754 protein-coding genes, 106 tRNA genes, 6 rRNA genes, 2 other RNA genes, 5 pseudogenes and 1 riboswitch (1 of these 874 cut by a window edge) are annotated in these 922,746 nt (G+C 39.3%); of the genes and pseudogenes, 400 read left to right on the top strand and 473 right to left on the bottom strand.

Features of this window, described 5'->3' with window-relative positions; all coding sequences use genetic code 11:
• Positions 1-154: 154 nt before the first annotated feature.
• The 5 genes from OC457_RS05805 to OC457_RS05785 form a co-directional block, all read right to left on the bottom strand.
• Positions 155-367, bottom strand: coding sequence for a YMGG-like glycine zipper-containing protein (locus OC457_RS05805; protein WP_080174807.1), 213 nt, complete (start codon positions 365-367; stop codon positions 155-157).
• Positions 368-532: 165 nt separating this feature from the next.
• Entirely contained in the window at positions 533-970 is a 438-nt protein-coding gene (locus tag OC457_RS05800; RefSeq protein ID WP_080174806.1) for a DUF2787 domain-containing protein, read from the bottom strand.
• A 76-nt stretch (positions 971-1,046) separates the two neighbouring features.
• Complete coding sequence (locus OC457_RS05795) at positions 1,047-1,598, bottom strand: hypothetical protein (RefSeq protein WP_080174805.1); 552 nt, start codon at positions 1,596-1,598, stop codon at positions 1,047-1,049.
• A gap of 11 nt (positions 1,599-1,609) precedes the next feature.
• Positions 1,610-1,987 carry a hypothetical protein gene (locus OC457_RS05790; protein ID WP_080174804.1) on the bottom strand — a complete coding sequence of 126 codons (378 nt, stop codon included), beginning with the start codon at positions 1,985-1,987 and terminating at the stop codon, positions 1,610-1,612.
• A 64-nt stretch (positions 1,988-2,051) separates the two neighbouring features.
• Entirely contained in the window at positions 2,052-3,251 is a 1,200-nt protein-coding gene (locus OC457_RS05785; RefSeq protein ID WP_080174803.1) for a site-specific integrase, read from the bottom strand.
• 169 nt (positions 3,252-3,420) lie between these two features.
• On the opposite strand from OC457_RS05785, the gene OC457_RS05780 reads away from it, so the two are divergent.
• The gene (locus OC457_RS05780; RefSeq protein WP_080174802.1) at positions 3,421-4,176 is read left to right on the top strand and encodes a hypothetical protein; all 756 of its coding nucleotides are present in this window, start codon (positions 3,421-3,423) and stop codon (positions 4,174-4,176) included.
• A gap of 737 nt (positions 4,177-4,913) precedes the next feature.
• Here the strand turns inward: OC457_RS05780 and OC457_RS05775 are convergent.
• The 17 genes from OC457_RS05775 to OC457_RS05695 all read right to left on the bottom strand — a co-directional run bounded on the left by OC457_RS05775 (position 4,914) and on the right by OC457_RS05695 (position 7,191).
• Positions 4,914-4,998: transfer RNA gene (locus OC457_RS05775), tRNA-Leu, on the bottom strand.
• Positions 4,999-5,018: 20 nt separating this feature from the next.
• A tRNA-Cys gene (locus tag OC457_RS05770) sits at positions 5,019-5,092 on the bottom strand.
• Between the two features lie 54 nt (positions 5,093-5,146).
• Positions 5,147-5,233 (bottom strand) — tRNA-Leu (locus OC457_RS05765).
• A 170-nt stretch (positions 5,234-5,403) separates the two neighbouring features.
• Positions 5,404-5,479: transfer RNA gene (locus OC457_RS05760), tRNA-Gly, on the bottom strand.
• A gap of 16 nt (positions 5,480-5,495) precedes the next feature.
• A tRNA-Cys gene (locus OC457_RS05755) sits at positions 5,496-5,569 on the bottom strand.
• Between the two features lie 54 nt (positions 5,570-5,623).
• Positions 5,624-5,710: transfer RNA gene (locus OC457_RS05750), tRNA-Leu, on the bottom strand.
• Between the two features lie 170 nt (positions 5,711-5,880).
• Positions 5,881-5,956, bottom strand: a tRNA-Gly gene (locus OC457_RS05745).
• A gap of 16 nt (positions 5,957-5,972) precedes the next feature.
• Positions 5,973-6,046 (bottom strand) — tRNA-Cys (locus tag OC457_RS05740).
• Positions 6,047-6,099: 53 nt separating this feature from the next.
• Positions 6,100-6,186: transfer RNA gene (locus OC457_RS05735), tRNA-Leu, on the bottom strand.
• A 64-nt stretch (positions 6,187-6,250) separates the two neighbouring features.
• Positions 6,251-6,340, bottom strand: a tRNA-Gly gene (locus OC457_RS05730).
• Positions 6,341-6,356: 16 nt separating this feature from the next.
• Positions 6,357-6,430: transfer RNA gene (locus OC457_RS05725), tRNA-Cys, on the bottom strand.
• A gap of 54 nt (positions 6,431-6,484) precedes the next feature.
• Positions 6,485-6,571, bottom strand: a tRNA-Leu gene (locus tag OC457_RS05720).
• A gap of 67 nt (positions 6,572-6,638) precedes the next feature.
• Positions 6,639-6,728, bottom strand: a tRNA-Gly gene (locus OC457_RS05715).
• Between the two features lie 16 nt (positions 6,729-6,744).
• A tRNA-Cys gene (locus OC457_RS05710) sits at positions 6,745-6,818 on the bottom strand.
• A 53-nt stretch (positions 6,819-6,871) separates the two neighbouring features.
• Positions 6,872-6,958 (bottom strand) — tRNA-Leu (locus tag OC457_RS05705).
• 67 nt (positions 6,959-7,025) lie between these two features.
• Positions 7,026-7,101, bottom strand: a tRNA-Gly gene (locus OC457_RS05700).
• Positions 7,102-7,117: 16 nt separating this feature from the next.
• A tRNA-Cys gene (locus OC457_RS05695) sits at positions 7,118-7,191 on the bottom strand.
• Between the two features lie 529 nt (positions 7,192-7,720).
• Between OC457_RS05695 and nirB the strand changes: the two genes are divergently transcribed.
• From nirB to cobA, 4 genes are all read left to right on the top strand, one after another.
• Entirely contained in the window at positions 7,721-10,288 is a 2,568-nt protein-coding gene (gene nirB / locus OC457_RS05690; protein ID WP_080174801.1) for a nitrite reductase large subunit NirB, read from the top strand.
• A complete protein-coding gene (gene nirD, locus OC457_RS05685) occupies positions 10,285-10,611 on the top strand; it encodes a nitrite reductase small subunit NirD (RefSeq protein WP_080174800.1) in 327 nt (108 codons plus the stop codon). Before nirB ends, nirD begins: the two co-directional genes overlap by 4 nt.
• A 120-nt stretch (positions 10,612-10,731) precedes the next feature.
• Complete coding sequence (gene nirC, locus OC457_RS05680) at positions 10,732-11,547, top strand: nitrite transporter NirC (protein WP_080174799.1); 816 nt, start codon at positions 10,732-10,734, stop codon at positions 11,545-11,547.
• 41 nt (positions 11,548-11,588) lie between these two features.
• The gene (gene cobA / locus OC457_RS05675; protein ID WP_080174798.1) at positions 11,589-12,413 is read left to right on the top strand and encodes a uroporphyrinogen-III C-methyltransferase; all 825 of its coding nucleotides are present in this window, start codon (positions 11,589-11,591) and stop codon (positions 12,411-12,413) included.
• Between the two features lie 80 nt (positions 12,414-12,493).
• Here cobA and pgsA read toward each other — a convergent pair whose 3' ends face one another.
• The 3 genes from pgsA to uvrY form a co-directional block, all read right to left on the bottom strand.
• Complete coding sequence (gene pgsA, locus OC457_RS05670) at positions 12,494-13,051, bottom strand: CDP-diacylglycerol--glycerol-3-phosphate 3-phosphatidyltransferase (RefSeq protein WP_080174797.1); 558 nt, start codon at positions 13,049-13,051, stop codon at positions 12,494-12,496.
• A 132-nt stretch (positions 13,052-13,183) separates the two neighbouring features.
• Positions 13,184-14,953, bottom strand: a complete 1,770-nt coding sequence (uvrC, locus tag OC457_RS05665) for an excinuclease ABC subunit UvrC (RefSeq protein ID WP_235866943.1) — start codon at positions 14,951-14,953, stop codon at positions 13,184-13,186.
• Positions 14,954-15,033: 80 nt separating this feature from the next.
• The gene (uvrY, locus tag OC457_RS05660; RefSeq protein ID WP_080174795.1) at positions 15,034-15,678 is read right to left on the bottom strand and encodes a UvrY/SirA/GacA family response regulator transcription factor; all 645 of its coding nucleotides are present in this window, start codon (positions 15,676-15,678) and stop codon (positions 15,034-15,036) included.
• 658 nt (positions 15,679-16,336) lie between these two features.
• On the opposite strand from uvrY, the gene OC457_RS05655 reads away from it, so the two are divergent.
• Genes OC457_RS05655 through OC457_RS05645 form a run of 3 tightly spaced genes read left to right on the top strand, consistent with a single transcriptional unit; the run spans position 16,337 to position 19,430 of the window.
• The gene (locus tag OC457_RS05655; protein WP_080174794.1) at positions 16,337-16,888 is read left to right on the top strand and encodes an ECF-type riboflavin transporter substrate-binding protein; all 552 of its coding nucleotides are present in this window, start codon (positions 16,337-16,339) and stop codon (positions 16,886-16,888) included.
• Positions 16,889-16,890: 2 nt separating this feature from the next.
• Positions 16,891-18,585 carry an ABC transporter ATP-binding protein gene (locus OC457_RS05650; RefSeq protein ID WP_080174793.1) on the top strand — a complete coding sequence of 565 codons (1,695 nt, stop codon included), beginning with the start codon at positions 16,891-16,893 and terminating at the stop codon, positions 18,583-18,585.
• 2 nt (positions 18,586-18,587) lie between these two features.
• Positions 18,588-19,430, top strand: coding sequence for an energy-coupling factor transporter transmembrane component T family protein (locus tag OC457_RS05645; protein ID WP_080174792.1), 843 nt, complete (start codon positions 18,588-18,590; stop codon positions 19,428-19,430).
• Between the two features lie 432 nt (positions 19,431-19,862).
• Here OC457_RS05645 and lgt read toward each other — a convergent pair whose 3' ends face one another.
• Positions 19,863-20,663 carry a prolipoprotein diacylglyceryl transferase gene (gene lgt, locus OC457_RS05640; protein WP_080174791.1) on the bottom strand — a complete coding sequence of 267 codons (801 nt, stop codon included), beginning with the start codon at positions 20,661-20,663 and terminating at the stop codon, positions 19,863-19,865.
• 296 nt (positions 20,664-20,959) lie between these two features.
• On the opposite strand from lgt, the gene OC457_RS05635 reads away from it, so the two are divergent.
• The 5 genes from OC457_RS05635 (at position 20,960) to copI (ending at position 28,334) form a co-directional block, all read left to right on the top strand.
• Positions 20,960-21,352 carry a hypothetical protein gene (locus OC457_RS05635; RefSeq protein ID WP_080174790.1) on the top strand — a complete coding sequence of 131 codons (393 nt, stop codon included), beginning with the start codon at positions 20,960-20,962 and terminating at the stop codon, positions 21,350-21,352.
• A 221-nt stretch (positions 21,353-21,573) separates the two neighbouring features.
• Positions 21,574-22,950, top strand: a complete 1,377-nt coding sequence (locus OC457_RS05630) for a TolC family protein (protein WP_080174789.1) — start codon at positions 21,574-21,576, stop codon at positions 22,948-22,950.
• Positions 22,951-22,962: 12 nt separating this feature from the next.
• Positions 22,963-24,684 (top strand): efflux RND transporter periplasmic adaptor subunit, encoded by a 1,722-nt coding sequence (locus OC457_RS05625; RefSeq protein WP_080174788.1) that lies wholly within the window; start codon positions 22,963-22,965, stop codon positions 24,682-24,684.
• Positions 24,684-27,860: an efflux RND transporter permease subunit gene (locus OC457_RS05620; protein ID WP_080174787.1), complete on the top strand. Its 3,177-nt coding sequence runs from the start codon at positions 24,684-24,686 to the stop codon at positions 27,858-27,860. The genes OC457_RS05625 and OC457_RS05620 overlap by 1 nt, the downstream gene beginning before the upstream one ends.
• Entirely contained in the window at positions 27,861-28,334 is a 474-nt protein-coding gene (gene copI, locus OC457_RS05615; RefSeq protein ID WP_306341387.1) for a copper-resistant cuproprotein CopI, read from the top strand.
• A gap of 64 nt (positions 28,335-28,398) precedes the next feature.
• Here the strand turns inward: copI and OC457_RS05610 are convergent, their stop codons facing one another.
• Complete coding sequence (locus tag OC457_RS05610; RefSeq protein WP_080174785.1) at positions 28,399-29,481, bottom strand: aspartate/glutamate racemase family protein; 1,083 nt, start codon at positions 29,479-29,481, stop codon at positions 28,399-28,401.
• Positions 29,482-29,701: 220 nt separating this feature from the next.
• Positions 29,702-30,193: a YehS family protein gene (locus OC457_RS05605; protein ID WP_080174784.1), complete on the bottom strand. Its 492-nt coding sequence runs from the start codon at positions 30,191-30,193 to the stop codon at positions 29,702-29,704.
• Positions 30,194-30,577: 384 nt separating this feature from the next.
• Between OC457_RS05605 and OC457_RS05600 the strand changes: the two genes are divergently transcribed.
• From OC457_RS05600 to OC457_RS05545, 12 genes are all read left to right on the top strand, one after another.
• Entirely contained in the window at positions 30,578-32,044 is a 1,467-nt protein-coding gene (locus OC457_RS05600) for an MltF family protein (RefSeq protein ID WP_080174783.1), read from the top strand.
• Positions 32,045-32,628: 584 nt separating this feature from the next.
• Positions 32,629-33,819, top strand: coding sequence for a NupC/NupG family nucleoside CNT transporter (locus OC457_RS05595; protein ID WP_080174782.1), 1,191 nt, complete (start codon positions 32,629-32,631; stop codon positions 33,817-33,819).
• A gap of 281 nt (positions 33,820-34,100) precedes the next feature.
• Entirely contained in the window at positions 34,101-35,765 is a 1,665-nt protein-coding gene (gene alsS, locus OC457_RS05590; protein WP_080174781.1) for an acetolactate synthase AlsS, read from the top strand.
• Positions 35,766-35,776: 11 nt separating this feature from the next.
• Positions 35,777-36,496: an acetolactate decarboxylase gene (budA, locus tag OC457_RS05585; protein ID WP_080174780.1), complete on the top strand. Its 720-nt coding sequence runs from the start codon at positions 35,777-35,779 to the stop codon at positions 36,494-36,496.
• Positions 36,497-36,730: 234 nt separating this feature from the next.
• Positions 36,731-37,957, top strand: coding sequence for an NRAMP family divalent metal transporter (locus OC457_RS05580; protein WP_080174779.1), 1,227 nt, complete (start codon positions 36,731-36,733; stop codon positions 37,955-37,957).
• Between the two features lie 247 nt (positions 37,958-38,204).
• Positions 38,205-39,098, top strand: a complete 894-nt coding sequence (locus OC457_RS05575) for a LysR family transcriptional regulator (protein WP_080174778.1) — start codon at positions 38,205-38,207, stop codon at positions 39,096-39,098.
• 542 nt (positions 39,099-39,640) lie between these two features.
• Complete coding sequence (locus OC457_RS05570; RefSeq protein WP_080174777.1) at positions 39,641-40,873, top strand: NAD(P)/FAD-dependent oxidoreductase; 1,233 nt, start codon at positions 39,641-39,643, stop codon at positions 40,871-40,873.
• Between the two features lie 216 nt (positions 40,874-41,089).
• Positions 41,090-41,701, top strand: coding sequence for an S-(hydroxymethyl)glutathione synthase (gfa, locus tag OC457_RS05565; RefSeq protein WP_080174776.1), 612 nt, complete (start codon positions 41,090-41,092; stop codon positions 41,699-41,701).
• 314 nt (positions 41,702-42,015) lie between these two features.
• Complete coding sequence (gene gfa, locus OC457_RS05560; protein ID WP_080174774.1) at positions 42,016-42,585, top strand: S-(hydroxymethyl)glutathione synthase; 570 nt, start codon at positions 42,016-42,018, stop codon at positions 42,583-42,585.
• Positions 42,586-42,972: 387 nt separating this feature from the next.
• Positions 42,973-44,103 carry an S-(hydroxymethyl)glutathione dehydrogenase/class III alcohol dehydrogenase gene (locus tag OC457_RS05555; protein ID WP_256383143.1) on the top strand — a complete coding sequence of 377 codons (1,131 nt, stop codon included), beginning with the start codon at positions 42,973-42,975 and terminating at the stop codon, positions 44,101-44,103.
• Positions 44,104-44,463: 360 nt separating this feature from the next.
• Positions 44,464-45,720 carry a dicarboxylate/amino acid:cation symporter gene (locus OC457_RS05550; RefSeq protein ID WP_080175800.1) on the top strand — a complete coding sequence of 419 codons (1,257 nt, stop codon included), beginning with the start codon at positions 44,464-44,466 and terminating at the stop codon, positions 45,718-45,720.
• A 285-nt stretch (positions 45,721-46,005) separates the two neighbouring features.
• Positions 46,006-46,143, top strand: a complete 138-nt coding sequence (locus OC457_RS05545; RefSeq protein ID WP_162841694.1) for a hypothetical protein — start codon at positions 46,006-46,008, stop codon at positions 46,141-46,143.
• Positions 46,144-46,161: 18 nt separating this feature from the next.
• Here the strand turns inward: OC457_RS05545 and OC457_RS05540 are convergent, their stop codons facing one another.
• Positions 46,162-48,480 (bottom strand): ATP-dependent helicase, encoded by a 2,319-nt coding sequence (locus tag OC457_RS05540; RefSeq protein ID WP_080175801.1) that lies wholly within the window; start codon positions 48,478-48,480, stop codon positions 46,162-46,164.
• A 218-nt stretch (positions 48,481-48,698) separates the two neighbouring features.
• Here OC457_RS05540 and OC457_RS05535 point away from each other — a divergent pair, with 218 nt between their 5' ends.
• From OC457_RS05535 to OC457_RS05505, 7 genes are all read left to right on the top strand, one after another.
• Positions 48,699-49,412, top strand: coding sequence for a DUF445 domain-containing protein (locus OC457_RS05535; protein ID WP_080175802.1), 714 nt, complete (start codon positions 48,699-48,701; stop codon positions 49,410-49,412).
• 241 nt (positions 49,413-49,653) lie between these two features.
• Positions 49,654-50,418, top strand: a complete 765-nt coding sequence (locus tag OC457_RS05530; protein WP_080175803.1) for a metal-dependent hydrolase — start codon at positions 49,654-49,656, stop codon at positions 50,416-50,418.
• Between the two features lie 217 nt (positions 50,419-50,635).
• Positions 50,636-51,739: a phosphoribosylaminoimidazolesuccinocarboxamide synthase gene (locus OC457_RS05525; RefSeq protein WP_080175804.1), complete on the top strand. Its 1,104-nt coding sequence runs from the start codon at positions 50,636-50,638 to the stop codon at positions 51,737-51,739.
• A gap of 471 nt (positions 51,740-52,210) precedes the next feature.
• Complete coding sequence (torE, locus tag OC457_RS05520; protein ID WP_080175805.1) at positions 52,211-52,387, top strand: trimethylamine N-oxide reductase system protein TorE; 177 nt, start codon at positions 52,211-52,213, stop codon at positions 52,385-52,387.
• A gap of 43 nt (positions 52,388-52,430) precedes the next feature.
• Positions 52,431-53,609 carry a pentaheme c-type cytochrome TorC gene (gene torC, locus OC457_RS05515; RefSeq protein ID WP_080175806.1) on the top strand — a complete coding sequence of 393 codons (1,179 nt, stop codon included), beginning with the start codon at positions 52,431-52,433 and terminating at the stop codon, positions 53,607-53,609.
• A 20-nt stretch (positions 53,610-53,629) separates the two neighbouring features.
• On the top strand, positions 53,630-56,098 hold the full coding sequence (torA, locus tag OC457_RS05510) for a trimethylamine-N-oxide reductase TorA (protein WP_080175807.1): 2,469 nt from the start codon (positions 53,630-53,632) through the stop codon (positions 56,096-56,098).
• Positions 56,099-56,387: 289 nt separating this feature from the next.
• Positions 56,388-56,684: a hypothetical protein gene (locus tag OC457_RS05505; protein ID WP_080175808.1), complete on the top strand. Its 297-nt coding sequence runs from the start codon at positions 56,388-56,390 to the stop codon at positions 56,682-56,684.
• 77 nt (positions 56,685-56,761) lie between these two features.
• Here the strand turns inward: OC457_RS05505 and gnd are convergent, their stop codons facing one another.
• Genes gnd through zwf form a run of 3 tightly spaced genes read right to left on the bottom strand, consistent with a single transcriptional unit; the run spans position 56,762 to position 60,438 of the window.
• On the bottom strand, positions 56,762-58,210 hold the full coding sequence (gene gnd / locus OC457_RS05500) for a decarboxylating NADP(+)-dependent phosphogluconate dehydrogenase (RefSeq protein WP_080175809.1): 1,449 nt from the start codon (positions 58,208-58,210) through the stop codon (positions 56,762-56,764).
• A gap of 1 nt (position 58,211) precedes the next feature.
• Positions 58,212-58,937, bottom strand: a complete 726-nt coding sequence (pgl, locus tag OC457_RS05495; protein WP_080175810.1) for a 6-phosphogluconolactonase — start codon at positions 58,935-58,937, stop codon at positions 58,212-58,214.
• A gap of 1 nt (position 58,938) precedes the next feature.
• Positions 58,939-60,438 carry a glucose-6-phosphate dehydrogenase gene (zwf, locus tag OC457_RS05490; RefSeq protein WP_080175811.1) on the bottom strand — a complete coding sequence of 500 codons (1,500 nt, stop codon included), beginning with the start codon at positions 60,436-60,438 and terminating at the stop codon, positions 58,939-58,941.
• A 605-nt stretch (positions 60,439-61,043) separates the two neighbouring features.
• Between zwf and OC457_RS05485 the strand changes: the two genes are divergently transcribed.
• Positions 61,044-61,379, top strand: a complete 336-nt coding sequence (locus OC457_RS05485; RefSeq protein ID WP_080175812.1) for a PBPRA1643 family SWIM/SEC-C metal-binding motif protein — start codon at positions 61,044-61,046, stop codon at positions 61,377-61,379.
• A 122-nt stretch (positions 61,380-61,501) separates the two neighbouring features.
• Complete coding sequence (locus OC457_RS05480; protein ID WP_045043652.1) at positions 61,502-61,969, top strand: RNA methyltransferase; 468 nt, start codon at positions 61,502-61,504, stop codon at positions 61,967-61,969.
• A gap of 58 nt (positions 61,970-62,027) precedes the next feature.
• Here the strand turns inward: OC457_RS05480 and OC457_RS05475 are convergent, their stop codons facing one another.
• Positions 62,028-64,163, bottom strand: a complete 2,136-nt coding sequence (locus tag OC457_RS05475; protein WP_235866979.1) for a GGDEF domain-containing protein — start codon at positions 64,161-64,163, stop codon at positions 62,028-62,030.
• Entirely contained in the window at positions 64,163-65,419 is a 1,257-nt protein-coding gene (locus OC457_RS05470) for a sugar ABC transporter substrate-binding protein (RefSeq protein ID WP_235866980.1), read from the bottom strand. Before OC457_RS05470 ends, OC457_RS05475 begins: the two co-directional genes overlap by 1 nt.
• Positions 65,420-65,649: 230 nt before the next feature.
• Between OC457_RS05470 and OC457_RS05465 the strand changes: the two genes are divergently transcribed.
• Positions 65,650-66,195: a C40 family peptidase gene (locus tag OC457_RS05465; RefSeq protein ID WP_306341395.1), complete on the top strand. Its 546-nt coding sequence runs from the start codon at positions 65,650-65,652 to the stop codon at positions 66,193-66,195.
• Between the two features lie 19 nt (positions 66,196-66,214).
• On the opposite strand, the gene OC457_RS05460 is transcribed toward OC457_RS05465, so the two are convergent.
• From OC457_RS05460 to OC457_RS05435, 6 genes are all read right to left on the bottom strand, one after another.
• A complete protein-coding gene (locus OC457_RS05460; RefSeq protein ID WP_080175814.1) occupies positions 66,215-67,009 on the bottom strand; it encodes a phosphorylase in 795 nt (264 codons plus the stop codon).
• A gap of 411 nt (positions 67,010-67,420) precedes the next feature.
• On the bottom strand, positions 67,421-68,581 hold the full coding sequence (locus tag OC457_RS05455; protein WP_080175815.1) for an amino acid permease: 1,161 nt from the start codon (positions 68,579-68,581) through the stop codon (positions 67,421-67,423).
• A gap of 445 nt (positions 68,582-69,026) precedes the next feature.
• Positions 69,027-69,413, bottom strand: coding sequence for a DUF805 domain-containing protein (locus OC457_RS05450; protein WP_080175816.1), 387 nt, complete (start codon positions 69,411-69,413; stop codon positions 69,027-69,029).
• Between the two features lie 18 nt (positions 69,414-69,431).
• On the bottom strand, positions 69,432-69,707 hold the full coding sequence (locus OC457_RS05445; RefSeq protein ID WP_080175817.1) for a hypothetical protein: 276 nt from the start codon (positions 69,705-69,707) through the stop codon (positions 69,432-69,434).
• A gap of 101 nt (positions 69,708-69,808) precedes the next feature.
• A complete protein-coding gene (locus OC457_RS05440) occupies positions 69,809-70,990 on the bottom strand; it encodes a NupC/NupG family nucleoside CNT transporter (protein ID WP_390948686.1) in 1,182 nt (393 codons plus the stop codon).
• A 305-nt stretch (positions 70,991-71,295) separates the two neighbouring features.
• Positions 71,296-72,210: a LysR family transcriptional regulator gene (locus OC457_RS05435; RefSeq protein WP_080175819.1), complete on the bottom strand. Its 915-nt coding sequence runs from the start codon at positions 72,208-72,210 to the stop codon at positions 71,296-71,298.
• Between the two features lie 302 nt (positions 72,211-72,512).
• Between OC457_RS05435 and OC457_RS05430 the strand changes: the two genes are divergently transcribed.
• The 7 genes from OC457_RS05430 (at position 72,513) to OC457_RS05400 (ending at position 79,724) form a co-directional block, all read left to right on the top strand.
• Positions 72,513-73,334: a phosphate ABC transporter substrate-binding protein gene (locus OC457_RS05430; protein ID WP_080175820.1), complete on the top strand. Its 822-nt coding sequence runs from the start codon at positions 72,513-72,515 to the stop codon at positions 73,332-73,334.
• Between the two features lie 97 nt (positions 73,335-73,431).
• Entirely contained in the window at positions 73,432-74,343 is a 912-nt protein-coding gene (gene pstC, locus OC457_RS05425; RefSeq protein ID WP_080175821.1) for a phosphate ABC transporter permease subunit PstC, read from the top strand.
• 6 nt (positions 74,344-74,349) lie between these two features.
• Positions 74,350-75,249: a phosphate ABC transporter permease PstA gene (gene pstA / locus OC457_RS05420; RefSeq protein WP_080175822.1), complete on the top strand. Its 900-nt coding sequence runs from the start codon at positions 74,350-74,352 to the stop codon at positions 75,247-75,249.
• A 15-nt stretch (positions 75,250-75,264) separates the two neighbouring features.
• Positions 75,265-76,014 (top strand): phosphate ABC transporter ATP-binding protein PstB, encoded by a 750-nt coding sequence (gene pstB / locus OC457_RS05415; RefSeq protein ID WP_080175823.1) that lies wholly within the window; start codon positions 75,265-75,267, stop codon positions 76,012-76,014.
• 189 nt (positions 76,015-76,203) lie between these two features.
• A complete protein-coding gene (locus OC457_RS05410; protein WP_080175824.1) occupies positions 76,204-76,548 on the top strand; it encodes a DUF1971 domain-containing protein in 345 nt (114 codons plus the stop codon).
• Positions 76,549-77,269: 721 nt separating this feature from the next.
• Positions 77,270-78,925: a mechanosensitive ion channel family protein gene (locus OC457_RS05405; RefSeq protein ID WP_080175826.1), complete on the top strand. Its 1,656-nt coding sequence runs from the start codon at positions 77,270-77,272 to the stop codon at positions 78,923-78,925.
• Between the two features lie 355 nt (positions 78,926-79,280).
• Entirely contained in the window at positions 79,281-79,724 is a 444-nt protein-coding gene (locus OC457_RS05400; RefSeq protein ID WP_080175827.1) for an META domain-containing protein, read from the top strand.
• Positions 79,725-79,807: 83 nt separating this feature from the next.
• Here OC457_RS05400 and metE read toward each other — a convergent pair whose 3' ends face one another.
• On the bottom strand, positions 79,808-82,108 hold the full coding sequence (metE, locus tag OC457_RS05395; protein ID WP_080175852.1) for a 5-methyltetrahydropteroyltriglutamate--homocysteine S-methyltransferase: 2,301 nt from the start codon (positions 82,106-82,108) through the stop codon (positions 79,808-79,810).
• A gap of 299 nt (positions 82,109-82,407) precedes the next feature.
• Between metE and OC457_RS05390 the strand changes: the two genes are divergently transcribed.
• Positions 82,408-83,319 (top strand): LysR substrate-binding domain-containing protein, encoded by a 912-nt coding sequence (locus OC457_RS05390; protein WP_080175828.1) that lies wholly within the window; start codon positions 82,408-82,410, stop codon positions 83,317-83,319.
• Between the two features lie 25 nt (positions 83,320-83,344).
• On the opposite strand, the gene OC457_RS05385 is transcribed toward OC457_RS05390, so the two are convergent.
• Entirely contained in the window at positions 83,345-83,533 is a 189-nt protein-coding gene (locus tag OC457_RS05385; protein ID WP_080175829.1) for a DUF4250 domain-containing protein, read from the bottom strand.
• 155 nt (positions 83,534-83,688) lie between these two features.
• Positions 83,689-84,357, bottom strand: a complete 669-nt coding sequence (locus tag OC457_RS05380) for a hypothetical protein (RefSeq protein WP_080175830.1) — start codon at positions 84,355-84,357, stop codon at positions 83,689-83,691.
• A 275-nt stretch (positions 84,358-84,632) separates the two neighbouring features.
• Between OC457_RS05380 and glpA the strand changes: the two genes are divergently transcribed.
• The 4 genes from glpA (at position 84,633) to OC457_RS05360 (ending at position 89,385) form a co-directional block, all read left to right on the top strand.
• A complete protein-coding gene (glpA, locus tag OC457_RS05375; RefSeq protein ID WP_080175831.1) occupies positions 84,633-86,285 on the top strand; it encodes an anaerobic glycerol-3-phosphate dehydrogenase subunit A in 1,653 nt (550 codons plus the stop codon).
• A complete protein-coding gene (gene glpB / locus OC457_RS05370) occupies positions 86,285-87,628 on the top strand; it encodes a glycerol-3-phosphate dehydrogenase subunit GlpB (protein WP_080175832.1) in 1,344 nt (447 codons plus the stop codon). Before glpA ends, glpB begins: the two co-directional genes overlap by 1 nt.
• Positions 87,628-88,836 (top strand): anaerobic glycerol-3-phosphate dehydrogenase subunit GlpC, encoded by a 1,209-nt coding sequence (glpC, locus tag OC457_RS05365; protein WP_080175833.1) that lies wholly within the window; start codon positions 87,628-87,630, stop codon positions 88,834-88,836. Before glpB ends, glpC begins: the two co-directional genes overlap by 1 nt.
• Positions 88,837-88,953: 117 nt before the next feature.
• Positions 88,954-89,385, top strand: a complete 432-nt coding sequence (locus tag OC457_RS05360; protein WP_235866981.1) for a PPC domain-containing protein — start codon at positions 88,954-88,956, stop codon at positions 89,383-89,385.
• A gap of 80 nt (positions 89,386-89,465) precedes the next feature.
• Here the strand turns inward: OC457_RS05360 and OC457_RS05355 are convergent, their stop codons facing one another.
• A complete protein-coding gene (locus tag OC457_RS05355) occupies positions 89,466-90,665 on the bottom strand; it encodes an MFS transporter (protein WP_080175834.1) in 1,200 nt (399 codons plus the stop codon).
• Between the two features lie 161 nt (positions 90,666-90,826).
• Between OC457_RS05355 and OC457_RS05350 the strand changes: the two genes are divergently transcribed.
• The 3 genes from OC457_RS05350 to OC457_RS05340 all read left to right on the top strand — a co-directional run bounded on the left by OC457_RS05350 (position 90,827) and on the right by OC457_RS05340 (position 93,785).
• A complete protein-coding gene (locus OC457_RS05350) occupies positions 90,827-91,699 on the top strand; it encodes a LysR family transcriptional regulator (RefSeq protein ID WP_080175835.1) in 873 nt (290 codons plus the stop codon).
• 245 nt (positions 91,700-91,944) lie between these two features.
• Positions 91,945-93,312, top strand: coding sequence for an anaerobic C4-dicarboxylate transporter DcuC (dcuC, locus tag OC457_RS05345; RefSeq protein WP_080175836.1), 1,368 nt, complete (start codon positions 91,945-91,947; stop codon positions 93,310-93,312).
• Positions 93,313-93,452: 140 nt separating this feature from the next.
• On the top strand, positions 93,453-93,785 hold the full coding sequence (locus tag OC457_RS05340) for a hypothetical protein (protein WP_080175854.1): 333 nt from the start codon (positions 93,453-93,455) through the stop codon (positions 93,783-93,785).
• 6 nt (positions 93,786-93,791) lie between these two features.
• Here OC457_RS05340 and OC457_RS05335 read toward each other — a convergent pair whose 3' ends face one another.
• Positions 93,792-94,562 (bottom strand): ribonuclease H family protein, encoded by a 771-nt coding sequence (locus tag OC457_RS05335; protein ID WP_080175837.1) that lies wholly within the window; start codon positions 94,560-94,562, stop codon positions 93,792-93,794.
• Between the two features lie 214 nt (positions 94,563-94,776).
• Between OC457_RS05335 and OC457_RS05330 the strand changes: the two genes are divergently transcribed.
• From OC457_RS05330 to OC457_RS05320, 3 genes are all read left to right on the top strand, one after another.
• A complete protein-coding gene (locus OC457_RS05330; RefSeq protein ID WP_080175838.1) occupies positions 94,777-96,018 on the top strand; it encodes a mechanosensitive ion channel family protein in 1,242 nt (413 codons plus the stop codon).
• 224 nt (positions 96,019-96,242) lie between these two features.
• Positions 96,243-98,627, top strand: coding sequence for a YgiQ family radical SAM protein (locus OC457_RS05325; RefSeq protein ID WP_080175839.1), 2,385 nt, complete (start codon positions 96,243-96,245; stop codon positions 98,625-98,627).
• A gap of 197 nt (positions 98,628-98,824) precedes the next feature.
• Positions 98,825-99,823, top strand: a complete 999-nt coding sequence (locus OC457_RS05320) for a phospholipase A (protein ID WP_370737974.1) — start codon at positions 98,825-98,827, stop codon at positions 99,821-99,823.
• Here OC457_RS05320 and OC457_RS05315 read toward each other — a convergent pair.
• From OC457_RS05315 to OC457_RS05305, 3 genes are all read right to left on the bottom strand, one after another.
• Positions 99,820-99,975, bottom strand: coding sequence for a hypothetical protein (locus OC457_RS05315; RefSeq protein ID WP_162841695.1), 156 nt, complete (start codon positions 99,973-99,975; stop codon positions 99,820-99,822). The two genes, OC457_RS05320 and OC457_RS05315, sit on opposite strands and share 4 nt — an antisense overlap.
• A 133-nt stretch (positions 99,976-100,108) precedes the next feature.
• Positions 100,109-100,855 (bottom strand): DUF2884 family protein, encoded by a 747-nt coding sequence (locus OC457_RS05310; RefSeq protein ID WP_080175841.1) that lies wholly within the window; start codon positions 100,853-100,855, stop codon positions 100,109-100,111.
• Positions 100,856-100,925: 70 nt separating this feature from the next.
• Positions 100,926-120,905 (bottom strand): retention module-containing protein, encoded by a 19,980-nt coding sequence (locus OC457_RS05305; RefSeq protein WP_262054074.1) that lies wholly within the window; start codon positions 120,903-120,905, stop codon positions 100,926-100,928.
• Positions 120,906-121,299: 394 nt separating this feature from the next.
• On the opposite strand from OC457_RS05305, the gene OC457_RS05300 reads away from it, so the two are divergent.
• The 7 genes from OC457_RS05300 to OC457_RS05270 all read left to right on the top strand — a co-directional run bounded on the left by OC457_RS05300 (position 121,300) and on the right by OC457_RS05270 (position 129,934).
• Positions 121,300-122,694 carry an HlyD family type I secretion periplasmic adaptor subunit gene (locus OC457_RS05300; protein ID WP_080175843.1) on the top strand — a complete coding sequence of 465 codons (1,395 nt, stop codon included), beginning with the start codon at positions 121,300-121,302 and terminating at the stop codon, positions 122,692-122,694.
• 4 nt (positions 122,695-122,698) lie between these two features.
• Positions 122,699-124,009 (top strand): TolC family outer membrane protein, encoded by a 1,311-nt coding sequence (locus tag OC457_RS05295; protein WP_080175844.1) that lies wholly within the window; start codon positions 122,699-122,701, stop codon positions 124,007-124,009.
• An 11-nt stretch (positions 124,010-124,020) separates the two neighbouring features.
• Entirely contained in the window at positions 124,021-124,611 is a 591-nt protein-coding gene (locus OC457_RS05290; RefSeq protein WP_080175845.1) for an OmpA family protein, read from the top strand.
• 44 nt (positions 124,612-124,655) lie between these two features.
• Entirely contained in the window at positions 124,656-125,279 is a 624-nt protein-coding gene (locus tag OC457_RS05285) for a transglutaminase-like cysteine peptidase (protein WP_080175846.1), read from the top strand.
• Between the two features lie 13 nt (positions 125,280-125,292).
• The gene (locus OC457_RS05280) at positions 125,293-127,221 is read left to right on the top strand and encodes a bifunctional diguanylate cyclase/phosphodiesterase (protein ID WP_080175847.1); all 1,929 of its coding nucleotides are present in this window, start codon (positions 125,293-125,295) and stop codon (positions 127,219-127,221) included.
• A 1-nt stretch (position 127,222) separates the two neighbouring features.
• Positions 127,223-129,352, top strand: a complete 2,130-nt coding sequence (locus tag OC457_RS05275; protein ID WP_080175848.1) for a type I secretion system permease/ATPase — start codon at positions 127,223-127,225, stop codon at positions 129,350-129,352.
• A 102-nt stretch (positions 129,353-129,454) separates the two neighbouring features.
• Positions 129,455-129,934 carry a LabA-like NYN domain-containing protein gene (locus OC457_RS05270; RefSeq protein ID WP_080175849.1) on the top strand — a complete coding sequence of 160 codons (480 nt, stop codon included), beginning with the start codon at positions 129,455-129,457 and terminating at the stop codon, positions 129,932-129,934.
• Between the two features lie 63 nt (positions 129,935-129,997).
• On the opposite strand, the gene OC457_RS05265 is transcribed toward OC457_RS05270, so the two are convergent.
• Both OC457_RS05265 and OC457_RS05260 read right to left on the bottom strand, forming a co-directional pair.
• A complete protein-coding gene (locus OC457_RS05265) occupies positions 129,998-130,942 on the bottom strand; it encodes an IS1595-like element ISPma1 family transposase (RefSeq protein WP_080176628.1) in 945 nt (314 codons plus the stop codon).
• Positions 130,943-131,020: 78 nt separating this feature from the next.
• On the bottom strand, positions 131,021-131,707 hold the full coding sequence (locus tag OC457_RS05260; RefSeq protein WP_080173685.1) for a cation transporter: 687 nt from the start codon (positions 131,705-131,707) through the stop codon (positions 131,021-131,023).
• 170 nt (positions 131,708-131,877) lie between these two features.
• Here OC457_RS05260 and OC457_RS05255 point away from each other — a divergent pair, with 170 nt between their 5' ends.
• Together OC457_RS05255 and aqpZ are read left to right on the top strand one after the other, a co-directional pair.
• Positions 131,878-132,762, top strand: a complete 885-nt coding sequence (locus OC457_RS05255) for a LysR family transcriptional regulator (RefSeq protein WP_080173684.1) — start codon at positions 131,878-131,880, stop codon at positions 132,760-132,762.
• Between the two features lie 398 nt (positions 132,763-133,160).
• The gene (aqpZ, locus tag OC457_RS05250; protein WP_210436061.1) at positions 133,161-133,865 is read left to right on the top strand and encodes an aquaporin Z; all 705 of its coding nucleotides are present in this window, start codon (positions 133,161-133,163) and stop codon (positions 133,863-133,865) included.
• A gap of 94 nt (positions 133,866-133,959) precedes the next feature.
• Here the strand turns inward: aqpZ and ydiJ are convergent, their stop codons facing one another.
• On the bottom strand, positions 133,960-137,019 hold the full coding sequence (gene ydiJ, locus OC457_RS05245) for a D-2-hydroxyglutarate dehydrogenase YdiJ (RefSeq protein WP_080173681.1): 3,060 nt from the start codon (positions 137,017-137,019) through the stop codon (positions 133,960-133,962).
• A 310-nt stretch (positions 137,020-137,329) separates the two neighbouring features.
• Positions 137,330-138,778, bottom strand: a complete 1,449-nt coding sequence (locus tag OC457_RS05240) for an NAD-dependent succinate-semialdehyde dehydrogenase (RefSeq protein ID WP_080173679.1) — start codon at positions 138,776-138,778, stop codon at positions 137,330-137,332.
• Positions 138,779-139,045: 267 nt separating this feature from the next.
• On the opposite strand from OC457_RS05240, the gene OC457_RS05235 reads away from it, so the two are divergent.
• Positions 139,046-139,885 (top strand): pirin family protein, encoded by an 840-nt coding sequence (locus OC457_RS05235; protein ID WP_080173677.1) that lies wholly within the window; start codon positions 139,046-139,048, stop codon positions 139,883-139,885.
• A 67-nt stretch (positions 139,886-139,952) separates the two neighbouring features.
• Here the strand turns inward: OC457_RS05235 and OC457_RS05230 are convergent, their stop codons facing one another.
• Together OC457_RS05230 and OC457_RS05225 are read right to left on the bottom strand one after the other, a co-directional pair.
• Positions 139,953-140,426: a DUF2947 domain-containing protein gene (locus OC457_RS05230; RefSeq protein ID WP_080173675.1), complete on the bottom strand. Its 474-nt coding sequence runs from the start codon at positions 140,424-140,426 to the stop codon at positions 139,953-139,955.
• A 150-nt stretch (positions 140,427-140,576) separates the two neighbouring features.
• Positions 140,577-140,795 (bottom strand): hypothetical protein, encoded by a 219-nt coding sequence (locus OC457_RS05225; RefSeq protein WP_080173673.1) that lies wholly within the window; start codon positions 140,793-140,795, stop codon positions 140,577-140,579.
• Positions 140,796-141,159: 364 nt separating this feature from the next.
• Between OC457_RS05225 and OC457_RS05220 the strand changes: the two genes are divergently transcribed.
• Entirely contained in the window at positions 141,160-141,990 is an 831-nt protein-coding gene (locus tag OC457_RS05220; protein ID WP_080173671.1) for a DUF3108 domain-containing protein, read from the top strand.
• A gap of 59 nt (positions 141,991-142,049) precedes the next feature.
• Here the strand turns inward: OC457_RS05220 and OC457_RS05215 are convergent, their stop codons facing one another.
• Positions 142,050-142,301: a hypothetical protein gene (locus tag OC457_RS05215; protein WP_080173669.1), complete on the bottom strand. Its 252-nt coding sequence runs from the start codon at positions 142,299-142,301 to the stop codon at positions 142,050-142,052.
• 146 nt (positions 142,302-142,447) lie between these two features.
• On the opposite strand from OC457_RS05215, the gene OC457_RS05210 reads away from it, so the two are divergent.
• Entirely contained in the window at positions 142,448-142,627 is a 180-nt protein-coding gene (locus OC457_RS05210; protein ID WP_080173667.1) for a DUF3012 domain-containing protein, read from the top strand.
• Positions 142,628-142,731: 104 nt separating this feature from the next.
• Here the strand turns inward: OC457_RS05210 and OC457_RS05205 are convergent.
• The 5 genes from OC457_RS05205 to OC457_RS05185 all read right to left on the bottom strand — a co-directional run bounded on the left by OC457_RS05205 (position 142,732) and on the right by OC457_RS05185 (position 144,322).
• Positions 142,732-142,818 (bottom strand) — tRNA-Leu (locus OC457_RS05205).
• Positions 142,819-142,925: 107 nt separating this feature from the next.
• A tRNA-Leu gene (locus OC457_RS05200) sits at positions 142,926-143,012 on the bottom strand.
• A gap of 64 nt (positions 143,013-143,076) precedes the next feature.
• A tRNA-Gly gene (locus OC457_RS05195) sits at positions 143,077-143,152 on the bottom strand.
• Positions 143,153-143,163: 11 nt separating this feature from the next.
• Positions 143,164-143,237, bottom strand: a tRNA-Cys gene (locus OC457_RS05190).
• Positions 143,238-143,398: 161 nt separating this feature from the next.
• On the bottom strand, positions 143,399-144,322 hold the full coding sequence (locus OC457_RS05185) for a PfkB family carbohydrate kinase (protein WP_080173665.1): 924 nt from the start codon (positions 144,320-144,322) through the stop codon (positions 143,399-143,401).
• A 465-nt stretch (positions 144,323-144,787) separates the two neighbouring features.
• Between OC457_RS05185 and OC457_RS05180 the strand changes: the two genes are divergently transcribed.
• Positions 144,788-146,665, top strand: coding sequence for a DUF294 nucleotidyltransferase-like domain-containing protein (locus OC457_RS05180; protein WP_080173663.1), 1,878 nt, complete (start codon positions 144,788-144,790; stop codon positions 146,663-146,665).
• A gap of 15 nt (positions 146,666-146,680) precedes the next feature.
• Positions 146,681-147,430, top strand: coding sequence for a 3'-5' exonuclease (locus OC457_RS05175; RefSeq protein WP_080173662.1), 750 nt, complete (start codon positions 146,681-146,683; stop codon positions 147,428-147,430).
• Between the two features lie 99 nt (positions 147,431-147,529).
• On the opposite strand, the gene OC457_RS05170 is transcribed toward OC457_RS05175, so the two are convergent.
• The 3 genes from OC457_RS05170 to OC457_RS05160 all read right to left on the bottom strand — a co-directional run bounded on the left by OC457_RS05170 (position 147,530) and on the right by OC457_RS05160 (position 150,268).
• A complete protein-coding gene (locus tag OC457_RS05170) occupies positions 147,530-149,104 on the bottom strand; it encodes a BCCT family transporter (RefSeq protein ID WP_080173660.1) in 1,575 nt (524 codons plus the stop codon).
• Between the two features lie 565 nt (positions 149,105-149,669).
• Entirely contained in the window at positions 149,670-149,876 is a 207-nt protein-coding gene (locus tag OC457_RS05165) for a hypothetical protein (protein WP_080173658.1), read from the bottom strand.
• Between the two features lie 74 nt (positions 149,877-149,950).
• A complete protein-coding gene (locus OC457_RS05160; protein ID WP_080173656.1) occupies positions 149,951-150,268 on the bottom strand; it encodes a glutaredoxin domain-containing protein in 318 nt (105 codons plus the stop codon).
• A gap of 373 nt (positions 150,269-150,641) precedes the next feature.
• Between OC457_RS05160 and amrA the strand changes: the two genes are divergently transcribed.
• The gene (gene amrA / locus OC457_RS05155; RefSeq protein ID WP_080173654.1) at positions 150,642-151,262 is read left to right on the top strand and encodes an AmmeMemoRadiSam system protein A; all 621 of its coding nucleotides are present in this window, start codon (positions 150,642-150,644) and stop codon (positions 151,260-151,262) included.
• Positions 151,263-151,357: 95 nt separating this feature from the next.
• Here amrA and OC457_RS05150 read toward each other — a convergent pair whose 3' ends face one another.
• Positions 151,358-152,494: an endonuclease/exonuclease/phosphatase family protein gene (locus OC457_RS05150; RefSeq protein ID WP_306341379.1), complete on the bottom strand. Its 1,137-nt coding sequence runs from the start codon at positions 152,492-152,494 to the stop codon at positions 151,358-151,360.
• A gap of 85 nt (positions 152,495-152,579) precedes the next feature.
• A complete protein-coding gene (locus OC457_RS05145) occupies positions 152,580-153,071 on the bottom strand; it encodes a hypothetical protein (RefSeq protein ID WP_080173653.1) in 492 nt (163 codons plus the stop codon).
• Positions 153,072-153,251: 180 nt separating this feature from the next.
• Between OC457_RS05145 and mobB the strand changes: the two genes are divergently transcribed.
• Together mobB and OC457_RS05135 are read left to right on the top strand one after the other, a co-directional pair.
• Positions 153,252-153,776 carry a molybdopterin-guanine dinucleotide biosynthesis protein B gene (gene mobB, locus OC457_RS05140; RefSeq protein ID WP_080173651.1) on the top strand — a complete coding sequence of 175 codons (525 nt, stop codon included), beginning with the start codon at positions 153,252-153,254 and terminating at the stop codon, positions 153,774-153,776.
• A gap of 224 nt (positions 153,777-154,000) precedes the next feature.
• Entirely contained in the window at positions 154,001-155,326 is a 1,326-nt protein-coding gene (locus OC457_RS05135) for a rhodanese-like domain-containing protein (RefSeq protein WP_080173649.1), read from the top strand.
• A 98-nt stretch (positions 155,327-155,424) separates the two neighbouring features.
• Here OC457_RS05135 and OC457_RS05130 read toward each other — a convergent pair whose 3' ends face one another.
• The 3 genes from OC457_RS05130 to OC457_RS05120 form a co-directional block, all read right to left on the bottom strand.
• Complete coding sequence (locus tag OC457_RS05130; protein WP_080173647.1) at positions 155,425-156,333, bottom strand: aldo/keto reductase; 909 nt, start codon at positions 156,331-156,333, stop codon at positions 155,425-155,427.
• Between the two features lie 142 nt (positions 156,334-156,475).
• On the bottom strand, positions 156,476-157,402 hold the full coding sequence (locus tag OC457_RS05125; protein WP_370737956.1) for a M15 family metallopeptidase: 927 nt from the start codon (positions 157,400-157,402) through the stop codon (positions 156,476-156,478).
• A gap of 75 nt (positions 157,403-157,477) precedes the next feature.
• Positions 157,478-157,921: an RNA-binding S4 domain-containing protein gene (locus OC457_RS05120; RefSeq protein WP_080173645.1), complete on the bottom strand. Its 444-nt coding sequence runs from the start codon at positions 157,919-157,921 to the stop codon at positions 157,478-157,480.
• A 408-nt stretch (positions 157,922-158,329) separates the two neighbouring features.
• Here OC457_RS05120 and fusA point away from each other — a divergent pair, with 408 nt between their 5' ends.
• Both fusA and OC457_RS05110 read left to right on the top strand, forming a co-directional pair.
• Positions 158,330-160,417, top strand: a complete 2,088-nt coding sequence (gene fusA, locus OC457_RS05115) for an elongation factor G (RefSeq protein ID WP_080173644.1) — start codon at positions 158,330-158,332, stop codon at positions 160,415-160,417.
• Between the two features lie 251 nt (positions 160,418-160,668).
• Positions 160,669-161,130 carry a GNAT family N-acetyltransferase gene (locus tag OC457_RS05110; protein ID WP_080173643.1) on the top strand — a complete coding sequence of 154 codons (462 nt, stop codon included), beginning with the start codon at positions 160,669-160,671 and terminating at the stop codon, positions 161,128-161,130.
• A gap of 47 nt (positions 161,131-161,177) precedes the next feature.
• Here OC457_RS05110 and torS read toward each other — a convergent pair whose 3' ends face one another.
• Positions 161,178-164,093 (bottom strand): TMAO reductase system sensor histidine kinase/response regulator TorS, encoded by a 2,916-nt coding sequence (gene torS, locus OC457_RS05105; protein ID WP_080173641.1) that lies wholly within the window; start codon positions 164,091-164,093, stop codon positions 161,178-161,180.
• 148 nt (positions 164,094-164,241) lie between these two features.
• Between torS and torT the strand changes: the two genes are divergently transcribed.
• The 3 genes from torT (at position 164,242) to OC457_RS05090 (ending at position 167,046) form a co-directional block, all read left to right on the top strand.
• Complete coding sequence (torT, locus tag OC457_RS05100; protein ID WP_080173639.1) at positions 164,242-165,312, top strand: TMAO reductase system periplasmic protein TorT; 1,071 nt, start codon at positions 164,242-164,244, stop codon at positions 165,310-165,312.
• Between the two features lie 159 nt (positions 165,313-165,471).
• Positions 165,472-165,930 (top strand): methylglyoxal synthase, encoded by a 459-nt coding sequence (locus OC457_RS05095; RefSeq protein ID WP_080173638.1) that lies wholly within the window; start codon positions 165,472-165,474, stop codon positions 165,928-165,930.
• Positions 165,931-166,065: 135 nt separating this feature from the next.
• A complete protein-coding gene (locus OC457_RS05090) occupies positions 166,066-167,046 on the top strand; it encodes an alcohol dehydrogenase catalytic domain-containing protein (RefSeq protein ID WP_080173636.1) in 981 nt (326 codons plus the stop codon).
• Between the two features lie 90 nt (positions 167,047-167,136).
• Here the strand turns inward: OC457_RS05090 and helD are convergent, their stop codons facing one another.
• Positions 167,137-169,221: a DNA helicase IV gene (gene helD, locus OC457_RS05085; protein ID WP_080173634.1), complete on the bottom strand. Its 2,085-nt coding sequence runs from the start codon at positions 169,219-169,221 to the stop codon at positions 167,137-167,139.
• Between the two features lie 311 nt (positions 169,222-169,532).
• On the opposite strand from helD, the gene yccS reads away from it, so the two are divergent.
• Entirely contained in the window at positions 169,533-171,704 is a 2,172-nt protein-coding gene (gene yccS / locus OC457_RS05080) for a YccS family putative transporter (RefSeq protein ID WP_080173633.1), read from the top strand.
• 79 nt (positions 171,705-171,783) lie between these two features.
• Here the strand turns inward: yccS and torC (OC457_RS05075) are convergent, their stop codons facing one another.
• Entirely contained in the window at positions 171,784-172,956 is a 1,173-nt protein-coding gene (torC, locus tag OC457_RS05075) for a pentaheme c-type cytochrome TorC (protein ID WP_080173631.1), read from the bottom strand.
• A 579-nt stretch (positions 172,957-173,535) separates the two neighbouring features.
• On the opposite strand from torC (OC457_RS05075), the gene OC457_RS05070 reads away from it, so the two are divergent.
• Positions 173,536-176,175: a molybdopterin-dependent oxidoreductase gene (locus tag OC457_RS05070; RefSeq protein WP_080173629.1), complete on the top strand. Its 2,640-nt coding sequence runs from the start codon at positions 173,536-173,538 to the stop codon at positions 176,173-176,175.
• Positions 176,176-176,274: 99 nt separating this feature from the next.
• Here OC457_RS05070 and OC457_RS05065 read toward each other — a convergent pair whose 3' ends face one another.
• Complete coding sequence (locus OC457_RS05065; RefSeq protein ID WP_080173628.1) at positions 176,275-178,536, bottom strand: peptidase U32 family protein; 2,262 nt, start codon at positions 178,534-178,536, stop codon at positions 176,275-176,277.
• A 228-nt stretch (positions 178,537-178,764) separates the two neighbouring features.
• Between OC457_RS05065 and OC457_RS05060 the strand changes: the two genes are divergently transcribed.
• The 3 genes from OC457_RS05060 to OC457_RS05050 all read left to right on the top strand — a co-directional run bounded on the left by OC457_RS05060 (position 178,765) and on the right by OC457_RS05050 (position 181,333).
• Positions 178,765-178,956: a hypothetical protein gene (locus OC457_RS05060; RefSeq protein ID WP_080173626.1), complete on the top strand. Its 192-nt coding sequence runs from the start codon at positions 178,765-178,767 to the stop codon at positions 178,954-178,956.
• Between the two features lie 259 nt (positions 178,957-179,215).
• Positions 179,216-179,866: a LysE family translocator gene (locus OC457_RS05055; protein WP_080173624.1), complete on the top strand. Its 651-nt coding sequence runs from the start codon at positions 179,216-179,218 to the stop codon at positions 179,864-179,866.
• A 300-nt stretch (positions 179,867-180,166) separates the two neighbouring features.
• Positions 180,167-181,333, top strand: a complete 1,167-nt coding sequence (locus tag OC457_RS05050) for a Card1-like endonuclease domain-containing protein (RefSeq protein WP_080173622.1) — start codon at positions 180,167-180,169, stop codon at positions 181,331-181,333.
• Positions 181,334-181,430: 97 nt separating this feature from the next.
• On the opposite strand, the gene OC457_RS05045 is transcribed toward OC457_RS05050, so the two are convergent.
• The 9 genes from OC457_RS05045 to OC457_RS05005 form a co-directional block, all read right to left on the bottom strand.
• Entirely contained in the window at positions 181,431-181,661 is a 231-nt protein-coding gene (locus tag OC457_RS05045) for a hypothetical protein (RefSeq protein WP_080173620.1), read from the bottom strand.
• A gap of 196 nt (positions 181,662-181,857) precedes the next feature.
• Positions 181,858-182,625, bottom strand: a complete 768-nt coding sequence (udp, locus tag OC457_RS05040) for a uridine phosphorylase (RefSeq protein WP_080173618.1) — start codon at positions 182,623-182,625, stop codon at positions 181,858-181,860.
• A gap of 392 nt (positions 182,626-183,017) precedes the next feature.
• Positions 183,018-185,579 carry a zinc/cadmium/mercury/lead-transporting ATPase gene (locus OC457_RS05035; RefSeq protein WP_080173616.1) on the bottom strand — a complete coding sequence of 854 codons (2,562 nt, stop codon included), beginning with the start codon at positions 185,577-185,579 and terminating at the stop codon, positions 183,018-183,020.
• 156 nt (positions 185,580-185,735) lie between these two features.
• Positions 185,736-186,209 (bottom strand): response regulator, encoded by a 474-nt coding sequence (locus tag OC457_RS05030; RefSeq protein WP_080173614.1) that lies wholly within the window; start codon positions 186,207-186,209, stop codon positions 185,736-185,738.
• Between the two features lie 12 nt (positions 186,210-186,221).
• Positions 186,222-187,547, bottom strand: coding sequence for an ATP-binding protein (locus OC457_RS05025; protein WP_080173612.1), 1,326 nt, complete (start codon positions 187,545-187,547; stop codon positions 186,222-186,224).
• Between the two features lie 31 nt (positions 187,548-187,578).
• Positions 187,579-188,994 carry an SLC13 family permease gene (locus tag OC457_RS05020; protein WP_080173610.1) on the bottom strand — a complete coding sequence of 472 codons (1,416 nt, stop codon included), beginning with the start codon at positions 188,992-188,994 and terminating at the stop codon, positions 187,579-187,581.
• A 334-nt stretch (positions 188,995-189,328) separates the two neighbouring features.
• On the bottom strand, positions 189,329-190,777 hold the full coding sequence (locus tag OC457_RS05015; RefSeq protein ID WP_080173698.1) for an MATE family efflux transporter: 1,449 nt from the start codon (positions 190,775-190,777) through the stop codon (positions 189,329-189,331).
• A gap of 169 nt (positions 190,778-190,946) precedes the next feature.
• Positions 190,947-191,363: a CBS domain-containing protein gene (locus OC457_RS05010; RefSeq protein ID WP_080173608.1), complete on the bottom strand. Its 417-nt coding sequence runs from the start codon at positions 191,361-191,363 to the stop codon at positions 190,947-190,949.
• 249 nt (positions 191,364-191,612) lie between these two features.
• A complete protein-coding gene (locus OC457_RS05005; RefSeq protein WP_080173606.1) occupies positions 191,613-192,929 on the bottom strand; it encodes a DUF945 family protein in 1,317 nt (438 codons plus the stop codon).
• A gap of 238 nt (positions 192,930-193,167) precedes the next feature.
• Between OC457_RS05005 and OC457_RS05000 the strand changes: the two genes are divergently transcribed.
• On the top strand, positions 193,168-194,160 hold the full coding sequence (locus OC457_RS05000; RefSeq protein ID WP_080173604.1) for a 2-hydroxyacid dehydrogenase: 993 nt from the start codon (positions 193,168-193,170) through the stop codon (positions 194,158-194,160).
• A gap of 86 nt (positions 194,161-194,246) precedes the next feature.
• Here the strand turns inward: OC457_RS05000 and dsdC are convergent, their stop codons facing one another.
• Positions 194,247-195,155 carry a DNA-binding transcriptional regulator DsdC gene (dsdC, locus tag OC457_RS04995; RefSeq protein ID WP_080173603.1) on the bottom strand — a complete coding sequence of 303 codons (909 nt, stop codon included), beginning with the start codon at positions 195,153-195,155 and terminating at the stop codon, positions 194,247-194,249.
• A 102-nt stretch (positions 195,156-195,257) separates the two neighbouring features.
• Positions 195,258-195,857 carry a TfoX/Sxy family DNA transformation protein gene (locus tag OC457_RS04990; RefSeq protein WP_080173601.1) on the bottom strand — a complete coding sequence of 200 codons (600 nt, stop codon included), beginning with the start codon at positions 195,855-195,857 and terminating at the stop codon, positions 195,258-195,260.
• Between the two features lie 272 nt (positions 195,858-196,129).
• On the opposite strand from OC457_RS04990, the gene OC457_RS04985 reads away from it, so the two are divergent.
• The 3 genes from OC457_RS04985 (at position 196,130) to OC457_RS04975 (ending at position 198,926) form a co-directional block, all read left to right on the top strand.
• On the top strand, positions 196,130-196,726 hold the full coding sequence (locus OC457_RS04985) for an LON peptidase substrate-binding domain-containing protein (RefSeq protein ID WP_080173600.1): 597 nt from the start codon (positions 196,130-196,132) through the stop codon (positions 196,724-196,726).
• A 114-nt stretch (positions 196,727-196,840) separates the two neighbouring features.
• Positions 196,841-197,758: an HDOD domain-containing protein gene (locus OC457_RS04980; RefSeq protein ID WP_080173598.1), complete on the top strand. Its 918-nt coding sequence runs from the start codon at positions 196,841-196,843 to the stop codon at positions 197,756-197,758.
• 268 nt (positions 197,759-198,026) lie between these two features.
• Positions 198,027-198,926 carry a lysine exporter LysO family protein gene (locus OC457_RS04975; RefSeq protein ID WP_080173596.1) on the top strand — a complete coding sequence of 300 codons (900 nt, stop codon included), beginning with the start codon at positions 198,027-198,029 and terminating at the stop codon, positions 198,924-198,926.
• Between the two features lie 269 nt (positions 198,927-199,195).
• Here the strand turns inward: OC457_RS04975 and OC457_RS04970 are convergent, their stop codons facing one another.
• The 16 genes from OC457_RS04970 to yceD form a co-directional block, all read right to left on the bottom strand.
• A complete protein-coding gene (locus OC457_RS04970; protein ID WP_080173594.1) occupies positions 199,196-199,663 on the bottom strand; it encodes an RDD family protein in 468 nt (155 codons plus the stop codon).
• An 8-nt stretch (positions 199,664-199,671) separates the two neighbouring features.
• The gene (locus OC457_RS04965; protein WP_080173592.1) at positions 199,672-201,291 is read right to left on the bottom strand and encodes a PTS transporter subunit EIIC; all 1,620 of its coding nucleotides are present in this window, start codon (positions 201,289-201,291) and stop codon (positions 199,672-199,674) included.
• A 932-nt stretch (positions 201,292-202,223) separates the two neighbouring features.
• Positions 202,224-203,732, bottom strand: coding sequence for a PTS transporter subunit EIIC (locus OC457_RS04960; protein WP_080173590.1), 1,509 nt, complete (start codon positions 203,730-203,732; stop codon positions 202,224-202,226).
• A 1,642-nt stretch (positions 203,733-205,374) separates the two neighbouring features.
• The gene (locus OC457_RS04955; RefSeq protein WP_045031351.1) at positions 205,375-206,151 is read right to left on the bottom strand and encodes a TatD family hydrolase; all 777 of its coding nucleotides are present in this window, start codon (positions 206,149-206,151) and stop codon (positions 205,375-205,377) included.
• A gap of 59 nt (positions 206,152-206,210) precedes the next feature.
• Positions 206,211-207,173 carry a DNA polymerase III subunit delta' gene (gene holB, locus OC457_RS04950; RefSeq protein WP_080173588.1) on the bottom strand — a complete coding sequence of 321 codons (963 nt, stop codon included), beginning with the start codon at positions 207,171-207,173 and terminating at the stop codon, positions 206,211-206,213.
• A 2-nt stretch (positions 207,174-207,175) separates the two neighbouring features.
• Entirely contained in the window at positions 207,176-207,805 is a 630-nt protein-coding gene (gene tmk, locus OC457_RS04945) for a dTMP kinase (RefSeq protein ID WP_080173586.1), read from the bottom strand.
• Positions 207,802-208,818 (bottom strand): endolytic transglycosylase MltG, encoded by a 1,017-nt coding sequence (gene mltG, locus OC457_RS04940; protein WP_080173696.1) that lies wholly within the window; start codon positions 208,816-208,818, stop codon positions 207,802-207,804. Before mltG ends, tmk begins: the two co-directional genes overlap by 4 nt.
• Positions 208,812-209,621: an aminodeoxychorismate lyase gene (gene pabC / locus OC457_RS04935; RefSeq protein WP_080173585.1), complete on the bottom strand. Its 810-nt coding sequence runs from the start codon at positions 209,619-209,621 to the stop codon at positions 208,812-208,814. The genes mltG and pabC overlap by 7 nt, the downstream gene beginning before the upstream one ends.
• A 106-nt stretch (positions 209,622-209,727) precedes the next feature.
• Entirely contained in the window at positions 209,728-210,966 is a 1,239-nt protein-coding gene (fabF, locus tag OC457_RS04930) for a beta-ketoacyl-ACP synthase II (RefSeq protein ID WP_080173583.1), read from the bottom strand.
• An 88-nt stretch (positions 210,967-211,054) separates the two neighbouring features.
• Positions 211,055-211,288 carry an acyl carrier protein gene (acpP, locus tag OC457_RS04925; protein ID WP_027697107.1) on the bottom strand — a complete coding sequence of 78 codons (234 nt, stop codon included), beginning with the start codon at positions 211,286-211,288 and terminating at the stop codon, positions 211,055-211,057.
• 158 nt (positions 211,289-211,446) lie between these two features.
• Positions 211,447-212,181, bottom strand: a complete 735-nt coding sequence (gene fabG / locus OC457_RS04920; RefSeq protein WP_080173582.1) for a 3-oxoacyl-ACP reductase FabG — start codon at positions 212,179-212,181, stop codon at positions 211,447-211,449.
• Between the two features lie 23 nt (positions 212,182-212,204).
• Positions 212,205-213,134: an ACP S-malonyltransferase gene (gene fabD, locus OC457_RS04915; RefSeq protein ID WP_080173581.1), complete on the bottom strand. Its 930-nt coding sequence runs from the start codon at positions 213,132-213,134 to the stop codon at positions 212,205-212,207.
• A gap of 136 nt (positions 213,135-213,270) precedes the next feature.
• Positions 213,271-214,227 carry a beta-ketoacyl-ACP synthase III gene (locus tag OC457_RS04910; RefSeq protein WP_080173579.1) on the bottom strand — a complete coding sequence of 319 codons (957 nt, stop codon included), beginning with the start codon at positions 214,225-214,227 and terminating at the stop codon, positions 213,271-213,273.
• 5 nt (positions 214,228-214,232) lie between these two features.
• Positions 214,233-215,258, bottom strand: a complete 1,026-nt coding sequence (gene plsX, locus OC457_RS04905; RefSeq protein ID WP_162494723.1) for a phosphate acyltransferase PlsX — start codon at positions 215,256-215,258, stop codon at positions 214,233-214,235.
• Positions 215,259-215,267: 9 nt separating this feature from the next.
• On the bottom strand, positions 215,268-215,438 hold the full coding sequence (gene rpmF, locus OC457_RS04900) for a 50S ribosomal protein L32 (protein ID WP_006231206.1): 171 nt from the start codon (positions 215,436-215,438) through the stop codon (positions 215,268-215,270).
• 20 nt (positions 215,439-215,458) lie between these two features.
• On the bottom strand, positions 215,459-215,977 hold the full coding sequence (gene yceD, locus OC457_RS04895) for a 23S rRNA accumulation protein YceD (protein WP_080173576.1): 519 nt from the start codon (positions 215,975-215,977) through the stop codon (positions 215,459-215,461).
• Between the two features lie 391 nt (positions 215,978-216,368).
• On the opposite strand from yceD, the gene OC457_RS04890 reads away from it, so the two are divergent.
• On the top strand, positions 216,369-216,950 hold the full coding sequence (locus OC457_RS04890) for a Maf family protein (protein ID WP_080173574.1): 582 nt from the start codon (positions 216,369-216,371) through the stop codon (positions 216,948-216,950).
• A gap of 185 nt (positions 216,951-217,135) precedes the next feature.
• On the opposite strand, the gene rluC is transcribed toward OC457_RS04890, so the two are convergent.
• Positions 217,136-218,080, bottom strand: coding sequence for a 23S rRNA pseudouridine(955/2504/2580) synthase RluC (rluC, locus tag OC457_RS04885; protein ID WP_080173573.1), 945 nt, complete (start codon positions 218,078-218,080; stop codon positions 217,136-217,138).
• 438 nt (positions 218,081-218,518) lie between these two features.
• On the opposite strand from rluC, the gene rne reads away from it, so the two are divergent.
• The 4 genes from rne to OC457_RS04865 all read left to right on the top strand — a co-directional run bounded on the left by rne (position 218,519) and on the right by OC457_RS04865 (position 224,907).
• A complete protein-coding gene (gene rne, locus OC457_RS04880) occupies positions 218,519-221,785 on the top strand; it encodes a ribonuclease E (RefSeq protein WP_080173571.1) in 3,267 nt (1,088 codons plus the stop codon).
• 244 nt (positions 221,786-222,029) lie between these two features.
• Positions 222,030-223,586, top strand: a complete 1,557-nt coding sequence (locus tag OC457_RS04875) for a SulP family inorganic anion transporter (protein ID WP_080173570.1) — start codon at positions 222,030-222,032, stop codon at positions 223,584-223,586.
• A gap of 122 nt (positions 223,587-223,708) precedes the next feature.
• Positions 223,709-224,314, top strand: a complete 606-nt coding sequence (gene cobO / locus OC457_RS04870; RefSeq protein WP_080173568.1) for a cob(I)yrinic acid a,c-diamide adenosyltransferase — start codon at positions 223,709-223,711, stop codon at positions 224,312-224,314.
• 158 nt (positions 224,315-224,472) lie between these two features.
• The gene (locus OC457_RS04865) at positions 224,473-224,907 is read left to right on the top strand and encodes a phosphate-starvation-inducible protein PsiE (protein WP_080173566.1); all 435 of its coding nucleotides are present in this window, start codon (positions 224,473-224,475) and stop codon (positions 224,905-224,907) included.
• An 89-nt stretch (positions 224,908-224,996) separates the two neighbouring features.
• On the opposite strand, the gene OC457_RS04860 is transcribed toward OC457_RS04865, so the two are convergent.
• The 6 genes from OC457_RS04860 to apbC all read right to left on the bottom strand — a co-directional run bounded on the left by OC457_RS04860 (position 224,997) and on the right by apbC (position 232,909).
• A complete protein-coding gene (locus tag OC457_RS04860; protein ID WP_080173564.1) occupies positions 224,997-226,319 on the bottom strand; it encodes an anaerobic C4-dicarboxylate transporter in 1,323 nt (440 codons plus the stop codon).
• Positions 226,320-226,762: 443 nt separating this feature from the next.
• Complete coding sequence (yhjD, locus tag OC457_RS04855; protein WP_080173695.1) at positions 226,763-227,734, bottom strand: inner membrane protein YhjD; 972 nt, start codon at positions 227,732-227,734, stop codon at positions 226,763-226,765.
• Positions 227,735-227,934: 200 nt separating this feature from the next.
• On the bottom strand, positions 227,935-230,037 hold the full coding sequence (locus OC457_RS04850) for an AsmA family protein (protein WP_080173562.1): 2,103 nt from the start codon (positions 230,035-230,037) through the stop codon (positions 227,935-227,937).
• A 208-nt stretch (positions 230,038-230,245) separates the two neighbouring features.
• A complete protein-coding gene (dcd, locus tag OC457_RS04845) occupies positions 230,246-230,839 on the bottom strand; it encodes a dCTP deaminase (RefSeq protein WP_080173561.1) in 594 nt (197 codons plus the stop codon).
• A gap of 187 nt (positions 230,840-231,026) precedes the next feature.
• On the bottom strand, positions 231,027-231,671 hold the full coding sequence (gene udk, locus OC457_RS04840) for a uridine kinase (RefSeq protein ID WP_080157880.1): 645 nt from the start codon (positions 231,669-231,671) through the stop codon (positions 231,027-231,029).
• 149 nt (positions 231,672-231,820) lie between these two features.
• Positions 231,821-232,909 carry an iron-sulfur cluster carrier protein ApbC gene (gene apbC, locus OC457_RS04835; RefSeq protein WP_080173559.1) on the bottom strand — a complete coding sequence of 363 codons (1,089 nt, stop codon included), beginning with the start codon at positions 232,907-232,909 and terminating at the stop codon, positions 231,821-231,823.
• A 259-nt stretch (positions 232,910-233,168) separates the two neighbouring features.
• Between apbC and metG the strand changes: the two genes are divergently transcribed.
• The 4 genes from metG to OC457_RS04815 all read left to right on the top strand — a co-directional run bounded on the left by metG (position 233,169) and on the right by OC457_RS04815 (position 240,093).
• Positions 233,169-235,211, top strand: a complete 2,043-nt coding sequence (gene metG / locus OC457_RS04830; protein WP_080173558.1) for a methionine--tRNA ligase — start codon at positions 233,169-233,171, stop codon at positions 235,209-235,211.
• A gap of 347 nt (positions 235,212-235,558) precedes the next feature.
• Positions 235,559-236,959 (top strand): L-cystine transporter, encoded by a 1,401-nt coding sequence (locus tag OC457_RS04825; protein ID WP_080173557.1) that lies wholly within the window; start codon positions 235,559-235,561, stop codon positions 236,957-236,959.
• Between the two features lie 71 nt (positions 236,960-237,030).
• A complete protein-coding gene (locus tag OC457_RS04820; RefSeq protein WP_080173555.1) occupies positions 237,031-238,359 on the top strand; it encodes a CoA-disulfide reductase in 1,329 nt (442 codons plus the stop codon).
• Positions 238,360-238,773: 414 nt separating this feature from the next.
• Positions 238,774-240,093 (top strand): dicarboxylate/amino acid:cation symporter, encoded by a 1,320-nt coding sequence (locus OC457_RS04815; RefSeq protein WP_080173553.1) that lies wholly within the window; start codon positions 238,774-238,776, stop codon positions 240,091-240,093.
• 219 nt (positions 240,094-240,312) lie between these two features.
• On the opposite strand, the gene OC457_RS04810 is transcribed toward OC457_RS04815, so the two are convergent.
• Both OC457_RS04810 and OC457_RS04805 read right to left on the bottom strand, forming a co-directional pair.
• Positions 240,313-240,822, bottom strand: coding sequence for a peptidase (locus tag OC457_RS04810; RefSeq protein ID WP_080173551.1), 510 nt, complete (start codon positions 240,820-240,822; stop codon positions 240,313-240,315).
• Positions 240,823-241,054: 232 nt separating this feature from the next.
• Positions 241,055-241,612, bottom strand: a complete 558-nt coding sequence (locus OC457_RS04805) for a hypothetical protein (protein WP_144379577.1) — start codon at positions 241,610-241,612, stop codon at positions 241,055-241,057.
• A 762-nt stretch (positions 241,613-242,374) separates the two neighbouring features.
• Between OC457_RS04805 and OC457_RS04800 the strand changes: the two genes are divergently transcribed.
• The gene (locus tag OC457_RS04800; RefSeq protein WP_080173548.1) at positions 242,375-242,932 is read left to right on the top strand and encodes a sugar O-acetyltransferase; all 558 of its coding nucleotides are present in this window, start codon (positions 242,375-242,377) and stop codon (positions 242,930-242,932) included.
• A gap of 91 nt (positions 242,933-243,023) precedes the next feature.
• Here the strand turns inward: OC457_RS04800 and OC457_RS04795 are convergent.
• The 7 genes and pseudogenes from OC457_RS04795 to lrp all read right to left on the bottom strand — a co-directional run.
• A pseudogene (locus tag OC457_RS04795) lies at positions 243,024-244,787 on the bottom strand (bifunctional metallophosphatase/5'-nucleotidase); the annotation flags it as partial.
• Between the two features lie 269 nt (positions 244,788-245,056).
• The gene (locus OC457_RS04790; RefSeq protein ID WP_080173545.1) at positions 245,057-245,275 is read right to left on the bottom strand and encodes a hypothetical protein; all 219 of its coding nucleotides are present in this window, start codon (positions 245,273-245,275) and stop codon (positions 245,057-245,059) included.
• 292 nt (positions 245,276-245,567) lie between these two features.
• Positions 245,568-246,875, bottom strand: coding sequence for a serine--tRNA ligase (gene serS / locus OC457_RS04785; protein ID WP_080173543.1), 1,308 nt, complete (start codon positions 246,873-246,875; stop codon positions 245,568-245,570).
• Positions 246,876-247,001: 126 nt separating this feature from the next.
• Positions 247,002-248,348 (bottom strand): replication-associated recombination protein A, encoded by a 1,347-nt coding sequence (locus tag OC457_RS04780; protein WP_306341380.1) that lies wholly within the window; start codon positions 248,346-248,348, stop codon positions 247,002-247,004.
• 64 nt (positions 248,349-248,412) lie between these two features.
• Positions 248,413-249,033 carry an outer membrane lipoprotein chaperone LolA gene (gene lolA, locus OC457_RS04775; RefSeq protein WP_080173539.1) on the bottom strand — a complete coding sequence of 207 codons (621 nt, stop codon included), beginning with the start codon at positions 249,031-249,033 and terminating at the stop codon, positions 248,413-248,415.
• A gap of 89 nt (positions 249,034-249,122) precedes the next feature.
• Positions 249,123-252,239 carry a DNA translocase FtsK 4TM domain-containing protein gene (locus OC457_RS04770; RefSeq protein WP_080173537.1) on the bottom strand — a complete coding sequence of 1,039 codons (3,117 nt, stop codon included), beginning with the start codon at positions 252,237-252,239 and terminating at the stop codon, positions 249,123-249,125.
• 476 nt (positions 252,240-252,715) lie between these two features.
• On the bottom strand, positions 252,716-253,210 hold the full coding sequence (lrp, locus tag OC457_RS04765) for a leucine-responsive transcriptional regulator Lrp (RefSeq protein ID WP_005368765.1): 495 nt from the start codon (positions 253,208-253,210) through the stop codon (positions 252,716-252,718).
• A gap of 645 nt (positions 253,211-253,855) precedes the next feature.
• Here lrp and trxB point away from each other — a divergent pair.
• The 6 genes from trxB to infA all read left to right on the top strand — a co-directional run bounded on the left by trxB (position 253,856) and on the right by infA (position 260,393).
• Positions 253,856-254,818 carry a thioredoxin-disulfide reductase gene (gene trxB, locus OC457_RS04760; RefSeq protein WP_080173535.1) on the top strand — a complete coding sequence of 321 codons (963 nt, stop codon included), beginning with the start codon at positions 253,856-253,858 and terminating at the stop codon, positions 254,816-254,818.
• A 112-nt stretch (positions 254,819-254,930) separates the two neighbouring features.
• Complete coding sequence (gene cydD, locus OC457_RS04755) at positions 254,931-256,703, top strand: heme ABC transporter permease/ATP-binding protein CydD (RefSeq protein WP_080173534.1); 1,773 nt, start codon at positions 254,931-254,933, stop codon at positions 256,701-256,703.
• Complete coding sequence (gene cydC, locus OC457_RS04750) at positions 256,696-258,420, top strand: heme ABC transporter ATP-binding protein/permease CydC (protein ID WP_080173532.1); 1,725 nt, start codon at positions 256,696-256,698, stop codon at positions 258,418-258,420. Before cydD ends, cydC begins: the two co-directional genes overlap by 8 nt.
• A 128-nt stretch (positions 258,421-258,548) precedes the next feature.
• Positions 258,549-259,253 carry a leucyl/phenylalanyl-tRNA--protein transferase gene (aat, locus tag OC457_RS04745; RefSeq protein ID WP_080173530.1) on the top strand — a complete coding sequence of 235 codons (705 nt, stop codon included), beginning with the start codon at positions 258,549-258,551 and terminating at the stop codon, positions 259,251-259,253.
• 11 nt (positions 259,254-259,264) lie between these two features.
• Positions 259,265-259,957 carry an arginyltransferase gene (locus OC457_RS04740; protein WP_080173529.1) on the top strand — a complete coding sequence of 231 codons (693 nt, stop codon included), beginning with the start codon at positions 259,265-259,267 and terminating at the stop codon, positions 259,955-259,957.
• A 217-nt stretch (positions 259,958-260,174) separates the two neighbouring features.
• Positions 260,175-260,393 (top strand): translation initiation factor IF-1, encoded by a 219-nt coding sequence (infA, locus tag OC457_RS04735; protein WP_005368778.1) that lies wholly within the window; start codon positions 260,175-260,177, stop codon positions 260,391-260,393.
• A 160-nt stretch (positions 260,394-260,553) separates the two neighbouring features.
• Here the strand turns inward: infA and clpA are convergent, their stop codons facing one another.
• Both clpA and clpS read right to left on the bottom strand, forming a co-directional pair.
• A complete protein-coding gene (gene clpA / locus OC457_RS04730) occupies positions 260,554-262,824 on the bottom strand; it encodes an ATP-dependent Clp protease ATP-binding subunit ClpA (RefSeq protein WP_080173528.1) in 2,271 nt (756 codons plus the stop codon).
• Positions 262,825-262,871: 47 nt separating this feature from the next.
• Positions 262,872-263,192: an ATP-dependent Clp protease adapter ClpS gene (gene clpS, locus OC457_RS04725; RefSeq protein WP_080157900.1), complete on the bottom strand. Its 321-nt coding sequence runs from the start codon at positions 263,190-263,192 to the stop codon at positions 262,872-262,874.
• A gap of 221 nt (positions 263,193-263,413) precedes the next feature.
• On the opposite strand from clpS, the gene cspD reads away from it, so the two are divergent.
• Positions 263,414-263,635: a cold shock domain-containing protein CspD gene (gene cspD, locus OC457_RS04720; protein ID WP_080173525.1), complete on the top strand. Its 222-nt coding sequence runs from the start codon at positions 263,414-263,416 to the stop codon at positions 263,633-263,635.
• A 650-nt stretch (positions 263,636-264,285) separates the two neighbouring features.
• Here the strand turns inward: cspD and icd are convergent.
• Positions 264,286-265,539 carry an NADP-dependent isocitrate dehydrogenase gene (gene icd / locus OC457_RS04715; RefSeq protein WP_080173523.1) on the bottom strand — a complete coding sequence of 418 codons (1,254 nt, stop codon included), beginning with the start codon at positions 265,537-265,539 and terminating at the stop codon, positions 264,286-264,288.
• 143 nt (positions 265,540-265,682) lie between these two features.
• Between icd and OC457_RS04710 the strand changes: the two genes are divergently transcribed.
• From OC457_RS04710 to OC457_RS04690, 5 genes are all read left to right on the top strand, one after another.
• A complete protein-coding gene (locus OC457_RS04710; RefSeq protein ID WP_080173522.1) occupies positions 265,683-266,333 on the top strand; it encodes a pseudouridine synthase in 651 nt (216 codons plus the stop codon).
• 362 nt (positions 266,334-266,695) lie between these two features.
• On the top strand, positions 266,696-267,811 hold the full coding sequence (gene mnmA / locus OC457_RS04705; RefSeq protein ID WP_080173520.1) for a tRNA 2-thiouridine(34) synthase MnmA: 1,116 nt from the start codon (positions 266,696-266,698) through the stop codon (positions 267,809-267,811).
• Between the two features lie 14 nt (positions 267,812-267,825).
• Positions 267,826-268,443, top strand: a complete 618-nt coding sequence (gene hflD, locus OC457_RS04700) for a high frequency lysogenization protein HflD (protein ID WP_080173519.1) — start codon at positions 267,826-267,828, stop codon at positions 268,441-268,443.
• An 88-nt stretch (positions 268,444-268,531) separates the two neighbouring features.
• On the top strand, positions 268,532-269,899 hold the full coding sequence (purB, locus tag OC457_RS04695) for an adenylosuccinate lyase (protein ID WP_080173517.1): 1,368 nt from the start codon (positions 268,532-268,534) through the stop codon (positions 269,897-269,899).
• Positions 269,900-270,229: 330 nt separating this feature from the next.
• Positions 270,230-271,804: an EAL domain-containing protein gene (locus tag OC457_RS04690; protein WP_080173515.1), complete on the top strand. Its 1,575-nt coding sequence runs from the start codon at positions 270,230-270,232 to the stop codon at positions 271,802-271,804.
• Between the two features lie 90 nt (positions 271,805-271,894).
• Here OC457_RS04690 and oppF read toward each other — a convergent pair whose 3' ends face one another.
• From oppF to moaA, 10 genes are all read right to left on the bottom strand, one after another.
• The gene (oppF, locus tag OC457_RS04685) at positions 271,895-272,881 is read right to left on the bottom strand and encodes a murein tripeptide/oligopeptide ABC transporter ATP binding protein OppF (protein WP_080173513.1); all 987 of its coding nucleotides are present in this window, start codon (positions 272,879-272,881) and stop codon (positions 271,895-271,897) included.
• Positions 272,881-273,849 (bottom strand): ABC transporter ATP-binding protein, encoded by a 969-nt coding sequence (gene oppD, locus OC457_RS04680; protein WP_080173511.1) that lies wholly within the window; start codon positions 273,847-273,849, stop codon positions 272,881-272,883. Before oppD ends, oppF begins: the two co-directional genes overlap by 1 nt.
• Positions 273,850-274,002: 153 nt before the next feature.
• A complete protein-coding gene (oppC, locus tag OC457_RS04675) occupies positions 274,003-274,914 on the bottom strand; it encodes an oligopeptide ABC transporter permease OppC (RefSeq protein WP_080173693.1) in 912 nt (303 codons plus the stop codon).
• A 16-nt stretch (positions 274,915-274,930) separates the two neighbouring features.
• Positions 274,931-275,851, bottom strand: coding sequence for an oligopeptide ABC transporter permease OppB (oppB, locus tag OC457_RS04670; RefSeq protein ID WP_080173509.1), 921 nt, complete (start codon positions 275,849-275,851; stop codon positions 274,931-274,933).
• Positions 275,852-275,926: 75 nt separating this feature from the next.
• Positions 275,927-277,558: an ABC transporter substrate-binding protein gene (locus OC457_RS04665; protein WP_080173507.1), complete on the bottom strand. Its 1,632-nt coding sequence runs from the start codon at positions 277,556-277,558 to the stop codon at positions 275,927-275,929.
• A gap of 459 nt (positions 277,559-278,017) precedes the next feature.
• Complete coding sequence (locus OC457_RS04660) at positions 278,018-278,179, bottom strand: hypothetical protein (protein ID WP_159447835.1); 162 nt, start codon at positions 278,177-278,179, stop codon at positions 278,018-278,020.
• 536 nt (positions 278,180-278,715) lie between these two features.
• Positions 278,716-279,159 carry a molybdopterin synthase catalytic subunit MoaE gene (moaE, locus tag OC457_RS04655; RefSeq protein ID WP_080173505.1) on the bottom strand — a complete coding sequence of 148 codons (444 nt, stop codon included), beginning with the start codon at positions 279,157-279,159 and terminating at the stop codon, positions 278,716-278,718.
• Between the two features lies 1 nt (position 279,160).
• Positions 279,161-279,406, bottom strand: coding sequence for a molybdopterin synthase sulfur carrier subunit (gene moaD / locus OC457_RS04650; protein ID WP_080173503.1), 246 nt, complete (start codon positions 279,404-279,406; stop codon positions 279,161-279,163).
• A complete protein-coding gene (gene moaC, locus OC457_RS04645; RefSeq protein ID WP_080173502.1) occupies positions 279,403-279,882 on the bottom strand; it encodes a cyclic pyranopterin monophosphate synthase MoaC in 480 nt (159 codons plus the stop codon). The genes moaD and moaC overlap by 4 nt, the downstream gene beginning before the upstream one ends.
• Positions 279,883-279,973: 91 nt before the next feature.
• Entirely contained in the window at positions 279,974-280,963 is a 990-nt protein-coding gene (gene moaA, locus OC457_RS04640; RefSeq protein WP_080173500.1) for a GTP 3',8-cyclase MoaA, read from the bottom strand.
• Positions 280,952-281,125: riboswitch (molybdenum cofactor riboswitch) on the bottom strand. Its footprint overlaps the gene before it by 12 nt.
• 184 nt (positions 281,126-281,309) lie before the next feature.
• Here moaA and OC457_RS04635 point away from each other — a divergent pair.
• The 3 genes from OC457_RS04635 (at position 281,310) to yvcK (ending at position 283,338) form a co-directional block, all read left to right on the top strand.
• Positions 281,310-281,537 (top strand): hypothetical protein, encoded by a 228-nt coding sequence (locus OC457_RS04635; RefSeq protein WP_080173498.1) that lies wholly within the window; start codon positions 281,310-281,312, stop codon positions 281,535-281,537.
• 201 nt (positions 281,538-281,738) lie between these two features.
• On the top strand, positions 281,739-282,317 hold the full coding sequence (locus tag OC457_RS04630) for an LON peptidase substrate-binding domain-containing protein (RefSeq protein WP_080173496.1): 579 nt from the start codon (positions 281,739-281,741) through the stop codon (positions 282,315-282,317).
• Between the two features lie 124 nt (positions 282,318-282,441).
• Entirely contained in the window at positions 282,442-283,338 is an 897-nt protein-coding gene (gene yvcK / locus OC457_RS04625) for a uridine diphosphate-N-acetylglucosamine-binding protein YvcK (protein WP_080173495.1), read from the top strand.
• Here yvcK and OC457_RS04620 read toward each other — a convergent pair.
• The 4 genes from OC457_RS04620 to pepE all read right to left on the bottom strand — a co-directional run bounded on the left by OC457_RS04620 (position 283,300) and on the right by pepE (position 288,722).
• Positions 283,300-283,659: an Hpt domain-containing protein gene (locus tag OC457_RS04620; protein ID WP_080173493.1), complete on the bottom strand. Its 360-nt coding sequence runs from the start codon at positions 283,657-283,659 to the stop codon at positions 283,300-283,302. The two genes, yvcK and OC457_RS04620, sit on opposite strands and share 39 nt — an antisense overlap.
• On the bottom strand, positions 283,659-285,110 hold the full coding sequence (gene luxO, locus OC457_RS04615) for a quorum-sensing sigma-54 dependent transcriptional regulator LuxO (protein ID WP_080173491.1): 1,452 nt from the start codon (positions 285,108-285,110) through the stop codon (positions 283,659-283,661). The genes OC457_RS04620 and luxO overlap by 1 nt, the downstream gene beginning before the upstream one ends.
• A 372-nt stretch (positions 285,111-285,482) precedes the next feature.
• Complete coding sequence (uvrB, locus tag OC457_RS04610; protein ID WP_080173490.1) at positions 285,483-287,510, bottom strand: excinuclease ABC subunit UvrB; 2,028 nt, start codon at positions 287,508-287,510, stop codon at positions 285,483-285,485.
• Positions 287,511-287,984: 474 nt separating this feature from the next.
• Complete coding sequence (gene pepE, locus OC457_RS04605; RefSeq protein WP_080173489.1) at positions 287,985-288,722, bottom strand: dipeptidase PepE; 738 nt, start codon at positions 288,720-288,722, stop codon at positions 287,985-287,987.
• Between the two features lie 407 nt (positions 288,723-289,129).
• On the opposite strand from pepE, the gene rsxA reads away from it, so the two are divergent.
• The 7 genes from rsxA (at position 289,130) to nth (ending at position 296,033) form a co-directional block, all read left to right on the top strand.
• A complete protein-coding gene (gene rsxA / locus OC457_RS04600) occupies positions 289,130-289,711 on the top strand; it encodes an electron transport complex subunit RsxA (RefSeq protein WP_080157923.1) in 582 nt (193 codons plus the stop codon).
• Complete coding sequence (rsxB, locus tag OC457_RS04595) at positions 289,711-290,295, top strand: electron transport complex subunit RsxB (protein WP_080173488.1); 585 nt, start codon at positions 289,711-289,713, stop codon at positions 290,293-290,295. The genes rsxA and rsxB overlap by 1 nt, the downstream gene beginning before the upstream one ends.
• Before the next feature lie 2 nt (positions 290,296-290,297).
• Entirely contained in the window at positions 290,298-292,844 is a 2,547-nt protein-coding gene (rsxC, locus tag OC457_RS04590; protein ID WP_080173486.1) for an electron transport complex subunit RsxC, read from the top strand.
• A gap of 2 nt (positions 292,845-292,846) precedes the next feature.
• Entirely contained in the window at positions 292,847-293,893 is a 1,047-nt protein-coding gene (gene rsxD / locus OC457_RS04585) for an electron transport complex subunit RsxD (RefSeq protein WP_080173485.1), read from the top strand.
• Between the two features lie 14 nt (positions 293,894-293,907).
• Positions 293,908-294,540: an electron transport complex subunit RsxG gene (gene rsxG, locus OC457_RS04580; RefSeq protein WP_080173484.1), complete on the top strand. Its 633-nt coding sequence runs from the start codon at positions 293,908-293,910 to the stop codon at positions 294,538-294,540.
• Positions 294,541-294,542: 2 nt separating this feature from the next.
• Positions 294,543-295,250 (top strand): electron transport complex subunit E, encoded by a 708-nt coding sequence (locus tag OC457_RS04575; protein WP_080173483.1) that lies wholly within the window; start codon positions 294,543-294,545, stop codon positions 295,248-295,250.
• 147 nt (positions 295,251-295,397) lie between these two features.
• Positions 295,398-296,033, top strand: a complete 636-nt coding sequence (gene nth / locus OC457_RS04570; protein WP_080173482.1) for an endonuclease III — start codon at positions 295,398-295,400, stop codon at positions 296,031-296,033.
• A gap of 72 nt (positions 296,034-296,105) precedes the next feature.
• Here the strand turns inward: nth and motY are convergent, their stop codons facing one another.
• Positions 296,106-297,002: a flagellar protein MotY gene (motY, locus tag OC457_RS04565; protein ID WP_080173481.1), complete on the bottom strand. Its 897-nt coding sequence runs from the start codon at positions 297,000-297,002 to the stop codon at positions 296,106-296,108.
• Positions 297,003-297,202: 200 nt separating this feature from the next.
• On the opposite strand from motY, the gene rnt reads away from it, so the two are divergent.
• From rnt to OC457_RS04545, 4 genes are all read left to right on the top strand, one after another.
• Positions 297,203-297,868 (top strand): ribonuclease T, encoded by a 666-nt coding sequence (rnt, locus tag OC457_RS04560; protein ID WP_080173480.1) that lies wholly within the window; start codon positions 297,203-297,205, stop codon positions 297,866-297,868.
• 237 nt (positions 297,869-298,105) lie between these two features.
• Complete coding sequence (locus OC457_RS04555) at positions 298,106-299,368, top strand: outer membrane protein transport protein (protein ID WP_080173479.1); 1,263 nt, start codon at positions 298,106-298,108, stop codon at positions 299,366-299,368.
• Between the two features lie 42 nt (positions 299,369-299,410).
• On the top strand, positions 299,411-301,819 hold the full coding sequence (locus OC457_RS04550) for a VolA/Pla-1 family phospholipase (protein ID WP_080173478.1): 2,409 nt from the start codon (positions 299,411-299,413) through the stop codon (positions 301,817-301,819).
• A 265-nt stretch (positions 301,820-302,084) separates the two neighbouring features.
• Positions 302,085-303,407: a Na+/H+ antiporter family protein gene (locus OC457_RS04545; RefSeq protein WP_080173477.1), complete on the top strand. Its 1,323-nt coding sequence runs from the start codon at positions 302,085-302,087 to the stop codon at positions 303,405-303,407.
• A gap of 114 nt (positions 303,408-303,521) precedes the next feature.
• Here the strand turns inward: OC457_RS04545 and grxD are convergent, their stop codons facing one another.
• Complete coding sequence (gene grxD, locus OC457_RS04540; protein ID WP_080173476.1) at positions 303,522-303,860, bottom strand: Grx4 family monothiol glutaredoxin; 339 nt, start codon at positions 303,858-303,860, stop codon at positions 303,522-303,524.
• Between the two features lie 330 nt (positions 303,861-304,190).
• Here grxD and sodB point away from each other — a divergent pair, with 330 nt between their 5' ends.
• The gene (gene sodB, locus OC457_RS04535) at positions 304,191-304,781 is read left to right on the top strand and encodes a superoxide dismutase [Fe] (protein WP_080173475.1); all 591 of its coding nucleotides are present in this window, start codon (positions 304,191-304,193) and stop codon (positions 304,779-304,781) included.
• A gap of 73 nt (positions 304,782-304,854) precedes the next feature.
• On the opposite strand, the gene asd is transcribed toward sodB, so the two are convergent.
• Positions 304,855-305,970, bottom strand: a complete 1,116-nt coding sequence (gene asd / locus OC457_RS04530) for an aspartate-semialdehyde dehydrogenase (RefSeq protein WP_096777808.1) — start codon at positions 305,968-305,970, stop codon at positions 304,855-304,857.
• A gap of 710 nt (positions 305,971-306,680) precedes the next feature.
• Between asd and nhaC the strand changes: the two genes are divergently transcribed.
• The 4 genes from nhaC (at position 306,681) to OC457_RS04510 (ending at position 310,967) form a co-directional block, all read left to right on the top strand.
• A complete protein-coding gene (gene nhaC / locus OC457_RS04525; protein WP_080173473.1) occupies positions 306,681-308,132 on the top strand; it encodes a Na+/H+ antiporter NhaC in 1,452 nt (483 codons plus the stop codon).
• A 429-nt stretch (positions 308,133-308,561) separates the two neighbouring features.
• Positions 308,562-309,293: a nucleoside recognition domain-containing protein gene (locus OC457_RS04520; RefSeq protein WP_080173471.1), complete on the top strand. Its 732-nt coding sequence runs from the start codon at positions 308,562-308,564 to the stop codon at positions 309,291-309,293.
• Positions 309,293-309,754 carry a YjiG family protein gene (locus OC457_RS04515; protein ID WP_080173470.1) on the top strand — a complete coding sequence of 154 codons (462 nt, stop codon included), beginning with the start codon at positions 309,293-309,295 and terminating at the stop codon, positions 309,752-309,754. The genes OC457_RS04520 and OC457_RS04515 overlap by 1 nt, the downstream gene beginning before the upstream one ends.
• An 88-nt stretch (positions 309,755-309,842) precedes the next feature.
• Positions 309,843-310,967, top strand: a complete 1,125-nt coding sequence (locus tag OC457_RS04510) for a M20 family metallopeptidase (RefSeq protein WP_080173469.1) — start codon at positions 309,843-309,845, stop codon at positions 310,965-310,967.
• 144 nt (positions 310,968-311,111) lie between these two features.
• Here OC457_RS04510 and OC457_RS04505 read toward each other — a convergent pair whose 3' ends face one another.
• Positions 311,112-311,480 (bottom strand): nitrous oxide-stimulated promoter family protein, encoded by a 369-nt coding sequence (locus OC457_RS04505; protein ID WP_080158162.1) that lies wholly within the window; start codon positions 311,478-311,480, stop codon positions 311,112-311,114.
• Between the two features lie 296 nt (positions 311,481-311,776).
• A complete protein-coding gene (gene yejK, locus OC457_RS04500) occupies positions 311,777-312,790 on the bottom strand; it encodes a nucleoid-associated protein YejK (RefSeq protein ID WP_080173468.1) in 1,014 nt (337 codons plus the stop codon).
• Between the two features lie 76 nt (positions 312,791-312,866).
• Between yejK and OC457_RS04495 the strand changes: the two genes are divergently transcribed.
• A complete protein-coding gene (locus OC457_RS04495) occupies positions 312,867-313,085 on the top strand; it encodes a YejL family protein (protein ID WP_036793798.1) in 219 nt (72 codons plus the stop codon).
• Between the two features lie 54 nt (positions 313,086-313,139).
• The gene (locus OC457_RS04490) at positions 313,140-315,008 is read left to right on the top strand and encodes a DUF3413 domain-containing protein (protein WP_080173467.1); all 1,869 of its coding nucleotides are present in this window, start codon (positions 313,140-313,142) and stop codon (positions 315,006-315,008) included.
• 69 nt (positions 315,009-315,077) lie between these two features.
• On the opposite strand, the gene OC457_RS04485 is transcribed toward OC457_RS04490, so the two are convergent.
• Positions 315,078-315,350: a hypothetical protein gene (locus tag OC457_RS04485; RefSeq protein WP_080173466.1), complete on the bottom strand. Its 273-nt coding sequence runs from the start codon at positions 315,348-315,350 to the stop codon at positions 315,078-315,080.
• A 282-nt stretch (positions 315,351-315,632) separates the two neighbouring features.
• Between OC457_RS04485 and OC457_RS04480 the strand changes: the two genes are divergently transcribed.
• The 3 genes from OC457_RS04480 (at position 315,633) to OC457_RS04470 (ending at position 318,129) form a co-directional block, all read left to right on the top strand.
• Positions 315,633-317,255 carry a GGDEF domain-containing protein gene (locus OC457_RS04480; protein WP_080173465.1) on the top strand — a complete coding sequence of 541 codons (1,623 nt, stop codon included), beginning with the start codon at positions 315,633-315,635 and terminating at the stop codon, positions 317,253-317,255.
• A 94-nt stretch (positions 317,256-317,349) separates the two neighbouring features.
• Positions 317,350-317,898 carry a DUF2975 domain-containing protein gene (locus OC457_RS04475; RefSeq protein WP_080173464.1) on the top strand — a complete coding sequence of 183 codons (549 nt, stop codon included), beginning with the start codon at positions 317,350-317,352 and terminating at the stop codon, positions 317,896-317,898.
• A 9-nt stretch (positions 317,899-317,907) separates the two neighbouring features.
• Positions 317,908-318,129 carry a helix-turn-helix domain-containing protein gene (locus tag OC457_RS04470; protein ID WP_080173463.1) on the top strand — a complete coding sequence of 74 codons (222 nt, stop codon included), beginning with the start codon at positions 317,908-317,910 and terminating at the stop codon, positions 318,127-318,129.
• Between the two features lie 101 nt (positions 318,130-318,230).
• On the opposite strand, the gene OC457_RS04465 is transcribed toward OC457_RS04470, so the two are convergent.
• A complete protein-coding gene (locus tag OC457_RS04465; RefSeq protein WP_080173462.1) occupies positions 318,231-320,183 on the bottom strand; it encodes a DNA topoisomerase III in 1,953 nt (650 codons plus the stop codon).
• Positions 320,184-320,348: 165 nt separating this feature from the next.
• On the opposite strand from OC457_RS04465, the gene OC457_RS04460 reads away from it, so the two are divergent.
• Positions 320,349-321,137 (top strand): glucosaminidase domain-containing protein, encoded by a 789-nt coding sequence (locus tag OC457_RS04460; RefSeq protein WP_080173461.1) that lies wholly within the window; start codon positions 320,349-320,351, stop codon positions 321,135-321,137.
• A gap of 82 nt (positions 321,138-321,219) precedes the next feature.
• On the opposite strand, the gene mnmH is transcribed toward OC457_RS04460, so the two are convergent.
• The 4 genes from mnmH to OC457_RS04440 form a co-directional block, all read right to left on the bottom strand.
• On the bottom strand, positions 321,220-322,311 hold the full coding sequence (gene mnmH, locus OC457_RS04455; RefSeq protein ID WP_080173460.1) for a tRNA 2-selenouridine(34) synthase MnmH: 1,092 nt from the start codon (positions 322,309-322,311) through the stop codon (positions 321,220-321,222).
• A complete protein-coding gene (selD, locus tag OC457_RS04450; protein WP_080173459.1) occupies positions 322,311-323,345 on the bottom strand; it encodes a selenide, water dikinase SelD in 1,035 nt (344 codons plus the stop codon). The genes mnmH and selD overlap by 1 nt, the downstream gene beginning before the upstream one ends.
• Positions 323,346-323,603: 258 nt before the next feature.
• Positions 323,604-324,152 (bottom strand): NAD(P)H nitroreductase, encoded by a 549-nt coding sequence (locus tag OC457_RS04445; protein ID WP_080173458.1) that lies wholly within the window; start codon positions 324,150-324,152, stop codon positions 323,604-323,606.
• A 76-nt stretch (positions 324,153-324,228) separates the two neighbouring features.
• A complete protein-coding gene (locus tag OC457_RS04440) occupies positions 324,229-326,241 on the bottom strand; it encodes an oxidoreductase (RefSeq protein ID WP_080173457.1) in 2,013 nt (670 codons plus the stop codon).
• A gap of 216 nt (positions 326,242-326,457) precedes the next feature.
• Here OC457_RS04440 and sppA point away from each other — a divergent pair, with 216 nt between their 5' ends.
• The 3 genes from sppA (at position 326,458) to OC457_RS04425 (ending at position 330,374) form a co-directional block, all read left to right on the top strand.
• Positions 326,458-328,305, top strand: coding sequence for a signal peptide peptidase SppA (gene sppA, locus OC457_RS04435; RefSeq protein ID WP_080173456.1), 1,848 nt, complete (start codon positions 326,458-326,460; stop codon positions 328,303-328,305).
• A gap of 233 nt (positions 328,306-328,538) precedes the next feature.
• Complete coding sequence (gene ansA, locus OC457_RS04430) at positions 328,539-329,552, top strand: asparaginase (RefSeq protein WP_080173455.1); 1,014 nt, start codon at positions 328,539-328,541, stop codon at positions 329,550-329,552.
• Positions 329,553-329,699: 147 nt separating this feature from the next.
• Positions 329,700-330,374, top strand: a complete 675-nt coding sequence (locus tag OC457_RS04425; protein WP_080173454.1) for a glutathione S-transferase family protein — start codon at positions 329,700-329,702, stop codon at positions 330,372-330,374.
• A gap of 3 nt (positions 330,375-330,377) precedes the next feature.
• Here the strand turns inward: OC457_RS04425 and OC457_RS04420 are convergent, their stop codons facing one another.
• Complete coding sequence (locus OC457_RS04420) at positions 330,378-330,701, bottom strand: YeaC family protein (RefSeq protein ID WP_080173453.1); 324 nt, start codon at positions 330,699-330,701, stop codon at positions 330,378-330,380.
• 219 nt (positions 330,702-330,920) lie between these two features.
• On the opposite strand from OC457_RS04420, the gene OC457_RS04415 reads away from it, so the two are divergent.
• A complete protein-coding gene (locus OC457_RS04415) occupies positions 330,921-331,724 on the top strand; it encodes a DUF2989 domain-containing protein (protein ID WP_096777807.1) in 804 nt (267 codons plus the stop codon).
• 60 nt (positions 331,725-331,784) lie between these two features.
• Here OC457_RS04415 and msrB read toward each other — a convergent pair whose 3' ends face one another.
• Positions 331,785-332,174, bottom strand: coding sequence for a peptide-methionine (R)-S-oxide reductase MsrB (msrB, locus tag OC457_RS04410; RefSeq protein ID WP_080173451.1), 390 nt, complete (start codon positions 332,172-332,174; stop codon positions 331,785-331,787).
• 335 nt (positions 332,175-332,509) lie between these two features.
• On the opposite strand from msrB, the gene gap reads away from it, so the two are divergent.
• Both gap and OC457_RS04400 read left to right on the top strand, forming a co-directional pair.
• Positions 332,510-333,505, top strand: a complete 996-nt coding sequence (gene gap, locus OC457_RS04405; protein WP_080173450.1) for a type I glyceraldehyde-3-phosphate dehydrogenase — start codon at positions 332,510-332,512, stop codon at positions 333,503-333,505.
• Positions 333,506-333,855: 350 nt separating this feature from the next.
• Positions 333,856-334,731, top strand: coding sequence for a D-hexose-6-phosphate mutarotase (locus OC457_RS04400; protein ID WP_080173449.1), 876 nt, complete (start codon positions 333,856-333,858; stop codon positions 334,729-334,731).
• Between the two features lie 48 nt (positions 334,732-334,779).
• Here the strand turns inward: OC457_RS04400 and OC457_RS04395 are convergent, their stop codons facing one another.
• Positions 334,780-335,160: a VOC family protein gene (locus OC457_RS04395; RefSeq protein ID WP_080173448.1), complete on the bottom strand. Its 381-nt coding sequence runs from the start codon at positions 335,158-335,160 to the stop codon at positions 334,780-334,782.
• 558 nt (positions 335,161-335,718) lie between these two features.
• On the opposite strand from OC457_RS04395, the gene OC457_RS04390 reads away from it, so the two are divergent.
• The 3 genes from OC457_RS04390 to OC457_RS04380 all read left to right on the top strand — a co-directional run bounded on the left by OC457_RS04390 (position 335,719) and on the right by OC457_RS04380 (position 340,587).
• The gene (locus OC457_RS04390) at positions 335,719-337,653 is read left to right on the top strand and encodes a PrkA family serine protein kinase (RefSeq protein ID WP_080173447.1); all 1,935 of its coding nucleotides are present in this window, start codon (positions 335,719-335,721) and stop codon (positions 337,651-337,653) included.
• Positions 337,654-337,678: 25 nt separating this feature from the next.
• Positions 337,679-338,950, top strand: coding sequence for a YeaH/YhbH family protein (locus OC457_RS04385; protein ID WP_080173446.1), 1,272 nt, complete (start codon positions 337,679-337,681; stop codon positions 338,948-338,950).
• A 107-nt stretch (positions 338,951-339,057) separates the two neighbouring features.
• A complete protein-coding gene (locus OC457_RS04380) occupies positions 339,058-340,587 on the top strand; it encodes a SpoVR family protein (protein WP_080173445.1) in 1,530 nt (509 codons plus the stop codon).
• Positions 340,588-340,674: 87 nt separating this feature from the next.
• Here OC457_RS04380 and fadR read toward each other — a convergent pair whose 3' ends face one another.
• On the bottom strand, positions 340,675-341,526 hold the full coding sequence (gene fadR / locus OC457_RS04375; RefSeq protein ID WP_080173444.1) for a fatty acid metabolism transcriptional regulator FadR: 852 nt from the start codon (positions 341,524-341,526) through the stop codon (positions 340,675-340,677).
• Between the two features lie 522 nt (positions 341,527-342,048).
• Here fadR and nhaB point away from each other — a divergent pair.
• Both nhaB and dsbB read left to right on the top strand, forming a co-directional pair.
• Positions 342,049-343,638, top strand: a complete 1,590-nt coding sequence (nhaB, locus tag OC457_RS04370) for a Na(+)/H(+) antiporter NhaB (RefSeq protein ID WP_080173443.1) — start codon at positions 342,049-342,051, stop codon at positions 343,636-343,638.
• A gap of 139 nt (positions 343,639-343,777) precedes the next feature.
• A complete protein-coding gene (gene dsbB / locus OC457_RS04365; protein WP_080173442.1) occupies positions 343,778-344,290 on the top strand; it encodes a disulfide bond formation protein DsbB in 513 nt (170 codons plus the stop codon).
• Between the two features lie 68 nt (positions 344,291-344,358).
• Here the strand turns inward: dsbB and OC457_RS04360 are convergent, their stop codons facing one another.
• A complete protein-coding gene (locus OC457_RS04360; protein ID WP_080173441.1) occupies positions 344,359-345,012 on the bottom strand; it encodes an SEC-C metal-binding domain-containing protein in 654 nt (217 codons plus the stop codon).
• A 181-nt stretch (positions 345,013-345,193) separates the two neighbouring features.
• Here OC457_RS04360 and OC457_RS04355 point away from each other — a divergent pair, with 181 nt between their 5' ends.
• A complete protein-coding gene (locus OC457_RS04355) occupies positions 345,194-345,871 on the top strand; it encodes an NAD-dependent epimerase/dehydratase family protein (RefSeq protein WP_080173440.1) in 678 nt (225 codons plus the stop codon).
• Between the two features lie 78 nt (positions 345,872-345,949).
• The gene (gene dusC / locus OC457_RS04350) at positions 345,950-346,894 is read left to right on the top strand and encodes a tRNA dihydrouridine(16) synthase DusC (RefSeq protein ID WP_080173439.1); all 945 of its coding nucleotides are present in this window, start codon (positions 345,950-345,952) and stop codon (positions 346,892-346,894) included.
• Between the two features lie 156 nt (positions 346,895-347,050).
• Here the strand turns inward: dusC and OC457_RS04345 are convergent, their stop codons facing one another.
• Complete coding sequence (locus OC457_RS04345; RefSeq protein ID WP_080173438.1) at positions 347,051-347,494, bottom strand: YcgN family cysteine cluster protein; 444 nt, start codon at positions 347,492-347,494, stop codon at positions 347,051-347,053.
• A gap of 292 nt (positions 347,495-347,786) precedes the next feature.
• On the opposite strand from OC457_RS04345, the gene OC457_RS04340 reads away from it, so the two are divergent.
• Positions 347,787-348,038 carry a YkgJ family cysteine cluster protein gene (locus OC457_RS04340; RefSeq protein ID WP_080173437.1) on the top strand — a complete coding sequence of 84 codons (252 nt, stop codon included), beginning with the start codon at positions 347,787-347,789 and terminating at the stop codon, positions 348,036-348,038.
• A 29-nt stretch (positions 348,039-348,067) separates the two neighbouring features.
• On the opposite strand, the gene OC457_RS04335 is transcribed toward OC457_RS04340, so the two are convergent.
• A complete protein-coding gene (locus OC457_RS04335) occupies positions 348,068-348,313 on the bottom strand; it encodes a TIGR02647 family protein (protein ID WP_080173436.1) in 246 nt (81 codons plus the stop codon).
• Between the two features lie 283 nt (positions 348,314-348,596).
• Positions 348,597-349,469 (bottom strand): Tim44 domain-containing protein, encoded by an 873-nt coding sequence (locus tag OC457_RS04330; RefSeq protein ID WP_080173435.1) that lies wholly within the window; start codon positions 349,467-349,469, stop codon positions 348,597-348,599.
• Between the two features lie 407 nt (positions 349,470-349,876).
• Between OC457_RS04330 and OC457_RS04325 the strand changes: the two genes are divergently transcribed.
• The 3 genes from OC457_RS04325 (at position 349,877) to OC457_RS04315 (ending at position 352,970) form a co-directional block, all read left to right on the top strand.
• The gene (locus OC457_RS04325) at positions 349,877-350,281 is read left to right on the top strand and encodes an NINE protein (protein ID WP_080173434.1); all 405 of its coding nucleotides are present in this window, start codon (positions 349,877-349,879) and stop codon (positions 350,279-350,281) included.
• A gap of 199 nt (positions 350,282-350,480) precedes the next feature.
• Complete coding sequence (locus OC457_RS04320) at positions 350,481-351,077, top strand: TetR/AcrR family transcriptional regulator (RefSeq protein WP_080173433.1); 597 nt, start codon at positions 350,481-350,483, stop codon at positions 351,075-351,077.
• 18 nt (positions 351,078-351,095) lie between these two features.
• On the top strand, positions 351,096-352,970 hold the full coding sequence (locus OC457_RS04315; protein ID WP_080173432.1) for an MFS transporter: 1,875 nt from the start codon (positions 351,096-351,098) through the stop codon (positions 352,968-352,970).
• Between the two features lie 129 nt (positions 352,971-353,099).
• Here OC457_RS04315 and menE read toward each other — a convergent pair whose 3' ends face one another.
• From menE to OC457_RS04290, 5 genes are all read right to left on the bottom strand, one after another.
• A complete protein-coding gene (gene menE / locus OC457_RS04310; RefSeq protein WP_080173431.1) occupies positions 353,100-354,524 on the bottom strand; it encodes an o-succinylbenzoate--CoA ligase in 1,425 nt (474 codons plus the stop codon).
• On the bottom strand, positions 354,512-355,486 hold the full coding sequence (gene menC / locus OC457_RS04305; RefSeq protein WP_080173430.1) for an o-succinylbenzoate synthase: 975 nt from the start codon (positions 355,484-355,486) through the stop codon (positions 354,512-354,514). Before menC ends, menE begins: the two co-directional genes overlap by 13 nt.
• An 85-nt stretch (positions 355,487-355,571) precedes the next feature.
• Entirely contained in the window at positions 355,572-356,381 is an 810-nt protein-coding gene (menH, locus tag OC457_RS04300) for a 2-succinyl-6-hydroxy-2,4-cyclohexadiene-1-carboxylate synthase (protein ID WP_080173429.1), read from the bottom strand.
• Positions 356,365-358,098: a 2-succinyl-5-enolpyruvyl-6-hydroxy-3-cyclohexene-1-carboxylic-acid synthase gene (menD, locus tag OC457_RS04295; protein ID WP_080173428.1), complete on the bottom strand. Its 1,734-nt coding sequence runs from the start codon at positions 358,096-358,098 to the stop codon at positions 356,365-356,367. Before menD ends, menH begins: the two co-directional genes overlap by 17 nt.
• Entirely contained in the window at positions 358,095-359,429 is a 1,335-nt protein-coding gene (locus tag OC457_RS04290; protein WP_080173427.1) for an isochorismate synthase, read from the bottom strand. The genes menD and OC457_RS04290 overlap by 4 nt, the downstream gene beginning before the upstream one ends.
• Before the next feature lie 399 nt (positions 359,430-359,828).
• Between OC457_RS04290 and OC457_RS04285 the strand changes: the two genes are divergently transcribed.
• The 3 genes from OC457_RS04285 (at position 359,829) to OC457_RS04275 (ending at position 363,176) form a co-directional block, all read left to right on the top strand.
• Complete coding sequence (locus tag OC457_RS04285) at positions 359,829-361,043, top strand: pyridoxal phosphate-dependent aminotransferase (RefSeq protein WP_080173426.1); 1,215 nt, start codon at positions 359,829-359,831, stop codon at positions 361,041-361,043.
• 181 nt (positions 361,044-361,224) lie between these two features.
• Entirely contained in the window at positions 361,225-361,809 is a 585-nt protein-coding gene (gene yfbR / locus OC457_RS04280; protein ID WP_080173425.1) for a 5'-deoxynucleotidase, read from the top strand.
• Positions 361,809-363,176, top strand: coding sequence for an anti-phage deoxyguanosine triphosphatase (locus tag OC457_RS04275; protein WP_080173424.1), 1,368 nt, complete (start codon positions 361,809-361,811; stop codon positions 363,174-363,176). The genes yfbR and OC457_RS04275 overlap by 1 nt, the downstream gene beginning before the upstream one ends.
• Positions 363,177-363,429: 253 nt before the next feature.
• Here the strand turns inward: OC457_RS04275 and OC457_RS04270 are convergent, their stop codons facing one another.
• On the bottom strand, positions 363,430-364,038 hold the full coding sequence (locus tag OC457_RS04270) for a tRNA-uridine aminocarboxypropyltransferase (RefSeq protein ID WP_080173422.1): 609 nt from the start codon (positions 364,036-364,038) through the stop codon (positions 363,430-363,432).
• Between the two features lie 10 nt (positions 364,039-364,048).
• Here OC457_RS04270 and rrtA point away from each other — a divergent pair, with 10 nt between their 5' ends.
• Entirely contained in the window at positions 364,049-364,591 is a 543-nt protein-coding gene (gene rrtA, locus OC457_RS04265) for a rhombosortase (RefSeq protein WP_235866898.1), read from the top strand.
• An 84-nt stretch (positions 364,592-364,675) separates the two neighbouring features.
• Here rrtA and OC457_RS04260 read toward each other — a convergent pair whose 3' ends face one another.
• From OC457_RS04260 to OC457_RS04225, 8 genes are all read right to left on the bottom strand, one after another.
• On the bottom strand, positions 364,676-364,978 hold the full coding sequence (locus OC457_RS04260) for a ComEA family DNA-binding protein (protein ID WP_080173420.1): 303 nt from the start codon (positions 364,976-364,978) through the stop codon (positions 364,676-364,678).
• Positions 364,979-365,108: 130 nt separating this feature from the next.
• Positions 365,109-367,001: a peptidylprolyl isomerase gene (gene ppiD / locus OC457_RS04255; protein WP_080173419.1), complete on the bottom strand. Its 1,893-nt coding sequence runs from the start codon at positions 366,999-367,001 to the stop codon at positions 365,109-365,111.
• 434 nt (positions 367,002-367,435) lie between these two features.
• Positions 367,436-367,708 (bottom strand): nucleoid-associated protein HU-beta, encoded by a 273-nt coding sequence (gene hupB / locus OC457_RS04250; protein WP_060997303.1) that lies wholly within the window; start codon positions 367,706-367,708, stop codon positions 367,436-367,438.
• Between the two features lie 222 nt (positions 367,709-367,930).
• Entirely contained in the window at positions 367,931-370,294 is a 2,364-nt protein-coding gene (gene lon, locus OC457_RS04245; protein ID WP_080173418.1) for an endopeptidase La, read from the bottom strand.
• 197 nt (positions 370,295-370,491) lie between these two features.
• Positions 370,492-371,775 (bottom strand): ATP-dependent protease ATP-binding subunit ClpX, encoded by a 1,284-nt coding sequence (clpX, locus tag OC457_RS04240; protein ID WP_080173417.1) that lies wholly within the window; start codon positions 371,773-371,775, stop codon positions 370,492-370,494.
• A gap of 112 nt (positions 371,776-371,887) precedes the next feature.
• Complete coding sequence (gene clpP, locus OC457_RS04235; protein WP_080157990.1) at positions 371,888-372,511, bottom strand: ATP-dependent Clp endopeptidase proteolytic subunit ClpP; 624 nt, start codon at positions 372,509-372,511, stop codon at positions 371,888-371,890.
• Positions 372,512-372,616: 105 nt separating this feature from the next.
• Positions 372,617-373,915 (bottom strand): trigger factor, encoded by a 1,299-nt coding sequence (gene tig, locus OC457_RS04230; RefSeq protein ID WP_080173416.1) that lies wholly within the window; start codon positions 373,913-373,915, stop codon positions 372,617-372,619.
• Positions 373,916-374,354: 439 nt separating this feature from the next.
• Positions 374,355-374,431 (bottom strand) — tRNA-Arg (locus tag OC457_RS04225).
• 340 nt (positions 374,432-374,771) lie between these two features.
• On the opposite strand from OC457_RS04225, the gene folD reads away from it, so the two are divergent.
• Positions 374,772-375,629: a bifunctional methylenetetrahydrofolate dehydrogenase/methenyltetrahydrofolate cyclohydrolase FolD gene (gene folD, locus OC457_RS04220; protein ID WP_080173415.1), complete on the top strand. Its 858-nt coding sequence runs from the start codon at positions 374,772-374,774 to the stop codon at positions 375,627-375,629.
• Positions 375,630-375,703: 74 nt separating this feature from the next.
• Here the strand turns inward: folD and rfaH are convergent, their stop codons facing one another.
• On the bottom strand, positions 375,704-376,207 hold the full coding sequence (rfaH, locus tag OC457_RS04215; protein WP_080173414.1) for a transcription/translation regulatory transformer protein RfaH: 504 nt from the start codon (positions 376,205-376,207) through the stop codon (positions 375,704-375,706).
• A 446-nt stretch (positions 376,208-376,653) separates the two neighbouring features.
• Here rfaH and OC457_RS04210 point away from each other — a divergent pair, with 446 nt between their 5' ends.
• Positions 376,654-378,048, top strand: coding sequence for a peptide MFS transporter (locus tag OC457_RS04210; protein ID WP_080173413.1), 1,395 nt, complete (start codon positions 376,654-376,656; stop codon positions 378,046-378,048).
• Positions 378,049-378,121: 73 nt separating this feature from the next.
• Here the strand turns inward: OC457_RS04210 and OC457_RS04205 are convergent, their stop codons facing one another.
• Positions 378,122-379,171, bottom strand: a complete 1,050-nt coding sequence (locus OC457_RS04205; protein ID WP_080173412.1) for a response regulator — start codon at positions 379,169-379,171, stop codon at positions 378,122-378,124.
• A 345-nt stretch (positions 379,172-379,516) separates the two neighbouring features.
• Between OC457_RS04205 and OC457_RS04200 the strand changes: the two genes are divergently transcribed.
• Positions 379,517-380,401, top strand: a complete 885-nt coding sequence (locus OC457_RS04200) for a LysR family transcriptional regulator (RefSeq protein WP_080157996.1) — start codon at positions 379,517-379,519, stop codon at positions 380,399-380,401.
• 213 nt (positions 380,402-380,614) lie between these two features.
• Here the strand turns inward: OC457_RS04200 and purF are convergent, their stop codons facing one another.
• From purF to fabB, 11 genes are all read right to left on the bottom strand, one after another.
• On the bottom strand, positions 380,615-382,132 hold the full coding sequence (gene purF, locus OC457_RS04195; protein WP_080173411.1) for an amidophosphoribosyltransferase: 1,518 nt from the start codon (positions 382,130-382,132) through the stop codon (positions 380,615-380,617).
• A gap of 86 nt (positions 382,133-382,218) precedes the next feature.
• The gene (cvpA, locus tag OC457_RS04190; protein WP_080173410.1) at positions 382,219-382,710 is read right to left on the bottom strand and encodes a colicin V production protein; all 492 of its coding nucleotides are present in this window, start codon (positions 382,708-382,710) and stop codon (positions 382,219-382,221) included.
• Positions 382,711-382,774: 64 nt separating this feature from the next.
• Positions 382,775-383,425 carry a cell division protein DedD gene (gene dedD, locus OC457_RS04185; RefSeq protein ID WP_080173409.1) on the bottom strand — a complete coding sequence of 217 codons (651 nt, stop codon included), beginning with the start codon at positions 383,423-383,425 and terminating at the stop codon, positions 382,775-382,777.
• A gap of 64 nt (positions 383,426-383,489) precedes the next feature.
• The gene (gene folC / locus OC457_RS04180; RefSeq protein ID WP_080173408.1) at positions 383,490-384,752 is read right to left on the bottom strand and encodes a bifunctional tetrahydrofolate synthase/dihydrofolate synthase; all 1,263 of its coding nucleotides are present in this window, start codon (positions 384,750-384,752) and stop codon (positions 383,490-383,492) included.
• A gap of 203 nt (positions 384,753-384,955) precedes the next feature.
• A complete protein-coding gene (gene accD / locus OC457_RS04175) occupies positions 384,956-385,873 on the bottom strand; it encodes an acetyl-CoA carboxylase, carboxyltransferase subunit beta (RefSeq protein ID WP_080173407.1) in 918 nt (305 codons plus the stop codon).
• 225 nt (positions 385,874-386,098) lie between these two features.
• Positions 386,099-386,878 carry a tRNA pseudouridine(38-40) synthase TruA gene (gene truA / locus OC457_RS04170; protein ID WP_080173406.1) on the bottom strand — a complete coding sequence of 260 codons (780 nt, stop codon included), beginning with the start codon at positions 386,876-386,878 and terminating at the stop codon, positions 386,099-386,101.
• Between the two features lie 432 nt (positions 386,879-387,310).
• On the bottom strand, positions 387,311-390,421 hold the full coding sequence (locus OC457_RS04165) for a FimV/HubP family polar landmark protein (protein ID WP_080173405.1): 3,111 nt from the start codon (positions 390,419-390,421) through the stop codon (positions 387,311-387,313).
• A gap of 313 nt (positions 390,422-390,734) precedes the next feature.
• Positions 390,735-391,748: an aspartate-semialdehyde dehydrogenase gene (locus OC457_RS04160; protein WP_080173404.1), complete on the bottom strand. Its 1,014-nt coding sequence runs from the start codon at positions 391,746-391,748 to the stop codon at positions 390,735-390,737.
• The gene (locus OC457_RS04155; protein ID WP_080173403.1) at positions 391,745-392,920 is read right to left on the bottom strand and encodes a 4-phosphoerythronate dehydrogenase; all 1,176 of its coding nucleotides are present in this window, start codon (positions 392,918-392,920) and stop codon (positions 391,745-391,747) included. The genes OC457_RS04160 and OC457_RS04155 overlap by 4 nt, the downstream gene beginning before the upstream one ends.
• A 20-nt stretch (positions 392,921-392,940) precedes the next feature.
• Positions 392,941-394,107, bottom strand: a complete 1,167-nt coding sequence (locus OC457_RS04150; RefSeq protein ID WP_080173402.1) for a nucleotide sugar dehydrogenase — start codon at positions 394,105-394,107, stop codon at positions 392,941-392,943.
• 823 nt (positions 394,108-394,930) lie between these two features.
• Positions 394,931-396,145, bottom strand: a complete 1,215-nt coding sequence (fabB, locus tag OC457_RS04145; RefSeq protein ID WP_080158005.1) for a beta-ketoacyl-ACP synthase I — start codon at positions 396,143-396,145, stop codon at positions 394,931-394,933.
• 391 nt (positions 396,146-396,536) lie between these two features.
• Between fabB and mnmC the strand changes: the two genes are divergently transcribed.
• Positions 396,537-398,681, top strand: a complete 2,145-nt coding sequence (gene mnmC / locus OC457_RS04140; protein WP_080173401.1) for a bifunctional tRNA (5-methylaminomethyl-2-thiouridine)(34)-methyltransferase MnmD/FAD-dependent 5-carboxymethylaminomethyl-2-thiouridine(34) oxidoreductase MnmC — start codon at positions 396,537-396,539, stop codon at positions 398,679-398,681.
• Positions 398,682-398,728: 47 nt separating this feature from the next.
• Here mnmC and OC457_RS04135 read toward each other — a convergent pair whose 3' ends face one another.
• Complete coding sequence (locus tag OC457_RS04135) at positions 398,729-399,019, bottom strand: GIY-YIG nuclease family protein (protein WP_080173400.1); 291 nt, start codon at positions 399,017-399,019, stop codon at positions 398,729-398,731.
• Between the two features lie 54 nt (positions 399,020-399,073).
• Positions 399,074-400,447, bottom strand: a complete 1,374-nt coding sequence (locus OC457_RS04130) for an MBL fold metallo-hydrolase RNA specificity domain-containing protein (protein ID WP_080173399.1) — start codon at positions 400,445-400,447, stop codon at positions 399,074-399,076.
• Positions 400,448-400,677: 230 nt separating this feature from the next.
• Between OC457_RS04130 and OC457_RS04125 the strand changes: the two genes are divergently transcribed.
• Both OC457_RS04125 and OC457_RS04120 read left to right on the top strand, forming a co-directional pair.
• Entirely contained in the window at positions 400,678-401,553 is an 876-nt protein-coding gene (locus OC457_RS04125; protein ID WP_080173398.1) for an alpha/beta hydrolase, read from the top strand.
• On the top strand, positions 401,550-402,164 hold the full coding sequence (locus OC457_RS04120) for an N-acetylmuramoyl-L-alanine amidase (protein WP_162841678.1): 615 nt from the start codon (positions 401,550-401,552) through the stop codon (positions 402,162-402,164). The genes OC457_RS04125 and OC457_RS04120 overlap by 4 nt, the downstream gene beginning before the upstream one ends.
• 390 nt (positions 402,165-402,554) lie before the next feature.
• Here OC457_RS04120 and galU read toward each other — a convergent pair.
• The 17 genes and pseudogenes from galU to OC457_RS04035 form a co-directional block, all read right to left on the bottom strand.
• A pseudogene (gene galU, locus OC457_RS04115) lies at positions 402,555-403,447 on the bottom strand (UTP--glucose-1-phosphate uridylyltransferase GalU).
• A gap of 161 nt (positions 403,448-403,608) precedes the next feature.
• Entirely contained in the window at positions 403,609-405,552 is a 1,944-nt protein-coding gene (locus OC457_RS04110; protein WP_080173396.1) for a nucleoside-diphosphate sugar epimerase/dehydratase, read from the bottom strand.
• A gap of 151 nt (positions 405,553-405,703) precedes the next feature.
• On the bottom strand, positions 405,704-406,255 hold the full coding sequence (locus OC457_RS04105) for a sugar transferase (RefSeq protein WP_080173395.1): 552 nt from the start codon (positions 406,253-406,255) through the stop codon (positions 405,704-405,706).
• Between the two features lie 4 nt (positions 406,256-406,259).
• On the bottom strand, positions 406,260-407,204 hold the full coding sequence (locus tag OC457_RS04100; RefSeq protein ID WP_210436058.1) for a UDP-glucose 4-epimerase family protein: 945 nt from the start codon (positions 407,202-407,204) through the stop codon (positions 406,260-406,262).
• Positions 407,201-408,319: a glycosyltransferase family 4 protein gene (locus OC457_RS04095; RefSeq protein ID WP_080173394.1), complete on the bottom strand. Its 1,119-nt coding sequence runs from the start codon at positions 408,317-408,319 to the stop codon at positions 407,201-407,203. The genes OC457_RS04100 and OC457_RS04095 overlap by 4 nt, the downstream gene beginning before the upstream one ends.
• Positions 408,320-408,321: 2 nt before the next feature.
• The gene (locus tag OC457_RS04090; RefSeq protein ID WP_080173393.1) at positions 408,322-409,383 is read right to left on the bottom strand and encodes a glycosyltransferase; all 1,062 of its coding nucleotides are present in this window, start codon (positions 409,381-409,383) and stop codon (positions 408,322-408,324) included.
• Position 409,384: 1 nt separating this feature from the next.
• Positions 409,385-410,188, bottom strand: coding sequence for a glycosyltransferase family 2 protein (locus OC457_RS04085; RefSeq protein WP_080173392.1), 804 nt, complete (start codon positions 410,186-410,188; stop codon positions 409,385-409,387).
• Positions 410,185-411,528, bottom strand: a complete 1,344-nt coding sequence (gene wzy / locus OC457_RS04080) for an O-antigen polysaccharide polymerase Wzy (protein WP_080173391.1) — start codon at positions 411,526-411,528, stop codon at positions 410,185-410,187. The genes OC457_RS04085 and wzy overlap by 4 nt, the downstream gene beginning before the upstream one ends.
• Positions 411,518-412,024, bottom strand: a complete 507-nt coding sequence (locus OC457_RS04075) for a DapH/DapD/GlmU-related protein (RefSeq protein WP_080173390.1) — start codon at positions 412,022-412,024, stop codon at positions 411,518-411,520. Before OC457_RS04075 ends, wzy begins: the two co-directional genes overlap by 11 nt.
• 4 nt (positions 412,025-412,028) lie before the next feature.
• Entirely contained in the window at positions 412,029-413,246 is a 1,218-nt protein-coding gene (locus OC457_RS04070; RefSeq protein WP_080173389.1) for an oligosaccharide flippase family protein, read from the bottom strand.
• A gap of 295 nt (positions 413,247-413,541) precedes the next feature.
• Positions 413,542-413,757, bottom strand: a pseudogene (locus tag OC457_RS04065) (transposase); the annotation flags it as partial.
• Positions 413,758-414,032: 275 nt separating this feature from the next.
• Positions 414,033-414,521 carry an IS1595 family transposase gene (locus OC457_RS04060; RefSeq protein WP_144379576.1) on the bottom strand — a complete coding sequence of 163 codons (489 nt, stop codon included), beginning with the start codon at positions 414,519-414,521 and terminating at the stop codon, positions 414,033-414,035.
• Positions 414,522-414,545: 24 nt separating this feature from the next.
• The gene (locus OC457_RS04055) at positions 414,546-414,668 is read right to left on the bottom strand and encodes a hypothetical protein (RefSeq protein ID WP_262054073.1); all 123 of its coding nucleotides are present in this window, start codon (positions 414,666-414,668) and stop codon (positions 414,546-414,548) included.
• Positions 414,669-414,740: 72 nt separating this feature from the next.
• Positions 414,741-415,257, bottom strand: a pseudogene (locus OC457_RS04050) (winged helix-turn-helix domain-containing protein); the annotation flags it as partial.
• A gap of 381 nt (positions 415,258-415,638) precedes the next feature.
• Positions 415,639-417,816 (bottom strand): polysaccharide biosynthesis tyrosine autokinase, encoded by a 2,178-nt coding sequence (locus OC457_RS04045; RefSeq protein WP_080173385.1) that lies wholly within the window; start codon positions 417,814-417,816, stop codon positions 415,639-415,641.
• A gap of 219 nt (positions 417,817-418,035) precedes the next feature.
• Complete coding sequence (locus tag OC457_RS04040; RefSeq protein ID WP_080173384.1) at positions 418,036-418,476, bottom strand: arsenate reductase/protein-tyrosine-phosphatase family protein; 441 nt, start codon at positions 418,474-418,476, stop codon at positions 418,036-418,038.
• 185 nt (positions 418,477-418,661) lie between these two features.
• Positions 418,662-419,804, bottom strand: a complete 1,143-nt coding sequence (locus OC457_RS04035; protein ID WP_080173383.1) for a polysaccharide export protein — start codon at positions 419,802-419,804, stop codon at positions 418,662-418,664.
• A 555-nt stretch (positions 419,805-420,359) separates the two neighbouring features.
• On the opposite strand from OC457_RS04035, the gene OC457_RS04030 reads away from it, so the two are divergent.
• The 5 genes from OC457_RS04030 (at position 420,360) to OC457_RS04010 (ending at position 425,856) form a co-directional block, all read left to right on the top strand.
• Complete coding sequence (locus OC457_RS04030) at positions 420,360-420,650, top strand: hypothetical protein (protein ID WP_080173382.1); 291 nt, start codon at positions 420,360-420,362, stop codon at positions 420,648-420,650.
• A gap of 133 nt (positions 420,651-420,783) precedes the next feature.
• Positions 420,784-421,506 (top strand): YjbF family lipoprotein, encoded by a 723-nt coding sequence (locus OC457_RS04025; RefSeq protein ID WP_080173381.1) that lies wholly within the window; start codon positions 420,784-420,786, stop codon positions 421,504-421,506.
• 13 nt (positions 421,507-421,519) lie between these two features.
• Positions 421,520-422,293, top strand: a complete 774-nt coding sequence (locus OC457_RS04020; RefSeq protein ID WP_080173380.1) for a capsule biosynthesis GfcC family protein — start codon at positions 421,520-421,522, stop codon at positions 422,291-422,293.
• Entirely contained in the window at positions 422,293-424,515 is a 2,223-nt protein-coding gene (locus OC457_RS04015) for a YjbH domain-containing protein (RefSeq protein ID WP_080173379.1), read from the top strand. The genes OC457_RS04020 and OC457_RS04015 overlap by 1 nt, the downstream gene beginning before the upstream one ends.
• A 369-nt stretch (positions 424,516-424,884) precedes the next feature.
• The gene (locus OC457_RS04010; protein WP_080173690.1) at positions 424,885-425,856 is read left to right on the top strand and encodes an OmpA family protein; all 972 of its coding nucleotides are present in this window, start codon (positions 424,885-424,887) and stop codon (positions 425,854-425,856) included.
• A gap of 300 nt (positions 425,857-426,156) precedes the next feature.
• On the opposite strand, the gene OC457_RS04005 is transcribed toward OC457_RS04010, so the two are convergent.
• From OC457_RS04005 to OC457_RS03995, 3 genes are read right to left on the bottom strand one after another with little or no spacing between them, the layout of a single operon-like run.
• Positions 426,157-427,254, bottom strand: a complete 1,098-nt coding sequence (locus tag OC457_RS04005; protein WP_080173378.1) for a Wzz/FepE/Etk N-terminal domain-containing protein — start codon at positions 427,252-427,254, stop codon at positions 426,157-426,159.
• Positions 427,255-427,271: 17 nt separating this feature from the next.
• Positions 427,272-427,529, bottom strand: coding sequence for a YfcL family protein (locus OC457_RS04000; RefSeq protein WP_080173377.1), 258 nt, complete (start codon positions 427,527-427,529; stop codon positions 427,272-427,274).
• 15 nt (positions 427,530-427,544) lie between these two features.
• Positions 427,545-428,108: an elongation factor P hydroxylase gene (locus OC457_RS03995; protein WP_080173376.1), complete on the bottom strand. Its 564-nt coding sequence runs from the start codon at positions 428,106-428,108 to the stop codon at positions 427,545-427,547.
• A gap of 285 nt (positions 428,109-428,393) precedes the next feature.
• On the opposite strand from OC457_RS03995, the gene OC457_RS03990 reads away from it, so the two are divergent.
• Complete coding sequence (locus tag OC457_RS03990) at positions 428,394-429,011, top strand: trimeric intracellular cation channel family protein (RefSeq protein WP_080173375.1); 618 nt, start codon at positions 428,394-428,396, stop codon at positions 429,009-429,011.
• Between the two features lie 107 nt (positions 429,012-429,118).
• Here OC457_RS03990 and aroC read toward each other — a convergent pair whose 3' ends face one another.
• From aroC to manA, 3 genes are all read right to left on the bottom strand, one after another.
• Positions 429,119-430,204 carry a chorismate synthase gene (gene aroC, locus OC457_RS03985; protein WP_080173374.1) on the bottom strand — a complete coding sequence of 362 codons (1,086 nt, stop codon included), beginning with the start codon at positions 430,202-430,204 and terminating at the stop codon, positions 429,119-429,121.
• A 199-nt stretch (positions 430,205-430,403) separates the two neighbouring features.
• On the bottom strand, positions 430,404-432,305 hold the full coding sequence (locus OC457_RS03980) for a PTS fructose transporter subunit IIABC (protein ID WP_080173373.1): 1,902 nt from the start codon (positions 432,303-432,305) through the stop codon (positions 430,404-430,406).
• Between the two features lie 838 nt (positions 432,306-433,143).
• Entirely contained in the window at positions 433,144-434,343 is a 1,200-nt protein-coding gene (gene manA, locus OC457_RS03975; protein ID WP_080173372.1) for a mannose-6-phosphate isomerase, class I, read from the bottom strand.
• 164 nt (positions 434,344-434,507) lie between these two features.
• Between manA and OC457_RS03970 the strand changes: the two genes are divergently transcribed.
• Positions 434,508-435,353 (top strand): helix-turn-helix transcriptional regulator, encoded by an 846-nt coding sequence (locus OC457_RS03970; RefSeq protein WP_080173371.1) that lies wholly within the window; start codon positions 434,508-434,510, stop codon positions 435,351-435,353.
• Here the strand turns inward: OC457_RS03970 and OC457_RS03965 are convergent.
• The 5 genes from OC457_RS03965 to OC457_RS03945 all read right to left on the bottom strand — a co-directional run bounded on the left by OC457_RS03965 (position 435,350) and on the right by OC457_RS03945 (position 442,719).
• Positions 435,350-436,111 (bottom strand): PTS sugar transporter subunit IIA, encoded by a 762-nt coding sequence (locus tag OC457_RS03965; protein ID WP_080173370.1) that lies wholly within the window; start codon positions 436,109-436,111, stop codon positions 435,350-435,352. The two genes, OC457_RS03970 and OC457_RS03965, sit on opposite strands and share 4 nt — an antisense overlap.
• Positions 436,112-436,170: 59 nt before the next feature.
• A complete protein-coding gene (locus OC457_RS03960; protein WP_080173369.1) occupies positions 436,171-436,479 on the bottom strand; it encodes a PTS fructose transporter subunit IIB in 309 nt (102 codons plus the stop codon).
• Between the two features lie 716 nt (positions 436,480-437,195).
• A complete protein-coding gene (gene rluF, locus OC457_RS03955; RefSeq protein WP_080173368.1) occupies positions 437,196-438,296 on the bottom strand; it encodes a 23S rRNA pseudouridine(2604) synthase RluF in 1,101 nt (366 codons plus the stop codon).
• A gap of 224 nt (positions 438,297-438,520) precedes the next feature.
• The gene (locus OC457_RS03950) at positions 438,521-441,646 is read right to left on the bottom strand and encodes a multidrug efflux RND transporter permease subunit (RefSeq protein WP_080173367.1); all 3,126 of its coding nucleotides are present in this window, start codon (positions 441,644-441,646) and stop codon (positions 438,521-438,523) included.
• Positions 441,646-442,719 (bottom strand): efflux RND transporter periplasmic adaptor subunit, encoded by a 1,074-nt coding sequence (locus tag OC457_RS03945; protein WP_080173366.1) that lies wholly within the window; start codon positions 442,717-442,719, stop codon positions 441,646-441,648. The genes OC457_RS03950 and OC457_RS03945 overlap by 1 nt, the downstream gene beginning before the upstream one ends.
• Positions 442,720-442,901: 182 nt before the next feature.
• On the opposite strand from OC457_RS03945, the gene OC457_RS03940 reads away from it, so the two are divergent.
• The 16 genes from OC457_RS03940 to OC457_RS03865 all read left to right on the top strand — a co-directional run bounded on the left by OC457_RS03940 (position 442,902) and on the right by OC457_RS03865 (position 459,399).
• Positions 442,902-442,986: transfer RNA gene (locus OC457_RS03940), tRNA-Tyr, on the top strand.
• A gap of 90 nt (positions 442,987-443,076) precedes the next feature.
• Positions 443,077-443,161 (top strand) — tRNA-Tyr (locus tag OC457_RS03935).
• 89 nt (positions 443,162-443,250) lie between these two features.
• A tRNA-Tyr gene (locus OC457_RS03930) sits at positions 443,251-443,335 on the top strand.
• 90 nt (positions 443,336-443,425) lie between these two features.
• Positions 443,426-443,510: transfer RNA gene (locus tag OC457_RS03925), tRNA-Tyr, on the top strand.
• Between the two features lie 89 nt (positions 443,511-443,599).
• Positions 443,600-443,684: transfer RNA gene (locus OC457_RS03920), tRNA-Tyr, on the top strand.
• 90 nt (positions 443,685-443,774) lie between these two features.
• Positions 443,775-443,859, top strand: a tRNA-Tyr gene (locus OC457_RS03915).
• Between the two features lie 132 nt (positions 443,860-443,991).
• Positions 443,992-445,629: a response regulator gene (locus OC457_RS03910; RefSeq protein ID WP_080173365.1), complete on the top strand. Its 1,638-nt coding sequence runs from the start codon at positions 443,992-443,994 to the stop codon at positions 445,627-445,629.
• A 211-nt stretch (positions 445,630-445,840) separates the two neighbouring features.
• A complete protein-coding gene (locus OC457_RS03905; protein WP_080173364.1) occupies positions 445,841-446,602 on the top strand; it encodes an SDR family NAD(P)-dependent oxidoreductase in 762 nt (253 codons plus the stop codon).
• A 187-nt stretch (positions 446,603-446,789) separates the two neighbouring features.
• Complete coding sequence (gene xthA, locus OC457_RS03900; protein WP_080173363.1) at positions 446,790-447,599, top strand: exodeoxyribonuclease III; 810 nt, start codon at positions 446,790-446,792, stop codon at positions 447,597-447,599.
• Positions 447,600-448,106: 507 nt separating this feature from the next.
• Positions 448,107-448,973, top strand: coding sequence for a formate transporter FocA (gene focA / locus OC457_RS03895; protein WP_080173362.1), 867 nt, complete (start codon positions 448,107-448,109; stop codon positions 448,971-448,973).
• A gap of 56 nt (positions 448,974-449,029) precedes the next feature.
• A complete protein-coding gene (gene pflB / locus OC457_RS03890; RefSeq protein WP_080173361.1) occupies positions 449,030-451,303 on the top strand; it encodes a formate C-acetyltransferase in 2,274 nt (757 codons plus the stop codon).
• 378 nt (positions 451,304-451,681) lie between these two features.
• The gene (gene pflA / locus OC457_RS03885; RefSeq protein WP_080173360.1) at positions 451,682-452,422 is read left to right on the top strand and encodes a pyruvate formate lyase 1-activating protein; all 741 of its coding nucleotides are present in this window, start codon (positions 451,682-451,684) and stop codon (positions 452,420-452,422) included.
• A 531-nt stretch (positions 452,423-452,953) separates the two neighbouring features.
• Positions 452,954-454,708 carry a formate--tetrahydrofolate ligase gene (locus tag OC457_RS03880; RefSeq protein WP_080173359.1) on the top strand — a complete coding sequence of 585 codons (1,755 nt, stop codon included), beginning with the start codon at positions 452,954-452,956 and terminating at the stop codon, positions 454,706-454,708.
• A 338-nt stretch (positions 454,709-455,046) separates the two neighbouring features.
• Positions 455,047-455,553, top strand: coding sequence for a YfbU family protein (locus OC457_RS03875; RefSeq protein ID WP_080173358.1), 507 nt, complete (start codon positions 455,047-455,049; stop codon positions 455,551-455,553).
• Between the two features lie 191 nt (positions 455,554-455,744).
• A complete protein-coding gene (locus OC457_RS03870) occupies positions 455,745-458,129 on the top strand; it encodes an ATP-binding protein (protein WP_080173357.1) in 2,385 nt (794 codons plus the stop codon).
• Positions 458,119-459,399, top strand: coding sequence for a sigma-54-dependent transcriptional regulator (locus tag OC457_RS03865; RefSeq protein WP_080173356.1), 1,281 nt, complete (start codon positions 458,119-458,121; stop codon positions 459,397-459,399). Before OC457_RS03870 ends, OC457_RS03865 begins: the two co-directional genes overlap by 11 nt.
• Before the next feature lie 219 nt (positions 459,400-459,618).
• Here the strand turns inward: OC457_RS03865 and OC457_RS03860 are convergent, their stop codons facing one another.
• On the bottom strand, positions 459,619-460,695 hold the full coding sequence (locus OC457_RS03860; protein ID WP_080173355.1) for a porin: 1,077 nt from the start codon (positions 460,693-460,695) through the stop codon (positions 459,619-459,621).
• 408 nt (positions 460,696-461,103) lie between these two features.
• Here OC457_RS03860 and rlmA point away from each other — a divergent pair, with 408 nt between their 5' ends.
• Both rlmA and OC457_RS03850 read left to right on the top strand, forming a co-directional pair.
• The gene (gene rlmA / locus OC457_RS03855; RefSeq protein ID WP_080173354.1) at positions 461,104-461,934 is read left to right on the top strand and encodes a 23S rRNA (guanine(745)-N(1))-methyltransferase; all 831 of its coding nucleotides are present in this window, start codon (positions 461,104-461,106) and stop codon (positions 461,932-461,934) included.
• Positions 461,935-462,455: 521 nt separating this feature from the next.
• Complete coding sequence (locus tag OC457_RS03850) at positions 462,456-462,764, top strand: DUF6172 family protein (protein WP_080173353.1); 309 nt, start codon at positions 462,456-462,458, stop codon at positions 462,762-462,764.
• A 92-nt stretch (positions 462,765-462,856) separates the two neighbouring features.
• On the opposite strand, the gene yfbV is transcribed toward OC457_RS03850, so the two are convergent.
• On the bottom strand, positions 462,857-463,306 hold the full coding sequence (gene yfbV / locus OC457_RS03845) for a terminus macrodomain insulation protein YfbV (protein WP_045038210.1): 450 nt from the start codon (positions 463,304-463,306) through the stop codon (positions 462,857-462,859).
• A 336-nt stretch (positions 463,307-463,642) separates the two neighbouring features.
• Between yfbV and OC457_RS03840 the strand changes: the two genes are divergently transcribed.
• Both OC457_RS03840 and pta read left to right on the top strand, forming a co-directional pair.
• Positions 463,643-464,839 (top strand): acetate kinase, encoded by a 1,197-nt coding sequence (locus tag OC457_RS03840; RefSeq protein ID WP_080173352.1) that lies wholly within the window; start codon positions 463,643-463,645, stop codon positions 464,837-464,839.
• Between the two features lie 155 nt (positions 464,840-464,994).
• Positions 464,995-467,142, top strand: coding sequence for a phosphate acetyltransferase (gene pta, locus OC457_RS03835; RefSeq protein WP_096777805.1), 2,148 nt, complete (start codon positions 464,995-464,997; stop codon positions 467,140-467,142).
• A gap of 104 nt (positions 467,143-467,246) precedes the next feature.
• On the opposite strand, the gene yfcE is transcribed toward pta, so the two are convergent.
• On the bottom strand, positions 467,247-467,801 hold the full coding sequence (gene yfcE / locus OC457_RS03830) for a phosphodiesterase (RefSeq protein WP_080173351.1): 555 nt from the start codon (positions 467,799-467,801) through the stop codon (positions 467,247-467,249).
• A gap of 212 nt (positions 467,802-468,013) precedes the next feature.
• Between yfcE and OC457_RS03825 the strand changes: the two genes are divergently transcribed.
• Positions 468,014-468,916 carry a TIGR01777 family oxidoreductase gene (locus tag OC457_RS03825; protein ID WP_080173350.1) on the top strand — a complete coding sequence of 301 codons (903 nt, stop codon included), beginning with the start codon at positions 468,014-468,016 and terminating at the stop codon, positions 468,914-468,916.
• 62 nt (positions 468,917-468,978) lie between these two features.
• Here OC457_RS03825 and OC457_RS03820 read toward each other — a convergent pair whose 3' ends face one another.
• The 3 genes from OC457_RS03820 to OC457_RS03810 all read right to left on the bottom strand — a co-directional run bounded on the left by OC457_RS03820 (position 468,979) and on the right by OC457_RS03810 (position 473,065).
• Positions 468,979-469,764 (bottom strand): DUF2971 domain-containing protein, encoded by a 786-nt coding sequence (locus OC457_RS03820; RefSeq protein ID WP_235866897.1) that lies wholly within the window; start codon positions 469,762-469,764, stop codon positions 468,979-468,981.
• Between the two features lie 84 nt (positions 469,765-469,848).
• Positions 469,849-472,362 (bottom strand): ABC transporter permease, encoded by a 2,514-nt coding sequence (locus OC457_RS03815; protein WP_162841677.1) that lies wholly within the window; start codon positions 472,360-472,362, stop codon positions 469,849-469,851.
• A gap of 19 nt (positions 472,363-472,381) precedes the next feature.
• Positions 472,382-473,065 carry an ABC transporter ATP-binding protein gene (locus OC457_RS03810; protein WP_080173347.1) on the bottom strand — a complete coding sequence of 228 codons (684 nt, stop codon included), beginning with the start codon at positions 473,063-473,065 and terminating at the stop codon, positions 472,382-472,384.
• Between OC457_RS03810 and tesA the strand changes: the two genes are divergently transcribed.
• The 3 genes from tesA to OC457_RS03795 all read left to right on the top strand — a co-directional run bounded on the left by tesA (position 473,064) and on the right by OC457_RS03795 (position 475,787).
• Positions 473,064-473,678: a multifunctional acyl-CoA thioesterase I/protease I/lysophospholipase L1 gene (gene tesA, locus OC457_RS03805; RefSeq protein ID WP_080173346.1), complete on the top strand. Its 615-nt coding sequence runs from the start codon at positions 473,064-473,066 to the stop codon at positions 473,676-473,678. The two genes, OC457_RS03810 and tesA, sit on opposite strands and share 2 nt — an antisense overlap.
• Positions 473,675-474,502: an SDR family oxidoreductase gene (locus OC457_RS03800; protein ID WP_080173345.1), complete on the top strand. Its 828-nt coding sequence runs from the start codon at positions 473,675-473,677 to the stop codon at positions 474,500-474,502. Before tesA ends, OC457_RS03800 begins: the two co-directional genes overlap by 4 nt.
• Positions 474,503-474,932: 430 nt before the next feature.
• Positions 474,933-475,787 (top strand): co-chaperone YbbN, encoded by an 855-nt coding sequence (locus OC457_RS03795; protein ID WP_080173344.1) that lies wholly within the window; start codon positions 474,933-474,935, stop codon positions 475,785-475,787.
• Between the two features lie 75 nt (positions 475,788-475,862).
• Here the strand turns inward: OC457_RS03795 and OC457_RS03790 are convergent, their stop codons facing one another.
• Both OC457_RS03790 and OC457_RS03785 read right to left on the bottom strand, forming a co-directional pair.
• The gene (locus tag OC457_RS03790) at positions 475,863-476,276 is read right to left on the bottom strand and encodes an META domain-containing protein (RefSeq protein WP_235866896.1); all 414 of its coding nucleotides are present in this window, start codon (positions 476,274-476,276) and stop codon (positions 475,863-475,865) included.
• Positions 476,277-476,430: 154 nt separating this feature from the next.
• Positions 476,431-477,459 (bottom strand): OmpA family protein, encoded by a 1,029-nt coding sequence (locus OC457_RS03785; RefSeq protein WP_080173342.1) that lies wholly within the window; start codon positions 477,457-477,459, stop codon positions 476,431-476,433.
• Between the two features lie 713 nt (positions 477,460-478,172).
• On the opposite strand from OC457_RS03785, the gene OC457_RS03780 reads away from it, so the two are divergent.
• Positions 478,173-478,838: a winged helix-turn-helix domain-containing protein gene (locus OC457_RS03780; RefSeq protein ID WP_080173341.1), complete on the top strand. Its 666-nt coding sequence runs from the start codon at positions 478,173-478,175 to the stop codon at positions 478,836-478,838.
• The gene (locus tag OC457_RS03775) at positions 478,825-479,262 is read left to right on the top strand and encodes a hypothetical protein (protein ID WP_080173340.1); all 438 of its coding nucleotides are present in this window, start codon (positions 478,825-478,827) and stop codon (positions 479,260-479,262) included. Before OC457_RS03780 ends, OC457_RS03775 begins: the two co-directional genes overlap by 14 nt.
• Positions 479,263-479,298: 36 nt before the next feature.
• On the opposite strand, the gene cueR is transcribed toward OC457_RS03775, so the two are convergent.
• Positions 479,299-479,691 (bottom strand): Cu(I)-responsive transcriptional regulator, encoded by a 393-nt coding sequence (cueR, locus tag OC457_RS03770; RefSeq protein WP_080173687.1) that lies wholly within the window; start codon positions 479,689-479,691, stop codon positions 479,299-479,301.
• A gap of 105 nt (positions 479,692-479,796) precedes the next feature.
• Between cueR and OC457_RS03765 the strand changes: the two genes are divergently transcribed.
• Together OC457_RS03765 and OC457_RS03760 are read left to right on the top strand one after the other, a co-directional pair.
• Positions 479,797-482,688: a cation transporter gene (locus tag OC457_RS03765; RefSeq protein WP_080173339.1), complete on the top strand. Its 2,892-nt coding sequence runs from the start codon at positions 479,797-479,799 to the stop codon at positions 482,686-482,688.
• Between the two features lie 199 nt (positions 482,689-482,887).
• Positions 482,888-483,751 (top strand): TraB/GumN family protein, encoded by an 864-nt coding sequence (locus OC457_RS03760; protein WP_080173338.1) that lies wholly within the window; start codon positions 482,888-482,890, stop codon positions 483,749-483,751.
• A 66-nt stretch (positions 483,752-483,817) separates the two neighbouring features.
• On the opposite strand, the gene uhpC is transcribed toward OC457_RS03760, so the two are convergent.
• The 9 genes from uhpC to OC457_RS03715 all read right to left on the bottom strand — a co-directional run bounded on the left by uhpC (position 483,818) and on the right by OC457_RS03715 (position 486,748).
• Positions 483,818-485,107, bottom strand: a complete 1,290-nt coding sequence (uhpC, locus tag OC457_RS03755) for an MFS transporter family glucose-6-phosphate receptor UhpC (RefSeq protein WP_080173337.1) — start codon at positions 485,105-485,107, stop codon at positions 483,818-483,820.
• A gap of 275 nt (positions 485,108-485,382) precedes the next feature.
• Positions 485,383-485,459 (bottom strand) — tRNA-Pro (locus tag OC457_RS03750).
• 149 nt (positions 485,460-485,608) lie between these two features.
• Positions 485,609-485,684: transfer RNA gene (locus OC457_RS03745), tRNA-His, on the bottom strand.
• Positions 485,685-485,693: 9 nt separating this feature from the next.
• Positions 485,694-485,770 (bottom strand) — tRNA-Pro (locus OC457_RS03740).
• 178 nt (positions 485,771-485,948) lie between these two features.
• Positions 485,949-486,025 (bottom strand) — tRNA-Pro (locus tag OC457_RS03735).
• Positions 486,026-486,203: 178 nt separating this feature from the next.
• Positions 486,204-486,280 (bottom strand) — tRNA-Pro (locus tag OC457_RS03730).
• A 53-nt stretch (positions 486,281-486,333) separates the two neighbouring features.
• Positions 486,334-486,409, bottom strand: a tRNA-His gene (locus OC457_RS03725).
• A gap of 9 nt (positions 486,410-486,418) precedes the next feature.
• Positions 486,419-486,495 (bottom strand) — tRNA-Pro (locus tag OC457_RS03720).
• A 176-nt stretch (positions 486,496-486,671) separates the two neighbouring features.
• Positions 486,672-486,748: transfer RNA gene (locus OC457_RS03715), tRNA-Pro, on the bottom strand.
• Positions 486,749-487,185: 437 nt separating this feature from the next.
• On the opposite strand from OC457_RS03715, the gene smrA reads away from it, so the two are divergent.
• Entirely contained in the window at positions 487,186-487,767 is a 582-nt protein-coding gene (smrA, locus tag OC457_RS03710; protein ID WP_080175915.1) for a DNA endonuclease SmrA, read from the top strand.
• A gap of 169 nt (positions 487,768-487,936) precedes the next feature.
• Positions 487,937-488,851, top strand: a complete 915-nt coding sequence (locus OC457_RS03705; RefSeq protein ID WP_080175914.1) for a DMT family transporter — start codon at positions 487,937-487,939, stop codon at positions 488,849-488,851.
• Positions 488,852-488,909: 58 nt separating this feature from the next.
• On the opposite strand, the gene OC457_RS03700 is transcribed toward OC457_RS03705, so the two are convergent.
• The 4 genes from OC457_RS03700 to OC457_RS03685 all read right to left on the bottom strand — a co-directional run bounded on the left by OC457_RS03700 (position 488,910) and on the right by OC457_RS03685 (position 493,613).
• The gene (locus OC457_RS03700) at positions 488,910-489,524 is read right to left on the bottom strand and encodes a LysE family translocator (protein WP_080175913.1); all 615 of its coding nucleotides are present in this window, start codon (positions 489,522-489,524) and stop codon (positions 488,910-488,912) included.
• A 64-nt stretch (positions 489,525-489,588) separates the two neighbouring features.
• Positions 489,589-490,068, bottom strand: a complete 480-nt coding sequence (gene ybaK / locus OC457_RS03695) for a Cys-tRNA(Pro) deacylase (RefSeq protein WP_080175912.1) — start codon at positions 490,066-490,068, stop codon at positions 489,589-489,591.
• 202 nt (positions 490,069-490,270) lie between these two features.
• Positions 490,271-491,944, bottom strand: coding sequence for a bifunctional UDP-sugar hydrolase/5'-nucleotidase UshA (ushA, locus tag OC457_RS03690; protein ID WP_080175911.1), 1,674 nt, complete (start codon positions 491,942-491,944; stop codon positions 490,271-490,273).
• A gap of 310 nt (positions 491,945-492,254) precedes the next feature.
• Positions 492,255-493,613, bottom strand: coding sequence for a Na+/H+ antiporter NhaC family protein (locus tag OC457_RS03685; RefSeq protein WP_080175910.1), 1,359 nt, complete (start codon positions 493,611-493,613; stop codon positions 492,255-492,257).
• 298 nt (positions 493,614-493,911) lie between these two features.
• On the opposite strand from OC457_RS03685, the gene OC457_RS03680 reads away from it, so the two are divergent.
• Positions 493,912-495,795 (top strand): methyl-accepting chemotaxis protein, encoded by a 1,884-nt coding sequence (locus OC457_RS03680; RefSeq protein WP_080175909.1) that lies wholly within the window; start codon positions 493,912-493,914, stop codon positions 495,793-495,795.
• Positions 495,796-495,924: 129 nt separating this feature from the next.
• Here the strand turns inward: OC457_RS03680 and OC457_RS03675 are convergent, their stop codons facing one another.
• The 7 genes from OC457_RS03675 to hemA all read right to left on the bottom strand — a co-directional run bounded on the left by OC457_RS03675 (position 495,925) and on the right by hemA (position 502,797).
• A complete protein-coding gene (locus tag OC457_RS03675) occupies positions 495,925-497,184 on the bottom strand; it encodes an HAAAP family serine/threonine permease (protein WP_080175908.1) in 1,260 nt (419 codons plus the stop codon).
• Between the two features lie 284 nt (positions 497,185-497,468).
• Positions 497,469-498,323: a 3-deoxy-8-phosphooctulonate synthase gene (gene kdsA / locus OC457_RS03670; protein WP_080175907.1), complete on the bottom strand. Its 855-nt coding sequence runs from the start codon at positions 498,321-498,323 to the stop codon at positions 497,469-497,471.
• Between the two features lie 14 nt (positions 498,324-498,337).
• Positions 498,338-499,147, bottom strand: coding sequence for a SirB1 family protein (locus OC457_RS03665; protein ID WP_162841696.1), 810 nt, complete (start codon positions 499,145-499,147; stop codon positions 498,338-498,340).
• A gap of 13 nt (positions 499,148-499,160) precedes the next feature.
• Positions 499,161-499,541: a SirB2 family protein gene (locus OC457_RS03660; RefSeq protein ID WP_080175921.1), complete on the bottom strand. Its 381-nt coding sequence runs from the start codon at positions 499,539-499,541 to the stop codon at positions 499,161-499,163.
• Between the two features lie 2 nt (positions 499,542-499,543).
• Positions 499,544-500,401 (bottom strand): peptide chain release factor N(5)-glutamine methyltransferase, encoded by an 858-nt coding sequence (gene prmC / locus OC457_RS03655; RefSeq protein WP_080175906.1) that lies wholly within the window; start codon positions 500,399-500,401, stop codon positions 499,544-499,546.
• Positions 500,401-501,489 carry a peptide chain release factor 1 gene (gene prfA, locus OC457_RS03650; protein ID WP_080175905.1) on the bottom strand — a complete coding sequence of 363 codons (1,089 nt, stop codon included), beginning with the start codon at positions 501,487-501,489 and terminating at the stop codon, positions 500,401-500,403. The genes prmC and prfA overlap by 1 nt, the downstream gene beginning before the upstream one ends.
• A gap of 45 nt (positions 501,490-501,534) precedes the next feature.
• Complete coding sequence (gene hemA / locus OC457_RS03645; protein WP_080175904.1) at positions 501,535-502,797, bottom strand: glutamyl-tRNA reductase; 1,263 nt, start codon at positions 502,795-502,797, stop codon at positions 501,535-501,537.
• A 214-nt stretch (positions 502,798-503,011) separates the two neighbouring features.
• Here hemA and lolB point away from each other — a divergent pair, with 214 nt between their 5' ends.
• From lolB to OC457_RS03490, 31 genes are all read left to right on the top strand, one after another.
• The gene (gene lolB / locus OC457_RS03640) at positions 503,012-503,683 is read left to right on the top strand and encodes a lipoprotein insertase outer membrane protein LolB (protein WP_080175903.1); all 672 of its coding nucleotides are present in this window, start codon (positions 503,012-503,014) and stop codon (positions 503,681-503,683) included.
• A gap of 51 nt (positions 503,684-503,734) precedes the next feature.
• A complete protein-coding gene (ispE, locus tag OC457_RS03635) occupies positions 503,735-504,613 on the top strand; it encodes a 4-(cytidine 5'-diphospho)-2-C-methyl-D-erythritol kinase (protein WP_080175902.1) in 879 nt (292 codons plus the stop codon).
• A gap of 32 nt (positions 504,614-504,645) precedes the next feature.
• Positions 504,646-505,593: a ribose-phosphate pyrophosphokinase gene (locus OC457_RS03630; protein ID WP_045038697.1), complete on the top strand. Its 948-nt coding sequence runs from the start codon at positions 504,646-504,648 to the stop codon at positions 505,591-505,593.
• Between the two features lie 236 nt (positions 505,594-505,829).
• Positions 505,830-506,420, top strand: a complete 591-nt coding sequence (gene pth, locus OC457_RS03625) for an aminoacyl-tRNA hydrolase (protein ID WP_080175901.1) — start codon at positions 505,830-505,832, stop codon at positions 506,418-506,420.
• 94 nt (positions 506,421-506,514) lie between these two features.
• Complete coding sequence (gene ychF, locus OC457_RS03620; RefSeq protein ID WP_080175900.1) at positions 506,515-507,606, top strand: redox-regulated ATPase YchF; 1,092 nt, start codon at positions 506,515-506,517, stop codon at positions 507,604-507,606.
• A gap of 304 nt (positions 507,607-507,910) precedes the next feature.
• A tRNA-Met gene (locus OC457_RS03615) sits at positions 507,911-507,987 on the top strand.
• A gap of 49 nt (positions 507,988-508,036) precedes the next feature.
• Positions 508,037-508,121: transfer RNA gene (locus OC457_RS03610), tRNA-Leu, on the top strand.
• Between the two features lie 43 nt (positions 508,122-508,164).
• Positions 508,165-508,239: transfer RNA gene (locus OC457_RS03605), tRNA-Gln, on the top strand.
• 38 nt (positions 508,240-508,277) lie between these two features.
• Positions 508,278-508,354 (top strand) — tRNA-Met (locus tag OC457_RS03600).
• Positions 508,355-508,437: 83 nt separating this feature from the next.
• Positions 508,438-508,522, top strand: a tRNA-Leu gene (locus tag OC457_RS03595).
• A gap of 64 nt (positions 508,523-508,586) precedes the next feature.
• Positions 508,587-508,661 (top strand) — tRNA-Gln (locus OC457_RS03590).
• Between the two features lie 33 nt (positions 508,662-508,694).
• Positions 508,695-508,779 (top strand) — tRNA-Leu (locus tag OC457_RS03585).
• A 75-nt stretch (positions 508,780-508,854) separates the two neighbouring features.
• Positions 508,855-508,939: transfer RNA gene (locus OC457_RS03580), tRNA-Leu, on the top strand.
• Positions 508,940-509,003: 64 nt separating this feature from the next.
• Positions 509,004-509,078 (top strand) — tRNA-Gln (locus tag OC457_RS03575).
• A gap of 62 nt (positions 509,079-509,140) precedes the next feature.
• Positions 509,141-509,217, top strand: a tRNA-Met gene (locus tag OC457_RS03570).
• A 49-nt stretch (positions 509,218-509,266) separates the two neighbouring features.
• Positions 509,267-509,351, top strand: a tRNA-Leu gene (locus tag OC457_RS03565).
• A 43-nt stretch (positions 509,352-509,394) separates the two neighbouring features.
• Positions 509,395-509,469: transfer RNA gene (locus OC457_RS03560), tRNA-Gln, on the top strand.
• Between the two features lie 38 nt (positions 509,470-509,507).
• A tRNA-Met gene (locus OC457_RS03555) sits at positions 509,508-509,584 on the top strand.
• An 83-nt stretch (positions 509,585-509,667) separates the two neighbouring features.
• Positions 509,668-509,752 (top strand) — tRNA-Leu (locus OC457_RS03550).
• A gap of 64 nt (positions 509,753-509,816) precedes the next feature.
• A tRNA-Gln gene (locus tag OC457_RS03545) sits at positions 509,817-509,891 on the top strand.
• Between the two features lie 33 nt (positions 509,892-509,924).
• Positions 509,925-510,009 (top strand) — tRNA-Leu (locus tag OC457_RS03540).
• Between the two features lie 75 nt (positions 510,010-510,084).
• Positions 510,085-510,169 (top strand) — tRNA-Leu (locus OC457_RS03535).
• A gap of 64 nt (positions 510,170-510,233) precedes the next feature.
• Positions 510,234-510,308, top strand: a tRNA-Gln gene (locus OC457_RS03530).
• Positions 510,309-510,341: 33 nt separating this feature from the next.
• Positions 510,342-510,426: transfer RNA gene (locus OC457_RS03525), tRNA-Leu, on the top strand.
• 75 nt (positions 510,427-510,501) lie between these two features.
• Positions 510,502-510,586, top strand: a tRNA-Leu gene (locus OC457_RS03520).
• A gap of 64 nt (positions 510,587-510,650) precedes the next feature.
• Positions 510,651-510,725 (top strand) — tRNA-Gln (locus tag OC457_RS03515).
• A 33-nt stretch (positions 510,726-510,758) separates the two neighbouring features.
• Positions 510,759-510,843: transfer RNA gene (locus OC457_RS03510), tRNA-Leu, on the top strand.
• An 81-nt stretch (positions 510,844-510,924) separates the two neighbouring features.
• Positions 510,925-511,009, top strand: a tRNA-Leu gene (locus OC457_RS03505).
• Between the two features lie 42 nt (positions 511,010-511,051).
• Positions 511,052-511,126: transfer RNA gene (locus OC457_RS03500), tRNA-Gln, on the top strand.
• Positions 511,127-511,164: 38 nt separating this feature from the next.
• Positions 511,165-511,241 (top strand) — tRNA-Met (locus OC457_RS03495).
• Between the two features lie 35 nt (positions 511,242-511,276).
• Positions 511,277-511,361: transfer RNA gene (locus tag OC457_RS03490), tRNA-Leu, on the top strand.
• Between the two features lie 156 nt (positions 511,362-511,517).
• Here the strand turns inward: OC457_RS03490 and OC457_RS03485 are convergent.
• Positions 511,518-512,678 carry a 2-octaprenyl-3-methyl-6-methoxy-1,4-benzoquinol hydroxylase gene (locus OC457_RS03485; RefSeq protein ID WP_080175899.1) on the bottom strand — a complete coding sequence of 387 codons (1,161 nt, stop codon included), beginning with the start codon at positions 512,676-512,678 and terminating at the stop codon, positions 511,518-511,520.
• A gap of 166 nt (positions 512,679-512,844) precedes the next feature.
• Between OC457_RS03485 and mtgA the strand changes: the two genes are divergently transcribed.
• The 7 genes from mtgA (at position 512,845) to OC457_RS03450 (ending at position 520,240) form a co-directional block, all read left to right on the top strand.
• Positions 512,845-513,573: a monofunctional biosynthetic peptidoglycan transglycosylase gene (mtgA, locus tag OC457_RS03480; protein WP_080175898.1), complete on the top strand. Its 729-nt coding sequence runs from the start codon at positions 512,845-512,847 to the stop codon at positions 513,571-513,573.
• Positions 513,574-513,741: 168 nt separating this feature from the next.
• Positions 513,742-515,169, top strand: a complete 1,428-nt coding sequence (gene miaB / locus OC457_RS03475; RefSeq protein WP_080175897.1) for a tRNA (N6-isopentenyl adenosine(37)-C2)-methylthiotransferase MiaB — start codon at positions 513,742-513,744, stop codon at positions 515,167-515,169.
• A gap of 112 nt (positions 515,170-515,281) precedes the next feature.
• On the top strand, positions 515,282-516,379 hold the full coding sequence (locus tag OC457_RS03470; RefSeq protein WP_080175896.1) for a PhoH family protein: 1,098 nt from the start codon (positions 515,282-515,284) through the stop codon (positions 516,377-516,379).
• A complete protein-coding gene (gene ybeY, locus OC457_RS03465; RefSeq protein WP_080175895.1) occupies positions 516,379-516,840 on the top strand; it encodes an rRNA maturation RNase YbeY in 462 nt (153 codons plus the stop codon). Before OC457_RS03470 ends, ybeY begins: the two co-directional genes overlap by 1 nt.
• Positions 516,841-516,922: 82 nt before the next feature.
• A complete protein-coding gene (gene corC / locus OC457_RS03460; RefSeq protein ID WP_080175894.1) occupies positions 516,923-517,795 on the top strand; it encodes a CNNM family magnesium/cobalt transport protein CorC in 873 nt (290 codons plus the stop codon).
• 3 nt (positions 517,796-517,798) lie between these two features.
• Complete coding sequence (lnt, locus tag OC457_RS03455) at positions 517,799-519,352, top strand: apolipoprotein N-acyltransferase (protein WP_080175919.1); 1,554 nt, start codon at positions 517,799-517,801, stop codon at positions 519,350-519,352.
• A gap of 123 nt (positions 519,353-519,475) precedes the next feature.
• Positions 519,476-520,240, top strand: coding sequence for a lipid-binding SYLF domain-containing protein (locus OC457_RS03450; RefSeq protein ID WP_080175893.1), 765 nt, complete (start codon positions 519,476-519,478; stop codon positions 520,238-520,240).
• Positions 520,241-520,333: 93 nt separating this feature from the next.
• Here OC457_RS03450 and OC457_RS03445 read toward each other — a convergent pair whose 3' ends face one another.
• Positions 520,334-520,903, bottom strand: a complete 570-nt coding sequence (locus OC457_RS03445) for a zinc ribbon-containing protein (protein ID WP_096777869.1) — start codon at positions 520,901-520,903, stop codon at positions 520,334-520,336.
• Between the two features lie 169 nt (positions 520,904-521,072).
• On the opposite strand from OC457_RS03445, the gene leuS reads away from it, so the two are divergent.
• The 12 genes from leuS (at position 521,073) to lipA (ending at position 534,171) form a co-directional block, all read left to right on the top strand.
• Positions 521,073-523,646: a leucine--tRNA ligase gene (leuS, locus tag OC457_RS03440; protein WP_080175892.1), complete on the top strand. Its 2,574-nt coding sequence runs from the start codon at positions 521,073-521,075 to the stop codon at positions 523,644-523,646.
• A gap of 141 nt (positions 523,647-523,787) precedes the next feature.
• The gene (locus OC457_RS03435) at positions 523,788-524,441 is read left to right on the top strand and encodes an LPS-assembly lipoprotein LptE (protein ID WP_080175891.1); all 654 of its coding nucleotides are present in this window, start codon (positions 523,788-523,790) and stop codon (positions 524,439-524,441) included.
• The gene (gene holA, locus OC457_RS03430; protein ID WP_080175890.1) at positions 524,438-525,466 is read left to right on the top strand and encodes a DNA polymerase III subunit delta; all 1,029 of its coding nucleotides are present in this window, start codon (positions 524,438-524,440) and stop codon (positions 525,464-525,466) included. The genes OC457_RS03435 and holA overlap by 4 nt, the downstream gene beginning before the upstream one ends.
• A gap of 222 nt (positions 525,467-525,688) precedes the next feature.
• Positions 525,689-526,006: a ribosome silencing factor gene (rsfS, locus tag OC457_RS03425; protein ID WP_080175889.1), complete on the top strand. Its 318-nt coding sequence runs from the start codon at positions 525,689-525,691 to the stop codon at positions 526,004-526,006.
• A 6-nt stretch (positions 526,007-526,012) separates the two neighbouring features.
• On the top strand, positions 526,013-526,483 hold the full coding sequence (gene rlmH, locus OC457_RS03420; RefSeq protein WP_061000179.1) for a 23S rRNA (pseudouridine(1915)-N(3))-methyltransferase RlmH: 471 nt from the start codon (positions 526,013-526,015) through the stop codon (positions 526,481-526,483).
• A gap of 6 nt (positions 526,484-526,489) precedes the next feature.
• Positions 526,490-528,448: a penicillin-binding protein 2 gene (gene mrdA, locus OC457_RS03415; protein WP_080175888.1), complete on the top strand. Its 1,959-nt coding sequence runs from the start codon at positions 526,490-526,492 to the stop codon at positions 528,446-528,448.
• Entirely contained in the window at positions 528,445-529,566 is a 1,122-nt protein-coding gene (gene rodA / locus OC457_RS03410) for a rod shape-determining protein RodA (protein WP_080175887.1), read from the top strand. Before mrdA ends, rodA begins: the two co-directional genes overlap by 4 nt.
• 3 nt (positions 529,567-529,569) lie before the next feature.
• Positions 529,570-530,436: a septal ring lytic transglycosylase RlpA family protein gene (locus OC457_RS03405; RefSeq protein WP_080175886.1), complete on the top strand. Its 867-nt coding sequence runs from the start codon at positions 529,570-529,572 to the stop codon at positions 530,434-530,436.
• Between the two features lie 229 nt (positions 530,437-530,665).
• The gene (locus OC457_RS03400) at positions 530,666-531,838 is read left to right on the top strand and encodes a serine hydrolase (RefSeq protein WP_080175917.1); all 1,173 of its coding nucleotides are present in this window, start codon (positions 530,666-530,668) and stop codon (positions 531,836-531,838) included.
• Between the two features lie 212 nt (positions 531,839-532,050).
• A complete protein-coding gene (ybeD, locus tag OC457_RS03395; protein ID WP_080175885.1) occupies positions 532,051-532,332 on the top strand; it encodes a DUF493 family protein YbeD in 282 nt (93 codons plus the stop codon).
• Between the two features lie 220 nt (positions 532,333-532,552).
• A complete protein-coding gene (lipB, locus tag OC457_RS03390; protein WP_080175884.1) occupies positions 532,553-533,203 on the top strand; it encodes a lipoyl(octanoyl) transferase LipB in 651 nt (216 codons plus the stop codon).
• Positions 533,200-534,171, top strand: a complete 972-nt coding sequence (lipA, locus tag OC457_RS03385) for a lipoyl synthase (RefSeq protein WP_080175883.1) — start codon at positions 533,200-533,202, stop codon at positions 534,169-534,171. The genes lipB and lipA overlap by 4 nt, the downstream gene beginning before the upstream one ends.
• Positions 534,172-534,268: 97 nt before the next feature.
• On the opposite strand, the gene bamC is transcribed toward lipA, so the two are convergent.
• A complete protein-coding gene (bamC, locus tag OC457_RS03380; protein ID WP_080175882.1) occupies positions 534,269-535,279 on the bottom strand; it encodes an outer membrane protein assembly factor BamC in 1,011 nt (336 codons plus the stop codon).
• A 51-nt stretch (positions 535,280-535,330) separates the two neighbouring features.
• Positions 535,331-536,209 (bottom strand): 4-hydroxy-tetrahydrodipicolinate synthase, encoded by an 879-nt coding sequence (gene dapA, locus OC457_RS03375; RefSeq protein ID WP_080175881.1) that lies wholly within the window; start codon positions 536,207-536,209, stop codon positions 535,331-535,333.
• A gap of 357 nt (positions 536,210-536,566) precedes the next feature.
• On the opposite strand from dapA, the gene OC457_RS03370 reads away from it, so the two are divergent.
• Both OC457_RS03370 and bcp read left to right on the top strand, forming a co-directional pair.
• Entirely contained in the window at positions 536,567-537,103 is a 537-nt protein-coding gene (locus OC457_RS03370; protein ID WP_080175880.1) for an ACT domain-containing protein, read from the top strand.
• A gap of 73 nt (positions 537,104-537,176) precedes the next feature.
• Positions 537,177-537,641: a thioredoxin-dependent thiol peroxidase gene (gene bcp, locus OC457_RS03365; RefSeq protein ID WP_080175879.1), complete on the top strand. Its 465-nt coding sequence runs from the start codon at positions 537,177-537,179 to the stop codon at positions 537,639-537,641.
• Between the two features lie 63 nt (positions 537,642-537,704).
• On the opposite strand, the gene OC457_RS03360 is transcribed toward bcp, so the two are convergent.
• Positions 537,705-538,775, bottom strand: coding sequence for an AI-2E family transporter (locus OC457_RS03360; RefSeq protein WP_080175878.1), 1,071 nt, complete (start codon positions 538,773-538,775; stop codon positions 537,705-537,707).
• A gap of 5 nt (positions 538,776-538,780) precedes the next feature.
• Positions 538,781-539,035 carry a sulfurtransferase TusA family protein gene (locus tag OC457_RS03355; protein WP_080175877.1) on the bottom strand — a complete coding sequence of 85 codons (255 nt, stop codon included), beginning with the start codon at positions 539,033-539,035 and terminating at the stop codon, positions 538,781-538,783.
• 162 nt (positions 539,036-539,197) lie between these two features.
• Between OC457_RS03355 and bepA the strand changes: the two genes are divergently transcribed.
• Genes bepA through OC457_RS03335 form a run of 4 tightly spaced genes read left to right on the top strand, consistent with a single transcriptional unit; the run spans position 539,198 to position 542,076 of the window.
• Positions 539,198-540,664, top strand: a complete 1,467-nt coding sequence (bepA, locus tag OC457_RS03350) for a beta-barrel assembly-enhancing protease (protein ID WP_080175876.1) — start codon at positions 539,198-539,200, stop codon at positions 540,662-540,664.
• A gap of 33 nt (positions 540,665-540,697) precedes the next feature.
• Complete coding sequence (gene arsC, locus OC457_RS03345) at positions 540,698-541,048, top strand: arsenate reductase (glutaredoxin) (protein WP_080175875.1); 351 nt, start codon at positions 540,698-540,700, stop codon at positions 541,046-541,048.
• Positions 541,045-541,641: an NAD(P)H:quinone oxidoreductase gene (wrbA, locus tag OC457_RS03340; protein ID WP_210436104.1), complete on the top strand. Its 597-nt coding sequence runs from the start codon at positions 541,045-541,047 to the stop codon at positions 541,639-541,641. The genes arsC and wrbA overlap by 4 nt, the downstream gene beginning before the upstream one ends.
• Before the next feature lie 12 nt (positions 541,642-541,653).
• Positions 541,654-542,076: a DUF2069 domain-containing protein gene (locus OC457_RS03335; protein ID WP_080175873.1), complete on the top strand. Its 423-nt coding sequence runs from the start codon at positions 541,654-541,656 to the stop codon at positions 542,074-542,076.
• A 129-nt stretch (positions 542,077-542,205) separates the two neighbouring features.
• Here the strand turns inward: OC457_RS03335 and OC457_RS03330 are convergent, their stop codons facing one another.
• On the bottom strand, positions 542,206-543,396 hold the full coding sequence (locus OC457_RS03330) for a DUF2066 domain-containing protein (protein WP_235866985.1): 1,191 nt from the start codon (positions 543,394-543,396) through the stop codon (positions 542,206-542,208).
• A 275-nt stretch (positions 543,397-543,671) separates the two neighbouring features.
• Between OC457_RS03330 and OC457_RS03325 the strand changes: the two genes are divergently transcribed.
• Positions 543,672-544,919 carry a uracil-xanthine permease family protein gene (locus OC457_RS03325; protein WP_080175871.1) on the top strand — a complete coding sequence of 416 codons (1,248 nt, stop codon included), beginning with the start codon at positions 543,672-543,674 and terminating at the stop codon, positions 544,917-544,919.
• Between the two features lie 93 nt (positions 544,920-545,012).
• Here OC457_RS03325 and upp read toward each other — a convergent pair whose 3' ends face one another.
• Positions 545,013-545,639 (bottom strand): uracil phosphoribosyltransferase, encoded by a 627-nt coding sequence (gene upp / locus OC457_RS03320; protein ID WP_080175870.1) that lies wholly within the window; start codon positions 545,637-545,639, stop codon positions 545,013-545,015.
• 201 nt (positions 545,640-545,840) lie between these two features.
• Between upp and purM the strand changes: the two genes are divergently transcribed.
• Positions 545,841-546,881 carry a phosphoribosylformylglycinamidine cyclo-ligase gene (gene purM, locus OC457_RS03315; protein ID WP_080175869.1) on the top strand — a complete coding sequence of 347 codons (1,041 nt, stop codon included), beginning with the start codon at positions 545,841-545,843 and terminating at the stop codon, positions 546,879-546,881.
• Between the two features lie 4 nt (positions 546,882-546,885).
• Positions 546,886-547,527: a phosphoribosylglycinamide formyltransferase gene (gene purN / locus OC457_RS03310; RefSeq protein WP_080175868.1), complete on the top strand. Its 642-nt coding sequence runs from the start codon at positions 546,886-546,888 to the stop codon at positions 547,525-547,527.
• Positions 547,528-547,608: 81 nt separating this feature from the next.
• Here purN and OC457_RS03305 read toward each other — a convergent pair whose 3' ends face one another.
• The 3 genes from OC457_RS03305 to dauA form a co-directional block, all read right to left on the bottom strand.
• A complete protein-coding gene (locus OC457_RS03305) occupies positions 547,609-548,406 on the bottom strand; it encodes a class II glutamine amidotransferase (protein WP_080175867.1) in 798 nt (265 codons plus the stop codon).
• A gap of 88 nt (positions 548,407-548,494) precedes the next feature.
• The gene (gene lpcA / locus OC457_RS03300; RefSeq protein ID WP_080175866.1) at positions 548,495-549,073 is read right to left on the bottom strand and encodes a D-sedoheptulose 7-phosphate isomerase; all 579 of its coding nucleotides are present in this window, start codon (positions 549,071-549,073) and stop codon (positions 548,495-548,497) included.
• Positions 549,074-549,174: 101 nt separating this feature from the next.
• Entirely contained in the window at positions 549,175-550,866 is a 1,692-nt protein-coding gene (gene dauA / locus OC457_RS03295; RefSeq protein WP_235866984.1) for a C4-dicarboxylic acid transporter DauA, read from the bottom strand.
• A 490-nt stretch (positions 550,867-551,356) separates the two neighbouring features.
• Here dauA and fadE point away from each other — a divergent pair, with 490 nt between their 5' ends.
• Positions 551,357-553,810: an acyl-CoA dehydrogenase FadE gene (fadE, locus tag OC457_RS03290; RefSeq protein WP_080175864.1), complete on the top strand. Its 2,454-nt coding sequence runs from the start codon at positions 551,357-551,359 to the stop codon at positions 553,808-553,810.
• A 52-nt stretch (positions 553,811-553,862) separates the two neighbouring features.
• Here the strand turns inward: fadE and OC457_RS03285 are convergent, their stop codons facing one another.
• Both OC457_RS03285 and dnaQ read right to left on the bottom strand, forming a co-directional pair.
• Complete coding sequence (locus OC457_RS03285; protein ID WP_262054072.1) at positions 553,863-554,984, bottom strand: TIGR03503 family protein; 1,122 nt, start codon at positions 554,982-554,984, stop codon at positions 553,863-553,865.
• A 103-nt stretch (positions 554,985-555,087) separates the two neighbouring features.
• Positions 555,088-555,810: a DNA polymerase III subunit epsilon gene (dnaQ, locus tag OC457_RS03280; protein WP_080175862.1), complete on the bottom strand. Its 723-nt coding sequence runs from the start codon at positions 555,808-555,810 to the stop codon at positions 555,088-555,090.
• Positions 555,811-555,861: 51 nt separating this feature from the next.
• On the opposite strand from dnaQ, the gene rnhA reads away from it, so the two are divergent.
• A complete protein-coding gene (rnhA, locus tag OC457_RS03275) occupies positions 555,862-556,326 on the top strand; it encodes a ribonuclease HI (protein ID WP_080175861.1) in 465 nt (154 codons plus the stop codon).
• A gap of 8 nt (positions 556,327-556,334) precedes the next feature.
• Here rnhA and OC457_RS03270 read toward each other — a convergent pair whose 3' ends face one another.
• The gene (locus OC457_RS03270; RefSeq protein ID WP_080175860.1) at positions 556,335-557,093 is read right to left on the bottom strand and encodes a class I SAM-dependent methyltransferase; all 759 of its coding nucleotides are present in this window, start codon (positions 557,091-557,093) and stop codon (positions 556,335-556,337) included.
• A 41-nt stretch (positions 557,094-557,134) separates the two neighbouring features.
• On the opposite strand from OC457_RS03270, the gene gloB reads away from it, so the two are divergent.
• The 3 genes from gloB (at position 557,135) to OC457_RS03255 (ending at position 560,207) form a co-directional block, all read left to right on the top strand.
• On the top strand, positions 557,135-557,893 hold the full coding sequence (gloB, locus tag OC457_RS03265; RefSeq protein WP_080175859.1) for a hydroxyacylglutathione hydrolase: 759 nt from the start codon (positions 557,135-557,137) through the stop codon (positions 557,891-557,893).
• Between the two features lie 71 nt (positions 557,894-557,964).
• Positions 557,965-559,521 (top strand): LysM peptidoglycan-binding domain-containing protein, encoded by a 1,557-nt coding sequence (locus tag OC457_RS03260; RefSeq protein WP_080175916.1) that lies wholly within the window; start codon positions 557,965-557,967, stop codon positions 559,519-559,521.
• Positions 559,518-560,207, top strand: coding sequence for a Yip1 family protein (locus tag OC457_RS03255; RefSeq protein WP_080175858.1), 690 nt, complete (start codon positions 559,518-559,520; stop codon positions 560,205-560,207). The genes OC457_RS03260 and OC457_RS03255 overlap by 4 nt, the downstream gene beginning before the upstream one ends.
• On the opposite strand, the gene OC457_RS03250 is transcribed toward OC457_RS03255, so the two are convergent.
• Together OC457_RS03250 and OC457_RS03245 are read right to left on the bottom strand one after the other, a co-directional pair.
• A complete protein-coding gene (locus tag OC457_RS03250; protein ID WP_080175857.1) occupies positions 560,204-561,070 on the bottom strand; it encodes an endonuclease/exonuclease/phosphatase family protein in 867 nt (288 codons plus the stop codon). The genes OC457_RS03255 and OC457_RS03250 overlap by 4 nt on opposite strands.
• Positions 561,071-561,165: 95 nt before the next feature.
• On the bottom strand, positions 561,166-561,501 hold the full coding sequence (locus tag OC457_RS03245; RefSeq protein WP_080175856.1) for a DUF1904 domain-containing protein: 336 nt from the start codon (positions 561,499-561,501) through the stop codon (positions 561,166-561,168).
• 530 nt (positions 561,502-562,031) lie between these two features.
• On the opposite strand from OC457_RS03245, the gene OC457_RS03240 reads away from it, so the two are divergent.
• A protein-coding gene (locus tag OC457_RS03240) for an IS630 family transposase (RefSeq protein WP_262054071.1) occupies positions 562,032-563,067 on the top strand; the annotation gives its coding sequence in 2 pieces (ribosomal slippage) (positions 562,032-562,490 and positions 562,492-563,067; 1,035 coding nt in all).
• Between the two features lie 209 nt (positions 563,068-563,276).
• Here the strand turns inward: OC457_RS03240 and OC457_RS03235 are convergent.
• The 10 genes from OC457_RS03235 to gmhB form a co-directional block, all read right to left on the bottom strand.
• A tRNA-Trp gene (locus OC457_RS03235) sits at positions 563,277-563,353 on the bottom strand.
• 36 nt (positions 563,354-563,389) lie between these two features.
• Positions 563,390-563,466 (bottom strand) — tRNA-Asp (locus OC457_RS03230).
• A gap of 68 nt (positions 563,467-563,534) precedes the next feature.
• Positions 563,535-563,650: ribosomal RNA gene (gene rrf / locus OC457_RS03225) — 5S ribosomal RNA — on the bottom strand.
• A gap of 139 nt (positions 563,651-563,789) precedes the next feature.
• A 23S ribosomal RNA gene (locus OC457_RS03220) occupies positions 563,790-566,683 on the bottom strand.
• Between the two features lie 320 nt (positions 566,684-567,003).
• Positions 567,004-567,079: transfer RNA gene (locus OC457_RS03215), tRNA-Ala, on the bottom strand.
• A gap of 44 nt (positions 567,080-567,123) precedes the next feature.
• Positions 567,124-567,199: transfer RNA gene (locus tag OC457_RS03210), tRNA-Val, on the bottom strand.
• Between the two features lie 68 nt (positions 567,200-567,267).
• Positions 567,268-567,343: transfer RNA gene (locus OC457_RS03205), tRNA-Lys, on the bottom strand.
• A 21-nt stretch (positions 567,344-567,364) separates the two neighbouring features.
• A tRNA-Glu gene (locus OC457_RS03200) sits at positions 567,365-567,440 on the bottom strand.
• Positions 567,441-567,541: 101 nt separating this feature from the next.
• Positions 567,542-569,100, bottom strand: a 16S ribosomal RNA gene (locus OC457_RS03195).
• Together the 16S, 23S and 5S rRNA genes with 6 tRNA genes alongside form the textbook arrangement of a ribosomal RNA operon.
• 657 nt (positions 569,101-569,757) lie before the next feature.
• Complete coding sequence (gmhB, locus tag OC457_RS03190; protein ID WP_080175669.1) at positions 569,758-570,315, bottom strand: D-glycero-beta-D-manno-heptose 1,7-bisphosphate 7-phosphatase; 558 nt, start codon at positions 570,313-570,315, stop codon at positions 569,758-569,760.
• Positions 570,316-570,618: 303 nt separating this feature from the next.
• Between gmhB and metN the strand changes: the two genes are divergently transcribed.
• The 7 genes from metN to OC457_RS03155 all read left to right on the top strand — a co-directional run bounded on the left by metN (position 570,619) and on the right by OC457_RS03155 (position 576,429).
• Positions 570,619-571,653 carry a methionine ABC transporter ATP-binding protein MetN gene (metN, locus tag OC457_RS03185; protein ID WP_080175670.1) on the top strand — a complete coding sequence of 345 codons (1,035 nt, stop codon included), beginning with the start codon at positions 570,619-570,621 and terminating at the stop codon, positions 571,651-571,653.
• Complete coding sequence (locus tag OC457_RS03180) at positions 571,643-572,329, top strand: methionine ABC transporter permease (RefSeq protein ID WP_080175671.1); 687 nt, start codon at positions 571,643-571,645, stop codon at positions 572,327-572,329. The genes metN and OC457_RS03180 overlap by 11 nt, the downstream gene beginning before the upstream one ends.
• Positions 572,330-572,389: 60 nt before the next feature.
• Positions 572,390-573,205: a MetQ/NlpA family lipoprotein gene (locus OC457_RS03175; protein WP_080175672.1), complete on the top strand. Its 816-nt coding sequence runs from the start codon at positions 572,390-572,392 to the stop codon at positions 573,203-573,205.
• A 99-nt stretch (positions 573,206-573,304) separates the two neighbouring features.
• Complete coding sequence (gene tsaA, locus OC457_RS03170) at positions 573,305-574,006, top strand: tRNA (N6-threonylcarbamoyladenosine(37)-N6)-methyltransferase TrmO (protein ID WP_080175673.1); 702 nt, start codon at positions 573,305-573,307, stop codon at positions 574,004-574,006.
• 126 nt (positions 574,007-574,132) lie between these two features.
• A complete protein-coding gene (locus OC457_RS03165; protein WP_080175674.1) occupies positions 574,133-575,848 on the top strand; it encodes a proline--tRNA ligase in 1,716 nt (571 codons plus the stop codon).
• A 185-nt stretch (positions 575,849-576,033) separates the two neighbouring features.
• A complete protein-coding gene (locus tag OC457_RS03160) occupies positions 576,034-576,237 on the top strand; it encodes a YaeP family protein (RefSeq protein WP_080175675.1) in 204 nt (67 codons plus the stop codon).
• Between the two features lie 3 nt (positions 576,238-576,240).
• Positions 576,241-576,429 carry a DUF4250 domain-containing protein gene (locus tag OC457_RS03155; protein ID WP_080175676.1) on the top strand — a complete coding sequence of 63 codons (189 nt, stop codon included), beginning with the start codon at positions 576,241-576,243 and terminating at the stop codon, positions 576,427-576,429.
• Between the two features lie 91 nt (positions 576,430-576,520).
• Here the strand turns inward: OC457_RS03155 and OC457_RS03150 are convergent, their stop codons facing one another.
• The 19 genes from OC457_RS03150 to rpsB all read right to left on the bottom strand — a co-directional run bounded on the left by OC457_RS03150 (position 576,521) and on the right by rpsB (position 598,735).
• Positions 576,521-577,732 (bottom strand): aromatic amino acid transporter, encoded by a 1,212-nt coding sequence (locus OC457_RS03150; RefSeq protein ID WP_080175677.1) that lies wholly within the window; start codon positions 577,730-577,732, stop codon positions 576,521-576,523.
• Between the two features lie 177 nt (positions 577,733-577,909).
• Entirely contained in the window at positions 577,910-579,226 is a 1,317-nt protein-coding gene (tilS, locus tag OC457_RS03145) for a tRNA lysidine(34) synthetase TilS (protein ID WP_080175678.1), read from the bottom strand.
• 143 nt (positions 579,227-579,369) lie between these two features.
• Entirely contained in the window at positions 579,370-580,329 is a 960-nt protein-coding gene (accA, locus tag OC457_RS03140) for an acetyl-CoA carboxylase carboxyl transferase subunit alpha (RefSeq protein ID WP_080175679.1), read from the bottom strand.
• Positions 580,330-580,400: 71 nt separating this feature from the next.
• Positions 580,401-583,880 carry a DNA polymerase III subunit alpha gene (gene dnaE, locus OC457_RS03135; protein WP_080175680.1) on the bottom strand — a complete coding sequence of 1,160 codons (3,480 nt, stop codon included), beginning with the start codon at positions 583,878-583,880 and terminating at the stop codon, positions 580,401-580,403.
• A gap of 120 nt (positions 583,881-584,000) precedes the next feature.
• Positions 584,001-584,612, bottom strand: coding sequence for a ribonuclease HII (gene rnhB / locus OC457_RS03130; protein WP_080175681.1), 612 nt, complete (start codon positions 584,610-584,612; stop codon positions 584,001-584,003).
• Positions 584,613-584,616: 4 nt separating this feature from the next.
• The gene (lpxB, locus tag OC457_RS03125; RefSeq protein ID WP_080175682.1) at positions 584,617-585,759 is read right to left on the bottom strand and encodes a lipid-A-disaccharide synthase; all 1,143 of its coding nucleotides are present in this window, start codon (positions 585,757-585,759) and stop codon (positions 584,617-584,619) included.
• The gene (gene lpxA, locus OC457_RS03120) at positions 585,759-586,547 is read right to left on the bottom strand and encodes an acyl-ACP--UDP-N-acetylglucosamine O-acyltransferase (protein ID WP_080175683.1); all 789 of its coding nucleotides are present in this window, start codon (positions 586,545-586,547) and stop codon (positions 585,759-585,761) included. The genes lpxB and lpxA overlap by 1 nt, the downstream gene beginning before the upstream one ends.
• Positions 586,544-586,999 (bottom strand): 3-hydroxyacyl-ACP dehydratase FabZ, encoded by a 456-nt coding sequence (gene fabZ, locus OC457_RS03115; protein ID WP_080175684.1) that lies wholly within the window; start codon positions 586,997-586,999, stop codon positions 586,544-586,546. Before fabZ ends, lpxA begins: the two co-directional genes overlap by 4 nt.
• Positions 587,000-587,092: 93 nt before the next feature.
• On the bottom strand, positions 587,093-588,121 hold the full coding sequence (lpxD, locus tag OC457_RS03110) for a UDP-3-O-(3-hydroxymyristoyl)glucosamine N-acyltransferase (protein WP_080175685.1): 1,029 nt from the start codon (positions 588,119-588,121) through the stop codon (positions 587,093-587,095).
• A 102-nt stretch (positions 588,122-588,223) separates the two neighbouring features.
• Positions 588,224-588,733 (bottom strand): OmpH family outer membrane protein, encoded by a 510-nt coding sequence (locus OC457_RS03105; RefSeq protein ID WP_080175686.1) that lies wholly within the window; start codon positions 588,731-588,733, stop codon positions 588,224-588,226.
• A 16-nt stretch (positions 588,734-588,749) separates the two neighbouring features.
• The gene (gene bamA, locus OC457_RS03100) at positions 588,750-591,155 is read right to left on the bottom strand and encodes an outer membrane protein assembly factor BamA (RefSeq protein ID WP_080175687.1); all 2,406 of its coding nucleotides are present in this window, start codon (positions 591,153-591,155) and stop codon (positions 588,750-588,752) included.
• Positions 591,156-591,191: 36 nt separating this feature from the next.
• Positions 591,192-592,547: a sigma E protease regulator RseP gene (gene rseP / locus OC457_RS03095; protein ID WP_080175688.1), complete on the bottom strand. Its 1,356-nt coding sequence runs from the start codon at positions 592,545-592,547 to the stop codon at positions 591,192-591,194.
• The gene (gene ispC / locus OC457_RS03090; protein WP_080175689.1) at positions 592,544-593,740 is read right to left on the bottom strand and encodes a 1-deoxy-D-xylulose-5-phosphate reductoisomerase; all 1,197 of its coding nucleotides are present in this window, start codon (positions 593,738-593,740) and stop codon (positions 592,544-592,546) included. The genes rseP and ispC overlap by 4 nt, the downstream gene beginning before the upstream one ends.
• A gap of 66 nt (positions 593,741-593,806) precedes the next feature.
• On the bottom strand, positions 593,807-594,655 hold the full coding sequence (locus OC457_RS03085) for a phosphatidate cytidylyltransferase (RefSeq protein ID WP_080175690.1): 849 nt from the start codon (positions 594,653-594,655) through the stop codon (positions 593,807-593,809).
• A gap of 105 nt (positions 594,656-594,760) precedes the next feature.
• Positions 594,761-595,522: an isoprenyl transferase gene (locus OC457_RS03080; protein WP_080175691.1), complete on the bottom strand. Its 762-nt coding sequence runs from the start codon at positions 595,520-595,522 to the stop codon at positions 594,761-594,763.
• A 75-nt stretch (positions 595,523-595,597) separates the two neighbouring features.
• Positions 595,598-596,155 carry a ribosome recycling factor gene (gene frr, locus OC457_RS03075; protein ID WP_080175692.1) on the bottom strand — a complete coding sequence of 186 codons (558 nt, stop codon included), beginning with the start codon at positions 596,153-596,155 and terminating at the stop codon, positions 595,598-595,600.
• 67 nt (positions 596,156-596,222) lie between these two features.
• Entirely contained in the window at positions 596,223-596,951 is a 729-nt protein-coding gene (gene pyrH, locus OC457_RS03070) for a UMP kinase (RefSeq protein ID WP_036793410.1), read from the bottom strand.
• 91 nt (positions 596,952-597,042) lie between these two features.
• On the bottom strand, positions 597,043-597,888 hold the full coding sequence (tsf, locus tag OC457_RS03065) for a translation elongation factor Ts (RefSeq protein WP_080175693.1): 846 nt from the start codon (positions 597,886-597,888) through the stop codon (positions 597,043-597,045).
• A 118-nt stretch (positions 597,889-598,006) separates the two neighbouring features.
• Positions 598,007-598,735: a 30S ribosomal protein S2 gene (gene rpsB / locus OC457_RS03060; RefSeq protein ID WP_036793406.1), complete on the bottom strand. Its 729-nt coding sequence runs from the start codon at positions 598,733-598,735 to the stop codon at positions 598,007-598,009.
• A 368-nt stretch (positions 598,736-599,103) separates the two neighbouring features.
• Between rpsB and map the strand changes: the two genes are divergently transcribed.
• Together map and glnD are read left to right on the top strand one after the other, a co-directional pair.
• Entirely contained in the window at positions 599,104-599,943 is an 840-nt protein-coding gene (gene map / locus OC457_RS03055) for a type I methionyl aminopeptidase (protein WP_080175694.1), read from the top strand.
• 135 nt (positions 599,944-600,078) lie between these two features.
• Positions 600,079-602,700 carry a bifunctional uridylyltransferase/uridylyl-removing protein GlnD gene (glnD, locus tag OC457_RS03050; protein WP_080175695.1) on the top strand — a complete coding sequence of 874 codons (2,622 nt, stop codon included), beginning with the start codon at positions 600,079-600,081 and terminating at the stop codon, positions 602,698-602,700.
• 71 nt (positions 602,701-602,771) lie between these two features.
• Here glnD and OC457_RS03045 read toward each other — a convergent pair whose 3' ends face one another.
• The 3 genes from OC457_RS03045 to OC457_RS03035 form a co-directional block, all read right to left on the bottom strand.
• Entirely contained in the window at positions 602,772-603,233 is a 462-nt protein-coding gene (locus OC457_RS03045) for a flavodoxin (protein ID WP_080175696.1), read from the bottom strand.
• A gap of 147 nt (positions 603,234-603,380) precedes the next feature.
• Entirely contained in the window at positions 603,381-604,118 is a 738-nt protein-coding gene (gene truC / locus OC457_RS03040; protein WP_080175697.1) for a tRNA pseudouridine(65) synthase TruC, read from the bottom strand.
• 9 nt (positions 604,119-604,127) lie between these two features.
• A complete protein-coding gene (locus tag OC457_RS03035) occupies positions 604,128-604,448 on the bottom strand; it encodes a YqcC family protein (RefSeq protein ID WP_306341394.1) in 321 nt (106 codons plus the stop codon).
• 154 nt (positions 604,449-604,602) lie between these two features.
• On the opposite strand from OC457_RS03035, the gene OC457_RS03030 reads away from it, so the two are divergent.
• The 3 genes from OC457_RS03030 (at position 604,603) to OC457_RS03020 (ending at position 608,628) form a co-directional block, all read left to right on the top strand.
• Positions 604,603-605,649: a DUF3549 family protein gene (locus OC457_RS03030; RefSeq protein WP_080175698.1), complete on the top strand. Its 1,047-nt coding sequence runs from the start codon at positions 604,603-604,605 to the stop codon at positions 605,647-605,649.
• A 33-nt stretch (positions 605,650-605,682) separates the two neighbouring features.
• Complete coding sequence (locus tag OC457_RS03025; protein ID WP_080175699.1) at positions 605,683-605,997, top strand: DUF3301 domain-containing protein; 315 nt, start codon at positions 605,683-605,685, stop codon at positions 605,995-605,997.
• A gap of 2,358 nt (positions 605,998-608,355) precedes the next feature.
• A complete protein-coding gene (locus OC457_RS03020) occupies positions 608,356-608,628 on the top strand; it encodes a hypothetical protein (RefSeq protein WP_080175700.1) in 273 nt (90 codons plus the stop codon).
• 41 nt (positions 608,629-608,669) lie between these two features.
• Here OC457_RS03020 and OC457_RS03015 read toward each other — a convergent pair whose 3' ends face one another.
• Positions 608,670-609,446 carry a Zn-ribbon-containing protein gene (locus OC457_RS03015; RefSeq protein ID WP_080175701.1) on the bottom strand — a complete coding sequence of 259 codons (777 nt, stop codon included), beginning with the start codon at positions 609,444-609,446 and terminating at the stop codon, positions 608,670-608,672.
• Between the two features lie 3 nt (positions 609,447-609,449).
• Positions 609,450-610,004, bottom strand: coding sequence for a SecY-interacting protein (gene syd, locus OC457_RS03010; protein ID WP_080175702.1), 555 nt, complete (start codon positions 610,002-610,004; stop codon positions 609,450-609,452).
• A gap of 86 nt (positions 610,005-610,090) precedes the next feature.
• Here syd and queF point away from each other — a divergent pair, with 86 nt between their 5' ends.
• The 5 genes from queF to xni all read left to right on the top strand — a co-directional run bounded on the left by queF (position 610,091) and on the right by xni (position 617,484).
• Complete coding sequence (gene queF / locus OC457_RS03005; RefSeq protein WP_080175703.1) at positions 610,091-610,942, top strand: NADPH-dependent 7-cyano-7-deazaguanine reductase QueF; 852 nt, start codon at positions 610,091-610,093, stop codon at positions 610,940-610,942.
• A 121-nt stretch (positions 610,943-611,063) separates the two neighbouring features.
• Entirely contained in the window at positions 611,064-613,343 is a 2,280-nt protein-coding gene (locus OC457_RS03000; protein ID WP_080175704.1) for a tetratricopeptide repeat protein, read from the top strand.
• A gap of 132 nt (positions 613,344-613,475) precedes the next feature.
• Positions 613,476-615,038, top strand: a complete 1,563-nt coding sequence (locus OC457_RS02995; protein ID WP_080175705.1) for a GGDEF domain-containing protein — start codon at positions 613,476-613,478, stop codon at positions 615,036-615,038.
• A 221-nt stretch (positions 615,039-615,259) separates the two neighbouring features.
• A complete protein-coding gene (gene ppnN / locus OC457_RS02990; protein ID WP_080175706.1) occupies positions 615,260-616,633 on the top strand; it encodes a nucleotide 5'-monophosphate nucleosidase PpnN in 1,374 nt (457 codons plus the stop codon).
• A gap of 77 nt (positions 616,634-616,710) precedes the next feature.
• A complete protein-coding gene (xni, locus tag OC457_RS02985; protein WP_080175707.1) occupies positions 616,711-617,484 on the top strand; it encodes a flap endonuclease Xni in 774 nt (257 codons plus the stop codon).
• Positions 617,485-617,569: 85 nt separating this feature from the next.
• Here the strand turns inward: xni and rlmM are convergent, their stop codons facing one another.
• The 4 genes from rlmM to OC457_RS02965 are packed head-to-tail and all read right to left on the bottom strand — an operon-like array spanning position 617,570 to position 620,660.
• The gene (gene rlmM, locus OC457_RS02980; protein ID WP_080175708.1) at positions 617,570-618,655 is read right to left on the bottom strand and encodes a 23S rRNA (cytidine(2498)-2'-O)-methyltransferase RlmM; all 1,086 of its coding nucleotides are present in this window, start codon (positions 618,653-618,655) and stop codon (positions 617,570-617,572) included.
• A 10-nt stretch (positions 618,656-618,665) separates the two neighbouring features.
• Complete coding sequence (locus tag OC457_RS02975; RefSeq protein WP_080175709.1) at positions 618,666-619,070, bottom strand: DUF423 domain-containing protein; 405 nt, start codon at positions 619,068-619,070, stop codon at positions 618,666-618,668.
• Complete coding sequence (locus OC457_RS02970; protein WP_080175710.1) at positions 619,070-619,759, bottom strand: alpha/beta family hydrolase; 690 nt, start codon at positions 619,757-619,759, stop codon at positions 619,070-619,072. The genes OC457_RS02975 and OC457_RS02970 overlap by 1 nt, the downstream gene beginning before the upstream one ends.
• Positions 619,740-620,660 (bottom strand): transcriptional regulator GcvA, encoded by a 921-nt coding sequence (locus OC457_RS02965; RefSeq protein ID WP_080175711.1) that lies wholly within the window; start codon positions 620,658-620,660, stop codon positions 619,740-619,742. Before OC457_RS02965 ends, OC457_RS02970 begins: the two co-directional genes overlap by 20 nt.
• A 365-nt stretch (positions 620,661-621,025) precedes the next feature.
• Between OC457_RS02965 and csdA the strand changes: the two genes are divergently transcribed.
• Together csdA and csdE are read left to right on the top strand one after the other, a co-directional pair.
• Entirely contained in the window at positions 621,026-622,246 is a 1,221-nt protein-coding gene (gene csdA, locus OC457_RS02960) for a cysteine desulfurase CsdA (protein WP_080175712.1), read from the top strand.
• Positions 622,247-622,266: 20 nt separating this feature from the next.
• A complete protein-coding gene (csdE, locus tag OC457_RS02955; protein ID WP_080175713.1) occupies positions 622,267-622,704 on the top strand; it encodes a cysteine desulfurase sulfur acceptor subunit CsdE in 438 nt (145 codons plus the stop codon).
• Positions 622,705-622,797: 93 nt separating this feature from the next.
• Here the strand turns inward: csdE and tcdA are convergent, their stop codons facing one another.
• Both tcdA and mltA read right to left on the bottom strand, forming a co-directional pair.
• On the bottom strand, positions 622,798-623,607 hold the full coding sequence (gene tcdA, locus OC457_RS02950; protein WP_080175714.1) for a tRNA cyclic N6-threonylcarbamoyladenosine(37) synthase TcdA: 810 nt from the start codon (positions 623,605-623,607) through the stop codon (positions 622,798-622,800).
• Between the two features lie 117 nt (positions 623,608-623,724).
• Positions 623,725-624,834 (bottom strand): murein transglycosylase A, encoded by a 1,110-nt coding sequence (mltA, locus tag OC457_RS02945; RefSeq protein ID WP_390948858.1) that lies wholly within the window; start codon positions 624,832-624,834, stop codon positions 623,725-623,727.
• Between the two features lie 427 nt (positions 624,835-625,261).
• Here mltA and argA point away from each other — a divergent pair, with 427 nt between their 5' ends.
• The gene (gene argA, locus OC457_RS02940; RefSeq protein ID WP_080175716.1) at positions 625,262-626,596 is read left to right on the top strand and encodes an amino-acid N-acetyltransferase; all 1,335 of its coding nucleotides are present in this window, start codon (positions 625,262-625,264) and stop codon (positions 626,594-626,596) included.
• A 75-nt stretch (positions 626,597-626,671) separates the two neighbouring features.
• Here the strand turns inward: argA and recD are convergent, their stop codons facing one another.
• The 4 genes from recD to OC457_RS02920 all read right to left on the bottom strand — a co-directional run bounded on the left by recD (position 626,672) and on the right by OC457_RS02920 (position 637,294).
• The gene (gene recD, locus OC457_RS02935) at positions 626,672-628,747 is read right to left on the bottom strand and encodes an exodeoxyribonuclease V subunit alpha (protein ID WP_080175717.1); all 2,076 of its coding nucleotides are present in this window, start codon (positions 628,745-628,747) and stop codon (positions 626,672-626,674) included.
• The gene (gene recB / locus OC457_RS02930) at positions 628,740-632,351 is read right to left on the bottom strand and encodes an exodeoxyribonuclease V subunit beta (RefSeq protein WP_080175718.1); all 3,612 of its coding nucleotides are present in this window, start codon (positions 632,349-632,351) and stop codon (positions 628,740-628,742) included. The genes recD and recB overlap by 8 nt, the downstream gene beginning before the upstream one ends.
• Before the next feature lie 284 nt (positions 632,352-632,635).
• Positions 632,636-636,097: an exodeoxyribonuclease V subunit gamma gene (recC, locus tag OC457_RS02925; RefSeq protein ID WP_080175719.1), complete on the bottom strand. Its 3,462-nt coding sequence runs from the start codon at positions 636,095-636,097 to the stop codon at positions 632,636-632,638.
• 204 nt (positions 636,098-636,301) lie between these two features.
• Positions 636,302-637,294, bottom strand: a complete 993-nt coding sequence (locus OC457_RS02920) for a TDT family transporter (protein ID WP_080175720.1) — start codon at positions 637,292-637,294, stop codon at positions 636,302-636,304.
• 166 nt (positions 637,295-637,460) lie between these two features.
• On the opposite strand from OC457_RS02920, the gene OC457_RS02915 reads away from it, so the two are divergent.
• Positions 637,461-638,348, top strand: a complete 888-nt coding sequence (locus OC457_RS02915; protein ID WP_080175721.1) for a LysR substrate-binding domain-containing protein — start codon at positions 637,461-637,463, stop codon at positions 638,346-638,348.
• On the opposite strand, the gene OC457_RS02910 is transcribed toward OC457_RS02915, so the two are convergent.
• On the bottom strand, positions 638,345-639,031 hold the full coding sequence (locus OC457_RS02910; protein WP_080175734.1) for a DNA-3-methyladenine glycosylase I: 687 nt from the start codon (positions 639,029-639,031) through the stop codon (positions 638,345-638,347). The two genes, OC457_RS02915 and OC457_RS02910, sit on opposite strands and share 4 nt — an antisense overlap.
• Positions 639,032-639,113: 82 nt before the next feature.
• Between OC457_RS02910 and OC457_RS02905 the strand changes: the two genes are divergently transcribed.
• Both OC457_RS02905 and dapD read left to right on the top strand, forming a co-directional pair.
• Positions 639,114-639,416 carry a YebG family protein gene (locus OC457_RS02905; RefSeq protein ID WP_080175722.1) on the top strand — a complete coding sequence of 101 codons (303 nt, stop codon included), beginning with the start codon at positions 639,114-639,116 and terminating at the stop codon, positions 639,414-639,416.
• A 330-nt stretch (positions 639,417-639,746) separates the two neighbouring features.
• Complete coding sequence (gene dapD / locus OC457_RS02900) at positions 639,747-640,778, top strand: 2,3,4,5-tetrahydropyridine-2,6-dicarboxylate N-succinyltransferase (RefSeq protein WP_080175723.1); 1,032 nt, start codon at positions 639,747-639,749, stop codon at positions 640,776-640,778.
• A gap of 67 nt (positions 640,779-640,845) precedes the next feature.
• Here the strand turns inward: dapD and OC457_RS02895 are convergent, their stop codons facing one another.
• On the bottom strand, positions 640,846-641,169 hold the full coding sequence (locus OC457_RS02895; RefSeq protein WP_235866976.1) for a hypothetical protein: 324 nt from the start codon (positions 641,167-641,169) through the stop codon (positions 640,846-640,848).
• A gap of 319 nt (positions 641,170-641,488) precedes the next feature.
• Here OC457_RS02895 and OC457_RS02890 point away from each other — a divergent pair, with 319 nt between their 5' ends.
• The 7 genes from OC457_RS02890 to OC457_RS02860 all read left to right on the top strand — a co-directional run bounded on the left by OC457_RS02890 (position 641,489) and on the right by OC457_RS02860 (position 651,126).
• On the top strand, positions 641,489-643,231 hold the full coding sequence (locus OC457_RS02890; protein WP_080175725.1) for a pyridoxal phosphate-dependent decarboxylase family protein: 1,743 nt from the start codon (positions 641,489-641,491) through the stop codon (positions 643,229-643,231).
• 71 nt (positions 643,232-643,302) lie between these two features.
• Complete coding sequence (gene gadC, locus OC457_RS02885) at positions 643,303-644,748, top strand: putative glutamine/gamma-aminobutyrate antiporter GadC (RefSeq protein ID WP_080175726.1); 1,446 nt, start codon at positions 643,303-643,305, stop codon at positions 644,746-644,748.
• A 57-nt stretch (positions 644,749-644,805) separates the two neighbouring features.
• On the top strand, positions 644,806-646,239 hold the full coding sequence (gene gadC, locus OC457_RS02880) for a putative glutamine/gamma-aminobutyrate antiporter GadC (RefSeq protein WP_080175727.1): 1,434 nt from the start codon (positions 644,806-644,808) through the stop codon (positions 646,237-646,239).
• A gap of 206 nt (positions 646,240-646,445) precedes the next feature.
• Positions 646,446-647,966, top strand: a complete 1,521-nt coding sequence (gene gadC / locus OC457_RS02875) for a putative glutamine/gamma-aminobutyrate antiporter GadC (RefSeq protein ID WP_080175728.1) — start codon at positions 646,446-646,448, stop codon at positions 647,964-647,966.
• Between the two features lie 17 nt (positions 647,967-647,983).
• Positions 647,984-648,928 carry a glutaminase A gene (glsA, locus tag OC457_RS02870; protein WP_080175729.1) on the top strand — a complete coding sequence of 315 codons (945 nt, stop codon included), beginning with the start codon at positions 647,984-647,986 and terminating at the stop codon, positions 648,926-648,928.
• 15 nt (positions 648,929-648,943) lie between these two features.
• On the top strand, positions 648,944-650,344 hold the full coding sequence (locus tag OC457_RS02865; protein WP_080175730.1) for a glutamate decarboxylase: 1,401 nt from the start codon (positions 648,944-648,946) through the stop codon (positions 650,342-650,344).
• 167 nt (positions 650,345-650,511) lie between these two features.
• A complete protein-coding gene (locus OC457_RS02860) occupies positions 650,512-651,126 on the top strand; it encodes a trimeric intracellular cation channel family protein (RefSeq protein WP_080175731.1) in 615 nt (204 codons plus the stop codon).
• A 3-nt stretch (positions 651,127-651,129) separates the two neighbouring features.
• Here the strand turns inward: OC457_RS02860 and OC457_RS02855 are convergent, their stop codons facing one another.
• From OC457_RS02855 to rluD, 10 genes are all read right to left on the bottom strand, one after another.
• Entirely contained in the window at positions 651,130-652,365 is a 1,236-nt protein-coding gene (locus OC457_RS02855) for an MFS transporter (RefSeq protein ID WP_080175732.1), read from the bottom strand.
• Between the two features lie 221 nt (positions 652,366-652,586).
• A tRNA-Asp gene (locus OC457_RS02850) sits at positions 652,587-652,663 on the bottom strand.
• 68 nt (positions 652,664-652,731) lie between these two features.
• A 5S ribosomal RNA gene (gene rrf, locus OC457_RS02845) occupies positions 652,732-652,847 on the bottom strand.
• A gap of 136 nt (positions 652,848-652,983) precedes the next feature.
• A 23S ribosomal RNA gene (locus tag OC457_RS02840) occupies positions 652,984-655,877 on the bottom strand.
• 334 nt (positions 655,878-656,211) lie between these two features.
• Positions 656,212-656,287: transfer RNA gene (locus OC457_RS02835), tRNA-Ala, on the bottom strand.
• 44 nt (positions 656,288-656,331) lie between these two features.
• Positions 656,332-656,408: transfer RNA gene (locus OC457_RS02830), tRNA-Ile, on the bottom strand.
• 73 nt (positions 656,409-656,481) lie between these two features.
• Positions 656,482-658,040 (bottom strand): 16S ribosomal RNA (locus OC457_RS02825).
• 497 nt (positions 658,041-658,537) lie between these two features.
• The gene (gene clpB, locus OC457_RS02820) at positions 658,538-661,117 is read right to left on the bottom strand and encodes an ATP-dependent chaperone ClpB (protein WP_080175345.1); all 2,580 of its coding nucleotides are present in this window, start codon (positions 661,115-661,117) and stop codon (positions 658,538-658,540) included.
• Positions 661,118-661,273: 156 nt separating this feature from the next.
• Complete coding sequence (gene pgeF, locus OC457_RS02815) at positions 661,274-662,002, bottom strand: peptidoglycan editing factor PgeF (protein WP_080175346.1); 729 nt, start codon at positions 662,000-662,002, stop codon at positions 661,274-661,276.
• A complete protein-coding gene (gene rluD, locus OC457_RS02810) occupies positions 662,002-662,976 on the bottom strand; it encodes a 23S rRNA pseudouridine(1911/1915/1917) synthase RluD (RefSeq protein WP_080175347.1) in 975 nt (324 codons plus the stop codon). Before rluD ends, pgeF begins: the two co-directional genes overlap by 1 nt.
• A gap of 172 nt (positions 662,977-663,148) precedes the next feature.
• On the opposite strand from rluD, the gene bamD reads away from it, so the two are divergent.
• From bamD to pheA, 3 genes are all read left to right on the top strand, one after another.
• Positions 663,149-663,877, top strand: a complete 729-nt coding sequence (gene bamD, locus OC457_RS02805) for an outer membrane protein assembly factor BamD (RefSeq protein ID WP_080175348.1) — start codon at positions 663,149-663,151, stop codon at positions 663,875-663,877.
• Between the two features lie 390 nt (positions 663,878-664,267).
• Positions 664,268-664,642 (top strand): ribosome hibernation-promoting factor, HPF/YfiA family, encoded by a 375-nt coding sequence (hpf, locus tag OC457_RS02800; protein ID WP_080175350.1) that lies wholly within the window; start codon positions 664,268-664,270, stop codon positions 664,640-664,642.
• Between the two features lie 158 nt (positions 664,643-664,800).
• Positions 664,801-665,979: a prephenate dehydratase gene (gene pheA / locus OC457_RS02795; RefSeq protein WP_080175352.1), complete on the top strand. Its 1,179-nt coding sequence runs from the start codon at positions 664,801-664,803 to the stop codon at positions 665,977-665,979.
• Between the two features lie 86 nt (positions 665,980-666,065).
• Here pheA and tyrA read toward each other — a convergent pair whose 3' ends face one another.
• From tyrA to OC457_RS02780, 3 genes are all read right to left on the bottom strand, one after another.
• Positions 666,066-667,193, bottom strand: coding sequence for a bifunctional chorismate mutase/prephenate dehydrogenase (gene tyrA / locus OC457_RS02790; RefSeq protein WP_080175426.1), 1,128 nt, complete (start codon positions 667,191-667,193; stop codon positions 666,066-666,068).
• A gap of 47 nt (positions 667,194-667,240) precedes the next feature.
• The gene (locus tag OC457_RS02785) at positions 667,241-668,311 is read right to left on the bottom strand and encodes a 3-deoxy-7-phosphoheptulonate synthase (protein WP_080175354.1); all 1,071 of its coding nucleotides are present in this window, start codon (positions 668,309-668,311) and stop codon (positions 667,241-667,243) included.
• 171 nt (positions 668,312-668,482) lie between these two features.
• A complete protein-coding gene (locus tag OC457_RS02780; RefSeq protein ID WP_080175355.1) occupies positions 668,483-668,866 on the bottom strand; it encodes a DUF2799 domain-containing protein in 384 nt (127 codons plus the stop codon).
• A 213-nt stretch (positions 668,867-669,079) separates the two neighbouring features.
• On the opposite strand from OC457_RS02780, the gene OC457_RS02775 reads away from it, so the two are divergent.
• On the top strand, positions 669,080-670,573 hold the full coding sequence (locus tag OC457_RS02775) for a carbon starvation CstA family protein (RefSeq protein WP_080175357.1): 1,494 nt from the start codon (positions 669,080-669,082) through the stop codon (positions 670,571-670,573).
• A gap of 287 nt (positions 670,574-670,860) precedes the next feature.
• Here the strand turns inward: OC457_RS02775 and rplS are convergent, their stop codons facing one another.
• The 5 genes from rplS to ffh all read right to left on the bottom strand — a co-directional run bounded on the left by rplS (position 670,861) and on the right by ffh (position 674,373).
• Positions 670,861-671,214, bottom strand: coding sequence for a 50S ribosomal protein L19 (gene rplS, locus OC457_RS02770; protein WP_080158185.1), 354 nt, complete (start codon positions 671,212-671,214; stop codon positions 670,861-670,863).
• A 37-nt stretch (positions 671,215-671,251) separates the two neighbouring features.
• On the bottom strand, positions 671,252-671,998 hold the full coding sequence (gene trmD / locus OC457_RS02765; RefSeq protein ID WP_080175359.1) for a tRNA (guanosine(37)-N1)-methyltransferase TrmD: 747 nt from the start codon (positions 671,996-671,998) through the stop codon (positions 671,252-671,254).
• Between the two features lie 25 nt (positions 671,999-672,023).
• Positions 672,024-672,557 carry a ribosome maturation factor RimM gene (gene rimM / locus OC457_RS02760; RefSeq protein WP_080175360.1) on the bottom strand — a complete coding sequence of 178 codons (534 nt, stop codon included), beginning with the start codon at positions 672,555-672,557 and terminating at the stop codon, positions 672,024-672,026.
• 26 nt (positions 672,558-672,583) lie between these two features.
• Positions 672,584-672,835: a 30S ribosomal protein S16 gene (gene rpsP, locus OC457_RS02755; protein ID WP_045029303.1), complete on the bottom strand. Its 252-nt coding sequence runs from the start codon at positions 672,833-672,835 to the stop codon at positions 672,584-672,586.
• 170 nt (positions 672,836-673,005) lie between these two features.
• On the bottom strand, positions 673,006-674,373 hold the full coding sequence (ffh, locus tag OC457_RS02750) for a signal recognition particle protein (RefSeq protein ID WP_080175362.1): 1,368 nt from the start codon (positions 674,371-674,373) through the stop codon (positions 673,006-673,008).
• Positions 674,374-674,580: 207 nt separating this feature from the next.
• Between ffh and OC457_RS02745 the strand changes: the two genes are divergently transcribed.
• Positions 674,581-675,378: a cytochrome C assembly family protein gene (locus tag OC457_RS02745; RefSeq protein WP_080175364.1), complete on the top strand. Its 798-nt coding sequence runs from the start codon at positions 674,581-674,583 to the stop codon at positions 675,376-675,378.
• Positions 675,379-675,499: 121 nt separating this feature from the next.
• Positions 675,500-676,816: an HlyC/CorC family transporter gene (locus OC457_RS02740; protein WP_080175365.1), complete on the top strand. Its 1,317-nt coding sequence runs from the start codon at positions 675,500-675,502 to the stop codon at positions 676,814-676,816.
• A gap of 102 nt (positions 676,817-676,918) precedes the next feature.
• On the opposite strand, the gene luxS is transcribed toward OC457_RS02740, so the two are convergent.
• The 28 genes from luxS to pncC form a co-directional block, all read right to left on the bottom strand.
• Positions 676,919-677,437 carry an S-ribosylhomocysteine lyase gene (gene luxS / locus OC457_RS02735; RefSeq protein WP_080175367.1) on the bottom strand — a complete coding sequence of 173 codons (519 nt, stop codon included), beginning with the start codon at positions 677,435-677,437 and terminating at the stop codon, positions 676,919-676,921.
• 69 nt (positions 677,438-677,506) lie between these two features.
• Positions 677,507-678,112, bottom strand: a complete 606-nt coding sequence (locus OC457_RS02730) for a transglycosylase SLT domain-containing protein (RefSeq protein WP_080175368.1) — start codon at positions 678,110-678,112, stop codon at positions 677,507-677,509.
• 79 nt (positions 678,113-678,191) lie between these two features.
• Entirely contained in the window at positions 678,192-679,781 is a 1,590-nt protein-coding gene (gene gshA / locus OC457_RS02725; protein ID WP_080175369.1) for a glutamate--cysteine ligase, read from the bottom strand.
• A gap of 152 nt (positions 679,782-679,933) precedes the next feature.
• Positions 679,934-682,786: a M16 family metallopeptidase gene (locus OC457_RS02720; protein WP_080175370.1), complete on the bottom strand. Its 2,853-nt coding sequence runs from the start codon at positions 682,784-682,786 to the stop codon at positions 679,934-679,936.
• A gap of 13 nt (positions 682,787-682,799) precedes the next feature.
• Positions 682,800-683,246 (bottom strand): YqaA family protein, encoded by a 447-nt coding sequence (locus OC457_RS02715; protein WP_080175371.1) that lies wholly within the window; start codon positions 683,244-683,246, stop codon positions 682,800-682,802.
• Positions 683,247-683,522: 276 nt separating this feature from the next.
• Positions 683,523-683,599, bottom strand: a tRNA-Arg gene (locus OC457_RS02710).
• 49 nt (positions 683,600-683,648) lie between these two features.
• Positions 683,649-683,725, bottom strand: a tRNA-Arg gene (locus OC457_RS02705).
• 49 nt (positions 683,726-683,774) lie between these two features.
• Positions 683,775-683,851, bottom strand: a tRNA-Arg gene (locus tag OC457_RS02700).
• 49 nt (positions 683,852-683,900) lie between these two features.
• Positions 683,901-683,977, bottom strand: a tRNA-Arg gene (locus OC457_RS02695).
• Positions 683,978-684,026: 49 nt separating this feature from the next.
• Positions 684,027-684,103: transfer RNA gene (locus OC457_RS02690), tRNA-Arg, on the bottom strand.
• 50 nt (positions 684,104-684,153) lie between these two features.
• Positions 684,154-684,230 (bottom strand) — tRNA-Arg (locus OC457_RS02685).
• A 49-nt stretch (positions 684,231-684,279) separates the two neighbouring features.
• A tRNA-Arg gene (locus OC457_RS02680) sits at positions 684,280-684,356 on the bottom strand.
• A gap of 49 nt (positions 684,357-684,405) precedes the next feature.
• Positions 684,406-684,482, bottom strand: a tRNA-Arg gene (locus OC457_RS02675).
• Positions 684,483-684,531: 49 nt separating this feature from the next.
• Positions 684,532-684,608, bottom strand: a tRNA-Arg gene (locus tag OC457_RS02670).
• A gap of 49 nt (positions 684,609-684,657) precedes the next feature.
• Positions 684,658-684,734: transfer RNA gene (locus tag OC457_RS02665), tRNA-Arg, on the bottom strand.
• Positions 684,735-684,783: 49 nt separating this feature from the next.
• Positions 684,784-684,860, bottom strand: a tRNA-Arg gene (locus tag OC457_RS02660).
• A gap of 49 nt (positions 684,861-684,909) precedes the next feature.
• A tRNA-Arg gene (locus tag OC457_RS02655) sits at positions 684,910-684,986 on the bottom strand.
• 101 nt (positions 684,987-685,087) lie between these two features.
• Positions 685,088-685,179 (bottom strand) — tRNA-Ser (locus OC457_RS02650).
• 57 nt (positions 685,180-685,236) lie between these two features.
• Positions 685,237-685,313: transfer RNA gene (locus OC457_RS02645), tRNA-Arg, on the bottom strand.
• A gap of 64 nt (positions 685,314-685,377) precedes the next feature.
• Positions 685,378-685,469 (bottom strand) — tRNA-Ser (locus OC457_RS02640).
• Positions 685,470-685,537: 68 nt separating this feature from the next.
• A tRNA-Arg gene (locus OC457_RS02635) sits at positions 685,538-685,614 on the bottom strand.
• An 83-nt stretch (positions 685,615-685,697) separates the two neighbouring features.
• Positions 685,698-685,789: transfer RNA gene (locus tag OC457_RS02630), tRNA-Ser, on the bottom strand.
• Positions 685,790-686,060: 271 nt separating this feature from the next.
• Positions 686,061-686,258 carry a carbon storage regulator CsrA gene (gene csrA / locus OC457_RS02625; RefSeq protein WP_036793345.1) on the bottom strand — a complete coding sequence of 66 codons (198 nt, stop codon included), beginning with the start codon at positions 686,256-686,258 and terminating at the stop codon, positions 686,061-686,063.
• 84 nt (positions 686,259-686,342) lie between these two features.
• Positions 686,343-687,527: an aspartate kinase gene (locus tag OC457_RS02620; protein ID WP_080175372.1), complete on the bottom strand. Its 1,185-nt coding sequence runs from the start codon at positions 687,525-687,527 to the stop codon at positions 686,343-686,345.
• A 16-nt stretch (positions 687,528-687,543) separates the two neighbouring features.
• Positions 687,544-690,165 (bottom strand): alanine--tRNA ligase, encoded by a 2,622-nt coding sequence (gene alaS, locus OC457_RS02615; protein ID WP_080175373.1) that lies wholly within the window; start codon positions 690,163-690,165, stop codon positions 687,544-687,546.
• Between the two features lie 231 nt (positions 690,166-690,396).
• Positions 690,397-691,626, bottom strand: coding sequence for a voltage-gated potassium channel protein (gene kch, locus OC457_RS02610; protein WP_080175374.1), 1,230 nt, complete (start codon positions 691,624-691,626; stop codon positions 690,397-690,399).
• A gap of 223 nt (positions 691,627-691,849) precedes the next feature.
• A complete protein-coding gene (gene recA / locus OC457_RS02605) occupies positions 691,850-692,902 on the bottom strand; it encodes a recombinase RecA (RefSeq protein ID WP_080175375.1) in 1,053 nt (350 codons plus the stop codon).
• A 125-nt stretch (positions 692,903-693,027) separates the two neighbouring features.
• Positions 693,028-693,525, bottom strand: coding sequence for a nicotinamide-nucleotide amidase (pncC, locus tag OC457_RS02600; RefSeq protein ID WP_080175376.1), 498 nt, complete (start codon positions 693,523-693,525; stop codon positions 693,028-693,030).
• A gap of 214 nt (positions 693,526-693,739) precedes the next feature.
• On the opposite strand from pncC, the gene mutS reads away from it, so the two are divergent.
• Positions 693,740-696,319, top strand: coding sequence for a DNA mismatch repair protein MutS (gene mutS / locus OC457_RS02595; protein WP_080175377.1), 2,580 nt, complete (start codon positions 693,740-693,742; stop codon positions 696,317-696,319).
• 155 nt (positions 696,320-696,474) lie between these two features.
• On the opposite strand, the gene rpoS is transcribed toward mutS, so the two are convergent.
• From rpoS to rlmD, 13 genes are all read right to left on the bottom strand, one after another.
• On the bottom strand, positions 696,475-697,467 hold the full coding sequence (gene rpoS, locus OC457_RS02590; RefSeq protein WP_080175378.1) for an RNA polymerase sigma factor RpoS: 993 nt from the start codon (positions 697,465-697,467) through the stop codon (positions 696,475-696,477).
• Positions 697,468-697,555: 88 nt separating this feature from the next.
• A complete protein-coding gene (locus tag OC457_RS02585) occupies positions 697,556-698,458 on the bottom strand; it encodes a peptidoglycan DD-metalloendopeptidase family protein (RefSeq protein WP_162494727.1) in 903 nt (300 codons plus the stop codon).
• 18 nt (positions 698,459-698,476) lie between these two features.
• The gene (locus tag OC457_RS02580) at positions 698,477-699,106 is read right to left on the bottom strand and encodes a protein-L-isoaspartate(D-aspartate) O-methyltransferase (RefSeq protein ID WP_080175379.1); all 630 of its coding nucleotides are present in this window, start codon (positions 699,104-699,106) and stop codon (positions 698,477-698,479) included.
• 2 nt (positions 699,107-699,108) lie between these two features.
• Complete coding sequence (gene surE, locus OC457_RS02575; protein ID WP_080175380.1) at positions 699,109-699,858, bottom strand: 5'/3'-nucleotidase SurE; 750 nt, start codon at positions 699,856-699,858, stop codon at positions 699,109-699,111.
• On the bottom strand, positions 699,836-700,891 hold the full coding sequence (gene truD, locus OC457_RS02570; protein ID WP_080175428.1) for a tRNA pseudouridine(13) synthase TruD: 1,056 nt from the start codon (positions 700,889-700,891) through the stop codon (positions 699,836-699,838). Before truD ends, surE begins: the two co-directional genes overlap by 23 nt.
• Positions 700,892-700,928: 37 nt before the next feature.
• Positions 700,929-701,402, bottom strand: a complete 474-nt coding sequence (gene ispF / locus OC457_RS02565; RefSeq protein WP_080175381.1) for a 2-C-methyl-D-erythritol 2,4-cyclodiphosphate synthase — start codon at positions 701,400-701,402, stop codon at positions 700,929-700,931.
• Positions 701,402-702,112, bottom strand: coding sequence for a 2-C-methyl-D-erythritol 4-phosphate cytidylyltransferase (ispD, locus tag OC457_RS02560; RefSeq protein WP_210436094.1), 711 nt, complete (start codon positions 702,110-702,112; stop codon positions 701,402-701,404). Before ispD ends, ispF begins: the two co-directional genes overlap by 1 nt.
• Before the next feature lie 33 nt (positions 702,113-702,145).
• Positions 702,146-702,424: a cell division protein FtsB gene (gene ftsB, locus OC457_RS02555; RefSeq protein ID WP_080175382.1), complete on the bottom strand. Its 279-nt coding sequence runs from the start codon at positions 702,422-702,424 to the stop codon at positions 702,146-702,148.
• A 306-nt stretch (positions 702,425-702,730) separates the two neighbouring features.
• Positions 702,731-704,035, bottom strand: coding sequence for a phosphopyruvate hydratase (gene eno / locus OC457_RS02550; RefSeq protein ID WP_080158207.1), 1,305 nt, complete (start codon positions 704,033-704,035; stop codon positions 702,731-702,733).
• Positions 704,036-704,115: 80 nt separating this feature from the next.
• Entirely contained in the window at positions 704,116-705,756 is a 1,641-nt protein-coding gene (locus OC457_RS02545) for a CTP synthase (RefSeq protein ID WP_080175383.1), read from the bottom strand.
• 222 nt (positions 705,757-705,978) lie between these two features.
• On the bottom strand, positions 705,979-706,788 hold the full coding sequence (gene mazG / locus OC457_RS02540) for a nucleoside triphosphate pyrophosphohydrolase (protein WP_080175384.1): 810 nt from the start codon (positions 706,786-706,788) through the stop codon (positions 705,979-705,981).
• A gap of 71 nt (positions 706,789-706,859) precedes the next feature.
• On the bottom strand, positions 706,860-709,097 hold the full coding sequence (relA, locus tag OC457_RS02535) for a GTP diphosphokinase (RefSeq protein ID WP_080175385.1): 2,238 nt from the start codon (positions 709,095-709,097) through the stop codon (positions 706,860-706,862).
• A gap of 48 nt (positions 709,098-709,145) precedes the next feature.
• A complete protein-coding gene (gene rlmD / locus OC457_RS02530; protein WP_080175386.1) occupies positions 709,146-710,486 on the bottom strand; it encodes a 23S rRNA (uracil(1939)-C(5))-methyltransferase RlmD in 1,341 nt (446 codons plus the stop codon).
• A 120-nt stretch (positions 710,487-710,606) separates the two neighbouring features.
• On the opposite strand from rlmD, the gene barA reads away from it, so the two are divergent.
• Entirely contained in the window at positions 710,607-713,393 is a 2,787-nt protein-coding gene (barA, locus tag OC457_RS02525; RefSeq protein WP_080175387.1) for a two-component sensor histidine kinase BarA, read from the top strand.
• Between the two features lie 135 nt (positions 713,394-713,528).
• Here the strand turns inward: barA and acpS are convergent, their stop codons facing one another.
• The 11 genes from acpS to rpoE all read right to left on the bottom strand — a co-directional run bounded on the left by acpS (position 713,529) and on the right by rpoE (position 722,601).
• The gene (gene acpS, locus OC457_RS02520) at positions 713,529-713,909 is read right to left on the bottom strand and encodes a holo-ACP synthase (RefSeq protein WP_080175388.1); all 381 of its coding nucleotides are present in this window, start codon (positions 713,907-713,909) and stop codon (positions 713,529-713,531) included.
• On the bottom strand, positions 713,909-714,640 hold the full coding sequence (gene pdxJ / locus OC457_RS02515) for a pyridoxine 5'-phosphate synthase (protein ID WP_080175389.1): 732 nt from the start codon (positions 714,638-714,640) through the stop codon (positions 713,909-713,911). Before pdxJ ends, acpS begins: the two co-directional genes overlap by 1 nt.
• On the bottom strand, positions 714,637-715,347 hold the full coding sequence (gene recO / locus OC457_RS02510) for a DNA repair protein RecO (RefSeq protein WP_080175390.1): 711 nt from the start codon (positions 715,345-715,347) through the stop codon (positions 714,637-714,639). Before recO ends, pdxJ begins: the two co-directional genes overlap by 4 nt.
• A gap of 8 nt (positions 715,348-715,355) precedes the next feature.
• Positions 715,356-716,261, bottom strand: a complete 906-nt coding sequence (gene era / locus OC457_RS02505; RefSeq protein WP_080158218.1) for a GTPase Era — start codon at positions 716,259-716,261, stop codon at positions 715,356-715,358.
• Positions 716,258-716,932 (bottom strand): ribonuclease III, encoded by a 675-nt coding sequence (rnc, locus tag OC457_RS02500; protein ID WP_080175391.1) that lies wholly within the window; start codon positions 716,930-716,932, stop codon positions 716,258-716,260. The genes era and rnc overlap by 4 nt, the downstream gene beginning before the upstream one ends.
• Positions 716,933-716,947: 15 nt before the next feature.
• On the bottom strand, positions 716,948-717,847 hold the full coding sequence (lepB, locus tag OC457_RS02495) for a signal peptidase I (RefSeq protein ID WP_080175392.1): 900 nt from the start codon (positions 717,845-717,847) through the stop codon (positions 716,948-716,950).
• Positions 717,848-717,993: 146 nt separating this feature from the next.
• Entirely contained in the window at positions 717,994-719,790 is a 1,797-nt protein-coding gene (gene lepA, locus OC457_RS02490; RefSeq protein ID WP_080175393.1) for a translation elongation factor 4, read from the bottom strand.
• Positions 719,791-719,865: 75 nt separating this feature from the next.
• Positions 719,866-720,363, bottom strand: coding sequence for a SoxR reducing system RseC family protein (locus OC457_RS02485; RefSeq protein ID WP_080175394.1), 498 nt, complete (start codon positions 720,361-720,363; stop codon positions 719,866-719,868).
• 2 nt (positions 720,364-720,365) lie between these two features.
• Positions 720,366-721,352, bottom strand: coding sequence for a sigma-E factor regulatory protein RseB (gene rseB / locus OC457_RS02480; protein ID WP_080175395.1), 987 nt, complete (start codon positions 721,350-721,352; stop codon positions 720,366-720,368).
• The gene (locus tag OC457_RS02475; RefSeq protein WP_080175396.1) at positions 721,352-721,996 is read right to left on the bottom strand and encodes an RseA family anti-sigma factor; all 645 of its coding nucleotides are present in this window, start codon (positions 721,994-721,996) and stop codon (positions 721,352-721,354) included. Before OC457_RS02475 ends, rseB begins: the two co-directional genes overlap by 1 nt.
• Positions 721,997-722,022: 26 nt before the next feature.
• Positions 722,023-722,601 carry an RNA polymerase sigma factor RpoE gene (gene rpoE, locus OC457_RS02470; protein WP_080175397.1) on the bottom strand — a complete coding sequence of 193 codons (579 nt, stop codon included), beginning with the start codon at positions 722,599-722,601 and terminating at the stop codon, positions 722,023-722,025.
• 524 nt (positions 722,602-723,125) lie between these two features.
• Between rpoE and nadB the strand changes: the two genes are divergently transcribed.
• Positions 723,126-724,742 carry an L-aspartate oxidase gene (gene nadB / locus OC457_RS02465; protein WP_080175398.1) on the top strand — a complete coding sequence of 539 codons (1,617 nt, stop codon included), beginning with the start codon at positions 723,126-723,128 and terminating at the stop codon, positions 724,740-724,742.
• A 78-nt stretch (positions 724,743-724,820) separates the two neighbouring features.
• Here the strand turns inward: nadB and OC457_RS02460 are convergent, their stop codons facing one another.
• Positions 724,821-725,228, bottom strand: a complete 408-nt coding sequence (locus tag OC457_RS02460; RefSeq protein ID WP_159447860.1) for a protein YgfX — start codon at positions 725,226-725,228, stop codon at positions 724,821-724,823.
• Complete coding sequence (locus tag OC457_RS02455; protein ID WP_080175400.1) at positions 725,200-725,460, bottom strand: FAD assembly factor SdhE; 261 nt, start codon at positions 725,458-725,460, stop codon at positions 725,200-725,202. Before OC457_RS02455 ends, OC457_RS02460 begins: the two co-directional genes overlap by 29 nt.
• Before the next feature lie 249 nt (positions 725,461-725,709).
• On the opposite strand from OC457_RS02455, the gene ygfZ reads away from it, so the two are divergent.
• The 3 genes from ygfZ (at position 725,710) to OC457_RS02440 (ending at position 728,197) form a co-directional block, all read left to right on the top strand.
• Complete coding sequence (ygfZ, locus tag OC457_RS02450) at positions 725,710-726,693, top strand: tRNA-modifying protein YgfZ (RefSeq protein ID WP_370737972.1); 984 nt, start codon at positions 725,710-725,712, stop codon at positions 726,691-726,693.
• The gene (locus OC457_RS02445) at positions 726,683-727,168 is read left to right on the top strand and encodes an aminoacyl-tRNA deacylase (protein WP_210436095.1); all 486 of its coding nucleotides are present in this window, start codon (positions 726,683-726,685) and stop codon (positions 727,166-727,168) included. Before ygfZ ends, OC457_RS02445 begins: the two co-directional genes overlap by 11 nt.
• Before the next feature lie 75 nt (positions 727,169-727,243).
• Positions 727,244-728,197 carry a LysR family transcriptional regulator gene (locus OC457_RS02440; protein ID WP_080175402.1) on the top strand — a complete coding sequence of 318 codons (954 nt, stop codon included), beginning with the start codon at positions 727,244-727,246 and terminating at the stop codon, positions 728,195-728,197.
• A 66-nt stretch (positions 728,198-728,263) separates the two neighbouring features.
• On the opposite strand, the gene nqrM is transcribed toward OC457_RS02440, so the two are convergent.
• The 3 genes from nqrM to OC457_RS02425 are packed head-to-tail and all read right to left on the bottom strand — an operon-like array spanning position 728,264 to position 729,237.
• Positions 728,264-728,467, bottom strand: a complete 204-nt coding sequence (nqrM, locus tag OC457_RS02435) for a (Na+)-NQR maturation NqrM (protein ID WP_080175403.1) — start codon at positions 728,465-728,467, stop codon at positions 728,264-728,266.
• Positions 728,464-728,934, bottom strand: coding sequence for a NifB/NifX family molybdenum-iron cluster-binding protein (locus OC457_RS02430; protein WP_080175404.1), 471 nt, complete (start codon positions 728,932-728,934; stop codon positions 728,464-728,466). The genes nqrM and OC457_RS02430 overlap by 4 nt, the downstream gene beginning before the upstream one ends.
• Before the next feature lie 3 nt (positions 728,935-728,937).
• The gene (locus OC457_RS02425) at positions 728,938-729,237 is read right to left on the bottom strand and encodes a DUF134 domain-containing protein (protein ID WP_080175405.1); all 300 of its coding nucleotides are present in this window, start codon (positions 729,235-729,237) and stop codon (positions 728,938-728,940) included.
• Between the two features lie 488 nt (positions 729,238-729,725).
• On the opposite strand from OC457_RS02425, the gene OC457_RS02420 reads away from it, so the two are divergent.
• Positions 729,726-729,929, top strand: coding sequence for a DUF1107 domain-containing protein (locus OC457_RS02420; protein ID WP_080158233.1), 204 nt, complete (start codon positions 729,726-729,728; stop codon positions 729,927-729,929).
• Between the two features lie 76 nt (positions 729,930-730,005).
• On the opposite strand, the gene gcvH is transcribed toward OC457_RS02420, so the two are convergent.
• The 4 genes from gcvH to OC457_RS02400 all read right to left on the bottom strand — a co-directional run bounded on the left by gcvH (position 730,006) and on the right by OC457_RS02400 (position 733,564).
• A complete protein-coding gene (gene gcvH, locus OC457_RS02415; RefSeq protein WP_080175406.1) occupies positions 730,006-730,398 on the bottom strand; it encodes a glycine cleavage system protein GcvH in 393 nt (130 codons plus the stop codon).
• Positions 730,399-730,556: 158 nt separating this feature from the next.
• Positions 730,557-731,768 (bottom strand): FAD-dependent 2-octaprenylphenol hydroxylase, encoded by a 1,212-nt coding sequence (locus OC457_RS02410; RefSeq protein WP_162841691.1) that lies wholly within the window; start codon positions 731,766-731,768, stop codon positions 730,557-730,559.
• 2 nt (positions 731,769-731,770) lie between these two features.
• Entirely contained in the window at positions 731,771-732,958 is a 1,188-nt protein-coding gene (gene ubiH / locus OC457_RS02405; protein ID WP_080175407.1) for a 2-octaprenyl-6-methoxyphenyl hydroxylase, read from the bottom strand.
• 27 nt (positions 732,959-732,985) lie between these two features.
• Positions 732,986-733,564 carry a YecA/YgfB family protein gene (locus OC457_RS02400; protein ID WP_080175408.1) on the bottom strand — a complete coding sequence of 193 codons (579 nt, stop codon included), beginning with the start codon at positions 733,562-733,564 and terminating at the stop codon, positions 732,986-732,988.
• A 390-nt stretch (positions 733,565-733,954) separates the two neighbouring features.
• Here OC457_RS02400 and zapA point away from each other — a divergent pair, with 390 nt between their 5' ends.
• The 5 genes from zapA (at position 733,955) to serA (ending at position 737,452) form a co-directional block, all read left to right on the top strand.
• Entirely contained in the window at positions 733,955-734,254 is a 300-nt protein-coding gene (gene zapA, locus OC457_RS02395; RefSeq protein WP_080175409.1) for a cell division protein ZapA, read from the top strand.
• Between the two features lie 7 nt (positions 734,255-734,261).
• A non-coding RNA gene (gene ssrS / locus OC457_RS02390) (6S RNA) lies at positions 734,262-734,445 on the top strand.
• 81 nt (positions 734,446-734,526) lie between these two features.
• Complete coding sequence (locus tag OC457_RS02385; protein ID WP_080175410.1) at positions 734,527-735,135, top strand: 5-formyltetrahydrofolate cyclo-ligase; 609 nt, start codon at positions 734,527-734,529, stop codon at positions 735,133-735,135.
• A 185-nt stretch (positions 735,136-735,320) separates the two neighbouring features.
• The gene (rpiA, locus tag OC457_RS02380; protein WP_080175411.1) at positions 735,321-735,980 is read left to right on the top strand and encodes a ribose-5-phosphate isomerase RpiA; all 660 of its coding nucleotides are present in this window, start codon (positions 735,321-735,323) and stop codon (positions 735,978-735,980) included.
• Positions 735,981-736,219: 239 nt separating this feature from the next.
• On the top strand, positions 736,220-737,452 hold the full coding sequence (gene serA, locus OC457_RS02375; protein WP_080175412.1) for a phosphoglycerate dehydrogenase: 1,233 nt from the start codon (positions 736,220-736,222) through the stop codon (positions 737,450-737,452).
• Between the two features lie 73 nt (positions 737,453-737,525).
• On the opposite strand, the gene OC457_RS02370 is transcribed toward serA, so the two are convergent.
• The 5 genes from OC457_RS02370 to epd form a co-directional block, all read right to left on the bottom strand.
• Entirely contained in the window at positions 737,526-738,245 is a 720-nt protein-coding gene (locus OC457_RS02370) for an oxidative stress defense protein (protein WP_080175413.1), read from the bottom strand.
• A 254-nt stretch (positions 738,246-738,499) separates the two neighbouring features.
• Positions 738,500-739,384: a small-conductance mechanosensitive channel MscS gene (mscS, locus tag OC457_RS02365; RefSeq protein WP_080175414.1), complete on the bottom strand. Its 885-nt coding sequence runs from the start codon at positions 739,382-739,384 to the stop codon at positions 738,500-738,502.
• A 336-nt stretch (positions 739,385-739,720) separates the two neighbouring features.
• On the bottom strand, positions 739,721-740,797 hold the full coding sequence (gene fbaA, locus OC457_RS02360; RefSeq protein ID WP_080175415.1) for a class II fructose-bisphosphate aldolase: 1,077 nt from the start codon (positions 740,795-740,797) through the stop codon (positions 739,721-739,723).
• A gap of 161 nt (positions 740,798-740,958) precedes the next feature.
• Positions 740,959-742,122, bottom strand: a complete 1,164-nt coding sequence (locus OC457_RS02355; protein WP_080175416.1) for a phosphoglycerate kinase — start codon at positions 742,120-742,122, stop codon at positions 740,959-740,961.
• Positions 742,123-742,207: 85 nt separating this feature from the next.
• A complete protein-coding gene (gene epd / locus OC457_RS02350) occupies positions 742,208-743,260 on the bottom strand; it encodes an erythrose-4-phosphate dehydrogenase (protein ID WP_080175417.1) in 1,053 nt (350 codons plus the stop codon).
• A 327-nt stretch (positions 743,261-743,587) separates the two neighbouring features.
• On the opposite strand from epd, the gene OC457_RS02345 reads away from it, so the two are divergent.
• The 5 genes from OC457_RS02345 (at position 743,588) to OC457_RS02325 (ending at position 747,119) form a co-directional block, all read left to right on the top strand.
• Positions 743,588-743,827 carry a hypothetical protein gene (locus OC457_RS02345; protein ID WP_080175418.1) on the top strand — a complete coding sequence of 80 codons (240 nt, stop codon included), beginning with the start codon at positions 743,588-743,590 and terminating at the stop codon, positions 743,825-743,827.
• Between the two features lie 307 nt (positions 743,828-744,134).
• Positions 744,135-744,347 (top strand): cold-shock protein, encoded by a 213-nt coding sequence (locus OC457_RS02340; RefSeq protein ID WP_080175419.1) that lies wholly within the window; start codon positions 744,135-744,137, stop codon positions 744,345-744,347.
• Between the two features lie 192 nt (positions 744,348-744,539).
• Positions 744,540-744,950: a NirD/YgiW/YdeI family stress tolerance protein gene (locus OC457_RS02335; protein ID WP_235866964.1), complete on the top strand. Its 411-nt coding sequence runs from the start codon at positions 744,540-744,542 to the stop codon at positions 744,948-744,950.
• Between the two features lie 298 nt (positions 744,951-745,248).
• The gene (locus tag OC457_RS02330) at positions 745,249-745,944 is read left to right on the top strand and encodes a response regulator transcription factor (protein WP_080175420.1); all 696 of its coding nucleotides are present in this window, start codon (positions 745,249-745,251) and stop codon (positions 745,942-745,944) included.
• On the top strand, positions 745,944-747,119 hold the full coding sequence (locus OC457_RS02325; RefSeq protein ID WP_080175421.1) for a sensor histidine kinase: 1,176 nt from the start codon (positions 745,944-745,946) through the stop codon (positions 747,117-747,119). The genes OC457_RS02330 and OC457_RS02325 overlap by 1 nt, the downstream gene beginning before the upstream one ends.
• Before the next feature lie 82 nt (positions 747,120-747,201).
• On the opposite strand, the gene OC457_RS20855 is transcribed toward OC457_RS02325, so the two are convergent.
• On the bottom strand, positions 747,202-747,744 hold the full coding sequence (locus tag OC457_RS20855; protein WP_080175422.1) for a type II secretion system protein: 543 nt from the start codon (positions 747,742-747,744) through the stop codon (positions 747,202-747,204).
• Positions 747,745-747,855: 111 nt separating this feature from the next.
• Complete coding sequence (locus OC457_RS02315; RefSeq protein ID WP_080175423.1) at positions 747,856-749,313, bottom strand: NAD(P)H-hydrate dehydratase; 1,458 nt, start codon at positions 749,311-749,313, stop codon at positions 747,856-747,858.
• A 318-nt stretch (positions 749,314-749,631) separates the two neighbouring features.
• Here OC457_RS02315 and OC457_RS02310 point away from each other — a divergent pair, with 318 nt between their 5' ends.
• The 5 genes and pseudogenes from OC457_RS02310 (at position 749,632) to adhP (ending at position 755,242) form a co-directional block, all read left to right on the top strand.
• The gene (locus OC457_RS02310; RefSeq protein ID WP_262054070.1) at positions 749,632-750,783 is read left to right on the top strand and encodes an iron-containing alcohol dehydrogenase; all 1,152 of its coding nucleotides are present in this window, start codon (positions 749,632-749,634) and stop codon (positions 750,781-750,783) included.
• 44 nt (positions 750,784-750,827) lie between these two features.
• Positions 750,828-751,019 (top strand): annotated as a pseudogene (locus tag OC457_RS02305) (hypothetical protein); the annotation flags it as partial.
• A gap of 75 nt (positions 751,020-751,094) precedes the next feature.
• On the top strand, positions 751,095-751,358 hold the full coding sequence (locus OC457_RS02300; RefSeq protein WP_080175425.1) for a hypothetical protein: 264 nt from the start codon (positions 751,095-751,097) through the stop codon (positions 751,356-751,358).
• A 1,100-nt stretch (positions 751,359-752,458) separates the two neighbouring features.
• Complete coding sequence (locus OC457_RS02295; RefSeq protein ID WP_256383633.1) at positions 752,459-753,610, top strand: iron-containing alcohol dehydrogenase; 1,152 nt, start codon at positions 752,459-752,461, stop codon at positions 753,608-753,610.
• Positions 753,611-754,225: 615 nt separating this feature from the next.
• Entirely contained in the window at positions 754,226-755,242 is a 1,017-nt protein-coding gene (gene adhP, locus OC457_RS02290) for an alcohol dehydrogenase AdhP (protein WP_080176584.1), read from the top strand.
• 82 nt (positions 755,243-755,324) lie between these two features.
• Here adhP and dtpA read toward each other — a convergent pair whose 3' ends face one another.
• On the bottom strand, positions 755,325-756,803 hold the full coding sequence (gene dtpA, locus OC457_RS02285; protein WP_080176583.1) for a dipeptide/tripeptide permease DtpA: 1,479 nt from the start codon (positions 756,801-756,803) through the stop codon (positions 755,325-755,327).
• A gap of 864 nt (positions 756,804-757,667) precedes the next feature.
• Here dtpA and OC457_RS02280 point away from each other — a divergent pair.
• A complete protein-coding gene (locus tag OC457_RS02280; protein ID WP_065208852.1) occupies positions 757,668-758,819 on the top strand; it encodes an iron-containing alcohol dehydrogenase in 1,152 nt (383 codons plus the stop codon).
• A gap of 767 nt (positions 758,820-759,586) precedes the next feature.
• Here the strand turns inward: OC457_RS02280 and OC457_RS02275 are convergent.
• Entirely contained in the window at positions 759,587-759,826 is a 240-nt protein-coding gene (locus OC457_RS02275) for a hypothetical protein (RefSeq protein ID WP_080174553.1), read from the bottom strand.
• 654 nt (positions 759,827-760,480) lie between these two features.
• Here OC457_RS02275 and fliB point away from each other — a divergent pair.
• Positions 760,481-761,668, top strand: coding sequence for a flagellin lysine-N-methylase (fliB, locus tag OC457_RS02270; protein ID WP_080174552.1), 1,188 nt, complete (start codon positions 760,481-760,483; stop codon positions 761,666-761,668).
• Positions 761,669-762,209: 541 nt separating this feature from the next.
• On the opposite strand, the gene OC457_RS02265 is transcribed toward fliB, so the two are convergent.
• Together OC457_RS02265 and tkt are read right to left on the bottom strand one after the other, a co-directional pair.
• Positions 762,210-762,554, bottom strand: a complete 345-nt coding sequence (locus OC457_RS02265; RefSeq protein WP_080174551.1) for a hypothetical protein — start codon at positions 762,552-762,554, stop codon at positions 762,210-762,212.
• 640 nt (positions 762,555-763,194) lie between these two features.
• Entirely contained in the window at positions 763,195-765,207 is a 2,013-nt protein-coding gene (tkt, locus tag OC457_RS02260) for a transketolase (protein ID WP_080174550.1), read from the bottom strand.
• A gap of 392 nt (positions 765,208-765,599) precedes the next feature.
• Here tkt and metK point away from each other — a divergent pair, with 392 nt between their 5' ends.
• The 7 genes from metK (at position 765,600) to ruvX (ending at position 771,277) form a co-directional block, all read left to right on the top strand.
• A complete protein-coding gene (gene metK, locus OC457_RS02255; protein WP_080174549.1) occupies positions 765,600-766,754 on the top strand; it encodes a methionine adenosyltransferase in 1,155 nt (384 codons plus the stop codon).
• Positions 766,755-766,906: 152 nt separating this feature from the next.
• A complete protein-coding gene (locus OC457_RS02250; protein WP_080174548.1) occupies positions 766,907-767,398 on the top strand; it encodes a SprT family zinc-dependent metalloprotease in 492 nt (163 codons plus the stop codon).
• 123 nt (positions 767,399-767,521) lie between these two features.
• Positions 767,522-768,232 (top strand): endonuclease, encoded by a 711-nt coding sequence (locus OC457_RS02245; RefSeq protein WP_080174547.1) that lies wholly within the window; start codon positions 767,522-767,524, stop codon positions 768,230-768,232.
• Between the two features lie 233 nt (positions 768,233-768,465).
• The gene (gene rsmE, locus OC457_RS02240) at positions 768,466-769,197 is read left to right on the top strand and encodes a 16S rRNA (uracil(1498)-N(3))-methyltransferase (RefSeq protein ID WP_080174546.1); all 732 of its coding nucleotides are present in this window, start codon (positions 768,466-768,468) and stop codon (positions 769,195-769,197) included.
• Positions 769,198-769,214: 17 nt separating this feature from the next.
• Entirely contained in the window at positions 769,215-770,165 is a 951-nt protein-coding gene (gshB, locus tag OC457_RS02235) for a glutathione synthase (RefSeq protein WP_080174545.1), read from the top strand.
• A gap of 120 nt (positions 770,166-770,285) precedes the next feature.
• Entirely contained in the window at positions 770,286-770,849 is a 564-nt protein-coding gene (locus OC457_RS02230) for a YqgE/AlgH family protein (RefSeq protein ID WP_080174544.1), read from the top strand.
• On the top strand, positions 770,846-771,277 hold the full coding sequence (ruvX, locus tag OC457_RS02225) for a Holliday junction resolvase RuvX (protein ID WP_080174543.1): 432 nt from the start codon (positions 770,846-770,848) through the stop codon (positions 771,275-771,277). The genes OC457_RS02230 and ruvX overlap by 4 nt, the downstream gene beginning before the upstream one ends.
• Before the next feature lie 357 nt (positions 771,278-771,634).
• On the opposite strand, the gene OC457_RS02220 is transcribed toward ruvX, so the two are convergent.
• Positions 771,635-772,741 (bottom strand): PilT/PilU family type 4a pilus ATPase, encoded by a 1,107-nt coding sequence (locus OC457_RS02220; protein WP_080174542.1) that lies wholly within the window; start codon positions 772,739-772,741, stop codon positions 771,635-771,637.
• Between the two features lie 16 nt (positions 772,742-772,757).
• Positions 772,758-773,795 (bottom strand): type IV pilus twitching motility protein PilT, encoded by a 1,038-nt coding sequence (locus OC457_RS02215; RefSeq protein WP_080174541.1) that lies wholly within the window; start codon positions 773,793-773,795, stop codon positions 772,758-772,760.
• 25 nt (positions 773,796-773,820) lie between these two features.
• On the opposite strand from OC457_RS02215, the gene OC457_RS02210 reads away from it, so the two are divergent.
• The 6 genes from OC457_RS02210 (at position 773,821) to hemW (ending at position 778,273) form a co-directional block, all read left to right on the top strand.
• Complete coding sequence (locus OC457_RS02210) at positions 773,821-774,531, top strand: YggS family pyridoxal phosphate-dependent enzyme (protein ID WP_080174540.1); 711 nt, start codon at positions 773,821-773,823, stop codon at positions 774,529-774,531.
• Positions 774,532-774,629: 98 nt separating this feature from the next.
• Positions 774,630-775,448, top strand: a complete 819-nt coding sequence (gene proC / locus OC457_RS02205; RefSeq protein ID WP_080174539.1) for a pyrroline-5-carboxylate reductase — start codon at positions 774,630-774,632, stop codon at positions 775,446-775,448.
• A 9-nt stretch (positions 775,449-775,457) separates the two neighbouring features.
• Positions 775,458-776,015, top strand: coding sequence for a YggT family protein (locus tag OC457_RS02200; RefSeq protein ID WP_045037796.1), 558 nt, complete (start codon positions 775,458-775,460; stop codon positions 776,013-776,015).
• Positions 776,012-776,308 (top strand): DUF167 family protein YggU, encoded by a 297-nt coding sequence (gene yggU, locus OC457_RS02195; protein ID WP_080174538.1) that lies wholly within the window; start codon positions 776,012-776,014, stop codon positions 776,306-776,308. Before OC457_RS02200 ends, yggU begins: the two co-directional genes overlap by 4 nt.
• A gap of 210 nt (positions 776,309-776,518) precedes the next feature.
• Positions 776,519-777,109, top strand: a complete 591-nt coding sequence (locus tag OC457_RS02190) for an XTP/dITP diphosphatase (protein WP_080174560.1) — start codon at positions 776,519-776,521, stop codon at positions 777,107-777,109.
• Positions 777,110-777,112: 3 nt separating this feature from the next.
• Positions 777,113-778,273 (top strand): radical SAM family heme chaperone HemW, encoded by a 1,161-nt coding sequence (gene hemW / locus OC457_RS02185; RefSeq protein ID WP_080174537.1) that lies wholly within the window; start codon positions 777,113-777,115, stop codon positions 778,271-778,273.
• A gap of 118 nt (positions 778,274-778,391) precedes the next feature.
• On the opposite strand, the gene OC457_RS02180 is transcribed toward hemW, so the two are convergent.
• The 3 genes from OC457_RS02180 to trmB form a co-directional block, all read right to left on the bottom strand.
• Entirely contained in the window at positions 778,392-778,736 is a 345-nt protein-coding gene (locus OC457_RS02180; RefSeq protein WP_159447852.1) for a DUF2884 family protein, read from the bottom strand.
• A gap of 112 nt (positions 778,737-778,848) precedes the next feature.
• The gene (gene glsB, locus OC457_RS02175) at positions 778,849-779,769 is read right to left on the bottom strand and encodes a glutaminase B (protein ID WP_080174535.1); all 921 of its coding nucleotides are present in this window, start codon (positions 779,767-779,769) and stop codon (positions 778,849-778,851) included.
• Positions 779,770-779,873: 104 nt separating this feature from the next.
• Positions 779,874-780,611, bottom strand: coding sequence for a tRNA (guanosine(46)-N7)-methyltransferase TrmB (trmB, locus tag OC457_RS02170; protein ID WP_061000740.1), 738 nt, complete (start codon positions 780,609-780,611; stop codon positions 779,874-779,876).
• 250 nt (positions 780,612-780,861) lie between these two features.
• On the opposite strand from trmB, the gene mutY reads away from it, so the two are divergent.
• From mutY to OC457_RS02070, 20 genes are all read left to right on the top strand, one after another.
• A complete protein-coding gene (mutY, locus tag OC457_RS02165) occupies positions 780,862-781,914 on the top strand; it encodes an A/G-specific adenine glycosylase (RefSeq protein WP_080174534.1) in 1,053 nt (350 codons plus the stop codon).
• Positions 781,915-782,048: 134 nt separating this feature from the next.
• Complete coding sequence (locus OC457_RS02160) at positions 782,049-782,321, top strand: oxidative damage protection protein (RefSeq protein WP_080174533.1); 273 nt, start codon at positions 782,049-782,051, stop codon at positions 782,319-782,321.
• Positions 782,322-782,489: 168 nt separating this feature from the next.
• Positions 782,490-782,565, top strand: a tRNA-Phe gene (locus OC457_RS02155).
• 45 nt (positions 782,566-782,610) lie between these two features.
• Positions 782,611-782,686 (top strand) — tRNA-Asn (locus tag OC457_RS02150).
• Positions 782,687-782,734: 48 nt separating this feature from the next.
• Positions 782,735-782,810 (top strand) — tRNA-Thr (locus OC457_RS02145).
• 55 nt (positions 782,811-782,865) lie between these two features.
• Positions 782,866-782,941: transfer RNA gene (locus OC457_RS02140), tRNA-Phe, on the top strand.
• A gap of 46 nt (positions 782,942-782,987) precedes the next feature.
• Positions 782,988-783,063, top strand: a tRNA-Asn gene (locus OC457_RS02135).
• 49 nt (positions 783,064-783,112) lie between these two features.
• A tRNA-Thr gene (locus tag OC457_RS02130) sits at positions 783,113-783,188 on the top strand.
• 55 nt (positions 783,189-783,243) lie between these two features.
• Positions 783,244-783,319, top strand: a tRNA-Phe gene (locus OC457_RS02125).
• Between the two features lie 46 nt (positions 783,320-783,365).
• Positions 783,366-783,441: transfer RNA gene (locus OC457_RS02120), tRNA-Asn, on the top strand.
• 283 nt (positions 783,442-783,724) lie between these two features.
• A tRNA-Ser gene (locus OC457_RS02115) sits at positions 783,725-783,810 on the top strand.
• Positions 783,811-783,911: 101 nt separating this feature from the next.
• Positions 783,912-783,997: transfer RNA gene (locus OC457_RS02110), tRNA-Ser, on the top strand.
• Positions 783,998-784,363: 366 nt separating this feature from the next.
• Positions 784,364-784,439, top strand: a tRNA-Phe gene (locus tag OC457_RS02105).
• A gap of 45 nt (positions 784,440-784,484) precedes the next feature.
• Positions 784,485-784,560: transfer RNA gene (locus tag OC457_RS02100), tRNA-Asn, on the top strand.
• A gap of 48 nt (positions 784,561-784,608) precedes the next feature.
• Positions 784,609-784,684: transfer RNA gene (locus tag OC457_RS02095), tRNA-Thr, on the top strand.
• A gap of 55 nt (positions 784,685-784,739) precedes the next feature.
• Positions 784,740-784,815: transfer RNA gene (locus tag OC457_RS02090), tRNA-Phe, on the top strand.
• Between the two features lie 46 nt (positions 784,816-784,861).
• Positions 784,862-784,937: transfer RNA gene (locus OC457_RS02085), tRNA-Asn, on the top strand.
• Positions 784,938-784,986: 49 nt separating this feature from the next.
• Positions 784,987-785,062 (top strand) — tRNA-Thr (locus tag OC457_RS02080).
• A gap of 55 nt (positions 785,063-785,117) precedes the next feature.
• Positions 785,118-785,193 (top strand) — tRNA-Phe (locus OC457_RS02075).
• A 46-nt stretch (positions 785,194-785,239) separates the two neighbouring features.
• Positions 785,240-785,315: transfer RNA gene (locus tag OC457_RS02070), tRNA-Thr, on the top strand.
• 200 nt (positions 785,316-785,515) lie between these two features.
• Here the strand turns inward: OC457_RS02070 and mrcB are convergent.
• Both mrcB and hrpB read right to left on the bottom strand, forming a co-directional pair.
• A complete protein-coding gene (gene mrcB, locus OC457_RS02065; RefSeq protein ID WP_080174532.1) occupies positions 785,516-787,939 on the bottom strand; it encodes a penicillin-binding protein 1B in 2,424 nt (807 codons plus the stop codon).
• Positions 787,940-788,070: 131 nt separating this feature from the next.
• Positions 788,071-790,560 carry an ATP-dependent helicase HrpB gene (gene hrpB / locus OC457_RS02060; protein WP_080174531.1) on the bottom strand — a complete coding sequence of 830 codons (2,490 nt, stop codon included), beginning with the start codon at positions 790,558-790,560 and terminating at the stop codon, positions 788,071-788,073.
• Between the two features lie 92 nt (positions 790,561-790,652).
• Here hrpB and sfsA point away from each other — a divergent pair, with 92 nt between their 5' ends.
• From sfsA to panC, 7 genes are all read left to right on the top strand, one after another.
• On the top strand, positions 790,653-791,366 hold the full coding sequence (gene sfsA, locus OC457_RS02055; protein WP_080174530.1) for a DNA/RNA nuclease SfsA: 714 nt from the start codon (positions 790,653-790,655) through the stop codon (positions 791,364-791,366).
• Between the two features lie 129 nt (positions 791,367-791,495).
• Positions 791,496-791,945 carry an RNA polymerase-binding protein DksA gene (gene dksA, locus OC457_RS02050; protein ID WP_080174529.1) on the top strand — a complete coding sequence of 150 codons (450 nt, stop codon included), beginning with the start codon at positions 791,496-791,498 and terminating at the stop codon, positions 791,943-791,945.
• 322 nt (positions 791,946-792,267) lie between these two features.
• A complete protein-coding gene (gene gluQRS / locus OC457_RS02045; protein ID WP_080174528.1) occupies positions 792,268-793,152 on the top strand; it encodes a tRNA glutamyl-Q(34) synthetase GluQRS in 885 nt (294 codons plus the stop codon).
• A gap of 102 nt (positions 793,153-793,254) precedes the next feature.
• Entirely contained in the window at positions 793,255-794,637 is a 1,383-nt protein-coding gene (pcnB, locus tag OC457_RS02040; protein ID WP_235866933.1) for a polynucleotide adenylyltransferase PcnB, read from the top strand.
• Entirely contained in the window at positions 794,634-795,119 is a 486-nt protein-coding gene (gene folK / locus OC457_RS02035) for a 2-amino-4-hydroxy-6-hydroxymethyldihydropteridine diphosphokinase (protein WP_080174526.1), read from the top strand. The genes pcnB and folK overlap by 4 nt, the downstream gene beginning before the upstream one ends.
• A 24-nt stretch (positions 795,120-795,143) precedes the next feature.
• On the top strand, positions 795,144-795,938 hold the full coding sequence (gene panB, locus OC457_RS02030; RefSeq protein ID WP_080174525.1) for a 3-methyl-2-oxobutanoate hydroxymethyltransferase: 795 nt from the start codon (positions 795,144-795,146) through the stop codon (positions 795,936-795,938).
• Between the two features lie 10 nt (positions 795,939-795,948).
• Positions 795,949-796,842 carry a pantoate--beta-alanine ligase gene (panC, locus tag OC457_RS02025; protein WP_080174524.1) on the top strand — a complete coding sequence of 298 codons (894 nt, stop codon included), beginning with the start codon at positions 795,949-795,951 and terminating at the stop codon, positions 796,840-796,842.
• Positions 796,843-796,947: 105 nt separating this feature from the next.
• Here the strand turns inward: panC and OC457_RS02020 are convergent, their stop codons facing one another.
• Both OC457_RS02020 and OC457_RS02015 read right to left on the bottom strand, forming a co-directional pair.
• Positions 796,948-797,718, bottom strand: a complete 771-nt coding sequence (locus OC457_RS02020) for an ABC transporter permease (protein ID WP_080174523.1) — start codon at positions 797,716-797,718, stop codon at positions 796,948-796,950.
• On the bottom strand, positions 797,718-798,653 hold the full coding sequence (locus OC457_RS02015; RefSeq protein WP_080174522.1) for an ABC transporter ATP-binding protein: 936 nt from the start codon (positions 798,651-798,653) through the stop codon (positions 797,718-797,720). The genes OC457_RS02020 and OC457_RS02015 overlap by 1 nt, the downstream gene beginning before the upstream one ends.
• 118 nt (positions 798,654-798,771) lie before the next feature.
• On the opposite strand from OC457_RS02015, the gene can reads away from it, so the two are divergent.
• A complete protein-coding gene (gene can / locus OC457_RS02010) occupies positions 798,772-799,455 on the top strand; it encodes a carbonate dehydratase (protein ID WP_080174521.1) in 684 nt (227 codons plus the stop codon).
• 49 nt (positions 799,456-799,504) lie between these two features.
• On the opposite strand, the gene hpt is transcribed toward can, so the two are convergent.
• On the bottom strand, positions 799,505-800,038 hold the full coding sequence (hpt, locus tag OC457_RS02005; protein WP_080174520.1) for a hypoxanthine phosphoribosyltransferase: 534 nt from the start codon (positions 800,036-800,038) through the stop codon (positions 799,505-799,507).
• A 224-nt stretch (positions 800,039-800,262) separates the two neighbouring features.
• Between hpt and OC457_RS02000 the strand changes: the two genes are divergently transcribed.
• On the top strand, positions 800,263-800,874 hold the full coding sequence (locus OC457_RS02000; protein WP_080174519.1) for a TetR/AcrR family transcriptional regulator: 612 nt from the start codon (positions 800,263-800,265) through the stop codon (positions 800,872-800,874).
• Between the two features lie 47 nt (positions 800,875-800,921).
• Here OC457_RS02000 and OC457_RS01995 read toward each other — a convergent pair whose 3' ends face one another.
• The 6 genes from OC457_RS01995 to OC457_RS01970 form a co-directional block, all read right to left on the bottom strand.
• Positions 800,922-801,962: an ABC transporter ATP-binding protein gene (locus tag OC457_RS01995; RefSeq protein WP_080174518.1), complete on the bottom strand. Its 1,041-nt coding sequence runs from the start codon at positions 801,960-801,962 to the stop codon at positions 800,922-800,924.
• Positions 801,962-803,590: an ABC transporter permease gene (locus OC457_RS01990; RefSeq protein WP_080174517.1), complete on the bottom strand. Its 1,629-nt coding sequence runs from the start codon at positions 803,588-803,590 to the stop codon at positions 801,962-801,964. The genes OC457_RS01995 and OC457_RS01990 overlap by 1 nt, the downstream gene beginning before the upstream one ends.
• Positions 803,591-803,760: 170 nt before the next feature.
• Positions 803,761-804,774, bottom strand: coding sequence for a Fe(3+) ABC transporter substrate-binding protein (locus tag OC457_RS01985; protein ID WP_080174516.1), 1,014 nt, complete (start codon positions 804,772-804,774; stop codon positions 803,761-803,763).
• Between the two features lie 175 nt (positions 804,775-804,949).
• Positions 804,950-806,179, bottom strand: a complete 1,230-nt coding sequence (locus tag OC457_RS01980) for an ammonium transporter (protein ID WP_080174515.1) — start codon at positions 806,177-806,179, stop codon at positions 804,950-804,952.
• 50 nt (positions 806,180-806,229) lie between these two features.
• Positions 806,230-806,568 (bottom strand): P-II family nitrogen regulator, encoded by a 339-nt coding sequence (locus OC457_RS01975; RefSeq protein WP_080174514.1) that lies wholly within the window; start codon positions 806,566-806,568, stop codon positions 806,230-806,232.
• Between the two features lie 191 nt (positions 806,569-806,759).
• A complete protein-coding gene (locus OC457_RS01970; RefSeq protein WP_080174513.1) occupies positions 806,760-807,128 on the bottom strand; it encodes a YacL family protein in 369 nt (122 codons plus the stop codon).
• 93 nt (positions 807,129-807,221) lie between these two features.
• Here OC457_RS01970 and OC457_RS01965 point away from each other — a divergent pair, with 93 nt between their 5' ends.
• The 3 genes from OC457_RS01965 to OC457_RS01955 all read left to right on the top strand — a co-directional run bounded on the left by OC457_RS01965 (position 807,222) and on the right by OC457_RS01955 (position 810,923).
• Positions 807,222-808,373: a sugar diacid recognition domain-containing protein gene (locus OC457_RS01965; protein WP_080174512.1), complete on the top strand. Its 1,152-nt coding sequence runs from the start codon at positions 807,222-807,224 to the stop codon at positions 808,371-808,373.
• Positions 808,374-808,508: 135 nt separating this feature from the next.
• Positions 808,509-809,774, top strand: coding sequence for a GntP family permease (locus tag OC457_RS01960; protein ID WP_080174511.1), 1,266 nt, complete (start codon positions 808,509-808,511; stop codon positions 809,772-809,774).
• 15 nt (positions 809,775-809,789) lie between these two features.
• Complete coding sequence (locus tag OC457_RS01955; protein WP_080174510.1) at positions 809,790-810,923, top strand: glycerate kinase; 1,134 nt, start codon at positions 809,790-809,792, stop codon at positions 810,921-810,923.
• A 111-nt stretch (positions 810,924-811,034) separates the two neighbouring features.
• On the opposite strand, the gene acnB is transcribed toward OC457_RS01955, so the two are convergent.
• Positions 811,035-813,632 (bottom strand): bifunctional aconitate hydratase 2/2-methylisocitrate dehydratase, encoded by a 2,598-nt coding sequence (gene acnB, locus OC457_RS01950; RefSeq protein WP_080174509.1) that lies wholly within the window; start codon positions 813,630-813,632, stop codon positions 811,035-811,037.
• A 440-nt stretch (positions 813,633-814,072) separates the two neighbouring features.
• Between acnB and OC457_RS01945 the strand changes: the two genes are divergently transcribed.
• Complete coding sequence (locus OC457_RS01945; protein ID WP_080174508.1) at positions 814,073-815,992, top strand: methyl-accepting chemotaxis protein; 1,920 nt, start codon at positions 814,073-814,075, stop codon at positions 815,990-815,992.
• 93 nt (positions 815,993-816,085) lie between these two features.
• Here the strand turns inward: OC457_RS01945 and lpdA are convergent, their stop codons facing one another.
• The 5 genes from lpdA to ampD form a co-directional block, all read right to left on the bottom strand.
• Complete coding sequence (lpdA, locus tag OC457_RS01940; RefSeq protein ID WP_080174507.1) at positions 816,086-817,516, bottom strand: dihydrolipoyl dehydrogenase; 1,431 nt, start codon at positions 817,514-817,516, stop codon at positions 816,086-816,088.
• A gap of 196 nt (positions 817,517-817,712) precedes the next feature.
• On the bottom strand, positions 817,713-819,611 hold the full coding sequence (gene aceF, locus OC457_RS01935) for a pyruvate dehydrogenase complex dihydrolipoyllysine-residue acetyltransferase (RefSeq protein WP_080174506.1): 1,899 nt from the start codon (positions 819,609-819,611) through the stop codon (positions 817,713-817,715).
• A 12-nt stretch (positions 819,612-819,623) separates the two neighbouring features.
• Positions 819,624-822,305: a pyruvate dehydrogenase (acetyl-transferring), homodimeric type gene (gene aceE / locus OC457_RS01930; protein ID WP_080174505.1), complete on the bottom strand. Its 2,682-nt coding sequence runs from the start codon at positions 822,303-822,305 to the stop codon at positions 819,624-819,626.
• A gap of 76 nt (positions 822,306-822,381) precedes the next feature.
• Positions 822,382-823,155 (bottom strand): pyruvate dehydrogenase complex transcriptional repressor PdhR, encoded by a 774-nt coding sequence (pdhR, locus tag OC457_RS01925; RefSeq protein ID WP_080174504.1) that lies wholly within the window; start codon positions 823,153-823,155, stop codon positions 822,382-822,384.
• Positions 823,156-823,461: 306 nt separating this feature from the next.
• Positions 823,462-824,007, bottom strand: coding sequence for a 1,6-anhydro-N-acetylmuramyl-L-alanine amidase AmpD (gene ampD / locus OC457_RS01920; protein WP_080174503.1), 546 nt, complete (start codon positions 824,005-824,007; stop codon positions 823,462-823,464).
• A gap of 183 nt (positions 824,008-824,190) precedes the next feature.
• Here ampD and nadC point away from each other — a divergent pair, with 183 nt between their 5' ends.
• Complete coding sequence (nadC, locus tag OC457_RS01915) at positions 824,191-825,078, top strand: carboxylating nicotinate-nucleotide diphosphorylase (protein ID WP_080174559.1); 888 nt, start codon at positions 824,191-824,193, stop codon at positions 825,076-825,078.
• An 85-nt stretch (positions 825,079-825,163) separates the two neighbouring features.
• Here nadC and aguA read toward each other — a convergent pair whose 3' ends face one another.
• Both aguA and OC457_RS01905 read right to left on the bottom strand, forming a co-directional pair.
• The gene (gene aguA, locus OC457_RS01910) at positions 825,164-826,249 is read right to left on the bottom strand and encodes an agmatine deiminase (RefSeq protein WP_080174502.1); all 1,086 of its coding nucleotides are present in this window, start codon (positions 826,247-826,249) and stop codon (positions 825,164-825,166) included.
• Between the two features lie 34 nt (positions 826,250-826,283).
• Complete coding sequence (locus tag OC457_RS01905) at positions 826,284-827,717, bottom strand: APC family permease (protein ID WP_080174501.1); 1,434 nt, start codon at positions 827,715-827,717, stop codon at positions 826,284-826,286.
• A gap of 484 nt (positions 827,718-828,201) precedes the next feature.
• Here OC457_RS01905 and OC457_RS01900 point away from each other — a divergent pair, with 484 nt between their 5' ends.
• The 12 genes from OC457_RS01900 to mutT all read left to right on the top strand — a co-directional run bounded on the left by OC457_RS01900 (position 828,202) and on the right by mutT (position 839,545).
• The gene (locus OC457_RS01900) at positions 828,202-828,807 is read left to right on the top strand and encodes a TetR/AcrR family transcriptional regulator (RefSeq protein WP_080174500.1); all 606 of its coding nucleotides are present in this window, start codon (positions 828,202-828,204) and stop codon (positions 828,805-828,807) included.
• A gap of 184 nt (positions 828,808-828,991) precedes the next feature.
• Positions 828,992-830,038, top strand: coding sequence for a putrescine carbamoyltransferase (ptcA, locus tag OC457_RS01895; RefSeq protein ID WP_080174499.1), 1,047 nt, complete (start codon positions 828,992-828,994; stop codon positions 830,036-830,038).
• A 73-nt stretch (positions 830,039-830,111) separates the two neighbouring features.
• On the top strand, positions 830,112-831,044 hold the full coding sequence (locus tag OC457_RS01890) for a carbamate kinase (RefSeq protein ID WP_080174498.1): 933 nt from the start codon (positions 830,112-830,114) through the stop codon (positions 831,042-831,044).
• A gap of 123 nt (positions 831,045-831,167) precedes the next feature.
• Positions 831,168-832,544 carry an MATE family efflux transporter gene (locus tag OC457_RS01885; protein ID WP_080174497.1) on the top strand — a complete coding sequence of 459 codons (1,377 nt, stop codon included), beginning with the start codon at positions 831,168-831,170 and terminating at the stop codon, positions 832,542-832,544.
• A 494-nt stretch (positions 832,545-833,038) separates the two neighbouring features.
• Positions 833,039-833,473, top strand: coding sequence for a pilin (locus OC457_RS20850; RefSeq protein ID WP_080174496.1), 435 nt, complete (start codon positions 833,039-833,041; stop codon positions 833,471-833,473).
• Complete coding sequence (pilB, locus tag OC457_RS01875; protein WP_080174495.1) at positions 833,473-835,158, top strand: type IV-A pilus assembly ATPase PilB; 1,686 nt, start codon at positions 833,473-833,475, stop codon at positions 835,156-835,158. The genes OC457_RS20850 and pilB overlap by 1 nt, the downstream gene beginning before the upstream one ends.
• Before the next feature lie 76 nt (positions 835,159-835,234).
• Positions 835,235-836,455, top strand: a complete 1,221-nt coding sequence (locus OC457_RS01870; protein WP_080174494.1) for a type II secretion system F family protein — start codon at positions 835,235-835,237, stop codon at positions 836,453-836,455.
• A gap of 59 nt (positions 836,456-836,514) precedes the next feature.
• Positions 836,515-837,387 carry a prepilin peptidase gene (locus tag OC457_RS01865; protein ID WP_080174493.1) on the top strand — a complete coding sequence of 291 codons (873 nt, stop codon included), beginning with the start codon at positions 836,515-836,517 and terminating at the stop codon, positions 837,385-837,387.
• A 3-nt stretch (positions 837,388-837,390) separates the two neighbouring features.
• Entirely contained in the window at positions 837,391-837,996 is a 606-nt protein-coding gene (gene coaE / locus OC457_RS01860; RefSeq protein WP_080174492.1) for a dephospho-CoA kinase, read from the top strand.
• Between the two features lie 46 nt (positions 837,997-838,042).
• Entirely contained in the window at positions 838,043-838,780 is a 738-nt protein-coding gene (gene zapD, locus OC457_RS01855) for a cell division protein ZapD (protein WP_080174491.1), read from the top strand.
• 7 nt (positions 838,781-838,787) lie between these two features.
• Positions 838,788-838,988: a DNA gyrase inhibitor YacG gene (gene yacG, locus OC457_RS01850; protein WP_080174490.1), complete on the top strand. Its 201-nt coding sequence runs from the start codon at positions 838,788-838,790 to the stop codon at positions 838,986-838,988.
• Between the two features lie 119 nt (positions 838,989-839,107).
• Positions 839,108-839,545 (top strand): 8-oxo-dGTP diphosphatase MutT, encoded by a 438-nt coding sequence (mutT, locus tag OC457_RS01845; protein WP_235866930.1) that lies wholly within the window; start codon positions 839,108-839,110, stop codon positions 839,543-839,545.
• Positions 839,546-839,594: 49 nt separating this feature from the next.
• On the opposite strand, the gene secA is transcribed toward mutT, so the two are convergent.
• Entirely contained in the window at positions 839,595-842,327 is a 2,733-nt protein-coding gene (secA, locus tag OC457_RS01840) for a preprotein translocase subunit SecA (RefSeq protein ID WP_080174489.1), read from the bottom strand.
• 447 nt (positions 842,328-842,774) lie between these two features.
• On the opposite strand from secA, the gene OC457_RS01835 reads away from it, so the two are divergent.
• Positions 842,775-843,233: a DUF721 domain-containing protein gene (locus OC457_RS01835; protein ID WP_080174488.1), complete on the top strand. Its 459-nt coding sequence runs from the start codon at positions 842,775-842,777 to the stop codon at positions 843,231-843,233.
• A 71-nt stretch (positions 843,234-843,304) separates the two neighbouring features.
• On the opposite strand, the gene lpxC is transcribed toward OC457_RS01835, so the two are convergent.
• From lpxC to rsmI, 17 genes are all read right to left on the bottom strand, one after another.
• Entirely contained in the window at positions 843,305-844,222 is a 918-nt protein-coding gene (gene lpxC, locus OC457_RS01830; RefSeq protein WP_045028092.1) for a UDP-3-O-acyl-N-acetylglucosamine deacetylase, read from the bottom strand.
• A 224-nt stretch (positions 844,223-844,446) separates the two neighbouring features.
• Positions 844,447-845,577: a cell division protein FtsZ gene (gene ftsZ, locus OC457_RS01825; protein WP_080174487.1), complete on the bottom strand. Its 1,131-nt coding sequence runs from the start codon at positions 845,575-845,577 to the stop codon at positions 844,447-844,449.
• A 32-nt stretch (positions 845,578-845,609) separates the two neighbouring features.
• Positions 845,610-846,866: a cell division protein FtsA gene (gene ftsA / locus OC457_RS01820; protein WP_080174486.1), complete on the bottom strand. Its 1,257-nt coding sequence runs from the start codon at positions 846,864-846,866 to the stop codon at positions 845,610-845,612.
• 12 nt (positions 846,867-846,878) lie between these two features.
• Entirely contained in the window at positions 846,879-847,664 is a 786-nt protein-coding gene (locus OC457_RS01815; protein WP_080174485.1) for a cell division protein FtsQ/DivIB, read from the bottom strand.
• A 275-nt stretch (positions 847,665-847,939) separates the two neighbouring features.
• Positions 847,940-849,403, bottom strand: coding sequence for a UDP-N-acetylmuramate--L-alanine ligase (murC, locus tag OC457_RS01810; RefSeq protein ID WP_080174484.1), 1,464 nt, complete (start codon positions 849,401-849,403; stop codon positions 847,940-847,942).
• 14 nt (positions 849,404-849,417) lie between these two features.
• Positions 849,418-850,482, bottom strand: coding sequence for an undecaprenyldiphospho-muramoylpentapeptide beta-N-acetylglucosaminyltransferase (gene murG / locus OC457_RS01805; RefSeq protein WP_080174483.1), 1,065 nt, complete (start codon positions 850,480-850,482; stop codon positions 849,418-849,420).
• Entirely contained in the window at positions 850,469-851,782 is a 1,314-nt protein-coding gene (ftsW, locus tag OC457_RS01800; RefSeq protein WP_080174482.1) for a cell division protein FtsW, read from the bottom strand. Before ftsW ends, murG begins: the two co-directional genes overlap by 14 nt.
• A complete protein-coding gene (gene murD / locus OC457_RS01795) occupies positions 851,782-853,119 on the bottom strand; it encodes a UDP-N-acetylmuramoyl-L-alanine--D-glutamate ligase (RefSeq protein ID WP_080174481.1) in 1,338 nt (445 codons plus the stop codon). The genes ftsW and murD overlap by 1 nt, the downstream gene beginning before the upstream one ends.
• 1 nt (position 853,120) lies before the next feature.
• Positions 853,121-854,203 carry a phospho-N-acetylmuramoyl-pentapeptide-transferase gene (gene mraY / locus OC457_RS01790; RefSeq protein ID WP_080174480.1) on the bottom strand — a complete coding sequence of 361 codons (1,083 nt, stop codon included), beginning with the start codon at positions 854,201-854,203 and terminating at the stop codon, positions 853,121-853,123.
• Positions 854,203-855,585, bottom strand: coding sequence for a UDP-N-acetylmuramoyl-tripeptide--D-alanyl-D-alanine ligase (murF, locus tag OC457_RS01785; protein WP_080174479.1), 1,383 nt, complete (start codon positions 855,583-855,585; stop codon positions 854,203-854,205). Before murF ends, mraY begins: the two co-directional genes overlap by 1 nt.
• The gene (murE, locus tag OC457_RS01780; RefSeq protein WP_080174478.1) at positions 855,582-857,105 is read right to left on the bottom strand and encodes a UDP-N-acetylmuramoyl-L-alanyl-D-glutamate--2,6-diaminopimelate ligase; all 1,524 of its coding nucleotides are present in this window, start codon (positions 857,103-857,105) and stop codon (positions 855,582-855,584) included. The genes murF and murE overlap by 4 nt, the downstream gene beginning before the upstream one ends.
• An 8-nt stretch (positions 857,106-857,113) precedes the next feature.
• A complete protein-coding gene (locus OC457_RS01775) occupies positions 857,114-858,856 on the bottom strand; it encodes a penicillin-binding transpeptidase domain-containing protein (RefSeq protein ID WP_080174477.1) in 1,743 nt (580 codons plus the stop codon).
• A 3-nt stretch (positions 858,857-858,859) separates the two neighbouring features.
• The gene (gene ftsL, locus OC457_RS01770; protein WP_080174476.1) at positions 858,860-859,177 is read right to left on the bottom strand and encodes a cell division protein FtsL; all 318 of its coding nucleotides are present in this window, start codon (positions 859,175-859,177) and stop codon (positions 858,860-858,862) included.
• Positions 859,174-860,121, bottom strand: a complete 948-nt coding sequence (rsmH, locus tag OC457_RS01765; protein ID WP_080174475.1) for a 16S rRNA (cytosine(1402)-N(4))-methyltransferase RsmH — start codon at positions 860,119-860,121, stop codon at positions 859,174-859,176. Before rsmH ends, ftsL begins: the two co-directional genes overlap by 4 nt.
• Before the next feature lie 14 nt (positions 860,122-860,135).
• Positions 860,136-860,594: a division/cell wall cluster transcriptional repressor MraZ gene (mraZ, locus tag OC457_RS01760; RefSeq protein WP_080174474.1), complete on the bottom strand. Its 459-nt coding sequence runs from the start codon at positions 860,592-860,594 to the stop codon at positions 860,136-860,138.
• Between the two features lie 271 nt (positions 860,595-860,865).
• Positions 860,866-861,254, bottom strand: an RNA gene (gene rnpB, locus OC457_RS01755) — RNase P RNA component class A.
• A 153-nt stretch (positions 861,255-861,407) separates the two neighbouring features.
• The gene (gene rsmI, locus OC457_RS01750) at positions 861,408-862,268 is read right to left on the bottom strand and encodes a 16S rRNA (cytidine(1402)-2'-O)-methyltransferase (RefSeq protein ID WP_080174473.1); all 861 of its coding nucleotides are present in this window, start codon (positions 862,266-862,268) and stop codon (positions 861,408-861,410) included.
• Positions 862,269-862,371: 103 nt separating this feature from the next.
• Between rsmI and OC457_RS01745 the strand changes: the two genes are divergently transcribed.
• The 4 genes from OC457_RS01745 to OC457_RS01730 are packed head-to-tail and all read left to right on the top strand — an operon-like array spanning position 862,372 to position 865,671.
• Positions 862,372-864,180 carry a penicillin-binding protein activator gene (locus OC457_RS01745; RefSeq protein WP_235866929.1) on the top strand — a complete coding sequence of 603 codons (1,809 nt, stop codon included), beginning with the start codon at positions 862,372-862,374 and terminating at the stop codon, positions 864,178-864,180.
• Positions 864,158-864,532 carry a YraN family protein gene (locus OC457_RS01740; protein WP_080174471.1) on the top strand — a complete coding sequence of 125 codons (375 nt, stop codon included), beginning with the start codon at positions 864,158-864,160 and terminating at the stop codon, positions 864,530-864,532. Before OC457_RS01745 ends, OC457_RS01740 begins: the two co-directional genes overlap by 23 nt.
• 2 nt (positions 864,533-864,534) lie before the next feature.
• On the top strand, positions 864,535-865,125 hold the full coding sequence (locus OC457_RS01735) for a phosphoheptose isomerase (RefSeq protein WP_080174470.1): 591 nt from the start codon (positions 864,535-864,537) through the stop codon (positions 865,123-865,125).
• A gap of 3 nt (positions 865,126-865,128) precedes the next feature.
• Positions 865,129-865,671, top strand: a complete 543-nt coding sequence (locus OC457_RS01730) for a BON domain-containing protein (protein WP_080174469.1) — start codon at positions 865,129-865,131, stop codon at positions 865,669-865,671.
• 73 nt (positions 865,672-865,744) lie between these two features.
• On the opposite strand, the gene sspB is transcribed toward OC457_RS01730, so the two are convergent.
• The 8 genes from sspB to zapE form a co-directional block, all read right to left on the bottom strand.
• Entirely contained in the window at positions 865,745-866,251 is a 507-nt protein-coding gene (gene sspB / locus OC457_RS01725) for a ClpXP protease specificity-enhancing factor (RefSeq protein ID WP_080174468.1), read from the bottom strand.
• A gap of 2 nt (positions 866,252-866,253) precedes the next feature.
• Positions 866,254-866,892, bottom strand: coding sequence for a stringent starvation protein SspA (sspA, locus tag OC457_RS01720; protein ID WP_065167032.1), 639 nt, complete (start codon positions 866,890-866,892; stop codon positions 866,254-866,256).
• Between the two features lie 85 nt (positions 866,893-866,977).
• Positions 866,978-867,715, bottom strand: a complete 738-nt coding sequence (locus OC457_RS01715) for a cytochrome c1 (protein WP_080174467.1) — start codon at positions 867,713-867,715, stop codon at positions 866,978-866,980.
• Positions 867,712-868,977, bottom strand: coding sequence for a cytochrome b (locus OC457_RS01710; RefSeq protein ID WP_080174466.1), 1,266 nt, complete (start codon positions 868,975-868,977; stop codon positions 867,712-867,714). Before OC457_RS01710 ends, OC457_RS01715 begins: the two co-directional genes overlap by 4 nt.
• Positions 868,977-869,567 carry a ubiquinol-cytochrome c reductase iron-sulfur subunit gene (gene petA, locus OC457_RS01705; protein ID WP_080174465.1) on the bottom strand — a complete coding sequence of 197 codons (591 nt, stop codon included), beginning with the start codon at positions 869,565-869,567 and terminating at the stop codon, positions 868,977-868,979. The genes OC457_RS01710 and petA overlap by 1 nt, the downstream gene beginning before the upstream one ends.
• A 476-nt stretch (positions 869,568-870,043) precedes the next feature.
• Positions 870,044-870,436 (bottom strand): 30S ribosomal protein S9, encoded by a 393-nt coding sequence (gene rpsI / locus OC457_RS01700; protein ID WP_060998307.1) that lies wholly within the window; start codon positions 870,434-870,436, stop codon positions 870,044-870,046.
• A 15-nt stretch (positions 870,437-870,451) separates the two neighbouring features.
• Positions 870,452-870,880 carry a 50S ribosomal protein L13 gene (rplM, locus tag OC457_RS01695; RefSeq protein WP_045030122.1) on the bottom strand — a complete coding sequence of 143 codons (429 nt, stop codon included), beginning with the start codon at positions 870,878-870,880 and terminating at the stop codon, positions 870,452-870,454.
• 300 nt (positions 870,881-871,180) lie between these two features.
• Positions 871,181-872,311, bottom strand: coding sequence for a cell division protein ZapE (gene zapE, locus OC457_RS01690; protein WP_080174557.1), 1,131 nt, complete (start codon positions 872,309-872,311; stop codon positions 871,181-871,183).
• 195 nt (positions 872,312-872,506) lie between these two features.
• On the opposite strand from zapE, the gene zapG reads away from it, so the two are divergent.
• The 3 genes from zapG to degS all read left to right on the top strand — a co-directional run bounded on the left by zapG (position 872,507) and on the right by degS (position 875,653).
• On the top strand, positions 872,507-872,968 hold the full coding sequence (zapG, locus tag OC457_RS01685; protein ID WP_080174556.1) for a Z-ring associated protein ZapG: 462 nt from the start codon (positions 872,507-872,509) through the stop codon (positions 872,966-872,968).
• Between the two features lie 104 nt (positions 872,969-873,072).
• Positions 873,073-874,443 carry a Do family serine endopeptidase gene (locus tag OC457_RS01680; RefSeq protein WP_080174463.1) on the top strand — a complete coding sequence of 457 codons (1,371 nt, stop codon included), beginning with the start codon at positions 873,073-873,075 and terminating at the stop codon, positions 874,441-874,443.
• 136 nt (positions 874,444-874,579) lie between these two features.
• Entirely contained in the window at positions 874,580-875,653 is a 1,074-nt protein-coding gene (gene degS / locus OC457_RS01675) for an outer membrane-stress sensor serine endopeptidase DegS (protein ID WP_080174462.1), read from the top strand.
• Positions 875,654-875,772: 119 nt separating this feature from the next.
• Here degS and murA read toward each other — a convergent pair whose 3' ends face one another.
• The 7 genes from murA to mlaF are packed head-to-tail and all read right to left on the bottom strand — an operon-like array spanning position 875,773 to position 880,455.
• Positions 875,773-877,032, bottom strand: a complete 1,260-nt coding sequence (murA, locus tag OC457_RS01670) for a UDP-N-acetylglucosamine 1-carboxyvinyltransferase (RefSeq protein ID WP_080174555.1) — start codon at positions 877,030-877,032, stop codon at positions 875,773-875,775.
• 11 nt (positions 877,033-877,043) lie between these two features.
• Positions 877,044-877,298, bottom strand: a complete 255-nt coding sequence (gene ibaG, locus OC457_RS01665; protein WP_045030117.1) for a BolA family iron metabolism protein IbaG — start codon at positions 877,296-877,298, stop codon at positions 877,044-877,046.
• A 19-nt stretch (positions 877,299-877,317) separates the two neighbouring features.
• Positions 877,318-877,629, bottom strand: coding sequence for an STAS domain-containing protein (locus OC457_RS01660; RefSeq protein ID WP_080174461.1), 312 nt, complete (start codon positions 877,627-877,629; stop codon positions 877,318-877,320).
• A gap of 2 nt (positions 877,630-877,631) precedes the next feature.
• The gene (gene mlaC, locus OC457_RS01655) at positions 877,632-878,267 is read right to left on the bottom strand and encodes a phospholipid-binding protein MlaC (RefSeq protein ID WP_080174460.1); all 636 of its coding nucleotides are present in this window, start codon (positions 878,265-878,267) and stop codon (positions 877,632-877,634) included.
• A 14-nt stretch (positions 878,268-878,281) separates the two neighbouring features.
• Positions 878,282-878,758 (bottom strand): outer membrane lipid asymmetry maintenance protein MlaD, encoded by a 477-nt coding sequence (gene mlaD, locus OC457_RS01650; RefSeq protein WP_080174459.1) that lies wholly within the window; start codon positions 878,756-878,758, stop codon positions 878,282-878,284.
• Positions 878,759-878,811: 53 nt separating this feature from the next.
• Positions 878,812-879,594: a lipid asymmetry maintenance ABC transporter permease subunit MlaE gene (gene mlaE, locus OC457_RS01645; protein WP_080174458.1), complete on the bottom strand. Its 783-nt coding sequence runs from the start codon at positions 879,592-879,594 to the stop codon at positions 878,812-878,814.
• A 60-nt stretch (positions 879,595-879,654) separates the two neighbouring features.
• On the bottom strand, positions 879,655-880,455 hold the full coding sequence (mlaF, locus tag OC457_RS01640) for a phospholipid ABC transporter ATP-binding protein MlaF (protein ID WP_080174457.1): 801 nt from the start codon (positions 880,453-880,455) through the stop codon (positions 879,655-879,657).
• A 528-nt stretch (positions 880,456-880,983) separates the two neighbouring features.
• Here mlaF and OC457_RS01635 point away from each other — a divergent pair.
• The 11 genes from OC457_RS01635 (at position 880,984) to mgtE (ending at position 889,895) form a co-directional block, all read left to right on the top strand.
• Positions 880,984-881,943 carry a calcium/sodium antiporter gene (locus OC457_RS01635; protein WP_080174456.1) on the top strand — a complete coding sequence of 320 codons (960 nt, stop codon included), beginning with the start codon at positions 880,984-880,986 and terminating at the stop codon, positions 881,941-881,943.
• 15 nt (positions 881,944-881,958) lie between these two features.
• Positions 881,959-882,930: a KpsF/GutQ family sugar-phosphate isomerase gene (locus OC457_RS01630; RefSeq protein ID WP_080174455.1), complete on the top strand. Its 972-nt coding sequence runs from the start codon at positions 881,959-881,961 to the stop codon at positions 882,928-882,930.
• A gap of 57 nt (positions 882,931-882,987) precedes the next feature.
• Positions 882,988-883,551: an LPS export ABC transporter periplasmic protein LptC gene (gene lptC, locus OC457_RS01625; RefSeq protein WP_080174454.1), complete on the top strand. Its 564-nt coding sequence runs from the start codon at positions 882,988-882,990 to the stop codon at positions 883,549-883,551.
• The gene (gene lptA, locus OC457_RS01620) at positions 883,532-884,038 is read left to right on the top strand and encodes a lipopolysaccharide transport periplasmic protein LptA (protein WP_080174453.1); all 507 of its coding nucleotides are present in this window, start codon (positions 883,532-883,534) and stop codon (positions 884,036-884,038) included. Before lptC ends, lptA begins: the two co-directional genes overlap by 20 nt.
• Before the next feature lie 9 nt (positions 884,039-884,047).
• Positions 884,048-884,773: an LPS export ABC transporter ATP-binding protein gene (lptB, locus tag OC457_RS01615; RefSeq protein ID WP_080174452.1), complete on the top strand. Its 726-nt coding sequence runs from the start codon at positions 884,048-884,050 to the stop codon at positions 884,771-884,773.
• Positions 884,774-884,836: 63 nt separating this feature from the next.
• Entirely contained in the window at positions 884,837-886,321 is a 1,485-nt protein-coding gene (locus OC457_RS01610) for an RNA polymerase factor sigma-54 (RefSeq protein WP_080174451.1), read from the top strand.
• A gap of 32 nt (positions 886,322-886,353) precedes the next feature.
• The gene (gene hpf, locus OC457_RS01605; RefSeq protein WP_036793148.1) at positions 886,354-886,641 is read left to right on the top strand and encodes a ribosome hibernation promoting factor; all 288 of its coding nucleotides are present in this window, start codon (positions 886,354-886,356) and stop codon (positions 886,639-886,641) included.
• A gap of 2 nt (positions 886,642-886,643) precedes the next feature.
• The gene (gene ptsN, locus OC457_RS01600) at positions 886,644-887,093 is read left to right on the top strand and encodes a PTS IIA-like nitrogen regulatory protein PtsN (protein ID WP_080174450.1); all 450 of its coding nucleotides are present in this window, start codon (positions 886,644-886,646) and stop codon (positions 887,091-887,093) included.
• A gap of 36 nt (positions 887,094-887,129) precedes the next feature.
• Positions 887,130-887,981, top strand: coding sequence for an RNase adapter RapZ (gene rapZ / locus OC457_RS01595; RefSeq protein ID WP_080174449.1), 852 nt, complete (start codon positions 887,130-887,132; stop codon positions 887,979-887,981).
• Entirely contained in the window at positions 887,978-888,250 is a 273-nt protein-coding gene (locus OC457_RS01590; protein WP_080174448.1) for an HPr family phosphocarrier protein, read from the top strand. The genes rapZ and OC457_RS01590 overlap by 4 nt, the downstream gene beginning before the upstream one ends.
• A 283-nt stretch (positions 888,251-888,533) precedes the next feature.
• Positions 888,534-889,895: a magnesium transporter gene (gene mgtE, locus OC457_RS01585; protein WP_080174447.1), complete on the top strand. Its 1,362-nt coding sequence runs from the start codon at positions 888,534-888,536 to the stop codon at positions 889,893-889,895.
• Between the two features lie 87 nt (positions 889,896-889,982).
• On the opposite strand, the gene pmbA is transcribed toward mgtE, so the two are convergent.
• Positions 889,983-891,326, bottom strand: a complete 1,344-nt coding sequence (gene pmbA, locus OC457_RS01580) for a metalloprotease PmbA (protein WP_080174446.1) — start codon at positions 891,324-891,326, stop codon at positions 889,983-889,985.
• A 114-nt stretch (positions 891,327-891,440) separates the two neighbouring features.
• Here pmbA and yjgA point away from each other — a divergent pair, with 114 nt between their 5' ends.
• On the top strand, positions 891,441-891,965 hold the full coding sequence (gene yjgA, locus OC457_RS01575; RefSeq protein ID WP_080174445.1) for a ribosome biogenesis factor YjgA: 525 nt from the start codon (positions 891,441-891,443) through the stop codon (positions 891,963-891,965).
• Positions 891,966-892,069: 104 nt separating this feature from the next.
• Here the strand turns inward: yjgA and tldD are convergent, their stop codons facing one another.
• From tldD to csrD, 26 genes are all read right to left on the bottom strand, one after another.
• Positions 892,070-893,491 (bottom strand): metalloprotease TldD, encoded by a 1,422-nt coding sequence (tldD, locus tag OC457_RS01570; protein WP_390948848.1) that lies wholly within the window; start codon positions 893,489-893,491, stop codon positions 892,070-892,072.
• A gap of 41 nt (positions 893,492-893,532) precedes the next feature.
• Positions 893,533-894,354 (bottom strand): carbon-nitrogen hydrolase family protein, encoded by an 822-nt coding sequence (locus OC457_RS01565; RefSeq protein ID WP_080174443.1) that lies wholly within the window; start codon positions 894,352-894,354, stop codon positions 893,533-893,535.
• An 87-nt stretch (positions 894,355-894,441) separates the two neighbouring features.
• Positions 894,442-898,338, bottom strand: a complete 3,897-nt coding sequence (locus OC457_RS01560) for a YhdP family protein (RefSeq protein ID WP_080174442.1) — start codon at positions 898,336-898,338, stop codon at positions 894,442-894,444.
• Positions 898,339-898,360: 22 nt separating this feature from the next.
• Complete coding sequence (rng, locus tag OC457_RS01555; RefSeq protein ID WP_080174441.1) at positions 898,361-899,830, bottom strand: ribonuclease G; 1,470 nt, start codon at positions 899,828-899,830, stop codon at positions 898,361-898,363.
• 12 nt (positions 899,831-899,842) lie between these two features.
• Entirely contained in the window at positions 899,843-900,415 is a 573-nt protein-coding gene (locus OC457_RS01550; RefSeq protein ID WP_080174440.1) for a Maf family protein, read from the bottom strand.
• A gap of 135 nt (positions 900,416-900,550) precedes the next feature.
• The gene (mreD, locus tag OC457_RS01545; protein WP_262054069.1) at positions 900,551-901,039 is read right to left on the bottom strand and encodes a rod shape-determining protein MreD; all 489 of its coding nucleotides are present in this window, start codon (positions 901,037-901,039) and stop codon (positions 900,551-900,553) included.
• Entirely contained in the window at positions 901,026-902,042 is a 1,017-nt protein-coding gene (gene mreC / locus OC457_RS01540; RefSeq protein WP_080174438.1) for a rod shape-determining protein MreC, read from the bottom strand. Before mreC ends, mreD begins: the two co-directional genes overlap by 14 nt.
• Positions 902,043-902,082: 40 nt before the next feature.
• The gene (locus tag OC457_RS01535; RefSeq protein ID WP_080174437.1) at positions 902,083-903,126 is read right to left on the bottom strand and encodes a rod shape-determining protein; all 1,044 of its coding nucleotides are present in this window, start codon (positions 903,124-903,126) and stop codon (positions 902,083-902,085) included.
• Between the two features lie 227 nt (positions 903,127-903,353).
• On the bottom strand, positions 903,354-907,628 hold the full coding sequence (locus OC457_RS01530; protein WP_144379588.1) for a DUF6701 domain-containing protein: 4,275 nt from the start codon (positions 907,626-907,628) through the stop codon (positions 903,354-903,356).
• Positions 907,625-908,050, bottom strand: coding sequence for an MshP protein (locus OC457_RS01525; RefSeq protein ID WP_080174435.1), 426 nt, complete (start codon positions 908,048-908,050; stop codon positions 907,625-907,627). The genes OC457_RS01530 and OC457_RS01525 overlap by 4 nt, the downstream gene beginning before the upstream one ends.
• Positions 908,040-908,786 (bottom strand): PilW family protein, encoded by a 747-nt coding sequence (locus OC457_RS01520; RefSeq protein WP_080174434.1) that lies wholly within the window; start codon positions 908,784-908,786, stop codon positions 908,040-908,042. The genes OC457_RS01525 and OC457_RS01520 overlap by 11 nt, the downstream gene beginning before the upstream one ends.
• Entirely contained in the window at positions 908,786-909,436 is a 651-nt protein-coding gene (locus OC457_RS01515) for a type IV pilus modification PilV family protein (RefSeq protein ID WP_080174433.1), read from the bottom strand. The genes OC457_RS01520 and OC457_RS01515 overlap by 1 nt, the downstream gene beginning before the upstream one ends.
• Complete coding sequence (locus tag OC457_RS01510) at positions 909,433-909,921, bottom strand: type II secretion system protein (protein ID WP_080174432.1); 489 nt, start codon at positions 909,919-909,921, stop codon at positions 909,433-909,435. The genes OC457_RS01515 and OC457_RS01510 overlap by 4 nt, the downstream gene beginning before the upstream one ends.
• Positions 909,922-910,027: 106 nt before the next feature.
• Positions 910,028-910,561, bottom strand: coding sequence for a type II secretion system protein (locus OC457_RS01505; RefSeq protein WP_080174431.1), 534 nt, complete (start codon positions 910,559-910,561; stop codon positions 910,028-910,030).
• Between the two features lie 73 nt (positions 910,562-910,634).
• On the bottom strand, positions 910,635-911,210 hold the full coding sequence (locus OC457_RS01500; RefSeq protein ID WP_080174430.1) for a type II secretion system protein: 576 nt from the start codon (positions 911,208-911,210) through the stop codon (positions 910,635-910,637).
• A 74-nt stretch (positions 911,211-911,284) separates the two neighbouring features.
• Complete coding sequence (locus tag OC457_RS01495) at positions 911,285-911,845, bottom strand: type II secretion system protein (RefSeq protein ID WP_080174429.1); 561 nt, start codon at positions 911,843-911,845, stop codon at positions 911,285-911,287.
• Between the two features lie 11 nt (positions 911,846-911,856).
• A complete protein-coding gene (locus OC457_RS01490) occupies positions 911,857-912,495 on the bottom strand; it encodes a type II secretion system protein (RefSeq protein WP_080174428.1) in 639 nt (212 codons plus the stop codon).
• A gap of 123 nt (positions 912,496-912,618) precedes the next feature.
• A complete protein-coding gene (locus OC457_RS01485; RefSeq protein ID WP_262054068.1) occupies positions 912,619-913,068 on the bottom strand; it encodes a hypothetical protein in 450 nt (149 codons plus the stop codon).
• Positions 913,061-914,281 carry a type II secretion system F family protein gene (locus OC457_RS01480; RefSeq protein ID WP_080174426.1) on the bottom strand — a complete coding sequence of 407 codons (1,221 nt, stop codon included), beginning with the start codon at positions 914,279-914,281 and terminating at the stop codon, positions 913,061-913,063. Before OC457_RS01480 ends, OC457_RS01485 begins: the two co-directional genes overlap by 8 nt.
• A 16-nt stretch (positions 914,282-914,297) precedes the next feature.
• Positions 914,298-916,007 carry a GspE/PulE family protein gene (locus OC457_RS01475; protein WP_080174425.1) on the bottom strand — a complete coding sequence of 570 codons (1,710 nt, stop codon included), beginning with the start codon at positions 916,005-916,007 and terminating at the stop codon, positions 914,298-914,300.
• Positions 916,008-916,010: 3 nt separating this feature from the next.
• Entirely contained in the window at positions 916,011-916,799 is a 789-nt protein-coding gene (locus tag OC457_RS01470) for a tetratricopeptide repeat protein (protein WP_235866928.1), read from the bottom strand.
• Between the two features lie 187 nt (positions 916,800-916,986).
• Positions 916,987-918,621, bottom strand: coding sequence for a pilus (MSHA type) biogenesis protein MshL (gene mshL, locus OC457_RS01465; RefSeq protein WP_080174423.1), 1,635 nt, complete (start codon positions 918,619-918,621; stop codon positions 916,987-916,989).
• A gap of 13 nt (positions 918,622-918,634) precedes the next feature.
• A complete protein-coding gene (locus tag OC457_RS01460) occupies positions 918,635-918,964 on the bottom strand; it encodes an MSHA biogenesis protein MshK (protein WP_210436076.1) in 330 nt (109 codons plus the stop codon).
• Positions 918,957-919,592: a type 4a pilus biogenesis protein PilO gene (gene pilO, locus OC457_RS01455; protein WP_080174422.1), complete on the bottom strand. Its 636-nt coding sequence runs from the start codon at positions 919,590-919,592 to the stop codon at positions 918,957-918,959. Before pilO ends, OC457_RS01460 begins: the two co-directional genes overlap by 8 nt.
• Positions 919,592-921,070: an MSHA biogenesis protein MshI gene (locus OC457_RS01450; protein WP_080174421.1), complete on the bottom strand. Its 1,479-nt coding sequence runs from the start codon at positions 921,068-921,070 to the stop codon at positions 919,592-919,594. The genes pilO and OC457_RS01450 overlap by 1 nt, the downstream gene beginning before the upstream one ends.
• 165 nt (positions 921,071-921,235) lie before the next feature.
• A protein-coding gene (csrD, locus tag OC457_RS01445; RefSeq protein ID WP_080174420.1) for an RNase E specificity factor CsrD crosses the window boundary here: on the bottom strand, positions 921,236-922,746 show its 3' portion. It continues 406 nt past the right edge of the window; the window shows 1,511 of its 1,917 coding nt (coding positions 407-1,917); its start codon lies beyond the right edge, outside the window — the gene reads right to left on this strand; it ends in the stop codon at positions 921,236-921,238.

Below are 922,746 nucleotides of genomic sequence, written 5' to 3'. Positions count from 1 at the left end.
ACACTCCTGAAAGTGGACATCGTGCATTTAAAAAGAAATTCTTAAAAGGTGAAAAGTCCACTTAAAAAAATTAGCCAGATCATAACCCCTGAGTGATATGAGTAAAAGTAGTAGCAACTCATCAAGTCACCACCACTTTTATCTTATCTATGGTTTAGTCATCATCACTCCCAATAACATAGCCCAATGTTCCACCGACCAATGCACCAGTCGCCATCCCTACAGGGCCAAAGAAACGACCAATAGCAATACCAGTCACGGCTCCTGTAATAGCACCTTTACGTGATGGTTTGATTTCGTAACGTGTTTCATCTTTATCTTTGCTCACAACAACCGAAGCTGTTAATAAGCTTCCTCGATTATTCATTGCTTTACCTCTTGTTTACCCAACGGCTGGTGTATCCGTTGGGATTGTTGTTAAAACGCAAAACGCCAGCACATCACACCTTGTAACTCATGGTGTAATGCACTAGCGCCTACTATGGTAAAGAGCAACGTGTGCCCTCCTGTCCTCGTCCTGTCTTTCAGAACGTCATTGGTTTTCTACTGTTACTTTGATTTCGTCAAACGCTTCCATCTCGACATAAGCTACAAAGTTGTGTTCCCACATTTGATAAAACTCAGCAACTCGGGTATCTGTTATTACTTCTTCCCAACTATATAAAACGCTTGCTCGATTATTATCAAAGTCAAAATCAACTTCCTTAGCCAGCTCAGGATATGGGTAGCCGACATAACTAAAGTCAGTGATGTAGCTGAAATGCCATTGGTCATTTTCCTGCTCAATACGGATTTCAACAGGATGCCAGCCACCACTTTCAGCACTGTATCCAGTGTCACGAAAGTTGAAGGTTAATGCTGACGTTGATGTGGTAGGTAAATTATGTTGGGTAGCGATGTGTTGTAATTTCTGCTGCAAATCTGCTGTCACAGGCAGCAGCAATCGCTCAACGTTAAAAGTTAAGTACATACATTCTCTCTTTAGATTTTGTTGCGGAAGGTACTCAGCGAACGTGAGTGGTATGAATTACTGCAATGTCAGTGGGTTAATTAATGTTAAGTAACTCAGTTTTACGGTTTTCATAATCAGCCGACAATTTATGGATGAATACACTCTTTTCAGATTGAATGAGCAACCCAATTTCATTACTACGAAGTACAGCAGCAAGGAACGCAGCATTATTTGTACTAGAGCCGATAAATACCGATTTTAAAATAGTACTTTTAATAGGTTGGTCTTTCATTGCATCAAGCACTTCAATAATGGCATTCACTGAAATCCATTCTTTAGAGTGCAAACCACCACCCTCATTACCACTTAAACGAATGTGAAGTGACTCGTCATCATCTTGAGTAGCAATCTGGTAGAACACATGGTTTTGCGTCTTAGGGCTAAGCTTTAGAGCTTTGCCATTTTCTACAATTAATGAGTAACCTAGTAGATGCTTATCAATTGCAGGTACTTCAGGTTTTACTTCCTTTGATACAGGTTCTTCAATAGCAATAACAACTTCATCTTGTGCTGCTTCCATTTCTGGCACATTAATTTCATTTACGTTATTTTCAACAACAGCATCATTTTTATTCTTATTAGACATGATATTTATCCTTAATTATTTAGGTGGGTTTTTAATTCATTTACGATATGGGTTTGACTTGATAATGGTGCAAATACATAACAGCCACCGCCATCACTGGTGATAATGGCGAGTGCAAGCAAATGACTATTACTAATTTCATCAACGAACTCAGGATAGTTCTTAACAAATCGCAGCATCGATTGATCAGCTTCATCTACTTTGCTTAATGAGTCATCGCTATCACTTGGCTCGATATAGTAGAGCGTGGTATTGATTTCTCTCCATATGTCTTGTGCTGATTCAATATAAAAATCAAACGGCTCAATAAGATGGTGTATTAACGCTTGCTCAATGTCAGGCGCTAACCCTAGGCGAGCAATATCGTGAATATTTTTAATTAATTTCATTTCATTTTCTCCAGATACAAAAATGCCCCATGATCTAATGATCATGGGGCGTTTGATTGTATTTTTACTTGTTGTTATCTAGCGGATTGTAATCAGTTATTAAGTTAGACAAGCGTTGTGATGTTTCCCGTTGCTTACCTTCACTTAACTTGGCATAACGCAGCGTACTTTCAATACTTCGATGATTTAACAACTTCTGCACCGAACTAATATCCATCCCATTTGAAATCAAATTACTAGCAACGGAATGCCTAGCGGTATGAAAAACCACTTCATCAGGGTTATCGACATTGGCCCGTTGCTTAATAACTTCAAACGCATAGTAAGGACGATAAATAGGCTTCCCTATCTTTTGTCCGGGAAAGACATACGGATTATTAGTTACTTTCGGTATGTTGTTGAGTATATCGATCATCAATTCAGACAAGTAAACGATGTGATAAGAACCATTTTTAGTTCTTGGTATTCTCATCACCTTATTGTCTAAATCAATATCAGCCCACTTACGCAGCCGTAATTCTGACTCACGACATCCCATCAAGAACAACAATGCGATAAACGAGCCACTGCTTTTACAATGATAAGACAGTGCTGCATGAATGATTTGCTTAGTTTCTCGCACATCACAATAACGAGTACGAGCATTATCTTCTGGCAATAACGCTACCCGTTCAGCCACATTCTGTATATCAAGCAATTGCGACGCTAACTTACCCATTGTTTTCAGCAACGCAATAACGCGGTTACAGGTTGCAGGAGCATAGGCATTTCGATGTTTTGTTGCCGTATTCATGGATAACTGAATTTGCATGACATGGTTAGCTGTTAGTTCGTCATAACGTAGGAACGATATAGAATTACAATGATAGCTAAAACGCTGCACATCATCCTTCCATGTACGCTTACGTTTCTGCGCCAACGGCAAGTAAGTATTGTTAAAGAAGTCACCAATAGTAGGCATCTTCTGAGATAGTTCCCTCGCCTTCTTGGGATCACTTCCTTGAGCCACTTCAGCTTTATATTGCCTAGCAATCTTACGAGCAGTCGATAAATCAACGTCTGGAAAGCGACCTATAGCAATGCTGGTTTTCTTACCATTGATTTGATAACGCAATAAGAATCGCTTACTGCCTGTCTTACCCGATAAGCATTTTAAGCCCGTTACATCTGTATCGGAAAATTCAAGCTCTGTTGAAGGTGAATCTATTGGGTTACATGGTAATGATTTGAGGTTGGTAGTGGTAAATTTAAACTTCTTTTTCATGCTAACTCCAATTTAGGTAGCAAAATCAAAGAAGTAATATGAGTTTGAAGTTAATGTTATTACGGAAAGACAAAAAATTATCACTATTTAAAAAGTAAACCGCCCCAATCCAAGAATCAGCCCCTTTTATTCGGTATGAATTTTATGCTCTCAAAATATAAGGTATAGCATGAACAACCTTCAAAAAATTTATGAAAATGAGATCCTCAATTATTTAAAAAATAACAGCCGTTATAATCAAACAAAAGAACTTTGCAGCTTCAATGCCCAAGAAGGAAATAGATATAACCATAAACTCATGATCATCGGAAGAGCTGTAAATGGCTGGGGAAACGATTTTTCTTTACAAACATTAGAACCATCAAATTTAGCACAACAAGTATATAAAAAACCAACGAATGAAACATGCTCACTTCAATGGGTTATTGATAGTTGGGGTAATACAGAAGACTACAATACTGCTAAATCTGCATTCTGGCGAATAACCAAAAACATATCGAAAGAGTTTAATATTTACGGCGACGATATAGACCATTGGGCTTCTTACATCGTATGGTCAAACTTATACAAAATAGCACCAAGTAAGGGAGGGAACCCTAGTGACATGTTATGCGATGAGCAGTTTGACGGTTGTAACCAGTTACTCCAAGAAGAACTTCGGTATTATCAACCTCAAAAAATACTATTCTTAACTGGGTTTAATTGGTTTGAAGGTTTTCTCACCCAAAACATTAAATGGCTAACTAAAATTGATTCTGAGTCATTCGTTGATGCTTACGGAAAATTAGAAATAGAAGGTAACATTATCGATTTTGTTATTACAAAGCACCCTCAAGGCAAAAATGAAAGTATATTTAATGATTCAGTATTAGCTAGTTTCAATCAACTAGAATCCCCAAATACTCCGTTAAAAATATATCAGTAAGTTTCTTTGTCGCCATTATATTGAATCAGGAATGGCGACAAAATTCACTGTCAACCAACTCAATAAACACTATCAAAGCCATAAAATTCCGTACTATCACTGTTATATTCTAATCTCCACTAGAATTACTCAGAGCTACACATAAGTAGCCAGAAATCACGAATAGCCTATTTCAAAGGTTATTAGCATCAGATCATTTATCAAAAAACATGATTAACTTAAATTAATGACAAGGAATATTAATAATATGTAATTTCAACAAAATGAATCAATCAATGTGTGAATTGATATGTACTTACCCCAACGACATTAATCAATACACAACATAATCATTTAATATCAATTATTTAAAACCAACCCTCATTACGAAAAATAGAAAAACTATAACTGTTATCTTCATTTCGACATAACACTAAATCAATTTATGCAGTTTAATGGCACTCTAACAACGCTAAATAGCCAGCTACGCCATCAACCACATCACCACCAAATAATCTCTTGCCGTACAAGATATGGACATTTAAACGTCCTAAAAAGTGTTAGATTATGTTGGAATTTACAGGACAGTAATCGGCTATGAATTTTCAACACGCCCGGATATGAGCAGGAACGGCAGTTTCACGAAGTGGTTTTAACGGAATGGGACAGGAATTTGACCAGAAAAAGACAGGGCTAAGTTTTTGATTAGGCTAGAAACAACAAAGCCCCAGCGTGAGCTGAGGCTTTATTATTTGAATTGGTGCCCGAGAGCGGACTTGAACCGCTACTCCCGAAGGAAACGGATTTTGAATCCGTCGTGTATACCAATTTCACCACTCGGGCTTTTATTCTCAAATAGAGAATGGAGGCGCGTCCCGGAGTCGAACCGAGGTACACGGATTTGCAATCCGCTGCATAGCCACTCTGCCAACGCGCCAACGTTACTAGGTTTCCCCTAGCCTGTTGTTAATTACTTAACAACGAAAATAGATGGTGCCCCGGGCCGGACTTGAACCGGCACAGCGCGAACGCCGAGGGATTTTAAATCCCTTGTGTCTACCAATTCCACCACCAGGGCACGCAATTTCTTGCGATGGGTAAAACACCATCTGTAAATACTGCCTAAGCCGTATTCTTTAATTTGGAGCAACATACGAGGTTCCTGATCTTGTAAACTCAGGTGTGACCTCAACATTGTTGGGTCAACTCTTGTATTGCTGAATACTGATAACATCAACATTCTTAAATTGGAGCGACACACGAGGTTCGAACTCGTGACCTCAACCTTGGCAAGGTTGCGCTCTACCAGCTGAGCTAGTGTCGCATATTCTCAAAGAGAATGGAGGCGCGTCCCGGAGTCGAACCGAGGTACACGGATTTGCAATCCGCTGCATAGCCACTCTGCCAACGCGCCAACGTTACTAGGTTTCCCCTAGCCTGTTGTTAATTACTTAACAACGAAAATAGATGGTGCCCCGGGCCGGACTTGAACCGGCACAGCGCGAACGCCGAGGGATTTTAAATCCCTTGTGTCTACCAATTCCACCACCAGGGCACGCAATTTCTTGCGATGGGTAAGACACCATCTGTAAATACTGCCTAAGCCGTATTCTTTAATTTGGAGCAACATACGAGGTTCCTGATCTTGTAAACTCAGGTGTGACCTCAACATTGTTGGGTCAACTCTTGTATTGCTGAATACTGATAACATCAACATTCTTAAATTGGAGCGACACACGAGGTTCGAACTCGTGACCTCAACCTTGGCAAGGTTGCGCTCTACCAGCTGAGCTAGTGTCGCATATTCTCAAAGAGAATGGAGGCGCGTCCCGGAGTCGAACCGAGGTACACGGATTTGCAATCCGCTGCATAGCCACTCTGCCAACGCGCCAACGTTACTAGGTTTCCCTAGCCTGTTGTTAATTACTTAACAACGAAAATAGATGGTGCCCCGGGCCGGACTTGAACCGGCACAGCGCGAACGCCGAGGGATTTTAAATCCCTTGTGTCTACCAATTCCACCACCAGGGCACGCAATTTCTTGCGATGGGTAAGACACCATCTGTAAATACCGCATAAGCCGTATTCTTTAATTTGGAGCGACACACGAGGTTCCTGATCTTGTAAACTCAGGCGTGACCTCAACCTTGGCAAGGTTGCGCTCTACCAGCTGAGCTAGTGTCGCATATTCTCATAGAGAATGGAGGCGCGTCCCGGAGTCGAACCGAGGTACACGGATTTGCAATCCGCTGCATAGCCACTCTGCCAACGCGCCAACGTTACTAGGTTTCCCCTAGCCTGTTGTTAATTACTTAACAACAAAAATAGATGGTGCCCCGGGCCGGACTTGAACCGGCACAGCGCGAACGCCGAGGGATTTTAAATCCCTTGTGTCTACCAATTCCACCACCAGGGCACGCAATTTCTTGCGATGGGTAAGACACCATCTGTAAATACTGCTATTTCAGCAATATCTTTTAATTTGGAGCGACACACGAGGTTCCTGAACTTATAAACTCAGGCGTGACCTCAACCTTGGCAAGGTTGCGCTCTACCAGCTGAGCTAGTGTCGCATATTCTCAAAGAGAATGGAGGCGCGTCCCGGAGTCGAACCGAGGTACACGGATTTGCAATCCGCTGCATAGCCACTCTGCCAACGCGCCAACGTTACTAGGTTTTCCCTAGCCTATTGTTAATTACTTAACAACGTAATAGATGGTGCCCCGGGCCGGACTTGAACCGGCACAGCGCGAACGCCGAGGGATTTTAAATCCCTTGTGTCTACCAATTCCACCACCAGGGCACGCAATTTCTTGCGATGGGTAAGACACCATCTGTAAATACCGCTATTTCAGCAATATCTTTTAATTTGGAGCGACACATCGGGTTCGAACCGATGACCTCAACCTTGGCAAGGTTGCGCTCTACCAGCTGAGCTAGTGTCGCATATTCTCATAGAGAATGGAGGCGCGTCCCGGAGTCGAACCGAGGTACACGGATTTGCAATCCGCTGCATAGCCACTCTGCCAACGCGCCATAATGTAAAGAATCATATTCTCTACTAACCTTAGCGAGTTACCCGCTGCGGTATGTGGTGTAATTTACTGATTTTACGAGCCGAGTCAACGAAAAATTATGACTTTTTATTTAAGTGGTTACTTTCCGTTACATCAACCTAAAAATCAGCCCGTTTCTGATCAAAAACCACTCATATTTAAATAACCGTTCTACATTAAACGGTTATCAACTCTCATGACACTCATTCGTTTTTTATAACAAAGTACCAAGATCCACCTTATTATTACCTACGGTTAACCATTTATACTGGTGGCACTAATAATTATAAACAAAATGGTTAATCGTCATTAACCTAAAATATTATAACTAAAATACCCTTCTTTAATACTATGTCCCTCTTCGTTAGAAGTGAATATATACAGCTAATCACCTGATTTTAAAGCATACCTCTTTAGGGTTATTTAAAGTTCGATTTGATTTGCATCATATTTATTCTGCAGAACTCTCAATAAGATTATTGTAATTCACGATGTTGTTAAGAGGATTTATGAGCAAAGTCAAAATAGCGATTATTGGTAACGGCATGGTTGGTCACCGCTATATCGAAGAACTAATCGATAAAGCTGATATGGATAAATATGACGTTACGGTCTTTTGTGAGGAGCCACGCGTTGCCTATGATCGAGTTCACCTCTCGTCTTATTTTTCTCATCACACAGCAGAAGAGCTATCACTTGTTAAGCAGGGTTTGTACGAAAAATATGGTATTAACGTCCTATTAGGTGAGCGTGCTATTACCATTAACCGTGATCAAAAACTCATTTACTCAAACAGTGGTCGTGAAGTTCATTACGATAAACTGATCATGGCGACAGGGTCATACCCTTGGGTTCCTTCAATTAAAGGAAACGATTCAAAAGACTGTTTTGTTTATCGTACTATTGAAGACTTAAAAGCCATTGAAGCTACTGCTAAACACAGTAAAAGTGGCGTTGTCATTGGTGGTGGATTACTTGGATTAGAAGCCGCTGGAGCACTAAAAGCATTAGGTGTTGATACACATGTAATCGAGTTTGCGCCTGTACTTATGGCTGAACAACTTGATCCACATGGTGGAGCACAACTTCGAAAAAAAATCGAACAACTTGGGGTTGTGGTTCATACAGGCAAAAATACTCAAGAAATTATTGCTAAAGGTGAACATGCACGAAATACATTAACATTTGCAGATGGTACCTCACTTGAAGTCGACTTTATTGTTTTTTCTACAGGTATTCGCCCACAAGATAAACTCGCTCGTCATTGTGATTTAGGGTTAGGCAGTCGCGGCGGTATAGCCATTAATAACTACTGCCAAACTTCAGATAATGATATCTATGCTATTGGTGAATGTGCCTCATGGAATAACATGTTCTTTGGCCTAGTTGCGCCAGGTTATAAAATGGCACAAATTGCAGTTAGTCATTTGCTCGGTGAATCTCATGCCTTTGAAGGCGCTGATATGAGCGCTAAATTAAAATTATTAGGCGTAAAGGTAGGCAGTATTGGTGACGCAAATGGCCGTACACTAAACAGTAAAAGCTATGTTTACCTTAATGAACAACAAGACGTTTATAAACGTATTATTGTCTCAGAAGACGGCAAGCAACTTTTAGGTGCTGTGTTAGTTGGAGACACCGCAGACTACGGTAATTTATTACAATTAAAATTAAATAATATCGAATTACCAGAGAATCCTGATAGCTTAATTCTTCCTGCTCATGCTGGCGCAGAAAAACCGGCAATGGGTGTTGATTCACTACCTGAAAGTGCTGTCATATGTTCATGTTTTGACGTTACTAAAGGTAAGATTGCTGCTGCCGTTACTGACGGTTATACCACTCTTGGTGAGATTAAAGCCGTTACCAAAGCAGGAACAGGTTGTGGCGGTTGTTTACCATTAATAACCCAAGTCCTTAATAGTGAACTTGCAAAAGCGGGTGTTGAAGTTAAAAACCACCTTTGTGAACACTTTGAATATTCTCGCCAAGAGCTATTCCATCTTATTCGCGTAGAAGAAATTAAATCTTTTGAAGCCTTACTTGCTAAATATGGTAAAGGTTATGGCTGTGAAGTTTGTAAGCCAACAGTAGGATCTATCCTTGCTTCATGCTGGAATGAATACGCCCTCACGCCTCAAAACACACCATTGCAAGATACTAATGATATTTTTCTTGGCAACATGCAAAAAGATGGCAGCTACTCTGTCATTCCACGTATGGCTGGCGGTGAAGTTACTCCTGCCGGATTATTAGCGCTAGCACAAATTGCTAATGATTATCAGCTTTACACTAAGATTACTGGCGCACAGCGTATTGGTTTATTTGGTGCGCAAAAAGATGATTTACCACAGATTTGGCAACGCCTTATTGATGCTGGATTTGAAACAGGCCAGGCTTATGCTAAAGCACTGCGTATGGCAAAAACCTGTGTTGGTAGTACTTGGTGTCGTTTTGGTGTGCAAGATAGCGTTGGTTTAGGGGTTCAACTTGAAAATCGTTATAAAGGTATTCGTACCCCACATAAAATGAAATTTGGTGTTTCAGGCTGTACTCGTGAATGTGCCGAAGCACAGGGTAAAGATTTAGGCATTATTGCTACCGATGCTGGTTGGAATATGTATGTTGGTGGAAATGGTGGCATGAAACCACGTCATGCAGATCTATTTGCTGCAGACATTGATACTGCAACCTTAATTAAATATATCGATCGTTACCTGATGTTTTATATTCGTACAGCTGACAAATTACAACGCACTTCAACATGGTTAACAAGCTTAGATGGCGGAGTTGATTACCTTAAAGAGGTTATCATCAATGATAAGTTAGGCCTTAATAAGCAACTTGAAGCGGATGCTGAACGATTAATTGCTAGCTATCACTGTGAATGGCAAGCCACGTTAAGCAATGAACAGCAACTAAAACGTTTTGCCCACTTTATTAATAGCAATGAACGTGATGATAACGTTATTTTTGTACCAGAACGCGAACAACACCGCCCTGCAACAGTTAAAGAAAAAGCAATAAGTCATCAGCAAGATACAACCTTTATTATTTCATTGGAGGAAAAAGCATGAGTCAGTGGATTTCCGTATGTAATCTTGATGATTTGATTCCAGGTACAGGCATTTGTGCACTCGTTGGTGATCAGCAAGTCGCTATTTTTCGTCCTGATCATAGTGAACAACTATTTGCTCTCAATAATAAAGACCCATTTGCACAATCAAATGTGCTTTCTCGTGGAATTATTTGTCAACATAAAAATCAACTTTGGGTTGCAAGCCCACTCAAAAAACAACGCTTCTCACTAATTGATGGTCATTGCCTAGAGCAGCCTGAGATCAAAGTTGCTTGTTATCAAATTCAAGTACAGCAAGGTCAAGTACAAGTCAGTTTGTAATTAGAGCAGTAATGAGTTTGGCAGTCATTGCCAAACTCTTTTGCCATAGGTTAATCCTCTAGCGGCTAATTAACCGATTTAACCTATGACAAACAGTTTTAATTATTACAGGGAAAACGTATGTACGCTGACACCATAAAAAAATGTTCTGCTAATGCAGCTCGTATTGTTGAATTTGCACAAACAGAAAAACTAGGCTTTTGGTTAAGTTCTGCAATGGCTGGCGCTTATGTCGGTTTGGGCATTATTTTAATTTTTACACTTGGTAATATGGTTGATCCAAGTATTAGACCTCTTGTTATGGGAGCGACATTTGGCATTGCTTTAACGTTAGTCATTATTGCAGGATCTGAGCTTTACACTGGACACACTATGTTTTTAACTTTTGGTGTAAAAACAGGCCAAATTACCGTTTCTGATACGCTACGGGTATTACCCCAAACGTGGATGGGTAACCTTTTAGGCTCTGTAGGTGTTGCTCTACTTTTCTTTTATGCCGGTGGTGGACACCTTTTAAATGACGGTAATAGCTTATTAAATAATGTTGCTATGGCAAAAACTGCTGCGCCAGCATCTGTACTACTGTTCAAAGGCATTCTTTGTAACTGGCTGGTATGTTTAGCTATTTGGATGTGCCAACGGGTTGAAGGTTCTGCTAAATTTATTGCTATTTGGTGGTGTTTACTGGCTTTTATTGCTTCAGGTTTTGAGCACTCAATCGCTAACATGACTATTTTTGCTTTATCTTGGTTTGGCGATCATAAGGATGCATTTACGCTAGCGGGTATCGGACATAACTTATTGTGGGTAACTATCGGTAATACAATTTCTGGCGTGGTATTTATGGGCCTAGGCTATTGGTTTACAACACCAAAATCACAACGTCCAATAATTCAATCAACAACAACTGATGCTCAAGCACAGCAGTCAATGTAATCATGCAGACCATAATGACACAGCCTCCTTGGAGTAAACTTATGCACACATCAGACACTTTATATGCTTTATCGACTCCAACTAAGATCGGAAAAGTGATCCTTGTTGGTGCTGGCCCTGGTGATCCTGATTTACTAACAGTAAAGGCACTGCGTGTAATTCAACAGGCTGATGCCATTATTTATGATCGTTTAGTCTCAGATGAAATAATTGCGCTCTTTCGACCACATAGCCAGCTTATTTTTGTTGGTAAACAGGCAGGAAATCATTGCGTACCTCAACAACAAATAAATAATTTATTAGTTGAACATGCTTTAGCAGGTAAACAAGTGGTCCGTTTAAAAGGTGGTGACCCGTTTATTTTTGGTCGTGGCGGCGAGGAATTAGAGGCTTTATTGCCATTCAATATTCCATTTGAAGTTGTTCCAGGAATCACAGCTGCATCTGGATGTGCGGCATATGCAGGAATTCCATTAACCCATCGCGATCACGCTCAAAGTGTACAATTTATCACGGGACATTTAAAACAAGGTCAAGATCAAATAGATTGGCTATCACTAGCGCGCGCTAAGCATACGCTAGTGTTTTATATGGGGTTGAATCAAAGCAGTGTTATTCGTCATAAATTAAGCGCCTATGGTATGTCACTTACTACACCTATCGCAATTATTGAGCGTGGCACAACAATCCACCAGCGAGTACTAACGGGAGAGCTAGCCCAAATAGATATACTTGCTCAACAGGCAGCTAGTCCTGCATTAATTATTATTGGTAGTGTGACTCAATTATCACAGCAGCTTAATTGGTTTCAACAACAAACTGATTCAATGACTCATATTGAACAATGTATAGAGCTTTATGGTTAATCAATACACTTTTATCTAATAATATAAACAAAAATGGCGAGCTAATTAGCTCGCCATTTCTTTATTTATTAATAAATTACTTAGTGATTATCTGCGTTTAACAAATCACCTTTTGCAGCTTTAAGATATTGCACCATTGACCAATAAGTTAATACCATTGCAATGTAAAGCGATGCATAACCTAGCCATACGACATATTGATGTGGATGCCATAGTAATAGTAATAAGGCAAACATTTGTGATGCTGTTTTTACTTTACCTACCCACGATACTGCAACACTTGCACGTTTACCTAACTCTGCCATCCATTCACGCAATGCTGAAATAATAATTTCACGACCAATCATCGTAATAGCCGGAACAGTTACCCATAAAGTATGGTAGTGCTCAACAACTAACACCATCGCAGTAACAACCATTAATTTATCAGCAACAGGATCAATAAAAGCGCCAAAACGGGTTGTTTGATTAAGCTTACGCGCAAGATAACCATCAAACCAATCTGTTACGCCAGCAATCCAAAAGATTAACGCAGTAGCAAATGCTGACCATTCATAGGGTAAATAAAAGGTGATAACAAAAAATGGAATAAGAATGAGTCGGATAAAACTTAAAATATTTGGGATTGATAAACGCATAATTTTATTCTTATGTTCAAGATCTGGGTCTAACGTACGATCTAGACTACTCTAAAAAAATAAAAGAGTGTGCCTTTTCTGTAAATTTAACCAATAAAGTACTGAAGCAATGATGACCTTCAAAGCGACAGACTAACCATGTTGCAATGCATCGACTATTTTTTCCGCTAAAGCTAAACTGATACCAGGTACTTTAGCTATTTCTTCTTTATTTGCTTTTTTCAGTTCTTGCATTCCACCCATGTATTTTAATAAAGCCTGACGTCGTTTAGGTCCAACTCCCTCGACATCTTCAAGTGTACTACGTTTTCTCACTTTTGCTCTCTGGGCTCGGTGACCACTGATCGCATGATCATGACTTTCATCACGGATGTGTTGTATTAAATGTAACGCGGGAGAGTCACTTGGCATAGACAATTCTTCACCCGTAACGAAAATTAATGTCTCAAGCCCTGGTTTTCGAGTAGTACCCTTTGCAACGCCCACTAACATTGGTCGTTTGGGCCACTCTGCAATATAAGGTCTAACAACATCATACGCTCTTGAAAGCTGACCTCTACCCCCATCGATGAAAATTATATCTGGAATTTTATCTAATTCCATATTTTTACTATACCTACGTTCTAATACTTGTGCCATCGCTGCATAATCATCTCCCCCCGTGATCCCAGAGATATTATAGCGACGATATTCTTGCTTTAATGGCCCTTCTTGATTAAACACCACACAAGATGCCACGGTTTTTTCACCCATGGTATGACTAATATCAAAACATTCCATTCGAGAGATAGGTTTTAAGTTTAATGCTTGTTGCAGTGCAAAAAAACGCTCCTGCATTGTCATGCGATGGTTTAATTTACTCGTTAACGCAGTTTCTGCATTCGTTTTTGCTAATTGTAAGTATTTTGCTCGTGTACCACGTGGATGATATTTAATCGTAATTTTACGGCCAGCAAGTTCAGATAAAGCCGCTAAGATGGCGTCACTATCATCGCCAAGTTCTTCACTTAATAAAATAAGACTCGGTATAACACGACCCTCAGCTTGATTAAAATAAAACTGAGTAACGAAACTTGATAACACTTCCGTTAACGATGCACCAATGGGCATTTTAGGGAAATAACTGCGGCTACCTAAAATTTTACCCTGACGAATATACAACCCATGAATACACGCCATCCCATTCTGATGAGCAATACCAATAACATCTAAGTCATCTTCATTATCTTGACTAACAAATTGTTGCTCTTGAATTCGACGGAGCGCTTGAATTTGATCGCGATATACAGCTGCGCGTTCAAAATCAAGAGTCATACTCGCCTGCTCCATTTTTTCCACCATGGTATTGATCACTTGTCGATCTTTACCTTGTAGAAATAATCGTACCCATTGCACTTGCTGTTGATAATCATCATCAGAGACTAATCCTTTAACACAAGAACCAGAACAACGACCAATTTGATACATTAAACAAGGACGACTACGATTAGCATAAACGGAATCTTCACATTGGCGAATCGGAAATATTTTTTGCATGAGATGCAAACTATCGCGAACAGCAGAAACATCAGGATAAGGGCCAAAATACTCACCTTTACGACGTTTAACACCGCGATGAATAGATAGCCGAGGATGTTTACTAGCACTTAACAAAATATAAGGATAAGACTTATCATCACGCAATAAGACATTATATTTAGGTAAATACTGTTTGATATAATTGTGTTCAAGGATCAATGCTTCAGTTTCAGTATGAGTAACCGTCACATCAACTTTACAAATATTTTTAACTAACGCGCGCGTTTTTTCGCCCACGACATTAGTTCGAAAATAACTTGCTAGGCGTTTTTTGAGATCTTTTGCTTTACCAACATAGATAACTTCACCGCTGGCGTCATACATACGGTAGACGCCAGGTTGGTGAGTTACCGTTTTGAGAAAACTTTGAGCATCAAAAACGGTATCATCGGCATGATTAGACACTATAATGTCTCGGTATCAAGCATGCCATGACGAATCGCTAGATGTGTTAACTCAACATCACCACTAATATTTAACTTATTAAATAAACGATAACGGTAACTATTTACAGTCTTAGGGCTTAAACTTAATTGCTCTGATATATCGGTAACTTTTTGTCCTTTGGTGATCATCATCATGATCTGTAACTCACGCTCTGACAGTTCTTTAAATGGATTTTCTGAATCTGGCGCGAACTGACTTAAAGCCATTTGTTGAGCAATTTCAGATGAAATATACCGTTGACCACTATTAACCATACGAATAGCGTTAACCATATCATCAGGCCCAGCACCTTTGGTTAAATAACCAGAAGCACCAGCTTGCATAACTTTAGTTGGAAACGGATTTTCAGTATGTACGGTTAATACAATAATTTTAACATCGGGATTGAAGCGTAAAATTTTACGGGTAGCTTCAAGACCACCGATACCTGGCATATTCATATCCATAAGAATAATGTCGGCATGATTGCTTCGACACCATTTTACGGCTTCCTCACCACTGATGGCTTCCCCTACCACTTTAATACCACGGACATCTTCAAGAAGACGTCGGATCCCTGTGCGAACCAGTTCGTGATCATCTACAAGGAATACATTAATCAAGCTGTATCTCCAATATGATTTGGCTCTGCACCCTGCCACAATGGCGGGACAGCTAACTCACTAATACTTATAATTCTACCTTAACTAAACCATGAACCTTATACTGATTCTGTGTCTCAGTGCAAAGTTTCACATAAAGTTAAGACTTGACAGTTTACAGTTATCTATTTTTTACGCGCTGTAAAATAATGACCGTTGTTCGATTATTGTCTATTTTATAATAAAAATAAAGCCCCAAAAAACCAGTCTGTACATATACTAACAATAGCATGATAAAAAACAGCCAAATCAGTAAGCTATAACAGTTTATTAACCTATATTTGATAAGATAAACTCATGGCTGATTATTCTTTAGCCGTCTAGATGTAAAGCATTCCTTTCCGTGAAAGATTACGCTATCATAGCGCCGCTTTTGGTTTCACACTTACGATATACTCCGTTTTCATATTGAAAAGACTTACACCGCTCCTGCTTAATAATGGATTATTAATGCTGAGTTACCACAAAGGATAGTAATTACTATCACGGTACTCTGCTAATTGGCATGGCCTGTCTAATCTGTAACACGATGATTACAACCATAAGCACTAATATAATCCAATTATTGCATGTCATTGATGGCTAAATGTCTCCATGGCTGAGTTAACAAGGTTAAGTTATGAGTCTTTCTGCTAAAACAGTTGTTGTTATTGCAATTGGTGCAGCCTTATATGGCATCGGTGGTTTACCTATGTTCGGTATCCCTGTTTTTGCTAACACCACCCTAAAACCTGCAATGGCTGTTTTAGCCTTATTTGCAGTTCTCTTCGGTCCTCTGGTTGGCTTTCTTGTTGGTATTATTGGCCATTGGGTGACAGACCTATTTGCTGGTTGGGGTGTATGGTTTACATGGGAACTGGGCTCAGGCATTGTTGGCTTAATTATCGGCCTTTATCCTATTCTTACTCGCGGCCGTTTAGAAATGGGATGCTTCTCTAAACTTGATTTTAGCCTATTCGTGCTACTTGCCTTTGTTGCCAATGTCGTTGGCTATGGCTGTTCTGCTTTTCTTGATGCCGTTCTCTATGCCGAACCGTTTACTAAAGTACTCGTACAATTAGTTATTATTGCATTAAGTAATACCGTTATTATCGCCTTTGTAGGTCATTTAATTCTGACATCGGTAGCTAAGCGTAAGCAGCAAAGCTTTAACCTAAAAGAGGCTTATTAATCATGAGTATCGTCTTTAATAACTTTTCGTTTAAATATTGGGCACTTGAAAACCCAACCCTTAAGAATATTAACCTGACGATTAATAAAGGCGAAAAAATTGCGCTTATTGGTCCAAGTGGTTGTGGTAAATCAACATTAGGTCAATGCCTTAATGGACTGATTCCTCATGCAATTAAAGGTGATTGCAGTGGCGAATTATATATTAATGGTAAAAATACGCACACATTAGATCTTGATCACTGCACCAGTATGGTTGGTACTGTATTGCAGGATACAGATGGTCAATTTGTGGGATTAAGTGTAGGTGAAGATATTGCTTTTGCGCTTGAAAACCAAATGATTCCACAACAAAAAATGCGTGAAATTGTGCAAGCAACTGCCAATATGGTCGATTTAAACAGTATTTTAGATCACTCTCCGTTTGACTTAAGTGGCGGTCAAAAACAACGTGTCTCTATGGCGGGTGTCATGGTTGATGACGTTGATATTTTATTATTTGATGAACCTCTTGCAAGCCTTGATCCCAAAACAGGTAAAGCGGCAATTGAAATCATTGATAATCTACATAAAGATTCAAATAAAACAGTGATCATTATTGAACACCGTTTAGAAGATGTATTACACCGCCCAATTGACCGCATTATCATGATGGAGCGTGGTGAAATCATTGCAGATATGACCCCTGACGAACTATTAGCTAGCCCATTATTACAACAACATGGTATTCGTGAGCCGCTATATATCTCTGCAATTAAAGCAGCGGGATGTACGATCACTGCTGAAGATAAGCCCGCTTATTTTTCAACAATCAATCTAAATAAATTCAAGCCTCAACTTGAAGATTGGTTCCATCAGGTTAAGCAACCGCAGCTAGATCCTATCAATGAGGTGCTATTAAGCGTTAACAACCTCAGTTATTCTTATGATGGAGTTCGTAATACCTTAGATGATGTCAGCTTTGATATTCATAAAGGTGAATTTGTTGCCATTATGGGAAAAAATGGCTCTGGTAAATCAACCATCACTCGCTTAATTATGGGCGTGTTAGAAGCTGATAGCGGCACTATTTCCCTTAATGGTAAAGATTTAGCTAATCAATCTATTTTTGAGCGTAGTCAACATATTGGTGTGGTGATGCAAAACCCTAATCATATGATCTCGCACCATATGATTTTTGACGAAGTGGCATCAGGGTTACGTAACCGTGGTATGGATGAAGATCAGATTAAAATAAAAGTAGAAGCAACGCTTAAACTTTGTGGTCTAGGACGCTACCACCACTGGCCTGTTGATGCATTAAGCTTTGGTCAGAAAAAACGAGTAACTATTGCAACGATGTTGGTGCTGGAACCTGAGCTATTGATTCTTGATGAACCCACTGCTGGCCAAGATTACCATCACTACACCGCTATGATGGCCTTTATTCAAGAACTGAATCAAAAATTAGGGCTAACCATTGTGATTATTTCACATGATATGCACTTGGTACTTGAATATACCCAACGCGCTATTGTGATTGCTGATAATCGTTTACTTACCGATGATAAAGTGAACCATATTTTTAGCCAGCCAGCATTACTGGATCAAGCTAACTTAACCGTTACTAGCTTATATTCATTAGCACAAGCTATTGGTATTGAACATATCGATCAATTTATTCGCTGTTTTATCGCCCACGAACTAAAAAATAAATAACCATGAAAAGCAAACATTTAAAATTTGGCATTAGTTATGTCAACACCAACTCTTGGCTTCACGCTTTAAACGGTATTACCAAGTTTGTGTTATTTATGGCGTGGGTAACTATGGTATTACTCACCTTTGATCTGCGGGTTATTTGTGGATTAATCATTGTTGGATTATTGCTATTAAAAGCGACTAAAATTCCATTTGCAGTCTATAAACCTCTCTTAGTAGGTACTGCGGTGGTGTTATTAATGAATGCTTTATTTATGTTTTTGATTGCCCCTCAACAAGGTACCGATTACATGCATTCAACCACGGTGCTAGTACATCTTCTTGGGCACTATAATATAACTCTTGAGACTGTATTTTACTTACTGACTGTTACCCTTAAATATTTCAGTATGTTCCCGATTGCATTAGTGTTTGTTTTCACCACTCACCCAACAGAGTTTTCAGCTAGCTTAAATAAGTTAGGTGTACCTTATCGTATTGCGTATGCAGTAAGTTTAACGTTGCGCTATTTACCTGAAGTGATGAAAGATTTCACCAATATCATGCATGCTCAACAAGCGCGTGGTGTAGATATTTCAAAGAAAGCACCTGTCATTACACGTATTCGTAATGTTGCTAAGATTTTGGGACCTCTGATTTTTTCAAGCTTGGATCGTGCCGATGTGATTTCTAATGCGATGACACTGCGTGGTTTTGGCCGTAATAAAAAACGTACTTGGTATAGCTTAAAACCAATGACAAAAAATGACATTATTGCTTTAGCTATTATTGTTATTGTACTTGGATTAGGGATTCTACATCGTTATCAATCAACAACCTTGTTCTGGTATCCTTTCCACTAAAGCAACCGCTAAAGCATAATAAAAACCGTCATTTATTGGCGGTTTTTTCGTTTAAGCCACTGTCACTATTCACCCCATTTATTTGTTTTTACTACTATTTTTCATTTCATTTTCTTGTTAAGAATATTATTCAATTACTCCTATTATAATAAAAGTAACTTTTTACTTTCCATCACCGCATTAATGACCTCAAATATGCAGCGTCTTATTAAGTAGATTTACATTTTACATCACCTATAACTAACTTAGTGTAGTGTTTAAGCATTAACGTATGCCTCTGAGAGTTTGTTATTTTTAAATACACACTGGTGCAAGTTGGTATTATCGTTACTCAACGTTCATTACTGAGCTTATTAAATAAAGATGGAATGCAAGATAAAAAAAAGCCGATCAGATGATCGGCTTGCTATTATCTGCTTTTAAAGCATTACATTAACTATTTTTAGCGTGTTCTAAATGACGCTCTCTTTGGCCTTTTATTACCAAATAGATACCCACTAAAATAAATGGAATACTTAATAACTGACCAGTATTAATTACCATATCAGTTGAATAATCCGCTTGGTGTACCTTGATAAATTCTAATAAGAATCGTACTGTCATCACCAGCACTAAGAACCAACCTAATAGCAATCCTTTATACTTACCAATATCAGTTTTTCTATATAAAGCAAATAATAAGAAGAATATTGCTAAGTAAGAAAAGCCTTCATAAAGCATAACCGGATGACGTGGTACTAAATCAACACGCTCAAATACGACCGCCCATGGCAGGCTACTTGGTGTACCTAAGATTTCCGAGTTAAAGAAATTACCAAAACGGACAAAGAAACCAAATAATGCAGTTGCTATTGCTAATCGGTCAAGAAGCCACATACGGTCAATAGCATACTTTTTACTGTAATAGTAAACCGCAATAATTAAACCTAAGCCACCACCATGACTTGCCAGTCCACCTTCCCACACTGCAAAGATTTTCGCAGGGTGTGCCCAATAATAATCTGGATCGTAGAACACAACATGAAATAATCGAGCGCCAACAATGATACCAACTACGGCATACATCAGTAATGAATCTAAACTTTCAACAGGTTTATTTTCACGCTCATAAATTGACTTCATAACTTGGAAGCCAAACGTAATAGCGAGCGCAAATAGCACGCCATACCAATGTATCTTTAAACCAAAGAATGACACCAGTATTGGATTAACATCCCAAACAAAATGATTCAAACAAGATTACCTTCTGAGTGAACAATAGCCAAAACAATAGATGCTATCGATAATGATTACAGATTAGCAAGAAAAACCAGTGGGGTGAATAAACCGCAGCTTAATTTATTAAACTATTTCTGATAAATATGGTTGATAATTAATCATAAAAAATAGACTAGTAATATATTAAACATATTAACGCACTATATTTGCCATTTTATGCGCTCATTCACCGTCTAAATAACAATTAATACTTGACCCTTTACTGTGATTATCGCATATAATTGTAACTTAACTTTAATTAAAGGCTTAAGATGTATATCAAACGTCTTCACACAATCTGGATTACAAGCTTTACACTTATAGCATTATTGCTATCAAGTGTTGCTTTTAGTGCGCCTTTAATGTCGATAAAAATGCTTGGTATGAATAACTCGATGATGACAATGTCATTACCGATGGATTGCTGTGATGATGAATCAATGACACCTCATCAACACCACCAAGCACAACAATCAACAGTACATTGCGATAAAATGGGCGGGATTGATAACTGCTGCTCTGTTGCATGTTTAAGTAATATTGCTTTTCTCCCGAGCCAATTTGAACACTTATCTCAGCCATCAAATCTAACGCTCATCGCGATAGAAAAAACACATCAATTAAATACCACTACTCCAACGTTATATCGTCCTCCAATAGCATAAATCCGTTTAATCTATTTTTACTCACGACATCATTTTGTCCGTGATAGATTAATTGCATCTTATGATCTGTATTTAATTATTTTGCAGCAGATCTAAGATCACCATAAGTTTTATTTAATTCAATGCTGTTCTTGACCATTATTACTTAACTAACTACGTAATAATAATTAGATCATCACTACTATTGTTTTATCTTTGCTTATGGAAGATTGGATTACGTTATGAACGTTACAACTTCTATGCTAGTTCTGGCTATCACTGCTAGCGCAATAACACCTGCAACTCTGTTTGCATCACCAAAAACAGTTGCGGCAACCACACAGCAATCGCAACAATTGACACGACTGATCACTAAAGCGATTAAGAACGATGCCAATATAGCTCAAATTAGTGCTCAACAACGGGCAATGCATGAAACCAGTTTAGGCACCAACAGCTTACCTGATCCCAAGTTAAAACTGGGTGTCGGTGGTTTGCCTACAGATAGCTTTTCTCTTAATACTGATCCAATGACCACGCTATCAATTGGCTTAATGCAACAATTTGACCGTGGTAACACTCTTGATTTACAGCAACAAAAAGGTGAGATTCAAGCACAGGCTATTGGTACTCAACAAGCGGTTCGTGAGCTTGATATTACCAATAAGATGACGCAGTTGTGGTTAGAATTGGGCTATCAACAATCTGTTTACCGTACCTTACAACGTAACCATCGTCTGGTAACCGAATTAGCTAACGTCACCAACACTAATTACGCTATCGGTAGTGGTGAAGCGCAAGATTCACTCCAAGTTAAGCTGCAACTTATTAAGATAGAAGATAAATTACAAACAAATCTACAAACACAACATCGCATCATGGCACAACTGTCTGAATGGCTAGGTGCAGATTGGCTTACCAATCAAACAATAGTCCAAGCATCAAACCAGTTATCTTGGCAACATCTTAACCAATTAATGCCGCGTTTAACGGCCACTACCCAACATTATTCATTACTAAAACAACATCCACTGGTACTTATTGCCAATAGTGCTATTGCTGCAAATGAAACCCAAGTCGCTATTAGCCAACAAGCCTACAAACCTCAATTTGGCATTGAAGTTATGTATGCCTCTCGCCAAGCCAATGGCATGTCGGGCAAACCTGCCTCTGATCTCGTTAGTGCATATCTCACCATGGATTTACCGCTATTTACTGATAATCGTCAAGATCATCATTATGCGGCAGCCCAATATCAAGTGGGCGCAGCAAAATCCCAGCGAGATCTATTGCTAAACCAAATGAATGCTAACGTTAATGCCCTGCTGGTTGAACGGAATAATTTAAGCCAACGCTTATCTCGCTATACAACTAGCCTACTTACTCAAGCAAAAGCACGTACGCAGGCGGTTGAACGTGGTTATCAAAACAATACCGCACAATTTAATAATGTGATTATCGCAGCCACTGATGAGCTAGCACTCGTTATTGAGCAGGCTCGAGTTATTACAGATTTAAACATTACTAACAGTAACTTAGCTGCATTAGTAAATGGTTTTGATATTCAACCACAATCGTTACAGCTACAGCACTCAACAGCTATCAATAATAATCAATAAGTAGGTAATCCCATGACGTCAAAAAATACCATTAAAATTGCCACCGTTATGTTACTTATTGGTGCAGCTATTGGCGCTACAGCAACATATTATATCTCAAGCAACTCAACACCCACGATGGCTGCTGCAACCATAACGGCAGACAAAGAACCATTATATTGGGTTGCGCCAATGGATCCCAATTACCGCCGTGATAAACCAGGTAAATCACCAATGGGGATGGATCTCATTCCTTTCTATGCGAAAAAAGACCCTGCCAAAGAAAATGTTGCCGGGACGGTTATTATTGATGCTGCGGTTGAAAATAATTTAGGTGTAAAAACAGCAGCGGTTATTAAACAAAAATTAGCTCCCCAAATAAATACCATTGGCTACGTTGCTTTTGATGAAAGCCACCTCTGGCAAACCAATATTCGTGTCAGTGGTTGGGTTCAAAAACTATACGTCAATGCCGTTGGTGAACAGGTACATAAAGATGATGTGTTATTTACTCTTTATTCACCTGAATTAGTTAAATCTCAGCAAGAATTACTTAATGCTTATCGCACTGGTCGACAAGGATTAATGCAAGGAGCCCGTGAGCGTTTAGCCGCCCTTGGGGTCGATAAACAACAAATTGAACGTATTATCAAAACAGGTAAAGCGACAAAAACCATCAAAATCAAAGCCATCGCTGATGGTGTTATTGCAAGCTTAAATATTCGTGAAGGGGGCTATTTATCACCCGCACAAGCCGCTATTAGTGCAGGACCTCTTAATGAAGTCTGGGTTAATGCTGAAATATTTGAACGTCAAGCACATTGGATAACCACAGGCAGCAAAGCAAGCATGACACTAGACGCTATTCCCGGCCAACAATGGCAAGGGAAAGTGGATTATGTTTACCCTATTTTAGATCCCAAAACGCGTACATTACGAATGCGGTTAAAGTTTGCTAATCATAATGAGCAATTAAAACCCAATATGTTCGCCAACATCACCCTCACCCCTAAAACAGAAACGGCTGTTCTCACTATTCCGACTCAAGCCGTGATTCGATCAGGCAATATGACTCGAGTTGTAATCGCCGAAGGTAATGGGAAATACCGATCAGCAAAGATCCGTATTGGTCGTGAAGCTGATAATCTCGTGGAAGTTATCGCAGGATTAACCACTACCGATCGTATTGTCACCTCTGCACAATTTATGCTTGATTCCGAATCCAGTAAAAGTGCTGATCTATCACGTATAAATAGTATCGACAGTGTCGATAAAGTCGCCTCTGTCACTTGGGTTCAAGGAGAGATCACTGCGATCAATGCTGATCAACGAATATTAACCATCAACCACCAGCCAGTCAGTGCTTGGAATTGGCCCGCGATGACGATGGACTTTAATCTTGATAAAAATATTAAAATTAAAGAGTTAGCAATTGGTCAGCAGATTGAATTTGAACTGCAAAAAACCGCTAATAATCAATATAACATCATTGATTATAAGCAACAGACTCGCAGTATTGCCAATGAAGTGTGGGTAAACGGTGATATCTCAATGCTAATGCCCGCATTCAATATGATCACGATAAACCACCAAGCAGTGCCTGAATGGAAATGGCACGCAGGCGAAATGAATTTTACCGTCAACGATACTATTGCATTAACGAATCTTAAACAGGGGCAATCGATTCGGTTCAAGCTCACTAAGAATGGCAGTAATTATACTCTGAAAGATCTGAAGCCAATGGAGAATAAATAATGATCCCTGCTATTATTCGCTGGTCAATCCATAACCGTTTATTAGTATTAATTGCGGCCTTATTTTTAACCATTGGTGGCTTATACAGTGTTAAAAATACTCCTGTCGATGCCTTACCAGATCTGTCTGATGTTCAAGTCATTATTAAAACCAGCTACCCTGGACAAGCACCACAAGTGGTTGAAGATCAGGTCACTTATCCATTAACGACAGCGATGTTAGCCGTACCGGGGGCCGAAACTGTCCGTGGCTATTCTTTCTTTGGTGATTCCTATGTCTATATTATCTTTAATGATAAAACCGATATGTATTGGGCGCGCTCTCGAGTTCTTGAATATTTAAGCCAAGTTGCACCTAAGTTACCCACTAATGCCAAACCAACCTTGGGGCCAGATGCGACAGGGGTTGGCTGGATTTATAGTTATGTACTACAAGATAAAACAGGCAAACACGATCTAGCACAATTGCGTAGTTTACAAGATTGGTTTCTAAAATATGAACTGCAAACTGTGGCGGGTGTTTCTGAAGTTGCAACGGTTGGCGGCATGGTCAAACAATACCAAGTTCAGATCGACCCATCCAAACTTCGTGCCTATAACCTTACGCTTCAACAAGTCAATATGGCGATTCAAAACGGTAACCAAGAAACAGGTGCTTCCGTTATTGAAATGGCTGAAGCTGAACATATGGTACGTACTACAGGCTACTTGACCAATATTGAGGATATAAAATCACTGCCACTCAAAGTAACTGAGAATGGTACACCACTGTTATTAGGCGATATTGCAGATATTAACCTTGGTCCGCAAATGCGACGGGGAATTTCTGAGTTTAATGGTGAAGGTGAAGCAGTCGGTGGCGTTATTGTGATGCGCTTTGGTGAAAATGCCAGTCAAGTGATCACTAACCTCAAGGCTAAACTGGCACAATTACAGCAAGGCTTACCAGACGGTGTAGAGATCGTTGCCACCTATGATCGCTCAACGTTAATCGATCATGCGGTGAAAAATCTTTGGCAAAAACTTGCTGAAGAATTTCTGGTGGTAGCCATTGTCTGTGCGCTATTTCTATTCCATATTCGTTCTTCATTAGTGATCGCGATTAGCTTACCAATTGGTATTTTATCTGCTTTTATTATCATGCATTGGCAAGGCATTAATGCCAATATCATGTCATTAGGTGGTATTGCTATTGCAATCGGCGCAATGGTTGATGGAGCTATCGTAATGATAGAAAACGTCCATAAACACATTGAACGAACACCACTCACTGATGAAAACCGTTGGCAAGTAATAGGCAAAGCAGCTGAAGAAGTCGGTACACCGTTGTTCTTTTCACTGCTGATTATTACATTAAGTTTTGTTCCCGTGTTCGCGCTTGAAGGACAAGAAGGCAAAATGTTCTCGCCATTGGCATTTACTAAAACCTATGCCATGGCAGCGGCAGCAGGGTTAGCGATCACTTTAGTGCCTGTATTAATGGGCTATTTCGTTCGCGGTAAAATTCTGCCTGAACATAAAAATCCAGTTAACCGCGCTGTTATTGCACTCTATCGACCATTGTTGAATTTAAGCCTTAAATTTCCGAAAACAATGATCGTGATTGCGCTTTGCTTAATGGCATCTTCATATTATCCGCTAACAAAACTTGGCAGTGAATTCATTCCACCGCTAGATGAAGGTGACTTGATGTATATGCCAACCACCTACCCTGGTATTTCGATTGGTAAAGCGCGTCAGTTATTACAACAAACCAATAAACTGATTAAAACAGTACCAGAAGTTGCAACAGTTTGGGGCAAAGTTGGTCGAGCCGATACAGCAACTGATCCGGCACCATTAACCATGATTGAAACAGTGATCCAATTAAAGCCACGAGATCAATGGCGAGCAGGTGTCACCCCTGAGTCTTTACGCAAACAATTAGACCAATTGATCCAATTTCCTGGCTTAACGAACGCATGGGTGATGCCGATCAAAACCCGTATTGATATGTTAGCAACTGGGATCAAAACGCCTATTGGGATCAAAATAGCAGGCCCTGATCTAGAGGTTATCGAAAAGATCGGCGCAGAACTTGAGCCTATTTTAAATAACATTAAAGGCACTACCTCAGTATATGCCGAGCGTGTTGCTGGAGGACGTTATATCACGGTTGATATTAATCGTCGCCAAGCTGCACGTTATGGGTTAGCCATTAAGGATATTCAACAAATAGTCTCTACCGCTGTTGGTGGAATGAACGAGGGTGAAACCATTGAAGGTCTAGAACGTTACCCTATCAATGTGCGTTATCCCCAATCCTACCGAGATTCAGCCGCAAAATTAAAAGATCTGCCATTAATAACTCCCAATGGTGCTCGTATCGCACTGGCTGATGTGGCAAATATTCGTTATGAAGATGGACCGCCAATGATCAAAACCGAAAATGCACGTCCAAATGGATGGGTTTTTGTCGATATTGATCAACGGGATTTAGGCTCTTACGTTGCCGAGGCACAGCAAGTGGTTGCGAAACAATTAAAACTGCCCGCAGGTTACTCATTGGCATGGTCAGGTCAATATGAATATATGGAGCGAGCAAAAGCCCGCTTGAGTATTGTGACGCCAATTACTCTTGCCATTATTATGCTACTGCTTTATTTCAGTTTCCGCCGTGTACAAGAAGTATTGATTATTATGGCAACTCTGCCATTAGCAATGGTGGGTGGTTTATGGTTGATGCTCATACTTGGGTTTAATTTTTCAATTGCTGTTGGTGTTGGCTTTATTGCGCTCTCTGGTGTCGCGGTTGAAATTGGGGTGATTATGTTGGTGTACTTAAACCAGTCATGGACCTTTAAAAAACAAGATGCACAAGATCAGCAACGTGCATTAACTGTAATAGATTTACAGCAAGCAATCAGTGAAGGTGCAGGATTACGCGTTCGTCCCGTAATGATGACCGTACTGACCGTTATCATTGGTTTGATTCCGATAATGTATGGTTCTGGTACTGGCTCTGAAGTCATGCAACGTATTGCCGCACCAATGATTGGCGGAATGGCGTCAGCACTTTTACTGACCTTATTAGTGTTACCTGCCATCTTCAAATTATGGAAAAGTCGCGAACTTAATACCAATACCAATACCAATACCACAGCATCATTAAATTCATCATCAATCACAAAGGAATGAATCATGAAAAAAACACTACTTACTTTAATATTAGCCTTAACAACCACCACGACTATGGCTGCTATGGATCACTCACAAATGGACCATCAGATGATGAATATGAAAAGTATGTCTGATGTAGGTATGCCTGCGATAGGTTCAAAACCCAACAAAGTCGTTTATGTCACCCTTGCTGATGATATGACGATCACTCTTAAAAAAGCAGTTGAGATTCAACCTAACGATGTTGTGCAATTTGTGGTAATGAACACTGGAAAAATGGTACATGAATTTTCAATTGGCTCACCCCAAGAGCAAGCACAAGCTCGACAAATTGGACAAGATCATCATATAAAAAATAGCAATGCCGTTACAGTCGCACCAGGAAAAGCCAAACACGTATTATGGCATTTTCATGGCAGTAACAAGATAGAGTTTGCTTGTAATATGGCTGATCATGCCACAGCAGGTATGACTCAAACAATCACATTGTAAACCGTTATTAACAATTTTAAACGAGGTAGATACTCTTCTCTGCCTCGTTTTATTTAACTGTTAATTATTCAAAGTCAGAATAATAATCAGCTAATTTGTTCGTTATAATTTCATCTAATACATTAATATCACTATAAATATCAATATCTAAAGCCGCTAATTTCTGCTCAATATCCATTGCAGATTCCGAAAAGAATAATGTCGGTAAATGAAAATAACTTCCAACAACACTCTGATTACGCTCAGTCAAATAATCTACCGTATAATCAAAAATACGCTGTTGAATCTCTATACTTTCAGTTAAGGACGACACTTTAAACACTAAGGGTGTTGCCCAATCTAAATGTTGTCCTTGGTAGGTTGCCAAAGGTTGAATTAATGGCTCACTGTGCCCTTTAACAGCAACTAATGCTTGTGCTAATGCCATTGATGCATCAATAACGTCAATTTTTTCTGGTAGCATCCCTTGGGCTTTAAATCGCTGACAACTGCTAGCGGTTAAAGCTAATGGTAATTCAGTGCAGCCCAATATCACCTTCGTACACCCCTGTTTAGCTATCTCATCACCTATTACTTCACATAAGAGTGTTTCTGCTTGCTGAGTGATTTTAGCCGTTTTAATACCAAAATCAGGATTGTAAATAGCCTCCATTATCTTCGTTTGGTTCTCAACAGTAGGCTGTATGGCTTTAATTCCCTGTTCTGTTAAGGCCGTTTGATATAAACCTGACTCTATAAGACTATTAACACCCATAACTAATACCGTCTCTTGGCAACCTTGTAACGATATTGCTGTTTGTTTAATCATATCCACAAAAGTCATAGGTATATCAGGTAATATCCGTCGAAATAATTCATGGGCGCTATTACAAGCAAGACCAAGATGATCAACCGCTAAATATTGCATAAAGCGTAATGTATATGCCGCGGTATCAAACTTGCGTAATTCAGGTATATCTGTTGGTCGCCACTGCTGCATCACTTCTTGAGGTTTATACGCTAACCGCGCATTTCCAAAGGCAACAAATTGACATTCTTTATGTGCAGACAACGAAGAAATTTTAGTCATTAAATCGACCATTGCCTCATTACCCATTCCGCCAATGATACCAATACGTGGTTGTTTTAAATTATCCTTAATTTTCATAGTTCAACGACTCAATATTTATAATAGACGTTGATAATTTATAGACTAACGGCTTTCTTTACTTTGAGTAGATACAATGAAGTTCACAAATATATTGATTAATATGTTAGTAAATATTTCAATAAGATAATTGATAAGTAAATGCCTCTTTATTTCATTACCACAAAAAAAAGCAGCTTCAATAGAAGCTGCTTTTAATGTTTCTTTACAACAAGGACAATTACTTCTCGTCAGTTGTTTCTTCTAGTGACTCAACACCACGAAGGTTGATCTGTAGTGCTTGTAAAAAGTTACGTAGCACTTGATCTTTACATTCACGGTAATGTTTATGATCCACTTTACGGAAGAAAGCACTTAATTCATGCTTACTTAAACGAAAATCAACTAACTTTAATAAATCAAGCACTTCTTCTGCTTTTAGATTTAATGCAATTTGTAATTTTTTAAAAATAATATTATTTGTGATTTTTTGCTCTGGTGCAGGTTGAACACCTTCTTTTTTGCCGCGTTTTTGATTAATAAAACCATTCAAGAAAGTAGCTACTTGCTCATCTGAACAACTTTTGTAACCTTCAGCGTCATCCGCTTTTAACCAGCTACATACTTGTTCGCGTGTTACTTCACAATCAGCAGCAGCAAAAATAGCGATCATCTCGCTGTCATTTAAATCAAAAGTATAGCGAACACGGCGCAAAACATCGTTATTAGTCACAATTTATCCAATTCAGTATGCTGTGGTTGTAATAATCACAGCGAAATTATCAGCGCAGAATAACAGATAATTCATTGCTATTCACCCGTATCTAACAGCTTTTGTATATCAATAATGCGAATTATAGCTTTGTTTAATGAATTGCTCTCGACAATAATTAATAACCTTTCAAAGGTATATCAATAAATAGCTTACGATTGAGAATAAAGACTTAACCCTTCATAAATACAAATCAACCGATCAGTTTATTGTTTTTGTCTCTCTAAAAACGAGTATAAGTCATACAAATTATCGAGATAAATAAGACGTTTTCACTATTTACAGCCATAATTAAACTTCAAACGTATTAATTTACGCTCATTACAAAATGGCAGATAAAAAATTATGATTATTTCTAATTTTATTAAATATAAATATCCGTTAATTTTTGTATGCCTACTATTAATGAGCTTTCAAATTAATGCCATTCAACTCGCCCCTCTTGGTGGTTCTAAGTATGTGGGTGATCTCGCTGAATTAGAAAAAAAAAGGGTATTACGCGTATTGGTTGCGGCAGATCTTGGATTTTACTATATAGAAGATGGTATTACTAAAGGCATTATTGCAGATCTATTACAGCATTTTGAGCAAGATATTCGTAAAAAACACCCAGCGTTGCATATACAAATCATCCCAGTGCATCGTGATAAGCTACTGCCTTATGTCATCAGTGGCTTAGGTGATTTAGCGATTGCCAATATTACAATAACGACCGATCGCAAAAAACAAGTCGCTTTTAGTGAACCTGTACTGACTAATATTTCAGAAGTTTTAATTAATAATAAGAAACAACCTCCATTTACCAAAGTTACTGATTTAAGTGGTAAAACAATATGGGTAAGAAAGAGTTCTAGTTATTATCAAAGCTTACTTAAAATTAATAATAAATTACGAATGCAAAATTTACCGCCAGTATCAATATTATTCATCGATGAAACATTGCAAGACTATGAATTACTAGAACTTATAAATTTAGACCTCTTAAATGCAACAGTAATAGACAGCCACAAGATCAAAATCTGGCAACCTATATTGAAAAATATTCGTATTAACAATAACTTTGTACTGCGGAATAATGGTCAAATAGCATGGGCAATGCGTAAAGATAGTCCCAAACTAATGGCATTGATTAATCAATATATTGATACGGTAAAAGAAGGAACCCTAATTGGTAATATAATTTATAGTAAATATCTTAAAAATCATCGGTGGCTTAATACGTTATTAGATCCTAATAATATCGATAAAATGGAAAATTTATCACATATTTTCTTTCGTTATTCAAAACAATATGATTTTGATTATCTAATGTTAATGGCACAAGGCTTTCAAGAATCAGGTCTAAATCAACACAAAGTCTCTAATAAAGGTGCTGTCGGAATTATGCAGGTATTACCGAGTACTGCCCGTGATCCTAATGTTAATATTCCAAATATTTATACGGCAAAAAATAATATTCATGCGGGTATTAAATATATGCGTTACTTGCAAAATCAATACTTTAGTAGCGACGAGATAAATTATGATAATAAAATTTATCTCTCTTTAGCCGCTTATAATGCAGGGCCTGGTAATATCAATAAAATGCGCCGTTATGCTAAAGAACAAGGCTATAATCCTAATGTATGGTTTAATAATGTTGAAATCATTACCCGTAAACACATAGGATTACAACCGATTGTCTATGTTAATCATATTAATCGTTACTTCATTGTCTATAAACAAATAATGAAACTGCAACGTTTTCGTGATTCAGGCATTCGTCCATTTATTCCACCGTATAAATTTGACGCTCCAAACTTTTTCAAATAATCAACTAACGTAACCAGTTGATTATGATTTTAAATTAGGTAGAGACAAATGCTTAGTTCGACGGTCATGTTTATGGAAATACCATAATTTTCTATTTTTAGAAGATTTTTTCATTACAGTGCCTGTAATAATACTAATAGAGTAAATATCTTCTTATTATCTATCTATAATGTAAATTAATGCTAGCGCCAATTATCCTCCATAATTCCAATATTACATTGTAATATTAATGCTATAACTTAATATGCTACACGACTATTGATATATACCTAGCAAAATAGTAAATACTTAATTCAAAGAGTGACAAATTACATCACTTAAATAAACACATATATTTCAATAAAATAGATTAAATCAAATCACCCAATACAGTAACTTTTATTTCATATACTCATCATTATTATTATTTATTTCACTATATTAGAATAAATAGCAAGCGATTGCGCAAACGTGAAAAATTAGTTCTTGTCAATCGCAAAAAAAATCACTGGATTAAAATTGCGATATGTATCACTTTATTAAAGGATGAAATCATTCAGCATACACACATAAACAGATAACAATCACACTGAGCACAATCCAATATGGTCTATTTACACTTTATACTCGGGTTAGTCGTTATTGCAGTATTAGCCTTGCTTGCCAGTAACAACCGAAAAAACATCAAATATCGCTATATTATTCAGCTACTTATAATAGAGTTAGCACTTGCTTACTTCCTTCTCAATTCATCTGCTGGTACAGGTATTGTGAAAGAGTTTGCAGATGCATTTAATGGTTTACTCTCATTTGCAGGTGACGGTACTAATTTTGTATTCGGTAATTTATCAAATAACAACGATTTTAACTTCTTCCTTAGTGTATTAATGCCAATTGTTTTCATCTCCGCATTAATTGGTATTCTGCAACATATCAAAGTCTTACCTTACATCATTAAAGCATTAGGTTTTTTGTTATCTAAAGTCAACGGCATGGGTAAACTAGAATCATTCAATGCAATCAGTGCATTAATGGTTGGCCAGTCTGAAAACTTTATTACTTATAAAAATATTCTAGGTGGAATGTCTGAGCGTCGCATGTACACTCTTGCGGCAACGGCTATGTCAACGGTATCTATGTCTATTGTTGGCTCATACATGAAGCTGATTGATCCTAAATATGTTGTTGCGGCATTGTTTTTAAACATGTTCAGTACTTTCATCATCCTTTCTATCATCAATCCTTATGATCATGAAGCAGAAATGGATATTGATGAGATGATGGCAGCAGAAAGTGGTGAAAAATTAACGTTCTTTGAAATGCTAGGCGAATACATTTTAATGGGCTTTAAAGTTGCCGTTATTGTTGCAGCGATGCTTATTGGTTTTATCGCATTAATCTCAATGATTAATGCTGGCTTCAATGCTGCATTTGGGATCAGCTTCCAAAACTTAATTGGTTACTTATTCTACCCTGTTGCATGGCTGATGGGTGTTCCTGCTCATGAAGCATTGCAGGCAGGTAGTATCATGGCAACTAAGCTTGTTACTAATGAATTTGTAGCAATGATGGATCTTCAGAAACAAGCTGGTGGCTTATCAGCGCATACTATAGGTACAGTTTCTATCTTCTTAGTTTCATTTGCTAACTTTAGCTCCATCGGTATTATTGCGGGAGCAGTTAAAGGGGTGAACGAAGAAAAAGGTAATATGGTTGCTCGATTTGGCTTACGTTTACTTTATGGTTCAACATTAGTTAGTATTTTATCTGCATTAATTGCTAACATCATGCTATAGCAATAGCTTGTAATCACAGGGTTCTTAAAATGAGCCCTGTGATTTTTTATTACATAAGAATCAATATCTTCAATCCTTATCTTATTATTATTTTCTCTACTTAATCTCCTATATACAATCAATTCCACTACCGTTAATCAAATAAGTAATATTAACTTTCAATTTTAGCCTCTTTAATTTGTATGATAAATAATTTAGATTTTGTGTTACTCATCACATAAAATTCGATTTAGCGAAAAAAATGTTCTGAGCCGATAAATAATCATAACAATGAGGCTTATATGTCAAATAAAACTATCTCAGGTGCAGAGCTTGTCGTTGCAACCCTAAAAGCACACGATGTTCCGCATGTTTTTGGTATCCCTGGGGCTAAAATCGATTCAGTGTTTGATGCAGTATGCGACAATGGTCCTGAAATCATTATTTGTCACCACGAACAAAATGCCGCTTTCATGGCAGCCGCAACAGGTCGTTTAACAGGTAAAGCTGGTGTGTGTCTTGCCACATCAGGTCCTGGCGCATCCAATCTTGTTACTGGTGTTGCGACAGCAAATAGTGAAGGTGATCCTGTTGTTGCACTTGCTGGCGCGGTTCCCCTTTCGATGTATTCCCATAATACGCACCAATCAATGGATACACGTTCTCTGTTTAATCCTATTACTAAGTTTTCCGCTGAAGTAATGGATAGTGCATCTGTACCTGATGTTGTGCATAAAGCATTTCGTATTTCAGAGCAACCAACGCAAGGTGCAAGTTTTGTTAGCCTTCCTCAAGATGTACTAACTAACCAAATTCCTTTCATTCCAGTACAACAACCTAAGCCAATTTTATTTGGTGGTGCGCACCCACAAGCTATTCGCCAAGCGGCAGATCGTATTAATGCGGCTAAAAATCCCGTGTTATTATTAGGTATGGATGCGAGTCAGCCTTTTGTCGCTAGTGCCATTCGTCAATTACTTGAACAAACAAAAATTGCCGTAGTTAATACCTTTGCAGCGGCAGGTGTTATCTCTCATAATTTATATGATTGTTTTCTTGGTCGCGTAGGATTATTTAAAAACCAACCTGGTGATATTGCATTAAACAATGCTGATTTAATTATTACTATCGGTTACAGCCCAATTGAATACGATCCAATCTTATGGAATAAAGATGGAAAAACACCAATTATCCATGTGGGTTATCAACAAGCAGATTTAGAAGCGAGCTATAATCCTGTATCAGAAGTTGTTGGTGATCTTGCGGTCTCTGTTGCTTCTATTGCTGCTGAATTAGATCAGCGTGAATCACTTGAAAACAATCAAAAGTTTCAAGATTTACGTCAAGATCTACAACAAATTATGCGCATGGGCGTTAATAAAACATCATCAATGGGTGTTCACCCATTACGTTTTGTGCATGACCTACGCCGCTTTGTAAGTGATGATACAACTGTATGTTGCGATGTAGGCTCTATCTACATTTGGATGGCACGCTACTTCCACTCATTTGAACCACGTCGTCTATTGTTCAGTAACGGTCAACAAACATTAGGTGTTGCTTTACCTTGGGCTATCGCGGCATCACTACTGACTCCTAATGAAAAAGTTATTTCAATGTCAGGTGATGGTGGCTTCTTATTCTCATCAATGGAATTGGCTACAGCCGTTCGTCATAAATGTAATATTGTTCACTTCGTTTGGACAGATCACAGCTATGACATGGTTAAAATTCAGCAACTTAAAAAATACGGTCGTGAAAGTGCAGTTAGCTTCATGGGTCCTGATATTGTTAAGTATGCAGAAAGTTTTGGTGCGCATGGTTTAGCGATTAACACAGCAGATGATATTGAACCAGTACTTCGTAAAGCAATGGCATTAAGCGGTCCAGTATTAGTTAACGTTAACGTTGACTATCGTGATAACAGCCGCCTACTTGATCAACTTCACCCTTGCCAACAAGATTAAAGGAACACGTTATGAAAAATAAAAATAACGACAAAACATTTTACCAAACCTCAATGATGAGTGCCTTGATTGCAGGTTTATATCAAGGTGATTTTACAATTGGTCAGCTACTTGATCACGGTAACTTTGGTATTGGTACCTTTAATGACCTTGATGGTGAAATGATTATTTTAGGCGACGAAGTGTATCAGCTAACGAGTACCGGTGAAGTACATTTAGTTAGTCATGATATTACAACTCCCTTCGCTGGCGTAGTTAACTTTGAACCAACAGACAAAGTAAGTCTTATCGAGCTAACAAAAGCAGAATTTGAGGCTTGTCTAGAGAAAGATTTTGTTGCGAATAATGCAATTAATGCTATTCGTTTAACAGGTAAGTTTTCATACGTTAAAACACGTACTGTACCTGCACAACACCGTCCTTACCCACCGATGGTTGAAGTAGTAAAACATCAACCTATCGCTGAAATGACCCATGTTTCAGGCGTAATGATTGGCTTTAAAATTCCAGATTATATGATTGGTATTAATGTACCAGGATTCCATTTCCATTTTATTAGTGATGATCGTACTCAAGGCGGCCATGTAAGTGACTTTATTTTAACAGAAGGTACTACTGAAGTTGAAATATTTAAAGATTTCCATTTACGTATGCCTGCATCTCAAGAATTTGATCGTGCTGATTTAAATCCTGAAGATCTTAAAGCCGCTATTCATACAACAGAGAAGTAACCATAAACACATATTTTTCAAGCCCTGTTATTTATAATAATGGGGCTTTTTTTTACGTTTTAAAAAAACATTATTGACAATGGTTAAGACTCTCTCTATTATCCGCGCCAGCTAAAGCAATCGATTACATTGCATTACTTTTTTAGCAAAAATATCTCACCATAATGCAGCTGATCCCCATCAGTTGTCTTTCTATTTTTATAAATATGAGAGACTTTGATTTTGGGATTGATTATGCAAACTGACACATTAACTACCAGCACCTCCCCTAGCCAAACTAACTGGCAAAATAAAGCAATTTTAAGCGTTGCTTTTTTAATGGCGACAACATCTGTCGGACCGGGATTTTTAACCCAAACAGCTGTATTTACTAATATCTATAAGATTGATATGGCTTTTCCTGTTTTTGCTTCAATGTTTATTACTTTTGGTATTGTAATGAACTTATGGCGAATTGTTGGTGTTTCAGGTTTACGTATTCAAGACATTGCTAATAAAGTTGCACCAGGAATGGGATACTTTATTGGTATTTTGTTAGCACTTGGTGCTGTTGCTTTTAATTTTGGTAATGTAAGTGGTTCAGCCTTAGGCATGAATGTATTAACTGGACTAGATACTACTTGGGGAGCCATTTTTACAGGTGTTATTGGCAGTCTACTTTTCATTGTTCATAATGCATCTAAGCGTATGGATCAAATGGCACGTTACCTTGGGTTATTAATGATCGTATTAATTGCCTATGTTGCTCTTACCAATTTACCACCATTTGCACCAACTATTATTGCAGCAATTGCCCCCTCTGATTTTTCTAACCTTTTATTGCCAACTTTAACTATCGTCGGTGGTGCTGTTGGTGGTTATTACACCGGCGCACAACGCCTAATTGATGTCAAATTAACCGGTATAGAAAATACAAACAATGTCACCAAAACTGCGTGGGCAGGGATATCTATTGCTGTCATTATTCGTATCTTATTATTTTGTGCTGTATTAGGTGTTATCACAACCGGAGTAACATTAGATACATCGAACCCAGCAGCAGATGCATTTCGTCACGGCGCGGGGGATATTGGCTACTTTATTTTTGGCTTGGTTTTATTTGTTGCTTCAATTACTTCGGTAGTTGGCAACTCCTACATGGCCATATCATTAATAAAAACGCTGTTCCCTATTGTTGCTCGTAACGAAAAAACATGGTGCGTCGGATTTATAATGCTAACCACTATAGGTACTGTATTAATGAATATGCCTATTTTATTACTAATGTTAGCAGGACTAGTCAACAGTATTATTTTACCTATAGTGCTTGCAACAATGCTTGCCGCTACACGCAAACCTAATATTGTTGGTAACTATAAACATCCACTTTATCTGACTGTTATTGGTATTACTATTGTGATTATCATGAGCTTAGCAAGCTTATCTAACATCAGTGGTTTTATGACTAAATTCATGGGCTAATTTATGCGAGACATGTCATTCGATATGTCTCCTCTTTCAATTAATATTAAATTTTATTATCGCATCAAAACATAACACGTAACGACTTAGTTATAATTTAACAGTAAATATTAATATAAAATCACTAATAGTTGCTATTATGTATAGGATTTAGTTATATTAGAGCCGCTCCATTGATATCATTCTTATACAGTTTGATAAGATATGATTATATCCATAATAATAAAATAAGATGAATCGTTAAAAAATGAATATAAAGATTGAAACGCTAACCTCATTTATTGCTGCTGCTGAATATGGTTCATTTAGTGCTGCTGCACGACAGTTAAATAAAACTCAAGCTGCCGTTAGTCTCACGATTCAAAATTTTGAACTCGATTTAGGATTTCAAGTATTTGACCGTTCAAGTAAATGCCCTCGTCTTACTGAAAAAGGTGAGCATGTACTAAAAAATGCAAAGATAATGATGGCGCAATATCAAACATTTCTTGAGCGATCATTATCTATTTATCATATGAATGATGTTAAAATCAAGGTAGGTATCGACCCACTGGTTTGTAACGATAAAATACTTTCAATAATAAAAAAACTGTCCTCTGATTTGCCTAATATTGAATTATTTATTATGCAGCAAAATAGTAAGCGGTTAGCAGAAGAGATCAAGGCTAAAAATCTTGATATTGCGCTTGGTATATTTGATCAAGAAAATAAGATTAACCTAGAGTACACTCAAGCATTCAATATAAATGTCAGTTGGGTTGCAACTCAATCTTACCTTGATAAATTTAATGGCGGAGCAGCAACATTAAGCTATCAAGATTTCTGCCAACAGCGCCTCTTAATTCCAGCATCATTAGACTCGTTACCTTTTGATGAAGCAAAAGCAGCTTTGCAATTATGGCACGTTGAAGATATCCATACTATTTTATCATTATGCCGTGAAGACATTGGTATCTGTTGTTTACCTGATTTCGTATTGCAGCATGATCTTAAAAACGATCTCGTGCAAAAACTTAATCTTTCATTCAGTAAAATTACCAGTAATGTATGGTCAGCGTCCCTTATTTACCCTATTGGTTCTCAATTAAGTCCTGCTATTCATTGGCTTCAGGGACAAATTACTAATGTTGAATCATTTTAAATAATCCTTATTTAGCATGAGCATCTCACTCATGCTATATCTTCCCTTACCTCGTATCATTTAAATTCTTACGCTATAAGAATTACACCTCATTAGACTTTCTGTCATTATCCTTTTCTATATCTAGAATATGTATAGTTATGCAAATTATCTCTAAACATAAATCTCATCATTTCGCTAATAATTTATTGCATGTATTCTTTTAAACAGTCCATTTTGATGCTTTATTTTTACCACCCAGTAAAAGTTATTTGTTTTTTAAGATATTGTCATTATATTGGTTGGTAATATAATGGTCACCGTTGGCTCAACTTAAATATTTTAAAAAAAACACCCTGATTTAGTTCACAAAACTTGAATTTTGACCAATTTAATTGTCTTATATCAAAGAAATTCATTATATATAAGATATCAGGTAGCCGCCCTACGTATTAGGGCTCATAAAAAATCATTTTGTAGCAACGGATCAGCTCATAGCTTTAATGATGGAAAGACCATCCCCTGAGAATGATGTCTAGGGTTCACTTTTTGAGGTATTCGTTATGTCACGAATCGTTATTGTAGGTGGCGGTGCTGCCGGTATAGAACTATCAACGTTATTAGCAAAAGCTAATCGTAAAAAACATGAAATTATTTTGGTTGAACCAGAAACAGATCACTATTGGAAACCACGTCTGCATGAGATTGCTGCTGGTACTTTTGACCGTGAATTAGATTCGGTTTGCTATTTCACTCATGGTGCAATCAATGGTTACCAACATTATCAAGCTGCAATGACTGATATTGATCGTGAAAATAAAATGCTCGCTGTTCGTCGTAATGATGGTACAGAAGCAATGGTTAAATACGATTACCTTATTGTTGCTGTTGGTGCAGTAAGTAACGACTTTAACACCACTGGTGCTCGTGATAATTGTATTTTCCTTGATTCAGCAAGCCAAGCGCGTCATGCATGGAACAAGATCAGTCAATTATTGCGCGAAGGTAATGATCGTACTGTAAATATTGTTGGTGCAGGTGCAACAGGTGTTGAGCTTGCCGCTGAACTGGCGCGAGTGAGTCACAAACTGCAGCGTTACAATGCGGCAAAACTGACAATCAACTTGATTGAAGCAGCAGATCGTGTGTTACCAAATAGCCCACAAAAAATGTCGGCTAAAGTATTAAAAGAGCTACAACGTACAAACATTAATGTCATGTTAAATACTCGTATCAGTGAAGTGTCTGAACACGGTATGGTTACTGCAGATAATCAACCACTAGAAGCGGATATTCAATTTTGGGCTGCTGGTGTGAAAGCGCCTGAATGGTTAAAAGGGCTTGGTGGCTTAGAATATAATCGCATGAACCAAATTATTGTTAATGCAAACCTGACTACAACTATAGATGATAGCATTTTCTCTTTAGGTGATTGTGCATCTATTCCACAAGCTGATGGTAGTTTTGTTCCACCAAAAGCACAAGCGGCTAACCGTGCTGCAGTCCATTTAGCTAAAAGCTTAACGGCTTTATTACGTGGTAAAGAACTGACTGATTTTGAATTTAAAGATGGTGGGATGGTTGTTGCTGTTGGTCACCATTTTGCAGTAGGGTCATTTGCTCCTCATTCAAAAATGGCAAATAACTTAGTCTTTAAGGGACGTCTAATTCGTCGTCTTTACGATACGATTTTCCGTCTTCACCAACGTACCGTTGAAGGTATGTTTACTGTATCGCGTTTAATTATTACAAAACGCTTAAAAGCTTTATTCCAACCTAGTATTAATGGATTGTAATAAAAAACATGATAACTATTCGGCTAATAATATTAGCCGAATACCTAATACCTAATACCTAATACCTAATACCTAATACCTAATACCTAATACCTAATACCTAATACCTAATACCTAATACCTAATACCTAATACCTAATACCTAAATATATTACTGATGATATTTTTCATCACAAGTATTTAATACGCTTACCTTACTATATATAAGATAATATAATGAAAAAATTCTTTGCTAAATTATTCGGTAATAATACTGAAGGCTCAACGTCATCTTTTATTAAACTGCACCCTGCAATTGATAATGGAATCAAACCGACTAATAATACATTTGTGGGTGGTTCAATTAACTGTCAATGTCGAAAGAATCCAGTAACAGTAAAACTATCAGGACAAACAGCACATAATCACGCTTGTGGTTGCTCTAAATGTTGGAAACCTAAAGGCGCTTTATTTTCACAAGTAGCTGTTATCCCTCGCGATAAAGTTTCCGTAACCGCTAATGCTAAAAAATTAGTTATTGTTGATAAATCTGCGACAATAAAACGCCATGCTTGTAAAGATTGTGGGGTTCATATGTATGGACGTATTGAAGATGCTAACCACCCTTTTTATGGTCTAGATTTCGTTCATACAGAGCTTTCTAGTGAGCAAGGCTGGTCAGCACCTGCATTTGCTGCATTTGTCTCTTCTGTGATTGAGACAGGCACAGATCCTAAATCAATGCCTGCTATTCGTGATCGTTTTGAATCATTAGGTTTAGAAGCTTACGATTGCTTATCGCCTGATTTAATGGATGCTATTGCGACCCATATCAGTAAAAATAAATAAAATAACAGCTAATTTATTTCATTATAATAGTGCCCTTTTAAGTTGTGCCTTATTAGGGCTACCTATTTTTTTGATTGTTCCTACTTGGTAATAATCAATTACAATATCCGTTATTGTGAAAATCAAAATAACGTATAGAATATATTTCATCGACACAATATCTATATTTTTATTTGTTATTATCATAATTAATTTTTTCATTTTGATCGCACTTATACTACGTTAAATATAGTATTTTAAAAATGACCTTTTAAATTAATTATAATAAACAAAAAATAAATATTACTTAATAACAATCCAATAAGAGAAACATTATGTCTATATCTCTACACCCTTCAATTGATAACGGTTTCGCTGCAACTAAAGAAAACTTCCAAGGTGGCGTATTAAACTGTAACTGTGAGTCAAACACTGTACGTGTAAAACTATCAGGTCAAACTGCACATAACCACGCTTGTGGTTGTTCTAAGTGCTGGAAACCAGAAGGCGCTGTATTCTCACAAATCGCTGTTATTTCACGTAACAATGTTGAAGTAATTGCAAATGCTGAAAAACTTGTTGTTATCGACGAGTCTGCAGCAATTAAACGTCACGCTTGTAAAGAATGTGGTGTTCACATGTATGGTCGTATCGACAATACTAACCACCCATTCTTTGGTCTAGATTTTGTTCACACAGAACTATCTACTGACAAAGGTTGGTCTGCACCAGAGTTCGCTGCTTTTGTTTCTTCAATCATCGAAACTGGTACTGATCCAAAAGACATGACAGCTATCCGTGCTCGTCTAAATGAACTAGGCCTAAACACTTACGATTGCCTATCTCCAGCACTAATGGATGCAATCGCAACTCACGTTTATGCTCAAAATCATCCACAAGCATAATATTACACAACTATAGTGTGAAAAATTGAGGCAACATCCTTTTGGGGTGTTGCTTTTTTTTATTCGTATTTTGTATACCTTCTATAAAAAACAATAAACGTAACATATGTCATATTTTGATAATCACTAAATATCTAATCCATCATCATGGTCTACCCTAACCTCATCAACTTTAATTGCACGTTTAATGACTATAGTTAATATCAAAAAAACTTATATTATTACGCAGCAGTAATGATGATTTACCATTTTTAGGGATTATCAATCTTTAAGAAATAAATATAATAACCACATCAAGTCACACGAGCGGTATTAAACCTGTGACTATAATTAACAACGAACATTGTGCTTAAGCATGGGTCACAACTATTTTAAGTGAGTAAAACGATGACTGACAAATTTATCAAATCAAAAGCGGCTATTGCATGGGGTCCAAAACAACCACTTTCTGTTGAAGAAATTGATGTGATGTTACCTCGTGCTGGCGAAGTATTAGTTCGCATCGTTGCAACTGGCGTATGTCACACTGATGCATTCACATTATCTGGCGACGATCCAGAAGGTATCTTCCCTGCAATCCTTGGTCACGAAGGTGGCGGTATTGTTGAAATGATTGGTGAAGGCGTAACAAGTGTTGAAGTAGGCGATCACGTTATTCCGCTTTACACCGCTGAGTGTGGCAAGTGTAAATACTGCCTATCTGGCAAAACTAACCTTTGTCAGGCTGTACGTGAAACACAAGGTAAAGGCCTAATGCCAGATGGCACTACTCGTTTCTACAAAGACGGTCAGCCAATCTTCCATTACATGGGTTGTTCTACTTTCTCTGAGTACACTGTACTTCCTGAAATTTCTTTGGCTAAAATCAGCAAAGAAGCGCCACTTGAAGAAGTTTGTCTTTTAGGTTGTGGTGTAACAACTGGTATGGGCGCAGTACTTAACACTGCAAAAGTTGAAGAAGGCGACACTATCGCTGTCTTTGGCCTAGGCGGTATCGGTCTTGCTGCTATCATCGGTGGTACTATGGCTAAAGCAAGCCGTATTATTGCGATTGATATCAACGAAAGTAAGTTTGACTTAGCAATGAAGCTAGGTGCAACTGAATGCATCAACCCAATGAAATTTGACAAGCCAATTCAAGAAGTAATTGTTGAAATGACTGACGGCGGCGTTGATTACTCATTTGAGTGTATCGGTAACGTTAATGTTATGCGTTCAGCTCTTGAGTGTTGTCACAAAGGTTGGGGCGAATCAGTGATCATCGGTGTTGCTGGCGCAGGTCAAGAGATCTCTACCCGTCCATTCCAACTAGTGACTGGTCGTGTATGGCGTGGTTCTGCATTCGGTGGTGTTAAAGGCCGTTCAGAGCTTCCAGGTATCGTTGACCGTTACATGGCTGGTGAGTTCAAGCTTGACGATTTCATCTCATTTAACATGGGTCTAGAAGACATCAACAAGTCTTTTGACCTATTACACGAAGGTAAGAGTATCCGTACGGTTATTCACTTCGATAAGTAATTTATCATTTCATTTTGTCACTTTCTCAACGCATAGCAATATGCGTTGAGACTGTTTTATATTTACTTGTTCACTACCATACGCTAATGGATTAGCTGTTAACTTATTAACGATATTATTTTTGTTTTACAATACCTTATTTGGATATAAACCCAAATCATCGTTAATTGAGAATGGCATTTGCCACGCTCTGACATTTAATGTCAGAGCGTTTTTATTTTTACACTACAATTTATATTTAACATATCCCTTGGATTAGGCAATCTATATGTAAACCCGATATAACTAATAAGCCTTTAATACCAAGTTTTTCTTTTTATATTCTCATTACGAAACTGACACCGAACAGAGACCTTTTCCATGAACCGTCATCTATTCAAATCATTACCTTTCCAATTAATGGTTGCAGCTCTATTTGCATGGAGTCTCGCCTCTTTATTGCCCTTGCAAGTAGGTTTTGAACACACGACTGCTTTTAAATTATTAATGCTAACCAAAACAACCTATATCGGTTTACTCAAGATGTTGGTTGGTATTGTCGTGTTATTCTCATTACTGCAAGGTATTACAAGCATTGGCTCAACGTCACAATTAAAAACATTAGGTTATAAAACAATTGCTTTTTATAGTCTAACTTCAACCCTTGCCATTTGTTTAGGTCTTGGCGTCTCACTTGCGATCCCTAAATGGCCACATTTAGTTGATACAGCACAAGTAACCGTCGGTAGTCATATTCAATTAATTGATAGTAATACATCTTCTGGTGGGGCTATTGCAGAAAAATTATTTAACATGGCATTAGTTAACCCTTTTCAAGCATTAGCAACAACAAATCTATTAGCTATTGTCGTTTTTGCGCTATTACTAGGTATTGCTTTACTCGCAAGTTTGCCACCTAAACATCCTATTTTCGACATCATCTCAGGCCTTAACATTGCCATTAACCGTGTCGTATCGGTAGTTATTAAACTTGCACCTTTAGCCGTATTTGCAATTGTATTTCAGTTTACCGCTCAAAGTGGTAACAGTATTTTTGGTGAGTTAGCACTCTTCGCTTTATTGGTCTTTGTGCTGACATTAATTCACGGTGGAATAGTTTTACCTCTACTTGCAAAAGTATTTACAGGTATTAAATATTCAACGCTCTTTAGAGCCCTATCTGCTCCAATGGCAATGGCATTTGCAACTTCATCAAGCTCTGCAACTTTGCCGCTTTCATTACAAACAGCACAAGAAGATTTAGGTATATCACAACCGACGAGCAGTATGGTATTACCATTAGGTTCAATCATGAATATGGATGGTACAGCGCTGTTTGAAGGGGTTGCCGCTATTTTCTTAGCTCAACTATATGGTATTGATCTTGGAACATCAGGACTTATTATCATTTTTATTATGGCAATGGTGTCATCCATTGGTGCTCCAGGCATGCCATCAGGTTCAATGTCAGGTATGCAACTCGTATTACTCGCAGTAGGTATTCCACTTGAAGCAATCGCGATATTACTTATTATTGAGCGCCCACTGGATACTTTCCGTACTGCTGTTAATGTGGAAGGGGATTTAATAGCCGCTTTAGTCGTGGATAAATGGCAAAACCAGTCAACAAAAGTGTGATCTATGTCTTTTTTAGCATCTTATCGGCTTTTACAATAACGGCTTAATATTACTTTGACAGAAAAAAAATGCTGCCATAAAATTAACAAATAAGCACAACGTTTTATTACAAGTTAATCCATTATGCTTATTACTATTTTAACATCCTTTATATCCTTAGATTTTCTAACCGACGATATAATGGAGCGAAAAAGCTCAAGGACGATGTTAATTCACTAAAATTAAAGAATAATCGAGTAATTAACAGGATTATTCTTTATCTAATAATGAGTTAATAGAACGTTTATGATAAAAAAATTCTTACAAACATTTGGTCTCAAAAATACTGAAACTAAATCCCGTCAATTACGTGAACGTCTTGAATTTGCCGTTCAGCAAAATTTAGGCCAACGTGAAATGCGAGCTAATCGAGAGCATCGATAAATTATTTATTGTTCAGAGTTAACTATATTTACGAGCTTTGGCACGAGCGACAACAATAAGACGATTAATCAATACTTTTTGTTTCTCTGTGCCTGCTTGCCTCAATTCTCGTATAATACGTACCACTTCTGTTTCTAAATATTTGACCGTTTTTGTTTGTACCATACTTCGAATCAATTTCTCAGCTTTATCCGGTATAGGTTGCTGTAATGCCCACTCATAACTATATACACTCTCTCCCGTTACATTTAACTCTGGTAATGAAATAGAAGCGGGTTTTGGTGGTGATTGCATATCATCAAAACGTGCTAATCGACGATAATATCCCTGTACTACAGCTGATTTATGATATGGCAATTCACCACCATGATACAGTTGAGGTCCAATTTCCTGTGCGATCTCTGCCTTTGATTCTAGAATAAATTGACTGGCATTTTTGTCTTTACGGACATAATGATCTTTTTTGGTATTCTCAACCGTATAATATATTTTGGCACTATGTTTAGCCCGTGTTATCGCGACATAAGCAAGTCGACGCTCTTCTTCTGTATCAGCCGAAATGCCTAATGATGACCGGTTTACATAAGGAAAGGCATCTTTATCCCAATAAGGTAAATGAACTTGACTATACTCACACCCCTTAGCTCTGAAGATCGTGGTTAGTTGCACGCTGTTATTATGTTGTGCTTGGTTTTCAGCCGCAGATTGTTGAGTATAATATTCAAAATATTGTAGTGCTTTCTCACAATTTTGATCCATTGATTCTAATACAGTTTCAACACTGTCTAAACGCTCAACAGCCTCTTCTATTTCTGTTGCTGTTGCCTCTGTTTTCCAAATCCAACTATCAAGATCACTGTCACGGCGGTACTGCCTATAGACATCTAAAGCTTTAAAATTACCTTTACGCTGCAACATTAACAGCAATTCAATCCGATCTTTAAACGTGTCTAAATTTAATGTTGGTTGAATTTTTTCAGTTTGCTTTATTAATACTAACCACTCATTACTTGGTCGTTGTGATAATGACTCACACAATGGTCGTAAACTTTTGTTGGGCACATAACAATGTGGAAATGATAATAAATTAAACAGTAAATTGGCTTTATCATTATCAGCTAATGTCAAAAAACGCCCTGTCGCTAATATCATAATATCCATTAACAACTTTACTTCACGACTATGTGTTAATACCGAGCCAATAGGCATATGGTAAGGAATTTTCTTCGTTAAAAATGCCAATTCAAATAGCATTGCTTGTGACCAACGCCTAACTAAAATAGCAACGTCATCAGGTTGTCCGCCTTGTGAAATAAAATCAGCCACTGATTGAGCGATTTCACCCACTTGACGCGCTGTACCTATCACTTCAACAGACGTATCAGCTACTGATTCATGAGCAATAGTTTGAAAGTCATGAAATCGTTGCTTATTATTAGCAATCAAATGACTCGCAGTTAATGCTAGGCTATGACCAAATCGAAATGTATGCGATAAACTATATGTTGTTGCTGGTGCAAAATCTTGTTCAAAATTAAGCATAAATTGCGGCGCACTACCACGCCATTTATAAATACACTGATCGACATCTCCCACAGCAACTAATTGAGCCTGTGGTGATAATAGTAATTTCAGCAATTGATATTGCGCAGTATTTATATCTTGGAATTCATCAACCATCATAAATTGAATACATTGATGATAATGAGCCAGTAAAGCATGATCATTTTTTAGTAATTGAATAGTTTCTACTAGCCAATCATCAAAAAATAACTGTTTACGCTCTTTACGTATGGTTTCAAAATTCCAAAACGCTTCAATTATAAAAGCATATTCTCTATTAATTTCAGAGAGTTCAAACACTTCTTTAGGTGGCAGCATATGCGCTTTTACTAACCCAATAAAGCTCATTAATAATTCAATAGTACGGGGATCTTTAAACGTCTGTTGTTTTTGATATGATTTTTCTTGTGCTGCCATCTGACGTAATACAAGTTTAGCTATCGTTTTATCACTATCACCACTGTTAAAATCGATTTGATAACCCGTTGTCGATAAATAACCCGATTGCCTCAATAACTGAAAACAAAAACTATGAAAAGTATGTACGGGGACACGTTCTGCTGTCGGTATTTGAACTAATTTGGCTTTAAAATCAGTGCGAATATCGCGGTTAAACATTAATACCAACATCTTATCTGCGGATATAGTCTGTAATTTATGTTCAACAACTCCCACTAATGTTGTTGTTTTTCCCGTCCCAGCACCGGCCACACACAGTGCATTACCTGAATTATGATGAATAAAAGCAGTTTGTTCGGCGGTAAAACGGGTCATTAAAAATACTCAGTAAGACAATAAATGCATAGCTAGCGAGTATAACAACTGCCATGTAAAGTTTAAATCGCAAAGCCGTTATTGAAGGTGAACGAACGCAAATGTAGCGCTCACCAATTTCTATTGTTAGAATTTGAACTCATTATCAATGGCAAAATGCTATTTACTGACCACCCTATGACCGTGACTATCGGTGTTATAACTACTAAGAACTACACATGCTAAAAAACAAAAGTTTCATGACTAATGCCCTCTCTCTTCTACTTTTATTCATTGGTTATATTAGCAATCAACATATTATTCTTTATTGTGGTTTATTTGCCTTTTCAGGCGCATTAACCAATTGGCTTGCCATTTATATGTTATTTGAAAAAGTACCTGGACTTTATGGTTCAGGGGTTATTCCTGCTCGTTTTGAAGCATTTAAAGCTGCAATAAAAGCATTAATGATGGAACAGTTTTTCACTCAACAAAATATTAGCCGTTTTTTAAACCAAGATACTGACCAATCCGCATCACTTGATATGCAACCAATTATCAGCAAGATTGACTTCGCCCCAACATTTGATTCATTACTTGATGTGATTATGAACTCATCATTTGGAGGCATGATAACCATGATGGGAGGCCCAGAAGCGATGGAACCGTTACGAGAGCCATTCATAGCAAAAATGCAAGAATCAGTCATAGACATCAGCCAACAAGACAATTTTAAAGTTGCACTTAAACAACAATTAATTAAGCCTGAAACATTGAATGATATTGAAAGTAAAATTGAAGATATTATTGATCAACGTTTAAACGAGCTTACTCCTAAAATGGTTAAAGAAATGGTCCAAAAAATGATCAGTGAGCATCTTGGCTGGTTAGTGATCTGGGGAGGCGTATTCGGAGGTGTTATCGGTATTATATCAGCACTTATCACCGGCTAATCAAAACACATTTTGCTATCTAGTTGCCGTATTCTTTTTATATCGAATACGGCTGCTATACTGATTTTATGTGCCACTTATTCATAAATAATTTATCCCTCATCATTATCGCAAATATCAAAATTGATTCTTTTTCACTCAGTCAATTTCATTAATTGCACTAAAAGAGTGATAAATATTGAACTATGATAACTAACAATGATAAATACCTGTATATGTATCCAGTTGGAACTTATTTTTCTTGGCCAATTTCTCAACCCACTTCACGATTGCAGCAATTGTCAGTGGCTTAACAGCAACCACATTATTGTCTGCAGATCATATTAGCCCTAGCATTGCACTATGGATGACCTTTTTTGGCACCATCGGTGGACTTTTACCTGACATAGACTCAGATCATTCAACATCAATGAAAGCCTTATTTACGCTGTTAGCGGGGTTTTGTTGTTTTCTTCTCATTAGCCACATTTATACTCATGTGGCAATGTTAGAACTGATCCTGTATGTCGTATCATTGTTTATTACAATTCGTTATTTTGGCAAAGCAGTATTTGATCGTTGTACCGTCCACCGTGGTGCATGCCATTCTATTTCTTTTGTTACTCTGATAGCTCTTTGTTGTGTGCATATTTGTGTATTACTCGGCCATACGGCAACAAATAGTTGGTTTGCAGGCTGTTTTGTATTGCTTGGCGGGATTGTTCATTTAGTCTTAGATGAAATATACAGTGTTGATTTATCAAATAAACGCTTTAAATCATCATTTGGTACGGCACTGAAACCCTTTGCCTTTACTAAACCTTTTATTAGCCTTGCCCAAATTATCGCTATTGTTATTTTATTTGAGCTAGCACCAAGTTATGACGGTGCATTACAGGTCGTCACTAATTGGAGTCATTTTCAATTCACACCTGAATGGTTCAATATAAACGATACTAAACAATGGTTATTGCATATGTTTTATATCACACCACGTGATTTGCATGCCTTTTATCAACGTTTTTAATTCCCACTAGCACACTATCTCATAATATAAAGTATGGTATTCCACTACCATATTTTATATTTAGTTTGCTTTAAAACCAAAAAAGCAATCGTTTGCTTTTTTACTGGCAGTCCAAGATTGAACCGAGTATTATGGATGATAAGATGAGTACTTAACGTGATTTTCATCTTAAGTACTCTGTATTTCGATGTCATTATTTTGAAATAGGAATTTCACCATGAACCTTGCAGATCAAGTTCTTGCCGTCAATGACGACCTTCCCATTCGTACAGATAAACCCGTTCATAGTGGAAAAGTACGCTCTGTTTATTGGCTAACAGAAGCAGACAGTCGTCGTCTTATTCAACAAAAAGGCTACAACGTTCAACCTGATGCCCCTCTTGCTATTATGATTATCAGTGATCGTATCTCTGCCTTTGACTGTATTTGGCATGGCGAAGGTGGTTTGAAAGGTGTTCCAGGTAAAGGGGCTGCACTCAACGCAATCTCAAATCATTGGTTTAAACTATTTAAAGATAATGGCTTAGCCGATAGTCATATTCTCGATATTCCTCATCCATTTGTCTGGATAGTACAGAAAGCAAAACCAGTAATGGTGGAAGCTATTTGTCGCCAATATATTACAGGTTCAATGTGGCGATCATATACTCAAGGTGAACGTCAATTCTGTGGTATTCAACTCCCAGAGGGATTGACGAAAGATCAAAAACTACCCCAACTACTGATGACACCATCAACAAAAGGCATTCTAAAAGGCATTCCTAATGTACCAGAAGCTGACGATGTTAATATAACTCGTGACGATCTCATTAATAATTATCAGGCTTTCAATTTCCGTAATATTGATGATATTGGATACTATGAAAAACTATTAACTGATGGTTTTACAGTTATTAGTAATGAATTAGCGCAGTTAGACCAAATTTTTGTTGATACTAAATTTGAATTTGGCTACGTCACAGATACCAGTGGTAATGAAAAACTTATCTATATGGATGAAGTTGGTACACCAGATTCATCACGAATTTGGGACGGTGCCGCTTATCGTGACGGACAAATTATTGAAAATTCCAAAGAAGATTTCCGTCAAGTCTTACTCAATTATTTTCCAGATCCAGATATCTTATTAAATAAAGAACGGATGCCTGAACGTTTTGCATTAGCCGCAAACAATGCTCTTCCTCAAGAGATATTGATGCAGATATCTAAAATATATACCAATATCGCAGAAAAGATCACCGGACAATCAATTATTCTAAGCCAAGATCCAAAAAATGAAATTATTGACATCTTACGTCGAGAATACCAATTAATTGATTAATCGTTAGTTGAGAGCTATCTAATAGCTCTCTCTTTTTATTAAAAATACTGCTTGTATTACGTCTTAATAAGTAATTTTATTAACAATTAAGCTTATGATGACTTTCATTAAATACATTTCCAATCATCACATCTCCGATTATCAACCAACACAACCAATCAATAACATCATAACAGTTAACAACAACACCAATAACACGCCATAAACACCAACAAAAAACAAACATCACTATCGCTTTATTTAATACGTACATTGTAACAATTACACGCAATTAATAATTAAATTATATATCTTTATTTTTAATATTAATAAATCAGTTTAAATTCAAAAAAATACTATTTTAATAACAAAATAATGCATTTAGTAATTGAATAAGTACAGCGGTCTACCTTATGATCACATTGAAATTCAAATTGATATAACTATTTATAAAAAATAACTTTCACTTTTAACTCATTTTTAGGAGGTTTTATGAGCAGTATTACTGATTCTACTGCCAAGAAAACACGTAGCCGCGAATGGAAAATGTTCCTTTTCATTATCATTTTCCTGTTCCCTATTTTAAGTGTCATTTTCGTTGGTGGTTACGGTTTCACAGTGTGGATGTTGCAATTGTTTGTCTTTGGTCCTCCCGGTCACGGTGGTTGATTCCCTACTTTACGCTGTAAGCATCATATAAAGAGATACAATAATGAAAGCATTTTTGAAAAGAGCTTGGCTAACCCTATCACGTCCAAGTGTTCATATTAGCCTCGGAGTGCTCGCACTCGGTGGCTTTGTTGCAGGTATTATTTTCTGGGGTGGATTTAATACAGCCCTTGAAAAAACCAATACTGAAGAATTCTGTGTAAGCTGTCATGCTGACAATGTCGTGCCTGAATATGTTAATACTATTCATGATAAAAACCGCTCAGGTGTTCGAGCAACCTGTCCTGATTGTCACGTTCCTCACGATTGGACTGACAAAATTTCACGAAAAATACAAGCAAGTAAAGAAGTCTTTGCCCACTTTGCTGGCTTTATTGATACTCCTGAAAAATTTGAAGATCGCCGCATTGTGCTAGCACAGCATGAATGGGAACGTTTCAAAGCTAATGGTTCACAAGAATGCCGTGATTGCCATGATTACAAAGGTATGGACTTTGAAAAAATGTCACCCGTTGCTCGCGTACAAATGAAAAACGCCGCCGAGCGAGATCAAAGCTGTGTCGACTGCCATAAAGGGATTGCGCACCACTTACCAAAAGATATGGATACCAGTGGTGGCATGGTATCAGAGTTAGTTCAACTTTCTCATGGAACGGACTACAGCAAAGGCGAAGAGATTTATAGCGTTCGCTTCTTACCTGTTTATGAAGACAAAGCCATGAAAGTTGAGGCCGGTATTCTAAACCCAGCTTCTGGTGTCAAAGTCATTGATGAAACCGATGATGCCGTTGAAGTTGAAATTGCAGGTTGGCGTAAAGATAAAGGCTACGGTCGTGTTATTCAGGAAGATTTTGGTATGAATATTCCTGTTGCTTCTTTACTTAAAGAATCGGCACAGAACGATAAAGTCGTTGATAAATACGAAGAGAAAGTTGATGACTTAACCGGTCTTCCTTGGCAGCGTGTAACAGCAACAGTATGGATGCCTAAAGATTCATTAGTCAATGACATCACACCAGTATGGGCGCAAGCAAAAACAGCTTACACCACCAACTGTTCAGTATGTCACACCCAACCAGCTGAATCACACTTTGATGCCAATACATGGCCAGGCATGTTTAACGGTATGTTGGCATTTGTAAACTTTGACCGTGATAGCGAAGCTATTGTATTGAAGTACTTACAGAAGCATTCTTCTGATTTTTCTAATGACCAACACTAAGCATTGATGGAGTAAATACTATGTCTGTATCAAGACGCTGTTTTCTAAAAGGTATTGCCACAACAAGTGCGGCAACAGTGATTGGTCCGAGCCTACTCGCCTCTGCAAAAGTGTTTGCAAGTGACGATATAGGTCAAGGCACATGGCGCTATTCAGGTTCACATTGGGGTGCATTCCGTGCACAAATCTACGCGGGTAAAGTACAACAAATTGAAGCGATTGAAATAGATAAAAATCCAACCGAAATGCTCAATGGCATTAAAGGTATTATCTATAATCCATCACGTGTTCGTTATCCAATGGTACGTCTAGACTGGCTTAAAAAGCATAAGTTCAGTGGCGAAACGCGCGGTAATAATCGCTTTGTCCGCGTAACATGGGATGAAGCATTAGATCTGTTCTACCGTGAGCTTGAACGTATTCAAAAAGACTATGGTCCATGGGCGCTCCACGCTGGTCAAACAGGCTGGCGTCAAACTGGTCAATTCCATAGTTGTACGAGTCATATGCAACGTGCTGTTGGTATGCATGGTAACTACATCACCAAAGTTGGCGACTACTCAACAGGTGCAGGCCAAACCATCATGCCTTACGTACTAGGTTCGACTGAAGTGTATGCTCAAGGTACATCATGGTCTGAAATTTTAGACAACAGTAAGAATATTATTTTGTGGGCTAACGATCCCGTTAAAAACCTCCAAGTAGGTTGGAACTGTGAAACCCATGAGTCCTACCCTTACCTTGCACAACTTAAAGAAAAAGTGGCAACAGGTGAGATCAATGTTATTTCGGTAGATCCGGTTAAAAATAAGACTCAACGTTACTTAGAAAACACGCATCTTTATCTTCACCCACAAACGGATGTGCCGTTTATGTTGGGTGTGACGCACACACTTTACACTGAGAACCTTTACGATAAAGAATTCATCAAGATGTATTGCTTGGGCTTTGACGAGTTCATTGGTTACGTAACAGGCGAAACCAAAGACAAGGTTGAGAAAACACCTGAATGGGCGGCTGAAATTTGTGGCGTACCCGCTGATCAAATTCGTGAGTTTGCTCGTATGCTAGTTAAAGAGCGTACTCAAATTCTGTTTGGTTGGTGTATTCAACGTCAAGAACATGGTGAGCAACCTTACTGGATGGGGGCGGTTATTGCGGCGATGGTTGGCCAAATTGGCTTACCTGGCGGTGGTATTTCTTATGGTCATCACTACTCAGGTATCGGTGTGCCATCAACGGGATTTGCCGCACCAGGTGGTTTCCCTCGTAACGTCGATGAAGGTCAAAAACCCAAATGGGATAACAACGATTTCAATGGTTATAGTCGTACTATTCCTGTTGCTCGTTTTGTTGACTGTATTTTAGAACCCGGCAAAGAAATTAAGTACAACGGCTCTAAAGTCATTCTGCCTGATTACAAAATGATGGTGATCAGCGGTAACAACCCTTGGCATCACCACCAAGATCGTAACCGCATGAAGCAAGCGTTCCAAAAATTACAAACTGTAGTAACGATTGATTTTGCATGGACAGCAACCTGTCGTTTCTCTGATATTGTACTGCCAGCATGTACTCAATTTGAACGTAACGACATTGACGTTATGGGCTCATACAGTGGTCGCGGTTTAATTGCGATGCAAAAATTAGTGGATCCGTTATATCAATCAAAAACTGACTTTGATATTTTCACCGAATTATCACGTCGCTTTGGTAAAAATAATGAATACACCCGTGGCATGGATGAAATGCAATGGGTTCAAATGCTGTATAACGATTGCCGTAAAGCTAACGCTGGCAAATTCGACATGCCTGAGTTTAATGTATTCTGGCAGCAAGGTTTCCTCGATTTTGGTACGGGTAAGCCTTGGGTTCGCCATGCTGATTTCCGTCAAGATCCTGAAATCAATGCACTGGGTACACCGTCAGGCTTCATTGAAATATCAAGCCGAAAAATTGCTCGTTATGGCTATGAACACTGTCAAGGTCACCCTATGTGGTTTGAAAAAACAGAACGTTCTCATGGTGGACCTGGTTCTGATAAACACCCATTCTGGATGCAATCTTGTCACCCCGATAAGCGTTTGCACTCACAAATGTGTGAATCAGATGAATTCCGCGCAACTTATACAGTGCAAGGACGTGAACCTGTTTATATCAATCCGAAAGATGCTGCGGCTAAAGGTATTAAAGACGGTGATGTAGTACGGGTATTTAATGACCGCGGTCAATTACTTGCAGGGGCTGTTGTCACAGATAGCTACCCACAAGGTGTCGTCCGTATAGAGGAAGGCGCATGGTACGGTCCATTAAATGAAAAAGTTGGTGCGATTGATACTTATGGTGATCCAAATACTCTAACCATGGATATTCCAACCTCTGAATTAGCACAAGCGACCAGTGCTCAAACATGTTTGGTCAATATTGAAAAATTCAAAGGCGAATTACCACCAGTAACCGCCTTTGGTGGCCCCATTGAAGTAAGTTAATCATTTGATTTTAAAGTGATATTTAAACCCTCGTACTCTTAATAGATGCGAGGGTTTATTTTTACCCAAAAATCACTGTAATTAACACTCATCAACAGATAATTAAGACTTCACTCAGCAGCGTTGTTACTGATTAATATGTATCAAAAAAGAGACGTTTGTTTATTTTTCGTCAAACTTATTGTGCATATATTGATCAATATTGAAATGTAAGCGAAAATTATCTTATAGGCATGGAGGTTTATAACAATTGTATGTTTATGGATATTTGACTTTAAAGGTACAGAATATGTCAGGTTTCGCCTACCCCCACACTTGCCCATTAATTGACAGAGAAATAGGTCGCGCCAGAGGTGATCTAACAATTTATGCGCGTGATTTATTGCGTTCTTACAATATTGAAATCAGTGGTAAAGAGATGCTACTTGCTGGTGAAGAGTTATTTAGTGCACTGAGTGATATTTTTGAAAAAACACGTACAACAAATGAAGATATGCGCACAGAGGCACACAAGCAAATAGTGGCACTTGAAGCAGAAAATATGGAATTACGCGCATTATTATATTGCCAGCGCATGGCCAGCTAAATGCAAATAACTCACAATAAACCACGTATAAAAAAAGCCACCGTTTCGGTGGCTTAATTATTTCTATCACTTACGCATTATACGTCGTAAGTTGTCGATGCAGTATCACCGCCAGTACCCGTCCAGTTTGTATGGAAGAACTGACCACGAGGCTGATCAACACGCTCATAAGTGTGAGCACCAAAGTAGTCACGCTGTGCTTGGATCATATTCGCAGGTAGGCTTGCTGTTGTATAGCCATCAAGGAATGTTAGTGCTGATGTCATAGTTGGCATTGGCAAACCAATTTCCATCGCTTTTGATGCAACTTTACGCCATGCAGGCATGCTGCTTAGTAAAATATCTTTGAAATATGTATCTGAACCAAGGAATTTAATGTCTGGGTTCACATCGTATGCATCACGAATATTACCAAGGAATGCGCTACGAATAATACAACCACCACGCCACATAAGTGCAACGTTACCGTAGTTTAGATCCCAGTTAAATTCTTCTGAAGCTTCACGAATTAACATAAAACCTTGTGCGTAAGAAATGATCTTAGAAGCAAGTAGTGCTTGACGTAATGCATCAACCCACTCTTTCTTATCACCATCAATTTTAGCAATCGTCTTACCAAATAGGCTTTCAGCTTCAACACGTTGATCTTTCATTGAAGAAACACAACGCGCAAATACAGCTTCTGTGATTAACGTTAGAGGAATACCTAAATCTAGCGCATTAATACCCGTCCACTTACCAGTACCTTTTTGACCAGCAGTATCAAGGATTTTCTCAACCAGTGGTTGACCATCTTCATCTTTATAGCCGAGAATTTCAGCTGTAATTTCAACTAAATAACTATCTAGCTCAGTTTTATTCCACTCTTGGAAAATCGCTTGCATCTCATCGTGAGAAAGCTCAAGACCAGATTTCATAAAGTGATATGCTTCGCTGATTAGCTGCATGTCACCGTATTCAATGCCATTGTGAACCATTTTAACGAAGTGGCCCGCACCATCTTTACCAACCCAATCACAACAAGGCTCACCTGCTGCTGTTTTTGCAGAAATAGCTTGGAAGATTGGTTTGATCGCCGGCCATGCAGCTTCAGAACCACCCGGCATGATTGAAGGACCAAAACGTGCGCCTTCTTCACCACCAGAAACACCTGAACCTACGTACAATAAACCTTTGGCTTCAAGCTCTGCAACACGACGGTTAGTATCTGGGTAGTTTGAGTTACCACCATCAATGATAATATCGCCTTTATCTAGTAATGGTACAAGTTGGTCGATAAATGCATCAACAACATCACCCGCACGAACCATCAGCATGATCTTACGTGGTGATTCTAGTTTAGACACCAAATCTTCTAATGATGTCGCACCAATAATGTTAGTGTCCTTTGCTGGACCTTCAAGGAATTCTTCTACTTTAGAAACGGTACGGTTAAACGCAACAACTTTAAAACCATGGTCGTTCATATTAAGGATCAAGTTTTGACCCATAACAGCTAAACCAATAACACCGATATCGCCTTTCATATTATTCTCCTTGTGCAAGCAGTTTTGCCGCTGCTGCATCTAAATACCATTCTGTTTCGCCATGAGACGCTTTAATTTTTGCCGCAGGGTAAACTAACTCTGCTGCCGGTAAACTATTTATTTCATGTAAGACTTCAGCCTTACCTTCACCCAATACCAAATAAGTAATGCGATCTGCATTTTCAAGTAAACGTGCTGTTTTTGAAATACGTAATTGACCGCTTTGTGGCTGAGTGGCAATCACTGCTAATGCAGGATCATCAAAATCAGTTTGATGTGGAAATAAAGACGCAGTATGGCCATCACCCCCCATGCCCAGTAAAATCCAATCAAAGGCTGGCAAACCATTACGGTGTGGAATCACTGCATCCATTTCAGCTGCAAAACGGGCGCATTCAGCAACGGGTTCTGCTTCACCACGAATACGATGAATATTTTCAGCAGGGATCGCGATATGTTTAAACAGCAGCTCATTCGCTTCACCGAAATTACTTTCAGCATCGGTTGGTGCAACACAACGCTCATCACCCCACCAAAAATGAAGATTATTCCATTGAATATTGTTCGCAAAAGGCATCTGCGCTAATACGTTAAACAATAATTTAGGTGTACTACCACCAGATAATGAAATATGTACGGCATGATCTTGCTGACTCATCGCTTGCATGGTTTTAGCAAGTGAAATAACCACATCTTGCGGGGTATCAAACACTTTATAATTAAGCATGTTATAACTCACAATAATCCGTATTAGCTAAGTTCTTACATGGAAAACGCCATTGACGACCATCATTAATTAAAAGCTCATCAGCTTCTTTTGGTCCCCATGTACCTGCTGCATAACCAAATAGATGTTCAGGTTGTTCTTTATGATCAAGAATTGGTTGAACAAATTTCCAACACGCTTTTACTGCATCAGTACGAGCAAATAACGTTGCATCTTGTTTCATGCAATCTAATAATAAACGCTCGTACGCAGTCAGCATATTCATTGATTCAAGTTTGTCATAATGGAAGTCCATTGACACTTCTTGAGATTCAAAGCCAGCCCCTGGTTTTTTAAGGCCGAAGCTCATTAAGATACCTTCATCCGGTTGAATACGAATGATTAATTTATTCTCAGGTGCATTTGCGCCAAAGACTGGATGCGGTGTTTTCTTAAAATGAATAACAACTTCTGTCACACGTGTTGGTAATCGCTTACCTGTACGAACGTAGAACGGTACACCATTCCAACGCCAGTTCTCGATAAACATTTTCATGCCAACATATGTTTCAGTTCGAGATTCATCATCAACACCATGCTCTTGACGATAGCCTGCTAAATGCTTGCCGCGAACATCAGATTCAGTGTATTGACCTAAAACTAAATTGTTAGTCAGATCATCTTCGGATAAAGGTTTAAAGCTTTGCATCACTTTAACGACTTCATCACGAATAGAATCAGCGTTAATAGCCGCAGGAGACTCCATGCCCACCATCGCTAATACTTGTAATAAGTGGTTTTGGAACATATCACGTACAGCACCCGCACCATCGTAATAGCCACCACGATCTTCAACACCTAAAGCTTCAGATGCAGTAATTTCAACGTAATCAATAAAATTACGATTCCATAATGGTTCAAACATACCATTAGCAAAACGGAAAACTAATAAATTTTGTACCGTTTCTTTACCTAGATAATGGTCAATACGGTAAATTTGATGCTCTTGGAAACAAGCATGAATCTGCTTATCTAAAGAAATAGCTGATTCAAGATCATACCCAAATGGCTTTTCAACAATCAGATTTTTCCAACCGTCAGCTTCATCGTTAAGACCATGAGCAGCAAGACACTCAGGAATAACGCCATAAAGGCTAGGTGGTGTTGCAAGATAAAAAACCGCATTACCTTGAGTATGATGAGTATCTTTAAATATATCTAAACGCTGTTTTAATACTGCGTATTGCTCTGCATCAGAGGTGTTTAATGCTTGATAATATAAATGCTGACAAAACTTCGTTAATATTGCTGCATCTGTTTTTTCATTTTCTTCTAATGCAGAACGAAGCTTATCTCGAAATTCTTGATCGCTATATGCCGTGCGACTAACACCTAAAATTGCGAAATCTTCTGGCAATAAACCGTTAGCGTATAAGTGATAGAACGCAGGGATTAATTTTCGATGAGTCAAATCGCCTGACGCACCAAAAATCACAATTGCGTTATTTTCTGGTTTAACCATGTAATGTTCCCATTTATTTACAGATCATTCGACCTGGTATAGCAATCAATTGCTTGGTATAACGGGCCTCATTATGCCGTAATTTTCAATTTGTTCTCTATTTTTTCGAGATAAAAAGTGAAAATTTTTGTTATACCTTAATTATCATTTCAGCCAATTAGTAAATCCAGTCTGTAGCATTTATTGCTAATGTATTAACATATCAGCTAATTTTATACCGTTTACTGTTTCCATATTGTGTATATTAACGATTATTAGCAACAGTGATAGACGAAAAAACCTATTAATTTGATAGGTTTTTTCATTGATATAGTTAAATTTAACGCCTGACTACACATAACTGAGTTCTATTAACAGCCTAAGTGTGAAGATAATTTCAGGTCAATGCAATCGATTACTTGAATATAGGTAGAGAATCAAACATCGTCTGCTACATTTTTGAGCATATTTTATTACTACAGCATCTGCACAATACTTGATAAGCAACACAATGGCGGTTATTATGCCCGCAATTTCAGCCACCTTACTTTTGGTGGCTTTTTCGTTATTGAGCGCACTTATTAAATAATAAGAATGCTAATATTTCATAGTAAGTAGGTTATCCCATGTCTAAATTTTTCTATAAAGGTCGCATCGAAAAGAAGCCAAAACACAGCAGCTGTGGCTACAATACGAAGCGCGAAACTAAACTGGGCACGGAAACCAACCCACTCACATTAACTGTGAACTCAGAAGAACGTCAACAAGAACTAGAAGTGCAACTTGCAGAACAACAGCTTTTTGCAACTATTACAGTAGACGCTAATGCTGTTGAAGATATCGCAGAACTTACAGCAACGTTAAACAAACCAATCACAACAACATTTGATAAAACACCTAATCGTAATGATCCTTGCTCATGTGGCAGTGGTAATAAATACAAGAAATGTTGCGGTAAATAACCCCACAAATAAAAACAGGAGCCTAAGTTCCTGTTTTATTCTCACCTAACTCACCATACCTACTGCAAAAATATCGCCTTTAGGTATACAATCACGCCTCAATTTCTAAAGTAGATGTGCATATGAGCAAAAAAAGTCAGGGTTACTCTTGCGTAGGCCTTTTTAATCCCAAAACACCTGAAAACGTAGGATCAGTTATGCGAGCTGCGGGTTGTTATGGTGTCAACTCTGTCTTTTATACTGGCACTCGTTATGACCATGCTGCGCAATTTTGTACTGATACCAAAAATGTTGCGCTTGATATTCCATTAATTGGTGTTGAAGATCTAAAAGCAATTATTCCTGTAGGCTGTGTGCCCGTCGCTGTTGATTTAATTGATGATGCGAAGCCACTACCAGAATATAAACATCCCAGACGTGCGTTTTATATTTTTGGCCCAGAAGATGGTACATTAAAAAAAGATATCACCGATTTTTGTCGTGAAACTATTTACGTTCCAACTAAAGGTTGTATGAACCTTGCCGCTGCTGTGAATGTGATTTTATATGATCGAATGGCTAAAGGTGATAATTACTCGAATCATAAATAGCCAGTCTACATTTGATTAAAACCACTGCACTATTTTTTATATTGCAGTGGTTATATTATTATCTTTTAATACCCATTTTTTCATAGAAATAACGCTTATCTTTATACATTGCTTTATCTGCAACTAAACTAATTTGCTCTGCTGAATATTGATAGGTACTGGCATATCCAATAGCAAAATTAATTTCAACCCGCTTTCCATCAGGTAGACATGCATAATTAATTTGAGCGCGTACCTTTTCTAATCGATGCCATAAAACATCACAACTATCACAATTTCCAGCCTCTACAATAATTGCAAATTCATCACCACCAAGACGGTAAACTTTATCGGTTAAACGACAGGTTTCCACTAATAACCGACTGGTCTCTATTAATAATGTATCCCCCATGCTATGGCCATAACAATCATTTGCTCGTTTAAGACCATTAACATCCAATATAAACAGGCCAAAATGTCGCTCAGGATAACGATTAAATAATTGTATATGTTCTTCTAAATTGATATCAAATGCTTTTCTATTTGCTAATCCTGTTAATGAATCAGTAACCGCAATACGTGCCAACTCTTCATTTAATAACCGACCTTCTAATTCAGTCGCAAATTGACGAATAAACAGTGAAATAATTTCAAAATCATCATGTTGCAATTCCATATATTGCATTACAATGACACCAATAACATCATTTTGACTATTCTTTATTTTAAAACAATGTAAATATTTTTCACCATCTGGTAGACAATAATAATCACCACGATGGTTCTCTGGTAACACTTCCTTTACATCCAAATCCACCTTATATATATTTTCACACACCCATACATTATTATTATCAACATAAGTTCTCATCGCCCAACCGGCCATTGGATATAAGGCAACAACCTGTGTCATTATAGTTTCAATAATATTTCCAGCTTGTAAATCATGACTAAATGCTAATAATGATTGCAACATCGAACGTTGGTTTTTTTCTCTTAATAATGAATGACTTAATGCTAATGTTTTCTCTTTAACCTTTCTTTCTAATTGATCATTAAAGTTAACTAATTGTAAGTTAGCTTGCTCTTTTTCTAAATATGCAGCATTTAACTCACTATTAGTTACAGCTAAATCAGCAACTTGAGCCTGAATGGTTTTTGACATAGTCCGAATTAAGCGTTCAACCATAACAAACTCAGTAAATCGCAATTCTTCATCTGAGCATTTATATTCACCTCGAGAATAAGCTCGCACAATTTCCATTAGTCCACCTAATGGACGAGCAATCCAACGATATATCATACCAGCACTAAATAGTGACAGAAAAATAATAATAACACCAAATATTGTTATGTATTTCAGAGAGTTAATATACGGGCTTTTGCCAATATATTTGTCTATATATACTGCCATTGTGTATTCAATCGGCTCAGAAATATATTTATTTTCTAACTTTATATTTATAATTTTATTTATAGTTGGTGTTAGTTTATTTATAACCCCTTGAGAAATAATAATATTATTTTTATCATCCAATTTATTATCACCTCCTTTGGGATTATTTGTAAAAACAACGAGCTCGCCATCTTTTAAATAAGGTTGTAATACTTTAATAATATTTTTAATGGGTACAACAACAATTAAATATCCTAATGGTTTACGTTTTAAGCCATTTGTCATCGATTGAAAAATAGGAACACCAACAATAATTCCTCGACGTGTCGGATTAAATTTAAGTGGCATTAGATCTTCATCATTATAATAAAATACCCATTGTTTTCCCTTTTTATTATGCTGAGAAATACGAGGAGTAAAACTATTTTCCAGCTTAAAAAAAGAAGATAGCCCATAGATACCATTATAATTTTCGATTTCATTCCATTGGTCATCAACTAAATAAGCAGCTTGAATTAATGGTGTATTTCTAACTAATGTTCCTAAAGAGTTATTAACATGACCTGCAAGAAAAAAATTATCTATGGCTTGTACAAATAATCGGTCTCGAGATAATACATCTAAGCTTGTTGATAATAATGAAAAACGATAATCAAATTCTTGTTCGATAGTATGAGATAATCGATTTAGCATATCAATACGATAATTCTCTTCAACATCAGATTGTTGTTTTAAAAGTAACCCGCCGACAATCGCAGCAGGCACAACAGCAATAATTAACATTAACAATGCTAATGATGATTTTAGACGTAATTTCATCAATGATTATCCAAATATTGAAGCTGTTTTATCGCCATTTTCTGCATATATTCAGCTGTGTAGGTTGCTGTTGCTCCAGCTTGATAATGTTGAAAACCGATTGCTATAGCCTGCCATGAAATAGCCATATTCATCGTTGACGGCATCGATTTTGTCAATGCCATTTGATTAAACATAACTAAATCATCCCCATCAGCTCGTGCTTTAAGTTGCTTATAATACGCTGCTGATATTGGTAACAAATGGGTTTTGCTATACACAACTTTCTGATTGCTTAATTGTTGAACAAACTTAGAAAAGTGTTTAATTACTTGCAACTTCTCTTTTGAACGCTCTGAATCACGGGGAAAAGCTAACACAAATGTACTAGACATAGGATATATTATTTTACCATCAACTTTAGGTAATAATGCCACACCAAGATTATCTCCAAGCATCATTTTTAAATCATTGTATGCCCAATCACCATTAATAGAATATGCACTTCGACCTTTAATAAAATCTAACTGAGAACAGCGATAATCACAATCGCGATTAACAACTCCTTGATCAGCCAACGAATGATAATATTTTAATGCTTCAACCATTGCTAGTGTATTCAGTTTAATTTTTCCATCGACGATAGGCCACCCATTAAAGGCTGATAAAAAAGGAACAAAATAATACATATCATTATAATTCCACCCCATTGGCATAATATTTTTATCTAAAAATTGTTTTTTTTCTAAAATAATATTTCTAAAATCTGTTGCAGGCTGCCTTACATATTTTTTATTATAATACAATAATAAAAAATTCCCTTGAATAAGAGGAATTCCCCAATATTTCCCATCTAATTCTACAGAAGCTTTTACTTCTGGACTAAGCTTACCTCTATACCAATCTTGAGGAATAGAGGATAAATTCATCATCTTATGCAATCCCAAAAAATCTGAAGGAATAACAATAAGATCTGGTAAACGCCCACCTTGAGCACTTAATAAAATTTCTGCTTTCACCTCTGACGGATCAAGTTGTATAACTGATATATTAACATCATGGTTTTTTTTATATTTATCAATCACTAATGTTAAAAAATCACGATTCTGATGCGAAGACCAAATAGTTAAGGTCGGTATTGCTAATGTTGTTTTTGAAAAAAACAATATTAATAACAAAAAAGAAAAATGAATAGTGTTTAATAAATTATTTGATATTTTTTTAATCATATCTAAACATATTTTTTGATATATTTTATACGGCATATAAAAACTCATAGTTAAAAACTCTCATTTAACTAAGAGCTGCACTAAAAAATTATAAATTAATATTTACTAATAATGACTGTAGGTTATACCTAACACTGAAATATAATTTGATATTAATCAATAATAATAATGTTTAGTATCTATTGTAAACTGTAGATAAACCTTTATTATCAAAATAAATACATATTAACTTTATAAATATAGAAATAATAACAGCCATGAATAAATCCTATAGAATCATGTTTACTGCATCATTATTACTTATCATTTTTTTCGAATCTAATGTAAGCGCTAGTCCTACAATAGCTCAAAAAATCAATATATTAAACACAAAAAACATTAGTCAACCGAGTACTAAAAAAACAATAGATACACATAAAATGATTGCTTTCGCGAAGAAATATAAAGGAACACCTTACGCTTGGGGAGGAATGACTTCAAAAGGATTTGATTGTTCAGGATTCATTCAATATATTTATAAAAATTTTAATATTTCAATTCCAAGAACAACAGCAAGCTATACGCAACTATTTGATAATTCAGTACCACTAAAAAATGCTAAAGTTGGCGATCTTATTGTTTTTACAGGCACAAATTTAAAGATAAGAAAGCCTGGTCACGCTGGTATTATTACTGAGATCAAACCTGGTTTACTTAAATTTATTCATAGCTCATCGTCTAAAAAGCACTTTGGTGTCACCGAAACCAGTTATTACCAAAGTGGTTATCCAAAACGTTTTTTGACGGTGATACGAATGCCTAATCCATCAAAAAAAGAATATTAATACTCCAAGCCTTATTACTTTAAGGTCTAACACACTCCGTTAATAGTCGTAAGCAACCATACTTTATTAGCCAATCATATTGCTGTTGATCTTTTACCAAAAAACAACCCGAGTAATTCAAAGCATTAGCAAAAATATCACCAATATGATTCGTTAACCGAGGGATAACCAGCATCCAGTGCTGAGTTAATAAAATATTATAAGGTAAGCACTCTATAGGCTCATTGCTATTTAACGTAACCTTTTTGGGTGTTAACCCCAAGTCATGCATTGCTGCCAAATAACAAAAATAAACTTTTTCACTATTAATACGATCAAAAGTGAATAATTTATGTCGAAACGGCAACTTACCCGCCACAATCATAGTCTCTAACGGGATCAGCGTTTTCATCAGTTGCATATGTCGATGACGTTGACTCGCACCTGCTTCTGATGCTGAATTAAAAAAACCTAATACATTTGAATATGTTATGCCTTGTATCCAAGCTGAAAAATCATAAAGATCAAGTAAGGAGGACTGATTAACAAATGTTTTACTACAAATAAGTAAATGGGGTTCCTCTATTGGATATTTATTTAATAGACACACATGTTCATGCCCTACAGTATCAACAAACATTTGTTCATCATATGGTAAAAATGGATTGCTCTGTGTTAGTCCTTGTTGCATTTTTTTATTAAGATTGTCATTCATGATCTTTATAAAAAAATCAATGCCTTGCTCAGAAACAACTGAGCTCTTAGTCGCAATTGGCAACAATACTTGTGCGTCTCTCGCATCTTTAGCAACTGTTAAAGCTTTATCCCATAGCATCTACAATACCTGCAACTATTCTAATTATTAGAAAATAAAACAACCCTAATCACTCACCTAATAAAAAAAGAGTAATATTAGATCCCAATCATAGATGTGTAATTTAATCTTTACACTTTTTGCAAAAAATTCGCATCACTAAAAACGTCCTGACGATAGCCCTTATTACTGAAACTTTGTATTATTACATCAGTTAGATCTATCAATCGCCTACGATATTACATCGTACTCCAAGCCGTTTATAGATCTTAATGATTTAACTTTATACTGGTCATATAAAGCGCTTTAAAGGGTATATCAGATCGGTCAATCTGTTACCCTACTCCTTCCTAATATATTCAATTCTTTGTTTTAAAGATCAAAAAACGCTCACTTGTAACATCATGAGCGTTTCATGTCAGTCTTAACTCACTAAATCAATTGAGCGCCAATTAAGAAACAACCAAAAAGTAAACTCATCAACATTGCCAATGAACCACCTCCAACTTGATAATCAGTACTTTGCTCTACCTGCGACGTTTTTCGAATATTGTGAATCATTAACATTGGTATAAAAACAGCAATAAAAACCAGAATTAATCCAGCGTAATTTAGCACCGATAAAAATTGATTTGCGGCAAAAATTGCCCCGAGTAACGGTAAAATAAACGTCAAAATGTAGGTTACAGCACGATTTTGTCTAAATAAATCAACATTCTGATCAAACAGTGACATAGCTACGCCTAAAAATGACGTTAATAATGCTAAGCCAGTAAATACTGACAAAATAATATGTATACCAGAGAATCGAGTGCTCAATGCGTCAATCAATACAGAAACATTATCAAATTTAACCAATTGTTCTGCTGATAAACTACCGACAACGGCATATAGCCAAAGTAAATAACAACCTAATGGGATCAATGAGCCTAATAGCACCATATTTCTTAGTTGCTTATGACTCGCTTTATCATTGTATGACACTAATGAAGGAATAACGGGAAAGAACCCAAAACTGGTGAACAATACCGCACTGGTTTTAATTAAATCAATATTGCTATTATTACTCGCTTCAAAAAGGTGATTAAAACTCATTCCGGGTATTAATGCACATAAAGTAATAACTAATACGGCAACCATAATTAGAAATAGAACACGATTTAGCTTATCAACGACTCCAGTTCCTGCTGCGACAATGAAACCAGCAAGCACCGTAAAGAGGATCTGACTTTGTAACATTGATAGTTCAAAACCAAAACCAGTCGTCATTTTTTGTAGTAAATCACCAGCACCAATAATGTAAGCCATTAATAAACAAACTAATAAGGCATATAGCAATCCATTAGTAACTAATTGACCGCCTTTGCCTAATGTTTTTCGTGCAATGGTGTTCATGCCTAAACCACCACCGACTTTAATGCTCGCTTCTAATAATAATAAAGCAGCGTAAGTTGTACCACTCCATATTAGTAGCATTAATAAAGAACCAGATAACAAACCAAACTGTGCCAATACCATCGGTATAGCAAGCATGCCTGCACCTAACGCTGTGCCTGCAATAATCAGCGAACTTCCTAATAATTTAGTATTCATATTTTTCTCTTTTCTTATTGTTAGATATAGCAATTCATATATCTATAATCAGATACATGAGTTATAACCTGTGATTTTTAATCAATAACAAGTGCGGTTACAAAGAACCGTTACTAAATCGGAAACTAAAATAAGAGGCAGAAAAAAAGGCCATTACAGTGTATACCACATTAAAAAAAGACCTCTGCGGTATCGATGATAAGGGGGGTTCATATTGATGGTATTGTGTCATTATCGTACTCCTAAACGATGAAACTCAGTTTATTAGCGATATTCGGTCAGAATATAATCGCTGTTTCGGTCAAAACAGTATGGTCAGCTAATAGCATCATACTAAAGCACATTGTTCAGGAATGGAATGAATGATTCTATTTCTGTTTCCATTCCATAAAAAAACCCAATCCGAAGACTGGGTTCAATGTATTTAATCAAGATATCAATAGATTTAAACACTTAATGTTGAATTATCATTCTGTTTAGGATTATTACCAAAGCGGTTGCTGCCGTCGGTACTGTTTTGCACCATAAAATAAAGCAGAACTAAAATACCAACAATCGGAATTAGCATAATTAATGCCCACCAACCAGTACGATCTTGATCATGTAAACGACGAACAGTAACAGCCACTGTCGGAATAAAGGCAAAAGCTGCATATAACGCCGCTAATACACCATACCCTTCCATTACTGTCGGTAATTGCAATGTCGTATCAACAAGGCTACATGCCATGCTTATAAATGCGTTAATTAAGGTAAAAAACCAAAATTCTTTTCTGCGTGAACGCCCTTGAAATTGAGCATATTTACTAAGAACTAAAAAATACCAATTCATTCTTTTTCCTTGTTAATATTAATAACGCTTAATCCGAACAACTTTCATTATCTCAAATTCTAAGCCAGCAACAACGATTGTATCAACATAATAAGTCATATTTACTTTTGCACCAGTTAGACTTTTATATTTTGATTTTCGTTTAAATTTAAAAGGTACATTATAACCATCAATCATCAATGAGTGCTGTATCCATTCACCATCATCTCGTTGAGTATGAGAATACACCGTTAAGCCCTCACTATGAATGAGTTGTTCGTGCTTAGCAATGAGCTTATCGCTATCAGATTTCATTGATTATTCTCCCAATTATTTTATTGATGCTTTTTTCTAGATGCAAAAACAGAGAGCTAGGCTCTCTGTTTATTTTAATCGTGTACTTGAATATATTACTCTTAAAGAGGAAGAAATAAACCCGCTAATGTTGCACTCATTAAATTAGCTAAGGTTGCAGCAAAAATAGCTTTCATGCCTAAGCGTGCTATTTCCGGACGACGTTTAGGAACAATACCGCCTAATCCGCCCATCAGCATTGCAATAGAAGTTAAGTTTGCAAAGCCACACAAAGCAAAAGTGACAATTGCTTGTGAGTGCTCACTTAATTTAGCTAACGTTTCAGGTTTCATTAACTCAGCAAATGCAATGAACTCATTAACAGCGATCTTTGTACCAATAAGACTCGCAGCAGTGGTTGCTTCCGACCAAGGCACACCAATTAACCAAGCAACAGGCGCAAACAAGTAACCAAAAATCAGATTTAAGCTAAGATCGTTGATACCAATCCAATGGCCAATATGTTCTAACCCACCATTTACCATTGCAATTAAACTAATAACCGCTAATAGACTTGCGCCAACGGCCATCGCAATTTGTAAGCCACTTAAAGCACCACGAGAAGCCGCATCGACTAAGTTAACAGGTTCATCTTCTTCACCGTCATCTTCTTCTTCCATGCTGTGTACGCCTTCAGTTTGTGGCACGATCAATTTTGCCATCATTAATCCAGCAGGAGCAGACATAAAACTTGCAGCGATAAGATATTTTAGTTGTACTCCAAGTCCGGCATAACCGACCATAGTACCACCAGCAACAGAAGCTAAACCGCCAACCATTACTGCAAATAATTCAGAACGTGTCATTCGAGCTAGGAATGGACGAACAACCAATGGTGCTTCTACAGAACCAACAAAAATATTTGCTGTTGCAGACATAGATTCAGTACGTGTCGTGCCGAGTATACGCTGTAATAAACCACCAATGCCGCGGATCACCCATTTCATGATGCCCACGTAATATAATACGGAAATTAATGCTGAAAAGAAGACAATAGAAGGTAAGACATTAACCGCAAAAATAAAGCCTAGTTTAAATTGAGCTAACTGCCCAAATAAGAAAGATGTTCCTTCGTGGCCATATTCAATAACGCCAGATACTGCACCAGATACACTATTTAGTACCACACGGCCAACAGGTACATAAAGAATAAAAGCGGCAAATACAACCTGAATACAAAAAGCACCAAGTACACTCCGCCAGTTCACTGCAGATCGATTTTCAGAAAATAAAAAACCTACCATGAAAATTATAAATATACCGAGTATGCCGATGAGATAATGCAAAGTTATTCCCCAATGTTTGGTGTAGTAAACGATTGCGGAAAGAGTGTATTCATAAAAAAAAGTGTGACAAGGATCAAATTGTTACTGCAAATAACAGAAATCTAACAAATCACCGCTAAATTGCATTATTTTCAGTCTAAGCAAACGAATTTCGTCGTATTAGTTCCCCTGAGGGATACTATTACCCCCAATAATTACAATTTGAAACATTTATCCCCGCTTTTAAGCCAACCGTTTGCGTAAGATCGCTGTTTTTTACATCATTACCATTTACACGTAATATTACCAATATCTATATGACGACGAATAAACTCGATAAATAGATTTACTTTGTTAGGTAAAAATTTATGTCTTGGGTAAACCGCATAGAGCGGCATATGTTGAGTTAGTTGCCAATCGGGCATCAGCCTAATTAACTTACCTTGACGGATCTCATCAGTTAATAAGTATGTCGCTAAATAGCCAATACCATTTCCCGCAATCGTCGCATCACGAACAGCGTCTGCAGAGTCAACTCGATAATTACCTGTAACTTTAATATCCTGATTTTTATTTTGTTGACTAAAACTCCAGACGTTATCTTTGCGTTCACGACTAAAATAAATAATACAATTATGTTCTGTTAGGTCACTTGGTTGATAAGGCACACCATGCGTTGCTAAATATTCAGGACTTGCCACCAGCACAAAATCACAATTACTCAAATGACGAGCCACAAAACCTTCGGGTGGTGAGTCCATAAATCCGATCCAAAGATCGAGCTGTTCTGCGATTAAATCAACCCGATGATCAAACAAACTTAATTCTAAATTAATTAATGGATGCTGAGCATGGAACTCATTGATATAAGGGGCAACATGATTAGAAGCAAAAGATTGTGCAATCCCCACACGTAACAGACCTTGAGAATTATCTTCACTCCCTAACAGCTCACTTTCAGCTTCATTTATCTCTTCCACTACTTTTTCACAGTGTTTCGCAAATAAACGTCCCGCTTCTGTTAATGCAAAAGATCGGGTTGTGCGTTGCACCAATTGCACGCCAAGTCGTAATTCAAGCTGTTGAATCAATTTACTCACTTGAGTACGAGAGATATCAAGTAATTGTGCTGCTTTAGTAAAGCTTTGCTGTTTTGTTAGTGCGTTAAAAACAATCATCTGCTGGGCTTTTTTTAACATCTACAACCTTTATTTCTAATAAAAAATCATGATAACTAAGATACGTTAATCTTGCTGTTATCGTAAGATTACTTCTAATTGATAGTATATGTTATCTCGTTATTTACTGAATCCTGATTCTTTCTATTCATTCGCAATAACATACAACAATCGAATATTTGGCTACATAATTCTCTGTGTTTTATTACAACATTCATAGAGTGTTCAAACTTCTGAAACATTATTGTCATATAACTTTTCTACTCTTTGTCGTGTTCATTCAAACCTATTGGCGTTTTGCCCAACAAGAAAGGATTAGGAAAATGAAAACAAAGATTATCGGCGCAATTGTTGTTGCAAGTTCATTTGCTGTTAGTTCTACAGCGTTTGCTGGCGAGACTATCTCTGTTGTAGGTTCTAGCTCTGTTTCTCCACTCATGGAAGTATTGGGCGAAACATATGCAAAATCTAACGATACCAAGGTAGAAGTTCAAGGTCCTGGATCATCAGCTGGTATCCGTGTTGCTCATGATGGTTCAGCTGATTTAGGAATGTCATCTCGTGGTTTAAAAACAACTGAAGAATCTCCCCAAATAAAAGAAGTTGTGATTGCTCGTGATGGCATTGCCGTTGTAGTTAACAACAACAACCCTGTCACCGATTTAACTAAAGAACAAATTGCTGAAATCTACAAAGGTAATGTAACCAATTGGAACCAAGTCGGTGGTGAAGATAAACCCATCGTTGTCGCTACTCGTGATACCGCCTCAGGTACTCGAGGGGCATTTGAAGACATTATGTCACTAACAAAAAAAATTAATGATATTAAGGTCTCTGCTATTTCCCAAAAAGCACAAGTTGCTAGCGGTAATGGTCAATTAAAAACAACCGTAGCTAACAACCCTTTTGCTATCGGCTATATTTCACTCGGCTCAGTTGATAATACCGTTAAACCACTAACAATTGACGGTCATAAACCATCAATCGCTGCAATTAAAGCGGGTGATTATAGCGTTCAACGTCCATTTATTGTGGTTTATAAAGACGGACGTCCCTCAGCAGAAGCATTGAAATTTCTAACATGGGTCCAATCACCCATCGCACAGAAAATTGTTGCCGATAAAGGTTTCATCTCAATCAATTAATTAATTTTTATTTTAACGCTCGACTTATTAGAGTTGAGCGTTTTTGACTTCTCAGAAATAGGCTACTCATTGGTATCCTTTCTGGAGTGTAGATTATATGACCATCGCAAATATTGAAAAATCAACAAAAGCTATTCCACGGCTAAAGTCAAAAAAACGTATTGACTGGCGTGAAATGTTCTTTAAATATCTCTTTATGCTCAGTGCCGCAATCGGCATCTTATCACTCGTTACTATTGGCTACTTTATTTTCCGTGAAGGCTATGCCGCTTTTGCCCATTCAGGTGTTACAGGCATTGTATTAGGCACTGATTGGTTGCCTCCCGCACTCTATGGTATTGCTCCAATGATTGTTGCCTCACTGGTTTCAACAGCAGGTGCGGTAATGATAGGTGTTCCTATTGGTGTATTAACAGCCATCTTTATTGCAGAAGTAGCACCCAGACCACTAGCCAGTTTTATTCGCCCGATGATTGAACTATTAGCAGGAATTCCATCTGTTGTTTATGGCTTTTTTGGACTGGTTATTATTGTTCCGCTGATTCAAGAAATATTTAATGTCCCCGCAGGTAATACCATATTAGCTGGAATCATTGTGCTTGCCGTCATGATTCTACCTACAGTAATTACAATTTCTGAAACCTCTATTCGTGCAGTCCCGCGTACTTATAAAGAAGGTTCTTTGGCGCTAGGGGCATCACCCATGTTTACTATTTTCAAACTTATCGTTCCCGCGGCACGCTCAGGCATCATGACTGGCGTTATTTTAGGTGTCGCACGCGCACTTGGGGAAACGATGGCGATCATCATGGTTATGGGTAACTCTCCAGCGATGCCTGAGGGCTTACTTGAATCTGCTCGAACACTAACAGCAAATATTGCTATTGAAATGTCTTACGCAACCGGTATTCACGCCAGTGCATTGTATGCAACAGGTATTGTGTTGTTAGTCTTTATTATGACCCTAAACGGTGCGCTTCTTTATCTAAACCGTGAACGGGCGAGGTAATTCACAATGAATCATAGTCATACTTTATCAACTCAAACAAGCCGATTAGAAAATTCAAATCCAGCAGCACAAAAATTAAAAGATCGCCTATCTCTTACAATTATTTGGTTATCTGCTGGTGTTACCGTTGGCTTTTTATTATGGGTTATGTGGTACATTCTCAGCAACGGTCTTTCCCATGTTGATTGGTCTTTTATTAGTTCAAATTACACCACCATTGGTAAAGAATCTGGTATTTGGCCAATGATTGTCTCAACGATCTATATGGTATTTGCCTCAATTGCAGTTGCAGCACCATTAGGAATAATGACCGCTATTTACCTTACTGAATATGCCAAAATAGGCAGCCGTTTAGTTAAAGTGATCCGTTTTTGTACTGAATCTTTAGCTGGCATTCCTTCGATTATCTATGGCCTTTTCGGTATGACCTTTTTTGTAGTTATTCTCGGCTTTGGTTATTCAATCCTATCAGGCGCACTAACGTTAAGTATTTTGATTCTTCCAGTAATTATTCGTACCACTGAAGAAGCGTTAATGGCAGTACCACAAACCTACCGTGAAGGTTCATATGGCTTAGGGGCATCTAAGATTTATACTATCTGGCGACTCATTCTTCCTAGTGCAATGCCTGGAATTGTGACCGCTATTATCCTCAGCGTTGGTCGTGTTATTGGTGAATCAGCACCGGTATTTATGACCGCAGGTATGGTAGCGCATATTCCTGAGAGTGTATTTGACTCAGGACGAACGCTTACTGTTCACCTGTATAAACTAACGCAAGAACTCTACACCGTACATGAATGGAACCAAGCATATGGTACGGCTACGGTACTGATCATTGTTGTTCTTGTAATTAACCTAATAACCAAGCTTATCGCTAGCCGTTTTAATATTGCGACTTACTAAATTTTGGGGATACATATGAACAAATTTAACATTGAAAATTTAGACCTTTTTTATGGTCAAAACCAAGCATTAAAGAAAATTAATTTACCAATTCCTAACCGCCAAGTAACGGCACTTATTGGTCCATCTGGTTGTGGGAAATCAACGTTACTTCGCTGCTTAAATCGTATGAATGACTTGATTGAAGGTGTAACAATTAAAGGCTTACTTACTATTGATAATGAAAATGTCTATGGCAACATCGACGTCGCTCAATTACGCATTAAAGTCGGTATGGTATTTCAAAAACCCAATCCCTTTCCAATGAGTATCTATGAAAATGTTGCTTATGGTTTACGTGCTCAAGGGATCAAAGATAAAAAAACGTTAGACACTATCGTAGAGCAATCACTCCGTGGTGCAGCATTATGGGATGAAGTAAAAGATCGTTTGAAATCTCATGCTTTTGGTCTTTCTGGTGGTCAACAGCAACGTCTCTGTATTGCACGTACTATTGCAATGAAACCTGAAGTGATCTTAATGGATGAACCAACATCTGCACTTGATCCTATCGCAACCAAAAAAATTGAAGATTTAATGGAGACACTTAAAAAAGAATTTACTATCGTCATTGTTACCCACTCAATGCAACAAGCACGCCGTATATCAGATCGTACCGCATTCTTCTTAATGGGCGAATTAGTTGAACATGATGCAACCCAAAATATCTTTAACAACCCAACAGATGATCGGACTCGCGGTTATGTAAACGGTGATTTTGGTTAAGCGGTATACAACAAATAATAATAGCGATGGTACAACTTGCCTCTTCTCTATGAAGGGGCTTTTTTATTTTAACAAAATCATTAAATAACAATATCTTATTTCAATAAAAAATAACCATTTGCAACACCCATTAAAAAGATGTATTTTATTTGTATGTTTTAACAAGACCATTTCACAAAGGGGATTCCCATGTCAACAATTCCAAATGATTATGTAAATTATAAATCCACTCCTATTTTTACACCTGAAAATATTCCAAAGATGTTTCTTCACCTTCATAACACTCGTGCTAATGTTTATGGCAAAATTTGTGTATTACAAGGTCAATTGAAATTTTACGGTTTTAAAGATCAGCGTGGTGATATTGAGCAAGAAATCATTATCCATGCCGGTGATACAGCAATTAGTCCACCGCAATATTGGCATAAAGTAGAATTTTTAACTGCAGATACACAATTTCAAGTCCGTTTTTACGCACAAGAAAATAGTCAAATTGTACGTGATAATCTAAATGAACGTACACCTCAAGCATAATAATACGTAGCACAGGCTTACTGTTATCACTTAAATGTAAAATTAACCTTATAATGACAGTGCGTTAATTTTTATAAGCTAATCTTATCTATACAGAGCAATCGCTCACGGGTGCTGTATATTATTAAGGTGTAAGAATGTGCTATAAATTACCAATAACACAAGTAACATCATGGATAAATGTATTAACATCAACCAATATTCCAATAAGATCAGTGGGCCTATTGATTAATAATTCTGCTGTAACAAGTTCATTTTCAAGCCATTTCAATCATCTTAATATTAATACGTATCAATTAATAAAAGAGATAGATCCAACATTATTCATCAACGAAATTATTAATAGTGATTGTAATATTCTTATTGTCGATAGATCTCATTACACACACTTACAACAATTAATACCCTCTTATTCACAAAATAATAGTGTTATCGTATTGATACAAGAACCTTGGATACCCAATTGGACATGGGATTTCAAATAATGTCATTTTTTGTGCCAATCAGACCTCCCATAAATAATCCCCTAAATCTACCAATGAATAAATAAGATATCTGTCTAGTGTCATTTTTTCTACATAACATTGAATATATATAGCCGTAAGCGTCGATTTAGCTATAATTACAAACATTTGTCTAATGACAATAAATAGCTTGTTACCAATAGCATAGAAATTGGTAACATCATGTTTCCATATCACCAGCAGGAGTTTACCGCAATATGCGCTTACTGGTATTAATGCTTATCTTCGTTTCTACGCTGAGTTTTGCCGACACAAAACCACAATCGACACCTCATCAAGAAATTAATCTTGAATATCAACAACTTCAGAAACTTAACCTTGAACTAAACACATTAGCAAAAGAAGCAACATCAACAACTGGCTCATCACTTGATGTAGTTCGCTTACAATTGCTCAATAAGAACAAAGAATTAAGACAAACATTAACTGATTTAATTGACGATAAGCAAGCAGACAAAAAACTACTAATTAAACAAGTAGAACAACAAATAAAGTTTGCGGCTGAGGCTGAAAAATTTTTACAAACTAAAGTTGAACGTGATCAAAAAGAGCTTGATAAAGCAAAAGATACCGACAAATTAGTTGCTTTAAAAGCCCTTACTGAAAGTCGTGATTTTATCATTCTCGTTCTTAATGATGAATGGGAAAATTACCAATGGATGAAACGTTTAGGTAAACCACAACCTAACTCAGTTAAAGCACTTAAAAAGAATGTTGAGCACCGTCTTGACTTTATGTCAGCATCTCTGACTTTTGGTAGCCAAGCACTAGAGTTAAACAATAAACAAATAAAGTCAGCAACGGGCGATGAGTTAAAAGCATTACAAATCACCCAAATTTTATCTCAACGCCAAGTCGATAGTGATACAAAAAACTTAACAGATTTAGTTAAGCTTGCTGATAGCATGGGATTAGACACTGCTGAATATAAGCGTTTACTCTTTGAAAAAACGGGTAATGTAACTGATGATTTACTAAATAGTAAAGTTATGTGGTCAATTGTAACATCATGGACAACTGACTTTAGTTCATGGCTTTTTGAAAATTTACCACAGATGATCTTTAAAGTGATTATCTTTATATTTATTATTTTTGCATTCAAAACATTAAAGAATATTGTTCGTAAAATGGTGACACGCGCCGTATCGACAAAGAACTTAAAAATGTCGATGCTTATGCAAGAATTCTTTATTTCAATGTCAGGTAAAATTGTATTTGCGATTGGTATCTTAATTGCACTATCACAAGTAGGTTTAAACCTTGCCCCAATTTTAACCGGTTTTGGTGTTGCGGGTATTATTGTTGGTTTTGCATTACAAGATACATTGTCTAATTTTGCTTCAGGCATGATGCTGCTGATCTACCGTCCGTTTGATGTCGGTGATCTAGTTGAAGCGGGAAGTATTACTGGCAAAGTAAGCCACATGAGCCTAGTAAATACAACGATCAAAACATTCAGTAATGAAATTATTATCGTACCCAATAGTAAAATTTGGGGTGATATTATTAAGAACGTAACACATGAAAAAGTGCGCCGTATCGATATGATTTTTGGTATCGGTTATAGCGATGATATCGAAAAAACAGAACGTGTTTTACAAGAAATTGTTGAATCTCACCCTTCTGTTTTACGTAGCCCAGAGCCAACTATCAAGCTACACACATTAAATACATCTTCAGTTGATTTTATTGTTCGCCCTTGGGTTAAGACTGACGATTATTGGGATGTTTATTGGGACATCACGAGAGAAGTGAAAATGCGCTTTGATCGCGAAGGTATTTCAATTCCATTCCCACAGCAAGATGTGCATTTACACATGATTGAAAAAGCCATCGAATCAAAAACGGTATAATCACTCATAGTCAAAATATTAAAAGGGCAAGTACTTACTTGCCCTTTTCTTACGCTGACAATTAAGTGCAATGATCCTCTCATTAACTTAACAACAGTTTTGTTATTATCATTAAACATGTCACAAATATACCTTTAGTAACAAATAAATCCGCGAGATTACGCAATAAATAGGTATAATCGTAAAGAGCAAGTATTGAATTAACCTCAGTTTTTATTCAATATTCCCATAATCAGCATGAACGTTAACGCGCATGCATTAAAAAGAAATGACATTTATGTTGTCAAGCAAACTTCAACATTTTGTGTTTGCACTTTTGCTCATTTATTAATATTACTGTTCAGGAATAACTATAATGAAAAAGCGTCTATTAGCAGCAATGGTACTCCCGATGATGTTAGCTGCATGTTCAACAACAGGTCTTACTTCGAAAACACCACAATCAATAACTGCTTCTGAACTTGCTAACGGTAGCTGGTCGTTAGTGAAAATTGATAATCAAGTGCTTTCTCAACCAGTACCAACATTAGAGTTAGCCACTGATCTTGCAGCGAATGGACATGCAGGCTGTAATCGTTACTTTGGTCAGGCTGAAGTAAAGGAAGGACAATTCCGTATTGAAAAAATGGGAATGACAATGATGTTATGCCCAGATAGTGAAATGAAAGTTGAGCAAACATTTACACAATCGATGTCTGATTGGAATAAAGTTAGCGTTTCAGGCGATACAATGACAATGACAAATGCTAAGCATACGTTAACATTTGCTCGTGATATGGCAGCAACACCAGCAAAATAATCGCCTACAACCAAAAATAAGAGCTGTTTACACACTTTTGATAACAAATAAATGTGTGTAAGCAGCTTTTTATTATTCACAGATTATGCAGCACTGACCTTGTAATACTTTTTACGCAGAATATGTGCAGCAGTCACCATATTCGTTAGAGCAGCTTCAGTTTCCGTCCAATTCCGCGTTTTTAAGCCACAATCAGGATTGATCCATAAGCGTTCAATCGGAATTAATGCCGCAGCTTTATCAATTAACGCTGTTATCGTATCAACTTCTGGAATATTAGGTGAATGAATATCATACACACCAGGACCAATTTGATTGGGGTAAGCAAACGCTTCAAACGCCTTAAGTAAGTCCATATCTGAACGTGATGTTTCAATTGTAATTACATCAGCATCTAACGCAGCAACAGATGCAATGATCTGGTTAAATTCGCTATAACACATATGAGTATGAATTTGTGTTTGTGAGCCAGCGCCTGCAGCTGAGATCTTAAACGCTTTTACTGCCCAATCAAGATACTCTTGCCATTGGCTTTGTTTTAGCGGTAACCCTTCTCTTATTGCCGGCTCATCAATTTGAATGATTTTAATGCCAGCAGCCTGTAAATCAGCCACTTCATCCCGTAAGGATAAAGCAATTTGATTTGCTATCGCTTCACGTGATAAATCTTCACGCGCAAACGTCCAACCTAATATCGTCACAGGACCGGTTAGCATCCCCTTAACCAGTTGAGATGTTAAGGATTGCGCATATCGACTCCATTCTACCGTTATTGGTTGAGCGCGATAAATATCTGATACAATAATCACAGGTTTTACACAACGGGAGCCATAACTTTGCACCCATCCATATTGCGTAACAACAAAGCCTTCTAGCTGCTCTGCAAAATACTCCACCATATCATTGCGTTCCGCTTCACCATGAACAAGAACATCAAGCCCCAAACGATGTTGACGAGTGATGGCATCTTGAATATGTACTTCTAATGCTTGGTTATAATCAGATTCACTGATCCGCCCTGCTTTAAAATCACGCCGTTGACTACGAATCGTTGTTGTTTGTGGAAATGAACCAATAGTTGTGGTCGGTAATAATGGCAACTGCAATGCGTGTTGCTGCTGAATTGCCCGCTCAGAATAAGGGCGATCACGTTCAGCTAATTGGGGATTAATTGCTGCTGCCCGTTGCTGTACTTGTAGATTATTCACTCGCTTACTGTTCAAACGATCTTTTATGCTAGCACTGTAAGTTACACATTCTGCAATCGCTGCCAAATCACCATCAAGCGCCTGTGCTAACAGTGTTATTTCGCCACACTTTTGTTTAGCAAATGCTAACCATTGACGAACATCAGCATCAAGCTCTATTTCACTCTCTACATCTATAGGACTATGCAATAACGAACATGAACTCGCTAGCCACAGATTAGCCCCTAATTGTTGTTTAATTGGTTGTAAACACGTTAGCCATTCAGCCAGATCTGCGCGCCATACGTTACGCCCATTGATCACTCCAGCAGATAATACCCAATGATCAGGGATAGCCTCAGCAACAGTTGTTAATTGTGCAGGGGCTGCCGATAAATCAATATGCAAACCATCGACATTAAGCTGTGAAATTATGGCTAATTGGTGACTAATATCATCAAAATACGTAGTCAGTAATAATTTAGGTCCACCGTGTAACACTTGATAAGCCAATTTAAAACTCGCGGCCCACTCTTGTGGTAATTCAAGGGCGAGTGCCGGTTCATCAATCTGGACCCACTCGACACCTAATACCGCTAATTTAGTTAATATTTGCTGATAAGCTGTCAACAATCGTGGCAATAATGTTAAGCGATCAAACCCCTGCTGTTTTTCTTTTCCTAGCCATAAATAAGAGACCGGCCCTAATAATATGGGTTTGACATTATGACCTGCTTTTTTTGCCTCAGCGACTTCTTCAAATAACTGCTGCCAGCTGACATTAAAACTATCGTCTGCGGTAAATTCAGGCACGATATAATGATAATTTGTGTTAAACCATTTCGTCATATCAGCTGCGGCACAAGTACATCCTGTTGGTGCTTTACCCCGCGCAACACTGAACAACGTATCTAAGTCAGGAAACCCCTTTTGATGACGTGTTGGAATATGGCCAAGCAGCATGCTGGTTCCTAACACATGATCATACCAAGCAAAATCCCCAACAGCGACATAATCAAGTCCTGCTTTAATTTGATCATTCCAATGACGATGACGTAAGTCTCTTCCAACCTGTTTCAGTTGTGCTTGATCACTCTCACCACGCCAATAACGCTCTTGAGCAAACTTTAATTCACGCTGATTTCCAACCCGTGGATATCCAAGTATATGAGTCATTGTTTTTGCTTCTGTAGTCATTTTATTTGATGCTATTACCATTATTATATCCCTCTAATTCAATATCTTATCAACCATAAATCCATCTAAAAATAATGGCTAAGATGACGTCGGTTGATTAACACAGTGACGGACAACAACACTGACAACAAGGTAATTTATCTCATAATGATCATGAGTTTTTTTCACGTTAGAGGAATGGTAATTTATAATACTTATCACTATAATAGACGTTTAGCCGTCTAGATGTTTACAGTCACCCATTAACAATGTAGATTAAAAAACAATCAACTTATATCGCAAAGATTCAAGGACGGAATATGATTGAACTTAAACATCTAAAAACATTAATGGTACTAAGAACAACAGGATCACTCACAGCAACAGCCAATAATTTATGCTTAACGCAATCAGCACTGTCGCATCAATTAAGAGATCTTGAACAACGTTTAGGCAGCCCTCTCTTTTTACGCAAAACACGCCCTGTCCGCTTTACGGCGGAAGGAAAAATACTATTAGCTTTAGCGGATAAAGTTTTACCTACAATACAAGCAGCAGAACAAGAATTAGCCAGCAATAGACACCAAACAGCAGGTCGATTACAGATGGCGATTGAGTGCCATTCTTGTTTTCAGTGGCTAATGCCCGCATTAAAACAGTACCAAGGATTATGGCCAGATGTGGATATTGATTTTTCATCAGGATTTAGTTTTGAGCCCATTCCTGCTCTGGCAAAAGGCGAATTAGATTTAGTGATCACATCAGATATTCAGCTACGCCATGAGATTCATTATGAGCCGCTGTTTGATTTTGAGATGTGTTTAATTGTTGCCCCACAGTCATTATTAGCCACTAAATCGAATATTGTTCCAGCTGATCTCGCTCATCAAACCGTACTCAGTTATCCCATTCAGCGTAATCGTCTCGATATAGTTAAGCATTTCCTTCACCCAGCAGGTATTGAGCCATTAGCGTGGAAACAAGCAGATAATAGTTTAATGTTAATTCAGATGGTATCAGCAGGAATGGGGGTTGCAGCATTACCTAATTGGGCCGTTGATAATTTTGTGCAACAGGGATTGATAATCAGTAAGCCATTAGGTAAAGGATTATGGCGACGTTTATTTGCCGCAGTACGAGCCTCTGAACAAAAACATCATTATCTGAATGCTTTTTTTGCAACAGCTAAACAACAGTGTCAACAGCACCTACAAGGTATTAAAACGGTTTAATACCTTGTATAAATGCCAGCCCTGTTTATTTAAACTGATTATTCAATGGGTCATAGTGATAGCCTTGTTGCGCCATTTTATCAGACAGCTCAGTCTCACTTAATTCATAACGAGATGCTAATTCTGCCATTGAATTGCACTCAAGTCGTAGACGCTCATTAACAATACCAATGACAATATGGGTATCCATACCAAGTAAATTATTGATTTCCATTCTTCCCCCCTTACAGCTTAATAATCACAGTCAATGTTACCTCTGTTTATTAAGCATAGACGACTTATCATCCTTTCTCCTTTTCATCAATAACAGATAAAAAAAAGCCCTTATCTCACATAAGATAAAGGCTCATAACACTTCTGATTTAAGTATTAGAATAATGTTAATTGCATTACTGCAGAGAATGTAAGTAACACTGCTGTCACTAATAACTGCCATTTATTGATCGTTTTGTGCAATAAAATATGCCCTGACCATACCAGCATTGCAGCCACTAAACATAATAATGAAATAATGATTTCGACAGTATAAGGTGCGGTTGCAGCCTCTCCCATAAAAATCACTTTCCAAACTAAGAGTAATACCGACACGATGGCACTAATAAAGCCAACAAACGGCAAAATACGGTGGAAAGCCTGTAATCGTGTACGCGAAAACGTCAATAAAACATGAGCAAGTAAACTACCATACAAAGCCATCGCCACTAAACTTAGCAATACTTCAGGCATATCCATCATCGGAAATAAAAAAATCCAACTAATAAATCCCAATAAATTCGAACCATAAAGCACCTTTAATGGCCCTGAATCTCGCGTTTTACTGGTTTTTACTTTAACGGTGAAAAATAACAAACTCAATAAAGGGAGTACTGCCCAAGCTTGACTAATTGCGGCAAGTAGCCATCCAATAAGCAATACTGGTAACATTTTATGTACTCGACCTCGTTGACCAGGGCAGATCTCCCCTTTGGTGAGTACTAACGTAAGAATACATTGCGCACCAAGCAGTGCTGGAATTAAAAATGCGAGATAGCCGATCATAATAAGCATCAATTAAGAAGAAAAGGAGCACAATTATACTCAAGTCACAGCAAGATGCGAATAAGAGCCTTCAGCTGATATTTATTCGTATCTATCTGCCTGATATTATCCAAACGACACAACAATGAACAAAAAGGAACGCGTGAAATGTTCGTTCGCTCATTTATGTGCGATTGCTCACCAAACATTATGTAAATTAGTGGCATATTAACCCTATTAAATAGAGGGCGTTATTAACGCTAATAATGTATTCAATAACGATAAGCGAAACGAACATGACGACTTGGCTAGAAACAGAGGTTGTGATCATCGGCGGTGGCGCAACGGGAACAGGAATTATGCGTGACTGCGCCCTGCGCGGTATTAAATGTATCTTAATAGAAAAAGACGATTTAGCCTCTGGTACAACCGGTCGTAACCATGGCTTACTTCATTCAGGTGCACGTTATGCAGTAACGGATCCAGAATCAGCCAAAGAATGTATTATTGAAAATCGTATCCTTAAAAATATTGCACGCCATTGTGTGGAAGATACACAAGGGTTATTTATATCTCTACCTGATGATGATCTACAATTTCAACAACAATTTATTAACGCCTGCCAAAGTGCCGATATTGATGTTGAACAATTAACACCACAACAAGCATTAAGACTAGAACCTAATTGTAACCCACAACTTATAGGTGCCGTAAAAGTCCCCGACGGTACCATTGATCCCTTTCGCTTAGCTTCTTCTAACGCACTTGATGCTATAGAACATGGTGCACAACTTTTTAACCACACTTTTGTCACCGCGCTTATTCAAGAAAATGGTGCCGTAAAAGGGGTTAACTGTTTAAATTTAAAAACGAATACTCATTTTGAAATTAGAGCCCAACAAGTAATTAATGCCGCAGGGATCTGGGGACAACAAATATGTCAATACGGTGATCTTAATATCACTATGTTCCCTGCCAAAGGATCATTGTTGATCTTAGATTATCGCATTAATAACTTAGTCATCAACCGCTGCCGAAAACCATCTGATGCCGATATCTTAGTGCCTGGTGATACCATCTCATTAATTGGAACAACATCTGAACGTATTGATTATAAAGATATTGATAATCTACATGTTACAAGTAAAGAAATTGATATCTTACTAAAAGAAGGAGCTAAGCTAGCACCGATCATGGCCAATACTCGTGTATTACGTGCTTATGCTGGCGTGCGACCATTAGTTGCGGTCGATGGTGATACTAGTGGTCGTAATATTAGCCGTGGAATCGTGTTATTAGATCATGCTGAACGCGATAGCATGGACGGTTTTATTACTATCACTGGCGGTAAGTTAATGACTTACCGCATGATGGCAGAATGGACCACTGATCTTGTGGCGAAAAAACTCGGTAATTCCACGCCGTGTACCACTCATCAACAACCATTACCAGGTTCAGAGCAGCCTAAAACCATTAAACATACCGCCAGCTTAGCTAAGCCTGTTTATCAATCTGCTTACTATCGCCATGGTGAGCGTGCTGAACAATTTTTAACGGATGATAAGAAAAGCCAAGCCATTATTTGTGAATGTGAAATGGTGACCTGTGGCGAAGTTGAATATGCAATCAAACAACTGGATGTTCATAACCTAGTTGATTTACGTCGCCGTACCCGTGTTGGCATGGGACCTTGCCAAGGTGAATTATGTTCTTATCGTGCTGCAGGTTTATTTGCTGAATATGGTAATACTGATGGTAACCATGCTAGTCATATTCTCAGTGATTTTCTTGAAGAACGTTGGAAAGGCATTAAACCTGTCTTTTGGGGAGATGCTCTACGTGAAGCTGAATTCTCTTATTGGATTTATGAAGGTCTATTTGGTGTAAGTGATATTCCACCAACATCCACATCAGCCAATACTAACCAGCCACTTTGTGAGGAAAAATAATGAAATTTGATAATATAATTATTGGTGGTGGTGTTGCTGGCTTAACCTGCGCGATCCGTTGTGCTCAAGCTGGACTAAAAACAGCCGTTATTGCTGCAGGACAAAGTGCACTGCATTTTTCTTCTGGATCAATTGATGTATTAAGTCGTTTACCTAATGGCACAACAACACATTACCCTTTTGATGAGTTTGAAACTTTAGCTAATCAATCTCCACAACATCCTTATAGTAAAGTAGGAATTAATGTTACTCGCCAAGCGATTGATTGGTATCAACAGACAATGGCACATCTTGGCATTGAACTGAGTCATCAATCTGATGATTGTAACCATTTGCGTATTACACCAATGGGAACGTTTAAAGCGACATGGCTATCACAATCCACTGTGCACCCCTTTCCTATGTTTGAACCCGCTAAATCATTGCGTAAATTGGCCTTAGTAACTATTGATGGTTTCCGTGATTTTCAACCCCAATTAGCGGCTGATAATTTACGTCTACTTCCCCACTTTGCTAACGTAGAGATAACGACGGCTGCCATTGCATTACCTGAAACTGAATTAATGCAACGTAATCCATGTGAATATCGTTCGATTGATATTTCTCGTGTTTTAGCTGATGAGCATAAATTACAACGTTTTTCCTTAGCGATGAAAAATACTATCGGTGAGACGGATCTTGTCGTTATTCCTGCCGTATTTGGTAACGGCACTGGGATTAAAATCATTAAAAAACTTGAACAATTAACCGGTTATACATTATGTGAAATTCCAACTATGCCACCATCATTACTTGGTATTCGTTTGGAAGATGCTATGAAAAGCTACTACAAATCACTAGGTGGGTTAATTCTTGCCGGTGATGAGGTCACTCATGGCGAATTTAAAAATAACCAATTACAACGTATTTTTACACGTCATCACGGCGATATGCCATTAATTGCCAATCATTATTTACTTGCTAGTGGCAGCTTCTTTAGCCGTGGTTTACATGCTGAACGTCATCATATTGAAGAAGCAATTTTGGGATTAGATATTGCGCCATTAACATCCACTAACCACCAGCACTGGTATCAACCTCAATTTTTCAGTGACCAACCGCATCAGTTTTTAGGAATGGGCGTTGAAACAAATCAACAGTTACAACCAAGTCTTAACGGTAACACAATTACCAATCTCTATTGTGCCGGAGCTATTTTAGCACATTACAATCCAATTTTTGAAGGCAGTGGCAGCGGTGTTGCTATCAGCACTGGCTTTCATGCGGCCCAATCAATGATCGCCTTACACGATAAACACAGCTCAACCGCAATTTTTCCATCATTAGCAGAGGGCAATATCTAATGCTCAAGCAAGATACCAGTTTTGACCAATGCATTAAATGCACCGTATGTACCGTTTATTGCCCTGTTGCTAAAGCAAATCCTAATTACCCCGGTCCAAAACAATGCGGTCCAGATGGTGAACGATTACGGATCAAAAGTGCGGAATTTTATGATGATATGCTTAAACTATGCACTAACTGTAAACGCTGTGAAACCGCTTGCCCTTCAGGGGTAAAAATCGGCGACATGATTGCCGTTGCACGTAGTAAACATGCTAAACACGACCTCAATATTAAAACGATTCGAGATTTCGTCTTAAGCCATACTGATTTAATGGGGACAGTCGCAACACCTTTTGCACCTTTCGTTAATGCAATTACAGGCATGAAACCTGTAAAAAAAATCATGCATAAAACCATTGGTGTTCATGATCATAAAAGTTTGCCTAAATATTCTCATGGTACATTCCGCCAATGGTATAAAAAGCATTGCTCGAATCAGACACGCTATCCACAACAAGTGCATTACTTTCACGGCTGTTATGTGAATTATAATAATCCACTATTAGGTCAAGATTTTGTTAAAGTTATGAATGCAATGAATATTGGTGTGCAGTTATTGGATAAAGAAAAATGCTGTGGTGTGCCATTAATTGCAAACGGATTCTTTGATAAAGCCAAGAAAAATGCATTACTTAATACTCAAAGTTTTGAAGCAGTTATTGAAAAATATAATTCGACTATTGTATCCACCTCTTCAACTTGTGCCTTTACTTTGCGTGAAGAATATCCGCATGTATTAAAAATTGATAATGCCAAAGTTGCTGATCGCATTGAGTATGTTACCCGTTTTTTACTCAAAGCCTTTATGAATGGTAATACGCCTAAGCTCAAACCTATTAATAAAAAAGTGGTTTATCATACACCATGTCACCTTGAGCGTACTGGTGGAAGTTTATACACCATTGAGTTACTGAAAATGATCCCAGGATTAGAACTTGAAGTATTGGATAGTCAATGCTGTGGTTTAGCGGGTACTTATGGTTTTAAAACTGAAAATTATGATACATCGATGAAAATTGGTGAAGATTTATTTCAAAAAATACGCAGTGCTAACGCTGATTATGCAATAACTGATTGTGAAACATGTAAATGGCAAATTGAAGAAAATACTCATTTAACTACAATCCACCCTATTAGTTTACTTGCAATGGCACTCACTGATTAAACATAACTTTACCATTTGCCTCTTTTTGATAATACTAATCAAATGCGCAGTATTTCCCCCGATTAAATACTGCGTACTTTTAACACGTTAATATCGTTAACAAGATCGGTTTATCAAATGTTAAGTCGTATTATGTTATATATAAAACAGCTAGGATTACTTTTTGTAGCACTGGTTTTAAGCAGTTGTTCTTTTATGGCAATCGCTGCTGATAGCCATGAGACTATTCACTTTAAAACGGGTGCAAGCAGCGGTCAATACACCACAACCGTCGCTAACTATGATGTTAATAATTATGTTTTTTATGCCAAAAAAAGCCAACATTTAAAAGTAACCTTAGACACTAAAAGCACTAAATTATGGATTATTCTTTTAAATTCTAAACTTGAACGTATCGCTGATTTAAGCCCCTTTTCTACAGACCTTAATCAACATGGTGAATATACATTACCTTATAGCGGTAAATACAGTATCCGTATTGGTCAATATCGTGCTTTTGCGCGTCGAGGCGAAAGTAGCCATTACACGTTAACTATTGCGATTGATTAAACCTTCTTTATTCAACAGTGTTGCAACTTAATTACGGGTTAGTAATAAGACAACAACACTGTTAAATAACAATTCAGTCTTTAATTTGGTTGCGGTACAAGCTGTCGATGTGCTGATTTAATTAACAATCCACACAATATAAACATGATCAAATATAATGCGGTTCCGCCTGCAACAACAGTATCCCAGCCGCCATATTGCCAGCAATAAATTAATAAGAATCCACCTAAGCTACCACCAACATAATAATGAACTAAATACAGTGCAGTTGCTGTTGCCTTAGCGACCTTAGCGTGTTGACTGACCCAAGCATAAGCTAATGAGTGAGTGAAAAATGCACCTGAACTTAATAACAATAAGCTAATGAAAATTGTAATTCGTGATTCTATTAAACCTAACCACATTCCCACTAAGCTTAAAATACCCCCCAAAATCATACCGGATAATGGACTATATCGACTTGCCCAACGACCACTTAATCGTGATGTTACCGTACCACTGAGATAACAAAGAAAAATAAGAGAAGCCCAGCTCAATGGTAAGTTAAACGGTGCAGCAACCAATCTAAATCCTGTAACAGAATAAAGATTAATAAATAAAGCAAAATTCAACCCACCAATTAGCATTGCTAGCCATAATATAGGTTGTTTAAGATGGGCAAAGAGTTGATGACCATGAACTCGTAGTTTATGACCATGGCGAATAAAATGTTGTTGTTGTGGTAATAATTTAATGACAATGACTGCGCCAATAAAGCTCATGATCGCCATACCTAAAACAGCCCAATGCCAACCTAATTTCTCACCTATAATACCGCCATATAATCGTCCTGCTATTCCTCCTAATGAATTCGCACTAATATAACCACCGACGGCTAACATTAATGCCTTAGGACTAAATTCTTCTGCCATATAAGCAACGGCAACGGCAACATAACCTGCGACAGATATTCCCATAACGGCCCTTGCTAAGGTTAATGCAAATAAATTATGAGTAAAAACCATCGCAATACCAACAACTGGCATCAATAATAAACTGATCACCATAATTATTCGTCGCCCAACCATCTCTGATGCAATCGCCCATGGAATTAAACAAACGGCAAGCATTAATGTTGTTGCTGCTAATATCCAATTAATTTGCGTTGCAGATACAGAAAATTCAGTTGCCATCAACGGCAACATCGGTTGGAACAAATACAAATTACAAAAAACAATAAACGAGCCTAATGCCAATGCAAAGCTGGTCTTTTTATAGGCTACTGTATTCGTTTCTATCATGATTTCATCACCAAAAGAGAACCATGTTTAGTGTGCTACACAATTAGGGTAATAATGTATTATTCATCAAAACTAAACATAACGTGACAAGACAATAACAACAGCAGCATAATAAATAAAATATATAATAAATATCACAGTGATATATAAAGACTATAGCTATGGATACTCGCCTACTTACTTATTTTACCCAATTAGCAGAAACAAAAAACTTCACTCGCGCAGCAAAACAGCTTCACATCGCACAACCAGCACTTAGTATTGCGATAAAAAAACTTGAACAAGAATTAGAACTTACTCTATTTTATCGAAATGAGCGTAAAGTTACGTTAACTCAAGAAGGAGAAGTATTACTGATACATGCGAAACAAATTTTACAAAAAATAGATGATGCAACACTTGCAATGAAAGAGTTACGTGGGTTAGAAAAAGGTGAAGTACGATTTGGCGTACCCAGTATGTTAGGATCATATTTCTTTCCCCAAATATTGATGGGGTTTAAAAGTCATTATCCTAATTTAAAATTAACGATTGTCGAAGCAGGTACACAATCGATTCGACAAATGCTACTTGATGGCGAGTTAGACCTTGGGGTTATTATTAATCAAGCCGTACCTGAAAGCTTACAAACTGAGCATCTTTTACGTTCACAAATGGTCGCTGTCGTTAGTGAACAACATGACTTTGCAAACAAACAAGAGCTCAGTTTTGACGATTTTTTCGGACAAGAATTAGTCGCATTTAAACCAGGTTATTTTCATCGTGAAATGCTGGATTTAGTCTGTGAACAGCATAATTTAACCCCAAACATTTCATTTGAAACTAATTTATTACCGATGATCTTACAAATTATTCGCCATGATTTTGCTATAACAGCATTACTTGAATTAGTCACAGAACATGAAGCCCACCTTATTCCTATTCCGTTTGCAGAGCCAATTCAGTTAGATCTTGCGATGGCATGGCGAAAACAAGGTTATTTATCTCTTGCAGATAGAACATTCATCGAATATGTAAAACAACAATGCCAATAATAAACGTAAAAAAATGCATTCTTCCTAACGAAATTTAACAGATAAAAAACAGTTACCTACCAAACAACCTCACCAATCGAGTAAAACCATTAACATTATCAATAAAAATAGGGAGTAGATCATATATTGATCGGTTAATAGTCGTTCATAAACTTTTTTTTCGCTACATTACGCGCGTAGTTTATGAAAAACAGACTGCTAAATGTCATAAATATACATTTTTTGATTTAAGAAAAGGAATTTCCATGACGGAATTATTAATTGGTTTAGTGATCACCATCGCTGTTGGCTATTACATTGTAAAAGGATATAACGCTGCTGGCGTTTTATTAACTGCGGGGGTTTCGTTATTAATTATAGCTGGTTTATTAGGCCATTCTGTTTTACCCGCAAAAGTTGCTTCTACAGGTAATTTATTAACTGACTCTTTAGAATATGTTAAATACATGCTGCAAAACCGTGGCGGCGGTCTCGGCTTACAAATCATGCTATTGTGTGGTTTTGCTTCTTATATGACACACATTGGCGCAAATAACGTCGTTGTTAAGCAATTTTCTAAACCTCTTTCTTTTATCAAATCGCCTTACGCTTTATTAGTTGCCGCATATATTGTAGCCTGCTTAATGTCGCTTGCTGTAAGCTCTGCAACAGGCCTTGGCGTGCTATTAATGGCAACTCTATTCCCAATGATGACAGCAATGGGCATTTCTCGCCCTGCTGCTGCAGCCGTCTGCGCATCGCCTGCTGCTATCATTCTGTCACCAACATCAGGTGATGTTGTTGTTGCTGCTGAAAAGTCAGGCTTACCTTTACATGTATTTGCTGTAGAAACAGTATTACCTGTTTCAATCTGCGCTATTATTGTGATGGCAGTTGCTGCATTTTTCTGGAATAAATACCTTGATAAGAAAGACAACACCCCAATGGAACGTGTTGATATTTCTGAAATGGAAGTGCATGCACCAAGTTACTACTCGATCTTACCTTTTATGCCTATCATCGGTGTATTCTTGTTTAATGGTGAGACGATTCCAGGCTTAAAACTTGATATTTACACCATTGTCATCGTTTCTATTGCATTAGGTGCCGTAGTTGATTTCTTGTCTAACCGTTTAAACGGTAAAACAACATTAAGTAATCTTGAATCTTGTTATGCCGGTATGGGTGATGCATTTAAAGGCGTGGTAATGCTATTAGTTGCTGCGGGGGTTTTTGCACAAGGCCTTATGACTGTTGGCACAATCGACAACCTCATTGCTTTAGCTGATAAAGCAGGTGCTGGCGGTTTCGCACTAATGCTACTATTAACCGCACTAACCGTAGCGGCAGCAATTGCAACAGGTTCAGGTAACGCACCTTTCTATGCATTTGTAGAACTTGCGCCTCAACTAGCAGGTAAATTAGGATTACACCCTGCGTTCTTAATTATTCCTATGCTACAAGCATCAAATTTAGGTCGTACAATCTCACCTGTATCTGGTGTTATTGTTGCAACATCGGGTATGGCAAAAATCAACCCTTTTGATGTAGTTAAACGTACCGTTGTTCCTGTTCTTTGTGGTCTAGTTACCGTAATTATCGGTACCATGGTATTAGTTCCTATGTATGCTTAATAATTAAGTCGCATGACGGTTTAATATATTAAGCATCTAAAAATAGTAAGCCCACTGAGAAAACACGCTCAGTGGGCTTTTTTTCTGTTGTGCATCACGGCACAATTACCATTACTGATTCAAACCGTAATGATACAACTATGAACAAACAACAAGCGCTTCATCAAATATTAACCTTTGGTCCTCAACGAGACGCTGCTTTTTCTGTATTCGTCAATGCCGATATTGAGTCTAATGAAGTACCATTTGAGGTAAGCCACCAGCATTTGATTATGGTATTAGAAAAATACCTTACCGACGAGATTGATGCTGATGATGTAGAGCAATGGGCCAATTTAATTGACTTTAGAACAGATATTGATGGTAATCGTATTGAAGGCTATCTATATGCATTAGCTAACCCAGAAATGATGGGCTGTAATGATAATAAAGCGAACATTTTACGCATGCTCGCAGTATTAACACAAAGCTAACAGATCTTAACCTGCGCGTAGTGCAAGCAAAGCAGTTAAATCATAAGGCGGTTGGTACAAACAAAAATCGACCTTTTTAGTGTCGACCGCTAAAATTGACATTCGATCCGCTAATTCATTACCTTCAATGCCGACATGACCATTAACATGATGAATCTCAAGCTGTAATTTTAATGCTTGATAACGGGTGAACATTTGTTGGATCAATACTAAGTTTTTAATTTCCCCCCCTGCTTTTTTCCAGCCATTTTTTTGCCATGTTATCGCCCATTGGGTAATACATTGAATCGAATATTTTGAATCACAAAAAATAGCTACCGTAGAGCCCTGTATCAATGCTTGTTCGGCTAATATCAACGCTTGATTAAGTGCATTTAACTCTGCAGTATTATTGGTTCCCATTGGCTCATATAAGCCATACCACAACTCATGGAGTTGATTATTACGGTATAATGCCAATCCTGAACCCGCTTTACCTGGGTTAGGATCACAGCCACCATCAGTAAAAATTTTAGTTTCAACCGTTAATGCATGCACTTGTTCACTGGTTAATGAGCCTTTACTTGCGGTGGTACGTTTTGCTGATGTCTTTTTAACTGGTGCTGATGAACCACAAATTTGCGATGGTTTTCCAAAAGCGGCGACCGCTTCAGGTTGAGTTGAAAATGATTTATATCGCGCCCCTGCAAATTTATCTACTTGCTGTTTACAACTTGCCCAATCACTGTAAATACCAGGTTCACGACCGATCCAAACAACATAATATTTTTTGGCCACCACGTTCTCCACACTATCATTAATATAATACTGTTTACTCAACCGAGCATACAGACTTAGTATTCTAAGATTCTACCACTAATGTACCCTTCTGATTATGCTAAGATAAACACCACTATAAAAATACTCGTATCCGCCGTCGATTGTGTTCCCAAACCAATGACGATATCGAGCCAGCTACGTTTTTATTCACAGGTGAGTTTGGAGTTCTATTTTGAGCCATAAAATACGCTTGGACATTGCTAATGGCATGTCACAGCTTGGGATTAATATTCAACCGCAAGATAGCATATCGACAGCCATCTTCATGGTACTTTGCTGTGTGGTTGCTTTTTTCGCTTATGTCTTTGTTCGTTGGGGATTACTCGCTATATTACGTTCCGCAATTAAACGTTCCCAAGCGACATGGGGACACGTTATGGTACGGCACAAAGTCTTTGAAAAACTATCATTAACCATTCCAGCGATGGTACTCAACCTTGTTATACCATTAGTATTAGATAAGCATGCGATCCTCAGTAGCTTTATTGATCGAACATTAAGTCTATGGCTCATTATTGTATTAGTAAGAAGTACTTATGCCTTTCTTGATGCCTCTAATGAGATGGCTGATATTAATCAAATTAGTCGCAATTTACCGGTAAAAAGCTTTGTTCAACTATCAAAACTTATCATCTTTTTTATCGGATTTATTATTGCCATTTCAGTACTTGCAAACCGTTCTCCCGTTTATTTTCTTAGTGGTTTAGGTGTTGCTACTGGTTTAGTATTATTAGTTTTCCGCGATACTATTTTAGGTTTTGTTGCCGGTATTCAACTCTCAGCCAACCAAATGGTCAAAGTGGGTGATTGGATCCAAATGGATAAATATGGCGCTAACGGCAGTATTGATGAAGTTTCTTTAACTACGGTTAAAGTAAAAAACTGGGATAATACCGTCACCAATATTCCCGCTTATGCGCTAGTACAAGATTCGTTTATTAACTGGCGTCAAATGCAAGAATCGGGTGGTCGACGAATTAAGCGATCAGTGTTAATTGATATTGAGACCATTAAATTCATTGATGAACAGCAGCAAAAGCAATTAACAAACATACCTTATGTGGCTGATTTTATAGCTAAAAGAAACGCAGAAATTGCAACAGGCGATGCTCATGCACTTCAATTAACCAATATTACCGTATTTAGAGCCTACTTAGAGGCCTACCTCAAACAAAACAGTAAAATCCGTCAAGATATGACTTTCCTTGTACGTGAATTAGAACCAAGTGCTCAGGGATTACCCGTTCAAATTTATGTCTTTGTTAATGATACGCGATGGGCTTTTTATGAAGCTGTTCAATCAGATATTTTTGATCATGTGCTAGCTATTCTGCCTCAATTTGGGCTTGCCGTATATCAAAGCCCTGATGGTTCTGATGTGCGGAGTTTACTATCGCCTATAACACCAGCCTAATGCTTTAGTTATGACGTATTGCACGACTATATTTTAGAGCGTCAATACGTCATTTATTACATATAAAATCATTTTTTAACAACCTCCATCACACAATAAACGACTATAGTTAAGCTCCTAATGATGGTTTATTAAAAACTTTGTTTAACATCAAGATTTATAATCACTAGCCAGCCTTTTTATGAGCCGCTATAATTCCCGCCTCAAAATATAGAGGTCAAAACATGCACACTAAAGTAACTCCTATTGATAGCTACCCTAAGTATTGGGCTGAATGCTATGGCACAGCTCCATTCTTGCCAACATCGAGAAAAGAGATGGACGCTCTTGGCTGGGACAGCTGTGACATTATCATTGTTACTGGTGATGCCTATATTGACCACCCTAGTTTTGGCATGGCCGTCATTGGTCGCTTGTTAGAATCTCAAGGATTTCGTGTCGGTATTATTGCCCAGCCTAAATGGGATAATAAAGATGACTTTATGGCGCTGGGTAAACCCAACCTTTATTTTGGTATAACGTCAGGCAATATGGATTCAATGATCAACCGCTATACGGCTGATCGTAAGCTACGCAAAGATGATGCTTACACGCCTAATAATGAAGGTGGTAAACGTCCAGATCGTGCCGTATTAGTTTATTCTCAACGCTGTCGTGAAGCATATAAAGAAGCGCCTATTATTTTAGGCGGTATTGAATCGAGTTTACGTCGTCTTGCTCACTATGATTATTGGTCGGATAAAGTTCGTCGTTCAGTATTAATGGATGCTAAAGCGGATATTCTACTCTTTGGTAACGCAGAGCGTGCACTGGTTGAAGTCTCACACCGTATTGCTAATGGCGAAGATATTAAGTCATTAACTGATATTGCGGGCACGGCAGTAATGATCAAAGATATTCCTGAACGTTATCAGGAAATTGATTCATCACGCATTGAAAAACCTGGCCGTCCAATGGTTATGCAAAACCCATATGCCACTGAAGAGACGTGTGCTTCAAATAAAGAAGAAAAAGAAAAGCAACCACAAGTTATTCATGTTCGTCCATCACGCCATGATGCTGAAAATACCGTAGTACGTTTACCATCATACGAAAAATTGGCTAATGACCGTATTTTATATGCGCACGCTAGCCGAGTCATGCACCTAGAAACTAACCCTTATTCTGGACGTGCGTTAATTCAAAAACACGCTGATCGTGAATTATGGATCAACCGTGCCCCTATTCCATTATCTACTGAAGAAATGGATTTTGTGTTTGGATTACCTTTTGCTCGTGTGCCTCACCCAAGCTACGGTAAAGCAAAAATCCCTGCATATGACATGATTAAAACCTCAGTTAATATTATGCGTGGTTGTTTTGGTGGTTGTTCTTTCTGTTCTATTACAGAACATGAAGGTCGCATTATTCAAAACCGATCTCAAGAATCAATTCTTAATGAGCTTGAGGATATTCGAGATAAAGTCCCAGGTTTTACTGGTACTATTTCAGACTTAGGTGGTCCAACAGCGAACATGTATCGCCTTGGTTGTTCTGACTCTAAAGCAGAAGCAAACTGTCGTCGTCCATCATGTATTTTCCCTAAGATTTGTGAAAAGCTAAACACAGATCATCGACATTTAATTGATTTATACAGAAATGCTCGTAACGTTAAAGGCATTAAAAAGATCATGATCGCCTCAGGTGTTCGTTATGATTTAGCGGTAGAATCACCAGAATATGTGCGTGAGCTAGTAACTCACCACGTTGGCGGCTACTTAAAAATCGCACCTGAACACACAGAAAAAGGCACACTTGATCTGATGATGAAGCCCGGTATGGGCACCTATGATCGCTTTAAATCAATGTTTGAGCAGTACAGTCAAGAAGCAGGGAAAAAACAATACCTTATTCCTTACTTTATTTCAGCGCACCCAGGTTCAACTGATGAAGACATGTTGAACCTTGCGCTATGGCTTAAACAAAACGATTATCAATGTGATCAGGTACAAAACTTCTACCCATCACCAATGTGTAATGCAACGGCAATGTACCACTCTGAAACTAATCCGTTGAAGAAAGTGAAGTACAAAGGTCGTGAAGATTTATTTGTCGCTAAAGGTGAACGTCAACGTCGCCTTCATAAAGCACTCTTACGTTACCACGATCCATTAAACTGGCCGCTTATCCGTGATGCACTGATTACCATGGGTAAAAAATATCTAATCGGTAATCGTCCTAACTGTTTAGTGCCAGAAGCAGGCAGCGACGCGGAAATGACACCGGCAGAACGTCGTGGTTCCGGTCGTCATGGTTCTAAACGTTTTGCAACCAAGAACCCGAATCAACCCGATATTCGCACCGATGGTAAACGTCCTCAAAGTAACCGTAATAGTAATGGTAAGCCAACAGGTAATGGCAAGCCACAATCTAACGGTTCACGTAATAGCGGAATTGCAAAATCAGGTACAAACGGTCATCGTGGCGGCAGTAATAATAACACAACCAATACAAGTAATAATCGTAATGGTAAGCCAGCTCAGCCAAGTAGCCGTCCAGCTAACCGTAATGGTAAACCAAGTGGTCAACGTCCTAATAATAAGCCTACACGTAATCGTACAGGCGCATAATTAGGACACAATATAAAATCTTAAGCCTTTAATAATACGCCGTCTTATAATAAGACGGCGTTTTTATTTCACAAATATTTTACTTAACATTAGTCATTGTCCTACTTAATTAGGTACACTAATTGCAATATAATACACCTGATTAACAACACGTTGTTTTTCAGCTATTTCAGGGATAACTCATTATTGTGAGATGTATTTATACTGTTTGCCTTATTTCTTCATTTTTCATTGTAGATACTGCCACTGCAGAAACATCTCAAGATTATGACTCTTGCTTACTTGACGCCGTAAAAAATCAAAGTGGCAATTTAACCTTAAATGAAATTCGTTTACGCTGTAATAATACAGTCACGAACATCGCCCAAGATACTGACAAATCTCAACCATCTCTGGTTTCTCAACGTTTAAAAAATGAGCGTAATACAGCTTTTAATCGGTTTGTTATCACACCACATCGTATGAATTATTTTCTTCCTATCGTCATGACTGACAGCATTAATCACGGTGCTTATAAAAATAGTCAATGGGCTGGAAAAATGAAAAATGCTGAAGCTGAATTTCAAATTAGTTTCAAAACACCATTAAATTATGGTGATTTACTGATCCCTAATGATGGTTTATTTGCCGCTTTTACATTGAAATCATATTGGCAGGTATATGCTGAAGACATTTCACGTCCATTTAGAGAAACCAACTATCGTCCTGAACTATTTTATCTTGCACCAACTCCTTGGACGCCTTTCAATGCAAAAACATGGATGACCTTAGGCATAGAACATCAATCAAATGGTCGTACTCAAGCATTATCTCGAAGTTGGAATCGTATCTATACTGATTTAATTATTGAAAAAGGCAACTTAGCTTTATCACTACGCCCTTGGTGGCGAATACCTGAAGATAAAAAACAAACGCCATTTTCACCTAAAGGTGATGATAATCCAGATATCATTGATTATATGGGACACTACGAGCTTAATGCGGTCTATAAATGGCAAGATTACGAATTTAGTTTTACTGGACGCCAAAACTTTGCAACTCATAAAGGTTATGGTGAGCTTGGCATGACTTTTCCGTTATGGGGGAAGTTACGAGGGTATACTAAATACTCAACAGGCTATGGTGAAAACCTCATTGATTATAATCATAAACAACAACGACTGGGTATCGGTGTTGCGTTAACTGATTTACTTTAACGAAATAATTCAAACCCAATAAAAATGATTGCAGCAGAACCTAATACGGCGACTAATGCCGTTACAATCTGGTTTTGTTGCGATTTTGATAAATAGCGAATAGTCCAATAAGCAAAGGCTAATAGTCCAAAAATAATCAATAGCTTTAACATTTAGCACTCCTTTGGCTGACACTAATACAATAATAATTTAGTTTGAATCTTATCTATAAAGTGTAGGTGGTTATGGCAATAAAAATAGCACCCTTGAGTACTATTTTTAATCGTAATTACGCTGTGATCGCAATTACATTTTAAACATTGGTATGTTTTGTAACTGTGGAATTATTTGTTGCAGTTGTTGCTCTTGTTTTGCTAACCCTTCAATTGAACCGCACAAATCATTAGTTTTCACTTTCATTTCACTACTGTGCTGAATCATTGTATCGGTGATTTGAGTCTTTAACTGTGAAAATTTTGTCTGCATCTGACTAAAATCAAGATCGCCATTTTTCATTTCATCAGCCAATGCTGTTAATACACTTGATATAGATTCGACGCTTACTTGTTGCATCGCATTTTCAAATTCAGTTTTCCATGTCGTATCCATACTGTCAAAGACATCTGCTGGCATCACAAATTCACCTTGCGGATTATAAAATTTATGCTGTGCTTGCTCACTCAATTGATTAACGAGTGTTTGTACTTTCGCAAACGCTGCTTGTGAATCAAAACTATTTGACACGTCTTTCAATACAGCTAAAGCTAACTCTGTTCCTTGTTGGGCTAATGCTGCCATTTGTGGCAAATAGGTCTGCATATTATCACTATATGCAGTTAATGCTTTTTGTTGCATCGTATTAAGATCAACCTGCTGACCATTAATAAATAAATTATTATTGTCATCAATCAATAACTTAGGCTTACCTGCTTCATAAACAGACACACTGCCTTTATCAATATGAATAGGATTAGGCACATCAACAGGACAACTCTGTGCATGCACAGTACCTGAACTTAATAACAGTAAACCGCCAATTAGCCCTTTTTTCATCACTATTTTCTCTTTAATTTGATCAAAAAAAGCAGCTCGTTAAAAGCCGCTTTTTTAAGTTAATTGCTCATTAATGCGTATTATCTACTTGAAACGCATTATGACTAAACAACGACGACACAATATCAGCAGAAGATGCGCCATCAGCTAAGCCTAAATCATGTTGTGGATTAATATTTTCTAAAACAATATGCTGCGACTGACCTTCAAGACTATTTACCTCAAGCTTAACATTGCCATTCTCATCAATATCAGCATTTACATGACTTAATAAATCATCTATTTGTAAATTAGCATTTTCATCATCAGTCAGTAAATCATGGAGATTAATCTGATCTTTATCTAATTCAAAATCAGTAATAGTATCAGTATTTGATACGGTAGAAAGCGATGTTTCATGCCATGTAAAGATATCATCTCCATGACCACCTGTTAAAATATCCTTACCTTGACCCGCTATAAGATCATCATTGCCATCAAAACCAAATAATGATTCACCCTGATTATCTGCAATCAATGTATTCGCTTGTTGATTACCGAAGTTATCACTTAATTCAAGATTACCGCTATTAAGTAACGAATCTAATTTATCTTCGTTAGACATACTAGCTGCATTGTTACCAAAGAGATCATTATGACTAACCCCATTCAAAATGATATTTTGCACTACTTGATGTTGGTCATCAAAAATCTGAATTTCAGTATTGCCTTGTTGCTCAAGAATATTCAACCGATTATTGAGGTCATCTAAAGATTGAATATGTTGACTATCGAGCGCATCACCAAGATTGATCGTATCAATACCGACTTCAAAATCCATTATGGTGTCAGTTGCTGGCGCATTAACAGTACCGAAATCACTTCCAGACCATAGGAATATATCTTTAACACCATCACCATTGCCATCAAGATCCCCACCCCATAAGATATCGTTGCCTTGACCACCAACTAAAATATCAGATGCTAATCCGCCCACTAATATATCATCATCATCACCGCCAAACAGCGTTGCTTGTGCCGTACTATCAATCACTAAGTTGGCTTGGTCAGAAGCATTGTTTTGGCCAATGACATTATCGGTTGGACTCAAGGCATCTACCGTAACATTAATATTTACAGCAGGAGACATTGCTTGAGAGCCATCGGACTCAGTTGATACTGCAGCAACACTGATAGTGTGTGTACCTTGAGTAAGATCTTTAATATAAACATCATTCAGATCTTGCGCAGTAATTTGCCACTCACCATTACCTAAATCAGTACCAATAACATTGCCAGCTTTATCAACAATCTGAGCTGCTCCTAAATCACTCATTTTGACAGTCAGTGTTTCAGAAGCATCAGCTGACGCTGCGGCAATTAAACCAATCAAAGGTACCATAGTGCCTAAAGAGCTTTGAATCGCTGCCGTTTGAATATGATCCGAACTTAAACTTAATGACGGTATATCCGCTTTGGGCGTGACGGTAATATTGACTTTATTCGTCGTCGATAGACTGTCACCAGAACCGGTATTACCACCATCATTGGTTATAATGGTCAATTCATCACTGCCACTGTAATTTTCAGCGGCGGTATAGCTCACGCCACTATTAAGTACCGCATTAATATCTGCCATTGAACCTTTCAGAATCACATTGCCACTGTCATCACCAGTAACTTCAACGCCACTATTTGTCGGTAATGTAATCGATAATGAGCCATGATTAACTGCTAATGTCACCGACATAGCTTCATTATTGGCTAGCTCATTAAAATCAGCATCGGTAACTTTAATGTCTTCCACAACCGTTGCAGTATCTTCACTTACAGTAATGGTGGTAGGTACATCATTGACGGGCGCATCATTTACCGCATCGACAGTAATATCAACCGTACTCACATCGGTTAACGTACCACCACTACCGACATTGCCGTTATCCGACGTTGTCATGGTTAGCTGATCGCTACCGTTATAGTTTTCATCGCCACTGTATTTGATACCTGCATCAAGCAAGGTATTAATCTTATCAATATCACCACTTATCACGAGCTTGCCATCACCATTATCAGTAATGATTAACCCTTGAGTATCTGCGGCAATAATAGATAACTGCCCATGCTCGACATTGAGTTCAACCGTCATCTGACCTGAAGAACCACTCTCTTTAGCATCAACATCGGCAATGCTTAATCCAGTAATAATGTGGCTACTATCTTCGCTAACATCAAATGGTGCTGGTACAGTATTAATGGGCGCATCATTCACTGGCGTAACAGTAATATCAACCGTACTAACATCTGTTAATGTACCACCGCTACCGACATTGCCATTATCCGACGTTGTCATGGTTAGCTGATCACTACCATTGAAATTTTCATCGCCAGTGTATTTGATACCGCCATCCAACAAGGTATTAATCTTATCAATATCACCACTTATCACGAGCTTGCCATCACCATTATCGGTAATGGTTAATCCTTGAGTATCTGCGGCAATAATAGATAACTGCCCATGATCGACATTGAGTTCAACCGTCATTTGACCTGAAGAACCACTCTCTTTAGCATCAACATCGGCAATGCTTAATCCAGTAATAATGTGGCTACTATCTTCGCTAACATCAAATGGTGCTGGTACAGTATTAATGGGCGCATCATTCACTGGCGTAACAGTAATATTAATACTATCAGTGTCTGTTAATGCGCCACCGGCACCTGAATTACCATTATCGTCAGTCGTCATGGTAAGGCTATCTGTACCATTAAAATCTTTGTCGCCAGTATAGTTAATACCTTGATCTAATAGCTGGTTAATTAGCGTCAAATCACCATTAATAATCAACTTACCATCGCCATTATCAGTAATCGTTAGGCCAGATGTATCTGCACCTGCAGCAATAGCTAGTTGCCCATGCTCAACACTTAACGTAACGGTCATGTCCATAATGGCACCATGATCATTACTATCAACATCAGTAATTTGAAGGTCTTTAATGACTAAAGTTGCATCTTCATCAACTGTTAATGGTTCTGATGGCAGATGGTTTACTGGTGCATCATTATCTGGTGTTATTTCAACATGAATCGTTTTATCTACTGCAACGCTATCAGTTCCAATGACACCATTATCCACCGCACGAATATCTAGATTTAAATCGCCATTCCAAATATTGCCATTAATAACAGTTTGATTGTTGGCGTCACCCGGATGGAAAATCAGCGTATCAAGATCCGATCCCGTTACTTTAATAATCCAAGTGCCATCTGGTTGTTTTTCTGCACTACCTGCAACACCATCAGGAAGAGTAAATGAACTTGAATCTGGCACATTTGTGATAGTGATTTGTAATGATTCAGCCCCATTTTCATGAACATTTGTTGCTGGATTATTGATCGTTTTTTGATCGTCGTAAGCTTTAATACCTAAATCAAGCGTAATAGGGCTATTTTCATCACCACTTGCATTTGGATTAACATCAGTATCCACTTTATCAGCGATTGGATTAACATCAATGGTGATTGTTTCACGGTTTTCTGCTGGTTTATCTAATGATGCCTCTTGTGAGTAAACCACAATATCAATATCAACGTTACCGCTGAAATCATGGGGTGGCTGTACTTTAATACTACTTAAATCAAAGCTTTCACCTGATGCAGCAATTGTCCATACACCACCGCCATTATTAACAGCACCTTCAATGATAAAGCCATCGGGCACATTTTCTAATTTCATCGAAACAATATGCTCAGAGCCATCGACATCTTCTAAAGAACCACTGATTCCAGCCAATGAAATAGCGGTATCTTCATCACCAACAATAGGTGTATCAATACCTTGCCATTTGATTTCATCATTCACTGCAATTACATCAAAGCTAACCGTACTATCAAATGATTTTGTATCAGTGACTGTCGCCCCGCTAGTTTGATCATAAATAGCAGTATCCACTACAGTTGTACTGACATTAATATCGACCTTACCGCTAAAATCGAGTGCAGGCTTGAAATGAATATTATCAAGCTGACTTTGATCAACCGTAATTGACGTGCCTAGCACATTGCCATTAGCATCACTAAATACGCCATTGGTAGTATCAGCTAATGTTAGGGTTACTGACTGTATCGTTTCTTTACCATCAGTCTCCGATGTATCGGTATCTTTTAAACTCATCGAGAGATCGAGTTTAATATCACCATCTTCGTAAGCAATATTATCGTATACCTGCTCTTGCTTATCATCTGATGTCGAGATCGGCTGCTTATCGGCGTTTAAGCCATCCGTTCCTACAACCGTAATCGCGACATCTTTAGGCCCATCAACTTGTGGTGCAACTTGCACAGTAATAGTGTCATTTTTGGTTATGTAATCACCACTTTCAGTATCCGTGGTGACATAGGTAACATCAAACTTAAAATCTCCTGCATAGTCATCAGGAAGATTTAATGTGATGCCTGAAAGATCAACCGTACCATCAGCACCAACAGGCACTTTTAATACGTACTCACCAGTAACGTGGTCAAAATCAGCGCCTGAAATAGTTGCACCCGCTGGTAAATTATCGATGCTTTTGATTACTAAGGTAAAGTCATCGTGAGCTTGATCACCGTTCGCTGTACTGATGGTAACAATGTGATCCATCATTTGCTGGCCAAGGTCGATGGAATGATCTTCATCCCCCGTTACGATATAGTTTTCATCAATAACAATATCTGCCGCTTTTTCAGCATTACTTTCAGTATTAGCACTAAAATCTAACGTGATTGTTCCTTCCTTGTTAACTTTATCACTGACATCACCGTCATCGCTCATATCTTGAACAAGGGCATTAATATTAAGGGTTAACTGGCCTGTAAACTCTGCTGCCGCAATTATTTTTAAGTCACCTAGTGATGATTGCGGCACCGTCCAGCTACCATCACCATTATTAATACCACCAATGATCACAAATCCTTCCGGAATAGGATCTAACACAATTTGCGTGATCACTTCAGAACTTGAACTATCATCATTTTCCCACACAATCTTACCGTCAGAACCCGCATCGTCTGATAAATCAATAACACCATTTGTACCAGACGCAATTGTTGTGACAAACGTACCATTATCATCAATAGCAATATTACCGTCAGGCTCAACAACGGCTTTAATATCTACGTCTAACGTACCTGTAATATCTTTGGTTACGGTTTCTTTATTACCGTCGACATCAGTTTGAGATATGGTAACCGTTGAGGTTAACTTTATATCTTGATCTGAATTATGAGGCGCAGTTACGGTTAACTCACCGCCATCAAGTAATGTCTGTAATTGCTGTGTCGTTAACTCAATATGACCACTACTGTCAGTATTAAGCAAAGTACCATCAATAAACAGCTGATAGCCTGCAGGTAACCCACTTAAAGCTAAACCTGTAATATGCTCTTGCGAATCTGTCAGCGATGGTTGCCAATGAACAATAGTTGCTTCGTCTTCTTTTCCTGTTGATATGGTGGTGTAATTACCCACATCAATTTCTGGTGTGATATGAATAACTAACTCACTGTTAAATCCAGCACTTGCACCATCATTTTCAGTCACAACTATGCGCACATCTAAACTGATATCTTCAGTGCTATTCTGTGGTGGCTTAATAACAATATTGGTTAATGAATCAAGGTTTACTTGATAAATAGGCTGACCATTACTGTCTTCACCTGCGTATACCAAGGTTTGTAGATTACCTTCTGCATCATAAATTTCAGTTCCCTTTGGAATATCTGAAATAACCACACTCAAAGTTTCAGAGCCATCAGTATTACCGTCAGCATTAGTATGCTCACCAGAGACAACTTTAAAATCAAATTTAGCTTCACCATCTTCTTTTATTGTGGTTTGTAAACCAATTTTACCATCAGCTAATGGTGTCCAATCAGGGGTATCAGAGACGATTTCAGGACGATCAACAACCCCAGTTAAAGCAACATCAATGGTTTGAGGACCAATCACTTTTTCACTGGTTTCAGTTGTCACATTGCCATTTGCATCAGTTAGTTGTACGACATCACGCACGATGCCATTAACAGTAATATTAAAATCAACGTTACTATCTAATGGTGGTTGTAGTGATAAGCCATTCAAATCTTGATATGAAATTTCATACACACCATCGGCATTTGGCGTTAATAGCTGATCGTTAACATACAGCACAGCTCCCTCTGGCAATGCTGAAATTTGTAGATATAATGCCTCAGAACCATCGGTATTATCATCCAATGATGTCAAGTTAATATGGCTTGATAAATCAATCCGTTGATCTTCATTTGCTTCAACACGCGTGACTTTCAATACCGCATCATCAGCCACAGGACTAACATTAATAATCACAGTTTTAATTTCAGAGTCAGCCGTTTGATGACCAGTAACAAAGTTACTATTTTCTTTACTTTGTGCTTGAATCGTTAACTCAATATCGCCACTGAAATTATCAACTGGATTAACCTCAACTGACGCCATCTGGTTTGCTGTTACTTTATACACACCAGAGCCAGGTGAAGTTTCAACTAATAATTGACCGCCAATTTCTAAGGTACACTTGTCCTGATATTCTACGGGCACGGTAATGAAATAGAACAGCCTTTCTGAACCATCGGTATCTTGTAAATCAGCCACAACATTGAGTAACACGTTATCCTGATCTTCTGAGGTGACATAGTGATCAACAGAACTTGCATTCCAGATTGGTGTATCCGCAATACCTTGCACATTAATAGAGAACTCACCATTCATAACCGGATGATTACCACCGTCAGTGGTATTTACTTGTGCAGTTACGTCAAATTTAATTCCGGCAGCTGAGGTTGAATAGTCTGCATCAGGAACAAAAGTCACACCTTGTAAAATAAATTTCACATCTGGTGGATTAGTTGTATCAACTGCAAACGCCTCCGGTGGTAAGGTAACACTACCGTCACTATTAACTGTGAGTGGCTGGCCGTTATACATAAACACACCATGTGCTTGTGCTTGCGGTTGAATAGTTACCGTACCAACATGTTCACCACGGTCGCTATCTCCACCATCAATGGTCATATTTATTGCAATACCACTACGGCTTGGATCAACATTATCTGTTGGATCTGTAGAGTGACGTCCATCATCTTCTTCACCGATGCTGTTCTCTGTATGAAGAATAGTATCTTGATCAGAAAGCTCAATAGTAATGGTACCTTGGGCGGTATCACCATCACCATCTGTCACTTCAAAACCAATTTGTTTAATAATGTCTTCTTGGCTATGAGTAAGGTTAGCACTTGATCTAAAGATTGTTTGACCATCAGGCTTTATAAACAACTGTCCTAGTAGCAGATTACCATCATAAACATCAAATTGATGGTATCCGTCATGACTTACGTTTTGATCGCTCAACGCAATTTTGTCGCCATTAATAGTGACAGAAGTAACTTGTGCCCCATCTGCACCAGTTTGATCAATAACATAACCATAATTAGTATCACTGATATGTCCTGGTGTACTTTCAACTGCGGTTAAAACTACGTCTTCTACCGTCGGAATATCATCTTTAATTGTGACATTAATATTAACACTCGCGCTCACGTCACCATCTTTATCAATAGCGTAAACGGGTATTTCAATGGTTAATTGATCTTCACCTTGGGTTGGGTGATCTATCGTGCCATGCAATTGGAAAATATAACGCCCTGTTGGTAGCAGGTAATAAGTAAACACAACATTACCGTTGGCAATACCTTGATAAGTACCTTCACTTGATTGTGATAACGTTATCTTATTTCCATTCGAGGTTATGTCATTTTGTTGATTAAAAGAGTCAACATCAACTTTATACGTTGAAATATAATCACTACCAGAATTAACGACAATATCGCCTAACGCTGATTCTCCATCTCCTGATGGGGTTGAACCTGAAGCTAAATCACTTTCCTCAATGGTTAAAGCAGGAGCAGCTGTGATCACTGGAGCGGTGCCATCATTGATGGTGATTTGAGCATTAACATAGTTATCGCTATCCCCGCCAAGATAATCACCATCCGTATCTTTAACTTGTACTGGAACATCGATAACGATCTTATCACCATCAATATTTACCCACCCACCATTGTCACTACCATTATGGTCAAGTGGAGAGTGTTGGGTAATAGACACTGTAATATCAACATCATGACCGTTTGCTGCTTGTATCGCGGTCACTGTAACGGTAAGTACAATTTGACCATTAGCAGTACCCGTTAGAACACCGCTAGCATGATCATAAACAAAGCTTACTGGCGCACCATTGGCCGTTAACTCTGACTGTAACTCATTAATCAATGCCGTAAGTTTGCTGTTATCTATGGTTACTGTTGTTGGATCAAGTCGGTCAACCCCTGCTGCAACTGCAATATCAACATCACCTGAAACTGGGTACCCTTGTTGACCAACCGCTGGCGTTAAATCACCTTCAGTAATAGTAATTGAGCCAGTTTCACCACCTGTCGCATTGTTACCATCATGAATATTAATCGTGATTTGACCAGGTTTACTGACATCACCATCATGATCCTGCGCATAAACATCTAGCTTGATAGTTTCATTGTCAGCAATCGCGTTATCAACTTGATCAATTGGTTGTTGTTGAGTAGCAGTATAGTGACCATTAATATCAATACTCACTTCCATCACAACCTGAGACGGATCACTTTGCAGTACAATAATCACACTTGTACCGTCAGCACTTAAGTGATAACTCGTAGCGTGGCCATTACTAGTTAAGCCATTTAATGATGCTTGTTCACTACCAAAATAGACTTGTTCTATTTGGTCGCTTCCAGTATCAACATTAATTGAGCCAGAGCCTGTTGCCTGACCTGATGTACCTTCATCTAAGGTTGCTGAAGTATCTTGTCCAAATGACGGTTTTTGACCATCTTTAATTGTGATATTAACATCAACTGGTTTTTCTAACGCATCACCATCAGTATCCTGCATTTGAACAGGCACATTAATAGTAATCTTACCGCCCCTAACATCAACAAATGTACCGTTAGATTTTAAGTGATCTAATGGTAGAGATTGTTGAATAGTCATATTGACGCTAACATCACCATTCGCTAATGAAGATGGTGTCATCGTTATCAATACGGCCTCGTGTCCCCCGGTTACAGTTATACCTGTTATGGTAATGACACCATTCGCTCCAATCTCAACATTAAAACTTAACGTTTCACCATCCGATGTAAGACCATTTAATTCGGTTAACAATGTCGACTTAACACTATCTGTGATTGTTAATGAATTAGCGACTAAGGCATCATCTGTTGCATCAACGGTAAAGTGTCCAGTGCCAACAACAGGGTAGCCTTGTTCACCTGCTTGAGGGATTAAATCACCTTCAGTAATGGTAATATTGGCTTGAACGCCTTCACCTGTAGGATTTAAACCATCCTTTATATGGATCTCTAATTGACCCGTATTACTGATATCACCATCATCATCAGTGGCCACCACACCAAGCTCAATATTAACGCTATCACCCGCTGCATTATCTTGTTCAATCGGTTGATGTTGTTCAACAATATAACTGCCATCATTACCAATTGTGATCGTTAAAACAGCTTCGCCATCATTCGTACCACCGTCAATGACGACATTAATTTCATTGCCATTAACAACATAACGAGTGGCCTGATTATTAGAAATAAGATGATCAAGAGACGGCTGAGAGCCGAGGAAATTAATATGAGCAATGTTATCAGAGCCAACATCAAGTGCTATTTTACCATTGGTGGTTGTCCCTGTTTCGGTTTCAACAATGGTGGTACCTTTATCAGTACCAAATTCAGGATTAGCACCATCTTTAATCGTCACAACCACATCAACAGGTTGTTGCAATGCATCACCATCGGTATCTTGCATTTGAACAGGTACATTAATGGTAAGATTACCGCCATTAACATCAACATAAGTACCGTCGGCACTCAAATGATCTAGCGGTAATTGCTGGGTAATCGTCATCTCGACGCTGACATCACCATTTGTTTGTGCTGTCGGCGTCAAGGTGATGGTAACGGCTTCATCCGCACCGCTAGCTGTGATACCGGTGATTGTGATAACACCATTAGCATCAATATTAATGCTAAAGGTTAATGCGTCTCCGCCAGAAGTAAGACCATTTAATTCGGTCAATAATGCCGTTTTACCGTTGTCAGTGATCGTTAATGACGTTGCGACTAACGCATCATCTGTTGCATCAACGGTAAAGTGTCCAGTGCCAACCACAGGGTAGCCTTGTTCACCTGCTTGAGGGATTAAATCACCTTCAGTAATAGTAATATTGGCTTGAACGCCTTCACCTGTAGGATTTAAACCATCCTTTATATGGATCTCTAATTGACCCGTATTGCTACTATCACCATCATCATCCGTGGCCACAACACTAAGCTCAATGTTGACACTGTCACCCGCTGCATTATTTTGTTCAATAGGTTGATGTTGCTCAACGATATAATGACCATTATTACTAATAGTAATAGTTAAAACAGCTTCGCCATCATTCGTACCACCGTCAATAACGACATTAATTTCATTACCATTAACGATATAACGGGTCGCTTGATTATTTGAGACAATACCATCAAGTGATGGCTGAGAGCCGAGGAAATTAATATGCGCAATGTTATCAGAGCCAACATCAAGTGCTATTTTGCCATTGGTGGTTGTCCCTGTTTCGGTTTCAACAATGGTGGTACCTTTATCAGTGCCAAATTCAGGATTAGCACCATCTTTAATCGTCACAACCACATCAACGGGTTGTTGCAATGCATCACCATCAGTATCTTGCATTTGAACAGGTACATTAATGGTAAGATCACCGCCATTAACATCAACATAAGTACCGTCGGCACTCAAATGATCTAGCGGTAATTGCTGAGTAATCGACATATCGACGCTGACATCACCATTTGTTTGTGCTGTCGGTGTCAAGGTGATGGTAATGGCTTCATCCGCCCCGCTGGTTGTGATACCGGTGATTGTGATAACACCATGAGCATCAATATTAATGCTAAAGGTTAATGCGTCTCCGCCAGAAGTAAGACCATTTAATTCGGTCAATAATGCCGTTTTAACGTTGTCAGTGATCGTTAATGACGTTGCGACTAACGCATCATCTGTTGCATCAACGGTAAAGTGTCCAGTGCCAACAACAGGGTAGCCTTGTTCGCCTGCTTGAGGGATTAAATCACCTTCAGTAATAGTAATATTGGCTTGAACGCCTTCACCTGTAGGATTTAAACCATCCTTTATATGGATCTCTAATTGACCCGTATTGCTACTATCACCATCATCATCCGTGGCCACAACACTAAGCTCAATGTTGACACTGTCACCCGCTGCATTATTTTGTTCAATAGGTTGATGTTGCTCAACGATATAATGACCATTATTACTAATAGTAATAGTTAAAACAGCTTCGCCATCATTCGTACCACCGTCAATGACGACATTAATTTCATTGCCATTAACAACATAACGAGTGGCCTGATTATTAGAAATAAGATGATCAAGAGACGGCTGAGAGCCGAGGAAATTAATATGAGCAATGTTATCAGAGCCAACATCAAGTGCTATTTTACCATTGGTGGTTGTCCCTGTTTCGGTTTCAACAATGGTAGTGCCACTGTCGGTACCAAATTCAGGATTAGCACCATCTTTAATCGTCACAACCACATCAACGGGTTGTTGCAATGCATCACCATCAGTATCTTGCATTTGAACAGGTACATTAATGGTAAGATTACCGCCATTAACATCAACATAAGTACCGTCGGCACTCAAATGATCTAGCGGTAATTGCTGAGTAATCGACATCTCGACGCTGACATCACCATTTGTTTGTGCTGTCGGCGTCAAGGTGATGGTAACGGCTTCATCCGCACCGCTAGCTGTAATACCGGTGATTGTGATAACACCATTAGCATCAATATTAATGCTAAAGGTTAATGCGTCTCCGCCAGAAGTAAGACCATTTAATTCGGTCAATAATGCAGTTTTAACGTTGTCAGTGATCGTTAATGACGTTGCGACTAACGCATCATCTGTTGCATCAACGGTAAAGTGTCCAGTGCCAACCACAGGGTAGCCTTGTTCACCTGCTTGAGGGATTAAATCACCTTCAGTAATAGTAATATTGGCCTGAACGCCTTCACCTGTAGGATTTAAACCATCCTTAATATGGATCTCTAATTGACCCGTATTACTACCATCACCATCATCATCAGTGGCAACAACACTAAGCTCAATGTTGACACTGTCACCCGCTGCATTATTTTGTTCAATAGGTTGATGTTGCTCAACGATATAATGACCATCATTACTAATAGTGATAGTTAAAACAGCTTCGCCATCATTCGTACCACCGTCAATGACGACATTAATTTCATTACCATTAACAACATAACGAGTGGCCTGATTATTAGAAATAAGATGATCAAGAGACGGCTGAGAGCCGAGGAAATTAATATGAGCAATGTTATCAGAGCCAACATCAAGTGCTATTTTACCATTGGTGGTTGTCCCTGTTTCGGTTTCAACAATGGTGGTACCTTTATCAGTACCAAATTCAGGATTAGCACCATCTTTAATCGTCACAACCACATCAACGGGTTGTTGCAATGCATCACCATCAGTATCTTGCATTTGAACAGGTACATTAATGGTAAGATCGCCGCCATTAACATCAACATAAATACCGTCGGCACTCAAATGATCTAGCGGTAATTGCTGAGTAATCGACATCTCGACGCTGACATCACCATTTGTTTGTGCTATCGGCGTCAAGGTGATGGTAATGGCTTCATCCGCACCGCTAGCTGTGATACCGGTGATTGTGATAACACCATTAGCATCAATATTAATGCTAAAGGTTAATACGTCTCCGCCAGAAGTAAGACCATTTAATTCGGTCAATAATGCAGTTTTAACGTTGTCAGTGATCGTTAATGACGTTGCGACTAACGCATCATCTGTTGCATCAACGGTAAAGTGTCCAGTGCCAACCACAGGGTAGCCTTGTTCACCTGCTTGAGGGATTAAATCACCTTCAGTAATAGTAATATTGGCTTGAACGCCTTCACCTGTAGGATTTAAACCATCCTTAATATGGATCTCTAATTGACCCATATTACTACTATCACCATCATCATCAGTTGCAACAACACCAAGCTCAATATTAACGCTATCACCTGCTGCATTATCTTGTTCAATCGGTTGATGTTGCTCAACAATATAACTGCCATCATTACCAATTGTGATCGTTAAAACAGCTTCGCCATCATTCGTACCACCGTCAATGACGACATTAATTTCATTACCATTAACAACATAACGAGTGGCCTGATTATTAGAAATAAGATGATCAAGAGACGGCTGAGAGCCGAGGAAATTAATATGAGCAATGTTATCAGAGCCAACATCAAGTGCTATTTTACCATTGGTGGTTGTCCCTGTTTCGGTTTCAACAATGGTAGTGCCACTGTCGGTACCAAATTCAGGATTAGCACCATCTTTAATCGTCACAACCACATCAACGGGTTGTTGCAATGCATCACCATCAGTATCTTGCATTTGAACAGGTACATTAATGGTAAGATTACCGCCATTAACATCAACATAAGTACCGTCGGCACTCAAATGATCTAGCGGTAATTGCTGAGTAATCGACATCTCGACGCTGACATCACCATTTGTTTGTGCTGTCGGCGTCAAGGTGATGGTAACGGCTTCATCCGCACCGCTAGCTGTAATACCGGTGATTGTGATAACACCATTAGCATCAATATTAATGCTAAAGGTTAATGCGTCTCCGCCAGAAGTAAGACCATTTAATTCGGTCAATAATGCAGTTTTAACGTTGTCAGTGATCGTTAATGACGTTGCGACTAACGCATCATCTGTTGCATCAACGGTAAAGTGTCCAGTGCCAACCACAGGGTAGCCTTGTTCACCTGCTTGAGGGATTAAATCACCTTCAGTAATAGTAATATTGGCCTGAACGCCTTCACCTGTAGGATTTAAACCATCCTTAATATGGATCTCTAATTGACCCGTATTACTACCATCACCATCATCATCAGTGGCAACAACACTAAGCTCAATGTTGACACTGTCACCCGCTGCATTATTTTGTTCAATAGGTTGATGTTGCTCAACGATATAATGACCATCATTACTAATAGTGATAGTTAAAACAGCTTCGCCATCATTCGTACCACCGTCAATGACGACATTAATTTCATTACCATTAACAACATAACGAGTGGCCTGATTATTAGAAATAAGATGATCAAGAGACGGCTGAGAGCCGAGGAAATTAATATGAGCAATGTTATCAGAGCCAACATCAAGTGCTATTTTACCATTGGTGGTTGTCCCTGTTTCGGTTTCAACAATGGTGGTACCTTTATCAGTACCAAATTCAGGATTAGCACCATCTTTAATCGTCACAACCACATCAACGGGTTGTTGCAATGCATCACCATCAGTATCTTGCATTTGAACAGGTACATTAATGGTAAGATCGCCGCCATTAACATCAACATAAATACCGTCGGCACTCAAATGATCTAGCGGTAATTGCTGAGTAATCGACATCTCGACGCTGACATCACCATTTGTTTGTGCTATCGGCGTCAAGGTGATGGTAATAGCTTCATCCGCACCGCTAGCTGTGATACCGGTGATTGTGATAACACCATTAGCATCAATATTAATGCTAAAGGTTAATACGTCTCCGCCAGAAGTAAGACCATTTAATTCGGTCAATAATGCAGTTTTAACGTTGTCAGTGATCGTTAATGACGTTGCGACTAACGCATCATCTGTTGCATCAACGGTAAAGTGTCCAGTGCCAACCACAGGGTAGCCTTGTTCACCTGCTTGAGGGATTAAATCACCTTCAGTAATAGTAATATTGGCTTGAACGCCTTCACCTGTAGGATTTAAACCATCCTTAATATGGATCTCTAATTGACCCATATTACTACTATCACCATCATCATCAGTTGCAACAACACTAAGCTCAATATTAACGCTATCACCCGCTGCATTATTTTGTTCAATAGGTTGATGTTGCTCAACGATATAATGACCATCATTACTAATAGTGATAGTTAAAACAGCTTCGCCATCATTCGTACCACCGTCAATGACGACATTAATTTCATTACCATTAACGATATAACGGGTCGCTTGATTATTAGAAATAAGATGATCAAGAGACGGCTGAGAGCCGAGGAAATTAATATGAGCAATGTTATCAGAGCCCACATCTAATGGGATCTTACCGCTGGCTGTTACGCCTGTTTCGGTTTCAACAATGGTAGTGCCGCTGTCGGTACCAAACTCTGGGTTTGCGCCGTCTTTGATAGTGATATCAACATTAGCAGGGTTATCTAGCCAATCACCATCGGTATCTTGTACCTGAATCGGCACATCGATGGTAATTTTATCGTTAACGCTATCGACCAACCCATCAACACCACTGTCGGTGTGGTTTAATGGTTTGTCTTGATTAATCGTCACCGTGACGTCGATATTGTGACCGTTCGCCGCTTGTACAGCATCCAATGAGACTGTCACTACTTGCTCGCCATCAGCGGTCACACCGACTAATTGACCCGTTGTACTGTCATAGCTAAAGCTGATCGCTTGGTTATCACCCGTGGTTAACTCAGACGATAATTCATCAATTAATTTGGTTAATTGAACTGGGTCGATGGTCACTTTGCTTGGGTCAAAGCGATCGGCGCCGGCCTCAATCACAATCGTGGTGTTACCTGAGACTGGATAGCCTTGCTCACCTGCTTGAGGCGTTAAATCACCTTCGGTAATGGTGATCTCACCATACTCATTACCGCCTGCATCAGCGCCATCATTAATGGTGATCACTACCTGACCATTAGCGGTATCGCCATCATTATCCGTCGCCGTCACGCCGAGGTTTATGTTGGTAATATTCGCATCATTTTGATCAATAGGACCGGTGACTTCAACCGTGTATGAGCCATCTTTAGCAATCGTCACCACCATCACTGGCTTATCGTGACTATCAACGACAGTTAATACGTTGCCGTTTACCGTAAATGTGGTCGCGGCACCGTTACTGGTTAAACCTTGAAGACTTGGCTGGTCAGCGTTGAAATCAAGCTGATGAATCGCATCTGAGCCCACATCCAGCGGCACGTCACCTGTAATAATCTGACCACTTTGGGTAGTTTCATCAATCGTGGTGCCACTGTCAGTACCAAACTCTGGGTTTGCGCCATCAACAATGGTGATATCAACATTGGCAGGATTATCGAGCCAATCACCATCGGTATCTTGTACCTGAATCGGCACATCAATAGTAATTTTATCGTTAACGCTATCGACCAACCCATCGACACCACTGTCGGTGTGGTTTAATGGCTTTTGTTGATTAATCGTCACCGTGACGTCGATATCGTGACCGTTCGCCGCTTGTACAGCATCCAATGATACTGTCACTACTTGCTCGCCAGTCGCAGTCACACCAACTAATTGACCCGTTGAGCTGTCATAGCTAAAGCTGATCGCTTGGTTATCACCGGTGGTTAATTCAGATTCTAATTCAGTGATTAATGATGTCAGTTGCTTCGGATCGATGGTGACCTTAGTTGGGTCAAGACGATCGGCTCCAGCCTCAATCACAATCGTGGTGGTGCCTGATACTGGATAGCGTTGCTCACCTGCTTGAGGCGTTAAATCCCCTTCAGTAATGGTGATCTCACCATACTCATTACCGCCTGCATCAGCGCCATCATTAATGGTGATCACTACCTGACCGTTAGCGGTATCGCCATCATTATCCGTCGCCGTCACGCCGAGGTTTATGTTGGCAATATTTGCATCATTTTGATCAATCGGACCGGTGACTTCAACGGTGTATGAACCATCTTTAGCAATCGTTACTACCATCACTGGCTTATTATCGCTATCAACCACAGTTAATACGTTGCCATTAACCATAAATGTGGTCGCGGCACCATTACTGGTTAGGTTGGCTAAATCCGATTGATCAGCGTTGAAATCAAGCTGATGAATCGCATCTGAGCCAACATCGAGCGGCACGTCACCTGTAATAATCTGACCGCTTTGGGTAGTTTCATCAATGGTAGTGCCACTGTCAGTACCAAACTCAGGGTTTGCACCATCAACAATGGTGATATCAACATTGGCAGGGTTATCGAGCCAATCACCATCGGTATCTTGTACCTGAATCGGCACATCAATGGTAATTTTATCGTTAACGCTATCAACCAACCCATCAACACCACTGTCGGTGTGGTTTAACGGTTTGTCTTGATTAATCGTCACCGTGACATCGATATCGTGACCGTTCGCCGCTTGAACAGCATTCAATGATACTGTCACTACTTGCTCGCCAGTCGCCGTCACACCGACTAATTGCCCGGTGGCGCTGTCATAGCTAAAGCTGATCGCTTGGTTATCACCGGTGGTTAACTCAGACGATAATTCATCAATTAATTTGGTTAATTGAACTGGATCAATCGTCACTTTGCTTGGGTCAAGACGATCTGCTCCGGCCTCAATCATAATTGTAGTGTTGCCCGATACTGGGTAGCCTTGCTCACCAGTTTGAGGCGTTAAATCACCTTCGGTAATGGTGATCTCACCATACTCATTACCGCCTGCATCAGCGCCATCATTAATGGTGATCACTACCTGACCATTAGCGGTATCGCCATCATTATCCGTCGCCGTCACGCCGAGGTTTATGTTGGCAATATTTGCATCGTTTTGATCAATCGGACCGGTGACTTCAACGGTATATGAACCATCTTTAGCAATCGTCACTACCATCACTGGCTTATCGTGACTATCAACGACAGTTAATACGTTGCCGTTTACAGTAAATGTAGTCGCGGCACCGTTACTGGTTAGGTTAGCTAAATCCGGTTGATCAGCATTGAAATCAAGCTGATGAATCGCATCTGAGCCCACATCGAGCGGCACGTCACCTGTAATATCCGTACCGCTTTGGGTGGTTTCATCAATCGTGGTGCCACTGTCAGTACCAAACTCTGGGTTTGCGCCATCAACAATGGTGATATCAACATTGGCAGGGTTATCTAGCCAATCACCATCGGTATCTTGTACCTGAATCGGCACATCAATGGTGATTTTATCGTTAACGCTATCGACCAATCCATCAACACCACTGTCGGTGTGGTTTAACGGTTTATCTTGATTAATCGTCACCGTGACGTCGATATCGTGACCGTTCGCCGCTTGGACTGCATTCAATGAGACAGTTACTACTTGCTCGCTAGTCGCAGTTACACCAACTAATTGACCGGTTGTACTGTCATAGCTAAAGCTGATCGCTTGGTTATCACCGGTGGTTAATTCTGACTCTAATTCGCTAATTAATTTGGTTAATTGAACTGGATCAATCGTCACTTTGCTTGGATCAAGACGATCGGCGCCGGCCTCAATCACAATCGTGGTGGTGCCTGATACTGGGTAGCCTTGCTCACCTGCTTGAGGGGTTAAATCCCCTTCAGTAAGGGTGATCTCACCATACTCATCACCGCCTGCATCTGCGCCATCATTAATGGTGATCACTACCTGACCATTAGCGGTATCGCCATCATTATCCGTCGTCGTCACGCCGAGGTTTATGTTGGCAATATTTGCATCGTTTTGATCAATCGGACCGGTGACTTCAACGCCGTATGAGCCATCTTTAGCAATCGTCACTACCATCACTGGCTTATCGTGACTATCAACGACAGTTAATACGTTGCCGTTTACAGTAAATGTGGTCGCTGCGCCATTACTGGTTAGATTAGCTAAATTCGGTTGATCAGCGTTGAAATCAAGCTGATGAATCGCATCTGAGCCCACATCGAGCGGCACGTCACCTGTAATAACCGTACCGCTTTGGGTGGTTTCATCAATGGTAGTGCCACTGTCAGTACCAAACTCTGGGTTTGCGCCATCAACAATGGTGATATCAACATTAATAGGTTTATCAAGCAAATTACCATTTGAATCAGCCCCCTGAATAGACACATCAACTGTAATAATATCGCCATCATGTGAGACTAAATTACTATTATTACCTCCAACATGATCAATCGATTGGTTAATCGTTGTCGTAATATTAATACTGACATCTCGTCCATTTTCAGACTCAGCACTAAGAGAAATTAACATTATAGTTTCGCCATTAAGCGAACCGACAATTGAATTCGTTTGAATGTCATAAATAAAACTAACAGCTTCACCACCAGCAGTAATTTCATTATTAAGTTCAGAAAGCAAAGAATTAACAGCTAGAGGGTCAAAAACAAAAGAAGCAGTGTCAAGGGGAAGTGTTGCAGCTTCAACAGCAATTGAAATTGAAGATTGAACAGGATAGCCCTGTTCATCGGCTTGTGGAGATAAATCACCTTCCACAATAGTCATAGCACCTGACTCGCCACCATCAGCCGCTAGAATAATATTTGGATCGATAGCTTGATTATTACGCTGCGGATCATAAGTCGTATCAAAGCCGGCTTTAGCTAGCACAGCATCATTATTGTAATTAATTGTAATAAAACTTGCGGTTGCTGAAGTGCCATTTAATCCTATATTACCTGTAGCACTCTCGTTACCAGCCGCAGGCGCTTCAAATAATGCTGTCGGATCTTGTCCTGCTAAAATAGCATTTTGCAGTGCTGTAATATCATCAGCAGAAAATGATGCGCCTTCTTTCGCCTCTCCATTAAAGGTTAGACGGTTATCTAACTCAACAGTTTGAACACCTGTTGGCGTTAATACTGTACAACTAGAGCAAGGTAGATTAACAATCTGTTCTATACCATCTTTGATAACTATAAACTGTGTATTACGGTTATTGACAATAATCTCATCCATCTGAAGAGGATGAGTATCAATGACAGGTATAGGTTGCTGATTCGGCTGAAGAATAAAACTCTCACCATCAACAAGCTTAAATGCTTCAACTTTATTATCATTCTTAACCATGAAATCACCCAACCTTATAACCTTCTTGAGAGCATAATAGCCAAACTCTATAATTTAAAATCGATCTTTTTATGTTAGAACAAGCATTAATTATTCATATAATATAATAATTACACATTGACATTCAAAAACAACTTTACGTTAATACTTCAACAGCTTATCATCAGTTATAATTGTAAACAAACAAGATATTAACATATGAGAGTAACTAATATTTCACATTGGAATTACTTATACGTTACACGCCGCATGCTAATACAAACATCCTTTTATGTTATTGATAAAAAACATAACAATATATTTTATAGTTAAAATTTTGTATCGCCATAATTAATATATTTTTTAAAATGACCATCCTCTTACAAAGAGTTATTTTAGATACATAGGTTTTTATATGAATAAAAAAGCCATTTCGATATCAAACAATGATCTCGATTTTATTGATGATAAATCTGCGGCGTTACTACTCAATACCCCTAAAAATGCCAGAATCATTTTATGGGTAATGGTATTATTTTTCTTTATCGCATTTACTTGGGCCTATTTTGCAAAACTAGATAAAGTAACAACAGGTTCAGGGAAAGTTATTCCATCATCGCAATTACAAGTAGTACAAAACCTTGAAGGTGGTATTGTTAAACAAGTTTTTGTAAAAGAAGGTCAGCAAGTTAAGAAAGGTCAAACACTACTACTTATAGATGACACGCAATTTAAATCAGACTTTAAAGAAAAAACACAAAGTCTTGCTGCTATGCAAGCTGATTCGTTACGCCTGAATGCACTGCTTATCAGTGTTACCGTCAATAAAAGTCCTAAAAATATTGAGTGGCGAAAAAGTGTTAATATTACGCATACCCCTCCTGCATTTACTGCTGAATTTAAGAAGAAACATACTCAATTAGTGCGCCGTCAACTTAACCAGTTTTCAGGTAAATTAAATAATTTAGAAAATCAATTATCTGTTGCATCCCAACAAGCATCACAAAAAGAGCGAGAGCTAATAGAAGCTAAATCTCGATTATCAAATATTCGAGATAGCTATAATATCGCTTTAAAAGAATACAATATCACCAAGCCATTAGCAGATGAAGGTGTTGTTCCTCGTATTGAGTTATTAAAATTACAACGTTCTCTTAATGATACTAAACGTGATTTAAACTCTGTCCGACTACAAATCCCAGTAACTCAAGCTGCAATTCAAGAAGCAGGCTTTAAATATATAGATATCGCTTTGCAATTTCGTTCAGAAATACAAACTAAATTAAATGAAATTAGTGATAAATTATCAAGCATGACAGAGACACAAGTCGGCCTTGAAGATCGAGTAAAACGCACCACTGTCGTATCACCAGTCAATGGCACTATTCAAAAAATATACGTCAATACCGTTGGTGGAGTAATACAACCAGGTATGCCATTAGTAGAAATTGTCCCTACCGAAGACACACTTTTGATTGAAGCAAAAATAGCCCCTCAAGATATAGGTTTTTTAAGGCCCGGATTACCAACAATCATAAAATTCAGTGCTTATGATTTTACTAATTACGGAGGGTTAATCGGTACATTAGAAACTATCAGCGCCGATACAATCCAAGATAAAGAAGGCAATAGTTTCTACCAAGTAAAAATTCGTACCGATGCGAGCAGCCTTAAAGGTCCTAATGGCGAGGCATTACCTATCATACCCGGAATGACAGCATCAGCAGATATTATTACAGGCAAGCGTTCTGTACTTGACTACCTACTGAAACCTGTCCTCAGAGCGCGTCAAACGGCGTTAAGAGAATAAAATAATGACAAAAAAATATATATTTAAAAAAATTGCTCTATTAATTAGCCTTCAATGTATGGCGACGCCAGTAATGGCACAATCATTAGAGCAAGCAATTGCAGAAACATTATCAACCAACCCAGATATCAAAAGTGCTTATAATGAGTTTCAAAGTAAGCATCAATTGATCAATGCCGCTAAAGGTGACTATTTACCTTCAGTCGATCTAGAAGCAGGCATCGGACATGATGACTATAAAGCCAAAAGTCCTTCAGGTCAGTACCGTCCTCAAACTGCCAAAATTAATATTCGCCAATTAATTTGGGATGGGTCTATTACGTATAATGATATTCAACGTAATAAGTCAGAAACAGAAGCACAACGCTATCAACTATTGTCTGATGCACAAGATAAAGCACTAAAAGCAACTGAAGCTTATCTTAATGTTCTTCATGCCCAAGATGTTCTAACGTTGTCTCAATCTAATCTAAAAGTGCATCAAAAAATGTACGTGGATATCAAAAAACGTGCCGATGCAGGTATTGGGTCAACCGCAGATTTAGCCCAAGTTGATGGCCGTTTAGCTAGCTCTAACGCTAATTTATTAGCAGCAGAAAGTAATCTGCAAGATAAGACCACCGCATTTGTACGTACAGTTGGTGCCTACCCTGTCGATCTTGTGAAACCTGAAGTTGATAGTAATTATTTACCAACGTCTTTAGATGATGCTCTTACAAAAGCACAAACAAGTAATCCTGTGGTTTATATTGCATCAAATGATATTAATGCTGCCGAATATCAATATAAGCAGGCACAAGGCTCTTTCTACCCTTCTTTTAGCATTGAAGCCTCACAAGAATGGGGACAAGATCTTAATGGTTCAGCTGGCGATACCGATGAACTAAAAGCAATGCTAAAAATGCGTTATAACCTTTTTGATGGTGGAAGTGACGTCGCTAAATCACGTCGAGCGGCTTATCAGATCAATAAATCTAAAGATGTTCGAGATCGTGCTCACCGTATGTTAGAAGAAGGAACACGCCTTTCATGGAGTGCATTAACATTATCAAAAAAACAAAAATTATTTTTACAACAACATGTTGATGCTTCAGCGCGTACCGTTATTGCTTATGAAAAACAATTTAAAATTGGTCAACGATCTTTATTAGATGTACTGAATACTGAAAACGAATTATTTGAAGCGCGCAAAGCCTATTTAACTGCCGAGTATGATGGCATTTTGGCAAAATACCGCGTGTTAAATGCAACAGGGTTAATTCTTAGTGAGATGCGAGTTGAAATACCTCAATCTTGGGTACAATCAGCTAAATAAAGGAACAAGACATGAAATACACAATTATTGGATTACTCGCACTATCATTATTTGGTTGCTCACTTTCAGTGCCTACTCCCCCCATCGCCAAGCAAACTAAAAATTTATTTGATAACGACAGTGATGGTGTAATTAACCAACGAGATCATTGTCCCAAAACACCTATTGATGCTGTTGTCGATAATAATGGCTGCCCAACTTATATTGATAGCTCAGAACAAAATGGGATTCATATATTATTTGCAAATGACTCTTCAGAAATTCCTGAAAATTATATGCAAAATATCAAAAATATGAGCAAATTCTTGGTAAAATATCCCAAAACTCATATTGAACTTAAAGGATATGCTAGCCCTGTGGGTAATACCGCTTACAATATTTCCTTATCAAAACGTCGTGCAAGTGTTATCCGTCAGGCATTAATTAATGAAGGTATTGCACCTTCTCGAATTAAAACTGTTGGCTTTGGTGACAGCGATCCTGTTGCCGCTTATGATATAGAAGAAAGTAATACACTGAGTCGCCGAGTGATAGCGCAAGTTGTCGGATCTCAAGAAAATATCGTAAAAGAATGGTCCATATATACCGTTCGTGAAAACTAAGCAGATAATAACTATTGAAAAAAATAATCTTATGGCTAATTTGCATGTTATTAGCAGTGAATGTATCTGCTGCTAATAACATGTACCAAATAGAAAAAATAAAACAATTTTATGGTGAGCGTGCAGGAAAACGAGCCCTCGCTTGGCGTAAACTTATCCAAAAATCACAGCATTTAACTGAGCCTCAAAAGCTTAAAGCTGTTAATGATTTTTTTAATCAATTTGTCTTTATTAGCGATCAAAAACTATGGGGGAAAGAAGATTACTGGGCAACACCTTACGAATTTATTGGCACAGGCGCTGGCGATTGTGAGGATTTTAGTATTGCTAAATATAAAACGTTACTTAAACTTGGTATTGATGATAACAAGCTCAGATTAGTATATGTAAAAGCACTTGAACTTAATCAATTCCATATGGTTGTAACTTATTATCCAACACCATCAGCGATACCCTTCGTCCTAGATAATCTCAACGGAGAGATTTTACCTGCTTCCCAGCGTAAAGATTTATTACCAATATACAGTTTTAATGGTAGCAAGTTATGGCTAATGAAACAAAAAGGACAGGGACAAGTAGCAGGAAATGCTTCACGTTTAAGTCTTTGGAATGATTTACGTAATCGTTCACAAAACATCAAACTAAATCGACCACGACATACTTTTTAATAGGTAAATTATAATGACCCTTTACCGACAACTTTTACTGTGGATGCTAGTTGTATTATTTTTGCTAACCAGCGCTGTGTTTTTAATTCAATTTAACACCACTAAAAATTATTTAATTGAACAACAATCAACAGAGCTTAACAATGTTGTTAACTCCATCGGATTTTCTTTATCTCCTTACATCAAAGATAAAGATTTTATTGCTGCTGAGTCTGTTATCAATGCCACCTTTGATTCGGGTTATTATAGCCAAGTAAAACTGACATTATTAGACTCTAAAAAAGAGATCCTTCGCCAATATCCACAAAGAATAGATAATATTCCTGATTGGTTTCAATCAATAATCCATATTGAAGCAATAACACAAACAACGACCTTAACCAGTGGCTGGTTACAACTCGCAAATTTAACAGTCACTAGTAGCCCGATCCCAGCCTATATTCAATTGTGGAAGGCAACGGTTCAGCTTGTACTTGGTTTTATGTCCTGTCTATTATTAACTGCGATTATCTTATCCTTAGTACTCAATAAAGTATTACGACCATTAAAACAAATTCAAAAAAGTGCACAGGAAATAGCACAAAACCATTTTACTGATCCTTTGCCTACACCTCATACTCGTGAATTATTCGATCTCGTTATTGCTTTTAATTCAATGAATACTCAATTACAACAACATTTTGAACAGCAAGCTCAAGAAGCTGATATGTTGCGTATTCGTGCCTACCAAGATCCCGTATCCGGCTTAGCTAACCGTAGTTACTTAATGACGAACCTAAAGTTATGGTTATTAGATAAACCTACTGGCGGTATTATTCTATTAAAATCTGATGCGATTGAAGATAGCTACCAACAATCAGGTTATGAAAATGGTGATATGTTAGTACAAAAACTGACTGATCATCTAAAAGAGCTTTCTACAGATAATGTGACCATCGCTCGTCTAAACCAATCAGAATTTATGCTTATTGCACCTAATGCCTCCGAAGATGATCTTATGGATACAGCCCGATCCATGCTGAACATGGCAGCAGAACTTAACTCAGATCCTCTAGGTATTGCCCCTATCCAAGCGGCTGTTGGTATTGTTATGTGTTCAGATACTCTAACAATAACAGCATTGCTTGCTCATGCTGACAATGCTGTAAATAAAGCACGCCAACAAATTAAAGAGCCTATCGCTTTATTAGAAATTAATGATAAAAAAACCATACCAGCAATGGGTAAACAGCAATGGAAAACATTGGTTGATGAAGCAATTGCAAATAATCTTATTCATTTCACTTTTCAAAAAGCAATTAATGTACATAATGGCTTAATTCATAAAGAAATGTTTGCCTATATAAAAAAAGGTCACCAACAATTTAATGCGGGTCAATTTCTATCTGCCATTGAAAAACTGAATGAAGGAACAAAATTTGACTGCTATATCATTGATACTATTTTTAACCAATTAACCAAGCAAACAAAATCAGTACCTGTCGCAATAAATATTACCCAAAGCAGTATTAATGATACGGGTTTTATTCGTTGGCTTAACAGTAAACTTCAATCTAATTCTCAAATGAAAAAATCTGTTTTATTTGAATTACCTGAAATTTGCTTTATTAAAAATATCAATAACACCAGTTTACTTTGTGACATTATTCGTAAAAATGGGTTCCAATTCGGTATCGATAATTATGGTCACAATTTTAGCTCTCTAGGCTACCTTAATAAATTACGACCTAGTTACGTAAAACTAGATTTTGCTTATACATCACAATTAGATGATCAAGTAAAAATGGATGCTTTAGAATCCATAACTCGTAGTGCTCATAATCTTTCCATTCTCACTATTGCCTCTCGTGTGGAAACTATTGAACAAAAAGATAAATTAACACAGCTAAAAGTTCAAGGTTTCCAAGGTTATGTCACCGCTCAGTTAATTAATGAGAAATAACATGAAAGACCCTTTACTTCAATCACTTAGTTATATTAGTCGTTTCTACGGCCAAGCGAATTCACCAGATGCTTTAATTGCAGATCTGCCTCTCACTGATGGTTTACTGACTCCATTTTTATTACCTCGAGCAGCAGAAAAGGCGGGGCTTCAGGCCAAACAGACACAATTAACGCTCGATAAGTTGTCACCCCTATTATTTCCTGTTATTGCCATACTAAAAGGTGGCGATGCTTGTGTTATCCTCAGTATTGATAAAGAAAAGGGTGAAGCTGAAGTTGTTCTCCCTCAAAACGAGGCTTCTGAGCAATGGATTAATATTAATGAATTAAATGCGCAATACAGTGGTCATTTATTCTTAATAAAGAAACGTTTTCGTTACGATGAACGTTCTCCTGAAATATTAAAAAACCGCGATGGGCACTGGTTTTGGAGCACTTTGTGGGAATCACGCAGTATTTATCGTGACGTCTTTATTGCTTCAATTTTAATCAATATATTCGCGATTGCCGCACCGTTATTTACTCGCTTAGTCTACGATAAAATTGTACCTAACCTTGCTTTTGATTCTTTATGGGTTCTTGCAGTCGGTATTACTATTATATTTATTTTTGATTTTATCTTAAAATTATTAAGAAGTTATTTTATTGATTTAGCAGGTAAAAAATCAGACGTTCTACTTTCAGCTAAAATATACAGTCGAGTGATGGGAATAAGAATGGAAGCAAAACCAGCATCTGTTGGTGCTTTTGCTCGACATTTACAAGAATTTGAATCAATCCGTGAATTTTTCACATCAGCAACAGTTTCATCACTGATCGATTTACCGTTCGCGCTACTTTTTTTATTAATAATATATGTAATGGCGGGACCTTTAGCGTTAGTCCCATTAATTGCAGTATTAATTTTAGTGATTTATAGCTTTCTCATTCAACGACCACTACGTCGTACTATTGAAGAAGGCTCTCGCTTAGCATCTCAGAAACACGCCAACCTTATTGAAAGCTTATCTGGTTTAGAAACCATTAAAATGTTTGGCGCTCAAAGTCAATTTCAATATCGCTGGGAAGAGGCTGTTACTCATATTTCAAATTGGGGTTTAAAATCTCGTCGTTTAACAGATTCAGTTCAAAATACTGCAGGGTTTTTACAACAATTTGTTTCTGTTGCCATGATTGTTGTTGGTGTTTATTTAATCGCTAATGGCGAGTTAACCATGGGCGGATTAATCGCATCAACAATGCTAAGTGGCCGTGCTGTCGGCCCTATGATACAACTTGCTTTATTATCAACTCGGTATAATCAAGCAAAATCTGCAATGACAATTATTGAACAATTAATGTCAATGCCATTAGAACAAGAAGATGGTAAACGTTATATTCATCGTCCAATCATTCGCGGAAAAATAGAATTTAATGACGTCACATTTTCTTATCCTAATGCCACACAGCCAGCCTTAAAAAATATTAATGTTACGATTAATCCTGGTGAAAAAGTGGCGATTATAGGCCGTATAGGCTCAGGAAAAACCAGTCTTGAACGTATATTAATGGGATTATATCAGCCACAACAAGGCTCTGTTCGTATTGATGATACAGATATAAATCAATTACATAATATTGATATTAGACATAATATTGGCTGTGTTCCACAAGATATCACACTATTTTTTGGGTCTATTCGCGACAACATCATACTTGGACGTCCTTTAGCGACAGATAAAGAAATCTTACTGGCAGCTGAGCGTGCGGGAGTTACAGCATTTACTCAGCATGATACTGCTGGTTTAGAAAAACAAGTGGGGGAAGGTGGACATGCTTTATCTGGCGGCCAGCGTCAAGCAATCGCTATTGCACGTGCATTTCTTAGCCAACCGCCAGTACTAATTATGGATGAACCCACAAGTAGTATGGATAATCGTTCAGAAATGTATATTAAGCAGCAATTACGTCAAATGAAGCAAGATGAGACGTTAATTCTTATCACCCATAAAACAGGAATGTTAGATGTTGTTGATCGCTTAATCGTCATGGAACATGGCCATATTATTGCTGATGGACCAAAAGAACAGGTATTACAAACATTACGTAACGGAAATATTAATCAACCATCAGCGAATAAGAATAAATAGCAATAATAGTCATACACATGATTATTTATTTAATAATAGTTGTAATGTATAACCAGTTTGTCCACCATAACAGACTGGTTATTTAAACTCTTTAGGATTCTCGTGGAAAAAGTTGCTATTTTTGTCGATGTCCAAAACATCTATTACACCGTTAAAGAAAAATATCATTGTAACTTTGATTACAATGCTTTTTGGGCTGAAGTATCACAAGGTCGAGAAATTATTGCGGCTTATGCTTATGCCATTCATAAAGGGGATGAAAAACAACGTCAATTTCAAAATATCCTACGCGGAATTGGATTTGAAGTTAAATTAAAACCGTTTATTCAGCGTAGTGATGGCTCTGCAAAAGGTGACTGGGATGTTGGAATTACAATTGATGTTTTAGAACATGCTGCTGATGCTGATCGGATTATTTTATTATCTGGCGACGGTGATTTTGATTTATTAGTTGATAAAGTACAAACCAAATATAATACCACCGTTGAAGTTTATGGTGTTCCAGGCTTAACCGCGACATCTTTAATTAATACAGCACAGTATTATCGAGAAATTGAAAGTACCTTACTTCTTGAACGTTAGTGCTTTTTAAAAAAAGGCCAACAATATATGCTGGCCTTCGTTTTTATTGAATTTATTTCCTGATTACCACCGAGACTCAGCCAGCGTTAATAATTTCTCTGGCATCGGTGGTGATTTTGCACCACATTTAATTAGCGTATTGAATATATCTTCAACTCGAAACCGATAATTAAATCGAAAACAGAATTCACCAAGATAACGAGGAATATGCTTTTCTCTAATTGCGTGATATGTCCCTTTTATCGAATTTTTAACGTTACCAATCATGGTATCGACCCAATAAAATGCAGCTTCATATTGGTGAAGTTCTTTACCATTTTTTGGTAATGAACCATGAATAATATCTGCTGCTAACAGACCATTAAAACAGGGTAAACCATCTGATATGACTAACGTTTTTTCTTGTAAATGCTTTTTAGCCCAATCTGTAATTTCTTGTTTTTTAAAACAAGAAACAACACTTAGCCGCATATAAATAGGATGACCTTCTTCATTCAAAGAGATCGCTGATACAAAAGGTGTTTTACCTTTGGCACCACGTCCTCGCTTTCCTTTTTGTTTACCTCCAATATATGCATCATCCAATTGCACGATATTGCCTAACTTTCGATTATCATCATGCTCTTTCATCACTTGCATGAGCTTATGTTTTATTCGCCATGCTGCGTTATAAGAAACCCCTAATTTACGCTTTAGCTCTAATGCTGAAATACTGTTTTTATCTTGTGTGATGAGATAAATAGCTAAAAACCAAGTAGTTAACGGTAATTTTGAATGGGAAAATAAAGTACCTGCCGTCAATGATGTCTGATGGTGACACTTATTACATTGATATAATGACCGCGATTTAAGTTCACAATAACTTTTAGAAGCACAGGTAGGGCAAACGTAACCATTTTTCCATCGAATATTAAATAAACGCTCTCTACATTGAATTTCTGTCCCATACATTTGCATAAATTCGGGTATAGAAAAGCCTTTCTGAAATTGGATTGAATTCTTAGGCATAACGTCACTCCTATACTTCAATATCTTAAAGTATAGGAGATAATTTAACAGTGGCTGTTAAATAGTGGTAATCAGGATTTATTTTATATGCTGAGCATGAACAAGATTTGAATGGTTATAAATGTCTATAAGTTCACCTACGGCTTGACGTACCATTTTGACAGGAACGATAATAAAATAAATAGATGCTAGAATTACCATTGTAGGATCTGCATAAACCGCCAAATGCGCATATTGTGTCATCATCAATACTTTTGCGACAACGAAACCCATTAATACAGCAGCACTGATCACTGTATCCATAACCCACTGTTTGGCTTCAGCATCTGCTAATACTGATGAGATATTTTGACTTTTGATTTTGATATAACGATATGTGCCATAACACCCCACGACACTGATCATACCAAAAGCTAAAGCCACACCTGCATTAATATCACGACCACCAGCTAAAACCGCTTCAACAGCCGAATAAAAAGACCACATACACATTAAAGCAATCACTGACCCTTTAATCGTAATAACAGCCGGCGCTATCATTGCGACTTGCGAACTATCTTTATTTATTTCAGGTTTATGAAGATAATGCGCAGCCCCCAAAGACAGCATGGTTAACGCCAAACTTACTAAAGAATATGCTCCATCAAAAATGATCACTAACGAACCAACTAGCGATCCAAGTACAATCCCTAAAATAGCAAAAGTAAACGATGACACGGTAGACAACAGGAGTAAACCGCGCTCTTGTTGCATTGAACTAGACATATAGGCCTCAATCGACAAATTTTTCGTCGTTTTTTTATTAAATTATGAAACTAATGAGATGATACAATCACTTCTATTAATACTATAATCACTGAGCGCCAACTTTATCGTCGCTAAAAAATGCAATTACCTATTCTTAGACCACTCTTTTTAATCTATCGGTACCATCAATGAAAATAGCTCAAATTGAAATGTTTCTATCAACTATAAAAACAGGCTCAATTGCCGAAGCTGCTCGCCGTCATGGAAAAAGTCGCACCACTGTTAGTGCATCATTAAGTGCATTAGAAGATACCTTAGGTGTTGAACTTTTAAACCGTAGCGGTAATCGCATCACACCAACAGTTATCGGAGAAGCAACGGTTAATGACTTTGAGCGTATAATTCTTATTGCCAGAGATATTCACACTCGCTGTGAACAATATAATATTGGTGTAGAAGCTAGCATTCGTATTGCTCGTGATGATTCATTACCAGAATCATTATGGCGACAGTTATTACGTCAAATACGTATTCAATTTCCTCAGACAAGTGTTTCTATTTACAGTGCCCCAACCCAAGAATTAGAAGAAATGGTGGCACAAAATCTTGTTGATGTTGCTTATGGTTTATTACCTAATACACATATTTTTTCACGATTACAACAAACAGATCTGGGTCAAATACGAATGATGTCTGTTGCTCATAAAGACCACCCTTTAAGTCAACTTCGAAAAGTAAATGATGCCGATCTCGAACGTTATACTGAAATTGCGGTCGCGTATTTTGATGAAGAAAGCTTACGGATCGTAACCCCTAAAGCAGGTAAATATATTGCTTTATCTTTTTATGAACATTTACGTGATGCCGTACTTGATCAAACAGGTTGGTCATCATTACCCGCCATTTTGATTAAGCAACATTTACGAGAAGGAACCCTTAAAGTAATTAAATATAATCGAGCAATGAATTGGCAATCATATGGTGAAGTTGTTGAAAATGAGGCTCGACGCGGCACTGTTGTAAAATGGTTATCACAACAATTAGAAACGTATTTATTCGATGAAAGTGATTAATTCTCAATATTCACATTCACGACATCATTCGTCTCCATATAAATAGAGCATCGACATGAGTTTATAAAATAATTGCATTTAAAGAGTAATATCTAAAATCCTGATAAATAGACTCAAGAAAAAGCTATCTATTACTAGAATTATTCACATCTATAAGTAAATATTCCACTAGCACTCAATATCGATGAGAATAAATTATTATTTAATAACATAATTTATAATTAAATTTTCAATTGCCCGCTAGTTTGTACAGCGTTTTTAATTCACTATGTGCGCCTTAAATTAAGTTCGTCTCATACTAGCTTCAATAATGGTACATACCGCTATTACGAAAACGACCTAATATAATATGTAATAACGTACTCTGAAATCGTAATTTAAAAGGAATAAGCTTTATGATGAGAAAATTAGTTGCCGAATTTATCGGTACCGGTTGGTTAGTATTGGGTGGTTGTGGTAGCGCAGTATTAGCGGCAGCATATCCTGATTTAGGTATTGGCTTTTTAGGTGTTGCACTGGCATTTGGTCTAACGGTTGTAACAATGGCATACGCAATTGGTCATATCTCAGGTTGTCATTTAAACCCTGCAGTTACTGTTGGTTTATGGGCTGGCGGTCGCTTCCCTACAAGTGATGTTATTCCTTACATTGCGTCACAAGTATTAGGCGGTATTGCTGGTGCTGGTGTGCTTTATATTATTGCAAGTGGTCAAGCTGGTTTTGACCTTGCAAATGGCTTTGCTTCTAACGGTTACGGTGCCCACTCTCCTGGTCATTACTCTTTATTATCAGCATTTGTTACTGAAGTTGTAATGACATTCATGTTCTTATTCGTAATTTTAGGCGCAACACATAAGCTAGCCTCACCACAAATGGCAGGTCTTGCTATCGGTCTTGCATTAACACTAATTCACTTAATTAGCATTCCCGTCACAAATACATCAGTTAACCCTGCCCGTAGTACAGGCCCAGCATTATTTGTTGGTGACTGGGCAACATCACAACTATGGATGTTCTGGGTAGCACCACTTATTGGCGCCGTAATTGCGGGTGTTGTATATCGCTGGTTATGCCCTGATAATGAATACCGCTCTGTTAGTTAAGTTTTTAAACGCATATTGAATATAAAAGGCGAGCTTAATCATTAAGCTCGCCTTTGTGTTGCTCATAATTTAAAAATATTTATGCATACCAAATTTAGATATCGACTAACTGCAACAACACCTGCACCGGATGTTTAAATTGAATATGTTCCAGTCGCTTCACTTGACTTCGACATGAATAACCTGTTGCCATACAGCGAGTGGTATCATACTGATCAATGTTCTCTTTCCAACTTAAATTAAATACGCTCTTTGACGATTCTAATTTATCGCTTTCATGACCAAATGTACCTGCCATTCCACAACATCCCACAGGCACCGATTTCATAATACCGCCAAAGTGCGTAAAAATAGCTCCCCACTGCTTTTCTGCATTAGGGAGTTTGGTTTTTTCAGTACAGTGGGCAAACAAATACCATGGTTTAGCATTTAATACTGGTCTTTGAGGCACTTGTTGTAATAATGATAAAAGCCATTCATGTGCGGTTAGCACCGTAAATTTTCCTCTACGTTGCTGCAACACCTCAGCATATTCATCGCGATAACACAGTACCAGTGCAGGATCAACACCAACCATCGGAATATCAAGCACCGCTAATTGATTTAAAAAATCAGCTGTTGACGTTGCCGTTTTTGCAAAGGCCTTTAGAAAACCTTTAACATGTTGTGCTTTACCATTTGGTTTAAATGGCAACAAAATTGGCTTTTTACCTAACTTTTCAATTAAATGAATAAAGTCACGTATAACCTGTGCATCATAAAAGCTGGTAAATGGATCTTGAACGATTAATACATAATTTTGACGTTCGTGATCTGATAGTGCTTGTAGCCATTGCATGTCAAAACATAGCGCATGATGGCCATCAAGGCTTTCGATTAACGTTGGTACTGATAATAATGGCATATCAACATAACCAATGGCGTTTACCGTCAGCTTTTTCGACCATTGTGGACGAATAAGACTATTAACGATCACTGGCGCTTTAGCCATTAATGGTAAAACATTTTCAACATATGCGACTAAATAATCTTTTGCCGGTCGCTGATAGCGACTGTAATAAATATTCATAAATCGAGAACGAAAGCTAGGTACATCGACCTTAATCGGACACTGACTAGCACACGCTTTACATGCTAAACAACCATTCATTGCTTCCATAACCTCATGTGAAAAATCATACTGATGACGAGCGGAACCATAGGTGTTTTTTAAGCGTTCAATAATCTGTTTGATTGTTGGAGATGTCATCAATAACTGCTGCTCTAACTCATCAGCATTGATCCCTTGCTCAGCAAGTTGTCTTAACCATTCACGTACTAACCCTGCACGGCCTTTAGGTGAATGACGACGATCAGCAGAGATCTTCATTGAGGGACACATTGGCGAGCTGGTGTCATAATTAAAACACAACCCATTTCCGTTACATTCCATGGCTTGTTTAAAGCTATCACGCGTAGTAACGGCTATTTGACGATCATAGAAACCCCGTTTCACACTATCGACTTTTACTAATTCACTGTCATTACCCAGTGGAGTACAAATTTTACCTGGGTTCATTCGGTTATGTGGATCAAACGCAGCTTTAATACGGCGTAACTCTGTGAATAATTCCTCACCAAAAAAAGCAGGACCATATTCAGAGCGGAATCCTTTGCCGTGTTCACCCCACATTAGACCACCGTATTTAGCAACTAATGTAACTACCTGATCTGAAATTTCTTTCATTAACAATTCTTGTTGAGGATCACACATATCTAATGCCGGACGAACATGTAAAACACCTGCATCAACATGACCAAACATGCCGTAATTAAGCGCTTTATCATCCAATAACTGTCTAAACTCAGCAATAAAGTCAGCCAAATTTTCAGGAGGTACACAAGTATCTTCAGCAAATGCGAGCGGCTTTTTAGTGCCTTTTGCTGCACCTAATAACCCCACGGCTTTTTTTCGCATAGTATACATTTTTTGAATACTGGCTAAATCATCACACACTTGATAACCGATAATACCGGCTTGTTGCTTGGCAATTAATTGATCAAGTTGTTGGCATAATGCCGTAACATGTTGTTGATTCTCTGTAATATCATTACTGGCATACTCCACCATGTTAATACCTAGCATGGTTTTCCCTGGTATATCAGCCAATAAACGTTCAACCGTATTCCAAACAATATCTTGTTTTGCTAAATTCAAAACTTTGGAGTCGATGGTTTCAACTGACAATGCAAGTGCATCAACCATCATAGGCGCATTACGTAATGCCGAATCAAAACTATCATATTTGATATTCACTAAAGTACGAGACTTTGGAATCGGTGTAATATTTAATTTAGCCTCTACGATAAAAGCTAAAGATCCCTCTGATCCACATAATAAGCGCGCAAGATCAAATTGTTGAAGTTGTTTATCATAGACATTTTTTAAATCATAACCGGTAAGAAATCGATTCAGTTTTGGAAATTTATCGACTATTTGTTGCCGTTTATTCCGACAAACTTGAGCGGTTGTTTGCAAGGCATTATTAATAAATACGCCCTGATCTAACTCCTCTAATTGTACCGAACTCAATGGCTCAGTATTAAGTACCGAGCCATCAACTAATACCGCAGTCAATAATAAAACATGATCTGAAGTTTTGCCGTATTTCAGTGAGCCTTGTCCAGAAGCATCAGTATTAATCATTCCACCTATCGTAGCGCGATTACTGGTTGAAAGATCAGGGGAGAAAAAATAACCATACGGACGCAGGGCATCATTAAGCTGATCTTTAATCACGCCGCTTTGAACGCGTACCCAACCTTCAGCTATATTAATGTCTACTATTTGATTTAAATAACGGGAAAGATCAACCACAATTCCTGATGTTAGTGATTGACCATTTGTACCTGTGCCGCCGCCGCGAGGAGAAAATGTAACGCCTTGATAATCATCATGACAACCTATTTTACCAATAAGAATAAGATCATCAATATTACGAGGTAATACAACTGCTTGAGGTAACTGTTGGTAGATACTATTATCAGTTGCAACCGCTAATCGACTGGCATAGCTTTGTTCAATATCGCCTTGAAATCCAGCATCAGATAATGCGGTTAAATATGATAGTACAACATTATCAATACTACTTTGATAGGTTAATGCAGGTAACATATTTTCACTCTCCCTTTTCCAGTAATTACGTATTTATACGCTGCTATTTCCAATAGCACTGGATTCACTATTCATCATTAATTATTTTAACAAAATGTCAAAATTTTATAATTTCACTTTACTCTACCTAGAAACTAAACTAAACAACTTATAAGTCTATATTCTATATCGTAAAGCAATTAACCCATAAAATTAGATAAGTTATCCCATAAACTTATCGTTCTTATTTTACCAACCATTCCGTGAAATAAAATAAAGCCCTTAAAAAGGGCTTTATTTTTAAAAGAATATAGCTAAAACAATAATAAGATTAAATCCCCCCCATTAGGGTATATTTCATTTCAGTATATTCTTCTAACCCTTGATGTGCCCCTTCGCGACCTAATCCCGATTCTTTAACACCACCAAAAGGAGCAAGTTCAGTAGAAATAAGACCTTCATTGACACCCACCATTCCATACTCCAATGCTTCACTAACATTAAATGCACGTGCTAGCGATTGTGTATAGATATAGGCAGCTAATCCTGAATCTGTATTATTAGCGCGTTCAATAACCTCTTGATCATCACTAAAGCTGAAAATAGCCGCCAATGGACCAAACGTTTCTTCCGTTGCAACCAGCATGTCATCGTGAACATCTCGAATAATTGTCGGCATAATAAAACAATTATTTGATATTTGTTGACTGCCTAAAACTAAGCGAGCTCCTTTTAGCATTGCATCATGTATATGACGTTCTACTTTTTCAACTGCCGCACGATTAATTAATGGACCCATAGTGACTCCATCATCAATACCATTGCCAACTTTCAATAACGCAACCTGCTGACGCAATTTATCAATAAATTGGTCATAAATACTATTATGGACATAAATACGGTTAGCACAGACGCAAGTTTGACCTGCATTACGAAATTTAGCGATCATTACACCATCAATCGCACGATCAATATCAGCATCATCGAATATAATAAATGGTGCATTGCCGCCTAATTCTAATGATACTTTTTTAACACTCGCAGCAGCTTGTGCCATCAACAACTTACCAATCGCCGTAGAACCGGTGAAAGAGATCTTTTTAACTTTTTTATTACCGGTTAATTCAGCACCAATTTTAACCGCATCACCCGTTACAACACTGAATAAACCATCAGGAATACCCGCTTCTTGTGCTAGTGCTGCAAATGCTAATGCCGTAAAAGGGGTATCAGGCGCAGGTTTCAATACTACGGCACAACCTGCTGCAAATGCAGGTCCACATTTACGCGTGATCATTGCTGCAGGAAAATTCCAAGGCGTAATAGCGGCAACAACACCAATAGGTTGACGTGAAACTAAAATACGCGCATCCGCTTTATGACTTGGAATTATTTCACCATTCATACGCTTTGCTTCTTCGGCATACCACTCAATAAAGCTTGCAGCATACGCAATTTCACCTTTAGCTTCATTAAGTGGCTTACCTTGTTCTAACGTCAAAATAGTGGCTAACTCAGTAGTATTATCAATAATAAGTTCATACCATTGACGTAATACCGTTGCTTTATATTTTGCTGTTGTTTTTGCCCATTGCCGATATGCTTTATCAGCACCGTCGATAGCTACGCGCGTTTCTTCAACCCCCATCAAAGGAACATTGCCAATAACTTCAGCTGTCGCTGGATTAGTAACAACAGTCTGTTTTCCTGAATAGGCATTTACCCATTCACCATTAATAAACGCTTGCTGCTTAAATAAACCACCTAGAGATAATGTCATTGTGATACCTTGCTTTATTTTTTCAATGAGTGAGATAAAAACGATTAGTATAAAGAATATTTATTTAAAAAAATAACGAACGCATTAATTAACTTATTATATTGCTACCTTAGCCATATCACCGCGAAGGTCAATGCACGATGCTTATAACTAAACCACAAAAATTAGCCTTTTTATCAGCAAATAATGACGATTAATACTACGCTTTAAATAGTATAAATATGAACCACAGCTTTACTTTTATTTTAGAGTGGAAATAAATAGCTTATGCAAAAAAGTAGACCGCTTATTCATATCCGTCATGGTATTAAACAAGGTGCCACTACTTCTTTTATTCCTGAGCAATATTTTTCCATCACAAATCCATTCGTCTTATGGGAACACTTCACATCTAAAAAAAGTACTAATCGTAGCCTTGATTTTCATGGCCATTCAGGCGTAGAAGCCATTAGCTACCCACTTAAAGGAACGATCTCACACTATGACTCAACACCGCAACATCATATAATTAACAGTGGTGATGTTCATATAATGACAAGTGGGCAAGGCATTATCCATAAATCAACGACATTACCACGCCAATCAGTGAGTGAATCATTTCAATTATGGGTAGCCCTACCAGCTTCTAATAAAGATGAAATGTGTAAGCCAAAGAGTCAACTTTTTAATAAAAATAACTTTCCACTCATTGAAAATAATAATTCAACAACAAAAATATTGATTGGTCGTTACCATCAATATGATAGTCCAATAAAAAGTCATTGTGAGTTAATTTTACTTGATATTATAATGACGTCTTATAGTACATGGTATTTTACACCGCCCAAACAACACCTTTCGTGTTTTATTTATTTAAAATCAGGAGTAGTTTATAGTGCTAATAATAAATTAACACCATCTCAAATGGGATTTTTCAAATCATCTTCATCACCCATAACAATCACAACAACCAATCAAAGCTCACGTTTTATTGTTGCTTGTGCAGTACCATTAAAACAACCATTAATAACGAATAAAGATTCTGTTCATTCTTGTGAAAACAATATTAATAAAAGCCAAACTACAATAAATGAATTACTACTAAATAGTCATAACTTAAATTATTAGGAGGTTATTTTTGACCGAATAAAAATGTCATATACAGATATATACGACATTTAGAATTAATTGAAATTTATGGACGAGTTGCTATTTGGAATGTACCATTTGATTGAAACCAAACGGCTTGCTTTTGCTTACGTCCAAGTAATAATGGACCATCATCAAAAAACAAGAAATTCTTCCAATTACGTTTAAATACACCCCATTTAGTTTCAATAATATTGTATTTTTCATAGCAGAAAAAAATGGTCGTATTATCTTCCCATTTAATATCAGCCAATAGTTCTGCTGGTAACTCAGGCTCATCGCTGTCCCAAGCTTGCTGCCAATCTATTGCGTCTGACCAAATTTTTTTATCAAAAGCCCAGTCGCCTTTCTCAAAGTGATCAGCATCAGAACTTTGGTTACTCACATGTTCACACCACAATTGTGCCGAACGAGCTTGAGTAAATGGTTTTATTTGCACTAGATCCGCTTCGGAAACTGGCATTGAAGCATGGGTAAAAATCCATTTACGTACGTAACTATCAAATTCGGTATAATTCATTTTTTAGCCTAAAAAGATAAAGACGACGCAATGTACATCAGTGTTGATATTTGTTCCAGTATCTCACCCATAATTTTTATATATCATGACTTATTGGTATAAAAAGGCACAAAAATACTTGTACCTATTCACACTCTATTTTGCACTTTATTACTTATTTTGATCCCACAAATCACTGATCCAACCACCGATATGGTCATCGTAATGGTTATCTGAAAAAGTAGGTGATGTTTTTATCGGTTCATTATGATGACATTCAAGAAGTTCAGATATATGCCTCGCCATCGGATCTTCGATGGACCGCATTTGTCGTTTTTGGGCTACTTCCTTAATAATCTGTAATCGATATGACGAGCTCATTTTTTTCATCGCTAACTCCTCTAAGTAATATACATATAATAACAACCAGATAAAAATAGGCTTCACTATGGATTACGTCAAATAACCGACATTAAATCATTATATATTCATCTTGAACTATTAAATTTTTCACTTATAAAACAACATGTTAAATAAACAAATATATAACCATTAAATATCTTTTTATTATTTCATTCTTAACCAACTGATTATAATAAACTTTTAAAAAAAAATTTATTTATCTCATTCTTAATTAAGAATACAGAATCTCAATATTACAGCATAATTAGCAGCGTTAATTTTATGACACATCTGTTAGACTATTAAAAGGCTATAATTAACACCGTTATTCGTGATTTTTCTAGGAGTGTTTGTGCGTTTATTACCTATTATTACTTTTTCTCTCATCAGTTTTTTCAGTGCTACCATCAATGCTAGCGCTAACACATTAGTACCACCGCCCCTCTTAGGTAGTGTCCCAACTCAAATAAATAAAACGCCTACAACCATAAAAACAATGTCTACTCAATTATTACCAAATAAAAATAATCAATGTAATAAGACATTGAACTATAAGATTTTTTTTGAAGGGCATGATATTGGTAATTATCAACGAAATATTGTTTGGGATGGAACCCAAGCAAACATTTATACTAAAAGCATAGTTAATGTATTAATTACTAAAGCAAAATTAAATCAGCACTCAAAACTTCACTGGTCATCACAACGTCAAAGTTTTGTAACTGACTCTTTTGAACGTACAATAAAAGGCTTAATGACGGGTAAAGTTTCTGCTTCTTTTACCAATAACGGCGCCAAATCAACGGTAATTGAAGACGGTAAATCACATCAATTTAGTGAAACTTCATTACCAATACTTGATGGAGATACCATCGGCACACAAATGCGATTAGACATAATGCAAGGTAAAAAGAATTTTGATTTTATTTTGCAAAATAGTGATGACATTAGCCATTATTATTTTAAAGTTATAGGGGAAGAAACAATCGCTACTAATTTTGGTAATCTAAAAACAATTCGTGTCGACCAAGTAAAGAAAAAGGATCGCCAGCTTTCATTATGGTTTGCACCTTCAATTGATTATCAACTCGTACGTGCAACCTATAAACGGAAATTATTAGATTTAAAGGCAGTATTAATGAGTAAACAAATTAGCTGTCCTAGCCCTATATTAATTAAATAACCTTCGCTAAAACTAATTAAACAGCCACTATTTAGATGGCTGTTTAATGACATCACCATTTACTTTGCAACCGCTTTACCACCAATAATTTTATATGCTGGTGTACCTCTGACCAATGTTTCACGAGCAAACACTGCCTGACATTCAGGACAAATACATGCTTGTTGCGTAAAATCTTTACTTATTCTCTCTTTGAAGCATTTTACTAATGCTCCTTTCCCACCTTTACGATATTTGAACAGTAACGTTTTACAACGACAGCACAATACATCAACCGTTTTAACTGGACCTTTTTTATTAGGCTTAGCCATTATAATTTTGCTTCTTATGGTAAGAAATACATTAGATTACTAGCTCTTTAGTAAACCTCAATATGATAGGTGCAATGTCGTTATATCTTACTTAGTGTAGAATTAAATAGTTAATAAATTAAATACCACCCACAAACAGGATACCCATGAAAATATTTTTAATTTTTATAAGTACTCTATTTTTATTATCTGCATGTACGCCAACAGTAGGTAGCGAAAAATGGTGCCAGCAACTAAAAGAAAAAGCCAAAGGAGAATGGAGTGCAAATGAAGCAGTTGAGTTTACCCAAAACTGCATTATTCGTTTAAATAATGATAAAAAATAAATCACTCCACGCTATTATTTATCACCTTAAAACTATTTTAATTATAAATGTAATAAATCACAGGCGAAAAAAAAGCTCATCGAATGATGAGCTTTTTTAAAAGATGGTGCCCCGGGCCGGACTTGAACCGGCACAGCGCGAACGCCGAGGGATTTTAAATCCCTTGTGTCTACCAATTCCACCACCAGGGCACGCAATTCAATGCGATGGGTAAGACACCATCTGTAGACATCGCTAACAAGCCATATCTTTTAATTCTGTATAATATATACTTCAATTACTCATGTAAAAGAAGAGATGGTGCCCCGGGCCGGACTTGAACCGGCACAGCGCGAACGCCGAGGGATTTTAAATCCCTTGTGTCTACCAATTCCACCACCAGGGCACGCAATTTAATGCGATGGGTAAGACACCATCTATAGATACCGCTAAAGCCATATCTTTTAATTTGGAGCGACACACGAGGTTCGAACTCGTGACCTCAACCTTGGCAAGGTTGCGCTCTACCAGCTGAGCTAGTGTCGCAAGAGGAAGTATGGAGGCGCGTCCCGGAGTCGAACCGAGGTACACGGATTTGCAATCCGCTGCATAGCCACTCTGCCAACGCGCCATATTCCCTAACCGATGAGATATTGTTGTCTCGCGGTATGGGGTGCATTCTACTGATTACTGCAGATGAGTCAACAGCAAATTTTAATTTTACGATCGTTTGGTTATTATACATACAAAACAAGCTGTTCCGATCATATATTATACGTCAGGTTTCTTATTCTACATTATGTCTCGCATTGAATCAGAAGGAATAATCGCATCTGAACAGGTTGTTACTCTATGACTCAGTGTTTGTGCCAGTAATAATGATTGTGAAATCGTTTGTCGATTAATTCTAGCGGCAAGATAACCAGCAACAAATGCATTATCTACTATCTGATCACCATCTTTTACTGCCAATTTAATACTTGCTACTCGTAATAACGTATCAGAACGAATAACTAAACTACACACGGTACATTCGGCATTATTGGCTTGCTTAAAAACAACCTCACGGCATCCCCATTGAATATAGCGTTGAGTTAAATAGCGAGAGCTTCCCCAAATTCTCATTTCGTCATTTAAATCAATAAAAGCAATATCAACATAAGGAAATATTTTCCCATACCAATATTGTGCTTGCCTTGTTGACCAAAGATCAGCACGAAAGCTATTGTCTAAATAAACTTTGCCTCCTTTTTTCTTATGTATATCAAGTAAACTCAATAACAAAGTTTTATCATCATCAGTTAATGCTGCAACACTACCACCACTAATGTAGATAGCATCATAATCATTATTAGTTACCGCATGATGTAATAAAGCTGGACCATAAGAAAAATAATATCGCATTGCATTATCTTTATTCCAATAATGATAATGGCATTGACCATGATTATCAGTTTCGATAAAACATAGATTAGGGTATTTAGTCGCTAAACATTTCACTAAACTTGTGTCGATATTTTCTTGTTGCCAACACTGCAACATCTTCATTGATGTTTTTTCAATACCAATACAGGTAGCATAACTCACATTAATTGCACGCGATCCACCTAATCGTGCGAGATATAAAGCGCGATTAACAACATTACCACCGTATGTTTGATGCCGAGGTGAATGGTTAAGCTCAACTAATGCTTCCCCAAAAAAAACAATCTTCATATCGTTCCTCGCTATAAATAGCGGTAGATAACAATAAACATATTAAAACTAACTCATTAAAGCGTAATACATTTTTTATTATCATTATCTTTACAATATTCTAGATTTAACTTTTTTTCAGATGATAATAGTGTTTATTAAACAATAATAACACATCCCTACACCTTGATATTTTGACACTATTTCCTGCTATTCATTAAAGTGTATATCCACTGTCTCTTTTCCTGAAATTAATCTTCTACACTTATTTAGAAGTAATCAAATATTCACCAATATTGAGCAACCATAAATATTATTATTAACAGTTACATCTGTAATCATCAAACCTAACAATATATGATTTCCATACTGGCATAGGTTACAATTCTAACAGTGACAGACTATTTTAAACTACGTAAGATCTGTCGCTCTCTAATGATTATCTGCGGAGCCTTGCTCCTATTTTTTATTGATATGGATTGAGATATGGAAGCAGAACAAACAGAAATACTAAATTTCATCAGTCAATACCCTCCTTTCGATTTATTACCAGAAGAACAACTGAACGAATTAGCTATCGAAATCGAAGTCGCCTACCACCGTGCAAACAGCATGATTTTAAACTTAGGTGATAGCATTAATGATTTATTTCTTATTCGCAGTGGTGCAGTTGAAGTTTATCGTCGAAAAGGAGAATTATACAATCGTTTAGATGAAGGTGATATTTTTGGGCAGATGGGATTATTAATGAATAATCGTGTCAGAATGCCTGCAAAAGCCTTGGAAGATACCCTACTCTATTGTATTCCAGGCAATCTCTTTACCAAACTCTGTGATGACTACGATAGTTTTGCTGACTTCGTTGAAGTTGATGATGGTTCTCGTTTACGTCATGCTGTATCACGCCAAAATGATGAAAACGATCTAACAACCTCAAAAGTGCGTACCTTATTAACACGAGACGCAGTGATCCTTGATCAAAATGCAACAATTCAAGTAGCAGCTCAAACGATGGCAGATGAAGGTATTTCAGCACTACTTATCTGTGATGAGAATATCACTGACGATGACGATGATAATGATTTAATTGTTGGTATTATTACTGATCGTGATTTGTGTACCCGCGTTTTAGCACTCGGTGTTTCAACGGCAGAACCCGTATCTACCGTTATGTCAGCAGATCCAATCACACTCGATCATAATGCCTATGTGTTTGAAGCCATGCTCACCATGCTACGATCTAATATTCATCATCTTCCTGTTATGCGGAATAAGCATCCAGTAGGCATTATTAGCGTCTCCGATATTGTCCGCTATGAATCTCAAAATAGTTTATTACTTGTAAGCAGTATCTATCAACAACAATCAGTAGAAGAATTAACCGTACTATCAGCGCAAGTTAAAGACTGTTTTGTACGAATGGTTAATGAAGATGCTAACTCGCATATGATAGGCAGTGCGATGGCTGAAATCGGGCGTAGCTTTAAACAACGTCTACTTGAACTTGCAGAAGAAAAATATGGCCCACCACCCGTACCTTATTGTTTTCTTGCACTAGGTTCAATGGCGCGTGACGAGCAACTGATCGTGACAGATCAAGATAACGCTATTATTCTTGATAACAATTTTAATTATGAAAAACATAATGCTTATTTTGAACAGTTATCTAAATTTGTCTGTGATGGATTAGCTGAATGCGGCTATACCTATTGTACAGGCGATATAATGGCAACAAATCCAGAATGGCGAAAAACCCGTCAGCAATGGGAAAATTGTTTTGCTGACTGGATAGATAATCCAAAGCCTATCGCATTACTTAACAGTTCAATATTCTTTGATCTTGGTGGTGTCTGGGGTAAAACAAAATGGGCTAAACAACTTAACGGTTTTATCGTCCGTCGAGCACGTAACAGCCCTCGGTTCTTAGCTTGCCTTGCACGTAACGCCTTAAATCGCACTCCACCATTAGGCTTTTTCAAAGATTTTGTCATGGAAAAAGATGGTCGACATAATAACTCGATTAATCTTAAACGTCGCGGAACAGCGCCATTAGCTGATTTAATTCGCGTACATGCCCTTGCCGTTGGCTCACGATCACAAAATTCCCTCGAACGTCTTGATGACATTATAGATAGTGGCATTCTTCCACCAGGTCGAGCACAAGATTTACGTGATGCCATGGAATATATTTCATTAGTTCGTATTCGACATCAAGCACTCGATATTGAAGCAGGTATAGAACCCGACAATAGTATCGAACCTGAAAATATGTCTGATTTTGAACGCCGAAATCTTAAAGATGCGTTTCAAATATTAAGTAAAGCACAAAACTTTGTTAAGTTTCGCTATCAGTCAGCAAGATAATAAAAAGAGCAGTTAATGTTTCGTCATAGATCAAAACAATCCGCTTCTGCTCATTTTACCCGTAATATGCCAGTACCTGACTGGCATTTACGCTTTAAAATATTAGCGCAAGAAGCACAAGATAGCCGAATAAAATCTTATTATCAGGCTGGTATTATCTCTGAAGATACGCCCTTAAGCGCAGTACCTTTTGTGGCACTCGATTTTGAAACAACAGGACTTAATTCAGAAACCGATGATATTGTTAGTATAGGTTTAGTCCCCTTTGATATTCATCGTATTTATTGCCGTCAATCACAACATTGGGTTGTAAAACCCAAAGTAAAACTTGAAGAAGATTCTGTCGTTATTCATGGCATTACACACTCAGACGTTCAACAAGCACCTGACTTACGCCGTATTCTTGAAGCCGTATTAGACGCACTAGCAGGAAAAGTTGTAGTCGTACACTATAAAAATATCGAGCGACAATTTATGGATCGCGCCTTAAAAATTCGCTTAGGTGAAGGGATTCAATTTCCTGTTGTTGATACTTTAGCGATTGAAGCAACCATTCAGCAACAACAAGTGAGTGGGCTGTGGAATAAATTAAAAGGTAAACGTCCAGGTTCAGTACGGCTAGGAAAATGTCGTTCTCGTTATGGTCTTCCAGCCTACCAACCCCATCATGCTTTAACTGATGCGTTAGCAACAGCTGAGTTACTTCAAGCACAAATAGCCTATCACTTTAGTCCAGAGACCCCCATTGGCCAACTTTGGGAGTAAAGCGATTATTGTAGAGAAACTAGCGCCATAAAAAAAGCAGCCACTCAGAACTGATTCTGGTAGCTGCTTTTTATTACGTTATTTTACTTAGCGAATAAATTATTTATTACGCTCAGTTCTAAAGCCCATCAATAAACTGACACACATAAGTAATAAAATAAACGTAAACGGTAATGCTGTCGAAATGGTACCCGCTTGTAATGCTTCAATCGCTTGCGTACCACCAACCCATAATAAGGCTATCGCAATAATACCCTCAACAGCAGCCCAGAAAATACGTTGAGCGACAGGGTTATCAACTTTACCACCAGCCGTAATGCTATCAATTACCAATGAACCCGAATCTGATGATGTTACAAAGAACACCAAAATTAGAATCACCGAAATGAATGATAAAATAGTACCAAATGGTAAGGCATCGTACATCTCAAACATCGCTAACGGTACTTGAGTAATACCTTTAGCTCCTAATGTACCAATATGATCCATAATTTGATGAATAGCCTGTCCACCAAATACTGACATCCAAACAATTGTCACTGCTGTTGGAATAATTAATACCGCAATCAAGAATTCACGAACAGTACGACCTTTTGAGATACGCGCAATAAATGAACCAACAAATGGTGACCATGAGATCCACCATGCCCAGTAAACAACAGTCCAAGCATGCATCCATTTTTCATCGGCACGATCATAAGGATTACTTAATGGAATAAAGTTTTCAACATATCCCATGACAGTCTTTGGAATCGTATCAATAGAAACAGCAAGGCCAACAAGTCCTACAAAAATCAATAAGACAACAGCAACCATCATATTAATATTACTAAGTAATTTAACACCTGAATCAATGCCTTTTGCTACAGAATAAATAGCGACACAAGTGACAACAATAATAATACCAATCTGTAGCTCTAAGCCGCCATGCGTACCAAAGACATGGTTAATACCACTAGCAGCTTGTTGTGCGCCTAGGCCTAATGAAGTAGCTAAACCAAACAGTGTTGCCAAAACAGCCAAAATATCAATAATATGTCCAGCCCAGCCCCAAGTACGATCACCCAAAATAGGATAAAACACTGAACGAATAGAAAGAGGCAGGCCTTTATTATAAGCAAAATATGCCATTGATAATGCAACAACACCATAAATCGCCCAAGGGTGCAGACCCCAGTGATACATGGTTGCACCCATCGCAACTTTAAAGGCTTCTGGTGTTCCTGGTGTTACATTTAATGGTGTAGTTCCACCCCAGCCAGTGAAATAAGCTGCAGGCTCAGCGACACTCCAAAACATTAAGCCAATGCCCATACCTGCGGCAAATAGCATTGAAAGCCATGATAATGTTGTATGTTCAGCTTCTGCATCTTTACCACCTAGACGAATACGTCCATATGGTGAAACAATCAATGCCAAACAAAAGAAAACGAAGAAATTACCAGCCCAAATAAATAAAGAAGCGAATTGATTAACAATTGCACCTTTCACACTATCTAATGCTGCTTTTGCTGTTGCTGGATCGGTGATTAAAATTGCAACTAAAAAAATGATTATTAGTCCAGCACTCACACCAAAAACGGCATTGTGCACATCGAATCCCCACTTTTGAACATTATCCTGCCCAATAGTGTAATCCGTATTATTTATACTATATTTATCGTGTTTACTCATTTATTACATCCTGTTAGATATCGCCTCAACCCTAATATTTAGTCATGTAAATAAAAATTAAAGCGCCATTATATAACCATTAGTAGACGAGAACTGTCAATAGAGAAACAAAACAACCAAATAGCTTAAATCGATTAATTTTAAGTCTAAAAACAGGTATCGCTATTAATTAATTTTCATCAAAACAGCTGTTTTTTTATTTGTACTCTAACCATCTATTGCTACAACTTTAGTTCATTTGAAATTTTTAACTACTTTTTATATATCACCACACTCAGTTAAATTAATTTTTAATCTATTTAATCAATAAGTTACAATTAATATCCAATCTAAATAACAGAAGCAATTATTAATATAAATAAACAGAAAATGTTGGTGTTAACCTGTCACATTATAAAAATGAATAAGCCATTATTAACTAATAGCTTTTGGAATAAATAATAAAGCTTATTGCAGGAATAATATCGTGTAAAAATGAATTATAATTAATTAGTAAGTTTGCAAAAATTAGCCGATATCGGTTATTTTTTGCTCGAAATGCAGCAATAATACATAATGATAAATATCATGCAAATTCAAGAGAGATAAAAGTACACCCTTTTGAGCAACCAATTCCAGGCTGTTCACTTTGTTCTGGTGTAATAAATATCAAAGGCTGTCGACATTGCTCACAAGTAACGACTTTACCTTGCATTACTTTTTTAATCACAGCATGCTGATTACTAAATGATTGTTTAGCCTGCTTATTTAATTGTGAAAAATCTAATTTCATCTGTTATCTCTTAAATGTTATATAAAAAAGGAGGTAATCCCCCTTTTTATTTTATGATCTATGTTAGATTAGTTTTATAACTCAAAATCATCAAAGCTATTATTACTAACTTGACGATCAAGAAATGCCACTAAGTCATCATGACCACCGATATAGTGACCATCTAAAATAATCTGTGGTACTGTTCGTACGTTAACATTGGCAATATGTTGAATAAAATCAACCATAACTACTTTTGTTAATTGTTGTCCAAGAACTAATGTCACATATTCAGTACCTTGCTGATCCAATAATGCTTTTGCTTTTACACAATATGGACAATTAGGCTGAGTAATGATCACATTTTGATATTCACTCAATTGTTCAATCGTCAAACCTTGATCGCTATTCATAATCTACTTTATCTTCAACATAAAAATAGCATTAACGATAAAACAATCTACCTTGTGAGTAAAACCTATAAACAACACAATCAAAAAAACAATCAAAAAAAGTACAAATATTACTCAATTGTATTAATTTAACTACACTCCCATTAAAAACTTACAAACAGCATAATTTTGACAAACAAGTTAACACTTTTTACTTACGCATATATTGAATAATCAGTAAAAATAGATGATATTAATCATACAATAAAATAAGTTATTGCTCGTACAACACATTTATATCACTGCTAAGTATTTTATAAACTCACGTATTTGGCATTCATTATTTATATACGGACGTATTAATAATTCATAAAAATCAAAAAGGAGAACACTGGTGGATATTTCAGCTGTCACACATCAAACATACAATAAAGGTGAACTTACGCAGCTACTGGATATTGCCCGTGATGCGATTCGAGGCCATTTTTCAGAAAAAGCGATTTCAGCCTCAGCACCTAAAATAGAACACTATAATCGTAAAATGTTACAACCCGCAGCATGCTTTGTAACATTAGAAGTGAATGGTCAACTACAGGGTTGTATTGGATCAACGATTGCAACTAAACCTTTAATATTAGAAATGCATAATAAAGCGATAGGCAGTGCTTATGAAGATCGCCGTTTTATGCCACTAGCAGAAGATCAACTTGATGATTTAAGTATTGAAGTAGAAGTTCTATCTCCATTGGTTATACAACCATTTAGTACTGAAGCCGAATTATTTGAATATTTATCTCATAATAAGCAAGGTGTATTGTTGACCGATCGTCATGTACAAACAGTCGTATTACCCAGTGCTTGGCGCCGAGGATTATCAACGCCTCAATTTATACAATTACTTAAACAAAAAGCAGGTTGGTCGACTAATTATTGGTCAGACTCGATGGTAATTAAAACATTCACAACTTGCGCCCTGAAAGAAAATTTCAATACTATTCGTGGTAAATATTTTTAATTTAATAATTCAAGAATAAAATGACTGATCTATTTAGTCATTTTATCATTCTCCGCTTTAAATATGGAACAATGACGATCAATTGTTCCATTTTATTACAATGATGGCTCTGGACATGTTATATCAACCCAAACAAGTCGATGGTCCGATCCTGCGGTAGGTTTTTCGCGCCCTTTATCATCAAGCACTAATTGCCGTAATGGATGATCTTTTTCGGGCCAAAATACGCCACTGCTTACAATCGTAAAATTAGATGATGGCAAAACATAATCTAAACGCATTCCACCTAAATGTGTCCATTCATTATTACGTCCTTTACGCCGCTGCCACGGTCGATATTCACGGCTCCCTATACTTTTTGGCGTAAATATACCGTGACTCACTTGTTGATGAATTCGAGGGTGACCTAATAAATGTTTAATTGGCGTTTTTAAGCCGTCACCATCAACGACATCTGCATTCAAATCACCTAAAACAACAAATAATTGCTCAGGTTGTAACCCTCCTGTATTCCCAGCATCATCTTCTAAGTATGCCGCATTATCAATAATATCGCAGAGAAGTTGAATTTCATCATGATTGCGTTTGGCATTACGCCGTTCAGGACCATCAAAAACAGGGGGCGTTGGATGACTGCATACAAGATTTATAACGTGTGACTCATACTGAATGGGGATGATCAGATGATTTTTAGACGATAGTCTCAATATATTTATTGCTTCAATACTATAAAAATCACGAGGAATTAATGCATTAGGCATACTACTCCACCGCATATGTTGCCATGAACGAATATTATTCTCTTGTATTGGGTATTTAGATAATAATACAAAACCAAAATTACCATGAAAATGACCAAAGCCCATACCATCTTCAGGCAATGTCATCATACCGTCATTATTTAAATCGGTGCCACATAATAAACCGGTATTAGTCGCAGGACATAACCGATATGGATAGTCAATCAACGTCTGATTATATTGAGAAACTGCTAAATAATTATTACAGAAATTCGCTAATGAGCCATCATCACCACCAGCACCAAGATGATCAAACTCACACAGTAATATCACATCAGGTGCGATATGTTGAATAATAGCCGCCAATCGTCGTAAACGTGTAATATTTGGATTAGCCGTTAATGCTAATATTTTTTCTGGCTCACTGTCTGACATCGAAATATTAAACATTGCTACACGAAGTGATTGATTTCGATTAGATACAGATTTCACTCAATCTTCCCATCTACATATTTTTATATCAAACATTGTAATCGGCAGCTGCAATAATAAACACTGAATTTATGAAAATAATGACTTATCGATTACCCACTAAAGTATCAAGTGCTAAACGAATTTGCTTTGCATCATAACTCGCCCGATGTTTAACAGGGCCTTGTCGCTCAAGTGCTAATTGAAAATGTACTCGTTCAATGCCATTGTGCTGTTTTAACCAACAACAAATCTCAGTCAACATAAATGAGGGTCGCATATGTGCGGCATGATATAACCTTCCAAGCCAAAATAAATCCCACTCACTGTCACAAAAAACTAATTCATACTGCCCTAAAACGGCATTAAGATGCTGACAAACATCAACAACTTGTTTTCCATTTGTCTCTAATTCATAGCGTGTAATTTTATGAATATTTGATTCGGAAAACGTATCCCAATAAACCCATTCATCACTTGCTGATAACGGATTAATCAATAAACTATGATCAATACCAGTAGGAAGTGAATATCCAACTTCAATAGGATAAGAAAATTCGGATAGCCCAGATGCTTCAAAATCCAATGTCGCCCACATTACGCACTCCCTGTTAGGAAAGATTATATTAATTGTCGTAGCTATCATTTTTTATTCAATGACAAGAATAAAATTCACCAAAAATAAATCCCTTATATATCAATAAATACGCACTGTAGATAGGTGTTCACTTTTGTTAGGTATATAATAGCAAAAGAATCAATATCAACGGGTCTCATAATGATTACATCTCCTACACCTATACTGGGTTTTGCCGGTTTTAGTGGTTCAGGAAAAACGACGCTTCTTGAACAACTTATTCCCCTTCTTAAACAACATAACTTACGTATTGGGCTATTAAAACATAGTCATCATGATATTGATCCTGATACGCCAGGAAAAGACAGCTACCGTTTACGCCATGCTGGATGTGATCAAACTTTGCTCGCAACCCAATCACGTCATATGTTATATTTTGAATATCCGCAAGCAGAACGCCAAGATCCTGAATTAAATCATTGTCTAAGCCAGCTCAATCATGAACTATTAGACTTAATTTTAATTGAAGGATTTCGAGATCAACCATTTCCAAAAATAGAAATTCATCGTCCAAGTTACGGTAAACCATTACTTTATCCAACAGACAATACTATTTTTGCTTTTGCTAGTGATCAGCCGGCACCGAACGATTGTTATTTACCGCAATTAGATTTAAATAATCCGCACGATATTTGCCAGTTTATTATTGAATGGCTCGCAGAATAGCAACAAAGAAGATATAAGCTTAATATTGCTGTTTAGCCGCATCTAAATAGCAATATTTAAAATACTATCAAATAGTTATTATTAATAAGCCATAATAATTTAATTTTTTCATCATTACAGAAGACTAATTTTTTATAAATAAATGAAATCCAATTGTATTACCTTTTGAAAACGTTAAAATGCGCGCTTGCTTTTAACTGTCACGAAGGTGATTAGGTTTCATTATGTTTATTAAAATAACCACTATAGCAGCACTGTTACTGGCGTCTGGCTCTTCATTTGCCGCTAACTCTTCGTCATCAACAACAGCAACGTTTGAACAATTAGCTCAACAGCAAGCACATAAAACTCCGCTACAAATTATTGATTGTCGTAATAGTAATTTTTATAACGGTTGGCCTGAGCCTCAACAACAATATGGCGGTCATATCGCCGGTGCAATTAACATTGATGCTAGTTGGTTAAAAACATTAGATATCTCCGGTTTTAAAACCTTATTACACGATAAACATCTGAAACCTACTCTTCCAACTTATTTATATTGCTCAGCAGATAAAGCTCAGCAATTAACAACTGCTTTAAAAAATCAAGGTTATCATTCTGTAACGACTATTGATCAATCACTTAATCATTATCATGGTCAACTTAGTGCTTTACCTAATTTTCAACAATTAGTACCTGTATCATGGCTACATGATCTTATTGATGGTAAACACCCTCGTTATGCGCCAAAGCATGGCTATAAAGTCGTGGAAGTTGAATGGGGACCACCAGCAAAATACTTACTCGACCATATTCCAGGATCGTTGTATGTAAATACCAACACTATTGAATCAGAACCTTGGTGGAATAAAGTCAGTAATGCTGCATTAGCCAAAGTGATTGCTAATCTGGGTATTCGTTATGATACGACGGTTATCCTATATGCTCGCAATAATATGTCAGCAGCACGTTTTGCTAACTTCTTAATGTATGCTGGCGTTAAAGATGTACGTTTATTAAATGGTGGCTGGACAGCATGGGATAATGCTGATTACCCCACAGAAAACTTACCAAACTACAATAAAAAACCCGTTGCTTTTGGTAAAAAAATTCCTGTAAATCCTCAATATATAATCGATACAGCACAAGTAAAATCATTATTAAAAATGCCTGTTAATCAACAATCTGTTGTTAGTATTCGTACCTGGCCTGAATATATTGGTGAAACCAGTGGCTATGATTACATTAAGCCCAAAGGACGTATAGAAGGAGCTAAATGGGGGCATGCAGGTTCAGATTCTTACCACATGCAAGATTATCTTAATCCAGATCAAACCATGAAAAGCGGCAATGAAATTACCGCTCAATGGGCGCAATGGAATATTAAGCCAGATCAGGATGTCGCGTTTTTCTGTGGTACTGGCTGGCGAGCATCTGAGGCCTTTTTCTTCGCGCATATTCTCGGTTGGAAAAACATTAGTGTTTATGATGGTGGTTGGTATCAGTGGAGTGCCAATAAAAACAACCCAATAGCGGAAGGGACAATTACGCCCTCAAGCGTACATTAAATAATGAATAAACATTAAAGGTTATAACGGCAGTGCAATATTCCTTACTAACAAAGGATATTCCCTGCCGTTTTCTCTTTACTAAAAAATCAATGCAGTTATGGCACACCATGACCTTTTGATGCAGCCCATACGCGATAAAATTGCTCACGTGATAATCTAAAATCTAATCCTGCAACAGCTAATTTCACATGCTCAATATCACCCGACCCCATAATCGCTAATGGCTTTGAAGGTAAGCATCGAATCCATGCATAAATAACTTGATTAATGCTATCGACACCCATTTCAGATGCTATCTCAGTTAATGTTTCACGCACACGAATGTGTTGCTCAGACCTTCCAGTGAAAATATCACCACCAGCTAAACATGACCATGCCATTGGATGAATACGTTTCATCTGCAATTGATCAAGCGTACCATCATGAGCTACTTCAAAATTAAGCGGATTAATTTCAATTTGATTAGTAACTAGAGGTTGCTCAAGACGAGATTGCAATAAATCAAATTGGGCGGGTAAAAAATTCGACACACCAAAATGATTTACTTTGCCTTGTTGTTTTAACTCCGCAAATGCATCTGCAACTTCATCAGCATCCATAAGTACATCGGGACGATGAATTAATAGCAGATCAATATTATCAACCTGTAAATTGGTCAATGACTTATTTACAGACTCAATAATATGCGACTTACTGGTATCGTAATGATTAATACGACGCTGAGGATATTTAGTATTACAAAGATTGATATCACACTTCGTCACAATCTGTAATTGCTGACGTAGACTTGGCTTCAATGCTAAGGCTTCACCAAATAACACCTCGCATTGATAGTCACCATAAATATCAGCGTGATCAACTGTCGTGACCCCTAATTCAAGGTGTTGTTCTATAAAAGCTAATCGTTGTTGCGCAGTCATGCCCCATTCAGCTAAACGCCAATAGCCTTGCACTAACTCTGAAAAGTGTAATTGCTGTGCAACCATTGTAATTTGATTAACCATTGAACCATCCTTTGTCAAATAAGACTAATGATGCCCATCCTAAGAGTCTCAAATCATTGCCGCAAATGAATTAATCAAAAACAAAGTACACAGACTAAAAACTATGACTTAGATTGCAACTTATCAACAAACCTCTTGCCAACTAACGCTTTACACAAATAGCCGAACGTAAAGGTTGACGTTTAATCGCATCCATAACTCGCTGAGGGTCAGCACTATAAGCGGTATGCAATGACTTAACAACTAACTGATGTTTTAGATATTCAGTGTAATCGTTAAATTTATACTGACTATATGCTGTTGGATACATCTTGCTACAACTGTCATACCAAGCAATATAACGCTGAAAAAATAATGTCGCTTGTACAGGCGTCATTTTACTCATGGTTAACGCCATATCTTTGGTCAATTGAAAATGCTGATAATCAATTGGAGAATCCCAAAAGCCGCCCCAATATTGAAAACCATTACGCGCAAAAGTTGCAATCACAGTTTCAGCCATACCTCGACTGTCTGGTTTACCAAACCGATATTGAGCTCGATTTGCATAACGCGTCCCTTGAACAGGGCTAAACTTAACATTGCCATTACTGCCAAAAGTCACAAATGGATTTTGTAATGGATTAATGTCTATTGCAGCGCCATAGGCATGCAGTGATAAACTATTGCTACCAGCAACCGGGCGGTAATTAAATGCAGAAGTATTATTAGCCGTCATTGAGCGGGTATCATTACCGTCATACATTTCAATAGGTACCGCTTTATGAATAGGAAAACCTTGTTGATATAAATCATCAAAAATATTCCCCACATAAGGTGCCACGGCATCCATTACCACTAATTGTCCATTGGAATGTGCTTTACCTGCAAAATCACGGTAATTAAAAGTAACTTTTCTTAATCGCTGACATGGCACAGGCGCTGTCGCCGAAATAACGCCAGCCTTGGTCATTACTTGGCACTCACCCGTTGATAATGCACTGATTTTTGCTGCATTAACGGGTAATGTCACAGCACCTGCAGAAAACAAAAATAATGAAACCCACATATTACGAGAAGCAGTTATCATCCTAATTCGTCCTATCTCAAAAAATAGTAATAAAAAAGACGTGCAATCGCACGCCTCTATCGTTTAATCCATTATTTAAAAGCTTATTGGTTTACGTCCCGTTGCAGTGTCTGCCTTATTATCGGTTTTTGACGCTTCTTTTTTGGTTACAGAACGATTTTTACTGGTCGCGGGTGCTGCTTTATTTTTCTTTGCTTTTACTGTGGGGGCTTTTTTAGGCGCTTTAGCTGCTGGCGCTACTTTTTTTACTTGTTGATCGCGTGGTACAGCTTCTTGTACTGGCTGATCACAAATAACCACAAAATACTCACCATTAAATTCAATCACGTCACCATCATAGATTTTACAACGCTTACGTAATTCAATTTCACCATTTACAGCAACATAACCATCAGAAATGGCATATTTAGCTTCACCACCACCACTCACTAAATTGGCAATTTTTAGCACTTTATAAAGTTCAATCGGTTGAACGGATACTTCAACTTCCAGTGCTTCTACTTCTATTTCTTCAGACATCTTGCACACTCAAATAACAAAATAGGACTTAGTTGAATTCTACCTCACTAACAAACAGAAAGTGAAACAAATGACAAATTCCAACTCACTGACTATTTTTTAACGGCTAACATGCTAAAAAATCAGTTTTGTCCATTTTTATGGACACCTTATCACAACACATATTCAACATTGTGACCTCAAAATATCACTAAAATATCCTCTAATGGACTTACAATAATAAACAACCTCGACTAATCTTGGTTTTTATCACCGTTATTTGCTCGGATCTTCGTCAATAGGTATGGCACCTAGGGTAAAAAGCAAGCGAATAACTATTTTATTACACATGACTATGTTCTGATTAGCACAAGTAGTGCTATAATCCGCGACCTCACATGTGACAGTAATTGTTTATAGAGAAAAACAATGACAGATTTATCTAAATACAGAAACATTGGTATTTTCGCGCACGTTGATGCGGGCAAAACTACTACAACAGAGCGTATCCTTAAGCTAACTGGCCAAATCCACAAGATTGGTGAAGTTCATGACGGTGAGTCAACAACTGACTTCATGGAACAGGAAGCTGAGCGCGGTATTACTATCCAGTCTGCAGCAGTAAGCTGTTTCTGGAAAGATCACCGTTTCAACGTTATCGATACTCCGGGACACGTTGACTTCACAGTTGAAGTTTACCGTTCTCTTAAAGTACTTGATGGCGGCATCGGTGTATTCTGTGGTTCTGGTGGTGTTGAACCACAATCAGAAACTAACTGGCGTTACGCGAACGAATCAGAAGTTGCTCGTATCATCTTCGTTAACAAACTAGACCGTATGGGCGCAGATTTCTTCCGCGTTACAGATCAAGTTAAGAAGGTACTAGGCGCTACTCCACTAATCATGACACTTCCAATCGGTCGTGAAGATGATTTCGTTGGTGTTGTTGACGTTCTAAACCGTCAAGCATTCGTATGGGATGACTCAGGTCTTCCAGAGAACTTCGAAGTTCTACCTGTTCCTGAAGACATGGTTGACGACGTTGAAGCTTACCGTGAAGAAATGATCGAAACTGCTCTTGAGCAAGACGATGATCTTCTAGAAGCTTACATGGAAGGTGAAGAGCCTTCTATCGAAGATATCAAGCGTTGTATCCGTGCTGGTACTCGTACTTGTACTTTCTTCCCAACGTTCTGTGGTTCAGCATTCAAAAACAAGGGTATGCAACTTGTTCTTGATGCGGTAATTGATTACCTACCTTCTCCAACAGAAGTAGACCCACAGCCGTTAACTGATCCAGAAACTGGTGAGCCAACTGGTGAAGTTGCAACAGTATCTGTTGACGAACCATTCAAAGCTCTTGCGTTTAAGATCATGGACGACCGTTTCGGCGCCCTAACTTTCGTTCGTATTTACTCTGGTAAGCTAAACAAGGGTGACACCATCCTTAACTCTGCTACAGGTAAAACTGAGCGTATCGGCCGTATGGTTGAGATGCAAGCGAACGACCGTAACGAACTTACTTCAGCACAAGCTGGTGATATCATCGCTATCGTTGGTATGAAGAACGTTCAAACTGGTCACACTCTTTGTGATGTTAAGCACGAGTGTACTCTTGAGCCAATGATCTTCCCAACTCCAGTAATCTCAATTGCTGTAACGCCTAAAGATAAAGGCGGTTCTGAGAAAATGGGTATCGCGATCGGTAAAATGGTTGCAGAAGATCCATCTTTCCAAGTTGAAACTGACGAAGAAACTGGCGAAACAATCCTTAAAGGTATGGGTGAACTTCACCTAGACATTAAGGTTGATATCCTTAAGCGTACATACGGCGTAGACCTAATTGTTGGTCAACCTCAAGTTGCTTACCGTGAAACAATCACGAAAGCAGTTGAAGATAGCTACACGCATAAGAAGCAATCTGGTGGTTCTGGTCAGTTCGGTAAGATCGACTACATCATGAAACCAGGCGAAGTAGGTTCAGGCTTTACGTTCACATCATCAGTAATTGGTGGTAACGTTCCTAAAGAATTCTGGCCTGCAATCGAGAAAGGCTTCAAGGGCATGATGAACACTGGTGTTCTAGCTGGTTTCCCTGTTCTTGACGTTGAAATCGAGCTTCTTGATGGTGCATTCCACGCAGTCGATTCATCTGCAGTAGCATTTGAAATCGCAGCGAAAGGCGCATTCCGTCAATCTATGCCTAAAGCTGGTGCGCAACTTCTTGAGCCAATCATGAACGTTGACGTATTTACTCCAGAAGATCACGTTGGTGATGTTATCGGTGACCTTAACCGTCGTCGTGGCATGATCAAAGACCAGATCGCTGGCGTAACTGGTTCTCGTATTAAAGCTGACGTACCACTTTCAGAAATGTTTGGTTACATCGGTACTCTACGTACTATGACTTCTGGTCGTGGTCAGTTCTCTATGGAGTTCTCACACTACGCACCATGTCCTGCTAACGTTTCTGAAAAAGTTATCGCTGAGCAGAAAGAACGTAACGCTAAGAAGTAATTTTTAAATTACTCTAAGTGATACATTAACCCCGAGAACTTTGTTCTCGGGGTTATTTTTTATCTGTCCTTTGCGCTACTTTTATTGATCCTCACGACACTTTACTCATCAAATTACCACTTCATCAATCCTTCTCCCTACTACGCCAATAACATGCTTTTTTGTATTATAACAATTGTAATTACCACTAAAATTACTAGATAAAAGCACCACTTAAACGTAAAGTAATGCTTTTATTAATGACAATATATATGAATATTATTATTGATGACTTGCAAGGACACGCCATTCAAGCGTTACTACAATCGCACTTGATGGATATGAATACTACCGCGCCAGCAGAGAGTGTTCATGCCTTAGATCTAACTGAACTTCAACAACAAAACGTGACTTTCTGGTCGATATGGAATCAAAATCAATTGGCAGGATGCGGCGCAATAAAGTGCTTAAATGCAACCACTGCTGAAATAAAATCGATGCGCACTGCCGATACCTTTAGAGGCCAAGGTGTTGCATCACAACTACTCCAACATATTATTGCTTATGCTAAAATACAGGGCTATCAACAATTAAGCTTAGAAACAGGTTCTATGGCTTTCTTTGCTGCGTCACGTGCTCTTTATACAAAACATGGGTTTATCGAATGTCCTCCTTTTGCTGATTACCAACCCGACCCTCATAGCACTTTTATGACATTGGATCTGCAGGCATAAAAAAAGAACGCCGAAGCGTTCTTTTTATCATGCCATTAAGCCTGCTATTAATTATCAATAAAAGTTGTCGCTAACGCAGCTACTGAGGCATCAAAGACCTGTTGTAATGCTGCGACATCTAATCCATCAATAGCACCTTCTTGCGCTGATTTTTCAAACATTAAACACAATTGATGTAACTGCATTAATCCCATCGTACCAGCGGCACCTTTTAATGTATGGGCTTGCTTAGCAACATTTGGCAAGTCATTCTCAGTAATTGCTTGGTGCAACATAGCAAGTGTCTTGCTGGCTGAATCTCCAAATAAACTGATTAATTGTTTTACCTGCGCTTCACCTAGTACTTGTAAATCACTACCTAAAACAGACTCTTTCACCAATGGAAATAACTCATCATTCTCAACAAATTGCGGCTTTTCTTCACCCGCACCTTTCTCAATAACCACGCGTTTATCTCCTTTTAAAATACTGCTTATCGTATCAATTAATTGTTGTTCAACCAGTGGCTTGGGTAAGAAACCAGCAAATCCTGCATTTAAGTAAATTTCAACTTCTTCTCTAAATACATGCGCAGAAAAGGCGACCATCGGTGTTGGCTCTTGCCATGTATCTTTACGGTGGCTATCAATGCGCCGTAACTGGTGTAGCAATGTCACACCATCAGTATCAGGCAAATTAATATCAAGTAATGCTAAATCAAACTGCTCATTTAGGTAACATTGCTCAGCTTGAGCGCCATCTTCCGCAATAACAACACTATGCCCAAGCCGTTTAAGGAACCCTTCAGCAACCATACTGTTTACGGGATTATCTTCAACTAACAAAATGTGCGCGGCAGGAACAAGTACTTGATCAACATCTGCATCCAATATCATTTTGCCGCGCTCTAATGGTAATGAAAACCAGAAACAACTACCGGTACCAACAATCGAATCAACGCCGATTTCTCCGTCCATCGCAGCCACTATGTGCTTACTGATGGCTAAACCTAATCCTGTTCCCTCGATGGCCTTACGACCCGCTTCTGCTTGCTGAAAAGCATTAAATAAGAGTTGTTGTTCATCATTATTAAGCCCGATTCCAGTATCTTGAACTGAGAACAATATTTCATCAGGCATATCTGGATGCAACTGAACATTAATGGTCACTTTACCTTTATCGGTAAACTTAATCGCATTACCAACTAAGTTGACTAATACTTGTCGAATACGATTTTCATCGCCAAACCAAATCGCATCCGCACTAGGTTCAATAATATACTCAAACCCAATTCGCTTCGCCATTGCTCGACCTTGCAGCATATTAAATACATCAGCAACCATACGCTTTAACGCAAAATCACTCGGTCTTATATCTAGATGCCCAGCTTCAATTTTCGAGTAATCAAGAATGTCATTAAGAATATCTAACAGTGTTTCACCACTACGATTAATAACATCTAAATAGCGTTTTTGTTGAATACTTAACGCAGTGTCAGCCAGTAACGATGCCGTGCCTAACACACCATTCATTGGCGTTCTAATTTCATGACTCATGGTGGCTAAGAATGCTGATTTAGCACGGTTTGCTTTTTCAGCTTCATCTCGCGCTTTATAATGATTGTATACTTCTTCATTTAAACGACTATTGATGCGTTCCAATTCACTGGTCCGTTTGGCAACCAAGCGCTCTAAACTTGCTTTGTGCTGCTGTAGTTCTTGGCGTGTTTTAGCTTCAGCTTGCGCTAATCGATAACGTTCACTTGCCGTATCACGTGCGACTAAAATAGCCCGTCCCATTTGCGCCAGTTCATCATCACCGTCAACATCTAATTGAATACATAAATCGCCACGCGCAAGTGATAGTAATGCACGGCTATAGCGGTTAATTCGACAAATCACTCGAATATAAACAATACGCCACATGATTAACACTAAGGCTAATAAGCCAATGCCTGAAATCACAATTAATGTATTACGTGCAACTGTCAATGTCTGATCAACTTGTTTAACAGCCTGCTGAGTATTGGTATTCGCCGCAGCAATAATACTATCTACGGTGCTATTTAACTCCTGAAATAAAACTAAATTCTGTTGATCTAATCGTTGAACATCCTGTTTTGCATAAATTAATTGTTCACTAACACTAAACAGTAAATTACCTTGTTTAAGTTTAGCGGTTTGTTTCATTAACTGTGCGGAACGACTAGGATCCTCAACAGATTTAACTCGATGACTAATAATATTAACCGCATTATTAAAACGTGTTTTTAATGCCACCATCGATTTAATATCAATAATACGTTCAGAATCATCCAGCATATTAATGACTTGTAATGATAAAAAACGTAATTCAAATAATCGCTCAGATAAGTCCATATCAACTTCAACTAAACTATCCAGAGCGTTATAAACTGCTGGTTTATTATTTGCCGCCACTAAATCATAAATACGCGACACATTAGCAACTGCAATCGTATTAGCGTTTGCTACTTGAGATTGTGACAAACTATCAATTTGATGAGTCGCTTTAGTCATTACCGCGACCAATTCATCTAATTGACTTTGTAAATCTATTTGGCGTCCAACAAGCAATCCAAGTAAGGCTAAATTATCAACAATGCGTTTTACGTCATCTTCTAATTTCAGCATTAATGGCTGATCAAATGAATATTGCTCAAGCGCATGCAAGCTACGTGTTAATGCTTCAATATGAATGGTTAATGCTCGCCCCTGTTGCATGCGTTCTGATTCAAGTTTTGATTTAGCTAAGACTTGTGCATTAAATATAATTCGCGAACTTAAATCTGATAGCTTTCGCGCTTCTGCTAATGCTGGTACTGCTGAATTAATCACTGTACGCTCTGTTTTAGCGACTAACGAAAAGCCTGCCACGCCTATCATGACGGCTATAATCATCAAACCTGCCATGGCAGAAAAGGCTAATAACAGTTTGGCTGCGATACCTTTTCGAGTAAACGTCATAAATAGTCTCTATATCAAAAATCTTGTTTAAAACAGGTCATAATCAGCATTAATATGACTTGTTCGATACTGGCTATTTCACCAGACACAATAAAACGGTACTATTTTGCCAGCGATATGGCTTTAAACCTAAATAATGTTGGTAATAATGCGCATTTTATTTTTTATTTTGATGATTTTTTCTGCTCAATCCGCGTTTGCGCTGGAGGTAATTTCATACCAACCTCCATTTCAAACAGATAAGCAACCAACCAAAATTCAATATCCTTTTTTAACCTCGGTCACAAAACCGTGGAAGATATGTGCAGTGTACCCACATTTAAAAGATTCTTATTGGTTATCGATCAATTATGGGATGGTTGAGCAAGCTAAAAAGCTTGGTATTACCCTGAAAGTATTTGAGGCTGGCGGTTATAGTAACCTTGAAAAACAACAAAGCCAGTTAATTGCTTGTCACCGTTGGGGGGCTGATGCCATTATTTTAGGTACTGTTGACGCTCAAGCTTATAACGGTAAATTATCAACATTGATTGGTAATATCCCAGTCTTTTTAATGACTAATGATATCGATTTTACCGATCCCGATATTCGACAACATATAAAAGCAAAAGTTGGGGTTAATTGGTATGACATGGGTAAAGCCGCTGGCACTTACCTTGCTAAATTGCACCCTAAAGGTTCAGGTAAAGTGCGTATCGCATGGCTTCCTGGCCCACAATTACGTGGCGGTACTAAACCTGTAACTAAAGGTTTTAAATCCGCAATTGCTAATAGTGATATTGAAATTGTGACTACATTATGGGCCGATAATAGTAAAGAACTGCAGCGCAATTTATTACAGCAATTATTTACTGACTATAAAGACATCGATTATATCGTTGGTGGCGCAGTGGCTGCTGAAGTTGCAATTAGTGAATTACGCACAAATAATATAACTAACATTAAAATTATATCGACCTATTTAAGCCATGGCGTTTATCGTGGTTTACGCCGCCATAAAATATTATTTGCACCGACAGATAAAATGGTAGAGCAAGCACGACTCTCAGTAGATCAAGCCGTTCGTTATCTTGAGAACAAAACAGTAGCACTGGATATTTCACCATTACTTGTTGATTTAACACCACAACATCTACCAGCAAATGTTATTCGTGATTCATTATCACCCGCAGAATTTAGACCTTCATTCTACGTAAATGATCACCATATTAGTCGATAACTTTAGTACAAGCTTAATCCTATAAACATAAGTATCAATAATTTATGGGCTATCACAAAAAATTAGCCTAATATGGAATACAATGTTGACCAGTAATTATTACTTATAAACATTATCACCTAGCTTCATCAAGATTAACTTGATATCAAAAGGAATATCATGATTACCACTACACGTAAAATGGCAGCTAAAAAACACATTGCTTTAGTTGCTCATGATAATTGCAAAACGGCCTTACTTCGCTGGGTGAAGGAGCACCAACAAAAATTAGCTAACCATGAGCTTTATGCAACAGGAACAACCGGCCATTTACTTGCAAAAGAAACAGGTTTATCCATCACTTGTTTAATCAGTGGCCCGATGGGTGGTGATCAACAACTTGGTGCATTAATTTCAGAAAGCAAAATTGATATGATGATTTTCTTTTGGGATCCGCTTAATGCTGTACCGCATGATCCTGATGTAAAAGCATTATTACGTATATCTGCTGTATGGAATATTCCCGTAGCAACGAACCGCGCTAGTGCTAACTTTATAATAACGTCACCATTGCTTGATAAAGAAATTGATATCGAAATTCCAGACTATGATGCTTACCTTAAACAACGTCTAGATTAAGTTTCAGCTATTATCATCCATTTCTAATTAGCCTTCGCTTATAACGAAGGCTTTTTATTATTATTTAAACAATAAATTTAAGGCAAAAAAAATAATTCATTATATGGTTATAGGTAGTACATCAAGGAGTCGCCTATGCAAGCATGGATTTTACAACAGCCTAATGGGATTCAAGCCTTATCACTCACAACGACCAATAAACCAAAGCCAACCGCAGATGAAATTTGTGTAAAAGTTGCGGCGGTAGGATTAAACCCTATCGATTACAAATTAACTGATTGGGGATATGCCACTTGGAATTACCCTCAAATTATCGGGCTTGATGTGGCAGGCAGTATTGAAAGTGTTGGTGAAAATGTTCACCACTTCAATATTAATGACAGAGTCATGTTTTTTGCTGATCCTCGTACAGCCGGTGGGTTTGCAGAATATATCTGCGTAAAAGCCATTGCTGTTAGTCGCATTCCACTCGCATTATCATTTACTGATGCAGCCGCTCTTCCCTGCGCAGGCTACAGTGCATGGATAGCAGTACACGATAAATTACAGGTTCTGGCGGGACAACATATTGCAATCACAGGTGCCGGAGGTGGCGTTGGCGGGTTTGCGTCACAATTAGCCAAGCTTGCAGGTGCACATGTCTATGCGATAGCAGAACGACAACACCACTCACGACTACTTAGCTATGGTATTGATGCCGTTATCTGCCCTCAACAAAATGTTGCACTTGAACTGATAAAGCTAACTGAAGATAGGTTATTGCATGGCGTAATTGATTGTATCTCAGCAAAATCAGGCAGCATAATGAGCGCCTTGATCCGCTATAATGGCCATATCGTTATGGTCGCAAACCAGTTTGACCGAGTACCATTGCTCGCAACAACTAAAGCGCTAAGTATTCACGAAGTCGCTCTTCATGGTACTTATGCTCATGGCAATCCTGAGCACATAACTCATCTAGCGGATATTGGTAATAACCTCAGTGAATGGGTTGCTAATGGTCATTTACACAGTATGGTTGAAAAAATAGTGCCATTTGACAAATTAGCTCTCGCATTAACTGAATTAAAAAACTGTACTCATTCAGGTAAAATCGTTGTTCATGTCAGTTCATGATGTAAAAATTAAACACTAAAAAGCCCTGCTCTTATTAGAGCTATAACAACAAGCAAGAATAATAACAGGGCTTCAATGAACTAATAATGTTTACTTAGTACGTTTAATTTTATTATTAACGGGGTATTTATCTTTAATTAACTCATTAATAAACGGTGACGTTTTATCTGGATCAGCACAGACCCAAACATGTTTTTTAGCACGTGTTAATGCAACATAGAACAAACGGCGCTCTTCTGCGTCATTATAGGTTTCAGTGCGCAATTGCATAATAGCCGCTAACCCTGTTTCACGATCAGGTGAAGGGAAAATACCCTTATTAACATCAACAATAAACACATAATCTGCCTCACGGCCTTTACTGGAATGACAAGTCATGTATTCCAAATTAAGCTGTGGCCACTGATGTTTCCATGTATCAAATTTATCAGGTTTTTGTTTATTATTACGCCCAAGAATCAATACTGTGGTTGTCTTATTTTCGTAGTATTTACCCAACCGAATTAATTCTTGCGGTAATAAGTCTGTTGCCAATAAAGTTACCGCCTTCTTACTTTGCTTAGTAAAACTAGTAAGTTGCTTCTTAATTTGGCATGGGTTTTGTTGAATAAAGACATTTGCAACTTCGCCAATCATATTATTAAAGCGATATGTAGTTGAAAGTTCAGTAATACATGGATGACTAAAACGACCTTCAAAATCAGTCGTTAAATTAACATCAGCACCGGCGAAATGATAAATAGCCTGCCAATCATCGCCAACAGCAAATAATGTTGGTGTTGAATGTCCTTCAATATTTTGATGACATAAGGCTTCAATTAACGCTAATCGCTGCGGTGAAATATCTTGGTATTCATCAACCATCACATAACGCCATGGTGAGATAAATTTACCGGTTTTAACATACTCAGTAGCCACTTCGATCATGCTATTAAAATCAATTTGCTTCTTCACTTTTAGATGCTGTAAATAGGCTTGATAGCATGGCCATAGTAATGCTAACTCACTTTTCATTCGTGGTCGCATTGCTGGGTTATTATTATTATTTACAATCGCCTCAAGCAACGCTTCTTGTTTCATGCCTGACTGACCAAGCAACTCAATATGACGCCATACCCAAGCTTGTAATTGTTCATTTTCAGCTTGTTGTTCCATCGAGTTTTCTTTACTAAACCCAGGTACTCGCCACTGTGTAAGATGACGCTGCCATTTATTTGCTGACGTTGAATTATTCCATTGTTCAATTAGCATACGTGCAAGCCATGCACTACGGGCGCGAGTATCTAATGTAATCGATGCAACATTCGGTTTGTCGTGTTCTACATCATGAATAATTTGTGAACCAAGACTATGGAAAGTCGCTACTTTAACGCTATCACTGACCTTTTCTTTGAGTCTATTCGTCATCTCTTCAGCCGCTTTACGTCCAAATGATAACATTAGAATATCTTCAGGCTTCGCACCTTGACTCGCAATAAGATAGCCTGCTCGTGCAATGAGTACACTTGTTTTACCCGTTCCTGCTCCTGCAAGAACTAAATTATAGTCTTGGTTAACAAGTGCGGCTAAACGTTGTGATTCATTTAACGGAGATGTCTCAAAGCTATCAAACCACGAACCCCATTTTTGAGATTGTTGAATTAACCATTGTTTATTATGTTCATCAACCCATGCTTGGTGCTCACCAAGCCAAGGTGATATTTTTTCAAAACTACAAGGTCTAAATGTTGCCGCAAGCTCTGTAGTTAATTCAGTATCGGCTAATCCATCATTAAGGAATTGATGTAATTCATGATGTTCAGAGTGACGTAAATAACCAGATTTATTAGAAAAAAGTGCAATACGCTGCAACATTTCAGGCAATATCGAATCTAATTTATCAACGCGGCTTTGCGCCCAATCTTGATAGCTACGGACTAAAAATGCCGCGAAAGACTTACATTCGTGCCAAGGTAAACCATGAACTGTCCAACAGTATTGTTGGTTTGAAGACGTAAGCTCAAACGCACCCCATAATACGCCGCGATGGATTTCAATTGAACCATCCCAGTCATCAAAAGAGATAACATCAGAAGAAGTCTGACTATCTAATACCAAGCTATTACCGTCTAAAGCGATACTGTAATAATCACCTTGAACTAGCCATTGTGCTAGTCGACTGGCACTTAATTGCATTGTGATCCCACCAATTGTTCCATGCTTTAATTAGGCTGTAACACTCATTACTGGCTGATAACTTCGTCACCAACCTCAATTGAATCATTACTTGTCACCCGTTATCGGGATAATGTTGCTTAGAGTACCAATAACTATCGTGTAGCCATAGCATTGAAACGTCTATTTGACTAAATATTATGCCACCCGCTAAAAGTTTATTTTTTTGCTCGGCAATAACAAGATATCTGTTATCTTTAGTCACGTTTTTATAACGTTAGATGATTCTATCGTCTTCACCATTCCTTATTATCAGAAGATTGTTAATATCCATGCAAACTAAAGATTTACATGTAAAATTCCGCAAATATTGGGTTAATGACCGAATCAATTATTCGATTCGAGTATTGATTGCTTTAGTTGGTGTTGTATTACCCTGCTGGTATCTTGGCGCTAATCACGCCGTCACCCCGCTGGTGCTTGGTATTATTGCAGCAGCACTGGCCGAATCTGATGATAATTTAACCGGCCGCATTAAAGGTCTAACCATTACTTTAATTTGTTTTTTGATTGCCTCTCTTTCTATAGAAATTCTATTTGATTACCCGCTTTTATTTGCAATCGGCTTATTTAGTTCAACCTTTGGCTTTATTATGTTGGGAGCAATGGGCCCTCGTTATGCCAATATCGCTTTTGCCTCATTATTACTCGCGGTTTACACCATGCTTGGTGCAAATAGTAGTACCGAACTGTGGTATCAACCGATGTTACTTTTAGCCGGTGCCTGTTGGTATGGAATACTGTCTCTGCTATGGCATATTTTATGGCCCAATCAACCTGTTCAACAAGGGCTGGCAAATGTATTCACCGAGTTTGGTTATTACCTGGATAATAAAAGTAAATTATTTGAACCGGTGGTTGACCTCACCTCGCACCCATTTCGCATTCAAGCAGCAAAACAAAATGCTAAAGTGGTTAATGCCTTAAATGCCGTCAAAATAACCCTATTGCATCGCGCAGGTCGTGGTCAAAGTGATAAATTCCTTAAAATTTATTTTATGGCACAAGATATTCATGAACGCGCAAGTTCATCACACTATCGCTATCGTGAACTGGCGTCAGCTTTTCAACGCAGCGATGTCTTGTTTCGTTTCCAACGTTTATTACATGTACAAGCAATAGCTTGCCATGGTATTGCAGATGCACTTAAGCAAGGTAAGGCTTATCATCATGGTACTGACTGCATCAATGCGCTAGATGAATTGCAGCAATCACTGAATTACCTCAAGCAACAAAACAACCCACAATGGCGACTACTTCTTAATCAATTAGATTATTTGTTTAATAATTTAGCCACCGTAGAACGCCAACTACAAAATATTAATAATCCAGATGCAGAACACATTGAGCAACAAATTGATACTAAGCTCGTTGATACTGAAGCGCATAGTGTAAAAGAAATGTGGAAACGTATTAGCTGTCAGTTAAATACAGATTCAATGTTATTTCGTCATGCGATTCGTTTAGGAACAGCACTGGTTATAGGCTATGGGGTTATTCAAATGCTGGATTTGCAACGTGGGTATTGGATTTTATTAACGACCCTCTTTGTGTGTCAACCAAACTACAGTGCAACCCGTCAAAAGCTAGTACAGCGCGTTATTGGTACATTAGGGGGCTTACTTGCAGGTATACCACTGCTGTATTTATTCCCAGGACAAGAAGGTCAACTTGTATTAATGGTATTAATGGGCGTTCTATTTTTTGCATTTCGAACGGTTAAATATGATTGGGCAACCGCTTTTATTACATTATTAGTGCTGTTTTGCTTTAACCAATTAGGCGAAGGATTTGCCGTTATTTTGCCACGTTTAGGTGATACTTTATTGGGCTGTCTGTTAGCAGTATTAGCCGTTAGTTTTATTTTACCCGATTGGGAATCAAAGCGATTACATAAAGTAATGGCAGAGGCGACGCTTGCAAATAAAGATTATTTAGCACAAATCATTGCTCAATACCGTATTGGTAAACGCGATAATATGAATTATCGTATTGCACGTCGTGAAGCCCACAATAAAGATGCACAGCTGAGTACAGCTATCAATAATATGCTAGCAGAACCCGATAAATACCAAATAGATACTGATAAAAGTTTCCGTTTTTTGACATTAAACCATGCAATGTTGAGCTATATCTCTGCACTGGGTGCACATCGTACTCAACTGCAAGATAACCACACTCATCAATTAGTCTCAGAAGCTCACCGTATTATTCATAACCATTTGGAGTGTATTTCATTACAACTTAATGGCTCTCTTGTTGAAACATCGCCATCATTAGATCTAAATTTAGAACAACGTTTAGGCCAATGGCGAGATGAAGATTGCACCTCTGCTCGAATGGTATTACAACAACTCCATCTAATCCATTGTATGTTACCTGAGCTACATGCGCTGGGTGATAACCTCTCACCCCAAATACATACAGCGATCATTAATCAATAAAAATCACTAGATACAAAAAAGCCTGCGCAAGAGCGCAGGCTTTAAATTACTCAATAATTAGAGTGTGTTATATCAAGATTTATTGTGCTACTTGTGGTGCTGCTACAGCAGCATCTTTCGCATTATCTTGAAGGTACTTAAGTAACGTACGCTCTTCATCTTTGTTTAGCATGTAGTATTGTTGCATTGCTTTTAGACCCTGAACCCAACCATTCGCTGTTAGGTGTTTTGGATCTGGCGTTGCGTGACATTGACTACAGCTTGCATCTAGAATTTCTTTACCGTAAGCCCAAATAGGCTTCATGCTCGCTAGCATATTACGCTGAGTGATCCATGCAGATACTTGTTCTTGCTGCCATATCTGACCATCTTCAGCTTTCACTGTATTTAGAATAGTTGCTGACTTTTGTAGATCTGCATTTAGAGATACGGTTTGAATTTGCTTCGCCATGTCTTGTACTAACATACCAGTTGTTGAGCCTTGTTGCTGCCAACCTGTAATTTGTACTTTAATCATGTCGCCACTTGTACCTAGCACTTCAACTTTTGATGCAGGGTATAATTGACCTTGTGCATCACCTGATGCTGAATCAGTGGTATACAATTTCTTCGATGCTAACGTATAAAGTGTTTTAGCCGCAGGTGCTTCACCAGCATTAATAGTCAACTGCTTAAACGTTGCTTGGAAGTCATTATTGATATGAGGCAACTGGTGCGCAATACCTTTGTGACATTCAATACAGTTCATATTTTTTGCTGCTGCTGTTGTCATCGCCGCTGCTGCTGCTGGAGATTGTTTAGCGTGATCCATTGCAGTATATGAGTGACAACTCTTACATGTTGCTGAATTCGTTTCAGCCATCATACGCCAAACATTTTGTGCCATGCGTAAACGGTTCGCTTCAAATTTAGCCGGTGTATCAATATCTTTGCTGATAAATTCGCTGTAAATATCACCCACACCACCCAATTTAGCTTTCATGAAGGCAATCGGATCATTTTCAGGAATATGACAATCACGACATTCAGCGCGTACACCGTATGCATTTTTGTAGTGAATACTAGTTTTATATTCGTTGTAGTTTTCTTTCATTGAGTGACATGAAGTACAAAACTCGGTAGTCGAACTAAACTTTATCGATTCGTGGAAGGTAAACACACCTGCCAATGTGATTATCACACAGACAACAGCAATCGCTAATACTGAATAACGACTACTTGGTTTTACTAAAAAACGCCATAGTTTCTTCATGGATGGTCCAAAATGAATTAAACGTCAAAACAACGTTAAAAAAAAGAGTTGCGCACAAACTAACATTTGAATATGAACAGGGCAATGCGATTGATTAATATAAATAAATATTCTAATCACAATCAAACATATTAACCTATTGCAATTTATAAAAAATACCTTTTACTTAGTACTCTAATTATAATTGATTTGTAAATAATGTTTTACCTTAAATAGGATAATGTAATTATTATTAATTAAAAACAAGGTTAACAATATAAAATCAATGTGTTAGCCAACACAAATACCGTTAGTCATACGGTAAAGAGGGATTTGAATTACTGGTATCGAGAATAGTTATCAATCCATTTTTAATTGCTGTGCTAAGTATTTTTCTATTTATATAGAGCATTAAACATTACAAATAGTAGTGCCTTTTTGTGGTAACTTATTTTCCATTTAGCAGTCTAATATATTTTATATTTACGTGTAGCCTATCAAGAAATAAGTCAAATAATAGATCACTATACCGATAACTATTATAATGATTATCATGTCATTTAAATGCTTACTTATTCGGTTTGTCTTCGGAATATAAACATGACCCTATCACGTCGTAACTTTTTAAAAGGTTCAGTAGCAACGGCCATCGCTGCTAACGGACTCACCCTTTTTCCTGCTGGAAAAGTATTTGCTTCTGATACAATTACTATCCCATCAGCTACTCACTATGGTCCGTTTAAAGCAGTTGTAAAAAACGGGACATTAATTGGTGTGCAGCCAATTAATGATGTCGACCCTTTCCCAACAGAAATGTTAACTAAAGGTGTATTAAGCCGTACTTATAACGATACGCGTATCAAATACCCAATGGTGCGTAAATCACTATTAGAAGATCCACTAGGCAATCACAATCCTCATCTTCGTGGTAAAGAACCTTTTGTTCGCGTTGACTGGGACACAGCTATCGCGTTAACAGCATTCTGTATCGCTCGTACTATTGAAAAACACGGTAACGAAGCGGTATTTAGTTCGTCATACGGTGGTTGGTCACATTGTGGTGTTAACCGCCCACAAACACTGCAAGGTCGTTTCTTCAACCTTATTGGTGGTCAAAGTATTTGTGCGGGTGACTACTCTGCAGGTGCCTCTGAAGTAATTCTTCCACACGTTATTGGTGATATGGAAGTATATTCACCACAAACTGCGTGGGAAATTGTTGAAAAGAATACTGAAGTCGTGCTTTTCATCGGTTGTGATCCTTGGAAAACTAACCGTGTAGAATTCCGTGTAGCCGATCACTCAATGCAAAAACACTGGGAAGCGTTTAAGGAAAAAGGGATTAAGTTTGTCTCTATAAACCCTCAACAAACCCAAACAGATAAAGCCGTTGGTAGTGAAATGATCAATATCCGTCCTAATACGGATACTGCGCTATTTACTGCAATGTCTTATCATTTATACAAAACAGGTCAACACGATAAAGCTTACATCGATAAATACACAGTTGGCTTTGATAAATACCTAGCTTACTTAATCGGTGACGAAGATGGTGTTGTTAAAACACCTGAGTGGGCTGAAGAGATCACAGGTTTACCTGCTGCTAAAATTAAAGAGCTTGCTGAACTTTGTGTAACTAAACGTACCCAAATTGCAGCAGGTTGGGCACTACAACGTGCTGACCACGGTGAGATGATCCACTGGGCTATTATCAACTTTGCAGCGATTGCAGGTAAAATTGGTAAGCCAGGTGAAGGTGCGGGCTTTAGCTGGCACTATGGTAATGGTGGTATGCCTGCATCTGGTAAGCGTATGCCTATCGGTTTATCACAAGGTCGTAACCCTATCACGAAGACATGCCCAGTGGTTATGGTTTCAGATATGCTGAAAAACCCTGGTAAGGCTTATACTCGTGATGGTTCAAACCTAACCCTACCAAAAGCAAAACTTATCTATAACGCAGGTAATAACTTACTGTCTCACCAACAAGACACTAATGAATTAATCAAAGCGCTTAACGATAATATCGATACTATCATCTGTCATGAACCTTGGTGGTGTGCAACAGCTAAGTATTCAGATATTGTTTTACCAACCACAACAACACTTGAACGTGATGATATTTCATCAGGCGGTACTTACAGCAATAATAAAATCTACGCTATGCGTCAGGTTATTGAGCCTGTAGGTGAAAGCTTAGATGATTACGAAATCTTCTCACGCCTTGCTTTCATGTTTAACGTACATAAAGAGTTTACCGAAGGTAAAACTATGTACCAACATGTTAAAGCTTCTTATGAAGCATCTGATGCAACAGATGATTTCAAAACGTTCTGGCAAAATGGTATCACTCACGTATCAACACCTGTAGCAGCAAATAGCTTTGTACGTCACGGTGATTTCTACGCTGATCCAATTAAGAACCCACTGCATACACCAAGTGGTAAAATTGAATTATATAGCTCAACTATTGCTGGATTTAAAGCAAATAGTTGTCCACCAATGCCACAGTGGATTCCACCTTTTGAATGGCTAGGTAATGCGAAGAAAGGTCAAGTACACGTATTAAGTCCACACCCATGGATGCGTTTGCACTCACAAATGGCAAATGCTGATGTGAATAGCTACGAATCTGTTGATGGTCGTCAAATCGTTCTCATTAATAAAAAAGACGCTGCAGAACGTGGCGTAAAAGATGGCGATGTGGTTGAAGTGTACAATGATCGTGGTGTACTGCTAGCTGGTGCTCGTATCACTGACGAAGCAATGCCTGGTGTTATTTACATCCATGAAGGTGCGTGGCTACAACTTGATAGCAAAGGCCGTTGTAATTCAGGCTCAATCAACATGCTAACAAGTAGCCAGCCAACCAGTGGTTTAGCACAAGCAACCAGTGCAAACACCTGTTTAGCTTACTTTAAGAAATGTACTGATGTAGAAACACCAAACCAAGCTTATACACCACCGAAAATTGTTAAGACTGATTATCAAGTTGATATCTGGTCATTACAATTAGGTAAGCGCTTAAAGGCTGTTGCCGCAGAAAGTGGTCCTGAGCAATCACCTGGTGAGAAATTATTCTACGGTAGCTGTACCCTTTGTCACGCAGCACCACACCCAAGTGACTTCACTTACAAGCAGTGGAAAGGTATTACAAACAGTATGTTCCCACGTGCAGGTCTAAACGAAAAAGATCGCAAACTTGTACTTGATTTCCTAAAAGAAAATGCTAAAAAATAATTAATAGCCCGCTATTATTTAGATAATAAAAAGCCCCGCAGGATCATCTCCTGCGGGGCTTTATTATACTGAATACTGTCTTATCTTCACCACTCGTTATTACAAGCCTTTGATGTACTGATTACAGGTATTCCCAATAACAACCGCTTCAATTTCACTACGTGTAAGTTCATTATTACCCGCAACATACTGATTAAATAACGCCGTCAATTCCGCTTTAGTTACTGTCACTTGAGTGTCAGTTTTAATATCGCGCAAATCAATCATAAAGCCCGTAAACTTATTCTTAATCTCATCGACAATATCAAGATTTAAAAAGTTGTTTGGATTATATAACGCATTATGATCACCGCGCTGTTTATCAACCACAAATGACGCTTCAGTCAGATTAATGATCGATGCTGATTTATCACACTTGCGTAAGCACTTATCGTCAAAACGCTTTTTCTTACAGCCTACAGTTTGATGGAATAAACACTGACGGCTCATTAATAACATCATTGGATGATAAATGCTGTAATACAATTCAAACCCAGCTGGCGCAGTAATTGGTTTAATTTGCGAGCGTTTTATCTCATTAGAAATAAACGCCCCTACACAACCAAATTCTTGCTGCAAGCACTCAAGGCTCAAGCTATTACTGATGTTCATTTGTGGACCTGCTATCCACGCTAAACCTAACTGGTGCGCTGCATACCCTACACCACTATTATTGGTCACAATGCGTAATGGCTTCACTTGCTCTAGAAACGTCACTGCTGCTTGGTAGTTATCACCAATCAAAATTGCTGGGAACCAAGGAATAAGATGCGGATTTTCTTGGAACAGAGCAACTAACTTTAGTCCTTCCATTGCCATCGCTTCCGGTAATTGATAATACACCGTAGTCTCTGGTTGGCTCACAGCAGCAATATCAGCAGAGTTAGCGATCAACACTGATAACCGTGATGTGATCTCCATTTGTGGTTTACGAACGGCTTTAGCTAACTCTACAGGCTCAACTAATGGTTGATTGCCATTTAATACACACGCAATCTGATCGCGCATTTGCGTTAATTCTTTAAACGGCACCACCACATCAGCCGCTAATTGCGTTAAATCCATCGGTGATAATAAGTATTCGCCATTATTTAAGCTACGGAAGCGTTTTTCAAAACAATCACTATCAAGCACTGTATTATCGGACTGACGTAATAACGACGTAGAAGCGACCTCAAACTGCTGCAATGGCGTTGTTACTCGAATAGTCAATGGTTGTTCTACTTGACCGATAATCGTCAACTCTAATGCTAATAAGCTAATATCTAAATCTGCAATTCGTTCTTCAACAGTCTGGATGATCGTCGTTTTATCATCATATAACTTTTGTTTAACCGCTTGAATGTCAGTTTCAGATTTCGCATTCGCGATCTGTGCAAAATGATCGACTGAATTATCACGCGGATTATCGATAAACATCGCTTTATTAATATCACCCATTAAGTATGAGTTAGAAAAATCGCGATTAAATACGGTATATAGTTCACGCGTATCTGCCAATAGCGGTTTTTGATTACAATAATTGTCTAGTTGACGACTCCAATTATCCACTACGGTATAAACGTAATGTGATTTTTTGATGCGCCCTTCCACCTTTAATGAATATACGCCAGCATCTGCAAGTTCTTCTAAATTTGAAAACGCAGAATTGTCTTTCATATTGAGCGGATAATCTTTACCAACCGCCGTAGTTTGGTATTGATCTCGACACGGCTGACTACAACGACCACGGTTACCCGAGTTACCATTTTTAGCCGAACTGATATAACACAAACCTGAAAAGCCAATGCAATATGAGCCATGCACAAATACTTCCATCAGTACATTGTGCTGATGACCAAACTGCGCTAAATGTTTTATTTCTTTAATGTTAAGTTCACGTGATAAATTTACACGGCTTGCATTAAGCTGCCCCATAAATAAAATCTGACCTTCATTATGGCTATTTACTTGCGTAGATGCATGAACATCAAGCGTTGGAAAATGCTGTTTAATAAGATGAAACAAGCCTAAATCTTGTAAGATCACACCATCAATTTTAGTGTTAACTAATTTATTTAATAATCGAATAACAGCTGGAATTTCACTTTCTAAGATCATGATATTAAGCGTAAGAAAAATCTTACAATCGCGTTGATGCGCAACACGAACGATGCCATTTAAATCTTCAAAAGTAATATTCGTTGCACGATTACGGGCATTAAAATTATCTAATCCACAATAAATAGCATTCGCACCCGCAACGATAGCCGCTTTAATCGACTCAATATCACCGCCTGGAGCTAACAACTCAAAGTTACTTCTCATCGCGTTATTACCCATTTATAACCGTGCCTTTCAAAAAACGTATCAATTTTGTGAACGGCTATTCTACTCATGAGGGCGATGAAGTCCAATTTTGAAAAATAAATCGCCGCTGACAATCAGATTTAATCACTTTTTTATTCGCAAACAATTTTTACAAATATTCCTTCTTTAAATAAAGATCGATACTATGCATAGATTCAAATCTTTTACTGATTAATCGAAACAATAAGGATAAAAACAATAATGACAACTCAACAGCCCCAACTAACAGAAGCACAAAAATCAGCCATTGAAGAAATGGTTATTAACCGTGTTAATGCGATGAACAATGATGCGGTTCTTTGTGATGCCATTGATGATAAAGTTCATAATATGGAAGAACATCTAAAAGCTTACTTTCATGAGCGTTTCCATTTCCATAGCAAGAAAGCATAATAAAAGTTAATCAAAATAAATTAATAACGCGAATCATCCACTGATCACATCAACAGTATTGCTTTATTGTAAGTGATCAGTCTTTCCTTCTGCTTAATATCCAAACAAAGCCATTAACAAGCTAATAACCTAAAAAAGACGATTAACATACACAATCAAGAAAAGGCAGTAAAAAACACCCCCTATTGCTTGTAACTCATGGAATGGAACTATTTATTGTGTAAAATATAGACTTCTACACTATAACGTTGTTTTTACCATGATTGATTTAAATGTCTTACCGCTTTACCTCACCGCTGTGATTGCTCTACTCCTCATTCCTGGACCTGACATGCTACTCATTGCCAGTTCAAGCTTAACTTACGGTCGAAAAGTCGGTATTTATGCGAGCTTAGGTAATGCAACTTCTGGTATTTTATTAACTATTTTAGCAGCGCTTGGAGTTTCAGCACTTATTGCAATGAATCCAATCGCATTGCATATTTTACGCTTAGTTGGTGGTGCGTATTTATTAAAAATGGGCTGGGATTGTATGCGCAGCCATCCAGATGACGCACCTCAAGAATTAGCGCAATCTAATAAAATGGCGTCAACATTATACCGCCGCGCTGTCTTTACTAATCTTCTTAATCCTAAAGCTCTTATTTTCTTTGTGTTGTTCTTACCACAATTTGTTTCAACTCATGTTGCAACGTCCTCTGGCGAGCAGATGCTAGTTCTTGGATTACTACTGAATGTATTAGGGCTATTGTTTAATCTGTTTTTAGTTACAACTATTGGTATCTTCGGAAAATCGTTATTGAAAAATGAAAAATTCCGTAATAACCAGCATAAATTTATGGGCTTAATCTTCTTTATTCTTGCTATTTGGCTATTAGCGTCACAATTACCAACCCCTCCAAGCATGTAATTTATTATTGATAACTATGTTTCCAACAAAAAAATACCATTAATAACGATGGTATTTTTTTTAAAAAACATTAATTAGATAAAAAAAATGATTAAAAATAGACTATTAGACAAAATAATTGAATAGATAATAATCTTCATATTTATCACAATAATTAGTCTATAAAAGATGACTTGAATTTTTCACTTAAAAACCTCATATACTTATCTTAGATGTGTTGCGCACACTTACTTTTGCATTTCTTTTATTTAATGCGCATCACCATATTACGCCCAGTATGTGGGCGCATTAAGGATTATTATGATTACTCACGTTGGCATTATTGATCAGGATCCAGTCCGTCTGATCACTCCATTATTAGATGAAGCAGTACCTGCGGATAAAATGATATTTATTGGTACAGAAAAACAACAACAACAATATGATCGACTCGCTTCTATTTTAACTTCACGTAATATTATTGTTGAATTTTTTATTATTCCCGACATCATTAATGTCACTCAGATTCGACACCGTTTGAACCAACTGGCTGATCAATTAAAACAAGACAGCCGTGATGTGTGGTTCAATGCAAGCTGTGGTTTACGTCACCGTTTATTATCCGCTTATGAAGTATTCCGCTCTTTCCATTGGCCAATCTACGTTATTGAACCATTCAGTGATGAAATGTGCTGGCTATTCCCTAATGATCGTGAGCAACAACAAGTTCAAGATCGTATTCAAATTTCTGATTATTTAACTATTTTTGGTGCGCGTTGTGAGCTATCTGACAACCCAATGCCAGAATCTCTCAACGACCAATTATGGGAGCTAGGTCAACGCTGGGCGAGCTCTGCACTAGAATTAGGCCCAGGTTTAGCAACCCTCAATTATCTAGCGACAACCTGTCGTAAAGAACAAGTCCTCAATGTTGCTCTTAGTGAAAAGCAACAAGGCTATAAAGAATTAGGAACGTTACTGAACGATCTTGAGGAAATAGGCCTTGCAACATACCACGATGGTATATTGACATTTAAGCATGAAGAAGCGCGTCGTTTCGCTAACGGTGAATGGCTAGAAAACTTAGTTCACAGTACTGTTCGTGCAATTCAAAACGAATTACCAACAATTCAAGATCACTCTTTAGGAGTGCAGGTTTACCGTAAAATTGGTGAGCGTGAAGTTCGTAATGAGCTTGATGTCGCAACTATCGTTAATAATAAACTACACATTATTGAATGTAAGACCAAAGGTATGCGTGACGATGGTGATGATACCTTATACAAACTAGAATCATTACGTGACCTACTTGGTGGCCTACAAGCACGTGCAATGCTTGTAAGTTTCCGTCCTTTACGTCATCACGATTTAGTTCGCGCACAAGATTTAGGATTAGCGATTATTGGTCCTGATCAACTAGGTGAATTATATACTCACCTGCATGATTGGCTTAAAGGTGCTGGCGGTCAAGCACATAACCTCGCATAATTATCGATAATATTTATTAAACAAAAAAGGCCTTTTTCACAGAAGGCCTTTTTATTGAATCAATGATTGAGTGACGCTTAATGCCGTTTAACGTTGCTTATCCAAGTCGATTAAAAACAACGCCTGCTGCTTGTGGCTTCTGCGTATGATGCTGACCATCATCCAATACTAATGTTACTATAGTGTTGTTTTCCCCTACCGTTGCAATAATATCTCTTACAACAAACACATCATCTAAATAAGCAATTTTCATCTGCAATACAGGTGAAATAGGTAATGCGATGGTATCTTGACGTCCATTTGGAAATATAATTTTATAATCAATCATGTTTATAACTTCACTAAGCCCAACAAAATACTATTCTACCTCAAAATAGAACCAATGGTTAAATTCATAGCTAAACCATAATATATTAATAGCACGATTTAGAATCACCATTTTCCCCTGAATATAAAAAGGCCGACAATACTGTCGGCCCTTAAAATAGAGATCAAATCAATCTGTTTTATTATTAAATAACCGCTTATTTAGTTAACATTTTACGTGCAGCTTCAACAACAATCTTAATTGAACGTGCTTCAGTTGCTTTCAATGTTGCGTGATCAGGAATTTCTTTTTGCGTACGGTTAATGATAACGCCCGCAACACAACCTGCACGTAAACCAGAACTTGCACACATAGTTAATAGTGTTGCAGATTCCATTTCAAAATTAAGCACACCCATTTCCTGCCACTCTTTCATCGAGCCTTGGAAGCGACGTACTACACGGCCAGAAAATGTGTCATAACGCTCTTGACCTGGGTAGAAAGTATCACTAGAAGCAGTTACACCCGTGTGTACAGTTGCACCAGCATCATCACATGCTTGCTTCATTGCTGTTGCAACGGTGAAATCAGCAACTGCTGGGAATTCCATTGGCGCAAAGTGAAGACTTGCACCATCAAGACGAACAGAACCTGTTGTTACAATCATATCGCCAGGATTAATATTTGGTTGAATAGCACCAGTTGTACCTACACGAAGGAAAGTATTAACCCCTAATTGTGCAAGCTCTTCTACTGCGATAGACGTTGATGGACCGCCAATACCAGTAGAACAAATAACAACAGGCTTGCCGTCTAACTGTGCACGGTACACAGTGTATTCACGAGCACTTGCTAGAAATTCAGGGTTTTCCATTAGGTTGGCAATTTTTTCTACACGAGCAGGATCACCAGGAATAATCGCTAACTCAGCGCCGTTAAGATCAGCTTTATTAACACCTAGGTGGAATACTTTATTGTCAGACATAATGATACCCTTTAAATTTAATCGCTCTGATTGTAGGAACAGAGATGGATAATTATCGTTAATTATTGTGCTTTGACAGTAAACGTAATACGCAACATAACAACAACGTCTGTCAAAACCTAATGTAACGATAACGGAAGCTGGAACTGTTTTTAGTGAGCTAATTCACATTAACCAAAAGCAATATAATTTTTAGTTACAAAATAACCAGATGTAGATCACAACAAAACGTTTACCTATCGAACTCATCACAAAAAAAAGTAACTTCATCATAACGTTTACCGCGATTATTTTCGTGTAAGAATCGTTATAAATAAAAAAGCAGAATAGTGTTTAAACTATTCTGCTTATCGTGATCATGTCAGATTAAGATGATTATATTATTAGTTCTATTATTCTTTTGGCTTAAAGCGTAATAGTCGCAAAGCATTTAAAGTAACTAATGCTGTAGCGCCACTATCGGCTAATACTGCCACCCATAATCCCGTAACACCAAGTACCGTTGTCACCAAGAAAATACCTTTAAGACCCAGAGCAAGACCAATATTCTGTCGAATGTTATTTAAGGTAGCACGTGATAATTCAATCATTACTGGTAATTCAGCTAGGCGATTATGCGTAATGGCTGCATCAGCGGTTTCCAGCGCAACATCTGTACCACCGCCCATTGCAATACCAATAGTGGCAGTTTTCATTGCAGGAGCATCATTAATGCCATCACCAATCATCGCAACACTATGTTCATCATTAAGTTTACGAATTTCAGTCACTTTATCAGCAGGTAATAAACCAGCGCGAAAATCAATATTGATTTCTTTTGCAATGGCAGCTGCAGCACGAGAATTATCACCCGTTAACATTACCGATTGAATACCAAGCTGTTTAAGCTTTTCAACTGCAACTAATGCATCTTCTCGTAAATTATCTCGCCATGCCACTAAACCGACAGGCTGTGCATTACGAACCGCAACCACCAGCGTTTTGCCTTCGTTTTCTAAATCCGTTGCTTGCTGTTGCTGTTCTGTAGTCAAAACAATAGCAGCAGGTAACCGATCAGCGGCACATAATAAAAACGCATCACCTTCCGTGATCCCTTGAATACCGCGTCCAACTAAAGTTTCACGTTCAGTCGCTTCAATAATACTAAGCTGCTGTTGTTGTGCTCTGTTAACAACCGCTTTTGCCAATGGATGTAACGACCCCACTTCAATAGCAGCGGCTTGACGTAATAGTTTATCTGCGTCGTTATCCCAACAAATCATATCCGTAACAATAGGCTTACCTTCAGTAAGTGTACCTGTTTTATCAAACGCAACGACTTCAATATGACCCAATTGTTCTAACGCAGCACCACCTTTAATAAGCGCCCCACGACGAGCTGCCGCCGCTAAACCAGATGTAATTGCCGCAGGGGTTGAAATAACTAACGCACACGGACAAGCAATCAATAATAATGCTAAGCCTTTATAAATCCATTCATCCCAAGATTGGCCAAACACTAACGGGGGAATAACAACCACTAACGCTGCTAATAAAATCATGCTTGGAGTGTACCAGCGACTGAATTTATCAAGGAACCGCTCCAAGGGCGCTTTACGTGATTCGGCATCTTCAATCATATGCAATATACGATCAATCGCATTATCACCTTGAGCTGAAATAATGGTTAAGCGCACCACTTTATCAGATGCCATGCTACCCGCCATGACTTTTTCGCCCGGTGTTCGCTCAACAGGAACTGATTCACCCGTTAATGCACTTTCATCAAAACTGGCAATAACATCCAAAATTTGACCATCAGCGGGTAAACGTTCACCCGGTACAACTTCAATCACATCACCAGGTTTTAACTCTGCTGCAGATATTTTAGTTTTAGTGCCATCAGCTAAAATAACCGTTGCTTCTTCTGGCACTAAATCCATTAATGCTTTTACACCACTACGTGCTCGAGAAGCTGCATAACCTTCAAGTTGTTCGCCAATGAGGAACAAAAAGATAACCATTGCCGCTTCTGCCGTTTCACCCAGGTATAAAGCACCTATTGCTGCAACGGACATTAATGTCTCAATAGAAAATGGCGTGCCTGATTTAGTTAAAACAATGGCTTTTTTTAAAATCGGGAATAAACCAACAATGGTCGTCAACGTAAACGCAAATAATCCAGCTTCAGCCGAAACCGTTTTATTTAAGACAAAAGAGATCACCATCATCAATGCAATAATAATTACAGACAAATGCTGACGTAAAAATGATTCAGTTGGTAAATCTGCGGTTTTCGTTGTAGTAGAAACTAACGTAAAACCTGTTTGTTTGGATTTGTTTTCTATCTCAGCTTTAAGCATTTCAGTATCTGCTTGCTGATTATCATGAATATTAACAATTAATTTTTCTGTCGCAAACATCACTTTCGCGGTGTCTACAGCGGCTAATGACATGATTGCTTTTTCAAGTTTAGCGGCACAACTAGGGCAATCCATGCCTAATACTTTCCAGCTAAATGTTTTGCCATGAGCGTTATTTGTTAGAGAGGCCTCTAACGCTAATTCTTGTTCTTTACTCATGGCTGGTGCAGAGCAACACTGCTTACTGTGAACGTGCTCACTATGAACATGATCTTTATTATTATGGTGTTCGATAGCAGTGTCTGTATGCTGATGTTTATTTTCAGCGACTACATTATCATTAGCGGATATATGCGCACCAGTAATGGTAAACGCATTCTTTTTAGCTACTGAATGGAGCGCACTATAGGATAGTGTTGAACAACAACCCGCGGGACCTTCAGTATCATTATCACCACACCCTTCAATATCTTTATTCGTCGAGCAGCAATCAGTACTTACGCTTGAACAACAATCAGCCGTTGCAGCCACCACCGTAACAGTGGCTTTAGTCGCAATAGTTGGTTTTGCAGTATGAATATGGCCTTTTTTATTATTACATTGAGCACACATCATCATTCTCCTTGGGTGCTATTAAGGTTTACTGTTAATAACTATAAACCTTTGAGTTAAGACCAAGGTCAAGCAAAATAGCGATAATTTACTCAATATAAGTGATAATAATTATCAGATACAATAAAAACAGCCATTACATTCACTGAGGTACAATTAACGCAACCGTCGTAAAACAGTTGTATTATCAATAACATCACCCCACAGAGTATAATCAAGTCCCATATCAAAAATATATTCAGTTACTAATACTCGAACGCAACTAATTAATACTTCAGTATCCCATGGTTTTTCAAAATAACTTTCAATACGAGCTTGATTAATCGCTGCAATCGTATCTTGATGCGTCGCTTGTCCTGTTAATAATACTTTTTTAGTATGAATAAAGCGGCTATCATTTGCCACTGTTGTTAACAATTCAACCCCGCTTTTACCCGGCATAACATGATCTGAAATAATCACACCAATAAACTCACCTTCAGCATCAAGTTCATCCATTAACGCGAGTGCTTCATCTGCTGACTCACAATCTTCCAGTAAAAAAGAAGGTTCAAATTCAGCTAAATCTTTTAATACAGCACTTAACACTTCACGTTGATCATCAACGCAAATAATAGTAATTTTTTCCATAATAACCGTCCTTTACGTTATCGGTAATTTGATTCTAAATGTAGTACGTTGAAGATCACTTTTAACCGCAATCGTGCCACCATAGCTATTTACGATACGTTGCACTATTGCTAATCCCAATCCTAAACCAAATGATAAGCCTCCTTTTTTGGTACTAAAATTAGGATTAAATATTTTACGACGAGTTACTTCATCGATCATTGGTCCATTATTAGTAATAGTCACTAATAATTTATTTTTTACACTTCTTGTTATGATCTCAATTTGTGGCGCTTCGGTATTTTCCATAGCATCACATGCATTTTTAATAAGATTAACCCATATTTGTACTAGTTCAGTGACGCTTGCTGTCATGGGAGGTAAAATTGCAGGGCGTAATACCACTTCAACCTGCCGTAAGTTACTTTGCAATAATGCCAACGACTTATGTAACGTATCATTGATATCGACATCAGGGATTCGTGCATGATCACCACCACCAAGCTGCTTTACTGATCGAACAATACTGGCAGCATGCCGCGCTGCTAATCGAATATCACGTAAATCACGGCCATTATCCCAGCAAACTAATGCCGTATTAAGATCCTCAAGCCAATGTTCAGGAACATCTCCTTCTGGCAGTGCACGCGCAAGTGTTCGCGCGTGTTCTCGACTCAGCTTATATTGTCGTTGTAAGACCTTAGTACGATCACGAACTTGCGCGGAACTTATCGTCTGGCCGTGATCTATTCCATGTTGTAAAAATGGCGTCATTTGTGGTTGATTATTCTCAACAAATTGACTAATCGCTAGCTGTATATTTTCAGTTTTGCTACTAATCACACCAATCGCATTATTAAGTTCATGCGCGATGCCAGCTGCTAATTGACCTAATGTCGTCATTTGTTCGGTGGCATACAGTTTTTGAAGAGCCTTTTCTTTTTCTAGCGCAGCTATGCCAGTTAGCATCTGTCGCGTTGCCAATTCATGCACCATTACAGGCATAAATTGTTCCGCTAATGAGCCATAATGTTCAGGCTCAACGGCCTGTGTCGATAAATCAATCCAAGCAATTTCACTGTCCTTTTCTGCAACAACCGTTGTTGAGGCAACTAAGGTCTGTGCGAAGAAACTGTGGACACCAAAAAACATCCCTTCTTTGACCACAAATACTTGGGCGCTTAAATTATTTTCTTCATTATTTAAATAGCCAGATAACTCACCTTGCTTTACCCAATATAAGCGATCGTTATATCCATTTTGGCGCAAGACTTCAGTACCGGCTGCAATAGCAATAGTCGCCTTAGGATCTTGAAAATAGGTATCAATGATCCGTCGCAATGCTTTAGGTTGATTCATACTGCTATCCTTGAATTAAATGGTATCATCCCTAAATATGATCGATGACCTGTAATCCCCAAATCATCACAAAACTCAACAACACGCCAACCACACCAATAATCACACCTACTCGTGCCATTTGATTACTTTCAACATGTCCTGTTGCATGTGCTAATGCATTAGGAGGCGTACTTATCGGTAATGACATGCCGAGTGAAGCCGCAAAAGTAACCACTAAAATCAAGGTTACTTCACCACCTAATGGCGCTAACGACACCATTGATGTACCTAATGCCGCCATGATTGGCATTAATAAGTTTGCTGTTGCAGTGTGTGACATAAAGTTAGCCATTAATAAACACAGTATCGCTGCACCAAGCAAAACAACATAAGGAGAGAAAATATCAAATGGAATACTATGAACGACTAATTTAGCGAGCCCTGTTTTATCTAAGGCTAAACCAAGTGCAATACCACCAGACACTAACCACAGTACATCCCATGATATTTTCTTGAGATCTTCTTTATTGATAATTCCTGTGATTGAAAAAATAGCGACCGGAATTAACGCAACAGTATAAGCATTCATACCGTGCATTGAGCCCATTAACCATAGAATAATTGTGACGGCAAACGTTACATAAACCGTGATAGCTTTGGGCGTTTTAAGAAACTTACCTTGAATAGTCAGTTCAATAGATTGTTGGGTTGCAGGGTAAAGTTTATTAATTAACCACCACGCAAATACTAATAATACCGCAACAAACGGAACCCCAAAGAACATCCATTCACCAAAAGTGATTAGATTTTCTCCTGTCAAATATTTCAAAGCAATCGCATTTGGCGGGGTTCCAATAGGTGTGCCAATACCACCAATATTCGCTGCAACAGGAATACATAAAGCAAATGCGATTTTGCCCGGATCTTTGGCACCAAATAGCGTAATAACAGGCGCTAAAATAGACAGCATCATCGCTGTTGTGGCAGTGTTTGACATAAACATCGAGAAAATAGCGGTGATCAGCATTAAGCCAAACATGACATATTTAGGTTGGTGCCCAAACGGTTTTAATAATACTCGAGCTAAGTTGACATCTAAACGATATTTGGTTGCCGCCATCGCTAAAAAGAAACCACCAAGAAATAACATAATAATAGGACTGGCAAAAGTCGCCATTATCTCGCTATAACTCATTAAACTACCGAAGTGAGGTTGCCCTTGATCAAGTCTAAATAAATAGAGGCTTTTATCTGACAACAATAATAATTCCAGCACAATAATCACAACTGATGTTGCGTAGATAGGAATAGGCTCCATGACCCAACACAATGCAGCTAATAAAAAAATAGCAATAACGCGTTGTTGAATTACCGTTAACCCTTCAATAGGGAAAGCTGATGCAGGCAATAACAAAACAATTAGTGGGATCAGAATAGGTATGATATAGCGAAGATTTTGACGCATAGAACATTATTCCCTTAAACAATAAATACGCCATCACCTTTATTTCCTTAAACTAAAGGTGAAGTGAAATGGCTAAACTAATACTGCTTGCTATGGTTAATCGCGGTCGCTGCTATGATCCCACATCTACAAGCTAATAATTATTAGTATTATTATTGTCGCTGGCTCTTATTTTTATTTCATCGTGTCAGATCAATAAAATGATTAAATAATCGCTAGTCAGCTAAAATAACGATCACATTTCGAAAAAAATTGTCGCTTATCTCTTAAGTAACATTAAGAAAGTGAGTAATATCACACAAACGATATTACTCACTAATCGCTTTTAGCTCGCTTATTTTGTTACTGCTGTATCGCGCGTTTTTTCAATATCACCCGCTAAGGCCTCTTCCAAAACATCTTCGATCCCCATATAAGTCCGTGAAGAACAAAATGGGGTAACAGGTACCGACGGCGTCAATATCTCATTGTTATCCAACGACTGTTGTTCATGACTAAGACCCATTTTTTTAACTTTATAAATAACTAAACTAAAACCAATAATGCCAAATACCACGGAGCCAACAGCTTGACCAATTAATACACCACTAGCACCGGCAATATGCCCCCCCACTAATACAAAAGGAATTGTACCTAAGGTCGCTTTACCTATATTTAATACTGTTGACCATGTTGGTCGATTAAGATTATTAAACGCTGCATTTGCCACAAATAATGCACCATTAAAAATAAAACTAATTGCGATAAAGCTACAAAAAATACTCACAATTTCAGCGGCATCACCCGTGAGACTGAACATTGCTATCAATAAATCTTGCCCAAACCAAAGCAATAACGAGATGCCAAGACAATAGATTGCAGTAAATAGCATTGCATCACGTAATATTTGATTAATTCTATCCCACCTTTCGGCACCAAAATTTTGCCCAATAATCGGTCCAACAGCTCCAGACAGCGAGAAAACTAACGCAAAACAAACTGGCATAATACGTCCAATAACCGCATAGCCTGCAACAAAACTTTCCCCAAAATGAGCAATATTACTGGTAACAACAGCATTACCAATTGGAGTTGCAGTATTGGTTAATATTGCAGGCAATGCTATTTTAGTTACCGCCGATAATCCCAGCTTAAAACTAGCCAGATCAGGTTTAGCAACTAATTGATGCTTATAGACTACGGCATACAAAGAAAAACACATCACCGCTAATCGCGCAAACACTGAAGCAATGGCTGCACCTTGCATACCCATAGATAACCCAAAAATAAACAGTGGATCTAATACTGCATTAACGCCACCGCCAATTAACGTCGCAACCATTGAACTTCGAGCATCACCAACACCACGCAATGCCGCTCCTGCAGACATAGAAACCGCAATCAATGGCGCACTGGGTAATAAAATCACTAAATATTGAGTAGCCGCTTTAGCAACAGCTCCCTTTGCACCAATTAAATCAAGCAGTATTGGCAATTGCCACAACATCAAACTCACGACAGTAATACTAATAATGACGGCAAAAATCATCACATTACTGGCCATCATACGTGCTTGTTGACGATCATTTTTTCCTAGTGCGCGGGAAACTAACGCCCCTGCAGCAATCGATGTACCGATAGAAATTGAAGTAGAAAAAAAGACTAATGTTCCAGCAAAACCAATCGCAGCAGCAAGTTCTATTTGTCCTAACAGACTAATAAAAAACATGTCGAGTAAATCTACTAAAAACAGCGCCATTAAGCCTATTGCGCCAGTCCCTGACATCACAATAATGTGACGCATAATAGAACCTGTTAAAAATTTAGCTTGGCTATTTTCGGCTTCATTTCCTTTGTTCACAGCGTCTCCTATTTAATATTATGCTGCCATTACTGTATCTCTGACATAAAAAATAAAGGCGCTCAAAGCGCCTTTTTTATTAAAATAATAACAGTTTATTTTAATAAATTGATCACAATGGATGCTTAAAGCAAGCACCAATCTGATTACTAATTGCGGTTAATACATCACGACGAGTAATAACCCCCACCAATCGACCATCATCGACAACCGGATAAATTTTAGGCTTTTGCCCCGTCATGGTTTCAGCTAATACAATAATTGTATCATCACCAGAAACGGTTAATACATCAGTCCGCATACACTCACTAACTGTATGGCTATCTTGGCAGTGATAACCCACTTTAAGCAGTTTATGGATCATATCTTGTTCTGATATAAAGCCTACCACTTGCTTATGTTCATTAATAACGGGCCCACCAATCTGTTTCGCAGTTAACAATTTATCTAATGCTGCGGATAACGACAGACTTTCAGTAAATGTTACTGGGCGAACATTCATATAGTCTTTTACTTTCAATGATTCCATACCTTTCCCCACCATACTGTATTCTACTGTGGATCAGATTTAATCTTTTGATATGCTAATTAAAATAAACCTGTATCTATAACATTAAGTTAAGTCTAAATATTTAGATTTACTAAATATCAATGTTCCATTTTCAACATTTTTATCTAAAAAAACGTTAACAACATGATAAATAATGTTTTTATATCCAAAAAAAAACGCTTACTCAAAGGGTAAACGTTTTTTATTTCTAACCCCAGCCAAATAAAACTATTGCAGGAATAATGCCATCATTGCCAATGGTAATTTTGCACCAGAAGAAAATTCTAATTGATCAGCAATAATTTTAACTTCAAGTTGATAATTACCATCTTGCTTGGTCACGATTTTTTGTTTTACTAATACTGGTAACTTCGCTGCTAATAATGGCTCTTTAGCCACTAATGCTTCAGGAAGAACAATATTAATATTACCACTTAATTGATCAGTAACAGCGGCCATATTGGCTGACGCATGCTCTAATCCCGGTTTAATATTTAACAAAAATTGTGCATCAACTTTACCTTGTGGAGTATTAACACTTAATTGTGATAAATCGACCGTCGCACCATTAGCAATCAACAAATCTAATGCTAGCATTGCCTGTTTTATTTGAGCAGGATCCTGTGCTACTTGTGATGATTGTTCCATTGCTGCTAGCTGACTAATCGCTTTATAATTTAAGTCTTTCAGTGCTAATTTAAAGGCAATATCTTGATAATGTTGGCCATCCAACGTGGTTAATTTTGCAACATTAATTGTATTGGTATTCGTTACTTGCTGAATTTTTGCCGTCGAATTCTGCTCATCATTTGGCTGACTCAATGTATTATTCATTGCAACATTAACACCATCAATAGCAATAAATTGGTGCTGATCTGCAGCGGTAAATTTAGCATGCTCTAGACTAAAGGTTTGATGTCCAATCCAAAAGTTACCTTGCATTTGACCTTGACCTTCACCATTAATACCTTTTACAACCATGTTTTCTTTATCAGGAGTAGCAACCATTAATTCAGGTAAATTATAACTAAATTGACTCTTACCATTTTCAGGATCAAATTCTCCCTTAATAACCGCAGTTTTACTGATTGCAGTCACACCATCATCATGAGTGTAATCCAGTGGATTTATCGTCATCACAAAATGGGTTGTTCCTGTAAAACCAGAATCCGTGACAATTTTCATTGGTGCCACATTCTTGCCCCAAATTTTATTCACTAGCGGTAGTAACTGCTTATCAATCACAAATTCACTGGTTGATTTCACACCTAAAAAACCGTTATCAAGATGATGACTAATTAACCATACAGTCGGTAAACCCTGTCCTGCAAACTCCGCTTTTAATTGATTTTTAAGCTCAATACGAGATACCGCGTTTGAAGATAAATAGCCTCGTTCAAAACTTTTATTAGTAATAGACAGATAAGGGCTATGGTAATTTTCAACTGCCCTCATGTAGATACTCTGCCCTATTTGACCGGTAGCTAGAGGACCACACGCAATTATCGCAATAGCACCTGCACTGGCAAGAATTTTTTTTAACATATTGAATCCTAAAATAAAGTAAGTTGCAATAAACGGTTCAAATCATAGCATGAACCACTTAGTCACAGCAGCACTACTATAACCGTTATTTTAGTGTGCTTATTTTGTCATACAATTTATTTGCTATTTACAACAAACTTGTTATCTTGATCACATAATAACCATGTAAATTAGTCCGATATTAAAGCTTTATACTTAGCAATGACTGAATAACAAACTGTGTTTTTGGAGTGATATTATGAAAATAGCGGTGTTTAGTACAAAAGGGTATGACCAAAAATCACTTGCTCATACTAATAAGCAATTTCATCAACAACTCACTTATTTTGAATTTCAGCTCAATCACCACACAGCAAAAATGGCTGAAGGATTTGATGCTATCTGTGCATTTGTTAATGATGATCTTAGTGAGCCTATTCTCAAAATATTAGCAGAACAAGGGGTTAAAATTATCGCAATGCGTTGCGCTGGCTTTGATCGGGTTGATCTAGAGGCTGCAAAAGCATTAAATTTACAAGTCGTCACTGTTCCTGCTTATTCTCCTGAATCTATTGCCGAGCATACTCTCGGATTAATGTTAAGTCTTAACCGCCGTATTCACCGTGCTTATCAACGAACTCGCGACGCCAATTTCTCATTAGAAGGCTTAACTGGCTACAATTTCCATGGCCGTACCGTTGGCGTTATTGGTACTGGCCGTATTGGTATTGCAACAATACGTATATTAAAAGGTTTAGGCATGAATATTCTTGCTTATGACCCGTATCCTAATCCAATAGCACTAGACTTAGGCGTTACTTACTGCACACTTGATGAAATTTATGCCCAAGCAAATGTAATCACTCTTCATTGCCCAATGAGCAAAGAAAATTATCACATGCTTAACCGTAAAGCGTTTGCAAAAATGCGTCGCGGAATGATGATCATAAATACCAGTCGTGGTGGCTTACTTAACTCTAGTGATGCAGTTGAAGCACTGAAAAGTGGTATTATTAGTGCGTTAGGTGTTGATGTTTACGAAAATGAAAAAGATTTATTCTTCCAAGACAAATCTAACGACATTATTCAAGATGATGTATTCCGTCGTTTATCATCATGCCACAATGTACTCTTTACAGGGCATCAAGCTTTTTTAACTGAAGAAGCATTAGGCAGTATTGCTCAAACTACTTTAGAAAGTATATCTAGCTTTGAGAAAGGTGAGCTATCAGGTAACGAGCTCATTAAATAAACGATATATGCAGACGTATTCTTAATATCGATGATGTTACTAAAAAGGCGCATAAAGCGCCTTTTTTGATCATAATGGGATTATATTTACACATTAATCTCGCTAATAAGCCAATCTTTAAAGGCTTTTATTTTTGGAGACATTTGCATATCTTGACGACAAACAACGTAATAACTATGTGCAGAACTCATTGTCATATCAAAAGGGGAAACTAATCGAGCAGTCGCCAACTGCTCTGAAACAAAAGATTGTCTTGCCATCGCGACTCCCATCCCTGTTGTTGCCGCTTTAATCGCTAAATCAGCACGATCAAAAGTACAGCTATTCTCTGGTAATGCTACGTTAAAATGTTGAGCCCAAAATTGCCACTCATCATTACTACCAGCTCTCGCCCATGGCGCAGCATCATGTAATAATAAGCAGTACATCAAATTTTCAGGTTGATTATAGAGTTCATTTTTGAGTGCGTAATCATGACTACACACGGGAAACATAGTTTCTTCAAGCAATTTATCTACGGCTAAATTAGGATAAATACCATTCCCAAAATAAATGGCACAATCATAACTTTCAATTTGAAAATCAACTAAATCATTCCTCGTGCGTAAATGAATCCGCAAATTAGGATATTTATCAATAAAAGATGTTAAACGAGGAACTAGCCATGTTTGTGCAAAAGTAGGTGGTGCTGAAACAGTAAGATCACCACTAAGATCTGTACTTTTTAAATCACGAATTTCATGAATAATATTACCAAAATTAGAGGCTAATACTTGCTTTAAACGCTGCCCTTCATCAGTCAATACTAATTTTCGATGTTGCCGTATAAATAATTGAACCTCTAAAATATCTTCCAGATTCTTAATCTTATGGCTCACAGCACTTTGTGTTAAACATAAAATCTCAGCGGCACGCGTAAAACTCATTTGATCTGCGGCAATCAAAAAACAGTGTAATCCAGAAAGAACAGAACCTGATAATTTAGATAATTGCATACATTAGCCATGACAACATAATTTTTGTCAGCATAGCAAAAAATTCATTTATTCTCAGCTATATCCGCTTGATATACTTATATTATCAACTAGCTATACGAGTTAATATATTTGTTGGCGATACTCATCTAATAATTGCTGTTTATGCTCTTCACTTAATAACTGCCAATGTCCCCCTTGAATCGCACCGGCAAAGATCCATAACAATTTGTAATCTAATTCCTGTCCACTATGCTCACATACACGCTTAAAAACATTCACAGCCCCGACATTAAAAAAGGTATCAACATCTAATACTCCGACTTTTTTTACCATACGTTCAAGTGTTAAACGCATATTAGGTAAATCACGTAAACGACGATTTTCAGCAGAAGATTTAATATTTTTATCGCGGCAAGAAAAGGCAATTGATTCTTTCACTAATAAATCACATTGCGATTGATCGGTTAAAAATAGTTTATTGATCTCATAATAATTAACAGTAGCCGTTTTACTCTTTTTTACATGTCTAAACTTTTCACAACCAGAATGAATTAATTTTTCATCAAGTTCATCCCCTCCGCGAATATACATTGAATTCGGCGTTACGATTGCAAACATGGCGCTATTAATAAAAATACCCGTACCACCAAACATTGATCGTTTTTCTTGCTGACCAAATTTAGCTAAATAATTCAAATAATCATCTTTTATTAATGTCATAACTCATGCTCCAGATATTATCCATAACAACTAAAAACACTTCAAATATTTATTATTGTCAGTGTCAATCATTTGACGAATCATTCTATGCCCATAGCAGCAACAGATGATACAACGAGCATTCGAATATGAGATTGCTCGCATATTTTTAGTCGAAAATTTATGAAACAAATTAACAATTAGCCCTTTTTTATACTTACCCTCAATTAAATATATAGTGCTAACCTTAATAAGGTTTCTTGTAAGTGACGCTAAAACAGCAAGGATAAACTATGAATACCATCGCATTATTACCTCACAATGAACATTTATTACCCGGTGGGCGGCTAAAACTTGTTATTTCAAGAATCTGTGATATGAGAATGGTAACGGAAGCAATAACACACAATCAGCCTTTCGCATTGGGGATGATTGCAAAGAAAAGCTCGCCTAAAACCGTGACCAACATCCCAGCTATCGCAACAACGGTTTCAATTGTCGACTTTCATACTTTTCATAGTGGATTATTAGAGATAGTCGTTGAAGGTATTAATAAAATTTCAGTCTCTACACTTACCATGGCTCATGACAAATTACTGACTGCCACTTATAAATCTCGTCATAATTGGCCAGCAATTAAAATAAATGCAGAGAGCCAATTACTCGCCGACAAACTCAACTTATTATTTATATCAATGCCAGAACTTAACCAATATTATCCAAGACCTAGCTTTCAAAATGCCACTTGGGTTTGTCAACGCTGGCTAGAAATATTACCCATAGATATAAAATATAAGCAGTCTTTAATCCATTATAAAACCGCAGATATGACAATTAACTATCTATTACAACTATTGCAATATCCTTACTTAATTAATAATTTAAAATAATGCCCTTATTCGCTGTACTAACCGTTAACTATGTCAAAAAAACAGCAGGTCGTACTTTGTACATTATGTAACAATGCGTAAACTGATTACACCTCTTACCACTGTAATTATTCAATGTCACATTTATCTTTTTTTTGGTTAGAAGCCAATAACCATCACCATATTCGTGCTATTCAGTCGAACCTTTGTTATTCCATCAAAAAAGCAGCACGCTATAATAGGTTAACTTTGCCTTCCATCCCAGATACTCTATTAACATTGAATATCTTATGTGAAAATCCTGAAACAACCGTACATGATGTCGCGAACTTATTGATCGACGATCCAGTATTAACAGCCAACATTATTCGAACTGCTAACTCTGCAATATTTAATCGCCGTAATATTGTCTGTCACAATATCCTTACTGCAGTATCGCGTTTAGGTATTATTCGAATTAGAGATATTATTACAGCTCAAATAATTTATTCATTAAAAAACACCACTATTGAAAATATTGAATGTAATAAATTACTTAAAAATAGTGCGCACCATTCACGTCAGTTTGCAGCAACCATGGCACTTATTTGTCAAAAAATGCATTTATATAGTAATAAGCCACTTAAACTTGAGCCAGAAAAAGCACTGTTAACAGGTTTATTAGCCGACATTGGTTTATTTGGCTTAATTAATGAATATTCACAATTTATTGAGCAAGGAAATTATCTTGATTTTAATATTGCCAAGTATATTTTTCAGGATAACTGTGCATTAACCAGTCACATTGTTCTCAACCAATGGGGCTTTGATGCCGATTATATCGCTGTCGCAACCAACGCAACAACGCCTCATCATACCGGTGATATTAGTTATTTAACTATTGCTCGTATGGCACATCATCTACTGCTGTTTAAAGCAAATGATGCCGCTATCCATGAACATGAAATAGAATTAGATCTTACTGGTGCTGAAGTCATGTATGAATTAACTAATATGCCAGCATTGGAATTTGAAGAGCAATTAAAACAGATCACTCACAACTGTGGAATTTGATACCAATAGCTGCTTTTCTTATAAAGCATCAACGTTCGTCTAATTCCCTCGTTAGACGATACGTTTAGACACATATTCACACACTTTTTCAGATACTTTAACTACGTTCCTTCCTGTTGATATGTATACTCTTTCTGCTTGATTATGTTATATTCATCACAAATCAAACGCTTAATCTTTAATCACTTATTATGATGTTGTTACAACAGCATTGTATTTAAGTCTTTAGAAGACTACTTCAACGCAGTTTTATACATTAAGGATAAATATGTTATCAGGGATTCTGCTGATTTTTCTACCACTGGTGCTGGGGTATTTAATCCCCATAAAAAAAACCAATATCCTTGAGTTTATTAATACTCAAACCAGTCGCTTAGTATTAGTGATTTTAGCCTTAATGGGGTTAAGTTTGGCAGGGCTTGATAACCTTAGTCAGAATTTAGGCCAAATCTTGTTATATACCTTCACCTTTTTTATCTCTATTTCGGTATGTAACCTACTCGCTTTACCATGGCTAGATCGTTTATGGCCAACACCAACATCGCATGCACACCGCAAACTTCCCTTAGTCAAAATGATGTTAGAATCGAGTAAATTAGTCATTGTCGTCGCAATAGGATTAATTGTAGGGCTACTATTAAACGTCGATTTATCGTGGGTAGAGCAAGCTAGTGAAAACATCTTATTATTACTGCTATTTTTTGTTGGTATTCAACTTCGCAACAGTGGCATGACGCTTCGACAAATTGTACTCAATAAAAAAGGCATCATCATTGCTGGTGTAATTTTAGTAACATCATTATTAGGTGGCGTTATTGCTGCGTTATTACTCAATATTCCGATTAATAATGGCTTAGCAATGGCCTCAGGTTTTGGCTGGTATTCATTAGCAGGTATTTTAATTGGTGATGGTTTAGGCAGTATTTATGGTGGTGCTGCATTCTTAAATGAGCTTTTACGTGAAATATTAGCACTTATTATGATTCCATTATTAATCAATCGTTATCCAAATACGGCAATTGGTTATGCTGGTGCAACAGCCATGGACTTTACGCTGCCTGTTATTCAAAGTAGTGGTGGTATTCGTTGTGTACCAATAGCAATCGTTAGTGGTTTTATTTTAAGTTTGCTTGTACCTATTTTGATTCTGTTCTTTATCTCTTTATAAGTATCACGCCTACTGTCATAGCCAGCCTTGTGCTGGTTTTTGACTTAATCTAATCCTTCCTTCGCCATTCCCTACAATCATCATCCACGAAGACAATAAATACCCTCAAAAACAATAAAGAACCTAACACATTGACAAGATGGCTACTTAATTAATAGAGTTGGGGTTATATACCACACCCAAAATCATCAGATAAAAAAACCGCAGCACTTCATTAATATGAAATAACTGCGGCTTCTAGGTTCGATCTGTATTAAGGCAGAATTAAATCAACGTTCAACAACGGTCGTATGGTTGGTACGATCATGCCAAGGCGGATTTGAAAAAGCTAAATATTGAGCTCCACAATAAAGTGGATATAACCCCAACGTTGCGACACAAAGGTAAATTTTATTAAATTCACGCTTTAAGTAACGTTGTTTCGTCAACGGCTGCTCATCAGTTGCTACTACCTGTACGCTTAATAAGTAACGTGATAATGACGTACCCAATAAACGATAACAGATCCATTGATAGCCCATAAAGACCCCAATAAATAACAACATTAATCCCATAAACAATAACAATAATGCAGGTAATGCCATGGTATCGTTTAACGAAAGCGTCGCGCCTGTACCGTTAGAGATATAAGCAATAATTCCAAGATAAATATCGCGACCAACCATCGCAAACATCTGAACAATTGCCATATCAATCATGAAGGTACCGATACGTCGGTATTTCAATTTAAAGCTCATTTGTATTCTTACTTACCTAGTTTTGCATTAATCTGCGTTTTAAAGCCTGCAGCTTGTGCACCGTAGATAGCTTGAATACCTGTATTACCGATCTTCACTAACCCTTTTGCACCTAAATGCTCAGTCCAGTATTGATTATCTTTTACTAAATCGCCGTCTTTAACAGTGATACGTAAACGTGTAATACAAGCATCAACATCAACAATATTCTCTTTACCGCCAAGTGCTTCAATCATCTCATCAGCTTGAGAATCATTTGCGCCACCAGCCGCTTTTGATGCATGGTAATCTTGCTTACGAACAACGGCTACTGCACTGCCCTTACGACCTGGTGTTTTCACATCAAACTTCAGAATGAACCAACGGAACAAGAAGAAGTATACAGGGCCGTAAATTAAACCAAGTAGTGGAATGTAGTACCAATGGTTTTCAGTACCCGTTAAACCTGGCAACATACCAAATAAAGCGAAGTCAATGAAACCACCACTAAATGTCATACCCACTTTAACCTGTAACAAGTCCATGATCATAAATGACAGACCAGCTAGAGGCACGTGGATGAAGTAGTAAAGTGGTGCAGATAAGAATAAGAACGTAAATTCGATTGGCTCAGTAATACCTGTTAGGAACGCTGTTAGCGCAACAGAGAATAATAGACCACCCACCGCTGTTTTATTTTCTTTATCTGCAACAGTGTACATTGCATAAGCAGCTGCTGGTAAACCAAACATCATGAATGGGAATTTACCCGTCATAAAGTTAGTTGAAGAGAATTGAGAGTAATCGCCGTTCGCTAAAGAGCCAAAGAAGATATTTTGCGTACCCTTAAATACTTGACCTGCGATTTCAGCAGTACCACCAATTTCTGTCTGCCATAATGGAAGATAGAACACATGGTGTAGACCAACAGGAATCAATGCACGCTCGATAATACCGAAAATAAACGAAGCAATGTAACCGTGACCTGAAGCCGTCATCTCACCAAGCATTGCACCGATAGAACCAAATGCAGCACCGATGTATGGCCAGATAAATACTAATGCGATACCGTAAAATAATGCTGAGAATGCACTAATAATTGGTACGAAACGTGCGCCACCAAAGAAGCCTAAAAATTCAGGTAACTTAATAGCATGGTATTTATTGTGAAGCACAACAGTAATACCACCAGCAATAAGACCACCAAATACACCCATACTCAGTGTATTGTGAATACCAAGTACATCAGCTAGTACGCCAGCATAATGAGTACCCATTAATATCACGGTGTTGTTAGTGGTATCAACCATACCAGCAACAGTCAGTGTTTTTGCAATCGCAACGTTCATTACAAGGTATGCAATGGTAGCAGCCAGTGCCGCAGCACCTTTTTCTGCACGAGCAAAACCGATAGCAATAGCGAGTGCGAACATGAGTGGTAAGTTTGCAAAGACGATACCGCCAGCTGCGGTCATAACCTGTAGGAAACTATTTAAAAGTGTTCCGTCTTGCAAAATACCAATTTGGTACGCTTCAATCATACTTTGGTTAGTAAAACTACCACCAAGCCCTAGCATAATACCAGCAGCTGGTAGCAAGGCTATCGGTAGCATTACAGCTTGAGATAACTTACTGAAAAAGGCTTTCATTACCTTGTCTCCTTGAGATGACTCTACACTTGTCGATGAAATAAATATGAGACGTTACTTTGTCTCTTTTTCTAAATCATATTCAAAAACAAATAAGCAGGTGATGAACACTTTCGCAGTTAGAGACCAGCTCCAATGACCATGATAGTCATTGCGTTAGTGAACATTGTTAGCTCCTGAGTATATTAAATTGAAATAATACTAAGCATTAGCGACATACCCCCGTAGTCATTTGCTAATACTTATTCAGTACTATTTCAGGCATTAGTATAAAATGCGACGAGTAATATAACTTGATGGCTATCAAAATTACTAATAGGTAATAAAGTATAATTCCAAACTATAATACAGATCACAATGAAACAAATGCACTAAAACGCCACCATAAAATCACAACATAATGATTTAAAAGGTTAAAAAAACACAAGCATCACCTTTTTTAACAATTTATATCTTCTCCAATAAGTAACCTTTGTAACCTATGTAACATGAATAATAAGTAATATTTGTTAAAAGTTTGTCATATATTCCTCATTTAAACTCCCGCATAATAATTCATACAAAATTCAGCGCCTAATTTATAAATCATATAAAAGACATAAATATTACCTCCAATTACGTTATCTCCCCAACAACTGATTAAAATACACCTCAAAATAAACTGGCTATCGAGATAATTTAGTCGTTCTAATCTGTCATCAATTAACGCATTCAAATTATTATTTACAGCATTCGCGATGTTTAGCCTGTACGCCCTCTAAATACTATTCAACAAAAAATAATCTTTAAAAATATCGTCAAAAATGAAATTTCATCTATTTTATAAATAAAAAAAATCCCACGACTTTCATCGTGGGATTTTCATAAAGAGGTGAGCTAATATACCTCTCTGTTTATTTTATAGTACAAAGCATAGCCAATCGCAATTAAGCTTATTCTTTGTGCTCTGCTTTTTCTTCCGCAGTACGATAATCAAAGATGAAAATCAGAACCATCGGTACAACAAAAGCAACCGCAATTGATACTGCGTAAACCCACATTGGGTGGAACACAGGAATAGTTAATAGTGACGTAAATGCAAACGCGTGAGTTTTAACACTGCCGTACATAGAGCTAAGAATTGCTAGCGTTACACCACCGGCTAAACAACCTGCAAGTAAACGTGGGTATACTTTCTTAAAGCGTAAGTGAATACCGTATAATGATGGCTCTGAAATACCACCAAATAAACCTGCAGCTAATGCACCAGAAGCTGTTTGACGCATCGTTGCATCTTTTTCACGAAGAGCAATCAACAATACACCTGCTGTTGCGCCGAAACATGCAAAGTTCCACACACCCATTGGGCCTTGAATGAAGTCATAACCTAATGTTTGAATATTCATTAACATTAGTGCGTTTAGTGGCCAGTGTAGACCCAATGGAACAAGGAATGGGTACAATAATGGGATTAGAATCGCGAACACAAACGGTGCATGCGTATTTAACCAAGCTAGACCAAGACCTAAGTAAGTACCAATCCATACACCTAATGGACCAATCAAGAACGCAGTTAGCGGGATCATGATGATCAAAGAAAGGAATGGTACAAATACCATGTGTAGGTTGTCAGGAATGATTTTCTTTAAGAAGCGGTATACAAGTGCTAATACAGCAACCATGATCAACGGAACGAATACGTTACCAGAGTAATCATTCAGCTGCATAGGTAAACCAAACACGTGAGCAACGTGAGAGACAGTACCTAAAGTTGCATCTTTAATTGATGATGTTGATGCTAATGACGTTAATTTTTGGAAATCAGGCGTCATTAACGCGCCCATGATTGCCGCACCTAACCAAGGGTCAACCTTCAGCTTTTTAGAAGCATTGTAAGCAACCATAATTGGCAAGAAGTAGAATACAGAATGCCACATTGAATCGACGAAGATCCAACCTGCAGACTTATCACCTCTAAAATCAACAACGTGTAACGCATCCAATACTGCACATAAAGCAATAATTAACGATGCGCCAAGTAAAATACCTAAAATGGGACGGAATGAATCTGAAAGGTATTCAAAGAAACCATCAACCCAAGCAACTTTACCGCGAACACCACTTGAACGTAGTGATGCTTTTACATCATCATTTGATGCTGCTTTAGTTTCAGTTTTAGTGTTATCAGCACAACCGCTTGCTTTACTATTTTCAATTAACTGTTGCAGTGCACTATGCATCGTCGCAACACCGCCACCAACAACAATTTGGTAGCGCTCGCCACTTTGAGGAACACAACCCATTACTTCAGGAATAGCATCTAATGCAGCTTTATCTACAATTGAGTTATCGTTTAATTCAAAACGTAAACGTGTTGCACAGCACGTCAGAAACTTAATGTTAGCAGCACCACCAACCCCTTCAAGGATTCTCTCTGCTGAGGATTTATTGCCATTCGACATATTGTTTTCCTTCATATTTCAAACCGACACCAGTAAATATAGTAATCTTCACTGGTGTATACGGAATAACTCATTAATTTAATTGGTATAATTAAATGTTATATACAATGTTTATCTACTTTAATAAATTTAGTTTTAGCTCTTTATAAGAATAAATTTATTAAAGCATTCTTAACAAGCATAACCATGATAGTAATATTGCTCGTTTTTGACCGATTTTTCCAGAATATACTTAAATAACATGCCAAATATAGAACATTGATCACATAGATACAGCTACGAGCCGTAAATTACTGATAATAAAACCAAAAAAAAGTAATTTTAATAAAACTTTTATTACAGAAACGAAACCTAAGTAACACAATGTAACCTAGATATTTTAATTAATAGTCCACTTTAAATTACAAAGTCATATTCAACGTAGTTAAAAGATGAAGTGCTATTTTCTTATTATTGGGAAATTATTAAAGGTTACCTATATGAATATTCGGCATAATAAAAACACGCATAAAAGCGAAATATAGTTTGGTCATAATTAAACCGTTCTATTTTTTTTGACACTAAATAGCCATAATGAACTACTTACCTATTTAGCGGTATAATAATGCATTACTTTTATTTCTAATTTTAAACCATCAGTCTTGACCACTTCATTCGTCATTTCCTACAGTGAATCCCCGCGCGTCGTAGAATTATTGCGGCTGTAATTATTGGAATTTAAGTTGGTGTCTTTGAATGGTTCAATAGTAGTAGTTTACTAAATGCAGCAATGCGGGTTGAGGTGGTTAGTGAACTGGTTTCGTTGGGGCATACCCTAATTTATCAGGTATTAAAATTCCGGTAAAAATGTCAGCTTTCAATTTTTTCATCTTTAAAAATACCGTTACACAAATAATAAACTGAAAAACCATTTAATATACATGTAAACCACTACCGTATTCACAATCTTTAATATTTAACATAAATTTAACATTTGTTTTTCTAAGTTTACGGAAATATTCATGCCAACAGAAATATATTTTATTTAATCTATTGATTATTATAGGTTATAAATTAATTGGCATTTATATTGCTTTATTTATAAATTTTTCTCGTGTTTAAAACGCTTGTTTGAATGAATACTTGCCTTTTATAATTCAATGTATTAGAATTTTTTCTTGTCAGAAATGACATGCCCTGCTTGAAGGGATTAAGACCACGGCGTAGTCCATATGGGCGAGTAGTAACATGCGTCAGAAATGACATGCCCTGCTTGAAGGGATATAGCCTCGTTAATACGGGGCTTTTTTGTATCTGGATTTTAAGGATATACGGAGGGTAAACACTTCAATGAATTTGGATTGGTGTACCTAAGATTATATATTACTACGTCGCAATTAGGCGGCTGATTAACTCACTTATAATTACCAAGTGATTCCATTACAACTAACTTCACCAATATCAGTCTATATCGACGAAATTACCCGCCAATTCCACATACCATCTGTAATATGAATTTCATCTGTAGCCCCCAACAACAACAACAGGGAATTGTAGTTTGTTACAACCATTTAGAAATATCACATCAACCACCAGCCTCTTTCCTGCGACAAAAAAAGAGAAGCCAAAGAGCTTCTCTTTAATATCAGACCAAAACTGTGCGTTACTGTTTCGCTAATGAAAACAACGTGAAGAAATTTTTGGTAGTCGCTTGTTCCACTTCCTCGACCGATACGCCTTTTAATAGCGCAATATATTGAGCCACTTCGCGCGTGTAAGCAGGTTGGTTTTGTTTACCACGGTATGGAATGGGTGCTAAGAATGGCGAATCAGTTTCAACCAATAAGCGATCTAGTGGTAACTTACTCACCACATTTTTCAAATCGCTCGCAGTATTGAATGTCACAATACCAGAGATTGAAATATAAAAGCCTAGCTCAATCGCTGCTAATGCCATATCCAAATCTTCAGTGAAGCAATGTAATACACCACCACACTTCTCTGCGCCTTCTTCACGCAAAATACGCATCGTGTCTTCACGCGCCATACGAGTATGGATAATTAGCGGCTTATTCAATTCAACCGCCACACGTGCTTGCTCACGGAACAGTTTTTGCTGCAGTTCTGCAGTCTCAGGCTGATAGTGATAATCAAGCCCCGTTTCACCAATCGCAACCACTTTTTCATGGCGCGCATAAGCTTTAAACTGTTCAGAGTCATAACCTGATTCTACATCTAACGGATGAATACCGCATGATGCAAACACGTTATCGTAAGGTGCAATCATTTCCATCATTTTAGGGAAAGCGGCTAACGTCACCCCTACCGATAGAAAATATTCAACGCCACGTTCCTTGGCCTTATTTAATACATCATCAATCCCTGTATGTAATTTGTCATAGTCAAGTTTATCAAGATGACAATGTGAATCGACTAACACAGGCTTTCCTCTTGTTTATTCTTATACTCATTTCATAACGGTAATACTAATGGCAAAGGTTACTTACCAATAAATCCGCTTAACCACTCAACCACTAACAACTCAATATTTAGCCCAGTATGTTTCGCTAATTGGCGATGTAAGTTATTAAGATGACGAACTTGCTCTAACAATAATGCTGTTGGTATCGTGGTAGCGACAACGTCAACGGCGGGTAACGATTCTTGATGAACAAGATATTGCGTCACCCCTTGCTGCCATTTTAAACAATCGACCAAAAAATAACTGAGCAATTGTAATGTCACAATACCATCAGCGGTACACATCGCTGCTACATCATAAATACCAATATGAGGCGGCTGTACAAATTCAGTAAACGCTTTAACTAAATGGCCATAACGAATATCTAAACCACTTTCAATAAATGCCAATGTTGCTAATGGCGCACCATTGTTAAGCCGTACACTTTCTAAAAAGATAGATTGATGCAGCTGACTTTCAACCCACCGTTTAACGTTATCTTCTTGAGGTGGGTTTAAACGCCATTTATTACAACGACTCACTACTGTCGGTAATAACCGATCTAAACTTTGTGCCGTCAAAATAAATTGGCACCCAGCAGGTGGCTCTTCTAATGTTTTTAATATCGCATTTGCGCCAGCTTCACCCAAAGAATCAGCATTTTCAATTAAAATAACCCGCTGTCCATTTAAGTGTGATGTCTCAACTGCCCAACGGTTACATTGGCGAACGGCATCAACACCAATTTGCTTACCATCTTGTTCTGGCTTAATAACATGAAAGTCAGGATGGTTTTCAGCTTCAAATAATTGGCAGCTATGACAAATACCACAAGGCTCTGTTTGTGAGTTTTGGCAAAGTACCGTTTTTGATAATTGTCGTGCCAGTACACCGCGCCCACTGCCCTTTGCCGCTAATAACAAAATAGCATGGTGTAAACGTCGTTGCTCAAGCAACTGCTGCCAGTTGTGCCACAAAGTTTGTTGCCATGGATAAATCATTATTATTGTTGCTCCAACCAAGCCTGCAATGCTTGGGTTAAGTCGGCTGTAACCTGCTCTAGCGTTTGGCTTGCATCAATAATAATCACATTAGGTTGATTATTACATAATGCTAAAAAGCGCTCACGAGCACGTTCAAAGAAACTGATGTCCATTTGTTCAATACGATCAAGCTCACCACGGCCACGAGCACGCTGTAAGCCTAATACGGGATCAATATCCATATAAATAGTCAGATCAGGACGGAAATCACCTAAAACGGTATCACGCAGGTTTTCCATCAATGCTTGATCAAAACCACGACCACCACCTTGATAAGCCTGTGATGACATATCGTGACGATCTCCGACCACCCATCGCCCTTCTGTTAGCGCTGGTTTAATCACATTATCAACCAATTGAATACGCGCTGCATAAAGCAGTAATAACTCTGCCATATCGGTTAAAGGCTCATCAGGATGACCTTGTTTAACTAAAGCACGCATTTGTTCTGCCAACGGTGTACCACCAGGTTCACGCGTTGATTGTGGGTTTGTAATACCATGCTGCGCTAATGTTGCTATAACGTGTGCAATAGCTGTACTTTTACCAGCCCCTTCAAGGCCTTCGATGACAATAAATTTACCGATCATTTCTGTGTTCTTAATATTTTGAGGTAAGCACGAACCGCGCGGTTGTGCTCGACTAACGTAGTTGAAAATGTGTGACCGCCTTTACCATCTGCGACAAAATAATAATAATCACTATTGTCTGGATCAACGGCAGCCATGATAGACGCTTTATTTGGCATGGCTATCGGTGTTGGTGGTAAACCTCGCATGGTGTAGGTGTTATAAGCGGTAGGTGTACGTAAATCTTTTTTAGTAATATTGCCATCATACTTATCACCCATACCGTAAATAACCGTTGGATCAGTTTGTAATGGCATATTCTTTCGTAAACGATTCATAAAGACTGACGCAACTAAACCACGCTCACTAGCGACTGCGGTTTCTTTTTCTATAATTGATGCCATGATCAATACTTGATAAGGCGTTTTTAAAGGTAAATCTTTAGCACGTTGCTGCCATGCAAGATCTAACTCTTTCATCATCGCCGTATGAGCACGTTTTAAAATACTAATATCACTGGTACCCGCGGTAAAATGATACGTATTCGGTAGAAAATAACCTTCAATTTTATCATTCTCAATTCCAACAGCGGTACCAATTTGTGCTTGAGTCATGTCATCAGTGGTATGAGTCAAATGAGGATCCGCTTGTAGCAACTCGCGCCATTCACTAAAACGTTCACCATCCACCAGCGTGATCGAATATTGATACTCTTTACCTTCGGTGATCATCGCTAAGACTGAATACAATGTTTCTTGAGGCTCTAGCGCATACGTACCAGCTTTGATATTCGTCAATGTTGGCTCTAAATAGCCCACCCAACGCAGCCATGGCGATAATGTAATGATTTGTTGATGGCTCAATTGCGTTAATAATCCACGGAAAGATGTCCCTGTCTTTACGGTAATAAACGTTTGTTGTTCAATAAGTACTGGCTTATCAAGCGTTGATTTAACTTGAAAATATCCCCAACCCGCCGCACTTGCTACTAATAATAGCAATATAAAAATCACAATAATCAACTTCTTTAGCACGAATGTAACCTCTTCCATAGTGTTTTGAACATTGTAAGTTCATTATATTGTGTAGTTTGTATTTGATTTACAGGTACTAACGTCATCAATGCATTAGTAATAAATACTTCATCAGCAGTAAGCAACGCTGCAAGATTAAAATCTCCCACTTGATAGTCATAATTTAAGTCATTAAGTATATCAAGTACGTGTTGTCGCATAACGCCAGCAACTCCAGCCCGCAATAGCGCAGGAGTATATACAGTATTACCTTTGCGCCAAAATAGATTTGCAACAGTGGTTTCAATAACACGATCATCACAATCTAAAGCAATAGCATCTACCCAACCCGCTTTTTCAATTTCTTGCTTCAATAATACTTGTTCAAGGCGATTTAGATGCTTCATTCCAGCAAGCATTGGGCTATTACCCATTCGTAACTGGCATACACCTAATGTAATGCCTTGTTGTTGCCATTGCTGATAATGCTGCGGCCATTCAAAATGGGTAATAATGACTTGAGTATCATTACAGCCGCTAGGATTATACCCACGCCCACCACTGCCACGACTAATTAATATTTTAATTCCACCTTTGTGAGGATACTTCAAGGCCAGTGCAGCTACATCAGTATATACCTGCTGCCAATCAGGTGCAGTAATTGCTAACCGTTGCAAGCTCATCACTAAACGGGCTAAATGCAATGACCATAACTGAACAGATTGTCGCTCAACTAACATGGTTGTAAAGCAACCATCACCATACTGAGTTGCCCTATCTGTAATAGCAAGCAACTGTTGTTCATAGCCATTGACAGAGGCCATTGTGTCATCCTTTTTGACAGGTAAAAAAATAGCCTGATATCGAAATATCAGGCTACTTAATCATATCAGTTTATGGCTCTTATTGCTCAACACGCAAATAAGCGAATTAAATCTTCTTAAACAATAACGAACCGTTAGTGCCGCCAAAACCGAATGAGTTACATAATGCATATTCAAGGTTCGCTTGACGCGCTTCACCTGGAACATAATCAAGATCACAACCTTCACCTGGGTTATCCAAGTTAATTGTTGGTGGTACAACTTGATCAATCAAACTTAGGATAGTAATAATTGATTCAACAGAACCAGCTGCACCCAATAGGTGACCTGTCATTGACTTAGTAGAAGACACCATAACATTATCAGCTGCAGCACCTAGCGCGCGTTTAATGCCTAATGTTTCAGTTTTATCACCAGCAGGGGTTGATGTGCCGTGTGCGTTAATGTAGCCAATCTTATCAGCATTAATACCCGCATCGCGAATACATGCTTCCATCGCTAACGCACCACCAGAACCATCTGCGCTTGGTGAAGTCATGTGGTAAGCATCACCACTCATACCAAAGCCAACAAGCTCTGCATAAATTTTTGCACCGCGTGCTTTAGCATGTTCGTACTCTTCAAGTACAATCACACCTGCACCATCACCTAATACGAACCCATCGCGATCTTTGTCCCATGGACGAGAAGCCGCTTGAGGATCATCATTACGTGTTGATAATGCTTTTGCTGCAGCAAAGCCAGCCATGCCTAACTCTGTTGATGCTTTTTCTGCACCACCCGCTAGCATTGCGTCAGCATCACCGTATGCAATCATACGTGCAGCGTGGCCAATGTTATGAAGGCCCGTCGTACACGCTGTAGAGATAGCGATATTTGGACCACGTAGACCATACATGATAGACATGTGGCCAGCGATCATATTAACAATTGTTGATGGTACAAAGAACGGACTGATTTTACGTGGTCCTTTGTCGATCAATGTTTGATGGCCAGCTTCAATTAAGCCTAAACCACCAATACCAGAACCAATAGCAACACCGATACGGGGTGCATTTTCTTCAGTAACTTCAATACCAGAATCTTTGAATGCTTGTACGCCAGCTGCAACGCCGTACTGGATAAATAAATCCATTTTGCGCGCATCTTTCTTAGACATGTAATCTTCACAATTGAAGTCTTTGATCATTCCGGCAAATTGAGTAGCAAATGCGCTTGCATCAAAATGTTGAATGGTACTGATACCACTAGTGCCAGACTGTAAAGCTTTCCAAGAAGATTCAACAGAATTACCAACCGGGGTAAGCATACCCATGCCAGTTACAACTACACGACGCTTAGACACGATTAATTTCTCCGGGAATTGAGGATATAACAGGAAGTGAAAAAAAACAGGCGGTCATAATGACCGCCTGGAAATATTCATTTTTATATTACTGTGCGCTGTTTACGTAGTCGATTGCAGCTTGAACAGTAGTAATTTTTTCAGCTTCTTCGTCAGGGATTTCTGTATCGAATTCTTCTTCAAGAGCCATTACTAGTTCAACTGTATCTAGAGAATCAGCACCTAGATCGTCAACGAAAGATGCTTCGTTCTTAACTTCTGCTTCGTCTACGCCTAGTTGCTCAACGATGATTTTTCTTACGCGTTCTTCGATGTTGCTCATACTAATATATTTCCTTTAACAAGAATTCGCCAATGCGATTTGTTGTAGTTTATTCATTACAGCAAAAGTTGCAATACTCATAATGCTGGTCAAACCACGATTTAACCAGAAAAATAGCTCAATTTGACTTGAATCATGAAGTATTACAACAAATTTGCTTAAATCATATACATGCCGCCATTAACGTGCAATGTTTCGCCTGTTATATAAGCAGCTTCATCAGAGGCTAAAAAAGCAACAGCCGCTGCTATTTCACGCGGATCGCCTAAACGACCAGCAGGAACATTTGCTAACGTTGCAGCACGTTGATCATCATTTAACGCCTTTGTCATATCCGTTTCAATAAAACCGGGTGCAACAGCATTAACAGTGATTCCACGAGAAGCAACTTCGCGTGCCATCGATTTTGTAAAACCAAGCAAACCTGCTTTAGCAGCTGCATAGTTTGTCTGTCCAGCATTGCCCATTGTACCAACAACAGAACCAATGCTAATAATACGACCATGACGTTTCTTCATCATAGCACGCAACACAGCTTTAGACAGACGGAAAACCGACGTAAGGTTGGTATCCATGATATCTTGCCATTCGTCTTCTTTCATACGCATAAGTAGATTATCACGAGTAATACCAGCGTTATTAACAAGAATGTCAATATCGCCATATTGTTCTTTGATTTGTTTTAATGTTGCTTCAATTGACTCTGGTGAAGTTACGTTTAGTTCAAAACCTTTACCGTGATCGCCAAGATACGCACTAATGGCATCAGCACCGCTCTCAGATGTTGCCGTACCGATAACCGTTGCACCACGCTCAACTAAAATTTCAGCAATTGCACGACCAATACCGCGACTCGCACCTGTAACTAGTGCAATTTTACCTTCCAGACTCATTGTAAATCCTCTTTTAAGCTAAATTACTTCGCTAATGCAGCAGTAAATGATGCAACATCATTTACAGCTACGCCGCTAAGTGCACGATCAATACGCTTTGTAAGACCCGTTAATACTTTACCCGGACCCATTTCTACCAATTCTTCAACGCCTTCAGCTGCCATACGCTCAACAGACTCAGTCCAACGTACTGGATTATATAGCTGTTTAACAAGCGCCAGCTTAATAGCAACAGGATCAGTCTCAGTCGCAACATCTGCGTTATTGATTACAGGAATAGTAGGAGCACTGAATGCTAAACCTTCTAATGCAATCGCAAGTTTATCTGCTGCTGGTTTCATTAACGCACAGTGTGAAGGAACAGAAACAGGCAATGGTAATGCACGCTTAGCACCGGCTTCTTTACACAATACATTGGCACGTTCTACCGCCTCTTTGTTACCCGCAATAACCACTTGGCCAGGCGAATTAAAGTTAACCGGAGAACACACTTGATCTTCAGCAGCTTGTGCACATGCCGCTGCAATAGCGTCATTATCTAAACCGATAATTGCAGACATTGCACCTACACCTGCAGGTACGGCTTCTTGCATTAACTTACCGCGTAATTCAACTAACTTAACGGCAGCTTGGAAATCAATCACACCCGCACAAACAAGTGCAGAATACTCACCTAGGCTATGGCCAGCTAAAACAACAGGTTGTTCACCACCTTGCTGCTGCCATACACGCCAGATCGCCACAGATGCAGTTAATAATGCAGGTTGTGTACGTTGAGTTTGGTTTAAATCTTCCACTGGACCATTTTGTACCAATGCCCATAGATCATACCCTAAAGCATCAGAAGCTTCAGCAAACGTCTGCTTAACCACATCAAATTGCTCAGCTAAATCAGCAAGCATGCCAACAGTTTGAGAACCCTGTCCAGGGAAAACAATCGCGAACTTAGACATTTGAGAATCCTTATTCTTTATATACTGATCGTTCAGTAAATTAATAGGTCAATGAGACAGCGTTAACTATATTCAACCGTCTGTCTTATCGCAAAAATTCGTTTAACGCGTAAACTAAACCAACGTTTGATTTAGTTTAAAATTTCACCAGTGCAGAGCCCCATGTGAAACCACCACCAAACGCTTCTAATAATAACGTTTGACCACGTTGAATACGGCCATCACGTACAGCTTCATCTAATGCTGTCGGTACCGTTGCAGCAGAAGTATTACCATGGCGATCTAGTGTTACAACCACTTGATCCATCGACATTGATAATTTTTTCGCTGTAGCAGAAATAATACGCATATTTGCTTGATGTGGTACTAACCAATCAAGTTCAGATTTATCCATATTATTTGCAATCAAGGTATTTTTAACTAAGTTAGACAGTTGGGTTACTGCAACTTTAAATACTTCATTACCCGCCATATAAAGCCAAGTATTAGCATCAAAATCTTTATCGTGCTCAGGCACCGCAAGGCTTAATAACCCGCCAAAATGACCATCAGCGTATAAATGTGTTGAAATGATACCCTGCTCTTCACTTGCACCAAGAACAACCGCTCCTGCTGCATCACCAAATAAGATAATGGTTGAACGATCTTGTGGATCACAATGATGAGAAAGTGCATCAGATCCAATCACTAACACATTTTTTGCCATGCCGGTTTTGATATGCTGATCAGCAACGCTTAATGCATAAACAAAGCCTGTACATGCCGCAGATAAATCAAAAGCAGGACAGCCTTTAATATCTAACATACCTTGTACTTGGCAAGCAGCAGATGGAAATGAGTGGCTAGCACTAGAGGTTGCAACAATAATAAGATCGATATCTTCTTTATTAATACCAGCCATCTCAATGGCGTTTAAAGAAGCATGATAACCCATCACGGCAACTGTTTCGTCAGCTGATGCAATGCGACGCTCACGAATACCAGTACGAGCAACGATCCATTCATCGTTAGTCTCTATCATTTTTTCTAAATCCGCATTAGTGCGAACTTGTGTTGGCAAATAACTGCCAGTTCCTAAAATTTTGCTATACATGAAGACTAATAATGCCTCTCTAATAAGACCTCTTCCAGACGGTCACTGATTTTCATCGGTATTTGGCGTTTAATCTCATAAACCGCTTGGCTTATGGCATTCTCCAAAGCTGTGGTATCAGCACTTCCATGGCTTTTCACTACAATACCGCGTAATCCTAACAGACTTGCGCCATTATACTGGTCGGGGTTCAATTGTTGTAAACTATTAAACAGTTCACGAAATAACCATTTAGCAATTAATCGCTTAAATGGATTACGTCCAATATTACGTTTAATACAATCAATGAACAGGTTCGCAACCCCTTCACTGGTTTTTAAACTCACATTACCGACAAAGCCATCACACACAATCACATCCGCTTTGTCTGAATACAATTGATGACCTTCAATATAGCCAATGTAATTAATATCGGGAGATTGAGCTAACATTTCAGCACACCGTTTAACCAGATCATTACCTTTAATAGCTTCTTCGCCAATATTAAGTAATGCAACTCGTGGTGGTGTGCCTAATGTTTGCTCTGCAACGACCGATCCCATAACAGCGAATTGAAATAAGGTATCAGCATCACAAGAAACATTCGCTCCTAGATCTAATAACCAAGTATGGTTAGCATGACGATTAGGAATTTCTGAAATTAAAGCGGGACGTTCAACACCAGGAAGTTGTTTTAATACATAGCGAGATAAAGCCATTAATGCGCCAGTATTGCCAGCACTCACACAGGCATCTGCATCGCCTATAGCAACAGCTTCTAATGCCATGCGCATGGAAGATCCTTTGCTATGACGTAATGCTTGAGATGGTCGTGTTTCATTGGCTATAACGTTATCGCAATGTACGATAGACAATCGAGGATGATTGAGTTTATTAAGAAGAGTTAACTGGGTAGTGATAGCACTAATATCACCAAATAGAATGAGTTTGAGCTCAGGCGAATGCAACAGTGCCTGCACGGCGGCAGGCACTGTTACTTGAGGACCGAAATCCCCGCCCATTGCATCAAGTGCAACGGTAAGACCCATCAAGGTTCAACCTTACTTGTTGATAACCTTACGGCCACGGTAGAAACCGTCAGCTGTCACGTGGTGACGTAGGTGAGTTTCACCAGATGCTGAATCTACAGATACTGCTGCTGTAGTTAGTGCATCATGTGAACGACGCATACCACGTGCTGCACGTGATTTTTTGCTCTTTTGTACGGCCATTAACCCTACTCCTGTTAAATTTAACTTTTAAGATTTTTCAATACTGCAAACGGATTCGGACGCTCATCAGCAACGGGAATATCACCAAAAGACAAGTTACGAGTGCCGATATTACAATCGTCATCATCATGTCTTGCTACTTGTGGTAATTCTAACATCAATTCATCTTCGATGATTTCAATTAGATTAATATCGCCATTTTCATCGACAATTGTCGGCTCATAGGCTTCCGGTAACTTATCAATAGCCTCTTCATCACGAACCGGACTATAACAGAATTCAACACTAATTGTGTGTGGAAATTCTTCCTGACATCTCTGACAGGTCAACATCACATCTACACTTGCGTTTCCGCGCATGAAAGGAATACGACGTTGGTCAAGGTCGAAAGACAAGTTGACGTTTGCATCACTTATTACGCTCTGGGTTGAGCCAGCTAAACGAGACAGAAGATCAGCTTTGATGATGCCATCATAGTCGAGTCTTTTCTGTGCAGTGCGTACTGGATCTACCTTTATCGGCAATTTTACCTTTTGCATAGGGCGCGAATATTAGCCTTATAGTCTGGTTGAGTCAAAGGAAATGTGCCGGAATTAACAGCTTTTGAACAATTCTCGTGCTGCCATGAAAATTCGTTCAACATTCATTCCCCCTCCTCATTAAAAAGTTTTTATTTCTTCATCACTCAATCACTTGACGATTGCTGATAAAATGACGAAAGATCACTCAATCATTGTTTAAATGCTAGCCAATACTGGCTTTAGTGAAATTTAAATCAATAATTGCGTCTTATAATAGCATTGTGCTGTAACGATAACATCGTCTGTCTGCACTGAAATCAAAACAATCAATAAATAAAGCTCTCTGGCTTTGAATCACTACGATGAGTACACTCATGACATCACTTCATCTAGATAACTAAAATAGCCTATGAACCAGCCACTTGTTCTTGCATCTACTTCACCTTTTCGCAAAAGCTTGCTTGAAAAACTGCAACTTCCTTTTACGACTGCAAATCCAAATGTAAATGAAGCCATGCTAGACAATGAGTCAGCGACAGCTTTAGTGATGCGATTAGCACAAGCAAAAGCACTCGCTTGTGCAGAATCTCATCCTAATCACCTTATTATAGGTTCTGACCAAGTGTGTGTCATTGACGGGGAAATTTTAGGTAAACCTCATACTGAAGCGAACGCTTGTGCTCAGTTACGTGCCGCCAGTGGCAAAATCATCACCTTTTATACTGGCTTATGCTTATATAATTCGTGTACACAAACGACACAAGTTATTTGCGAACCGTTTCATGTCCACTTTAGAACACTAACCGATAGTGAAATTGCACATTATGTCACTCAAGAACAACCGCTTTATTGCGCAGGCAGCTTTAAAAGTGAAGGTTTGGGCATTGCATTATTTGATCGATTAGAAGGACGAGATCCTAATACACTGGTTGGATTACCACTTATTGCCTTACGAGAAATGCTTGCTAATGAGCATCTGACCGTTTTATAAGCCATTACCAGTATTATGCCAATCACAATAAGTTTCTATTCTGATTTAATGAGGGCAATAGCGACTCTCATACTTTTAAGAGATGGCCACTTAATGACTGCGTTTGGTATTTTAAAAATAAAAAATCATAAAAATAAAATAAAAAAAGGCGAGCACAATGCTCGCCTTCTTGTTGTTTAACCTCATTAAAATGTACGAAGCTTAGCTAAACAGCGTTCTAACACTGGCTCCATTGGCGCACTAATATCCATTAACTCATCAGTATGTGGATGGGTAAATTTAATATTCGCGGCATGCAAGAACAACCGCCCTAACCCTGTTTTTTTAGTATAAGCATCAAAACGTGGATCGCCATAACGATCATCCCAAGCAATAGGATGGCCTTCATATTGACAATGGACACGAATTTGGTGAGTACGTCCTGTCACTGGACTTGCTTGTACCAGTGTCGCCTGAGGAAAACGTTCTAATACTTTAAAACGAGTATCAGATGCTTTACCTTGTGGGTTAACACGTACAATACTGTTAACTTCATTTTTTAATAACGGTGCATTTACTCTCTTACAATTTGCCTTCCATTCCCCCATCACTAAGGCAAAATAATATTTTTGAACCGTTTTTTCTCTAAATTGCTCTTGTAGCTTACGTAACGCTGAACGTTTCTTCGCTACTAACAAAATGCCAGAAGTATCTCGGTCAATACGGTGTACTAACTCAAGGTATCGAGCATCAGGTCGTAATGCACGTAACGCCTCAATCGCACCAAACTTCAAACCACTACCGCCATGAACAGCTGTGCCTGATGGCTTATTCAAGATCAAAACATGATCATCTTCATAGATAATGCATGATTCAAGTTCAGCCACTTTATTTAATTTGGTACTAATCGGTGCTTGTTCGTCTTTTTCAGGAACAAAAACCGGTGGGACACGTACGAGATCACCATCCTGCAATTTATATTCAGGTTTAATACGTTTTTTGTTTACTCGCACCTCGCCTTTACGCAAAATACGGTAAATCATACTTTTTGGTACATTTTTAAGCCTAGCACGGAGAAAATTATCGATCCGTTGGCCAGCAAAATCATCGGTAATATCGATGAATTGCACTTTAGGTTTATCTTCTGTCATAAGTTTGATTGTACCATGCAAATAAAGCAGATTGCCGCAAAAAAGTGAGCCTGCTATGATTGCATTCTAGAATAAGTTTTTTTGCTTATTTTACTGACAAGGTGAGCATGCTCTCATCATTTCGGCTATTTTATATACAACTCAGGTAATAAACGCAGCACGTGGCGTAAGACGTTATGGTTACCGGAGTTTTTTTTAGCGCGTCAGATTACAGATTTTTTTGATGTAACAGATACAACCACACCTCGATGTGGTGATACCAGCTGTGTGTTTCAGATCTAACCATCTCTACACAGTTGGCTAATACGTGTGGCCATAGAGCACTCCTGCATTCCAACCGTGAGGTTGCACCCGTACATCCATACATGGAGTCAGGCACCATCAAAAAATTGATGTAATTAGCGGCGCTAATACAACAACAATAATGAGTACAATATAATGAAAAGAATGTTGATTAACGCAACTCAGAAGGAAGAGTTGCGCGTCGCATTAGTTGATGGCCAAAAGCTATTTGATCTTGATATCGAAAGCCCTGGTCACGAATCTAAAAAAGCAAATATCTACAAAGGCCGTATCACTCGTATCGAACCAAGCCTGGAAGCTGCGTTCGTTGATTACGGTGCAGAACGCCATGGCTTCCTCCCTTTAAAAGAAGTTGCTAAAGATTACTTCCCGTCAAATTATTCTTACCAAGGTCGTCCTAACATCAAGGAAGTCTTGAAAGAAGGTCAAGAAGTTATCGTCCAAGTTGATAAAGAAGAGCGTGGCAACAAAGGTGCCGCACTAACAACCTTTATTTCATTAGCTGGTAGTTACTTAGTGTTAATGCCTAATAACCCTCGTGCAGGCGGTATTTCTCGTCGTATCGAAGGTGAAGAGCGTACACAACTTAAAGCTGCATTAAGCACATTAGAACTGCCTCATGGTATGGGTCTAATTGTACGTACAGCCGGTGTGGGTAAATCAGGTGAAGAGCTTGAGTGGGATTTAAACGTTCTTCTTAATCACTGGAGTGCAGTGAAAGAAGCCGCTGAATCTCAAGCTGCTCCGTTCTTGATCCACCAAGAAAGTAATGTAATTGCACGTGCTATTCGTGATTATCTTCGTCGTGACATCGGCGAGATTCTTATTGATAGCCCACAAATTTTTGAACGTGCTCGCGATCATATTAAATTAATTCGCCCTGATTTCTTATCGCGTATTAAGCGTTATGAAGGTGAAGTACCACTATTTAGTCACTACCAAATTGAAAGTCAAATTGACTCTGCGTTCCAGCGCGAAGTTCGTTTACCTTCAGGTGGCTCAGTGGTTATCGATCCGACAGAAGCACTAACATCAATTGACATTAACTCCGCTCGTGCAACAAAGGGTGGTGATATTGAAGAAACGGCACTACAAACTAACCTAGAAGCTGCAGATGAAATTGCCCGTCAATTACGTCTTCGAGATCTTGGTGGTCTTGTCGTTATCGACTTCATTGATATGACACCTGTTCGTCACCAACGTGAAGTAGAAAACCGTTTACGTGAGGCTGTTCGTGTTGACCGCGCACGTGTACAAATTGGTCGTATCTCTCGCTTTGGTTTGCTTGAAATGTCTCGTCAACGTTTAAGCCCATCTTTAGCAGAAGCAAGCCACCATGTTTGTCCTCGCTGTACAGGTACGGGGGTTGTTCGTGATAATGAATCACTGTCTCTCTCTATCCTACGTTTAATTGAAGAAGAAGCACTAAAAGATAACAGTTCACAAGTCGTTGCGATTGTACCTGTACCTGTAGCTTCTTACTTACTAAACGAAAAACGTCCAGCAGTACAACACATTGAGAAATATCACAATGTGCGTGTAGTGATCGTACCAAACGCTAACATGGAAACGCCACACTTTGAAGTATTGCGTATTCGTGAAGGTGAAGAGCAAGATACGCTTTCATACCATCTACCTAATGCTATTGATGCATTAAGAGAAGCGGAAGCAACTGAAGCACCACAGCAAGAGCGCACAACAAGAAAACGTGAAGAACCTGTTCTACACGGCTTCGCTGCACCAAAGCAACCGGCTCCAGTAGTTGCTACACCAGAAGTACAATCAACACTTAACCCACAAACGATTATTGCTCAAGCACCAAGCATCTTTAGCCGTATCTTTGCTGCAATTTCTTCATTCTTTAACAACAGTACTGAACAGCAGACGCCCGTTAAACAAACCGTTGAACCTGCAGTAAAAGAACAAACAAATAACAATAATCACCGTAACAATAATAACCGTCGTCCTGATAATCGTCGTAATGATCGTCAAGGTCATCGTGATAACACTCGTCGTAATAACACTCAAGACAGTGCTCAAGACAACAACGCTGAACAAGATCGCAACAACGAGCAGCGTCAGCAACCTCGTCGTCGCAATGAGCGTACGGACAAAAACCGTCAACCTCAAGAGCGTCCAGCAAAACAGCCACGTCAACCTCGTACTGAAGAAGCGAAAGAGCAGCAACGCCAGTCTCGTAAAGAAGAGATTCAAGCGCAAAAGCAACAACGCCAACAATCAAACGAAGTGGTAAAGGCAAAAGTTAGCAATGCTGTTGTTGAAGAGCAAGTTGAAGCCGAAGACAAGAATGTTAAGGTGAAACAACGTCGTCAACGTCGCCAGCTACAGAAAAAAATTCGTTTCACTGGCAACGCAACACCCGTTGTTGAAGATCAACCAATTGTTGAAAAAAATGCTATTACAGCGATCACTAACCCATCACCATTAATGGAAATGGGCACCTCGATTGCAAAAGAAGCACAAACAACAACAGTTCAAGATCAACCTGTTATTGATAAACAATCAGAAACAAATGAGCAGGACAACAATCAACGTCGTAATCGTCGTTCACCACGCCACTTACGTGCTAGCGGTCAACGCCGTCGCCGTATTCGTGATCCTCGTGTTGAAAAGCAAGATTACGAGCAACATGAAGATCCTAGCTGTTATAACGTTGCAGATGCCGTTGAGTATGCCGTTGTTGAAGCAACAGATACAATTAGCGATATGGTAAATGTTGTTTCTATTGTTGAAAAACCACAGACATTGCGTCCAGCATCAGGTGTTGCGGCACCAGAAATGGCAATGGGCAAAGTATGGTCTCGTATTAAACCAACAATTGAAGCGCCTGTAGCAGAAGTTATTGCTGAGCAAACTCATCAACCAGCGATTGCGAAAGCATTGCCTGACGTTGAATCAAAACCAGCCTTAGGTGGTGTTGCGATGCCAGAGCTTGCAATGGGTAAAGCATTCCCATTACGTACAGCACCTGTTGTTGAAGCACCTGTTGTTGAAGCACCTGTTGTTGAAGCACCTGTTGTTGAAACGCCTGTTGTTGAAACACCTGTTGTTGAAGCACCTGTTGTTGAAACACCTGTTGTTGAAACGCCTGTTGTTGAAGCACCTGTTGTTGAAGCACCTGTTGTTGAAACGCCTGTGATTAAAACAGCATCAGCGCCAATGACAAAAATTGTCACTGAAACTGTAGCAGTTACAGCAACCTCTCCACGTGGTTTCCATGCGGTGGCAGCAATGACGAAGGCACCTGCACCAGCAGAAACGGCAGTAAAGGTTCATGTTGAAGCGGCACCATTACGTGAGCTTGCAACAACACGCTCTGCGGGTAGCCAAACAGCAACTAACTCTGCAGCAGCACCAATGACTAAGCCATCTTTTGACTAAGTTAGTGTAACCTGCCAATAAAAAGCCATGCATTTGCATGGCTTTTTTATTACCCTTCTTTTGAGTCAAAAATAGCCATATTTTTTAACAATCAATGGGTTTGACTTAATTAACATGGTAAAAAAGCATATCTTTACATCATTTAACGTCGTAAGTTGAAGCGGTGTAAATCTTTCGGTAACATTCTGTTACTCAATATATGTTCACTATCCATTCATTTAGCGAAGAGAAGTACGCCTAATATATGCCTGAATTTCCTCAAGTCTCACAACAATCAGTTAAAAATGACATTCTATCGGGATTAACTGTAGCACTTGCTCTTGTACCAGAAGCTGTTGCTTTTGCTTTTGTCGCTGGCGTAGATCCTATGGTCGGTCTATACGCAGCATTTATTGTCGGTTTAGTTACAGCCATCTTTGGTGGACGCCCTGGCATGATCTCTGGTGCAACTGGCGCAATGGCTGTGGTTATGGTTAGTCTCGTTGCCCAGCATGGTATTCAATACCTATTTGCCGCAGTTATGTTAGCGGGTGTATTTCAAATACTCGCGGGTGTATTCCGTCTCGGTAAATTTATTCGCATGGTGCCGCATCCGGTCATGATCGGTTTTGTAAACGGTCTCGCAATTGTTATTTTCTTAGCTCAATTAGGTCAATTTAAAGTGCCATCACTAACTGGTGGACTTGAATGGATGCACGGAACTCAGCTATATATCATGCTGGGCTTAGTGCTATTAACTATGTCCATTATTTACTTTTTACCTAAACTCACCAAAGCGGTCCCTTCTTCGTTAGTTGCCATTTTAACCGTAACAGCATTGGTGCATATATTAGGTCTAGATTCACGTACTGTTGTCGATTTCGTACGTACAATGAGTGGTGACGCTAACGCAACATTGGCGGGCTCGCTACCCACTTTTGCCCTTCCCGATGTTGGCTTTAATCTAGCAACCCTTAAAATTATTCTGCCTTATTCTTTAATTCTGGCTGCCGTCGGTTTAATCGAATCATTACTAACACTGACCGTTATTGATGAAATGACTAATACACGTGGTCACGGTAACCGTGAATGTGTCGGTCAAGGCATGGCAAATATTACCTGTTCTGTTTTTGGCGCGATGGGTGGTTGTGCGATGATTGGTCAATCAATGATCAACATTAACTCTGGTGGACGTGGACGTTTATCTGGTATTACAGCGGCTATTGGCTTATTAGTGTTTATTCTATTTGGCTCATCATTCATTGAGATGATTCCATTAGCAGCACTGGTTGGTGTAATGTTCATGGTTGTTATAGGCACCTTTGAATGGGCAAGTTTACGTATGATGCGTAAAGTGCCAAAACATGACTTCTTTACCATTATTCTGGTTACTTGCGTGACTGTGGCTGCAGATCTAGCCGTTGCGGTGTTCGTTGGTGTAATTTACTCGGCATTAGTTTTCGCATGGAACCACGCAAAACAAATTTATGCGAGTTCTCATATCGATAACAACGGCACAAAAGTTTACCAGATCAATGGTCCATTATTCTTTGGTTCAGCGTCTCATTTTCTTGAGCTATTTGATGCACCCAATGATCCACAAACAGTAATTATTGATTTTGCTCATTCGCGTGTGGCTGATCACTCAGCTATTGAGGCAATTGATACACTTGCCGAGCGTTATGCTAACCGTAAAAAAAATCTACACATTCGCCACCTTAGCCCTGAGTGTCGTCGATTATTACAAAAAGCAGGTAACTTAGTTGAAGTTAATATGCTAGAAGATCCAACTTACAAAGTAGCTACTGATGTTCTAGGCTAATCACCAAAATACTCCAAAATAAAGCCCGTGTAGTGAAGTGACTGCGCGGGCTTTCTTTTATAATCACCAATACGTTATGATTATATTTATAGTCAATACAGCAATGTAATCAAGAGGAAATTATGGTTGATTTAACCACCAAGGATGAACGTCACCAAGCCCGTCAACAACGTTTAAAACAACAAGTTGATGATAAAATTAATGCCGCACAACAAGAACGAGGTTTAGTGCTCGTTATTACAGGCAATGGCAAAGGAAAATCAACGTCAGGCTTTGGTATGATTGCGCGAGCCGTTGGTCATGGTCAACAATGTGGTGTCGGTCAATTTATTAAAGGAACGTGGGATTGCGGCGAACGTAACTTGTTGCAACAACACGGCGTGATATTTTCAGTAATGGCAACAGGCTTTACATGGGAAACCCAAAATAAAGCCGCAGATACCCTTGCCGCTCAAGCTACATGGGCCGACTGTAAAGCGATGCTAGCAGATAATACATTAGATGTGGTATTACTCGATGAGCTCACATACATGGTGACTTATGACTATATTGATTTAGATGAAATTATTAACGCAATCGACGCCAGACCATCACAGCAAACTGTTATTATTACAGGACGTGCGGCCCATCGCCGGTTAATTGATATTGCAGATACCGTTTCTGAAGTGCGTAATGTTAAGCATGCTTTTGAACAAGGTATAAAAGCCCGTAAAGGCATTGATTGGTAACATTATCTCACGAACAACTTGCTCAATAACCACCCAAGAAGCACATTAAAACAACACTTGTTTAGGTTGAATGAAATTTTACTATTAGAATAAGCATTACATTTTATAATGCAGCAATGCTTAATAAAAATATAAACAGCGTTAAAGCTGGAGACACTATGCCTTCCCATTTACCTCGCGCATTTAGCAAACCTTTTTTAAAAGTCTTTCATCTTTTAGAGGCGGTATTATTAACTGCGATCACCTTAGCCACCGTTGTAGCGATGGTGAATGAATTTATTCATGTGTTCGTTAACCGTGATATTCAGTTAACAGACATTTTATTAATGTTCATCTATCTTGAAATTCTTGCGATGGTGCAACAATTTGTTGCTCACGGTAAGATTCCAGTCCGTTACCCACTTTATATAGCGATTATGGCTATTGCTCGCTATATCACTCTCGGAATGAAAGAGCTCGATGGTACCTTTATTATTTGGTTATCACTGGCCGCATTTATTCTCGCCGCAGCAACTGTTTTAATTCGAATTGGTCATCACTATTGGCCTTACGAAGAGCCTGAAGAGCCGGGTAAGAAGCAATCTGACGATTAACCATCAGATGTAATAGACTGATTCATAAAATTAAAAAGGGCGAATGAAATAATTCGCCCTTTGCTATTTATATGCTTATTTACATATCGCTAAATAATAATTTGCGCAAGAGCATAACCAATACAACAAGCTGAAATAACACCAATTAAACCTGGCATCATAAAGCTATGATTAAAGTACCACTTACCAATTTGAGTCGTACCTGTAACATCAAAGTTAACCGTTGCAATATCTGACGGATAATTAGGAATGAAGAAGTAACCATATGTTGCTGGCATTAAACCAATTAACAACGCTGGGTTTAATCCCATTGCTAAACCAACGGGTAACATCATTCGCGCGGTTGCTGCTTGTGAATTCACAACCACAGAGACAATAAATAGTGCTAATGCAAAGGTCCACGGATAACCTTGTACCATTTCAGTAATACCCGATTTAAATGATGGCATTGCGTACTGGAAATAGGTATCACTCATCCAAGCAATACCAAAAATAGCAATCGCAGCCACCATACCAGACTTAAACACCACACCTTCTGGCACTTTTTGTACATTAGTCCGTGTTACTAATAAAATTAAGCCACCAAAACCTAACATCATCATTTGAATAATTAATGACATTGAGATCGGTTTTGCATCCCCAATCGTTCTAATTTCTGGCACCATCGCCACAATAACAATGGTTACTAAAGCGACAATAAATAAGATCACCGCATGCATAGCAGAACGCGGTAATTGCTCATTCAGTGACGTTTTCGTGGTATGAAGAATTTGATCACGCCATACAGGATCTTGTAGTCGACGTTGATATTCAGGATCATCAGCAAGCTCTTTACCACGGCGTAAACTGTACAGTGATAATAATAATGTACCCCCTAGCGTTGCTGGAACCGTCACCATCAAAATGGATAATAAATGAATAGATTCAGTGATCGTTGACAGTTGAGCAAGGTAATAAACTACAGCAGCTGATATAGGACTCGCGGTAATCGCAAGTTGAGAGGCTACTGAAGAAGCTGCCATTGGGCGCTCAGGACGAATGCCATTTTTAAGTGCGACGTCACCAATAATCGGCATAATGGAATAAACAGCATGACCAGTACCCAACATAAAAGTCATAACATACGTTACTAGCGGTCCAACAATGGTAACGCGTTTAGGGTTACTACGTAAAATACGCTCTGCTATCTGCAGCATGTATTTTAAACCACCAGCAGCCTCAAGAATGGATGCACATGTCACTACCGCAAGGATAATTAACATAACAGTAATGGGTGGTGATGTTGGTGGCATGCGGAAAATAAAGACTTCCACTAACAAACCTAATCCCGAAACAACCCCGAGTCCAATACCACCAAAACGACTACCGGCATACAGCACCAATAATAGGAATAAAAACTCCAAATACAACATGACTTATCTCCTTATATATCATTAGCACTTTACAATCAAAGCACTGATTATGAGGAGCAACATGCCTCTTATCTTGAGTATCCATATTGATAAATATCAAACTACTTAATAGCAATAAACGCTTAATTTTACTTATGAGAACTATCCCAAATAACCCTCGCCACGTAAAAACAACTTATACACCAAAGTAATCATCAATTATCACAACATAATCACGATTAAGTAACTTAAAATACATTAAAGATGGTAATTGAATCATAACGATTGCTTACACAACAACTGATATATTCACCATCTTGCACTTACTGACATGTTATTAACGCAACGCCCCTCAATAACTGTAACTACATTGTAAAATAACAATAAAAAACTCAAAAAAAAGAACAGCAACAATGCTGTCCTTTTATGCAACTTATTATCTAATACCTACCGTTATCTAAGTATTATTCTTCAACAATGTCATCTGCAGCCTTACCATAATCAGGTCGATTTTCTTTGGCGGTGGCTATCCAAGCCGCACAGAACAACGTTAAACGAGCAAAGAAATAGAAGAAAGCCATTAAACCGATGATAGAACCAAATGCAGCACCAGAAGGTGAACTTGCCAATTTTGGTAATAAAAATGTCATTGCAAACTTAATCGCTTCAAAACCAATAGCAGCTAATAACGTTCCCTGCATTAGCGTTTTACGATTAAAGCGGCGACGAGGCAACATCCAGAATATCCATAAAAACATCAGGTAGTTTGCTAAAATAGAAATTGTTAACGCAATAGTGGTTAATACTGGGCGCAACCAAGTGATCCCCCCTAACCCTAGAGCATCAACGATGGTTGCTTGTGCCGAGCCAGCAACTGACGTCAATACAACGGTAAAAATTAATGCTGCTACCAACCCAGTTAAGCCAATGAGATCTTTTGCGTATTGCAGCAAAATATGCTCTTTGTCTTCAGGTTTACGTTCCCATACATCACGGGTTTGTGCGCGAACAGCTTCACGTAAGTTTCCCATCCAACTAATACCAGAATAAAAAGCAATCGCTAAACCACTAAGACCGACCGTTGTACGCTGATTAATGGCGGTTTGTACCATTTGCTTAAGGGTATTGGCTAAATTAGGATCAGTAACACCGGCAACAATCTTATCAATAATATTGGTTAACAATGTTTGATTTGATGCCAAAATAAAACCTGCAGCAGCAAATAACACCATTAGAATAGGAATAAGAGATAAAAATGAAAAATAGGTAATTGCTGCACCAAACTGACTGCCTAAACGATCATTAAAGCGATCAGCAGCTCGAATAAAATGGTCAATTGGCGGTAATGCTTTTATAGCATTTCCGACCAACGTAAATCCTCCTATAATTTTAGAGAATAACGTCGATTGTTCAGAAGATGTGGTTTTATTAGTCATAATTTTATTACTGGCACCATAAAAAGACTCAATAATATTAGCCATGGATAAAAACAAACCCAATCTAATAACAACAAGCCTCTACATACCTGCTACTTAATTGATTATAGAGTGAAAAAATAAAAGGTTTGCCGATAACAGCAAACCTCTTCTATCATAAATTTATACTTTACATTAGCAATGCTACGACCCACTTAAGATTAATTAAATAACCCTTTGAGTAGTTTATCTGCAGCATTTTTAATATTGTCATCTTTTGCTTTATCACCAAACAGTTTTTCTAAGCCTCGATTAATTTCTTTCTTAGCTTTACTCTCTAGCTCTGCATTATTCTTAAATAAGTCTTTAATATTTAAGTTATATTTTGGTTGTTGCCAAGTACCACTAACATGAATTGGAACAGCAATACCTTTGATTTTATCAAGCCCTTTACCACTAGCAACAATTTCAGAATTAATCATAAGATCAATACTTTCATTAACAAGACTCGTTTTACCTTGCCCAGTAATTGCAACTAATGGTGACGCCAAATGGAAATTATCCGTTGCCGCAATACCATTACCTAATTTTAAGGTCGTAATTAATGCTGAAAAATCTGTTTTCTTTGCTGTATCACTACCAGACTCAGCTTCACCTTTTAATTTAGCTTTAGCATTACGCAATAGTTCCGGAATATTAACTCCATATACGGCACCATCTGCGACATTAACTTTAATCGAACCTGCAATATTATGACGAATATTCGCTTCAGATAAGCCATGACCACGTAAATTCGTAGTGATATTAGCTTTACCTGCAAGTAGCTTATTGTTCGCAACCGCTTTTAATAATGGTAAAAGATCCACATTAGAAATCGTATTTTTTAGATGGTAACTAGGTAAAGCACTATTTGCATCAATAGACGCACTACCCGTGATTTTACCGCCATATAAATTAGCTTCAAAACGATTAATTTTCGCAACACCTTGTTTTACCGAGGTCACAATTTTAACATTTGCAATATTAGCGTTATCTACTGTTAACTGCTTAATCGCTATCATACCAGCTAGGTTGATATTTTTTAACGCACTAAGATCAGGTTCTTGAGTGGATGAATCAACATTTGTGTCAACACCCATAGACGTATTTACTTCAGCAGCAGTTGTGTTATTACTCGTACTCGGCGTCGTTGCTTTGGTTGGTAACCAACTATCAACATCAATATTATCACTTGATAATGCAAAACGAATATCAGGAATGGCAGTGCCTAAATATGATCCCGTACCTGATGCTTTAGTGCCGTTAGCATTAATAGTAAGTTGACTAACTAATGCTAATTTTTGGCTAACATCATACGTTGCATCTGCATTAACCACTAAATTTACTGTTGGGCGAGGTAACATTTTACCCACCAAATCATTAGTTATTTTCAGCCCCTGAACCGTAATAATATTATGATCTGTTGATAATTTTACTTTAGCTACGCCGTGAGTATCAAAACCTAAATTGGGTACTTGTCCATTAACAGCAAACGTGACATTTGACCACTTATCCAAGGTAAACTGATCTAGCCCTAATTGTGCATTTTTGATCTCAGTATTGCCATCGGTCATATTCATAGTAGCCGATAATGCTTTTAACTTCGCATTCTTATAATTAGCGGCCAGATTAATATCTGTACTACCCTGCGCGCTAAAACTTAATGCGTTAACTTTACCTTGAATATCAAATGTTGCTTTAGTCCACGTTTGCGGCTGAAAGCTATCAAGCGTAAAGTTAATGTGGTTAAATTGCGCAACCATCTTAGTTTGATCATTACGTACATCAGCACTCGCATTAACTAACTTAATACCCGCAACCGACACTTTCCAATGTGCCTTTTGATCATGAGTCGTAATGCTATTGTCTGTTGTTGTTTCTGGCTGTGCTTTTTTATCCGTTAAACCATCAAGATTAGTATGGCCATTTGCTAATGTTTGAACAAAAACATGGGCATCATCTAAACGCATTTCACCAATATCAAGATGTTGAGACAATAACGGTAAAACCGATACTGATAAGTTTGCTTGTTTAAACTGAACTAAGTTAGGCTCAGCAAACCCCTTTGGATTTCGAAACTCAGTTTCACCGACACTTAACCCTAATGTAGGGAAGAAACGCCAACTAATATCACCATTAATGACTAAGTCTCGCCCCGTTATTTTTTTTACTTGTTCCGTCAGTAACGGCTTAAACTGATTTGGGTTAACAAAAGTAACAAGTGCACCAATGCCAATCACGACCAATAAAATCAGCCCGAGTAAAATATACAGTATTTTTTTCATTATGCCCTCAGATATGCATATAGCATCATCATTAATAGTGAGCTATGCAAAAAGAATTTGTTGGTAATTAACCCTATAAATCAATGTCATTAAGACCATTAACCCCAAGATTAGTTCATCATAAATATAATAGCTAAACAAAAGGCAACCCGAAGGCTGCCTTTAATAAATTTTTGACGGTAGTAACAATAATTAACATTTAAAAAGATTAACTTTGTTTGTCGTCTTCGTTAATACGACTTGCCACTGCGCCTTGCTGATTTTTATATTTTGCATCAATACGCTTGTTATACGGTTTTTCTGCAGAACCCGATAACGTCTCAAAACTTAGCGCACCAATTGGCATATGTGGACGCAATGCCAGTGGTAAACGACCTGAATTATAAAACTCAAGTACAATACGCCCAGACCAACCTGGATCAATACGGTGGGCTGTTACATGAACCATCAAACCTAAACGGGCTAATGATGAACGTCCATCTAACCAACCAACAATATTATCAGGCAGTGTTACAGACTCATGAGTAACCGCTAATGCCAATTGACCAGGGTGTAGGAAAAATGCATCTTCTTCTGCAACCACAATCTCATCGCTCATCACTTTATCAAGCTGGGCTGCTACATCTTCTTTTTTGCCCGACAAATCAATAAATGGCGCACCATGATCATTAAAGACGCGGAAATTATTTCCAAGACTCACATCAATCGTTAAACCACTAATACAATCATCTGATGGTCGTGGTTCAATGCTGATTTTTCCTTCATCAAGGTAAGCCCTGATATCTCTATCGCAAAGTCTCATTTAAGCTCTCTCCTGCATAATAAACACTCTATCCTATCAATGCTCTGCACATGAGAGTGGTATAACAAAACACATCAATAATAGTTAGTATTATCGATGGCTTAGCAACGGGTGACGGGATTATAACCAACAATTATAACTATAAAAATAAGGCTGACATATTGTCAGCCTTATTCATTTTAAATCATTATGAACGCAGCAATTTAGCAATGTGTGCTTTTAACACATCGATTGCAATACGGTTCTTACCACCACGAGGGACGATAATATCCGCATATTGTTTTGAAGGCTCAATAAACTGCATGAACATTGGACGTACAGTTTTTTGGTATTGCACTAATACTGACTCCATTGTACGACCACGTTCAGCAACATCACGTTGAAGACGGCGTAACAAACAGATATCCAGTGGTGTATCCATAAAGATACTTGCGTGCATGATGTCGCGTAAACGAGGATCAGTTAACAATAAAATACCTTCTAAGATGATCACTTTTTTCGGTGTCATCGTCGTACTTTCTTGTAAACGTGTATGCTCACTGTAGCTATATTGTGGTACTTCTACTGCTTCACCTTTCATTAACTGCTCTAAATGATCACATAATAAATTGTGATCTAGTGCGCTTGGATGATCGTAGTTAGTTTTAACTCGCTCATCCATAGTCAGGTGACTTTGATCGTTATAGTAACAATCTTCCGTGATTACACCGATCTGATGATCGCCGACTTTTTCTTTTAACTCTTTGTAAACTGTACTGGCAATCAGACTTTTACCGGAAGCAGAAGCGCCTGCAATACCGATAATAACGCATTGGTGTGAAGTTTCAGACATATCAGAAAGTACCTATTAGACCACGTAGCAAGGCGAATATGGATAAATTAAACCCTCCGATTATAAGCAGTTGCAATGACAGATACCAGCAAAAATGAGGCATCTGTCATATATGATTATAATATCGGCGTTTTTTGTTTAGTTAACCATTATATTGTGCGAATAGTAATCTGCTCAGCCACAGTTTCACCTTGCCAATATAATCGACTGGCGATATTGGCAGCTAACATAATGTATGCGCTTGCTTGTTCTGACTCAGGAGCGGCAATAACCGTTGGTTTACCATTATCAATATCTTCACGAATTTTGATATCTAGCGGTAATTGAGCAAGTAGTGGCACTGCATAATCTTGTGCCATTTTAGCCGCACCACCCGTACCAAAAATATGCTCTTGATGACCACAGTTACTACAAATGTGATAACTCATATTTTCCACGATACCCAGAACCGGCACATCCACTTTATTGAACATGCTGATACCTTTAATTGCATCAGCTAAAGCAAGATCTTGAGGTGTGGTGACAACAATTGCCCCTGTTACCGGAATTTGCTGCGATAACGTTAATTGAATATCACCCGTACCTGGTGGCATATCAATGACAAGATAATCTAAATCTTGCCACCATGTTTCAGTAATAATTTGCGCCAATGCTTTTGATGCCATCGGACCACGCCAAATAGTGGCACTTTCTGCTGGCACTAAATAACCCACTGAATTGGTATATAAACCATAAGCTTCTATTGGCAACATCATTTTGCCATCCGCTGATTGCGGTTTTTCATCCATCGTACCCAACATCATCGGTACTGATGGACCATAAATATCAGCATCTAATAGACCAACTTTGGCACCTTGTTGTTGCAAACCTAATGCTAAGTTAACAGATGTCGTTGATTTACCAACACCGCCTTTAGCAGAACTCACAACAATAATATTTTTAACCCCATTGAGCGGTTGTTTATCTGCAACGGCTAATGTTGCAACTCGACAACGAACCTCAAAATTTAGCGCAGCATTGACGATTCCTTGTTGCTGTTGCTCTGCAATCCATTGACGTAATTGTTGCGCTAATTCGTTGGCAGCAAATGGAATCGTGATAATGATAATACCGTCAGCAGATACCGAGACAAAGTGAGGTACATCAGCCCATTCCACACTCAACAGTGGATGTTCAAATTGATTTAGCCATTGGCGAATATCGCCAACGCTATCGAAATGGTTTGTTTCTATTGCCATAAATTAGCACTCCACATAAATGTCATCACTTATTAACAACATCTACGTTACAGTATTAGTATGGAAAACAACCAGTAACGTTGATGCTGTAGGGTAATATTTCCCTCTTTTTTGTCATGCTACCACCAAAGAGTCCTTTCTGCCCGATTTCCCCTGCCCTAAAACGGATAAATCACTATCCGATGCTAGTCAATATGCTGTCCATCAGGTAGTATTTGCAGCTATGTTTTTCTACCCATCATGAGCGAAAGAAGTAATTATGGCTGCTAATCCAAGAAAAATTCTGGTGACCTGCGCCCTGCCGTACGCTAACGGTTCTATCCACTTAGGTCACATGCTAGAGCATGTTCAAGCGGATATTTGGGTGCGCTATCAGCGCCTTCGTGGCAATGAAGTTCATTTCATTTGTGCAGACGACGCACACGGCACTCCAATCATGCTTAAGGCACAGCAGATGGGTGTAGAACCTGAGCAAATGATTGCAGAAGTGAGCAAAGAGCACCAAGCTGACTTCGCTGGTTTTGATATTGACTTTAGTAACTACCACAGCACGCACTCACCTGAAAACCGTGAGCTTGCTTCTTTTGTTTACACTCAGCTAAAAGACAAAGGCTTTATTACTAGCCGTACTATTTCTCAGCTATTTGACCCTGAGAAAGAAATGTTCTTGCCTGATCGCTTTGTAAAAGGCACTTGCCCTAAGTGTAAAGCAGAAGACCAATACGGTGATAACTGTGACAACTGTGGCGAGACTTACAGCCCAACAGATCTGATTAATCCAAAATCAGCTGTGTCTGGCGCAACACCAATCATGAAAGACTCAGAGCACTTCTTCTTTGATCTGCCACAGTTTGAAGACATGCTAAAAGCGTGGACTAAATCTGGCGCACTTCAAGATGAAACATCAAACAAGATGCAAGAGTGGTTCGAGTCAGGCCTACAACAGTGGGATATTTCTCGTGATGCACCTTACTTCGGTTTTGAGATCCCTGGTGAACCTGGCAAATACTTCTACGTATGGCTAGATGCACCAATCGGTTACATGGGCTCATTTAAGAACCTTTGTGATAAGCGTGATGATCTTGATTTTGACGAATTCTGGAACAAAGACAGTTCAACTGAGCTTTACCACTTCATCGGTAAAGACATTGTTTACTTCCATAGCCTATTCTGGCCAGCAATGCTAGATGGCGCTGGTTTCCGTAAGCCAAATAACGTATTCGTACATGGTTACGTAACCGTCAACGGCGCGAAGATGTCAAAATCTAAAGGCACATTCATCAAGGCAGGTACTTACCTAAATCACCTTGATCCTGAATGCCTACGTTACTACTACGCAGCAAAACTGAATAACCGTATTGATGATCTCGATCTTAATCTTGACGATTTCACTCAACGCGTAAACAGCGATGTTGTGAATAAGATTGTTAACCTAGCATCACGTAATGCTGGCTTTATTGCTAAGCGTTTTGACGGCATGTTATCTGAGAAATTTGCAGAGCCTGAGCTTTATGCAGAATTCGTTGCAGCAGCAGCACGTATTGGCGATCTTTATGAAAGCCGTGAATACAGCCGCGCTATTCGTGAAATCACAGCATTGGCTGATAAAGCTAACCAGTATGTTGACGAAAAAGCACCGTGGGTTGTTGCAAAACAAGAAGGTAAAGATCAAGAGCTACAGGAAATCTGTACTGTTGGTATCAACTTGTTCCGCGTATTAATGGCTTACCTAAAGCCTGTAATGCCAAAACTGACTGAACGTACAGAAGCTTTCCTAAACGAAACACTTACATGGGAAGGTATCGAAACACCATTAACAAACCATGAAGTCACTAAGTTCAAGGCATTGTTTAACCGTATCGATCCTGCTCACGTTGCTGCAATGGTTGAAGCATCAAAAGAAGAAGCTGCTGCTGATAAAGCTGCAATTGAAGCTGCTCAACCCAAAAGCCCATTAACAGAAGAACCAATTGAAGCTGAAATCGAATTTGATGATTTCGCTAAGATTGATATGCGTATCGCTAAAATTGTTTCTTGTGAGTCAGTACCAAAAGCAAACAAACTACTGAAATTCCAATTGGATATCGGCGGTGAAATGCGTCAAGTATTCTCTGGTATTAAATCAGCTTACACACCAGAAGAACTTGTTGGCAAACTGACAGTAATGGTTGCTAACCTGAAACCACGTAAAATGAAGTTCGGCATGTCTGAAGGTATGATCCTTGCAGCTGGCCCTGGCGGTAAAGATCTTTGGATTCTAGAGCCTCATGAAGGTGCTCAACCAGGTATGCGTGTAATGTAATTTACGCTCCATTTTAATACTCAATACCGATGACTCTGTTATCGGTATTTTTTTGTCTTTTTTTTATTCACCACCAGCTTATATAACACCAAATATATCAATTTATTTTTAATTGTTAATAGCTTGTTGAATATTGATCTAGCTCCGCGGTCAACTCTAATTTTATAAATAAATCTTCATCTCATCTTCATAATTAGCGATCTTGATCGTTTTTACGCCTAACAATATCCCTTACATTAGATGCGTTAATTTGCTTGTAATTAATTATAAAAACAGCAAATTTTAACCATAAATATATAGGAACGATAAAAAACTCCCTCTTTTTTATTTGATATGAAGGATTCATGATGACCTTAGGTATTGTAACGAACCTCGCCATATTTGTTGGCTTGATCGCATTTCTTTATCACATGCAAAATAAACACTATAGCTTTACTAAACGTGTATTTGCCGGCTTAGGTTTAGGTATCGCTTTTGGTGCCGCACTCCAAGTATTTTATGGCGCAGGCTCTGAGGTCATCAAAACATCGATTGAATATTTTGACATTGTCGGCGTAGGCTATGTTCGCCTACTACAAATGATCATTATTCCATTGGTCATGGTGTCTATCATTTCAGCCATTTTGAAACTCAATGGTGGTACTTCATTAGGTAAAATAAGTAGCCTCACTCTTGGCGTCTTGATAGTTACCACCATGATTGCAGCTTGTGTCGGTATTTTAATGGCACAACTTTTTGGCCTTACGGCTGAAGGCTTAACCTCTGGTGCTGCTGAAATGGCACGCGCTAAGAGCCTTGAATCAACCCTTTCTAATGTAGAAGCAATGTCGTTTGCTAAATTAATGATTGAGTTTATTCCTGCAAACCCATTCTTAGATATGACCGGTGCGCGTCGTACTTCTACTATTGCAGTGGTTATCTTTTCTATTTTCATTGGCTTATCTGCAACCGGTATCGCTAAGAAAAAACCTGAAATTTTCGCCCAATTTGAAAGTTTTATTAAAGTCGCTCAAACGATTGTGATGCGCATGGTAACGTTAGTATTACGTCTAACGCCATTTGGCGTATTAGCACTGATGACTAAAGTGATCTCAGGTTCAAACTATACCGATATCGTTAACCTTGCGAACTTTGTTTTTGCATCATACGCAGCACTAATTCTGATGTTTATGATTCACTTAGCGCTTGTAGCGATGGTTGGTATTAATCCTCTACGTCACTTAAAGAAAATCATTCCAGTACTGGCTTTTGCTTTCACATCACGCACCAGCGCAGGTTCAATACCGATGAACGTGCAAACGCAAGAAAAATGTCTTGGTATTCCATCAGGTATTGCTAACTTTGCCGCATCATTTGGCTCAACAATTGGTCAAAATGGTTGTGCGGGTATTTATCCTGCAATGCTTGCCGTAATGATTGCGCCAACCGTGGGCATTAACCCAATGGATATTGGCTTTCTATGTACTTTAGTCGCCATTATTACCGTGAGTTCTTTTGGTGTCGCTGGTATTGGTGGCGGTGCAACATTTGCGGCACTGATTGTACTATCAGCAATGGATATGCCAGTGGCACTTGCAGGGCTATTAATCTCGATTGAGCCTTTAATTGATATGGGTCGTACAGCACTTAACGTTTCAGGTTCAATCACTGCAGGAACAATTACCAGTAAAGTGATGGGCGAAACAGACATGGCTATCTTTAATAGCGATGATATCGTTAACTTAGATGGCGAAGAATCAGCGGCTTAATCAATATTAAACACTCGTTTAAAGGGAGGTCTATTGCCTCCCTCTTCATTTTTCAAGGAATAAACAATCATATGAAAATTATCATTATTGGTGGTGAAGCCGCTGGCATGAGCGCAGCAGCAAAAGCAAAACGCATTAATCCAACCGCTGAGATTGTTGTTTATGAAGCCTCTAACGTGATCTCTTTTGGTGCTTGTGGCTTACCGTATTATATTGGTGATGAGTTTTCTGACGCCAATTTCATGGCCGAATTCACCCCTGCGCAATTTGCAGAAAAAGGGATCCAAGTATTAACGCAACATCGAGTGGTTAATCTAGACCCGCAACAACAGCAACTTACTGTTGAGCATCAAGGGGAAACACATACCGTTAATTACGATCGTGTAATGATTGCAACAGGCGCAAAAGAAATATTACCTCCAATTATAGGTCTTGAAAAACAAGGGGTTTATTCACTACGTCGTATGCAGGATGGTTTGGATATTAAAACAGCCCTTGCCGATCCATGTTGTCAGCATGTCACTATTATTGGATCAGGTTTTATCGGCTTAGAAGTTGCAGAGGCGATGATCCATCAGGGTAAAACAGTACGCTTAATTGAACGGGCTGCTTGCCTAATTCCGGATGCATTTGATATAGAAATTAGTCAGCACATTCAACCTGAACTTGAACGTGCGGGCGTACAAATTCATCTTAAAGAATCTGTCTGTGAGATCATGGGGGATGATCGCGTAACTAGCATCAAAACTGATAAAGACATTTATGCAACGGACTTAGTAATCTGCTGCACTGGCGTTAAACCCAATACTGATTTTATTGCCGCGACGGGTATTGAACGTTTAGCTAATGGCGCAATCATTATAGATCAACAAGGTAAAACATCGCTTACTAATGTGTGGTCAGCCGGTGATTGTGCCACTATTTGGCATGCGCAATTACAACAACCCGTATATATTCCGCTCGCAACAGGTGCCAATAAAATGGGTCGCTTAGTGGGTGAAAATATCGCAGGGAAAAACCTTAATTATGCCGGCACATTAGGCACAAGCTGTGTCAAAGTATTAGGCTTAGAAGCCGCACGTACAGGACTTTCTGAACGTGAAGCCCAACAAGCAAATATTGATTACAATACCGTATACATCAGCGATAAATGCCACACCAACTACTGTGAAGGCCAGTCACCGCTTTATGTTAAATTGATTTACCGTTCTGATACTAAACAATTACTTGGTGGTCAAATGATCGGTAATAAAGGTGCTGTTCATCGTGTTGATGCCCTTGCTGTTGCCATCAGTCTTGGCGCAACAACAGAACAATTGGGCATGATGGATTTTGCTTACGCCCCTCCTTTTGCACGTACTTGGGATATTATGAATGTCGCTGGTAATGTTGCTAAATAATCCCCAGCTCTAACCACACCAATATATAACTTACAGTCACGTATTTTAATGACGTTTCAACCGTACAATACGTGGCTGTCTTACTGCTCTCTTTTTTCTAATTTTGACCTTTCCACAAATAAACTTCTTATATGCCATTTTTCCTACTAAACGTTAATCCTCGAAAATCCCGATCACACACCTCGAAAAAACAACGTTTTATTATCAAGTTACATATTTCAATCGTATTTTTTGTTAAAAAATAGTTAAAAATAGACTTTATAAACATGAATTCGGTATAAAATTTGTGATGCAACGCAAAATTTAGCAGTTAATCATAATTATTACTTCGCGTTAACAGATGAATAACTGCTACTCTCCGAAGGCACTCTGAATACTCAAGGACAGGGTGAATAAACATAAGGATAAGTTTTAATGACTACAGAAAAGAAAAAAATGTCACTGACTGGCCGAGTTATTCTCGGTATGGTGTTAGGTATTCTGACAGGATTTATGATCCGTTCCCTTTTTGCTGATGTCGCTTTTATTCATAACTACATCGTAGACGGCCTGTTTGATGTTGGTGGCAAAATCTTTATTGCCAGCTTAAAAATGTTGGTTGTTCCTCTTGTTTTCGTATCATTGGTTTGTGGTACTAGTTCATTAAAAGATTTAGCAACACTAGGCCGTTTAGGTGGTAAAACGCTGGCGTTTTATCTAACAACGACAGCCTTAGCGATTACCCTTGCATTGACCATGGCAAATATCTTCCAGCCAGGTGCAGGGGCTGATTTAAGCGCAGCAACAACATTTGCTTCTAAAGAAGCACCATCACTCGGTAGCGTTATTGTTGGTATGTTCCCAACCAACCCTATTAGTGCAATGGCTAATGGTAATACCCTTCAAATTATTGTTTTTGCGGTTTTATTTGGTATTGCAATCAGTGCCGCAGGTAAACCGGGCGAGCGTCTGGCAGCAGTCTTTGCTGATTTAAATGAAGTGATCATGAAGCTAGTCGCATTATTAATGAACATTGCTCCATACGGTGTGTTCTTCTTAATGGCAAAATTGTTCACCGGATTAGGCTTAGATGCGATCTTTAGTTTAATCAACTATTTCTTAGTCTTAGTCGCTGCATTATTACTACATGCATTAGTCACTTACAGCGTGATGCTAAAAGCGTTTACAGGTTTAAGTCCGATAACGTTCTTAAAGAAAATGGAAGATGCTGTGATGTTTGCATTCTCTACCGCATCATCAAACGCAACGATTCCCGTGACAATGGAAACGGCAACCAAGCGTTTAGGTGTTAATAATAAGATTGCATCATTTACTGTTCCACTGGGTGCAACCATTAATATGGACGGCACCGCTATCATGCAAGGTGTGGCTACGGTATTTATTGCCCAAGCGTTTAATATTGACCTGACAATGACTGATTACATCATGGTTATTTTAACGGCAACATTAGCCTCTGTCGGTACGGCGGGTGTTCCGGGGGTTGGTCTTATTATGCTAGCGATGGTACTTAACCAAGTCGGTCTACCGGTTGAAGGTATTGCACTGATTATGGGTGTTGACCGTCTACTTGATATGGTACGTACCGCCGTTAACATCACGGGTGATAGCGTTGTAACCTGTATTGTCGCTAAGTCTGAAGGTGAAATGGATGTTGATCGTTTCAACGATCCACTAGCAGCAACAGAAGATGAGCAAGTACGTTTTCATCCTCAGCCGCAACCACAGAAATCATAACAGCAAGTAAACTTGCGAACACAACATAACTCAAGGGCACATTATGTGCCCTTTTTTTGATTTGGGATATGGGGTTATAGGGACGAGGTATTAGGGACGAGAAACAGCTACTCTCTGATTGATGGTTATGCTTCGAATATAAAAATACCGCCACGATGGACGGTATTTAACAGTATGGCTATTTATGCGTACTCGTACATTATTACATTTTTATTATCTTTATTGCGATATTGTATATTTAACATCATATGGTGTAGCATCAATAATTGTTACAATATAGCCACCAATTGGTAACACTTTCTTGTTTAATGGGAAAAGAAATTCTATGGTATTAGGTGGTAATTGTGAGATGTTAGCATCTCTCTTATTTGCATGTGTGATTGTAATATTACCATTATATCCAGAAGAAATAGTTGATGAACTATTTCCATAACGTGTAAAGACATTCTCATCAGAATGAATAGTTACATCGGTATATCGTAATATTAATTGATTATCTTTTGTCAAACCTTGATATCGTAATTCTGAATGACCTATATTGACTTTTCCACCATAAATATCAGCTTTACCGAATGCATTGGGTAAATCTTTTGTTTTTGCGATACTAAAAAAGCTACCCCCAATAGATGTTGATAATGATGTATTTAAAGCTACATCAACAGTCTTATAATCTTGAATTTGGGCGCATCCAGTTAAAGATAAGGCTACAGCTAATAATATTATTTTCATTTATTTTACGTGGTAGGGATTTTGCTGTTTTATATACAAAAAAAAGAAAGCTGCCAATAAAATAAATGTTACAAAATACGGTATGGGTCTTGTGTACAAGTGTCACCATCTTATGTGGATACACGCGGCAACATCCAGAGATAACAAAGGTCGCTAGGCGACCTCTTAAAAATAAATATTTATAACTGAATATATAATCAAAAAATAATTAAATTTTTATTGGATTTAACATTCATAATATTTTCGGCATTACAACTTTAGGTATCAGATGATAATTTATCGAATCATGTATAGCGCGATGAAGATTATCTCTACCGTTATGATCTAATACTACTTCAGGGCTAGTCCAAACATCTCCAATATCATCTCTAGAAGGAGAATGTGTCATATAGGGTAGACTTGAAATATGGATAGTTACTAATGATTGAATTATTTTTTGGCTAGAAAATAAGCCTCCACGTTTATAAACATTAGCGATTACAGATAAAAATAAATAAAATTTATTTTTTTTAGGATAGTTATCATCACTTTTTAAGGCGAATGCTAAACATAATGAGCCATCAGAGATCATTACAGGAGGATCAACTCGCTCTAATTCATCTCCGTTAGATAGAAATATTTTTTCATACGATGGGAGAATATAAACATCAACATCATATACGAGGGTTGTTGTTGAGATGAAATTATCCGTATCGTAACACAATGGAACATAATTCGCATTACACAGATACCGTCCATCTGGAATTTTCTTTCCTGAGTATAGATTTAAAATATAATCAAATGTATTCATGTTTTTAGTACTATGCTTTTTTATTCTATATATCATGTTAACTCTATAAAATAAACTGTAACTATTTTTTATCAAATAAAATTACTAAAGAATGATTAAGATTACTTAGTTTTTGATATACGTACATGTAATCTGCCAAAGTTCAGTTCTACATACACTTTCCAAAATACTTTCAATACGTTATGCCAGTTACTTGCGCTACTTCTTCAATTGATCAGAACCGCTTTAATTCCATCCCAATCTTCTTATTTTTAAAGCTATAAAACCTCATCATTCAACATTTAGTATTACTTTTTGCTAAAAACAGCCCTATTTAACAGTATGCATATTATGCGATCCAATACGATCTCTATTCATATAAAAAGTATCGCTTACGTCTTATTTTGATAAGTTTTCTTCAAAATAATTAGCCTAAACATGGTGTATTTAATTTGTTACTCATGTTAACAACAATGAAAGCACCTAATTGGCGATACTTAACAGTCATAATCCCTAAAATAGATAAAATTATCCCTACAATACGTGATTAGTAGATTCCCTATCGCCCTCGCGGGCATTCGCTGTAGAGAATGACGGGGTTGGGCTTGGCATTTATTATAGAGAGTGACGAGATTGGGCTTGGTATTCACTGCTGCTTTTTTCGAATAAATAACAAAAATATGACTCACTGTCTCATCTATAATACCGAGTGATAAATAAATAACACCACCAGTGATAAAATTATCGTTAAATAAACTCATACAGAATAAATTAAGAGACGACATGACTGAATTTGAAAAAATGTTAGCTGGCAAAGACTTTGATGCTGGCTCAGATTGTATTGAGAATATTCGTCAAAATGCATTAAATCTATTACAGACTATTAACCAAAATATAGATAACTCTCAGCGTGATGAACTGTTTCAACAGCTAATGGGTAATATTTCGCCATCCAGTATTGTGCGCTCACCGTTTTATTGTGAATTTGGTAAGACAATTTCGATTGGAGAAAACACCTACATCAACATGAATGTCACTATGTTAGATGGTGCTAAAATCACTATTGGTAACAATGTCTTAATTGGTCCAAATACACAATTTTACTGTGCAAGTCATGACTTAGATTATCGTAATCGCCGTAATTGGAAAACTATCTGGGATACAATTACGATTGAAGATGATGTATGGGTTGGCGGCAACGTGGTAATCAATCAAGGTGTGACCATTGGCGCACGCTCTGTTATTGCAGCAAATTCTATGGTTAATTGCGATGTACCCGCCGATTCTCTTTATGGTGGTACACCTGCAAAATTAATTAGAGTTATTCACGAAAATCAATAGAAAATAACAAAGGGCACCCAATGTGCCCTTTGTTAGCGTACTTAATATAATACAACCAACAACCGCAATGGATAAATTAGTGTGTATTACGAACTAAATCGGCGACTGTTAATGCCGCAGTATTGGTGTAACGACCATTATCAATACTTGGTAGTGCCACTTTACCGCTATTTACTAACTCCGCCATTCGTTGTTGATCGGCTTGTGAGGTTGATAAACCAATAACCGACCAATCATTTTCAGCTTTACCTGTAATATGGCCTTTTTTAACCTCACGAATATAGCGCATGGTTAATTGACGAATAGTGCCCGCTTCAGTGCCGTAATGGGCTTTTGAATCAAACAGCACCTTAAATTTACGTCCTTCAAGTACTCCACCTTTTTTCGTTAAATGTCCCATACGGTAGCTATTCATACCTAAGTTAATAGTTTGTGCATCCGTAACGGGCTTGCCATTCATTTTAAGGTTGGTAATACGATGACCAGCAGCTTTGGTTAAGTCAATTTGATAAGTAACACCACCGAAAATATCGTGAGTACTGTATTTTGATGAGCGTCGTTTCGCATCAAAGCTGTAGGTTAAATCATTAGGCTTCACACTATTAAAATAGCCCGCTGACCATTCCATATATGTTTTTAAATCTTTTCCCGTCATTTCATAAACCGTATATTCACCACCTGCATATTCATAGTTAAAGTTAATATCTTTAACTTTAATATCGCCAACAGGTAACGATGGATTCATATTATCAAGGTGAACGGCAATAACATTGGCTTGCGGAGCAAAATAAAAACCAACTTCTTGGAAAAGTGACGTTAATCCAGTGTCGTGTAATTGGCTATCTGGAATGCCTTTAATGGTATTTTTCGGTACAAGGTCTTGCCCTGCTAATTGACCAATAACTTTATTAGCATCTTGCTGAAGCTTATGATGATAAGGCTTAAAGATAGTTTCCATCGACATGTCCGATGGTAATTTATTCATATTGTAAGTGAAGCTATCTTTGTTGATCAGGGTATATTTTCCCTGATTATCTTTTTTAAAATTCAAATCAATACGAGATAACGCACGACCATATTTATACGGTTCAGTAATAATAACGCCATTGATCATCGCCTTATCTACTTTAACGTGCATATGACCCGCAACAATGGCGGCTAACTCTGGGTTGGCACGCGCAATATCACCGACACCAGTATCAGCAATATTATTTTCATTATCGATACCCATATGCGCCACTAAAATAATCGCATCTGTCTTATCTTTAATTTTGGTTATGACTTTTTTAACTTCCAAACTTGGGTTACTAAAGGTCAAATCTTGCAACCGATCACTGCCATTAGCAAAAGCGGCGATCATGGGTGTATCCATCCCTATGATGCCAATTTTAATACCTTTACGTTCAACGATTTTATAAGCCGGTAAAAAAGGAGAGGTCGCATTATGGAAAATATTACCCGCAAGTGGTGTACCGTTAAAAGTGGTAATGGTATTTTTAAGTGCTTTCAAGCCAAAATCAAATTCATGATTACCTAATACATAAGCATCATATTTTAATTGATTAAAGCCTAACATCATTGGGCTAATGGGATCATTTTTAAAGGTTTCAATATTATTCCCCTGAATCGCATCACCTGCATCGACGAGTATAATCTCAGGATCTTGCTTTCTTAACTCGCCCACTTTGGTCGCAATTTGGCTCAAACTACCAGACAAATTAGGCTTATCGGTTGTGTAATCCCAAGGAATAAATCGTCCATGAAGATCAGATGTACCTAAAATTGTAATATCGACTTGTTCTGCATAAACAGCGGGGGAACTTACTAGAAGGGAAAATAATACTGTTTTATAAATATTCTTATTCATTACTTGAATTACTCATCCGTTGATTTAAACCACCTATGGCATAAGAGCATAATTATACACAGTCAAATATATTAATATTCCAAAAATGCATATTAATTATGTGGTTTATGGCGGAATATTTACATTTAGCGTAAAAGATAGAGTTTAAAGAATAAGAACCAATGTATTCGATGTAAGGGAAAGTAATCACATTATTGCTTTGAAATATCGAAACCTATAACAAAGGTCGCCTAAGCGACCTTTATTAAGTATTAAATTTAACGCCGCAGCTTACAGCAAAATTTATTATACGTATTATCCATTCTACCAATACATTCTTGAGTGGTTATCTCATCTATACGATGTTGAGATTTATAATTATTTAGCTCTCGCTCTAAAAGATATAATGTATTTTCAACCGCTATTGCAGCATGAGGTTTATTAATAATAATAATCGCTAGTTGTTTAACTAACTTGTCGTAATACTGTTGCGGCATGTAATTATCCCTAACAAAAAATCTCAAAAAACCCAAATACTAAAGAAGCAATATTTTACATTCATATCCAATATTTAACGAGTCTATCTGATAAAAAACATAATAAAGATTGGATATGTTTTTAATATTTTTACAAAGTAATCAGCAATCTTATACTTTGAAATCAATACTCACCTTCTCGATACTCATGATCTCTATCTTTTATCCCTTTAAATCTCACGATTTTTTTCCATAAAAAAACCCAGCCTATCGACTGGGTTCTTTAATTTAATGCTTATTGCAGTATCAGTAATTAACCGATGTGCGTTGCATTACGCATGTATTTACGAAGTACTTCAGGGATCATAATACGGCCATCTGCTTCTTGATTATTTTCAAGAATAGCAACCATAGTACGACCAACAGCTAAACCAGAACCGTTTAGGGTGTGTAGTAGCTCAGGCTTCTTCTCGCCTTTACGACGGAAACGTGCTTGCATACGACGCGCTTGGAAATCCCACATGTTTGAACATGAAGAAATCTCGCGGTAAGTTTCTTGAGCAGGAACCCACACTTCTAAGTCGTAAGTTTTGCAAGAACCAAAGCCCATATCGCCAGTACAAAGTACGACTTTACGGTAAGGTAGCTCTAGAAGTTGTAGTACTTTCTCAGCGTGACCCGTTAGTTCTTCAAGTGCAGCCATTGAATCTTCAGGGCGAGTGATCTGAACTAGCTCAACTTTATCGAACTGGTGCATACGAATAAGACCACGTGTATCACGACCGTAAGAACCCGCTTCTGAACGGAAACATGGCGTGTGTGCAGTCATCTTGATTGGCAAATCTGCTTCATCAGTAATGGTGTCACGCATCATGTTAGTAACAGGCACTTCTGCTGTTGGAATTAATGAAAGCACGCGTGGCTCTTCATCATTCACTTTTTCTGTTAGCGGTTGAGTGTGGAATAGATCTTCACCAAATTTAGGTAATTGACCTGTACCAAATAGGCTATCAGCGTTTACTAGGTACGGTACATACATTTCTGTGTAACCGTGTTCTTCAGTGTGAAGATCTAGCATGAACTGTGCAATTGCGCGGTGTAGACGAGCAAATTGACCTTTCATTACGATAAAACGTGCGCCTGTAATTTTCACAGCACTTGCGAAATCAAGACCACCAGCCATTTCGCCAAGATCAACGTGATCTTTTACTTCGAAGTCGTAAGCTTTTGGCTGACCCCAACGAAATACTTCTACGTTTTCTGACTCATCTTTACCTGTTGGTACTGACTCATCAGCAATGTTTGGTAGCATTTGAGTGATAGTATCAAGTTGACTTTGAAGCTCAGCTAATGCTGTTTTTGCTTCATCAAGCTCAGAACCTAGGTTGCCGACTTCTGCCATAATACGCTCAGCTTCAGCGTGATCACCTTTCGCTTTTGCCTGACCAATCGACTTCGATCGCGAGTTACGCTGTGCTTGAAGCTCTTCTGTTTTTACTTGAAGAGACTTACGTTGCTCTTCTAAGTTGCGTAAAGTTTCTACATCAAGGTTAAAACCACGACGCGCGAGTTTTGCAGCTGTTTCATCCAGCTCAGTTCGAAGTAATTTAGAATCTAGCATGCTAATCCTGTGCTCTTAATAGTCTGAAATGCGCGTTATTTAGGCATTTCTTATTAAAATAGTTGTAGTTGGGAGGCAACCCTAACAAATTGTTGCCAATCACTTAACGATACCCAAAAAGCCTTATTATTGGTAGCGCTTTAGCGGGCTTTTTGCATCTAAAGAAGCCAGATAATCCAACTTTTCTGATATTTTTATCTCTAGACCCCGTTTTGAAGGCTGATAATAAACCCGATCACGAATTTCACGCGGTAAATACACTTCACCGGGAGCATAAGCACCAGGTTCATCATGAGCATAACGATAACCTTCACCATAACCCAATTCTTTCATCAATTTGGTCGGTGCATTACGCAAATGTGGCGGTACTTCAAAATCAGGAAATTCACGCGCATCGGCTTTCGCTAAATTGAACGCAACATACACCGCATTACTTTTAGCCGCACAGGCTAAATAGACAATAGCTTGGGCTATCGCGCGTTCACCTTCATACGCGCCTACACGGGTATAACAATCCCATGCCGACACCGCAACTTGCATCGCTCGCGGATCCGCATTACCAATATCTTCTGAAGCTATTGCTAATAATCGACGGGCAACATATAACGGATCACACCCCGCTTGAAGCATTCTCGCAAACCAATACAGCGCACCATCGGCATTTGAACCACGAATAGATTTATGTACCGCAGAAATCATGTCGTACCAAAGATCGCCTTTGTTATCAAACCGAGCAACTTTTTCACCCGTGACTTCGGCTAATAACTCAACCGTAATTTGCTTAATGCCCTTGTTATCTTCTTCAGCCATATCAATCAACTGTTCAAGATAGTTTAGCGACATTCGCGCATCACCCCGTACAAATTGCGCTAATTGCTGTTTTACTTCACCAACAAACACAAAATCAGTTTCAGTAATTCCACGTTCTTTATCCGTAAGAGCTTGTTCGATCACTTCAAGAATTTCATCGTCTTCAAGGGATTTTAATTTATACACTCGCGCACGAGATAACAGTGCGTTATTAAGCTCAAACGAGGGATTTTCAGTAGTCGCGCCAATAAAGGTAACAGTGCCATCTTCAATGTGCGGTAAAAAGGCATCTTGCTGACTTTTATTAAACCGATGCACCTCATCAACAAATAGGATAGTCCGTCTGCCAGCCATTTTATTATCCCGCGCTTTATCTATCGCAGCACGAATATCTTTGATGCCAGAAGTAACTGCAGATACTCGCTCAACTTCAGCATTAGCATAATTAGCAGCAACTTCAGCCAACGTGGTTTTACCGGTACCGGGTGGTCCCCATAGAATCATTGAATGCAGTTGGCCTGCTTTTAATGCTCGGCGTAATGGCTTACCTTCGCCAAGAATATGTTGTTGACCAATATATTCCTCTACCGTTCTTGGCCGCATTCTTGCAGCCAATGGTCTAAAATCTGAGGAAAAATCTAGGCTGAAATTATTCAATATAATGACTCCCTAAGACAGAAAAAGGTGGCTTATTCGCCACCTTTCTCATAATAAAATTCAATGATAATTAGTTACGTTGGTCATCTAACTCCACACCTTTAGGCGGTGTAAAAGTAAATAAACTTGCAGCTGGCGTCGTGCGTTTAAAATCATTCAATACATATTGACTGCGTTGACCATCCGTTTCAACAACGGAGAAATTTCGTACATCACCCGCTTTTGATACCGTGATCACGAATTTATCCATTGATGAGGTTTTATCTTTTGGTGTTAGCGTAAATGTATCCACCAATTGAGCAACATTATACTTCGACCAATCACTCGCACTATTTGTTGTTAATAATACAAATGGCGTTTGCTCAGTAGCATCTTTTAGCCACATTGCCGTTACTTGCTCAACAAACGGACTGTAATACCATACGGTTTTACCATCAGAAACTAACAGGCTTTCATCAGGTGTTTTGGTCTTCCAACGAAATAGATTAGGGCGTTTAATCGATAAATCGCCAGTACCATTGACTAAAACCTCACCATCTGGGCTGGTAACTTTTTGAGTAAAGTTAGCGCTAAATGCATTCACTTTATCAAGACGGCTACTTAGTGCTTGTTGCGGCGTTGCAGCCCATGCACTTGACGCAACCAACATTGGCGCGGCAACTAGCATGCTCATTACGAGTTTCTTCATCATATTCGCTAACCTCTTTAGTATTAAACCGCTGTGACAATCACTATCACAGCGGCTTTATTTACACTTTAGTGCTTATAGATTGTTACCAATTAATCGTGATGTTGTACTGGCGGTGGTGCTAACACTTCACGATTAGCATTATGCCCCGGAGCACTCACGATGCCATGCGCTTGTAATTGATCAACAATACGTGCGGCACGGTTATAGCCAATCTTAAATCGACGTTGTACGCCTGAAATAGACGCTCGACGTGTTTCTGTAACAAAGACGGCTACTTCATCAAACAACTGATCTAAATCATCCTCACCAGACGGTGCTTCTCCAGGAAGTAAACCATCCGCGCCTTGGTTTGAATCAATAATACTTTCTATATATTGAGGTCGACCACGTGCTTTCCAATCATTAACGACATTATGTACATCTTCATCAGAAGCAAATGCACCATGCACACGAATAGTATGACTTTGACCCGACGGTAAGTACAACATATCACCCATACCAAGCAAGGTTTCAGCACCACCTTGATCAAGGATAGTCCGTGAGTCTGTTTTAGTTGATACTGTAAATGCCATTCGCGTTGGAATATTAGCTTTAATCAAACCAGTGATAACATCAACGGATGGTCGTTGGGTGGCTAATACTAAGTGAATACCGGCTGCACGTGCTTTTTGTGCTAAACGTGCAATTAGCTCTTCCACTTTTTTACCAACAACCATCATCAAATCAGCAAATTCATCGACGATAACCACAATACTTGGCATTTTTTCCAGTAATGGTGGGTATTCATCCATGGTATCACCCGCTTTCCACAATGGATCGTGGATTGGATGCCCTGCTGCAGCTGCTTCTTCTAGTCTCGCGTTATAACCGGCAAGGCTACGTACGCCACATTTTGCCATTAACTTATAACGGCGTTCCATTTCACCAACACACCAACGCAATGCATTACCTGCATCCTTCATGTCAGTAACAACTTCTGTCAATAAATGTGGAATACCTTCATAAATAGATAATTCCAACATTTTCGGGTCGATCATAATAAAACGGCAATCTTCAGGCTTACATTTATACAGCAAGCTCAAAATCATTACGTTTACACCCACAGATTTACCCGAACCTGTGGTACCTGCAACCAATAAGTGTGGCATTTTACTTAAATCAGCAACAACAGCTTCGCCCGCAATATTGTTACCAAGCACGATAGGCAGTGCTCCACCGACATTTTGGAATTGCTCACTGGCAATCACTTCTGACATAAAGACCGTCTCACGGCTTTTATTCGGCAGTTCTAAACCAATGTAAGGTTTACCCGGGATCACTTCAACCACGCGTACTGATGTCGTTGATAATGCACGTGCTAAATCTTTTGATAGCCCAGAAATACGACTAACTTTTACCCCAGGAGCAAGATCTAATTCATAGCGCGTAATCACTGGACCGGGATAAATACCTTTAACTTGAGCTTTGATTTTGTAATCAGCAAGTTTTGATTCAATCAAGGTTGCAATCGCCTGCAACTCTTCATCTGAGGCTTTATCAACCGTTTTACGTGGAGGCTGTAATAAATCTAATGTTGGCATTGGTGATGTGGGAACGGGAAGATCAGGCTCTGTTTGCATTAAGAACGGATTATCTAATCCAGCAAGATGCGCTTGTTCTTTTTGCTTATCACGAATACGTTTTAGGAAAATTTCGTCATCTGTTAATCCCTCTTCTGAGGTATCAACATTCGCCGTCGGTGTAAAAGACGCCGCAACAGGTTCAGCATAAACTTGTGATACCGCTGGTTGCTCGCTAACAACGCTATTAATCACATGTTGTGTTTGCTCATCTACAGCAACAGTAAAGTCTTCATCTTTTTCAAGTTCACGCTCAAGCGCAGAAACCGATAAACCTTGCATAGGTGCAGCTTGTTCTACTGACGCTACGTATGGTTGAGGCTCAACTTGTAGTATAGCTTGCTCTACTGGCGCTACATACGGTTGAGGTTCAACTTGTGGTATAGCTTGTTCTACTGGCACTACATACGGTTGAGGTTCAACATGCGGTACTGCTTGTTCTACTGACGCTACATACGGTTGAGGTTCAACATGCGGTACTGCTTGTTCTACTGGCGCTACATACGGTTGAGGTTCAATTTGTGGTGCGACTTGTTCTACTGACGCTACATACGGTTGAGGTTCAACTTGTGGTGCGACTTGTTCTACTGGCGCTACATACGGTTGAGGTTCAACTTGTGGTGCGACTTGTTCTACTGGCGCTACATACGGCTGAGGTTCAACTTGTGGCGCGACTTGTTCTACTGGCGCTACGTATGGCTGAGGTTCAACATGCGGTACTACTTGTTCTGCTGGCGCTACATACGGTTGAGGTTCAACGGGTGTGACAGTATCCATTAAAGGATCTACGGCAACGGTTGAGCGAATAATTGGCGTTGTATGTGCGGCGGTATAAACCGGATCTTTACGCTCAAAAGAAGGTGCGACAGAATGAGAAGGCTGAGTATAAGATGATAATAATGGATCATCTTGTCCATCATTAACGTCATGCAGATGCTTAGCATAAGGCATATCCGCTTCAGCAACAATTTCAGTGGCAAACGGACGCATCATTTCATGTTTATCTGAACGTAACTTATTCAGTATCCACGTTAGGCTTGATAACGTTTTTTCACCCAATTGATCAACAATTGTTGTCCATGATACGCCGGTAAATAAGGTAAAACCAATCGCCCATGCGAACATCAGCAGCAAAGTTGCCCCTAATGCATTCAATAATGGTAGTGATACATTAGCAACCACATCACCAATTACACCGCCCGATGAAAAATACCAAATATCATCAAAGTTAAGATCTGCTAATCCACAACTGCTTAAAATTAATAACATTAATCCTAACCAACGTGTACCGTAGACCATATAATCCAATGACAGCATTCTGGTGCGACGAAGGAAAATAAACCACCCTAATGACACTAAGACAACAGGAATAATATAAGCCAGTGATCCAAAAATAAAGAATAGTGTATCTGCGACTAATGCCCCAAACGAACCGGCTTTATTCTGAACGACACCTTCCCAAGCAGTCTGCGACCAAGATGGATCAGCAGGATTAAATGTGACGAGTGCTACCATCATATAAATGGCAACCAAAATACTGATGATCAAAAAACCTTCAATAATGCGTTGCCCACCTGATAAACGCATTTTGGGCAGTTTTTTACCTTTAAACTTCCTCAAGAATAACTCCGGTGTTTCTATCAAATTCGAATGTTTTGCCAACATGCTGATATTTTCAACAACCACTTAACGACTTTGCTGTTAATAACAACCCTGTATCAAATACCCAGCAATATCGTCGGCAAACTCACAAATATAAAGTGAATATCTTAATGCCATCATTCTATACTAAAAGACCACATTGTCTGTGTTCGTCGCCCTTTAAAATAAAATTTTTTTAAGAATCAGCAATAAAAGCAAATTCTCACATAACAATTTACCGCTATTTATTTTAGACGCTCAGTAAACAAATAAATTCATCATTATGTCAATTCATCGATCCGTTTGGATAATTAAACATCAATTATTATTTTTATAGCGCATAAACAAATACACCCTGAATAACAATAAGGTCATTCAGGGTGTAATATTTGTCAGTTTTGGATCAATATAGACACCAATATTTATCGTGTCTTAATAACCAAGTTATTGCTTTGCTTAACTTCTTCCATAACCACATAAGTGCGAGTATCGTTAACGCCAGGAAGACGTAGCAAGGTTTCACCAAGCAATTTACGGTAAGCAGACATGTCTGATACACGTGTTTTCAACAAATAGTCAAAATCACCAGACACTAAATGACATTCTTGAATATCCTCTAGTTCTTGTACCGACTTATTAAACTGCTCAAAAACATCTGGTGCACCACGATTTAGTGTAATTTCAACAAACACTAATAATGAAGCATCAAGAAACTGTGGGTTTAATAATGCAGTATAACCGCTGATATAGCCTTGACGTTCTAACCGACGCACACGCTCTAAACATGGCGTTGGTGATAAACCAACACGCTTAGAAAGCTCGACATTTGAAATTCGACCATCTTTTTGTAGTTCATTCAAAATATTACGGTCTATGCGATCCAATTCCTTGGATGGTTTCTTTTTGGTATCTACCATTTTTTATTCCACCTTCTCACTTCCTTGCAAAAAAATATACTACATATTGTCTATTTTTAGAATCAAATACTCTAATAGTCACGCAATCTGTGATAAATATCAGACGATCATGCTTTTTAATGACGATTTTGTTAAATAGTATTTCATTCTTATAGCGTTAGTTATCCTTAATATCCAAGGATTACACTAAAAGTAGCGCATCAAAAACAAATATTTAACCATTTGTACCAAAACAAAGCAGGTTATCAAAGCAAATTAATCACATCAATACAACCACATTAACATAACGTAACAAATCTGTATTTTTATTGTCTATTAAATAATCGTCGTGATAGCGATATCATTACTATTTGAAAAATAAAAATAACCGTTATTAATTATTTTTCTTGCTGAACCTTGTGCTAGATCAAAAAATCACGATCTGACTTTTCACTTTTAGGACTTCAAAAAAGTTCATTGCTACGGTATTTTTACGAGTAATATTACTTCTATTGTTTTACGCTATTAATATGGAATTAAACATTTTTTAACCTAATTCAATACCATTAACAAACAATAGATTGTCTTACATCCTCTTCCTTTACGACTGCAATTTACCTACAATCAGTCTTCCATAATAATAATATTATTCAGCCTGGAGAAAAAATGAGTAACGTAAAACATTGTGAACTACTCATCCTTGGTTCGGGACCTGCAGGTTATACTGCTGCGGTTTACGCAGCCCGTGCAAATCTATCACCCGTTATGATTACTGGCATGCAGCAAGGTGGTCAACTAACCACGACGACTGACATTGAAAATTGGCCTGGTGATGCCGATGAGCTAACAGGTCCAGCACTCATGGATCGCATGAAAGCGCATGCAGAAAAATTTAATACTGAAATTATCACTGATTTTATTAGTGAAACAGATTTTAGTCAGCGCCCTTTTCGTTTAAAAGGCGAAAACAGTGAATACAGCTGTAATGCGCTGATTATCTCAACCGGTGCTTCTGCAAAATACATTGGTTTAGACTCTGAAGAAGCATTTAAAGGCCGTGGCGTATCAGCTTGTGCGACTTGTGATGGTTTCTTCTACCGTAATCAAAAAGTTGCCGTTATCGGTGGTGGCAACACCGCTGTTGAAGAAGCGTTATATCTGTCAAACATCGCTGCGGAAGTACACCTTGTTCACCGCCGTGATAGCTTCCGTTCTGAGAAAATTCTGATCAATCGTCTGATGGATAAAGTCGCGAATGGTAATATCATTTTGCATACAGACCGCACCCTTGATGAAGTCTTAGGTGATGACATGGGGGTAACAGGTTTACGTCTTAAAGATACTCAATCAGGTGCGACAGAAGAACTTGAAGTAATGGGGGTGTTTATTGCAATTGGCCACCAGCCAAATACTGCTATTTTCAATGGTCAACTTGATATGGAAAATGGCTATATTAAAGTCCAGTCTGGTATTCACGGTAATGCAACTCAAACCAGTGTTGAGGGTATTTTTGCTGCGGGTGATGTCATGGATCATAGCTATCGTCAGGCGATTACCTCAGCAGGAACGGGCTGTATGGCAGCATTAGATGCTGAACGTTATTTAGACGCATTAGCTGACCAAAAATAAAATATCAAGCCTCTGTTTACACAGTCGCTTTTCTCCTTACAGCAACATTAATTTCAACCTATGCTGCTGTAAGAGTGACTCACCACAAATACCGTAATGAAATCTTATTTATATGGATAAACAATTACAACGCGATTTGACCAAATGGTTAAAATCCCAAAGTAAACTTGCCAAACGTTGGATGATGTTCAGCATTGGCTTAGGGTTTATTTCGGGATTATTGCTTATCGGGCAAGCGGCTTTATTAGCCAATATTTTGCATCAACTGATCATGGAGCACACCGATAAATACCAGCTTGTTAATCAGTTTATTGGTCTTATTGTTATCGTTGGTTTACGTGCTTTATGTAGCTGGGGACGAGAAGTTTGCGGCTATCGTTGCGGTGAACAAATTCGACTTCACATTCGCCAACTTATTCTCAACCGCTTACAAAACCTTGGTCCTGCTTATATAAAAGGTAAACCTGCAGGCGTCTGGGCAAGTTTAGTGCTTGAACAAGTAGAAGAAATGCAGGATTTCTTTGCTCGCTATCTACCACAAATGTCACTGGCAGTATTAATTCCGGTGGTTATTTTAGTGGTCGTATTCCCACTTAACTGGGCGGCGGGCTTAATCTTCCTTATTACTGCGCCGTTAGTGCCGTTCTTTATGGCATTAGTGGGGTTAGGTGCAGCAGATGCTAACCGTCGTAACTTTAAAGCGTTACAACGTTTATCAGGTCACTTCTATGACCGTTTACAAGGTTTATCAACCCTACGGTTATTCAATCGCGTTGATGCTGAAGCTGAAAATCTCGATGCTGCTTCACATGTATTGCGTAAACGCACCATGGAAGTACTACGGTTAGCCTTTTTATCATCCGCAGTATTAGAGTTTTTCTCAGCCATTTCTGTTGCGATTGTTGCTGTCTATTTTGGTTTTGCTTTCATTGGTGAGCTTAACTTCGGTAACTACGGTGTACCTGTTTCACTCTTTACGGGCTTATTTGTATTAGTGCTTGCGCCTGAATTTTATCAACCGCTGCGTGATCTTGGTACTTTCTACCATGCTAAAGCACAAGCCATTGGTGCTGCTGAATCGATTGTTGAGTTTTTAAACATTGAAGCAGATGAAATGAGTAACGGTGATACGCCATTACCGCATCCTGATGCAATTCACATCACTGTAACGGATCTTGAGGTATTAAGCCCTGAGGGTCAAATACTGGCAGGTCCACTAAGCTTTAGCATTAATACTGAAGAACATGTGGCGTTAATTGGTCCAAGTGGTGCCGGTAAAACCAGTTTACTCAATGCACTACTTGGTTTTTTACCTTACCGTGGCAGTATTAAAATCAACGATGTGGAGCTGAATCAACTTAAGCATGATCAATGGCGTCAGGCTATCAGTTGGGTCGGTCAAAACCCATTATTAGTCCATGGTTCTATACGCGATAATATTACCCTAGGCAATCCAAGTGCCAGTAATGATGATGTCGATCAAGTTGCTCGCCAAGCCTATGCTGATGAATTTATTCAACGGCTTGAAAAAGGCTATCAACATCATGTAGGCGATCGTTCTGGTGGTTTATCTGTTGGTCAAGCACAGCGTATTGCTGTAGCGCGAGCAATGTTGCAAAACGGCGCTTTTTGGCTGCTTGATGAACCGACAGCAAGTCTAGATGCTAACAGTGAACGCTTAGTGCTAGAAAGTTTGGCATTAGCGGTTACCAACCGTACGACATTAATGGTGAGTCACCGTTTAGATCAACTTCATGTAATGGATCGTATTCTGGTTATGGATAACGGTAAATTAGTTCAAAACGGTGCCTTTGATAGTATTCGTCATCAAGGTTTATTAGCTGACATGCTCACATCTACTGATAAGAGGGATCTCGATGCGTGATTTAATCCCTTACCTTAAACTCTACCGTAAACACTGGTTTGGTTTAACCTTAGGCATGATTTTAGGGTTATTGACACTATTATCAGCCATCAGCCTATTAACGCTATCTGGTTGGTTTATTGCAGCATCTGCGGTGGCAGGCCTGACACTGATTGGTAGTCAAACCTTCAATTACATGGTGCCGGGAGCTGGTGTACGTGGCTTTTCTATGGCCCGTACAGCGGGACGTTGGGGAGAGCGGGTTGTAAGCCATAATGCAACGTTTAAGCTATTGGCTGATTTGCGATTATTCTTTTTCCGTAAACTCACGCCACTGATCCCTGGTCGTCATGCTAATTTACGTGATGCTGACTTACTCAACCGCTTAGTGGCTGACGTTGATGCAATGGATCATGTCTATTTGCGTTTAGTTAGCCCACTGATTATTGGTGTGTTAGGCATTGTACTTGTTACCGGCTTTCTCGCTTGGTTTGATCCCACTATTGGTTTTACCCTTGGTGGTATCTTATTGGCATTAATGATTATTTTGCCGCTTGTTTTTTATCGTTTAGGTAAACGTAACGGTGAAACATTAACGTATGCAAAAGCCAATTATCGCATCACGCTATTAGATTGGATTCAAGGTCACGCTGAATTATTATTGTTTAATGCAGAAGAACGCTACCGTCAGCAAGCAGAAGCAGAACAAGATAAACTGCTTGATGCTCAGCGAAAAATGGCGGGATTAACAGGTCTTGCTAACGGTCTGTTAATGGCAGCAACCGGCTGGACACTGGTGCTTATTCTGTGGATTGCCGCTAATGGTATTGCAGGTCATGCACCGAACCCTTTCGTTGCTATGGTCGCTTTTACTACCATGGCAAGTTTTGAAATGATGATGCCTGTTGCGGGTGCATTTCAATACTTAGGTCAAACCTTATCATCCGCTAAGCGCCTGAATGAAATTATTGAAGCGACGCCTGATACTGTTTTTGACCCAAAAGGTTATAACGCCATTGCGAAGGGTAATATTAACTTTACTGATATTAGTTACACCTATTATGGTAGCGATAAACCGGTTGTTAAGCATTTATCGCTGGATATCAAACAAGGTCAAAAACTCGCCTTACTTGGTCGTACAGGTTGTGGTAAATCAACCTTGTTGCAATTGCTTACTCGTAGCTGGGATCCACAGCAAGGATCAATTTCTATCAATGATGTACCACTACCAACATGGAGCGAACCTGCGCTACGTAACGCAATAACGGTTGTTAGCCAACGCGTAGATCTCTTTAATGGTTCACTACGTGAAAACTTAGTCTTGGCAAAACCTGATGCAAGTGATCAACAATTTGTTGATGTACTAAATAAAGTCGGTCTAAATAGTTTACTTGATGATAATGGCTTAGATACTTGGCTTGGTGATGGTGGTCGTCATATTTCAGGTGGTGAACGTCGTCGAATCGGTATTGCACGCGCGTTACTTCATGATGCACCGATTCTATTATTAGATGAACCAACAGAAGGTCTTGATCGTCGAACTGAACAGCAAATATTAAGCTTGTTGCTTGAATTTGCTAAAGATAAAACAGTGGTATTTATTACTCACCGTTTAGTCGGACTCGATAGCATGGATCAAATCTGCTTAATGGATGAAGGTGAGATCATTGAACGCGGTCAGCATCAACAATTGCTGGCACAAAATGGTCGTTATGCTGAATTATGTCGCCGAATTTAGGCATCTATTAAATTAGATAATACCAATAGAACGCCAATAATTAATCGTGATTATTGGCGTTTTTTTTATCCATCGTTAAATGTTATATTGCCATTAGTAACTTTTGACTTACATGTTGTTGATAATAAATGACGATTTATATACCAGAAATTGATCCTTCATCATTACAATTTCCACATCCAAATACTGCCCTTGCTGATCCTAATGGGCTATTGGCTTTTGGGGGTGATCTTAGCCCACAACGTCTACGTCAAGCTTACCGTCATGGAATATTTCCTTGGTATTCACAAGGTGATCCTATTTTATGGTGGAGCCCCACTCCACGAGGGATTTTTATTCCACAGCAATTTACACCGAGTAAAAGCTTACGTAAATTTATGCGAAAAGCGCCTTATACCATCACCTTAAATCATGCTTGCCATGCCGTGATCCGTCAATGTGCAGCGTCTCGTGGCCCTGAACAAACATGGATCACCGACGCTATGATTAATGCCTATCAAAAATTGCATGATGTCGGTGATTGCCACTCAGTGGAGGTATGGCAAAATCAACAATTAGTCGGTGGCTTTTATGGGGTTGCTGTGGGAAGTATTTTCTGTGGTGAATCGATGTTCTCACTTGCTGATAATGCTTCAAAAATTGCGTTATGGTATTTCTGCCACCATTTTTCAAACCACGGTGGCACTCTGATTGATTGCCAAATGATGAATCCACACCTAGCCTCTTTAGGGGCGAGTGAATTAGAGCGTTCGACTTTTTTAACGCAATTGCATCAGCAACGAAACAGCACATTACCGGCTGAATGCTATTATCCTCAAACTTTAGTGTTATAGACGAATTCATAATGAAAGAATTATCCTTACAACTGGGTCTAACACCTGAAAGTGATTGTAATTACTTACCGCAACAACGAGATCAACTGGGTATTGTGATGGATCAACCGTGGTTAAACCCAAATGGCTATGATCTATTAATTAGCTCAGGTTATCGCCGTAGCGGTAATGTAATCTATAAACCAATGTGTAAACACTGTAACGCATGTACGCCATTACGTATCAATTGCTCTGAATTCACGCCATCTAAAAGTCAAAAACGCCAACAAAATCAATTAAAAAAATTACATTGGGAATTTAAACAACAATTAGATCCAAATTGGTTCGATCTCTATGAGCGTTATATTACTGTTCGCCATGCCAGTGGCTCAATGTTCCCCCCTAATAAACAACAATTTTTTGATTTTATTAGTGCGCCATGGATGAATACGGCTTTCTTGCATCTTTATCAAGATCATCAATTAATTGCTATCGCAGTCACAGATGTTTTTAGTGATTCACTCAGTGCGGTTTATAGTTTTTTTGAGCCTGAACATAAGCTCTCATTAGGAACATTATGTGTGCTATTGCAAATAGAAGTTTGTCACCAAACACAGCGTCAATGGCTTTATCCTGGCTATCAAATAGATCAATGCCGCGAGATGAATTATAAAATTCGCTTCATGCCCCATCAGAAATTAATCAATGGTGAATGGATTTCTTAGTTATTAGAAAAAAAACAAAGTGGTTAAAATAACCGCAACAACGATAGTTTTACATCTGCTTTTGTTAATTCACTGAGAAAAAATGGATTAATCGCGAACAAAAGCTGACAAAAACAGCTGGCGAGGGTAAAATTACGTCCTAAACTTTACACTCAAACAGTTTCAAGGCATTATCCAGCCCGATCAAGATGAATGGCTGGTAGCCTAAGAGGATTCAATGGCAAAAGAAGACGTAATTGAAATGGCTGGTACTGTACTAGATACACTACCAAATACAATGTTCCGCGTTGAGCTAGAAAACGGTCACGTTGTTACTGCTCACATCTCTGGTAAAATGCGTAAGAACTACATCCGTATCCTTACTGGTGACAAAGTAACTGTGGAACTGACTCCTTACGACCTAACTAAAGGCCGTATCGTCTTCCGCGCACGTTAATCTTTCTCTAAAAGATTAGTGCTGCAAATAAAACCCAGCCTATTTGCTGGGTTTTATTTTAGCGAATGATGATAACAAGAGTCATAACATAAAAACGCCGCAGATAGTTGTTACTATCTACGGCGTTTTTGTTTATAAAAGATACGCTAACAATATTCAGTTAGTGAGCTGCTTCCATTTCACTGCTGAATTGGAAATCCAGTTCGCCATCGATGTAATCAACACGAACTGAACCACCACTAACTAATGAACCAAACAACAATTCATTGGCAAGTGGCTTTTTAAGCTTCTCTTGAATAACACGTGCCATTGGACGTGCACCCATCGCTTTATCATAGCCTTTCTCTGACATCCACTCACGTGCACGCTCAGACACTTCCATTGATACACCGCGTACATCAAGTTGTGCTTGTAATTCTACAATAAACTTATCAACCACTTGGCCAATAATGTCTTTTTCTAGATGATTAAACCAAATAATATTATCAAGACGGTTACGGAATTCTGGTGTAAATACGCGTTTGATCTCGGTCATTGCATCATGGCTATGATCCTGCTGAATAAGACCAATTGATTTACGTACTGTTTCCGTCACACCAGCATTGGTTGTCATTACAAAAATAACATTACGGAAATCCGCTTTACGGCCGTTATTATCTGTAAGGGTACCGTTATCCATTATTTGTAATAATAAATTAAATACATCAGGGTGCGCTTTCTCAATTTCATCAAGCAATACCACTGAGTGCGGATTCTTAATTACCGCGTCAGTTAATAAACCACCTTGATCATAGCCAACATAGCCAGGAGGCGCACCGATTAAGCGGCTAACTGTATGACGTTCCATGTACTCAGACATATCAAAACGCAACAGCTCAATGCCCATCGTACGTGCTAGCTGTACTGTTACTTCAGTCTTACCAACACCCGTTGGGCCTGCAAATAAGAATGAACCAACTGGCTTATTATCAGCACTTAACCCTGCACGACTTAATTTGATCGCTTCAGTTAATACATCAATGGCACCATCTTGACCAAATACCAACATTTTCAAGCGGCTATCAAGTGTCTGTAGTACATCACGATCACTACTTGAAATTGATTTCTCTGGAATACGAGCCATTTTTGCAATCATGGCTTCAATATCACCGACGTTAACCGTTTTCTTACGGCGACTTGCCGGCGCTAAACGACAACGTGCGCCCGCTTCATCAATAACATCAATCGCTTTATCGGGTAAGTGACGTTCATTAATATATTTAGCTGATAACTCAACCGCTGCACGAATCGCTTTATTGGTAAAACGAACTTCATGGTGAGCTTCATATTTTGATTTTAAACCCATCAAAATCTTAGTAGTGTCATCCAGTGATGGTTCAACCACATCAATTTTTTGGAAACGACGCGACAGTGCACGTTCTTTTTCAAAAATATTGCTATATTCTTGATACGTTGTTGATCCCATGCAACGTAATTTACCGCTACTTAATAATGGTTTAAGTAAATTCGCAGCATCAACTTGACCACCAGATGCTGCACCTGCACCGATAATGGTATGGATTTCATCAATAAATAAAATCGCGTGCTCTTCTTTCTCAAGCTGCTTTAAAATACCTTTAAAACGCTTTTCAAAATCACCACGATACTTAGTACCCGCTAATAACGAACCAATATCAAGTGAATAAATCACACAGTCTTGAATAATTTCAGGCACTTGGCCTTCAACGATACGCCATGCCAGACCTTCCGCAATTGCCGTTTTACCCACACCAGCTTCGCCCACTAATAGCGGATTATTTTTTCGACGACGACAAAGTACTTGTACTGTACGCTCAAGCTCTTTATCTCGACCAATCAGAGGATCAATACCGCCCGATTTTGCTAATTGGTTAAGGTTAGTGGCAAAGTTCTCAAGCTTATCTTCAGAACCGCCTTGCTCTATGCGTTGTTCCTCAGAATTACCAATCTCAGATGAATTTACATCATCATTATCACTGCCTTTAACAGTACCATGAGAAATAAAATTCACGACATCAAGACGGCTAATATCACTTTTCTTTAGCAAATATGCGGCATGTGATTCTTGTTCGCTAAAAATCGCAACCAAGACGTTAGCACCAGTCACTTCACTGCGACCAGAAGACTGAACATGGAATACTGCACGCTGTAACACCCGTTGAAAACTCAATGTTGGTTGGGTTTCACGACTCTCGTCATCCACTGGAATTAAGGGTGTTGTTTGTTCAATAAAAGAATCTAGCTCTTTACGCAGCAGATCAAGATCTGCACGACACGCTAATAATGCCTCTTGTGTGGCGACATTATCTAATAGTGCCATTAATAAATGTTCTACCGTCATAAACTCATGACGCTTTTCCCTTGCTCGTGCAAATGCACCATTCAGGCTTGCTTCAAGTTCTTTATTTAGCATAAGGCACCTCCCCTAAAAACCACTCAATATGGCGTGCCGGAAAAAGATTATGCTTTTTCCATCGTACACAACAACGGGTGTTCATTTTCCCGTGCGTACATCATTACTTGTGCAACTTTTGTTTCTGCTACTTCTGCGGTGAAGGTGCCACAAATGGCTTTACCTTCATAATGTACCGCGAGCATTAACTGAGATGCTTTCTCCAGATCCATGGAAAAAAACGTTTGCAACACATCAATTACAAAATCCATCGGCGTATAATCATCATTATTTAGTACTACTTTATACATCGATGGCGGCTTAACTTGGATTTCTTCTTTATCTAACACATCAGATTCAGGATTCATCCATTCGTATAACTTACTCATAGTTTTATCTTAGTTCATTAATTCGTGAGCTGGCTATAGCCAAGTTAATAAAAGATTTTATCAAAATGTTACAAACAATACTTGACTGACTAGTTTATTTTACTACATTGTAAATTATAGTAGATATTATCTGCATCAAAATCGCATTAGTATGCAATAAGACATTACTAAATGTATAACTAATGTCAAATGGAACTTGAATGCAAAAAGGATGTATAAGCATGGCAACAGGTACAGTGAAATGGTTCAATAATGCCAAAGGATTTGGCTTCATCTGCTCTGAAGAAGGTGATGACGATATTTTCGCTCACTATTCAACAATTCAGATGGATGGTTATCGAACACTTAAGGCAGGTCAACAAGTGAACTACGAGGTTCAAACTGGTCCTAAAGGTTACCATGCAAGTGCTATTATCCCTGCTCATGGCGATGAAGCCAAATAAGCGGATCCAAGATTGATTGCACATTAAAAGGTGGGCTTATTCCACCTTTTATTTATTAACTTGAAACCAAATTTCCAATGATAGATACAATATACTAATTACACATCGACTTCGACAATCATCTATTGTTATTAAAACGCTCTCTATAAGTTTATCTTAATAACCTTATCAATCATTCGTTTGACACAAATTGAAAAACGAATAAATTTTGCATAAAAATACATTATTTATGACGTCTTATAAATGGCATCAAAACGCCATTTACCATTCGATTATTTTAACAAAAAAATCACATTGATTAAGTGGTATTTCCATCCTATGCCAATTTTGATTACCTGCCTATATCTGCGGTCTTATCTCTTTCTCTATTTGAGAGTTAGCGCACGAGAGAATCGTATTCTTGGTTACATTACCAGCATGAATACTCTGTATATATAGCATTCTTATACTAATCCCATTAATTAAATGGCCATTTTCAAAAGCATTAGACTCCCTGCTGCCCTCGCGAACATTCACGGTAAAGAATGACGAAAGAACTCAAAAAATTATTGTGATTAGTATTACCAATCGACAGCTCAATATCCTATTCGTATCATAAAAAAGGCCCAGCAAATGCTGAGCCCTTTGTCATTTGTAAATGACACTAATAATTACATTTGTTCAATCATATCATCAGCAAATTCAGAACATTTACGCAGATTAGCTCCGTCCATTAGACGTTCAAAATCATACGTTACTGTCTTATTACTGATTGCTGCTTCCATTGAGCTAATAATCAAGTCAGCCGCTTCTATCCAACCCATATGACGCAGCATCATTTCAGCGGAAAGAATCAATGAGCCTGGATTAACTTTATCTTGGCCCGCATATTTAGGTGCAGTACCATGCGTTGCTTCAAATAAAGCGACACCATCACCAATGTTAGCACCAGGAGCAATACCGATACCGCCGACTTGAGCTGCTAAAGCATCCGAAATGTAATCGCCATTTAAGTTCATGGTTGCAATAACATCGTATTCTTCAGGGCGCAGTAAAATCTGCTGTAAAAACGCATCTGCAATACAATCTTTAATCACAATTTCTTTGCTTGTGTTTGGATTCTTTAACGTCATCCAAGGACCGCCATCAAGTAATTCAGCACCAAATTCTTGAAGCGCAACATCGTAACCCCAATCTTTAAATGCACCTTCGGTAAATTTCATGATGTTACCTTTATGGACTAAAGTTAACGAATCACGATCATTATCAATGGTATATTGAATAGCTGCACGTATTAAACGTTTAGTACCCGCTTCTGATACGGGTTTAATACCAATACCACACTGTTGAGGGAAACGAATTTTAGTCACACCCATTTCTTGTTGTAAAAACTGAATTACTTTATCAGCTTCAGGTGTGCCGGCTTGGTATTCAACACCTGCATAAATGTCTTCTGAATTTTCACGGTAAATAACCATGTCAGTTAGTTCAGGACGTTTAACCGGACTTGGTACACCATCAAAATAACGTACTGGACGTACACAAATATATAAATCAAGCTCTTGACGCAATGCTACGTTAAGGGAACGAATACCGCCACCAACAGGGGTTGTTAGTGGACCTTTAATAGCAACTTTATATTCGCTAATAAAATCAAGAGTTTCTTGTGGAAGCCATGCGTCATCGCCGTAAACTTGGGTTGATTTTTCACCCGTGTAGATTTCCATCCACTCAATTTTACGGTCTCCGGCGTACGCTTTCTTTACAGCAGCATCCACAACTTTAATCATTGCTGGACTTACATCGATCCCGATACCGTCACCTTCGATGTACGGAATAATCGGGGTATTAGGAACAATCAATTTGCCTTCAGCGTCTATTGTGATTTTCTGACCCGCTGTTGGTATAATTACTTTACTATCCATTTTAAATCTCCTGGCATCCATTTGTTATCATTTTGTAAGAAGCGAGCAAATCATACTTTAAATTTTATCAATACGTCAATTGTGTAATTTTTCACGTATAATAAGTGTGTCCAAATCCTCAACTCTCACAACAACGCGTATTTATGAAGCCAAACACCACAAATCGTCAACCTCTTCGTGCCAATAATGAGCGTAGAGCGTCAAGAAAAATAAATAAACCGAAGCGTCCTCGTGGACCACAAAAAGTGATTTTATTTAACAAACCATTTAACACTTTGACTCAATTTTCGGGTGAACCAGGTGACAGTACTTTAGCTGATTTCATTCCGGTAAAAGATGTTTATCCTGCCGGAAGATTAGATAAAGATAGTGAAGGATTACTGGTATTAACCAATGATGGTATTTTGCAAGCTCGGCTGACACAACCTCAGTCAAAACAAGCAAAAGTTTATTGGGTACAAGTGGAAGGTGCACCTACCGCTGAAGATTTACAACAATTGCGTAATGGCGTGACATTAAAAGATGGTCCAACATTACCTGCTGGCGTGGAAGTAATCGAATCACCACAGATCTGGGATCGCACGCCACCGATTCGTGAACGTAAAAATATTCCAACCACATGGCTAGCCATTACTTTACGTGAAGGTCGTAACCGTCAAGTTCGTCGTATGACGGCACATATTGGCTTTCCAACCTTACGGTTAATTCGCTATCAAATGGCACAATGGACTGTGGCCGATTTAGCCCCAGGTGAATGGAAAGAAATTACCCTTCCAAATCCGATGCAAGCTTAATATAGCTGTTAGACTAATCGCGCTCTATGTTTAACATCAGAGCGCATTATTCCTATTAATCGCATAAAACTATTTCCTTCAACAAAAAACTACACATTTTTAATGACATCCTCTATGATTACGCCAAATAGCAAACGTTTGCTATTTGGCGTAAGATAGACAGCTATGATAATAAATAGGGGCTTATTATTATTTATACATCTGTTTTATAAAGACTTTTTCTCTCATGGCTGTTTTTATAAATACTGTTGTTCGCATTAATAACTATTTATTAAAGTGTGATTTTATTCTCGATCTGTTTCAGGCGCAGGGTTTCTGTTAGAATTACGCTCTTAACACTAAATTAGCGACAGTAGAGAAATATGTCTGATAACAGCCAAAAGAAAGTCATTGTCGGCATGTCCGGCGGCGTAGATTCATCGGTATCCGCTTACCTGCTCCTTCAACAAGGTTATCAAGTTGAAGGCTTGTTTATGAAAAACTGGGAAGAAGACGATAACGACGAATACTGCTCTGCTGCAGAAGATCTCGCTGATGCACAAGCGGTATGTGACAAACTTGGTATTACGCTGCATACCATTAACTTTGCAGCTGAATACTGGGATAACGTGTTTGAATACTTCCTTGCTGAATACAAAGCGGGTCGTACGCCAAACCCAGATATTCTGTGCAACAAAGAAATCAAATTTAAAGCCTTCCTCGAATTTGCTGATGAAGTGCTGGCAGCCGACTATATTGCAATGGGTCACTATACCCGTCGTAGTTTCCCAACAGTTGAAGGTGAAAAACCTCAAATGTTGCGCGGTGTCGATAACAACAAAGATCAAAGCTACTTCCTATACACTTTGGGTTATGAGCAAATCGCACGCAGTTTATTCCCTGTAGGTGAACTTGAAAAACCTGAAGTACGTCGTATTGCTGAAGAGCAAGGTTTGATCACCGCCAAGAAAAAAGATTCAACAGGCATCTGTTTTATCGGTGAGCGTAAATTTACTGAGTTCTTAGGTAAATACTTACCAGCTCAACCGGGTAAAATTGAAGTAGCTGATGATGGCAGTGTTATCGGTGAACACCAAGGATTGATGTACCACACATTAGGTCAACGTAAAGGCTTACATATTGGCGGTCAAAAAGGCGGCAATGGCCTTGAAGATGCATGGTATGTTGTTGATAAAGATCTAGAGCGTAATGTGCTTATTGTTGGTCAAGGTAAAGATCATCCTCGTTTAAAATCAAACGGATTAATTGCCTCTCAGCTACATTGGGTTGATCGTCAACCTATTCGCGAGACCATGGCATGTACGGTAAAAACACGTTACCGTCAGCAAGATCTTGCTTGTACTGTTATCCCAATGGATGATGAAACCATTAAAGTAATTTTTGATGAGCCTCAAATTGCAGTAACGCCGGGACAATCCGCTGTGTTTTATAACGGTGAAATTTGTCTTGGTGGCGGCATTATTGAAGAGCGAATTTAAAGGAGTTTTTGCGCGTGGCTTACTCTATTTATGATCGAACGATTGCGTTTGCAGGCATGTGCCAAGCAGTCAAATTAGTTCAAGACGTTGCCCGTAATGGCAATTGTGATTCAGCAGCATTAACCACGATGCTCAATAGCATTATGGCAACAGATCCTGCCAATACGGTAGGCGTCTACGGCAGTGAAGCTGATTTACGTATCGGTTTAGAATCAATGGTACGCGATATTGATGGTTCATCATCAGGCAGTGAGATTACTCGTTACCTTGTTGGCGTTATGGCACTTGAGCGCAAATTATCAGCTCGTCGTGATAGCATGGCGCAACTGGGTGATCGCGTCAGCACATTAAAGCGTCAAACGGTTCATTTTGAAATACTTGATGAGCAAATGCTGAGTAATATTGCCAGTATTTACTTAGATATCATTAGTCCATTAGGACCACGGATTCAAGTATCAGGTACGCCAGCGCAATTACAACAGCCCCATGTTCAGCACCGAGTTCGAGCATTATTACTTGCCGCAGTTCGTAGTGCCGTACTTTGGAGCCAAGTTGGTGGTAAACGTCGTCATTTATTATTTGGTCGTAAGCAAATGCTAGAGCAAGCAAAAATCCTGCTTGCACGTAACTAAGTTAACGCATAGCTAACACCTATTCAGCCTGAAAAATCAGGCTGAATATTAATTTTGTTTTAACCCTCATACACCAGGAGAGATCAACATGGAACTGTCAGCACTGACAGCTGTTTCCCCAGTAGACGGCCGCTACGGAAGTAAAACAAGCGTACTACGTAGTATTTTTAGTGAGTTCGGTTTACTAAAATACCGTACTATCGTTGAGATCCGTTGGTTACAAAAATTAGCGTCTACTGATGCTATCGTGGAAGTGCCTGCATTTAGTGATGAAGCAAATGCATTCTTAGATCGTATTGCCGCTGAGTTTAGTGAACAAGATGCGCTACGTATTAAAACGATTGAACGCACGACAAACCATGATGTAAAAGCAGTTGAATATTTTCTAAAAGAAAAAGTGGCTGACTTACCTGAACTTCATGCCGTCAATGAATTCATTCACTTTGCATGTACTTCTGAAGATATTAACAACCTTTCTCACGCACTGATGCTGACTGAAGCGCGTGAAAAAGTAATGCTTCCAGAAGTCCGTAACGTTATTGATGCCATTAAAGGTCTTGCACATCAATTCCGTGATATTCCAATGCTTACTCGTACTCACGGTCAGCCTGCTTCTCCATCAACAATGGGTAAAGAAATGGCAAACGTGGCGTACCGCATGGAACGTCAATATAAGCAAATCGAAAACGTTGAAATTCTAGGTAAGATCAATGGCGCAGTGGGTAACTACAACGCTCACCTATCTGCTTACCCTGATATCGATTGGCACCAATACAGCGAAGAGTTTGTAACGGCGTTAGGGATCACATTTAATCCTTACACAACACAAATCGAACCACACGATTATATTGCAGAATTATTTGATGCGTTTGCTCGTTTCAATACTATCTTGCTTGATTTCGACCGTGACATTTGGGGTTATATTGCTTTAGGTCACTTTAAGCAAAAAACAATTGCGGGTGAAATTGGTTCTTCTACCATGCCACACAAAGTTAACCCAATCGATTTTGAAAACTCAGAAGGTAACCTTGGCCTAGCTAATGCTATCTTTGGTCACTTAGCACAGAAGCTTCCTGTTTCTCGCTGGCAGCGTGACCTAACAGACTCTACTGTTTTACGTAATCTAGGTGTAGGTTGTGGCTATGCAATTATTGCATACACATCAACACTTAAAGGTATTAGCAAGCTTGAACTTAACCAAGATGCACTTGCTGCTGAACTAGATCGTAACTGGGAAGTACTTGCAGAGCCAGTTCAAACAGTTATGCGTCGTTACGGCATCGAAAAACCTTATGAGAAGCTAAAAGAGCTAACACGTGGTAAGCGCGTTGATGGCGAAGGTATGCGTACATTCATTGATGGCTTAGAATTACCTGAGCATGAAAAAGCACGCCTTAAAATGCTAACACCAGCTAACTATATTGGTGATGCAGTTAAACTAACTGATAAGCTATAAGTTAGTTTAAGTTTAGTTATAAATTAAACATCAAGGACGTTATTTTGTAACGTCCTTTTTATTAGCCAATACACTAATAGTTAATTAACGCACGATAGCCATGTTATTTTTTGTACATTTTAATAGTCAATTAGCCGTATCATCATTACTTCAATAACGGTCATAATAAACTTAACTAATAATAACAATAAATTAGCACCATATAAAAAATAATAAATAATATTCAATTCTAATTTTTCTAATTTTCATAACTCTTCAGAAGCATTTCGGTTTTATTTTTGTTATTTTCATAGCAATAATTATCTAATAAAACTAATAAGGCTTTTCATCGTGACTATTTGGCGTCCTTCAATTTCATTATATAGTATTGTATTAATGATTTTATTGATTGCAATAAGCCTAGTGACGTTAGCACTTACTTCACAAACGATGAGTCGTCAAATGTTCAAATATAATCTTGAATTATTTGAACATCAACGATTAGAAAATTACTTACAAAGTATCAAAGCGACCGCTGGTTTACTGGAAAACCTCCAATATCACCTTTCCTATACCTGTGATAATGAAGATATCTCAGAGCTTGAACGAGCGAGTTATTACTCACCACATATTCGTAATATTAGTCTAATGACTCACTCAGGGAAAATCTGTGGTGATCATATAAATCTCCATCAATTATATAGCTCACCAGCAAAAAGAATCTTATTTAATCGTAACCTTACAATGGTAGCAAACACTAACAATAGTGAGTCAATTCTCCAATACAGTAAAAATGTTGTTGGTGGTATTATTACAGTAGATATTGAAAAGCAACCTACTAATATTTTATTATCAGAAACTTGTGATAACTGCTGGATTCAAGCTATCCAGAGTAATGGTGTAACATTATATACAGGTAACTCTAACTACGGCTCAAAGATATTTTCATCTAATTTATTAACAAAAAATCCTCTGTTAAATAGTACCATCAAACCTATTTTATCTATCCCTTTTGATAATCATGTATGGGTAAAATATTATGTTACACCTCAAGTCATTACTGGTTACCAAAATCATATTAAGCCGTTTTTATTGCTTCTTCTAAGTTGCTTAATTTTAATGGTATTAATAATGCTATATCATCGCTATCGTAGTACAAGCATTATTAATTTTTTAATACTCAATGCAATTAAACAAAAACATCTAGTACCTTACTATCAACCCATTGTTGATGCTAAAAAGCATATTGTTTGTGGCTATGAAGTATTAATTCGTTGGGAAACTAAAAAAGGTAAAATAATTCTACCAGATGAGTTTATTCCCCAATGTGAAAAAAATGGGGTTATTACGCCACTAACATTTCAATTAATTAATACTGTTGCAAAAGATATCCATAAATTAGAAATACTGCATGGTAAAACTCTACCCTATTACTTTAATATTAATGTCAGTGCCAGCGTACTTCAAAATCCAGAACTTATTGATATTACATGTTCAGCTCTGGCTCATTATCATATTGCACCACATAATATTGCCTTTGAACTAACAGAACGTTCTCCGATCGATGATATTAAACAAGCAGAAAAAAACTGTCTCAAATTAAATGCAATGGGTATTCAAATTAAACTCGACGATGTAGGCAACGGTTATTGTGATCTATTGGCATTACAGAAATTACAAGCAACAACAATTAAAGTAGATAAAGTATTCATTGATGATATCAGCCCACTAACAAATAATACTATTATTAAATCATTAGTTGCGTTTTCTGAAAAAGCAGAAGTTGAAATTATTGCAGAAGGTGTTGAAACTGAACAGCAAGCAAAAATATTAATCGAACTAGGTATCCGTTACCATCAAGGTTTTTTATACAGTAAGCCAATGCCATTTAATGACTTAACTCATGATAATATTTTTACTGTCTAATTCAGAACAATATAACTTTAATTAACCACCAAAATTCATTAAAAAGGAATAACGTACAATTGATAATTAAACGTTATTCCTAGTTGATAATTAAACCTCTAAACACGCTACAGTATGCTGATATGTGCCTAGCAGTTCAGGTTTTTGCTCGGCACAAATAGCGATAGCTTTCGGGCAGCGAGTACGAAAAACACAGCCAGATGGTGGATTCATCGGTGAAGGTAAATCACCCTCCAGCAACTCTATATGTTTATTACGCTCTAATTGCGGATCAGGAATAGGTACGGCAGACATTAATGCCTTTGTATAAGGATGTTGAGGATTAGCAAAAAGAGTCTTTGTATCCCCCATCTCAACAGCATTACCTAAATACATCACCAATACACGATCTGAAATATGTTTAACAACAGACAAATCGTGCGCAATAAAAATTAAGCTTAATCCCATTTCTTTTTGTAATGATTTAAGTAAATTTACCACTTGAGCTTGAATAGATACATCAAGTGCTGATACTGGCTCATCACAAATAATCATCTTAGGCTTTAAAATCAGTGCTCGTGCAATACCAATTCGCTGACATTGACCACCAGAAAATTCATGTGGATAGCGGTTAATTACGTTGGGTAATAATCCAACTTTAGTCATTACTGCCTGCACTTGTTGTTTTACTTCCTCTGCCGACAATTGACTATAAAATGCCTTTAATGGCTCTGCAATAATTTCGCCCACAGTCATACGTGGATTTAGTGATGCTAATGGATCTTGGAAAATCATTTGAATCTGTTTGCGTTTTTGACGTAAGTCACTGTGATTAAGTTTAGTCAAATCTTGTCCTAGCCATACCACTTGACCATCAGTCGCTTCGACTAACCCAATAATAGCGCGCGCAAAAGTTGATTTACCACAACCTGATTCGCCTACAACGCCTAATGTTTCACCTTCATAAACACCGATATTAATTCCATCAACGGCTTTTAATTTTGTGGGCTGACTCCAAGGCCATGCTGATTTAGACGCAATATTAAAATGTACTTTTAGGTTAGTAATATCCAATAATAATTTCTTTTCACTCTTCATTACAACAGTGCTCCCATATCAGCAAAACAAGCACGTAATCTATCTTGTGCAAACGGCGTTAATAGTGGTGACTCTTGCTTACAACGTGATAACACACGGTGGCAACGCTCTTGATATGGACAGCCAACAGGTAAGCGTAATAAGTTAGGTGGATTACCAGGAATTGTCGGTAAATCTTCCCCTTCAGTATCTAAACGTGGAATCGCACGTAATAAACCTTCAGTATAAGGGTGACTAGGACGATAAAAAATATCATTAATATCGCCATATTCCATTGTTCGTCCTGCATACATGACTAATACTTTGTCACAACTGCCAGCAACCACACCCAGATCATGAGTGATCATAATGATCGATGTATTAAAATCCGATTTAAGATCATTTAATAATTCCATAATCTGCGCTTGTACTGTTACATCAAGTGCCGTTGTCGGCTCATCTGCAATTAACAGTTTTGGTCGACATAATAACGCCATTGCAATCATAACCCGTTGGCGCATACCGCCTGAGAACTCATGAGGATACATAGTAATACGCTGACGAGCTTCTGGAATTTTAACCGCATCCATCATTCTTACTGATTCTTCAAAAGCTTGAGATCGACTCATGCCTTTGTGTAGAATCAGCACTTCCATTAACTGTTCACTAACTCTCATATAAGGGTTAAGCGAGGTCATTGGATCTTGAAAAATCATCGCTATTTGTTCGGCGCGAATTTTATTTAATTCTTTCTCTGATAAATTTAAAATCTCGCGCCCTTGAAATTTAGCACTACCACTAATAATGCCGTTTTTAGCCAAGAGCCCCATAATTGCAAATACAGTTTGGCTTTTACCTGAACCAGATTCACCAACAATGCCTAGGGTTTGTCCCTGCTCTAATGAAAAGTTTAGATCATTTACTGCCGTAACATTGCCATCAGGAGTCGTAAACTCAACTCGTAAGTCTTTAATTTCTAACAAACTCATACTACTTCCTTGTGATTAACAATAAGCACCGTACATTCGCTTCGGTTATTATTTATTATCAAGTGAATGATATTGGCGATACCTATTTTATTGACATCATTGTACCGCCCAATAACTGCGGTATTGACCACCAAAATAGGTCGCTGCTTATTTTTATCTATCTTTAGGATCTAACGCATCACGTAGACCATCACCGACATAGTTAAAACAGAATAAAGTGATCATCATAAAACCAGCTGGAAATAATAACTGCCAAATAGCCACTTCCATGGTTTGTGAACCTTCATTCAATAATGCACCCCAGCTAGTCATTGGTTCTTGTACGCCAAGCCCAAGGAAACTTAAAAAGGATTCGGTCAAGATCATTGCTGGCACTAATAAGGTTGAATAAACCGCCACAATACCTAAAACATTTGGCACAATATGACGAGTAATGATCCGCCAACGACTAACACCACAAACATGCGCCGCCTCTATAAACTCTTTGCCCCGTAGCGACAAGGTTTGACCACGAACAATACGCGCCATATCAAGCCAAGAAATAGCGCCAATAGCGATAAAAATCAGCATAATATTACGACCAAAAAAGGTCACTAATACAATCACAAAAAACATAAACGGAATTGAATATAGAATCTCTAAGATTCGCATCATCACGCGATCGGTTTTACCACCAATAAAACCAGATGCAGCACCATAAAGAGTGCCAATTACCACTGCAACTAAAGCGCCTAACAATCCAACCATCAGTGAAATTCGACCACCGACTAAAGTTCGCGTATAAAGATCACGTCCCAAACTATCGGTGCCAAAAAAATGCCCTTCAGCCCCTAACGATGGCGCGGCATGTAATGCGTACCAATCTGTATCATCAAAGGCATATTGACTAACCATTGGTCCAAAAATAACGGCTAGTGTAATCAGCCCTAAAATGATTAACGACACCATCGCAGCTTTGTTTCTAAAAAAACGCGAGCGCGCATCTTGCCATAAACTACGCCCTTCTATTTCAAGACTTTCTGAGAATTTCTCGAGCGCTTCAATATTATCTTTTTTTGTTAAAATCATAACTATCAGCCTCTTAATAACGAATTTTAGGATCGATCATCGCTAATACAATATCGACAATGGCATTGAAGATAATAGTTAATGATCCGATCAGAATCGTAATACCAAGCACTAACGAGTAATCACGATTAAAAGCAGCATTAACAAATAACTTACCGATACCTGGCAGACCAAAAATAGTTTCAATAACAACAGAACCGGTAATAATACCGACGAAGGCGGGTCCCATGTATGACACCACAGGTAACAACGCAGGTCGTAAAGCATGTTTTAGAATAATGTGTCGATAACTTAATCCTTTGGCACGAGCGGTACGAATAAAGTTACTGTTTAACGTTTCAATCATGCTGCCACGGGTAATACGTGCAAATGTCGCAACATATAATAAAGCCATACCTAACATAGGTAGAATAACAAACTTAAACGATCCATCTTGCCAACCACCCGCAGGTAGCCACTGTAAATTAATAGCAAAGATATAGATCAATACAGGGGCGAGAATAAAAGAAGGCATGACGACTCCCGCCATCGCGGTAGACATAATAGTGTAATCAAGCCATGTATTCTGTTTTAACGCGGCAAGGGTGCCAACGGATACCCCCATCACTAATGCAAAAATAAATGCAAAAAAACCAATCTTAGCGGAAACGGGTAACGCTTTAGACACCAGCTCGTTAACTGTAAAATCTTTATATTTAAATGAAGGACCAAAATCACCTTGAACAATATTACTTAAATAGGTGGTGTATTGATCAAATACGGGTTTATCTAAACCATATTTAGCTTCAATATTAGCCATAACTTCTGGCGGTAAAGGGCGATCTGAAGTAAAAGGGTTACCAGGAGCAAAGCGCATTAAAAAAAATGAGATAGTGATTAATACCAACAGTGTCGGTATCGCTTCAAAAATCCTTTTAGCAATGAATTTAATCATATAAAGCTACCGTATTAGTTGTGCGAGCGAAGGCTGCCTTCATCGTGGAAGGCAGCTAATTATTATGGATAACTATTATTTAGCAATAAAATACAGATCTTTAGAATAAATATTATCTTCTGCATTCTTCATTGGATAACCGCCTAATTGTGGGTTCACTAATCGCGCATTGACATAGTGATAAATAGGCATAATTGGCATATCTTGCGCTAAACTTGCTTCTGCACGCTTGTAATCAGCTGCACGTTCAGCTGCTGTTGGAGCAAGGATTGCATCATCAATAGCTTTGTCATAATCAACACTGGCATACTTAGGGTAGTTCTGTGAGTGACCAGTACGCATAATCGCTAAGAATGTTGAGGCTTCATTATAATCACCACACCAACCTGCACGCGAAACATCAAAGTTACCTTGACGTTTGCTGTCTAAATAACTTTTCCACTCTTGATTTTCAAGTTGCGCTTCAACACCTAAGCCTTTTTTCCACATTGATGCAATCGCAACTGCAATTTTTTTGTGGTTTTCTGAAGTGTTATATAACACTTTAAATGTCAGTGGATTATTTTGGTCATAGCCTGCTGCCGCTAATAATGCCTTAGCTTTTTCTAAACGCTGTTTTTGATTTAATTTAGCATAATCAGGCATATCTACATCAAGACCATTAGTTGCTAATGGCGTGAAGTTATATGCAGGTGTTTCACCTTTACCAACAATAAATTTCGCCAAGACATCACGGTCAATAGCGTAAGATAACGCTTTACGTACATCACCATTATCAAACGGTTTACGTGCGGTATTAAACTCATAATAATAAGAGCATAAATAAGGCGTTACTTTTACATCTTGCGGATAATCTTTGGTTAAACGTTTAAAATGCTCATTTGGCATTTCGTAAGTCATATCTACTTCACCAGCAAGAAAACGGTTCATTGCTGCAACTTGGTTTTCAATCGGTAAAAATGTAACTTGGTTAATAACCGTATCTTTATTATTCCAATAATTATTATTACGGGTTAATACAATACGCTCATTTACAACCCACTGATCCAACTGGTAAGCACCATTTGAAACGTAGTTGCCCACTTTAGTCCATTGATCACCAAACTTTTCAACCACATTTTTATTAACGGGCTTCATGGAAGTATGTACAAGCATCGCGGCAAAATACGATAGTGGCTTATCCAATGTCACTTTTAATGTATGAGCATCAACAGCTTCAACACCTAATGTTTCTGGTGATTTCTTACCGGAGATAATATCCGTTGCATTGACCATTGTGGTCATATCAAGGTATGACGCATAAGGGGATGCTGTTTTAGGATCAGCAAGACGACGCCATGTATAGACAAAATCATCTGCCGTTACTGCATCACCATTTGACCATTTTGCATCATCACGTAGATTGAAAATCCACGTTTTGTTATCTGTTGTTTGCCACGATTTAGCGACACCAGCAACCAAATTACCGTCGGCATCTTGGTTAACTAAGCCTTCAAGTAAATCACGAATAACATTTGATTCAGGTACACCTGACACTTTTTGTGGATCAAGAGATTCAGGCTCAGTACCATTAGCACGAACTAACTCTTGTGTCTCTGCTAATTTAATTTCAGCGGGAACTTGTGCTGCAAAAATTGAAAAAGAAGGAAGGGCAACAACTAAGCCAGTACCAATTAACAAAGCTTGGGTAATTTTATTCTTATACATGCATTAACTCCAATACATCAATTTATAACATCCATGACATTCTCAGCAGGTCATATTAATTAATAACAAAATAGTTATTCTCAATCCTAGAGAACAGCTATCAAACCGAAGAATTGTCTAAAACATTAACAGGAGTTATGTTAATTTGCCACAAACAGATAAATAAAACACATTTAAAACTAAACATTAGCTTAACAACAGCCAAGATCAACTAGATCAATCTCACATTTCTAGGTTTTTACACCTATTATTATTAAGGTTAAAGCTATTAATATTATATAAAATCGTTCATTTAAGCTTTTTTGTGGTTATAATTCATACATAAGCTCTAAGTCAGAATAAAAAACCACTAAAACCCCGTACAGCAAAACATAATACAAACAATTTTGTTACATTTTAAATACAAAAAAAAGACATTACCTAAGTAATGCCTTTCTATAATAATACCGCATAATATTTTTACTTATTTTGGCTGTCTAGTTCAATGAGCTGCTTATCTTGGCTTACCGCTTGCTCTTTTTGTTCAAGTAATAACTGCTCTTCATTATCATGGCTATTATCATTCACTCCAATATCAGCCATCATCTGCTTAATTCTTTTACAAGGTATACGTTTATGCATTATTAACCTCTCCCCTGTTAAATGATGCTAGTAGACCGTTATTCTCTCTTTGTTACTTGGTCTTATACCAGCCAAATATTATTGTGCTTCATCTGCACCTTCTAAATATGGCACAAAAATAACAATCTCACTGAATAATTTACCTTGTAGCTGCTTATTAATAACAAAAGGATCTTAAAAAAGTAACAGATAGATTATTTTAGTAAACAACATCATTAGCTGCTAAGGATCCTATAATTTAGCCGATAAGCTCGCTACTATTTATCTACTAAGAAATATATCCTGTACCAAGGTTAATTTCTTAGTAATACCTCTGTCATTTCATATAGTGAGAATAAGAGTAAAATTATGAGACCTACAGGCTGCATTTCACGACCAAGTCCATCCCGTTTTCGCACAAGTTATGTTCCAACGACTGCAGCAAATCGAGATAAGAATAAAAATAAAAAATAGCCTTTATCGTTAACTTTTTGCTATAAAAAACATAAAAAAAAGGAGCTAAAATTAGCTCCTTTTTCTATTTAATCAAAAGATTATTACGCCCATCTATCAGCTGCGGAATTATCAGTTTCTCGCGCATCAACCCAACGACTTTCTGATGGTGTTTGCTCTTTTTTCCAAAACGGTGCTTTGGTTTTTAAGTAATCCATAATAAATTCACAGGCTTCAAATGCAGCACCACGGTGAGCACTTGTTACACCAACAAAAACAATTTGATCACCCAAATCAAGATCACCTACACGATGAATAACTCGTGTTTGTAATAATGGCCAACGGCTACGCGCTTGTACAATAATTTCTTGCAGTGCTTTTTCTGTCATACCCGGATAATGTTCTAGCGATAATCCAGTAACAGTATCACCTTGGTTAAAATCACGTACTTTACCAATAAACGTAACAACTGCACCCGCTTCATTACCTTCAGCAAGTTTAGCGTATTCATCTGCAACAGAAAAATCATCATGTTGTACTGAAATCATATTAACCCCCAGTAACGGGTGGGAAAAAAGCAACTTCATCACCGTCTTTAATCGCAGTATCTAGTCGACAAATTGTTTGATTAACTGCGACTAATAATTTACCTGACTCTAATGCTAACTGCCATTTATCACCACGGCTTAGCAAAGCTTGGCGTAAATCATCTGCTGTTGCAAATTCTGCAGCAACCTCAATCTTATCAACACCCACTAACTCTTTAATTTGAGCGAAAAACAATACATTAATCATGCTTCTGCCTTAAAATGACCAGATTTACCGCCCGTTTTTTCAAGTAATCGGACTTGACTAATAACCATGTCTTTTTGAACTGCTTTACACATGTCATAAATAGTTAATGCTGCAACAGATGCCGCCGTTAATGCTTCCATTTCTACGCCGGTTTTACCTGCAAGCTTACAACAAGATTCAATGCGAACTTTATTTTCAGCAGGTATCGCTTGCAACTGGACTTCAACTTTAGTCAGTAATAATGGGTGACATAATGGAATTAAATCCCATGTTTTCTTTGCCGCTTGAATGCCCGCAATACGTGCTGTCGCGAACACATCACCTTTATGGTGCTGACCTGAAACTATCAGTGCTAAAGTTTCAGGTGCCATGTGAACAAAAGCTTCTGCGCGCGCTTCTCGTACGGTTTCAGCTTTTGCCGAAACATCAACCATGTTAGCTTCGCCTGAAGCATTAATATGGGTAAACTGATTCATTCTATATTCCCAATAAAAGCAATAAGTTAAATTCAATCGAATATCTTATATCGATTGCTTATTTATTATTTATAATCATTCTTCGTACTAACTAGCCGCCAATGGATGCCAAATTTGGCGTCATGCCTGTTTTCCCTTCATCAAGAAAGTGGCTTACCACTTTTGTGTTTAAACTGGCTTGAATACGCTCAATAAGTTGTGGTTGCTGGTTATCATCAGCCAACAAATCGCGTAATTCGACACCATCTTCACCAAAGAGACACAGGTGTAATTTACCTTTAGCTGAGATACGAAGACGATTACAGCTTTCACAAAAATTCTTTTCATACGGCATAATAAGTCCGATTTCACCCATATAATCAGGATGATAGAAAACTTGTGCAGGGCCATCATTATTGTCTTTTACTTTCAATAACCAACCATTAGCGATGAGATGGTTACGAATACTCACACCTGAAACATGATGTTTACTAAAAAGGCTATCCATTTCACCGGTTTGCATTAACTCGATAAAACGTAATTGAATTGGGCGAGTTTTGATCCATTCTAAAAATTTTGGTAATTCTTGAGAATTGAGATCTTTAAGTAAGACAGTATTGATCTTTACTTGTTCAAAGCCAGCATCAAAAGCGGCATCAATACCTTCCATTACCTGATGAAACATATTTTCACCGGTAATTTGGTAGAACATTTTAGGATCTAAACTATCCACACTAACGTTAATGTGGGTTAATCCTGCTTGACGCCATTCATGAACATGCTTAGCCATACGATAACCATTAGTGGTTGTCGCTACCTTAGTTATACCAGGCTGACTCGCAACCGTACGAATAATATCGGTAAAATCACGACGTAAACTAGGTTCCCCACCAGTGATGCGCACTTTGGTTGTGCCACAATCAGCAAAAGCCGCCGTTACGCGATGAATTTCATCCAAGGTTAAGAATGATGGTTTATTCTTCTCCACGGATTGATAGCCATCAGGCAGGCAATAGGTACATTTAAAGTTACACACATCGGTAACTGACAATCGTAAATAATAAAATTTACGATCAAAATTATCTTGTAATTGTTTAGCCACGGAACACCTTTCCAAATACGGGAGGCCAGTTCATTTCTAAACCAACCCTGGTGACATTATGTCACTGGCGTTAATCACCTATTGACTATTGATGATCCCCTAATGGATCCATCAAACAGCACGTAGCAACTTAGTGAAAAAAGCTCGGAGTTATGGCAGTTATGCACATCAGTCGTTGATTAACTATTAATGTTACACAACGGCATGTCTTATTTAAAAGTATCAGAGTTTTTCTAAAATTGACAAATAACTGAAAAAAACAGGCTGACATTCTACCTTTCGAGCAGAAACACGACAATACTAGTTAGGTATTTATCGTAAAAATGATGCCAATAGTGGAGGATTTATGTCCAATATAATCGAATCAGCAACCTTAAATGATATTGCGCTTTATCTCCAACGAGAAGAAAGCCTTGATTCAAACACTGCCCATGCGGCGGCTCAGCAAGTACTCGGTAACTTTATCGAAATGCGCAACAAAGGATTAATCAAAGGATGGTATTTTGATGAATTTGGGCATTTAGAATTATTACCAACAGATAGCGTTCAATCATGGATTGAACAAACTAAATAAAAAGCAACAACCGATCAAGCACAATGGTTTTTATTTTGCATATAGATTAGAGTCATGCACTTATAAACAAGCGGTATAGCATCATCAATTTAATATGTTTTCATTTAAAATCAATGTATTAAAAAAATCACACTCTTTTTACAACTTAGGCACTAGACTTGCTCGTCTATAAAAGAAGACACCTAATAGAGTAGTGTAATCATGACGGCTCTCCATATACCGCTATTATTTCAAAAACGGCATATCCTTCCTACTGGACGGATGCAACTTTATCTATCTGCGTTAACACACTCAACAATTCTAAAGGCTATTTTATCATCAAAAACAGGCATCGGAATTTGTATGCTCAACGATAAATCCTCACGCCAACAGTTATGCCATATAGGAACAAGAGTTACAATTGAAGATTTTCATCACGAACCTGATAAGCAATTGATTAAAATTAACATTTATGGGCAAGAGGCATTTAAAATCACTAACATAGAACACAGTAATAACAATATTATATGGGGAAAATGCCAACAACTTCCACAGTGGCCTCAACGAAAGGTGACTAACGAACAACAGTTATTATCAACACGCTTACAACTGATGTTCCATAAACACCCTAACCTACAGCTATTACACCACCAGCAAGAATTTCATAATTTAAGTTGGTTATGCCAACGTTGGCTAGAAATACTGCCAGTATCAACACAAGAAAAACAAACGCTACTCAACTCGCCTAATTGTCTTTATGCCTGTGACTACCTAATGAGTATGATTCAAACTCGCCATTAATTTTTAGATAACGACCAATTTTCAAATAATATGATCTAGGTCGAAATCAGTATTAACCAACAAATGCACTGACGCATATCATTTGTTAAAATATACTTATAATATAATAATTAGAACGAACATTATGTCTACAAAGAGTACGGAAACAACTCGCATCGTCGCCATTGGTGGCGGTCATGGTCTTGGACGCGTTTTATCATCTTTAGCCGATTATGGTTCACAGGTTACTGGCATTGTAACAACAACAGATAATGGCGGATCGACGGGGAGAATTCGTGCATGCCAAGGTGGTATAGCATGGGGAGACATGCGAAATTGTATTAATCAATTAATCACAGAGCCATCAATTGGTTCGATGATTTTTGAATACCGTTTTCGAGGCAATGGTGAGCTTAATGGTCACAATCTTGGCAACCTAATGCTAACCGCACTTGATAATCTGAGTATTCGTCCTCTCGATGCGATTAATCTTATTCGTGATATGTTGCAGGTTAAACCTTATATAATTCCAATGTCTGAACACCCTTCTGATTTAGCAGCCATCACATACGACGGTAAAATCATTAATGGTGAAACAAGTGTTGATGAGTTAGCTGAAATACCTAAACGTCTTTATTTAGAACCCGCAGTACCGGCAACGAAAGAAGCGGTTAACGCGATTATAGATGCTGACATTATACTATTAGGCCCAGGTAGTTTTTTAACCAGTATTATGCCGGTATTACTGTTACGAGACATAGAACAAGCATTGAAAGTAAGTACAGCTAAAATTGCTTTTATTACTAATATTGATAAAGAAAAAGGCCCAGCAGGAGAAATGAGCCTTAAAACCATGTTGCATTGGTGTGAACGTGCAATGGCGGGAAGAGTCATTGATACCATCATTACCGACGAACATCAGCCACAGCTCGCGCCTAGATACCAACAAATGGTACTTGATTTAGCCTCTAATAATCATGAATGGCGTCATGATCGTGACAAACTAAAGCATGCGATTGATAGACTCATTGCTTCCTGCTAGTTGTTTATATTTAACAGCCATTCCTTCGACCATTTGTCTAAATTGTGGCAAATGGTCAATCATCCAATCATTTTGTCCTTGTCTGACACGAGATTCGCATTCCTGTGCCATTAATGCTAAATCATCAGCGCCAAAACTTGCCGCACTACTTTTAATAGCATGACTAATTTCACCAATTTGATTTACTGATGGTTGATTTGATAGCTTTTGTAAATATTGTTCAAGCTCATCACTAAACACATTCAGCAGTACCACGACAGTTTCATCACCGACTTCATCTGCTAATCTTTTTAATGTTTCAGCATTAATATTCGTTACCATTAATCAATCTCCTGACTACCCACAGTCTCTTGCCAAGTTTGTAATTTACGATAAATGGTCGATGGACTCACTTCTAATAATCCAGCCGCTCGAGGAATATTACCGTCACAAGCATCAATCGCCCATTGAATAGCACGTTTTTCTACTATCCAAAGAGGCTCAATCTTGTCTTTTTGTATATCATCGACAAATGATGAATTCATCGTTGTTGATGTTAATGTATTTAATTGTGGATAAATTGTCTTTGGTGCTGCAATATCTGCACCAACAATGGCATTTATCGGAGGGGGAACCATTTCTTTAGCTACTTCTTCGGCAGTATTTAACACAACAATATTACGAATAATATTTTGTAATTCACGAACATTACCAGGCCAAGAGTAAGATTTGAATAACTGTAAAACTTCCGTTGAAAAACGGCTAAAATCTTTGCCCTCTTCCAACGACATTAATCCAAGCAATGCATGAGCAATTTCAATAACATCATCACCACGATCACGTAAAGGCGGTAACGTAATAGGTATAACATGTAGACGATAGTAAAGATCTTCTCGAAAACGCCCTTCTTGTACTTCTTGCCATGGATTTTTATTGGTTGCACACACAAAACGAACATCAACATGGCACGTTTTTGACGAGCCTACTTTTTGGTAAGTTCCCGTTTGAATAAAACGCAATAATTTGCTTTGTAAATCTAAATCCATTTCACAAAGCTCATCTAACATTAATGTTCCATTATGAGCGATTTCTACTGCACCTTGACGCTCCGTCGATGCCCCTGTAAATGCACCTTTTACATGGCCAAATAATTCACTTTCAATAAGCTCTTTAGGAATAGCGGCACAATTTAAAGCAATAAACGGTTTATCATGCCTTGGACTTGCAGCATGAATAGCTTCAGCACAGACTTCTTTACCTGTTCCACTTTCCCCCATGATAAAAACAGTTGCTTTACTTGATGCTGCCGATTCAATCACACGATACACAGCTTGCATGGGCAAACTATTACCAATAAATCCTTGATATTGAGCACCATCAGCTTGTTTTGATGCCGCATCTGACAATGACTCTGTTTTATCTTTAAAGACATTATTTACTGTTATTCGTAATCGATCAGCTTCGCAAGGCTTAATAAGAAAATCTTGAGCCCCCTGCCGAATAGCATCAACGGCAATATCTATTGATCCGTGGGCCGTCATAATAACAACAGGAATATGACTATGATCTTGTCGAACTAACTGCAAAACTTCCATTCCTGTCATATCAGGTAAACGAAGATCGAGTAAAATTAAATCTGGAATAGTTTCATTAATAAAGCTCAGAGCTTCTTTCCCTGTTCCTACAATACTTACATTGAGTCCGAGCGGATTTAAGTAAGATTTATACAAGGCAGCCACTGACGCGGTATCTTCAACCATTAATACTTGACGTTGTCGTGTAATGCTTTCCATCGCTCCTCCAAAAACGAACTCCTTACCCTAATTGTAATCAATACAATAGAAACTGGGCTCCTAAATTTGCATTATTTATATTATGCCCGATCTAATTGCATAATGGTTTGCATTTTGCGAATTTATTCTTTTTATGCATGACTAAAACGACAAATAAAAGCAACAATAAGTAATAAACACACACAAAAAGCCTTATATGTCATATAAAAAAGTTGGCACGATGAATGCAAAATAGACTGCGACTCTTATCTTAGGGGTCAACCTAGCCAACTGACGTTGTTAGTGAATTTTTTTCACGTAACAATGAAGCCAACCGAAAATATTTCTCGGCTGGCTTTTTTTTTATCTCAAAAATATGAGAAAAATTTATTATTAGCTATTTGCAATAAATTGCTGTCTTAATTGATGGATTTTGTCACGCGTATTTGCAGCTTGCTCAAATTCTAAATTTTGAGCGAAGTCATACATCTGTTTTTCTAACCGTTGAATTTCAAGCTCTAATTGTTGCGGAGTTAATACTGTATATATGCCTTTTGATTCGGCTACTTTATGTAAATCAGCGGCTTTATTTCTTGATTTAGTACGTCCACTTGGTGCGCCTAATTCTAATAAATCACCAATTTTCTTATTCAATTTTTGAGGAATAATATTATGTTCTAAATTATAAATTATTTGCTTTTCGCGTCGTCGTTGAGTTTCATTAATTGCGCGTTCCATTGAGCCTGTAATACGATCACCATATAAAATAGCTTTACCCTCAATATTACGTGCTGCGCGTCCCATGGTTTGAATAAGTGATCGTTCTGAGCGTAAAAAACCTTCTTTATCCGCATCCAAAATAGCCACTAAAGAAACTTCGGGAATATCTAATCCTTCCCGCAATAAGTTAATACCCACTAACACATCAAATTTACCCAAACGTAAATCACGAATAATCTCGACCCGTTCAACGGTATCGATATCGGAGTGAAGGTAACGTACTTTCACCCCATGCTCAGTAAGATATTCAGTAAGATCTTCTGACATTCGCTTGGTCAATGTCGTTACTAATACTCGCTCTTTTTTAGCTGAGCGTATGCGAATTTCAGAAAGTAAATCATCAACTTGTGTTGCTACAGGTCGAACTTCTATTTCAGGATCAAGCAAACCTGTCGGACGTACCACTTGCTCTGCAATATCACCACCTGACTTTTCAATTTCATAAGCACCGGGTGTTGCCGAAACATAGATAGTTTGTGGGGCTAAAGATTCAAACTCCTCAAATTTCATTGGTCGATTATCAAGAGCTGAAGGTAATCGAAACCCATATTCAACCAGATTTTCTTTACGAGACCGATCACCACGGAACATGGCACCAATTTGAGAAACAGTGACGTGTGATTCATCAATAATTAATAAACCATCAGCAGGAAGATAATCAAACAATGTAGGTGGCGGCTCACCCTCTGTTCGCCCACTTAGATAACGTGAATAATTTTCGATACCAGAACAAAAACCAAGTTCATTCATCATTTCAATATCAAATTGCGTTCGCTGCGAAATGCGTTGTTCTTCAACTAATTTATTATTATCTAACAATTGTTGCTTTCGCTGAGTTAACTCAAGTTTAATCCCTTCAATAGCTTCTAGAATTTTCTCTCTTGGAGTTACATAGTGCGTTTTGGGATAAATTGTTGTCCGGGCTAAATCACGTTGAAGAATAGCGCCAGTAAGAGGGTCAAAGGATGAAATAACCTCGACTTCATCATCAAATAATTCCAACCGAATGGCTTCTTTTTCTGATTCTGCTGGGAATATATCAATCACCTCCCCTCGAACACGAAACGTACCGCGCTCAAAGACAGCATCATTACGTTTATATTGCAACTCAGCTAAACGACGCAGAATATCACGTTGATTAAGTACATCACCACGACGTACATGTAACATCATTTTTAAATAAGATTCAGGATCGCCTAAGCCATAAATAGCGGAAACTGAAGCAATAATAATAACATCACGCCGCTCCATTAATGCTTTAGTTGCAGATAACCGCATCTGTTCAATATGAGCATTGACCGATGCATCTTTTTCAATAAAAGTATCGGTTGTTGGCACATAAGCTTCAGGTTGATAATAATCATAATAGGAAACAAAATATTCAACCGCATTATCGGGAAAGAAATCTCTCATTTCACCATATAATTGGGCAGCTAAAGTTTTATTGGGTGCCATAATAAGCGTTGGACGATTAGCTTGCGCAATGACATTGGCTATCGTAAAGGTTTTACCAGAACCCGTAACCCCGAGTAACGTTTGCTGCGCAAGACCAGAATCAAGCCCATCCATTAATTGTGCTATGGCTGTGGGTTGATCCCCCGCGGGTGAATAATCAGATACAAGACTGAACAGCTTACTCATTACATCTACCTGTAATAACAATACTGAGTATCATTGTGAGCACCCTCCCAATAATGTCAATACTGGTTTGAGTAAGTTCGAGGATACATAATGGCATATCGCATATAACAGCATCATCAGATTGATATAAACTTATAAGGGAAATAGCATCCACTGCTTGTACAACAATAATGATTTTGAGTATTCTTTTATGCCTATTTACATTGCTTCATTTTTAATCATGTGACTCTATTTGTTTTTTTAATTATTCCTTATAATCATTACTGTTACCGTTAATATTATCTTTTAATATTTATCAACAACCATAAAAACGCCGATCCATATCAACATAGTTATCCACAGAAATTGTGGACAACCACTAACAACCCAAGCCATTAGGCACTTCTTAAAAATCAAGTCTTTTTTATAATGTATAAAAAAAGCTAACCTAAATGGCTAGCTTCTTATTTGCTCTTAACACTAACTGCAATAATATTAGTAATTAAGATCCATTAAAAATTGCACATCATCACCCGCTTGATAATAAACTGGCTCATTACCATAGCTAAAGAATTTTAATGGCTTACCATTAGCGGCATGGTAACTAATTTTATTATCCATTACTGCTAACCATGTACCTTCTGGAATACCTATTACTGGCTCATGCTTATTTACTTCAAGAAACTCTTGAATACGCTCATCACGAGTCTCACCCATATGGCCTTCAACTGATGCTTCTAAGTAATGAGGATTAATCTGGAAAGGCACAAAATTCAATGAAGATAAAATAGCTCCAGTAACAATTGGCATATCATTAGTGGTGCGAATTGTTGGGCAACCAATATTTGTACCAGCACTCCAGCCAATATAAGCTTTACCTTGCTTTAATACTGCTTTACGGATTGGGCCGACTAAGCCTAAATCGTGTAAGGTTTTATTTAACACCCACGTATTACCGCCACTAACAATAATACCATCAGCTTGTTCAATCGCAGTTACTGGATCTTCTGCACGGTGCAAACCCGTTGCAATACAATCTAACCCCAGTTTATCAAACGTTGCTTGAACTAATGCGACACGATCATCATGACTTGAACGAATAACAGCATATGGGATCACGACAAAATGCTTCGCTCCTGTACGCTTAACTTGATCAATAATTGCATCAGCAGCAAATTCCATTACATGGGTGTTACCAGCAATTTTACCATTACTAAGTAATAAAATATCCATTGTTCCATCCTATAGCTTATGTTTATTCGTTATACGTGCAATCACGAACACTATTTATATTAAACGCAGTTATATCAAACGCAGAATTGCCTAACTTTACAACCGTCACAATCACAAATTACAAAAACAATAATGGGAAATATCTATATTTTCATAATAGTTAGCAATTTTCTCACCAATAAAAACACTAAAAATACTATTTAGTTCCAAAATAAAAACACCAATCCAACAATAAATTATCATCAAGTAAGCTTTAAAGAAGAATTTCATTTAACTAAAAGCTTATATTTCAAGTAACTACTCAAATTTAAGACGATTAATAGATAAAACCCTACCCTTCGGGAGTTGTTATAGGGCTCACAAAATCAGATAATGTGAAGATCTCTTGCAATGATAATGAACTCGGTATGACTGAATACCTTTTACTCCTGATCGGGACTGTGTTGGTTAACAACTTTGTACTCGTTAAATTCTTAGGTTTATGTCCTTTTATGGGTGTATCTAAGAAACTAGAAACCGCTATCGGTATGGGCTTAGCGACAACATTCGTGCTGACGCTAGCTTCTGTGTGTGCGTATCTTGTTGAAACCTATATCTTGGAACCACTAGGTATCCAATACTTACGTACACTTAGTTTTATACTTGTAATTGCCGTTGTAGTGCAATTTACCGAAATGGTAGTCCATAAAACTAGCCCAACCCTTTACCGTTTGTTAGGTATTTTTCTACCATTAATCACAACCAACTGTGCCGTATTAGGTGTTGCTTTATTAAATACCAATGAGCACCATAACTTCATTCAATCTGTTATTTATGGCTTTGGTGCAGCAGTGGGTTTCTCATTGGTATTAGTATTGTTTGCTTCTATGCGTGAGCGTATTGCAGCAGCAGATGTGCCAGCACCGTTTAAAGGCGCTTCAATCGCAATGATCACTGCAGGCCTTATGTCTCTTGCCTTTATGGGCTTTACTGGATTGGTGAAATTGTAATGAGCGGAATCTTAATTGCTGCCATTGTTATCGCTGTTTTAGCTGCAATATTTGGTATTATTTTAGGTTTTGCTTCAGTGCGCTTCAAAGTTGAAGCAGATCCGATTGTAGAACAAATTGATGCTATTTTACCGCAAACACAATGTGGTCAATGTGGTTTTCCTGGCTGCCGTCCTTACGCTGAAGCAATAGCTAATGGCGAAGTCATTAATAAATGCCCCCCTGGTGGCCAAGCAACAATTGAAAAACTTGCCGACCTTATGGGTGTCGAAGTACCTCAAGCCTCAAATGAAGTGGCAAGTAGTATTAAAAAAGTTGCTTTTATTCATGAAGATATGTGTATTGGGTGTACCAAGTGCATTCAGGCATGTCCAGTTGATGCCATTGTCGGCGGTACTAAAGCAATACATACGGTAATAAAAGACGAATGTACAGGCTGTGACCTTTGTGTTTCTCCTTGTCCTACAGACTGTATTGAAATGAACCCAGTTAAAGAAACACCTGATAACTGGAAATGGCAACTCAACCAAATACCGGTTGTTAATATTGCTGCGACAGCGAATGCAGAAAAGGTTAAGCCATAGTCATGCTATCGATTATTGAACAAATTAAACAAGGTAAGCTATGGGATTTCCATGGCGGTATTCATCCAGCGGAAAACAAGAAATTATCGAATAAACAGCCAATTAAAGTGGCTGGTATTCCTCAGGAATTAGTATTACCACTAAAACAACATATTGGTTCTCGTGGTGATATTATTGTCAACATTGGTGACCACGTACTAAAAGGCCAACCACTCACACAGGGTGATATCGCAATGTGTGTGCCCATTCATGCCCCGAGTTCAGGTACGATCACAGCCATAGAACAACGCACAACGGCTCACCCTTCTGGCTTAACCGATTTATGTATCGTAATAGCAACAGATAACCAAGATACTTGGTGTCATGTTAAGCAACACTCTGATTATCAAGATCGTGATCCTGCAGAATTGATAGAGATTATTCGTCTTGCCGGTATTGCAGGTCTCGGTGGCGCTGGTTTTCCAACTGCACGCAAACTACAAGGTGGTTTAGGTAACGTTGATATTCTAATAATCAATGCTGCTGAGTGTGAGCCTTATATCACTGCCGATGATCGACTGATGCAAGATTATGCTGATGAAGTTATCGAAGGCGTGCGTATTTTACGCCATATTATTGCGCCCAAATTAACCTTAATTGGTATTGAAGATAATAAACCAGAGGCAATCAAGGCATTAGAAGCCTGTGTTAATGAAGACGATAATATTATTATTCGTGTTATTCCAACCAAATACCCATCTGGAAGCTCCAAACAATTAGTAAAACTTTTAACGGGTCGAGAAGTACCAAGTCAAGCGCGTTCAACCTCAATCGGGGTTATTATGCAAAATATCGGTACTGCATTTGCAATTAAGCGTGCGATTGTTAACGGTGAACCATTAATTGAGCGTGTAGTTACGTTAACAGGTGAAGCCTTTAAACAACGCGGTAATGTGTTTGCTTTACTAGGAACCCCCATCGCTTATTTACTGGAAAAGTTTGGCTATAAAGCAGATAAGAAATATCCTCGAGTCATTATCGGTGGTTCATTGATGGGCTTTACATTGCCACATGCCAATGTACCAATCACCAAAATTACTAACTGTATTTTAACGCCTAAACGTAAAGAGTTACCGCTGCATACTTACGAAATGGCGTGTATTCGTTGTTCTGCTTGTGCTGATGTTTGTCCATCGTCATTGTTACCACAACAATTACAATGGTATGCAAAAGATAAAGATTACGAAAAATGTGAACAATATAATTTAAGTGATTGTATTGAATGCGGTGCTTGCGCTTATGTCTGCCCAAGTGAAATTCCACTCGTTCAATATTATCGCCAAGCTAAAGCTGAAATTTGGGAACGTAAACAAGATGAAATGAGTGCTGAACGTGCTCGTCAACGTTTTGAAGCCAAGCAACAGCGTATGGAGCGTGATAAAGCTGAACGTGAAAATCGTTTTGCTAAAGCTGCAACTGATCGTCGTCAACACATGGCAACATCTGGCGGTGATGATGCAGTAGCCGCAGCTATTGCCCGTGTTAAAGCCAAGCAAGCAGCATCGAAAGAAACTGTACCAACTGCAATAAAACCAGCGGTAGCTGCCGCTATTGCCAAAGCAAAAGCCAAACAAGCAGCTTCAGTATCAACAGAAGATGCAGTACCAGATAACAGCGAAATGGCGGCATTACGTAAACAACGTAAGCTGCAAGCTCGTGAGCAAAAAGCAGCCAAACATGCTGAGTTAATGCAGCTACAAACGGGTACGGAACAACCTGCTGAGCAAGTAACTGATAAAAAAGATGCTGTTGCAGCAGCCATTGCACGTGCAAAAGCCCGTAAAGCAGCGCAACAAACACAACCTGTGACAGATACAGAGACAACAACACAAGTTGACACTAACGTTGCTGCTGATCCTAAAAAAGCCGCTGTTGCAGCAGCCATTGCACGTGCGAAAGCTCGTAAAGCCGCGCAACAAACACAACCTGTGACAGAGACAGAGCCAACAACACAAGTAGACACTAACGTTGCTGCTGATCCTAAAAAAGCAGCCGTTGCAGCAGCCGTTGCTCGTGCTAAAGCCCGTAAGGCAGCCCAACAGACACAATCAAATAGTGAAACTCAAACAACCACGGATGCAAAGCCTGTAACTGATGTGAACACTAACGTTGTGACTGAGGATCCTAAAAAAGCCGCTGTTGCAGCAGCCGTTGCTCGTGCGAAAGCCCGTAAAGCAGCCCAACAGGCACAATCAAATAGTGAGACTCAAACAACCACGGATGCAAAGCCTGAAACTGATGTGAACACTAACGTTGTGACTGAGGATCCTAAAAAAGCCGCTGTTGCAGCAGCCGTTGCTCGTGCGAAAGCCCATAAAGCAGCCCAACAGGCACAATCAAATAGTGAAACTCAAACAACCACGGATGCAAAGCCTGAAACTGATGTGAACACTAACGTTGTGACTGAGGATCCTAAAAAAGCCGCTGTTGCAGCAGCCGTTGCTCGTGCGAAAGCCCGTAAAGCAGCCCAGCAAGCCAATAAAGTACAATCTAACATTGAGGAAGAATAATCGTGGCTTTTAATATTGCCAGCTCACCCCATGCACATAATCGTCGTAGTACGAGTGCAATCATGCGTACGGTTATTTTATGTGCGATTTTTGGTGTTATTGCTCAATGCTATTTTTTTGGGTTGGGGACACTGATTCAAATTGTTTTCGCCTCTCTTTGTGCGCTTATATTTGAAGCAATTGTACTTAAATTACGCCAGCGTCCATTAGCGCCTTATTTACGTGATAATACGGCACTATTAACAGGTGTGTTAATTGGTATTTCAATTCCCCCACTGGCACCATGGTGGATCACCGTTATTGGCGTATTTTTTGCGATTGTGGTCGCAAAACACCTTTATGGTGGTATGGGACAAAACCTATTTAATCCTGCAATGGTTGCTTATGTTGTACTGTTAATTTCATTCCCTGTTCAAATGACAACATGGTTACCACCTGCATCTTTAAGTGCTAATCCTGTGACATTTATGGATAGTTTATCTGCGATATTTACGGGATTCACACCAGATGGTTTCAGTATTCAACAACTCAAAATGTCAGTTGATGGCTACACAATGGCAACCCCATTAGATACCCTAAAAACATCCTTAAAAACTGGAATGACAATTGCCGAAGCAATGAAAAAACCAGTCTACGGCACACTCGCAGGTATTGGTTGGGAGTGGGTTAATATTGGTTTCTTATTAGGTGGTTTACTACTACTTAAATTACGTATTATTCAATGGCATATTCCCGTTGCAATGTTAACCTCATTACTGGTTATTAGTAGTGTCATGCATGTGATCGATCCAAGCGTTGCCGCATCACCGCTATTACATATGTTCTCTGGTGCAACCATGCTAGGTGCCTTTTTTATTGCCACCGATCCAGTAACCGCCTCCACCACAGTAAAAGGTCGCCTTATTTTTGGCGCTTTTATTGGCGTAATGGTCTACCTCATTCGTACTTGGGGTGGTTTTCCTGATGGCGTCGCATTTGCAGTATTATTAGCTAACTTATGTGTTCCTATCATTGATTATTACACGCGTCCACGCACTTATGGTCACTAATAATGAGTATGCCCATGTTTAAATCCATGAAAAAAAATGGTCTGATTCTGGCTGTTTTTGCCTTGTTATCGACAGCATTAGTTTCTCTAACTCACGATTTCACGGCTAATCGTATTTCTGAACAGCAGCAACAACAATTACTAAATACCTTAAACCAAGTTATTCCTGTCACAAGTCATGACAACTTACTGTATAAAAATTGTACTTTAGTTAAAAACCTCCAATATATAGGCACTAAAACACCGATGCCTGCTTACATCGCAACCCAAAATGGAAAGCCAACGGGGATTGCAATCGAAGGTATCGCTCCTGATGGTTACAGCGGTGCAATTAAACTCATTGTAGGTCTTGATACTAAGGGGGTTATTACTGGTGTTCGTATTTTAGAGCAACATGAAACGCCAGGACTAGGTGATAAAATTGAAACCTCCGTGAGTGATTGGATCTATAGTTTCACAGGTAAACGTGTTAATGGCGCAAATGATCCTAAATTCCATGTCCGTAAAGATGGTGGGGAATTTGATCAGTTTACCGGCGCGACTATTACTCCACGCGCAGTAGTTAAAGCGGTGAAAAATATTTCGTTGTACTGGCAAAATAATCAGCAACAGATCCTAAGCCAGCCACTAGACTGTCCGAGTGAATAATTATGACAACATCTTATAAAGAGTTGATGAAAAATGGCTTATGGTATAACAACCCGACGGTCGTACAGCTGTTAGGTTTATGTCCATTATTGGCAGTATCATCAACAGCAACCAATGCGCTCGGATTAGGTCTTGCGACGACCATGGTTTTGGTAATGTCTAACTTTACTATTTCCATTATTCGCAAATGGGTACCGTCAGAAATTCGAATTCCTGTTTTCGTAATGATCATTGCATCACTGGTAACCTGCGTTCAATTATTAATGAATGCCTATGTCTATGGCTTATATAAGTCATTAGGTATTTTTATTCCATTGATCGTAACTAACTGCATTATTATCGGTCGAGCGGAAGCCTTTGCCTCAAAAAATAAACCACTACCAGCGGTATTAGACGGTTTATGGATGGGGCTTGGTATGACATCGGCACTATTTTTACTGGGCGCGATGCGTGAAATTTTAAGTAAAGGCTCACTATTTGATGGTGCCAACCGCTTATTAGGTGATTGGGCATCGGTACTGCATATTCAAATATTTCATTTTGACAGTAGCTTTTTACTTGCCATGCTACCACCGGGGGCATTTCTTGGTGTCGGTTTTATGATTGCGCTGAAAAATATTATTGATAAATACAAAGCAGATAAACAAGCTGCATCAAAAAAACAACAGCAACCAAAAGTTGAGCGCGCACGTATTACCGATATAAAATAATACGCTATTTGTGACTTTTCAGTACTAAAACTGGCTTTCGAGCCAGTTTTACTCTTGCTGTAAATATTATCAAATATGCCAATCATCTCTATAGGCGCTCACCCTTAATCATAGTGATATTGGCATTTTATTGCGTCAGGAAAGACAATGAACAATCAAAAACGGGTTCAGATATTAGAACGATTACAAGCTGAAAATCCACACCCACAAACAGAACTTCACTGGACAACACCGTTTGAGTTGTTAATTTCAGTTTTACTATCAGCACAAGCAACTGATGTTAGTGTCAATAAAGCAATGGATAAGCTCTACCCCATTGCCAATACACCTCAAGCTATCTTTGATCTTGGTGTTGATGGCGTAAAACAATATATAAAAACCATTGGTTTATTTAATTCTAAAGCAGAAAACGTTATTAAAACTTGTCGTATCTTACTCGATAAACATAACGGCGAAATTCCTGAGGATCGAGCAGCATTAGAAGCATTACCTGGAGTCGGACGTAAAACAGCAAATGTTGTTCTTAATACTGCTTTTGGTTGGCCAACTATTGCGGTTGACACTCATATTTTCAGAGTCTGTAACCGTACTAAATTTGCTATCGGAAAAAATGTTGAACAAGTAGAAGAAAAGCTACTAAAAGTAGTTCCAGCTGCATTTAAAGTCGATGTCCACCACTGGCTTATTTTGCATGGCCGTTATACCTGCATTGCACGAAAACCACGTTGTGGCAGCTGTATTATTGAAGACTTATGTGAATATAAAGATAAAATCGAGATTTAATTATAATGCTGCGACCAGCCTTAAATGGACGCAGCTACTCCATCTCGCTCAAGTAACGGATTGCTTTCCAAGTTACACTTCACTACGCCCTAATGAAATAACTACTCGACGATTTTGATTTCGACCGACAGGGGTTGAGTTGTCCGCAATGGGTCGCCGTTTGCCATGTGCTTCAACCTGTATTCGATTTTCAGGTAAGCCTAGCGCCTTAAAATAATGTTCAATTTTATCAGCTCGCTGCTCTGATAACCGTTGTCCTTCAACTGTGCCAAGGGCTGAATCGCTATATGCCGCCACCAGCACTAAATCAATATCATCAGAATAACGAACATAATTAGCGATTTGTGCCAAGCGTTTTTGTGACATGTTATCTAACTCATCACTGTTGCTATTATAATGCAAAATTGTAAAGGCAATATCATCAAAACTAAATGGCATTAAATTATTTAAACACTGACTAAAGTCTTGATATGATTTATTAAAATTTACGGCAGATAAGCCAACCTCCAATTGTCGTTGCTGCTGTACCGGCCATGTTTTATAACTAAAGGTAGGATTACGCCCATCTTCTAATTCAGCTAACATTTGCCACACAATGTTGCCGTCAATATAACCATCAAATTGTTTAAAAAACTTCAAATTAGTCATTGAATAAGCAGCATCTCCCGGCATCCATAATGGTGGCATTGACGTTAATTTAACGTTACGGGTAGTCCCAAGCCGACGGTGCATTTTTAATTCAAAATGAAGATTCATTGTTTTGCTTGAAAGCGCTGAAAATTGTGCACTACCATAACGGGGAATAACATGATTAAGACGGCATTCTAGTGGTGTATTAACCACTAATTGCCATTGTGATTGACTTGGTTGGGCCAAATAATTTTTAGCTACAGCCATTGGCATTGATAAAAATACACTGACAATCAATCCACTTCGAAACCAAGGTGTTAATAGTTTAATGACATTCATTTAATAACCAAACCAGAAGAAATAATACGACAACAATGACAACAACATGCTTCTATATCGGCACTAATGATGTGAGCTTTAGCCTTGTCTTATAGTATCAAAGTTTCAATGTATTCAATCCTAGAACGATAGCAAACGACAATGAAATTAAGCTATTAATCTGCCATAATACTGAATTCTATTATTTTGACAGCAGTGCTATGAGCCAAGATAACCAATTTAATACCCTAAAAAGTCGCTTTCGCGGCTACTTTCCTGTCGTCATTGACGTTGAAACTGCAGGTTTTGATTCAAAAACGGATGCCTTATTAGAAATTTGTGCTGTCACTCTACAAATGGATGAAGATGGTTGGTTAAAACCTGCAACAACTATCCATTTCCATGTTGTACCGTTTGAAGGGGCTATCTTGCATAAAGAAGCCTTAGAATTTAATGGTATCCGCGACCCTTTTAGCCCATTACGGGGTGCAGTATCAGAAGAAGTGGCACTGAAAGAAATTTATAAGCAAATCAGAAAAGAACAAAAGCATACCGATTGTACACGCGCAATCATGGTGGCCCATAACGCAACGTTTGATCATAGTTTTGTGATGGCAGCATCAGAGCGCGCTAAACTAAAACGTAATCCATTCCACCCTTTTGCAACCTTTGATACCGCGGCATTAAGTGGTTTAGCATTTGGACAAACAGTACTGGCTAAAGCCTGTCAGACAGCTGAAATACCATTTGATAATAAAGAAGCACACTCAGCACTGTACGATACAGAACGTACTGCGGAATTATTTTGTAAAATAGTCAATAAATGGAAACAATTAGGTGGGTGGCCGCTACACACTCCCTCAGAAGAGCCATCAGCAGCAGAATAGCTACCACCATTTTCTGTTCTTTATTAAACCCATCGTTGTATGGGTTTTTTTATACCTCATCTGCATCTTGCCATTGGTTATGCACCACATCTTATTAAAAATAGAATCGAAATGAATAACCAATCGATTATTAATTAACATATACGCAACATTCCTCTTATACTTTATCTGTAATGCGTTTTGTTTTTCCTCATGGATGAATAAAAAATGAAAGAATAACCGTTGAGAGGCAGAATAATGTCCGTAAATATACGTTATATTTCCCTTGCACTTTGTAGCAGCCTTACCGCCACCTCCGCCTTTGGGGCCGGATTTCAAGTATCAGAACAATCAGCATCAGGATTAGGGCGCGCTTTTGCAGGAGAAGCAGCCATTGCAGATAATCCTGCCGTTATTTCTCGAAATCCTGCCGCCATGACAAAATTTAGATCAATGACAATATCAGTGGTCGGAAGTATTGTTGCTCCAGATATTGATATTATTGCTCATGACGCACCAAATGGAACGCAAACAGCAAAAAATGTTGCACCCTCAGCATTTGTCCCCGCAAGTTACTTTATTATGCCGCTCAATGAGCGTCTCTCTTGGGGCGTCGCGCTATTTTCAGGTTATGGCGTCACCACCGATTATCCCGCTGATTTTTATGATGGTACATCGACAGGTAAAACGTCATTAGTTGCGATTAATTTAAACCCTAGTATCGCTTACAAAGCCACTGAACAATTAAGCCTTGGCATTGGTATCAATGCTGTTTATGCCTCCGCTGAGCTTTACCGTCACTATGGTCAGAATGCGTTGCCTTTTTATCCTGCAATTAAACCCAGTGATAAAACAATAAACATGAAGGGTGATACTTGGAGTTGGGGCTGGAATATTGGTGCTTTTTATGAGGTAGACGATAATAATCGCTTTGGCATTGCTTATCGTTCTAAAGTTGACCTTGATTTTAAAGGTGATTTTACTGACTACTCCGGAGTTGTACTTGGCAGTAATAATCGAGGCAACACCATTAAAGGAAAGCTGCCTGTTGTACTTCCTGCAACTGCCGAATTCTCTGGCTTTCATCAGCTCAACCATCAAATAGCGGTTCATTACAGCCTCTTTTGGACCCAATGGAGCAGCTTTAAAGAGTTACGCGCTACTAATTCACAATGTAATTTTGGTGGCCAAATGCCTGGTGTCTGTTTATTAAAAGATGAAGATTATCAGGATGCATTCCGGTGGGCCATTGGTGCCACATATACTTTAAACCCAACAATTACTTTACGTGCAGGGTTTGCCTATGACGAACAAGGCGGCAAGGCAACACTCAGTATTCCTGATACTGACCGTTTTTGGTATTCAGCGGGGGCAACTTATCACTATAACTCTCAACTAAGCATTGATGTGGGCCTTAGTTATGTCTATGGCAAAGAAAGTGATTTTGTTGAGAATAACGACCGTTTTACGGCCAGCAGCGTTGCTTATATTGGTGCAGCACAACTTAACTACGCCTTTTAGCCCCAATGGATAACAACATTTTAGCTTTTAATAAGGGAATATATGAATAAGTATATTTTAACAATACTAACAACAAGTTTAGGGTTAATTGGTTGTGGTAGTGACAGTAAACTCGAAGGTGCACCAACATTAGATCCTAATATTACTGAAAGTGTAAACGCTGCAACTAAAATTAATTTTGATTTAATCAGCGATCCACAAAACCCAATTCTCGTTCAACCCACTTATTTATTAATGAATAACCGTGATGGCACATTAAATACCGAAGCCGCAGCCATCGATCCAACGAATATTAGTGATCCATTAGTTGCAATGGGACAAACCGACGGCTGGAGTACCAATCAACCTCTACAGTTACAATTTGTAGGTGCGAATCTTGATGCGACGACCTTAACTGACGGGTTTTATTTAATTGAATCAAACAATCCAACCAATGATACTGATACTACGCCCCCAATAAAGCTTTCCCAAGCCAATGGCGACTTTGCTCTCTCTGCATCTGGCACCACGCTAACAGTGATGTTATTGAAACCATTAAAGCCCGCTCATAATTATATGTTTGCCATCACTAATGAGCTACAAGACAGTAACGGTAATAGTGTGGGTATGAGTAACACCTATGCGGTCTTAAAAGCGCAAGCAACTGCGCCCTCTCCAGCATTAATCCCCGCGCAAAAAATCACCCATAACACCGAAACCGAATTTGCAAGAGTCGGTGTCAATAAAGACAGTATTATCTTCTCAAGTTGGTTTACCACCGCCTCCGTTGGCGATGCTATTTTTGCAGTTAAAACAGCCACAGCTCTTGCACTCCAACAAGGTGCAAATACCGTTTGGAAAGGTAGCGCCCTTAACGATAATGTTACAACATCCGATTTACGTAACTTGTTTAGCTTTTCTAACCCTACAGACACTAAAGCGCAGACACCCGCAGGAAAAGGAGAAATTTACACAGGAACGGTAGCATTGCCCTACTTTTTAAATAATAGTGCCGCCAACTTTGCCACCACACCTTGGCAAAGCGGAATGCCAAGTATTGCCATTATCAGCTCTGTATTAGCAACTGGAAGTGCTGCTGATAAAGCAACAATTATAGAACAACTAGCAGCACTTAATATAACCCCTGCAGATATTGCAGCGGCAACAGATCCTAGTGTTCAAAATAAACTTTTAGTTGCATTAACAGGAGCAACGCTGACTTTAGCAAATGGTGATCAACTTGATCCACAACGTCTGATCACTCGTTTTAGCCCTCTCCCAAAATTACGCTCAGTACAGTATATTGATTACATATTAGTGCTCCCTAGTGCCGCTAAATGTAACGCTGTAGGGAAAAATAGCACCAGCATCTATTTACATGGTATTACCAGCAACAAAGAAACTGTATTCGCACTTGCAGACAATATAATTAATGATAATTGTCAGGCTATTTTTGCGATTGATCATCCCCTGCATGGAAGTCGTACTATTAATGGTGTTCCTGGTAGCGCCAGTGATGGTCACCCTGAGTATTATTTAAATTTATCAGCCCTGACCGTTGCCCGTGATAATTTACGTCAAAGCAGTAGTGATATTATTAACTTGCGAGCAACCATCGGAAGGATCTTTGCGATCATTGCCGAAGGTGATAATACGACCATTAATAACTTAGGGCATTTAAAAACCTTAGATCCGGTACAAGGGGTAACCTTTATTGGTCATTCATTAGGTGCCATTACGGGTGTTAGTGTCGCTAATATTATCAATCGCCCTCTAGGAGAACCAACAATAGATACCACCTACTTCGCTATTAATACTTTTGCATTAGCAAATCCTGGTGGTGAAATCCCTTATCTATTGTTAAATTCTGGCAGCTTTGGGGGCTTCGTAAAAGGTAACTTAATGCTCAGTAGTAATGCTGAATTTAAAGCCTTTTGTAACCAACAATCTTTAGGTGCTGCGGACTGTTTTAATGCTTACCAAGCGCAGTTAATTTCTCAAGGTGATGCCGCCTCTCTCGCAACATTAACTGCAACTTATTCCACGTTTAACCGCTTCGCTTATGCTGCTCAAACCGTATTAGATACTATAGATCCAACCAATCATGCACCACAAGTCAATCCAAGTACGGCATTATATTTAGCACAAGTCAAAGATGATGCAACGATTCCGAATATGACACCACTGGGAGCGACGGTTGAGGGGACTAATATTTTACTGCCATATTCTCCTTTCACAGGGACAACCCCATTAATTTTCGGGCTCAACCTCGCAGTGACAGATAAATCGATTACAGATCAATTAATTCGCAATGCCGTATTATTTAATCAAGGTGGTCATTCATCATTGCAAAATCCAACAATAAGCCCTGCTGTAACACAAGAAATGCAACAAGAGATAGCATCATTTATAAATACAAAGGGTCAAAACATAACGATTAACAATAAAAGTGTAATTATGACAACACCTTAAATGTTCATAAGATAAAACTAAACATTATAAAAGCGGGTTAATTACTCGCTTTTTTTTGTTATATAAAACAATATGATATTTTCATATGCCCGTTGTTAAATATAAATGTCAGCACAAAATTAGTACTCGACAAATGCTGAAAATCAAGCACACTGTGATATATGAGATCAAAGTCTCATAATAACAATTAAATCGTGTGTTGCAGTGATTAACACTGACAGACGAACAAAGTAATAATGCAAACAACGGATGGAACTCACGTTTTATGAACCCTGTAATTATCGCCGTATGCATCATGCTGGTACTCGCTTTAATGCGTGTCAATGTCGTGGTTGCACTTACATTTAGTGCCATCATTGGTGGCCTCATCGGAGGATTGTCTCTTACCGATGCTGTTTCTGCCTTTGAGGGTGGTTTAGGTGGTGGAGCGACAACCGCTCTTAGCTATGCCATGTTAGGTGCTTTTGCCGTCGCTATTTCGCGCTCTGGTATTACTGACGTCCTTGCTCAAAAAGTAATTAAACACATTAGCGGCCATGAAAATATTGCCGCAGCAACAGGGGTTAAATATAGCGTTCTTATCATTTTAGTATTGCTTGCCATTTCTTCTCAGAACGTTATCCCTGTCCATATCGCTTTTATTCCAATTGTAATTCCACCGTTATTACATGTTTTTGCCAAACTTAAACTTGATCGCCGCTTAATTGCCTGTGTATTAACGTTTGGCTTAGTTACCCCTTATATGGTACTTCCAATAGGTTTTGGTGGTATTTTCCTTAATAATATTCTACTAAAAAATTTACATGATAATGGTCTAGATGTTGCTGCGAGCCAAGTGCCTATCGCAATGATCTTACCCGCTTGTGGTATGTTATTTGGCTTATTAATGGCAACATTTGTGAGTTACCGTAAGCCACGAGAATACTCAGTAGCAAAAATTCTTGCGAGTGAGCCAGAGAAAAAGACCATTGATATGCGTCATGTTTACGTTGCTGTTGGTGCTATTTTTGCAGCATTAGGCGCACAACTTTATAGTGGCTCAATGATTATTGGTGGCTTGGTCGGCTTCATGGTCTTCACCTTTACGGGTGTCATCAAGTGGAAAGAAACCCACGATGTGTTCACGAAAGGTGTCCATATGATGGCGATGATCGGTTTTATTATGATTGCAGCAGCAGGTTTTGCAGCGGTAATGAAAGCGACAGGTGGCGTTGAAACCTTAGTTAATTCACTAGAAGCTGTTATCGGTAATAACAAACCCCTCGCGGCATTATTAATGCTTGTTGTTGGTTTATTAGTAACCATGGGTATTGGCTCATCATTTTCGACAATTCCAATTCTAGCAACAATCTATGTTCCATTATGTTTGTCTTTTGGTTTCTCGCCAATGGCAACTATTGCTATTGTAGGAACAGCGGCAGCACTAGGTGATGCAGGTTCTCCAGCTTCTGATTCAACTTTAGGTCCAACATCAGGTTTGAATGCCGATGGACAACATGATCATATATGGGATTCTGTAGTACCAACGTTTATCCACTATAACTTGCCACTAATTGCCTTTGGCTGGATAGCGTCAATGATACTTTAATTATGATTAAATCATGTTAGTCATCACTATTTAATTATATAAATATAAAAAAACCGCCAACGTCTAACGTGGCGGTTTTTTATAAGTGCTAAATAACACACTTAGCAAACAAGCTTACTCAGCTGCTTGTGCATCACGACGAGCAGCAGACTCTTTAATTAGTGTCTGTAATTCACCTTTTTGGAACATTTCCAAAATGATGTCACAACCACCAATTAGCTCACCATCAATCCATAATTGTGGGAATGTTGGCCACTGTGCGTATACAGGCAATTCAGCACGAATATCTGGGTTTTGAAGAATATCTACAAATGCAAATTTTTCACCACAGTTCATTAATGCTTGTGCTGCTTGTGATGAGAAACCACAGCTTGGTAATTTTGGAGAGCCTTTCATGTACAACAAAATAGCGTTATCTGAAATTTGTTGTTTAATTTTATCGATAGTTTCCATCGCTTCCTCGTCCGATTCTAATAGTCATTTGTAATAAACCCTACCATTCTACTTGGTTATCGTCACCAATAAAAATACTTTCAAATTATGTTTAGCACCTCGTTATCAACAATAAAACGCAATCTTAGTTATATTGATATCTATTAAGTGGTTATTGACCTTACTGATAACGAGGTATAGGGTATTTTTTTAAGCATAATGCTTTTAATAAACTAAAAACTTGCTAAAATAAAACGGTCAGATTCAAATAATAAGTAGGCGCCAACGTCTACTAGAAGTAATGTCGTGGGCATAAGCCCAATAACTACAATTAAAATGGAGAATTGAGCAATGGCATTTGAATTACCAGCTCTACCGTACGCAATCAACGCTCTTGAGCCACATATCTCTCAAGAAACACTAGAATACCACTACGGTAAGCACCACAATACTTACGTTGTTAAGCTAAACGGTCTTGTAGAAGGTACTGACCTTGCTGAAAAATCTCTTGAAGAGATCGTACAGACTTCTACGGGTGGTGTTTTCAACAACGCAGCTCAAGTATGGAACCATACATTCTACTGGCACTGCCTAAGTCCAAATGGCGGCGGCGAGCCAACTGGCGAATTAGCAGATGCAATTGTTAAAGCATTCGGTTCTTTTGCAGAATTCAAAGCTAAATTCACAGATTCAGCAATCAACAACTTTGGTTCAGGCTGGACATGGTTAGTTAAAACTGAAGATGGCGCATTAGAAATCGTTAACACTTCAAACGCAGGTTGCCCAATTGCAGAAGAAGGTCTAAAAATGACACCGCTTCTAACTGTTGATGTATGGGAACACGCTTACTACATCGATTACCGCAATGCTCGCCCTGATTACATGGCAGCATTCTGGGCATTGGTTAACTGGGATTTCGCCGCTAAAAATCTTGCAGCGTAATTTACAGTGATACAAAGACTAAAAACCCGCTTATTTTAAGCGGGTTTTTTATTATTTTAATCCGTAATAACAATTAAGCTTTCGCGGCTAATAAAATACGGAGTGTACGTCGTAATGGTTCTGCTGCTCCCCAAAGCAACTGATCACCGACAGTAAACGCATTCAAATAATCGTCACCCATTGCTAATTTACGCAAGCGACCAACAGGCACTGATAATGTTCCTGTCACTTTAGCAGGGCTTAATTCTTGTACTGTAATATCACGCTCATTCGGGATCACTTTAACCCAATCATTATGGGATGCAATGATCGCTTCCACTTCATCAAGCGGTACATTTTTCTTAAGCTTTAATGTTAATGCTTGGCTATGACAACGCATTGCGCCAATACGTACACAAGTACCATCAATAGGAATCGGGCTATCTTGAAGACCTAAGATCTTATTGGTCTCAACCGATGCTTTCCACTCTTCCTTGCTTTGACCATTATCACGCTTAACATCAATCCATGGAATCAATGAACCAGCCAATGGCGCCCCAAATTGTTGAGCAGGAAAATCTGAGGCACGTAATGTTTGCGCAACTTTACGATCAATATCTAAAATGGATGTTGCTGGATTAGCTAATTCGCTGGTAACAGAATCATTAATCACACCCATTTGGCTGATTAACTCGCGCATATTCTTTGCACCAGCACCGGATGCTGCTTGATAAGTTTGCGAAGTCATCCATTCAACTAATCCCGCTTTATATAAACCACCCACCGCCATTAACATCAAACTAACGGTGCAATTACCACCAACATACGTATTAATACCACTATGAATACCTTGTTGGATTTGTTCAAAATTGACCGGATCAAGTGTGATAATAGAATCAGGTTGCATACGTAAGGTTGATGCGGCATCAATCCAATAACCTTTCCAACCCGCTTGTCGTAATGCTGGATACACTTTCTCAGTATAACTGCCACCTTGACAGGTAATCACCACATCAAGTCGCTTCAAAGCTTCAAGATCAAACGCGTCTTGTAATACGCCAGCATCTTTTCCAAAATTAGGCGCTGCTAAACCTACCTGTGATGTGGTAAAAAAGACCGGATCGATAACAGCAAAGTCACCTTCCTCGACCATACGCTGCATTAATACAGAGCCCACCATACCACGCCAACCGACTAAACCTACTGTCATCATTTGCAACTACACTCCCTGTTGTATTGAAATATCTTTATCCATCTATAGAGATTTACAAGATTAAAAACAAGCATAATTTTCAATTATAAATAAAAAACACCAGTATTTAAGATAACCATATTTTACGATCTTCTTATCATTTGAGTTTCTTATTAGTTACATTAGGTTTTATTATTGCCAATGAAAAACTAAAAAAATCGCACGAAAACCAACCACAACACCCCAAAAAACAATCTTTTACGTACAAAAAAAGAGCTTATTTCTAGCTTATGCAATCAACTTAGTAAAAAGTTAACATTGGTATATCTTTGAAAAAAAGACCTTTCCCTGATAATCTCCATGGCTGTGATTAAGTAGGTAGATAGTTCATAACCATTATTGTTAATAGCTTTTTATGCTTTATCTATTGCTTTTTGTACAATTTTTACAGATACACTATGACTTTATAATAAATATAAAACACAACATAAGAACCATCAATTAACACTAAAAGAACAACTAAAGTCAGTGTTTTACGAAAGATCTGTATCAAAAAGACTTAGATCACAGAAAGAAACATTATTTATCACGATGATAAATCAATTTGATAAAGTAACGCCGCTTCAATTGCCGTCTTTTTCAATCCGATTTAAAAACCAATGATAAATAGTATTGATTGGTTGGGTTGGACCCAATTTCAACAAGCTCGATAAAACAAGGTTAGAAGTATGGAAAAACAGACAATCGTGAAATTACCCTCAGTAATGCAAGTAATTATTGCATTAGGTATTTTCCTTGCCCTTGCATTCTCTTTTACCTCAAAATTGAATTTGCCAATCCAACTAGCGTTATACATTGGTTGGTTTGTGATTATTGCATTAGGAATTAAACTCGGACATGATTATAAATCGTTAGAAAAAGCCGCAACCAAAGGTATCGCTAACGGTTTAGGTGCAGTATTAATATTATTAGCCGTTGGTTCATTGGTCGGTACTTGGATTGCTGGCGGTATTGTTCCAACAATTATCTACTATGGTCTTGAAGCTATCCACCCTTCCATTTTCTTGCTGGCAACAATGATCATTTGTTCATTAACTGCATTGGCAACAGGCACATCTTGGGGCGCTGCAGGTACTGCTGGTATTGCAATGATGGGGATTGGTCAAGGGTTAGGTATTCCAGCACCAATGACTGCGGGTGCCGTACTTTCTGGCTGTTATTTTGGTGATAAAATGTCACCACTATCAGATTCTGTGATCCTTGCTTCTTCAATGTCTAACGTTGAAATCATGGAACACATCAAAGGCATGCTGCCAATTGCACTGATTAGCTATGTTATTACTGGCATTCTATTTACAGCAGTAGGTTTCCACTACGCTGGCAGTGTTGATATGTCACAAGTCGATTCTGTCATCGCAGCGATGGATAAACAATTTGTTATTTCACCATTATCGTTTATTCCTGTCATTATTGTATTAGTGCTATTAGCGTTCCGTTTACCTTCTTTCCCTGTTATTTCTTTTGGTTCATTACTGGGTATTGCATGGGCTGTTATGGTTCAGGGTATGGATCCTCTTAAAGCGATTAATGCTGCTTGGGCACCGTTCTCTATTAGCTCTGGGGTTGAATTTATTGATGCGATTCTAAACCGTGGCGGCATGTCATCAATGCTAGGTTCAGTTGCAGTAATTATTTTTGGTTTAGGTTTTGGTGGCTTACTTGATAAAGTTGGCGTACTACAAACTATTGCCCGTCTATTTGAACGTAAAGTAAATTCAGCAGGTAGCCTTGCAGTTTCGACTATCGCAACCGCTTTCTTAGGTAACGTATTTGGTTCAGCAATGTACGTATCATTAATTCTAACGCCAAAAATTTGTGCTAAAAACTACGACCGTTTAGGTTACCAGCGTAAGAATTTATCTCGTAATGCTGAATTTGGTGGCACGCTCACCTCTGGTATGGTGCCTTGGAGTGACAATGGCATCTACATGGCGAGTATTTTAGGTGTTGCTACTTTCTCTTACGCACCCTTCATGTGGCTTAGTTTTGTCTGTATTATTGTGACCATTGTGACATCGTACATGGGCTGGTTTGTCGATCGTTGTCCACCAGCAACGGCAGAACAATTAGCTGAAGATGACGAAGATGAGTTAATGACAGTGAAACGCTTAACGTCATAAGCTGCATTGTGCATTATATCGATCATATTAACGCACCTCTAAAAAGGTGCGTTTTTTTATTAAAACAAAAATAAAAAATCACACTTTCTTGCAATAAGTCACTATACAACCAATTGATACCTAATAGGTATTTATTGAAATACGAATCTATTCGGTATTTCTCCCTGTCGCAGCCCTCCCCGTTATTGACCCAACCATCAGCATCTTTATAGAGCCAGTTCACAAATATAAGATCCACATTTCATCAAACTTACTTTTCAATCCAACACCTTGACCCTCGTCAATATTTAAAACTCATTTTTAATGAAAATACCGCTATTACCGAATTAAGCACTAAATGAATAAGATGAAAACGTAGCCACAAAAACAATCATCGGTGTTCATTTGGTGAAACCATTTTTTATCTTTCCGTTTTATAAGGATATATCTATGAGCAACAACGCAATAGAAGGCCGTAAAGTTACTATTGGCAGCTACATTGCCCTCGCATTTGCTATCATTTTCTTTTCCGGCGCACTGCAATCTAATCAGTGGTACGGCGTATTTGATTTTACAACCTTAAATGGCTCATTCGGTAATGTCGTTTATTCCGTTAATGATACCGCAGAAGGTGTAGAAGCAGCTTCAACCTCATTCCGTGGCAAAGGTGGTAGCGGTGCGCGTGATGGCTTTATTTTTGCGTTAACGTTGATCCCAACAGTGATGTTTGCTCTAGGTATGATCAATGTCCTTGAGCATTACGGCGCACTAGATGCGGCACGTAAATTATTAACCCCTTTACTGCGCCCATTAATGGGTATTCCAGGTAACTCAGGTTTAGCGTTGATCGCCTCACTACAAAGTACCGATGCAGGTGCTGCCATGACACGCCAGCTAAATGATGAAGGTCATCTCACCAAACGAGAAACCGATATTTTTACCATGTTCCAGTTCTCTGCCGGTGCTGCGATTGTAAACTTCTTCTCATCAGGTGCGGTGCTATTTACCTTAACCACAGCATCAGGTGAACCAGCAGTAACCTCTTCTATCGGTCTTGCGGTTGCAATTATGTTTATCTTCAAGTTTGTGGGTGCCAACATTTTCCGCGTATACCTAAACATCACTGAAGGCAAAGAAAACAAAGACACTAAACCAACAACTGTTGCTCAGGAAAATGCATAATGACTATTACAAAAAAACCAATGGTGACTGATATTTTTGTTGAAGGCGCTAAAAAAGGCTGGGTAATTGCCACCACTTCAACAGTACCTAACGTCTTAATGGCTTTCGTGATCATCAAAGCACTACAAATCACAGGCGCATTAGAATTAATGGGCACATTATTTTCACCCATTATGGCTGTTTTTGGTCTTCCTGGTGAAGCAGCAGCAGTATTAATTGGTGCATGGATGTCAATGGGTGGCGCTGTAGGTGTTGTTATTACGCTGTTTGACCAAGGTATTCTAAACGGTGAACACATTGCCATTCTAGCCCCTGCTATTTATCTAATGGGCTCTCAGGTTCAGTACATGGGTCGTATTATGGGTCCAATTCGTACTGAAGGTCGTTACATTCCAATTATGATCGCTATTTCAGTATTAAACGCTTTTGCAGCAATGTTTGTAATGAACGTATTAGTGTAATTACTTAGCGCATTGGAATCCTTTGGTCTCCTGTGCGCTTTTTCTATTTATATTACCGATAAGCCATTAATGGCTCGGAGTCTTTAATATGTCTTTTTCTCTGAATAATTACCTTGAAGAATTACGCCCACTTATTAACCTTGATTGCGGCACTCTAACCGTTGATGGTATCGATGTTGTAGCCACCATCATGGCACAAAAATACCTTGATTTAGGTTGGCATGTTAAACGTATTGATTGTGGTATTGCAGGCACAGGTCTTGAAGTACGTAATAAACCAGATGCTGATCAGATCGATGTAATGCTCATCGGTCATATGGACACCGTATTCCCTGTTGGTACTGCGGCAGCTCGCCCAATGACACACGATAATGAGCGTGCTTATGGTCCAGGGGTTTCTGACATGAAATCAGGGCTATTAAGCATGGTTTATGCACTGCGCGATCTTGATCCAACGGCTCTCGATGCTTTATCTATCTGTGTGTGTATGAACCCAGACGAAGAGATCGGTTCACTGCATTCAGAAACATGGCTAAAAAGTGTTGCCGTTAACGCTAAACATGTTTTAGTGGCAGAAGCTGCTCGTGCTGATGGTTCATTAGTTAAAGCGCGTAAAGGCATGGCACGTTACCGTTTAAGTTTCCATGGTAAAGCTGCCCATGCGGGTAATGAACCTCAAAATGGTCGCAGCGCAATCACAGAAATGGCTCATTGGATTTTAGCTATTAATGCGATGACGAATTTTGAGTCAGGTACAACCTTAAATGCGGGCGTTGTCAGTGGCGGTGCTGGCGCAAATATTGTTCCTGATTTTGCGGAAGTTGTGGTGGATGTTCGTTTCTGGGATAACGATGAATACGCCGATGTGAATGCTCAAATTCGCGCACTAACAGAAACACCATTCGTTGATGGCGTCACGATCACAGTTGAACGAGAAGCACACAAACCATCAATGGTTCCAAGCCCACAAACTGAAGTATTAATGGCACAAGTTGAAGCCGTCGGTAAAGAATTAGGTATTGATATTACGTGGCAGGCAGTCGGTGGAGGCTCTGATGCTAACCTAACCGCCGTATTAGGTATTCCAACCTTAGATGGTTTAGGTCCCATTGGCGCAGGCTTCCACAGTGCTGACGAATGGTTAGATTTAGCTTCTATTGAGCCTCGTATTCGCTTATTACAGCAAGTACTTGTGAAAATCGCGCAACAATAACCCATAAAAAAAATATTAAAAAAGGCTGCATTTCTGCAGCCTTTTTTCTTTGTAAATAATCCACATTGGTATGACTTACAAAGAGGTACAATCTTTTCAGTTGTTAGGTTAAATCAATATCGGTTTAATAAAATCAATATGGATTTAACTCGTTTTTGCGATAATATCGGCTTTTGCGGCTGACATTTGGACACTACGTAAATTGTCTAACTTAAAGTGTATAGCCCGAAATGGGTGACGCCAAAAATAATGTGGATAACTCCAACGTAAAACGTGGATCATCTGAAGACGCTTGGCAGATTGATAACAATGTCCAATACAATGCATACAACTTGGCTTTTCTTCACCAAGACGACAACCTGTTACTCTCTCCTCAACATACTCGATAAGACTTTCACATTCAGAGCACATTACTGCTCCACGGTGCAACGTTTTACAATATAGGCGAATCATCGCTTTCACTGTATTCAGTTCACGCTGCGAACGAACTGAATGATTGTTAATAACTATCATAGTTGTGCCATTATCCATTCATCGCTATCAGTGCCAATGATAAAGATCAAATTTAAGCTCAAATCAGAATCTAATGGACAAAAACAAAAATCAAACTCATGAAGCTGGTGGTTTATTATACTTTAATACATTGTTCGAATGAATTTAGAACAATGTACAAATACGAAAAATTAGCATTGCCATAAAATATCGATACATTAAATAGCAAAAAACCACTGTGATATAAGCAAATATTAGGAGATGCATACTTCACAATGGCTTTATTTCTTATTAAGAACGCGGCATAACAGCCACTATTAATTATCGCTATTTAGACGACGTAATAGCTGATCTTTTAAATTAGGTGGGGTGCCTTTGATGGTTAAGGTATCCGTTTCTGCATCATAAAAGATCCGTTCACCTAATAACATACTATCAAAGTTAAGCGTCATACCGCCGCCAGAACCAACAAATTTGGTCAATTTACGCATTGCAGTACGATCGGCAGGAAAACTGTCCTCTAACTCATAACCTTGCTTAGAGGTAAAATCATAGAAGTTAGTGCCATCATCAGAAGTGGGTAATTCACCCGACAATTCTTTGACTGTCACTTCATCACCCGCTTGAAGTTGACCATTACAATAGTCGTAAACTTGCTTACGATACTGCTGTTTTTCTTCTTTATCTAAACGAGAATCCGCACAAAAATCTTCAACCGCTTGCATCAATACTTGGTTCTGAACTTTAACATCCAGCCCCACTTCTGCTTGCATAAAATCAAGGAAAAAGTCAGCAATCTTGCGACCAACACGTCCTTTAACAAATGTTAAATAGCGGGTTGATTCAGGATTAGTTTCCCATGATGACAAATCAATACGCGCAACAATGTCCATCTTATTAATATCAAGATAGTCCGTTGCACTAATACCTAGTTGATCAGTCACTTTCATACTATGGCACGTTGGTAGCATACCAATAAACAGATAATCAGTTGCGAGTGACTGATACTCAGCCATAACCAATGTACCCGCTTCAGCAAACGGATATTTAACTAATTCAGCCTGTAAACGTTGCACTGCTTGATTAGAAAATGTTAGGAAATCTAACTCGCCTTGACGAAATTGTTTCAACCAATGGGCAAACTCACTATCTGCGGCAAAATGAGCAAAGCCTTTTGTGCCTTTACTGCTATAAATTCGATGCAATTCAGCAACAAGATCCTCAGTTGCAGAATCATTATCAAGCGTTTGATTTCTAAGATGAATTTCTAGCTCATCTTGGTCGTTTTTTACTAATTGATGTAGAATGACGTTCGAAAGTGTAAGACTCATAATGGAAAAGGTTTTCAGGAAAACTGAACTCTAGGTTATCATAAGTCGTTATCCTAAACATTAAACAAGATTTCTTATGCCAATTACTTCAAAATATAGCACTAAAAAAGTTGAACAAATCATTGATGACGTGTTCGATGTTCTAGACAAACATAATACATCACCAGAATTAGCCTTAATGGTTGTTGGTGATATTGCTACTAATATTATCAATGCTAATGTACCTGTTGCACAACGTGAAGTTCTTGCACAAAAATTTGCAAAAGCACTGCAGGCCTCAATTAAAAAAGATTAAGTTTAACGTTGTATAGTTAAACATAGCATTGAAGACTGAGAAGAATTGACATTTATGGTCGCCAGCACATACAAAGACAAAGTTTCCCAACTAATTAGTTGGGGACACTGGTTTAGCTTTTTTAATATTATCGCTGCCATGCTATTGGGTACGCGTTATATTATCTATTCAGAATGGCCGATGACAACAATCGGGCAACTGTATCTAGGATTAAGCTGGATCGGACATTTTGGTTTCCTTGTCTTTGGTATTTATATCCTGATCCTCTTTCCTGCCAGTTTTCTAATCCCTTCACAACGCTTAATGCGCGTGTTTGCGGTATTAGTTTCAACAGTAGGATTAACAACACTGTTACTCGATACTTATGCCTATCAAAGTGTTGACTTACATTTAAGTCCATTAGTATGGGATTTGTTATTAAGTGGTGAAAAAACAGAATTAAATACACGCTGGCAATATCTATTTGTTGTCGTTCCAGTCATATTCCTGATCGAGATGATATTCTCAGAATGGATCTGGCGTAAACTTAGAAAGCTAACCCGCAAAAATGTTGGTGGTCCTATCGCCATCGTCTTTGGCTTATGCTTTCTAAGTAGCCACATTATTTATATCTGGGCGGATGCTAATTTATACCGCCCCGTTACAATGCAGCGTTCAAATTTTCCATTATCATACCCAATGACAGCCAAAACATTCATGGAAAAACATGGGCTGTTAGATCGCCAAGAATATGTTAAACGTCAAGCTCAACAAGGCATTAATAACAGTGAAATGATGCGTTATCCAATTAATAAAATTAACTTTTTGGATAAAGGCACGAAACAAAACTTGCTGATTATTATGGTCGATAGCTTACGTAGTGATATGGTTAATACCACGACCATGCCTAACCTTACCGCTTTTGCTAATAGCAATATTAATTTTACTGATAACTACAGTACCAGTAATAATAATAGCGGCGTATTTGGTTTGCTGTATGGCTTGCCAAGTGGCTATATTAATAGTATTCGAGCGGAAGGAAAATCGCCGTTATTACTTGATACCCTACAAGATCGAGGCTATCACTTTGGCTTATTTAGCGGTGAAGGGTTTGAACAACCTATTTATCGTGATGCTATCTTTTCAAAAACGCAACTTGCCACCATTGATAACCTCGATAATGGTAAACGCACCCCAAGCGATCGCTTAGCGTTTAATGATTGGCACCATTGGATAGAAAAACAGAAAATCAACGATCCATGGTTTAGCTTGCTTGAATTAACCTCTGTTGATCAATACGAAGAAAGTAGTGATTATCAAACTAAATTTACGCCATCTTTAGGCAGTAATTTACTGCACGATAAAAAAGTTAACTCTAGTGTTTTACTGAAAAATAGCTATCGTAACGCGGCTTTTCATATTGATACCATTTTAGGTAAAGTGTTTGCACAATTAAAAGCACAAGGCATGATGGATAATACTATCGTAGTTGTGACGTCAAACCATGGCACTGAATTTAATGAGACGGGCAATAATAGTTGGGGTTCTGACAGCAATTACAGTCAATATCAGATAAAAGTACCAATGATCATTCATTGGCCACAGCATCCAGCTCAAGTTGTTACCCGTCCAACCAGTAACCTTGATTTAGTACCGACCTTGATGGAATCACTGTTTAATGTCGCATCTAATCCATCAAATTACAGTTCAGGTATTAGCCTGTTTGATAATGATAGTGATCGTCGTTGGATCTTAGCTGGTAATAATAATGATATTGTGGTGATTCAAAAAGGAACAACGACAGTAGTTGATAAATATGGTAACTACCGAGTTTATAACGATAATTATCAGTTAATGGATCAGGATAAACCTAAATTATCAACGCTAATGCAAGTAATGCATGAGTTAAAACGATTTTATATTCCTAACGATTTGAATGATTAACATTATATGAAACTGAAAAAAGCAGCTTTCGAGCTGCTTTTTTTGTATTGTTATAATTACGCATTTTCACTACAAATAATCACTACGATTATCCGCATAACAATGTTCAAAACCATCTTGCCAACCATTACGGTATTTTACTACTGTTGCCATTCGTTCAGGATCACGCCGAAAACCATCTAGATATGTAGCACCCGCAACTGAACGGCTATAACAACCATCCTGATACCCATCAAGATAAGCGCGCTCAAAACCCAATTCAGCTAATTGTTGATGGCGACTATTACTGCAACCATTTAATACCCCAAAAATTATAATGCTTATTAATAATAGACGTTTCATCTTATTCGCCTTTTACCTACAATGCTAGCTAATAACCCTCATAAGAAAATAGGTTATTTTTAATATTAATATCTTATTCCTCTTTGAGATAAAATAGATAATAGCGACTAATTTAGCTGTAATATTAATAAGAATCAGTATAGAAAAAAGATAGATTAGCTCTCACTTTTCAGTGTAAAAAAGAATATATCTCTAACTTGTGGAGTATATCCTGCTAATTTTAAAGATAATAGTTAACAATAACCCTATCACGCCTAAATTGCCTCATGGAATAGAGTAGTAATGAACGAGCAGATTTCATTTTTTTATCAAACAGTTACTAAACAATGCAGTAATGCTCATAGCCTTAGAACTATTTGTGAATTAGTCTGCCGTAATCTTATTCAAAGCTTTTCAATTAATCATCTGCAACTTATTATTAAATATAATAACGAGTGGCAATTATTATTAGAACTAAACAGTGAAGGAATAAAATATTATTTCCCACCTGTAATAATGCCAATAACAAATGAATACCATTATAAAAATATTCATTACTATACTAATAAAACAGAAGCCTCTATTGATATATTAGAGAATTATCGTTATTTATTAATTCCACTGAAACATCATTCAAGTATTATTGGTCACTTAACGATTGCCGCCCCATTAACATCAAAACTACAACCTAAAGACTTCACGATACTGGCATCCTTACTGGCAGCGGAAATTGAATCAGGACTGATAAAACAAACAACGAAGCACCATAGTCTTAGCCGGATAAATACTGAAAAAGAATTATTATCAAGTAAAGAACAGCAACAATCACTATTGAATTACCTTCAAAGTATGCATGATATTTCTTTTCAATTATGGCGTAGCAGCATAATGAAAGATATGTTATTTATTGCTATTGATGAAGGAAAAAAACGCCTTAACATTGATAGGATGGCTATTTTTCTTTTTGATCAAAAAAAACATATGCACGGTACTTTTGGGACTGATATTCAAGGGAATACTGTTGATGAATTTTATTTTCATTCAGAGGTCCCTAATCAATGGTTTGCCTCTAATACATTAAAAAATAAAGAATATATTGCATTTAAAGAGAACACACCTTTATATCATGATTTACAACAAATTGGCTTTGGTTGGAGCGCCTATATAGCATTATGGGATGAAGATACCCCCATTGGATGGATCGCTTGCGATAATTTAATTACAGGACAACCTTTAAGAAATTATCATCATCAACTGCTGAAACAATATGGTTTTATTATTTCACAACATATTTTACGTCTACAAGCCGCTGACAACCTCATAAAACTCAATCATGATCTTGAGCAGCGCGTTCAAAGTCGCACCAAGGCACTCAATAAAGCCAATGAACAGCTGCAAAAATTATCGCGTATTGATGCTTTAACGAATATAGCCAACCGTCGTGTATTTGATGAAACAGTCATAACTGAATGGCATCGAGCTAATCGACTTGCCTTACCACTATCGTTACTTATCTTAGATATTGATAACTTCAAAACCTACAACGATAAACTTGGCCATGCCGCTGGCGATCAATGTTTAAAAACCATCGCGTCAGTACTTTCTAAAGTTGAACGTCGAGCGGGAACATTATTCGCACGCTATGGCGGTGAAGAATTTGTATTATTACTACCTGGACAAGATCAACAAGAAGCAGCTAATAATGCTCAACGACTGCTTAATGCAATGCATAAAGTAGCATTACCCTTTCCATGTCATGAATCAAATAATAACAACCAACCTATTGTGACGATCAGTATAGGCGTAAGTACTATTATTCCTTCTCAAACAACAACCTATTGTGATTTTTTCAAGTGTGTAGATACAGCATTATATCAAGCAAAAGCCAATGGTAAAGATTGTTTTCATGTAATAACATCAACATAAACAATAAAAAATTATCGATAAACGATAATTTTTTATTGTAAAACCATTTTAACAGCCATATTATAGCCTCATTCAATTAATGAGGATAAATCGCATGTCAAAAATTCAACAACAAAGCCGTAGAGTAAAAAATCTATTGCGACTATTTTTTATTCTTACTCCAATTTTAGTCTGCTATTTTTGGCTAACAATTGAGACACCTTATGATTTTTTAAGACAGACAGGCATAGTACAGACATCTTTTGATATTAATCAGTTAACAGAAACACCATTAACATTAACGACCCGTTTTCTTGCAATAGTAACGAGCCTAATTTATTGCTCAATTATTATGTATGCATTGAAAATTCTTATTACTTTATTTGGTAATTATGAAAATAAACAAATCTTCACTTTAGAGAATGCAGGCTGTTACCAGAAACTTGGCTACAGTGTATTTTATTGGGTAGGCGGTTCTATTTTTTATCAACCATTGATGACATTAATATTAACCTTTAATAACCCACCCAATCACCGCATGATTATGATTACCTTTGAAGGGCTTGATTTTTTAACCTTATTAATAGGTGCTATTATTGTTATAATTTCGTGGGTTATGAAGGAAGGTTATCTGCTCGCTGATGAACAAAATTACACAATTTAAGAGTTTATTATGACTATTGTTATTAACTTAGATGTCATTATGGCGAAAAGAAAAATACGCTTAAAAGAATTGGCTCAAGCAATGGAGATGACAGAAGCTAATTTATCAATACTTAAAAATGGAAAAGCAAAAGCGGTAAGATTTTCAACATTAGATAAACTTTGCGAGCAACTTGATTGTCAACCAGCTGATATTCTTGAATTTCAAAAAAATGATGACAATCTAAACTAACACTAATTTGGTCTAATCCCCTCTAATAAATCGTCATATAAATAAAAAAGCAGCGTAGGCTGCTTTTTTATTAGATACCATTACTCAATAATTCTCTTCGTTCAACTCTTACGCTTTGATGTGGCTTTTGTTTTAGCTGCCGAACCTTTCTTTGCATAACTGCGCTTCTTCGCTCGCGGTGTAAACTCAGGTGATGTTAACGAACGTAAACTTGGTGGTACATCACTGACTTTTACCTGCTCCATCAATGATGTAACTTGTTGCTCTAACGCTGCCATAAACGGCTGATAAGCACATTTTCTATCTGCCATATCATGCAATTGATGTTCCCAATGTGCTGTCATATCGGGATAGGTTGAGCTATCAGGCAAGGCGTAAATTAACCCTTTTCCAGCCTCTGAGGCATGAATAGCTTTACCTTGACGTTGTAACAATTGCCGTTTAAATAACATCTCTAGAATTCCTGCTCGTGTTGCCTCTGTACCTAAGCCATCGGTATCACGTAGGATTTTCTTTAATGATGCATCAGATACAAATCGAGCAATACCCGTCATCGCTTGTAATAACGTTGCTTCAGTAAATGCTTTTGGGGGCTCGGTCATTTTATCTTTGATCTCACCATCGCGACAAACCAATACCGTACCTTTATTTAGTGGTGGTACTTTATCGGCTAAATCACTGTCTTCTTTTTTATCATCACGTCCCAATAATACTCGCCAACCGAGTGACATTAACTGCCGACCTTTAGCAATAAATAGCCCATTAGCGATAGTGAATACCAACTTAGCATCAGCATATTCCGCCGCAGGATAAAACTGCATTAAATACTGACGAGCAATTAATTGGTATATTTTTGCTTCATAGCCCGTTAACACAGATGATGATTTGGGTGTCGGAATAATTGCATGGTGAGCATCCACTTTTTTATCATTCCATGCTTTTGTTTTTAATGCTGTATTTGCATTATCAACCGCGGTTGCTAACTGATTATCCGTTGCTGTAATCGCACGACACACATCATTAGCTTGCTTAAAATGATCGAGTGGTAAATGACGGCTGTCTGAACGAGGGTAAGTGATCACTTTATGTTTTTCATACAGTGACTGACAGGTTGATAAAACATCAGTAGCACTCATACCAAACCGTTTTGCTGCATCAATTTGTAACGCAGATAACGAGTATGGTAGCGGTGGTGCCTGCTTGGTTTGTTTACGCTCAGATTCCGTTACTTCTGCGGATTGGCCTTTAATACGTGCCACCACGTTTTCACATAACTTGCGATTGAGCACTCGCCCTTCTGAATCTTGATGAGGCTCACACGATTTACTGGGTTGCCACTTGGCATAAATCGTTTGTTCACCATAAGTAATTAATGCCAATACCTCATAAAAAGGTTTGGCGACAAAATTAGCGATCTCATCATCACGTCTAACCACTAATCCTAAAATAGGGGTTTGCACACGTCCAACCGACAGCACACCACGATAGCCACCTTTTTGACCGAGTAAGGTATAAGCACGAGTCATATTCATGCCATATAACCAATCAGCCCGCGAACGTGCAAGAGCAGATACAGACAAAGGAATAAAGTCACGGTTACTGCGCATCGTCGCTAATGCTTTTTTTACCGCAGCGGGGTTTAAATCTGAAATAAGTAGTCGTTGCGCTGCTTCTTTTTTAGTTTTGGATATTTTAACGTAATCAATCACTTCATCCACCAGCAACTGCCCCTCTCGATCGGGATCGCCAGCATGTACTACTGAGGTTGCTGTTTTCGCTAATTTTTTGATAACAGCTAATTGTTGTTTGGCTGCTTTACGTGGAATAAGTTGCCATTGCTCTGGCACAATAGGTAAATCGTCTAGGTGCCATTTTTTATAACGCGCATCATAAGCATCAGGTTCGACTTGCTCTAATAAATGCCCAATGCACCAAGTGACAATATCGCCATTACCCACTTCAATATAGCCAGTATTATTTTTATGTGGGCGAGGTAATACAGCAGCAATGGCTCGACCTAAACTTGGTTTTTCAGCTATATATAAGCAACTCATGAGGATCTTTATTTAAAATAATGAATATTATGACTGTACCGAAAACTCATACTAACAGCAAGATTTCACTGGATATAAAACCAGTAATAATGACGTAGAATTGATTATACTTGACTATCAGGTTACCATTACAAACAATATTGAACATCGAACATTAGACGTTAAATGATTAGTAAGCTTCAAATTATCACCCTAATAATTATACTTTCACTGATTACAATTGGATATAATTTTCACTCTAATCAAAATACTAAAGTAAAATCACCTGTAACTATAGCTGTCACTAAACCTGATTTTAATAAAATTAAAGATACCAATGATAAGAAAATCGCTTTTTTTACTTACTTATCACCTTATATAGATTACATTAATCACCAAATATTAGCAGATCGGCAACAGCTTATTATCCTTGCCAAAGATCCATCTAAAATCAATCTTAATAACAAATTGATCCAACGTTTATCATCCCAATATAAACTCCCTATACCTAAAGTAGGAATAGATAGTATCTGGATATCACAACTATTACGACGTGTTAATATACTCCCGCTCTCCATGGTACTTGCACAAGCAGCGATGGAATCATCATGGGGAACCTCACGCTTTGCAATTGCTGGCAATAGCTATTTTGGTCAGTGGTGCTTTACCAAAGGCTGCGGTATTGTACCGCTTAAACCTGATCCTCAGAATTACCATGAAGTACAAAAATTCCCATCAACCCAAGCTGCAATACAAGCTTATTTTAATAATATCAATACCAATCAAGCTTATTCTGGATTACGCTCGACACGTGCAAAACTACAACAACACCAACAACCAATTAGTGCTCAATATCTAGTCCAAGGATTAAACCAATATTCACAGATTGGACATCAATATATTCGTCAATTACTTGAACTGATTAAAACGAATAAACAATTTATCCCACATCAAAATTTCATTAATGATAAATAATACTCAATAAAAAACCGATTTAACAATAATTGTTAAATCGGCTTTTTTTATTCGTTCAAGACGATGATACTTTCTTTTAATATTAGTCGCGAGCAGCTAACCACTCTTGTACTTGGTGGTAATCACCTCTAAATACAATACGATCAGCTTTTTTGCTTAATTGATATGTATACATAGGATCATAATACTGCTCTAGCAGTGGTGCTAACCAAGCATCATGTTCTACTAGAGAACCATTAGATTGCATCATTTTTACTGCATGTTGTTGAGCTTTAAGCATAACTTCATGGCGCTCTAATCCTAGGCGCTTACGAATATTAAACATGCCTTTTTCTAAATACTCAGCAAATAAAATCCAACCTTGTTCCTCACCGTAATGAGCCACATAATCACGTTGCATTTTAACGACATAATCATCTAATAGACGCGCTAAACGTACATCTACTGGATCATCAATAACAGCAATATCAGCTTCTTGCATTGCACGATTGATGGATATTGGTACTGTTGCACAACCAATATTTTTGCCTTCATCTTCAAACACAAAATGCTTAATACCACGGTCTAATTTCTTGATCATCTGTACCGCGAGATCATTTTCAAATGCAATCTGCGTTCGCTGTGGTGTTACATAGCGACCAAACGATGAACCACGGTGATGTGCCGCACCTTCAAGATCAAGACCATTAGCAAGAACATTAACCATAATAGTCTTACCACTGCCCGTATTTCCGGCAACAATAGACATTGGTTTAGCAGCAACTTCATCAATAGTATCAACTAAATAACGACGTAATGCTTTATAACCACCAGTGATAAACGGGTAATCAACGCCTGCTTCTTTAAGCCATTGTTGAGTAATTTGAGAACGTAAACCACCACGGAAACAATAAAGGTAACCGTTAGGGTTTGCTTCACAAAATGCTTTCCATTGCGCTACACGTTCTGCTTTAACGTCACCATTAACCAGTTTATGACCAAGATCAATGGCGGCATCTTGCCCTTTATTTTTATAACATGTCCCCACAGCCGCACGTTCGTCATCTGTCATTAACGGACGACTATGAGAGGTTGGGAATGCACCTTGAGTAAATTCAATCGGTGCACGCATGTCCATTAATGGCGTATCGTTCACAAACAGATGACGAAAATCTTCGCAATTGGGACGCGACATTAGCAAACCTCAATAAAGGTATCGCCATCCATAGGCACAAGTTCACCAATAGCTTCCAGCAAGATGTTATGTTTTTTAGCAATTGCTTGAACTTCAGCATCGCTACTTGGATCAACCGCTAATAATAGCCCGCCAGACGTTTGAGGATCACACAATAGTGCTTTTTGTTGATCCGTCATTTGACCCACTTTATGACCGTAACTCATGAAGTTACGCTCAGTACCACCAGGAACACAACCTTGAGCAATGTAATCATACACGCCAGGTAATGTTGGAATCTTATCAAACCAAAGTTTTGCTTTTAGGTTACTGCCTTCACAGATCTCAGTTAAGTGACCCATTAGACCAAAACCAGTAACGTCAGTTAGTGCTTTTACGCCATCAACATCAGCAAAGTCAGCACCCGGTTTATTTAGCTTACACATCCAATCGCGCGCCAAACCTTTATGCTCATCAGCCAACTTAGATTGTTTTTCAGCCGTAGTTAATACGCCAATACCTAATGGTTTAGTAAGGTATAAATGACAACCCGCTTCTGCGCTGTCATTACGTTTTACACGATCAGTACTTACTAATCCTGTTACAGCAAGGCCGAAAATTGGCTCAGGAGCATCAATAGAGTGACCACCAGCAAGAGAAATACCTGCTTTGCGACACACAGAACGACCACCATCAATCACTTTTTGAGCGATTTCAGGCGACAATACATTTACAGGCCAGCCTAAAATAGCAATCGCCATGATAGGTTTACCACCCATCGCGTAAATATCACTAATAGCATTAGTCGCTGCAATACGACCAAAATCAAATGGGTCATCAACAATTGGCATAAAGAAGTCAGTAGTGCTGATCACTGCTTGACCATTACCGATATCATAAACGGCAGCGTCATCTTTACTTTCATTACCAACTAATAAATTAGGATCAGCAAAAGGTGCTAATTGAGTACGAAGAATGGTATCAAGTACTTGGGGAGAAATTTTACAACCACATCCGGCACCGTGGCTGTATTGTGTTAGGCGAACATTTTCCATGACACGCTCCAAAATATAGAAAGAATCAGCGATTCTACTCCTGCCCTCGACAACTGTCATCTTTCCAACTAAAAAGCAGCCATTTTCTATTAAAACAAATCCACATTAGCACTAATAGTCATCAATTAGTGACAAAAAAGGTGATGCTATTCACGGTATTTCACCTAAAAATAGCTATCACCTTTTATTTTTAACGCTACTGCTACATCAATTAAAGCTAAAATGCGAGTTGATGTTACATCTGTTGTATATTCGTAATTACAAATATTCAACGTATTGAACAAGATCACGTTCATGTACTTTGGCTTCACGACAACCAATAGAGCCTAGATATAAAAAGCCAACAATCATATCTTCGCCCGTTACACCTAATGCTTCACGAACCACAGGGTGGTATGCCCAAGATCCTGTACGCCAAAAACCAGAATACCCTTGTGCCACTGCTGCCATCTGCATTGCTTGTGCAGCACAACCGGCAGAAAGATGTTGTTCTATAACAGGGACTTTATGGCCTGATGTCACTTTACTAACAACAGTGATCACCATGGGGGCGCGAAAAGGTGCTTTTGAGGCTTTGCTAATCACAAAATCATCTAAATTATCAGCTTTTGCTGCTTCAACAAGAATATTTGCCAGCTTCGTTAGCCCTTCACCTTGAGAAACAATAAAGCGCCACGGTGTTAAGCCACCATGATCAGGCGCACGTAATCCTGCGCGAAAGATATTATCAAGAACCTCTCCTGCTGGTGCTGGCTCAACTAATTTGGGTAATGAGCGACGATTAAGCAGAAGTGATAGCGCATCCATAACAACCTCAAAATGAAAATAATTATTGTTTCTTATATAATAAGGCAGGTAAAGAGTAGAACACAAGCCATGACGATTATAACTTCGCGGCTAACTCAACACCTTGGCGAATGACCCGTTTTGCATCCACTTCGCCTGCATCTGCTGCTCCACCAATCACATGCACCGATACACCTTGCTGTATTAATTGTTGCGATAAATGATCAACCGACGTTTGACCAGTACAAATAACAATATGATCGACATCTAATACCTGTGGTTGCCCATCAACAATAAGGTGCAAGCCTTCATCATCAATAGCTTGATAATCTACTCCGGCCCATAATTTAACCCCACGTTTTTCTAAGGTTCGACGATGGATCCAGCCCGTTGTACGCCCAGGACCTTTACCTACTTTTCCAACTTGACGTTGTAATAACCATACTTGGCGCGGACTAATATAATCATCACTTGGTAATAAACCACCGCCATGACATAAACTCTTATCAATATTCCATTCACTCAACCAACTATCCAAATCTTGTTCATTCGGTTCTGTCAGCATAGTGGCAACATCCACCCCAATACCACCAGCACCAATAATGGCAACTTTTTCTCCTAGCACTCTCTGTTGATAAATTAAGGTTTGATAATCAATCACTTTAGGATGTTCAATACCTAGAATTGGCGGTATTCGAGGTTGTACTCCTGTGGCAATAATAACATCATCATAATCAAGTAATTGTTCTACATTTGCTTCAATGCCTAGCCGCACAACAACACCTGTTTGCTCTAACCGTCGAGTAAAATAACGGATGGTTTCTTTAAATTCTTCTTTACCGGGAATCTGCATCGCTAAATTAAACTGACCACCAACATGGGTGTTTTTTTCAAATAAATCGACCTTAAATCCGCGTTCCGCAGCGGCAACTGCACACGCCATACCCGCAGGTCCGCCACCAATAACCGCTACTTTTCGCGACTGAGCTACTGTTGTTAATACCAGTTCAGTCTCATAACACGCTTGAGGATTAACTAAACAACTGGCACGTTTACCGACAAAAACATGATCTAAACATGCCTGATTACAGCCAATACAAGTATTAATGTCATCAGCTCTATTTTGCTCAGTTTTTAAGACAAATTCAGGATCAGCTAAAAATGGTCTCGCCATCGACACCATATCTGCTTGCCCTTGAGCCAAAATATCCTCGGCTACTTGCGGCGTATTAATACGATTACAAGTCACAATTGGAATCGAAATTTGCTGTTTGATTTTTTCAGTAACCCAAGTAAATGCTGCTCGTGGTACTTGAGTCGCTATCGTCGGAATTCGAGCTTCATGCCAACCAATTCCAGTGTTTAAAATAGTGACTCCCGCAGTTTCTAATTCAAGTGCTAACTGCACCACCTCATCGTAAGTGCTACCTTGTTCCACTAAATCCAACATTGATAATCTAAAGATAATAATAAAATCATCACCAACCCGAGCACGTACAGCACGAACTATTTCAATGGCAAAACGCATTCGATTGTCATAACTCCCCCCCCATTGATCGTAACGTTGGTTTGAGCGCTGACAAATAAACTGATTAATGAGATAGCCTTCAGAGCCCATTAACTCAACCCCGTCATAACCCGCTTCACGCGCCAGCTCAGCACTATGGGCAAAATCATTAATGGTGTTATTAATTTGACGATGGCTCATTTTGAAAGGGGTAAATTTAGAGATAGGAGATCGAATAGCAGAAGCACTTACCGCAAACGGTGACATTGCATACCGCCCCGCATGCAATAACTGTAATGCAATTTTACCACCTTGTTGATGCACTGCAGTTGTAATATTTCGGTGTTTACGCACATGACGATTATTACTAAACTCAGCGCTTAGTGGATGCAATCGACCACGAAAATTAGGAGAAAATCCGCCAGTAACAATAAGTCCAACACCCGCTTTGGCTCTGATGGCATAAAACTCCGCAAGTTTATGAAAACCGCCACGCTCTTCTTCTAATCCAGTATGCATTGAGCCCATCAATACGCGGTTACGCAATTGAGTAAAACCAAGATCCAGCGGCATCAACAAACGAAAATATGCTTTATCGTCCATAAATAGCTCCTAATTATTATGGTCAGACCAGTATATTCAAGTGTAGATAACAACATCAATATTATTAACAATAAATCAACATTTACATGATACGCCTCACTATTTATAATCAATTACATATATTTTTTTTCTATTACTAACAATTACACTGTAAAAATACTGTAATTAAATAGTGACTACGCTACGATACCGCTATCATCATTATCAGGAATTTTCATGAAAGCCATATTCTCAAGGATTGGAAAATTCTTCCTCGCTATCGGGAAGTTAATTAACTTTACTCGCAAATTTATCCTCAACATTTTGTTCGTTCTTATTATTGGCGCGATAATTTTTGCATTAACCGATGAAGATAAAACCACCGATAACACTGAACCATCAGCATTAGTACTCGATCTATCAGGACCAATAGTTGAACAAAGTAATTATGACAACCCACTTGATAGTGTAATGAGTGAAGCGTTAGGTAAGCCCGATGTAAAACAAAATGTATTATTTGATATTGTTGAAGCGATTCGTGCGGCAGCAACAGATAAAGACATCACAGGTCTAGTACTTAACCTTAAAGGCATGTCTGAAACCAGCTTAACTAAAATGCGTTATATCGCAAAAGCCATCGAAGAATTTAAAGCGACAGGTAAACCTGTTTATGCTTATGGCGATAATTACACGCAAAGCCAGTACTACCTAGCCAGCTATGCAGATAAAGTCTTTTTATCGCCAGATGGTGGCGTGATGCTAACGGGTTATGGCACTTACACTCTATATTATAAGAGCTTACTGGCTAAGTTAGATGTGACAACTCATGTTTTCCGTGTCGGTACTTATAAGTCATTTGTTGAACCATATATTCGTGATGGCATGTCAGCGGCAGCCAAAGAAGCCAATACTGTTTGGTTGACTCAACTATGGGGGGCATTTAGCGACGATGTAGCAAACAACCGTCATATTAAGCCACAGACATTAACGCCAAATATTGATGAGTTTATTACTCAGCTGACATCCGTTAATGGCGATTTTGCTCAATTAAGTAAAAAATTAGGTTTGGTTGATTCACTCGTCACTCGCGATCAAATGACCCAATATTTAATTGACACCTTTGGTGCTAACGACAAACATAGCTTTAAGCAAATTAGCTACTACGATTACTTACCATTACTGGTTGATGATCAACAACCATCGTCAAATAAAGTGGCGGTTGTCATTGCCAGTGGCGCAATTGTTGATGGCAAAAGTGGTCAAGGTTCAGCTGGCGGTGACACCATCGCAGGACTATTACGTCAAGCTCGTTTTGATAAACAAGTGAAATCAGTGATCCTACGTGTTGATAGCCCAGGAGGTAGTGCTTTCGCCTCTGAAATTATTCGCAATGAAGTTGATGCACTTAAAAGAGCGGGGAAACCCGTGGTCGTTTCAATGTCAAGTGTTGCGGCATCTGGCGGTTATTGGATTTCATCCAGTGCTGATGAGATCATTGCCCAACCAACAACAATCACCGGCTCTATTGGTATCTTTGCAATTTTAACAACTTTTGAAAAAGGCTTAGAAAAGCTAGGTGTTTACAGTGATGGTGTTGGTACGACGCCATTCTCTGGGGTAGGAATTACACGCGCTCTACCAGACGGTGTAGCAAAAGTATTTCAACTTGGAGTAGATAATGGCTACCAACGCTTTATTGGCTTAGTCAGTAAATACCGCCATATGTCATTAGCACAAGCAGATAAAATCGCTCAAGGCCGAGTATGGACAGGTAAAGATGCACTGCAACGTGGTTTAGTTGATAAATTAGGTGATTTCGATACTGCGATTACAGCCGCTGTTGAGTTAGCAAAAGTACAAGACTATCAATTAGTATGGATGCAACAACCACTATCACCAGTACAACAATTCTTTAAAGAACTCTCTGGAGAAGTAAAAGTCCAAATTGCAACCATGGTCTTTGGTGACATGCCATCCTCGTTAGCCCCAGTGACAAAAGTAGCGAAAGATCTTACTTCACTGACAAATTTTAACGATCCTAATGGCCGTTATGCTTTCTGCTTAAATTGCAGTACGGTTAATTAAAGTAAATAACAGTCCTCAACCCGACCAATATTGGTCGGGTTTTTTAATCTCTTCTCATACTACTGTCCGTCATTAGCTAACAGTTATTTACACTAAAGTTGTGTAATAAATCAGCAGACTTAGCTACGATCACATTTTAACTCATACAATCACACTACAAATCTAACTAACCTCGCATCTTCATACAGTTTGCGTATAATACGCGCACTCATTCGTTCATTCTGAGCTTAAAAATGGAAAGAAAACATATTTACATCGCTTACACTGGCGGTACTATTGGTATGCAAAAGTCAGATCATGGCTATGTTCCTGTTGCTGGTTTTATGCAGCAACAATTGGCAAGCATGCCAGAATTCCATCGTTCAGAAATGCCAGAATTCACGATCAATGAATACGATCCACTGATCGATTCATCTGATATGACGCCAATGGATTGGCAGCGAATTGCAGATGATATAAAAGCTAATTATGATAAGTATGATGGTTTTGTCATTTTACATGGCACTGATACCATGGCTTACACAGCTTCAGCATTATCATTTATGTTTGAGAATCTAGATAAGCCTGTGATTGTTACAGGTTCACAGATTCCATTGGTTGAATTACGATCAGACGGTCAAAGTAATCTGCTAAATGCCCTTCATATTGCAGCTAATTACCCGATCAATGAAGTGACGGTATTTTTTAATAATCAGTTGATTCGAGGCAATCGCAGTACTAAAGCTCATGCTGATGGTTTTGGTGCATTTATTTCGCCAAATTTACCGCCGTTATTAGAAGCGGGAATCAATATTACTGTTAACAATATTGCCCAAATAGATAAAAAACCAGACGGTGCTTTTAAAGTTCATACTATTACACCGCAACCTATTGGCGTTATCACAATGTATCCTGGCATTTCACCAGAAGTGATTCGAAACACCTTACGTCAACCTGTTAATGCCATGATATTATTAACATTTGGTGTTGGTAATGCACCTCAAAATAAAGAACTACTTGAGCAATTAAAAGCAGCAACAGATCGTGGCGTTATTGTAATGAACTTAACTCAGTGTCTATCCGGTAAAGTGAATATGGGTGGATACGCAACGGGTTGTGCTCTTGCTGAGGCTGGAGTGTTAAGTGGCTACGATATGACGCCTGAAGCAGCATTGGCTAAATTACATTATTTATTAAGTCAAAATCTCACCACTGAAGCAATCCGAAGCCTAATGCAACAAGATTTGCGTGGTGAATTAACCCATTAATCAATAATCAATCTTTTGATTACTGATAATATAAAAAGAGCTGCGATGGCTCTTTTTTTGATCATGATTTCTACCACTAAGAATACCAAAGCAAACTACACTTATTGCAATATTATCGCTCATTGAGCCAAGCAATAAGTGACCACTATGATCTTACATGGCACCTCGATATCACCCTTTGTACGAAAAATAATGTTAGCACTCAATTACAAAGGCATTCGTTATGAACTCCAACCACTTAATCCTTATCTTGAAAAGGAACTCGCACATAAGCGCCATCCAATGGGCAAAGTTCCAGTACTTGAACATGGCGCATTAACTATTATTGATTCCACGGTCATTGCACATTATTTAGATGATAGTTACCCCATTCCACCGTTATATTCCGGTAATGCACAACAACGAGCCCAAATACGTTGGCTTGAATCATATGCAGCAACTCGCGTCACCTCATTAATTGGGGGCGTACTGTTTTATCAAAAAATATTACGTCAGAAAATGCAGAATAAACACTGCGATCAAGAAGCTGTTAATCAATGTTTAGCCCATCATCTTCCTGATGTGCTGCACTACCTTAACCAACAAATTCCACGGCAAGGTTATGTCAGTGATCATTTTTCAATGGCTGAAATTAGTTTATGGAGTATTTTTCGAAGTGGGTGGATGAGTGGGTTACGTTTACAACCGCATTATCCACAGTTACATGCTTATCTACAGCGAATAGAACAGGAACCATGGATAGCCAATCTTATCGCAGAAGAAGATCACCAATTACAAGATTTCTATTGTGAACCCATGATCTTACCGCACTCATCAACATGATAGTTATAGCTGATCATGATCAAAGCGTGCAATGTCATTGTCATAGGCTGTATTTTCAGTATTACAGGCTCCTGTTGGGGCGGTAGCGATGAAATCCCGTTTAAATTCAGCTTTTGATTTAAATTTAATCTCACCACCAACGGCAACGGTCATATGTTCAGCATCATTATTATACCGTGACTGATATAGCATCACCGCTTGTATCGCACTATTCCGTAATTGTGGCGTTAATGTTGAACCATCTAACCATTTCCCTGTTTCAACGGCCGTTGAAATACGCTGGTAAACATCAGGCGTCATTGCCGCTAAAAGCTGATTAACATCCATATTTTTTTCCTTATTTACCATCATTACATGGCATATTTTAGGTCAGTATCAAAAAACATATTTATTCATTGTAGACTTATCACATCAAATTACTTTGCTGTGACAGTTTCATTTACAAAAAAAAGAATACTGTTAAATTTAATTATCGCTTTTTTATGAGTTTATCTTTTGAGCTTGAGTCTATTATTCTTAAATATGGCACCATTTCGGCGCTCACTTATGATTAAAATCATACTACTACTGCCTTTATTACTCAGTGGCTGTTTTGATCGTTATCGCACTACTGACAACCTATGCGATGACAATCCCGACTTATGCCAGCCATTAAATCTTAATGATGGCCAGTGTCGAATTCAACGCACAAATTTAATATGGCAACGTTATGACACTTTACAAGCACCGACTGATGCGCATAAGTTTAAAGAATTAAAAGCGACTAAAGAATATCAACACTGCCTTGAATACGCTGCACGTATTGAGCCAACAGAATTAAAATACCGTAAGACTAAGCGCATGCAAGCGTTATACCATAGCTATGAAAATATTGAACGGCTCAATCAAGAGCTACTAAGCTCTCAAGATCCGCATATTATTTATTATCGTTGGAGTCAGGGAGATCAAAGAGCTAAACAACAATTTTTAGATCTGGAAGGCAATGAAAAACTTGAGCATCCTGAATTACAATTAGTACTTGCTGGTTATTACGTTAATAAAAACAAAAATAAAACACTGGATATTTTGCACCATAGCCTCAGTCTCTATAATAAAAAAGATAACATTAATATCAATATCTTAAGGACACTTTCAACCTTATATTATCAGCAGCATAATATGGCGGCAGCTTATGTATGGACCAATGTAACAACCCATTACCAACCCAATAATGCCCCCCCCAAAATAACAATTTATAATTCGTTTAAATTAACTAAAGCCGAACGAGAACAATTGGATCGTACCGCTCTCAAGATCATTACAACATTAAATAGTGGTCAATATCGACGTACTGACATCATGATTCAATAACCCTCTACAGAATAATAATATCAGCACTGTCTTCTAAACAGTCAGGGCTCACACTAGCGATTAGTTATTGGCAGAAAAAAGCAGTGAGATTGAATTAATACAAAATCGCTCGCCAGTAGATGGCGGACCATCAGGAAAAATATGCCCTAAATGGCTATCACACTGCGAACAGCGAATCTCTGTCCGTACCATTCCATGGCTATTATCATCAAGATAACGAATACACGTTGTAGTGATAGGCGCATCAAAACTTGGCCAACCACAGCCAGAATCATATTTATTGGTAGAAGAAAATAAAGATTGACCACAACAGGTACAAGAATAGATCCCTGTTTCACGGTTATGGAGCAATGTTCCACTGAATGGAGATTCTGTTGCTTGCTCACGACAGACTTGATAAGCCTCTGTCGATAACTTATTTCGCCAATATTCATTATCTTTTTTATTCATTCTTCATTGCCTTTTCTTATGTTTTAAGTAAACCGAATAAATATATTTGCAATTTAGGGGCACTGTAGCACATACTTCTTGTGCAAAAAGTCACATAAACTTGAAAACGAGTTTTGATTTTTGTAAATATGACTAAAAGTTAATAATTACTATGACGTTAATTTAAACAATATTTGTACAAATTACCGTCGTTGTAGTGAAAATGTAAAAATATCCGAACTTTTTTTTGACCTCAAGCAATTTAAACGATTTTTTTGCTTGCAGCTTTACGAAGGTTTCTGTAATTTTACCACCAGTTATATTTCATTAGAAATTAAGTTGTGGAGCAAACTGTAATGACAATCAAAGTAGGTATTAACGGTTTTGGCCGTATCGGTCGTTTTGTTTTCCGTGCAGCGCAAGAGCGCACTGACATCGAAGTTGTTGGTATCAACGACCTAATCGACGTTGAATACATGGCATACATGCTTAAGTATGACTCAACTCACGGCCGTTTCAACGGTACTGTTGAAGTTGAAGGCGGTAACTTAATCGTTAATGGTAAAACTGTACGTGTAACTGCTGAGCGTAACCCTGCTGACCTTAAGTGGGATGCAATCAACGTTGACGTAGTAGCTGAAGCAACTGGCCTGTTCCTAACAGACGAGACTGCACGTAAACACATCGAAGCTGGCGCTAAGAAAGTTGTTCTAACTGGCCCATCTAAAGATGCTACACCTATGTTCGTAATGGGTGTTAACGATTCAACTTACGCTGGTCAAGACATCGTTTCTAACGCTTCTTGTACTACTAACTGTCTAGCGCCTATCGCTAAAGTTCTTAACGACAACTTCGGTATCGTTTCTGGTCTTATGACAACAGTTCACGCAACTACAGCAACTCAAAAAACTGTAGATGGTCCTTCAGCTAAAGACTGGCGTGGCGGTCGTGGTGCTTCTCAGAACATCATCCCATCATCAACTGGTGCTGCTAAAGCAGTAGGTGTTGTTCTTCCAGAAATCAACGGCAAACTAACTGGTATGGCTTTCCGCGTACCAACTGCTAACGTTTCTGTAGTTGACCTAACAGTTAACCTAGAAAAAGGCGCATCTTACGCAGCTATCTGTGCTGCAATGAAAGAAGCTTCTGAAGGTTCTCTAAAAGGCGTTCTTGGTTACACTGAAGATGCAGTTGTTTCAACTGACTTCAATGGCGACACTCGCACTTCAATCTTTGATGCTGCAGCTGGTATCGCACTTAACGATAACTTCGTTAAAGTTGTATCTTGGTACGACAACGAAATCGGTTACTCAAACAAAGTTCTAGATCTAATCGCTCACATCTCTAAGTAATGTAAGCAATTAGCTGACTTTCTTTGAAAGCAGATAGTAAGAGGCGACGCTTAAGGGTGTCGCCTTTTTTATATCTAAAATATGGCAATTATCAATTCAACGGCAAAATAGTATGTCACTATGATATTCACTTAGACTTTATATATTATAAAACAACCGTCCCCACTCCCTTTAATATATAGCACATGAAATATTCAGATCAAATACGTTACAAAAATAACAAATAAATCTTAATATTCTTTGATATTTTAAAACGAAAAATAAGTTTTCATTGTTTATGATTTTGCGCTCAATATACCCAAAATCATAAATAATGGGCGCTTTCGCCACCTAACATTAAGGAAAAGAAGATGGATTTACGTCAACTTTCGACAATTAATGCATTATCTGATGCTGTTACTGTATGTGAATACCAAGGTGTGAAAATTATTCGTATTATTCACCCAATGGTAGAAGCGGGAATATCTCTCCATGGTGGTCATTTATTATGGTTCAAACCTGAAGGTGAAAAAGAGGTTATTTGGTTAAGTGAAAATGCTGAATTTGATCTAAAGAAAGCGGTTAGAGGTGGAATTCCTGTTTGTTGGCCATGGTTCGGTAAAGCAGCAGTACCTTCTCATGGTTTTGCTCGTACCAGTGAATGGTCACTATCACAACATCGCGAAAATGAAAATGGCGTTATTGTTTCTTTGACCCTTGAAGATAATCAAGAAACTCGTGATATTTGGCCACATAAATTTCATAATCAAATCACATTTGAAATGAATGCCGAGCTTAAGGTAAGTCTAACATCAACGAATACAGACACTCAGCCTTGGTCATATGGCGGTGCGCTACACACTTATTTTAATATCGCAAATATCAATAACATTTCCATTACAGGCATGGGTCGCGAATATTTAGATAGCACCCAAGCAGGAAAAGAGTGCCAAGGTAGCGATGTATTAACCTTTAACGCAGAAACAGATCGTGTTTATACTCATCCTCAATCAATGATTCTGATTGAAGATCAAAGTAATCAACGTACGATTACAGTAGCCAATGACGGTAATAATGCCGCTGTTATTTGGAACCCTTGGCAACAATTATCAATAAGCATGGGTGATATGGCAAACAACAGCTTTGAAACCATGGTATGTGTTGAATCTACCATTCATACTCCAACCATTGAATTACAGCCAGGGCAAGCACATACGTTATCAACTCGTATTGCTATTCAACACTAATTAATAACACATGTCATCACTAGTAAGACCATGATCTTACTAGTGATTTTATGCCAACATAGTGCCACTTGACTCAATCAATACCCAGCCATTACCATCAGGATCATTAAAAGTTGCAAACCGTCCTTCCATCATAGTAATAATTTCAGACAATGCGACGCCACGGCTACTAAGCTCTTGATATGTAGATTGAATATCATGTGTTTGAACAACTAATCCTTGTACACCTCCCGCTTCCATTCCAGCAAAAGGTTTTACTAAGCTGATCGTTGTTTCTGCACCTTTTGGTACAAGCTGTACCCATCGAGCCTGTTGACTCTCAGCATGATCCCTAATCACTTCAAAACCTAATACATCACGATAAAATTGTAGAGCTTGATTTTGATCCGTGACGGGAATGGATACCGTATCAACACGACAAATAGACATAATATTTTGCTCCATACTCTTTAAACAACAATATGAACTCTTACATATTAAGATTAAATCAGCCGTTAGTTTTTTGTATTAAAAAATACGTTCACTAGCTTAAATTCTTACTATTTGTTATTCACTCTTGATATTAAGACATAGTGAAAAATCACTTAATAACAAAAAAACACAATAAAACTATTTTCAAATTAAAAACAAAAACATTTACGACGAAATAAGCCCATTAATCAGTAATAAAGACTACTACAATCTATATTTTTAGCATTTAAGCCCAATTGACTAAATTATCACTCACAACCACCAAAAAACAACATCATTACAATAACTTTGTAACAAATTAGCTTGCGAAACCCTTTAGATTAAAGGATAGTAGTTAATATAGGTTATTTAATCAGCAAATTTATCCTATTCCTTTTGAAGAAATTTATTTACCAACCCATAATTCTGCAATACAAAGTGACAAGTTCAGACTAGGCTTAAATAAGTGAGCAATGCAAAAACACTCTGTTTTTCATTAATTACTCTTAAATATAAGAACGATTCAGGGGGCATACTATGAGTATTTTTGACCACTATCGTCAGCGCTATGAAGAAGCTAAAGACGAAGAGCTTTCATTACAAGAATTCCTTGATATCTGTAAAGACGATCGTAGTTCTTACGTCAATGCAGCAGAGCGGCTTCTAATGGCTATTGGCGAGCCAGAAATGATAGATACCGCACAAGATCCACATCTTAGTCGCTTATTTTCAAACCGCGTAATATCACGTTATGACACCTTTAAAGATTTTTATGGCATGGAAGAAGCCATTGAGCAAATTGTGTCTTACTTAAAGCATGCGGCACAAGGGCTTGAAGAACGTAAACAGATCCTGTATTTATTAGGTCCTGTTGGTGGTGGTAAATCATCATTAGCTGAGAAACTTAAAAGTTTAATGCAAAAAGTACCTATTTATATTCTTACTGCTAATGGTGAGCGTAGTCCTGTTAATGACCATCCTTTCTGTTTGTTTGATAAACAAGAAGATGGCGGATTACTTAAAGATGAATATGGTATTCCTGGTCGCTACCTCAATAGCATTATGTCGCCATGGGCGGCCAAACGACTACATGAATTTGGTGGCGATATCACTCAATTTAAAGTGATAAAAGTTCGTCCATCTATTCTTGATCAAGTCGGTATCGCAAAAACAGAACCAGGAGATGAAAATAACCAAGATATTTCATCACTGGTCGGTAAAGTTGATATTCGCCAACTTGAGCATTTTTCACAAGATGATCCTGATGCATACAGTTATTCGGGCGCCTTATGTAAAGCAAACCAAGGCTTGATGGAGTTTGTTGAGATGTTTAAAGCACCGTTAAAAGTGCTACATCCATTATTAACAGCAACTCAAGAAGGTAACTATAACGGTACTGAAGGTCTATCAGCATTGCCTTTTGATGGCATGATTTTAGCGCACTCAAACGAATCAGAGTGGCAAACATTCCGTAATAATAAAACTAACGAAGCCTTCCTCGATCGAGTTTATATTGTAAAAGTTCCTTACTGTTTACGTGTCTCTGAAGAAATGCGTATTTACGAAAAACTATTACAAAACAGTGAGCTATCTTCTGCACCTTGCTCACCGAGTACCCTTGAAATTCTGGCACGTTTCACAGTGTTATCTCGTCTAAAAGAACCTGAAAACTCAAGTGTCTATTCAAAAATGCGGGTTTATGACGGTGAAACACTCAAAGATACCGATCCAAAAGCAAAATCATATCAAGAGTACCGTGACTATGCGGGCGTTGATGAAGGCATGAATGGATTATCAACCCGTTTCGCCTTTAAGATTTTATCACGCGTGTTTAACTTTGATCATGCTGAAGTGGCTGCGAACCCCGTTCATCTATTCTATGTGCTTGAACAACAAATTGAACGTGAACAGTTCCCGCAAGATGTCGCTGAAAAATATCTTGAGCACCTCAAAGGCTTCTTAACACCAAAGTATGTTGAGTTTATTGGTAAAGAAATTCAAACCGCCTATCTTGAATCTTATTCAGAATATGGCCAAAACATCTTTGACCGTTATGTTAGTTATGCTGACTTTTGGATTCAAGATCAAGAGTATCGCGATCCTGATACTGGTCAACTCTTTGACCGTTCAGCTCTCAATAATGAGCTGGAAAAAATTGAGAAACCAGCAGGTATCAGTAATCCCAAAGACTTCCGTAATGAAATCGTTAATTTTGTCCTTCGAGCCCGTGCTAATAATGCTGGGAAAAACCCAAATTGGACTAGTTACGAAAAATTACGCACTGTAATTGAGAAAAAAATGTTCTCTAATACAGAAGAGCTGTTACCGGTTATTTCCTTTAATGCAAAAACCTCAACAGATGAGCAGAAAAAGCATGATGATTTTGTCGCTCGAATGATGGAAAAAGGCTATACCCGTAAACAAGTTCGTTTATTGTCTGAATGGTACTTACGTGTGCGTAAGTCGTCGTAACCAACTGACAACGAGGGGGGAAGCTATGGCACATTTTATTGATCGAAGGCTCAATGGTAAAAATAAGAGCACCGTCAATCGCCAACGTTTTTTACGTCGTCATAAACAGCGAATCAAAGAGTCTATTGCTGATGCAGTAAATAAACGTTCGATTACTGATGTCGATAGTGGTGAGGATATAACCATCCCCTCTCGCGACATTAGCGAACCAATATTTCATCAAGGAAAAGGGGGGCAACGGGAGGTTGTCCACCCAGGTAATGATCAATTTAGTCCTGGCGATCGCATTGAACGTCCACCGGGTGGTGGCGGTCAAGGCGGTGCAGGAGAAGGCCAAGCAAGCCCTGATGGTGATGGCCAAGATGATTTTGTCTTCCAAATTTCAAAAGATGAATACCTTGATTTGTTATTTGAAGATTTAGAATTACCTAACTTAGAAAAAAATGCGATTAATCAACTTGTAGAATGGAAAACGTTTCGTGCTGGGTATAAATCACAAGGTGTACCATCAAATATAGCTATCGTAAAATCATTACAAAACTCACTCGCAAGACGAACAGCAATGACTGCGGGTAAACGCCGTAAAGTACGAGAATTAGAGCAAGCACTAGAGCTATTATTCACCACTGAACCGGCTCAACCATTTGAAGAAGAACGCATCAAACAAGAAATTGATGATCTACGGAAAAAGATTAACCGTACACCATTTATTGATACCTTTGATTTACGCTATAAGAACTATGAACGTCGCCCACAACCATCGAGCCAAGCGGTTATGTTTTGCTTAATGGACGTATCCGGCTCTATGGATCAAGCAACAAAAGACATCGCTAAGCGGTTTTATATATTGCTGTATTTATTTTTAAACCGCACTTATAAAAATGTTGAGGTGGTATTTATTCGCCACCACACTCAAGCAAAAGAAGTCGATGAGCATGAGTTTTTCTACTCTCAAGAAACCGGTGGCACAATAGTTTCAAGTGCATTGAAAATGATGCATGACATTGTTAAGCAACGCTATCGTCCTGAAGAGTGGAATATTTATGCGGCACAAGCATCGGATGGTGATAATTGGGCTGATGACTCCCCGGGCTGTCGTGAATTGCTTGATAAACATATACTTCCAGTAACACGTTATTACTCATACATAGAAATCACTCGTCGAGCACACCAAACATTATGGCGAGAGTATGAAGCGTTACATAGCAGTCATGAAAATTTTGCGATGCAAAATATTAAAACTGTTGAAGATATCTTCCCCGTGTTTAGGGAATTATTTAAAAAACAAGTCAGTTAAATTAACACCACTTCATGATATTAAATACAATCGGCACAGCCATAAACCTTGTGCCGATTTATACCAACTTATCAGTTACAAGTAGACAAACATGGGGAGATTGAGTGATGGCAATAATGACAACAACAAAACCACTCAGTGATGGACCAGATTGGACTTTTGATTTGCTTGAACAATATCACGTTGAAATCAAACGTGTGGCTGCACACTATCGTCTTGATACTTACCCAAATCAAATTGAAGTTATCACTGCTGAACAAATGATGGATGCCTATTCCAGTATCGGTATGCCGATCAACTACCACCACTGGTCATTTGGTAAACGCTTTATTGAAACAGAGCGAGGTTACAAACATGGCCAAATGGGATTGGCTTATGAAATTGTTATTAACTCCGATCCTTGTATCTCTTATTTAATGGAAGAAAATACCATAACCATGCAAGCCTTAGTAATGGCACATGCCTGTTATGGTCACAACTCATTCTTTAAAGGTAATTACCTCTTTAAAACATGGACTGATGCCAGTTCAATTATTGATTATCTTTTATTTGCCCGTAAATATATTACTGAGTGTGAAGAAAAATATGGCGTTGATGACGTAGAAAAGCTACTCGACTCCTGTCATGCGTTAATGAATTATGGTGTTGACCGCTATAAACGTCCTCAAAAAATCTCTTTAGTCGAAGAGACGGCACGCCAAAAAGCACGTGAAGATTACCTGCAATCTCAAGTGAATTCTCTATGGCGAACCATTCCCCAACATCAGACAAAAGAAACAGCTATTGAAGAGGAACGTTTTCCTACAGATCCGCAAGAAAATATTCTTTATTTCTTTGAAAAACATGCCCCTTTACTTGAACCATGGCAACGCGAATTAGTGCGCATAGTACGTAAGGTTAGCCAATATTTTTACCCACAAAAACAGACTCAGGTCATGAATGAAGGCTGGGCAACTTTTTGGCATTATTCGATTTTAAATCACCTGTATGATGAGGGATTAGTTACTGATCGCTTCATTATGGAGTTTCTACATAGTCATACTAATGTAGTTGCACAACCTGAATATAATAGCCCGTATTACAATGGCATTAACCCTTACGCATTAGGGTTTGCAATGTTCCAAGATATTCGCCGAATTTGTGAGCACCCAACTGATGAAGATAAATATTGGTTCCCAGATATCGCAGGTTCAAACTGGTTAGATACTTTGCATTTTGCAATGGAAAATTTTAAAGATGAGAGTTTTATTAGTCAGTTTTTATCACCGAAATTAATGCGTGATTTTAAATTGTTTGCGGTCAATGATGATGATCGTCATAACTATGTAGAGGTTAGCGCAATCCATAACGAAGAAGGCTATCGCGCTATTCGAGAGAAATTATCATCACAATATAATCTCAGTAATAATGAGCCTAATTTACAAATATGGAATGTCGATTTACGTGGCGATCGCTCACTGACATTACGTTATATTCCTCATAACCGTATTCCTCTCGCAGAGAGCCATACTGAAGTTATTAAACATTTACATCGATTATGGGGCTTTAAAGTTACCCTTGAAGAAGAATTACCTGATGGCCGAGGCAAGATTATTGCTACCTGTCCTGCCAGCACTCAATACAATACTGATATTTAATCATATTAAATAACAGCCACATAAAACAAACGGGGAGTCGGCATAATGCTGACTCCCCGTTTTAATTATCAGTAAGAACGACCAATATTACTGTTCTTCTTCGTACAAATATTTAGAAATCTTAACGCGATGGGTATACCAAATAGCGCCACTTTCTCGGCCATATTTTTTTATACGATCAGCCACTAACTCTGGTTGATGATTATCACAATATCCTTGTAAATCACCATAGAAATCAAGAGCTAATTGACATGCTTCTGGGTTCATAAAGTAATAACCACCAACGCGGGTATAAATTTTACGTAATCCATTAATTGTCAGCACATAAAGCGTATTACCTGATTTTCCTGCCATTCCTTGAAATAAACGGTAATCATAATAATTAAAAGCGCGTGCACGACAAATTTCCTCACATAACTGAGGATCATTTTTACCGTATTTATCTACGATTTTTTTTACTTCTTGCAGTAAATCTAATCGATCATCACTATTTTCAATAAACTCAGCAAAACTCTCGGAAGCTAATAATCGTTGACATGATTCAATAACATGTTGAATTAACTCGCTTGAGTTTTCTGGATTGCCTTTGACAGCATAGCGCATAAAAACACTACTGATATCCGTTCGAGCAGCCAATAAATCAGCCAATACTCGTTGAACATCCTGTCCATCTAATGTAATTAACGTATCTAAAATGCTTAAACCAGACGTCTCCATGTAATTATTTACACGAGTAGGTTTACCATGTTTAATCGTTAGCCAGCCATCTCGAGCCAAACGCTGTAAGACTTCACGTAACGTTGTTCTTGTCACGCCAATTAGCTCTGAAAGTTCACGTTCCGCAGGAAGAATAGAGCCCTGAGGAAAATGATTATTCCAGATACTTTCAATAATGTATTTCTCAGCAAACGTCGCTGGGCTATCAGCCTTAATAACCATCTAGTTCAATCCAATTCGCTTCTTGCTTATATTATTTATTAACACTCATCATACCACTAGTTGTTCAATAGCTGAAATCTAGTACGCATACCTAACATTCGGCTGATATATATGTACAAAAATAAACCAGCCATACAACTAAAATTCGTATTCGTTACATTATTTTATCCACTAGCGATATTTTGCCTTTAATCTTCTGTATATTATATCCCTTATGTCTTAGGTATCACCCTCAGTTTGTGATGAAAATGTCATGATAATTTTACATATTCGTGTCTGTGATTGACTAATCCAATTCAATCGGTAAAGTTATCATTAACAACAAACTGGGAGCAAATGAACGCTGCTGCCTGCTTTAAGTTAAATATCATCATCTGTTATTTATGGTGTTTATCTTAAAGAACTCATCACTCCTGATTATTTTTAGCATGGTGCTTTTAATTATCAGCTGATTAGTGCTTGCGGGCGACATTCGTACTATTTCGTACCTTTAAATTTGCACTAATAATAAGAGATTCAAACATGGCTATATCGCTAGGGAATGCCTTCGTAAAAAATTTTTTAGGTAAGGCACCTGACTGGTACAAGATTGCAATTATTTCTTTTCTTATCATTAACCCACTGGTTTTCTTTCTCGTTAACCCTTTTGTCGCTGGTTGGTTACTGGTCGTAGAATTTATTTTCACCCTTGCAATGGCACTAAAATGTTACCCACTTCAGCCTGGTGGTTTACTTGCCATTGAAGCTGTCGCTATTGGCATGACCAGTGCAGAACAAGTAAAACACGAGCTTGTAGCAAATATTGAAGTATTATTACTGCTCGTATTTATGGTTGCTGGTATCTACTTTATGAAGCAACTGCTGCTATTTATTTTTACGAAAATATTAATAAGCATTAAATCGAAAATTTTACTTTCGTTGGCTTTTTGTATCATGGCAGCTTTTTTATCTGCGTTTCTTGATGCGCTAACTGTTATAGCCGTGGTTATTAGCGTAACTGTTGGCTTCTACAGTATTTATCATAAAGTCGCTTCAGGACAAGATTCTACCGCTAATCACGACCATACTGATGATGATCACGTTCAAGAACTTAGTCGTGATGATCTAGAAAACTACCGAGCATTTCTACGCAGCTTATTAATGCATGCTGGTGTAGGTACAGCATTAGGTGGCGTAATGACGATGGTTGGTGAACCACAAAACCTCATCATTGCCGATCAAGCAGGGTGGCAATTCGGTGAATTTATTATTCGTATGTCTCCGGTATCAATTCCTGTTTTAATTTGTGGCCTGTGTACTTGTGTATTAATTGAGAAATTCAAAATCTGTGGTTACGGTGCGAAATTACCTGAAAATGTTCGTACCATTTTGGTTGATTTAGATAACGAAGAACGCAAACGTCGTACTAACCTTGATTACGCTAAATTTATCGTACAAGGCATTATTGCCGTTTGGCTGATTGTTGGTTTAGCAATGCACTTAGCTGCGGTTGGATTAATTGGTTTAACCGTTATTATTTTTGCAACTGCATTTACAGGTATAACTGAAGAGCATGCATTAGGAAAAGCATTTGAAGAAGCTTTACCTTTTACCGCATTATTAGCCGTATTTTTCTCAGTCGTTGCCGTTATTATTGATCAACAATTATTTACACCGATTATCAGCTGGGTATTAACACTTGAAGGTAGTTCACAATTAACCATGTTCTATGTAGCTAATGGTTTATTGTCGATGGTATCGGATAATGTTTTTGTTGGAACGGTATACATTAATGAAGTAAAAACTGCACTACTACATGGTGTCATCGATCGTAATCAATTCGATATGTTAGCCGTTGCTATCAATACAGGTACTAATTTACCATCAGTTGCGACACCTAACGGTCAAGCTGCCTTCTTATTTGTATTAACGTCTGCCCTTGCACCACTGATTCGTCTTTCTTACGGACGTATGGTGTACATGGCTTTACCTTATACTATTGTATTAACCTTTGTTGGTTTAGCGGGTATTGAACTATTGTTAGTGCCAATGACAGATTGGTTCTATAGCATGAATTGGTTAACTCAAGGCACGATGGATGCAGCAACATTAGTCCCTGCAATTGGTCATTAAAATAGCATTACCGACTTAATGACGATTTACTTATCCTCAGAGCTATGCTTGAATAACGCGCAGCAATAAGTGCCATATGTTTTCAAGGCCCTGATGTTCAGGGCTTTGTTTTATCCAGATAGTCATTAGAGAACCGATAATGCAAGTGCTTAATTCTTTTTCAAAAACACGTTTAGCTTGGTTGTTACTGCTACTATCCATTATTTTCTTTGAAAGTTCCGCGCTATTTTTCGAACATATTATGAACCTTGCACCATGTGTTATGTGTGTTTATGAACGTGTTGCGATGATGGGCATCGGGATTGCTGCATTAATTGGCTTACTTGCGCCTAAAAATGGTGTATTGCGTTGGTTAGGGTTAGCGGGCTGGGGCTATAGTGCTTATCGCGGCGTAGAATTAGCTTATCAACATGTAGGATTTCAATTTAGTCCATCGCCATTTGCTACTTGTGATTTATTCGTTCAATTTCCATCATGGGCGCCCCTTAATCATTGGGTTCCGTGGATGTTTGAAGCCTATGGTGATTGTGCCAAAGTGGTATGGACCTTCCTTGATCTTTCAATGCCACAATGGTTAGTGATCATTTTTGCTGCCAATCTTATTGTGTGGGCTGTAATGGTTATTGCACAATTTTTTGGTAATAAACGCTAAACTACCGTGTCATAAAAAATAGAATATAAAAAAGCGAAGCTCAATGCTTCGCTTTTTTGATCTCGCTATTATAGTGTCTTACCACAGCATTGCTTAAATTTCTTACCACTTTCACAAGGACATGGGTCGTTACGTCCAATCCCTTTAAAGGGGTTAATCGCCTGTGCACCTGAACCGATTTGCAATTGGTCAGCAGCCATCATCACTTCTGTTAACATTAATGGTAATTGAGCATATAACTCACTTGATACAGGAACCCCTGTCATACCCGCTTGTTCCATTAATGCTAATGTTTCAGTTTCATCCACCAGCAACATTAAGGTAGTTAATAGCGCAGACAACATTCGCATAGTGCCATCTGATACAGTTTGCTGTTCCCAGTTAGGCTCAATAAATACCCATACAGCTAAAAATCCTTGTGCAAACTCACGTAACGCATTTTGGTTACTACCATCTTGCTGCCAAACCAAGCTCTCTGGTAATTGGTATTCTCCCGCCTTAACCCTACGATATTGCATTTCAAAATGGTTAAGAATTAGCATCTTGTCAGCATCATCAACCATAACAACCGCAGCATCATCACCGCCGCCATTAATTAGAGCGGGCAACCATATTTCAGGTTCCATTGGCTTTGGATTTGCATTCGCTGCAAATAAAGCGCCTTCAATAAAAGCCGCTGACATGCCTTGCCAATGTGATGGTAACGTCATTAATGTATTCATTCGATGTCCTACTGATTAATTCTTTTGATTCACTTTAGCGGTATTATACGTCGAATCCGTGTGTTAGCTGCCATAACCACACCATTAATCACCGTTAATGACTAAAATTTGATAAAGTTAAAAGCAAATCAGATAAAAATACGTTATTTATAACTTTCGAATTACTATGATGGATGCACTTATGTCACCCTATTCGTTAAATGCGATTATAGCTGGGGCTAGCGGCTTAATCGGTACTGAGCTATTACATCAATTACTCGATCACCCGCACTTTAATTATATCTACAGCTTGGCTCGTCGCCCACTGCCTTTTCACAGTAAGAAATTACACCAAATTATAGACAGCCAATTACGTATTATCGCTTGGGAAAATGAACAACCAGTACCTGAATATGGCTTTATTTGTTTAGGTACAACCAAAAAAATAGCAGGGACTAAACAAGCACTTGAAGCGATTGATGTTGATTTAGTCAAAAGTGTTGCTATTACTATGAAAAATTTAGGAGTGAAGCATCTTATCGTCGTCTCCAGCTTAGGAGCCTCGAGCTACTCACCCGCTCATTATTTACGCTGCAAAGGTAACATGGAACAAGCATTAACAGCATTGGCGTTTGAACACTGTATTTTTGTTCGCCCAGGCCCCCTTAAAGGTGAACGTAATCACCCCCGTAAAGATGAAATAGCCCTTCAACGTATTTTTGAAACAATTCACCCTCTAATGGTTGGTCCACTGCAACACTTCACACCTATTCCAGCAGAAGATGTTGCAACAAGTATGGTAAAAATAGCCATTGCATGTGATAAGCATGACTTACCACCAATCACCGTAATTTCAGGTCATCATCTGCGGTCAAAGTAAAAACAAAGATGACAAATTCACCAACTCGCACTAGACTCTTGCCCCTTAGCGTATTTACCGAATAGAGCAAACACCCCTATGCGAGTTATTTTAGGCCCGATGGAAGGCGTATTAGATCATCTAATGCGTGAGATGCTAACCGAGATTAATGACTATGATCTTTGCGTAACTGAATTTGTACGTATCATTGATAGCCTACAACCCAATAGTGTTTTCTATCGTTTATGTCCTGAATTACATCAAGGCGGTAAAACACGCTCTGGCACGCCGGTTCGCGTCCAACTATTAGGTCAAGATCCACATTGGATGGCAGAAAATGCTCATCGTGCGTGTCACTTAGGTTCAGCAGGCATCGATATTAATTTTGGTTGTCCAGCTAAAGCGGTAAATAAGAGCCGTGGTGGCGCGGTATTACTAAAAGAGCCCGAGTTAATCTATCAAATAGTGAAAGCAACCCGTGCTGCCGTTAATCCAACTAAACCAGTAACGGCAAAAGTACGTTTAGGCTGGGATGATCCACAACAATGCTTTGAGATCGCCGATGCAATTGCACAAGCTGGCGCTGATGAAATGGTTATTCATGCTCGAACTAAAGATGATGGTTATAAAGCAGATACCATTAAATGGGATTATATTCGTCAACTTCGTCAGCATGTTACCTTACCGATAATTGCCAATGGTGAAGTATGGAGCTATGCTGATGGTCAAGCATGTTTAGCGGCAACCAACACTGATGCGTTAATGGTTTGCCGTGGCGCATTAAACTTACCTAACTTAGGTAATGTGGTTAAATATAATCAAGCGCCTATGACATGGGAGCAAGTATTAGCCCTATTATTAACTTACTCTCAATTTGAAATTAAAGGCGATAAAGGCTTATATTATCCTAACCGTGTCAAACAATGGTTTGCTTATTTACGTCATCAATATCCACAAGCAAAGTTATTATTTACCGATATTCGTTGTCTCAATAAAGCAGCGCCAATTATTGAACGCTTAGAACTCGCTCAACAGCAATTGTAATCAACCTCTTAAACTCCTTTTAGTAAGAGAATTAAAAGGAGCCAGATCTTCAAAAAGTACGTTCTATATCGTTATTTAGACATGAAATAAAAACGCCCCCGTCACATTTTTGATGACAGGGGCGTTATTTAATAACGTTAGCTATCTCTATTGAGATTATTCACTAATACGATTAGGGTGATTTAGGATGTGATCTTCCCAATCAATAACATCAATTTCATACACAATTTTATTGCGTACCGATTCATCTGCGGCATGCATTGCTTCTTTAGACCCCGTGATCAATGGATGCCACTCAGGTAAAGGTTTGCCTTCCGCAAGCAAGCGATAAGCGCAGGTTTCAGGTAACCATACAAATTCTTCAATACGCTCACGTGTTAATTTAAGACACTCTTCACCTGACTCAAAACGGTTAGCATAATCTTTGCATGAACATGTTTTGTTATCAAGTAAGCTACAAGCGACATTGGTGTAGTAAATATCATCAGTATCATCATCAATTAACTTATGTAGACAACACTTGCCACAGCCATCACAAAGTGATTCCCACTCTTGATCTGTCATTGTCGTTAAGTCTTTCTGTTGCCAAAAATGAGTCATGATACTTACACCAGTATTGTTATTTGTGCCGTTAAATACGCCACAATAAAGAATGAGCTTATCAAAAAATAAAGCAGGCGGTTTTTATAGCGATCAATACGGTAAACTGCAAATTAAAAATACCTATTAATCACTAATAACCATATAAATAATAGCTATTATCATTTAACGTAGAAATATATCGTCACTCTATAAAAAATTGTGACCGATAAAATCACTAAGTCATTTGGCTTTTAGGATTAACAATGGTAATTTGCGCAGCCGATTTGCAAAGTAGAAAGAGAGAAATAGAATGGAATGTCGTTTAGGTTGTGGTGCATGTTGTATCGCGCCAAGTATATCATCCCCTATTCCAGGAATGGCTAGCGGTAAACCTGCTGGGGTGCGCTGTGTTCAACTTAATGATGCTAATTTATGCAAATTATTTGGCAATTCTGAGCGCCCAGCGGTATGTCATAATTTTAAAGCTTGTTCTGATATTTGTGGTAATACCAATGAACAAGCCTTAATCATTATTACTGAACTAGAGCAGATAACCGAATAATCATCCTACTTGTTCATTGAAAAATGTTGTTATTCTTTAGCTGTTCCAGTGAGGATACGTAATGCACTTTTCGCTTTTTCTACCACTTGATGGCCAGAATATGTCAAATATCCTCCATCCTCTTCAGTCACAAATCCTTTCGCATGCAAACGTTGTGCTGCAGAGATAATAGCAGGACTTGCATCGCTGTGAACCTTAATGCCTTCCATATTGCTATGCATAGGGAATTTCACCAGTAGATTCATTTCATCAACGATATCGGGAGTGTATAGCATAGTCACCTCTATAATATGGAAAATCCCAGTGGGATAAATAATCTATTATTAATATTAGCGTTTGTTGGTAAGAAAACTAGGTGCAGAGATCAATATCTGAAGATCTTTCTCTCTCAAGATGAGATCCGTATCAAAAATTTGAACATCTAGCAGTCACCCAGTTTCACAATTGTATAAAAAACAAACTAAGCTATTGAGATATATAAAAAAGCCGCTTCACAAAATCATCATATTATATGAAACATTTTGCTATTAGCGGCTTTTTAACAGTAATTAATTGCAGTTATGCTTGAATACCAACAATTAACCATGGTGCATTTGGTTTGCGTAAATCACGCTCTAAATGCCATACATCATTAATGTCTTCTTCTATGCCTTCAGCGCTGTCTTTATAACGGCCACTAAATTTAATACTTAGCTGCGCCATATTAGCGTCATGATCTGCACGTACAAGTTCGGCATCAACATACATCACTTCAGTGTGTTGATCGCCCACCAGTTTTGCACGCTCTGCCGTTAAATCTGCCATTAGAGCTGGCGATACATATTCACGAATCTTTTCTAATTCGTTATGGTTCCATGCCCCTTGAATAACACGATAATGATCACGAGAACCATTTAGGAATGTATTCATATTAAAGTTTGGCGGCAAGTTAAACGGTACATCACTATCTGTTGATTCAAAACCAGATGACTGTTGCTGCGCTGCACCTTGACGGAACTGCTGCTGCTGTTGCTGTTGCTGCTGAGACTGGCGAGGAGAATTACCCGCATAAGACTCACGGTGCCCCATAGGAGTACCTTTATTAGCACGCATTGCTTTAAATAATTTAAACAATACAAAGGCAATCACACCGATGATCAGAATATCCATAAATTGGATACCATCAAATGCACCACCAAAGAAAGCAGCTAACAAACCACCAGCAAGAAGACCACCTAATAAACCACCCATTAGGCCTTTTTTCGCTGATGATGCTGCGGTAGGATTTTGTTTACGGATAGTATCAGTCTGTTGTGGTTGTTGCTTACGAACCGGAGCGGTTTTAAAGCTTTTACCAAATGACTTACCACCACCGAATTTTTTTGCTTCTGCATGTGGTGCTGTAAACGACACCGCCACAATAAGAGCAAATACGGTAAAAAAGCGTTTCATAATAATCGATATACCTTCGTCGTTGACTCTAAGCATCGTAGCTATTAGCTACAAAATGTCAATTTAATCACTCATTAAAATTGTTACTAACGTTTAACATCAACAGTGTTTATTTAAAGTAGCGTTCTAAACACATAACAATCAGACATCTAACACTAATAATATAGGCATTATATTACGTTATTTTTTATCTAAAAAAACATAAACACATTCACTGTGCATATTTATGCTAAATAAATTGATCAAACAGACCTTAAAAAGTAAAAATCCTCAGATCATTCCATATATTATCCGCAACACAGGTTTATTATTATATACTGTTTTTTATGGCGTCAATAAAAGTTAACTCTCTCAATTTACCGAGGTTACTTTTATTCATTATTATGATTTTCTCTATGGAGATAGCTATGCAAGAGAACAATACACATAGTAAATTTGTGGGTTATCTATTGTGGATTTTTGGTTTTACCGGTGCTCACCGTTTTTATTATGGTAAGCCAGTCACAGGTACAATTTGGTTTTTAACATTAGGTTTATGTGGAATAGGTTGGATAATCGACTTCTTCTTAATTCCTTCAATGAACCGTGAATCAGATTTACGTTTCACCAGTGGTGAAATTGATTACAACATTGCATGGCTACTATTGACGTTCTTGGGTGTATTTGGTGCTCACCGTATGTATATGGGGAAATGGATAACCGGTATTCTTTATCTATGTACGTTTGGTTTCTTCCTGATTGGTATTCTTATCGATTTTTGGACGCTAAATGATCAAGTATCGCTAGAAAACACAAAGAAACGAAACGCTTAGCATTTAAATTTGGTGATTCGTATTGGGGCATTATATGCTTTCGCCACTTAAGGCGGCATTAATACCTTAATACTTACATTATGGGAAAGGTATATTTCCCATAATGGCTCAGGGACGGCAATTATTAAAATAATTAAAAGATCAGTCTATTACTAGACTAATTACGACAATTGCACACAGACTTAAAGAGTATAATTTAATGGCAAGAAGAAATGATCATACCCGTGAAGAATTGGTAAATATGACACTTGAGCAAGTGAAAAATTTTCTCAGTGAACATCCACACCATGAATTGAGCTTACGTAAAGTCGCAGCAATGATTGGCTATGTTCCAAGTACTTTAGTTAATGTGTTTGGTAACTATAATCTATTACTTCTTCATGCCGTTGCTCAAACACTTGATGAATTATTTCAACAAGCTGAATTATGTGTTCGCGATTCAACGTCTTCACAACAAGCATTACGTAATCTTGCTTTCTGTTATCTCGATTTTGCTACCGCACATCCTTATCGTTGGCAGTTAATTTTCCAACACACAATGAATGGCGAAGATCTTCCTGAATGGCAAACTGATCGTATTGATAATATGACCGGTATGCTTGAAGCCCTAATTGGTCAAATTAATAGTGACATGAGCGAAAAACAAGTCCTTGAAGCAAGCCGTGTTATTTGGGCTGGTGTACATGGTATTACCCTACTGACTGTCGATGATAAATTATTCACGTCAAGCCCTGTTGATGGTAAGGCTCTAATTAATAATTTATTAGATACCTACCTCAATTCATGGCATAAATAACTTAACGAGAACAACAGAATGTCCCCTAATCCTCAGTCTAGCCTGTTAACCAAACGACGGTTTTTACCTTATTTTCTGACACAAGCTTTAGGGGCATTTAATGATAATGTGTATAAAAATATTCTGCTAATTTTTATTGCATATGCTTCAGTACACACATTACCACTTAATGCAGATCTATTAATTAATTTAGCCGCTGGATTATTTATTCTGCCCTTTTTCTTATTTTCAGCCTCTGCTGGTATTCTTGCTGATATTTATGATAAAGCAAAAATAATGCGTATAGTCAAACTGGCTGAAGTAATTATTATGTGTTGCGCAGCCATTGCCTTTATTTATCAAAGTTATCTAGCGCTATTATTTTTACTGTTTTTGATGGGTACTCAATCTGCCTTTTTTGGCCCAGCTAAATATGCCTTGTTACCACAACACCTTAAAAAAAATGAATTAATCTCAGGCAATGCTCTGGTTGAAACAGGTACTTTTCTTGCTATTTTACTGGGGACTATTATTGCAGGAGTAATAGCGAATAGTGACAATGGTCGCTATATTGCCGCTATTAGTGTGATCATTTTTGCTATTTTAGGCTATATTACCTCATTAGCGATTCCAGCGGCACCACCAAGCCAAGCTCATATCAAATTTCATTGGCGCCCATGGCAACAGACTCGCCACACCATGAAAATAGCCCAACAAGATAAAATCATTTTTCAGTGTATTATCGGTATTAGTTGGTTTTGGTTCCTTGGTGCTTGTTACCTAACCCAGTTCCCTCATTTTGCTAAAACTAATTTAGGCGGCCAAGCTTCTGCTGTTTCTTTCTTACTAACATTGTTCTCTATCGGTATCGCTATTGGCTCAATGTTATGTGATCGTATATCACAACACCGCATAGATCCCGGTATTGTTCCCATTGGTTGCTTTGGTATTAGTCTATTTGGCTTCGGGCTCTATGCCATGACACCTAGCGTTATCCCCGCAAGTGATTCAATATTAACCTTTATCACCCAACCTGTATTATGGCCTGTTTTTATCTCGCTATTATTACTTGGCGTTGCTGGCGGCATTTTTATCGTACCGTTATATACCTTAATGCAACAACGCGCTCAAGAAGATCAACGCGCTCAAATTATTGCCGCTAATAATATTTGGAATGCGGTCTTTATGGTTATCAGTGCCATTGTTGCTATTATTTGCTTATCGTTATTACACCTGTCGATTCCTCAATTTTTCTTATTATTATCAGGATTAAACGGATTAGTCTTAGTCTATATCTATTTTCAAGCTCCTGATTTTTTCTGGCGCTTTGTCGTGTGGGTTGTATCTCACACCATGTACCGCGTCCAACATCACAATCTTAATAACTTACCTCAACAAGGAGGTACATTGTTAGTTTGTAATCATGTTAGTTATATGGATGCCCTACTATTAGCAGGCGCTTGCCCTCGTCCAATTCGCTTTTTAATGGATCAACACATTTATAATCTGCCAATCATTAATACTTTTTGTCGTGCATGCAAAGCGATCCCTGTTGATTCAAATGATCGTAAATCAGTCCGCGCTGCATTTTCTCAAGTTGCGACCTATTTAGAAAATGGCGATATTGTCTGTGTTTTTCCAGAAGGTCACTTAACGCAAGATGGCGAAATCGCCCCCTTTATGCGAGGTATTGATTTAATCATTAAGCGTTCAAGTGTTGAGGTGATCCCTGTGGCTTTACAAGGATTATGGGGCAGTTATTTTAGTCGTGAGGGCGGGCATGCTTTATTAAAGCGCCCTAAACGTTTTTGGTCAAAAGTTACCATTATTGCCGGAAATTGCGTACATTCAGAAACAACTAATAGCCAATTACTACGCCAACAAGTAATAGCATTACGTGGTGATAAACGCTAGTAATAACGCCATCATTGCTCATCTGTGTGTTAACCAAATCCATCTCTATTAAACACCTACATAGTAAAAAATTGAAAATAAAAAGGCGAAGCTATTATGCTTCGCCTTTTTATTAAGATGCCTTTTATTTTAAGCTTGAGATGCTAACCATGTCGCTAAATCTAACCGTGATATTTTTACACTTTGGGTAAAACTATCGGGTAATGCAATATAACGTACTGGCCGTTTATGAGGCGCCACATGCTGTGACATATAAGTAACCAGTTCATCAATTAAATGATTATCTAGCCGTTGCACTGTGGTTAATATTGCCACCGGTCTCGCCCCGAAATCATGATCATCTATTGGCAGTACGATAGCTTGCTTCACTACCGAATGTTGTAACAATACCTGTTCAATATCTTCTGGCTGTACATTTTCACCACCAGAAATAAACATATTATCAGCACGACCTCGAATAAATAATTCATCATCATGCCATTCGCCTAAATCTTTAGTGGCAAACCAATCATCGTTATCATCACATCCTATCAATGAGAAAATAGTATGATTACGGTAATACCCTAAACAAAGCACTTTGCCTCGAACCCAAATTTCACCATCACGTAAAATCAGTTCTCGATGAGGTAAAACAGTTCCCACCCCAGCACTGCTATTGGCACGTTTAACGGTTATTGTTGATGCCATTTCTGTCATACCATAGCCACTCCAACATTCAATGCCGGCTTGTTTTGCAGCCGTAGTTAAACTAACAGGAATAGTCGCGCCACCTAATAACACTTGTTGTAACTGGTGCTGCTGTGCATATTCAGAATCAAGAAAGCGTTGTAACTGTGTCGGAACCAATGAAGCATGACTAACCCATTGCAGTGCCTGTTGCTGTAATTGTGGCTCTACCACCACAATTCTTGCACCACGATATAGCCATCGCCACACAATCGCTAATCCCGAGATATGAAATAACGGTAACGACAACAACCAACTATCATCAGCAGTAAAAGTCATGTGCTTGAACAGCCCACTCGCACTGGCTAAATGGGATTGTGCATGGTGAACAACCGCTTTAGGTAAACCTGTCGAGCCAGAGGTTAGTGTCAACGAAATGGGACGATGCTCTTGCCACATCACCGGAATAATACGCTCAGACGTTATCTCTGGGGTCAGCGATAACGTCTGCTTCGACAAGGATTGCGCCATATCAATATCTGGACACCAAATATGATCATTATCTAATGCGGTTAATTGCTCAATTAATGCCTTCGCTGGCAACTTAGGATTGAGACCAACATAACGAGCACCAACACGAATAATCGCTAATAGTAGCCATAATACATCGATACTATTTGGCGCAACCACCGCAACTAATTGATCTCGCTTCACCCCTTGAGCAACCAAGCATTGAGCATATTTTTCAATATTGGCTGTAACTTCAATCCAATTCCACGTAACAGCCCCTGCCTTTACATCACCTAATGAAATCGCAATTTCAGTTGGTCGTTGCTCTGCCCAATATTGCCAAGGCCACTTGTTAAATTTTGCTTTTATTTGTGCCATACCATGTCTAATTCAGATAGAGGGATCACCGGTAATTCACAACCCGGCCATGACTGCATCAATTGCACTTGAAATAGCTGCATTGTATCTAACCCAGGAATGACGCTTGGCGTTTGCCATTGGGCTAAACGCGCTAATTGATTTAAGCCCAAGCTTGATTCAATGCTAGAACTAATCACCGCGGTAAGTCCCACAGCATGTGCTTGCTCGATTAATGCAATACAACGTTCAAGTGAGCCAATTAATGTTGGTTTAATGATAATCGCAGCAACACCTTGTTCTGCTTTCACTTCAAATCCAGCATCTCGCACGGTTTCATCCCAAGCAATATTGATCCCTGTTTGTTGTGCAAACGCTAAACTGTCACTCGGTAAACGACAAGGTTCTTCTAAAAAGGCAATGCCAGCGCGATGTTCAGGCTTAACATATTTAGCAAATTGTTGTGCTTTTAATGGCGTCCATTGGCGATTAGCATCAAGCCGTAATTGCATATCGGGAATGGCTTCAAGTAGCATATTTGCCACAATACCATCACGTACCGCTTCATACATGCCAACTTTAATCTTAGCCACTTTATCGCCAGGCATCTGATTTAATCGTTCCACTAAATCATCAGGATCTCCTGAACATAATGGTGCGACTAAATAATTACCTGTTACAGGAAATTCAGCGGCTAACTCAGCGATAGCACAACTAATACCAAAAGCCACAGATGGATAAGCTGACTCAAGATCAAGCATTTCACCTGCAACCCATTGTGACAGTAACTGTTGTGCTTGCTCTCCTGCCTCAGCGACATTCTCAACACTAAATTCAGGTAATGGCGCAATTTCACCATAAGCTAATTGTTGATCTTGGCACAACTCAACCACCCAACCTTCACGCGTAACCAAACGCTGATCTCGTAAAATAACGCCAGAATCCATTGGAAGTTGGTATTGAAATAACTTAGCGCTGCGCATTACATTTCCTTATATTATGTCAGAGTATATTTGACAAACATTTTAGCTAGAATACAGAGTATCTATTGGTTTTATAAAGAGATTATTAACTAATAAACGTCAATAATGCCGTTGTAAAAGCAACAGGTTGTTCAATGTGTATATTATGACCAGCATCATCAATAACCGTCACGGCTAAACCGCACGCCGAGGCTAAGTGATGAAACTTGGTATCACGCCCACCACAAAGATAATGGATTGGTACTGAAAGCTGTTGTAACTGAGGTAATAATTGCGGCTGTTTAGCCAGTGAGGTCGCTAACATCATCTTTGCTATTCCAGAGCCTAAATTATCACTCCGTTTAGCAACCAAAACTTGTCGCTGAGCTGATGTCAATGACGCAAAAACAGGTTGTTGATACCAATCTTGTAACACACCGATTAATGGCTGTTGAGCAAATCGAGCCGCCCAATGTTGGTCATGTTGATAACGTGGCTCTCGCTCAACAGCTGGTAATCCAAAATGCCCACCTTCAAGCAACACCTTGACTAATCGTGGTAAATGCGAAGATACCGGATTAGCGGCTAATGCACAGGCATGATACATCGCTAATCGTGCTCCCATCGAATAACCAATGAGTACATAATCATTAACACCACGATGAGCTAATGTTGCTATCAATGCATGATGGATAGCATCGAAACCACCTTCACGCGCCACTGTTGTCATTTCTGTATCAACAAACGCACTTAGCCCATGGCCCGGTAAATCGATAGTAATACATTGCTGAGTGGCAGCAAGCTGACTAATAACATAACGCCAATCGTGACCACTCCCCAATAAACCATGTAGAAAAACCAATGTTGGTTGCTTGGTATTGGCTTTAACGCCAAAGGTTTCAGAATAAAGTAGCATGCTCAACCTCTGCAAATAATGCTTTTAACATTGCTCCAGCTTCACCTGCAGGTGTCCTAATTTCAACAAGGGTTGTTCCTACTTTTAATTGACCATCACGAATAGCGTCTTCAGCCGCACTTAATGATGTAGGGGCGCAATACTGTAAACCAAACATCGCTGCCGCATGGCTAAATTCAAACCCATGTGGCATACGATAGAAATCATCTTTTTGTTGATCAGGAACAGGCAACATATCAAAAATACCACCGCCATCATTATTGGTAACAATAACGACAATGGGATATTGCTGTTGATTTAATAATGCCAATGAATTGAGATCATAAAGTAACGAGGTATCACCGATCAAACACACTAAAGATGATTTACGTGCTCGCTGTACACCCGCAGTTGTTGCAATTAAGCCATCAATGCCCGATGCACCACGGTTCGCAAATGTCGCGGTTAACGGTAATTTAGCGCACATATCTAACAATCGAACAATCATGCTATTACCCAAAAACAATTCTGTTTCAGGGGCTATCCATTGCATGACTTGTGCCGCTAAACCCAATTCAGAAAAACGATTAGCGTGAGCTGCAACAATATCAAAATAGCACTGCGATGCTTCAACTAACGGTAGAGCCCATTGTGAATGGAGTGAATCGGTTGTTAATGCCATAGCCGCTTGCGCCCACGCTTCAATATTTGCTTGAATACGTTGGCTACGACGATGACTGGAATCTAATCGCCCAGCTAATGGATCAATTAATAAAAAAGAGTGCCATGTCTGATGACTGATTAGCTGCAATAAACGTTTAGAAACTAACCGTCCACCAAACTGTAATAATACCTGTGCTTGTTGAAGATAATCATGACAAGCGATGTTTTGTAACCACCCATCAAAACCAGCATAATCACTACTACCACCTGCTTGTGGATCCACCAGCAATGGCCATCCTAATGTTGCCGCTAATTGCTGTACTGCTTTAAGTTCATTAGCAGCAAGTCGACCTGCAACAATAACCCCTTTTTGAGTGCACAATGTTTGCCACTGATTATGATCAATTGTCACCGTTGTTAATGACGGCAAAGCTTGATGCTGACAATAAGGGATCGTATCCTGCTGCCATTGAGCAACAGGCATAAGATACTCATAAAAATCAACATCATCACCATATAAAGGTTCTGGATAATGACAATTAAAATGTACTGAACCACCACGCAATTGTTGCTGCTGCATCACATCATCAATAGCACACAATAACCAATTAGGACTAATATCCAAACTTGGACTTGGTATATCTAAAAAGTGACTCACATGATCAGAAAAGATTCCATGCTGACGAATCGCTTGGTTAGCACCACATTGAATTAACTCAGCAGGTCGATCGGATGTTAGCAACACCAACTTTTCACCCGTTAGCCCAGTTTCAGCAACGGCAGGTAATAAATTCGCCACTGCCGTACCCGATGTCACTATAACGGCCACTGGAGATTGAGATGCTTTAGCTAAACCTAAAGCTAAAAAACCCAAACCTCGCTCATCAAAATGCGTATGAATCGTCAATTGTGTTAGTTTTGCTGCAGCCAACGTCAATGGTGTCGAACGAGATCCTGGTGCAATGCAAACATGTTGCACTCCCAATCTCATTAACTCTTCAAGCATTAAACCTGCCCAGCAACCATTTAATGCCGCCCGGTATGATTGGCTGGTTGTTAATGATGGCTGTGTCATGCGCTTTTATATTCCATCTTATCAATACTCTTACCGTCATCAGAACAAGGTTGTTCAAACAAACTGCATAAAGTTGAGGTTTTACGATCAAGCTCTTTCCATTCACTATCCGCGACAGATCCAGGAACAATTCCCGCTCCCGCAAACAAATGTAAATCATCACCGCTGATCATTGCACTACGGATTGCCACACAAAACTCACTGTGCTTTTTACCAATATAACCAACAGCACCGCTATACCAACCACGGGCAAACGGTTCATGCTCAGCAATAAAGTTTAGTGCAGCATCACGAGGTAAACCGGCAATAGCCGCTGTCGGTTGTAAACTATCCAGTAAATTAGCACTAAACACCGCATCATTGAGTTGACCGTCAATACTGCGCTTTAAATGCTGTACTTTACGTAACTTCACCAATTCAGGTACTGGAGAAACATTCATTGATTCACATTGTGGTACTAAACGCCCCACAATATCGTCCACCACTAACCGATTTTCATAGCGGTTTTTAGTGTCAGCTAATAGCCATTGTGCTAATTGTTGATCTTCTTGGCTATCAGCACCACGCCCAATCGTGCCAGCGAGCGCTTCAGTCTGTAAAGCGCGATCATGACGTTGAAATAAACGTTCAGGTGTTGATCCAACAAAACAATGTTCAGCATCCAGTGCCATCAAAAAATGAAAACTATTGCTATTGCTAGCACGACTCGCTTTGAGTAATTGCGCAGGTAATACTGGATGATCAAGCTGCAATGTTGTCCGTCGAGCCAACACTACCTTTTCAAATTCATCATTTGCAATGCCTGCTAATGCTTGTTCAATCATGGTTGACCAACCAACAAAATCAGGGCTATAACTACGACTTAAAATACGGCTATCAATGTCAGTAACTACCTCTGGATCAGTAGCTATTTTTTGTAACATCGCTAACATTCGAGATTTATCATCACACATGTTGGCAGCAAGATGCCATTCACCATCAAAATGAATAATTTCAAGTAATGGCAAAAAGAAAAAGGAAGAAAGGCAACGGCGATTGCGATCAGTATGACCATCAAAAGAACGCCCACCCCAAACACGCTGATCATCAGTAATCACTTGTTCAGCAATTAGCGGATCGGTAAACGTTTTGATCTGCCCCAAAGCAACCACTTCTTCACGACAATCTCGAGATTGCCAATAAAATTTGGGAAATAAAGATTGAGCATCCATCCAATCAATTAAATCAGTATTTGCAGGCAGCTCTAATTTTACTACTAATCGTTGAGTTGTTACTGATGCTTGTTTAATGTTAGCAATCAGTAATGCAACAGCTTGTTGTAACGCAGTCAAGATAACCTCGCTCAGCTAAATATCACCAATACGGCTCATCCCTGGCTGAAAGATAAAAATATGCCAATCATGGACATACTTGGTTCTTTGCTAAAATAGTCATTATTTCAATGATCATCTAACAAGACAAACCATTGATTATCAGCAAAGAAGAATGATCTGAGTATTCTACCTCACTAGATAGCATCTGACTAATGAAGTAACGTCATTCCTTTTGGCTATATTTCAGCATAAATAGCTGAACATTAACAATAACTCTAGTCAATAACACAGCAAGTATGGGTTTGAAATAACACAAAAAACTATTTTACGAAATTTTATGCTAAAAGGTGTTCCTTTAAACTGGTTTTATAGTGTAATTTGTGGGGAGACTAAAAATTATCATCAGGATAGTATTATATGCAAAATTTCGGGATGTCATCCAAGCTCAATAATGTTTGCTATGACATACGTGGTCCCGTTCTTAAGCATGCTAAACGCATGGAAGAAGAAGGCCAAAAAATACTTAAACTTAATATTGGCAATCCAGCGCCGTTTGGATTTGATGCCCCTGATGAAATTCTGGTTGATGTGATCCGTAATTTACCAACATCACAAGGCTACTGTGATTCAAAAGGCATTTATTCTGCACGTAAAGCCATCGTACAACATTATCAAAAATGTGGCTTACTCGACATTGATGTTGAAGATGTTTATATCGGTAATGGCGTATCTGAATTAATTGTGATGGCGATGCAAGCATTGCTCAACCATAAAGATGAGATTTTAGTACCCTCTCCTGATTACCCATTATGGACAGCAGCTGTATCGCTGTCAGGAGGCACAGCTGTTCACTACACTTGTGATGAACAATCTGATTGGTATCCAGATCTTGATGATATCAAAAAGAAAATTGGGCCTCATACGCGTGGTATCGTACTGATCAACCCGAATAATCCAACGGGCGCAGTTTATAGTCGTGAGTTTCTCTTAGAAATCGTTGAGATTGCACGTCAACATAATCTGATTATTTTTGCCGATGAGATCTACGATAAAATCTTGTATGACGGTGCGAAACATACTTCAATTGCACCGTTAGCGCCTGACGTATTCTGTATTACCTTTAATGGTCTGTCTAAATCATACCGAGTATGTGGTTTCCGTGCCGGTTGGATGGTGTTATCAGGCGCAAAACAGAAGGCCAAAGGTTATATTGAAGGCTTAGAAATGCTGTCTTCTATGCGTTTATGTGCCAACGTACCAATGCAGCACGCGATTCAAACAGCACTCGGCGGTTATCAAAGTATCAATGAATTGATCTTACCTGGCGGACGCTTACTCGAACAACGTGATAAAGCTTATGATTTATTGACTCAAATTCCAGGAATTTCGTGTGTAAAACCCAAAGGGGCGTTATACCTCTTCCCCAAATTAGATCAGAAAAAGTTTAATATTGTCGATGACCAACGCTTTGCAATGGACTTCTTGCTGCAAGAAAAAGTATTAGTGGTTCACGGCACTGGCTTTAACTGGAAACAACCTGATCACTTCCGTATTGTAACGCTACCGCGAGTTGATGACTTAGAGCAAGCAATGACCCGTCTTGAACGCTTCCTGCATAGCTATCGTCAATAATAACGACAACCACTCACCGTCGTTAAGTGAACAGCACACAATTATCAGCCTCGGTTTATTCCCGAGGCTTTTTTATCTACTTTCACATAACACCTGAACACTTACCAAGTAATTTCTTCATAAACACCACACACTTGATATACTTATACCCATCAAAATTTTGCTATAAGGGAACACTCCCATGGAAAAAAGCCATTTTTTTGCTCATCTCGCGCGAATGCGTTTAATTCAACGCTGGCCATTAATGCGCAGTGTTGAAACTGAAAACATATCAGAACACAGCCTTCAAGTTGCTTTTGTGGCTCACGCACTGGCGCTCATTAAAAACCGTAAGTTTGGCGGTAATGTTAATCCTGAACAAATTGCATTATTAGGTATGTTTCATGATGTCAGTGAGGTGATCACTGGTGATATGCCAACCCCGATTAAATATTTCAACCCAACCATTGCTGAAGAATATAAAAAGATCGAACTGGCTGCCGAACAAAAATTACTCTCGATGTTACCTGAAGAATTTTATGATGATTATGCGCCATTAGTTGATAGCCACAAATTAGATCCTGAAAATGCCGCTATCGTTAAACAAGCCGATACTTTATGCGCTTATCTTAAATGTTTAGAAGAATTAAGTGCAGGTAATCATGAATTTACCAAAGCGAAAAAACGCCTTGAAGAAACGTTAGCAGCGCGCAGAACCCCTGAAATGGACTATTTCCTAACAACTTTTGCAGATAGCTTTAATTTAACATTAGATGAGATCAGCTAATGACAGCGTTTATTATTGATCCTTGTTGGGAACAACGTCATAGCGACGAACAAAAAATGCGTCGCGATGATCATCGCTCGGCCTATCAACGGGATCGGGCACGAATTTTACACTCAGCCGCATTTCGTCGCCTGCAAGCAAAAACTCAAGTGCATGGCGCTGGCAATCATGATTTTTATCGTACTCGTTTAACTCACTCGCTTGAGGCTTCACAAATAGGCACGGGTATTGTGGCGCAATTAAAATTAAAGCAGCCTCAATTCCATTCATTATTGGCCTCAACCAGCCTTATGGAAAGTGTCTGTCTTGCGCACGATATTGGTCACCCACCATTTGGTCATGGTGGTGAGGTAGCATTAAATTATATGATGCGTAATCATGGCGGTTTTGAAGGCAATGCTCAAACATTTCGTATCGTCACATTACTAGAACCCTACACTGAACATCATGGTATGAACCTTTCTCGTCGAACGTTATTAGGTTTACTGAAATACCCCGCATTACTCAGCCAAACAACCGCAACGGAACGCGCCGATGATGTGGTTAATTTTCGTCATTTAAAAGCCAAGTTATGGCACCCAGCAAAAGGTATTTACAATGATGATAAAACGGTCTTTGATTGGGTATTAGCCCCTTTGTCAGAGCACGACCGCCAGTTATTTAAACAAATGCGTAATCACTCACCCTTACCGCATCAACATAATAAGACACAGTTTAAATCACTTGATTGCTCAATCATGGAGTTAGCTGACGATATTGCTTATGGCGTTCATGATCTTGAAGATGCAATTGTGATGGGTATTGTTAATCGTGATCAATGGCAAGAAGCGGTCGCATCAAAAATTGCTGAATGTGGTGACCCATGGCTAGAACAACGAATTGGTGAGATCAGTGAACATATGTTTGCCAGCCACCATCAACGTAAAGATGCAATTGGCGCACTGGTTAATGCTTTATTAACATCAATTGAAATCGCACCAACACTGCAAGATGGCATCAACAGTTTTGAAGAGCCATTATTAAACTGGAATGCTTATCTATCACCCGCAATGGAAAATGCCCTGAATGTCTTAAAACAATTTGTCAGTGATTATGTGGTGAAAAAGCCTGAAATTCAGTTATTAGAATATAAAGGTCAGCAATTAATCATGGAGTTATTTGATGCTTTTGCCTCAGATCCTGAGCGTTTATTACCAGAAGCCACCCGCAAGCATTGGCAACATGCAGTAGATAAAGGCGATAATGAAATGCGTATCATCGCTGATTATATTTCAGGCATGACCGATGGCTTTTCACAGCGGCTATACAATACTCTCTTTCAACCATCGATTACGCTGGAAATAGGTAATGAAGGGCATGGAGTATAGCGGATTCAATGCAGAAAATGACGGAATTGGGTTTGGCATTTACTCAGCCCATTATCCGTCATCTCGAAAGTTGAGGCACGAAGCTATCCGTGATCTACTAAAGGCGAGATTGAGCCTTAAAGGCGCCAGTGAATACATAAACACGACAACACGCGGAGAGTTGATTACCTATCTCGTTCGTAACCTCACTGTAGGGAATGACGATTATTGAGCTCTAATACTCGCAAACTCGTTCCTGCTCTTGCCTATTTGCTCACAAATAATTCTTCTCAAATACCCCTTGCGGCATATGCTTTATCTGAAAATCTATCATATGATTAAACGTCGTTAACAATGGTGTAAATTTATCACTATTGGCTTCAAATGCAGACAAGGCTAAATAACCCGCTTCTACGGTTGAAACACCCTGCTCTTTTGGCGATTTACGAATACGATAATTACCATTGTCAGCATTGTCTAAATTTACTAATGGCAAATGGTGCAAATTAGTGGCAAGCAGCCACATTTTATACGCTTTTTTCCATGTACCATCTAATAAAATAACCGTTTGTATACGTTGCTTATTTGCCGTGGCTGCAACCCTTGATATAGGCACTGAACCCTCACCGGGATAGATGACATACACATCACGTTCAGGCTCTGCGAGTAAGCGGTTAAGCTCATCATTACCAGAAAAATCTTCTCCCACCCAAAGTCGGCTATTTGGTAGAGAAAGTGATAAGATTCTTGCAGTGCCTATTGCACGTTTAATTTCAGATGGGTGCTGCAAAATCCAAATTTCCGTTGTTGCTGTGATGTTTTCGATCCAGTGGCAAATACAGGCTTTTTTTGCCTTACCACAGTATTCACAATACCGACTCATTGAGGTTGCCTTGTCTATTCGTAATTATATTATTATTGCATTAATTATAGGAATTATTGCTCAAATTCCACAACTTCAACCACTACTCGTATGGGATCGCCAAGCAATACTGAATGGTGAAGTATGGCGGATCCTAACAGGAAACATTACCCATACCAATTGGATTCACCTTACGATGAATGCCAGTGCCTTTGCTATTATTAGCTTTATTTTTCGCGCCCATTTTACACCACGTCATTACAGCTTATTAATTTTAAGCCTCAGTACGATTATCGGTTTAGGACTCTTTATAACCCAGATCAACTGGTATGCCGGCTTCTCAGGCGTATTACATGGTTTATTTGCATGGGGAGCTATACGTGATATTCAAACTAAAACTAAAGGCGGTTGGTTATTATTGCTAGGGTTAATTGTAAAAATAAGCTGGGAACAATGCTTTGGTGGATCTGCTAGCTCAGCAGAACTAATAGGAGTACAAGTTGCGACCCAAGCCCATTTAATTGGAGCTATCTCTGGTGTAATTATTGCGTTACTCACTTCCCCAAAAAAATAATGAATTTAGAAAGCAGGTAATGCTTAGACAAAAAACGACAGGTTATATACCTGTCGTAATGGATAAAACTTAATTTATTAACGATTACAATTTAATTCGATTACGATTCTTATCCACTGTTGAAGCGCCAATTCCTTTTACTTTTGTAAGATCATCAACAGATGCAAACTTGCCATACTTAATTCGATATTGAATAATATTTTCAGCTTTATCTGGTCCGATTCCCACTAATAACTCATCAAGTTGTTCAGCATTAGCATCATTAATATTTACTATAATATCAATACCTTTATGTTGATCTGAATTCGCATAACTTACAGGTGCTAATACTAATGTACCAGCCACAACGATTGCTTTAAATAACTGATATTTTATGGTCATTGTCATTCTATCCCTAATTAAGATGAATAGGCATGATATGCAACAGGTATAACAAAACAACCGTAGCCAATAACATTTAACCTAAAAAAAAGACGGGCCGCACAAGTCGACCCGTCTGTTTACATCATGGTTTCAATTAATCTTTTGATGAGTCTTGCATTGGGTAGCTAATCTCTGCTGATTCACGTAATGTTTTCAAAGTAGCAGCAAGATCTTCTTGAGCAAACATTTGCTCAATCTGTTCTGCAAATTGACCATTTACTTTATCGCCAGCCAGTTTCATATTAACTACTTTATCAAGCGCAATAATTTCAACGTTACCGTTATTATCTCGTGCTATACCGTAAGTTGTTTTGCCAGCTGTTGGTTTAGGTAAACTAAATGCTACATTTGAAATATTCACATTTGGACCTGAACGATTGATTGTTTGCTCACCAGAGAAGCTTAAGCCATCTTTAGCAACAATATCATCCTTACCTTTACGTAGGTCTGCCATAATTTCATCAGCTTTAGCTTGTGCCTGTTGTTCACCTTTTTGGCTTGCAACCATTGCCGTCACTTTTGCTGCAACATCTTTAAATGGTAATACCGCTTCTGCACGAGCATCATCAACACGTACCACAATTACATGCTCAGGACCGACTTCAATCACATCTGAGTTCATACCATCATCATGAACTTCTGGGCTCTGTAGTGTTTCTTGAACTTGCTTGTTAGCCAGCACACCCTTTTCTGCTGCAGGTGTGATGTAACCGGTGTTAACAATTTTCGCATTAACAGCTTCAGCAGCAGCATCAAGTGAATCTGGAGATTCAAAAGCGACTTCTGCTAGCTTACTTTTCAGTTTGTAGAACTCATCAGCTGCTTGTTGATGTTGCAGTTCAGCAACAATTGTTGCTTTAACATCAGCAAATGGTTTTACTTTTCCAGCTTTAATGCCATCAAGTAAAATGATGTGGTAACCAAATGATGATTTCACAAGACCAGACATATCTCCCGGCTTAGCAAGCGCAAAAGCTTCTTGCTCAAACGCAGGATCCATCATGCCCTTAGTGAACCACTCTAATTTACCGCCATCTTTCGCACTGAAAGTATCATCAGATGATTGCTTCGCCACTTCAGCAAAGTTAGCACCGCTTTGTAGCTTCGCAAGCAAGGCTTCTGCTTTTGCTTTCGCTGCTGTTGTATCACCTTTGATTAAGATATGACTAACTTCGCGCTCTTCTGCAGTACTGAACTTAGCTTGATTATCTTTGTAGTACGTTTCTGCGGCTTGTTCTGAAACCTTAATATCTTTAGTTAAGCCTTTATCTGATAGCTCGATGTAAGATACTTTGATTTGTGCAGGTCGAGTGAACAAGTTTGGATTTTGGTCGTAAAAATCTTGCGCTTCTTTATCTGTTACTTTTACTTTTTGAGTAAAGTCAGCAAGGTTCAGCGTCAATGTACGAACAACACGTTGTTGTGATTCAAGCTTACGTAATTCATCAGCTTCATCAGCTAACACAAAGTCACTGCCTTGTAGCGCTGATAGGAATTGTTGACGTAGCATGTCTTTACGGATCGTTTCAGCAAACTGATCAGGCGTAAAGCCAGCACGACGCAATGCCATATTATATTGCTCGTTATTAAATACACCATCAACGGCAAAAGCAGGCATCGCAAGAATTTCTTGTTTTACTTGTGCATCACTAACACTAAGACCAAGTTTATTGGCACGTTGTTGAATAAGTTCATCATTCACCATACGATCCAATACACTTTGACGAAATTGCTTCACATAAGTAGGATCGCTCATCAATGTTGAAAAATAATCGCCCATACGCTGTTGCATACGGTTACGTTCATTTTGATAAACTTGCTCAAACTGACGTTGGCTAATGTCTTTACCATTAATCTTTGCTGCAACTTGCTCATTTCCACTCGCCAGATAACTGCCGACGCCAGCAAATACAAAAGATAAAATAATAAGGCTAAGAATAATCTTTACCCAGATGCTGTTAGCGCCTTCGCGCAATCGCTCCATCATAATCTGCCGTCTCTCCTACTGTTCGATCTGGCTCGGTTTCGAACTACTATCAAATTAATGCACAATGCTACCGACATCACCATGATGACTGCACCATACTATTTACTACATGTTATATAACAACAACTGAATAGATACTGTTATATCAATGACCTTGTTTTAACTAACTTAGCCTTATTAATATAGATAACCTGTGACCGATAAGCCACATACAGCACTGAGAATTGTTACATAAAATCAATTAAACAACATTATAATGAATATCTCACTGGATATTCATCGTAGATTGCTGCTATGAGGCTATCTTATAAGTAAAAAAAACGCATCAACCGATGCGCTTTTATCGTACCAAATGAGTATACCCTTTTCGGTAGCAATTTTTAAGCCATGAAAACATGACTAAATAATGGCAGTTAGCCCATTATTTCTATTTCTTAGTTTACAGAATCTTTAAGCGCTTTACCTGGTTTAAAGCCAGGTACTTTTGCTGCTGCAATTTGGATCTCTGCACCTGTTTGTGGGTTACGGCCAGTACGTGCAGCACGCTCACGAACAGAAAAAGTACCAAAACCAACTAATGCAACCGAATCGCCTTGTTTTAGTGTTTCAGTTACAGTTTCAATCAATGCATCAAGAGCACGGCCAGCAGATGCTTTAGAAATATCAGCACTTTCTGCAATTTTATCAACTAGTTGAGTTTTGTTCACAATTAGATCCTCTTAATGAACCTTGATTACAACGCTATATTTGAATATGAAATCGCGCAATGTAACCAAATAGAAAAACATGATTGCCTTGATAGCCATTAAAAGTCACTATCAAGACTTAAAATTAGTTCGCATAATGCGATTAGATGTACCTTATAGCCACACAAAAAAACGCTGACAAGGTTTTTAATCCTGAAAGCGTTTTTTATTTAACTAATTTAGCTATAGGTCACTATTTTGTACATTGACCAACTCAATGCCTGTTGGATTATTCTGCAATGCCAACATTAACACCTCATCAATCCAACGCACCGGACGCACTTCCAAATCAGCAATAACATTCTCTGGAATTTCTTCTAGATCACGTTCATTCTCTTTTGGAATTAATACCGTTTTAATACCACCACGGTGAGCAGCTAATAGCTTCTCTTTCAAGCCACCAATAGGTAACACTTCACCACGTAATGTGATTTCGCCAGTCATCGCTACATCAGCACGTACAGGGTTACCCGTTAAGCTTGATACCAAGGCTGTGCACATCGCAATACCCGCACTTGGACCATCTTTTGGTGTTGCGCCTTCAGGTACATGGACATGAATATCGCGTTTTTCGTAAAAATCGCTCGCAATACCTAATCGTTCAGCACGACTACGTACCACTGTCATTGCCGCCTGAATAGACTCTTGCATCACATCGCCTAAAGAGCCAGTGTATGTCAACTTACCTTTACCTGGCATTGACTCAGTTTCGATAGTTAATAAATCACCACCAACCTCAGTCCATGCAAGACCCGTAACTTGACCAACACGGTTGCTTTCATCAGCTTTACCGTAATCGCAACGCTGCACGCCTAAATAATCTTTTAGGTTATCTTGGCTAATCGAAACGTGCTTAATGTCTTTGTTCAATAAAATTTCTTTCACTGCTTTACGGCATAGTTTAGAAATTTCACGCTCAAGGCTACGCACACCAGCTTCACGAGTATAGTAACGAATAATACCCATTAATGCTGAATCTTCAATCGTCAACTCACTAGGCTTTAATCCATTACGCTGAATTTGCTTTTCAAGTAAGTGATTTTTAGCAATATTCAGTTTTTCATCTTCGGTATAACCAGAAAGACGAATCACTTCCATACGATCAAGTAATGGACCAGGAATATTCATTGAGTTTGACGTTGCAACAAACATTACATCAGATAAGTCATAATCAACTTCTAAGTAATGGTCGTTAAACGAACTATTTTGCTCAGGATCCAAAACTTCTAGCAGTGCTGATGCCGGATCACCACGCATATCAGACGACATTTTATCGATTTCATCTAATAGAAAGAGTGGGTTTTTCACTTCCACTTTTGCCATTTTCTGAATTAATTTACCTGGCATTGAACCAATGTATGTACGGCGATGACCGCGAATTTCAGCTTCATCACGTACGCCACCTAATGCCATTCGCACGTACTTACGTCCCGTTGCGGCTGCAATAGATTGGCCTAATGAGGTTTTACCCACACCAGGAGGACCCACAAGACAAAGAATCGGACCTTTAAGTTTATTTACACGGCTTTGAACCGCTAAATACTCAAGAATACGTTCTTTAACGCGATCTAAACCATAGTGATCAGCGTTAAGAATTTCTTCTGCTTTAGCAAGGTTCTTTTTAACTTTAGAACGCTTATGCCAAGGCACACTTAACATCCAATCAATATAACCACGAACAACGGTTGCTTCAGCTGACATCGGTGACATCATTTTCAGCTTTTGTAGTTCTTGCTCCGTTTTTTCACGCGCTTCGGCTGGCATCTTAGACTGATCAATTTTGATCTTTAATGCTTCAAATTCATCCGGTGCATCGTCAAGCTCACCCAATTCTTTCTGGATGGCTTTCATTTGTTCGTTAAGATAATACTCGCGCTGACTCTTTTCCATCTGCTTTTTAACGCGTCCACGGATGCGTTTTTCAACTTGTAGCAGATCGATTTCAGACTCCATCATTGCCATCAAGAACTCTAAACGTTCTGTGATATCAACAATTTCAAGTACTTTCTGCTTATCCGCTAATTTCAGTGGCATATGCGCTGCGATGGTATCAGCCAAACGCGCAGCATCATCAATGCCATTTAAAGAGGTTAAGACTTCTGGTGGAATTTTTTTATTGAGTTTGATGAATCCTTCAAACTGGCTTATTGCCGTTCGAACAAGTACTTCTTGCTCACGCTCATCCATTTCTGGGGTTACCAAAAATTCAGCATTTGCGGTAAAAAATTCATCATCAACAAGATCTTCAACTTTGGCGCGTTGTTGGCCTTCAACCAACACTTTTACCGTACCATCAGGTAGTTTTAATAGTTGAAGAATGGTTGCAACAGTACCAACATCATAAAGATCAGTGATCGACGGTTCGTCTGTGGCTGCTTCTTTTTGAGCGACCAACAGAATCTGTTTATTGTTTTCCATTGCCGATTCAAGGCAACGAATTGATTTTTCCCGGCCCACAAACAATGGAATAACCATATGAGGGTATACCACTACATCACGTAGCGGTAGAACCGGGATCTCAAGGCGCTCAGAACGCTCCAGGTTCATATTCTTCTCTCTTCCTGTCCATACTAATCGTATTAAATAACTCGACTGAATACAGCATAGTTACTTAATACGATTAGAGTTAGCTTATATTGAGTATATGGGGGTAAAGCATCAAGTTTCAATGTATGAAATGTCAGAAAATAAAAAAGGAGGCAAAAGCCTCCTTTTTTTAGCTTTTATGTGCAGATATTGAGCACTTACTCAGCACTTGCCGCTTCTTGTGGTTCTGTATTTTCGAAAATCAGTAATGGTTCTGATTCACCGTTAATTACAGACTCATCAATCACAACTTTACTGACACCTTCTAGAGACGGTAGCTCATACATAGTATCAAGTAACACAGCTTCAACAATAGAACGTAGACCACGAGCACCTGTTTTACGATCCATTGCTTTTTTAGCAATCGCAATAAGTGCATCGTCGCGGAATTCAAGTTCAACGTTTTCAAGCGCTAATAATGCTGCGTACTGTTTAGTAAGGGCATTCTTAGGCTCACGTAGAATTTGAACTAACGCTTCTTGGTCAAGCTCGCCAAGTGTTGCTGTAACAGGTAAACGACCGATGAACTCAGGAATTAGACCGTATTTCACCAAATCTTCTGGTTCAACTTTCTTAAACAAATCACTTAGCGTATCTGTTTGATCTTTTGAACGAACATCAGCTGCAAAACCGATGCCTGTACCTGTTGCTACACGTTGCTCAACCACTTTATCTAGGCCTGCAAATGCACCGCCACAGATAAATAGGATCTTAGAAGTATCAACTTGTAAGAACTCTTGTTGAGGATGCTTACGACCACCTTGCGGCGGAACAGAAGCAACAGTACCTTCGATCAGTTTCAACAATGCTTGTTGAACACCTTCACCTGATACATCACGTGTAATTGATGGATTATCTGACTTACGAGAAATCTTATCGATTTCATCGATGTAAACAATGCCGCGTTCAGCTTTGGCTACGTCATAATCACATTTTTGTAGTAACTTTTGAATGATGTTTTCAACGTCTTCACCAACATAACCAGCTTCGGTTAATGTTGTTGCATCAGCCATTGTAAACGGAACATCAAGCATACGCGCTAGTGTCTCAGCTAATAGCGTTTTACCACTACCAGTTGGGCCAATAAGTAGGATATTACTCTTACCTAATTCAACGCCATCACTATTTTTATCGCCATTACGTAGACGCTTATAGTGATTGTATACAGCAACAGCCAACACTTTTTTAGCATGTGATTGACCGATGACATAATCATCTAAGTTATTACGAATTTGTTGTGGAGTCGGCAGCTCGTCGCTATCGCTTTTCGTCATCACTTCTTTGATTTCTTCGCGAATAATGTCGTTGCATAAATCAACGCATTCATCACAAATATAAACAGAAGGACCGGCAATTAGCTTGCGAACTTCATGCTGACTTTTACCACAAAAAGAGCAGTAAAGTAGCTTGCTGCTACTTCCCTCTTTGCGCTTATCTGTCATTCGCTAACCTCTTTGATTGGGGTATCCCATCATTGTCATGTCTTGAGTGTATAACAAGTCGACTTATTTTGCTTTACTAAACCCGCTTCGCGAATTGCAAAATAAAATACGGTTAGTCACGCTTACTCAATACAGCATCAACAAGACCGTACTCTACTGCCTGATCTGCAGACATAAAGTTATCACGATCAGTATCACGCTCAATAATCTCTAACGGTTGACCCGTATGTTCAGCCAATAATCCATTTAAACGTTGTTTAATCGTTAGAATTTCTTGAGCATGGATTTGAATATCCGATGCTTGACCTTGGAAACCACCAAGTGGTTGGTGGATCATCACGCGAGAGTTAGGTAGGCAATAACGCTTACCTTGAGCACCGCCTGCCAATAGGAATGCACCCATTGAACATGCTTGTCCCATACATACTGTACTTACATTTGGTTTAATAAACTGCATGGTGTCATAAATTGACATACCCGCTGTTACTGAACCGCCTGGAGAGTTGATGTAAAGAAAAATATCTTTGTCTGGGTTCTCAGACTCCAAAAATAGCAATTGGGCTACAACTAAGTTAGCCATATGATCTTCAACCTGACCGGTTAAGAAAATCACACGCTCTTTTAGGAGACGGGAATAAATATCGTAAGAACGCTCACCACGAGAAGTCTGCTCGACCACCATCGGTACCAGCGCATCCATAATCGGTGACATGCCGTTTTGTGCTTGGTAGCTCATAATCTTATTTCCCTAAAATAAATGGCCCGAATGAAAGTATTCACACGGACCATTGTTAGCAGAAGACTTGAGAGAATGTCAAATCTCTACAGTAATTTCAGTAAATTAAGCAGCAGGATTCATTAGATCGTTGAAGCTAACTTCTTTATCTGAAACCTGAGCTTTAGCTAGAAGTGCATCAATTGCTTGCTCTTCTAGAGCAACGTTGCGCATATTGTTCATTAGCTGCTCGTTGCTTTCGTAGTATTTAACTACTTCTGTTGGATCTTCGTATGCAGAAGCCATTTCAGCGATGATAGCGTTAACACGCTCTTCGTCTGCTGTTAGTGCTTCAGCTTTAATTACTTCACCAATAAGTAGGCCAACAACTACACGACGCTTAGCTTGCTCTTCGAACAATTCACGTGGTAGTTCAGGCATGTTCTTAGCATCGCCGCCAAAACGTTGTGCAGCTTGCTTACGTAGTGCTTCGATTTCTTGATCAATAAGCGCAGTAGGAACTGCGATGTCGTTTTGCTCAACAAGACCGTTAAGAGCTTGATCTTTAATACGACCTTTAACAGCTTGCTTAAGCTCACGTTCCATGTTCTTACGAACTTCAGTCTTAAGACCTTCAACAGAACCGTCTTCAACACCGAACTTAGCAACGAATTCTTCAGTTAGTTCAGGAAGCTGTTGTGCTTCAACTTTGTGAAGAGTAATAGCAAACGCTGCAGATTTACCTTTTAGGTTTTCTGCGTGGTATTCTTCAGGGAAAGTTACTTCTACAGTAAACTCGTCGCCTGCTTTATGACCAACAACACCTTCTTCGAAACCAGGGATCATACGACCTTGGCCCATAGCAAGTGCGAAACCTTCAGCTTTACCTCCGTCAAATGCTTCGCCATCGATAGTACCAACGAAATCGATAGTTACACGGCTATCAGCTTCAGCTGCTGCTTCAACGTCAGTCCAAGTCGCTTGTTGCTTACGTAGTGTATCTAGCATGCCGTCAACGTCAGCATCAGTTACTGTAACAACTGGCTTCTCAACAACAACTTTATCTAGACCAACAAGTTCGATCTCTGGGAACACTTCAAAAGAAGCTTTAAATACTAAATCTTTACCTTCAGCAATTTCTACTGGAGTGAACGTTGGAGCGCCAGCTGGGTTGATCTGCTCTTTAACGATAGCTTCGATAAAGTGACGGTGCATTACTTCACCTAGGATGTCTTGACGAACAGAAGCGCCAAACATTTTAGCAACCATCTTCATTGGTGCTTTACCTGGGCGGAAACCGTCGAAACGACGAGTTTTAGCAATTTTACGTAGTTCAGCAGCAACTGCATCTTCGATATTCGCAGCAGGAACTGTAATAGTTAGGTGGCGTTCTAGACCTTCAGTGGTTTCAACGGTAACTTGCATTATATTTAACCTCAAAACTTACTCAGCTTTTCTGAGTGATGTTGCCGAACAGCCATTTACTGACGGTGGCATCCTTTCATGTTACAGCTCGAAAACCATAACGCCTAAATTCTTTCTTCAAGATTCTGATAGTAGATACCTACTGATCAGAGCGCGCTATTATAACGACACGTAAGCGTGACGTCGAGGTAGATACCTTTAAACGCGAGCGATCTCTTCAACTGTCTAACAAGATAGGGGCTATAAATATCATTTCAAGGGGAAAAATGAAAAAAATCGGCTTTAATCCATTTTTTTTGTTTAAATGTTGGAAAAACGAGCTAATTATAAAAAATTTCAGCAGTGAAATAGCAGAAAAATAATCTTAGAGTAATAACGATAAGAGAAGAATAATGAAAGTAAAATCAGAGAATAACAAGGAGATATAACAGAGAGAAGATGGTACGCCCTGCAGGATTCGAACCTGCGACCACATCCTTAGAAGGGACGTGCTCTATCCAGCTGAGCTAAGGGCGCATCATTGTGTAACAAGAAGCTACGAGGCAGGATTATACGTAGCTATAAAGTAAGGTCAATCCCTTTACTCAATTTTTTATGATTCAAGCAACTGAGTGGTTAAAGATGCAACAAAAATCACTTTTTTACAGATATTTACAAGATAAACAAAGGCTCACAACCGTTATTTGTCCTCTTAATTATCCCCTCTGTAATCACCAACTCAGCAATCAAGTAACAACATCACAATCTTGGTTAAAAGATAAAACCAAATAGCAATCGTTTGCTCAATAGCAATTACATTTATAATCTGCCACAATATTGGCGTTGATACGTTCAACTAATACAACAAAGGATCACCATGAGCGCTCAAATTATTGATGGGAAAATCATATCCCAAACTGTACGACAGGAAGTTGCCGCGAGAGTAAAAGCACGCACTGATGCCGGATTACGCGCACCAGGTCTAGCTGTTGTTCTCGTTGGTCAGGATCCAGCCTCGCAGATCTACGTTGGTAGCAAACGCAAAGCCTGTGAAGAAGTTGGGTTTATTTCAAAATCATTTGATTTACCCACCACTGCCTCTGAACAGCAATTACTCGATTTAATTGATGAACTCAATCAAGACCCAACAATGGACGGTATTTTAGTTCAATTGCCATTGCCTGCAGGTATGGACTGTACCCGTATTCTTGAACGCATTGATCCAGAAAAAGATGTTGATGGATTTCATCCCTACAATGTCGGTCGCCTAAGTCAACGTATTCCTAAATTACGTTCATGTACGCCAAAAGGCATTATTACACTACTTGAACGCTACAACATTGAAGTACGTGGTAAGCATGCGGTGATTGTCGGTGCATCAAATATTGTGGGACGTCCAATGACACTTGAGTTATTACTAGCCGGTGCAACCACAACAACGTGCCACCGTTTTACTCAAGATCTTGAAAGTCATATTCGTCAAGCTGATATTTTAGTTGTTGCAGTAGGTAAACCTAATTTTATTCCAGGAAATTGGATTAAAGAAGGCGCAACAGTGATTGATGTTGGTATTAACCGCCTTAAAAACGGTAAATTATGCGGGGATGTTGAATTCGATGTCGCTTGTCAGCGTGCTAAACACATAACACCGGTACCTGGTGGTGTTGGGCCAATGACGGTAGCGAGCTTAATTGAAAATACGTTGCTTGCCTGTGAACAATACCACTCAGCATAAATACCTAAGCTAAAAATAGCGTATGACGAGACTTCCAAAAAGCGAGTAGCAACATACTCGCTTTTTTGTTGCTGTTATGCTTTGTTTTTCACTAAATCAGTATTTTCTATGCTCACTTTTACTTGTTTACCAAGTAAATTAATCAGCATAAATGATCGTTTCTCACCATCAGCTTCCTGATAGATAGCATCAAGACCTTTAAACTTGCCTTGCTCTAAAATTAATTTATCACCTTGTTTGGGTAAAGACTCAAACATATGCTCATATGAATGATTCTCTTCATTTAGCATCAAGTTATAAACAAGCTCTTCACTAACAATTTGCGGCAAAGCTCCTTGACGAATAAAATCGGCGACACCACGCGTTGAGCGTACGGTAGTAAAACTTAGATATTCAGGATCAAAGGTAACAAAAACATAGCTTGGAAATAATGGTTCATAGCATTCACAACGTTTGCCACGTACGATTTTTTCTACTACAACCTGAGGGTAATAACATTCAGCCCCTTGACGATCAAGATTGATCACTGCGCGCTCTTGTTCGCTACGCTTACAATAAAGTAGATACCAATCTTTCATTATCAACCCCAATAAAACCTTAACTTCGATTATTATATACAAAATAAATACTGATTTATATCTCTCTCCTTGCCGCTATTTTTACAATAAACAACTGCCTTTTTATTCTAAAGATATATATTCAAACGATACTATTGACTAATATTCGAGTCTTAATTTGTAACATGTATGAATATCCTCAACCTATGATACAACCATCTAACATAAGATCTAAAAACAGTATAAAATTCCAATTAAAGGCACAGTAATAGTGTAAGATACATCCCTAACGAATGAAATTTAATTTTTCATATGTGATCATTAAATACACAAACACTTATTTATCAGTCGATTATAATGTTTTATTATTGTTTGTTAAATGTAAAAACTTGCAGTTAAATATATTGTGCTTTATAAACCTACATGAAATGAGCAAACACACTAATTAAAATAAAATAGAGAATCCTATGAGTCATAATAGTAGTGGTACCCTTCTGGGCCACCCAAAAGGCTTGTTCCTTTTATTTGGAACAGAGCTATGGGAACGCTTTTCTTATTACGCGATGCGCGCCATCTTGGTTTTATATTTAACAGATAAAACCATTAATGGCGGTCTTGGTTGGACGACAGAAGAAGCACTTAACTTATACGGTATCTACACTGGCTTAGTTTACTTTACTCCTCTTATAGGTGGTTGGATTGCTGACAATATTTTAGGTCAACGTCGTTCAATTATTATTGGTGGCGTACTAATGGCTATTGGTCAATTTACACTTGCCTTACCCCATAGTGTCGTTGATCCCCATGCCGTTACAGCCTTCTACGTTGGTTTAGCTTTCCTTATTGTGGGTAATGGTTTATTTAAACCCAATATTTCAACCATGGTAGGTGATTTATACCCTGAAGGTGATCATCGCCGTGATGGTGCTTTCACTATTTTCTATATGGGTATTAACATTGGTTCATTATTAGCGGGTGTTATTGCAGGTACTGCATCTGCAATCTACGGCTGGAAAGCGGGTTTCCTATGTGCAGGCGTAGGTATGCTAATGAGTTTATTAATTCAAGTTTTCTTTGCTCAACGTTACTTAGGCGATATTGGTACTGTACCTGCAGCCGTACGTGATGCTGCAAATAATGCCAGTGGTAAAAAAGAACCATTAACTAAAATTGAGCGAGATCGTCTAAAAGTTATTTTAGTAATGTGTACCTTTGTTATCGTATTCTGGGCGGGCTTTGAACAAGCTGGCGGCCTAATGAATATTTACTCTCAAGAATATACCAACCGTATGATTGGTAATTTCGAAGTACCTGCAGCATGGTTCCAATCATTAAACCCATTCTTTATTATTCTATGTGCACCTCTACTTGCTGCGCTATGGGTTAAAATGGGTAAAAGTGAGCCAAATTCACCCGTTAAATTCGCTTTAGCTATGTTCTCTCTTGCGCTAGGTTTTGCCTGCATGATTGGTGCAGCGTTAGAACAAAATGGGGATATGACAGTAAAAACATCAATGATGTGGCTGGTCGGTGCCTACTTCTTCCATACCATTGGTGAGTTATGTCTATCACCTATTGGCTTGTCAATGGTAACTAAATTAGCGCCGCTTCGTCTTGCGTCATTAATGATGGGAGCATGGTTTGGTGCTAATGCTATTGCTAACTATATTGCAGGTGTTGTAGGTGCAAGTATCGGAGAAGCTGGTCCATTAGCTATTTTCTCAGGTATTGCAATTACTGCCGTTGTTGCTGGTGTATTGTTGCTGTTGTTCTCTAACAAGCTAATTTCGTGGATGCATGGTGCTGAAGGTGCTGTCGATAGCGATGAAAATGATACTAAACCGCAACCGGCTAACGCTTAATTGTGGCTTTAACTAAATAAAAAAAGAGGATGCTATCGCATCCTCTTTTTTGTCTTGTCTTGTCATAATACGTTTATGTTACGGTTTCAAAATTAACACTAAAATTAGCGTGATTAATATCGCTGAGAGATAATCGTCCCCCTGCATCTGACATTGGTAGAATCACGAGAGGATTATCACAGGCTCGCTCTCCTAACCACTGCCCTGCTGTTATCATTGCACATTGATCACCAACGTGTAACTCACCACCAAGACCTGCAGCAATCAGATGCAATTGCTTCTCTGCTAAATTAAACACACCAAATAACCCTCTTACAGGCGTTGCATAACCTGAATACTGTAACCCTAATTCTATTTGCGCGACTAAGTGCTGAATACTGCTTAAATAATTCCCTTGATGACGCAAAAAGTCATTAAAGCATGCTCTGATTAATAATGCGGTTGCGGTACTATTTTCACCACCAGAGCTGGTATCAACCATATAAAACGCCAATTGACCATCAATTAGCCAGATATAATCAAAAATAACCGGTGATATTTCAGCTGCTTGTAGAGCTCGATAACTAAGTCTCCAACGTCCACAACGAGATTGAAGATCAGGCATTAATCCCATTAATAAGTCGCGAGCGGCTTGAGGATTGTTTTTTAATTCTGAAATATGCCACTGTAATTCTTCTTCAACTAAACCTGCATCATCGGCATCAATTACCCAACGCTGAGAAAAATCTTGCTGCTTCTGCCGCGCACTATCTTGCATTTTCAATACCGACACTATTGATGATTTTAATGCCATAATATTATTGATCGGTTTAATCAAAAAATCTTTCACTCCCAAGCGTAACGCCTGAGCAACATCTGTCATATCTCCAGTGCCCGAAATAACGATCATCGGCGTCATTGGATACTGAAGAGCAACCTCTTCAACAAACTCCATTCCCGTCATTACTGGCATTGATAAATCACATAATAGTAAATCTGGAATCTCGTCTTTTAGGGCTCTTAATCCAACCAATCCATTTTCCGCTTCTCGTACCTGACAGCCTTGGCTATTTAAAAAGCCTGCAAGCATGGTTCGAAACACAGGATCATCTTCTACGATAAGTATACTTTTCCCTTTAAGCAAAAGTCTCTCCTTTTTCATAACTACGTCTATGAGTGTATAAGCTAAAATTAACAACACCAACTATGATCGCCAAACTTTGTTATCACTCCCAGTTTTATAAAGACAAGCAATAACTAAAGCATCGAGGATAGTTTACAGGTAATAACTTTTTTATGTTTTAGCAAAATATTTGTTCTATAAATATAGATGAGTTCAAACTCTATAAAAATTTATAAATAAATCGGCATCAGACCTCTAAATATAAGGTCTAACATATTTTTATTTAAAATACACAACAAAAGGGGGTGATTTTGACTCGTTTTGTTATACAATTACCCATTATCAGTTTTCACAAATGACTTTGATATGAAACTTGACGATCTAAACCTATTCCGCATGGTTGTGGAAAATGGAAGTTATACCGCCGCATCACGCAAAACACAGGTACCTGTTGCGACGTTAACCCGTCGTATTCAAGCACTAGAGGAAGGCCTTAATATTCGCCTTTTAAATCGTCATGCTCGTAAACTATCGCTGACTGAAGCTGGTCAGAAGTTTTATCATGATTGTGCACCATTATTACAACAACTTCTTGATACTACTGAACATATCAGTGAAGAATGTAAAGGCGCTGCAGGTAAACTGCGAATTGCTGCACCGACGAATATCACAAAGGTGATGTTACAACCGTTGCTAACAGCATTCATGCAAGAGCATCCTGCCATTAGCATTCAACTGTTTATGAGCAATGAACCAGATCAACTTGATCCAACAGATTGGGATGTTATGTTCCGTGTTGGTCCTCAACGTGATTCAACGCTTATTGCACGTCGCATTAATGAAGTAAAAGATATTCTAGTCGCAAGTCCTGATTATCTTAAGAAAAACCCAGAACCTAAGCATGCTCAGGATCTACATGAACATACCTTATTGAAAGGCAATCCGCTATTACGTTGGCGTTTAACCAATCAAAATGGTGAGACTGTTACCATTAACGAACGTGCGCGCTTTGAAGCAAGTGAACTTAATGTTATCCGTAAAGCATGTAGTGCAGGTCTTGGTATTACACTAATGCCTAACGTAATGTTAGAAAAATACATTGCTGCGGGTGATGTAGTACAAGTACTTAAAAACTGGTCTGCTAATCCACGTGATGTATATTTGATTTACAACCACCGTGATTACCAACCAGAAAAACTACGTCTATTTATTGATTTTGCAAGTCATTACTTTGATCTTGAAAAACACTAATTAGAATTGGTGCTCAAAAAAAAGAGAAAAATGCCGCCAAATAATCAGGAGCGGCATTTTCATTTATTAATCACCACAATTTATTCCATCAACAACGTCTCTCATCACTGTTAACCTCCTTGAGTAAGCCTCTCAAAAATACTGTTCGCTAAAAACAAAAAAGCGACAGGTATAAACCTATCGCTTTAGTCGTTAATTAATCAGTTAACGTAATTACATCCCTTCGTTATACAACTCGAGGTTTGCTAAATCTTGTTGTAACTCAGACTGTAACTTTGAATCTTCATTACGTAATGCATCGAGATAATCAAGATATTGTTGATCAACATCCCCTGTAACATAACTACCATTAAAAACTGATGTTTCAAACAAAGTAATATCAGGATTACCTTCTGCAACGGCTGCAACCAGATCACTTAAATCTTGAAAAATTAAGCCATCTGCGCCAATTAATTTACCAATTTCATCTACTTCACGACCATGGGCAATTAATTCATTGGCGCTAGGCATATCAATTCCATACACATTTGGAAAACGAACCTCTGGCGCTGCTGATGCTAAATACACTTTCTTTGCGCCAGCATCACGTGCCATCTCAATGATCTGCTCAGACGTCGTACCACGAACAATAGAATCATCCACCAGCAAGACGTTTTTATCTTTAAATTCAGAACGGATCGCATTGAGTTTTCGGCGCACTGATTTACGACGCATCTGCTGACCAGGCATAATAAATGTACGTCCAACATAGCGATTTTTAACAAACCCTTGGCGATAAGGTTTATCTAACGTACGCGCAATTTCAAGCGCACTATCACATGATGTTTCTGGAATTGGAATAATGACATCAATATCAATATCAGCCCACTCCCGCTTAATTTTCTCACCGAGCTTAGTACCCATCGCTAAACGCGCACCATAGACAGAGACTTTATCGATAAATGAATCTGGACGAGCAAAATATACAAATTCAAACACACATGGATTTAACTGGGGATTAAGCGCACATTGTTGAGTATAAAGCTCACCATCTAATGAAATATAAATCGCTTCACCCGGTGATACATCACGTATAAAATCAAAACCAACCGCATCTAACGCCACTGACTCTGACGCTATCATATATTCAATTTTACCGTTCTCTTCGCGCTTACCTAAACATAATGGACGAATACCATTAGGATCACGAAAAGCAATTAAACCGTGACCGATCACTAAAGCGACCACAGCATAAGCACCTTTCACGATATTATGAACGTCACTGACCGCTTTAAATATATCATCAGGGCTAATTGGGTAACTTTCACTATGCGCGAGTTGATTGGCAAGCACATTCAGTAAAATTTCAGAATCAGAGGTCGTATTAACATGACGCTTTGTGTGTTCAAACAGCGTTTCTCTAATATCAGCAGCATTGGTTAAGTTACCGTTATGTGCCAAAGAAATACCATAAGGAGAGTTAACATAAAACGGCTGGGCTTCAGAAACACTTGAGCTACCTGCTGTTGGATAGCGAACATGTCCAATACCCACATTACCTTGTAAGCGCTGCATATGTTTAGCTTCAAAGACATCACGAACTAAACCATTTGCTTTACGCAGACGAAAACGATTGCTTTCTAAGGTACAAATACCCGCAGCATCTTGGCCGCGATGCTGCAACACTGTAAGTGCATCATAGATAGCCTGGTTTACCGGAGTAGATCCCACGATTCCAACAATACCACACATTCCCTTAATCCTCGTTCTGCATAAAATAACAGCTGCTGACATTACCATTTTTAACAATAACGTCAGCAACTGCAGTTAATCTTGCACTATTTAATGCTATGTAAAAAACTAGAGCTCTCTTTGATATATTCGAAGAACCATTCTATGACAGCACCAAATTGAGGTATTAACTCAGATTTTTTCCACCATTCTGAGCTAGATAATCCTGTAAAGGTGTCAATAAAGAACAATACTGCTGCCACAATAAGCACGCCACGAACGGCACCAAAAACAACCCCTAAAACACGATCTGTTCCTGACAAACCTGTTTTCTGTACTAGTTGCCCAATAACGTAATTTACGACGGCACCAACAATCAATGTTGCGATAAACAGTACGGCGATTGCACTACCATTACGTAACATCTTGTCATGGAAATTAGTAAAATAAACCGCCAACTCCATATAAAAATTACTGGCGACAAAAAACGCAGTAAACCAAATCACTAAAGACAGTGCTTCTTTAACAAAACCGCGAACTAAACTTACCATTGCTGAGAAGCCAATCACGCCCAGTATTACATAATCAATCCAGATCATTTTTGTTATTGCTCGTTTTGTTGATGGGTATTCTAACAGAAAAAACGCTTACGCAAACGTTTACCTAAGGATTTATTGCATCAAATCGGTTCAATTTACCATTTAAGCCAGTAATTTTTTTCAATTCAGCAATTTGATCCGTTAGCTTTGCTTTTGATACATCGGGACCGACAACAACCTTTACATATTGACCCGGTTTAGCATTGCGAGGAATTAATTGTGCTTCGTAACCGTTCAAACGCAGTTTTGCAACCAGCGCATTTGCATTATCAAAATTACCAAACGTCCCCATTTTGATCACCCACGCAGAGCTGGTTGTGACAGATGTTGTTTGATTCACGGCTGGTGTCGATGCTTTTACTACTGGAATAGGTTTTACAGCAGGTTTTACTACCACTTGTTTTTCAACAACAGGTGGTTCAACCGTTGCGTGATTATCCGCTTCAATAGTGTATGTTTCATCACCTGATGTTGTGGATGTCTGAGCATCGGTGGCTGCGACTACTGGCTCTTGAGGTAATACAACATTTGCATTTTCAGGCTCAGGAATCGTTTTTGCTTCCGTTTGTCCATCCATTTTGGGTTGTAATGGAATACTCGCAAACGTTTCTTTGTAATGTTCTTTCTTACCGTCAAAAAAATCGGGTAGAAAAATAACGCATAATGCGACTAAAATAATGGTTCCAATTAGTCGATTTTGAAATTGACTCGCCACAATGACTCCTGTTGGTATCTAAAAAGAGAACACTGCACAATCACAATGTACTCTCTACTATGTTTTACAATTTTAAATGCGTCGTTATTTGACCAACAGTGTAAAACGAACCAAACACAATAACTATATCGTCAGCATTTGCTTGCGTTAAAGCTTGGTCAAAAGCGACTGTTGGGCACTCAAATCCACGACAATCTGGTGGTAAATGCAATAATATCTCATCAGCAACAGCCGCACGGGGCCCTTTCAATGACGCAGGATACCAGTAATCAACGCTTGATCGCATTGCAGCAACAGTGGCTGCAATATCTTTATCATGCAACATAGCAACAACAGCATGAACGTTATGTTTCCCTTCTTGCGCTTTAATTTTGGCAAGCTGAGTAGCAAAATATTGGGCTGAATGTGGGTTATGCGCAACATCCATAATAATTAACGGCTGTTCACTAACACGCTGCATTCGTCCTGGAAGACGTGCATTACGTAGACCTTCAACAATATTATTATCACTAATATCAAGATTGGTCACTGACAACGCCATTAACGCGGTAGCAGCATTAGGCAATGGTAAACTTGGTAATGGTAAATCAGTAAGCGTAAATGCACCGGCTTGCCAATGCCAACGATCCGCCTCTACTTGGTAATCAAACTGATATTCAACTTGATAAAACTCAGCCCCAATATCATCAGCATGGGCAGGCACTGTCGCTGGCGGATGAGGTTGACCACAAATTGCGGGCTTACCGCTGCGGAAAATACCCGCTTTCTCATAACCAATAACATCGATGTTATCGCCAAGCCAATCAACATGATCAATGGCTAAACTGGTGATCACGCACACATCATGATCAACAATATTAGTCGCATCTAAGCGTCCTCCGAGACCGACCTCTAATACCACTACATCAACTTGATGGCGCTTAAACAATGTCAGTGCCGCTAAGGTACCAAATTCAAATAAGCTTAAACTGGTTTCACCACGTGCCGCTTCCACACTCGCAAATGCCAAACAATGCTCACTATCATCAAGTTCTTGATTATTAATTCGAACACGTTCGTTATAACGGACTAAATGAGGCGAGCTATACACACCTACTTTATAACCAGCAGCCAATAAAATAGCTTCAAGCATGGCACAGGTTGAACCTTTACCATTGGTTCCCGCAACAGTAATAACACAGGGGGCAGGCTTAGTAAGATCAGCCTGTTGCGCGACTAATTGAACGCGATCAAGACCTAAATCGATCGCGCTAGTATGGAGTTGTTCAAGATATTTTAGCCATGTTGAAAGCGCGGCTGTCGCTTGCGGAGGGGTCAATCCTGACATTTAAAATCATTCACTTGTAATAACGTACTGAATCGTTAATTTACCACTGAATGACCAATAACTTAATCATCAAGCTCAATAAATTAGTGATTCAATCTAGAAAACAAAAATGCCACCCTAATTACATCAATTAGAATGGCATTTATTGACATTAATCGTTGTAATTACCAATGGCAAACTACGCTCGATTAAAAATAATATTGTTAGTCTTGCTGCTCAACTACAGGTTGTGCTTCTACTGGCTTACTATCAATAGAAACCACTAATGGTGATGCTTGATTTAACATTTTAGCCATTAAGCCAGCAATACGTTGACGCATTTCACGACGATCAACGATCATATCAATCGCACCGTGTTCTAGCAAAAACTCACTACGCTGAAAGCCTTCTGGTAGCTTTTCACGTACAGTTTGTTCAATAACACGTTGACCTGCAAAACCAATCAGTGCTTTTGGCTCACCAATATTAATATCACCAAGCATTGCAAGCGATGCAGAAACACCGCCCATTGTTGGATCAGTTAATACGGAGAAGAACGGTAAACCTTTTGCAGATAAACGCTCTAATGCTGCACTGGTTTTAGCCATTTGCATTAATGACATTAACGCTTCTTGCATACGCGCACCACCACTGGCTGAGAAACAAACCAATGGACAGTTATTTTCAATAGCAGAATCAACTGCGCGTACAAACTTAGCGCCAACAACCGATCCCATTGAGCCGCCCATAAAAGAGAATTCAAAGGCACAGGCAACAACAGGTAAACCAAGCAACTCACCGTTCATCGCAACTAAAGCATCTTTCTCACCCGTTGCTTTCTGAGCAGCATATAAGCGATCTTTGTACTTCTTAGAGTCACGGAACTTAAGCTTATCTTGAGGCTCAAGTTCAGGCGCAATTTCAACTTGCGTATCAGCATCAAGAAATGTTTCAAGACGACGACGCGCTTTCATACGCATGTGATGGTCACATTTAGGACAAACTTCAAGATTGCGTTCGAGATCTGCGTGATACAGAACCTGATCACAAGACGTACATTTCGTCCAAACGCCTTCAGGGATTGATACCTTACGCGAAGATACGATGTTACTTTTCGTTAGAATCTTTTCAAGCCAGCTCATGAATGACCTTTCTTTTTTATTCTTCGGCCAATAATGACTGAAGAGACAAATTCATTAAATATTATCTACGATTAAAACATAATCTTATTAATCTGTAGATAAAAAACTGGTATTACCTTTGAGCACCATGATGATATTTTTGAGCAAAAACATCAGTACACATTAAAAATAGCCATAATATTAGTAACTATATACTAAACATTTAACCTGTACTGAACAAATAGCTTACAAAAATAACGGTCCTAATGCTGAACGCGGTAAATTATACTCTGCAGGGTAATCGACATCGACTAAATATAAACCCGCTGATTTTGCTGTTGGACCAGCAATGCGACGATCTTTTTGCTCTAGTACCCACTTGATCCAATCTGGTTGTTTTTCGCCTTTACCGACTTTGATTAAGCTACCTGCAATATTACGTACCATATGATGAACAAATGCATTAGCTTTAATATCGATAACAACAAAGTCACCTTGACGAGTCACCGTCAAATGCTCTAGTCGACGCCACGGACTGCGTGATTGACATTGAGTTGCACGAAATGAAGTATAGTCGTGCTCACCAATTAAATATTGAGCGGCTTCATGCATTTTGTTTTCATCAAGATGACCATGATAATGGCTAACACCATGTTGAAAAATAGCTGGACGCACTGAGTGATTATAAATCACGTAGCGGTATCGACGTGCTGTTGCAGAAAAACGCGCATGGAAATCTTCAGTAACTTCATGCGCCCAACGTACCGCAATATCTTTAGGTAAATAGGCGTTTACCCCCATCGTCCATGCTGCCATTTTACGCTCAATATCAACATCGAAGTGAACAACTTGACCAGTTCCATGAACACCGGTATCAGTACGCCCGGCACAAAAAACAGCAATCGGCTGATTAGCAATGTGTGACAACGCTTTTTCTAAACGCTCTTGAACACTATCCACATCTACTTGACGCTGCCAACCACAATATTTAGCACCATCGTATTCTATACCTAACGCTATTCGCATAATCTCACTTCGACTTAATTCAACATAAACACACAGGCGATGTTATTTAAGCGCCTGTTGAAAACAGAGGTGAAGTATAGGGGATTTCGAGGGGTGAGGAAAGTAGGGACGAGGAAGAGCGAAAGATATCGAGTTTCGAGATTATTAGTGTCGAGACAGCCCAATATTCGTCATCTTGAAAGGTGAGGTACGAAACTATCCGGGATCTACTCACCACGAGCTTGAGCCTTAAATACACCACAGAAAACACACTAACATTTAACAGAGAATATAAATTCTACAACGCGCGAACAGGAGATCCCCTATCGCCCTTGCAGGCATTCACTGTAGAGAATGACGAGGGGTTAGGCACAAAAAAAGCGACAGGCTCTCACCTATCGCTTTTTATCTCGAAGAAACCTCGTTCCAGCTCTTCCTCGTTCCTAGATACGCCTACTTCTTCGCTTTAAATTTATCTAATAAAGCATTGGCTTCGGCTTTTACCTCGCCCTCACCTTTTAAAACGATATCTTGTAGCAAATCAACTGCGCCACCAATATCATTCATTTCTAGGTATGCTTTTGCCAGATCAAGCTGACCGGCATATTCACCCGCGCTATCAACATCACATTCACGAATATTAGCGAACATATCAGGAAACTCTTTCAAACCAACATCAAGATTCAACGGTTTTTCATCAGGATCTTCTTGATGATAGTTAGGATCATCAGCAAGCAACTCATCAATACTGATATAGTTTGGTAATGCTGACGCTGCCGTTTTAATATCAGCGGGTGCAAGATCTGGTTGTTTAGACCAATCTTCACTCACTAATTCAGGCTCTGCCGCAACACCTTTCCAAACGGCAGCTTCATCTTCAGCAAGTACATCTTCGTTATCAGCAATAGTACTATCAACAGTAGTCGCTAATAATTGATCGCGTTCATCATTATTAAGTCCACGTTGCGGTCTAGTCTCTGCCGTATCTGCATCATCAAATAACAAAGCATCCATGTCTAAACCAGCAGAATCAGCGCGTTCTTGTTTCGCTTCAGGTGATTGATCAACGTCAGCGGCATCATTCGCCCTTGATTGCGACTTAAAGCCACGCTCTATTGCATATTGCTCTAGCTCATGTTGCTCTTCAAATGATGCGAATAAGGCCTCATTTTCATCAAACTCAGGTAGCGTACTGACATCAATATTATCAAACGCATATTCCAGATGACGCGCAGTATCAAACGGAGAACAATCAGACTCAGCACTCACACTATTATCAACAGGTACTTGCTGACGCTGTTCCGCTGCTTGTGCCGCCTGTTGTAGCTGACGTGTTACATTGTCGATGGCAATTTGTTCATCAATTTCTGAACGTTCATCTATTTGTTCTAACGGTGATGCCTGTGGATCATCAAACGCAGCATCTTCATCAAATTCAGGTAAATCATCTAAACTTAGCGGAGTATTATGTACCGCATCAGCGGCGGGCTGTACTGACATGTCATCTTCAAAATGATCAAATGCCGCTTGCTCATCAAAATCAGGCAGATCATCAAGATTAAATGCCGCTGTCGTTGAGTCAGCAGCTAACAGTTCATCCAATAAATCGGTACTGTTTTCATCAACTGTTATCTTAGAGGCTGTTGCTCGTTCATCATCGTTATCAGCAAGTAGTTCATCTAATAAGTCGGTACTGTTTTCGGCTAACTCAATATCACTCTTAAATGGTTGATCATCCTCATTAGCAACTAAATCATCTAATAGTTCAGTGCTATCTTCAGCAAATAAAGATTCATCATTACTGTTTGCCGTCGTCGTTGCGGTTATATCCGGTAGATCATGATTAAATTGAGTAAATAGAGCGTCCAATTCATCTTGCGATACAACCGTTGTTCCCTCTAATTCAGCGTCCGTTATGACTTCTTGCTGAGGAGTCTCTTGGGATGATGATTGAGCTTGCTGTAAGATCTCATCTAATAACGCTTGATCAGATAATGGCTTATCTCTTTCATTTTCTGATGCTGATGCTGATGCTGATGCTGATGCTATAATTGCTTCATCATATTCAGCTAAATCAAAAGTTGTATTATTTTCTTCAGTCAGGGATTTTTCCCATAACGTAGCAAGGGCTTCGTCAGCACTAGGCTCTGGTTTTACATCAAGCTCATCCAACGCCCGTTCCATGTCTTCTAGACCAATAGCGTTATCATTAGTGACTGAAATAGTACTGAGGTTATTATTAAATGCACTCTCATCAAAATCAGTGTCAGTCGCAACAATGACCGTTTGATGATCATTACTCTCAACGGTATTCGCACTATCAGATACTTCTGCACGAGTAACCGCAGCGTGCTCGGGATGATGAGCTGTTTGAGGCGGTTCAATATCTGCAAATAAATCATCATCCGCAAATAGATCATCAAGATCATCATCTTGATCTGTTTCTCTCAAATTAGCAGGCACGACAATCGTATTATCGTTCTCACTCATAGAAGCAGGTAACGATGGTTGCTCTGTATCGTCTTTTTTACGGCGGAAGAGCAAGAATGCAAATAATCCAGCAATTAAACCACCAGGAATGATACCTGCAGCAGCCAATGCCCATGGATTATTCGTTAACCGATCAAGCCATGTCTGAGGTATTGGTTCTACCACTGCTGCTTGTTGCTTTTGTTGCTCGATAAATGACACCATTTGTTGGCGAATATTATCGCTTTCAGTCACCTGATCTTTCAGTGTCGCCACATCTTGTTGCATAGCAGATAACCGCAACCGTAATGCATGGTTACTTTCTACTAATGCATCCATTTTAACATCTGAAGTATCAACTGGTGGCTGTACAGGTTTCGCGGGAATCGGCGCATTGTTATCTTCGCTAACAGTACCAGCGGCATTTGTTGTCGGCTCTGCACTGTTCTCTACTGAGGTCGTCGGCGCCGTTATGTTATCAGCTTTTACTGACACATCCGTTGTCGGTGCTGTTTTAGGCTCAGTGTTAGCTGGAGATAACTTAATCTCTTTAGGTGGCGTTTTCACCGCCGCGGCTTGCTGTTCTACTGCTTGTTGCTCAGCTAAGCGTCTTTTTTCCAATTCCGTCGCATAAGGTGCACGTAATTGATCGGCAGCTAATTTTCGACTGACAGAACTAATACGCTGCTGTTGAATTTGATCGATTGTCGGCAGTTTTAAATAGCTACCAGGTAATAATGAATGAATATTATTATTTTCAAATGCATCATGGTTAAGATCGTAGATAGCACCAATAACTTTAAAAATAGAGACATCATTATTTGGTAAATGACGTGACGCAATACCCCACAACGTTTCATTTTCATACGTTGGGCCATAATTACGCGCCATTGCAGATGATGTCGAAAACTGTTTTTTAGGTGCGTCTAATTGGCTCGTGGCGGTATCTCGATTGAGATTTGCATACGAGCTGTCTTCATTGGCGGGACCGACTATACGTATAGTATTTGCATTCACTACCGGTAAGTAAGAAGAAATAGTAACAAAAGCTACCGGTAGTACCATACGTTTAAGTATTTTTGGGATGTTAGCCACTGCCTACATTCCTCTTTGGCAGAAATAAAAATTGCTCGAAATCGTTGCATACAACAAATTCGAAATAATAGCTTCTTGATAGTAACAACTTGATAATAACAGCCCGTATCAATACGACTGCATTGATCTATTCAATCATAACAAGCATCATATTATGTCAAGTTATCAGCAAAAGAAAAGCAAGCAGCTAACGAAATAAAAAAGCGACAGGCTCTCACCCATCGCTTTGTTATTTTGTTAGCAAGTTTGGTCGCGCTAACAATGTAAATACACACTAATAACGCGATCTAGACCTTGCTTTTAATCAGATTAATTATAAATAATCTGCAATCAACTTTTCAGCGATCTGAATACTGTTGGTAGCTGCGCCTTTACGAACGTTATCAGCGACGATCCACATGTTAAGTCCACATGGATGACTAATATCTTCACGAATACGGCCAACCATGACATGATCTTTACCTACGGCATCGGTAACTTGCGTTGGATATTCATTACCAAGGAAGACTTCAATACCGTCAGTATTTTCAAGCAAGTTAATCGCATCATCTAATACAATTGGTTGATGCGTTTCAACGTGTACTGCTTCGCCATGACCAAAGAATGATGACACACGCACACAGGTCGGATTCACACGAATACTTGAATCGCCTAAAATCTTCTGTGTTTCCCACACCATTTTCATTTCTTCTTTGGTGTAGCCGTTATCCATAAATTCATCAATCTGTGGAATACAGTTAAATGCAATTTGCTTATCGTATGCTTTAGTTTCAATCGGTAAGCCATTAAGCAGTTTTGCTGTTTGCCCTGCTAACTCATCAATGCCTTTACGACCTGAACCTGATACTGACTGGTATGTTGCAACGTTAATACGATCAATACCATAAGCATCTTGAATCGGCTTCAGTGCCACTAACATTTGAATCGTTGAACAGTTAGGGTTAGCAATAATGTTACGGTTACGGTAATCCGCAATCGCTTCAGGATTCACTTCTGGAATCACTAACGGTACATCATATTCGTAACGGAATTCAGAGGTATTATCGATAACAACAACACCTTGCTCAGTGGCAATCGGAGCCCAATGGCGTGATGCTTCTGCACCTGCTGAGAACAAAGCAATTTGTACTTGGCTCCAGTCGAAATCTTCTACATTACGAACGCGCGTTGATTTACCTTTAAAACGTAACGCTTTACCTGCGCTACGATCACTTGCCAGCAAGTAAAGATTGCGAACAGGAAAATTACGTGCTTCTAGCACTTCGACCATAGCTTCGCCTACTGCGCCTGTTGCGCCAAGTATTGCGATATCATATTCCTGACTCATTGAGTGACCTCTACTACTGTAAAACCTAATTTAGCCAGCGACTCTACCGCAAACTCGGCCTTCGCCGCTACTGTAATCGCACTATATTCACGTCGATCCCAGTAATTTTTACGCATTAGATCAAATGCGGTGGCCATTTTGCTGTTATCGTCGCCAGCTGCTAACATTTCACGACGGAAAATACCGTCATCTTTACGGACATCATAAACTAATTGAATCAAACTAAATAAGGTTACTTCATCCCATTGGCGGCTTAATTGCACTTGAGGTACAGGCGCAATGGGTAATAAATCACTTGCCTGAGCACGGTGATCATTACTTAAAAACTGACAAAAGCTGTTAAACACCATGGTCGTACCACGCGCTTTACCTTCAAGGCCATACCCTGCCACATGGGGAGTAGCAAACGCTAATAACGGTAATAACGCCAAATCAATGACTGGTTCTTGCTCAAATACATCTAACACTGCGGTTAATGCTTTACCTGAACCATTCGTTGCAGCTTGCAATGCCTGTTTTAACGCTTGATTATCAACCACAGGTCCACGGGCTGCATTGATTAAAATCGCATTTGGCTGCATTGCTGCTAGAAAATTAGCATCAATTAAATGATGAGTTGGGTGTTCACCACCACGCGTAATCGGGGTATGGGCAGTGATCACATCACACTCTGCTAATAAACGTTCAAGTGAATCAAACTGACGTTGATCGCCTTCAGCTTGTTTTAAAGGATCGTTTAACAGATAACGAATGCCCAGCGCATCAAGGCATTTAGCTAAATACGTCCCAACATTACCCGCCCCAATAATACCGATAGTGCGATCAAAAATAGAAAAGTCTTGTTGCTGGCCTAAGACCATCAAGCTACTTAACACATATTCTGCCACACCCACTTTGTTACACCCAGGAGCTGCGGTAAAGGTAATACCCTTAGCTGCTAATAAATCCTGATCAACATGATCTTGACCTGCAGTTGCAGTACCGACAAATTTAAGTTTATCGGCTTTGGCTATCAAATCCGCATTCACTTTGGTAACAGAGCGGATCATTAAAGCATCAATGCCCACTAAATCATCAGCCGTTAAAGTACGACCTGGTTTTGCAATAACGTCGCCTAAGTGGCTAAATAATTGTTGAGCATAAGGCATGTTTTCATCGATAAGGATTTTCATTAAGGCTTTCCCTGCTTTACTTAATCAGCGCCGAATAAATCTCGGGTATAAACTTTATCTTGTACGGCTTCAAGTTCGATAGCCATACGATTAGACACAATCACATCAGACATTGCTTTAAAGGCTTCGAAATCTTTTATCACTTTTGAATTAAAGAATTCATCTTCTTCAAGTACCGGCTCAAACACCACCACTTCAATGCCTTTGGCTTTTATGCGCTTCATAATACCTTGAATGCTTGAAGCGCGGAAATTATCAGAACCTGATTTCATGATTAACCGATAAATACCAACCACTTTAGGCCGCTTCGCAATAATAGAATCAGCAATAAAATCTTTACGAGTGGTATTGGCATCAACAATCGCACCAATAATATTGTTTGGTACATCGCGATAGTTTGCGCGTAACTGCTTGGTATCTTTAGGTAAACAATAGCCGCCATAACCAAATGAAGGATTATTATAGTGGTTACCAATTCGAGGATCTAAACCAACACCCTCAATAATTTGACGACTATCTAAGTTTAGTGCTTCAGCATAACTATCAAGCTCATTAAAATAGGCCACTCGCATAGCAAGATAAGTATTGGAAAATAATTTAACCGCTTCAGCTTCTGTTGATTGAGTAAATAACACCGCAATATCTTGTTTCTGCGCACCTTGTTTTAATAGTTCTGCAAATTTCTCAGCCCGCTCTGAACGCTCACCAACAATAATACGCGAAGGATATAAATTATCGTAAAGCGCACGACCTTCACGTAAAAATTCAGGTGAAAATATAATATTATCGATACCAAATTGTTGTTTAATATTTTCGGTATATCCAACCGGAACCGTTGATTTAATTATCATAGTGGCTGTCGGATTTTTTGCTATTACATCTTTAATCACCGCTTCTACTGAGCGAGTATCAAAATAGTTAGAGATTGGATCATAATCTGTTGGGGTTGCAATAATAACAAACTCAGCACCATCATAAGCATGTGTTGCATCAGTAGTAGCGATCAGATTCAACGTTTTGTGTTGTAAAAAATCTTCAATCTCCTGATCCACAATAGGAGATAAGCCTTGATTAATGAGTGCGACTTTCTCTTCAATAATATCAAGTGCTACAACTTCGTTATGCTGTGATAACAAGACCGCATTAGACAAGCCAACATAGCCTGTACCTACGACAGTAATTTTCATTACTTAACCCCAATAAATTAATGTGTAAGTCATGATTACTCACAGCTTACTTACTTGTGCTTAGTTTATCTGAAAACATGCTAACATTTAACGGAAAATATAAATGCTACAACGCGCGAAGAGAAGATTCCCTATCGCCCTCGCGGGCATTCACTGTAGGGAATGACGAATGGATAGGCATGTCATTCACTTAGCCCATTATCCGTCATCCCGGAAGTTGAGGTACGAAACTATCCGGGATCTACTCACCGCGAACTTAAGCCTTAAATACGCCAGTGAAAACACACTGATATTTAACGGGAAAGATAAACTCTACAACGCGTGAATAGTAGATCCCCTATCGCCCTCGCGGCATTCACTGTAGGGAATGACGAATGGATAGGCTTGGCATTCACTTAGCCCATTATCCGTCATCCCGGAAGTTGAGGTACGAGACTATCCGGGATCTACTCACCGCGAACTTAAGCCTTAAATACGCCAGTGAAAACACACTGATATTTAACGGGAAAGATAAACTCTACAACGCGTGAATAGTAGATCCCCTATCGCCCTCGCGGCATTCACTGTAGGGAATGACGAATGGATAGGCTTGGCATTCACTTAGCCCATTATCCGTCATCCCGGAAGTTGAGGTACGAGACTATCCGGGATCTACTCACCGCGAACTTGAGCCTTAAAGACACCAGTAAAACACGCTAACATTTAACGGGAAATATAAACTATAAAAAAAGCGACAGGCTCTCACCTATCGCTTTTTATTACGCTGTGGACTCTCAGGTACAAAATCTCGCTACTCGAAATTCCGCCCCTGATTTTTCCTTAATTACGCTTCGTATTTCTTAATCACTAGCGTTGCGTTTGTACCACCAAAACCAAAGCTGTTAGACATAACAGTCTTAAGTTCAACATCGCGCTTTTCAGTCACGATATCAAGACCTTTAGCTGCTTCATCTAGGTTTTCAATGTTGATGCTTGGTGCAACAAAACCGTGCTCTAGCATTAACGTTGAGTAGATAGCTTCGTGAACACCAGCCGCACCTAGTGCGTGGCCTGTCATTGCTTTCGTTGCAGAGATAGCAGGGCTATGATCGCTAAATAACTCTTGAATAGCACCAAGCTCTTTTAGATCGCCAACAGGTGTTGATGTACCGTGAGTGTTGATGTAGTCAACTGGTGCATCAAGATCTTTCATTGCCATCTTCATACAACGCACTGCGCCTTCACCTGATGGCGCTACCATGTCGTAGCCGTCAGATGTTGCGCCATAACCTACAATCTCACCGTAAATTTTTGCGCCACGTGCTAATGCGTGCTCTAGTTCTTCAACGACAACCATGCCGCCGCCACCAGAGATCACGAAACCGTCACGATCTGCATCGTAAGTACGTGATGCTTTTGATGGATCATCATTGTATTTAGTCGACAACGCGCCCATAGCATCAAACATCATCGTTAGTGACCAATCAAGCTCTTCACCACCACCAGCAAATACTACATCTTGCTTGCCTAATTGAATAAGCTCAACGGCGTGACCGATACAGTGTGCAGATGTTGCACATGCAGAACTCATGGTGTAGTTAACACCGCGAATTTTAAAAGGTGTTGCCAAACATGCAGAAACAGTTGAAGACATAGTACGTGGCACCATGTAAGGACCCACACGCTTAACGCCTTTCTCACGTAGTGTGTCTACTGCATGGTATTGGTTGTATGATGATGCACCACCAGAACCAGCAACCAAACCCGTACGCTCGTTAGATACTTGATCTTCAGCTAGGCCAGAGTCAGCAACCGCTTGCTCCATAGAAAGGTAAGCAAATGCAGCAGCATCACCCATGAAACGCATTTTTTTACGATCAATGTGCTCAGACGGTGTGATTTTTAGATCACCCCACACATTTGAACGCAATTTCATTTCAGCGAATTGCTCAGAGTAGTTAATACCTGATTTGCCAGTTTTTAGGGATTCTAATACTTCAGCAACGTTGTTACCGATACTAGATACAATACCCATGCCTGTAATTACGGCTCGTTTCATGATGAATTCCTACTGATATTAATGGAAATACCTACTCATTTTATAGAACAACCGCTGCCCTACATCAATGACTAGAATACGTCCCAAACGGCTTTAAAATCTGCGCTCACATTCGCTCTTCGTTAATGACTGCGAACGAAAACACGCGATATTAAAGAAGTTTGGGCCGATAATGCCTAATTTAACCTTTCCATCAAGATAGACAAAAAAGTTAATGAATATTTAGTATGAGAACTATAACGGCTTTGCTCCTGAAAAGTGGTCAGCTTTCCTGTATTTCAGGTACAATCTAATCAAAATTGCCCTTAAATCGCATTTAGAACCCACAATTGATGCATTTTCATGCATAAAATGGTGGCAAAATGCTCAGCAGCTAAACAAGAGGTTCGTTTTGTCTCGTTCGACTCCTACACAATCCACACTACGAATTGAAAATGCCATTTTAGATTGGAACGACGTCGGTAGCCCATTATCGACTGATTTTGATGATATTTATTTTTCAAATGACGATGGATTAGAAGAAACACGTTATGTGTTCATCAAACAAAATGGCTTACCTGAACGCTGGCATGATTTTGATCGACGTCGATTTGTGGTTGCCGAAACGGGATTTGGTACTGGGCTTAATTTTTTAGCGTTATGGCAAACATTTAAAGCCTTTCGCGAACAACATCCAGATGCAACCGTTAAAGAATTACACTTTATTAGCTTTGAAAAAGCCCCGATCACAAAACAAGATCTGCTCAAAGCACACCAAGTATGGCCAGAATTAGCCGAGTTTACTCAACAACTTGATCAACATTATCCTCCCGCGGTTGCTGATTGTCATCGTATTGTGCTTGAAAATGGCATGATCACCCTTGATTTGTGGTTTGGTGATATCAAAGACTGCATGCCTCAAGTTTGGGTTGGCAATAACGGCATTGTTGATGCTTGGTTCTTAGATGGTTTCGCCCCTAAGAAAAACCCTGAAATGTGGAGCCAAAATCTGTTTAATAATATGGCAAACATGGCACGTTCAGGGTGTACGATCGCTACTTTTACAGCGGCAGGATTTGTTCGCCGCGGCTTAAGTGACGCTGGGTTTGATATCAAAAAAGCCAAAGGATTTGGTATTAAACGCCATATGACAGTGGGTACTGTTATAAAAAACCACCAGCAAGCCAATTTTAAACCATGGTTTGCACGTAGTTCACAACAAACACTGCAATCTGAGCCAAGCGACATTGCCATTATTGGTGGTGGTGTCGCTTCAGCAACAACCGCGATAGCCTTGATCCGTCGTGGTCAAAATGTCAGTTTATATTGCGCTGATCGCGAATTAGCCCAAGGAGCATCAGGCAATCGTCAAGGCGCTGTTTACCCTCTTCTTAATGGTAAACATGACGCACTGTCTCGCTTTTTTGCGCCAGGTTTTATTTATGCGCGTCAATTTGTTGAACAAGCAGCACAGTACTGTCAATTTGATCATGATTGGTGCGGCGTCACCCAATTAGCGTGGGATGAGAATGGCAAAAATCTAACTGCAACAGAAAAACAACACGCAAAAGTAACAAATAATAAGAAACTCAGTCGTCAAACCCAAAAGCTAGATTGTATGTTAGCGGGAGGATTTCCAGAGTCATTAGTGCGTAGTTTAAATGTCGAACAAACACGTGCTATCACTGGCGTTGAGACTGATTGTCGCAGTGTTAACTATCCTCTTGGTGGCTGGCTATGCCCACAACAACTCACTCAAGCATTAATAGAATCTGCGGTTCAAACAGGCAAACTGACATTACACCTTAATAGTGATATTACGGCACTTGAGCAAATTGAAACCGAGAATAATCACCACCAATGGCAGTTAACCTTGGCTAATGGCACAACGGTTAATCACACGACGGTTGTGGTTGCGAATGGTCATCGCTTAGACCAATACCCACAAACAGCCCCAATTCCGACCTCATCAGTACGTGGTCAAGTCAGTCACATTCCGACTAATGCACAATTAGCTAAACTTGAAACGGTACTTTGTTATGATGGTTATTTAACGCCAGCAAATAGCAATACTGACAGCCATTGTATTGGTGCTAGTTATGCCCGTCGTAATTGCGATCTTGATTACAGTGAAGTCGATCAACAGCAAAATAAACAGCGTTTATTAGACAGTGTGCCTGCAACCACATCATGGGCGAATGAAATTGATGTTGACGCATTTGATCAACCTTCACGCGCACGCATTGGTGTCCGTTGTGCGAGCCGCGATCATTTACCGTTTGTGGGTAACGTATGTCGCTATGATGATTTGATTAAACAATATCAGGATCTAAAAGATAACCAGCTTTACGCACAAAATGTACCCGTCTATAAAAATCTATTTGCCATTGTTGGGCTCGGCTCAAGAGGATTAAGTTCAGCGCCACTATTAGGCGAATTATTAGCATCTCAAATTTGTGGTGATCCACTGCCATTGCCACACACAGTGTTAGATGCTCTCCACCCTGGACGTATGTGGGTACGAAAATTAGTGCGCGGGAAAGAGGTAAGATCATAGGTTTAGTATATCGTTCGTAACCTCACTGTAGGGAATGACGGGGGTTATCACAATAAACTATCGTACAAATCTAGCCACTGTGGATTATTGTCCTTAATTAATTGCTCCTTCCATGAACGACGCCATTTCTTTAATTGTTTCTCCCGTTTAATTGCAGTTGTCATAGAATCAAATCGCTCATAATACACTAAAGAATGCACCTGATATTTTTGAGTAAAACCACGAACAATATTATTTTTATGCTGCCAAATTCGAGTGACTAATTGACTAGTCACTCCAACATAAAGCACCTGCTTATTATGTGATGCCAAAATATAAACCACAGGCTCTTTATTCACTCAAACCTTATCTCCTGCGCTACCTCATCCCTAAAAACCTCGTCCAGCTATCTCTTACTCACTCGCAGCAATGATCACTGTTGCTTTAGGCTTAACCTTCCTCAATTCTGCCGCTAACGCTATTTGTGCTTCTAAATCACCATGCACAACTTTAATCACTTGTGGACCTTGCTCAATATCAGCCACAAAACTGACGAGATCTTTCTGCGCAGCATGAGCGGAATAACCTGATAATTGATGGATCTGCGCAGCGACATCAATCACCTTATCATCAATTTTAATCACTTTTTCGCCATCAACTAAAGCGCGTCCAGTGGTGCCTTGCGCTTGATAACCGGCAAAAATCACATCGGTACGTTTATCAGCTAACAACGCTTTTAAATAATTCACCACGCGACCGCCAGAGCACATACCACTCGCAGCAACAATGATTGCAGGCTCACCAGAATGTTGTAATCGATTGACCAATTTGATGTGATCAGCATGACTATCAATAGTAATACATTGTTCAAACGCCAATGGATGTCGCCCCATATAACGCCGTTGCTTGGCTTCTTTGGCCCATAACTCATGAAAATAGCGGTATTGCTCTGTTACCTTCTGTGCCAATGGTGAATCTAAAATTATCGGTAAACTCTGCCAAACCCGTTTAGTTGTTGGAACCTCATTAGGATCAACATCCACTTCTGCAATAATATTTTCAAGATCAAATAATAATTCTTGTGTACGTCCAACGCTAAAAGCAGGAATAATAATTGCCCCGCCATCTTGCAATGAACGCTCAATGATCTGTTTTAATACCCGTTGTCGGTGTTCAAGCGGGTGGTGGTGTTTATCGCCATACGTGCTTTCAATCACCAACGTGTGCACTGTTGTCGGTGCAATAGGATCAGTGAGTAACGGGGTATTTTTAGGCCCAAGATCGCCACTAAATACCATAATCTCATTGGTCGGTAATTTAATTTCAATATAGGCAGAGCCTAAAATATGCCCAGCCGGACGAAAACGGATCTTAACTAACTCACCAGTTGGTAATACAATTTGCGCCCAACAATCATAAGGCACCGGACGAATACGCTGATGAATTAATGCCAATGCTTGTTCACACTGTTTATTATTCAATCCTAACTGAATTTTAAGCCCGTCTTCCAACATTAAAGGCACTAACGCTGCTGTTGCCTCAGTGGTATAAATCGGACCAGAAAATCCCGCAGCAAGTAACCATGGCAAACGTCCAATATGATCAATATGGCTATGAGTCAGTAATAATGCAGCAATATTGTTAATATCAAATTCAATATCTAGCGTCTCACGGGCTTCTTTTCCCTGAAATAAACCACAATCAATTAATAAACTATTATCACCAATAATAAGCTCATGACATGATCCCGTTACTCCTGTTTTCGCCCCATGATGAACAATCTTCACCGCACTCTCCCCCAGCCAGATAATCAATAAAATCCTATAATGACAGCACACGTATATTGTTAAAAATAGTAACAAGCAGAACTCGGGATCATTCGTCTTTACTATGTTGATGTAATGTAACCGCTCTTGAATAGTTTTTAATCGATCACAAAAAAACACCTTTAAATATACAACTCATCACATATTAAATTTAATAGCCCTCTAATAATAGATTAAGAGAGCGACTAATCATGTACCCAATCATTATTGCTATTCATGGCCGAGGCAATAAACTGCCAACCACAACCCTAACAGCACACTGGCAACAGGCACTTGAACATGGCTTACAACGTTATAATCAATCACAGCTACATCCTCAGATTGATTTTAAAATGGCCTATTATGCTGATCACTTTTATCAACAACCGTTAGTATTATCAGCAGCCACTACCACCGCGATTGCGCAGATTCACACGATAAAACCGTTACCTACTTATAACCGTCATGACAATGAGCAACCAATCCCCCTTTCTGCACCGCCACATTGGGCAACTAAAATTGCAGAATGGATCGAAGATAAATTCAATCTATTCTCTTTTATCTCTAAGCCATTTTTAAAATCATTACTACCAGATATTCATTACTATTTTCATGATCCAAGCTATCAGCGAGCTGTCGAACAACCATTAATAAAGCTACTTAATCAATACCAACATCGACCAATCATTTTACTGAGCCATTCAATGGGAACCGTGATCGCTTATAACGTACTGCATCAACTTAGCCGTCAACCAATCCCACCTCAAATTAGTACCTGGTTTACCTTTGGCTCACCACTAGGGCTAACCTGTGTTAAAGGCTTTTTACCAAAAATAACTCACCAGCCGAGCGTTAAAAAACTAGCCACACCAGATTGCGTCACTGAGCAATGGATCAATGTCAGTGATAAAACCGATATTGTCTGTATCGATCATGATTTAAGTGATGACTACCTTGCTAATCGCCACCATATCAAACCTCAAGATCATTACATCACCAATCACTATCCTGGTAATTCACATAAATCTTACGGTTATTTATGGAGTGATGTGATCGCAAAATACGGTATTCCAAAGGTGACATTATGAAGCCATTTATATTATTAGATCCCGGCCATGGCGGTATTATTGATGGCATTTATCAAACCACAGGCAAACGCTCACCATTATGGGCTAATGGTAAACAATTATTTGAAGGGGAATTTAATCGCGCGATCACCCAAGGAATAAGCCAAGCCCTAACCTCACACGGCATTAAAAATACAATTATTGTGCCAGAGCGGGAAGATATCAGCCTCCGCACTCGCGTTAATCGTGCCAACCATCTAGCAACCCAATACTCGAATCATCAATGCTTATTAATTTCCGTCCATGCCAACGCTGGCGGTGGTAAAGGATTTGAAATTTATACCAGTCGCGGCCAAACCAGCAGCGACATAATTGCCGATCATATCGCCCACGCTTTTACGCAAGTGTTTCCCAATAAACCCCTTCGAAGTGATTATAGCGATGGCGACAGTGATAAAGAGCGCGGCTTTTATATGCTCAGAAAAACACACATGGCAGCAGTATTAACCGAAAATTTCTTTATGGATAATGAACTCGAATGTTGTTTGATTTTAATGTCACCAACAGGCCGACAAAAAATTATTGATTATCATGTAGCTGGAATTTTAGCGTGGATAACAGAAAGCAAATAACGAGGGGTTAGTCTTCAAAGCACAGGAGTTAAATTTTCATAGTACAAAATAATACATATAAATTCTGACAAGGTTCGACTTTAATTCAAATACTCGATATTAAAAATCTTCCCCATAAACACAAAAAGCCCGCATTGAACCATTTCTATAAATAGTTCAATGCGAGCTTTTATTTAACATCAACCTTTGACATTCTCTACAATAAAGATACGAATCCCGCCAGTCATTCCCTACAGTGAATATACGAACCACCACCCGTCATTCCCTACAGTGAGGTTACGAACGAGATAGGGAATCTACCATCTGCGTGTCGTAGTGTTTGTATTTGCCATAGAATGTTAGCATATTTTCATTGGCGTCAGCGCGGTGAATAAACCAAATGACCATTACTTAAGCGTTAGTTTTATCACTCAATGGTGTTAAATCTAATGAATCAACAAAAGAAGCATTATTTAACGATTGAATATAAGCACTAAACGCTTCGCCTAATACTTTGTCGCGCATTGCATATTCAACAAAGGCTTTGGCATAACCGAGCTTATCACCACAATCATGCGAACGACCTGTCATGTGGAAAGCTTCAACGACTTCATCTTTCATCAGCATATCAATAGCATCAGTCAGTTGGATCTCATCCCCTGCCCCTGGTGGTGTCATTGCTAGCTTATCCCAAATATTGTGAGATAAAACATAACGACCCACAACAGCAAGGTTAGACGGTGCATCCTCAACCGCAGGCTTTTCAACCATACGTGTCATAGGGCAAGAGTCCCCCCCTTGAAGATCAACACCGTTACAGTCAACCACACCATACTTAGACACATCACTCATTGGCACAGGCTCAACCATAATTTGGCTAGCCCCTTTTTGCTCAAAGTGTGTAATCATCGCTGCAAGGTTTTCTGTTTTTTGATCAGCTGTGTATTCATCTAAAATCACATCAGGCAACACAACTACAAACGGCTGATCACCAATCAAAGGTTTAGCACACAGAACCGCATGACCTAAGCCTTTTGCTTGTCCTTGACGTACATGCATAATCGTCACGTCTTTAGGACAAATCGCTTTCACTTCATCTAACAACTGACGCTTAACACGCGCTTCTAAAGTCGCTTCTAACTCAAAAGAAGTATCAAAGTGGTTTTCAATCGCGTTCTTAGATGAGTGGGTCACCAAAACAATTTCTTTAATGCCAGCATTAACACACTCATTAACGATGTATTGAATCAGTGGCTTATCAACGATTGGCAGCATTTCTTTAGGAATTTAGTTCCAGATAGCATACGTGTTCCAAGACCAGCAACAGGGATGACTGCTTTTTTGATTTGATTTGATTTGATTCATTTAGAAATAATCCTTTAAATACTCATATCAAATTAATACTTAAAAAACACCCGTACTGCAAAGCAATACAGGTATTAATGTATTTTCAATTTATTAAAAGCTAAGCACTAATTGATTGATGCGGTATCACTTCAGCCAATTGAGAATGCGGTTTATTATTCCATACAATGTCACAAATACCATCGGTCGGAACAAAACCTGTTGGTGCTTCAAGCAAAATATCACGTATCATTTCATGCTCAAAATCATGACATGCTGCATTTAAGCGTTGTAATAGCGGCTCAAGTTCAGACCAAGGCAAATAAACTTCATCCGCGGTCATAATACGTTCGTGCTTAGTTTTATCCACATTATCGCCAATCAATAATTCTTCATACAGTTTCTCACCAGGGCGTAATCCTGTGTATTGGATTTCAATATCCCCATTAGAGTTTGCTGCATCTTTTACTTCTAAACCTGACAACTTAATTAATTTCGCAGCTAATTCAGCGATCTTAACAGGTTCGCCCATATCTAATACAAATACATCACCACCTTTGCCCATTGCACCAGCTTGGATCACCAACTGCGCAGCTTCTGGAATAGTCATAAAGTAACGAATGATATTAGGATCAGTAACAGTAACTGGGCCACCTTCAGCAATTTGGCGCTTAAACAATGGAATAACAGAACCCGATGAGCCTAATACGTTACCAAAGCGCACCATACAAAAACGAGTTTTAGTTGAAGTTTCAGCTAATGCTTGCAAAGAAAGCTCGGCCATACGCTTAGTCGTACCCATTACATTGGTTGGGCGTACTGCTTTATCAGTAGAAATTAATACAAAGGTTTCAACCCCAGCATTCATTGCCGCTTGTGCAGTATAAAGCGTACCAAAAACGTTATTACGTACCCCTTCTACCATATTAAATTCAACCATTGGCACATGCTTATATGCAGCAGCATGATATAAGGTTTGTACTTGAAATGCTTCCATCACCGCTTGCAGACGATTTTCACGCTGAACACTACCTAATAATGGATAAATCTCAACGCTTAATTCTTCTTTTTTAACCTTTTCAACTAACTCTTTTTCAATGATATAAAGGTTATATTCAGATACTTCAAACAATATCAGTTTTGCTGGTTTTTGATTTATAATTTGACGACAAAGCTCAGAGCCAATAGAGCCACCAGCTCCCGTAACCATGACGACTTTATCAGTAATATTAGCGGTAAATAACTCAGCCACAGGTTCAACTGGATCACGACCTAATAAATCTTCAATTGGCACTTCGCGTAATTCATCAATTTTTGATTTACCACTCACAATATCTTCAATATCAGGCACCGTACGTACTTCAATCGATAAATGCTGTAAATTATTTAATACTGCTTTACGTTCAGAACGACTAGCATTCGGTAAGGCTAATAACACTTGCTCGGCATTATATTTATCAAGCACTGCTGCAATTTTATTGGCAGGATAAACGCGAATCCCCATCATAGTGGTATTACGCAAACTTTCATCATTATCAACAAATGCTACAGGCTTATAATCATTACTTTGACGCAAGGCCAAACACAACTGACGCCCTGTTGTACCTGCACCAAAAATAACCACTGATTTACGCTTACTTTTTGGATGATTATAATTAGCGATATAAGTACGCATAATTAAACGAGCACCACCAGCTAATAATGCTAAAAATGCACCATAGATAATTGGCACAGTGCGGGGGATACCTGCATCTAAATAAAAACCTAATCCAGAAAAAACAATCGCAGAAAAGATCGCACCAGCACTAACAACAAGTAATGCATGAAACGTTAAATAACGTAATATTGCACGATATAAACCTAGCTGAACAAATATAAATAATGTCGTAATAGTCAGAATGATAAAACATTGCCACAACTCAGTATTAAGAAAATAATGAAAGTGACCATAACGAACACCAAACGCCCCCCAGAAAGCCACAAAAATAAATAACACATCACAAACTAAACTTACTAACCGCTTGTTACTACGAGACAGTGAAAAAATAAACTGTTCCACTTTCATAAAGGAGCCTATATATTAAAAAAGTTAACAAAAAAGAGAGGATACGAACTAATTATTTTTTATAGCACAACAAATCTAAACGATAACATTACACTATCGTTTAGATTAAAATAACTGAATTCCAAATAGAATTTAATTAGTATAAACACAACTAAGGTTTTACTGCATCACCACTACCACTACCTGTCGCTGTCATTAAAATATATTTAAAATAATCTTTCAGCGTTAAGCTATCGATCATCTTTTTATCTGTCTCTGCTAATAATTTTGGTGTCGACATATCAATATTTTGAACTTGAGATAAACCAGTAACACCAGGTAAAACATCATAAACACCTAATTTATCGCGTTCAGCTATCAGATCTTCCTGATTAAATAGATTAGGACGAGGACCAACTAAACTCATCTCACCTTTTAACACATTAATTAACTGCGGCAGTTCATCAATTTTTGTTTTGCGAAGAAAAGAACCTAGTTTTGTAATAGAGGCATTACTTGCTAAATGACTAGCAACTGATTTAGTATCCACCGACATAGTGCGAAACTTAATTAATTTAAATGGTTGTTTATTTTTACCCACACGGGTTTGGATAAATACGGGAGAACCTGTATCAAACAAACCAATAACAACCACTATTAATAATATCGGCCATAAAAATAACAAACCGAAAAATGCCGCAAGAAAATCGATTAAACGAATCATAATATTAATCCTTTAATTTACTTTGAAGAAAAGCATCCGCTGTTTGTTTAAAACCATCTTCAAGAGTCTGCGGTGGTTTCCACCCTAATATCTCTTTTGTATGAGTAATATCGACCTGAAGAGAACCTAATAAACGATTTATTACATCTTCTTTACCAAACACCTTACCTACTAATCGATAACAAACAGTAGGTATTGGTAATTGCCATTGCGACTTACCTAGAGCCTTTGCCATCAGCTGAACCATTGCACTGGTTGAAACATCGTTATCATCAGACACAAGAAACACTTGATTTACAGCTTTAGGATGGTCAATACAAGTCACAATTAAATCAACTAAATTATCAACCGAAACTAAACTACGCTTATTATCTTTAATACATCCAAAAGGTAATGGTAATCCTTTTGATACCAAATTTAGAAGTGAAGCAAAGTTAGCTTTAACACCAGGGCCATAAACTAATGTTGGACGAATAATTACGACTTCTAAGCCTGTCTCTTCAGCAAGCTGTAATAGTTGTTCTTCTGCTTCTGATTTAGATTGACCATAAAAATCTTCAGGTGAACGTTGATCATCAAATTTAAAGGTTTTTTTTAATTGAGTTGATTCACCATTAACTTTAATTGAACTGATAAAAATGAACCGCTTAACACCAGCCTCTACGGCTTGTCTGGCTAGATTTAATGTACCTTTAGTATTAACTTCACGGTAGTCATCAAGAGGATTAGTAGATGTATCGTCCATAATATGTGCACGAGCGGCGCAATGGATAATACAGTCAATGTTATTAACAACTTCTAAATAATTAGAGTGAGAATCAATTCTTAATTTATTACCATCAGTAGATAACGGACATATATTATATTTTGATATAGCCGCTTGCTTTAAAATACTAGAACCAATAAAACCAGTAATACCAGTTATCATTATATTTTTTATTATTTTCATTTTATACCATAAATATTATGAAACTGCTCTTTTATTGCGTTATGACCATAGATTTTTTCTGAAATCAAACGACTATAATTTCCCATAGCATCCATCATCTCTGGCGATGAGGATAAAGTTTTTATTGCATCTGCTAATTTTACCGCATTTCTAACAGGTACTATAATTCCATTTAAACCATCATCAACCATCTGTCTACATCCAGGAACATCTGTTGTTATTATAGGTAAACCACAAGCAGTAGCTTCGATTAATGATTTTGGCCTTCCCTCCCTATAGGAAGGTAAACAAGCAATATGTGATAATTTATTATACTTAGCAATATCATTCTGGAAACCTACCCAATCAATATACCCTTTTTTATGAGCATCTTTAATCTCTTTTTCGCTCATTGTTGACGGATTGTTATTATCGATATCCCCAACTAATAACAACCTAACATTCACCCCCTCATCTTTGAGAATTTTTCCTGCTTCAATATATTCAGATATACCTTTATCTTTTAATAATCGTGATACTAAAATTATAGTTGTAACATCATACTTTTCATGAGATATATTAAAAATATCAAGATCAACACCTGCACCATTAACTACAAAAGAGTTACGTTCATTTGAAATCCCTTTTTCTATAAAAAAATTCATATCATCGTTATTTTCAAAAATAACTTTTGTCCTTGATGTTGACAATGAGAACTTATAAAGTTTTTCTATTAATCCCCATAAAACTGCATCTTTTCTATTCTTAGACAAAGATAAAGAACCTAATCCAGTAATAGACGTAACAACATTACTTTTTATAAGTGGATTTATTTTACTTATAAATGAACCATATAATACGGGTTTAATTGTAAATGCATGTATAATATCAGGTTTAAATCTCATTATTTCTTTATTTATCGAATATAATGCTTTTATTTCTTTTGCTATATTTTTTCCACTTCTAGATAAAGGCAGTAATACAAATTTTAAACCAAGGTTTTCTAATTCATCTTTTTTATTATTATTACCTGCTGCAATACAAACATCGACTCCTTTCTCTTTCAATGATAAAGCCAATCTTAGAAAGTGAGAATAAAAGAAACCGGAACAATTAACTAAAAACAATATTTTCATTTTTAAACCCTATTTTCCTTGTAATTCAGAAAAATTGAATTAATACGTTCACAATAACTATCTAAATTATATTGTTCTTTTATCTTATTTTTAGAGTTACTCGAATACTCGTTATATAAAAAATCATTGCTTAATAATAAATCTAACTTATTAGCATAGGAATTAGTATCATTAACTTCAGTTATAAAACCACATTTCTCATCTAATAATTCAGGGATACCACCAACATTTGTACTTACAGGAACTAAACCTAAAGACATTGCTTCAAGTATTGAAATAGGTAATCCTTCATGAATAGATGTTAAACAAAATATATCTGCTATTGATAGTAAAGGAAAAACATCACTAGAAGGGCCGTAGTAGATAATATCACCTCTTTTATCAGATAACGAAATAGCTCTTAACAATTGATCAATATTATCTCTCGCATCACCAACAATTAATAATTTTACTTTTTCGTATCTTACCTTATTGAATGCATTAATAAGCATTTCATGATTTTTAACTTTACTGACATTTGCAACAGAAATTATTATTTTATAGTCCGGGAATGATAAATCATCTGGTTGTAAAAAACTTTTTTTGTTTCGAATTTCAACTGCATTTTTTAAAACTATACCTATATTACCGTTAGAACTATATACTTTATCCGAACAACAAATAATTTGATCTACAAGTTTATATGTGATTTTATTTAGAAATCTAGTTACTCTATTATAATTTTCAAAAACAGAATGCTCAACATATACAATTTTATTTTTTCTAGCCAATATTCTTGAAAAAAAAGAAACTAAAGGACTATGCTCAAATAATATTGCATTATTATTTCTCAAATACTTCCAATATCTAATTAATGTTGAAATTAATGATATTTTATTTAATGGCCCCAAATAAATAACTTTTGCCCCATAACTTTCTAGCAAGTTAGATATATCATTATCCATTTTATGAAAATATACCACTTCAATATTATGCCCAAATAAAATTAACTTCGGTATAATATAGCTTAGCAATATTTCAGAACCACCACGCCCTAATGTTTTGGTTGTTATACAAATATTCATATTAACGACAACCTATTGACAAAAAATAGCACTGAAAAAGTCTCACAAAATATTTTAACTTATTTTTAAAATTAGGATCTCTAGTGATCATATCTTTATAATACATTTTAAAACCGAATGGTGAAATTTTTAATAATTTGTAAAAATTACTACTTAAGCCTTCTTGCTGATAATGAACAATACAAATAGGTGTATTTAAAAAGTATTTGATATTTCCATGATCTGAAATTTTATTCCAAACATATAGTTCAGGAAAAAATCTTTCATTGCGAATTAAAGGAAATTTATTATTTTTAAAATGATGTGAGTTAAATACATATGAACTATCAGCAGGTTGTACATTCATCATTTTTATAGGGGTTGATATTCTCTCTTGCTCATCTATGATATTTTCACCTAATAAATTACTATTATGATCTAAACATCTAAAATTAAAACCAATAATATTTTTTTTATTATCTTCAATATCAGAATTGACACCTACTTGTTGAATTTTATTCTTTATTGTCTCAATAGCATTAGGAACAAGTTCATCATCACTATCAATTAATACTACATATTCGCCATTTATATATTCACTCGCCTTATTTATAGCAACATGCTTACCTTGATTTAATTGTTTTACATATTTAATAGAAAATTTAGACGTTGAAATAAATTTTTCAACTTTCTCCTTAGTATCATCATCACTTCCATCATCTACAATAATCCATTCAAAATTATAATTTGTTTGGTTTATTAGGCTGTTATGCAAGCGAGATAATAACTCAGAACGATTATAAGTTGCAGTCAAAATAGATATCATTTTCTTAATTTAATCCTTGCAATATATTTAAATAGCAACACATATAGTAAAACATATGGAATTAATACAGATACACTTCCTCGGTTAATAATAAATAATGTTGTAATAATACATACTAAGAGGCCTTGATGAAATTTACTACTTTGAGAAATAAATGCTAACCATCGCCCCCAAAAAAGAGCCAAACCAAAGAATAATGGGAAGAAACCAAAACTATAGACATAAAAATCACTAAAAAGACTCCAGCCTAAACCATAACCTTTATTAAATAAAGATGAATCAGTACTCCATGATAAATACTGAGGGAAGCCAGTTAAGTACACTGCTATATTTCCTATAAATGAACTGTATAAGTGAATAAAACCAGGAATAATAGTCTTAATATATGCAACGAACGGATAACTCTCAACCTGAGATGATAACGCATATACAAAGAAAGTAATACCTTGAGCATCAATCAACTTTATGAAAAAACCAAACACATTTAAATTTAATGATTCACTTCTCCCCGTTAAATACATTAATATATTCAATGAAAATAGAAGCGATATTGCATATATAATCATTTTAAATATTAATGTTAGGTTGTTTTTTTTATCACCATAACAAATCCATAAAAATAAAAATATAGCACTAATAAATCCAGACCGTCCTCCAGACAAGCCTGAAACTAATGCATTAATAAAAAACAAAGAAAAGTAAAAATTAAAGAATTTTCTTTTTTTATCTTTTATTACAAATGACAACCCTAAACCAACATTAATAATTAACAAGCAAATTAAATTAAGAGGTGTTGAATATTGCCCAGCCTGTGAATTAGTATAAGCGGCTAAATACCCATAATTAAAAGTATTTATTACCATGTTAATAGTACTATACATTAGTACAGGATAAATAAAGCATAATATCAAAACACATATAATATATATTTTTCTATTATCAATATTTTCATAAGATACATTTTTATTTTTATAGCAATAATATCCAATTTCAATAGCCGAAGAACCCGATAAAACATAAAATATAGATTTTATTATTTCATTCGTACTAAAACAAATCGGACCATACATGTCTCGACAATGTAAGCTCTCATTCATAAAGGGATACATTATAAATGAGCCGCACATAAAAATAACAAAAGTCAGATAATATAGAGAATAAAATGAAAAGAAATTTTCATTCTGTAATATAACTCTACTTACAATTGTCGATAATATATAAAAACATACAAAAATACTCAAATTAAAATTTGATATATGGTAAGTATTAGATATTAAGTAAAATATAACTAATGATATTAATAAAGTATAGATAACAAATAAATGACTTTTATTTCTCATTCATTATTACTCTTTGACCAATTTTTTTTGCAGGAACACCAGCAACAATATGATAAGACTCTACATTATGCGTTACTACAGCGCCAGCTCCTATAATTGCTCCTTTACCGATAACAATTCCTTGTTTTACAATTGCATGAGCACCAATCCAAACATCATCACCTATAACAGGTGGGTTACTTAAATCATCATAGTTGATATTTTTTTTGTAATAATGTGGAGATGTGTACATTTCATTTATGGGGTGTTCATGACCACCTATTACTGCATAGTAACCGATTGAGCAATATTTTCCAATTTTACCACAAGCTACTATTGCACCTCTATTAATATATGTTCCTTTTCCAATGAAAACCTTCTCACCAATCTCACAATCTTTATTAATTTGAACTTTCTTACTTAAAATACATTTCAAACTAACATCATTACTATATATTTTCAATCTGGGATATTTTATACTTAATAAAATAGCTTTAATTAAATTTTTAAAAATCAAAATATTAATCTCTTTTGTCTAATATAAATATTCCTGAAAACAAAACCATATATATATTAGTTATAATTATATATATTGGAAAATCATTAATACTCGTTCCCTTAGCAAATAAGCCATAGAGTAATAGAAGTAAAAATAAACCTGTTATGTTTTTAATAAATACTAATCTATAACGTCCTGTAAATATAAACATTTGATTAGATATATAATCCATTATACTTAATGGTAATAAAAACATCATAACCATTAATATACTATATGATTGATGAAATGCTTGACCATAAACTAAATAAATAAATTTCCCACCTAAAAGGTAAAGACAGACTATAGCCGCAATTGAGATCGAGATCATTAGAACCATGACTTTAATTACTTTTGACTTTATAGCACTTATATTTCTTTCGTTATATACATATAGTGGAAATAATGAACCAATAATAATGATTAAAAATGTCATTACTTGATCAATTAATTGTTGAGAAACTGAATATAAGCCAACCATTGTATAATCAAAAAAGTGCTCAACTGCAACCCTATCTAGTCTTAATAAGAGATAATATATTAAAATTGATGGCCAAATTTTAATTCCTTTAAATATGATTATTTTTACCGTTTTAAAATCTATTCTTACTTTATTAAAAACAAGTTTTCGTGATGTAAAAACAAGTAAACATATTAATAAGAGGGAATCAAGAAGACGTATATACCCTATGTTATATATATCAGAAGATATTTTAAAAACTAAAAATACTAGAATTAATCTTAATGTTATTGAAATCAATCGTAATAATACAACAAGTTTTGACTCTACAATTGACTGATAATAATTAATTATTACACCGAATATTTCTATCAAAATTAGAGAACAAGTAAAATAAATTATCAATATTTTAGCTTTTTCATCAATATTAAATAAAGACAATGACAAAAATATAGGGACTAATAATACTATAGATATTATTAACCTAGATAATATAATTATTTTAATAATTTTTAGTTTTTGATGTTTATATTTTGTTATTATAGGAACAACAACTTCTCCTGGAATTACTCCTACAAATATAGTTATTAGAAGTGCTAAATTTAAGCTGTATTGATATATACCATAATTTACACCATCTAAACTTCTCGCTAAAATACCTTCAACTGATAATATTATAATAATTGATAATATTTTTTCCACTGAAAGCCATGATATATTAAAAAAAACTCTCTTTATCATCAGTATCTCTTACACTTAATATAAATTTAATAAACTTAGTTTGTTTCCAATAAAAAAATAAAGCATCTTCAGTAAATAATGTCAGACTCTGTGATACTTCTTAAATTACTTAATACTTGTGTATTAATTTCAATATTTAGAACTATACCCAGTGGACATCCTCCCCTCCATAAATGAAGAGGCTTTCACAGTGTACAATGTCATTCGCAAGCGAATGATGGTTGCTATCCCTTCCTTGAAAGAAAGGGTTTGCGCTATTAACCTTTGATCAACTTGAAGATGCTTGGCTGAAGACCTAAAAATTATCATTAATTCGAGACATCAAAGAATCTGCAATCTCTGGGAGAGTTACAGTGAAAAATTTATTAATAGCCGTTTTAAAATCCTGTTTATTTTTAAAATAAACATTATTCCTGGCATGATCATTCATGACTTTCCAAGTCCATTCGATAAGATTTAAATTTGGACTGTATGAGGAAAGATAATGCAGTTCAATATTCAAAACATAAGCGGTAGGCTCTATTCAGTATATTAGTTGAGAGCCCAATACCCAGCGATTCTCTCTATAAATGAAGCTTTTGATAGTGAATCATCACTTAATATTCGTCTCTACCCTAAGTACTTAGTCAGTTTTTTTGTCACTACACCACAGAATGTACAATTTATCCAACGCTTAAGTGTACTGTGATAACCATTAACATGCTGTATATGGAATACATCCTCTAAAACTGCAACTTTTGAAGAACTAACAAGTTATTTTAAAACAACTTTTAATTTCTTTGCTACCTATTCATGAGCAAGGTGAGCATCTGCACATAAAGGTGTTCCTGGTTTTATACATCCATTTAAATGTCGATAAAGTTCATCGCCACTTAATCGAGTTAATACACCATCAATAATATTTCCTTGGCGATCACATGCAACCAGTACAGGAACTTGCTTTATACGAGGATCTTTGACACCGTTCTTCTTGTAACAACTTGAACCTCCACGTTTTCTTGCTTTTTTCATTCCACGTTGGCCTTTGTGCGATAATCTGAAAAATATTTCATCTATCTCAACGATGCTCTCTAAATGTTCAGATTTATTATTAGCTAACAAAGACATTAAGCGGTGACGGAAATGAAATGAAGTATCTAATGAAATGGAGCAATGACGAGCCGCTTTTCTCAATGACATTCCTGCCAACATACACTCAAGATATTGGTCAAGTACATCAATATAATGAATGCCGGATAATTCAGTATTGGTAAAAGAAGTGAATATTTTTTGCAACTAAGGAATTTAAATCGTTGTTTATTAACTTTTTGGTTCATCTTTCAAGTGACCATCTTGATCTAGAAGACCTTTAATACATTGTTTTTTCTCTGGAATAAGATATTGAATTAATTCTAGTAATTGAGTGATAGTGACATTTTTCATACCGATATCCCCACCAAATTAGCAGATTTATCTAAAGTATAGTTCACCCACATAAAAACTGAACAGAGCCTAAGCGGTATCTTTAACAAGTTGACTTCGATGATAGCTAGCATCATCTAAAATCAAATGGAGCTTATATTTCAATGGGTAACTTTCTCGTAATTGACAAAAAAGCGAACAATATTTTTACTATTAATACTGTCATATTTACAGCCAACGGTACGACTAATATCCGTTAAATTTAAACCTCCGACAATATTAAGACTACTTCGAACTTCCGGTTGTTTCAAGCGTTTTATCTTGCCCCGTTAGTACCCAACTATGAGAGAGTTTTGTTGCTTGTGTTGGATGGGCAGCATAGCATCCATTCATCGACGCTACAGTGCTTTTTAAGTGCGTCATATGAAGTAATGAATTCATGCTGTTTTACGTCATCAAACTTGTGTAGGACACCTTTGGGTTGTTTATAGCTAAAACCATTTTGATGTAGCCATTTATTCATGCCAGCCACACTGTATCTGATCTAGTAAGTGGTGATGATATACGCCACGATATCACGTGTATGATGATAACTATCAGCGGTTAAGTGTACACTATCCTTATTCACGAATTTTAAGACGCATCAGCCCACCGTTATGGACTACGCTTGGATAGCTTTTCAGTTTAAAGGTTGAATTTTTTCACGCTGTCATCTCAGTATTTTTTTGCTACTGAGACACAAATTCTAAAATTTGAGACATAAAAAAGCACTAGTCGTGATAGCTAATGCTTTGATATTAAAAGATTTTATAGACATTTAAGGAATAGGTTGTGAAAAAACCAATATTTCCAACTTACTAACTCTAATAACCAATAAATCCATAACACGCTGTAACTAGATTCCCTATTTCGCTCGTAACCTCGCTGTAGGGAATGACGAAGGTTTATACGCTGTCTCGTACCTAAACCTTCGCCCCTCTATACCTGTTCTCTATTTCTTATCGCTCGCATAACTATAGTTGTAATAACCATAGTTTCCACCATAAGTTGAACTTGCTTTACGCACCACAGCGTTCAGAATACAGCCTTTAACTTCAATGCCATTTTGTGCAAAGCGGTTTTTAGTCACTTCAATTTCTTTGACTGGGTTTAAACCAAAACGTGCCACGATCATGGTTGTACCAGCATGAGCACCGATAATTGCAGGATCAGTAACCGCTAGAATTGGTGGCGTATCGACTAATACTAAATCGTAATTTTCAGACGCCCAATCTAACAATGTTTTTAAGCGCGGGTGCATTAACAATTCAGATGGATTAGGTGGCACACTACCACGAGCAATAAAATCAAGGCCTTCAACACCTGGTGCTTTAATCACTTGCTCTATTGTTTGTTGACCACTTAAGTAATCCGCAAGGCCGGGCTTGCTATCAACACACATTTGGCGTTCCATCTGACCTTTTCGCATATCGGCATCAATCACTAATACCCGCTGGCCGCCTTTTGCCATTACTGCGGCCATGTTTGCCGATACAAATGATTTACCAATACCTGGACTAGGGCCTGAAATCATCACAATATTATTACGGGCTTCCATCATTGCAAAATGGAGGCTGGTACGTAAACTACGCAATGCTTCAATCGATAAATCAGCAGGATTGGCTATTGTTAACAAGCTTTCATTTATTGATAATTTCTTTTTAAGCTTAATTTTTTTATTAAGATCTTCCTGCCATGTTGATAACGGAATTGAAGCATAAACAGCTAACCCTAATGCTTCAATTTCATCTGGATTTTCAACACCACGATGTAAAGCCGCACGTAGCAATACAATAGCGACTGATAACATGCCACCTAATAATATTGCTAATACGACAATCAATGCCTTTTTCGGTTTAACTGCTTGTGAATATGCTTGTGCATTATCAAGAAGACGAACATTACCTACCGTACTTGCTTTAACAATACTCAATTCTTGAACTTTATTTAGTAACTGTACATAAATTTGTTGGTTAACTTCAACATCACGCGTTAAACGTAATACTGCACGTTGAGTTTTTGGCAGTTTTTCAATACGTTTATTTAAACGCATCTTTTCTTTCATTAGCGTTTTACGCTTATCAAGCAAAGCTACATAAGCGGGGTGTTCTTTAGTATAAAGCTGTGATATATCACTTTCTTTAAAGGTTAACTGATTCAGTTGCGCCTCTAATGACACCATAGTATCTAACGTTGTTTTAGCTTCTAAACCTAAATCTACTGATTCATTTTGTTGGCGGTAACGGTTTAATTTATCTTCTGCTAACGTTAATTGTTGCTTAATTTTTGGTAAATGTTGCTTTAAAAATACTAAACTATTTTCAGCTTCTGCTGAATTACGCGCAACGTTTTGTAGAAAATAGGTTTGGCTAATATCATTTAGAATATTTTTAATTTTAGCTCTATTCTCACCCGTCATCGATAATTGCAAAATACCCGTTTGCTTACCTTGTTCAGCAATAGCTAAATCTCTTTGTAATGCTTGAATCGCATCTAACCGGCTGATTTTACCAATACTAAACGTTGCGCCATCAGCACCAATTAACTGGGTGACAAATAAGCTATAACCATTATTGGTCGCTAACGTACCCACTTTACCTGTTAGTAATTCACGGCCATCAGTGTTTGCTAAACTATATTCACCTTGTTCGCTATTGGTGATCGTTAATACATCACTGTCTGATGCTGCATTTGCTGGCACCGTAAAACGAGAAACAGAAATGAGATGACTATCACCAAATAAACGCGCCAAGCCTTTACCAAAAACAGGAGTATAAATTGGGGTAGCAACAGTGGTTAAGTTTAACTTATCAACCGTATCCCCTAACACCATCCGTGATTTAATGATTTCAATTTCAGTGGTCGCACTTGATTCGCTACCACCAAACATTTCAGCCATGTCACCACCAAGAGCTGGCATACCTGTACTTTTTTGTTCAATTTGAATTAAGGCATCAGCTTTATAAATAGGGGTAGCTAATAATGCATAGCTAATACCGATTAACGCAAAAATAAAAGTGGTGATAATAATGAGCCAACGGCTATCAATTAAAATACCAAACAGTTTACCAAGATCAATCTCATCACTCCCTGAAGAAGTATTGGGTTGAGTGTTTTGAGCAATACTCATTAAGTAAAGATTCCGATGTTAAATTTTTAAAAGATGAGGAAGAGCCAAAGCATCATCCAAAAGTTAAATATGGTTTACAGCGCGTGGTTAGTAGATTCCCTATCACCCTCGTAACTTCACTTAGCCCATTATTCGTCATCTCGGAAGAGAGGGACGAGCTATCCGTGATCTACTCACCACGTCATTGAGCTTTTAAAGAAACCAGTGAATTCAATAACTCTACAATTTCTTCGCCCACGCATCTGCTGCTTTTTCTATTAAATCATAAGCATGATCAAATGCTTCTTTACTTAAACGGTATGGATCGGGAATATCTTGCTGGCCAATCCATTGTCCAAACAGCATCGTTTTACCACGCGCTTCTGGCGCTATACGAGTTACTGCGTCGATATGACCTTTTTCCATCACTAAAATAAGATCATAATCACGACATAATTCACTGGTCACTTGCTGTGCCTGATGACCGTCAAGTGAATAACCATGAGCCAGTGCCACTTCCGCTGCCATTTTGTCGGCAGGTTTACCCACTAAGCCACTTTTTTCAGTACCAACACCCGCTGATACGATGTGTTTATTGGGTAATTTTGCTTGTAGGATACGCTCACCTGATGGTGACCGACAGATATTACCTACACAAACAACAAGAATTTTATTGAACATAATAAATTGATTTCGAGTTTATGAGTTTCGAGATTCCGAGTATTTAAATACTCAAATAATCCCATGATTTAGTTATATAGAAATAAGAATATCGAGTGCGAGTGTTGAAATTAAAGCGATACAATTATTAATACTTATATCTGCTTTACTCATTAACTCGCCCCTCTTCAACTCCTCTCTAGTAACTACTTCAAGTTCATGTAGTAGTTCATACCTTCAGATAAATTATTAAAGCTATTAACCGTCGGTACTAACTGTTGAATCACACGGTTCCAACGTGCAATTGGCGCAGCGGTAACATACACCACATCATAAGGCTGTAATTCAAATTCAGTACCAATCACTAATGCTGTTGCGTCTTTAATGTTTAATTGGTAGATATTCGCTACAGGTGAGTATGGTTTTTGTTTTTTATCAGAATGGGTTGCACGAATCACAAATACGCCAGTGGCGTCTGCTTGTAGCTCGTTAATACCGCCAACACTGCTTAGAGCTTCAGTTAAGCTCATACCTGCACGATCAATTTTAAGAAGTTTAGGCTCTTTAACTTCACCTAACACAAATACTTTTTGTGCATCGTTGCGTGGTACGTGAACGATATCGCCATTACGTAATAAGCGATTTTGCATTAAATCACCACGTTGCATTAAAGCATACAGTGATAACGTCTGATCTTTACCATCACGAGTTAATGTTACATTACGCCAATCTGCATCAGCATCTAAACCACCTGATTTATTAATCGCATCAAGTAAGGTTAATGGCACATTAGTAATCGCTTGTTGACCAGGGGTTTTAACATCACCGGTGATATATGCTTTTTTAGAACGGAACGAAGCGACATTAACATCAACTTGTGGCTTTTCAATAAATGCTGCTAAACGACGAGCAATATCTTGACGTACTTCTGTTACTGTTTTACCCGCAACATGCACTTGGCCAATATAAGGGTAAAAGATAGTGCCATCTGCGTGTACCCAGTTACCCGCTTCACTTGCACTACGGTAAGAGCCCGCAGGAATGGTTAATTCAGGGTGGTCCCAAATAGTGACATTTAATATATCACCAGGACCAATATGGTATTGATAGCCAGATAATTCTTGATCAAGCTTAGGATTAACTTGAGCAACAACTTTAGCTTGTTGAAATTGACTAATATTACTGGCAGTAAGTGGGAAAACATTCACTTCTTGATCAAGTGTAGGTTGTTCCTGATTAGTTTTAGAAACGTGCTTACCATCAAGGCTAAGATGGGATCCTGGCATGCTACAGCCAGCTAACATTACAGAAGCAACTGCTGTAATAAGCAATTTTTTTGATAATTCCATTAGATTAAATTCATTTCAGCATTGATTGATGGGAATTCCTTACAAACAAGCATGCTACCGCCCGAAGGTTACAGCTCCTCACTTGCTATAGAAGTATAATTTTTTTGTCGTTAATAAAGTACAAACGTATTAAGCATATAAATGCACTAATTGGCATTGAGATTACATATCTATCTAAAAAAAACTAAAAAATGCCATTTTTACTATTTATATTGCTGCAAGATTCTACTTAATTTACATATAAAATGAAATATAAAAATTTGCTCATTTATTATCTCTATACTATTCAAAAAAAACGGTAACTGGCTGTAATAAAAGACATTCACAAAAAATGAAACTTTACAATTCATTTATAATGGAAAACCCACACAACACACTGTAATGGTGATCAAAATCACACTTTATACACATTGACGCATAAAAGATGAAAAAAACTTACATAGTTATATTCTTTTTCTCTGTATAATTATTAAATTAGTACACTAATAATTCACCACCAATAATCGTCATTATTTGACGGCCTATATATTATTTTTATCAATAAGGATTTACATCATGAAAAAGAATGCATTAGTTCTTCTAGCAGCTATGGCTATGTCTTCATCTGCATTTGCTGGCGGTTATGTTGCGGATGATGCAGCAACACCTGCAACAACACCTGCAACAACAGCAACTGGTACAGCAGCAGGTACAAGCACTGCAGCAGCAACAGCAGCAGGTACAACTACCGCAGTTGTTGTTGGTGGCGCAGCAGCTGTTGCAGCAATCGCACTTGCAGCATCAGATTCAGGCAACACTAACTCAACAACGACTTCTACTTCTACTTCTGTTAGCGCAGCTAAGTAATTGATGACGTTTAACCTGATAAAAATTTAGGTTAATCATAGAATAACCGTGCTTGTCACGGTTATTCTTTTTTAGAAGCTATTCGATTATTGCAATCTATAGCTCTATTAGGATCGCATATCGGAAGCAACCCATGCTTAAAAAACTCATCTCTCATTCAATTTCAAAGTTATTGCTTTTATCTGCGACGGCTTTTTTTATTGCCGGTTGTAGCCAAAAAATTACCAGTGTTAATGATACTGTGCGTCTTGCTCTACAAGGAACTGCTGATACGCATAAATCAGCTTATGATATAGCTCGACTTCCTTATGCAAGTACTTATGTTCGTATTAATAATCAAGCCCAGCTGTTTATGGTATTAGCACTTGCAGAATCAGCAACAGGCAAGACACTCACCAATGCACATTCAGCGACAACACCGCCACAATTAAAATGGCTTGCTAATGATAACGGTATGCTAGTTACCCAAAGTGGACGCATTATAAAAACCGTTAATTTAAGTGCGGGCAATTTATTAGCTACTCATAGCACCAGCCCCGATCCATTGGCTTTAGGTTTGCACCTTGCAACCACACCAAAACAATGGCAGCGCACTATTGATTGGCAACCAGGTTACCACACTGGCTATCAGTTAGATTCGGTGTTTGTGTTTGATCACGCTGAAGTATTAACCATTAACGGCAAGTCAGTACCCGTACTGCGCTTTAATGAAAATGTGTTAGTTAAACAATTAAACACACATTACAGCAATACTTTTTGGGTTGATCAACAAACCGGAAAAGTCGTAAAGAGTATGCAATATATTGCACCTTCTTTGCCTAGTGTTGAAATGACAATCCTCAAACCTTTTAACTAACGGTAGCGTATTTATGTTTTCACTCCCCCTTTTACTCTCTCGCTATCGTCGTTATATTTTAGCGATCTTATGTTTATTTATTTCGATGCCAAGCTTGGCGCAAACGATGATCACATTGTATGCCAACGGTACTGCAGCAGCCGCTGTCACATTACACTATGCAGAGCCAGTACGCTTAGCACACGTTGTTAGTGATAGTTTAAAACAACGAACTATTACTGAAACACCTTATTGGTTAGGTAGCAGCTTAAGCACCACTACTGCGCCAAAAAACAAACAAGCCTTAATTACCCAACTAACACAATTAAGCAAGCAGCACCGTGATGATACTGTTGTCAGCGATAGCTTTGCCAATACTGCACAATGGTTACAACAACACATTCAATATCAACGTCTACCCGTTGATATTGATATTGATAAAGTACGCTTAAATAAAAGTGATAATCCATTATTAAATGGTAATTACCAACTGCAATTAGCTAATCGCCCAACTTCCGTGATTGTTATTGGTGCTATAGAAAAACCACAAACAATTAAGTGGCAGCCTCGCATGGCGGCAAAAGCGTATTTAGCCCACGCCACACCACTTTCAATCGCCGCCAATAGCAAAGTAACGGTTATTCAACCTGATGGCGTCGTGCAACAACACCCAATTGCGTACTGGAATAATACCCATCAAGATATTGCACCAGGAGCCATCATTTTCCTTGGTTATCAATCACTGTTTCACGATTACAGTAAGTTAAACCATGCTATTTCTTCAATGCTAATCAACAGGACGTTGTAATGAACGCTATCACATCGGCTTCTACTCGCCACACTCTATATCAACGTCCTCTATTTGCTTTGTCAGCATTGGCAATCGCATTACTGCCGTTCTGTAACGCGCAAGCAGATGAATTTAGCTACCCTGAAATGCGCTATTCTAATAGCGATTTTGGTGGGGTGGGTTTAATGCAAATGCCAACCGCACGTATGCAACCTGAAGGTGAATTTACCTTTGGTACCACTATTAGTAGTGATTACCACCATTACTGGGCATCATTACAACTGTTACCATGGCTAGAAACCACTATTCGTTATACTCAAGTCCCTGATCTTTATTATAGTGGTGATCCAAGTTTTAGTGGCGATACCTTATATACCGATAAAGGCATTGATGTAAAACTACGCCTATGGCAAGAATCTTATTGGTTACCTGAAGTTGCGATGGGTATTCGTGATCTTGGTGGTACCGGTTTATTTGATGGTGAATTTATTGCAGCTAACAAACGTGTGGGGCCGCTAGATTTTACCCTCGGTTTAGGCTGGGGCTATATTGGCCAGCGCGGTAATATCACTAATCCTTTTTGTAAAGTAAGTGATAGTTTTTGCGATCGTAATAATGGTTATAAAGGTAATGGCGGCAGCTTTGATACTCAACGCTGGTTTAAAGGCAATGCCGCCCTTTATGGTGGTGTTGAATATCAAACGCCATGGCAGCCTCTGCAGCTAAAACTTGAGTATGACGGTAACGATTATACGGATGATTTCCGTGCTTATCGTGGCCATAATATGACTCCTAAAACCCCCTTTAATTTTGGTGTTGTTTACCAATTAACAGATTGGGCAACGGCAAATATCAGTTATGAGCGTGGAACTACAGTTAGCTTTGGTTTGAGTGTAAACACTAACTTTAATCAATTAAAAGCCAGTTGGTTAGACGAACCAATGCCAGCAGTGTCTACCACCCCAACAGCCGCTGATCTTACGCCAGAACAATGGCAACAACTTGCTCACGATGTCGAGAATATTGCGGGTTATAAAGATCCGACAATTTACCAAAATGGTGATAACAGCATTACAGTAGTTGCCGAGCAGGTTAAATATCGTGATCGTGATCAAGCCCAATTACGCGCAGGAATCCTTCTCAATAACCAAGCGCCAGCAGTAGAACAATTCCGTATTGTAGAAACAGTTGCTAATCAACCGATTACCGAGACAATTCTCAACCGTCAGCAATTACTACAGGTTGTCAATAATGATTATATTGGCAGTAAAATTGCGGACAGCCGTACGACTACCGCTCCAACAACGGTTGAAGGTCAGCAAATGGTTGATCTTAACCAAAACTGGAATGTCGGACTTGCACCAACGCTACAACAATCATTGGGAGGCTCAGAAGGCTTCTACATGTTTAATGTTGGCGTAACAGGCAGTGCCGATTATTGGTTTAATAATCACCTCACTATCGGCGGCTCAGTTTATTTAAACCTTTACGATACCTACGATAAATTTAAATATGATGTGCCGCCAGACGGTACTCATAATAAGCGTGTACGTACCCTTGTACGTCAGTATATTACTGATAATACATTGCGAATGAATAACCTCCAGTTAACATGGCTAGATCAAGTTTCAAGTAATTGGTATGCACAAGCATATGCAGGTTATTTAGAAGTGATGTTTGGTGGCGTAGGTGGCGAAGTACTTTATCGCCCTGTTGGCAGTAATTGGGCATTAGGACTTGATGTCAATTACGTGAAACAGCGTGATCCTCATTCAGCCTTTGGCTTTTTTAAAGATCAAAAACAATATGATGATCATTTAGGTCGCCCCTATGAGGTTCAAACAGGAACAACCACTGGTAATTTAACTGCTTATTACCAGCCACAATGGCAATGGTTACCAAATACATTATTAAAAGTTAGTGCTGGGCGTTATTTAGCCGAAGACACTGGTGTCACTATTGATTTTTCTAAGCAATTTGATAGCGGTATTATCGCTGGTGCCTTTATTACTAAAACCAGCATGTCAGCCGAAGAATATGGTGAAGGTAGCTTCAATAAAGGTTTTTATATCTCAATTCCGTTCGATATTTTAACCGTTAAGCCAAGTACCAGCCGCGCTCATATTTCATGGTTACCAATGAATCGTGACGGTGGTCAAATGTTAGGTCGCCAATATCATTTATATGACTTAACAGATGGTCGCCAGCCATGGAGTGGGCGAAAAGCCTTTAATAACTAAATATAAAATAACTAAACTATATTGTGAGTCGACAATCCATTTGGGGGTTGTCGATTTTCGTCACAATACGACTCATTATATAAATAAACGTTTTTAACAGTTATAACTTAAAAGCAATTTCAGTACAAAAGCATACCTAAAAGGAATGGGATTGTGCTTTATTAACAGCTTATTACCCTAAAAGTGACAAATTAAATGAAACGCCGTTTAATTGCTATGTCATTCAAAAAAAATGCATTATTATATATGAAAAATATATCCTAATAGCTTTTGTTATTGTAGGGTATAGACAAGCACTTTCATATAATAGTGCGAAAATTACCGGCTTAAGTCGGATCTATATACAATTAGGAAAATATGGCAAATATTATGAAAAAAACTTTTCTAGTACTACCTCTTGCTCTTCTTGTATCTGGCGCGGTAAATGCTGCAACAGATAACCCTTTCTATGCTGGTGCTCGTTTAGGTAATAGCTTCTACGACATCAAAGACAGCACAAATAATATTGAACTAGATAACAAAAACCTTTCTGGTGGTGTGTTCGCTGGTTACCAAATTACACCATGGTTTGCTGGTGAAGTTGGTTACACTAACCTAGGTAGCGCAAGCGTTACTAATGGCCAAGGTAAATTTACTGCACAAGGCGCTGATCTTGTAGGTAAGTTCTCTTACGCTATTAACGACAAAATTGATGTATTTGGTAAGCTTGGTGCTTTCTACTACGATTGGAACGCTAAAAACGGCGCAACAGGTAGTGACAATGGTTGGGCTTCAACTGCTGGTGTTGGTGCTGAATACTACATCAACAACAACGTATCTACACGTGTAGAATACCAATACTACAAAGATGTAGGCGGTGCTGATATTCAATTCGCTGGCGTTTCTCTAGCATACCACTGGGGCGCTCCAGCTCCTGTTGTTGCTCCAGAAGTTGTTTACGTTGATCAAGTATCTGTAGCGACAATTGATGAGCTAAAACTAGCGGTTCCTTTCGCATTCGATAGTTCTAAAATCACAACAGGTGATGCAGCACAATTAGCACCTTTCGAAGCACGTCTAAACCAATACCCTGATGCAACTATCACTGTTGTTGGTCACACAGATAGCAAAGGTCCTGAAGCATACAACATGAAGCTTTCTGAGAAGCGTGCAGAAGCAGTTGCTCAAGCACTACGTACTCACCTAAATGTTGGTTCAGATCGTATCATCAGTGAAGGTCGTGGTGAGCTAGATCCAGTAGCACCTAACGATACAGCTAAAGGCCGTGCTGAAAACCGTCGTGTTGACATCATTGCTCCTGAGCTAAATATCGAGACAGTTACTCAAGTTGTTGCTCAGTAATATCTACTGACAATAAACTTAGTCTTACGTATTAATTATGTAGGATGTAACTAAAAATCCGCCATATCCTTACGGTTATGGCGGATTTTTATTTAGGAATAAGGAAAAGAAAGTGTGAGAGAATAAGTCCTCGTAGTCATATCAATCACAATAAGTTTCGAACCTAATATTTTCTGTCATCATTCCTTACAATGAATGCTCGCTAGAGTGATAGACTACTTTTGAAAATTTACTTGACCACTTCAACGACTTAATTAATAGGCTTGTTATACCTAAAATTCTTAGTAAACAGCCATACATTTAAATTTCCTTTTTACCTAATGCGGCTTTTAATAAAACAATAGCTACACCCAACATACCTCCTAATAATGAACCAAGTATTATGATTAATGCGCGCTTAGGTTTATCTCTGGTAATAGGATAACCAACATTTTGTAAATAACTTACAGGTTCAAATTTAATCTTATGATTAAGCTTAATTGTTGATAATAAACCTAAATCAGTTCTCGTCATTAAAATACCAGGTTCAAATAGACTTAAGTCTGTCATTTGTTTTAATATTTTACTTTTTTCACTCAACCCATCACTACCTAAATCGATAGAAAAAAGCTGATTATTATTCATCAGAGGTACGGGCTTATTCACTTCTGCAGAATTTGCAATCTTCAAAGCATAATCTGTTTTAACTAATTCTTGTTGCTTCAGTTCTTTTGCTTGTGTTTCCAATGATAAAAGCTGTGACTTTAATATCAATTTTTGATTTTTAATTACTGCAGCTAACCCACCAAAAATATCTTTTTGTACTTTGTTATCAATAAATTGTGTATAAGATAATAACAATTTATGAGATAAGTCAGAACTGGTTGCTTGATAAGAGAGAGTGTACACCCCTTCTTCTTTCTTATTAGTTAAAGTTGCTTGGATTTTTTTTGTCCAGAGATTAACAAATGATGAATTACTTTTTTTATTTCCTATATTCGCATATTCTTTCATTATAGGATTAGATAATATAAAGTCTTTTTTATTATTAAAGGCATTAAACTCAGTAATATATTGGTTTAATAATGCATCACTATCTAATAATTTATTCAACTCATCAACATTATTATTATCTTTATCATTTTCTTTATTTTTATCTTTATCTTGATTATTGGATACTACGTAAAAATTAGCGACTTGCTGACGCAATGCTGCAATATCTCTATATTGCCCCGTAGTTACTATAGCTGAAGATGTCCACCATTGTTGCGCAGTCAATGCGTAAGTAATAGCAATAACCGAAAATAATATAATACTACCAATAATAACTTTTTTACCAAGCCAAAGCGTTTTTATCAACTGAGCTAAGTCAATCTCATCATCATTGCGATAATGATTTACTACCTGCATATCATTCATTAAATATTCCACATTTATTATATTGATAGTTGTTGCCATTGCATTAATACAATATTGTAATCACTTGGACTCAACTCACTTCTAGCATCCAATAAGCTTTGTTTTACTTTTTTTTGCATCTGCACAATATCAGTAATGCCTTGCTGTTCACAATCAGCAGCTGCAAGTGAAATATGACCACGTAAATAGCCACCAGCAAACAGTTCATCATCTGTTGCGCTATCAATATTGTCATCAATAAGCTGTAGTAGCTTGTGTTCATAATCGTGGATCATGTTCTATCCTTGCTATTAAGAGTAATCAGTTAATGGAATTGGTTTAGCAAAATCAGCAGCTGTTAACGGTGCAATACTATAAAAATCACGGAAAGCATCAGAGAGCACCTTGGCTCGTTCTGGAATACCATTGGTTAAATAGCTAATAACTTGCTGACGTACTTTTAGCGTAAAGCCAACCCTATCAGGCTCGCAGTTGCCACTCAAATTATCGCAACTTACTTGATACTTAAAGCCACAACTTGCTGATAAAATCCACTCTATCGCTTGTGGTTTAATCTCAACCACTTCAAATGCCGCTTGCACTTCAGCACTGCGTCCATCGGGTTGATACCAATAGCCATAGTCTTCTAATAACCGCCTTGCTTCTCCCGCAATACACCAATGCCCTAGCTCATGCATGGCTGATGCATAATAACCACGAGCGAAGATAATTTGATGATGCGGGCGTTCTTCAGAGGCTGGAAGGTAAATAGGCTCATCACCGCCTAATAATAACTCAGTATTTAAATGATCTAAAAAGACTGAATTAAACAAACGAATAAGATCGTTATAGTCATGATTTGTATCTAGTTTCATTTTATTCATTTGCATACAATTTAAATTAACCGATGAATTATATATTGTTTGAACATTTAGAGCTATTAAGCAAAAAAATGTACCTCTATAACATGCCTAGAATAATGTCTTGTTTGTGACCTCTCTGTGAAAATAGAGAAGAACTTGAATTTTTGTAAAAGAGAATAAATAAGGCTTTCACATGAGCTCAATTCATCCAATACTAAATTCTTTTCATTAGAAGTTGATAACCGTCACTATTACAATACCCTATCCTCATAATTAACAATGGCCATCACAGTTATTATGTTACTTTCTATTTTATACATTATCGGTATTACTGCAGAAGCAATGACAGGCGCATTGGCGGCAGGTAAGCGTCACATGGATTGGTTTGGTGTCATGTTAGTTGCCAGTGCAACCGCTATCGGTGGCGGTACAATGCGAGATATTTTATTAGGTCACTATCCACTTGGCTGGGTGGCGCATCCACAATATTTAGTCATCACCTGCATTGCCGGCTTATTAACAACAGTATTGGGAAAGTGGGTCGTCCGTTTTCATAAAATTTTTATTATTCTAGATGCCATTGGGCTAATTGTTTTTAGTATTATTGGTTGCCAAGTCGCCATTACAATGGGGTTATCGCCTATTATCTGTGTGGTTGCAGCAGTAATTACTGGCGTTTTTGGTGGATTACTGCGTGATATGATCACTCGTCGTAAACCGATGGTATTACATAAAGAACTCTATGCGTCAGTATCTTTCCTTGCTGGCATTATATATGTCACGATGCTGCACTTTAATGTTCCAGCGGATACAACCACGTTAGTAACATTAGTTGTTGGTTTTAGTTTACGTATGGCTGCAGTATTCTTTAGTTGGAGTTTACCGGTATTTAACTTTGAAGAAGCTGAGGTATAGCCGTGACTGGGAAAGAAGAAAGAGAGTATTTTAGTTATCAAGTAAAAAGTCGTTACTAATATACTCGAAATACCTGAACCTTCTTTCCTCGTTCCTTTAACCTTTATTTAAATCTTTGGGGTTGTTGTTACGACATCGGCATTTTGACCACGATTACGTAACAAGTGATCCATCAGCGTAATTGCTAACATTGCTTCTGCAATCGGCACCGCACGAATACCAACACACGGATCATGACGCCCTTTGGTGATCACTTCGGCTGATTCGCCTTGCTTAGTGATTGTTTCCCCCGGAACGCTGATACTTGAGGTCGGTTTTAGGGCTATATGGGCAATAATATCTTGTCCTGATGAGATGCCACCAAGAATGCCACCAGCATGATTGGTTTTAAATCCTTGTAGTGTCATAGCATCACGGTGCTCACTGCCGCGCTGTTCAACGACATCAAAACCATCACCGATTTCAACCCCTTTCACGGCATTGATGCTCATCAGTGAATGGGCAATATCCGCATCTAACCGATCAAATACGGGTTCACCTAAACCAACAGGTACATTACGTGCAACCACGGTAATTTTAGCGCCAATCGAATCGCCGTCTTTTTTAAGGTTACGGATCAGCTCATCAAAGGCATCAACTTTATCGGCATCTGGGCAGAAAAAGGCATTTTGTTCGATTTGTTGCCAATCAACCTTATCGATTTTTACTTCGCCCATTTGAGATAAGTAAGCGCACACTTCAATGCCATGCACTTGTTTAAGGTATTTCTTTGCAACAGCACCAGCAGCAACACGCATCGCTGTTTCACGGGCTGATGAACGACCACCGCCACGGTAATCACGTACACCATATTTTTGATGGTAAGTATAATCAGCGTGACCTGGGCGAAATAAATTCTCAATATTTGAATAATCTTTTGAACGTTGGTCAGTATTTTCGATCAATAATCCAATCGATGTCCCTGTTGTTTGACCTTCAAATACACCTGAAAGAATTTTAACTTCATCAGCTTCACGACGTTGAGTGGTGTACTTTGAGCTGCCAGGACGACGACGATCAAGATCGTGTTGCATGTCTGCTTCAGTAAGCGCTAATCCTGGTGGGCAACCATCAATAATACATCCTAATGCTACCCCATGACTTTCGCCAAAAGTGGTAACGCGAAACAATTGTCCTATGGTATTTCCGGCCATGACTTCCCCTGTGAGATATCTATGCTTACATGCATTTTTAATTATGGTGATAAATACATACTGCAAAGATGTGATTTGAAAAGCAAGGAATAAAGTAGTGGCGGGGATCGAGTATTAAGGTTTCGTTCCCCTCCCACCAACAAAAAAAGCGACAGGCTTTCACCTATCGCTTTTATCTCTATCCTATTCCTTGTATCTATTAAGCTACCGCTAACACTCTATCCGCTTTTGCTTTACGGAATTTCTTCAGTGATACCGCAACTAGCGCTGTTACTACCATACCTGTAGCCATACATACTAAAGCTAGTAGTGGTTTATTCATCGCACCTAATAGAGCAACCACAGGACCACCGTGAGCAACACTATTGGTAATACCAAATGAGAACGCCATTACTGCTGCAACCATGCTACCTAATACGTTTGCAGGAATAACTGAGATTGGATCTTGCGCTGCAAACGGAATCGCACCTTCAGAGATACCAACCAAGCCCATTGCACCCGCCGCTTTACCTGCTTCAATTTCTGATTGCTCAAAGATATTAAGTTTACGGCCAATCACTGTTGCTAAGCCCATACCCAATGGTGCTACTGGGATTGCACATGCCATCGCACCCATAAATTGCGTTTGACCATTGGCAATCATGCCGACAGAGAACAAGAACGCAACTTTGTTAAATGGACCCCCCATATCAAAGCCAGCCATACCACCAAGTACAATACCTAATAATATTACGTTACCTGTACTCATTTCAGTTAATACGGTGTTCATGGTATGCATTAAGCCTGCAATTGGCGCACCAATAACAAAGATGAACGCACTGGCAATGAATAATGTACCTGTAATCGGAGCAATAAGAATCGGCACTAATGGTTGTAATAATTTGTGGTAATTACGTGTTGCCACCCAACGTACAAAGTAACCGACTAATAGACCAGCGATGATGGCACCGATAAAACCTGTACCTGCATCTGCACCATAGAATGAACCGTTATTTGCAATCCAGCCACCAATGAAACCTGGAGCCAATGCTGGACGATCACCAATCGCATACGCTATGTAACCCGCAAGTACAGGGATCATTAATGTAAAGGCGACCACACCAACATCAAGTACTTTTTGCCACATACTGCCGACAGGAATTTGCATTCCCGCATCGGTTGGCTGTCCACCAATCGCTAATGCCAGTGCGATTAACAAACCACCAGTAACTACAAACGGGATCATGTGCGATACACCGTTCATCAAAAAGCGGTATAGATCTGAACGCGCTTTAGCAACTTTACTTTCGCCGTCTTCTAAGCCATCACCATTAGCATCAAATGGTTTTGCGACTAATGCTTGCTGAATTACACCTTTGCCGTCTTTGATTGGTGCTTTAACGCCAGTCTTAATTAATTTTTTACCTGCAAAACGCGCCATATCAACTTGTTTATCACAACTAACAATGATCGCTTCTGCGCGGGCAATTTCTTCTGCTGTTGGCGAGTTTTTAACGCCGATAGAGCCGTTAGTTTCAACTTTAATTTCGTAACCTAATTCAGCCGCCGCCTTTTCTAATGCTTCTGCCGCAAGGTAAGTATGGGCAACACCTGCAGGACAGCCAGTCACGCCAATTAACAAACCTTTATCTTGCGGTAATGTTGCTACCACTTGTTTTTCAGCAAGCAATAATGCCAATGCATCAGCTGGTGTTTTTGCGGCTAGAAATGCGTCAATAAAACCATCTTCAATCAATTTTGATGACAACTCAGCCAATACTTCAATATGGTGATTATCACCACCATCAGGAGAAGCAATCATGAAAAATAGTTTTGATGGCAAGCCGTCTTCTGCGCCATATTCAATACCGGTACGGCTAACACCAATCGCAACCGCAGGTTTAATAACTGCTGCGCTCTTAGCATGTGGTAGTGCAACACCATCTTCAAAACCTGTGTTACCTAACTCTTCACGTGCTTGAATGTCTGCTAAAAATTGGATTTTATCCGCAACGCGACCTTGTTGAACTAAAATATCTGCCATTTCAGCAAACACTTCATCTTTAGTGGTTGCTTTAAGGTTGATGTTAATCAACTGCTCATTGATGAGGGTGGTAATCATATTCTATCCCCGATAATTTTATTATGGGCTCGATGACATTGTATTGGTCATCAGCATGGCAATATTGTCGGTTTTTTCAGATAGATAAAGTAGAGTACAAAACAGGCTTTAACTGGATATTTGTAACATCAAACTATCTGTGTGAGCTATCACTCATAATTTTCACCGCATATAAAACAAGTTGAAATATACTTTAAAATAAATAAATTCAATAAGTTATATACGACAGTCCATGTTGAAATTTTAAAAAACAATTATCGAATTATTTTTATGACTATCTAAATGAGGCTTTTACTAAGGCTAGAATGTGATTTTTTAGTGCTATAGATCACAGAACCCAATATCCGTCATCTCGGAAGTTGAGGCACGAAGCTATCCGTGATCTACTCAATGCACACTTGAGCCTTAAAGAAACCAGCGAAAAAATAACTCTACAACGCGCGAACAGTAGATTCCCTATCGCCCTCGCGGGCATTCGCTGTAGGGAATGACGGGGGTGGGACGAATATTCACTGTAAGAAATGACAGATTGGAGCGAGCCTTTACTCAACCTATTACCCGTCATCTCGGAAGTTGAGGCATGAAGCTATCCGTGATCTACTCACAGCATGCTTGATCTTTAAAGAAACCAGCGAAAAAATAACTCTACAACGCGCGGATAGTAGATTCCCTATCTCGTTCGTAACCTCACTGTAGGGAATGACGGAGGGTTGGTTTGACATTCGCTGTAGGAAATGACGAGAATATAAAAAAGCGACAGGCTTTCACCCATCGCTTAATCTCGTTATCTTGAGAACTAGAGACGCACAACCTCGTCCCTGCTCTTCCCTATAACCCTTTAGTTATACGCACGCGCAAACATACCATCACAATCGGCTGAATATGTTTTTGCATAAGCAGGAATAAACACTGATTGACCTTTATCAAGCGTCAATGTTTGACCATTTTTGTGCGTCACTGTTAGTGGTGCATCAATCGCAAATAAAATTTCTGCACTGGTATTTTGTAATTCAATATCATTAACTTGTTTATAGACGCTGAATTTAAAATCAGGCACAGGGATCTGGTAATCTAAACCACCAGCAACCATTGTTGGCGCCAATAATAATTCATTCGCCGCCATGCTCTTAAACTCAGTATTAGCAACTAACTCTGGCACATCCATAAATTTTGGCGTCAAACCTGCACGTAGTACATTGTCTGAGTTCGCCATAATTTCAAGACCCGTTCCTTTAATATAGGCATGTGGTGTACATGCACTTAGGAACATCGCTTCGCCTGGTTGTAATGTTAATACGTTCAACATTAAAGGCACAAACAGACCGATATCACCTGGATATTGCTCTGATAAATCAATTAATAATGCAAATAATGGCTGATCGTTATTTTCATGGCAGAACGCTAAAAGCCCATTAACCGCAGTATCTTTACGCTCACCTTCAAGTGATAACATTGCTTCAAAGAAATTACGTAAACCAGCATCCGTTTGATTAGCAACAAAAGTATTAACAAGATCGCGGATCACATCAAGATCAATAGCTGTAAATAATTCAACAATTTCAGCTAGCTCACGGAAACCATTCATTGCTTGATAAGGTGTTAATGCAAACACTAACTCAGGTTTATGGTTAGGATCTTTGTAATTACGATTAGCAGCATTACGCGCAATACCGATTTTTTCTTCTTTCGCATAGCCTATTTCAGCTTGATGCTTGCTTGGGTGAACTTGTACTGATAACGCTTTTTCAGCGGCTAATACTTTAAATAAGTATGGTAACTCAGCAAATTTAGCCTGAGTTTCTGCACCAATAATTGCGTCAGGATCGGTGGCAATAAAATCAGCTAAACGTACTGCTTCACCATTTACTGTGATCACTGAACAACCATTAGCATGGGCACCCATCCAGATTTCAGCTTGTGGTTTTTGATCTCGATTTGGAATAGCAAACAGTTGTTCAATTGATGTTACACTGCCCCAAGCATAATCTTGGATCACGTTATCCATCTTAAAAAAGACAGTGCGGGTAGAGTCAGTCATTGTCAGATCCTATTGTTATTATTGCTCACGATATTGATGGTATGGCATCAACCATTATTATTGACGCGATACGCTAACTGCCAGCACTATAACAAAACTTAATCGGTTTATTCAGCACTAACTTATAATCCTGCAACCATCATTCCAAACATAAAGTGAATTTCATGGACAATGTTTTCTTTAATTTAATTGATTCTGTATTAACGGAACGGGAAAGCTTTAACCGTATTTGGTTTGCTGGCGGTAAAACTCAACCGCCGCAATTTAGTTATCAGGTTAATTTCCCGAGACTCGAATTGGTACTACAAGGCGAATATATTAACCAACTCGATGATGGTGATAATGGTATCTGTCAGATTAGTTTAATGGGAGGTGATGCAATTTATATTCCCCCCAACAGTTGGAATCAACCAAGCTGGAATACTGAATGTTCAGTGTTGAGTTTGTTGTTTGGAAAACGTCAATTGGGGTTTAGTTTGGTGAGTAAGACTAAAGATAGCCCTAAGTTTTATGATGTTCAAAAACACTCGATTCAAGCATGGACAGGGCATGCGATTGATCCCATTTTAACTGCACTTAATATGTTAGCAACAGAGCACCAACAGCAACCAATGGATGAGCATTTATTACAAGCTTTGCTCAGCTATACTCAAAATATGCTTCATGTACCCTTGCTCCAATCAAAAAATCGTACTGAAGATCTCTATCAAGGGATCTGTATTTACATTCAAGAAAATTTCCATCGCGCCATTAGCCGTGACACAATTGCCAATCGATTTAATATTACCCCTAATCACCTATCGCGTTTATTTCGTCAACAAGGTCATATGCGACTCGCAGATTATATTTGTTGGGTACGGATTGAACGTGCCAAATTTATGTTACGCCAATACCCGTTTCGATTAACTGAAATTGCGAGCCGCTGTGGTTTTGTTGATGTAAATTATTTCTGCCGTGTATTTAAAAATAAAACTGGCCGAACGCCTTCAGAATACCGTTCTGTCGCTTAGCCTTGATCTCTTAATGCTTCAATGATCAATGCTTTTAACTCTTGAGGCTGCTGCGCTAGTGTTAACGCTGTACAATAATCTTCATTTAATAAACATTTTGAAAACTGTGCAAATGCCATTATCACAACTTTAGGTGGGGGCTTTGGTAATATCATCGCTATTGCACGGCTAATATTACCGCGTGATGATCCCCAATCAATCGCCTGTTGATGACATACTATCGCCATTGCAGGTTTTGCAATCATCTCATGCATCACATGTGGCAATGCAATACTCGGTCCCATTACAGTTGCTGAAATAGTTTCTCGTGCCAATAACGCTTTCTGTAATGCAGGCTGTTGCTCAACAGTGATCGCTTGTTGCGCCACCAGCATGTGGCTTAATTGCGTAATGGTGTCTATTTTATGATTCTCACCGCAATCAGCCCAACCAATACTGGTTAGTGGCAAACTTATCTTAAACGGTAGCGATGGTGAGTATTGTGTCAGCGATAGTGCATATTGAGCAATAAAATCAGTTAACACTAAGTTGGCTAATTCAGCATCGCTACCATTGATAATTAATTGGCATAACGCATGGGGTTTATTTGCCAACGATAACATTTTTAATGGCTGTGATACTGGTGCACGCGTCAATTGACCCACATTAAATAACTCAACCTTGGATTGAAAATAACCCGTCAATTTTTTCAGTTGGTTAAGTTGATAAGAAGGCAGACCTGCTGCACCACAATAAAAGGTGATCCGTCGCTCTAACATCCGTTATCCCTATCGTGTTATGACCTATTTTTTTAACACACAAGTTATTCGTGTAATCATTATTGGCACAATTGCTGACAACGCTCAATCACTGCGGTTGCATCAACTAAGACTTCTTCAATGGTGACACAATGGATACGGCTGCCAGTAAATCGCGCCCGTTGTTCAACTTCAATATCAGAAGCAATTAATACAATATCAGCATGTGCAATATCTTTGGCGGTTAAAAAGTTTTCAATCCCCATTGCACCTTGCGTTTCGACTTGGATCTTAATGCCCATTTGATGGGCGGTTTTATTAAGGACATCCGCCGCCATATAGGTGTGTGCTATTCCCGTTGGGCAGGCTGTTACTGCGACAATTTTCATTTTTAATCCCCCTGAATATTGTTAAATATAGTGTTACCCAAGTGAGGTAACTAACGGTGCAGAATAGCATAAGAGATAAGATATGAGCGAGGGTTTGGCACTCACTCAGCCCAATATCCGTCATCTCGGAAGTTGAGGCACGAAGCTATCCGTGATCTACTCAACACGTAATCGAACCTTAAAGAAACCAAACTCTACAACGCGTGGTTAGTAGATTCCCTATCGCCCTCGCGGGCATTCACTGTAGGGAATGACGGGGGGGACGAGCATTCACTCTGTCCATTATCCGTCATCTCGGAAGTTGAGGCACGAAGCTATCCGTGATCTACTCAACACATAATCGAACCTTAAAGAAACCAAACTCTACAACGCGTGGTTAGTAGATTCCCTATCGCCCTCGCGGGCATTCACTGTAGGGAATGACGGGGGGGACGAGCATTCACTCTGTCCATTATCCGTCATCTCGGAAGTTGAGGCACGAAGCTATCCGTGATCTACTCAACACGTAATCGAACCTTAAAGAAACCAAACTCTACAACGCGTGGTTAGTAGATTCCCTATCGCCCTCGCGGGCATTCACTGTAGGGAATGACGGGGGGGGGGTGGCATTCATTGTAGGGAGTGACGTAAGTGGGCTAATAAAAAAGCGACAGACTCTCGCCTATCGCTTTTCATTTATTCTCGAAACTCACTATCTCGTTTCTAACAACGCGCTGTTACTCTTCGCGCTTTGATTTCCACTTCTTAATACCGTTGCTCTTACCACCAAAGCTTGGCTTGTTGGTATCACGGCTTGGCGTAGAAGTACGTGCTGGACGATCATCGTTATTGCGACGCGGTGCATCACTGCGACCACCACGGCTTTCATTGCGACTGTGACGATCTTCGCTATTACGGCTGCTACGGTTAGCACCATCGGGACGACGATTAAACTCACCAGTACCACGGTAAGTTTTAAACTGCTTCTCAGCAGCATGGCGCTCATTACGTGCTTCTTGCGCACGGTGATCATACAACTTCGCGTCTGTCGCTTTAGCGATCGTACGACCTTCAGCATCCGTTTTTGATGCTTCTTCAGTACCGCTTGATTGCGAAATTAGTTGTTGGATTTCATTAATTTCAGCTTCGGTTAAATAACGCCATTTACCGTTAGGTAAGCCATCAATAGTAATATTCATGATACGCACGCGACGAAGTTTATACACTTCATAACCTAACGCTTCACACATACGACGAATTTGACGGTTTAAACCTTGAGTCAACACGATACGAAATGAGAAATTCGTTTCTTTAGTCACTTTACATGGCAAAGTAACTGTATCTAAAATCTCAACCCCTGATGACATTTTTTCAATAAACTCAGGGGTGATCGGTTGGTCGACACGCACAACGTATTCTTTCTCATGCGAGTTACCCGCACGTAGAATTTTATTAACGATATCACCGTCATTGGTTAAGAAAATAAGACCATCAGACGGCTTATCTAAACGACCAATTGGGAAAATACGCTTACGGTGACCAATAAAGTCAATCACGTTGCCTTCAATATGACGCTCAGTGGTACAAGTAATACCGGTTGGCTTATTAAGGGCGATATAGATTGGACGCTCTTTGCTGCGCAGTGGTTTATCATCAACCAATACTTCGTCAGTATCCATTACACGCATACCCATTTCAGGCGCTGTGCCATTAATGGTTACACGTCCCTGATCAATCAGCTTGTCCGCCTCACGGCGTGAGCAATAGCCAGTATCACTGATAAATTTATTAAGTCGAACCCCTTTTGGGCTCTGTTGGTCAGTAGAATTTTGTGACATGTTTTTCTTCTATAAAGGGCTTTAGGTCGATCAGGGCAATAAACCACTTAATTGTAGTTTACTTGCTCGATAGTTGTTATGAGGGGGAGTTTAACTGATTGTCGATTAAAGAGGTAGTTTTGATGCAAAGCTGTTAGGTAAAGGACAAAGGGCGTTGATGTTCTGGCACCAAATAAAAATATATTCAGCATCCTCGACACCTTACCCTCGTCCCTTAAATACCTTTATTTAGGCAAATCACCGTGACTGATACGGCCAATATAATCATGCTGCAATTCTTTTTCTAATTGCGCCTCAATATAACCTGGTGATTTTGTTTTAGCTGATAACAAGCGGTACATCGCAGGGATCACTAATAGTGTCACTAACGTTGCAAATGCCATTCCAAAAAACACCACTGTACCTACCGCGATACGACTCTCAGCCCCGGCGCCTGTTGATAATATTAACGGTAAAGCACCAAACAACGTGGTAAACGCCGTCATTAAAATCGGTCGTAAACGACGCACCGAAGCATCAACAATCGCTTGTTCAAACTCAATGCCTTTGTCACGCAACTGGTTAGCAAACTCAACGATCAAAATACCATTTTTGGTTACCATACCAATCAACATGATCATCCCGATTTGACTATAAATATTGAGCCCTTGTCCCATTATCCATAGTCCAGCTAAGCCACCAAAGATCCCCATTGGTACGGTTAACATTACCACCAGCGGGTTAACGAAGCTTTCAAACTGCGCCGCAAGTACTAAATAAGCGACTAATAACGCTAAGCCAAACACCATTGCAATACTGCTTTGGTTATCTCTAAAGTCTTGTGATTCGCCAGCGTAATTAATCGAAATATCTGACGGTAAGCGTTCAATCGCTTGTTGATCAAGAAAATCAAGTGCTTCACCTAAAGTATAACCATCAGAAAGACTCGCTTTTAGCGTGATTGATTTCTGTTTTTGGTTATGACTTAACTTCTGTGCAGATGCCACTTCATCAATAGATGCCACGGTATCTAATGTAACTAGATTGCCATTTTTCGCCCGTAGATAAATCTGACTAAGATCGGTTGAACTATTAAAGCTATTTTCGTCACCACGTAGATAAACATCATATTCTTCCCCACGCTCAACAAAGGTTGTTTCACTGCGCCCACCCAGCATCACCTCTAATGTTTCGGCTATTTCAGTCACAGGAATGCCTAATTCAGCCGCACGCTCACGATTAACATTCACCAATAACTCAGGGGTTGTTTCTGCATAATCTAAATCAACCCCTTCCATTAACGGACTATCTTCAGCAATATGTTTTAGCTTCGTCGCCCATGTGAACAATTCTTGATAATCCGCACCGCCTAATACAAATTGTACAGGTTCAGATGATCCGCCACGAAAACCTGGCATCATCGGCATTACCCGTACATCAGGAATACCAGCCAGAGTTTTACTGATCATCCCCAACGCCTGTTGCGCATTCACAGAACGATCATTCCAATCTTCTAGTTGCATGATCACAAAGCCGGTTTGATCTCCTGCTCGACCACCAAATGCTGGCGATTGAATACTGACAGATTTCAATACACCTTTACCCAGTAACGGTAATAATCGCGCTTCAACTTGATCCATGTTGCCAATCATACGGTTATAACTGGTGCCTTCTGCGCCTTTCACAAATGCAAACAATACCCCACGATCTTCTTGGGGTGCGAGTTGGGCAGGGATCACTTTCATTAATCCAGCACTAGCAGCAATACAGCCAAATACGACTAATGGTGCCACGAAACGTTTTTTCACCGCTACCGTTACAATACGACGGTAACCATTTTCTAATTGTTCAAACTGACGATTCACCCACAGGTTAAACCGATTTGGCTTTACATTGGCTTTAAGTAATTTACTGCACATAACAGGGGTTAACGTTAATGCGATAAGTGATGAAAAAATCACTGACATTGCTAATAACACTGAAAACTCAGTAAATAACCGCCCTACCATGCCTTCCATAAACGAGATCGGTAAAAACACCATCACCAACACTGCGGTGGTCGCAATAACCGCAAATCCAACTTCACGCGTACCTTTATAGGCCGCAAGTAACGGTGATTCTCCACGTTGCAAATGGTGGAAAACATTTTCAACCACCACAATGGCATCATCGACCACCAATCCAATCGCCAAAATTAACGCCATCAGAGTCAGCAAATTAATTGAAAAACCAAAGAAATAAGCGGTAATAAATGCTGAAATTAATGAAACAGGTACGGTAACAGCGGGGATCAAGGTTGCGCGTACTTGACCAATAAAAATATACAACACCAAAATAACCAGCGCGCCAGTCACTAATAGAGTGCTATAAACTTCATTAATTGAACGCTCAATAAATACCGTAGCATCATAATCAACCGTCAATGAAGCACCTTGCGGTAAAAACTGTTGCATCTTAGCAACTTCTGCACGTACTTCTTTAGCGACATCAAGTGGATTAGCATCAGACATAGTGACAATGCCTAAGCTTAAATTGACGACACCATTACTTTTAAACGTTGATTTTTCATTTTCAGCGCCAATAGTAACCTCAGCGACATCTTTTAAATAAATAGGTGTACCAGCCTCTGTTGTGCGGATCACTAAATATTTAAAATCATCAACGGTTTGATAAAGTCGCGCAGTACGGACTGACATTACTGTTTGATCATTACGGACTTCACCACCAGGTAATTCAACATTTTCATCATTTAATGCGTTTACAATGTCTTTGGTAGTTACACCTCGCCCAGCCATTAATACTGGTTGTAATTTTACATACATGACTTTGTACAATCCGCCACTGAGGCTGACTGAACTAACGCCATTTAACAGACTAAAACGATCTTCTAATACTCGCTGAGCGTAATCTGTTAATTGAGTTCGATCCATTTCAGATGACGATAAATTAATATAAATCGCAGGCTCACCCGAACCATTATCTTTCGATACAATCGGATCATTGGCATCATCAGGAAGACGACGTTGCGCACGAGCAACTGCATCTCGAATATCACTCACGCCTTCGGTAAGATCCCAGTCCATATTAAATTCGACGGTGATCCGCGACATACCATTACGAGTAATTGACGTAATATTTTCGATACCACTGATGCCAGATAACTCATCTTCTATTGGTGTGGTAATTTGGCTTTCCATTACTGTTGCAGATGTGCCGCTATAGGTTGTCATAATAGTAACAACGGGACTTTCAACATCCGGCATTTCACGAACAGCGAGCTTAGAAAATGAAACAATACCAAATACACACAACAACAAACTTAATACAATAGCGACAACGGGGCGTTTAACAGATATATCAGATAACCACATTAGCTCGTTACTCCAACAGTTGAAGTAATGTCTTTAATAATAATACCGTCGCGCATGTTAACTAGCCCTTGTACAACAATTCGCTCGCCTGTTGTTAAGCCTTTTTTAATCACCACGTTATTATCAATTCGCTCGCCAAGCTCAACTAATGTGCGATGTACTTTTTGTTGGTCGTCAACAACATAGACATAACGCTTAGTACCAGAATATTCTAATGCTTGTACGGGAATAATCGCTTGTTGTTGCGGAATAAAATCAAGCTCAGCGGCAAGTAACATACCCGGCTTTAAAGCATTATCTTTATTTTTAAATACAACGCGCACTTTAATATTTAATGAATCAGGTTGAACGCGTGAATCAATGGCTTGAATTTCGCCACTAAAAGCACGATCACCCCACGCTTGGCTTTTTGCGGTAACTTTAATGCCAACCTTTAAGAAGGAGATATATTGCTCTGGTACTTCAATATCCAGACGCATAGAAGAAAGATCATCAAAATTAAATAATACACCGCCTGCCGCTACCATATGACCAGGACTAAAATCATATAATCCTACAGTGCCATTAAAGGGTGCACGAATAGCGTGATCATTAAGGTTTGCTAATGCGGCTTTCAAACGAGCATTGGCAATACTGACACTGGCAGCTTGAGCATCAATTTCAGTTTTGGTAATCGCACCACGAACTAATAAACGCTGAAATTCAGTCAATTTGCGCTTTTCGTCATTACGGTATGCCAACGCTTCATCATAAGCAGCAACAGCTTTATCATCATCAAGTTGAATTAATAATTGCCCTTTAGTTACCGTACTGTTTACAGGAACAACAATTTTTTTAATTTTAGCGGCAACTTCTGCAGCGACATTAACGGCATGTTCAGCTTGTAATTTACCCACTAATGATAGTGATTGAGCAACCGCTAAGGAGCTAACCTCCCCCGTTGTTACTGCCACTACACGTGACGATTGCGCGAGCGATGATTTATCTTGCGCAGCATGTGACGTTCCTTGAAAATAAAAGTAACCGCCGGATAATACTGCTGCAACTAATACTGCTACGACCATTTTTTTCATTTATTAAAACCATCATAAAAATCCTAGCCGAATAGTATCTGAACTAAAGGATGAATAACGTCAAGAAATGTAAAGTTAAGCAAAAATTAGCTTACTGATGAAAAATCAAGCAAGTACTCAACAATAATGATAAAAAAGGTTTACAGCGCTGAAATGTTTGTTATTATCCGCTCCGCACTTGTGGTGGGGTTCCCGAGTGGCCAAAGGGAGCAGATTGTAAATCTGCCGGCACTGCCTTCGAAGGTTCGAATCCTTCCCCCACCACCATCATTTTGAAAAATTGTTTTATCACAGTTTTTCGGTAGTTAAAGTGGCCTTTAATTACCCTAGTAATAAATAACTATAGCAACATCCCGTGGTGGGATTCCCGAGTGGCCAAAGGGAGCAGATTGTAAATCTGCCGGCACTGCCTTCGAAGGTTCGAATCCTTCTCCCACCACCATCATTTTGAAAAGTTGTTAATAATAACTTTTCGGTAATTGAAGTGGTCTTTAATTACCCTAGTAATGAATAATTACAGTAATACCCCGTGGTGGGGTTCCCGAGTGGCCAAAGGGAGCAGATTGTAAATCTGCCGGCACTGCCTTCGAAGGTTCGAATCCTTCCCCCACCACCATCATTTTGAAAAATTGTTTTATCACAGTTTTTCGGTAGTTAAAGTGGCCTTTAATTACCCTAGTAATAAATAACTATAGCAACATCCCGTGGTGGGATTCCCGAGTGGCCAAAGGGAGCAGATTGTAAATCTGCCGGCACTGCCTTCGAAGGTTCGAATCCTTCTCCCACCACCATCATTTTGAAAAGTTGTTAATAATAACTTTTCGGTAATTGAAGTGGTCTTTAATTACCCTAGTAATGAATAATTACAGTAATACCCCGTGGTGGGGTTCCCGAGTGGCCAAAGGGAGCAGATTGTAAATCTGCCGGCACTGCCTTCGAAGGTTCGAATCCTTCCCCCACCACCATCATTTTGAAAAATTGTTTTATCACAGTTTTTCGGTAGTTAAAGTGGCCTTTAATTACCCTAGTAATGAATAACTATAGCAACATCCAGTGGTGGGATTCCCGAGTGGCCAAAGGGAGCAGATTGTAAATCTGCCGGCACTGCCTTCGAAGGTTCGAATCCTTCTCCCACCACCATCATTCAACCAGCTGCCTTGCAGCTGGTTTTTTTATATCAAAAATAAATGACATCAAACGATCAACTAAGCAAACTAACGTATAGATATGTGCCATACTGCATATAGTTATTTACTTTGAACAGGGATCGTTATGGCAGAAGTCTCGCCTTTTACTCATATTATCGATTGGCAACATGTGAAAGTTTTGATTATTGATGATCAGCTTTCTTCTGCATTACTGATCCAAAATATTCTTCACAGTATTGATCTTACTACGATTGATATTGCAACTAACTGCAAGAATGCCTTACAACTTTGTAAAACCACAGCTTATGATTTGATCCTAATTGATTTTCACCTTGATCCACAACTTAGCGGTAGTGAACTTCTCACTGTTATGAGAAAAAAAAACTGTATCAGTTCATATTGTGGCATTATTTTTATTTCAGGCGATCGTACTCCTGAAGTCATTGTGACCTCGATAAGTATGGATGCCGATAGTTTTTTGAGTAAACCACTCAATATAGGCATATTAAAACAACGTATCGTGACGGTTTATCAAGCTTGTTTAAAGCGTAAGCCGATTTATATCGCCCTAGAAAATAAGCACATTTCGACGGCTATTTCATTATGTCGGCAGTTATTACAGTTGCATGGTCACAATATTGATATTGAAATTATATTACTTGATTTATTGATCGACCAACAAGATTGGATACAAGCACAACAGTTATTAACGTTATTTAGTGAACGTAGCCAGCATCACAAATTAATACTACGTAAAGCTCAATTAATGCATAAACAAGGTGATGATGTCGCTGCGATTCAACAATTACAAATATTAATTAAACAAGTTCCCTTATTTGTTGAAGCTTATGATGAATTAGCTGTTTTATTACAGCAACAGCATCAATCAAATGCAGCAAAAGACATTGCCTACCAAGCACTAAGACTTACCCCAAGCATCAGTCATCGTTCATTACTGACCGCTCAATTAGCAGTAAAAACCAACGATCCATCTTTATTTATGAAAACAGGTAAAATACTGGTAACGCATTTACCGCTAATTGATAATGATTGGATCATTCAATTTGCTCAATTTACGACGTTATTTGAACAACTTCATAGCCAACAGCTATCCCCACAGCGCCAACAACAATTAATCAAACAGCTTACAAAACTCCATCAGCAAGCACGCCGACGACTGACTCGACATCAAAAAATAATTCTCACTGCATTTCGCCATATTACCTTAGCTAGGTTTGCCGCAACCAATAAGCATCCTTTAAAAGCAAAACGCCGTTTATTACATGGTTTGAAATACTATTTTGGCCAAATGTCACAAGCTCCGATGGCGATAATAGTCGATGCTTTACCATTATTAATTCATTTTGGAGAAACGGGATTAATTCAAGAAGCATATCAAACAATAATGACGCAAAATGTTTTGGATGATCATTGCCACCACCGTCTTAATCAACTTCAAGAGAATAAATTTATTATCGAAAATATTCGCTTGTTAATTGAACAGTTAGCCACCGCAAAAGCAACAATAGATCCAGATCCTCAACGTGCTTACTGTATCTATCAAACCATTTTGCGTGATTATCCTTATAATACGGAAGCTCATCTTGGCCGTATCAATAGCTTACTGATGACACAACAAATGCACCATCCCGATATCAATACGAGTCTACGACAAATAAAGAAAATGCCTCTCGCTTCACCATTATTAGAATGGTTTATGCTGCTACAGCAACAATATAAAGATCAAAAAGAAAGTTTTTAATAAAAAACGCCTACAAATACAGCATAAAAAAGTATATTTAAGTAAAAAAACAATAAAATATTAATTATTATTTAAGATTATATTTCATAATATTTAGTTATTTACTTGTTTGCATTGGTAATAGCAATTAAGTGATCTATGTCACGAAATATGATTCATCGCCTATTTATGATCGCAATATTATTTATTTGTATGACATAAGAGCAAAAACATGAATCGCTTTGAAGGAAAAGTTGTAATAATTACAGGCGCTGGTAATGGCATGGGTAAAGCTGCAGCACACCGTTTTGCATCTGAAGGTGCTATTGTTGTGCTTGCTGATCTTTATCAAGACGCATTAGATAAAGTACATAGTGAATTGAACGCAAGTAAAACATTATCGGTTAAAACGGATGTTTCAAATGAAGCTGAAGTAAAAAATCTTATCGAACAAACAATTAAGAACTTCAATAAAATTGACATCTTAATCAATAATGCAGGCGTACATATTCCAGGTACAATTTTGGACGGTAGCATTCAAGATTGGGAAAAAATATCTAGCGTAAATATCAATGGTGCTATTTACTGCTCTAAATATGCATTGCCTCACTTAATTGAAAGTAAAGGCTGCATTGTTAATAACGCCTCTGTTTCGGGTTTAGGTGCTGACTGGGGTGCAGCTTACTACTGCGTATCAAAAGGTGCGATTGTTAACTTAACTCGTGTCCTTGCACTGGATTTTGGCCTACAAGGTGTCCGTGTTAACTCTGTATGCCCAAGCCTTGTGAAAACTAATATGACCAATAGCTGGCCTGATGATATTCGTAATAAATTTAACGAACGCATTCCACTTGGTCGTGCCGCTGAACCTGAAGAAGTAGCAGCTGTTATGAGCTTCTTAGCAAGTGATGATGCAAGCTTCGTTAATGGTGTTAACCTACCTGTTGATGGTGGTGTAACTGCATCTGACGGCCAACCTAAAATCGTTGCTTAATTTCGCTAGTAATAAATATACACCATGAAGGCAGTTCTTTATCTTTCTCGCTGCCTTCTCTTATTATCTTCTCCCCATATTAATTTATCCCAGCGTTCTTCCAATAAATAGACACGATTCTCATCATTCATCTATGCTAATATCCTTGTTTATCCATCATTAAAACTGACATTAATCGGAATAAACAATGAAAGTAATATCATTTAATATCAATGGACTACGTGCTCGCTTACATCAACTTCAAGCTATTATTGATAAGCATCAACCTGATGTTATCGGTTTACAAGAAATTAAAGTTCATGATGATGCATTTCCGTTAGCAGATGTCGAGGCAATGGGCTATAAAGTCTACTTTCATGGTCAAAAAGCCCATTACGGTGTCGCTATGTTATGTAAACAAGAACCTATTAGCGTTCAAAAAGGCTTTCCAAGCGATGATGATGAAGCGCAACGCCGCATGATAATGGCAACGTTTAAACAAGAAAATGGCAGCAATATAACCATAATGAACGGTTATTTTCCTCAAGGTGATAACGTTAAGCACGAAACTAAATTTCCTGCGAAAGAAAAATTCTACACAGATCTGATGAATTACCTTAACACCGCACATACTAACGATGAACAACTTATCGTAATGGGTGATATTAATATCAGCCCTATCGATTTAGATATTGGTATTGGTCCTATCAATGCTAAACGTTGGTTAAAAACAGGGAAATGCTCATTTCAACCCATTGAACGTCAATGGCTACAAACATTATTAGACTGGGGGTTTGTTGATACTTTCCGCCAATTGCATCCAACAGTAGACGATCAATTTTCGTGGTTTGATTATCGCTCAAAAGGCTTTGTTGATAATAGAGGCCTGCGCATTGATGTCATTCTAGCCACACCAACATTGGCAGATCGTTGCATTGAATCCGGTATCGATTATGAGCTTCGTAGCATAGAAAAACCCTCAGATCACGCACCCATTTGGTCAACCTTCAACAATTGATGCCGTCATTAAGCCTCAAAAGTAACCAAAGCTAATATAAGAATGACAACCCAAAGCCGACTATCATTAGTAGCGGCTTTGGGTTATTTTGCATATATATTCATCACGGCGCTGGAACAATACCTTTACAGAATAAGCTTAAACTATATTGATGAATATTATTCATCGCCAAAATGAATATAAAAAAAGTTGAATCAATATTTTTTAAGCGGCATAAATACGTTAAAAAAATATATCAATAATCATAACTTATTGATTTTAAATGGCGCTTAATTTTGTGATTATGGTTGTAAAATTATGAAATTAAATTACATTAAAATTTTTTTTAGTTTTCTCAAAAAAATTATACCGTTTAAATTCAAATGATTACATTATTTTGCAGTGTCATAATATGTCTAATTTTGTTATAAATTTTCACCGCAATGATCCAGATCAAGTTTATGATTCACAACCTTTGCTATTATTCTTGTAGCCAAACTTAAACCATTAAAGAGCACCCCTGTGAAAATGGAAACTAATCCTTTTGACTCACTGATGCCACCAGCAATGGCACATAAAGCCGAAGAAGTCGGCGTTTATAAAGCGACAAAACACCCATTACAGTCATTCTTTTTAGCGATAACTGCTGGTGTTTTTATTTCAATTGCTTTTGTATTTTACACAACAGTTACTACTGGCGCTGGTGATATGCCTTGGGGTATGTCTAAGTTTGTCGGTGGTTTAGCATTTAGTTTAGGTTTAATCCTAGTAGTTATATGCGGTGGCGAGTTATTCACCTCTTCTGTATTAACCACTGTTGCTCGTGCAAGCAGTCGCATTACTACTAGTCAGTTAATGAAAAACTGGGGCATTGTTTACTTCGGTAACTTTGTTGGAGCAATTTTCTTCGTTGCTTGTATTTGGATTGCAGAACAACACCTTGGCGCAAATGGCCAATGGGGTATTAATGCAATGAAAATTGCTCAACATAAACTTCATCATGATTTTGGACAAGCCATTGTTTTAGGTATGTTATGTAACCTAATGGTTTGTCTTGCAACATGGATGACTTTCTCATGCCGTAGTGCTACTGATAAAGTTATGGTAATGTTGCTACCCGTTGCAATGTTTGTTGCATGTGGTTTTGAGCACTGTATTGCAAATATGTTTATGATCCCTATGGGTATCGTAATTCATGCATTCGCTGGTCCTGAATTCTGGACAATGACAGGTATCGACCCTGCTCAGTTTGCAGATTTAACAGTTCATAATTTTGTTGTAAACAATCTAATCCCAGTGACCATTGGTAATATCATTGGTGGTGGTGTATTAGTTGGTCTAACATATTGGATTATTCATCGTCGTCCAGAACTTAATGGCAATAGCCATCACTAAGTTTTGACACGATAACACTTATTTTTTTCTACTGAATAGTAATAGGTAGGTATACAATGGCAGAGCAATTTGCTGCATGGGAAGGCTTTACAGCTGGTGATTGGCAGAACGAAGTAAACGTTCGTGACTTTATCCAAAAGAACTACACACCTTTCGAAGGTGACGGCTCTTTCCTAGAGACAGAAGCAACTCCAGCTACAGCTAAACTTTGGGAAGCTGTAATGGTAGGCATCAAACAGGAAAACGCGACTCACGCACCTGTTGATTTCGATACTGACGTTGTTTCTACTATCACTGCACACGATGCTGGTTACATCGACCAAGAGCTTGAGACTATCGTAGGTCTTCAAACTGACGCGCCTCTTAAGCGTGGTTTGATCCCTAACGGTGGTATCCGCATGATCGAAAACTCATGCAAAGTATACGGTCGTGAACTAGATCCTACTATCAAGAAGGTTTACTCAGAACTTCGTAAAACACACAACCAAGGTGTTTTCGATATCTACACTCCTTCTATCATCAAATGTCGTAAGTCTGGTGTTCTAACTGGTCTTCCTGATGCATACGGCCGTGGTCGTATCATTGGTGACTACCGTCGTATCGCGCTTTACGGTATCGACAAACTAATGGCTGACAAGCTAGCTCAATTCAAATCTCTAGAAGAGATGTTTGAAAAGGGCGAAGATCTTCAAATGACTATGCAACGTCGTGAAGAGATCTGTGAGCAACACCGTGCACTTGGTCAAATCAAGACTATGGCTGCTAAATACGGTTGTGATATTTCACTACCTGCTGCTACTGCACAAGAAGCTATTCAGTGGACTTACTTCGGCTACCTAGCTGCTGTTAAATCACAAAACGGTGCTGCAATGTCTCTAGGTCGTACTTCGACTTTCCTAGACATCTTCATCGAGCGTGATATCGCCGCTGGTAAGATCACTGAAGCTCAAGCGCAAGAAATGATCGACCACTTCGTAATGAAGCTACGTATGGTTCGTTTCCTACGTACTCCTGAATACGATGAGTTGTTCTCTGGTGACCCAATCTGGGCAACAGAATCAATGGGTGGTATGGGTCTTGACGGTCGTACACTAGTTACTCGTTCAAACTTCCGTTTCCTAAACAGCCTATACACAATGGGTCCTTCTCCAGAGCCAAACATCACTGTTCTTTGGTCTGAGAAACTACCTGTAGGCTTCAAGAAGTTCTGTGCGAAGGTATCTATCGATACTTCTTCTATCCAGTACGAAAACGATGACCTAATGCGTCCAGACATGAACTCTGACGATTATGCTATCGCTTGTTGTGTATCGCCAATGGTTGTTGGTAAGCAAATGCAGTTCTTTGGTGCACGTGCTAACCTTGCTAAAACTATGCTTTACGCAATCAACGGCGGCGTTGATGAGAAGCTTAAGATCCAAGTGGGTCCTAAAGAAGCGCCAATCGCTGATGCTGATTTCCATTACGAAAATGTTCTAGCTCGTCTAGACCACTTCATGGATTGGTTAGCAACAACTTACGTTTCTGCTCTAAACGCAATTCACTGGAGCCACGACAAGTACAGCTACGAAGCATCGCTAATGGCTCTACACGATCGTGACATCAAGCGTACAATGGCTTGTGGTATCGCTGGTCTATCTGTTGCAGCTGACTCACTATCTGCAATCAAATACGCTAAAGTAACTCCTATCCGTGATGAAGATGGCTTAGCCGTAGACTTCAGCATCGAAGGTGATTACCCTAAATTTGGTAACAACGATGCTCGCGTAGATGACATCGCTTGTGACCTTGTTGAGCGTTTCATGAACAAGATCCGTACTCACAAGATGTACCGTGATGCGATCCCTACTCAGTCTATCCTAACTATCACATCTAACGTTGTGTACGGTAAGAAGACTGGTAACACTCCAGACGGTCGTCGTGCAGGTGCTCCTTTCGCACCAGGTGCTAACCCAATGCACGGTCGTGACGAAAAAGGCGCTGTAGCTTCACTTACTTCTGTAGGTAAACTACCGTTTGCACACGCTAAAGATGGTATTTCATACACATTCTCTATCGTTCCAAACGCACTAGGTAAAGATCTTGATACTCAAGAAACTAACCTTGCTGGCCTAATGGATGGTTACTTCCACCATGAGTCAGGCATCGAAGGTGGTCAACACCTAAACGTTAACGTTCTTAACCGCGAAACTCTAGAAGACGCAGTTAAGCACCCTGAGAACTACCCACAGTTAACTATCCGTGTATCTGGTTATGCTGTGCGTTTTAACTCTCTAACTGCTGAACAGCAGGCTGACGTTATCGCTCGTACTTTCACAGCTTCTCTATAATATAGAGTCTTCTGTGTAGGAAGTTCGCTTCCTAATAAAAACCGGCTTATATAGCCGGTTTTTTTATACCCTCAATTTAAAGATAGTAATATCAAACACTGCTGTAATCATATTTATCCCAATCTTTATACCAATACCATAAATTAAGAGTCACCTTTCAAACACATTAAACTTCCAACGGTATGCTCAATGCAGTGGTACATTAAATTTGGCAACAACAAAACCGACAATGATTAAAAAAAGCAATACAACAAATATAAATGGCACCCACTTTTAGGTAGCCATATCAATTAACAGATTGAGTTTTCGCTATATTCAGATCTTCTTTTGTAATAAAATAACATATAAATAAAACGCAGTATGCGGAGAAATAGAACAATGTCAGTAACAGGTCGTATTCACTCTTTCGAATCTTGCGGAACCGTCGATGGCCCAGGAATTCGGTTTATTGTATTTCTGCAAGGTTGCTTAATGCGTTGCAAATATTGCCATAACCGTGATACATGGAATCCTCATGGTGGACGAGAAGCAACAGTTGAAGAATTAATGTTCGAAGCTAAATCTTATCGTCACTTTATGAATGCATCAGGTGGTGGTGTCACTGCATCTGGCGGTGAAGCTATGATGCAGCCTGAATTTGTTCGAGATTTCTTCCGCGCAGCACAAGCTGATGGCATTCATACTTGTCTTGATACTAATGGCTATATTCGTAAACATACCGATGTCGTTGATGAAGTATTAGACGCAACAGATCTCGTCATGCTTGATCTTAAACAAATGGACGATACTATCCATCAAGATTTAGTCGGTGTTGCTAATAAACGTGTACTTGATTTTGCACGTTACTTACACCAGCGCGGTCAAAAAACATGGATCCGCTATGTTATTGTTCCTGGCTATACGGATGATGAACGATCTGCACACCTACTTGGTGAGTTCATTAAAGACATGGATAATATCGAAAAAATTGAGCTACTTCCCTACCATCAACTGGGTGAACATAAATGGGAAGCACTAGGCTTTGAATACCCATTAACTGGGGTTAAGCCACCGAAAAAAGAAACCATGGAAAACATTAAGAATATTCTTACAAGCTATGGTAAAAAAGTAATGTATTAAGCGATATCATCATTGCTGTTAATACAAAAAAAGAGCGGTTTATCTTTATCCTTGAAGGGATTAGATAAGCCGCTCTTTTCTATTTAATGCCGATGAAAAAATTTGATTTATCGTGACAAAGGTAATATTTCAACAAGAAAAGCAATTAACAACACCATAATTAACAGTGAAATTGGTAGTGTATATTGCCACTTAGTTACGGGCTCTTGCATGATAACTTCCTTTACTAAATTTACGCCCTCATTGATCAGGGTCATTTTTTATATGTTATCTACTTTAAATGTGAAGCAAAAAACAACCAATAACTAATATTGGAATAATAGCTTTCATTATCAATACCAATTTAAAATATTCCCCCTTTATCTTTGACTAAATACTAATGACCTTATAAAAAAACATAAAATGATATTTATCCATGATAAAATTATGGTATAAACCAAAAGCAAACGATTGCGTAAGCATAAAAAGACAGATTTGCAGTTAAATAAGTATTTAGTATTACTCTCTCTGCCGATGAGGAAATAAGCTATCATGAAAAGCGACATCGAAATTTGCCGTGCAACTTTACTTACACCAATTGATCGCATCGCCTTAAAGGCAGGCATTGAAGCACACGAACTTACGCCTCAAGGTAGCTTAAAAGCCAAAGTTAAGCCTGCCATTTTAAAGCGATTAATTAATAAGCCAGAAGGTAAACTAATACTAGTAACGGCAATAACACCGACTCCCCTTGGTGAAGGTAAAACAGTCACTACGATTGGCTTAGCGCAAGGTTTAGCTAAAATTAAACGCTCGGTTTTTGCTTGTATTCGACAGCCATCAATGGGACCGGTATTTGGTGTCAAGGGTGGGGCTGCTGGCGGCGGTTACAGCCAAGTTGCACCGATGGAAAAGCTTAATTTACATTTAACAGGTGACATTCACGCAGTTACCGCAGCCCATAACCTTGCCGCAGCGGCATTAGATGCTCGTCTTTATCATGAAGATCGTCTAGGTTATGACGCTTTTACTGCCCACACAGGTTTACCTGCACTACGCATTGATATAAATAATATTAGTTGGAAGCGAGTGATGGATCACAATGATCGTACGTTACGTATGATCACCATTGGTCAAAATGAACCAGGAAAAACCATTAATGGCCTTGAGCGTCATGATGGTTTTGATATTTCAGCCGCTTCTGAATTAATGGCAATTTTAGCCTTAGCGACTGATCTCGCTGATATGCGTCAACGTATAGGTAAAATAGTGGTTGCTTATAACCTTGATGGCGAACCTGTCACTACCGAAGATCTTCAGGTTGCAGGCGCAATGGCTGTTACTATGTGTGAAGCCATTGAACCGACATTAATGCAAACCTTAGAAGGTGTTCCAACCCTCATTCATGCAGGCCCATTTGCCAATATAGCTCATGGTAACTCTTCAATTATCGCTGATAAAATAGCCCTCAAATTAAGTGACTTTACGATTACTGAAGGTGGCTTTGGCTCTGATATGGGATTTGAAAAAGCTTGCAATATTAAAGCACAACAAGCACAACGGGGTCCTGATTGTGCTGTCGTTGTTGCAACCTTACGTGGAATAAAAGCGAACTCTGGACTTTATAATTTACAGCCAGGACAATCGCTACCTGATGCTATCTTTGAACCAGATAGCGCAGCTTTATTAGCAGGATTTGAAAATTTACGTTGGCATATTAATAATGCGGCTAAATATGGTGTGCCCGTTGTAGTTGCAATTAATCGCTTCCCACAAGACACCGATCAAGAACTTGAACAATTAAAACAATTGATTTTAACAACTGAATTTAATGTTCATGTTGATGTTGCGCTAAGTGAAGCTTTTGCCAAAGGTGGCGAAGGAGCAATAGAACTTGCACAAGCTGTTGTAAATGCATGTCAAACACCTGCGAATTTCACGCCATTGTATCGCTTAGATCAAACCATTGAAGAGAAATTAATGGCGATAGCTGAAGTTGGCTATGGTGCTAACAGTCTTGAGTTATCACCTTTAGCGACCCAACAGTTAGCCAAATTAAAAGCACAAGGCTTCAATAACTTGGCGATATGTATGGCCAAAACACCATTATCAATCACCACTGAACCCCATATTAAAGGCGCACCAACTGATTTTACGGTACCAGTAAGAGAGTTAAAATTATGTGCGGGAGCTGGGTTTATCTATGCGCTATGCGGCAACGTAATGACTATGCCCGGCTTGCCTGAAAAGCCTGCATTTATGAGCCTCGATCTTGATGCTGATGGCAATATTATTGGCCTAAGCTAAAGTCACATCATTAAGCAGCTAAGTATCGGTGATCATCATGGTTACCGATACGCTTACCCTACCTTGGGTATCAATCCATATGATAATAATATTTAACGATTAAATAAACCTACAAAAATAAGGGTTTTTAATTAAAATCAAATAGATATGATTTTTACTAACATATCAAATGGATAACATTCGTTAACAAAAAATAATCCTATTCGCGGTGTCAGATCATGTTATTTTACACTCAACCTGCTAATCTCACGCTCATAACAAATATTCCTTGTGCTCATTACCGCCAAATAATAAAAACGGAATGAGAGCAATCTATAAAAAATTTGAGGTTTACTATAATGGAAATGACTAACGCTCAACGTCTAATTCTATCAAATCAATATTACATCATGGCAAAACTTACGCCTGAAAATGCTGAAAAATATCATCGTCTACAGATGATTATTGAACGTGGTTATTGTTTACAGATGCGTGAACTTAACAAAGATTTTGGCGAAGTGTCAGAAGATGAATGCAAACAAGTTCTTGAAATAATGGAAATGTACCATGCACTTCAAGAATCTTTTAATTTAGAAGATTGTCGCTGTGATGGCGCAAAAGACATTGATCAACGTCGACTACAATTTTTAGGTTTTGATACAATAACTGAAGCTAAGTTAGTTAATTACGTCCGTTTTCTAACTCATGATGAAGGCCTATATCCACAGTTCCCTAAAACTGAACATCAGTTTAATAGTCATGTACCTATGCTTGATAAATACCTGCGCATGCTAACTATTTGGCGCGGATGCCCACGTCACTATCATTTATCATGTAGTGAAATTCAACAAATTATTACAGCATAGCTTTCGTCATTTACGCCATAAACTTGATTTTATGGCGTCATTCGATTTCCCCCTCCCTTAAAAGATAAAAACTATTAGCGATCATTTCAGCCACTGGCGTATAATTACTGCACTTCTTCGCTATAAATTAGTTACCTAATAAGGCTACATTTATTAGCAATATGCCATTATATATGGGATACATAATAATAATGATTCGCTGTGTAAAGAATAATACTATCGGTAATCGTCTGACCTCAGCCATTATATTAATGGCATTTTTAACTATCAGTGTCAGTGTTATTGCCGCATTAACATGGCAACAACTAAGCCAGCAAATTGGCACGATAACGAATGATAATATGCCAACATTACGCTCTAGTTATCGTTTAGAACGTAGTACCGCAGAATTACAAGCCGCGTTAACAGCATTAGATATGAATACTAATCCGTTAAAGCATAAAGCAATTAAAAAAAATATAGTCTCTATTTTAAAAGCGATTCAACAATCAATAGATAATATTTCTAGTTTATATTACTACCCAAAAATAAAATCAGGGCAACAATTATTAGTTGCAAATATCGATAGTTATATTGCATTACTACAACAAAGAAATGTATTACAGCTTTCGTTAAAACAAACAGAAAATACGATTAAATGGTTACATCAAGATTTAATTGATGAATTACAACCACTGCGGCTAGAAATTGAATGGCAAATGATGCGGTTACTAAATAGCCCTCAGAAATTACAGCTCGACCATGATACCAATATAAAAAATATCATGGCTGAATTTTCAGTTATTCAGACAATTACTGTTAATGTAAATGAATTACATCAACTGATTAAAGAAAGTATTCGTCATCGTCAACATAATGATATTAATGCTTCTTTTGATGCAATTTCAAATAAAATATTACAACTAAAAAAAATCAGTAAACAATTAAATAATTACCCATCAACGATTACTTATCGTCAATTACAGCAAGAATTTACACAATTAGTTACACCTACTGGACACCTAAAAAAATTATTAATTCAAGATAATATAAACAATATAAAAATAACACAGACTCAAGGCAATATTCGTGATCAATTAACGCAACAAGAAAATATAATTCAGACACTTGTGGGTCATGCAGATAAAGCATTAGCTAAATTAAATGGCAAAACTAGACGTTCAATTTGGATCAGTAATGTTGTTTTATTTGGCGTCGTTTTTATTACGATAATTCTTAGTATCATTTTATCTATTTATTTAGTCGGTCGAGGTGTCGTCAAACGCTTAAATCTTCTCGGTCAAGATTTACAAGCCATAGCCAGCGGCAACCTTAATGCGAATATTCAAACAACAGGTATTGATGAGATTGGTATCTTAGGAGATAACCTGCGTTATTTTTGCCAACAAATGCAAGAAATTCAAAATTCTAATGCACTAAACTTAATCAACAATACTCAAGCCAGCATTATTACCTGTGATCTTAATGGTGCTGTTGAATCTGTAAATCCCCAAGCATTAAAACAATTAAATTTTTGTCACATCACTAAAAAGCATCAAGTCTGGGATTTGTTTAATAGTGCAACCATCACTACCTTGAAGCACTTATTTACCACTAATGGACCATTACTAACAAATGGTGCATATAACATGACGGTAAAATTAGTCTCTCCAAATAATCATAGCTTATATTTACGGTTAGATTTCCGTACCTTCACTCAAGGTAATGATGACAAAGTAATTATTACAATGACAGATATTACTGAACAAGAAAATACCACTCGTTGGCTTGAAAATACAGTTGCAGAGAAAACCCAATCACTGACCATCACCAACCAGCAACTACGAGATGAAATCGAAGATCGTAAACGGATTGAAGGCGATTTACTTGAAACTCAAGATGAATTAATTCAAGCTGCTAAAATGGCAGTGGTGGGTCAAACGATGACATCACTTGCACATGAACTTAATCAGCCGTTATCTGCGATTTCGACGCGAATATTTAGTGCAAAACTTGCACTTGATCATAAAAAATACGAAAATCTACCTACAAATCTGACAAAAATAGACGATCTTGTTACTCGAATGAGTAAACTCATCGTAAGCTTTAGAAACTTTGCAAAAAAACAATCAGCAACCAAACCATTAAGCAAAGTTGATATTCATGATTCAATCAAACAAGCACTAATATTGGTAGAAAGTCGAGCTAAAGTACAAAAAACAACAATAGTAAATACGATTGACTACCCTCTTTATGCGCTCGCTGATCAAGTGCAACTAGAGCAAATTTTAGTTAACTTGTTAGTTAATGGCTGTGATGCAGTTGCTCACTGTGAACAGCGTGAAATAACAATTATTCAACTAAATAGCCCATCGAATATCATTCGGTTGGCTGTATATGACAGCGGTGATGGTTTTGACGCCACTATCATTAATAAATTATTCATTCCCTTTACCACCACCAAAGATGTTGGGTTAGGCCTTGGGTTAAGTATTTGTGGTTCAATTATGACGCGACTAAAGGGTGAAATCTTCCTTGCTTCAAGTTTAACGGGTGGAGCAATGGTCGTACTGGAGTTAAATAAATATGATAAGTGATGATATTGAAGTACTGATTGTGGATGACGATCATGATGTTGTCGAAGCCTATCAAGAACTACTTGAAATAGCTGGATTTAAAGCACAAACAGTAACTGACTCGACCTTAGTTTTAGGAATGCTAAAGCGTAATTGGCCAGGTGTTATTGTGTCTGATATGTATATGCCCGGCTTAGATGGTATGGAATTATTAGCCAAAATTCAGCAGTATGATCATGAGCTACCCGTTATTATTATTACGGGTCATGGTGATATTCCAATGGCTGTGGGTGCGCTTAAAAAAGGAGCTGCCGACTTTTTACAAAAACCATTACAGCCTAAAGAATTAATTACGCTGCTTGAAAAATATTTACCTCAGCGTCGCCAAATCATTGAACAACGTAATACCTTACATACAACAACAGCGGAAGTATTATTGGGAGAGAGTCCTCTCATCATTAAAATTCGCGAACAATTAAAAACTATCGCGTTAACAACTAAAGATGTGTTGATTGAAGGTGAAAGCGGCACTGGTCGCCATACAGTGGCAAAATTACTTCATCAAAATAGTCAATTAAGTAATGGCCCTTTTGTTGAAGTCAATGCTGCAAATATTACTCGTACGCCTGATTTACAACGCAGTATGATTTCGGCGCGCAGTGGTTGTTTATGTTTATGTAACCCACACCATATGCCAATTGAAACTCAACAATGGCTGTGTCGTTTTTTACTTGAACAAGAACGCCAAGGGAAAAAAGAAGTTCGCGTCATCGCTTTATTTGATGGTGATCCAACAGAATCAGTTGAAACTGAACAATTTTTACCGGAATTATTCTACTTTTTGAGCCAAGTACGATTTAATTTACCAACCTTGCGTCAACGTGGTAGTGATATCACATTGATATTTAAACACTATATTAAGCAAAGTTGTAAAAAGTTGAATAAAGCGATTCCTGCGATTGATAAAGCTTACCTTGCGATATTAAATCGTTATGAATGGCCAGGAAACGTATTAGAGCTTAAAAATGTAGCTGAATTATACGCGATAGGGATCGTCAAACTTGCAGGACAAGAACGTTCAAAACCACTAGATCAAATGAGTAGCCCACTTGATGATCTGGTTGATGGCTATGAAAAACAAGTGATTGAAGATGCGCTATACCTTTTTTCAGGCCGTATCAATGAAGTGTCATCATACTTACAAATACCCCGTAAAAAATTGTATTTGAGAATGAAAAAACACGGTCTCGATAAAGCGGAATATAAAGTACGCTCAAACCAACCGCTATAAATAACCACCGATTCCCCAGAATTTAAGCCGCTCTGGGGATTTTTTTATCATTCTAATGCCGACCACATACACTTTTTACATTGTTCTTTATTCGCTTATTGATAAAGTTGTAGCAAGAGTTAATCTATTTGTTGAATGGTTAACATTAAAGACCTTAAAATAACTAAGCCAGCATCTTTATGCTGGCTTTATTAATGCTTATTTATTTACACAATACTCTTAAAACTCGTAACGTAATCCAACGTTAAAGTAATCTTCTTCAGGGTTATTCCAACCATTCCAATCAGTGCCGGCAATCGAGCCATTACCTTTTTTACCATCACGGAACACATAACTACTGAATATAGATGAACGATCGGTTAGCTTATATTGCGCTTCAACAGTGGTATCTTTATATTTTGTTTCATCACCGCCTTTATTTTCAAGTGAGCGGTATCCAGCACGTAATACCCAATCTGCGGTTAAGTCATACACTGCCGTTAATTCATAGACTTTATCGGTACTATCACCACGACCATTATTAAAGGCTAATTTCCCTTCAGAATACATAGCACCTAACGTGAGATTATTGATGTAATAACGAGTACCTGCTCCCCAAAAATTATAATCTTTAGCATGATTAGTATTATGACTATCTGATTTGTCATATTGATAAGCAACTACTGGTGCTAATTTACCCGCATTACCAAAATCAAAGGTATAACGTGCAGCTGCGTTATAGCCCGTTTTTAAATTAGAGGTACTGTTACCAAAAATATAAGCAGTAGAAACATCAAGATTACCAAACGTGTTTTGATATTGAAGAGTGCCATCTTGACGGAAAACTTGTGTTGCGGTTGAGTCTATAGCTGAAACTTGTCGAGCAATGGTAACATCAGAAGCTGAGAATACATCCGCGATATCCGTCAGCATAATAAGGCCAGAAGCAACTCGTCCACCCGTTATCTTACCGTATTGTGATGCATCAATTCCGGCCCAAACATAACGCGCGGTCAGATCTTTACTATCCGGATTAAGGTTATTCGCGTATTCAGCAGCATTAACTTGATATTCAGCCCAACCGATAACAGAAACAGTATCGTTAATAGTCTGAGATCCGCCTAACCCAAAACGCCCATCAAAATTACCATCTACGCCAGATTGATCAGGGTCATTATCTCGATCAGTTAAGTTAAATCCTAAACGCCCATAAACATCAACATAAGAGCCATCATCTGCTTGATAAACAGTGGCAGCTTGCGTGACACTCGCAACCAATAATGCGGGTAATACTACTGCTAATTTTGTTTTTTTCATTTTATAACGTCCTATTATTATTTCGTATATTCGCATCAAAATGATTAATGAGAATGTTACGACTACATTGCTGTAAAAAATCCATATTGCTAATCAGTGTCGCTTTGTGATTATTTATTCACTTTTGCCCTTACAATAAGGCATGTTCCTGAATGACCACTGAATAGTAATTTTTCACATGACGATAAAAAATATTAATCAATAACTGTGAGGGTGATCGATTTTTGAACAACGTTTTTTGTGACGGATTTACTTTTCAAGCCGATGATTTAAATGTATAGAAGGGAAAAAATGTATTTATATAAATGGTTATTATTCGTAATAAAATAAATATAAATTACGTAGGAGTAGTTCAAGCTATTAATTCCGATTACACTATGCAGCTGTTTTTCAGCTTTGGTCTATTACATGTCTTATCAATGCCCTTTATGCCACCTGCCACTTATTATGAATGCTAACAATGCATCATCAACATCATACCGCTGTAGTAATAATCATCAGTTTGATCAGGCAAAAGAAGGCTATGTAAACTTAATGCCTGTGCATCATAAAAGTTCGAAGAACCCAGGTGATAATAAAAAAATGATGCAAGCTCGACGCTTATTTCTCAATACGGATCATTATCAGCCATTGCGTAATGCAGTTATGGCACAGTTACGTCATTACTTGCCTACAGACGCTACTGAACTACTTGATATTGGTTGTGGTGAAGGTTATTACACTTCTGAATTTGTTCAACTACGTCAACAATTTCCAGACATCACGATTCATGGCTTAGATATTTCAAAAGTTGCAGTTAAATATGCGGCTAAACGCTACCATGATTGTGATTTCTGTGTCGCATCGAGTCATCGCTTACCATTTGCTGACCACTTTCTTGATGGTGTAGTTCGTATTTATGCGCCATGCAAAGGTGAAGAATTAAACCGAGCGATAAAATCAGGTGGAATTTTGGTTGCAGTAACGCCGGCACCTCGCCACCTATACCAACTAAAAGAATTGATTTATAACGGTGTTAACTTACATGATGTGCCTGTAGAAAATATCGAAGGGTTTGAGTTAGTCGCAGATGAGCAGCTGCACTATGACATGACGTTAAATGGTGAAGAAGCAACTGCATTAATGCAAATGACCCCGTTTGCATGGAAAACATCAGAGCAAGTATGGCAACAACTCGCACAAGCCCAAAATTTTGGTTGTGAGGCTGATTTCGCGATTCGCGTTTATCGTCGCAGCTAGTGATAAAAAATGAGATTATTGATAAATAGTCTCATTATTTGATCAATAAAAATTCAGATATTATTCACTAATACAACACGTTAGAATAAAATCACAAGACGATAAAAGACTCATTTGAAGTGTTACGAAGATGGGCGCACAAAAAATCACGAATGCCAGAAAGAGAAGAACCCCATCGGCGGCCAAGCAGTTGGGGTTCAAAGAGAGATAACAGCTATATCTCTAGGTTGCCTGATGATTATACCTCAACAACCTGTTTATTGCCTGAATAATCATCTAAAATTGTTTATATAAGCTTCACCATTCGTTTATGGAATAACATTCCAGCGAGTTGGTAGTACCATTTTATTACTTATATATAGGTGAGACTGTAATAGTTAAAATTAGTTGCAAAAAACATCTTGTTTAGTGAATATTTTTTTATCGCATGAATTTCAGCCTTACCCCATCGCTACCCACGCCAATTTACAGTAAAATAAAACCAGAGCTCTTTTCTTTGAGCCAAATTAATTAGGAAAACAATGAAAAAAACATTTGCTTTAACTCATCCCAAGAAAGCGGCTGCGCGTGTTGTAGAAGCAATTAAACACGATGTGAAGAAATACATTCGTCGTGAGCGTAATAAAACATTACCTGCTGGTACTGATTTTTGGGATTTTGATTGCAAGTTTGGTCATACCGAGCAAGAAGCAAAAGTTATTCACGTAAAAGAAATCAACAAGTACATTGATGAAGCTGAAAAGCTAGAATTACCATCATTATACCTAGAGATTCTGGCAAAACCTGCAACACGTGCACCACGTCCAGATTTTGATTTCGACGAAGAATAATTGCTCATTAGCCATCATGTAATGCGCTATAGATCCAAACAAAAAAAGAGTCGCTAGTGCGACTCTTTTTTATTACAACAAAATACAATTACTTAGAACCAGCGATCTAATGCATGTCGATCTAATTGCTTAAATGCTCGATTAAGTACATCAGCTAATTCTTGATAGCGCGGCTGCGATTTTTTAGGCTGCATTGCATGCCCTTCACTAACTATCTTCTGATAAATTTCGCTATACCACTTCGCCAGTGATGGCGGCAACGTTGTTTGGCTACGTTTTCCCAACCACCATAAGCCTTGTAATGGCATTGAAATCGCTAATAGCGCAATCGCAATCGCTTGTGGCATTGCGTCATAATTATGAAATGCCATTTGAGTCAAAATACTGATTGCAGCAACCGCAGGCATCACTTTTGTCGCAAATTGGGTCGCTTTAATATACCGATGTTCAGGAAAAACCGCCGCAAGCTCTTTGCGCATCGGCCATGTTGTCATGTAATGCTGACCATTCTGAAAGTGTTTCCACATTGTATGTTGAGCCATAATGCACCACTCATCAAAAAAAATTGTAACATTTAAAAAAAATACACAACAAACTTGATTCAAATTAAAATTTTCTAAAAATCTTTTTGTTATATTGCGTAACAATCGGTTATTCTAGGCGAGCCTAGATGTAATTGTTGCTGTTAATGTCCTTAACTGCAAGCTAGGCTCTGTCAAGGATGACCCAGAATTAGAGGTAACTCAATTCTATTTCTCAGGAAAGAGCGTGATTTTCACCTCTAGTAAGGCGAACAATAAATCTTCGTCTACTCTAGGGGTACTTTTTTATTCAAAAATGAATATCAACTTTCAGACAGATTATAGGTAGTCACTCTCATGTCTAAGCTGGTTTTAGTTCTAAACTGCGGTAGTTCATCTCTTAAGTTCGCAATCATTGATCCAGTATCAGGTGAAGAACATCTTTCAGGTCTAGCAGAATGTCTAGGTCTTTCTGACGCTCGTATCAAGTGGAAACTTGATGGTAAGCACGAAGCTCAACTAGGCGACGGCGCTGCTCATGAAGAAGCTCTAGCATTCATGGTTGACACTATTCTTGCTTCTAAGCCTGAGCTTAAAGAAGCACTAGGTGCAATCGGTCACCGTATCGTACACGGCGGCGAGCAGTTCTCTGCATCAGCGCTTATCGACGATGTTGTTCTTCAAGGTATCGTAGATGCGTCTGATTTCGCACCTCTACACAACCCTGCACACGTTATCGGTATCGAAGCTGCTAAACACAACTTTGCTGGCCTTAAGAACGTTGCTGTATTTGATACTGCTTTCCACCAGACTATGCCTGAAGAAGCATTCTTATACGCAATTCCTTACCGTCTATACAAAGAAAACGGTATCCGTCGTTACGGCGCACACGGTACATCTCACCGTTTCATCGCTCGTGAAACAGCGATCCTTCTTGACAAGCCTCTTGATGAACTAAACATCATCAACTGTCACCTAGGTAACGGCGCATCTGTATGTGCAATCAAAGGCGGTAAATCTGTAGATATCTCTATGGGTCTTACTCCTCTTGAAGGTCTTGTAATGGGTACGCGTTGTGGTGACCTTGACCCAGCAGTTATGTTCCACCTACACGATCGTCTAGGTATGAGCGTTGCTGAAATCAACACTATGTTCACTAAAGAGTCTGGCCTACTAGGTCTTACTGGTGTGACTTCTGACTGTCGTTTTGTTGAAGAAAACTACGGTACTAAAGAAGAAGCTACACGTGCAATGGACGTATTCTGTCACCGCCTAGCTAAGTATGTTGCAAGCTACGCAGCGACAATGGAAGGCCGTCTAGATGCAATCGTATTCACTGGTGGTATCGGTGAAAACTCTGCACCAATCCGTGAAATGGTTCTTAACCGTCTAGCGATCTTCGGCATCGAAGTAGATAACGAAGCAAACCTTAAAGCACGTTTCGGCGGCGAAGGTGTTATCACTACTGCAAACAGCCGCATTCCTGCAATGGTTGTTTCAACTAACGAAGAATTAGTAATCGCAGAAGATACAGCGCTTCTAGCTGAAATCTAATCTTACGATTATTGAAACGGCTGGCCTTTTAGCCAGCCGTTTTTTTCATGTCATATTTTACTGTGGTGCTGCTCTATGATTATTCTACTTTAGTCACTAAAGTCGAATTGTTATTGAACAGTGCTGTATCGATTCAATAGTAAAAGGAATCTATAGTGTCTCGTACTATTATGCTTATCCCAGTTGGCGCTGGTGTTGGTCTAACAAGCGTTAGCCTTGGTGTGCTTCGTGCAATGGAACGCAAAGGTGTTCGTGTTTCTTTCTTCAAGCCTATCGCACAACCACGTCAAGGTGGCGATCAGCCAGATCTAACGACTACGATCATTCGTGCTAACAGCGATATGCAAATCGCTGAGTCTTTCTCAATGGCAAGCGCTGAAGAACTTATTCGTAACGATCAAACTGACGTACTTCTAGAAGATATCGTTGCTCGTTTCAAAGCTGCAACAGCAGATGCTGACGTAACATTGATCGAAGGTCTTGTTGCGACTCGTAAGCACCCTTTTGCAAACCAAATTAACTTTGAAATTGCAAAAACACTTGATGCTGAAATCGTGTTTGTTGTGTCTCCTGGCACAGATAACCCATCACAGCTTAAAGAGCGTATCGAAGTTGCATGTTCTAACTTCGGCGGTATTAAGAACAAGCAAATCTCTGGTGTTATCGTTAATAAACTTAACGCACCTGTTGATGCTGAAGGCCGTACTCGTCCAGATCTTTCTGAGATCTTTGATGATGTTGAAGGTACTGTTCCTTCAAACGTTGAAATCATGCAAGTGTTCAACTCTAGCCCAATCCGTGTACTAGGTTGTGCACCTTGGAGCTCAGAGCTAATCGCTACACGTGCAACTGATATTGCTCAGCACCTAAATGCTGAAATTATCAATGCAGGTGACATCGAAACTCGTCGTATTAAGAGCATCACTTTCTGTGCTCGCTCTATCCCTAATATGGTTGAGCACTTCCGTCCAGGTTCACTACTAGTAACGTCAGCTGACCGTCCAGATGTTATTGTTGCTGCATGTCTTGCTGCAATGAACGGTGTTGAAATCGGTGCACTACTATTAACCGGTGGTTACGACCTACCTAAACCTGTTATGGATCTTTGTGAGCGCGCATTCGCTACTGGTCTTCCTGTAATGACAGCTCAAGGTAACACTTGGCAGACATCTCTAAATCTACAGAGCTTCACTCTTGAAGTTCCTGCAGACGATAAAGAACGTGTTGAGTTTGTTAACGAGTACATGGCAAGCCACATCGACGGTAACTGGATTGAATCTCTAACTGAAGGTTCAAACCGTGAGCGTCGTCTAAGCCCACCAGCATTCCGTTACCAGTTAACTGAACTTGCTCGTAAAGCGGCTAAGCGTATCGTTCTTCCTGAAGGTGATGAGCCACGTACAGTTAAAGCTGCGGCTATCTGTGCTGAGCGCGGTATCGCGGAATGTGTGCTTCTTGGTAACCCTGAAGAGATCCGTCGCGTTGCTGAGCAACAAGGCGTTGTTCTTGGTGCTGGCGTAACTATCATCAACTCTGACGAAGTACGTGAAAACTACGTTGCTCGTTTAGTTGAGTTACGTGGCGCGAAAGGCATGACTGATGTTGTTGCTCGTGAGAAGCTACAAGATTCTGTATTCCTAGGCACAATGATGCTTGAGAATGGCGAAGTTGACGGTCTAGTATCTGGTGCAGTTCACACTACAGCAAACACTATCGTTCCTCCATTCCAAATCATCAAGACTGCACCTGATGCATCTATCGTATCTTCTGTATTCTTCATGCTACTACCTGACCAAGTATTGGTTTACGGTGACTGTGCGATCAACCCAGATCCAACAGCTGAGCAACTTGCTGAAATCGCTATCCAATCTGCAGATTCTGCAAAAGCATTTGGTATCGACCCACGCGTAGCTATGATCTCTTACTCTACTGGTACTTCTGGTAAAGGCGCAGACGTAGATAAAGTACGTGAAGCAACTAAGATCGCTCAAGAGAAACGTCCTGATCTAGTGATCGACGGTCCTCTACAGTACGATGCTGCAATCATGGAAAACGTAGCGGCTTCTAAAGCACCTAACTCTCCAGTAGCAGGTAAAGCAACTGTATTTGTATTCCCAGACCTAAACACTGGTAACACAACATACAAAGCAGTACAGCGTTCTGCAGATCTAGTCTCTATCGGTCCAATGCTTCAAGGCATGCGTAAGCCAGTTAACGACCTTTCTCGTGGCGCACTAGTAGACGATATCGTTTACACAGTTGCACTAACTGCGATTCAGGCTGAACAAGCTAACGCTAAGTAAGTGTTAATACTGCTTTAAGCGACTGACAAAACGCCCCTATACATGTCTTCAATGTTTATTGATAAAGTGTATAGGGGCGTTTTTTATTGCTAATACTGCTAACTCTACTCTTTATTCAATGCTACATTCGCTAACACTTCACCGTCAAAAGTTATCACAGCCAAATCATTGCCATCCAGTAGCCCATAACTTGCAGCTAAACCATTTCGAGGAATCGCTACCGATCCGGGATTAAAAGCAAACAATTCATCTTTTGCTTCAGCAACGGGAAGATGAGTATGCCCAGAAACAATCACATCCCCCGCCATAAGCTGCGGATGTTTATCAGCATTGTAAATATGACCATGGGTTAAAAATAATCGTCGCCCATCAGCTAACATCACCAAGTTATAATCTGCCATCATCGGAAAATCCAATAGCATTTGATCAACATCACTATCGCAATTACCTCGCACTGCGGTAATTCGATTCGCATATTGGTTTAATAACTCCGCGACTTTAATTGGATCATACCCTTCAGGTAATGCATTACGAGGACCATGATTTAGAATATCACCAAGTAAAATAAGATACTTAGCACCACTTTGTTCAAAAGCAGCAATGGCTTTTTGAGCACCAACTAAACTACCGTGAATATCCGATGCAAAAAATAATTTCATGATTAAACTCAGCCAAAAAATTGTCAATATATCGACTCAGTCTACGTGAGCCGTAATAAAAATACTATTATCACTCTTAGGTCATGATGAGATCAATCAGCATCACTTATACTGTAACAATGGCAGTGATAATAATATTTATCTCGACACTAACTGACATCTAATATCAGTTAATTTAAGATGGTATATCGATAATCGCGAGGAATAACGCAATGAAGATCTTAGTAACGGGCGCAACTGGGCTCATTGGTAAAGCACTACTTCCCCACTTAAATCATGATGAAATCACTATCATTAGCCGTGATCCAGCCCGCGCTTATCAATTACTAGGTCATCATATTAATGCGCTTGATTCACTAGAATCATTACCTAATCTTGACCAATTCGATGTGGTGATTAACCTTGCTGGCGAACCAATTATGGATAAACGCTGGAGTGAGCAACAAAAGCATATAATTGAAGATAGCCGTTGGAATATCACTCAGCAATTAGTTGATAAAATCAAAGCCAGTGACAATCCACCCCATACTTTTATTAGTGGCTCAGCCGTTGGTATCTATGGTAATCAACACGATAAAGCCATTGATGAAACTGTTATTATTGAACCTAACGATGCAGACTTCTCACAACAGGTTTGCTTTCGATGGGAACAAATCGCGCTAGAAGCACAATCGGAACAAACTCGAGTCTGTTTGTTAAGAACGGGGATTGTACTAGCAAAACAAGGCGGTGCGTTGGCGAAAATGTTACTGCCTTATCAGTGTGGGCTGGGTGGTCCTATTGGTGATGGTCAACAATACTTTCCGTGGATCCAACTGCAAGATATGGTGCGAGGGATTTTATTTTTAATCAATAATAGTGAAACTCAAGGTCCATATAATATGACCGCCCCCAACCCCGTAACGAACAAAGCCTTCAGTGCCACTCTTGCCGCCACCTTGCATCGTCCACACCTGCTATTCACCCCTGCTTGGGTATTGAAATGTGCCCTCGGTGAATCATCACAACTGTTATTAGATGGTCAACGCGCATTACCAAACAAGCTACAGGCAGCAGGGTTTAACTTTACTTTTCCTTGTATTGAACAGGCGTTAAAGCAAACGTTGGGGGATTAATGAATATAAAAACAGGGCTGGTTAGCCCTATTTAATAATGAATTTATGAGCACTACTATTGTCTATTCATGGGTTTTCTCTCTTGATAACAAATTCCATGAATAAGGATCAACTTCACATTGATATATTTTAATATTCTTAGATAAACACAAGTGATTAAATTTTTCAGATAACTCATCAGAAACTAATTTAGTTCTACTTGTATTTCTATAAACATGTCGACCAAAATATACTTCTTTAATACTATTTTTTGGCAACTTAAAACAAAATATAGGACGCCCTAATGATGAGATATTTTTCCTAATCCAAACACCTGACTTATTTTCAAACTCAACGTCTTCATCATGTGATGACCCTATATGATATTTTAAGTCTTTCACGACTCTAACTTCTTCTTCATATCCCCACTCTATCGACTTGTATAAAAATGCCTTTCTTAATAGATTAGAAGTATCACTTTTAAATTTGATATCATTTCCAATAGACATTAGCTCATTAACTAAAGAGCTTTTTTTCTCAGGCTTTGGCTTATTTGATGTATAAATCACTTCACCTAAATGAGCGGGGATTCTTGATTTTTCAACATCCATAAACCCAGCAATATCACAATCAATACCAATAACAACCCCTTGATGAGAATCGCCATAATGAGCCCACATAAGAGTATTTAATGGATTTCTGGTCAAAGAAAGCAAAACATAATGTCTAGAAAATCTATTTTTATATCCATAAAGCGATCGTATGTTTTCCTCATCGGCATCATAAAAATTAAAGTATGTACATTCGAATGGATCATTTACATCATCTATTGATGAAAAACCAATAGTATTACTTTCTATTATTTGCAAAGCAGTTCGGTACGAAACATATTTATATAAGATCAATTAGATACCCTACTCTCATATTACTGAAGTTAAACACAAACATACTAATCACCGCAACGGCAACAACAGCTTATTGATCTGCGACCGTGACACCAAATACACCAGTGCGATCGCCAGTACAGGTAAACCTAACCACATCAGTGGATGTAAGGTAAACGGTAATTCAAACCCTTTAACCACCAGCAAACCTACAACAAATTCAGCGCCTACCGCAGCAATCACACCTGCCAACAACGCAATGATTCCATATTCAAACCACAGAGTGGCAGCAATACGTTTTCGGCTAGCACCGAGTGTACGGTATAACTGAATTTCTGTTTGGCGTTCTGAAATACTCAATCGTAATAAAGTCATTATCAGCAATAAACCACTGACAACACCAAGCCCAGCTAATACCGTTAATGACCAACTAACTTGTGCCAACAAGCCTTGAATACGGGTTGCCATCATTCGTAAATCAAGTACACCCACAGTGGGATATTGGCTAGCTAAGGTATTTAATAATGCATTTTGCTGCTCGCTAACTCGAAAACTAACTAAGCCGGTTGCGGGAAATGACTGCAACACATCAGGAGTGAAAATAAAATAGAAATTGGGCTTCATGTTGCGCCATTCAACATCACGAATACTGTTAACGGTAGCGTTAAACTCCAATCCACCCACAGTAAATGCCAACTTGTCACCCAAGTGAATATTCAACCGTTTAGCAATTCCAGATTCAACCGAGACACCTTCCGCTTTGCCCCATTGCCCTTTGGTCACTACATTGTGGCTTGGCAGTGTTTTCGCCCAGGTAAAATTAAGCTCACGCCTTAAAGCAGGATCGATACTTCCATCATCTGCCTTTCGATTTAACTCGTTACTTATCTCAGTATTATTTTCAGCTTGATCAGCCGATGTTTCATTTAATGGGGCGTAAAAACGTTGATCGTTAATTGCCACCAACCGCCCACGTGTTACTAGATAACCTTGCGAACGGGTTAAATTTGCTTTATCTAAAGCTGCTAAATAGCTTTGCTGTTGCTTAGGGGCAATATTGAGTGCAAATACATTGGGAGCATCCGCAGGTAGGGTATTTTTCCAATCGGCTAATAACTCATTTCTTAATAGCCCAATCACCGCTAATAACATTAATGAACAGGTTAACGCCACCAATTGAGTCGCGGTTTTAATCTTACTGCGATTCACACGGCTTAATGCCAAACTATAGGCTGCACCAAACTGCAGTTTTTGTAAAAATGCGATAGCGACTACACCAACGCATGCTAAAACTAACAATAATCCCGCCATACCAAATAGGACTAACCATACCAACCCATTAGTACCAATCCATGCTATTGCGGCTAACATCGGAAACAGTAGCAATAGCCACGCTAAACGACTTGTTGTTGATACTCTTGTCGATATTTGTACTGAATTGATCGCAGCGGTTTGCACTAACCGTGACAACGGGATCCCTAATGCTGGTAGTGCAATTAATAGTGCCAACAATAAACTGATAGCAAAAGGCGCCAACCCCATCGTAGGTAACTGTTCTGGTAATATGTTTTGCAGAGGATAACGCAGCAACCACTCAAGCCCTAATCCAAAAGTTAAGCCAATAACTATCGCGACCACAAACACTAATCCAACTTGAGTTAACAGCCAGCGCCATAAAAAACCTTTCGTTGCGCCCAAACTTTTCATCATTGCGACTGCTGTTTTACGAGTAACAGCATAATGTTGGCAAGTCAGCACTAAGGTAGCAGCAGCCATCAACACCACTAGCACTAACGTCAACGATAAATATTGCTGTGCTCGTTCAATAAAATCACCACTACGTCCGGCATCATTTTCAGTTAACCAACGTTGACTCGGCGTTAACGTTAATTGCTGACGAATATCATCCAGCGACTTATTTGAACCAGAGAAATAATAACGATAACTAATTCGGCTCCCTGGTTGTACGCCGCCGACCGCTTCAATATCTTGTTGGTTAATAAATACGGTCGGCATTTGGCTAAATGGATTAAACGATAATTCAGGATCCTGAGCAATTCGACCGCTAATTTTTAGCTCGGCATCACCCAACATGAGTACATCACCAATGTTGACATCCAACAGTGAAAATAACCGCTCAGCCAACCATAACTGATTAGGTTTTACATGGTGTTCTAATCGCGCAGTATGCGTACTTTGTAAGCTAAGATCGCCTCGTAATGGAAAATTTGAATCTACCGCTTTAACACTCACAAGTTGCATACCGTCATCACTAAATGCCATGGTGCCAAAACGGGTTTGTTGTGATATTTTCACAGGATCTGTTACTGATATTTTTAGCGGCGATAGATCAACGGGCTGTGAAGATACCAGTACCCTATCAGCAGTAAGCGCTGATCGTCCTTGATCAACAATGATCGCCTCAACACGGCTAACTAAAGCTGATAACGCAAAGACACATGCGATAATTAAACTCAACGCTAAAGTCACTAACCACAACTGGCCTTGGCGAATTTCATTCCATGCCCAACGCACAATAAATAGCCGCTTATTCGTTGTCGCTAAAGTAACGGTATTAGACATCACGATCTTCCTTGTTTACTTACCTACGTTCTTCCATATTTAAGACGCCGTTATCTAATCGCATCACGCGATCACAACGGGCAGCTAATGCATCATCATGAGTCACTAATACTAATGTGGTATCACTGTCTCGATTAAGCTCAAATAACAACTCAATCACCATTGCTGCGGTGTGCTGATCTAAATTTCCTGTCGGTTCATCGGCAAACAAAATTTTAGGCTTGATCATAAATGCACGCGCTAATGCTACTCGTTGTTGCTCACCACCGGATAATTGACTCGGCAAATGGGTTTCTCGTCCTTTTAATCCCACCATATCAAGTAACATTTTCGCCCGTTCAATATCGACATTTTTATTTTGAATTAAACATGGCAGCGTGACGTTTTCTAACGCATTTAAGGTCGGTAATAACAAGAAATTTTGAAACACAAATCCAATTGATTCACTACGCAATCGTGCTCGTTGTTCATCATCAAGCTGTGTCAGACTATGGCCTAATAGTTCAATCTCACCCGTTGTTGGTACATCTAACCCAGCCAATAACGTCATTAGGGTCGATTTCCCTGCACCAGATACACCGATTAATGCAATTGACTCACCTTGCTCGACCTCAAGCGAAACATCCTGCAAAATAGTCATCGGCGACAAGGCTGTCGTAACCTGTTTCGAAACAGCGTGTGCTTTTATTACGGAGACTGACATGATACGAATCCTTTCATTATTAATGCTGCTATTTTCATCAACAACATTTAGCCAAACACTGTTGGTCTTAGGTGATAGCTTAAGTGCAGGTTATCAGATGCCAGCACAGAAAAGTTGGCCAGCACTACTACCTAAAATATTAGCCCAGCAATCTCAGCCAACAACAATTATCAATGCCAGTATTTCAGGCGATACCAGTGGTAATGGTTTAGCACGATTACCGCAACTACTTAAACAACATCAACCTGATATTGTGTTAATTGAATTAGGTGCTAATGATGGCTTACGTGGCTTTGCTCCTAAAATATTACGCAATAATCTCAGCCAGATGATCACTTTAATTAAAAAAATGGGATCACAGCCATTATTAATGCAAATCGAAATTCCACCAAACTATGGTAAACGCTATAACGAACTGTTTCGTAATACCTATCCAGAATTAAGCCAATCGCTTAACGTGCCACTATTGCCCTTTTTTCTTATTGATATCATTGTTAAACCTCAACTGATGATGAAAGACGGTCTTCATCCAACTATTGAGGCACAACCACTTATTGCTCAATTCATGGCACAACAATTACAACCATATCTCAATCAGGAAAGTTCACAATGACAGTATCTATTTTAATTACTGGCTGTAGTTCTGGCATTGGCTATTACTGCGCTGCCGAGCTTAATAAATTAGGCTATAACGTCATCGCCAGTTGCCGCCAACCGCGCGATGTTGAACGATTAAACAATCAAGGTATAAATTGTATTCAACTCGATCTTAGTTGTTCTGAATCTATTGATCGTGGCTTAAAACAAGCATTAGTATTGGCAAATGGTCAGTTAGATATGTTGTTTAATAATGCCGCTTACGGACAACCAGGGGCATTAGAGGATTTACCAACAGACGCATTACGCGCCCAATTTGAAACTAACTTTTTTGGTTGGCATCAACTAACTCGTGCAGTGATCCCATTGATGCTACAACAAGGTCACGGCAAAATAATTCAAAACAGTTCAGTATTAGGCTTAGTCGCCATGAAATATCGTGGGGCTTACAATGCCAGCAAGTTCGCTATTGAAGGTTATACTGATACGCTACGTTTAGAACTGGCTAATACTCCCATCCAAATTGCTTTAATTGAACCCGGTCCTATTGAGAGCCATTTTCGTCAAAATGCTAAATTTCAATTTGAACAACACATTGATATTAATCATTCTCGTCATCATGATGCTTATCAGCAAACATTGCAGAGACTCGGTACTGCAACCCCAAATAATAAATTCACTTTAGGACCCGAAGCCGTCTTTAAACAAGTGTTAGCGATAATTAACAGCAAGCATCCAAAAGCACGTTATTATGTTACTCAACCGACTTATATTTTTGGTTTTCTTCGTCGAATATTGCCAACAAAATGGTTAGATAAGCTACTAATAAAGAGTAATTAATTACATTAAAGCCATAATAATCGCGTTTATTATGGCTAATTTAGTTTATCTCACAACGATAAAATGGTGATAAAAACAACACCAAAAAAATTAACTCAATCGAATACACTATTTTTTCACTCGTAAAGTTAAACAAATAGCCTTTATAGTAAAAATTTTTGCTATCAACGCTAAAATCTATAATAACGTCATATTAGTGTCACAATAAAACGCTACAGTAAGCTCAAGTCAAAAGACTTATCATCAAAAATTGTCTTATCTGAGGTGTAGTATGTCGTTGCGCCAAATCAACCTTATCTGTCTCTGTATCACGCTAGTGGTTATGCTTACCTTTAATAATTAATACCATTTTGCGCTATTTTCTTGATTCATATCGATTCATCCCCATATATTTGTTATAGCCTTTCAAATAGCCAACGGATATCAGCACATGTATCAAAATGTCGCGCTTGAATTAAACGAACAAAATCTTCAGCAAATCATCGATCAATCAATGCAGACACCGGTGGTGATCAGTTTTTGGGCACCTTCAATGCCAGAGACGCTGGAAGTTAATGCAACTCTTGAAAAAATTGCTCGTGAATATCAAGGGCAATTTACACTAGCAACAGTGAACTGTGAGACTCAACAGATGGTTGCTTCTCAGTTTGGCGTACGTGGATTACCCACCGTTGCCTTATTTAAGAATGGTCAACCTGTTGATGGCTCTGCTGGCCCACAAACAGAACAAAGTTTACGTGAAATGCTAACCCGTTATTTACCGACGCCAGAAGAATTACAACTGCAGCATGCATTAGCGTTAGTAAAAAGCGAAGAGTACAATCAAGCACTTGCATTGTTACGTCAACTGGCACATAAATTTCCTAAAAATAGTATTATTGAACTTGCGATTGCTGAATGCTTAATCGCTGCGGGATTATTTGATGAAGCAGAATTAATTCTTGAAACTATTCCAATGCAAGATCAAGACGCACAATATAAAGGGTTACTTGCTAAGCTTGAATTACATAAACAAGCGGGTAATTCTCCTGAAATTCAACTACTAGAAGAAAAACTAGCAGCCAATCCAAGTGATGCAAATATTGCTTTTGAACTTGCTATTCAATACAGTCAAGTAAACCGCAATGAAGAAGCACTAGCACTGTTACTAAATATTCTTCGTCGCGATCTTAACTTTGCTGATGGTAATGCTAAAAAGACCATGATGGATATTTTAGCCGCACTAGGACAAGGAAATCCTATTGCAGGGACTTACCGTCGCCAGCTATATTCACTACTATATTAATTGATGATCAAATAAAAAAGGCCCGTAAGCTTTGCGCTCATGGGCCTTTTTTTATTTACCACATTCAATCGTTTTTTAACGTGCGTTAGTTTTTTCAAATACTAAAAATTTATTACCTGAATCAACAACCAACGTATTATTGATCACTTCAATACTGGTCGCACTACGCAGAACATTGAGCATATTTTCTTCTTGAGTAACAAGCTCAGGTAAACAAATTTTACGGGTAACAACAGGTAGAGTAAAACTGCCATCAGCAGCAATTAAGCGACCTTTAAATTGATTGCAACCGGTGAAACCAGAAACTTTCATATCTGCATTAATATCTAATTTAGGTTTATGTTTGGTCACTCCAGGGATAAATACTCCCCCTGTTAGCGTCCATTCCCCTACAAGTCGTGTCGACTTATTTAATTGCTGATTAGAAAAACAGCCCGTTAATGAAATCGCTAATAATATTAATAAGCAGAATTTACTTTTTTTCATCATCGCTCTATCACTTAATCTTAATCTCAATAAATTGCTTTAGTTATCCTTAAACCGGTTATTGAGATAATAATCAAATAAAATAATGCCGATGATCTCTCATCGGCATTAAAATTTAAACTAGCTCAAAACTAGGCAGTTTGTACAATCGTCTTAATTACTTAAGGATGATTTGTACTGAACGCTGAACGTAATCAGTAGTATCTGCTTTATCAGTTTTGATTGGGTTGCTGTTAGCTACGTGAGAAACAGTTAAGCGAGTTGCGCTGATACCGTTTGCTTCTAGGAAGCTAGCAACGTTTGCTGCACGCTCAGAAGAAACTTTATCGTTGATTGCTTGGCTACCAACATTATCAGTACGACCGATAATTTGTGCAGTTACTTCTGGGTTAGCTTGCATAGTTGCAGCAATCTCACCTAGGTTGTAACGACCGTAAGCGTTTAGCTTAGTTTCACCATTTTGGTATGGTAGAACATAAGAAGAACGAGTTGGGATTTGTGCTTCAACAGCAACTTCTTTAACTACTTCTACAGTGTTTGTAACAACTGCAGGTGTTGCAGGTTGACCAAACTTGTATGTCATACCCCAGTACGCTTGAGTTAGATCAGCGTGACCGTGTGAAGTACGTAGGTTTTGGTAGTAATCAGCACCGATTTGAGTAGATAGTGCGTGAGTGATTTGGTAAGAAAGACCTAAACCACCAGTTGCTGAGAAGCTATCAGACTTCATGTGGAATAAGTTTTCGTTTACATCTTTATCATCAGCGTAGATGTAAGTTGCACCTAATTTAGCAAATGCAGATAATTTTTGTGTAAGAGGTAGGTTACCTTTAACACCAACAGTTGCTAGGTTTAGGTTTGAATTACCTAAGTTGTACATGAAGTCGTAGCTACCGTAAACACCAACATATTGGTTGAAGTCATAACCAGCATCTAGCTTAACGCTAGGTGCATTAGTTTGACCACCAAACATTTGAGAGTCTGCGCTACCAACATAGCCCATACCTAGTGCACCACCAACCCAGAAGCCGTGACCTTGACCAGCGTACCAGTGACCAGTAGCAGCAGATTGAGTTAGTGCAGTGTTATTTGTAGCCGTTGCTGGAGCTTCAGCTGCCATTGCAGATGTAGCAACGCCTAGAGATAAAGCTGCTACTACAGCTAGAGATAGAGATTTCAATTTCATGTTTAACTCCAATGGTTAAATGCTTTAAAAACTTTCTAATTGTCTGTCCATATAAGTGCGTACTATCTATTTTTTTAAGCGTGTATCGCAGGACAGTCTTTGTTAAGAACCATTCCATTCTGTGACTGAGTTAGCATTAAGGCAAATAATAAAAAATGATGTTCACAATTAATTGGCGTTTTTTCACACGCGCCAAAAAAATGACTTCTGAAAATCAAATCATTCAGAAACAATTTAGATAAATGGAAAGAAAACATTTTTCAAAAGAAATTAATTCATATAAAAAAAGATAAAAACCCACTAACACAACAATAAAACAATTAAAAAACAATATGCTATTAAAAAAACAAGCCTCATACTAACGACCAAAAAAAATATGAAAAACACGAATTTTTATACTGCACATAACGTAATAAATAATCATATAGCACTATTTAAGGCTCAAATTATCCTTTATTATGTCTTCCATAAATATTTTTTTTTGTTAGCATTTGCTTTGAAAATAAAGCGTAGAGAGATGTAATGAACTTTTTCATCGTCGATATATGATAAATAACGCCTCTTTACACTTTTATTTACCCTCAAAAAATGAGAATTTTATATCATTATAAAAACTAGGCGTTTAGATACTGAAAGCAATAACAATAAAAAAGCAGTCGTCTTTGAAACGTATACTGCGCCAAATTGATACTTAGATAGGTAGTTAGAAAGCCATGATCATATATAAATACGGTAAGGATGTTTTTGAACCGCAAAAAAGCGCTTATACAAATCAAGAAACAACCACTAAACTTAGTGCTAGCGAAACAAAAATCCTCCAATTTTTAATTGATAATAGTGGCGAGATTATCAGTAGAGAAAAGCTACTAGAAATAGGTTGGCCAGATAAAGTTGTTGTACCAAACTCTTTAAACGTAGCGATCGCTAACTTACGTAAGGCATTTAAAAGTAAGAATGAGATTATCATTACGATTAAAGGTGCAGGTTTTACCATTGCAAATAACACCTTTATTCAGCAACAATTTCAGCCAGACGTTGTAATAGATAAAGAACAGCATCCTACTGAACCACCACAATCTATCGACAATAATACAGAGAACAACACGGTTAATAGCGAGATTAATCACACGACAGTTGTGCAAAAAAACAAACCACTGCCAGCCATGACAAAAATTGGTTATGGCATTTGTTTAATCGTCATGTTTGCTTGGATTATGCTATGGGCTAGCAGTTGGCAATCACCACCTTGTGTTACCGTTAATAACCAAAAAATTTGTGGTAACATTGGATTGCTCAATTTACAAAAGCTGCCACAAAACTTGAGTGGTAAAAATACGGTTTATATTGATACCACTGGAAAAATGTATGAAAAAATTTAAATATGTCGTTATAGCATTATTACTTTTAATGCTATATCCCATCATTAATGGTATGGGATGTGATTTTAATTATAAATACGTCAATTCCAGTCATGAACAATTTGGTAGCTGTAAGTTTGGGCAATACACATTGATTGACTATCCAAATCCTAAACAAGATAACGGCTATACTGTGCTAAAAGGGCTTTATTTCTACGCTTTTGGTAATGCAGCAATTTTCGTTGTCGATACAGAAGATCACACTAAAAAAATTACTGAAGCCGCTATTGAAAGCCTTAATTGGACGCAAGAACGTTTTTGGCGACAATTTAATCTTCAACGATTAGATAATAAAACAATGGTCAGCTATAGCTCATCACCTAAAAAAGCATTACATGTCATTCCTTATGATGGCACTTTATCTATGAGTGATAGTGGTCACTAACAAACTTACGGCTAAATACTTTTTTCAACATCGTATTTAGCCGTTTTTAGTTAAACCATCAAGAATAGGACAATGTGCACTTTTATCTCCAGGACACTGATCCGTTAACGCTGCTAATGTCAGCTTAATTTGTTTTAATTCTTCAATTTTATGATCAATTTCTATCAATTTTTGTTGTGCTTTTTGCTTTACATCTCGACTATGACGATCAGGATTCGTTGATAGTGCTAATAACTGTTGGCACTCATCTAAAGAAAAACCAATCATTCGAGAACGTTTTATCAATAACAACTCTGAAATATGACTTTCATTATAATAACGATAGCCATTAGTCCCTCGTGGGGCTGCACTGATCACACCTTTACTTTCATAAAAACGAATCGTTTTAGCCGTTAATCCAGTCTGTTTTGCAACGTCACTAATACTCATCATTACTGAACATTCCTCTTTAATTAAAAACAACTCTTGACATTATAGTTACTGGAAGGATTATGCTAGGTCTATTATTTCATCTAAGCATAAAAAGGCGAGCACATGAATACAATAACTCTTCCTCTTGCCAATGTACGCTGCATGCATTGCGTTAATAAAATTCGTGATGCTATTAGCCCATTACCTAATATTCAACTTATTGATATAAATACTGACCAGTTAACAGTATCTATAGACAGCTCTTTACCTGATTTGTTTGATGCAATTTCAGCACTAGGCTATCAAGTTGGCTTCCACTATCAATTATCGCTAGCCGGATTATCTTGCGGTCGTTGTGTGGCAAAAATAGAGCAAGCCTTAAAAGAACGTCATGACATTGCACACTTTGATATTACTCAGCAATTGGCTGATGTTTATGGCGCAATCAGTGAGCAAGCACTAACTAATATAATTGTTGAATTAGGCTATCAAGTCATCACAAATTCAACACCACAACATTATGATTTTACATTAAACGGTCTTTCTTGCGGTAAATGTGTGGCTAAATTGACCACCGCATTAACTCAAGACAATATCGAGATTATTACACTAGATAAAAATACCCTTAGTCTAATAACGCCCCTCAGTGCCGACGATATTATCGCCATAGTAATAACAACTGGCTATCAAGCAGCATTAAATACTGATATTCAACCAACAACAATTGAAGCTGATACACTTATAACCCCTGAGCCTGAGCCAATTATCGCCCCCCAAGGCAAGGCAACTCAATTACTTCTATCTGGATTAACTTGTGCTAGTTGTGTTGCATCAGTAGAGAAGGCCATCAAGGCTGTTAACGGCGTTACAAATGTAAATGTTAACCTCGCTGAGCGTACCGCTTTAATTTACGGCCAAGCACCGTCACAAGCGATCATAATGGCGATTGAAAATGCAGGCTATGGCGCAGAAGAAAGTGAAGATGACCAAACTCGTCGTATTCGCCAGCAACAACAAAACCAACAAACATTTAAAACCCATATCCGTAATGCTACCGCCTCTCTCGCATTAGGTGTGCCATTAATGGCATGGGGACTGTTTGGCGGAAGTATGGTGATTGACTCAACAACGAGCCAAATAAGTTGGGGCATTATTGGACTGATAACATTAGCATTGTTAGTCACTGCAGGTAAAGATTTCTATATTAATAGTTGGAAAGCATTCCTTCACCATCGCGCAACCATGGATACCCTCGTTGCATTAGGCACAGGTGCAGCATGGCTATTTTCAATGACGGTTGTTATTGCGCCTAATATATTCCCATTAGCTGCTCGTCATGTCTATTTTGAAGCATCAGCAATGATCATTGGTTTAATCACTATTGGTCATGCATTAGAAGCTCGTGCGCGTAGCCGTACTTCAAAAGCTCTAGAGCGCTTAATTGATCTTCAACCTCAAACTGCCATTGTGGTTGAAAATGGACAAGAAATAGAACGCCCTCTTAGTGCTGTAACTGCTGGAATGACTTTACGTTTAAAACCAGGAGCTAAAGTTGCGGTAGATGGTATTGTCATCGAAGGAACAAGTTACCTTGACGAATCAATGCTAACGGGTGAGCCACTCGCAATACATAAGAAAACAGGCGATCATGTACGTGCAGGTACGATTAATCAGCAAGGTAGTTTGCTTTTTAAAGCTGAACATATTGGCAGTGACACCATGCTGGCACGTATTATTCAATTAGTCCGCCAAGCACAAAGCAGTAAGCCTGCACTAGCACGATTAGCTGATACTATCTCAAGTGTCTTTGTACCAAGTGTTATGATCATCGCCATAATAACCGCCATGGCTTGGTATTATTTTGGTCCGCAACCCGCTTCCGTTTATATGCTAGTGGCTGCAACAACCGTACTTATTATTGCTTGTCCGTGTGCTCTTGGTTTAGCAACACCAATGTCAGTAACTGTTGGTGTTGGACGTGCAGCAGAACTTGGTATTCTCATTAAAGATGCTGAAGCCATGCAGCAGGCCGCAAGTATTGATACTGTGGTATTAGATAAAACAGGTACATTAACAGAAGGTAAACCACAAGTTGTTGATTATAAAATATATAACGCGTTAACTCGTGAACAGCTAATTCAATTAGCCGCAAGTTTAGAACAAGGTTCTGAACACCCTCTTGCCAATGCTATTGTTAAATCAGCTCAACAGCAGCAATTACCACTGTCTTCACATAGTGATTTTATGACCTATTCAGGCCTAGGTGTATCAGGCACAGTAGATCAGCACAATCTGCTATTAGGTAATGCTAACTTCATGATTCAAAATGACATTACTATTAATCAAGCTGAAAAAGATTTTGATTTTATTGCCAATCAAGGTGCAACGCCTGTCTATCTTGCACAAAATGGCGTTTTAGCGGGGATTATTGGTATTAGTGATCCATTACGTAAAGATTCACTTTCTGCCGTTAAACGAATGCAAAAAATGGGTCTTAAAGTCGTTATGTTAACAGGTGACAGTGTTAAAACAGCGCAAGTTATTGCGAATAAACTGGGTATCACAGATGTTGTAGCGGAAGTATTACCCGATGGCAAAGCTGCACAAATCACCTTATTACAGCAACAAGGTCGACGTGTAGTTATGGTGGGCGATGGTATTAATGATGCACCTGCCCTTGCACTGGCTGAAGTCGGTATTGCAATGGGTAGTGGCACAGATGTTGCGATTGAAAGTGCGCAATTTACGCTAATGCGCCACTCACTACACGGTGTTGCTGATGCGCTAGAGTTATCAAAAGCAACATTACGCAATATCAAAGAGAACCTATTTGGTGCCTTTATTTACAACACATTAGGTATTCCAATTGCCGCGGGAGTGTTATTCCCTTTAACAGGAACACTGCTTAGTCCTGTTATTGCAGGGGCAGCAATGGCGTTATCATCCATCACAGTAGTAAGTAATGCTAATCGATTACGTTTATTTAAGCCAAGCCGACAAGATCAGGAGAAATAATATGTGTTTATTATTAGGCGTTGCTGCAATTGGATTTATTGTCTGGTGGTTTTGGCTTAATCCAAGCTCTCGTAATTCAAAATAAGACTATTCCAATAACTTAATAATCATATTAAGGCTACTTCGGTAGCCTTTTTTGATCTCATTTTTTATCAATCTTTGGTATAACTTAATTAATATTACTTAATTGGTGGTACACATGTTCAAAGCCCTCTTATCAAAAGCATTATTAGTACTGCCTTTTATTTCTCAACCAGTACTTGCCGATCCTATTATTTGGAAAATTCATGATCAACAGCGTGAGTTTTATGTTTTAGGTTCTATTCACGCGGGTAAAGAGGCAATGTTTCCGCTGCCAAATATATTTCTTGAACAATGGCAACAAGCGGATGCCTTAATTGTAGAGGCCAATATATTACAACAATCAACTGCTGTGCCTACGCTAGCCCCGCCATTTACTCACCAAGTATTACCTACACCCGCATTCAGCCAATTAAAAAAAATCGCCATAAAATTAAATATTCCCTTTGAGCCATTATTACAACAGCCACCATGGTTAACGGCAGTAACACTACAACTAGCGCTAGCTGATAAACTCAACCTTAAATCAGACTATGGTATCGATTATGTATTGTTACAGCGCGCCCAGCAGCAAAACCTCCCAATCCATGAATTAGAAAGTGTTAGTCAGCAATTTGATATGCTTGAGAATCTACCAGAGAATGGCGCACCAATGCTGGCTGAAACCATTAATGAGTGGGAAAAAACACAATCATCATTACGCTGCCTAATTAAAGTATGGCAACACGGCGACAGCGATAAACTTGAACAGCTTTTCCAAGAGAGCCAATTTGATCCAACAACCGATGATGCTTTAATTTTTAAGCGTAATCAGCGCTGGGCCGAAACATTGACAAAAGACACGTCCTATCAATCAGGCAAATTTATGCTTGTCGTGGGTGCATTCCATTTAATTGGTGAACAAGGATTACCTAATTTAATGAAACAACAAGGCTTTAAGGTTGAGCGGATGACCTCTGGGACAAAGGCTGAGTGTCAGTAAGATAAAAAGTCACTACTTTGAACTTACTTAATATATTTAGTAGTAGTGACTTTATATTCTATTTAATTAAATCTTCTTTTTAAGAAATAAAAATGGAACTAAGAAAGCAGATGCAAATATTGAAGCAATAAATATCAAAGTAAAAAAACCTTGCCAATGATAAATTTCAATAATTTTTGCCACAGGGTATCCTGATAATGCGGCACCAATATAACCAAATAAACTAACAAACCCCACAGCTGCACCTGCAGCATCTTTATGTGACGATTCTGCCGCCATAATACCAATTAACATCTGAGGACCAAAAATAAAAAAGCCGCTCATAAAATAGATGATACAATAAATAGGATGTGAGGCTGAATTAAAATTCCATAAACAGAACATAGTAAAGATAACGCCAATTGAAAAAATAACGTTAATAGGAGCGCGGCGACCATTAAAAAAATAATCAGATCCCCATCCAGCAAAAAGAGAACCAACAAAACCACCAATTTCAAAAAAACTAATTGTTGAATTTGATGTTAATATATCAAAACCACGCATTTCAGTTAAATAAATATTACTCCAATCATTAATTGATGTTCGAACGATATAAACTAAAATATATGCCATTGCTAACAACCAGATAGCTTTATTCTTTAATATATAATTTAAAATTATTGTCCTAGTATCTGCTTTAATACTCGCTTTTTCTTGCTGTATTTCTAACTCATCATGTCGCCATTCACCAACTGTTGGTAATCCCATGGTTTCAGGCTTATCACGTAAACGCCAACAAACAAAAAGACCACACAGAATAGCAAGACACCCAGGAACAACCATACCAAAACGCCACCCATAATGCAGAGTGATTACCCCCACAATAATTGGAATTAAGGCACCACCTAAATTATGAGAGGTATTTTGAATTGACCACCATGTACCACGTTCAGATTTAGAATACCAACTGGTTAGTAGTTTAGAACAAGGAGCCCACCCCCAACCTTGAAAATAAGCATTCACCACCCACAATGAAATAAATAATGTGACGGAAGAACTAAGTCCAAAAGCGATATTAACTAAGCCTGTAATAATTAATCCTCCCCCCATGAACCAGCGAGGGTTTGATTTGTCACTAATAATGCCAGAAAAGAATTTAGATAAGCCATACACAATATAGAATAATGTACCCATTAACCCGAGAGTTTCTTTATCTAAAATTAATGAATCTAATAATGTTGGTGCGATAAAATTCAAACTTTTTCGAGTAAAATAATATGCGGTATAACCAACATACATACCGATTAATATCTTAACCCGCCATTTTCTATACGTTGTATCGATTACATGATCACTCTTAATAGAAGAAACTGACATAACACACCTACAAATATTGAATAAAAGTAATTATTTGCTAAATAATATTCCTAAATGGAATTATTTATGTGACGAATATCTATTCTTCCAAATAATGTATGAACCACTTTTAACAGAAAAAACCTGAATCTTTCGACTCAGGTTTTCTTAATACTAGTTAGTGAAAAGCCTAGGTTCTATTGCCAGTGAACCCTCACCCTCCGGTCATACCAACGACTATCCATTTTATATAGACGAAAAAAAACCTGAATCTTTCGATTCAGGTTTCTTAATAGTGGTCGGTGAAGAGGGATTCGAACCCCCGACCCTCTGGTCCCAAACCAGATGCGCTACCAAACTGCGCTATTCACCGACTTAATTCTTTTCTAGGAACGCTGTTAAAAGGGTCAACCCTCTGGTCCGCTATTCCTAACATCAGAGATGCGCTATCAAATTGCGCTATTCACCGACAATGTTTTAGGCTTACAAGGCCAAGGTCTCTTAACAAGATAACCTAAATAATGGGGTGGCTAACGAGGCTTGAACTCGCGACAACCGGAATCACAATCCGGGACTCTACCAACTGAGCTATAGCCACCATTGTAAGTGGTCGGTGAAGAGGGATTCGAACCCCCGACCCTCTGGTCCCAAACCAGATGCGCTACCAAACTGCGCTATTCACCGACTTAATTCTTTTCTAGGAACGCTGTTAAAAGGGTCAACCCTCTGGCCCGCTATTCCTAACATCAGAGATGCGCTATCAAACTGCGCTATTCACCGACTAATTCTTTGCTGAGAATTACAATTAAATAAACCGCATATTCTCTAATAATGGTTTTAATAAACCACTACTTTTAAATAGTGGTCGGTGAAGAGGGATTCGAACCCCCGACCCTCTGGTCCCAAACCAGATGCGCTACCAAACTGCGCTATTCACCGACTAATTCTTTTCTAGGAACGCTGTTAAAAGGGTCAACCCTCTGGTCCGCTATTCCTAACATCAGAGATGCGCTATCAAACTGCGCTATTCACCGACTTAATTCTTTGCTGAGAAATATAATTAAATAAACTGCATATTCTCTAATAATGGTTTTAATAAACCACTACTTTTAAATAGTGGTCGGTGAAGAGGGATTCGAACCCCCGACCCTCTGGTCCCAAACCAGATGCGCTACCAAACTGCGCTATTCACCGACAATGTTTTAGGCTTACAAAGCCAAGGTATCTTAACAAGATAACCTAAATAATGGGGTGGCTAACGAGGCTTGAACTCGCGACAACCGGAATCACAATCCGGGACTCTACCAACTGAGCTATAGCCACCATTGTAAGTGGTCGGTGAAGAGGGATTCGAACCCCCGACCCTCTGGTCCCAAACCAGATGCGCTACCAAACTGCGCTATTCACCGACTTAATTCTTTTCTAGGAACGCTGTTAAAAGGGTCAACCCTCTGGTCCGCTATTCCTAACATCAGAGATACGCTATCAAACTACGCTATTCACTGACTTAATTCTTTTGAGAAGTGTTATTAATTAACGCGTTCTCTGATAATAATGATTTTATAAACCACTACTATTTAAATAGTGGTCGGTGAAGAGGGATTCGAACCCCCGACCCTCTGGTCCCAAACCAGATGCGCTACCAAACTGCGCTATTCACCGACTAATTTTTTAGGAATGCTGCTGGAAGGTAAACCCTCTGGCTCGCTATTCCTAACATCAGAGATGCGTTATCAAACTACGCTAATCACCGATATTTCAACGCGCTGTGCGTCGTTGAGGTCGCTTATAATACTCGCCATTTTTATTTTAGCAACCCCTATACGGTATTTTTTTTGTAACTAAAATATATGCGCATTAAACCAGCGATTTTAGCGGTTAAAAATAGTTTATTCTGTATAAAATACAATCAACTACCCCTTGTGAGCCATATTTCTATCTTCTTAAGAATAAATATTCTTACACGACATTGTTGATATTAAATAAATTTAAGCGCTTAAACCCTTAAATATCTGCCTTTATCTTTCTTAATATATTCACTTTTGTTTCAATTAAGCACAGGTATACTGAAATTATTGCTTAATTATAGTGAGCCTATTATGTCTAATAATGAATTAGATCTCTTTAAAGAGATGATGGCCGACGTAGCGCCGATAAAACAAGATACTGTTTTAATCCAACAAAAATACCAAGTATCTGAAGCTCAACTTGCTCGACGTCTTGCGGCACAAACACTAGCAAATGGTAATATTGATTATCTTTCTCTTGATAACGCGAAGATGATAAAGCCTGATGACATGATTGAATTCAAACGTGATGGTGTCCAATTGGCCGTATTTAAGAAAATGCGACAAGGAAAATATGATATTCACGCTCGTTTAGATCTTCATAAAAAAACCTTATCTCAAGCTCGTGATGAAGTATTGGCTTTTTTAAAACAATCCCAACGGTTAGATATTCGCACTGTTATGATTGTTCATGGTAAAGGCGAACGAAGTAATCCTCCCGCATTAATGAAAAGTTTTGTCACCACATGGCTAGAGCAAATTTCTGATGTGCTTTGTTTTCATTCAGCGCAGCGGCAACACGGAGGAACGGGAGCACTCTACGTTATGATCAAGAAAAGTGCAGAAAAGAAACAACAGACTCGAGATCGACATTTAAACCATCGCGACGCCTAAAAACAGATAAGAAAGAAAATAACCAATTGATAAATATAATTAATATTTATTATTGTTGTTTAAAATAGACGATTAGCAAAACGGTCAAATAAATATATCCTAGGGTTAAATTATTTTGAATTTATTTATCATACAATTTAAGTAAAGTCGCCGCCCTAGGAGATTATTCATGAACTCAGAAATACGACCAATGCTGCTAATGTTAGTATCTACTTTTAGCTTATCAGTAACAGGATTATTAGCTAAATGGCTAACCCACAGCTTTGACCCTGCATGGTTATGCTTTTTCCGTTTGTTATTCCCTGCAATTCTTGCCTTTTGGTTAATGGTCATCACTCAATGGTCACACCCCAATAAACAAGCTTGGCGTAGTTTAGTCGTTCGTGGCATTTGTATTACAGGCAGTCAACTTTGTTTTCTTGCATCCATTAAACATCTTAGCCTTGTTGAAGCGGTAGTTTTATTTGGTACGAGTCCTTTATTTGTTCCTATTTTAGAACGTATCTTTTTTAAAACACCGATCAAACGCCTCATTATTATTAATTTAGGTATTACATTTTCAGGCTTACTTTTTATTGCAGGTAATCTTGAACAAATGCAGTTCGGAGGCAGTTTATTACTCGGTTTAGCGGGTGGTATCTTTAATGCAGGCTCACAAGTGGCAATGTATCGTTCAAGTAAAAGTAATTTGACCCCTTTAGGTGTAAGTGCTTGGAGCTTTATTATTGCTTCAATCTTTTTAATACCATTTTTAATGTTGTCACCAATAACAACGACAACAGAATGGCACACTCTAACCGGCTGGCAGCATCCTCTATTATTACTATTACTCTTTATGGCAGTATGTACTGTTAATACTCAAGTCTTCCGCGCTAAAGCTTATCAACTCGTAGAATCAGGATCACAATTAGCCCCAATTATTTTTACTAATTTAATTTTTTCTGCAATTTGGCAATTTATGTTCTTCAACCATCCAATGTCATGGAACAAAATCGTTGGTGTATGTTTAATTATATTAGCCACTATCTTAAATACTTTTGTTCCTATTTGGTTGCAAAAAAAAAGAGGCCAACCAAACTGTTAATATCCACTTAGTGCCTAATCATATTATCCATGGTCGAACTCAGTTCGACCTTTTATCATTAAATCATCCATACGACTCGACATGCTAAACCCAATAAAACACCCCCTGACAAACGATCGATTAACTGTGCTTTCGTTCTTAAAACAGTAAGAACGCGTGAATAAGATAAAATACAGGCAATTAACGTATACCATAATCCATCCACCAGCAGTGGTGTAATAATAAGAATAGCTTTTGATGATGTTTCATTGCCGACTTCAACAAATTGACTAAACAAAGCTAAAAAAAATAAGGCTAATTTAGGATTAAATAGTGAGATCATCACTCCATCTCGTGCCGCTTCAAGCAATGTCGTTGATTTACTTTGAGCCAATTTAGCAGCAACACCACCTCTAGAACGTAATGCATTAATACCTAAATACGCTAAATATCCAGCACCAGCATAACTGACACTAGTAAATAACAATGGTGATTGGTGTAGCACTACAGCTAAACCTAATAAGGTAAGCAATGCATAAAAACCAACGCCACAAGCATGAGCCCATGCAGCAACAACCCCATGCCAACGTCCACTCGATAAACTATGCTTAGCCACTACAGCTAAACTTGGTCCTGGAGACATCGCACCTAACAAACAAATGAGTAATAAAGAAAACCAAATACTGAGAGTCATTGTTAAGATCCTTTTATCAATGAATACATCGGGATCCTTTACTACCCCAATTATTTATTATTACTTAATCTTGTTTGGCTATCGTGGCAAAATGACCACCCGTTAACGTCACTAAATCTTGCGCTGCTAATTCTATCTCTAAACCACGACGACCGGCACTAACACAAATCGTTTCAAACTGCTCAGCACTACTATCAACAAAAGTAGGTAACCGTTTTTTCTGTCCCAAGGGACTAATACCACCCACAATATAACCCGTTACTTTTTCAGCTAACTTAGGATCTGCCATTTCAGCTTTTTTCCCCCCCGCCGCTTTCGCAGCAGCCTTTAAATCAAGCATTCCAGCAACAGGCACAACTGCAACGGCTAAATTTTTAGGATCACCATTTAATGCAAATAATAATGTTTTAAATACTCGATGAGGATCTAATCCTAAAATTTCAGCGGCTTCATGCCCAAAGTTATTATTAGCGGGATCATGCTCATATTGGTGAACTTGAAATTCAATTTTATTTTTTTTCGCTAATTTAATTGCAGGTGTCATAACGTTTTCTCTTACAACATTGATTAATCAAACAGTTGTAATTAGCTCCCCTTTGTATATCAAAAAATATTGATCAAAGAAGCTAACAACATCTGTTTACCAAAACAGAACTATATACCGAGATATATTATTTAAAAAGTATAAAAAAAACGGCGCTGAATTTTCAGCGCCGTAAAAAATAAATTCTAACAATAGCTATCAATTATTTATAAATAATCTCACCTTTTGGCGTGTATTTATTAACATCAATTGGACTATTCTTTTGTAAAAATTCTTTTAAAACTTCAGCATCCACAAAACCAGTATTTACATAACCTGAATGTTTATTAATTTTAGGATAGCCATCACCACCTGCAGCATTAAAGCTTGGTACCGTAAAACGATAAGTCTTATTCATTAATATTGGTTTGCCACCGATCTTAACATCATTCACTTCACCATTCGCAACGGTCATGGTGACGCCATAAAATTGAGCATAAGCGCCTGAATCAATAGGCTTAGTTGCAACTACATTTAAATAGTCTAAAACTTCTTTCCCTGACATATCAACATAAGACACGATATTGCCAAATGGCTGTACTGTTAGCACATCTTTATAAGTAATATCACCACCATTAATTGAATCTCGTACACCACCAGAGTTCATTACCGCAAAATCAGCCTTAGCGCGCTGCATGTGTGACGCTGCAATTAAACGCCCGAGGTTTGTTTGCTGGTAACGAACCACATTACGATCCCCTTCTAACTTACCGTTAGATTGTGCAATTTTAACCGTTAGTTGTGCTTGACCTTTTTCTTGAAATGGCGTTAAAAACGATAGTACGTCTGGATTTTGTTGAATTTCATTTTGAATAAACACCCGTTTTTGGCTGCCATCTTCTAATTTAATTTTTTTCTTTAAATTTACTGGCACTAAATCATAACTAATTAAATTTAATTCTCCATTTTGAAATTCAAAATCAGCACGACCAACATATTTACCCCATTCGTGTGCTTGTACTATCCATGTTCCATTTTGTTGATCAGGCGTACACTTATCACCCGGCTTAAAATTACTATTATTTTTATTTGGTGATTCCATACACACAGGTTCTTGTGAGTGACCACCTACAATCATATCCAAATCACCAGGCAGCATGTAACGTGCTAACGCTACATCACCAGGCGCATTAATACCCCGTTTACCATCCTCATAGTGCCCCATATGGGTCGCGGCAATAATCACATCTGGCTTTTCATTGGCTTCAAGTTCAGTGATCACTTTTTTAGCTTCTACTTTTGGATCACGAAATTCAATGGCACCAATATATTCTGGATTACCAATTTTAGCGGTATCTTCTGTCGTTAATCCAATCACAGCAATTTTAATCCCTTGCTGCTCAAAAATTTGATAGGGCTGAAATAGCCGTTTACCGGTTTTTTTATCGTAAATATTGGCTGATAACATTGGGAACTTCGCCCATTGTTGCTGCTTACGTAATACATCCAGTGGGTTATCAAACTCATGATTTCCTAATGCCATTGCATCATAACCTAGCAGGTTCATCCCCTTAAAATCAGGCTCAGCATCTTGTAGATCAGATTCGGGCACACCGGTATTAATATCCCCACCAGAAAGCAGTAGTGTTGTACCACCTTCAGCTTTTACTTCTGCGCGAATATTATCTAACAACGTTTTACGTGCAGCCATTCCATATTCACCATTTTGGTTTTGCCAGAAACGACCATGATTATCATTGGTATGCAAAATAGTAATACGATAAGTTTTATTGGCATCCCATTTAGTTGCAATATCACCTGACGGTGCAGCACAACCAGAAATAACCGCCAATAAAGCAGCAGTTAATGCAGTTTTAGCAAATAGACGTTGTTTCATGTTATCCACCTCAGCGATTTTAATTATCGATAATCACTCTTTAAAAGAGTTTTAATCGAATAAATTTAATGCAAAATAACCGTGTTATTTAATTAAAGAGTACTAATAAATAACAGCTTAAAAATAATTGCGCTCAGTGTAAGTGAATCGAAAATCACCGAGGTCATAACGTCATTATTTTGCAACCAAGATCACCTTTACAGCATTCAAAACGAATAGTGGATCACAAACAACAAAAAAAGCTCGGACAAGGCCGAGCTTTTTGAAAAACAATTAATCCATTTTGTCTCTAAAAACAATTACAGCTAAATTAAAATACTTTCTCAAATTTAGTCGCTGAACGACGAATAAAAATCGCAATTAATGCTGAAATAGCTAAAAAGAAACAATAGTAAGAATGAGAGACTATTTCTAATGGTGACAACTTAAAAACAGAACCTAATAATAGTGCCTGAGCGCCATAAGGCAGCATCCCTTGAATAACACAGGAGAAGATATCCAATAAGCTCGCAGAACGACGTGGTGTCACGCTATTTTCTTGTGCTAACTCACGCGCAACCCCACCAGAAACAATAATCGCCACCGTATTATTGGCTGTACAACAGTTAGTTAAGCTCACTAAACTCGCAATACCCAATTCACTCGCTCGTGAGTTTTCTGATGCATTATGCTTTGAACTAAATTTACCAATCACACGACTGATAAGTTGTGTCAAAAATGCTAATCCACCTTGCTGACGCATTAACTCACTAACACCGCCAATAAGCATTGAAAGTAAGAAGATTTCTTGCATATTGCCAAAGCCACTATAAATATCTTTACCAAATGTCGTTAAGCTATAGCTATCAATCGAGAATAGACCAACACCACCTGCAAGTACGATACCTAAGCTCAGAACAACAAAAACATTCACCCCAGAAACCGCAAGAATTAAAATAGTGATATATGGTAGAACTTTAAGCCATTCAATAGAACTTGCCGCTGGTAACGTAGTTACTGAACTACTAAAAGCAAACAATACCATTGTGACTATTGCAGCTGGTAAGGCGATTTTAATATTCTCGCGGAATTTATCTTTCATCTGACACCCTTGAGAGCGGGTTGCAGCAATGGTTGTGTCAGAAATAATAGATAAATTATCACCAAACATTGCACCACTAAGAACAACACCAGCGGTTAGCGCAATATCCATTCCAGCAGCTTGAGCGATTCCCAATGCAACAGGTGCTACCGCTGCAATAGTGCCCATAGACGTCCCCATAGAGGTGGCGATAAATGCTGAAATGACAAAAATACCGGGTAAAATCATACTTGCAGGTAATATTGCCATTCCTAAATTTACCGTAGCATCAACACCACCAGAAGCTTTAGCTACCGCTGCAAATGCACCAGCTAATAAATAAATCATGCACATTGCAATAATATCGCTATGACCAACCCCACGGATAAATTGCTCTATTGCTTTGTTTAATTTTTCTTTACTAAGTAAAATAGCCACAATCACAGCAGGTAATGCTGCAACAGGTGACGGTAATTGATAAAAAGCGAAATCAACACCCTGATAAGTAAGGTAGCTACCCACTCCGATAAATAAGGATAAAAAGATCCCCAGTGGCAGCAATGCCAATGCTGAAGGTGTTATTGATGCTAGTTTAGTTGTGTTTGACATGCTGATAATGAATATCTATTTTAGAATTTCTCTTAGGTTAATGGGATGTGTCACCACTGTCAACATCTAGACGTCTAAACATCCATATACACATTGATAATTAACTCACACCAAAGCATCAAAATAACCACTCCGTCAATTATATGACACTTTCACCAGTCATTACCGCCAATAAAAAGTCAAAAAATATCAATATCTTACTTACTTTAAAATAAAACTTTCAATCACAAATGAATCAATTGTAATAATAGGTATAATTTGCTCTTATAAGGTATATTTTGACTAATGAGATGGACTAATGCAGTTTTCACTCAAACAAAAACTGATCATTGCTAGCGTATCAGCAGTGATCATAATGGCGACAGTGTTAACATGGTTAGCAGCAAAACAACTTGATAACGAAACCCATGCTAGTACCTCGGAGCGGGCCCGTAGCATTGCCTCAACAGCGACAGTAGGGATTGCCGATTGGATAAATATTCGCCGTGCAATTACTCAATCATTTGATAACTATTATGATCAACCCAATAGTGTGATGTTTTTAGAGCAAGCACGTAAGAGTGGTGGTTTTGATGATATTTATTTTGGGGCGATTAATGGTGCAATGCTGCGTTCACACCCAGAGCGTAATCGTGCAGATTATGATCCTCGCACCCGCCCCTGGTATCGTGACGCACAGACTACTGGTAAACAAATCATTACCACAGCTTATAAAGATGCAATTACTAATGCCCTATTAATCACAATAGCTCAACCATTGATGACCAAAGGTCAAATGATGGGCGTGGTAGGTGCGGATGTACTCATCGATCAATTAATCAATGATGTCATTAGCCTTGATGTGGGTGATAATGCTTTCGCGATGCTGATTAATAAGCAAGATGGTCTATTTCTCGCACATCCAAATAAACAATTACTGCTAAAACCATTAGCGCAATACAGTAACCAACTAACATTGGCAAATATTGAACAGCTAATCACAACTAACAAATCACAAAGCTTAACGATAAACGGTCAACAAAAAGTGTTCTATTTCTCTAACGTGCCTAATACCGACTGGATTTTAGCGTTAGAAATGGATCGAGCAACAGAAGAAGCCAACTACTATTCAGCACTGCAACAATTAATTATCACAGCCATTATTATCACGTTATTAGTGATCGTCTTCTTAACAGTATTAGTCAATTTCCTATTTCGCGATCTTAATCGAGTATCAGCAGCCTTGGCAGAAATTGCAAGTGGTGAAGGAGATTTAACCCGTCGCCTTGAACCTCACAGTAATGATGAAGTGGGTCAACTAGCACATAACTTCAACTTATTTGTGAGTAACCTGCACAGTATGCTGACGCGTTTAAGTCTCGTATCTAGCACTTTAAACCAACAATCACATATCACAGCCTCTCAAGCAGAAGAACGTAGTACTCGTATTCAATTTCAACAAGATGAAATTAATATGGTTGCCACTGCAATTAATGAAATGGCTGCCGCTACCCATGAAATTGCCTCAAATGCAGAAAACACCGCTCGCACCTCAGAAGAAACAGTGCTTGCTTCAGGCCACGGCAGTATTCAAGTAAACCAAAGCCAGCAATCAATCGCGAGTCTTGCTCAAGAAGTAGAAACGGCAACCGGTGTTATCAGTGAATTAAACAGCCATGCTCAAAGCATTAATACCATTCTTTCAACAATTCAAGGTATTGCAGAGCAAACCAACTTATTAGCCCTTAATGCGGCTATCGAAGCCGCACGAGCAGGAGAACAAGGACGAGGATTTGCTGTTGTTGCCGATGAAGTAAGAGTATTAAGCCAACGAACCCATGCTTCCACTCAAGAAATTCAGCAGATGATAGAAACGCTACAACAGACCACCAGCCAAGCAGTTGGTATCATGGATGACAGCCGTCATTTAGCAGAAACCAGTGTTGATGATGCGAATTCAGCTTCAGCTAGCTTGTCGCAAATCACTACCGCAGTAAATAATATTAGTGATATGGCAACACAAATAGCCTCTGCTGCAGAAGAGCAATCATCGGTAACATCTGAAATTACTCGTAACACTGAGGGTATTCGTGATGTCTCAAATGAGTTAGCAATAGAGGCTAATGAAGCGGCGAAACAAGCGGCGGAGCTATCAACCTTGTCGCATGAGCTGCAACAAGAAATTAATCGATTTAAGCTGTAAGTATTTGCGATACCATTAATCACCAACAATAAAGGCTTGCCTACCCTACTGCTAGTTGAAACTAGAAACAGAGTAGTAAGCCTTTATTTTTATACTTTAATTATTTTTATACTTTAATGCACAACCGCTTTACTTAACCATATTAAATACAATCGCGCCCACAGCTAAGCACCCCATCAGTAAGATGAAATATGTGCTCATTTTTCCACGATAAATTTTTAAACTTTCAATGTGATATACCGCCAGCATAGGCATTAAAAATAAAATCATCGCAATAACAGGCCCTGACAATGCTTCCATCATGCCAAGAATGCTCGGGTTCATCACCGCTGCAAACCAAATACTGATAAACATCAGTACAATTCCGATCTTATCAATAGTCTTTAGCGGTAAAGAAGTTTGTTTAGCAACCAAACCATTAAAGCTTTCACGTGCACCCATGAAATGCCCTAAAAATGACGATGTAATTGCAATAAAAGCAATTAAAGGCCCTAAAATCATAATAAAAGGACTGTCTTCAACATTAGCTAAATACGATAACACTGACACATTATCCACTTTCGCTTGCTGAAGTTGCTCTGGCGTTAGGCTTAATACACATGAAAAAACGAAAAACAGTACAAACGCAATGAGCATCACAGATGTACGTTTTAAAATTGTTTCTGATTTAGTGTGTGCTTGTTTACCATATTGACGACGTTGTGCATTAACAAAGCCAGAGACAACTGGGGTATAGCTAAATGCAAAAACGACCACTGGAATTGCCAACCATAATGAAGCACTTAAATCACCAATACTTTGATTAAGGCTAAAATTAGGCATATGCCAACTTGGGATCAGATAAATTGAGATACCCGCTAAAATAAAAGCTAGTGGGTACACAATCATACTAAATACTCGCAGCATAGTTTTTTCGCCTGCAAGCATAATTGCGATCATACCAAACACTAATCCCCCCGAAAGTAAAACCCGTGATGGTGGAACCATATTTAATTGGTGCACCATAAAGCTATCAACCGTATTGGTTAAGCCAACACCATAAATCAGCAAAATAGGAAAAATAGACAAAAAATAAAGCAGTGAAATAAGACGCCCATAACGCTGCCCAAAATGTTCTTCAACCACATCGGTAAAATCTGCATCTTTTTGCGTTGATGATAAAACAAACCGAGCCAACCCGCGGTGAGCCCAAAATGTCATCGGTCCCGCGAGTAATGCCATGATCACTAATGACCAAAAACCACCAGAGCCAATATTAATTGGCAAAAATAGAATACCAGCACCAACAGATGTTCCAAATAGGCTTAACATCCAACTAGTATCGTGCTTAGTCCAACTCGATGAGAGGGTTTTTACTTCTGATGTGGAAAGATCTTGCGATATTGACACGGTAACTCACTGCGACTTAATAAAACATGGTCATCAGTATGGAACGAGCACAACAAAGACTCAAAAAAAAAGTGACACAGATCACCCTAAAATAACAGAGCTCAATATCCTACAGTCACTAATAAAGCGGTAATTAACAACAGATTAAACCAGACTTATAACTTAAATTCAGAACAAACAACCAAATTTTTCAATTAAACAATTTTTTCAACATCGTTTGATTTTTACACAAAAAAGCCCTACAAATAAAATTCATAGGGCTCAATTTATATCAACGGCAATAATTAGTTGATTTCAATCGGTGCAAAACTTTTAATTAAGTCATCAAGTTGCTTAATTTGTGCAAGGAATGGTTCTAGCTTATCTAACGGGAATGCAGATGGGCCATCACAACGCGCAGAATCAGGCGTTGGGTGTGCTTCCATAAATAAACCAGCAATACCCGTCGCAATACCAGAGCGCGCAAGATCAATAGTTTGCTCACGACGACCACCTGATGCCGCACCTAGTGGATCACGACATTGAAGAGCATGAGTTACATCAAAAATGATTGGGCTACCGTTTGACGCTTTTTTCATTACATCAAAACCTAGCATATCAACCACAAGGTTATCATAACCATACAGTACACCGCGCTCACATAGAATCACATTATGGTTATCGCACTCAGCAAACTTCTCGACAATGTTACCCACTTGACCTGGGCTCATAAACTGTGGTTTTTTCACATTGATCACAGCACCTGTTTTTGCCATCGCTTCAACAAGATCTGTTTGGCGAGCAAGAAAAGCTGGTAATTGAATCACATCAACCACATCAGCAACAACTTGAGCTTGTTCTTTTTCATGAATATCAGTAATGATTTTCACACCAAAGGTATCTTTTAGTTCTTGGAAGATTTTTAAACCTTCTTCTAAACCTGGACCACGGTAAGAATGCACTGATGAACGGTTAGCTTTATCAAAAGACGCTTTAAATACAAAAGGAATACCCAGTTTAGTGGTTACTTCTACATAATGCTCACACATTTTCATTGCTAAGTCGCGTGACTCTAATACATTCATACCACCAAAAAGTACAAATGGCTTGTCGTTAGCAACATCAATATCACCAATACGAACAATTTTTTGTTGCATCATATTTATCTTCTCATCTAGTGCAAAGTAAGAGGCTCTTCAGATAGAGCATCTACCTGAAGTTTAAGCAAATCTGCTGCAGGATCTTCTGGGCATTGCGCAATAAAATAAGAATAATCAACTGCAGCCGCATGAAGGCAATCAAGTTGCTGGTAAATATAACCCCGATCACGAATTTCGTGTGGATCACCTGGATTTAATATGAGAGCCAAATCACTGCAGCGTAACGCGTCAGTAAATTGTTCTTCTCGTAATAACGCACTTTTCATTACCGTTAACCAACGCGATAAAATAACGTTATTTTGCTGCGCATCAAGATATTCAGCTTTAAATTCAGCAAATGGTCCACGATGACCAATAAACCAACTCCGTAAGATATGAGTACTAACAAACTCACCATCAAAAGGATTGATATATTGAATATCATCTTGTGACCATACCACTTTCAATAAAAATTGAGTTGGAAACCCAACATTTTCAATGGGTAATTCAAGCTGCTTCGCAAGATACAGAAAAATTGCCCCCAAACTAACAGGGATCCCTTTACGTCGTTCTAATACTTTATCTAAAAAGGCATTCTCAGATGAAAAATATTGCTGAAGATCGCCCTGAAAGCCCCACTCATGATAAAACAGTCGTAATAAACCATCTAAACGTAAACGAGGATTAACCTCCCCCATTAATGTTTGTTCGGCTTCTTGTGCTAACTGCGTCAAGCGTAACTGTACCCAAGTTGTAGGGAAATCAGTCTCGACTTCAGCCATAAAAGCAATCGCACCATCAACTAATGGCATTTGATTAAGCTCTTGTTCGTTAAATGGCATCATGATATTACCTGCATTAGCCTAAGATGGATGTTTTAGTGATTGCTAATTGTGCCGCTAATACTAACCAACCAATTGCACCTAAAAAGGCAAACGTCTTAAAGACTTTATTCTTACCATGATGAAGTGTGAAATAGCCCAATGCGATATAAGCAAAAACACAGGTTAATTTTTCGGTTAGCCAGCCATTACCCGCAGTAAATGGCATAAATCCAGTAATAAAAATTAATGCAACGCCTGACGCTAACATGATCGTATCAATGATATGAGGCGTAATTTTAAAGAATTTTTTCTGAATCATTGTTGAGTTTGCCATCACCATTATATAGCGCGCGACAAACAATAAGACACTTAACGCAATCGCAGTAAGGTGAATATGTTTCATTGCCATGTACATCATTACAAATGATCTCCTAACCAGCAGCCCATTGTTACACGATCAAGCCCAGCATAATCCTGACTTGTTGACACCTGTACATAACCTAATTGCTCAAGAATAGTTCGAACGGCAGCACCTTGTTCAAAACCATGCTCCATCAATAACCAACCATTAGGCGATAAATATTGGCGTCCTTGTTCACTGATAAGTCGAATATCAGCCAAGCCATTATCTTCTGCAACTAATGCACTTTTAGGTTCAAAACGTACATCGCCTTCAATTAAATGAGGATCAGCTTCATCAATATAAGGTGGGTTACTAACAATAACCGCAAATTGTGGTTGAAGTGTTAGTGGTGTGTACCAACTACCACTTAAAAAACAACTATTAGTAATCGTTAATCGTTGGCTATTTTCAGTGGCTAAGGCTACAGCTTCTGGACGTAAATCAATGCCTGTAACCATTATGTCTGTTCGTTCAGATGCGATAGCCAGTGCTATTGCGCCCGTTCCTGTACCTAAATCAAGTACCTGACACTTACCTAGAGGGATTTTTTCAAGTGCTAATTCAACCAGTCTTTCAGTATCAGGGCGAGGAATTAATGTTGATGGTGATACTTTTAACGGCAGTGACCAAAATTCACGTTCACCAACAATATATGCAATCGGCTCTCCCGCTATTCGACGAGCTAATAATGTAGAAAACATCTCAAATTGCGAATCATCAAGTTGTTTTTCTGGCCATGTTAGCAAGTAACTGCGCGGTTTATCTAATACATGACATAGCAATACTACACTGTCTAACTGCGGGCTATTAGAGCCCGCAGTTACAAGTTGAGCACTGGTCTGTTGTAATAGACATTCAATGCTACGTGGCATTAGTTTTGCTCAGCCATTGCAGCAAGCTGATCAGCTTGATATTCAGTAAATACAGGCTGAATTAATGAATCTAAGTCACCTTCCATCACTTCGTTCAAACGGTAAAGTGTTAGCGTGATACGGTGATCAGAAACTCGGCCTTGTGGGTAGTTATAAGTACGAATACGGTCAGAACGATCACCTGAACCTAACAAGTTACGACGAGTACTTGCTTCTGCTTCATGGCGGCGTTCTTCTTCAGCTTTGATGATACGAGCCGCTAGCACTGACATTGCTTTCGCTTTGTTTTTGTGCTGTGAACGTTCATCTTGACACTCAACCACAATACCTGTTGGTAAGTGAGTAATACGAATAGCAGAGTCAGTGGTGTTTACGTGCTGACCACCCGCGCCTGATGAACGGAAAGTATCAATACGTAAATCACCCGCATTAATTTCTGGAATTTCCGCTTCTGGAATTTCAGGTAAAATTGCAATCGTACAAGCAGAAGTATGCACTCGGCCTTGAGATTCAGTAGCAGGTACACGTTGTACACGGTGACCGCCTGACTCAAATTTTAGAACGCCATAAGCACCATCGCCGTTAACTTTTGCGATCATCTCTTTATAACCGCCTTGCTCTGAACGGTTTTCACTGATGATCTCGATACGCCAACCGCGACGTTCTGCATATTTACTGTACATACGGAATAGGTCACCGGCAAAAATACCAGCTTCATCACCACCCGCACCTGCACGAATTTCAACAAAACAGTTACGATCATCATTAGGATCTTTAGGAATCAATAATAGTTGTAACTCATCGGCTAAACGTTCAATTTCAGCTTTCGCATCTTTGATTTCTTCTTGCGCCATTTCACGCATTTCAGCATCATCTTCTTGTGCCATTTCTTCAGCAGCTTCAAGATCTTCTTTTGCTTGTTGGTAAGCTTGGAAACACTTGGTCACTTCTTCTAGCTGAGAATATTCTTTCGATAATGCACGGAATCGATTTTGATCACTAAGAACACTAGGATCACCCAATAAATGTTGAACTTCTTCATAACGTTCAACCAGAGTTTCTAATTTAACTAAAATTGATTGTTTCATAATCTTCTAATTAGGATGCGGAGTGACGACCAAGGCCATCAACTGCTAATCGTTATAGGAATCCAGCCCGAGTGCTTCACGGATCACAACCAATTTGTCAGATTCACCATCTTTGGCAACCTGTTGCATGGCTTTAGTCGGAGCGTGGATAAGCTTATTGGTCAGTTTATTGCTCAATTCTACCAAGGCTCTTTCAGGATCGGTGCCATTGGCGATTGCTTGTAAGCTGCGTTGTAACAGCTCATGTTTTATTGCTTCAGCATATTGACGATAGTCACGGATACTATCAACCGCTTCCAGTGAACGTAACCACTGTACAAAGGCAATGCTTTCTTCAGTTATTATCGCCTCAGCTTGAATCGCAGCGACTTTTCGTTGCTCACGATTTTTCTCGACAATCGAATGCAGATCATCAACAGAATATAAATACACATCATTCAGATCGCCAACCTGTGATTCAATATCACGTGGTACAGCAATATCAACAAATAACATTGGCTGATTGCGGCGCTGTTTTAATGCGGTTTCTACCATGCCTTTACCCACAATAGGTAAGGGACTTGCGGTAGAACTAATGACAATATCAGCACGATGAAGATGTTCTGGAATTTCTTCTAAACCTATCACCTCAGCACTAAATTCTCGCGCGAGATTAACCGCTCGCTCACGGGTTCTATTGGCAACAATTAAACGGTTACAGCCTTGTTCAGCAGCATGACGGGCAACCAATTCAATGGTTTCCCCAGCTCCAATAAGCAGCATTGTCACACCGGATAAAGCTTCAAAAATTTGTCTAGCCAACGAACATGCAGCGTAAGCGACAGATACCGCATTACCGCCAATATCGGTTTCAGTGCGTACTCGCTTTGCAACCGTAAATGTTTTTTGAAACAATTTTTCTAAGGTACCAACCACAATTCCATTGTCTTTTGATTCCGAATAAGACTGCTTCACCTGTCCTAGGATTTGTGGTTCACCTAATACTAATGAATCTAACCCGCACGCAACACGCATTAAATGGCGTGCCGCAGCTTGTTGTTCATGAAAATACAGGCTTGGCATCAATTCTTCGGCTGTGATCTGATGAAATTTGGTCAACCAGTCAATAATCACACCCGGTCCTGACTGTGATAATTCACAGTAAACTTCGGTACGGTTGCATGTAGATACAATAACCGCACTCGATACCTCAGGATGGTTTTTAAGCTCCTGCAGTGCCAAAGACAGTTTTTCAGGAGAAAAAGCTACCTTCTCACGCAAATCAACAGAAGCTGTTTTGTGGTTGATTCCTAATGCAAGCAAGGTCATGGAAACAGTATACCCACTTTGGCAGTGAAAAAATCTAAGGAGCAGATTTTACTTGATGCCATGTCGTAATAAAAGGCAACAGACGCAATCAATCAGTAATGACACCATTTTTATCGTTTTTTAGCCATCTAATTAGTGCCATTAAGGGTTATAATTTGGCTTTCGATTAAATTATCGCTATTGTTTTGACTCACTCTGATAGAGATCCCTTACGATGATATTGCGTACTATTGTTAAAAACACCGCCTCAGTGCCAATAAAGCCAACCTTGCCCAAAACAGTGATCGCCTCCTCAAAAAAATGGCTTTTCCCTTTTTTCGCTTTATCGTTATCACTACTTTCAGGCTGTGCTCAACAACCAACCATCACCCATAAAGCAGACTGGACACTTCACCAAGCTCAGTTGCAACAGCTAACTAATTATCATGCTCAAGGTGTATTTGGTTATATCAGCCCCCAACAACGAGTAACACTTACCTTTAATTGGCAAAACCAAGCTGATGATTACCAGCTAATTTTAACCAAAATGTATAAAACAGTCCTTAAATTAGATGCTCACCCTAATGCAGTAACGCTAATCGCTCCTGATGGTAAAACCTACCATGGCACTGATGCGGCACAACTCGTACAACAACTCACAGGTATTAGCTTACCATTACAGCAAATGCAAGATTGGTTAATCGGCTTACCTACGGGAGCTGATAATTACTTACTCAATAAAAATGACCAAGTCGCTTTTTTAACCAAAAAGATAGCCGGTCGCACGTGGGAAATGCATTACAGTACTTATGACAATACTCAAGTACCATCATTGCCAACACTAATGACCTTAAAACAAGGGAATTTAACCATAAAAATAAAAGTATCTCAGTGGAAAACTAAGTAATAATCCCTGATTTATTAATATCTTAAATTCACGTAATAATGAGCTATTTTCATGAACAACACCCCCAAATTTAATATTGCCACTCAGTGGCCTGCACCTGCAAAACTCAACCTTTTTCTCTATATTACAGGTCAGCGAGATAATGGTTATCACGACTTACAAACGTTATTTCAGTTTGTTGATTATGGTGACACGTTAACCATCACAGCCCGTCAAGATCATGAAATTACCCTGACACCGGCTATTACAGGTGTGGCTACCAAAGATAATTTAATTTATCGCGCAGCTATTGCTTTACGCCAAGCAGCGCAAGTTAACTTTGGCGCTGAAATCCACATTGATAAAATTTTACCAATGGGAGGCGGCTTAGGCGGTGGTTCATCCAATGCAGCTACCACCTTAGTTGCATTGAATTTTTTATGGCAAACGAATTTATCTGTAGATGAACTTGCCACTATCGGTTTAAAACTAGGAGCTGATGTGCCCGTTTTTGTTCGTGGCCACAGTGCATTCGCTGAAGGAATTGGTGAAAAATTATACCCTGCATTACCACAAGAAAAATGGTATCTCATCGCTAAACCCGATATTAGCGTCGCAACTGCTGAAATTTTCAACCATCCGCAACTACCACGTAATACTCAAAAACGTAGCTTAGATGCCTTATTACGCGGGGTTTACGAAAACGATTGCGAAAAAATTGTAAGAAGTCTTAATCCCGAGGTTGATCAGGCGCTTTCATGGCTGTTAGAATATGCACCGTCAAGATTAACTGGTACTGGCGCTTGTGTGTTTGCAGAATGTGACACAGAGCAAAATGCTAATGACATTTTGAATAATTTACCTGACTGGCTCCAGGGATTTGTCGCAAAAGGTGTTAACGTATCTCCTTTGATGACAACGCTAGCCACATATTCTATGGATTGTCAGTAATTACAACTTGGACGCAACCTGAGGTTTACACCGTGCCTGATATGAAGCTGTTTGCTGGTAACGCTACACCAGAACTAGCCCAACGCATCGCTGATCGTCTTTATATTTCATTAGGAGACGCAACGGTTGACCGTTTCTCCGATGGTGAAGTATGTGTGCAAATTAATGAAAACGTGCGTGGTAGCGACGTATTCATTATTCAATCAACTTGTGCACCCACTAACGACAACCTAATGGAACTGGTTGTTATGATCGATGCATTACGTCGTGCTTCTGCAGGTCGTATTACTGCTGTGATTCCATACTTCGGTTATGCGCGTCAAGATCGTCGTGTACGCTCTGCTCGTGTGCCAATCACTGCCAAAGTTGTTGCTGACTTCCTTTCTAATGTAGGTGTTGACCGCGTATTAACGGTTGATCTACACGCTGAACAAATCCAAGGTTTCTTCGACGTTCCTGTCGATAACGTATTTGGTAGCCCTGTACTACTAGAAGATATGTTAGCGAAAAATCTACAAGATCCTGTTGTTGTCTCTCCTGATATTGGCGGTGTTGTACGTGCTCGTGCCATTGCTAAGCTACTAGATGATACTGATATTGCTATCATCGATAAGCGCCGCCCACGTGCTAACGTTTCTCAAGTTATGCACCTAATCGGTGATGTTGAAGGTCGCGATTGTATTATCGTTGATGACATGATCGACACTGGTGGCACACTGTGTAAAGCAGCTGAAGCATTAAAAGAACGTGGTGCTAAACGTGTATTTGCATACGCAACTCACCCAGTATTCTCTGGTAGTGCACTGCAAAACATCACTGAATCTGTAATTGATGAAATCATTGTGACTGACTCAATTCCACTAACAAAAGAAATTGCTGCAACAGGTAAGGTTTCAGTTCTTACGCTGTCAGGCATGCTAGCTGAAGCGATTCGTCGTATCAGCAACGAAGAATCAATTTCTGCGATGTTTGAACACTAATCACATTTGATTAGAATGAGATTTATCTCAGCTAAATAAAAACCAACGCCTCGCTTTTGCGGGGCGTTTTATTTTTTATCAACTGTTAAAAAACCCGATCACCGCAGAGTCGTATCAATTTCACTTGATTTAGTATAATATAGCGCGCGTTTTGAACCCGACTATTGCTCGGTTTAACCATTACAATGGTCATCACAAAACGCTATCACTACTGCTATATGACAAGAGAGACAAGCGTGAGTAATAATATTCGGTTACTTGTTGGCCTGGCAAACCCTGGTCAAGAGTATGCAAAAACCCGTCATAATGCTGGTGCATGGGTTGTTGAAGAACTAGCTAGAATCCATAACGTTACCCTACGTATGGATCCGAAATATTTTGGTCTAACTGGCAGGATCACAACCAATGGTCAAGATCTCCGCTTGTTGATCCCAACCACATTCATGAATTTATCAGGTAAGTCAGTATCAGCCCTCGCTAATTTTTTCCAAATTAAACCGGAAGAAATTTTAGTTGCGCATGATGAACTCGACTTATCTCCTGGTGTTGCCAAATTTAAAAAAGGCGGTGGTCACGGCGGTCATAATGGCTTGCGTGATATCATTAGCAAAATGGGCAACAACAAAGATTTCTATCGTCTAAGGATAGCCATTGGCCACCCTGGCGATAAAAATAAAGTCGCTGACTACGTGCTAGGCAAAGCACCAGTCAAAGAACAAGAACTGATTAATGCCGTTGTTGATGAATCAGTACGCTGTATTGATGTGCTTCTAAAAGACGGCCTCAGTAAGGCACAAAATCGTCTTCATTCATTCAAGGCGGAGTAGCGTACTGGCAACAGGACTACTTCGTCGTTATGGGCTCAGTGTTGAGCACTATAATTGAGTTGTTACAAAATAATCACCAAAAGGGTTACAAGCCATGGGTTTTAAATGCGGTATCGTAGGTCTACCAAACGTTGGTAAGTCAACACTGTTCAATGCCTTAACAAAAGCAGGCATCGAAGCAGCTAACTTCCCATTCTGTACTATCGAGCCAAATACAGGTGTTGTACCTGTGCCAGATCCTCGCATGGATGCATTAGCAGTCTTCGTTAAACCAGAGCGTATTCTGCCAACCACAATGGAATTTGTAGACATCGCAGGCCTTGTTGCTGGTGCGTCTAAAGGTGAAGGTCTTGGTAACAAGTTCCTTGCTAACATTCGTGAAACTGATGCTATTGGTCACGTTGTTCGTTGTTTTGAAAATGACAACATCGTTCACGTTGCTGGCCGTATTGACCCTCTTGAAGATATCGATATCATCAACCTTGAATTAGCAATGGCTGACCTTGATACGTGTGAGCGCGCTATTTTCCGTTTAGCTAAGCGTGCTAAAGGTGGTGATAACGATGCTAAGTTTGAGATCAAAGTATTAGAAAAAATGCTGCCAGTATTAACTGATGGTGAAATGCTACGTTCAATGGAACTAAGTAAAGAAGAAAAAGCAGCGGTAGATTACCTGCACTTCTTAACGCTAAAGCCAACAATGTACATTGCTAACGTTAATGATGACGGTTTTGAAAATAACCCATTCCTAGACAAAGTTATTGAGCGTGCTGCAACAGAAAACGCTATTGTTGTGCCTATTTGTGCGGCAATGGAATCTGAAATCGCAGAACTTGACGATGAAGATCGTGAAGAGTTCTTAGCTGACATGGGTATCGAAGAACCAGGTCTTAACCGTGTTATTCGTTCTGGTTATGAACTACTGTCACTACAAACTTACTTCACAGCTGGTGTTAAAGAAGTACGTGCATGGACAATCCCTGTTGGCGCAACAGCACCAAAAGCTGCAGGTGTGATCCACACTGACTTTGAAAAGGGCTTTATTCGCGCAGAAGTTATTGGTTACAACGATTACATTGAGTGCGGTGGCGAATCAGCAGCAAAAGATGCAGGTAAATGGCGTCTAGAAGGCAAAGATTACATCGTTAAAGATGGTGATGTCGTCCATTTCCGCTTCAACGTATAATCGTTGCTAGTCAATTTTTATTGATATAACGATGAATTGATGAATAAGCCAGCCTTGCGCTGGCTTATTTTTTATATTTACAACCTTAAAAATAAACTCGCGCTAAGTCACAGTTTTAATTATTGATAGCTGACAAATCATATTTCAGTTTGTGATTCGCCCACTTCGCCCAAATAACCGACGAACAAACGAATTTTCGCTGTTTTTCAAAAAAAACTATTGACGGTTTTAGCTGGTATGAGCATAATGCGCCCCGTTCCCAACGAAGCGGCTCACTAAGAGCGGTGGCTGTTGAAAACAAAATGGCTACGTAGCTCAGTTGGTTAGAGCACATCACTCATAATGATGGGGTCACAGGTTCGAATCCCGTCGTAGCCACCATTTCAATTTTATTATAAGATTGAAAGTCAATGTTAAGCATTGATAAAATGCGGAAGTGGCGGAATTGGTAGACGCACTAGATTTAGGTTCTAGCGCCGCAAGGTGTGAGAGTTCAAGTCTCTCCTTCCGCACCATTCTCTCAATAGAGTTGAGAGATAGCTTGAAAAAGCACACTGTAGGTCTATCGCCAAGCGGTAAGGCAACGGCTTTTGATGCCGTCATACCCTGGTTCGAATCCAGGTAGACCTGCCACTCTTTAAGAATATTGATTTATTTCAGTATTCTATGTTGGCTACGTAGCTCAGTTGGTTAGAGCACATCACTCATAATGATGGGGTCACAGGTTCGAATCCCGTCGTAGCCACCATTTATTCTTCAATATAAGTATTTACCTATACTTAAATTGAAAAATACGATCAGAGAACAACAGTTATTTATAACTGACAATATGCGGAAGTGGCGGAATTGGTAGACGCACTAGATTTAGGTTCTAGCGCCGTAAGGTGTGAGAGTTCAAGTCTCTCCTTCCGCACCATTCTCTCTGATTTAAAAAGTCTTGTTACTACCCAACAAGCAACGCTTATGTGAATAAGCACTGTAGGTCTATCGCCAAGCGGTAAGGCAACGGCTTTTGATGCCGTCATACCCTGGTTCGAATCCAGGTAGACCTGCCATATTTAGATTAATTGTTGCGACAGTTAATCATTGCGGAAGTGGCGGAATTGGTAGACGCACTAGATTTAGGTTCTAGCGCCGTAAGGTGTGAGAGTTCAAGTCTCTCCTTCCGCACCATTATTCTTCATCTTAACTGCGGTTAATGTGAATAATACAATCAGAGAAACAACAGTTATTCGTAACTGACAATATGCGGAAGTGGCGGAATTGGTAGACGCACCAGATTTAGGTTCTGGCGCCGCAAGGTGTGAGAGTTCAAGTCTCTCCTTCCGCACCATTCTCTCTGATTTGAAAAGTCTTGTTACTACCCAACAAGCAACGCTTATATAAATAAGCACTGTAGGTCTATCGCCAAGCGGTAAGGCAACGGCTTTTGATGCCGTCATACCCTGGTTCGAATCCAGGTAGACCTGCCATTATTTAAAAGTATTGGTTAACCTTCGTTTTATAGACAATTGTTAATCGGTATTTTAAAATCGGCTACGTAGCTCAGTTGGTTAGAGCACATCACTCATAATGATGGGGTCACAGGTTCGAATCCCGTCGTAGCCACCATTTCAATTTTATTATAAGATTGAAAGTCAATGTTAAGCATTGATAAAATGCGGAAGTGGCGGAATTGGTAGACGCACTAGATTTAGGTTCTAGCGCCGCAAGGTGTGAGAGTTCAAGTCTCTCCTTCCGCACCATTCTCTCAATAGAGTTGAGAGATAGCTTGAAAAAGCACACTGTAGGTCTATCGCCAAGCGGTAAGGCAACGGCTTTTGATGCCGTCATACCCTGGTTCGAATCCAGGTAGACCTGCCACTCTTTAAGAATATTGATTTATTTCAGTATTCTATGTTGGCTACGTAGCTCAGTTGGTTAGAGCACATCACTCATAATGATGGGGTCACAGGTTCGAATCCCGTCGTAGCCACCATTTATTCTTCAATATAAGTATTTACCTATACTTAAATTGAAAAATACGATCAGAGAACAACAGTTATTTATAACTGACAATATGCGGAAGTGGCGGAATTGGTAGACGCACTAGATTTAGGTTCTAGCGCCGTAAGGTGTGAGAGTTCAAGTCTCTCCTTCCGCACCATTCTCTCTGATTTAAAAAGTCTTGTTACTACCCAACAAGCAACGCTTATGTGAATAAGCACTGTAGGTCTATCGCCAAGCGGTAAGGCAACGGCTTTTGATGCCGTCATACCCTGGTTCGAATCCAGGTAGACCTGCCATATTTAGATTAATTGTTGCGACAGTTAATCATTGCGGAAGTGGCGGAATTGGTAGACGCACTAGATTTAGGTTCTAGCGCCGTAAGGTGTGAGAGTTCAAGTCTCTCCTTCCGCACCATTATTCTTCATCTTAACTGCGGTTAATGTGAATAATACAATCAGAGAAACAACAGTTATTCGTAACTGACAATATGCGGAAGTGGCGGAATTGGTAGACGCACCAGATTTAGGTTCTGGCGCCGCAAGGTGTGAGAGTTCAAGTCTCTCCTTCCGCACCATTCTCTCTGATTTAAAAAGTCTTGTTACTACCCAACAAGCAACGCTTATGAAAATAAGCACTGTAGGTCTATCGCCAAGCGGTAAGGCAACGGCTTTTGATGCCGTCATACCCTGGTTCGAATCCAGGTAGACCTGCCATATTTAGATTAATTGTTGCGACAGTTAATCATTGCGGAAGTGGCGGAATTGGTAGACGCACTAGATTTAGGTTCTAGCGCCGTAAGGTGTGAGAGTTCAAGTCTCTCCTTCCGCACCATTATTCTTCATCTTAACTGCGGTTAATGTGAATAATACAATCAGAGAAACAACAGTTATTCGTAACTGACAATATGCGGAAGTGGCGGAATTGGTAGACGCACCAGATTTAGGTTCTGGCGCCGCAAGGTGTGAGAGTTCAAGTCTCTCCTTCCGCACCATTCTCTCTGATTTAAAAAGTCTTGTTACTACCCAACAAGCAACGCTTATGAAAATAAGCACTGTAGGTCTATCGCCAAGCGGTAAGGCAACGGCTTTTGATGCCGTCATACCCTGGTTCGAATCCAGGTAGACCTGCCATATTTAGATTAATTGTTGCGACAGTTAATCATTGCGGAAGTGGCGGAATTGGTAGACGCACTAGATTTAGGTTCTAGCGCCGTAAGGTGTGAGAGTTCAAGTCTCTCCTTCCGCACCATTATTCTTTAAATCGGCTTTTTACCAATTACTGATTTAAACAATACACTAGAGAAATACAGTTATTTATAACTGACAATATGCGGAAGTGGCGGAATTGGTAGACGCACCAGATTTAGGTTCTGGCGCCGCAAGGTGTGAGAGTTCAAGTCTCTCCTTCCGCACCATTTACTCTAGTTTGTGAAAAGTCTTATGAAAATAAGCATTGTAGGTCTATCGCCAAGCGGTAAGGCAACGGCTTTTGATGCCGTCATACCCTGGTTCGAATCCAGGTAGACCTGCCACTCTTTAAGAATATTGATTTATTTCAGTATTCTATGTTGGCTACGTAGCTCAGTTGGTTAGAGCACATCACTCATAATGATGGGGTCACAGGTTCGAATCCCGTCGTAGCCACCATTCTCTTTTGATAATCATCAAAGAGATAAAAATTTGCGGAAGTGGCGGAATTGGTAGACGCACTAGATTTAGGTTCTAGCGCCGTAAGGTGTGAGAGTTCAAGTCTCTCCTTCCGCACCATATTAGAGACCTACTCTTTGAGTAGGTTTTCTTTTATCTGTAATATAGCCATTAATAAATGACTAATACTGATAAAAGAATACAAAAAAAGCCGAGTAATTAATTTTACTCGGCTTTTTTGTCGTTTATTTATCGTAAAAACATTTAATACTATCGCTATATCCCCATCGCATATTTCAGTAGCTGTTTTTTTAGACCACCAGAATGATCTGCAACCCGTAAACCAACATTTCGCAGTAACTTTAATGGTCCAATATTATTGCTAAATGTAGTGTAGAAAAAATCCATTCCTGTTTGCATCATTAAATTATCAGGACGACGACAACGCTCATAATTAGCCAATACTTGTTGCTGTTGCCAATCATTACCCGCTTGACTGATTTTTTCTAATAAACAGCCGACATCTTTAAAACCTAAGTTAACCCCTTGACCTGCTAATGGATTAATCGTATGCGCAGCATCACCTAATAACACCACATTCGGTTTATAGTATGTTTGTGCATGGCGACGGGTTAACGGAAAACTGCCATGATTCAATACCGTAAACTCGCCTAACTCAGGTGGAAATGTTGCCTTAATTTCAGCCTGTAATTGAGTAGCAGGCATGGCAGATAGTTGACGAATACGCGCTGGGCTGTCATACCAAACCAACGATCCCTGATGACCTGGTAAGGGTAAAAATGACCGCGGCCCTGCCGGAGTAAACTGCTGCCAAGTAATGTCTTGTTGTGGTAACTGCGTCGTAATATTAATTAGCATACAATGCTGACGATAATCCCACGCCGTGATTCCAATATTAACCTGCTGACGTACTTGAGAGTTAGCGCCATCAGCACCAATTAATAAACCACAATTAAGCAGTGAACCATCATCTAATTCAATTTGATAGCCGTCATCAATCGCAGTCGCAGCCACCATCGTTGCTGGACATAATAGGGAAATATTGTCGTATTGCTCAAATTGCTGCCATAGCGCTAATTGAATTACACGATTTTCAACAATATAACCTAATTGTTGTAATTGCATTTCATCAGCATTAAATCGCGTGCGACAATCAGGGTTATCCCACGTTTCTAGGCGCTTAAAAGGACATAAACGCATCATCATTACAGCCTGCCATGCACCTAATTGTTCTAATAAAGCCACTGAACGAGGAGAAATAGCCGAAACACGTAAATCCATTGCTTGTGCTGACATAAATGGCTGTGGCGCATAGCCTTCTATTACTGCCACATCGAGTCCTTGTTGGGCTAGACCAATCGCGGCAGCAGCTCCCACCATTCCGCCACCAGCAACAATGACATCATATTGTTCCATACCTTTACCTACCTATTATGTCCAGGCTTATTATTTGGTTATAATCTTTAAAACCATCGTGTTATATGATTGTATAAGAAAATACGCTCACTGGGATACTACGATAGCGTATTCGCAGTTAATCAACCATTGCTATTATTTCAGTGCCGAAAGGAATCAGATCACCATGCTGGCAAGCCTTAAACGTTTCACCATTAAATTTATTTTATGCGCGCTGATTATACCTATTGTGCTAGTTATCATTTTTAAATTTATTAACCCACCATTTTGGGGCTGGGAAATTAGTCGTACCATTTTCCCGCCGCAAGGTTATCCAAAACACACTCAGCATCAGTGGGTTAATTTGGATAAGATTTCAAAAAATATGCAATTAGCTGTCATCGCTTCAGAAGATCAAACCTTTCCAGAGCACCATGGTATCGATCTGAGTGCGACATTATCAGTACTAAAACACAGTGGTAAAGATGGACCAAGTCGTGGCGCTAGTACCATTAGTCAGCAAACAGCTAAAAATGTATTTTTATTTCCAAGCCATTCTTTTATTCGTAAAGGCATAGAGTTGTATTTTGCACTATGGATGGAGATTATTTGGGGCAAAGATCGTATTTTAGAAACCTATTTAAACGTCATTGAATTTGGCCCTGGAATTTATGGCGTTCAAGCTGCGAGCAAACACTTTTTTCATATACCAGCCAGCCAACTTAGTGCTCAACAAGCAGCACAACTGGCTGCGGTATTGCCAAACCCTTATAAAATAAAAGCCAGCCCAATGAGTAATTATGTTTATCAGCGTACCTTATGGATTCGCAAACAAATGCGTCAACTTGGAATGGTGACATTAGATAAAGTCTATGATGAACGATCACTTTTTAAATCTTTTAATCTCTATCGCTAGTCAATCATAAAAGACCACACTTTTTTCAGGGTGGTGATGATCTAGTCAGACCGAGTTTAAAGCAGTACAATACGCGGCTTGCTACAGGGCATTACTATCAAAATAACGTAATGCGTCCTGTCAGCCCGTAATCTGAATGTAATGAATCAACACTACGAGCGAAGAGAGATGGCGAAGAAACTGCTGATTAAAACCTGGGGCTGCCAGATGAACGAATATGATTCATCAAAAATGGCCGATCTTCTTAATGCTGCTAATGGCTTCGAGTTAACAGAAATCCCAGAAGAAGCAGATGTTCTGCTACTTAACACCTGTTCGATCCGTGAAAAAGCACAAGAAAAAGTTTTCCACCAGCTAGGGCGTTGGAAAAAACTAAAAGATAAAAAACCTGATCTAGTGATCGGTGTTGGTGGTTGTGTCGCGACTCAAGAAGGTGATTCTATTCGCAAACGCGCACCTTACGTTGATGTGATCTTTGGCCCACAAACGCTACACCGTTTGCCAGAGATGATTAAACGTTCTCAATCAAATGAAAAAACCGTGATGGATATTTCATTTCCTGAGATTGAAAAATTCGATAGCCTACCAGAACCTCGAGCTGACGGTGCAACAGCATTTGTCTCTATTATGGAAGGCTGTTCTAAATACTGTACGTATTGTGTAGTACCTTACACTCGTGGCGAAGAAGTTAGTCGTCCTATTGATGATGTGTTATTTGAAATCGCTCAACTAGCAGATCAAGGTGTACGTGAAGTAAACCTACTTGGACAAAATGTTAACGCATTCCGTGGTCCAACTCATGATGGTGAACTTGCTAGCTTTGCTGAACTTCTACGTTTAGTCGCTGCAATTGATGGCATTGACCGTGTACGTTACACAACCAGTCACCCAATTGAATTTACTGACGACATTATTGACGTTTACAAAGATACTCCTGAACTGGTTAACTACTTACACCTACCAGTACAAAGTGGTTCAGATCGTATTCTAACGATGATGAAGCGCCCTCACACAGTGCTTGAATACAAGTCAAAAATTCGTAAGTTACGCAAAGTACGTCCAGATATCACAATGAGCTCAGACTTTATTGTCGCGTTCCCTGGTGAATCTGATCAAGATTTCGAAGATACCATGAAGCTAATTCGTGATATCGATTTTGATATTAGCTACAGCTTTATCTTCTCTCCTCGTCCAGGTACACCTGCAGCTGATTACCCTTGTGATCTCACTGAAGACGTGAAGAAAGAGCGTCTGTACGCTTTACAGCAACAACTAAATAGTCAAGCGATGCGCCACGCACGTCAAATGCTAGGCACAGAACAACGTATTTTAGTTGAAGGTCCATCGCGTAAAAATGTGATGGAACTACGCGGTCGTACTGAAAATAACCGTATTGTAAACTTTGAAGGCTCTGCTGAGTTGATTGGTCAATTTGTTGATGTAAAAATTATCGATGTATTTACTAATTCACTACGTGGCGAACTTGTTCGCACTGAAGCAGAAATGGATCTTCGCGTTGCAATGTCACCAGCAGCAATGATGGCAAAAACACGCCGTGAAGATGATTTAGGTGTAGGCGTATATACTCCGGAATAACAGTCGTTCACTGCCGTCAAATAACGTGCAGTAATCACTATTATTCAAAGTAAGTCGCATGCCCTGAAAATATGGTCGCCTACTTCTAGGCGACCTCAATGAGAGGCAAACCTTGAGCAAGATAATTACTGTAGAATTTGATCTGGAACCCGCCCATAATCAGCGTCTTTCCAGCCTTTGTGGTCCTTTCGACGACAACATCAAACAACTAGAACGTCGTTTAGGTGTTGAAATCAATCATCGTAGCAACCACTTTAGCGTCGTGGGTCAACCACACACTGCGGATGTTGCCACCAATATCATTAAAGATTTATACATTGATACGGCTCCCGTACATAACAACATTCCAGATATTGAACCTGACCATATTCATCTGGCGATCAAAGCCTCTGGCGTCTTAGAGCAAACCGTAGAAACAAGCATTCCTTTTGGCAAAGAAGTCCATATTAAAACCAAAAAAGGGATCATAAAACCACGCACGCCAAACCAAGCACAATACATCGCCAATATTGTGACACACGATATTACCTTTGGTGTTGGACCTGCAGGTACAGGTAAAACCTACCTGGCAGTTGCTGCTGCTGTTGATGCCCTTGAGCGTCAAGAAGTGCGCCGTATTCTACTGACCCGTCCAGCGGTTGAAGCGGGAGAAAAATTAGGTTTCTTACCCGGTGATTTAAGCCAGAAAGTCGATCCATACCTACGGCCACTTTATGATGCTTTGTTTGAAATGCTTGGCTTTGAACGCGTCGAGAAGCTAATTGAGCGCAATGTAATTGAAGTCGCACCGCTGGCTTATATGCGTGGTCGTACACTAAATGATGCGTTTATTATTTTAGATGAAAGTCAAAATACTACCGTTGAACAAATGAAAATGTTCTTAACCCGCATTGGCTTTAACTCACGCGCGGTGATCACAGGTGATGTCACTCAAATAGATTTACCACGTGGCGCACGTTCAGGTTTGCGTCATGCTGTTGAAGTATTATCTAATGTTGAAGAGATTAGCTTTAACTTTTTCTTAGCCAATGATGTTGTACGTCATCCTGTTGTCGCGCGCATTGTTCAAGCTTATGAAATCTGGGAAAGCGACGATCAAAAACAACGAAAACAAGCAGAACAACGTCGCCGAACAGAACAAGACGCCAAAGATGCCGCCTTATTCGCCGTCGCGACAGCTGCCAAAATTGAATCACAAAAGAGTAACTAATGGCGATTTATCTTGATCTACAACTTGCAACAGCAGCCGAAACTGGATTACCGACTGAAGCTGAATTCCAGCAATGGTTAAATGCCGCAGTCACTCCATTTCAGGCCGAGGCTGAAGTCACTATTCGATTAGTTGACGAGCAAGAAAGTCATGCACTTAATCTTGAATACCGTGGCAAAGATCGTCCAACAAACGTACTTTCTTTTCCATTTGAAGCGCCACCTGAAATCGAAATTAACTTACTTGGCGATCTAATTATTTGCCGTCAAGTTGTCGAAGCAGAGGCACTTGAACAACAAAAACCACTTAATGCTCATTGGGCACATATGGTTGTACACGGCAGTCTGCATCTGCTAGGTTATGATCATATCGAAGACGATGAAGCAGAAGAAATGGAAGCATTAGAGACTGAAATAATGCAAAGCATGGGCTTTATCGACCCTTACATTTCAGAAAAGTAGTAATATACTAAAAAATATTCCGCAGCTTGATAACCCAAGCTGCATTACCGTGGCAATGTCCACTTAGTTGATAAAGTAAATAATGAACGAAGATAACTCTCCAACAACTGAAGGTCCGAGTAGAAAATCCTTCTTTGAACGTATTGGCCAACTGTTCCAAGGTGAACCACAAAACCGTGAAGAATTAGTTGAAGTATTCCGTGATTCGGAAGAAAACGATTTGATAGACCATGACACTCGCGACATGCTTGAAGGTGTAATGGAAATTGCTGAAATGCGTGTACGTGACATTATGATTCCACGTTCACAAATGACAACTATCGAGCGTTCTCAGAAGCTAGAAGATCTTATTGATTTAATTGTTGAAGCTCAACACTCTCGCTACCCTGTTATTAGTGATGATAAAGACCATGTTGAAGGCATTTTATTAGCCAAAGACTTACTGCGTTATTTATTACCAGACAGTGAGCCTTTTGATATCGACAAAGTATTACGCCCTGCTGTTGTAGTACCAGAAAGTAAACGCGTTGATCGACTATTAAAAGAGTTCCGCGAAGAGCGTTACCACATGGCAATTGTGGTTGATGAGTTTGGTGGTGTATCAGGTGTTATCACTATTGAAGATATTCTTGAACAAATTGTTGGCGAAATCGAGGATGAATTCGACGACGAAGAAGAACAAGAAGTTCGTCAGTTAAGTAAACATACTTACGCGGTCAAAGCCCTAACAACTATTGAAGATTTCAATGAACTGTTCCATACCTCATTTTGTGACGAAGAAGTCGATACTGTCGGCGGCTTAGTTATGATGAGTTTTGGTCACTTACCATCGCGCGGTGAAGTTATTGAAGTCAATGGTTATTCATTTAAAGTGACCTCGTCTGATAACCGTCGTGTTATCCAGTTACAAGTAACTGTCCCTGATGAGGCATTTCAACCTACCATTACTCCGTAAATGATGACAAAAAAAACACTCATCTTATTGGGACAGTTGCTTGCAGCTGTCCCTGCAGGTGCGATTGCAACCTTGTCTTTTGCACCTTATGACTACGCATTTTTCGCCCCATTAACTCTGATTCTGTTTTTCCTTTTATTACAGAAACAATCTCCTAAACGCTCAGCACTGATTGGATTTTTCTATGGCCTAGGGATGTTTGGCACAGGCATTAGCTGGGTACATGTCAGCATTGATACCTTTGGTGGTATGCCTAAAATTGCTAGCATGTTCTTAATGTGCTTATTGATTAGTTACTTAGCATTATATCCTGCGTTATTTGGTTATTTCTTTAATCGCTTTAATCGACAACGGCCTTTACACCAATTACTACTTTCTGGCCCTGTTATTTGGTTAGTACTTGATTGGATCCGCGGCTGGCTATTTACTGGCTTTCCTTGGCTATGGATGGGTTACAGTCAGCTCAATACGCCTTTAGCACACTTTGCTCCAATTTTAGGTGTCGAAGGGATCACCCTCGCATTAGTACTGATCTCAGGCTCAATAACTGCCACACTATACTACCGTAACTGGCGTCCATTCATGGTTACAGTATTAGTGGCACTGTTAGCGGTATTAGCCGGTATTCCACAGTGGGTAAAACCCGATCCTAAACACAGTGTTAGCGTAGCTTTGATCCAAGGTAATATTTCACAAGAAGAGAAATGGCTGCCAAGTCACCGCTGGCCAACCTTAATGAAATATATGGATCTCACTCGCGATAACTGGGGTGCCGATTTAATTATTTGGCCAGAAGCTGCAATTCCTGCACTTGAAGAAGATATTCCAACCTTCTTACAAAATCTTGATGCTGCCGCCCGTGCCAATAATAGTACCGTAATCACCGGCATCTTAGATCAAAAAGCTGATGGTGAGTTTTTTAATAATATTTTGACACTTGGTGTCGATGCAGATGGCCCGTATAACTACAATACAGCCACGCGTTATACAAAACATCACTTATTACCTTTTGGTGAATTTGTCCCGTTTGCGAGTATTCTACGTCCATTAGCGCCGTTCTTTAATCTGCCGATGTCGTCATTTAGTCGTGGAGCTTATATTCAACCGAATATTCAAGCTCATGGTTATTCAATTGCACCTGCACTGTGTTATGAAATTGCATTTGGTGAACAAATTCGTGAAAACGTCACCAAAAAAACTGAGTTATTACTCACGCTGTCTAATGATGCATGGTTTGGTCATTCAATTGGCCCATTTCAGCACATGGAAATTGCCCAAATGCGGGCACTTGAGTTAGGTAAGCCATTGTTACGGGGAACAAATACGGGGATTACAGCAGTGGTTGATCACAATGGTCATATCACCAAACAATTACCACAATTTGTTACTGGCGTATTAAAAGATAAAGTCATTCCAACCATTGGAATGACACCTTATACCACACTAGGTAGTTGGCCATTATACGGTTACTGCTTATGGGCATTAGCATTATCTTGGCTACTCGTTCGCCGTAAGCGCGGACATTTCCGTGACTTACCGCCAACAGAAACAGAATAAACTATAAGGTGAAGCTAATAACTTCACCTTTTTTTTTACGATTAGTTTATTGTAAATTGATTAGCAACTAATAACTGCAATCCCAAAGGGACTAACCACCTGCGGCGAAATGAGGAATGATAAATGAAAGCAACACATAAAATATTTACCACTTTATGTTCATTATTAATATTAATGCTATCAACACAAGTATTTGCTCAAGAACAACAAAATGATACTAAAGATGCATTAGCCCATTTTTATAATTCACCGCAAACCCAGCCTTTTTTCCATTCCGCTTATGGGTATGCCGTTTTTCCATCAGTAGGTAAAGGTGGCTTTTGGATCGGTGGCGCTTATGGATCAGGCGTGGTATTTAAAGCCAATCAAGCCATGGGATTTGCTAAGTTATACCAAATATCTATTGGTTTACAATTTGGCGGACAAGCGTTCAGTGAGATTCTATTTTTCCAAGATAAACGTGCCTATGATCGCTTCATTGATGGCGGAATGGAATTGGATGCTCAAGCCTCTGCGGTCGCATTAACAGAAGGTGCATCAGCAAAAATAGGCACTGCTGGCGCAGGGATCAATGCAGGTAATGACTATATGACCCAAAGCTACATTAATGGCGTTGCTATCTTCACTCACGCTAAAGGCGGCGCGATGATTGAAGCATCACTTGCGGGACAAAAATTCACCTATGAACCAATGACAACCACGACGCGAAAAATAAAAGGTTATGATCAAGTATTACCTGAGTTTAATACTGACTATCAACCGACTAAACAGACTCAAACGACACGACAACACCAGCAACAACTGCAAAAACCGGCTGATACTATTACATCGACAGATTCAGCAAACTCAGCGGTAGTGGTTGATACCATTGAACGTCCTGATTATTAAACCATTACTTTTATAACAGCCAAATAAAAACGCAGCATTTATAATGCTGCGTTTTTTTATAATGAAAGCAAAACCATTGAACTGTTTAACCATTTATGGATTTAATGGTAAGCGAGAAAAATGCTTACAACCACATTTTACACAGGGTTCAATACGCGTAACATGGGTGATCATTTCAGTATGACCGCATTGCTCACAAACAAGATTACCTAAACCCACAAGTTCACCAGCCTGATAAACACCTTTATGCTGAATATCATCCATCACTTCAATCCATTCTAATTGGGTTTTATCCGTAATTTCAGCTAAGTTTTTCCAAATACTTTCACTGACTAATTTATAGAAAGGGCTTTCACTGAATGGTTCTGAACTATTTTTTACTTCTTCAGTAAAGGTCTTTAAATCACTTTTGACGTAAGCTTCAACTAATGACAGTTCATCTTTGGTCATATCACTGGCTGCTTTACCGTAAAGCTCAGTCGTTTTAAGATCACTTTTAATATAAGCTTCAACTAATGACAGCTCATCTTTGGTCATATCACTGGCAGCTTTGCCGTAAAGCTCAGTCATTTTAAAAAACTTCTTTAGCTCTTCTGGACTATGCTTAAGCGCCTCAGTTACTTTTTCTAACACTGCTTCATACTGCTTTTGTTGCTTAGTCATGGGATTAATCCTCTACCAATGTGCGAAATAATTACGTAATTACGGCCAAATGTAAGATTAAGGTCGCCGAATCGCTATCAGCTATTGTTGACACCTTGACCTTTGGTTATCCTATGTCGATTACAATGAATGTGTTTGTATTAAACTCACAAAATTCTGGATGTCATCGATGCAAGAACAATATCGTCCACAGGACATTGAACAAAAAGTTCAAGAACATTGGGATAACAATAAGACCTTTGTTGTTAGTGAAGATCCTAATAAAGAAAAATTCTACTGTCTGTCCATGTTCCCGTACCCAAGTGGTCGTTTGCACATGGGTCACGTGCGTAACTACACTATCGGTGATGTTATCTCTCGCTACCAACGCTTACAAGGCAAAAATGTCATGCAGCCAATTGGTTGGGATGCATTTGGCCTTCCAGCAGAGAACGCAGCGGTCAAAAATAACACTGCTCCTGCACCTTGGACATACGAAAACATCGAGTACATGAAGAACCAACTTAAACTTTTAGGTTTTGGTTACGATTGGAGTCGTGAATTCGCAACCTGTACCCCTGAGTACTACCGTTGGGAACAAGAGTTCTTCACTAAACTGTACAACAAAGGCCTAGTTTACAAGAAAACATCTTCTGTGAACTGGTGTCCTAACGACCAAACGGTACTAGCAAACGAGCAAGTAGAAGACGGTTGTTGCTGGCGTTGTGATACCCCTGTTGAACAAAAAGAGATTCCACAGTGGTTCATTAAAATTACCGAATACGCACAAGAGCTACTTGACGACCTTGATACCCTTGATGGTTGGCCTGAAATGGTAAAAACCATGCAGCGTAACTGGATCGGCCGTTCTGAAGGTGTTGAATTAACGTTTAACGTTAAAGGTCAAAACGATTTAGAAGTTTACACCACGCGTCCTGATACTCTTATGGGTGTAACATTTGTTAGCATTGCAGCGGGTCACCCTCTAGCTGCAAAAGCGGCTGAGAATAACCCTGCCCTAGCAACATTTATCGATGAATGCCGTAACACCAAAGTTGCTGAAGCTGAACTAGCAACAATGGAAAAGAAAGGCATGGATACTGGCTTTACCGCTATCCATCCACTTGATGGCCGTGAAGTACCCGTATACGTTGCTAACTTCGTATTAATGGATTACGGCACAGGCGCAGTAATGGCCGTTCCTGCACACGATCAACGTGACTTTGAATTTGCAACGAAATACAACATCGATATCATGGCAGTCATTAAGCCAGAAGACGGTAGCGAATTTGATATCTCTGAAGCTGCATTCACTGACAAAGGTGTATTGTTTAATTCAGGTGAATTTGACGGCCTAAACTTCCAACAAGCATTTGATGCTATTGCAGCAAAACTTGAAGCTGAAGGTAAAGGCAAGAAAACAGTTAATTTCCGTCTTCGTGACTGGGGTGTTTCACGTCAACGTTACTGGGGCGCACCAATCCCAATGGTAACCACTGAAGACGGTCAAGTGCATCCTGTTGCGGCAGATCAACTACCGGTTATTCTTCCAGAAGACGTGGTAATGGATGGTGTAACAAGCCCGATTAAAGCTGACCTAGAGTGGGCTAAAACCACCTTTAACGGTGAACCTGCACTACGTGAAACTGATACCTTTGACACCTTTATGGAGTCATCTTGGTATTACGCTCGTTATTGTTCACCACAAGCTGATGATATTTTAGATCCTGCAAAGGCGAACTACTGGCTACCTGTTGATCAATATGTTGGTGGTATTGAGCACGCGTGTATGCACCTATTGTACTCACGTTTCTTCCACAAATTACTTCGTGATGCAGGTTACGTAACCTCTGACGAACCGTTTAAGCAACTACTATGTCAAGGCATGGTATTAGCAGATGCGTTCTTCTACACCACAGACAAAGGTGGTAAAGAGTGGGTTGCACCAACAGATGTAACGGTTGAACGCGATGGCAAAGGCCGCATCACTACAGCAGTTGACTCTAAAGGCCATAACGTTGAACACTCAGGCATGATCAAAATGTCTAAGTCTAAAAACAACGGTATCGACCCACAAGAGATGGTAGACAAGTACGGCGCTGATACAGTACGTCTATTTATGATGTTTGCATCACCTGCTGATATGACGCTTGAATGGCAAGAATCTGGCGTTGAAGGTGCTAACCGCTTCCTTAAACGTGTGTGGAAACTTGTACGTGAGCATGCTGAAAAAGGTGCAGCTGAATCAGTTGATACTGCAGCATTAAACAGCAATCAAAAAGCGCTTCGTCGTGACATTCATAAAACAATTGCTAAAGTAAGTGATGATATTGGTCGTCGTCAGACATTTAATACCGCGATTGCTGCAATCATGGAATTAATGAACAAGTTAGCAAAAGCGCCACAAGAATCAGTACAAGATCGTGCTATTCTTGATGAAGCACTAAAAGCTATTGTTACTATGCTTTACCCAATGACACCGCATATCTGTTTTGAAATGTGGCAAGCTTTAGGTCAAACAGACATTGACCATGCAGTATGGCCACAAGCAGATGCAGCAGCATTAGTGGAAGATGAAAAGCTAATCATTGTTCAAGTTAACGGTAAACTACGTGCGAAATTAACGGTTGCGGCAGATGCAACCAAAGAGCAAGTAGAAGCGTTAGCAATGGCTGATGATGGCGTAACTCGCTTCACTGAAGGAAATACCGTACGTAAAGTTATTTACGTACCAGGTAAACTACTTAATATTGTTGCTAACTAATCAAGGTTAACTACTGTATAACGTTGTTACTAACGCAGTAAATAGCCTAAAGATCCCCGCTTCTGCGGGGATCTTTATAATTACGGTCATATTTAATTTTGCGCCCAGCGCACCTTATTTTCTTTCAAGGAGCTGACTTTCGTGAAAAGTTTTTTCTCGGCCAACAGCCTAACTCGACTACTTATCATTACTCTTCTCGCGCTTACAACAGCTTCTTGCGGCTTTCATCTTCGTGGCAACTACATGCTACCAGAAGGTATTGCCAAGCTATCGTTAACCAGTTTTGACCCCTACGGCCAATTAACCCGTATGGTAAAATATCAATTTAAACTGCATGGTATTGAAGAAGTAAAACCATCAGCAACCGTACCGAACCTTAATATCACCAGTGAATCAACTGGCGACAGTACGTTATCGCTATATCAAAATAACGGTAAAGCAGAATACGATTTAACGTTGACGGTTAACTACACTGTGACTATTCCTAATCAAGGTATTGAACAGTTTAGTACTAAAGTTACCCGTACTTTCTTAGATAACCCACTTTCAGCACTCGCAAAATCAGTAGAACGCGACGAATTAGTAAACGTGATGCGTGAACAGGCTGCACAACAAATCATGCGAAAACTAGCACGTCTAACGACTGTCTTTAATAAAATGGAAGAAGATAAACTGAATGCTGAATTAAACCAGATTTTGCATAATCAAAAAGTGTCGATTAAAGATGGTAGTACAACTACGATCACCACAACACCCGCTGTGATACATAAAAAACAAGATAATAACGCCCAATGAGAGTCTACCCAGAACAACTGACGCAGCAGCTAACAAAAGGCCTGCGTCAGGCTTATTTACTGTTTGGTAATGAACTATTATTGAAACAAGAAGCAGGCGATAACATTAAACATATCGCTCAACAACAAGGTTTTCTTGAACGACATAGTTTTACTATCGATAATAGTCTTGATTGGAATGCAGTATTAGATTGCTGTAACGCCATGAGCTTATTTTCAGCTCAACAAATTATCGAGCTTGAAATAGCTGAAACAGGTTTAAATGCCAATCAAGCCAAAGCACTACTTGAAGTCATTACGGCGCTAAATCCTGATATTTTATTAATTCTTACCGGTCCTAGGATCAATAAAAAACAAGAAAGCACCAAATGGTTTAAAGCACTTGATAATATCGGTCTGTATGTTCCTTGCAATACACCAGATCCACGTCAAATGCCACGCTTTATTCAAAGCCGTTGTCAGCTATTAGGCTTAAAGCCGGATCATGAATCGGTACAAATGTTAGCTCAATGGCATGAGGGCAATTTACTAGCGCTATCCCAAAGTTTACATAAATTAGTGCTACTTTATCCTGATGGCACCTTAACAATAGTGCGATTACAAGAAGCATTAAGTCGTCATAATCACTATACTCCATTTCAATTAATTGACGCCCTGTTAGCTGGACAAGCTAAACGTAGCCAACGCATATTGCGTCAATTACAAGCAGAAGGTGTTGAGGCAACAATTTTATTACGTACTTTACAGCGAGAGTTAACTCAGTTGTATAAAATGCAAGAAATGGGAAAAAAAGGCACGCCACTCAATCTGATATTTGAACAATTTAGAGTGTGGCAAAACCGACGTGAAATGTATATTGGGGCGTTACATCGACTGTCTCTAACAACCTTAATCACCATTATTCATCAGCTGACATTGTTAGAAATTCAAGTCAAAACTGACTATGACACTCAACCATGGTCGGCCTTGAGTTGCTTATGTGCAGAAATGTGTGGTATTCCAACCCATTTACAACCACGAGATTAATATCAATACAGGTCAAAATTGCGACTTTTTGCCCGTTTGAAGCAAATCACTCAACAAACATGCGAAAAAATACCGTCTGAACCTTGTCCGCTTATCGCTGTCTGATAAGAGCATGGTATACTGCGGCACAATTCATGGTCAGTATGTCTATTTGACATTATAGATGCTAGTTATAGCGTCATTCGACCACTACTATACTAACACTCAAGTGAGGGAATCCCTTTGCAGGTTCAAGAACTACACGATTTCATCGTTGACAAAATTGACGACATTAAAGCACAAGATATCGTAACTATCGATGTTCGCGGTAAATCAAGCATCACTGATTTTATGGTTATTTGTACTGGTACATCTAACCGTCACGTTGCATCTGTTGCAGATCACGTTAACAAAGAATCTAAATTAATTGATTTTCCTCCATTCGGCATCAGTGGCGAAAAAGAAGGTCAATGGGTTATTGTTGATATGGGCGATGTTATGCTACATATCATGCAAGAAGATGCTCGTGAGCTTTACCAACTGGAGAAGCTTTGGAGCTAATTGACCATGAAGCTTCAACTGATTGCTGTTGGCACTAAGATGCCAAAATGGGTTGAGGAAGGTTATAAAGAATATAGCCGCCGCTTCCCAAAAGATATGCCTCTGGAGTTAATTGAAATTTCAGCGGGAAAGCGTGGCAAAAATGCTGATATTCCTCGCATTCTTCAAAAAGAAGGCGAAGCCATGTTAGCTGCAGTTGCTAAAGGCAACCGAATTGTTACTCTGGATATTCCCGGTAAACGCTGGGATACAGGACAATTGGCACAACAATTGGATGCATGGAAACTAGACGGACGCGATGTATCAATTTTGATCGGCGGACCTGAAGGACTATCTCCTGCATGTAAAGCAGCGGCAGAACAAAGCTGGTCATTATCACCATTGACTTTACCACACCCACTGGTGCGCGTGGTAATGGCAGAAAGCTTATACCGTGCATGGAGTGTCACGGCTAACCATCCGTACCACAGGGAATAATCATAAATGAGGCAAAAGCGAACCCAGATCCGCGATCATCGCGCTGAGTCGGCACTGTTTTTTCGTCGAGCTCTTGTCTCATTTATTGGTATCGCAATACTTGTAGGCCTGCTGCTGTTTAATCTGTTCCATATTCAGGTTGAGCAACATCAGGACTATCAAACCCGCTCTAATGATAACCGCATTAAAATTGTTCCAGTATCCCCTAATCGCGGGTTAATTTATGACCGTAACGGGGTGATATTAGCTGAAAACAGACCCATCTATAGCCTTGAAATTACCTTAGAAAAAGTCTCTGAACTTGATCAAACTTTTGCTGATCTTAAACAGATCATGGGTATTACTGATGAAGACATCGCTAACTTTCAAAAAGAGCGCCGTCGTACCCGTCGTTTTAAGTCTGTTCCCATTCTTGATCATCTCAATGAAAAACAAGTTGCGCTATTTTCTGTTAATCAACATCGCTTGCCTGGTGTGGAAGTAAAAGCACACTTAAAACGCTATTATCCTTATGGCGATAGCCTCACCCACGTATTAGGTTATGTTGCTAAAATTAACGATCGTGACCTTAAAAAGCTAGATAAAGCGGGTAAACTTAGTAATTACAAAGCCACTCGTGATATGGGTAAATTGGGTATTGAACGTTATTACGAAGAACTATTACATGGCACTTCTGGCTACCAAGAAGTTGAAGTCAACAGTCGTGGTCGTGTGATCCGCACACTAAAATATATTCCGCCCATTCCAGGTAAAGATATCAAGATCAATATTGATATTAAGCTACAGCAATATGTTCAAAACCTATTAACTGAACACACAATCGATCCCAAAACAGGCCAAGAGATCATTAAGCATAAACGTGGATCTATCGTAGTTTTAGATCCTAAAGATGATGCGATTTTAGCGATGGTCTCAAGCCCAAGTTATGATCCCAATTTGTTTGTACGTGGTATATCGAGCAAGAAATACACAGCCTTACTCAATAACCCAGATCGTCCATTAGTCAATCGCGTTACGCTTGGTATTTATCCACCTGCATCAACGGTTAAGCCATTAATTGCCGTCGCAGCATTAACCGAAGGCGTGATTACACCGAGTACTACACGTAATGATCCGGGTTGGTGGCAAATACCCAACTCGACCAGTCGTAAATTTCGAGACTGGCTTCGTTGGGGTCATGGTCGAGTGAATATCTATAAAGCCATAGAAGAGTCAGTCGACACTTACTTCTATCAAGTTGCTTACGATCTTGGTATTGATCGTCTCTCAACATGGATGAATAAATTTGGTTATGGCGAATATACTGGAATCGATATTCACGAAGAAAGCAAAGCCAATATGCCCACCCGTGAATGGAAACAGGCACGCCATAAACGTCCATGGTATCAGGGCGACACAATTCCGGTTGGTATCGGTCAAGGATATTGGACTGCAACACCATTACAAATAGCTAAAGCCACGTCAGTACTAGTTAATAGTGGTGTTGTACACCGTCCACACCTACTTAAAAATATTATTGATAATAAAGTAGAGTCGCCAGCTGAGTTTGAAAATTTCCCATCGATAACTGGCGTTAGTCCACAAACATGGGAAATTGCTCGTGAGGGAATGCATCGCGTACTATATGGTCATCGTGGTACAGCGCGAAAAGCATTTTATAATACGCCCTATCAAGCCGGAGGAAAATCAGGGTCAGCACAAGTATTTGGTCTAGCTAAAAACCAGAAATATAACGCAGAGGAATTAGAAGAACATTTACGAGACCATGCATTATTTACCGCATTCGCCCCCTTTGAAAAACCACAAGTTGTAGTCTCAATGGTACTAGAAAATGCCGGTGGCGGTTCCAGTAATGGTGGTCCGATTGCTCGAAAAATATTTGATCATATGCTAATTAAAGCACCAATAAAGGCACCTTTACAATTGATAACGCCAGCAAAAACTACAACGGAAATACATCAATGAGCATCATGGCAACAACAGGAGAAAAACCAAGCATAAGTGATCGTTTACATATCGATATCCCATTATTACTTGGCTTATTAGCGATCATGAGTTTCTCATTGGTGATCATGTACAGTGCTAGTGGCCAAAATATACCAATGATGGAACGTCAAGCGATGCGAATGGTATTATCACTTGGAATTATGTTTTTACTCGCACAAATTGCTCCTCGTCATTACGAAGCATGGGCACCTTATTTATTTGGAATAGGACTTATATTACTAATTAGTGTTCTCTCATTTGGTGAGGTTTCCAAAGGAGCACAACGATGGCTAAATTTAGGTTTTATTCGCTTTCAACCCTCAGAACTTATTAAGCTTGCCGTACCATTAATGGTTGCGCGCTTTATTGGTAATCGCCCTCTACCACCAACATTTACTAATATTTTTATCGCATTGGTATTAATTTTTACGCCAACTATATTAATTGCCAAGCAACCCGACCTCGGTACCTCCATTTTGATCGCCGCATCAGGGATATTTGTTCTGTTTCTGTCAGGAATTAACTGGAAGATAATAATTGGTGCATTAGTATTACTCGGTGCTTTTATTCCTGTGTTATGGTTCTTTCTGATGCATGACTATCAACGTACTCGAGTAATGACCTTACTTAATCCGGAGTCAGACCCTTTAGGTGCAGGATACCATATCATCCAATCAAAAATAGCCATTGGTTCAGGAGGGATCACTGGTAAAGGCTGGCTCCATGGAACTCAATCACAATTAGAATTTGTTCCAGAACGTAATACTGATTTCATTTTTACAGTTATCGCTGAAGAATGGGGATTAGCGGGTGTTATTGGTTTATTAGTAATGTATCTATTTGTACTTGGACGAGGATTACTACTTGCAAGTCGTGCTCAAACTGCGTTTGGGCGTATGATGGCAGGTAGTATTGTACTCAGCTTTTTTGTTTATATTTTTGTTAATATCGGAATGGTAAGTGGATTGTTACCTGTTGTAGGCGTACCACTTCCCCTTGTTAGTTATGGCGGAACCTCAATGGTTACTCTTATGGCTGGTTTTGGTATTCTGATGTCCATTCACACTCATCGAAAAATGTTGTCTAAGGCGACCTAATAAATGCGTTCACTATTTATAGTTTTTTCCCTGATTCTTGCTGGGTGTAGTTCTTCGCCTGAACAAACTCCACAAACCAAGCCAGATACAACCATTAAACCAGTTGAAATCATTAAACCAAATACAGATGATCCTAATGCAGGACGCTATTCTCTTAAAGATGATCGTGCACCTAAGGTCATTCCTGATTTTTCAAAAGTTAAATTGATCACTCCCCACTACGAAGCTTATAGTCGTGGTGGAAATAAAGACTATACCCTACGTGGTAAACGCTACCACATTATTAAAAATCCTAAAGGTTATACCGAAACAGGATTTGCATCATGGTATGGTGAAAAATTTCATGGCCATAAAACAGCCAATGGTGAAGTGTATAATATGTTTGCCATGACAGCCGCACATAAAACGTTACCATTACCGAGCTTTGTGCGTGTCACCAATACACTTAATCACAAATCCGTCATTGTTCGCGTTAACGATCGCGGCCCCTTCCATGATGGTCGTATTATTGATTTAAGTATGGCTGCTGCATCTAAATTAGGTGTGATTAGCTACGGCACAGCACCAGTGAAAATTGAAGTACTCACGGTACCTAAACCATCAACTACAGCAGAAATAAAAAAAGCACCGATCCCTATTCAATATTTTATTCAATTAGCCGCGGTTAATAGTCAGCAAAAAGCAGAGCAAATGCAGCGTGAAGTAAAAAAACGCTACAACACCAGTGTCGATATTGAAAAAATTACAGACCGCGCTATTTTCCGTATTCGGTTAGGACCATTTTTGGATTATAAAGATGCTGATTTATTGCTCACTCAAATAAAAAACAAACATTATTCACAAGCTTTTATGATCACTGAAAAACGATAATTGAACCTTATTGTTATTTTACAATCATACTTACAGCCTATAGTTTGTTATTAAAATCATAAAACTATAGGTTATTTATCGCGCTACAACATAATGATAACAATAATATTAGCTTTGATACTCATAAATCAGAACGATGGAAACTTCTATTCAGACACTGATTGCCAATATGTTATCTGTTATAGTAAGCCCACTTTTTAGCCACAGATTAATTAAAATTATATATATTATGAAAAAAACAGCTGTGCTTTTCCGTTCTGTAGCCATCTTCACCACTCTGCTGGCTTCAGCTTCTGCTGCTGCATCACCAGCAGTAGTACCTGAAGCACCACAAATTGCGGCTAAAGGTTATGTTCTTATTGACTATAACTCAGGCAAAATCATTGCTGGCCATAACCAAAATGAAAAATTAGCACCTGCAAGCCTAACCAAAATGATGACCAGCTATGTTATTGGTCAAGAAATTAAAAATGGCAATATCTCTCCTAATGATAATGTCGTTATCAGTAAAAATGCATGGGCTAAAAACTTCCCTGGTTCATCAAAAATGTTCTTAGAAGTAGGTAAAACAGTAAAAGTCTCTGATCTTAACCGCGGTATTATTGTTGATTCAGGTAATGATGCCTGTGTCGCAATGGCTGAACACGTTGCCGGTTCACAGCAAGCATTTGTTGATCTAATGAATGGCTGGGCAAAAAATCTGGGCATGAAATCAACCCACTTTACTAATGTGCATGGTTTAGATAATCCCGATTTATACACTACCCCTTATGATCTTTCTGTTCTTGCTCGTGCGCTTATTCATGATTTACCTAATGAATTTAAGATCTATGATGAAAAGTCATTCACTTATAACGGTATCACGCAATATAACCGAAATGGCTTATTGTGGGATCAAAGTATGCATGTTGATGGCTTAAAAACTGGCCATACTGATAATGCCGGTTATAGCCTGGTAAGCACTGCAACTGAAGGTAATATCCGTCTTATTTCAGTCGTAATGGGTACGGCAAGTAAACATGCTCGCCTTGCTGAAAGTAAAAAATTATTAACCTATGGTTTTCGTTTCTTCACAACCCTAACACCCTATAAGAAAGATCAAACATTTGTGACTGAAAAAGTTTGGATGGGTAAAACAGATAAAGTCGATCTCGGTGTTAATGAAAATACTTACGTTACTATCCCCCGTAGCCAAGCTAAAAATTTGAAAGCTAGCTTCGTGTTAACTAAAGAGCTCAAAGCACCAATTCAAAAAGGTGAGGTAATGGGTACCCTTTATTACCGTCTAGGTGATACTGATATTGCTCAATACCCTTTAGTTGCTTTAACTGAAGTAAAACAGGGTAACTTATTTAGCCGCTTAGTTGATTATGTCATGATGTTGGTACAAAGCTGGCTTTAAGCAAGTGTTATAACATCCACCAGCCTAAATAAAGAAGCTACCAACTGGTAGCTTCTTTAGGTTTACAAGCTTGCATACACATTTTCCAATAACCAAGATAACCACAGCCTTGTTTTCCAACTACTGACGCATTAAGATGCCTGCATATTACCGTGATTTGTGATCTATACCACGGTGTAAAATCTGAGAAACCTGAACCTTGGAGTTCTATTATGCAAGATTTAAATAAAGAGCAACCAAAACTAAAAGACCTATTGGAATTTCCTTGTAGCTTTGCTTTTAAAGTTATGGGTGAGAATAAACCAGAATTAGCAGATCTTGTCGTTGAAGTTATTCAAAAAACAATTCCTGGTGATTACGCTCCAACAACAAAGCCGAGCAGCAAAGGGACTTATACCGCAGTCTCTGTTACTGTTAATGCTACTAATATTGAACAAATTGAAACACTATATAAAGAACTTGGCGCGATTGATATCGTGCGTGTTGTACTATAGTAGCCATTCAAATGGCGACTTCTTATAAGTCGCCATTTTTCTAATTATTCTCTTCTTTTTTAACTTTTTTCCTCTATCTATCCCACGAAACTAACTCTCAAAATTATTAATAAACACAGAATAACGGGTTAGTCATGCATCTTTGAACAGTTTAGGTATAATAGTTTGGTTCACAGCCATTAAATGGCGCTTTGCGTTATATCAATAAATAGGCACAAATTTGCAAAAAACTCTTATTATTAGAAATCTGGGCCGTTGTAATTATCAAACCACCTTTGATGCTATGCATCAATTCACCAATGACCGTACGGAAATGTCGGCTGATGAAGTCTGGCTGGTTGAACATCACCCGGTATTTACCCAAGGCCAAGCTGGCAAGGTAGAACATCTGCTCAACACAGGTGATATTCCCGTCGTCCAAAGTGATCGTGGTGGTCAGGTAACCTATCATGGTCCAGGTCAGCAAGTTGCTTATATATTGATTAACTTACGCAGAAAAAAACTCAGTGTTCGTGACCTAGTCAGCCACATCGAAAACACAATTATAAATACGCTATCTCAATTTGGGATTACATCTAATGCTCGTCCTGATGCACCTGGTGTCTATGTCAACAATCGTAAGATATGTTCATTAGGATTACGGATCAGACGCGGCTGCTCTTTTCATGGTCTGGCACTTAATATAAATATGGATTTGGCCCCCTTCCAACGTATTAATCCTTGCGGTTATGCTGGAATGGAAATGACGCAAACTGCATCATTAAATGGCCCGAGTGAACTAATGGAAGTTCAGCCGGTACTCATTGAAGAATTAACAAAATTACTCGACTACTCACAGGTCGAGTGGATGACGGAAAGCAATCAACTATGAGCAAACCAATTAAAATTGAACAAGGCGTTAAATACCGCGATGCAGATAAAATGGCATTAATTCCGGTACGTAATGTTGCCCAAGAAGAAGCACCCAAAGAAGTACTACGTAAGCCCTCATGGATGAAAATAAAACTGCCCTCTGACAGTAAACGCATTCAAGAAATAAAATCAGCCTTACGTAAAAACAATCTCCACTCTGTTTGTGAAGAAGCATCATGCCCAAATTTGGCTGAGTGTTTTAACCATGGTACAGCTACCTTTATGATTTTAGGTGCTATTTGTACTCGTCGCTGCCCATTTTGTGATGTTGCCCATGGTCGCCCATTACCACCCAATGCTGAAGAACCAAGTCATTTAGCACAAACTATTGCAGATATGAAGTTACGCTATGTAGTTGTAACATCGGTAGATCGTGATGACTTGCGAGATGGCGGCGCACAGCACTTTGTTGATTCAATTAACGCTATTCGTGCCAAAAGCCCACAAATTCATATTGAAACCTTAGTGCCTGATTTCCGTGGCCGTATGGATCGAGCGCTAGAAATATTCCAAAATACTGCACCTGATGTATTTAACCATAACCTTGAAACAGCACCGCGCTTGTATCGTAAAGCTCGTCCAGGAGCAAACTACCAGTGGTCATTGGATCTGTTAAAGAAATTTAAAGAGATTCATCCAACAATACCGACAAAATCAGGCGTTATGATGGGGCTGGGTGAAACCAAAGAAGAGATCATTCAAGTTCTGAAAGATTTGCGAGCACATGGCGTGACTATGCTAACTCTTGGTCAATATCTTGCACCGAGTCGTCATCACTTACCCGTTGAACGCTATGTTCCACCAGAAGAGTTTGACGAGCTAAAGCAAATTGCATTAGATCTTGGTTTTACTCATGCCGCTTGTGGTCCCTTTGTTCGTTCGTCTTATCATGCAGATCTACAAGCTCAAGGTGTTGAAATTAAATAATTAATTAGTTAATAATAAATTATTTGTTAATTTCCATAAAAAAACCGCTTTAGTGATTAACTAAAGCGGTTTTTTAATAACCAATATAACAGGTTAATTATTTAGCAAAAGCAGCGCCAAATACCGGAGCAATAGAATCTAATGCAGAGACGGTTATTGGTTTACCTTCATTATCAGTAATATTCAACGAGGTACGATTACCTAAATCACCCACCAAGATACGATATTTATCATCAGTTAAGTTCATTGGTTTAGTACCTAACTGAGTCCAAAACGCATCATCAGGCTGACGATATTTAACTTCAATTAAACCTTGTGAACGGTTACGATCTTCAATAGTAAAGCCTAACTTTTGTAGCATTGTTGGTAGGCGTTCCCACATATCATCATACGATGCACGCGCAATAATAATAGGTAAACCACTACGATCAGTACCCATAACCACAGGAATATTTTTCAATTGCTCAGCGGCGGCTAAACGGGCTTGCTCACGAGCCATATTATCGTATTTAGACATCACTAAATTAGTCATTAAAATACTATAACGACGTTTATTATTAGCACTAACAGGTTTAACTTCTCCGTTTTCACGCCAATCAGTTAGCGTAATACGGTAGCTATTAATATTAGGTGATTTTTCAATCGTATAGCGACTACTAATCTTAGTATCTTCATCATCATTAGTCCAAGAAACCCAATCAGTATCAATACGATCAGCACTTTGTTTTACAATACCGACTTTATTATCAGTAATCAGCTGTTGTGTTACACGCCAGATCTTCATAAGTTCATTTGACGATGGCATAAACAATGTTACACCTTGCTGATCAATGGCAGAGGTGACTCCTGGAATCAATTCTAACACCTGTAATGGTGGGCGAATATCGACCTTAGTACCTATTTCACCCTTATACGCACGTTGCGGGATCTCATAGTTTGTATTACTAAAAGGTTGAGCACCTGCCGGCAACGTCCAACTTTCAAGTGATGGCGTATTAAGATAATTAAAATCTTGCGCGGCCTGTCGACGACTGTCTGTACCACCAGAACATGCGGTGATAGTTGTCACTACGACGGCAGCTAATGCTAGCCGGTATTTATAATTCATTTATGCTCCTGCGCACCTAGGCTGTTACAACTACTGATTAATACCCGTATATTATAATACGTTCGCATCAATAAGTGCTTGTTTAACAACTGGCTGCTGTGATTCGCTTAAAACAGTAAGCGGAAGTCGTAAGTTATCGTGTTCAATTAATCCCATTTGATGAGCGGCCCATTTCACTGGAATTGGATTCGCTTCAACAAACAGTTTTGTATGTAATGGCATTAAACGTTGATTTATCTCTTGAGCAGCTTCAAGTTTCCCCTCTAAAGCAAGGTTAAACATCGTTGCCATTGCTGGTGCAGCAATGTTTGCGGTAACAGAAATAACGCCATGGCCACCTTCAGCAACAAAATCAACGGCTGTTGCATCATCACCGCTTAATTGGATAAAGTTTGCGCCACAAAGTTCCCGTGTTTTTTTAACGCGAGTTATATCTCCTGTTGCATCTTTAATACCAATAATATTGTCAAGTTTAGCTAAACGAGCAACGGTTTCTGGTAATAAATCAACCGCTGTACGACCAGGTACATTGTATAGTATTTGTGGAATATCAGTCGCTTCAGCAATAGCTTTATAGTGTTGGTATAAACCTTCTTGAGTCGGTTTATTATAATATGGTGTCACACTCAGGCAGGCAGCAATTCCCGTACCAGAAAACAGTTTGGTAATCGTTACGGCTTCATGAGTGGCATTAGCCCCCGTACCAGCAATCACTGGAATACGTCCATCAACATATTCTAGCGTTTTTAAAACAACTTTAATGTGCTCATCAACAGTTAGTGTTGTTGATTCACCCGTTGTTCCTACCGCAATAATAGCGGTGGTACCCGCATCAATATGATGATTAACTAGCTTCTGTAAGCCGATATAATCAACTTCACCTGAAGGATCAAATGGTGTTAATAGTGCTACCATGCTTCCTGAAAACATGTCCGTCTCCCCTATTTTATATATCGTAACGATTTAAAACTAACAACACTAACAACCAATTAATAAAAATGGTTACGGTATATAGCTAGTTATAAGTCATGGTACTTTTGCATGGCTATAAACTCAAGCAAAGGGTGACTGAAAACCGTTAACTGACGCGCTTTATCGTATTCATTTTAAGCTTATTCGTCGTGTTTAACGTTTCTAATACTAAAAATATTCTTTTTTAGTCATTACTGTTATTAACTACACAATTATAATAAAAAATTTTGTGATTATTGATGATGATTTGCGCTCTTTTGAATAATCAGTCTGTGCTAACATGCTAATAATGATCACAAAAAAATGGCGCTAAATATGGAACATTACCTTGTAATAACCGCAGTAGGTACTGATCGACCAGGTATCACCGATGAGATCACCCATCTTGTTGCACACAGTGGTTGTAACATCGTTGATAGCAGAATCGCTCTTTTTGGCTCAGAGTTCACACTTATTATGTTGCTCTCAGGTAATAGCAACGCGATCTCAAGAATTGAATCAACATTGCCACTTAAAGGCCAAGAGCATGATTTAATTACCGTGATGAAACGTACCAATAAGCATATTGCTCGCTTCTTTCCATATACTGCTGATTTTCATATTGAAGCAAAAGATAGCCCGGGACTAATTAAACATTTCACCCACTTTATGGCTAGCCGTAAAATTGACATTTCAACCCTAAGTGCTAATACCATTGAAAATGGTCACGCGAATATTGATAATCAATTAGTACTTCAAATCAGTACCAATTTACCTGAAGACTGTCATTTAGAGACCTTACAAGAAGAATATGAAACACTTTGTAGCCAACTAAATGCTCACGGTACTGTCAATTTTATTGGTCACCATTAATTAATTGCTCATAAAAAACACCATAATAGCGCATGTTATATTAACGTTTATGACTTATTAAAAGGACAGCTGCATGAATACACTAACAGCAGGAATGCTCGCTCCCGCTTTTACGTTACTTAACCAAGACAACCAACCTGTCAGCTTAAATGATTTTAAAGGTAAGAAGGTACTGGCTTATTTTTACCCTAAAGCAATGACGCCAGGCTGTACCGTTCAAGCATGCGGTTTGCGCGACAGTAAAGCAGATCTAGATACTCATAACGTGGTTGTTTTAGGTATTAGTATTGATCCTGTTAAGCGTTTACCTAAATTTATTGAACGTGACCACCTTAACTTCACACTGCTATCTGATGAAGATCATGCAGTAGCCGATCAATTTGGCGTGTGGGGAGAGAAAAAATTCATGGGGAAAATTTATGATGGTTTACACCGCATCAGTTTCTTAATTGATGAGCATGGTAAAATTGAACATGTATTTGATAAATTTAAAACCAAAGACCATCATCAAGTAGTATTAGATTACCTTAATCAGTAATTTCATCATAAAAAACCACAAAGGCCCTTAGCGACCTTTGTGGCTATTGAGTATTAATACACCTTAATAACTGGAGGGCGACGTATTATCTTTCATCATTAATGCGCTCCATACAGCTTTAACTAAAGTTGCTAATGGAATCGCAAAGAATACCCCCCAGAAACCCCACAGCCCACCAAAGACTAATACCGCAACAATAATTGCGACTGGATGTAAGTTAACGGCCTCTGAAAACAATACAGGTACTAAAACATTGCCATCTAATGCTTGAACAATACCGTAAGCCGCTAATAACCACCAAAACTCAGGTGTCCAACCCCATTGAAATAAGCCAACCATAGCGACTGGTACTGTCACCGCTGCTGCACCGATATAAGGAATTAACACGGATAAACCAACCAATACTCCAAGTAGTGCAGCATACTGAAGTCCCATCACCACAAAAACGATATAACTTGCGATACCAACAATAAAAATTTCAATCACTTTGCCACGAATATAATTAGATATTTGCTGATTCATTTCAGCACTAACCTTACTGGCTAAGCGACGATTATTTGGTAAGACATTAATAAACGAATGTAAAATAGTGTCTTTATCTTTCAGTAAAAAGAAAATTAATAACGGCACTAAAATTAAATAAACCCCCAACGTAGCTAAGCTCACTAATGATGATAGTGAACCTTTAACAACACTGCCGCCAAAAGCCAATACTTTCTCACGCAACGTATCAGTTAATACAGTGACTTGATGTGGTTGTACAAAATCAGGATAACGCTCAGGAAGACTAGAGACATAAATCTGTAAGTCATTAAACATTTTTGGTATATCAGCACTTAAATTGGTAATTTGATGCCAGATAGTGGGTACTAAGCCAAATAAAGCCAATACCATTAATCCAGCAAAGATAATCAACACGATAGCAACAGAAATTGTGCGCGGTAAGCCCCATTGCGTAAAACGAGCGACAGGTGATTCAAGTAGATATGCCAATACAATTGCAACCAACAATGGCGTTAGTAAACCACCAAAGAAATACAAGGTTAAAAAAGCACCGGCTAAAATAATCATTAAACTCACAGCATGAGGATCAGAGAATCGGCGTTGATACCAATTTTTAAACATATTGAGCATGAAAATTATGGTCCTTTTGTCGCAATAATAACCAGCTGATAGCTATTTTCAGCCTGTATATCAAGAGTAAATCCATTATTTTTTAGATAACGAATAATGTCCGTCTGAGTGCCATCTGCTGAAACTTTAATTTTAAGTTTCTGAGCTGGCAATACATCGCCACATTCGCGCTTGACGATTAATAAAGCAAATGGACAACGAAGTGTTATGAGATCTAGGGTAAGGATTTCCATTCCAATCGCGTGACAGTGATTATCCATTGTCGTATTGTACCCTTAACCGCAAGGAATAAGCGAGATAACCACAAAGTGAAATATCACAATGCGAACCTAAGCTAAAATTTACGGTCATAGTAGCGCACAAGGTTATCGATAATTACCCCGTTATCCCATATTAATCGACATGGTGGTTGTATTATTTATATGTTCCAATTTGCTAAAGCACCAACTTATCTATTACTGTCAGCCTTGTTAAGTGCTAGCTTGCCGGCTATAGCGAATAACGCATCTTCTTTACCTGACATTGGCACGACAGCAGCATCAACATTGACCATCGATAAAGAAATTGAATATGGCGATATGTATATGCGAATAATGCGTGCAAGTCGGCCCATTATTAATGATCCTGTATTATCAGAATATATTCAAGATTTAGGTCATAAGCTAGTTGCAAATGCTGATGGTGTTAAAACACCGTTTGATTTTTTCTTAATCAAAAATTATGAGATCAATGCCTTTGCTTTATTTGGTGGCAATATTGGCATCCATTCAGGATTATTCTTACATGCAAAAACTGAAAGTGAACTCGCGTCAGTTATTGCACATGAAATTGCCCATGTCACTCAACGTCATCTTGCCCGTTCATTAGAAGATCAAGCAAAGAAAAATCCAGCAACAATGGCAGCAATGCTTGGCTCACTATTATTAGTTATTGCAGCTCCTGAGGCTGGTATGGCCGCATTACACGCAACAACAGCGATATCGATACAAGGCATGCTTAATCATACCCGTAGTAATGAGAAAGAAGCTGATCGTATTGGAATATCAACCTTAGCTAGAGCCGGTTTTAACCCGCAAGCAATGCCACATTTTTTTGAACGTTTAGCTGAACAATACCGCTATACCACGAAACTACCTGCGATGTTACTCAGCCACCCATTACCTGAGTCTCGTATTACAGACAGTCGGTTACGTGCAAATAATTATTCAGTGGTTAGATTACCGCCCTCTGAGCACTACCTATTGGCAAAATCACGTATGGTGGCTCGTTATGTCGGTTTTAATCAATCCTCAGCCTTAAATTGGTTTAATACTGAACTCAAAAAAGCCCCCGCTAACCAAAAAAAAGAACTTAATTATGGTAAAAGCTTGGTTTATATTGATAAAGGTCAATATGCTAAAGCACAACAATTACTGATGCCATTACTTGCAGCAGAACCTAATAACTTATTTTACATTGATGCTGCAACAGACTTGAATTTATATCAAAAACAATATGATAAAGCGATAAAACGTTTAGAAAACGCATTGCAATATCAACCAGAAAGTAGCGTGTTACAGCTTAATTTAGCCAATGCTTTATTAGAAGCTCAACGTTACCAGCAAAGCATTAACATCCTGACGCGTTATAGTTACCAATACCCCAATGATATTAATGGCTGGGCATTATTAGTTCAAAATTATGCCAAACAAAATAAACGTGATGGTGAGCTAGCAGCTATGGGAGAATTAGCGGCATTACGTGCACAATGGGGGCTAGCAATCAGTAACTACACTCAAGCCGCACAAAGAGCAAAGTTAGGTTCACTTGATCAAGCTCGTTATGATGCAAGATTAGATCAACTGCGGATTCAACAAGCACAATTTGAAGCATTACGTTCTTCTTTTTAATATTTATTCTTCAGTTAAATCATAAGGATCTGTATGAGCATTTTTATTTATCACAATCCACGTTGTTCAAAAAGCCGTGAAACACTCGCATTACTCACTGAGCGCGGTATTCATCCAACGATAATTAAATATTTAGATACACCACCAACAGTTGAGCAGTTACAACAACTGTACCGTCAATTAGGCTATAACACAGTACGAGAAATGATGCGTACTAAAGAACAACAATACCAACAGTTGCAACTGGGCGATTCAACCTTAACTGATCTGGCATTATTTGAAGCAATGGCATCGCATCCTAAATTACTTGAGCGTCCCATTGTGGTTAATAATGATAAAGCAGCGATGGGTCGTCCACCAGAGCACGTATTGGATATTTTATAATGATTAAAATCTTAGTACTTTATTACAGCCTTCATGGTAACACCCGTCAATTGGCACGTCATATTGGCCGTGGTATTGAACAAATCGATGGCTGTGAGGCGGTACTAAGAACTGTGGCTGACATTTCAGTAGTAACGACGACAGCTGCCACATCGCGACCAACAACAACGTCCGATCCTATTGTTAGCCATGATGATCTCAAACAGTGTGCAGCAATGGCAATGGGCAGCCCTGTTAGATTTGGTAATATGGCAGCCCCGCTCAAGCATTTTTTAGACAGTACCAGTGGTGAGTGGTTGTCGGGTACATTAATAGGAAAGCCCGCCTGTGTGTTTACCTCATCGTCATCATTACACGGAGGACAGGAAACTACACTACAATCAATGATGTTACCGCTGTTACATCATGGAATGTTACTTGTTGGTATTCCCTACTCAGAGCCCTTATTACATACAACGCACCATGGTGGGACTCCTTATGGAGCATCACATGTAAATAACGGTACAAATAAGCAATTGCACTCAGATGAAATAGCCCTTGCTCAAGCCATTGGACGGCGTTTAGCAACTATTGCATGTAAATTAAGTGGCTAAAAAGGAGTATTCATGCCCAAAATGCAACGATTAACCTATATTGCACATCAAACTGCATTATATAGTCATTGTGGTTTGATTATTTTTATTAGTATATGGCAATTATTACTCTCCCCCCATCACCACTTCTCAGCCATTACCATGACTCTTTTATGGGTAACGCCCTTATTATTACCTTTACTCGGTATGCTAGCCGCTAAGCCTTATACTTATGCATGGGCAAATTTTATTTTAATGTTCTATATTCTGCATGCCACAACGCTAATAACACTTAATGAAGGTGAACGAGGACTTGCAATAATAGAGTTTGCTATCGTTATAGTGTGCTTTATGAGTAATATTATTTATGCTCGCTTGCGGGCAAAAGAATTAGGAATTAAATTAAAGCGGTTATCACAGGTTGAACGTGAAGAACATGCCCGTTATGACGGTTAACTCGCTTACAAAACAATTAACACATTTTAAAAAGCCTCAGTACCTTATCCCTTTCTCATTAAAAGTGTATAAAGGCACTAAGGCTATTTATTTAACTACACTGCTCTCTCATCACTTTGGCAGGTATAATCAGCTATTCCAAGAATAAATATTTTGTGGTGTTACCGTTAATACGTTAACCACTGGAGCAGATGTCACTGCCGCCGTTGAAGTAGCGGCTGGTGTAGCTGTCGCTGTCGTTGCGACAGAAGTTACAGGAACAGGTGTTGATGCTACAGGATCTGCGGCAAAAGCTACTGCTGATTGAGTCTGGCTAATTTGATTATCATGACTAATTTCTTGATGAAATGCCTGCTCAGACCCTTGAAGATTCAATTGAAAAATAACACTATCACCTTTAATTCTCATGGCGTTAGCACTGCTCACTGTCGTTAAGCTATTCAACATTTTTTCTAAAGCAAAAAAGTTTTCAGTTGATTGAATATTATCGACTTCAATATTAACTTTACCACCAGCAACACCACCTAAAACAACTGCATATTTATTAGCTAAATAATCAGTAACTTGATTAATCATTTTATTCGATGCCTGTACCAATGTACCTGATATAGTGCCAGTAATCGGTTGTACTTCTGCTGATGCAATTTTACTTGGTTGCTGCGGATAAAACTGCCAATGTAAAGCAACGTTACCATCAGATTGCTGCTGGGCTTTAACCAATAATAATCCATCGGCATGATAACGAGCACTTGCTGCGGCAATAGGATCAATAAAACCGCCCCACAAATCAGATACATTGACAGCTGTTTCATCTGTGATATCTCCCACAGGAAACGTCAATGGCAACCCTCGGCTATCAGCAGCTTGCTTAGTGTCATTTACCAACATGTTGGTTGATTGATCCCACAAAATATTACGTTGCTGAGCATCATTATCAACCATCCATACTAAAATGTTTGGACGTTGATCTTTCCAAATACTCGCTTTTGATTTAATCAGTAATTGCTTAATTTGGTTTTTATCAAAACTTAGATTAATAGCACGTTGACCATCAACTTCACTGTAACCAAACTGACTAATATAACGGCTACTATTAGTGATCGCTGTTTTAATTGAAGCATTATTTAAAATATCAGTATTGCCTGATATTTTGACTAATACATTTGCTAATCCCTGTTCACGGGCAGCTTGATCGGCTTGTTGATCACTTCCAATCAAAGTAACTTGGGTTTGATAAAGATCATTCACCGTCGCAGCTTGTACTGGTAATACCAATACTGCTAAAAATAATAATGCAAATCGCAACATAGTAAGACTCATGGTTAGCTCAAAAAAATGGACCTATTAAGGCAGACAACAGGTTTTATCATTAGTGCCGTATCATAGCGCAGAGTATGAAAACTTATTCGACAATTTCGGCAAAAAAAATTTTATAACTCACATTTTTAATCGTGTGAAGATTACTCTTATGCAAATAAAACGCCACTCGTTCTAAATTTAAACAATTACGAGTGTTTTTTATCTTTTATTCATCTAGGTTATCGTTTGCTTCCATGCTAGGATTGCGCGATTTTTTTTACTTAGAGATAAATATCATGATGCAGGTTCTTCAAGGTGCACAAATGCTATTTGTAGCATTTGGGGCATTAGTTCTAGTGCCGTTACTAACCGGACTTGATCCTAATGTTGCCTTATTTGGCGCGGGTGCTGGTACATTACTATTTCAGATCGTTACTAAACGCTCTGTACCCATTTTCCTAGCCTCATCTTTCGCCTTTATTGCTCCGATGATGTATGGCATTCAAACATGGGGAGTGGCTAGTACCATGGGCGGGTTAATGATGGCAGGTGTCGTATATGTCATTATGGGTATTGTCATTAAAGTACGTGGTATCAGCTTTATACACCGTTTATTACCACCTGTTGTTGTTGGCCCTGTGATCATGGTAATTGGTCTAGGCTTAGCACCCGCAGCTGTCAATATGGCGATAGGAAAAACAGGTGGTGGCGATGTCCAGCTTGTTGCCCATGATGTCGCATTGTGGATTTCAGCTATTTCTCTAATCGTAACGATAAGTTTAAGTGTCTTTGCCAAAGGAATATTAAAATTAGTCCCTATCGTGGGTGGTATTTCTGCAGGTTATATTGCCAGTCTCGGATTTGGCGTGGTTGATTTTACACCTGTAATCCAAGCAAGTTGGCTTGCTATGCCTAATTTCACATTCCCTGAATTCAATATCAACGCTGTCTTATTTATGATTCCAGTAGCAATAGCTCCTGCGGTTGAACATGTCGGTGATATGTTAGCAATCTCCAACGTAACGGGTAAGGATTACCTTAAAAAACCAGGACTTCATCGCACAATGGCAGGCGATGGTATTGCAACAATTGCAGCCTCTTTAATTGGCGCACCACCAAATACAACCTATTCAGAAGTTACTGGTGCCGTGATGTTAACCAAGGCATTCAATCCCGTGATCATGACATGGGCAGCGGTTACAGCCATTGTATTAGCATTTGTCGGAAAACTGGGTGCTATATTGCAAACTATACCTGTTCCTGTGATGGGCGGTATTATGATTTTACTTTTTGGCTCAATCGCAACGGTTGGTCTTAATACTTTAATTACCCATCAAGTTAATCTTCATAAACCAAGAAACTTAGTCATTGTCGCGGTAACACTGGTATTTGGTATCGGCGGAATGGCATTTGGCATTGGTGAATTTAGCCTTCAAGGCATCAGTCTTTGTGGCATTGTCGCTATTTTATTAAACCTAATTTTACCGCATGACTTAGGTGAAGATTCGATAAGCATGCAAGTTGAAGACACTGAACATCTATAATTAACCTAATTATTATTAATAGACGATCTACAAATACAAAAAAACCGGACATATTAGTCCGGTTTTTTATATCAGTAATAATCAATACTAAAATTATTTAGTACCAAAGATTTTATCACCAGCATCGCCAAGACCTGGAACAATATATCCCTTGTCATTTAACTTATCGTCAATAGCAGCAGTGTATAGCTCTACATCTGGATGCGCTTTTTCTAATGCAGCAATACCTTCAGGTGCAGCAACAAGTACTAATACTTTAAATTGAGTACAGCCATGTTCTTTTAATAGATCAAGCGTTGCAATCATTGAACCGCCTGTCGCTAGCATTGGATCAACAACCAAAGCAATACGCTCATCAATATTCGATGCTAATTTATTAAAGTATGGTACAGGTTCTAACGTTTCTTCGTCACGGTAGATACCGACAACACTGATACGTGCACTTGGCATATGTTCTAATACGCCATCCATCATGCCTAAACCAGCACGAAGAATTGGCACTACAGTCACTTTTTTACCCTTTAGCTGATCAATTTCAACTGGACCATTCCAGCCTTCAATCATCACTTTTTCTGTTTCGAAGTCTGAAGTCGCTTCATATGTTAATAGGCTACCAACTTCGGTTGCCAATTCACGAAAACGCTTAGTGCTAATATCACCTTCACGCATAAGACCAATCTTATGTTTAACCAGTGGGTGTTTCACCTCAACGACTTTCATCTCGACTCCTGGGAACTAAATTATAAAAAAATAAAAAAATCGCAGCATTATATACCAAGCCAATCGATTGCCGATAGTATCAAATGTTCAATTGGCTAATTTTTAGCCACCACAACAATTTGACGCAAACGTTTGCCTTACTATAATGACTGCTGCTATTATATGCTGGTTTTTTACTTTAATACGTTTGAGGGATCATCTGTGAGCAACAAAAACTCTTCTCTTAGTTACAAAGATGCTGGTGTTGATATTGATGCTGGTAATGCGTTAGTTGACCGTATTAAAGGTATCGTTAAGCGTACTCATCGCCCTGAAGTTATGGGAGGAATCGGTGGTTTTGGTGCTTTATGTTCACTACCTACAAAATATAAAGAGCCTGTTTTAGTATCAGGAACCGATGGTGTAGGCACTAAACTTCGCCTCGCCATGGATCTAAAACAACACGATACTATCGGTATTGATTTAGTTGCAATGTGTGTTAATGATTTGATCGTACAAGGTGCTGAGCCTTTGTTTTTCTTAGATTATTATGCAACAGGAAAACTTGATATTGATACAGCTGCAAGTGTTGTAGCAGGTATTGGTGAAGGTTGTATTCAATCAGGTTGCGCACTCATTGGTGGCGAAACAGCTGAAATGCCAGGCATGTACCATGGTGATGATTATGACGTTGCTGGTTTCTGTGTTGGTGTTGTTGAAAAGGCTGACATCATTGATGGTTCAAAAGTAACCGCAGGTGATGCACTTATTGCGGTTGGCTCAAGTGGTCCCCACTCAAACGGTTATTCATTAGTCCGCAAAATCCTAGAAGTTTCCCAAGCCGATCTTAATCAAGATCTTGATGGTAAAAAACTATCTGAGCACTTATTAGCCCCTACTAAAATTTATGTTAAATCAGCGCTAAAAATGATTGAGAACTGTGATATTCATGCCATTTCTCATATTACTGGCGGTGGTTTCTGGGAAAATATTCCACGAGTATTACCACAAGGCACCAAAGCAGTCGTCAATGGCAATAGCTGGCAATGGCCTGCGATTTTTAACTGGTTGCAGCAAACGGGAAATGTTGATACTCACGAAATGTACCGCACATTCAACTGCGGTGTTGGTTTAGTGATTGCACTACCCCAAGCACAAGCAGCACTTGCGATTGAAATTTTACAAACTGAAGGTGAAAATGCGTGGCTGCTCGGTGAAATTGCAACCGCTGCAGTAGGCGAAGAGCAAGTAGAGATTAATTAGGTCTATGCATAATATCGTTGTCTTAATCTCAGGAAATGGCAGTAACTTACAAGCCATTATTGATAGCTGTACTAATGGCATCATTAACAATAGCCAAGTTACTGCTGTGATCTCAAATAAAGCCGATGCTTATGGCCTTAAGCGAGCTCAACATGCCAACATAGAAGCAGTTTCTATAGTGGCAACTGATTACGCCAACCCCCAAGATTATGATCAAGCTTTAATTGAAAAAATTAATACTTATCAGCCTGATGTGATTATATTAGCCGGATTTATGCGGATTTTATCTGCCAATTTCGTCAGCCATTACCAAGGGAAAATGCTTAATATTCATCCATCCTTGTTGCCTAAGTATGCGGGATTAAACACCCACCAGCGCGCTATTGATGCTGGTGATAATGAACACGGCACCAGTGTTCATTTCGTGACGGAAGAGCTCGATGGTGGCCCTGTAATTCTACAAGCTAAAGTCCCTATTTTTGCAACAGATACCATCGATAACGTTATAGCCCGAGTTCAACAACAAGAACATAATATCTATCCATTAGTCATTCAGTGGCTCTTGAGTCAACGATTATCAATGCAAAATGGTTATGCTGTATTAGATGGTAAGAAACTACCACCACAAGGTTATGCTGCACAGTAATGCCTTAATCTCTTTATCTAAAAAAGGCGATCTCATTGAGATCGCCTTTTCATTATCTAAGTCTAAAAGCAGTTATTAGCATTAGCAAGTGCTCACATTCGCTGTAATGACATCATAAACAGTTTCACCGAAATGAAATACACGAAACTCACCACTTACCATTTTCTGCCAATTTTCATCATTCGTTAACGGCTGAGTTGCAATAACCGTCACTACATCATTCGCGGTTGTTTCTCGTTGAAAATCGATAGTAACATCTTCATCAATTAATGATGCTTTACCAAATGGAGCTCGACGAGTGATCCAATGTAAGTTATTGGTACAGTAACTAAGAACATACTCACCATTACTCAGCAGCATGTTATATACACCTAACTGACGTAATGTGTCACAACACTCAGCAAAATAGTCAAAAACAGGCACCATATCGGTGGGTAATATCGGAAAACGAATTTCTAATTGATTCATTAACCAACAAAATGCAGTTTCACTGTCAGTATCACCAACGGCTTGGTTACGTCCAGTGGCTAATTGTTCATAGCCTGTTAGTTGACCATTATGAGCAAAGGTCCAATAATTTCCCCATAGCTCCCGCGTAAAAGGATGAGTGTTTTCTAGACTCACTCCTCCACGATTAGCCTGACGAATATGACTCACAACAGCATGACTTTTTATTGGATATTGTTGCACCAACTCAGCAATACGTGATTGACAGCTTGGATTAGGATCTTTAAATGTTCGACATCCTTTACCTTCATAAAAGGTAATCCCCCAACCATCACGATGTGGACCAGTATTACCGCCGCGCTGCATTAGACCAGTAAAGCTAAAACAAATATCTGTTGGTACATTGGCACTCATGCCTAATAATTCACACATTTTTATTTCTGCTCTTTACGATGAATCATGCTAATTTAAACATCAATAATCGTCATTATTAGTTAATATAATTACAATAAATAGACGATTATTTTTCCATTTCTTTTTCAACTAACATAATTAAAATATGAATAATTTTGATATGTATTTCTTGAATACGATCGGCATAACCAAAATGTGGTACTCGAATTTCAATATCTGCTAATCCTGCCATTTTACCGCCATCCTTACCCGTTAAGGCGATGGTTTTCATTCCTTTCGCTTGTGCCGCTTCAATTGCTTTAAGAATATTAGCTGAATTACCTGAAGTTGATAGTCCAAACAGCACATCACCTTTAGCGCCAACCGCTTCTAAATAGCGAGAAAATACATATTCATAACCAAAATCATTGCTCACACAAGATAAGTGGCTAGGATCAGAAATTGCAATCCCAGGATACCCCGGACGGTCATCACGATAGCGACCAGTTAACTCTTCGGCAAAATGCATCGCATCACAATGAGAACCACCATTACCACATGATAATACTTTACCGCCTTGCTTAAATGAATCAGCTAATAATTTAGCGGCTGCTTCAATATTAGCCAAATTTTTATCATCATTTAAAAAACGGTTAAGGACGTCAGCAGCATCAGTCAATTCGCTGCGGATCAGATCGTTATACATAAGCTGCTCTCTCAATGTTTTCCATTAAATACAAATCAAGCGAGCAATATGCTCGCTTGATGCTGTACTACATCATTAATCGCAGTTTACATACAAATAACTTACAGTGTCGACTCTTGATGTGAGGCTTTGTCGGAATTAACCGCTAATATTTGTTGTAATTGTGCAATTGAAGGCACTAAGTGAAGATTTGGTAATTCAAATACACCAGCATGCTCCAATTTACGCTCTACATGCGGCAATACTCCAAGTACATACACAGGCAGAGTAGATAACCGATCCAATGCTAATTCAAGAGCATGGATAGCAGTAATATCAACCGTTGATACATCACTGAAATCAAGTACAACTGCACGTGTTTCCATTGTTGCATGCTCAATGACCGAAAATGCTTTTTCGCTTGCAGCAAAGAATAGTGGGCCATTAATATCATATACCACCACATCATCACCAAAATTAAGATGTGGATGTTTAGCATCAGAAACCGTAACCGTAGTTAAACTTGCAATACGTTGAATAAACAACACCCCCGCAAGTAACAAACCAACAATTACAGCAACAACCATATCAAACGCAACCGTTAGAATAAAACAGGTCATTAATACGGCGACATCACGACGTGGCGCTACTTTTAATGTATGTACAAAGTGTGGTGCTTCTGACATGTTCCATGCAACCATGATAAGTAAACCCGCTAAGGCACTCATCGGTACATAAGACAATACAGGCGCTAATACTATCATTGCAGCCAAAACAAAAACGGCATGAATCATACCTGAAACTGGAGAGAAAGCGCCTGAACGAATATTGGTTGCCGTACGAGCAATTGCTGCCGTTGCAGGAATACCACCGAAGAAAGGGACAACCATATTCGCAATGCCTTGCCCTACCAACTCAGCATTCGGGTTATGTTTAGTACTGGTCATACCGTCAGCAACAACAGCACATAATAAAGACTCAATACAACCTAAAATTGCAATTGTTAATGCTGATGGCATTAACTCAACCATTGTCGCCCAATTAAAAGTACTTGCCTGCCATAATGGTAAAAATTGTGGTGCTTCTTGAGGAATACCATGGCCAATAATATTACCAATGGTGTAACTGAATTTTTCACCAAGTAATGTTACGTGTTCAAGACTAAAATGATTTAAAGCTAGCGCTAAAACTGTACCCACAAATAAAGAAACTAAATGAGGTGGAATGCGAGTTTTCAGTTTAGCCCAGACAATAAATGTCAAAATAGTAATAATACCGACCAAGGCATCAGCATAATTAATGGTTGAAATAGCATGTGAATACGCCATCACTTTTTCAGGAAAATGAATAGGACTGCCAAGAACATGTAAACCAAGCAGGTCTTTTAGCTGTAAAAAAGCAATAACGAAACCAATACCAGCCGTAAAGCCAGTAGTCACAGGATACGGTACATAAGTAACCAGTTGCCCCAAACGAAAGACACCCATCAGGAGTAAGATAACGCCTGACATCATGGTTGCCATCATTAAACCTGATAAACCATATTTTTGTGTTATCGGCAAAAGAATGACAACAAAAGCGGCTGTTGGACCTGTAATATTAAAACGTGAACCGCCCAATAACGCTGCTAGAAAACCTGCAACGATAACAGTATACAAACCATGCTGAGGAGGAACACCAACAGCAATTGATAATGCCATACCTAATGGAATAGCCACAATACCGACAGTAACACCAGATACTAAATCGGCACGAAGCTTGGAAAAGGAATATCCCTGTTTCCACGATTGAGAGAGAGCTTGAAAAATCAACACAACAAAACCCCTGCGCTTATTTGCACATAAAAAAATAGGCATTGATGTCAACCCGAAAGAGGGTCCGGCGGGCAACTGTCAGTCGGAAATCGGGAAAGGCAACAAACGGAAATACCACTTACTTATCGACTGTATGAAAAACACACAACCACAATAATGTGAACAGTATCACAATAGTGCTATATGTTAACGCCTCACTAATAATTCGCAAGTGAAAATAAATTCACTAATGATCTCGATCAAGGCGAGTAAAACCGCAGGATTACCGTTTTTTACAATCTTCTATAGCGGCTATTTTAAAATTAAATATTTTACATTTAGTTAAAAAATAACTTACAATTAACCGTAAGTGGTTAGACCTCTTACCTTGATTTTTACCACTATTAAACATTAAAACCAAGAGGGCAATATCGCCCTAAAATTATAACTAAATAACGAACCTTCTTTATATACAATACACTGTACTGCTATATGATTGCGGAGAATCGCTATGCTTATTTTTATATACCTAATTAGCTTTATTTTTGTGCTGGGTATCCTCGCCTATCACCGACTATCTCGCCCTACATCTACCGTTATCATCGCTGCATTATTAGCACTGGGAACCCTAATAAATGTTACAGGAATTATTAGCTGGTTAACGTTTATCGTGATTGCACTCCTCTTAAATGTCACCATCTTACGAAAAAAATTCATCACTCAAGCAGCACTTCAGTATTTTAAAAATGTTATACCTCAAATGTCACAGACTGAAAAAGAAGCGATTGATGCAGGTTCGGTATGGTGGGAAGCCGATCTTTTTAGTGGTAACCCTGATTGGAATAAACTTCATGCCATTCAGCCTTCAACCTTGACCGATGCGGAACAAGCCTTTTTAGATGGTCCGGTGAATGATATTTGCCGCATGGTGAATGATTTCCATATCACTCATGATCTCGCAGATCTGCCGCCTGAAGTATGGCAACAACTTAAACAGCATAAATTTTTTGCGATGATCATAAAAAAACAATATGGCGGATTAGAATTTTCAGCCTATGCACAATCGCTGGTATTACAAAAACTAACGGGGGTCTCAACCGTCTTATCCTCAACCGTTGGGGTACCAAACTCTTTAGGCCCAGGGGAATTATTACAACACTATGGTACTGAAGAACAAAAAGATCATTACTTACCACGTCTAGCTGCTGGAGATGAAATACCTTGTTTTGCCCTAACTAGCCCAGAAGCAGGCTCAGACGCTGGTTCTATTCCTGATTTTGGTATCGTCAAAAAAGGGCTCTGGCAGGGTAAAGAAACACTAGGAATGGAGCTGACATGGAATAAGCGCTACATTACATTAGCTCCTGTCGCGACAGTATTAGGCCTGGCATTTAAATTATTTGATCCCGACCATCTACTTGGCCAGAAAAAAGATATCGGTATGACATGCGCCTTAATTCCAACCGATCTTGATGGCGTTAAAATTGGTCGGCGCCACTTTCCACTCAATATTCCCTTTCAAAATGGTCCCACTCAAGGCAATAAAATCTTTGTACCAATCGATTTCATAATTGGCGGCCAAGCTATGGCTGGTCAAGGGTGGAAAATGTTAGTTGAATGCTTATCTGTTGGGCGTGGTATTACCCTTCCCTCAAACACCACTGGCGGTTTAAAAACAGCAGCAATGGCAACAGGAGCTTACGCTCGAATTCGTCGTCAATTTAAATTACCCATTGGTAAAATGGAGGGTATTGAAGAGCCATTGGCACGACTGGTTGGTAATGCTTATGTACTTGATGCAGCAACAACATTAACCGTTACTGGAATTGATTTAGGCGAAAAACCGTCGGTTATTTCCGCTATTGTTAAATACCACTGCACCCACCGTAGCCAAAAAAGCATTATTGATGCGATGGATATCGTCGGAGGAAAAGGGATTTGTATGGGGCCAAGTAATTTCCTCGCACGAAGTTATCAAGGAGCGCCTATTGCAGTCACCGTTGAAGGTGCCAATATATTAACCCGTTCAATGATCATTTTTGGTCAAGGTGCAATTCGTTGCCACCCTTATGTACTTGATGAGATCAACGCAACTTATATTGACGATAAACAACAAGCAGTAAACCAATTTGATAAAGCTGTATTTAATCATATTGGTTTTGTTTTAAGTAATATAGCCCGCAGCTTTTGGCTTGGATTAACCGATGGTCGAGGCTCATCATTTCAACACAAAGATGCAACTTTTCGCTATTATCAGCAAATGAATCGCTATAGTGCAAATCTCGCATTATTAGCCGATATATCAATGGCAACACTTGGCGGCTCTCTTAAACGTAAAGAGCGTTTATCTGCCCGTCTAGGCGATGTATTAAGTCAGTTATATTTGGCTTCCGCTACATTGAAACGTTATGCCGATGAAGGCCGCCAAACTGAAGATATTGCACTCGTACATTGGGGCTTACAAGATGCACTTTATCAAGCAGAGGTCGCTATTGATCATTTCTTGGTGAATTTTCCCAATAAAGTCATTGCGCAAGGATTGCGGTTTATCATGTTACCTACTGGATTACGTCGTCGCCAACCCAATGATAACTTAGATCACCAACTAGCACGTTTAATTCAAACACCATCAGCAACACGAGATCGTATTGGTCGTGGTCAATTTTTAGAAGCAACAGCAAATAATGCCGTTGGAATGATAGAAGTTGCCCTACTTGATATTCTCGCTGCAGAGCCAATTTATGATCGTGTTTGCCAAGCAGCAAAAACACCGTTACCGTTTATGCAATTAGGTAAAGTTGCAACAATAGGATTAAAACGCGGCGTGATCACACCTGAAGAAGCTCAATTACTCCACCGAGCAGAGGCTGGGCGATTAAACACTATCAATGTAGATGATTTTGATCCTACACAATTAGCGATTAATCCATCTCAAACAACCCCCTCGATTCACAATGCCGCTTAAACCGTCCATTATTGTGATGTTCTGAAATTCTTTGCATCTGAACATCACAGGATTATTTAGGCACAATTAAATCAGCATGAAAGCTTCGTTTACGTCGCCAGATCAACAACACCGCCAACATACTTAGAATGATGACTATATTGGTTACAATAACCCACAATAACCGTTGTTGTTGCAGCTCATGATGAATAATTAACTGCTGTTTTGCCTGTTGCTGCGCTAAAGGAGCACTAAAATCACCAGTGACGGCAGCAACTTGAGTATAGTTTTGCTGGGGTAAACGAAACACCAACTCTCGCTGAGTCAACGAATCTGTCACATAAGCCCACCCGCGCCACCACGCTTTACCTATTTGATCATCATTAGGCCATGATAGTGCCAAGTGTGGTTGTTGAAGACTCGTACTTTGTTGAATAATTTTGGGCTTTTGCTGAGGTTGTTTAACCACCAGATAAGCGGCCAATGAACCAGCAAGTGCTTGATCAGTTTTAGCCTCGATATTAACAGTATGAGGCATTAACGATTGATGACTTTGTACAAATGACGTCGTAATGGGTACAGGGTAAACTAATACCGTTTGCTCAACTGCTCGTTTAAATACTCCATTGGCCGATGTGATTTCAACACGATATTTACCAGGTTCGACATTCACATCAAGTGCCACAGTAAAAATGCCATCACCTGCAACTTCATCATACTCTTGCCCATCATCAGCAAATTGTCCCACCTCAATCGGTGCTAACTCATGTGATTGATTTGGCAATACTGCTGTCAGCGGAAAAAAAACCACCTTTAGCCGCACCCGTTCTAAAAAATCACGTAACAGTAATGGCTGTTTATTTTGAGTTAGCTGCGCACTAAATTTCAATACTTCGGTTTGATACAACTGTGCAGGTAACGGTTCAGCCTGTAACTGAACATTTGAGATGAACCTGATGCCATTATTTACTGACACTTTACCCAACGCTTGCCATGGCCCCGCCATAGGGTGAGTAATTGAAATAATATCCATCCCTTTATCGGTATACCATGACATCGTTTTGGGATGGCGTTCAGCATAATATTTACGTCCATCAGGGGCGACGAGTACCACAGAACGACTCGGTTGATCACGAGCTACAACAAACGTTATTTGCTCTATCTTCGGATCAACTCGAAAGCGATTATCAAGCAAAGTTAAACTTGTTTCCGTTTGCGCCCAAGCACTTGATATAGGAATCAAAATGCAAAACGAAACGTAGAAAATAAGTATCCATAATCGCCGTAACATACTGCCTCTAAAGACGCCAGATAACGTCAGCCTTTTTACCTATCAGATCAAGCCTATCTTGATGTGCTGTTAGTTCATCGGCAGTAGCATTAATAACCTTTAATACTTTTCGATTACTCACTAAACGACGAATACTGGTTTCGGTTGTCGAATCATCATTACCGCTACTTAACCGTAATGATGTCTGACCACCCGTCATCATCAAATAGACGTCAGCTAGAATTTCGGCATCGAGTAATGCGCCGTGCATCGTACGATGTGAGTTATCAATACCATAACGTGAACATAAAATATCAAGGTTATTTCGTTTACCAGGAAACAACCTTTTCGCCATTTCGAGGGTATCGGTTACTTGACAGATATCTTCTATTTTTGCAATTGATGCGCCCATCTTATGGAATTCATAATCCATAAAGCCGGTATCAAACGATGCGTTATGTGCAACAAGCTCTGCGCCATCAATAAAATCAATGAACTCTTGGTGAATATCTGCATATACAGGTTTATCACGTAAAAATTCATCCGTAATACCATGGACAGCGATCGCCTCTGGATCAATATTTCGATCAGGCTTGATATAAACATGGAACGTATTGCCGGTTAATTTACGGTTAATAATCTCAACCGCACCAATTTCGACAATACCGTGGCCTTCATAATGTGGGCCAGTCATGTTCATACCCGTTGTTTCTGTATCAAATACAATAATGCGTTGGTTAGTGGCTTTCATAGTAGTTAATGTGTCAGACTTAAGTTTTTATCTAAGGCAAAACTACCCACTATGATGAAGCAGGTAGAAATTTTCACCGATGGATCGTGTTTAGGTAATCCTGGTCCCGGCGGTTATGGCACAGTATTAAGATACAAACAACACGAAAAAGAGCTGAGTGGTGGTTATCTAATGACCACCAACAACCGCATGGAACTGCTTGCTGCGATTATGGGACTCGCGAGCTTAAAACACCCATGCAGTGTTGATCTTACCACTGACAGTCAATATGTGCGTCAAGGAATTACGCAATGGATACATAATTGGAAAAAAAGGGGCTGGCAAACTGCAGATAAAAAGCCCGTTAAAAACGCCGATCTTTGGCAGCAACTTGATCAAGAAACACAACGGCATCAAGTCCAATGGCACTGGGTAAAAGGTCATGCAGGGCACCCTGAAAATGAACGTTGTGATGTTTTAGCACGTACTGGGGCTGAAAATCCAACTCAAGCAGATAACGGTTATCAGCCAAATTAAACTAAAGCTTACGAACGTGAAGAGGTTTTAGTACATGTTTTTTCAGCCTGAGTGCGGCAATTAATTCGCACGGGTGCTAATTGGCGACGTAATTTCCAGGTTGGTTTAATTAGCTTTAATGGGCAGGTACGTTTCCGTGCCACGATAAAATACAAACTACCGACCGCGGATAACGGCTCAGATAAAACATGTTCAAGCCATGCCGCACAGGCAAGATGTCGCGTAGCGGGGACTATTGCAAACGTTTCTTGGTACACCACTTCATAATTAAGTAACCGTAACCAATCGTTAATTCGAAACGGTAAATACATCTTACCTATCCATGGCGCTTGACGACGATTCCACGGTAATAATCCTCGTAATCCTAATAGACTTAAGGGATTATTACCACTTAACACCAAATAACCATCATCGACCATCACACGATCGATTTCACGTAACAAACCATGGGGATCTGCCGCGTAATCCAATTGATGCATTAATAAACAGGCATCAAATGATTTTTCGATAAACGGTAATTCTAAGGCATCAGCCACAATTGTCCGTTTAGGGCTAAATTTATCAACACTAATTTGATGCTGAATATTACAATGGCTACTGGTCAGCTCTGCACTGAGACCACCAAGCTTTAACATATGGTAGCCAAATAGCTTTGGACACCACTCATCAAGTCGTGCCTGTAGTAATTCTGCTACCCATTCACCATTGATCACATTCGACCATGTATAAGGAACTTCAATGTGTGTTACTGTACGCGCTGGCTTCATAAGATACTGCTCAACACCTGATAGGGCTGGAGACAAAATTCATGTTAACTGTTAAAAGCATACCCGCATTAAAAGACAATTACATCTGGCTAATTCAAAACCAAGACAATCACTGCGTCGTTGTTGATCCAGGGGATGCCACGCCGGTTCTTGAGGCAATAGAAAAAGATAATTTAATTCTAGATGCAATTCTTATCACCCACCATCATTATGATCATGTAGATGGTATTAGCGAACTAAAACGTCGCTTCCCTACCATCAAAGTTGTTGCTCCTAATGACGAACCCATTCCTGGTATCACTAGTTCAGTAGAGGATGGCGATCAAGTTGATATCTTTGGTGAACGTTTTATGGTACTGAGTGTGCCTGGACATACTCTAGGGCATGTTGCTTATGTTGGTGATGAAAAACTATTTTGTGGTGATGCATTGTTCTCTGCTGGTTGTGGTCGTATTTTTGAAGGCACACCGACACAAATGTTTAATTCATTACAAAAAATAGCGTCACTACCTGATGAAACTAACATCTATTGTGCTCACGAATATACTGCAGGAAACCTTGCTTTTGCACTAGTTGCAGAACAAGATAATGCTCATTTACAACGTTATCGTGATCAAGTAAACCGCCTACGTGCCAATGGTCAAAGTACCTTACCGACCACTCTTAGTAATGAAAAACTTATTAACCCTTTTTTACGTTGTGATCAGCCAAGTATTAAACGTTCAGTTGCTGATAAAGCGTACGATAGCTCAGATATTGAAACTTTTGCAGCGCTTCGACGCTGGAAAGACGAATTTTAACGTTTCAGCTCTTGTAACCAAGGTGGTTGGGCAAGTATCATCACCAACCATTTTGGCTACAAACGACTGTCATGAAATTCAAAATTCTTTTAGCAAGTGTGCTTGTTATCGCTGGTTGTCAGACGACAAAAGAGACAATCCAGGTCGATACTAACCAACCAAAAACTGTCGTTGAGCAACCAACTAATACTCCAGTTGAAACTGTAGTACCGCTAATTCCTGTTATCAAAAAAACACAACCAGTTGTGGCTCAACTAACGCCTCAACAACAGAAAAATGTCTGGAATCGCATTGCGATGCAGATCACCACTAAAATTCCTAACAACAAACGTGTTCAATATTATCGTAATTGGTATTTAAATAACCCGCGCAATCTTGAAATTATTGCCCAACGTGCTCAACCTTTTCTGTACTACATCACAGAACAAGTTGAAAAACGAGGTATGCCACTAGAACTGGCTCTTTTACCTATTGTAGAAAGTTCATTTGACCCTCATGCTTATTCAAGTATGGCAGCTGCTGGTTTATGGCAAATTATTCCCGATACTGGCCGCCGTTTTGGTCTAAAACAAAATAGCTGGTATGACGGTCGTCGTGACGTAGTAAAATCAACTACCGCGGCACTTAATTTGCTTGAATACTTAAATAAAAAGTTTGATGGTAATTGGCAGCAGGCACTTGCGGCTTATAACACTGGTGAAGGCCGTGTATTTAATGCAATAAGTAAAAATAAAGCCGCAGGTAAACCAACTGATTATTGGGATCTTGATTTACCCAATGAAACCAGTAGTTATGTTCCAAAACTGTATGCGGTTGCTGATATCATCATGCACCCTAAAAAATATGGTTTCCATATTGAGTCAATCAGTAATAAGCCAGTTATCGCTATTGTTAAACCTGGCGTACAAATGGATCTTACCATTGCTGCAAAATTTGCGGGTATCAGTACCAGTGAATTAAAAGATCTTAATCCAGCCTATCGCCGCGGTGTTACTGCACCTAATGGACTCAATCATCTCTTATTACCAATCAACAAAGTCAGCCGTTTTGAGCGTGAATTAGCACAAAATCGTAACATAAGCATGATTACTCATAATCATCGCGTAAAATCAGGTGAAAGCTTAGGATTAATTGCAAAACGCTACCACAGCAGCATTAAAGCTATTCAAAAAATAAATAAGCTTAAAACCACTAAGATTCATATTGGCCAATCACTGATCATTCCAGCATCGCCAATCTCATTAGTTAATCTTCAACACCATACAGCTGTCCATATGAAAGCACAATATTATGTAGTGCAACCAGGTGACACCTTATGGAATATTTCCCGCAGGCACAACACTAGTGTGGCAAAACTTAAGCAACTTAACAGCCTCAGTAAAAATGCCGTGTTACATAAAGGACAACGCTTAAAAGTATCAACCGTTAGCACATCAAAGAAAATCATCGCTAACCATAAAACTATCCATTACAAAGTGCGAAACGGCGATAGTTTAAGTGTCATCGCTCAACGTTATAATGTTTCTGTTGCTGAGATTAAAAAATGGAATAATCTGGCTAACAATAAATATATTAAACAAGGTCAACAACTAAAATTAGTCATTGATCATCGTAAGGTTAAAGCATGACACCATCTAAAAATCCAATCATTGCTATTATCGATCTATTTCGTTCACCTATAGAATGCTTTGCAGCCATCTATGAACGACCGAAATGGGCAATTTTACCCTATTTAATGGTCAGCTTAGGCTCCTTTATTCTATGGGGAAGTTACTTTAATCATGTTGATATGCCATGGCTACAACAAACTATACAGGCCCAACTAGGTAACGTTGGTGAAAATGTACAGCAGGCTTGGTTAACACGGGAAGTATTACTTGCAGGAGAGGTATTTAGTGATATCACAGGCCGAACGGTAGTAATTTTTGTACTTGCTCTATGGCTAAAGTTAGCGACTAAAGGTAGCAAGCATCAGCACAGCTATGGCAAATGGCTTGCGGCAGCGTGTTTTATTATGCTGCCATCATTTATTGGTGATATTGCTAGTTATATTAATATTGTTTTTAACACCAATAATATCCTACCTAATGCTGCTGACTTAAACAGTATTAATGGTCTTTTAAAATTGCCGTTAAATAATCGTTGGGCCGCTCTAGCGACTACCATGCCGTTATTAGCACCATGGTATATCGCTTTAACTTACGCAGCAGTGAGTGCTTGGACAGATCTTGATCGTGCAAAAGCCATTATTGTTGCGGTGCTTCCTTGGGTATTAACACTTATTGTATGGCCACTACTAATTATTACCGCTTAATGTATTACTGAGTGAGTTAATTTAAACGTCGCTAACAATGGATTATGATCAGAAGCATCGGTCTTCGGTGCTTCTGCTTTTACTAATTGCAAATCACGATAATAAAGGTGATCAAGTGGCTTGCCTAATATACGGACTCGCTGATCATTATGGTACTGCACTTCTTTTAGCCCTAAAGAATGAGCAAAAGCACGTACTACTTTAATTCGAGCTTTACGCCACGTATTAAAATCACCCGCTAATATAATTGGTCCTTGATGTTGTTCTAATACCGTTTTTAAACTATCTAATTGCTGCTTATACTCATTTAAACCAATAGCAAAATTAACCCCATGAAGATTAACCACTGCAAGTGTTTGACCATCAGATAATGTAAATTGTGATAATAACGCCGATTTAGGCAACCGTAGCCAGGGTTCCATTGCTAAATAAGCACATGTTTGGCGTGAGGATACACGCGATAAATTCATCACACCGGCAGGTGTATCAAGAAAACGAAATGCATTAGCCATCCTGACTTGCCAATGATTAGCATCTAAATAATTTTTTAGTTCAGTATTTAAACTCGCTTCTTGCAATAACACCAAATCACTTTGCTGAGTAAACCCTTCTAATGCTTGACGCCAATTAGTCCGTTGCTGCTTATAAATATTCCAGACAGCAACCGTAAGCACACCATTACTATCCAACGGTGGCGCAATTTCACTTTCAATACATCGATAGGTAAAATGTGGGGCGAAAACTTCATTAGTCACTTCAGGTTGCATTGTTACATCAAATGATGAGTTAAACGCCCCTAATCCCAATGCACCTGCCACGACACCTAAACCAGCAACTACTTTTGTTTTTGTTCTACGTGCCATAATAGCGCCTACATAGACAACTTATGTCCATTACATTAACGGACCAATGTCATCATAAAATAAAAAAATAAAACTAGATAAGAATAGCTATAGCATTAATAATGCTGACCATTATCGTAATACGCTGAGGGCGTTAGTGCGGTAAAAACAACGGCGACATCTTGATTATTATCGGCAACAACCTTCCTTATCGCTGCAGTAATCACTGTAGCAACACGATCTTGAACCTCTTGACCACGATCAAACCAAAAGACTTCAATAAACGGGTAACCATCAGACACTTCACCATCAAAAATAAATGATGCAGGAATATGTTCTAATGTGAAATCTTCACGAGGACATTCCATTAATGGTTGTAAGTTATCAACTAATGTTGCTGATAGCTGTTTTACGGTATCAAATGCAATTGCACGAAAACGAAGATGCGGCATAAAAACTCCTCAAAATTGACTATTTACTCTACTACATTACCACTTAATAATATTCGATCTCGAATTTTTATTATTTCCAATCACCACATTGAATTTAAATACGAATACTCAGACATCATGCCGCTAATATAGACACTTTCTTTCTATTGTTTTAATTATAAACCCTAAATTTTATAAGGACACTCGATAACTAAAAGAACTTATTGACAATAAACGCTAAAATTACTGCCAAGGCTTTCTTGAAGATGGCAGGGGTGGAAAGATTCGAACTCCCAACACGCGCTGATTTTTGGTATGGCGAATCCACTGATCTATTCGTTGTCGGTGATCTAAATTATACCGATGTAAAAAATCCTCACATTTCTGTCGAGGCTTCCTTGAAGATGGCAGGGGTGAAGAGATTCGAACTCCCAACACGCGATGATTTTTGGTATGGCGAATCCGCTGATATATTTGTTGTCGGAGATCTAATACCAATCTAACTAAAATTATGATCTAATTGAAGCCATCATTTTTAAATGAGATTCGCTATGGACAGCCTAAACAATACCGACTTTAAAAAGCTTGCTCGCCAACAAAAAACAATTCAAATGAAAATGAGATTACTTGCCTTGGAGCACTTCAAGGAAGGTAAATCTCGTACTCAAATTGCTAAATATCTCAAAGTTAGCCGAACAAGTGTTAATAAATGGGTGAGTATCTTTCTTGAAGAAGGCTTAGAAGGGCTTCAAGAAAAAACGCGTAGTGGTCGCCCTGCATTTCTCTCACCTAAACAACGTGAGCAGCTATCCAATTATATTAAACTTAAAGCTCAAGACTCTTCTGGCGGGCGATTAATAGGCGCGGATATTCATGCTTACATTCTCAAAGAATTTGATAAAAACTACCACCCAGATTCTATCTATTATCTACTTAAGCGCATGGGCTTTTCGTGGATAACATCACGGTCAAAACATCCAAAACAATCACAGCAAACTCAGGATAATTTTAAAAAAATTTAAAATTGAAACGATCCTTAAGATCCCAGGACATATAGCGCTCGATAAGGTCGATGTATGGTTTCAAGATGAAGCAAGATTTGGACAACAAAATACCACTACCCGTCTTTGGGCTGAACGAGGAACTCGACCAAGAGCGATAAAACAACAGCAGTTTGAATATGCTTATCTATTTGGTTCGGTGTGCCCAGCAAGAGGAGTTGGTGAGGCGTTAGTGGTACCTTGGGTAAATAAAAAAATAATGACTGAGCACCTTGCTCAGATATCACGAACCACAGAAAAAGGTCGTTATGCTATTGTAGTGATGGATGGTGCAGGCTGGCATACTGACGATATTGCTAATCCGTTTAATAATCTCAGCATCATCAAACTTCCACCATATTCTCCAGAACTTAACCCAATAGAACAAGTTTGGAGTTGGTTACGACAACACTATCTCGCTAATCAAAATTTTTCTGATTATAACGACATTCTCGATAAGGTCTGCCTTGCATGGAATCAGTTTAATGAATCGGCTTCACGCATCACTAGAATGTGTTCAAGAGATTGGATCAACCTGACCAGTTAATTTTCCAGATTGGTATAAATCATACAGATGTAAAAAATCCTCACATTTCTGTCGAGGCTTTCTTTGAAGATAGCAGAGGTGGAGAGATTCGAACTCCCAACACGCGCTGATTTTTGGTATGGCGAATCCGCTGATATATTTGTTGTCGGAGATCTAAATTATACAGATGTAAAAAAGCCCCGACATTTCTGTCGAGGCTTTCTTGAAGATGGCAGGGGTGGAGAGATTCGAACTCCCAACACGCGGATTTGGAATCCGCTGCTCTGCCAGTTGGAGCTACACCCCTGTAGTTATTTTAAAGACTTAACTCTGTCTTAAATAATGGCGGAGTGGACGGGACTCGAACCCGCGACCCCCGGCGTGACAGGCCGGTATTCTAACCAACTGAACTACCACTCCGCAGTGTCTATTCAGCATAAATGCAACTTGTTGTCTCTACCTTTATAAAAGATAAAAACGAAATTAAAGCCTGGCGATGTCCTACTCTCACATGGGGAGACCCCACACTACCATCGGCGCTATTACGTTTCACTACTGAGTTCGGCATGGGATCAGGTGGGTCCATAACGCTATGGTCGCCAAGCAAATTCTGGTTTATTTATTGCCTTGTGGCAATAAATAGCAATCTGGGAAAATCTAACTAGTTTGTTCTCAACACGTCATTCAAGCGTTTGTAGAGTCCGTATCTTCTCTTTTGAGAAGAAAAACCCCTTGGGTGTTGTATGGTTAAGCCTCACGGGCAATTAGTATCAGTTAGCTCAATGCCTCGCAGCACTTACACACCTGACCTATCAACGTTGTAGTCTTCAACAACCCTTTAGAGACCTTAAAGGTCTAGGGATGACTCATCTTGAGGCTCGCTTCCCGCTTAGATGCTTTCAGCGGTTATCGATTCCGAACTTAGCTACCGGGCAATGCATCTGGCGATACAACCCGAACACCAGCGGTTCGTCCACTCCGGTCCTCTCGTACTAGGAGCAGCCCCTCTCAATCATCCAACGCCCACGGCAGATAGGGACCGAACTGTCTCACGACGTTCTAAACCCAGCTCGCGTACCACTTTAAATGGCGAACAGCCATACCCTTGGGACCGACTTCAGCCCCAGGATGTGATGAGCCGACATCGAGGTGCCAAACACCGCCGTCGATATGAACTCTTGGGCGGTATCAGCCTGTTATCCCCGGAGTACCTTTTATCCGTTGAGCGATGGCCCTTCCATTCAGAACCACCGGATCACTATGACCTGCTTTCGCACCTGCTCGAATTGTCATTCTCGCAGTCAAGCGGGCTTATGCCATTGCACTAACCTCACGATGTCCGACCGTGATTAGCCCACCTTCGTGCTCCTCCGTTACTCTTTGGGAGGAGACCGCCCCAGTCAAACTACCCACCAGGCACTGTCCGTAACCCCGATAAGGGGTCGACGTTAGAACATCAAGCATACAAGGGTGGTATTTCAAGATTGACTCCACAACCACTGGCGCGGTTGCTTCAACGTCTCCCACCTATCCTACACATGTAGGGTCAATGTTCAGTGCCAAGCTATAGTAAAGGTTCACGGGGTCTTTCCGTCTAGCCGCGGGTACACAGCATCTTCACTGCGATTTCAATTTCACTGAGTCTCGGGTGGAGACAGCGTGGCCATCATTACGCCATTCGTGCAGGTCGGAACTTACCCGACAAGGAATTTCGCTACCTTAGGACCGTTATAGTTACGGCCGCCGTTTACCGGGGCTTCGATCAAGAGCTTCGACCGAAGTCTAACCCCATCAATTAACCTTCCGGCACCGGGCAGGCGTCACACCGTATACGTCATCTTTCGATTTTGCACAGTGCTGTGTTTTTAATAAACAGTTGCAGCCACCTGGTATCTGCGACTCCCGGCAGCTTAGAGAGCAAGTCTCATCACCGCTAGGAGCGTACCTTCTCCCGAAGTTACGGTACCATTTTGCCTAGTTCCTTCACCCGAGTTCTCTCAAGCGCCTTGGTATTCTCTACCTGATCACCTGTGTCGGTTTGGGGTACGATTTCTTATAATCTGAAGCTTAGAAGCTTTTCCCGGAAGCATGGCATCAATGACTTCACTACCGTAGTAGCTCGACATCGTATCTCAGCCTTAAGATGGTCCGGATTTGCCTAAACCATCAGCCTACATACTTGGACCTGGACAACCGTCGCCAGGCTCACCTAGCCTTCTCCGTCCCTCCATCGCAATTATAAGAAGTACGGGAATATTAACCCGTTTCCCATCGACTACGCCTTTCGGCCTCGCCTTAGGGGTCGACTTACCCTGCCCCGATTAACGTTGGACAGGAACCCTTGATCTTCCGGCGAGGGAGTTTTTCACTCCCTTTATCGTTACTCATGTCAGCATTCGCACTTCTGATACCTCCAGCACACTTTACAATGCACCTTCAACGGCTTACAGAACGCTCCCCTACCCAATGTGAACAAGTTCACATTGCCGCAGCTTCGGTGTATAGCTTAGCCCCGTTAAATCTTCCGCGCAGGCCGACTCGACCAGTGAGCTATTACGCTTTCTTTAAATGATGGCTGCTTCTAAGCCAACATCCTGGCTGTCTGAGCCTTCCCACATCGTTTCCCACTTAGCTATAACTTTGGGACCTTAGCTGGCGGTCTGGGTTGTTTCCCTCTTCACGACGGACGTTAGCACCCGCCGTGTGTCTCCCGGATATTACTTACTGGTATTCGGAGTTTGCAAAGGGTTGGTAAGTCGGGATGACCCCCTAGCCTTAACAGTGCTCTACCCCCAGTAGTATTCGTCCGAGGCGCTACCTAAATAGCTTTCGGGGAGAACCAGCTATCTCCGAGTTTGATTGGCCTTTCACCCCTAGCCACAAGTCATCCGCTAATTTTTCAACATTAGTCGGTTCGGTCCTCCAGTAAGTGTTACCTCACCTTCAACCTGCCCATGGCTAGATCACTCGGTTTCGGGTCTAATCCTAGCAACTAATTCGCCCAGTTAAGACTCGGTTTCCCTACGGCTCCCCTAAACGGTTAACCTTGCTACTAAAATTAAGTCGCTGACCCATTATACAAAAGGTACGCAGTCACCCAACAAGTGGGCTCCTACTGCTTGTACGTACACGGTTTCAGGTTCTATTTCACTCCCCTCACAGGGGTTCTTTTCGCCTTTCCCTCACGGTACTGGTTCACTATCGGTCAGTCAGGAGTATTTAGCCTTGGAGGATGGTCCCCCCATGTTCAAACAGGATATCACGTGTCCCGTCCTACTCGATTTCACTAATAAAGCGTTGTTGGTTACGGGGCTATCACCCTGTATCGCGGTACTTTCCAGAACCTTCACCTAACGCTGAACTAACTTAAGGGCTAATCCGGTTTCGCTCGCCGCTACTACCGGAATCTCGGTTGATTTCTCTTCCTCGGGGTACTTAGATGTTTCAGTTCCCCCGGTTCGCTTCATTAACCTATGTATTCAGTTAATGATACTAGCTTATGCTAGTGGGTTTCCCCATTCGGAAATCCCAGACTCAAGTGGCTTTTACTGCCTAATCTGGGCTTATCGCAAGTTAATACGTCCTTCATCGCCTCTGACTGCCAAGGCATCCACCGTGTACGCTTAGTCACTTAACCATACAACCCCAAGAGGTCTTGCATGTTCAAACAACCAAGGTTTGTGTTTAATAATCCGATCAAGAAAATATTAAACATTGGTTTTTCGCCGGACTCATTTATTTGTCTTCACTTTAAAAAGTGAAAGCAAACACAGACACTTGAATGTGTATGTTTTGAGAACTCGTTTTTATTCTTCTTTTACAAGAAGCAACAAAAACATTTTTTAAAATTAATCTTTCGATTAAATTTACTAGTCAACTTTCCAGATTGTTAAAGAGCATGCAATTATCTAACGATAACCACTTTGTAACCACACTCTTGCGAATGCATTTATAAAGTGGTGGAGCTATGCGGGATCGAACCGCAGACCTCTTCGCTGCCAGCGAAGCGCTCTCCCAGCTGAGCTATAGCCCCTTAAAGTTTTACTTCTTTAGGAGAAGTTCTCTAAAAAGAGAAAATGGTGGGCGATACCGGGCTCGAACCAGTGACCCCCTCCTTGTAAGGGAGGTGCTCTCCCAACTGAGCTAATCGCCCACGATAGTTGCTATTTGTTTTCACTTTAAAAAGTAAAACCAAACTAGCTTTCCTTCGTGGAAAGGAAATGGTGGGTCGTGCAGGATTCGAACCTGCGACCAATTGATTAAAAGTCAACTGCTCTACCAACTGAGCTAACGACCCAATTTTCACTTCAATGAGAAGTGGCGTCCCGTAGGGGAGTCGAACCCCTGTTACCGCCGTGAAAGGGCGGTGTCCTAGGCCTCTAGACGAACGGGACAATGTTCATAACGTAAGTTGTTGGGCAACTTACGTCGGCTCTTTTACATTTCGACCAAGCAATCTGTGTGGACACTGCATAAAACAGTATAAGTCTTTAGGTAAGGAGGTGATCCAGCCCCAGGTTCCCCTAGGGCTACCTTGTTACGACTTCACCCCAGTCATGAACCACACCGTGGTAAACGCCCTCCCGAAGGTTAAGCTATCTACTTCTGGTGCAGCCCACTCCCATGGTGTGACGGGCGGTGTGTACAAGGCCCGGGAACGTATTCACCGTGACATTCTGATTCACGATTACTAGCGATTCCGACTTCATGGAGTCGAGTTGCAGACTCCAATCCGGACTACGACGTACTTTGTGGGATTCGCTCACTATCGCTAGTTTGCAGCCCTCTGTATACGCCATTGTAGCACGTGTGTAGCCCTACTCGTAAGGGCCATGATGACTTGACGTCGTCCCCACCTTCCTCCGGTTTATCACCGGCAGTCTCCCTGGAGTTCCCACCATTACGTGCTGGCAAACAAGGATAAGGGTTGCGCTCGTTGCGGGACTTAACCCAACATTTCACAACACGAGCTGACGACAGCCATGCAGCACCTGTCTCAGAGTTCCCGAAGGCACTAAGCTATCTCTAGCGAATTCTCTGGATGTCAAGAGTAGGTAAGGTTCTTCGCGTTGCATCGAATTAAACCACATGCTCCACCGCTTGTGCGGGCCCCCGTCAATTCATTTGAGTTTTAATCTTGCGACCGTACTCCCCAGGCGGTCTACTTAACGCGTTAGCTCCGAAAGCCACGGCTCAAGGCCACAACCTTCAAGTAGACATCGTTTACGGCGTGGACTACCAGGGTATCTAATCCTGTTTGCTCCCCACGCTTTCGCATCTGAGCGTCAGTCTTTGTCCAGGGGGCCGCCTTCGCCACCGGTATTCCTTCAGATCTCTACGCATTTCACCGCTACACCTGAAATTCTACCCCCCTCTACAAGACTCTAGTCTGCCAGTTCAAAATGCTGTTCCGAGGTTGAGCCCCGGGCTTTCACATCTTGCTTAACAGACCGCCTGCATGCGCTTTACGCCCAGTAATTCCGATTAACGCTCGCACCCTCCGTATTACCGCGGCTGCTGGCACGGAGTTAGCCGGTGCTTCTTCTGTTGCTAACGTCAAACAGCTAAGCTATTAACTTAACTGCCTTCCTCACAACTGAAAGTACTTTACAACCCGAAGGCCTTCTTCATACACGCGGCATGGCTGCATCAGGGTTTCCCCCATTGTGCAATATTCCCCACTGCTGCCTCCCGTAGGAGTCTGGACCGTGTCTCAGTTCCAGTGTGGCTGATCATCCTCTCAGACCAGCTAGGGATCGTCGCCTTGGTGAGCCATTACCCCACCAACTAGCTAATCCCACCTGGGCTAATCCTGACGCGAGAGGCCCGAAGGTCCCCCTCTTTGCTCCCATCTCGTAAAAGATCGGAGATTATGCGGTATTAGCTATCGTTTCCAATAGTTATCCCCCACATCAGGGTATATTCCCAGGCATTACTCACCCGTCCGCCGCTCGTCAGCAAAAGAAGCAAGCTTCTTTTCTGTTACCGCTCGACTTGCATGTGTTAGGCCTGCCGCCAGCGTTCAATCTGAGCCATGATCAAACTCTTCAATTAAAGTTTTGTTGGTCTTTCGACCGGCTCAATGAATACTGACTTCAAAACTAACTCTTTATAAATAAAGAGTGTAATTTTAAAGCTATTACCATTCCAACAGAATGGTAATGAATTGACTGTGCCGCTTTCTTATTTTTACTTTTTATAAAAAAGTAAAACAAAAAAGCAATCGAACTACTTCTAGCTCTAGGTCACTCAGTTCATTGATAAATCTTTCGACTTAACTATTCAACGAGTGCCCACACAGATTGCATGGTCAAATTGTTAAAGAACAATACTGACTTTCGGTAACCGCTTGCGCCGTTGTCCGTGTCAGTGAGGTCGCATTATAGGGAGATTTTATGGGCTGACAATCGTTTTTTTACTCTAAAATAATCAACTGCTTTTTTTTTGTTCAAAACATTATATTTCATTCGTTTTTTAATCAAAAATAATGCTTACTTCATTTAATTCTCATATAAATTAAATATCGTTAACAATTAAAAATGATGATTGAAATAAAAATTAAAACGATAAGACGTTAGATAAAGAAGTAAAAGAAAAGATATAGTCGTTATGATTTACAATGGCAGGATTAATTGCGGAATGTGCTGCGCGGTTTTATTGATAGCTTTAAAATAAAAGCAGTAGCTTAACTACTGCTTTATCTCACAACAATTATGCTTGTTGTGCTAGCCATATTGGAACATTTTTGATGCCATCGAAAACGGCATCAGCTAAAGCTTCACCTTCTTCTGTAATAGCTTTACCTGTACGCACTAATACTTTTAAAGCGACGTCTGCAGCTATTGCAGCTTTCATATCATCAGCTTTATCACCAATCATTACTGATTTTGACATATCAATGTTTAAATCACTTTGAGCGGATATCAACATACCAGGATTAGGTTTGCGACAATCACAATCTTGTAAGTATTCACCTTTACCCTCAGTTGCATGATGTGGGCAATAGTAAATACCATCAAGCTCAATACCTTGATCCTCGAAATTCCAATCCATCCATTCAGTCAAAGAGAGAAACTCATCTTCACTAAATAGACCACGAGCAATACCTGATTGATTGGTGACTAAAACAAGTAAATAACCCATTTCTTTGAATTTTTTACATGCACCAAAAACACCATCAATGTATTCAAAATCATCAACAGTATGTACATAGCCACGATCAACGTTTATCACGCCATCACGATCAATAAAGACAGCAGGTTTGGCCACAAGAAAGCCCTCAACAAATTAGATATTAATTAAATATTGGTTAGATTATGGCACGAGTTGGCATTGAAAAGTATTAGTTATCACCTCTACCAGGCTGATTGTCATTGAACTTAACCTTGTTATAGACACAAAAATCGTTTGGACGTCTAGACGTAAAAATAGCTATTGACTTAAAAACTAATTACCAATAGCATCATGTTAACAGTTATAAACATAATTTAACCGCAGCAACTAACAATCAACAACTTGTATGCTATAACATCACTCTCATATAATCGTTTCATCTAAGAATCAGGAAGTTCAATGATAGAAATAAAACAAGTCAATAAAGTGTTCTATCAAGGTGATAACGCGATAAATGCGCTAAAAAATATCAACCTCACTATAGAGCAAGGAACGATTTTTGGTGTTATTGGCTCATCAGGGGCGGGAAAAAGTACACTAATCCGTTGTGTTAATTTATTAGAAAAACCAACTAATGGTAATGTCATTGTTGATGGTATCGATTTAACACAACTCTCATTAAATGAATTAACCTTAGCTCGCCGTAAGATTGGCATGATTTTTCAGCATTTTAATTTACTCGCATCACGTACCGTATTTGCCAATATAGCCTTACCATTAGAACTTGCAGGCGTTTCAGAACAAACGATAAATACCAAGGTTACACAGCTACTGTCACTGGTTGGTTTAGAAGATAAGCGTCATAGCTATCCATCAAACCTAAGTGGCGGCCAAAAACAGCGAGTTGCTATTGCTCGTGCTTTAGCCTCTGATCCTAAGGTGTTACTGTGTGATGAAGCCACCAGCGCACTAGACCCAGCAACAACCCAATCGATACTTACATTATTACGTAAAATTAATCAGCAGCTAAATTTAACCATTTTGTTAATTACTCATGAAATGGATGTGGTTAAACGTATTTGCCATCAAGTTGCAATCATCGGCGATGGTGAGTTAGTTGAACAAGGTTTAGTAGGTGATATTTTTGCACATCCTAAAACAGAATTAGCTAAAGCCTTTATTCGCTCAACGTTAGATTTATCGATTCCTGAAGATTATCAAGTAAGAATGACGCCAAACCCTATCAAAGGAAGTTATCCCTTAATTCGACTTGAATTTACTGGTGACTCTGTTGATGCACCTTTAATTAGTCAGGTTGCACGTGAGTTTAATCTTGATATCAGCATATTAAGTTCAAATATGGATTATGCTGGCGGCGTTAAATTTGGTCTGATGTTAGCTGAATTTTTCGGTACTCAAACAGCCATTGATAATGCTATTAGCTTTTTACGTGATCACAAATTAAATGTCGAGGTACTAGGCTATGTCGCTTAATTCAATAACAACATGGTGGCAGAGCAATCAACGCCTAACTGAATTACTTATCGAGGCACTAGGACAAACATTAACGATGGTGTTTGTCGCAGGTATCATTGGTTTTGCCATTGGCATTCCGCTAGGAGTTGCTCTTCACCTCACCAAGAAAAACGGTTTATGGCAAAATCCGCTATTAAATAAAATACTCGGGATTGTGGTGAATATTGGTCGTTCTATTCCTTTTATTATTTTGTTAGTTGCAATTATTCCTTTTACTCGGTTTGTGGTTGGCAGTTCCATTGGTACGGCCGCCGCAATAGTACCGCTTACGGTTGGGGCTATTCCTTTTATTGCACGTTTAGTTGAAGGGGCATTATTAGAAATTCCAACTGGATTAATAGAAGCAGCCCAAGCAATGGGCGCAACCCCAATGCAGATTATCACTAAGGTATTATTACCCGAAGCACTACCAGCAATAATTAATGCCATCATAATCACCTTAGTTACCTTAATCAGTTATTCAGCAATGGCAGGAACGGTCGGCGGTGGCGGTTTAGGTGATGTCGGTATTCGTTATGGTTATCAACGTTTTGATGGCACAGTAATGGCAATCACCGTCATCATGTTAGTTATTTTAGTACAACTTATTCAATCTATTGGTGATCACCTCGTTAAGCGGGTTGATCATCGTTAAAACACAAACTTATTACTTGTAGTTACATCATCAGGGAAAGCCCATTTAAGGAGAAATACTATGGCGTTCAATCTTAAACATCTTTTTACCATTGCTGGCGTTGCCGCAGCGGTCACTCTTGCTGGTTGTAGTGACCAAGAAGTCGTGGTTGATAACAATAAAGTAAAAATTGGCGTGATGGCGGGAGCTGAAGAACAAGTCGCAGAAGTTGCTGCTAAACAAGCTAAAGACAAATATGGGCTTGATGTCGAGTTAATTACTTTTACTGATTACGTATCACCTAATGCGGCATTAGCAGAAGGGTCAATTGATGCTAACGCTTTTCAGCACAAGCCTTATCTTGAACAACAAATTAAAGATCGTGGTTATAAATTTGCAATTGCAGGTAACACTTTTGTTTACCCTATAGCTGGCTATTCAAATAAGATTAAATCGGTTGATGAGCTAAAAGATGGTGATCAAATTTCGGTTCCAAATGATCCCACTAACCTTGGTCGTTCATTATTGTTATTGCAACAGCAAGGTTTAATTACTCTAAAAGCAGACGCAGGTTTAACAGCAACCGTACTCGACATTGTTACTAACCCAAAAAACCTTAACATTATTGAGCTAGAAGCGGCACAATTACCACGATCATTAGATGATGTTGCCTTGGCAATTATTAACACCACTTATGCAAGTAGCTTAAATCTAACCCCAGAAAAAGACGGTGTTTTTGTAGAAGATAAACGATCGCCTTATGTCAATATTATTGTTGCACGTGAAGACAACGTTAAAGCCGAAAATGTCCAAAAGTTCATTCAGGCCTACCAGTCAGATGATGTTTATAATTCCGCCCAAACTATCTTCAATGGTGGAGCAGTTAAAGGCTGGTAATCGCATAAATCAACATTTCAACATTTAAGAGCAGGCCTTAGCACCTGCTTTTTGTGTTATATTGAGACATTATCTTCAGCTTAATATTGGCTTAATTTGATGGCTTATAGCATTGAACCTATCGGAATTGTTCACTCCCCATATAAAGAAAAATTCGCTGTTCCTCGCCAGCCAGGATTAGTACCTAGCGCCCATTGTGAGGTTGTCTTACAAGGCCTAGCTAATTCATTAGAAGCGGTACGCAGCATTGAGCAATTTAGTCATATTTGGCTATTATTTCTATTTGATCAAAATTTAGAAGCTGGCTGGCGACCAACGGTACGTCCCCCACGTCTAGGTGGCAATGAACGTATTGGCGTTTTTGCCAGTCGCGCGACTTTTCGCCCTAATGGCATTGGTATGTCAGCAGTAAAATTAAAAGGAGTACGTCATCACAATGGCCAAGTCATTATAGATATTGGCGGAACAGATTTAGTTGACGGTACGCCGATTATTGACATTAAGCCTTATATTCCCTACTCAGACAGTTTACCTAATGCTTTAGGTGGCTTTGCCTCTGAACTACCACCAATACTTGATGTACAGTTTAGTGATTGTGCTCAACAACAATTAAGTGGTAAACAAGCCAATTATCATCGCGCTGTGATCACCGAAGTCTTAGCTCAAGATCCACGCCCAGCCTATAAAAAAGGCAAGGCTGATAATAAAATTTATGCGGTAAATTTATTTGATTTCAATATTCAGTTTACAGTTACAGAGTCTCTGGTTCACGTAATTAGTATCGATACCATTAATCAATAATAGATCTTATGTAGTTATCTTTGTCGAATAGCGCTGAGACTGGTAATATAGCGGGCTATCGTCATCAAACTGACGGGTGGAACATCAGTTCCTTCTCTTTCCTTTTATCAATAACGGATACCATCAATGCGTACCAGTAAATATCTTCTTTCTACCCTGAAGGAGACGCCAAACGACGCAGAAGTCATTAGTCACCAACTAATGCTACGTGCAGGCATGATCCGTAAGTTAGCTTCAGGTTTATACACTTGGCTACCTACAGGTCTGCGTGTGCTGCGTAAAGTCGAAAACATCGTTCGCCAAGAAATCGATAATGCAGGCGCAATCGAAACCTTGATGCCCGTTGTTCAGCCGTTTGAACTATGGGAAGAGACAGGCCGCTCTGAAAAAATGGGCCCTGAACTACTTCGCTTTACTGACCGTCATTTCCGTCCGTTTGTACTTAGCCCAACAGCTGAAGAAGTGATCACGAGTCTTGTACGTAACGAAGTAAGCTCTTACAAGCAATTACCGCTAAACTTATACCAAATTCAGACTAAATTCCGTGATGAACGCCGTCCTCGTTTTGGCGTAATGCGTGCACGTGAATTCTGCATGATGGATGCTTACAGCTTTGATATTGATAAAGATGGACTACAAAAGTCTTTCGATACAATGCATGCAGCTTACTGTAAAGCCTTTGACCGCATGGGTCTTGAATACCGTCCAGTATTAGCTGACTCAGGTGCAATCGGTGGTAATGGTTCTCAAGAGTTCCACGTATTGGCTGAAAGTGGCGAAGACTTAATCGCATTCTCTACTGAATCTGATTACGCAGCTAACATCGAAAAAGCAGAAGCAATTGCTCCTGCTGTTGAGCGTGCAGAACCAACGCAAGCAATGACAGTGATTGATACACCCAATGCAAAAACTATTGCAGAATTGGTTGAACAACACGGCATTGCTATCGAAAAAACAGTGAAGACATTATTCGTTAAAGCTTCTGATGAAATCGATGCACCTATCGTGGCATTGATCATCCGTGGTGACCACGAGCTTAACGAAATCAAAGCTGAAAACCTTGTAGAAGTTGCATCTCCATTAGAGATGGCGACTGAAGAAGAAATGCGTGAGCTTGTTGGTGCAGGTGCAGGATCTTTAGGTCCTGTTGGTCTTAAACTACCATTTATCGTTGACCGCTCTGTTGCTGTAATGAGTGACTTTGCTGCTGGTGCTAACATCGACGGTAAGCACAACATCGGTATCAACTGGGGCCGTGACGTTGAACTTGGCCGTGTTGATGATCTACGTAACGTTGTTGAAGGTGATCCAAGCCCATGTGGTCAAGGTACCTTGATGCTAAAACGTGGTATCGAAGTAGGTCATATCTTCCAATTAGGTACCACTTACTCTGATAAGATGAACTGTAGCGTACTTGATTCAAACGGTAAGAGTTCAATTCTAGAGATGGGTTGTTACGGTATTGGTGTATCACGCGTTGTGGCATCAGCTATCGAACAAAACAACGATAAATACGGCATCATCTGGCCTGACGCTCTAGCGCCATTCCAAGTCGCTATCGTACCGATGAACATGCACAAATCAGAGCGCGTTCAAGAAGCGGCAGAGAAGCTATATGCAGATCTTACTGCAATGGGTGTCGAAGTATTATTTGACGATCGTAAAGAGCGTCCAGGTGTAATGTTCTCTGATATGGAATTAATTGGTATTCCTCACACTATCGTGATTGGCGATCGTAGCCTTGAAAATGGTGAGATGGAATATAAGAACCGTCGTACTGGTACTAAAGAAGCCGTTATGGCTGCTGATATCATGGACTTTCTTAAGCAAAAAATGGCTTAATTAACAACCATATAAATTTTAAAAGGCTGCCAATCTCGGCAGCTTTTTTTATAACTAAATTATGATAAACATTTTTTATCTCGTTCATCGCTATGATAATATTCAATGCAATAACAGCTTAAGTATATCCACATAACATTCGTCATACTGATCTTATGTGAATATTTTTAGGCAAAGGAAAGACCATGCAAGTTTATCAATGTTGTGAGCTAATTCGAATGACTTACTCTCAAATTGGCAGTGGCGATCAAGGCTATATTCCCACCGCAATTAAGTGTGCGATTAAAACCTTAAATGATATTGCCGCTAATACTGAATTACCCTTAGAGGTACGTGAACGTGCAGCCTTTGCCGCTGCCAATTTATTGATCAGTGATCACGAGGACTAAACAATGGATTTATCAAAATTTGAAGCCATGGATACCGTGATGTTAATGAGTATCGTCAACATGAAAATTCGTGATGAATTTAATACCCTTGATAATTTAGTCAAATTCTTTGATATCGACCGCGAACAATTAATTGCAAAATTAGCGACAGGCGGCTTTGATTTCTTACCGGAAGTACAACAGTTTCGTTAAAACTGACTAACAAATATCAAACAAAAAACGGCACTCAGAGTGCCGTTTTTTTATGCTGGTGAAATAACCTCTATTGAGTGTAATAGCTCAATTAGCCTGTAAATATTGGCAATACATCAGCCATTGCCAATATATGAAAACATGCCGTTAATACGCCAAAGATTATTACCGCGTACACAGTAACATTGCCACCAGGCACAACAAACCCTTGTACTTCAGGCTGACGTTGGCGTAATTTTTTAGCCAATAGTGCTGGAATAATACAAGTCCAAATCGTCGCAGCAGCACCCGCTAAACCAATCGCGGCAACAAATCCAAACGGAGCAAATAATGAGAATACAAGTGGCGGAATAAATGTCACTGCCCATGTTTTAAAACGACCTTGTTTAGTATCGTCAAAGCCAAAGAAATCAGCCAGATAATCAAACACTCCTAAACCCACACCAATAAATGATGACACTACAGCGGCAATCGAGAAAATATTTAAAGCTTGCTTAACACTGTTAGAGCTTACAACACTCCCTAGTGCTGTCATCAGCGCATCAACACTACCACCAGCGGCAACAATAGGGCCAAATTGTGTACGGGGTAAGTTACCAAAAATGCACACCACCCAAATTACATAAAACGTTAATGCAATCATAGTGCCGCCTAAAATGGCATTTTTAGCACGGTTTTCGTCACGATAATAATCACGCATGGTGCTTACTGAGTGGTGATAACCAAAGGAAGTTAATGCTACTGGCAAAATGGCGAGCGCATAAGGAGAAAGACTGGCTTGAGAATCGATACTATCAAGTAACGTTGGTAACTGAATATTGGTTGCCAAACCTGAAATACCAATAATAAAACTGCTCGCCATGAAGATAATCAACAACACTGAGATGCGATCAACAGCTCGAGTGGAATGGAGCACAAAAACAGACGATGCAATCACAAATAACACTGACGCTAATTTGGCATTAATATTCAATAAACCACCAAAAATCATGCCTGATGAAGAAATATAAGCATAAAGCAAAATACCACCAACAAAATACAATGAGAGGTTATTGATCGCATTGACTTTGCCTTTCAACACATCTTTAGTAATGGTATTAAATGAAACTTTAAAATCATAATGTTTTAGAGCTTCAAGTAATAGCCAACCAGATAATGTCATCATCACCATCGTTACTGAGATCGCAAGCACTGTCCATAATGTCCATGCACCAGCACCTGCACTTGGTAACCCAAGCATACCTGCGCCTACACATACACTAGCAATAATGCATGCACCTCCAAGTGTCGATGGTTTACTCATATTCTGTCCTTTATTAACGACTTTAATGTATCAGCGAACTAGTACGATAATATGCTTCGAATATTTTAGCAACAAGAGAATACGCGTCTGAATAAATATTTATTTAACAAACGTATATGTTGAAAAAATTAACATATACGTCATTGTGCAAAAAACAATAATACTAGAATCGAATACTTATGAACGCTGCCATGAAAACTGCACCGTCGTGGTTGCCGTCGCGGGAGCAATAAACTCATCAACGATAAACACGCCAGCCATAGCAACTAATTGCTCACCATAAAACAACATCGGTGTACGACGACGTAACCAACTCGGTACCTGATATTCTTGGAGTAATTTTTTAAACTTACGCTTTCCACTGCGGCCTTGTGGTTTTATCTCTGGGCCTACATAGTCAAACCTAACCGATACTACTTCATCGGCATAAGGCAATCGTAATCCCACTTGTGCTTGTTGCTCTAAACAGACCATCCCTAATGCTTGCGGTAATTGATACCAGTGATCAATGGTCACTTCTTGCTGCCAATCACTAATATCTGGCCATTGCTGTAATAAATACAACTGTTGTTGGTAACGACGTACTTGATACTGTTGCCAACACACTTGTGGATTAGCATCAACTTTTGCTTGAACTACGTTAAACCAAATTTGTTCAAGCTGCGCCAGTGATGGCATAATCACTGCCTGCTGTTTAAGCCACTGTCGAATAAGCGCCATGCCTAAACGAGCACTACTATTTTCCGCAAGATGTAAACTACCATCAGCTTGTCGTGCTTGTTGAAGCTGATGACTTAATAGCTCTTCTAATAAAGCTTCTTGTTCACCACATAAGTATGCACTGCGACTAACCGCTTTACGAATGCCCGGCCAGCGTTCATTTAGCAGTGGTGTTATTTGATGGCGAATAAAATTGCGATCGTAACGCTGATCTAAATTACTTTCATCTTCAACCCATTGCAATTGATGCTGAGTACCATAAGCTTCAATATCGGCACGACGAATAGTTAATAATGGTCGTAAGTGTTGTCCGACTGCAAATGAGGTTAACACAGGCATTGCTGCCAACCCTGCAGGCCCACTACCCCGCTTTAAAGCTAATAAAAACGTCTCAATTTGATCATCGGCATGCTGTGCTGTTAGTAGAGTATCGCCATCGTGGATATGCCGTGATAATGCTTGATAACGAGCATCACGCGCGGCTTGTTCAACACTAGCCCCACCGCCTAACTCACACTGTACTCGCTCAATGTCACAATCAATACCACTTGCCATTGCCCAAGTAACGCATTGCTGCGCCCACGTATCAGCATTGGTGCTCAATCCATGATGAACATAAACAGCATGCGCATGATAATCAGGATATTCACGAATAAATCGAGCCAGTAAATCCAACATCACACGAGAATCTAACCCACCACTTAACGCTAACACTAGCTGTTTTGTTTGAGGTGGATTGGCAAATATTTGATGGCAAAAATGAGAATACAACATTGGCTTATATCTTTTAAAAACAGACGTTCTAGTCTATACCAGCAGCACATTAACCAACACTAACAAACCGCATTGACTAGCATAAAAATATAAAAAAAGGCCAGCATCATGCTGACCTTTTTAAAGCGTAACAATAATAACGATTAACAGTAACCGTAACTCATTAGACGCTGGTAACGACGTTCAAGGAGTTCTTCAGTATCTAACTGTTCTAACTCTTCTAATGTCGCTTTAATTTGTGCTTTTAGTGTGTTTGCCATTAACGGCATATTGCGATGCGCACCACCTAATGGCTCTTCGATAATATTATCGATTAGCTCAAGCTCTTTTAAGCGAGGTGCTGTTAGACCCATAGCTTCAGCAGCTTGTGGTGCTTTATCAGCATCACGCCATAAAATGGATGCACAACCTTCAGGTGAAATCACTGAATACGTTGAGTATTGCAACATGTTAACGCAATCACCAACACCAATCGCTAATGCACCACCAGAACCGCCTTCACCAACCACATTACAAATAACAGGTACAGTAAGACCAGCCATTACTTTGAGGTTCATTGCGATTGCTTCTGATTGGCCACGTTCTTCTGCACCAACACCGGGGTATGCACCCGCAGTATCGATAAAAGTCACGATTGGCATTTTAAAACGCTCTGCCATTTTCATTAGGCGTAACGCTTTACGATAACCTTCAGGTTTTGGCATACCAAAGTTACGTTTCACTTTTTCAGTCGTACCACGTCCCTTTTGATGACCAATAACCATAATTGGGCGACCATCAATACGAGCAATACCACCGACTAACGCTTTATCATCAGCAAAAGCGCGATCACCGGCTAACTCATCAAACTCTTCAAACATGTGCTCGATGTAATCAAAAGTATATGGGCGCTGAGGATGGCGTGCGAGTTGCGCAACCTGCCAGGCACCAAGATCACCAAAGATTTTCTTAGTTAATTCGAGGCTTTTCTTTTCTAGTTGCTCAATTTCTTTTTCAAGATCAACCGAGTTAGACTCATCACGACGAGATACATCACGTAGTGCTTCAATCTTTGCTTCTAATTCTGCAATCGGTTGTTCAAACTCGAGGAAGTTCAGGCTCATACCACTTAAAATCCTTTTGCTTATTTTAATGATAGGGTTTGGTTATACCCTACCACAAATAACAAGCTAACTTAATTAAACTCAAGCTCGACCTGTTTATCACCTAAGAGCATTTTCAAGTCCGACAATAATTTATCGGCAGGCGTTACGCGCCACTCCGTTCCTAAGGTAAACTTGGCCCGAGCATTCGAGCGCTGATAATACATATGAACAGGAACAGTACCTGCTCTATGCGGTTCCAACACTTGGCTGAAACGGGAAAAAAATTGTTCGTCGATTTGCTCTTCGGTTACCGAAATAGCGACACCACGAAGATGTTTTTCTCGTGCTTCTGAAATATCGAGCACTTCACGAGCTGACATTCTAAGGCCACCATTGAAATCATCAAAGCTGACCTGTCCAGATACGACCACTATTTTGTCTTTTTCGAGCAAATCGATATAACGATCGAGAGCATCAGTGAATAACATCACCTCCATACGCCCAGAACGATCATCCAATGTCATTAGACCAATACGGCTACCACGCTTAGTGGTCATTACACGAGCGGCAATCACAAGTCCGGCAACAGACGCTACTTTATCACGTCCGGTTTGCTGCGCATCTTTTAAACGCCATGTGGTGTAATGTTTTAATTCTGGAATGTAAGCATTAATAGGATGACCTGTTAAGTATAACCCTAATGTTTCACGTTCACCTTCAAGCCAAACACTTTCTGGTGATTCTGCAATATTAGCATAAGCGTGTTCAACTTCTTCAGGCGCTTCAGTTAAAACACCAAACAGATCTTCTTGACCCGACTCTTGCGCCTTATGATATTGACTCGCCGCTTTAATTGCATCATCAAGTGTTGCTAACATCGCTGCACGGTTAGGGCCTAAACGATCTAATGCACCTGACTTAATTAATTTCTCAAGTACGCGCTTATTGACCTTTTTAGTATCAATTCGCGCACAGAAATCAAATAAATCCTTAAAGTAACCGTCTTTTTCACGGGCACTGATGATATTTTCAATCGGGCCTTCGCCGACACCTTTAACCGCACCAATACCATAGACAACGGCACCTTCATCATCAACATTGAAACGATACAGTCCTTTATTGACATCAGGGGGTAATAACTTCAAATTCATGCGGTGACATTCATCAACCAAGCTAATGATCTTGTCGGTATTATCCATATCCGCCGTCATTACCGCCGCCATAAACTCAGCAGGATAATGGGCTTTTAACCACAATGTTTGGTACGACACTAACGCATAAGCAGCAGAATGTGATTTGTTAAAACCATAACCGGCAAATTTCTCTACCAAGTCAAAGATTTTCATCGACAATTCGCCATCAACCCCGTTGTCGATAGCACCTTGCTCAAATACGGCGCGCTGTTTCGCCATTTCTGATGGTTTTTTCTTACCCATCGCACGACGTAACATGTCAGCGCCACCAAGGGTGTAACCAGCCAGTACCTGTGCGATCTGCATAACTTGTTCTTGATACAGAATAATACCGTAGGTTGGATCAAGAATTTCTTTTAATGATTCATGCTGCCATTTTTCATCAGGATAAGACACCGCTTCTCGACCATGTTTACGGTCAATAAAGTTATCTACCATGCCTGATTGCAACGGACCTGGACGGAAAAGTGCCACCAAGGCAATCATATCTTCAAAGCAGTCTGGTTGTAGGCGTTTGATCAAATCTTTCATACCGCGGGATTCCAACTGGAACACAGCGGTTGATTCAGATCGTTGCAGCATATCAAATGACTTTTTATCCGCCATTGGAATTGCAGCAATATTAACGGGCTCTAACCCTTGTTCTGCTCGGCGTGGGTTAATCATCCCTAACGCCCAATCAATGATGGTTAATGTTCGCAAACCCAAGAAGTCAAACTTCACTAAGCCTGCGGTTTCAACATCATTTTTATCAAATTGAGTGACGGGGTTATTACCTTCAGCATCACAATATAATGGAGAGAAATCAGTGATCGTGGTTGGCGAAATAACCACACCACCCGCATGTTTACCCGCATTTCGAGTTACACCTTCAAGAATGCGACACATATCAATCAGATCACGAATTTCTTCATCAGCTTCATAAGCTTGACCCAATTGCGGCTCTGCATCAAAGGCTTTTTCTAACGTCATTCCCGGCTCTGCTGGAATCAGTTTAGAAATACGATCAACAAAACCATACGGATGCCCAAGCACACGACCGACGTCTCGAATAACCGCTTTCGCCGCCATAGTACCAAAAGTGATGATTTGCGATACCGCATTACGACCGTACATTTCTGCTACGTGATCAATCACTAAATCACGCTTATCCATGCAAAAGTCGATATCGAAATCGGGCATGGATACACGTTCAGGGTTAAGAAAACGTTCAAACAGTAAGTCAAATTCTAACGGATCTAAATCAGTGATTTTTAATGCATATGCCACTAATGAACCCGCACCTGACCCTCGACCAGGGCCAACAGGTACATCGTTATCTTTTGACCACTGAATAAATTCCATTACGATCAAGAAGTAACCAGGGAAACCCATTTGGTTTACCACTTTCAATTCGATATCTAAACGCTCATCATATTCAGGACGACGTTGAGCACGAACTTCGGGATCGGGGAATAAAAACTCTAGGCGCTCTTCTAACCCTTGTTTAGATTTCTCAACTAAGAAATCTTCAATTTTCATATCCCCTGTCGGGAAATTAGGTAAGAAGTATTCACCTAAATGAACCGTAACATTACACCGTTTAGCGATTTCTACTGAATTTTGCAGAGCTTCAGGAATATCGGCAAACAGCTCACACATTTCTTCTTCACTGCGTAAATACTGCTGGTCACTGTAAAGCTTAGGTCGGTTAGGATCGACCATGGTATAACCATCATGGATAGCAACACGAATCTCATGAGCATCAAATTGGTCAGCACTAAGCAAGCGTACATCATTCGTTGCAACCACTGGCAGATCATACTGCTCGGCAAGTTCAATCGCAAAATGGAGGTAAGCATCTTCATCAATACGACCAGTACGCACCAACTCTAAATAATAGTTGTCAGGAAAATAAGTTTGATAAAAAATAACACAAGCATCCGTCAGCTGTTGGTTACCTTTGAGTAATGCACGTCCAACATCGCCCGTTCTACCACCTGATAGAATAATTAATCCTTCACGGTGCTTAATGAGCCATTCTTTATCAATTACAGGTTGATGCTGAACATGACCACGCTGATAAGCTTCTGAAATTAATAATGTTAAGTTTTTATAGCCTTCATTATTAGCAGCAAGAATGGTAAGTTCAAAAAGCTCATCACCCATTTCTTGGCTTTGTACTTTAAAATCAGCACCAATAATCGGCTTGATACCCGCATCGTGGGCAGCAAAATAAAACTTCACTAAACCACAAAGGTTCGTGAAATCAGTTAAAGCCAGTGCTGGCATGCCAAGTTCAGTAGCGCGCTTAACGATAGGTTTCACTTTCGCCAAGCCATCGATCATTGAATAATCACTATGAACTCGAAGGTGGATAAAACGTGGTTCTGCCATGACAACCTAATTCATTACATTACTTAATTAACAAAAATTATACCCGATCGGGGCGTAATTCGTCGTATAAAAAAAGGCGATACCAAATGGTTCGCCTTTTTATCACGCGATTATAAAGACTTAATCAAGACCCAATACGCGCTTAACAGGTTTGAAACTTTTTCGATGCTGTTCAATCGCACCATATTGTTCTAAAGCGGCAAAGTGGGCTTTAGTTGGATATCCTTTATGCTTTGCAAAGCCATACTGCGGAAATTCTGCATCTAAAATTTCCATTTCACGATCGCGCGTTACTTTGGCAATAATCGATGCGGCACTGATTTCAGCAACCCGTAAATCACCTTTTACAATAGCTTGGGCTGCCATCGGTAATGCGGGAATTTTATTGCCATCGATCAATACAAAATCAGGTTGGATATGAAGCCCAGCAACAGCACGCTGCATGGCAACCATCGTCGCCTGTAAAATATTCAGCTGATCAATTTCATCGGCTTCACAACGGCCAAGAGACCACGCAAGTGCCTTTTGTTTGATTTCATCAAACAGCATATTACGTTTTTTCTCACTCAACTTTTTAGAATCGGTTAAGCCTACAATTGGATTATTAGGATCTAAAATCACCGCAGCAGTCACGACCGCGCCCACTAATGGACCACGACCCACTTCATCAACACCCGCAATACAATCAGCTTGCGGATACACAAAAGGAGGATATTCTATCTTTTCAGCCATAAAATTATGCCTTATCGATTAATGCTAATACTGCTTGTGCCGCTTGATCATCGGCATTACAACGAATAGTTTTATGCATTTTTTCAAACTGCATCATCAAGGCGCTAGTATCACCATAAAGGATTTTATCAACTTCATGGAACAACTTATCAGGTGTGCAATCGTCCTGAAGTAGCTCAGTCACTAATTCACGATCAGCCATAATATTAGGCAGTGATACATAGTTTGTTTTTAGCATTCGCTTGGCAATCCAAGCCGTTAATGGTTTTACTTTATAGCCAACCACCATCGGACGCTTGACGAGCATGCATTCTAATGCGACTGTGCCTGATGCTAATAACACAGCATCAGCAGCTATCATCACATTACGCGCAGTATCATCAACTAATTCAAAATCTAATTCTGGTGCAATTTGCTGCCAGACTTGTTCAAATTGAGCACGACGTTTTTCATTCACCAACGCCACCACAAAACCTAACTCAGGATGTTTTGCTTTAAGCTGCTGACAAGTTTGAATAAATGGTTCAGCAAGCATCGCCATTTCGCTGCCACGACTACCAGGCAAAACAGCTAACCAACGCTTATTCGCGTCTAACCCAAGTAATTCACGCGCTGCGATTTTATCCGTTTGCAGTGGAATATTATCGGCCATGGTATGACCAACAAACTGACATGGAACATTAAACTTATCGTAAAATGCCTTTTCAAACGGTAGAAAAGCCAAGACTAAATTTGTTGCCGCTTCTATTTTAAAGATTCGCTTTTGACGCCACGCCCATACTGATGGGCTGACATAATGCACTGTTTTAATACCACGATCTTTTAAGTCTTTCTCAAGCCGTAAATTAAAATCGGGCGCATCGATACCAACGAAGACATCTGGCGGATTATTGCTAAAGTACTTAACAAGCTCTGCTTTTACTTTGAATAATCGCGGTAATCGTCCAAGAACCTCGACGATCCCCATTACCGCTAACTCTTCCATATCAAACAGCGCTTCACAACCTTGTGCTTGCATGCGAGGACCGGCAATCCCAACAAATTCAGCATCAGGATAGCGGGCTTTGACTGCTTGAATGAAACCAGCACCTAAAATATCGCCGGAGATTTCTCCGGCGACAATAGCTATACGAAGAGGCTTCGTCATTAGCGAATAATACCGCGTTCAGAATTATCTAGTAATTCAGAAAAACGAGCTACTGACGGCCAATCTTTTGCCATTTCAGCAAGGACAGGTTTAACTTCTGCCAGTGTTTTTCCTGAGCGATAAATTTCTTTATAAGCGCGGCGAATAGCATGTAATTCTGGTTTTTCAAATCCATTTCGCTGCAAACCAACAATATTTAAACCGAATGGTTTCGCGTGGTTACCTTGAGCTAAGACATACGGTGGTACATCTTGTACGACGGCTGAACAACCGCCAACGTAACTATAAGCACCAACAGTACAGAATGGATGAATGGCTGATAATGCCATCACACCAGCATAATCACCAACGGTAACATGCCCACCAAGAATAGAGTTGTTACCAATATGCGTATGATCGCCAACAATGACATCATGAGCAATGTGAGCATTGACACACAATAAGTTGTCATTACCAACAACAGTAACGCCTTTATCTTGAGTTGTACCACGGTGGATTTGGACACTTTCACGGATCACGTTACGATCACCAATTTCTAGGCGTGTCGCTTCACCGCTAAATTTCTTGTCTTGGCACTCTTCACCCACAATCGCAAACGGGAAAATACGGTTATCTTTACCAATAACTGTCGGCCCTTTAATAACGACATGAGACATCACTTCAGTACCTTCACCAATTTCAACGCCTGTTGCAATATAGGTAAACGGACCGACCGTAACGTTAGCGCCAATGATTACCCCATCTTCAATAACTGCTGATGGGTGAATTTTCGCACTTTCATGAATCATGAGAATACTCGTCTCGCACACTTAAGTTCAGCTGAACACACAGTTTCGCCATCAACTTTAGCGATACCATTAAATAGCGCAATACCGCGGCGTTCTTTAATAAATTCAACTTCGAGAATCATTTGATCACCAGGTACTACAGGTTTACGAAACTTCGCTTTATCAATACTCGCAAAGTAATACAGTTCATTTTCTGTTGGCGCACCGAAAGTTTTAAAGGCTAATAAACCAGTGGCTTGCGCCATCGCTTCTAAAATTAATACGCCAGGAAATACCGGCATATTAGGGAAGTGACCCGTAAATTGAGGTTCATTCACAGAAATATTTTTAATCGCTGTTAACGTTTTACCTTCATCATAATTGGTAACACGATCAATCATAAGAAATGGGTAGCGATGAGGAAGAAGCGCCTGAATTTCGGTAATGTTTAACGTCTTATTTTCGGTCGTCAAAACTAAATTCCTGTTTAAAAACATGTAAAAAAATATGCTATGAAAATGCAAAATGGCCTACATAACAGTAGGCCAATCTATAATGATGAAATTTTATTCGCCTTTAGCTTTTAGTTGTTTTTCAACCGCTTTAAGACGTTTATTCATATCATCAATACGATGAACCCGGGTAGCTGTTCGACGCCACTCTTTGTTAGGTTGTAATGGAATACCTGAAGAGTACATACCTTTCTCTTCAATACTGCGCATCACCATTCCCATACCTGTAATGGTTACACCATCAGCAATCTTAATATGTCCATTAAGTACCGAGGCGCCACCAATAATACAATACTTACCAATTGTAGTACTACCAGCAACAATAGTACCACCTGCCATTGCTGTGCCATAACCGATCTGTACGTTATGAGCTATTTGCATTTGGTTATCAATAATTACGTTATCAGCAATAATAGTATCGTCTAATGCACCACGATCAATAGTTGTACAAGCACCAATCTCAACGCGATCGCCAATACGTACGGAACCTAGCTGCGGAATCTTAACCCACTCACCTTTATCATTCGCATAACCAAAACCATCAGCACCAATAACGGTACTTGATTGTACAAGACAATGAGCGCCAATAGCGACATTATGGTAAATAGTAACATTTGCCCATAATTTAGTGTTATTACCAATAATGGCATTTTTGCCAATAAAACAGCCAGCACCAATTTGAACGTTATCGCCCAATTGTACGCCAGCTTCAATCACTGCATTATGGCCAATAGCAACATTACTACCAAGTTTTGCCGTCGGGTCAATATACGCCGAAGCAGCAATATCTATTGCAGCAGCAGGGGTTGTATCAAGAAGTTGAGCCACTAGCGCATAGCTAAGATAAGGATCTTTTACAACTAGCATATTGCCATTGAAATATTCAACATCCGCTTCTCGTAGCATTACTGCATCCGCTTGACACTCACTAAGCTGTTGACGGTACTTGCTATCAGAAAGGAACGTTATTTGCCCTGTAGTCGCCTTGCCCATTCCGGCAATTGAGTGAATTTCAGTTGTGCCATCGCCATGTAGCTCTGCACCTAATTTATTCGCTAATTCAGCAAGAGTAATTACAGCCATTTCATTCTATCTCTCTTGTAACAACAGCCACATAAGGTGGCTGTTAGATCAAAAGCTGTAGCTGAACACGCCAGCTACAGCGTTTACTACAGGGTTACTGTTTTATTTTACGGCAGCAATAACTTTAGATGATAAATCATCGCTCTTACTTGCAAACAATACCGCTTGTGCATCTAGCACAACATTGTAGCCATTTTTCTTCGCAACAGTATCGATAGCAGTACGGATTTTCTTAACCAGTTTCTGCTCTTCTTCCATGCCACGACGACGTTGATCTTCTGATAATGCTTTTGCTTTTAGCTTGTAATCAGAATCAAGTGCTGCAAGTTGACGTTGAATATCAGTACGTTGTTGAGGCGTCATTAACTCACCATCACGCTTCATTTTTTCGATCTTGGTTTTCATTTTACCTTCAATCGAACGTAACGCAGCTACGCGGCCACTGAATTCTTTTTGTAATTTTTCTTGTACGTTATAACGTGCTGCTAGTTCAGACATTGCCTGACCTGTCGACACATAACCAATTTTTTGCGCTGCTTCCGCTGCATTGGCATACATAGATGAAGATAAAATTACTAAACCTAAACTTGCTGCTTTAATCCACTGTTTCAAAAGACTCTCCTTAAAATTAGAATGACTGACCAATGGTGAATGTGAAGAACTCTTCATCATCCCCTTCATATTTCTTGATTGGTTTCGCAACCGAGAATACAAGTGGACCCATTGGGGACATCCACTGTAATGCAGCACCATACGACGCTCGAATCATACCTGGATCTGAATAATCAGGTAGTGAACTTGCGTTAGTGTAATCAGGGTGGAATTCAGTATCCCATACTGAACCCGCATCAACGAAGAAGCTGGTACGTACTTGGTTTTTAACTTCTTGTGAAGCAAATGGAGTTGGAACAATTAATTCCATACTTGCTAGAGCGATAGCATTACCACCCGTAGACTCATCACTTACGACACCTTTCTGGTTATTGCCTTGACCTTCACCGTAAACCGCTTTCGGACCGACAGTATTAGAACGGAAACCACGAATAGTAGTAAAGCCACCTGCATAGTAGTTTTCATAGAATGGCATCAATTGATCACTACCATTGTCTGTTTTACCGTAACCGTTGCCGTAACCTAATTTACCACGTAGCAATAAGGTGTAGTCTTGTTTTTCCGTTAATGGAATGTACTGACGAACATCGTATTGGGTTTTAAAGTATTGTGAATCAGAGCCAGGAATAGTCATCTTAAATGACGCATTCTGGTAGTTACCCGAGGTTGGGAAATAACCGCGGTTTAAGTGATTTCGCGTCCATGAAACACTCCAACTGAAGTCATCAAGTTCAATCGCATTATCACTATTTTCATCAAAACCATGGATCTTTTTAAATTGCTCTATCTGATAGTAATCTTGAATATTAGAGATCTTATTATGATCATAACCCAAGCTAAAATCGAAGTAGTTCAATTCATTAAACGGGAAACCCCACGTTAAACTTGCACCATAGCTTTGGTTGGTATAATCCGAGATGTTGGCATCTGATGCTTCAAACTCGTTGTAATAAATCTTACCGCCTAGGCTAACATTGTTGATCGTAAAGTACGGATCTTTGTACTCTAGGCTGATATTTTTAGAGTAATCATTGGTCATTGCATTAATGCCAAATAAATTACCTGTACCCAAGAAGTTTTGTTGGGTTAAACCCGCTTGAAAACTAATGCCTGATTCAGTGCCGTAACCAACACCGAAGTTAACACTGCCTGAGTTAGCTTCTTTAACGTTGTACTTCACATCAACCTGATCATCAGAGCCAGGAACACGAACAGTTTGTACATCAACATTTTCAAAGAAACCAGTACGATTTAGACGCTGCTTACCTGTTTCAATTGATTTAGCGTTAAGCCATGAGCCTTCCATCTGACGCATTTCACGACGTAATACTTCATCTTTAGTGGTGTTATTGCCACTAAATTCAATATTTCGTACATACACACGTTTACCTTGTTCAACATTTACGATCAAGGATACTTGATGTGCAGCATCATCAAATTCAGGCATGATGGTTACTTTAGGATAAGCATAACCTGCTTTGCCTAAGTCACGCTTAACAGCTTCTTCTAATGCGGTCACTTCAGCGCCATTGTAGACACTGCCAGCTTTAAAGGTTACTAACTTATCAAATTCAGCAATACGACCAGCAACGTCACCTTGGAACTTAACGTTTTTAATCTTGTATTGCTCACCTTCATGAATTTTTAAAGTAATGTACACGCCTTTTTTATCAGGAGAAATAGCAACATGCGTTGATTCTAAGCGATACTTTAAATAGCCGTTATTTAAATACTGTGAGCGTAATGTTTCTAAATCACCTTGCAGTACTTGTTTCTGATACTTTTCATTAGCCATAAAGTCCCACCAAGGCACACTGTCCTTAAGTTTGAACTTACCGACTAAATCTGCATCACTGAAAACATGATTTCCAAGGATATTAATCTGCTTAATTTTAGCGGATACACCCTCAGTAAAGACAAATTTAATATCAACACGATTACGAGGCAAAGGCGTAACAACCGCTTCTACAGTGGCATTATATTTACCCACACTGTAATAGAAGTCTTCTAGACCTTTGTCGATCTTAGATAAGGTTGTTCTATCTAGCGCTTCACCAACACGCAAGCCTGATGATTCAAGGTTCTCTTTTAGTTGCTCATCTTTGATTGCCTTATTACCAGCAAAAGTAATATCAGCAATCGTTGGACGCTCTTTTACATCGACCAGTAACGTATTACCGTCTCGATATACCTTAATATCTTCAAAATTGCCGGAAGAATAGAGAGATTTGATCAGCGTTGAAATATCCTGCGGATCAACAGTGTCGCCCACTCGAACAGGCATTTTTAATAATGCGGCGCCCATAGTGACTCGCTGAAGACCTTCAAAACGAATGTTATCAACTACAAATTTATTTTCCGCGCTATGCGCAACGCTACTGGTTAAAAGTAGCGATGCGACTAACAGTTTTTTAATCGCCATTACTGTACTGATTATTCCTTGCTAAATATGCATTTATTAAAGTCGGGTAAAATCATTGAATAGCGCAACCGCCATTAACGCAACCAAAATGGCTGATCCCACTCTATAGCCAATATCCTGAATTCGTTCAGATACAGGACGACGAGTTACTGCCTCGATAGCAAAGAACATTAAATGTCCGCCATCAAGCACAGGTAAAGGTAATAGATTTACAATACCTAAGTTAACACTGATCAAGGCTAAGAAACCAAGAAAATACACCAAGCCAAACTCGGCGGTCATTCCTGCTCCTTTCGCGATAGATATCGGTCCACTTAAGTTTTTCATTGCAACATCACCAGTAACAAGCTTAGTGACCATATCAAACGTTAATGACACTAATTGACCGGTTTTTTCAGTCGCTTTGATCGCCGCATCAATTGGACCAAATTTTAAATTAACTTTGTACGATGCAGGCCAAGGTTCAATACTTGGAGCTAATCCTACATAGCCAACCTCTTTACCATCAGCTTCAACTTTTACACGAGGCGTCAATGATAACATCACTGGTTCCTCATCACGTAAAACTTCAACTTGCAGTGTTTTTCCAGGATGACTACGAACAGCATCCACAAATTGCTGCCACTGCGTTACTGATTTATTATCAACAGCAACAATCTTATCATTTAATTTAAATCCTGCATCAATTGCAGCACTATTATCAACAAGTTGTGAAACAGTTAGCGTAATTGGCGGTGTAAATGGCGAAATACCTAATGTCGTCAACACGCGCTGGGATTCAGGATCAAAAGACCAATCGGTTAAATCAAGTGTTCGTGACACTACCACCGAGCTATCAGGCTCTTGTGCAGTTACCACAACTTGCTTATCTCCAATCTGAGAAATCAATGCCATATTGGCAGATTCCCAATCAGATGTTTCGAGTCCAGAAACTGATTTTAGTTCCATTCCTGGAATAATTCCCGCTTTCGCCGCAATAGATTGTGGTGCAACTTCACCAATAATAGGCTTTAAAGCCGGTACACCTATCAGATATACAACCCAATAAGCAAAGATCGCAAAGACAAAGTTTGCCATTGGGCCTGCCGCAACAATAACACTTCGTTGCCAAATTTTCTTATTATTAAACGCCATATGACGCTTTTCAGGCGGAACCTCAGCTACCCGCTCATCAAGCATTTTAACGTAACCACCCAGTGGTATCAGTGCCAATGTGTATTCTGTGCCATCTTTACCGACGCGATTAAATAAGGCTTTACCAAAGCCAATTGAAAAGCGTTCAACATAGACACCACAGCGACGAGCGACCCAAAAATGGCCAAACTCGTGGACAGCGATCAGAATACCAAGAGCAACTAAAAAAGCGCTTAAATTACGGATAAATTCAATCATGCAAATTCCTTCGCAATAATGTCTAAAGCAAGCTCACGTGCTTGTTTATCTAGCACCATTACGGCATCAATATCATTAGGTTCAGTTAATACTGCGGCATCTAACACTAACTTGTTTACTTTCGCAATATCAGTAAAAAGAATCTCACTGGCTAAAAAAGCAGCAACAGCTATCTCATTTGCAGCATTCAATGTTGTTGTTGCTGCTTGGCCTTTATAACAAGCATCAATCGCCAGTTTTAGACATGGATAACGTTCAAAATCAGGTTCCATAAAAGTGAACTCGCCGATTTTGCTAAAATCAAGCGCAGCAACACTTGATTCAATACGCTGTGGGTACGCCATTGCACAAGCAATCGGTGTGCACATATCAGGTAACCCCATTTGGGCAATAACCGAACCGTCTTTATATTGCACCATTGAATGAATCACTGATTGCGGATGAATAATCACCTGCATTTGCTCACGGCTGGCATTAAATAACCATCGTGCTTCAATGTATTCCAAGCCTTTATTCATCATCGTCGCTGAATCGACTGAGATTTTAGGTCCCATAGACCAATTTGGATGTGCAATCGCCATTGCTGGTGTTACAGCATCTAAAGCATGGATGTCAGTATAACGGAATGGACCACCAGAGCCGGTCAATAATACTTTACTAACACCATGAGCGGCTAAATCACAACGTCCCATTCGCTGTTGAATCTCAGCAGGTAACGCTTGAAAAATCGCATTATGTTCACTATCGACAGGTAATAATTCTGCGCCATATTTTTCACAAGCATCAATAAACATTTGGCCAGTCATGACTAATGCTTCTTTATTAGCAAGTAAAATACGCTTACCTTTTTTAACTGCAGCCATGGTCGGTAATAAACCCGCTGCACCGACAATAGCAGCCATAACGGTGTCAACTTCATCTAATGCTGCAACCTGACAAATCGCATCATCACCGCCTAACACCTGAATATTTAATCCTGATAGTGTTACTAAGTCATTAAGTTGCGCAGCAGCAGTCTCGCATGCCATCGCAGCGTATTTCGGTCGCCATTGCTGACATAGTTCAAACATTTTATCGACATTAGAACCTGCAGCTAGTGCAGTAACTTCAAATGTACTAAGGTTTTGAGCGACTACCGCTAAAGTACTACTACCAATTGAGCCTGTAGCACCAAGAATCGTTAACTTACGCATAAAATCACTTACAGTTACAAAAAAGGCAGCGAAATAGCTGCCTTTAGAAAAGATGGCTGTTATTAATTATATTAGCCACAGATAGAGTAATGCAAATACAGGAATCGCTGCCGTTAAGCTATCAATACGATCCAGTATTCCACCGTGCCCCGGTAAAATATTACCACTATCTTTTATACCAGAAACACGCTTAAACATACTTTCAACTAAATCGCCTAATACCGAAATAATCACGGTTACAATTGCAATAAAGAACAGTTGACCTAATGACGTGAATTCAATCGATAATAAATGTGATCCCAGCCAAGTAATAAATATAGCTAAGCAAGCACCCCCAATTAAACCTTCAATGGTTTTATTTGGACTCACGGCCGGTGCCATCTTATGCTTACCAAAGCGCTTGCCAGAAAAATAAGCGCCAGTATCGGCAGCCCAAACTAATAAGCACACTAGTAAAACTAAGCAAGCACCATGATACGGATTATGATCATAATTCACGGCTCGGAGCATTAAAATACTCCAAAAAAAAGGCAATAATGTGAGCAAACCAAAAATTTGCTTTAGAAAAGGTTTATTGGACCAGAAATCAGCACTCTTGGGATAACTAATAGCTAATGCGGATGCAACTAACCACCAGAGACCACCAATAAGCAATATAGCGCGATAAATGCCAATAGGATGAGAAAGGGAAGTAGGATCGGTTGGTAAGAGTGCAATGCTCGCTCCCAACGTGATAGTGGGTAAAATCATCGCTGTAATACGTGATGAGGCATTAACAAACTGCGTCCACTCCCAAAAACCAACTAAGGTTATTGCAGCCATTGCAATAATAAAAGCGGGCAACGGCAGAAAAAAGATCCCTGCAATGACGAGTGGCGCGAGGATTAACGCGGTAATAATTCGTTGCTTAAGCAAGCTGCGTCCTCTTTTCTATAGGAAATATGATATTTAGTACCGGAAGAACCGTTACTTAAATAATAACGCCAACACACAACACTGTATATTGGCGAAAATAATTTTTTATTTTAACAAAGCTTGTATTTGCTCGCCAGTACAACCAAAGCGGCGTTCTCGATTTACAAACCATGCAACGGCATTTACCAGACTTTGTTCATCAAAATCAGGCCAATGTTGTTCAGTAAAATACAATTCAGCATAAGCCATCTGCCACAACATAAAATTACTAATGCGGCATTCACCACTGGTGCGAATTAACAAATCAACATTGGGTAGCCCTTGAGTTACTAATCCCTGAGCTAAATCTTGTTCAGTCAGAGAGTCAATATCAAGTTGTTGATCAATCACACGCTGCATCATTTGTTTGGTCGCTTGAAGAATATCCCACTGACCACCATAATTGGCTGCCACGTTTAACACTAACCCCGTATTATCTTCAGTTAATTGCTCTGCTGCCGTGATTTTTTTCTGCAATCGAGCACTAAAGCGACTTTTGTCTCCGATAATACATAATCGAATATTATTTTTATGCAGTCGTTTTACTTCACGACCTAAAACAGTCATGAATAATTCCATCAGTAATGAAACTTCATCTTCTGGACGACGCCAGTTTTCACTACTAAAAGCAAACAATGTAACGACTTTGATTCCGAGTCGATTTGCAGTAGAAACTGTCTTACGTACCGCCTCTACCCCTGCTTTATGGCCAAATACTCGCGCTTTACCTTTGGCTTTCGCCCAACGGCCATTACCATCCATAATCACTGCAATGTGTTGTGGAAGACAATCAACTGAAAGAGCAGCATCTATTAAAGGTTGTGCCATATTTATCCCTCAAAAAAAAAGCGCCGTGCTGCCGCACAGCGCCTTAACTTTGTTCGCTAAATTAAGACAAAGGTCTTAAACTTCCATTAGCTCTTTTTCTTTAACTTCAAGAACAGCTTCAATGTTCTTGATAGCTTCATCTGTTAGCTTTTGAATTTCATCTTGTGCGCGACGATCATCATCTTCAGAAATATCTTTATCTTTTAGTAAAGATTTCACTGTTGCGTTAGCATCACGACGAATATTACGTACAGCAATACGACCTTGCTCCGCTTCTGCGCGTACAATCTTAACAAGATCGCGACGACGCTCTTCTGTTAGCGGTGGCAATGGAACACGAATAACCGTTCCTGCTGACATTGGGTTAAGACCCAAATCAGACATCATGATTGCTTTTTCAACTTTTGCTGATAATTCACGATCAAACACTGTAATAGCCAGTGTACGTGAATCTTCAGCAACTACGTTCGCAACTTGCTTAAGCGGTGTGCTTGCGCCGTAATACTCAACATAGATAGTATCAAGTAGGCTTGGATGTGCACGGCCAGTACGAATTTTTACTAATTGGCCTTTCAGTGCATCAACACTTTTTTCCATGCGCGTTTGCGCGTCTTGTTTGATTTCGTTAATCACGGTAAATACCTTAAATTATGCTGTTATCATCGCGCTGAGCGTCAGCGCCATATTAAATTTACAAGGCTTAAGCGTTAGTGATCAGCGTACCTTCTTGCTCACCCATTACAACACGGCGTAATGCGCCTGGCTTATTCATGTTAAATACACGAATTGGCATGTTGTGGTCACGAGCAAGAGTAAATGCAGCCAAATCCATTACCTTAAGTTCTTTTTCAAGTACATCTTGGTAGCTCAGCTGTTCGCAAAGCGTTGCATCTGGATTTTTAACTGGATCATCCGTAAACACGCCTTCAACTTTTGTTGCTTTTAATACTACATCAGCTTCGATTTCGATACCACGAAGACATGCAGCAGAATCTGTTGTGAAGAACGGATTACCTGTACCTGCGGAGAAAATAACAACACGACCTTGACGTAACTGACTGATTGCATCAGCCCAGTTATAATTATCACATACGCCATTTAGAGGAATAGCAGACATTACTCGCGCGTTCACATAGGCACGGTGCAACGCATCACGCATTGCTAAGCCATTCATTACCGTTGCTAGCATACCCATGTGGTCGCCCACAACTCGGTTCATACCTGCTTCAGCGAGGCCAGCGCCACGGAATAGGTTACCGCCACCGATTACAAGGCCGACTTGAACACCTAATTCGACAAGTTCTTTTACTTCTTGTGCCATACGGTCAAGAACTTGAGCGTCAATACCAAATCCTTCTTTGCCTTGCAGCGCTTCACCACTTAGCTTTAAAAGAATACGTTGATAAGTTGGTTTAGGGTTTGTGGTCATGTTTTTTTACCTTCCAAGCTGATTTTGAGATCCGGAGTTGTAAAAAGACCGCAACGTCGGTTGCGGTCTTTGATATTCTGATTAAAAAGGATTAACCTTTTTGAACAGCTGCTACTTCTTCAGCAAAGCTCATTTCTTGAGCTTTCTCGATACCTTCACCAACTTCTAGACGTACGAAATCAGTTACTGTAGCGCCTGTTTCTTTCAAGATGTCACCAACAGTTTTCTTAGGTTCCATGATGAAAGCTTGGCCAGTTAGAGAAACTTCGCCAGTGAACTTCTTCATACGGCCTTCAACCATCTTCTCAGCGATAGCTTGTGGCTTGCCTTCGTTCATTGCGATTTCAACTTGAACTGCGCGCTCTTTTGCTACAACTTCAGCTGGTACGTCAGATGGGTTAACGTATTCAGGGTTAGATGCTGCAACGTGCATTGCAATGTGCTTAAGCGTTTCTTCGTCGCCGTTACCAGCAACAACTACTGCGATACGAGTACCGTGAGTGTAAGTAGAAACCTTATCACCAGCAATGTATGCTACGCGACGGATTGAGATGTTCTCACCAATCTTAGCTACAAGCTCGATACGTGCTTCTTCAAATTGTGCTTGAAGTTCTTCAACTGTTGCGTGGCTAGCAAGTGCTGCATCAGCAACAGAGTTAGCGAATGCAAGGAAGCTACCGTCTTTAGCAACGAAGTCAGTCTGGCAGTTTACTTCAACAAGTGCTGCTTTACCGTCAGCATCTTTGATGATGATAGTACCTTCAGCTGCTACGTTACCTGCTTTTTTAGCAGCCTTAGCAGCACCGCTCTTACGCATGTTTTCAATTGCTAGCTCAATATCAGCGTTAGCTTCTACTAGTGCTTTCTTACAATCCATCATGCCTGCGCCAGTACGTTCACGCAGTTCTTTAACTAGGGCAGCTGTAACTGTTGCCATGTGATAATCCTCAGATTTGAATTCGTTAAGTAAAAATCAGGGGCCAAATCGGCCCCTGGTAACCATTCTTAGTTTACGCAAGGTAACTTAAGATGCTTTTATGTAAAGCAGCAGGCTATTAAGCTTCAGCTACGAAACCGTCTTCTTCAGCTTGAACAGCGATATCTTGGTTACGAGCTTCTTTAACAGTTTGAGCTACAGCACCAGTGTAAAGCTGAATCGCGCGGATTGCGTCATCGTTACCTGGGATAACGAAATCAACGCCGTCTGGATCAGAGTTAGTATCAACAACAGCAAATACTGGGATACCTAGGTTGTTAGCTTCTTTGATTGCGATGTGCTCACAGTCAGCGCCGATTACGAACATTGCGTCTGGTAGGCCGCCCATGTTCTTAATACCACCTAGTGATTTCTCAAGCTTTTCCATTTCACGAGTACGCATAAGCGCTTCTTTCTTGGTTAGCTTTTCGAAAGTACCATCAATAGATTGAGCTTCAAGTTCTTTAAGACGCTTGATTGATTGACGAACAGTTTTCCAGTTAGTCAACATACCACCCAACCAACGGTTGTTTACGTAGTACTGGTCACAGCTGATTGCTGCTTCTTTGATTGATTCGCTAGCTGCGCGCTTAGTACCAACGAAAAGAACTTTACCTTTACGTGCAGCAATTTTTTCAATTTCAGCTAGTGCTGCATTGAACATTGGTACAGTTTTTTCTAGGTTGATGATGTGTACACGGTTACGAGCGCCGAAAATGAATGGCTTCATTTTTGGGTTCCAGTAACGAGTTTGGTGACCAAAGTGTACACCAGCCTGAAGCATGTCGCGCATTGATACAGTTGCCATTGAATAATCCTCTATGGGGTTAGGCGTCCACATATCCCATCTTAAAACCGACCCGATAACAGCGTATAGCCATTGTTACCTAAAGCAGATAACTGAGCACCCCGGCAGATGTGTCGATATGTGTGAATAATAAAAAAGTATGTGTAATCCAATCAAGTTGCACCATTACTGACCTTAACTTGACCTTATAAAGGTTAAATTATTGCTTATAACAGAAACAAAATCACTGTTTACGGCGCGCTTTATACCATAGAACGACCAATAAAATCCAGTCAAAATTGGATATGAGAACTAATCTTATCTTTCCTTTAACCCCTTGCGACTGGTAATATAGTCTCACACAGAAACATACAGATTGAGACGATTTTATGAGCATTAAGATCAAAACGGCTGAAGAAATTGAAAAAATGCGTATTGCAGGCCAACTAGCTGCTGACGTATTAGAAATGATCGAACCGCATGTAAAGGCAGGTGTGACGACAGAAGCGCTAGACCAAATTTGTCATGACTACATCACACAAGTTCAACACGCTATTCCAGCACCGTTGAACTACCACGGCTTTCCTAAATCTGTGTGTACCTCTATTAACCACGTTGTTTGCCATGGTATTCCTGCATCAGCAGATGAAATTGTTGTAGAAGCTAACGGCAAATATAACAAGCCCGCAGTATTGAAAGATGGCGACATCATTAATATTGACGTGACAGTGATTAAAGATGGTTACCACGGTGATACTTCAAAGATGTTTGAAGTAGGTGAAGTATCTCTTGAAGACAAACGCCTTTGTCGTGTTGCTCAAGAAAGCCTTTATCTGGCAATCAAAAAAGTAAAACCGGGTGCGAAAATTGGCGACCTAGGTACCGCCATTCAGAAGTTTATCAAAGCTGGTAGCAGTCGTTTTTCTATCGTAAAAGATTACTGTGGTCATGGTATTGGTAATGAATTCCATGAAGAACCACAAGTGGTTCACTACAAAAATAGTGATCGCACAGTGATGAAAGAAGGCATGTGTTTCACTATTGAGCCGATGATTAACGCAGGCAAGTTCAGTTGTGAATCAGATGAGCAAGATGGTTGGACTGTTTATACTGTTGACGGTAAAAAATCTGCACAGTGGGAACATACTCTACTTGTAACTAAAGATGGTTGTGAAATCTTAACGCTACGTAAAGAAGAAACATTACCGCGTCTAATGCATAACGCCTAATGCACTATCTGCCTTGTGCAGTAGCTAAAATCAAAAAAACCGACCTTTTGTGTCGGTTTTTTTATACCTAGCGATACTGTTCGCCATTCGAAATGGTTATAGTAAATACAAGATCCTTCTACCGCACGGACAGCAATGACAGATATTTTAGCGACGCAACTTTCTGATTACCTCGACGATGCCATCACTCTTGACAGCTTACGCAATGCTCTATCCCATTTTGCTGATGAACAAAAACGACAATTTAAGCAGCAAAAATCCATTGTTAATTTAGTGACTGAACGCAGTCATTTTATCGATCAATTATTGATTCGATTATGGCGTTTCTATGGCTTTGAACAGCAGCCTGATTTAGCCTTAATTGCCGTTGGCGGTTATGGTCGAGGAGAGTTGCACCCCCTGTCTGATGTTGACCTATTAATATTAAGTCAACATCCATTAACAGAAGACGTTGCGGCTAATGTAAGCGCACTAATAACATTATTATGGGATTTGCGTTTAGAGGTCGGTCAAAGTGTACGTACGGTCGAAGAATGTATCGCGGTTGGTAAAGACGATCTGACTGTCGCCACTAATTTAACTGAATCACGATTTTTATGTGGTAATCAGCAAACCTTTCATCAATTAACTGTCGCCATTAATTCCCCCCAATTTTGGCCGAGTGAAATCTTTTATCAAGCCAAAGTTGAAGAACAACGGATTCGCCATGCCCGCTATCATGACACCACCTATAATCTTGAGCCTGATATCAAATCAAGCCCCGGTGGCTTACGTGATATACATACTTTAAGCTGGGTTGCACGCCGTCATTTTGGCGCCACCAGCTTATTAGAAATGAGTCATCATGGTTTTTTAACCGATGCTGAATATCGTGAACTGGTTGAATGCCAAAATGCATTATGGCGAATTCGGTTTGCGCTTCATATAGAATTACGTCGTTATGACAATCGATTAACGTTTGATCACCAAACCTCAGTCGCAGAGCATCTCGATTATCATGGTGAAGGTAATCAGGCTGTCGAAATGATGATGAAAGCTTTCTACCGTATTTTACGTCGAGTGGCTGAGCTCAATAAAATGCTATTGCAGCTATTTGATGAAGCAATTATAAAACCCGATACTCGCCTAGCCCCTATCGTACTTAATGATGATTTTCAATTACGAGGCAACTTAATCGAGGCCACTAAGCCGGCCTTATTTCAAGCCCGTCCTGAAACCATTCTGGATATGTTTCTTCACATTGCACAGAATTCAAATATTGAAGGTATTGCCGCACCAACATTACGTCAATTGCGCACCGCTCGACGCCGTCTCAATCGTTTCCTGATTGAAATTCCCGCCGCACGTGAAAAATTTATGGAGTTAGTTCGTCAACCCAATGCACTTCAAAAAGCATTTCAATTAATGCATCGTCACGGAGTAATTGCAGCTTATTTACCACAGTGGAGTCACATCGTAGGTCAAATGCAGTTTGATTTATTTCATGTCTATACCGTTGATGAACACAGTATTCGCGTAATAAAAAATCTGCATAAATTTAACGATCCTAATCACCATTCACAACATCCGATTTGTTGTGAGGTTTATCCACGATTAATCAAAAAAGAAATCCTAATCTTAGCGGCAATATTTCATGATATCGCCAAAGGTCGCGGTGGTGATCACTCAGAATTAGGCGCAGTTGATGCTTATGATTTTTGTATCGAACATGGCTTATCTCACCCCGATGCAGAAACTGTAGCATGGTTAGTCCAAAAGCACTTATTAATGTCAGTCACAGCACAACGACGTGATATTTACGATCCTGAAGTAGTGGCAGAATTTGCTAAACAAGTCGGTGATGAAGAACATCTAGATTATTTAGTGTGTTTAACCGTCGCTGATATTTGTGCCACTAACCAAGATTTATGGAATAGTTGGAAACGCACTCTACTCGCAGAACTTTACTACTCAACCCAAAAAACATTGCGCCGTGGATTAGAAAAAACCCCCGATATGCGTGATCGCATTCGTCATAATCAACAGTTAGCCTCGGCAATATTACGTGGTAAAGGCTTTATGCCACGCGATATTGAAGTACTGTGGCGTCGTTTTAAAGCAGATTACTTTCTCCGTCATACGCATAAACAACTCGCATGGCACGCTCAGGCACTCCTAAAACATACGAGCGATAAGCCTATTATACTAATAAGTAAGAAGGCGACCCGTGGTGGCACTGAAGTATTTATCTATAGTAAAGATAAAGCCAAACTGTTTGCAATTGTCGCCTCAGAGCTGGATAAGAAAAATTTAAGTATTCATGATGCTCAAATCATGAACAGTAAAGATGGCTATACATTAGATACATTTATGGTGCTCGATCCTAACGGTAAAGCCATTAATGAAAACCGTCATACCGGGATCATTCGCAATTTAACCAAAGCCCTTACTGCCATGAAATCTGAACGTAAAATTCGCCGCGCACCCCGTAAACTACTCCATTTCAATGTACCAACTAAGGTTGAGTTTTTATCAACTAAAACTGGACGAAAAACCATGATGGAGTTAATTGCATTAGATATGCCTGGGCTATTAGCAAAAATAGGGGCGGTATTTGCAGATCTTAATGTAAGTTTACAAGCGGCTAAAATCACTACCATTGGTGAACGTGCTGAAGACTTTTTTATTATTGTTAATGAGACGGGCGGGCGCTTAACCAAAGAACAGCAACAGCTATTACGTGAAACATTGATCATCACTATCAATAAGCATGCTTAACGACAACGGAAACAACACCGTATGCAACTACGGTGTTGTTCTTTTTTATAATAATGGTCACTGCAATGATGTTATGCCGCAGCTTGCTCTGCACTTGTAATAAATTGAGAAAACCATGCTTCAGCGACCTCTAACGGCTCAAAATGAACACCAGCATCAATCTCTAATCGAGGTTGAACAGATTGAGAATGAAGCTCCGTTAGTAACGTATCAAATTTACGTCCCGCACCACAAAAACGATCTTCACCATAACTAGAATCACCCAGAGAAATTACACCATAACGTTGTTTAGGTAATAATGGGAATTGATCCTTTAGTGCAACGTATAAAGGAAGGAGATTCTCAGGGATCTCACCTTGGCCGGTAGTAGAGCTAATCACTAACACCGTATCAGCATCATAAGCCATAAAATCATCTAATGTTGAATCAAAGAAAATCTCAACTTGCGTCGATGCTAACTTAGCCGCTAATGCTTCTGCTAACGCTTCTGCTCCACCATATACAGAGCCTACAAATATGCCTAACTTATTCATTGTCCGCTCTCCTTTGCTGTCAGACGCCCTCAATAAAGGACTATTACCAATCTGGCAACTACATCAAAAAAAAGCAAGTTATGCTGTAAATTTAAGCTGATAAATTTGCACTACCGCCCATTAAGAACCATCAAACACTCTTTTATATTATGTATCTAGCAATAATGATGGCGCCCAATTAAATGTGCTCATAACCCGTTGCCAAACATCATCGACATCGGCACGAATATCAACAGCAACACCAGTCACGGGATGAACAAATTGTAAACGGGATGCATGTAACATTAACCGATGGCAATCAAGATTTTCACGGAACATACGATTATGTTTGCCATCGCCATAATTTACATCGCCAATCATATGATGATCTAAATGGTGCATGTGGCGGCGCAATTGATGCTTCCGTCCTGTTTCTGGTTCCAATTTTATTAAGCTATAACGACTAGTCGCATAACGCCCTACCGCAATATCAGTCTCGACAGTGGCTAATGGCGCATAAGCAGTCACGGCTGATTGTGGCTCTTTATCTTCAGTGGCCTTTTTATCAGCAATTTTATCTAACATCACTTTGAGCGGATAATCTAATATTGCCGCTTCTTTTATCCAACCTCTCACAACTGCATGATAGGTTTTATGCATTTCTCGCCCAGCAAAGACCGGCATCATCATGGCTGCTATTTCACTAGATAAGCCAAATAAGAGTACCCCTGATGTTGGTCTATCTAAGCGGTGCAATGGAAACACATGCTGACCAATTTGATCGCGTAAGGTCTGCACCACAAACACCGTTTCATGGCTGTCTAACCAAGAACGATGAACTAACATACCGGCCGGTTTATTAACCGCAATTAACGTATCATCTTGGTATAAAATTTCCAGTTCCATTCGACTCACTTAGTATTTAAACAGTTGATCAATTTCACGAACAATCGCCACAATAGCTATTATTCCAGCCTGATTTTTCATTGCTTCTTCAACATAAGGGGAAATAGCAAACTGAGTCGGTAGCGGTAAGCGTTGTACGACTAAGTAACGTAATTTAGGAATGAAAATCCATTGTAACCATTGATGACAATCTAAAGTATCAATCGCAAAAGGTTCAATACTCGCTAAAGCTTGCGGCTCAGGAACAATCGTTTCCCAATAATGATATTGTCGTAATGTATTTTCTAATTGAGTGAGTAATTGCTGACTTTGATGATACTTATCCACCATAACCCCTCTTTGTTGATAATAAAAACGGCGCAGGATAGCATTTTGGCTCAACAGCCCCAACTATATTATGGTGATCAGCCACCTATTCACAGGTATGCTGAGTTAATACGATTACTGATACTGAATAAGCTAAATTGAAGGAGCTTTATTTATTATGTCCATGGAAACCTTTCATACTTTAACCCAATTGCTTGATAACGCTGGTTGTCGTTATAATATTTTTGATTTAGGTCGCCGAGTAAATGAAATTAATAACGACCAATTTAAAGCAGTTGAAGAAAATCGTCAGCCTTATCCATGGCCACTTCAGCAACATGCTCATATTGCAATTTCATTTTGGCAACATCAACAACCGCCTTGGGTATGGTTTTTACGTTTACCACTTGATGAACGAGGATTATTAAAACAAGCGGCTGTCGGTGATTTTATTAAGTATGTTATTGAAGCAATGGGGGCAAGTTTAAACGGTACTCCAACCGAAGAAGAACAACAAAAGCTTGCTAATAACCCTTATACCTTTAAGCCTAATGACGATAAAATGGCGATATTTAATGCGCAATTACGCGTATTGCTATCGTTACCACCCAGTCAATATTATGCTGATGCACAAGCTTACTTATCTGGTCAACAAGATTGGCAGCAATGGCAACATATAGGTTTACAAGGTTTAGCGGATATCTGTGCTCGTATGTCACACCACAATAACGCAACCTTATTACGTAAAGCATTAAACCATCTGCCAATGACACCTTTGTATGCACTGCTAGGCTGCCTTGAGCATTGCTCTATTCCAATGCCACTAACACAACGTATAACAGAGCGATTAACACTAGAATACCAACAGCAGCAACCTGATTTATTTTTGATCGCCGCCTTAATTCGTGCTCTTGCTGGTAGCGCCCCGCAACAACTACAACAAACCTTAACCACTATTTTACAGCAACCTGCACTATGCCATCCTGAAGTACTCATTGCGATTAGTGGACGATGTTGGAGTGGCCTTACTGTTATAAATATCGCCTCATTATTTTTATTACGTTTAGCCGAAACCCAAGATCAGACATTGTTTAATCAGCTATTTACTGATTTAGTCATGCAACCATTATTACGTGGGATCATGTTGCAAATCCTGCATGGCCAAGCTGATCCTGCTCTTATTAATGCGATTCAAAAATTACAACAACATGCTAGAAATCACTAATCATATTCATCGTTTATAAGGACTTTTTACGCTATGGATAACCTGTTCGGTATTTTAATTATTGCTATTATCGGTTTCGTATTTTGGCAACAACGGCGTCAAACTGAATTAGCACAGCATTACATTGAGCAGCGTTGTAAAAATATGGGCTTACAAATGATCAGTTTTGCTCGAGGTAAACAAAAACTCAAAGATCATCATGATGAGTGGGGATGGCGAACAGTGTTTGTGTTTGAATTTTCTGCTGATGGAACGGATGTGTATCAAGGTTATATTGAAATGAAACGCTTACGGGTGAGTTATTTTTATGTACCGCCGCACCGTATTCCAGAAGGCAGCGATTATTAACTTTGCTGTAAAAAAAGAATGGGCGCGACAATAAATATTGTCACGCCCTTAGATATTACTTTTGCAGCAATCCAGCTACTGTAGTGCTCCCTGCTATCAATCCTTGATATACAAATCCCCAGGTAAATCTTAACTTCATCCTAGAAGTCATTCTTCGGTAATCCCTGACCCATCAGTATGTCCGATACTGACTCTCTCTCTCTAACGAGGTGTCCTTGATGTTCCTAACTCCATAATGAAGTCAGTCCCAATTCCATCCTAGAATATTGTTATCCTAACAAATAGATATCCTATCTATTGCCCTCAATCCTAGAGGATCCTATGCATCCAGCAAGATGATAATCCACACCACCTATTGCTCATCCTGAGCGGCCAGCTCCATGGCTATTCCTTAATCCTTGTCAGCTCCAGCTGATGAACTCATATTACCTTATTAAAAAAATGACGCAATAATAAATAAACCATTAATTATAATTCACAATCCTTCATATTTACAGATTATGAATAACTTACTGATAGATAATAATATTAATTTTCAATTACGATATTCGCTGCTAAGAAAACAGAAAAAGTCCTACACATCCGTGAGAGATCTCTTACAAATTCAATAGAAAAACGCTATCTGCGTGAGGTGTGAGGTGTGAGGTGTGAGGTGTGAGGTGTGAGGTGTGGATAAAAACAAATCGCCTTGAATGAATCAAAATAAATTTATCACGCCTTCGTTATAAATTACATTTTATCAAATCCACAAAAAAGAGCGGGCGCGACTTTCGTCGCGCCCTAAGGTCTTGCTTGCAGCTATCCCGCTACTATGTTGCTCCCTGCTTCCTTCCTTTGACTGCTGTGTTCCGTCAGCATTGTCCTTTTTACTTCATCCTAAAGTTGTTCCAGCGGCCATCCTAACCCGTCATCACATCCTGTTCTGACTCTCATCTCCTTCCTGGAGGTGTCCTTTACTTCATCCTGAAGTTGTCCTAATGTCTTCCTGACCAGTAAACATCCTGTTTACTTATTATCGCATCCTACGATATTCCCTTCACATTCCATGTTCGATAAACCATCCTAGTTTACCAATATCTCATCCTGAGACTGCCTGAATCCGTGGCATTTCCTGTTCCGTTATGTCGTATCCTTTCGACACCACTAATACTATGTGAATAACCTAATAAATCCCATATAGAACAAAATATCTTTTTTACTTGCTTATAATCAAATTAAATAAAATTAAATATAAACAACTTAAAAACAATAGGTTAAGTAAGGCGCGGGGGTTATATGTATATTACTATTATGCTTATCTCCCACAACTTTGTAAGAGATCTCGCACACTGCGAGTAGTTAAAAGCCATTCATCATTTATCATATTTAAATATATGAAGCAAAATATTGTTATTATTCAGACAAATAGGTGTGAAGTGTGAAGTGTGAAGTGTGAAGTGTGAAGTGTGAAGTGTGAAGTGTGAAGTGTGAAGTGTGAAGTGTGAATAAAAACAAATCGCCTTGAATGAATCAAAATAAATTTATCACGCCTTCGCTATAAATTACTTTTTATTAGATCCACAAAAAAGAGCGGGCGCGACTTTCGTCGCGCCCTGAGGTCTTGCTTGCAGCTATCCCGCTACTATGTTGCTCCCTGCTTCCTTCCCTTGACTGCTGTGTTCCGTCAGCATTGTCCTTTTTACTTCATCCTGAAGTTGTTCCAGTGGCCATCCTAACCCGTCATCACATCCTGCTCTGACTCTCATCTCCTTCCTGGAGGTGTCCTTTACTTCATCCTGAAGTGATCCTTTATGCCTCAATCCTAGAGGTGTTCTTACTTCATCCTGAAGTTATCCTAATGTCTTCCTGACCAGTAAACATCCTGTTTACTTATTATCGCATCCTACGATATTCCCTTCACATTCCATGTTCGATAAACCATCCTAGTTTACCAATATCTCATCCTGAGACTGCCTGAATCCGTGGCATTTCCTGTTCCGTTATGTCGTATCCTTTCGACACCATGAAGATTACTCTTTTGATTATTATTCACAATATATGCTTAAATATTATTTAATTTATTTTTTCACCTAACAAACAACAAAAAATATAATATCAATATTAATCAACCTATTAAGTAATAATAAGTGGTCATAATCTATAATAAAAAGCTTAATCTCTTACATGCGTGTGAGAGATCTCTTACAACAGCATTAGCAATTTGTCTAAATTGCCTATTTACACCGATAGCCACAATAATCACACTGTGAGAATAGCTTGTTAAATGAAGCACAACAACACATGCAAATTAATGTGAAATGATTGACCAACGAGATACTTTACTTCGAAAATAAGCTCAATCTTTACTAAGGAATTATTATGTCAACCATTACTCAAGAAATAGAGCAAGTAATAGCAAGCTTAGTGGCAGAAAAAAAACAGCCCTCAACGGCATTAATTAAAGCGCGTTTAACGACACCATTACCAATTCCGGTGATCATAAAAGCATTACAAGCATGGCAAAAAAATGCCAAGGTACCTTATATAGAAAAACAGCAACTGGTGTTAACAAGCGAACAACGTATTGAACAGCTTGAACAACAGATATTGTCACTTTCAACCCGTCTAGCACGATTAGAAGCTGATCGCTAATAATAAAAAAGCACCTTTATGGTTAGGTGCTTTATTCATTATTACTGAAAGTTCCACGATATATTAGACACGATTCGACAACGGTCACATTTAAAATGAAACAAGCCATGCAATGCTTCTGGCACTCGCCATTCGCCACCACAACATGGACACTTTCTAGCTAATTCAATGGCTTTACTTTCACCACCAACACGGTACTGATAGTAATACGTCGGTACTTCAGTGGTCATTTCGATATGACGACATAATTCGCGCCCACGAATGAATAATTCACTGTCTATCTCACCAATTTCAGCTAATGCCATGCTAACTGCAGTCGGACTTTTAATTGCCATTTGAATTTCATCAAATGCTTGCCACTCGGTTTGCCATTTAATGATCGCTTTATAGTCATCATTTGTCGTTGCCCCCGTTTGATATAATGGGATCGGTAATAACGTATCGCCACTACGCAACGGCGAGCAACTATGAACATAAGTGGTATAAAGCACTTGCCATGATGGTGAAAAGCTTTCAGCGACTGAATCTGAATTAAGATCCACCCCTAATATTTTTATTTTAGGCGCCAGCAAACATGCATTCGTTAATTGTTCATAGCACTGATTCACTTGTGGGCTATTATAGCGAGAATGAAGGCTTTCTTTTTCGGGACACACAACCCTAACTCGAAAAATCCCCTCATCAATAACGACAGGAAATTCACGACCAAGGACTTGACCGTTATAGCGCAACATATCCATTAAGCCATTAATGGCAGTATCAACTTGTGATAAAGTCGTATTATCAAAACATTCAAATTGTAACTCAATAACAAACACGTGTTATACCTCGACCACTAACGGCTGCAATTGCTGTAAAAATGTTGCTACATCATCAGCTAATGGCTGCCGAATATCTTTACCTAATGTCTCTAATACCACTTGCCCAGTTAAATTACAGATAGAAATGACTTGTGACTCATCATCCACTACGGCAATAAATACAGTCGGTTTAAGCTTCATTCGACGTTGAGTCACTAAGTGACCTAAAATATTTTGTTGTAAGCGATCAATATCATCATCATTAAATGCTTGTAATAAATCCAATGATAAATCACCAAACATAGCGCTCATATCACCGCTATATTGTGAACAATAAAAAGCATTAATATCACTATGAAGTAATAAATCCATGCCTTTCTCGACCCCATCCAAACGAATACTTGGCTGGCGATCAATAGGTTTCCAAGTCACATTTTGACCATTATCAACAACAACACAGGGTGAAATAAGCCCCACTAAATGCTCACTTTCTGGAAAACCGCGATCTGCATCACACCATGCTTGTAAATAACGAGCAGAAAAATCAGATAAAGCGCAGGTAACAGGATGATTCATTCGCAACCTCATAAAAGATTCAGTAAACTTTAGGTTTAAACCGTTTCGACGGACATCTATTCTAATCCAAGAGTGTCATAGACAGTATGAGTAAATATAAAGACGCTAAAGAATTAGCAGGTTTAACCCTTGGCAAAAAAACAGAGTATAAAGATCAGTACGATCCTTCACTACTGCAACCTGTACCAAGAAGTTTAAACCGCACCGATATTAATATCAGCGATGATTCACTGCCATTTACTGGCTATGATATTTGGACATTATACGAATTATCTTGGCTCAATAAAAAAGGCTTACCACAAGTTGCAATTGGTGAAGTACGTTTACCAGCATCAAGCCCAAATCTTATAGAATCAAAATCGTTTAAATTATATCTAAACAGTTTCAATCAAACGCGCTTTGATAGCTGGCAAGATATTGCAGATACTTTGCAAATTGATTTATCCGGTTGTGCTGGCGAAGATGTTGATGTCACAATTCAGCCACTAACTGACTTTAATGATCAACCGATTGTTAATTTTTTTGGTGAGTGCATTGATGATCAAGATATTGAAATTAATGACTATGTCTTTAAGCCTGAATACCTAAAAGGTGCCGCTGATAACAATGATGTTGTAGAAGAAATTGTTCATAGCCATCTTTTAAAATCAAACTGTTTGATTACTAACCAACCCGATTGGGGCAGTGTTCGTATTGCCTATAAGGGTAATCGTATTGATCGCGAAAAATTACTGCGTTATATCGTTTCATTCCGTAATCACAATGAATTCCATGAACAATGTGTTGAGCGTATTTTTAACGACATTATGCGTTTTTGTCAGCCTGAATTGCTAACCGTTTATGCGCGTTATACTCGCCGTGGCGGTTTAGATATAAATCCATACCGTACCAATATGGGTAAAACGCCAAGCGATAATTTCCGTCTTGCACGTCAGTAATTAGATCCTAACGACGAATTCAACATTAAGTCCGGTAAAAACCTTTACTTTGCTGGACTTGATGTATTAACCCAGTAAAATCAACACTATCTTGTGTGTTATTCTGCTGCTTTGAGATTATATGAATTTTCGTGGCCTATTTCTTTCTGGGTTAGTATTACTAACAATTTCATTTGATCTACAAGCAAAACTTTATAGCTCACCAACCCTCATTGAAGCCCATAGTTTATTGGTTAATCAGCCAGAGCGAACGCTCACTATTACTCAAAACTATTTGGAACAACGACGTCTAAGCCAACCTCAAGATCCATCACGCATTCATCTTAACGGTGAGGCTGATCATTCAACACGAACACCACTTAATACCATTAATGCTCTACAGCTCCAAGCTCAGGCTTTGTCACTATTACAACACCCAGAACAAGCCATTAGTATTATAAAAAAAGCAGAAAAAATCGCGTTTACTAATAATCTTATGTTTAGTGTCTTTGAAAGCCGTATTTTACTTGCTAAATTTTACTGGGTTAACCTAAATAATAGTGCAACAGCCCTAAAAATGCTCAATACTCTTAGCGCTGAGATGAAACATTCGCAACCCATAGCTCTAGCCAAACAACTTCAAGAATTAAAATATCAATCACTGATGCTGCGTGCTCTGATTGAATCCAATATTGGTAAAGATGATGCGGCAGAAAAACTATTTATCAAGGCCAAAAGTTACTTAGTTGTATTTGACGATAACGATGAGACGATTAACTATCAACTCACCTTAGGTCAGCATTATTTACGTCATCATCACTATGATATGGCTCTTGATCGTTTATTAAGTGGTTATTGGTTAGCGGTTGAAAATGACGATCAACCCCAAATTGCTCGCGCTAACTATGAACTGGCGCAGCTATTTGAGGAACGCAACGTCTTTGATAAAGCATTAGAACATGCAACTCAAGCTGGCGAGTTTTTTGAGCGTTATAAACGTACTCAACAATTAGCAAAAACATTAACCTTAATTGCTTCTATCTATGAGCAACAAGGGCGCTATAACCTCGCATTAGTGCATTACTTTAATGCACTAGACCAAGAAAATCAGCTTAAACACGATGTCCGTTCCGCAAGTTTACGCTTAAATATTGCACGGGTATATTTGCATTTATATAACTACGCCAAAGCAGAGCAATACATTGTTCAAGCTCGTAATCTTGCCCTTCAAGGTGGTAATGAAAATATTGTCGCAGAAAGCCAAATTCTACAAGGACAATTAGAGCAAGAAAAAGGAAAGTTAGATGATGCCATTACCTCATTACAAGCGGGATTAATCTCAGCAAGCCGCATTGGCGCAACAAACTTACAATTAATGGGTGAGTCAATATTATCGAAGGCGTTTGAAAAACAGAATGATTATTACAACGCTTTACTCAGTCAACGTCGCTATGAACAGCTATATGCAGGCAAACAAAAAAGTGCGACCAAAAGCAATACTGAGGTATTTAAGCAACAACAAAAAATGATGGAGCGTTCACTTAAACTTGAAGAAATGGAACGTGAGCAATTCATCAATAAAAATGCACTGTATAAACAACAACAAATATCTTTAGCCCTTGTTGGGGGGTTAGTGATTTTATTATTGCTATTATGGCGTCGACAACACATCAATAAACAAATAAAACAACAGCTTACTAAATTAACTACTGATTACTATACCCACCCACGCAGTGGCTTACGCAATCTACGGATGCTTAATGCTCGCTTAGCAAATTCTCTCCAACAAAGCAGCGCTAACTTTGAACAATGGCACCTTGGTGAAATAATTAATGAACCGTTAAGTGATCGATTACGATTTGCCTTATGTGAAGTGTCATTTTTAAAAAATATTTATTTAGAAAAAGGTTATCAACAAGGGCTAGCAGCAGAAAAAGAATTTGGTGATTATTTACAACAGCAAGTATTAGAACCTGCACGTATTTATCATTTTTCCGATGCGATGTTTTTATATATTGAGCCTAATGCACGTTTAAGCTGTGATCCAAAACAACTTGCAGACTCAATCCAGCAATTAATTGATAATTATACCTTGCCATTAGGTATCGAAAGTTCATTACAAATAGGTATGGCAGAATACCCCTTTTTGCCACGCTCATATACAGCGATCAATGATCAGGAATTAATTGATATTTTATTAATGACTGTTGATGCAGGTATTGGCCTCAATAACAAACAACCAGGCAATCACTGGGTGCACTTATCCGCAATAGATGCAGCTCCTGCGGCCAGTTTTGTGAGCAATAATATTCGCCGTTCTTGTATTGAAGGAATAGCAAAAGGATTAGTAAAAGTTCGTAGTTCAACGAAACATGAAATAAATTGGAACTATGATCACAACCTTAACAAAGATATCAATTAAATACACAAACACATCGATACTTTGTAAAATATCACTAACTATTGTATTTTATTTTTGGTAGCATGTTTAAATATTAACAGTAACATTATGAATTAAATGACTTTTAATTGTATTAATGCAGATGCATAACCAATGACAGATATTAGTGCCATTGTTGCCGAAGTCAGTATTCTAAAGCAGCAATTAGACAAGTCTCAACTTTCTTACCGTGATTCTAATCTTAAATCGCGGCGTGAAATTGTAATATTAAAACGTCTGATCACTCGATTAACCATTGCTTGTCGAGGTATCGATAACGATCTTGATAGCATATTACAATCGATAACTCATGATCTTGAACAACCATTAGATATCAGTCGACTCATTCCTCGTTTAGCGATGGTTGAACGTCTGGTTATTCAACAAGCGGATGTGATCCTGCATCAAAATCAGTACTTACAACAGCAAATTAACCAACATAGTCATAGTCTCTCTCATTTTCAAGATTTGCCCGCATCCTTACAACAAGATTTACACCACCTTTTCAACCAACAACCAACAACATTATTAGATAATCATCATCGTATCGTTCACTTACTTGAACTTTATGGGCGCGGTATCAAATTAATGGCGACCCGTAACAATATAACAGCGCAATTAAATGATGAGCATAAAAAAAATTTTGAAATAGAATTGGTCGCGGAATTACAGCTCATTATCACTGAGATAGACTTTACTAATGAACAAGGTCAACAACTGTTTACCATTCGAAATCAATTAGCACAGGGTGTCGATCAACAAACCTTACTGGCATTATTATTACAAGTTTTACGGCTAATTGTGTCAGGCACCAATGCTGAACGTCATGCCTCACAACGGTTTCTAAATACATTAAATAGTGATTTAGCCTCACTACACAACAATACAACAAAGACAGTTAATTCTTTTACTGTTTTACACCAACATCGATGTGACTTTAACAACAACATTTCAACTATTGCTGCCAAGATTAATCGAGAAATTGACCTAAAAAAAGCAACAGAAACAGTCTCGTCATCATGGTTAAATATTGCCCATGAATTACACCAGTTAGCACAACGTAATCATCAATTAGAACAACGAGAACAAGCATTAATTGAACAGTTAAATCACAATGATAATAAAGTACTACATTTACAAGAACAAACTTATAGTTATCGCCAACGTTTAAGCCAACAAGAGCAAAATATTTTTCGCGATAAACTAACCTTAACCTATAATCGTAGTGCATTTAATGACCGAATTGAGCATGAATATCAACGTTGGCTTCGCTACCAAAATCCATTACTTCTTGTACTGATTGATATCGATAATTTTACTCATCTTAATGAAAACTATGGTCATCATGCTGGCGACAAAGCCTTAAAAATTATAGCCCAAACGATTAGTCAACAGCTGAATCCAACTGACTTTATTGCGCGTTTTAACGAAGATGCTTTCATATTACTAATGACAGATATTAATCAGCAACAATGCCATCAAGCAATGGATAATATTCGCACTGCAATCATGCAATTACCATTACACTTTAAAGGGGAAAGTGTTTCAATGTCAGTGTCGATATGTAGCTCTTTCTTTAAGACAAAAGACACACCGAACAATGTAATACAACGCATTGAAACAGCATTACGCCACAGTCAAGGTCAGAGCTGTAATACAATTATTCATCAAGATTAATCACACGTCATTACGATATTCATACCAGCATTATATTCTGATATTAGTTAGCATTTACTGGTCAAAAATAAATTCACTGTGTATGGTAAGAATAGAAAAAAAATTAATTTAACATGTTGTTCTTTATTTAATTTTATCGCCAGCCTCGTGGTGATTACAGTTTATTGCTGTTTTGTATTAATAAATGAACATGCTATTTCATCATTACCAGGGAGGTTATTATGATAACGCATATCAGTCCTATCGGCGCCATGAACCTATTATCACAAATAGAAGCCGACAGCTTAAAAGCAACCGCATCGAGTGATCTCTATCGCCTCTATCGTAACTGCTCACTGGCGGTTTTAAATTCTGGCAGCCATACTGATAACTCCAAAGAATTACTTGAAAAACACCTCGATTTTGCAATTAACTTACTCCGTCGTGAACGTGGTATTAAAATCGAACTGGTTAATCCACCAGAACATGCTTTTGTTGATGGCCGTATTATTCGTGGCATTCAAGAACACATGTTTTCAGTGTTACGCGATATTATTTATGTCGATATGCATATTGCTCGTCGTAATGATATTGATCTTGCTAGTGCGCCCCATATTACTGATTTTGTATTTAGCTTATTACGTAATGCTCGCACCCTACACGCAGGGGAAGATCCTAATATTGTTGTCTGTTGGGGCGGCCACTCAATAAATGCAATCGAATACCAATACACTCGTGAAGTGGGCAATGAATTAGGCTTGCGTGAACTCAATGTTTGTACTGGTTGTGGACCTGGCGCAATGGAAGGGCCAATGAAAGGTGCTGCCATTGGTCATGCCAAACAACGTTACTCTGGCAGCCGTTTTATTGGGTTAACTGAACCGTCAATTATTGCCGCAGAGCCACCAAACCCAATCGTTAATGAATTGGTTATTTTACCTGATATCGAAAAACGCCTAGAAGCCTTTGTGCGAGTGGGTCATGGAATCATTATTTTCCCTGGCGGAGCCGGTACGGCAGAAGAACTACTGTATATCTTAGGGATCTTAATGCATCCCGATAACGCAGAGCAACCGCTACCATTAATCCTCACCGGACCTAAAGAAAGTGAAGCCTATTTCCGTACTCTGGATGACTTTATTCGTGACACATTAGGTGAGGCCGCAACGCAGCATTATCAAATTATTATTGGTGATCCTGCAGAAGTTGCACAAGTAATGAAAGCATCAATGGCGCGAGTAAAAGAACATCGTTTAGCTACTGGGGATGCTTATTGCTTTAACTGGTCACTGACGATCCCTGAAGATTTCCAAATGCCCTTTGCTCCAACGCATAAAGCCATGGCGAGTTTAGATTTACACATGGATCAACCAATAGAAAAACTAGCCGCTAATTTACGGCGAGCATTTTCAGGTATCGTCGCGGGTAATGTCAAAGAAGAAGGTATTCATGAAATAGAGCAATATGGTCGCTTTAAGATCGATGGTGATAAAGTACTGATGCAACGCATGGATAAGCTATTGAAAAATTTTGTCGAGCAACAACGAATGAAATTACCTGGCAGTAAATATGAGCCATGTTATGAAATCGTTAACAGCCATAATCAAATAAAATAATAGCGTTATTTGATCATAGTATTGCGTACAATAAGGAGCCTAAGTGCTCCTTTTATTTATCTATATAGAATTAATTTATGGCTATCCACCTTGTTATTATTGATGCATTAAATCTTATTCGTCGCGTCCATGCAGCGCAACCGGGGCAACCCGATGTCGATAACACCGCCAGAGTATGTTGTCAGGCATTACAAAAAATCATTAATAGCACCAAGCCAAGCCATATTGTTGCGGTGTTTGACCATAATAGCGATGATCGTGGTTGGCGAGCAGAACTTCTACCACATTATAAAGAAGGACGTAAACCCATGCCGCCTGAACTGGTAGCGGGTATGGATAGTATTCAAGATGCGTTTATGGCAATTGGTATTGACTCATTATTATCTGATGGTGACGAAGCAGATGATTTAGTTGCAACTTTAGCCTTAAAAGTCGCCTCTCGTAATGAGCAAGTCACTATTGTTTCAACCGATAAAGGTTATTGTCAGTTACTGCAGCCTACATTACGTATTCGTGATTACTTCCAACAACGCTGGCTTGATAGTCTATTTATTGAAAAAGAATATGGCGTAAAACCACAGCTATTAACTGACTACTGGGGACTCGCAGGAATTAGCTCCAGTAAAATTCCAGGCGTTGCTGGTATTGGTCCTAAAGCGGCAGTCGAATTATTAAGCCTTTACCCTAATCTTGACGCAATTCTCACTGCCACTGATCTTGCACCTAAATGGCAAAAGAAAATTGTCGGCAATGAAGAGACCGCTCGTGCATCAAAAGCAGTGGCGAGCTTAAAAACTGATTTAGAACTTGGTTTTAATTTACAAGATATTCGTTATCACGAAGCGAATTAATATTCATTGAGCCTAACATCTAATGATAAAAAAACGCCACCCTTATAAGGATGGCGTTAATAATAATCCGCTACACTACATAAAATTAATACGCAGAACGATTATCTAAACGTTGAATATGCACCGTAATTTCTTCACGATCATGGTATAGATGTTTTGCTTGAAGCTTAAACTTGACACCATTTTTAATCAGCAATACTTTTAGATTTTCAATATCTTGCAGTACTTCATCATAACGGCCTTTCATCGGCAGTTTAAGGTTAAAAATAGCTTCTTTTGCCCATGCTTTAATTAACCACTCACCAATAAGGTGTGCCACTCGAGCAGGTTTTTCAATCATGTCACACACAATCCACGTAATATTCTTACGTGCAGGCTCATATTTAAAGCCATCAACCGCATGGTATTTAACTTGACCGGTATCCATTAAGCTTTGCGCCATTGTACCGTTATCAATCGCGTGAACGAACATTGAACGTTTCACTAATTGGTACGTCCAGCCACCTGGACAAGCACCTAAATCCACACTCCACATACCAGGGGCTAAACGCTCATCCCACTCTTCACGAGGAATAAATACGTGAAATGCTTCTTCTAATTTCAATGTTGAACGACTTGGCGCATCAGCAGGGAATTTAAGACGTGGAATACCCATAAAGAACTGTGAGTTATTTTGCGGGTAGGAATAACCAACAAAGCAACAACCAGGAGCAATAAAGCACACGTGTAATACTGGCTTTTTATGGTTATCTTTAACATATAAAATATTACGTTTACGCATGGCTTGACGTAATGGCACTGTAAACTTACGACAGAACTTTAATAGCTCTTTCGCTTCATTAGTATCAGGCGTTTCAACGCGTAGATCACCACAGATAGGAAAGTTTTCACCAATTGCTTCTAAGATAGGTGAGATACGATCATCTGCAGGTAAATCTTTAAGCATTGTTGACGTTGCTACCATTTGACGTGCAAAAATCAACTGTGAAAATGACTGTAATTTAATGAATTTATCAGCATCACCTGCTTGATAAAATTCAAATAACACATAGCCTGAATTGTTTTTCACCCGAGGGAAACCAAACAATTCCAGCGTATTTGCTTTGTCTTGAACCTCTCCGGCACATTCTTTTTCAAAGCCAGGACGACAGTACAATAAAACTTGATTCACGTTGGAACCCTCAAGCTGAACGCCAGGCGGCTATTGCAAGCATCACCCAGCCAATAATAAAACATATTCCGCCCATCGGAGTGATAGGAGCAAACCATTTAATGCCGGTTAAAGCCAATGCATATAAACTGCCACTAAAACAGATTATACCAAGGCCAAAAAACAGCGCCGCGTATGATAACGCTTTTGATGGCAAAAAGCGTGACAATATTCCACAAGCTAATAAAGCTAATGTATGCCATGCCTGATATTGAACCCCAACTTTAAACACATCTAATAAATAAGGTGCTAAGCGATGGCTTAAACCATGAGCGGCAAATGCACCTAAAGCGACCATTATCACGCCACTACAAGCAGCAAACATCAGCATTAATCGCGATTGTTGACGTTGTTTAGCGGTTAATTCAATAGCCATTAACACGCTCCTTTTATACCGACACAGTCTTTAATAAATTGTGCCAATGCCTCGATAGCGATGGTAATATTTTCAGCTTCAGTATGACCTGATGCCTTACGCGGTTTAAAACCGTGATCACCATCAGCTAAAAATTGATAATACACTTGCGTTGAAAAAGGCCACTGCTCCACTTCACTACGCACGCCAAAGGTGTCGCGTTCACCTTGTAAAATCAAGGTTGGAACAGTTATTGTTGCAAGATGATCGCCGCGATAATTTTCTGGCTTGGCTGGCGGATGAAAAGGAAACCCAAGACAAGCAACACCACACACTTTTGAGGCACAATTATTTACCATTGGCGTATCAGCAGCAATATCCGTTACCATTAAACTCGCCATACGTCCTCCCATTGATTTACCACCAATGACTAACTTGCCATTATCAAACTGTTCAATATGGATTTGAAAATCAAGTAATAATTTAGGTTGACGATCTGGCGGACGCTTTTTACCGTCTTCCGCACGCTTGATCATATACGGGAAATTAAACCGCACGACTTGAATATTATGCGCCGCTAACCCCTGCGCAACAGTGGTCATGAACACATGACCCATCCCCGCACCAGCACCATGAGCAAATAAAAACGTTGCTACTGCATCGTCAGTATCAGGACCATCAATCAAATATTCAGACTTCTTCAATGACATCTGGCATATCCTCTTGCTCTTTACGGGCTTTATTCAAAATCCAATCACGGAAAATTTGAATACGTCCAGTGTCGGCTTGTTTTTCCTGACATACAAAATAAAACGCATTTTTACTTACCAGAATCTCATCAAACGGACACACTAATCGTCCCGCTTCTAATTCAGGTTGAGCCAAAACATTATTGCCTAATGCGATACCTTGGCCATGAGCTGCAGCCTGCAACACCATGGTCGAATGACTAAATATCGGTCCTTGATTTACGTTAACGTCTTTCACCTCATAGTGACGAACATAGTTTTTCCACTCTTTACGAGAAGTGTCATGTAATAACGTATGTAATTTTAAATCTTCAATGGTACGTAATGGTTTAGTGCCAACCAATAACATTGGTGAACATACCGGCATCATAAATTCTTGATACAACTTATCAGCACGTAAACCAGACCAATTACCTCGGCCATAATAAATCGCGACATCAACATCATCAGTCAGTGATCCTTCATCAAGATCAACCGCTTTAATACGGACGTCTATTTCAGGATGTTGCTCATTAAAATCAGTTAATCTTGGTACTAACCATTGAATCGCAAAACTAGGAGGTAAACTAATGGTTAATGCCCCTTTTGAGCCCCTTTCAAGTACCTTATCTGTCGCATCTGAAATCGATGAAAAGATATCTTTAATATCAAGAAAGTAACTTTGTCCTTCCTCAGTTAATAGTAATGAACGATTACGGCGACGGAATAATTTTAACCCCAAAAATTCCTCTAAGGCTTTAATTTGATGGCTAACTGCGGCTTGAGTAACAAACAATTCTTCAGCTGCTCGAGTAAAACTTAGATGCCTTGCAGCAGCTTCAAACACCTTTAATGAGTTAAGCGGAGGTAAACGTCTAGACATACTTTTCGATGCTCTCTAATGCATTAGTTTTTTTCATCTCAAACATTATAAATTGTCCATTGTTTAAGTGCTATATAAACCCTATTATTCGTTCCGCAATGTTGATTAACATTTTGTGTTTTGCCCTCTGGCTAACCGCTCAATCAACATTGCGATGTTGTGTTTGCATATTGTCCGGATCCTGCCGGATTGGTAGTTATCTACCTCTTTACTTCCTGTATTTTGACTGATAAGTCGAAGTAATTTTTAGCACTGCGCCCCAACGCAGTGCTATTTTTTTATTTATCAAAAATCATCGCAACACTTGCTCTTCTTTGCATTTATTAGCATCATCGATAATTCAAATTTCTGTAATGTGACCCGCTATGACCATACCATTCGATATCAAACAAATTCAAACCCAATTCCCAGCACTGCAACATTTAGATGATGCGCCGCGGGCGGTTTATTTAGACAGCGCAGCAACAGCACAAAAGCCTGCGATTGTTATCGATACCCTAAGTCACTATTACAGCGGCTATAATGCTAATGTGCATCGCGGTAACCATCGCTTAGCGACTAACGCAACCTTGGCATTTGAACAAGCAAGAACAACAGTACAACACTTTATTGGTGCGGCGAGTCCTAAAGAAATCATCTGGACTCGTGGCGCAACGGAAGCATTAAATCTCATTGCCCAAACCTATGCCCGCACTCACTTACAAGCTGGTGATGAGATTCTAGTCGGGGAAATGGAACACCATGCCAATATAGTGCCTTGGCAGATGGTCGCTGAACAAACTGGAGCAAAAGTCGTTAAAATTCCGATGCGCAATGATTGCACATTAGATACCGATGCTTACCTACAGTTATTATCAACAAAAACAAAGATCGTGGCTGTCGCCCATATTACTAATGTAACGGGTACTCGAAATCCCATAGAATCAATGATAGCCGCCGCTCACCAATATGGCGCTGTCGTTGTTATTGATGGTGCACAAGGAATAGCGCATGAACAAGTAGACGTTCAAGCCCTTGATGCTGATTTCTATGTGTTTTCAGGCCATAAAATTTATGCTCCAGCAGGTATTGGTGCGCTTTATGGCAAACAAGCACTGCTAGAAGCAATGCCGCCATGGCACGGTGGTGGCAAGATGGTTGAAAAAGTATCATTTAGTGGGACTAGCTATGCGGCTTTACCCGGGAAATTTGAAGCAGGTACACCCAATGTTGCGGGTAGTTTAGCACTTGCGGCTGCCATTGAATGGTTACAAAACATTGATCGCCAAGGCGCAGAACAACACATTGCTGATTTACGTCAACAAGCGCTAGATGGCATTAAAGATATTGAAGGGCTACGTATTATTGGTCTTCAGCCAAATGCGAGCTTATTCTCTTTTGTTGTCGAGGGTGTTCATCATCAAGATATTGCAACCTTACTTGATCAACAGCAAATTGCGTTACGGGCTGGTCATCATTGCGCCCATCCAATGCTGGATGCACTAGGCTTAACAGGAACATTACGAGTATCATTAGCACTTTATAATGATCAACAAGATATAGCGCGATTTATTGCCGCACTGCATAAAGCCTGTGATTTATTATAGTTGCAGCCAAGGAATCTAAGATGAATACCACTATAACGCTTCCTCAACACCCTTTTGGCACTGAGATCACAGCGACTGATATTATTGCCCAAATGCAAATCGCAACAGGATGGGAAGATCGCTATCGCAATGTTATTCAGCTAGGTAAAAAATTACCACAACTGGATGATAGCTATAAGCAAGATCAACTAAAAATCAGTGGCTGTGAATCACAAGTTTGGTTACATCACCAAGTTATTGATGATCACTATTACTTTATCGCTGACTCAGATGCTCGAATTGTACGCGGCTTAATTACCTTAGTACTTGCAGCTTATCATGGAAAAACAGCGGCACAAATTAGTGCTTTTGATATTGATAGCTACTTTGATAGCTTAGGATTAATTGCCCATCTGAGCCCTTCTCGTGGTAATGGTTTAAAAGCGATTGTAGAGCAAATAAAACAGCTTGCCCACTAAGCTCAAACCGATAATAACCTGCAAAATGAAACACAAAAAAAGCGGATCAAATCGATCCGCTTTTTATTTTTTACTACGGTTTAAACAGCATCGTTATTGACGATACTTTTCAATCAGCTTCTTAATAATATGTGCGACCGCAACGAAACCAAAACTTGCAGTTACAACAGTTGCCGCACCAAAACCACTAGCACAATCCATCCGTTTCGGACCTTCAGCCGTCGCTTTTACCGCACACACCGAACCATCAGCTTGAGGGTATTTCAAATGCTCGGTTGAATAAACACAATCGATACCAAATTTACGTTTAGGATTCTTAGTAAAATTATGATGCTGACGCAATGTCTCACGTAACTTTCGAGCCAATGGATCTTGAATCGTTTTAGTTAAATCAGTGACTTGTATTTGTGTTGGATCCGTTTGTCCACCAGCACCACCAATGGTAATAACCTTAATTTTATTACTCTTACAATACGCCAATAAGGATGCTTTGGCTTTGAGGCTATCTATTGCGTCTAATACATAATCAAATTCTTTTGATAAATACTGCGCTTGGTTATCAGCACTTATAAAATCATCAATTAAATTAACTTTACACTCAGGATTAATTAGCTGAATTCGTGCCGCCATCACTTCAATTTTGCTTTGACCAATAGTGCCTGTCATTGCATGAATTTGACGGTTGATATTAGTTACACAAACATCATCCATATCGATCAAAGTAAGCTCACCGATCCCTGAACGAGCCAATGCTTCTGCCGCCCATGAGCCAACACCACCGATACCAATCACACATACATGTGCAGCGCGAAGGATTTCAACTTCACTGTTACCATATAAACGGCGAGTGCCGCCAAAACGCTGGTTATAACTATCGGATGCTGGGGTATCTAATTCACGCATATTGGTTCTACACTGCCAGAGGTGGATAAACAAAGAGTGCGTTTTTATACGCACTCTGGTAACAATTGTCCAGTCAGAGCACAGAGATCACAACAGCAACCTCTTTGATCATAACTATTATTGTGGCATCAACCACGGGTCTTGCGTTGCTGAACCTTTAAGCCCTAAACGCCATACTCGACCAAAATGCTTATAATGGCCAGCATCAGTACCCGCTTTGGCACCCATGCCATGATATAAATCTAAGTGATTTTTTTTCACAGCGCCACCAGTATCCAAAGCTAATAATAAGCGTAATACATGCTTACCTGTCCAGTTACCTTTTGCATCTAACTGCGGGACTTCCGCTAATAATACCGACCCCATTGGAATGTATTTACGATCAGCTGCAACAGCAGCATTTGCCAACAATGGAATACCTGCACTGCCTTTAACATCTAATGTTTTACGGGGTGAGAAAAAGACAAATGATGGATTCTGCTCTAATAATTCACGTACTTGAGCCTCACTGTGATTCGCTACCCACTTTTGAATCGCTTGCAGTGACATTTTCGCTTTTGGTACTTCACCACGATCAATCAATACTCGACCAATGCTGACATAACGGTGGCCGTTTTTACCTGCATAGCCAAAATATTGCAGTTGGTTATCGTCCTCAAAATGCACAAAACCGCTGCCTTGTACTTCCATCATAAACACATCAAGCATTGATTTACTGTAACCCAATACCAAATCTTGACCGGCTAACGCACCATCATAGATTTGCTCACGTGAAGGGCAGCGACCTTTACAGTTTGGCATTGCATAAATTGGGTAACGGAAAACATTGGTCGGTTTATGACGCAACTCAATCACTGGCGAATAGTAGCCCGTAAACATCACGTTACCTTCACCATTAGCACCACCCAATTGTGCTGCCTGAATACCATATTTAGCTAACGTACTTGGATTACCACTATGTTTAGCCCAATTTTCTACTTGGTTGTATAAAGGTTCAAATTTACGCGCCATCGACGGTGAACGAGAAGTAACCATTTGGGCTTGTGGACCAAATGTACTGTAATCATGAGGCTTATTTGATGAAACTTGTGACACTTTATTTAACACTTGATCAAAGTGATGACCTAAATATTGGTGTGCTAATGGATTACCAACTGCCGCGAAGCTCGGTTTTTCCGTGGTTGTACTCTCTGGGGATGAACACCCCACCAAGCCAAAAAGAATCATTACAACTGTTGCTTTACGTAACACGATAGATAAGCCTATAAAATTTTATAAAAAGAGAAAAGATGATAACGCGTTCACTTTTATCAAAGCGGTAAACTGATGCCAATACTAACAAACACTCTCAAAAAATAAGTAACTATTTCAAACAATCGTAAATAAATGCCATAACGCTATCGAAATGTTTAAGACTCATTAAAAGTGATTAAAGTTCCATTAAAAGCATTAAATAGGCTCTGGATACTCAAGTAAAATTAAAATGAAAAGCCACCCAGAAACCAAAGTATTGGCATGTAAACAATAACCACATCACCTTGTGCATATATAAGCAACAATAGTGATTATGTATGATTTAATCTAAATCACATTTAAATGCTGCACAAAGTAAACAATTGCTTTAATTTGATGACTATATAAAACATAGATATGGATATCGCTTGTGAATACACGTAAGACTCCTTTGGTAAAAGGATTTCGCCAATCAGCCCCTTACTTAAATGCCCATGTCGGTAAAACAATGGTGATCATGGTCGGAGGTGAAGCCATTGCTGATCCTAACTTTGCTAACATTGTTAGCGATATAGCTTTGCTGCACAGCTTAGGTATTCACATTGTGATGGTGTATGGCGCTCGACCACAAATCACCACCCTATTAGAGCAACAACATTATGATAGCCCTTACCACAAAGGGATAAGAATCACTGACACACACAGTTTAGAAATGGCCAAACAAGCAGCAGGACAACTACAGCTTGATATTACCGCCCGGTTTTCAATGGGGCTAAATAACACCCCCATGGCAGGATCACAAATCAATGTCATTAGCGGTAACTTTATTATTGCGCAGCCACTAGGTATTGATGACGGTATTGATTTTTGTCACAGCGGTAAAATCCGTCGTATTAATAGCACAGCCATCACCAATCAATTAGAACAAGGTTCAATTGTATTACTCGGCCCTATTGCCAGCTCTGTCACTGGTGAATGTTTTAACCTCACCTCAGAAGAAATCGCCACTCAGGTTGCCATTCGCTTACAAGCAGATAAACTGATTGGCTTTTGTTCAGAGCAAGGAGTTGTTGATAATAATGACATCATCTCAGAATTATTGCCCTTTGAAGCCGAACAAGTACTGCAGCAGCTTATTGATAACGATGATCAACAAAGTGGCACTGGTCGTTTCCTGCGGGGCGCAATTACAGCTTGTCGTGCCGGTGTACCACGTAGCCATTTACTAAGCTATAAACAAGATGGCGCATTAATTCAGGAACTATTTTCATTAGATGGTATTGGCACTCAAATTGTAATGTCGAGTGCAGAAAAGATTCGCCGAGCCAATATTAACGATATCGGGGGCATTTTAGATTTAATTCAGCCATTAGAAAAAGACGGAATTTTAGTACGCCGTTCACGAGAACAACTTGAACGTGAAATTACTCTTTTTAGTGTGATTGAACTTGATAACCTTATTATTGGTTGTGCTGCACTCTATCCGTATTCTGATGAAAAAATGGCAGAGATGGCTTGTGTGGCTATTCATCCTGACTTTAGAGATGGGGATCGTGGAGTATTATTGCTCAATAAACTATGCCAACAAGCACGAGAAGCAGATCTTGATAATATCTTTGTTCTCACCACCCGTAGTGTGCATTGGTTTCGTGAACAAGGATTTTATGAATGTGATATTGACCAACTACCATTGATAAAAAAAGATCTCTACAACTATCAACGTCGTTCTAAAATACTGATAATGCCTACCCGTTAAATAAATAACGATACCGCTATGACACAATGCCAGCACGAATGCTGGCATTGGTAGCGATGATCATTACTAACAAGATTATACTAATAACTGAGCTAAACCACTGGCTCGTTCTGTCCGTACTTGCACGCTTTTAGTAATAATATCCATAGGTGCATAGAGATATAACCGCGACTTAGCACGTGTAATACCGGTATAAATTAATTCACGGGTTAAAATAGGTGTGTATTCCGAAGGTAACACTATTACTGTATCAGCAAATTCTGACCCCTGTGATTTATGGATCGTCATCGCATACACCACCTCATGCTCAGGAATACGACTAGGTAAAATACCGCGAATCGTACCATCAGGCATTTCAAAATAAACCCGTAATCGACGTCGTCCACTATCAGGATCTATTTCTGGCTCTAACATCGTCATGCCAATATCACCGTTAAATAACCCTAATGCGTGATCATTACGGGTGATCATAATTGGACGACCGACATACCATGTCTCATCATTTGGTGAAATACGACCACGATGCGTTAACTCTTTTTCAATCCGTTGATTTAAACCTACAACACCAAAATCCCCTTCTCGTAATGCACATAACAATCGTACATTTGAAAATGCTTTTAATACCTCGGCAGGTGTTTTATTCGCTTTTATCGCATCGATATAATCAAGATAAAACGTCACCACTTGGTTAATCATCGAGACATAGGTTTCGCTACCTAATGGATAATGGTGAATATCTTTAAACCCTTGTTGCCATACTTTATTTACCAGTGCTGGTTTGCCTTGGTTTATCGCTTGAGCTAACTGACCAATACCAGATAAAGCATGGAAGCGATAACTTTTTTGCAGCATACATAAACAATCGGTCACCACACTTAAACCAATATTATTAGAGTGCAGATCAAACCCTGTTAACTGACTTAATAACTGTCCTTGTTGTGCACTGTAGCCTTGATTTGCAAAAGAACAAATATCACCCAGCACAGCACCAGCTTCAACTGACGCTAATTGATCTCGATCACCCAATAAAATTAATTTAGCGCCTTGTGGCATCGCTTCTAATAATCGCGCCATCATTGGTAAATCAACCATTGATGCTTCATCAACCACTAACACATCAAGGTGAAGTGGATTATCTTTACTATGCCGAAACTCTACTTTATTGGGAATCGAGCCTAATAAACGATGTAATGTACTAGATTGTGTTGGAATTAAATCTTTAATCGCCTGCGGTACAGCTAATGATTTAATGGCTGAACCAATCGATTCTGTTAATCGAGCTGCGGCTTTACCCGTGGGTGCCACCAGCATAATATTCGGTTTATGTTCGCCATTAGCTTGCATCACTAATGCAGCTAACAATTTAGCCACCGTGGTCGTTTTACCCGTACCGGGACCACCTGAGATCACCGCAAACTGGCGAGTTAACGCCATTGCTGCTGCCACTTTTTGCCAATTTAAACAACTCGTCGTTGGCACTAGACTGTCTAATGGTTGTAAATCTGTTATTTGCTGCGCATGTTGTAATACATTATCAATCGCAGCCCAATCAAGTTGCTGTGGTTTTACTATATTCAAAAAATCACAGGTTATTTGTTGGCGATGTTGACGGTCTGTTACGCCTTGTAGCGCATGATATAAATAACCATAACTTGGCTGAAATAAGGCATTCAACGCTTGATGCATCAAACCCAGTTGTTCACCCTGCCACTGAGTATCATGGATGACTTGCCCCTGATTGGTTGCCATATCCACAATCCGTTTTGCAACCGTTTGTTCAAATTGCCAATAACGATTGAGGTATAATCGACCATGATCAAACACTAATGGGCTTGCTTGTAACCCTTGTGATTGCACATTCGTCACCACGTCAAACTGTGATAATAATTGCGCCCATTGACTCGGCTCAGGTAAACCGTCAATTAACGCTACTGATAGTCGAGTTGGTAAACCAAATAAATGTTGTGCACGCACGAGTTCAAGCTGAACGCACACATGGCCTTTACCTAATTCATAACTAACAAGTGCAGCCATCAGTGCCGCTAGATCTTGTTGCGATTGAGGACTATGCAGCGCCACAAATTTAGCAAATTGGTAATCAAGCTGACGTAAGCCACCTTGTTTAGTCAGGGTTTGTAAACGCTTAAGCATGGGGTAGCGCTCCTTTCATGAGTAAATCCAATTCATCAAGTAATTGTTCACTTGGACGCGCGTAAAAAATACCACTATCACTCCCCGCCTGAATGCCTCGCAAAAATAAATAATATACGCCACCAAAATGGGTTTCATAGCTATAGTTAGGTATGCGACTACGCAAAAAACGTTGTAGTGCTAACGCATAGATTTGATACTGCAAATCATAGCGATGTTCACGCATCGCCGTTTGCAGTTGCTCACCACGATATACTTGCGGATCATCACCGAGATAATTTGATTTCCAGTCTAAAACGTAATACTTACCTTGGTGTTCAAACACTAAATCGATAAAACCTTTTAGCATACCACTGACGGTTGCAAAGCCTAGCTCACCGGCTTTAGCTGACAACGGATCATGCTTAGCAATCACCTTGTTTAATGCCACCGCTTGTAAAATTTCAATCGGCAATAAAAATTCCATTTCCGTTAATCGTTGTGACGCTCCCTTATCGGCTAATCGCAACGCATCACCATCAAGGGCGCAAGTTAATACATTCTGAATTAGCTGCTGTAATACCGGCAACCACGCTAATTCATAATTTTCTAATGCCAACAATTCAGTTAATTTTGCAACTGTTTCAGGGCAATCAACCGCAGCAGTAAAATCAATTTCTTCAAACACAGTATGTAAAAATGTACCGGGACGAGCGCCACGAGGAAAAGTATAAATCGAGTATTGTGGTTCTAATTCTAACTCGTTGTCATCAACGTCTGCTGTTACATTTTGTACCGAATCAATATCAAACCCAGGCAAATCTAAACTACTGTCATGAGCACTCTGATGCCCTTGTTTAACAAGATTAGAATAACTGGTCATCCACCAATTACGCTCTAATGCGCCAGTGAAAGGGCGCTTAACTAAAGCTTCACTCACTTCATCTTGAGGTTGCCATTGTGTGTCAGTAAGTTGTGGCGGCTCGGTCACTGTAATTGCGCCTTGTGCCTCACAAAGCTTGGCTAATGCGAGTTCCAATGCCGCCACACTACCAGCCTCACCATTTTGCACTAAATGTCCCATCGCTGAACGATGTAATCCCGTTGGCTCTTTAACACTGCGTCCATTACGAATCGGAGCCATACCAACATAACAGCCATAAACAGCACGGGTTAATGCCACATAAATTAACCGCAAATCTTCGGCTAATCGCTCTTGATCCGCTTTTTCGATTGCTGCTACTTGTTTACCAATATCAAGCACTGTGATGTTATCAACCTCATCGTGATATTTAACTTCACTTTTACTATCTACTTCACGGTAGCTACATACAAACGGCATAAAGACTATGTCATATTCCAAACCTTTCGATTTATGAATAGTAACAATCTGAACTAGGTTACGTTCAGACTCTAACCGCATTACTTGATCGTCTGCATTACCGTTTGGCTCTGCAACATGCTCAGCTAACCAGCGTAATAGTGCATAATCACTGTCTAACGTTTGGCTCTCTTGTTGTAATAATTCGCCGATATGCAGTAAATCTGTTAATCGACGCTCACCGCCATCTTCAGCTAACAATCGTTCTGCAATTTTATTTTTAGCCATCACGCTGCGTAACATTGGCATCACGCCGCGCTTTTGCCACTGCTGGCGATATTGCTTAAAGCTATTAACCGCAATTTCCCACTCATTCTCATCATTATTGAGTTGATCAAGTTCAAGAGCGGTACGAGCAAACAACCCTGACGCCAACGCGGCACGTAATATACGATCATCTTCTGGGGTTAATACCGCTTGTAATAACCGTTGAATATCCGCCGCTTCCGGTGTTGAAAAAACACTATCACGGTTAGATAAATAGACACTAGCGATACCTTGTTTAGATAACGCTTCGCGCACTAATCGCCCTTCAGTACCAGTACGTACTAACACTGCGATATTTCCCGCTTCAATACTATGTTGTTGATCGTTATCTAAGAAATAAGCTTGCTGCTGCTGTGATAGAGTCAGAATATGTTGAATTTGTGCTGCCGTGGCTGCCGCCATTGTTGCCTGATAATTACCCTTGGTTATCGGTTTACCATCAAGGCTACCTTGTAACCAAAACGTCAATGCATGCTGAGATTCACCGTTTAACCACCAGCTTCGTTGAGTGGCTTTAGGGCTATGATCCACTGCTAAAAATTCAATATCTTGATCGTAAATAAACGGACTTTGTGGTTGTTGAAATACCGCATTAACTGCCGCAATCATCGCCGCCGTTGAACGCCAGTTTGTTGCTAGAGTATAGTGATCAGTGACTTGGCGACGAGCTTGAATATAAGTAAAAATATCAGCACCACGAAATGCATAAATAGCTTGTTTAGGATCACCAATCATAAACAATCCACATTCAGGATGATGGCGATAAACATCACTAAAAATACCGTATTGAAGTGGATCGGTATCTTGGAATTCATCGATCATCGCTACCGGATATTGGGCGCGTATTTTTCCAGCTAGCAATTCATCAACATCATTATCGATCGCAGCCCCTAACTGCGTTAGTAAGTCATCAAACGATAACCACCCTTTACGCGTTTTAGCATCAGCCAACAATTGGCGACAATGCTCAATCGCATGAGCTAATAATGGTTCACGCAAATTAGCCGGATTATCTAACAGTTCAGCAATAACATTAAAAACCTCATGCTCAGGCGCATCACCTTTGGCGGTTTTTTCAATTAATGTTTGCTGATGAAAGCGTATTAAATTATCAGGCAGTTCATAACCCACCGTTGGTTGAGCGGCCCATGCACTGACTTGCTCTAACCAATTGGGTAAACTTTTTTTAGTGTAACTGCGTTTATTCACCCCAGAATTAGCAATTAGGGGTTCAAGATCTGCTTGATGCTCACGCCATAACGCTTTTACTTCATCAATACGTACAATATTTTGTTGATGTAATTGTTCTAACGATTCCGTCATGGCCGCTACGGATAATCGTAATGGCGCCCCCGTTAAACTATTACCAATTTCTTTTAATAATGCAGTGGGTGATGACCAAATTTCACGAACTTCATGCGCTAACGCTGTTGGTAAACGGTAAAAATTACTCCGCCAATAATCCGCAACCACTAACTTTTTCAATTGGCTTTCATCGGTTACAAATTCATTATTAAACCGACTACCGGATTCAAATGCATTTTGCGTCAACATTCGCTGACAAAAACCATGAATAGTATAAATAGCCGCTTCATCCATTCTTCTTTCCGCATCTTTAAGGATTCGAGCTGCTAGTTTATGATCTTGGGTATCACTTAATAACGCATCAATAGTATCTTTAAATGGACCAACACTTTGTCCTCTCGAAAAAGAAACATAAGCATCTTTAATTCCTTTCCGAATACGATCTCTTAACTCAGCCGTTGCTGCTTCTGTGAAAGTCACCACAAGAATTTGATCTACCTCTAATGACTTATTATGGGAGCAATCTTTATTACCGTGCCCTAACAACAAACGAAGATATAAGCTAACAATAGTAAATGTTTTACCCGTTCCCGCAGATGCTTCGATCAAACGCGTGCCGTGTAATGGAAACGTCATTGGTTGCAGTATGTTTGTTAGTACTTCAGTCGTCATTATGTTACTCATCCCATGGTTACTATCTATAACAACAGCACTAACCTGAAGCTTATTAATGTCAACTATCAGGCTCGTTATTATGTGACCCAACACTTATAAGCAAATATTGGCGTCTAATATTCTATTGTATTCCTATAATGTGAGAACTTACTCACGGTTTGTACTGCAGCGGTTAGTTAGTATCAGCGCCAGAAACTTGGTCACCTCTGGACCTGTGGCCGCACAGCGAACACCCTACAACTAACAATGATTTGCTGGCGGCCACACTACTTCATTTCTGCTTATTCTGGTTTAATTTCTTTGCTATTCACCACCGCAGCTTGCAGCACTAACATCGCTAATTGATTAGCTTCTTGTGCTACATCATTATTCCATTGTGACCACACTCGTTTGATATAATCATCACTGCCTTCACCTGCAAATAAATAGCTATCATTAAAACATTCAGCCATTTTCGTCAGTGCTTTTTGCTCAGTATCTGTATCATCTTTCCAACTGCCATCACGACCAATATGCGCCTGTATTGCCGCCATTGCTGTTTGAGGGAAATACGCTAAGGGTTGATTTAATCCTTGGTAATACAGTTCAATTAGTTGCTGCAAATACGCCAGGGCTTGCTGAGGTTCAATACGCTGTAATTCAAGGTGCTTATCCGTGCCGATCACATGAGTAACCTGTAGATTTTCAGGCACTGACACAGCCAAACATAGATGGTCAAACCAAGCAGTTAAAAGATCTTGTGGGCGAATTTTGCCAGTACGATAACGTAATAATCCAGACTGATAACGTTTCTTTAGCCAGCCTTGTAAAACCACTTGATGGTCTGCTACCTGCACCGTGATCGTCACTTCTTGATCAGCCAATGAGGCATGAATTAATGGCTCAATCACCGCCGTTAAATTAGTCACCGCTTGACGGCTTGCTGCCAAATCAAGAGCACCAAATGCAGCGACAGGTAAATTGCCTGCTGCTCGCTGCTCTGCTGCAAACTGGTTATAAATTACATCGGGATCCGTATTGTTGAGTTTGGCGTCTAATAATAATTCTAATAACTGATCTCTAATCACATAGCTTTCTAAGCCATTGAGCACAAACGGTTCATCATCTTCTAATAAGCCCATAGATGATTCAAAATAGACTTTAAGACGACGGTTAAAAAAGTAACGTACAGGTAAACGCCAAAAACGCTGTAATTCAGCCAACTCTAAGCCTAACACGTGATCATCAGCCATCGGCTCAGCCATTAACGCATTAAGCTGAAATGGCGCACTTGCCTGCCCATCACGGTTAGCTGCAGGTAACCATTCAATAGCAAAACTGGCTTGTTTTCCAATAAACGCACTCGGACTAAACGGCACTAATGGATGATGTTGAATTAACTGCTGTTTGATATTTTCAGCAGAAATATCCACAGCTAATGATTGATCACCTACACAGCAATAACCTTGTTGGCAATACTCCACCAGCTCACTAACCAATACGGAGGGTACTTTTGGAGCATTGTCTTGAATCGAACGACCAACATAGCTGATATATAATGTTTGTTGGGCAGATAACAATGCTTCTAAAAACAGATAACGGTCATCATCACGACGAGAACGATCACCCGCTTTAGTGCGACCATTCATAAGATCGAACCCTTCAGGAGCAATATTACGTGGATAAGCGCCATCGTTCATTCCTAATAAACACACCACATTAAAAGGAATAGAGCGCATTGGCATCAAAGTACAGAAGTTAACTTGTCCAGCTAAGAATCGTTGACTAACACGCTCACCAGAGAGTTTATCTTTTAAGTATTGGGTTAATACTGCGGGTGTAATCTGCCCTTGATAACCCGCATCTTGTAGTTGCTGATGTAAACGCTGTAAGTTATCCCGAATCGATTTTAAAATTAACTCACCTTCCAGCTCTACCACAAAAAAATCGTCCAATAGCTGATGCAATAACTCAGCCCATTGATTAACCGTTTGTGATTGTGCCAAGGCATGACGATATTCAATTAAACTATCAATAAATCCGGCTAACTGTCCCGCTAATTCCGCATCTAACCCTTGTACTTGCTCATAAGCAGAGATCCCTGCAAACAAGCCGGTATCATGTGGCATTGCATAGCCCAGCAGCATTCGTTGAATACCAAATAACCATGTGTTTTGCAGTTGTTCAGGTAAATCAAACTGGCTTGCCGTATGTTGATCAAGCCCCCAGCGAATACCAACTTCTTCAATCCATTGTTTGATTTTTTCAAAACTAATACTGTCAAAACCAAACTTTTCCATCACTGCTGGTACTTCTAATAACTCTAATAATTCAGAAGCATGGCAGCGGCTTTCAGGTAAAGTCAGTAAACGTAAAAATGCCAATAGAATCGGATTTTCTTGCTCAGCAGTACGATCAGAAATAGAGAACGGAATGTAACGATTACCCGGCGCATTACCAAATACTGATTGGATCGCGGCACTGTAAGCATTGATATCAGCCACCATCACAATCACATCACGCGGCTTTAGCTTGGGATCAGTTTCAAACATCGCCAGCAATTTATCATGTAGCACTTCCACTTCACGCATCGGACTGTGACAAGCGTGAATAGTGATCGACTGATCATCCGCCGCAATAGGGAATTTGTGTTCACTAGAGTCAAGTTGCGTGTCATCTTGGCGATCTTGAAGGTTTAAAATATCTGCTTGTATAGCATGCAATAAGGTATCAGGTTCAATATCAACAAAACCCGCATCAACTTCGTTCACTTCCATTGCCGATAACAAATAAATATTATCTCGACCGAGCTTACCCATTGATGCCAATAAACTATTACCGACAACATCATTGTGCATATCATCGTCATAATTACTTTGGTCGTTATCTTTAAGTACAGACAACAAGGCATCAAGATCATCATCGGTAGTGATATTTTGTAACTGTACTCGCTGTCTTGCTGCTAGACGTGCCAGATGCTTACGGTCGCGAATATCACCCCAATAATATTTACACGGGTTAGTAAACATTAAATGGACATCAATATGTTCACCAATCGCGGCTAATGCATCTAAATAACGCGGAGGTAACGATGAAATACCAAACACAAACAACCGTTGTGGTAATCCAGCAGCCAGTAATGCCGCCTTACCTTCATTACCAGAATAATTAGTAAGCGTTTCAATAAAGTGATCGTATAGATTAGCGCGATGATACGGCGATTGTTCTAAAGCTAAGGTTTGATCGTAAAGCGCTTGCCATAAGATCGGTTGCCACGGATGCTCGTCATTAAGCTCAGCAACCGTTTCACCAGCTTCCCATTGTTGAATCCATTCAGGGCGATACACCAAATATTGGTCAAAGATATCAGCAATCTTTTCAGAAAGCTGATAACACTTAAGGCTATCACTGTCATTGTCTAAATAGCGCTTTAACGGTTCAAATTCAGGTTGATCAAATTGCTGAGGTAATACCTGCATTAATTTCCATGTCATCGCTTCTTTGTTAAATGCACTCCGCTCGGGTACATCCGCCAAAATTTGAGTAAACATTTTCCAAATAAAGGTCGCAGGTAATGGAAATTCTATATTTGCAGCCACGCCAAACGAGGTCGCCAATTCCATTTTTAACCATTGTGACATGCCTGGACTTTGTACCAGAATTTGCTCTTTTTCAAATGGATTAGCTAATGGCTGTAAGCGAATCAATTCCACTAATAAGGATTTAAGTAGATCGAGCTGATTTGAATGATAGACAGTGAACACGCAGAGATTCCACAGCAGAAAAATAGATAATCAAATTGTCTACCATCACTGTGATACTGTAAATAAATACAGCTTAAAAATATTCATTCAGCATCGCAATATCACTATATAACTGCCACAAAAAAGCCCAGCCAATTGGCTGGGCAACACACTGAACATTCTCTGATACGATAATACACTCGTGAAATTACCGCATCATTGCTATCAAATGTTTTGTGGGCAGGATTGACTGCGATGGAATAACCGTCCCATTGGACGATAAAAAGCTAAATATCGAATCGCTACATAACCAATAATGATACTTGCGACATATAACTCAAGCGTTGCTAAACCATGAACTTGAGCAACATAATGTGCATCAAAACCATAACTCTTCATCCAAGCGGCTGTTTTAAATAATGCCGTTGCACCAATAGCCATAGGGAAAGTAAATGCTGCATAGCCTGGACTAAAATCTAAACGTAATAAACGGAAAAATGCTAAATAGATAATAGCTGTCATTAATACGGCAATTCCTCCCAGCAAAGCAACGATCACAGGTGAAGGTGTTGCAGTAATAGTTAAATAACCAGCCAATGATAGACTTGCTGGCGCCGCCATGATCGCAATAGTTGGTTTAGCAGCATCAGGCACTTCATCACGGAACATAAATCGATAAATCATCATCGGTAACATTACCGCATAAGCAAGCATACCGAACATTTGCAATACATAAGCTAACGGATGCAACGTAGCAAGGCCTGGAAATGAAACATCCGCAACAATAATACCAATTGGCGGTACAAACCAACTTGGCACCATATGATGTAAATGGAAATCACGAGCGCGATGGAATAAGAATAATGCTAAGAAAATAACATGTAATCCCACTGCAAATAACCAAATATACACACCAACAGTGATCGAGCCATAAACACCAACAGCTTTTGAAACCACCATTAATGCCATAGCAAATGTTGGTACAACACTACCTACAACGTGATGAGATAAATCACCCCATAATAACTTTGGATGCACTATAAATTTAGCTATTAAAATGAGTAGCATCAATGACGCAATTACTGCGCCCGTTATTTGTCCGTAACCATGAAGCTGAGCACCATTCTCCCAGCACCATAAAATACTACCAATACCTAATGCTAACCCTGCCATTGGTGTCGGAGCACCGGCTAATTTTCTTTTTGTTGCTGCAATCATATTTTTTCTCCGCTGAAATGATAGCAATAGCGAATTATTGTTTTGTTGGCAGCAGTATACCCTCTTATCAATGTTTATAATAATTGAATATATTTAAAACGGTGTTAATATTATCTTAACAAAAAGATAAGGTAAAATCCTGCTTCTATTCTTTAATGAGGTAATGATGAATATCGCACTAAAACAGCTCAAAGTTTTTGTTACCGTAGCACAAGAAAAAACAATTACCGCCGCCGCTAGCAAATTGTTTTTATCCAAACCTGCTATTAGCATGGCGTTATCAGAATTAGAAAAACAACTTGATCATAAATTATTTGATCGCAACAATAATCGTTTAATTATCAATGAACAAGGGAAGCGATTATTACCACTAGCTGATGAACTATTAGCTCGTTCTAATGCTATTGAAAATTTATTTGATCAAACAGGTCCATTAACGGGGCAATTAAAAGTAGGCTCTAGTGATACCGTTGGAAATCAAGTGACTCCCTTTCTATTACGTGATTTTAGACTTGACACCCAGCATCGAGATCAAACGCTATTTATCTCAAATACAGCTCAAATATGTCATAAATTAATGGAGTTTGAATTAGATGTTGGCTTAGTTGAAGGAAAAGTTCAGCACTCAGATCTGGTTGTTCAACCATGGCTTAGTGATCAAATGGTGATTGCTTGTCATCCTCACCACCCATTGACTCAAATTGAAAATTTGCAATTATCAGATCTCGAAAATTCAGAATGGGTATTAAGAGAAACAGGATCGGGTACGCGAGAATTTTTTCTTAATCGTATCTCACCAAGGCTAGATAAGTGGACCACCTCATTTGAACTCAATACTACTGAGGCGATCATTAATTGTGTCAGTGCTGATTTAGGTATTACATGTATTTCTCAGCGAGCGATTGCACATGCTATTGAAGAACAACGTGTTGCTATATTAACGGTGCCACTAGATATGAACCGTCAATACTGGTTGTTATACCACCAAGAAAAATATCAAAGTCCATTATTAAAATTATTCTTGGAATTTTGCCAACAATGGCAATTTGATTAAACGCGGTTATCACCAACACTAAATGCAATAATTTGGCTGATCTGGGTTAACGATCGGCCAGATTGTTGCTGCCAATCATTAAATGCATTCTGTGCTGCTCGCAATGACTTTAACGTATCACGACCACCGTCAATAACATTGGTATGACGTAAGTAAGCTTCAACATCCTGAGTAAACAAAAAAGTATCTTTACCTAACCCACGTAAACTATAAGCACCCGTTTTGCCTCCTAAACGGCAACCGTGCTTTTTAAGGTATAACCACAATCCTACAATATCTTGTTCAGGCCAATCTGCGACCATTGCCGCAAATGAACCATATTCCAATGCGGCACGATGGATCATATTGGCATTTTCAGGGATCGTCATCACCTTTTTCAAATCACGAATAATGGTTGGATCTTGCGCTTTTCGTTCCCACATTTCAGTTGGCATCAAGCCCATTTTTTCAATATCAAACTCAAAAAATGCGGTTTCAAATGCAGGCCATTTATTACGCACAACTTGCCACCGAATCCCACATTGAAACACTTTTTGAGTAAATTCAGCCAACCACCGATGATCTGCAATTAACCGCAATTGCTCTTTATTCAGTGGAGTTGTGAGTAATTTTTCTAAATTGGAGTCACTGCCCTTTCTTTCTGCAGCACGATGATAGATTTGGTTAAATTTTTCTCGAGTCATCACATTCACACGCTTAGCACTAGACTCATTCACCATACTACTGTATAAGCGTCCAGTAAATAAATTTCAGGAGAGGATGACCATGGCAGTTATCGTCAAATATGTAGTAGAGCGCAACGGGGAAGAAAAGATGACTTTTACCTCTAAATCCGAAGCTGACGCATATGACAAAATGCTTGATATGGCAGATGAGATGTTTGCTTTATTAAGTGAAAGTGACTTATTTGAAGATGAAGCTAAGCAAGAAGAACTATCAATGTTCTTAGCGCAAAATCGTGAAGAAGTCTTGGTTGCTTTAGGCGCAAAAAAAGCCAAACCAGCACCAAAAACAAAAGCTGTAAAACTTGATGGTGTTGCCGATGAGCAGCAGCAAGACGCCGCATAATTTTTAGATTATTCAGTTTGTCGTCGAAAGCCTCCTGATGGAGGTTTTTTTATTTTAACGTCCCCTCAAAACAGGCTCAGCTGTTAATTTTATCATCAATAAAATCCCTTGATTTGGTTTTACAATGTCCGCTTTGTGTTAATAAACTATGATTTTGCTCTGATTATCAGTTCACCTCTTCTCTATTTTTATAACTGTCTTTATGATGGTTTTAATTCGCGATAAATATCCTGTTAACTCAAGACCTAACAATGGGCTTATGTTATAGATAAACGTATTATTTTAATTATCGCGTCGTATTATTTTATTTGAAATGGAGAACAGGTAATCATGTCTAGCTTTGCACTTGCCCTAGGTACTGTAACTAAAAACCGTGATGGAAAAATTATTGAAGCGTATTTTCCAACCCCAACGCTACATCCATCAGAGCAACTAGTAAAAGATATTGCTACTATAGTTGATTACCATGGTGGTAACCAAGCTATCGACGTTACACCAGAACAATGTGCTGCAATTGCATCCGCATTTGAAGATGCTAATGATGAAGTAAGTGCTCAATTTGCAGCAAAAGCGACATTGTCTTCACAACCTCTCATTATGGTTATGCTTAAAACTGACATATCACCAGTATCGGTTGCTGAGGGTTTCTTAAAGCTACAACTTATTTCACACCGTTTAGTGAAACCACACGGCCTAGTTCTTGATGGTATTTTTGGATTACTACACAACATTGCATGGACAAACCAAGGTCCTATCGACTTGCCTGAACTTGCAGAGCGTCAAATGGATGCTCGTCTTAACGGCGAAACCATCACCGTTGATTGCGTAGATAAATTCCCTAAAATGGTAGATTACATTGTACCAACAGGCGTACGTATTGCTGATACCTCACGCGTACGTTTAGGTGCACATGTTGGTGAAGGTACCACCGTAATGCACGAAGGTTTCATTAACTTTAATGCCGGTACTGTCGGCGTTAGTATGGTCGAAGGACGTATCTCAGCAGGTGTTGTTGTTGGAGAAGGATCTGATATCGGTGGTGGCGCTTCTATTATGGGAACATTATCAGGAGGCGGTAAAGTCGTAGTCTCTATTGGTGAAAATAGCCTGTTAGGTGCTAATGCTGGTCTTGGTTTCCCATTGGGTGATCGTTGTACTATCGAGTCCGGTTTATATGTTACAGCAGGCTCAAAAGTACAAATGCTAGATGCTGATGGTAAAGCGGTTGAAACAGCAAAAGCACGCGATCTTGCAGGTAAAGCTGACTTATTGTTCCGTCGTAACTCAATGACAGGTCAAATTGAATGCTTAACCAATAAAACAGCCATTGAATTAAACAGTGAACTTCACAGCAATAACTAATTAAGCTCAAGTCGTTAATGATCGCCAACGGCTGCAATACTATTAGTTAGTGTTGCAGCCGTTTTTATTATGCTTCAGTCTCAGGTGCTGCTTTTTTCTTAATGATATAAATAAAAGGGTTCGTAAATGAAAATTTACTTCCTTGCGTAGTTAAACGCTTATCGCGCATTGCTATTAACACTTCCTTTTGTACTTTGACTAAAGCAAAGAAACGCAACATCATAAAACCAATTAATATTGGTAAAAATACTGAACCAGCTTCATTTGACTGTAAAATAAAGCTGATCGCCACCCAACCTATAATCATTGCAACTAATAAATAAAACGATGCGGTTTTTAATTCGATTCTAACTTCTGAATCCGTTTCATTACGCTGGGAAAAAAATCTCACGGGCTGTTCCATTACATATTAATTATATCTTTAATTATTATGTCATTAACAAATAATAACATCATAATTTTAACTTTTATTTGTTAGATTTATCACAGAATAATAAATCATCGCCATTCAAAAAGACAAAATATCAGATTTCAATTTTATAGAGTGACAACAATATTTTAAGTAGTAATTTATAAATCGAAACAAATACTTATATGCATATTTAATCATTCTATGCATATTATTACTGAGTCACAGCCTACGATTGTAATCTAACCATAGACTTCTCTACAGTATTCTATTTGTAATTATACATTTAAGGATATCTAAGATGAAAACATATGAAAGTAATTGGAATTCAAATAATCAAATAAAAGACGATGCTAGTAATTGGGCAAAATATCGTAAAGAAATGATTAGTGCTTTCCCCGCTTACCAAAAAGAAACACCAGATCCTCTAGCTGCTGCTATTGATAAAGCTGTTAAAGCAATTGATTTACTTCGTCCAGAAGCTGAAGGTCCTGCTTATTTAGGTAAAAACCCAGAATTAACCATTGATTTTGATCATGTTAAGCATATAGCTATGCCAGCAAAAATGAGTACTGCTGATAAGGTTATTGACGATACTGTTAAATTGTTTGAAGGTCTACCAAACTGGGGACACCCTTTAACAATGTGTAATGTTATTCCTCAAGCAAATACAGCATCTATTATCGCTGCTGTTTTATCTGAAATATACTCACCTAACATTCTTGAAGGCGAATATTCATGGAATGTACACCGCGCAGAATTAGAAAGTGCAGGTATGTTAGGTAATTTATTTGGATGGAATCCTGATACAACAGGTTGTTTATATACTTACGGTGGTTCAGGCTGTTGGACATACCATGTTAAATACGCATTAAGCCGTGTATTACATGATTCACGTACTAAAGGTGTACGTACAGACGCTAAAGTTATTTGTTCACAACAAGCTCACTATACCATGCTTAATAGTACTGATTGGATGGGTTTAGGAACTGACAACATTATTAAAGTTCGTACCAATATCAATACAAATGCAATGGATCTTCAACATTTAGAAGAAATTCTAAAAGATTGTAAAGAGAAAAATATTCCAGTTGCATCTGTTGTCTGTACCATGGGTACGACTGATGCAAATGCCTTTGATCCTATCGCTCAAGTTCGTGAGCTAATGGATAAATATCCAAATGACAGCACTCAGTATGGTAAGGCCTTACTTTATGCTGATGCTGTTGTATGTTGGGCATGGCTAGCCTTCCGCGAATACGATTTTGAAAAAAATCCACTTGAATTCTCTTCCGATGTACTTCCATTAATTAAAGCTAATTGCGAAGCACTTGAAGGTGTAAAATTTGCTGATGCTGTTGGTGTCGATTTCCATAAAGCAGGTTGGTCCCCATATGCAAGTAGCTGTTTTGTTTATCAAAATAGCGATGAGTTTGAAAATCTACTTAAACGTCCAGGCTCTGCATATCTACAGCCTCGTTCACCATATAATCCTTTAGACTACACACTTGAAGTATCTCGTGCAGCGACAGGTTCATTGGCTGGATGGGCAACAATGAAATACTTCGGTTATGAAGGTTTCCAAGCAATTCTTGGTGGTATCTTAGAAAATCAAAACTTCTTACGTGATATCATCGCAGCTCATACAGAAACTGTATGTGTAAACCCTGAAGATCATGGTCTTGTAACACTATTCCGTGCTTATCCTGCTGGTGTTATTGCAGAAGAAGAATACCGTAAAGAATTAACCGATCCTGCTTATAAAGAGCAATTAGTTAAAAATAATATTTTAACTAAAGCTATTGGTGATAAATTATACCATTGGTTCCGTAATGGTAAAAAAATCAACGGTCGTTGTACTCCATATTTAAGTTTCAGTACTGGATTCCGTGTTGCTGAATATAATCGTGATGCTTCAGATCCAGAAGCTTGTATTTTTGCATTAAAAGCTTTCCCTATGAATGTTCATGTCACTCCAGATATTATGCGTCATGTTATTGATTGCGTTTTAGCGGCAAGAGATGAAGTTATTTCTGAACAATAATTTAAGATGAATAAAAACACCGATAGTAATATCGGTGTTTTTTTCCATAACTTATTTTTATGGGGTGAGATATGTCAACGGATATATCAACAAATAAAGCATCAACTAAAACAAAAATAACAGTTGCGACATTAGCAATAATGAATATAACGACTGTTGTAAGTTTACGTGGATTTTCAGCAGAAGCTGAATATGGTATTACAGCAGTATTTTATTATATTTTTGCTGCTATTGTATTTCTTATTCCTGTTGCATTATGTGCAGCGGAATTAGCAACAGGTTGGCCACAAAAAGGTGGGATTTTTAATTGGGTAAGTAAAGCTTTTGGACATCGTTTTGGTTTCCTAGCTATTTATTTACAATGGTTAGCTACTACAATTTGGTTTCCAACAGTACTTATTTTTGCAGGGGTAGCTTTAGCTTTTATTGGTCCAGATCAGACATTTGATCAGGCATTAGCCGCAAATCGTTTTTATAGCGGATTAGTCGTCCTAGTTGTTTATTGGTTTGCTACATTTATTAGTTTAAAGGGATTAAAAACAGCTGCAAAAATAAGCTCTATTGCCGGATTAGTAGGTACCATTATTCCTGGTATTATTTTAGTTACTCTTGCCGCTATTTATATAGCAAATGGTAATCCTATTCATTTCAATCCTTCAATGAAGGAGTTCTTACCAGACTTTAGTAATTTTAATAATCTTGTTTTAGCGGCTAGTATCTTTCTTTTCTTTGCTGGTATGGAAATAAATGCTGTACACGTTACTGAAGTAGATAATCCTTCCAGAAATTATCCTGTCGCTATTATTTGTGCCACAATATTTACGGTTATTATTTTTATCTTTGGTACGCTTTCAATCGCAACAATCATTCCAAAAGATCAAATCAATTTAGTACAAAGTTTATTAGTAGCATACGATAAATTGTTTGCACACTTTGGTTTAAGTTGGTTAGGAAATGTGACTGCACTTGCTCTTGCTCTCGGGGTTCTAGGTCAAATAATCGCTATTATTTCAGGTCCTTCTGCTGGTATATTACAGGTTGGGCGTGAAGGATATTTGCCACTATCACTACAGAAAGTAAATAAAAATGGTGTTCAAAAAAACATTCTAATGTGTCAAGGCGGAATTGTAACAGCGTTAGTTGTTATTATGATGATATTACCTTCAGTACAAGCAGCTTATCAAATGATTAGTCAACTGGCTGTTATATTATATCTTGCCATGTATATTATGTTATTTTTATCCGTTATATATTTACGTTATAAAGAACCAAACACTCCACGTCCATATAAACTACCTGGCGGTATGATTGGTTTATGGATAATTGCAGGGGTTGGTTTATTAGGTTCTATTCTAGCTTTTGTTTTAAGCTTTATTCCACCATCACAAATATCTGTTGGATCACCTTCCACTTATATTGGTATTCTTGTTATAGGAACAATCGCATTTGTAATTGTACCTTTTATTATTTATGCCTATCGTAAAAAAAATTGGTTAACTACGCCTGAAAATAATTAACTAAATAACATACTGTAGATATTTAATAAAATATCTACAGTATGTCTGTGAGTCATCATGAATAATAATGCTAAAAGTAATATACAAAAAAATATAAAGCTTGGTATTTTAACGTTTATTGTCATGAATACAATTACGGTGCTAAGTCCTAGAGGATTTTCACCAGAAGCAATGTATGGGTTAACATCTGTTTTTTATTATATTTTTGCGGCTGTCTGTTTCTTAATTCCCGTATCATTAGTTTCAGCAGAACTTGCTACTGGATGGCCACAAAAAGGAGGGGTATTTAATTGGGTTGGTGCAGCCTTTGGAAAACAAATCGGTTTTATAGCTATCTATTTACAATGGCTAGCGACAACTATCTGTTTTCCTACAATGTTGATATTTATTGCTGTTTCCATTGCTTTTATCGATGTAAAACATGCCCATGAGCTATCTACAAATAAATACTACACATTAGTTGTTATTCTAGTTTTTTATTGGTTTTCTGTATTCACAACATCTAAAGGCGTTAAATCTGCTGCAAAAATAGGATCTATCGCAGGTATTATTGGAACAATAATACCACTGGCAATTCTATTTATTAGTGGTATTACTTACGTCTATTTAAAAGGTACTATTGATTTTACCGTCTCCAGCCATCAATTATTTCCTAATATTTTACATTTTCACAATTTAGTATTAGCTGCCAGTGTTTTTCTATTTTATTCTGGTATGGAAATAAATGCAGTTCATGTTCAAAGCATGAATAATCCTTTGAAAAACTATCCTATATCCGTAGCTATAGCGGCAAGCCTTGTTGTTATTTGCCATATTATAGGTACATTATTGATAAGTGCGATTATCCCCCACAATCAAATTAATATTGTTGATAGTCTATTTACTACTTATGATACGATATTTAAATACTTCCATATTTCATGGATGGGTGAAATTATTACTGCAGCGATAGCCATCGGTGCATTTGCTCAGATTACAGTAATTATCGCTGGACCATCTACAGGCTTATTTCAAGTTGGACAGAAAGGTTATTTACCGCCAAAACTGCAAAAAAGTAATAAAAATGGAGTGCAAATGCCACTTCTTTACCTTCAAGGTATTATAGTTACAACGCTTTCGTTCTTACTCATTATATTGCCATCAGTACAATCAACATTCCAAATATTAGGACAACTAGCTTCTATCTTATATTTAATAATGTATTTATTATTATTTTCTAGTGCTATTTATCTCCGTTATAAAGAACCTGACGTTAACCGACCATATAAAGTACCATTTGGTAATATAGGTATGTGGATTGTTGGAACTCTTGGTTTTATTTCTAGCCTTTTAGCCTTGTGTTTAAGTTTTATTCCACCTGGCCAATTTAATACTGGAAGTAATTTATTATACATCGCCATATTGATAACATTAACAATACTATTTTTATTAGTGCCTGTGCTTATTTATAAAAATAGGAAATCATCATGGATAATAGATAGAGTAAACTAACAAATTCAAATTAACAGATATTATAAAATAAACAACAAAACAAACAATAAAACAACAATGCAGGTTATTAATTTTATAACAACGTGCATAATTGCAACATAAACAACTATTTTTACAACATTAAAAACCTCTCACTCAGTGCTATTTTAATAAAAATACAGAATAGATATATCTATTCAACTTTCTTACAAAAATATAGGTTAGTTATGGCTAGTGTAGAGAAAATTAAAAAAGGGGGGATCAGCATATTCGCGTTAGCAATGTTAAACATTGTTGCAGTGGTGAGTTTGCGGGGTCTTCCAGCAGAAGCAGAATACGGATTGAGCTCCATTTTTTATTATATTTTTGCCGCTATCGTATTTTTAGTTCCGGTATCACTGGTCGCTGCTGAACTTGCTACAGGTTGGTCAGAAAAAGGCGGGGTCTTCCGCTGGGTCGGTGAAGCTTTTGGTCCGCGTTTAGCACTAGTTGCTATTTTTATGTTATGGATTGAAGTTACAGTATGGTTTCCAACTGCACTGACTTTCGGTTCAGTATCACTTGCATTTATGGGTCCCGATCAATCATGGGACCAAGCATTATCTCAAAATAAATTCTTTGTACTAGGGATTGTATTGGCTATTTATTGGCTAGCAACGTTCATCGCTTTACGTGGTACTGCAGCCTTTTCTAAAGTAGCTAAATGGGGTGGCTTAATTGGTACAGTGATTCCAGGTATCATGTTAATTGTTTTAGGTTTCTCTTACCTATTCTTCTCTGGTCGTCCACCACAAGTTCAACTATCTTGGCACGATGTGATCCCTGACTTTTCTAACTTTAATAACGTTGTTTTAGCTGCAAGTATCTTCTTGTTCTATGCCGGTATGGAAATGAACGCTATTCACGTTAAAGAAGTTGATGACGCGCCGCGTAACTATCCGATTGCGATTGCGATTGCAGCTATTGGTACTGTGTGTGTTTTTGTACTTGGTACACTGGCTATCGCTTTTGTTATTCCTCAAAAAGATATTAACTTAACTCAAAGTTTATTAGTTGCTTATGATGATATGTTTGCTTGGGCTGGTATCAGTTGGGCAGCGCCAATTATGGCTGCGTGTTTAGCATTAGGTGTACTTGCTGGCGTTGTTGGTTGGGTTGCGGGTCCTTCATCTGCATTACTTGTTGTTGCTAAAGGCGGTTATTTACCTCGCTTTTTTCAATATACCAACAAACACGGAATGGCAACGCATATCATGATGGTGCAGGCTTTCTTAGTCACCATTATTTCAGTTGTATTTGTTGTATTACCTTCCGTTCAAGCCGCTTATCAAATTCTAAGTCAGCTAACGGTTGTACTTTACCTAATCATGTACTTATTAATGTTTGCTGCTGCAATTCACTTACGTTACAGCCAACCTAACCGTCCTCGTCCATATAAAATCCCGGGTGGTGATATGGGTATGTGGATCATTGCAGGTGTTGGTTTTTCTGGCTCACTATTAGCGTTCATCTTCTCTTTTATTCCACCAAGCCAAATTGCCGTGGGTAGTCCTGAAGAATACGTCGGCTTCTTAGTTGTATTAACCGTAATTTTCGTATCAGTACCGCTATTTCTTTACAAAGCCCGCCAACCTCACTGGAAAGATCCAGCAGTGACAGACTTTGCACCATTTACTTGGGAAATTGAAAACGTTCACCCAGGTGTTATCAACCCATCAGACAAAATAACTCATACATTAAACCAATAAGAGTTAAGGATGCGTTAATGTCACAACTAAATGAAAAGCTTGCTGTTGTTATGCAGCAAGCGCTGAATGAAGCCAAAACCAATATGGACGGCGAAAATGCCTCATATATTCCGTTTCTTGCTTCTGTACCGTCAGAGTTAACAGGACTGGCTTTTGTTTCTGTTACAGGTGATGTAATTCAATTACAAGATGCTGAGTATAAATTTGCGATTGAATCAATTTCAAAAATCATGACGCTTGGATTAGTGCTAGAGCAATCAGGAGCAGAGGCATTACATAGCAAAATTGGTGCTGAACCGACTGGAATGCCATTTAATTCAGTGCTTGCGCTTGAGTTACACCAAGGAAAGCCTTTAACGCCCCTTGTTAATGCAGGTGCAATGGCAACCGTAAGTTTAGTTAAAGCAACAGATAAAGAACAACGCTGGCAACAGATTTTAAATTTCCAATCTCTGCTCGCAAACAGTGCGATTACGCTTTCTGATGAAGTGAATCAGTCTGAACAAACCACCAATACTCATAACCGCGCTATTGCGTTGTTATTAGAGTCATCAGGTCGTATGTATTCAGAGCCTCTTGAAGCGTGTGATGTTTATACTCGCCAATGTTCCACCTTATTTAATGCGGTAGAACTTGCAACAGTCGGAGCAACATTGGCTAATGGTGGTAAAAACCCATGTTCAGATAAGCAATTAATTCAACCCCAAAACATTCCCCATATTCTGGCGGAAATGGTAATGGAAGGACTTTACGATACCTCTGGTGACTGGGCATATGATGTTGGTCTACCAGGTAAAAGTGGTGTTGGTGGTGGTTTATTAACAGTCATACCCAACATTGGCGCACTCGCAGCATTTTCACCACGACTTGACCAATTTGGTAATAGTATTCGTGGTCAACAAATGATTAAACATATTACTCAAGCAATGGCTTGGAACTTATTTAGCAGTAAACAACATTGAGGTAGGGAGAAATTTATGGCTCTTCATGAAGTAAACCGTCAATCCGAAAATGATCCAATCTTTGGTTCAGAAGCGATTAATAACGTTGCGGCAACTACCAAGCTACCACAGCAAGAACAAGCACCTAATGTGATCTATCAAATGATCCGTGATGAACTTTACCTTGATGGTAATGCACGTCAAAACCTAGCAACATTTTGCCAAACATGGGAAGAAGATGAAGTTCATAAATTAATGGATCTTTCCATTGATAAGAACATGATCGATAAAGATGAATACCCTCAATCTGCTGAAATTGAAGGACGTTGTGTCCATATGTTAGCGGATTTATGGAATTCACCTGATTCTGTAACCACAGTAGGCACATCAACAACAGGTTCAAGTGAAGCCTGTATGCTTGGTGGTTTGGCTGCTCTTTGGCGTTGGCGTGAAAAGCGTCGTGCGCAAGGTCAACCAACAGATAAACCCAATATGGTTTGTGGCCCCGTTCAAGTATGTTGGGAAAAATTTGCCCGCTACTGGGACGTAGAAATGCGTGAAACCAAAATGGACGATGGTCATTACTTTATGACCCCAGAAGACATGTTAGAGTTAGTTGATGCTAACACTATTATGGTTGTACCTACGTTTGGTCAAACCTTCACAGGTTTATATGAAACAGTCAAACCATTATCAGACGCATTAGATACTTATGAACATGATACGGGTAACTCTATTGATATTCACGTTGATGGTGCAAGTGGTGCGATGCTTGCTCCATTCTGTGCTCCAAATATTGAACTTTGGGACTTCCGTCTAGAACGTGTTAAATCAATCAGTACTTCTGGTCATAAATTTGGTTTAGCACCATTAGGTTGTGGTTGGGTGGTATGGCGTAGTAAAGAAGATTTACCTGAAGGCTTAATCTTCCATGTTAACTACCTAGGTGGTGACATGCCAACCTTCGCCTTAAACTTCTCTCGTCCTGCAGGTCAAATTATTGCGCAATACTATAATTTCCTACGGTTAGGTTTTGAAGGTTATCAACGTATTCATAATGCAAGTTATGACGTTTGTGAGTATTTAGTCAAAGAACTTAATAAATTTAATATGTTTGAATTTATCTTTGATGGTAATCGCGAAAAAGGTATTCCAGCCATTTCGTGGCGTTTAAAAGCGGATGCTAACGTACCATTTTCACTCTATGATCTTGCTGATCGTTTACGTACCCGTGGGTGGTTAGTTCCTGCCTATACATTACCAGCGAATGCTCAAGAGATTATCGTTCAACGTATTTTAGTCAAACAAGGTCTAACTATTGATCTTGCTAATCTATTAATTGCTGACTTTACACGTTCGATTGAATTTCTTACTTCACATGCAGCTTCTCAATGTACTGCAGAAGATGTAAAAACATTTGATCATAGTGGTCGCTAGTTTTTCAAAAGTTATACTGTAAAAAGTCATAGTTAAAGGTCGGATTTCCGGCCTTTTTTTATTTTTGAAAACACTATGACCATTTTTACTCTCTCGTATAAACACTACTGCATGTTAGTATTAAATTTGAATTTATCCCTTGATATTTATATGTTAAAGGCTTATTTATGCTAATTCACACCATCGAAATTATCTGTATCATTGCCTTCGCATTAAGTGCTGTCATCAGTGAAGCCAATATAGGAAAAGATATTGTTAGTGTCATGGTGTTAGGCTGGATAACCGCATTAGGTGGCGGTACTGTTCGAGATATAATCCTATCAACGAACCAAGTATTTTGGATCAAAGATCCTTCTTATTTTTGGACTGCACTCCTTGCTTCTTTTTTTGGCTTTTTCCTAGCTCCACACTTACGACAACTAAAAGCTGAACGTTTAATCATTGTTCTCGATGCTATTGGGATTGCTATGTTTTCCGTACTTGTCACTAAGAATATGGTTGCCGAACATTACGCAGGTTATGTTGCAGTCACAATGGGCATGATCACCGCCATTTTTGGGGGTGTACTACGAGATGTAATTCTTGCTCGTCCGACCATGTTTAATAATACTGAATTTTACGCTAGCCCTGTCATTATTGGGTGTTATCTTTATATTCTTCAAACCAAATTTTCAATCAATCCTAACATTGCGACCTTAACCAGTATCAGTTTTATTATTATTCTAAGAATGTATATTGTAATTAAAAAAATCACCTTTCCTAAATGGCTACTATTAAAATAACAGCTAATCCGCATTCAAAACCGCTGTAGATTTACTATTTTTACCTATTAACGCTAATATTAACCCTATAAACGAGGTTAATAAAAATAGCACAGCTAAAGCCCTAATATGATTAAATCCTGCATATATAAAAAATAATATAAATAAAGCCGCAGAGACCATTTGTCCACTACCAGATAAAGCACTAACGGTTCCAAATTTATTACTATACGGTACAAGTAGTAATGATTGAGAACAAGGATAAATAAAAGCTTGAGCAATAGAAATACCAATAAAACCCAAGGTGATAATATAAATATTTAAAGGGTAAATGATAAATAACACCCCAACAACAAATTGAATAAAAGGTGCTATAAATACAATATGATGACTACCATAAGATTTACGTAAAATAAAACAGATAAAACTTGATAATAAAAAAGAAATGGCAGGTATTATTGTCCAATATGCGTAATTTTCAGAACTTAACCCAAATTGACGCTCAAAAATAAATGGAGATAAAGCACCACAAAAAATAACCAAAGCCCAATTAATCCATCCCATAATAGCATAAGACAAAAAGTATCTATCTGTTAATAAGTCTCGGTAATATAAAACAATTGGAATAAAAGATATTTTATCTCTAGATGTTTTTAATGTCTCCGGTAAATAAAAAACTAATACCAGATAACCTAAAATAACATAAATTAACAATACATCAAAAACAGCCACCCATCCAAAATTATGATTAACTAACCCACCGACAATAGGTGAAAAAATAGGAATAAAAGCCGAAATAATAGATAATCCAGTTACAGCTGTTAAAAAAAACTTATTTTTATAGCTATCATGTAGAATTGAACGGGCAATTACAGATTCACAACCACTCCCAATGCCTTGAATAAAACGACCAATAACCAAACAATAAAACTTATCTGAATATAAAAATATTATTACTAACCCTAATATAGATATAAATAGTCCAACGAATAAAGTAAGTCGTCTACCGTAAATATAAGATAAAGGACCATATATTAATTGAGAAGGCCCATAACCCAATAAATACCCTATAATTACCCATTCAACAACATGTTGATTAATATTAAAACTATCACTAATCCAAGGCAAAAGAGGAAATACTAGTCCTAAACTTAATTGCCCCATACTTATAATTAATATAGTTAAAAAGAAAATATCCCATTTATCTTTAATCACCTCTTTTACCTGAGTAACTAAAGGTGCTTCTGGTGAAATTCCCATACCAAAATAGTTTAACCTTCAATAAAATGATAAACATATCTAATTTTATGCTTCATTTATTAAAAATTGCAGGTTAGTTGCTCAATATAAGTTTACCTATATTTTATAGAATAATATTGTAGCCAACAGAATCACAACCCCGCCATCTCTATTCTGCATCATTTTACTTTTATACAGACGAAAAAAAACCTGAATCTTTCGATTCAGGTTTTTTTAATAAATGGCGGAGTGGACGGGACTCGAACCCGCGACCCCCGGCGTGACAGGCCGGTATTCTAACCAACTGAACTACCACTCCGCAGTGTCTATTCAGCATAAATGCAACTTGTTGTCTCTACCTTTATAAAAGATAAAAACGAAATTAAAGCCTGGCGATGTCCTACTCTCACATGGGGAGACCCCACACTACCATCGGCGCTATTACGTTTCACTACTGAGTTCGGCATGGGATCAGGTGGGTCCATAACGCTATGGTCGCCAAGCAAATTCTGTTTTATTTATTACCTTGTGGCAATAAATAGCAATCTGGGAAAATCTAACTAGTTGTTCTCACACTCATTCAAGCGTTTGTAGAGTCCGTCTCTTCTCTTTTGAGAAGAAAAACCCCTTGGGTGTTGTATGGTTAAGCCTCACGGGCAATTAGTATCAGTTAGCTCAATGCCTCGCAGCACTTACACACCTGACCTATCAACGTTGTAGTCTTCAACAACCCTTTAGAGACCTTAAAGGTCTAGGGATGACTCATCTTGAGGCTCGCTTCCCGCTTAGATGCTTTCAGCGGTTATCGATTCCGAACTTAGCTACCGGGCAATGCATCTGGCGATACAACCCGAACACCAGCGGTTCGTCCACTCCGGTCCTCTCGTACTAGGAGCAGCCCCTCTCAATCATCCAACGCCCACGGCAGATAGGGACCGAACTGTCTCACGACGTTCTAAACCCAGCTCGCGTACCACTTTAAATGGCGAACAGCCATACCCTTGGGACCGACTTCAGCCCCAGGATGTGATGAGCCGACATCGAGGTGCCAAACACCGCCGTCGATATGAACTCTTGGGCGGTATCAGCCTGTTATCCCCGGAGTACCTTTTATCCGTTGAGCGATGGCCCTTCCATTCAGAACCACCGGATCACTATGACCTGCTTTCGCACCTGCTCGAATTGTCATTCTCGCAGTCAAGCGGGCTTATGCCATTGCACTAACCTCACGATGTCCGACCGTGATTAGCCCACCTTCGTGCTCCTCCGTTACTCTTTGGGAGGAGACCGCCCCAGTCAAACTACCCACCAGGCACTGTCCGTAACCCCGATAAGGGGTCGACGTTAGAACATCAAGCATACAAGGGTGGTATTTCAAGATTGACTCCACAACCACTGGCGCGGTTGCTTCAACGTCTCCCACCTATCCTACACATGTAGGGTCAATGTTCAGTGCCAAGCTATAGTAAAGGTTCACGGGGTCTTTCCGTCTAGCCGCGGGTACACAGCATCTTCACTGCGATTTCAATTTCACTGAGTCTCGGGTGGAGACAGCGTGGCCATCATTACGCCATTCGTGCAGGTCGGAACTTACCCGACAAGGAATTTCGCTACCTTAGGACCGTTATAGTTACGGCCGCCGTTTACCGGGGCTTCGATCAAGAGCTTCGACCGAAGTCTAACCCCATCAATTAACCTTCCGGCACCGGGCAGGCGTCACACCGTATACGTCATCTTTCGATTTTGCACAGTGCTGTGTTTTTAATAAACAGTTGCAGCCACCTGGTATCTGCGACTCCCGGCAGCTTAGAGAGCAAGTCTCATCACCGCTAGGAGCGTACCTTCTCCCGAAGTTACGGTACCATTTTGCCTAGTTCCTTCACCCGAGTTCTCTCAAGCGCCTTGGTATTCTCTACCTGATCACCTGTGTCGGTTTGGGGTACGATTTCTTATAATCTGAAGCTTAGAAGCTTTTCCCGGAAGCATGGCATCAATGACTTCACTACCGTAGTAGCTCGACATCGTATCTCAGCCTTAAGATGGTCCGGATTTGCCTAAACCATCAGCCTACATACTTGGACCTGGACAACCGTCGCCAGGCTCACCTAGCCTTCTCCGTCCCTCCATCGCAATTATAAGAAGTACGGGAATATTAACCCGTTTCCCATCGACTACGCCTTTCGGCCTCGCCTTAGGGGTCGACTTACCCTGCCCCGATTAACGTTGGACAGGAACCCTTGATCTTCCGGCGAGGGAGTTTTTCACTCCCTTTATCGTTACTCATGTCAGCATTCGCACTTCTGATACCTCCAGCACACTTTACAATGCACCTTCAACGGCTTACAGAACGCTCCCCTACCCAATATGAACGAGTTCACATTGCCGCAGCTTCGGTGTATAGCTTAGCCCCGTTAAATCTTCCGCGCAGGCCGACTCGACCAGTGAGCTATTACGCTTTCTTTAAATGATGGCTGCTTCTAAGCCAACATCCTGGCTGTCTGAGCCTTCCCACATCGTTTCCCACTTAGCTATAACTTTGGGACCTTAGCTGGCGGTCTGGGTTGTTTCCCTCTTCACGACGGACGTTAGCACCCGCCGTGTGTCTCCCGGATATTACTTACTGGTATTCGGAGTTTGCAAAGGGTTGGTAAGTCGGGATGACCCCCTAGCCTTAACAGTGCTCTACCCCCAGTAGTATTCGTCCGAGGCGCTACCTAAATAGCTTTCGGGGAGAACCAGCTATCTCCGAGTTTGATTGGCCTTTCACCCCTAGCCACAAGTCATCCGCTAATTTTTCAACATTAGTCGGTTCGGTCCTCCAGTAAGTGTTACCTCACCTTCAACCTGCCCATGGCTAGATCACTCGGTTTCGGGTCTAATCCTAGCAACTAATTCGCCCAGTTAAGACTCGGTTTCCCTACGGCTCCCCTAAACGGTTAACCTTGCTACTAAAATTAAGTCGCTGACCCATTATACAAAAGGTACGCAGTCACCCAACAAGTGGGCTCCTACTGCTTGTACGTACACGGTTTCAGGTTCTATTTCACTCCCCTCACAGGGGTTCTTTTCGCCTTTCCCTCACGGTACTGGTTCACTATCGGTCAGTCAGGAGTATTTAGCCTTGGAGGATGGTCCCCCCATGTTCAAACAGGATATCACGTGTCCCGTCCTACTCGATTTCACTAATAAAGCGTTGTTGGTTACGGGGCTATCACCCTGTATCGCGGTACTTTCCAGAACCTTCACCTAACGCTGAACTAACTTAAGGGCTAATCCGGTTTCGCTCGCCGCTACTACCGGAATCTCGGTTGATTTCTCTTCCTCGGGGTACTTAGATGTTTCAGTTCCCCCGGTTCGCTTCATTAACCTATGTATTCAGTTAATGATACTAGCTTATGCTAGTGGGTTTCCCCATTCGGAAATCCCAGACTCAAGTGGCTTTTACTGCCTAATCTGGGCTTATCGCAAGTTAATACGTCCTTCATCGCCTCTGACTGCCAAGGCATCCACCGTGTACGCTTAGTCACTTAACCATACAACCCCAAGAGGTCTTGCATGTTCAAACAACCAAGGTTTGTGTTTAATAATCCGATCAAGAAAATATTAAACATTGGTTTTTCGCCGGACTCATTTATTTGTCTTCACTTTAAAAAGTGAAAGCAAACACAGACACTTGAATGTGTATGTTTTGAGAACTCGTTTTTATTCTTCTTTTATAAGAAGCATAAAAACATTTTTTAAAATCAATCTTTCGATTGAATTTACTAGTCAGCTTTCCAAATTGTTAAAGAACATGTAATCATCGTTAGATAACCACTTTTTAAAAACACTTTTCATCTCTATAAAAAGAGAAGTGCGTTTAAAGAGTGGTGGAGCTATGCGGGATCGAACCGCAGACCTCCTGCGTGCAAGGCAGGCGCTCTCCCAGCTGAGCTATAACCCCAACGATTTAAAAGACTATACCATCACTTTTTCTGGGAGAAAAAGTGGTGGGTCTGAGTGGACTCGAACCACCGACCTCACCCTTATCAGGGGTGCGCTCTAACCACCTGAGCTACAGACCCAAGTCTTTTTACGTTCTACATTTTAACCAGGCAATCTGTGTGGACACTGCATAAAACAGTATAAGTCTTTAGGTAAGGAGGTGATCCAGCCCCAGGTTCCCCTAGGGCTACCTTGTTACGACTTCACCCCAGTCATGAACCACACCGTGGTAAACGCCCTCCCGAAGGTTAAGCTATCTACTTCTGGTGCAGCCCACTCCCATGGTGTGACGGGCGGTGTGTACAAGGCCCGGGAACGTATTCACCGTGACATTCTGATTCACGATTACTAGCGATTCCGACTTCATGGAGTCGAGTTGCAGACTCCAATCCGGACTACGACGTACTTTGTGGGATTCGCTCACTATCGCTAGTTTGCAGCCCTCTGTATACGCCATTGTAGCACGTGTGTAGCCCTACTCGTAAGGGCCATGATGACTTGACGTCGTCCCCACCTTCCTCCGGTTTATCACCGGCAGTCTCCCTGGAGTTCCCACCATTACGTGCTGGCAAACAAGGATAAGGGTTGCGCTCGTTGCGGGACTTAACCCAACATTTCACAACACGAGCTGACGACAGCCATGCAGCACCTGTCTCAGAGTTCCCGAAGGCACTAAGCTATCTCTAGCGAATTCTCTGGATGTCAAGAGTAGGTAAGGTTCTTCGCGTTGCATCGAATTAAACCACATGCTCCACCGCTTGTGCGGGCCCCCGTCAATTCATTTGAGTTTTAATCTTGCGACCGTACTCCCCAGGCGGTCTACTTAACGCGTTAGCTCCGAAAGCCACGGCTCAAGGCCACAACCTTCAAGTAGACATCGTTTACGGCGTGGACTACCAGGGTATCTAATCCTGTTTGCTCCCCACGCTTTCGCATCTGAGCGTCAGTCTTTGTCCAGGGGGCCGCCTTCGCCACCGGTATTCCTTCAGATCTCTACGCATTTCACCGCTACACCTGAAATTCTACCCCCCTCTACAAGACTCTAGTCTGCCAGTTCAAAATGCTGTTCCGAGGTTGAGCCCCGGGCTTTCACATCTTGCTTAACAGACCGCCTGCATGCGCTTTACGCCCAGTAATTCCGATTAACGCTCGCACCCTCCGTATTACCGCGGCTGCTGGCACGGAGTTAGCCGGTGCTTCTTCTGTTGCTAACGTCAAACAGCTAAGCTATTAACTTAACTGCCTTCCTCACAACTGAAAGTACTTTACAACCCGAAGGCCTTCTTCATACACGCGGCATGGCTGCATCAGGGTTTCCCCCATTGTGCAATATTCCCCACTGCTGCCTCCCGTAGGAGTCTGGACCGTGTCTCAGTTCCAGTGTGGCTGATCATCCTCTCAGACCAGCTAGGGATCGTCGCCTTGGTGAGCCATTACCCCACCAACTAGCTAATCCCACCTGGGCTAATCCTGACGCGAGAGGCCCGAAGGTCCCCCTCTTTGCTCCCATCTCGTAAAAGATCGGAGATTATGCGGTATTAGCTATCGTTTCCAATAGTTATCCCCCACATCAGGGTATATTCCCAGGCATTACTCACCCGTCCGCCGCTCGTCAGCATTGATAGCAAGCTATCAATCTGTTACCGCTCGACTTGCATGTGTTAGGCCTGCCGCCAGCGTTCAATCTGAGCCATGATCAAACTCTTCAATTAAAGTTTTGTTGGTCTTTCGACCGGCTCAATAAATACTGACTTTAAATACCGTAGTAAATTAAAGCTTTTTATCATTCAAAGAATGATAATTAAATAACTGTGCCAAAATAATCTTCTCTATAAATAGATTGGGCTATTTTGTATTGGTCACTCAGTTTATTGATAAATCTTTCGACTTAACTCTTCAGTGAGTGCCCACACAGATTGCATGGTCAAATTGTTAAAGAACATACTGACTATCGGTAACTGCTTGCGCCGTTGTCCGTGTCAGTGAGGTCGCATTATAGGGGGATTTTATCTGCTGACAACCTTATTTTTATTATTTTTATCTGTTCGCTTAACCATTAATCAATAATGGTAATTTATGACAAATAAAACACCTTTCATTACAAGTAACGTCTGTTTTAAACAAACCCCAATAATAAAAAACGCCTTAGCACATTCATACTAAGGCGATTATTAACGATAATTGGTTATTTCAACCATTTAATTTTTGATCATGCTTGTTTAGCAATAATCTTATCGTCTTCTACTGACAACACGATTGGTTTACCTGGCATAAATTTACCTGATAACAAATCTTGAGCTAATGGATTCTCAATGTATTGCTGAATTGCACGTTTTAATGGACGCGCACCAAATACAGGATCAAAACCAGCATCAGAAATTAACTCTAACGCACTCTCTTGAACATCTAGCTGGAAATCTTTCTCCGCTAAACGTTTTTCCAAACGCGCAAGCTGAATCGAAGCAATATGTTTAATATTCTCTTTACCCAATGGGTGGAACACGACAGTTTCATCAACGCGGTTAATAAACTCAGGACGGAAATGTTGGCCAACAACTTCCATCACTAATGCTTTAATGCCTTCGTAATCCAAACTACCAAAGTGTTCTTGAATACGATCAGAACCTAAGTTTGAAGTCATAATGATCACTGTATTACGGAAATCAACGGTACGACCTTGACCATCAGTTAAACGTCCATCATCTAATACCTGTAATAAAATATTAAACACATCAGGATGCGCTTTTTCTACTTCATCAAGTAAAATAACAGAATATGGACGACGACGAACCGCTTCCGTTAGGTAACCACCTTCTTCATAACCTACATAGCCTGGAGGCGCACCCACTAAACGTGCCACTGAGTGTTTTTCCATAAACTCAGACATGTCGATACGCACCATCGCATCTTCACTATCAAACATAAAGTTCGCCAGTGACTTACATAATTCAGTTTTACCTACACCAGTTGGGCCTAAGAATAAGAATGAACCGATTGGACGCTGTGGATCAGATAAACCGGCACGGCTACGACGAATTGCATTAGCTACCGCTTCAACAGCTTCTTCTTGACCAATAACACGATTATGTAATTCATCTTCCATGCGTAATAATTTATCACGCTCGCCTTCCAGCATTTTAGCGACCGGAATACCTGTTGCTTTAGAAAGTACATCGGCAATTTCAACATCAGTTACTTTATTTTTAAGTAACGTCATATCTTGCATTTCAGCTTGAGCGGCAAGATCGAGTTGCTTTTCAAGTTCCGGAATGCGGCCATACTGTAACTCAGACATGCGATTTAGATCACCCGCACGACGAGCAATTTCAACATCCGTACGGGCTTGTTCTAGCTCAGCTTTAATATGTTGAGTCCCAGATAAAGAGGCTTTTTCAGCATTCCATACTTCTTCAAGTTCAGAATATTCACGCTCTTTAATATCTAGCTCTTCAAGTAAATCACTTAACCGTTTTTGGCTCGCATCATCACTTTCTTTTTCTAATGCTTGCTGTTCAATCTTTAACTGAATAATACGACGCTCTAAGCGATCCATTGATTCGGGTTTAGAGTCGATTTGCATACGAATGCTTGATGCTGCTTCATCGATAAGATCAATCGCCTTATCTGGCAATTGTCGATCTGAAATATAACGGTGCGACAAGGTGGCAGCCGCTACAATCGCAGGATCTGTAATTTCTACATGGTGATGAAGCTCATAACGCTCTTTTAGACCACGTAAAATAGCAATGGTATCTTCAACACTTGGTTCATCCACCAGCACTTTTTGGAAACGACGTTCTAATGCCGCATCTTTTTCTAAATACTGACGGTATTCGTTTAACGTTGTCGCACCTACACAATGAAGCTCACCACGAGCAAGCGCAGGTTTTAACATGTTACCCGCATCCATTGAGCCTTCACCTTTACCAGCGCCGACCATAGTATGGATTTCATCAATAAATAAAATTACGCGACCGTCTTCTTGAGACAGTTCGTTTAATACTGCTTTTAAACGCTCTTCAAATTCACCGCGGAATTTAGCGCCAGCGATCAATGAACCCATATCTAATGAAAGAACACGCTTATCACGCAAACCCTCAGGCACTTCACCATTTACAATACGTTGTGCTAAGCCTTCAACAATGGCGGTTTTACCCACACCCGGCTCACCAATAATAACGGGGTTATTTTTAGTTCGGCGTTGTAATACTTGAATAGTACGACGAATTTCATCATCACGACCAATCACAGGATCTAATCGACCTTGCTCTGCACGTTCTGTTAAGTCGATTGTATATTTAGCTAATGCTTGGCGATTTTCTTCTGCGTTTTGGTCATCCACTTTTTGTCCACCACGAATTTGATCAATCGCTTTACTTATCTGATCCGCTTTTAAACCAAATTCACGTAATAAATCCCCAACAGGACCTTTATCGTTATCAACGGCTGCGAGGATAAATAATTCAGATGAAATAAATTTGTCATTACGTTTTTGTGCGAGTTTGTCACACATGTTTAATAACGTGCCCATGCTATTAGATAGTTGAACCTCACCACCAATACCTGTCACTTTTGGAATGCGCTCTAGGATCTCACCCAAGCGCGAACGAAGCTGAGTAGAATCTACATTCAAAAGGGTAAGTAACGGACGTACAGTACTGCCTTCTTGGTTTAATAACGCCACCATAAGATGAGCAGGTTCAATGTACTGATGATCGCGCCCTAAAGCTAATGACTGCGCATCAGAAATAGCAGCTTGGAACTTACTAGTAAATCGGTCAAGACGCATAGGTCCCCCAATAATAAATTTAATAACCTGTTACTAGTTATATGGTAGTTGGTAGGGATTTTTCAAGACTATTAAAACGCAAAATAATGCTGCAAAAAAAACGGGTACATTGTTAGCCAATATACCCGCTTAATATTTGTTGTAAATTCTGAAAAATTAACGCAGCCAAATCAAGGATGCTTGGCGCCCAGTGATGGCTTGACGACGATAAGAATAAAACAACTCGTCATTATTAAACGTGCAGTACTCACCACCATAAATAGCGCTGATACCGTGTCGTTGTAAACGCTGTCGCGCTAATAAATATAAATTAGCTAACCACTTATCACCATGAGCAACAAAAGCATCAGCAGCTTTGACATCAACATCAATAAACTGCTGTCGCACTTCACTACCAACTTCAAACGCTGTTGGACCAATTGCCGGCCCCATCCACGCCATAATATCAGCTGCAGGACAAGAGAACTTAGCAATGGCGTTATCTATCACTCCAGCAGCAAGTCCCCGCCACCCAGCATGAACAGCAGCCACTTCAGTTCCTTGCTTATTACACAAAAGAACAGGCAAACAGTCAGCCGTCATGATGGCACAGGCTAAGCCAGGCACACGGGTAAAACTACCATCAGCATCGATAACGTCAGTTAACGGTACAGTAAGATCAATCACAATTGGGCTGTGAATTTGATTTAGCCATGCTGGCTCTGCCGTTAACCAACAATGTTGTTTCAGTAATTGCCGATTTGTCAGTACTGAACTTACATCATCCCCAACATGCAATCCCAAATTAAGTGCATCGTAAGGCGCAGAACTGACACCGCCAAAACGGGTTGTACTGACCGTTAATACATTAGCTGGAGCGGGCCAGTTAGGAATAATGGTTCGCATTAATACATATCTTCGTTATTTTCAGCGTTATCTTTACGTAAAATATCAATCATCGCTACCATATCGTTAGGTAGTGGTGCATGCCATTCCATTAACTCACCCGTCATTGGGTGTGATAAACGCAACATACGTGCATGCAATGCTTGACGGTCAAATGAACGCAACGCATGAATAAATTCATCAGACGCATTACGTGGTGGACGAGGACGACCACCATAGATCACATCACCAATTAACGGATGACTCATGTATGACATGTGTACACGGATTTGGTGAGTACGGCCGGTTTCTAGACGTAACACAATACGCGTATGCTCACGGAAACGCTCAGCAACACGGTAATGGGTAATCGCGTCTTTACCTAACTCATGTACCGCCATACAAATACGCTTAGTTGCATGACGACCAATAGGTTTCTCTATCGTACCACCACCGGTCATTTGACCGATTGCAATCGCTTCGTATTCACGGGTGATCTTACGCTTTTGTAACGCACGCACTAAACGTGTTTGTGATTGAATAGTCTTTGCCACAACCATTAAACCCGTCGTGTCTTTATCCAAACGGTGCACAATACCTACACGTGGTACTTCAGCCAATGCAGGGTAATGATATAACAGCGCATTTAACACTGTACCATCAGGAGTTCCCGCACCTGGATGCACTACAAAATCACGTGGTTTATTAATCACTAAAATGTCATCATCTTCATAGACAACATCAAGTGGAAGGTCTTGCGCAATCCAGCGCATTTCATCTTCGATTTCGGCTTGAATAAATAATTCTTCACCACCCATCATTTTTGAACGTGGTTTGTTGTCAATTTTACCGTTTACTGAAACCATGTCTTTTAGAATCCACTCTTTGATACGAGAGCGGGAGTAATCTGGATATAATTCAGCAATAACCTGATCAAGGCGCTTACCTAGTTGGCTTTCGCTAACTGTATTTGTTAATTCTATTTGCTGTGCCATAACGAACTTTTTTAAAAAGCGTGAGACTAATTGCCATACGCTGCGTAAAATGTACCAAGCTTAATAAAACGATGCTTGATGTAAACTAATATAATGTCATTGTATCTGTTAACGGCTCAGTCCGTAATGGATCGAGCAAAATAAAATTTTTATCAAGGAAACTGACGCCGTAATGAAACGCCTGACAATATCGACTTTTCTAGCTGTAGCCTTGCTTTCAGGCTGTTCCAGTACTGAAAAAGTCATTCCTGATGTTCCACCATCAGACTTATATTCCACAGCTCAGCAAGCATTGCAGAGTGGTAATTGGAACAATGCTATCGAGCGCTTAGAAGCAATGGACTCTCGTTATCCATTTGGCGCTTACTCAAATCAAGTTCAGTTAGATTTGATTTATGCCTACTACAAAAATGATGATTTGCCATTAGCTCAAGCCACTATTGCGCGTTTTTTACGCTTAAATCCTACTCATCCACAAGCTGATTGGGTTTATTATATGCGTGGCCTGACGCATATGGCACAAGATCGCAGTTTTATGCATGATATGTTCAATATTGATCGTTTTGATCGTGATCCAACCCCTTCACGCCAAGCATTCCGCGATTTTAAATACTTACTAGAACGCTTCCCTGATAGTCAGTATGACGCAGATGCAAAAGCACGTATGATTTTTTTAAAAAATCAGCTAGCAGAGTATGATCTTGCTGTTGCGGATTTTTATGTACGCCGCGAAGCATGGATTGCAGCAATTAATCGTTGCCAACAAGTACAACGCTTGTACCCAGATACTAGTGCTGCCCGTAAATCATTGCTACTTGAAAAAACAGCTTACGCTAAATTAAAACTGGACAAAGAAGTTTCACGTACTGAAGCGGTGATTAAACTTAATCCAGTAAAGTAATACCTAAAAATACAACCATAAAAAATGGCAGCTAAGATAAGCTGCCATTTTTATAAATTATGTTAACAACAATTATTTGCTTCAATAAATATCATTTTGATAATACAAAGATAGCCGCTGAACAAAAAACACTCAACGCTATGAAATAAAACGTATTTACCCCCTAGTTAGCATTGGCTACCAGCAATCAATCTTTGCTCATACTGCCTCAAATCATCAGTAAATCTCAAGCTTTTTTTATATACTTTTTTGCAACAAACCCACTTCAGTCACATTTTTTTTACTGAAAATCCACTAACAACAACAATGTGATATAGATCACATTATAAGTTGGTATTTTTAGTAATCTAAAGTTAACCCAACGAAGGGTAGCAAACGAGGAAGATAAATATGACATTAGAAATTACTGGTAAAAACATCGATATCACCCCGGCTATCCGTGAGCGTTTTGAATTTAAATTCAATAAGTTAGAAAAACTTCAAGTGCCACTAATCAAAAAACATGTAATGATTAGTAAAGAACCAAACAAGCTATTTAAAATTGAAGCTTCTATTGGTATTGCTGGAGGACAATTGGTCGCTTCTGCAGAACATGAAGACTTGTTTGGTGCGATCACTGAGTTATATCAAAAACTAGATCGCCAACTTAAGAAGCAAGCTCACAAACCAAATGCACGCCGTGCTAGTCATAGTGAAAAACCAACACAAGCTGAAGCTGAAGACACAGCTGAGTATGACGATGAAATTGAATTTGATGAAGTATAATCGTTAACGATTAAGAGGATTTAAAACAGCCCTGCCGATGCAGGGCTGTTTGCTTTGTGCTTGACAAAAAAATACCCCCTGCTTAATGTTGATCGAATCGTTAAAACCATAATATACCGCTTTCAAGTTCAAGAGAGCCGATCATAATAGGGATAGCTATGACCGATAACACACAGTATTCATTGGATGATATTCGCCATAATGTCACCCGTATCGATAATACATTATTAGCTCTTTTAGCAGAGCGACGCACGTTAAGCCTTGAAGTCGCTAAAAGTAAAATAAGTACCGCGAAACCAGTACGCGATCAAGTACGTGAACAAGCACTGTTATTACGCCTTATCGAAACTGGTAAAGACCATCAACTTGATCCGTCATACGTTACTCAACTCTTTCATACTATTATTGAAGATTCAGTTTTATATCAACAAGCTTATTTGCAACGCTTAGTTAATCCAGAAAATGCTCGACCAACGGCGCGAGTATCATTTCTTGGTGCAAAAGGGTCATATTCACACCTCGCTAGCCGTAATTATTTTAGCCGTAAGCAAACCCAACTCGTTGAAATAAGCTGCTCATCATTTCGAGATATCATTAATGAAGTCGAGGCGGGTCATGCTGATTATGGTGTCTTACCCATCGAAAATACCAGTTCAGGCTCAATTAATGAAGTCTACGACTTATTGCAACATACTAGCTTATCGATTGTGGGAGAAATTACCCAACCCATAGAGCATTGCTTATTAACCGCCGTTGATACTCAACTTGAGCAGATTGATACCCTTTACTCTCATCCCCAACCCCATCAGCAATGCAGTGAGTTTTTACACAGTATGGGAAAAATCAATCAACAATACTGCTCAAGCACTGCCGATGCGATGTTAGCTGTTGCGGAACTTAAACAGCCTAATATTGCCGCCATTGGTAATGCATCGAGTGGTGAAATCTATGGCTTAACACCAATAAAAACCAATATTGCCAATCAACAACAAAATTTTACTCGCTTTATTGTTGTAGCCCGTAAACCCGTAAGCGTGACTTCACTGATTCCAGCTAAAACGACCCTGATTATGTCAACTGCACAGGCTGCAGGTTCATTAGTTGAATGTTTATTGGTGCTTCGTAATGCCAAAATAAATATGACAAAACTGGAATCTCGTCCTGTTATTGGTAATCCATGGGAAGAAATGTTCTATGTCGATGTTGAGATCAATTTAAAAGACCCACTAATGCAACAAGTGTTAGAAGATCTCACTCGCTTAACCCGCTTTATAAAAGTCTTAGGTTGTTATCCTAGCGAAAATGTAACGCCTACAGATGTTGAATTTATTGATTAATATATCAACATAAACTGATCCCATAAAAAAACCGCCTCATACTGATAGCGGTTTTTTTAGGATGTAATTATCGAGCTTCAAGCCCTTTATTTTCGTCGAGTTGAATCATTCGCCTGTCTAAGTAGTCCTTGGCTCTCGACTAAAAAATGTTGAGCATAATCACCAAACCAATGCTCTACCTGTCCAAAAGCTTGCTTAAAAGCGACTTTATCTTGACGTTCTAACATGTCAATTGCTTCACCAAAACGCTGATGGAAACGTTTGATCATCGCTAAGTTTTGAGGTGCAGACATAATAATATCCGCATATAACTGCGCATCTTGAGCAAACAAACGCCCAACCATCGCTAACTCTAAGCGATAAATAGGCGAGCTTAATGACATTAGCTGCTCAATTTTTGGATCTTCTTCTGCTAAATGAACCCCATAAACAAATGAGGTAAAATGGCGTAAAGCCTGAATTAAGGTCATACCTTGATCATGCTCAATCGCACTAATACGATTTAATGATGCTCCCCAAATCTGAATTTGCTCCAATAACCATTGATAACTTTCAGGTTGACGACCATCACAGTAAACAACAACTTGTTTAGCAAGACTTGGAATATCAGGACCAAACATCGGATGTAAACCGACAACCGGCCCTTGATGGATCTCTAACATTACTTGCAGGGGACCACTTTTTACCGAGGTTAAATCAGTAAGAATACAATCTTTCGGTAAGTTGCTTAACTTCGCAATAATAGTTTCAGTGATATGAATAGGGACAGAAACAACTACCATTCCTGCATCATGTAATATCTCATCAGCGCGATGCCAATCATCACGCCCTAAAATACGTACCTGATAACCCGATAACTCAAACATTCGTTGAAATAGCTGTCCTAATTGTCCATGACCACCAACAATAACAATTGGGCGCAATTGAGGATTAAGACACTTAAAACCAGAATCATTTTCACTTGAATATGATTCTCGCATTGTACGTCGTAATATATCCTCAATCAGATCAGCAGGAACGCCTTTTGATTCAGCTTCTTGACGACGAGATGCCAACATTGCCGCTTCACGATCTGGGGCATAAATAGGCAATCCATGTTGGCTCTTAACAACACCAACTTGTTCGACTAATGCTAAACGGCGTGCTAATAGCGCCACCATTTGACGATCAACATCGTCTATTTGATCTCTTAATATGCTTAACTCAGCAACCATGATTTTTGACATCCGTATTTATCCAACTGCAACTATAATGCAAAGGCTTATTTAATTCTATTTTGTAAAAACGGTACTAACTCTTGATGGGCTTTTCGTAATAATTGTTCTGTTGTTTCCCAACTAATACATGCATCGGTAATAGAGACACCATAAGCCATATCTTGCAGAGGCAAATCTGCACTTTGATTACCTTCATTAAGATGGCTTTCAATCATTAAACCAATAATTGAACGGTTTCCTTCTCGAATCTGGTGAATAGCATCTGTCGCCACTAAAGGTTGACGCTGATAATCTTTAAGCGAGTTTGCATGGCTACAATCAATCATTAATGATGGCGTCAATCCTGATGCTACCATTTCAGTTTCACATTCAGCCACCGACACAGAATCATAATTGGTTTGTTTACCGCCACGTAAAATAACATGACCGTCAGGATTTCCTTGAGTAGCCAATAATGCAACTTGTCCATTTGGGTTGATTCCCATGAACTTATGCCCAGAGGCTGCTGCTTGCATCGCATTAATCGCTGTCGCTAAGCTCCCATCGGTACCATTTTTAAAACCAACAGGCATTGATAACCCACTCGCCATTTCACGGTGGGTTTGTGATTCAGTCGTACGAGCACCAATAGCAGCCCAACTAAATAAATCACCTAAATATTGAGGACTAATAGGATCAAGCGCTTCAGTGGCAACTGGAATACCCGCTTCAACCAAATCAATTAATAATTGGCGTCCAATATGTAGCCCTTCTTCAACTTCAAACGAACCATCAAGATACGGATCATTGATTAATCCTTTCCAACCAACAGTCGTACGCGGTTTTTCAAAATAAACCCGCATCACAATGTAAAGTTGATCATCAAGCTCTGCAGCAAATCGCTTTAATTTTTCAGCATAGATTTTTGCTTGTTCAACATCATGAATGGAACATGGTCCACAAACCACTAATAAACGATGATCACGATGATGAATAATATCAGCAATCGTTTGACGTGATTGTTCAATGAATGCCAACGCCGTTTTTGATACTGCCATCTTTTGTTTCAACTGCGCGGGTGTAATTAATACTGATTCATCTGCAATATGAATATTATTTAAGCCATCTTTTTCCATAAGTCATCCCTGCAAGTAATAGATATTCTTTTACCAACATAACAATTGCGACAGCTTTATTGCAACAACTTGTAAACATAAAATGCCATTTGTAAACATTAGCTTACAAATGGCACTTTGTTATCATTCTTATCAATTATCTTTAACTAACTAATGATAGAAGTTCTATTATCAAAATTGAGGTTCCATCATGCCATAGCGTTCAAAACCTTGTTGCCATTTAATGGCATATAGGCCTTCTTGATGACGCCGGTATTCGCATAGCCCCCATTCCCTTTTCCCTTGTTCTCCTAATTTAAATATATGCTCTTGGCTACAATATTGATCTAATCCTTGCTGATACCCTTGCTGATAACTGTCGTAGTCCAATGTCATTGTTGAATCATATTTTTGAGTGATCGCAACTAATGCCTTACTGGATAACTTTTCACTACCAGAAATACCATTATAAAAACCTAATTGATGAAAATCTCCATTTGTAACTAGCTTTTTCTGTGTCACACAGCCAGTAATTAAACCTGTAATAACAACAGCTAATAAGGCTTTATTGATCATAATTAATTCCTTTTAAAAAATACACCAACCTCTATACCACATTAAAAACGTGCTTATATTAACAAATATCGATAGAAATAATTCTCGAATACCAGTCTATATCACATATGCAACATTATATTAAGAAGCAAAATATTGAAACTACTACACTAGCCGCCAATTGCAATCCTATGATTCTTTTTTGAATCATCACATTACATAGCGAGCATATATATGGCATGGTTTTTACTCTGTGTAGCAGCACTTATTGGCGGTTATTTTATTTATGGCAGCTTTATTGAAAAAGTTTTTGGTGTAAATATTAACCGTCAGACACCAGCTTATACTCAACAAGATGGCGTCGATTATGTCCCGATGTCTAACAATAAAGTCTATTTAGTTCAGTTATTAAACATCGCTGGTGTCGGTCCTATATTTGGTCCAATAATGGGTGCACTTTATGGTCCAGCTGCAATGTTATGGATTGTATTGGGATGTATTTTTGCAGGTGCCGTCCACGATTACTTCTCGGGAATGCTATCGGTACGTAATGGTGGCGCATCCGTTCCGACATTAACAGGACGCTACTTAGGTAACGGTGCAAAACATTTTATGAATATTTTTGCTATCGTACTGTTACTGCTTGTTGGTGTTGTTTTTGTCTCTGCGCCTGCGGGAATGATCACTAATCTCATTAATGATCAAACCAGTCTTAATGTCTCAATGACCACCATGGTCGTGATTATTTTTGGTTATTATATTCTAGCGACGATTGTACCTGTTGATAAAATCATTGGCCGGTTTTATCCATTCTTTGGTGCATTACTGATTTTTATGTCTGTCGGTTTAATCACCGCTATTGGTATTTCAGACGAACACCAATTATTAGAGGGCTTTGAAATTAGTCAGATGGTCACTAATATGAATCCTAATGACTTACCATTATGGCCAGCCCTGTTTATTACTATTGCTTGTGGTGCGATTTCAGGCTTTCATGCGACCCAATCACCTCTAATGGCGCGCTGTATTGAAAATGAACAAAATGGTCGATTTATTTTTTATGGTGCAATGATCGGTGAAGGTATTATTGCTCTAATCTGGTGTGCGCTAGCATTATCATTCTTTGGTTCAATAGAAGCACTTTCAGATGCGATTACTAATGGTGGTCCGGGTAATGTGGTCTATAGTTCATCATTTGGTTTATTAGGTGTCTTTGGTGGTATCGTCGCTTTTCTTGGTGTCGTTATTCTACCAATTACTTCAGGTGATACTGCATTCCGTTCGAGCCGTTTAATTCTGGCTGAATATTTTAATATGGATCAAAAGCCGTTGCGTAATCGCTTATTAATGGCCATGCCTTTATTTATTTTAGGTGCCATTTTGACGCAAGTCGATTTCGCTATTATTTGGCGTTACTTTGGTTTTGCAAACCAAACCACCGCAGTCATGATGCTATGGACAGCATCAGCTTACCTATTACGTCTTAATAAGTTGCATTGGGTCGCGACAATTCCCGCAATGTTTATGACCACGGTATGCATCAGTTTCATTCTTAATAACGATCAGCTTGGATTTGGATTACCAATGACAATATCAACCATTGTCGCCATGATAGCGACAGTCGGTATTACATTGATGATCATTAAGAAATCACAAGGCAAAGACGTAATTGATATTGATACCGATGATGTAGAGAAAACAGCTACCCCGTTATCATCTAAAAGCTAATCCCAATACGAAGCTATCAATATAAAAATCAGAACATTAACAAAACCAGTGCTCGTCACTGGTTTTTTCATTAGACCAATCCCATTAATTAAGTGGTCATCTTTCCAAAGCATTAGATTCCCTATTGCCCTCACAGGCATTCACTGTAGGGAATGACGAAAGAGGTCATTAATTTAGTTCAGAAACTTATTGTGATTGGTATTACCTTAATTTATAACCAAACCCTGATTTATAGCAAAAAAAAGCCCACCATATAGGTGGGCTTTTCGATAAACGTCAGACGCTTATTATTTCTTAGTAAGCTTCTCGCGGATACGTGCTGATTTACCAGAACGCTCACGTAGGTAGTACAACTTGGCACGACGTACTGCACCACGACGTTTAACAGTAATGCTGTCAACTACTGGAGAGTGAGTTTGGAACGCACGCTCAACGCCTTCACCGTTCGACATTTTACGAACAGTGAATGCTGAATGTAGACCACGGTTACGGATTGCGATTACAACGCCTTCAAAAGCCTGTAGACGCTCACGGTCACCTTCTTTTACCTTAACTTGTACAACAACAGTGTCACCTGGTGCGAAAGTTGGTAGGTCTGTTTTTAGTTGCTCTTGCTCAAGAGCTTTAATGATGTTACTCATTTGGTATATACCCTAGAATAAACTGATACTAATTTAATTAAATACTTGCTTTATTTTCGCGGATAAATTCCGCGAGCAAGAATTCCTGATCGTCAGTCAGAGCTAGGTTTTCCAGGAGCTCTGGTCTTCTCAGCCATGTACGGCCTAGCGATTGCTTTAATCGCCAGCGACTAATTTCTTGATGATTGCCAGACATTAATACCGCAGGTACTTCTTGTCCGTCCAACAATTCAGGTCGTGTGTAATGAGGACAATCTAACCAACCATTTGCAAAAGAATCTTCTTCTGCTGATGCAAAGTCACCCAGCACGCCCGGAACAAACCGAACCACTGCGTCAATTAGCGTCATGGCAGGTAACTCGCCACCCGTTAACACAAAATCACCGATAGACCATTCTTCGTCTACCTCTTGTTGAATAATGCGCTCATCTACCCCTTCATAGCGGCCACAAATAAGAATCAAATTCTCAGTTTGTGCTAACTCCTCAACACCAGCTTGATCCAGCTTACGGCCTTGAGGGGAAAGGTAGATTACTTTAGCCGGACCTTTTGCAGACTTTTTGGCAGTGTGAATGGCATCGCGCAAAGGCTGCACCATCATTAACATACCCGGTCCACCACCATACGGTCGATCATCCACCGTACGATGTTTGTCATGCGTAAAATCACGAGGATTCCACGTATCAACACTCAAAAGGCCTTTTTTTACCGCCTGGCCTGTTACCCCATAATTGGTAATGGTAGAGAACATTTCAGGAAAAAGACTGATTACTCCAACCCACATATGCTCACTCGCTTACTACCGGAGGTTAAAACTCAGGATCCCAGTCAACTTCGATCCGCTGAGCAGTGCGATCAATCAACTTGATGACCTGCTCATCGAGGAACGGGATTAAACGTTCCTTCTGTCCGAAAGCATCTTTAAGATTTGCCTTAACAACTAACACATCGTTGGCACCTGTTTCCAGGATATCAGTAACTTTACCTAGGTCGTAACCTTCAGTAGTAACCACTGACATACCAAACAACTCACGCCAGTAGAATTCTTCATCTGACAATGCGGGTAGTTGATCAGCCAAAACTGCTACTTCTGCATTAGTGAAAACTTGAGCATCCTCGCGGATATCCATGCCTTCTAGCTTAGCAACAAGACCTTGGCCGTGGCGTTTCCATGACTCAACATGGATTTCCGTCCACTCACCTTTGATTTTAATCATCCAAGGGGTGTAGGAAAAAATACTTTCGGATTCTTCGGTGTAGGAAAAAACTTTGAGCCAACCCTTGATACCGTAGGTGGCACCTAGTTTACCGACAATAATGTGGTCTTGGTTTTTAATACTCATCGTCTTTCTCTGTACCTAAGTACTAATTAAGCTACAGCTTTAGCTGCATCTTTGATTAGTTTAGCTACACGATCAGTCGCACAAGCGCCTTGACCTAACCAGTGGTTTACGCGATCTAGATCTAAACGTAAACGCTCTTCTTGACCCTTAGCTAGTGGGTTGAAGAAACCGATTTGCTCGATGTTTGCGCCGTCACGTGGAGCACGTGCGTCAGCAACAACGATTTGATAGAATGGACGCTTCTTAGCGCCGTGACGTGCCAAACGAATGGTTACCATATCGTCCTCTTTGCATTACTGTAAATTAAATGACCCCGCTATAAAAACGAGGTCCGTGCCAAAATAAAGCCTCGGAATTTTACCCTTTGGGGCGACGAATGCAACTGCTTTAGTTACTTTTTCACCGCTTAAGTAGAACAAAAGCTTTAAAACCATTAAAAATCAGACTATTAGCGACCAGGGAACATTCCACCACCTGGCATCATGCCTTTCATTTGACGCATCATATTCTTCATTCCACCCTTTTGCATCTTTTTCATCATCTTTTGCATCTGGGTAAATTGCTTCAATAAACGGTTTACGTCTTGTACCTGAGTACCAGAACCGGCTGCAATACGCTTCTTACGTGAGCCTTTAATTAGCTCAGGTCGAGCACGTTCGCCTTTGGTCATAGAATTGATGATAGCTTCCATTTGCATGAAGATTTTATCATCAACTTTATCTTTCATATCACCAGGCAACTGCGACATACCAGGAAGTTTGTCGAGCATGCCCATCATGCCACCCATATTTTTCATTTGCTGAAGCTGGCTACGGAAATCTTCAAGATCAAAGCCTTTTTTGTCTTTAAATTTCTTAGCTAATTTTTCAGCTTCTTTTTTATCAACGTTACGTTCTAGATCTTCAATCAATGATAGAACGTCGCCCATACCTAAAATACGAGAAGCAACACGATCAGGGTGGAACGGTTCTAAAGCATCAGTTTTTTCACCAACACCTAAAAATTTAATTGGTTTACCGGTAATGTGACGTACAGATAATGCCGCACCACCACGTGCATCACCATCAACTTTGGTTAAAATAACACCCGTTAGTGGTAATGCATCATTAAATGCTTTGGCTGTATTTGCCGCATCTTGACCCGTCATGGCATCAACCACAAACAAGGTTTCAACCGGGTTTAACGCTTGATGGATGTCTTTGATCTCACCCATCATTTCTTCATCAACGTGCAAACGACCTGCGGTATCGACAATCACCACATCATAGAACTTGGTTTTACCATGCTCTAAGGCTGCTTTTACAATCGTTAATGGTTTTTGCTCAACGTTTGATGGGAAGAAATCCACACCAACATCAGTGGCTAATGTTTCTAGCTGTTTGATTGCCGCAGGACGATAAACGTCAGCAGAAACAACCAATACTTTCTTTTTATCACGCTCTTTTAATAGCTTACCTAATTTGCCGACACTGGTGGTTTTACCCGCACCTTGTAAGCCCGCCATTAAAATAACCGCTGGCGGTTGGCAGCTTAAATCAAGCGCTTCATTGCCTTCTCCCATCACCGCTTCAAGTTCAGATTGAACAATCTTAATGAACTCTTGACCGGGTGTTAGGCTTTTTGATACTTCAGTGCCCACTGCGCGCTCTTTTACGCGCTTAACAAATTCACGAACAACAGGTAGCGCAACGTCGGCTTCGAGTAATGCCATCCGCACTTCACGCAAGGTATCCTTTATATTGTCATCCGTAAGACGACCACGGCCGCTGACATTTTTCAGCGTTCGCGATAAACGCTCGGTTAAATTTTCGAACATGTGGTGCTACTCGCTCGTTACGCAACTCAATCAAAATTGCAAAATTATCAAAATTGCTACAAGTATACCGCAAAAAAGCTTGGTCTTTCATGTAAACCCACCGCTCTTTTTGGGATTACATTGGCGACGAAGGTTTGAGCAGGGTATAATTGTTGCTTCTAAATATTAAAAATAGCTATTCGTTACTAAGGAACTATCTGGTTGACTATGGACACGCTAATTGCCATCCCTGCAGTATGCTTTTATATCATCGCGCTACTGTTTGTTGTCCCAGGGCTTGCGAATAATAACGGAATTAAAACTCAGCCTGTTTTTATTACCGCCGTTATTGCTATTGCCTTACATTTGCTATTGCTTAAGGATCTTATCCTCGCCACATCAGGCCAAAATCTCAGCATCCTTAACGTTGCATCGCTGATTAGCGTTATTGTTGCCAGTCTAACCACGCTTGCAATGTTAAAAATGCGAATCTGGTTCTTGTTACCCGTTGTTTATAGCTTTGCTGCTATTAACTTATTAGCAGCAACAATGTTATCTGGTGCTTTTATTACCCATTTAGAAGCTCAACCACAAGCTTTAGTGCATATTTCTCTGGCCTTGTTCTCATATTCAACCTTAATGATTGCTACTTTATACGCGCTACAACTTGCTTGGCTTGATCATAAATTAAAGCATAAGAAAAGCTTACAGATTAATCCTAACATTCCACCATTAATGATGGTAGAACGCCAACTTTTCAAGATCATTATTGTCGGTTATAGCCTGCTAACTGTCACTCTTATCAGTGGCTACTTTTTTATTGGCGACATTATTGCTCAAGGCAAAACCCATAAAGCAGTCTTATCCTTGCTTGCTTGGATTATTTACAGCGTATTGTTATGGGGTCATTACCGCCAAGGTTGGCGTGGCCGTAAAGTCGTTTGGTTTAGTTTAGCCGGTGCTTTTCTTCTGACATTAGCCTATTTCGGTAGCCGTTTTGTCAAAGAAATTATCATTGGCAGTTAGTTCACTAACACCTCGTTATTTTATTGCTACACTTATTTTTATAATCACTCTTTTTTATACATTATTGTTCGTTTATTCAATAACTAACAATGCTTGCTTAATCTGTTAAGGACTGCCCCTTTTGGACCAAATTTCCACAGGCTTATTATTTGCTTTACTTGCTCTTATGATCGTCATTTCAGCTTACTTTTCAAGTTCTGAAACAGGAATGATGACCCTCAACCGTTATAAACTACGCCATCTTGCAAGCCAAGGGCATAAAGGGGCTCAACGTGTAGAAAAACTTCTTTCCCGTACTGACCGTTTACTGGGGCTCATTCTAATCGGCAATAATCTGGTTAATATTATCGCATCAGCCATTGCGACTATTATTGGTATGCGCCTTTATGGTGATGCTGGTGTCGCAATTGCAACCGCAATTTTAACCATTGTAATTCTAGTTTTTGCAGAAGTAACACCCAAAACAGTCGCGGCGTTATACCCAGAAAAAATCTCTTACACGAGCAGTATCTTACTTAACATTTTAATGAAATTACTCTACCCATTAGTGTGGTTTGTAAATGGTATTACTAATGGCTTCTTATTTATCTTACGTGTAAAAAAAGATAACAATACAGGCTCAAACATTAACTCTGAAGAACTACGAACCATTGTTAATGAAGCCGGTTCATTGATCCCTCGCCGTCATCAAGATATGTTGATCTCAATTCTTGATTTAGAAAATGTTACCGTTGAAGATCTGATGATCCCACGTAACGAAATTGCAGCAATCAATGTCAATGATGATTGGAAATCCATTGTGCGCCAATTAAGCCATTCAGCACATGGTCGCATTGTCTTATATCGCGATAGTATTGATGAAGTTGTTGGAATGCTACGTGTCCGTGAAGCTTATCGCTTAATGATGGACAAAAATGATTTCAGTAAAGAAAACCTACTTCGTGCAGCTGATGAAGTGTATTTTATTCCTGAAGGTACACCGCTCAACATTCAGCTCTTAAAGTTTCAACGTAATAAAGAACGCATTGGCTTAATTGTGGATGAGTACGGCGATATTCAAGGTTTGATCACTGTTGAAGATATTCTCGAAGAAATCGTCGGCGAATTTACTACTTCAATTGCACCAACACTGGCTGAAGAAATAACCCAACAAAAAGATGGTAGCTTATTAATTGAAGGCAGTGCGAATATTCGCGATCTTAATAAAAGTTTAAATTGGCAACTACCAACAGATGGTCCGCGTACATTAAATGGTTTTATTCTTGAACATTTAGAATATATTCCAGATGAAAAGATCAACGTTAATATTAACGGTCATCAAATGGAAATCATTGAAGTGGCTGACAATATGATTAAGTTAATCAAAGTATTACCAACAAATAGTAATACAGAAAAACTTCCTCAAACAGAAATAGAGCAAGACGTTGATAAACACTGATCACGCAATATTTAACTAATCATCAAATATAATACTTAAAACAAAAAAGCCGCATTGTGATTTTATTCATAATACGGCTTTTTTAGTCTTTAGTATCGGCAGTTATTTAACCTGTAACTGCTGCAATAGCGCTTCAGGCAACGCAAGATCATCATTCTTATTAACATCAATACCCGCTTTGATAATCGCTGCGGCAATTGCTTGAGCCTCGGTTAAAGAATGTAGACTGTAAGTCCCACATTGGTATTCATTTAGCTCAGGTATCTGCTCTTGCGTCGCGACGGCTAGTACATCTTTCATTGCCGCTAACCAAGCTTGAGCAACAGTTTGCTCAGTTGGCTTACCAATCAAGCTCATGTAAAAACCAGTCCGACAGCCCATCGGCGAAATATCAATAATTTCTACCGTGTCAGAATTTAAATGCTGCCGCATAAACCCTGCGTATAAATGTTCTAGCGTATGAATACCACGCTCGCTAAGAATATCTGCATTTGGGCGACAAAAACGCAAATCAAACACTGTAATCGTGTCACCTTTTGGAGTTTGCATGGTCTTTGCTATCCTTACAGCAGGCGCATGCATTTTGGTATGATCGACAGTAAAGCTATCAAGTAATGGCATTGCTTACATCTCCTTGTCTTAAAAATAAATCCTAGCACCTAATTTCTACAGTGCATATTTCCAATTAACCTACCACCAACTTTTGTTAGCATCGAGCTCTTTACGACATTGCTTCAATTGCCAGCCATAATCCCTTGCTTGTCGTTCAACTTTTCGTGCAACTTTAATTAGCCATGGCTTACGGTGATAAGTACCACGTTTATAGCCTCCACGACCTTCGTGATAAGCTAAATATTGGCCGTAAGCATTCCATTTAGAAATACCTAATTGCCGTTGCGTTTCATTGGTATACCAGCCAATAAATTGTAGTGCGTCATCAAAATTACTGCGAGAACCACCATGACCGGTGTGTTTTTGAAAATCAGCCCATGCAGGATCTTGCGCTTGAGCATAACCATACGCACTACTCACTCGACCCCATGGAATAAAGCCAAGCACATAGTCTTTAGGCGGTAACGCATCATGGCGATAACTACTTTCTTGCTTCATGATAGCCATCGCAACATTAATCGGTGTACCCCACTTTTGTTGCATATCAATAGCATCTTGATACCAATCAGGGTATTGACGAAAAATACTACACAGGTTTGATTGGTTATTGGGTGGTGGTGTCGCACAACCACTCACAATGAAAACCACCGCAGTCAGTAATAATAATCGAACACGTAAGCGCATTTTTTACCTTATGTTGTTAATCATTAAATTCGATCAAAAAAAAGCTGACACTTAGAAAAGGTCAGCTTGATATCATGTTTTATTTGGTTAACATCGGTATTTCTACATCAACATCGGCAAAATAATCGGCTAAGAAATCATCAAATGAAAGTGTGTCACTTTGTTCAATTTGACGTTGTTTAATCACCGATGCAGCCACTTCTTGCTCAAACGTGGCTTGATCATAAAAACGGAACGCTTGTTGCGCTAATTTTTTAGCATGTGCCGTTGCATAATAATCACCAAGCGCACCAATCCCTTGATAGGTTTTGATTTGCTCAAGCAACGTGGCTGAAAATGTTAATTTAGGATCTTCAATCCAAGTTAACAAACGTTGATAGGTTTGCTGGTATTTATCATTACCGTGTAAACCATCTAAAGTAATAGCAACTTGCTCTAATTCAGCAAAAACACGGCGTCCCCATGTTTTAAGCAATAGCTCTTCACCATCACAACCAATTTTAAGCAGTAATTCTGGATTACGACCATCAACAACCACTTTATTCCAATTGTCACGCCAGCAAGCAAGCTCACAATCGGTCATATTCGGTGATGGCGTTAATGTTGCCCAGATTAAAAATAAATCAAGAAAACGTACCTGATCTTCATCAATACCAATCGGGCTAAATGGATTGACATCAAGCGAACGCACTTCAATGTACTCAACCCCTGCACGCTTTAATGCTTCTGATGGTTTTTCACCACTTTTAGCCACACGTTTAGGACGAATAGGCGCATATAGCTCATTTTCAATCTGTAATACATTACTATTTAACTGTTGACGTTTGCCATCAACAACAACCCCAAGCTTAGAAAATTCTTCTGATGGCGTATGAATAGCACTATTAAGCCCCGTTAAATATTGTTCGATATTATTAAAACCAATTTTTAACGAGCTTTGAGCATGATTGGTATAACCTAAATCGCTTAATCGTAACGCGGTTGCATTCTCTAAAAAGTAAGTTCCTTTACCTACCTTTTCAAACGATGCTTTAAGTTGCTCATTTTGAATAAACGAACCACACATTGCAGGAGAAGAGCCAAATAAATATGGAATTAGCCATCCAAAACGGTAATAGTTTCGAATCAAGCCAAAGTATGCATCAGAAACCGAGTCTTGGCGTTGTTGATCTGTTTGATCGCCAAATAAACCATCCCAAAAAGTATCAGGGAAGGAAAAATTAAAATGCACGCCAGAAATAATTTGCATTACGCTGCCATAACGACGCTTTAAGCCTTCGCGATACAGGGTTTTCATTCGTCCTGAATTTGAGCTGCCGTACTGTGCTAATTCAATCTCATTTTGATCATCAACAAAGCATGGCATAGACATCGGCCATAAGCGCTCGCCAGCCATATGGCTTAAAGAAAACTTATGAATATCGTCTAATTGTGCAAGTAAATCATCAACATCACGAGAAACTGGCGTAATAAATTCCAGTAAAGATTCAGCAAAATCAGTGGTGATCCATTTATTTGTTAACGCAGAACCTAAAGCACTCGGATGGGGCAATGAAGAGACAGTTAAGTCTTCTGTTATGCGTAAAGACTCACGCTCAAGACCACGCCCTAGCTGTGTTAATGCTTCAGGATTTTTGGCAACCTGTTGCAACCTTTCGGAAAAAGTCATGAAGGTCATTCTCATTTTTATCCAATTGAAGAAAACAGGGTAATCATTATTAAGCGGGATTACCATGCTTTATAGTATTAATAATTGTGAAACATTTTTACTACACAATAACAGCCCTTAACTTAATAAAGGCTGTTACTCCGTAGCATATCTTACTGATTGAGTACTAATTGATGAATAGGTAAACCTAATGTCTTTAATTGCGGCAATAATGTTTTAGCATCACCGACAACAATAATTTGATAATCATTAGGGTTAAACCATTTCTTAGCTAAGTTATCCATTTCAGTTTTCGTAATAGTTGCCACAATATGATTACGTTGAGTTACAAAATCTTTTGGTAAATCATAACTGAGTATGGTGCCTAATAACGCCGCTTTTTTAGTCGGCGTTTCATAACTTAACGCATCTTGTTGACCAACAGCTAACCGCATAAATTTGACTTCTTTATCGGTTAATCCAGTGCTACTCATGCGTTTAAGTTCAACCATAAACTCTTTGATCGCAGGTAAAGTTGCATTAGCTCGAACTTGTGCATAAAAACTTGCCATACCAATTTCTCGTCCGCCAGTTAAATAACCGCCAGCACCATAGGTATAGCCCTTATCTTCACGTAAATTCAAATTTAGACGACTATTAAAATTACCCGCTAAATTAAAATTAGCTAACTGCGTCTTAAATAACTCACCCGTTGCATCATAAGCTAAGCCTTGGCGCACCAAACGCACGACGGTTTGTGGCGCATGCGGTTTATTGACTAGCCATATCGCTTGCTGGGATAGGTATGGTAACGTTGGCATTATAAACGTTGGTTTAGGAGCCCCTTTCCAAGCCGCTAACGGGGCTAAATCCGTCTGTAAATTAGCTTGTTTAATATCGCCAACGACGACGATATCAGCACCATTTGGAGTGTAATAACGCTGGTAGAAATCCCTAACATCTTGCAAGGTAAGATTATTAATGGAGGCTTGAGTGCCCTCCGCGGGACGACTAAATACCGTCCCTTTAAACAATACATCTCGAGTTGCTTGATTTGCTAACCATTCCGCACTTTGATGCTCATAGACAATGCTTTCTAACATTTGCTTTTTCAAACGTTTGAAATCAGATTCTGTGAATTTAGGTTCCAACAAACGTTGCTCAAATAATGCCAATGTTTGTGGTAAATTCTTTGTCAAAGTATTCAGTGATACCGTGGTGTTATAAAGCCCAGCATTAACATTGATACTACTGCCTAAGGTATCAAGTTTTGATGCTATCTGCTCCGCGGTTAATTTCGTCGTCCCCTCATTCATCATTGCCGCCGTTAATTGTGCTAACCCTGCTTTACCATCAGGTTCAACTCGACGCCCAGCAGGGACACTTAATTGTAAGGTAATAGTGGGGGTTTCTTGGTATTCAGTGCCAATAACATTAATACCATTAGCAAGTTTAAATTCATATAAACTCGGCATCACAGCTTTAACGGGAGTTGATGCTTGTGGCATGACTGAGCGATCAAAATTATCGGTAACCGTACGATAAGCTAAATCTTGCTCTTTGATCTTATGATGCTGTGGAAGATGACGAGGCGCAGGAATAAAGTTTGGCTTAGCCGCTTCTAATTGCAATTTCCCTTTTGGTACTACGCTTAAACTGACATTTGGCTGCTGATATAAGTACTTATTATAAGCTGCCATTACAGTATTGGTGGTAACGCTATTAACGTTTTTAAGCTCGGTTGGTAAATAATTAGGATCACCAAAAAATGTTTGATAAGCCGCAAGCTGAGAGACTTTACCCGCTACACTTTGCAAGCCATAAATTGCACTTGCCGCAACTGAACCTTTAATTTCATTCAGTTGCTGAGGGTTAATCCCCTGCTTTTCAATACCATTGACGATAGCCATCACTTTAGTACGCAGCTGTTTTAAATTGCCTTGGTTTCCGCTTGGGGCCATTGCATAAACATACATCGTACACGCGAGCTCGGCACAATCTTGAAAAGCACCAGCATCTACAGCCTCGCCCGTCTTAACTAATTTTTGATACAGTAAACTATTAGTGCCACTGCCAATAATTTGCCCTAGTATATCCAGTGATGACTGATCTTTTGCACCAAGATACGCTGTTGGCCATCCCATCATTAGCATTGGTTGTTGAATATTATCTTCAAGGGTAATAAATCGATTATGAGTAATTTTAGCAGGCTGTTTAGGCGCATTTTTTACTTCAGGACCTCGTGGAATCGAGCCGAAATATTTATTGATCCACGCTAGTGTTTGCGCTTTATTAATATCACCACCGATAGTCAAAGTCGCATTATTTGGACCATACCAACGCAGGAAAAATGCTTTAAGATCATTAACATCAACCCGATCAAGATCATCAACATAACCAATAGTTTGCCATGAATATGGATGACTTCGCGGATATAGCGCCTCACCCATTTTCTCATAAATCAACCCATAAGGACGATTTTCAAAATTTTGAGCTCGCTCGTTTTTTACTGTTGAACGCTGAATTTCAAATTTACGCTGTGACACTGCATCCAATAAGAACCCCATTCGATCGGACTCTAACCACAACACTTTTTGAAGTTGGTTTGCAGGAACGGTTTCATAATAATTAGTACGATCGCGGTTAGTACTGCCATTTAAATTACCGCCAGCTTCTGTGATCAATTTAAAATGCTGCTGATCACCAACATGTTTTGAGCCTTGAAACATCATATGTTCAAAGAAATGAGCAAAACCTGACTTTCCTTGTTGTTCGCGAGCAGAGCCAACATGATAAGTCATATCAACATTTACCAAAGGATCAGAATCATCTGGTGATAGAATAACAGTCAGTCCATTGGCTAATTGATATTTACTGTAAGGAATTACTGCCTTGCCTGTTACGGCTTTAACCTGTTCAATAAATTTAACTCCTTGTGGCAAGTTATCATTTACTGAAGCATGTTCACTCCATTGACTACATCCTGCTAATGACAGTACTGCAGCACTTAAAACCCACTTTTGCACGTTAATACATTCCTTACACTGATAATCCAGAGAATAACCCTAGCACAATCGCCGCTAAGGCAATATAGCGTAACATTTTCCCAATAAAAATAGCGGCAGCACACCACCAAAAACGCATCCGTAACCAACCGGCAGCAAGACAAAGAGGATCACCAATTAATGGCATCCAACTTAATAATAAACTCCAATAACCATATTTCTTTAACCATAATAATGCGTTATTACTTTGTTTATTTTCAGCTGTTTTATCAGGTAGTAACAATCCAAGCCAATAATTAGTCAGCCCTCCTAAAGTATTGCCGATAGTTACAACTGCAACTATTTGCCATACAGGGTTATCACCTACTTTTAAAGCTGCAATTAGATTAGCTTCAGATCCACCAGGCAGTAAGGTTGCACTTAAAAATCCAGTGGCAAACAGCACCCATAATCCAAGATCGCCATTCATCAATTCTGTCATTAAGTTGTTATCTCATAAAATAATAGTAAGTATGCAATGTCGATCTAACCTCTGGTTACAACAGTACAAAAGATCTGATTTTGATAATAATACCAAGTCTATTAACTGGCTGTTATTCAATCTTTGATTTAACTGCATAATAAGTTATTACAGGAAAGCTAAGCTACAGCGTATTGATGGTATAAATGGAAGAATGAGGTATAAAAACCGCAGAATGATATCAAGGCTAAAATTGAGGTATAAAAAAAGCCCAGCCTAAGCTGAGCTTTTAAATGATGGTGCGCGCGGGAGGATTCGAACCTCCGACCGCCTGGTTCGTAGCCAAGTACTCTATCCAGCTGAGCTACGCGCGCACTAATTCTGTTACAACAATAAACATTGAGGTCTATTGCTTTTAAATGATGGTGCGCGCGGGAGGATTCGAACCTCCGACCGCCTGGTTCGTAGCCAAGTACTCTATCCAGCTGAGCTACGCGCGCACTAATTCTGTTACAACAACAGACATTGTGGTCTATTGCTTTTAAATGATGGTGCGCGCGGGAGGATTCGAACCTCCGACCGCCTGGTTCGTAGCCAAGTACTCTATCCAGCTGAGCTACGCGCGCACTAATTCTGTTACAACAACAGACATTGTGGTCTATTGCTTTTAAATGATGGTGCGCGCGGGAGGATTCGAACCTCCGACCGCCTGGTTCGTAGCCAAGTACTCTATCCAGCTGAGCTACGCGCGCACTAATTCTATTACAACAACAAACATTGAGGTCTATTGCTTTTAAATGATGGTGCGCGCGGGAGGATTCGAACCTCCGACCGCCTGGTTCGTAGCCAAGTACTCTATCCAGCTGAGCTACGCGCGCACTAATTCTGTTACAACAACAAACATTGAGGTCTATTGCTTTTTAAATGATGGTGCGCGCGGGAGGATTCGAACCTCCGACCGCCTGGTTCGTAGCCAAGTACTCTATCCAGCTGAGCTACGCGCGCACTAATTCTGTTACAACAACAGACATTGTGGTCTATTGCTTTTAAATGATGGTGCGCGCGGGAGGATTCGAACCTCCGACCGCCTGGTTCGTAGCCAAGTACTCTATCCAGCTGAGCTACGCGCGCACTAATTCTGTTACAACAACAGACATTGTGGTCTATTGCTTTTAAATGATGGTGCGCGCGGGAGGATTCGAACCTCCGACCGCCTGGTTCGTAGCCAAGTACTCTATCCAGCTGAGCTACGCGCGCACTAATTCTGTTACAACAACAAACATTGTGGTCTATTGCTTTTAAATGATGGTGCGCGCGGGAGGATTCGAACCTCCGACCGCCTGGTTCGTAGCCAAGTACTCTATCCAGCTGAGCTACGCGCGCACTAATTCTGTTACAACAACAAACATTGTGGTCTATTGCTTTTAAATGATGGTGCGCGCGGGAGGATTCGAACCTCCGACCGCCTGGTTCGTAGCCAAGTACTCTATCCAGCTGAGCTACGCGCGCACTAATTCTGTTACAACAACAGACATTGTGGTCTATTGCTTTTAAATGATGGTGCGCGCGGGAGGATTCGAACCTCCGACCGCCTGGTTCGTAGCCAAGTACTCTATCCAGCTGAGCTACGCGCGCACTAATTCTGTTACAACAACAGACATTGTGGTCTATTGCTTTTAAATGATGGTGCGCGCGGGAGGATTCGAACCTCCGACCGCCTGGTTCGTAGCCAAGTACTCTATCCAGCTGAGCTACGCGCGCACTGTTGTTTCTTTTTTCAGAAACAATTCCTTTTAGCTATAAAAGGAATAATGCAATCGTCAAACCTTACCTTGCGATAATTTTTGATAGAAAGCAATTAATGGCGGTGAAGGAGGGATTCGAACCCTCGATACGGGATAAACCGTATACTCCCTTAGCAGGGGAGCGCCTTCAGCCTCTCGGCCACCTCACCACACAAATTGGTATAAGTAACAAGTTAACTATTATGTTCAACTCATCGCTTAAATAATGGTGCGCGCGGGAGGATTCGAACCTCCGACCGCCTGGTTCGTAGCCAAGTACTCTATCCAGCTGAGCTACGCGCGCACTGGGTGTTTCTTGCTAAAGAAAACACCATATTGATATCAACATCGTTGCCATCAATAAAGAATGGCGGTGAAGGAGGGATTCGAACCCTCGATACGGGATAAACCGTATACTCCCTTAGCAGGGGAGCGCCTTCAGCCTCTCGGCCACCTCACCACACAATTCGGTGCAAGTAACAAGTTGTATTAACTGCTAAAGGTTAACAGAACTCATTGCTTAAATAATGGTGCGCGCGGGAGGATTCGAACCTCCGACCGCCTGGTTCGTAGCCAAGTACTCTATCCAGCTGAGCTACGCGCGCACTGTGCTTTGTTACCGTTGCATTATCCCAAATTAAGATAATTAAATCAATAAGAAAGCGTCACAATATCCATTAAAAAATAATGGCGGTGAAGGAGGGATTCGAACCCTCGATACGGGATAAACCGTATACTCCCTTAGCAGGGGAGCGCCTTCAGCCTCTCGGCCACCTCACCATGTTGTGGTGGCACATATTACTGCCAGCCCAAAATAAGTCAAACACTTTATTGCCAAAAACCAACACTTACCGCACGAACGAACACTTAATAATCAATAAGACAGTTAATGCAACATAAGTGATAAAACATTCACTTTATATAGCGAGCATCCTATTTAAAGGATAACAAAAAAACATAGCTATCTATTAGGATTTAATAACAACAGGCAAGACGTTACTTTGCTACAGACACAAAAAAGGCCAGGATAATTATCCTAGCCCTCTTCGAATTAGTAGTTACCAGTACTCGGAGTACCAGCTTCTTTTTCTGCTTGAATTCGCATATATATTTCTTCACGGTGAACAGATACTTCTTTAGGTGCGTTAACACCGATACGTACCTGATTTCCTTTAACACCAAGAACAGTAACAGTTACTTCGTCACCGATCATTAGAGTTTCACCTACACGACGTGTTAAAATTAGCATTCGAGTGCTCCTTGAGTAATCTCAGTCTTATAAGAATTTAACGTTTTATCCAATAAAATTCACAATTTCGTAAATAGCCGTGGCTCAAGAAACAGCAGGATGCGATAGATTACCTAAACACTGGCCATCGACCACAAATTTTTCATGGATTAAATCAACAGCTATAAGGTGGTCATCTTCATTAATCAATAAAGATAAACACTTATTATCGCCCTGATATGTATGCACTGTAATGCCTGCCTCATGCAGCGCCATTTGAATAGATTGCAAATGCTGCTGAACATCCTTTCCAACCAAGGAAAGTATAGAGACCATACCAATATGGCGCATTTTGTTAGTAAACACTAGCCTTAAGCGAGCTAAATCATCATTAGAAATAACGATTTGTGATATATCATCACTAGAATTAGTTGATAAATTCCAAGCTGTCAAACCATATAAGTCCAACTGCTCTTTAAGAACAGCTACTGGTAGCATAATATTAACTAAAACCTGCTGCCTTTGAAGCGCAACGCCAATGATGTTCTGATTATTCATTACATCAAAATTAACTAACGTTCCCTGCCCTTCTTCAAAGGAAGAAAGAACCCTTAATGGAACGCGATGTTGACACGCATACTCTACAGACTGTAATTGTAGCACTTTTGCCCCTAAGCGCGCCATGCAAGTCATGTAATCAAAGTGAATAACATCCAAACGAGCAGCACTTGGTACAATTCTTGGATCTGTAGAATACACTCCATCAACATCTGTGAAAATTTGACATTCATCTGCATTAAGCGCACTAGCAATAGCAACCGCAGTGGTATCTGACCCGCCACGTCCCAAGGTTGTGATATTGCCATCAATATCACGTCCTTGAAAACCGGCCACGACAACAATGTTGTCTTGGCCTAGTAATGTGGTCATATTCTGGGTTTCAACCTCATGAATAATGGCATTATTAAAGTTGCTATCCGTATGGATAACAACTTGATCTGCCGTTAATGAGGTCGCACTATAGCCTCGTTTATTCAACGCCATAGCTAATAAGGCAATCGACACTTGTTCACCCGCAGCAAGAAGTACATCTAACTCTCGTGGGGTAGGAACAGCATCAATTTGCTTAGCTAAGCCCAATAACCGATTAGTTTCACCGGCCATTGCAGACAATACAACAACTACTTGGTGGCCACACTGGCGAGCTTTTATCACTCGCTCAGCGACGGCTTCTATTCGTTCAATACTACCAACTGATGTACCACCAAATTTCTGCACTAATAGTGCCACATTACCTCTCCAGTGATTACAGTTTGTCAGCTAGCCATGGTGCAACAGTTTCCAATGCTGCAGGCAATGCTGCTGCGTCAGTACCGCCAGCTTGTGCCATATCAGGACGACCGCCGCCCTTACCACCAACTTGTAATGCAACCAAATTAACTAGCTCACCTGCTTTTACTTTGCCAATTAAATCTTTCGTAACACCAGCGATTAAACCAACTTTACCTTCGCTAACATTACCTAATAACACCACACCACTGCCTAGCTGATTTTTTAACTCATCAACCATGCCACGTAATGCTTTATTATCAGCGCCGTCAAGCTTCGCAATTAATACTTTAACGCCATTAATTTCTTGCGCTTTATTGATTAAACTTGCGCCTTCTTGCGCGGCTAGCTTGTCTTTTAATTGTTGAATTTCTTTTTCTAGCTGCTTGCTATGAGACACTAACGCATCCACTTTGCTAACAACAGATGCCACGTCAGACTTCACTAAACGCGCTGTTTTCGCTAGCATCATATCTTCAGTGTGCATGGCTGCAATTGCGCCAGCACCTGTTACAGCTTCAATACGGCGAATACCCGCAGCGATACCACTTTCAGATAGAATCTTAAATAGACCGATATCACCAGTACGGTTAGCGTGAACACCACCACAAAGCTCAGTTGAAAAATCACCCATGCTTAGTACGCGTACTTCGTCATCGTATTTTTCACCAAACAATGCCATCGCACCGTTTGCTTTCGCTGCATCAATATCCATAATGTTGGTATCAATACTATGGTTAGCACGAATTTGTTGGTTAACCATATCCTCAACAGCACGTAGTTGTTCAGGCTTAACCGCTTCTAGGTTTGAGAAGTCAAAACGAAGGCTATCCGCTTTTACTAATGAACCTTTCTGAGCAACGTGATCGCCTAAAATAGTACGCAATGCTGCATGCATTAAGTGTGTTGCAGAGTGGTTTAAACTGATCGCTTGGCGACGTTCAGAATCAACGGCAGCAGTCAACTGTTGACCAACGGTTAGTGTACCTTCAACTAATTGACCTTTATGGCCAGTTGCAGCACCAAACTTCTGCGTATCAGCAACGTTAAATACTACGCCTTCAGCCGTTAATAAACCGCTATCACCACACTGACCGCCTGATTCTGCATAAAACGGTGTATTTGATAATACAACTAATGCATTGTCACCAGCATTGATGGTGTCAACAGCATTACCATCGCGATATAACGCAACAATTTCGCCTTCGCCATCAGTTGTGCTGTAACCACAAAATTCAGTTTCCGCATCAACTTTTATCGCGTCGTTATAATCAACACCAAAGTTACCTGCATCACGAGCACGTTGACGTTGTGCTTCCATCGCTGTTTCAAAACCGTCTTCATCGATTGAGAAACCACGCTCACGAGCAACGTCGTTAGTTAAGTCAGCTGGGAAACCGTAAGTGTCGTACAGTTTAAATACTGTTTCACCATCAAGCACTTTACCGTCAATGTTATCTAGCGCTTCATTTAGAATAGTTAGACCACGCTCAAGGGTACGACTAAAGTTCTCTTCTTCAATCTTAAGTACTTTCTCTACAAGCTCTTGCTGTGCTTTAAGCTCAACACCCGCAGAACCCATAATTTCAGCTAATGGACCTACAAGCTTGTAGAAGAACACACCTTGTGCGCCTAGCTTGTTACCGTGACGTACTGCACGACGAATAATACGGCGTAATACATAGCCACGACCTTCATTTGATGGCATTACACCATCAGCAATTAGGTATGCACAAGAGCGGATATGGTCAGCCACAACGCGTAGTGATTGATTAGACAAATCGTCATAGCCAATAACAGCAGCTGCATCTTTAATAAGGGTTTGGAAAATATCGATCTCGTAGTTTGAGTGTACGCCCTGCATGATTGCAGCAATACGCTCAATACCCATACCTGTATCTACAGATGGCTTAGGCAGTGGTTCCATTGTACCGTCAGCTTGACGGTTGAACTGCATAAATACGTTATTCCAGATCTCAATGAAACGGTCGCCATCTTCTTCAGGTGTACCAGGACGGCCACCCCAGATGTGATCGCCGTGATCGTAGAAAATTTCAGTACATGGACCACAAGGACCTGTGTCACCCATTTGCCAGAAGTTATCTGAAGCAAATGGCGCGCCTTTGTTGTCACCAATACGAACGATACGATCAGCTGGAATACCAATTTCTTTATTCCAGATATCAAACGCTTCATCATCACTTTCATAAACAGTAACAACTAAACGATCTTCAGCAAGCTTAAGCTCTTTAGTTAGAAACTCCCACGCATAGCCAATTGCATCATGCTTGAAGTAATCACCAAAGCTAAAGTTACCTAACATTTCAAAGAAAGTATGGTGACGCGCTGTAAAACCAACATTTTCAAGGTCGTTATGTTTACCACCCGCACGAACACAACGCTGAGCGCTTGTCGCACGTGTATAGTTACGCTTTTCAAGACCAAGGAATGTATCTTTAAACTGGTTCATACCTGCATTAGTGAATAACAACGTTGGGTCATTCGCAGGTACAAGAGATGAGCTTTCCACGATCTGGTGGCCTTTGCTCTCGAAAAATGCAAGATACGCGCGGCGAATCTCATCAGTGCTCATGTACATTGGCAAATCCTGAATTAATGCTTGGAATAGAAGGACAGAAAAACACCTCATGGCGGTTTTCTTCGATAACTGTTCACCCCTCCAATCACAGGAACAATGAACAATCACCATCTAATAATAAAGCTAAGATAAATTTTTTGGGGGCTATTGTAAAACAACGGTAGCTATTACGGGAAATGATATGTGGTAAAATGTATCAAATAATCCCCTACCGCACGCCGTACAATAATATTATTTAGTAATTTCTTTTTCCGATAGCCCTTGTACTGAATGCAATAGCGATGCCACGATCGAATCACTATCGATGCTTTCTCCATTTAATAATCGTGCCAGAATATCACTCGCAAACTGCTGCGGTGAAATAACAATGTCAGGATTAACACTTTTCACTTTATTTATATTTTTACTTTCATTAACCAACGCTACAGTACGTGCCGAGCTGGCTAATTCAATTGCAGATAACACAATGAATGCATTGTCTGCATCATCATCACTCAGTGCAAGCACCGCTTTAGCATTCATCACCCCAGCTTGCGTTAAAATAGCGCCATCACTGTAATCCCCTACAACAACATCTAGCCCTTCTAATTGATCTTTTGCTACTTGCTGTATTCGCGGTGAAACAATAACTGTAATGGGCTGCTTACGCTCCGTTAATTGCTTAATCGTATTAATAGCAAGGCTTGATAAGCCACAAATTATAAAATGATTTGTACGATCCATTTTTTTACTATTACCTTTAACAAGTCGTTCAAAACCACTATGAACAACAGGGCCTAACACTGACGTTGCCGAAGTGGCAAAGACGGTAATACCAGACACAATAACCGAAATAGTAAATAATCGTGCTGGTTCAGAAACAGGAACAATATCACCATAACCAACAGTAGACATGGTTTCTATCGCATAATAAAACGCAGTCAATAAACTGGTTATTTTAGGATTAAATCCATCCCCAAAATACAGCGCACCATAGGTTGACGTTAATAATAAAGTGATCACGCTGATTAACGCAAAGATACTGCCGGCAGCGACACTACTTTTAGAAAAGTATTTGCGCACCATAAATAACAGCACTAAGGATGCAATACCATAATGAATATTATGGGTTTGTTGAGGATGAATATGAGCGGTATAAAAAATATTGATCAACATTAATGTAAAGCTGATCATCCATGAAATTCGCGCTCTAAAAAAAAGTCCAACTGAACTCATAACGATAAACACACCCAGCATAAAATAGGGTGCATTGGTTAAAAAGCTCGCATTTATTTGATCATAATCACGGACATTAAACAGTGTTAATAAATTAATAGGTAAGCCGTAAATCGTATGAAAAATAAGACCACTATTACCTAAAACAAACAAAGCCACAAAAATGTGGCGAAGAGTGTAAAGCCACTCGGTAAATCGTCGAATAGTTCTGCCTATCAAACGTATTAACGATACGTGTTCTTTCATTGCAAATATGCCTATCTAATGAATGCAATAACTCAATTCAATGACGAATAAATATAAAGTTAAAACTATAATTTGATATATTAAAGCAGAAAACTCGCCAAATTTGTCAATTAAATTACCGCTATTTAGATAATCATAATCCAAAATAAAGTGATAAAAAAACCCAGCGCAAAGGCTGGGTTAATTATAGATATCTATATAAATACACTTGATTTTACTTTAATTAAAAAGCATCGCCATCTTCAGCATCTATTTTGTCGATCTCTTTTTCGTCAGTTTCTTCAACAGGTGGCGTTAGTAGTAAATCGCGTAATTTCTTTTCGATTTCAGCAGCAATTGCAGGGTTTTCAACAAGATATTTGCAAGAATTTGCTTTACCTTGACCAATCTTATTGCCTTGATAGCTATACCAAGCACCCGCTTTTTCAACTAATTTATTTTTTACACCAAGATCAATCAATTCACCATTACGGTTAAAACCTTGGCCATAAAGAATTTGCGTTTCAGCTTGTTTAAACGGTGCCGCAATTTTGTTCTTAACCACTTTAATACGGGTTTCGTTACCAACCACTTCATCACCATCTTTAATTGCGCCAGTACGACGAATATCAAGACGAACAGAAGCATAGAACTTCAATGCATTACCACCCGTTGTGGTTTCGGGATTACCAAACATTACACCAATCTTCATACGAATCTGGTTAATGAAGATACACATGCAATTCGATTGTTTAAGGTTACCGGTTAGTTTACGCATTGCTTGCGATAGCATACGTGCTTGCAGACCCATATGAGAGTCACCCATTTCACCTTCAATTTCAGCTTTTGGTGTTAAGGCTGCAACGGAGTCAACAACGATAACGTCAACTGCACCTGAACGTGCTAGTGCATCAACGATTTCTAAAGCTTGCTCACCAGTATCAGGTTGAGACACTAATAATTCATTAATATCAACGCCTAACTTCTGAGCATAAATAGGATCAAGGGCATGCTCAGCATCAATAAATGCACATGTTTTACCTTGCTTCTGAGCTGCAGAGATAACTTCAAGTGTCAGTGTTGTTTTACCTGATGATTCTGGACCGTAGATTTCCACGATACGACCCATTGGTAAACCACCAGCACCGAGTGCGATATCAAGAGACAATGAACCAGTCGAAATAGTTTCGATATCCATTGTTTTATTATCGCCCAATTTCATAATTGAACCTTTACCGAACTGCTTCTCAATCTGGCCTAACGCTGCGGCAAGAGCCTTCTGCTTGTTGTCGTCCATTTGACTCTCCAACGGATGCTAAAATAAAGTTACTGATCTGGGTATGAGACTTAGTATACTGTCTATTCATACAGTGTCTAGTTCTGGTTTGTTTTTTTTGTTAAATACATTTATTGATAATGAGATCACGCATTGATAACGGCGTTTATACGAGCAATTAAACCAGATAATGCTTTAGCTATTGCTTGTTGTCTAACCTCATTTCTTGAACCACTAAACACACAACATTGTGTCTGCTGCCATCCTGTTGCATCAGCCCAAGCAAACCATACAGTACCAATGGGTTTTTCATCACTACCGCCATCAGGACCTGCAATACCACTGATTGCGACACTAATATCAGCACGTGAAGCGGCTAAAGCGCCACATGCCATTTCAAATACCACCGCCTCACTCACAGCACCAAACTCAACCAAAGCCTGCTCAGTAACACTTAACATTTGCTTCTTGGCTTCATTACTATAAGTAACAAAAGCACGATTAAACCATGCAGAACTGCCTGGAATCTCAGTGATAGCAAACGAAACGCCACCCCCAGTACAAGATTCTGCCGTAGTTACAACCCAGCGTTTAGCTTTTAATGCTTCACCAAGTTCATAAGCCAATTGTTCAATATTTACCATTAGTGCCTCCAAGCTGGTTACTCTTTAATTATGTTTAATACATAGCAGTATCAGAGCTAACTTTACGCCTGTTACTCGTTATTGCAAAGATGAGAAAAAAAGTCCAATGGCTACTTTGCCCGATCCACCTATTCACGTATCCTTAGACCCTATTATTTTATTGGTCGAGCTACCTTAAGTAGCCGACGTTGAACCAGCAAGAGTAGGCAATATCGTGACGATAAAAGGCTTAGAAAAACATACTCCTATGATGCAGCAGTTCCTTCGGATCAAAGCTGAAAACCCTGATATTTTATTGTTCTACCGCATGGGCGACTTCTATGAGATGTTTTTTGATGATGCCAAGCGAGCCTCGCAATTACTTGATATCTCTCTGACAAAACGTGGCGCGACCAACGGTGAACCCATTCCAATGGCTGGTATTCCTCACCATGCCGCTGAAGGTTACTTGGCTAAATTAGTTCAACAAGGCGTATCAGTTGCTATCTGTGAACAGATTGGCGATCCCGCTACCAGCAAAGGTCCGGTTGAACGAAAAGTTGTGCGTATCATCACACCAGGTACTGTTAGTGATGAGGCGCTGCTTAACGAACGTCGCGATAACTTAATTGCCGCTATCTATACTGCCAATAATAAATTTGGCTATGCAACGCTTGATATTACCTCTGGCCGTTTCATGCTAACTGAGCCGACGACAGAAGAAGAAATGCAAGCGGAATTGCAACGCACTAGCCCTGCGGAATTACTCTACCCAGAAGATTTCACTTACTTGCATTTAGTTGAACCGTTCAAAGGTAAACGCCGTCGTCCAATTTGGGAATTTGAACTTGAAACCGCGCGTCAACAACTGACATTACAATTTGGTACTCGTGATTTAGTGGGGTTTGGCGTTGAGAAAGCAAACCTTGGCTTATGTGCCGCAGGTTGTTTAATGCAATATGTCAAAGACACTCAACGTACCGCCCTACCGCATATTCGTGCAATCACCTTAGACACTCAAGATCACGCGGTAATTTTAGATGCAGCCACTCGTCGTAATTTAGAATTAACCCAAAACTTAGCCGGTGGTTTTGATAACACGCTTGCAGAAGTATTGGATCACACTGCAACCCCAATGGGCAGCCGTTTACTTAAACGCTGGCTGCACCAACCGATTCGCGATCAACACCAATTAAATAACCGTTTAAATGCCATTGAAACATTTAAAGATAGCGGTATGTTCGTTGATGTTGCAGGTGTCTTACGTCATATGGGTGATTTAGAGCGTATTGTCGCTCGATTAGCATTACGCTCAGCTCGACCGCGTGATTTAGCGCGTATGCGTAACGCCATGCAATATTTACCTGAATTAGCGCAATTATTAGCTGAAATTCCACAACCTCGAATTGGTGAATTAGCTCAACATTCAGCACCGATGGATGATCTATGCCAATTACTTGAACATGCAATCATTGAAAACCCACCAGTGATTATTCGTGATGGCGGCGTCTTAGCCCCTGGCTATAATGCAGAATTGGATGAATGGCGTGATTTAGCCGATGGCGCTAAACAATATTTAACCGATCTTGAAGATCGTGAACGTGAACGTCATGATATCGATAGCCTTAAGGTTGGTTTCAATCAGGTTCATGGTTTCTTTATTCAAGTTAGCCGCGGTCAAAGTCACTTAGTCCCTGAGCACTATATTCGTCGTCAAACCTTAAAAAATGCTGAACGCTATATCATTCCTGAATTAAAAGAACATGAAGATAAGGTTCTAAATTCAAAATCAAAAGCCTTAGCTCTTGAGAAAAAACTATGGGATGAGTTATTTGATCAACTCTTACCGCATTTAGAACGATTACAGTTAGCAGCAAATGCATTATCTGAATTAGATGTATTAACTAATTTAGCAGAGCGTGCTGACAGCTTAAATTACTGCCGCCCACAATTAACCACCACCACTGGCATTAATATTACTGCGGGTCGTCACCCAGTGGTTGAACAAGTGTTAAGTGAACCATTTATTGCAAACCCTATTGCGTTACATCAAGATCGCCGTATGCTGATCATTACCGGTCCTAATATGGGTGGTAAATCAACTTATATGCGTCAAACAGCGCTGATTGCATTAATGGCACATGTCGGTTCATTTGTGCCAGCAGAAGCGGTAACGATTGGCCCACTCGATCGTATTTTTACTCGTATTGGTGCATCAGATGATCTTGCGTCTGGACGTTCAACCTTTATGGTCGAAATGACCGAAACCGCCAATATTCTTCACAATGCAACCAAACATAGCTTAGTGTTAATGGATGAAATTGGTCGTGGCACCAGCACCTATGATGGTTTATCTCTAGCGTGGGCAAGTGCTGAATGGCTAGCAGATAAAATTGCCGCCATGACACTGTTCGCTACCCACTACTTTGAATTAACTGAACTGCCATCACTGCTCTCTGGATTAGCAAATGTTCACCTTGATGCAATTGAGCATGGTGATAACATTGCGTTCATGCATAGCGTTCAAGATGGTGCCGCAAGTAAGTCATACGGTCTAGCCGTTGCTAGTCTTGCTGGCGTGCCAAAAGCGGTTATTAAGCGCGCTAAAATTAAGCTTAAGCAGTTAGAGGCACTTGGTCATCAACAAGCTCAACAGCCAGTTGTTGCAGGACAACCACCACGAGAAGAGCATCAGCTAAGTTTAATCCCAGAGCCAAGTGAAGTCGAAGAAGCATTAGCAAATGTTAACCCTGATGAGTTAACCCCTCGCCAAGCATTAGATGAACTGTATCGCCTTAAAGCGTTAATACACTAATCGCTAGTAATAAATATCACATTTTAAGCTTATAAAAAAAGGACGCCTCAGCGTCCTTTTTTATTGATTGTAATATTTTGCTCACGAAAAAGTAACTTCAAAAAAGACCGCGAGCATTGATATTTAACAGGGTAGTTGTTAGCTAATCTTCTTGATTAAGCTTCTTGATTAAACAAAGATTCAATACTTAACCCTTGGTGGGTTAGCATGTCGCGTAAACGACGTAGACCTTCAACTTGAATCTGGCGAACACGCTCACGGGTTAAGCCAATTTCACGACCAACATCTTCCAGTGTTGATGCTTCATAACCTAATAGACCAAATCGACGCGCTAATACTTCACGCTGTTTTGGGTTTAGATCTTGCAACCAATGAACAATCGAATTTTTGATATCATCATCTTGAGTTGATGTTTCAGGGCTACCCCCTTTTTCATCAGGAATGATATCTAATAAAGCTTTATCAGAATCACCACCAATCGGGTTATCAACTGAACTCACACGTTCATTAAGACGCAACATGCGATTGACGTCATCAACGGATTTTTCAAGTTGCAGTGCAATATCTTCAGCAGTAGGTTCATGATCCAGTTTTTGCGCTAATTCACGTGCGGTACGTAAATACACATTAAGCTCTTTCACTACATGGATCGGTAAGCGAATAGTACGAGTTTGGTTCATGATCGCCCGTTCAATGGTTTGACGGATCCACCATGTCGCATAAGTTGAAAAACGGAAGCCACGTTCAGGATCAAACTTTTCAACTGCACGAATAAGCCCTAAATTACCTTCTTCAACCAGATCAAGTAAGGCTAAACCACGATTACTATAACGACGTGATATTTTCACAACTAATCGAAGATTACTTTCAATCATCCGTTTGCGTGAAACGTCATCGCCTCGCAATGCACGACGGGCATACAACACTTCTTCTTCAGCGGTAAGTAAAGGTGAATATCCAATTTCGCCAAGATAAAGCTGGGTTGCATCAAGTGCTTTAGTGTTGGTCTCATATTTGGAGATATCAGCAGTTTCTGACGATGCTGACGTATCAGAATTATTATCAGTGGGCGTCACTAAACTATTAAGTTCAATGCTGTCATCTAATGTCAATGATTCAAGTTTTTTGGCTGTGCTGCTTCTACTCATAGCGCCTCCCAGATGGCGAGTTAAAGACATTACAACTTCATGATGTCATCTCTAATTTATACGTTTTCTCTGTTTTTATTATGACGAACTACTTAGAAAGAAAGCGCATTGGATCGACAGACTTTCCTTTATAGCGGATTTCAAAATGCAGTCTTACACTTGATGCACCAGAGCTCCCCATCGTCGCGATTTCCTGACCTGCTTTAACAGATTGTTGCTCTTTCAGTAAGATCTTATCGTTGTGCGCATAAGCACTAAGGTAATCTTCACTGTGCTTAATTATCACCAAGTTACCATAGCCTCGTAAGGCATCACCTGCATACACTACTTTACCAGCAGCGGTTGCTCGAATTGGAGTACCACGAGCAGCCGTAATATCTATACCTTTATTGCCATTATCTGCATTTGAGAATCTAGCAATTACTTTACCTTTTACAGGCCAAGCCCAATCTGAACTTGAATCATGTACAGCAGTAGGTTTAGTTACTGCAGGTTTAGTTACAACAGGCTTATTTGTTACAGGTTTGTTAACTTTTGTTTTCTCAGAGTACTCTTTTACTTCTGGCTTAGCAACTGGTTTATTGGTTGTTTTTTGTGCTGCTGGCTTTTTAATCGCCGGTTTAGTTACCGTCTGGGTTACTGTTTCCGTTGCTAATGGTGCAACTATTGGTGTTACAACAACGTTATTAGTACGTACTTGATTATTCGACGTTGGAATCGCCAGCCTTTGTCCCGGATAAATAGTATAAGGATAAGGTAAACGGTTTAGCTTAACGATATCTTTAACATCACGCCCTGTCATATAAGAGATAAAATACAGCGTATCTCCTTTTTGAACAGTGTAATGACGACCATGAAAGCTGCCACGTTGCAGTTGTGAATAATCTTTACCAAGATTTGAAACTGGCGCAGGCGTATGACTACTACATGCAGATAACAGCACCACACAGGTGGCTGCTAGCAAAGAAGGTTGAATTATTTTTTTCATCATACGCTCAATACTCATAGTTTACGCCAAATCTCCAGCCACTAATGGCACAAATTTAACAGGTTCGATATCCGTTTCAATAAACTGATCGCCAGTGCGAACAATCAACTTTAACACTTGTTCTGAATACCCTACGGGTAATATTAATCTTCCGCCATCAGCCAGTTGAGTTAATAGGCTCTGGGGAACCTCACTCGGCGCAGCGGTGACAATAATAGCATCAAATGGGCCTTTACTTTCCCAACCATGCCATCCATCACCATGTTTAGTTGAAATATTATATAATTCTAATTTTTTAAAACGTCGTTTTGCTTGCCATTGCAGACCTTTAATTCGCTCAACAGAGTAAACATGGTCAGCCAATTGCGCTAACACTGACGCTTGATAACCCGATCCAGTACCAATTTCCAATACTGAAGATTGTGGTGTTAACGCCAATAGCGATGTCATTTTTGCAACAATGTAAGGTTGTGAAATCGTCTGTCCACTGCCTATTGGTAACGCATTATTCTCATACGCTTGATAAGAAAATGCTTCATCAATAAAAAATTGGCGTGGTATCGCAGCAATTGCTTGCAGCACTCGCTGATCGGTAATACCTCGATTGACTAATAACGCAATTAATTTATCAACTTGCCTCTGATAACGCATAGTTATCGAATCTCCACCGCATGCATCCAGCTTTCTAGCCCGGCTATGGCATCATGCGCAGTCAGGTCGACTTGTAACGGAGTAATTGAGACTTCTCCGTGTTCAATCGCAAAAAAATCAGTACCTTCTGCGGCATCTTGTGTATCACCCGGAGGTCCTAACCAATATAAGGGATTACCCCGCGGATCAGTTTTTTTGATCATACTAACAGCACGATGCCGCGCACCTAAACGGGTTATTTTCCATCCATTCAATTGCTCAAACGGTACATCAGGCACATTAACATTAATAATTTTTTGAGTAGATAATGGCTGCATAACCATTTTTTCAATGATGATCTTTACGACTCGGGCTGCGGTATCAAAATGGGTCTCACCCACTAACGATACAGCAATGGCTGGCACACCGAGGAAATAACCTTCGGTCGCAGCAGCAACAGTACCAGAATACAGCACATCATCACCTAAATTCGCACCATGATTAATCCCCGTTACCACTACATCGGGCAACGCATCTAACCATTCAGTGAGTGCAAAATGGACACAATCGACAGGTGTACCTTGTACCGCAACTCTATTGTCTTTTTGCTGACGAATACGCAGCGGGTAATCAATCGTTAACGAATTGGATGCCCCAGATCGATTACGATCCGGGGCGACTACCGTTACTTCACCAAGCTCACTTAAGACCTTAGCTAACGTATTAATACCTTCAGCAAAAATACCATCATCATTGCTGATCAGTATTCTCATCATTCATACCTTCGGAGTCTAGTGGCATGATTAACTCACGCACAACCGACGTCGCAAAACTACCAGCAGGTAAGGCAAAAGAAAGGATCACGCCATTATCATCAAACTGCCATTGCATATCCTGTGGCAATAATAATAAAGGACGACGATCATGACGCATACGATTATCACGCACTAACGCCACAAGTGCTGGCTCTTGCTCAACAATTGCTAATTCAAATGCTTGGGCATCAGCTGCTGTCGGTAAAGCATTATCACCTAACAGTGGGCCTGTAATTGCAACGTCACCTAGCATTACTTGTTGTTGTAATTCAGGAGTAACAACATCGGCGATAAAGGTACGATCATCACCTGCCGCTTGTAGGCAATCACCCACCATTATTTCACGAGTAAGATTTTGTTCAATACGCGCAGATAATACTTGGTTAAACATCCATGAACGTGCAGCTGATAAGTAAAAACTACGCTTACTCTTATCACGAACGCGGAATTCATTATTGCCCCAAGCACGGGCTTTAATGACGTTATTGCCACCATAACCAAAACGTTGTTGACCAAAGTAGTTCGCAACACCTTGCTGTTTAACTAACTCTAAACGTTCAGCTAATGCTTGTGGCTGATCTAAATCAGTTAAGCGTAATTGGAACCAGTTGCCTTGTAAGTCACCCGGACGTAATTTTTTATCATTACGGGTCATTTCAAGGATCTCAATGCCAGGATGCTCTGCTTCAAACAGGGTTAAATCGGGATCAGCTTTACCGGGTAAATGAACACTTATCCATTGCTCTGTAACGGCATGACGATCTTTAAGACCTGCCCAACTCACATCGCGCGACTTTACACCACAAGCTTTAGCTAGCTCATTAACCACATATTTAGTATTTTCGCCTGTTTTACGAATTTTAACCATTAAGTGCTCACCAGTACCTGAAAAGGTAAAACCTAGCTGCTCGTTAACGATAAAATCTTGTGGGTTTGCCTTTATATTTCCATGGCAAATAGGCTGTTCATGAAGCCACTTAAAACAATCCATTACGTTTGCTGAGATGTTATTTGTCGACATAATGTCATTATACCTTTTTAATTAAAACAACGGCTTCACAAGCAATACCTTCTTTACGTCCAGTAAAACCTAACCGTTCAGATGTGGTTGCTTTAACATTAATATTGGCGATATCTGTTTCCAGATCGTCAGCAATGGCTTGACACATCGCCGTGATGTGAGGCGCCATTTTGGGAGCTTGGGCAATAATAGTGACATCCAGATTACCAAGACAATAACCCATTGTCTTAACCTTGTTATAGACATCACGTAATAAAAATCGACTATCTACACCGGCCCATTCAGCATCAGTATCAGGGAAATGACGCCCAATATCACCCGCACCAATTGCTCCTAACAACGCATCACAAACAGCATGCAGAGCAACATCACCATCAGAGTGTGCAATTAAACCTTGTTCATAAGGAACAGCGACGCCACCAATAATAACCGGACCCGCACCACCAAATTTATGCACATCAAACCCATGACCAATACGCATTAATGTTGTTCCTTTAATAAAAGTTGAAGATAAAACTCAGCCAAGGCTAAATCTTCTGGCTGTGTCACCTTGAGATTATCGCTGCGCCCTGCGACGAGTTGTGGTGTGTAACCACAAAATTCGAGTGCCGATGCTTCGTCGGTAATTGTCGCACCTTGCGCTAATGCTGATGTTAATGCTTCACGTAGCTGCCCAACTCGAAACATTTGTGGTGTTAACGCATGCCATAAATTATCTCGATCGACAGTATGAGTGATCTGAGGTTGCGCTGATTTATTATGACTACGTTTCATGGTGTCACGTACAGGCGAAGCTAAAATTGCCCCGCAATCACTATTCACCGCTGCGATTATTAGTGCTTGTAAATCAGTTAACCTAACACACGGTCGAGCAGCATCATGCACTAATACCCACGCATTGTTATTATCAATCGCTGCTAACCCTGCAAATACGGAATCAGCTCGTTCAGCACCACCATCGACCACAGTGATCCGTGAATCAGTTGCTAATGGTAACTGCGGAAAATAAGGATCATCGGCACTAACTGCAATTATTACTCGTGTGATTTCAGGCAAACTCAATAGCCGATCAACGGTATGCTCTAAAATCGTTTTACCTGCAATATGGAGATATTGCTTTGGACGATCAGCAGCCATTCGGCTACCCACCCCTGCCGCAGGCACTACGGCAATAAATTCTTCAGCGATCATTAGCTCTATTACTCACCACAAAAAGCGCTACGGTTAGTTATTATCATCTAGCACTCGAACAAAAGTTTCACCCGGTTTAATTAAACCTAAATCATTACGCGCACGCTCTTCTACAGCTTCTTTACCGCCATGAAGATCTTTAATTTCTGCGTACATTTGTTGATTTCGCTGTTGTAATTCAGTATTAGCGGCCTGCTGTAAAGCAACGCTTTCTTTTACTGCGGTATATTCATTCATACCGTTTTTACCGTCCCAAAAATCGTACTGCAGCCAAGCTAAAATCACTAGCAGGATAATGATAAACAGACGCATGATTCCCCTTCAAAATGAGTGTAGATGTCAATATCAACAATATACATTCCAATCAATCGTTAACGACGAATCATTGGAATGTATGTTGCGAAAGCGTAATAATCCCATAATCAGCTTATTGTGACCACCATTATGGCCATAGAGTTAATACAGTGCTAGTTGAGTGTCAATTTTGCTGTTAAATCAAACAAAAACTATTTTTTAGTCATATGTGTAGCACCATTACTTTTTACCAAAAAAAACCGCCTCCTAAGAGACGGTTTGATTTAGGCACATTGAGCAAGCTCAATGATAAGCTTAAAAGAATTAAGCTTGACCTTTAACTTCTTTAAGACCGTTGAAAGCAGCACGTTCACCTAGTGCTTCTTCGATACGGATAAGTTGGTTGTACTTAGCAACACGGTCAGAACGGCTCATAGAACCAGTTTTGATTTGACCTGCAGCTGTACCTACCGCTAGATCTGCGATAGTTGCGTCTTCTGTCTCGCCTGAACGGTGAGAGATAACAGCAGTGTAACCAGCATCTTTAGCCATCTTGATTGCAGCTAAAGTTTCAGTTAGAGAACCGATTTGGTTAAGCTTGATTAGGATTGAGTTAGTGATGCCTTTCTCAATACCTTCAGCGAAAATCTTAGTGTTTGTAACGAATAGATCGTCACCTACTAGTTGAATCTTGTCACCTAGTAGTTCAGTTTGGTGCTTGAAGCCAGCCCAATCTGATTCGTCTAGACCATCTTCGATAGAAACGATAGCTGGGAACTTCTCAGTAAGATCTTTCAGGAAGTAGTTAAACTCTTCTGAAGTGAATTGCTTACCTTCACCTTTAAGGTCGTAGATGCCTTGTTCTTTGTTGTAGAACTCAGAAGCAGCACAGTCCATAGCTAGAGTAATATCTGTACCTAGCTCGTAACCTGCAGCTTCAACAGCTTCTTGAATTGCTTTAAGAGCAGCTTCGTTTGACTCAAGGTTTGGCGCGAAACCACCTTCATCACCAACAGCTGTGCTCATGCCCTTAGACTTAAGAACTTTAGCTAGGCTGTGGAATACTTCAGAACCCATACGTACAGCTTCACGAAGTGTTTTAGCACCTACAGGCTGAATCATGAACTCTTGAATATCAACAGTGTTATCTGCGTGCTCACCACCATTGATGATGTTCATCATAGGTAGAGGCATAGAGAACTGACCTGCAGTACCGTTTAGCTCAGCAATGTGCTCATATAAAGGCATGCCTTTAGATGCAGCAGCTGCTTTTGCGTTCGCTAGAGAAACAGCTAGGATTGCGTTAGCACCAAAGTTAGATTTGTTTTCAGTACCATCAAGGTCGATCATTAGTTGGTCGATTGCAGCTTGATCAGTCGCGTCTTTACCCATTAGTACTTCAGCGATAGGACCGTTTGCAGCAGCAACAGCTTTAAGAACACCTTTACCTAGGAAACGAGATTTATCGCCATCACGAAGCTCAAGAGCTTCACGAGAACCCGTAGAAGCACCAGACGGTGCAGCAGCCATACCAACGAAACCACCTTCTAGGTGAACTTCAGCTTCAATTGTTGGGTTGCCACGTGAGTCAATGATTTCACGAGCTAGAACTTTAACGATCTTAGACATTGTGTTTCCTCTGCTTTATCTTCAAATTAAAAGCTAAATAAAATAGCTGCAGCGATAACTGCTACAGCTATCAGTAATCCTTACTTATCAGATTCACCGCGGTGATAAATACCCGCAGCTTTAACAAAACCTTCAAATAATGGGTGACCATCACGAGGTGTTGATGTGAATTCTGGGTGGAACTGTGCAGCAACGAACCAAGGGTGATTCGGAATTTCAATAATTTCAACTAGCTTCTTGTCAGCAGACAGACCTGATACTTTCAGACCCGCTTTCTGTAACTTAGGTAGCAAGTTGTTATTTACTTCGTAACGGTGACGGTGACGCTCATGGATTGACGCTTGTGCATACAATTCACGTGCTTTTGAACCATCTTGAAGATGACATAACTGAGAACCAAGGCGCATGGTGCCACCTAGATCAGACTTTTCAGTACGCTCTTCTACATTACCTTCGCTATCAACCCACTCAGTGATTAAGCCAACCACTGGGTGCTTAGTTTCAGCGTTAAATTCTGTTGAGTGTGCATCCGCCATGTTTGCTACATTACGTGCAAATTCAATTAATGCGACTTGCATACCTAAACAAATACCTAAATAAGGGATTTTGTTTTCACGCGCATATTGAGCAGTCAGAATTTTACCTTCAATACCACGGTGACCAAAGCCGCCAGGTACTAAGATTGCATCAAGACCTGCAAGTACATCAGTACCTTTAGACTCAACATCTTGAGAATCAATATATTTAATGTGTACTGCTATACGATTTTTTAAACCCGCGTGTTTAAGCGCTTCGTTAACTGATTTGTATGCATCAGGCAGTTCAATATACTTACCAACCAGACCAATTGTTACTTCAGTTGTCGGGTTAGCTTCTTCATAAATAACTTGTTCCCACTCCGATAAATCAGCTTCTGGTGCAGTAATACCAAAACGCTTACATACTAAGTCATCAAGACCTTGTGCCTTAATAAGCTGTGGGATTTTGTAGATTGAATCTACGTCTTTCATTGAGATAACCGCTTTTTCTTGCACATTACAGAACAACGCAATTTTTGCGCGCTCGTTAGCAGGAATAACACGATCACTACGGCAAACCAAAATATCAGGTTGAATACCGATAGAAAGTAATTCTTTTACTGAGTGTTGCGTTGGCTTAGTTTTTACTTCACCAGCAGCAGCAAGGTAAGGAACTAGCGTCAAGTGCATAAACATGGTGTTTTCACGGCCTTGTTGAACTGCTAACTGACGAATAGCTTCCATAAATGGTAGTGATTCAATATCACCAACTGTACCGCCGACTTCAACAATCGCGATATCATGACCCGCAGCACCAGCAATCACACGATCTTTAATTTCGTTTGTGATATGTGGAATAACCTGAATCGTTGCACCTAGGTAATCACCACGACGCTCTTTGCGTAATACGTCTGCGTACACACGACCAGCTGTAAAGTTATTACGCTTTGTCATTTTAGTACGAATGAAACGCTCGTAGTGACCTAAGTCAAGATCAGTCTCTGCACCGTCTTCCGTAACGAATACTTCACCGTGCTGAGTAGGGCTCATTGTGCCTGGATCAACGTTAATGTAAGGGTCTAATTTCATCATGGTCACATTAAGACCACGTGCTTCTAGAATAGCTGCCAAAGATGCTGCAGCAATGCCTTTACCTAGAGAGGATACTACTCCGCCCGTAACAAAAATATAATTCGTTGTCATGTTAAACCTGGAAGATTGGTGTAGAGGATAAAGTGTATCTGGACGGGAAATTAGTATACCAGACACCATTTATCGCCACAACGTGAAAACTATCACACACCCATAAGATTTTTTTTGTCTCAAATCAAGGAAGTGATATGTGCGCTATTTTCACCCCTTTTCGCTACTTTTCGCTGTAAAGTTACTATACTTTTATAGCATAAAAATCCCTAATGGGAATAATTATTTTTTGCGTTCATGTTGTTTAACGCGATCCCACTCACGATCTAGCTCAGTTAGTGAACATTGACCGAATGACTTACCTTGTTCTAGCACATTTTTTTCAACTTGGCGAAAACGTCGCTCAAATTTTTTATTTGCCTGTTGTAATGCATGTTCAGGTTTGACATCAAGATGGCGACTTAGATTCACCACTGAAAATAACAGATCACCCATTTCTTCAGCTATTTTAGCTTGCTGTTGAGGCGTCTGAATAACCTCATCCATTACTTCATCTAACTCTTCTTTCACTTTATCAACAACTGGGCCTAACGTGTCCCAATCAAAGCCTTGGCTTGCACAGCGTTGTTGAATTTTATTGGCTCGAGTAAGCGCTGGTAATGCTAAAGGAATATTAGCAAGTAAACTGGTATCTTGTGCCTTATCAGCACGCTCTTTGGCTTTTTCTGCTTCCCAATTTTGCTTAATCGCTGCTTCATCAGCTAATGTAACGTCACCAAAAACATGTGGATGGCGACGCGTTAATTTCTCACTAATCCCCGCCACCACATCATCAAAATCAAACAAGCCTTGTTCTGTCGCTAATTGACTATAAAACACCACTTGAAATAATAAATCACCCAGTTCTTCTTTTACATCAATCCAATTTTTTTGTTCAATCGCATCAGCAACTTCATAGGCTTCTTCAATGGTATAAGGAACAATCGAATCAAAATCTTGTTTAAGATCCCACGGACATCCCGTTTGTGGATCTCGCAACTGCGCCATAATGGTTAATAGATGGTTGATATCAAGGGTGGTTTTATTGGTCATTATTATCTCCTTAAATAAAAAAATAGGTAGCCGAAGCTACCTATTGTTGTATTCGATATTATCTATCATAACTAACTGTATAAACGTTTAGCTTGTGCAACATCTTTTACTTGTTCAATGCGTTTTAGCACTCGGCCTAATACATCAAGATCGGTTAACTCAAGTTCAAAATCCATGATCGACATTTGTTTTTTATAATCAACCCGACTCTTCATGCCCGCAACTTTAACTTTCTCGTTCATCAACGTATTGGTGAGTTCTTTTAACAAACCATTACGCTCTGACGCAGTAACACGAACAGTAATGGTATAGTTACCAATAAATCCGCTCCCCCAAACCGTATCAATAATACGTTCAGGTGCATGATGACGCAGCTCTTCTAGCTGTTCACAATCATGACGGTGCACCGAAATACCACGCCCTTGAGTAACAAAGCCTTGAATATCATCACCAGGGATAGGCTGACAACAACGTGCTAAGTGGGTCATTAAGTTATCAACCCCTTCAACCACAACCGAATCACGACGCGGTTTCTTCGTCGTATGAGAAGCTTTATCACTTGCTTCTGACAACTTATCAAGTAATTGCTGATCTTCTTCTTCTGCTGTTGGTTTGTTAATTAGCGCATTAATGTGGTTGATTATTTGGTTTATCCGCAAATCACCACTACCAATTCCCGCATATAACTCTTCTGGTGAATTAACATTAAAGCGTTTACTGGCATAAGAGTGCGCATCTTTTAAGGTTGCGTGGATCTTACTCAGTTCCGCTTCAAGAATTTCTTTACCTGCAATAATATTTTTATCGCGATCTTGCTTACGGAACCAAGCATGCACCTTGGCACGGGCACGACTAGATGTTACAAAACCTTGATTTGGATTTAACCAATCACGAGAAGGATTCGGCTCTTTTTGGGTAATAATTTCAACCTGATCCCCCATTTGCAAATGGTAAGTAAAGGGTACAATTCGACCTTCTACTTTTGCTCCAATACAACGATGCCCGACTTCTGAGTGAATATGATAAGCAAAGTCTAATGGGGTTGCATTTGATGGTAAATCAACCACATCACCTTTAGGCGTAAACGCATAAACACGATCATCAAATACTTGGCTACGAAGCTCATCAAGCATCTCACCAGAATCCGACATTTCTTCCTGCCATACCAGTAACTTGCGTAACCAATTGATTTTTTCATCATACGCAGACTGAGCGCCACTAGAAGCTGCAGGACCTTCCTTATATTTCCAGTGCGCAGCAACACCTAGCTCTGACTCTTCATGCATTTGCTTGGTACGGATCTGAATTTCAATGGTCTTACCTTCAGGACCCAGTACTACGGTATGAATCGATTGATAACCATTTGGTTTAGGATTAGCGACATAATCATCAAATTCTTTGGGTAAATGACGATATTTAGTATGTACCACCCCTAATGCAGCGTAACAATCTTGCAGCTCTTCAGCCACAATTCGTACCGCCCGCACATCAAAAAGCTCATCAAACTCTAAGCTTTTCTTCTGCATTTTGCGCCAAATACTGTAAATATGCTTAGGGCGTCCTTGCACTTCAGCACGAATATTTGAAGCTTGCATCGCATCTGATAAATCATCAACAAAATGCGTAATGTAGCCTTCACGATCAATGCGACGCTCTGAAAGCTGTTTCGCTATTTGCTTATAGATCTCGGGATGTTGATAACGGAAAGCATAATCTTCAATTTCCCATTTTAACTGCCCAATACCCAATCGGTTTGCCAATGGTGCATAAATATTGGCACACTCTTGGGCGGCGATGCGGCGTACAGCATCTGGCTCATTTTTAACTTCACGTAAATTACAAATACGTTCAGCCAATTTGATGACCACGCAGCGAAAATCATCAACCATCGATAATAACATTCGACGAATGCTATCAACTTGGGCTGATTGAGCGGCTTCTTCTGCGGTCGATTTAAGCTGACTGATCGCATACATTTGCTCAACACCTTCTACTAAATGCAGAATAGTGCCGTTGTAATCTTCTTTTACTTGCTCATGGCTATAACAACCCGCTTCAACTAATGGATATAGCATTGCCGATATTAATGTATCGGCGTCCATGCTTAACGTCACCAGAATCTCGACCATTTCACGCCCGCGCCATAACAGCAACGTACCGTTTTCTTGATCAACAACCAGTTCCTGACAACGTAGATAAGCTCCTTCTAAACGTCCAAACGTTTTTGCATCCAAACGTAAACTTTCGACCCATGAGGCTAACTCAAATATCGTGTTTTCTTTTAGATGTGCTCCACGTACTGCGACCATGTCTCTGTCCTGTTTTCTATTTAATGGCAATAGCAGTCATTGCTATAACTATTTTTTCTGCTTTTTCTGAACCTTTACAAATAATGCCATAGATTCTAAATGTCCTGTATGTGGGAACATATCCAACATACCAAGACGCTCTAACTGATAACCTTTTTGCAGTAATACTTGGCTATCACGAGCCAATGTGGCTGGATTACATGACACATAAACGACTTTATTCGGTGCTAGCTTAACCACATGATCCATCACTCCAGCGGCACCAGCACGTGCAGGATCTAATAAAATCTTATCAAATTGCTCTTGTGCCCACACTAATTTAGTCACGTCTTGCTCTAAATCAGCCTGATAGAAAGTGGCATTATATTGCGCATTTGCTTGAGCATTGTCTGTAGCACGTAAAACCATATCGTCAATGCCTTCAACCCCAACAACCGCTTTTGCGCGCTGGGCTAATGGCAAACTAAAGTTCCCCAAACCACAGAATAAATCTAACACCCTATCTTGAGGCTGAACATCAAGCCATTCGATTGCTTGTGCGACCATTTTAATGTTTACGTCACCATTTACTTGAATAAAGTCTTTTGGTGAAAATCTCAATTTAAGACCATCAATGCCATAATAAGGTTGGTCACCATGACGCTGAATTAGTTCATCGGTTTCTGGTGCTAAAAACAACATTACATTGTGTTGGATAGCGAACGCATCAATCAGTGCACTATCATCGGCATTAAAAGGCGCAAGATGACGAATAAGAACCACACAACCATTGTCGGCATGGGTTAATTCAATATGCCCAATAAATCGACGTCCTTTTAAACTGTTTAATAGTTCACGTAATGGCGGTAACAGATCATTCAATGGCTGGGCCAATACTGGACACACGCTAACATCAACAATGTCATTACTTTGCTTTTTACGAAAACCAAACTGTAACTGTCCATTATTTTCAACTCGAACCGCAAAACGAGCGCAACGACGGTAATGCAGTGATTCACTGATGATCGGAGGTTGTTGAACGCAATCAGCTTGATCAATAACAGCAAACTTTGTCATCAATTCACTCAGTACTTGCTGTTTAGCAGCCACTTGACCTTGATGCGATAAATGCTGCAAATTACAGCCGCCACACTGGTCATAGATCGCACAATGAGGTTTAATACGGGCACTGCTGTCTGAAAGGCGTTTAATCACTTTAGCACGAGCGTAATTTTTTTTATCTTCCGTTAACTGCACCACCGCAGTTTCAGTCGGAAGTAAACCATCAACAAAGACAGATTTACCTTGTAGATGACCGATACCGGCACCGAGGTGATCTAAACGGCTAATCGTAATTTCTTTATGTTTGGTGTCAGTTGTACGTTTTTGAGGCTTAAAAAAGCGTGCCATAGTGTTTTGCTCACTGTTCAGACATTGAGTATTTGTTGCATAGCCCTAGTTTATTTACACTAGGAATATAGATGGGTGCTAATTCTCCCACAGAATCGCTTGCTTGTAATTAAGAGAACCATGACCAAATATGGACTTCGTGCCAGGGTCTTTACCCTGACATTAGCACCAACACTGATAATCGGCCTGTTATTAAGCGCTTTTTTTACCATGAGCCGCTATCAAGATCTCGAACATCAATTGATTTCGACAGGAACGAGTATCATCGAGCCGTTAGCAATTTCGGCCGAATATGGTATGACCGAAAAAAATCGAGAGGCTATTCGGCGTCTGATTGGCTACACCCATCGCAAACATTCCGATATTATTCGAAGCATTGCTGTTTTTACGGAGCATAATAAAATTTTTGCGACCTCTAATTTTCACCGTAATTTTGCTGCTTTTATGTATCCAGACAACAAGCCAATCCCGCGCTTACTTGATATTCAGCTTAATGATAATACTCTCATTCTACGCACCCCCATTTTAACTGAAGGCCAATTTGGTACGAATACAAGTACTAGCGTATTAGGTAAACCATTAGGTTATATTGCAATTGAACTCGATTTAAGCTCATTGCGATTACAACAATATCAAGAAGTATTCACCGCCTTAATGGTATTGTTACTTGGCTTAAGCTTATCATCGCTATTTGCTTACCGACTAATGCAAGATGTCACCCGCCCAATCTCACATATGATCAGTGTGGTTGATAGAATTCGGCGCGGACATCTTGATATTCGAATCGAAGGTCAACTTCTTGGTGAACTCGATACTCTTAAAAACGGTATTAATGCAATGGCAATCTCACTGTCGGAATACCATATTGAAATGCAACAAAGCATTGATCAGGCAACGTCAGATTTACGTGAAACTCTTGAGCAACTTGAAATTCAAAACGTTGAGTTAGATATTGCCAAAAAACGGGCTCAAGAGGCTGCGCGGGTTAAATCTGAATTCTTAGCCAACATGTCACACGAATTGCGGACACCGCTTAATGGTGTGATTGGCTTTACCCGTCAAATGCTTAAAACCAAACTCAATACCAACCAGCAAGATTATCTACTGACGATTGAGAATTCAGCCAATAATCTACTGACAATCATTAATGATATTTTAGACTTTTCAAAATTAGAAGCGGGTAAATTATTACTAGAAAATATTCCGTTTGATTTTTCTGATGCCCTTGATGATGTTATGCGTTTACTTGCGCCAAGTGCACATGAAAAAGGCTTAGAATTAACCCTTAAAATTGACACACGCATTCCGCCAGGCTTAATTGGTGATCCTCTGCGTATTCAACAAGTCGTCACCAACTTAATTGGTAATGCGGTTAAGTTTACCGAAACAGGCAATATTGATGTTTCTGTCGAACTCAAATCTGAGCATGATAATAATATTGAATTACAGTTTATGGTGCGTGATACCGGCATTGGCATATCAGAACGTCAACAAGCACAGCTCTTCCAAGCCTTTAGCCAAGCCGATGCCAGTATATCACGCCGTTATGGTGGTACGGGGTTAGGCTTAGTGATCACTCAGAAACTGGTCAGCCAAATGGGAGGACAAGTCAGTTTAACCAGTCGTCTCCATCAAGGTTCTACCTTCTGGTTTAGCATTCGTATGCATAAAACTGATTTACCCGTATCGCACCAGATAGATACCTCATCACTGATCGGTAAAAAATTACTGTTAATTGAACCTAACATGCAAGCTGCATCTGTCGTACAGCAACGGTTAATTAATGCAGGAGTGCATGTTACTTATCGCTCAACCATGCCTGATGATATTGAACATCATGATTTTGCTTTATTATGTTTATCACCTCACCAGCAACCACCGACCGCAGTCTTATTTAATCATGTATTTAAAGCTGAACAGATTGCCGATAAGGTCTTAGTTTGTCTACCAACAACCGAACTCGCACTCTCTGAAAAACTCACTAATACTGGGGTTGAGATCTGTCTTGGAAAACCTATTGCATCTCGTAAATTATTTGAAGCGTTATGTGATAATTATGATGATAAAAAAGAGCCAGAATTACCGGTGTTAGCGCCACCACCAGAACCAATCCAACCATTAACAGTAATGGCCGTTGATGATAATCCAGCAAACTTAAAATTAATTTCAGCATTACTGGGTGAGCGGGTTGAAACCGTTATTACTGCCACTGGTGGTAAAAAAGCGGTTGAGTACGCACATCAAAAAGCATTTGATTTGATTTTTATGGATATCCAAATGCCTGAAATGGATGGTGTTACTGCTTGCCAAGAAATACACAAAACGGATCTTAATCATCAGACGCCAATTATTGCTGTTACCGCACACGCGATGGCAGGAGAGCGTGAACGATTAATTGATGCTGGAATGGATGATTACCTCACCAAACCGATTGAAGAGCATATCCTTCAACAAATTCTAGCAAAATGGATCACCCCAACCGATCATCATGGTACCGGATTGATACCTCAGCCAATAACAACAACTGAAGTGCTACAATCACAACAACATGGGCGACCAACCATTGATAATAGTATTAGTTTTGATTGGTCTTTAGCTCTTAAACAAGCGGCTGGAAAAGAAGATTTAGCCCGTGATATGTTACAAATGTTGTTAGATTACATGCCAGAAGTGGAGTTATTAGTTAATGAAGCACTGGATGGTAAACAAGTTGAATTATGGCCTTCGATCCATAAATTACATGGCAGTTGTGCTTATAGTGGCGTTCCACGTCTAAAATATCTCTGTCATACCATTGAAACAGAACTCAAAGCGAATACGCCAATGATTGATATAGAGCCTGAATTATTAGAACTCATTGATGAAATGGACAATGTTGTTAAAGCGTCAAAACAATATCGTCATTAATTGCGCAGTCTTTGATAAGCAGCCTTTGATAAGCAGCCTTTGATAAGCAGCCTTTGATAAAAAATACAGAAAAAAAACGCTAGCCTTACAAGCTAGCGTTTTTTTTGATTATCTTAATCTTACTTAATAATAACGTTAACGTTCAATGATAACCGTTGCAACGGCATAACGGCGCTCATCAGCAATAGTAAGATGCACATGCTGCCCACCCATTGCTGTTAGTAGTTTCAGAGCTTGACCGGAAAAGGCAACCAGAGGTTTACCTCGCACATCATTGGTAACGGTAAAATCTTGAAAAGAGACACCACAAGCAATACCTGTACCTAATGCTTTTGACGCCGCCTCTTTAACAGCAAACCGTTTTGCCACAAACCGAGCGCGTAACTTTAAGCGATAATATTGTTCAAGTTCAGAGGCTGATAACACCCGTTCAGCAAAACCATCACCGGCACGAGTAAGCACTTTTTCAATCCGTTCAATTTCAACGATATCAGTCCCTAAACCTAAAATAGCCATTAGCTACGTGCTTCCTGCATCAATGAACGCATATCAGCGACCGCTTTTTCAAGACCATCAAACATCGCTCGTCCCATAATAGAATGGCCGATATTTAGCTCATACAGTTCAGGTAATGCGGCAATAGCTTTAACGTTATGATAAGTTAATCCATGACCAGCATTGACTTTAATGCCTAATTTATGCGCATAGGTTGCACCTACGGCAATCTTCTTTAACTCATCAGCTTGGGCTTCTTCGGTTACCGCTTCTGCGTATTGTCCTGTATGAAGTTCAATAAACGGTGCGCCACAAGCAGAAGCAGCATCAATTTGTGCACGATCAGCATCAATGAAAAGTGACACTTTAATGCCAGCTGCGGTTAATTTTGTTGTCGCCGCTTTTACTTTTTCAAGTTGACCCGCCACATCTAAGCCACCTTCTGTCGTCAATTCTTCACGCTTCTCAGGCACTAAACATACATATTCAGGCTGAGTCTCTAGCGCAATCGCAATCATTTCGTCAGTAACTGCCATTTCTAGATTCATTCGCGTTTGCAATGTTTGACGTAAAATGCGTACATCGCGATCATTAATATGACGACGATCTTCACGTAAATGCACCGTAATACCATCAGCGCCAGCACGCTCAGCTACTTCGGCAGCATGCACGGGATCAGGGTATCGTGTGCCACGGGCATTACGTAACGTTGCAATATGATCAATATTGACACCCAGTAGAATGTTGTTCATTTTCTGATGCTCCTTGCTCGTGGGAGAAACAATTCCCGACTTTTTAATGGCTTTGAGCCAAGATAAGGCTTTAAGGCTATCCTTGTAAAGCGTTTCGCAGCACGAAGTTGTTCTGGAGTTTCAAAGCATCTTGCTGCAATTGCTTTTAATTCATTACCACGAAAAGTCAATTGGGTTATTTTCATTGAAGCAATAAACCCACGCTGTTCGCGATAGTTATACGTCATGCGATCATCAACTGCTAACCCACTGCCAGCACAATGTAAAAAATCAATACCGTAACCAAGATGGTGTAATAAGGCGAGTTCAAAACGACGCAGTGCAGGCTCTGGATTATCCGCTTGTGCAAGCTCACGCAACACATTCAAATAATCAAGAAACAACACCGGATAAGGGGTATGGTTTTCTAATACACGCGCTAATACTTCATTAACGTACATCGCGGAATATAAAATATAACTGCGCAACGGCAGTCCAATACTGATAGGTTCAGCATGAGTGAGGACGGGCATGCTGCCTTTACCACTCCATTTCATAAACAATGGCGTGAAAGGTTGCAAGGTTCCTTTAAGATTAGAACGCTTACGACGCGCTCCTTTTGCAAGTAAGGTAAGACGGCCGTGATCCTCGCTAAACACATCAAGGATCAGGCTCGTCTCACTATAATGACGATAATGAAGGACAAAACAACGCTGTAAGCCCTCCATTACTGTCCTTATAGATCGTCAATGTAACCTAAGCTACGCAGTGCTCGTTCGTCATCTGCCCAACCTGATTTCACTTTAACCCAAAGTTCTAGATACACTTTGCGTTCAAATAGATCTTCCATATCTAAACGGGCTTCACGACCAATAACTTTGATCTTATCGCCGCCTTTACCGATCACCATTTTCTTCTGGCCTTTACGCTCAACCAGAATCAAACCGTTGATATCAAAACCATTAGTTTCTGGGTTGAAATCAAATCGCTCAATTTCAACAGTTACAGAATATGGTAATTCTTCACCTGTAAAGCGCATAAGTTTTTCACGAATAATTTCTGACGCCATAAAGCGTTGTGAACGATCCGTTACATACTCTTCAGGGAAATAATATTCACATTCAGGTAAATGGTCATGAACAATTTTTTCAATTGCGGCAATGTTAGTGCCTTTCTTTGCTGACATTGGAATAACATCAACAAACGGCATTTTTTTCGCTAATTCCTGCAAATGCGGGAATAACTCATGCTTTTCTTTAATGTTGTCGACTTTGTTGATTAACAATACTGTAGGTAGCTCACTTTTCATAAGCTTATTCAGTACCATCTCATCATCAGCAGTCCACGTAGTGCCATCAACAAGGAATAACACTAGTTCTACATCGGTTAATGAACTGCTAGCAGCACGGTTCATTAAACGGTTAATTACACGTTTTTCTTCAATGTGCAAACCCGGAGTATCAATATAAACAGCTTGATACCCGTCACGAGTGTCAACACCCATGATACGGTGACGTGTCGTTTGCGGTTTACGTGAAGTGATAGACAATTTTTGTCCCACTAAACGGTTAAGCAAGGTTGATTTTCCGACATTCGGTCGACCAACGATGGCAATAAAGCCACAATGTTGTTTATCTGTCATGATTCCAACTGATTAAGTGCAATTTCTGCCGCTGCCTGCTCTGCCTTGCGCCGACTGCCGCCCTTACCGATTACAGGTTCATCCAAACCTGTGACATCACACTGTACAGTGAACTCTTGGTTATGAGCTTCACCTTGTACCTTAGTTACAGTATATGCAGGTAATGGTAAACGACGACCTTGAAGACACTCTTGCAAGCGTGTTTTTGGATCTTTTTGGTTGATGCCCGGCTCAATTGTATTCAGACGTGATTGATACCAAGCCAATACGACTTGACGTACTGTCTCAACATCACTATCTAGATAAACCGCGCCAATGATTGCTTCAACACAGTCAGCCAGAATAGAATCACGACGGAAACCGCCACTTTTCAACTCGCCTGGACCTAATAGTAAGTAGTCACCTAGTTCGAACTCACGTCCTAACTCTGCTAGTGTCTTACCACGGACTAGTGTTGCACGCATTCGGCTCATATCACCTTCATCCACATTAGGAAAACGGTGATATAAGTCATCAGCAACAACAAAACTTAAAATAGAATCGCCTAAGAATTCTAGACGCTCGTTGTGGGTGCCATTAGCACTGCGGTGTGTCAGTGCTAATGTCATCAACTCAGAGCTATTAAATTGGTAGCCCAGCTTACGCTGCAGCCTATTCGCTGGAGTTGTCATTTTTTCTCGATTATTTTATTTAATGCTACCGATACGATTAAAACGTACGCCGGTAGGGATCCAAGATGGAAGAAAACTATCAGGCTTGCGATCAAAATCAAAGCTCATCCAAATAGCAACTGCCTTGCCGACTAAGTTCGCTTCTGGTACAAAACCCCAGTAACGACTATCAGCACTATTGTCACGGTTGTCACCCATAACAAAATACTCACCTTTTGGTACAATCCACTCACCGATCCCTGGGCGAGGCACGTAAGCCATACGGTTATCACGTCGCGATGGATTGATCAAAATGTGATGATTCACATCACCAAGGTGTTCGTTATACTCAATCAGACGTGTCATACCTTGAGTAAAATCACTGTCTTTCATATCGGTTAATTTCACAGGCTTACAAACAGAAGTGCCTTGCGGCTGAATGCATAATTTTTTGTCAGCACTGTAACGAATTAAATCACCAGGTAAACCAACAACACGTTTAATGTAGTCAATTTTTGGATTAGGTGGGTAACGGAATACAATCACATCACCACGTTTAGGTTCACCTGTGCTTAAGAATTTATGATCAAAAACAGGATCACGTAGACCGTAAGCAAATTTTTGAACCAGAATAAAATCACCCACATATAGGGTTGGTAACATTGACTTTGATGGAATTTGGAACGGTTCATAAATAAATGAACGGAATATCATGATCAATGCAATCACAGGGAACATTGAGCTTGCTGACTCAATCCACCCCGGTTGAGGTGCAACACGTTCAAGTACCTCAGCATCAACTTGACCACCTGCTTTTTCAGCTGCGGCAGCAATTTTTAATTGTCGCTTAGGTGCCCATAGAAATTTATCTAGAGCCCAAATAATACCAGTAAAGATCGTCGCTAAGACCAGTATTATTGAAAATGTATTTGCCATGTTATCCCTTAGGTTTAACGCAACTAACTTCGACAGTTAGTTTTTGGAGTCTAATTTAAAACGTCTAAGTAAAAGAAAGTGCTATTTAACGGATTAAATTAGCACTTTCTAATCAGATCTAGACTGTTATAAACAAAGAAAGGTTACTACTTATCTTTGCCTACATGAAGAATCGCTAAGAAAGCTTCTTGTGGTAATTCAACATTACCAATTTGCTTCATACGTTTCTTACCATCTTTCTGTTTTTGTAGTAGCTTTTTCTTACGACTAATATCGCCACCATAACATTTCGCGATTACGTTTTTACGCAATTGCTTCACGGTTGAACGTGCAATGATATGAGCGCCAATCGCCGCTTGAATCGCAATATCAAACATTTGACGAGGAATAAATTCTTTCATTTTCTCAACAACATCACGACCACGAGTCTGTGAGTTTTCTTTATGAGTAATGATAGCTAACGCATCAACACGCTCGCCGTTTAATAGAATATCAACACGAACCATGTCTGATTCTTGGTAACGTTGGAAGTTGTAATCTAGCGATGCATAACCACGAGAGGTTGACTTCAAACGATCAAAGAAATCCAGTACCACTTCTGACATCGGAATGTCATACGTTAAGGCTACTTGATTACCGTGATAAACCATATCAACCTGCATACCACGCTTTTCAATACATAGCGTAATAACATTACCTAGGTATTCACTTGGTACTAGAATATTACAGCGAGCAATTGGCTCACCCATAATTTCAATGTCGTTAACCGCAGGTAATTTAGCAGGGCTATCAACATACAGCATGGTGCCGTCAGTTTTCTTCACTTCATACACTACTGTTGGTGCTGTAGTAATCAAGTTAAGATCGTATTCACGCTCTAGACGCTCTTGAATAATCTCCATGTGGAGCATACCCAAGAAACCACAACGGAAACCGAAACCCAGTGCAGATGAACTTTCTGGCTCATAAAATAGAGAGGCATCATTTAGACTTAATTTGCCTAACGCGTCACGGAAGTTCTCGTAATCATCAGATGATACAGGAAACAAACCTGCATATACCTGTGGTTTTACTTTTTTAAAGCCAGGTAATGCGGTCTCACAACCGCCTTTAGCTAGCGTTAATGTATCACCAACCGGTGCGCCTAGAATGTCTTTAATACCACAAACAACCCAGCCAACTTCGCCAGTATTTAATTCAGTCGTATCAATTTGTTTTGGTGTAAAGATCCCAAGACGATCAACACCCCAAACTTGACCGGTGGTCATGACTTTAATTTTGTCGTTTTTCTTTAGCTTACCGTTTTTAACACGCACCAAAGACACAACACCTAAGTAATTATCAAACCATGAGTCAATAATTAGTGCTTGTAGTGGCGCATCCGGATCACCTTCTGGTGCTGGAATTGCTTCAACGATTTTTTCTAAAACTTCGTCAACACCAACACCCGTTTTTGCTGAACAACGCACAGCATCAAGAGCATCGATACCAACAATGTCTTCAATTTCTTCGGCTACACGCTCAGGATCGGCAGCAGGAAGGTCGATTTTATTTAAAATCGGCACCACTTCCAAATCCATTTCCATGGCGGTGTAACAGTTTGCTAGCGTCTGAGCTTCTACGCCCTGACCCGCATCAACTACCAACAATGCACCTTCACAAGCTGCAAGTGAACGCGATACTTCATACGAGAAGTCAACGTGTCCAGGAGTGTCGATAAAGTTTAATTGATAAGTTTCACCATCTTTAGCTGTGTAATCAAGCGTTACGCTCTGAGCTTTGATAGTGATACCGCGTTCGCGTTCAAGATCCATTGAATCTAAAACCTGTGCAGCCATTTCTCGATCAGAAAGGCCGCCACAGACTTGAATTAGACGGTCGGATAAGGTCGACTTACCATGGTCGATATGTGCGATAATCGAAAAGTTACGAATGTGCTTCATGAATGGCGTGACTGCTCGTGATTAAAATGAATGGGATCTTACGATCAAGTTGACGGATTCTACCGAATTTAAACGCTACTCGCTATCTTTCGATGCGGCATTTATCAGCTTATCTGCTGAAATGGGTAACCCTAGCACTCGAATAAGGCTTGGTTTATAGGCTGAATCCCCATCTAATCTCTTGGCATAATACCGTGCAATCATCAATCCTACCGTTGTAGCAATAGCAGCGAATACGATAACACCGAATTGATTACTACCTGCTAAATCAATAAAGATATACTGGCCAATTAAACTACCACCCACTAAAAATAGCAGTGGCAGCATATAAACCAGCAAAGCTGAACTGAGCATACTACGCTCAGACAAGCCAATTTCAACCACTTGTCCAAGTATTACTTTTTCTTTAGTGTCGATATTTATCTGATGAGAACGGCCAGGCATCGCTTTTGTCACAATACCCGTACCGCAACTATCGCTCGAAGCGCAGTGACCACAACTGCTTTGTTGCTGACAACTTACCGTTATATGGCCAGTATCAACTGCGACAACTGTCGCTAATGTTCGCATCATGATTATTTACTCGTTTGAGTAGCCTCAGGTTTAATTTTATCAAAGGCTACATTTTCTGCAATTCGTCGAGCTGTTTGTGGTGGAATATCACCCACTACAGTAATTTCTTTATCACCATCAACGCGAGTCGTTAATGTGCGACGTCCTTGACGAACTAATTGCCCTCGCCCAACAAAATTATCAACATCAGAAACATAAACAGAAAAACTAAATAAACCATCACTGTACATGCGACTTTCAACGGCACGTTCAGTTAATAATAATCGATGGCGGTTACCGGCAATTAATGTAAAGCCGTTTGGTAACCAATTAACACTCCATTGCAATTTTTTCTGCGGCTGTTGCGGTAATTGTACCACAGCTGGCAGTTTAACTTGATTTAGCTTACTGAGCATTTCAGCAACTTTAGGATTCACCGCAAATGACACCACTCTAAATTGCTCAAGTAAATCACCATCACGATCCAATAAATCAGCTCGCATAACTAAATGGGATACTTGATCAATCCATAATAAATAAGAATAGCGATTACCATCTTTAGGCGCGATACGAACAACATCACAGGCTACACCCGCTTCACGTGCTCGTCCCATTGCAATAAAATCATAAAAATTAGCCAGTTTATCAATATTTGTAGTCGTCAACGGTAAGATTGGTGCGACCATTTTATTACTTTTAATCGTAAATGGATCGAGCCCTGGCTCAAAATAGCTCACCTCATCGCCTCGTTGAATCACCTCTTGTGGTGGCCCACTAAGAAACAACAAATGCGCATAACTTTTATTATTTTCTAATGCATGTCGATAGCGCAATGTATCAATGCTATTTTTCTTTACCCAGATATAAGACATTTCATAACTAAGATCTCGGCTGGCTTGGCCCATTTGATGCAACAAAGCCTCTGCTGAAGGTTTAACCGCTTCAGCAGAGGCTTGGAGTGACAACAATAGGCTGACCAATGCAAGCGCACCGACCAGTATTTTTTTCATTAATTCGCCACTGAATTATTAGGATGTAAGCGTGAATGATCGATACTGCCATCTTCAGCATTAAAGCGAAGTTGGAGTTCATAATCTTGTAACATCGAGTTAATTCGACGTCGTTGTTCCATTAATTGCGACTCAGACGGCGTCTGATTATTAACCATATTGGTATTTAAGCTCACCGGTTCGGCTTTGCCTAAAAAAGGAATGGTTTGTAATACTGGTACATCATTACTGGTTGTTGCCGTTAAATTGCTATTATTGCCATCGTATTGTTGAACACCAACAATGACGGCTAATGAAACACATGCTGCCATTGCAACCTGACCAAACTGGGATAGCCAAACAGGTAATGTCCGTTTAGCTTTAAATGGGGTCGGTTGTTCTTCAGTAATAATGGGCTGAGCAATCGTCTCAACATGCGTGATCGCGGCACCAGTATGTGCTGATTCAGCCTCTAACGCTAACGCGACATTTCCTGCAATATTCCATTCTTTGCATTGCGGAACATCACCACGCATAACATCACCAATTAAGTTGAAGTCATGCCAACTTTGCTCGCTTTCTTTGTCAACAGTCAGCGCATTAATAATGCTCTGATCCAAATCTTCGCCATCAAGCAATGCCGAAATTTTTTCTTTATCAGCCATTTTTTCCACCGTTGGGTGCAACATGATTATTGCTGCATAAGAGGTCGAATGCGTTTTTCGACAATCTCTCGTGCACGGAATATACGTGAGCGAACTGTACCGACAGGACATCCCATTACTTCAGCAATTTCTTCATAGCTTAGACCATCCAGTTCTCGCAATGAAATTGCTGTTTTAAGATCGTCAGGTAACGATTCAATCGTACTAAAAACAACCCGCTTCAGTTCTTCAGACAACATTTGGTTCTCAGGGTTCGAAATTTCTTTAAGCGCATTTCCACTTTCATAATATTCGGCATCTTCAGCATCAACATCAAATGCTGGCGGACGACGTCCCTGAGCAACTAAATAATTTTTTGCGGTATTAACAGCAATACGGTAAAGCCATGTATAGAATGCACTTTCACCACGAAATGTAGGTAAGGCTCGATACGCTTTAATAAACGCTTCTTGGGCAACATCTGGTACATCACCAGAATTACTAACGTAACGAGAAACAAGATTACAAACTTTATTCTGGTATTTAATAACCAGAAGGTTGAATGCTTGTTTATCTCCCCGCTGTACTCGCTCAATTAATACCTGATCAGTTTGCTGCTCGCTCATTCGAGCGTGTACTCCCATGTCTAACTGTTCGTCATATTGCATTCACCTCACGATATCCCGTACCGATAATAGCTACGATCCGTTATTGGTGTGCAATGGTTTATTTAGATTATCCTGCCACTAATAAGCGTTAGTCTCACCGTAAATAAAGCACTGACTTATGAAATATTTATAAGCATGAGTACTACGTAAGACTGATGAATAATGGCAAAGTTCCACCGTTAGTAAAATAATTTTATCTTTTCGTTGCCGTTAAGTTATTACCTATAACAAAGAGAAACAAATATAAATAGTAACAACACTCATTATTTTACCTCAAATAATAACATTAACGAGGTTCTGTAACTGAAAAAAGTAAAACAATCACAAAGATATGACACAATAGCGCCGTTAAGATTTAACAATAATTCAGCCAAAAAACCACGATTTAATCGTATTTGCATTACCAAAACCCAAACAAGCATGCGTTTTTATAACAAATTTGATAGCATGAAATAAGATTATCACATGGATATGTAATCACTATGAACCCATCACATCAATACGATAGCGATATTTTAGTCATTGGTAGTGGCGCAGCAGGATTGTCACTTGCGCTTCATTTAGCCCACCTTGGTAAAGTGACTATTTTATGTAAAGGCCCGCTCAGTGAAGGAGCAACCTATTATGCTCAGGGAGGTATTGCTGCCGTTTTTGATGAGTCAGACAGTGTTGCTTCACATGTTGAAGATACTTTAATTGCCGGTGGCCATCTTTGTGACCAAGATGTAGTGCAGTTTATCGCTGAAAACGCAAAGCAATGCGTGCAATGGCTCATTGATGGTGGCGTTCCTTTTGATCGTGAAGTATCAGATTCAGATGATAGCCCTCGCTATCACCTCACTTTAGAAGGTGGTCATAGTCATCGGCGTATCCTTCATGCTGCCGATGCCACTGGAATGGCAATGCAAACATCACTTCAAGAACAAGCTCGCAACCACCCTAATATCACCATTCTTGAACGTCATAATGCGCTCGATTTAATTACTGAGAAAAAAATCAATCCACAATCTGCGACTAATCGCGCGCTTGGAGCTTATGTTTGGAATCGTGATAAAGAATGTGTTGAAACTCTGGCCGCTAAGTTTGTTGTTTTAGCTACCGGTGGTGCATCAAAAGTCTATCAATACACTTCTAACCCTGACGTATCATCAGGTGATGGTATTGCGATGGCATGGCGGGCAGGTTGTCGTGTTGCTAATCTCGAGTTTAATCAATTCCATCCCACTTGTTTATTTCATCCTAAAGCACAAACGTTCTTATTAAGCGAAGCCCTACGCGGTGAAGGTGCCTATTTACGCCGTCCTGATGGCAGTCGTTTTATGCCTGATTTTGATGAACGTGCCGAACTGGCACCACGAGATGTCGTTGCCCGTGCTATCGACTATGAAATGAAACGGTTAGGTGCCGACTGTATGTACCTTGATATTAGCCATAAGCCGGCCGAGTTTGTAAGAAATCACTTTCCAACCATTGCTGAAAAACTCCAAGGCTATGGAATTGATATTACCACCGATATGATTCCAATTGTTCCTGCCGCACACTATACCTGTGGTGGAGTGATGGTTAATAAATCAGGTAAAACAGATATCGATGGTTTATATGCTATTGGTGAAGTGAGCTATACCGGCTTACATGGCGCTAATCGTATGGCATCAAATTCACTGCTTGAATGTGTGGTTTACGCATGGTCAGCATCGAAAGATATTGAGCATCAATTTAGTGATATAGCACAACCACAACAATTACCATTTTGGGATGACAGCAAAGTGACTAACTCTGATGAAGAAGTGGTGATTCAACATAATTGGCATGAATTACGGCTATTTATGTGGGATTACGTGGGTATTGTGCGTTCCACCAAACGGTTAGCGCGAGCCATGAACCGAATTGAATTACTTAAAAATGAAATCGATGAGTATTACAGCCATTTCCGTGTTTCAAATAACTTATTAGAATTACGTAACTTATTACAAGTTGCTGAGTTAATTGTTCATTGTGCAATGGCGCGTAAAGAGAGTCGGGGTTTACATTACACGCTTGATTATCCAGATCTAAATCAACCAGCAACACCAACAATTTTAGTACCCGATAATTATTAACGGCGAGTAAACAATACTTTTTTCAAGACAATGGTGCTAATTGCAATATTAGCACCATTGGTTATTGTTGAGAGTGCCTCATTTTAATAGTCCTAAATGAATAAACATTTTTAATTGGCGATACTGAGTCACATCACAACCGTCATAACAAATGATTAGCCACTGATTTCTGTTATGTGTAACTGACAATACCACCAGCCACCGAGTCACTAATTTTATAGCGATTAAATCGCCACCGTGATCATGCCAACAAAGGCTACCATCACTATAAAGTCGTAGTGGTCCTTGTTGATGCAAATAATAGTGATACATTCGTTGCCATTCAAAAAATAATGCTTCCGCAAAAAAATAACTCAATGGCAAAAAAACAGGCGGGACAAACAATAATAATAGCACTGCACCGAGATAAAATAGACTCAGTGCAGTGTTCAGTCGCGGGGATAAGTTAAGCTTTAAATCAACGTAGCTTGCTGTTGTTATGGGCAACGATTTTATCAACCATCATCGCATGAGCAGCGTTATCACTGCGGCCATGCTGCATCATCCATTTAAATAAATCAGGATCATCACACGTTAGTAGAGAAATAAAATCACGTTGCTGCTGCTCTGATAAATCCTCAAAACACTCTTCAAAAAATGGCATCACCAACACGTCAAGTTCTAGCATGCCACGACGACATGCCCATTTTACGCGGGCCTTTTCTTCTGCACCTAACATACATAACCTCTAATTGTGCGCCTAATGGCTCACTGACAATCGAATACTAAGCGTATTTCCGTTACCAACAGAGTAACAGTCAAGCTTAATAACGACCATGCGCTAGCACAAATAATCCCTCAAGATGAGACCTAACCCACCATTATTGCGCCGAATAAAAACATCCAATTAACCCATCAGATAACCAGAGTTAATTATTTTGCTCAGTTGGTATAACATAGCGTAATCATTACAGCATTAGTGGATACCATTATGAGCACTTGGTCAACTCAATACACTTTTACCCCGTTCGCATTAAGCACAACGGATTCACTACCTGATTTAGCAATAATCAACCTCAGTGAGTGGGGAATGGTGACACTCGTTGGCCCTGACAGTAAGTCTTACTTACAAGGTCAGTTAACTTGTGATGTGGTGTCATTAACAGCAGATAAATCAACCTTTGCTGGGCATTGTGACGCTAAAGGAAAATTACGTTCAATTATGCGTATTTTTCATTATCAGAATGGTTATGGTTTCGTTCAACGCCAAAGTGTCATGGCAACCCAATTACCTGAGTTAAAAAAATATGCGGTATTTTCTAAAACAGAAATAACTCAAACGACTGCCGTTATTTTAGGACTTACAGGTACACAAGCTCAAACAATGATCGATCGTCATTTCAGTGGTGATGCTGATGTGCGTCATAACGATAATACTACCGTTGTAAAAGTAGATAACGAGCGTTGGTTGATCATTACCACCGAAGAACAAGCAGATGCCGTTATTACGACACTAGCACCTGACGCCATATATACCACTGATGCGTTATGGAATTTATACGATATTAAAGCAGCACTGCCTCGCATTGATAACACCACTGAACTTGAATTCATTCCTCAAGCAGTAAACTTACAAGCCGTGGGTGGGATTAGTTTTAAAAAAGGTTGCTATACCGGCCAAGAAACCGTCGCGCGTGCTAAGTACCGTGGCATCAATAAGCGCGCCATGTATATTTTAATGGGGGCTGCGACTCAATGCCCACAAGCTGGTAATGCATTAGAACGCAGTGTTGGTGAAAATTGGCGTAACGGTGGCACTGTTATTTGTGGCTATCACTATGCTGATGACCAAGCTATTGCACTGGTCGTATTACCAAACGATCTCGATGACGATAGCCAGTTCCGTTTTGCCACCCACCCAGATGCTCTTTGGCATAAACTTGATTTACCGTATGATCTTAATGCTGAATAGTTCTATAGATACCACCGTAACACGGTTATTGATTGATGAAGGGGTAGATTACCGTATCTTGCCTCATACTAAACCCGCGAAAACCATCGCTGAAGCAGCGGCTGAACGTGGGGTCGATCCTCAGCATATGGTGAAATCAATATTGCTCAAAGATATGTCTGGATTTCATGTACTGGCATGTGTTCCAGGACCACAGGCTGTGGATCCCAAAAAAGTACGGGCATTATTAGATTGTCAGCGCATGACTTGTGCTGATGCGGCTGAAGTTGAAAAAGTCACCGGTTTAGTCATAGGAACGGTGGCACCGCTAGGGTTAAAACGCCCACTGGTCATTGTGTTTGATCATACACTTACAGCCATTGAAAAAGTCAATATCAGTAGCGGCGATCGCATGGCTGGCATTGAGATTGCTACTGATGATTTATTAATATTATGCGATCCAATGATCGCTGATATTTGTCGAGTTCAAGCTTAATTAGCAATCATAATAACGCAATCTGCGGCATGCATTAGCATGTCGTAGGTTTAATCAAACAGTAAGGAATAGGCAATGGCTAACCATCATGACCACAATATCAATTGGCGTGGTGTCGATCTTAATTTGTTGATTGCCTTTGCAGCACTAATGGACACCCGTAGTGTAACTAAAGCTGCCAATAAATTAGCCATTGGGCAGTCAGCAATGAGCCATAATTTATCGCGTTTACGCCGTTTATTAAATGACCCGTTGTTTGAGCGTCATGGCCATCAAATGTTACCCACTCAAACCGCATTAGAACATGCCACTACCGTCGATACGATTTTGTCATTAGTGACCAATGAACTACTGCGACCAAGTACATTTATACCTGCTGATTTTTGTGGCACCCTTAAAATAGGCCTAACCGATTATGCTGAATTATTATTTGCCCCCACGCTGTATGATGCAATTCACCATCAAGCACCACAATGCCAACTGAGCTTTGTTAATGTTGATCGTCATAGCTATCACACTGATTTTAATCAACATCGAATAGATGTAGTCATTGGCTCCATGACCGATATGGGAAAAGATATTGAACATCAGTATCTCTATACCGAAGATCATGTATGTCTTTATGATCAACGAGCAACAGGATTAAGTGATAATGTCAGCCTCAAGCAATACAGTCATCATCCTCATGCACTTGTCAGCCCAGATGGTAAATTAACAACGCAGGTTGATGTCCAATTAAACCGACAAGGCTTTCAACGTCAAGTCGCTGTTGGTTCGCATAACTTTCTGACTATTCGTCACCTATTAAGTGGTCGAGATTTAATTTGTGTCGTATCACGCTTGATGGCACAGCTGGATATTTTCAACGACCAATTAACCCAATGTCCTCCCCCTGTCGCGATTGCGGATTTTGATATTCGATTATTATGGCTCCATCGAAACAGTAATCACCCTCGCAATCAATGGCTACGCCAAATCGTTGCTAACGCAGTAATAACCCAAGTGGAACAACTTCGTGCAGGGCAATAAATACAGCGGCAGAGCACACGCGCCCTGCCAGTAATCCCTGAGTTTGCGATATCTATATTGGTACAATTAATGCGAGCGGCTATTTGGCTCTTGAATTTGATAAAGTTTATGTTCATCGCAAGGTTCATCACAATTACACTCTTTATCCACACCCACATTTGCTAACCCGCCACAGCTACCGCTGATTGTTTGACGTTTAACAAACCACCCAATCGCCATGGCTAAAATCACGATAAAAAAGACACCTAATGTCAGTAAAAATGTGGTCATAGTTTTAAACCTCCAATTTTACCTAGCTGACTAAATGACGAACTAAGCATTCCAACTTTTGCTACAGCAGGTGCAGATTTTTTTGTACCGCAGCCACAACCACATGCGCCTTTTTCACGCTTACAAGCACGACCTTGTTCTGCCGTTAATAATGCTTCTTTGTTTACATTACCCGCCAAAAAATCAGCAACTGATGTTCTTGGGGCAACTCGACTAACATTAAATCCAGCTTGTAATAAACGCGCTAAAGATCGAGTACCAATATTACCTAATACAATTTCAGTTACATTCATTGCGGCCAGTTGTCGTTGCAATATCTTTTTATGTTTACAGCCTAACTCTCGACTACCACTGTTTTGAATCCGATCGATCAATTGACCTTGTTGATCATATATTGCAAACATAGCCGCTTTACCAAAATGCCCTGCAATTTGATCTCTTGGCGTTAACGCAATCGCAGTTAACATATATTAATCCTCTGTATTTTGAGTATGATCTGTTGCTAATTCTAATGCCATTCCCATCACTAACGCCTGCGCCACCTTGTGCCGCCCTCGTGCAACAATATTGCCCAAGGTTTGCCGAGAAACACCTAATTGTTGTGCGGCTTCAAGCTGTTGCAAACCTAACATATCGACCAATCTTAATGCCTCTAACTCGTCACTAGCTAACACAAGTCGAGGTAATTGCTTCATCGGTACACCATTAGGTTTAAAGCAACTATAAGCGGGGCGACAACTGATCTTTCTTACAATTTTAGGTCTTGCCATAATGATAAAAACCTCTCTCAATCAAGGTTTATTATTGGCATACGCCAAAAACATAGTATTGATCTAGGATCATAAATACAGATCTAAATCATAAATTTAATCAGTACATTTATCATCGCAAAGCTACGCACAAAAAAATCAGCATAAAATATCGAAATATGAGTCAATTTATTATTAACATTGTTGCCTATAAATAACACCGAGCGTATAAAAAACGCCCGCAACGAATCGACTTAACTTAAAGATCGTTGAACAGGTTGCTATCATCGTAAAAAAAAGACTATTTAGAATATTAAAATAATATGTACTGACCCCAAAAAAACACCAATATCAGAATATTGTTCTAAATAGTTCCTTTAAAGTTATTTAATCCGCCGACGAATGAAACTTATCGTTAAATTTATGCTAATAATGTCACAGAAGTGTCATGCGATTTAACGTATACTTAGCCCCGTTAATCGCCAGGATGGTCGGAGTTAAATTGTATTATGCGGATGTTCAAACGCTACTTGCCTAAACTAATCGCCAAGCATGTTAGTCGTATATTTAAAGGAAGAATTTATATTGATGGTCGTGGTGGCTATCATTTTGAGAAAGGAATCTTGTTAGTGCCGTTAAAAGCCCAACAACATCATTATGATACAGTTAACGAGGTTAACTTAGAAATTAAACGTCTACGTGAGATTTATTAAGTCAAAACTAAAAATTAACTAAACAACAAGAATAAAGCCCACCTCACTTTGCATGTGGGCTTTGATATTATTGCCGCTATTCATCATCAGCAATAATCGCTAAATAATCTTCAGCATCAAGCAGTTCATCAATATCAGCTTCAACATCAATACGAATTTGAAATAACCATCCATCCCCATAAGGATCGTTATTGACTAACTCAGGCGTAGTATCAAGATCATCATTAATTGTTATTATTGTTCCAGTACAGGGCGCATAAATATCAGATGCCGATTTTACAGACTCAATAATTGCACACTCCTCACCGCCATCAACGGCATCTCCGCTATCTGGAAGATCAATAAAAACCATATCGCCTAACAACGCTTGAGCATGATCACTAATACCAACGGTATAAATTCCATCACCTTCATCGCGCAACCATTCATGAGTATGGGTATATTTTAATTCTGAGGGCACATCGCTCATTCTCACATCCTTTTTAAGCTCACAATTAGTAGGGCATTATCACTCTATTTACTGTAGGTGATAAAATATCTTTTGCTCAATATGAAAACAAAAAAAAACCGTAATAAAAAATCATACGGTTTACTAACAAATGACTCAAAGGTGCCGAAAATTAGAGACTACTTATGGCGGGCTAATTCAGGTAATTCGCCGCTTAATCCTAATGCTCGTCGCATGAATTCATCTTTAACACCGGGAGCCGTATTTGCAAATAACATTCCCAAATCACGAACTAATTTTTTAGCGGGATGTGCGCCATCAAATAGTGATTTAAAGCCCTGCATTGCCGTGATCATTTTAGCCGCTTCTGTTTTACGCCAGCGTTCATAGTGCCGTAAGTTAACTTGCTTACCAATGTCTTTTTCTACTTGCCACAAGCCAATAATCTCTTGCGCTAATGCCGCAGCATCTAATAAACCGAGGTTAACACCTTGGCCAGCTAAAGGATGAATAGTGTGCGCAGCATCACCAACCAAAGCGACCCGTTCGCGTACAAAATCTTGGGCGTAACGCATTTTTAGCGGGAATGCTTGGCGAGCACCTTCAACATGACACAAACCTAAACGGAGATCAAAAGCGGTAGTTAGATGTTGATTAAACACCTCATCACTAACATCACACAGTTGCAGTGCTTGATCTGGAGGTAATGACCATACAATTGAACATAAATCTTTTTCAGCTAATGGCAGAAAAGCCAATGGACCATCAGGGCGGAAAATTTGACGTGCCGTTTGTAAATGTGGCTCATCACAACGGATATTCGCCACCAGCGCACTATGTCCATAATCCCAATGCGTCAGTGGAATATCAACATGCTGACGCAACCATGAATTAGCCCCATCTGCCCCCACCACTAATTTAGCGGTTAAGTTTTTTCCAGACGCTAATGTGATCCAAGCTTCAGTTTCACCAAAGGCAATATTTTGACACCTATCTGGTGCCATTAAAATTACATTTGATTGCTGATTAACTTGATCAAGTAATGCTAATTGAATCACTCGGTTTTCAACAATATGTCCCAAATTAGGTTGCGCTAACCGCTCGGCATCAAAGTCAATATGCGCAAAACTGTCTTGTTCCCATACTTCCATTTTGCTGTAAGGGCTCATACGACGATCGCAAATCCCTTTCCAAGCACCGACATTACGTAAAATACGTTCACTGGCACGACTTAATGCCGATACTCGAACATCAGGTAATGCCGCTAACTCAGGATCAGGTAACTGACCTTCAATAACAGCGACGCGTAATTCAGTATCAGCCAACGCTGCAGCCAGCGTTAAGCCCACCATTCCACCACCAATAATGGCGACATCAACATTTTGCATCATAGCTATCGTTTTACCTGTCCCATCGCACGGCGCAATAGCGGTGCTTGAAGTGTGTTAGAAAGGCTCATAGTCATCAAGCCCAGATTACGCCCAGCAATAAGCGCTGGATTATCATTAGCAAATAAACTCACTAAACCTGCCGTCATTGCTACTGTGGCTTGGCGATCGGGTAAACGTCGTTCACGATAACGGCCTAATACGGCAGGTAATCCGATATCATCCCCACGCTGACATCCAGCAGCAATCTCTTCTGCCAACGTCATTACATCCCGTAGCCCAAGGTTAAATCCTTGCCCTGCAATCGGGTGGAGCGTTTGCGCCGCATTCCCAATCACCGCGGTACGGTGTGACACTAACCGTTGTGCTTGGCGTAATATTAACGGATAACAATGCCGTTCACCGACGACCGTTAATGCACCTAGCCGCCACCCAAATACCGCTTGTAATTCAGCCAAAAACTGCTGATCAGTTAATGCCATTATGCGCGCTTGCTGTTGAGGTTCAACACACCAAACTAATGAACTTCGTCCTTGAGACATAGGTAACAATGCCACTGGGCCGTGTTGAGTAAAACGCTCAAATGCTTGACCTTGATGTGGCTCGGCAGTCGTGACATTGGCAATAATTGCAACTTGCTCAAAATCATGTTCACTGCGACCTATATGTAATAAATCACAGCAATGAGATATTGCACCATCAGCGGCAACGACTAATTTAGTCCGTAACCGTTTACCGGTATTTAAGCGAATCAATACTTCTGATTGAGTACGCTCAATATGTTCAACTTTCGCGGGACAAAATAGATCAATATGTGGACGAGTCGCTAATTGATGATGGAAAACCTTACCCGCTTCAGCTAATTCAACCACATAACCTAACGCATCAACCGCCAATTGTTGAGCTGATAACTCAACCATACCTGCATGACCACGATCAGAAACATGAATACGTTTAATCGCAGTTGCAACCGTTGCTAATGCAGGCCACAGCTGAATTGAATCTAATAAACGACTCGACCCATGAGATACAGCGATACTGCGAGCATCATAGCCAGGATGTCCATTTTGATCAGCGGCCACCGCTTCAACTACCGCGATATGTAATTGATGCTGGGTTAACTCATCAAGCGCGATCGCTAAACATGCCCCCACCATCGCACCACCAACAATAACCACATCATATTGCTTCACATTTTATCCCTTTCATCATCGAAACTCTTAGTGAACGGTTGGCTTCTCGTCAGCATCATCATTAACAAGACGTTGACCAAGTTCAGAATGGCAACTCAATACACACATACGTACATGTTCAAGCACTTGTTCAAATAACGCTGCTTGGTCTTCAAGATCGTCTTCTTCATCAATACCCAGTTGCGAGATCTCTTGTAAATCAGCTAATACTTCTGTTATTTCTTCAGACAATTGATTTTTTTGTAAATCCATTAGTCCTAAACCTGAAATAAAACTGCTTACCCACTCCGTTAATGCTTCAGCGCGATAAGCTAACGGTTCGTCATCATCAGGCATCAATAATGAAAACTCAAACCCACCACCAATTAACTCATCAGCAGTGGTTGTAAATAAGGTACGAACCATCATTTTAGCGCCATCTGTCATCGGTTCGCCTTCATTGGCGTAATCACAAACAGGGCCAGCCCAGCTTTCATCATCAACAGCTAAACCACCACAGATCATTCCACTGAGTAAACCATGTAATTCAGCAGGCATAGCAGCTAAGCCTTGTTCTTTTAATTCAGCTTCAACAGCTTGGTATGTTGGCAGGGTTATTTCACTCATGGCTTATCACCTTTTTAGTTGGTGCGATTTAAAATAAATAGTCTTGTGTTGATTACTTAACAATAGTGTCAGTAGTTAACGTCATACTCGTTGAAATTGTACCAAACAATAATCACACTTAGCGCTTCGTTGGTATAATAAATAGCAATGAGCGAATGCTGGCACTGTGTTATGCTAACATTTAAGCCTAATTCGGCAAATTATAACACTGGCGATAACGTTCAATCCTTAATCAACTTCAAACCAAGTCTGATTAATATCTGTTTAGTCAGAGAATATTGAACCGAAACCGAGACATAGTCGCTTGCATCTTAGGTAGGGTTTTCCTATATTGACTTTAGTCGCAAGCGGAATGAATACCCATTCTGGCACGGAGCAAATCGAAGGTTTATGAGTACTCAGGCTGTAGAGATTCAAGTATTGGGCCGAAAATTAAAAGTTAATTGCCCAACAGGTCAAGAAGATGCATTACGTGCCGCGGCGGCAGATTTTGACCAACGCTTGAAAGATATGTCTGCGCGTAGTAATGTATCCGTAGAACAATTATTAATCTTTACTGGTCTTAACATCAGTAACGAGTTGCATTTAGAGCGACAAGAACATAATCGCAATGCTGAATTAATATCCAATAAAATCAGTTTACTAGAAGAAAATTTGGATAAAGTATTGCAATATCAGCCAAAGCGTTGATAATGAATTGACCCTGGGGTGTACGTCAGTGAATGAATGTCCCCGAGCCGATAAGCAAATACCCAGGATTGGCTTTTTTATTAGCTATTGTGCATGCTCAGCTTGACTGAGAAGCCTGCGGCTAATGTTGCCAGTCCACCTTGAACATCTGGTTCAAGGGCCTTATTTCGCAACGGCACCTTGGGGCATCCCCTTTCTGAGTTTCACTTTCTTTCTACGCACTAGCATTCTACAATCCTTAAACCCTTCATCGTTCAGGATTGGATAATCAAGTGACAACAACCTCTGTTTCCTCATCCCAACAATTACGTCAACAACTTCGACAGCAGATTCGTCACGCTCGACGACAATTATCACCTCAGCAACAACAACATGCAGCCCAACAATTATCCCAACGTTTACAAGCAATAAATCGTATTCAACATAGTCAACATATTGCCGTTTATCTCGCCAATGATGGTGAAATAGATCCACAACCGTTTATCAAATGGCTATGGCAACAAGGTAAGTCGGTTTATCTGCCAGTACTGCATCCGTTTAGCAAAGGGCATTTACTGTTTTTACACTATGAAGCCAATACACCAATGACCACCAATCGCTATCACATCAGTGAACCTCAATTGGATGTTCGCCGTGTTAAGCCTATCGCTGATCTCGATGTTATATGTACCCCTCTAGTTGCATTTGATAGCGAGGGGCAACGACTTGGTATGGGAGGCGGCTATTATGATCGAACGCTGACTCAATGGCACCAGTATCGCCAAGGCCCTTATCCGATAGGTATCGGCCATGATTGCCAATATATACCGCAATTACCTAATGAAACATGGGATGTACCATTACCCCTCATCATCACACCGCAATATCAATTTAATGAGTAATCCCCCTTGTAACGCAAACGTTTGGCTTTTGGTTAAAAAAAACTAAATGTAATTGTATGTTATTCAAAAAGTTATATTTTTAGTTTTAAGTTTGCACACTTTAACCATAGAATCCAACTGACGAAATCACTTCAGTTCGTTATAATTACCTTTCGCATAATTGAGGTCATTACGAGGATAGCAGCATGACACAAGATGAGATGAAAAAAGCAGCGGGTTGGGCAGCACTTGAGTACGTAACGAAAAACAGTATTGTCGGTGTCGGTACTGGTTCAACCGTTAATCACTTCATCGATGCATTGGCAACTCGTAAAGAAGAGATCAAAGGCGCAGTTTCAAGCTCTATTGCTTCAACTGAACGTCTAGAGCAAATTGGTATTAAAGTCTTTGATGCTAACGATGTTGCAAGTCTTGATATTTATGTTGATGGCGCAGACGAAGTAAATGCTCAGTTTGATATGATCAAAGGTGGTGGTGCGGCATTAACCCGTGAGAAAATTGTTGCAGCCATTGCTGAAAAATTTGTGTGTATTGTTGATAACACCAAACAAGTTGATGTATTAGGTCAATTCCCATTACCAGTAGAAGTGATCCCAATGGCACGTTCTTTCATTGGTCGTGAACTTGTAAAATTAGGTGGCGATCCAGTCTACCGTGAAGGTGTAGTAACTGATAACGGCAATATCATTCTTGACGTTTACAACATGGCAATCACCGATCCTAAAGCAATGGAAGACAGCATCAACGCCCTACCCGGTGTCGTGACTGTGGGACTATTTGCTCACCGCGGCGCAGATGTCTTACTTGTTGGCTCTCCTGAAGGCACAAAAATCATCGAAAAATAATAATGATTAATTCGTTATTTGATTACAAAACGGCAGCTATTGATCGTACGCGAATCCTTGGTTGCCGTTTTTTATTGCCTTTTTTGTAATATTCTTACCCATAGTGGTTAATTTTTGATACTTTATTAATCAGCATCTATCAAAATTAACTCTTTAGCTACTGAGATATAATATCTCCCCTCGTCTACCGAATGAGATATTATCATTATCAGTCGCCACGTTTTTAAGGATAAGAACTCATGGCAACAGTGTCACTCAATAAAGAAAAAATCAAAATTCTGCTACTAGAAGGCCTTCATCCCTCAACCTTGGAAGTGTTGCAGCAAGCAGGCTACAGCAATATTGAATACCACAAAGGCTCTCTTGATGGTGAACAACTATTAGAAGCGATCAAAGATGCGCATTTTATTGGTATTCGTTCACGTACTCAATTAACAGCAGAAGTCTTTGCCGCTGCTAAAAAACTAACGGCTGTGGGTTGTTTTTGCATTGGTACTAACCAAGTTGATCTCAAAGAAGCAATGATTCGCGGTATCCCTGTTTTTAATGCCCCTTTTTCAAATACTCGTAGTGTTGCTGAACTTGTTCTTGGTGAAATTTTATTATTATTACGTGGTATTCCTGAAAAAAATGCCAAAGCCCATCGCGGTGAATGGTTCAAATCAGCGGATCACTCATTTGAAGCGCGAGGAAAAACGTTTGGTATTATTGGTTACGGGCATATTGGCACTCAATTAGGTATTTTAGCCGAGAACCTAGGCATGCGAGTGTGTTTTTATGATATAGAAAGTAAGCTATCACTAGGTAATGCAACTCAAGTAAATTCATTATCAGAATTACTCAATAAAGCCGACGTGGTGAGTTTACATGTACCAGAAACACAAGGTACAGCGAATCTCATGGGTGTTGAAGAATTTGCACGTATGAAGCCAGGTGCTATTTTTATTAATGCTGCTCGTGGAACAGTGGTTGATATTGATGCGTTATGTAGTGCATTAGAAAGTAAACACATTGCAGGCGCAGCTATTGATGTGTTCCCAATTGAACCGCAAACCAATAACATTCCTTTTGAATCACCATTAATGCAATTTGATAATGTTTTATTAACGCCACATATTGGTGGTTCAACTCACGAAGCACAAGAAAATATCGGCGTTGAAGTTGCAGGAAAATTAGTAAAATACTCTGATAACGGTTCAACATTATCTGCCGTCGGTTTTCCTGAAGTATCACTCCCTGAGCACCATAATGGTTGTTCGCGTTTACTGCATATTCACCATAATCGTCCCGGAGTCTTAAATCAAATCACCACGATTTTTGCCTCAGAAGGCATTAATATCGCAGCTCAATTCTTACAAACAGGCGCAGAAGTCGGCTATGTGGTGATTGATGTTGAAACTGAGCGTTCAAAAGAAGCATTACAACAACTTAAATCTATTGATGGCACAATTCGCGCCCGTATCTTACATTAATAGATTCATTGTTTAGTAACGAAAAAGGAGAGCATAAGGCTCTCCTTTTTTATGATCATTTAAGTGCTATTTATTATTTATCAGCGAGCTTAAAGATCACATTAACACTGTCTTTAATCACAATACTGTTATCAGTATAACTTTGATCAACCGCACCTTTACCCATGCTGCTATACATCATCGCATCATTACTGCGGCGATATGGCATTGGTTGGCTATTGGTATTGTAATCAATCTGCCACACACCATCAATTTTATTATCAAATCCTTCAGCTAATGAAGCAGCAACTTGCTTAGCGTTCTCAATCGCTTTTTGACGAGCTTGACGCTGATATTTCGCAGGATCTGACACTTTCAAATCAATGTTATTAATTTGATTTATTCCATTACCAAGAGCGTCATCGAGATAAGTATTAAGCTTGGTTAACTGGTGAACCGTCACCTCAACACTACGATTAGCTCTAAAGCCTATCAATTCAGGTTGTTGATCTTTAGGATAGTTATATTGTGCAGATAATGAAATATTAGCGCTATTGATGTCTTTTTTATTCACACCAGCAGCTTGTAAACGCTCAATAAACTTTGTTACGGCTTGATCGACAGCTAACTTAGCATCAACTGCTGTTTTTTTTGTTTCAACCACATTGACAGAAAATACCGCCATATTAGGTTTCACAATAACTTCACCACGACCCGTTGTTTCTAAATGAGGAAAAGGGATATCTGCTGCCATTGCAGCCGTTGAAACTAACGTACTAGCACCAAGTACTATTGCCAACAATTGTTTTTTCATCATTCATCCTTTTTATTGATCGTACAACAAGGGTATTTATTGATATTACTATAAATAAACACTTTACTGCTTATGTGTAAATTATGGATTCATGCTAACAAATCACTCACTTAATGAACACTGTTTTTTAAGTGTAATTCAGCCATGCTAGCTAATTAGTATGATCATTTCTGCGACAATAAGCTTTTATTGGAATAAAAAAAAGAAGCCCGCAGGCTTCTTTTTTAATGTCATATAATTAAAACTTGAGCGAATTAAGCGCCCACTTTATTTACATGCACATCCATCTGTGGAAATGGAATTTCGATACCTTCTTTATCAAGCTCTTCTTTAATCGCTTGGTTAAGATCGAAATATACTGTCCAGTAATCAGCCGTGTTAACCCATGGACGTACCACGAAGTTAACTGAAGAATCTGCCAGCGCAACCACACCAATGGTTGGCTCAGGATCTTGAAGTACACGCGCATCAGCGGTAACTACACGACGCAATACTTCTTTTGTTTTTTGTAAATCAGCGTTGTAAGAAACACCAATCACTAAATCGATACGACGGGTATCATTACGAGAATAGTTAGTAATTGGATTACCAATAATATGCGCGTTTGGTACGATAACTGTTTTGTTATCTGGTGTACGTAATTCAGTAGAGAAGATCTGAATAGATTCAACAGCACCAGCAACACCAGCAACTTCAACATAGTCACCAGATTTGAATGGGCGGAAGCCAACAATCAATACACCCGCTGCAAAGTTTGATAATGACCCTTGAAGAGCAAGACCAATAGCAAGACCTGCGGCACCGATAACAGCAACCACTGATGCCGTTTGAACACCAATACGGCTCAAGGCTGCGATAAGAACGATAACGAATAATACATAGCGTACTAAGCCATGAATAAATTCAACAACCGCATTATCCATGTCTTTTTTGCGTAAAACTTTCGCAATCGTACCAGCAATCATCTTAACAATGATATTACCAATAAATAGAATCAGTACTGCTGAAACAATATTAACCGCATATTGCACTAAAAGATCTTGGTTCTTAGAAATCCAATTTCCAGCGTGTAATACACCATTTGTTAATGAATTATCCGATATATGCTCAACAACCTTATCAGTAACGCTTTCTGTCATGAAGGTATCTCTCTCAAAATATAATAATAAAATGTTGCTTACTGCGTAGATCATACCCAAAACAGTAAAAATAACACCCATGCAACAAATATGGTATTAGAACACAATGACTAACAATACAGCGATTAGTATAAGAATCAGCATTGATAACTCTAATATCAAAGAAACGGTGCATTATTAATCTTTTATTAGTTAAATGGCTAGTAAAAAAAATAGAACAATCATAAAAAAATATAAATTATCGTCGCTTATGAAAAAGAGCTAACTGTTTATAGAATACAAAAAAAAGCCCACCGAAGTGGGCTTTTCACATTTTATATTGCTACGAAATCGAAATTATAGAACGTCGATTGCGTTTAGGTCAGAGAATGCTTTCTCTAGACGCTCAACCATTGATACTTGACCTGCACGTAGCCATACGCGTGGATCGTAGTATTTCTTGTTAGGCGCTGACTCACCTGTTGGGTTGCCGATTTGACCTTGTAGGTAATCGTGGTTAGCAGCTTCGTAACGACGGATACCGTCCCATGCAGCCCACTGTGTATCAGTATCGATGTTCATTTTAACAACACCGTAACCGATAGACTCTTGGATTTCAGCTTCAGAAGAACCTGAACCACCGTGGAATACGAAGTTTAGAGTGTTAGTTGGAAGACCAAACTTCTCTGATACGTATGTTTGAGAATCACGTAGGATAGTTGGAGTTAGTACAACGTTACCTGCTTGGTAAACACCGTGTACGTTACCGAAAGATGCAGCGATAGTGAAACGTGGGCTAATAGCGTTTAGTTTCTCGTATGCGTATGCAACGTCTTCTGGAGAAGTGTATAGGTCTGATGCGTCCATGTGAGAGTTATCAACGCCATCTTCTTCGCCACCAGTACAACCTAATTCGATTTCTAGTGTCATGTTCATCTTAGCCATACGCTCAAGGTATTTAGCTGAGATTTCGATGTTCTCTTCTAGAGACTCTTCAGAAAGGTCTAGCATGTGAGAAGAGAATAAAGGCTTACCAGTTTGTGCGAAGAACTCTTCACCCGCGTCTAGTAGACCGTCGATCCAAGGAAGAAGTTTCTTAGCCGCGTGGTCAGTGTGAAGAATTACAGGAACGCCGTAAGACTCAGCAACTGCGTGAACATATTTAGCACCAGCGATAGCACCAAGAATTTGAGGGCCTTGACCTTCAAGTTTAAGGCCTTTACCGCCGAAGAATGCAGCACCACCGTTAGAGAACTGAACGATAACTGGCGCTTTAACTTTAGCAGCAGCTTCAAGAACAGCGTTAACTGAATCAGTACCGATACAGTTAACAGCAGGTAGAGCAAAGTTGTTTTCTTTTGCTACAGCAAATACTTTCTGTACGTCGTCGCCAGAAATAACACCAGGTTTTACAAAATCGAAGATCTTAGACATAACAATAGTCCTATATTTTACTTTGTTGTCTGTGGAAAAATTCTTGTGCAAACGTTTGCGATAAGCTTCTATTTTACTGAAACATAAGCGCTATCACAAACATTTAAACGTGGAAACTGGCACTATTATTATAAATACCCCCTGTTTCCACGCCAAATAAATTATGCTTTAGCGCGCGCTTCTAGCATTTCAACTGCAGGTAATTTTTTACCTTCAACGAACTCAAGGAAAGCACCGCCACCTGTTGAGATGTAAGATACTTTGTCTTTGATGCCGTATTTGTCGATAGCCGCTAGTGTGTCACCGCCGCCAGCTACAGAGAAACCTGCAGATTGTGCGATCGCGTTAGCAACAACTTCAGTACCTTTACCGAATTGCTCAATCTCAAATACGCCAACTGGACCATTCCAAAGAATAGTTTTTGCGTTCATGATGATGTCAGCTAGTGCTTGTGCTGAATCAGGACCTAGGTCAAGAACCATGTCGTCAGCAGCGATTTCAGTTGCTGGCTTGATCGTTGCTTCTGCAGAGTCAGAGAACTCTTTAGCACATACAACATCAGTTGCTACTGGAATGTCAGTGTTTGCCATCAGTGCTTGTGCTGTTGGAATAAGATCAGCTTCGTAAAGTGACTTACCTACATCATTACCTTCTGCAGCGATGAATGTGTTAGCAATACCACCACCAACAACGATTTGGTCAGCAATTTTAGCTAGTGACTCAAGAACTGTTAGCTTAGTAGAAACTTTTGAACCACCAACGATAGCAACCATTGGGCGTGCTGGGTTATCCATTGCTTTACCTAGCGCTTCTAGTTCGCCAGCAAGTAGTGGACCTGCACATGCTACAGGTGCAAACATACCTACACCGTAAGTAGATGCTTGTGCACGGTGAGCCGTACCAAATGCATCCATCACGAATACGTCACAAAGTGCAGCGTATTTCTTAGATAGTTCGTCTTCGTTCTTCTTCTCGCCCTTGTTGAAACGTACGTTCTCAAGAACAACAAGCTCGCCTGCGTTTAGCTCAAGACCATCAAGGTAATCTTTTGCTAATTTAACGTCACAATCTAGTGCGTCATTTAAGTAGTTAACTACAGGCTGTAGAGAGAATTCTTCTGCGTATTCGCCTTCCGTTGGACGACCTAGGTGAGAAGTAACCATTACTTTAGCGCCAGCTTCTAGGCAACGCTGAATAGTAGGTAGAGATGCAAGGATACGTGCATCTGAAGTTACTTTACCGTCTTTTACTGGCACGTTTAGGTCAGCACGAATAAATACACGCTTACCAGCTAGATCCAGATCAGTCATCTTGATTACAGACATGTTTTGCCCTCTCAACATTATTTAAAATAAAAGTTCATAAATTTCACGGCCCGGCGTCACTGCCAAACCCAATAATTCTTACTACTTATTTTTGTGGCGTTGCAGCAGTGTTACCTGTTGCCGCCATTGCTAACGCAGTATCTAACATACGATTTGCAAATCCCCATTCATTATCACACCACACCAACATTTTAATTAAATGCTGCCCACTAACTCGGGTTTGAGTGCCGTCAACAATCGCGCTATGAGGATCATGATTGAAGTCAATCGACACCAAGGGTGCTTCGGTATAAGTCACTATACCCTTTAATGTACAACGAGACGCATTCAATAATGCTTGATTTACGTCATTAACTTTCACGTTTGTTGTAACAGTAACCGTTAAATCCATGGCGGTGACATTTATTGTGGGCACCCTCACAGAAATCGCTTCAAATTTGTCAGAAAACTTCGGAAAAATACGGCCGATACCTAAATGTAGTTTGGTATCTACTGGAATAATGGATTGGCTAGCAGCACGCGTTCGGCGTAAATCAGAGTGATAAGCATCAATAACTTGCTGATCATTCATTGCAGAGTGAATTGACGTTATTGCCCCAGTTTCAATACCGAAACAATCATCCAATACTTGAATGATGGGCACGATGCAATTCGTCGTACAAGAGCCATTAGAAACAATCGTGTGTTGCGGAGTTAACTGTTGATGGTTAACGCCATATATCACAGTAAAATCGATGTCTTTGGCAGCAGGATGGGAAAATAACACTTTGCTAGCACCAGCATGTATGTGGGCTAAGCCATCAGCACGCGAGCCAAACGTTCCGGTACAATCAAGGACAATATCAACATCCAAGTCATGCCAAGGTAACAGTTTAAGATCGGGTTGATGAAGCAGGCGAATTTGATCGCGGTGACCATTTTCATGGGCAATAAAGAGATACTCCTGGTCATAACTGACAGGCTTACCGAAACGTCCATGGCTTGAATCATACTGAAGTAGGTGAGCAATTGCTTCTGGCTCAGCTAATTCATTGATAGCTACGACGTTAATCTGGTGATGTTTACCACTCTCGTACAATGCGCGGAGCACACTGCGACCGATGCGGCCGAATCCATTTATTGCGACTTTTAGTGTCATATCCGTGCTACAAAAAAACCAAGCGGCGTTAGTGTATACCAAGCAAGTTTGAGAATCACCATAATTGTGACAACTCTCACTGCATTTAGTTAAATATGTACATAATCAAACATATAATCACATAACCTTACATGGTTAAAAATCAAAATATGAATAGTTAACCACTATTAGTCACTATTAATGTCACTTTTTCGCCGCCAAAAGCCGTTCTTCTCGTTACTATTCTCCTTCATCACATTGCAAATAATACCGACCCAAACTATCGTTACATATGACCACTACTTAATATGAACTGATTATATTACCGTACTTATTAGAGGTTATTTTATGATAAAATTTTTATTTATTAATTTACTTTTTATTTCATCAGCATGGGCATCACCACCCAATATCAGCCCACTTTATTACTCAGCGGATTTTTCCAATAAATATGGAACCGAAGGCTCACTCGCTTCAGTGCCTAAAATTCTATTCATATATAAAGAAATAAAAGGCGAATGTTATATGGTCGTTAGAGATAAATCAGCCATGATCTCATACGCGAAAACACAAGCTGATAAATGCTAACTACATCATGACACTTCAGAAAACAGCGCAACACTGCAGTAGTATCCGTTATTAATATCGAATACCACCGAAAGTGACCACACATACTCCTTTACAACCTTGCATTTTAAATAAATAATCGTTGCGCTCTGTTGCTCTGCGTTATGAATGAAACATCAAGTAAAAGTAAAACCCTTAGAATATCTTCGTTAATGTTGTCATCCTCTGTGTTTCCCTTAGCTTCATCGTCGCATTTTATAACTTACGCTTATCAACACTCACATTTTTCCATTGAACATTTTTATATTTATACAATTAAGGGTTATACATGTCGCACAAAGCAACGGGTTTAGTGAAATGGTTTAGCGAAGAAAAAGGCTTTGGCTTTCTAACTCAAGATACAGGTAATGCAGATGTTTTTGTTCACAGTAGTGGCATTGCTGATAAAACACTAACCAAACTACCAGAAGGCAAAAAAGTATCTTTTGATGTTGAGCAAGGCCAAAAAGGTCTGCAAGCAATCAATGTTGTCGTTTTATAAACACCCTTCACGATAAAATCCCTCCCAAAGACCACAACCAGATCAGTGGTCTTTTTATTACAAAAACCATATCGATATTGAGTGTTTATATGGTTCATAAGTAAAGCTTACAAAAATGTAATATTCAGGCAAGGTTGGTGTATAGATCATTCGTTATGATTCTCACATCAAAACACAACTGAGAATTTTACAATGTCTATGTCTAATAAACGCTTTGCGATGCTACTTCTTCCTGCTGTGCTGTTATCAACTTCTGTGTTTGCGACAGCAGCACCAACAACACAACCAATTAATAGTATAGCGACTCAACAGCAAGGTTTTAGTGGCCCGAGTGCGGGTTTAAAAACAGTAAAATCAGTTATTGATGCAGGTATGTTTAGTGATGATACTCCTGTTACATTAACCGGACATATTACAAGTTCATTAGGTGATGAACATTATCAATTCACCGATGGTACGGGTTCTATTACAGTAGAAATTGATCATGATAAATGGTTTGGTGCACAGGTAACGCCGCAAACAAAGATCACTATTCAAGGTGAAATTGATAAAGAATTTAACCATACCGCAATTGATGTCAATCATGTTCGTATTGTGGGTTAATCCACTTTTCAACATCTATTAGACTGCGAGTACATAAAACTAATTACTCGCGGTCTTGTCATTTATAGTGCGTGTATAGTCCATGAATTTCATTTTAATCTTACCGACATAACGCTAAACTTTATCAATACGTTTTTGTCTCATATCCCATTCCATGCCGATAAGTTCTATCTTGCATTAAGAATATAGTTATATACCCAATATGTAGAACCTTGTTAATGACTAAAACATATCGATTATGATCACTGTAGTTTGTTAACGTCTAAACCGTATTTTATCTTATTGTAAGGCTGTCATTATGAAAATATTACTGATTGAAGACGACGTTAGCTTGAGTCGTTATATTGAAAAAGGGCTGACAGAAGCGGGTCATCATGTGCAATGTATTGATAACGGGAAATATGCCCTTGCGATATGTATGTCAGAACAATTTGATATCGCTATTGTTGATCGAATGCTACCGGGTTTAGATGGCCTATCACTTGTAAAAGCGCTGCGTGCATCAAAAATTTCAATGCCCATTATTTTTCTTACATCGCTGTGCGGTATTGATGATCGCGTTGATGGTTTAGAAGCCGGCGGAGATGACTATTTAACCAAACCCTTCGCTTTTTCAGAATTACTGGCACGCATATCAGCCTTATCTCGTCGTTCATCCACACTATCTATGACGCAACCTAGTGAGCTTATTTATGGCGATCTTACGCTTAACTTATTTGATCACACCGCGATCCGCCAAGGACAAGTACTAAACCTACAACCAAAAGAATTTCGTATTCTGGAGCTTTTTCTTCGCCACCCAGGTCGAGTCATAACTCGAACCATGCTATTAGAACATGTATGGGATATCTATTTTGATCCTCAAACCAGTGTAGTAGAAACCCATATTAGCCGTTTACGTAATAAACTTGAAAAACCGTTTGGTGATCAACTTATTCATACTGTTCGTGGCGCAGGCTATAAATTAGAACACCGACACGGAAAAGAGAATTAATGCAGCCATTAATCGTTCGAATTCAACAACTATTACCCATACCAACATGGTTACGCAGCTCAGCTATGCAGCAAGGGCTAATGTTTATCATGGTATCTATTATTAGTTTACTTTTGATGTCGAGTCTTACGGTAGCTTATGTTGATTATCACCTTGATAACGTAAATAACAATATTGAACATAATGTTGAAGCATTCATGCTTGGAACAACCACCGAGATCAACAAAGAGCCCATTGATGAAGATGACGTTATTGACGTCTTAGCGACAGGGTTTATTTTATCAGGCATTTTAGTTGTGCTGTTTAGCTCTGCTATCGTTATCTATATGACCAGACGCAATCAGTCTAAAATCGATCGCATTGAAAAAGTATTACGCGCAGCTGCTGATGGTGAATTATCAGCCAGAACCATGATGTCTAGCCAAGGTAATGATCTTACTCGTATCGGTTCAACCGTCGATGAAATGCTTTCACGCTTACAGAATGTCGTCGCGGCGATGAGTGATATATCGACCAATATTGCCCATGAATTAAAAACACCAATAACTCGCTTACAATATAATTTATTAACACTCAATGAAATGGCGGATACACACCGAGATCATCTTGATAGCGATTTTGCTAACCAGTTAGAATTAGCCCTCAATGAATCGAGTCGTTTGGCCAATATTTTTGATGCCTTACTGCGAATATCTCAAATAAAATCAGGCAATAGACGACAACGATTTGAGACAATAAATGTTATTGATATCGTCCAGACTATTGCTGAAATTTATACTGATGTTGCAGAAGATGCAGACATGAGATTGACCCTTGATACACAAACGAAGCCAATTTTCATTTTAGGTGATCGAGAATTATTAACTCAACAATTAGCCAATCTTGTAGAGAATTCACTACGATATTGCCCGCCAGCAAGCCAGCTAACGCTTTCGTGTCATACAGATGACAACGAGGTCGTGCTTATGATGGCTGATAATGGTCCAGGGATTAATGACCAAGAAAAACAACGAGTATTTGAGCGACTTTATCGCATTAACAAATCCCGCAATGATGGTGGTTTAGGTATCGGGCTAACCTTAGTTAAAGCGGTGACAGAGTTACACCAAGGTGAGATTAGACTTTATGATTGCCATCCCGGACTTGGGGTCGAAATTCGTTACCACTGTCAATAGTATCAGCTAGTTATATATAAAGAAGTCGCTAAAACTAACGACCTCTTTATATCATGTTCAAGTGAAATATTGATAATGGTACCTAACAAGCCACCAATTTAATCGTTGGCCGCTCTTCACCTCTCATCGCATATGACACATAACACTTATTATCTTTCAAAAAAACTCTATCGCCTTTTTTATATGCATTCGTTGCTAATGTTATTTTTAAAATACCATCATCCTGAACAGCAATAAAATCATCATTTATTATTGCGGAATTATCCCCAATGCCATTAATTAAAAGGTTTAATGTTGGTGCAAATGCACTTGGATAACCATACTGAAAAGAGCAAACTGCAAAACCGTCCTTACACCCCATAAAAGATAATGAATTATAAATCGCACCCTCAGGAGGATCTTTTCTGTTAACAACATAAGGTACACTTTCCATGCCATTAGCGGCCATTTTTGCGTATACCGTATCGACCGTGGATTCTAAAATTCCTTTCATTCCTTTTAATGTTGCCGTTCTTGCATCATTTTGTAAGTTCATAAACTTAGGCGCAGCTATAACAGCTAATATGCCCAATATGACAATAACTACAACTAATTCAATGAGTGTAAAACCATGTTGTTTTTTCATAAAAAGTAATAAATAAAAGTGGGTATAACAAATATTATACTTTTTGCATATTAAATGCAGTTATATTTAACTTTATATGCCCAGCTTTATATCTTTTAGCTATTTATTTTTTTAAGCCATTGCCATCACCACATGAAAACACTCAATTAAGTCACTTGCTTTTAAAACCTTTTTTCCTGTATTCGTAACAATATAATCAGCACAAGCACTATGTAGCCAAACCCCCAAACAAGCTGATAAAAATATGTCCTGCGTTTGTGCGAGTAAACCAACTAATATACCTGTCAAAATATCCCCCATACCACTCGTCGCCATTGCCGCATTACCCGCAGTACAGACCACAATACGATCCTCAAAACAGACTAATGTACCTGCGCCTTTTAAAATTACACATCCGCCATATTTATTTTGTAGCTGACGAATTGCTTTATAACGATTTTGCTCAATCTCAGAAATTGACACATTTAATAATCGAGCAGCTTCACCAGGATGGGGGGTTAAGATTCGATGACTATCATAATTAGGAGACTGTGCTAATAGATTAAGGGCATCAGCATCAACCACTTTAGGTAAAGATAAAGCTCTTAGCTCATCAAATTTTTGCCGTGCAAACTCTGACTGCCCAAGCCCTGGTCCAATGGCAATAACCGTGCTCCAATCTATTCTCTGTTGATATTTTACAAGATCGAACCAATCCTGAACCATAATTTCTGGAGTACGACTCAAACTAGGCATAATATGATCAGGATGGGTTAATACCGAGGTCAAGCCACAACCAATATTTAAACACGCTTCCGATGCTAATAAGATCGCTCCTCCCATGCCTTGATCGCCACCGATCAACACGCCGCGACCATATTCTCCTTTGTGTGAACAAGGTAATCGCTCAAGTAACGTATATTTTTTAGGATCTAATACTTCAATGGATGAATCAATAACATCGTTAAATAACGCTCCAACCCCTAAATCATCCAAATGCAACTGACCGACATAATTACGCGCTTGCCCAGTCAATAGTCCTTGTTTTAAACCAATAAAACTCACGGTGTGCGCTGCAAACACGACATTCGAATAACAGTACCCAGTATTCGCTATTAACCCAGATGGAATATCAATTGATATTATGGGCGCTGATTGCTTATTCATCCATTGGATAGCAACTTGGGCTGATGATCTAAGATCACCTTGCAATCCGGTTCCTAAAACAGCGTCAATAATTACACTTGATAATGGTAATGATCCAGAGTCAAAAACCACCTTTCCACCTAACTTAATCCACTGCTGATAAGCAATTAACGCATCCCCTTGTAATTGTTTAGGATCACCAATATGCCAAACAGTAACCTGTAACTGATGCTTTAAAGCTAACTGAGCAACTTCAAAACCATCACCGCCGTTATTACCACCACCAGTAACAATAACCACTGATTTGCACTTGGGATAGTGGTGTAATAAGCACTGAAAAACAGCTTCTCCAGCACGTTGCATAAGCGTATAGAGTGAAATATTCGCGCGCTTTGCCGCCTCTTTTTCACCTTCTCTAACTTGTTCCGCAGTATAAAGTTTCATTCACCTATATCCATTATCTAGAAGAATTACATCAATAATATGCTCAGCTGGCGCTGCTGAAAACACCGTAATAACAGACCTAATCAAAATATATTTTAAAATCAATTATTACCAAATAGTAATAGTGTTTTTGGTTTCCCCTATATTGTTAACTTTTCAGTAATTGTTAATATAGCCCCATCGAAACAGACAGCAACAATAAAAACGGCAAAGGTACATAGGATTCTACCGTATACCTTTCAACGTGAACTCAAATTCAGACTTATGGCGCTTGCGATAAGTCACTATAAATTAATAAAAAATTATCGGAGCTTTACTATGAGCAATGTATTTTACATGCCACCTGTAACCTTAATGGGTCCTAACGCTATTCAATCTCTAGGTGCTGAACTAGCATCAAAAGAATTGAAAAAAGCACTGATTGTTACTGATAGTGTATTAGTCGAAGTCGGTCTTGTTAGCAAGTTAATAGATGAGCTAACAGCACATAACTTAGATTTCGTTGTGTTTGATGGTGTTCAACCAAACCCAACAGAGAAAAACATCGAAGATGGTCTTGCTCTTCTTGCACAAAGCAAAGCAGACTTCGTGATTTCATTTGGTGGTGGTTCTTCTCACGATACTGCTAAAGGTATCGCATTGGTGGCAGCTAACGGTGGTCATATTCGTGATTACTCAAAAGGTGTGCATCTATCTAAGAAACCACAACTTCCATTGGTAACAGTGAACACTACTGCGGGTACAGCATCAGAAATGACTGTATTTGCCATCATCACTAACCAAGAAGATGAAACTAAATACCCAGTAGTTGATAAGCACTTCACCCCTATCATCGCAGTTAACGATTCAGAACTAATGGTAGCAATGCCTACGTTCCTAACTGCAACGACAGGTATGGACGCATTAACTCACGCAGTTGAAGCCTATGTTTCAACAGCAGCAACGCCAATCACTGATGCATCTGCAATCAAAGCGATTGAGTTAATTGTTAACAACTTAGAAGCAGTCGTGAATAACGGTGAAGACCGCGCCGCACGTGATGCAATGCAGTACGGTGAGTACTTAGCAGGTATGGCATTCTCAAATGCTTCTCTAGGTTACGTTCACTCAATGGCACACCAACTAGGTGGTGTTTACAACCTATCTCATGGTTTATGTAACGCAATCCTATTGGCTGAAGTATCACGCTTCAATGCTCAACAAGTACCAGAGCGTTTTGTTGATATCGCAAAAGCAATGGGTGTTGATGTATCAGGCATGACTCAAGAGCAAGCAGTTAACGCAGCCCTTGAAGCGATTGATGCACTATCTGAAAAGGTAGGGACTAAGCAACGTCTAGCTGACCTGGGTGTTACTGAAGATAAACTCGCATTTATGGCACAAAATGCCCTAAATGATGCGTGTTCTTTAACGAACCCTCGTCAAGCAAATCTTGCTGAGATTGTTAATATCTTTAAAGCTCGCATGTAATACGCAATGTCCTACAAAAAGGCTGGGGAACCCCAGCCTTTATTATAAAAAGAAGAGTAGTAACGAAAGGCAAGATCGTAATGCGTGATATGAAAGGCAACAAATACGTTGCTGAAGTAGGCGACGTTATTCTGTTCTCTGCTGACGTTAAAGTTATCTTTGATGCAGAAAGTGACGGTGAAGCAATCTACACAGCACACCGCCAAGCCGCTGAAGATTCTGCACCTGCAAAATAATTTCATTGCCAAATGAAACTTTGAACTTTGTTTAAGGCTTTTTTTATCGGCACAATGCCATTTGGAGAATAAAACATGCCAGAGAATATCGTCGTTCAGATTAGTAACTACAGAAGCTCGCCCAAAAAAGTATCAATAAAAGCATATTGTAATGAGAAGAAAAAGCTACTGAGTGCATTAAACATTTCATTAGAACAATATGAATCTGTTGGACTCATTCAATCTTTGACGCAACTTAAAAATAACAGTAACAATCAACTTACTATTGATAAGTGTAAAGCATTACTTGGATACATTGCTTTAGGTGCAACCATGCGCATGAATTGCTATGCCAGATAAAAACCGTCATCAGTACCACAAGAGGTAGATTTAAAATAAATCTAAGCAGTAAAGAAACACGAGCAAAGAAATTTATTTTAAATCTACCTCACATACAAAAATACCGTCACAATGGACGGTATTTGGCGTTTAATCTATTTATGCGTACTAAATACTGCGCCTTACCGACTGTGATATAGCATAATTTAGCCTGTCTTTAAGCTCTTTTTGTTTTTCTACTTTGCTTTTTATTCCCAATAATCTTCTTATCATTACCATAACAGTCACCTCTTAATTATAACCTTTACTTTAAAAGATTAGCTTTAAAAGTGAAAATTAGCTTCATATACGATATATAAAAATAAGAAACACATCTTAATAGAGCTATAAATTCAATAACGCTTGAAGTATTAAATTATTATCAATCTACTTTACATACAAAAATACCGTCACGATGGACAGTATTTAAAAGTTAACCCATTTATACGATCCGATTCAGACTCGTTGCAATATTAGGATACAAGTAATGGTCTATATCCCTATATAAATCCTTTCTAATTATTACCATATATGACCCATTGCCTGTGTTTTTATGTCATTACATGCTTTTAACTGCATTTGTCATACCTTTCTCAAGGATATATAGACAGTTACCAAAAATAAATGGCAAAATGACAACGATTTCCCTTCGTTATAAACACTATTTACATAGTACTACCACTATATAAAGGCAGTCTATTTTTTAACTTTAATCAATTGATAATTATATCCTTTTCATTTTTTCAAGTAATGTTACTATAAACTTCAAATCAAAATAATCTCTCCCAGAGAAACCTTATTACCTTATTTTTATTTCAAGAGAGCACTAGCCAGTATCAACAAGTAAACCAGTCATTCAATACTTCTTATTATTGCATTATAGTAATAGTGTTTTTGCTTTTATGTATATTGTTAACTTGTCAGTAATTGTTAATATAACCCCATCGAAACAGACAGCAACACTAAAATCGGTAAGGATATACATCACCCCTACAGTATATCCCTCAACGTAAACTCAAATTCAGACTTATGGCTATCGCGATAAGTCATCAAAATTAATAAAAAATTATCGGAGCTTTACTATGAGCAATGTATTTTACATGCCACCTGTAACCTTAATGGGTCCTAACGCTATTCAATCTCTAGGTGCTGAACTAGCATCAAAAGAATTGAAAAAAGCACTTATCGTGACTGATGGTATTCTTGCTGAAATCGGCCTAGTGGATAAACTGACTGATGAGCTAAAAGCACATAACTTAGATTTTGTTGTATTTGATGGTGTTCAACCAAACCCAACTGAGAAAAACATCGAAGATGGTCTTGCTCTTCTTGCACAAAGCAAAGCAGACTTCGTGATTTCATTTGGTGGTGGTTCTTCTCACGATACAGCTAAAGGTATCGCATTGGTGGCAGCTAACGGTGGTCATATTCGTGATTACTCAAAAGGTGTGCATCTATCTAAGAAACCACAACTTCCATTGGTAACAGTGAATACAACTGCAGGTACGGCATCAGAAATGACGGTATTTGCTATCATCACAAACCAAGAAGATGAAACTAAATACCCAGTAGTTGATAAGCACTTCACCCCTATCATCGCAGTTAACGATTCAGAACTAATGGTAGCAATGCCTACGTTCCTAACTGCAACGACAGGTATGGACGCATTAACTCACGCAGTTGAAGCCTATGTTTCAACAGCAGCAACGCCAATCACTGATGCATCTGCAATCAAAGCGATTGAGTTAATTGTTAACAACTTAGAAGCAGTCGTGAATAACGGTGAAGACCGCGCCGCACGTGATGCAATGCAGTACGGTGAGTACTTAGCAGGTATGGCATTCTCAAATGCTTCTCTAGGTTACGTTCACTCAATGGCACACCAACTAGGTGGTGTTTACAACCTATCTCATGGTTTATGTAACGCAATCCTATTGGCTGAAGTATCACGCTTCAATGCTCAACAAGTACCAGAGCGTTTTGTTGATATCGCAAAAGCAATGGGTGTTGATGTATCAGGCATGACTCAAGAGCAAGCAGTTAACGCAGCCCTTGAAGCGATTGATGCACTATCTGAAAAGGTAGGGACTAAGCAACGTCTAGCTGACCTGGGTGTTACTGAAGATAAACTCGCATTTATGGCACAAAATGCCCTAAATGATGCGTGTTCTTTAACGAACCCTCGTCAAGCAAATCTTGCTGAGATTGTTAATATCTTTAAAGCTCGCATGTAATTACCCTGACTATCGGTAATTAATCTGTCGAAAAGGCCGCTGATAAATCAGCGGCTTTTTTTTGACTTTACTCTCAATGTTGACTATTTCTCCCACTTTTTTGATAAAAAATCATTATTACCACCGACTACCTTTATTTTTTAGCCTCTACTCACTCTTTATTATCGATATATCTTAAATCCCCTCCTTGATAAACAGATCATGATATAACTTAAAGATGGTAAAATAAGCAATAAATAGCATATTTATTTTGTAATGGTTAATTGCATTTGAAGTGATTGTTTTTATCTAAAATAGGGTAGATTATGATTATATCAAGTCAATCATATCGTTAATACTTTAAGGAATAAGCTTCTTAAATAAGATATAGCTTTATTTTTAACAATCCCGTTATTATTACTTTAACTTAAAAATTCAATCGTAGCGGTAATATGTATGGCGTCCAATAATAAATTTAATTTAGTGCATTATGATTAATTACACATTTTAAAAAGTTATTCCTCTTAATAAGAAATACGTCAAATATCATTTAGCATTTGGTTTTTAACGAATAGTTTTATTTAACAGAGATAATTTATTCATTTTTCATTTTGTATAAAATAAAGGACATTATATATGAAAGCGGCTATTGCACATGACTTTAAAAAGAAACTCGTAATTGAAAATATTAAGATTCCATCCATTGGTGTCAATGATGTATTAGTAAATATTAAAGCATGTGGTGTTTGTCATACTGATATTCACGCTTGTCAAGGTGACTGGCCTGTTAAGCCTAAAATGCCTCTTATTCCTGGTCATGAAGGGGTTGGTATTGTTACCGAGGTAGGTAAAAATGTTGATCATGTAAAAGTAGGTGATCGTGTCGGTGTTCCTTTCTTATACACAGCTTGTGGCTATTGTGATTACTGTTTAGAAGGAAAAGAAACACTTTGTCCTGATTGTCTTTATACAGGATATCATGTAGATGGTGGTTATGCTGATTACTGTAAAGCAGATGCCCGTTATATTGTAAAAATACCAGATGAGCTTGGTTTTATTGAAGCTGCACCTTTATTTTGTGCAGGTGTGACGTCTTATAAAGCGTTAAAAGTAAGTAATACAAAACCAGGTGATTGGGTTGCGATTGTTGGTGTTGGTGGTCTTGGTCACTTAGCTATACAGTATGCGGTAGCGATGGGATTAAATGTTATTGCTATCGATACTGGTGAAAATAAAAAAGAATTGTCATTACGATTAGGTGCTAAACATTTCATTGATTTTAAAATTGAAACTCCTGAAATTAAAATCAAAGAATTATTAGGCACAGGTGTTCACGCTGCTATTTGTTTAGCAGTATCTAAAGCAGGTTTTGAAAGTGCTTATGCATCAATTCGTAGAGGCGGAACACTCGTATTAGTCGGCTTACCACCAGAAGATATGCCAGTTCCTATTTTTGATACGGTAATTAATGGGATTACATTAGTTGGTTCAATTGTTGGTACTCGTCGAGATTTAGCTGAATGTCTTGATTTTGCAGCACAAGGCAAAATTAAAACAAACATTGAAGTTAGAAAACTAGAAGAGATCAATACTATTTTTGATGAACTTGAAAAAGGCGAAGTAACCGGTCGTATTGTAATGGATTACGAATAATCATTCGCTTATTGAATATAAATAAAAAATCAGTGATTGTAAAATTAATATTACAACCACTGATTTTTTGTATTTAACTAACTTAAAACAATGCAACCGTCGTCTTTTTTGTTTCTCCACGAATAATTCGCGTTAATAACGGCGCGATCACTAACGTTAATAATGCAATTGCTGCCGTGATATATCCGATAAGACTAAATATATGACTATAAATAGTGAGTGTTTGATGAGGATTTACAATCCCCACAGGTGCCGCTGTTAATGTTGCAACCCAACCTGCAAATACTGCTGCGGTAGCTAACGTTAAGAACCACATCCCCATCGCGAACCCCATCATACGCTGTGGAACAAGTTGAGCAACCATTGCCAAGCCTAATCCTGACACCAGCATCTCACCAACAGCCTGAAAAATATAAGATAATACCAGCCAATTAGAACTGATAATACCATCGTTATTTGCAAAATGAGCACCAAGCGCCAACACTAAGAATGAAAAACTGCTAAATACCATACCAATAGCAAACTTCAATGGCATCGCAAAACGATCCCCATATTTATTATATATAATCGCTAGTATAGGGCTTGCGACCATCACCCATAATGAATTCAATGCTTGGAACTGCTCAGGAGCAATAGCAAAACCAAAAAGATCATGAGACACATTATGAATAGCAAAAAAGTTAACTGATGTTGGCATTTGAAGAAAAGGGACAAAAAACATCACACCTTGCAACATTAATATAAACGCTACAATCATTTTTGCACGTTCAAGACCATGAGATAAAAATGACTCTCGAAAATACAGAAAAACAATGATAACACCAACAATAATTAAGATTAAATGTGCATAAAATAGATGCTGTAATAAAATTGAGCTAACAAAACTTAAAACAACAGCACCAATTAAAATACCAATATAATACATAATGTTAACTGGTTTCATGTCAGGCTTTGAGCCTATATTTTTAACTATATGACCACTAATAATAAAATTAGCGATAGTAATAATAAGCCCGGCTGCACTGACTCCAAACGCCAAGCTATAACCAAACTTTTCAGCTATCCAAGGGGTTAATAATATAGAGAAAAAAGATCCTAAATTTACCGCCATATAATACATGGTAAATGCACCATCGAGGCGAGGATCATTTTCACCATACGTTTTAGCAAGTAAACTTGATGGATTCGCTTTAAATAAGCCATTACCCATCGCGATAAAACCCATCGCAATATAAATTAAGTTAGAATCACCATAATTACTACTTGCTGATAATCCTAATAATATATAACCAATAGTTAAAATCATTGCTCCAAGCTTAATGGTACGCTTAGTGCCTAATACTTTATCGCCGACCCAACCACCTATCGCAACAGACCCAAAAACAAGTGCTGTAAAAGCACCAAATAATGTAAAGGTTGCAGATTCAGACATACCAAGAATATTAACCATATATACGGTTAAAATGGCTTGCATTCCATAGAAGCCAAATCGTTCCCAAAACTCTATTGAAAAAATCAAATAAAACGGCTTGGGTTGCTTAAATATGCTCCTGTCGGACATAACTTAATTCCTAAAAAATTCGAGGGTTCGTTAATTTTAATATGCTTATTTATTATCGGTATGATTGGAAAATAAAATAATATCAATAACCTTTTTCATCGCACATAATTAGATATTAATATAAAAACGTGATTAATTTATAAATGTAAAATTAACTCACGAATAAAAATACACTGTCTATATGAGAGCGTTTTAAATATGCTAACATCATTAGCTTAATAACTTTTATACAATTAAAATATTAATAATAATCTAATCGAATAAACATCAGTTCAGTATTAAAACTTAAGATGTAATTTATACTAAAAATTATATTTATCACTATTTTTATTATTACCAAATATAAAAATAGTATTTCTTAATTAACTCTAAAGCGTAAATTAGATCGTATTTTTCAACTGAATAATGTCTATCTTAGAATAAATAATTTAAAACGCCCTTTATCAAAAATAATAATTTCATAAATATGTGTCATTTAAACGGTACTAACAACTAATAATTATCAAACAATACCTTCTTCCAAAAACACTCTAGCCATCACTCGAAATACATATAAGCAGTTGATTTATGGTGTTATTGTTAGAAATTTATCAATAAGCAACACACTAAATCAAGTACCTAAAAATAGATATATATTATCCACCATTAAATTATTACCATATAGTAATAGTGTTTTTGTTTTTAGATACATTGTTAACATGTGGGTAATTGTTAATATAGCTCCATCGAAACAGACAGCAACACTAAAATCGGTAAGGATATACATCACTCCTACAGTATATCCCTCAACGTAAACTCGAATTCAGGCTTATGGCTATCGCGATAAGTCATCAAAAATTAATAAAAAATTATCGGAGCTTTACTATGAGCAATGTATTTTACATGCCACCTGTAACCTTAATGGGTCCTAACGCTATTCAATCTCTAGGTGCTGAACTAGCATCAAAAGAATTGAAAAAAGCACTTATCGTGACTGATGGTATTCTTGCTGAAATCGGCCTAGTGGATAAACTGACTGATGAGCTAACAGCACATAATTTAGATTTCGTTGTGTTTGATGGTGTTCAACCAAACCCAACTGAGAAAAACATCGAAGATGGTCTTGCTCTTCTTGCACAAAGCAAAGCAGACTTCGTGATTTCATTCGGTGGTGGCTCTTCTCACGATACTGCTAAAGGTATCGCATTGGTGGCAGCTAACGGTGGTCATATTCGTGATTACTCAAAAGGTGTACACCTATCGAAAAAACCACAACTTCCATTGGTAACAGTGAATACAACTGCGGGTACGGCATCAGAAATGACGGTATTTGCGATTATCACAAACCAAGAAGATGAAACTAAATACCCAGTTGTTGATAAGCACTTCACCCCTATCATCGCAGTTAACGATTCAGAACTAATGGTAGCAATGCCTACGTTCCTAACTGCAACGACAGGTATGGACGCATTAACTCACGCAGTTGAAGCGTATGTTTCAACAGCAGCAACGCCAATCACTGATGCATCTGCAATCAAAGCGATTGAGTTAATTGTTAACAACTTAGAAGCAGTCGTGAATAACGGTGAAGACCGCGCCGCACGTGATGCAATGCAGTACGGTGAGTACTTAGCAGGGATGGCATTCTCAAATGCTTCTCTAGGTTACGTTCACTCAATGGCACACCAACTAGGTGGTGTTTACAACCTATCTCATGGTTTATGTAACGCAATCCTATTGGCTGAAGTATCACGCTTTAATGCTCAACAAGTACCAGAACGTTTTGTTGATATCGCAAAAGCAATGGGTGTTGATGTATCAGGCATGACTCAAGAGCAAGCAGTTAACGCAGCCCTTGAAGCGATTGATGCACTATCTGAAAAGGTAGGGACTAAGCAACGTCTAGCTGACCTGGGTGTTACTGAAGATAAACTCGCATTCATGGCACAAAATGCCCTAAATGATGCGTGTTCTTTAACTAACCCTCGTAAAGCAAACCTTGCTGAGATTGTTAATATCTTTAAAGCTCGCATGTAATTACCCTGACTATCGGTAATTAATCTGTCGAAAAGGCCGCTGATAAAGCAGTGGCTTTTTTGACTGAATTTTAAAACTATAAACAAGCATTATTTAAATAAATGTTTTATATATAAATACTTTACTAACAACTAATTACGATAAAGATAAGCTAACTCTTTATATGTAAAACTACGAAGAAAAGAAATTACAGACAAATATAATATGCAATGTATGAATATAAGAAAACAGAGAGAATTATTTATTGTAAGCATAATAAGTTTACTTGTTTTTATCGTTGCGTCATTATTAATAATTGAGGTTATTTTTTAATTTAATATAGAAATAACCATATTATAATATGCATCTCATACGATAAAGACCACTTAAGCGACCATATTCAATAACACCATTAGATTTAAAATTACTCAAAACTCAGCTCAAACACCTCAAAATAGATTTATTTCAAATTTACCCTACATACAAAAAACCTAAAAAGCACGCCTAGAAATAATTTTAAGACCATAAACACCCATCATTCGACACCCTGTATGACTTTTATCTAAATACAGCGTCCAACCACAAAAAGACCGCCTCGATGGACTAATGCCGTTCACTTAAGCCTGAAATCCTTATGGATAAAGGCTTTTGATAATTAAAGAACCTAGCTATAGCTGGATTCTTTGCTATTTGGAATATTTTATTTTGTACATAAAACAAATAAAATATCCTTAAGTGAACGGCATTAACCTCGATGGACGGTGTTTAATATCACAAACTATATGTGCTTATGAAACTAATTCTCTTTCTACCCGATAAAACTCATTTATTAATTTATTAAATGATAAATCTACATATCTCCCTTTAGTTAACAGCAATGAAATCTCATAATTTTCATTGTTAATAACTAATGCGATTATTTTATTTTTATTAATAACAACATATTCCATATCATCATCACCAATAACAGAAATAATTCCGTTAACACTTATCCCATCTACTAACTGAATTTTAATAAAACTCATCATCAATAAAAATTATAAAATATCATCTTACATTCATGCATAAAAAATATATACAGAAATCATTAAATAAACTTATACTTCCTAATAAGGAATTACTTATAGTCTATATATACTTATAAGGTATACGTAGGTGGGATAATCACTTAAAGTATTCGCCTTAACACTGTATCGCAAAGGCCGGCTAAGTGACCCTATACTTTAGATTTATTTTAAATCTACCTTGCATACAAAAATACCGCCTCAAATTAGGCGGTATTTAACAGTTAATCTATTTATATGAACCGCTTTTGTAAACAAAATATGCGCCTTACCGACTGTGATATGGCAAAATTTAGCCTGTCTTTAAGCTCTTTTTTTCTACTTTGCTTTTTATTCCCAATAATCTTCTTATCATTACCATAACTACACCTATTAATTACAATCTTTACTTTAAAGATTAGCTTAAAATGCGAGATCTAAAAATAAGAAACACATCTTAATAGGTCTATAAATTGTTAGCATTTAATAAAAATTTACAAAAAATACAGCTTAAAATTCACCCTATTTAATTTTTAACACCTTACGATTGAACTAAAAATCTAGTTTTACTTGATCGCCTTATTAATCGTGCATAACATGCATTAATCAATAATAATTAGAGATGAAAAATATAAATATATGAGATTAATTATCACGCCTGAATATATAAAAAATTTCTCATGCATTGCCGAAAAATGTGAAGACCACTGTTGTCATAGTTGGGATATCTCAATAGATAAATCAACATATCAATTCATGACTCAAAAGAGTTCACTAAAAGTAAAATCAGCAGATGTAATCATGCGAACTAAAGGTGATACATCCCCTTATTACGCAAAAATCCGTCTTAATAACGACGGTGTTTGCCCTTTCCGTGAAGAAAACGGGTTGTGCGAAGTACATAAAGAGCATGGTCACCAACGTTTATCACAGACGTGTCAAACCTACCCTCGGTCATCTACAATCCGTGGTAATAAAAAAGAACACAACTTATATTTATCTTGTCCAGAAGCCGCAAGACAAATATTACTTAACCCTACTTCTATGCAGTTTCATCAAAAAAACACCACTAACGATGCATTTGATGAAAACAACTATACTCGCCCTAATTGGTATGAAGCAGTTCAACAATTTATCATTGACATTCTTTTTATTAATAACATTAGTTTAGAACAACGTCTTTTTTATATAGGTGTAACATTACGTTTAATTGAACCTCATAAAGATAACATAGAAGAATTACAAAAAAGACTACAGTTATGTTGTGAAAAAATTAATAATAATGACTTTGAAAAACTATATAGTGAGCAACGTACTTCATCTGATTTCTATCCGAGCTTATTAATTAAAATTTTTAACTACCATATAAATCAAGACTCATCTCACAGTTATAAAATAGCATCTTCACGTTTTAATTTATTATACCAGCAGCTACTTAATGCACTAAGCCTTACTAAAAGTGATAGCCATAAGCAATACAAAATCCTTCAACATGGTTTCACCAATCACTATCGAGAATACTTTGCTAAGAATAGTCATATTTGGATTAACTATATTATTTATATATTCTACGAAAATGACTTCCCTTCAAAATCTATGTGCCAAGTATTCGATAACTTAATTGATGATATTTTCATCATTCGTGGTGCATTATCAGCATTAGCTTCTATGCGTCCATTGACTGATGATGATGTGATTTTAGTAATACAAACTTATCATCGCACGCGCAGCCATAATAAAGATTATATTAATGACATAAAAAAAATAAGAAGTGAAGTTGGTATAAATGAAGAGTTGCTTTCATTAATGCTAATCAAAGCACACTAAAAATTCATTTTTAATTAAAGATGCATACAAATTATTGTTCTTCTTACATAATTTGTAGAACTAGGGTAAATAAAAAACCACAAGGAAGTGGTACTCATAAGATGCATAAAATCACTCCATATTAACCCTATCTAAGTCCCATTCAATAGCCTCTAGAAACGATTTTAAAGCCACAAAGACCTATTACTCGACATATAAGTCTTACTTTGCGCTAAAAACGGCTGTATTTAATAGTATCCATCTATCCCGCACTTTGTAATCATACTTCATGTACCCCCCCCCAAGGTAACTATTTTAAAACGTTTTATTCGCCTCAATCAGCTTACAAGTAACGTTATTATTTTGTTGTTAGTGTTACTCAATTCCAAAATTCTCATTTAAATGCTATTGGTTAGCCTCTTCTGTAAAAGTCAGCTGTTATATCCTGCTAACATCATAACAATGCCTCACCGTTACAGCGGGCGTAATACCAGCATCTCCACAATATTTAGAGACAAAAAAGGCCGCCTGAGCGACCTTTCTACAATTCATATCAAATGATTTACCACGCTAAACCACATGCGCTCGCTTTTGCTTTTGCAAGGCTGTAGTACTTACGCTTAACAAGGTAATTACCGTCGTTTTTAAGCCCTTCGACACGTAACCATTTATTTTTGCCAAAACGTGCTTTCACAGGTACGCCAACAGCAAAACGCTTACCCGATTGATATTTTGCGACATAAAAACTATCACGAACTTTAAAGATATAACCGTTATTACCACAAATTCGAGCACTCTCAACGCGACCTTTTTTAGTCTCGCCCCAGTTACCCCAACCATTAGCGTGAGTAGGTAAAGAAGTCATCGCAACTAGACCAACTAATAATCCTAAAATAGCTTTTTTCATCACAACACTCTAAAAAGTAAACTTATGAGTTTATTTTAATCATAATCAAAAGAAAGAAAAGATAAATAATGTAACAAAACTAAAAATTGACAAATGTCAGCAAAATACATCGCTAACAGAATTTATAAATATAATAATATAACCAAAAAGCATAGCTTTAATGAATACTGATTTTTTTATACTAAATACGCTTAACTTTAAACACAAAAAAGGCTTTGAACAATCGGTTCAAAGCCTTCTTAAAAAATAGTTTATGGTTAAGGAAAACCCTAACATCAACTTTACTTGGTTATGTTACCGCTTTTATACATAGGAGCGAATACAGGCGTGTAAAGTGCAATAATTTTATTAACGATACCAGTCATATCTTTTTCCTCAAAAAACTAAGCTTTTTTAGTAATGAAACCATAGCCTAACCATTGATTCTATAAGGCTTGTGGTCGTGTCTCGATAAGGCTCATTATAGGTATTCTCTTACGCTTTTAAAGCGATAAAAACAATCGCTTCGAATTAGTTTTAATAATGCGAATTATCGTTAAATACTGCCGTTCACTTTAATGGTCAACTGGAATTATCGACATAAAAAAAGACCGCAATTAGCGGTCTTTATAAAGGAAAAACTTGAGGCTAAAAATTCATATTACCCAAGTAACTCATTGGCATTCTTAACGATATTTTCTACCGTAAAACCAAACATCTTAAATAGCTCATCGGCAGGGGCTGACTCACCAAAAGTTGTCATCCCGATAATGCGACCGTTAAGACCCACATATTTGTACCAGTAATCCGCAATACCCGCTTCAATAGCAATACGCACAGTTACATTTGCAGGTAATACACTTTCACGGTAAGCGGCAGTTTGCTTATCAAATAAATCCGTCGCAGGCATAGAAACCAAACGAACTTGACGACCCGCAGCGGTTAACTCTGCGTACGCTTGTGCTGCAATACCCACTTCAGAGCCTGTCGCAATTAAAATAAGCTCAGGCTCAGCAGCACAATCTTTAAGAATGTAGCCACCTTTAGTGATGTTCGCTACTTGCTCTGCATTACGATCCTGCTGATCAAGGTTTTGACGCGAGAAAATTAACGCTGTTGGACCATCTTTACGCTCTATCGCATATTTCCAAGCAACCGCAGATTCAACCTGATCACAAGGACGCCACGTACTCATATTGGGTGTTAAACGAAGTGATGCAACCTGCTCTACTGGCTGGTGTGTTGGACCATCTTCACCCAAACCAATGGAGTCGTGAGTGTAAACCTGAATATTTTGCACCTTCATCAAAGCTGCCATACGCAGTGCATTACGGGCGTATTCCATAAACATAAGGAAGGTTGCACCATAAGGAACAAAACCACCGTGTAATGCAATACCGTTAATGATGGCCGTCATACCAAATTCACGTACGCCATAGTGAATGTAGTTGCCAGATGCATCAGTCGGTGTCAGTGATTTAGAACCTGACCACATGGTTAAGTTTGATGGTGCTAAATCAGCAGAGCCACCCATAAACTCAGGTAATAACTGACCGTACGCCTCTAGTGCATTTTGTGATGCTTTACGTGATGCGATATTGGCAGGGTTCGCTTGCAGATCGGTGATGATCTTTGAAGTTTCAGCGTCCCAGTTAGTTGGTAAGTCACCGTTCATTCGACGAGTAAATTCAGCCGCTAATTGAGGGTAAGCTGCGCTATAAGCGGCAAACTTTTGCTCCCACGCGGTTTCTTTCGCATTACCCGCTTCAATAGCATTCCACTTTGCCGCAATATCAGCAGGAATTTCAAATGGACCGTGGTTCCAACCTAAGAATTCACGCGCAGCAGCAATTTCTTCTGCACCTAATGGCGCGCCGTGACAGTCATGTGAACCGGCTTTATTCGGTGAACCAAAGCCAATAATGGTTTGGCAGCAAATAAGGGTTGGTTTTGCTGTTTCAGCTTGTGCAGCAGCAATCGCAGCATTGATCGCGTCAGCATCATGGCCATCAACAGTTGAAATTACATGCCAGCCATAAGCTTCAAAGCGTTTGGCTGTGTCATCAGTAAACCAGCCTTCTACTTCACCATCAATAGAGATGCCGTTGTCATCCCAGAACGCAATTAGCTTACCAAGACCGAGAGTACCAGCTAATGAACATGCTTCATGAGAGATACCTTCCATCATGCAACCATCACCCATAAAGGTGTAGGTATAGTGATCGACAATCTCATGCCCTTGCTGGTTAAATTGCTCTGCCATGGCTTTTTCTGCCAGTGCCATACCCACCGCATTGGTAATGCCTTGACCTAAAGGACCGGTAGTCGTTTCAACACCTGGCGCGTAACCGTATTCTGGATGACCTGGTGTTTTTGAGTGTAATTGACGGAAATTTTTAAGATCATCAATTGATAAATCATAACCTGTCAAATGAAGCAGAGAGTAAATAAGCATTGAGCCATGGCCGTTTGATAATACGAAACGATCACGATCAGCCCAGTTTGGATTTTGTGGATTATGATTCAAATGATCACGCCACAATACTTCAGCAATATCTGCCATTCCCATCGGCGCACCCGGATGACCTGAGTTCGCTTGTTGCACACCATCCATACTAAGTGCACGAATTGCATTGGCTAGTTCTTTACGAGACACCGCATTGCTAGAAGACATATCTGCTCCAAATAGTCATAAAATAATAATTTACGAATAAATAATGTCGCTATTTATCAGCGAGCACTTAATTTCGTTTCAATATTGTCTCAAATAGATGCCATTGACTGCAAACGTTTTCGTTTTTAAAAAATCCAGTTTATTCAACAATATGCAATCTATTCAATTTTAAGTTTTTGTATTCAAAACAGTAACAATAAAAACCATAACCTTGCATCAATGCGGTTTTTGTCTAAATCCTTACAGATTACATTGTTGATTTTATAACTGGCAGGGGTATTATAGACGTCTAGACGGAGGTAGCTCTATACATATAAACGTATAGAATGCAGTGCAGTATCAGTATTACCGCTACCGTTCTACCAAATTTATGAATATAAGTGAGACCATCAATGGCTAAACATCTGTTTACTTCTGAATCGGTATCAGAAGGACATCCAGATAAAATTGCAGATCAAATTTCAGACGCAGTCTTGGATGCAATTTTAGAACAAGATCCTAAAGCACGTGTTGCTTGTGAAACTTACGTAAAAACTGGCATGGTAATGGTCGGTGGCGAAGTAACAACATCTGCTTGGGTTGATATCGAAGAAATCACTCGTGAAACAGTCCGTGAAATTGGTTATATTCATTCGGATATGGGCTTTGATGCTAATTCTTGTGCTGTTTTAAATACCATTGGTAAGCAATCACCAGACATCAACCAAGGCGTTGATAAAGCAGACCCTAAAGAGCAGGGCGCTGGTGACCAAGGTATTATGTTTGGTTATGCAACCAACGAAACTAAAGAGTTAATGCCTGCACCAATTACTTACGCACACCGTCTTGTTCAACGTCAAGCGCTTGTACGTAAGAACGGCAGCCTACCTTGGTTACGTCCTGATGCTAAATCTCAAGTAACGTTTGAATACGATCAAGGTAAAATTGTTGGTATTGATGCAGTTGTATTATCAACTCAGCACAGTGATTCAATTTCAACAGCGGATCTACGTGAAGCTGTAATGGAAGAAATCATCAAACCCGTACTACCTGAAGAGTGGTTACGTAAAGAAACTAAATTCTTTATCAACCCAACCGGTCGTTTCGTTATCGGTGGCCCAATGGGTGACTGTGGCTTAACAGGTCGTAAAATTATCGTTGATACCTACGGCGGTGCAGCACGTCACGGCGGCGGTGCATTCTCAGGTAAAGATCCATCAAAAGTTGACCGTTCAGCAGCATACGCAGCACGTTATGTAGCGAAAAATATCGTTGCCGCTGGTATGGCTGACCGTTGTGAAATTCAACTTTCATACGCTATCGGTGTTGCTGATCCAACGTCTATCATGATTGAAACGTTCGGTACTGAGAAAGTCCATCAAGAAATTATCATTGAAGCAGTTCGTCAACACTTCGACCTACGCCCATACGGCCTACAAGAAATGTTAAACCTACTTCAGCCTATCTACAAAAAGACGGCTGCATATGGTCACTTTGGTCGTGAAGAATTCCCTTGGGAAAAAACAGACAAAGTAGACGCACTACGCGACTTCGCTAAACTTAAATAATAATAAATTTAAGTTTATCAAATACTAAGGGACGATTATTCGTCCCTTTTTTATATATAAAATAAAATAATCGTCAATATTTATCCTGCCGTGTATAGTCGATCACGTTTATTCTCTGCTGCACAATCGATTAATCTAGGGTATTTCACACTATGACACCGCTACAAAAGCAAGTGCTTACTCACGTAGAGTGCTGCATCAAACATGCTAATCAACGCCTCAATAAACGCCTGCCTATGCCCACTGTAAATTTTAATCAGCGTGGAAAAATTGCCGGAACAGCCCATCTACAAAAATGGGAATTACGCTTTAACCCCATCTTGCTGGCTGAAAATCCTGATGCCTTTATCAATGAGGTAGTTGCTCACGAAGTTGCCCATTTAGTGGTATTTAAACACTTTGGTCGCGTTCGTCCTCATGGTCGCGAATGGCAAATAATCATGACAGCTGTGTTTAATGTCGAACCTAAAACTACTCACAACTTTAATGTCAGTTCAGTAGCAGGCACAACTTATATTTACCACTGCCCATGTAGTGAATACCCACTCACTATTCGTCGCCATAATAAGGTTAAACGCGGTCAAGCGAGCTACCACTGTCGCAAATGCAAACAACCGTTACAATATAAGACTGATGCTCAATAATCAGAATAATGTTCAGTTATAGTAATAACGTGAATTAACAGTTACAGCATAGCGTCTGCACCCTCCCAAAAAGATAAATATCAGTAAGCTAAAACTACTGTTTATTTTTTATTGGGATATTCAATGAAATTTCCATCTAACTGGCTTATCTTCGCCGCATTGATACCTACAGTTACTGTTGCAGACCCTTCTTCTTCAACCTCTTTTGCTAAATCAAAAAAAATCGCTGTTGAAATCTATCAAGCACATCCCGTTAGTTTTTATTGTGGCTGCCCAATTAAATGGGTCAATAAAAAAGGTGTACCTGAATTAGAACAATGTGGTTATAAAGTCAGAAAACAACAGCGACGCGCAAGTCGTATTGAGTGGGAGCATGTTGTTCCTGCATGGCAATTTGGTCATCAACTTCAGTGTTGGCAAGAAGGCGGCCGCAAAGCCTGTAAGAAGGTTCAAAAATTTAGAGTAATGGAGGCTGATCTTCACAATTTAACCCCAGCTATCGGAGAGGTAAATGGCGATCGTTCTAACTTTAATTTCAGACCTTGGAATGACGATAGTGGTGTTAGTTATGGGCAATGCAAAATGCGAATAGATTTTAAAAATAAACGCGCAAACCCTCCAGAATCAGCACGTGGAGCAATAGCGCGTACTTACTTATACATGAACCAACAATATGATTTTTCACTATCAAAACAGCAACGACAATTAATGGCAGCATGGCATAAACAATACCCAGTGACACAATGGGAGTGCCAACGTGATCAACTGATTGCGGCTAAACAAGGTAATCACAATACTTTCGTTGTTGAGGCATGTGAAAAAGCCAATTTTTGATATCCTCCCCTCCCTCGCTTTGCGGTAATGGCGTAAACAGCCCCATAAATATTTGGTTTACGCCTAACTGATAAACCAAATATTCTCTGATAATAATGGTCATCATTTAACGCGACCATTATTGTTTATTCGGCTCTATTTAGGCGATTTCAGACATTAACTTTTGCCCTCCCTCTGCCGCTAACCGTGGTAATATCTGATATTACTCAATCATTACGACAGATGACCGCATCATGAGAATTCCACGAATTTACCATCCACAACCTTTACCAAGCCAAGGTACGGTTATGCTTAGCGACGATGCGGCTAACCATGTTGGCCGCGTTATGCGTATGCAAGTTGGACAACAAGTATTACTGTTTGATGGCAGTAACGCTGAGTTCCCTGCTGTTATTAGCAGCGCCAGCAAAAAAAGTGTTGAAGTTGAGATTCAAGAGCGCATTGAACACAGTATTGAATCACCCTTAGATATTCACTTAGGCCAAGTGATTTCACGCGGTGATAAAATGGAGTTCACGATTCAAAAATCAGTTGAGTTGGGTGTTAACACCATTACACCACTTATTTCAGAGCGTTGTGGCGTTAAACTCAATGCTGAACGCTTTGAGAAAAAACTTGAACAGTGGCAAAAAATCGCTATTGCAGCCTGTGAGCAATGTGGCCGTAATGTCGTACCAACCATTCGCCCTGTAATGAAACTGGAGCAATGGTGCGCAGAAGAATATGATGGTCTAAAACTGAATTTGCACCCTCGAGCGCATTATTCTATTAACACCCTCCCTACCCCAGTAACGAAAGTTCGGTTATTGATTGGTCCTGAAGGTGGCTTGTCTGCTGAAGAAATTAGCATGACAGAGCAATATAAATTTGACGAAATCTTATTAGGCCCACGTGTATTACGCACTGAGACTACCGCAATGACAGCCATTACCGCACTGCAAGTTCGCTTTGGTGATCTAGGCTAAGTAATCAGGAGAAAACAATGATCAAGCTAGGTATTGTGATGGACCCTATCCAGTCTATCAATATCAAAAAAGATTCAACCTTTGCCATGATGATGGAAGCACAACATCGTGGTTGGGAATTACACTATATAGAAATGAGTGATCTTTCTTTAGAGCAAGGTGTTGCAATTGCACGTACGCGCACTGTCACTGTAAAAAAAGATCCAAACGACTGGTTTGAATTCCATAATGAGCAAGAGATCCCACTCGCTGATCTTGATGCGGTATTAATGCGTAAAGATCCTCCGTTTGATACTGAATACATTTATGCGACTTACATTCTTGAGCGCGCAGAAGATAACGGTGCATTAATCGTTAATAAACCGCAAAGCCTACGTGATTGTAATGAAAAGCTATTTACTGCATGGTTCCCAGAGCTAACGCCAACCACGATTGTGACTCGTCGTGCTGAGAAACTAAAAGCATTTCACCAACAGCACGGTGATGTGATTCTAAAACCACTTGATGGTATGGGTGGCTCGTCTATTTTCCGCGTAATGAAAAATGATCCTAACGTATCTGTGATCATTGAAACGCTAACCGCAATGGGTGAAAACTACTGCATGGCGCAAACATTTGTGCCTGATATCAGTAACGGTGATAAACGTATTTTAGTGGTTGATGGCGAGCCAATGCCATATTGCCTAGCGCGTATTCCAGCCAAAGGCGAAACCCGTGGTAACTTAGCCGCTGGCGGTCGTGGTGAAGCGCGTCCAATTAGCGATACTGATCGTAAGATTGCCGAAACTGTAGCGCCAATTTTAAAACAGAAAGGCTTAATCTTTGTCGGTCTTGATGTGATTGGCGACAAGCTAACTGAAATTAACGTCACTAGCCCAACCTGTATTTGTGAAATTGAAGCTGCATTTGATATTTCAATCACAGGTAAATTAATGGATGCGATTGAACGCCGTATTAACGCTAACTAACATTACCTAAGCGTTAAACATCAGCCATAATCAAATCAAGAATGCAGCGATTATATTTTATCGCTGCTTTTTATTATCAACACCAACATCGGTGCTGACGTGTATTTAATGGTGTTGTAAATGAATCTGACCAATCATTTCTTAGTGGCTATGCCCACTATGCAAGATCCAAATTTCAAACATAGTGTCATTTATGTGTGTGAACATAATGATGAAGGTGCAATGGGCATCATCATTAATCAACCGATTGAGATCTCAATTGCAGATATGCTTGATCAAATTGATATTGAACGCACACGACCGCTCGTTGATCCTATAAGTATTGAAGCTCCCGTTCTTAATGGTGGGCCTGTTGCCGAAGATCGCGGCTTTGTATTGCACTCAATTCAAGCGGATTATAGCTCCAGTATTGTAATTACGCCTCAACTTGCTGTTACCACTTCTTTAGATATTTTAGCTCAACTAGGTACTGACCAAGCACCACAACAATTTCTTGTTGCACTCGGTTATGCTGGGTGGGATGTCGGTCAACTTGAGCAAGAATTAGCGGATAATAATTGGCTCACTATTGAAGCTGATAGCAACATTATTTTTTCCACTCCGATAGATCAGCGCTGGCAACAAGCCATGGCAATATTAGGTATTAGCCCCGCGAATCTGTCATCAGATATAGGTCATGCATGAGTCAATCTCGCAGCGTATTAAGCTTTGATTACGGCACCAAAAGTATTGGTGCTGCTATCGGTCAAGAACTCACTGGCACAGCCAGTCCACTCGCCGCTTTAAAGGCCAAAGATGGTATTCCTAATTGGGATGACATTGAAAAAATCTTAAAAGAATGGCAACCCGATTTAATTGTAGTGGGCTTACCATTAGATCTTGCAGGTAAAGAACTTGAAACCATCGCACCACGGGCAAAGAAATTTGCTAACCGTATTCATGGTCGATTTGGCTACGCGGTTGAATTACACGATGAACGGTTAAGTACAGTGGAAGCCAAAGCTGACTTGTTTGAACGTGGTGGTTATCGTTCATTAAGTAAAGGCAACATCGATTCACAATCTGCAGTAGTGATTTTAGAAAGTTGGTTTGAACGTCAATACGGCGCTTAATCAACAGTAAAAAATTAATCATCACCTCAGGCTAAAAACATAAAAAAAAAGACAAGCTTCTATCTGGAGCTTGTCTTTTTTTTGTCTGGTACAGCTTTAGCTCATAAGATCATCACAAAGCTGACAGCTGTTTTCTAAATCACTTCTCTTTGTTTCTCAAGCTGCAGTATCACTGGCTTGATCAGCTTGTACAGCTTTTTGATCACTTAAACCCAAAAGCTTATCCACTGTATTTTGCGTTGAAAACTTAAAATAAAAAACCTACAAAACAACAAGTTAAATAAAAACACTTGTACAGGCCATAATTATTAACAATTTGCCCATGATGTTCCTTTAGCAAAAGGATCATCATAGACTTTAACTGTTTTCAAGCGTTACTCCCGATAAACTACTTAACGGCTGAATACTATGATCACCCAATTTAATCATTAACCGTAAATCATTAGCGGAGTCGGCATGGTACAGCGCATCTTGCTCAGTTATTTTTCCTTCGCTAAATAACGCATACAATGACTGGTCAAACGTTATCATTCCTGCATCCGTTGATTTCGCCATCACATCTTTAATTTCATACAAATCACCCCGTCGAATTAAATCGGCAACTCGCGGTGTATTCAGTAATAATTCATACACACCATGGCGACCAACACCATTAGCATCAGCAACTAACTGCTGCGCCAAAATACATTTAAGATTAAGAGATAAATCAAATAAAAATTGATCACGTCGTTCTTCAGGTACTAAATGTAAAATTCGCTCTAATGCCTGATTAGCATTATTGGCATGCAACGTTGCCATACATAAATGGCCAGTTTCAGCAAAATTCATCGCATATTCCATCGTTTCACGAGTACGAATTTCACCAATCAAAATCATATCTGGTGCTTGGCGTAATGAATTTTTTAGTGCCACTTCATAGCTAGCAGTGTCCAGCCCAACTTCACGCTGAGTGACAATGCATTTGTTGTGTTTATGAACAAATTCAATTGGATCTTCAACCGTTAAAATATGCCCACTTCGATGCTGATTACGATAGCCCGTCATGGCTGCCATTGAGGTTGATTTACCAGAACCTGTCGCCCCGACAATTAATACCAAACCCCGTTTCGATAATGCTAATCGCTCCATCTCAATCGGTAACTGCAAGTCACTTATTTGCGGAATTTGAGATTCAATACGACGGATCACCATTCCGGGTAATTCTCGTTGCCAAAAAGCACTGACACGAAATCGATGTTCATTACGCACTAAAGCAAAATTAGCTTCTTTGGTACTGATAAACTCCTGTCTGAGGTTGGCATCCATCGCTTGATCAAACAAACTATCAACATCATCACGGGTTAATACCTTGCCTATATCATGCAGATTACCGTCAATTTTTAATAAACACGCTGAATCAACCGTAATATATAAATCAGAAGCTTTTTTAATAACAACCTGTTCAAGAATGTCATCTAACGTCATGCAATTATTCATTTATCTAAAATCCACGTTGATTACTATCAAGAATACGACGCCCTTCTTCGGCAGCTACCATTCCTTGTGCCACCAGCATTTTTACACTTTGTTCCATGGTCTGCATACCAAGTGATGAACCGGTTTGAATCATCGAATACATCTGAGCAATTTTATCTTCACGGATTAAATTACGAATAGCCGGCGTTGCCATCATCACTTCATGACACGCAACACGACCACCAGAGGTACACTTCAATAAGTTTTGTGCCACAACGGCGCGCAATGATTCTGACAACATTGAGCGCACCATCGATTTATCATTACCAGGAAAAACATCAATAATACGGTCAACCGTTTTAGCTGCTGAACTGGTATGCAAAGTACCTAATACCAAGTGACCGGTTTCAGCTGCCGTTAATGCCAAACTAATGGTTTCTTGATCACGCAACTCACCCACGACAATCACATCGGGATCTTCACGCAATGATGATCGCAGTGCATTTTGGAAACTTAAGGTATCGCGATGCACTTCACGTTGATTGATCAGACAGCTTTTACTGGTATGGACAAATTCGATCGGATCTTCAATGGTCAATATATGGCGTTGATAGTTGCTATTGATGTAATCTACTAAGGCGGCAATGGTGGTTGATTTACCTGAGCCCGTTGCGCCAGTGACCAGTACTAACCCACGGTTAAGCTGCGCAATATCATAAAAAACCTCAGGAACATTCAGTGACGCTAACGTAGGAATATTCATAGGGATAGTTCGTAGTACAGCAGAAGCACCACGAGACTGATGAAAAGCATTAACCCTGAAACGACCAACTTCAGGTAATTCAAAAGAAAAATCGACTTCTAATTTTTCTTCATATTCTCGACGCTGTGCATCGTTCATAATATCAAAGATCAATTGGTGCACTTCTGTATGAGTTAAAGCAGGTAAACTGAGCTTTCTCACATCACCATCCACCCTTATTATTGGTGGAACACCCGCAGAAAGGTGCAGATCTGATGCGTTATGCTTTACACTAAAATCGAGTAATTCGGTAATATCCATAAACAACTTTCCTCAAGAATTAATTATGAACAGTATTAAGCAAAATATTACACAGGTCATCAATGAGATGGCACTCGCAACTGAAAAATGCGGTAGAGACATCGATTCAGTGCAACTGCTAGCAGTAAGTAAAACTAAGCCCGTTACTGCAATCGAACAAGCGATTGACGCCGGTCTATTTGCTTTTGGTGAAAACTACGTTCAGGAAGGGGTTGATAAAGTTAATTATTTTGCGAGCCATCCCGCTGCAAAACAATTAGTTTGGCACTTTATTGGTCCAATTCAATCAAATAAAACTCGCCCGATTGCTGAGCATTTTGATTGGGTTCATTCCATTGATCGCCTAAAAACAGCAACCCGTTTAAATGAACAACGACCAACAACAATGGCACCGTTAAATGTGTTGTTGCAAGTTAATACCAGCGGTGAAGCAAGTAAATCAGGCATTTCCGCAAATGAGGTTATAGAGCTCGCTGCAGCCATTGCAACCATGCCTCAATTAACTTTACGTGGATTAATGTCGATCCCACAACCAGAAACCGATTATGATAGCCAATTCGCTGCTTTTAAAGCATTAGCGGATTTATTAGAACAACTAAAACCACACCATCCGCAACTTGATACGTTATCAATGGGCATGAGCGGTGACATGGAAGCGGCTATTGCAGCAGGAAGTACTATGGTTCGTATTGGTACCGCCCTGTTTGGTGCGCGTGATTATAGCAACCAAGCCTAATCTAATAATGGTTTTTAAAGCCTAACAATAGTTTTTTAATAACGGTCAACGACTCAGCCGACTTGTTTGCGCGTCGTACCAACAGCAAAGGATATTACATGGAACAGCGTTCTATCGCTTTTATCGGTGCCGGTAACATGGCACGTTCAATCATCGCCGGGTTAATTGCCAGTGGTTATGATGCAAGTAAAATCACCGCTACGGCACCTAGTGAAACCCGTCTAGCACCATTAAGCCGTGATTTTGGTATTCATACCGACAGTAATAACCTACGTGCAGCACAGCAAGCTGATGTTATTGTACTGGCAGTAAAACCTCAATTGATGGCTGAAGTTTGTTTACCATTGCAAGCGGTAGATTTCAGTAATAAATTAGTGATCTCTATTGCTGCTGGTATTAACAGCGCTCGATTAGCAACGATGCTTGATAGCCAATTGCATTTAGTACGCGTAATGCCAAACACACCAGCATTAATTGGTAAGGGCATGAGCGGCTTATATGCTGATTCAACATTAGCACCGCAAGATCATCAATTTGCGAGCCAATTACTGCAAGCTGTCGGTGAAATTTGCTGGGTTAAACAAGAAGCAGATATCAATGGTATCATTGCTGCAGCAGGCAGTGCACCCGCTTACTTCTTCTTATTTATGGAAGCGATTCAACAACAAGCAATAGCACAAGGTTTTGATGAACAAACCGCACGCTTGCTCGTTCAACAAACCGCATTAGGCGCAGCAGAAATGGTGCAAGCAAATCCAGAAACGGATCTTGCTACACTACGTCAGCAAGTGACTTCTAAAGGCGGCACTACAGCAGAAGCGATTAATACGTTCAATCAGCATCATTTAACAGAAATCGTGGCTAAGGCAATGCAAGCTGCTGTTGCTCGTGCTCAAGAAATGGAACAATTGTTTTAAGGTTTAATTATGAATTCACTCGCTTTTTTAATTACCACAGTCTTTGATCTCTACATCATGATTGTGTTGCTACGTGTTTGGTTACAATGGTCACGAGCAGATTTTTATAACCCATTCTCACAATTTATCGTCAAAGCAACTCAACCAGTTGTGGCACCGTTACGTCGTGTGATCCCATCAATTGGCTCTATTGATATGGCAACCATTTTATTTGGTTACGTATTATGTGTGGCTAAATTTATTCTGCTACAACTCGCATTAACAGGCGGTGCATCAGCCTTTAGTCCAATGTTCTTATTCTTTGGTTTATTGGCACTGATTAAAGCGGCTGGCGGATTATTATTCTGGGTATTATTAATTCGTGCCATTTTAAGTTGGGTCAGCCAAGGTCGCAGCCCAATGGAATACGTGATGCACCAGCTAACAGAACCACTAATGGCACCTATTCGTCGCGTACTACCTGCTATGGGTGGTCTTGATTTAAGTATTCTAGTGATCTTCTTAGGATTGCAGTTTGCTAACTATTTGATGGGTGATTTAATTGGTCCAATTTGGTTCCAATTATGAGTGATAATGCTGTATTTCGCCAAGGTGATGATGTCGTTATTCGACTCTACATTCAACCTAAAGCCAGCCGTGATCAAATCGTTGGTCTGCATGGTGGTAAAGTAAAAATTGCCATTACAGCGCCACCCGTTGATGGCAAGGCAAATGCGCATTTAGCCAAATATTTAGCCAAGCAATTTAAAGTTGCCAAGGGATTAGTTCATGTGGAAAAAGGCTTTCAAGGCCGCCACAAGCAAATTCGAATTGAAGATCCAAAACAGATTCCAGAAACTATTGCCAATCTAATGCAATAGTATTACTGCCAACTGTTATCCTAAAAAAGCGAATATCCTATGGGTATTCGCTTTTTTTATTGCAGTACATTGATACATAAATTGGCATATAAACCATAACAAGATATAAACCGCAAACAATCATCTTGTACTATGCGCGGCTTTGTTATTACCCACACAACGGCTATCATAGCAGTCATTAACGAATTAACGTTTTCAAAAGGCATCAATATGAGCAAACTGGTACTGGCAACAGGCAATCAAGGCAAAGTAAAAGAAATGGCGTCCCTACTTGCTGACTTTGGTTTTGATGTTGTCGCTCAAAGCGATTTTAATGTTTCAGAAGTGGCAGAAACAGGCACCACTTTTATTGAAAATGCGATCATCAAGGCACGCCATGCCGCTAAAGAAACCGGTTGTGCTGCCATTGCTGATGATTCGGGGCTTGAGGTTGATTATCTTCAAGGCGCACCGGGTATTTATTCTGCTCGTTTCGCTGGTGAAGGTGCCACTGATGCTGAAAATATTGATAAATTACTTGCGGCAATGGACGGTGTTCCAGAAGCACAACGCAGTGCGCGTTTCCATTGTGTCTTAGTGATGATGCGTCACGAAAATGATCCAACGCCATTAGTTTGTCATGGTTCATGGGAAGGCAGCATTTTAACTGAACGTCATGGTGATAATGGCTTTGGTTATGATCCTATTTTCTGGGTGCCAGAAGATCAATGTGCTTCAGCGCAACTCGATCCAAGTCGTAAAAAGCAACTATCACACCGTGGTAAAGCGCTTCAACAACTTTTCAGTGCACTAAAAGGCTAACTCATGCTTGTTCCTCCACCACTTAGCTTATATGTTCACATTCCTTGGTGTGTCCAAAAGTGCCCCTATTGCGACTTTAATTCGCATGCGCTAAAAACTGAATTGCCAGAACTTGATTATATTGATGCGTTAATTGACGATCTTGAAACCGATCTGATGGCATACCAATTAGTTAATGGTCAACGACCACTGCATTCAATTTTTATTGGTGGTGGTACGCCAAGTTTAATTTCGCCAGCTGAAATCGGTCGCTTACTGGCTGCTATTGAAGCCCGTATTCCATTTAGTGATAATATTGAGATCACCATGGAAGCCAACCCAGGTACGGTTGAAGCGGGACGCTTTGATGGTTATCGCCAAGCGGGGGTGAACCGAATTTCAATTGGTATTCAAAGTTTCCAAGATCAAAAATTACAGCGTTTAGGACGTATTCACGGTAGCCAAGAAGCGATTAAGGCAATTGAACTGGCACAATCAGCTGGATTAAACAGCTTTAATACCGATCTGATGCATGGCTTACCCGATCAATCTATTGCAGATGCGATCAGTGATCTTAAGCAAGCGATCGCCCTTGATCCGCCACATCTATCTTGGTATCAACTGACAATTGAGCCCAATACTCTGTATTACTCAAAACCACCGACATTACCTGATGACGATGATTTATGGGATATTTTTGAGCAAGGTCATGCGTTGTTAACCGCTGCAGGTTATCAACAATATGAAATTTCTGGCTACAGCAAGCCTGGAAAGCAATGCCAACATAATCTTAATTATTGGCGCTTTGGTGATTACTTAGGTATCGGTTGTGGCGCCCATGGCAAAATAAGTTTTGATGATGGCCGTATTATTCGCACCGTAAAGGTCAAACATCCTCGTGGATATTTACAAGCGGATAAGCCTTATTTAAACGAGCAAATTGCAGTAGCTGATAGTGAACGTCCTTTTGAATTCTTCATGAACAGATTTCGATTATTAGAAGCCTGTCCAAAGCAAGACTTCATTGATCGTACTGGCTTAGCGTTAACAACCATTGAAGCTAATATCGATTGGGCGATTGAACAAAATTATTTACAAGATAATGGCGATCAATGGCAGATCACTGAACATGGTAAATTATTTTTAAATGATTTATTAGCCGCTTTTGTTGAAGATGAAGAGTAATTACTTCGTCTGATTCGAACTTAACAGCATGTAAAAAATCATCACAAAAAAGCGATATCACCCAGTGAATCGCTTTTTTACTTACTGCTCATTAAAGATAAAACGCCAAAGAAGTCACTTATTTTAAACTGACACTTCGCCAATTTTTCAATGCTGGAATCTGTTGTCGAATTTGATTTTCTTTATCAACACGTACAGCGGCAAAATTACAGAGCGTGGTATCAATGTGCTGACCATGAGATAAAACATACGGCAAATCTGTGGTGATCGTTTGATAATATTGTGCCAATAACGCTGTTTGTTGCGGGCCTAAATTTACTTTATGGATATCAAAATAAAGCTGACCATTATCTTTAATCGTAAAGGTCTGTGTGTCTTGCTCTAAAATTAATTTTTCATCCGTAAAGCTTAGATTATTCTGCCACAATGGCTGACACTCGACAGCCACAACAGATGAACTCATACTCAGTCCAAGTAATAACCCACAGCTGGTTTTTATATAAGATTTAATATTCATCAATAATACTCGCTTCCCTAAAAAGTGGGTTGCGACATATCATTTCGATATACACCCACTAAAAAATAGAACGTCCAATCCGTGCTGATAACTTTTCTAATGCTGCGGTACCCACCAAAGAGTTTCCTGATTGATCCAATTCTGGCGACCACACCGCAATTGTCATTTCTCCCGGCACAATCGCCACAATACCGCCACCAACACCTGATTTACCCGGCATACCAACGCGGTAAGCAAACTCTCCCGCGCCATCATATAACCCACATGTCGCAAGCAATGCATTTATATGCTTACTTTGAGTTTGGCTAATTATTGGCGTTTTTGCACCTAAAGGCTGACCTTTATTTGCTAAATAAGAAAATGTTCGCGCTAAATCAACGCAACTCATCTTTAATGCGCAGTAACTAAAATAGTTATTAAGTACAGGCATTACTTCATTATTAAAGTTACCAAATGAACGCATTAAATAAGCAATCGAAGCATTACGATCACTGTGTTGCATCTCTGAATTAGCTACAATTTTGTCGTAAACAATCTGTGGGTTGCAGGATAATTCACGCACTAATTCAAGCATACGGTATTGCGGGGCGCACAAGCGGCTATATAGCATGTCAGAAATAACAATCGCACCAGGATTAATAAATGGATTACGCGGAATGCCATTTTCTAATTCCAACTGAATCATTGAATTAAATGCCTGACCTGACGGCTCTTTACCTACTCGCGCCCATAATTCATCGGGTTCATAAAGTGCCATCGCTAATGTCAGTGCTAAAACTTTGGAGATCGATTGAATAGAAAAGCTTTCTTGGCTATCACCTGCTTGAATAATTTCGCCATCGTTATAACACACAGCGATGCCTAATTTATTCGCAGGAACTTCAGCTAAAGCTGGAATATAGTTAGCGACTTTTCCTTGACCAATCAATGGTCTAACTTCATCTAAAATGCCATTGAGCAAGCTCTCTGTCGGCTTCATTTACTTCATCTCCAATAACAAAAAAGCCAACAAAAGTTGGCTTTCTAAATAAATAATGCAAGCATTGCTGTCACGCTAATCGCTGCTTACAGCAATCTCTGCCATTATTCAGTACGCATGTACTTCATATCCCATACGCCATGACCTAGGCGATGACCACGTGCTTCAAACTTAGTTAAAGGACGATCTTCTGGGCGTGCAATGTAAGCACCATCAGTAGCAGTATTCTTGTAGCCAGGTGCCGCATCCATCACTTCAACCATGTGCTCTGCGTAATTTTCCCAGTCTGTTGCCATATGGAAAATACCACCAATTTTAAGCTTTTTACGTAGCATTTCAGCAAATTCAGGCTGAACAATACGACGCTTATGGTGACGCGCTTTATGCCATGGGTCTGGGAAGAATAACTGCACCATATCAAGGCTGCCATCAGGGATCATGTGTTCAAACACTTCCACACCGTCATGACACATTACGCGTAAGTTAGTTAAATTAGCCGCTTCAGCGCCCATTAAACAGTGACCAACACCTGGAGTGTGAACTTCGATACCAACAAAGTTTTTCTCTGGCGCCGCTTGTGCCATTTCAACCAATGATGCACCCATACCAAAACCGATTTCTAATACAACTGGCGCTTCACGGTTAAAGACTTGTGTCCAGTCCAGCATTTCAGTGGCGAAATCAATACCCATAGCTGGCCAGTTTTTTTCCATCGCATTTTCTTGGCCCTTGGTTAAACGGCCTTCACGACGAACAAAACTGCGGATCTTACGAACCATTTTGCCTTCATCGGTAAATTCAGTCAGAGTTACGTCACCTGACTTTTTTGAAACTTCGCTCATGCTAACTATCCAAACAAAAAAAGAAACGGAACGGCATTATCCAAACTTATAGGCTCAATTCAAGTCTATCAATTGTGATAATCGCCAGTTTATGATGCAATCTTAGTCAATAACGTCATTATAGACGCCATTACATTGATGAGTTGCAGTATAAGGGATCGTCTCCACGGACTCCAACTTTCCGCAACCTCATTCCATAATAAAGCGCACCATGACATTTTTTAAGTCTCTTAAGTAAAGTGAGCCCATCGTGAGAACAGCTTTTTCCGACGCTATTTTAGCTTGGTATGATAAATTCGGCCGAAAAACCCTACCATGGCAATATCAAAAAACCCCTTACAAAGTATGGTTATCTGAAATTATGTTGCAGCAGACTCAAGTTGCTACGGTGATCCCTTACTTTGAACGCTTTATGGCGCGCTTCCCTACCGTGGCTGATCTTGCCGCTGCCGAACAAGATGAAGTGTTACATTTATGGACAGGATTGGGCTATTACGCTCGTGCTCGTAATCTTCACAAAGCCGCTCAATTAATTGTCGCTGAGCATAATGGTGAGTTTCCAACAACGATTGCAGAAGTTGAAGCCCTACCGGGTATTGGACGCTCAACCGCAGGGGCGGTGTTATCACTATCATTAAACCAACATCACCCGATTTTAGATGGTAACGTAAAGCGTACTCTTGCTCGATGCTATGCGATTGAAGGCTGGCCAGGTAAAAAGCCAGTGGAAAATGCACTATGGGACATCGCCACCGCAAATACACCAACAATGGGTGTCGAACGCTACAACCAAGCGATGATGGATATGGGGGCGATGATTTGTACTCGTAGCAAACCTAAATGCGATTTGTGCCCAATTGAAGCTCAGTGTCTTGCTAAAGCACAGCAACGTCAGAGTGAATTTCCGGGTAAGAAGCCTAAAAAAGTGATGCCAGAAAAACAAACCTGGTTTGCGATTTTACGCTATGGCGACAAAGTATGGCTTGAACAACGTCCACAAGTGGGTATTTGGGGCGGCTTATGGTGCTTCCCGCAGCATGACACCGACAATCTTGATGATTTACTGCTACAACAACTCGAACAGCCACAAGCAATGATCGCCAATCAGCAGCAACTGATCGCATTTAGACATACGTTTAGCCACTATCATCTTGATATTACACCCGTTTTATTTACGTTAAACCAAATTCCTAATGTGATCCATGATCGCCAAGGGCAATGGTATGATCTGCATGATCCTGCCAAAATTGGTTTAGCGGCCCCAGTACAAAAAATCCTTGATGGATTGCTGTACCCACAATAGTTATGCGGTTGTTATTCCAGTTTCGACCCTAGCCGCTACTTGCCTACTCTGGTATAACTATTGTTATAAATACAGCAATTATAAAAACAGTCATTGTCACTGTAATTTAATAATCAATGCATAAGGAATATTCCATGAGCCGTACTGTTTTTTGTGTTCGTCTACAGCAAGAAGCTGAAGGTCTAGATTTTCAATTGTACCCAGGTGATCTTGGTCAACGTATTTTTGATACGGTATCAAAACAAGCATGGGCACAATGGCAAGCTAAACAGACTATGCTGATCAATGAAAAAAAACTTAATATGATGAACCCCGAGCATCGTCAACTACTTGAGACAGAAATGGTCAAATTTTTGTTTGAAGGTAAAGATGTAGTGATTGATGGCTATACTCCACCAACAAAATAATATTAAGTTCAAAAACTTATTCCGCCGTGACTCCATCGGCGGAAATTAGCAAAAATGTAAAAAACGCCACCACAACGAACAAAAAGCCAACACTTAAACGCGATAATTATTTTTTATTAAAAAAAGGGTTGACGAAAAGGCTCAAAACCCTTTTAATAGCGCCCCGTTGCCTTGATAGCTCAGTCGGTAGAGCAGAGGATTGAAAATCCTCGTGTCGGTGGTTCGATTCCGCCTCGAGGCACCATTTCTTCTCTTTTGAAGTTTGGTGTTAAGCAACAACAAAATCTGTTCCCTCTTAGTTCAGTTGGTAGAACGCCGGACTGTTAATCCGTATGTCACTGGTTCAAGTCCAGTAGAGGGAGCCACTATTTATTTCTTGGCTCAATAGAGCGGAGAGATTACAGAATTAATGTGCCGACTTAGCTCAGTAGGTAGAGCAACTGACTTGTAATCAGTAGGTCACCAGTTCGACTCCGGTAGTCGGCACCATTTATTCTCTTACTTCGGTAAGAAATGCAACAATAGCAATTTGATTGCTGTGTTTGCCTTGATAGCTCAGTCGGTAGAGCAGAGGATTGAAAATCCTCGTGTCGGTGGTTCGATTCCGCCTCGAGGCACCATATTAAAATTTGATTCGATTTGTCGAGTTAAATAGTAAAAGTTAATTCCCTCTTAGTTCAGTTGGTAGAACGCCGGACTGTTAATCCGTATGTCACTGGTTCAAGTCCAGTAGAGGGAGCCAAATTTATTTCTTCACTCAATAGAGTAAAGGAATATAAAAGAATTAATGTGCCGACTTAGCTCAGTAGGTAGAGCAACTGACTTGTAATCAGTAGGTCACCAGTTCGACTCCGGTAGTCGGCACCATTTATTCTCTTACTTCGGTAAGAAATGCAACAATAGCAATTTGATTGCTGTGTTTGCCTTGATAGCTCAGTCGGTAGAGCAGAGGATTGAAAATCCTCGTGTCGGTGGTTCGATTCCGCCTCGAGGCACCATATTAAAATTTGATTCGATTTGTCGAGTTAAATAGTAAAAGTTAATTCCCTCTTAGTTCAGTTGGTAGAACGCCGGACTGTTAATCCGTATGTCACTGGTTCAAGTCCAGTAGAGGGAGCCAAATAAGAAAACCTTGTCGAAAGACAAGGTTTTTTTTCGTCTGTACGAAAGTGAAATAAACTTCATTGATCAAATCGTTGACTCCCCACTCGATAATGCCCTCTTAGTTCAGTTGGCAACACTTTATGAGAAGCTTGGCGGACTGCTAATCCGTATGTCACTGGTTCAAGTCCAGTAGAGGGAGCCAAATAAGAAAACCTTGTCGAAAGACAAGGTTTTTTTTCGTCTGTACTTTAGTGAAATAAACTTCATTGATCAAATCGTTGACTCCCCACTCGATAATGCCCTCTTAGTTCAGTTGGCAACACTTTATGAGAAGCTTGGCGGACTGCTAATCCGTATGTCACTGGTTCAAGTCCAGTAGAGTGAAGCCAAATAAGAAAACCTTGTCGAAAGACAAGGTTTTTTTTCGTCTGTACTTTAGTGAAATAAACTTCATTGATCAAATCGTTGACTCCCCACTCGATAATGCCCTCTTAGTTCAGTTGGCAACACTTTATGAGACGCTTGGCGGACTGCTAATCCGCATATCACTGGTTCAAGTCCAGTAGAGTGAAGCCAAACAATTAATTTACAGCGCGCAAACTATAGATTCCCGATCTCATTCATAACTTCACTGTAGGGAATGACGAAAAATCAGACTGGTATATCAGAGAATACACTCAACTAGTTGTTCTAATTTTAACCACCACGCCTCAGCAATCATTTTTAACCTCTCAAAATCACCACTACTTTTTACCAAATACTTTCTTCTTAACGCTTTTACCACCTAATGCGTATCTTCTGCAGTGACTGACAAACACCATAAAACTGAATATTTAAGTGCAAAATACCACCAATCAGCGCAAAAAAGATAACCTCAGTAACTATTTAAAAAAAAACCATTGACGCCAAGGCCAAAAACCTTTTTAATGCGCTCCGTTGCCTTGATAGCTCAGTCGGTAGAGCAGAGGATTGAAAATCCTCGTGTCGGTGGTTCGATTCCGCCTCGAGGCACCATTTCTTCTCTTTTGAAGTTTGGTGTTAAGCAACAACAAAATCTGTTCCCTCTTAGTTCAGTTGGTAGAACGCCGGACTGTTAATCCGTATGTCACTGGTTCAAGTCCAGTAGAGGGAGCCACTATTTATTTCTTGGTTCAATAGAGCGGAGAGATTACAGAATTAATGTGCCGACTTAGCTCAGTAGGTAGAGCAACTGACTTGTAATCAGTAGGTCACCAGTTCGACTCCGGTAGTCGGCACCATTTATTCTCTTACTTCGGTAAGAAATGCAACAATAGCAATTTGATTGCTGTGTTTGCCTTGATAGCTCAGTCGGTAGAGCAGAGGATTGAAAATCCTCGTGTCGGTGGTTCGATTCCGCCTCGAGGCACCATATTAAAATTTGATTCGATTTGTCGAGTTAAATAGTAAAAGTTAATTCCCTCTTAGTTCAGTTGGTAGAACGCCGGACTGTTAATCCGTATGTCACTGGTTCAAGTCCAGTAGAGGGAGCCAAATTTATTTCTTCACTCAATAGAGTAAAGGAATATAAAAGAATTAATGTGCCGACTTAGCTCAGTAGGTAGAGCAACTGACTTGTAATCAGTAGGTCACCAGTTCGACTCCGGTAGTCGGCACCATTTATTCTCTTACTTCGGTAAGAAATGCAACAATAGCAATTTGATTGCTGTGTTTGCCTTGATAGCTCAGTCGGTAGAGCAGAGGATTGAAAATCCTCGTGTCGGTGGTTCGATTCCGCCTCGAGGCACCATATTAAAGATAATGAGTTTACTCGTTATTTAAAAAGAATTTAGTGTGCCGACTTAGCTCAGTAGGTAGAGCAACTGACTTGTAATCAGTAGGTCACCAGTTCGACTCCGGTAGTCGGCACCATCTTTTGAAAGCCTCATCTTTGATGAGGTTTTTTTTCGTCTGAAGAAAAAGGAACGAGGGTTCGAGACTTTCAACACCAGCAACATCATTATCAATGATAATCTTGCGACTGCCCTTACTTGTCGCTAAACACCTCGCTCTCCGCCCCCCTCGAAAACTCGTCCCTGCTTTTCCTATCTTCTGCTGTTACCTATTTTCTACTAATCCGCAAACATATGCTTAATCCATGTTGCAGGCTGACTATCATTACACTGCGCTTTTAAATCACCGTTCTTATCCCATGCAGGTAATAAGACATTACCATTACAATTAAATTGTAAACTGCCATTTGCTGCCCGTTGATACTTCACCGTAGTGATATAAGGAGGCCAGCCGATATTTAATGGCAACGGTTGACGACGAGCAAGATAATCAGCATAAACCCGTAGCGCACCACTAGAACCAGTCAGACGCACTGGCGTGTTATCATCCCGTCCAACCCATACTACGCCAACTTCACGCCCATCGGCTCCTGCAAACCAGCTATCACGGTTATTATCCGTTGTTCCCGTTTTACCCGCTAACTTGGCAGAACTAAATTTATTCTGAAGAAAACGAGCGGTTCCTTGACTGACTACTTTTTTCATATCATAAGTGGTTAACCAAGCCGCTTGTTCAGCAACCACTTGCTCGATATGCGACTGATGTTGGTACAGCACTCGCCCTTGACTATCAACGACAGCATCAAGACTATACAGCGGCGCTTTACGACCATTATTAGTTATGCTTTGGTACATTTGCGCCACTTCAAACGGCGATAAACTAAATGCACCTAATAATATCGAGGGTAAATGAGGAATTTCATCGCGCTTAACACCCAGCCTAGCCATGGTGTTAATCACCGTTTTTAGCCCAACCTTTAAACCTAAGTTTACCGTCGGTACATTTAATGAATGCGCTAAAGCATAATATAACGGTACTTGCCCACGGAACTTACGATCATAATTTCTTGGTCGCCACGATGTTCCCTTACTGCCTTTTAGAACAATCGCTCGATCACTCAAGGTTGTCGCTAAAGTAAACGTCTGTGGTTGGCTTAAGGCAGCCAAATAGACAGCTGGCTTGGCTAATGAACCAATTTGACGGCTCGCATCCAACGCGCGGTTAAATCCGGCATAACCAGGACGACTACCGCCAATCAATGCTCTTACTGCACCATATTGACGATCAACCACCACCATGGCTGTTTCTACTTTCACGCCAGCCTTTTTATTTAATTGTGGCACCATCACTGCAATAGTTTTTTCTGCCGCTTGTTGTGACACTGGATCAAGAGTGCTGAAAATACGTAGTCCTTTACCTGATTTGTAAATATCACCCACATCTTGTTCTAACTCCCGCTGTAATTGTTGAAAATACGCAGGTTGCCGACTCGCTATTTTAGGTGTCTTTTGAATTCCCAATGGCTCTGCAATTGCTTGTTCATATTCCGCACCAGTAAGGTAATTATTTTTCAAAAGTAACATCAACACTAAATCGCGGCGTTTCATGGTGCGCTCAGGATGACGCCATGGATTAAATTGCGACGGTCCTTTTACCATTCCGACTAACATTGCTAATTGATCGGCTCGCAGTTCTTCTAACGGGCGACCGAAATAAAATCGTGCCGCAAGGGGAAAACCATGAATTTCTTTTGCACCATTTTGACCTAAGTAAATTTCATTTAAATAGGCTTCTAAAATACGATCTTTGCTGTAACGGTAATCAATAATAACGGCAATATACGCTTCACGTACTTTGCGCCATAAACTACGTTCACGACTTAAAAATAGGTTTTTCGCCAATTGCTGAGTGAGCGTACTGCCCCCTTGTACGGTATGACCCGCTTTAAGGTTAACCACCATCGCCCGTAAAATTGCCAGTGGTGATACTCCTTCATGTTGATAAAAATCGCGATCTTCGGTCGTTAACAATGCATCAATTAATAACGGTGGAAATTGATCCCGCGCCATAAATATCCGTTGTTCATTGCCCGTTAGCCCTAACATACCTAATAATTTCGGTTCTATCTTGAGGGTTTTTAATGATTTCTTGGTTGTTAGATCGGTAATACTACTCAACGTGCTACCAGAGAATGTAAGCATCACATGTTGTTGTGGTTGGGGATCATCAACAAACTTAAATGGTCGACGAATTAATTCAATTCGAGTTGCAGATGCGGAATACTCACCCATGCGCTGTGGCGTCGCAACCTTATGATACTGCAACGCATCTAACTCATGACGAACGTCACCAAGAGTCATCGCCTGATGAGGATGCAAAGTAAGTACGCGTCCATAAACAACCGAAGGTAAATCCCAGATTTGACCATCCATTTTATTACGCACTACAGTATCTAAATAAATACCAATCACTAATAAAATAGCCACGACCACTAAGGTCACTTTAAACACTAAACTGCCAAGCTTATGTAGCCATGGATGCGAACCCGCAACTTTTTTAGTGGCTGTTTTTTTAGACGAAGCTTTTTGGGAGGCGTTTTTTTTTGCAGGCTGTTTGTTAGCGGTTGGTTTTACAGCGACCTTTTTAGGCGTGGCCGCAGGCTTTTTAGGTTGTGGTTTTTGAGGTTGTGGCGACTTACTCATAATGCATCAACTACCGTTATTCCTATAGTGTAGAGGCCTTAATTAGCCCCTACTTCATGATTCAGTATATTAAGATCCTAACAACTATTACTGATTATATATACAGGTTATAACTCGTTTGTTTAGCACACCTACAGGTATTTTTTTATTTTGCGGGTTGGAAGATGATTTGCAGGATCATCAGGCCAAGGATGTTTGGGATAACGTCCTTTCATCTCTTTTTGAACTTCTTTGTATGATCCCTGCCAAAAACCGGCTAAATCTTGCGTGATCTGCAACGGGCGCTGCGCAGGTGATAATAATTCAAGTACCAAAACAACCTTGCCATTGGCAATCGTCGGTGTGGTCGGCTCACCAAACATTTCTTGTAACTTTACAGCCAGTACGGGTAGTTGTTGTTCTTGATAGCGGATCGCTATATTTGATCCAGTCGGCACCAAATAATGGGTCGGTAACAATTGATCGAGCTGTTGTTTTTGATTCCAACCAAGATAAGCTTCTAATGCTGCAACCATATTGACTTTTTGTAAGCCTTTTAAGGTTGTAATACCGTTTAAATAAGGCAATAACCATTGATCAGCATGGCTAAGTAAACTTGCCTCATCTAATGCTGGTAAACCCATCTCCGGTAACCATTCATTGGCACAACGACCACGAATTAATAATCCGTTAGCTTTTTCTGTCCAATGTAAAACGCTTAACCCTTTACGTTTAACCGCATTAAGTAATGCTTCACTGGCTAATGCCGCATCAGGGGTTGCTGCAAGGCTACGAGCAACAATTAACTTGCCACAATAAACACGATGTTCAGCACTTAAGCGACCTTTTTTATCATCCCAATCAAGCCACTCATTCTCAGTAAACAATATTGGTAATGCGTGTTGTAACCCATTTAAATCAGCACCAATCGCGGAAAAGATTCGACTATCACCTTGGCGGGTCTTAACCACATCAGCCACGACCAATAAAGGCTGGTTAGCAAGTCCTTGGCTACTATCAAGCACCACTCCTTGACCATTGGCTAGCTGATAACGACCATCATCAGTGCGTGATTGAGCAATACGATCGGGATAGCCCACCGCAAGCACAATAGCTGCCCAATGATTATTAGCGGTAAGCGGCGTATTTCTCGCTACAGCAAGAGTCGTAAGATGTTGCTGCGCCCGTTGCAAATAAGCATGGCTTCTAGCCAGTTTCTTTATCTCAAGTAAGTGCAACTGAAATGCTAAATCTGGATTATCAATACCGCGAGGCGGATCTTCTAATAACGCCACCAGCATTGCTGCGGTCGTTAAAATAGTGAGATCGTGATGCTGTTGTGCTGTTTGTTGAGCAAAAGCCAGCATCGCACCATGGCGAGGATCAGCGCCTATCGTTTGCATCACCTGTCCACGCGGTGTTTGCTGACCACGTTTATCAATTGCACCTAACTGCTGTAATAATTGCTGTGACTGCTGTAATGCAATCATCGGTGGCACATCTAACCATTGTAAGTCTTGTGGATCATGGCAGCCCCATTGTACGAGATCCATCGCAAGCGCAGTTAAATCACTGCGTAGAATTTCAGGTTGCGGGGTCGCAGGTTGACGGTTTAATAATTCTTCGCTGTACATTCGTAAACAAATACCTGTTTCTAAGCGTCCAGCACGCCCTGCTCGCTGCTCTGCCGATGATTGGGCTATACGTACTTGCTGTAAGCGACTAATCCCTGTTTTAGGCTCCCACAGCGCGATACGTTCAAAACCACTATCAACCACTAATCGAATCCCTTCAATGGTTAAACTGGTTTCAGCAATATTGGTGGCAAGTACTACTTTACGTTGACCTGCAGCCGCAGGATTAATCGCTTGCTGTTGTTGCTCAATAGGTAATTGACCATATAACGGGCAAATATTGATCTTATTATTGGCTGGTAACCGGAGTGCTAACGCTTGAGCGAGTCGTTTAATTTCACCAACACCCGGTAAAAACGCTAATACAGATCCCGTTTCTTGTACGAGTAATTGGCTAATTGCTATCGCCATCTGCTCAATCACATCACGCGGATCATTAACAGGTTGATAGCGATGTTCCACAGGAAAACAACGCCCTTGAGATTCAACATAAGCCGCGGTCGAAAGCAGTTGTGCCAATGCGGTTTGATCTAGGGTGGCAGACATTACCAATAATTGCAGATCATCCCGTAAAGCTTGTTGCACTTCAATCGCCAACGCTAAAGCAGTATCGGCATGAATACTACGCTCATGGAATTCATCAAAAATAATCAGTCCAATCCCTGCCAGTTCAGGATCATGCTGCAACATACGCGTCATGACACCTTCCGTTACGATCTCTAGCCGTGTTTGCGCACTGACTTTAGTTTCACCTCGTACTCGTAAGCCAACAGTTTGACCAACACTCTCCCCCAATTGCTGCGCCAAATAACTGGCAATGTTTCTGGCAGCTAGCCGTCGCGGCTCTAACATAATGATCCGCTCCGTTATTGTCCCTTGCGCTAATAGCGCCAAAGGTAAACGGGTAGACTTACCCGCCCCCGGTGGCGCTTTTAAAATCACTTGGGTATGGCTAGCTAATGCTGCAAACAAAGCAGCTAAAACATCATCAATAGGGAGTTGTGACAAGGACGTCACCTTATGTCATGATCAAAACGGAATCACATTGTAACGAAAGCCACACCACAACTAAAAATAATAATCGATACTTGAGGCCATAAATGAAATTTTCTCAGCCACTACAAGCTGCTCGCTTAATTAAACGTTATAAACGCTTTCTCGCAGATATTGAGCTCAATGATGGTGAACTAATAACGATCCACTGTGCCAATACTGGCGCAATGACAGGCTGTGCGGAACCGGGAACGACGGTATGGTATTCAACCTCGAACAATAAAAAACGTAAATACCCTAATAATTGGGAATTAGCTCAAACCAAGCACAATAATTGGATTTGTGTTAATACCATTCAAGCCAATCATCTGGTCAAAGAAGCCATTGAGCAACAACGGATACCAGAACTAAGTGGTTATGAAAATTTACGCACTGAAGTAAAATATGGTTCTGAAAATAGTCGCATTGATTTATTACTTGAATCAGATACCCGTCCCCCTTGCTATATTGAAGTAAAAAGCGTGACCCTATTAGCGGATAATGGTCAAGGTTATTTCCCTGATGCGGTTACCACTCGAGGTCAAAAACATTTACGCGAACTGACCGAAATGGCGCAACAAGGATCACGAGCAATCTTATTCTTTGCCGTTTTACACACGGGAATAAATCAGGTTGAGGTAGCAAAGCATATTGATCCAGAATACGCACGATTATTACACCAAGCGATGACAGCTGGTGTGGAAATTATTTGCTATCGAGCAACGATTAATGCCGCTGAAATAAAACTCGAAGACTGTATACAATTTCAGCATTTGACATAAAAAATGCCGTTTTCTTCACATTGACGTAGAATTGAAGTTATACATTAATTGCCACGCCGTAACCTTTCTGGTATAGATACCGCCCAAAATTAACCAGTGACGGTTATTAGGTACATTAGGAGATGCTATATGCCAGAGACCAACGTTAAAAAATCACTAGGCATCCTGGCTATTGCTGGGGTTGAACCTTATCAGGAAAAAGCTGGCGAAGAATACATGGGCGAAGCTCAATTAGAGCATTTCCATAAAATTCTATCAGCATGGCGTAACCAGCTTCGCGTTGAAGTTGATCGCACTGTAAACCACATGCAAGATGAAGCCGCTAACTTCCCCGATCCAGTGGATCGTGCCGCACAAGAAGAAGAGTTCAGCCTTGAACTTCGTAATCGTGACCGCGAACGAAAACTGATCAAGAAAATTGACAAGACGATCAAGCGTATCGAAGAAGATGATTTCGGCTTCTGTGATTCTTGTGGTATTGAGATTGGTATTCGCCGTCTTGAAGCTCGCCCAACGGCAGATCTTTGCATCGACTGTAAAACACTTGCAGAGATCAAAGAAAAGCAAATGGCTGGCTAATTTACGCCTTTATCAGGTTAAGCTAATTTTAGAGGGAGCGTAAGCTCCCTCTTTCGTTTACACTAGCGCTCAAAATAACACGCAGTAATTAACCAGATGGTTGTTTACTTACCGATGTCGCACGAGCTCTGCCTTTTAGTCATAACCAAGTGTTATAGATAACTAGGCACCAAACTGAATAGTGCTCTCTTAAGATAGAGAGTCTTATTCAGTTTGGAGGGAATATATCTTGTCATATTTACCCCTGACTCTGGGCGACATTTACGCTGCCGTACCAAGTTAGATAATTATCAATTTGGATTTTATAACCGTTTATTAATGTATGACTAACACGAATCAATATGTCGGTCGTTTTGCACCATCGCCCTCAGGGTTATTGCATTTCGGATCGTTAATTGCTGCACTCGGAAGCTACCTTCAAGCCAAATCTCAGCAAGGAAAATGGGTTGTCAGGATCGAAGATCTTGATCCACCTCGCGAAATGCTAGGGGCTGCTGATGATATTCTGCGCACATTAGAAGCATTTGGCTTCATGTGGGATGGCGATATTATCTACCAGAGCTTGCGTCATGACGCCTATCAGGCTCAAATCGATGCTTGGTTAGCGCAAGGTAATGCATACTATTGTCAGTGTAGTCGAAAAGACATTCAACAAGCGGGCGGCTTTTACCCAGGTACCTGTCGTACCCTCAATCAACGGCACAATAATGGTGCGGTTCGATTACAAGTAGACACACCAATAACCCATTTCGATGACCTGTTACATGGTCGTATCGAATTGCCGTTAGCGTTAGCGCATGAAGATTTTATCATTCGCCGTCGCGATGGCTTATTTGCTTATAATCTTGCTGTAGTGCTAGATGATATCGAACAAGGGATCACCGAAGTTGTACGTGGTGCAGATTTAATTGAGCCGACTGGACGTCAAATAAGTCTTTACCAACAACTAGGGCATCCTGCAGTGAGTTATTTGCACTTACCGCTCGCCATTACTGACAATGGCAATAAATTGTCAAAACAAAACCATGCTCCCGCGATTGATAAACACAATCCTCGGCCAGCATTAATGGCAGCGCTACGCTTTTTAGGCTTTTCGCCACCGGCAGAACTTGTCATAGAAAGCGTAGAACAAATTTTACAGTGGGGCATCACTCATTGGCAGCTTAAACAACTACCAAAGACAACTGCTATCACACTAGCATTCTAAAATCGTCTGCCGTGATATATCATACACGGCTGTTTGTTGAACCATGTGTACAAAATGGGGTGTATTATCTTTAATCGAGTAGCCAACTTTTGCCGTAAAGTATTGAATCGCGACAGTAGTACTCGCGTTCCAGAGGAACAAACTTTGCAAGTTTACCAACGCCCAGAACACGGCATTTCACGAAAAGATATCAGCGAAAATGCGCTGAAAGTACTATATCGTCTAAACAAAGCCGGTTACGACGCTTACCTTGTTGGTGGCGGCGTCCGTGATTTATTGCTTCACAAACAGCCGAAAGACTTCGATATTGCAACCAATGCAACCCCCGAAGAAATTAAAAAACTGTTTCGTAATTGCCGTTTAATTGGCCGTCGTTTTCGTCTTGCGCACATCCTTTTTGGACGTGACATTATTGAAGTAGCTACCTTCCGTGGCCACCATTCAGATACGCCGGTACAAGTTACGCCACCAAAAGATAAGCAAAAACCACAGCTATCTTCTCGCAACGAAGAAGGCATGTTATTGCGGGATAATGTTTATGGCACTGTCGAAGAAGACGCAGAGCGCCGTGACTTTACCATTAATGCGCTTTATTACAGCGTTAAAGACTTCACCGTTACTGACTATGCTAAAGGTATCGAAGATCTCAATAACCGTGTCATTCGATTAATGGGCGATCCAGAAACCCGTTACCGTGAAGATCCAGTTCGAATGCTACGAGCGGTACGCTTTGCCGTTAAGCTTGATATGGATATTGACCCCGTAACAGCGGCACCCATTCGTGAACTCGCACCACTGATGCAAGATATTCCATCAGCACGTTTGTTTGAAGAAAGCCTTAAGTTATTGCAATCAGGTCAAGGTCTAGAAACTTATCGTATGCTGCGTGAATACAACTTATTCCAGCAGTTATTCCCAATTTTATCTGACCATTTCACTGAGAATAACAGCAGCAAAACTGAGAAAATGATCGAGCATATCCTTGCCTCGACAGATAAACGCATGGCTGAAGATAAGCGAGTTAATCCCGCCTTTATTTATGCAGCGATGCTGTGGTATCCAATGATGACACGAGCAGAAGAAGTCTCTTTTGCGAGTGGCTTATCATTCTACGATGCCTTTATGGTTGCAAGTAACGATATTCTTGATGAACAAGTGCGCTCAATTGCCATTCCACGTCGCCATACCACTACAGTTCGCGATATCTGGCAACAACAGTTACGCTTTAGTCGTCGTAGCGGTAAGCGTGCTTTTAAAACTATGGAGCACCCTAAATTTCGAGCTGCTTATGATTTCTTAGAAATGCGTAGCTTGTTTGAAGGCAGCGACATCAAAGAATTAGCTTTATGGTGGAATGAGTTCCAAGACGCCGACTACAACCAACGCGGTCAAATGGTCACTCACATCAATGATGGTGGTACTCGTCGCCCACGTCGTCGTCGCCCACAGCAGCCTCGCCGTAAAAAACCACAAGTTAAATCATGATTCGCGCCTATATTGCTATAGGTAGTAACTTGGGCGATCCTGTCGCCCAAGCTAAAACTGCAATCAAAGCACTACAGCACCTACCAAATACAGATGTTATTAGCGTATCATCGCTGTACAGCAGTACCCCGATGGGACCGCAAAATCAACCTGACTATATAAATGCGGTTGTTGCTATCGACACCACATTAGCTCCGCTTGAGCTGCTAGATCATACTCAAGCAATTGAGCTCGAACAAGGACGTGTTCGCAAAGATGAACGCTGGGGACCAAGGACGTTAGATCTCGATATTATTTTATATGGCGATCTACAGCACCAGTGTGAGCGCCTTACTGTGCCGCACTATGGAATGAAAGTACGGGAGTTCGTACTGTATCCACTTGCCGAAATTAACCCTGCTTTAGTTTTGCCTGATCACACTTCTTTATGCACGTTATTGACTCAGGTTAACCGTAATGGCTTAGCTATTTGGCAAGCATAAATTCATCAGTGCGAGAAAAAAGCTATGAAAAAAATCACTATCAACGATCTTCTAAAATGGAAGCAAGAAGGCCGTAAATTTGCATCAGTAACAGCATATGACGCCAGTTTTGCTCAACTATTTGAGCAGCAGAATATGCCGGTTATGTTAGTCGGTGACTCTTTAGGCATGGTACTCCAAGGCTTAAATGACACTCTACCCGTAACCATTGATGACATTGCTTACCATACGCGTAGTGTTCGTGCAGGCAGTCCTAACTCGCTGCTAATGGCTGACATGCCATTCATGACCTTCGCAACCCCAACACAAGCTTGTGAAAATGCCGCTAAATTAATGCGCGCAGGGGCAAATATGGTCAAAATCGAAGGTGGCGCTTGGGTTGCTGAAACCATTTCAATCCTGACACAACGAGCTGTTCCCGTCTGTGCCCACCTTGGTTTAACACCTCAGTCTGTCAATATTTTTGGCGGTTATAAAGTTCAAGGCCGCAATTTGGATCAAGCTGAGATAATGGTTAAAGATGCCATTACTCTTGCGAAAGCTGGTGCCCAAATTATCGTATTGGAATGTGTTCCAGCAAGCCTTGCTGAACGTATTACCAAGGCAGTAGATGTGCCTGTAATTGGTATCGGTGCGGGTAATGCGACCGATGGCCAAATACTGGTTATGCACGATATGTTTGGTATTTCTGCAAATTATATGCCGAAGTTCTCTAAGAACTTCCTTGCAGAAACAGGAGATATGCGTGCTGCGGTTACTAAATACATTGAGGATGTTGAGTCTGGTGCATTTCCAGAATCTCAGCATACCTTTGAATAAGGAATAAGAGATGCAAACATTCGCCGAGATTGCCCAGTTAAGAGAGCAAATTACGACGTGGCGCCGCGCAGGCCGTCGAATTGCCTTTGTTCCAACCATGGGTAACTTACATGAAGGTCATCTTACGTTAATGCGTAAAGCACGTAAGCATGCTGATGTTGTTGTTGCGAGTATTTTTGTTAATCCAATGCAGTTTGAAAAAACTGAAGATTTAACCAATTATCCACGCACACTTGAGCAAGATATTGCTAAATTACAACAGCAAAACATGGTTGATGTGGTTTTTACTCCAACCGCTGAAAGCATGTATCCAGCCGGTGTTAATAATCGAACGTTTATCGACGTTCCTGGATTATCGACCATTTTAGAAGGCGAATTACGTCCCGGTCATTTCCGTGGCGTAGCAACCATCGTTAATAAATTATTTAATATCGTCCAACCAGATGTGGCTTGTTTTGGTGAGAAAGATTACCAACAATTGGCGCTTATTCGTCAAATGGTGATTGATCTAGCGATGGATATTAAAATTGTTGGTGTACCAACAGTTCGTGAAATGGATGGCTTAGCCATGAGTTCACGTAACGGTAATCTTACCGTTGACGAACGCCAACGTGCACCTGTTTTAGCCCGCACTATGCGTTGGATCAGCAGTCAAATGCGTGGTGGTCGTAATGACTATGACGAATTAATTGTTGATGCTAACGATCAATTACGTGCTGCTGGCCTGCAACCGGATAAAAGCTTTATTCGTGATGCAGTAACCTTATTACCTATCACTGACACCACTCAACAAGCCGTTATTTTAATGTCAGCTCAACTGGGTAAAGCACGTTTAATCGATAATCAAGTTGTCGATTTATCTCCTGCTGTGGCTGTTGAAGAAGATGTCGCTGAAGCTAATTAATCGCTAAATGCCAACTAAAAAAATACCGCCCGTTAACCATTAACGCGCGGTATTTTTTTTAGTATCAATGTCGATTGTCCGTTATCTTATCAGACATAAAATAACTCATGAACGTAAACCAATACCACGCGAAATCAAATAATAAGCAACACTATATAGCGCAACAACAAACACACTTAATACTGCAAATGACGTTCCAATACCCACATCAGACACCCCTAGAAAGCCATAGCGGAAAGCATTAACCATATATACAATCGGGTTAACCTTTGACACCATTTGCCATACTTCTGGCAGCAAATTAATCGAATAAAATACGCCACCTAAATATGTCAGAGGGGTTAATACGAAGGTTGGAATAATACTAATATCGTCAAAGGTGCGGGCAAAAATAGCGTTAATTAATCCCCCCAACGAGAACACAATTGAGGTCATAACAACAGTTGCAATGATCACCCATAAATGCGCGATATTGAGTGACACAAACAATAAAGACACCACAGAAACAATCAGACCGACCCCTAATCCTCGCAACACACCACCACCGACATAACCGGCAATAATAATATAATTAGGCACAGGTGCGACTAATAACTCTTCAATATTATGTTGAAATTTGGCACTAAAAAATGAAGAAGCAACATTAGAATAAGAGTTTGTGATCACCGACATCATGATAAGTCCCGGCACGATGTATTCCATGTAGCTAAAGCCTTCCATGTCACCAATACGCTGACCAATCAAATTACCAAAAATAATAAAATATAATGTCATCGTAATCGCAGGTGGAACTAATGTTTGTACCCAGATCCGTGTAAAACGGTGAATCTCTTTGCTAATTAAACTTTTAAATGCAATCCAATATTGTTTTTTCATTATTGATTATCTGCCACTACTGGTTGTTGATCTTTATTGACTAAATTCACAAACAACTCTTCTAAACGATTACTCTTATTTCGCATTGAACGCACCACAATACCTTGGGCTGTTAAGGCGCTAAAGATACGATTTAAGTCATCACCTTTTTTGAGATCAACTTCAAGCGTACTACTATCAATTAATCGACACTCACCAACCGTTAATGTAGGAACATCCGTCACTGCATCAATATCTAAAATAAAGATTTCTGATTCAATCTGGCTTAATAAGGCTTTCATTGAAGTATGCTCAACCAACTCGCCATGATTAATAATACCGATATTGCGGCACAACATTTCAGCTTCTTCAAGGTAATGGGTGGTTAAAATAATAGTCACGCCTTCACGATTAATGCGTTGTAAAAAAGTCCACATAGAACGGCGTAATTCAATATCAACCCCGGCGGTGGGCTCATCTAAAATCAATAATTTCGGCTCATGCATTAATGCCCGTGCAATCATTAAGCGACGTTTCATACCACCAGAAAGATTACGGGCACGATCATGACGTTTACCCCATAAATCTAATTGGGTTAAATATTTTTGAGCGCGTTGTTTCGCAAGTGTGCGCTCCACCCCATAAAAACCCGCTTGATTAATAACAATCTGCTCGACTGTTTCAAACGGGTTAAAGTTAAATTCTTGCGGCACTAAGCCAAGTTGATTTTTAGCATCGACTTTTTGAGTATCTAAATCATAGCCAAAAATACTGACTGAACCTGAGGTTTTATTGACTAGCGAACTAATAATACCAATCGTGGTCGACTTACCCGCACCATTAGGTCCTAACAACGCAAAAAAATCCCCTTTTTGAACATTTAAGCTCATATTTTTCAGCGCCTTGACGCCGCCTTTGTAAGTTTTACTTACATTTTTTATTTCTAAAGCATTCATTATATGCGAACTTTCTGTTAAATATTTATAGGCTAGTGACAAAACGCTAACAACTAATCCGATTTGCTATCAGCGTAGCTTGTGTATAGTAAGGAACATATTAATATAAGGCATTATCATGGCAGATATAAAGCAGCTCTTCGCAAACAACCTTTCATGGTCAGAAAACATTAAGGATGAAGATCCTGAATTTTTCTCTCACCTCGCAGAGGCGCAGCACCCACAATACCTTTGGATTGGCTGTTCTGACAGTCGAGTACCCGCTGAACGCCTTACCGGTTTAACCTCAGGTGAACTGTTTGTACACCGTAATGTGGCTAACCAAGTTATTCATACCGACTTAAACTGTTTATCTGTAGTTCAGTATGCCGTTGATGTACTGAAGGTTAAACATATCATCATTTGTGGCCACTATGGCTGTGGTGGTGTGACTGCGGCAATAGAAAATCCGCCACTAGGTCTTATTAATAATTGGTTATTACACATTCGCGATCTTTACCTTAAACATCGCTCAGACCTTGGTAGCCTACCACGTGAAAAATGGGATGATAAATTATGTGAGATTAACGTCGCTTCACAAGTTTACCATCTTGGTAATTCTACTATCATGCAACAAGCATGGGAGCGTGGCCAAGAAGTTAAAATTCATGGTTGGATTTATGGTACCAGTAACGGCATTCTAAAAGACTTAGGCGTTACCGCGACCAGTCGTGAAGGACTTGAAATCGCTTATCAAGCAGCAATGTCATCATTATTACCGCCGTTTGAAGCGCAATTAAAGCAGCTAGAAAATAATAAATAACAGCCATAAAAAAAAGCGACCACCTGATGAGGTCGTCGCTTTTTTATTTTTATTCTTCCTCTGGAATAACTTTACCGATGAACGGTAAGTGACGGTATTTTTGTGCGTAATCAATACCCACACCAACCACAAATTCATCTGGAATAATAAAGCCGTACCAATCAACTTTTACTTCAACTTCACGACGTTCAGGCTTATCAAGTAGCGTACAGATACTGATAGATTTAGGGCCGCGTAATGATAAAATCTCGCACACCTTACTTAAGGTATTACCGGTATCAATAATATCTTCTACCAATAACACATCTTTACCTTTGATATCGTCATCTAAGTCTTTAAGAATACGAACATCACGGCTACTTTCCATGGTATTGCCATAGCTTGAAGCTGTCATGAAATCAACTTCATGTGGAATTTCAATCGCACGAGCCAAATCTGCCATAAAGACAAATGACCCACGTAATAAGCCAACCATGACTAAGTCTGTAGAGTCTTTGTAATGCTCTGTGATCTGCTTACCTAACTCTTTGATACGTTCCTGAACATCCTGCTCAGAAATCATTACTTCGATAGTGTGCTTCATTTTATTCTCCATCAACGCGACCACGTTAGCCGGCTGGGCTATATATTCCAAAGGCCATTATTGTAGCATTCATTCATGTTAAGCGTTATTTAATCAATAGTGTCCAAAATCCGAAACACTTATTGATAGTTCAGTTTGAATCGGCGTGATTGCTGTTGTAGTGTTTGTGTATAAAAAATAAACACAAATGAAAAAATACACACAGGGTTAGGGAATTAATAATTATGGATACGATTACCAAAAAACCACGTACACGCTTGTCTCCTGAAAAAAGAAAACAACAATTACTTGATTACTCAATTGAAGTTTTTTCGCGCCGTGGTATTGGCCGCGCAGGTCATGCTGATATTGCTGAAATGGCTAATGTTTCGGTTGCAACTGTTTTTAACTATTTTCCAACTAGAGAAGCACTAGTTGAACAAGTATTAATGGAAGTTGCCACCCAATTTAATGATTTACTGACTGAATGTATTGGTGCGCCCAATAAAGCCTTACATGCACGCTTAACCTGCATCAGCAATAACTTAATTGATACCGTCTTAGAGCAGCAAGATTGGATCAAAGTCTGGTTTGAATGGAGTACATCAGTACGTGATGATGTTTGGCCACAATTTATTGAAAGCAATCAAAAAAATCTTAAGCAAGTGCAAAAAGCATTTACTCAAGCAATCGAGAATGGCGAAATTAATTCAGTTCAAACTCCAGAGAACTTAGCTAAGATGTTACATGGCATGTGTTATGTGATTTACATGCAAGCGAATCAACACCCAGATCAAGATATCCTGCGTGAGCAAGCTCAAATTTATCTACAAGTTCTGACTCAGAAAACTAAATAAACACTAACGAAAACAATCAAGGCTTGTATTTACAAGCCTTGATCTATTTATACTTGATCAAATATAACCGCGGCATGTGGCGTCACATCAACCGTTACTCGCTGACCAATATTTAATAATAAATTAGAATTAACCACTAATTTATGCCCTTCAAATTCAACAATGTACCGACAGCTATCCCCCATAAATTGCTGCTCGATAATCACGGCTTTACCCTCCATTTCCGGCGTAACAATCAAATGTTGTGGTCGCAATAACCAATCAACATTCGTCGTTGTTGCTGCGTATTTTTGCTGCGCAACTAACGCTAATTCACCAAACGGGGTTTCTAACTGATGGGAGGCTATTACTGTCGCCGGTAAATATGAGCCAACACCTAAAAATTCAGCGACAAAACGACTACTTGGCTGATAATAAAGCTCAGTTGCTGTCCCAAATTGCTCAATCACACCATGATTCATTACCGCCATTTTATCGGCAAACGCAAACGCCTCTTCTCTACTATGGGTAACAAAAATAGCGGTAACACCCTGATCTTTAAATATTTTGCGAATATCACGAATCAAGCTATGGCGTACTTGAGTATCAATATTAGAAAACGGTTCATCCAATAGAATTAAATCAGGCTCATTGGCTAACGCGCGGGCAATTGCCACTCGTTGTTGTTGCCCGCCTGATAATTGATGCGGATAACGATCATCAAGTTCGGTTAAATGGACTAGCGCTAACATCTGTTGAATTTTTGCGGCCACACGCGGTTGATCCCAATGGCGGAGACCAAACGCTATATTTTCAGCCACGGTTAAATGCGGGAACAATGCATAATCTTGAAAAATCATTCCAATATTACGTTGCTCTGGAGGCAAACATAATTGTTGATCGACAATAACACGATCATTAATCGCCATAGAGCCTTGCGTCAGCGGTAATAAACCAGCAATAGCTTTTAATAATGTGGTTTTTCCACAACCACTAGCGCCAAGCAAACATACGATTTCTCCTCGCTCAACCGCTAGCGATAAATCTTGTAATATCGGCTGACCGTGGTAACAACACGTTAGATCCGTGACAGATAATGCATGTTTCATCAATGTTTTTGCTCCAAAGAACGATTAACCATAACCAGAGGAATCAAGCCTACAATAACAAGTAAAATAGCCGGTAGTGCCGCCACTTCTAACTGCTCATCAGAAGCAAAGTTAAACACATAAGTCGCCAAGGTTTCAAAATTAAACGGTCGTAATAATATTGCGGCATTCAATTCTTTCATTGATTCAATAAACACCAATAAACCGGCAATTAAGCAGCCTCGACGAATCAGGGGTAAATGCACTTTTCGTAACATTGCGGTCGATGCATAACCCATGGTTTTTGCAGCCATATCTAATGATGGCGGAATTTTAACTAAACTACTTTCAACACTGCCAATCGCTACTGCAGCAAAGCGCACCACAAACGCAAAAATAATCGCGAACATTGATCCTGAAAAAATCAGTCCAGGTCGACCAAGATCTAAACTGCGAGCGATATCATTGACTAAGTGATCAGCGCTAGTTAAAGGGATCATCACTCCAATCGCCAATACCGTACCAGGTACTGCATAACCTAATGAGGCAAGCCGCATCGGTACAGTACTGATACTACGACCATCTAAACGTTGATAAAAATTCACCATTAATGCTAAACAGACCGCAAATATAGCGGCAGCCAATGACACCATTAAGCTGTTAAAACTGTAAGTCTTAAATTGCTCAGTCCAACTTTGATCAAAATAATCAATCGCGTAATAACCTAATTGCAGCATCGGTAAAATAAACGCACAGCCAACTAATCCCCAACACCAACTAACAGCGAGCCATTTTTTCCAACCTGTAAGTCGGTATTTAATACGGCTATCGTTACCACATTGCTGCTGAAACATTTTTTGTTTACGGCGACTAAAACGCTCACTACTGATCAATAAAAAAATCACCAGTAACATAATCGCAGAAATTTTAGCGGCAGCATTAAGATTGGAGTAGCCAAGCCAAGTATCGTATACCGCGGTGGTAAGGGTATTGAGGGCGAAATAACTCACAGTACCAAAATCACCCAATGCCTCCATCGCCACTAATGACACTCCAACCGCAATTGCTGGACGGGCTAATGGTAGAGAAATACGACGAAAACTTTGCCAAGGTGAACAGCCAAGTAAACGTGCAGATTGGAGCAAATTATTACTTTGTTCCATAAAAGCCGCACGGACTAATAAATACACATAGGGATAAAGCACTAAAGCAAGTACAAAACATGCGCCCCATAAAGAGCGTAAATCAGGAAACCAATAATCGCTAACATGTTGCCAACCAAAGACATCACGCAACCAAATTTGAATTGGACCTGCATAATCAAACCAATGAGTATAAAGATAACCAACAATATAGCCGGGCATGGCAAGAGGTAAAATAAGTGCCCATTGAAGTATTTTTTCACCGGGTAAACGGCACATTGCCATTAACCACGCGCAAGGAAGCCCAAACACTAGCGTCAGTAATACTGTACCAACCACCAGTCCTAGAGTATTTAAAGCATAGGTAGACATCACCGTATTCATCAAGTGCGAGAACACTTGATCAGAATTACCCATAGCGGTAATAAATATAGCGATGATAGGCAACACTAACAGCGATCCTAACAACCAACTGTTTATTCGCCAAAATAAAAACTTTTCTTTCATTTACTACTACTTAGTACGTTTTTTCAATATATTTAAGCCTGCAACATCAGGCCACTTTGTCAGTAAATACATCACTGTAAGCAAGCATGAGAAACTACCACAACTTATTGCAAAAGAGACTAAGCTAAACTGAAAAATGGGGCTTTATACCCCATTTATTTTGTAACTAATTACAGATCAAACTTCACTTCATCTAATAGTTTGATTGCTGCTTGATGATATTGTGCCACTTGATCAAGTGATACATCATCGGCTTTAAATTCACCCCATGATGCCACCAACTCTGAACGTTTAACGCCAACTTTAACAGGGTATTCATAGTTCACTTCGGCATACATTTGCTGTGCCGTCGTTGCCGTTAAGAATTCCATTAACTTAAGTGCGTTATCTTTGTTAGGGGCGTACTTCGCCATTGCCATACCGCTGACATTAACGTGAGTACCATTACCTTGTTGACCTGGGAAATTAATTTCAACTGCTTCAGCCCATGCTTTTTGGTTTGGATCATTCACCATTTTGCCAAGGTAGTAACTATTGCCGATCGCAATATCACATAAGCCTTCTTTTACCGCTTGTACTTGACCGCGATCATTACCTTGCGGCTTACGCGCTAAGTTGGCTTTTACGCCTTCTAGCCATGTTTTTGTTTCAGCTTCACCGTTATGGGCAATCATTGCTGATACTAATGAAACATTGTATGGGTGCTTACCAGAGCGAGTACAAAGTTTACCTTTCCACTCAGGTTTTGCTAAATCACTGTAATCAAAAGAAGTAGGTAATTTACCGACGCGATCTTTTGATGAATATACATTACGAGAACGCAATGTTAGTGCAAACCACTCGTCTTCATTATCACGAAATTGTGCCGGAATGTTAGCATCAATGATTTTGCTATCTACTGGCTGAACTAGCTTCTTATCAGACAATTCAACGAGACGACTAATATCTGTCGTTAATACCACGTCAGCTGGGCTGTATTCACCTTCTTGCTGTAATTTTTCAGCAATACCCGCTTTAGCAAACTTAACGTTAACTTTAATTCCCGTTTCTTTAGTGAACTCATTAAACATTGGTTCAACAAGGAAAGGCTGACGGTACGAGTAGACATTGACTTCTTCAGCAGCAGTAGCGACTTGAGGCGCAGCTAAACCAAATAGAACTGCTGTAGCTAAAAGTTTCTTCATTGCTAAATCCCTTAATGCAAAATGTAATGATAACGTTTCTCAATTAGATTAATGCAGATTATACGTTTTTCGGTTTCGAACACAATCTAGCTGCAACATTTCATTACAAAAAAACGCCATCGTTAACGATGGCGTTTTTTAATACTTTAATAGCAATAAAATAATCTTAAATTTACTATTTCACACTAACAAATTCAGGATAGGCATCAACACCACAATCATGAGAGTCCATCCCTTCTAACTCTTCATCTTCACTAACACGAATACCAATCGTGAATTTTAAAATAGTCCATACCACTAAACTTGCACCAAATACCCATCCAAAGATAACAGCAGCACCAAATAACTGAGTGATAAATAATGCGTCAGGATTCGTTAACGGCACCATCATTAAGCCAAATAAACCACACACTCCGTGAACTGAAATCGCACCAACAGGATCATCAATCTTAACTTTATCGAAACCAATAATACTAAACACCACCAATGCTCCAGCAATACTACCAATAGCAACTGCAGCTAACGGTGATGGTGATAATGGATCAGCAGTGATTGCAACCAATCCCGCTAGTGCACCATTAAGAATCATGGTTAAATCTGCCTTACCCCACATCATTTTACATACGGCAAGTGCAATAATTGCTCCCGCAGCGGCTGCAGCATTTGTATTTAAGAATATTTGACCTACAGCTGTCGCATTCTCAAAATCAGATAACATTAACTGTGAGCCACCGTTAAACCCAAACCAGCCAAACCATAAAATAAACGTACCCACCGTCGCTAATGGCATATTTGACCCTGGAATCGGATGTACTTCACCATTTTTACCGTATTTACCTTTTCGAGCGCCAAGTAATAACACTCCCGCTAATGCCGCAGCAGCACCAGCCATATGCACAATACCAGAACCTGCAAAGTCACTAAAACCGGCTTCAGCAAGAAAACCACCGCCCCATGTCCAGTAACCTTCAATGGGATAAATTAGCCCTGTTAATACCACTGAAAATAATAAAAATGACCATAATTTCATTCGCTCAGCAACCGCACCTGATACCACTGACATTGCAGTAGCAACGAAGACAACCTGAAAAAAGAAATCGGATTCTAAAGAGTGATCGGCATCTTCAGCTTGAGTACCAATCAGCGACCCAAATGACGGTAACCAGCCACCAGCACTATTATCGACATACATAATGTTATAGCCGACTAATAAAAAGGTGGTACATGCAATGGCGTATAAACAAAAATTCTTAGTTAATATTTCAGTAGTATTCTTTGAACGTACAAGGCCTGCTTCTAACATCGCAAAACCTGCCGCCATCCACATAACTAATGCACCGGAAATCAAAAAGAAAAATGTATCGAGCGCATAACGTAATTCAATGACTGTCGTTGATAATTCCATGGTTATTTTCCCTTATACCTAATTGTTATGATCCTATTTTCATGCTGTAACTAAAGCGCCTCTCTGTCTAGCTCTCCTGTTCGAATACGTACTGCATGTTCAAGATCATAGACAAATATTTTGCCATCACCGATTTTTCCTGTTTGAGCAGCCTTACTGATAGCATCGATAATATCATCCAAATTTTCGGCTTGAGTTGCGATTTCTAATTTTACTTTTGGCAGAAAATCCACCTGATATTCCGCGCCACGATACAATTCGGTATGGCCTTTTTGACGCCCAAACCCTTTCACTTCTGATATTGTCATTCCCTCAACACCAACATTGGCTAATGCTTCGCGAACATCATCTAATTTAAATGGTTTAATAATCGCATTAATTATTTTCATGATTAGTTCCTTAACCTTAATCTACTTTCCTATTATGGTTAAACAACAAACAATCATCATGCCAACTATTTAAGATACTGTTTAATAAAGAAATTAAAAACAAACCTGCCTTAAACGAAAAAAGGCTGCACCTAGATGGTGCAGCCTTTTCACTGTAATGTAGCATTTAATGATGTCGAATAAATAATCAATTAAAAGCGAATAACAAACGCTCGCCAAGCCGCTAATGCTTGGGCTAAATCTTCAAAACCACATACTGACATGCTTTCTTCATCATAAAAATGCAGATCTTCATCAAAATCTTCATCTTCTTCTGAAAACAGACAATTAGCTTGAACTAAAGCTTCATTATCTTGCAAGCATAACGTTAGCTCTTCACCCGTTAATCGCCATTCTTTGGTGCTATTTTTCAATGCACTAAGTTGAGCGATTACCATATCTATTTTATCGACATCCTTGCCAAGCTCGTCAATGATCCAATGGCCTAATACTTCATGACCCATTGAAAAAATGGCATGATAACTACCGTCCAAGGTATTTTTTTTAAATTCGTAATCCATACCTTAAGTACCCCATCTCTGATCATCTTAGTTGTTAACTGCTACACTGCAGCAGAATGCGCTTAGCGCCCATTGTCAGGATCTCCCACTAAAATGCAACTCAATACCACTATTGCGCGACAAATCGTTGCCCGCACCATGAAAATCATTAAGCATTCGGTCAATGTCATGGATTGCCATGGTCGAATTATTGGATCTGGCGATCCACAACGTCTTAACCAACAACATGACGGTGCTATTTTGGCACTGAATAATCATCATATTATAGAGATAGACCAAGTGACGTCTCAACAACTGCAAGGGGTAAAGCCGGGAATCAATCTACCGATTATGTTTAAACAACACGCTATCGGAGTCGTGGGGATTTCAGGGGATCCTGATGACGTACGTAATTATGGTGAATTAGTCAAAATGACTGCAGAGCTTATTGTTGAGCAAGCGGCTTTAATGACCCAAGTGGAATGGCATAAACGTCACCGTGAAGAGCTAGTAATGCAGCTCATCAATAACGATAACCTTAATGATAGCCAACTAAATACGATTGCTGAACGGTTAGAAATCAAGCTCGAACAACCACGTATTGCAACCATAATAAAAGTGTTTCCTCACGACGGTGAAGCTTTCTCTTTAGAAAACTTACAGCATTTAGTTCATCTACTTGAATATCCTGAGCGTGATAATTTAGTGGCAATTAGTTCCGTTTCTCGCAATGAAGTGGTGGTACTAAAGCCTATCGTTATCAATAACAATGGCTGGTCGCGGGATCTTGAACAAAAACGGGTTTATAAGCTACTAAAACGTATTAATAAAGAAGCAAGCTACACCATTAAAATTGCGCTAGGTGATTATTTCCCAACAATACAGGGACTGGCACAATCATATTTAACCGCCACAGCAACCATGGAAGCTGCACTTAATCATCATCAACAAGCACAACAACAGGTATTTTTTTATCAAGATCACATTCTGCCAGTATTACTCAATAAAATAAAAACGGAACCATGGCGCTATCAACAACTGCAAGCTCCACTGGATAAACTTAAGCAACATGATCCTCGAGGCATCTTAATCAAAACTTTGACGGCATTTTTTGATCAAAATTGTGATTTAGCTCAAACTTGCCAAGTGCTACATATTCACCGTAATACACTTCGTTATCGACTTGATAAAATAGAGCAAAATACCAACTTACAAATCAATAAGATAAGTGATATTACTCGTTTGTATTTGGCTGTTATCTGTTAGCGGTTATTTATGCAGATAGTGCAAATGCACAATTTATTAGCAAGCTAATACAGCGTTATTTGTTAGTTTGCCTAAAGCTTCTCATACCAAAATTCACTACAGTGCTGCCATCTTAACTTTTCACTGGAATGGAACATGGTTGAAGTATCCACCCTTGGTGCTCTCGCAGCACTGATCGTCGCTATCGGACTGATCTTAAAACGCGTACCCCCTGCTTATGGCATGATCATTGGCGCTTTGGTCGGTGGTATTGTCGGTGGCATATCTTTAACCGATACCGTCACGATGATGATTGGTGGTGCACAAGGTATTGTCACTGCTGTATTACGTATTCTTGCCGCAGGTGTGTTGGCTGGTGTATTGATTGAATCAGGTGCGGCAACGTCTATTGCAGAAACAATTGTCAAAAAAGTCGGTGAAACACGCGCCTTATTAGCTCTTGCGATGGCGACCATGATCCTCACCGCGGTTGGTGTCTTTGTTGACGTTGCAGTTATTACTGTTGCTCCAATTGCATTAGCTATTGCTCGTCGTGCTGATCTTTCCAAAATGGCGATCTTATTAGCAATGGTCGGTGGCGGTAAAGCAGGTAACGTGATGTCGCCAAACCCCAACTCTATTGCAGCGGCAGACGCGTTTAATGTGCCTCTGACATCTGTGATGGCGGCTGGTGTTATTCCGGGACTATGCGGAATGTTATTTGCTTACTTCATCGCTAAAAAATTAGTCAACAAAGGCAGTAAAGTACAAGCCCACGAAGTTATTGATGTTGATTTTAGCCGTTTACCCTCTTTTGCTACCGCCATTGTTGCTCCACTGGTTGCCATTGCATTATTAGCCCTACGTCCTATTGCTGGTATCAATGTCGATCCACTTATCGCCCTTCCATTGGGTGGTCTAATGGGCGCAATTGCAATGAAGCGTTTCCGTGATACTAACCATTTTGCAGTATCGGGATTAAACCGTATGGCACCAGTTGCAGTGATGTTGCTTGGAACCGGTACCCTCGCAGGTATTATTGCAAACTCAGGCTTAAAGAGTGGCTTGATTGATGTACTGACAGCCTCAGGCTTACCGTCTTACTTACTTGCACCGATCTCTGGCGCAATGATGTCATTAGCTACAGCGTCAACCACCGCAGGTACAGCGGTAGCATCAAGTGTATTTAGCCATACTATTTTAGAGTTAGGTGTGCCTGCTATTGCTGGTGCGGCAATGATTCACGCTGGCGCAACGGTATTTGACCATATGCCTCACGGTAGTTTCTTCCATGCGACAGGTGGCTCGGTTCATATGGATATGCATGAACGTTTAAAACTAATCCCTTATGAAACTGCTGTTGGCTTAATGATAGCGACGGTTTCAACTCTTATCTTTGGTGTATTTGGCTTCACTATTTAACAAGGCTGATTGATTATGAAAATTATTATTGCTCCTGACTCATACAAAGAAAGCCTGACCGCAATGGAAGTGGCAACTGCAATTGAAAGCGGCTTTCGCCAAGTGATGCCAAATGCTGAATACATTAAATTACCAATGGCTGATGGCGGTGAAGGTACAGTGCAATCACTGGTTGATGCGAGTAACGGCACCATTATAGAACACTCAGTGACCGGTCCTTTAGCAACCCAAGTTAACGCTTTTTTTGGCATTATGGGCGATGGAAAAACAGCGGTGATTGAAATGGCGGCAGCATCTGGCTTACACCTTGTTAGCCCAGAGCTACGCAATCCACTATTAACAACCAGCTATGGTACTGGCGAATTGATTCTAGCCGCACTTGATCAAGGCGTTGAACATATTATTGTTGGAATCGGTGGTAGTGCAACCAACGACGGCGGTATTGGTATGGCGCAAGCACTTGGCGTACAACTGCTAGACAACAATGGTCAACCTTTAGGATTTGGTGGTCAAGCACTGGCACAACTAGCAACCATTGATATCAGCCACATTGATCCGCGTCTTGCTACTATCAAACTAGAAGTCGCCTGTGATGTTGATAATCCCCTTTGTGGTGAAAAAGGCGCATCACATGTATTTGGACCCCAAAAGGGAGCCACACCAACAATGGTTGCCGAGCTTGATCAATACCTCGCTCACTATGCTGCGATCATTAAACGTGACTTAGGAACAGATATTAAAAACACAGCGGGAGCCGGTGCTGCTGGCGGTATGGGAGCGGCATTATTAGGCTTATTTAATGCTCAATTACGCTCAGGGATCGAGATTGTAATAGATGCAGTAAACTTAGGTGACATTGTTAAAGATGCTGATCTGGTGATCACAGGCGAAGGACGCATTGATAGCCAAACCATTCATGGTAAAACACCCATTGGAGTCGCACGTACTGCCAAGAAATACCATAAGCCAGTGATTGGTATTGCAGGCTGTTTAAGCCAAGATTGTGGGGTGGTTTATGATCACGGTATTGATGCCGTATTTAGTGTCGTTCCTGCAGCGATGAGCCTTGAACAGGCTTTTAGTAATGCCGCAGTCAATGTTGAATTAACCGCGCGTAATATAGCGGCAATGTATTGCTTAGGTCGCTAACAAATACACTCACTGATACTTAAGTTCCCCCAATAAAAACGCCGCGATTATTCGCGGCGTTTTTCTCTCTTTATTTTTATTCAATAACCGTTACATCATCAACAACGCAGATTAAGCGGGCTGCTGAATGATCACTTCATCGGCTTTATTGGTGTAATCTGCCATACGATCAAAATTGAGATAACGGTAAGTATCAGCGGCCGTTGCATCGATTTGTTGGGCATAAGTTAGGTATTCATCCATGGTTGGAATACGCCCTAAAATTGCGCCTACCGCCGCTAACTCCGCTGATGATAAATACACATTAGCGCCATTACCTAAACGGTTAGGGAAATTACGGGTTGAGGTCGACATCACCGTTGAGTTATCTTTCACTCGCGCTTGGTTACCCATACATAATGAGCATCCTGGCGTTTCGATACGCACGCCAGCACGACCAAAGATACCGTAATAGCCTTCTTCAGTAAGTTGATCTTTATCCATCTTCGTTGGCGGTGCCACCCATAGACGAGTATCTAATTGACCCCCAAATTTTTCCAGTAATTTACCTGCGGCGCGGAAGTGACCAATGTTAGTCATACATGAGCCGATAAACACTTCATCAATTGCAGTACCCGCCACCTCAGACAATAAACGTGCATCATCAGGATCATTTGGTGCACATAGAATTGGCTGGTTAATATCCGCCAGATCGATTTCGATCACATGCGCATATTCTGCATCTTTATCAGCGGTCATTAATTCAGGATTGGCTAACCACTCCTGCATGGCTGTAATACGTCGTTCAATGGTACGGCGATCACCATAGCCTTCAGCGATCATCCATTTCAGCATCACGATATTTGAGTTTAAATATTCGGTGATCGACTCTGGCGACAGTTTGACAGTACAACCTGCAGCACTACGCTCAGCCGAAGCATCTGAAAGTTCAAACGCTTGTTCTACTGATAAATGCTCAACCCCTTCAATCTCAAGTACACGCCCAGAGAATTCATTGATCTTGCCCGATTTTTCAACTGTTAGTAACCCTTGCTGAATTGCATAATAAGGAATGGAATGAACCAAATCACGTAACGTGATCCCCGCTTGCATCTCACCTTTAAAACGCACCAAAATAGATTCCGGCATATCAAGCGGCATCACACCTGTTGCCGCAGCAAATGCCACTAAACCAGAGCCTGCTGGAAATGAAATACCTAATGGGAAACGGGTATGTGAATCGCCACCCGTACCGACCGTATCTGGCAATAACATGCGATTAAGCCATGAGTGAATAACACCATCTTTTGGACGTAACGCCACCCCACCACGATTCATAATAAAATCAGGCAGAGTATGGTGCGTATTAACATCAATCGGTTTTGGATAAGCTGAAGTATGACAGAACGATTGCATGGTTAAGTCGGCTGAAAAACCTAAACACGCTAAGTCTTTCAGCTCATCACGGGTCATAGGACCAGTGGTATCTTGCGAACCAACAGTCGTCATTTTAGGCTCACAATAAGTGCCAGGACGAATCCCTTCAACACCACATGCTTTACCAACCATTTTCTGCGCTAGAGTATAACCTTTGCCGCTATCTTCCACTGCAACAGGACGACGGAACACATCAGAGGCAGGTAATCCCAACGCTTGACGAGCACGATCCGTTAAGCCGCGACCAATGATCAATGGAATACGCCCACCCGCACGGACTTCATCAATTAATACATCGGTTTTTAATTTAAAAGTTGCAACTAATTCATCACTATCATGACGACGTACTTCACCTTTAAACGGATAAACGTCAATCACATCGCCCATTGCTAACTTGGAAACATCAACTTCAATTGGCAGCGCACCTGCATCTTCCATGGTATTAAAGAAGATCGGCGCGATCTTGCCCCCCAGTACATAACCGCCCGCACGCTTATTCGGTACATAAGGAATGTCATCCCCCATAAACCACAGTACCGAGTTAGTTGCTGATTTACGCGAAGAACCAGTACCGACCACATCACCAACATACACTAATTGATGACCTTGTTGTTTAAGCGCTTCAATTTGCGTAATCGGACCAATCACTCCTGCTTGATCGGGGGTGATCCCTTCACGCTCAATTTTTAACATTGCCAGCGCATGCAGTGGAATATCAGGTCGTGACCACGCATCAGGCGCGGGCGATAAGTCATCAGTATTGGTTTCACCACTGACTTTAAATACGGTAAGAGTAATTTTTTCGGCAAGAGCGGGCTTAGATAGAAACCATTCAGCATCAGCCCATGATTGCATCACTTGCTTAGCAAAGACGTTGCCCGCTTTGGCTTTTTGCTCAACATCATAAAATGAGTCAAACATCAGTAAAGTATGTGAAAGCGCAGTAACAGCAATTGGGGCAAGCTCGACATCATCTAATAATGTCACCAGAGGCTCAATATTATAGCCACCTTGCATAGTACCCAATAACTGTGCCGCTTTAGCTTTAGTGACTAATGGTGATTGTGCTTCGCCAGTCGTGATAGCGGCTAAAAAACCCGCTTTGACATAAGCGGCTTCATCCACACCTGGTGGAATACGATTTTCAAATAAATCCAGTAATACCGCTTCCTCACCTTGTGGTGGTGTTTTTAATAATTCAATCAGAGCGGCAACTTGTTCTGCATTTAACGGCTGGGCAATAACCCCTTCAGCCGCACGTTCTTCGACGTGTTTACGGTAGGCTTCAAGCACGACATATTCCTCTTATATTGGCTCGACGATAACGTCGAACATCCTTGGAAGTGAAATGATCTCTCACTGATCAGTCATTGCAATTTAATCTAGACCTGACATCTTAACGGTTAATTAGAGATCAAAACTGTTAAATACCATAGCATTTTTAACCTAAAATTAAAATAAATCGATGTTTTACAACATTCAAATTTCACATAAAGACGGCCTAATTCCCCCCCAAAAAAACACGGCTAAATATTGATAACCAACAAGCTCAATATTATGTGATGAATATCGCTATTCTTCATAAAGATGACTAATAAACGATATTGAGCACCATAAATCACTAAAGTTTTTTTATAAATAAGCCGATATATAAAGATGTATTTTCATTTCACTGACCATCATTACGTAACAGCGCATGGTCTGTTCATTTGCTCATAAATATAAGCCGTTTTATGAATTACAAACATTTAAGTATCAAATCAAAATTGATCATCGCAATCACTATAGCAGTCCTTGCTTCAACAACATTAGTCAGTGTACTCAGCCAAAGCCAAGTTCGCGCAGCCATTACAGCTCGAATTTTAAACTTAGAATTACCGGCTATCTTGCTGCAAATTCGTAACAACGTCGAAAAAGAAGTCACTCAATTACAATCCGCCGCAGAACAACTGGCAAATAATAGTTATGTTATCGATAGTGTGCTAGACACCAAAACGCCCCAAGAAAAAACGCGTTTAGTCCAAGAACTGCGTAATATCCAACAGCAATATCAATTATTAGATGTCTCTATTGCTAACCGTAATAATGGTGATTACTGGAATCAAAATGGTTTTCTGCGCCAGTTAACCCCCCAACAAGATCAATGGTTTTTTGATGCGATTAAAACTAACCAAACTCGTAGTCTCAGTATTTTTCGAGAAAAAACGGGTGAAGTAAAACTGTTTGTTAACTATCAGCAGCCACAGGGTAATACCTTAGCTGGGTTATCTAAATCCCTTGATGATATGGCAAATTTTATTAGCCAATTTAAAATAGAAAAAACAGGATTTGTCTATTTAGTTGATAGTAAAGGAACGATTAAAATCCATCGTGATAATAATAAAATGCTCGGTCACAATTCAATTTCGACCTTATTTAATTCAACCGTTGCCAGCACCTTATTAAACAAACAAAGTTTTAGTGTAATAGAAACCAACAATAACAACGAAGATGTCTTCTTAGCTGCGAGCTATATTCCCGCCATGGATTGGTATGTAATTGGCGAACTTCCCAAAAAAGAAGCCTTTGCTGCCCTTACTACTGTTCGTAATCAAGTTATTTTATTTACGGCTATTATTGCTGCCATCTTTATTGTTATCGCTATTTTTCTCGCTAGCAGTATTACTCGTCCAATAAAAAATCTCGCATTAATGTTTAAGAATCTCGGTGAAGGTGATGGCGATTTGCGCCACCGTTTAACCGTTGAAGGTAATGATGAAATCGCACAATTATCATCAGGGTTTAATGGTTTTATCAGTAAGATCCACCACTCAATAACTGACGTTGCAGAAACCGGAAATTCCTTACGCCAAGCCGCTGAATCCGTTGCTTCTCAAGCTCAACTAACACTTGATAATAGCCATAGCCAACGTGATAGAACCTTATTGGTAGTGACGGCAATTAATGAAATGGGGGCAACGGTAAATGAAATTGCCAGTAATGCTGCTTTAGCGGCAGAATCAACTCAGCAAGCAGAACAACAAACCCATGATGGTCAGCAGGTCGTTAGTGAAGCGCGAAATACCATCAATCAACTGTCATCAGATATTGGTCAAGTCAGTAATGTCATTGATTCATTAGCCAATAATACTCAATCTATTGGTAGTATTTTAGATGTGATTCGAGGGATTTCAGAACAAACAAACTTACTCGCCTTAAATGCCGCGATTGAAGCGGCACGAGCAGGCGAACAAGGACGCGGATTTGCCGTGGTTGCTGATGAAGTTAGAAACCTTGCGAGTCGAACCGCAACGTCTACTGATGAAATTCAAGCAATGATTAACCGCTTACAGCAAGAAGCATCAAATGCTGTTAGCGCAATAGAGCAAAGCCGTCAGCTATCAGACAATGGTGTATCAGCATCAGATCAAGCCTCAACAGCCTTAGTTTCAATTGCAGATCGTATCGGCTTAATTGCTGATATGAATACCCAAGTGGCAACGGCAACTGAAGAGCAATCAATTGTGGTGCGCGACATTAATTGCAACATTGAAGAGATCAATGAAACCACCCAATTAACCGCAGAAACAGCAGCACAATTGGCAGATTCAAGCCAATCATTACGCCAACTGTCACAGCGTTTAGATGATATGGTCGGCACTTTTAAATTGTAATTATCAACCTTAAATCGCTATCGGTTTACAAAACTATAGCTAACAAAAAAGCGCCCTTAGGCGCTTTTTTATTTACAGAGCATAAAGCGAGAATTACTTGCTACGCTTTACTGCTTTTGCATTTGGCAGGTCAGTGATTGAACCTTCAAATACTTCAGCGGCAAGACCAATTGATTCATGCAACGTTGGGTGAGCGTGAATAGTTAATGCGATGTCTTCCGCATCACAACCCATCTCAATCGCTAGACCAATTTCACCTAACAATTCACCACCGTTAGTACCAACGATAGCACCACCGATAACACGGTGAGTGTCTTTATCGAAGATCATCTTCGTCATACCATCAGCACAATCAGATGCGATAGCACGGCCAGATGCCGCCCATGGGAATGTTGCAACTTCGTAGTTAATACCTTCAGCTTTTGCTTCTTTTTCAGTCTTACCAACCCAAGCAACTTCTGGCTCAGTGTAAGCAATTGAAGGAATCACTTTAGGATCGAAGTAGTGCTTCTTACCCGCAATCACTTCAGCTGCGACGTGACCTTCATGCACACCTTTGTGCGCCAGCATCGGTTGACCAACAACGTCACCAATCGCATGAATGTGAGCAACGTTAGTACGCATTTGCTTATCAACGTGAATAAAGCCACGCTCATCAACATTGATACCCGCTTTCTCAGCATCGATTAATTGGCCATTTGGTACACGACCAATTGCCACTAACACAGCATCATAACGTGTAGGCTCAGCCGGTGCTTTCTTGCCTTCCATTGATACGTAGATACCGTCTTCTTTTGCTTCAACTGCCGTCACTTTCGTTTCTAGCATTAGGTTGAATTTCTTAGAAATACGCTTCGTGAAGACTTTAATGATATCTTTATCAGCTGCTGGAATAACTTGATCGAACATCTCAACAACGTCGACGTCAGAACCGAGTGCGTGGTAAACCGTACCCATTTCAAGACCAATGATACCACCGCCCATAATCAGTAACTTTCCAGGTACTTCTTTAAGCTCTAGTGCATCCGTTGAATCCCAAATACGTGGGTCTTCATGTGGAATGAAAGGCAATTTAATTGGGCGAGAACCCGCAGCGATAATAGCATTGTCAAATGTTACCGTCGTTTGACCGTCAGCACCTTCAACAACAATTGAATTAGGACCAGTAAATTTACCGTAACCGCTAACTACATTAACTTTACGCATCTTAGCCATACCGCCAAGACCGCCAGTTAGTTGGGTAATTACTTTATCTTTCCATAGACGGATTTTATTAATATCGGTTTGTGGCTCGCCGAAAATCACGCCATGTTCAGCCATCGCTTTTGCTTCTTCGATAACTTTCGCTACGTGAAGCAGAGCTTTAGATGGAATACAACCGACGTTAAGACATACGCCGCCTAAAGTATTGTATTTTTCGATTAGAACCGTATCTAGACCTAAGTCTGCACAACGGAATGCCGCAGAATAACCAGCAGGGCCTGAACCCAACACCACTACCTGGGCTTTAATTTCTTTGCTCATCATGACCTCGTTGTAAGTCTTTTATCCCTAACAGGCTATCAGCTACGCTGTATTTTTTAATGCTAAATTTACCACCAAATTAATTAACAAGTTTACAGAACCGTTAACAATATAAGAAATAAATTACCGCAGCCTGTGAGCTAAACAACAATTCCATGCCTACTCGAAGCAGGCATGGCGTTGTGGATGTGAAACCTTATAGTACCAAACGACGGATGTCAGATAGACAACCATTTAAGTAAGTAATGAAACGTGCACCTTCTGCACCATCAATCACACGGTGATCGTATGATAGTGATAATGGCAGTTGTAGGCGCGGTTCAAACTCTTTACCGTTCCATACTGGCTTCATTTCAGACTTAGATACACCAAGGATACCGACTTCTGGTGCATTCACGATTGGTGTGAACGCCGTACCACCTAAGCCACCTAGGCTTGAGATAGTGAAACAGCCACCTTGCATATCAGATGCCGTTAGCTTACCAGCACGTGCTTTCTTAGAGATAGTCATTAGCTCTTCAGATAGCTCGTAAATACCTTTCTTGTTCACATTTTTAAATACAGGAACAACTAGGCCATTTGGCGTATCTACCGCGATACCGATGTTGATGTATTTCTTCAAAATCAAGCTCTCGCCATCGTCAGATAGTGAAGAGTTAAATGAAGGGAACGCTTCCAGTGCTTTCGCAGCGGCTTTAAGAATGAACACAAGTGGCGTGATCTTCATGCCAGAGTCTTTCTTCGCTTCGATAGCATTTTGTTCTTTACGGAATGCTTCAAGCTCAGTGATATCTGCGTTATCCCACTGGGTAACATGCGGGATCATTACCCAGTTACGGTGCAGGTTAGCGCCAGAGATCTTCTTAATGCGAGACAGCGGCTTAACTTCTGTTTCACCAAACTTGCTGAAGTCAATCTTCGGCCAAGGTAGTAGGCCTAGAGCTGCGCCATCGCCTTTACCTGAAGCCGATGCTGCTGCACCAGATTCAAGACGCTTAAGTGCCTCTTTAACGAAGCTTTGAACGTCTTCTTTCAGAACGCGATTCTTACGGCCAGTACCTTTAACTTTCGCAAGGTTAACGCCAAACTCACGCGCTAGACGACGCACAACAGGTGATGCGTGTGCATAATCGTTGTTTTCTTCAAAGTCGCCAGTCGTTGCTGCCGCAGGTGTTGATGCAACAGATGCTGCCGCTGGAGCAGGAGCCGCCGCTTGCGCAGGTGCTGCAACCGCTACCGCAACAGGTGCTGCGCCAACAACGTCAAAGATCATGATCAATGAACCAGTAGAAACCTTGTCGCCAGCAGCGATTTTAATTTCTTTGATAGTACCCGCGAAAGGTGCAGGTACTTCCATTGATGCTTTATCGCCTTCAACAGTAATTAGAGATTGCTCTTCTTCTACTGTATCGCCAACCGCAACCATGATTTCAGTTACTTCAACTTCATCACCGCCGATATCAGGCACGTGAACTTCTTTTACTGCTGCAACAGCCGGTGCCGCTGCAACAGGTGCTGCTGCTTGAGTTGAAGCCGCTACTGATGCAACGACTGCACCAGAGCCTGCAACTTCAAAGACCATAATTAAAGAACCAGTAGAAACCATGTCGCCTTCTACGATCTTAATTTCTTTAACGGTACCCGCGAACGGTGCAGGTACTTCCATCGAAGCCTTGTCACCTTCAACAGTAATAAGAGATTGCTCTTCTTCTACTGTATCGCCAACAGATACCATGATTTCAGTTACTTCAACTTCATCACCACCGATATCAGGCACGTGCACTTCTTTAAGTTCAGCTACTGCTGCTACAACTGGCGCGGCAACGGGTGCTGCTTCTGCTACAGGTGCTGCAACCGCTGCGCCTTCTGCTTCAAAGATCATGATCAATGAACCAGTAGAAACCATGTCGCCTTCTACGATCTTGATTTCTTTTACGATACCCGCTTGTGAAGCAGGCACTTCCATTGATGCTTTATCGCCTTCAACGGTGATCAGCGATTGCTCTTCTTCAACCTTGTCGCCAACGCTAACAAGAATCTCAGTTACTTCAACCTCATCCGCACCAATGTCAGGTACATTAATTTCGATTGCCATTATATTTGCCTCTTACGCGTATAGCGGGTTGATCTTATCTGCATCAATGTTGAATTTAGCAATTGCATCTGCAACAACAGAATTCTCAATGTCACCACGTTTTGCCAATTCAGAAAGTGCCGCAACAACAACGTAGCCTGCATTAACTTCAAAGTGACGACGTAGATTAGCGCGACTGTCTGAACGACCAAAGCCATCAGTACCCAGTACTTTAAATGACTCAGAAGGCATGAATGCGCGAACTTGTTCTGCGTAATTCTTCATGTAGTCAGTCGCAGCGATTGCAGGCTCTGAACCCATAACCGTAGTGATGTAAGCTACTTTCTGCTCAGCTTGTGGGTGCAGCATGTTGTAACGCTCACAATCTTGACCGTCACGGGTCAATTCGTTGAATGATGTTACTGAGTAAACATCAGATGCAACGCCGTAGTCATCACTTAGGATTTGAGCCGCAGCACGTACTTCGTTCATGATAGTACCAGAGCTCATTAACTGAACTTTCTTACCCTGTTGATCAAGAGCATCACCCGCGTAAGACTCAAGCTTGTAGATACCCTTACGAATACCTTCTTCTGCGCCTTCTGGCATAGCAGGCATTGCGTAGTTTTCATTCATTACTGTTAGGTAGTAATAAATGTTCTCTTGCGCTTCACCGTACATGCGACGAATACCGTCTTGCATGATAACCGCTAGCTCGTAAGCAAACGTTGGATCGTAAGAGATACAGTTTGGCACTGTGTTAGCCATGATGTGTGAGTGGCCATCTTCGTGCTGTAGACCTTCACCGTTCAGAGTTGTACGACCTGCAGTAGCACCTAATAGGAAGCCACGCGCTTGTTGGTCACCCGCCATCCACGCCATGTCGCCAACACGTTGGAAGCCAAACATTGAGTAGTAAATGTAGAACGGAATCATTGGTAGGTTGTTAGTGCTGTATGATGTTGCAGCAGCAACCCAAGATGCCATTGAACCTAATTCGTTGATACCTTCTTGCAGAACCTGACCTGAGTTTGCTTCTTTGTAGTAAGAAACAACGCCACGATCTTCTGGTGTATAAGTTTGACCCGCTGGGTTGTAGATACCCACTTGACGGAACAGACCTTCCATACCAAAGGTACGTGCTTCATCACAAATGATTGGCACAATGTTTTTACCAATATTCTTATCTTTCAATAGAATATTTAGGGTACGAACGTAAGCCATGGTGGTAGAGATTTCACGCTTTTGCTCAACCAGCAATGGTGCAAACTCTTCTAGCTCAGGTACTTTAAATTCTTGAGTAAACTTAGGCAGACGTTTAGGTGTGTAACCTAGTAGCGCCTCACGACGAGCGTGCAAGTAGTTATACTCTGCAGAACCTTGTTCAAGTTCTAGGTAAGGCAATGCTTTAATTGCTTCATCAGAGATAAGATCTTGTAGGCCTAAACGATCACGTAGGTATTGAACATGAGTCATGTCCATTTTCTTCACGCCGTGAGCGATGTTTTTACCTTCAGCAGCATCACCCATGCCGTAACCTTTAACAGTCTTAGCAAGAATTACTGTTGGTTTACCTTGAGTGTCTTTGGCATTAGTAAATGCAGCAAATAGTTTTGATGAATCGTGACCACCACGTTTCAGATCAAAAATTTGCTCATCTGTCATGTCAGCAACCAATGCTGCAGTCTCAGGATATTTACCAAAGAAGTTCTCACGTACGTAAGCGCCATCTTTAGATTTAAATGTCTGGTAGTCACCGTCAACAGTTTCATTCATTAACTGTAGCAGTTTGCCTGTGGTGTCTTTTGCAAGTAGTGAATCCCAGTTGTTACCCCAGATAACTTTAACCACATTCCAGCCAGCACCTTTAAATAGGCCTTCTAGCTCTTGAATGATCTTACCGTTACCCATAACCGGACCATCTAGACGCTGTAGGTTACAGTTGATAAGGAAACATAGGTTATCTAGCTTCTCACGCGCAGCGAAAGAAATCGCACCACGTGATTCTGGCTCATCCATCTCGCCATCACCTAGGAACGCGTAAACACGTTGCGCTGAAGTGTCTTTAAGACCGCGACCATTTAGGTATTTAAGGAAACGCGCTTGGTAGATCGCAGAGATAGGACCAAGACCCATAGATACCGTTGGGAACTGCCAGAATTCAGGCATTAACTTAGGGTGTGGGTATGAAGGAATACCTTTGCCATCAACTTCTTGACGGAAGTTATCAAGCTGATCTGCTGTTAAGCGGCCTTCAACGAAAGCACGAGAGTAGATCCCTGGAGAGATGTGACCTTGGTAATAAACCAAATCGCCGCCATCAACGTCATTAGGTGCGCGGAAGAAGTGGTTAAAACATACTTCGTAGAAAGCAGAAGCAGACTGGTAAGACGCCATGTGGCCACCTAAGTCTAAATCTTTCTTTGAAGCACGTAATACGATCATGATCGCGTTCCAGCGAATGATAGAACGGATACGACGCTCTAGCGTAATATCACCTGGGTACGCAGGTTGCTGCTCCGCAGGGATCGTATTAATGTAATTGGTGTTGATGCCGGTTGCCATATCAACACCATCTAAACGTGCTTTATCCAATACTTGCTCTAGTAAGTACTGGGCGCGTTCAACACCTTCTTCACGGACTACTGATTCAAGAGCTTCTAACCAATCTTGAGTTTCCAGTGCATCCACGTCACTCTTCATGACTTCAGACATGCGATCTATCCTTTCGTTATAATCAACTAAACTAACAATGTCGCGACTTGCAATGGCCTTTGGCTGATAAAGAACCTTAGTCAAGTCCGTCCTTGCGTTGTTGGATTCGACGGAGAGAGCGTTGTCGCCGGCTATCTTCTCGTGATAAATCCAACAAAGTTTCCTCAATATAAGCCAAATGTGCATGGGATGCTTCACGTGCCTGTTCCGGCTGTTTAGAAACAATCGCCTGCACAATATTGGCTCGATGCTTACTCACCTTATTCATCACCACTTGATGACGATTAAGGTGTTCAAAATTTTGTAACACATTTTGTTCTAATAACGGCGCTAAACTGCGAATTATGTGTAATAGCACCACATTATGTGCCGACTCTGTGACCGCAATAAGATATTGCACTACTGCGCTAGCTTCTGCGGCTAAATTACCTTGCTGTTGTGCTTGTTGAATTTGCACATGACAATCTTTAATACGATTAAAATCATCATCATTACCACGCAGGGCCGCATAATATGCCGCTAATCCCTCTAGTGCATGGCGCGCTTCAACTAAATCTAAGTGCGTTTCCGGATGGGCAGCTAAAACATCAAGTAATGGTTCAGAAAAACTTTGCCATAAACGCTCTGTTACAAAAGTGCCACCACCTTGACGACGCGTCAGTAAATGTTTGGCTTCTAAACGTTGAATTGCCTCACGCACAGAAGGGCGAGAAACATCAAATTGCTTTGCTAATTCACGCTCAGGAGGCAGTTGTTGCCCAGGCGATAACGTCCCCTCGACAATCAAACACTCAAGCTCTTTTTCGATAGCCTCACTAAGTTTGGGCTGCCGAATACGTTTATAGGTCATTATGATGAATGCTTCTTATAATCAATATGATTGATAACAAAACTAACAACACGGGTAATTGGTATTACCAATTTGCTGACGTGGAAAGTTTACAGAAATAATCATAAAAGTCCACATTCAACTTGATTGAAATCATAGAACAAGTCATTTTTAACAAAAAACAAACACAACAAACGATACAAAAAAACAATTACACTGAAGTTAAACTACAGCAATTATTTAAAATCAACGCTCAATCAACGCCAGTTCACGATTATTTTGCTTTTTTATCAATAATATACTCAGTAATTGTTAATCCATAACCACTTACAGCTGGCTTTTATAGCGTCGCCAATCAAACACTAATCCAGGATCAGTTTTACGCCCAGGAGCAATAAATTCATGCCCTGTTACCCGCTGTTGAGTAATAGCGGGATACCGCCGCATAATCTTTTGGCTCAGTGCTGCTAAAGTTTCATACTGACTCGGCGTAAAAGGTAAATTGTCACATCCCTCAAGCTCAATTCCGATCGAATAGTCATTACATTTATCTCGACCTTCAAAACAAGAAACACCGGCATGCCATGCACGAGCATTAAACGGCACGAATTGAATAATACTGCCATCACGACGAATCAAACAGTGAGCCGAAACGCGGAACTGATGAATTAATGCGAAATAAGCATGTTCACTAGGATCAAGTTGCCCAGTAAACAGTTGTTCAATATAAGGTCCACCAAATTCACCCGGCGGCAAACTAATATTGTGCACCACCAGTAAAGACACCTCATCATCAGGGCGCGTATCACAAAATGGCGATGGCACGCGCTTAACGTTATCAAGCCAGTGATCGCTATTAATGGTTAAAGTCATATCAACCTCAGAGTAAAAAAACAGGTATCGAGTATCGAGTATCGAGGTAAAAATTAAAACCTTTAAACTCGCCCCTGGTTTCCCTCCCCCTCGAAAACTGATTTTTTTCCCTGTATGCTTTCTTCATCATTCGCGGTAATTTTATTATCGGCAAACTCATGCAATGGATACGACATGACAGCTATGGAACATAAACACGACAGCACCACCCGCCTTGCTTACCTTAAGCAACAACTACCGCTAGAAATAACCCGCGCCGTTGCTGATGCCCTGCGTGAAGATTTAGGTGGCGAAATTGATGCTAGCCTCGATATTACTGCTAATTTAATTGCAGCAGATAGCTACAGCACCGCAACCATTATTACCCGTGAATATGGCGTTTTTTGTGGTCAACTGTGGGCCGATGAAGTGTTTACCCAATTGGGTGATGAAGTGGTCATTGATTGGCATGTCGCAGACGGCGAGGTAGTAAAACCCAACCAAGTGTTATGTACGTTGAAAGGTCCTTCACGCACACTATTAACAGGTGAGCGTAATGCGATGAATTTTATTCAAACCCTCTCTGGCTGCGCGACCCTAACCGCTGAATATGTTAACCAACTGCAAGGCACTAATACTCGCTTGTTAGACACTCGTAAAACCATTCCTGGTCTGCGCAGTGCTCTCAAATATGCAGTTAGTTGTGGTGGTGGTTTTAACCATCGTATCGGCGTGTTTGATGCCTACTTAATAAAAGAAAACCACATCATGGCTTGCGGCGGGATTGAAAAAGCGATTGCTACTGCCAAGCAATTAAACCCCGGTAAACCGGTTGAAGTTGAAACCGAATCGTTAGCAGAATTAGAACAAGCCATTGCCGCAGGCGCGGATATTATTATGCTGGATAATTTCAGCCTTGAAATGATGCGCGAAGCGGTAAAAATTAACGCCGGTCGTGCGGCTCTGGAAAACTCAGGCAATATTACGTTAAGCAATATTCGTGAGTGCGCATTAACTGGGGTGGATTATATTTCGGTGGGTGCGCTAACTAAGCATGTGCGAGCAATGGATTTGTCGATGCGGTTTGTATAACAACAAACAAATTTTTAAACCAACAAATAAGGGATAGTCACAAAACTATCCCTTATTCATATTTTGATTATTGAAAAAAACAATCTTAAATTTGTGGAATTTGCTGTGTAATACAGTGAATATTACCACCACCTAATAAAATTTCACGAGCATCAACGCCATTGATTTCATGGTTAGGATATAAAGAAGCTAGCACAGTTTTAGCTTCTTCATCATGCTCAGGATCTAATAATGGAAATACAATTTGATTGTTAGTAATCAGATAATTAGCATATGAAGCAGCTAAACGTTCACCAGCTTCTCGCCCCATTCCATTTGATAAATCAATACCTTTTGCTTCTTCTTCAGTAATATATAAAGGCCCAGGCATTGGTAGTTTATGCACAATAATATTACGTCCTTTCGCATCTTTTTGTGTACATAATGCATCGTATACTTTGCGTGAAATTTCATACTGAGGATCAGTTTCATCATCACACCAAGTCATTACAACTTCACCTGGTTTTACAACATGCAAAATATTATCAACATGGCCATTGGTTTCATCATTATACAAACCCAAAGGTACCCAAATGATTTGTTCAAGACCAAGATATTCTTTTAGAACATTCTCAATTTCTTCTTGAGTTAAATCAGGGTTACGGCTTGGGTGAAGTAAACATTCTTCAGTTGCGAATAAAGTGCCCTCACCATCAACATGAATTGAGCCCCCCTCAAGAATAATAGGTGCTCGGCAAGAGTGATCACCAAGAATTGCACATACCTTGCTAGCTACCTGATCATCTTTATCCCATGGGAAGTAAAGCCCATCGACCAAGCCTCCCCAAGAATTAAACTCCCAATCAATACCCATGCGTTCTTTATTATTTACAACATAACTAGGACCAATATCACGCATCCATGAGTCATTAGTACTCATTTCGATAACTTGAATATTTTCAGGCAGGCGATGGCGTGCATTTAGATATTGATCTTCATTAACAATCATCGTTACTGGTGTTGTTTTTGAAATTGCGGTAGCCACATTAATAAATGCTTCTTGAGCCGGTTTTGCACCGTAACGCCAGTTATCCGCACGATCTGGCCATGCCATCCAAATAGCCGCATGTGGTTCATGCTCAGCAGGCATACGAAAACCATTTTTTTTAGGCGTTTGATTTGCATTATTCATAAGAAGATTCCTTTTTAATTATATGAAATAAACACTAATTGTTAGAGTCAAAACTTGCAGAGTCAGAAGTTGAAGGTATATTTTTCAATGCCTCCTTCGCTTTATTAGCAATGGCTTGATGAAGAATGTATTCACCCACACCAATAGTAATAATGACGCCGACCAAAACAGGTCCGGTGTAAGCCCAATCAACGACACCACTAAAGATTTGAGGGAAAATAAACAACACAACAGCTTGAGCTATAACTAAGAAACAAATGACACTAATAATCCATTGCATAGCCAAATTTCCAGGCACTTTGAATGGACGCTCAACGGTCGGTTCAGACACTCGTAATTTAATGTATGAAGGAAACATAAATAGGTAAGGTAAAAGGAAGATACAGCTAGAGAATGCAAATACAGACCAGAACAAGCCATCACTATTTTGTGCAAACAATGCGTATGCAACAATTACGATGGTAGATAAAGCACCTGTAATAAAGTTTGCACCTGTTGGCGTATTATGTTTTTTAGAAATAATACCGACAACTTTAGGTAACTCACCTTCAACTGCCGCTTCAGCAGCTGCACGGCTCGCCCCCATAGTCCAACTCACCATATTACCGATGAAGGTTAATAACGCTAATGTACCAATAAATTTAACGCCAAATAGACCAAGTGCACTTGTACCAAATAAGGTTTTAAGTGTGTCGATAATGCCAGACACTAAACCAATTTCTTTTGATGGCAATGCCATAAGAATACCGACGGTACCGAAAACATATAAGAACGCCGTAATACCAATAGAAAGGAATACCGCTTTAGGCATATCATGCACATTTTTCATTTCTTTGGTCATTGTTGCGACGAGTTCAAATCCCATAAGGTTAAAGACAAGCGCAGGCAAAAATTCAATACCAGAATCAAAAGAAGGCAGCATTGCATGAAAACTAAACTCATTAGCAACACCATGCTTAGAGGCATAAATAAAGCCACCAACACCAAGAACTGAAATTACCGTAATCTTTAGAACAGCACCGATATTTGTAACCCACACACCGATATCAACCGATAAGTTACAAATCAAAATAGTGAACCAAGTCAACGCAATACAAATTGCAATTTGTGCCCAAATAGAGAGGTCGGGGTAAAAAATCTCAGCAAACATGCCAGCAAACATGATGTAGACAGCAGGCATCCATAAACCAACGTTAATCCAATAAAACCACGTTGTACGAACGGCCCATTTATATCCAAATGCTTTTTTTACCCAATCATAAATACCGCCATCACCAGGATAAGTTGTACTTAACTCTGAGGTTATTAACCCATAAGGAATTACAAATACAATAATTGTTATTACCCACCAGCCAATAGAACTAACACCAATGGATGCAGATGCAGTTAACGTATCAATTACAATAACGGCACATAAACAAAATAATGCAATATTACCAGGGCCCATTTTTTTATCTAAATTCCCCATAAATATCTCCATTTATTTTTATAAATATATTTTCAATTTATTTAATTTAAATATTAAAATTTCATAAAAGTTCGAGATAAATATTACGCTGCAAGAATAATTTGGACTGTTCCAGAATCACATATCGCTTTATTTTGCTTTGCTATATTAATTTGTGTGATATTCCTCACAAGAATAATTTAATAATAGCTGTAAATTTGGATAATCAATTTTAATTAAACCAACAATCAAAAAATCAAAACATACTTATTATTTTATTTAGATTAATGCTTAATGGATTAATATTATCCTGCACTAAAATTGTTAATGGTATATATCACCGCTGTTTATTATGCAGATTACACTGATATAACAAGAAATATAAAAAGGTATTTATTCGAGATCATCATGATTGCAATACTACAAATGCAATGATAATGGCATTGATTTATTCATAGCTATTACTTTGAATTTATCAACTAATTTTATGGTTAGAGAGGATACGATGAAAAAAGAATCTATGGAGCAAAAACTAGAAAGAATTCATACAGCTGCGATTCTATTAATTGAAAACCGCGATATAAATAAAATTTCCATATATGACATATCTAGAGAGGCTGGCATTGCTAGTTCAACTATTTACCATCATTATCCTAAAGTTGAAGCTATCTTTGAACACCTAATGACAACCGTATTCAAAGACTTTGACAACGTATTACACAATGCAATTATTCCAAGTAAAGTCCATAGTTGGCCTGATATCAATAGAATGATTGAAAGTGCATTTATTGATTTTTATAGAAAAAACAAATTAGTACAAAAATTACTACTCAGCCAACATATATTTACATCCATTCGTCACGCTGATCTTGAAAACGATACACGATTAGGCGTTATCGTTGACTCCATCTATCGAGAATATTTTGATATACCACAACAACCGCCACATATTAACATTTTCACAGTATCCCTTCAGTTGGCGGATAGAGTTTATTCTCTCGATTATAGAAAGCTTGGTGACATAAGTGATGAGATGGCAGAAGAAGCAATTAGAGCAACAGAAGCTTATTTATCATTATATCTGCCACATTTTATTAAAAATAAAAACTGATCTAAATCAATAATCGAAAATACACGGATAAATATATAAATAATCCATTTAAAACCTTATATTTCCCAAAAATAAAAGATAAATATCGATAAGTGATTCCAGTCGATTAATTAATATTTCTAAGGGGTATATTAAAAATCAAATAACACTTGAAAACATTAATATAATAAATGAGGGAATAATTATGAAATTACCATCTTCATCAGCAACTAATTTAAATAAAGAAGGCTTACGTCATTTCCTTAAAACACAAGATTATACAAAAAAAGAATTAGAAGATATTTTGCATCTAATGAAACTTTTAAAAGATGCACGTCATGACAATGCTATTCCTCAATTATTTAAAGGCAAGTCAGTTGCAATGATATTTGAGCAACCATCAACTCGAACTCGTGTTTCTTTTGAAACTGCAGCAACATTATTAGGTGGTCACGGTTTATTCTTATCACCAAAAGATATTCACCTTGGTGCTAAAGAATCACTAGAAGATACCGGCCGTGTTTTATCTCGTATGGTCGATGTAATTATGGCCCGTGTTGATAAACATGAAACTGTTGCAGGTTTAGCCGCAAATGCTTCTGTTCCAGTAATTAATGGTCTTTGTGATTGGTTACACCCTACACAAATTATGGCCGATTTATTTACTATGGTTGAACACTTACCTGAAGGTAAAAAACTAGAAGATTTAACCGTTGCATTTGTCGGTGATGCAACCAACGTATGTTCATCATTAATGTTCGCTTGTACTAAATTTGGTATGACATTCAAACATATTTGCCCTGAACAATTTAAAGCTCCACAAGAATGGGTTGATATCGCTTTAAATAACTGTGAAACATACGGCGGTAAACTCGTTATCACAAACAATACTGATGAAGTTGCAGGTTGTGACATTATCGTCGCTGATAGCTTCTATTGGTTTGGTCAAGAAGACGAAAAAGAAGTTCGTTTATCCACTTTTATCCCTGAATTCGTTGTTACTGAAGAGCTAATGGAAAAAGCGGGTAAAGATGCAATGTTTATGCACTGCTTACCTGCTAATGATCAACGTGAATGCACCCGTGAAGTCATGGAATCAAGTAATTCTATTATCTTTGACGAAGCAGAAAACCGTCTATCTGCTCAAATGGCATTGCTTGTCTATTTAACACATAAATTTATTGAAGAACCAACAGAAGCCGTTCGTAAAGAACACGAAGATAAAATCAATGGTTTCTTAAAAACTTTATAACCTCCCGCCTCCTAGTGTGACCTCCTCTGCGGGTCACACTCCGACTCATCATCTACAGTAAGAGGACTTCTTTATGCGTATTGTATTGGCTCTAGGCGGTAATGCTTTATTGGCAAGAGGACAGGCATTAACAGCCGAAAATCAACGCCAAAACATCAAGAAAGCAGCAAAAAGTATTGCTGCAATAGCAAAAGATAATGAAATTATTGTTATTCATGGTAATGGTCCACAAGTCGGTATGCTTATGGAGCAAAATGCGGTTTACCATGAAGCGTCACCAGCAACCACACCATACCCAATGGATGTACTCGGTGCTGAAACGTGTGGCATGGTGGGTTACATGCTTCAACAAGAAATAAAAAATATTGATAACGCTTTAAATATTGCAACAATTGTTACACAAACATTAATTTCAGCAGACGATCCCGCTTTTTCTAATCCAACAAAATTTGTAGGCCCAATCTACAGCCAAAAAGAAGCCACCAGCATAATGATGAAATCTGACAAAATTTTTAAAGCCGACGGTGATAAATATCGTCGCGTTGTCCCGTCACCACAACCCATCGATATTGTCGAATTGGATCAAGTAGAAACATTACTTAAAGCAGATAATATCGTCATTGCATGTGGTGGCGGGGGTGTTCCGGTTGAGTTTAAAAATAATAAATACCGTGGAATTGAATGCGTAATAGATAAAGATTTAACCGCAGAATTGATTGCAGAAAAACTCAATGCAGAAATGTTTATTATTTTAACTGATGGCTCGGTTTATAAAGATTTCGGAAAAGAAACACAGCAAGAAATGAAACTAGCCACACCTAATGGGCTAGCTCAATTTACCTTCCCAGCAGGTTCAATGGGGCCAAAAATTGACGCCGTATGTAAATTTGTAAATTCAAACAAAGGTGATGCTGCAATCGGCTCTCTATTTGAACTTAATAATATTATCGCCCACCAATCAGGTACGCTCATTACGAAAGGTGAAGGTATTCAGTACTATTCCTAATAATCACAAAATCAAAGGCTCTCATTGTAGGGACGGTGTCTCGCCTTTATTTGATTATTTTGCTGTTAAGAAAAGAAAGAGATTAGCGTCTCTTTCTTTTTCTTTTTTGGGGGAACATAAATAATGAACAATTATTTTAAAGTCGCATTTCAAATATTAAAATTATCCACACCGATTTTTATTGCTGCTATAGCACAAACTGCTATGGGGTTTATTGATACCGTCATGGCTGGCGGTGTCAGTGCTACCGATATGGCGGCGGTTGCAGTCGCCTCTAGTATATGGTTACCCTCTATTTTATTTGGTGTGGGGTTATTGATGGTCATTGTTCCCGTTGTAGCAAGACTCAATGGTTCCGGCAAAAGAGAACAAATACCCAATGAGGTTAAAGCCGGATTTATTATTGCTATTTTGTTATCAATTCCAACCATTTATCTGTTATATAAATCAGGCATTGTGATCAATTACATGGATACAGAGCCCGTATTGGCTGAAAAAACAATCGGATATCTACACGCCATTCTTTTTGCAGTCCCTGCATTACTACTCTTTCAAACATTGAAGAGCTTTTCAGAAGGACTCTCCTACACCGTTCCCGGAATGATCATTGGCTTTATTGGTTTATTACTTAATATTCCATTAAATTGGATTTTTGTTTATGGAAAAATGGGCATTCCACCATTAGGTGGCGTTGGTTGTGGTATTGCAACCGCGATAGTGTATTGGTTTATGTTTTTTATAATGCTTTTTTATACCCAATCCAACAAAAAACTAAAAACATTTAGGATATTACAGCTATCTACCTTGCCAAGCATTCGTACAATATTAAATTTAGTTAAACTTGGATTACCTATCGCACTGTCAATGTTCTTTGAGGTCTCTCTTTTTGCCATTATTGCACTGTTGATAGCACCGCTAGGATCAACGATTGTCGCAGCCCACCAAATAGCGATGAACTACTCAACATTAATCTATATGTTACCAATGAGTATCGGCTCTGCTGCTAGTATTAAAATTAGTCATGCGATTGGTCGCGGTAATATTGAAAGAGCAAAAACAATCAGCCTTTGTGGGTTATTGATAGGTATCTCTGTTGCCCTTTGTACAGCGATTTTAACCGTCATATTTAAACATGAAATATCAAGACTTTATACCGACAGTCCAACTGTCATTATCATCGCCGAACAGTTACTTCTTCTTTCTGCGATCTATCAGTGCAGTGATGCCGTACAAGTTGTCGCTTCAGGTATTCTAAGAGGATACAAGGATATGAAAGCCATCTTTATTTGTACCTTTATCGCGTATTGGATAATAGGATTGCCAATCGGTTACTTACTCGGAGACACTAACTTTATCCATTCAGCCATGGGAGCAAATGGTTATTGGATTGGTTTTATACTTGGATTAACAGCAGCGGCGGCAATGTTAGGGATACGTATGCGGTTAATACACAATACGTACGACAGAAAAAAACACCAACGCCTCAATAATATAGAATAACAATATCAGGAAAGAGCAGGTTTTAAGGGGCGAGATTTCTAGGAAGAACAACTTTCCAAGCCCCGTCATTCCCTACACACCGAGGTTACGAGCGAGATAGGGAATCTACCATCAGCGCGTTGTAGCGTTAATGTTTTTTTACTGCTATCTTTGATAGTCAAATCAGGTCTAGGGACAAGGTTTATAGTTTACGAGCTGCGAGGAAGAGCCGTTTTTATCTCATTACTCACCCTCCTGACTCCTCGTCCCTTATTTTCCTTGATCCCTTTTCTTCTGCTTTTCCTCGTCCCTTATTCACCTCACAACCTGATACTTTTCTGCGCCTCAACTCCAGCACTATTTTGCAATCACTGCAACAACCACATAAATAATTCAAACTGCGCCGAGCAATACCACCACTGTTATTCAATCAAGCACTTAAGCCTTTTATTCTAGTGCCACAGCACGACCCTTTTGTCCATATTGGATGACTTAAAACCTTCAAGGAATAGAATATGAAAAAGCAACAAGGCTTTACCCTTATTGAATTGATGATCGTAGTAGCGATCATTGGTATTTTATCTGCTTTTGCTATACCAGCATATTCAGATTATACACAGCGTACTCGTGTTGCTGGTGCTGTATCTGCTGTAACTGGTTATAAAACAGCAATTGCATTATGTGCTCAAGAGCGAGGACAACTTACTGGATGTTCAGCTGGTTCTAACGGGATTCCAACAGCGATAACAGCTACTGGTACAATCAATTATATATCAGCATTAAGCGTGACTGATGGTGATTTATCAATGACAACAACAGCAGTAGATACAGCAGGAACCGCTCTCACAATTACCATGAATCCAACCTTTACAAGTGGTGTTCTTAATTGGGATTTAGATGGAACAGGTTGTACTGTTGATGGCCGAAGCATCGATTGTTCAGGACAATAATGCAAACCAATCTCGCCTCGATCCTGTTCCAAGCTGACTTAATCAGCCGCGAGCAGGAGCAGCAAATCGTCGAGTCGGTGACGGCGGAAGGGATCAATGTCCCGACCGCCATTACTCGCTTAGGCATCATGGCGGATGATGAACTGGCACGTTCATTATCGCACCTGTTCAACCTAGATCGAGTGGATGTTCACCATTATGACTTTCAAGGTTGCTGTCAAAGTGTCTACCAACGTGAACTGGTGTTACGCCATCGCGTACTGCCGCTTGCGCAAGACAATAGCACCCTTTTTGTTGGCCTTAGCGATCCTACCAATGTCGACGCACAGGATGAGTTTCGCTTCGCTATTGGTAAGAACGTTGAACCATTATTATTAGATAATAAACAACTTGAATCCGCGATTCGACGGGTTTACGGCAGTGATATTGGCGAGGTTAGTAATAGCCGTCAAATCAGTGATGAAGATCTGAGTAACTTAATTGATATTAACGATCTAGAGCTTGATGAATCCACTGATTTAAGCCAAGACAGCGCCCCCGTTACTCGTTATATCAACCAAGTATTAATGGATGCGCTACGGCGTAAAGCGTCAGATATTCACTTTGAACCTTATGAAACCAGCTATCGAATTCGATTTCGGTGTGATGGTATTTTACACCAGCATTTAACGCCACCAGCAAGTTTATCGCGGCGGTTATCGACCCGTTTAAAGGTCATGTCAAAACTCAATATTGCCGAGCGTCGCCAACCGCAAGATGGACGGATAAAACTTAAATTATCTGACACATTGGCAATTGATCTACGCGTTTCTACTCTGCCAACCTTGTGGGGCGAAAAAGTCGTACTGCGAATTTTAGACAGCTCCAGTGCCAGCTTAGACATTGATATTTTAGGCTATAGCGAAACCCAAAAGCAGGCTTATTTAGCCGCTCTCCAGCGCCCGCAAGGCATGATCCTAATGACCGGTCCAACCGGTAGTGGTAAGACCGTATCGCTATACACAGGCTTAAGTATTTTAAACACTGATGAGCGCAATATTTCTACCGCTGAAGATCCAGTAGAGATCAACCTGCAAGGCATTAACCAAGTTCAAATTAATAATCAAGCGGGACTTGGATTTGCCCAAGCCTTGCGATCGTTTCTACGTCAAGATCCTGATGTGGTGATGGTCGGTGAGATTCGTGATTTAGAAACCGCTGAAATCGCGGTAAAGGCAGCACAAACAGGACACTTAGTATTATCAACGCTGCACACCAACTCCGCCGCCGAAACGATTACCCGTTTAACGAATATGGGAGTGGAAGATTTTAATCTCGCATCATCACTGAGTTTGATTATAGCGCAACGATTAGCGCGCCGATTATGCAGTCATTGTAAACAACCACACTTGCTTGATGATCTCACCTGTGAGCGTTTAAAACTGCCACTCGATACAACTGTCTATCAAGCGCATAAAGAAGGCTGTGATGATTGTAATAAAGGCTACATTGGACGAGTGGGTATTTATGAAGTGATGCCATTTAGCCGTGATATTGCCGAAGCATTAATGCAAAAAGCCACCAGCTTACAGCTAGAAGATATTGCTGCCAGTCAAGGCATGCAACGGCTGCGAGAATCAGGGATAGATAAACTGGTTGCAGGCATTACTAGCCTCACTGAATTACAACGGGTACTGCAACTCTAACCGATCAATGGTGTTGATACGATTTAATATCATCACACTCAGGACGATCACTGACTATTATTAAAAAGGATACATTATGGTTGCTGCCACTAAAATTCGTTACTACCAATGGCGGGGCATCAATCAAGCCGGACGTAAAGTCTCGGGAGTGACGATGGGATTTCAAGAACAAGAAGTCCGCCACCAACTCACCGAGCAAATGATCAATATTAAAAAAATTAAACGCACCACGCCCAGCACCTTAAACCGTCTTCGTAATCAGATAAAATCTGAAGATATCACCATGGTCACTCGCCAATTAGCAACCATGGTTGAATCTGGAGTCCCTGTGGTGCAAGCATTAACACTAATGGCCAATAGCCACCACAAAGCAGAAATGCGCGCCACCCTCATTCAAGTAACGAATCAAGTTGAAGCGGGATCGTCATTAGCCAAAGCAATGCGCTCGAGTTCACCACTGTTTGATAAATTCTATTGCGATTTGGTTGATACAGGCGAGCAAACCGGACACCTTGGACAAGTCTTTGGTCGCATTGCGGTGTATCGCGAAAAAGCTGAAGCGATGCGCAAAAAGATCATTAAAGCGATGATCTACCCCTCTATGGTATCGATCACCGCAATATTAGTCACCGTACTCATGTTGGTGTTTGTAATTCCGCAATTTGCCGCAATTTTTAGTGGCTTTGGCGCAGAACTGCCATGGTTTACTCGTCAAGTAATGAAAGCTTCAGACTTTCTGGTTAACTACGGGACTTATCTAGGGGCTGCCATTGTGGTGGCTGTACTGCTGTTTCGCTACTGTTATAAGCATTATTACCGCTTCCACTATCGCATTGATAAACTGAGCCTAAAGTTACCACTTGTCGGTGGAGTATTACTTAAAGCAACCATTTCCCGTTTTGCACGAACGCTTGCCACCACCTTTAATGCTGGTATTCCACTGTTAACAGGTATTCAATCTGCAGCTAAAACCAGTAATAATCTTTATATTGAGCAAGCAATTGATGACGTTTATAACAACACCGCAGCGGGTATGCCTTTATACTTAGCTCTACGTCAAGCTGATGTTTTCCCAGAATTAATGCTACAGATGGTAATGATTGGTGAAGAATCTGGCGCACTTGATGATATGCTCAATAAAATGGCACAATTGTACGAAGATGATGTCGATAATACTGTCGATAACCTTGGTCAAATTCTAGAACCGTTTATTATCATTATTCTCGGTACCATTATCGGTGGTTTATTGGTCGCGATGTACATGCCTATTTTCACGCTAATGAGCGTTATAGGATAATCACAGCTCAATAGCCATGACGTTAACGTTAATCGATATATTTTTTAAGAGAGCACTTCATGGCTGTATTGAGTTATTACCCGTGGCTATACCCACTGTTTGCCACTATTTTTGGTTTGTTGATTGGTAGTTTTTTAAATGTGGTTATTTATCGATTACCAATTATGATGGAACGCCAATGGCGTCAAGAATGTCAGGATTATTTTCCGCAGCTGGATGATCCACACAATGATACAGCGCCATTTAATTTAAGTGTGCCTCGCTCTCGCTGTCCTCATTGTAATCATGCTATCAGTGCGTTAGAAAATATTCCGATTATTAGCTGGTTAGCCCTCCGTGGTAAATGCCGCGAGTGTAAAGCACCAATCAGTAAACGTTATCCTGCAATTGAATTACTAACCGCTATTATGAGCTTAACCGTCGCATTAATGTTACCGCCAACATGGTGGGCAATCGCGGTATTAGGTTGTAGCTTTGCGCTAATTGCGCTGACCTTTATTGATATCGATAAAATGCTGCTACCTGATCAAATCACACTGCCATTAATGTGGGCGGGTATTTTATTGGCTGTCATTGGTATCAGTCCAATTTCATTAACCGATTCAATTATTGGTGCCATGGCAGGATATTTATCACTATGGTCAATTTTTTGGGTATTTAAACTACTAACCAAAAAAGATGGTATGGGTTATGGCGATTTTAAATTATTAGCAGCTATTGGTGCGTGGGTCGGTTGGTCATTATTACCGTTTGTGGTGTTGTTATCTTCCCTTGTCGGAGCGATATGCGGCATTGTCATGCTACGAATGAAACATGAAGATCAACAAACACCGTTCTCTTTTGGACCATACCTTGCTGTTGCTGGCTGGATTGCTATGCTATGGGGCGAACCAATTTTACATTGGTATGTTACTTCATATTTAGGGCTTTAATTGATGGCAGTTGTAATTGGTTTAACGGGTGGCATTGGCAGTGGTAAAACAACGGTCGCTAATTTATTTGGTGCTTATGGCATTGATTTAATCGATGCCGACATTATTGCTCGTGAGGTCGTCGCTATCGGTAGTGCCGGTTTAGCTGCCATTACTGAAAAATTCGGTAATGGCATACTACTTACTGATGGAAATCTTGATAGACACCAATTAAGAGCCACTATATTTAGTGATCCTCACCTTAAAAACTGGCTCAATCAGCTACTTCATCCATTGATCCGTGAAAAGATGTTAGCCGATATAAAACGTGCTACTTCCCCGTATTGCCTACTGATCGTACCCTTAATGATTGAAAATAACCTCCAATCTATGACTGATCGGTTACTGGTGGTTGACGTTGACCAACAAACACAGATAATGCGTACCCAACAGCGAGATAATGTATCGCTTGAGCAAATAAAAAATATTGTTGCCGCGCAAGCATCGCGCCAACAACGGCTCGATGCTGCCGATGATATCATTTGTAATGATGGTGACAATCAGGCACTGTTGACACAAGTTGCTCAGCTACATCAGTATTATCTTGCACTTGCACAAACCGCGAAATAACGCTTAGCGTGCATTCATTATTTTTGTTTTCCACTGGTTTTCTGTTATGCAAATACATTGCTATGAACATCCACTGAATGAAAAAGTGCGTATTTACTTACGTCTAGAGCATTTACTTAAACAATTACACCACAGCTGCGAACTTAGCGATCCGTGGCAATATACGATTTTCTTTAATGCCTTATTTGATTTATTAGAGTTAATAGAGCAAATCCCCATTAAAAACGATCTTGCAAACGCACTCAATAATCAAAGTATTAAATTGAAAGTATGGTTAAATTATGACGGTGTTGATCCAATAGCTATCCAGTCATTACTTGATAATATGAGTCATGCTCAGAAAAACTTATTAGCCGCACCACGTTTGGGTCAAAGTCTACGTGAAGATCGTTTTCTAAGCTCGATTCGTCAACGTTTCTCAATTCCTGGTGGTACTTGCGGTTTTGATCTGCCAGCGCTGCGCTATTGGTGCCAACAACCATTAGATGAACGCCAACAAACAATGCAAGTATGGCTTGATCAACTATCAGAAGTCGATCAAGCATTAAACCTATGGCTACATTTAGTGCGTCAATCAGCACAATATCAACCGCAATCAGCACATAATGGTTTTTTCCAAAATGATGCCAGCTTATCGTGTTTACTTCGAATTGAAATCGATGCAAGCTATGGCGTTTATCCTGTAGTATCAGGTCATCGCAGTCACTTCTCTATTCGCTTTTCTCCTTATGAAGAAGGCTCGACAGTGGCAACGAATATCGATTTTAAACTAGCTATTTGCTGAGGTAACTATGTCACAATCTCAACCGACAGTGGTGAAATGTCCAACCTGTAAAACGGATGTAGTATGGGGCGAGCAAAGTCCATACCGCCCTTTTTGTTGTAAACGCTGCCAATTGATCGATCTTGGTGAGTGGGCAGATGAAGAGAAAGCCATTGCAGGCGCACCAGATATGTCTGATGGCGATGGTTGGTCAGAAGATAGCTACTAAATCTTCACACCACTATTTAACAACAGATTACAAATAAAGGGCGAGCCAATATTCATATTAGCTCGCCCTTTTTAATCGCTAAATTTTTTCATTCTTCGATATTATGCAGGTACGATGTTATGTCAAAAGACGTTATGCCCCAAAAAGTTGCCACCCAAAAACGTATTTGGATCGCTGTAGGGATCATTTTAAACCCAGCACAAGATCAAATCTTTATTACTCGTCGTGATGCAAATGCTCATCAAGGCGGGTTATGGGAATTTTCTGGCGGTAAAGTAGATGCCAATGAGACTGCTGAGCAAGCGGTTATTCGCGAGCTTAACGAAGAGGTTGGTATTGAAGTCACTGCGCTAACGCCATTTATGAGCCTTGCTCATGATTACCCTGATAAAGCACTGCTGTTTGATTTTTTTACGATTACGGCATTTATAGGTGAAGCACATGGTAATGAAGGTCAAGCGGGATTATGGGTCGCGATTAACCAGCTTGATCAATATCCATTTCCTAAAGCTAATGCCGCAGTGTTGGCGAAGATAGTTGAGGTATATGGGGAATAAAAAAAGGTCGCTCAAAAGCGACCTTTTTTCTTACAGCTTAACAGCGATCTTAGTCGATCTTACCGTGACACTGCTTGTATTTTTTACCAGAACCACATGGACAAGGCTCGTTACGGCCGATCTTACGCTCTTCGCGCTCAAACGTACCTTGATGGCCATCATCTTCTGCTGATGATTCATCTGCAATTTGGTTGTCTGCATTGTGATGTTGGAATTGTTGACGCTGTGCTAGCATTTCTGCCATTTGACGACGTTCTTCTTCCATTCGATCAACTTCTTCCTGCTGCTGTACTCGTACCTTACTTAAGATAGAAACAACATCACTCTTTAAGTTATCTAACATCTCTTCAAACAGTTCAAACGACTCACGCTTGTACTCTTGCTTAGGGTTCTTTTGTGCATAACCACGTAGGTGAATACCTTGACGAAGATGATCCATCGCCGCTAGGTGTTCTTTCCATAACGTATCAAGGTTTTGCAACATTACCGTTTTTTCAAAGTTACGTAGCACTTCAGCGCCAACAACTTGTTCTTTTTCACGGTATAACTCAAATGCTTTTTCGATAATACGTTCACGAAGCGCTTCTTCATAAAGCTTATCTTCAGTGTCTAACCAATGTTTGATGGGTAGATCTAAATCAAAGTCTTCTTTTAGACGTGCTTCTAGACCATCGATATCCCACATTTCCTCTAGCGATTGCTGTGGAATGTAGTTATCAATAACAGCGTTCAACACGTCTTCACGGTTGTGCTCAATCATTTCACTGATATCAGTCGCATTCATCAACTCATCACGTAGCTCATACACTACTTGGCGCTGATCATTAGCAACATCATCAAATTCAAGTAATTGCTTACGAATATCGAAGTTACGTCCTTCAACTTTACGTTGAGCGTTTTCAATCGCTTTTGATACCCATGGGTGCTCAATCGCTTCGCCTTCTTCCATACCTAACTTCTTCATCATGCCTGAGACACGATCAGAGGCGAAGATACGCATAAGGCCATCTTCCATTGAAAGATAGAAGCGAGAAGAACCAGCATCACCCTGACGACCAGCACGACCACGTAACTGGTTATCGATACGGCGTGATTCATGGCGCTCAGTACCAAGAATATGCAAACCACCTGATGCTAATACTGCATCATGCTTAATTTGCCAATCTGCACGGATCTTAGCAATTTGCTCAGCAGTTGGATCAATAAGCTTTTCAACGTCTGTTTTCCACGAACCACCCAACATGATATCGGTACCACGACCGGCCATGTTAGTTGCGATAGTTACCGCACTTGGTGCTCCAGCTTCAGCAATGATGTCGGCTTCTTTTTCGTGAAACTTAGCGTTCAATACGTTGTGCTTGATACCCGCTTTTTTCAGTGCGTTTGATAGCAGCTCAGATTTTTCAATCGATACTGTACCCACAAGACATGGCTGACCGTTTTTAACACGCTCAGAAATATCTTTACTGATTGCCACGAATTTCTCAGCTTCAGTCATGTAGACTAAATCGCCATTATCAATACGTGCCATTGGACGGTTAGTGGGAAGCACTACCGTATCAAGGTTGTAAATAGATTGGAATTCAAACGCTTCAGTATCTGCAGTACCTGTCATACCCGATAATTTTTCGTATAAACGGAAATAGTTCTGAAAGGTAATTGACGCCAACGTTTGGTTTTCATTTTGAATCTTAACGCCTTCTTTCGCTTCAACAGCTTGGTGAAGACCTTCAGACCAACGACGACCAGGCATTGTACGACCAGTATGCTCATCGACAATGATAACTTCATCATCTTGTACGATATAATCGACGTCTTTTTCAAACAACACGTGAGCACGTAAACCGGCATTAACGTGGTGTAATAAACTAATATTAGCTGGAGAATATAGGGTATCGTTCTCAGCCATAATGTCATTTGTAATCAACAATTCTTCGATGAATTCTTGACCCGTTTCGGTAAAGTGCGCTTGCTTTGATTTTTCATCAACGGTGTAGTGACCTTCACCACGGTAATCGGCGCTATCTTCTTTATCTTGACGAACCAATAACGGAATCAGCTTGTTCACTTTGATGTACATTTCTGAGCTATCTTCAGCGGGACCAGAGATAATCAGCGGTGTACGTGCTTCATCGATTAGGATGGAGTCAACTTCATCGACAACCGCGAAGAAGCGTTCACGTTGAACACGATCTTCAGGGCGGAATGCCATGTTGTCACGTAGGTAATCAAAACCAAATTCGTTATTTGTACCGTAAAGTACATCAGCGGCATAAGCTTCTTTCTTCGCTTGCGGTGACATATTCGGTACGTTAACGCCAACAGTCATGCCAAGAAATTCAAATAACTCACGGTTAGTTTCGGCATCACGCGCAGCAAGGTAGTCGTTCACGGTAACAATGTGAACACCTTTACCGGTAAGAGCGTTAAGGTAAGACGGCAATGTTGCGGTAAGAGTTTTACCCTCACCAGTACGCATTTCGGCAATTTTACAATCGTTTAGAACCATGCCACCAAGTAGCTGTACGTCAAAGTGACGCATGCCATAAACACGATTTGATGCTTCACGAACAGTCGCAAAGGCTTCTGGTAGTAGTTGATCTAGCGTTTCGCCTTGATCTAAACGCTCACGAAATTCAGCTGTTTTTGCTTGCAGCTCATGATCTTGTAGGCTTTCAAACTGAGGTTCTAGCTTATTGATTTGATCAACAATTTTGCGCATACGACGCAGAGTGCGGTCGTTACGGCTACCGATAACTTTAGTCAGTAGTTTTGATAACATGGTGATGCCGTTTTCTCTTTGTTATATCAGCGTTTCTATTGCTGAATCGCTTAATTCGGGTTTCATTCCTTGGGGGACCTAAGCCATCCCTATCCCACAGGAATTGTCACGATGGTGACTAAGAAGTTAATCCTAAAACATATGTTAATTAATATTGTGTCGCGATAGCTGCTTTTCAAGGGTTAACATTACTATCCTAACAAAAAGCACCTTGCTCAATGCTAAATTAATACTATTTATTGCTATCTAAGTACAAAAACACACAGGTTACTGCGACTTGGCAGACATATCACTCAACATATATTAACCTATATACTTAATATGATAAGTCATATTCGTGTCATCGCCTATGATAAAAGCCACAGCACAGGTTTTATCTTTGAAAAATTAGAATCATATCCGCAAAAGTAACATTTTTATTCTGTTGAACATTCAGGAACTAAAATCATGAGAGATCATCGCCCCCAAACTGCTGCACATCTACTTGATAGTGATGGTCTAACATCAATTCAACAACGGGCGGCGGCATTAAGTAAACTTAATTCTGCAGTAAAAGCCCATCTCAATTGTGCCGAACATTGTCGTGTCAGCAATTATCGTCAAGGAATATTGATCATTGAAACGGCATCGGCAGCATGGTCAATGCGACTTAATTATGAACGTTACCAATTAATGATCAAATTACGCGAGAAACTCTTACCTAAATTGCAAGATATTGAGGTAAAGGTTAATCCAGCGCTTGCCGCAGTAGCTGTTCGTAAACAAGATAAAATTCCTGATATTATTCAAAAACCAATCAGTAATGTAGCAGCACAACATCTGTTAGCTACAGCGGAAAATGCGCCAAATAAAGTCAAAGCATGCCTTGAACGTTTAGCTAAACTAGCACAAAAGAAAACCAGCTAAATCACAAATAACAGATACAAAAACGCCGAACATAAATGCTCGGCGTTTTTTAATACAATGCTATTGCGTGATTACGCCAATACCATACCTGGTTGAGCAAAAGTGACTGGCACTTCGCGCTCATCTTCAAAGGTTGACCACTCATAGGCTTCTTGATCAGCCAGTACTGCTCGCAGTAGTTGGTTGTTCAGTGCATGACCTGATTTATAAGCGCGCATTTCACCAATGATATTATGGCCACACATGTAAAGGTCACCAATGGCATCCAATACTTTGTGTGTTACAAGCTCATTATCAAAACGTAAGCCATCATCATTCAGAATACGGTAGTCATCCAGTACAATTGCGTTATCAAAACTACCACCAAGACACAAATTTTGTGATTGAAGGTATTCGATATCGCGCATGAAACCAAAAGTACGTGCACGGCTAATCTTTTTAACAAAAGACTGGCTTGAAAAATCTAACACTAGACGCTGCTGATCTGAATCAATCGCAGGGTGGTTAAAGTCGATAGCAAAATCAAGACGGAAACCGTTATAAGGCACGAGTTCCGCCCACTTGTCGCCATCTTCAATGCGAACAGGCTTTTTAATACGTAAAAAACGCTTTGGCGAATTTAATGTATCTATACCTGCTGATTGAAGCAGGTAAATAAATGGGCTTGCGCTACCATCCATAATTGGAATTTCAGGTGCATCAACTTCGATAATTACATTATCGATACCCATACCAGCTAGTGCAGCATTCAAGTGTTCAACAGTTGAAATGCGCACGCCTTGTTCATTTACAAGAGCGGTACATAACATGGTATCGCGTACTGAATCTGCATTTGCAGGAAAATCCACCGGGGGATTAAGGTCAGTACGGCGATAAATCACGCCTGTATTTGCGGCAGCAGGACGCAGAATAAGCGTCACTTTACGTCCAGAGTGGAGGCCCACACCAGTCGTCTGCACAATGCTTTTAAGTGTACGTTGTCTGATCATCTGCTTCATATCTCAACGGTTAAACAAACTTTTGTTTGCAAACTAATTAGGTGAATAAAAACTATTCTCAACACCGAGATGGTGAATTGAATATTTATCATACCATAACCTAAAAAATATCCAACAAAATTCACTGCGTATGCAAAAGCGCATCTTTTATAGTGAAACAAAAGATGCTACGTTTACTCAACTAAATTAGCACAATAATCAATATGTTGGCTATTTTAGTCCGCTTGTTTACGCAAGAATGCGGGGATATCTAGATAGTCATGATCAGCACCCTGAGACTTAGTTTGTTGCGATTCAACAGACTTATCTTCAGCGATTGCAGCAGGTTTTTCCTGTGCAACAACAGGGGCTGGCTTTGATGACGTTACTAAGGTGATATCTGGCTTGCACTCTTTACCGATGCCTGTTGCCACTACAGTTACACGTAGTTCATCAGTCATATCTGGGTCAAGTGAAGTACCAATAACCACGGTAGCGTTATCAGAAGCGAATGCTTTTACTGTGTTACCCACAGTTTCGAATTCATCTAGACGCATGTCCATACCAGCAGTAATGTTAACTAAAACACCACGCGCGCCAGCTAGATCGATATCTTCTAGTAATGGGCTAGAAATTGCCATTTCGGCAGCTTCTTCAGCACGATCATCACCAGCAGCAACACCACTACCCATCATTGCATGACCCATCTCTGACATTACGGTACGTACGTCCGCAAAGTCGACGTTGATCATGCCTGGGCGAGTGATTAACTCAGCAATACCTTGAACCGCATTCTTAAGTACATCGTTTGCTTTTGCAAAGGCATCAAGTAATGTGATACCACGACCAAGTACTTTAAGTAGCTTTTCGTTAGGAATAGTAATTAATGAATCTACATGCTTAGAAAGCTCATCAATACCTTGCTCAGCAAATGCCATACGCTTCTTACCTTCGAAGCTAAATGGTTTAGTTACAACAGCAACAGTAAGAATACCAAGCTCTTTCGCTACTTCAGCAATGATTGGTGCAGCACCAGTACCGGTACCACCCCCCATGCCCGCTGCAATGAAGATCATATCAGAGCCTTCAAGCTCTTTTTTGATCGCTTCACGATCTTCTAACGCTGAATCACGGCCCACTTGTGGGTTAGCACCCGCTCCCAAACCTTTAGTGATATCACCACCGATCTGAATAACAGTACTTACGCTTGTTTTACGAAGAGCTTGTGCATCAGTATTAACACTAATGAACTGCACGCCTTCAATAGACTCACGTACCATGTGATCGACAGCATTACCGCCGCCGCCGCCAACGCCAATGACCTTAATTACAGCTTCATCAGACATTTCCATCATCGGTTCAAACATTTGTTCTCTCCGTTATCCTGTTCGCATCAGGTTTAAAAATTCTTTTCGAACCAACCACCGATTCGTGAAAATAACCCAGTTACCGAGCGTTTCGGTTCTTGTGCATTTTCATCAAATGATTGACTATCCTTTCCGTAGTGCAGTAATCCTACTGCAGTAGCATAGGGTGGCGACTGAACATAATCAGTCAATCCACTCAGATCAAGAGGCTGACCAATACGTACTTGATTACGGAAAACCCGCTCAGCACATTCAGTTAAGCCTTCCATTTGTGCAGCGCCCCCGGTAAGGACGATGCCCGCTGCTAGGTGGTGTTTAACACCAGCCTCTCGCAATTGATCTTGTACGGTTAGTAATTTTTGATTTACTAACCCTAGCAATTCACTATATCGAGGCTCTATTACTTCTGCGAGTGTTTGGCTTTGCAAGCTTCTAGATGGACGACCACCAACACTCGGTACATCAACCTTAGCATCTTTACTCACCAATTCACTCAGTGCACAACCGTATTTCACTTTAATATCTTCAGCGTCACCCGGCGGTGTACCAAATGCATAAGCAATATCACTGGTCACAGCATTACCAGCATACGGAATCACTTCCGCGTGACGTAATGCGCCACCAGTCCAAATGGCAATATCCATTGTACCGCCGCCAATATCGACTACGCATACGCCGAGCTCACGCTCATCTGGGGTCAGTACAGCATGGCTTGTTGCTAATCCTGAAAAAATCAGATGATCAACACTTAAACCACAACGCTCTACTGCTTTAACGATGTTGCGCGCCATGTCGTTATGACAAGTGATCAGATGAACACTTGCTTCCATACGAACACCAGATAAACCAACAGGGTTTTTAATCCCTTCTTGGTAATCAATCGCAAATTCTTGTGGAATCACATGCAACGTACGTTGCTCATCGCTTATTTTTACTGATTTCGCCGTATGAATAACATTATCGACGTCATCTTGAGTCACTTCTTTATCAGAAATTGGCACCATGCCTTTTTCTGTTTGGCAACTAATATGTTTACCTGATAGCGACAAACACACGGAACCAATTTGGCAATCAGCCATCAGTTCAGCCTGATCAACTGCACGTTGAACTGACTTTACTACTGACTCAAGGTCATTAACCCCACCTTTATCCATTCCGCGTGACGGGCTGCTACCTACACCAATGACATTAACATTGCCATCGGGTAAGACCTCCCCAACCAAAGCGCAAACTTTAGAAGTGCCGATATCAAGACCAACAATGAGTTTTTTATCTGCAGCCTTAGTCATCAGTGCACGCTCTTATTTTTTATCCGGCGCATGTTTATCATACTCCGGCTTTATTTTCCAACCCACAGCTGCGCCAGTATCATAGCGCAAATCTACATAATCAATTGGCTTATCCTGCTTCAATAGCTCAGGATAAATCTCAATAAAACGTTTTATACGTTGCATTCGAGCTTCATGCCCTAATTCAAGCCTAATTCCGTTTGTTAACACTACGTGCCAAGCACGACGTTCATTAAACGATAATGATGCAATCCCAAAACCTGCTTCTTTCAATACCGGACGCATTTCTTTGAGTCCAGTTAAAACTTCTTCACTGCTGCCTTTAGGACCAATCAAATTGGTTAACCCTAACTTTGCAACTTGGAATGCTGGCGCTTTAAAAACAAGCCCAGACCGATTAACTAAATAAGTACCATTCCACTCAGCAACAGGTTGATTTTCAACTATAAAAACTTTAATCGTATTCGGCCACTGCTTACGTACAGCAGCTTGAGCGACCCAAGGCAAAGCTTCAACAGATGCTTGAATACTATTTACATCTTGGGTCATAAAACTACCCAAATGATGAAGCTGTAAAATTGACTGCATAACATCATCTTTGGTGAGATAATGTAGCTGACCCTGAATAACTAAATTTGACAAGGGTAATCGGTTTGCATCTATCATCCAATCTTTGGTCGCACTAACAAGCCAAACCGTAAAACCAATGACAAAGAGAAAAAAAGCCAATCCCCCCCAGCGCTTCAAACCGCGAGGCGAGGATGATATATGTTCTTTTGTTTCGACTTGTTCAGCCATCGCGTGTTTATTTACCTTACCGTTTTAATCAGACCATTCTATAAAGGTATTTAATAATGGTGTGTTCAGCCAGATATTAACAAGTAAAGTTGAACAATTATACCGAGCAACTCGACCTACTCCAACACTCATAAAGCGTTTTCCGAGCATAACCTGACAATAAATTTATTTATTTATTGAAAAATTGCAAAAAATAGCCGTCACTGGCAGTAGAATATTCATTCTATCAGCCAGTAATCAAAATTTACGCTAAAATTTAAAACAAAATATATCAATTAAGCATCTTTACGCATAATTGCGATATTTAAGTGTAATTCTGCCAATTGACGAGCTATCTTGCCAACATCACCAGCACCTTGTGTCAACACTAAATCATTATTTTGGATAATATTAGCTAGAATTGCAGGCAGATGCTCTGCTTGTGGCACAAAAACGGGATCAATTTTAGATCGAGAACGAATAGTACGACACAACGAACGACTATCAGCACCAGCAATTGGGGTTTCTCCCGCAGCATAAACATCCAGTATTAATAACACATCAACCTGCTCTAACACATTCGCAAAATCATCATATAAATCGCGAGTACGGCTATAACGGTGCGGCTGAAATATCATCACTAAACGCTTATCAGGCCAACCAGCACGTGCCGCTTGAATGGTGACATCAACTTCGCTTGGGTGGTGACCGTAATCATCCACCAGCATCACATTACCATTACCCGTTTCAAACTCACCTAAGTGATCAAAGCGACGACCAGTACCTTCAAACTCAATTAACGCACGCATGATAGCATCATCACTGACACCTTCTTCCGTCGCAACAGCAATCGCCGCTGTTGCATTAAGAGCATTGTGTTTACCCGGTATATTAAGGGTAATATTCAACGCCGGTTTATCATTGCGTAATACTGTAAAATGCCCCTGTTGACCTGTTTGAGTATAGTTAACTAAACGCACATCAGCATCATCTGCAAACCCATAAGTTAACATTGGGCGACCTACTCGTGGTAATAATTCACGCACGACAGGATCATCAATACACATCACCGCTAAGCCATAAAATGGTAGATTATGGATAAAATCGATAAAGGTTTGTTTTAACACCTCAAAATCACCGCCATAGGTATCCATATGATCGGCTTCAATGTTAGTGATCACACAAACCATAGGCTGCAAATGTAAAAATGACGCATCACTCTCATCTGCTTCAGCAATTAAATAACGGCTACAGCCTAAACGTGCATTCGTACCAGCACTTTTTACTAAACCACCATTTACAAACGTTGGATCAAGACCCGCCTCTGAGTAAATCTGGGTTGTCAGTGCTGTCGTTGTCGTTTTACCATGTGTACCCGCAATCGCAATACCATGACGGTAGCGCATTAACTCTGCCAACATTTCAGCACGACGTACAATTGGAATACGTAATTCTGTTGCGGCTAATAATTCTGGATTCTGTTTGTTGATAGCTGTCGATGCGACAACCACGCTTGCACCTGTAACATTTTCAGCTGCATGACCAAAAAAGATCTCAGCGCCTTTTGCAGTAAGGCGGTTAGTCACAGCATTAGGTGCAATATCAGAACCGCTAATACGGTAACCTTCATTAACCAATACTTCTGCGATGCCGCTCATGCCAGCACCACCAATACCAACAAAGTGAATACGTTCGACTCGGCGCATCTCGGGCACCATAGTTCGAATCTTTGCTAATTGCTGGTTATCCAGTTTACTCATCACTTTGTTCCTGTTTAATTCTTTGCTAGTGATTTGATCACATCAGCAACACGTTGGTCTGCATCAATGATAGCAGCATTACGCGCAGCACAAGCCATGTGCTCAAGCGCAATACGATTTAATAAATTAATTTGTTGAGCTAACCCATCAACCGTCAATTGGGGTTGTTCGATCATTTTAGCGGCACCGCATGCCACTAAATGTTCAGCATTTAATGCTTGTTGACGATCTTTGTGCATAAATGGAATAAAAATAGCACCCACACCTGCTGCTGATAATTCTGAAACAGTTAGTGCCCCTGAACGACAAACCACTAAATCAGCCCAACCATAAGCAGCCGCAACATCGTCAATAAACTCAGTCACTTTATGCGGTGTTTGACTATCTTTGGCATAAGCTTGCTCAGTCGATTGCTGATTGCCTTTACCCGCTTGATGCCAAATAGTGACATTTTCACCAAGAATTCCAGCCACTTCTGGCATGGTCTGGTTTAAAATTCGCGCTCCTTGACTGCCGCCCATCACCAGTACTCGAATCGGGCCGCTGCGCTCAGCAAAACGTTGCTTGGGATCTGGTAATAATGTCACATCTTCACGGACAGGATTACCGACAACTTGTTTATTCTTAAAGGCACCTGGAAAAGCCTGCAATACTTTACTGGCAATTTTAGCGAGCCATTGATTGGTTAGTCCAGCAACTGCATTTTGTTCGTGCAATACTACCGGAATACCCAAAGACCACGCAGCAACGCCACCGGGACCACTCACATAACCGCCCATGCCTAAAACGACATCAGGTTGCCATGCTTTGATATATTTACGCGCTTGAATAATCGCACCAACAATTTTAAAAGGCGCGCCAAGTAACGATACAATACCACTACCACGCAGGCCTTTAACTTTAATGAAATCGATAGCAATACCATGTTTTGGTACTAACTCAGCTTCCATACGATCAGCGGTACCTAACCAGCGGATCTCCCACCCTTGTTGCTGTAATTTACGTGCAACAGCTAGCCCTGGGAAAACGTGACCGCCAGTACCACCAGCCATCACTAATAAACGTTTATTCTTTGTCATTAGAATGCTTTTTATCTTGTTCTAGTTGTGAATGATTAGCTGTTGCAAGCACTTGAGAATCTAAAGTTCCTTGTTCAACCGCTACGTCCATGGTCTCTAATGCTTCATCATCAACATCAGCAGGATGCTCTGATAAAAATTTAGCTGCGACCCGTTGTTCAAAATCAATTCGAATCAAAATAGCTACCGCAGCAGCCATAATAAATAAGCTCGAACCACCATAACTGATCAAAGGTAATGTTAAACCTTTAGTCGGTACAATACCGGCAGCGGCACCAACGTTAACTAAGGTTTGAAATGCAAACCAAATACCAAATCCAAACGCTAAATAGCCACCAAACAATAGACCATCTTCAAGACATTTACGTCCAATAACAATCGCTTTAAACACTAACGCAAATAACAGCGTTAATACCACGATAACCCCAATCAAACCTAATTCTTCGGCTAACACTGCAAACACAAAATCGGTATGTGCTTCAGGAAGATAAGCTAATTTTTGAATCGAGTTACCTAACCCCTGACCAAACCAATCACCACGACCAAATGCCATTAGTGACTGGGTTAATTGATAACCACTGCCGTAGGGGTCTTGCCATGGATTTAAAAACGAAGTTACTCGTCGTAGACGGTAGGGCTCAAATATGATCAACATCGCGATCCCCCCCATCGCTAATGCAATCATAACTAAGAACTGCCACAATCGAGCACCCGCAAGAAACAGCATTCCAATCGTACCGACAAACATTACCACGAACGATCCTAAGTCAGGTTGTTCAAGTAATAAAAAACCGATGACTCCAAGGACGATTAATGGCCGTGCAAAGCCCATAAAAGTATTTCGAACTTCATTATTCTTTCGAACTAAATAACCCGCGAGGAACACAAATAACGATAATTTAGCAACTTCGGCTGGTTGAAGGTTAAATACCCCCAGTGGAATCCACCGTGCAGCACCATTGACCGAGCGACCAATAGCCAATACGACAATCAGCATTAAGATTGAAGTTAATAACATCGGTACGCTATATTTTTCCCACGTTGATAATGGCACTCGCATAACAATCGCGGCAATCACTAGCGAACACACTAAAAAAAAGGCATGTCGTAGCGCAAAGAAAAATGGAATACCTGTCAGACGTGTTGCTACAGGTATAGACGCTGACGTTACCATCACCAAGCCTGTTATCATTAAGGCTATTGCGATCCACACCAATTGGCGATCATACAGAATCGGTTTGGCGGGTTTTAAAAACCAACCACAAACTACCGATAATCCGTTACGGGCCATTTTAAACATTACATTTTTCCTGAGACAGAATCTTGAAGCCGAAAGGCTTGTTCAACAAAAGCATCACCGCGCGCCATGAAGTTGGCAAATTGATCCCAACTGGCACATGCGGGTGATAATAAAACCATATCGCCAGCCTGTACTGTTACAGCTGCACGATCCATTGCTTCACTCATGGTATCGACATTTATCGCGTTCTCTACCAATTCGCTAAATAAATGGCCATCACGACCAAAACAATAAAGTTGTACGTTTAAGTCAGCCAGAATCGGTTTAAGTTCACTGAAATCAGCACCTTTACCGTCACCACCCATTAATAAATGCAGTTTACCTGCTAGTTGCAGGCCCATTAATGCAGCAACCGTACTAGCAAGGTTGGTTGCTTTAGAATCATTAACCCATTTAATGCCATACTGATTAACGGCAAGTTGACAACGATGAGCTAAACCGGTGTAACAACGCATGGTTTGGCAAGCCGCGTGACGATCAATGCCGACCGCGTCAGCTAACGCTAATGCAGCTAAACAGTTAGCAACATTATGACGCCCGACAAGCGCAATTTCACTCACGGCCATTAATGCTTCACCCGCAATGGCTAACCACTCAGCATCATCAACCGTAACAAGCCCATACTCAGCATTATCAAAACCAAAACTGGTGATGTTACCTTCAAAATCAGGCTTAGTAGCAAGATCGTCACGGTTATAAACAGCTAATTTAGCATGATCAAAAATACGCATTTTAGCTTGGCTATAATCGGCTAATCCACCAGGATAACGATCCATATGATCTTCAGATAGATTTAAATACACCGCCGCTTCAAGCGCTAACGATGAGGTAGTTTCTAACTGAAAACTTGATAATTCAAGCACATAAAGTTCATGATCTTGCGCTAGCATATCTAATGCTGCAAAACCGATATTGCCACCGACACCGACATTAATGCCGGCTTGTTTTGCCATTTCACCAACTAAACTGGTAACGGTACTTTTACCGTTAGATCCAGTAATAGCCACTACCGGCTTATTCACTGAACGAGCAAATAGTTCAATATCACCAACAATTTCAATTCCCGCTTGTGCCGCTAACAATAACTCTGGCGTCGCTAATGCGATTCCAGGGCTAACAACAATTAAATCGGCGTCCAGTAACCATTGCTGATTCCATTGACCAGCGCACACTTCAACTTTTGCAGGTAGTTGTTCTTGGCCTGGCGGATTATCACGGGTATCAATTACTTTAATATCCAGCAATTGTGGTAATCGTACTAAATGATTCACCACCGATAGACCTGTCATACCAAGTCCAATCACAACAACCTTGTTTATCCCTGCCAAGCCATTCATGTTAACGTACCTTCAATGTTGCTAATGCAATCAATACCAGCATCAACGTGATGATCCAAAAACGGACGATAACACGTGGCTCTGGCCAGCCTTTTAATTCGTAATGGTGATGAATGGGCGCCATACGGAAAATACGTTGGCCCCGTAATTTAAATGAACCAACTTGTAAAATTACCGATACGGTTTCCATCACGAACACCCCGCCCATGATCACCAATAAGAACTCTTGGCGAACCAATACCGCAATCGTACCTAATGCGCCACCTAATGCTAATGAACCTACATCGCCCATAAATACTTGAGCTGGGTAGGTGTTAAACCATAAGAAACCGAGGCCTGCACCAACAATAGCAGTACACAAAATAACTAATTCACCCGCATTACTTAAATAAGGAATATGTAAATATTCGGCGTAATTGTAGTTACCTGTTGCCCATGCAATAAAGGCAAAACCTGCTGCAACCATTACCGTTGGCATAATAGCAAGGCCATCTAAGCCATCAGTTAAGTTAACCGCATTACTGGTACCAACAATCACAAAATAGGTTAATACAATGTAAGACAAACCTAACTGCGGCATTACATCTTTAAAGAATGGCAATACTAACTGGGTTGCTGCGGTATCTTTTCCATAGGCATAAAGCACAAAAGCCACCACAAGAGCGATGGCTGATTGCCAAAAATATTTCCAACGCGCAATTAAGCCATCGGTATTTTTACGCACCACTTTACGATAATCATCAACAAAGCCGATCACACCATAACCAAGCATAACGATAAGCACTGCCCATACATAAGGGTTACTAAGATCACACCACAATAATACGGTTAACGTAATTGCAGCTAAAATCATTAGTCCGCCCATCGTTGGCGTGCCACGTTTACTGAAATGCGATTCAGGACCATCGTTACGAACTATTTGACCGATTTGCAACATTTGCAATCGAGCAATCATGCGAGGACCTAACCACAATGAGAACAATAACGCCGTTAAAATACTCATAATGGCGCGGAACGTCAGGTATTCAAACAGACGAAAAAAAGGAATTGAGGACTGAAAGTGGTCAGCTAACCAGTAGATCATTATTTATCTTCCTGCAATGCATTAATAACATCTTCCATCTGTGAGCTACGAGCGCCTTTGGCCAGTACCGTCACTTGAGGAGAATTAGATTGATTTAATTGTTGATGTAATTGTTGTTTAAGTTCATCGATCAACGCTGCTTTGTCGCTAAAATGTTGACCATGGTTTAATTCACTGACCACAGCACTAGCACGACCAAATGTCATCACACCATCAAACTGTTTATCACGCGCATATTCGCCCACTTCACGATGTAAGCTTGCGCTCTCTTCGCCAAGTTCAGCCATATCACCTAAAATAAAGTAACGCTTACCACTGAAACTATGCAGCACATCAATCGCAGCTTTTACAGAAGCAACACTGGCATTGTAGGTATCATCAATTAACCGTAACCCAGAAGGAAGCAGAGTGATCGCTAAACGACCTTTAACATTAGTTACTGCTTCTAATCCTTGTTTAACATCTGCCAAGGTTGCCCCTAATGCCATAGTCAATGCTGCGGCTGCCAATGCATTACTCACATTGTGAGTGCCCGCTAACGTTAAGCTAACATCAAGAGCGCCCGATGGGGTTTGCATTGTAAAACAAGCCAGTCCTTGAGAGTTAACCTTTATATCAGTTGCGAAATAATCAGCATTCGCGTCGGTTAGTGAGAAGCTAGCAATAGAATGCTTCGCAAGTAACGGCTGCCACATTGTTAATTGATTAGAATCAAGATTAATTACCGCCAGCCCTTGCGCTGCTAATCCTTCAAATATTTCACCTTTAGCTTTTGCAACACCGTCTAATGAACCAAAACCTTCAAGATGTGCAGCAGCAAGATTATTAATTAATGCTACATCAGGATTAACTAATGCCGTTGTATAAGCGATTTCACCTAAATGGTTAGCACCTAATTCAATCACTGCGTAATTATAAGCAGGAGTCAACCGTAACAATGTCAGTGGCACGCCAATATCGTTATTAAAATTACCTGCAGTCGCTAATACTTCGCCTTTAGCCGCTAAAATTGCCGCCGCCATTTCTTTTACTGTAGTTTTGCCACAACTACCTGTTAGCGCCAGTGTTTTCAAACCATGCTCGGCAGTCATTTTTGCTTTTAGCCATTGTCCTAACTGACCTAATGCTTGATGGGTATCAGCAACAACTAACTGTGGAATATCGATAGCTAACGGCTTACTGACCAATAATGCTTTGGCACCATTATCAACGGCATTTTGACAAAAATCATGGCCGTCAAAACGCTCGCCAATTAAGGCAATAAAAAGGGTATTATTATCAATGGTACGAGTATCTGTTGATACTGCTGCAATCTCAGTATCCGCGCCAATAAGTTCAGCATTTAGTACTGACTGTAAATGACTTAGTTGAACCTTTATCATGCCTGTTCTCTAAATAATGCGGCCACAGTTTCGCGGTCTGAATAGTGGATAGTACGATCTGCTAGAATTTGGTAATCTTCATGGCCTTTACCTGCAACCAGAATAATGTCATTGGCTTTTGCATGTGTAATGGCATAAGCACAAGCTTGAGCGCGATCATGGATCACAGTTGCTGCAGTTATGGCGCTTAATCCTGCTTGCATATCTAGCATTATTTGTTGAGGATCCTCACTGCGTGGATTGTCATCAACTAAAATAATATGATCAGCGTATTGTTCAGCTATCGCAGCCATCATTGGTCGCTTGCCGGTATCACGATCACCACCACAACCAAATAGGCACCACAATTTACCTTCACAATGCACTCGTAATGCTTGCAGTGCTTTTTCTAATGCATCTGGCGTATGCGCATAATCAACCACCATCATGGCTTTATTACCCATCGCTGACTGAAACACTTCCATACGCCCAATAACAGCTTGCAAACGCGGAGCGACTGCTAATAATTGAGGTAATGAATGCCCACTAGCAAGTAATGTTGCTAATGCTAACAGTAAGTTAGTCGCATTAAATGAACCAACTAATGGCGCGGTAAACACGCCCTGACCCCAGCTAGAATCAAAACTGATCGTCACACCTTGAGTGCTAAAATCGACTGTCGTGGCCCATAATTTTAGCCCTGAATGTGCAGCTACAGCATCGGCATTCATCGCCACAGCAACCGCTTGAGGTAAATCAACTAACCATTGCAATCCAATCACATCATCAGCATTAATAACGGCAACACCGCTATCATGCTCAGTAAATAAGCTTTTTTTCGCTGCGGCGTAATGTGCCATATCACCATGATAATCAAGATGATCACGGCTAAGATTAGTAAAGATACTCGCCACAAAATGGAGCGCGCTAATACGACCTTGAACTAAACCATGAGAGGAGACTTCCATCGCTGCAAAATTAGCCCCTTGCGCAACTAATCCAGCCAATGTTTGTTGAATTTCAATTGCGCTACCAGTGGTATTTGCTGCTGGGTGTAGATCCGTCAACAAGCCATTACCTGTCGTTCCCATCACACCAGCGCGATAACCTATTAAGTCAGCCCACTGGGCTAATAATTGACTAATCGTGGTTTTGCCATTCGTTCCAGTTACCGCATACAGTTTAAGTTTGCTATCAGGCTCACCATAAAAACGTCCGGCTATTTGCGACAATTTATGCCCAAGATCATGCAAATAAATAATAATGGTTCCATCCTGAAATTGGATATCGCCATCACTCGCAACGCCTTCAGCTTCTGCAACAATCGCACTGGCACCAGCAGCAATCGCATTAGCAATAAAACGACGGCCATCAACAGTATGACCCTTAACGGCAGCAAATAAGCATCCCGCAGTGACTTGACGGCTATCTAATGTCATCGTGGTTAACATCACCTGCAAATATTTAGCAGGTACATTGTCAGCTGTTAACCAAGGCGCTAATAAAGCGCCTAATTGTACTTCCTGTTTAACCAATGCCATGATCACACTCATTTATCTATTTTTAGCGTATCTGCATCTGGCGGTACGTTCAAAATCTGTAATGCACCACCAAGTACTTTTGATAAAATTGGCGCTGCAACTGCACCACCGTAAAATTTATCGCCCTTTGGCTCATTTACCATTACCACAATGGCTAATCGAGGGTGACTAATCGGTGCCACACCAACGGTATAGGAGAAGTAATCATTACCATAACCACCAGCAATCGCTTTTTTAGCAGTACCGGTTTTAACGCCAACACGGTAACCGGGAATAGCAGCACGCCAACCACCACCACCGCCCGCTTTGTCGGTAACAGATTCAATCATTAACAAAATTTTCTTAGCAATTTTAGGATCAAGTACTTGCTCACCAGGAACCACTTTTTCTGTTTTTAGAATTGATAATGGACGCTTAATACCATAAGCACCAAGGGTGGTGTAGGCATGTAATAACTGAATCGGTGTTAATGAAATACCATAACCATAAGCTAAAGTAGCGCGACCAATATCAGACCAACGATAACGGTTAGGGAAGTGCCCTGTCGTTTCACCAATCAAATTGATCCCTGATGGCTCATCAAAACCAACTTTACGATAAGTGTCTAAAATATCTTCTACTGGCATCGCGAGCGAAAGTTTACTTACACCGATGTTACTCGATTTTTGTAAAATCCGTTGTACGGTGGCTAATGGTTCAATCCGTGACACATCAGTGATCACCTTGCTACCGACGCGAAAATGCTTACTCTGCGGAATATTAATCAGAGTATGCTCATTAACAACCCCATTTTTAAGCGCGGTATACACGACAAATGGCTTCACTGTTGAGCCTGGCTCAAAGGTATCGGTGATCACTCGGTTACGCATTTTATACGGCTGGCGATCATTACGATCATTAGGATTGAATGACGGTGCATTAACCATCGCTAAAATTTCACCAGTACGTACATCTGAAATAGCAATACTGACCGAGGTTGCTGGAATATCCATCACCCCTTCTTTCGCTGCACGATAAGCTATCGCTTGAATACGCTGATCAATACTAAGCTCTAATGGTTTACCAGGCTGGCGACTTTCTTGGGAGATATTTTCAACAACACGGCCATAGCGATCTTTACGTACAGTACGTCGACCAGGCTCGCCCGTTAACCAGCCATCATAGGTTTTTTCGATACCATCAAGTCCATGACCATCAATACCTGTAAACCCAATTAACTGCGCACTTACTTCACCTGAAGGGTAAAAACGACGAGATTCCGCCTTTAGACCAATTCCGGGTAATTTAAGTTTCTGAACGTAATTTGCCATTGGGGGACTAACTTGGCGGGCAAGATAAATAAAACGGCGGGTCTTATTTTTTTCAAGGCGTTGTAGCAGTTTTGTACGATCAAGATCCAGAACATCCGCCAATGCATTCCAGCGGTTGGTTTCACTTAGACCACCATGTTTAAATATTTCAACAGGATTAGCGAAAACGGCTTGCACTGGCACACTAACGGCAAGTTGCTCACCGTTACGATCGGAAATAATCCCGCGAGCAGAAGGCATTAATTGTACTCGTAACGAACGAGCATCACCCTCTTGAATAAGACGACCGGGTTCAAGTACTTGAATATAGGCTGCACGAGCAATTAAGCCAAAAAAACCTAACAGAATAAAACCACAGACGATGATAAAGCGCCATTTTAAAAACGGTGTGCTCTTAGGACTAACCTGAGTCTTTTTATTTGAACGATTAAATAATTTCATCTTTTAATGTATAACAATTTCATTATCGACAGATGGACGTTGCATTTTGAGTTCAGTTTCAGCTAATCGTTCAATACGACTGTGTTCTGCCAGTGAATTTTCTTCAAGTATTTGATTTCTCCACTCAACGTCATAATTTTCGCGTTGCATTAATAGCTTCTCTTGCTGCGCAATTAATTGACGAGACTCATGAGTAATATAGACAACAGACAATGCAGAAATGAGGATAGTAAAGGCAATAATCAGCGGCACCAACCCGACCGTGACGAGGTCTCGTCCGATCAGGCTAGCCAGATTCATTGAAGATTCTGTGGGTTTCATAGACGCTCGGCCAAACGTAGCACTGAACTACGAGCGCGAGTGTTATACCCTAATTCATTTTGTGATGGCTTAATCGCTTTACCGATTGGCTTCATCTCAGCACTGCCCAGTGCTTTAATTTGATCTTCGGTTAATGGTAAGCCAGCAGGCACATCAGGCCCTTTACTTTGCTTACGAATAAAGCGTTTTACCATGCGATCTTCCAATGAATGGAAACTGATCACTGATAAACGACCGCCAGTAGCAAGAGTATTCATTGCACCGTGCAAAGCAGTATCAATCTCTTCTAATTCACTGTTAATGTAAATACGAATCGCTTGGAAACTACGCGTAGCTGGATGCTTATGCTTATCTCTAAATGGTGACACTTCCGCGATAAGACTGGCTAATTCACGTGTACGCGTTAATGGTTCTTTTTCAGGGTTTTCACGATGATCAACAATACCGCGAGCAATACGTTTAGCAAAACGCTCTTCACCAAACTCTTTTAATACCCATGCAATATCATCAGCATCCGCTTCTGCTAGCCATTCAGCAGCTGACATACCAGATGTCGGATCCATACGCATATCAAGTGGGCCATCACGCATGAAGCTAAAACCACGCTCAGCATCATCAAGTTGAGGAGATGAAACACCAAGATCAAGTAATACACCATCAACACGACCAATCAGATCACGCTCTTGCATGTATTTTTCCATGCCCGAAAATGGACCATGAATAATTTCAAAGCGAGGATCATCAATCTTTTGTGCTTCAGCAATCGCTTGAGGATCGCGATCGATACCGTAAAGGCGACCATTGTCACCTAATTTTGAAAGAATTAGACGGCTATGACCGCCACGACCAAAAGTACCATCAATATAGATACCATCGGGTTTAATCGCTAATCCGTCTACTGATTCATTAAGTAAAACGGAAACGTGCTCAAATTGCTCAGACATAAATATAATTTCAGCTAAAGTGAAAGCTCACTAAGGCGCGGGGAAGATTCCAGCATATCCTTAGCCTGAAGGTCGATATCATGTTCAATTTGCTGTTGCCATAACGGCGTGGACCAAATTTCAAATTTATTTAGCTGCCCAACGACCATTATTTTATTCGCTAACTGAGCATATTGTCTTAACGTCGGTGGAATTAATATCCGTCCCTGCGCATCCAGTTCACATTCGCTAGCATGGCCAAGCAACAATCGTTGTAAGCGGCGCTCTGCGGGATGAAGACTTGATAGACGTACTAATTTAGCTTCAATTCGTTCCCATTCATCAATGGGATATAGCAACAAGCAACAAAACTGGTGATCGATAGTACAAACAAAGTGTCCCTGACATTGCTCTATTAATGCAGTACGGTAACGCTTAGGCATTGCCCAGCGACCTTTATCATCAATTACAACGTTAGTGGCACCTCTTAACATTGGGGGATCTCGATTAAATTACACAGTAAAATAGTACGTTAATCACTCATTTTAGCAGCATAACAACAAAGATAATGCGACAACACCACTTTTCCCCACAAATTCCCACCACAAAGTGTACGTATGAGACAAAAACGATGTCAAGCAATTGGCAGTAATTCAGACACATTTCTAACAGTGGCTAAATAAATCTGATTGCGAAATGTAATTTTGGCGGAAAATAAAACGAAAAAAAGGTGGTGCTTGTAATCAAACACCACCTTCTCTAAATGTAGGGAGTCGGTCGATAAGCCGGGTTTTGTTCCGCTTTCGCGGCGGCAATCATTCGTCTAGGTCTGCAATCGCTCACAGACTCAAGCAACCTACCCGTCCCCAACGCGGGCCGCGCCATTAGGGACCTATTTGGTCTTGCTCCGGGTGGAGTTTACCCTGCCACAAACTATTACTAGCCGCGCGGTGCGCTCTTACCGCACCCTTTCACCCTTACCTGTGCACCATTGCAAGCAATGGGCCATCGGCGGTTTGCTCTCTGCTGCACTTGTCGTGGGCTTGCGCCCCCCAGACGTTATCTGGCACCCTGCCCTATGGAGCCCGGACTTTCCTCCCCTCCATTGATTTCCCGAAGGTTACCAATGAAGCAGCGATTACCTGACCAACTCCGCAGAGAATTGTATAAGACAACGCTCACAGTTACCAGTGAAAAAATCACCAAAATTACAGCTTGAACAAAAAACCAACGGCTCAATTTTAATTCGTTGATAAAATCCACGCTCTACAGCCCTGTAAGCAAATCTAAACAATCATACAAAATGCTTATTCTAGATTTTCTAGACCCCACTTATACAATGCATTTTTCTTCGCGCCATGAATCTCTGCGGTTAATGCCGCCGCTTTTTTAAGCGGTAGCTCTTTCGCTAGTAACGTCAGTGTACGTAGAACCTCTACCGAGAGTTCATCTTTCTGCGCACGATGCCCCGCAACTAAAATTACCATCTCACCACGAACACGATTACTGTCTTCTGCAATCCAATCAATCAACTCGCTAAGTGGTGCTCCATAGATAGTTTCATAAGTTTTTGTTAACTCACGCGCTAATACTACTTGGCGATCAGGGCCAAGCACAGCTAACATATCATTTAGGGATTCATTAATTCGATGTGGCGATTCATAAAAGATCAATGTTCGCGCATCGTCAGCTAATGCTTGAAAACAATCGCGGCGACCCTTACTTTTTGGAGGAAGAAAACCTTCAAAGCTAAAACGGTCAGAAGGTAAACCAGAACCACTCAATGCTGTAATAACAGCACATGGACCCGGTAATGGCACAACTTTAACCCCCGCATGACGACAGCGATTAACAAGATGATACCCTGGATCACTGATCAGCGGCGTACCAGCATCTGACACAAGTGCAATACTGGTACCGGCTTGAAGTTTCTCAATCAAAAAGTCAGCTTTTTGCTGTTCATTATGATCGTGAAGCGCAAAGGTGCGGGTCGAGATAGAGAAATGGGACAACAATCGCGATGTATGACGTGTATCTTCAGCAGCAATTAAATCTACGTTTGCTAATACATCTAATGCGCGCTGCGTTATATCAGCAAGATTACCGATAGGTGTTGGTACGATGTACAACGTGGCGACATCTACCATGCCTGAATTGCTCTCACTCATTTGTCTAAGATCTCATCTGCAATTAATATCAAAAGTAATTTGTCACAGTTGAATAAATTCAATGCCCAATTTTACCCATAAGCGTAAAAGTGTATCACGACTAATGGCGCCTGTAGCCCTTGCTGTTGCTTTAGCAGGGTGTAGCACGCCAAATCTGTATAATAATCAGGTGCCATTAACGGATATTACTGCGGTAGCCGCTCAAAGCTCAACCGCCTATTTAAGTAAAGCCAATACCAGCGATGGCGCAGAGCGTACTAACTGGGAGATCATGGCTGTTAAGGCAATGATTCTCGAAAATAAATGGCAACAAGCCGATCAATGGATTGCTAAACTCTCACAGCAATCTATGAATCCCACTCAAATTGCGGAATGGCAACTTGCGCGTGCAATGGTTCGTGAGCATCAGGGTCAACCACAAGCGGCACTGAACAGTTTAAATTTTCAACCGTCATGGCAACTAACCAAGAGTCAATATCAACGTTATTACACCCTACGTGCCAACCTCTTGGAACAGTTAAACCACCAATTCCAAGCTGCACGTGAACGTACTAAACTGGATTATTATTTAGATCGCAGCCAAAAATCGGCTAACTGGCAACAAGTTTGGCATGATCTATCAGGTTATACCAATGCTCAATTAGGCAGTGTTAAGCTAACAGATAACGAAAGTGTACTCAAAGGTTGGGTTGAACTCGCAATGTTGAAAAATAGCGCGACCTTATCACCGATGAAACTCAAACAAGCACTTGAACAATGGTTATCTCGTCACCCTCAACATCCGGCGAATCAATATTTACCCGCTGATTTAAAAGCATTAATCGAGATGAAAGCGATTAAACTTGATAATATTGCGTTGTTATTACCACTTTCAGGTCGTTTTGCCGAACAAGGTAAAGCTGTTCGTGATGGTTTTATCAATGCAATGATGGATGATAAAAACCGTGATGCTGATAATGAGCTCAATATTTATGATACTGAAGCTCAATCAATCCCAACAATCATGGCACAACTACAACAAAACGGTACCCAGTTTGTTGTCGGCCCACTACGTAAAAATATTATCACTGAATTCCAACAAGATAATACCAGCCATATCAATATGCTGGCGTTAAATATGCCATCACAAATCAGTAATAATAAACCCAATGCGTGTTATTTTTCATTATCACCAGAACAAGAAGCTCAACAAGCTGCACAGCGTATTTATGCTGAAGGTCATCGCACCCCAGCAGTACTAGTACCATCAAATAGTTATGGCCAACGTGTCGCACAAGCATTTAATCAGCAATGGTCACAACTTGATGGTCAATCAGCATTAACGGTTAGTTTTGGTAATCAAGCTCAAATACCGCAACAAATAAGAGCCGCTTTTGGGCATGGTACAGGAAGGCATGCCGATGCTATTTACATGGTCGCAAGTCGCAATGAAGTGATGATGCTAAAACCTTTTATTGAAGCAGCAATGCCGCCAACAGGTAATCCAGCACAAATCTATACCAGCTCACGCAGTAACCCTGATAGTCATAATACCAATAGTGAATTACGTGGTATCGAAGTCAGCGATATTCCATTACTGATCAACCCACAATCAGCATATATGGAACGTTTTAATCAGCTATGGCCAAATCAAGGTAATACCAGTATCCGTCTACATGCATTTGGTATGGATGCTTACTTGATCGCGAAACAATTACCAGAGATGCGCGCTAATCATGATTACAGTATTCAAGGGGAAACAGGAAAACTTACAGTCGATAACCAATGTGTTGTTCAGCGACAAGTAGATTGGGGAAAATTTAGTAGCGACGGAATAACCCCCCTATCATCAGCAACTCATACGCCAACAGCACCAATATCCAATACCGCTGATAATATAAATCTCATAAATGGTGAGACTTCTGCCCAGTAAACGTCAGATTGGCCAAGTCTACGAACGAATGGCGGAACAATATTTGTGCCGCCATCATTTAACGCCTATTGCACGAAATTTTAGCTGCCGTAGTGGTGAGATTGATTTAATCATGCGACAAGGTAAATGTTTGGTGTTTATTGAAGTAAAATACCGAACGCAATCTCATTATGGTTCTGCTGTTGAAGCCGTTAATTGGCGAAAACAACAAAAACTCAAACGGGCGGCTTTTTTTTGGATGCTCAAAAATGGCTTCTCAATTGAGCATTGTCAATTTCGCTTTGATGTCATTGCCATTCAAGGTCATCACCACCATATTGAGTGGTTTACTAATATATTAGTTGAAGGTTAGTCATGCTAGAGAGCATTCGAGAAAGTTTTACCGAAAGTATTCAAACCCAAATTGCTGCAGCAGAAGCACTACCTGATGCGATTTCAAAAGCTGCACAAGTGATGGTTCAAAGTTTATTAAATGGTAATAAGATTTTAAGTTGTGGTAATGGCGGTTCAGCAGCAAATGCTCAACAACTCGCATCATGCTTAATCAATCGTTTTGAAATTGAACGACCAAGTCTTCCAGCACTTGCACTGACAGCAAATAGTACTGTTTTAACGGCAATTGCCAACGACTATCACCATGATGAGGTATTTTCAAAGCAAGTTCGCGCTTTAGGTCAAGCGGGTGATATTTTATTTGTACTCTCCACGAGCGGTAATAGTAAAAATATCATTAAAGCGATGGAAGCGGCTCTTACACGTGATATGACGATCATTGCCTTAACGGGTAAGGACGGTGGTGAAATGGCGGGCTTGCTCGGTATACAAGATGTTGAAATACGCATTCCATCACAACGTACAGTCCGTATTCAAGAAGGCCATTTATTAACAGTCCACTGTTTATGCGATTTAATTGATCAAGTTTTATTTCCGCATAACGAAGGTTAATCGATGAAGTGGTTATTGACGTTACTGGTTATATCAAGCCTATCCTTGTCAGGATGCTCTGTGTTTTCAACCAAAGATCCACGCAATAATAGTCAGCACTGGCAAGATCAAAAAATAGAAATGGATATTGCTGGCATTACTCATACGCGTGAATATACCAAACAATTAAGTGTCGATAGTATAGCTCTTGGTGGGACCATATTATTGGTTGGACAAGCAACATCACTGCCAATTAAACACGCATTTGTTAACCAAGTGCGTCATTTGACTGGTGCTGATCGTATTTATGATCAAATTCAAGTACGACCGTTGTTAACAATGACCAGCATTAGTGAAGATGCGTGGTTAACGACTAAAGTGAAATCACAACTCATTGCCAGTAAACAACTGACCAATGTCGTTATTAAAGTGATCACTGAAAATAAACGCGTATTTTTATTAGGCTATGTCGCTCCCGAACAAGCAGCAATCGCGACTAATATTGCACGTAACATTTCAGGGGTTGAACACGTTATTACACTGTTTGAAAAACCAGCCACTTTCTAACGCAGACCTTCGTTATTACACCATAAAAAAACGCAGCCAATGGCTGCGTTTTTATTTTAGCAGATTGCCAATATTATTTGACAACGCGTAAGCTTGGACGACCACGTGGGCGTGGTGGCTCATCATCAGGTTCATCACCGTCAGCCGCTTCAGTAACGACTGCAAATGGTGAAACTGTTGGCGCAACCATATCATCAGCGCTTTCGTCTTCTAACGCTTGCTCATCATCATAGATAGCAGAATCAGTATCGTATGCTGCTTCTGGCTCAAACATCGTACCTGCACCGTTTTCACGCGCATAGATAGCCAAAACAGCATACATTGGTACGATAACAGAATGTGGACGACCACTAAAACGTGCACTAAAGCTAACCGCTTCGTTGCTCAATTCTAGATTACCCACAGCCATTGGAGCTATATTAAGGATGATTTGACCATCACTAACAAACTCCATTGGAACCTTAACACCAGGCAATGTCGCATCAACGACTAAATGTGGCGTAAGGTCATTATCAACCAACCAATCATAAAACGCGCGTAGCAAATAAGGGCGACGCGGCGTCATATTTTCCATATCCATAATTACTGGCCAGCTAAACGCATTTCACGTTCAGCTTCAGTCAAAGAAGCAAGGAATGAATCACGTTCAAATACGCGCGTCATATAAGCCTTCACTTCTTTAGCACCAGTACCACTTAGCTCAATACCCATTTCAGGTAAACGCCATAGTAGTGGAGCAAGGTAGCAATCAACTAAGCTAAATTCATCACTCATAAAGAATGGGTATTCAGCAAATACAGGTGCTAGCGCTAATAACTCTTCACGTAATTGCTTACGTGCTTTATCAGCTTCATCAGCAGTACCTGAGTTAATCTTATCCGCTAATGAGTACCAGTTACGTTCAACACGGTACATCATTAAACGACTATTACCACGGGCAACAGGATAAACAGGCATTAGAGGTGGGTGAGGGAAACGCTCATCCAAGTACTCCATGATAATGTTAGCTTGGTATAACGCTAATTCGCGATCAACCAATGTTGGAACTGAACTGTATGGGTTCAATTCTAACAGATCTTCCGGCAGGCTCATTGGATCAACCAGCTCAATTTCAACACTAACGCCTTTTTCAGCTAGTACGATACGCACCTGATGGCTGTAGATGTCTGAAGCATCAGAATACAGAGTCATCACAGAGCGTTTATTGGCAGCAACAGCCATCAACCCCTCCAGTATATTTAATACACAAAAAGCAACGGAGACTTGAGCCCCCATTGCGAGATTCTTAACCCACTAGATTACCTTATCAGTGGACATCACGCCAATATTCTTTCTTCAACAACACCGTTAATACCAAGAATATGCTAATAAACCCTATTACCCATAACCCTAAACGTTGTCGCTCTAGCTTCATTGGCTCGGCGGAGTAATCTAAAAAATTCACCAAATCACGTACCGCAGTATCATACTGCTGGGAATTTAAGCTGCCACTGCCATCGGTTTCAATACCCATAAGAACTTCGGTTGGGCTACCATCGATCATTTGAGTTTCATAGATTCTACGCGGTACACCTTGTAATTCTTCAAGCACATGTGGCATACCTACACTAGGAAAAAGGCTGTTATTAACGCCAAATGGACGACTAGGATCAGCATAAAATGCATGTAAATACGTATATAGCCAATCAGTACCTCGTACCCTTGCCACCATCGTTAAATCAGGTGTCGGCGCACCAAAAGAAGCCGCTGCATATTGCTTTGACATTGAATTCGTCATTAAATCGCCGATTTTTGCATTAGGGTTAAAGATTAAATTTTGCCGCATAAGATCAAGAGGGATCCCTAAATCAGTTGCCACTCTTTCATAACGCTGATATTGAGTTGAATGACACCCTGCGCAATAATTGACAAACAATTGTGCGCCACGCTGTAAAGATGCCTGATCGGTCAGATCATTATTAGCGGCTTCTAAATTGGCATTTCCACCACCTGCAACAGCACATATCGGCAACCACAACAGTAATCCTACAATCCATTGTTTCATTTAAAGTTCACCCTCTTCGGTAGCGGTTTAGTCGCTTCATTTTTACTGTAGAAAAACAACACAATAAAAAACATAAAATAGGTAAAACTAAATATTTGAGCTAGCACAGTGAACAATGGCGTTACAGGTAACGATCCTAAAATACCCAATGCGATAAAACTCACGGTAAATTGAGCCAGATTGATTAAATGCCCCTTACTGCGGTAACGAAATGAACGTACTCGACAACGATCAAACCACGGTAATAAGAACAGAAATATAATGGCAGCGCCCATCGCAGCAACCCCTAGCAACTTATCGGGGACAGCCCGCAAAATGGCATAAAACGGGGTGAAATACCAAACAGGCGCAATATGTTCTGGGGTTTTCATTGGGTTAGCGGCTTCAAAATTAGGCGCTTCTAAAAAATAACCACCCATCTCCGGCGCAAAAAAGATCACATAACTAAAGAACAATGCAAACACTGCGATCCCAATCAGATCTTTTACTGTGCCATAAGGATGAAACGGGATCGAATCAATAATGTCGTATTTTCTAGTATAATCTTGATGAAAAGTGAACTGGGTTTGATAGTCATCACCTTGGCTACCTTTAGGCAACTTCGTATCAATACCATCAGGATTATTTGAACCCACCTCATGTAATGCCAGCACATGCAATACTACCAACAATAACAAAACTAACGGTAAAGCAATAACATGCAATGCAAAGAAGCGATTAAGTGTGGCTCCCGAAATGACATAATCCCCTCGAATCCATAACGTGAGATCATCACCGATCACAGGAATAGCCCCAAAGAGGGAGATAATAACCTGCGCCCCCCAGTAAGACATTTGTCCCCATGGCAGTAAATACCCCATAAAGGCTTCTGCCATCAGCACTAAAAAGATCAACATCCCAAACAACCATAATAGCTCGCGTGGTTTTTGATAAGAGCCATAAATTAAGCCACGGAACATATGTAAATAAATCACCACAAAAAATGCTGATGCTCCGGTAGAGTGCATATAGCGCAGTAACCATCCATACTCAACATCACGCATTATGTATTCAATTGAAGCAAATGCTCCATCGGCTGATGGTACATAATTCATGGTTAACCAAATGCCAGTAACGATTTGATTCACTAGCACTAACATCGCTAATGAACCAAAAACATACCAAAAATTAAAATTCTTTGGCATTGGGTATTGTGATAAATGCTTACGGTACGCATTAGTTACAGGTAAACGTTTATCAATCCAATCAACTAAACCCGCCATTATGCCATCTCCTTATCAAGCCCTATCAAAATAGTGTCATCATCTAAGAATTGATGCGGAGGAACGACCAAATTAAGCGGAGCAGGCACACCTGCAAATACACGACCAGCCATATCAAAGGTCGATCCATGACAGGGACAAAAGAAACCAGCAGCAACACCATTAACCTGTTCACTAAAACTATTGGGTAAATACGTCGGTGAACAACCTAAGTGAGTACAAATACCCACAGCTAAAAATATTTCAGGCTTTAATGAACGGTAGTCGTTTTGGGCATAAGTTGGTTGCTGAGGTTCTTCAGAGATAGGATCTCGAAGTTGATCATTATGCGTCGTTAATTGTTGTAAGACGGCTTGACTGCGTCGAACGATCCATACGGGTTTTCCTCGCCATTCAACACGGATCATTTGTCCGTCAGCTAATTTACTAATATTAACCTCAACGGGTGCTCCAGCTGCTTTCGCTTGTTCGCTTGGATTCCATGATTTAATAAACGGGACTGCAATTGCAATCGCACCAATACCGCCAACGACGGACGTTGTTGCCGTTAAAAAGCGACGTCTTCCATTATTTATTCGCACATTGCTCATCCATTTTCTCCAATAGCTCCTGCTTGGATTTTTTATTTGCTCTTTTTTATATCCCTAACGTTTAGCTTGAGGCCTAACAAAAAAAAGAAGGCAGTAACAACTTTGCTACAGTTTTAAATTATCATCAACATTTAAAGAATAAGTAAAGGTCAGCATATTCACAAGTTCAAGCTCTTGTTTAGCAACAAATGTTGGATATAGGGTCTTTTTCGTTATTATGCATGGGTGTTTATAGGAAAATAGTAGGTGCGAGGTGCGAGGTGCGAGATGCGAGGTGCGAGGTGCGAGGTGCGAGGTGCGAGATGCGAGGTGCGAGGTGCGAGGTGCGAGGTGCGAGGTGCGAGGTGCGAAAATAAGTAATTTACCAACGGTAAGCAAACTACACCATAAAAAACTGCGACATAAAAAAAAGCCCAACCCGAGGGCTGAGCTTTTCTGTACACAGTAAACCAGATATAAAACCTGGTAGCGTAATATTAACGCTTAGAGAACTGTGGACGACGACGTGCTTTACGTAGACCAACTTTCTTACGCTCAACGCAACGAGCGTCGCGAGTAACGTAGCCAGCTGAACGTAGTGCAGGACGTAGAGTTTCATCGTATTCCATAAGAGCACGAGTGATACCGTGACGGATAGCACCAGATTGACCAGTGATACCACCACCTTTAACAGTGATGTATAGGTCAAAATTCTCAGTCATACCTACAAGCTCTAGAGGCTGAAGAACTACCATGCGCGCTGTTGGGCGGCTGAAGTACTCTTCGATGCTACGCTTGTTGATTACGATGTTGCCAGTACCCGGTTTGATGAAAACGCGAGCTGCTGAGCTTTTACGGCGACCAGTGCCGTAGTATTGATTCTCTGCCATTGTCATAATTCCCAATTAGATGTCTAGTACTTTAGGCTGTTGTGCAGCATGGTTGTGCTCAGTACCCGCGTAAACTTTAAGCTTACGGAACATAGCACGGCCTAGAGGACCTTTTGGAAGCATGCCTTTAACAGCAGTTTCAATAACCATTTCTGGTTTCTTAGCAATTAGCTTATCAAAGCTGATTGACTTAAGGCCGCCGATGAAGCCAGTGTGGTGATGGTACATTTTATCTGTACGCTTCTTACCAGTTACTGCTACTTTCTCAGCATTGATAACTACAATGTAGTCACCAGTGTCAACGTGTGGAGTGTACTCCGGCTTATGCTTGCCACGTAGACGAGAAGCGATTTCAGTTGAAAGACGACCTAGAGTTTTACCTTCAGCGTCAACAACATACCAGTCACGTTTTACAGTTTCTGGTTTAGCAACGAAAGTTTTCATGCTAATTAATACCCATTATTTAAATAGTTTCACTTACTAGAACCATCAAATGATGATTCCTCTGTTAAGAGCCCAGTCATCACCCCTTCGAGTGGGTGGCACTCCTGGCTTTCGCCATACAGGTACGGTGGGTCGCAAGATTATAGAGAAGGGTGCGGAAAAAATCACCTTTTTTCCCAAAAAAAATGGTTTTTTTTCATATCGACGCTCATTAATTGCTAATTAGGCCAATAAATCACAACTTAATGTGTGCTAATCACACGAAATTTACAAATAATTGCTGTTGTCTATCATTTACCATCAATCAACCAAATGTGTTTTTGCTAGATATTGCTCACTTTGCATTTCAATTAAACGTGAGCAACAACGCCTAAACTCAAACAATAATCGACCTTCAATATATAGTTCAGTTAATGGGGCTTCAGCTGACATGATCAAGACGACATGGCGTTCATAAAATTCATCGACCATAGCAATAAAGCGTCGAGCAGCATCTTGGTGGTGTTCTTTCATTACCATCACATCAGCCACCAACACGGTATGATATAATTGTGCTATCTCAATATAATCATTTTGACTACGTGCGGTTTGACATAATTGCTGAAAGCTAAATTGAACAATACCATTGGCTTCACGTTGAGCGAGAATTGGTCGCTGATTAATCATAATATCTTTTGTGTTATAGCGCGGTTCTACACTCAACTGTTCAAAGTAATGCGCTAAATTGTCATTGGCTTGTGGCCCTAATGGCGAATAATAAATTTCAGCTTGTGCCAATGTTCGTAAACGGTAATCAATACCTGAATCAATATTAACGATGTGGCAATGCTGTTCAATAAGCGCAATCGCGGGTAAGAATCGTGCACGTTGCAAACCATTTCGATATAAATCATGGGGAGCAATGTTAGACGTTGCGACTAAAGTAATTCCTCGCTTAAACAAACCATCAAGCAAGGTTGCCAAAATCATCGCATCGGTAATATCACTAACATAAAATTCATCAAAACAAATAATATCGGTTTGTTGTTTAAAATTATCTGCCACATGCTCTAGCGGATCCTCAACCCCATCAAGCTGTTGTAACTGTTGATGAATTTGATACATAAAACGATGAAAATGGATCCTTAATTTCCGTTGAGTAGGCAAACACTCATAAAAGGTATCGACTAAATAGGTTTTACCGCGTCCAACCCCTCCCCAGAAATACAGCCCTTTTACTGGCACGATATCTGCTTTGCTATCTGAGATAGGTAATAATGTTTTAATTACTGACCATAATCGTTGCCATTCTGTCGTCGCAGGTAATGGCTTAATGGGGGTAATTAACCGATGGTATAAATCATCTAAATGAGCCACCGCGGCGGCTTGCGCTGAGTCTGCAAAAAAATCAATACATTGCAGGTCTGCATTATATTTATTAAGTGGTGTCAGCATCTTCATTTGATGTTATTCCTTTTCATCTTATTGCCATAAAATCAGAGCATCACTTGTCACAATATATGATTGAATAAGTATCATGCACATCCGGCTCAAGGTATAGTAATAACGTTATTACAGATAAATAAACAGTATTTTGACTTAAAAAACACGAATTAACACCAAAAATAACAAGGAGTTATCATGACCATGAGTTGGATTATTGCAGCTGCTATTTTTATTGCAGGGATCTTTGTTGGTTACATCATCAGTCGCTTGACCAATAAAAACCAAAACCAACAAATATCACTTAAAAAAGATCTTGATAAATCAAAGTATGAATTAGAGCAATATCGACAAGAACTGGTTGATCATTTTGCCCGTAGTGCTGAATTATTAGATAACGTCTCTAAAGATTACAGTAAACTTTATGAGCATATGGCAAAAACATCAGCGGAACTTATGCCCAATTTGCCCACTCAAGACAACCCATTTGCACAACGAATTGCAACGTTAGAAGCAGTAGAAAATAATGAACCCATTGAAGATGAAGTAATGGATCATCAACCACGAGATTACGCCAATGGTGCAACAGGGCTATTTAGTGATAAACCCACTGCCATTCAAGACAATGAAATTCCAGCGGCAGAACCACAAGCAAAAGCAAGTTAATATAATCCCGTAATACCGCGCCGACTTAACAAGAAAAGTATAATCACGGGAACTTAATTCCAGTTAGCAAGTCATACTTTAACTTGTTAACTCGGAGTTAAATTATGCGTAAAAAAAACCTTTTCGTTATTAGTGCATTAGCGTTAACAGTTAGTACGCTGATGACTCCCCTTGCCGCTAATGCTGCATTACCTATTACCGTCAATAATCAATCAATGCCTAGCCTTGCACCTATGCTTGAGCAAGTCACACCGGCTGTTGTCAGTATCGCGATTGAAGGCAAGCAGCTTTCAAAACAACAACTACCTGACTCCTATCGTTTTTTCTTTGGGCCTGATTTTCCAACCGAACAGGTTCAAGAGCGTCCTTTTCGAGGTTTAGGCTCAGGTGTCATTATTGATGCTGATAAAGGCTATATTGTAACGAATCAGCATGTGATCAATAACGCTGATAAAATCATGGTTCAACTTTATGATGGCCACGAAGTCACAGCTAAACTGATTGGTAGTGATAAATCGTCAGATATTGCGTTACTGCAAATCAATACCCCGCAAAAATTAACAGCGATGAAATTAGCCAACTCAGATAAATTACGTGTCGGTGATTTTGCCGTTGCGATTGGTAATCCTTTTGGGCTTGGACAAACCGTTACCTCTGGAATTGTATCAGCCTTAGGTCGTAGTGGTTTAAATCTGGAAAATATTGAAAATTTCATTCAAACCGATGCCGCAATTAATAGTGGTAACTCTGGTGGTGCTCTGATTAATCTCAATGGTGAACTCATTGGTATTAATACTGCAATACTGGCACCAGATAGAGGTAATGTCGGCATTGGCTTTGCCATTCCATCTAATATGGTTAATAACCTGACGGCACAAATCATTAAATTTGGCCACGTTCAACGAGGTACGCTAGGTGTGCAAGGGCGTGAACTCACCGCCGAATTAGCGCAAACATTTGGTTATGACACCAACCAAGGTGCATTTGTAAACCAAGTTATGCCAAACTCAGCGGCACAAAAAGCGGGGTTAAAGGCTGGCGATATAATTACTTCTGTAGATGGTAATCCGATACGTTCATTCAGTGAATTACGCGCTAAAGTGGCAACATTAGGAGCAGGAAAAACCTTAACCTTACAAGCCATGCGTAATGGTAAATTACAGCAATTCACTGTCACTCTTAGTGCGAGCAAAGCGAATAGCATTAACGCAGATGATCTTCATTCAAGCCTAACTGGAGCGCAATTTACGAATGTAACCGTAAATGGAAAAGCGCATGGCGTTGAGATCTCACAGCTAGTTAAAGGATCGGTTGCAGCACAAACAGGATTACGAAAAGGGGATATTATTATTGGTCTCAATCGAACCGTGATCAATAACCTTAATCAACTACGTAAGGCACTAGACCACCCACCTAAAGTCATCGCATTAGAAATTCAACGAGATAATAATGTGTTATATCTGATTATTCGTTAATTTTATTTAATTGTGATCACTTAGATATGATTGTCAACTCAATGTAGCAATGGCAATCAGTACAATAGTTGGTCTCACTTCAGAGGGGTGCTATTCTGTTAGCACCTTTTTCTTATTCATTTTATAAGGACCGTTAATGCTGGCATTTTTTGGTCGTTCTATTGTTCTCGGCCTTATCACAGCCATTATTGTATTGATTGCCGTCCCTGATTTACGTTCGACGACACCAGAGTCTTTATTATCAGATAACAACTCAACCCCGCTTTCATTTAATTATGCTGTTCGTCGAGCTTCCCCTGCTGTAGTTAATATTTATAACCGCCGTTATGATAATAATAATAACGAAGAACGTGAGTTGCGAACTCAAGGGCTAGGATCTGGCGTGATTATGAGTGATAAGGGCTATATTGTGACTAACTATCATGTTGTTGCCCATGCTGATCAGATCATTGTCGCGCTACAAGATGGTCGCGTTCTCAATGCACAATTGATCGGTTTAGATCAATTAACAGATCTGGCGGTATTAAAAATTAATGCCGATAATCTTCCCGTCATTCCGGTTAATTTACATTATAAAGCGGCTGTTGGTGATGTCGTTCTTGCCATCGGTAATCCATATAACCTCGGACAAACCACTACTTTTGGTATCATCTCAGCAACGGGACGTTCTGGCATGAGCTTTTATGGACCCCAAGATTTTTTACAAACAGACGCAGCTATAAATAAGGGCAATTCAGGCGGAGCTTTAGTCAATACGGATGGTCAATTGGTGGGAATTAATACGGCCTCTTTTCAACAAGCCACTGATATTGAAACCTATGGCATTTCATTTGCTATCCCTTATCAGCTAACGATTAAGATCATGCAAAAATTGATTGCTGATGGACGCGTGATTCGAGGTTGGATTGGGATTCAAGGTCGTGAAATAAATCCATTAATGGCACGACTTTATGATGTTGCTAAAGTTAATGGCATCATTGTTGATGGCATGGATCCGAGTGGCCCAGCATCAAAAGCGGGATTTAAGAAAAATGATATTGTGACTGAAATAGCCGGTAAAGAAGTCACAAATGTGCAAAGTGTACGTGATATCGTAACGGATATTCGTCCTGGCACTCACATTCAGGTCAAAATTTTACGTAATGGTAAAACCATGATGATTCCAGTGACGGTCGCTAATAGACCACCCGTTACTAATCCACCGAAATAAGTAGCTATTACAATATTAGCCCACAATAAACAGCAATAAAAAAAAGCCTCATATATCCTTTAACTAACAAGGAATTACGAGGCTTTTTATTTAGCTATCTAAACAATTGTAGCGATAGCTTATTCAGAAATACGTTCGATATTCATACCTAACGCGCTGAATTTCTGCTCAATAAACTCATAACCACGGTCAATATGGTAAATACGATCAACAATGGTTTCGCCTTTAGCAATGCTACCCGCAATCACAAGACTTGCAGATGCACGTAAATCGGTAGCCATCACTTGTGCACCACTTAGACCCTCGGTATCACCACAAATCACAGTATTACCTTCGATTTCAGCATGAGCACCCATACGGATTAGCTCTGGAATATGCATAAAACGGTTTTCAAAAATCGTTTCAGTAATAATACCAGTGCCTTTGGCGATTAAGTTTAATAGTGAGAATTGCGCTTGCATATCAGTAGGGAAACCTGGGTGCGGCGCAGTGCGAATATTCACCGCTTTAAGCTCACGATCTGTCATATCAAGGCTGATCCAATCAGCGCCTGTTTCAACTAATGCACCCGCTTCTTCTAGCTTCGCTAATACCGCTTCAAGCAGTTCAGGCTTAGTGTTACGACAGATAATCTTGCCACCAGAAACAGCAGCAGCCACTAAGAATGTTCCTGTTTCAATACGATCAGCAACCACTTCATGGCAACCACCAGCAAGACGCTCAACACCTTCGATGGTGATGGTTGCCGTACCTGCGCCTGTAATTTTCGCACCGATAGCATTAAGAAATGCTGCAGTATCTTCAATCTCAGGTTCACGCGCTGCATTTTCAATAACCGTCGTGCCTTCTGCTAATGTTGCAGCCGACATAATAGTCACTGTCGCGCCAACGCTGACTTTATCCATTACAATATGTGCGCCTTTAAGACGACCATCGACAGAAGCTTTAACATAACCTTCATCAAGCGTGATGGTTGCGCCAAGTTGCTCAAGACCCACAATGTGTAAATCAACCGGACGCGCACCAATTGCACAGCCGCCAGGTAATGATACTTGACCCTGACCAAAACGCGCGACTAATGGACCTAATGCCCAAATAGATGCACGCATAGTTTTCACTAAATCATACGGTGCACAAAACTCATTAACGTCACGAGCATCAATATGAACAACCGAACCATTACGAGAGACTTTCACGCCTAAACGTGACAGTAATTCCATTGTAGTATCAATATCACGTAACTGAGGAACATTGGCAATATCTACCGGACCATCAGCAAGTAATGCTGCAAATAAAATCGGTAACGCTGCATTTTTAGCGCCAGAAATAGCCACTTCACCGCTTAATGGGCCACCGCCCTGAATACGAAACTTTTGCATCATTTAGCTCTCTATAACGACATTAATTTTTTATCACGTGCCCACTCTTCAGGCGTATATGTTTTAATACTTAACGCGTGAATGTCGTTTGCTGCAATACGATCCATTAACGGACCATAAATTGTTTGTTGTTTTTTAACTCGGCTCATGCCATCAAATAATGTACCCACTGCGATCACTTGATAGTGGCTACCTTCACCTTTAACGATGATTTCATCAACGTCTAAAGCACTTTCTAGAATTTGTTTAATCTCAGAGATTTCCACAAGCTATCCTCTCTACAGCTTACTCCATGCAAGCTGCTAACATTGGTTCGATATGGCTTAAGCGAAACAGCGTCTTAAGCTGCTTAGGTACATTGTGTAATATTACACAACTCCCTGTTTGCTTAAGGTGTTGGCACAAATGCAGCAACATTACCATGCCCGCTGAGTCAACTCGAGACAAGTCAGCAAGATCGAGTGTTAATTGCTGATTATGTGGCATCCATTGCTTTCTCTGATGCCAAAAAGCGGGCACTGTGTCACGATCTAACGACCCTGACAAGCGGTATTGTCCATCCGCAATTACCTGCCAACAAATCTTATCAGCAGTCATGGTTATTTATTCTCAATTTGGATCGGCTTTGCGGCCAAATCACGTAAACTTTGTGTTACAGCATCAATACCTTTCGTACGTAGCTGACCACTCCATTCACTTTGCTTCGTTGAAAGCATACTGACTCCTTCAGCAACCATGTCAAATCCCTGCCATTCTTTGGTTTTTTTATTCAAACGTAATTTAAAATCAAGACGAATAGGTGGACGTTGTGGATCAACAATATCAACACGAACTGAAATAATACTGCGATCTGCAGGTACAGGCTTAGGTGATTCTAATTCAATTTTTTGCCCCGTATATTGGGTCAATACTTGTGCATACGACGCCACTAAATAATCAGTGAAAGCAGCCGTAAACGCATCACGTTGTGCCGCTGTCGTGTTACGTAAATTAGAGCCTAAAACTTTGTAAGCGGCATAACGGGTATTAATATAGGGTAATAGCTCTTGTTTCACTATCACGCGTAATTCTTCTGGGTTAGCTTTAATTTTTGCTTGTTCAGCTTTTAACGTACCAAATAAATGTGCTGATACTTTATCCATCATTTTATAAGGGTTAGTTTGATCAATCGTTGCTGCTTGAGCCAGCATAGGAATAGCAAGCAAACACAGCATTAAGCCTCGTACAAATTTCATGGTCATTCTCCTTCTTATTTCTTATCACCGCCAAGGCTATATAGCACTTGACCAATCATATCTTCTAATACTAACGCAGATTTAGTATCTTCAATTAAGTCACCGTTATGCAGCATCTCAGTATCAGTATCAATAAACCCAGGATTGATACCTAAGTATTGCTCACCTAATAGGCCGGAGGTCAAAATAGATGCTGAACTGGTTTCAGGAAAATAACCAAATTTCTTATTCACATTTAGAGTAACAATTGGCACATACGTCTGTTCATCAAGGGTAATCGATGTTACTTCACCAACGGTAACACCACCAACTTTCACTGGTGAACGTACTTTTAAGCCACCAATATTGTCAAAGTGCGCTTTAAGAGTATAGGTTTCAGCACTACCAAAACTTTGAATGTTAGCCACTTTAAACGCCAACACTAATAAGGCCGCAATACCGGCTAGCATAAACACACCAACCCATAATTCTAATCGTTTATTTTGTTGCATTATCTTTTATCCATGTAATTTATGCCGTCGTATACATGCGGCTAAGTGAATGTTTAGCTACCAAACATTAATGCTGTTAACACAAAATCCAGTCCAAGTACCGCCAGCGATGAATTAACTACGGTACGGGTTGTCGCACGACTGATCCCTTCCGATGTTGGTACGGCATCATAACCATTGAAGACTGCAATCCACGTAATGACGATAGCAAATACCACTGACTTGATAATGCTATTACCAATATCAGTACTAAAATCAACCGATGATTGCATCACTGACCAAAAACTACCGTAATCAATCCCTTTCCAATCAACACCGACCAATTGTGCCCCCCAAAGTCCAACTAAAGAGAACATCAGTGCTAACAATGGCATTGAAATAACACCCGCCCAAAAACGTGGTGCAATCACACGACGCAATGGATCTACCGCCATCATTTCCATACTTGATAGTTGTTCCGTGGTTTTCATTAATCCGATTTCAGCCGTTAATGCAGACCCCGCCCGACCAGCAAATAGTAGTGCCGTTACCACAGGTCCTAACTCACGTAATAAAGATAATGCCACCATTTGTCCAAGGCTGGTTTCAGCACCATATCCGGCTAAAACCAAGTAACCTTGCAGACTTAATACCATACCAATAAATAGCCCCGACACTAAAATAATCGCCATTGATAACACTCCAACTGAATACAGTTGTTTGATCAATAATGGCAACATTTTTACTGGTTGTGGCTTACACACTAACGCTCCATATAACATCAAGCTTGCTCGTCCACATGCTTGACATTTTTCGATGGTCGCTCGTCCCAATCGGGAAATAGCATCAATTATCATTTTTTGCTCATATTCTCTATTGTCATACACTGACGCCATAGCAGCAATCAGAGCGATATATTAACCAAACAAATCATCACTTAATGGTTGGGCTGGAAATTGAAAAGGCACCGGCCCATCAGCATCACCGTCTAAAAACTGTCGAACCTGAGGGTTAATATCGTTACGTAATTGTTCAGGAGTTCCACAACCAATGATCTTAGCACCAGAGAGAATATAAACATGATCAGCAATACTCATTACTTCAGGTACATCGTGAGATACAATCACAGAGGTAATATTTAAGGCTTGATTAAGATCGCGGATTAACTTGACCAATACTCCCATCGTAATAGGATCTTGACCAACAAAAGGTTCATCGTACATCATTAAATCAGGATCAAGAGCAATTGCACGTGCTAAGGCCGCTCGACGCGCCATACCACCTGATAACTCATTAGGCATCAATTGTGCAGCCCCACGCAAACCTACCGCTTCTAATTTTAGTAGTACTAATGTTCGCAGTAAATCTTCAGGTAGCTGGGTGTGTTCTCGTAATGGAAAAGCAACATTATCGAACACCGTCATATCAGTAAATAATGCCCCTGATTGAAATAACATACTCATTCGTTTACGCGCTTGGTAAAGTTCACTGCGGCGCAATGTCGGTATGTTCCATTGATCAAACCATATTTCACCATTATCTGGCATAATCTGGCCGCCAATCAAACGTAATAAGGTTGTTTTACCAATCCCTGAAGGCCCCATAATAGCAGTGACTTTTCCACGTGGAATATCAAGGCTAATATTATCAAAAATAAGCCGTTCACCGCGGGAGAAACTCATGTTTTTAATCGAAACAAGTACATCATCATTGAGCATTATATTTACGTTACCTCTCGCTAACTAGCTTGTGTAAGCGATGAATATTGATGTTATTTGACACAACAGCCTTTTATGTCACTTTTTAATAAATAACTTAAAAACAATCAGTAGATATTATAAAAATAGCGCACCGATGATAGGAGGAATTAAACATCAACTCAACCAAAGCGCAGTATTATCATGCTTTAATAGTGGATTTTTATTAAAAATAATACATTTAAGATAAAACCGACCCTAACCGCTTTATTCCATTCTAAAACAAATTAAGCTCATTATAAGCCACTTAAAATAAAACATCGTTTTAATAGTGTAAACAGATAAGTCTCTTTTCCCTACCTTAATCGGTTCTGATTCAGCAGTAGTTAATCAAGCTATCTCCCCAAACCACACCAAGATGATAATAAGTATTGGCTTATGCTTCCCTTTTGCATGAGTTAACGTCAAAATTGGCAACTCAAATTGGAAATATTTCATCAATTGACTAAAAATCGCTTTTTTAGCGGGTCGTACTAAAAAGGAATTAACATGCTAGAAGCCATTGTGTTGCTCTGTATCGGATTAGCTTTACTGGTTTGGAGTGCCGATAGATTGGTATATGGTGCAGCTGCATTAGCGAAAAACTTCGGTGTTGCGCCACTGGTTATTGGTATGACTATTTTGGCAATGGGATCTTCTGCGCCAGAAATGATGGTTTCAGCCACCGCTGCACTGGCAGATAAAACTGATACCGCGGTCGGTAATGTGCTGGGGTCAAACATCGCCAATATTGCACTAATTCTCGGTATTACAGCCATCATCAAACCGTTATGTATTAGTTCAACGATCATTCGCCGTGAACTACCCATAATGCTTGGCGTTACCGTGATTGCCGGTGCTGTTCTATGGGATAATTATTTAAGCCGTCACGAAGGCATTATTCTTGCCGTTCTGTTTGCTATTTTCTTAATCGTAATGCTTAAAATTAGCCGAGACAGTAAAAGTGATCCATTAGTTGAAGAACAACAATCAGAAATTCCAACAGATGTCAGTAATACCAAAGCGATTATCTGGGTATTTATTGGCTTAGGATTACTTTTATACTCTTCAGATATGGTAGTAGAGTCAGCAGTTACTATCGCTAAATACTATGGCATGAGTGACTTAGTGATTGGATTAACCATTATCGCAGTGGGTACGAGTTTACCAGAATTAGCCGCCTCAGTCGCCAGCGTATTTAAAGGTGAAGATGACATGGCTGTCGGTAATATTATCGGCTCTAATATCTTTAATATTTTAGCCGTAATGGGCATTCCAGGATTACTTAATCCATCAGCATTAAGTCCACTGGCTATGAGCCGTGATTTCTATGTTATGTTAGCCGTTTCAATTTTATTATTAATCATGGCCCTAGGTAAGCGCCGTCAAATTAATCGTATTGAAGGCGGAATTTTAGTCATTTGTTTTATCGCTTACCAAGCTTTCTTATTTCTTAATATCGCCGCATAACAGGAGCATTCTCTGATGTCTGGTCAGTTTGATTTTTGCAGCCATGGTAAAAAAGTACTTGATACTGAACTACAAGCCCTTGAAAAAATCCGTTGTTATATTGATAACAGCTTTACCCTTGCCTGTGAGTTAATTCTTCATTGCCAAGGCAAAGTAATAATCATGGGAATGGGAAAATCAGGACATATTGGCCGAAAAATAGCCGCAACATTGGCCAGCACAGGAACCCCTGCTTTCTTTGTTCATCCAGGAGAAGCCAGTCATGGTGACTTAGGTATGATCAAAAAAAGTGATGTCGTGATTGCGATTTCAAACTCAGGTGAAGCTGCTGAAATTCTTGCATTATTGCCAGTTATAAAGCGCCTTGGTATTGCGATGATAAGCATGACAGGCAAACCTGAATCTAGCATGGCTAAAATGGCACAGGTGAATCTTCAAGTAACGGTTGATAAAGAAGCCTGCCCGTTAAATCTCGCACCAACCTCAAGTACAACCGCCACTCTCGTTATGGGAGATGCCATCGCAATTGCTGTAATGGAAGCTCGTGGTTTTACTGCTGATGATTTTGCACTGTCTCATCCAGGAGGCGCATTAGGACGTAAATTATTACTGCGTATTGCTGATGTAATGCATAGTGGCGAGTTACTACCTATGATTGAAGAGCATGCCAGTATCAAAGATGCGCTATTAGAAATATCACATAAAGGCTTAGGAATGACGGCAATTGTTGACCATAACCAACAATTACGTGGTATTTTTACTGATGGTGATTTACGCCGTTTACTGGATAATCATATTGATATTCACAACACCAGTATTGGCGATGTGATGTCAAGTAACCCACGAACAATTTCACCACAACTTTTAGCCGCAGAAGGGCTAAAATTAATGGAAGATAACAAAATTAATGGCTTATTGGTAACAGAGAATAACCAATTAGTTGGGGCGCTAAATATGCACGATTTACTTAAAGCCGGTGTCCTGTAACACGATTACCTCAATAAAAATCATCGGTAACACCAAAGAAAATAAAGGCTTAAGTCTATGACTTTTAAAAAGCTATTCTATGTACTATTAATGATTATATGTGCATGGCTCGGCTACTATCTACTTGAACAACACTGGCGACAAGATGTTCAAGTAAAACCTAATGATGACAAACCAATGTTTATTGGTAATAAAGTCAGTAACACCAGCTTTGATTTAAAAGGCACACGCCAATATCAAATTGACGCTGAACATCTTGAGCATTTCAATGTTAGTGGCGAAACAACATTTACCCAGCCTGTATTATGGGTCTTTAAACAAGGTAAAGATGTTGAATGGCGAGTGAGTGCGAACAATGCCAAACTAGAACAAGATAAAGTCTTACATTTGCAAGGTAATGTGCGTATTTTCAACCTACTACCTGATTCAGACATTCAGGTAATTAAAACCGATAATTTACGTTTAAACTTAGTCAATAAAGACTTTAGCACCGATGATCATGTCACTATCAATGGCCCAGTTTTCCAAAATCAAGGCGATGGCATGAAAGGCAATATGGCTCGTAACGTGGCAACTATTCTAAAAAATGTAAAAGGTAGATATGAACCGACTAAAAATTAGTACTCTACTATGCTTGTTGTGTATCAGTGCACCAACATGGGCAATGAAAAGTGATACTAAACAACCCATTTATATTGATTCAGACAGTCAACAAGTTGATATGCCGAATAATATTGTTACGTTTATCGGTAATGTTAAATTGCGCCAAGGTACCATTGATATTCGAGCTAATAAAATCGTAGTAACTCGATCAAACGCTAAATCTCAGCAACAAACTATCATTGCATATGGACAGCCAGCAACATTCCATCAAATAATGGACAATGGCAAACCACTTGATGGTGAAGCACTAAAAATGCGCTATGAAACCGCAACTGAACACCTAAAAATGACCGGAAAAGCCGAACTAAACCAAGATGGCAGTAATATTAAAGGTAATATCATCACCTACAATATTCCCAACCAACGTCTAGTTGCAGAAAGCGGTAACAAAGAACGTGTCACCACCGTGATACTACCAAGTCAATTAAACAATAATAAGAAATAAACATTATTTATGGCTATTCTAAAAGCTGAGCACCTTGCAAAAAGTTACAACGGACGCAAAGTCGTTTCCGATGTCAGTCTTGAGGTAGAATCAGGAAAAATTGTTGGTTTACTTGGTCCTAACGGTGCCGGTAAAACCACCTCATTTTATATGATCGTTGGCTTAGTTAGCCGCGATGAAGGCACAATCACCATTGATGGTGAAGATATTAGCCTTCAACCAATGCATAACCGTTCAAGAATGGGCATTGGCTACTTACCACAAGAAGCATCAATTTTTCGTCGTCTAACCGTTTATAATAACTTAATGGCGGTATTAGAAACACGTAAAGAACTCACCAAAGAAGGTCGTCAAGACAAGGCAGAAGAGTTATTGGATGAGTTTAATATTCAACATATTCGCGATAGCTTAGGACAAGCATTATCAGGTGGTGAGCGTCGTCGCGTTGAAATTGCGCGAGCATTAGCAGCTAACCCTAAATTTATTTTACTTGATGAACCATTTGCTGGTGTCGATCCCATTTCAGTTATCGATATCAAAAAAATCATTAAACATTTACGAGATCGTGGGTTAGGGGTATTAATTACCGACCATAACGTTCGTGAAACACTGGATGTCTGTGAGCACGCTTATATTGTAAGCCAAGGCCATCTTATCGCTAACGGTACCCCTGATCATGTTCTCAACCACGAGCATGTTAAGCGGGTTTATCTGGGTGATCAGTTCCGTCTTTAGCATTCACCATTAGCTATTGATTACAGATAATAACAACAATAACAATAAGGTGTATCAACGTTAATGAAAACTTCGCTCCAACTTAAGCTCGGTCAACAGTTAGCAATGACGCCTCAATTGCAGCAAGCCATTCGCTTGTTGCAACTCTCTACATTGGAACTTCAACAAGAAATCCAAGAAGCACTTGATGGAAATCCTCTTCTAGAGCTTGATGAAACCAATGAAGCAGATGAAGTTAGCACTAACAATGAAACCTCAACCACAGAAACTAGCACTAATGATGCCAGTGAAAATCTTGATGATATAGAGAGCTTTGACACTGCTGAAGTGCTTGAATCTCGTGAATTACCCGCTGAACTTCCCGTTGATAGTACTTGGGACGATGTTTACAGCGCTGGCACCGGAAGTGCAGGAATAGCCATTGATGATGACATTCCAATCTATCAAGGTGAAACTACCGAATCATTACAAGATTATTTAATGTGGCAAGTGCATCTAACGCCATTTAGTGAAACAGATCTCGCGATCGCAACAGCTATTATTGATGCCGTTAATGACAAAGGTTATCTCAGTTGTACCACTGCCGAAATTTTAGAAAACTTCGAGAATGAAGAGCTCGATGTGGAGCTTGATGAAGTGGAAGCCGTGCTCAAACGCGTTCAACAATTTGATCCACTAGGCGTTGCCTCTCGTAATTTACAAGAGTGTTTATTACTTCAACTTGCGACCTACCCAGAACAAACCCAATGGCTTGCTGAAGCTAAAATGCTCTTACGTGAACACATTAATTTATTAGGTAATCGTGATTACCGCCAATTAATGCGTGAAACCAAGCTCAAAGAGCCAGAGCTTAAAGCCGTCATGGAACTTATTCATAGTTTAAATCCTCGTCCTGGAAACCATGTCGTTTCAACCGATACCGAATACGTTATTCCTGATGTCTCTGTATTTAAAGATCATGGCGAATGGGTCGTTAGCATCAACCCTGACAGTATTCCGCGCATCAAAGTTAATCAGCAGTACGCCGCATTAAGCAACAACACCCGTAACAGTGCTGATGGACAATTTATTCGCACTCACCTTCAAGATGCAAAATGGCTAATTAAAAGCCTTGAAAGCCGCAATGAAACCTTATTGAAAGTCGCTCGTTGTATTGTAAAACAACAGCAAGATTTTTTTGAATTTGGTGAAGAAGCCATGAAACCGATGGTTCTTAATGATATTGCGCTTGATGTTGAAATGCACGAATCCACCATATCCCGAGTCACTACTCAAAAATATATGCATACACCTCGGGGTATTTTTGAATTGAAATACTTCTTCTCAAGTCATGTCAGTACGGATAATGGCGGTGAATGTTCATCGACAGCAATTCGCGCACTGGTGAAGAAACTTGTTGCTGCTGAAAATCAGGGAAAACCCCTGAGTGACAGCAAAATTGCGACTTTATTGGCGGAACAAGGGATCATGGTAGCAAGGCGAACTATTGCTAAATACCGTGAATCTTTAGGAATTCCACCATCAAATCAGCGAAAACGTCTGATCTAAACCGGATCAGCGCCAACAAAAGGAAGATGTCTATGCAAATCAATATTACCGGACACCATGTTGATGTAACCGATTCACTGCGGGAATATGTTAGTACTAAATTTGAAAAGTTAGAGCGTTTCTTCGACAAAATCAATACCGTTCAAGTGATCTTAAATGTCGAAAAGCTCCAACAAATTGCTGAAGCAACTCTGCATATTAATTCAGGCGAAATTCACGCGAAAGCTGACTCTGAAAATATGTATGCCGCGATTGACGAATTGACTGATAAACTAGTCCGTCAATTAAACAAACATAAAGATAAACTCAATAGTCACTAATCATGCAACTGAGTAACGTATTGAGCTTGGACTGCACCAAAAGTGCAGTCCCTTGCTCCAGTAAAAAACGCGCGCTAGAGCTCATCAGTGAGATCGCGGCAACACATCTTGATCAAAATCCGCAGCCATTATTTGAATGTATGCTCAATCGTGAAAAATTGGGTACCACAGGTATTGGTAACGGTATCGCGATCCCTCATGGCCGAATCAGTAACAGTGATCATGCGATCGCAGTACTTATTCAATGCCAAGAGCCTATCGATTTTGATGCTATTGATGGTCAACCTATTGACCTCTTATTTGCACTTTTGGTACCAGAAGAGCAATGTAAAGAGCATTTATCGACCCTTGCAAGCATGGCTGAAAAACTTGGAAATAAGAAAATTTGCAAACAATTACGCAATGCAACAACGGATCAAGAACTGTATGACATACTGATTGATGAAGAATAATTCAACATCAATCCACAACAAAAAGGTAGCTTAACCATGAGGTTAATGGTTGTTAGTGGCCGTTCAGGTTCAGGTAAATCTGTCGCGCTACGCGTACTTGAAGATTTAGGCTATTACTGTGTTGATAACCTTCCTGTTCACTTACTGTCGCAATTTGTAAATGACATTGCTAATAGTGAGCAAGATATTGCCGTTAGCATCGACATTCGTAATATGCCACCGCATCAAGGTGAACTTGAGGTTATTTTTAACAATTTACCCAGTGATGTTGATATCAATGTTATTTTCCTTGATGCCGATGATAAAGAATTAGTTAAACGCTTTAGTGAAACTCGACGTTTACACCCGCTTTCTCGCCACAATATGAGTCTTGAGCAAGCAATTCAATCAGAGGCCATTTTACTCGGTGAACTCAAAGAGCATGCCGATCTCGTCATTGATACCACCAATAGTTCAATTCATGATTTAAGTGAAACCGTTCGAGCCAGAGTCCTTGGCCGAGAAGCGCGTGAATTAGTACTCGTTTTTGAATCTTTCGGTTTTAAACATGGCCTCCCCTCAGATGCTGATTATGTGTTTGATGTCCGCTTTTTACCAAACCCACACTGGGTACCAGAGCTCAAACCACAAACAGGTCTTGATCAGGGCGTCAAAGATTTTTTAGCCGCTCACGCTGAGGTTAATAAACTTAACTACCAATTACGTAATTTTATTGAAACATGGCTACCAATGCTCGAAAAGAACAATCGTAGTTATGTTACTGTCGCGATTGGCTGTACAGGAGGTCAACATCGCTCAGTCTATATAGCCCAACAACTGGCTGATTATTTTACCCAACAAGGTCAACAAGTGCAGGTACGTCACCGCACATTGGAAAATTATAAATGACCATTAGTCGCGAATTATTTATTCGTAATCGTCTCGGGCTTCATGCCCGAGCGGCCATAAAACTGGTTGAATTAGCCCAAAGTTTTTCTGCAATAATTACGATCACTAATGGTGATAACAGTGCAACGGCAGACAGTGTCATGGGATTATTAATGCTCGACTCAGCCCAAGGTCAGAAAATCATGGTTAGTGCTGAGGGTCGAGATGCAAAATCAGCATTAATAGCCATTTCAAACCTAATTGAAGCTGGGTTTGATGAAGAAAACTAATTTGCCATCTTACATAAGCATCAATGACCGCGATTAAGCCTATTGTTATTATTGATATTCATCCTTTTTAACACATAAGACTTTGTCATTAACTACGCTTTTTTGCTGCGATTGGTTGATAAAAAGCACGAAATAGCGATATATCACTATTATAATCATGCATATCACCCATACTTCATCAGTTTATAAGCTAATAAAATAGCAATCAGCACAAGACAAAGACTTACTGATTACGTTAAAATTCAGCTTATTGCGCCATCAAATATAAGTGGGCCTAATACCTATGGCGGATGTATTAGAACAAGATCAAACCCATCACACACTCCAAGAAGTCAACAAAGCCCTTGAAAATGGCATGTTTGTCCATGTTCGCCGGTTACTCCAAGATATGGAGCCGGAGGATATTGCTCACCTGTTAGAAGCCTCGCCACCGAAAGAACGTCAAGTCTTATGGCAATTGACCGATCCGGAAGAGCAAGGTGAGATCCTTGATGAACTTTCTGAAGATGTAAAAGATGGCATCGTCTCGCAAATGGAACCAGAAAAACTGGCAGCCGTTACCGAGGGGATGGAAAGTGATGATGTCGCATACGTACTTCGTAGCCTCTCTGATGAGCGTTACCAAGAAGTATTGGCACAAATGGATGCCACCGATCGTCGTCGTATTGAAAAAGCACTCGCCTATCCGGAAGATACCGCCGGTGGGATGATGAGTACCGATTTTATTACCATTCGTGGTGACGTAACTGCTGATGTAGTATTACGTTATTTACGTATGCGTGGTGAACTCCCTGAAGCAACTGATTCATTATACGTTGTTGATGAAAAACAAATTTTAATTGGACATCTTTCACTATCAACCTTGATCACTACTCAACCTGACATCAAAATTAAAGATGTAATGGAAGATGCTGATGAAGCGATTGCCGTTGATATGGCAGACAGTGAAATAGCCAATATTTTTGAACGTCGAAATTGGATATCAGCCCCTGTTGTTGATGCGAATAATCACCTTGTCGGCCGTATTACTATCGATGACGTGGTTGACTTGATCCGTGAAGAAGCGGAACACTCAATGATGTCGATGGCGGGTATGGATGATGACGAAGATACCTTTGCGCCAGTATTAAAATCGGCTAAAAGTCGTAGTATTTGGTTAGGTGTCAATGTACTAACAGCATTAGCAGCAGCCTCTGTTTCCAATATGTTTGAACACACTTTACAACAGATGGCGACCGTTGCGGTATTGATGACAATCGTTCCTTCTATGGGAGGGGTTGCGGGTAACCAAACCGTCGCTCTGGTTATTCGAGGTCTTGCTGTCGGTCATATCGGTGACTCCAATACTCGCTGGCTACTGAGTAAAGAGGCACGAGTCGGACTAATTAATGGCTTAGTATGGGCATTAATTATTGGGTTAGTGGTCTTTATCTGGAAAGGTAGTTTGATACTTGGTGCCATTATGGCTGGAGCCATGTTAGCCAACCTATTTATTGCTGGTGTTGCTGGTGTATTAATTCCAATTGGGCTTAAAAAGCTAAAAATTGACCCCGCACTGGCAGGTGGTATGGCACTCACAACCTGTACTGATATTGTTGGTTTAATGGTGTTCTTAGGCCTAGCGACAATCTTTATTACGCCTTAATTCACCATTACTGAACCTATCAAAAAGCCCGTATCAAATAATTGATACGGGCTTTTTATTGTTAGGCTATCGCTTAATTAAATACGATTATTCACCCGCAATTTTCATCGAATCTAACAGCATTGAGCCCGTTAGAATCTGACTACGGGTTTCGGTATCACTACCAATCGCAACAATATTTTGCATCATATCTTTAAGGTTACCGGCAATGGTAATTTCAGAGACAGGGTATTGAATTTGACCATTCTCAACCCAGAAGCCAGCAGCACCACGCGAGTAATCACCAGTGATAATGTTAACCCCTTGGCCCATCAATTCTGTCACCAATAAACCACGATCCATCTTCTTCAGCATTTGCTCAAAGCTTTCACCGGTTGATGACACCAACCAGTTATGAATACCACCAGCATGACCTGTTGGCTGCATATTCATCTTACGTGCGGCATAGCTGGTCAACAGATATGTTTGCAGTGCGCCGCCGGTGATAATTTCACGATCATAAGTCGCTAAACCTTCACTATCAAACGGCGTACTTGCCATTCCACGTAGAATATGAGGACGCTCACTAATATTTAACCATTCAGGGAAAATCTGCTCACCAAGCTTATCCAGTAAAAATGATGATTTACGGTATAAATTCGCGCCGCTGATCCCCATCACTAAATGACCAAATAATCCGGTGGCAATATCGGCAGCAAACATCACCGGCGCTTCACGCGTCGTCAGTTTTTGCGGATCAATACGGCTAACAGTACGCTCTGCAGCATGACGACCCACACGTTCTGGCGTCCACATATCAGACGCTAAGCGTGACGTCGTATAGCTATAATCACGCTCCATATTGCCATCTTTACCTTCACTGATCACACAACAACTGATGCTATGACGACTAGAAGCATAACTGGCTAACATGCCATGACTGTTACCATAAACACGCACACCGTAATGGCTATCATAACTCGCACCATCACTTTGTTTTACTCGTGGATCAAACGCAAGCGCAGCTTCTTCGGCAGCAATCGCAATCGCAGCAGCACGATCAGGTTCAGGCTCATCAGGATGAAATAAATCCAAATCAGGAATATTACGCGCCATAAGATCCGCAGGGCCAGGACCTGCAAATGGATCTTCAGAGGTGTAATTGGCAATATCTAATGCTGCTGCAACCGTTTGAGCAATCGCCGCTTCACTTAAATCTGATGTTGATGCACTGCCTTTACGGTTACCGCGATAGACCGTAATGCCCAGCGCACCATCACTATTAAATTCAACATTTTCAACTTCACACATGCGAGTTGAAACACTGATACCTGTTGTTTTGTTAATGGCTACTTCGGCTGCATCAGCCTGTTTACCAGCAACTTCAAGCGCTTTTGCTACTGCGGCTTCAAGTTCAACACGCTGATGAGCAACCTGTTCTCTTACGTCCATACAATCACTTAAGGTTAGGGTTTAGCTTATTAGTTATAGAATAATGTAATTTACGCCCAAAATCGTTATTAAACTGATAAAATAGAACTATTGATACAATAAGTGAGCCCATTTATGAGCCGTAAAAATAAAAAAGCCCCTTGGGATGAAGAAGAAGAAATCATCTGGGTAAGTAAGTCCGAGATGAAACGCGACATGGAAGAGTTGCAGAAAATTGGTGAAGCGTTAGTTGAATTAACCCCCAACGCGCTAGCAAAAGTGCCATTAGATGAAGAAATGATGGCCGCAATTAAAGACGCACAACGCTTTAGTAAAGAAGCGCGTCGTCGTCAGTTGCAGTTTATTGGTAAGCAGATGCGTCATATGGATCTCGAGCCAATTCAAGCCGCACTCGACAAATTAAATAATAAGCACTCTCAGCACACTGTTGCCCTTAAGAAACTAGAAATTAAGCGTGACAAATTGATTGAGAACGGTGACAGCATGCTAAATGCAATTTTGGTTGATCATCCCGATGCTGATCGCCAACACCTACGCCAATTGATGCGTCAAGCAGCGAAAGAAAAAGCTCAAGAAAAGCCAGGTAAAGCATACCGTGAGATCTTTCAGTATCTGAAATCGCTCTACCTTGCTGATTAATCAATTTGATTAATGTGCATATAAACAAAAAATGCCAGCATTACTGCTGGCATTTTATTTTATTGAAACACGCTAGTTATATAACGCTATGTCACAATAAAAAATTATTCAGTACCACCAACGGTCATTGAATCAATTTTCAAGGTTGGTTGACCAACGCCAACAGGTACGCTTTGTCCGGCTTTACCACACACACCCACGCCACGGTCGATATCAAGGTCATTACCGACCATCGATACCTGCTGCATTGCTTCTATACCACTGCCGATTAAGGTTGCACCTTTAATTGGACGGGTTACTTTACCGTTTTCAATTAAATATGCTTCTGACGCAGAGAATACAAACTTACCCGAAGTAATATCAACCTGACCACCACCAAAGTTTGGCGCATAGATACCATTTTTAACACTAGCAATGATTTCTTCAGGCGTATGCTCACCCGGTAACATATAGGTATTAGTCATACGTGGCATTGGTAAATGCGCATAAGACTCACGGCGACCGTTACCTGTCGGTGCGACGCTCATTAAGCGGGCATTGAGCTTATCTTGCATATAGCCTTTAAGCTTACCACCTTCAACAAGTACATTGTGTTGCGCTGGCGTACCTTCATCATCAATGTTAATTGAACCACGACGATTAACCAACGTACCATCATCAACAATAGTACATAATGGAGAAGTGACTTGCTGCCCAATTTGGCCTGCAAACATTGATGAGCCTTTACGGTTAAAATCCCCTTCTAACCCATGACCCACAGCTTCATGCAATAACACGCCGGGCCAACCAGCGCCTAGTACTATTGGCATAGTGCCAGCTGGAGCTGCATCGGCTTCAAGGTTAACTAATGCTTGACGAATCGCTTCATCGGCAAAAAAGATCGCTTGGCTTTTACCGGTAGAATCTTCAGTCAAAAACGTTTCATAGCCATAACGACCACCGCCACCAGCACTACCACGTTCACGTTTATCGCCTTTTTCCACTAAGACTGTAATTGATAATCGAACTAATGGACGAATATCAGCGGCATAAGTGCCATCTAATGCAGCGACTAATACTTCTTCGTAGACACCGTTAATGCTAGCTGAAACTTCAGTTACTAGCGGTTCTTTAGTGCGAATGTAGCGATCAATTTCTTCAAGTAAGGCGATTTTTTGGTATTTATCAAAACTACCTAATGGATTGATTGGTGAATAAATACCAGAAGATGCCATCGGCGCAAAAGTATGTACTTTGCCATTACCGCCCTGACGAACAATACCGCGAGCCGCTTTTGCACTTTGTGTCAGTGCTAATAAATTAATTTGATCTGAGTAAGCAAAACCTGTTTTCTCACCCGCAACAGCACGAATACCGACACCACGATCAATATTAAACGAGCCATCTTTAATGATACTGTCTTCTAAAACTAACGACTCATGCCAGCATGACTGGAAATATATATCAGCATAATCAACATCACGAGTAGCAATTAAGCCAAGAATGTTATGCAATTCATCACGACCAAGACCAGATTGGTCTAGCATGGTACTTTCTACAGTGTTAAGGGTCATTAATTTGCTCTTAGTTATTGAATATGACTGAACACTAATCGGGCATGATCAGCCACTGGCATATTAGTACGGATCTTATGTGCTAATTGTAAATCAACATTTGCTGTCAGAACACCCGTACCTTGTTGTTGGCAAGCAACCACTTGCCCCCATGGATCAACAATCATTGAATGACCCCATGTTTCTCGCGTTTCACTGTGATCACCCGATTGTGCAGCTGCAACGACCCAACATTGGGTTTCAATCGCACGAGCGCGGACTAATATTTCCCAATGAGCCCGTCCAGTCAACTTAGTGAATGCGGCCGGAATAATAATAATATCAGCACCTTGCTGACGTAACTCACCATAAAGCTGTGGAAAACGAAGATCATAACAAATCGATAAACCTAATTTACCAAAAGGAGTATTAATCACTTTAATATCATCGCCCGCTTTAAAGGTATCAGACTCTCGGTAACTATGATGTTTATCAGCAACATTAACATCAAACATATGCATTTTATTATAATGAGCATGGATCTTACCTTGATCATCAAATAATACCGAGGTTGTCGTTATGCTACCATCCGCTTGTAAAATCGGCATTGAGCCAATTAGTAGCCAAAGCCCTAATTGCTGCGAATACTGGGATAATTGTTGCTGCAATGGACCACTGCCTAATGGCTCAGCCCAACGTTGATAATCTGCTTTACTACCAAAAACAACACTATTTTCAGGAGTAACAACTAATTTAGCGCCTTGTAGTTGTAACCCTTGCATAAACTTCTTTATTTGGCTCAGGTTACGCTCAGGATCAGTGCCTGAGTTCATTTGTACTACACCAATCTTTGTCATGGCAATCTCCCTGAACTATTACTGATATACAGCTGATGTATCAATCATCACAATGCTTGTAACAAGCACCACTTTAAACACTTATTCTTAAAAACGATTACTCTCTGGAATTTTATATTCACCTTCAAAGCGAGAGCGCTCGACAACCTTTGGTGAGGCTATTGGTCCTGTGATTTGGTAATTCACCTGAGTAATCACATCTAATACCGGTGATAGCACGGTGGAAATCGCAAACACATACAAGGCGACTTGCGGTGCAACAGCAAAAGCCGTCATCACGGGTAATCCTGAGGTAAAATCAGGAATAAACTTAACGTTAGCATTTACCTTTTCATCAATCAGATTCACTTTGCCGTTGATATACATATCACCCGCTAACGCCTGCATCTTAATATTATCGCTATCGAAAATACCGTTTTTAATAGTGCCGTCACCACGAATATAATTAAAGGCTAAGCCATTATCAAATACCCCTGAAAAATCGAGTTTCATTTTTCGAATAATGGAATCAAGACTAAATAAACCTAAAAGTCGTCCTGCACCACCGACACCACTAACGATCCCTTTGCCAATATCGGTCTTCACCGTACCATTTAATGTTGTACGATCAATCCCCCAAGGCGTACCTTGCCAGTTAACGGTGACATGCGTATTAAATGATGCATTTTGTACTCCACCAGAGATACCAAATCGATCAAGGAGATCTGTACTATTACTACCACTAATAACAGCATCAAGTTTAGTACGATTCTGATGTTGGCGTATGCTCCAATCACCAGAGGCTGTTAATTTCACATTTCCAGATTGAATCTTAAACTGCTGTAATTGTAGTTGTTTATTATGCTTAGTTAATGTCGCAGTGACAGCGCCCAATCGGTAACCTTGCAACCAAGCATCAGCAATCGACAAATCTATCGCAGGTATTGCAGCCATGATGCTGCTATCACTCGCGGTGACCAAGGTTGATCGTGGTTGTGCCGTTAATAATGGACTTAATAATTCGGCCGGAGGCTGTTGATTAAATTGAGGTAAATTAAGGTGTAACGATTTTAGAATAACATTTAATGGCTGATTTTTTATCCATGATATATAACCATTTGCTTCTCGAGATGCCAGTTTTATTGACCACCCTTGCCCACGCGTTGCAAGCATATCAAGTTGATGCCAATTGAGACCGCCTAAGGTTAATTGACCTATTTTTGCTGTCACTCGTGTCGGTAATGGTAATGAAAATGCTGTGCCATGGGCTGTTACTGTTGAAGATAATGGTGAACTTTTTGCCATTAATGGCTTAACAATATCGAGCCATTTATCGGCATTAAAGTGACGACTATTAAGCTGTATTTGCTGACCTTGTAACCGCTGAGTTAATACCCCTCTCTCACCGATGATCAAATTACTGGCTGTAATTTTTGGTATTGATGTTAACAACGATACTTGTGCTTGATAACTAACATCCGGTAATAAAGCTTGAGCATACAACTGGGTTTTATTGCCTTCAACACTCACCATTAACGCAGCTGTAGAGCTTTGAGGTTGTTGTAATGGATAAGGTAATTGCGTACTGATATGCATTAATGGCAGCGTAATATCAACCTTATAATTAACATCGTTGGGTTTGATTTTTACTCCAACCTGAGCTTGCCAATCACTGCTTCCGCTAACATTATTTAACACAACCGCTGGTAAATAATCATTTAATTTAGCTATTTGTTCGCGTCCACTAACGCTAACATTAACGTTATAATCAGTCGATTTTTTAACGTTATTGCCATCAAAACCAAAGGTGATCGGTTGCTGATATAACAGCCCGGTTAGCCCTTGTGCTTGAATCTTATTATTATGAAAACTCAAGCTACCATTAACGTTTTCAATCGCTAACCGCGGCGTCATTAATATGATCGGATTGTGCTTAAAAGACACCTTGCCGCTCGCATCAACATCCGTCCCATCAAATGGAATATTCAAATTAAGCTTTGCAGTAACAGCCCCTTTTACCGCTATGGTTTTCAATGCACTACCAACAGAATCGGCCAATGGACTCTGTTGCATATATTGACGAACTTGTGGCCCAGTAGCAGCAAGGTCTATTGCTAGTTTAAGCTGTCCATTTGGAGTTAAATCTGCTTCACCCACAACTTTAGAGCTACTGGCTCCTAGTGTTTTGACATGATTAGAATGAATGTACATTTTGTCATTTTCAAATAACAAATTAAGCGTCATATCTCGTAACAGTGGCCACTCAGGATCAAAACTAAATTTAGCCTGTGTTAATGGCACAAATGCTTGAAAAATACCATCATGATGTTGGTAAGGAAAAGCATCAAGCGCGCCATACCATAAAATACGAGCAGACTTAACCTTGCCGCCTTTAATCGCAGTTGATAAATAATCGGTAAGATCATTACCCAATGCTGGCCGTGGTAAATAACGCCAAGTTTGGCCGGCATCAACGACATTTGCCTCACCAAATAATGAGAGCCATGGCGAACCCGTTATTGGTATATCAACACGAGCTTGCCCTGAAAAAGTTAAATCTGGCGTAACAACGGCCAGTTTATCACTCCATAACGTTGTTTGTTGCCCATCGCTATGCCAATAAGCCTGTACTTGGGCTTGGTTTATTTTTAAAGGCTTAGCAAACACCTTTTTATAAGCAAAACTATCCGTAGCGACATTAAGTGTCACTTTACCTTGCAAACCATCTCCAGCAATAGTGGCATTCAAATGATTGATTCCAGGGATCCACTGCCATGGTTTAACACTTAATTGCTGCACATTAAATGAAAAACGAGGGACGTTATTCGCCTCTCCCGCAACACGAATATGCGTTAATAATCCGTTAGGCTTAAGATGTTGAACAGCATTAACCAACTTATTTGTTGACGGCAAAAAGTTCATTAGTGGTACCAATCGCTGCAAGGCAATATTACTTAACGCCAATTTCCATTGGTTTAATTGATCGTGTTTACCAAAACTTAATTGTCCTGCAATATCAAATGTTGGCCATGCAACATCATCGGTATAAATAGCAAATTTTTCTGTATCAATCCGCCAGCTACGTGAACCATCGGGTAATCGAATCGGTCTTAATGCCACCAGCCCATGTTTAATCTTAATTTGATGCTGCTGCTTACTGACTTGCCAATCAATAGTACTGTTATTAATTTTTGCAGTACTACTTTCAATCTGTCCTTGCTTGAGCGTCAACCATGCTTCAACCCCAATTTCACTATGCGTAATATTTGCAACACTAGCAAATTGCTTATTAAGCCATGGGGTTACAGATACATGCTCACCTTTTATATATACCAAACCAGATAAGCTATTGAGGCCCCCTTGTTCTGATACATTGGCTTTAATGGCGAGTTGCCCGAGATCAGAATTAGAAAAATTAATACTTCCTTGCGCCAAATGACGACCATCGACATTGACCCAGTCTAACTGTTTAATATTAAGTTGTTGTTGAGATCCTGATGGTGCAACAAAAGATACTGATGAATCGAGGAGTTGAAATTGCCCTAAACGAGTAAAAAACACCTGTTCTAAACGTTGAGCTAAACTGACATCAGCAACACTTTCTGACTCTGACGATGATGGTGACTTTATTTTAGTTAGATCAATATCAACGTGACTAATAGTTACTTGTTTAAAAATAGGACGTAGATGCAATGCAGAATGCCAAATATCAAAATAAAATGATACCTGACCAATATTAGCAAGTGGTGGTGAATGCGGTTGTGCTGATATTGAAATACCCGTCACAGTGATAGCAGGCCCAGCAACTTGCCAGGCCCCTTCAATCGATGTTAATTTTAATGTGGCATTCGCCTGCTGCGAGATCCAGTGAGCTATCGGCTGGCGGTAATCATTAAGATGAGGAAGTATTAACCTTAGACTAGTGATTAATGATGCTAATAATAACGATACAATCACTATTAACCACAATCCACTGCGTACAAGACGTACGAGTATTTTTGGCACTATTACTTCCTCTTTAAATACATTACATCATAACGACATCAAACTGCTCTTGAGTATACAGCGGCTCTGGTTTGATTTTTACTTGCTTACCAATAAATACTTCTAGCTCAGCCAGTGCATGATACTCATCCCCAGCTAAAGCATCCCCAACCGCTGATGATACATAAACGACAAATCGATCAGCATCATAAGCGCGGTTAACCCGTGTAATTTCACGTAAAATTTCGTAACACACACTTTCAACCGTTTTAACGGTGCCGCGACCTTCACAAGAAGGACAAGTATTACATAATACATGCTCAATACTTTCACGGGTACGCTTACGGGTCATTTCAACTAATCCAAGCTGCGTAAAACCATTAACGTTTGTTTTTACCCGATCAAATGACAGCGCTTGCTCTAAGGCCTGTAAAACACGACGTTGATGCTCATCTAATACCATATCAATAAAATCGATAATAATAATGCCACCTAAATTACGTAACCGTAATTGACGTGCAATGACTTTAGTCGCTTCAATATTGGTATTAAAAATAGTTTCATCAAGATTACGACGACCCACAAAGGCACCAGTATTAATATCAATAGTGGTCATAGCTTCAGTTTGATCGATAATTAAGTAACCACCCGATTTCATTTCTACTTTACGATCAAGCGAACGTTGAATTTCAGCTTCAGTATCATAAAGATCAAAAATAGGTTGGTCCCCAGAATAATACTCAATATTTTCGGTAACTTCAGGTACAAACTCATCAGTAAATTCTTTGAGTCTATCAAATGCAACTCGCGAATCGACTTGAATATGATCAATTTGAGTGCCAACAAAATCACGTAAAATACGCTGTGCTAATCCTAATTCACCATATAACATTGAACGAGGTTTATATTTAGCACGACGCTCAATAACTTTACGCCACAAGTGTTTTAAAAATGCCGCATCTTGTGCCACTTCATCAGGATCAGCACCTTCAGCTGCGGTACGAATAATAAAACCACCAAGATGATCACAATGTTGTGATACTGCTTTTTTTAAACGTTCGCGTTCTTTTTCACATTCAATTCGTTGTGATACACCAACATGACTAGCGCCAGGCATAAACACTAAATAACGCGAAGGTAATGTAATATCAGTGGTTAAACGAGCGCCTTTAGTTCCTAATGGATCTTTAACCACTTGCACCACAATATCTTGCCCTTGACGGACTAATTCAGAAATATCACGAACTTTAAATTGTTTCTTTTCATTTTCTGCCACACATTCGGTATGTGGAACAATATCTGACGCATGCAAAAATGCCGCTTTATCTAAACCGATATCAACAAATGCTGCTTGCATTCCCGGTAAGACACGACTAACACGCCCTTTATAAATATTGCCAACAATGCCTCGCTTTGATTCACGTTCAATGTGAATCTCTTGCAAAACACCTCCCTCTATCATTGCGACACGCGTTTCACTTGGCGTGACATTTATTAGCAGCTCAATGCCCATGGTTGCCTCTACTTATAATTTTAAAAAATCTTGAACCATGATGTCGGTTTCCACTAATGGTAACCCCATCACAGCATAATAACTGCCATCAATACGGGTAATAAATTTGCCACCTATTCCCTGAATGCCATAGCTTCCAGCTTTATCTTGCGGTTCACCACTGTGCCAATATTTTTTAATATCGTTATCCGACAAAGTTTTAAACCATACCTGAGTGGTCACTAAACATGTTTGACTGTGCGATTGTGTTGCAAGGGTAACAGCTGTCATCACTTGATGCTGTCGTCCTGATAATAACCTCAGCATACGCGCTGCATCTTCAAAATCGACTGGTTTTTCTAGAATTTGTTGATCTACCACAACAATAGTATCAGCCCCGAGTACCGGAATGTCATTATTAGCAGCTTTTACACCAGCGAAAGCTTTATCTCGAGATAAGCGCTGCACATATTGTGCCGCCGTTTCGCCTGCTTGATGGCATTCTTCAACATCAACCACTATACGTTCAAAGTTATAACCAAGCTGAGTTAAAAGTTCCATTCGACGTGGCGATCCAGAGGCCAGATAAAGTTGAAGAGAAGTCATTGTGATCCTTTATTAAATGGTCGATTGCTAAGTGATTTATTATCAAACCCTAGCGTACTAAATAATTGACTTATGTAAGAGCTAAAAGAACAAAGGGGGACACCTACTGGCTCCCCCCTATATGAGTAATTATTATTAGCAAATTGCCAATTTGCGCCGAATTCGACGCAGCAATAAAAATAACCATGGCCATAATATAAAGTTTAATAACACCGCAAAGAACTGCTGCGGATAAAAACTAATATTTGACACTAAATATTCGGCCCAAAATTCAATTAGCTTAGCGGCCACTGATAATAACGCTATCACAATTGCTTGCTGCCATAATGACAAATTACGCAACACCCTAAAATTAAGCGCAATAATATAAGCAATCACCGACAACATTAACCCACGTACACCCAATGTTGAACCTAATGTTAAGTCCCATAATAGGCCAACCACTAAAGCGGTACCGACATTAACGCGATGTGGTAATGCTAATACCCAATAGCACATGACTAAAACTATCCATGACGGTCGAAAAGGTTCAAGTTCTCCTGGCCATGGTACAACTTGCAACACTAATGCCAATAGAAATGATAACCAAATCCGGATTCGTCCATGGGCTTTATTGGTCGGCATTATTCACCTTCTTCAATACTGGTACCACCGAATCAGTCTGATTTACAATTGGCACTTTTGGTATTACAGGCACTATTGCATTAACGGGGCTTGCCATAGTGGTTGATGTCCCTTTTGCAGTTGCAGTTGCAGTTGCAGTTGCAGTTGCAGTTGCAGTTGCAGTGTTATCTTTAATTTTTATTCTATCTGTTGGCCATACCAATAATAAATAACGTAAGCGATCAAATTGAACCGTCGTCTTTGCTGTAATTTGTGCAAAGGGACGTTTATTATCAAATGTAAATGATGTTACACGAGCAACAGGGTACCCTTCAGGATAACGCCCACCCAGCCCTGAACTCACTAAAAGATCTCCTTTTTTAATATCGGTACTACTTGGCACATGCTCTAATAAAATCTGATGATTACGCCCACCGCCTGTCGCAATAACACGAATATCATTACGTACAACCTGCACTGGAATCGCATTGGTCGGATCAATTAATAATAATACTCGGCTATTGTGCGCGCCAACATAAGAGACTTGGCCAACAATACCTTTATCATTAATAACGGGCTGACCTTCATACACGCCATCGACACGGCCTTTATTAATCATCACTTGATAACTATAAGGATCAGAATCAACAGCCATTACCTCTGCCACCATTTTCCGCTCATCGCGAACAAATGGTGATCCAAGTAAATTTCGTAAACGCTGGTTTTCTTGCTGTAATTGATCAAGTAATAGCACATTACTTTTCATGACTAGTAAATCACGTTTTAATGCTTTATTTTCTGTCAACAATCGTTGATGAGAGCTAAATTGCCCACGTAAAACATCTAATATTTCACGCGGTAAATTTGCCGCATATTGCAGCGGTGCAACCGCCGAATTCAATAAATAACGAATATTGGCAAAAGCACCAAGACGACTATCGGCTAGCATTAAGCTAGCCGATAATAATATGGCAAGAAACAGGCGTAATTGTAGAGATGGGCCTCTACCAAATATAGGTTTCATATCACGCTATAACCTGTTTAATTAGGATCCTATGATGGCATTATTCTTCGCTGAAGAGATCGCCACCATGCATATCAATCATTTCAAGCGCTTTACCGCCTCCACGTGCTACACACGTTAATGGATCTTCTGCCACAACAACAGGGATACCTGTTTCTTCAGTAAGAAGACGATCAAGATCGCGTAATAATGCACCGCCACCTGTTAACACCATGCCGCGCTCTGAAATATCAGACGCTAATTCTGGTGGGCATTGTTCAAGCGCAACCATAACTGCAGACACAATTCCTGTTAATGCCTCTTGCAATGCTTCTAAAATCTCGTTGGAGTTCAATGTAAAGCTACGCGGAACACCTTCTGCAAGGTTACGGCCACGAACTTCAATTTCTCGTACTTCATCACCTGGATAAGCTGAACCTATTTCATGCTTAATACGCTCAGCCGTTGCTTCACCGATCAAGCTACCGTAGTTACGACGCACATAGTTAATGATAGCTTCATCAAAACGATCACCACCAATACGTACTGATGATGAATACACCACACCATTCAATGAGATAACCGCAACTTCAGTAGTACCACCACCGATATCGATCACCATTGAGCCCATAGCTTCTGATACTGGCATTCCAGCACCAATTGCCGCAGCCATAGGCTCATCAATTAGGTAAACTTCACGCGCACCAGCACCTTGAGCTGATTCACGAATTGCACGACGCTCAACTTGAGTTGATCCACAAGGTACTGCCACTAATACACGTGGACTTGGACGCAAAAAGCTATTGTCATGCACTTGTTTAATAAAGTGCTGCAGCATTTTTTCAGTAACATAAAAATCGGCAATCACGCCATCTTTCATTGGTCGAATCGCAGCTATATTACCTGGCGTACGACCAAGCATAAGCTTGGCATCATGACCTACCGCAGCAACACTTTTAGTTGCACCTGCGCGATCTTGGCGAATAGCCACAACAGAGGGTTCATCAAGAACTATTCCTTGTCCTTTGACATAAATAAGGGTATTGGCCGTGCCCAAGTCAATAGACAAGTCATTGGAAAACATGCCACGAAGCTTCTTAAACATAGTCTTCAGCTATTCCTGCAAGCGTTAAAAAATCGTAAATTACTCTCAATGTATCAAGTACACCTAAGTGAAACAAGATCTGGATCGCTAAATCACGTCTAGACACGCAATTAATTTACTCTACGGGCTAATTGAGACCATTAAAATCTATATTTAAAAATACAACTAGCCTCAATACCATAACTGAAATCTATGCTAAATATCAGCTCTAATATAAAAATATGCAATTACTGATAGTTTTGATATGGAATAGACTGATCCTTGGCATTCGTTTCACCACGATAAATAATTCGATTATTACCATGATAAACGCCAAAGGTTACGGTAGCTGATGGATCTTCGTCACCTAAGCCACGCCAGTTATAACTTAACCAAGGTTGATTTGATGTGCCATTTACACATTTTATTTGCGGCGTATCTGTTATTTGAGTTGGCTTAGTTAAGACTGATAGTTGCTGCCAAAAACGAATTTGCTGTTTAAAATCACCATCAGGATTTGCCGTTAACTGGTTAAGTAATGGCTGACCTGTAGTAACTGTGCCAGTACCAGACGTTGTTGGATCATTGGCTATATGAGGCACTGGTTCTTGTATTAAAATTTGACGACAATAATTAGCTCCATCAAATTTTGAAGCTGAATCATCGCTATTCGTGACAAACTCAGCACCATTCCAATACTCAACCCGCAATGGAATCGTTAATGACTTGCCAATATCTCCGGCAGCATCTTGCAGTGCCATGCGGCCATAGCGAAGATCGTTAGTACCAATTAACTCACTCTCGCTCTTATCCTGCCAAGTTACACCATCGGGGGTTGATGTTTGTTTTACTCGTAATTGCCAATCAGGATACGGACCATCTTCTTTGCTTGTAGTTGATAATCCATCAATATAATGACGTAAGAATTTAGCATTACCTTCAGCAGCATAGTTAAACACAGAATACGCGTCCTTCTTATTATTAGAACTCGCTTTCCATATCTTAGCATTATCCTTAATTAGCAGTGGTTGATAACGAGATATTAGATCCTTGCCATTAGCCATTACCATTAGCTGCATTTCTGATTTAAGACCATCGTCAAACAAATAATAATTTTTTACCTTTAGATTCTGTTTGTTAAAGGCAAAAATTCTAAATCCAGCTGAAAATGGTTGATTCATATAAGTAAACTGTTGGTTTAATGGGGGTAAAACAAAAGTATTATCTGCATCCAATGCCAAATAAGCCGGAAAAAAACGACCAATATGACGTTTGCTTGGATCAATATTCATCCCTAAATAATTATTCAATCCAACCTGTAACCACAAACTGCCCACTTCACTCCAAGTATTACCTTTCACCAACAAGCCATTAAGTGTCGGCTCTTTAGTTATTTGACCTAAATGGAAGACCCCTTTATTTCCATTATCTGGGCTATGAATACTATATTGAGATATAACACCATCTCCTAAAGCTGGAGAGCCTGCCACTAAAAAGTTTTTGGTCACTGATGCACTACAATAATCTTGATTAGAGACATCAAGCACACCTGTAATATCTTTTTGCCACACTAAAGGCTTTAATAACACATCAAAGGAATGACCAGCAGCAGTATAAGCTTCACCACCTTTAGAAGTACCATTAGCTAAACGATATTCATTTTTACCATTAAACGTTAACGGACATATAGCAAACGTCCACGGGCGGGAATTAATATCTAAGACTCCGTTAACGTTTAAGGATTGCGTTGATATTTTCTTTACATCCGATGCTGTCGAGATAAGTTTTTTACTAAAAGTAAAATCAGGATCAGTTACCTGCCATTGAATCACGCCCGCTTCTCGATATTGCAGTGTTAATGGTGATGAAACACCCTTATCAAATTTAATATTTAAATGTTTTGTCGCCCCACCAGCCTCTCCAGTAATAACTTCAACTTGAATTGGTGATGTTATTTTTTTACCATCATCTTCTGATATATCATAAGCAGGTTTATCTGGATGAATATATTGAGTGTTTAAGGTTAAATGCTTATCACCCGTATATTGAGTTAACGTTTTCGCTTTATTACCGACACCACAAATTTTAGCCGTGATAACTGTATTAAATGTTTTACCTGCAATAATATTCTCTTGTTTATTCGTCATACTAAAATAAACATCATTAGCCATAGAGAATTTATATTCCCCTGTCGCTGTCACAGTATTATTTTCAATACTAGCATTAATATTAACCGTCGTAACACCGTCACTACGCAACCAAATAGTTGCTTGATTATTTTTAATATTAATTGGGTATCTATTGCTACCACTTTTAAATTTAGTCACTCCAGAAGTAAAGTTCTCTGTTGTTGACCACTCACCACTACTTGTAGAAGTTAAAGTAAACGATGCTATACCATTATAAGTATCACTATTAGTAGAATTAACATTAAAGGTGATTTTTTTACTGTCACAAAGTGTTGATGTTATATCTGGTGATAACGTAAGGGTATAGCTAGGAGTAGAATTAAAACAAGAACTTTGACCATTAATTTCAACACCTATCATTTTATAATTACCATGAGCATGAATAGCTTTTGCTGTTACTGCACCATTAATTCGAGATACTTCAGGACATGTTTCATAATTACTACACCCCTCAACATTACCATTAGAAATGTCTATCTCTCGTTCAGAATAAATAAGCGCAGTAATAGTACTACCATTATTAATTTCACTCCATGTATGCCCCGAACTTGGCTTATCATGAATATAAATTATCAAATCATCTGGATTATTTGACTCAGGTCTAAGAGAAGAACTTACCATCGTTAAATTTTTCGCATGGACAATAGATCCATTTGGAAATATGATTTTTTTATTATTTAAATTTATCATATTAAAAAAATAAATTTCCTTATTGTGAAGTTTATTAACATTTTCTTGACTACTTAATTCACCATCATCATTTGCAGGGAAAATGAAATGATTAAAATCTATTTTATTCGCAAACTGACCATTAGGCTCACAAGCATATCCATCACAAGCCTTATATGCGGGGTTACTTCCATAATGAATATATTCAAAACCAATACGTTTTTCACCATTGGTGAATGGCACGCCTTTAATGATGATTTTAGGTTCTATTTTCAATGTTCCAGATGTGTTTCCTTGCCATGTTTGAATCGGACCTGGGAATAAGCCACATGTGGTTTCAGACACTTGACGTTGAAAAGCCATAAAACCAACACTTTCATCATGATGTTTTCGTTCAATAGAACGTACATTTCTTTCATTTAGATCTTCATCATTAACAAAACTAACTTGAAGTGATTGCCCGCTATTTTGTTTTTTACATAGACGTAACCAACCACCATTTGGACCTTTTCGAGAATTTTTTGATGCTAAAAACATTAACGGTTTCTTTACTAAATCAGAAAAATCAAACGAAGTGTTATCTATATCCATATAGGCATTACATTCTTCTTCTACTGGTTTTGTCACTGAGTCAGGAAAAACCAAATTATTCTGTAATGTGTTTTTTGTATCTCCTCGTCCAAGTATGAAGTTTAATCCTTTAAAAACTCCCTTTCCTTCAGCTTGTAAATAAGCAACATTAATTGCTTTTATATCACTATTAGTATTGACTTCAGAACCATCTAACCCAATATATGTATTACCATTATAAATAATAGAATAAGGTGTTACCCATCGATTACTATTATTAGGTTGTTCATTAATAATGATCCCCATATTAGAAGAAAAACCATCATTAGAAATTGTTTTTACTAACTGAGAGTCAATTAAGCTATTTAATTTATTTTTATTTAAAACACCACCTTTATATAATGAGGTTTTCGAATCAATAAATTTAGTTAGAGAAACCGTACCTGCAATTATTTTTCCTTTTCCAGCAAGATCAATTGTACCTGGTTCAATAGCAAAATAAGTAATCAGAGGCATGGGTTTAACATACAATGAAAATGGAACGTTTTCCCATAACTTATTTTCAGATGCGATATGCTTACTCTCTAAATTTTTAAATTTTCCAGTTTTTTTATTTTTTATTTTATTTTCAGAATTAATATTATTTCTGATAACTTCTTGATATTCATCCCAGTAATACCAATAAAATAAAGAATTATGCCCATCTAAATTTAGAAATTCATGATTATAATTAGCTATATCTTGTTTAACCGTAAATTTATATCCACCATCACTACTTCTAGATATACTAGTAATACGTAGAGTTGCTGGAGCATCACGACCTATAAATTTATCAGAGCCATAATCAATAGTAGGCATCACAAAAATAAGAGGTTTAGACTTAAATACTACAGGAACATTTTTAATAAATTTACCATTTAGATCTTTTAATGGCTTTTCAATATTAATGGAACAACCATCATCACTCATTAAACAAGAGTTATCTCCTATTGATATCTGATCGAAATAAAAGTTTGGTATATTTGATTCTGCAAAAGTTAATTGAGAATAAATAAACACTATGAAAATAATAAATATAGAATAAATTCTATTCATTTTAACCCCTTAGCCCAAACTTCTTGTGTCCGTGTCATAACAACTTTTCCACTACCGCATGTGGCAGTACTTATTAATTTATATTCATTGGTTTTATTTATAATCGTAGCTACACAATTCATAGTCACAATTTTGCACCCTTGTTGAAGTGGTGTTTTTATTTCTGCAGCCAAATAAGTTTTACAAGCCGTAGGCTCACTGATTAATGGGTTTCCAAGTGGAAATATCTTAGTTAATAGCACTTCATTAGCAGAATAAGCACTAAACCATGCACGAGTGCCAAGCACTTCTTTGGTGGTCATGGTTTGGCTTGAAGCGCCTATTTTAGTCATTGCGATAGCCATTAACCCCATTACCACAATCACAAACAATACGATCATCAAGCCACTGCCACGCTGTTTCGTATAATGATTACAATACATTTAACACCTGCACACTGTGGTTATAATTCGCAATTTCATTGGTCTTTGGATCGCTAAATTTAATACCAATTAACGCTATCGCACTACTATTTAATCCGGCGGCTTGTACTTTTGGCATAAACTCAACAATATTGGTCGCCATTAACACCCCATCACTATTATTTACTTTACGCACGATAGTATTACCGAGCTGACAATAACTAATTTGATCGTGATATAAATAGAGTCGCTTACCGGGTGATGACGTAATAATCGGTGAAGATAATGTTAATTGAAATAAATTACCAGCTTGATTGTTATCATTTGTTTTTGCTGCACTAATACTATCAACAGTTATCGTATTATTCTGATATTGTTCAGCAGAAGCAAACCCCACCGCAATATGCCAACCATTGTGATCCCAAATAGCTTTATTCTCAAAATCAAATGGAGAGATATTTAATTCATCACTGTTATTGGGTAATTCAGCATAATAAACTGCAGAACTGACAATGGGATAAAAACGGATACAACGATCTTCAGTTACTAAACTATTAGGTGCTGCATGGCGAATTTCTTTAGTCATTCGCGCCACTAAAAAACGGGCCTGCGACTGTAATCGTTCACGATCGATCGTATTAGTATAACCTTTCACACCCAACGCAATATAACTACCGATACCAATCATGATGATCGACAGTACCACCATTGCGATCACCATTTCTAATAAGGTAAAACCTTTGTTGTGGTTACGCATTAGTAGTTCCCTTTATAGGCAATGTAATTATATTTTCCATAACGGCCGGCATTGACGGTAACGGTGATTTTTTTAAATCGAGGTTCAGGTAGTGTTTGTTTGTTTAATACAACAAGATCAGGGCGATCATACTGAACACTGATCAGCGCAAATATATGTTTATATTTAGCATTATCAGAACTGGGAATAAGGGCCATTAATGTATTGGGATATTTACTCCGATCAATAGTATGAAGATCTTTATACCCCTGACACTGTTCTTTTGTTCCCCAGCAACCAATAAAATCATCAACATCATTTGAATATTGTGGTTGTGATTTCTCAAGCTGAGTATCCGGCCCTAATGTCGCAGGTTTAGGATGAGGTCCTGTTGCCGAACAATAAATAAATTCACCTTGTTTATCATTCTCACCGCAACGATAAACACTATCACCATTAGGATCGGAATTTTGATCAAATTGACGCGCTAACACTTGATTGAGTATCGCCTCCCCCATCGCAGCCGAGCGAGCTTGATAATAAGGGATCGCCGAGCGTTCAACTTGAGGAAACAAAAAGCTGATCAAGGTGATCATTGCAATAGCCAATAAAACAATGGTGATGATCCCCTCGATAAGGGTAAAACCTTTTGCTTTACGATAAAGATTCACTGTGAACACGCCTCATCGGTTTTCTTATAAATATAGCCTTGGCTATTAATACAAATACTGGCAGTTTGGTTATTTTTAGCCGTTATTGTAATTGTACAGCCGGATGTACAACTAAGCGCTGCCGTTGGTGCCTCACTGACTGTCGGTTGCCCCAGTAAATTAAAAAATAACGACGAGGATCCACGGTTCAAGGGGTATATTGAGAAAGTGGTTTGCGTTTGTTGATAGCGTAAGCTGTTATTAGCATCTTGGCGGTTAGCGTCACACACACCAAGACAATTTGATTCAACCGTTAGTGGTTGGCTATCACCGTTCATGGCTGAAATTTGAAGCTGACGAATGAGTGATATTGCTTGATCGCGAGTGATCTGCGCATCAAATTCACTTCGCCCAGAAAAACGCGCAGCAGCCGTGGCACTGAGGATCCCAATAAGGATGATCACCATGATAAGTTCAATAAGGGAGAAACCTTGTTGTGACTTCACTTCGCCGCCTATTTATTGATATGTTTGTTTAATTTATCAGATTTCATATAAAAAAAGGCGCTTTTCAGCGCCTTTTAATAATTAACCGATGATCGACATCACTCGTTTATTGTTTTGTCGTAGTAACAACTGTAAATGTCTTATCATTTCCAGATTTACAAGCAGTTGGATCCAATTTAACCGTTGCAATAGCAGAAGACGTTGCTGCAGTATAAGTTAAGTAACATCCTTTCGGTGCATTACCTGCCGCAGCATAATTTTTAAAAGTAAATTCTACAGTGCCAGGTTTACCAGATGTTAGATTACCCATAACAAAATCACCATCTTCGCCATTAACACCCGAAAGTGCAGCACCGATACCCGCAGATGTTGCTGTCGGATAGCCATAAACCGTCTGGATTTGATGATCAGACTCACCAACATTTATTGGATCTGCCGAATTTTCTTGACCAGCAATAGCAGCTTTACCATAAACAATACCCGCAGCACCATTAATTGCGCCACGTAAACCATCTAATGATGCATGACGCGCATCGCCTTGTAGATTCATAAATTTAGGCGCAGCAGTAACAGCTAGAATACCTAGAATTACGATTACTACTACTAATTCGATAAGGGTAAAACCTTGTTGTTTTTTCATGTTTTTTTCTCTTTCAATGTGTTTAATAACGAGAGGCATAATTCCCTCTCGTTATAAGATAAAACGATAATACTTAGTCTTTACAAGCATTTGTAGGCATTAATACTTGTGCTGTACCATCCTTAACTGCAGGTACATATACTAAGAAACAGTTTTTAGGAATAGCTGTTTGGGGTGTAGTTACCTTACCATCCGCAATCGTAATTGTTACTGCATTATCTTTGTTATCTTTATATTGACTAAATGTAAATAGCTGTCCCTTCGTTGCTCCAGTACCATTACCATCAATAGTCACATTGTCCTGAGAACTCACCGCCCAATCAGTATTTGTACCGCCCACACCAGCAACCGCATTATCAATACCGCCAGTAGTCGCTGTTGGATAACCATAATTAGTTAATACCTTACCTGTCCCCACAGCAACAGAAACACCAGCAGAAGCAGCTGTATCTTCAATTCCAGCAATCGCCGCTTTACCATAAACAATGCCAGCTGCGCCTTGAATAGCACCTTTCAAGCCTTGTAGAGATGCATTACGTGCATCGCCTTGCAGATTCATAAATTTAGGCGCTGCAGTAACAGCTAAAATACCTAGAATAACGATCACAACGACCAGTTCGATTAGGGTAAAACCTTGTTGTTTTTTCATGTTATTTTCTCTTTCAATGTATTTAATAACTGAGAGAAACACAGATCTCTCATCTATAATATCAAACGATAATCCTAGTCTTTACAAGCATTTGTTGGCATGAACACTTGTGCAATGCTATTTTTAACAGCAGGCACGTAGACTAAGAAACAGTTTTTAGGGATAGCGTTATTACCTTCCGTAACTGAAACAGTACCGCCGGTAACAGTAAGATCTATTTTCTGCAATGCATTATGAGCATATTGTTTAAAGGTAAATAACTGCCCTTCTATTGTTACAACAGCACCTGTAGCAGCTTTCACTTTTACGTCCACTGTTCGATTAGAGTAATCCCAATCATCACTACCCGCTAATGCAGCAACAATACCGCCAGAAGATATATCGGGGTAACCATAAATAGTATTTACAGCACCAACTTTGACTCTATCTTGTGATGATTCAACACCTTGAATCGCCGCCTTACCGTAAACAATAGCTGCTGCGCCTTGAATAGCACCTTTTAGACCTTGTAGTGACGCATTACGAGCATCACCTTGCAGGTTCATAAACTTAGGTGCGGCAGTAACTGCTAAAATACCTAGAATAACAATCACAACCACTAATTCAATTAAGGTAAAACCTTGTTGTCGTTTCAGATAACTTCTCTCTATTGCTGTTGCAATTCAACTTCAACCCGACCTAATGTCGGTTTGTAGGTAAACGAATGTCCGGCTAATGGATTAATATCACCCGCACTGTTTTTACTTGCTGACGCTAATTGATAATAGCGACATTGTTTTGCTTCAGTAATAATTCCTTGAGGATTAATACCATTAATATCTTTAATTTTTACATTTTCAACAGTGACATAAAACAATGCCTTACTACCAGCAACTGTATTTTTCGATGTTGTTGCTAATGGTGGATTCTGCATTAACTCCTCTAACAAATCTAAGCAATCATTAGCGGTTATATCAAGCACATCAACAGTGTTACTGCTATTTAACGCAAAGGGATAACCCATGCGAATGTTTTTTTGTTGATCAACATTGGTTAACTTAAATTCAGTACCATCATAATTAACAATATTATTATTGCTACGATCGACAGGACGACCATAAGCTTCCCATTGCGCTCGAGTTGAAACGACTGCCGTCGCAAATCCACCAGCCATAGCTTCAATGGCTGATTTTTTTGCAGCATCGGTAATATTCATAAATCGAGGTAATGCAGTTGCTGCTAATATTCCTAAAATGATAATCACAACGACAAGTTCTATTAATGAAAAGCCATTATGTTTTTTCATTTTAAATCCTTTTTAACTCACTGATTTATTAAATAACTGAAGTCGATTACCAATTGATACTTTATTACAATATATCAACTGATTACTTAAAAATATTCCTTATTGCTATATAATGTAGCAATATTAAATCACGATGTGTATTTTGCCATTAATATAAAAAATTGCCAATGCTTTATTATTAAGTATATAAGTACAATGATTTTTAGCCGTTAATTTACTATTTTTAATATATAAGGATTCATTATTACTTCTATAATTAATATTATTGGTAAGTAATAGCCATAATTTTTCGCAATTAAGTTTATTATCAATAGTAACAATTGGCCAGCCTCGTTGAGTATATTGAAAATCAATGCCATCAATATGATCACGATAGGGTTTATTATTCATTTCCCATTGTTGTTTTAAGTTTACCGCACCTTGATAAAGATTATTTTGGGTTAATATAAGTTGAGTGGCTTCGGCTTTATTCTCAACTTGTTGCCACTTATATAGCAGCACGCTAATTAGTAATAATATTACCGCAGCCCAAGCCATATTTTTTAAACGTACTTCAGACTTAAATTTATCCATGCTGGGCGACATTAAGCATGCCCCACATAGGTAAGAAAATACCTAATGCAAGCATCAATACAATACCCGCAACGACAACTAACATAATCGGTTCAATTCTCGCGGTTAATGTTTGTAAATCATACTCTACTTCGCGATCATAAAATTCTGCCGCTTCTAATAGGAGATCATCCACCTGACCCGTCTCTTCACCTACCGCAATCATCTGTAACACTAGGGGGGTAAAAACCTCTGATTGCCGCGCCATATGCGCAATACTGCTACCGCCTTCAATCCCTGTTTTCATGTCAATTAAGCGTTTTTCTAAAAAAGCATTACCTAACGATTCGGCAGACATTTGAATTGCACTATTTAGCGGGACACCGGCACGAAGCATTAATGCAAAGGTCCGTGAAAAACGCGCCATTTGAGCACGATTAACGATTGAACCGGTGATCGGCATTCTTAACCGCCAATGATCCCATTTTTCTTGACCTTTTTCCGTATTACGCCATAAACGGATCGCAAACCACACCGCTATTGCGCCCAGTGTCATCGCTAACCAGTAATGAACGAAAAAATTAGAGGTGCCAATTAAAATTCGCGTAGGCAGAGGCAACTCAACCCCAAACCGTGAGAACATTGAGGCAAATTGTGGAATCACTTTGGTATTTAAAATCCCCATCGCAATAACAATCGACATCATAACAAAAGTTGGATAACGCATCGCAGAAGAAATTTGACGACGCGTTTTCATCTCTTGCTCATAATAATTTGCCAATTGCAGCAAAATATCATCTAACCGTCCAGTATTCTCACCAACATGGATCATCGAAATAAATAGTCGAGAAAAAACTCTAGGATGTTGCTGCATCGATGTAGATAACGCTCGACCATTGGTCAAATCCGACGTCACAGTTGCTAATGTTTCTTTTAATAGTTTATGCGTTGTACTTTGCGATAAACCATTAAACGCTCGCAATAAAGGTACACCCGCCTTGGTTAGGCTATATAACTGTCGACAAAAAATCACCAGCACTTCAAGAGGTAACTGTGATTGAAATAATGCCATTAAATCAAATGATTTAGCTGATACTTTTATTTCTTGAATATCAAGCGGGATCACACCTTGGCGTAATAATAAATCAGCAGCACTATTTTCACTAGATGCTTCAATCGTACCACGCTTAAGCTGACCTCTATCCGTTCGCCCACGATAACTAAATACAGCCATTGCTTAGCCTCTATTGTTACAAATCATCAAGTATATCCCCTTCACCAAGTATCAAAACTTCATCAATAGAGGTTTTACCTGATAATGCTAATTCCATGGCAGATTCAATTAAAGGTTTATAACCGTCACTTTTTCGGGCCAATTGCGTAAAAAGCACCGCATTATTTTCACGTAATGCATCCATCATATTTTGACGCATTTCAAGTAACTCAAACACACCAATTCGACCTTTATAGCCACTAAAGTTACAGCTATGACAACCTCGGCCATGACGAAATAATTGTTTTTCATATGCCGGAAATCGTTTTTCTACCCATGTTAATTGACTTTCATCTAAGACATCATCTTCGATACAATCAGGACAAATACGACGGACTAAACGCTGGGCTAATACTGCTCGCACAGAACTCGCGACTAAGTAACCTGGCGCTTCCATATCAATCATTCGTAATGCACTGTCAATAGCATCATTCGTGTGTAAGGTTGAAAGAACAAGGTGGCCGGTTAATGCTGCACGCAAACCAATTTCAACGGTTTCTTGATCACGCATTTCACCAATTAAAATTACATCTGGATCTTGGCGTAAAAAAGTTCTTAAAATAGATGAAAATGTTAATCCAATACGATTATTTACCTGTACTTGGTTAACTCGGGGTAAACGATATTCCACTGGATCTTCAGCCGTGATCAGCTTTTTACCTGGTTTATTTAACTCATTTAAAGCGCCATAAAGTGTGGTGGTTTTACCAGAACCTGTTGGCCCCGTAACTAACAGCATGCCATGAGGGCGCTTTAATTGCCGACGAAAACGCTCAACCAACTCTGCAGGCATACCAATTTCATCAAGGCTAAGAATACCCGCGGATTGATCTAACAATCGCATAACTACCGACTCACCATGTTGAATAGGCATGGTGGAGATACGGACATCAACCGAATGATCACGGACTTTTATATTAAAACGACCATCTTGTGGCAATCGTTTCTCAGATATGTCCAAACCACTCATTAATTTTAGCCGTAAAACCAATGCGGCAGAGACACTATTTTCTTTTAATAGCGTTTCATGTAGAACCCCATCAATCCGTTGTCGAATACGTAATACATCAGCATCAGGTTCAATATGAATATCCGATGCACCTACTTGAATCGCATCTTCAAACAATGAGTTAATTAACTTAACAACCGTCACTTTTTCTTTATCGGTATCTTCCATACCGTAAGAAAAACCTTGGTCTGATTGATGTTCAGCCTTTAGTTGCTCAGCAAAAGAAGCTATTTCTTTAGTTCGACGATAGTAACGATCAAAAGCAGCAAGCAATTGACGTTCAGGAGCGATGACTAATTCAACCTGATAATTATGAAGGAGATCAAACACGGCCTCTTGAGAGGTTAAATCAGCAGGATCACTCATTGCAACTCGAACAGTATTTCCTTGTCGCCCAAGGACTAATGCGCGTAAACGACGGGCATTTACTTCGGATAATAAAGTAATACTATCGCTATCAATATCAATTCTCGTCAAATCAACTAAGGCAATTCCTAATTGTTGAGCCAAGAATTGGAGCATTTCTGTTTCTGTTAAAAAGCCCATATTAATGAGCGTATCGCCAAGTTTTCTGCCTGTTTGTTGATGTTTTGCTAAGGCTAAATCAAGATCATTTTGAGTAATAATATTAGCATCAACAAGAAGATCGCCGAGGCGCTTTCGTAATCGAAGAGACATATTTTACGCCTTATGTTGCGGTTTAATCTTAGCCAACCGTTGTTGAATAAACAGTTGAGAAGAAGACGATATATTGCCTAAATCTAACGCCTGCTGGTAAGACGCTAACGCTTGATTAATGGCTTTAGTTCGCTCTTGAACAATGGCTAAGCCCATCCACCAACGGCCATCTTTAGGCGCTCGTTGAATTAATTTTTGGTAACACGCAAGCGCTATATTATTATGGTTTAACTGCTGAGCCAGTGCACCACGCATGGCAAGATACTGAATGCTCATATGGCCACTTTTTTCATCCAGTACCGTCAATGCCGCCTGAAACTGTGACTCATTCATTAATAATTTTGCTAATGTTAACCTTAAATCCGCTTGATTTGGCTGAGTAGATAATCCGCGTTCAAGTGTTGCTATCGCCTCTTGAACATTACCTCTGCCATAATATAATGCAGCTAATTTTTGTCTTGCCATGACCCAGTCGGGACGATAATACAATGCTGATTCTAGATTTAAGGCAGCCTGTTTACTATTTTGCTGATCTAAGGCTTTTTCTGCATTGAGATATTCAACATTTGCTAATTCATTCGGCGTTAATGATACGGCTTCGATCGATAATTCACTTTTAATTGGTGGCGATACTATTTTTTGTTTTTGATGTTCTTCAGCTAATGCTTGTTCATAACCTTTATTGTATCCATCATCATAAACACTTTGTTCATCATGATCAGTGATAACTGACGTACTAACACTATCATCAGTTGCCGCCATCACAGGCATTGTTACGGTACTTATCATCATACTCAAACAACTAAACATAACGCTATATAGCGATATTAATCTTCTCTTTTGAGCAAAATTTTTTATTTTCATCACAGTTTCTTTTTTATTAATAAAGGCCTAACCGTTATAACAAATAACAGCTAAGACCTTTTTAATGAGCAAACAAAGTTAGACGTTTCTATAACAGAAATCGAAAAATGACGACTTAAGCTTCGTCAGGAAACCACTGATTAATTAAAGAACGAGATCGTTCAATTTCTTGCTGCCAAGTATGATCAGTAACCACTGTCGGTTTTAACAAAATGACTAATTCTGTTTTATGTTTCACTCTATTGGTGTGACGGAATAAATTACCAAGAACAGGAATATCACCAAGCAGTGGAACCTTAGTTACTTGATCACTATAGCTCGTTTTCATTAAACCACCGATAACGACAACATCCCCTGAACGAGCATGAATAATAGAGTCTGATTCACGAATAGTACTCTTTGCTAATGGTAATTGATAAGTTCCGTATTTTTCGCCCAAATCAACACTTTTAACATCATTTTGCACGTCAACAACAACAGGATGTACATGCAATAGTACACCACCGTTATTATCAATTTGTGGCGTAACATCAAGAGAGATACCAGAGAAGAATGGGGTTAATTTAATATCTGGCGCTGCACTACTATTATCACCAGAAACATTACTGCTTGAAATATTGGTAACAAAATATTCATCACCACCCACTTTGATCACTGCCTTTTGGTTATTTGCGGCAGTCACTCGAGGACTAGATAACACATTTAAATCACCCTGAGTGGATAAAAAGCTCATTACAGCACTAAAATTACCATCAGTGATTGTTATGTTAGCTTGACCATTCACGATATTTGCAACGGCACCGCGCGTACCTTTAACAACAGCGCCAACAGAACCACCAAGGCTGCTGGTTAAATTATTCCAATCAATGCCTTGTTGATAACTATCATCAAGTGTGACTTCCATAATTTTTGCTTCTAATACCACCTGACGGGTTAAGCGTGTTTGCGACATACCTAGAAATTGTTTCACTTCTCGAAGTTCATTGGGGTAAGCGCGCACTGAAATTAATCCAGCTTGAGGTGAGACCATAACATTACGGCCATCTCCTTTACCGATCATTCCACTAACGACTTTTTCTAATTGCGCCCAAAAATCACTCTTAGACGTTGTTTCAATTGTTGTACCGCCCGTTGTGGTATTGTCACTATTGTTATCACTATTATTATTATCACTATCGTTGTTATTATTGTTATTGTTGTTACTATCGTTATTATTGCCGTTATCATTATCCGTCGTTGATCCCGTTGTAATCGATGTGAGTGACACACCTTTACGCTGTAACTGTAAATAGTTTACGGGAATAACATCGGTACGTAATGTTGCAGGAAAAACTTGAATGATATTGCCTTGACGAGTAATGTGATATCCATAAATATCTGAGGCGACATCTAAAACATTATCTAAAGTAACATCTTTTAATTTCATTGTAATTCGCCCCTTAACATTAGGATCAATAACAATATTAAAAGGCGTTCCTTTCACTAAACTCGTAAAAAATACATTTGCATCAACATTCTTTGCATTGATTCGAAAACGTTTATCTAATACTTTCTTAGATACTGGTTTACTTTCTAATGCTGGCATCAAATCAGCACTTACTGATGGTGGTAACGTAAACTGGGGCCGACTGCTTGACTCATTAGCCGCGTTATTTAATGCTTGTTTTATATCTGTAGGATTATGGTGTCCCATATTAGTTGAACAACCAACTAATGATGAAATCATAATAGCTAAAATGACTCGACGCATACTTATTTAACCTTTAATTTATTCTTATGTTTTCAGCGAATAACGCCAATTGCCATTTTTTACTGCCACGGCTTAAAGTAACAGTGTTATCAGTAATATGTGTTAATTTATACCCTTGAACGCTTCCACCTAAACCCACCACTGTTCCATTCAAAATAACGGAACAATGCTGATCATCACAAATAATACTTTGCAATGTGGGTAGTTGGGCTCGAGATATAACTCGTACCTTACTATTATTATTGGTCCATCCCAATGGCGCGGTCGGATCTTGTGCTGCAAATGCCGACTGCACAATCAAACTGGTAACGAATAAAGTTATCAATGCTATATATTTAACCACCGATAAAGTCCTTATTTTCACCTAATGTATAAACTTTTAATTCAATATTAGCCAATGGGTATTTCTCAACTTGATAATTTAAACTCAACCAATAATATTTAACGGGTAATGCTTCTAATTTTTTTAAATAATTAACGACGTTAAAATAACTACCGCTAAAATTCAAACTAACAGGATGAATAAAATATCCCACATCATTACCAGGAATTAATTGCTCTGAAGGTAATGAAGTCATCGATTCTAACTTTAATTCAGAACTATGCCGTAATACTTGTTCTAACAATTTCGTCATCTGTGTCGGTGTAACTAAACTTCCAATTTTAGTTTCAAGTTGTTTTGCTAATAGCTTATTCTTTTGTCTATATTTTTCTATTTTATTTTCAAGTACTTTATTTGGATTTATAGCTAATTTTCTTTTTGCTATAATTAATTCATTTTTAACTGTCTGAATATCATTATTTGTATTAGATAATGACATCTTTATATTTTGTGATGTTGTTATTTGAGGATCAATAACAAACATAAAACTAATAAATATAATGGCAACCCATCCAGTAATAGCAATTAGCCATTGTTCTCGACGCGACAAAGTTAAAAAACGCTGATTTAATTCTCGCCACTGATCCATTAATGAAGATCCTCAATCACATGTTTGCTATTTACTGCTTGTAAACTAAATGTCACGACATTTTTATCGTTTCGCCCTAATGACATTTTTTGAAAGCGCCTATTCATTAACGATGAATAACTATTAAATACTCCAACCCAACGTGGAACAGCATCAGGATTACGTGCCATACCATTTAAATCCATCAACGTTCCCGCAACATAAATATGCTGTAATGAAATATCACCATTAGACGCATCAGCTAATTGATTTAGCAACTCGGCATACCCCACTTTTAGACTATCATCATGTTTATAAATAGCTTTTAAAGCATTTTCTTTAGTTGCTAATTCAGCCTCTAATTTTTTAGCTTGCGAGACTTTAAGAGGATCAACCACCATCGCAGCAATTTTATCAGTGATTAAATGAAGCTGGTTCTTCTCTGCTGTTAATATGGATAACTGTTGATCTAACTGCTTTTGTTGTTCCATATTTTGCCATTGATTAAAGCTAAACCACCCCATAAATATAACCATGATAATCCCCCAACTTATGGCAAGATTAGACAATGTCATCCACTCTTTTAGCGGTAATAAATTATCACGATATAAGTTAAAAGCTGCATGCGATGAACGTTGTAAAGCAGCCCAGCCAAGCCGAGATACATTACAATCAATATTGGTTGCAACATCATCGACGACTTTAACATTAATGTTTAAACGCTGATTTAACTCATCGGCTAGTTTTTCATTTTGTTGCTTATCACAACTAATTATCAATTGACTAATCGCATCACCACGTAATTGTGCGCTGATATAATCTAATGACCGTTGTAATTCTAACGCTAAATTATCAAGTTGCTGTTGACGATTTTCTGGAATATCAGTATCTAATGTTGATAATGAAACACCACGTAATTGACGCTGAAAACAGAGATTTTGCTCATGAAAAGCCGTTAATTGAAGATCACCATTCTCATCACTATGAATAATTAACTGGCTACGATTTGCCTCAGTAAACGCACTCCAAACCACATCTTCAACAGTGATATCATTAACATGACATCCCGCTTTACTGCATGTGAGCACTATATCGGAGATTAATTGACGGGATGCAACAAAAACCTGCAGATGCCCGCTGACAATGGCAGGAAAACCATCAGCAATAATATCCGCCGGAGAATCATTGACTAAGTCTTTTATTAAAAAAGGTAAGGCAACCGGCAATTCTTCAGCACTTAAATTAGGCTGATCTATAATTAGACTCTGATATGAACCATGACCTAATACTATATGCACCAAATAACCCGATAATTGATGTTTAATAATTAAGTCATGTGCCGCATTATTCCAATCAGATACTGTCGATACGGCAATACGATCAACAATAAAATTGTCATGATCACGTCGAACAAGTGCAACCATCGTCTCATCAAAAGTAAGAGATACGACAGATTTAGACGCGTTCTTTTTAAAAAATTTAATAAGGCGTTGTTTCATATGCACCTAGAAATAAACATACATTCAGTATGAGATTATTTAATAATAAAATTGATTAGACTTCAGACATTACGAGGCATAATACATCATAAAATCCTTTTTAAAAAATAGTCGCAGTGATAATTTTTATCTATAAGTAATAAGATTTTTTATAATAAATTTTACTTATATTTTTGTTTCAACTGCAAAAAGACGTCCTTGTGCCGCAGCGACACCCAGTTGCTGTAACACCTGCCATTCTTTATTTGTTTCGACCCCAACAGCTATCACTTTGGCGTCACTATCAGAGCATGCTCCCAGCATACTTCTAACAAATAATTGATTTTCCTGACGTTGGTGAATATCACGCACTAAACCACGGTGTAATTTAATATAATCCGCTTTAACCTCTTTAATATAGTAAGTGCTAACTATTGTTCGCCCCGCTTGTGAAATAATCAGTTTGCAACCAAGCCCCGTTAATACTCGTAATACCGGTCGTATTGCGTCAAGATGTTTAACCAACATACTTTCTGATACTTCAAACAATAACCGATTCAGAACTGGCCGTGGTAATTGTAATAATTCATCACGCAGCCATTTAACAAATTTCTTGTCACGCAAGCTGATAGTTGTCACATTAACCGCATAACTATTTTCAGCCGATTGCTGTTTGAGTAATATTAAAGTTTGACTAATAACCGCTCGATCAAACCGGATTGAATAACCAACTTGTTCAACGGCCGACATAAAATGAGAAGCTTTAATAATATCGCCATTATCATCAGCAATTCGAGCTAACACAGCATGGCTCATCACTTGCTCATCTACTGCCATAATAATCGGTTGTTGGTATAGCAACGGTCCACCGTGAGTTAAGGTTTTATCAATCAATGTTCGCCAACGGACATTACCGCGAGATTTATCCCACTGGTGATCTTTATTAAAGCTATTCCAACTATTTGCACCTTGTAATTGTGAACTACGCAATGCAGTATCAACTTCATCCATGATACGCCCACGACGATCGCCGCCATGAAAATAAGTCACCCCAATATGACACCAGTTTTCTTTTTCCATAGGAGATGGTGGTGATAACCGCTCAACAGCATTTAATAATTGATGAGTAAATAGTTTAATTTCTTTGGCTGGCTGCTGAGGAATAAGAATTGCAAACTCAGCATCAAAATAACGAGCTAAAACAGTATCAGGAAAACGTTGAATAAAATTAGATAAAATAATGCTAATTTCCTGTAATAATTCATTGGCTACTGTTTTTCCTTGTTGGGTACATAACTCATCCCAATCACTTAAGCGTAATAAAATCACCGCTCCATGGCTATCATGGTCTTGCACCATAGATTGCAACCGACTATCAAATAGCACTCGATTAGCCGTACCGGTTAATTGATCTAAAAAAGTATGGGTACGAATAAACGTATCAAATCGGCTTCGTTCTTGCCGTGCATCTTTAAGCTCACTAATTAATTGATCTAACGCTAAACTTGCGGTTGCTGGCCATTCATAATCATTACCTTGAGCATATTGATCAACCCTACCAGCCAAAATCATTCGGCCGCGTTCTTCTAATAATTCCGAACCGTATAATTGAACTCGCAGCCATTGCACACCCCGTATTAATCCCAAGATAACAATTAACATCGCTAATGATATTGATGACATCGCACTTAAAGAAT

Origin of the sequence: Photobacterium toruni (assembly GCF_024529955.1) — a bacterium.
Classification (GTDB): Bacteria; Pseudomonadota; Gammaproteobacteria; order Enterobacterales; family Vibrionaceae; genus Photobacterium; species Photobacterium toruni.
This window is presented reverse-complemented; position numbering and strand designations above follow the sequence as displayed.

Bases quoted from the DNA above. Each gene is read 5' to 3' on its own strand.
- adhP (WP_080176584.1), top strand. From the start codon at position 754,226: ATGAAAGCGGCTATTGCACATGACTTTAAAAAGAAACTCGTAATTGAA.
- OC457_RS01975 (WP_080174514.1), bottom strand. From the start codon at position 806,568: ATGAAAATAATTAATGCGATTATTAAACCATTTAAATTAGATGATGTT.
- OC457_RS01500 (WP_080174430.1), bottom strand. From the start codon at position 911,210: ATGAAAAAACAACAAGGTTTTACCCTAATCGAACTGGTCGTTGTGATC.
- cydD (WP_080173534.1), top strand. From the start codon at position 254,931: ATGGATAAACAATTACAACGCGATTTGACCAAATGGTTAAAATCCCAA.
- ispF (WP_080175381.1), bottom strand. From the start codon at position 701,402: ATGCGTATTGGTCATGGGTTTGATGTGCATAAATTTGGTGGTGCGGGT.
- OC457_RS05800 (WP_080174806.1), bottom strand. From the start codon at position 970: ATGTACTTAACTTTTAACGTTGAGCGATTGCTGCTGCCTGTGACAGCA.
- OC457_RS05145 (WP_080173653.1), bottom strand. From the start codon at position 153,071: ATGTGGGCGACATTGGATTTTGAAGCATCTGGGCTATCCGAATTTTCT.
- rpsB (WP_036793406.1), bottom strand. From the start codon at position 598,735: ATGGCAACTGTATCAATGCGCGACATGCTTCAGGCTGGTGTACACTTT.
- pdhR (WP_080174504.1), bottom strand. From the start codon at position 823,155: ATGACCTATAAACGTATTCGGCAGCCCAAACTTAGTGAGGCTATCGAA.
- OC457_RS05300 (WP_080175843.1), top strand. From the start codon at position 121,300: ATGAATAAAAAAGCCATTTCGATATCAAACAATGATCTCGATTTTATT.
- OC457_RS02410 (WP_162841691.1), bottom strand. From the start codon at position 731,768: ATGATGCAAAATGTTGATGTCGCCATTATTGGTGGTGGAATGGTGGGC.
- OC457_RS03850 (WP_080173353.1), top strand. From the start codon at position 462,456: ATGAAAAAAACATTTGCTTTAACTCATCCCAAGAAAGCGGCTGCGCGT.
- OC457_RS04440 (WP_080173457.1), bottom strand. From the start codon at position 326,241: ATGGACGATAAAGCATATTTTCGTTTGTTGATGCCGCTGGATCTTGGT.
- holB (WP_080173588.1), bottom strand. From the start codon at position 207,173: ATGATTTATCCATGGCAACAAACTTTGTGGCACAACTGGCAGCAGTTG.
- surE (WP_080175380.1), bottom strand. From the start codon at position 699,858: ATGAGAATACTGATCAGCAATGATGATGGTATTTTTGCTGAAGGTATT.
- OC457_RS05555 (WP_256383143.1), top strand. From the start codon at position 42,973: ATGACTGACAAATTTATCAAATCAAAAGCGGCTATTGCATGGGGTCCA.
- recB (WP_080175718.1), bottom strand. From the start codon at position 632,351: ATGACGACTGAAGTACTAACAAACATACTGCAACCAATGACGTTTCCA.
- OC457_RS01610 (WP_080174451.1), top strand. From the start codon at position 884,837: ATGAAAACTTCGCTCCAACTTAAGCTCGGTCAACAGTTAGCAATGACG.
- OC457_RS02860 (WP_080175731.1), top strand. From the start codon at position 650,512: ATGCTAATTCACACCATCGAAATTATCTGTATCATTGCCTTCGCATTA.
- OC457_RS05645 (WP_080174792.1), top strand. From the start codon at position 18,588: ATGAAAAGCAAACATTTAAAATTTGGCATTAGTTATGTCAACACCAAC.
- motY (WP_080173481.1), bottom strand. From the start codon at position 297,002: ATGAATGTCATTAAACTATTAACACCTTGGTTTCGAAGTGGATTGATT.
- OC457_RS04865 (WP_080173566.1), top strand. From the start codon at position 224,473: ATGCCTTCCCATTTACCTCGCGCATTTAGCAAACCTTTTTTAAAAGTC.
- OC457_RS05350 (WP_080175835.1), top strand. From the start codon at position 90,827: ATGGATACTCGCCTACTTACTTATTTTACCCAATTAGCAGAAACAAAA.
- OC457_RS04085 (WP_080173392.1), bottom strand. From the start codon at position 410,188: ATGATATCTATTTTGACTGCAACTTATAATCGTTCTGAGTTATTATCT.
- OC457_RS04635 (WP_080173498.1), top strand. From the start codon at position 281,310: ATGTCCAATATAATCGAATCAGCAACCTTAAATGATATTGCGCTTTAT.
- OC457_RS05060 (WP_080173626.1), top strand. From the start codon at position 178,765: ATGACAACTCAACAGCCCCAACTAACAGAAGCACAAAAATCAGCCATT.
- OC457_RS03765 (WP_080173339.1), top strand. From the start codon at position 479,797: ATGAATACAATAACTCTTCCTCTTGCCAATGTACGCTGCATGCATTGC.
- pyrH (WP_036793410.1), bottom strand. From the start codon at position 596,951: ATGACCACAAACCCTAAACCAACTTATCAACGTATTCTTTTAAAGCTA.
- OC457_RS02330 (WP_080175420.1), top strand. From the start codon at position 745,249: ATGAAAATATTACTGATTGAAGACGACGTTAGCTTGAGTCGTTATATT.
- acpS (WP_080175388.1), bottom strand. From the start codon at position 713,909: ATGGCTATTTTAGGTTTAGGGACTGATATCGTTGAAATTGAACGGATT.
- lptB (WP_080174452.1), top strand. From the start codon at position 884,048: ATGGCTATTCTAAAAGCTGAGCACCTTGCAAAAAGTTACAACGGACGC.
- OC457_RS01905 (WP_080174501.1), bottom strand. From the start codon at position 827,717: ATGGGGAATTTAGATAAAAAAATGGGCCCTGGTAATATTGCATTATTT.
- OC457_RS03000 (WP_080175704.1), top strand. From the start codon at position 611,064: ATGAATTTTCGTGGCCTATTTCTTTCTGGGTTAGTATTACTAACAATT.
- OC457_RS03020 (WP_080175700.1), top strand. From the start codon at position 608,356: ATGTCAACCATTACTCAAGAAATAGAGCAAGTAATAGCAAGCTTAGTG.
- yccS (WP_080173633.1), top strand. From the start codon at position 169,533: ATGCAAACTAAAGATTTACATGTAAAATTCCGCAAATATTGGGTTAAT.
- rsmH (WP_080174475.1), bottom strand. From the start codon at position 860,121: ATGTCTGAGCAATTTGAGCACGTTTCCGTTTTACTTAATGAATCAGTA.
- mobB (WP_080173651.1), top strand. From the start codon at position 153,252: ATGATTACATCTCCTACACCTATACTGGGTTTTGCCGGTTTTAGTGGT.
- rnhA (WP_080175861.1), top strand. From the start codon at position 555,862: ATGATGAAGCAGGTAGAAATTTTCACCGATGGATCGTGTTTAGGTAAT.
- OC457_RS03970 (WP_080173371.1), top strand. From the start codon at position 434,508: ATGGACAATGTTTTCTTTAATTTAATTGATTCTGTATTAACGGAACGG.
- hpt (WP_080174520.1), bottom strand. From the start codon at position 800,038: ATGAAGCACACTATCGAAGTAATGATTTCTGAGCAGGATGTTCAGGAA.
- truC (WP_080175697.1), bottom strand. From the start codon at position 604,118: ATGGAACTGGAAATTTTATACCAAGATGATACGTTAATTGCGGTTAAT.
- OC457_RS05535 (WP_080175802.1), top strand. From the start codon at position 48,699: ATGCTAAAAAACAAAAGTTTCATGACTAATGCCCTCTCTCTTCTACTT.
- torS (WP_080173641.1), bottom strand. From the start codon at position 164,093: ATGACGTTTACTCGAAAAGGTATCGCAGCCAAACTGTTATTAGCCTTT.
- OC457_RS05025 (WP_080173612.1), bottom strand. From the start codon at position 187,547: ATGAATCAACCTAAAGCATTGCGACGGATCATTGATACCTATTTTCAA.
- OC457_RS03485 (WP_080175899.1), bottom strand. From the start codon at position 512,678: ATGGAACAATATGATGTCATTGTTGCTGGTGGCGGAATGGTGGGAGCT.
- OC457_RS02420 (WP_080158233.1), top strand. From the start codon at position 729,726: ATGCGGATGTTCAAACGCTACTTGCCTAAACTAATCGCCAAGCATGTT.
- OC457_RS04860 (WP_080173564.1), bottom strand. From the start codon at position 226,319: ATGTTGTATTTGGAGTTTTTATTCCTATTATTGGTGCTGTATGCCGGT.
- udk (WP_080157880.1), bottom strand. From the start codon at position 231,671: ATGTCTGAAACTTCACACCAATGCGTTATTATCGGTATTGCAGGCGCT.
- OC457_RS05470 (WP_235866980.1), bottom strand. From the start codon at position 65,419: ATGAGTTTTTATATGCCGTATAAAATATATCAAAAAATATGTTTAGAT.
- purB (WP_080173517.1), top strand. From the start codon at position 268,532: ATGGAACTGTCAGCACTGACAGCTGTTTCCCCAGTAGACGGCCGCTAC.
- OC457_RS04470 (WP_080173463.1), top strand. From the start codon at position 317,908: ATGACTATTGTTATTAACTTAGATGTCATTATGGCGAAAAGAAAAATA.
- OC457_RS03450 (WP_080175893.1), top strand. From the start codon at position 519,476: ATGAAAGCAACACATAAAATATTTACCACTTTATGTTCATTATTAATA.
- OC457_RS01990 (WP_080174517.1), bottom strand. From the start codon at position 803,590: ATGAAAGAAAAGTTTTTATTTTGGCGAATAAACAGTTGGTTGTTAGGA.
- OC457_RS01470 (WP_235866928.1), bottom strand. From the start codon at position 916,799: ATGATGATAAGTACCGTAACAATGCCTGTGATGGCGGCAACTGATGAT.
- ushA (WP_080175911.1), bottom strand. From the start codon at position 491,944: ATGAAACAACGTCTATTTGCTAAAACTGCATTAACTGCTGCTTTATTG.
- OC457_RS05380 (WP_080175830.1), bottom strand. From the start codon at position 84,357: ATGATCGGCTATCTCGCATTTTTAATTCCAGCACTGCTTGGTGCGCAA.
- murF (WP_080174479.1), bottom strand. From the start codon at position 855,585: ATGATAAAGGTTCAACTAAGTCATTTACAGTCAGTACTAAATGCTGAA.
- OC457_RS02425 (WP_080175405.1), bottom strand. From the start codon at position 729,237: ATGGCAAGACCTAAAATTGTAAGAAAGATCAGTTGTCGCCCCGCTTAT.
- OC457_RS05465 (WP_306341395.1), top strand. From the start codon at position 65,650: ATGTTTACTGCATCATTATTACTTATCATTTTTTTCGAATCTAATGTA.
- can (WP_080174521.1), top strand. From the start codon at position 798,772: ATGGCAGATATAAAGCAGCTCTTCGCAAACAACCTTTCATGGTCAGAA.
- clpS (WP_080157900.1), bottom strand. From the start codon at position 263,192: ATGAGTAAGTTATACGAATGGATGAATCCTGAATCTGATGTGTTAGAT.
- OC457_RS04505 (WP_080158162.1), bottom strand. From the start codon at position 311,480: ATGATAGTTATTAACAATCATTCAGTTCGTTCGCAGCGTGAACTGAAT.
- OC457_RS04385 (WP_080173446.1), top strand. From the start codon at position 337,679: ATGGCACATTTTATTGATCGAAGGCTCAATGGTAAAAATAAGAGCACC.
- hemW (WP_080174537.1), top strand. From the start codon at position 777,113: ATGCTTGTTCCTCCACCACTTAGCTTATATGTTCACATTCCTTGGTGT.
- rnhB (WP_080175681.1), bottom strand. From the start codon at position 584,612: ATGGCTGAAAAGATAGAATATCCTCCTTTTGTGTATCCGCAAGCTGAT.
- ftsB (WP_080175382.1), bottom strand. From the start codon at position 702,424: ATGCGTCTGTTTATCATTATCCTGCTAGTGATTTTAGCTTGGCTGCAG.
- OC457_RS03660 (WP_080175921.1), bottom strand. From the start codon at position 499,541: ATGTACATGGCAATGAAACATATTCACCTTACTGCGATTGCGTTAAGT.
- folC (WP_080173408.1), bottom strand. From the start codon at position 384,752: ATGTCAGGATTGACCCCTCCGCAAGCGACAGCCGCGCTTTCAACATGG.
- OC457_RS02970 (WP_080175710.1), bottom strand. From the start codon at position 619,759: ATGTCATTGAAGAAGTCTGAATATTTGATTGATGGTCCTGATACTGAC.
- focA (WP_080173362.1), top strand. From the start codon at position 448,107: ATGGAAACTAATCCTTTTGACTCACTGATGCCACCAGCAATGGCACAT.
- lnt (WP_080175919.1), top strand. From the start codon at position 517,799: ATGACAAAAAAAACACTCATCTTATTGGGACAGTTGCTTGCAGCTGTC.
- sspB (WP_080174468.1), bottom strand. From the start codon at position 866,251: ATGGATATGGAAAATATGACGCCGCGTCGCCCTTATTTGCTACGCGCG.
- menC (WP_080173430.1), bottom strand. From the start codon at position 355,486: ATGCGCAGCGCTAAGTTATTTCAATACCAACTTCCAATGGATTCTGGC.
- mlaE (WP_080174458.1), bottom strand. From the start codon at position 879,594: ATGATAATTGATGCTATTTCCCGATTGGGACGAGCGACCATCGAAAAA.
- pheA (WP_080175352.1), top strand. From the start codon at position 664,801: ATGACCGATAACACACAGTATTCATTGGATGATATTCGCCATAATGTC.
- OC457_RS02915 (WP_080175721.1), top strand. From the start codon at position 637,461: ATGAATATCGCACTAAAACAGCTCAAAGTTTTTGTTACCGTAGCACAA.
- OC457_RS05005 (WP_080173606.1), bottom strand. From the start codon at position 192,929: ATGTTAAAAAAAATTCTTGCCAGTGCAGGTGCTATTGCGATAATTGCG.
- syd (WP_080175702.1), bottom strand. From the start codon at position 610,004: ATGAATCATCCTGTTACCTGCGCTTTATCTGATTTTTCTGCTCGTTAT.
- OC457_RS04150 (WP_080173402.1), bottom strand. From the start codon at position 394,107: ATGAAAATTACTGTCGTAGGTACAGGCTATGTTGGCTTGTCTAATGCG.
- oppB (WP_080173509.1), bottom strand. From the start codon at position 275,851: ATGATTAAATTCATTGCTAAAAGGATTTTTGAAGCGATACCGACACTG.
- OC457_RS05310 (WP_080175841.1), bottom strand. From the start codon at position 100,855: ATGAAAAAAGGGCTAATTGGCGGTTTACTGTTATTAAGTTCAGGTACT.
- OC457_RS04015 (WP_080173379.1), top strand. From the start codon at position 422,293: ATGAACGCTATCACATCGGCTTCTACTCGCCACACTCTATATCAACGT.
- map (WP_080175694.1), top strand. From the start codon at position 599,104: ATGAGCATTAAGATCAAAACGGCTGAAGAAATTGAAAAAATGCGTATT.
- gadC (WP_080175728.1), top strand. From the start codon at position 646,446: ATGGCTAGTGTAGAGAAAATTAAAAAAGGGGGGATCAGCATATTCGCG.
- yjgA (WP_080174445.1), top strand. From the start codon at position 891,441: ATGAGCCGTAAAAATAAAAAAGCCCCTTGGGATGAAGAAGAAGAAATC.
- OC457_RS05165 (WP_080173658.1), bottom strand. From the start codon at position 149,876: ATGAAATTAGATTTTTCACAATTAAATAAGCAGGCTAAACAATCATTT.
- nirD (WP_080174800.1), top strand. From the start codon at position 10,285: ATGAGTCAGTGGATTTCCGTATGTAATCTTGATGATTTGATTCCAGGT.
- bamC (WP_080175882.1), bottom strand. From the start codon at position 535,279: ATGAATTATAAATACCGGCTAGCATTAGCTGCCGTCGTAGTGACAACT.
- OC457_RS03175 (WP_080175672.1), top strand. From the start codon at position 572,390: ATGGCGTTCAATCTTAAACATCTTTTTACCATTGCTGGCGTTGCCGCA.
- OC457_RS03795 (WP_080173344.1), top strand. From the start codon at position 474,933: ATGTATCAAAATGTCGCGCTTGAATTAAACGAACAAAATCTTCAGCAA.
- ispD (WP_210436094.1), bottom strand. From the start codon at position 702,112: ATGATCGCTGAAGAATTTATTGCCGTAGTGCCTGCGGCAGGGGTGGGT.
- OC457_RS02280 (WP_065208852.1), top strand. From the start codon at position 757,668: ATGAGCAATGTATTTTACATGCCACCTGTAACCTTAATGGGTCCTAAC.
- cobO (WP_080173568.1), top strand. From the start codon at position 223,709: ATGGTTGATTTAACCACCAAGGATGAACGTCACCAAGCCCGTCAACAA.
- OC457_RS04875 (WP_080173570.1), top strand. From the start codon at position 222,030: ATGCCTGAATTTCCTCAAGTCTCACAACAATCAGTTAAAAATGACATT.
- rng (WP_080174441.1), bottom strand. From the start codon at position 899,830: ATGGGCATTGAGCTGCTAATAAATGTCACGCCAAGTGAAACGCGTGTC.
- luxO (WP_080173491.1), bottom strand. From the start codon at position 285,110: ATGGAAAGCATTACACGACAACGTCAAGTATTAATGGTTGAAGATACC.
- mraY (WP_080174480.1), bottom strand. From the start codon at position 854,203: ATGATCTACTGGTTAGCTGACCACTTTCAGTCCTCAATTCCTTTTTTT.
- trmB (WP_061000740.1), bottom strand. From the start codon at position 780,611: ATGAGCGAAGTTTCAAAAAAGTCAGGTGACGTAACTCTGACTGAATTT.
- ppnN (WP_080175706.1), top strand. From the start codon at position 615,260: ATGATAACGCATATCAGTCCTATCGGCGCCATGAACCTATTATCACAA.
- ispE (WP_080175902.1), top strand. From the start codon at position 503,735: ATGAACAACACCCCCAAATTTAATATTGCCACTCAGTGGCCTGCACCT.
- uhpC (WP_080173337.1), bottom strand. From the start codon at position 485,107: ATGTCAGTTTCTTCTATTAAGAGTGATCATGTAATCGATACAACGTAT.
- OC457_RS05325 (WP_080175839.1), top strand. From the start codon at position 96,243: ATGCACACTAAAGTAACTCCTATTGATAGCTACCCTAAGTATTGGGCT.
- ydiJ (WP_080173681.1), bottom strand. From the start codon at position 137,019: ATGTTACCTGCATTAACCTATCAAAGTAGTATTGATAATGTTGTACTA.
- tig (WP_080173416.1), bottom strand. From the start codon at position 373,915: ATGCAAGTTACCGTTGAAACCACTGAAGGTCTAGAACGCCACCTAACT.
- mlaD (WP_080174459.1), bottom strand. From the start codon at position 878,758: ATGCAACAAAATAAACGATTAGAATTATGGGTTGGTGTGTTTATGCTA.
- OC457_RS05460 (WP_080175814.1), bottom strand. From the start codon at position 67,009: ATGCTATGGGATAAAGCTTTAACAGTTGCTAAAGATGCGAGAGACGCA.
- tesA (WP_080173346.1), top strand. From the start codon at position 473,064: ATGATACGAATCCTTTCATTATTAATGCTGCTATTTTCATCAACAACA.
- rplM (WP_045030122.1), bottom strand. From the start codon at position 870,880: ATGAAAACTTTCGTTGCTAAACCAGAAACTGTAAAACGTGACTGGTAT.
- OC457_RS01535 (WP_080174437.1), bottom strand. From the start codon at position 903,126: ATGTTTAAGAAGCTTCGTGGCATGTTTTCCAATGACTTGTCTATTGAC.
- OC457_RS03995 (WP_080173376.1), bottom strand. From the start codon at position 428,108: ATGAAACTAGATACAAATCATGACTATAACGATCTTATTCGTTTGTTT.
- mlaC (WP_080174460.1), bottom strand. From the start codon at position 878,267: ATGAAATTTGTACGAGGCTTAATGCTGTGTTTGCTTGCTATTCCTATG.
- OC457_RS04990 (WP_080173601.1), bottom strand. From the start codon at position 195,857: ATGACATTAATAAAAGATGATTATTTGAATTATTTAGCTAAATTTGGT.
- gshB (WP_080174545.1), top strand. From the start codon at position 769,215: ATGATCAAGCTAGGTATTGTGATGGACCCTATCCAGTCTATCAATATC.
- OC457_RS01835 (WP_080174488.1), top strand. From the start codon at position 842,775: ATGAGAGATCATCGCCCCCAAACTGCTGCACATCTACTTGATAGTGAT.
- OC457_RS01680 (WP_080174463.1), top strand. From the start codon at position 873,073: ATGCGTAAAAAAAACCTTTTCGTTATTAGTGCATTAGCGTTAACAGTT.
- hemA (WP_080175904.1), bottom strand. From the start codon at position 502,797: ATGACCTTGCTTGCATTAGGAATCAACCACAAAACAGCTTCTGTTGAT.
- murA (WP_080174555.1), bottom strand. From the start codon at position 877,032: ATGCAAAAGTTTCGTATTCAGGGCGGTGGCCCATTAAGCGGTGAAGTG.
- OC457_RS03780 (WP_080173341.1), top strand. From the start codon at position 478,173: ATGATCATATATAAATACGGTAAGGATGTTTTTGAACCGCAAAAAAGC.
- OC457_RS02715 (WP_080175371.1), bottom strand. From the start codon at position 683,246: ATGACAGAATTGATGAATGGCGATCTTGGATTATGGGTGCTGTTTGCC.
- ftsW (WP_080174482.1), bottom strand. From the start codon at position 851,782: ATGTTTAAAATGGCCCGTAACGGATTATCGGTAGTTTGTGGTTGGTTT.
- OC457_RS03255 (WP_080175858.1), top strand. From the start codon at position 559,518: ATGACACCATCTAAAAATCCAATCATTGCTATTATCGATCTATTTCGT.
- OC457_RS02325 (WP_080175421.1), top strand. From the start codon at position 745,944: ATGCAGCCATTAATCGTTCGAATTCAACAACTATTACCCATACCAACA.
- OC457_RS05265 (WP_080176628.1), bottom strand. From the start codon at position 130,942: ATGCCTAAGAATTCAATCCAATTTCAGAAAGGCTTTTCTATACCCGAA.
- OC457_RS04395 (WP_080173448.1), bottom strand. From the start codon at position 335,160: ATGTCTATTTGTCGTGTTGATACGGTATCCATTCCCGTCACGGATCAA.
- OC457_RS01965 (WP_080174512.1), top strand. From the start codon at position 807,222: ATGCAACTCAATACCACTATTGCGCGACAAATCGTTGCCCGCACCATG.
- OC457_RS05805 (WP_080174807.1), bottom strand. From the start codon at position 367: ATGAATAATCGAGGAAGCTTATTAACAGCTTCGGTTGTTGTGAGCAAA.
- metN (WP_080175670.1), top strand. From the start codon at position 570,619: ATGATAGAAATAAAACAAGTCAATAAAGTGTTCTATCAAGGTGATAAC.
- pmbA (WP_080174446.1), bottom strand. From the start codon at position 891,326: ATGGACGTAAGAGAACAGGTTGCTCATCAGCGTGTTGAACTTGAAGCC.
- OC457_RS04445 (WP_080173458.1), bottom strand. From the start codon at position 324,152: ATGGATGCGCTATCACTTCTGCTTAATCGTCGCTCATTACCCAAATTA.
- OC457_RS04400 (WP_080173449.1), top strand. From the start codon at position 333,856: ATGGATTTACGTCAACTTTCGACAATTAATGCATTATCTGATGCTGTT.
- OC457_RS01960 (WP_080174511.1), top strand. From the start codon at position 808,509: ATGGTTGAAGTATCCACCCTTGGTGCTCTCGCAGCACTGATCGTCGCT.
- bamA (WP_080175687.1), bottom strand. From the start codon at position 591,155: ATGGCGATTAAAAAACTGTTAGTCGCATCGCTACTTTTAACCAGTAGC.
- OC457_RS03360 (WP_080175878.1), bottom strand. From the start codon at position 538,775: ATGCTCAATATGTTTAAAAATTGGTATCAACGCCGATTCTCTGATCCT.
- yggU (WP_080174538.1), top strand. From the start codon at position 776,012: ATGAGTGATAATGCTGTATTTCGCCAAGGTGATGATGTCGTTATTCGA.
- OC457_RS05110 (WP_080173643.1), top strand. From the start codon at position 160,669: ATGAATATTATTATTGATGACTTGCAAGGACACGCCATTCAAGCGTTA.
- truA (WP_080173406.1), bottom strand. From the start codon at position 386,878: ATGCGAATAGCGTTAGGTATAGAATACGATGGTGCTAAATATTGTGGT.
- zapA (WP_080175409.1), top strand. From the start codon at position 733,955: ATGAGTACTCAGGCTGTAGAGATTCAAGTATTGGGCCGAAAATTAAAA.
- OC457_RS04320 (WP_080173433.1), top strand. From the start codon at position 350,481: ATGGCAAGAAGAAATGATCATACCCGTGAAGAATTGGTAAATATGACA.
- aceF (WP_080174506.1), bottom strand. From the start codon at position 819,611: ATGGCAATCGAAATTAATGTACCTGACATTGGTGCGGATGAGGTTGAA.
- cobA (WP_080174798.1), top strand. From the start codon at position 11,589: ATGCACACATCAGACACTTTATATGCTTTATCGACTCCAACTAAGATC.
- OC457_RS04980 (WP_080173598.1), top strand. From the start codon at position 196,841: ATGTCACATTTATCTTTTTTTTGGTTAGAAGCCAATAACCATCACCAT.
- OC457_RS03905 (WP_080173364.1), top strand. From the start codon at position 445,841: ATGAATCGCTTTGAAGGAAAAGTTGTAATAATTACAGGCGCTGGTAAT.
- zapG (WP_080174556.1), top strand. From the start codon at position 872,507: ATGAGTTGGATTATTGCAGCTGCTATTTTTATTGCAGGGATCTTTGTT.
- pilB (WP_080174495.1), top strand. From the start codon at position 833,473: ATGCAAACCAATCTCGCCTCGATCCTGTTCCAAGCTGACTTAATCAGC.
- OC457_RS04665 (WP_080173507.1), bottom strand. From the start codon at position 277,558: ATGTATAAGAATAAAATTACCCAAGCTTTGTTAATTGGTACTGGCTTA.
- OC457_RS01970 (WP_080174513.1), bottom strand. From the start codon at position 807,128: ATGGATTACGAATTTAAAAAAAATACCTTGGACGGTAGTTATCATGCC.
- OC457_RS01480 (WP_080174426.1), bottom strand. From the start codon at position 914,281: ATGGCTGTATTTAGTTATCGTGGGCGAACGGATAGAGGTCAGCTTAAG.
- dcuC (WP_080175836.1), top strand. From the start codon at position 91,945: ATGACGGAATTATTAATTGGTTTAGTGATCACCATCGCTGTTGGCTAT.
- ftsL (WP_080174476.1), bottom strand. From the start codon at position 859,177: ATGAAACCCACAGAATCTTCAATGAATCTGGCTAGCCTGATCGGACGA.
- alaS (WP_080175373.1), bottom strand. From the start codon at position 690,165: ATGTACATGAGCACTGATGAGATTCGCCGCGCGTATCTTGCATTTTTC.
- pilO (WP_080174422.1), bottom strand. From the start codon at position 919,592: ATGGATCAGTGGCGAGAATTAAATCAGCGTTTTTTAACTTTGTCGCGT.
- gshA (WP_080175369.1), bottom strand. From the start codon at position 679,781: ATGACTTTTTCCGAAAGGTTGCAACAGGTTGCCAAAAATCCTGAAGCA.
- OC457_RS04465 (WP_080173462.1), bottom strand. From the start codon at position 320,183: ATGAGTTGCTTATATATAGCTGAAAAACCAAGTTTAGGTCGAGCCATT.
- dapD (WP_080175723.1), top strand. From the start codon at position 639,747: ATGTCTAGCTTTGCACTTGCCCTAGGTACTGTAACTAAAAACCGTGAT.
- rlmA (WP_080173354.1), top strand. From the start codon at position 461,104: ATGTCTTATCAATGCCCTTTATGCCACCTGCCACTTATTATGAATGCT.
- torA (WP_080175807.1), top strand. From the start codon at position 53,630: ATGTCTGTATCAAGACGCTGTTTTCTAAAAGGTATTGCCACAACAAGT.
- pgl (WP_080175810.1), bottom strand. From the start codon at position 58,937: ATGCTTAATTATAAAGTGTTTGATACCCCGCAAGATGTGGTTATTTCA.
- OC457_RS03960 (WP_080173369.1), bottom strand. From the start codon at position 436,479: ATGAAAATTGTCGCAGTAACAGCCTGCCCAACGGGAATAGCACACACC.
- mreC (WP_080174438.1), bottom strand. From the start codon at position 902,042: ATGAAACCTATATTTGGTAGAGGCCCATCTCTACAATTACGCCTGTTT.
- rpmF (WP_006231206.1), bottom strand. From the start codon at position 215,438: ATGGCCGTACAAAAGAGCAAAAAATCACGTGCAGCACGTGGTATGCGT.
- OC457_RS02020 (WP_080174523.1), bottom strand. From the start codon at position 797,718: ATGAAAAAACAATATTGGATTGCATTTAAAAGTTTAATTAGCAAAGAG.
- holA (WP_080175890.1), top strand. From the start codon at position 524,438: ATGAGAGTCTACCCAGAACAACTGACGCAGCAGCTAACAAAAGGCCTG.
- rnc (WP_080175391.1), bottom strand. From the start codon at position 716,932: ATGACAACTCCAGCGAATAGGCTGCAGCGTAAGCTGGGCTACCAATTT.
- pgsA (WP_080174797.1), bottom strand. From the start codon at position 13,051: ATGCGTTTATCAATCCCAAATATTTTAAGTTTTATCCGACTCATTCTT.
- OC457_RS05295 (WP_080175844.1), top strand. From the start codon at position 122,699: ATGACAAAAAAATATATATTTAAAAAAATTGCTCTATTAATTAGCCTT.
- glpC (WP_080175833.1), top strand. From the start codon at position 87,628: ATGCTCAAGCAAGATACCAGTTTTGACCAATGCATTAAATGCACCGTA.
- OC457_RS20855 (WP_080175422.1), bottom strand. From the start codon at position 747,744: ATGAAAAAACAACATGGTTTTACACTCATTGAATTAGTTGTAGTTATT.
- bcp (WP_080175879.1), top strand. From the start codon at position 537,177: ATGAATACACTAACAGCAGGAATGCTCGCTCCCGCTTTTACGTTACTT.
- rne (WP_080173571.1), top strand. From the start codon at position 218,519: ATGAAAAGAATGTTGATTAACGCAACTCAGAAGGAAGAGTTGCGCGTC.
- OC457_RS02220 (WP_080174542.1), bottom strand. From the start codon at position 772,741: ATGACGTTAGATGACATTCTTGAACAGGTTGTTATTAAAAAAGCTTCT.
- OC457_RS05595 (WP_080174782.1), top strand. From the start codon at position 32,629: ATGGTCTATTTACACTTTATACTCGGGTTAGTCGTTATTGCAGTATTA.
- recO (WP_080175390.1), bottom strand. From the start codon at position 715,347: ATGGAGGGCTTACAGCGTTGTTTTGTCCTTCATTATCGTCATTATAGT.
- OC457_RS05230 (WP_080173675.1), bottom strand. From the start codon at position 140,426: ATGAATTATACCGAATTTGATAGTTACGTACGTAAATGGATTTTTACC.
- rplS (WP_080158185.1), bottom strand. From the start codon at position 671,214: ATGAGTAACATCATTAAAGCTCTTGAGCAAGAGCAACTAAAAACAGAC.
- tsaA (WP_080175673.1), top strand. From the start codon at position 573,305: ATGGCTTATAGCATTGAACCTATCGGAATTGTTCACTCCCCATATAAA.
- OC457_RS04485 (WP_080173466.1), bottom strand. From the start codon at position 315,350: ATGAAACGTCTATTATTAATAAGCATTATAATTTTTGGGGTATTAAAT.
- OC457_RS03025 (WP_080175699.1), top strand. From the start codon at position 605,683: ATGGATAACCTGTTCGGTATTTTAATTATTGCTATTATCGGTTTCGTA.
- queF (WP_080175703.1), top strand. From the start codon at position 610,091: ATGAGTAAATATAAAGACGCTAAAGAATTAGCAGGTTTAACCCTTGGC.
- OC457_RS03245 (WP_080175856.1), bottom strand. From the start codon at position 561,501: ATGCCGCATCTTCGTTTTCGTGCAATTGCATTTGATACCGTAAAACAG.
- OC457_RS05260 (WP_080173685.1), bottom strand. From the start codon at position 131,707: ATGTCTAGTTCAATGCAACAAGAGCGCGGTTTACTCCTGTTGTCTACC.
- aguA (WP_080174502.1), bottom strand. From the start codon at position 826,249: ATGAATAATGCAAATCAAACGCCTAAAAAAAATGGTTTTCGTATGCCT.
- murE (WP_080174478.1), bottom strand. From the start codon at position 857,105: ATGGCATTGGTTAAACAGGAAGTACAATTAGGCGCTTTATTAGCGCCT.
- yvcK (WP_080173495.1), top strand. From the start codon at position 282,442: ATGTCTACAAAGAGTACGGAAACAACTCGCATCGTCGCCATTGGTGGC.
- purF (WP_080173411.1), bottom strand. From the start codon at position 382,132: ATGTGTGGTATTGTTGGAATCGTGGGATCTACTCCGGTAAACCAGGCT.
- purN (WP_080175868.1), top strand. From the start codon at position 546,886: ATGCATAATATCGTTGTCTTAATCTCAGGAAATGGCAGTAACTTACAA.
- OC457_RS02910 (WP_080175734.1), bottom strand. From the start codon at position 639,031: ATGACTCGAGAAAAATTTAACCAAATCTATCATCGTGCTGCAGAAAGA.
- torC (WP_080175806.1), top strand. From the start codon at position 52,431: ATGAAAGCATTTTTGAAAAGAGCTTGGCTAACCCTATCACGTCCAAGT.
- lpxD (WP_080175685.1), bottom strand. From the start codon at position 588,121: ATGGCTGTAATTACTCTTGCTGAATTAGCGAATAAATTAGGTGCAGAG.
- OC457_RS04200 (WP_080157996.1), top strand. From the start codon at position 379,517: ATGAAACTTGACGATCTAAACCTATTCCGCATGGTTGTGGAAAATGGA.
- pflA (WP_080173360.1), top strand. From the start codon at position 451,682: ATGTCAGTAACAGGTCGTATTCACTCTTTCGAATCTTGCGGAACCGTC.
- OC457_RS04270 (WP_080173422.1), bottom strand. From the start codon at position 364,038: ATGAGTCGGTATTGTGAATACTGTGGTAAGGCAAAAAAAGCCTGTATT.
- infA (WP_005368778.1), top strand. From the start codon at position 260,175: ATGGCAAAAGAAGACGTAATTGAAATGGCTGGTACTGTACTAGATACA.
- rnt (WP_080173480.1), top strand. From the start codon at position 297,203: ATGAGCCAAGATAACCAATTTAATACCCTAAAAAGTCGCTTTCGCGGC.
- tsf (WP_080175693.1), bottom strand. From the start codon at position 597,888: ATGGCAACAGTTACAGCTGCCCTAGTTAAAGAACTGCGTGAACGTACT.
- OC457_RS05215 (WP_080173669.1), bottom strand. From the start codon at position 142,301: ATGGCTAAGCCTAATAAAAAAGGTCCAGTTAAAACGGTTGATGTATTG.
- icd (WP_080173523.1), bottom strand. From the start codon at position 265,539: ATGGATAGTAAAGTAATTATACCAACAGCGGGTCAGAAAATCACAATA.
- petA (WP_080174465.1), bottom strand. From the start codon at position 869,567: ATGAGCAATGTGCGAATAAATAATGGAAGACGTCGCTTTTTAACGGCA.
- OC457_RS04970 (WP_080173594.1), bottom strand. From the start codon at position 199,663: ATGAGCTTTAAATTGAAATACCGACGTATCGGTACCTTCATGATTGAT.
- OC457_RS03790 (WP_235866896.1), bottom strand. From the start codon at position 476,276: ATGATGAAAAAAAGTAAATTCTGCTTATTAATATTATTAGCGATTTCA.
- OC457_RS04825 (WP_080173557.1), top strand. From the start codon at position 235,559: ATGACCTTAGGTATTGTAACGAACCTCGCCATATTTGTTGGCTTGATC.
- OC457_RS02345 (WP_080175418.1), top strand. From the start codon at position 743,588: ATGATAAAATTTTTATTTATTAATTTACTTTTTATTTCATCAGCATGG.
- rsxG (WP_080173484.1), top strand. From the start codon at position 293,908: ATGTTTAAATCCATGAAAAAAAATGGTCTGATTCTGGCTGTTTTTGCC.
- OC457_RS04210 (WP_080173413.1), top strand. From the start codon at position 376,654: ATGAGTCATAATAGTAGTGGTACCCTTCTGGGCCACCCAAAAGGCTTG.
- OC457_RS04020 (WP_080173380.1), top strand. From the start codon at position 421,520: ATGTTTTCACTCCCCCTTTTACTCTCTCGCTATCGTCGTTATATTTTA.
- metE (WP_080175852.1), bottom strand. From the start codon at position 82,108: ATGACTACAGAAGCAAAAACAATGACTCATATACTTGGATATCCACGG.
- OC457_RS01505 (WP_080174431.1), bottom strand. From the start codon at position 910,561: ATGAAAAAACAACAAGGTTTTACCCTTATCGAATTAGTAGTAGTAATC.
- lptC (WP_080174454.1), top strand. From the start codon at position 882,988: ATGACTTTTAAAAAGCTATTCTATGTACTATTAATGATTATATGTGCA.
- OC457_RS05135 (WP_080173649.1), top strand. From the start codon at position 154,001: ATGTTTATTAAAATAACCACTATAGCAGCACTGTTACTGGCGTCTGGC.
- OC457_RS04425 (WP_080173454.1), top strand. From the start codon at position 329,700: ATGATCTTACATGGCACCTCGATATCACCCTTTGTACGAAAAATAATG.
- OC457_RS04345 (WP_080173438.1), bottom strand. From the start codon at position 347,494: ATGACTCATTTTTGGCAACAGAAAGACTTAACGACAATGACAGATCAA.
- OC457_RS03810 (WP_080173347.1), bottom strand. From the start codon at position 473,065: ATGTCAGTCTCCGTAATAAAAGCACACGCTGTTTCGAAACAGGTTACG.
- OC457_RS01590 (WP_080174448.1), top strand. From the start codon at position 887,978: ATGACCATTAGTCGCGAATTATTTATTCGTAATCGTCTCGGGCTTCAT.
- OC457_RS04045 (WP_080173385.1), bottom strand. From the start codon at position 417,816: ATGAGTATTGCTCAAAACACTCAACCCAATACTTCTTCAGGGAGTGAT.
- OC457_RS01630 (WP_080174455.1), top strand. From the start codon at position 881,959: ATGTCTGGTCAGTTTGATTTTTGCAGCCATGGTAAAAAAGTACTTGAT.
- OC457_RS05305 (WP_262054074.1), bottom strand. From the start codon at position 120,905: ATGGTTAAGAATGATAATAAAGTTGAAGCATTTAAGCTTGTTGATGGT.
- OC457_RS04380 (WP_080173445.1), top strand. From the start codon at position 339,058: ATGGCAATAATGACAACAACAAAACCACTCAGTGATGGACCAGATTGG.
- OC457_RS03945 (WP_080173366.1), bottom strand. From the start codon at position 442,719: ATGAAAAAAATGGTCGTAGCAGTATTAGTTGCAGCAGTATTATCCGGC.
- OC457_RS02475 (WP_080175396.1), bottom strand. From the start codon at position 721,996: ATGGCTGATAAAGAAAAAATTTCGGCATTGCTTGATGGCGAAGATTTG.
- OC457_RS05055 (WP_080173624.1), top strand. From the start codon at position 179,216: ATGATTGATTTAAATGTCTTACCGCTTTACCTCACCGCTGTGATTGCT.
- OC457_RS02455 (WP_080175400.1), bottom strand. From the start codon at position 725,460: ATGTTAGGTGCAGAAGAAAAGGCCCGCGTAAAATGGGCATGTCGTCGT.
- OC457_RS04315 (WP_080173432.1), top strand. From the start codon at position 351,096: ATGTCCCCTAATCCTCAGTCTAGCCTGTTAACCAAACGACGGTTTTTA.
- OC457_RS02585 (WP_162494727.1), bottom strand. From the start codon at position 698,458: ATGATGAAAAAAATAATTCAACCTTCTTTGCTAGCAGCCACCTGTGTG.
- accD (WP_080173407.1), bottom strand. From the start codon at position 385,873: ATGAGCTGGCTTGAAAAGATTCTAACGAAAAGTAACATCGTATCTTCG.
- rapZ (WP_080174449.1), top strand. From the start codon at position 887,130: ATGAGGTTAATGGTTGTTAGTGGCCGTTCAGGTTCAGGTAAATCTGTC.
- OC457_RS03330 (WP_235866985.1), bottom strand. From the start codon at position 543,396: ATGAGTCTTACTATGTTGCGATTTGCATTATTATTTTTAGCAGTATTG.
- csdA (WP_080175712.1), top strand. From the start codon at position 621,026: ATGACCATACCATTCGATATCAAACAAATTCAAACCCAATTCCCAGCA.
- OC457_RS03860 (WP_080173355.1), bottom strand. From the start codon at position 460,695: ATGAAAAAAACAAAATTAGCAGTAGTATTACCCGCATTATTGGTTGCG.
- OC457_RS04850 (WP_080173562.1), bottom strand. From the start codon at position 230,037: ATGAAAAAAATACTGTATATTTTACTCGGGCTGATTTTATTGGTCGTG.
- ispC (WP_080175689.1), bottom strand. From the start codon at position 593,740: ATGCGTAAGTTAACGATTCTTGGTGCTACAGGCTCAATTGGTAGTAGT.
- ptsN (WP_080174450.1), top strand. From the start codon at position 886,644: ATGCAACTGAGTAACGTATTGAGCTTGGACTGCACCAAAAGTGCAGTC.
- OC457_RS04330 (WP_080173435.1), bottom strand. From the start codon at position 349,469: ATGAAACGCTTTTTTACCGTATTTGCTCTTATTGTGGCGGTGTCGTTT.
- OC457_RS03305 (WP_080175867.1), bottom strand. From the start codon at position 548,406: ATGTGTGAATTATTAGGCATGAGTGCCAATGTACCAACAGATATTTGT.
- OC457_RS04340 (WP_080173437.1), top strand. From the start codon at position 347,787: ATGGAATGTCGTTTAGGTTGTGGTGCATGTTGTATCGCGCCAAGTATA.
- dnaE (WP_080175680.1), bottom strand. From the start codon at position 583,880: ATGGCAGAACCACGTTTTATCCACCTTCGAGTTCATAGTGATTATTCA.
- torC (WP_080173631.1), bottom strand. From the start codon at position 172,956: ATGAAGAAACTATGGCGTTTTTTAGTAAAACCAAGTAGTCGTTATTCA.
- OC457_RS04740 (WP_080173529.1), top strand. From the start codon at position 259,265: ATGAAAGAATTATCCTTACAACTGGGTCTAACACCTGAAAGTGATTGT.
- OC457_RS05450 (WP_080175816.1), bottom strand. From the start codon at position 69,413: ATGAATTGGTATTTTTTAGTTCTTAGTAAATATGCTCAATTTCAAGGG.
- yfbV (WP_045038210.1), bottom strand. From the start codon at position 463,306: ATGGCTCAACATACAATGTGGAAACACTTTCAGAATGGTCAGCATTAC.
- OC457_RS03775 (WP_080173340.1), top strand. From the start codon at position 478,825: ATGAAAAAATTTAAATATGTCGTTATAGCATTATTACTTTTAATGCTA.
- OC457_RS02215 (WP_080174541.1), bottom strand. From the start codon at position 773,795: ATGGATATTACCGAATTACTCGATTTTAGTGTAAAGCATAACGCATCA.
- OC457_RS05600 (WP_080174783.1), top strand. From the start codon at position 30,578: ATGATTATTTCTAATTTTATTAAATATAAATATCCGTTAATTTTTGTA.
- OC457_RS04040 (WP_080173384.1), bottom strand. From the start codon at position 418,476: ATGTTCAATAAAATTCTTGTTGTTTGTGTAGGTAATATCTGTCGGTCA.
- accA (WP_080175679.1), bottom strand. From the start codon at position 580,329: ATGAGCCTGAACTTCCTCGAGTTTGAACAACCGATTGCAGAATTAGAA.
- OC457_RS05090 (WP_080173636.1), top strand. From the start codon at position 166,066: ATGCAAGCATGGATTTTACAACAGCCTAATGGGATTCAAGCCTTATCA.
- OC457_RS01735 (WP_080174470.1), top strand. From the start codon at position 864,535: ATGCTAGAGAGCATTCGAGAAAGTTTTACCGAAAGTATTCAAACCCAA.
- OC457_RS02210 (WP_080174540.1), top strand. From the start codon at position 773,821: ATGAACAGTATTAAGCAAAATATTACACAGGTCATCAATGAGATGGCA.
- prmC (WP_080175906.1), bottom strand. From the start codon at position 500,401: ATGCCACGTAGCATTGAATGTCTATTACAACAGACCAGTGCTCAACTT.
- moaD (WP_080173503.1), bottom strand. From the start codon at position 279,406: ATGATTAATGTATTGTTTTTCGCTCAAATTAAAGAGTTAGTGGGTGTT.
- murC (WP_080174484.1), bottom strand. From the start codon at position 849,403: ATGAGTAAACTGGATAACCAGCAATTAGCAAAGATTCGAACTATGGTG.
- OC457_RS01730 (WP_080174469.1), top strand. From the start codon at position 865,129: ATGAAGTGGTTATTGACGTTACTGGTTATATCAAGCCTATCCTTGTCA.
- prfA (WP_080175905.1), bottom strand. From the start codon at position 501,489: ATGAAACAATCAATTTTAGTTAAATTAGAAACTCTGGTTGAACGTTAT.
- OC457_RS04515 (WP_080173470.1), top strand. From the start codon at position 309,293: ATGACTATTACAAAAAAACCAATGGTGACTGATATTTTTGTTGAAGGC.
- manA (WP_080173372.1), bottom strand. From the start codon at position 434,343: ATGACTGACTCTACCCGCACTGTCTTTTTTAAGATGGATAACGTGATC.
- OC457_RS04125 (WP_080173398.1), top strand. From the start codon at position 400,678: ATGTACCCAATCATTATTGCTATTCATGGCCGAGGCAATAAACTGCCA.
- lptA (WP_080174453.1), top strand. From the start codon at position 883,532: ATGAACCGACTAAAAATTAGTACTCTACTATGCTTGTTGTGTATCAGT.
- OC457_RS05225 (WP_080173673.1), bottom strand. From the start codon at position 140,795: ATGAAAAAAATGAGCTCGTCATATCGATTACAGATTATTAAGGAAGTA.
- leuS (WP_080175892.1), top strand. From the start codon at position 521,073: ATGCAAGAACAATATCGTCCACAGGACATTGAACAAAAAGTTCAAGAA.
- OC457_RS02300 (WP_080175425.1), top strand. From the start codon at position 751,095: ATGCCAGAGAATATCGTCGTTCAGATTAGTAACTACAGAAGCTCGCCC.
- OC457_RS05480 (WP_045043652.1), top strand. From the start codon at position 61,502: ATGAGCAAAAAAAGTCAGGGTTACTCTTGCGTAGGCCTTTTTAATCCC.
- csrA (WP_036793345.1), bottom strand. From the start codon at position 686,258: ATGCTAATTTTAACACGTCGTGTAGGTGAAACTCTAATGATCGGTGAC.
- OC457_RS04090 (WP_080173393.1), bottom strand. From the start codon at position 409,383: ATGAATATTTGTATAACAACCAAAACATTAGGGCGTGGTGGTTCTGAA.
- menH (WP_080173429.1), bottom strand. From the start codon at position 356,381: ATGCTACTTTATTCTGAAACCTTTGGCGTTAAAGCCAATACCAAGCAA.
- OC457_RS02000 (WP_080174519.1), top strand. From the start codon at position 800,263: ATGGATACGATTACCAAAAAACCACGTACACGCTTGTCTCCTGAAAAA.
- OC457_RS02275 (WP_080174553.1), bottom strand. From the start codon at position 759,826: ATGATGAGTTTTATTAAAATTCAGTTAGTAGATGGGATAAGTGTTAAC.
- menD (WP_080173428.1), bottom strand. From the start codon at position 358,098: ATGACACAGCCATCATTAACAACCAGCCAATCATACCGGGCGGCATTA.
- OC457_RS01985 (WP_080174516.1), bottom strand. From the start codon at position 804,774: ATGAAGAAACTTTTAGCTACAGCAGTTCTATTTGGTTTAGCTGCGCCT.
- dtpA (WP_080176583.1), bottom strand. From the start codon at position 756,803: ATGTCCGACAGGAGCATATTTAAGCAACCCAAGCCGTTTTATTTGATT.
- OC457_RS01815 (WP_080174485.1), bottom strand. From the start codon at position 847,664: ATGGCTGAACAAGTCGAAACAAAAGAACATATATCATCCTCGCCTCGC.
- miaB (WP_080175897.1), top strand. From the start codon at position 513,742: ATGGCGAAGAAACTGCTGATTAAAACCTGGGGCTGCCAGATGAACGAA.
- OC457_RS04820 (WP_080173555.1), top strand. From the start codon at position 237,031: ATGAAAATTATCATTATTGGTGGTGAAGCCGCTGGCATGAGCGCAGCA.
- OC457_RS04005 (WP_080173378.1), bottom strand. From the start codon at position 427,254: ATGAATGATATGCAGGTAGTAAATCATTATCGCAATGATGATGAGATT.
- mltA (WP_390948858.1), bottom strand. From the start codon at position 624,834: ATGATTCTTTTTGGCTTGGTGGGGTGTTCATCCCCAGAGAGTACAACC.
- OC457_RS02340 (WP_080175419.1), top strand. From the start codon at position 744,135: ATGTCGCACAAAGCAACGGGTTTAGTGAAATGGTTTAGCGAAGAAAAA.
- yejK (WP_080173468.1), bottom strand. From the start codon at position 312,790: ATGAGTCTTACACTTTCGAACGTCATTCTACATCAATTAGTAAAAAAC.
- OC457_RS02265 (WP_080174551.1), bottom strand. From the start codon at position 762,554: ATGAAAAAAGCTATTTTAGGATTATTAGTTGGTCTAGTTGCGATGACT.
- OC457_RS04800 (WP_080173548.1), top strand. From the start codon at position 242,375: ATGACTGAATTTGAAAAAATGTTAGCTGGCAAAGACTTTGATGCTGGC.
- OC457_RS03180 (WP_080175671.1), top strand. From the start codon at position 571,643: ATGTCGCTTAATTCAATAACAACATGGTGGCAGAGCAATCAACGCCTA.
- OC457_RS04160 (WP_080173404.1), bottom strand. From the start codon at position 391,748: ATGAGTCAGGAATATGATATCGCAATACTTGGCGCAACAGGCGCAGTA.
- OC457_RS01485 (WP_262054068.1), bottom strand. From the start codon at position 913,068: ATGGATAAATTTAAGTCTGAAGTACGTTTAAAAAATATGGCTTGGGCT.
- dsbB (WP_080173442.1), top strand. From the start codon at position 343,778: ATGCAAGTGCTTAATTCTTTTTCAAAAACACGTTTAGCTTGGTTGTTA.
- ybeD (WP_080175885.1), top strand. From the start codon at position 532,051: ATGCAAGATTTAAATAAAGAGCAACCAAAACTAAAAGACCTATTGGAA.
- OC457_RS01870 (WP_080174494.1), top strand. From the start codon at position 835,235: ATGGTTGCTGCCACTAAAATTCGTTACTACCAATGGCGGGGCATCAAT.
- fliB (WP_080174552.1), top strand. From the start codon at position 760,481: ATGAGATTAATTATCACGCCTGAATATATAAAAAATTTCTCATGCATT.
- metG (WP_080173558.1), top strand. From the start codon at position 233,169: ATGGCTGCTAATCCAAGAAAAATTCTGGTGACCTGCGCCCTGCCGTAC.
- OC457_RS03405 (WP_080175886.1), top strand. From the start codon at position 529,570: ATGCGTTCACTATTTATAGTTTTTTCCCTGATTCTTGCTGGGTGTAGT.
- mshL (WP_080174423.1), bottom strand. From the start codon at position 918,621: ATGCGTCGAGTCATTTTAGCTATTATGATTTCATCATTAGTTGGTTGT.
- cspD (WP_080173525.1), top strand. From the start codon at position 263,414: ATGGCAACAGGTACAGTGAAATGGTTCAATAATGCCAAAGGATTTGGC.
- glnD (WP_080175695.1), top strand. From the start codon at position 600,079: ATGACAGATATTTTAGCGACGCAACTTTCTGATTACCTCGACGATGCC.
- gloB (WP_080175859.1), top strand. From the start codon at position 557,135: ATGTTAACTGTTAAAAGCATACCCGCATTAAAAGACAATTACATCTGG.
- coaE (WP_080174492.1), top strand. From the start codon at position 837,391: ATGGCAGTTGTAATTGGTTTAACGGGTGGCATTGGCAGTGGTAAAACA.
- OC457_RS04105 (WP_080173395.1), bottom strand. From the start codon at position 406,255: ATGATTCGTTTAATCGATTTTCTTGCGGCATTTTTCGGTTTGTTATTT.
- OC457_RS05630 (WP_080174789.1), top strand. From the start codon at position 21,574: ATGAACGTTACAACTTCTATGCTAGTTCTGGCTATCACTGCTAGCGCA.
- epd (WP_080175417.1), bottom strand. From the start codon at position 743,260: ATGACACTAAAAGTCGCAATAAATGGATTCGGCCGCATCGGTCGCAGT.
- nth (WP_080173482.1), top strand. From the start codon at position 295,398: ATGAACAATCAAAAACGGGTTCAGATATTAGAACGATTACAAGCTGAA.
- budA (WP_080174780.1), top strand. From the start codon at position 35,777: ATGAAAAATAAAAATAACGACAAAACATTTTACCAAACCTCAATGATG.
- apbC (WP_080173559.1), bottom strand. From the start codon at position 232,909: ATGGCAATAGAAACAAACCATTTCGATAGCGTTGGCGATATTCGCCAA.
- OC457_RS03980 (WP_080173373.1), bottom strand. From the start codon at position 432,305: ATGATTACCACCCTCATCAATGAGCAGTTGATTAACATCAACCTTAAA.
- yceD (WP_080173576.1), bottom strand. From the start codon at position 215,977: ATGCAAAAGGTAAAATTGCCGATAAAGGTAGATCCAGTACGCACTGCA.
- fadR (WP_080173444.1), bottom strand. From the start codon at position 341,526: ATGGTTATTAAGGCTGATAGCCCAGCGACGTTTGCTGAGAAATACATT.
- zwf (WP_080175811.1), bottom strand. From the start codon at position 60,438: ATGGTTAAACCAGAAAATAACGCAATTGTGATTTTTGGTGCGTCAGGC.
- OC457_RS05315 (WP_162841695.1), bottom strand. From the start codon at position 99,975: ATGTTAAAGCTATTGATTATTTTTGGACTATTAGCCTTTGCTTATTGG.
- OC457_RS05185 (WP_080173665.1), bottom strand. From the start codon at position 144,322: ATGAAGATTGTTTTTTTTGGGGAAGCATTAGTTGAGCTTAACCATTCA.
- OC457_RS04010 (WP_080173690.1), top strand. From the start codon at position 424,885: ATGAAAAAAACTTTTCTAGTACTACCTCTTGCTCTTCTTGTATCTGGC.
- OC457_RS05785 (WP_080174803.1), bottom strand. From the start codon at position 3,251: ATGAAAAAGAAGTTTAAATTTACCACTACCAACCTCAAATCATTACCA.
- bepA (WP_080175876.1), top strand. From the start codon at position 539,198: ATGTTCCAATTTGCTAAAGCACCAACTTATCTATTACTGTCAGCCTTG.
- OC457_RS03990 (WP_080173375.1), top strand. From the start codon at position 428,394: ATGTTACTTTCTATTTTATACATTATCGGTATTACTGCAGAAGCAATG.
- dnaQ (WP_080175862.1), bottom strand. From the start codon at position 555,810: ATGAAAGCCACTAACCAACGCATTATTGTATTTGATACAGAAACAACG.
- OC457_RS05275 (WP_080175848.1), top strand. From the start codon at position 127,223: ATGAAAGACCCTTTACTTCAATCACTTAGTTATATTAGTCGTTTCTAC.
- moaE (WP_080173505.1), bottom strand. From the start codon at position 279,159: ATGATTTCAGTACAACATGATGATTTTTCTGTTGCAGATGAATACGCT.
- OC457_RS05095 (WP_080173638.1), top strand. From the start codon at position 165,472: ATGATTACCACTACACGTAAAATGGCAGCTAAAAAACACATTGCTTTA.
- OC457_RS01520 (WP_080174434.1), bottom strand. From the start codon at position 908,786: ATGCGTAACCACAACAAAGGTTTTACCTTATTAGAAATGGTGATCGCA.
- OC457_RS03910 (WP_080173365.1), top strand. From the start codon at position 443,992: ATGGCAGAAGTCTCGCCTTTTACTCATATTATCGATTGGCAACATGTG.
- OC457_RS02580 (WP_080175379.1), bottom strand. From the start codon at position 699,106: ATGCGTTATCAGAGGCAAGTTGATAAATTAATTGCGTTATTAGTCAAT.
- gnd (WP_080175809.1), bottom strand. From the start codon at position 58,210: ATGAAAGGCGATATCGGTGTTATTGGTTTAGCTGTTATGGGTCAAAAC.
- OC457_RS02230 (WP_080174544.1), top strand. From the start codon at position 770,286: ATGAATCTGACCAATCATTTCTTAGTGGCTATGCCCACTATGCAAGAT.
- mnmH (WP_080173460.1), bottom strand. From the start codon at position 322,311: ATGTCGCGTCCCAATTGCGAAGATTTTCGTCATCTGTTTGTGAACGAT.
- OC457_RS04985 (WP_080173600.1), top strand. From the start codon at position 196,130: ATGAATACCATCGCATTATTACCTCACAATGAACATTTATTACCCGGT.
- OC457_RS05235 (WP_080173677.1), top strand. From the start codon at position 139,046: ATGCAAAAAAGTAGACCGCTTATTCATATCCGTCATGGTATTAAACAA.
- nadB (WP_080175398.1), top strand. From the start codon at position 723,126: ATGAACCCATCACATCAATACGATAGCGATATTTTAGTCATTGGTAGT.
- rsxC (WP_080173486.1), top strand. From the start codon at position 290,298: ATGCTATCGATTATTGAACAAATTAAACAAGGTAAGCTATGGGATTTC.
- OC457_RS04575 (WP_080173483.1), top strand. From the start codon at position 294,543: ATGACAACATCTTATAAAGAGTTGATGAAAAATGGCTTATGGTATAAC.
- OC457_RS01710 (WP_080174466.1), bottom strand. From the start codon at position 868,977: ATGGCGGGTTTAGTTGATTGGATTGATAAACGTTTACCTGTAACTAAT.
- OC457_RS03760 (WP_080173338.1), top strand. From the start codon at position 482,888: ATGTTCAAAGCCCTCTTATCAAAAGCATTATTAGTACTGCCTTTTATT.
- relA (WP_080175385.1), bottom strand. From the start codon at position 709,097: ATGGTCGCAGTACGTGGAGCACATCTAAAAGAAAACACGATATTTGAG.
- ffh (WP_080175362.1), bottom strand. From the start codon at position 674,373: ATGTTCGAAAATTTAACCGAGCGTTTATCGCGAACGCTGAAAAATGTC.
- pdxJ (WP_080175389.1), bottom strand. From the start codon at position 714,640: ATGAACAACATTCTACTGGGTGTCAATATTGATCATATTGCAACGTTA.
- OC457_RS01955 (WP_080174510.1), top strand. From the start codon at position 809,790: ATGAAAATTATTATTGCTCCTGACTCATACAAAGAAAGCCTGACCGCA.
- glsB (WP_080174535.1), bottom strand. From the start codon at position 779,769: ATGAAGCCGACAGAGAGCTTGCTCAATGGCATTTTAGATGAAGTTAGA.
- rpsP (WP_045029303.1), bottom strand. From the start codon at position 672,835: ATGGTAACCATTCGTTTGGCACGTCACGGCGCTAAGAAGCGTCCATTC.
- folK (WP_080174526.1), top strand. From the start codon at position 794,634: ATGATTCGCGCCTATATTGCTATAGGTAGTAACTTGGGCGATCCTGTC.
- lolA (WP_080173539.1), bottom strand. From the start codon at position 249,033: ATGATGAAGAAACTCGTAATGAGCATGCTAGTTGCCGCGCCAATGTTG.
- OC457_RS03700 (WP_080175913.1), bottom strand. From the start codon at position 489,524: ATGACTCTCAGTATTTGGTTTTCTTTATTACTCATTTGTTTGTTAGGT.
- trxB (WP_080173535.1), top strand. From the start codon at position 253,856: ATGAGTAACGTAAAACATTGTGAACTACTCATCCTTGGTTCGGGACCT.
- panB (WP_080174525.1), top strand. From the start codon at position 795,144: ATGAAAAAAATCACTATCAACGATCTTCTAAAATGGAAGCAAGAAGGC.
- grxD (WP_080173476.1), bottom strand. From the start codon at position 303,860: ATGGAAACTATCGATAAAATTAAACAACAAATTTCAGATAACGCTATT.
- OC457_RS04790 (WP_080173545.1), bottom strand. From the start codon at position 245,275: ATGCCGCAACAGTATTACGACAAGTTAGTTAAACAACTAGCGATTATT.
- OC457_RS02015 (WP_080174522.1), bottom strand. From the start codon at position 798,653: ATGAATGCTTTAGAAATAAAAAATGTAAGTAAAACTTACAAAGGCGGC.
- selD (WP_080173459.1), bottom strand. From the start codon at position 323,345: ATGGAAAATGTTCGCCTAACACAATACAGCCACGGTGCCGGATGTGGT.
- OC457_RS05210 (WP_080173667.1), top strand. From the start codon at position 142,448: ATGAAAATATTTTTAATTTTTATAAGTACTCTATTTTTATTATCTGCA.
- rpoS (WP_080175378.1), bottom strand. From the start codon at position 697,467: ATGAGTAGAAGCAGCACAGCCAAAAAACTTGAATCATTGACATTAGAT.
- upp (WP_080175870.1), bottom strand. From the start codon at position 545,639: ATGAAAGTCGTTGAGGTGAAACACCCACTGGTTAAACATAAGATTGGT.
- OC457_RS04025 (WP_080173381.1), top strand. From the start codon at position 420,784: ATGCTTAAAAAACTCATCTCTCATTCAATTTCAAAGTTATTGCTTTTA.
- OC457_RS05170 (WP_080173660.1), bottom strand. From the start codon at position 149,104: ATGAGTAAACACGATAAATATAGTATAAATAATACGGATTACACTATT.
- gadC (WP_080175727.1), top strand. From the start codon at position 644,806: ATGAATAATAATGCTAAAAGTAATATACAAAAAAATATAAAGCTTGGT.
- secA (WP_080174489.1), bottom strand. From the start codon at position 842,327: ATGTTATCAAAACTACTGACTAAAGTTATCGGTAGCCGTAACGACCGC.
- fbaA (WP_080175415.1), bottom strand. From the start codon at position 740,797: ATGTCTAAGATCTTCGATTTTGTAAAACCTGGTGTTATTTCTGGCGAC.
- OC457_RS05240 (WP_080173679.1), bottom strand. From the start codon at position 138,778: ATGACATTATCTCTAGGTGGTTTATTTAAGCAGCAAGCGTTTATTAAT.
- OC457_RS04550 (WP_080173478.1), top strand. From the start codon at position 299,411: ATGAATAAGTATATTTTAACAATACTAACAACAAGTTTAGGGTTAATT.
- OC457_RS04480 (WP_080173465.1), top strand. From the start codon at position 315,633: ATGAACGAGCAGATTTCATTTTTTTATCAAACAGTTACTAAACAATGC.
- OC457_RS02180 (WP_159447852.1), bottom strand. From the start codon at position 778,736: ATGAGTTCATCTGTTGTGGCTGTCGAGTGTCAGCCATTGTGGCAGAAT.
- OC457_RS05160 (WP_080173656.1), bottom strand. From the start codon at position 150,268: ATGAATAGCGATCAAGGTTTGACGATTGAACAATTGAGTGAATATCAA.
- clpP (WP_080157990.1), bottom strand. From the start codon at position 372,511: ATGAGCTACCAAGCACAAAACGGCATGTCACCGATTATGGATGCGCTG.
- sppA (WP_080173456.1), top strand. From the start codon at position 326,458: ATGAAAGCCATATTCTCAAGGATTGGAAAATTCTTCCTCGCTATCGGG.
- OC457_RS04630 (WP_080173496.1), top strand. From the start codon at position 281,739: ATGACGGCTCTCCATATACCGCTATTATTTCAAAAACGGCATATCCTT.
- mscS (WP_080175414.1), bottom strand. From the start codon at position 739,384: ATGACAGAAAGCGTTACTGATAAGGTTGTTGAGCATATATCGGATAAT.
- OC457_RS02295 (WP_256383633.1), top strand. From the start codon at position 752,459: ATGAGCAATGTATTTTACATGCCACCTGTAACCTTAATGGGTCCTAAC.
- OC457_RS03270 (WP_080175860.1), bottom strand. From the start codon at position 557,093: ATGAAGCCAGCGCGTACAGTAACACACATTGAAGTTCCTTATACATGG.
- OC457_RS04415 (WP_096777807.1), top strand. From the start codon at position 330,921: ATGATTAAAATCATACTACTACTGCCTTTATTACTCAGTGGCTGTTTT.
- lepA (WP_080175393.1), bottom strand. From the start codon at position 719,790: ATGAAGCACATTCGTAACTTTTCGATTATCGCACATATCGACCATGGT.
- OC457_RS02785 (WP_080175354.1), bottom strand. From the start codon at position 668,311: ATGGAAAAAGATGGCTTAAATAATATTCATATTGCAGATGAATCAGTA.
- folD (WP_080173415.1), top strand. From the start codon at position 374,772: ATGAGCGCTCAAATTATTGATGGGAAAATCATATCCCAAACTGTACGA.
- msrB (WP_080173451.1), bottom strand. From the start codon at position 332,174: ATGAATAAAAAAGATAATGAATATTGGCGAAATAAGTTATCGACAGAG.
- oppD (WP_080173511.1), bottom strand. From the start codon at position 273,849: ATGAGTTTGTTAGAAATTAAAGACTTACGAGTTGAGTTTACGACTCCT.
- lipA (WP_080175883.1), top strand. From the start codon at position 533,200: ATGAGCAAACCAATTAAAATTGAACAAGGCGTTAAATACCGCGATGCA.
- rseP (WP_080175688.1), bottom strand. From the start codon at position 592,547: ATGATTGAATTTATCCGTAATTTAAGCGCTTTTTTAGTTGCTCTTGGT.
- rsxA (WP_080157923.1), top strand. From the start codon at position 289,130: ATGACTGAATACCTTTTACTCCTGATCGGGACTGTGTTGGTTAACAAC.
- OC457_RS03160 (WP_080175675.1), top strand. From the start codon at position 576,034: ATGCAAGTTTATCAATGTTGTGAGCTAATTCGAATGACTTACTCTCAA.
- rsmE (WP_080174546.1), top strand. From the start codon at position 768,466: ATGAGAATTCCACGAATTTACCATCCACAACCTTTACCAAGCCAAGGT.
- OC457_RS05435 (WP_080175819.1), bottom strand. From the start codon at position 72,210: ATGTTAAAAAAAGCCCAGCAGATGATTGTTTTTAACGCACTAACAAAA.
- OC457_RS04035 (WP_080173383.1), bottom strand. From the start codon at position 419,804: ATGGAATTATCAAAAAAATTGCTTATTACAGCAGTTGCTTCTGTAATG.
- OC457_RS04325 (WP_080173434.1), top strand. From the start codon at position 349,877: ATGCAAGAGAACAATACACATAGTAAATTTGTGGGTTATCTATTGTGG.
- dksA (WP_080174529.1), top strand. From the start codon at position 791,496: ATGCCAGAGACCAACGTTAAAAAATCACTAGGCATCCTGGCTATTGCT.
- OC457_RS05400 (WP_080175827.1), top strand. From the start codon at position 79,281: ATGAAAAAGCGTCTATTAGCAGCAATGGTACTCCCGATGATGTTAGCT.
- OC457_RS03815 (WP_162841677.1), bottom strand. From the start codon at position 472,362: ATGTCTAATACCGTTACTTTAGCGACAACGAATAAGCGGCTATTTATT.
- aqpZ (WP_210436061.1), top strand. From the start codon at position 133,161: ATGAGAAAATTAGTTGCCGAATTTATCGGTACCGGTTGGTTAGTATTG.
- OC457_RS05180 (WP_080173663.1), top strand. From the start codon at position 144,788: ATGGAAGCAGAACAAACAGAAATACTAAATTTCATCAGTCAATACCCT.
- helD (WP_080173634.1), bottom strand. From the start codon at position 169,221: ATGCAATTAAGTGCCAGTCGACTAGCACAATGGCTAGTTCAAGGTGAT.
- OC457_RS03370 (WP_080175880.1), top strand. From the start codon at position 536,567: ATGGAACATTACCTTGTAATAACCGCAGTAGGTACTGATCGACCAGGT.
- OC457_RS05000 (WP_080173604.1), top strand. From the start codon at position 193,168: ATGAAAATAGCGGTGTTTAGTACAAAAGGGTATGACCAAAAATCACTT.
- OC457_RS02335 (WP_235866964.1), top strand. From the start codon at position 744,540: ATGTCTATGTCTAATAAACGCTTTGCGATGCTACTTCTTCCTGCTGTG.
- OC457_RS03445 (WP_096777869.1), bottom strand. From the start codon at position 520,903: ATGACTAAGCAACAAAAGCAGTATGAAGCAGTGTTAGAAAAAGTAACT.
- tyrA (WP_080175426.1), bottom strand. From the start codon at position 667,193: ATGGTTGCTGAGTTAAGCATATTAAGAGATCAAATAGACGATGTTGAT.
- OC457_RS02905 (WP_080175722.1), top strand. From the start codon at position 639,114: ATGGCAGTTATCGTCAAATATGTAGTAGAGCGCAACGGGGAAGAAAAG.
- OC457_RS05440 (WP_390948686.1), bottom strand. From the start codon at position 70,990: ATGGTAGGTTTTTTATTTTCTGAAAATCGATCTGCAGTGAACTGGCGG.
- nirC (WP_080174799.1), top strand. From the start codon at position 10,732: ATGTACGCTGACACCATAAAAAAATGTTCTGCTAATGCAGCTCGTATT.
- OC457_RS05525 (WP_080175804.1), top strand. From the start codon at position 50,636: ATGAACCTTGCAGATCAAGTTCTTGCCGTCAATGACGACCTTCCCATT.
- dcd (WP_080173561.1), bottom strand. From the start codon at position 230,839: ATGAGACTTTGCGATAGAGATATCAGGGCTTACCTTGATGAAGGAAAA.
- luxS (WP_080175367.1), bottom strand. From the start codon at position 677,437: ATGCCATTACTTGATAGCTTTACTGTCGATCATACCAAAATGCATGCG.
- lpxC (WP_045028092.1), bottom strand. From the start codon at position 844,222: ATGATCAGACAACGTACACTTAAAAGCATTGTGCAGACGACTGGTGTG.
- mgtE (WP_080174447.1), top strand. From the start codon at position 888,534: ATGGCGGATGTATTAGAACAAGATCAAACCCATCACACACTCCAAGAA.
- dapA (WP_080175881.1), bottom strand. From the start codon at position 536,209: ATGTTTTCAGGAAGCATGGTAGCACTATTAACACCATTTGATCCTTCA.
- OC457_RS05780 (WP_080174802.1), top strand. From the start codon at position 3,421: ATGAACAACCTTCAAAAAATTTATGAAAATGAGATCCTCAATTATTTA.
- yhjD (WP_080173695.1), bottom strand. From the start codon at position 227,734: ATGACTAATAAAACCACATCTTCTGAACAATCGACGTTATTCTCTAAA.
- OC457_RS03950 (WP_080173367.1), bottom strand. From the start codon at position 441,646: ATGTGGTTATCTGATATATCTGTTAAACGCCCCGTTGTCGCTATTGTA.
- aroC (WP_080173374.1), bottom strand. From the start codon at position 430,204: ATGGCCGGAAATACCATAGGACAATTGTTTCGCGTTACCACTTTTGGC.
- OC457_RS03165 (WP_080175674.1), top strand. From the start codon at position 574,133: ATGCGTACCAGTAAATATCTTCTTTCTACCCTGAAGGAGACGCCAAAC.
- OC457_RS04510 (WP_080173469.1), top strand. From the start codon at position 309,843: ATGTCTTTTTCTCTGAATAATTACCTTGAAGAATTACGCCCACTTATT.
- trmD (WP_080175359.1), bottom strand. From the start codon at position 671,998: ATGTGGGTTGGAGTAATCAGTCTTTTTCCTGAAATGTTCTCTACCATT.
- OC457_RS03335 (WP_080175873.1), top strand. From the start codon at position 541,654: ATGCCCAAAATGCAACGATTAACCTATATTGCACATCAAACTGCATTA.
- gfa (WP_080174776.1), top strand. From the start codon at position 41,090: ATGAAAAAATTCTTTGCTAAATTATTCGGTAATAATACTGAAGGCTCA.
- OC457_RS04520 (WP_080173471.1), top strand. From the start codon at position 308,562: ATGAGCAACAACGCAATAGAAGGCCGTAAAGTTACTATTGGCAGCTAC.
- OC457_RS02445 (WP_210436095.1), top strand. From the start codon at position 726,683: ATGCTGAATAGTTCTATAGATACCACCGTAACACGGTTATTGATTGAT.
- glsA (WP_080175729.1), top strand. From the start codon at position 647,984: ATGTCACAACTAAATGAAAAGCTTGCTGTTGTTATGCAGCAAGCGCTG.
- OC457_RS05130 (WP_080173647.1), bottom strand. From the start codon at position 156,333: ATGGTTAATCAAATTACAATGGTTGCACAGCAATTACACTTTTCAGAG.
- OC457_RS04095 (WP_080173394.1), bottom strand. From the start codon at position 408,319: ATGAAAATATTGTTTTTAGTTAATTGTTCCGGTTTCTTTTATTCTCAC.
- OC457_RS03870 (WP_080173357.1), top strand. From the start codon at position 455,745: ATGATTCGCTGTGTAAAGAATAATACTATCGGTAATCGTCTGACCTCA.
- OC457_RS03840 (WP_080173352.1), top strand. From the start codon at position 463,643: ATGTCTAAGCTGGTTTTAGTTCTAAACTGCGGTAGTTCATCTCTTAAG.
- OC457_RS05580 (WP_080174779.1), top strand. From the start codon at position 36,731: ATGCAAACTGACACATTAACTACCAGCACCTCCCCTAGCCAAACTAAC.
- OC457_RS04815 (WP_080173553.1), top strand. From the start codon at position 238,774: ATGACTACAGAAAAGAAAAAAATGTCACTGACTGGCCGAGTTATTCTC.
- ruvX (WP_080174543.1), top strand. From the start codon at position 770,846: ATGAGTCAATCTCGCAGCGTATTAAGCTTTGATTACGGCACCAAAAGT.
- rpiA (WP_080175411.1), top strand. From the start codon at position 735,321: ATGACACAAGATGAGATGAAAAAAGCAGCGGGTTGGGCAGCACTTGAG.
- uvrB (WP_080173490.1), bottom strand. From the start codon at position 287,510: ATGAGTAAGCTGTTCAGTCTTGTATCTGATTATTCACCCGCGGGGGAT.
- nhaC (WP_080173473.1), top strand. From the start codon at position 306,681: ATGGAAAAACAGACAATCGTGAAATTACCCTCAGTAATGCAAGTAATT.
- wzy (WP_080173391.1), bottom strand. From the start codon at position 411,528: ATGAGAAATAAAAGTCATTTATTTGTTATCTATACTTTATTAATATCA.
- rsmI (WP_080174473.1), bottom strand. From the start codon at position 862,268: ATGAGTGAGAGCAATTCAGGCATGGTAGATGTCGCCACGTTGTACATC.
- OC457_RS05125 (WP_370737956.1), bottom strand. From the start codon at position 157,402: ATGATAACTGCTTCTCGTAATATGTGGGTTTCATTATTTTTGTTTTCT.
- fabD (WP_080173581.1), bottom strand. From the start codon at position 213,134: ATGTCTAAGTTCGCGATTGTTTTCCCTGGACAGGGTTCTCAAACTGTT.
- ansA (WP_080173455.1), top strand. From the start codon at position 328,539: ATGGAAAGAAAACATATTTACATCGCTTACACTGGCGGTACTATTGGT.
- serS (WP_080173543.1), bottom strand. From the start codon at position 246,875: ATGCTAGATTCTAAATTACTTCGAACTGAGCTGGATGAAACAGCTGCA.
- OC457_RS04490 (WP_080173467.1), top strand. From the start codon at position 313,140: ATGGTCGCCAGCACATACAAAGACAAAGTTTCCCAACTAATTAGTTGG.
- OC457_RS05635 (WP_080174790.1), top strand. From the start codon at position 20,960: ATGTATATCAAACGTCTTCACACAATCTGGATTACAAGCTTTACACTT.
- barA (WP_080175387.1), top strand. From the start codon at position 710,607: ATGACCAAATATGGACTTCGTGCCAGGGTCTTTACCCTGACATTAGCA.
- csdE (WP_080175713.1), top strand. From the start codon at position 622,267: ATGAATACCACTATAACGCTTCCTCAACACCCTTTTGGCACTGAGATC.
- dusC (WP_080173439.1), top strand. From the start codon at position 345,950: ATGCGAGTTATTTTAGGCCCGATGGAAGGCGTATTAGATCATCTAATG.
- ftsA (WP_080174486.1), bottom strand. From the start codon at position 846,866: ATGACTAAGGCTGCAGATAAAAAACTCATTGTTGGTCTTGATATCGGC.
- OC457_RS03400 (WP_080175917.1), top strand. From the start codon at position 530,666: ATGAAAAAAACAGCTGTGCTTTTCCGTTCTGTAGCCATCTTCACCACT.
- OC457_RS05175 (WP_080173662.1), top strand. From the start codon at position 146,681: ATGTTTCGTCATAGATCAAAACAATCCGCTTCTGCTCATTTTACCCGT.
- sodB (WP_080173475.1), top strand. From the start codon at position 304,191: ATGGCATTTGAATTACCAGCTCTACCGTACGCAATCAACGCTCTTGAG.
- mrdA (WP_080175888.1), top strand. From the start codon at position 526,490: ATGAGGCAAAAGCGAACCCAGATCCGCGATCATCGCGCTGAGTCGGCA.
- clpB (WP_080175345.1), bottom strand. From the start codon at position 661,117: ATGCGTCTTGACCGATTTACTAGTAAGTTCCAAGCTGCTATTTCTGAT.
- OC457_RS03785 (WP_080173342.1), bottom strand. From the start codon at position 477,459: ATGAAATTGAAATCTCTATCTCTAGCTGTAGTAGCAGCTTTATCTCTA.
- OC457_RS05430 (WP_080175820.1), top strand. From the start codon at position 72,513: ATGAAAACAAAGATTATCGGCGCAATTGTTGTTGCAAGTTCATTTGCT.
- corC (WP_080175894.1), top strand. From the start codon at position 516,923: ATGAACGAAGATAACTCTCCAACAACTGAAGGTCCGAGTAGAAAATCC.
- glpA (WP_080175831.1), top strand. From the start codon at position 84,633: ATGACGACTTGGCTAGAAACAGAGGTTGTGATCATCGGCGGTGGCGCA.
- OC457_RS05120 (WP_080173645.1), bottom strand. From the start codon at position 157,921: ATGTCTGAAGAAATAGAAGTAGAAGCACTGGAAGTTGAAGTATCCGTT.
- OC457_RS05475 (WP_235866979.1), bottom strand. From the start codon at position 64,163: ATGAAATTACGTCTAAAATCATCATTAGCATTGTTAATGTTAATTATT.
- sspA (WP_065167032.1), bottom strand. From the start codon at position 866,892: ATGGCTGTTGCTGCCAATAAACGCTCTGTGATGACTCTGTATTCTGAT.
- lon (WP_080173418.1), bottom strand. From the start codon at position 370,294: ATGAACCTGGAGCGTTCTGAGCGCCTTGAGATCCCGGTTCTACCGCTA.
- OC457_RS05625 (WP_080174788.1), top strand. From the start codon at position 22,963: ATGACGTCAAAAAATACCATTAAAATTGCCACCGTTATGTTACTTATT.
- asd (WP_096777808.1), bottom strand. From the start codon at position 305,970: ATGACAGTAGGTTTAGTCGGTTGGCGTGGTATGGTGGGCTCTGTATTA.
- OC457_RS02730 (WP_080175368.1), bottom strand. From the start codon at position 678,112: ATGCGCTTACGTGTTCGATTATTATTACTGACTGCGGTGGTTTTCATT.
- OC457_RS01565 (WP_080174443.1), bottom strand. From the start codon at position 894,354: ATGACAAAGATTGGTGTAGTACAAATGAACTCAGGCACTGATCCTGAG.
- rsxB (WP_080173488.1), top strand. From the start codon at position 289,711: ATGAGCGGAATCTTAATTGCTGCCATTGTTATCGCTGTTTTAGCTGCA.
- OC457_RS03680 (WP_080175909.1), top strand. From the start codon at position 493,912: ATGCAGTTTTCACTCAAACAAAAACTGATCATTGCTAGCGTATCAGCA.
- OC457_RS01775 (WP_080174477.1), bottom strand. From the start codon at position 858,856: ATGAAATTATTTAATCGTTCAAATAAAAAGACTCAGGTTAGTCCTAAG.
- OC457_RS04055 (WP_262054073.1), bottom strand. From the start codon at position 414,668: ATGAAAAATGTCACTATCACTCAATTACTAGAATTAATTCAATATCTT.
- fadE (WP_080175864.1), top strand. From the start codon at position 551,357: ATGCTTATTTTTATATACCTAATTAGCTTTATTTTTGTGCTGGGTATC.
- OC457_RS05550 (WP_080175800.1), top strand. From the start codon at position 44,464: ATGAACCGTCATCTATTCAAATCATTACCTTTCCAATTAATGGTTGCA.
- tilS (WP_080175678.1), bottom strand. From the start codon at position 579,226: ATGTTGTATTCTCATTTTTGCCATCAAATATTTGCCAATCCACCTCAA.
- OC457_RS05050 (WP_080173622.1), top strand. From the start codon at position 180,167: ATGATTACTCACGTTGGCATTATTGATCAGGATCCAGTCCGTCTGATC.
- OC457_RS05545 (WP_162841694.1), top strand. From the start codon at position 46,006: ATGATAAAAAAATTCTTACAAACATTTGGTCTCAAAAATACTGAAACT.
- OC457_RS03355 (WP_080175877.1), bottom strand. From the start codon at position 539,035: ATGGATAATCACTGTCACGCGATTGGAATGGAAATCCTTACCCTAGAT.
- ppiD (WP_080173419.1), bottom strand. From the start codon at position 367,001: ATGATGGAGCGATTGCGCGAAGGCGCTAACAGCATCTGGGTAAAGATT.
- OC457_RS02370 (WP_080175413.1), bottom strand. From the start codon at position 738,245: ATGAAAAAACAATTGTTGGCAATAGTACTTGGTGCTAGTACGTTAGTT.
- serA (WP_080175412.1), top strand. From the start codon at position 736,220: ATGGCAACAGTGTCACTCAATAAAGAAAAAATCAAAATTCTGCTACTA.
- OC457_RS03865 (WP_080173356.1), top strand. From the start codon at position 458,119: ATGATAAGTGATGATATTGAAGTACTGATTGTGGATGACGATCATGAT.
- metK (WP_080174549.1), top strand. From the start codon at position 765,600: ATGGCTAAACATCTGTTTACTTCTGAATCGGTATCAGAAGGACATCCA.
- torT (WP_080173639.1), top strand. From the start codon at position 164,242: ATGCGCATTTTATTTTTTATTTTGATGATTTTTTCTGCTCAATCCGCG.
- OC457_RS01945 (WP_080174508.1), top strand. From the start codon at position 814,073: ATGAATTACAAACATTTAAGTATCAAATCAAAATTGATCATCGCAATC.
- OC457_RS05620 (WP_080174787.1), top strand. From the start codon at position 24,684: ATGATCCCTGCTATTATTCGCTGGTCAATCCATAACCGTTTATTAGTA.
- dsdC (WP_080173603.1), bottom strand. From the start codon at position 195,155: ATGCAATTATCTAAATTATCAGGTTCTGTTCTTTCTGGATTACACTGT.
- OC457_RS05355 (WP_080175834.1), bottom strand. From the start codon at position 90,665: ATGATAGAAACGAATACAGTAGCCTATAAAAAGACCAGCTTTGCATTG.
- kdsA (WP_080175907.1), bottom strand. From the start codon at position 498,323: ATGATGCAACAAAAAATTGTTCGTATTGGTGATATTGATGTTGCTAAC.
- OC457_RS04495 (WP_036793798.1), top strand. From the start codon at position 312,867: ATGCCAATTACTTCAAAATATAGCACTAAAAAAGTTGAACAAATCATT.
- ybaK (WP_080175912.1), bottom strand. From the start codon at position 490,068: ATGACACCTGCAATTAAATTAGCGAAAAAAAATAAAATTGAATTTCAA.
- degS (WP_080174462.1), top strand. From the start codon at position 874,580: ATGCTGGCATTTTTTGGTCGTTCTATTGTTCTCGGCCTTATCACAGCC.
- nirB (WP_080174801.1), top strand. From the start codon at position 7,721: ATGAGCAAAGTCAAAATAGCGATTATTGGTAACGGCATGGTTGGTCAC.
- OC457_RS04285 (WP_080173426.1), top strand. From the start codon at position 359,829: ATGCAAAATTTCGGGATGTCATCCAAGCTCAATAATGTTTGCTATGAC.
- OC457_RS04355 (WP_080173440.1), top strand. From the start codon at position 345,194: ATGTCACCCTATTCGTTAAATGCGATTATAGCTGGGGCTAGCGGCTTA.
- clpX (WP_080173417.1), bottom strand. From the start codon at position 371,775: ATGACAGATAAGCGCAAAGAGGGAAGTAGCAGCAAGCTACTTTACTGC.
- pncC (WP_080175376.1), bottom strand. From the start codon at position 693,525: ATGGTAAATATTGAACAATTGGCTTATGAACTTGGTGAAGCATTAAAA.
- OC457_RS04360 (WP_080173441.1), bottom strand. From the start codon at position 345,012: ATGAATACATTAATGACGTTACCATCACATTGGCAAGGCATGTCAGCG.
- OC457_RS05570 (WP_080174777.1), top strand. From the start codon at position 39,641: ATGTCACGAATCGTTATTGTAGGTGGCGGTGCTGCCGGTATAGAACTA.
- OC457_RS02400 (WP_080175408.1), bottom strand. From the start codon at position 733,564: ATGAGTGAAATAACCCTGCCAACATACCAAGCTGTTGAAGCTGAATTA.
- gadC (WP_080175726.1), top strand. From the start codon at position 643,303: ATGTCAACGGATATATCAACAAATAAAGCATCAACTAAAACAAAAATA.
- arsC (WP_080175875.1), top strand. From the start codon at position 540,698: ATGAGCATTTTTATTTATCACAATCCACGTTGTTCAAAAAGCCGTGAA.
- bamD (WP_080175348.1), top strand. From the start codon at position 663,149: ATGAAACGCCTGACAATATCGACTTTTCTAGCTGTAGCCTTGCTTTCA.
- OC457_RS05655 (WP_080174794.1), top strand. From the start codon at position 16,337: ATGAGTCTTTCTGCTAAAACAGTTGTTGTTATTGCAATTGGTGCAGCC.
- OC457_RS05405 (WP_080175826.1), top strand. From the start codon at position 77,270: ATGCGCTTACTGGTATTAATGCTTATCTTCGTTTCTACGCTGAGTTTT.
- OC457_RS01475 (WP_080174425.1), bottom strand. From the start codon at position 916,007: ATGTCTCTTCGATTACGAAAGCGCCTCGGCGATCTTCTTGTTGATGCT.
- panC (WP_080174524.1), top strand. From the start codon at position 795,949: ATGCAAACATTCGCCGAGATTGCCCAGTTAAGAGAGCAAATTACGACG.
- OC457_RS03705 (WP_080175914.1), top strand. From the start codon at position 487,937: ATGAACTCAGAAATACGACCAATGCTGCTAATGTTAGTATCTACTTTT.
- OC457_RS05360 (WP_235866981.1), top strand. From the start codon at position 88,954: ATGTTAAGTCGTATTATGTTATATATAAAACAGCTAGGATTACTTTTT.
- OC457_RS05445 (WP_080175817.1), bottom strand. From the start codon at position 69,707: ATGAAATCTGATAGCGATAAGCTCATTGCTAAGCACGAACAACTCATT.
- OC457_RS04120 (WP_162841678.1), top strand. From the start codon at position 401,550: ATGAAGCCATTTATATTATTAGATCCCGGCCATGGCGGTATTATTGAT.
- OC457_RS01740 (WP_080174471.1), top strand. From the start codon at position 864,158: ATGGTGAGACTTCTGCCCAGTAAACGTCAGATTGGCCAAGTCTACGAA.
- rlmH (WP_061000179.1), top strand. From the start codon at position 526,013: ATGAAGCTTCAACTGATTGCTGTTGGCACTAAGATGCCAAAATGGGTT.
- OC457_RS03045 (WP_080175696.1), bottom strand. From the start codon at position 603,233: ATGAATAAGTTAGGCATATTTGTAGGCTCTGTATATGGTGGAGCAGAA.
- OC457_RS05505 (WP_080175808.1), top strand. From the start codon at position 56,388: ATGTCAGGTTTCGCCTACCCCCACACTTGCCCATTAATTGACAGAGAA.
- OC457_RS02190 (WP_080174560.1), top strand. From the start codon at position 776,519: ATGAGCAAACTGGTACTGGCAACAGGCAATCAAGGCAAAGTAAAAGAA.
- OC457_RS04975 (WP_080173596.1), top strand. From the start codon at position 198,027: ATGTTATCAGGGATTCTGCTGATTTTTCTACCACTGGTGCTGGGGTAT.
- OC457_RS05030 (WP_080173614.1), bottom strand. From the start codon at position 186,209: ATGGAAAAAATTACTATTATTTGCGTTGATGATCAACGTGAAGTGTTA.
- mraZ (WP_080174474.1), bottom strand. From the start codon at position 860,594: ATGTTAAGAGGTGCCACTAACGTTGTAATTGATGATAAAGGTCGCTGG.
- OC457_RS02780 (WP_080175355.1), bottom strand. From the start codon at position 668,866: ATGATCAATAAAGCCTTATTAGCTGTTGTTATTACAGGTTTAATTACT.
- sfsA (WP_080174530.1), top strand. From the start codon at position 790,653: ATGAAATTTTCTCAGCCACTACAAGCTGCTCGCTTAATTAAACGTTAT.
- OC457_RS01550 (WP_080174440.1), bottom strand. From the start codon at position 900,415: ATGACTTCTCTTCAACTTTATCTGGCCTCTGGATCGCCACGTCGAATG.
- lolB (WP_080175903.1), top strand. From the start codon at position 503,012: ATGATATTGCGTACTATTGTTAAAAACACCGCCTCAGTGCCAATAAAG.
- OC457_RS04390 (WP_080173447.1), top strand. From the start codon at position 335,719: ATGAGTATTTTTGACCACTATCGTCAGCGCTATGAAGAAGCTAAAGAC.
- OC457_RS03080 (WP_080175691.1), bottom strand. From the start codon at position 595,522: ATGGCACAACCTTTAATAGATGCTGCTCTTTCAGTTGATTGTCTTCCA.
- mlaF (WP_080174457.1), bottom strand. From the start codon at position 880,455: ATGCTCAATGATGATGTACTTGTTTCGATTAAAAACATGAGTTTCTCC.
- OC457_RS02315 (WP_080175423.1), bottom strand. From the start codon at position 749,313: ATGAAACTTTATACTGCGGAACAAGTTAGAGAAGGTGAAAAAGAGGCG.
- lpcA (WP_080175866.1), bottom strand. From the start codon at position 549,073: ATGTATAACGATCTGATCCGCAGCGAATTGACTGATGCTGCTGACGTC.
- OC457_RS02355 (WP_080175416.1), bottom strand. From the start codon at position 742,122: ATGTCTGTAATCAAGATGACTGATCTGGATCTAGCTGGTAAGCGTGTA.
- gcvH (WP_080175406.1), bottom strand. From the start codon at position 730,398: ATGAGCGATGTGCCCTCAGAATTAAAATATACCCATACTCATGAATGG.
- OC457_RS05390 (WP_080175828.1), top strand. From the start codon at position 82,408: ATGATTGAACTTAAACATCTAAAAACATTAATGGTACTAAGAACAACA.
- OC457_RS03685 (WP_080175910.1), bottom strand. From the start codon at position 493,613: ATGTCAAACACAACTAAACTAGCATCAATAACACCTTCAGCATTGGCA.
- acpP (WP_027697107.1), bottom strand. From the start codon at position 211,288: ATGAGCAACATCGAAGAACGCGTAAGAAAAATCATCGTTGAGCAACTA.
- OC457_RS01525 (WP_080174435.1), bottom strand. From the start codon at position 908,050: ATGTATTGTAATCATTATACGAAACAGCGTGGCAGTGGCTTGATGATC.
- zapD (WP_080174491.1), top strand. From the start codon at position 838,043: ATGCAAATACATTGCTATGAACATCCACTGAATGAAAAAGTGCGTATT.
- OC457_RS20850 (WP_080174496.1), top strand. From the start codon at position 833,039: ATGAAAAAGCAACAAGGCTTTACCCTTATTGAATTGATGATCGTAGTA.
- OC457_RS05795 (WP_080174805.1), bottom strand. From the start codon at position 1,598: ATGTCTAATAAGAATAAAAATGATGCTGTTGTTGAAAATAACGTAAAT.
- OC457_RS04110 (WP_080173396.1), bottom strand. From the start codon at position 405,552: ATGAAAGTGGAACAGTTTATTTTTTCACTGTCTCGTAGTAACAAGCGG.
- pstC (WP_080175821.1), top strand. From the start codon at position 73,432: ATGACCATCGCAAATATTGAAAAATCAACAAAAGCTATTCCACGGCTA.
- pflB (WP_080173361.1), top strand. From the start codon at position 449,030: ATGGCAGAGCAATTTGCTGCATGGGAAGGCTTTACAGCTGGTGATTGG.
- fusA (WP_080173644.1), top strand. From the start codon at position 158,330: ATGACAGATTTATCTAAATACAGAAACATTGGTATTTTCGCGCACGTT.
- OC457_RS05035 (WP_080173616.1), bottom strand. From the start codon at position 185,579: ATGTGTGCTCAATGTAATAATAAAAAAGGCCATATTCATACTGCAAAA.
- lrp (WP_005368765.1), bottom strand. From the start codon at position 253,210: ATGGTAGATACCAAAAAGAAACCATCCAAGGAATTGGATCGCATAGAC.
- OC457_RS04555 (WP_080173479.1), top strand. From the start codon at position 298,106: ATGTCCGTAAATATACGTTATATTTCCCTTGCACTTTGTAGCAGCCTT.
- lpxA (WP_080175683.1), bottom strand. From the start codon at position 586,547: ATGATTCATGAAAGTGCGAAAATTCACCCATCAGCAGTTATTGAAGAT.
- OC457_RS05575 (WP_080174778.1), top strand. From the start codon at position 38,205: ATGAATATAAAGATTGAAACGCTAACCTCATTTATTGCTGCTGCTGAA.
- yfcE (WP_080173351.1), bottom strand. From the start codon at position 467,801: ATGAAATTATTTTTTGCATCGGATATTCACGGTAGTTTAGTTGGTGCT.
- OC457_RS01635 (WP_080174456.1), top strand. From the start codon at position 880,984: ATGCTAGAAGCCATTGTGTTGCTCTGTATCGGATTAGCTTTACTGGTT.
- OC457_RS02485 (WP_080175394.1), bottom strand. From the start codon at position 720,363: ATGATGCGAACATTAGCGACAGTTGTCGCAGTTGATACTGGCCATATA.
- rodA (WP_080175887.1), top strand. From the start codon at position 528,445: ATGAGCATCATGGCAACAACAGGAGAAAAACCAAGCATAAGTGATCGT.
- OC457_RS03875 (WP_080173358.1), top strand. From the start codon at position 455,047: ATGGAAATGACTAACGCTCAACGTCTAATTCTATCAAATCAATATTAC.
- pepE (WP_080173489.1), bottom strand. From the start codon at position 288,722: ATGGATATTTTATTACTTAGTAATGGTAAAATTGCTGGTAACACCCAT.
- nadC (WP_080174559.1), top strand. From the start codon at position 824,191: ATGGAACATAAACACGACAGCACCACCCGCCTTGCTTACCTTAAGCAA.
- OC457_RS04000 (WP_080173377.1), bottom strand. From the start codon at position 427,529: ATGATCCACGATTATGAACACAAGCTACTACAGCTTATTGATGACAAT.
- mazG (WP_080175384.1), bottom strand. From the start codon at position 706,788: ATGACCAATAAAACCACCCTTGATATCAACCATCTATTAACCATTATG.
- OC457_RS05010 (WP_080173608.1), bottom strand. From the start codon at position 191,363: ATGGAATCATTGAAAGTAAAAGACTATATGAATGTTCGCCCAGTAACA.
- OC457_RS04710 (WP_080173522.1), top strand. From the start codon at position 265,683: ATGAAGCCAAACACCACAAATCGTCAACCTCTTCGTGCCAATAATGAG.
- gfa (WP_080174774.1), top strand. From the start codon at position 42,016: ATGTCTATATCTCTACACCCTTCAATTGATAACGGTTTCGCTGCAACT.
- proC (WP_080174539.1), top strand. From the start codon at position 774,630: ATGGAACAGCGTTCTATCGCTTTTATCGGTGCCGGTAACATGGCACGT.
- era (WP_080158218.1), bottom strand. From the start codon at position 716,261: ATGACAGATAAACAACATTGTGGCTTTATTGCCATCGTTGGTCGACCG.
- murD (WP_080174481.1), bottom strand. From the start codon at position 853,119: ATGAATGGCTTGGCAGGGATAAACAAGGTTGTTGTGATTGGACTTGGT.
- OC457_RS03965 (WP_080173370.1), bottom strand. From the start codon at position 436,111: ATGTTAGAGCGACGGATCACCTTTTATTGTGGTGCAGCAGGTCTGCCT.
- OC457_RS04960 (WP_080173590.1), bottom strand. From the start codon at position 203,732: ATGTCGAATGGCAATAAATCCTCAGCAGAGAGAATCCTTGAAGGGGTT.
- xthA (WP_080173363.1), top strand. From the start codon at position 446,790: ATGAAAGTAATATCATTTAATATCAATGGACTACGTGCTCGCTTACAT.
- OC457_RS05285 (WP_080175846.1), top strand. From the start codon at position 124,656: ATGTTATTAGCAGTGAATGTATCTGCTGCTAATAACATGTACCAAATA.
- OC457_RS01715 (WP_080174467.1), bottom strand. From the start codon at position 867,715: ATGAAACAATGGATTGTAGGATTACTGTTGTGGTTGCCGATATGTGCT.
- pgeF (WP_080175346.1), bottom strand. From the start codon at position 662,002: ATGCGAACCATTATTCCTAACTGGCCCGCTCCAGCTAATGTATTAACG.
- truD (WP_080175428.1), bottom strand. From the start codon at position 700,891: ATGGATTGTTTTAAGTGGCTTCATGAACAGCCTATTTGCCATGGAAAT.
- udp (WP_080173618.1), bottom strand. From the start codon at position 182,625: ATGTCTGACAATAAAGTATTCCACCTAGGTGTTAATAAAGCTGATCTT.
- OC457_RS01490 (WP_080174428.1), bottom strand. From the start codon at position 912,495: ATGAAAAAACATAATGGCTTTTCATTAATAGAACTTGTCGTTGTGATT.
- yacG (WP_080174490.1), top strand. From the start codon at position 838,788: ATGTCACAATCTCAACCGACAGTGGTGAAATGTCCAACCTGTAAAACG.
- alsS (WP_080174781.1), top strand. From the start codon at position 34,101: ATGTCAAATAAAACTATCTCAGGTGCAGAGCTTGTCGTTGCAACCCTA.
- ampD (WP_080174503.1), bottom strand. From the start codon at position 824,007: ATGACTTTAACCATTAATAGCGATCACTGGCTTGATAACGTTAAGCGC.
- OC457_RS04275 (WP_080173424.1), top strand. From the start codon at position 361,809: ATGACAGCGTTTATTATTGATCCTTGTTGGGAACAACGTCATAGCGAC.
- OC457_RS02965 (WP_080175711.1), bottom strand. From the start codon at position 620,660: ATGTCTAGACGTTTACCTCCGCTTAACTCATTAAAGGTGTTTGAAGCT.
- OC457_RS04810 (WP_080173551.1), bottom strand. From the start codon at position 240,822: ATGAAAATAATATTATTAGCTGTAGCCTTATCTTTAACTGGATGCGCC.
- oppF (WP_080173513.1), bottom strand. From the start codon at position 272,881: ATGAAGAGTGAAAAGAAATTATTATTGGATATTACTAACCTAAAAGTA.
- OC457_RS01885 (WP_080174497.1), top strand. From the start codon at position 831,168: ATGAACAATTATTTTAAAGTCGCATTTCAAATATTAAAATTATCCACA.
- tldD (WP_390948848.1), bottom strand. From the start codon at position 893,491: ATGCTAGACCAATCTGGTCTTGGTCGTGATGAATTGCATAACATTCTT.
- OC457_RS05455 (WP_080175815.1), bottom strand. From the start codon at position 68,581: ATGAATACTAAATTATTAGGAAGTTCGCTGATTATTGCAGGCACAGCG.
- OC457_RS04475 (WP_080173464.1), top strand. From the start codon at position 317,350: ATGTCAAAAATTCAACAACAAAGCCGTAGAGTAAAAAATCTATTGCGA.
- pstA (WP_080175822.1), top strand. From the start codon at position 74,350: ATGAATCATAGTCATACTTTATCAACTCAAACAAGCCGATTAGAAAAT.
- OC457_RS05020 (WP_080173610.1), bottom strand. From the start codon at position 188,994: ATGCGTCAAAATCTTCGCTATATCATACCTATTCTGATCCCACTAATT.
- OC457_RS02245 (WP_080174547.1), top strand. From the start codon at position 767,522: ATGAAATTTCCATCTAACTGGCTTATCTTCGCCGCATTGATACCTACA.
- aceE (WP_080174505.1), bottom strand. From the start codon at position 822,305: ATGTCTGAAGTCATGAAGAGTGACGTGGATGCACTGGAAACTCAAGAT.
- hpf (WP_080175350.1), top strand. From the start codon at position 664,268: ATGACATTAGAAATTACTGGTAAAAACATCGATATCACCCCGGCTATC.
- OC457_RS02160 (WP_080174533.1), top strand. From the start codon at position 782,049: ATGAGCCGTACTGTTTTTTGTGTTCGTCTACAGCAAGAAGCTGAAGGT.
- uvrC (WP_235866943.1), bottom strand. From the start codon at position 14,953: ATGTATGACGCCAGCGGTGAAGTTATCTATGTTGGTAAAGCAAAAGAT.
- OC457_RS04155 (WP_080173403.1), bottom strand. From the start codon at position 392,920: ATGAAAATCCTTATCGATGAAAACATGCCTTATGCTCAACAATTATTT.
- nqrM (WP_080175403.1), bottom strand. From the start codon at position 728,467: ATGACCACATTTTTACTGACATTAGGTGTCTTTTTTATCGTGATTTTA.
- rluF (WP_080173368.1), bottom strand. From the start codon at position 438,296: ATGTCACAAAATTCTACTGACCAACAGAGCCCAAAAGGGGTTCGACTT.
- OC457_RS05610 (WP_080174785.1), bottom strand. From the start codon at position 29,481: ATGAAAATTAAGGATAATTTAAAACAACCACGTATTGGTATCATTGGC.
- OC457_RS02920 (WP_080175720.1), bottom strand. From the start codon at position 637,294: ATGATTGCAGCAACAAAAAGAAAATTAGCCGGTGCTCCGACACCAATG.
- cydC (WP_080173532.1), top strand. From the start codon at position 256,696: ATGCGTGATTTAATCCCTTACCTTAAACTCTACCGTAAACACTGGTTT.
- OC457_RS05015 (WP_080173698.1), bottom strand. From the start codon at position 190,777: ATGCGTCACATTATTGTGATGTCAGGGACTGGCGCAATAGGCTTAATG.
- fabB (WP_080158005.1), bottom strand. From the start codon at position 396,145: ATGAAACGAGCCGTAATTACAGGCATGGGTATTGTATCTAGTATCGGT.
- OC457_RS01865 (WP_080174493.1), top strand. From the start codon at position 836,515: ATGGCTGTATTGAGTTATTACCCGTGGCTATACCCACTGTTTGCCACT.
- OC457_RS04770 (WP_080173537.1), bottom strand. From the start codon at position 252,239: ATGCGTTTATCAGGTGGGCAACGCATTATTGAAGGTTTTTTGATCATC.
- OC457_RS05070 (WP_080173629.1), top strand. From the start codon at position 173,536: ATGACCCTATCACGTCGTAACTTTTTAAAAGGTTCAGTAGCAACGGCC.
- OC457_RS02745 (WP_080175364.1), top strand. From the start codon at position 674,581: ATGGACACGCTAATTGCCATCCCTGCAGTATGCTTTTATATCATCGCG.
- OC457_RS05790 (WP_080174804.1), bottom strand. From the start codon at position 1,987: ATGAAATTAATTAAAAATATTCACGATATTGCTCGCCTAGGGTTAGCG.
- OC457_RS03260 (WP_080175916.1), top strand. From the start codon at position 557,965: ATGAAATTCAAAATTCTTTTAGCAAGTGTGCTTGTTATCGCTGGTTGT.
- OC457_RS03250 (WP_080175857.1), bottom strand. From the start codon at position 561,070: ATGGCACGTAGAACAAAAACAAAAGTAGTTGCTGGTTTAGGTGTCGTG.
- OC457_RS05650 (WP_080174793.1), top strand. From the start codon at position 16,891: ATGAGTATCGTCTTTAATAACTTTTCGTTTAAATATTGGGCACTTGAA.
- OC457_RS04260 (WP_080173420.1), bottom strand. From the start codon at position 364,978: ATGACAATGACCATAAAATATCAGTTATTTAAAGCAATCGTTGTGGCT.
- lpdA (WP_080174507.1), bottom strand. From the start codon at position 817,516: ATGAGCAAAGAAATTAAAGCCCAGGTAGTGGTGTTGGGTTCAGGCCCT.
- OC457_RS05540 (WP_080175801.1), bottom strand. From the start codon at position 48,480: ATGACCCGTTTTACCGCCGAACAAACTGCTTTTATTCATCATAATTCA.
- cueR (WP_080173687.1), bottom strand. From the start codon at position 479,691: ATGAGTATTAGTGACGTTGCAAAACAGACTGGATTAACGGCTAAAACG.
- OC457_RS02975 (WP_080175709.1), bottom strand. From the start codon at position 619,070: ATGGCTATTGAATTAACCGCTAAACAACGTCAACAATCGCGATTAATG.
- OC457_RS04620 (WP_080173493.1), bottom strand. From the start codon at position 283,659: ATGGTAACGAATATTAATGCTGAAACATTAAAAAGATTAGCAGATGAA.
- clpA (WP_080173528.1), bottom strand. From the start codon at position 262,824: ATGCTAAATAAAGAACTTGAAGCAAGCCTGAATGGTGCATTTGCACGA.
- glpB (WP_080175832.1), top strand. From the start codon at position 86,285: ATGAAATTTGATAATATAATTATTGGTGGTGGTGTTGCTGGCTTAACC.
- xni (WP_080175707.1), top strand. From the start codon at position 616,711: ATGGCTATCCACCTTGTTATTATTGATGCATTAAATCTTATTCGTCGC.
- OC457_RS02310 (WP_262054070.1), top strand. From the start codon at position 749,632: ATGAGCAATGTATTTTACATGCCACCTGTAACCTTAATGGGTCCTAAC.
- rimM (WP_080175360.1), bottom strand. From the start codon at position 672,557: ATGAGTATTAAAAACCAAGACCACATTATTGTCGGTAAACTAGGTGCC.
- OC457_RS01980 (WP_080174515.1), bottom strand. From the start codon at position 806,179: ATGGAATTATCAACGACAGTCATTGAATTACGTTATGCGCTCGATACA.
- OC457_RS02775 (WP_080175357.1), top strand. From the start codon at position 669,080: ATGGCATGGTTTTTACTCTGTGTAGCAGCACTTATTGGCGGTTATTTT.
- pabC (WP_080173585.1), bottom strand. From the start codon at position 209,621: ATGGCCTCTGTCAATGGCTATGAACAACAGTTGCTTGCTATTACAGAT.
- OC457_RS05255 (WP_080173684.1), top strand. From the start codon at position 131,878: ATGAAAATAGCTCAAATTGAAATGTTTCTATCAACTATAAAAACAGGC.
- menE (WP_080173431.1), bottom strand. From the start codon at position 354,524: ATGGCACAAATAAAAGCAAAATTTAACAAGTGGCCTTGGCAATATTGG.
- OC457_RS03030 (WP_080175698.1), top strand. From the start codon at position 604,603: ATGTCCATGGAAACCTTTCATACTTTAACCCAATTGCTTGATAACGCT.
- OC457_RS04030 (WP_080173382.1), top strand. From the start codon at position 420,360: ATGAAAAAGAATGCATTAGTTCTTCTAGCAGCTATGGCTATGTCTTCA.
- murG (WP_080174483.1), bottom strand. From the start codon at position 850,482: ATGACAAAGAATAAACGTTTATTAGTGATGGCTGGTGGTACTGGCGGT.
- OC457_RS03665 (WP_162841696.1), bottom strand. From the start codon at position 499,147: ATGATGCCATTTAACGAACAAGAGCTTAATCAAATGCCATTAGTTGAT.
- OC457_RS04805 (WP_144379577.1), bottom strand. From the start codon at position 241,612: ATGAATACATTTGATTATATTTTAAATCTATACTCAGGAAAGAAAATT.
- OC457_RS04420 (WP_080173453.1), bottom strand. From the start codon at position 330,701: ATGGATGTTAATCAGCTTTTAGCGGCAATGACGCCTGATGTTTACCAG.
- OC457_RS02430 (WP_080175404.1), bottom strand. From the start codon at position 728,934: ATGTTAACTGCGATTGCGTTAACGCCAAGAGATCAAATTGCAGGGCAT.
- OC457_RS04100 (WP_210436058.1), bottom strand. From the start codon at position 407,204: ATGAAAATAATAAAAAATATAATGATAACTGGTATTACTGGTTTTATT.
- OC457_RS02200 (WP_045037796.1), top strand. From the start codon at position 775,458: ATGAATTCACTCGCTTTTTTAATTACCACAGTCTTTGATCTCTACATC.
- mutT (WP_235866930.1), top strand. From the start codon at position 839,108: ATGTCAAAAGACGTTATGCCCCAAAAAGTTGCCACCCAAAAACGTATT.
- OC457_RS02865 (WP_080175730.1), top strand. From the start codon at position 648,944: ATGGCTCTTCATGAAGTAAACCGTCAATCCGAAAATGATCCAATCTTT.
- OC457_RS04335 (WP_080173436.1), bottom strand. From the start codon at position 348,313: ATGCTATACACTCCCGATATCGTTGATGAAATGAATCTACTGGTGAAA.
- OC457_RS01995 (WP_080174518.1), bottom strand. From the start codon at position 801,962: ATGAAACATGCATTATCTGTCACGGATCTAACGTGTTGTTACCACGGT.
- mnmA (WP_080173520.1), top strand. From the start codon at position 266,696: ATGTCTGATAACAGCCAAAAGAAAGTCATTGTCGGCATGTCCGGCGGC.
- cvpA (WP_080173410.1), bottom strand. From the start codon at position 382,710: ATGATCTGGATTGATTATGTAATACTGGGCGTGATTGGCTTCTCAGCA.
- eno (WP_080158207.1), bottom strand. From the start codon at position 704,035: ATGTCTAAGATCGTTAAAGTTCTAGCTCGTGAAATCATTGACTCACGT.
- OC457_RS02995 (WP_080175705.1), top strand. From the start codon at position 613,476: ATGACAGATATTAGTGCCATTGTTGCCGAAGTCAGTATTCTAAAGCAG.
- mtgA (WP_080175898.1), top strand. From the start codon at position 512,845: ATGCTGGCAAGCCTTAAACGTTTCACCATTAAATTTATTTTATGCGCG.
- OC457_RS03825 (WP_080173350.1), top strand. From the start codon at position 468,014: ATGAAGATCTTAGTAACGGGCGCAACTGGGCTCATTGGTAAAGCACTA.
- OC457_RS04965 (WP_080173592.1), bottom strand. From the start codon at position 201,291: ATGAAAGCCTTTTTCAGTAAGTTATCTCAAGCTGTAATGCTACCGATA.
- OC457_RS05485 (WP_080175812.1), top strand. From the start codon at position 61,044: ATGTCTAAATTTTTCTATAAAGGTCGCATCGAAAAGAAGCCAAAACAC.
- mrcB (WP_080174532.1), bottom strand. From the start codon at position 787,939: ATGAGTAAGTCGCCACAACCTCAAAAACCACAACCTAAAAAGCCTGCG.
- OC457_RS01900 (WP_080174500.1), top strand. From the start codon at position 828,202: ATGAAAAAAGAATCTATGGAGCAAAAACTAGAAAGAATTCATACAGCT.
- OC457_RS02855 (WP_080175732.1), bottom strand. From the start codon at position 652,365: ATGGGAATTTCACCAGAAGCACCTTTAGTTACTCAGGTAAAAGAGGTG.
- recD (WP_080175717.1), bottom strand. From the start codon at position 628,747: ATGCTTAAGCGTTTACAAACCCTGACTAAACAAGGTGGCTTACGTCAG.
- rpoE (WP_080175397.1), bottom strand. From the start codon at position 722,601: ATGAGCGAGCAGCAAACTGATCAGGTATTAATTGAGCGAGTACAGCGG.
- OC457_RS03035 (WP_306341394.1), bottom strand. From the start codon at position 604,448: ATGGTGGATAAGTATCATCAAAGTCAGCAATTACTCACTCAATTAGAA.
- lepB (WP_080175392.1), bottom strand. From the start codon at position 717,847: ATGGCAAATACATTTTCAATAATACTGGTCTTAGCGACGATCTTTACT.
- OC457_RS03800 (WP_080173345.1), top strand. From the start codon at position 473,675: ATGACAGTATCTATTTTAATTACTGGCTGTAGTTCTGGCATTGGCTAT.
- rseB (WP_080175395.1), bottom strand. From the start codon at position 721,352: ATGAAAAAAATACTGGTCGGTGCGCTTGCATTGGTCAGCCTATTGTTG.
- OC457_RS04660 (WP_159447835.1), bottom strand. From the start codon at position 278,179: ATGCATAAACGTATACCTTGTAAAAGAATTAAGCAGATGATGGCTGAT.
- moaC (WP_080173502.1), bottom strand. From the start codon at position 279,882: ATGAATCAGTTTACCCATATTAATGCTTCAGGCGAAGCTAACATGGTT.
- OC457_RS02250 (WP_080174548.1), top strand. From the start codon at position 766,907: ATGACACCGCTACAAAAGCAAGTGCTTACTCACGTAGAGTGCTGCATC.
- ftsZ (WP_080174487.1), bottom strand. From the start codon at position 845,577: ATGTTTGAACCGATGATGGAAATGTCTGATGAAGCTGTAATTAAGGTC.
- kch (WP_080175374.1), bottom strand. From the start codon at position 691,626: ATGAAAGAACACGTATCGTTAATACGTTTGATAGGCAGAACTATTCGA.
- OC457_RS01530 (WP_144379588.1), bottom strand. From the start codon at position 907,628: ATGAATAGAATTTATTCTATATTTATTATTTTCATAGTGTTTATTTAT.
- OC457_RS01450 (WP_080174421.1), bottom strand. From the start codon at position 921,070: ATGAAACAACGCCTTATTAAATTTTTTAAAAAGAACGCGTCTAAATCT.
- recA (WP_080175375.1), bottom strand. From the start codon at position 692,902: ATGGACGACAACAAGCAGAAGGCTCTTGCCGCAGCGTTAGGCCAGATT.
- rluD (WP_080175347.1), bottom strand. From the start codon at position 662,976: ATGGCACAGCAAATAGAATTAACAAATACAGTTAGCGAAAGCCAACTA.
- OC457_RS03155 (WP_080175676.1), top strand. From the start codon at position 576,241: ATGGATTTATCAAAATTTGAAGCCATGGATACCGTGATGTTAATGAGT.
- torE (WP_080175805.1), top strand. From the start codon at position 52,211: ATGAGCAGTATTACTGATTCTACTGCCAAGAAAACACGTAGCCGCGAA.
- ybeY (WP_080175895.1), top strand. From the start codon at position 516,379: ATGGCGATTTATCTTGATCTACAACTTGCAACAGCAGCCGAAACTGGA.
- OC457_RS02545 (WP_080175383.1), bottom strand. From the start codon at position 705,756: ATGACAACGAATTATATTTTTGTTACGGGCGGAGTAGTATCCTCTCTA.
- nhaB (WP_080173443.1), top strand. From the start codon at position 342,049: ATGGCTATATCGCTAGGGAATGCCTTCGTAAAAAATTTTTTAGGTAAG.
- gluQRS (WP_080174528.1), top strand. From the start codon at position 792,268: ATGACTAACACGAATCAATATGTCGGTCGTTTTGCACCATCGCCCTCA.
- smrA (WP_080175915.1), top strand. From the start codon at position 487,186: ATGTCTAATAATGAATTAGATCTCTTTAAAGAGATGATGGCCGACGTA.
- OC457_RS02890 (WP_080175725.1), top strand. From the start codon at position 641,489: ATGAAAACATATGAAAGTAATTGGAATTCAAATAATCAAATAAAAGAC.
- OC457_RS05385 (WP_080175829.1), bottom strand. From the start codon at position 83,533: ATGGAAATCAATAATTTACTTGGTATGGATACCCATATTGTCATTGGT.
- OC457_RS04910 (WP_080173579.1), bottom strand. From the start codon at position 214,227: ATGTATAGCAAAATTTTAGGAACTGGCAGTTATTTGCCAACACAAGTT.
- lpxB (WP_080175682.1), bottom strand. From the start codon at position 585,759: ATGACGAAGCCTCTTCGTATAGCTATTGTCGCCGGAGAAATCTCCGGC.
- rpsI (WP_060998307.1), bottom strand. From the start codon at position 870,436: ATGGCAGAGAATCAATACTACGGCACTGGTCGCCGTAAAAGCTCAGCA.
- OC457_RS04890 (WP_080173574.1), top strand. From the start codon at position 216,369: ATGAACCAGCCACTTGTTCTTGCATCTACTTCACCTTTTCGCAAAAGC.
- OC457_RS05065 (WP_080173628.1), bottom strand. From the start codon at position 178,536: ATGGGTAATAACGCGATGAGAAGTAACTTTGAGTTGTTAGCTCCAGGC.
- OC457_RS05280 (WP_080175847.1), top strand. From the start codon at position 125,293: ATGACCCTTTACCGACAACTTTTACTGTGGATGCTAGTTGTATTATTT.
- OC457_RS01890 (WP_080174498.1), top strand. From the start codon at position 830,112: ATGCGTATTGTATTGGCTCTAGGCGGTAATGCTTTATTGGCAAGAGGA.
- gap (WP_080173450.1), top strand. From the start codon at position 332,510: ATGACAATCAAAGTAGGTATTAACGGTTTTGGCCGTATCGGTCGTTTT.
- tmk (WP_080173586.1), bottom strand. From the start codon at position 207,805: ATGATCGGTAAATTTATTGTCATCGAAGGCCTTGAAGGGGCTGGTAAA.
- tcdA (WP_080175714.1), bottom strand. From the start codon at position 623,607: ATGCGTGAATTAGATACCCCAGCATCCGATAGTTATAACCAGCGTTTT.
- OC457_RS03325 (WP_080175871.1), top strand. From the start codon at position 543,672: ATGATGCAGGTTCTTCAAGGTGCACAAATGCTATTTGTAGCATTTGGG.
- OC457_RS05410 (WP_080175824.1), top strand. From the start codon at position 76,204: ATGTCAACAATTCCAAATGATTATGTAAATTATAAATCCACTCCTATT.
- rluC (WP_080173573.1), bottom strand. From the start codon at position 218,080: ATGACAGAAGATAAACCTAAAGTGCAATTCATCGATATTACCGATGAT.
- OC457_RS04070 (WP_080173389.1), bottom strand. From the start codon at position 413,246: ATGATAAAGAGAGTTTTTTTTAATATATCATGGCTTTCAGTGGAAAAA.
- OC457_RS01745 (WP_235866929.1), top strand. From the start codon at position 862,372: ATGGCGCCTGTAGCCCTTGCTGTTGCTTTAGCAGGGTGTAGCACGCCA.
- OC457_RS03880 (WP_080173359.1), top strand. From the start codon at position 452,954: ATGAAAAGCGACATCGAAATTTGCCGTGCAACTTTACTTACACCAATT.
- aat (WP_080173530.1), top strand. From the start codon at position 258,549: ATGACGATTTATATACCAGAAATTGATCCTTCATCATTACAATTTCCA.
- hpf (WP_036793148.1), top strand. From the start codon at position 886,354: ATGCAAATCAATATTACCGGACACCATGTTGATGTAACCGATTCACTG.
- OC457_RS02440 (WP_080175402.1), top strand. From the start codon at position 727,244: ATGGCTAACCATCATGACCACAATATCAATTGGCGTGGTGTCGATCTT.
- fabG (WP_080173582.1), bottom strand. From the start codon at position 212,181: ATGAGTCTGGAAGGTAAAATTGCACTAGTTACAGGTGCGAGTCGCGGT.
- rfaH (WP_080173414.1), bottom strand. From the start codon at position 376,207: ATGAAAGATTGGTATCTACTTTATTGTAAGCGTAGCGAACAAGAGCGC.
- tkt (WP_080174550.1), bottom strand. From the start codon at position 765,207: ATGTCTTCTAGCAATGCGGTGTCTCGTAAAGAACTAGCCAATGCAATT.
- ychF (WP_080175900.1), top strand. From the start codon at position 506,515: ATGGGTTTTAAATGCGGTATCGTAGGTCTACCAAACGTTGGTAAGTCA.
- ptcA (WP_080174499.1), top strand. From the start codon at position 828,992: ATGAAATTACCATCTTCATCAGCAACTAATTTAAATAAAGAAGGCTTA.
- rlmD (WP_080175386.1), bottom strand. From the start codon at position 710,486: ATGGCACGCTTTTTTAAGCCTCAAAAACGTACAACTGACACCAAACAT.
- OC457_RS05340 (WP_080175854.1), top strand. From the start codon at position 93,453: ATGAACAAACAACAAGCGCTTCATCAAATATTAACCTTTGGTCCTCAA.
- pstB (WP_080175823.1), top strand. From the start codon at position 75,265: ATGAACAAATTTAACATTGAAAATTTAGACCTTTTTTATGGTCAAAAC.
- mreD (WP_262054069.1), bottom strand. From the start codon at position 901,039: ATGCCGACCAATAAAGCCCATGGACGAATCCGGATTTGGTTATCATTT.
- OC457_RS01660 (WP_080174461.1), bottom strand. From the start codon at position 877,629: ATGACTGCTGATAAGATTTGTTGGCAGGTAATTGCGGATGGACAATAC.
- yfbR (WP_080173425.1), top strand. From the start codon at position 361,225: ATGGAAAAAAGCCATTTTTTTGCTCATCTCGCGCGAATGCGTTTAATT.
- OC457_RS03150 (WP_080175677.1), bottom strand. From the start codon at position 577,732: ATGAGTAAACCATCGACACTTGGAGGTGCATGCATTATTGCTAGTGTA.
- OC457_RS04545 (WP_080173477.1), top strand. From the start codon at position 302,085: ATGAACCCTGTAATTATCGCCGTATGCATCATGCTGGTACTCGCTTTA.
- OC457_RS05290 (WP_080175845.1), top strand. From the start codon at position 124,021: ATGAAATACACAATTATTGGATTACTCGCACTATCATTATTTGGTTGC.
- OC457_RS04460 (WP_080173461.1), top strand. From the start codon at position 320,349: ATGATTAGTAAGCTTCAAATTATCACCCTAATAATTATACTTTCACTG.
- OC457_RS05045 (WP_080173620.1), bottom strand. From the start codon at position 181,661: ATGATTGATTATAAAATTATATTTCCAAATGGACGTCAAGATACCATC.